The sequence below is a fragment of the Streptomyces sp. NBC_00386 genome, from assembly GCF_036063235.1.
In the GTDB taxonomy this organism is placed as follows: domain Bacteria; phylum Actinomycetota; class Actinomycetes; order Streptomycetales; family Streptomycetaceae; genus Streptomyces.
The window spans coordinates 6,040,592-6,963,337 of record NZ_CP107950.1 but is presented as its reverse complement, the minus strand read 5'-3'; the positions used below and the strand labels follow the sequence as shown (position 1 = coordinate 6,963,337).

Annotated in this window: 769 protein-coding genes, 10 tRNA genes, 1 other RNA gene, 13 pseudogenes and 3 riboswitches (2 of these 796 only partly in view); of the genes and pseudogenes, 361 read left to right on the top strand and 432 right to left on the bottom strand. The window is 71.2% G+C overall.

Annotation, left to right across the window (positions count from 1 at the left end; translation table 11 throughout):
* Together OG780_RS30520 and OG780_RS30515 are read left to right on the top strand one after the other, a co-directional pair.
* On the top strand, positions 1-61 hold the 3' portion of the coding sequence (locus tag OG780_RS30520; RefSeq protein ID WP_328453555.1) for a CoA-transferase subunit beta. 713 nt of this gene lie to the left of the window's left edge; the window shows 61 of its 774 coding nt (coding positions 714-774); its start codon lies off the left edge, out of view; it ends in the stop codon at positions 59-61.
* Positions 61-1,113: an NAD(P)H-dependent flavin oxidoreductase gene (locus tag OG780_RS30515; RefSeq protein ID WP_328453553.1), complete on the top strand. Its 1,053-nt coding sequence runs from the start codon at positions 61-63 to the stop codon at positions 1,111-1,113. The genes OG780_RS30520 and OG780_RS30515 overlap by 1 nt, the downstream gene beginning before the upstream one ends.
* Positions 1,114-1,135: 22 nt before the next feature.
* On the opposite strand, the gene OG780_RS30510 is transcribed toward OG780_RS30515, so the two are convergent.
* From OG780_RS30510 to OG780_RS30500, 3 genes are read right to left on the bottom strand one after another with little or no spacing between them, the layout of a single operon-like run.
* Positions 1,136-2,293 carry an acetyl-CoA C-acetyltransferase gene (locus OG780_RS30510; protein WP_328453551.1) on the bottom strand — a complete coding sequence of 386 codons (1,158 nt, stop codon included), beginning with the start codon at positions 2,291-2,293 and terminating at the stop codon, positions 1,136-1,138.
* A gap of 29 nt (positions 2,294-2,322) precedes the next feature.
* Positions 2,323-2,940, bottom strand: a complete 618-nt coding sequence (locus OG780_RS30505; RefSeq protein ID WP_328453549.1) for a TetR/AcrR family transcriptional regulator — start codon at positions 2,938-2,940, stop codon at positions 2,323-2,325.
* 15 nt (positions 2,941-2,955) lie between these two features.
* Positions 2,956-3,747, bottom strand: coding sequence for an SDR family oxidoreductase (locus OG780_RS30500; RefSeq protein ID WP_328453547.1), 792 nt, complete (start codon positions 3,745-3,747; stop codon positions 2,956-2,958).
* Positions 3,748-3,805: 58 nt separating this feature from the next.
* Between OG780_RS30500 and OG780_RS30495 the strand changes: the two genes are divergently transcribed.
* Together OG780_RS30495 and OG780_RS30490 are read left to right on the top strand one after the other, a co-directional pair.
* On the top strand, positions 3,806-4,951 hold the full coding sequence (locus OG780_RS30495; protein ID WP_328453545.1) for an acyl-CoA dehydrogenase family protein: 1,146 nt from the start codon (positions 3,806-3,808) through the stop codon (positions 4,949-4,951).
* A complete protein-coding gene (locus OG780_RS30490; protein WP_328453543.1) occupies positions 4,951-5,952 on the top strand; it encodes an acyl-CoA dehydrogenase family protein in 1,002 nt (333 codons plus the stop codon). The genes OG780_RS30495 and OG780_RS30490 overlap by 1 nt, the downstream gene beginning before the upstream one ends.
* Here the strand turns inward: OG780_RS30490 and qcrB (OG780_RS30485) are convergent.
* Positions 5,924-7,645, bottom strand: a complete 1,722-nt coding sequence (gene qcrB / locus OG780_RS30485) for a cytochrome bc1 complex cytochrome b subunit (protein WP_328453541.1) — start codon at positions 7,643-7,645, stop codon at positions 5,924-5,926. The genes OG780_RS30490 and qcrB (OG780_RS30485) overlap by 29 nt on opposite strands.
* Positions 7,646-7,908: 263 nt before the next feature.
* Between qcrB (OG780_RS30485) and OG780_RS30480 the strand changes: the two genes are divergently transcribed.
* A complete protein-coding gene (locus OG780_RS30480; RefSeq protein ID WP_328453539.1) occupies positions 7,909-8,829 on the top strand; it encodes a rhomboid family intramembrane serine protease in 921 nt (306 codons plus the stop codon).
* Positions 8,830-9,186: 357 nt separating this feature from the next.
* Entirely contained in the window at positions 9,187-10,062 is an 876-nt protein-coding gene (locus OG780_RS30475) for a chitosanase (RefSeq protein ID WP_328453537.1), read from the top strand.
* A 138-nt stretch (positions 10,063-10,200) separates the two neighbouring features.
* Here OG780_RS30475 and OG780_RS30470 read toward each other — a convergent pair whose 3' ends face one another.
* The 3 genes from OG780_RS30470 to OG780_RS30460 form a co-directional block, all read right to left on the bottom strand.
* A complete protein-coding gene (locus tag OG780_RS30470) occupies positions 10,201-11,661 on the bottom strand; it encodes a glutamate synthase subunit beta (protein WP_328453535.1) in 1,461 nt (486 codons plus the stop codon).
* Complete coding sequence (gene gltB / locus OG780_RS30465; protein ID WP_328453533.1) at positions 11,654-16,249, bottom strand: glutamate synthase large subunit; 4,596 nt, start codon at positions 16,247-16,249, stop codon at positions 11,654-11,656. Before gltB ends, OG780_RS30470 begins: the two co-directional genes overlap by 8 nt.
* A 394-nt stretch (positions 16,250-16,643) precedes the next feature.
* The gene (locus OG780_RS30460) at positions 16,644-17,375 is read right to left on the bottom strand and encodes a VIT1/CCC1 transporter family protein (RefSeq protein ID WP_328453531.1); all 732 of its coding nucleotides are present in this window, start codon (positions 17,373-17,375) and stop codon (positions 16,644-16,646) included.
* A gap of 270 nt (positions 17,376-17,645) precedes the next feature.
* On the opposite strand from OG780_RS30460, the gene OG780_RS30455 reads away from it, so the two are divergent.
* Genes OG780_RS30455 through OG780_RS30425 form a run of 7 tightly spaced genes read left to right on the top strand, consistent with a single transcriptional unit; the run spans position 17,646 to position 25,555 of the window.
* Positions 17,646-18,812 (top strand): ADP-ribosylglycohydrolase family protein, encoded by a 1,167-nt coding sequence (locus OG780_RS30455; RefSeq protein WP_328453529.1) that lies wholly within the window; start codon positions 17,646-17,648, stop codon positions 18,810-18,812.
* The gene (locus tag OG780_RS30450; RefSeq protein ID WP_328453527.1) at positions 18,809-20,101 is read left to right on the top strand and encodes an ADP-ribosylglycohydrolase family protein; all 1,293 of its coding nucleotides are present in this window, start codon (positions 18,809-18,811) and stop codon (positions 20,099-20,101) included. Before OG780_RS30455 ends, OG780_RS30450 begins: the two co-directional genes overlap by 4 nt.
* 7 nt (positions 20,102-20,108) lie before the next feature.
* Entirely contained in the window at positions 20,109-21,278 is a 1,170-nt protein-coding gene (locus OG780_RS30445; RefSeq protein ID WP_328453526.1) for an ADP-ribosylglycohydrolase family protein, read from the top strand.
* Positions 21,266-22,630 carry an ADP-ribosylglycohydrolase family protein gene (locus OG780_RS30440; protein WP_328453524.1) on the top strand — a complete coding sequence of 455 codons (1,365 nt, stop codon included), beginning with the start codon at positions 21,266-21,268 and terminating at the stop codon, positions 22,628-22,630. The genes OG780_RS30445 and OG780_RS30440 overlap by 13 nt, the downstream gene beginning before the upstream one ends.
* The gene (gene rbsK / locus OG780_RS30435) at positions 22,627-23,520 is read left to right on the top strand and encodes a ribokinase (RefSeq protein ID WP_328453522.1); all 894 of its coding nucleotides are present in this window, start codon (positions 22,627-22,629) and stop codon (positions 23,518-23,520) included. Before OG780_RS30440 ends, rbsK begins: the two co-directional genes overlap by 4 nt.
* Positions 23,517-24,719: a CaiB/BaiF CoA transferase family protein gene (locus tag OG780_RS30430; RefSeq protein ID WP_328453520.1), complete on the top strand. Its 1,203-nt coding sequence runs from the start codon at positions 23,517-23,519 to the stop codon at positions 24,717-24,719. The genes rbsK and OG780_RS30430 overlap by 4 nt, the downstream gene beginning before the upstream one ends.
* Positions 24,716-25,555 (top strand): HpcH/HpaI aldolase/citrate lyase family protein, encoded by an 840-nt coding sequence (locus tag OG780_RS30425; RefSeq protein WP_328453518.1) that lies wholly within the window; start codon positions 24,716-24,718, stop codon positions 25,553-25,555. Before OG780_RS30430 ends, OG780_RS30425 begins: the two co-directional genes overlap by 4 nt.
* A gap of 102 nt (positions 25,556-25,657) precedes the next feature.
* Here the strand turns inward: OG780_RS30425 and lgt are convergent, their stop codons facing one another.
* The 11 genes from lgt to hisI form a co-directional block, all read right to left on the bottom strand.
* A complete protein-coding gene (gene lgt / locus OG780_RS30420; protein WP_328453516.1) occupies positions 25,658-26,767 on the bottom strand; it encodes a prolipoprotein diacylglyceryl transferase in 1,110 nt (369 codons plus the stop codon).
* A gap of 118 nt (positions 26,768-26,885) precedes the next feature.
* Entirely contained in the window at positions 26,886-27,662 is a 777-nt protein-coding gene (locus tag OG780_RS30415) for a DsbA family protein (protein ID WP_328453514.1), read from the bottom strand.
* 176 nt (positions 27,663-27,838) lie between these two features.
* Positions 27,839-28,654, bottom strand: coding sequence for a tryptophan synthase subunit alpha (gene trpA, locus OG780_RS30410; protein WP_328453512.1), 816 nt, complete (start codon positions 28,652-28,654; stop codon positions 27,839-27,841).
* Positions 28,651-29,943 (bottom strand): tryptophan synthase subunit beta, encoded by a 1,293-nt coding sequence (gene trpB / locus OG780_RS30405; protein ID WP_328453510.1) that lies wholly within the window; start codon positions 29,941-29,943, stop codon positions 28,651-28,653. Before trpB ends, trpA begins: the two co-directional genes overlap by 4 nt.
* A gap of 221 nt (positions 29,944-30,164) precedes the next feature.
* Positions 30,165-30,677, bottom strand: a complete 513-nt coding sequence (trpM, locus tag OG780_RS30400) for a tryptophan biosynthesis modulator TrpM (protein WP_328453508.1) — start codon at positions 30,675-30,677, stop codon at positions 30,165-30,167.
* Between the two features lie 7 nt (positions 30,678-30,684).
* The gene (gene trpC / locus OG780_RS30395; protein ID WP_326788348.1) at positions 30,685-31,494 is read right to left on the bottom strand and encodes an indole-3-glycerol phosphate synthase TrpC; all 810 of its coding nucleotides are present in this window, start codon (positions 31,492-31,494) and stop codon (positions 30,685-30,687) included.
* 164 nt (positions 31,495-31,658) lie between these two features.
* The gene (locus OG780_RS30390; RefSeq protein ID WP_328453506.1) at positions 31,659-32,108 is read right to left on the bottom strand and encodes a DUF2752 domain-containing protein; all 450 of its coding nucleotides are present in this window, start codon (positions 32,106-32,108) and stop codon (positions 31,659-31,661) included.
* Positions 32,109-32,201: 93 nt separating this feature from the next.
* Positions 32,202-32,447 (bottom strand): HGxxPAAW family protein, encoded by a 246-nt coding sequence (locus OG780_RS30385; RefSeq protein WP_326788346.1) that lies wholly within the window; start codon positions 32,445-32,447, stop codon positions 32,202-32,204.
* Between the two features lie 158 nt (positions 32,448-32,605).
* A complete protein-coding gene (locus OG780_RS30380) occupies positions 32,606-33,259 on the bottom strand; it encodes a TIGR02234 family membrane protein (RefSeq protein ID WP_328453503.1) in 654 nt (217 codons plus the stop codon).
* A 241-nt stretch (positions 33,260-33,500) separates the two neighbouring features.
* A complete protein-coding gene (locus OG780_RS30375) occupies positions 33,501-34,988 on the bottom strand; it encodes an anthranilate synthase component I (protein WP_328453501.1) in 1,488 nt (495 codons plus the stop codon).
* A gap of 11 nt (positions 34,989-34,999) precedes the next feature.
* On the bottom strand, positions 35,000-35,413 hold the full coding sequence (hisI, locus tag OG780_RS30370; protein WP_328453499.1) for a phosphoribosyl-AMP cyclohydrolase: 414 nt from the start codon (positions 35,411-35,413) through the stop codon (positions 35,000-35,002).
* A gap of 142 nt (positions 35,414-35,555) precedes the next feature.
* On the opposite strand from hisI, the gene OG780_RS30365 reads away from it, so the two are divergent.
* The gene (locus OG780_RS30365) at positions 35,556-36,191 is read left to right on the top strand and encodes a TIGR03085 family metal-binding protein (protein WP_328453497.1); all 636 of its coding nucleotides are present in this window, start codon (positions 35,556-35,558) and stop codon (positions 36,189-36,191) included.
* Between the two features lie 203 nt (positions 36,192-36,394).
* On the opposite strand, the gene OG780_RS30360 is transcribed toward OG780_RS30365, so the two are convergent.
* From OG780_RS30360 to hisD, 13 genes are all read right to left on the bottom strand, one after another.
* Positions 36,395-37,660 (bottom strand): MFS transporter, encoded by a 1,266-nt coding sequence (locus OG780_RS30360; protein ID WP_328453495.1) that lies wholly within the window; start codon positions 37,658-37,660, stop codon positions 36,395-36,397.
* Between the two features lie 37 nt (positions 37,661-37,697).
* Positions 37,698-38,285 (bottom strand): ArsR/SmtB family transcription factor, encoded by a 588-nt coding sequence (locus OG780_RS30355; RefSeq protein ID WP_328453493.1) that lies wholly within the window; start codon positions 38,283-38,285, stop codon positions 37,698-37,700.
* A 158-nt stretch (positions 38,286-38,443) separates the two neighbouring features.
* A complete protein-coding gene (locus OG780_RS30350; protein WP_328453491.1) occupies positions 38,444-39,862 on the bottom strand; it encodes a PucR family transcriptional regulator in 1,419 nt (472 codons plus the stop codon).
* A gap of 113 nt (positions 39,863-39,975) precedes the next feature.
* Positions 39,976-42,036, bottom strand: coding sequence for a LuxR C-terminal-related transcriptional regulator (locus tag OG780_RS30345; RefSeq protein WP_328453489.1), 2,061 nt, complete (start codon positions 42,034-42,036; stop codon positions 39,976-39,978).
* 588 nt (positions 42,037-42,624) lie between these two features.
* Positions 42,625-43,605 (bottom strand): bis(hydroxyethyl) terephthalate hydrolase, encoded by a 981-nt coding sequence (gene bdeA / locus OG780_RS30340; protein WP_443062235.1) that lies wholly within the window; start codon positions 43,603-43,605, stop codon positions 42,625-42,627.
* A 416-nt stretch (positions 43,606-44,021) separates the two neighbouring features.
* Positions 44,022-44,777, bottom strand: a complete 756-nt coding sequence (gene hisF, locus OG780_RS30335; RefSeq protein WP_328453487.1) for an imidazole glycerol phosphate synthase subunit HisF — start codon at positions 44,775-44,777, stop codon at positions 44,022-44,024.
* Complete coding sequence (locus OG780_RS30330; RefSeq protein WP_443062234.1) at positions 44,774-45,244, bottom strand: RidA family protein; 471 nt, start codon at positions 45,242-45,244, stop codon at positions 44,774-44,776. Before OG780_RS30330 ends, hisF begins: the two co-directional genes overlap by 4 nt.
* Positions 45,241-45,966 carry a bifunctional 1-(5-phosphoribosyl)-5-((5-phosphoribosylamino)methylideneamino)imidazole-4-carboxamide isomerase/phosphoribosylanthranilate isomerase PriA gene (gene priA / locus OG780_RS30325; protein WP_328453485.1) on the bottom strand — a complete coding sequence of 242 codons (726 nt, stop codon included), beginning with the start codon at positions 45,964-45,966 and terminating at the stop codon, positions 45,241-45,243. The genes OG780_RS30330 and priA overlap by 4 nt, the downstream gene beginning before the upstream one ends.
* Positions 45,963-46,610, bottom strand: a complete 648-nt coding sequence (gene hisH, locus OG780_RS30320) for an imidazole glycerol phosphate synthase subunit HisH (protein WP_328458486.1) — start codon at positions 46,608-46,610, stop codon at positions 45,963-45,965. The genes priA and hisH overlap by 4 nt, the downstream gene beginning before the upstream one ends.
* On the bottom strand, positions 46,601-46,765 hold the full coding sequence (locus OG780_RS30315) for a hypothetical protein (protein ID WP_326788335.1): 165 nt from the start codon (positions 46,763-46,765) through the stop codon (positions 46,601-46,603). Before OG780_RS30315 ends, hisH begins: the two co-directional genes overlap by 10 nt.
* Positions 46,762-47,355, bottom strand: coding sequence for an imidazoleglycerol-phosphate dehydratase HisB (gene hisB / locus OG780_RS30310; RefSeq protein WP_266757720.1), 594 nt, complete (start codon positions 47,353-47,355; stop codon positions 46,762-46,764). The genes OG780_RS30315 and hisB overlap by 4 nt, the downstream gene beginning before the upstream one ends.
* On the bottom strand, positions 47,352-48,488 hold the full coding sequence (locus OG780_RS30305; protein ID WP_328453481.1) for a histidinol-phosphate transaminase: 1,137 nt from the start codon (positions 48,486-48,488) through the stop codon (positions 47,352-47,354). Before OG780_RS30305 ends, hisB begins: the two co-directional genes overlap by 4 nt.
* On the bottom strand, positions 48,485-49,810 hold the full coding sequence (gene hisD / locus OG780_RS30300; protein WP_328453479.1) for a histidinol dehydrogenase: 1,326 nt from the start codon (positions 49,808-49,810) through the stop codon (positions 48,485-48,487). Before hisD ends, OG780_RS30305 begins: the two co-directional genes overlap by 4 nt.
* Positions 49,811-49,984: 174 nt before the next feature.
* Here hisD and OG780_RS30295 point away from each other — a divergent pair, with 174 nt between their 5' ends.
* From OG780_RS30295 to ybaK, 4 genes are all read left to right on the top strand, one after another.
* Complete coding sequence (locus OG780_RS30295) at positions 49,985-51,565, top strand: oxidoreductase (RefSeq protein ID WP_328453477.1); 1,581 nt, start codon at positions 49,985-49,987, stop codon at positions 51,563-51,565.
* A 292-nt stretch (positions 51,566-51,857) separates the two neighbouring features.
* Entirely contained in the window at positions 51,858-52,910 is a 1,053-nt protein-coding gene (locus OG780_RS30290) for a hypothetical protein (RefSeq protein ID WP_443062233.1), read from the top strand.
* A gap of 11 nt (positions 52,911-52,921) precedes the next feature.
* The gene (locus OG780_RS30285; protein WP_328453473.1) at positions 52,922-53,662 is read left to right on the top strand and encodes an LON peptidase substrate-binding domain-containing protein; all 741 of its coding nucleotides are present in this window, start codon (positions 52,922-52,924) and stop codon (positions 53,660-53,662) included.
* Positions 53,663-53,679: 17 nt separating this feature from the next.
* On the top strand, positions 53,680-54,177 hold the full coding sequence (ybaK, locus tag OG780_RS30280) for a Cys-tRNA(Pro) deacylase (protein WP_328453472.1): 498 nt from the start codon (positions 53,680-53,682) through the stop codon (positions 54,175-54,177).
* A gap of 325 nt (positions 54,178-54,502) precedes the next feature.
* Here the strand turns inward: ybaK and OG780_RS30275 are convergent, their stop codons facing one another.
* The 4 genes from OG780_RS30275 to OG780_RS30260 form a co-directional block, all read right to left on the bottom strand.
* Positions 54,503-55,210 (bottom strand): AAA family ATPase, encoded by a 708-nt coding sequence (locus OG780_RS30275; RefSeq protein ID WP_328453470.1) that lies wholly within the window; start codon positions 55,208-55,210, stop codon positions 54,503-54,505.
* A 34-nt stretch (positions 55,211-55,244) separates the two neighbouring features.
* Positions 55,245-56,069, bottom strand: a complete 825-nt coding sequence (locus tag OG780_RS30270; protein WP_328453468.1) for an ABC transporter permease — start codon at positions 56,067-56,069, stop codon at positions 55,245-55,247.
* 86 nt (positions 56,070-56,155) lie between these two features.
* Entirely contained in the window at positions 56,156-57,130 is a 975-nt protein-coding gene (locus OG780_RS30265) for an ABC transporter ATP-binding protein (protein WP_328458484.1), read from the bottom strand.
* Between the two features lie 150 nt (positions 57,131-57,280).
* The gene (locus OG780_RS30260) at positions 57,281-58,498 is read right to left on the bottom strand and encodes an NYN domain-containing protein (protein ID WP_328453466.1); all 1,218 of its coding nucleotides are present in this window, start codon (positions 58,496-58,498) and stop codon (positions 57,281-57,283) included.
* A gap of 224 nt (positions 58,499-58,722) precedes the next feature.
* Between OG780_RS30260 and OG780_RS30255 the strand changes: the two genes are divergently transcribed.
* The gene (locus OG780_RS30255) at positions 58,723-58,902 is read left to right on the top strand and encodes a hypothetical protein (protein WP_326788325.1); all 180 of its coding nucleotides are present in this window, start codon (positions 58,723-58,725) and stop codon (positions 58,900-58,902) included.
* 148 nt (positions 58,903-59,050) lie between these two features.
* On the opposite strand, the gene dnaE is transcribed toward OG780_RS30255, so the two are convergent.
* Entirely contained in the window at positions 59,051-62,590 is a 3,540-nt protein-coding gene (dnaE, locus tag OG780_RS30250; protein WP_328453459.1) for a DNA polymerase III subunit alpha, read from the bottom strand.
* Positions 62,591-62,855: 265 nt separating this feature from the next.
* On the opposite strand from dnaE, the gene OG780_RS30245 reads away from it, so the two are divergent.
* The 4 genes from OG780_RS30245 (at position 62,856) to OG780_RS30230 (ending at position 67,825) form a co-directional block, all read left to right on the top strand.
* A complete protein-coding gene (locus OG780_RS30245; protein ID WP_328453457.1) occupies positions 62,856-64,184 on the top strand; it encodes a DUF2252 domain-containing protein in 1,329 nt (442 codons plus the stop codon).
* A 118-nt stretch (positions 64,185-64,302) separates the two neighbouring features.
* Positions 64,303-64,989 (top strand): hypothetical protein, encoded by a 687-nt coding sequence (locus OG780_RS30240; RefSeq protein WP_328453455.1) that lies wholly within the window; start codon positions 64,303-64,305, stop codon positions 64,987-64,989.
* A gap of 163 nt (positions 64,990-65,152) precedes the next feature.
* Positions 65,153-65,998 carry a thioredoxin domain-containing protein gene (locus OG780_RS30235; protein WP_328453453.1) on the top strand — a complete coding sequence of 282 codons (846 nt, stop codon included), beginning with the start codon at positions 65,153-65,155 and terminating at the stop codon, positions 65,996-65,998.
* Positions 65,999-66,157: 159 nt separating this feature from the next.
* Positions 66,158-67,825, top strand: a complete 1,668-nt coding sequence (locus OG780_RS30230) for an alkaline phosphatase D family protein (RefSeq protein WP_328453451.1) — start codon at positions 66,158-66,160, stop codon at positions 67,823-67,825.
* Positions 67,826-67,896: 71 nt separating this feature from the next.
* Here the strand turns inward: OG780_RS30230 and OG780_RS30225 are convergent, their stop codons facing one another.
* Positions 67,897-68,466 (bottom strand): dienelactone hydrolase family protein, encoded by a 570-nt coding sequence (locus tag OG780_RS30225; RefSeq protein ID WP_443062232.1) that lies wholly within the window; start codon positions 68,464-68,466, stop codon positions 67,897-67,899.
* Between the two features lie 127 nt (positions 68,467-68,593).
* Between OG780_RS30225 and OG780_RS30220 the strand changes: the two genes are divergently transcribed.
* Entirely contained in the window at positions 68,594-69,736 is a 1,143-nt protein-coding gene (locus tag OG780_RS30220) for a mechanosensitive ion channel family protein (RefSeq protein WP_328453447.1), read from the top strand.
* A gap of 370 nt (positions 69,737-70,106) precedes the next feature.
* Here the strand turns inward: OG780_RS30220 and OG780_RS30215 are convergent, their stop codons facing one another.
* The 5 genes from OG780_RS30215 to OG780_RS30195 form a co-directional block, all read right to left on the bottom strand.
* Positions 70,107-71,693 carry a Na+/H+ antiporter gene (locus tag OG780_RS30215; RefSeq protein WP_328453445.1) on the bottom strand — a complete coding sequence of 529 codons (1,587 nt, stop codon included), beginning with the start codon at positions 71,691-71,693 and terminating at the stop codon, positions 70,107-70,109.
* A gap of 81 nt (positions 71,694-71,774) precedes the next feature.
* Positions 71,775-72,245, bottom strand: coding sequence for a GNAT family N-acetyltransferase (locus OG780_RS30210; protein WP_328458482.1), 471 nt, complete (start codon positions 72,243-72,245; stop codon positions 71,775-71,777).
* Between the two features lie 38 nt (positions 72,246-72,283).
* The gene (locus OG780_RS30205) at positions 72,284-73,228 is read right to left on the bottom strand and encodes an RluA family pseudouridine synthase (protein ID WP_328453443.1); all 945 of its coding nucleotides are present in this window, start codon (positions 73,226-73,228) and stop codon (positions 72,284-72,286) included.
* Positions 73,229-73,355: 127 nt separating this feature from the next.
* Positions 73,356-73,979, bottom strand: a complete 624-nt coding sequence (gene lspA / locus OG780_RS30200) for a signal peptidase II (protein ID WP_328453441.1) — start codon at positions 73,977-73,979, stop codon at positions 73,356-73,358.
* Between the two features lie 124 nt (positions 73,980-74,103).
* Entirely contained in the window at positions 74,104-74,952 is an 849-nt protein-coding gene (locus OG780_RS30195; protein ID WP_328453439.1) for a TraR/DksA C4-type zinc finger protein, read from the bottom strand.
* Between the two features lie 582 nt (positions 74,953-75,534).
* Here OG780_RS30195 and ileS point away from each other — a divergent pair.
* Positions 75,535-78,678 (top strand): isoleucine--tRNA ligase, encoded by a 3,144-nt coding sequence (gene ileS / locus OG780_RS30190; protein ID WP_328453437.1) that lies wholly within the window; start codon positions 75,535-75,537, stop codon positions 78,676-78,678.
* 312 nt (positions 78,679-78,990) lie between these two features.
* Here the strand turns inward: ileS and OG780_RS30185 are convergent.
* The 17 genes and pseudogenes from OG780_RS30185 to rsmH all read right to left on the bottom strand — a co-directional run.
* A pseudogene (locus OG780_RS30185) lies at positions 78,991-79,914 on the bottom strand (cell division protein DivIVA); the annotation flags it as partial.
* A 240-nt stretch (positions 79,915-80,154) separates the two neighbouring features.
* Positions 80,155-80,289 (bottom strand): annotated as a pseudogene (locus OG780_RS44705) (DivIVA domain-containing protein); the annotation flags it as partial.
* 55 nt (positions 80,290-80,344) lie between these two features.
* Positions 80,345-80,632, bottom strand: a complete 288-nt coding sequence (locus OG780_RS30180; protein WP_326788310.1) for a YggT family protein — start codon at positions 80,630-80,632, stop codon at positions 80,345-80,347.
* A gap of 53 nt (positions 80,633-80,685) precedes the next feature.
* Complete coding sequence (gene sepF, locus OG780_RS30175; protein ID WP_328453432.1) at positions 80,686-81,327, bottom strand: cell division protein SepF; 642 nt, start codon at positions 81,325-81,327, stop codon at positions 80,686-80,688.
* A 129-nt stretch (positions 81,328-81,456) separates the two neighbouring features.
* On the bottom strand, positions 81,457-82,176 hold the full coding sequence (locus tag OG780_RS30170) for a YggS family pyridoxal phosphate-dependent enzyme (protein WP_328453430.1): 720 nt from the start codon (positions 82,174-82,176) through the stop codon (positions 81,457-81,459).
* 6 nt (positions 82,177-82,182) lie between these two features.
* Positions 82,183-82,920 (bottom strand): peptidoglycan editing factor PgeF, encoded by a 738-nt coding sequence (gene pgeF, locus OG780_RS30165; RefSeq protein WP_328453428.1) that lies wholly within the window; start codon positions 82,918-82,920, stop codon positions 82,183-82,185.
* On the bottom strand, positions 82,917-84,110 hold the full coding sequence (gene ftsZ / locus OG780_RS30160; RefSeq protein WP_326788306.1) for a cell division protein FtsZ: 1,194 nt from the start codon (positions 84,108-84,110) through the stop codon (positions 82,917-82,919). Before ftsZ ends, pgeF begins: the two co-directional genes overlap by 4 nt.
* A gap of 275 nt (positions 84,111-84,385) precedes the next feature.
* Positions 84,386-85,171: a cell division protein FtsQ/DivIB gene (locus OG780_RS30155; protein ID WP_328453425.1), complete on the bottom strand. Its 786-nt coding sequence runs from the start codon at positions 85,169-85,171 to the stop codon at positions 84,386-84,388.
* A 25-nt stretch (positions 85,172-85,196) separates the two neighbouring features.
* Positions 85,197-86,288 (bottom strand): undecaprenyldiphospho-muramoylpentapeptide beta-N-acetylglucosaminyltransferase, encoded by a 1,092-nt coding sequence (gene murG / locus OG780_RS30150; RefSeq protein ID WP_328453423.1) that lies wholly within the window; start codon positions 86,286-86,288, stop codon positions 85,197-85,199.
* A 6-nt stretch (positions 86,289-86,294) separates the two neighbouring features.
* The gene (gene ftsW, locus OG780_RS30145) at positions 86,295-87,653 is read right to left on the bottom strand and encodes a putative lipid II flippase FtsW (RefSeq protein WP_328453421.1); all 1,359 of its coding nucleotides are present in this window, start codon (positions 87,651-87,653) and stop codon (positions 86,295-86,297) included.
* Between the two features lie 68 nt (positions 87,654-87,721).
* The gene (gene murD / locus OG780_RS30140) at positions 87,722-89,149 is read right to left on the bottom strand and encodes a UDP-N-acetylmuramoyl-L-alanine--D-glutamate ligase (protein ID WP_328453419.1); all 1,428 of its coding nucleotides are present in this window, start codon (positions 89,147-89,149) and stop codon (positions 87,722-87,724) included.
* Complete coding sequence (mraY, locus tag OG780_RS30135; protein ID WP_328453417.1) at positions 89,131-90,204, bottom strand: phospho-N-acetylmuramoyl-pentapeptide-transferase; 1,074 nt, start codon at positions 90,202-90,204, stop codon at positions 89,131-89,133. The genes murD and mraY overlap by 19 nt, the downstream gene beginning before the upstream one ends.
* Positions 90,201-91,607 carry a UDP-N-acetylmuramoyl-tripeptide--D-alanyl-D-alanine ligase gene (locus OG780_RS30130; RefSeq protein WP_328453415.1) on the bottom strand — a complete coding sequence of 469 codons (1,407 nt, stop codon included), beginning with the start codon at positions 91,605-91,607 and terminating at the stop codon, positions 90,201-90,203. Before OG780_RS30130 ends, mraY begins: the two co-directional genes overlap by 4 nt.
* Positions 91,608-91,611: 4 nt before the next feature.
* Positions 91,612-93,279, bottom strand: a complete 1,668-nt coding sequence (locus OG780_RS30125; protein WP_328453413.1) for a UDP-N-acetylmuramoyl-L-alanyl-D-glutamate--2,6-diaminopimelate ligase — start codon at positions 93,277-93,279, stop codon at positions 91,612-91,614.
* Between the two features lie 57 nt (positions 93,280-93,336).
* Complete coding sequence (locus tag OG780_RS30120; RefSeq protein WP_328453411.1) at positions 93,337-95,289, bottom strand: peptidoglycan D,D-transpeptidase FtsI family protein; 1,953 nt, start codon at positions 95,287-95,289, stop codon at positions 93,337-93,339.
* A gap of 5 nt (positions 95,290-95,294) precedes the next feature.
* Positions 95,295-95,825, bottom strand: coding sequence for an FtsB family cell division protein (locus OG780_RS30115; protein ID WP_328453409.1), 531 nt, complete (start codon positions 95,823-95,825; stop codon positions 95,295-95,297).
* 215 nt (positions 95,826-96,040) lie between these two features.
* Positions 96,041-97,048, bottom strand: a complete 1,008-nt coding sequence (gene rsmH, locus OG780_RS30110) for a 16S rRNA (cytosine(1402)-N(4))-methyltransferase RsmH (RefSeq protein WP_328453407.1) — start codon at positions 97,046-97,048, stop codon at positions 96,041-96,043.
* A gap of 425 nt (positions 97,049-97,473) precedes the next feature.
* Here rsmH and OG780_RS30105 point away from each other — a divergent pair, with 425 nt between their 5' ends.
* From OG780_RS30105 to OG780_RS30090, 4 genes are all read left to right on the top strand, one after another.
* Positions 97,474-98,022: a beta-class carbonic anhydrase gene (locus OG780_RS30105; protein ID WP_328453405.1), complete on the top strand. Its 549-nt coding sequence runs from the start codon at positions 97,474-97,476 to the stop codon at positions 98,020-98,022.
* Between the two features lie 262 nt (positions 98,023-98,284).
* Complete coding sequence (locus OG780_RS30100; RefSeq protein WP_328453403.1) at positions 98,285-99,319, top strand: AAA family ATPase; 1,035 nt, start codon at positions 98,285-98,287, stop codon at positions 99,317-99,319.
* Complete coding sequence (locus OG780_RS30095) at positions 99,319-100,683, top strand: DUF58 domain-containing protein (RefSeq protein WP_328453401.1); 1,365 nt, start codon at positions 99,319-99,321, stop codon at positions 100,681-100,683. Before OG780_RS30100 ends, OG780_RS30095 begins: the two co-directional genes overlap by 1 nt.
* A complete protein-coding gene (locus OG780_RS30090) occupies positions 100,680-103,070 on the top strand; it encodes a transglutaminase family protein (RefSeq protein WP_328453399.1) in 2,391 nt (796 codons plus the stop codon). Before OG780_RS30095 ends, OG780_RS30090 begins: the two co-directional genes overlap by 4 nt.
* Before the next feature lie 286 nt (positions 103,071-103,356).
* Here the strand turns inward: OG780_RS30090 and OG780_RS30085 are convergent, their stop codons facing one another.
* From OG780_RS30085 to OG780_RS30075, 3 genes are all read right to left on the bottom strand, one after another.
* Positions 103,357-103,755 (bottom strand): DUF3040 domain-containing protein, encoded by a 399-nt coding sequence (locus OG780_RS30085; protein WP_326788291.1) that lies wholly within the window; start codon positions 103,753-103,755, stop codon positions 103,357-103,359.
* 273 nt (positions 103,756-104,028) lie between these two features.
* Positions 104,029-104,799, bottom strand: a complete 771-nt coding sequence (locus tag OG780_RS30080) for a class I SAM-dependent methyltransferase (RefSeq protein ID WP_328453397.1) — start codon at positions 104,797-104,799, stop codon at positions 104,029-104,031.
* Positions 104,800-104,986: 187 nt separating this feature from the next.
* A complete protein-coding gene (locus OG780_RS30075; protein ID WP_328453395.1) occupies positions 104,987-105,571 on the bottom strand; it encodes an SAV_6107 family HEPN domain-containing protein in 585 nt (194 codons plus the stop codon).
* Positions 105,572-105,746: 175 nt separating this feature from the next.
* Here OG780_RS30075 and OG780_RS30070 point away from each other — a divergent pair, with 175 nt between their 5' ends.
* The 5 genes from OG780_RS30070 to OG780_RS30050 all read left to right on the top strand — a co-directional run bounded on the left by OG780_RS30070 (position 105,747) and on the right by OG780_RS30050 (position 112,080).
* Positions 105,747-106,721 (top strand): ATP-binding cassette domain-containing protein, encoded by a 975-nt coding sequence (locus OG780_RS30070; RefSeq protein ID WP_328453393.1) that lies wholly within the window; start codon positions 105,747-105,749, stop codon positions 106,719-106,721.
* Entirely contained in the window at positions 106,708-108,792 is a 2,085-nt protein-coding gene (locus OG780_RS30065; RefSeq protein WP_328453391.1) for a YhgE/Pip domain-containing protein, read from the top strand. The genes OG780_RS30070 and OG780_RS30065 overlap by 14 nt, the downstream gene beginning before the upstream one ends.
* Positions 108,793-108,827: 35 nt before the next feature.
* Positions 108,828-109,457: a TetR/AcrR family transcriptional regulator gene (locus OG780_RS30060; protein ID WP_328453389.1), complete on the top strand. Its 630-nt coding sequence runs from the start codon at positions 108,828-108,830 to the stop codon at positions 109,455-109,457.
* Between the two features lie 398 nt (positions 109,458-109,855).
* Positions 109,856-110,494 carry a DUF4126 domain-containing protein gene (locus OG780_RS30055; protein ID WP_328453387.1) on the top strand — a complete coding sequence of 213 codons (639 nt, stop codon included), beginning with the start codon at positions 109,856-109,858 and terminating at the stop codon, positions 110,492-110,494.
* Positions 110,495-110,529: 35 nt separating this feature from the next.
* Complete coding sequence (locus OG780_RS30050) at positions 110,530-112,080, top strand: phytoene desaturase family protein (RefSeq protein ID WP_328453385.1); 1,551 nt, start codon at positions 110,530-110,532, stop codon at positions 112,078-112,080.
* 48 nt (positions 112,081-112,128) lie between these two features.
* Here OG780_RS30050 and OG780_RS30045 read toward each other — a convergent pair whose 3' ends face one another.
* The 6 genes from OG780_RS30045 to OG780_RS30020 all read right to left on the bottom strand — a co-directional run bounded on the left by OG780_RS30045 (position 112,129) and on the right by OG780_RS30020 (position 117,071).
* Positions 112,129-113,130: an SCO2102 family sporulation regulator gene (locus tag OG780_RS30045; RefSeq protein WP_328453383.1), complete on the bottom strand. Its 1,002-nt coding sequence runs from the start codon at positions 113,128-113,130 to the stop codon at positions 112,129-112,131.
* A 56-nt stretch (positions 113,131-113,186) separates the two neighbouring features.
* Positions 113,187-114,110 carry a methylenetetrahydrofolate reductase [NAD(P)H] gene (gene metF / locus OG780_RS30040; RefSeq protein WP_326788282.1) on the bottom strand — a complete coding sequence of 308 codons (924 nt, stop codon included), beginning with the start codon at positions 114,108-114,110 and terminating at the stop codon, positions 113,187-113,189.
* 126 nt (positions 114,111-114,236) lie between these two features.
* Positions 114,237-114,896 carry a thiamine phosphate synthase gene (gene thiE / locus OG780_RS30035; protein ID WP_328453380.1) on the bottom strand — a complete coding sequence of 220 codons (660 nt, stop codon included), beginning with the start codon at positions 114,894-114,896 and terminating at the stop codon, positions 114,237-114,239.
* Between the two features lie 91 nt (positions 114,897-114,987).
* Complete coding sequence (locus tag OG780_RS30030) at positions 114,988-115,359, bottom strand: Rv2175c family DNA-binding protein (RefSeq protein ID WP_328453378.1); 372 nt, start codon at positions 115,357-115,359, stop codon at positions 114,988-114,990.
* Positions 115,360-115,422: 63 nt separating this feature from the next.
* Positions 115,423-116,661, bottom strand: coding sequence for an NAD(P)/FAD-dependent oxidoreductase (locus OG780_RS30025; protein WP_328453375.1), 1,239 nt, complete (start codon positions 116,659-116,661; stop codon positions 115,423-115,425).
* Between the two features lie 32 nt (positions 116,662-116,693).
* The gene (locus OG780_RS30020) at positions 116,694-117,071 is read right to left on the bottom strand and encodes a hypothetical protein (RefSeq protein ID WP_328453374.1); all 378 of its coding nucleotides are present in this window, start codon (positions 117,069-117,071) and stop codon (positions 116,694-116,696) included.
* A 50-nt stretch (positions 117,072-117,121) separates the two neighbouring features.
* Positions 117,122-117,234, top strand: a riboswitch (TPP riboswitch).
* Here OG780_RS30020 and thiO point away from each other — a divergent pair.
* The 6 genes from thiO (at position 117,232) to OG780_RS29990 (ending at position 123,235) form a co-directional block, all read left to right on the top strand.
* Positions 117,232-118,398, top strand: a complete 1,167-nt coding sequence (thiO, locus tag OG780_RS30015; protein ID WP_328453372.1) for a glycine oxidase ThiO — start codon at positions 117,232-117,234, stop codon at positions 118,396-118,398. Its footprint overlaps the riboswitch before it by 3 nt.
* Positions 118,395-118,595 (top strand): sulfur carrier protein ThiS, encoded by a 201-nt coding sequence (thiS, locus tag OG780_RS30010; protein ID WP_328453370.1) that lies wholly within the window; start codon positions 118,395-118,397, stop codon positions 118,593-118,595. The genes thiO and thiS overlap by 4 nt, the downstream gene beginning before the upstream one ends.
* Before the next feature lie 4 nt (positions 118,596-118,599).
* Positions 118,600-119,394 carry a thiazole synthase gene (locus tag OG780_RS30005; RefSeq protein ID WP_326788276.1) on the top strand — a complete coding sequence of 265 codons (795 nt, stop codon included), beginning with the start codon at positions 118,600-118,602 and terminating at the stop codon, positions 119,392-119,394.
* A gap of 255 nt (positions 119,395-119,649) precedes the next feature.
* A complete protein-coding gene (gene pknB / locus OG780_RS30000) occupies positions 119,650-121,590 on the top strand; it encodes a Stk1 family PASTA domain-containing Ser/Thr kinase (RefSeq protein WP_328453368.1) in 1,941 nt (646 codons plus the stop codon).
* Between the two features lie 151 nt (positions 121,591-121,741).
* The gene (locus OG780_RS29995; protein ID WP_328453366.1) at positions 121,742-122,611 is read left to right on the top strand and encodes a deoxyribonuclease IV; all 870 of its coding nucleotides are present in this window, start codon (positions 121,742-121,744) and stop codon (positions 122,609-122,611) included.
* A gap of 105 nt (positions 122,612-122,716) precedes the next feature.
* Positions 122,717-123,235 (top strand): DUF4396 domain-containing protein, encoded by a 519-nt coding sequence (locus OG780_RS29990; RefSeq protein WP_328453364.1) that lies wholly within the window; start codon positions 122,717-122,719, stop codon positions 123,233-123,235.
* Positions 123,236-123,286: 51 nt separating this feature from the next.
* Here OG780_RS29990 and OG780_RS29985 read toward each other — a convergent pair whose 3' ends face one another.
* Positions 123,287-123,919 carry a sulfite oxidase-like oxidoreductase gene (locus OG780_RS29985; RefSeq protein ID WP_326788273.1) on the bottom strand — a complete coding sequence of 211 codons (633 nt, stop codon included), beginning with the start codon at positions 123,917-123,919 and terminating at the stop codon, positions 123,287-123,289.
* A gap of 155 nt (positions 123,920-124,074) precedes the next feature.
* Here OG780_RS29985 and bfr point away from each other — a divergent pair, with 155 nt between their 5' ends.
* Entirely contained in the window at positions 124,075-124,554 is a 480-nt protein-coding gene (gene bfr / locus OG780_RS29980) for a bacterioferritin (RefSeq protein WP_326788272.1), read from the top strand.
* A gap of 27 nt (positions 124,555-124,581) precedes the next feature.
* Here the strand turns inward: bfr and OG780_RS29975 are convergent, their stop codons facing one another.
* The 3 genes from OG780_RS29975 to OG780_RS29965 form a co-directional block, all read right to left on the bottom strand.
* On the bottom strand, positions 124,582-124,869 hold the full coding sequence (locus tag OG780_RS29975) for a (2Fe-2S)-binding protein (RefSeq protein WP_328458480.1): 288 nt from the start codon (positions 124,867-124,869) through the stop codon (positions 124,582-124,584).
* Positions 124,870-125,029: 160 nt separating this feature from the next.
* Positions 125,030-126,382, bottom strand: a complete 1,353-nt coding sequence (locus OG780_RS29970; RefSeq protein WP_328453361.1) for a class II 3-deoxy-7-phosphoheptulonate synthase — start codon at positions 126,380-126,382, stop codon at positions 125,030-125,032.
* Between the two features lie 127 nt (positions 126,383-126,509).
* Positions 126,510-127,727: a glycoside hydrolase domain-containing protein gene (locus OG780_RS29965; RefSeq protein WP_328453359.1), complete on the bottom strand. Its 1,218-nt coding sequence runs from the start codon at positions 127,725-127,727 to the stop codon at positions 126,510-126,512.
* A 125-nt stretch (positions 127,728-127,852) separates the two neighbouring features.
* Between OG780_RS29965 and OG780_RS44700 the strand changes: the two genes are divergently transcribed.
* Together OG780_RS44700 and OG780_RS29960 are read left to right on the top strand one after the other, a co-directional pair.
* Positions 127,853-127,909: a trp operon leader peptide gene (locus tag OG780_RS44700; protein ID WP_101392327.1), complete on the top strand. Its 57-nt coding sequence runs from the start codon at positions 127,853-127,855 to the stop codon at positions 127,907-127,909.
* A 108-nt stretch (positions 127,910-128,017) separates the two neighbouring features.
* Positions 128,018-129,919 (top strand): anthranilate synthase family protein, encoded by a 1,902-nt coding sequence (locus OG780_RS29960; RefSeq protein WP_328453357.1) that lies wholly within the window; start codon positions 128,018-128,020, stop codon positions 129,917-129,919.
* Here OG780_RS29960 and OG780_RS29955 read toward each other — a convergent pair.
* From OG780_RS29955 to OG780_RS29935, 5 genes and pseudogenes are all read right to left on the bottom strand, one after another.
* The gene (locus OG780_RS29955) at positions 129,871-130,866 is read right to left on the bottom strand and encodes a 2-hydroxyacid dehydrogenase (protein ID WP_328453355.1); all 996 of its coding nucleotides are present in this window, start codon (positions 130,864-130,866) and stop codon (positions 129,871-129,873) included. The two genes, OG780_RS29960 and OG780_RS29955, sit on opposite strands and share 49 nt — an antisense overlap.
* Positions 130,867-130,945: 79 nt before the next feature.
* Positions 130,946-131,974 (bottom strand): 6-phosphofructokinase, encoded by a 1,029-nt coding sequence (locus tag OG780_RS29950; RefSeq protein ID WP_326788267.1) that lies wholly within the window; start codon positions 131,972-131,974, stop codon positions 130,946-130,948.
* A gap of 141 nt (positions 131,975-132,115) precedes the next feature.
* Entirely contained in the window at positions 132,116-132,763 is a 648-nt protein-coding gene (locus OG780_RS29945; protein WP_328458478.1) for a response regulator transcription factor, read from the bottom strand.
* A 73-nt stretch (positions 132,764-132,836) separates the two neighbouring features.
* Positions 132,837-134,060, bottom strand: coding sequence for a MacS family sensor histidine kinase (gene macS, locus OG780_RS29940; RefSeq protein ID WP_328453353.1), 1,224 nt, complete (start codon positions 134,058-134,060; stop codon positions 132,837-132,839).
* A 228-nt stretch (positions 134,061-134,288) separates the two neighbouring features.
* A pseudogene (locus OG780_RS29935) lies at positions 134,289-135,074 on the bottom strand (lysophospholipid acyltransferase family protein); the annotation flags it as partial.
* Positions 135,075-135,234: 160 nt separating this feature from the next.
* On the opposite strand from OG780_RS29935, the gene OG780_RS29930 reads away from it, so the two are divergent.
* Together OG780_RS29930 and OG780_RS29925 are read left to right on the top strand one after the other, a co-directional pair.
* Positions 135,235-136,044 (top strand): alpha/beta hydrolase, encoded by an 810-nt coding sequence (locus tag OG780_RS29930; protein ID WP_328453351.1) that lies wholly within the window; start codon positions 135,235-135,237, stop codon positions 136,042-136,044.
* Between the two features lie 169 nt (positions 136,045-136,213).
* Positions 136,214-136,831, top strand: a complete 618-nt coding sequence (locus OG780_RS29925; protein ID WP_443062338.1) for a hypothetical protein — start codon at positions 136,214-136,216, stop codon at positions 136,829-136,831.
* 75 nt (positions 136,832-136,906) lie between these two features.
* On the opposite strand, the gene OG780_RS29920 is transcribed toward OG780_RS29925, so the two are convergent.
* From OG780_RS29920 to OG780_RS29895, 6 genes are all read right to left on the bottom strand, one after another.
* Positions 136,907-137,671 (bottom strand): endonuclease/exonuclease/phosphatase family protein, encoded by a 765-nt coding sequence (locus OG780_RS29920; RefSeq protein ID WP_328453347.1) that lies wholly within the window; start codon positions 137,669-137,671, stop codon positions 136,907-136,909.
* Positions 137,672-138,022: 351 nt separating this feature from the next.
* Entirely contained in the window at positions 138,023-138,976 is a 954-nt protein-coding gene (locus OG780_RS29915) for an ROK family glucokinase (protein ID WP_037623263.1), read from the bottom strand.
* A 54-nt stretch (positions 138,977-139,030) separates the two neighbouring features.
* The gene (locus OG780_RS29910) at positions 139,031-139,531 is read right to left on the bottom strand and encodes a DUF5304 domain-containing protein (RefSeq protein ID WP_328453345.1); all 501 of its coding nucleotides are present in this window, start codon (positions 139,529-139,531) and stop codon (positions 139,031-139,033) included.
* A 110-nt stretch (positions 139,532-139,641) separates the two neighbouring features.
* The gene (locus OG780_RS29905) at positions 139,642-140,811 is read right to left on the bottom strand and encodes an ArsA family ATPase (protein WP_328453343.1); all 1,170 of its coding nucleotides are present in this window, start codon (positions 140,809-140,811) and stop codon (positions 139,642-139,644) included.
* A gap of 420 nt (positions 140,812-141,231) precedes the next feature.
* On the bottom strand, positions 141,232-141,672 hold the full coding sequence (locus OG780_RS29900) for an SRPBCC family protein (protein WP_328453341.1): 441 nt from the start codon (positions 141,670-141,672) through the stop codon (positions 141,232-141,234).
* 123 nt (positions 141,673-141,795) lie between these two features.
* Positions 141,796-142,551: a metallophosphoesterase family protein gene (locus OG780_RS29895; RefSeq protein ID WP_328458476.1), complete on the bottom strand. Its 756-nt coding sequence runs from the start codon at positions 142,549-142,551 to the stop codon at positions 141,796-141,798.
* Between the two features lie 338 nt (positions 142,552-142,889).
* Here OG780_RS29895 and OG780_RS29890 point away from each other — a divergent pair, with 338 nt between their 5' ends.
* Positions 142,890-144,686 carry an AMP-dependent synthetase/ligase gene (locus OG780_RS29890; RefSeq protein WP_328453339.1) on the top strand — a complete coding sequence of 599 codons (1,797 nt, stop codon included), beginning with the start codon at positions 142,890-142,892 and terminating at the stop codon, positions 144,684-144,686.
* A gap of 440 nt (positions 144,687-145,126) precedes the next feature.
* On the opposite strand, the gene OG780_RS29885 is transcribed toward OG780_RS29890, so the two are convergent.
* Positions 145,127-146,269 (bottom strand): glycosyltransferase family 4 protein, encoded by a 1,143-nt coding sequence (locus OG780_RS29885; protein WP_328453337.1) that lies wholly within the window; start codon positions 146,267-146,269, stop codon positions 145,127-145,129.
* 179 nt (positions 146,270-146,448) lie between these two features.
* On the opposite strand from OG780_RS29885, the gene OG780_RS29880 reads away from it, so the two are divergent.
* Positions 146,449-147,654 carry a glycosyltransferase family 87 protein gene (locus tag OG780_RS29880; protein ID WP_328453335.1) on the top strand — a complete coding sequence of 402 codons (1,206 nt, stop codon included), beginning with the start codon at positions 146,449-146,451 and terminating at the stop codon, positions 147,652-147,654.
* On the opposite strand, the gene OG780_RS29875 is transcribed toward OG780_RS29880, so the two are convergent.
* Complete coding sequence (locus OG780_RS29875; protein ID WP_328453333.1) at positions 147,615-148,943, bottom strand: MATE family efflux transporter; 1,329 nt, start codon at positions 148,941-148,943, stop codon at positions 147,615-147,617. The genes OG780_RS29880 and OG780_RS29875 overlap by 40 nt on opposite strands.
* Before the next feature lie 135 nt (positions 148,944-149,078).
* Here OG780_RS29875 and OG780_RS29870 point away from each other — a divergent pair, with 135 nt between their 5' ends.
* Complete coding sequence (locus OG780_RS29870; RefSeq protein ID WP_328458474.1) at positions 149,079-149,603, top strand: PadR family transcriptional regulator; 525 nt, start codon at positions 149,079-149,081, stop codon at positions 149,601-149,603.
* 13 nt (positions 149,604-149,616) lie between these two features.
* Here OG780_RS29870 and OG780_RS29865 read toward each other — a convergent pair whose 3' ends face one another.
* The 5 genes from OG780_RS29865 to OG780_RS29845 form a co-directional block, all read right to left on the bottom strand.
* The gene (locus OG780_RS29865) at positions 149,617-150,813 is read right to left on the bottom strand and encodes a hypothetical protein (protein ID WP_328453331.1); all 1,197 of its coding nucleotides are present in this window, start codon (positions 150,811-150,813) and stop codon (positions 149,617-149,619) included.
* 76 nt (positions 150,814-150,889) lie between these two features.
* Positions 150,890-151,912 carry a C40 family peptidase gene (locus OG780_RS29860; RefSeq protein ID WP_328453329.1) on the bottom strand — a complete coding sequence of 341 codons (1,023 nt, stop codon included), beginning with the start codon at positions 151,910-151,912 and terminating at the stop codon, positions 150,890-150,892.
* 240 nt (positions 151,913-152,152) lie between these two features.
* Positions 152,153-153,187 carry a C40 family peptidase gene (locus OG780_RS29855; RefSeq protein ID WP_326788252.1) on the bottom strand — a complete coding sequence of 345 codons (1,035 nt, stop codon included), beginning with the start codon at positions 153,185-153,187 and terminating at the stop codon, positions 152,153-152,155.
* 514 nt (positions 153,188-153,701) lie between these two features.
* On the bottom strand, positions 153,702-155,051 hold the full coding sequence (locus OG780_RS29850; protein WP_328453327.1) for an NYN domain-containing protein: 1,350 nt from the start codon (positions 155,049-155,051) through the stop codon (positions 153,702-153,704).
* A 35-nt stretch (positions 155,052-155,086) separates the two neighbouring features.
* Positions 155,087-155,326, bottom strand: a complete 240-nt coding sequence (locus OG780_RS29845; protein WP_261706939.1) for a hypothetical protein — start codon at positions 155,324-155,326, stop codon at positions 155,087-155,089.
* Between the two features lie 152 nt (positions 155,327-155,478).
* Between OG780_RS29845 and OG780_RS29840 the strand changes: the two genes are divergently transcribed.
* Both OG780_RS29840 and OG780_RS29835 read left to right on the top strand, forming a co-directional pair.
* Complete coding sequence (locus OG780_RS29840; protein ID WP_328453324.1) at positions 155,479-156,234, top strand: rhomboid family intramembrane serine protease; 756 nt, start codon at positions 155,479-155,481, stop codon at positions 156,232-156,234.
* A 41-nt stretch (positions 156,235-156,275) separates the two neighbouring features.
* Positions 156,276-156,557: an Lrp/AsnC family transcriptional regulator gene (locus tag OG780_RS29835; RefSeq protein ID WP_103552083.1), complete on the top strand. Its 282-nt coding sequence runs from the start codon at positions 156,276-156,278 to the stop codon at positions 156,555-156,557.
* A 39-nt stretch (positions 156,558-156,596) separates the two neighbouring features.
* On the opposite strand, the gene OG780_RS29830 is transcribed toward OG780_RS29835, so the two are convergent.
* The 6 genes from OG780_RS29830 to ctaE all read right to left on the bottom strand — a co-directional run bounded on the left by OG780_RS29830 (position 156,597) and on the right by ctaE (position 163,808).
* On the bottom strand, positions 156,597-157,973 hold the full coding sequence (locus OG780_RS29830; protein ID WP_328453320.1) for an aminotransferase class V-fold PLP-dependent enzyme: 1,377 nt from the start codon (positions 157,971-157,973) through the stop codon (positions 156,597-156,599).
* A 193-nt stretch (positions 157,974-158,166) separates the two neighbouring features.
* A riboswitch (SAM riboswitch) is annotated at positions 158,167-158,283 on the bottom strand.
* Positions 158,284-158,368: 85 nt separating this feature from the next.
* Positions 158,369-159,433, bottom strand: coding sequence for an anthranilate phosphoribosyltransferase (trpD, locus tag OG780_RS29825; protein ID WP_328453318.1), 1,065 nt, complete (start codon positions 159,431-159,433; stop codon positions 158,369-158,371).
* A gap of 170 nt (positions 159,434-159,603) precedes the next feature.
* Positions 159,604-161,244 (bottom strand): cytochrome bc1 complex cytochrome b subunit, encoded by a 1,641-nt coding sequence (gene qcrB, locus OG780_RS29820; protein ID WP_328453316.1) that lies wholly within the window; start codon positions 161,242-161,244, stop codon positions 159,604-159,606.
* On the bottom strand, positions 161,241-162,317 hold the full coding sequence (qcrA, locus tag OG780_RS29815; RefSeq protein WP_328453314.1) for a cytochrome bc1 complex Rieske iron-sulfur subunit: 1,077 nt from the start codon (positions 162,315-162,317) through the stop codon (positions 161,241-161,243). The genes qcrB (OG780_RS29820) and qcrA overlap by 4 nt, the downstream gene beginning before the upstream one ends.
* Entirely contained in the window at positions 162,314-163,123 is an 810-nt protein-coding gene (gene qcrC, locus OG780_RS29810; RefSeq protein ID WP_328453312.1) for a cytochrome bc1 complex diheme cytochrome c subunit, read from the bottom strand. Before qcrC ends, qcrA begins: the two co-directional genes overlap by 4 nt.
* 64 nt (positions 163,124-163,187) lie before the next feature.
* On the bottom strand, positions 163,188-163,808 hold the full coding sequence (gene ctaE / locus OG780_RS29805; RefSeq protein WP_328453310.1) for an aa3-type cytochrome oxidase subunit III: 621 nt from the start codon (positions 163,806-163,808) through the stop codon (positions 163,188-163,190).
* Positions 163,809-164,010: 202 nt separating this feature from the next.
* Between ctaE and OG780_RS29800 the strand changes: the two genes are divergently transcribed.
* Complete coding sequence (locus OG780_RS29800; RefSeq protein ID WP_328453308.1) at positions 164,011-164,412, top strand: hypothetical protein; 402 nt, start codon at positions 164,011-164,013, stop codon at positions 164,410-164,412.
* Positions 164,413-164,705: 293 nt separating this feature from the next.
* Here the strand turns inward: OG780_RS29800 and OG780_RS29795 are convergent, their stop codons facing one another.
* From OG780_RS29795 to ctaC, 4 genes are all read right to left on the bottom strand, one after another.
* Positions 164,706-165,977, bottom strand: coding sequence for a L,D-transpeptidase (locus OG780_RS29795; RefSeq protein WP_328453306.1), 1,272 nt, complete (start codon positions 165,975-165,977; stop codon positions 164,706-164,708).
* A 130-nt stretch (positions 165,978-166,107) separates the two neighbouring features.
* Positions 166,108-166,506, bottom strand: coding sequence for a cytochrome c oxidase subunit 4 (locus OG780_RS29790; protein ID WP_328453304.1), 399 nt, complete (start codon positions 166,504-166,506; stop codon positions 166,108-166,110).
* The gene (gene ctaD, locus OG780_RS29785) at positions 166,503-168,233 is read right to left on the bottom strand and encodes an aa3-type cytochrome oxidase subunit I (RefSeq protein ID WP_326788242.1); all 1,731 of its coding nucleotides are present in this window, start codon (positions 168,231-168,233) and stop codon (positions 166,503-166,505) included. Before ctaD ends, OG780_RS29790 begins: the two co-directional genes overlap by 4 nt.
* Positions 168,230-169,195: an aa3-type cytochrome oxidase subunit II gene (gene ctaC, locus OG780_RS29780; protein WP_328453302.1), complete on the bottom strand. Its 966-nt coding sequence runs from the start codon at positions 169,193-169,195 to the stop codon at positions 168,230-168,232. The genes ctaD and ctaC overlap by 4 nt, the downstream gene beginning before the upstream one ends.
* Before the next feature lie 297 nt (positions 169,196-169,492).
* Here ctaC and OG780_RS29775 point away from each other — a divergent pair, with 297 nt between their 5' ends.
* On the top strand, positions 169,493-170,875 hold the full coding sequence (locus tag OG780_RS29775) for a cysteine desulfurase/sulfurtransferase TusA family protein (RefSeq protein WP_328453300.1): 1,383 nt from the start codon (positions 169,493-169,495) through the stop codon (positions 170,873-170,875).
* 102 nt (positions 170,876-170,977) lie between these two features.
* On the opposite strand, the gene OG780_RS29770 is transcribed toward OG780_RS29775, so the two are convergent.
* Positions 170,978-171,952 (bottom strand): carbohydrate kinase family protein, encoded by a 975-nt coding sequence (locus tag OG780_RS29770; protein WP_328453298.1) that lies wholly within the window; start codon positions 171,950-171,952, stop codon positions 170,978-170,980.
* A 133-nt stretch (positions 171,953-172,085) separates the two neighbouring features.
* Between OG780_RS29770 and OG780_RS29765 the strand changes: the two genes are divergently transcribed.
* Both OG780_RS29765 and OG780_RS29760 read left to right on the top strand, forming a co-directional pair.
* On the top strand, positions 172,086-172,307 hold the full coding sequence (locus OG780_RS29765) for a hypothetical protein (protein WP_326788238.1): 222 nt from the start codon (positions 172,086-172,088) through the stop codon (positions 172,305-172,307).
* Positions 172,308-172,516: 209 nt separating this feature from the next.
* Positions 172,517-174,712 carry a hypothetical protein gene (locus tag OG780_RS29760; protein ID WP_328453296.1) on the top strand — a complete coding sequence of 732 codons (2,196 nt, stop codon included), beginning with the start codon at positions 172,517-172,519 and terminating at the stop codon, positions 174,710-174,712.
* 92 nt (positions 174,713-174,804) lie between these two features.
* Here the strand turns inward: OG780_RS29760 and OG780_RS29755 are convergent, their stop codons facing one another.
* Positions 174,805-175,161, bottom strand: a complete 357-nt coding sequence (locus OG780_RS29755; protein ID WP_261706957.1) for an iron-sulfur cluster assembly accessory protein — start codon at positions 175,159-175,161, stop codon at positions 174,805-174,807.
* Between the two features lie 336 nt (positions 175,162-175,497).
* Between OG780_RS29755 and nadA the strand changes: the two genes are divergently transcribed.
* On the top strand, positions 175,498-176,682 hold the full coding sequence (gene nadA, locus OG780_RS29750; protein WP_328453293.1) for a quinolinate synthase NadA: 1,185 nt from the start codon (positions 175,498-175,500) through the stop codon (positions 176,680-176,682).
* A gap of 182 nt (positions 176,683-176,864) precedes the next feature.
* Here nadA and OG780_RS29745 read toward each other — a convergent pair whose 3' ends face one another.
* From OG780_RS29745 to OG780_RS29725, 5 genes are all read right to left on the bottom strand, one after another.
* Positions 176,865-180,014: an efflux RND transporter permease subunit gene (locus OG780_RS29745; protein ID WP_328453291.1), complete on the bottom strand. Its 3,150-nt coding sequence runs from the start codon at positions 180,012-180,014 to the stop codon at positions 176,865-176,867.
* Positions 180,015-180,170: 156 nt separating this feature from the next.
* Positions 180,171-180,848, bottom strand: a complete 678-nt coding sequence (locus OG780_RS29740) for a response regulator transcription factor (protein WP_328453289.1) — start codon at positions 180,846-180,848, stop codon at positions 180,171-180,173.
* Positions 180,845-182,137: a sensor histidine kinase gene (locus OG780_RS29735; protein ID WP_328453287.1), complete on the bottom strand. Its 1,293-nt coding sequence runs from the start codon at positions 182,135-182,137 to the stop codon at positions 180,845-180,847. Before OG780_RS29735 ends, OG780_RS29740 begins: the two co-directional genes overlap by 4 nt.
* Before the next feature lie 282 nt (positions 182,138-182,419).
* On the bottom strand, positions 182,420-182,698 hold the full coding sequence (gene pspAA / locus OG780_RS29730; protein WP_326788232.1) for a PspA-associated protein PspAA: 279 nt from the start codon (positions 182,696-182,698) through the stop codon (positions 182,420-182,422).
* A gap of 29 nt (positions 182,699-182,727) precedes the next feature.
* Positions 182,728-183,525, bottom strand: a complete 798-nt coding sequence (locus OG780_RS29725; RefSeq protein ID WP_328458472.1) for a PspA/IM30 family protein — start codon at positions 183,523-183,525, stop codon at positions 182,728-182,730.
* 246 nt (positions 183,526-183,771) lie between these two features.
* On the opposite strand from OG780_RS29725, the gene OG780_RS29720 reads away from it, so the two are divergent.
* Positions 183,772-184,398: a DUF3043 domain-containing protein gene (locus OG780_RS29720; protein WP_328453285.1), complete on the top strand. Its 627-nt coding sequence runs from the start codon at positions 183,772-183,774 to the stop codon at positions 184,396-184,398.
* 83 nt (positions 184,399-184,481) lie between these two features.
* A complete protein-coding gene (locus OG780_RS29715; protein ID WP_328453284.1) occupies positions 184,482-185,183 on the top strand; it encodes a class I SAM-dependent methyltransferase in 702 nt (233 codons plus the stop codon).
* An 85-nt stretch (positions 185,184-185,268) separates the two neighbouring features.
* On the opposite strand, the gene OG780_RS29710 is transcribed toward OG780_RS29715, so the two are convergent.
* Complete coding sequence (locus OG780_RS29710) at positions 185,269-185,481, bottom strand: hypothetical protein (RefSeq protein ID WP_326788229.1); 213 nt, start codon at positions 185,479-185,481, stop codon at positions 185,269-185,271.
* A gap of 113 nt (positions 185,482-185,594) precedes the next feature.
* Between OG780_RS29710 and OG780_RS29705 the strand changes: the two genes are divergently transcribed.
* Positions 185,595-186,794 carry a bifunctional adenosylcobinamide kinase/adenosylcobinamide-phosphate guanylyltransferase gene (locus tag OG780_RS29705; RefSeq protein ID WP_328453281.1) on the top strand — a complete coding sequence of 400 codons (1,200 nt, stop codon included), beginning with the start codon at positions 185,595-185,597 and terminating at the stop codon, positions 186,792-186,794.
* Between the two features lie 17 nt (positions 186,795-186,811).
* Here the strand turns inward: OG780_RS29705 and OG780_RS29700 are convergent, their stop codons facing one another.
* Positions 186,812-187,879: a class I SAM-dependent methyltransferase gene (locus OG780_RS29700; RefSeq protein ID WP_328453279.1), complete on the bottom strand. Its 1,068-nt coding sequence runs from the start codon at positions 187,877-187,879 to the stop codon at positions 186,812-186,814.
* A 122-nt stretch (positions 187,880-188,001) separates the two neighbouring features.
* Between OG780_RS29700 and cobT the strand changes: the two genes are divergently transcribed.
* The 3 genes from cobT (at position 188,002) to OG780_RS29685 (ending at position 192,233) form a co-directional block, all read left to right on the top strand.
* On the top strand, positions 188,002-189,174 hold the full coding sequence (cobT, locus tag OG780_RS29695) for a nicotinate-nucleotide--dimethylbenzimidazole phosphoribosyltransferase (RefSeq protein ID WP_328453277.1): 1,173 nt from the start codon (positions 188,002-188,004) through the stop codon (positions 189,172-189,174).
* A gap of 505 nt (positions 189,175-189,679) precedes the next feature.
* Positions 189,680-191,488 (top strand): phosphatidylglycerol lysyltransferase domain-containing protein, encoded by a 1,809-nt coding sequence (locus OG780_RS29690; protein WP_328453275.1) that lies wholly within the window; start codon positions 189,680-189,682, stop codon positions 191,486-191,488.
* 43 nt (positions 191,489-191,531) lie between these two features.
* Entirely contained in the window at positions 191,532-192,233 is a 702-nt protein-coding gene (locus OG780_RS29685; protein ID WP_328453273.1) for a hypothetical protein, read from the top strand.
* Here OG780_RS29685 and OG780_RS29680 read toward each other — a convergent pair.
* A complete protein-coding gene (locus tag OG780_RS29680; RefSeq protein WP_328453271.1) occupies positions 192,170-192,937 on the bottom strand; it encodes a hypothetical protein in 768 nt (255 codons plus the stop codon). The two genes, OG780_RS29685 and OG780_RS29680, sit on opposite strands and share 64 nt — an antisense overlap.
* A gap of 60 nt (positions 192,938-192,997) precedes the next feature.
* Here OG780_RS29680 and OG780_RS29675 point away from each other — a divergent pair, with 60 nt between their 5' ends.
* Positions 192,998-193,792, top strand: coding sequence for an adenosylcobinamide-GDP ribazoletransferase (locus tag OG780_RS29675; RefSeq protein ID WP_326788222.1), 795 nt, complete (start codon positions 192,998-193,000; stop codon positions 193,790-193,792).
* 9 nt (positions 193,793-193,801) lie between these two features.
* Here OG780_RS29675 and OG780_RS29670 read toward each other — a convergent pair whose 3' ends face one another.
* The 4 genes from OG780_RS29670 to OG780_RS29655 all read right to left on the bottom strand — a co-directional run bounded on the left by OG780_RS29670 (position 193,802) and on the right by OG780_RS29655 (position 199,748).
* Positions 193,802-194,449 carry a spherulation-specific family 4 protein gene (locus OG780_RS29670; RefSeq protein ID WP_328453268.1) on the bottom strand — a complete coding sequence of 216 codons (648 nt, stop codon included), beginning with the start codon at positions 194,447-194,449 and terminating at the stop codon, positions 193,802-193,804.
* Entirely contained in the window at positions 194,446-196,074 is a 1,629-nt protein-coding gene (locus OG780_RS29665; RefSeq protein WP_328453266.1) for a hypothetical protein, read from the bottom strand. Before OG780_RS29665 ends, OG780_RS29670 begins: the two co-directional genes overlap by 4 nt.
* A complete protein-coding gene (pelF, locus tag OG780_RS29660) occupies positions 196,071-197,594 on the bottom strand; it encodes a GT4 family glycosyltransferase PelF (protein ID WP_328453264.1) in 1,524 nt (507 codons plus the stop codon). The genes OG780_RS29665 and pelF overlap by 4 nt, the downstream gene beginning before the upstream one ends.
* A 123-nt stretch (positions 197,595-197,717) precedes the next feature.
* Positions 197,718-199,748, bottom strand: a complete 2,031-nt coding sequence (locus OG780_RS29655; RefSeq protein WP_328453262.1) for a hypothetical protein — start codon at positions 199,746-199,748, stop codon at positions 197,718-197,720.
* A gap of 348 nt (positions 199,749-200,096) precedes the next feature.
* Between OG780_RS29655 and OG780_RS29650 the strand changes: the two genes are divergently transcribed.
* The 7 genes from OG780_RS29650 (at position 200,097) to OG780_RS29620 (ending at position 211,167) form a co-directional block, all read left to right on the top strand.
* The gene (locus tag OG780_RS29650; protein WP_328453260.1) at positions 200,097-201,623 is read left to right on the top strand and encodes a leucyl aminopeptidase; all 1,527 of its coding nucleotides are present in this window, start codon (positions 200,097-200,099) and stop codon (positions 201,621-201,623) included.
* 316 nt (positions 201,624-201,939) lie between these two features.
* Complete coding sequence (gene lpdA / locus OG780_RS29645; RefSeq protein WP_328453258.1) at positions 201,940-203,328, top strand: dihydrolipoyl dehydrogenase; 1,389 nt, start codon at positions 201,940-201,942, stop codon at positions 203,326-203,328.
* A 148-nt stretch (positions 203,329-203,476) separates the two neighbouring features.
* Positions 203,477-205,276, top strand: a complete 1,800-nt coding sequence (gene sucB / locus OG780_RS29640; RefSeq protein ID WP_328453256.1) for a 2-oxoglutarate dehydrogenase, E2 component, dihydrolipoamide succinyltransferase — start codon at positions 203,477-203,479, stop codon at positions 205,274-205,276.
* A 457-nt stretch (positions 205,277-205,733) separates the two neighbouring features.
* A complete protein-coding gene (locus OG780_RS29635) occupies positions 205,734-206,357 on the top strand; it encodes a GntR family transcriptional regulator (protein ID WP_328453254.1) in 624 nt (207 codons plus the stop codon).
* 296 nt (positions 206,358-206,653) lie between these two features.
* The gene (gene aceE / locus OG780_RS29630) at positions 206,654-209,353 is read left to right on the top strand and encodes a pyruvate dehydrogenase (acetyl-transferring), homodimeric type (RefSeq protein WP_328453252.1); all 2,700 of its coding nucleotides are present in this window, start codon (positions 206,654-206,656) and stop codon (positions 209,351-209,353) included.
* A gap of 134 nt (positions 209,354-209,487) precedes the next feature.
* Positions 209,488-210,459, top strand: coding sequence for a helix-turn-helix transcriptional regulator (locus tag OG780_RS29625; RefSeq protein ID WP_328453250.1), 972 nt, complete (start codon positions 209,488-209,490; stop codon positions 210,457-210,459).
* Positions 210,460-210,645: 186 nt separating this feature from the next.
* Positions 210,646-211,167, top strand: a complete 522-nt coding sequence (locus OG780_RS29620; RefSeq protein WP_328458470.1) for a DUF4240 domain-containing protein — start codon at positions 210,646-210,648, stop codon at positions 211,165-211,167.
* Between the two features lie 21 nt (positions 211,168-211,188).
* Here the strand turns inward: OG780_RS29620 and OG780_RS29615 are convergent, their stop codons facing one another.
* Both OG780_RS29615 and OG780_RS29610 read right to left on the bottom strand, forming a co-directional pair.
* Positions 211,189-211,395 carry a hypothetical protein gene (locus OG780_RS29615; RefSeq protein ID WP_328458468.1) on the bottom strand — a complete coding sequence of 69 codons (207 nt, stop codon included), beginning with the start codon at positions 211,393-211,395 and terminating at the stop codon, positions 211,189-211,191.
* 212 nt (positions 211,396-211,607) lie between these two features.
* Positions 211,608-212,372, bottom strand: coding sequence for a peptidoglycan recognition protein family protein (locus tag OG780_RS29610; protein WP_443062231.1), 765 nt, complete (start codon positions 212,370-212,372; stop codon positions 211,608-211,610).
* Between the two features lie 356 nt (positions 212,373-212,728).
* Here OG780_RS29610 and OG780_RS29605 point away from each other — a divergent pair, with 356 nt between their 5' ends.
* Positions 212,729-213,913, top strand: coding sequence for a MarP family serine protease (locus OG780_RS29605; RefSeq protein WP_328453248.1), 1,185 nt, complete (start codon positions 212,729-212,731; stop codon positions 213,911-213,913).
* 41 nt (positions 213,914-213,954) lie between these two features.
* Here OG780_RS29605 and OG780_RS29600 read toward each other — a convergent pair whose 3' ends face one another.
* Positions 213,955-214,446: a GNAT family N-acetyltransferase gene (locus OG780_RS29600; RefSeq protein ID WP_328453246.1), complete on the bottom strand. Its 492-nt coding sequence runs from the start codon at positions 214,444-214,446 to the stop codon at positions 213,955-213,957.
* A gap of 70 nt (positions 214,447-214,516) precedes the next feature.
* On the opposite strand from OG780_RS29600, the gene OG780_RS29595 reads away from it, so the two are divergent.
* Positions 214,517-215,434 (top strand): TIGR01777 family oxidoreductase, encoded by a 918-nt coding sequence (locus OG780_RS29595; RefSeq protein WP_328453243.1) that lies wholly within the window; start codon positions 214,517-214,519, stop codon positions 215,432-215,434.
* A gap of 366 nt (positions 215,435-215,800) precedes the next feature.
* Positions 215,801-217,195 carry an NAD(P)/FAD-dependent oxidoreductase gene (locus OG780_RS29590; RefSeq protein WP_328453241.1) on the top strand — a complete coding sequence of 465 codons (1,395 nt, stop codon included), beginning with the start codon at positions 215,801-215,803 and terminating at the stop codon, positions 217,193-217,195.
* Between the two features lie 258 nt (positions 217,196-217,453).
* Here OG780_RS29590 and OG780_RS29585 read toward each other — a convergent pair whose 3' ends face one another.
* On the bottom strand, positions 217,454-218,926 hold the full coding sequence (locus tag OG780_RS29585; protein WP_328453239.1) for a regulator: 1,473 nt from the start codon (positions 218,924-218,926) through the stop codon (positions 217,454-217,456).
* A 332-nt stretch (positions 218,927-219,258) separates the two neighbouring features.
* Here OG780_RS29585 and lipB point away from each other — a divergent pair, with 332 nt between their 5' ends.
* The 4 genes from lipB to OG780_RS29565 all read left to right on the top strand — a co-directional run bounded on the left by lipB (position 219,259) and on the right by OG780_RS29565 (position 222,483).
* Positions 219,259-220,065, top strand: a complete 807-nt coding sequence (lipB, locus tag OG780_RS29580; protein ID WP_328453237.1) for a lipoyl(octanoyl) transferase LipB — start codon at positions 219,259-219,261, stop codon at positions 220,063-220,065.
* 164 nt (positions 220,066-220,229) lie between these two features.
* Complete coding sequence (gene lipA / locus OG780_RS29575) at positions 220,230-221,195, top strand: lipoyl synthase (RefSeq protein ID WP_328453235.1); 966 nt, start codon at positions 220,230-220,232, stop codon at positions 221,193-221,195.
* Between the two features lie 292 nt (positions 221,196-221,487).
* The gene (locus OG780_RS29570; RefSeq protein ID WP_326788203.1) at positions 221,488-221,682 is read left to right on the top strand and encodes an SCO2195 family GlnR-regulated protein; all 195 of its coding nucleotides are present in this window, start codon (positions 221,488-221,490) and stop codon (positions 221,680-221,682) included.
* Positions 221,683-221,784: 102 nt separating this feature from the next.
* Positions 221,785-222,483: a DUF4191 domain-containing protein gene (locus OG780_RS29565; protein ID WP_328453233.1), complete on the top strand. Its 699-nt coding sequence runs from the start codon at positions 221,785-221,787 to the stop codon at positions 222,481-222,483.
* A 497-nt stretch (positions 222,484-222,980) separates the two neighbouring features.
* On the opposite strand, the gene OG780_RS29560 is transcribed toward OG780_RS29565, so the two are convergent.
* Positions 222,981-223,448, bottom strand: coding sequence for an RDD family protein (locus tag OG780_RS29560; protein ID WP_328453231.1), 468 nt, complete (start codon positions 223,446-223,448; stop codon positions 222,981-222,983).
* Between the two features lie 199 nt (positions 223,449-223,647).
* Between OG780_RS29560 and glnA (OG780_RS29555) the strand changes: the two genes are divergently transcribed.
* From glnA (OG780_RS29555) to OG780_RS29535, 5 genes are all read left to right on the top strand, one after another.
* Positions 223,648-225,057, top strand: a complete 1,410-nt coding sequence (gene glnA, locus OG780_RS29555; protein WP_328453229.1) for a type I glutamate--ammonia ligase — start codon at positions 223,648-223,650, stop codon at positions 225,055-225,057.
* 212 nt (positions 225,058-225,269) lie between these two features.
* A complete protein-coding gene (gene htpX, locus OG780_RS29550; protein ID WP_328453227.1) occupies positions 225,270-226,214 on the top strand; it encodes a zinc metalloprotease HtpX in 945 nt (314 codons plus the stop codon).
* Positions 226,215-226,218: 4 nt separating this feature from the next.
* A complete protein-coding gene (pspAB, locus tag OG780_RS29545; RefSeq protein ID WP_328453225.1) occupies positions 226,219-226,803 on the top strand; it encodes a PspA-associated protein PspAB in 585 nt (194 codons plus the stop codon).
* A 121-nt stretch (positions 226,804-226,924) separates the two neighbouring features.
* Positions 226,925-227,569, top strand: coding sequence for a DUF1269 domain-containing protein (locus tag OG780_RS29540; RefSeq protein ID WP_328453223.1), 645 nt, complete (start codon positions 226,925-226,927; stop codon positions 227,567-227,569).
* A 97-nt stretch (positions 227,570-227,666) separates the two neighbouring features.
* Positions 227,667-228,440, top strand: a complete 774-nt coding sequence (locus tag OG780_RS29535) for an alpha/beta hydrolase (RefSeq protein ID WP_328453221.1) — start codon at positions 227,667-227,669, stop codon at positions 228,438-228,440.
* Positions 228,441-228,453: 13 nt separating this feature from the next.
* Here OG780_RS29535 and OG780_RS29530 read toward each other — a convergent pair whose 3' ends face one another.
* Together OG780_RS29530 and OG780_RS29525 are read right to left on the bottom strand one after the other, a co-directional pair.
* The gene (locus tag OG780_RS29530; RefSeq protein WP_328453219.1) at positions 228,454-229,812 is read right to left on the bottom strand and encodes a DUF2252 domain-containing protein; all 1,359 of its coding nucleotides are present in this window, start codon (positions 229,810-229,812) and stop codon (positions 228,454-228,456) included.
* Positions 229,813-229,817: 5 nt separating this feature from the next.
* Positions 229,818-230,348 (bottom strand): FxLYD domain-containing protein, encoded by a 531-nt coding sequence (locus OG780_RS29525; protein ID WP_328453217.1) that lies wholly within the window; start codon positions 230,346-230,348, stop codon positions 229,818-229,820.
* A gap of 190 nt (positions 230,349-230,538) precedes the next feature.
* On the opposite strand from OG780_RS29525, the gene OG780_RS29520 reads away from it, so the two are divergent.
* Complete coding sequence (locus tag OG780_RS29520; protein WP_328453215.1) at positions 230,539-231,735, top strand: winged helix DNA-binding domain-containing protein; 1,197 nt, start codon at positions 230,539-230,541, stop codon at positions 231,733-231,735.
* Between the two features lie 154 nt (positions 231,736-231,889).
* Here OG780_RS29520 and OG780_RS29515 read toward each other — a convergent pair whose 3' ends face one another.
* Positions 231,890-232,198: a hypothetical protein gene (locus tag OG780_RS29515; protein WP_328453212.1), complete on the bottom strand. Its 309-nt coding sequence runs from the start codon at positions 232,196-232,198 to the stop codon at positions 231,890-231,892.
* Between the two features lie 163 nt (positions 232,199-232,361).
* Between OG780_RS29515 and OG780_RS29510 the strand changes: the two genes are divergently transcribed.
* The 7 genes from OG780_RS29510 (at position 232,362) to OG780_RS29480 (ending at position 239,383) form a co-directional block, all read left to right on the top strand.
* The gene (locus OG780_RS29510; protein WP_328453210.1) at positions 232,362-232,721 is read left to right on the top strand and encodes an arsenate reductase family protein; all 360 of its coding nucleotides are present in this window, start codon (positions 232,362-232,364) and stop codon (positions 232,719-232,721) included.
* Between the two features lie 138 nt (positions 232,722-232,859).
* On the top strand, positions 232,860-233,546 hold the full coding sequence (locus OG780_RS29505; protein ID WP_328453208.1) for a hypothetical protein: 687 nt from the start codon (positions 232,860-232,862) through the stop codon (positions 233,544-233,546).
* A 438-nt stretch (positions 233,547-233,984) separates the two neighbouring features.
* Complete coding sequence (glnII, locus tag OG780_RS29500; RefSeq protein WP_326788189.1) at positions 233,985-235,013, top strand: glutamine synthetase; 1,029 nt, start codon at positions 233,985-233,987, stop codon at positions 235,011-235,013.
* 136 nt (positions 235,014-235,149) lie between these two features.
* Positions 235,150-235,371 (top strand): hypothetical protein, encoded by a 222-nt coding sequence (locus tag OG780_RS29495; protein WP_328453205.1) that lies wholly within the window; start codon positions 235,150-235,152, stop codon positions 235,369-235,371.
* Positions 235,372-235,656: 285 nt separating this feature from the next.
* Positions 235,657-236,262 carry a winged helix-turn-helix domain-containing protein gene (locus OG780_RS29490; RefSeq protein WP_328453203.1) on the top strand — a complete coding sequence of 202 codons (606 nt, stop codon included), beginning with the start codon at positions 235,657-235,659 and terminating at the stop codon, positions 236,260-236,262.
* A 130-nt stretch (positions 236,263-236,392) separates the two neighbouring features.
* Positions 236,393-237,379, top strand: a complete 987-nt coding sequence (locus OG780_RS29485; RefSeq protein WP_328458464.1) for an SDR family oxidoreductase — start codon at positions 236,393-236,395, stop codon at positions 237,377-237,379.
* Positions 237,380-237,823: 444 nt separating this feature from the next.
* The gene (locus OG780_RS29480; protein WP_328453201.1) at positions 237,824-239,383 is read left to right on the top strand and encodes a DUF1996 domain-containing protein; all 1,560 of its coding nucleotides are present in this window, start codon (positions 237,824-237,826) and stop codon (positions 239,381-239,383) included.
* Between the two features lie 85 nt (positions 239,384-239,468).
* Here OG780_RS29480 and OG780_RS29475 read toward each other — a convergent pair whose 3' ends face one another.
* Positions 239,469-239,933 carry a hypothetical protein gene (locus OG780_RS29475; RefSeq protein ID WP_328453199.1) on the bottom strand — a complete coding sequence of 155 codons (465 nt, stop codon included), beginning with the start codon at positions 239,931-239,933 and terminating at the stop codon, positions 239,469-239,471.
* 156 nt (positions 239,934-240,089) lie between these two features.
* Between OG780_RS29475 and OG780_RS29470 the strand changes: the two genes are divergently transcribed.
* The 5 genes from OG780_RS29470 (at position 240,090) to OG780_RS29450 (ending at position 245,643) form a co-directional block, all read left to right on the top strand.
* Positions 240,090-240,599, top strand: a complete 510-nt coding sequence (locus OG780_RS29470) for a tetratricopeptide repeat protein (protein ID WP_328453197.1) — start codon at positions 240,090-240,092, stop codon at positions 240,597-240,599.
* Positions 240,600-240,883: 284 nt separating this feature from the next.
* Positions 240,884-242,812, top strand: a complete 1,929-nt coding sequence (locus tag OG780_RS29465) for a hypothetical protein (RefSeq protein WP_328453195.1) — start codon at positions 240,884-240,886, stop codon at positions 242,810-242,812.
* Positions 242,813-242,923: 111 nt separating this feature from the next.
* A complete protein-coding gene (locus OG780_RS29460) occupies positions 242,924-243,835 on the top strand; it encodes a metal-dependent hydrolase (protein ID WP_328453193.1) in 912 nt (303 codons plus the stop codon).
* Positions 243,835-244,884 (top strand): PDR/VanB family oxidoreductase, encoded by a 1,050-nt coding sequence (locus OG780_RS29455; RefSeq protein ID WP_328453191.1) that lies wholly within the window; start codon positions 243,835-243,837, stop codon positions 244,882-244,884. The genes OG780_RS29460 and OG780_RS29455 overlap by 1 nt, the downstream gene beginning before the upstream one ends.
* A 57-nt stretch (positions 244,885-244,941) precedes the next feature.
* Entirely contained in the window at positions 244,942-245,643 is a 702-nt protein-coding gene (locus tag OG780_RS29450; RefSeq protein WP_328453189.1) for a TetR/AcrR family transcriptional regulator, read from the top strand.
* Positions 245,644-245,653: 10 nt separating this feature from the next.
* On the opposite strand, the gene OG780_RS29445 is transcribed toward OG780_RS29450, so the two are convergent.
* From OG780_RS29445 to OG780_RS29435, 3 genes are all read right to left on the bottom strand, one after another.
* A complete protein-coding gene (locus tag OG780_RS29445) occupies positions 245,654-246,010 on the bottom strand; it encodes a 5-carboxymethyl-2-hydroxymuconate Delta-isomerase (RefSeq protein WP_328453187.1) in 357 nt (118 codons plus the stop codon).
* Positions 246,011-246,150: 140 nt separating this feature from the next.
* Positions 246,151-251,550 (bottom strand): pullulanase-type alpha-1,6-glucosidase, encoded by a 5,400-nt coding sequence (gene pulA / locus OG780_RS29440; protein ID WP_328458462.1) that lies wholly within the window; start codon positions 251,548-251,550, stop codon positions 246,151-246,153.
* Positions 251,551-251,694: 144 nt separating this feature from the next.
* Positions 251,695-253,077 carry an alpha-amylase gene (locus OG780_RS29435; protein ID WP_328453185.1) on the bottom strand — a complete coding sequence of 461 codons (1,383 nt, stop codon included), beginning with the start codon at positions 253,075-253,077 and terminating at the stop codon, positions 251,695-251,697.
* 196 nt (positions 253,078-253,273) lie between these two features.
* On the opposite strand from OG780_RS29435, the gene OG780_RS29430 reads away from it, so the two are divergent.
* Entirely contained in the window at positions 253,274-255,325 is a 2,052-nt protein-coding gene (locus OG780_RS29430) for a carbohydrate-binding module family 20 domain-containing protein (protein ID WP_328453183.1), read from the top strand.
* A 124-nt stretch (positions 255,326-255,449) separates the two neighbouring features.
* Here the strand turns inward: OG780_RS29430 and OG780_RS29425 are convergent, their stop codons facing one another.
* The 4 genes from OG780_RS29425 to OG780_RS29410 all read right to left on the bottom strand — a co-directional run bounded on the left by OG780_RS29425 (position 255,450) and on the right by OG780_RS29410 (position 260,713).
* Entirely contained in the window at positions 255,450-257,129 is a 1,680-nt protein-coding gene (locus tag OG780_RS29425) for a glycoside hydrolase family 13 protein (RefSeq protein ID WP_328453181.1), read from the bottom strand.
* 235 nt (positions 257,130-257,364) lie between these two features.
* Complete coding sequence (locus OG780_RS29420) at positions 257,365-258,285, bottom strand: sugar ABC transporter permease (protein WP_328453179.1); 921 nt, start codon at positions 258,283-258,285, stop codon at positions 257,365-257,367.
* A gap of 13 nt (positions 258,286-258,298) precedes the next feature.
* Positions 258,299-259,303 carry a carbohydrate ABC transporter permease gene (locus OG780_RS29415; RefSeq protein WP_326788174.1) on the bottom strand — a complete coding sequence of 335 codons (1,005 nt, stop codon included), beginning with the start codon at positions 259,301-259,303 and terminating at the stop codon, positions 258,299-258,301.
* A gap of 135 nt (positions 259,304-259,438) precedes the next feature.
* The gene (locus tag OG780_RS29410; protein WP_328453176.1) at positions 259,439-260,713 is read right to left on the bottom strand and encodes an extracellular solute-binding protein; all 1,275 of its coding nucleotides are present in this window, start codon (positions 260,711-260,713) and stop codon (positions 259,439-259,441) included.
* Positions 260,714-261,181: 468 nt separating this feature from the next.
* Between OG780_RS29410 and OG780_RS29405 the strand changes: the two genes are divergently transcribed.
* Together OG780_RS29405 and OG780_RS29400 are read left to right on the top strand one after the other, a co-directional pair.
* Positions 261,182-262,216 carry a LacI family DNA-binding transcriptional regulator gene (locus tag OG780_RS29405; protein ID WP_326788172.1) on the top strand — a complete coding sequence of 345 codons (1,035 nt, stop codon included), beginning with the start codon at positions 261,182-261,184 and terminating at the stop codon, positions 262,214-262,216.
* Between the two features lie 108 nt (positions 262,217-262,324).
* Positions 262,325-263,215, top strand: coding sequence for a phosphatase PAP2 family protein (locus OG780_RS29400; protein WP_328453173.1), 891 nt, complete (start codon positions 262,325-262,327; stop codon positions 263,213-263,215).
* Positions 263,216-263,282: 67 nt separating this feature from the next.
* On the opposite strand, the gene OG780_RS29395 is transcribed toward OG780_RS29400, so the two are convergent.
* A complete protein-coding gene (locus OG780_RS29395) occupies positions 263,283-266,291 on the bottom strand; it encodes a bifunctional [glutamine synthetase] adenylyltransferase/[glutamine synthetase]-adenylyl-L-tyrosine phosphorylase (protein WP_328453171.1) in 3,009 nt (1,002 codons plus the stop codon).
* A 265-nt stretch (positions 266,292-266,556) separates the two neighbouring features.
* Between OG780_RS29395 and OG780_RS29390 the strand changes: the two genes are divergently transcribed.
* The 3 genes from OG780_RS29390 to OG780_RS29380 are packed head-to-tail and all read left to right on the top strand — an operon-like array spanning position 266,557 to position 269,928.
* Positions 266,557-267,444 carry an alkaline phosphatase family protein gene (locus tag OG780_RS29390; RefSeq protein WP_328453169.1) on the top strand — a complete coding sequence of 296 codons (888 nt, stop codon included), beginning with the start codon at positions 266,557-266,559 and terminating at the stop codon, positions 267,442-267,444.
* Position 267,445: 1 nt separating this feature from the next.
* Positions 267,446-268,912 (top strand): MFS transporter, encoded by a 1,467-nt coding sequence (locus OG780_RS29385; protein WP_328453167.1) that lies wholly within the window; start codon positions 267,446-267,448, stop codon positions 268,910-268,912.
* Positions 268,909-269,928 (top strand): TolB family protein, encoded by a 1,020-nt coding sequence (locus tag OG780_RS29380; protein WP_328453165.1) that lies wholly within the window; start codon positions 268,909-268,911, stop codon positions 269,926-269,928. Before OG780_RS29385 ends, OG780_RS29380 begins: the two co-directional genes overlap by 4 nt.
* A gap of 30 nt (positions 269,929-269,958) precedes the next feature.
* On the opposite strand, the gene OG780_RS29375 is transcribed toward OG780_RS29380, so the two are convergent.
* Positions 269,959-271,170, bottom strand: coding sequence for an LPXTG cell wall anchor domain-containing protein (locus OG780_RS29375; RefSeq protein ID WP_328453163.1), 1,212 nt, complete (start codon positions 271,168-271,170; stop codon positions 269,959-269,961).
* A 401-nt stretch (positions 271,171-271,571) separates the two neighbouring features.
* On the opposite strand from OG780_RS29375, the gene OG780_RS29370 reads away from it, so the two are divergent.
* Positions 271,572-271,844 carry a hypothetical protein gene (locus OG780_RS29370; protein WP_328453161.1) on the top strand — a complete coding sequence of 91 codons (273 nt, stop codon included), beginning with the start codon at positions 271,572-271,574 and terminating at the stop codon, positions 271,842-271,844.
* A 240-nt stretch (positions 271,845-272,084) separates the two neighbouring features.
* On the opposite strand, the gene OG780_RS29365 is transcribed toward OG780_RS29370, so the two are convergent.
* The gene (locus tag OG780_RS29365) at positions 272,085-272,390 is read right to left on the bottom strand and encodes a hypothetical protein (protein ID WP_328453159.1); all 306 of its coding nucleotides are present in this window, start codon (positions 272,388-272,390) and stop codon (positions 272,085-272,087) included.
* Positions 272,391-272,768: 378 nt separating this feature from the next.
* Positions 272,769-274,130 (bottom strand): type I glutamate--ammonia ligase, encoded by a 1,362-nt coding sequence (gene glnA, locus OG780_RS29360; RefSeq protein WP_328453157.1) that lies wholly within the window; start codon positions 274,128-274,130, stop codon positions 272,769-272,771.
* 327 nt (positions 274,131-274,457) lie between these two features.
* Here glnA (OG780_RS29360) and OG780_RS29355 point away from each other — a divergent pair, with 327 nt between their 5' ends.
* Complete coding sequence (locus OG780_RS29355) at positions 274,458-275,663, top strand: globin domain-containing protein (RefSeq protein ID WP_328453155.1); 1,206 nt, start codon at positions 274,458-274,460, stop codon at positions 275,661-275,663.
* A 107-nt stretch (positions 275,664-275,770) separates the two neighbouring features.
* Here OG780_RS29355 and OG780_RS29350 read toward each other — a convergent pair whose 3' ends face one another.
* Positions 275,771-276,205, bottom strand: coding sequence for an RrF2 family transcriptional regulator (locus OG780_RS29350; RefSeq protein WP_326788159.1), 435 nt, complete (start codon positions 276,203-276,205; stop codon positions 275,771-275,773).
* Between the two features lie 260 nt (positions 276,206-276,465).
* On the opposite strand from OG780_RS29350, the gene OG780_RS29345 reads away from it, so the two are divergent.
* The gene (locus OG780_RS29345; RefSeq protein ID WP_328453153.1) at positions 276,466-277,137 is read left to right on the top strand and encodes a DUF3105 domain-containing protein; all 672 of its coding nucleotides are present in this window, start codon (positions 276,466-276,468) and stop codon (positions 277,135-277,137) included.
* Complete coding sequence (locus OG780_RS29340; RefSeq protein ID WP_328453151.1) at positions 277,134-277,757, top strand: DUF305 domain-containing protein; 624 nt, start codon at positions 277,134-277,136, stop codon at positions 277,755-277,757. Before OG780_RS29345 ends, OG780_RS29340 begins: the two co-directional genes overlap by 4 nt.
* A gap of 144 nt (positions 277,758-277,901) precedes the next feature.
* Here the strand turns inward: OG780_RS29340 and OG780_RS29335 are convergent, their stop codons facing one another.
* Both OG780_RS29335 and OG780_RS29330 read right to left on the bottom strand, forming a co-directional pair.
* Complete coding sequence (locus OG780_RS29335; protein WP_328453149.1) at positions 277,902-278,534, bottom strand: hypothetical protein; 633 nt, start codon at positions 278,532-278,534, stop codon at positions 277,902-277,904.
* Complete coding sequence (locus tag OG780_RS29330; protein ID WP_328453147.1) at positions 278,531-279,031, bottom strand: sigma-70 family RNA polymerase sigma factor; 501 nt, start codon at positions 279,029-279,031, stop codon at positions 278,531-278,533. The genes OG780_RS29335 and OG780_RS29330 overlap by 4 nt, the downstream gene beginning before the upstream one ends.
* Before the next feature lie 302 nt (positions 279,032-279,333).
* On the opposite strand from OG780_RS29330, the gene OG780_RS29325 reads away from it, so the two are divergent.
* Together OG780_RS29325 and OG780_RS29320 are read left to right on the top strand one after the other, a co-directional pair.
* Complete coding sequence (locus tag OG780_RS29325; protein WP_328453145.1) at positions 279,334-281,286, top strand: S53 family peptidase; 1,953 nt, start codon at positions 279,334-279,336, stop codon at positions 281,284-281,286.
* Positions 281,287-281,456: 170 nt separating this feature from the next.
* Positions 281,457-283,571 (top strand): NAD(+) synthase, encoded by a 2,115-nt coding sequence (locus OG780_RS29320; RefSeq protein WP_328453143.1) that lies wholly within the window; start codon positions 281,457-281,459, stop codon positions 283,569-283,571.
* 39 nt (positions 283,572-283,610) lie between these two features.
* Here OG780_RS29320 and OG780_RS29315 read toward each other — a convergent pair whose 3' ends face one another.
* The 4 genes from OG780_RS29315 to OG780_RS29300 all read right to left on the bottom strand — a co-directional run bounded on the left by OG780_RS29315 (position 283,611) and on the right by OG780_RS29300 (position 288,624).
* A complete protein-coding gene (locus tag OG780_RS29315) occupies positions 283,611-284,831 on the bottom strand; it encodes an MFS transporter (RefSeq protein WP_328453141.1) in 1,221 nt (406 codons plus the stop codon).
* Positions 284,832-285,036: 205 nt separating this feature from the next.
* Complete coding sequence (locus tag OG780_RS29310) at positions 285,037-286,074, bottom strand: endonuclease/exonuclease/phosphatase family protein (protein ID WP_328453139.1); 1,038 nt, start codon at positions 286,072-286,074, stop codon at positions 285,037-285,039.
* Between the two features lie 201 nt (positions 286,075-286,275).
* Entirely contained in the window at positions 286,276-286,896 is a 621-nt protein-coding gene (locus OG780_RS29305; protein ID WP_443062230.1) for a TetR/AcrR family transcriptional regulator, read from the bottom strand.
* A gap of 126 nt (positions 286,897-287,022) precedes the next feature.
* Positions 287,023-288,624 carry an MFS transporter gene (locus tag OG780_RS29300; protein WP_328453135.1) on the bottom strand — a complete coding sequence of 534 codons (1,602 nt, stop codon included), beginning with the start codon at positions 288,622-288,624 and terminating at the stop codon, positions 287,023-287,025.
* 261 nt (positions 288,625-288,885) lie between these two features.
* Here OG780_RS29300 and panB point away from each other — a divergent pair, with 261 nt between their 5' ends.
* The 3 genes from panB (at position 288,886) to OG780_RS29285 (ending at position 291,952) form a co-directional block, all read left to right on the top strand.
* On the top strand, positions 288,886-289,773 hold the full coding sequence (panB, locus tag OG780_RS29295) for a 3-methyl-2-oxobutanoate hydroxymethyltransferase (RefSeq protein WP_328453133.1): 888 nt from the start codon (positions 288,886-288,888) through the stop codon (positions 289,771-289,773).
* 323 nt (positions 289,774-290,096) lie between these two features.
* Positions 290,097-291,131: an ATP-binding cassette domain-containing protein gene (locus OG780_RS29290; RefSeq protein ID WP_326788147.1), complete on the top strand. Its 1,035-nt coding sequence runs from the start codon at positions 290,097-290,099 to the stop codon at positions 291,129-291,131.
* On the top strand, positions 291,128-291,952 hold the full coding sequence (locus OG780_RS29285) for an ABC transporter permease (protein ID WP_328453130.1): 825 nt from the start codon (positions 291,128-291,130) through the stop codon (positions 291,950-291,952). The genes OG780_RS29290 and OG780_RS29285 overlap by 4 nt, the downstream gene beginning before the upstream one ends.
* A 62-nt stretch (positions 291,953-292,014) precedes the next feature.
* On the opposite strand, the gene OG780_RS29280 is transcribed toward OG780_RS29285, so the two are convergent.
* Both OG780_RS29280 and OG780_RS29275 read right to left on the bottom strand, forming a co-directional pair.
* Positions 292,015-295,347, bottom strand: a complete 3,333-nt coding sequence (locus tag OG780_RS29280) for an AfsR/SARP family transcriptional regulator (RefSeq protein ID WP_328453128.1) — start codon at positions 295,345-295,347, stop codon at positions 292,015-292,017.
* A gap of 14 nt (positions 295,348-295,361) precedes the next feature.
* Positions 295,362-295,988 carry a DUF6578 domain-containing protein gene (locus OG780_RS29275; RefSeq protein WP_328453126.1) on the bottom strand — a complete coding sequence of 209 codons (627 nt, stop codon included), beginning with the start codon at positions 295,986-295,988 and terminating at the stop codon, positions 295,362-295,364.
* A 114-nt stretch (positions 295,989-296,102) separates the two neighbouring features.
* Here OG780_RS29275 and OG780_RS29270 point away from each other — a divergent pair, with 114 nt between their 5' ends.
* Entirely contained in the window at positions 296,103-296,903 is an 801-nt protein-coding gene (locus OG780_RS29270; RefSeq protein ID WP_328453124.1) for a site-2 protease family protein, read from the top strand.
* A gap of 53 nt (positions 296,904-296,956) precedes the next feature.
* On the opposite strand, the gene OG780_RS29265 is transcribed toward OG780_RS29270, so the two are convergent.
* The 3 genes from OG780_RS29265 to OG780_RS29255 form a co-directional block, all read right to left on the bottom strand.
* Positions 296,957-297,118 (bottom strand): hypothetical protein, encoded by a 162-nt coding sequence (locus OG780_RS29265; RefSeq protein WP_167455616.1) that lies wholly within the window; start codon positions 297,116-297,118, stop codon positions 296,957-296,959.
* Between the two features lie 105 nt (positions 297,119-297,223).
* Positions 297,224-297,928 (bottom strand): NADPH-dependent F420 reductase, encoded by a 705-nt coding sequence (gene npdG / locus OG780_RS29260; protein WP_328453122.1) that lies wholly within the window; start codon positions 297,926-297,928, stop codon positions 297,224-297,226.
* A 68-nt stretch (positions 297,929-297,996) separates the two neighbouring features.
* Positions 297,997-299,154, bottom strand: coding sequence for a sialidase family protein (locus OG780_RS29255; protein WP_328453120.1), 1,158 nt, complete (start codon positions 299,152-299,154; stop codon positions 297,997-297,999).
* Positions 299,155-299,270: 116 nt separating this feature from the next.
* Here OG780_RS29255 and OG780_RS29250 point away from each other — a divergent pair, with 116 nt between their 5' ends.
* A complete protein-coding gene (locus tag OG780_RS29250; protein ID WP_328453118.1) occupies positions 299,271-299,873 on the top strand; it encodes a hypothetical protein in 603 nt (200 codons plus the stop codon).
* A gap of 357 nt (positions 299,874-300,230) precedes the next feature.
* On the opposite strand, the gene OG780_RS29245 is transcribed toward OG780_RS29250, so the two are convergent.
* Positions 300,231-300,467, bottom strand: coding sequence for a hypothetical protein (locus OG780_RS29245; RefSeq protein ID WP_328453116.1), 237 nt, complete (start codon positions 300,465-300,467; stop codon positions 300,231-300,233).
* Positions 300,468-300,525: 58 nt separating this feature from the next.
* Between OG780_RS29245 and map the strand changes: the two genes are divergently transcribed.
* Both map and OG780_RS29235 read left to right on the top strand, forming a co-directional pair.
* Positions 300,526-301,383 carry a type I methionyl aminopeptidase gene (map, locus tag OG780_RS29240; RefSeq protein ID WP_326788137.1) on the top strand — a complete coding sequence of 286 codons (858 nt, stop codon included), beginning with the start codon at positions 300,526-300,528 and terminating at the stop codon, positions 301,381-301,383.
* A gap of 198 nt (positions 301,384-301,581) precedes the next feature.
* Positions 301,582-302,286 carry a biliverdin-producing heme oxygenase gene (locus OG780_RS29235; protein ID WP_328453112.1) on the top strand — a complete coding sequence of 235 codons (705 nt, stop codon included), beginning with the start codon at positions 301,582-301,584 and terminating at the stop codon, positions 302,284-302,286.
* 80 nt (positions 302,287-302,366) lie between these two features.
* On the opposite strand, the gene OG780_RS29230 is transcribed toward OG780_RS29235, so the two are convergent.
* The 3 genes from OG780_RS29230 to OG780_RS29220 all read right to left on the bottom strand — a co-directional run bounded on the left by OG780_RS29230 (position 302,367) and on the right by OG780_RS29220 (position 306,289).
* Positions 302,367-303,011 carry a PhzF family phenazine biosynthesis protein gene (locus OG780_RS29230; RefSeq protein ID WP_328453110.1) on the bottom strand — a complete coding sequence of 215 codons (645 nt, stop codon included), beginning with the start codon at positions 303,009-303,011 and terminating at the stop codon, positions 302,367-302,369.
* 152 nt (positions 303,012-303,163) lie between these two features.
* Positions 303,164-304,702 carry an HtaA domain-containing protein gene (locus OG780_RS29225; protein ID WP_328453108.1) on the bottom strand — a complete coding sequence of 513 codons (1,539 nt, stop codon included), beginning with the start codon at positions 304,700-304,702 and terminating at the stop codon, positions 303,164-303,166.
* A gap of 174 nt (positions 304,703-304,876) precedes the next feature.
* Positions 304,877-306,289, bottom strand: coding sequence for an HtaA domain-containing protein (locus OG780_RS29220; RefSeq protein ID WP_328453106.1), 1,413 nt, complete (start codon positions 306,287-306,289; stop codon positions 304,877-304,879).
* A gap of 118 nt (positions 306,290-306,407) precedes the next feature.
* On the opposite strand from OG780_RS29220, the gene OG780_RS29215 reads away from it, so the two are divergent.
* The 7 genes from OG780_RS29215 (at position 306,408) to OG780_RS29185 (ending at position 313,959) form a co-directional block, all read left to right on the top strand.
* A complete protein-coding gene (locus OG780_RS29215; protein WP_443062229.1) occupies positions 306,408-307,415 on the top strand; it encodes a heme/hemin ABC transporter substrate-binding protein in 1,008 nt (335 codons plus the stop codon).
* On the top strand, positions 307,412-308,524 hold the full coding sequence (locus OG780_RS29210; RefSeq protein WP_328453102.1) for a FecCD family ABC transporter permease: 1,113 nt from the start codon (positions 307,412-307,414) through the stop codon (positions 308,522-308,524). The genes OG780_RS29215 and OG780_RS29210 overlap by 4 nt, the downstream gene beginning before the upstream one ends.
* Before the next feature lie 86 nt (positions 308,525-308,610).
* Entirely contained in the window at positions 308,611-309,453 is an 843-nt protein-coding gene (locus OG780_RS29205; RefSeq protein WP_443062337.1) for a heme ABC transporter ATP-binding protein, read from the top strand.
* 179 nt (positions 309,454-309,632) lie between these two features.
* The gene (gene efeO / locus OG780_RS29200) at positions 309,633-310,781 is read left to right on the top strand and encodes an iron uptake system protein EfeO (RefSeq protein WP_328453100.1); all 1,149 of its coding nucleotides are present in this window, start codon (positions 309,633-309,635) and stop codon (positions 310,779-310,781) included.
* A 10-nt stretch (positions 310,782-310,791) separates the two neighbouring features.
* Entirely contained in the window at positions 310,792-312,102 is a 1,311-nt protein-coding gene (gene efeB, locus OG780_RS29195) for an iron uptake transporter deferrochelatase/peroxidase subunit (protein ID WP_328453098.1), read from the top strand.
* A 2-nt stretch (positions 312,103-312,104) separates the two neighbouring features.
* Entirely contained in the window at positions 312,105-312,980 is an 876-nt protein-coding gene (gene efeU, locus OG780_RS29190) for an iron uptake transporter permease EfeU (RefSeq protein WP_328453096.1), read from the top strand.
* Entirely contained in the window at positions 312,937-313,959 is a 1,023-nt protein-coding gene (locus OG780_RS29185; protein WP_328453093.1) for a hypothetical protein, read from the top strand. Before efeU ends, OG780_RS29185 begins: the two co-directional genes overlap by 44 nt.
* Before the next feature lie 31 nt (positions 313,960-313,990).
* Here the strand turns inward: OG780_RS29185 and OG780_RS29180 are convergent, their stop codons facing one another.
* Entirely contained in the window at positions 313,991-314,725 is a 735-nt protein-coding gene (locus tag OG780_RS29180; RefSeq protein WP_328453091.1) for a bifunctional DNA primase/polymerase, read from the bottom strand.
* 394 nt (positions 314,726-315,119) lie between these two features.
* Here OG780_RS29180 and ddaH point away from each other — a divergent pair, with 394 nt between their 5' ends.
* A complete protein-coding gene (gene ddaH, locus OG780_RS29175) occupies positions 315,120-315,959 on the top strand; it encodes a dimethylargininase (protein WP_443062228.1) in 840 nt (279 codons plus the stop codon).
* Between the two features lie 40 nt (positions 315,960-315,999).
* On the opposite strand, the gene OG780_RS29170 is transcribed toward ddaH, so the two are convergent.
* The 3 genes from OG780_RS29170 to OG780_RS29160 all read right to left on the bottom strand — a co-directional run bounded on the left by OG780_RS29170 (position 316,000) and on the right by OG780_RS29160 (position 319,665).
* On the bottom strand, positions 316,000-316,995 hold the full coding sequence (locus OG780_RS29170) for a small ribosomal subunit Rsm22 family protein (RefSeq protein ID WP_328453089.1): 996 nt from the start codon (positions 316,993-316,995) through the stop codon (positions 316,000-316,002).
* 154 nt (positions 316,996-317,149) lie between these two features.
* Positions 317,150-318,331, bottom strand: a complete 1,182-nt coding sequence (locus tag OG780_RS29165; RefSeq protein WP_328453087.1) for a serine hydrolase domain-containing protein — start codon at positions 318,329-318,331, stop codon at positions 317,150-317,152.
* Positions 318,277-319,665, bottom strand: a complete 1,389-nt coding sequence (locus OG780_RS29160; protein ID WP_328453085.1) for a multidrug effflux MFS transporter — start codon at positions 319,663-319,665, stop codon at positions 318,277-318,279. The genes OG780_RS29165 and OG780_RS29160 overlap by 55 nt, the downstream gene beginning before the upstream one ends.
* A gap of 80 nt (positions 319,666-319,745) precedes the next feature.
* Here OG780_RS29160 and OG780_RS29155 point away from each other — a divergent pair, with 80 nt between their 5' ends.
* Entirely contained in the window at positions 319,746-320,756 is a 1,011-nt protein-coding gene (locus OG780_RS29155; RefSeq protein ID WP_328453083.1) for a Gfo/Idh/MocA family protein, read from the top strand.
* Between the two features lie 290 nt (positions 320,757-321,046).
* On the opposite strand, the gene OG780_RS29150 is transcribed toward OG780_RS29155, so the two are convergent.
* Positions 321,047-322,228 (bottom strand): D-alanyl-D-alanine carboxypeptidase family protein, encoded by a 1,182-nt coding sequence (locus OG780_RS29150; RefSeq protein ID WP_328453081.1) that lies wholly within the window; start codon positions 322,226-322,228, stop codon positions 321,047-321,049.
* A gap of 356 nt (positions 322,229-322,584) precedes the next feature.
* On the opposite strand from OG780_RS29150, the gene OG780_RS29145 reads away from it, so the two are divergent.
* Both OG780_RS29145 and OG780_RS29140 read left to right on the top strand, forming a co-directional pair.
* The gene (locus tag OG780_RS29145; RefSeq protein ID WP_328453079.1) at positions 322,585-324,048 is read left to right on the top strand and encodes an ABC transporter permease; all 1,464 of its coding nucleotides are present in this window, start codon (positions 322,585-322,587) and stop codon (positions 324,046-324,048) included.
* A gap of 92 nt (positions 324,049-324,140) precedes the next feature.
* Positions 324,141-324,944 carry an ABC transporter ATP-binding protein gene (locus tag OG780_RS29140; protein ID WP_443062227.1) on the top strand — a complete coding sequence of 268 codons (804 nt, stop codon included), beginning with the start codon at positions 324,141-324,143 and terminating at the stop codon, positions 324,942-324,944.
* A gap of 225 nt (positions 324,945-325,169) precedes the next feature.
* Here the strand turns inward: OG780_RS29140 and OG780_RS29135 are convergent, their stop codons facing one another.
* Entirely contained in the window at positions 325,170-325,496 is a 327-nt protein-coding gene (locus OG780_RS29135) for a nuclear transport factor 2 family protein (protein ID WP_328453077.1), read from the bottom strand.
* A gap of 132 nt (positions 325,497-325,628) precedes the next feature.
* Between OG780_RS29135 and OG780_RS29130 the strand changes: the two genes are divergently transcribed.
* The gene (locus tag OG780_RS29130; protein ID WP_328453075.1) at positions 325,629-326,174 is read left to right on the top strand and encodes a DoxX family protein; all 546 of its coding nucleotides are present in this window, start codon (positions 325,629-325,631) and stop codon (positions 326,172-326,174) included.
* 240 nt (positions 326,175-326,414) lie between these two features.
* Here OG780_RS29130 and rnpB read toward each other — a convergent pair.
* From rnpB to OG780_RS29110, 4 genes and pseudogenes are all read right to left on the bottom strand, one after another.
* An RNA gene (gene rnpB, locus OG780_RS29125) (RNase P RNA component class A) lies at positions 326,415-326,828 on the bottom strand.
* A 70-nt stretch (positions 326,829-326,898) separates the two neighbouring features.
* Positions 326,899-327,663, bottom strand: a pseudogene (locus OG780_RS44695) (DMT family transporter); the annotation flags it as partial.
* Between the two features lie 136 nt (positions 327,664-327,799).
* Positions 327,800-328,720 (bottom strand): AraC family transcriptional regulator, encoded by a 921-nt coding sequence (locus OG780_RS29115; protein ID WP_328453071.1) that lies wholly within the window; start codon positions 328,718-328,720, stop codon positions 327,800-327,802.
* Positions 328,721-328,823: 103 nt separating this feature from the next.
* Positions 328,824-330,257 carry an RNB domain-containing ribonuclease gene (locus OG780_RS29110; RefSeq protein ID WP_328453069.1) on the bottom strand — a complete coding sequence of 478 codons (1,434 nt, stop codon included), beginning with the start codon at positions 330,255-330,257 and terminating at the stop codon, positions 328,824-328,826.
* Positions 330,258-330,605: 348 nt separating this feature from the next.
* Here OG780_RS29110 and yaaA point away from each other — a divergent pair, with 348 nt between their 5' ends.
* Both yaaA and eda read left to right on the top strand, forming a co-directional pair.
* Complete coding sequence (gene yaaA / locus OG780_RS29105) at positions 330,606-331,406, top strand: peroxide stress protein YaaA (RefSeq protein WP_328453067.1); 801 nt, start codon at positions 330,606-330,608, stop codon at positions 331,404-331,406.
* 220 nt (positions 331,407-331,626) lie between these two features.
* Positions 331,627-332,271, top strand: coding sequence for a bifunctional 4-hydroxy-2-oxoglutarate aldolase/2-dehydro-3-deoxy-phosphogluconate aldolase (gene eda, locus OG780_RS29100; RefSeq protein ID WP_326788113.1), 645 nt, complete (start codon positions 331,627-331,629; stop codon positions 332,269-332,271).
* 92 nt (positions 332,272-332,363) lie between these two features.
* On the opposite strand, the gene OG780_RS29095 is transcribed toward eda, so the two are convergent.
* From OG780_RS29095 to OG780_RS29080, 4 genes are all read right to left on the bottom strand, one after another.
* On the bottom strand, positions 332,364-332,528 hold the full coding sequence (locus OG780_RS29095) for a zinc-binding dehydrogenase (RefSeq protein ID WP_328453064.1): 165 nt from the start codon (positions 332,526-332,528) through the stop codon (positions 332,364-332,366).
* A gap of 75 nt (positions 332,529-332,603) precedes the next feature.
* The gene (locus OG780_RS29090) at positions 332,604-334,094 is read right to left on the bottom strand and encodes a bifunctional RNase H/acid phosphatase (RefSeq protein WP_328453062.1); all 1,491 of its coding nucleotides are present in this window, start codon (positions 334,092-334,094) and stop codon (positions 332,604-332,606) included.
* A gap of 12 nt (positions 334,095-334,106) precedes the next feature.
* Complete coding sequence (locus OG780_RS29085) at positions 334,107-334,850, bottom strand: zinc ribbon domain-containing protein (protein WP_328458457.1); 744 nt, start codon at positions 334,848-334,850, stop codon at positions 334,107-334,109.
* Entirely contained in the window at positions 334,847-335,698 is an 852-nt protein-coding gene (locus tag OG780_RS29080) for a Nif3-like dinuclear metal center hexameric protein (protein WP_328453060.1), read from the bottom strand. Before OG780_RS29080 ends, OG780_RS29085 begins: the two co-directional genes overlap by 4 nt.
* Before the next feature lie 277 nt (positions 335,699-335,975).
* Between OG780_RS29080 and OG780_RS44690 the strand changes: the two genes are divergently transcribed.
* Positions 335,976-338,432 carry a hypothetical protein gene (locus OG780_RS44690; protein ID WP_443062226.1) on the top strand — a complete coding sequence of 819 codons (2,457 nt, stop codon included), beginning with the start codon at positions 335,976-335,978 and terminating at the stop codon, positions 338,430-338,432.
* A 48-nt stretch (positions 338,433-338,480) separates the two neighbouring features.
* Positions 338,481-338,651: a hypothetical protein gene (locus OG780_RS29070; protein WP_328453058.1), complete on the top strand. Its 171-nt coding sequence runs from the start codon at positions 338,481-338,483 to the stop codon at positions 338,649-338,651.
* A gap of 105 nt (positions 338,652-338,756) precedes the next feature.
* On the opposite strand, the gene OG780_RS29065 is transcribed toward OG780_RS29070, so the two are convergent.
* The 3 genes from OG780_RS29065 to OG780_RS29055 form a co-directional block, all read right to left on the bottom strand.
* Positions 338,757-339,707 (bottom strand): 3-oxoacyl-ACP reductase, encoded by a 951-nt coding sequence (locus OG780_RS29065; RefSeq protein WP_328453056.1) that lies wholly within the window; start codon positions 339,705-339,707, stop codon positions 338,757-338,759.
* A gap of 76 nt (positions 339,708-339,783) precedes the next feature.
* On the bottom strand, positions 339,784-340,860 hold the full coding sequence (locus tag OG780_RS29060) for a Zn-dependent alcohol dehydrogenase (RefSeq protein ID WP_328453054.1): 1,077 nt from the start codon (positions 340,858-340,860) through the stop codon (positions 339,784-339,786).
* Between the two features lie 34 nt (positions 340,861-340,894).
* Positions 340,895-341,752 (bottom strand): MaoC/PaaZ C-terminal domain-containing protein, encoded by an 858-nt coding sequence (locus tag OG780_RS29055; RefSeq protein ID WP_328453052.1) that lies wholly within the window; start codon positions 341,750-341,752, stop codon positions 340,895-340,897.
* A 374-nt stretch (positions 341,753-342,126) separates the two neighbouring features.
* On the opposite strand from OG780_RS29055, the gene OG780_RS29050 reads away from it, so the two are divergent.
* Genes OG780_RS29050 through OG780_RS29040 form a run of 3 tightly spaced genes read left to right on the top strand, consistent with a single transcriptional unit; the run spans position 342,127 to position 345,001 of the window.
* On the top strand, positions 342,127-343,017 hold the full coding sequence (locus OG780_RS29050) for an ABC transporter ATP-binding protein (RefSeq protein ID WP_328458455.1): 891 nt from the start codon (positions 342,127-342,129) through the stop codon (positions 343,015-343,017).
* Positions 343,017-343,736 (top strand): ABC transporter permease, encoded by a 720-nt coding sequence (locus OG780_RS29045; RefSeq protein WP_328458453.1) that lies wholly within the window; start codon positions 343,017-343,019, stop codon positions 343,734-343,736. Before OG780_RS29050 ends, OG780_RS29045 begins: the two co-directional genes overlap by 1 nt.
* Positions 343,737-343,750: 14 nt before the next feature.
* Entirely contained in the window at positions 343,751-345,001 is a 1,251-nt protein-coding gene (locus OG780_RS29040; RefSeq protein WP_328453050.1) for a sensor histidine kinase, read from the top strand.
* Between the two features lie 73 nt (positions 345,002-345,074).
* Here the strand turns inward: OG780_RS29040 and OG780_RS29035 are convergent, their stop codons facing one another.
* Complete coding sequence (locus OG780_RS29035) at positions 345,075-346,628, bottom strand: alpha-L-arabinofuranosidase B (RefSeq protein ID WP_328453048.1); 1,554 nt, start codon at positions 346,626-346,628, stop codon at positions 345,075-345,077.
* A 297-nt stretch (positions 346,629-346,925) separates the two neighbouring features.
* On the opposite strand from OG780_RS29035, the gene OG780_RS29030 reads away from it, so the two are divergent.
* A complete protein-coding gene (locus OG780_RS29030) occupies positions 346,926-347,558 on the top strand; it encodes a response regulator transcription factor (protein ID WP_328458451.1) in 633 nt (210 codons plus the stop codon).
* Between the two features lie 147 nt (positions 347,559-347,705).
* Here the strand turns inward: OG780_RS29030 and OG780_RS29025 are convergent, their stop codons facing one another.
* The 5 genes from OG780_RS29025 to OG780_RS29005 form a co-directional block, all read right to left on the bottom strand.
* Positions 347,706-348,554 (bottom strand): hypothetical protein, encoded by an 849-nt coding sequence (locus OG780_RS29025; RefSeq protein ID WP_328453046.1) that lies wholly within the window; start codon positions 348,552-348,554, stop codon positions 347,706-347,708.
* Positions 348,554-349,093 carry a SigE family RNA polymerase sigma factor gene (locus OG780_RS29020; protein WP_328453044.1) on the bottom strand — a complete coding sequence of 180 codons (540 nt, stop codon included), beginning with the start codon at positions 349,091-349,093 and terminating at the stop codon, positions 348,554-348,556. Before OG780_RS29020 ends, OG780_RS29025 begins: the two co-directional genes overlap by 1 nt.
* Before the next feature lie 51 nt (positions 349,094-349,144).
* Positions 349,145-350,572, bottom strand: coding sequence for an MFS transporter (locus OG780_RS29015; protein WP_328453042.1), 1,428 nt, complete (start codon positions 350,570-350,572; stop codon positions 349,145-349,147).
* A gap of 74 nt (positions 350,573-350,646) precedes the next feature.
* Positions 350,647-351,840 carry a lipid-transfer protein gene (locus OG780_RS29010; protein WP_328453040.1) on the bottom strand — a complete coding sequence of 398 codons (1,194 nt, stop codon included), beginning with the start codon at positions 351,838-351,840 and terminating at the stop codon, positions 350,647-350,649.
* Between the two features lie 7 nt (positions 351,841-351,847).
* A complete protein-coding gene (locus OG780_RS29005) occupies positions 351,848-354,130 on the bottom strand; it encodes an acyl-CoA dehydrogenase (RefSeq protein ID WP_328453038.1) in 2,283 nt (760 codons plus the stop codon).
* A 295-nt stretch (positions 354,131-354,425) separates the two neighbouring features.
* Here OG780_RS29005 and OG780_RS29000 point away from each other — a divergent pair, with 295 nt between their 5' ends.
* The 6 genes from OG780_RS29000 to OG780_RS28975 all read left to right on the top strand — a co-directional run bounded on the left by OG780_RS29000 (position 354,426) and on the right by OG780_RS28975 (position 360,477).
* Positions 354,426-356,171 carry an MFS transporter gene (locus OG780_RS29000; protein ID WP_328453036.1) on the top strand — a complete coding sequence of 582 codons (1,746 nt, stop codon included), beginning with the start codon at positions 354,426-354,428 and terminating at the stop codon, positions 356,169-356,171.
* A 141-nt stretch (positions 356,172-356,312) separates the two neighbouring features.
* On the top strand, positions 356,313-356,963 hold the full coding sequence (locus OG780_RS28995) for a class I SAM-dependent methyltransferase (protein WP_328453034.1): 651 nt from the start codon (positions 356,313-356,315) through the stop codon (positions 356,961-356,963).
* Positions 356,964-356,985: 22 nt separating this feature from the next.
* Positions 356,986-357,972 (top strand): N-acetylmuramoyl-L-alanine amidase, encoded by a 987-nt coding sequence (locus OG780_RS28990; RefSeq protein ID WP_328453032.1) that lies wholly within the window; start codon positions 356,986-356,988, stop codon positions 357,970-357,972.
* A 172-nt stretch (positions 357,973-358,144) separates the two neighbouring features.
* Positions 358,145-358,954: a hypothetical protein gene (locus OG780_RS28985; protein ID WP_328453030.1), complete on the top strand. Its 810-nt coding sequence runs from the start codon at positions 358,145-358,147 to the stop codon at positions 358,952-358,954.
* A 114-nt stretch (positions 358,955-359,068) separates the two neighbouring features.
* Complete coding sequence (locus tag OG780_RS28980; protein WP_328453028.1) at positions 359,069-360,079, top strand: LLM class F420-dependent oxidoreductase; 1,011 nt, start codon at positions 359,069-359,071, stop codon at positions 360,077-360,079.
* A 104-nt stretch (positions 360,080-360,183) separates the two neighbouring features.
* A complete protein-coding gene (locus OG780_RS28975; protein WP_328453026.1) occupies positions 360,184-360,477 on the top strand; it encodes a hypothetical protein in 294 nt (97 codons plus the stop codon).
* A gap of 76 nt (positions 360,478-360,553) precedes the next feature.
* On the opposite strand, the gene OG780_RS28970 is transcribed toward OG780_RS28975, so the two are convergent.
* From OG780_RS28970 to OG780_RS28960, 3 genes are read right to left on the bottom strand one after another with little or no spacing between them, the layout of a single operon-like run.
* Positions 360,554-361,636 (bottom strand): prenyltransferase/squalene oxidase repeat-containing protein, encoded by a 1,083-nt coding sequence (locus OG780_RS28970; RefSeq protein ID WP_328453024.1) that lies wholly within the window; start codon positions 361,634-361,636, stop codon positions 360,554-360,556.
* Positions 361,633-362,400 (bottom strand): class I SAM-dependent methyltransferase, encoded by a 768-nt coding sequence (locus OG780_RS28965; protein WP_326788089.1) that lies wholly within the window; start codon positions 362,398-362,400, stop codon positions 361,633-361,635. Before OG780_RS28965 ends, OG780_RS28970 begins: the two co-directional genes overlap by 4 nt.
* Entirely contained in the window at positions 362,394-363,860 is a 1,467-nt protein-coding gene (locus tag OG780_RS28960; protein WP_328453022.1) for a glycosyltransferase family 4 protein, read from the bottom strand. The genes OG780_RS28965 and OG780_RS28960 overlap by 7 nt, the downstream gene beginning before the upstream one ends.
* A gap of 341 nt (positions 363,861-364,201) precedes the next feature.
* On the opposite strand from OG780_RS28960, the gene OG780_RS28955 reads away from it, so the two are divergent.
* Complete coding sequence (locus tag OG780_RS28955) at positions 364,202-364,798, top strand: TetR family transcriptional regulator (RefSeq protein WP_443062336.1); 597 nt, start codon at positions 364,202-364,204, stop codon at positions 364,796-364,798.
* Between the two features lie 148 nt (positions 364,799-364,946).
* On the opposite strand, the gene OG780_RS28950 is transcribed toward OG780_RS28955, so the two are convergent.
* On the bottom strand, positions 364,947-365,180 hold the full coding sequence (locus OG780_RS28950; protein WP_326788086.1) for a ferredoxin: 234 nt from the start codon (positions 365,178-365,180) through the stop codon (positions 364,947-364,949).
* Between the two features lie 2 nt (positions 365,181-365,182).
* On the bottom strand, positions 365,183-366,640 hold the full coding sequence (locus OG780_RS28945; RefSeq protein ID WP_328453017.1) for an aldehyde dehydrogenase: 1,458 nt from the start codon (positions 366,638-366,640) through the stop codon (positions 365,183-365,185).
* A gap of 193 nt (positions 366,641-366,833) precedes the next feature.
* Between OG780_RS28945 and OG780_RS28940 the strand changes: the two genes are divergently transcribed.
* The gene (locus tag OG780_RS28940) at positions 366,834-367,913 is read left to right on the top strand and encodes an MBL fold metallo-hydrolase (protein WP_328453015.1); all 1,080 of its coding nucleotides are present in this window, start codon (positions 366,834-366,836) and stop codon (positions 367,911-367,913) included.
* Between the two features lie 145 nt (positions 367,914-368,058).
* Here the strand turns inward: OG780_RS28940 and OG780_RS28935 are convergent, their stop codons facing one another.
* Positions 368,059-368,721, bottom strand: a complete 663-nt coding sequence (locus tag OG780_RS28935; protein WP_328453013.1) for a phosphotransferase — start codon at positions 368,719-368,721, stop codon at positions 368,059-368,061.
* A gap of 72 nt (positions 368,722-368,793) precedes the next feature.
* Positions 368,794-368,939, top strand: a riboswitch (cobalamin riboswitch).
* 92 nt (positions 368,940-369,031) lie between these two features.
* Between OG780_RS28935 and OG780_RS28930 the strand changes: the two genes are divergently transcribed.
* The 7 genes from OG780_RS28930 (at position 369,032) to OG780_RS28900 (ending at position 376,898) form a co-directional block, all read left to right on the top strand.
* Positions 369,032-370,270 carry a prenyltransferase/squalene oxidase repeat-containing protein gene (locus tag OG780_RS28930; protein WP_328453011.1) on the top strand — a complete coding sequence of 413 codons (1,239 nt, stop codon included), beginning with the start codon at positions 369,032-369,034 and terminating at the stop codon, positions 370,268-370,270.
* Positions 370,267-370,923 carry an SCO2322 family protein gene (locus tag OG780_RS28925; protein ID WP_328453009.1) on the top strand — a complete coding sequence of 219 codons (657 nt, stop codon included), beginning with the start codon at positions 370,267-370,269 and terminating at the stop codon, positions 370,921-370,923. The genes OG780_RS28930 and OG780_RS28925 overlap by 4 nt, the downstream gene beginning before the upstream one ends.
* A 9-nt stretch (positions 370,924-370,932) precedes the next feature.
* Positions 370,933-372,297 (top strand): energy-coupling factor transporter transmembrane component T, encoded by a 1,365-nt coding sequence (locus OG780_RS28920; protein ID WP_328453007.1) that lies wholly within the window; start codon positions 370,933-370,935, stop codon positions 372,295-372,297.
* Positions 372,294-374,012, top strand: coding sequence for an ABC transporter ATP-binding protein (locus OG780_RS28915; RefSeq protein WP_328453005.1), 1,719 nt, complete (start codon positions 372,294-372,296; stop codon positions 374,010-374,012). The genes OG780_RS28920 and OG780_RS28915 overlap by 4 nt, the downstream gene beginning before the upstream one ends.
* Positions 374,009-374,857, top strand: a complete 849-nt coding sequence (locus OG780_RS28910; protein ID WP_328453003.1) for an ECF transporter S component — start codon at positions 374,009-374,011, stop codon at positions 374,855-374,857. Before OG780_RS28915 ends, OG780_RS28910 begins: the two co-directional genes overlap by 4 nt.
* Before the next feature lie 379 nt (positions 374,858-375,236).
* Complete coding sequence (locus OG780_RS28905) at positions 375,237-375,656, top strand: transglycosylase SLT domain-containing protein (protein WP_326788077.1); 420 nt, start codon at positions 375,237-375,239, stop codon at positions 375,654-375,656.
* Positions 375,657-376,211: 555 nt separating this feature from the next.
* Positions 376,212-376,898 carry a YoaK family protein gene (locus OG780_RS28900; protein WP_328453000.1) on the top strand — a complete coding sequence of 229 codons (687 nt, stop codon included), beginning with the start codon at positions 376,212-376,214 and terminating at the stop codon, positions 376,896-376,898.
* Positions 376,899-376,996: 98 nt separating this feature from the next.
* Here the strand turns inward: OG780_RS28900 and OG780_RS28895 are convergent, their stop codons facing one another.
* Positions 376,997-378,166 (bottom strand): steroid 3-ketoacyl-CoA thiolase, encoded by a 1,170-nt coding sequence (locus OG780_RS28895; protein ID WP_328452998.1) that lies wholly within the window; start codon positions 378,164-378,166, stop codon positions 376,997-376,999.
* Positions 378,167-378,459: 293 nt separating this feature from the next.
* Between OG780_RS28895 and OG780_RS28890 the strand changes: the two genes are divergently transcribed.
* A complete protein-coding gene (locus OG780_RS28890) occupies positions 378,460-379,704 on the top strand; it encodes a cytochrome P450 (RefSeq protein WP_328452996.1) in 1,245 nt (414 codons plus the stop codon).
* Between the two features lie 216 nt (positions 379,705-379,920).
* Here the strand turns inward: OG780_RS28890 and OG780_RS28885 are convergent, their stop codons facing one another.
* Positions 379,921-381,975 (bottom strand): bifunctional glycosyltransferase 87/phosphatase PAP2 family protein, encoded by a 2,055-nt coding sequence (locus OG780_RS28885; RefSeq protein ID WP_328452994.1) that lies wholly within the window; start codon positions 381,973-381,975, stop codon positions 379,921-379,923.
* 444 nt (positions 381,976-382,419) lie between these two features.
* On the opposite strand from OG780_RS28885, the gene proP reads away from it, so the two are divergent.
* The gene (gene proP, locus OG780_RS28880; protein ID WP_328452992.1) at positions 382,420-383,805 is read left to right on the top strand and encodes a glycine betaine/L-proline transporter ProP; all 1,386 of its coding nucleotides are present in this window, start codon (positions 382,420-382,422) and stop codon (positions 383,803-383,805) included.
* A 147-nt stretch (positions 383,806-383,952) separates the two neighbouring features.
* Positions 383,953-384,624, top strand: coding sequence for an O-methyltransferase (locus OG780_RS28875; RefSeq protein ID WP_328452990.1), 672 nt, complete (start codon positions 383,953-383,955; stop codon positions 384,622-384,624).
* Between the two features lie 33 nt (positions 384,625-384,657).
* Here the strand turns inward: OG780_RS28875 and OG780_RS28870 are convergent, their stop codons facing one another.
* Positions 384,658-385,053 (bottom strand): hypothetical protein, encoded by a 396-nt coding sequence (locus OG780_RS28870; RefSeq protein WP_328452988.1) that lies wholly within the window; start codon positions 385,051-385,053, stop codon positions 384,658-384,660.
* Between the two features lie 120 nt (positions 385,054-385,173).
* Between OG780_RS28870 and OG780_RS28865 the strand changes: the two genes are divergently transcribed.
* Complete coding sequence (locus tag OG780_RS28865) at positions 385,174-385,629, top strand: J-domain-containing protein (protein WP_328452986.1); 456 nt, start codon at positions 385,174-385,176, stop codon at positions 385,627-385,629.
* 259 nt (positions 385,630-385,888) lie between these two features.
* Here OG780_RS28865 and OG780_RS28860 read toward each other — a convergent pair whose 3' ends face one another.
* Both OG780_RS28860 and OG780_RS28855 read right to left on the bottom strand, forming a co-directional pair.
* Positions 385,889-386,683: a hypothetical protein gene (locus OG780_RS28860; RefSeq protein ID WP_328452984.1), complete on the bottom strand. Its 795-nt coding sequence runs from the start codon at positions 386,681-386,683 to the stop codon at positions 385,889-385,891.
* Between the two features lie 14 nt (positions 386,684-386,697).
* The gene (locus tag OG780_RS28855) at positions 386,698-387,555 is read right to left on the bottom strand and encodes a hypothetical protein (protein WP_443062225.1); all 858 of its coding nucleotides are present in this window, start codon (positions 387,553-387,555) and stop codon (positions 386,698-386,700) included.
* A 180-nt stretch (positions 387,556-387,735) separates the two neighbouring features.
* Here OG780_RS28855 and OG780_RS28850 point away from each other — a divergent pair, with 180 nt between their 5' ends.
* The gene (locus OG780_RS28850; protein WP_328452982.1) at positions 387,736-388,257 is read left to right on the top strand and encodes a GNAT family N-acetyltransferase; all 522 of its coding nucleotides are present in this window, start codon (positions 387,736-387,738) and stop codon (positions 388,255-388,257) included.
* Between the two features lie 3 nt (positions 388,258-388,260).
* On the opposite strand, the gene OG780_RS28845 is transcribed toward OG780_RS28850, so the two are convergent.
* Complete coding sequence (locus OG780_RS28845) at positions 388,261-390,438, bottom strand: MDR family MFS transporter (protein ID WP_443062224.1); 2,178 nt, start codon at positions 390,436-390,438, stop codon at positions 388,261-388,263.
* Positions 390,439-390,605: 167 nt separating this feature from the next.
* Between OG780_RS28845 and OG780_RS28840 the strand changes: the two genes are divergently transcribed.
* Positions 390,606-392,006: a peptidoglycan-binding protein gene (locus OG780_RS28840; protein WP_328452980.1), complete on the top strand. Its 1,401-nt coding sequence runs from the start codon at positions 390,606-390,608 to the stop codon at positions 392,004-392,006.
* A gap of 360 nt (positions 392,007-392,366) precedes the next feature.
* On the opposite strand, the gene OG780_RS28835 is transcribed toward OG780_RS28840, so the two are convergent.
* Together OG780_RS28835 and OG780_RS28830 are read right to left on the bottom strand one after the other, a co-directional pair.
* Positions 392,367-393,029 (bottom strand): HAD-IA family hydrolase, encoded by a 663-nt coding sequence (locus tag OG780_RS28835; RefSeq protein WP_328452978.1) that lies wholly within the window; start codon positions 393,027-393,029, stop codon positions 392,367-392,369.
* Between the two features lie 571 nt (positions 393,030-393,600).
* A complete protein-coding gene (locus OG780_RS28830) occupies positions 393,601-394,182 on the bottom strand; it encodes a TMEM165/GDT1 family protein (protein ID WP_326788064.1) in 582 nt (193 codons plus the stop codon).
* Between the two features lie 483 nt (positions 394,183-394,665).
* Here OG780_RS28830 and OG780_RS28825 point away from each other — a divergent pair, with 483 nt between their 5' ends.
* The 3 genes from OG780_RS28825 to OG780_RS28815 all read left to right on the top strand — a co-directional run bounded on the left by OG780_RS28825 (position 394,666) and on the right by OG780_RS28815 (position 397,964).
* Positions 394,666-395,310, top strand: coding sequence for an HNH endonuclease family protein (locus OG780_RS28825; protein WP_328452975.1), 645 nt, complete (start codon positions 394,666-394,668; stop codon positions 395,308-395,310).
* 155 nt (positions 395,311-395,465) lie between these two features.
* Positions 395,466-397,136 carry an alkaline phosphatase D family protein gene (locus OG780_RS28820; protein ID WP_328452973.1) on the top strand — a complete coding sequence of 557 codons (1,671 nt, stop codon included), beginning with the start codon at positions 395,466-395,468 and terminating at the stop codon, positions 397,134-397,136.
* Between the two features lie 198 nt (positions 397,137-397,334).
* Positions 397,335-397,964 (top strand): DedA family protein, encoded by a 630-nt coding sequence (locus tag OG780_RS28815; RefSeq protein WP_328452971.1) that lies wholly within the window; start codon positions 397,335-397,337, stop codon positions 397,962-397,964.
* 153 nt (positions 397,965-398,117) lie between these two features.
* On the opposite strand, the gene OG780_RS28810 is transcribed toward OG780_RS28815, so the two are convergent.
* Positions 398,118-398,348, bottom strand: coding sequence for a DUF2277 domain-containing protein (locus OG780_RS28810; protein WP_328452969.1), 231 nt, complete (start codon positions 398,346-398,348; stop codon positions 398,118-398,120).
* 102 nt (positions 398,349-398,450) lie between these two features.
* Between OG780_RS28810 and OG780_RS28805 the strand changes: the two genes are divergently transcribed.
* Both OG780_RS28805 and OG780_RS28800 read left to right on the top strand, forming a co-directional pair.
* On the top strand, positions 398,451-399,224 hold the full coding sequence (locus tag OG780_RS28805; protein ID WP_328452967.1) for an MBL fold metallo-hydrolase: 774 nt from the start codon (positions 398,451-398,453) through the stop codon (positions 399,222-399,224).
* 142 nt (positions 399,225-399,366) lie between these two features.
* Complete coding sequence (locus tag OG780_RS28800; protein WP_328452965.1) at positions 399,367-400,281, top strand: ketopantoate reductase family protein; 915 nt, start codon at positions 399,367-399,369, stop codon at positions 400,279-400,281.
* Between the two features lie 113 nt (positions 400,282-400,394).
* Here the strand turns inward: OG780_RS28800 and OG780_RS28795 are convergent, their stop codons facing one another.
* The 4 genes from OG780_RS28795 to OG780_RS28780 are packed head-to-tail and all read right to left on the bottom strand — an operon-like array spanning position 400,395 to position 403,822.
* Positions 400,395-401,306: a LysR family transcriptional regulator gene (locus tag OG780_RS28795; RefSeq protein WP_328452963.1), complete on the bottom strand. Its 912-nt coding sequence runs from the start codon at positions 401,304-401,306 to the stop codon at positions 400,395-400,397.
* Between the two features lie 37 nt (positions 401,307-401,343).
* Positions 401,344-401,931, bottom strand: a complete 588-nt coding sequence (locus tag OG780_RS28790) for a hydrolase (RefSeq protein ID WP_328452961.1) — start codon at positions 401,929-401,931, stop codon at positions 401,344-401,346.
* A gap of 2 nt (positions 401,932-401,933) precedes the next feature.
* Entirely contained in the window at positions 401,934-403,361 is a 1,428-nt protein-coding gene (locus tag OG780_RS28785; RefSeq protein WP_443062223.1) for an MFS transporter, read from the bottom strand.
* Positions 403,358-403,822, bottom strand: a complete 465-nt coding sequence (locus OG780_RS28780; RefSeq protein ID WP_328452959.1) for a MarR family winged helix-turn-helix transcriptional regulator — start codon at positions 403,820-403,822, stop codon at positions 403,358-403,360. Before OG780_RS28780 ends, OG780_RS28785 begins: the two co-directional genes overlap by 4 nt.
* A gap of 276 nt (positions 403,823-404,098) precedes the next feature.
* On the opposite strand from OG780_RS28780, the gene OG780_RS28775 reads away from it, so the two are divergent.
* A complete protein-coding gene (locus tag OG780_RS28775; protein ID WP_328452957.1) occupies positions 404,099-404,431 on the top strand; it encodes a hypothetical protein in 333 nt (110 codons plus the stop codon).
* Between the two features lie 29 nt (positions 404,432-404,460).
* Here OG780_RS28775 and OG780_RS28770 read toward each other — a convergent pair.
* Positions 404,461-404,817 (bottom strand): annotated as a pseudogene (locus OG780_RS28770) (DUF3761 domain-containing protein); the annotation flags it as partial.
* Between OG780_RS28770 and OG780_RS28765 the strand changes: the two are divergent.
* Together OG780_RS28765 and OG780_RS28760 are read left to right on the top strand one after the other, a co-directional pair.
* Positions 404,795-405,136 (top strand): hypothetical protein, encoded by a 342-nt coding sequence (locus OG780_RS28765; RefSeq protein WP_328452955.1) that lies wholly within the window; start codon positions 404,795-404,797, stop codon positions 405,134-405,136. The pseudogene OG780_RS28770 and the gene OG780_RS28765 sit on opposite strands and share 23 nt — an antisense overlap.
* 369 nt (positions 405,137-405,505) lie before the next feature.
* Positions 405,506-405,721 (top strand): hypothetical protein, encoded by a 216-nt coding sequence (locus tag OG780_RS28760; RefSeq protein ID WP_328452954.1) that lies wholly within the window; start codon positions 405,506-405,508, stop codon positions 405,719-405,721.
* 322 nt (positions 405,722-406,043) lie between these two features.
* Here the strand turns inward: OG780_RS28760 and OG780_RS28755 are convergent, their stop codons facing one another.
* Together OG780_RS28755 and OG780_RS28750 are read right to left on the bottom strand one after the other, a co-directional pair.
* The gene (locus OG780_RS28755) at positions 406,044-407,138 is read right to left on the bottom strand and encodes a hypothetical protein (RefSeq protein WP_328452952.1); all 1,095 of its coding nucleotides are present in this window, start codon (positions 407,136-407,138) and stop codon (positions 406,044-406,046) included.
* 267 nt (positions 407,139-407,405) lie between these two features.
* Positions 407,406-407,630 carry a cold-shock protein gene (locus OG780_RS28750; RefSeq protein ID WP_328452950.1) on the bottom strand — a complete coding sequence of 75 codons (225 nt, stop codon included), beginning with the start codon at positions 407,628-407,630 and terminating at the stop codon, positions 407,406-407,408.
* A gap of 590 nt (positions 407,631-408,220) precedes the next feature.
* Here OG780_RS28750 and OG780_RS28745 point away from each other — a divergent pair.
* Positions 408,221-408,601, top strand: a complete 381-nt coding sequence (locus OG780_RS28745; protein ID WP_328452948.1) for an Imm32 family immunity protein — start codon at positions 408,221-408,223, stop codon at positions 408,599-408,601.
* Here the strand turns inward: OG780_RS28745 and OG780_RS28740 are convergent.
* Positions 408,591-409,528: pseudogene (locus OG780_RS28740) on the bottom strand (IS5 family transposase). The gene OG780_RS28745 and the pseudogene OG780_RS28740 sit on opposite strands and share 11 nt — an antisense overlap.
* 90 nt (positions 409,529-409,618) lie before the next feature.
* Here OG780_RS28740 and OG780_RS44685 point away from each other — a divergent pair.
* The gene (locus OG780_RS44685) at positions 409,619-409,984 is read left to right on the top strand and encodes an SCO4225 family membrane protein (RefSeq protein WP_443062222.1); all 366 of its coding nucleotides are present in this window, start codon (positions 409,619-409,621) and stop codon (positions 409,982-409,984) included.
* Positions 409,985-410,158: 174 nt separating this feature from the next.
* Here OG780_RS44685 and OG780_RS28735 read toward each other — a convergent pair.
* From OG780_RS28735 to OG780_RS28725, 3 genes and pseudogenes are all read right to left on the bottom strand, one after another.
* Positions 410,159-411,009: pseudogene (locus OG780_RS28735) on the bottom strand (IS5 family transposase).
* A gap of 40 nt (positions 411,010-411,049) precedes the next feature.
* Positions 411,050-412,006 (bottom strand): IS481 family transposase, encoded by a 957-nt coding sequence (locus OG780_RS28730; RefSeq protein WP_328452946.1) that lies wholly within the window; start codon positions 412,004-412,006, stop codon positions 411,050-411,052.
* 591 nt (positions 412,007-412,597) lie between these two features.
* Positions 412,598-413,362 (bottom strand): hypothetical protein, encoded by a 765-nt coding sequence (locus tag OG780_RS28725; protein ID WP_328452944.1) that lies wholly within the window; start codon positions 413,360-413,362, stop codon positions 412,598-412,600.
* Positions 413,363-413,915: 553 nt separating this feature from the next.
* Between OG780_RS28725 and OG780_RS28720 the strand changes: the two genes are divergently transcribed.
* Positions 413,916-414,206: a hypothetical protein gene (locus OG780_RS28720; protein WP_328452942.1), complete on the top strand. Its 291-nt coding sequence runs from the start codon at positions 413,916-413,918 to the stop codon at positions 414,204-414,206.
* Between the two features lie 372 nt (positions 414,207-414,578).
* The gene (locus OG780_RS44680; protein WP_443062335.1) at positions 414,579-414,707 is read left to right on the top strand and encodes an integrase; all 129 of its coding nucleotides are present in this window, start codon (positions 414,579-414,581) and stop codon (positions 414,705-414,707) included.
* Between the two features lie 374 nt (positions 414,708-415,081).
* Here the strand turns inward: OG780_RS44680 and OG780_RS28710 are convergent, their stop codons facing one another.
* The gene (locus OG780_RS28710) at positions 415,082-415,699 is read right to left on the bottom strand and encodes a hypothetical protein (RefSeq protein ID WP_328452940.1); all 618 of its coding nucleotides are present in this window, start codon (positions 415,697-415,699) and stop codon (positions 415,082-415,084) included.
* 1,279 nt (positions 415,700-416,978) lie between these two features.
* Here OG780_RS28710 and OG780_RS28705 point away from each other — a divergent pair.
* Both OG780_RS28705 and OG780_RS28700 read left to right on the top strand, forming a co-directional pair.
* On the top strand, positions 416,979-417,452 hold the full coding sequence (locus OG780_RS28705; protein ID WP_328452938.1) for a hypothetical protein: 474 nt from the start codon (positions 416,979-416,981) through the stop codon (positions 417,450-417,452).
* A tRNA-OTHER gene (locus tag OG780_RS28700) sits at positions 417,423-417,497 on the top strand. The genes OG780_RS28705 and OG780_RS28700 overlap by 30 nt, the downstream gene beginning before the upstream one ends.
* Positions 417,498-417,716: 219 nt before the next feature.
* On the opposite strand, the gene OG780_RS28695 is transcribed toward OG780_RS28700, so the two are convergent.
* The 3 genes from OG780_RS28695 to OG780_RS28685 form a co-directional block, all read right to left on the bottom strand.
* On the bottom strand, positions 417,717-417,995 hold the full coding sequence (locus OG780_RS28695; RefSeq protein WP_328452936.1) for a hypothetical protein: 279 nt from the start codon (positions 417,993-417,995) through the stop codon (positions 417,717-417,719).
* A 364-nt stretch (positions 417,996-418,359) separates the two neighbouring features.
* Entirely contained in the window at positions 418,360-418,797 is a 438-nt protein-coding gene (locus OG780_RS28690) for an NUDIX hydrolase (protein ID WP_328452934.1), read from the bottom strand.
* Positions 418,798-418,799: 2 nt separating this feature from the next.
* Positions 418,800-419,285 (bottom strand): NUDIX hydrolase, encoded by a 486-nt coding sequence (locus OG780_RS28685; RefSeq protein ID WP_328452932.1) that lies wholly within the window; start codon positions 419,283-419,285, stop codon positions 418,800-418,802.
* A 69-nt stretch (positions 419,286-419,354) separates the two neighbouring features.
* Here OG780_RS28685 and OG780_RS28680 point away from each other — a divergent pair, with 69 nt between their 5' ends.
* Positions 419,355-419,699, top strand: coding sequence for a DUF2750 domain-containing protein (locus OG780_RS28680; protein ID WP_328452930.1), 345 nt, complete (start codon positions 419,355-419,357; stop codon positions 419,697-419,699).
* A gap of 22 nt (positions 419,700-419,721) precedes the next feature.
* Here the strand turns inward: OG780_RS28680 and OG780_RS28675 are convergent, their stop codons facing one another.
* Entirely contained in the window at positions 419,722-420,936 is a 1,215-nt protein-coding gene (locus OG780_RS28675) for a helix-turn-helix domain-containing protein (protein WP_328452928.1), read from the bottom strand.
* A gap of 234 nt (positions 420,937-421,170) precedes the next feature.
* Positions 421,171-421,542: a winged helix-turn-helix domain-containing protein gene (locus tag OG780_RS28670; protein ID WP_328452926.1), complete on the bottom strand. Its 372-nt coding sequence runs from the start codon at positions 421,540-421,542 to the stop codon at positions 421,171-421,173.
* A 151-nt stretch (positions 421,543-421,693) separates the two neighbouring features.
* Between OG780_RS28670 and OG780_RS28665 the strand changes: the two genes are divergently transcribed.
* From OG780_RS28665 to OG780_RS28605, 13 genes are all read left to right on the top strand, one after another.
* Positions 421,694-422,047, top strand: coding sequence for an SCO3933 family regulatory protein (locus tag OG780_RS28665; RefSeq protein WP_328452925.1), 354 nt, complete (start codon positions 421,694-421,696; stop codon positions 422,045-422,047).
* A 2-nt stretch (positions 422,048-422,049) separates the two neighbouring features.
* Positions 422,050-423,405 carry an FtsK/SpoIIIE domain-containing protein gene (locus tag OG780_RS28660; RefSeq protein WP_328452923.1) on the top strand — a complete coding sequence of 452 codons (1,356 nt, stop codon included), beginning with the start codon at positions 422,050-422,052 and terminating at the stop codon, positions 423,403-423,405.
* Positions 423,406-423,488: 83 nt separating this feature from the next.
* Positions 423,489-423,692 carry a hypothetical protein gene (locus OG780_RS28655; protein ID WP_328452921.1) on the top strand — a complete coding sequence of 68 codons (204 nt, stop codon included), beginning with the start codon at positions 423,489-423,491 and terminating at the stop codon, positions 423,690-423,692.
* Positions 423,692-424,372 (top strand): DUF2637 domain-containing protein, encoded by a 681-nt coding sequence (locus OG780_RS28650; protein WP_328458445.1) that lies wholly within the window; start codon positions 423,692-423,694, stop codon positions 424,370-424,372. The genes OG780_RS28655 and OG780_RS28650 overlap by 1 nt, the downstream gene beginning before the upstream one ends.
* 19 nt (positions 424,373-424,391) lie before the next feature.
* Positions 424,392-424,583: a mobile element transfer protein gene (locus OG780_RS28645; protein ID WP_328452919.1), complete on the top strand. Its 192-nt coding sequence runs from the start codon at positions 424,392-424,394 to the stop codon at positions 424,581-424,583.
* 12 nt (positions 424,584-424,595) lie between these two features.
* Positions 424,596-424,751 carry a hypothetical protein gene (locus OG780_RS28640; RefSeq protein WP_328452917.1) on the top strand — a complete coding sequence of 52 codons (156 nt, stop codon included), beginning with the start codon at positions 424,596-424,598 and terminating at the stop codon, positions 424,749-424,751.
* Positions 424,752-424,775: 24 nt separating this feature from the next.
* Positions 424,776-425,096: a SpdD-like protein gene (locus OG780_RS28635; protein ID WP_328452915.1), complete on the top strand. Its 321-nt coding sequence runs from the start codon at positions 424,776-424,778 to the stop codon at positions 425,094-425,096.
* 92 nt (positions 425,097-425,188) lie between these two features.
* On the top strand, positions 425,189-425,740 hold the full coding sequence (locus tag OG780_RS28630) for a GGDEF domain-containing protein (RefSeq protein WP_328452913.1): 552 nt from the start codon (positions 425,189-425,191) through the stop codon (positions 425,738-425,740).
* An 85-nt stretch (positions 425,741-425,825) separates the two neighbouring features.
* Positions 425,826-426,011, top strand: a complete 186-nt coding sequence (locus OG780_RS28625) for a hypothetical protein (RefSeq protein WP_328452911.1) — start codon at positions 425,826-425,828, stop codon at positions 426,009-426,011.
* Positions 426,011-426,214: a hypothetical protein gene (locus OG780_RS28620; protein WP_328452909.1), complete on the top strand. Its 204-nt coding sequence runs from the start codon at positions 426,011-426,013 to the stop codon at positions 426,212-426,214. The genes OG780_RS28625 and OG780_RS28620 overlap by 1 nt, the downstream gene beginning before the upstream one ends.
* Positions 426,211-427,593, top strand: coding sequence for a replication initiator protein RepSA (gene repSA / locus OG780_RS28615; RefSeq protein ID WP_328452908.1), 1,383 nt, complete (start codon positions 426,211-426,213; stop codon positions 427,591-427,593). The genes OG780_RS28620 and repSA overlap by 4 nt, the downstream gene beginning before the upstream one ends.
* A complete protein-coding gene (locus OG780_RS28610; protein WP_328452906.1) occupies positions 427,590-427,802 on the top strand; it encodes a helix-turn-helix domain-containing protein in 213 nt (70 codons plus the stop codon). Before repSA ends, OG780_RS28610 begins: the two co-directional genes overlap by 4 nt.
* Entirely contained in the window at positions 427,802-428,935 is a 1,134-nt protein-coding gene (locus OG780_RS28605) for a tyrosine-type recombinase/integrase (protein WP_328452904.1), read from the top strand. The genes OG780_RS28610 and OG780_RS28605 overlap by 1 nt, the downstream gene beginning before the upstream one ends.
* Positions 428,936-429,027: 92 nt before the next feature.
* On the opposite strand, the gene OG780_RS28600 is transcribed toward OG780_RS28605, so the two are convergent.
* Positions 429,028-429,102 (bottom strand) — tRNA-Val (locus tag OG780_RS28600).
* 333 nt (positions 429,103-429,435) lie between these two features.
* Here OG780_RS28600 and OG780_RS28595 point away from each other — a divergent pair.
* Together OG780_RS28595 and OG780_RS28590 are read left to right on the top strand one after the other, a co-directional pair.
* Positions 429,436-430,245, top strand: coding sequence for a DUF4097 family beta strand repeat-containing protein (locus OG780_RS28595; RefSeq protein ID WP_328452902.1), 810 nt, complete (start codon positions 429,436-429,438; stop codon positions 430,243-430,245).
* Between the two features lie 75 nt (positions 430,246-430,320).
* On the top strand, positions 430,321-431,787 hold the full coding sequence (locus OG780_RS28590; RefSeq protein ID WP_328452900.1) for a hypothetical protein: 1,467 nt from the start codon (positions 430,321-430,323) through the stop codon (positions 431,785-431,787).
* Positions 431,788-431,958: 171 nt separating this feature from the next.
* Here the strand turns inward: OG780_RS28590 and OG780_RS28585 are convergent, their stop codons facing one another.
* The 3 genes from OG780_RS28585 to OG780_RS28575 form a co-directional block, all read right to left on the bottom strand.
* On the bottom strand, positions 431,959-433,092 hold the full coding sequence (locus OG780_RS28585) for an amidase domain-containing protein (RefSeq protein ID WP_328452898.1): 1,134 nt from the start codon (positions 433,090-433,092) through the stop codon (positions 431,959-431,961).
* Positions 433,093-433,263: 171 nt separating this feature from the next.
* The gene (locus OG780_RS28580; RefSeq protein WP_443062221.1) at positions 433,264-434,559 is read right to left on the bottom strand and encodes a hypothetical protein; all 1,296 of its coding nucleotides are present in this window, start codon (positions 434,557-434,559) and stop codon (positions 433,264-433,266) included.
* A gap of 93 nt (positions 434,560-434,652) precedes the next feature.
* A complete protein-coding gene (locus OG780_RS28575) occupies positions 434,653-436,734 on the bottom strand; it encodes a transglycosylase domain-containing protein (RefSeq protein WP_443062220.1) in 2,082 nt (693 codons plus the stop codon).
* A gap of 321 nt (positions 436,735-437,055) precedes the next feature.
* Here OG780_RS28575 and OG780_RS28570 point away from each other — a divergent pair, with 321 nt between their 5' ends.
* Positions 437,056-437,283: an FmdB family zinc ribbon protein gene (locus tag OG780_RS28570; RefSeq protein ID WP_328452896.1), complete on the top strand. Its 228-nt coding sequence runs from the start codon at positions 437,056-437,058 to the stop codon at positions 437,281-437,283.
* Positions 437,284-437,676: 393 nt separating this feature from the next.
* On the opposite strand, the gene OG780_RS28565 is transcribed toward OG780_RS28570, so the two are convergent.
* From OG780_RS28565 to OG780_RS28555, 3 genes are read right to left on the bottom strand one after another with little or no spacing between them, the layout of a single operon-like run.
* Positions 437,677-438,528, bottom strand: coding sequence for an HAD family hydrolase (locus OG780_RS28565; protein ID WP_328452894.1), 852 nt, complete (start codon positions 438,526-438,528; stop codon positions 437,677-437,679).
* A complete protein-coding gene (locus tag OG780_RS28560) occupies positions 438,528-441,044 on the bottom strand; it encodes a phosphoribosyltransferase (protein ID WP_328452892.1) in 2,517 nt (838 codons plus the stop codon). The genes OG780_RS28565 and OG780_RS28560 overlap by 1 nt, the downstream gene beginning before the upstream one ends.
* A gap of 44 nt (positions 441,045-441,088) precedes the next feature.
* Positions 441,089-442,258, bottom strand: a complete 1,170-nt coding sequence (locus tag OG780_RS28555; protein ID WP_328452890.1) for an HpcH/HpaI aldolase/citrate lyase family protein — start codon at positions 442,256-442,258, stop codon at positions 441,089-441,091.
* Positions 442,259-442,438: 180 nt separating this feature from the next.
* On the opposite strand from OG780_RS28555, the gene OG780_RS28550 reads away from it, so the two are divergent.
* Complete coding sequence (locus OG780_RS28550; protein ID WP_328452888.1) at positions 442,439-443,341, top strand: TerD family protein; 903 nt, start codon at positions 442,439-442,441, stop codon at positions 443,339-443,341.
* Between the two features lie 32 nt (positions 443,342-443,373).
* On the opposite strand, the gene OG780_RS28545 is transcribed toward OG780_RS28550, so the two are convergent.
* From OG780_RS28545 to OG780_RS28520, 6 genes are all read right to left on the bottom strand, one after another.
* A complete protein-coding gene (locus tag OG780_RS28545; protein ID WP_328452886.1) occupies positions 443,374-444,111 on the bottom strand; it encodes a TerD family protein in 738 nt (245 codons plus the stop codon).
* Positions 444,112-444,207: 96 nt separating this feature from the next.
* On the bottom strand, positions 444,208-445,356 hold the full coding sequence (locus OG780_RS28540) for a DUF475 domain-containing protein (protein WP_328452884.1): 1,149 nt from the start codon (positions 445,354-445,356) through the stop codon (positions 444,208-444,210).
* A 134-nt stretch (positions 445,357-445,490) separates the two neighbouring features.
* Positions 445,491-446,066 carry a TerD family protein gene (locus tag OG780_RS28535; protein ID WP_328452882.1) on the bottom strand — a complete coding sequence of 192 codons (576 nt, stop codon included), beginning with the start codon at positions 446,064-446,066 and terminating at the stop codon, positions 445,491-445,493.
* Between the two features lie 103 nt (positions 446,067-446,169).
* Entirely contained in the window at positions 446,170-446,745 is a 576-nt protein-coding gene (locus OG780_RS28530) for a TerD family protein (protein WP_261702495.1), read from the bottom strand.
* A 114-nt stretch (positions 446,746-446,859) separates the two neighbouring features.
* Entirely contained in the window at positions 446,860-447,318 is a 459-nt protein-coding gene (locus OG780_RS28525; RefSeq protein WP_261702496.1) for a peroxiredoxin, read from the bottom strand.
* Between the two features lie 285 nt (positions 447,319-447,603).
* Positions 447,604-448,032 (bottom strand): DUF3052 domain-containing protein, encoded by a 429-nt coding sequence (locus tag OG780_RS28520; RefSeq protein WP_326788028.1) that lies wholly within the window; start codon positions 448,030-448,032, stop codon positions 447,604-447,606.
* A gap of 465 nt (positions 448,033-448,497) precedes the next feature.
* Between OG780_RS28520 and aceE (OG780_RS28515) the strand changes: the two genes are divergently transcribed.
* Both aceE (OG780_RS28515) and OG780_RS28510 read left to right on the top strand, forming a co-directional pair.
* Positions 448,498-451,245 carry a pyruvate dehydrogenase (acetyl-transferring), homodimeric type gene (gene aceE / locus OG780_RS28515; RefSeq protein WP_328452879.1) on the top strand — a complete coding sequence of 916 codons (2,748 nt, stop codon included), beginning with the start codon at positions 448,498-448,500 and terminating at the stop codon, positions 451,243-451,245.
* A gap of 104 nt (positions 451,246-451,349) precedes the next feature.
* Positions 451,350-452,129, top strand: a complete 780-nt coding sequence (locus OG780_RS28510; RefSeq protein WP_328452877.1) for a potassium channel family protein — start codon at positions 451,350-451,352, stop codon at positions 452,127-452,129.
* Positions 452,130-452,301: 172 nt separating this feature from the next.
* Here OG780_RS28510 and OG780_RS28505 read toward each other — a convergent pair whose 3' ends face one another.
* Positions 452,302-452,604 (bottom strand): small hydrophobic protein, encoded by a 303-nt coding sequence (locus OG780_RS28505; protein WP_326788025.1) that lies wholly within the window; start codon positions 452,602-452,604, stop codon positions 452,302-452,304.
* 123 nt (positions 452,605-452,727) lie between these two features.
* Complete coding sequence (locus OG780_RS28500; RefSeq protein ID WP_328452874.1) at positions 452,728-454,347, bottom strand: MFS transporter; 1,620 nt, start codon at positions 454,345-454,347, stop codon at positions 452,728-452,730.
* A gap of 120 nt (positions 454,348-454,467) precedes the next feature.
* Here OG780_RS28500 and OG780_RS28495 point away from each other — a divergent pair, with 120 nt between their 5' ends.
* The 3 genes from OG780_RS28495 (at position 454,468) to OG780_RS28485 (ending at position 457,878) form a co-directional block, all read left to right on the top strand.
* Positions 454,468-455,250 carry a TetR/AcrR family transcriptional regulator gene (locus OG780_RS28495; protein WP_328452872.1) on the top strand — a complete coding sequence of 261 codons (783 nt, stop codon included), beginning with the start codon at positions 454,468-454,470 and terminating at the stop codon, positions 455,248-455,250.
* A gap of 495 nt (positions 455,251-455,745) precedes the next feature.
* Positions 455,746-456,954 carry an alpha/beta hydrolase gene (locus tag OG780_RS28490; protein WP_328452871.1) on the top strand — a complete coding sequence of 403 codons (1,209 nt, stop codon included), beginning with the start codon at positions 455,746-455,748 and terminating at the stop codon, positions 456,952-456,954.
* Between the two features lie 75 nt (positions 456,955-457,029).
* A complete protein-coding gene (locus tag OG780_RS28485) occupies positions 457,030-457,878 on the top strand; it encodes a DUF4429 domain-containing protein (RefSeq protein WP_328452869.1) in 849 nt (282 codons plus the stop codon).
* 54 nt (positions 457,879-457,932) lie between these two features.
* On the opposite strand, the gene OG780_RS28480 is transcribed toward OG780_RS28485, so the two are convergent.
* On the bottom strand, positions 457,933-458,400 hold the full coding sequence (locus tag OG780_RS28480; RefSeq protein WP_326788021.1) for a MerR family transcriptional regulator: 468 nt from the start codon (positions 458,398-458,400) through the stop codon (positions 457,933-457,935).
* A 96-nt stretch (positions 458,401-458,496) separates the two neighbouring features.
* Between OG780_RS28480 and OG780_RS28475 the strand changes: the two genes are divergently transcribed.
* Entirely contained in the window at positions 458,497-458,967 is a 471-nt protein-coding gene (locus tag OG780_RS28475; protein ID WP_328452867.1) for a GNAT family N-acetyltransferase, read from the top strand.
* Positions 458,968-458,985: 18 nt separating this feature from the next.
* A complete protein-coding gene (locus OG780_RS28470; protein ID WP_328452865.1) occupies positions 458,986-459,807 on the top strand; it encodes a serine hydrolase domain-containing protein in 822 nt (273 codons plus the stop codon).
* A gap of 93 nt (positions 459,808-459,900) precedes the next feature.
* On the opposite strand, the gene OG780_RS28465 is transcribed toward OG780_RS28470, so the two are convergent.
* Positions 459,901-460,557, bottom strand: coding sequence for a pirin family protein (locus tag OG780_RS28465; RefSeq protein WP_328458439.1), 657 nt, complete (start codon positions 460,555-460,557; stop codon positions 459,901-459,903).
* A gap of 161 nt (positions 460,558-460,718) precedes the next feature.
* Between OG780_RS28465 and OG780_RS28460 the strand changes: the two genes are divergently transcribed.
* From OG780_RS28460 to fabF, 5 genes are all read left to right on the top strand, one after another.
* Entirely contained in the window at positions 460,719-461,924 is a 1,206-nt protein-coding gene (locus OG780_RS28460; protein WP_326788018.1) for a PucR family transcriptional regulator, read from the top strand.
* An 89-nt stretch (positions 461,925-462,013) separates the two neighbouring features.
* Positions 462,014-462,931, top strand: coding sequence for an ACP S-malonyltransferase (locus OG780_RS28455; protein WP_328452863.1), 918 nt, complete (start codon positions 462,014-462,016; stop codon positions 462,929-462,931).
* 13 nt (positions 462,932-462,944) lie between these two features.
* A complete protein-coding gene (locus OG780_RS28450) occupies positions 462,945-463,976 on the top strand; it encodes a ketoacyl-ACP synthase III (protein ID WP_328452861.1) in 1,032 nt (343 codons plus the stop codon).
* Between the two features lie 75 nt (positions 463,977-464,051).
* Positions 464,052-464,300, top strand: a complete 249-nt coding sequence (locus OG780_RS28445; protein WP_261702511.1) for an acyl carrier protein — start codon at positions 464,052-464,054, stop codon at positions 464,298-464,300.
* A gap of 128 nt (positions 464,301-464,428) precedes the next feature.
* Positions 464,429-465,700: a beta-ketoacyl-ACP synthase II gene (gene fabF, locus OG780_RS28440; RefSeq protein ID WP_328452856.1), complete on the top strand. Its 1,272-nt coding sequence runs from the start codon at positions 464,429-464,431 to the stop codon at positions 465,698-465,700.
* Positions 465,701-465,808: 108 nt separating this feature from the next.
* On the opposite strand, the gene OG780_RS28435 is transcribed toward fabF, so the two are convergent.
* Complete coding sequence (locus OG780_RS28435) at positions 465,809-466,303, bottom strand: DUF3145 domain-containing protein (RefSeq protein ID WP_326788014.1); 495 nt, start codon at positions 466,301-466,303, stop codon at positions 465,809-465,811.
* A gap of 310 nt (positions 466,304-466,613) precedes the next feature.
* Between OG780_RS28435 and OG780_RS28430 the strand changes: the two genes are divergently transcribed.
* Together OG780_RS28430 and OG780_RS28425 are read left to right on the top strand one after the other, a co-directional pair.
* Complete coding sequence (locus OG780_RS28430) at positions 466,614-467,510, top strand: SGNH/GDSL hydrolase family protein (RefSeq protein WP_328452851.1); 897 nt, start codon at positions 466,614-466,616, stop codon at positions 467,508-467,510.
* Positions 467,511-467,520: 10 nt separating this feature from the next.
* Positions 467,521-468,495, top strand: coding sequence for an aldose epimerase family protein (locus OG780_RS28425; RefSeq protein WP_328452849.1), 975 nt, complete (start codon positions 467,521-467,523; stop codon positions 468,493-468,495).
* A 68-nt stretch (positions 468,496-468,563) separates the two neighbouring features.
* Here OG780_RS28425 and OG780_RS28420 read toward each other — a convergent pair whose 3' ends face one another.
* The 3 genes from OG780_RS28420 to OG780_RS28410 form a co-directional block, all read right to left on the bottom strand.
* Complete coding sequence (locus OG780_RS28420) at positions 468,564-471,026, bottom strand: beta-glucosidase H (RefSeq protein ID WP_328452847.1); 2,463 nt, start codon at positions 471,024-471,026, stop codon at positions 468,564-468,566.
* 192 nt (positions 471,027-471,218) lie between these two features.
* Positions 471,219-472,040: an EI24 domain-containing protein gene (locus OG780_RS28415; RefSeq protein ID WP_328452845.1), complete on the bottom strand. Its 822-nt coding sequence runs from the start codon at positions 472,038-472,040 to the stop codon at positions 471,219-471,221.
* Positions 472,041-472,187: 147 nt separating this feature from the next.
* Positions 472,188-473,210: an NADP-dependent oxidoreductase gene (locus OG780_RS28410; protein WP_328452843.1), complete on the bottom strand. Its 1,023-nt coding sequence runs from the start codon at positions 473,208-473,210 to the stop codon at positions 472,188-472,190.
* 110 nt (positions 473,211-473,320) lie between these two features.
* On the opposite strand from OG780_RS28410, the gene OG780_RS28405 reads away from it, so the two are divergent.
* Entirely contained in the window at positions 473,321-473,809 is a 489-nt protein-coding gene (locus OG780_RS28405) for a MarR family winged helix-turn-helix transcriptional regulator (protein WP_328452841.1), read from the top strand.
* A 115-nt stretch (positions 473,810-473,924) separates the two neighbouring features.
* Here the strand turns inward: OG780_RS28405 and OG780_RS28400 are convergent, their stop codons facing one another.
* On the bottom strand, positions 473,925-474,677 hold the full coding sequence (locus tag OG780_RS28400) for an SCO2400 family protein (protein WP_328452839.1): 753 nt from the start codon (positions 474,675-474,677) through the stop codon (positions 473,925-473,927).
* A gap of 253 nt (positions 474,678-474,930) precedes the next feature.
* On the opposite strand from OG780_RS28400, the gene OG780_RS28395 reads away from it, so the two are divergent.
* The 10 genes from OG780_RS28395 to OG780_RS28350 all read left to right on the top strand — a co-directional run bounded on the left by OG780_RS28395 (position 474,931) and on the right by OG780_RS28350 (position 489,784).
* On the top strand, positions 474,931-476,088 hold the full coding sequence (locus OG780_RS28395; protein WP_328452837.1) for a mandelate racemase/muconate lactonizing enzyme family protein: 1,158 nt from the start codon (positions 474,931-474,933) through the stop codon (positions 476,086-476,088).
* The gene (locus OG780_RS28390; protein WP_328452835.1) at positions 476,085-477,089 is read left to right on the top strand and encodes a zinc-dependent alcohol dehydrogenase; all 1,005 of its coding nucleotides are present in this window, start codon (positions 476,085-476,087) and stop codon (positions 477,087-477,089) included. Before OG780_RS28395 ends, OG780_RS28390 begins: the two co-directional genes overlap by 4 nt.
* 85 nt (positions 477,090-477,174) lie before the next feature.
* Entirely contained in the window at positions 477,175-478,176 is a 1,002-nt protein-coding gene (locus OG780_RS28385; protein WP_443062219.1) for a hypothetical protein, read from the top strand.
* Positions 478,177-478,317: 141 nt separating this feature from the next.
* The gene (gene chvE / locus OG780_RS28380; RefSeq protein WP_443062218.1) at positions 478,318-479,430 is read left to right on the top strand and encodes a multiple monosaccharide ABC transporter substrate-binding protein; all 1,113 of its coding nucleotides are present in this window, start codon (positions 478,318-478,320) and stop codon (positions 479,428-479,430) included.
* Positions 479,431-479,462: 32 nt separating this feature from the next.
* Positions 479,463-481,013, top strand: coding sequence for a multiple monosaccharide ABC transporter ATP-binding protein (mmsA, locus tag OG780_RS28375; protein WP_328452829.1), 1,551 nt, complete (start codon positions 479,463-479,465; stop codon positions 481,011-481,013).
* Positions 481,010-482,254, top strand: coding sequence for a multiple monosaccharide ABC transporter permease (gene mmsB / locus OG780_RS28370; protein WP_328452827.1), 1,245 nt, complete (start codon positions 481,010-481,012; stop codon positions 482,252-482,254). The genes mmsA (OG780_RS28375) and mmsB overlap by 4 nt, the downstream gene beginning before the upstream one ends.
* Positions 482,255-482,309: 55 nt before the next feature.
* Complete coding sequence (locus OG780_RS28365) at positions 482,310-483,455, top strand: aldose epimerase family protein (protein WP_328452825.1); 1,146 nt, start codon at positions 482,310-482,312, stop codon at positions 483,453-483,455.
* 161 nt (positions 483,456-483,616) lie between these two features.
* Complete coding sequence (locus OG780_RS28360; protein WP_328452823.1) at positions 483,617-485,311, top strand: pyridoxal phosphate-dependent aminotransferase; 1,695 nt, start codon at positions 483,617-483,619, stop codon at positions 485,309-485,311.
* 381 nt (positions 485,312-485,692) lie between these two features.
* Positions 485,693-486,484 carry an intradiol ring-cleavage dioxygenase gene (locus tag OG780_RS28355; protein WP_328452821.1) on the top strand — a complete coding sequence of 264 codons (792 nt, stop codon included), beginning with the start codon at positions 485,693-485,695 and terminating at the stop codon, positions 486,482-486,484.
* Positions 486,485-486,802: 318 nt separating this feature from the next.
* On the top strand, positions 486,803-489,784 hold the full coding sequence (locus OG780_RS28350; RefSeq protein WP_328452819.1) for a beta-galactosidase: 2,982 nt from the start codon (positions 486,803-486,805) through the stop codon (positions 489,782-489,784).
* Positions 489,785-489,979: 195 nt separating this feature from the next.
* Here OG780_RS28350 and arfA read toward each other — a convergent pair whose 3' ends face one another.
* From arfA to OG780_RS28310, 8 genes are all read right to left on the bottom strand, one after another.
* Positions 489,980-491,482, bottom strand: coding sequence for an arabinosylfuranosidase ArfA (arfA, locus tag OG780_RS28345; RefSeq protein WP_328452817.1), 1,503 nt, complete (start codon positions 491,480-491,482; stop codon positions 489,980-489,982).
* A 164-nt stretch (positions 491,483-491,646) separates the two neighbouring features.
* A complete protein-coding gene (locus OG780_RS28340; protein WP_328444966.1) occupies positions 491,647-492,603 on the bottom strand; it encodes an IS481 family transposase in 957 nt (318 codons plus the stop codon).
* A 165-nt stretch (positions 492,604-492,768) separates the two neighbouring features.
* Positions 492,769-493,737, bottom strand: coding sequence for an arabinan endo-1,5-alpha-L-arabinosidase (locus tag OG780_RS28335; protein ID WP_328452815.1), 969 nt, complete (start codon positions 493,735-493,737; stop codon positions 492,769-492,771).
* Between the two features lie 18 nt (positions 493,738-493,755).
* Positions 493,756-494,619 (bottom strand): carbohydrate ABC transporter permease, encoded by an 864-nt coding sequence (locus tag OG780_RS28330; protein ID WP_328452813.1) that lies wholly within the window; start codon positions 494,617-494,619, stop codon positions 493,756-493,758.
* A complete protein-coding gene (locus tag OG780_RS28325) occupies positions 494,616-495,557 on the bottom strand; it encodes a carbohydrate ABC transporter permease (RefSeq protein WP_328452812.1) in 942 nt (313 codons plus the stop codon). Before OG780_RS28325 ends, OG780_RS28330 begins: the two co-directional genes overlap by 4 nt.
* Entirely contained in the window at positions 495,554-496,912 is a 1,359-nt protein-coding gene (locus OG780_RS28320) for an extracellular solute-binding protein (RefSeq protein ID WP_328452810.1), read from the bottom strand. The genes OG780_RS28325 and OG780_RS28320 overlap by 4 nt, the downstream gene beginning before the upstream one ends.
* A 248-nt stretch (positions 496,913-497,160) precedes the next feature.
* Positions 497,161-498,060: an SMP-30/gluconolactonase/LRE family protein gene (locus tag OG780_RS28315; protein WP_328452808.1), complete on the bottom strand. Its 900-nt coding sequence runs from the start codon at positions 498,058-498,060 to the stop codon at positions 497,161-497,163.
* The gene (locus OG780_RS28310; protein ID WP_326787991.1) at positions 498,057-498,830 is read right to left on the bottom strand and encodes an IclR family transcriptional regulator; all 774 of its coding nucleotides are present in this window, start codon (positions 498,828-498,830) and stop codon (positions 498,057-498,059) included. Before OG780_RS28310 ends, OG780_RS28315 begins: the two co-directional genes overlap by 4 nt.
* A 164-nt stretch (positions 498,831-498,994) precedes the next feature.
* On the opposite strand from OG780_RS28310, the gene OG780_RS28305 reads away from it, so the two are divergent.
* Positions 498,995-499,624, top strand: a complete 630-nt coding sequence (locus OG780_RS28305; RefSeq protein WP_328452806.1) for a hypothetical protein — start codon at positions 498,995-498,997, stop codon at positions 499,622-499,624.
* Positions 499,625-499,770: 146 nt separating this feature from the next.
* Here the strand turns inward: OG780_RS28305 and OG780_RS28300 are convergent, their stop codons facing one another.
* Positions 499,771-500,646 carry an ATP-grasp domain-containing protein gene (locus OG780_RS28300; RefSeq protein ID WP_328452804.1) on the bottom strand — a complete coding sequence of 292 codons (876 nt, stop codon included), beginning with the start codon at positions 500,644-500,646 and terminating at the stop codon, positions 499,771-499,773.
* Between the two features lie 263 nt (positions 500,647-500,909).
* On the opposite strand from OG780_RS28300, the gene OG780_RS28295 reads away from it, so the two are divergent.
* Positions 500,910-502,010 carry a MerR family transcriptional regulator gene (locus OG780_RS28295; protein WP_328458437.1) on the top strand — a complete coding sequence of 367 codons (1,101 nt, stop codon included), beginning with the start codon at positions 500,910-500,912 and terminating at the stop codon, positions 502,008-502,010.
* A 62-nt stretch (positions 502,011-502,072) separates the two neighbouring features.
* Here OG780_RS28295 and OG780_RS28290 read toward each other — a convergent pair whose 3' ends face one another.
* On the bottom strand, positions 502,073-502,717 hold the full coding sequence (locus OG780_RS28290) for a toxin-antitoxin system, toxin component (RefSeq protein WP_328452802.1): 645 nt from the start codon (positions 502,715-502,717) through the stop codon (positions 502,073-502,075).
* Between the two features lie 298 nt (positions 502,718-503,015).
* On the opposite strand from OG780_RS28290, the gene OG780_RS28285 reads away from it, so the two are divergent.
* Positions 503,016-504,596: an acyl-CoA synthetase gene (locus tag OG780_RS28285; protein WP_328452800.1), complete on the top strand. Its 1,581-nt coding sequence runs from the start codon at positions 503,016-503,018 to the stop codon at positions 504,594-504,596.
* Positions 504,589-505,980: a carboxyl transferase domain-containing protein gene (locus tag OG780_RS28280; protein ID WP_328452798.1), complete on the top strand. Its 1,392-nt coding sequence runs from the start codon at positions 504,589-504,591 to the stop codon at positions 505,978-505,980. The genes OG780_RS28285 and OG780_RS28280 overlap by 8 nt, the downstream gene beginning before the upstream one ends.
* 156 nt (positions 505,981-506,136) lie before the next feature.
* On the opposite strand, the gene OG780_RS28275 is transcribed toward OG780_RS28280, so the two are convergent.
* A complete protein-coding gene (locus OG780_RS28275) occupies positions 506,137-509,778 on the bottom strand; it encodes a S8 family serine peptidase (RefSeq protein ID WP_328452796.1) in 3,642 nt (1,213 codons plus the stop codon).
* Positions 509,779-510,161: 383 nt separating this feature from the next.
* On the opposite strand from OG780_RS28275, the gene OG780_RS28270 reads away from it, so the two are divergent.
* From OG780_RS28270 to OG780_RS28235, 8 genes are all read left to right on the top strand, one after another.
* Positions 510,162-511,199, top strand: coding sequence for a rod shape-determining protein (locus OG780_RS28270; RefSeq protein WP_328452794.1), 1,038 nt, complete (start codon positions 510,162-510,164; stop codon positions 511,197-511,199).
* A gap of 24 nt (positions 511,200-511,223) precedes the next feature.
* Positions 511,224-512,900 carry a GAF domain-containing protein gene (locus OG780_RS28265; protein ID WP_328452792.1) on the top strand — a complete coding sequence of 559 codons (1,677 nt, stop codon included), beginning with the start codon at positions 511,224-511,226 and terminating at the stop codon, positions 512,898-512,900.
* A 132-nt stretch (positions 512,901-513,032) separates the two neighbouring features.
* Positions 513,033-513,782, top strand: a complete 750-nt coding sequence (locus OG780_RS28260) for an SDR family NAD(P)-dependent oxidoreductase (protein ID WP_328452790.1) — start codon at positions 513,033-513,035, stop codon at positions 513,780-513,782.
* Positions 513,783-514,312: 530 nt separating this feature from the next.
* Positions 514,313-514,549, top strand: a complete 237-nt coding sequence (locus OG780_RS28255; RefSeq protein ID WP_328452788.1) for a hypothetical protein — start codon at positions 514,313-514,315, stop codon at positions 514,547-514,549.
* 315 nt (positions 514,550-514,864) lie between these two features.
* Positions 514,865-516,205 (top strand): GH25 family lysozyme, encoded by a 1,341-nt coding sequence (locus OG780_RS28250; protein WP_328452785.1) that lies wholly within the window; start codon positions 514,865-514,867, stop codon positions 516,203-516,205.
* A 20-nt stretch (positions 516,206-516,225) separates the two neighbouring features.
* On the top strand, positions 516,226-516,633 hold the full coding sequence (locus tag OG780_RS28245) for a hypothetical protein (RefSeq protein WP_328452783.1): 408 nt from the start codon (positions 516,226-516,228) through the stop codon (positions 516,631-516,633).
* Positions 516,634-516,666: 33 nt separating this feature from the next.
* A complete protein-coding gene (locus tag OG780_RS28240; RefSeq protein WP_328452781.1) occupies positions 516,667-517,080 on the top strand; it encodes a hypothetical protein in 414 nt (137 codons plus the stop codon).
* Between the two features lie 44 nt (positions 517,081-517,124).
* Entirely contained in the window at positions 517,125-517,904 is a 780-nt protein-coding gene (locus OG780_RS28235) for a D-Ala-D-Ala carboxypeptidase family metallohydrolase (RefSeq protein ID WP_328452779.1), read from the top strand.
* A 164-nt stretch (positions 517,905-518,068) separates the two neighbouring features.
* Here the strand turns inward: OG780_RS28235 and OG780_RS28230 are convergent, their stop codons facing one another.
* From OG780_RS28230 to OG780_RS28210, 5 genes are all read right to left on the bottom strand, one after another.
* On the bottom strand, positions 518,069-519,184 hold the full coding sequence (locus tag OG780_RS28230; protein WP_328452777.1) for a helix-turn-helix domain-containing protein: 1,116 nt from the start codon (positions 519,182-519,184) through the stop codon (positions 518,069-518,071).
* 314 nt (positions 519,185-519,498) lie between these two features.
* Positions 519,499-521,262 carry an NlpC/P60 family protein gene (locus tag OG780_RS28225; RefSeq protein ID WP_328452775.1) on the bottom strand — a complete coding sequence of 588 codons (1,764 nt, stop codon included), beginning with the start codon at positions 521,260-521,262 and terminating at the stop codon, positions 519,499-519,501.
* 266 nt (positions 521,263-521,528) lie between these two features.
* Positions 521,529-521,605 (bottom strand) — tRNA-Ile (locus OG780_RS28220).
* 165 nt (positions 521,606-521,770) lie between these two features.
* Positions 521,771-521,843 (bottom strand) — tRNA-Asn (locus OG780_RS28215).
* Positions 521,844-521,848: 5 nt separating this feature from the next.
* Positions 521,849-521,921 (bottom strand) — tRNA-Asn (locus tag OG780_RS28210).
* A gap of 144 nt (positions 521,922-522,065) precedes the next feature.
* On the opposite strand from OG780_RS28210, the gene OG780_RS28205 reads away from it, so the two are divergent.
* From OG780_RS28205 to OG780_RS28185, 5 genes are all read left to right on the top strand, one after another.
* Positions 522,066-522,371: a YtxH domain-containing protein gene (locus OG780_RS28205; RefSeq protein ID WP_326787975.1), complete on the top strand. Its 306-nt coding sequence runs from the start codon at positions 522,066-522,068 to the stop codon at positions 522,369-522,371.
* 330 nt (positions 522,372-522,701) lie between these two features.
* Entirely contained in the window at positions 522,702-523,658 is a 957-nt protein-coding gene (locus OG780_RS28200) for an IS481 family transposase (RefSeq protein WP_328444966.1), read from the top strand.
* Between the two features lie 160 nt (positions 523,659-523,818).
* Positions 523,819-525,273, top strand: coding sequence for an FGGY family carbohydrate kinase (locus tag OG780_RS28195; protein WP_328452771.1), 1,455 nt, complete (start codon positions 523,819-523,821; stop codon positions 525,271-525,273).
* Positions 525,274-525,442: 169 nt separating this feature from the next.
* The gene (locus OG780_RS28190; RefSeq protein WP_328452769.1) at positions 525,443-527,176 is read left to right on the top strand and encodes an ABC transporter ATP-binding protein; all 1,734 of its coding nucleotides are present in this window, start codon (positions 525,443-525,445) and stop codon (positions 527,174-527,176) included.
* The gene (locus OG780_RS28185; RefSeq protein WP_328452767.1) at positions 527,176-529,104 is read left to right on the top strand and encodes an ABC transporter ATP-binding protein; all 1,929 of its coding nucleotides are present in this window, start codon (positions 527,176-527,178) and stop codon (positions 529,102-529,104) included. Before OG780_RS28190 ends, OG780_RS28185 begins: the two co-directional genes overlap by 1 nt.
* Positions 529,105-529,223: 119 nt before the next feature.
* Here the strand turns inward: OG780_RS28185 and OG780_RS28180 are convergent, their stop codons facing one another.
* From OG780_RS28180 to OG780_RS28160, 5 genes are all read right to left on the bottom strand, one after another.
* Positions 529,224-530,534: an RNA polymerase sigma factor gene (locus OG780_RS28180; protein ID WP_328452765.1), complete on the bottom strand. Its 1,311-nt coding sequence runs from the start codon at positions 530,532-530,534 to the stop codon at positions 529,224-529,226.
* Positions 530,535-530,760: 226 nt separating this feature from the next.
* Positions 530,761-532,665: a DNA primase gene (gene dnaG / locus OG780_RS28175; protein ID WP_328452763.1), complete on the bottom strand. Its 1,905-nt coding sequence runs from the start codon at positions 532,663-532,665 to the stop codon at positions 530,761-530,763.
* Positions 532,666-532,810: 145 nt separating this feature from the next.
* Positions 532,811-534,076, bottom strand: a complete 1,266-nt coding sequence (locus OG780_RS28170) for an NAD(P)/FAD-dependent oxidoreductase (RefSeq protein ID WP_328452761.1) — start codon at positions 534,074-534,076, stop codon at positions 532,811-532,813.
* A gap of 93 nt (positions 534,077-534,169) precedes the next feature.
* Positions 534,170-535,612, bottom strand: coding sequence for a deoxyguanosinetriphosphate triphosphohydrolase (locus tag OG780_RS28165; RefSeq protein ID WP_328452759.1), 1,443 nt, complete (start codon positions 535,610-535,612; stop codon positions 534,170-534,172).
* An 82-nt stretch (positions 535,613-535,694) separates the two neighbouring features.
* Complete coding sequence (locus tag OG780_RS28160; protein ID WP_328452757.1) at positions 535,695-536,615, bottom strand: sirohydrochlorin chelatase; 921 nt, start codon at positions 536,613-536,615, stop codon at positions 535,695-535,697.
* A 282-nt stretch (positions 536,616-536,897) separates the two neighbouring features.
* Here OG780_RS28160 and OG780_RS28155 point away from each other — a divergent pair, with 282 nt between their 5' ends.
* Both OG780_RS28155 and OG780_RS28150 read left to right on the top strand, forming a co-directional pair.
* A complete protein-coding gene (locus OG780_RS28155) occupies positions 536,898-537,611 on the top strand; it encodes a SanA/YdcF family protein (protein ID WP_328452755.1) in 714 nt (237 codons plus the stop codon).
* Between the two features lie 114 nt (positions 537,612-537,725).
* Positions 537,726-539,945, top strand: a complete 2,220-nt coding sequence (locus tag OG780_RS28150; RefSeq protein WP_328452753.1) for a molybdopterin oxidoreductase family protein — start codon at positions 537,726-537,728, stop codon at positions 539,943-539,945.
* A gap of 29 nt (positions 539,946-539,974) precedes the next feature.
* Here OG780_RS28150 and OG780_RS28145 read toward each other — a convergent pair whose 3' ends face one another.
* From OG780_RS28145 to cutA, 3 genes are all read right to left on the bottom strand, one after another.
* On the bottom strand, positions 539,975-540,166 hold the full coding sequence (locus tag OG780_RS28145; protein WP_328452751.1) for a twin-arginine translocation signal domain-containing protein: 192 nt from the start codon (positions 540,164-540,166) through the stop codon (positions 539,975-539,977).
* Positions 540,167-540,381: 215 nt separating this feature from the next.
* Entirely contained in the window at positions 540,382-540,864 is a 483-nt protein-coding gene (locus OG780_RS28140; protein WP_328458435.1) for a gamma-glutamylcyclotransferase family protein, read from the bottom strand.
* A gap of 29 nt (positions 540,865-540,893) precedes the next feature.
* Positions 540,894-541,220 carry a divalent-cation tolerance protein CutA gene (cutA, locus tag OG780_RS28135; protein WP_328452749.1) on the bottom strand — a complete coding sequence of 109 codons (327 nt, stop codon included), beginning with the start codon at positions 541,218-541,220 and terminating at the stop codon, positions 540,894-540,896.
* Between the two features lie 175 nt (positions 541,221-541,395).
* On the opposite strand from cutA, the gene OG780_RS28130 reads away from it, so the two are divergent.
* The 3 genes from OG780_RS28130 to OG780_RS28120 all read left to right on the top strand — a co-directional run bounded on the left by OG780_RS28130 (position 541,396) and on the right by OG780_RS28120 (position 545,064).
* Positions 541,396-543,039 carry a M4 family metallopeptidase gene (locus tag OG780_RS28130; RefSeq protein ID WP_328452747.1) on the top strand — a complete coding sequence of 548 codons (1,644 nt, stop codon included), beginning with the start codon at positions 541,396-541,398 and terminating at the stop codon, positions 543,037-543,039.
* A gap of 716 nt (positions 543,040-543,755) precedes the next feature.
* Positions 543,756-544,274 (top strand): hypothetical protein, encoded by a 519-nt coding sequence (locus OG780_RS28125; protein WP_326787963.1) that lies wholly within the window; start codon positions 543,756-543,758, stop codon positions 544,272-544,274.
* Positions 544,275-544,440: 166 nt separating this feature from the next.
* Positions 544,441-545,064, top strand: a complete 624-nt coding sequence (locus OG780_RS28120) for a class F sortase (protein WP_328452745.1) — start codon at positions 544,441-544,443, stop codon at positions 545,062-545,064.
* A gap of 230 nt (positions 545,065-545,294) precedes the next feature.
* Here the strand turns inward: OG780_RS28120 and OG780_RS28115 are convergent, their stop codons facing one another.
* Positions 545,295-546,077 (bottom strand): sulfite exporter TauE/SafE family protein, encoded by a 783-nt coding sequence (locus tag OG780_RS28115; protein ID WP_328452743.1) that lies wholly within the window; start codon positions 546,075-546,077, stop codon positions 545,295-545,297.
* Positions 546,078-546,322: 245 nt separating this feature from the next.
* Between OG780_RS28115 and OG780_RS28110 the strand changes: the two genes are divergently transcribed.
* The 3 genes from OG780_RS28110 to nirD are packed head-to-tail and all read left to right on the top strand — an operon-like array spanning position 546,323 to position 550,640.
* Positions 546,323-547,663 carry an NAD(P)/FAD-dependent oxidoreductase gene (locus OG780_RS28110; RefSeq protein ID WP_328452741.1) on the top strand — a complete coding sequence of 447 codons (1,341 nt, stop codon included), beginning with the start codon at positions 546,323-546,325 and terminating at the stop codon, positions 547,661-547,663.
* Positions 547,663-550,281 carry a nitrite reductase large subunit NirB gene (gene nirB / locus OG780_RS28105; protein ID WP_328452739.1) on the top strand — a complete coding sequence of 873 codons (2,619 nt, stop codon included), beginning with the start codon at positions 547,663-547,665 and terminating at the stop codon, positions 550,279-550,281. Before OG780_RS28110 ends, nirB begins: the two co-directional genes overlap by 1 nt.
* Positions 550,278-550,640, top strand: coding sequence for a nitrite reductase small subunit NirD (gene nirD / locus OG780_RS28100; protein WP_328452737.1), 363 nt, complete (start codon positions 550,278-550,280; stop codon positions 550,638-550,640). The genes nirB and nirD overlap by 4 nt, the downstream gene beginning before the upstream one ends.
* 74 nt (positions 550,641-550,714) lie before the next feature.
* Here the strand turns inward: nirD and OG780_RS28095 are convergent, their stop codons facing one another.
* On the bottom strand, positions 550,715-551,644 hold the full coding sequence (locus tag OG780_RS28095) for an oxidoreductase (protein WP_328452735.1): 930 nt from the start codon (positions 551,642-551,644) through the stop codon (positions 550,715-550,717).
* A 706-nt stretch (positions 551,645-552,350) separates the two neighbouring features.
* On the opposite strand from OG780_RS28095, the gene OG780_RS28090 reads away from it, so the two are divergent.
* Positions 552,351-553,346 carry a hypothetical protein gene (locus OG780_RS28090; protein WP_328452733.1) on the top strand — a complete coding sequence of 332 codons (996 nt, stop codon included), beginning with the start codon at positions 552,351-552,353 and terminating at the stop codon, positions 553,344-553,346.
* On the opposite strand, the gene OG780_RS28085 is transcribed toward OG780_RS28090, so the two are convergent.
* The 3 genes from OG780_RS28085 to OG780_RS28075 all read right to left on the bottom strand — a co-directional run bounded on the left by OG780_RS28085 (position 553,313) and on the right by OG780_RS28075 (position 556,915).
* Entirely contained in the window at positions 553,313-554,818 is a 1,506-nt protein-coding gene (locus OG780_RS28085) for a hypothetical protein (protein WP_328452731.1), read from the bottom strand. The genes OG780_RS28090 and OG780_RS28085 overlap by 34 nt on opposite strands.
* Before the next feature lie 97 nt (positions 554,819-554,915).
* Positions 554,916-556,595: an LCP family protein gene (locus OG780_RS28080; RefSeq protein ID WP_328452729.1), complete on the bottom strand. Its 1,680-nt coding sequence runs from the start codon at positions 556,593-556,595 to the stop codon at positions 554,916-554,918.
* Positions 556,596-556,732: 137 nt separating this feature from the next.
* Positions 556,733-556,915: a hypothetical protein gene (locus tag OG780_RS28075; RefSeq protein ID WP_328452727.1), complete on the bottom strand. Its 183-nt coding sequence runs from the start codon at positions 556,913-556,915 to the stop codon at positions 556,733-556,735.
* Between the two features lie 107 nt (positions 556,916-557,022).
* Here OG780_RS28075 and OG780_RS28070 point away from each other — a divergent pair, with 107 nt between their 5' ends.
* Positions 557,023-557,868, top strand: a complete 846-nt coding sequence (locus OG780_RS28070; protein ID WP_328458433.1) for an NAD(P)H-binding protein — start codon at positions 557,023-557,025, stop codon at positions 557,866-557,868.
* A 257-nt stretch (positions 557,869-558,125) separates the two neighbouring features.
* Here the strand turns inward: OG780_RS28070 and ppdK are convergent, their stop codons facing one another.
* Positions 558,126-560,867 (bottom strand): pyruvate, phosphate dikinase, encoded by a 2,742-nt coding sequence (gene ppdK, locus OG780_RS28065; protein ID WP_328452725.1) that lies wholly within the window; start codon positions 560,865-560,867, stop codon positions 558,126-558,128.
* 530 nt (positions 560,868-561,397) lie between these two features.
* Entirely contained in the window at positions 561,398-562,624 is a 1,227-nt protein-coding gene (locus OG780_RS28060) for an ROK family transcriptional regulator (protein ID WP_328452723.1), read from the bottom strand.
* Positions 562,625-562,785: 161 nt separating this feature from the next.
* On the opposite strand from OG780_RS28060, the gene OG780_RS28055 reads away from it, so the two are divergent.
* The gene (locus OG780_RS28055; protein WP_328458431.1) at positions 562,786-564,399 is read left to right on the top strand and encodes an MGH1-like glycoside hydrolase domain-containing protein; all 1,614 of its coding nucleotides are present in this window, start codon (positions 562,786-562,788) and stop codon (positions 564,397-564,399) included.
* Complete coding sequence (locus OG780_RS28050) at positions 564,396-566,333, top strand: amylo-alpha-1,6-glucosidase (RefSeq protein ID WP_328452721.1); 1,938 nt, start codon at positions 564,396-564,398, stop codon at positions 566,331-566,333. Before OG780_RS28055 ends, OG780_RS28050 begins: the two co-directional genes overlap by 4 nt.
* Before the next feature lie 124 nt (positions 566,334-566,457).
* Here the strand turns inward: OG780_RS28050 and dusB are convergent, their stop codons facing one another.
* On the bottom strand, positions 566,458-567,624 hold the full coding sequence (gene dusB, locus OG780_RS28045) for a tRNA dihydrouridine synthase DusB (protein WP_328452719.1): 1,167 nt from the start codon (positions 567,622-567,624) through the stop codon (positions 566,458-566,460).
* Between the two features lie 96 nt (positions 567,625-567,720).
* Here dusB and OG780_RS28040 point away from each other — a divergent pair, with 96 nt between their 5' ends.
* On the top strand, positions 567,721-569,184 hold the full coding sequence (locus OG780_RS28040) for an MFS transporter (protein ID WP_328452717.1): 1,464 nt from the start codon (positions 567,721-567,723) through the stop codon (positions 569,182-569,184).
* Between the two features lie 29 nt (positions 569,185-569,213).
* Here OG780_RS28040 and OG780_RS28035 read toward each other — a convergent pair whose 3' ends face one another.
* The gene (locus tag OG780_RS28035) at positions 569,214-570,245 is read right to left on the bottom strand and encodes a helix-turn-helix transcriptional regulator (RefSeq protein WP_328452715.1); all 1,032 of its coding nucleotides are present in this window, start codon (positions 570,243-570,245) and stop codon (positions 569,214-569,216) included.
* Between the two features lie 101 nt (positions 570,246-570,346).
* Between OG780_RS28035 and OG780_RS28030 the strand changes: the two genes are divergently transcribed.
* The 5 genes from OG780_RS28030 (at position 570,347) to OG780_RS28010 (ending at position 575,494) form a co-directional block, all read left to right on the top strand.
* Complete coding sequence (locus OG780_RS28030) at positions 570,347-571,777, top strand: MFS transporter (RefSeq protein WP_328452713.1); 1,431 nt, start codon at positions 570,347-570,349, stop codon at positions 571,775-571,777.
* Positions 571,778-572,497: 720 nt separating this feature from the next.
* Entirely contained in the window at positions 572,498-572,719 is a 222-nt protein-coding gene (locus OG780_RS28025; RefSeq protein WP_326787946.1) for a hypothetical protein, read from the top strand.
* Between the two features lie 157 nt (positions 572,720-572,876).
* On the top strand, positions 572,877-573,704 hold the full coding sequence (locus OG780_RS28020) for a hypothetical protein (protein WP_328452711.1): 828 nt from the start codon (positions 572,877-572,879) through the stop codon (positions 573,702-573,704).
* Positions 573,676-574,320, top strand: coding sequence for a Fic family protein (locus OG780_RS28015; protein WP_328452709.1), 645 nt, complete (start codon positions 573,676-573,678; stop codon positions 574,318-574,320). The genes OG780_RS28020 and OG780_RS28015 overlap by 29 nt, the downstream gene beginning before the upstream one ends.
* 121 nt (positions 574,321-574,441) lie before the next feature.
* Positions 574,442-575,494 carry a chitinase gene (locus OG780_RS28010; protein ID WP_328452707.1) on the top strand — a complete coding sequence of 351 codons (1,053 nt, stop codon included), beginning with the start codon at positions 574,442-574,444 and terminating at the stop codon, positions 575,492-575,494.
* Between the two features lie 134 nt (positions 575,495-575,628).
* On the opposite strand, the gene OG780_RS28005 is transcribed toward OG780_RS28010, so the two are convergent.
* Complete coding sequence (locus OG780_RS28005) at positions 575,629-577,011, bottom strand: glycine--tRNA ligase (RefSeq protein ID WP_328452706.1); 1,383 nt, start codon at positions 577,009-577,011, stop codon at positions 575,629-575,631.
* 197 nt (positions 577,012-577,208) lie between these two features.
* Here OG780_RS28005 and OG780_RS28000 point away from each other — a divergent pair, with 197 nt between their 5' ends.
* Genes OG780_RS28000 through OG780_RS27985 form a run of 4 tightly spaced genes read left to right on the top strand, consistent with a single transcriptional unit; the run spans position 577,209 to position 580,330 of the window.
* The gene (locus OG780_RS28000) at positions 577,209-578,171 is read left to right on the top strand and encodes a metal ABC transporter substrate-binding protein (protein WP_326787941.1); all 963 of its coding nucleotides are present in this window, start codon (positions 577,209-577,211) and stop codon (positions 578,169-578,171) included.
* Entirely contained in the window at positions 578,171-578,956 is a 786-nt protein-coding gene (locus OG780_RS27995) for a metal ABC transporter ATP-binding protein (RefSeq protein WP_326790964.1), read from the top strand. Before OG780_RS28000 ends, OG780_RS27995 begins: the two co-directional genes overlap by 1 nt.
* Positions 578,956-579,855, top strand: coding sequence for a metal ABC transporter permease (locus OG780_RS27990; protein ID WP_328452703.1), 900 nt, complete (start codon positions 578,956-578,958; stop codon positions 579,853-579,855). The genes OG780_RS27995 and OG780_RS27990 overlap by 1 nt, the downstream gene beginning before the upstream one ends.
* A gap of 58 nt (positions 579,856-579,913) precedes the next feature.
* Positions 579,914-580,330 carry a Fur family transcriptional regulator gene (locus OG780_RS27985; protein ID WP_326787939.1) on the top strand — a complete coding sequence of 139 codons (417 nt, stop codon included), beginning with the start codon at positions 579,914-579,916 and terminating at the stop codon, positions 580,328-580,330.
* A gap of 18 nt (positions 580,331-580,348) precedes the next feature.
* Here the strand turns inward: OG780_RS27985 and OG780_RS27980 are convergent, their stop codons facing one another.
* From OG780_RS27980 to OG780_RS27960, 5 genes are all read right to left on the bottom strand, one after another.
* Positions 580,349-580,915 (bottom strand): YcxB family protein, encoded by a 567-nt coding sequence (locus OG780_RS27980; RefSeq protein WP_328452700.1) that lies wholly within the window; start codon positions 580,913-580,915, stop codon positions 580,349-580,351.
* Between the two features lie 74 nt (positions 580,916-580,989).
* Positions 580,990-581,835 carry an isoprenyl transferase gene (locus OG780_RS27975; protein WP_328452698.1) on the bottom strand — a complete coding sequence of 282 codons (846 nt, stop codon included), beginning with the start codon at positions 581,833-581,835 and terminating at the stop codon, positions 580,990-580,992.
* Between the two features lie 116 nt (positions 581,836-581,951).
* Complete coding sequence (gene recO, locus OG780_RS27970) at positions 581,952-582,698, bottom strand: DNA repair protein RecO (protein ID WP_328452696.1); 747 nt, start codon at positions 582,696-582,698, stop codon at positions 581,952-581,954.
* 149 nt (positions 582,699-582,847) lie between these two features.
* Positions 582,848-583,072 (bottom strand): hypothetical protein, encoded by a 225-nt coding sequence (locus tag OG780_RS27965; protein WP_328452694.1) that lies wholly within the window; start codon positions 583,070-583,072, stop codon positions 582,848-582,850.
* Positions 583,069-583,227: a hypothetical protein gene (locus OG780_RS27960; RefSeq protein WP_328452692.1), complete on the bottom strand. Its 159-nt coding sequence runs from the start codon at positions 583,225-583,227 to the stop codon at positions 583,069-583,071. Before OG780_RS27960 ends, OG780_RS27965 begins: the two co-directional genes overlap by 4 nt.
* A 242-nt stretch (positions 583,228-583,469) precedes the next feature.
* On the opposite strand from OG780_RS27960, the gene OG780_RS27955 reads away from it, so the two are divergent.
* Positions 583,470-584,303 carry a helix-turn-helix domain-containing protein gene (locus OG780_RS27955; protein WP_328452690.1) on the top strand — a complete coding sequence of 278 codons (834 nt, stop codon included), beginning with the start codon at positions 583,470-583,472 and terminating at the stop codon, positions 584,301-584,303.
* A complete protein-coding gene (locus OG780_RS27950; RefSeq protein ID WP_326787932.1) occupies positions 584,285-584,479 on the top strand; it encodes a DUF397 domain-containing protein in 195 nt (64 codons plus the stop codon). The genes OG780_RS27955 and OG780_RS27950 overlap by 19 nt, the downstream gene beginning before the upstream one ends.
* Before the next feature lie 70 nt (positions 584,480-584,549).
* Here OG780_RS27950 and OG780_RS27945 read toward each other — a convergent pair whose 3' ends face one another.
* Positions 584,550-584,960 (bottom strand): protein-tyrosine phosphatase family protein, encoded by a 411-nt coding sequence (locus tag OG780_RS27945; RefSeq protein ID WP_328458429.1) that lies wholly within the window; start codon positions 584,958-584,960, stop codon positions 584,550-584,552.
* 169 nt (positions 584,961-585,129) lie between these two features.
* The gene (locus OG780_RS27940) at positions 585,130-585,870 is read right to left on the bottom strand and encodes a FadR/GntR family transcriptional regulator (RefSeq protein WP_328458427.1); all 741 of its coding nucleotides are present in this window, start codon (positions 585,868-585,870) and stop codon (positions 585,130-585,132) included.
* A 270-nt stretch (positions 585,871-586,140) separates the two neighbouring features.
* Between OG780_RS27940 and OG780_RS27935 the strand changes: the two genes are divergently transcribed.
* The 5 genes from OG780_RS27935 to OG780_RS27915 are packed head-to-tail and all read left to right on the top strand — an operon-like array spanning position 586,141 to position 592,809.
* Entirely contained in the window at positions 586,141-587,769 is a 1,629-nt protein-coding gene (locus tag OG780_RS27935) for an ABC transporter substrate-binding protein (RefSeq protein ID WP_328452687.1), read from the top strand.
* Positions 587,770-587,788: 19 nt separating this feature from the next.
* Positions 587,789-588,748 (top strand): ABC transporter permease, encoded by a 960-nt coding sequence (locus tag OG780_RS27930; RefSeq protein ID WP_328452685.1) that lies wholly within the window; start codon positions 587,789-587,791, stop codon positions 588,746-588,748.
* Positions 588,748-590,724 carry a dipeptide/oligopeptide/nickel ABC transporter permease/ATP-binding protein gene (locus tag OG780_RS27925; protein WP_328452683.1) on the top strand — a complete coding sequence of 659 codons (1,977 nt, stop codon included), beginning with the start codon at positions 588,748-588,750 and terminating at the stop codon, positions 590,722-590,724. The genes OG780_RS27930 and OG780_RS27925 overlap by 1 nt, the downstream gene beginning before the upstream one ends.
* A gap of 49 nt (positions 590,725-590,773) precedes the next feature.
* Positions 590,774-591,874, top strand: coding sequence for an ABC transporter ATP-binding protein (locus tag OG780_RS27920; protein WP_328452681.1), 1,101 nt, complete (start codon positions 590,774-590,776; stop codon positions 591,872-591,874).
* The gene (locus tag OG780_RS27915) at positions 591,874-592,809 is read left to right on the top strand and encodes a dihydrodipicolinate synthase family protein (protein WP_328452679.1); all 936 of its coding nucleotides are present in this window, start codon (positions 591,874-591,876) and stop codon (positions 592,807-592,809) included. The genes OG780_RS27920 and OG780_RS27915 overlap by 1 nt, the downstream gene beginning before the upstream one ends.
* 274 nt (positions 592,810-593,083) lie before the next feature.
* On the opposite strand, the gene OG780_RS27910 is transcribed toward OG780_RS27915, so the two are convergent.
* From OG780_RS27910 to leuA, 6 genes are all read right to left on the bottom strand, one after another.
* A complete protein-coding gene (locus OG780_RS27910; protein ID WP_328452677.1) occupies positions 593,084-594,301 on the bottom strand; it encodes a sialidase family protein in 1,218 nt (405 codons plus the stop codon).
* A 188-nt stretch (positions 594,302-594,489) separates the two neighbouring features.
* Positions 594,490-595,167, bottom strand: a complete 678-nt coding sequence (locus OG780_RS27905; RefSeq protein ID WP_328452675.1) for a response regulator transcription factor — start codon at positions 595,165-595,167, stop codon at positions 594,490-594,492.
* Positions 595,164-596,507, bottom strand: coding sequence for a sensor histidine kinase (locus OG780_RS27900; protein ID WP_443062334.1), 1,344 nt, complete (start codon positions 596,505-596,507; stop codon positions 595,164-595,166). Before OG780_RS27900 ends, OG780_RS27905 begins: the two co-directional genes overlap by 4 nt.
* Before the next feature lie 87 nt (positions 596,508-596,594).
* On the bottom strand, positions 596,595-598,676 hold the full coding sequence (locus OG780_RS27895) for an MMPL family transporter (RefSeq protein WP_328452671.1): 2,082 nt from the start codon (positions 598,674-598,676) through the stop codon (positions 596,595-596,597).
* 158 nt (positions 598,677-598,834) lie between these two features.
* Positions 598,835-599,530 (bottom strand): TerB family tellurite resistance protein, encoded by a 696-nt coding sequence (locus tag OG780_RS27890; protein WP_326787922.1) that lies wholly within the window; start codon positions 599,528-599,530, stop codon positions 598,835-598,837.
* 185 nt (positions 599,531-599,715) lie between these two features.
* Complete coding sequence (leuA, locus tag OG780_RS27885; RefSeq protein WP_328452668.1) at positions 599,716-601,467, bottom strand: 2-isopropylmalate synthase; 1,752 nt, start codon at positions 601,465-601,467, stop codon at positions 599,716-599,718.
* 320 nt (positions 601,468-601,787) lie between these two features.
* On the opposite strand from leuA, the gene OG780_RS27880 reads away from it, so the two are divergent.
* The 4 genes from OG780_RS27880 (at position 601,788) to OG780_RS27865 (ending at position 605,852) form a co-directional block, all read left to right on the top strand.
* Positions 601,788-602,858, top strand: a complete 1,071-nt coding sequence (locus tag OG780_RS27880) for a M4 family metallopeptidase (RefSeq protein ID WP_328452666.1) — start codon at positions 601,788-601,790, stop codon at positions 602,856-602,858.
* Between the two features lie 55 nt (positions 602,859-602,913).
* Positions 602,914-603,180, top strand: coding sequence for a protealysin inhibitor emfourin (locus OG780_RS27875; protein ID WP_328452664.1), 267 nt, complete (start codon positions 602,914-602,916; stop codon positions 603,178-603,180).
* A gap of 108 nt (positions 603,181-603,288) precedes the next feature.
* Complete coding sequence (locus OG780_RS27870; RefSeq protein WP_328452662.1) at positions 603,289-604,593, top strand: GH1 family beta-glucosidase; 1,305 nt, start codon at positions 603,289-603,291, stop codon at positions 604,591-604,593.
* On the top strand, positions 604,590-605,852 hold the full coding sequence (locus tag OG780_RS27865) for an MFS transporter (protein WP_328452660.1): 1,263 nt from the start codon (positions 604,590-604,592) through the stop codon (positions 605,850-605,852). Before OG780_RS27870 ends, OG780_RS27865 begins: the two co-directional genes overlap by 4 nt.
* Positions 605,853-606,166: 314 nt before the next feature.
* On the opposite strand, the pseudogene OG780_RS27860 reads toward OG780_RS27865, so the two are convergent.
* A pseudogene (locus OG780_RS27860) lies at positions 606,167-607,039 on the bottom strand (RNA-guided endonuclease InsQ/TnpB family protein); the annotation flags it as partial.
* Positions 607,040-607,416: 377 nt separating this feature from the next.
* Between OG780_RS27860 and OG780_RS27855 the strand changes: the two are divergent.
* The 3 genes from OG780_RS27855 (at position 607,417) to OG780_RS27845 (ending at position 610,700) form a co-directional block, all read left to right on the top strand.
* Complete coding sequence (locus OG780_RS27855) at positions 607,417-607,893, top strand: hypothetical protein (protein WP_328452658.1); 477 nt, start codon at positions 607,417-607,419, stop codon at positions 607,891-607,893.
* Positions 607,894-608,222: 329 nt separating this feature from the next.
* Entirely contained in the window at positions 608,223-609,551 is a 1,329-nt protein-coding gene (locus OG780_RS27850) for a beta-xylosidase (RefSeq protein WP_328452656.1), read from the top strand.
* 123 nt (positions 609,552-609,674) lie between these two features.
* Positions 609,675-610,700 (top strand): WxL protein peptidoglycan domain-containing protein, encoded by a 1,026-nt coding sequence (locus OG780_RS27845; protein WP_328452654.1) that lies wholly within the window; start codon positions 609,675-609,677, stop codon positions 610,698-610,700.
* Here the strand turns inward: OG780_RS27845 and OG780_RS27840 are convergent.
* Complete coding sequence (locus OG780_RS27840; RefSeq protein WP_328452653.1) at positions 610,594-610,932, bottom strand: P-II family nitrogen regulator; 339 nt, start codon at positions 610,930-610,932, stop codon at positions 610,594-610,596. The genes OG780_RS27845 and OG780_RS27840 overlap by 107 nt on opposite strands.
* A complete protein-coding gene (locus OG780_RS27835) occupies positions 610,929-612,236 on the bottom strand; it encodes an ammonium transporter (protein ID WP_328452651.1) in 1,308 nt (435 codons plus the stop codon). Before OG780_RS27835 ends, OG780_RS27840 begins: the two co-directional genes overlap by 4 nt.
* A gap of 259 nt (positions 612,237-612,495) precedes the next feature.
* On the opposite strand from OG780_RS27835, the gene era reads away from it, so the two are divergent.
* Positions 612,496-613,488 (top strand): GTPase Era, encoded by a 993-nt coding sequence (era, locus tag OG780_RS27830; protein WP_328452649.1) that lies wholly within the window; start codon positions 612,496-612,498, stop codon positions 613,486-613,488.
* Positions 613,489-613,578: 90 nt separating this feature from the next.
* On the opposite strand, the gene OG780_RS27825 is transcribed toward era, so the two are convergent.
* Both OG780_RS27825 and OG780_RS27820 read right to left on the bottom strand, forming a co-directional pair.
* Complete coding sequence (locus OG780_RS27825; RefSeq protein ID WP_328452647.1) at positions 613,579-613,932, bottom strand: cytidine deaminase; 354 nt, start codon at positions 613,930-613,932, stop codon at positions 613,579-613,581.
* A 43-nt stretch (positions 613,933-613,975) separates the two neighbouring features.
* A complete protein-coding gene (locus OG780_RS27820) occupies positions 613,976-614,797 on the bottom strand; it encodes a helix-turn-helix transcriptional regulator (protein WP_328458425.1) in 822 nt (273 codons plus the stop codon).
* A gap of 141 nt (positions 614,798-614,938) precedes the next feature.
* Here OG780_RS27820 and OG780_RS27815 point away from each other — a divergent pair, with 141 nt between their 5' ends.
* Entirely contained in the window at positions 614,939-616,492 is a 1,554-nt protein-coding gene (locus tag OG780_RS27815) for an MFS transporter (protein ID WP_328452645.1), read from the top strand.
* A 23-nt stretch (positions 616,493-616,515) separates the two neighbouring features.
* Here OG780_RS27815 and OG780_RS27810 read toward each other — a convergent pair whose 3' ends face one another.
* The 5 genes from OG780_RS27810 to OG780_RS27790 all read right to left on the bottom strand — a co-directional run bounded on the left by OG780_RS27810 (position 616,516) and on the right by OG780_RS27790 (position 620,986).
* Entirely contained in the window at positions 616,516-616,875 is a 360-nt protein-coding gene (locus OG780_RS27810; RefSeq protein WP_328452643.1) for an MmcQ/YjbR family DNA-binding protein, read from the bottom strand.
* On the bottom strand, positions 616,872-618,176 hold the full coding sequence (locus tag OG780_RS27805) for a hemolysin family protein (RefSeq protein WP_328452641.1): 1,305 nt from the start codon (positions 618,174-618,176) through the stop codon (positions 616,872-616,874). The genes OG780_RS27810 and OG780_RS27805 overlap by 4 nt, the downstream gene beginning before the upstream one ends.
* Positions 618,173-618,670: an rRNA maturation RNase YbeY gene (ybeY, locus tag OG780_RS27800; RefSeq protein WP_326787904.1), complete on the bottom strand. Its 498-nt coding sequence runs from the start codon at positions 618,668-618,670 to the stop codon at positions 618,173-618,175. The genes OG780_RS27805 and ybeY overlap by 4 nt, the downstream gene beginning before the upstream one ends.
* Before the next feature lie 12 nt (positions 618,671-618,682).
* Complete coding sequence (locus OG780_RS27795) at positions 618,683-619,741, bottom strand: PhoH family protein (protein WP_326787903.1); 1,059 nt, start codon at positions 619,739-619,741, stop codon at positions 618,683-618,685.
* Between the two features lie 141 nt (positions 619,742-619,882).
* Positions 619,883-620,986: a carbohydrate kinase family protein gene (locus tag OG780_RS27790; RefSeq protein WP_328452637.1), complete on the bottom strand. Its 1,104-nt coding sequence runs from the start codon at positions 620,984-620,986 to the stop codon at positions 619,883-619,885.
* A gap of 433 nt (positions 620,987-621,419) precedes the next feature.
* Between OG780_RS27790 and OG780_RS27785 the strand changes: the two genes are divergently transcribed.
* Entirely contained in the window at positions 621,420-622,730 is a 1,311-nt protein-coding gene (locus tag OG780_RS27785) for an MFS transporter (RefSeq protein ID WP_328452635.1), read from the top strand.
* Between the two features lie 64 nt (positions 622,731-622,794).
* Here the strand turns inward: OG780_RS27785 and OG780_RS27780 are convergent, their stop codons facing one another.
* The 10 genes from OG780_RS27780 to hrcA all read right to left on the bottom strand — a co-directional run bounded on the left by OG780_RS27780 (position 622,795) and on the right by hrcA (position 633,816).
* Positions 622,795-623,787, bottom strand: coding sequence for an adenosine deaminase (locus tag OG780_RS27780; protein WP_328452633.1), 993 nt, complete (start codon positions 623,785-623,787; stop codon positions 622,795-622,797).
* Positions 623,788-623,872: 85 nt separating this feature from the next.
* On the bottom strand, positions 623,873-624,778 hold the full coding sequence (locus OG780_RS27775) for a ribonuclease Z (RefSeq protein ID WP_328452631.1): 906 nt from the start codon (positions 624,776-624,778) through the stop codon (positions 623,873-623,875).
* Between the two features lie 6 nt (positions 624,779-624,784).
* Positions 624,785-625,162: a histidine triad nucleotide-binding protein gene (locus tag OG780_RS27770; RefSeq protein WP_328452629.1), complete on the bottom strand. Its 378-nt coding sequence runs from the start codon at positions 625,160-625,162 to the stop codon at positions 624,785-624,787.
* Positions 625,163-625,273: 111 nt separating this feature from the next.
* Entirely contained in the window at positions 625,274-628,486 is a 3,213-nt protein-coding gene (locus tag OG780_RS27765) for a S41 family peptidase (RefSeq protein ID WP_328452627.1), read from the bottom strand.
* Between the two features lie 73 nt (positions 628,487-628,559).
* Positions 628,560-629,123 (bottom strand): hypothetical protein, encoded by a 564-nt coding sequence (locus OG780_RS27760; RefSeq protein ID WP_328452626.1) that lies wholly within the window; start codon positions 629,121-629,123, stop codon positions 628,560-628,562.
* 145 nt (positions 629,124-629,268) lie between these two features.
* Positions 629,269-629,661 (bottom strand): VOC family protein, encoded by a 393-nt coding sequence (locus OG780_RS27755; RefSeq protein WP_328452625.1) that lies wholly within the window; start codon positions 629,659-629,661, stop codon positions 629,269-629,271.
* Between the two features lie 51 nt (positions 629,662-629,712).
* On the bottom strand, positions 629,713-630,462 hold the full coding sequence (locus OG780_RS27750; RefSeq protein WP_328452624.1) for a 16S rRNA (uracil(1498)-N(3))-methyltransferase: 750 nt from the start codon (positions 630,460-630,462) through the stop codon (positions 629,713-629,715).
* Positions 630,459-631,553 (bottom strand): nitronate monooxygenase, encoded by a 1,095-nt coding sequence (locus OG780_RS27745; RefSeq protein ID WP_328452622.1) that lies wholly within the window; start codon positions 631,551-631,553, stop codon positions 630,459-630,461. The genes OG780_RS27750 and OG780_RS27745 overlap by 4 nt, the downstream gene beginning before the upstream one ends.
* Before the next feature lie 109 nt (positions 631,554-631,662).
* The gene (gene dnaJ, locus OG780_RS27740) at positions 631,663-632,799 is read right to left on the bottom strand and encodes a molecular chaperone DnaJ (RefSeq protein ID WP_328452620.1); all 1,137 of its coding nucleotides are present in this window, start codon (positions 632,797-632,799) and stop codon (positions 631,663-631,665) included.
* Positions 632,800-633,816 (bottom strand): heat-inducible transcriptional repressor HrcA, encoded by a 1,017-nt coding sequence (hrcA, locus tag OG780_RS27735; protein ID WP_328452618.1) that lies wholly within the window; start codon positions 633,814-633,816, stop codon positions 632,800-632,802.
* Between the two features lie 178 nt (positions 633,817-633,994).
* Between hrcA and OG780_RS27730 the strand changes: the two genes are divergently transcribed.
* Positions 633,995-634,741 carry an MBL fold metallo-hydrolase gene (locus tag OG780_RS27730; protein WP_328452617.1) on the top strand — a complete coding sequence of 249 codons (747 nt, stop codon included), beginning with the start codon at positions 633,995-633,997 and terminating at the stop codon, positions 634,739-634,741.
* A gap of 98 nt (positions 634,742-634,839) precedes the next feature.
* Positions 634,840-635,646: a DUF3097 domain-containing protein gene (locus tag OG780_RS27725; RefSeq protein ID WP_328452615.1), complete on the top strand. Its 807-nt coding sequence runs from the start codon at positions 634,840-634,842 to the stop codon at positions 635,644-635,646.
* Here OG780_RS27725 and OG780_RS27720 read toward each other — a convergent pair.
* The 3 genes from OG780_RS27720 to OG780_RS27710 all read right to left on the bottom strand — a co-directional run bounded on the left by OG780_RS27720 (position 635,630) and on the right by OG780_RS27710 (position 639,873).
* A complete protein-coding gene (locus tag OG780_RS27720; RefSeq protein WP_328452613.1) occupies positions 635,630-636,265 on the bottom strand; it encodes a hypothetical protein in 636 nt (211 codons plus the stop codon). The two genes, OG780_RS27725 and OG780_RS27720, sit on opposite strands and share 17 nt — an antisense overlap.
* A 27-nt stretch (positions 636,266-636,292) precedes the next feature.
* Entirely contained in the window at positions 636,293-637,525 is a 1,233-nt protein-coding gene (gene hemW, locus OG780_RS27715; protein WP_328452611.1) for a radical SAM family heme chaperone HemW, read from the bottom strand.
* 215 nt (positions 637,526-637,740) lie between these two features.
* Positions 637,741-639,873 (bottom strand): SpoIIE family protein phosphatase, encoded by a 2,133-nt coding sequence (locus OG780_RS27710; protein WP_328452609.1) that lies wholly within the window; start codon positions 639,871-639,873, stop codon positions 637,741-637,743.
* A 401-nt stretch (positions 639,874-640,274) separates the two neighbouring features.
* On the opposite strand from OG780_RS27710, the gene OG780_RS27705 reads away from it, so the two are divergent.
* Positions 640,275-640,859: a response regulator gene (locus tag OG780_RS27705; RefSeq protein ID WP_328452607.1), complete on the top strand. Its 585-nt coding sequence runs from the start codon at positions 640,275-640,277 to the stop codon at positions 640,857-640,859.
* Positions 640,860-641,008: 149 nt separating this feature from the next.
* On the opposite strand, the gene OG780_RS27700 is transcribed toward OG780_RS27705, so the two are convergent.
* Entirely contained in the window at positions 641,009-642,880 is a 1,872-nt protein-coding gene (locus OG780_RS27700) for an AMP-dependent synthetase/ligase (protein WP_328452605.1), read from the bottom strand.
* 225 nt (positions 642,881-643,105) lie between these two features.
* Entirely contained in the window at positions 643,106-644,974 is a 1,869-nt protein-coding gene (gene lepA / locus OG780_RS27695) for a translation elongation factor 4 (protein WP_326787884.1), read from the bottom strand.
* Positions 644,975-645,289: 315 nt separating this feature from the next.
* On the opposite strand from lepA, the gene rpsT reads away from it, so the two are divergent.
* The gene (rpsT, locus tag OG780_RS27690) at positions 645,290-645,556 is read left to right on the top strand and encodes a 30S ribosomal protein S20 (protein ID WP_261702665.1); all 267 of its coding nucleotides are present in this window, start codon (positions 645,290-645,292) and stop codon (positions 645,554-645,556) included.
* A 417-nt stretch (positions 645,557-645,973) separates the two neighbouring features.
* Here the strand turns inward: rpsT and holA are convergent, their stop codons facing one another.
* The 8 genes from holA to leuS form a co-directional block, all read right to left on the bottom strand.
* Positions 645,974-646,960, bottom strand: a complete 987-nt coding sequence (gene holA, locus OG780_RS27685; protein WP_443062217.1) for a DNA polymerase III subunit delta — start codon at positions 646,958-646,960, stop codon at positions 645,974-645,976.
* 416 nt (positions 646,961-647,376) lie between these two features.
* A complete protein-coding gene (locus OG780_RS27680; protein WP_328452601.1) occupies positions 647,377-647,622 on the bottom strand; it encodes a hypothetical protein in 246 nt (81 codons plus the stop codon).
* 91 nt (positions 647,623-647,713) lie between these two features.
* A complete protein-coding gene (locus OG780_RS27675; RefSeq protein ID WP_328452599.1) occupies positions 647,714-648,544 on the bottom strand; it encodes an arylamine N-acetyltransferase family protein in 831 nt (276 codons plus the stop codon).
* Positions 648,545-648,548: 4 nt separating this feature from the next.
* The gene (locus OG780_RS27670) at positions 648,549-651,176 is read right to left on the bottom strand and encodes a ComEC/Rec2 family competence protein (RefSeq protein ID WP_328452597.1); all 2,628 of its coding nucleotides are present in this window, start codon (positions 651,174-651,176) and stop codon (positions 648,549-648,551) included.
* Positions 651,177-651,454: 278 nt separating this feature from the next.
* Positions 651,455-652,294 (bottom strand): helix-hairpin-helix domain-containing protein, encoded by an 840-nt coding sequence (locus tag OG780_RS27665; RefSeq protein ID WP_443062216.1) that lies wholly within the window; start codon positions 652,292-652,294, stop codon positions 651,455-651,457.
* 564 nt (positions 652,295-652,858) lie between these two features.
* Positions 652,859-653,704 (bottom strand): DegV family protein, encoded by an 846-nt coding sequence (locus tag OG780_RS27660; RefSeq protein WP_328452593.1) that lies wholly within the window; start codon positions 653,702-653,704, stop codon positions 652,859-652,861.
* A 72-nt stretch (positions 653,705-653,776) separates the two neighbouring features.
* A complete protein-coding gene (locus OG780_RS27655) occupies positions 653,777-654,508 on the bottom strand; it encodes a hypothetical protein (protein WP_328452591.1) in 732 nt (243 codons plus the stop codon).
* A 125-nt stretch (positions 654,509-654,633) separates the two neighbouring features.
* The gene (gene leuS, locus OG780_RS27650; protein ID WP_328452589.1) at positions 654,634-657,525 is read right to left on the bottom strand and encodes a leucine--tRNA ligase; all 2,892 of its coding nucleotides are present in this window, start codon (positions 657,523-657,525) and stop codon (positions 654,634-654,636) included.
* A gap of 407 nt (positions 657,526-657,932) precedes the next feature.
* On the opposite strand from leuS, the gene OG780_RS27645 reads away from it, so the two are divergent.
* Positions 657,933-659,228 (top strand): cytochrome b/b6 domain-containing protein, encoded by a 1,296-nt coding sequence (locus OG780_RS27645; RefSeq protein ID WP_328452587.1) that lies wholly within the window; start codon positions 657,933-657,935, stop codon positions 659,226-659,228.
* Positions 659,225-660,841: an NADH-ubiquinone oxidoreductase-F iron-sulfur binding region domain-containing protein gene (locus OG780_RS27640; protein ID WP_328452585.1), complete on the top strand. Its 1,617-nt coding sequence runs from the start codon at positions 659,225-659,227 to the stop codon at positions 660,839-660,841. The genes OG780_RS27645 and OG780_RS27640 overlap by 4 nt, the downstream gene beginning before the upstream one ends.
* A 137-nt stretch (positions 660,842-660,978) precedes the next feature.
* Here OG780_RS27640 and OG780_RS27635 read toward each other — a convergent pair.
* From OG780_RS27635 to OG780_RS27590, 10 genes are all read right to left on the bottom strand, one after another.
* A tRNA-Ala gene (locus OG780_RS27635) sits at positions 660,979-661,051 on the bottom strand.
* A 616-nt stretch (positions 661,052-661,667) separates the two neighbouring features.
* Complete coding sequence (locus OG780_RS27630; RefSeq protein ID WP_037618755.1) at positions 661,668-661,901, bottom strand: hypothetical protein; 234 nt, start codon at positions 661,899-661,901, stop codon at positions 661,668-661,670.
* A 3-nt stretch (positions 661,902-661,904) separates the two neighbouring features.
* Positions 661,905-662,078 (bottom strand): hypothetical protein, encoded by a 174-nt coding sequence (locus OG780_RS27625; RefSeq protein WP_261702676.1) that lies wholly within the window; start codon positions 662,076-662,078, stop codon positions 661,905-661,907.
* 462 nt (positions 662,079-662,540) lie between these two features.
* A tRNA-Ala gene (locus OG780_RS27620) sits at positions 662,541-662,613 on the bottom strand.
* Positions 662,614-662,730: 117 nt separating this feature from the next.
* The gene (locus OG780_RS27615) at positions 662,731-663,417 is read right to left on the bottom strand and encodes a histidine phosphatase family protein (protein WP_328452581.1); all 687 of its coding nucleotides are present in this window, start codon (positions 663,415-663,417) and stop codon (positions 662,731-662,733) included.
* The gene (gene rsfS / locus OG780_RS27610; protein ID WP_326787839.1) at positions 663,414-663,857 is read right to left on the bottom strand and encodes a ribosome silencing factor; all 444 of its coding nucleotides are present in this window, start codon (positions 663,855-663,857) and stop codon (positions 663,414-663,416) included. Before rsfS ends, OG780_RS27615 begins: the two co-directional genes overlap by 4 nt.
* A 125-nt stretch (positions 663,858-663,982) precedes the next feature.
* Positions 663,983-665,800 carry an LCP family protein gene (locus OG780_RS27605; RefSeq protein WP_328452579.1) on the bottom strand — a complete coding sequence of 606 codons (1,818 nt, stop codon included), beginning with the start codon at positions 665,798-665,800 and terminating at the stop codon, positions 663,983-663,985.
* A gap of 17 nt (positions 665,801-665,817) precedes the next feature.
* Complete coding sequence (nadD, locus tag OG780_RS27600; RefSeq protein WP_326787837.1) at positions 665,818-666,549, bottom strand: nicotinate-nucleotide adenylyltransferase; 732 nt, start codon at positions 666,547-666,549, stop codon at positions 665,818-665,820.
* A gap of 68 nt (positions 666,550-666,617) precedes the next feature.
* A complete protein-coding gene (locus tag OG780_RS27595; protein ID WP_037618764.1) occupies positions 666,618-666,779 on the bottom strand; it encodes a hypothetical protein in 162 nt (53 codons plus the stop codon).
* A gap of 127 nt (positions 666,780-666,906) precedes the next feature.
* The gene (locus tag OG780_RS27590) at positions 666,907-667,098 is read right to left on the bottom strand and encodes a hypothetical protein (RefSeq protein WP_328458785.1); all 192 of its coding nucleotides are present in this window, start codon (positions 667,096-667,098) and stop codon (positions 666,907-666,909) included.
* A gap of 70 nt (positions 667,099-667,168) precedes the next feature.
* On the opposite strand from OG780_RS27590, the gene OG780_RS27585 reads away from it, so the two are divergent.
* Positions 667,169-668,335, top strand: a complete 1,167-nt coding sequence (locus tag OG780_RS27585) for a M48 family metallopeptidase (RefSeq protein ID WP_328452575.1) — start codon at positions 667,169-667,171, stop codon at positions 668,333-668,335.
* Positions 668,336-668,441: 106 nt separating this feature from the next.
* Here the strand turns inward: OG780_RS27585 and OG780_RS27580 are convergent, their stop codons facing one another.
* The 5 genes from OG780_RS27580 to proB form a co-directional block, all read right to left on the bottom strand.
* Positions 668,442-669,509 carry an SCO2583 family membrane protein gene (locus tag OG780_RS27580; RefSeq protein ID WP_328452573.1) on the bottom strand — a complete coding sequence of 356 codons (1,068 nt, stop codon included), beginning with the start codon at positions 669,507-669,509 and terminating at the stop codon, positions 668,442-668,444.
* 122 nt (positions 669,510-669,631) lie between these two features.
* Positions 669,632-670,246 carry an SCO2584 family spore wall biosynthesis protein gene (locus OG780_RS27575; RefSeq protein WP_328452571.1) on the bottom strand — a complete coding sequence of 205 codons (615 nt, stop codon included), beginning with the start codon at positions 670,244-670,246 and terminating at the stop codon, positions 669,632-669,634.
* Positions 670,247-670,475: 229 nt separating this feature from the next.
* Positions 670,476-671,762: a glutamate-5-semialdehyde dehydrogenase gene (locus OG780_RS27570; RefSeq protein ID WP_328452569.1), complete on the bottom strand. Its 1,287-nt coding sequence runs from the start codon at positions 671,760-671,762 to the stop codon at positions 670,476-670,478.
* Between the two features lie 61 nt (positions 671,763-671,823).
* Complete coding sequence (locus OG780_RS27565) at positions 671,824-672,291, bottom strand: hypothetical protein (protein WP_387302233.1); 468 nt, start codon at positions 672,289-672,291, stop codon at positions 671,824-671,826.
* A gap of 331 nt (positions 672,292-672,622) precedes the next feature.
* Entirely contained in the window at positions 672,623-673,729 is a 1,107-nt protein-coding gene (proB, locus tag OG780_RS27560; RefSeq protein WP_328458420.1) for a glutamate 5-kinase, read from the bottom strand.
* A gap of 255 nt (positions 673,730-673,984) precedes the next feature.
* Between proB and OG780_RS27555 the strand changes: the two genes are divergently transcribed.
* Positions 673,985-675,385 (top strand): polysaccharide pyruvyl transferase family protein, encoded by a 1,401-nt coding sequence (locus OG780_RS27555; protein WP_328452567.1) that lies wholly within the window; start codon positions 673,985-673,987, stop codon positions 675,383-675,385.
* A 61-nt stretch (positions 675,386-675,446) separates the two neighbouring features.
* Here OG780_RS27555 and OG780_RS27550 read toward each other — a convergent pair whose 3' ends face one another.
* The 12 genes from OG780_RS27550 to OG780_RS27495 all read right to left on the bottom strand — a co-directional run bounded on the left by OG780_RS27550 (position 675,447) and on the right by OG780_RS27495 (position 700,081).
* Positions 675,447-676,637 (bottom strand): glycosyltransferase family 2 protein, encoded by a 1,191-nt coding sequence (locus OG780_RS27550; RefSeq protein ID WP_443062333.1) that lies wholly within the window; start codon positions 676,635-676,637, stop codon positions 675,447-675,449.
* A 299-nt stretch (positions 676,638-676,936) separates the two neighbouring features.
* Positions 676,937-679,033, bottom strand: a complete 2,097-nt coding sequence (locus OG780_RS27545; protein WP_328452563.1) for a hypothetical protein — start codon at positions 679,031-679,033, stop codon at positions 676,937-676,939.
* A gap of 167 nt (positions 679,034-679,200) precedes the next feature.
* Positions 679,201-680,700 (bottom strand): bifunctional cytidylyltransferase/SDR family oxidoreductase, encoded by a 1,500-nt coding sequence (locus OG780_RS27540; RefSeq protein ID WP_328452561.1) that lies wholly within the window; start codon positions 680,698-680,700, stop codon positions 679,201-679,203.
* A gap of 192 nt (positions 680,701-680,892) precedes the next feature.
* Complete coding sequence (locus OG780_RS27535) at positions 680,893-682,083, bottom strand: hypothetical protein (RefSeq protein ID WP_328452559.1); 1,191 nt, start codon at positions 682,081-682,083, stop codon at positions 680,893-680,895.
* A 177-nt stretch (positions 682,084-682,260) separates the two neighbouring features.
* Positions 682,261-683,811, bottom strand: coding sequence for an alkaline phosphatase D family protein (locus OG780_RS27530; protein ID WP_328452557.1), 1,551 nt, complete (start codon positions 683,809-683,811; stop codon positions 682,261-682,263).
* 505 nt (positions 683,812-684,316) lie between these two features.
* The gene (obgE, locus tag OG780_RS27525) at positions 684,317-685,753 is read right to left on the bottom strand and encodes a GTPase ObgE (RefSeq protein WP_328452555.1); all 1,437 of its coding nucleotides are present in this window, start codon (positions 685,751-685,753) and stop codon (positions 684,317-684,319) included.
* A 225-nt stretch (positions 685,754-685,978) separates the two neighbouring features.
* Positions 685,979-686,233 carry a 50S ribosomal protein L27 gene (gene rpmA / locus OG780_RS27520; RefSeq protein ID WP_037618784.1) on the bottom strand — a complete coding sequence of 85 codons (255 nt, stop codon included), beginning with the start codon at positions 686,231-686,233 and terminating at the stop codon, positions 685,979-685,981.
* A 16-nt stretch (positions 686,234-686,249) separates the two neighbouring features.
* Positions 686,250-686,570 carry a 50S ribosomal protein L21 gene (gene rplU, locus OG780_RS27515; protein WP_164320786.1) on the bottom strand — a complete coding sequence of 107 codons (321 nt, stop codon included), beginning with the start codon at positions 686,568-686,570 and terminating at the stop codon, positions 686,250-686,252.
* A 705-nt stretch (positions 686,571-687,275) separates the two neighbouring features.
* Positions 687,276-687,743, bottom strand: coding sequence for a DUF4265 domain-containing protein (locus OG780_RS27510; RefSeq protein WP_328452551.1), 468 nt, complete (start codon positions 687,741-687,743; stop codon positions 687,276-687,278).
* Between the two features lie 41 nt (positions 687,744-687,784).
* Complete coding sequence (locus OG780_RS27505) at positions 687,785-694,642, bottom strand: polymorphic toxin-type HINT domain-containing protein (RefSeq protein WP_328452549.1); 6,858 nt, start codon at positions 694,640-694,642, stop codon at positions 687,785-687,787.
* 337 nt (positions 694,643-694,979) lie between these two features.
* Complete coding sequence (locus OG780_RS27500) at positions 694,980-698,621, bottom strand: LamG-like jellyroll fold domain-containing protein (RefSeq protein WP_328452547.1); 3,642 nt, start codon at positions 698,619-698,621, stop codon at positions 694,980-694,982.
* Positions 698,622-698,683: 62 nt separating this feature from the next.
* Positions 698,684-700,081, bottom strand: coding sequence for an integrin alpha (locus OG780_RS27495; protein WP_328452545.1), 1,398 nt, complete (start codon positions 700,079-700,081; stop codon positions 698,684-698,686).
* A 1,634-nt stretch (positions 700,082-701,715) separates the two neighbouring features.
* Here OG780_RS27495 and OG780_RS27490 point away from each other — a divergent pair.
* Positions 701,716-702,315 carry an acyltransferase gene (locus OG780_RS27490; protein WP_328452543.1) on the top strand — a complete coding sequence of 200 codons (600 nt, stop codon included), beginning with the start codon at positions 701,716-701,718 and terminating at the stop codon, positions 702,313-702,315.
* A gap of 290 nt (positions 702,316-702,605) precedes the next feature.
* On the opposite strand, the gene OG780_RS27485 is transcribed toward OG780_RS27490, so the two are convergent.
* From OG780_RS27485 to OG780_RS27445, 9 genes are all read right to left on the bottom strand, one after another.
* Complete coding sequence (locus tag OG780_RS27485; RefSeq protein WP_328452541.1) at positions 702,606-703,823, bottom strand: hypothetical protein; 1,218 nt, start codon at positions 703,821-703,823, stop codon at positions 702,606-702,608.
* Between the two features lie 300 nt (positions 703,824-704,123).
* The gene (locus OG780_RS27480; protein WP_328452539.1) at positions 704,124-705,407 is read right to left on the bottom strand and encodes a nucleotide sugar dehydrogenase; all 1,284 of its coding nucleotides are present in this window, start codon (positions 705,405-705,407) and stop codon (positions 704,124-704,126) included.
* Positions 705,408-705,416: 9 nt separating this feature from the next.
* A complete protein-coding gene (locus OG780_RS27475) occupies positions 705,417-707,096 on the bottom strand; it encodes a glycosyltransferase family 2 protein (protein WP_328452537.1) in 1,680 nt (559 codons plus the stop codon).
* On the bottom strand, positions 707,093-708,676 hold the full coding sequence (locus OG780_RS27470) for a glycosyltransferase family 4 protein (protein ID WP_328452535.1): 1,584 nt from the start codon (positions 708,674-708,676) through the stop codon (positions 707,093-707,095). The genes OG780_RS27475 and OG780_RS27470 overlap by 4 nt, the downstream gene beginning before the upstream one ends.
* Positions 708,666-709,691 (bottom strand): Gfo/Idh/MocA family protein, encoded by a 1,026-nt coding sequence (locus OG780_RS27465; RefSeq protein ID WP_328452533.1) that lies wholly within the window; start codon positions 709,689-709,691, stop codon positions 708,666-708,668. The genes OG780_RS27470 and OG780_RS27465 overlap by 11 nt, the downstream gene beginning before the upstream one ends.
* A complete protein-coding gene (locus OG780_RS27460; RefSeq protein WP_328452531.1) occupies positions 709,688-710,803 on the bottom strand; it encodes a DegT/DnrJ/EryC1/StrS family aminotransferase in 1,116 nt (371 codons plus the stop codon). Before OG780_RS27460 ends, OG780_RS27465 begins: the two co-directional genes overlap by 4 nt.
* Positions 710,804-711,204: 401 nt before the next feature.
* Positions 711,205-715,215: an Rne/Rng family ribonuclease gene (locus OG780_RS27455; protein WP_328452529.1), complete on the bottom strand. Its 4,011-nt coding sequence runs from the start codon at positions 715,213-715,215 to the stop codon at positions 711,205-711,207.
* 262 nt (positions 715,216-715,477) lie between these two features.
* Positions 715,478-716,266 (bottom strand): TIGR03936 family radical SAM-associated protein, encoded by a 789-nt coding sequence (locus tag OG780_RS27450; RefSeq protein ID WP_328452527.1) that lies wholly within the window; start codon positions 716,264-716,266, stop codon positions 715,478-715,480.
* Between the two features lie 48 nt (positions 716,267-716,314).
* Positions 716,315-717,544 carry a hypothetical protein gene (locus OG780_RS27445; protein WP_328452525.1) on the bottom strand — a complete coding sequence of 410 codons (1,230 nt, stop codon included), beginning with the start codon at positions 717,542-717,544 and terminating at the stop codon, positions 716,315-716,317.
* A gap of 343 nt (positions 717,545-717,887) precedes the next feature.
* Between OG780_RS27445 and OG780_RS27440 the strand changes: the two genes are divergently transcribed.
* The gene (locus tag OG780_RS27440; RefSeq protein WP_328452523.1) at positions 717,888-718,610 is read left to right on the top strand and encodes a hypothetical protein; all 723 of its coding nucleotides are present in this window, start codon (positions 717,888-717,890) and stop codon (positions 718,608-718,610) included.
* A 227-nt stretch (positions 718,611-718,837) separates the two neighbouring features.
* A complete protein-coding gene (locus OG780_RS27435; protein WP_326787821.1) occupies positions 718,838-719,011 on the top strand; it encodes a hypothetical protein in 174 nt (57 codons plus the stop codon).
* Positions 719,012-719,219: 208 nt separating this feature from the next.
* Here OG780_RS27435 and OG780_RS27430 read toward each other — a convergent pair whose 3' ends face one another.
* Positions 719,220-720,560 (bottom strand): hypothetical protein, encoded by a 1,341-nt coding sequence (locus OG780_RS27430; protein ID WP_328452521.1) that lies wholly within the window; start codon positions 720,558-720,560, stop codon positions 719,220-719,222.
* Positions 720,561-720,921: 361 nt separating this feature from the next.
* Here OG780_RS27430 and OG780_RS27425 point away from each other — a divergent pair, with 361 nt between their 5' ends.
* The gene (locus tag OG780_RS27425) at positions 720,922-721,248 is read left to right on the top strand and encodes a carboxymuconolactone decarboxylase family protein (RefSeq protein WP_326787819.1); all 327 of its coding nucleotides are present in this window, start codon (positions 720,922-720,924) and stop codon (positions 721,246-721,248) included.
* A gap of 114 nt (positions 721,249-721,362) precedes the next feature.
* On the top strand, positions 721,363-722,793 hold the full coding sequence (locus OG780_RS27420) for a DUF2252 domain-containing protein (protein ID WP_328452516.1): 1,431 nt from the start codon (positions 721,363-721,365) through the stop codon (positions 722,791-722,793).
* A gap of 32 nt (positions 722,794-722,825) precedes the next feature.
* On the opposite strand, the gene OG780_RS27415 is transcribed toward OG780_RS27420, so the two are convergent.
* Positions 722,826-723,350, bottom strand: a complete 525-nt coding sequence (locus OG780_RS27415; protein ID WP_328452514.1) for a potassium channel family protein — start codon at positions 723,348-723,350, stop codon at positions 722,826-722,828.
* A gap of 197 nt (positions 723,351-723,547) precedes the next feature.
* Here OG780_RS27415 and OG780_RS27410 point away from each other — a divergent pair, with 197 nt between their 5' ends.
* Both OG780_RS27410 and OG780_RS27405 read left to right on the top strand, forming a co-directional pair.
* Positions 723,548-724,255 carry a hypothetical protein gene (locus OG780_RS27410; protein ID WP_328452512.1) on the top strand — a complete coding sequence of 236 codons (708 nt, stop codon included), beginning with the start codon at positions 723,548-723,550 and terminating at the stop codon, positions 724,253-724,255.
* A gap of 99 nt (positions 724,256-724,354) precedes the next feature.
* The gene (locus OG780_RS27405) at positions 724,355-724,825 is read left to right on the top strand and encodes a VOC family protein (protein WP_328452510.1); all 471 of its coding nucleotides are present in this window, start codon (positions 724,355-724,357) and stop codon (positions 724,823-724,825) included.
* A gap of 92 nt (positions 724,826-724,917) precedes the next feature.
* Here the strand turns inward: OG780_RS27405 and OG780_RS27400 are convergent, their stop codons facing one another.
* The gene (locus tag OG780_RS27400) at positions 724,918-726,906 is read right to left on the bottom strand and encodes a hypothetical protein (protein ID WP_328452508.1); all 1,989 of its coding nucleotides are present in this window, start codon (positions 726,904-726,906) and stop codon (positions 724,918-724,920) included.
* A 278-nt stretch (positions 726,907-727,184) separates the two neighbouring features.
* Entirely contained in the window at positions 727,185-728,549 is a 1,365-nt protein-coding gene (locus OG780_RS27395; protein ID WP_328452506.1) for a glutamate decarboxylase, read from the bottom strand.
* A gap of 969 nt (positions 728,550-729,518) precedes the next feature.
* Between OG780_RS27395 and OG780_RS27390 the strand changes: the two genes are divergently transcribed.
* Complete coding sequence (locus OG780_RS27390) at positions 729,519-730,100, top strand: hypothetical protein (protein ID WP_328452504.1); 582 nt, start codon at positions 729,519-729,521, stop codon at positions 730,098-730,100.
* Between the two features lie 206 nt (positions 730,101-730,306).
* Complete coding sequence (locus OG780_RS27385; protein WP_328452502.1) at positions 730,307-730,480, top strand: hypothetical protein; 174 nt, start codon at positions 730,307-730,309, stop codon at positions 730,478-730,480.
* Positions 730,481-730,505: 25 nt separating this feature from the next.
* Here OG780_RS27385 and OG780_RS27380 read toward each other — a convergent pair whose 3' ends face one another.
* Positions 730,506-731,468 carry an LLM class flavin-dependent oxidoreductase gene (locus tag OG780_RS27380; protein WP_328452500.1) on the bottom strand — a complete coding sequence of 321 codons (963 nt, stop codon included), beginning with the start codon at positions 731,466-731,468 and terminating at the stop codon, positions 730,506-730,508.
* Positions 731,469-731,554: 86 nt separating this feature from the next.
* On the opposite strand from OG780_RS27380, the gene OG780_RS27375 reads away from it, so the two are divergent.
* On the top strand, positions 731,555-732,334 hold the full coding sequence (locus OG780_RS27375; protein ID WP_328452498.1) for a helix-turn-helix domain-containing protein: 780 nt from the start codon (positions 731,555-731,557) through the stop codon (positions 732,332-732,334).
* On the opposite strand, the gene OG780_RS27370 is transcribed toward OG780_RS27375, so the two are convergent.
* Positions 732,313-732,735 (bottom strand): hypothetical protein, encoded by a 423-nt coding sequence (locus OG780_RS27370; protein WP_328452496.1) that lies wholly within the window; start codon positions 732,733-732,735, stop codon positions 732,313-732,315. The two genes, OG780_RS27375 and OG780_RS27370, sit on opposite strands and share 22 nt — an antisense overlap.
* Before the next feature lie 140 nt (positions 732,736-732,875).
* Between OG780_RS27370 and OG780_RS27365 the strand changes: the two are divergent.
* A pseudogene (locus OG780_RS27365) lies at positions 732,876-733,124 on the top strand (helix-turn-helix domain-containing protein); the annotation flags it as partial.
* Between the two features lie 292 nt (positions 733,125-733,416).
* On the opposite strand, the gene OG780_RS27360 reads toward OG780_RS27365, so the two are convergent.
* The 11 genes from OG780_RS27360 to OG780_RS27310 all read right to left on the bottom strand — a co-directional run bounded on the left by OG780_RS27360 (position 733,417) and on the right by OG780_RS27310 (position 750,102).
* Positions 733,417-735,381, bottom strand: coding sequence for a TIGR03960 family B12-binding radical SAM protein (locus tag OG780_RS27360; protein WP_328452494.1), 1,965 nt, complete (start codon positions 735,379-735,381; stop codon positions 733,417-733,419).
* A gap of 135 nt (positions 735,382-735,516) precedes the next feature.
* Positions 735,517-737,025, bottom strand: a complete 1,509-nt coding sequence (locus tag OG780_RS27355; RefSeq protein WP_328452492.1) for a CYTH and CHAD domain-containing protein — start codon at positions 737,023-737,025, stop codon at positions 735,517-735,519.
* Positions 737,026-737,338: 313 nt separating this feature from the next.
* Positions 737,339-738,535, bottom strand: coding sequence for a rod shape-determining protein RodA (rodA, locus tag OG780_RS27350; protein ID WP_328452490.1), 1,197 nt, complete (start codon positions 738,533-738,535; stop codon positions 737,339-737,341).
* A 34-nt stretch (positions 738,536-738,569) separates the two neighbouring features.
* Complete coding sequence (gene mrdA, locus OG780_RS27345; protein ID WP_328452488.1) at positions 738,570-740,828, bottom strand: penicillin-binding protein 2; 2,259 nt, start codon at positions 740,826-740,828, stop codon at positions 738,570-738,572.
* 205 nt (positions 740,829-741,033) lie between these two features.
* Positions 741,034-741,705 carry a rod shape-determining protein MreD gene (gene mreD / locus OG780_RS27340; protein ID WP_328452486.1) on the bottom strand — a complete coding sequence of 224 codons (672 nt, stop codon included), beginning with the start codon at positions 741,703-741,705 and terminating at the stop codon, positions 741,034-741,036.
* Between the two features lie 19 nt (positions 741,706-741,724).
* Complete coding sequence (gene mreC / locus OG780_RS27335; RefSeq protein ID WP_328452484.1) at positions 741,725-742,663, bottom strand: rod shape-determining protein MreC; 939 nt, start codon at positions 742,661-742,663, stop codon at positions 741,725-741,727.
* A 217-nt stretch (positions 742,664-742,880) separates the two neighbouring features.
* Positions 742,881-743,900, bottom strand: coding sequence for a rod shape-determining protein (locus OG780_RS27330; RefSeq protein ID WP_326787798.1), 1,020 nt, complete (start codon positions 743,898-743,900; stop codon positions 742,881-742,883).
* Between the two features lie 440 nt (positions 743,901-744,340).
* Positions 744,341-744,754, bottom strand: a complete 414-nt coding sequence (gene ndk, locus OG780_RS27325) for a nucleoside-diphosphate kinase (RefSeq protein ID WP_328452481.1) — start codon at positions 744,752-744,754, stop codon at positions 744,341-744,343.
* Between the two features lie 464 nt (positions 744,755-745,218).
* Complete coding sequence (locus tag OG780_RS27320; RefSeq protein ID WP_326787797.1) at positions 745,219-745,590, bottom strand: DUF4233 domain-containing protein; 372 nt, start codon at positions 745,588-745,590, stop codon at positions 745,219-745,221.
* Between the two features lie 5 nt (positions 745,591-745,595).
* Complete coding sequence (gene folC, locus OG780_RS27315; protein ID WP_328452478.1) at positions 745,596-747,131, bottom strand: bifunctional tetrahydrofolate synthase/dihydrofolate synthase; 1,536 nt, start codon at positions 747,129-747,131, stop codon at positions 745,596-745,598.
* 346 nt (positions 747,132-747,477) lie between these two features.
* Positions 747,478-750,102, bottom strand: a complete 2,625-nt coding sequence (locus tag OG780_RS27310; protein ID WP_328452477.1) for a valine--tRNA ligase — start codon at positions 750,100-750,102, stop codon at positions 747,478-747,480.
* A 137-nt stretch (positions 750,103-750,239) separates the two neighbouring features.
* On the opposite strand from OG780_RS27310, the gene OG780_RS27305 reads away from it, so the two are divergent.
* The gene (locus OG780_RS27305) at positions 750,240-751,208 is read left to right on the top strand and encodes a hypothetical protein (protein ID WP_328452475.1); all 969 of its coding nucleotides are present in this window, start codon (positions 750,240-750,242) and stop codon (positions 751,206-751,208) included.
* 207 nt (positions 751,209-751,415) lie between these two features.
* Here the strand turns inward: OG780_RS27305 and clpX are convergent, their stop codons facing one another.
* The 5 genes from clpX to OG780_RS27280 all read right to left on the bottom strand — a co-directional run bounded on the left by clpX (position 751,416) and on the right by OG780_RS27280 (position 756,389).
* Positions 751,416-752,702 (bottom strand): ATP-dependent Clp protease ATP-binding subunit ClpX, encoded by a 1,287-nt coding sequence (gene clpX / locus OG780_RS27300; RefSeq protein WP_151471405.1) that lies wholly within the window; start codon positions 752,700-752,702, stop codon positions 751,416-751,418.
* A gap of 160 nt (positions 752,703-752,862) precedes the next feature.
* Entirely contained in the window at positions 752,863-753,543 is a 681-nt protein-coding gene (locus OG780_RS27295; RefSeq protein WP_328452471.1) for an ATP-dependent Clp protease proteolytic subunit, read from the bottom strand.
* A 117-nt stretch (positions 753,544-753,660) separates the two neighbouring features.
* The gene (locus tag OG780_RS27290; RefSeq protein ID WP_149513863.1) at positions 753,661-754,266 is read right to left on the bottom strand and encodes an ATP-dependent Clp protease proteolytic subunit; all 606 of its coding nucleotides are present in this window, start codon (positions 754,264-754,266) and stop codon (positions 753,661-753,663) included.
* 455 nt (positions 754,267-754,721) lie between these two features.
* Positions 754,722-756,110, bottom strand: a complete 1,389-nt coding sequence (tig, locus tag OG780_RS27285) for a trigger factor (RefSeq protein WP_328452469.1) — start codon at positions 756,108-756,110, stop codon at positions 754,722-754,724.
* Between the two features lie 202 nt (positions 756,111-756,312).
* Positions 756,313-756,389: transfer RNA gene (locus tag OG780_RS27280), tRNA-Pro, on the bottom strand.
* A 151-nt stretch (positions 756,390-756,540) separates the two neighbouring features.
* Here OG780_RS27280 and OG780_RS27275 point away from each other — a divergent pair.
* Positions 756,541-756,614 (top strand) — tRNA-Gly (locus OG780_RS27275).
* A 227-nt stretch (positions 756,615-756,841) separates the two neighbouring features.
* On the opposite strand, the gene OG780_RS27270 is transcribed toward OG780_RS27275, so the two are convergent.
* On the bottom strand, positions 756,842-757,036 hold the full coding sequence (locus OG780_RS27270) for a hypothetical protein (RefSeq protein WP_010986847.1): 195 nt from the start codon (positions 757,034-757,036) through the stop codon (positions 756,842-756,844).
* 646 nt (positions 757,037-757,682) lie between these two features.
* On the opposite strand from OG780_RS27270, the gene OG780_RS27265 reads away from it, so the two are divergent.
* On the top strand, positions 757,683-758,867 hold the full coding sequence (locus OG780_RS27265; RefSeq protein WP_328452467.1) for an acyltransferase family protein: 1,185 nt from the start codon (positions 757,683-757,685) through the stop codon (positions 758,865-758,867).
* Between the two features lie 109 nt (positions 758,868-758,976).
* On the opposite strand, the gene OG780_RS27260 is transcribed toward OG780_RS27265, so the two are convergent.
* Together OG780_RS27260 and OG780_RS27255 are read right to left on the bottom strand one after the other, a co-directional pair.
* Positions 758,977-759,432 carry an HD domain-containing protein gene (locus OG780_RS27260; protein ID WP_328452465.1) on the bottom strand — a complete coding sequence of 152 codons (456 nt, stop codon included), beginning with the start codon at positions 759,430-759,432 and terminating at the stop codon, positions 758,977-758,979.
* Positions 759,433-759,491: 59 nt separating this feature from the next.
* The gene (locus OG780_RS27255; RefSeq protein WP_328452463.1) at positions 759,492-760,664 is read right to left on the bottom strand and encodes a PP2C family protein-serine/threonine phosphatase; all 1,173 of its coding nucleotides are present in this window, start codon (positions 760,662-760,664) and stop codon (positions 759,492-759,494) included.
* Positions 760,665-760,834: 170 nt separating this feature from the next.
* Between OG780_RS27255 and OG780_RS27250 the strand changes: the two genes are divergently transcribed.
* On the top strand, positions 760,835-762,064 hold the full coding sequence (locus tag OG780_RS27250) for a GNAT family N-acetyltransferase (RefSeq protein ID WP_328452461.1): 1,230 nt from the start codon (positions 760,835-760,837) through the stop codon (positions 762,062-762,064).
* 125 nt (positions 762,065-762,189) lie between these two features.
* Here the strand turns inward: OG780_RS27250 and OG780_RS27245 are convergent, their stop codons facing one another.
* Together OG780_RS27245 and OG780_RS27240 are read right to left on the bottom strand one after the other, a co-directional pair.
* Positions 762,190-762,999 carry an Fpg/Nei family DNA glycosylase gene (locus OG780_RS27245; RefSeq protein WP_328452459.1) on the bottom strand — a complete coding sequence of 270 codons (810 nt, stop codon included), beginning with the start codon at positions 762,997-762,999 and terminating at the stop codon, positions 762,190-762,192.
* Between the two features lie 136 nt (positions 763,000-763,135).
* The gene (locus OG780_RS27240) at positions 763,136-763,630 is read right to left on the bottom strand and encodes a ribose-5-phosphate isomerase (RefSeq protein WP_328452457.1); all 495 of its coding nucleotides are present in this window, start codon (positions 763,628-763,630) and stop codon (positions 763,136-763,138) included.
* 259 nt (positions 763,631-763,889) lie between these two features.
* On the opposite strand from OG780_RS27240, the gene OG780_RS27235 reads away from it, so the two are divergent.
* Positions 763,890-765,377, top strand: coding sequence for an amino acid permease (locus OG780_RS27235; RefSeq protein WP_328452455.1), 1,488 nt, complete (start codon positions 763,890-763,892; stop codon positions 765,375-765,377).
* Positions 765,378-765,550: 173 nt separating this feature from the next.
* Here the strand turns inward: OG780_RS27235 and OG780_RS27230 are convergent, their stop codons facing one another.
* Positions 765,551-767,563 (bottom strand): serine/threonine-protein kinase, encoded by a 2,013-nt coding sequence (locus OG780_RS27230; RefSeq protein WP_328452453.1) that lies wholly within the window; start codon positions 767,561-767,563, stop codon positions 765,551-765,553.
* A 186-nt stretch (positions 767,564-767,749) separates the two neighbouring features.
* Here OG780_RS27230 and OG780_RS27225 point away from each other — a divergent pair, with 186 nt between their 5' ends.
* Positions 767,750-768,469, top strand: a complete 720-nt coding sequence (locus tag OG780_RS27225; RefSeq protein ID WP_328452451.1) for a hypothetical protein — start codon at positions 767,750-767,752, stop codon at positions 768,467-768,469.
* A gap of 182 nt (positions 768,470-768,651) precedes the next feature.
* Here OG780_RS27225 and OG780_RS27220 read toward each other — a convergent pair whose 3' ends face one another.
* Complete coding sequence (locus tag OG780_RS27220; RefSeq protein ID WP_326787781.1) at positions 768,652-769,236, bottom strand: biotin transporter BioY; 585 nt, start codon at positions 769,234-769,236, stop codon at positions 768,652-768,654.
* 564 nt (positions 769,237-769,800) lie between these two features.
* On the opposite strand from OG780_RS27220, the gene OG780_RS27215 reads away from it, so the two are divergent.
* The 6 genes from OG780_RS27215 (at position 769,801) to OG780_RS27190 (ending at position 776,856) form a co-directional block, all read left to right on the top strand.
* Complete coding sequence (locus OG780_RS27215; RefSeq protein ID WP_328452447.1) at positions 769,801-771,024, top strand: ROK family transcriptional regulator; 1,224 nt, start codon at positions 769,801-769,803, stop codon at positions 771,022-771,024.
* A gap of 544 nt (positions 771,025-771,568) precedes the next feature.
* Positions 771,569-772,669, top strand: a complete 1,101-nt coding sequence (locus tag OG780_RS27210; RefSeq protein ID WP_328452445.1) for an ABC transporter substrate-binding protein — start codon at positions 771,569-771,571, stop codon at positions 772,667-772,669.
* A gap of 5 nt (positions 772,670-772,674) precedes the next feature.
* Positions 772,675-773,748, top strand: coding sequence for an ABC transporter permease (locus tag OG780_RS27205; protein WP_328452443.1), 1,074 nt, complete (start codon positions 772,675-772,677; stop codon positions 773,746-773,748).
* A complete protein-coding gene (locus OG780_RS27200) occupies positions 773,724-774,524 on the top strand; it encodes an ABC transporter ATP-binding protein (RefSeq protein ID WP_328452441.1) in 801 nt (266 codons plus the stop codon). Before OG780_RS27205 ends, OG780_RS27200 begins: the two co-directional genes overlap by 25 nt.
* Entirely contained in the window at positions 774,521-775,915 is a 1,395-nt protein-coding gene (locus tag OG780_RS27195; protein ID WP_328452439.1) for an LLM class flavin-dependent oxidoreductase, read from the top strand. Before OG780_RS27200 ends, OG780_RS27195 begins: the two co-directional genes overlap by 4 nt.
* Before the next feature lie 47 nt (positions 775,916-775,962).
* Positions 775,963-776,856 carry a TauD/TfdA dioxygenase family protein gene (locus OG780_RS27190; RefSeq protein ID WP_328452437.1) on the top strand — a complete coding sequence of 298 codons (894 nt, stop codon included), beginning with the start codon at positions 775,963-775,965 and terminating at the stop codon, positions 776,854-776,856.
* 68 nt (positions 776,857-776,924) lie between these two features.
* Here the strand turns inward: OG780_RS27190 and OG780_RS27185 are convergent, their stop codons facing one another.
* Both OG780_RS27185 and OG780_RS27180 read right to left on the bottom strand, forming a co-directional pair.
* Positions 776,925-777,551: a histidine phosphatase family protein gene (locus OG780_RS27185; protein ID WP_328452436.1), complete on the bottom strand. Its 627-nt coding sequence runs from the start codon at positions 777,549-777,551 to the stop codon at positions 776,925-776,927.
* A 155-nt stretch (positions 777,552-777,706) separates the two neighbouring features.
* Positions 777,707-778,375: a mycothiol-dependent nitroreductase Rv2466c family protein gene (locus OG780_RS27180; protein WP_328452435.1), complete on the bottom strand. Its 669-nt coding sequence runs from the start codon at positions 778,373-778,375 to the stop codon at positions 777,707-777,709.
* Positions 778,376-778,567: 192 nt separating this feature from the next.
* Between OG780_RS27180 and pepN (OG780_RS27175) the strand changes: the two genes are divergently transcribed.
* The 3 genes from pepN (OG780_RS27175) to OG780_RS27165 all read left to right on the top strand — a co-directional run bounded on the left by pepN (OG780_RS27175) (position 778,568) and on the right by OG780_RS27165 (position 783,270).
* Positions 778,568-781,150, top strand: coding sequence for an aminopeptidase N (gene pepN, locus OG780_RS27175; protein WP_328452433.1), 2,583 nt, complete (start codon positions 778,568-778,570; stop codon positions 781,148-781,150).
* A gap of 327 nt (positions 781,151-781,477) precedes the next feature.
* Positions 781,478-782,533 (top strand): hypothetical protein, encoded by a 1,056-nt coding sequence (locus tag OG780_RS27170; RefSeq protein ID WP_328452431.1) that lies wholly within the window; start codon positions 781,478-781,480, stop codon positions 782,531-782,533.
* 170 nt (positions 782,534-782,703) lie between these two features.
* Positions 782,704-783,270 (top strand): cysteine hydrolase family protein, encoded by a 567-nt coding sequence (locus OG780_RS27165; protein ID WP_328452429.1) that lies wholly within the window; start codon positions 782,704-782,706, stop codon positions 783,268-783,270.
* A 161-nt stretch (positions 783,271-783,431) separates the two neighbouring features.
* Here OG780_RS27165 and OG780_RS27160 read toward each other — a convergent pair whose 3' ends face one another.
* The 3 genes from OG780_RS27160 to OG780_RS27150 all read right to left on the bottom strand — a co-directional run bounded on the left by OG780_RS27160 (position 783,432) and on the right by OG780_RS27150 (position 787,699).
* On the bottom strand, positions 783,432-784,637 hold the full coding sequence (locus OG780_RS27160; protein WP_328452427.1) for a serine hydrolase domain-containing protein: 1,206 nt from the start codon (positions 784,635-784,637) through the stop codon (positions 783,432-783,434).
* A 90-nt stretch (positions 784,638-784,727) separates the two neighbouring features.
* Positions 784,728-786,512, bottom strand: a complete 1,785-nt coding sequence (locus OG780_RS27155) for a TIGR03767 family metallophosphoesterase (protein WP_328452425.1) — start codon at positions 786,510-786,512, stop codon at positions 784,728-784,730.
* 278 nt (positions 786,513-786,790) lie between these two features.
* Positions 786,791-787,699, bottom strand: coding sequence for a pyridoxamine 5'-phosphate oxidase family protein (locus OG780_RS27150; RefSeq protein ID WP_328452423.1), 909 nt, complete (start codon positions 787,697-787,699; stop codon positions 786,791-786,793).
* A 110-nt stretch (positions 787,700-787,809) separates the two neighbouring features.
* Between OG780_RS27150 and OG780_RS27145 the strand changes: the two genes are divergently transcribed.
* Entirely contained in the window at positions 787,810-788,379 is a 570-nt protein-coding gene (locus OG780_RS27145; RefSeq protein WP_328452421.1) for a CGNR zinc finger domain-containing protein, read from the top strand.
* Between the two features lie 244 nt (positions 788,380-788,623).
* Entirely contained in the window at positions 788,624-791,947 is a 3,324-nt protein-coding gene (locus OG780_RS27140) for a S8 family serine peptidase (protein ID WP_328452419.1), read from the top strand.
* Between the two features lie 176 nt (positions 791,948-792,123).
* Here the strand turns inward: OG780_RS27140 and OG780_RS27135 are convergent, their stop codons facing one another.
* Both OG780_RS27135 and OG780_RS27130 read right to left on the bottom strand, forming a co-directional pair.
* Positions 792,124-792,915 carry a hypothetical protein gene (locus tag OG780_RS27135; RefSeq protein WP_328452417.1) on the bottom strand — a complete coding sequence of 264 codons (792 nt, stop codon included), beginning with the start codon at positions 792,913-792,915 and terminating at the stop codon, positions 792,124-792,126.
* Between the two features lies 1 nt (position 792,916).
* Complete coding sequence (locus OG780_RS27130; protein WP_326787758.1) at positions 792,917-793,438, bottom strand: sigma-70 family RNA polymerase sigma factor; 522 nt, start codon at positions 793,436-793,438, stop codon at positions 792,917-792,919.
* Positions 793,439-793,748: 310 nt separating this feature from the next.
* Here OG780_RS27130 and OG780_RS27125 point away from each other — a divergent pair, with 310 nt between their 5' ends.
* The gene (locus OG780_RS27125) at positions 793,749-794,768 is read left to right on the top strand and encodes an aspartate-semialdehyde dehydrogenase (protein ID WP_328452414.1); all 1,020 of its coding nucleotides are present in this window, start codon (positions 793,749-793,751) and stop codon (positions 794,766-794,768) included.
* A 90-nt stretch (positions 794,769-794,858) separates the two neighbouring features.
* Here OG780_RS27125 and pepN (OG780_RS27120) read toward each other — a convergent pair whose 3' ends face one another.
* Positions 794,859-797,438 carry an aminopeptidase N gene (pepN, locus tag OG780_RS27120; RefSeq protein WP_328452412.1) on the bottom strand — a complete coding sequence of 860 codons (2,580 nt, stop codon included), beginning with the start codon at positions 797,436-797,438 and terminating at the stop codon, positions 794,859-794,861.
* Positions 797,439-797,550: 112 nt separating this feature from the next.
* Between pepN (OG780_RS27120) and OG780_RS27115 the strand changes: the two genes are divergently transcribed.
* Entirely contained in the window at positions 797,551-798,039 is a 489-nt protein-coding gene (locus OG780_RS27115; RefSeq protein WP_328452410.1) for a DUF1203 domain-containing protein, read from the top strand.
* Positions 798,040-798,125: 86 nt separating this feature from the next.
* On the opposite strand, the gene OG780_RS27110 is transcribed toward OG780_RS27115, so the two are convergent.
* The 3 genes from OG780_RS27110 to OG780_RS27100 are packed head-to-tail and all read right to left on the bottom strand — an operon-like array spanning position 798,126 to position 800,847.
* The gene (locus tag OG780_RS27110; RefSeq protein WP_328452408.1) at positions 798,126-798,365 is read right to left on the bottom strand and encodes a hypothetical protein; all 240 of its coding nucleotides are present in this window, start codon (positions 798,363-798,365) and stop codon (positions 798,126-798,128) included.
* A 56-nt stretch (positions 798,366-798,421) separates the two neighbouring features.
* The gene (malQ, locus tag OG780_RS27105; RefSeq protein ID WP_328452406.1) at positions 798,422-800,578 is read right to left on the bottom strand and encodes a 4-alpha-glucanotransferase; all 2,157 of its coding nucleotides are present in this window, start codon (positions 800,576-800,578) and stop codon (positions 798,422-798,424) included.
* Entirely contained in the window at positions 800,578-800,847 is a 270-nt protein-coding gene (locus tag OG780_RS27100) for a hypothetical protein (protein WP_328452404.1), read from the bottom strand. Before OG780_RS27100 ends, malQ begins: the two co-directional genes overlap by 1 nt.
* A gap of 322 nt (positions 800,848-801,169) precedes the next feature.
* Here OG780_RS27100 and OG780_RS27095 point away from each other — a divergent pair, with 322 nt between their 5' ends.
* The 4 genes from OG780_RS27095 (at position 801,170) to OG780_RS27080 (ending at position 807,098) form a co-directional block, all read left to right on the top strand.
* Positions 801,170-804,382 carry a beta-N-acetylglucosaminidase domain-containing protein gene (locus OG780_RS27095; protein WP_443062215.1) on the top strand — a complete coding sequence of 1,071 codons (3,213 nt, stop codon included), beginning with the start codon at positions 801,170-801,172 and terminating at the stop codon, positions 804,380-804,382.
* 138 nt (positions 804,383-804,520) lie between these two features.
* Complete coding sequence (locus tag OG780_RS27090; RefSeq protein ID WP_328452400.1) at positions 804,521-805,054, top strand: PadR family transcriptional regulator; 534 nt, start codon at positions 804,521-804,523, stop codon at positions 805,052-805,054.
* On the top strand, positions 805,051-805,761 hold the full coding sequence (locus tag OG780_RS27085; protein ID WP_328452398.1) for an ABC transporter ATP-binding protein: 711 nt from the start codon (positions 805,051-805,053) through the stop codon (positions 805,759-805,761). Before OG780_RS27090 ends, OG780_RS27085 begins: the two co-directional genes overlap by 4 nt.
* Complete coding sequence (locus OG780_RS27080) at positions 805,758-807,098, top strand: FtsX-like permease family protein (protein WP_328452396.1); 1,341 nt, start codon at positions 805,758-805,760, stop codon at positions 807,096-807,098. Before OG780_RS27085 ends, OG780_RS27080 begins: the two co-directional genes overlap by 4 nt.
* A 198-nt stretch (positions 807,099-807,296) precedes the next feature.
* On the opposite strand, the gene OG780_RS27075 is transcribed toward OG780_RS27080, so the two are convergent.
* Entirely contained in the window at positions 807,297-807,833 is a 537-nt protein-coding gene (locus OG780_RS27075) for an HNH endonuclease (protein ID WP_326787747.1), read from the bottom strand.
* A gap of 272 nt (positions 807,834-808,105) precedes the next feature.
* Here OG780_RS27075 and OG780_RS27070 point away from each other — a divergent pair, with 272 nt between their 5' ends.
* Positions 808,106-809,212: a mechanosensitive ion channel family protein gene (locus OG780_RS27070; protein WP_328452390.1), complete on the top strand. Its 1,107-nt coding sequence runs from the start codon at positions 808,106-808,108 to the stop codon at positions 809,210-809,212.
* Between the two features lie 197 nt (positions 809,213-809,409).
* On the opposite strand, the gene OG780_RS27065 is transcribed toward OG780_RS27070, so the two are convergent.
* The gene (locus OG780_RS27065; protein WP_328452388.1) at positions 809,410-809,973 is read right to left on the bottom strand and encodes a hypothetical protein; all 564 of its coding nucleotides are present in this window, start codon (positions 809,971-809,973) and stop codon (positions 809,410-809,412) included.
* A 521-nt stretch (positions 809,974-810,494) separates the two neighbouring features.
* Between OG780_RS27065 and OG780_RS27060 the strand changes: the two genes are divergently transcribed.
* The 14 genes from OG780_RS27060 (at position 810,495) to OG780_RS26995 (ending at position 829,523) form a co-directional block, all read left to right on the top strand.
* Positions 810,495-811,331 carry a hypothetical protein gene (locus OG780_RS27060; RefSeq protein WP_328452386.1) on the top strand — a complete coding sequence of 279 codons (837 nt, stop codon included), beginning with the start codon at positions 810,495-810,497 and terminating at the stop codon, positions 811,329-811,331.
* 254 nt (positions 811,332-811,585) lie between these two features.
* Positions 811,586-812,797, top strand: coding sequence for an ROK family transcriptional regulator (locus OG780_RS27055; protein ID WP_328452384.1), 1,212 nt, complete (start codon positions 811,586-811,588; stop codon positions 812,795-812,797).
* Positions 812,798-812,878: 81 nt separating this feature from the next.
* On the top strand, positions 812,879-814,219 hold the full coding sequence (locus OG780_RS27050) for an ABC transporter substrate-binding protein (RefSeq protein WP_328452381.1): 1,341 nt from the start codon (positions 812,879-812,881) through the stop codon (positions 814,217-814,219).
* A 7-nt stretch (positions 814,220-814,226) separates the two neighbouring features.
* On the top strand, positions 814,227-815,195 hold the full coding sequence (locus tag OG780_RS27045) for a carbohydrate ABC transporter permease (protein WP_328452379.1): 969 nt from the start codon (positions 814,227-814,229) through the stop codon (positions 815,193-815,195).
* Between the two features lie 3 nt (positions 815,196-815,198).
* Complete coding sequence (locus OG780_RS27040; RefSeq protein WP_328452377.1) at positions 815,199-816,092, top strand: carbohydrate ABC transporter permease; 894 nt, start codon at positions 815,199-815,201, stop codon at positions 816,090-816,092.
* Positions 816,093-816,094: 2 nt separating this feature from the next.
* Positions 816,095-817,360: a 6-phospho-beta-glucosidase gene (locus OG780_RS27035; RefSeq protein WP_328452375.1), complete on the top strand. Its 1,266-nt coding sequence runs from the start codon at positions 816,095-816,097 to the stop codon at positions 817,358-817,360.
* Positions 817,357-818,370 (top strand): N-acetylglucosamine kinase, encoded by a 1,014-nt coding sequence (locus OG780_RS27030; RefSeq protein WP_328452373.1) that lies wholly within the window; start codon positions 817,357-817,359, stop codon positions 818,368-818,370. Before OG780_RS27035 ends, OG780_RS27030 begins: the two co-directional genes overlap by 4 nt.
* A 277-nt stretch (positions 818,371-818,647) precedes the next feature.
* A complete protein-coding gene (locus OG780_RS27025) occupies positions 818,648-820,138 on the top strand; it encodes a proline-rich domain-containing protein (protein WP_328452371.1) in 1,491 nt (496 codons plus the stop codon).
* Positions 820,139-820,152: 14 nt separating this feature from the next.
* A complete protein-coding gene (locus OG780_RS27020) occupies positions 820,153-821,178 on the top strand; it encodes a glutamate ABC transporter substrate-binding protein (protein WP_328452370.1) in 1,026 nt (341 codons plus the stop codon).
* Positions 821,179-821,247: 69 nt separating this feature from the next.
* Positions 821,248-822,582: a hypothetical protein gene (locus OG780_RS27015; RefSeq protein ID WP_328452369.1), complete on the top strand. Its 1,335-nt coding sequence runs from the start codon at positions 821,248-821,250 to the stop codon at positions 822,580-822,582.
* Between the two features lie 89 nt (positions 822,583-822,671).
* Positions 822,672-825,338 carry a tetratricopeptide repeat protein gene (locus tag OG780_RS27010; protein ID WP_443062332.1) on the top strand — a complete coding sequence of 889 codons (2,667 nt, stop codon included), beginning with the start codon at positions 822,672-822,674 and terminating at the stop codon, positions 825,336-825,338.
* A gap of 3 nt (positions 825,339-825,341) precedes the next feature.
* Complete coding sequence (locus tag OG780_RS27005; protein WP_328452368.1) at positions 825,342-826,730, top strand: protein phosphatase 2C domain-containing protein; 1,389 nt, start codon at positions 825,342-825,344, stop codon at positions 826,728-826,730.
* 99 nt (positions 826,731-826,829) lie between these two features.
* Entirely contained in the window at positions 826,830-828,176 is a 1,347-nt protein-coding gene (locus tag OG780_RS27000) for a VWA domain-containing protein (RefSeq protein ID WP_328452366.1), read from the top strand.
* A gap of 72 nt (positions 828,177-828,248) precedes the next feature.
* Entirely contained in the window at positions 828,249-829,523 is a 1,275-nt protein-coding gene (locus tag OG780_RS26995) for an FHA domain-containing protein (protein WP_328452364.1), read from the top strand.
* 101 nt (positions 829,524-829,624) lie between these two features.
* Here the strand turns inward: OG780_RS26995 and OG780_RS26990 are convergent, their stop codons facing one another.
* Positions 829,625-830,617 (bottom strand): methyltransferase domain-containing protein, encoded by a 993-nt coding sequence (locus tag OG780_RS26990; RefSeq protein WP_328452362.1) that lies wholly within the window; start codon positions 830,615-830,617, stop codon positions 829,625-829,627.
* 131 nt (positions 830,618-830,748) lie between these two features.
* Here OG780_RS26990 and OG780_RS26985 point away from each other — a divergent pair, with 131 nt between their 5' ends.
* The gene (locus OG780_RS26985) at positions 830,749-831,153 is read left to right on the top strand and encodes a globin (RefSeq protein WP_037618889.1); all 405 of its coding nucleotides are present in this window, start codon (positions 830,749-830,751) and stop codon (positions 831,151-831,153) included.
* Between the two features lie 65 nt (positions 831,154-831,218).
* Here the strand turns inward: OG780_RS26985 and OG780_RS26980 are convergent, their stop codons facing one another.
* The 7 genes and pseudogenes from OG780_RS26980 to OG780_RS26950 form a co-directional block, all read right to left on the bottom strand.
* Positions 831,219-831,932, bottom strand: coding sequence for a hypothetical protein (locus OG780_RS26980; RefSeq protein WP_328452360.1), 714 nt, complete (start codon positions 831,930-831,932; stop codon positions 831,219-831,221).
* Complete coding sequence (locus OG780_RS26975; RefSeq protein WP_328452358.1) at positions 831,929-832,339, bottom strand: acyl-CoA thioesterase; 411 nt, start codon at positions 832,337-832,339, stop codon at positions 831,929-831,931. The genes OG780_RS26980 and OG780_RS26975 overlap by 4 nt, the downstream gene beginning before the upstream one ends.
* 6 nt (positions 832,340-832,345) lie before the next feature.
* A complete protein-coding gene (gene ettA, locus OG780_RS26970) occupies positions 832,346-834,010 on the bottom strand; it encodes an energy-dependent translational throttle protein EttA (protein WP_328452356.1) in 1,665 nt (554 codons plus the stop codon).
* Positions 834,011-834,348: 338 nt separating this feature from the next.
* Positions 834,349-834,564 carry a hypothetical protein gene (locus tag OG780_RS26965; protein ID WP_328452354.1) on the bottom strand — a complete coding sequence of 72 codons (216 nt, stop codon included), beginning with the start codon at positions 834,562-834,564 and terminating at the stop codon, positions 834,349-834,351.
* A gap of 276 nt (positions 834,565-834,840) precedes the next feature.
* A complete protein-coding gene (locus OG780_RS26960; protein WP_328452352.1) occupies positions 834,841-835,029 on the bottom strand; it encodes a hypothetical protein in 189 nt (62 codons plus the stop codon).
* A 137-nt stretch (positions 835,030-835,166) separates the two neighbouring features.
* Positions 835,167-835,313: pseudogene (locus OG780_RS26955) on the bottom strand (IS3 family transposase); the annotation flags it as partial.
* Between the two features lie 138 nt (positions 835,314-835,451).
* Positions 835,452-835,760, bottom strand: coding sequence for a DUF7677 family protein (locus OG780_RS26950; protein ID WP_328452350.1), 309 nt, complete (start codon positions 835,758-835,760; stop codon positions 835,452-835,454).
* Between the two features lie 242 nt (positions 835,761-836,002).
* Between OG780_RS26950 and OG780_RS26945 the strand changes: the two genes are divergently transcribed.
* The gene (locus tag OG780_RS26945; RefSeq protein WP_328452348.1) at positions 836,003-836,395 is read left to right on the top strand and encodes a DUF6176 family protein; all 393 of its coding nucleotides are present in this window, start codon (positions 836,003-836,005) and stop codon (positions 836,393-836,395) included.
* A gap of 164 nt (positions 836,396-836,559) precedes the next feature.
* Here OG780_RS26945 and OG780_RS26940 read toward each other — a convergent pair.
* A pseudogene (locus OG780_RS26940) lies at positions 836,560-836,949 on the bottom strand (transposase); the annotation flags it as partial.
* Positions 836,950-837,318: 369 nt separating this feature from the next.
* On the opposite strand from OG780_RS26940, the gene OG780_RS26935 reads away from it, so the two are divergent.
* The 4 genes from OG780_RS26935 (at position 837,319) to OG780_RS26920 (ending at position 844,018) form a co-directional block, all read left to right on the top strand.
* Positions 837,319-839,898, top strand: a complete 2,580-nt coding sequence (locus OG780_RS26935) for a hypothetical protein (RefSeq protein WP_328452346.1) — start codon at positions 837,319-837,321, stop codon at positions 839,896-839,898.
* A 329-nt stretch (positions 839,899-840,227) separates the two neighbouring features.
* Positions 840,228-840,512 (top strand): DUF1876 domain-containing protein, encoded by a 285-nt coding sequence (locus OG780_RS26930; RefSeq protein WP_326790949.1) that lies wholly within the window; start codon positions 840,228-840,230, stop codon positions 840,510-840,512.
* Between the two features lie 329 nt (positions 840,513-840,841).
* Positions 840,842-842,911, top strand: coding sequence for a TerD family protein (locus OG780_RS26925; RefSeq protein ID WP_328452344.1), 2,070 nt, complete (start codon positions 840,842-840,844; stop codon positions 842,909-842,911).
* Positions 842,912-843,739: 828 nt separating this feature from the next.
* Positions 843,740-844,018, top strand: coding sequence for a hypothetical protein (locus OG780_RS26920; RefSeq protein ID WP_328452342.1), 279 nt, complete (start codon positions 843,740-843,742; stop codon positions 844,016-844,018).
* 345 nt (positions 844,019-844,363) lie between these two features.
* Here the strand turns inward: OG780_RS26920 and OG780_RS26915 are convergent, their stop codons facing one another.
* The 3 genes from OG780_RS26915 to OG780_RS26905 all read right to left on the bottom strand — a co-directional run bounded on the left by OG780_RS26915 (position 844,364) and on the right by OG780_RS26905 (position 845,975).
* Positions 844,364-844,624 carry a cold-shock protein gene (locus tag OG780_RS26915; RefSeq protein WP_328452340.1) on the bottom strand — a complete coding sequence of 87 codons (261 nt, stop codon included), beginning with the start codon at positions 844,622-844,624 and terminating at the stop codon, positions 844,364-844,366.
* 202 nt (positions 844,625-844,826) lie between these two features.
* Positions 844,827-845,354 (bottom strand): GNAT family N-acetyltransferase, encoded by a 528-nt coding sequence (locus tag OG780_RS26910; protein ID WP_328452338.1) that lies wholly within the window; start codon positions 845,352-845,354, stop codon positions 844,827-844,829.
* A 327-nt stretch (positions 845,355-845,681) separates the two neighbouring features.
* Positions 845,682-845,975 carry a hypothetical protein gene (locus OG780_RS26905; RefSeq protein WP_328452336.1) on the bottom strand — a complete coding sequence of 98 codons (294 nt, stop codon included), beginning with the start codon at positions 845,973-845,975 and terminating at the stop codon, positions 845,682-845,684.
* Between the two features lie 411 nt (positions 845,976-846,386).
* Here OG780_RS26905 and OG780_RS26900 point away from each other — a divergent pair, with 411 nt between their 5' ends.
* Positions 846,387-847,067 (top strand): tyrosine-type recombinase/integrase, encoded by a 681-nt coding sequence (locus tag OG780_RS26900; protein WP_328452334.1) that lies wholly within the window; start codon positions 846,387-846,389, stop codon positions 847,065-847,067.
* A 175-nt stretch (positions 847,068-847,242) separates the two neighbouring features.
* Here OG780_RS26900 and OG780_RS26895 read toward each other — a convergent pair.
* Positions 847,243-847,318, bottom strand: a tRNA-Arg gene (locus tag OG780_RS26895).
* A gap of 271 nt (positions 847,319-847,589) precedes the next feature.
* On the opposite strand from OG780_RS26895, the gene OG780_RS26890 reads away from it, so the two are divergent.
* The 4 genes from OG780_RS26890 (at position 847,590) to OG780_RS26875 (ending at position 853,662) form a co-directional block, all read left to right on the top strand.
* Positions 847,590-849,236, top strand: coding sequence for a dynamin family protein (locus OG780_RS26890; RefSeq protein ID WP_328452332.1), 1,647 nt, complete (start codon positions 847,590-847,592; stop codon positions 849,234-849,236).
* Between the two features lie 5 nt (positions 849,237-849,241).
* Positions 849,242-851,398, top strand: a complete 2,157-nt coding sequence (locus OG780_RS26885) for a YfjP family GTPase (RefSeq protein ID WP_328452330.1) — start codon at positions 849,242-849,244, stop codon at positions 851,396-851,398.
* 132 nt (positions 851,399-851,530) lie between these two features.
* On the top strand, positions 851,531-851,998 hold the full coding sequence (locus OG780_RS26880) for a single-stranded DNA-binding protein (protein ID WP_328452328.1): 468 nt from the start codon (positions 851,531-851,533) through the stop codon (positions 851,996-851,998).
* A 257-nt stretch (positions 851,999-852,255) separates the two neighbouring features.
* Complete coding sequence (locus OG780_RS26875) at positions 852,256-853,662, top strand: thioester domain-containing protein (protein WP_328452327.1); 1,407 nt, start codon at positions 852,256-852,258, stop codon at positions 853,660-853,662.
* A gap of 98 nt (positions 853,663-853,760) precedes the next feature.
* Here OG780_RS26875 and OG780_RS26870 read toward each other — a convergent pair whose 3' ends face one another.
* Together OG780_RS26870 and OG780_RS26865 are read right to left on the bottom strand one after the other, a co-directional pair.
* Positions 853,761-854,510 carry a YcnI family protein gene (locus OG780_RS26870; protein WP_328452326.1) on the bottom strand — a complete coding sequence of 250 codons (750 nt, stop codon included), beginning with the start codon at positions 854,508-854,510 and terminating at the stop codon, positions 853,761-853,763.
* Positions 854,511-854,541: 31 nt separating this feature from the next.
* Positions 854,542-855,129: a hypothetical protein gene (locus OG780_RS26865; RefSeq protein WP_328452325.1), complete on the bottom strand. Its 588-nt coding sequence runs from the start codon at positions 855,127-855,129 to the stop codon at positions 854,542-854,544.
* Positions 855,130-855,258: 129 nt separating this feature from the next.
* On the opposite strand from OG780_RS26865, the gene OG780_RS26860 reads away from it, so the two are divergent.
* The gene (locus OG780_RS26860; protein WP_328452323.1) at positions 855,259-856,218 is read left to right on the top strand and encodes a D-2-hydroxyacid dehydrogenase family protein; all 960 of its coding nucleotides are present in this window, start codon (positions 855,259-855,261) and stop codon (positions 856,216-856,218) included.
* Positions 856,219-856,415: 197 nt separating this feature from the next.
* On the top strand, positions 856,416-856,751 hold the full coding sequence (locus tag OG780_RS26855; RefSeq protein WP_328452321.1) for a chaplin: 336 nt from the start codon (positions 856,416-856,418) through the stop codon (positions 856,749-856,751).
* A gap of 135 nt (positions 856,752-856,886) precedes the next feature.
* On the opposite strand, the gene OG780_RS26850 is transcribed toward OG780_RS26855, so the two are convergent.
* The 7 genes from OG780_RS26850 to chpG all read right to left on the bottom strand — a co-directional run bounded on the left by OG780_RS26850 (position 856,887) and on the right by chpG (position 861,093).
* Positions 856,887-857,753 carry a tyrosinase family protein gene (locus OG780_RS26850; RefSeq protein WP_328452319.1) on the bottom strand — a complete coding sequence of 289 codons (867 nt, stop codon included), beginning with the start codon at positions 857,751-857,753 and terminating at the stop codon, positions 856,887-856,889.
* The gene (locus OG780_RS26845) at positions 857,737-858,291 is read right to left on the bottom strand and encodes a tyrosinase family oxidase copper chaperone (RefSeq protein ID WP_443062214.1); all 555 of its coding nucleotides are present in this window, start codon (positions 858,289-858,291) and stop codon (positions 857,737-857,739) included. Before OG780_RS26845 ends, OG780_RS26850 begins: the two co-directional genes overlap by 17 nt.
* Positions 858,292-858,665: 374 nt before the next feature.
* A complete protein-coding gene (locus OG780_RS26840; protein ID WP_328452317.1) occupies positions 858,666-859,295 on the bottom strand; it encodes a vitamin K epoxide reductase family protein in 630 nt (209 codons plus the stop codon).
* Positions 859,295-859,792 (bottom strand): DUF5949 family protein, encoded by a 498-nt coding sequence (locus OG780_RS26835; protein WP_328452315.1) that lies wholly within the window; start codon positions 859,790-859,792, stop codon positions 859,295-859,297. Before OG780_RS26835 ends, OG780_RS26840 begins: the two co-directional genes overlap by 1 nt.
* A 165-nt stretch (positions 859,793-859,957) precedes the next feature.
* A complete protein-coding gene (locus tag OG780_RS26830) occupies positions 859,958-860,197 on the bottom strand; it encodes a chaplin (protein WP_443062213.1) in 240 nt (79 codons plus the stop codon).
* Between the two features lie 86 nt (positions 860,198-860,283).
* Positions 860,284-860,586 carry a hypothetical protein gene (locus tag OG780_RS26825; RefSeq protein ID WP_328452313.1) on the bottom strand — a complete coding sequence of 101 codons (303 nt, stop codon included), beginning with the start codon at positions 860,584-860,586 and terminating at the stop codon, positions 860,284-860,286.
* A 267-nt stretch (positions 860,587-860,853) separates the two neighbouring features.
* On the bottom strand, positions 860,854-861,093 hold the full coding sequence (gene chpG, locus OG780_RS26820) for a chaplin ChpG (RefSeq protein ID WP_328452311.1): 240 nt from the start codon (positions 861,091-861,093) through the stop codon (positions 860,854-860,856).
* 323 nt (positions 861,094-861,416) lie between these two features.
* Between chpG and OG780_RS26815 the strand changes: the two genes are divergently transcribed.
* From OG780_RS26815 to OG780_RS26775, 9 genes are all read left to right on the top strand, one after another.
* Complete coding sequence (locus OG780_RS26815) at positions 861,417-861,986, top strand: hypothetical protein (RefSeq protein WP_328452310.1); 570 nt, start codon at positions 861,417-861,419, stop codon at positions 861,984-861,986.
* Positions 861,987-862,026: 40 nt separating this feature from the next.
* Positions 862,027-863,226: a glycosyltransferase family 4 protein gene (locus OG780_RS26810; protein ID WP_328452309.1), complete on the top strand. Its 1,200-nt coding sequence runs from the start codon at positions 862,027-862,029 to the stop codon at positions 863,224-863,226.
* Positions 863,223-864,659 carry an exopolysaccharide biosynthesis polyprenyl glycosylphosphotransferase gene (locus tag OG780_RS26805; protein WP_328452307.1) on the top strand — a complete coding sequence of 479 codons (1,437 nt, stop codon included), beginning with the start codon at positions 863,223-863,225 and terminating at the stop codon, positions 864,657-864,659. Before OG780_RS26810 ends, OG780_RS26805 begins: the two co-directional genes overlap by 4 nt.
* A 4-nt stretch (positions 864,660-864,663) precedes the next feature.
* Positions 864,664-866,076: an O-antigen ligase family protein gene (locus OG780_RS26800; protein WP_443062212.1), complete on the top strand. Its 1,413-nt coding sequence runs from the start codon at positions 864,664-864,666 to the stop codon at positions 866,074-866,076.
* Between the two features lie 236 nt (positions 866,077-866,312).
* Complete coding sequence (murJ, locus tag OG780_RS26795) at positions 866,313-868,058, top strand: murein biosynthesis integral membrane protein MurJ (protein ID WP_328452305.1); 1,746 nt, start codon at positions 866,313-866,315, stop codon at positions 868,056-868,058.
* Positions 868,042-868,806 (top strand): polysaccharide deacetylase family protein, encoded by a 765-nt coding sequence (locus OG780_RS26790; protein ID WP_328452303.1) that lies wholly within the window; start codon positions 868,042-868,044, stop codon positions 868,804-868,806. Before murJ ends, OG780_RS26790 begins: the two co-directional genes overlap by 17 nt.
* On the top strand, positions 868,803-869,915 hold the full coding sequence (locus tag OG780_RS26785) for a glycosyltransferase (RefSeq protein ID WP_328452301.1): 1,113 nt from the start codon (positions 868,803-868,805) through the stop codon (positions 869,913-869,915). Before OG780_RS26790 ends, OG780_RS26785 begins: the two co-directional genes overlap by 4 nt.
* Before the next feature lie 16 nt (positions 869,916-869,931).
* On the top strand, positions 869,932-870,588 hold the full coding sequence (locus OG780_RS26780; protein WP_328452299.1) for a lipopolysaccharide biosynthesis protein: 657 nt from the start codon (positions 869,932-869,934) through the stop codon (positions 870,586-870,588).
* A complete protein-coding gene (locus tag OG780_RS26775; RefSeq protein WP_328452297.1) occupies positions 870,585-871,715 on the top strand; it encodes a GNAT family N-acetyltransferase in 1,131 nt (376 codons plus the stop codon). The genes OG780_RS26780 and OG780_RS26775 overlap by 4 nt, the downstream gene beginning before the upstream one ends.
* Positions 871,716-872,361: 646 nt before the next feature.
* On the opposite strand, the pseudogene OG780_RS26770 reads toward OG780_RS26775, so the two are convergent.
* Positions 872,362-873,675: pseudogene (locus OG780_RS26770) on the bottom strand (glycosyl hydrolase); the annotation flags it as partial.
* A gap of 104 nt (positions 873,676-873,779) precedes the next feature.
* Here OG780_RS26770 and OG780_RS26765 point away from each other — a divergent pair.
* Positions 873,780-874,245 (top strand): annotated as a pseudogene (locus OG780_RS26765) (hypothetical protein); the annotation flags it as partial.
* Between the two features lie 429 nt (positions 874,246-874,674).
* Here OG780_RS26765 and OG780_RS26755 read toward each other — a convergent pair.
* The 5 genes from OG780_RS26755 to OG780_RS26735 form a co-directional block, all read right to left on the bottom strand.
* Positions 874,675-875,532 (bottom strand): chaplin, encoded by an 858-nt coding sequence (locus tag OG780_RS26755; RefSeq protein ID WP_328452295.1) that lies wholly within the window; start codon positions 875,530-875,532, stop codon positions 874,675-874,677.
* Positions 875,533-875,692: 160 nt separating this feature from the next.
* On the bottom strand, positions 875,693-875,950 hold the full coding sequence (locus tag OG780_RS26750; RefSeq protein ID WP_328452293.1) for a chaplin: 258 nt from the start codon (positions 875,948-875,950) through the stop codon (positions 875,693-875,695).
* 420 nt (positions 875,951-876,370) lie between these two features.
* The gene (locus tag OG780_RS26745) at positions 876,371-877,996 is read right to left on the bottom strand and encodes a vWA domain-containing protein (RefSeq protein WP_328452291.1); all 1,626 of its coding nucleotides are present in this window, start codon (positions 877,994-877,996) and stop codon (positions 876,371-876,373) included.
* Positions 877,997-878,149: 153 nt separating this feature from the next.
* Positions 878,150-879,013: an ABC transporter permease gene (locus tag OG780_RS26740; RefSeq protein ID WP_328452289.1), complete on the bottom strand. Its 864-nt coding sequence runs from the start codon at positions 879,011-879,013 to the stop codon at positions 878,150-878,152.
* Entirely contained in the window at positions 879,010-881,694 is a 2,685-nt protein-coding gene (locus OG780_RS26735) for an alpha/beta fold hydrolase (RefSeq protein WP_328452287.1), read from the bottom strand. The genes OG780_RS26740 and OG780_RS26735 overlap by 4 nt, the downstream gene beginning before the upstream one ends.
* 116 nt (positions 881,695-881,810) lie before the next feature.
* On the opposite strand from OG780_RS26735, the gene OG780_RS26730 reads away from it, so the two are divergent.
* Positions 881,811-882,221 (top strand): GNAT family N-acetyltransferase, encoded by a 411-nt coding sequence (locus tag OG780_RS26730; protein ID WP_328452285.1) that lies wholly within the window; start codon positions 881,811-881,813, stop codon positions 882,219-882,221.
* Positions 882,222-882,279: 58 nt separating this feature from the next.
* Here OG780_RS26730 and OG780_RS26725 read toward each other — a convergent pair whose 3' ends face one another.
* From OG780_RS26725 to iolC, 6 genes are all read right to left on the bottom strand, one after another.
* Positions 882,280-883,689 (bottom strand): APC family permease, encoded by a 1,410-nt coding sequence (locus OG780_RS26725; protein ID WP_328452283.1) that lies wholly within the window; start codon positions 883,687-883,689, stop codon positions 882,280-882,282.
* A 387-nt stretch (positions 883,690-884,076) separates the two neighbouring features.
* The gene (mmsA, locus tag OG780_RS26720; RefSeq protein ID WP_328452281.1) at positions 884,077-885,579 is read right to left on the bottom strand and encodes a CoA-acylating methylmalonate-semialdehyde dehydrogenase; all 1,503 of its coding nucleotides are present in this window, start codon (positions 885,577-885,579) and stop codon (positions 884,077-884,079) included.
* Between the two features lie 14 nt (positions 885,580-885,593).
* Positions 885,594-887,510, bottom strand: a complete 1,917-nt coding sequence (gene iolD / locus OG780_RS26715; protein WP_328452280.1) for a 3D-(3,5/4)-trihydroxycyclohexane-1,2-dione acylhydrolase (decyclizing) — start codon at positions 887,508-887,510, stop codon at positions 885,594-885,596.
* Positions 887,507-888,349 (bottom strand): 5-deoxy-glucuronate isomerase, encoded by an 843-nt coding sequence (gene iolB, locus OG780_RS26710; RefSeq protein ID WP_328452278.1) that lies wholly within the window; start codon positions 888,347-888,349, stop codon positions 887,507-887,509. The genes iolD and iolB overlap by 4 nt, the downstream gene beginning before the upstream one ends.
* Before the next feature lie 7 nt (positions 888,350-888,356).
* Complete coding sequence (locus tag OG780_RS26705; protein WP_328458407.1) at positions 888,357-889,238, bottom strand: Cgl0159 family (beta/alpha)8-fold protein; 882 nt, start codon at positions 889,236-889,238, stop codon at positions 888,357-888,359.
* A gap of 56 nt (positions 889,239-889,294) precedes the next feature.
* Positions 889,295-890,338 (bottom strand): 5-dehydro-2-deoxygluconokinase, encoded by a 1,044-nt coding sequence (iolC, locus tag OG780_RS26700; protein WP_328452276.1) that lies wholly within the window; start codon positions 890,336-890,338, stop codon positions 889,295-889,297.
* 130 nt (positions 890,339-890,468) lie between these two features.
* Between iolC and OG780_RS26695 the strand changes: the two genes are divergently transcribed.
* From OG780_RS26695 to OG780_RS26685, 3 genes are all read left to right on the top strand, one after another.
* Positions 890,469-891,446, top strand: a complete 978-nt coding sequence (locus OG780_RS26695; RefSeq protein ID WP_328452274.1) for a sugar phosphate isomerase/epimerase family protein — start codon at positions 890,469-890,471, stop codon at positions 891,444-891,446.
* 371 nt (positions 891,447-891,817) lie between these two features.
* Positions 891,818-892,018: a helix-turn-helix transcriptional regulator gene (locus OG780_RS26690; RefSeq protein ID WP_326787649.1), complete on the top strand. Its 201-nt coding sequence runs from the start codon at positions 891,818-891,820 to the stop codon at positions 892,016-892,018.
* Positions 892,019-892,135: 117 nt separating this feature from the next.
* Positions 892,136-892,729, top strand: coding sequence for a GNAT family N-acetyltransferase (locus OG780_RS26685; protein ID WP_328452271.1), 594 nt, complete (start codon positions 892,136-892,138; stop codon positions 892,727-892,729).
* Here the strand turns inward: OG780_RS26685 and OG780_RS26680 are convergent.
* The gene (locus OG780_RS26680; protein ID WP_328452269.1) at positions 892,710-893,753 is read right to left on the bottom strand and encodes a zinc-dependent alcohol dehydrogenase family protein; all 1,044 of its coding nucleotides are present in this window, start codon (positions 893,751-893,753) and stop codon (positions 892,710-892,712) included. The genes OG780_RS26685 and OG780_RS26680 overlap by 20 nt on opposite strands.
* 42 nt (positions 893,754-893,795) lie before the next feature.
* Positions 893,796-896,153 (bottom strand): MMPL family transporter, encoded by a 2,358-nt coding sequence (locus OG780_RS26675; RefSeq protein WP_328452267.1) that lies wholly within the window; start codon positions 896,151-896,153, stop codon positions 893,796-893,798.
* A 165-nt stretch (positions 896,154-896,318) separates the two neighbouring features.
* Between OG780_RS26675 and OG780_RS26670 the strand changes: the two genes are divergently transcribed.
* The 4 genes from OG780_RS26670 to OG780_RS26655 all read left to right on the top strand — a co-directional run bounded on the left by OG780_RS26670 (position 896,319) and on the right by OG780_RS26655 (position 900,817).
* Positions 896,319-896,993: a TetR/AcrR family transcriptional regulator gene (locus OG780_RS26670; protein ID WP_328452265.1), complete on the top strand. Its 675-nt coding sequence runs from the start codon at positions 896,319-896,321 to the stop codon at positions 896,991-896,993.
* 204 nt (positions 896,994-897,197) lie between these two features.
* On the top strand, positions 897,198-898,148 hold the full coding sequence (locus tag OG780_RS26665) for a PrsW family intramembrane metalloprotease (RefSeq protein ID WP_328452263.1): 951 nt from the start codon (positions 897,198-897,200) through the stop codon (positions 898,146-898,148).
* 95 nt (positions 898,149-898,243) lie between these two features.
* Entirely contained in the window at positions 898,244-898,483 is a 240-nt protein-coding gene (locus tag OG780_RS26660) for a heavy-metal-associated domain-containing protein (protein WP_328452261.1), read from the top strand.
* Between the two features lie 90 nt (positions 898,484-898,573).
* Entirely contained in the window at positions 898,574-900,817 is a 2,244-nt protein-coding gene (locus tag OG780_RS26655) for a heavy metal translocating P-type ATPase (protein WP_328452259.1), read from the top strand.
* A gap of 581 nt (positions 900,818-901,398) precedes the next feature.
* Here the strand turns inward: OG780_RS26655 and OG780_RS26650 are convergent.
* The gene (locus tag OG780_RS26650) at positions 901,399-902,688 is read right to left on the bottom strand and encodes a citrate synthase (RefSeq protein WP_328452257.1); all 1,290 of its coding nucleotides are present in this window, start codon (positions 902,686-902,688) and stop codon (positions 901,399-901,401) included.
* A gap of 285 nt (positions 902,689-902,973) precedes the next feature.
* Entirely contained in the window at positions 902,974-905,229 is a 2,256-nt protein-coding gene (gene recD2 / locus OG780_RS26645; RefSeq protein WP_328452255.1) for an SF1B family DNA helicase RecD2, read from the bottom strand.
* Positions 905,230-905,692: 463 nt separating this feature from the next.
* Between recD2 and OG780_RS26640 the strand changes: the two genes are divergently transcribed.
* The gene (locus tag OG780_RS26640; RefSeq protein ID WP_328452253.1) at positions 905,693-906,913 is read left to right on the top strand and encodes an esterase/lipase family protein; all 1,221 of its coding nucleotides are present in this window, start codon (positions 905,693-905,695) and stop codon (positions 906,911-906,913) included.
* A 150-nt stretch (positions 906,914-907,063) separates the two neighbouring features.
* Here OG780_RS26640 and OG780_RS26635 read toward each other — a convergent pair whose 3' ends face one another.
* The 3 genes from OG780_RS26635 to OG780_RS26625 are packed head-to-tail and all read right to left on the bottom strand — an operon-like array spanning position 907,064 to position 910,199.
* Positions 907,064-907,897: a sugar phosphate isomerase/epimerase family protein gene (locus OG780_RS26635; protein WP_328452251.1), complete on the bottom strand. Its 834-nt coding sequence runs from the start codon at positions 907,895-907,897 to the stop codon at positions 907,064-907,066.
* The gene (locus tag OG780_RS26630; RefSeq protein WP_328452249.1) at positions 907,894-909,051 is read right to left on the bottom strand and encodes a dihydrodipicolinate synthase family protein; all 1,158 of its coding nucleotides are present in this window, start codon (positions 909,049-909,051) and stop codon (positions 907,894-907,896) included. Before OG780_RS26630 ends, OG780_RS26635 begins: the two co-directional genes overlap by 4 nt.
* Positions 909,048-910,199 (bottom strand): Gfo/Idh/MocA family protein, encoded by a 1,152-nt coding sequence (locus OG780_RS26625; RefSeq protein ID WP_328452247.1) that lies wholly within the window; start codon positions 910,197-910,199, stop codon positions 909,048-909,050. The genes OG780_RS26630 and OG780_RS26625 overlap by 4 nt, the downstream gene beginning before the upstream one ends.
* A gap of 319 nt (positions 910,200-910,518) precedes the next feature.
* On the opposite strand from OG780_RS26625, the gene OG780_RS26620 reads away from it, so the two are divergent.
* The 3 genes from OG780_RS26620 to OG780_RS26610 all read left to right on the top strand — a co-directional run bounded on the left by OG780_RS26620 (position 910,519) and on the right by OG780_RS26610 (position 914,322).
* Complete coding sequence (locus OG780_RS26620; RefSeq protein ID WP_328452245.1) at positions 910,519-911,568, top strand: LacI family DNA-binding transcriptional regulator; 1,050 nt, start codon at positions 910,519-910,521, stop codon at positions 911,566-911,568.
* 675 nt (positions 911,569-912,243) lie between these two features.
* A complete protein-coding gene (locus tag OG780_RS26615) occupies positions 912,244-913,179 on the top strand; it encodes a bifunctional helix-turn-helix transcriptional regulator/GNAT family N-acetyltransferase (RefSeq protein ID WP_328452243.1) in 936 nt (311 codons plus the stop codon).
* Positions 913,180-913,428: 249 nt separating this feature from the next.
* A complete protein-coding gene (locus OG780_RS26610; RefSeq protein ID WP_328452242.1) occupies positions 913,429-914,322 on the top strand; it encodes an MHYT domain-containing protein in 894 nt (297 codons plus the stop codon).
* Here the strand turns inward: OG780_RS26610 and OG780_RS26605 are convergent.
* The 5 genes from OG780_RS26605 to OG780_RS26585 all read right to left on the bottom strand — a co-directional run bounded on the left by OG780_RS26605 (position 914,303) and on the right by OG780_RS26585 (position 919,319).
* Entirely contained in the window at positions 914,303-914,932 is a 630-nt protein-coding gene (locus OG780_RS26605; RefSeq protein ID WP_328452240.1) for an RBBP9/YdeN family alpha/beta hydrolase, read from the bottom strand. The genes OG780_RS26610 and OG780_RS26605 overlap by 20 nt on opposite strands.
* 139 nt (positions 914,933-915,071) lie before the next feature.
* Entirely contained in the window at positions 915,072-915,725 is a 654-nt protein-coding gene (locus tag OG780_RS26600; RefSeq protein WP_328452238.1) for a GNAT family N-acetyltransferase, read from the bottom strand.
* A gap of 75 nt (positions 915,726-915,800) precedes the next feature.
* A complete protein-coding gene (locus OG780_RS26595) occupies positions 915,801-917,060 on the bottom strand; it encodes a Gfo/Idh/MocA family protein (RefSeq protein WP_328452236.1) in 1,260 nt (419 codons plus the stop codon).
* A gap of 110 nt (positions 917,061-917,170) precedes the next feature.
* Positions 917,171-918,409 (bottom strand): 3-phosphoshikimate 1-carboxyvinyltransferase, encoded by a 1,239-nt coding sequence (gene aroA / locus OG780_RS26590; RefSeq protein WP_328452234.1) that lies wholly within the window; start codon positions 918,407-918,409, stop codon positions 917,171-917,173.
* A 4-nt stretch (positions 918,410-918,413) separates the two neighbouring features.
* Complete coding sequence (locus OG780_RS26585; RefSeq protein WP_328452232.1) at positions 918,414-919,319, bottom strand: EamA family transporter; 906 nt, start codon at positions 919,317-919,319, stop codon at positions 918,414-918,416.
* A 129-nt stretch (positions 919,320-919,448) separates the two neighbouring features.
* Here OG780_RS26585 and OG780_RS26580 point away from each other — a divergent pair, with 129 nt between their 5' ends.
* Entirely contained in the window at positions 919,449-920,360 is a 912-nt protein-coding gene (locus tag OG780_RS26580) for a LysR family transcriptional regulator (RefSeq protein ID WP_328452230.1), read from the top strand.
* A gap of 179 nt (positions 920,361-920,539) precedes the next feature.
* Positions 920,540-922,408 (top strand): glycoside hydrolase family 3 protein, encoded by a 1,869-nt coding sequence (locus OG780_RS26575; RefSeq protein ID WP_443062211.1) that lies wholly within the window; start codon positions 920,540-920,542, stop codon positions 922,406-922,408.
* A 104-nt stretch (positions 922,409-922,512) separates the two neighbouring features.
* On the opposite strand, the gene OG780_RS26570 is transcribed toward OG780_RS26575, so the two are convergent.
* Positions 922,513-922,746, bottom strand: partial view of a S28 family serine protease gene (locus OG780_RS26570; protein WP_328452226.1) — the 3' portion only. Its footprint extends 1,230 nt past the window's final position; 234 of the gene's 1,464 nt are visible here — the last part of the coding sequence; its start codon lies beyond the right edge, outside the window — the gene reads right to left on this strand; its stop codon occupies positions 922,513-922,515.

Sequence of the window (922,746 nt, the reverse complement as noted above, 5' to 3'; positions counted from 1 at the left end):
ACGCGAGGTGCCCGATCCGCGGGGCACCTCGACCGGCGGTCCGGGCGGGGGCGGGCGCTGATGGAGACCGCGCTGACCCGGCTCGTCGGTGTCCGGCATCCCGTCGTGCAGACCGGCATGGGCTGGGTGGCGGGGCCCCGTCTGGTCTCGGCGACGGCGAACGCGGGGGCGCTGGGCATCCTGGCCTCGGCGACGATGACGCTCGACCAGCTCCGTGACGCCGTGCGGGAGGTCAAGTCGCGCACGGACCGGCCCTTCGGCGTGAATCTGCGCGCCGACGCCGGGGACGCGGGCGACCGGGTGCGGATCATCGTCGACGAGGGTGTGCGGGTCGCGTCGTTCGCGCTCGCCCCGTCCCGCGAGCTGATCGCCGGGCTGAAGGAGGCGGGGGTGGTCGTCGTGCCGTCCGTCGGCGCCCGGCGGCACGCCGAGAAGGTGGCCGCCTGGGGTGCCGACGCGGTGATCGTGCAGGGCGGTGAGGGCGGCGGCCACACCGGGGAGGTGGCGACGAGCGTGCTGCTGCCCCAGGTGGTGGACGCCGTGGACATCCCGGTGGTGGCGGCGGGCGGCTTCCACGACGGGCGGGGGCTGGTGGCGGCGCTGGCCTACGGGGCGGCGGGCATCGCGATGGGCACGCGGTTCCTGCTGACCTCCGACTCGACCGTCCCCGACGCGGTGAAGGCGCGGTACCTGGCGGCGACGGTCAAGGACGTGACGCTGACGACGGCCGTGGACGGGCTGCCGCACCGCATGCTGCGCAGTGAGCTCGTCGACGCGCTGGAGCGGGCGGGCCGCACGAGGGCGTTCGTCCGGGCCGTGCGCCACGCGGCCGGGTTCCGGCGGATCTCCGGCCTCTCCTGGTCCCGCATGATCCGTGACGGCCTCGCCATGAAGCACGGCAGGGACCTGTCCTGGAGTCAGGTCCTGCTCGCCGCCAACACCCCGATGCTCCTGAAGTCGTCGATGGTGGACGGCCGGACGGATCTGGGGGTGATGGCGTCGGGGCAGGTTGCCGGGGTGATCGGGGATCTGCCGTCGTGCGCGGAACTGGTCGAGCGGGTGATGACGGAAGCGGGGGCGGCCCTCAGCGGTCTTCCCACAGGTCGCTGGTGAACACGACGAGGTGTGACAGCCGTCAGATCCGTTCGATGATCGTCACGTTCGCCTGGCCGCCGCCCTCGCACATCGTCTGGAGTCCGAACCGGCCGCCGGTGCGCTCCAGTTCGTGCAGAAGCGTGGTCATCAGCCGTACGCCCGTGGCGCCGAGCGGGTGGCCGAGGGCGATCGCGCCGCCGTTGACGTTGACCTTCGCGGGGTCCGCGCCGGTCTCCTTGAGCCAGGCGAGGACGACCGGAGCGAACGCCTCGTTGATCTCGACGAGGTCGATGTCACCGATGGACATGCCGGTCTTCTTCAGGGCGTGGGCGGTGGCCGGGATGGGGGCCGAGAGCATCCGGATGGGGTCCTCGCCGCGTGCGGAGAGATGGTGGACGCGGGCGCGGGGGGTGAGGCCGTGTTCACGGACCGCCCGTTCGGAGGCGAGCAGCATCGCGGCGGCGCCGTCGGAGACCTGGGAGGAGCAGGCGGCGGTGATGGTGCCGCCCTCGACGACAGGCTTCAGGGCCGCCATCTTCTCCAGGGTGGTGTCGCGGCGGGGTCCCTCGTCCGCGGTGACGCCGGCGAGGGGTACGGTCTCGCGGGCGAAGCGGCCCTCGTCGGCGGCGCGGATCGCGCGCTGATGGGAGCGGAGGGCGAACTCCTCCTGGTCGCGGCGGCTGATGCCCCATTTGGCGGCGATGAGTTCGGCGCCGTGGAACTGGTTGACGGGGCGGTCGCCGTAGCGTGCGCGCCAGCCCTCGCTGCCCGCGAAGGGGCCTTCGGTGAGGCCGAGGGGTTCGGCGGCCTGACGGGAGGCGAAGGCGATGGGTATCTGGGTCATGTTCTGCACGCCGCCGGCGACGACGAGGTCCTGGGTGCCGGAGAGGACGGCCTGGGCGGCGAAGTGCACGGCCTGCTGGGAGGAGCCGCACTGCCGGTCGACGGTGACTCCGGGGACCTCCTCGGGCAGTCCGGCGGCCAGCCAGCTCGTGCGGGCGATGTCCCCGGCCTGCGGCCCGACCGTGTCCAGGCAGCCGAGGACGACGTCCTCGACGGCGGCCGGGTCCACACCGCAGCGTTCGACAAGGGCTTTGAGTACGTGCGCGCCGAGGTCGGCCGGGTGGACCGCGCCGAGTCCTCCCCTTCGGCGCCCGACGGGCGTACGGACCGCTTCGACGATGTAGGCCTCGGCCATGACGACTCCCTTGGGGGTGAGTGGTTCGCTTACGTCTCCTCGCGGACGGAGATGCCGTCGAGCACCATCGACAGGTACTGCCGGGCGATCTCCTCGGGGCTGTGCTGACCGCCGGGCCGGTACCAGGAGGCGGCGACCCACACGGTGTCGCGCACGAAGCGGTAGGTGAGGCGGATGTCGAGGTCGGCGCGGAAGATCCCGGCGTCGACTCCGCGTTCCAGGGTGCTCAGCCAGGCCTTCTCGAAGTTGCGCTGGGACTCGGCGAGGAAGGCGAAGCGCTGCTGTGCCACGAGGTGGCGGGACTCCTTCTGGTAGATCGCGACGGCGGCGCGGTGCCGGTCGATCTCCCGGAAGGATTCGGTGACCAGGGCTTCCAGGGTTTCCCGGGGTCCGAGTCCGGCGCCGAGGACGGTGTCGTAGCCGTCCCAGAGCTCGTCGAGGAAGGTCCGCAGGATCTCCTCCAGCATCGATTCCTTGGAGTCGAAGTGGTAGTAGAGGCTGCCCGCGAGCATCCCGGCCTCGTCCGCGATCTTGCGGACGGTCGTGGCGTTGTAGCCCTGTTCGGCGAACACCTCGGCGGCGGTTCCGAGGAGTTCGCGGCGGCGCTCGGGGGTGGCGGTCACCTGGGGCTTCTTCTTGGTAGGCACGCGGTCATTGTCGCCTTACGCGTGCTGGCTGCTCACGGACACGACCTCGCCGGTGAGGTACGAGGAGTAGCCGGAGGCGAGGAACACGATCACGTTGGCCACCTCCCAGGGTTCGGCGTGGCGGCCGAAGGCCTCGCGGGCGGTGAGCTCCTCCAGGAGTTCGGGGGTGGTGACCTTCACCAGGTGGGGGTGCAGGGCGAGGCTGGGCGAGACGGCGTTGACGCGGACGCCGTACGCGGCGGCCTCGATCGCGGCGCAGCGGGTGAGGGCCATGACGCCGGCTTTCGCCGCGGCGTAGTGGGCCTGTCCGGACTGGGCGCGCCAGCCGACGACGGAGGCGTTGTTGACGACGACTCCTCCGCCGCCGTGTTCCTTGAGCCGTACGAGGGCGGCCCGGGTGCAGCGGAAGGTGCCGTTCAGGGTCACGTCGAGGACCTTGGACCACTGGTCGTCGGTCATGTCGACGAGGGACGCGGTGCCGCCGAGGCCCGCGTTGTTGACGACGATGTCCAGTCGGCCGTGGAGGTGCTCGGCGGTGTCGAAGAGGGCCTGGACCTGGTCCTCGGCGGTGACGTCGCAGGGCAGTGCGGTCACCTGTCCGGGGCCGAACTCCGCAGCCAGGGTCTCGGCGGTCTCCTTGAGCCGGCGGGTGTGCGCGTCGCTGATCAGGACGCGGGCACCCTCCTCCAGGAACCGGCGTGCCGTGGCTCCGCCGATACCGGCGCCCGCCGCGGCGGTGATGACGGCGCTACGGCCCTTCAGCAGTCCGTGGCCGGGTATGTACGCCGGGCTCTCGACGTCGCTCATGACTCCAAGCTAACCTACCAAACACTTGTTAGGGAAGCTCCGCCGGAAGGTGCCGCCGATGGATCTCACCCGCTCCCCCGCGGACGAGGCGTTCCGCGCCGAGGCCCGGGCCTGGCTGGACGCCCATGTCCCGGCGTCCGCGCTGCCCTCCCTGGAGACCGCGGAGGGCTTCGCGGCGCACCGCGCGTGGGAGGCCGAACTGGCCGCGGACCGCTGGTCGGTGGTGTCGTGGCCGGCGGAGTACGGCGGCCGGGACGCAGACCTCGTGCGCTGGCTGGCGTTCGAGGAGGAGTACCACGCGGCGGGCGCGCCGGGCCGGGTCGGGCAGAACGGCATCAGCCTGCTCGCGCCGACCCTCTTCGGCCACGGCACCGCGGAGCAGCGCGCGCGTGTGCTGCCTTCGATGGCCACGGGCGAGGTGGTCTGGGCGCAGGCCTGGTCCGAGCCCGAGGCGGGTTCGGACCTGGCCTCGCTGAGATCGCGCGCGGTGCGGGTGGACGGCGGCTGGCTGCTGCGGGGGCTGAAGACGTGGTCGTCGCGGGCCGCGTTCGCCGATCGCGCCTTCGGCCTGTTCCGCAGTGAGCCGGGCCTGGCGAAACCCCACCAGGGCCTGACGTACCTGATGTTCGACCTGCGCGCGCCGGGTGTGACGGTCCGCCCGATCGGGCGCCTGGACGGCAGGCCGGCCTTCGCGGAGCTGTTCCTGGACGATGTGTTCGTCCCCGACGAGGACGTGATCGGCGAACCGGGGCAGGGCTGGCGGGTGGCGATGTCGACGGCGGGTGACGAGCGCGGTCTGACGTTGCGTTCGCCGGGCCGTTTCCTGGCCGCCGCGGACCGGCTGGCCGCGTTGTGGCACGCCCACGGCGACCCGTCCGACTCGGCCCTGCGCGACCGGGTGGCCGACGCGGTGATCGGCGCGCGCGCCTACCAGCTCTTCGCGTACGCCCATGCCTCCCGGTTGCTCGAAGGGGAGGGCATCGGTCCGGAGTCCAGCCTGAACAAGGTGTTCTGGTCGGAGCTGGACATCGCGCTGCACGAGACGGCGCTCGATCTGATGGGCGCCGAGGGCGAGTTCGCGGACAGCGGGTGGTGCGAGGGGTACGTCTTCGCGCTCGCGGGCCCGATCTACGCGGGGACGAACGAGATCCAGCGCGACATCGTCGCCGAGCGGCTGCTCGGTCTTCCGAAGGGCCGCCGCTGATGCGCTTCCTGCTCGACGCCGAACAGCGGGCCTTCGCCTCGTCCCTGGACGCGATGCTGGCGTCCGCGGACACGCCCTCGGCGGTGCGGGCGTGGGCGGACGGCGACCACGCACCGGGGCGGGTCCTGTGGTCGCGGCTGGCCGAGGCGGGCGTGTTCGCTCTGGCGGTCCCGGAGGTGTACGAGGGGGTGGGCCTGCTTCCGGTGGAACTGGCGGTCGCTTTTGTGGAGTTGGGCCGGCACGCGGTTCCGGGTCCGGTGGTGGAGACGGTGGCCGCCGCCGTACTGCTGGGCGAGCTGAGCGCGCTGGGCGAGCCGGGTCCGGCCGAACGGCTGCTGCCGGGGCTCGCCTCGGGCAAGAGCGTGGCCACGTTCGCCCCGGACGGTGCTCCGGCGCTCGACGCGGACGCGGCGACGGTGCTGCTCGCGGTGGACGGCCGGGGTCTGTGGCTCGCGCCCGGCCCCGGCCCGGTGCGGGTGTCCGTGGACCGGGCCCGCAGGCTCGCGCGTGCGCAGGTCGGCGGCGAACTCCTGGCCGCGGGCCCTCAGGTCGCCCGCGCCGCGGTCCGGGCGCTGGTCTGGGCCCGGCTCGCCACAGCGGCCCAGGCCCTCGGGGTGGGCCTCGCGCTCCTCGGCCGGACCGTCGCGTACGTCGGGCGGCGGACCCAGTTCGGTGTTCCCGTCGCCTCGTTCCAGGCGGTCAAGCACCGGCTCGCGGACGCGATGATCGCCCTGGAGTTCGCGCGCCCGCTGCTGTTCGGGGCCGCGCTGTCGATGGCGCCGGCGGAGGTCGCCGCCGCGAAGGTCACGGCGTGCGAGGCCGCGTACGCCACGGCGCGGGCCGCGTTGCAGCTGCACGGCGCGATCGGTTACACGGCCGAGTACGACCTGTCCCTCTGGTTCACCAAGGCCCGCGCCCTGCGGACGGCCTGGGGCACCCCGGCCGAGTGCAGGGCCGAGGCGCTGGCCGGCCTCAGTGGTGCTGGTCGTCCCCGCTCGTGAGCGCCCGGTACTCCTCCGCCGTGGGCTTCGGGATCCTGGTGCCGGGCCCGTACAGGGCGCGCGCCAGCCGGGCGCGCAGCCTCCTGGCCGGGCCGACGCGGCGGGCCACGCCGTTCGCGTCGACGAGCGGGCCGACCTCGTAGGGCGGCGGCTGTTCGTGCTGGGTGAGGGTGAACCGCCGGGCCTGGGTGAGGGGTTCGTGGACCTCGACGTACTCGCCGTGCGGCAGCATCTTGATCGTGCCGGACTCGCGTCCGTGCAGCACCATGTCGCGGTCGGCGCGTTGCAGCCCCAGGCAGATCCGTTTCGTGAGGACGTAGGCGAGTGCCGGTCCGGCGAAGACGGCGACGCGGACGAACCAGGTGATCGCGTTGATCGACAGGTGGAAGTGGGTGGCCCACAGGTCGTTGCCGCCGCCGACCAGCAGGACGGCGTACAGCGTCAGCCAGGCGACGCCGAGGGCGGTGCGGGTGGGCACGTTGCGCGGCCGGTCCAGGATGTGGTGCTCGCGCCGGTCGCCGGTGACCCAGGCCTCGATGAACGGGTAGACGGCGATGGCGGCCATGATGAGCGGGAAGAGCGAGAAGGGGATGAAGACGCCCAGTTGGAGGGTGTGGCCGAAGGCGTTGATCTCCCATCCCGGCATCACGCGGATGAGCCCTTCGGAGAAGCCGAGGTACCAGTCGGGCTGTGCGCCGGTGGTCACCAGGTCGGGGCGGTAGGGCCCGAACGCCCACACGGGGTTGATGGTGGCGATCGCGCCCATGACCGACAGGACGCCGAAGACCAGGAAGAAGAAGCCGCCGGCCTTCGCCATGTAGACGGGCATGAACGGCATGCCGACGACCGACTTCTGGTCCCGTCCGGGCCCCGGGTACTGCGTGTGCTTGTGGTAGAAGACCAGGATCAGATGGGCGACGACCAGTCCCAGCATGATGCCCGGCAGCAGCAGGACGTGGATCGGGAAGAACCGGGGGATGATGTCGTGCCCCGGGAACTCGCCGCCGAACAGGAAGAAGGAGATGTACGTCCCCACCACCGGGATGGACAGGATCGCGCCCTGCGCGAAGCGGACGCCGGTGCCGGAGAGCAGGTCGTCGGGGAGCGAGTAGCCGGTCAGCCCGGTGATCAGGCCGAGCATCAGCAGGGTCCAGCCGAAGAGCCAGTTGACCTCGCGGGGCTTGCGGAACGCGCCGGTGAAGAACACCCGCATCATGTGCACGAGCATCCCGGCGAGGAAGACGAGCGCCGCCCAGTGGTGGATCTGCCGGATCAGCAGCCCGCCGCGCACGTCGAAGCTGATGTCGAGCGTGGACTCGTAGGCCCGTGTCATGACGATGCCGTTCAGCGGCCCGTAGGAGCCGTGGTAGACGACCTCGACGCCGCTCGGCTCGAAGAACAGGGTCAGATAGATGCCGGTGAGGATCAGGACGAGGAAGCTGTAGAGGCAGACCTCGCCCAGCATGAACGACCAGTGGTCCGGGAAGACCTTGCGCATGTTGGCCTTGGCGAGTGAGTAGACACCCAGCCGTCCGTCGGCCCAGTCGGCGAGCCTCTCCCCTTTGCCGCTCTCCGGGGCGCGCCGGGCCCGTGCGGTCCCCGTACCGCCCGAGGCCTGCGCGGTCCCGCCCCCGGGTGCCCTGTCCGCCGAAGTCCCCGCGGTCCGGCCGGAGTCGATCTCTCGTGCGCCCATTCGCCGCTCCCCTCGGCCCACCAGGGTGGCACGCCGGGCGGTCGAAGCCAACGGGGCGTCACGGGTGCGGTGTTGGCCACGAAGCCGGCAGGGTTTGACGTCACGGCGCCGGTCGATCCCCGGCGCGGGCACCGGCGTTCCCCGGCGGCCGCCGCGAATCGTAGCCCTGCCGTTACCCGCCGTCCGTCACGTTGGATATTTTGATCATCGCCGTCCCCACCGGCTCACTTTCCCCTGTACCCGTGCGTTCCTAGGAGCCGGCCGTGGAGTCCGAGTCCGCCGTCACCACCTGCTACCGCCACCCCAAGGTGGAGTCGCATGTGCGCTGCACCCGATGCGACCGCTACATATGTCCGAGCTGTATGCGCGAGGCGGCCGTCGGCCATCAGTGCGTGGAGTGCGTGAAGGAGGGCGCGAGGTCCGTCCGGCAGGCCCGCACGGCCTTCGGCGGCCGGATATCGACGGTGCCGACGGTGACGTACGTCCTCATCGGCCTGAACGTGCTGGCCTATCTGGCCGAACTGCTGCGCGCCTCGGTCGTGGACCGGTTCTCGATGCTCGGCGCGGGTCTGGTGGACTCGGACGGGCTCCACTACCTCTGGGACGCCGCGTACCCCGCGTCCTACCACGCGGAGGGCCTCGTCGACGGGGAGTGGTACCGGCTGCTGACCGGCGCGTTCCTGCATCTGCCGCCCACGGAGGGCACGTTCGGGATCGCCCACATCGTGATGAACATGTTCGCGCTGTGGAACGTCGGCCGGATCGTCGAGTCCCAGCTCGGCCGGGTCCGCTATCTCGCGCTGTATCTGCTGTCGGCGCTCGGCGGCTCGGTCCTCGTGCTGCTGATCGCCCCGGACGAGCAGACGATCGGCGCGTCCGGCGCGATCTTCGGCATCAGCGCCGCGTACTACGTGATGGGCCGCCGCCTGGGCGCGGACATGGGGAACATCAACCGGTTCATGGCGGGCCTGCTGATCTGGCTCCTGATCTCGGCGGGGCTCACGTCCTGGCAGGGGCACCTGGGCGGGCTGCTGGCGGGCGGGCTCGTGACCGTCGCCTACGCGTACGCTCCCCGCGACCACCGTCGGAACCTGATCCAGGCGTCCGTCTGCGTGGGCCTTCTCGCCCTGCTGGTGGTCCTCACCGTGCTGAAGGTGTCGGCGCTGCGGACGGGTGCTGTGTAGCACGGGAGCGAACGGCGGGAGCCCGCGCCCGGCACGGAACCCCGCCGCGATGGATGCCCGGCACGGACCCCCGTCCCGGTGCGGGAGGCGGGCCCGCGCCGCGATGCCCGGCACGGATCCCCTCCGCGGTGCCCGGGGCGGGTCGACGGCCGCACGCGGATCGGGCACCGCCCGGACGCGACGCGTGCCCCGCCCGGAAGGCCTGGCCCGAACGCCTGGCCCGAACGCTCCGGTGGCCGGACCGGTGACGTGGCCGAAGCGGCGCGCGTGCCGGGTCCCGATGGCACATCTGTGCACCACCCGTGCGGCCCCCCGGCCTTCCCACCGGTCCCGTCGGCCCTGCGTACCGTGTGCGGCATGAAACGCGCGGGTTATCTGTTCATCGCCCTCGCCCTCCTGCTGATCACGGCGGCGGTCCACCTCACCACGGCCGACGCCAGGGGCGGCCCCTCGGCCGCGTCGCGGTCCCGTGCGAAGGACAGGGCGGAGCGGACGGCCGACGACGAGCGTGTCGCCGACATGCCGGCGGGCCTCGCCGCTCCGGCCGAGAAGGAGCTCGCCCAGCAGATCGTGGCGAGTGCCGAGAACTCCACGCTGAACTGGCACGAGGCGTACGGCTACATCGAGGACATCGGTGACGGCCAGGGCTACACGGCTGGCGTCGTCGGCTTCTGCACCGGCACCCACGACCTGCTCACCCTCGTCGAGCGCTACACCCGGGCGCATCCGGGCAACGGGCTCGCCCGCTATCTCCCGGCCCTGCGCGAGGTCGACGGCACGGACTCCCACGAGGGTCTGGACCCGGGCTTCACCGCGGCCTGGCGCCACGAGGCCACCCTCGCCGCGTTCCGCGGGGCCCAGGACTCCGAGCGCGACCGGGTCTACTTCGGCCCCGCCGTCCGGATCGCCAAGCTCGACGGCCTCGGCACGCTCGGCCAGTTCCTCTACTACGACGCCATGGTGATGCACGGTCCGGGCACCGGCGGCCACAGCTTCCACGGGCTGCGCGAGCGCACCCTGCGCGAGGCGGACCCGCCGTCCGAGGGCGGCGACGAGAAGACGTACCTCGGCGCCTTCCTGGACATCCGGCGCGCGGCCATGAAGTCCGGAGACCCCGGCCGTGACACCACCCGCGTCGACACGGCCCAGCGCCGGTTCCTCGACGAGGGGAACCTCGGCCTGCGCACCCCGCTGGAGTGGAAGGTGTACGGCGAGACCTACCGCGTGCCGTAGGCGCCGGGCGGGTGCGGACATGCGGCGGCGCCTGCCCAGTCGTCCGGTCGGGGACAGTGGGGCAGGCGCCGTCTCGTGTTCCGCACGCCTTTGTGCGGGACGTTCTCGAGTGACCGTGTCAGGTCACGCATCCATGGGTCAGACCGTCAGCGAACGGTCCGTCGGGCGGATCGGGGCCGGCAGGTCGCTCGCTCCGGTGAGGAAGCGGTCGACACCGCGGGCGGCCGAGCGGCCCTCCGCGATGGCCCAGACGATGAGGGACTGGCCGCGGCCCGCGTCACCGGCGACGTACACGCCGGGAACGTTGGTCGCGAAGTCGGCGTCGCGGGCGATGTTGCCGCGCTCGTCGAGCTCCAGGCCGAACTGGGAGACCACGCCGTTCTCGACGTCCGTGCCGGTGAACCCCATCGCCAGCGTCACCAGCTGGGCGGGGATCTTGCGCTCCGTGCCCGGCTTCTGGTTCAGCTTGCCGCCGGTGAACTCTACCTCCACCAGGTGCAGCCACTGGACGTTGCCGTCCTCGTCGCCCTCGAAGTGGGTGGTGGAGACCGCGTAGACGCGCTCGCCACCCTCCTCGTGCGCGGAGGTGACCTTGTAGAGCATCGGGAACGTCGGCCAGGGCTGGCCCGGGTTCCGCTCCTCGCCCGGCCGCGGCATGATCTCCAGCTGCGTGACCGAGGCCGCGCCCTGACGGTGGGCGGTGCCCACGCAGTCCGCGCCCGTGTCGCCGCCGCCGATGACCACGACGTGCTTGCCCTCGGCGGTGATCGGGGGCGCCACGAAGTCGCCCTCCTGCACCTTGTTGGCCAGCGGCAGGTACTCCATGGCCTGGTGGATGCCGGTCAGCTCCCGCCCGGGGACGGGCAGGTCGCGGGCGGTCGTCGCGCCGGCGGCGATGACCACGGCGTCGTACCGCTTGCGCAGGTCCGTCGCCTTGAGGTCGCGGCCGATCTCGATGCCCGTGCGGAAGCGGGTGCCCTCCGCGCGCATCTGCTCGATGCGGCGGTTGATGTGCCGCTTCTCCATCTTGAACTCGGGGATGCCGTAGCGCAGCAGGCCGCCGACGCGGTCGGCACGCTCGTACACGGCGACCGTGTGACCGGCCCGCGTGAGCTGCTGCGCCGCGGCGAGACCGGCGGGGCCTGAACCGATGACCGCGACCGTCTTGCCCGACAGGCGCTCGGGGATCTGCGGGGCGACGTCGCCCGTGTCCCACGCCTTGTCGATGATCGAGACCTCGACGTTCTTGATGGTCACGGCGGGCTGGTTGATGCCGAGCACACACGCGGACTCGCACGGGGCGGGGCACAGCCGGCCCGTGAACTCCGGGAAGTTGTTCGTGGCGTGCAGGCGCTCGGAGGCGGCCTGCCAGTCCTCGCGGTACGCGTAGTCGTTCCACTCCGGGATCAGGTTGCCCAGCGGACAGCCGTTGTGGCAGAACGGGATGCCGCAGTCCATGCAGCGCGAGGCCTGCTGGGAGATGATCGGGAGCAGCGAGCCCGGAACGTAGACCTCGTTCCAGTCCTTGAGACGCACGTCCACGGGACGGGACTTGGCGACCTCACGGCCGTGGTTCAGAAAGCCCTTGGGATCAGCCATTGGTCGCCGCCTCCATCATCTTCTCGGTGATCTCGGACTCGTTGAGTCCGGCTCGCTCGGCGGCGTCCTTGGCGGCGAGCACTGCCTTGTAGGTGCTGGGGATGATCTTGCTGAAGCGTTCCACGGACACGGGCCACTCGGCGAGCAGCTTCTCGGCGACCGTCGAGGCGGTCTCCTCCGCGTGCCGGCGCACGACGTCGTGCAGCCACTGCCTGTCGGTGTCGTCGAGCTCCTCGACGGCGTTCACGCTGGCGACGTTCACGTTGTCGCGGTCGAGGTCGATCACGTAGGCGACACCGCCGGACATGCCGGCCGCGAAGTTGCGGCCCGTCTCGCCGAGGACGACCGCGTGACCGCCGGTCATGTACTCGCAGCCGTGATCGCCCACGCCCTCGGAGACCACCAGCGCGCCGGAGTTGCGGACGCAGAAGCGCTCGCCGGTGCGGCCGCGCAGGAACAGCTCGCCGCCGGTCGCGCCGTAGGCGATGGTGTTGCCCGCGATCGTCGAGTACTCGGCGAGGTGGTCGGCGCCCCGGTCGGGGCGGACGACGACACGGCCGCCGGAGAGGCCCTTGCCGACGTAGTCGTTGGCGTCGCCCTCCAGGCGCAGCGTGACGCCGCGCGGGAGGAAGGCGCCGAAGGACTGGCCCGCCGAGCCGGTGAAGGTGATGTCGATGGTGTCGTCGGGCAGGCCCGCGCCGCCGAACTTCTTCGTCACCTCGTGGCCGAGCATGGTGCCGACCGTCCGGTTGATGTTGCGGATCGCGACCTGGGCGCGGACCGGCTGGGCGTCGGTCGCGGAGTCCGCGGCCAGCGCGTCGGCGGCGAGCTTGATGAGCTCGTTGTCGAGCGCCTTCTCCAGGCCGTGGTCCTGCTCGATGACCTGGTGCAGGGCCGCGCCCTCGGGCAGTTCGGGCACGTAGAAGAGCGGGGTCAGGTCCAGGCCCTGCGCCTTCCAGTGGGTGACGGCGCGCTCCACGTCGAGGTTCTCGGCGTGGCCGACGGCCTCCTCGATGCTGCGGAAGCCGAGCTCGGCGAGGATCTCGCGGACCTCTTCGGCGATGAACTTGAAGAAGTTGACGATGTACTCGGCCTTGCCGGCGAACCGCTCGCGCAGCACCGGGTTCTGGGTGGCGATGCCGACCGGGCAGGTGTCCAGGTGGCAGACGCGCATCATGACGCAGCCGGAGACGACGAGCGGCGCGGTGGCGAAACCGAACTCCTCGGCGCCGAGCAGCGCGGCGATGACGACGTCGCGGCCGGTCTTGAGCTGGCCGTCGGTCTGCACGACGATGCGGTCGCGCAGGCCGTTGAGCAGCAGGGTCTGCTGGGTCTCGGCGAGGCCGAGCTCCCAGGGTCCGCCCGCGTGCTTGAGGGAGGTCAGCGGGGAGGCGCCCGTTCCGCCGTCGTGGCCGGAGATCAGGACAACGTCCGCGTGGGCCTTGGAGACACCCGCGGCGACCGTGCCGACGCCGACCTCGGAGACCAGCTTCACGTGGATGCGGGCCTGCGGGTTGGCGTTCTTGAGGTCGTGGATCAGCTGAGCCAGGTCCTCGATGGAGTAGATGTCGTGGTGCGGCGGCGGGGAGATCAGGCCGACGCCCGGGGTGGAGTGACGGGTCTTGGCCACCCACGGGTAGACCTTGTGGCCGGGCAGCTGGCCGCCCTCGCCGGGCTTGGCGCCCTGGGCCATCTTGATCTGGATGTCGTCGGCGTTGACCAGGTACTCGCTCGTGACACCGAAGCGGCCGGAGGCGACCTGCTTGATGCTGGAGCGACGCGCCGGGTCGTACAGCCGGTCCGCGTCCTCGCCGCCCTCACCGGTGTTGGACTTGCCGCCCAGCTGGTTCATGGCGATGGCGAGGGTCTCGTGCGCCTCCTTGGAGATGGAGCCGTACGACATGGCGCCGGTGGAGAAGCGCTTGACGATCTCGGAGACGGGCTCGACCTCGTCGAGGGAGATCGGGGTGCGGTCCGAGGTGAAGCCGAACAGGCCGCGCAGCGTCATCAGACGCTCGGACTGCTCGTTCACACGACCCGTGTACTTCTTGAAGATCTCGTAGCTGCCGGAGCGCGTCGAGTGCTGGAGGCGGAAGACCGTCTCCGGGTCGAACAGGTGCGGCTCGCCCTCGCGGCGCCACTGGTACTCGCCCCCTATGTCCAGGGCGCGGTGCGCGGGCGCGATGCCGGAGGCCGGGTAGGCCTTGGCGTGCCGGGCGGCGACCTCCTTGGCGATGACGTCGAGACCGGCGCCGCCGATCTTGGTGGCCGTGCCGTTGAAGTACTTCTCGACGAAGGCCGTCTCCAGGCCGACGGCCTCGAAGACCTGGGCGCCGCGGTAGGAGGCGACGGTCGAGATGCCCATCTTGGACATGACCTTCAGGACGCCCTTGCCGAGGGCGTAGATCAGGTTGCGGATGGCCTGCTCGGGCTCGATGTCCTGGAGGAAGGTGCCGGCGCGGACCAGGTCCTCGACGGACTCCATCGCGAGGTACGGGTTGACGGCAGCGGCGCCGAAGCCGATGAGCAGGGCGACGTGGTGGACCTCGCGGACGTCTCCGGCCTCGACCAGCAGGCCCACCTGGGTGCGCTGCTTGGTGCGGATGAGGTGGTGGTGGACGGCCGAGGTGAGCAGCAGCGAGGGGATCGGCGCGTGCTCGGCGTCGGAGTGGCGGTCCGACAGGACGATCAGCCGGGCGCCGTTCTCGATGGCGGCGTCGGCCTCGGTGCAGATCTCCTCGATGCGGGCGGCGAGGGACTCGCCGCCGCCGGAGACCCGGTACAGGCCGGACAGCGTCGCGGCCTTCATGCCGGGCATGTCGCCGTCGGCGTTGATGTGGATGAGCTTGGCCAGCTCGTCGTTGTCGATCACCGGGAAGGGCAGGGTGACGCTGCGACAGGAGGCGGCCGTCGGCTCCAGCAGGTTGCTCGCCGGACCGAGGGAGGAGCGCAGGGAGGTGACCAGCTCTTCGCGGATCGCGTCCAGCGGAGGGTTGGTGACCTGGGCGAACAGCTGGGTGAAGTAGTCGAAGAGCAGACGCGGGCGCTGCGAGAGCGCGGCGATCGGCGAGTCGGTGCCCATGGAGCCGAGCGGCTCACCGGCGGTGTTGGCCATCGGCGCGAGGATGATCCGCAGCTCTTCCTCGGTGTAGCCGAAGGTCTGCTGGCGGCGGGTGACCGAGGCGTGGGTGTGCACGATGTGCTCGCGCTCGGGGAGGTCGGAGAGCTCGATCTCGCCGGCTTCCAGCCACTCGGCGTAGGGCTTCTCGGCGGCGAGGCCGGCCTTGATCTCGTCGTCCTCGATGATGCGGTGCTCGACGGTGTCGACGAGGAACATCTTGCCGGGCTGGAGGCGGCCCTTGCGGACGACCTTGGCGGGGTCGATGTCGAGGACGCCGACCTCGGAGCCGAGGACGACGAGGCCCTCGTCGGTGACCCAGTAGCGGCCGGGGCGCAGTCCGTTGCGGTCGAGGACCGCGCCGACCTGGGTGCCGTCGGTGAAGGTGACGCAGGCCGGGCCGTCCCAGGGCTCCATCATCGTGGAGTGGAACTGGTAGAAGGCGCGCCGGGCCGGGTCCATGGAGTCGTGGTTCTCCCACGCCTCCGGGATCATCATGAGCACGGAGTGCGGGAGCGAGCGGCCGCCGAGGTGCAGGAGTTCGAGCACCTCGTCGAAGGAGGCCGAGTCGGAGGCGTCGGGGGTGCAGACGGGGAAGATCCGCTGCAGCTTGTCGTTGTTCCCGAACAGGTCCGAGGCGAGCTGGGACTCGCGGGCGACCATCCAGTTGCGGTTGCCCTTGACCGTGTTGATCTCGCCGTTGTGCGCGACGAAGCGGTACGGGTGGGCGAGCGGCCAGCTCGGGAAGGTGTTGGTGGAGAACCGGGAGTGCACGAGCGCGATCGCGGAGGCGAAGCGGCGGTCGGACAGGTCCGGGAAGAAGGGCTCCAGCTGGCCGGTGGTCAGCATGCCCTTGTAGACGATGGTCCGCGCGGACAGCGAGGGGAAGTAGACCCCGGCCTCGCGTTCGGCGCGCTTGCGCAGCACGAACGCGGTGCGGTCCAGGGCGATGCCCTGGCTCTCGCCGTCGCTCACGAAGATCTGGTGGAAGGCGGGCATCGTCGAGCGGGCGGTGGCGCCGAGGAGCTCGGGGGCGACCGGGACCTCGCGCCAGCCGAGGACGGTGAGGCCCTCTTCGGCGGCGATCGTCTCGATGCGCGAGACGGCGTCGGCCGTGCCGTCCTCGGGGAGGAAGGCGATGCCCACCGCGTACGCACCGGCTGCGGGAAGTTCGAATCCGGCCACCTCGCGGAGGAAGGCGTCCGGGACCTGGGACAGGATGCCGGCGCCGTCACCCGAGTCGGGCTCGGAGCCGGTGGCACCGCGGTGTTCCAGGTTGCGCAGAACGGTGAGCGCCTGCTCGACCAGCGCATGGCTCGCCTCGCCGGTGAGGGTGGCCACGAAGCCGACGCCACAGGCGTCGTGCTCGTTGCGGGGGTCGTACATACCCTGCGCAGCAGGGCGAGCATCCATGAAGGACCACTTCTGGTCGTTCATGGAGTGCTGGGACGGCTGGCGCGGCGTACGCATCGGCTCTCCCGTCGTCGTCGGGGCGGGGGGTCTCCCAGGCTCTTGGGCGCTGGGGAGACAACTGCCGAGGGACGACTCTGGCCCTCTGCGGGGTGCAAAATTTCGTGCAGGTTACATGATGGAGCGATTCTCGGAAACCGGATACTTCGTTCCAACATGCGGACACCACGGGGGCGCGGCGGGGGTATCGCGCCCAGCGGTGGAGAGTTATGGGACCTAAGCGGACAGATCGATGACCATCGGTCCGGTACGCGGCGGAGATCGTGATCCGCCGCGAGAGATGCGGCGCGGGCGTCATTGCCCGCGGCGCTTACGGCTCATTCCCAGTGGCCACGGAATCGAAACCGCCGGGTAACAACTACTTATGCGGTCCCGCGCATAAGTGATCGAGGACTCATCCTACGGCCGCACCGAACAAACTGCCCAGGGCGTACGTCACACCCGCCGCGGCGCCACCGAGGGCGAGCTGCCGCAGCCCGCTGAACCACCAGGACCGCGCGGTCACCTTGGCCACGACGGCACCGCACGCGAAGAGTCCGATCATGGCGAGCAGCAGCGCCGGCCACAGCACGGTCGCGCCCAGCAGATACGGCAGTACGGGCAGGAGGGCGCCGAGCGCGAACGAGCCGAAACTGGACACGGCGGCGACGGCCGGGGAGGGGAGGTCGCCGGGGTCGATGCCGAGTTCCTCGCGGGCGTGGATCTCCAGGGCCTGCTCGGGATCGCGGGAGAGCTGCCGGGCGACCTCGCGGGCCAGCTCGGGCTCGACGCCGCGGGCCTCGTAGAGCTCGGCCAGCTCGCGTTCCTCGTCCTTGGGGTGCTTGCGCAGCTCGCGCCGCTCGACATCGAGCTCCGCCTCGACGAGCTCGCGCTGCGAGGCGACGGAGGTGTACTCGCCGGCGGCCATGGAGAAGGCTCCGGCGGCGAGGCCCGCGAGTCCGGTGATGACGATCGTCTGCTGGGACACGGACCCGCCGGCGACGCCGGTCATCAGGGCGAGGTTGGAGACCAGGCCGTCCATCGCGCCGAACACGGCAGGGCGCAGCCATCCGCCGTTGACGTCACGGTGGGTGTGGTTGTCGCGGTGCGCCACATGGAGCGTCGCCTCGGTCTCGATGATCGCCATGCCGGTCCCCCAGAGTGCTTGATTGGACTGCTTCCACTTTTCGACAACTATGAAAGTACGCCGAGAAATTCCGCGCCGCCAGCAAGGAAAGGCTGGGCTAACCTGCGGTTTTACCTCTCGACGCTCATCCGTGGCATGTCATGCACATATGTCGACCGGGTGACAGTGGAGCCCGTGACGCTCCTGTCAACCGCCAACGTGGCACAGATCCGCAAAGGGTTCCGCGCGCCGCATTCCGCACGCCGGCAGGACCCTGAGAGAGAGGCACGTATGGCTTCCATCGCCTGCATTCCCTCGGCCCCGGCAGCCGGGAGCGCCGCCGGTCTCCGCGACCGGGCACGCGGCGCACTGCTCGGACTCGCCGTCGGGGACGCGCTGGGCGCACCGGCCGAGAACATGAAGCCGTCGGAGATCCGCGCCAGATGGGGCCGGATCACCGGGTACGTCGCCGAGCATCCGGCCGGGACGGACGACACCGAGTACGCGATCTTCTCGGGGCTGCTGCTGGCCCGGCACGGCTCGGCACTGACCGTGGCGCACGTCGAATCGGCCTGGCACCAGTGGATCGCGGACCGTGACGAGGGGCCGTTCCGCGGCGCCGGGTTCAGTGAGCGCGGCACGCTGGAGAACCTGCGCCGGGGGCTCGCGGCGCCCATCTCCGCCCAGCACCGGCACGCCTGGAGCGACGGTCTGGCCATGCGCGCGGCACCCTTCGGCGTCTTCGCGGCCGGGCGGCCCGCCGAGGCGGCCCGGCTCGTGGCGATCGACGGCTCGGTGAGCCACGAGGGCGAGGGCATCTACGGCGGCCAGGCCGTCGCGGCGGGGGTCGCCGCCGCGATGGCGGGGGCCTCCACCGCCACGGTCGTCGCCTCCGCCCTGGCCGTCGTCCCGGACGACTCCTGGACGGCCCGCTCGCTGCGCCGCGCGGTCGCGGTGGCGCACCGGGGCGAACGCGCGGTGCGCACCGCCGTGGTGATCGGCGGCTACCCGTGGACCGACCTGGCCCCCGAGGCCGTGGCCCTCGCCTTCGGCGCCTACGCGGCGGCGGACGGGGCGTTCGCCGAGTCGGTCCTCACCGCGGTGAACATGGGCCGCGACGCCGACACGACGGCCGCGGTGGCCGGGGCGCTGGCGGGCGCTTCCCGGGGCATGTCCTCGATCCCCGCCGAGTGGGCGGCTGCCATCGGACCGGCCCGCGGCAGCTGCCTCCCCTCCATGGAGGGCCACCACATCCTGGACGTGGCGGAACTGCTGACCCCGGAGCACGAGGAGAAATGGGGCGCCGGGGGCCGTGTACCGCCCACCCCCGAGACCTGCGCGGCCCCACCCCTGGACGCCTGCGGGACCGCGGATCCGCCCCCGGACGCAGACGGGAACGCCGATCCGCCCCTGGAGGCGCTCGGGACGCCCGTCGACGGCGCCGGAGCGCACCGGTGAGCCCCGGCCTGGCGGGTGACGAGCCCGCCGGCCGGGCGGGCGAGGGCGGCGCCGCCTCGGCGACAGCCGTACGCGAGCCGGAGGGCTTCGCGGTGGAAGTGCCGGAGGCCGACGAGGCCGCGGAGCGGGCGGCACCCGCCGGCGTGGGGGTGCGGCGGATCGAAGGGCTGCTGCTCGGGCTGGCCGCCGGGGATGCCGCGGGCTGGCCCGCCGCCCGCCACCGGGCCGCGCGGATGCCCGAGTGGACCCGGCGGCTGACCCGCGAGCTGGACACCTTCGCGGAGCAGAACGCGACGACGACCCTGCCCGTGCCGATCGCGCTGAACCAGCCCCCCGAACCGCTGCGGCTCGGCCCCTCGGACGACGCCGAGTGGGCGGCGTTCGCGGCAGAGGCCGTGCTGCGGGCCGGGGAGACCACCGCGCTCGGCGACCTGAGCCTCGGCCGCAGGATGCGCGCGTCCATCGACCTGTCCTGGAACGCCGTCGCCAGCGAGGTGGCCGCCGCTGCGGACCGCGCCCCCGAGGTCGAGTCCGCCCTGCTCCCGCTGCGCGCCCGGATCTCGGTGCGCGCCGGCCTCGGCAACCTCGCCACCGGTCTGCGCCCGCCCGCCACCGGCCACGACAACCCCCACTACTTCGACGACGCGGCCTGCGTACGGGCCTGCGTACTCGCCGCGGCGCACCCGGGAGACCCCCGACTCGCCGCGGAACTCGCCGAGTTCGACGCCCGCTACACCCAGGACGGCGACGGGGTGCACGGCGCCCGCGCCATGGCCGCCGCCGTGGCGCTCGCCCTCGCCGGACACGACGTCGGCACCTGCGTGGAGGCGGCCCTGACCGAACTGCCCGCCGCCACGGAGATCGGCCGCAACACCCGGCTCGCCCTGACGCTGGCCCGGGACAGCGAGAGCGCCTTCGCCCTGGTCCCCCTGCTGGAGCACCAGATCGTCGACCACGTCTACAGCTACGGGATCGCGGCCGCCGAGACCGTACCCGTGGCCCTGGCCCTGGCGCTGGCCGCGCGCGGCAAGATCGCCGAGGCCGTACCGGCCGCCGCCTGTCTGTCCCGGGTCGCCGACTCGGCCCCCGCCCTGGCCGGAGCGCTCACCGGGGCGATCGGCGGCGGTGCCGCGATCCCCGCCTCCTGGCGCGACGCCTGCCGCACCCTGTCCGGCTGCGCGCTGCCCCGGCTCACCGGCACGGATCTCATCGGACTCGCCGAACTCCTGGAGGCGACGGGACTCGCCGACCCGCGCGATTCCCCGGAACCGGTGGCCCCAGAGGGATGATTCGGGCATGACGCCCAAAGGAGAAGGAACGGGAACCCTCGACGAACGGATCACCGGAGCCCTCGTCGGAGCCGCCGTCGGCGACGCCCTCGGCGGCCCCGTCGAGGGGTACTCCCCCGAGCAGATCGCCGAACGCCACGGCGGACGCGTGCACGGCGTCGTCGGCCCCTGGAACGGCGACGCCTGGCCCACCGCCCGCCCCATCGCCCCGTACCACAAGGGCGACGGACACGTCACCGACGACACCCTGATGACCCACGCGCTGGTACGGGTGTACGCGGAGGTCCGCGACCACCTCGACGCCTACGCGGTCGCCGAGCACCTCGTCCCCGACCTGATGACGACCCCCCGCTGGATCCCGGAACTGGAGGCCGAGGCCCTCCCGCTCCAGCGGATCTTCCTCGCCGAGAAGTGGATGGTCACCCGCCTCCACTACGGCCATGCGGACCCCCGGGAGGCCGGCACGGGCAACATCGTCAACTGCGGTGCCGCGATGTACATGGCCCCGGTCGGCCTGGTCAACGCGGCGAACCCGGCGGGCGCGTACGCCGAGGCGCTCGACGTCGCGGGCGCCCACCAGTCCTCGTACGGCCGCGAGGCCGCGGGCGTCTTCGCGGCGGCCGTGGCGGCCGCCTGTTCCCCCGGCGCGACCCCCGGCTCGGTCGTCGCCGCCTGTCTGTCGCTGGCCAAGGACGGCACCCGCGACGCCGTCGAGGCGGTCTGCGAAGTCGCCTCCCGGCACACGGACTTCGAGTCCGCCCTCGTCCCGCTGCGCCGGGCGGTGGCCCCCTTCGACACGGTCGGCCCCGACTACCGCTCCCCCTCGCTCGGCGCCCGGCGCCCCTCCCGGCTCCATTCCATCGAGGAACTCCCGGTCGCGCTCGGCATGTTGCTGGTGTCGGGCGGCAACTTCCGGCACGCGGTCCTCGGTTCGGTCAACTACGGCCGCGACTGCGACTCCATCGCCACCATGGCCGGAGCCCTCGCGGGCGCGCTCGGCGCCGAGGTCCCGCACGACTGGGCCAAGACCGTGGCCGAGTCCAGCCGCCTCGACCTGGACGCCCCGGCGCGTACGCTGGCCGAGGTGACCCGGGAGATCTTCGACCGTGACGTCCACCGCCGCCGGGCCCACGAGGCGGCGTACACCGCGCTGGCGGGCACACCGTGCTCCGGCTGACCTGGGTCCAGCCCGAGGACCTCCTCGGGCACGAGCTCAACCAGGCCGTGCAGGACGGCCGGGACCCGGCCCGCGTCGCCGCCCGCTGGTACGCGGCGGGCGGGCGGCCCGCCCCGCTGCGCGCGGGCGCGTCGGCCGCCCCGGCCTCGCCGTCCCTGCGCCGGCTGGCGGCCGGGCTCCTCGACGAACTCGCCGCCCTGCCGGGCAGGCTGGCGGACGACGAACCGACGGATCTGGCACTGATCAAGGCCCAGTGCCCCGACTGGCCGCCCCCTCGGTACGCGCCCGTGCCCCCTCCCGGCCTCGCCCGCCTGGAAGCGGCCTGGCTCGGCCGGGCCGTGGGCTGCCTGCTCGGCAAACCCGTGGAGAAACTCCCCCTCGAAGCGATCCGGGCCCTCGCCAGAGCCTCCGGCAACTGGCCCCTGCACACCTGGTTCACCGCCCGGGGCGTCCCCGGGGACCTGCTGGAGGCCCACCCCTGGAACCGGCGCTCCGCCGCCACCTCCCTGGCCGAGAACATCGACGGCATGCCGGAGGACGACGACCTCAACTACCCCCTCCTGAACCTGTTGTTGCTCCAGCGGTACGGCCGGGACTTCAGCACCGCGGACGTGGCCCGCCTCTGGCTCGACGAACTCCCCGCCGGCCGCACCTTCACCGCGGAACGCGTCGCGTACCGCAACCTCCTCGGCGGCGTCGAGCCCCCGGACACCGCCCGCCGGCACAACCCGTTCCGCGAGTGGATCGGCGCCCTGATCCGCGCGGACGTGCACGGCTGGACCAACCCGGGCGACCCGGCGCGGGCCGCGGAACAGGCGTACCGCGACGCGGCCCTGACCCACACGGCCAACGGCGTCTACGCGGCGATGTTCACGGCCGCCGCCATCGCCGAGGCGGCCGGCGCGACCCCTGACGTCCACGCATGTCTGCGCACCGGGCTGAGGGTCGTCCCGCCCGGCTCCCGGCTGGCCCGGGCGGTCCGCCACGCCGTCCGGCTGGCCCGTACGACACCGGACTTCGACTCGGTCGTCGACGAACTGCACTCCGCCCACCGCGACTGCCACTGGGTCCACGCCGTCCCGAACACCGCGCTGATCGCCGCCGCCCTCACCCACGCGGACGGCGACTTCGGCGGCTCCGTCTGCCGGGCGGTGTCCGGCGGCCTGGACACCGACTCGAACGGCGCGACGGCCGGAAGCATCGCCGGACTGCTCACAGGCGACCCCGCCGGGCTGCCCGACCGCTTCACGGGCCCCCTCAAGAACCGGCTCGCCACCTCCGTCGCCGACTTCAACGGCATCGGCTTCGACGCCCTCGCCCACCTCACACAACGGGAGACCGTTCGCCCATGACCCATATCGCCGTGCTCGGCAGCACGAACATGGACCTCGTCGCGTATGTCGCCAAAGCCCCGCAGCGCGGAGAGACCGTCACGGGGCGGGAGTTCCGCACGATCCCCGGCGGCAAGGGCGCGAACCAGGCGGTGGCCGCCGCGCACGCGGGCGCCGACGTCTCCCTGGTCGGCGCGGTGGGCGCCGACTCCTTCGGCAGCCAACTCCGCTCCACGCTGGAGCACTTCGGCGTGAACACCGACCATCTGCGCACCACCGAGGGCCCCTCCGGCACCGCGCACATCGTGGTGGACGACGAGGGCGGAAACGCCATCGTCGTCATCCCCGGCGCCAACGGCACCGTCACCTCCCTGGCCCCCGGCGACGAGGGTCTCATCGCCAGCGCCGACGCGCTCCTCCTCCAGCTCGAGATCCCGCTGGAAGCCGTGCTCGCCGGCGCGGAGGCCGCACGCAGACACGGCGTCCGTACGATCCTGACCCCGGCCCCCGCACAGTTCCTGTCGCCCCAACTGCTGTCCACCATCGACCTGTTGGTGCCCAACCAGCACGAGGCCGCCGCGCTCACCGGCTTCACCGACCCACGCGGGGCCGCCGCGGCCCTGCTCGAACAGGTCCCGGAGGTCGTCGTCACGCTGGGCGCGGAGGGCAGCCTGTACGCCACCCGGGGCGCCTCACCCATCACGGTGCCCGCCCCCAAGGTGACCGCCGTCGACTCCACCGCGGCCGGCGACACCTTCGTCGGCACCCTGGCGGTGGCACTCGCCGAGGGCCGGGAGATGTCGGAGGCCATGGTGTGGGCGTCGGCGGCCGCCTCGGTGTCCGTGCAGCGGCACGGGGCGACGTCCTCGATGCCGTACCGCTCCGAGATCGACACCCAGGCCGGCGCGTGAGCGGGCCCAGCGAGGGCGGCTCCCTCGACGGCGTGCGCGTCCTCGACCTCGCGACCCTGTTCGCCGGGCCGCTCGCCGCCACCATGCTCGGCGACTTCGGCGCGGAGGTCGTCAAGGTCGAACACCCCACCCAGCCTGACCCGTCCCGGGGACACGGCCCGTCGAAGGACGGCATCGGCCTGTGGTGGAAGCTCCTCGGCCGCAACAAGCGCACGATCACGCTCGATCTGTCGAAGCGCGGCGGCCGCGCGACCCTGCTCCGGCTCGCCGCCGAAGCCGACGTGATCATCGAGAACTTCCGTCCGGGCACCCTGGAGAAGTGGGACCTGGGCTGGGCGGAGCTGTCCGCGGCCAACCCGCGTCTGATTCTCGCCCGGGTCACCGCCTTCGGCCAGTTCGGCCCGTACGCGCACCGCCCCGGCTTCGGCACGCTCGCGGAGGCGATGAGCGGCTTCGCCGCGATCACCGGTGAGCCGGACGCGCCGCCGACCCTCCCGCCGTTCGGCCTGGCCGACTCGATCGCCGGACTGGCGACCGCGTACGCCGTGCTGACCGCGCTGAGGGCCCGCGACCGCACCGGCGAGGGCCAGGTGATCGACATGGCGATCATCGAACCGATCCTGACCGTCCTCGGCCCGCAGCCGATCTGGTACGACCAGCTCGGCCACGTACAGCCCCGCACCGGCAACCGCTCGGCGAACAACGCGCCCCGCAACACCTATCGCACGGCGGACGGCTCCTGGGTCGCGGTCTCGACCTCGGCGCAGTCGATCGCCGAGCGGGTGATGCGGCTGGTCGGCCGCCCCGACGTGATCGACGAACCGTGGTTCGCGACCGGCGCGGACCGGGCACGCCACGCCGACGTCCTGGACGGGGCGGTGGGCGCGTGGATCGCCGGACGCACCCGGGACGAGGTCCTCGCCGCCTTCGAGAAGGCCGAGGCGGCGATCGCCCCCGTCCAGGACGTCCGGGACGTCATGAGCGACCCCCAGTACCAGGCCCTGGACACGGTCACCAGCGTCGACGACCCCGAGCTGGGCCCGCTGCGCATGCAGAACGTCCTCTTCCGGCTCTCCGCCACACCCGGTGCGATCCACTGGGCCGGCCGCCCGCACGGCGCGGACACCGACGCCGTCCTCGGCGAACTCGGCCTGACGGCGACCGAGATCCGGGAACTGAGGGCGGAGGGGGTGCTATGACCACGGACCTCCTGCCGCTGACCTGGCTGTACGTGCCGGGTGACCGTCCCGATGTGGTGGCCAAGGCGCTGGCCTCCGGCGCGGACGTCGTCCTCGTCGACCTGGAGGACGCGGTCGCGCCGCACCGCAAGGAGTACGCCCGCTCCGCCACCGCCGACCTGCTCGCCGACGCGCCGTCCGTCCCGGTGCACGTCCGGGTCAACGCCCTCGACGGCCCCTTCTGCGAAGCCGATCTGAAGACGCTCTCGCCGCTGCGCGGCCTGTCCGGCCTGCGGCTGCCGAAGGTGACCTCGCGCGCCGACGTCGTACGGGTGGCGGAGAGCGCGATCCCGGCGGAGGGCGGCACGATCCCGCTCTACGCCCTGCTGGAGACGGCTCTGGGCATCGAACGGGCCTACTCCATCGCCTCGTCCCATCCCGCCCTGCGCGGTGTCTCCCTCGGCGAGAGCGATCTGCGGGCCGATCTCGGCGTCCGCGACGACACGGGCCTCGACTGGTCCCGGGCCCGTCTGGTCGTGGCCGCGCGGGCGGCGGGGCTGCCGCCGCCGGCCCAGTCGGTCTTCCCCGACATCCGCGACGTGGAGGGCCTGGCCTCGTCCTGCGCGCGCGGCCGCGCCCTCGGCTTCCTCGGGCGCGCGGCGATCCATCCCCGCCAGCTCCCCATCATCGAGCGGGCCTACCTCCCCACTCCGGCCGAGGTCGATTCCGCCGAGGCCGTCATCCGGGCGGCCGCCGGAGATCCCGGCGCGCAGGCCCTGCCGGACGGCCGTTTCGTCGACGCGGCGGTGGTCACGGGCGCCCGCCGCACCCTCGCCCTCGCCCAGCGCCTGGTCTGAGTCCACGGGCCCGGGACGACAGAGCCCGGGAGACAAGGCCCGGGACGACACGAAGGGGCGCCGCGTCCCGGACGCGGCGCCCCTTCGTCGTATGGGGAGAACTCAGCCCTTCTTGGCCGACCCGGCCTCGTCTCGAGCCACGGACCGGTCACCGGACCCGGCCTCGGACTCCTCGCCGGACTCCTTCTCGGACTCCGCCGCGGACGCGGACCCGGCGGACTCCGAGGACGTGGCGGACTTCGAGGACGTGGCGGACTCGGTGACGGTCTCCTTGCCGAGGTCGACCGAGTCGCCCTCGGTCCCGTCCTCGGTCTTGTCCTCAGTCTTGTCGGCGGTCTTGTCGGCCGCGTCCTCGGCGGAGGCGGTCTCGTCGCCCGCGGCGGGCGCGTCCTCGTCGGCGCGGGGCTCCACGATCTCCTCCCGGCCCGGACGCAGCCGGGACGAGATCACGATGTAGACCACCGCGAGGATGAAGACCACCATCGCGGTCCAGTCGTTGAGACGCAGGCCCAGGATGTGGTGGGCGTCGTCGACGCGCATGTACTCGATCCAGCCGCGGCCGACGCAGTAGGCGGCGACGTACAGGGCGAAGGCACGCCCGTGACCGAGCTTGAAGCGGCGGTCGGCCCAGATGACCAGGAATCCGACGCCGACGCACCACAGGGACTCGTACAGGAAGGTCGGGTGGTAGTAGCCGGGGACGCGCCCGTCCGTGGAGGACGTGATGTGCAGCGCCCACGGAAGGTCCGTGGCCTTGCCGTACAGCTCCTGGTTGAACCAGTTGCCCCAGCGCCCGCACGCCTGGGCGAAGGCGATGCCGGGTGCCACGGCGTCGGCCCAGGCGGGCAGCGGAATACCGCGTCGGCGGCATCCGATCCAGGCGCCCAGCGCACCGAGGGCGATGGCGCCCCAGATGCCGAGCCCGCCCTGCCAGATCTTGAAGGCGTCCACCCAGTCACGGCCCTCGCTGAAATACAGCTCGTAGTCCGTGATCACGTGGTAGAGCCGGCCGCCGACGAGGCCGAAGGGCACGGCCCAGACCGCGATGTCGGCCACCGTGCCGGCCCGCCCTCCGCGGGCGATCCAGCGCTTGTTCCCGAGCCAGACGGCAAGGAAGACGCCGATGATGATGCAGAACGCGTAGCCGCGCAGCGGAATGGGGCCGAGGTGCAGCACACCGTGCGACGGGCTGGGAATGTAGGCAAGTTCCATGGCAAGGTCGACGCTACCGTGCCGGACGCCACCGACGGCGGGCAGCCCCGCAACGGGTCCATAACGTGCGGTGCCCCCGGCCCGTGGAGGCGGGGGCACCGGAGCACGCGGAAGCGGCTCAGCCCTTGTTGGCGTCCTGCACCATCTGCTTGAGCTTGGCGGGGGTCATCGACTGGTCCGCGTAGATGTTCTTGCCGCCCAGGAGCACCGTCGGGGTGCCCGAGAATCCGCCGGCCTGGAATGCGGCGTGCGACTTATGGACCCAGCTGTCGTGGGTGCCGTCGTTGACGCAGGCGCGGAAGGCCGGGGTGTCCAGGCCGTCGACCTTGCCGGCGAGCTCGATGAGCTTGGCGTTGTCGGCGAAGGCGTCGTCGGTCTCCTTGGGCTGGTTGTCGTACAGCACGTCGTGGTACTCGCGGAACTTGCCGGCGTCCTGGGCGCACGCCGCGGCGTTGGCGGCCCTGAGGGAGCCGCTGCCGCCCATGTTCCCGTCGATCAGGGTGACGAGGTGGTACTCGGCCTTCAGCTGCCCCGAGTCGGTCAGCTCCTTGATCGTCGGGCGGTACGCCGCCTCGAAGGCCTGGCAGGCCGGGCAGCGGAAGTCCTCCCACACCGTGAGGGTCGACTTGGCGCCGTCCTTGCCGACGGGGATCGCGAGACTGTCCTTGCCGGTGGCGCCCGAGGGCGACACGACCGGACCCGACGTGTCGCTCTTCTTGTCCTTGCCCGAGTTGGCGGCCACCACGCCGATCACGGCCGCCAGGCCGAGGACGCAGATCACCGACGCCCCCACGATCAGCGCCCGCCGGCGCTTGTCCGCGGCCTTCTGCTTCTCTCGCTCGACCGCCAGCCGCTCGCGGGCGTTGCGCTTTCCGTCACGGTTCTTCTCGCTCACATCCGGCAGAACGAACCGGGGAGGCGCAGCGCGCCCCCCCGGTCCAAGGTCCACCCGTTCGGGTGAGCGGATTGTCCGTTACACACGGATCGCCCCAGTCCTGCACGGAGTGGGTCCGCCCGATCGCGTCCGCGCGGACGTGACCGGGCGGATCCGCGCGGATCCGCTCCGTCGCGTCACGCCGTCGTGCGCACACCCTTCGCGAGGTCGGCCGCGAGCTCCCGTACGGCTTCGAGGCCGGCCGCCTCGTCCGGGGCGTCCAGCATCCGCTTCACGAACGCCGAGCCGACGATCACGCCGTCGGCGAAGCCGGCCACCTCGGCGGCCTGCTCGGCGTTGGAGACGCCGAGGCCGACGCAGACGGGCAGCTCGGTGGTGGCCTTCGTACGCGCCACCAGGTCCTGGGCCTGGTGGCCGACCGACGCCCGGGTTCCGGTGACCCCCATCAGCGAGGCCGCGTACACGAAGCCGCTGCCGGCCGCGGTGATCTCGGCGAGCCTGGCGTCCTTGCTGCTGGGCGCGACGACGAAGACGGTCGCGAGGCCGTGCTTCTCGGCGTGCTCCCTCCACAGGGCCGACTCCTGGACGGGCAGGTCGGGCAGGATGCAGCCCGCGCCGCCCGCCTCGGCGAGCTCGGCCGTGAAGCGCTCGACGCCGTAGCGGTCGATCGGGTTCCAGTACGTCATCACGAGGACGGGCTTGCCGGTGGCCTCGAAGGCCTCCCGGACGGTCCGCATCACGTCCGCGATCCTGACGCCGCCGCGCAGGGCGATGTCGTCGGCGGTCTGGATGACGGGGCCGTCGAGGACGGGGTCGCTGTGCGGCAGTCCGACCTCGACGACGTCGGCGCCGCCGTCGAAGACGGCCTTGACTGCCGCGATGCCGCCGTCGACGGTCGGGAAGCCGGCCGGCAGGTACGCGATGAGGGCGGACCGTCCCTCCGCCCTGGCGCCGGCGAGGGTGTCGCTCAACAGCTCGATGTTGCCGCTCACTTGGCGTCCCCCTCGATCTCGGCGTTCTCGCTGTCGGCGTCCGCGGCGACGACCGCGTCGACGCCGTTGTCGTAGAGGCCGAAGTAGCGGGCGGCCGTGTCCATGTCCTTGTCGCCGCGCCCGGAGAGGTTGACGACGATCAGCCCGTCCTTGCCCAGTTCCTTGCCGACCTCCAGGGCCCCGGCGAGCGCGTGGGCGCTCTCGATGGCCGGGATGATGCCCTCGGTGCGGGAGAGCAGCCGCAGGGCCTGCATCGCCGCGTCGTCGGTGACCGCGCGGTACTCGCCCCGGCCGCTGTCCTTGAGGTAGGAGTGCTCGGGGCCGATGCCCGGGTAGTCGAGTCCGGCCGAGATCGAGTAGGGCTCGGTGATCTGGCCCTCCTCGTCCTGGAGGACGTACGACCGTGATCCGTGCAGGATGCCGGGCTCGCCGGCGGTCAGGGTCGCCGCGTGCTCGCCGGTCTCCACGCCGTGCCCGGCGGGCTCGCAGCCGATCAGGCGTACGCCGCTGTCGGGGATGAAGGCGTGGAAGAGGCCGATGGCGTTGGAGCCGCCGCCGACGCAGGCGACGGCGGCGTCGGGCAGCCGTCCGGCGCGCTCCAGGATCTGCCGGCGGGCCTCCACGCCGATGACGCGGTGGAAGTCGCGGACCATGGCCGGGAAGGGGTGCGGGCCGGCGACGGTGCCGAAGAGGTAGTGGGTGTGGTCGACGTTGGCGACCCAGTCGCGGAACGCCTCGTTGATGGCGTCCTTCAGGGTGCGGGAGCCGGACTTCACGGCGATGACCTCGGCGCCGAGCATGCGCATCCGGGCCACGTTCAGCGCCTGTCGCTGGGTGTCGATCTCGCCCATGTAGATGGTGCATTCGAGGCCGAAGAGCGCGCAGGCGGTGGCCGTGGCGACGCCGTGCTGGCCGGCGCCGGTCTCCGCGATGACCCGGGTCTTGCCCATCCGCCGGGTGAGCAGGGCCTGGCCGAGCACGTTGTTGATCTTGTGCGAGCCGGTGTGGTTGAGGTCCTCGCGCTTGAGGAAGATCCTCGCGCCGCCGGCGTGTTCGGCGAAGCGCGGCACCTCGGTGAGGGAGCTCGGGCGTCCGGTGTAGTGGACGAGCAGGTCGTCGAGCTCGCGGGCGAACTCGGGGTCGGCCTTCGCCTTGTCGTACTCGACGGCGACCTCGTCCACGGCGGCGACCAGCGCCTCCGGGATGAACTTGCCGCCGTACGCGCCGAAGTAGCCCTCGGCACTGGGGACTTGACCGTCGGGGTCGGGAATGAAGAACTCGCTGGGCATGCGGACACCTCACAGGGGCGACAGCCCCGGTTACGGGATCGGACAGGGGTCACGGAAGCCGGACGTACCCGCGCTCCGTCGTCACCGGCGCGTTCGGCCGGTGACTCCGCCCGCCCTGCCGCGGGTCCGGCCGCGCACCCGACGGACGTACCGTCGCGAGGACCGGGGTGTGCCGGATTCCGGCTCGGTCCCTTGTGCGGGGTGGATGCGGCCCGGTCCGCCTATGCCGTGGACCCGGCCCGGTCCACGTGTGCGGTGGATACGGCCCGGCCCACCGGTCCGGTGGACTCGGTCCGACGCACCCGTGAGGTGGACCGGACCGGGGAGAGCGTGAGCGCGCGTACGCGCTCGGGCCATCGCATGCCGTTGACCTGACCCGGCTCGTCGCCGATGACGTAACGGACCCGGCGCCCGTGCACGCGGCGTGCCGGTGCACGGCAGCCGCGCGGCCGGCAGCCGCGGGCGAGACGGGCGTAGGGGTCACGGGCCGCCGAAGGCACCGGGAGCACGGCGGCGGAGGGCACGCACAGGCGCCCGTACGGGTCCCCGGGGAGCGGGTGGTGCTCGACGGGCGCCATCGGGCCCTCGGCCTCCGCCCCGGGCCCGGAGGCTCCGGCCCGCGCCCGCGGGAACGCGCCGGCCGGAGCCGGAGCGGCCGACCCCGCGCGCGCCGGTACGCCGTCCGGGCACTGGCCCGGACGGGGTACGGCGGGGGCGAGGATCGGGGCGGACACCGGCAGGTCAGTCCCGTCCGTGCCGCAGGGCGGGGTGGGCGCCCGCGGCCACCAGGTCGGAGACGGCGGTCTTCGGGTCGCGGCCGGTGACGAGGGACTCGCCGACCAGGACCGCGTCGGCGCCCGCGTTGGCGTACGCGATGAGGTCGTGGGGGCCGCGGACACCGGACTCCGCGATCTTGACGAGGTGGTCCGGGATCTCGGGGGCGACCCGCTCGAAGGTCGTGCGGTCGACCTTCAGCGTCTTCAGGTCGCGCGCGTTGACACCGATGATCTTGGCGCCGGCGTCCACCGCGCGCTCGACCTCGTCCTCGTCGTGCACCTCGACCAGCGGCGTGAGCCCGATGGACTCGGCGCGCTCGATGAGGGACTCCAGGGCGGGCTGTTCGAGGGCCGCGACGATGAGCAGGGCCAGGTCGGCGCCGTAGGCGCGGGCCTCCCACAGCTGGTACGACGTGACGATGAAGTCCTTGCGCAGCACCGGGATGTCCACGCGGGCGCGGACGGCCTCCAGGTCGGCGAGCGAACCGCCGAAGCGGCGCTGTTCGGTGAGGACGGAGATGACGGCCGCGCCACCGGCCTCGTAGTCGGCGGCCAGGGCGGCGGGGTCGGCGATCGCGGCGAGCGCGCCCTTGGACGGGCTGGACCGCTTGACCTCGCAGATGACCTTGACGCCGTCGCCGCGCAGGGCGGCCACGCCGTCCTTGGCCGCAGGAGCCTTCGCCGCGCGCTCCTTGAGCTCGTCGAGGCTGACGCGCGCCTGCCGCTCCGCGAGGTCGGCACGGACTCCGTCGATGATCTCGTCGAGCACACTCACGCGAGCGGCCCCCTTCCCTGCGGTGGACGGTTGAAGCGGTCGGGCGGACCCGGGTGCAACCGTCTCTGACGGATAAGTCGGGTCACTGCGATGGTATCCGGAGGATGGCGTAGCCCTCGCATCCGGTTGACGCCGGTCCCATTACCTGGACATTTGTCATTTGATCAAGGGTGCAGCCAGCCACCGGACGGCAGGTTCCGGACCACGGTGAAGACCAGCGTCAACGCGCCCAGGCTCCACAGGTGGACCGGTCCGGGATCGAGCCGCGCCGGGTGTCCGCGCACCACACGGATCACCCAGACGGCCCACAGCACCGCGAACGCCAGGTAGCCGCCGACGGCGAGCGCGTTGTCCGTGAGCGCCGTGGCGAGGTCCCCGTGCACGAAGGCGTGCGCGCTGCGCAGACCGCCGCAGCCGGGGCAGTACAGGCCCGTGAGGCGTAGCAGCGGGCAGACGGGGTAGTGGCCGGGCTGATTGGGGTCGACGGCCCCGACGTACGCGAAGGCACCGGCGACGGCCGCGAGCAGCCCGCCGGGAACGGCCAGCCGCCGCGCCGCGCCCGCATCCGGCCCGGTCCGCGTCACCCTCCGGGTTTCGGCGTTCACGCGACGCATTCTGCCTCCCGCGCGGGCCGGGCGCTCGCCCGGGTACGCGGAAGGCGGCCCCGGCAGGTGTGCCGGGGCCGCCTTCCGTACAGCCTCAGTGGGTCAGGCGTCGGCGCCCACGGTCGAGCGCGCCGTGTTCGCGGGGTGCGGGGCGGCCTTCGGCTGGCCGAGGCCCATGCTCCGCATGAGCATGCCTACGACACCGCCGAGGACGACGACGACCATGCCGGCCCAGAAGCCCAGCGGTTCGGCCTTGACCATGAAGGCACCCGCGACGCAGAAACCGATGAAGGCGATGATGACACCGGTCCAGGCGGCCGGGGTGTGACCGTGGCTGCTGCCCGCCATGACTTGCTCCTCGTTGCTGTATGCGTGTGTGAGTCGGACACTCACCGCCCATTGTCCCGTACGCACGGGTCCGCCGTGAGCGGGGGGTCACTCCTCGCGTGCCGGTCCTGCCGGGTCACGGCGAAGGACCCGGGGCACAGGACCCCCGGACTACGGACCTAAGTCCCGGCCGGGTCGGGGCCGGTGGGGTCCTCGCCGCGGTCGAGTGCCTTCCAGAGGTCCTCGGGGCGGTCCGGGTCGACCGGCTTGGCCTTGCGGGGCCGGGGCCTGCCGTCCCGCTCGTAGCGGCCGGACATGGCGGGCCACGAGCGGCCGTGGCGCAGCGCGAGCAGCCCGGCCAGCAGGATGAGCGCGCCGGCCGCCGCGGTCACGTACGGCCAGACGGTGTGGCCGATCCCGGCCGCGGTGGCGGCGGTGTTGCCGGAGGCGGCGGCGGCCCGCTCGTCGAGGGCGGAGCTGTCGTCCGCGCCGAGGACGGAGGCGACGACGATGCCGGCGCCGGAGAGCGCGAGCAGCGCGGAGACCAGGAGGCGGCCGGAGCGGCGGACGGCGAAGACGGCGACGAGCGCGGCGAGGCCGACTATCGCGAGCGCCGCGGGCACACCCGTGACGTCGCTGCCCTTGGCGGTCAGCGGGAAGGCTCCGCCGGCCACGGTCGCGGTCCCCGTCGCCCAGCTCTGCCGGGTGGACAGCAGGGCCACGGCCGCGCCGAGCGCGCCGCTCAGGAGGGTCACGGCAAGGCTGCGGCGGCCGGACCGGGCGGGTCCCGCGGCTTCGGATCGGGGGTGAGGTACAGCAGTCACAGACCCCACTATCGCCTGAACCCCGGGCGAACCGTCATCCGGGGTTACGTGAGCCTCGTCCTATTCGGGCGCGGTTCGCACGAGTCGTACGGCTCCGGACGGGCCCTGGCCGTACGCCGGGCGTTGCTCCAACTGCCCGTCACCGGACCGCGCGAGCCGGTCCGGTGGCCCCGGCCGGCCCCGCACGCGCCCGTCGTGCCACCGCCCGGGGCCGTCCGGCAACCCCTGGTACCCGGGGCGGCCGGTCGTGCTAATTCCCGAGGCGGTTCGCGGTGTGGACGGCGCGCAGCACCGCCGCCGCCTTGTTGCGGCACTCGTCGTCCTCCGACGCCGGGACCGAGTCGGCGACGATGCCGGCGCCGGCCTGGACGTAGGCCGTGCCGTCGCGCAGCAGGGCCGTACGGATGGCGATGGCGGTGTCGGAGTCGCCGGCGAAGTCGAGGTAGCCGACGCAGCCGCCGTACAACCCGCGCCGGGACGGCTCCAGTTCGTCGATGATCTGCATCGCGCGCGGCTTGGGCGCGCCGGAGAGGGTTCCGGCGGGGAAGCAGGCGGTGAGCACGTCGAAGGCCGTACGGCCCGCGGCGACCCGGCCGGTCACGGTGGAGACGATGTGCATCACGTGCGAGTACCGCTCGATGGACATGAAGTCGACGACCTCGACGGAGCCGGGCTCGCAGACCCGTCCGAGGTCGTTGCGTCCCAGGTCGACGAGCATGAGGTGCTCGGCGCGCTCCTTGGGGTCGGCGAGCAGCTCGTCGGCGAGGGCCTGGTCGTCCTGGACGGTCGCGCCGCGCGGCCGGGTGCCCGCGATGGGGTGCACCATGGCCTGTCCGCCCTCGACCTTGACCAGGGCTTCCGGGGAGGAGCCGACGACGTCGAAGCCGTCGAAGCGGAACAGGTACATGTACGGCGAGGGGTTGGTCGCCCGCAGGACGCGGTAGACGTCCAACGCGCTGGCCGTGCAGGGGGTTTCGAAGCGCTGGGAGGGGACGACCTGGAAGGCCTCGCCGGCCCGGATGCGCTCCTTGATGTCCTCGACGGCGTCCTGGAAGTCGGGGCCGCCCCAGAGCGCGGTGTACTCGGGGAGTTCGGAGGGCGGGAGCGCCGCGGGCGGCTGGGACACCGCCCGCGAGAGGTCGGCCTCCATGGCGTCGAGGCGGGCGACGGCGTCCGCGTACGCCTCGTCGACGCCGGTGTCCAGGTCGTTGTGGTTGATCGCGTTGGCGATCAGCTGGACGGAGCCGTCCCAGTGGTCCAGGACTGCCAGGTCGCTGGTGAGCAGCATGGTCAGCTCGGGCAGCTTCAGGTCGTCCCGCTCTCCGGGGCCGATCTTCTCCAGGCGGCGCACGATGTCGTAGCCCAGATAGCCGACCATGCCGCCGGTGAACGGGGGCAGTCCCTCGCCCTGCGGGGTGTGCAGCGCCTCGATGGTGGCGCGCAGGGCCGCGAGCGGGTCGCCGTCCACGGGGACGCCGACAGGCGGGGTGCCGAGCCAGTGCGCCTGTCCGTCCCGCTCGGTGAGGGTCGCGGCGGAGCGGACGCCCACGAAGGAGTAGCGGGACCAGGACAGGGAGGTGCGGCCGTTCTCGGCGGATTCGAGCAGGAACGTGCCGGGGCGCTCGGCGGCCAGTTTGCGGTAGAGCGCGACCGGCGTGTCGCCGTCCGCGAGCAGTTTGCGGCTGACGGGGACGACACGGCGGTCGGTGGCCAGCTTGCGGAACGTCTCGAGGTCCATGACGGCTGACCTTACTGATTCCCGGCCGGTGCGCCGGAATCGGCGTCCTCGGTCCTGTCGCCGCCGTCCTTCAGCAGGACATCGGCGTCGAAGCAGGTGCGGGCGCCGGTGTGGCAGGCGGCGCCCACCTGGTCGACGCGCACGAGGACGGTGTCGGCGTCGCAGTCCAGGGCCACGGACCTGACGTGCTGGAAGTGGCCGGAGGTGTCGCCCTTGACCCAGTACTCCTGGCGGCTGCGCGACCAGTAGGTGCAGCGGCCCGTGGTGAGGGTGCGGTGCAGCGCCTCGTCGTCCATCCAGCCGAGCATCAGCACCTCACCGGTGTCGTACTGCTGGGCGATGGCGGGGACGAGTCCGTCGGCGCTGCGCTTGAGGCGGGCGGCGATCTCGGGGTCCAGGCTGCTGGCGGGAGGCGTGCTGGTCATGGGTGCCATTGTGCCGCGCCGGACCGTCCCGCCCGGCCGTTGTCCACAGGCCGGACCTCGGTGCCCGTCCACAGGCGGGACCGGCGGGCCGCGCCGCGCTCTCCACTGGGCGGGGCGACCGCCCGGTCGTAGGCTGGCTGACATGTCGACCCATGCGAAGCGCGAACGGCTCCTTCTGGCCGATCTGTTGGAAGCCGTGGGACCGGACGCCCCCACCCTGTGCGAGGGCTGGAACAGCCGGGATCTCGCCGCGCACGTGGTGGTGCGCGAGCGCCGCCCCGACGCCGCCGGCGGTCTCGTCGTCAAGCAGCTCGCGCCCCGTCTGGGGCGGGTGATGGCGGAGTTCGCCGAGAAGCCGTACGAGGAGTTGATCCGGCTCATCCGTACGGGGCCGCCGCGGTTCTCCCCGTTCACCCTGAAGCAGTTGGACGAGGCGTCGAACGTGGTGGAGTTCTACGTCCACACCGAGGACGTGCGACGCGCGCGGCCGGACTGGAAACCGCGCGAGCTGGACGCGGTGTTCCAGGAGGCCCTGTGGTCGCGCCTGGACCGAACGGCCCGGCTGATGGGCCGCGGCGCTCCGACGGGTGTGGTCCTGCGCCGCCCGAACGGTCAGACGACGGTGCTGAACAAGGGAACGCCGGTGGTGACGGTGACCGGCGAGCCCTCGGAGCTGCTGATGTTCGCGTTCGGCCGGCAGAGCGTGGCGGACGTCGAACTGGACGGCGACAAGGACGCCGTCGCCAAGCTCCACGAGGCGAGGCAGCTGGGAATCTGAGAACCCCGGGCCGCCGGCCCGCTCCGGCCCCGCGTCACCTGACCGCGAGGACCCGCGTCGCCGGACCGCCGGAGCCCACGTCGCCGGACCGCCAGGACCCGCGTCGCCCGGCCGTCGAGGCCCGCTTCGCCGGGGCTCGGGGACCTTCCGGCCACCGGTGGTCTGCCGCCGTCCGTCCTCCTGTCGGCCAACCGGTCAACCGGTCAACCGGGGAGTTCGGCACGCCGCAGGTCCCGTACGCCCAGGGCGAGGACGCCACCGAGGCCGCACACGGCGGCGCTGGTGACGAAGACGGGCCCGGTGCCCCACCAGCCGATCGCGGCGGCGGTCAGCGGCATGCTGAGGGGCGCGAGGCCCAGGCTGACAATCCCGCCGACGGCAGTGACCCGGCCCAGGTAGGCGGGGTCGGACCGGGTCTGGAGGAGTGCCCCGCACAGGGCTCCGCTGAGCCCGGCGAGCAGGCCGATGACGAGGGCGACACCGACGGCCGCGGCGACGCTGGACACGAAGGCGAGCGCGCCGATCGCGACGGAGCCGCCCAGGATGGCCACGGCTGCGACGGTCCCCGCGCGCGGCAGCCGTCCGCGCAGCGTCAGCAGCAGCCCGGCGGCTCCCGCACCGACGCCGAAGGCCGCGAGCACCCAGCCCATCCCGGACGCGCCCCAGTCGCGCCGGTCGGCGAGCAGGGTCAGTCCCACGTTCAGCGGTCCCACGAAGCCGAGGTCGCCGAGGGCGATGGCGGCGATGAGCGGGGCGAGGACGCGGTGGCCTCGGATGTAGCGCAGCCCGTCGAGGAGGTCGCGCCAGGCGGTGCGGTCCGCCGGGTCCGCAGCATCGCCCGGGGGCAGTTCCCGCATGCGCACGGAGATCAGCAGCGGCACCGACACGGCGATGAGCAGGCCGGCCAGCGCGAACGCCGTGGCCGCGCCGCCGAGGGCGACGGCGAGGCCGCCGAGCGGGGCTCCCAGCACATTGGCGGAGCGGATGGCGAGTCCCCGCATGCCCTGTACCCGGGCGAGCTGGTCGCGTCCGGTGACACGGGCCGGGAGGGCGCCCACGGCGGGCATGAACACGGCGTCGACGATGCCGAAGACGACGGCGAGCAGGGCCAGCAGCCACAGCCCGGGACTGGCAGCGAAGAGCAGCGCGGCGACCGCCAGCACGGTCGCGCAGCGCACCGCGTCACTGCCGATGACGACCTTCCGCGGCCCGAACCTGTCGGCGACCACTCCCCCGCCCAGCATCAGCAGGGCCCGCGGTACGGCGCTGACGGACATCACGAGCCCGGCCTGGGAGGGGCTGCCGGCCTGGACGGCGGCCCAGGACAACGCGATGTAGTAGACGTTGTCGCCGATCATCGACGAGGTGTAGGCGCCGAGCCAGCGCAGGACGTTGCCGTCGCGGTGGGCGGCCTTGCCGGGAGCGTGCGCGGTCGTCCGGGCGGGGCCGGGTATGACGGTCGCGGTCACGGGGCCGGGTCCTTTCGGGGCGGACGTGCTCTCGGGTTCAGACACGGAACGGGAATCCGTAGACGTGCAGGGCGACGTTCTCGCGCCCTGCGGTGTCCCCGGCCGCTTCGTCCGCGCGGCCCTTCTCGTCGTACTTCCTGATGACGGCGAGCAACTCGTCCCGCAATTCACTCAGCTGGGCCGCCGTCAGCCGCAGCGTGGCCTCCGCGTCGGCCGCGGCGTCGTTCCACTCCGTCGGCCAGGCGGCTCGTTCGTCGAGGTAGCGCCGGTACAGGTCGCTGCGCTGGTCGTGGTAGAGCCGGGTGAAGGCGAGATGGGCCGCCTCCCGCTCGGGCGCGTCCCGGAAATCGACGCCCCGGACGCTGACGCCGTCGGACGCCGGCTGCCACCACCGCTCGCGGCCGTCGCCGCTGCGCGGCTCGGCCTCCTCGATCAGCCCGTGCTCGGCGAGCTTGCGCAGGTGGTAGCTGACGAGCGACGGCGCTTCGTCGACCTGCTCACCCAGCTGGGAAGCGGTGGCCGCGTCCGCGACGAGCAGGGCGCGGTACAGGCGCATGCGCAGGGGGTGTCCGAGGGCTTTGAGCGTGCCCACGTCCGTGATCCGGCGGTTCTCCTTGCTTGCCATGAGCCGACCCTAGATATGAAAGAAAAGTTGCGCAACTAAAATTGCGCAACTTTTCTTTCACGTCTGGTCGGCGCGGCGAACGCTGCGCGGGAGCCTCTCCGCCGGGCCGTCGGCCCGGCGGAGAGGCGACCCTGCGGAGAGGCGGCCCGGCGGGCAGGTCACGGATCGAGCAGAGAATGCGCCGCCAGGGCCAGGGACAGCTCGACGACGTCCGCGGGCCGGGTCAGGGAGCGGCCGGTGAGCTGTTCGCAGCGGCGCAGCCGGTTCAGGACCGTGTTGCGGTGGCAGTAGAGGCGGCCCGCGGCCCGCTGGGCGGAGCCATCGCAGGCGAGCCAGACCGTGAGGGTGTCCAGCATGATGTCCCGGTCGGACAGGTCCAGCCGCAGCAGCGGCCCGAGAACCCGCTCCGACAGCGCCGCGCCGAGGGCCGGAGCGGAGACGACGAGCGCGGCGGGCAGATGCTCCTCCAGTACGACGGTTCCGCCGACGCGCGGGCAGGCCCGCAGTGCCGTGTCGGCCAGGCGACGGGCGTCGCCGATCGCCGCGAGCCCCTCCACGACCGGGCTCACACCGACCCGGGCCACCGGCGGGGCGGTCAGCCGGCGGGCGATCTCCCCGGCGTCCACGTCGGGCCCGTGCGTCCCGGGGTGCTCCCCGCCCCGGCCGTCCGCGCCGCCGGGACCCGCCTCGGCCGCCGGAGCGGAGCCCGGCCCGTGGCCCGCGCCAAGGAGCCCGCCGTCGTGGCCGCGGCCGGGCTGCTCCCCGTCGTGGGGGCGGTCGCCGAGCAGGACGATGCCGTAGCTGCCCCCACTGTCCCGGTCACGGTCGCGGTACCAGAGGACCCGCAGGCCGGAGAGGCTCACCTGGCCGCGTACGTCCGTGAACGCGCGGCCGGACGGCAGGCGGGCCAGCACCACCGCGTACCGGCCGTGTTCGGGAAGCCCCAGGGCGGCGGCCGTGGCCGGCAGATCGGCGATCCGGGCGGTGCCGTCGAGGAGCGCGGCCGTCATCAGCCGCAGCCGGTTCTCCCGGCGCCACATCAGCTCGCGCTCGGTCTGGCGGTAGGCGTCGGCGACCACGGCGCAGTGGTCGTCGACGAAGTTCCAGACATCGGCGGCCACATGCACGAGCAGACGGGCGTCGGAGGGATGGCGGCGGGTCGTCTCGTCGACGAGCTCCTGCCAGATCATGCCGCCGCCCAGCCGGAAGGCGCGCAGCAGTGCGTCCAGCGGAAGGCCGCGTTCGGCGCGGGCCCTGCCGATGGCCCAGGAACAGCGGTGGGCGGCCTCGCGCAGTTCACCGGGCTGGATCAGGGATCCGACGTTGAGCCGCAGCGAGCGCCGCACCTCGTCGCGAACGCTCTCCGCGTCCGCCTCCATGGCCGCGCGGTACGCGGGTTCGCGCGCCACCAGGAGGTCCACCAGGCGTTCGCCGAGTTCGGGCAGCCCCGCCATCAGCGCCCGGGCGGCGCGGTGCAGCACCGCGAGCGCCTCCGCGTCGACGGCCGGGCGGGCGGCCGGTACCGGGGACCGGGTTCCGGGCTGAGACCGGACATGGGCGGGTACGAGGTGCTGCATCGCTGTCCTCCACCGGAGTCGGCTCGGTCGGGGCTGCCCCGCCGGCCGACGCGCGGCACACGGGTGCTCCGGACCTCCTGATCCCGCAGGATGACATACCTACTGGTCGGTACCTAGAGGTGTGCGGTGGTCTTCTCGGCCCGGTCCACCAGACGGGACAGTTCGACGCGGGAGCGGACCCCCAGAGCGGCGAAGACATTGCGCAGGTGGTGGTCCACGGTGCGGGTGCTCACGGACAGGCGCAGCGCCACCTCGCGATTGGTTGCCCCCTCCGCCACACAGCGGGCGATCCGAAGTTGCTGGGGCGTCAGAAGCGTGAGCTGACCTGCCGGTTCGCCCGGCCCGGCGTCTCCGGTGGCCCGCAGTTCGGCCCGCGCCTGCGTGGCCCAGCCGAGTGCCCCGCCCCGCTCGAAGGACACCAGCGCGTCCCGCAGCCGGCCGCGCGCCTCACCGGGTCTGCGCCTGCGTCGCAGCCAGCCGCCGTAGAGGAGTTGGGTGCGGCCGCGTTCAAAGTCCCCGGCCACCTCGTCGTGCCGGGCCAGCGCGGCGGCGAACAGCGCCTCGCATTCCTCGGGGCCGCTCAACAGCGCACGGCAACGCGCGAGTTGAGCGGGGGCCTGGGGGTCGGCGCCCTGCGCGGCCCAGCGCGCGAACTCGCCCACGGCCGACCGGGCGGCCTCCGTCTGTCCCGTGCGGGCCGCCGCTTCCACGAAGCAGGGAACGGCGAGCATCCGTACCGCGAAGTGACCGCGGCGCGGGCCGGCGCCGACCAGGGGACCGAGCCGCGCCGCGGCCTCGGGGAGCCGGCCGCGGGCCAGGTCGGCGCGGGCGCGTGCCCACTGGGACAGCGTGGCCGCCTGCGCGAGTCCATGGGCCGCCGCGACACGTTCGGCGGCCGCGGCGTGCTCCGCGACGGCCTCCGGAGAACCCTCCACGGACGCCACCAGCGCGAGAATCGCGTGGTGGTGCGCCGCGAGGTTGTCCTGACCGGCGCCGAGGGCCGTGCGCAGACCGTCCTCGGCGTGGGCGCGGGCACGGGCGTGGCGGCCGGCCCGCAGCTCTCCGTAGGCAAGCCGCTCCAGCGCCTGGGCGACCAGGATGTACGGGCCCCGGGCCCTGGCCACGGCGAGGGCCCGGGAGTTGGCGCGAGCGGCTGCGTCGAGGTCGCCGACGACGAGGGCCGCGCTCCCGGCCCGCAGCAGGGCTTCCGTGCCGTCGAGCACCCCGGCCGCGGCGCCCGCTCCGGCCACCACCTCCCGCAACGGCTGCCGTCCGCTGTCCAGGCGGCCGTGCATCACCGCGGACATCCCCGCCCGGTACGCCGCGAGCAGCGGGTCGGATCCCGGCCGGGCGGGACCCCCGTCCAGGGCTTCCACGCATGCCGCCACGTCCCCCATCGCCCAGGACGCCTCGACGGCGGCGAGCCGCGCGGTCTGGGCGAGGTGCGCGTCGACGGGAGCCAGCGACTCGCCGGCCAGCAGCAGTGCTTCGCGGGCGTCGGCGACCGGGCCGTCCTGCAGCGCGAGCAGCCCGCTCACCCGCTGGGCCGCGCCGCGCACGGAACCGGCCGGACCCTCGCACCCGGCCCGCGCGAGCAACTCCCGCGCACGGTGCGGCAGTCCGGCCAGCCGGGCCTGGTCGGCGGCGTTGACCAGGCGGGCGGCGCGCAGCCCCTGGCAGACGGCGAGTTCGGCGGACCGCGCCCAGGCCGCCGAGCGCTCCGCGTGCGTCGGTCCGCCGTCCGGCGGCTCCGCCGCGGCGGCCAGCGCGTCGCCGAGGCCCGGTGCGGGGGCGACGGCCGCCGAGGCCCGGTGGAAGAGGACCGGCAGGGCGTGCGGGCCCCCGGCGTGGGCGTCGGCCAGCAGCCGGTGCGCCGCACGCCTACGGGCGGGCGGGACGGCGGCGTATACGGTGCCGGCCAGGCCGGGATCGACGAGCTGGACACGGCCTCCGGCAAGGCGGATCAGTCCCGCGTCCTCCGCCGCATCGAGGGCGTCCGCGTCGAGTCCGCCCGCTCCGGCCGCCCCGACGATCACCGCGGCGTCCGCCCCGGCGCCCCTCGCGTCCCGCTCCCGCTCGGCCGCCACCAGCAGCAGCAGACCCGTCGGACCCCCGCCCAGGACACCCGGCTCCGGGCACCCGCCCCCGCCCCCACCGGGCGCCGCACCGGGCACGGCCCCTTCCCGGGCCTCCGGCACCGGCGGCCGGGGCCCGGCCGCCGGGCGTGCCACCTCGGGCACACCGGACGGGCGGGGCGCGTTCGTCGGGCGAGGCTCGTCCGGTTGCGGATCGTGCCCCGGGGTGAGCGGCCGGCCGGGGGCGCGGCGCTGGTCCGAACGGTCCGGCCCGTCCGGCTCATCCGGCTCATCCGGCTCGTCCGGCGTGTGCCGGACGAGCAACGGTAATGAGCTCCGGGCCGCCGTCCGGAGGAGACTTGGCACAGTCGCGTTTCCCGTCACGACCGTCACGTTACTTCCGCGTAAACGATGGCGGAAGCCCCGCGTTCGCTTGCGAGACTGGGCCCGGAAAGCCCATCCGACCTGGGAAGACAAGGCCCTCGCGGGGACGGCGGGTGGGCAGACTCCCAGGCCCGGCCGGCCAGGCTTGTGCGCCCGCACAACGGCCGCGGCTCCCTCGCGGGCGCCGCGGCCGGACACACACGTGACGGCCGCCGGAGAACGGCGGCCGTCACCCCGCACGGACCGGGCCCGCACGCACCGGCCCCGTGGACCGGCCGTGCGGGACAGACCGTGCGGGACGGGTCAGGAGGTGTGCGGGCAGTTGCCCCGGTACTCGGCGATCGTCAGGGACGCCTGCGGCAGCGGGCAGAGGAACTGCTCGTAGCGGGTGTCATTGTCGATGAACCGCTTCAGCCACGAAATGCTGTACTTCGCGATCGTGGTGTTCGAGCTGTTGGGCGTGAAGTGGGTGGCGCCCCTGAGTTCCAGGTACGCCTTGTCGAGCGTGCTCGGCAGACTGGCGTAGAAGGGCTCGGAGTGGGTGGCCACCGGCGCGATCGTGTCGCCGTCGGCGCCCACGATCAGGGTCGGCGTCTTGATCTCCGGCCAGGTGGTGTCCAGGTTCCAGCCGGTGAGCGGGATCGCCGCCTGGAGCGAGGGACGGCTCTTCGCGGCCTCCAGCGTGCCGCCGCCGCCCATCGAGTGGCCCATCACGCCGAGCCGGCTGCTGTCGATCCTGGTCCGGACGGAACTGCTCTGGGTCAGGTAGTCGAGCGCGGCCAGCAACTGCCGGCCGCGGCTGTCGGGCTGGTCGAGGGTGGTGAGGGTGTCGATGGTGAACACCACGAAGCCCTGGGAGGCGAGCCGGGGCCCGAGCCAGGAGATGGACGACTGGTAGGCGGTGTACCCGGGTGAGATGACGACCGCCCCGAAGGTGCCGTCGGCGGTCGAGGTCGGGTAGTAGACGGTTCCGCCACCGAAGCCGCTCACGGACAGCGAGGAGACGGTGGTCTGGGAGACGGCGTACGACCCGCGCGCGGCCTCGATACTGGCGTTCGTGGGGGCGGGGCCGCGCTCGTACGGGTTCGCGGCGGCCTGTGCCGAGACGGCCGGTGCTCCGGCGACGGCCTGCGCTCCGGTGGCCTGCGCGGCGACGAGGCCGCCCGCGGCCAGGAGCACCGCGAGACCGGCCCGCGCCAGACGGCTCGTGAGCCGGTGCGGGCGGCGGGGGGACGGATCGGGGCCGACGGGTGCGGCGGGGAAGGGGCGGTTCGGCTGCTGCACGGTGGATGCATCCTCTCGGTGAGGGAGGACGGACCCGCGCCGCGGTCGGAACGCCGCCCTGGCATGGGTGTCGGAAGGCGCACGCTGCGATGACGGCGGGGGTCCGTCTCGGTGGTTGCGGTGGCAACTGTCCGCCCCGGAACCGGCCCGTACATCGGCAGAATCACCGGTCTTGGCCCACCGCGCCCCTGCGCCCCGCCGGGCCTCCCCCACCGGGGCGAGGCTTCACGGTGCGGCGGCAGGCGCCCCCTTTCCCGCGAAGCGGCCTCCCCGGGACACGACCGCGCGGGCCCCACGCCGGCCACGGAACACGGCGAACGGCCCGTACCCGGCAGCGGAGGCTGCCCGGGTACGGGCCCGTGACGGAGACCGCGACGAAGGCCGTACGCGGCTGTGAAAGCCGCCGGTGGGGCCGGCTAGCGGACGGGATGCCCCGCCGCGCGCAGGGTTTCCTTGACCTCGCCGATCCGCAGGTCGCCGAAGTGGAAGACGGACGCGGCCAGCACCGCGTCGGCGCCCGCCCCGATGGCCGGCGGGAAATGGTCGAGCCGGCCCGCTCCGCCGCTGGCGATCAGCGGAACGGTGACGTGCTTGCGTACGGCCTCGATCATCTCGATGTCGTAGCCGTCCTTCGTGCCGTCGGCGTCCATCGAGTTGAGCAGGATCTCGCCCGCGCCCAGCTCGGCGGCCCGGTGGGCCCACTCGACGGCGTCGATGCCGGTGCCCTGGCGGCCGCCGTGGGTGGTCACCTCGAAGGAACCGCTCCCGGTCCTGCGCGCGTCCACCGACAGCACGAGCACCTGCCGCCCGAACCGCTCCGCGATCTCCCGGATGAGGTCGGGACGGGCGATGGCGGCCGTGTTGACACCGACCTTGTCGGCGCCGGCCCGCAGCAGCTTGTCGACGTCCTCGGCGGTACGGACACCGCCGCCGACCGTCAGCGGGATGAAGACCTGCTCGGCCGTGCGACGCACCACGTCGTACGTGGTCTCACGGTTGCCCGAGGACGCGGTGATGTCCAGGAACGTGAGCTCGTCGGCGCCCTCGGCGTCGTACACCTTGGCCATCTCGACGGGGTCGCCCGCGTCGCGCAGGTTCTGGAAGTTGACGCCCTTGACGACCCGGCCGTTGTCCACGTCCAGGCAGGGAATCACTCGGACCGCCAGCGTCATGACTGAGCTTCTCCCCGCTCTGTGGTGTCCTCGCCGGACCGTGCGCCGCGGTCCTCGCCGGACCGTTCCGTACGGTCCCCGTCCGGACGGAACGCCTCCACCTCGACCTCGACCACCAGCCGCGGGTCCACCAGACCCTCGACAATGATCATGGATGCGGCAGGGCGGATGTCGTCGAACAGCGCCTTGTGGGCGCGGCCAACATCCTCAACGTCCCGGGCATGGGTGATGTGCATATGTGTGCGGACAACATCCTCGCGGCCCAGGCCGAGCTGCTCCAAGGCCGCGAACGCGGCGCCGAAGGCGTTGACCGCCTGCTCGTACGGGTCGCCCTCGACGACATCGCCGTCGACCACCGAGGTGCAGCCGGACACCAGCACCAGTCCGTTCGGCAGCTCCACCGCGCGGGAGTACCCGAAGGCCTCCTCCGAGGGCGCGCCGGTCGAAAATCGGCGTACGGCGCTCACCGGCCTACCGCCGCCAGGGCCTCTTCCAGGGTGAACGCCTTGGCGTACAGGGCCTTGCCGACGATCGAGCCCTCGACGCCGAGCGGTACGAGTTCGGCGATGGCGCGCAGGTCGTCCAGCGACGACACACCGCCGGAGGCCACCACCGGGCGGTCGGTCACCGCGCAGACGTTGCGCAGCAGCTCCAGGTTCGGGCCCTGGAGCGTGCCGTCCTTGGCGATGTCCGTCACCACGTAGCGGGCGCAGCCCTCGGAGTCGAGCCGCGCCAGCGTCTCGTAGAGGTCGCCGCCGTCGCGGGTCCAGCCGCGGCCGCGCAGGGTCGTGCCGCGGACGTCGAGGCCGACCGCGATCTTGTCGCCGTGCTCGGCGATGACCTTGGCGACCCACTCGGGGGTCTCCAGGGCGGCGGTGCCGAGGTTGACGCGGGTGCAGCCGGTGGCGAGAGCGGCGGCGAGCGTCTCGTCGTCTCGGATGCCGCCGGACAGTTCGACCTTGATGTCCATCGCCCCGGTCACCTCGGCGATCAGCGCGCGGTTGTCGCCGGTGCCGAACGCGGCGTCCAGGTCGACGAGGTGCAGCCACTCGGCACCGGCGCTCTGCCAGGCCAGGGCGGCCTCCAGCGGGGAGCCGTAGGAGGTCTCGGTCCCGGACTCGCCGTGCACGAGGCGGACGGCCTGGCCGTCGCGGACGTCGACGGCGGGGAGGAGTTCGAGCTTGCTCACAGTGTTCCGATCCAGTTGGTGAGGAGCTGGGCTCCGGCGTCGCCGGACTTCTCGGGGTGGAACTGGGTGGCCCACAGGGCGCCGTTCTCGACGGCCGCCACGAAGGGCTTGCCGTGCGTGGACCAGGTCACCAGGGGTGCGCGCAGCAGCGGGTTGCCGACTTCCAGCGACCAGTCGTGGACGGCGTAGGAGTGGACGAAGTAGAACCGCGCGTCGGCGTCGAGGCCCGCGAAGGCCTCGGAGCCCTCCGGGGTGTCGACGGTGTTCCAGCCCATGTGGGGCACGACGTCGGCCTCCAGCGGTCCGACCGTGCCCGGCCACTCGTCGAGGCCCTCGGTCTCCACGCCGTGCTCGATGCCGCGGGTGAAGAGGATCTGCATGCCGACGCAGATGCCCATGACGGGGCGCCCGCCGGACAGCCGACGGCCGATGATCCAGTCGCCTCGCGCCTCCCTGAGGCCCTGCATGCAGGCGGCGAAGGCGCCGACGCCCGGAACCAGCAGCCCGTCCGCGTTCATCGCGGTGTCGAAGTCGCGGGTGATCTCGACCTCGGCGCCCGCGCGGGCGAGGGCGCGCTCGGCGGAGCGTACGTTCCCGAAGCCGTAGTCGAAGACGACGACCTTCCTGGACGCGCTCAACTCCAGACCTCCAGCCTCATGACGCCCGCGACGAGGCACATCGCGGCGCCGATGGAGAGCAGGACGACGAGGCTCCTGGGCATGTCCTGCTTGACGAAGGAGTAGATCCCTCCGGCGAGGAAGAGACCGACGACGATGAGAATGCTGGAAAGGCCTGTCACAGTGCGCCCTTAGTGGAGGGGAGGATGCCGGCTGCGCGCGGGTCGCGCTCGGAGGCGTAACGCAGGGCCCGGGCCAGCGCCTTGAACTGGCACTCCACGATGTGGTGCGCGTTGCGTCCGTAGGGGACGTGCACGTGCAGGGCGATCTGGGCCTGGGCGACGAAGGACTCCAGGATGTGCCGGGTCATCGTCGTGTCGTACTCGCCGATCATCGGCGCCATCTTCTCGGGCTCGGTGTGCACGAGGTAGGGGCGGCCGGACAGGTCGACGGTGACCTGGGCGAGCGACTCGTCCAGCGGGACGGTGCAGTTGCCGAAGCGGTAGATGCCCACCTTGTCGCCGAGTGCCTGCTTGAAGGCGGCGCCGAGGGCGAGGGCGGTGTCCTCGATGGTGTGGTGCGAGTCGATGTGCAGATCGCCCTCGGTCTTCACGGTCAGGTCGAACAGACCGTGCCGGCCGAGCTGGTCGAGCATGTGGTCGTAGAAGCCGACGCCGGTGGCCACGTCGACCTTGCCGGAGCCGTCGAGATCGATCTCGACGAGGACCGACGTCTCCTTCGTCACCCGCTCCACGCGTCCTACGCGGTTCATGCGCTCTGCTCCTTCGGGGATGTGGGGTCGTCCCCCACAGAGCCCAGTAGTTCACGTACCGCGTCGAGGAACGCGTCGTTTTCCTTCGGGGTTCCGGCGGAGACCCGCAGCCACCCCGGTACGCCGTTGTCCCGGACCAGGACGCCCTGGTCGAGGATCGCGCGCCAGGCCGCGTGGGTGTCGGCGAACCGTCCGAACTGCACGAAGTTCGCGTCCGACTCGGTCACCTCGCAGCCCATCGCGCGCAGTTCGATGACCAGCCGGTCCCGTTCGGCCTTCAGCTGCTCCACGTATCCGAGCAGGGTGTCGGTGTGTTCCAGGGCGGCCAGCGCGGTCGCCTGGGTGACGGCCGACAGGTGGTAGGGCAGCCGGACGAGCTGGACGGCGTCCACGACCGCCGGGTGGGCGGCGAGGTAGCCGAGGCGCAGTCCCGCCGCGCCGAAGGCCTTCGACATCGTCCGGGAGACGACGAGATTCGGCCGTCCTTCCAGCAGCGGCAGCAGCGAGTCGCCGTGGCTGAACTCGATGTACGCCTCGTCGATCACGACCATCGACGGCTTCGCCGCCTGGGCGGCCTCGTAGAGCGCGAGGACCGTCCCGGGCGGGACCGCGTTGCCCGTGGGGTTGTTCGGGGTGGTGATGAAGACGACGTCCGGCCGGTTCTCGGCGATCGCCCGCTCGGCGGCGACGAGGTCGATGGTGAAGTCCTCGTTGCGCGGGCCCGAGATCCAGGCCGTGCCCGTGCCGCGCGCGATGAGCGCGTGCATCGAGTACGACGGCTCGAAGCCGATCGCGCTGCGGCCGGGTCCGCCGAAGGTCTGGAGCAGTTGCTGGATGACCTCGTTCGAGCCGTTGGCGGCCCAGACGTTCTCGACGCCGACCGGGTGCTTGCCGGTCTTCGTCAGATAGGCGGCCAGCTCGGTGCGCAGCTCCACCGCGTCGCGGTCGGGGTAGCGGTTGAGGCCGCGGGCGGCCTCGCGGACCCGCTCGGTGATCCGCTCGACGAGCGCCTCGGGCAGCGGGTAGGGGTTCTCGTTGGTGTTCAGGCGTACGGGGACGTCCAGTTGGGGTGCGCCGTAGGGGGTCTTGCCGCGCAGTTCGTCCCGTACGGGGAGATCGTCGATGCCGGTCACTTGCCCTCGGGTACCTTCCAGCCGAACCTCGCCTTGATCGCCGCGCCGTGCGCGGGCAGGTCCTCCGCCTCCGCCAGCGTCACCACGTGATGGGCGACGTCGGCGAGCGCGTCCTTCGTGTAGTCGACGATGTGGATGCCGCGCAGGAAGGACTGGACGGACAGGCCCGAGGAGTGACAGGCGCAGCCGCCGGTGGGCAGGACGTGGTTGGAGCCCGCCGCGTAGTCGCCGAGCGAGACCGGGGCCCAGGGGCCGACGAAGATCGCTCCGGCGTTCCTGACCCGGTCGGCGACCGCCGCCGCGTCCGCGGTCTGGATCTCCAGGTGCTCGGCGCCGTACGCGTCGACGACCCTGAGGCCCTCGTCGACGCCGTCGACGAGGACGATCGCGGACTGCCTGCCGCTCAGGGCCGGGACGATCCGGTCGTCGATGTGCTTGGTGGCCGCGACCTGCGGCTCCAGCTCCTTCTCCACGGCGTCCGCGAGGTCCGGCGAGTCGGTGACCAGGACGGCGGCGGCGAGCGGGTCGTGCTCGGCCTGGCTGATCAGGTCGGCGGCGATGTGCGCGGGGTCGGCGGTGTCGTCCGCGAGGACCGCGATCTCGGTCGGGCCGGCCTCGGCGTCGATGCCGATCCGGCCGGTGAAGTAGCGCTTGGCCGCGGCGACCCAGATGTTGCCCGGCCCGGTGACCATGTCGGCGGACGGGCAGGACTCGGTGCCGTAGGCGAACATCGCGACGGCCGTGGCGCCACCGGCCGCGTACACCTCGTCGACGCCGAGCAGGGCGCAGGCGGCGAGGATCGTCGGGTGCGGCAGGCCGCCGAACGCGGACTGGGCCGGGGAGGCGAGCGCGATGGACCCGACGCCGGCTTCCTGTGCCGGGACCACGTTCATGATCACGGATGACGGGTACACCGACCGGCCGCCGGGCGCGTACAGCCCGACCCGGCCGACCGGCACCCACTTCTCGGTGACCGAGCCTCCGGGCACGACCTGGGTGGTGTGCGTCGTACGGCGCTGTGCGCGGTGGACGAGACGGGTGCGGCGGATCGACTCCTCCAGGGCCGCGCGCACGGCGGGGTCGAGCTGCTCCAGGGCGTCGGCGAGGGCCCGGGCCGGGACGCGTACGGACTCCAGCCGTACTCCGTCGAACTTCTCCGCGTAGTCGATCAGCGCCGCGTCGCCCCGATGATGTACGGCCTCGCAGATCGGTCGCACCTTCTCCAGGGCGGCCGAGACGTCGAAGTCGGCTCGGGGCAGCAGGTCGCGCAGGGCGGGGCCCTCGGGGAGGGCGTCGCCGCGCAGATCGATTCGGGAGATCACGGACTCAATTCTCTCAGACGGCGGCAGGGCGCCGGACGCCTGTATCAGTGGCTGATACAAGCCACCTTCGCCTCCGCGGAAGATCCTCCTTCACCAGGAGCGTTCACGCCGTCACTGAACGGGCATTGCACGAACGTACGAACCCGCGAGTAGCCGGGGAGGAAGTGAGGTGCCGTGACCGATGGTGCCGGCCTGCGTACCGGGGACCTGCCGGACGAGCTGACCGCCGCCGAGGCGGGGATGTGGCAGGCCTTCCGCAACGGCAGCGCGTACGACCTGCGCAACGGGGACACGGCCGTCGACGATCCGCACGGCGGCCGTCCCTGGGGGCCCGAGCGCAGTGTCCGGGCCCGGATAGTGGCCTGGCTGCTGCTCGACGGGCCGCCCGCCCTCCAGGGCCGGGTCCCCTCCCTGAAGCTGACGGGCGTACGGATCACCGGTGTGCTCGACCTCGCGGGCGGCACGGTGGTGCCGTACGTGGAGCTGAAGGGGTGCCGGTTCGAGAAGGAGGTGCTGCTGCCGGAGTCCCGGTTCACGACGCTGCGGCTGGTGGACTGCGCGGTGCCCCGGCTGGAGGCGGCCCGGCTGCACACCGAGGGCGATCTGCATCTGCCGCGCTGCCGCTTCCACAACGGGGTACGGCTGACCGACGCGCACATCGGGACGGATCTGCTGCTCAACCAGGCGGTGGTCTACCGGGACCGGCGCGGGCGTTCGATCACCGGCGACGGCATGACCGTCGGCCAGGACCTCCAGGCCGAGATGCTGGAGTCGCACGGCGAACTCAGTCTGCGCGGCGCGACCGTCGGCGTGTCGCTGAGCCTGCGCGGCAGCAGGCTCAGCAACCCGTACACCCGGCTCGCCCTCAACGCCCCTCAGCTCACCGTCAACCGCACGCTCTACATGACCCCCGCGGGCCTCGGCAATCCGCTGATGACCAGCGGCACCACACCGGCGCGCGGCACCCTGGTGCAGCGGTTCGAGTGCCAGGGCGGGATCCGTCTGGACGACGGGCGCTTCGGGGACGCGGTCGACTTCGACCGGGCCCGCTTCACCTTCGACGACGACCAGGAACTGTCGCTGCTGCGGGTGCAGACGCCCGAGCTGCGCTTCCTCGGCGACCGGCCCGAACGCGGCAAGGTCGTGCTGTCCGGCGCGCGGATCGTCAACCTGGTCGACCGGGCGTCGAGCTGGCCGGGCCCCGGCAGCCTGCACATGGGCGGCTTCACGTACGAGAACCTGGTCCCGCAGGGTGCCTTCCCGCTGACCCGGCGCCTGGAGTGGGTGGCGGCGGCCACCGCCGAGTACGCCCCCGAGCCGTACGAGCGCCTCGCCGCCGTGCTGCGCGACTCCGGTGAGGACGAGGACGCCCGCGAGGTGCTGCTCGCCAAGCAGCGCCGCCGCCGCGAGACCCTGCCGCTGGCCGCCAAGTTCTGGGGCTACGCGCAGGACATGACGGTCGCCTACGGATACCGTCCCGGGCGCGCCGCCCTGTGGATGGCGGTGCTGTGGGCGGCGACGTCGGTCGCCTTCGCGCACGCCGAGCACCGGCCGGTCAACACCGACGGGCACCCCGCGTGGAACGCCTCGCTCTACGCCCTTGACCTGCTGCTGCCGGTCATCGACCTGGGCCAGGCAGGCTTCTGGCAACTGCGCGGCGGCTGGCAGTGGCTGGCCGCGGCGGTGGTTCTGCTCGGCTGGGTCCTGGCGACGACGGTGGCCGCCGGCGCCACCCGGCTGCTGCGCCGCGGCTGACGTCACCCGGTCGCAGCGCAGGCACCGCCCCCCCCGTCGTCGCACAGGCATCGCCCAGTCATGGCGCAGGCATCGCGCAGTCATGGCACGGACGTCGCACGGACGCCCGCGTCGTTCGCACGGACGTTCATGTTCGGCGCACGGCCGTCCACGGTCGCCGAACGGCCGTCCACGGTCGGCGCACCGGAAGCAGATCACGCTTTGCCCGACCTTGACCATGTAGCGCACAACCAATTGGCTTTACGAAAGCGTCACCGATCGCCTCTGGCACAGCTCCGACCTGCGGTTTTCAATGGTCGACACCATGGCACTGCTGAGCGCGCTCCTCCGTACCGCCCGGATGGCACGGCACACCTCACGCCTCGCCGCCGGACTGCCGGCCGACGAGGAGGTGCTGCTCGACGCCCCCGACCACCGCCTGGGACCGGCACTCGTCGCCGCGGCCCAGGGCGAGTACGCCCCCGCGGCCGGGCTGCTGGCCGCCACCCGCGCTTCCGCCGAGTGGGAGGACCGCGACCGGTACGCCGTACGCCTCGCCGCCTTCGCGCGCTCCCGCGACGAATGGCTCAGGCGGTGGCAGGCCGACGCCCCGCACGACCCGGACGCCTTGCTCGTCAAGGCCGAACTGGCCGTCCGCCGCGGCTGGGAGTCGCCCGCACGGGTGGAACTGCTGCGCGAGGTCGGCCCGCTGATCATGTCCGCCGCCGAGGGCGATCCGCGCGACCCGGTGCCGTGGCGGATCGCGCTCGACCAGGCCCGCGGCACCAACGTCGGGCACACCGGCTTCGAGCAGCTCTGGGCCCAGGCCGTCCGGCGCTCCCCGCACCACTACGGCTGTCACGTGGCCGCTCTGCAGTACCTCTCCGCCGCCTGGTACGGCTCGCACACCGAGTGCTTCGACTTCGCCGAGCCCGCCGCGCAGGACGCCCTGCCGGGCTCCCTGGTCCAGGCACTGCCGGTGCGCGCGGCCTTCGCCTATCTGACCGAGGGCGGCGGTCCCGAGGTGCCGCGCGAGCGCCTGGACGCCGCGGCCGACCTCGCGATCTCGGTCTCCGCCGCCTACACCGCCGCCGACCCGTGGCCCGCCGAGGTGCGCAACCTGCTGGCCTACGTCCTGGTCCGGCTGGAGCGCTGGCAGGACGCCCTGGAGCAGCTCCGTCTCATCGGCCCGTACGTGACCTCGTTCCCCTGGGCCCGGGTCTCCGACGACCCGCTCGGCCAGTACCTGGAGCTGCGCGACGGGGTCCGTCTGGAGGTGGCTTCGGGGCTTCCGCTGCGGGATCGTGCCCCCAGTCTGCTCCCACGGATCGGGTACGGCGGACTCGTCCGCTCCGTCGACCATTAGGCTTTCCCGTCGTGACCACCGTCCGGCTCCCGCTCTTCCCCCTGAACTCGGTGCTGTTCCCCGGGCTCGTGCTTCCTCTGAACGTGTTCGAGGAGCGCTATCGCGCCATGATGCGCGATCTGCTCAAGACGCCCGAGGACGAATCCCGCCGATTCGCCGTCGTCGCCATCCGCGACGGCCATGAGGTCTCGCCCAGCGCGCCCGGCATGCCCGACGGGACCGCCGTGCCCGACCGCGGCCCCGCCGCCGGGTTCGGGGACGATCCGCTCGCGGCCTTCCACGAGGTGGGCTGCGTCGCGGACGCGGCGACCGTCCGGGAGCGCGCCGACGGCAGCTTCGAGGTGCTGGCGACCGGCACGACACGGGTCCGGCTGCTGTCGGTGGACGCCTCCGGGGCGTTCCTGACGGCCGAGCTGGAGGAACTCCCGGAGGACCCGGGCGACGAGGCCGGGGCGCTCGCCGAGGGGGTCCTGCGCGCCTTCCGGCAGTACCAGAAGCGGCTGGCCGGTGCGCGCGAGCGCTCGCTGTCGACCGGCGCGGACCTGCCGGACGAACCGGCGGTCGTCTCCTACCTCGTCGCCGCCGCGGTGATGCTGGACGTCCCGGCCCGACAGCGGCTGCTCCAGGCCCCCGACACGGCCTCCAGGCTGCGCGAGGAGCTGAAGGTGCTGCGCGCCGAGACGGCCATCATCCGTAATCTGCCGTCGTTGCCCGCGTCGGACCTGACGCGCGGCCCGACGAGCCTGAACTGACGCTTGCGAGAAGGTCGATGGCCAAGAAGGCGAAGAAGCAGTCCGGCGGCACCCCCGCCACGGTGGCGCTGACGGAGGCGGGCGTCCCGTTCACCGTCCACGCCTACGAGCACGATCCCTCCCACCCGTCCTACGGCGAGGAGGCGGCCGAGGCGATGGGCGTGTCGCCGGAGCGGGTCTTCAAGACCCTGGTGGCGGACGTGGACGGCGCGCTCGTGGTCGCGGTCGTCCCGGTGGCGGGCTCGCTCGACCTCAAGGCCCTCGCCACGGCGGTGGGCGGCAAGCGGGCGGCGATGGCCGACCCGGCGGCGGCCGAGCGCACGACGGGGTACGTCCGCGGCGGCATCTCGCCCCTCGGCCAGCGCAAGAGGCTCCGCACCGTCCTGGACTCCTCGGCCTCCGGGCACGACACGATCTGCGTCTCGGCGGGCCGCCGCGGCATGGAGGTCGAGCTCTCCCCCGCCGACCTCGCGAAGCTCACGGAGGCGGTGTCCGCGCCCGTCGGACGGACGTGACCTGCCGCTCGGCGGCCCTGCCGGTGCCGGCACCCGTCCGGCCGTCCAGGACCCCTCGAAGGCGGCGGCCTGCGCGGCCCCTCGACGGATGCCTCTTCCTCGGTTAAGCACGAGTGGCATGTCGAAGAGAACGCGGAAACGCAGGTGGCGCATCAAGAAGGGCCGTTCGAACCACGGCCGCCGTCCCGCATGACCCACGCTCCGCACCGAAGGGCCGGCCCGGACAGCCGTTCTCCCGGCGCCCGGCCGGCCCTGCCGCCCGTCCGGGGCAGGGCCGAGGACCGACCTGTCCGGCCTGTCAAGGCGGAGACCAGGGGGTGTGACCCTAGGCGGCCGGAGGTCCCGGCGGCGGCGCGGTGACCGGGTAGGGGTTCTGCTGGTACGGATCGGGGTCACGGGGGCCGAACAGGGCCATGAGGCCGAGGTGGACCACCAGGGCGCTCAGGGACCACGCCAGCAGCGCGCCCTTGGCCCCGAGCTTCAGCGGCGCGGAGAACGTGACGCCCTTGCCCACGGCCTTGGCGTGCGCGACCACGTTCTGTGTGGGTCCGAGCCAGATCCCGACCCGCCAGGCGAGCAGCGATCCGAGCAGGCCGCCCAGGGCGAGCGCGATCACCAGAGGCACACCGCCACGCCGTCGTACGAGGAACACGACCAGCGCGCTCAGCGCTCCGAAGCCCAGCGCGAGCAGGGTGAAGGTTCCGTCCACGCCGATGGCCTGCTCGCCCTCGGTGTCCTTGATGTACACCGTGGTGGCGTCCGCGATCAACGGCACGTGCGGCGCCAGCCACGACCAGAGCACCCCGAGCAGAGCCCCCGCGAGAGCGACCGCGATCGTGATCACGGCGGCCTCCCGCACTTCGGTCTTCATCCCGGGGCCGTCCTGTCCGTAGGAGACCTCGTACGCGCCCGGGTACACGGGATGACCCGCCGGGCCGGGAGCGGGCCGGGTCTGCCAGGCAGGGTACGGTTCCCGCCGGTCCTCGGGGGACTGTTCGTGCGGCGGCGGAGGTGGAGTCAGCGGAGCGGTCACCCTGCCATCGTGCCAGGCGTCGCTGTCGGCCGCGTCACCGGACGGCCGCCCGGCGGTAGGCCCAGGCCGCGAGGGCCAGCGAGACCACCCCGACTCCGGCGCAGACGGCCAGATCACCGACGACGGCGGCCCAGTCGGGAGCCGCTGCGAAGGTGCGGGCGAAGGCCTCGACACCGTAGGTCGAGGGCAGCAGGTCCCGGAGGTACTGCACCGGGGCCGGCATCCGGTCCGCCGGGAGAACGCCCAGCAGCAGGGCCGCGGACATGCCCATCTGGCCGAGCAGGGTGGCCAGCTCGGGCCGCGGCGCGAGCAGCCCGAACGCGGCCCCGAGCCCGGCGAGGGCGGCACCCGCGAGCGGGACGACCGCGGCCAGCACCCACAGATGGGCCAGCGGCAGCCCGAACAGCAGGCACCCGAAGACGGCGGTGACGACGGTGCCGGGCACGGTGAAGGACGCGTACGCGGCCGCGGCACCGAGCACCACGGCCGCCGGCGGCACCGGCAGCGTCGCGTAGTGGTCGAGCCCGCCGCTCGCCCGAAGCTGCCCGAAGTACTGCGCGAGCAGGTTGAGGGCGACGAAGGCGACGACCAGGACCGTCGACCCGGCGACCACGGCCCGCGCCTCGGCGCCTCCGTCCACCACCCCACGCATCATGATCATGATGCCGAGGGACTGGAAGGTGGCCACGAACAGCAGCGGGATGCGCGCGACACGGGCCCGGGAGAGCTGCGCCCGGTACACGGCGGCCGTCGAGGGCCACAGCCGCGCCCGCGGTCCCAGCTCCGCCGCATCGGCGTCGGCGTCCTCGGCCAGGGGCAGCACGCTGCCCGGCAGCACTCCAGCGGGTACGGCACTCACGTCGAACTGCTCCCCTTCGTCGGCAGCCGCCCTGTTCCGCACACGTACGACGCCCCTCTCCCGTACGGATTCCACGCCCCGGACACTCACGCCTTCACCAGTCCCTGTGTCGCGTGGCCGCCGAGGGCCAGGTACACGTCCTCCAGGCTCGGCGTGGCCAGCGTGAAATCGTCGAGTGCGGCGAAGGCGGCTCCGCCGGTGACCGTGGCCACCGCCGCGCGGGCCTCCTCGGGCGCGAGCCGCAGGGTCCAGCGGCGGCCCGACTCGACGGCGCGGTCGCGCAGCGCGGCGACCTCGGGGACGTGCAGCGGGGCGTTCTCGCGCCAGACGAGTTCGACCCTCACCTCGCCGGCGACCTGTTCCTTGAGCCCGGCCGGGGTGTCGCAGGCGATGACCCGCCCCTCGTCGAGGACGGCGACCCGGTCGAGGACCGTCTCGGCCTCGATGACGTTGTGGGTGACGAGCAGGACCGTGGCGCCCTGTTCCGCGCGGCGCCGGTCGACGGCGGCCCACACGGCGCGCCGGGCGACGGGGTCCATGCCGGTGGTGGGCTCGTCGAGGACGAGCAGCGGGCGCCGCCCGACGAGGGCCGCGGCGAAGCAGGCGAGCCTGCGCTGTCCGCCGGAGAGCTTCTTCAGGGGACGGGAGGCGAGCGCGGTCAGGCCCAGCTCGTCGAGGACGGCGTCCCGTTCGGCCCGTGCCGCCCGCAGGTCGAGCCCGCGCAGCCGCCCGGTCGTCTCGGCGGCGAGGGACACGGTCAGCTCGTCCAGGGCGGTGGACTCCTGCCCGAGGTAGGCGAGGAGGCGGGCCGCCCGCTCGGGGTGGCGCACGATGTCGTGCCCGAGGATCTCGACGCTGCCGCTGTCGGGACGCATCAGCCCCGTGAGCTGGCGCACGAGGGTGGACTTGCCGGCGCCGTTCGGCCCGAGCAGCCCGAAGATCTCGCCCCGGCGGATGTCCAGGCGTACCCCGTCGGTGGCCCTGACCTCGGGTGTCGCCGGGGTGCCGCGGCGGCCGCGGACCGCCGGATAGGTCTTGGTGAGACCTCGCACGGCGCACACGACATCGCCCCTGTGTCCCGTCGGGGCCGTCTGTGCCGTGCGCGTACTCACGAAGGACGAGAGTACGGGGTCCGATGCCCTGTTATGCGCCCGGGGCCGTGGCGGGCACCGGGCGGAGGCCTCCGCGGCCCCTGTCCGGCGGCTCGGGGATCACTCCCCCACGGGCGCGTGCTCGGTCGCGGTGCGCACATCGATCTCCCGCCAGAATCCGGCCCGGATCGCGTAGCGGTCGTGCTCGTCGATCTGGTCGTCCTTGTGCGCGAGCAGGCCGAAGCGGGCCGCGTAGCGCAACAGTTCGCCGTCCACCCGGTGAGGGACCCGCGGGTACATCGCCGACAGCTTCTGGAGGTGGCTCGGGTCGGTGAGACGCTCCATCCAGCGGCGCGCGAAGACCTGTCCGACCTCGTAGGGGTCGCCACCGACCGTGGTGATGTCCTCCTCGCGGTCCGCCCACCGCTGTTCCGCGGAGGTGAGCTGGGCGAGCGTGGGCAGGGCGGCTGCCTCCGCGGACTCCATGGGGGTGCCGGGCCGGTCGACCCAGCCCTTGTCCGAGGACCAGCGCAGCGTGGCGTTGGCGGGGTGCTGGGCGGCCTGGGTGCCCGGTCCGCGGAGCGCGGCCAGGTCCTTCGGCGTGGGGACCCCCTTGGCGGAGGGGACTCGTTCCTGGCTGCCGTTCGGCGATTCGGCCGCCTGGTGGTGCTCGGTCTCCTGGGCGGAGCGCTCGGCCGCGGCGGCGAGGGCCGACTCGGGCAGCGGCGCGGAGAGGATGGCGGCGATCTCGGGGCGCGGTACGGGCGGCGGTGCGCAGATCCCGCCGATCTCCTTGGCGCGGACCGCCTTGGTGATCCAGGCGCGGTCGAGCACCCGCCGCTCGTCGGCCTCGGCCACCAGGTCCTCGGACTGGTTGTAGTCGCCGTCCGCGGCCTGCACGGCCCACAGGTGTACGGCCACGCCGTGCTCCTTGGCGGCCATCATGCCCGGCAGCAGATCGCCGTCGCCGGTCACGAGGACGATGTCGGAACAGGCGCGGTTGCGCGCGAGCTCGGTCAGCTCGGCGTGCATGGCGGCGTCCACGCCCTTCTGCGCCCACCGCCCGTCGCTGCGGGTCAGCGCGCCCAGGCGCACCGTGACCCGTGGCATCACGCGCAGCCTGCGGTGCTCGGGCTGCGGTACGCGGTCGGGGGCGCCGTCGAACCAGTAGATGCGCAGCAGGGGCCGCTCGGTGTCGGACTCGGCGCGCTCGCGCAGGCCCTGGATGAGGGCGGTGTGGTCGACGGTGATCCGGGATCGTGACGGCTCCCCGGCGAGGAGACTGGCGGCGGCCCCGAGCAGATACCCGGCGTCCACCAGGACGATGCATCGGTCCACGCGGTCCACCCTCTTTCCGGGAGGTTTGCTTCGGGCTTCCTTGGAGTCTGCCCGACCGCGCGGAGGTTAACGGCCGGAACTCGATCTTCGGCGTGGCGGATCGGAAGAACACCTGCTGACAGGTCTCATTACGCACGGTAATTCTACGAAATGCGCTGCTTGTCAGCCTATGTGAATCTGGTCGCGGCCCCGGCCCCCAGATCCCCCACAGGAGGCAGATCACCATGGCCAAGAACAAGAATCGCAAGCAGGGCGGCCAGCAGGACCGCTCCTCGCAGGCCGAGCGTGCGCAGGAGCAGGCCCAGCGGTCTTCGGCGCAGGCACAGCAGTCGCCGATGTCGCAGGCCCAGGGCAGCCCCGCTGATGTTGCCCGTAAGCATCAGAGGCGTTTCGGCCACAACTAAGGCCGCCGCGCGGGCTGTTGAAGCCCAGGCACGCACCGAGGGGCGCATCCTGTGACGGATGCGCCCCTCGGTGCGTCGGTAGGTCTCCGCCCTGCGGCCGTCGGCCTCTGCCCTGGCCGTGCGGCCGCCGGCCTCTGTCGTGCGGTCGTCAGCCGGCCAGGCAGGCCGGGCCGAGCAGCACCTTCAGATCCCCGAAGAGCGCCGGGTCCGGCTTCACGCGGTGCCGGTCGAGCCGCAGCACCGTGGTCTTGCTCGGGCCCTGGAGCCGGATGCGGACCTCGCTCTCGCCCTTGTGGTGACTGAGGATCTCGCCGAGACGGCTGACCATCGGCGGAGTCACCTTCAGCGCCGGGATGGTGAGGATCACGGGAGCGTTGGTACCCGCGTTCGACAGGTCCGGGACCTGGAGCTCCATCGCGACCAGCCGCGGCACGTCCTCGCGCTTGTCGAGGCGCCCCTTGACGAAGACGACCGCGTCCTCGACCAGCTGGGTCGACACCAGCTGGTAGGTCGCCGGGAAGAACATGCATTCGATGGAGCCCGCGAGGTCCTCCACGGTGGCGATCGCCCAGGCGTTGCCCTGCTTGGTCATCTTGCGCTGGAGGCCCGAGATGATGCCGCCGATCGTGACGACCGCGCCGTCCGCGTGCTCGCCCCCGGTCAGCTGGGAGATGCCGGCGTCCGCCTTGTCGGACAGGACGTGCTCCAGGCCGAAGAGCGGGTGGTCGGAGACGTACAGGCCGAGCATCTCGCGCTCCTGGGCGAGCAGGTAGACCTTGTCCCACTCGTCGGTGGTGAACTCCACGTCGAGACCGAAGCCGGGCTCGCTGGTGTCCTCGTCCCCCATGCCGCCGAAGAGGTCGAACTGGCCCTCGGCCTCCTTGCGCTTGACCGCCACCACGTTGTCGATCATCGGCTCGAAGTGCGCGGTGAGGCCCTTGCGGGTGTGCCCCATCGTGTCGAAGGCGCCCGCCTTGATGAGTGATTCCGTGGTGCGCTTGTTGCAGGCGACCGCCTCGACCTTGTCGAGGTAGTCCGGGAAGGAGGCGTACTTCCCCTTGGCCTTGCGACTGCGGATGATCGATTCCACCACGTTCGTGCCGACGTTGCGGACGGCGGAGAGGCCGAAGAGGATCACGTCGTCGCCCTGGGCGGCGAAGTTCTGCTCGGACTCGTTCACGTTGGGCGGCAGCACCTTGATGCCCATGCGCCGGCACTCGTTGAGGTAGACGGCCGACTTGTCCTTGTCGTCCTTCACCGAGGTCAGCAGAGCGGCCATGTACTCGGCCGGGTAGTTCGCCTTCAGATACCCGGTCCAGTACGAGACAAGTCCGTACGCGGCCGAGTGGGCCTTGTTGAACGCGTAGCCCGCGAAGGGGACCAGGACGTCCCACAGGGCCTGGATCGCCTCGTCGCTGTACTCGTTCTTGCGGGCGCCCGCCTGGAAGAGGACGAAGTTCTTCGCCAGCTCGTCGGGCTTCTTCTTGCCCATCACGCGGCGCAGGATGTCGGCCTCGCCGAGCGAGTACCCGGCGATGATCTGGGCGGCCTTCTGGACCTGCTCCTGGTACACGATCAGGCCGTAGGTGACGGCCAGCACCTCTTCGAGCGGCTTCTCCAGCTCCGGGTGGATCGGGGTGATCTCCTGGCGGCCGTTCTTGCGCTCCGCGTAGTTGATGTGCGAGTTCATGCCCATCGGGCCCGGCCGGTACAGGGCCGAGACGGCGGAGATGTCCTCGAAGTTGTCGGGCTGCATCTGGCGGAGCAGCGAACGCATCGGGCCGCCGTCGAACTGGAAGACGCCGAGGGTGTCACCGCGGCAGAGCAGTTCGAAGGTCTTGGGGTCGTCCAGCGGGAGCGCGAGCATCTCCAGGTCGACGCCCTTGTTGGCCTTCACCATCTTGATGGCGTCGTCCATGATCGTGAGGTTGCGCAGGCCCAGGAAGTCCATCTTGAGCAGGCCCAGCGACTCGCACTGGGGGTAGTCCCACTGGGTGATGGTCACGCCGTCGGTGTGCCGCACCCAGATGGGCGCGTGGTCGACGATGGGCTCGCTGGACATGATCACGCCGGCGGCGTGCACACCCATCTGCCGGACCAGGCCCTCGACGCCCTTGGCGGTGTCGATGACCTTCTTCACGTCCGGCTCGTTCTCGTACATCCCGCGGATCTCGCCGGCCTCGCCGTAGCGGGGGTGCGAGGGGTCGGTGATGCCGTTCAGGTCGATGCCCTTGCCGAGGACGTCGGCGGGCATCGCCTTGGTGAGCCGGTCGCCCATCGCGTACGGGTAGCCCAGCACGCGCGCGGAGTCCTTGATGGCGTTCTTCGCCTTGATCTTGCCGTACGTGCCGATCATGGCGACCTTGTCGGCGCCGTACTTCTCGGTCACGTACCTGATCACCTCGACGCGCCGACGCTCGTCGAAGTCGATGTCGACGTCGGGCATGGAGACGCGCTCGGGGTTGAGGAACCGCTCGAAGATCAGACCGTGCGGGATCGGGTCGAGGTCGGTGATGCCCATCGCGTACGCGACGATCGAGCCGGCCGCGGAACCACGGCCGGGGCCCACCGCGATGCCCTGGTTCTTGGCCCACATGATGAAGTCGGCGACGACGAGGAAGTACCCCGGGAACCCCATCTGGATGATGACGTCCATCTCGTACTCGACCTGCTTCTGGCGGTCGTCGGGCACGCCGCCGGGGAAGCGGCGCTCCATGCCGAGGCGGACTTCCTCCTTGAACCAGGTGACCTCGGTGAAGCCGTCCGGGATGTCGAACTTCGGCATGAGGTTCTTCGCCTCGAACATGCCGGTGGTGTCGATCTGCTCGGCCACCAGGAGGGTGTTGGCGCAGCCCTCCTGCCAGGCGTCCGAGGAGTCGACGGCGTACATCTCGTCCGTCGTCTTCAGGTAGTAGCCGGTGCCGTCGAAGCGGAAGCGGTCCGGGTCGGAGAGGTTCTTGCCGGTCTGGATGCACAGCAGGGCGTCGTGGGCGGTCGCCTCGTGCGCGTACGTGTAGTGCGAGTCGTTCGTCACCAGGGGCGGGATGCCGAGCTTCTTGCCGATCTCCAGGAGTCCGTCGCGGACCCGGCGCTCGATCTCGATGCCGTGGTCCATCAGCTCCAGGAAGTAGCGGTCCTTGCCGAAGATGTCCTGGTACTCGGCGGCCGACTTCAGGGCCTCGTCGAACTGGCCGAGGCGCAGCCTGGTCTGCAGCTCGCCGGAGGGACAGCCGGTGGAGGCGATGAGCCCCTCCGACCACTGGGAGATCGTCTCCTTGTCCATCCGGGGCCACTTCTGGAGCCAGCCCTCGGCGTAGGCGTCCGAGGAGAGCTTGAAGAGGTTGTGCAGGCCCGTCCGGTTCGCCGCCCAGATCGTCTTGTGCGTGTAACCGCCCGAACCGGACACGTCGTCGCGCTTCTGGTGCGGCTGGCCCCACTTGATCTTGCGCTTGTTGCGCCGGGACTCCGGGGCGACGTACGCCTCGATGCCGATGATCGGTGTGACGCCCGCCTTCTTCGCCGTGTGGAAGAAGTCATAGGCCCCGTGGAGGTTGCCGTGGTCGCTCATCGCGATGTGGGACATGCCCATCTCGTTGCACGCGTCGAACATGTCCTTGAGCCGCGCGGCACCGTCCAGCATCGAGTACTGGGTGTGGACGTGCAGGTGCGTGAACGGCGGCTTCGACACGGTTTCGGCCTCCAGGAAGAACCATCGGTTACAGGCTGCGGACAGTCTGGGGGGTCAGCGTCGAAGTCTATGACGCGGGACTGACACTCTGCGGAGGATCACCCGTACCTTCATGCGGGGGCCGGGGTCACGGGCGTGGATTCGCCGCCGGAACCCGGGCACTCCCGCGTATCTTCGTCCGTTGGAAGTGGACGGACCCCTTGTCCCCGGGGCGGCGCGCCCGCCCTGTCAGCCACGCACCACCTGCACCAGGAGGCACCCAGCGATGTCGGTCCCGCAGCTCAGCGCCGAGCAACGCGGCGAGCAGATCCTCGCCGTCTTCGACACCGCCTTCGGCGAGCTCCTGGCCGCCGACCCGGCCGCGTTCCGTGTGAAATTCCGCAAGATGGCGGCCTCCGCCTTCGCGTTCTACCGCGGCACCGCGGCGCTCTTCTACCACGACCTCGACCAGGACAGGCGCGGCGGCCCGTACCTGGACGAGCGCACCTCCCGCGTGTGGATCCACGGCGACCTGCACGCCGAGAACTTCGGCACGTACATGGACGCCCAGGGCCGTCTGATCTTCAACGTGAACGACTTCGACGAGGCCTATGTGGGCCCCTTCACCTGGGACCTCAAGCGCTTCGCCGCCTCCGTGGCCCTCATCGGCTACGCGAAGGCGCTCAGCGACGAGCAGATCACCGAGCTGGTGCGGGTGTACGCGGCCGCCTACCGCGAGCGCATCCACGCCCTGGCCACCGGCGCCAAGAGCGACGAGGTGCCGCCCTTCACGCTGGACACCGCCGAGGGCCCGCTCCTGGACGCGCTGCGCGACGCCCGGTCGCTGACCCGCTTCGGGCTCCTGGACTCGATGACCGAGATCCGCGACTTCGAGCGCCGCTTCGCACCCGGCGGCGGCTCCATCGAGCTGGACGCCGCCACCCGCTACAAGGTCCTCGCGGCCTTCGACGGCTATCTGGAGACGCTCCCGGAGTCCTCGCTGACCCGCCCGGACTCGTACCGCGTGAAGGACGTCGTGGGCCGCCGCGGCATCGGCATCGGCTCGGCCGGCCTGCCCTCGTACAACATCCTTCTGGAGGGCAACAGCGACGCCCTGGAGAACGATGTGGTGATCTACATCAAGCAGGCCCAGACCCCGGCCGTCTCCCGGCACGTCACGGACTCCGCGATCCGCGGCTACTTCCAGCACGAGGGCCACCGCACGGTGATCTCCCAGCGCGCCCTGCAGGCGCACGCCGACCCGTGGCTCGGCTGGACCGAGCTGGACGGCGCCGGCCAGCTCGTCGCCGAGGTCTCGCCGTACGCGGTGGACCTGGACTGGGGCGACATCGACGACCCCGAGGAGATCGCCGCGGTGGTCGCGGACCTCGGCCGCTCCACCGCCACGATGCACGCGGCGGCGGACGACGAGAGCGGGCACTCGGAGCTGGTGCCGTTCTCCACGGAAAGGGCCATCGACGCGGCCATCGCGGCCGACGAGGACGGCTTCGCCGACCTCCTGGTGGACTTCGCGCACAGCTACGGCACCCGCGCGCGCGGTGACCACCAGATCTTCGTGGACCTGTTCCGCAACGGACGGATCCCGGGCCTCTAGAGCGCACGGCCGGCCGCGGGGCCGCACGCCCCGCGACCGGCCGCCCCACAACGCTCCCGTACGCACAGGAACCCTTTAGGGGACGCTTACGGGAGCGCGTGGGAGACTCACCTCCGCTATGGACATATCCGGGACCCAGCTCAGAGCCGCGCGCGCGGCCGTGTTCACGGCTGTCGTCGTGACGCTCTCCGCCGCGTCGCACGTGCTGCTGTCCCAGGTGCCGCTGCCGCTGACCACCGTGGCCGCGATCAGCGCCGCCGTCTTCGTCCTCTCCTTCGCCCTCGCGGGCCGCGAACGGGGCTTCGGCCGCATCGCCGCCCTGCTCATCCCGCTGGAACTGGCCGCCGACACCGTGTTCACCACGGGTCAGCACGTCTGTTACGGCAGCGCGGGCGGCCCGGTCGCGGGTCCGCTGCGCTCGGTCGGCCTCGACGTGCTGTGCGGCGGCGGCAGCGTGGGGGCCCCGCTGTCCCGGGTGACCGGCGGCGCCCCCGACCGTGCCGCCGCCCTGCTCGCGCACGCCGACCCGGCCGCCGCCTGGCTGCTGCTCGGCGCGCACGTCGCCGTCGGCCTGCTCGCGGCCGCGTGGCTGCGCCGGGGCGAGCGCGCTCTGGACCAGCTGCTGCGCGCGGTGGCCGCCTCGACCTTCCGGCCGCTGCTGCTCGCGGTCGCCGCGGTGACCGTACGACTCGCTCCGGCCCGTCCGCTGCCGCGCACCGCGCCCCGGCCGGCCGCCGCCCGCACCCGTCTGTTCGTGCACTCCCTGGGACGCCGCGGACCGCCCCGCCCGGCCGCTTTCGCCTGAGCGGCGGCTTCTGAGCGACCGCTCCCGGACCACGGCTCACAAGCCGGAGCTTCCGAGCGACAGCGTGTGAACAAACATTCCTGGGCGCAGCCCTGAGCACCAGCAGTCCCCCCATACGTATTCCGCGTACGACGTGTGCGCGTCCCATATGGAGATCACCAACATGAGCAAGCGGAACAGCGTGGCAGAGAAGACGGCGGCCCGAGAGCGGATGCGCGCTGAGCGCGAGCGCCAGGCCAAGCGCGACAAGGTCAAGCGCCAGGCGATCGTCGCCGGTTCCCTCGTCGCGGTCCTCGCGATAGCGGGCGGCATCGGCTACGCGGTCGTGCAGAACAACAAGCCGTCCCAGTGGGAGGCCGTCGCGAGCGACAAGGTGGTCGCCCCGGCCAACACCACGGGCAAGGACGGTACGACGGTCGTCGTCGGCAAGAGCACCGCGAAGAAGACCCTGAAGCTGTACGAGGACCCGCGCTGCCCGATCTGCGCCACCTTCGAGCAGACCGTCGGCCCGACCGTCAAGAAGGACCTCGACGCCGGCAAGTACAAGATCCAGTACATCGGCGGCACGTTCCTCGACGGCGACTCCGACGACAAGGGCAAGATCCAGATCGGTTCCCGCGGCGAGGGCTCGAAGAACGCGATGAGCGCCATGGGCGCCGCGCTGAACGTGAGCCAGGAAGCCTTCCTGGAGTACAAGAGCGCGCTGTACTCGGCGAAGTACCACCCCGACGAGACGACCGACAAGTTCAAGAACGACGACTACCTGATCAAGGTGGCGAACACGGTCGACGCGCTCAAGGACAACACCACGTTCCAGAACGCCGTCAAGAACGGCACGTACGACGCCTGGGCGCTGGCCATGTCCGAGACGTGGAACACCAACAAGGACGGCGTCAACGGCACGCCGAGCCTGGTGATGGACGGCAAGAAGGTCACCACCTCGGACGGCAACGCGCCGATGACGGTCGCCGACTTCACCACGGCGATCGACGCGGCCCTCAAGGCCTGACCGGCGCCGCGGCGGCCCCCGAGCCGTCCGGAGCGACAACCCCGGTGACACGAGCGGCCCTTGTGGCCGGTGCGACCTGAGCGGCGAAAAGCCTAAGAGCGGGCGAACTTTTCCAGTTCGCCCGCTCTTGGCGTGTACCGATCGGTAACCTCATCGCCCGTGACCAGTCGACAGAGATCATCCGACTTCGCGGGAGACCTCAACTCCCGCGCCCCGCGCCGCCGTACGGTCGTCAAGGCCGCGGCCGCCACCGCCGTCCTCGCCGCCCCGCTCGCGGCCGCCCTGCCGGCCCGCGCCGCCGAGGCGCCCGCGTTCCTGCACGGAGTCGCCTCCGGTGACCCGCTGCCCGACGGCATCCTGTTGTGGACCCGGGTGACACCCGGATCCCAGGCGATACCGGGCTCCGGACTCGGCCCGGACACCGAGGTGAGCTGGACCGTCGCCAAGGACAAGGCCTTCACCACGATCGTCGCCAAGGGCTCCACCATCGCGACGGCCGCCACCGACCACACCGTCAAGGCGGACATCCGCGGCCTCCAGCCCGCCACCGACTACTGGTTCCGCTTCTCCGCCGGCGGCACGGACTCGCCCGTCGCCCGCACCCGCACCACCCCGGCCGCCGACGCCTCCGTGGCCGGTCTGCGCTTCGGCGTGGTCTCCTGCGCCAACTGGGAGGCCGGCTACTTCTCGGCCTACCGTCATCTCGCGGCCCGAAACGACCTGGACGCCTGGCTGCACCTCGGCGACTACATCTACGAGTACAAGTCCGGCGAGTACGGGACCCGCGGCACCGTCGTACGGCCGCACGCCCCCGCGAACGAGATCCTCACCCTCGCCGACTACCGCACCCGGCACGGCCGTTACAAGACCGACCCCGACCTCCAGGCCCTGCACCACAAGGCACCGGTCGTCGCGATCTGGGACGACCACGAGTTCGCCGACAACTCCTGGTCGGGCGGCGCGGTCAACCACACCGAGGGCGCCGAGGGCGCCTGGACGGACCGTCAGACGGCCGCGAAGCAGGCCTACTTCGAGTGGATGCCGGTCCGCCCCGCCATCGCCGGCACCACCTACCGCAGGCTGCGCTTCGGCAAGCTCGCCGACCTCGCGCTGCTCGACCTGCGCTCCTTCCGGTCGCAGCAGGCGTCCACCGCCAGTGGCTCGGTCGACGACCCGGACCGTACGATCACCGGCCGCGCCCAGCTCGACTGGCTGAAGTCCGGGCTCAAGTCCTCGGACACCACCTGGCGTCTGGTCGGCAACTCGGTGATGATCTCGCCGTTCGCGGTGGGCGCCCTCTCCGCCGACCTGCTGAAGCCGCTCGCCAAGCTGCTCGGACTCCCGCAGGAGGGCATCGCCGTCAACACCGACCAGTGGGACGGCTACACCGACGACCGCCGCGAACTGCTCGCGCACCTGCGCTCCAACGCCATCCGCAACACGGTCTTCCTGACCGGTGACATCCACATGGCCTGGGCCAACGACGTGCCGGTGGACGCCGGTACGTACCCGCTGTCCCCGTCCGCCGCCACGGAGTTCGTGGTCACCTCGATGACCTCCGACAACCTCGACGACATCGTCAAGGTGCCCGAGGGCGTCGTCTCGGCCGTCGCCTCCCCGATCATCCGCGCGGCCAACCGCCACGTCCACTGGGTCGACACCGACCGGCACGGCTACGGCGTCCTGGACATCACCGCCGACCGCGCCCAGATGGACTACTACGTGCTCTCCGACCGTACGAACCCGAACGCGACCTCGTCCTGGGCCCGTTCGTACCGGACGCGCAGCGGCACGCAGACGGTGGAGCGGACGTACGACCCGGCGTAGTCCCCCCGGGGATCAGGTGCCCGTCCGGGACGTACCGGACGGGCCCTCCCGTGCTCCGGCTCCGGCTCCGGCTACAGACTTTCGAGGAAGCCGAGGGCCACCTTCCACGTGGCCTCGGCCGCCTCGGCGTCGTAGTCGGGCAGGCCGGGGTCGGTGTAGACGTGCCCGGCGCCCGCGTACCGGTAGATCTCCACGTCCGCTCCGGTTCTCTGCATCTGGAGATACCAGGCGCTCAGCCAGTCGTCCGTCTCGAACTGGTCGGGCTCGGCGACATGCAACTGGACCGGCAGTTCGTCCACGGACGCGCTCTCGGCGATGTCCGACGTGCCGTGCAGCAGGAGCAGCCCGCGGGCCTTCTCGTCGCCGAGGGCCAGGGTCTGCGCCACGGAGGCGCCGAGGGAGAAGCCCGCGTACACCAGGCCGCGATCGGAGTAGGGCGCGGCGGCCAGGACCGCGCGCTTGAGCAGCTCGTCCTTGCCGGTCTCGTCGTTGAAGGCCATGCCCTCCTCGACGGTCTCGAAGGTGCGCCCCTCGAAGAGGTCGGGGGTCCACACCTCGTGTCCCGCGGCCCGCAGCCGGTCCGCCGCCGCGCGCACCGCCGGCCGCAGTCCGTAGGTCGAGTGAAAGAGCATGATGTTCATGGACTCCATGGTGCCAGCCGGTACCGACAGCACCCGTCCGGCCGTACCCGGCGGCGGCCTCTGGGATACCCCGCTCCGCCCCGAGAACACATGTTCATGACGCCGGTGGCCGGTTACGTTCTCAGACATGGAGAACGTACTGCGCCCGGTGATCGTCGTCGGTGGCTCGGTCGCGCTCACCCTGCTCATCGGATGGTCCGTGGACCGTCTGTTGCGCCGGGCTGACGACCGGCACAGCGAGACCTCCCTGTGGGGTCTGCTCCGCCGCGGCCGTGTCCCCTTCCAGCTGGTCCTGTTCGCGGCCCTGCTCAGAGGCTCCTACGACCAGGCGAAGCTCCTGGTCGAGCACCGGATCGGCATCGGCCGGACACTCACCCTGATCCTCATCGGCGCCGCCGCCTGGCTGGTGGTGAGCATCGCCACGGCGGTCGTCGAGACCTCGTACAGCCGCTACGCGAACGCGCACCGCGACCCGGCCCGGATCCGCCGGGTCCGCACCCAGGTCACACTGATCCAGCGGGTGGTCACCGCGGTCGTCGGTGTCGTCGCGGCCGCCGCGATGCTGCTCACCTTCCCCGCGATGCGCGCGGCCGGTGCCTCGCTGCTGGCCTCGGCCGGAATCCTCGGCATCGTCGCCGGTGTCGCCGCCCAGTCCACCCTCGCGAACCTCTTCGCCGGACTGCAGATCGCCTTCGGCGACATGGTGCGGCTCGGCGACACGGTGGTGGTCGACGGCGAGTGGGGCACGGTCGAGGAGATCACCCTGACGTTCCTGACGGTACGGACGTGGGACGAGCGCCGGATCACCATGCCGGTCTCGTACTTCACCTCCAAGCCGTTCGAGAACTGGTCGCGCGGCACTCCCCAGATGACCGGCATCGTCTTCCTGCACCTCGACCACTCCGCCCCGGTGGAGGCGATGCGCGGGAAGCTGCGCGACATCCTGCGCGAGTGCCCGGCCTGGGACGGCCGCGACTACGGACTCGCCGTCACCGACTCGACGCCCAACACCATGCAGGTGCGCGCCCTGGTCACCGCGAAGGACGCGGACGACATCTGGACGGTACGGGTCACGGTCCGCGAGCAGCTGATCCGCTGGCTGGCCGAACAGCACCCCTACGCGCTCCCCCGCGTCAACACCGCCGAGGCGGCGCTGCTCCCCGGGCAGAGCCCGCGCACGGGGCGCCCGGAGCCGGACGCGGTGGCGGCCCGCCCGAACCACGGCCGCCATGCCCACGAACCACCCCGCACCGGCCCCGGCCGCGGTTGAGGACCGTTCCCAGGGACCGGGGCCCGGGTCCTGGAACCCGGCGACCTGCCGGAGCCGCCGACGGGGTCTGCCGGCAGGACCGGACCGGCCCGATCTGTCAGGCGTGGCGACCTGCCGGTGACGGTCTGCCCGACGTGCCGGAGCCGCCTGGCCTGCTGCCCGGGCCAGGCGGGCGGGATCCGCCGGGCATGCCGGATCTGCCGGACCGCCGGCCGGGGCGCCCCGGCCAGGCCTGGCGGGACCGTCTCCCGGCCCCCGAGCGTGTGCCATCTGCCGGTAGACGCCAGGTCTGGCCCCTGCCGGGCGTGCCGGGCAGGGGCCAGGCACGGCCGTCCGGGCGGCAGGGCGCACGGGGAACCGCCGGCAGGCGTCAGCGGAGGCTGCGGACGTCGAGGTGTCTGAGGACGCGGTCCACGATCTCCGGGTCGGCCCCGGGCTCGCTCCGCGCGGACAGCACCTCGTGCCGGGCCGCGCTCATCATCTCCCCCTGGATCCGCCGCATCCGCTTCATCCGCCGGACCCGCTGAAGATGCGCCTCGCGCCGCTCCTCGTCCCCCATGTCGGGACTGATCCGGACACCGATCTCGAAGGCCCGGCGCAGCAGTTGCTCGGAGACCTCCTCCGGCAGCTCCTCCACCTCCTCGATCTCCCGCAGCCTGCGCTTCGCGGCCTTGGCGGCCCGTACCGCGAGCTCCTTCTCGAAGGCCTTCTCGACGTCCTCGTCGGCCCGTACCCCGAGTCTTCTGACCAGCCACGGCAGGGTGAGCCCCTGGAGCACCAGGGTCGCCATGATCACCCCGAAGGCGATGAACACGATCTCGTCCCGGTCGGGAAACGGCGACCCGTCGTCCATCTCCAGCGGGATCGCGAGCGCCAGGGCCACGGAGGCGACCCCCCGCATCCCGGCCCACCACATGACCACGGTCTCCCGCCATGAGGTCGGGATCTCCTCGTCGTAGTCCCGCTTGGCGTGCAGCCGCTTGGTCAGCCAGGTCGCGGGCAGCAGCCAGGCCAGGCGTACGAGCACGACCACCACCACGATCGTGGCGGCCCAGCCGAGCATCTCGCCCCAGCGTCCCGACGCCGTACGGATCGCGTTGTGGAGTTCGAGGCCGATGAGCCCGAAGGCGACGCCGGTGACGAGCGTGTCCACCACGTCCCAGACGGTCGACCCGGCGAGCCGGGTCATGACGTCGTCGGCGTCGGTGGCGTACTCCGCGAGGAACAGGGCGGTGGTGAGCACGGCGAGCACCCCCGATCCGTGCAGTTCCTCGGCCAGCACGTACGCGGCGTACGGCACCAGCAGGGTCAGCCCGATCTGGAGGGTGGCGTCGCCGACCAGCGTCATCAGCCTGTTCGCGGCCCACCCGAGGGCCACCCCGATGACGAGCGCGACGACGGCGGAGAGCACGAGGTCGAGTCCGGCCCGCCAGGGCGAGAAGGTTCCGCTGACCGCGGCGGCGATCGCGACGTGGTACAGCACGATCGCCGTCACGTCGTTGAAGAGCCCCTCCCCCTCCAGGATCGACACGAGGCGGCGCGGCAGCCCGAGCTGTCCCGCGACGGCGGTCGCCGCGACCGGGTCGGGCGGTGCCACGAGGGCGCCCAGCGCGAAGGCGGCGGCGAGCGGCAGGCCCGGCACGATCGAGCTCGCGACGGCCGCGACCGCAAGCGTGGTGACGAACACCAGGGCCACGGCGAGCAGGAAGATCGGGCGTTTGTTCGCGGTGAACTGTCTCCACGAGGTGCGGCGCACCGCGGCGTACAGCAACGGCGGCAGCAGCGCGGGCAGGATCAGGTCCGGCGGGATGTCCACGTTCGGGACGAAGTCCAGCACGGCCAGCACTATGCCGAGCAGAGTCATCAGGACCGGTGCGGGAAGCCCGAACCGCTCTCCGACCGGGACGCTGACCACGGCCCCGAGCAACAGCACGAACAGCAGGGCCAACTGATCCACGGTCAGCGCTCCGGCGGGGTCTAGACGATCACGGGCGAACCAGACCTCAAGCGTGCCACGCCGCTACGGCGATCCCCCGGCTCACAGCACCTTGCGCATCGCGCGGTGCGGCATTCCCGCGTCCGCGAACTCCGGACCGTACGCCACGTATCCGAGCCGTTCGTAGAACCCCAGCGCGTGGGTCTGCGCGTGCAGGTCCACGGCGGCCAGGCCACGCGCGCGTGCTGCGGTCTCGATGGCCCGCACGAGCGCGGCGCCGACGCCGAGGCCGCGTGCCTCGCGCGTCACGGCGAGCCGCCCGAGCGAGCCGACGGCCGGATCCCCGCCGACCTTCGCCGCGGCCGCCTCGCCCTCCAGCAGCCGTCCGGTGCCGAGGGGCACGCCGTCCTCGCGGACCGCCAGCACGTGCAGGGCTCCGGGGTCGTACGCGTCGTACTCGATGTCCTCGGGGACGCCCTGCTCGCCGACGAAGACGTCCGTGCGCACCGCGAAGCAGGCCTCACGGTCGTCGGCGTGCTCGGCGACCCGCACCTCGTAGGCACCGCCCCGCAGTGCGGAGGGGACGGCGGCCGCCCCGTCCGGACCGCCGCTCACGCGTTGCTCTCCTCGCGGACCTTGTCCAGCGCCCGCTGGAGGTCTTCGGGGTAGCCGGCCTCGAACTCCACCCACCGGCCGTCCGCGGGGTGCTCGAAGCCGAGCCGCACCGCGTGCAGCCACTGGCGGGTGAGGCCGAGACGCTTGGCGAGCGTGGGGTCCGCGCCGTAGGTCAGGTCGCCGACACAGGGGTGGCGGTGGGCGGACATGTGGACGCGGATCTGGTGGGTGCGCCCGGTCTCCAGCTTGATGTCGAGCAGGGAGGCGGCACGGAACGCCTCGACCAGGTCGTAGTGCGTGACCGAGGGCTTGCCCTCGGCGGTGACGGCCCACTTGTAGTCGTGGTTCGGGTGGCGTCCGATGGGCGCGTCGATGGTGCCGCTGGTCGGGTCCGGGTGGCCCTGCACGAGCGCGTGGTAGCGCTTGTCGACCGTGCGCTCCTTGAACTGGCGCTTGAGCGAGGTGTACGCGTACTCCGACTTGGCGACCGTCATCAGGCCGGAGGTGCCCACGTCCAGGCGGTGGACGATGCCCTGGCGCTCGGCGGCGCCGGAGGTCGAGATGCGGTAGCCGGCGGCCGCGAGGCCGCCGATGACGGTGGGGCCGGACCAGCCGGGACTGGGGTGCGCGGCCACGCCGACGGGCTTGACGATCACGAGAACGTCGTCGTCGTCGTGGACGATCTCCATGCCCTCGACGGGCTCGGCGACGATCTGGACGGGCGCGGGGGCCCCGGGCATCTCGACCTCGAGCCAGGCGCCGCCGTGCACGCGCTCGGACTTGCCGACCACCGAGCCGTCGACCGTGACCTTCCCCGCCGCGGCGAGTTCTGCGGCCTTGGTACGGGAGAAGCCCAGCATGCGGGAGATGGCGGCGTCGACGCGCTCGCCCTCAAGGCCGTCGGGCACGGGCAGGGTGCGGATCTCGGGAACGGTGCTCACCCGTCGAGTATGCCGGACGGCTCGGACACCGCCGGACCACTGCCCGAACGCCAGTACCCGGCCGGGGCCGTCCCGAGGGCGTCGTACGGACCGTGAGACGGTCCGGCCGACGCCCTCGGGACGGGTCTCAGTCCTTGTGGACCGTGCCGTCCGGGTCCAGGCCCCGGAAGGACAGCAGCACGATCAGGATGCCGCCGCAGACGATCGCCGAGTCGGCGAGGTTGAAGACGGCGAAGTGCTTGGGTGCGATGAAGTCCACGACCGCGCCCTCGAAGACGCCGGGCGAGCGGAAGACCCGGTCGGTCAGGTTGCCGAGCGCACCGCCCAGCAGCAGGCCGAGCGCGATGGCCCACGGCACGCTGTAGAGCTTGCGGGCGAGCCGCGCGATGACGACGATCACCGCCGCCGCGATCACCGTGAAGATGATCGTGAAGGCCTGGCCGAAGCCGAAGGCGGCGCCCGCGTTGCGGATCGCCTCGAACTTCAGCCAGTCCCCGAGGATGTCGATCGAGTCGTGGTGCTCCAGCTTCGCCACCACGATCATCTTGCTGACGAGATCGAGGGCGTACGCCAGTACGGCCACCGTGAAGAGCACGGCGATCCTGCGCTTGCCCCTGGGCCGCTCGGCCGGGGCCGGCGCGTCGGCGCCGGCCCGGTCGCCGGACGCCGCGTTCCCGCCGGACTGCTCCGGTTCGGCCCCCGCCGCCCCCGAAATGTCCGGCGTACCGATGATGCGCTCCGCCTCTGCCACGTGAGTGAGTCCCTCGACCTAGGTTCCTGACTGAGGACGAGGGTACGTCACACGCTCGCGGGCCCAGGTGCTCAGGATCACTCCCGGCCGCGAGGCGGTCGCGCTCCCGTGCGGCGCCCGGGGTTCAGTGCCTGCGTTCCTGCTTCTGCTTGCACTCGACGCACAGGGTGGCGCGCGGAAAGGCCTGCATACGGGCCTTCCCGATGGGGTTGCCGCAGTTCTCGCAGAGCCCGTAGGTGCCCGCGTCGAGGCGGTCCAGGGCGTGCTCGGTCTGTTCCAGCGTTTCGCGCGCGTTCGAGTTGAGCGCCATCTCGTGCTCGCGGGTGATGTTCTTCGTACCGGTGTCCGCCTGGTCGTCGCCCGCGCCGTCGCCGGAGTCCCGCATCAGGCCCGCGAGAGCCTCCTCGGACGAAGAGATCTCGGTACGCAGCCGCAGCGCCTCCGACTGGAGCTCAGCGCGGGCCGCCCCGACCTCCTCCGGTGTCCAGGGGTCCTCTCCCGGCCGCACCGCGAGCTCTCCGGGCTCCACCGCGGCGATCCTCGCCTTCGGTACCGCGGTGGCCTTCTTCGCGGCCGTGGCCGCGCCACGGGTCTTCTTCGCAACCACCGTCGTGGCTCCCGTCGTCTTCGCGGCCTCGGCCGCGCCCTGGGCCGCCGAAGCGGCGGTCTTCCTGGCCGTACCGGTGCTCTTCCTCGCCGTGCCCGTGCTCTTCTTCGCCGCGGAGGCCGCGGAGGCCGCCGATTTCCCGGACGCCGACTTTCCCGCCGTCGCCGCCTTCCTCGCCGTGGTCTTCCCGCCGGCCGTCTTCTTGGCCGCGGCCTTGGTGGACGCGGTCCCCGAGGAGGCCGCCTTCGTCCCGGCCGTCTTCGCGGAGGCCGCCCGCGCGTTCTTCTTCCCGCCCGGGTCCTTGGCCGCCGCACTCGTGGATCTGCCCGACGCCGACTGCTGTACGGCGGTCTTCTTCGCCACCATGGCCGCGGCCCCTTCACATATTGTGATCTTGCTCGCGAATCGTGCTGGGACGATAAATCGACTTCCGGCCCGCGGCAACGGGGCCTGCCCACGATTCGCCCGCCACGCGAGCCCCGCGCGGCGAGTCTGCCTGCGTTGTGCCCAGCTCCCCGCCGGGTAATCCGCCGGGACCGGCGTCCCGGGATCCGGACGCCCTCACCTCGCCATTCGGGTCACCGCGCGGGCCACGGCGGTGACCGGGAAAACCGGTCGGCCGCCGTCCCCGGGGCGCCGTACACTGGGCGCAGCGAGAAGCGTGGATGGGGACGAGTAGCGGCGTACGCGGCCAGGAGCGACCCGGGGACGGTGGAAGCCCGGGGGCGAGCGCGACGCGAAGATCACCCCGGAGCCGCCGGAAGAACACCCCTGAGGGGCCAGTAGACCCGGCATCGCGACCCCAATGAGGGGGCTCACCGACACGAACGGCGCGTCGGAGGGCCAAGGAGGGTGGTACCGCGGGAGCGCGCCGCACACGGCGTCCGTAGCAACACGGCTCTCGTCCCTCCGACGGAAGGCAGAAAGTCCGTTGGAGGAAGCTCGCCGATGACAGCGCCGACGTACCGCCAGGTGCCCGCCCAGGTCGACCTGCCCGCCCTCGAGCACGCCGTGCTCGACTTCTGGCGTGAGCAGAAGATCTTCGCCAAGAGCCTCGAGCAGTCCGAGGGCCGGCCGGAGTGGGTGTTCTACGAAGGTCCGCCCACCGCCAATGGCATGCCGGGCGCCCACCACATCGAAGCGCGCGTCTTCAAGGACGTCTTCCCGCGCTTCCGCACCATGCGCGGCTATCACGTGGCCCGCAAGGCCGGCTGGGACTGCCACGGCCTGCCGGTCGAGCTGGCGGTCGAGAAGGAGCTCGGCTTCACCGGCAAGCAGGACATCGAGGCGTTCGGCATCGCCGAGTTCAACGACCGGTGCCGCGAGTCCGTGACCCGTCACACCGACGCGTTCACCGAGCTGACGAACCGCATGGGCTACTGGGTCGACCTCGACGACGCCTACCGGACCATGGACCCCGAGTACATCGAGTCCGTGTGGTGGTCGCTCAAGGAGATCTTCAACAAGGGCCTGCTGGTCCAGGACTACCGCGTGGCGCCCTGGTGCCCGCGCGACGAGACGGGCCTGTCGGACCACGAGCTGGCCCAGGGCTACGAGACGATCGTCGACCCCTCCGTGTACGTCCGTTTCCCGCTCACCTCCGGTCCGCTGGCCGGCCGTGCCTCGCTCCTGGTGTGGACGACCACCCCGTGGACGCTGGTGTCCAACACCGCGGTCGCCACCCACCCGGGTGTCACCTATGTCGTCGTGACGAACGGCGAGGAGCAGCTCGTCGTGGCGCAGCCGCTCGTGGAGAAGGCGCTCGGCGAGGGCTGGGAGGCCACGGGCGAGTCCTTCACGGGTGCCGAGATGGAGCGCTGGACGTATCAACGTCCGTTCGAGCTCGTCGAGTTCCCCGAGCCCGCCCATTTCGTGGTCAACGCCGAGTACGTGACGACCGAGGACGGTACGGGTCTGGTCCACCAGTCCCCCGCCTTCGGCGAGGACGACCTCAAGGTCTGCCGCTCGTACGGCCTCCCGGTCGTGAACCCGGTCCGCACCGACGGCACCTTCCAGGAGGACGTCCCGCTCGTCGGCGGCATCTTCTTCAAGAAGGCGGACGAAAAGCTCACCGAGGACCTCCAGAGCCGCGGCCTGCTCTTCAAGCACGTCCCGTACGAGCACAGTTACCCGCACTGCTGGCGCTGCCACACCGCGCTCCTGTACTACGCGCAGCCCTCCTGGTACATCCGCACCACGGCCGTCAAGGACCGTCTCCTGGAGGAGAACGAGGGGACCAACTGGTTCCCGGAGTCCGTCAAGCACGGCCGCTTCGGCGACTGGCTGAACAACAACATCGACTGGGCGCTCTCGCGCAGCCGTTACTGGGGCACCCCGCTGCCGCTGTGGACCTGCGAGGAGGGCCACCTCACCTGTGTCGGCTCGCGCGCGGAACTGTCCGAGCTGACCGGCACCGACCAGTCGGAACTCGACCCGCACCGCCCGTACATCGACGCGGTGACCTTCCCGTGCCCGCAAGGCGGCTGCGGCCTGACGGCGACCCGCGTCCCCGAGGTCATCGACGCCTGGTACGACTCGGGTTCGATGCCGTTCGCGCAGTGGGGCTACCCGTACAAGAACAAGGAGATCTTCGAGAGCCGCTACCCGGCGCAGTTCATCTCCGAGGCCATCGACCAGACGCGCGGCTGGTTCTACACGCTGATGGCGGTCGGCACCCTGGTCTTCGACAAGTCCTCGTACGAGAACGTCGTGTGCCTCGGCCACATCCTCGCCGAGGACGGCCGCAAGATGTCCAAGCACCTGGGCAACATCCTCCAGCCGATCCCGCTGATGGACCAGCACGGCGCCGACGCCGTGCGGTGGTTCATGGCGGCCGGCGGCTCCCCGTGGTCGGCCCGGCGCGTGGGCCACGGCACCATCCAGGAGGTCGTCCGCAAGACGCTCCTCACCTACTGGAACACCGTCGCCTTCCAGGCGCTGTACGCCCGCACCAGCGACTGGGCACCCAGCGAGGCCGATCCGGCCCCGGCGGACCGTCCGGTCCTGGACCGCTGGCTGCTCTCCGAACTCCACGCGCTCACCGACCAGGTGACGCAGGCTCTGGAGGCGTACGACACCCAGCGGGCCGGAAAGCTCCTGTCGGCGTTCGTCGACGACCTCTCGAACTGGTACGTCCGCCGCTCCCGCCGCCGCTTCTGGCAGGGCGACAAGGCCGCGCTGCGCACACTGCACGAGGTCGTGGAGACCGTCACGCGGCTGATGGCCCCGCTGACGCCGTTCATCACCGAGCGGGTCTGGCAGGACCTGGTCGTCCCGGTCTCCCCGGACGCCCCCGAGTCCGTGCACCTGTCGACCTGGCCCGAGGCGGACCTGTCCGCCATCGACCCCGAGCTGTCGCGCCAGATGGTGCTCGTGCGCCGTCTCGTCGAGCTCGGCCGGGCCACGCGCGCGGAGTCGGGCGTCAAGACCCGTCAGCCGCTGTCCCGCGCGCTGATCGCCGCGACCGGCTTCGGGACCCTCGACCCCGAACTGCACGCGCAGATCACCGAGGAGCTGAATGTGAGTTCGCTCGCCTCACTCTCCGAGGTCGGCGGCTCACTGGTCGACACCACCGCGAAGGCGAACTTCCGCGCTCTGGGCAAGCGCTTCGGCAAGGGCGTCCAGGATGTGGCGAAGGCCATCGCCGGGACCGATGCCGCCGCCCTGTCCCTCGCCCTGCGCGAGGGCAACGCGTCGGTCGAGGTCGGCGGCGAGACCGTGACCCTGGCCCCGGACGAGGTCATCATCACAGAGACCCCCCGCGAGGGCTGGTCGGTGGCCTCCGACTCCGGCGCGACCGTCGCGCTCGACCTGGAGATCACCGAGGAGCTGCGGCAGGCGGGCCTCGCCCGTGACGCGATCCGGCTGATCCAGGAGGCCCGCAAGAACAGCGGCCTCGATGTCGCCGACCGCATCGCGCTCCGCTGGACCTCCACGGACCCGGCGGTCGTCGCGGCGCTCGGCGAGCACGCCGGTCTCATCGCCGACGAGGTCCTCGCCACGGACTTCGCGCAGGGAGAGGCCGACGACACCTACGGGGAGCCGTTCACCGACGAGGGCCTGTCCCTGGTGTTCCACCTCCGCAAGGCGTGACGAGGACGCCACACCCGTAGCGAAGGCCCGGGGTCACCAGGACATCCTGGTGACCCCGGGCCTTCGGCGTAACGGCCCGCCTCCCGCGTCCCGACCCCGGGCCCTCGGTGTAACACGCCGCAGTACCGGGGGCCGTGAGCAGTCCGTACAGGGCGTCCGGGCCCCGCGGGCCGTGATGGACCCGCGCACCCGTACCAGCGCCTCCTGGCCCCCGCACAAGCCTTTGACGGGCACGCAAAAGGGCGGGGCCCCCGGATCTCTCCGGGGGCCCCGCCCTGAATGCTGCCGACGCCTAAGGCGTTCCGGTGGCCGTCAGTTGTCGTCCTCGTCGATGAGGAACCCGCGCATCGGCGAGGGCGCCTGCTGCATCGGCGACGGGCCCTGGGGCCGCACCGGAGCCATCGGCTGGGTCATCGCGGGCGACATCTGCTGCTGCCCGCCGTAGGACGGTCCACCCTGCGACGGCCCGCCCATGCCCGGGTTGCCGCCGTAGGACGGCGCACCGGCACCCGCGGGAGCCATCGACGGCGCGGAGGCCGCCGGCAGGGACGCGGCGGCCGGGGTGCGCGGCGGAGCGAGCGAGTCGTCCGCCTGCGTCTCCAGCTGGCGCAGCTGCGACTCCAGGTAGGACTTCAGACGCGTGCGGTACTCGCGCTCGAAGCCGCGCAGGTCCTCGACCTTGCGCTCCAGCGTGGCGCGGGCGGACTCCAGGGAGCCCATCGCGACGCGGTGCTTCTCCTGCGCGTCCCGCTCCAGGGCGTCGGCCTTGGCACGGGCGTCGCGCTCCAGACCCTCGGCGCGGCTACGGGCCTCACCGACGATCTTGTTGGCCTCGGAGCGCGCCTCGGCGATCGCCTGGTCGGCGGTCTGCTGAGCCAGCGAGAGGACACGCGCGGCGCTGTCGCCACCGGGGCCCTGCTGCGGCATCTGCTGACCGGGGCCACCCATCGGACCGCCCATGGGGCCACCCATCGGACCGCCCATGGGACCGCCCATGGGGCCACCCATCTGCTGCATCTGACCGGGGCCCTGGCCCATGGGGCCACCCATCTGCTGCATCTGACCGGGACCCTGGCCCATGGGGCCACCCATCTGCTGCATCTGACCGGGACCCTGGCCCATGGGGCCACCCATCTGCTGCATCTGACCGGGACCCTGGCCCATCGGACCCTGACCCATGGGGCCCTGACCCATCGGGCCCTGGCCCATCGGACCCTGACCCTGCGGGCCGCCCTGGCCACTGGGGCCTGCGGGCAACGCGGGAGCACCGCTCGGGAGCTGGGGCGGACCACCCATGGGGCCGCCCATGCCCTGCGGCGGACCTGATATCCCGGCGGGCACAGGACCGCCAGGCCCTCGCATACCCTGCGGCGGGCCCTGCTGGTCCTGCTGCTCGGGCGGCTTGCGCATACCCTGCTGCTGCTGGTTCTGCGCGGCCGCGCGCGTGGCGGCGGCCAGCTTGGCGCGCAGGTCCTCGTTCTCGCGGAGCAGGCGAGTCAGTTCGGCTTCGACCTCATCGAGGAAGGCATCGACCTCGTCCTCGTCATAGCCTTCTCGGAGGCGGACGGTCGTGAACTGTTTGTTCCGCACGTCCTCGGGGGTCAACGGCATCTCTTCACCTCAACGTAGTCGTCGGCATTCGGCAAGACCGTATCGTTCACATCGCTCACATCACGCTCTGCGCAAGTCTGATCAAGATGAAAACGATGATCATCAGCACGAAGAAGGACAGGTCAAGCGCCACGCCCCCGAGACGCAGCGGCGGAATGAACCGCCGCAGAAGCTTGAGCGGTGGATCGGTGACAGTGTAGGTGGCCTCCAGAACGACCACCATCGGCTTGCCGGGTTGCCATGAGCGGGCGAACTGGAAGACGTAGTCCATGACCAACCGGAAAATCAGCACGATGAGGAAGCACATCAGCGCGATGTAGAAGACCTGCCCGACCACGCTCATGATCCGTGCTTCCCTCTCCCCTGTTTTCCATGCGGTGTTCCCGGTCCTGCGTCTCAGCTCTGGTTGAAGAACCCGCCCTCTGCGATGCGGGCCTTGTCCTCCGCCGTGACATCGACGTTAGCAGGCGACAACAGGAACACCTTCTGCGTCACCCGCTCGATGCTGCCGTGGAGACCGAACACCAAACCGGCGGCGAAGTCGACAAGTCGCTTGGCGTCAGTATCGTCCATCTCCGTCAGGTTCATGATCACCGGGGTGCCCTCGCGGAAGTGTTCCCCGATGGTACGGGCCTCGTTGTAGGTCCGGGGGTGCAGCGTGGTGATCCGGTACGGCTCTCGTTCCGACACGACCTTGGGCATGATCACCGGGGCGTTCTTCTCCAGGCTCTGACGTTCTTGTGTGATGGACGCCACGGGGGCGATGCGCGCCGGACGCCCGGACTCCGAGGCGAGCGAGGCGGAATGCGGCACCGGGTCACGAGGCGCCGAGGGCTGCACCACTCGTACCGGTTCGTCCCTTTGGGACAAGTGCGCCTGATGTGACTGGTGCGGCGGCTCATGCCGTCGCCGGTCCCGCTCGGGCTCCGGGTCGAGCTCGGGCTCGAAGTCGTCGTCGGGGTCGAATCCTCTGCCGTCGTACCCATCGTCCTCCACGAGGCCGAGGTAGACCGCCATCTTGCGCATCGCGCCGGCCATGCTCTGAGTCCTCCGCTCTGTGGTGGATCGGCTGACGAATTGCCAAGTGCCCGCGATCCACGAGGTCGTTATGCCCGCATTTGGCGGTAATGACCATATTTTCTGCTGTGGTCCGACTTCTTGGCGACGTTACCGGAGGCCGGGTCGGACGCCGAGTACCGCAGTACCGACGCGTACATGTGTCGCTCCGGCCGCCACGGCCTGTTCGAGATCCGAGCTCATCCCTGCCGAGACCATGTTCGCAGCCGGATGGGTCCGGCGCAGGACAGTCGACAAATCCATCAGCCGCTCGAACGCCTGTTGTTGACGTCCCGCGTACGCGCCGGTGAGCGGAGCGACGGTCATCAGCCCGTCGAACCGGAGACCCGGGGACTGCGCGACGAGGTCGGCCAACTCCTCCACCCCGCCGACCCCCACGCCTCCCCGCTCGCCCCGGCCGCTCTCCTGCGCGTCCAGCGCGACCTGGACGAGGCATCCCACTTCGCGTTCCGCCAGCACCGCTTCCTTCGAGAGGGCCGTGACAAGCCGGGAACGGTCGACGGACTGCACGAAATCCGCGTAACCGACCACAGAACGCACCTTGTTGGTCTGCAATTGACCGACAAAATGCCACAACAGGGGCAGGTCCGAGCACTCCGCCTTCTTGGGCGCAGCGTCCTGGTCCCGGTTCTCGGCCACGTGACGCACACCGAGTTCCGACAGGATCCGCACATCACCGGCGGGATAGGTCTTGGTGACCACGATCAGGGTCACCTCTTCACGCTCGCGCCCGGCAGCCGTGCACGCCGCCGCGATGCGCTCTTCCACTTTCGCCAGGTTCGCGGCGAGTTGCGCCTTACGGTCCGTCATGCCCCATCAGTCCAGCCAGACATAACCCGCGAGCCGCCCGGTGGTGCGGTCCCGTCGGTACGAGAAGTGGTCCCTTGATTCGAGCGTGCACACCGGCGACTGCTCGCGGTCGTGCACTCCGAGCCGTTCGAGCTGCGCGTGCACCCCGGCGGTCACGTCGACCGCGGGAGTCCCCCACCCGGTCTCGGAGTACGCCGCGGGTTCCACGGCGGCGACCTCGGCGCGCATCGCGTCCGGCACCTCGTAGCACCGCCCGCAGACGGCGGGGCCGGTGCGGGCGACGATCCTGGCCGGGTCGGCGCCGAGTTCCACCATGGTCCGTACGGCCGCGGGAACCACCCCGGCGACCATGCCGGGCCGTCCCGCGTGCGCGGCGGCCGCCACACCGGCGACGGGGTCGGCCAGCAGGACGGGCGTGCAGTCGGCGGTGAGGACGGCGAGCGCGAGCCCTCGCCGCGCCGTGACGATCGCGTCGACGGCGGGGATCTCCGAGGCGCCCCAGGGCTCCTCGACGACCGCCACGTCCGGCCCGTGCACCTGGTTCATCCAGACGACCCGGGCCGCGTCGAGCCCGAGCGCCTTGGCGGCCAGTTCCCGGTTGGCGCGTACGGCGTCGGGGTCGTCGCCGACCGCCCCGCCGAGGTTGAGCTCCTCGTACGGAACGGCGCTCACCCCGCCCCACCTGTCGGTGAAGGCGAAGTGGGCGCCGCTCACGGTGCTCGCAGCGGAGCGCTGTCCTATCACTTCAGGAAGTCCGGCACGTCCAGTTCCTCGGCCGCGCTGTCCGAGTAGGAGCGGGACGGCGGGACCGGCGGGGACACCGGCAGCTCGCTGACCGGCTCCGGGGCGGGCTCCGGAGCGGGCTCCTTGGGCGTGACGCTGCCGAGCGACCCGAAGGACGGACGGCTCTCGGCGGGACGCGACGGGACGGGGTCGTCGCGTCGGGTCGCGGCCGAGCCGAGGACGTTCTCCCGCTTGGCCGGCGGCTGCCCGCCGTCGAAGCCGGCGGCGATGACGGTGACCCGCACCTCGTCGCCGAGGGCGTCGTCGATGACCGCACCGAAGATGATGTTGGCTTCGGGGTGCGCCGCCTCGCTGACCAGCTGGGCCGCTTCGTTGATCTCGAACAGGCCGAGGTCGGAGCCGCCGGAGATGGACAGCAGGACGCCGCGGGCGCCGTCGATGGAGGCTTCCAGCAGCGGCGAGGAGATGGCCATCTCGGCCGCCGCCACCGCGCGGTCGTCGCCGCGGGCGGAGCCGATGCCCATGAGAGCCGAACCCGCCTCGGACATCACGGACTTGACGTCGGCGAAGTCGAGGTTGATCAGACCGGGCGTGGTGATCAGGTCGGTGATGCCCTGGACGCCGGAGAGCAGGACCTGGTCCGCCGACTTGAAGGCGTCGAGGACGGAGACCTGGCGGTCCGAGATGGACAGCAGCCGGTCGTTCGGGATGACGATGAGGGTGTCGACCTCTTCGCGGAGTTCCGCGATGCCGTCCTCGGCCTGGTTGGCGCGGCGCCGGCCCTCGAAGGTGAACGGGCGGGTGACCACGCCGATGGTGAGGGCGCCCAGCGAGCGGGCGATGTTGGCCACGACGGGCGCGCCGCCGGTACCGGTGCCGCCACCCTCGCCGGCCGTCACGAAGACCATGTCGGCCCCCTTGAGGACCTCCTCGATCTCCTCGCGGTGATCCTCGGCGGCCTTGCGGCCGACTGCCGGGTTGGCTCCGGCCCCGAGGCCGCGCGTGAGTTCCCGGCCGACGTCGAGCTTGACGTCGGCGTCGCTCATCAACAGCGCCTGCGCGTCGGTGTTGATGGCGATGAACTCGACGCCCTTGAGACCGACCTCGATCATCCGGTTGATGGCATTGACACCACCGCCGCCGACACCGATGACTTTGATGACTGCGAGGTAGTTCTGCGGTGCTGCCACGTCGAAGGCCTCTCGCCTCGAGTTACGTGTCGTCGCCTCGCACGCTCGCGATCCGACGACTGATGCCGAATGGGACGGTCCGAACGCCGACCCGAACCCTAACGCTGAAGTTTAGGGTTACCAGTGTGTCTGTTCCTTGGACTCTTCCGAACAGGACACTAAGTCGACAAGTGGCGCGCGTTCAACGAACACGCCGAACCTCCCGTTTTTCTTTTCACCCTATGTGATCAGGCTCGACACTGCCCAACCAGGGTGCTGGCCTGCATCGATGCGAGTCAACTGCCCGACGATGCGGGGGCTGTGGGGGCACTTACGTCGAAGTGCCGGGCCCCGGAATCGGCTTTCATGAGAGCAAGGAGCGTCCTGGCCTTCGCCCGGCCCTTCTCTGCGCTGCCCCACTCGACGGTCCGGCCGCCGCTCAACTCCAGTGAGACGGCGTCGTAGGAACGGACCTTGACAGTACGGGTGTCACGGGCTACTTCGTCCGGAATGTCCACCGCGATCCGCACCGCCTCGCGCACGAGCCGGTCGACGGGGAAGCGGCGCGCCGCGGCGCGCTTCGACACCGCCAGCTCCAGGACGGGCACACCCTTCGGAGCGGCGGAAACCGTGGCGAACCGGACGCCCTCGGCGTCCACTTCGACGAATTTCGCGCCTTTTCTGACCACCAGGACCGGAGTTCGTTCGGTCACTCGCAGACCGATTCCGTGCGGCCAGGACCGGACGACCTCGACCGAGTCGATCCGGGGCAATTCCCTCAGCAGCCGCGCCTCGATCGCGTCCGTGTCGACGGAGACCAGCGGAGATCCGACCGGTACACCGGCCGCCTCCCGCACCTGCGCGACGGTCAGCACCCGCGTCCCGGAGACGGACACGCGCTCCGTGCGCAGCCAGGCGGAACCGTAGAGGATCCACACCGCGGCGGCCCCGGCCAACACCACGGCGAGCAAAAGGACGATGAGCCTGCGAAGGCGGCGGAGCCGCCCCGCGAGGGGCGGCCGGGGCGGGCCGGACTCCAGCTTCTGCCGTTCACCGCGCTCGGCGGTCGTCGGTCCGGCCACGCTCCCTGCCTTCCCTCATGCGGTCCTAGCGGTGGCGCGAGGCGATCGCCTCGTACACCATGCCGACGAGCAGGTCGTCGGCGTCGCGGCGGCCGAACTCACTGGCGGCGACGGACATCTCGTACAGCTTGTGCGGGTCCGCGAGCACGGGCAGCACGTTCTGCTGCACCCACTGCGGGGTCAGCTCCGCGTCGTCGACCAGCAGTCCGCCGCCCGCCTTGACCACCGGCTGGGCGTTCAGCCGCTGTTCGCCGTTGCCGATGGGCAGCGGGACGTAGGCGGCGGGCAGTCCGACGGCGGAGAGCTCGGCGACGGTCATCGCGCCCGAGCGGCAGAGCATCATGTCGGCCGCGGCGTACGCGAGATCCATCCGGTCCACATACGATACCGGGATGTACGGGGGCATTCCCGGCATCTGCTGCACCTGCGGCAGTTCGTTCTTCGGACCCACCACGTGCAGGATCTGGATCCCGGCCTGCTGGAGGTACGGAGCCGCCTGCTGGACCACCTCGTTGAGGCGGCGGGCGCCCTGCGAGCCGCCCGACACGAGCAGCGTCGGCAGGTTCGGGTCGAGCCCGAACGCGGCGCGCGCCTCGGGCCGTACCGCTGCGCGGTCCAGGGTGGCGATGGAGCGGCGCAGCGGGATGCCGATGTAACGGGCCCCGCGGAGCTTGCTGTCGGGCGTGGAGACGGCCACCTGGGCCGCGTACCGCGATCCGATCTTGTTGGCGAGGCCGGGGCGGGCGTTGGCCTCGTGGATGATGATCGGCACGCCGAGGCGCTTGGCCGCCAGGTAGCCGGGCAGGGCCACATAGCCGCCGAAGCCGACGACCGCGTCCGCCTTGGTCCGCTCCATGATCTGCTCGACGGCCTTGATCGTGCCGCGCAGCCGTCCCGGGACGGTGATCAGTTCGGGGGTGGGCTTGCGCGGCAGCGGTACGGCCGGGATCAGCGCGAGTTCGTAGCCGCGCTCGGGTACGAGCCGGGTCTCGAGTCCGCGTTCCGTTCCCAGAGCCGTGATTCCCACGGTCGGGTCCTGCCTGCGCAGGGCATCCGCGAGGGCGAGCGCGGGCTCGATGTGGCCGGCGGTCCCCCCGCCGGCGAGTACGACATGCACCGAAATTCACCGCTCTCCGGACGAACGCGCCGCAGAGGCACGCCGTCGCATCGTGTTCCATCTCCGGGGCCCCGCGGCCCTTGCGGACTCTCTCACCGCACCCCGCTTTCTGCCAAAGCGGGGTTGCCGCATCGCGAGAGCCGCCCGCGCAGCGGGGTCCTCACGCGCGAAGGCGATCAGCAACCCGATGGCGAACATGGTCGGCAGCAGGGCGGAACCCCCGTAGGAGAACAGCGGGAGCGGGACACCGGCGATCGGCAGCAGACCGAGCACCGCACCGATGTTGATCACGGCCTGCGCCGTGATCCAGGTGGTCACGCCTCCCGCGGCATACCTCACGAAGGGGTCCTCCGTGCGTCCGGCCACGCGGATACCCGCATAGCCTAGAGCCGCGAACAGGGCGAGCACCGACAGCGTCCCCGCGAGGCCCAGTTCCTCCCCAGTGATGGCGAAGATGAAGTCGGTGTGCGCTTCGGGCAGTTGGCCCCATTTCTCCACACTGGCCCCGAGGCCGGAGCCGAAGAGTCCGCCGGAGGCGAGGGCGTAGATGCCGTGCACGGCCTGCCAGCAGGTGTCGTGCGGCCCCGGCTCGGTCGCGCCGATGCAGGCCAGCCTGGACATGCGGTTGGGGCTCGTCTTGATGAGGAGGAAGCCGATCGCCAGCGCGACGGACAGCACGCCCACGAACAGCCGGGTGGGCGCCCCGGCCAGCCACAGCAGCCCGAACAGGATGGCCGTGAGGATGATCGCCGTGCCCATGTCGCCGCCCAGCATGATCAGGCCGAGCAGCATGAAGGCGGCGGGCACGAGCGGCACCAGCATGTGCTTCCACTGGGTCAGCAGCCGCTTGTCCTGCTTGCGGGCGAGCAGATCGGCTCCCCAGAGCACGAGCGCGAGCTTGCCGAACTCGCTGGGCTGGATCTGGAACGAGCCGCCCAGCGAGATCCAGTTCTGGTTGCCGTTGACCGAGAGACCTATCCCGGGCACCTGCACCAGAACCATCATGAAGACGGCGCCCGCCAGGATCGGGTAGGCCAGCGCCCGGTGCAGTTTCACCGGCATCCGGGAGGCGGCGAACAGCAGCACACCGCCGATCAGGGCGGCCAGGAACTGCTTGCGGAAGAAGTACGACCCGGGCAGCGAGAGCTGGAGCGCCGTGATCTGCGAGGCCGAGTAGACCATCACGAGCCCCAGCACCGTGATCAGCAGGCTGCCGCCGAGGATCAGGTAGTACGCGGTCAGCGGCCGGTCCCAGGCCTTGCGGGCACGCAGGTAGAGACGGCGTACGGGGTTGTCGCGCGGCACCCCGGCGGCGGGACGGCCGGCCCGCCGCGCGGGGGGACGGCCGGTGCGGCTAGCCGGCATCGGAGTCTTTGGTCCACAGCGATGTCACGCGTGCGTCCCTCCCTGGTTCGCCCGGCCAGGCAACCGGGTCAGGCGCCGAGTTCGCGGACCGCCTCCGCGAACGCGTCACCGCGCTTGTTGTAGTTGGCGAACATGTCCATCGACGCGCAGGCCGGGGCCAGCAGCACGGTGTCCCCGGGCTCGGCGAGCCTCCTGGCCTCCTGGACAGCCGCGAGCATCGCCCCAGTGTCGGTCCGGTCGAGGTCGACGACCGGTACCTCGGGGGCGTGTCGCGCCAGGGCTTCACGGATCAGCGCGCGGTCCGCGCCGATCAGGACGACGCCCCGCAGCCGCTTCGCCGACCGGGCGACGAGTTCGTCGAAGGTCGCGCCCTTGGCGAGCCCTCCGGCGATCCACACGATCGACTCGTAGGCCGCCAAGGAGGCTTCCGCGGCATGCGTGTTGGTGGCCTTGGAGTCGTCGACGTAGGCGACCTCGTCCACATCGGCCACGTGCGCGATGCGGTGCGCGTCCGGGGTGAAGGCCCGCAGTCCGTCCCGTACGGCCCGGGGAGGCACCCCGAAGGCGCGCGCGAGGGCCGCCGCGGCAAGGGCGTTGGCGATGTTGTGCGGGGCGGGCGGAGTGACGTCGGAGATCTCCGCCAGCTCCTGGGCGTTCTTCTGCCGGTTCTCGACGAAGGCGCGATCGACCAGGATGCCGTCCACGACGCCGAGTTGGGAGGGCCCCGGGGCACCGAGGGTGAAGCCGACGGCGCGGCAGCCCTCCTCGACGTCCGCGGTGCGCACCAGGTCCTCGGTGGCCTTGTCGGCCACGTTGTAGACGCACGCGACCCGATTGCCTTCGTAGATACGGCCCTTGTCGGCGGCGTACGCCTCCATGGAGCCGTGCCAGTCGAGATGGTCGGGCGCGAGGTTCAGCACGGCCCCGGAGTGGGCGCGCAGCGAGGGCGCCCAGTGGAGCTGGTAGCTGGAGAGTTCGACCGCGAGGACGTCGTACCGCTCCTCGCCGAGGACGGCGTCGAGGAGGGAGACGCCGATGTTTCCGACCGCCGCCGTGCGCAGGCCCGCCGCCTTCAGGATGGAGGCGAGCATCTGGACGGTCGTGGTCTTGCCGTTGGTGCCGGTGACCGCGAGCCAGGGGGCCGGCTCCCTGCCGTCCAGCCCCCGCAGCCGCCAGGCGAGTTCGACGTCGCCCCAGACCGGGACACCCGCCTCGGCGGCCGCGGCGAACAGCGGCTTGTCCGGCTGCCAGCCGGGCGCGGTCACGATGAGTTCGGTGCCCTCGGGCAGGGTCGCGCCGTCACCGAGGCGCACGGTGACGCCGAGCGCCTCCAGCTCCGCGGCCTGCGCACGGGCCCGGTCGTCGTCGCCGTCGTTGACGACCGTGACGAGCGCTCCGAGGCCGTGCAGGACCTTGGCCGCCGGGATTCCCGAGACGCCGAGGCCGGCGACGGTGACGCGCTTCCCCTGCCAGTTGGTCACTTCTTGGCTGCCCATCCTGCGTAGAAGAGGCCGAGTCCGACGATCACGCAGATGCCCTGGATGATCCAGAATCGGACCACCACAAGGACTTCGGACCAGCCCTTGAGTTCGAAGTGGTGCTGGAGCGGGGCCATGCGGAAGACACGCTTCCCGGTCAGCTTGAAGGAGCCGACCTGGATGACCACCGACATGGTGATGAGGACGAACAGGCCGCCCATGATGGCCACCAGCAACTCGGTGCGGGAGAGGATGGCCAGGCCGGTGAGGACACCGCCGAGGGCGAGCGAACCCGTGTCGCCCATGAAGATCTTGGCGGGCGACGTGTTCCACCACAGGAAGCCCAGGCAGGCACCCATCAGGGCGGAGGCCACCACGGCCAGGTCGAGCGGATCGCGCACCTCGTAACAGGCGCCCGGGTTGGTCAGGGTGACCGCGTTGGCGCAGGACTCCTGGAACTGCCAGACGCCGATGAACGTGTAGGCGCCGAAGACGAGGACGGAGGCGCCGGTGGCGAGACCGTCGAGGCCGTCGGTGAGGTTCACGCCGTTCGACATCGCGAGGATCATGAACAGCGCCCAGAGCACGAACAGCACCGGGCCGATCGTCCAGCCGAAGTCGGTGATGAACGACAGCTTGGTGGAAGCCGGGGTGTTGCCTCGGTTGTCGGGGAACATCAGGGCCAGCACCGCGAAGGAGATGCCGACGATCAGCTGTCCTGCCATCTTCGCCTTGGCCCGCAGACCGAGCGAACGACGCTTGACGATCTTGATGTAGTCGTCCAGGAAGCCGACCATGCCCATGCCGAACATCAGGCCGAGGACCAGCAGACCCGAGTAGGTCGGCGGGTAGCCGGTGATGAGCTTGCTCAGGAAGTAGGCGGCGATCGTCGCCAGGATGAAGGCGATACCACCCATGGTCGGCGTACCGCGCTTGCTGGCGTGCTCGCGCGGGCCGTCGTCGCGGATGTACTGGCCGTAGCCCTTCTTGGCCAGCAGCTTGATCAGCAGCGGAGTGCCGGCCAGGGTCAGGAACAGACCGAGGACTCCCGCGAACAGGATCTGCTTCATCATCGGGCGGAAACCTCACCCTCGGTACCGTCGGCGAGCAGCGCGAGCGCCACCCGTTCCAGCCCGACGGACCTGGACGCCTTCACGAGCACGACGTCCCCTGGGCGCAGCTCGCTGCGCAACAGGTCGACAGCCGCCTGTGCGTCGGACACGTGCACCGACTCCTCACCCCACGAACCCTCGTTATATGCGCCCAGTTGCAGCCAGGACGCTTCCCTGCCCCCGACCGCGACGAGCTTGCCGACATTGAGCCGGACGGCAAGCCGTCCGACCGCGTCGTGCTCGGCGAGCGCCTCGTCCCCGAGCTCGGCCATCTGACCGAGCACCGCCCACGTACGACGTCCCTTGCCCATTGCCGCGAGCGCGCGCAGGGCGGCCCGCATGGACTCGGGGTTCGCGTTGTAGGCGTCGTTGACGACCGTCACGCCGTCCGGGCGCTCGGTGACCTCCATCCGCCAGCGGGAGAGGGAGCCCGCATCGGAGAGCGCGCGGGCGATCTCGTCTGCGGACATGCCCAGCTCATGGGCGACGGCGGCCGCGGCGAGCGCGTTCGACACGTGGTGCTCACCGTACAGGCGCATGGTCACATCACTGCACCCGGAGGGTGTGCGAAGACTGAAGGAAGGCTGTCCGCTCTCCGTGAGCCGGACGTTCTCGGCCCGTACGTCCGCTTCGTCGGACTCTCCGAAGAGGATCACGCGCGCCTTCGTGCGCGACGCCATGGCGCGGACGAGGGGATCGTCGGCGTTCAGGATCGCGGCGCCGTCCTCGGGGAGGCTCTCGACGAGCTCGCCCTTTGCTTGCGCGATCTGTTCGCGGCCGCCGAACTCGCCGATGTGGGCGGTGCCGACGTTGAGGACGAGACCGATCCTCGGCGGGGTGAGCTCCGTCAGATAACGGATGTGGCCGACGCCGCGGGCGCCCATCTCCAGCACGAGGAACTTCGTCTCCTCGGTGGCGCTGAGCGCGGTGAGCGGCAGTCCGATCTCGTTGTTGAGGGAACCGGGGGTGAAGACGGTCGGCGCCTTGCTCCGCAGCACCTGGGCGATCAGGTCCTTGGTGCTGGTCTTGCCCGCGGAGCCGGTGAGGGCCACGAGGGTCGCGCCGAGCCGTTCGACGACATGGCGGGCGAGGGCGCCGAGAGCCGTCTGCACGTCGTCGACGACGATGGCGGGCACGCCGACGGGGCGGGACGCCAGGACGGCGGCCGCGCCGGCCGCGATCACCGCCCCGGCGTAGTCGTGCCCGTCCACGCGTTCGCCGACGAAGGCGACGAAGAGGCTGCCGGACTCCACTTCACGGGAGTCTCTGACGACCGGTCCGGTGACCTGTAGCGCCGGATCCGGTATGTCGTACGTCTGCCCGCCGACGACTGCTGCGATCTCGGCGAGAGAAAGGGCGATCACAAGTTCATCCCTGGGTCTGCTGGATAGCTTCGCGAAGCACCTGGCGGTCGTCGAAGGGACGCACCACCCCGGCGATGTCCTGGCCCTGCTCGTGGCCCTTGCCCGCGACCAGCACGGTGTCTCCCGGCTTTGCGCGCGCGACGGCCGCGGCGATGGCGGCGGCCCGGTCCTCGAAGACCTGGACCTCGCCGCGCTCGTGCGCCGGCACTTCGGCGGCGCCCGCGAGCATCATGGCGAGGATCGCCAGCGGATCCTCGGAACGGGGGTTGTCGGACGTGAGGACGGCGGTGTCGGCGAGCCGGGCCACGGCCGCGCCCATCGGCTTCCGCTTGGTCTTGTCACGGTCGCCGCCGCAGCCGAGCACCACGTGCAGGCTGCCCTCGGTCACCTTGCGCAGGGCGCGCAGGACGGATTCGACGGCGTCCGTCTTGTGGGCGTAGTCGACGACGGCGAGGTACGGCTGGCCCACGTCCACGCGCTCCAGCCGGCCCGGGACCCCCGGGACGGCGGCGACGCCGTCCGCGGCGGTCTGCGGGTCGAGTCCGGCGGCCGCGAGGGCGACGATCGCGGCGAGGGCGTTGGCCACGTTGAAGGGGCCCGCGAGCGGCGAGCGGGCGGTGATCCGCTCGCCCTTGGGGCCGACCGCGGTGAATGTCGAGTCCATCGGACCGACTTCGACGTTCTCGGCGCGCCAGTCGGCGTCCGGGTAGCCCTCGGCGGAGAAGGTGACGACCGGGACGGTTGCCTCCCCGGAGAGCCGGCGACCGTACTCGTCGTCGAGGTTCACGACGCCGAGCCGGCTGCGTCTGGCCGTGAACAGCTGGGCCTTGGCCTGGAAGTAGTCCTCCATGCCCGTATGGAACTCCATGTGTTCCGGGCTGAGGTTGTTGAAGACGGCGACGTCGAAGACGCAGCCGTCGACGCGGCCGAGGACCAGCGCGTGGCTGGAGACCTCCATCGCGACCGAGTCGACCCCGCGCTCGCGCATGACGGCGAACAGCGCCTGGAGGTCGGTGGCCTCGGGCGTGGTGCGTTCCGACTTGATGCGCTCGTCGCCGATGCGCATCTCGACCGTGCCGATCAGGCCGGTGGAGTGGACCGTCTTCAGACCACCCTCGATGAGATAGGCCGTCGTGGTCTTGCCGGAGGTGCCCGTGATGCCGATCTGGAGGAGATCGCGCCCCGGGTGGCCGTAGATGGTGGCCGCCAGCTCTCCCATCGATCCGCGCGGGTTCTCGACGACGAGGACCGGCAGACCGGTGGCCGCGGCACGATCGGCGCCGGTCGGGTCGGTGAGCACGGCGACGGCGCCGAGACCGGCCGCCTGGGTCACGAAGTCGGCTCCGTGAAGACGGGCACCGGGCAGGGCGGCGTACACGTCGCCGGGCCGCACCGCCCGGGAGTCATGGGTGATGCCCGTGACCCCGGCGTCGCTCGCCGGCTTCTCGGCGCCCAGCTGATCGGCCAGCTCCGCGACGGGGATGGCGGAGACGTGAACCGGACGCGGCGGCCCCGGATATGTCACAGGGACGCCCTTCTGGGTGGTTTGGGACTGATCAGCTTGTGGCACGGCGGTGAGCGTACCGGGCTCACCCCCGGCGGGGCGAAGCGAGGGCGCGGACGGGGTGTGCGGGGAGGGCTGGTTCCCGGGGTCCGGGGTGATCGTTGTCACGAGTGGTTCCTGGTCCGTTGTGCGTGAGGGCTGATCAGGGCGTGCGGTCGGGGGCGGTCACGGCTTGAACTCCACGGGCAGACGGGCGGCGGGCGCGCCGGTGGGCGGGACCTGAAGGGTCTTGAGGGCGAACTCCATCACCTGCTTGAAGACGGGTCCGCAGATCTGGCCGCCGTAGTAGCTGCCCTTCGTGGCGTTCTGGATCGCGCAGTAGACGGTGATCCGGGGCTTGTCGGCGGGGGCGAAGCCGGCGAAGGAGGAGGTGTAGCCGTGGTACTTCCCGGTGGCCGGATCCACGCGGTTGGCCGTACCCGTCTTGCCCGCGACCCGGTACCCGGGGATGCGCGCCCTGATGCCGGTGCCCTGCTTGTCGTCCACCACGGACTCCAGCATCTGGGCGAGTGTCTTCGCCGCCTTCTCGCTCACGACCCGGGTCTTCCTCGGCTCGGCGGCGGGTGTGAAGCGGCCGTCGGGCCCCTTCGTGCCGCGCACCAGGGTCGGTTCGACGCGGACGCCGCCGTTGGCGATCGTCGAGTAGACGGAGGCCGCCTGCATCGCGTTGATCGACACTCCCTGGCCGAAAGGGATCGTGTACTGCTGCGAGGTCGACCACTTGTCGGCGGGAGCGAGGATGCCCGCCGTCTCGCCGGGGAAACCGAGCCCGGTGTGGCTGCCGATGCCGAACTTGCGCAGATACGAGTAGAGGACCTGGTTGGCCTGTTTCTGGGTCTTTCCGAGCTGGCCGGTCGCCAGGATGGTGCCGATGTTGCTGGACATGGCGAGCACGCCGTTGAGCGTGAGGTTCCAGGTCTTGTGGTCGACGTCGTCCTGGAAGAGCCGGTCGCCGCGGTGCAGCCGGTTGGGCACGACGACATGGGTCGCGGGCGTCGCCGCGTTCTCCTGGAGGACGGCGGCCATCGACATCAGCTTGGCGGTGGAGCCGGGCTCGTACGCATCCTGGAGCGCCGCGTTGCCCATGGCCGCCGCGTCGGCCTGGGTGAGGTCGTTGGGGTCGAAGCCGGGCGCGTTGGCCATGGCGAGGACCTGGCCGGTCCTCGTGTCCTGCACTATCACGTAGCCGCGGTCCGCCCCGGACTTCTTCACCTGCTCGCTGATGGCGTCCTGCGCGGCCCACTGGATGTCCCGGTCGATGGTGAGCTCCACGTCGGAACCGGCCACGGCCGGTGTCTCGGTGGAACCCACGGTCGGCACCTGGCGGCCCCCGGACTGGGCGTAGCGGATCTTGCCGTCCTTGCCGGTGAGCTCCTTGTCCAGCTGCTGCTCGATGCCGCCGCCGCCCTTGCCCTCGGCGTTGACCCAGCCCAGTATCCCGGCGGCGAGGTCGCCGTTCGGGTACACCCGCTTGCTGGCCGGTACCGCGAGGACGCCCGCGAGGACGTTGACCGTGCTCCGGTCGGTCTCGGCCTTGGTCCCGAGCGTGCTCTTCAGGTCCTTGATCTGCTGCCAGACCTGGGGGGTGCGGCGGTGCGCGAGGAGGACGTAGCGGGTGTTTTCCGTCCGCAGCTTCCTGGCGACGGTGTCGACGTCCTGGCCGATGATCGGGCCGAGGAGCGCGGCGGCCTGTTCGGGGGCGTCCCCCACCTCGGTGGCCCCGCGGGTGAACATCGTCGGGTCCGCGGTGATGTCGTACGCGTCCACGCTCGTCGCCAGCTCGACGCCGTCCCGGTCGGTGATCCCGCCGCGCTCGGCGGCCAGGGTGCGCCCGACGTAGCGGTTCTGCTCGGCCTTGGCGGCGTAGGTGCCCGCGTCCACGGCCTGCACCTGGAGCAGCCGTACGACGAACGCGATCATCACCAGCGTCAGGGCGAGGCTGACCATGCGCAGACGGGGGCGCGGACTGCCGAGCCGGATGAGACGCGGGCCGTCGGAGCGGTTCGCGGCCGGGCGGCGTACCGGGCGGGCACCCGGCCCCGGACGGTTCCGGCCGGCGGGGCGCGCGGGCCTGGCGGGGCCGGGCACCCGGCGGCGCGGCGGTTCCCTGTCGGACACTTCCGTCACCTGCCAGGGGTCGTGGGGGGCTGTGTGGACGCTCCCGCGGAGCGCTGCCGCGAGCCGGGAGCCGGTGTCGCGCCGCGCGCCGGACCCGCGGCCCGGCTCGGGGTGCGGGCCGGGGACGGGGCGAGGACCTCGGGCGGGGGAACCATCGGGGCGCGCGCGGCGGAGCCGGTGGCTCCGGGAACGCCCTTGACCTTGCCGTCGGGGCCGAGGAAGGCCGGATCGCCGCCGGGGACCATGCCGAGTTCGCGGGCGCGGCGCTGGAGGGCGTCGGGAGCCGAGTAGGCGTCCACGTCCCGCTGGAGGGCCTGTTCCTCGTCGGTCAGGCTCTTGGTCTCCTTCTGGAGGTCGTCGAGGCGGAACGCGCCTTCGCTGAGCGCCGAGTTCAGCACGAGGAGCCCGATGAGGCCGCCGCCGAGGAGAAGGACGACCAGGAGGACGAAGGGGGTGCGGGCCGCCTGCCCGGCCCCGGTCGGGAGGAGCCGCGCGAGCCGGGCGGCCCGTCCCCTGAGTTCGGGTCTGCCGCTCACGCGCCCTCCCTGTGGCTCTGGTGCGCCGCCTTCACGGCCGCTCCATGGGTCCGGTTCCCCTATTCACGAAACCACCGTGCGTCCGGTTCCCGGGCCCGGGGAACCGGCGCGGGTCCGGATGCCCGGTCCCCGCCGTCCGGCGGGTCCGGGAATCGGGCCCACGGCGTCGCGCGAGCCCGGGTTTCCGCCTCACGGCCCCTCCTTCTCCCCGCGCCTCACTCGGCGGACTCCTCGCGGATGCGCTCCGCTCCCCGCAGCCGGGCGGGAGCGGCGCGCCGGTTCTCGGCGACCTCTTCCTCGGTGGGAAGTTCGGCACCGCGGGTGAGGAGCTTGAGCCGGGGCTGGTAGCGCTCGGGGACCACCGGCAGTCCGGGCGGCGCGGTGTTGGCGGCGCCGGCCGCGAACACCTGCTTGACCAGCCGGTCCTCCAGCGAGTGGTACGACAGCACGGCGATGCGGCCGCCGACGGCGAGGGCCTTCACGGCCGCGGGAATCGCCCTCTCCAGGACACTCAGTTCGCCGTTGACCTCGATGCGCAGCGCCTGGAAGGTGCGCTTGGCGGGGTTGCCGCCGGTGCGCTTGGCCGCCTGGGGCAGCGCGTCACGGATCAGCTCGACGAGCCGCGCGCTGTTGGTGAAGGGGTCCTTCTCGCGCTCGCGCACGACCGCGGAGACGATCCGCTTGGCCTGCTTCTCCTCGCCGTACGCCCGCAGGATCCGCACCAGTTCGCCCGGCGGGTAGGTGTTGAGCACCTCGGCGGCGCTCATGCCGGTCGTCTGGTCCATGCGCATGTCGAGCGGGGCGTCCTGCGCGTACGCGAACCCCCGGTCGGCCTCGTCGAGTTGCATGGACGAGACACCGAGGTCGAACAGGACGCCCTGGACGCGCGGGATGTCCAGGCGGTCGAGCACCTCGGGCAGTTCGTCGTAGACGGCGTGCACCAGGGCGGCGCGGTCGCCGTAGGGGGCGAGCCGCTCTCCGGAGAGGCGCAGCGCCTCCTTGTCACGGTCCAGGGCGACGAGCCGCACTCCGGGGAACCGGGTGAGCAGTGCCTCGCTGTGACCGCCGAGCCCGAGCGTGCAGTCGACGACCACGGCTCCCGGCTCGGCGAGGGCCGGGGCCAGCATGTCCAGGCACCGCCGGAGCATGACCGGGACGTGTCGGCTCTGTCCCTCCGGTCGCCCGCTGTCACCCTCGTCGGGAAGCGCTTCGCGCCCTTTCATTCCGGGCCCTCTCAGGTCCGGCGCGGCCGTACGCACCGCCGGGTCCCCACCCGCTCGGGAAGGGGAGGCCTGCCGGCGCCGGATGAATGGCGTCAGCCGACCGGGAGCAGGAGGAGGCCGAGCCGTACGTACGCGCCGCGCACGCGGGGAAACTCCGGAAAGTCGCCGGGTCTCCTGGGAAAACAGTCCAACGGGGAGAGCCTCGCCTCCCGCTTCGCGTCACTTTAGTCCACGGTGTCGCGCGGTCAACCAACTGGCTTGCGCGTCGCGGACGGCGCTCGGACCGAAGCCGCGGATCCGGAAGAATCACCCGAACGGGCACGTCGTCACCGCCCGTGTGGATTACCTCACAACAAGCCGCGATGACATTCTTTGTCCCCTCTCACAACAGGACCGGCCCAGGCGTGACCAGTAACGTCACAGGTATGTCGACTTCCGCATCTGTTCCCGTCGAACCCGAAGACGTCATAGACGACGAGCGCACGGTCACCGACCGACTCGTCGACGCGAACGGGAAATACGCCGCCGCCTTCTCCGACCCGGGAATGGACGCCCGCCCCGTGCTGCGGGTCGCCGTGGTCGCGTGCATGGACGCCCGTCTCGACCTGCACGCCGCGCTCGGCCTGCAGCTCGGCGACTGCCACACCATCCGCAACGCGGGCGGCGTGGTCACCGACGACGTGATCCGCTCCCTCACCATCAGCCAGCGCGCCCTCGGCACCCGCAGCGTGGCCCTCATCCACCACACCGGCTGTGGCCTGGAATCCCTCACGGAGGAGTTCCGGCACGACCTGGAGATGGAGGTCGGCCAGCGTCCCGCCTGGGCGGTCGAGGCCTTCCGGGACGTCGAGCAGGACGTACGGCAGTCGATGCAGCGCGTGCGCACCTCCCCTTTTCTGGTGCACACCGACGACGTACGGGGCTTCGTCTTCGACGTCACGACGGGCCTGCTGCGGGAGATCGACCCCTCCTGACGGGCCCCGCCGGAGCCCCCGGTCGTCGGCCCTCCGCAGCTCGTGGGACCCTCTCTGCACCAAAACCCCGGCTGTCCGGTGCCCAAAGAGCCGTAAGAACTGACATATCGCGGCCACTTGTCCACAGGCGGATGACACGAACCGGTAACGGCAACAAGAATGCGGGTGTGGCGTCACGCGGAACCTTTCGCGCGTGGTGCCCGTGTTTCGGGGTGGGCCGGTCCGCACAGGGCGTCGGCCCGAACGGGCCTAGGAGGGCCGGGTGACGACCTATGACGATCGAGCGAGCCTCACAGATCTGACCGCCACTGCGGAGCGTGTCCGCAGTTCGGTGGAAGGAGTGATCGAAGGCAAGCCTGAGGTCGTACGGCTTTCGCTGACCGTGCTGCTCGCCGAGGGCCATCTTCTGATCGAGGATGTACCGGGCGTCGGCAAGACCATGCTGGCCAAGGCGCTGGCACGTTCCATCGACTGCTCGGTGCGGCGCATCCAGTTCACGCCCGACCTGCTGCCCTCGGACATCACGGGTGTGTCGATCTGGGACCAGCAGCGCCGGGACTTCGAGTTCAAGCCGGGCGCGATCTTCGCGCAGATCGTGATCGGCGACGAGATCAACCGCGCTTCGCCGAAGACGCAGTCCGCGCTCCTGGAGTCGATGGAGGAGCGCCAGGTCACCATCGACGGGCAGACCTACGAACTGCCCAGCCCGTTCATGGTGGTGGCCACCCAGAACCCGGTCGAGATGGAGGGCACCTACCCTCTGCCGGAGGCCCAGCGCGACCGCTTCATGGCCCGTGTCTCCATCGGCTACCCCAGCGCGGAAGCCGAACTGCAGATGCTGGACATCCACGGCGGCGCGAGCCCGCTGGACGACCTCCAGCCGGTCGCCCACGCGCACGACATCGTGAAACTGATCGACGCGGTCCGCACGGTCCATGTCGCCGACCCGGTGCGCCGCTACGCGGTGGACCTCGTGGCCGCCACGCGCGTCCACCCCGACCTGAGACTCGGCGCCTCACCGCGTGCCACGCTGCATCTGCTGCGCGCGGCGAAGGCGTCCGCCGCTCTCAGCGGCCGGGATTTCGCGCTGCCGGACGATGTGCAGGCGCTCGCCGTCGCGGTCCTGGCCCACCGCCTGCTGCCCACGGCCCAGGCGCAGTTGAACCGTCGCACGTCCGAGCAGGTCGTGCAGGAGATCCTCCAGCGCACCCCGGTGCCCGCCGCTCCCCAGCAGTCCGGCCTCTCGATGGGCCGGGGCGCGCCCACGTTCGGTCAGCAGCCGCCCCGGAGGCTGTGATGACGCAGGCGAGCACGGGGCACACCGCCGAGGGGGACAAGGGCGGGCTGCGCACCGCGCTCGCCGGGCTCACCACACGCGGTCGCTCGTTCCTGGCCGCCGGTGTGGCCGCGATCATCTGCGCGTACGTGCTGGGGCAGAACGATCTGCGCCGGGTCGGCCTGCTCCTCGCGATCGTGCCGCTGCTCTGCGCGGCCGTGCTGTACCGCACCCGCTACCGGGTCGCGGGCAGCCGCAGGCTCTCCCCCGGGCGCGTGCCCGCGGGCTCCGAGGCCCGCGTGCATCTGCGCATGGACAACATCTCGCGGCTGCCCACCGGCCTGCTGATGCTCCAGGACAAGGTTCCGTACGTCCTCGGTCCGCGCCCCCGCTTCGTGCTGGACCGGGTGGAGGCGGGCGGCCGCCGCGAGGTGTCCTACCGGGTCCGCTCGGACCTGCGCGGCCGCTATCCGCTGGGCCCGCTGCAACTGCGGCTGACCGACGCGTTCGGCATGTGCGAGCTGACCCGCGACTTCTCGGCGTACGACACCCTGACCGTCATACCGCGCGTGGAGGCGCTGCCACCGGTGCGGCTGACCGGCGACGCGAAGGGGTACGGCGACGGGCGGCAGAGCTCGCTCGCCCTGGCCGGCGAGGACGACATCATTCCGCGCGGGTACCGCTACGGCGACGACCTGCGCCGTGTGCACTGGCGGCTGACCGCCCGCTACGGCGAGCTGATGGTCCGCCGCGAGGAACAGCCCCAGCGCTCCCGCTGCACCGTGCTGCTGGACACCCGGGGCATCGCCTTCCAGGGCGTGGGACCCGACTCGGCCTTCGAATGGGCGGTCTCGGGAACGGCGTCCACGCTGCTGCACATGCTCGAACGGAGCTTCTCGGTACGCCTTCTGACGGACACCGGCAGTTCGGTGCCCGGCGAGGGCTCCGACGGGTTCGCGGGCGCGAGCCAGGAGTCGGCGGACGCGGCGGGGATGATGATGGACACGCTCGCCGTCGTCGACCACTCGGACGGCACGGGCCTGTCCCGGGCGTACGAAGTGCTGCGCGGCGGCAACGAAGGACTGCTGATCGCCTTCCTCGGCGATCTCGACGAGGAGCAGGCGGACGTGCTCGGCAAGATGCGCCAGCGCAGCGGCGGGGCCATCGCGTTTCTGCTGGACAGTGAGTCCTGGGTGCGGGAGCCGGCCGAGGCGCCCGGCCCGTCGGACGAGGGCACGGACCCGCTGCGCATGCTGCGCGAGGCTGGCTGGACCGCCGTGAGGGTGCCGCGGGGGGCGTCGCTCGCCGGGCTGTGGCGCGAGGCGGACCGTCAGCGCACGCATGTGGCGTCGACGGGTACTACCGCGGGGGATGGTGGCGTATGAGCGGGCGGGCCCGATTGGCGCTGTGGGCGGCGGCGGCCACGATGATGACGTCGAGCGCGCTGCTGCCGCTGGTGAGCCCGGCGACGTGGATCTTCCAGGCGGCGTTCCTGCTGGCCGTGCAGACCGGTGTCGGAGCGCTGACCCGGCGGGTCCCGCTGGCCCGGCCGCTGACCGTGGCGGCGCAGGCGCTGGCGACGCTGATGCTGCTGACGCTGGTCTTCGCCCGGCAACAGGCCCTCGCCGGGATCGTCCCCGGGCCCGAGGCCTTCCAGCACTTCTCGGCACTGCTCCAGGCGGGCGCCGACGACATCGGCAGGTACTCGATCCCGGCTCCGCTGTCGGACGGGATCCGGCTGATGGTGGTCGGCGGCGTCCTGGTGATCGGGCTCGTGGTGGACACCCTCGCGGTGACCTACCGCAGCGCCGCGCCCGCCGGCCTTCCGCTGCTCGCCCTGTACTCGGTCGCCGCGGGCCTCTCCAAAGGCGGCGCGGGCTGGCTGTGCTTCCTGCTCGCGGCAGTCGGCTATCTGATGCTGCTGCTGGCCGAGAGCCGGGACCGGCTCTCGCAGTGGGGCCGCGTCTTCGGCGGAGCGGCCCGGGCACCCGGCCAGGAGTCCGCGAGCGGTGTCGTCGCGCCCGTCCGCTTCGGGCGGCGGATCGGGGCGGTCGCAGTGGTCGTCGCCCTGTTCGTGCCGTTCATGCTGCCCGGGCTCGACGGCGGTCTGCTGGACGGCGCGGGCCGGGGCATCGGCAACGGCACCGGGGGCGGCGGCACGATCGCCGCGGTGAACCCGCTGGTCTCGCTCCGCGACAGCCTGAACGTGGACGAGGACCGCACGGTCTTGACGTACCGCACGGACACCGCGGACACACAGAACCTGTATCTGCGGATCGTCTCGCTGGACGACTTCGACGGCACGGCGTGGAAGCCGGCGCAGCGCCACATCGTGGACGTGCCGAAGACGTTCCCGGCGCCGGTCGGTCTGGACGGCCAGGTCAAGCGGGCGGCGATCCGGACCCGGATCGCGGCGGCCGACTGGTACGCGCAGGACTGGCTGCCGATGCCGTATCCGGCCAGCAAGGTGGACATCAAGGGCAGCTGGCGTTACGAACCCGTGGGACGCACCCTCGTCGGTGACCACGGACAGAACACCCGTGGCGTGCGGTACGAGGTCACGAGCCTGATGGTGGAGCCGACGGCGCAGCAGCTGGCGGGCGCCCCGGAAGCCTCGCCCGCGATGAGGCGCGAGTACACCAAGGTTCCGAGGTCGCTGCCCGCTGTGGTGGCGAAAACGGCCCGCAAGGTCACCGCGGGCTCGGCCAACCACTACGAGCAGGCGGTCAAACTCCAGGACTACTTCGCGGTCAGCGGCGACTTCCGGTACAACACCCAGGTCCAGGCCGGCAGCGGCTCCGCCGCGATCGCGAACTTCCTGAAGGAGAAGGAGGGCTTCTGCGTCCACTTCTCCTTCGCGATGGCCTCGATGGCGCGCACCCTCGGGATTCCGGCCCGCGTGGCGGTCGGCTTCACGGCGGGGACCCCGCAGGCGGACGGTTCGATGGCGGTGGGGCTGCGGGACGCGCATGCCTGGCCCGAGCTGTACTTCGAGGGCGTGGGCTGGACCCGTTTCGAGCCGACCCCGAGCCGGGGTTCGGTGCCGTCGTACACCCAGACGAACACGCCGGGCGAGATCGAGTCCGCGGCCCCGAAGCCGACGTTCTCGACGTCCGCGGCGCCCTCGGCCGAGCCGTCGGCGAGCGAGAGCTGCTCGTCCCAGCTGCGGAAGCTGGCGGCCTGCCCGGACCAGTCCGCGGCGACGGCGCTCGGCCCCGGGGACGACGACGGGTCCTGGACGATGATCCTCCTCCTGACGCTGGCCGGGCTCCTGGTCCTGGGAGTGCTGCTGCTGCCCATGCTGTGGCGGATGCGGGTACGGGCGGTCCGGCTCGGCGGCCACGGCCGCACCGAGGCGGACGTGGCGGCGTACACGCTGGGGGCCTGGTCGGAGGTGACCGATACGGCGTGGGACTACGGGATCGGGCCGACGGAGTCGCAGACACCGAGGAAGGCGGCCGAGCGGATCGTCGAGCTCGGGAAACTGGATCCGGAGACCGCGGCGGCGGTGTACCGGCTGGCCGTGGCCGTGGAGCTGGTTCTCTACGCTCCGCACCCCCGGCCGGTGGCGGGCCTCGCGAACGACGCGCGCCGGGTCGGGGAGTCCTTCAGGACGTCCGCGAGCGGTCCCGCGCGCCTGCGTGCTCTCCTCCTCCCCCGTTCGGCCGTCCGGGTGATCTGGATGGCCTCGGCCGCCTGGACAGCTCTGAGAACCCGGCTGTCCGCCCGTCGGCAGGCCCTGTTGCACCGCCCGTCGCGCCAGAACGGCTGACGCGGACCGGCCCAGGTCCCTCGCCAGGCTTGAGCGTTCCCGGCCTGGCGGGGGCCGGCCTGGCGGGCCCGGCACCACGGGGCCGACGCTTCGGGGTCGGTGCTACGGGGCCGACGCTTCGGGGTCAATACGTCGGGGTCGATACGTCGAGCTTGGTGCTTCGGGCTTAGTGCTTCGAGGGCCGGTGCTTCCGGGGCTTCGGCCGCACATACGCGTGAAGGGGCGTCCACCCGGATGTGGGTGGACGCCCCTTCACGCGTATGTCTGCGGCGGCGAAGCCGGAGGCTCAGTTGCCGCCCTGCTCGTCGCGACGACGCTGCCAGCGCTGTTCGATGCGGTCCATCATGGAGCGGCGTTGTCGGCTCTGCCGACGAGCGGCGGGCGAGCCCGGCACGGTCGGCTGCTCACCCGGCTTGGGAGCTTTGCGCCAACCGGTGACGGCGAGCACCGCACAGCCCAGCATGACGAGGAAGCCCACCACGCTCAGCCAGATCTGAACCGCGACCATTCCAGCCATGAGGAGCGCAATACCAACCAGGAAGCCGACGACCGCCTGGTAGACCCGTCGCCGGGTGTACGTACGCAGCCCGCTTCCCTCAAGCGCTGTCGCGAACTTGGGATCTTCGGCGTACAGCGCTCGCTCCATCTGCTCGAGCATTCGCTGCTCGTGCTCCGAGAGCGGCACGGAGTCCTCCTCATCGTGCAGTCGCCGGGGCGACCGGGGGTCCCCTTCAGGATAGGCAGGGAATCGGCCCCGTGAAACCCGCCCTCTACGCCAATTCGCCGACCGGAACCCTTCATGGCGCCCCGATGCGCTGAGGCGTGCATTCCCCAGCGAACGGTCCGTCATGCCGGACGGTCTCCCCCGATCATACGGCGCCGAGCACTCGATCGGGTGGTCTGTGGTGTACTCCATCTGCCGCCAAGCCCCTGATCAGCGCCGCACCACGGGGGCCGCTCAGTCCTCCGTGGCCCCTCGGGCCTCACCGAGCACATGGAGCTGCGTGGCCACGGAGTGGAAGGCGGTGAGCTCGGCCGCCGCCGCCTCCAGCTTCAGCAGGGCCTCCAGCGCACCCGGCTCGGTGTCCACCAGGACCCCCGGCACCAGGTCCGCGAAGACCCGTACACCGTGCACGGCGGCGACATGCAGGCCGGCGCCCGCGACCAGGGAGGTGAGCTGGTCGGCGGTGAACCGGTGCGGAACGGGATCACTCTCGCCCCAGCGTCCGTCCGGGTCGTCGAGCGCGTACCGGGCCTCCTTGAAGTGCCCGGCGAGGGCACGGGCCAGCACGGCACCGCCCAGGCCCGCGGCGAGGAGGCTGAGCACGCCCTCGGGGCGCAGCGCGTCCACGACGTTGCGGACACCCTCGGCCGGGTCGTCCACGTATTCGAGGACGCCGTGGCACAGCACGGCGTCGTAGCGGCCTCGTTCGACCACGTCGAAGAGGCCGTGGGCGTCGCCCTGGACACCCTGCACGCGGTCGGCGACGCCGGCCTCGGCGGCACGCCGCTCCAGCGCGAACAGCGCGTTCGGGCTGGGGTCGACGACGGTGACACGGTGGCCGAGGCGGGCGACGGGCACGGCGAAGTTGCCACTGCCGCCGCCCGTGTCGAGCACGTCGAGCGACTCCCGCCCTGCGGCCTTGACCTGACGGTCCAGGGCGTCCTTGAGGACCTCCCAGACCACGGCGGTACGGAGAGAAGCGCGGGGGCGCATCGGGTCCGACACGGCAGTTGACTCCTCGGCGCGGCACCGCCTGTTGAACGGCGGAGCGATCTTCGGGCCTCCCGGTGGGGAGGCATCAGGCGCCTCCACCCTATTGCCTCCGCCACCGTGACCGGCCCTCCGTCTCACGCGCGCCGGATCGCGCGGGGCGTGCGCGCCGGATCGCCCGCCCGTCCGGGGTTCGCTCCCGTCAACCCGCGTCCGGAACCTCCCTGTCCACGCCGTCCGCCCTGTCCCGGTTCCGGCTCTGGTCCCGGTCTCCGTCCTGGCGCGGCTGGGGCAGCACGGGCTGCAACGCCAGCATCCGCTCGACCAGGCGCAGGAACATGGCGACGTCGCGTATGAGGTCGTCGGCGTCACGGGTCGTGGCCGCCCCCTGGATGCCGGCCTCCGCGCGGGCACGGCGGGTGGCCCCGGAGGCGAACAGCGCGCTCCACTCGGTCAGTTCGGGAGCGATCTCCGGGAGGACTTCCCAGGCGCTGCGGATTCGGGCCCTGCGCCGCGACGAGGGCTCCGGACGGGCACGCGCGGCGAGGACGGCGGCGGCGGTGCGCAGCGCGGCCAAGTGGGCCGTCGCGTAACGCTCGTTGGAGGTCTCCAGTGCCGTCGCCTCGTCAAGTCCGGCGCGGGCCTGGGAGAGCAGGTCGAGGGCGGCGGGCGGGGCCGTGGCCCGGCGGAGCACGGGGTGGACGTCGCCCGCCGGTCCGGTGGTCAGTGAGGGGGCAGGGCCGGTGGCGCGGCGCCGACGGGCGGCGGCTGCGGAAGTGTTGGCCATGACGAACCTCCTGTCGTCGTGTGACGGCACTGTGGCCGTATGTGCCCATCGTGCGGTATGCCACTGACAATCCGTTCTGACCTGCACTTTTGCTTCGATCGAAAGTTCGGGTTAGTTTTTGCACTGACCAGTCAGTTCAAAAGTAGTTCGATGTGTTCCAGAGGATGGGGGAGCTGTGGACGGTCCGCACGGACTGCGTGTCACGGCCGAGGACTTCGGACTCGAAGGACCCCGCGGGTGGGCTTTCCGCGGGGTCCGTCTCGACGCGGAACCCGGATCGCTCATCGCGATCGAGGGGCCGTCGGGATCCGGCCGCACCTGCCTGTTGCTCGCCCTCACGGGCCGGATGAAGGCCACCGAGGGGACGGCGGCCGTGGGTTCGGCGAGGCTGCCGAAGCAACTGGCCGCGGTGCGCCGGACCAGCGCGCTCGCGCACGTGCCCGGTGTCACGGACCTCGACCCCGCGCTGACCGTCGGGGAGCACCTGCGGGAACGGGCCCTGCTCCAGCGGCGGTTCGGGGGTTCGCTGCGCGCCCTGCTGCGGCCTCGCGGTGAGCGGGCGGGAGAGGCCTCGTCGCGGATCGGCGCCGCACTGGCCTCCGCCGGGCTCGACCCGGACACCCTTCCCAAGGGACCGAGGACCGCGGTCCGTGATCTGGAACGGGTCGAGACGCTGCGGCTGTCCCTCGCGCTGGCCCTGATCGGCCGCCCACGGCTGCTCGGCGTCGACGACACCGACCTCAAGCTCTCGGACGCCGAACGGTCCGAGGTCTGGGCCCTGTTGACGTCTCTCACCGAGTCCGGCACGACGGTCGTGGCGGTGTGCAGCAAGGCTCCCGAGGGCGCCGTCGTCGTCTCCACCGCACCGGCCACCACGGCGAGGACCGCCGACGGAGAGGCCCCCGACACCGTCCCACCCGCCACACCCGCCGAGCCCGTCAAGCCGTCCGAAGACGGCGCCGGTACCGCCGACACGACCGCCGCCGCGAACAAAGACGCGGACGTAGACCCGGACCCGGTCGCTGACGCGGACCCGGTCGCAGACAAAGACGCAGACACCGCCGCCACCACCACCGCCGCCGACAGCGACAGCGACAGCGACAGCGACAGCGGGAACCGCGACAGGAAGACGGCCGATGCGCTCGCCTGAACTGGCCCTTCTCGAACTCCGCCGCTTCGGCCGGGGCAAGCTCCCGCGCGCCGCCCTGGTCGCGCTCCTGCTGCTGCCCCTGCTCTACGGCGCCCTCTATCTGTGGTCGTTCTGGGACCCGTACGGCCGTCTCGACCGCATCCCCGTGGCGCTGGTGAACGCCGACGAGGGAGCGACGGCCGACGGCCGCAGGGTCACCGTCGGGGACACCATCACCAAGGGGCTGCGCGACAGCGACACCTTCGAGTGGCACGAGGTGAGCCCGGCCGAGGCCCGCCGGGGCGTGGAGGACGGCACGTACTACCTGTCGCTGACCATGCCGGGCGACTTCAGCAGGAGGATCGCGTCCAGCTCCGGGACCTCTCCCGAGACGAGCGCGCTCCAGGTGCGGACCAACGACGCGAACAACTACATCGTCGGGCAGATCTCCCGCACGGTGTTCAGCGAGGTACGGACGGCCGCCTCCACGAAGGCCTCGCGTTCGTTCCTCGACAAGATCTTCATCTCGTTCTCGGACATCCACGGGAAGACCGTGCAGGCGGCCGACGGCGCCGACCGGCTCAACAGCGGCATCGGCAGGGCCAAGAAGGGCTCCAAGGATCTCGCCGACGGTCTGGAGGAGGCCAAGAAGGGCAGCGGAAAGCTCTCCGGGGGTCTCAGGAAGCTCACCACGGGCGCGGGCGACCTGGAGGACGGTTCGCGGCAGGTCGCGGACGGCACCCGGGCGCTGGCCGGCAAGGTCGACGGAGTCGCGGACAAGGTGGGCCCCTTCCTGGAGGACAACGAGAAGTCGATCGGCGACACCGCCCGGCTGGTCGCCGACTCCGCCGCGGGGATCCGCCACAACCTCGGCACCCTGGTGAAGACCGCTCCGGCCGCGGCCAAGGGCGCGCGCACCGCTTCCGACGCGCTGAACGCCGTCCACCGCTCGCGGTGCGAGACCCTGCCGGTCCCCGACCCGGCGTGTCCCGAGCTGACGAAGGCGGCGGAGGCCGCCGCGGACGTCGTCGAGGTCGCCGACGACGTGAACGCCCTGATCGGCGACCAGGACGGCGACCTCGTCGAACTGGACAAGAACCTGGCGACGCTGGAGAAGCAGGCGCGCGCCCTCGCCGATCGCTCGCCGCATCTCGCCGAGGACCTCGACGACGCCGTCTCCAAGATCGACAAGCTGAACGAGGGTGCCGCCGCGGTCGCCAGGGGCTCGAAGCGGCTGCACTCCGGTCTCGGCACCGCCAGGACCGGTGCGGCCACCCTCGACAAGGGCGTCGGCCGGCTGAAGACCGGTGCGGGCGACCTCGACGGCGGCCTGTACAAGCTCGTCGGCGGCTCCGGGAAGCTGGCGGGCGGCCTGCACGACGGCGCCGAGCGGATCCCCGACTACGACAAGCCCGACCGCGACCTGCGGACCGAGGTCATGGCCGACCCGGTGCGAATGGCCTCCAGAGACCTGCACAAGGCGCCCAACTACGGCACCGGTTTCGCCCCCTACTTCATCCCGCTGTCCCTGTGGGTCGGCGCGATGGTGGCGTACATGCTGATCCAGCCGCTGAACCGGCGCGCGCTCGCGGCGGGCGCCTCGGCGTGGCGCATCGCGCTGGCGGGCTGGCTGCCGGTCGTCGTCGTCGGCATCCTTCAGACGGCCGCCCTGATGGCGGTGCTGCACTGGGCGATCGGACTCCAGATGGTCCGTGCGGCGGGAACGGTCGGCTTCCTGTTCCTGGTGACGGCCTGCTTCGCGGCGATCGTGCAGTGGCTGAACGCCCGCTTCGGAGCCGCGGGCCGGATCCTCGTCCTGGCCTTCCTGATGCTCCAGCTGACGTCGGCGGGCGGCACGTACCCCGTCCAGACCAGTCCGGGCTTCTTCAACGCGATCCACCCCTTCCTGCCGATGAGTTACATCGTCGAGGCCCTCCGCAGGCTCATCACCGGCGGCGGCCTGGAGCCGGTACGGACCGCGTGCGCCGTCCTGACGGCCTTCACGGTGGGCGCGCTCGCGCTCACCGCCCTGACGGCGCGCCGCAGGCAGGTCTGGACCCTCGACCGGCTGCACCCGGAGCTGAGCCTGTGACCACGCGCGCGGGTGCTCCTGTGACAATCGGAGCCATGGAAAGCAGCAGCACCACGGCGGGCGGCGGCAGCCGTCGCGAGGCGACCCGGCAGAAGCTCTACGAGGCGGCCGTCACCCTGATCGCCGAACAGGGCTTCTCCGCCACCACGGTGGACGAGATCGCCGAGCGGGCCGGGGTCGCGAAGGGCACGGTCTACTACAACTTCGCGAGCAAATCGGTCCTCTTCGAAGAGCTGCTGCGCCATGGCGTCGGGCTCCTCACCGCCTCGCTGCGGGAGGCGGCGGAGAAGACCGACCGGGACGGCGGCAGCAAGGTCGACGCACTGGACGCGATGATCCGGGCCGGGCTCGAATTCATCAACCGCTATCCGGCGTTCACCCAGCTCTACGTGGCGGAGCTCTGGCGTACCAACCGGGCCTGGCAGTCCACCCTGATGGTGGTGCGGCAGCAGGCGGTGGCGGTCGTCGAGGGCGTTCTGCGCGACGCGGTGACGGGCGGGGAACTCAGCGACGAGATCGACATTCCGCTGACCGCGGCGGCGCTGGTCGGGATGGTCCTCGTGGCCGCCCTGGACTGGCAGGCCTTCCAGCCGGAGCGCTCCCTGGACGACGTGCACGCGGCACTGTCCCGGCTGCTCCAGGGGCGGGTGAGCGGCCACCGCTGACACCGGGCGCGGCTCTCCGCCGGCCGCGCCGCCTCACGCCGTGCGCACGAAAGCGCCGGTCCGGTCGGCCGCTTCCCCCGCGGGCCGTCCGTACCGACGCTTTCGTCGTGCTCCCCCGTGTCCCCCCGTTGGGACCCCGTTCGGTCGTCCCCCGGGTTCCCCCGTGTCTCGCTCCCGCCGAGCGGGCCGGCGGAAGGAGCGGACAAGGGCGCGAGGTCCGTTCCGCCGCCCCGTGTCGGCGGTGCCGGAGCCGCGCCCCTTTCCGTGTCTCCACTCTCTCGTTCGCGCAGGTCGGACCCATCCGTGCGCCTACTCATCTCACCCAGTAGGTACGGATACTCAGACATACGTGCTCAACCCCAGGACACCCCCGTCGCTCCCTGGTTACGATCCCCTCCGTGTCCGTACTCCCCCTGGTCTTCACCAGCGGCTGGGCCAGCGGCGTCAACGCGTACGCGGTCGTGCTGCTCCTCGGCCTCTTCGGCGCCACCGGGCTGAGCGACGACGTCCCGGAGGCCCTGCAACGCCCTGAGATCCTGGTCACAGTCGGCGTTCTCTTCCTCTGCGAGGCGGTCGCCGACAAGATCCCGTACGTCGACTCGGTGTGGGACTCCGTGCACACCGTGATCCGGCCGGCGACGGGTGCCTGGGTCGGGGCGCTGCTCGCCGGGCAGAGCGGCTCGGTCTCGGATCTGACGGCGGCCCTGCTCGGCGGTTCGACGGCGCTCGCGAGCCACACGGTCAAGGCCGGGACACGGATGGCGGTCAACACCTCGCCGGAACCCTTCAGCAACATCGCCGTGAGCACCGTCGAGGATCTCGGGGTCGCGGGCGTCGTCACGCTGGCGGTCTTCCATCCCTGGGCCGCGGCGGTCGTGGCCGGTGCCCTGCTCTTCACCGGGCTCGCGGCGCTCTGCTTCCTTCTCTCGCGCGTCAGACGGTTCCTGCGCCGCCGGGCGCGGCGCCGGGAGGAGCGGCGGACGGCCGCGGCGGTGGGGCGGCGGCCCGGCGGGGCGCCGTACGCGGACCGTGACTGACGGGACTGTCGGTGGCGGCGGATAAAGTCGCCGCCATGGGACGGATTGCGGTGATCGGCGCCGGGATGGGCGCGATGGCGGCCGCCGCCCGGCTGGCCGTCGCGGGCCACCGGGTGGTGGTGTACGAGCGGACGGAGACGTACGGCGGTGCGGTGCGCCGCTTCGAGCGGGACGGGTTCGTGTTCGACACGGGCCCGGGGCTGCTGCCGGTGCCCGCGGTCTATCGCGACCTGTTCGTCAAGACCGGGAAGCGGCCGCTGGAGGAGTGCGTCGAGCTGGTGCAGGTCGACCCGTCGGCCGGCCATGTCTTCGCCGACGGCACCCGGGTGTCCCTGCCGAACGCCTCGCGCGCGGGTGTGCTCACCGCGCTGGACGAAGCGCTCGGCGACGGTGCGGGCGCGCGGTGGGGCGAGTTCCTGGTGCGGGCCCGGGAGGCGTGGGACCGCTCGCGCCGGCCGCTCCTGGAGGAGCCGCTGTGGCCCAACTGGACGGTGCTGGCCGAACGCGAGCCCTATCCCTCGGTGCCGCACAAGAAGCTGCTGCGCACCCGCCGGGCCGGGACCCTCGCCGAGGTCGCCGCCTGGGAGCTGCGCGACCCGCGCCTGACGGCCCTCCTGGAGAGCCACGCTCTGGCGTACGGGCTGGACCCGCGCGCCACCCCGGCGAGCGCCGCCGTGCTGCCGTACATGGACCACGCCTTCGGCAGCTGGTACGTGCGCGGCGGCATCCGGGAGCTGGCACGCGCCGTGTACGAGCGGTGCCTGGAGCGCAGGGTCGAGTTCCGTTTCGGGACCCCCGTCGGACGGATCGTCGAGAAGGACGGCCGGGCCGTCGGTGTGGAGCTCTCCCGGGACGGCTCCGCCGCTTCCGGTGCCGGGAGCGGCCCGGACTCCTCCGGATCCGGGGAAGACACGTTCGAGCAGGCCGACTTCGTGGTCGCGGGCGTGGCACCCGGCGCCCTGGACGGCCTCGTCGCCGGAGCGGCGCTCCGCAGCGGTGACGAGGTGCCGCCGCGGGCCGGCACGTCCAGCAGACTGACGCTGCTGCTCGCGCTGCGTGGCGGACGGCCCGCCGGGACGGCGCACCGGACGGTGGTCCACTCGGCCGACCGCGAGGGTGAGCTGGACCGGCTCTTCGGGGAACGTCCGGGCGTACCCGCGGCGCCGACCGTCGTGGTGGCACGTCCTGACGACCCGGCGCTCGTCCCGGACGCGGCGCACGAGGCCGTCACGCTGACCGTCACGGTCCCGTCCGGCGCTCAGGTGTCAGGGCAGGACGTGGAGCGGGTTCTCGACGCCGCCGAGCGGGCCCTGCCCGGTCTGCGGGACCGGCTCCTGTGGCACGAGGTCCGCACCCCGGCCGACATCGCGGAGGCGACCGGCGTGGAGGGCGGCGCGGTTCCCGCCCCGGCGCTCGCCGCGGCGGACGGCCGGCTGCTGCACCCGTCGAACACCACGCGGATACCGGGGCTGTTCGCGGCCGGGGGCTGGGCACACCCCGGCGGCGGTCTGCCGCACGCCGGCATGTCGGGCGCTCTGGTGGCCGGACTGATCGTGGAAGGGCCGGAGTTCCAGGGCTCGCAGTGAACGTGCCGGCGGGCAGCGGTGCGGGAGGCCGTCGCCGCGGCCTGCCGGTCAGTAGCGGTACTGCTCGTCGTACCCGGCGCTGCCGTTGCCCTGGTACGGGTACTGCTGCTGCTCGGGCGGGACTTCGCCGCCGTACTCGTCGGTGCGCTGCTGCGGCACCCAGACTCCCTCGGCCGGGGTCTCGCCGCCGTACGTGCCGGTGGCGTACTGGTCCTGGCCGTAGTTCTGCTGCTGTGCGTACTGCTGGTCGCCGCCGTTGTAGGCGGTCTGGTCGTACGTGGCGCCCGTGTATGTCTGCTGGCCGGTGTACGGGTCCGTGTAGGTGGCGTACTGCTGCTGGCCGTTGCCGTAGCCGTACTGCTGCTGCTGGTCGTAGCCCGTGTAGCCGTCGTACGCGTAGGCCTGCTGGTCCTGGCCCGTGGCGTAGGCCTGCTGGTTCTGGCCCGTCGAGTAGGCCTGCTGGTCCTGGGACTGGGACGCGCCGGCGTAGGACTGGTCGGTGGCGGCGGCGTACGCGCCGGAGTCGTAGACACCGTAGGAGCCGGTGTCCTCGGGCAGCGGCTGCGGCTCGTAGACCGAGGTCGACTCGGCGGCCGTGGGCTCGGCCTGCTCCGGGGGCGCGAACCGGTCGGACGGGGCGGGCGTGAAGACGTCGTCCTCGTCGGCGTACTGGTCCTCGCGCCGGTAGGCGGCCACCTCGACCTCTTCGAGGTCGGAGTTCTCCTCCGACGGCTCCGCCTCGTCCGGCTCGCCGCGGCGGCGCTTGCTGAGCTTGCCGGGCTTGTCCTCCACGCCGGGGCCCTTGATGGCCCAGCCCTGCGCGAAGCCCTGGCGGAACGACAGCGTCACGTAGGTCTGGCCGACCGTGAAGGCGGCCGCGCCCAGACCGATGACCACGACCGAGTGCATGAGCACGCCGAGGACCACACCGAGGAAGCCGACGAAGGCGAGCAGCCGGAAGCGCAGCCGCGCCTTGTACTGCAGCAGCACCTCGCCGAGCAGCCACAGCGCGACAATGCCGAATGCCAGATAGAGGACCGTCAAGCCCATGTACGCCCCTCTCCCAGTGGCCGCTACGCAGTGTGTCGTACGTGGGTGCGACCGGTCTAGGCCTGCTGTGGGTGATGCAGGCCCAGGTTCTCGTAGATTTCCAGCGTCGCCGTGGAGTTGTTGAGCGTGATGAAGTGCAGCCCGGGGACTCCCTCGGTCAGCAGCCTCGCACAGAACTCCGTCGCGAACTCGATCCCAATGGAGCGTACAGCCGCCGGATCGTCTTTGACTGTGAGGATCCGCTCTTTCAGGGCGTCCGGGAACGAAGCATTCGAGAGTTTGGGCAGCCGTTCCAACATCTTCACACTTGTCACGGGCATGACTTCGGGGATGACCGGCGTCGCGCAACCCGCCGCGTCCACGCGGTCACGCAGACGGAGGTAGGACTCCGGCTGGAAGAACATCTGCGTGATCGCGTAGTCGGCGCCGGCACGGCACTTGTCGACGAAGTGGGAGACGTCCAGGTCCCACTCCGTGGACCGGGGATGCATCTCGGGGAAGGCCGCGACCCCGACGCAGAAGTCGCCGGATTCCTTGATGAGGCGCACCAGTTCGGCCGCGTAGGCCAGACCCTTGGGGTGGGGTACCCACTCGCCCATGGGGTCGCCGGGCGGGTCGCCGCGCACGGCGAGCATGTTGCGGATGCCCGCGTCCGCGTACTGCCCGATGATGTTGCGCAGTTCCGCGATGGAGTGGTTGACCGCGGTGAGGTGCGCGACCGGGGTGAGGGTCGTGTCGAGGACGATCTGCTCGGTCTCCTTGACCGTGCCGGCCCGCGTGGAGCCGCCGGCCCCGTAGGTCACGGAGACGAAGTCGGGAGCCACGGCCTCGACCCGCCGCAGGGCGTTCCACAGGTTCCGCTCGCCCTTGGGGGTCTTCGGCGCCGAGAACTCGAAGGAAAAGGTCTGTTTGCCGGTCGCGAGCATGTCGCGCACGGTGCGTGCGCGATCAGTCCTGGTGGAAGCAGATCCGAGGGCCATACCCGCAGGTTAGCCAGAGGGCGTCGGTCACCCAACCGAACCGCTGCTTTTTGTCTGATCTGTCGAGTTCTTGTCCACCCCTCGGACAGCGGCCCGCCGGGACTCTCCACGCGGGCGGCTGGCGGCCTACGCCGTGCGCAGCCGCTTCGCGAATTCCGCCGCCGCCGCGCCCGGGTCGTCCGCCTCGGTGATCGCCCGTACGACGACGACGCGGCGGGCGCCCGCTTCGAGCACCTCGTCCAGCCGGTCGAGGTCGATGCCGCCGATCGCGAACCAGGGACGGCCGGTGCCGAGGGCCGCCGTGCTGCGGACCAGGTCGAGGCCGGGTGCGTGCCGGCCGGGCTTGGTGGGGGTGGGCCAGCAGGGGCCGGTGCAGAAGTAGTCCACGCCCTCCTGGACGGCGGCTGCGCCGGCCTCGGAGGCGGAGTGCGTGGAACGGCCGATGAGCACCTCGTCGCCGAGGATCGCGCGGGCCGCGGGAACCGGGAGGTCCCCCTGGCCCAGGTGCAGGACGTCGGCGCGGGCGGCGTGGGCCACGTCCGCCCGGTCGTTGACCGCGAGGAGCTTGCCGTGCCGGGCGCAGGCGTCCGCGAAGACCTGGAGGTGCTCCAGTTCCTCCCCCGCCTCCATGCCCTTGTCGCGCAGCTGCACGATGTCGACGCCGCCCGCCAGGACCGCGTCGAGGAACTCGGCGAGGTCCCCCTGACGTCTGCGGGCGTCCGTGCACAGATAGACGCGGGCGTCGGCGAGCAGGCCCCGTGGGGTCGTGGCGGCGTTCTCGGGCATGCGTGGATCCCCCGTTGGTCGGTGCGCGGGGAGTGCGGCGGCCGGGATGGTCCCGCCGCCGCGCTCCCCGTGCCGGACGGTCGCGTTCAGGTCAGACGGCGAGCGCCTGGGCGCGGCGCTTCACCTCCGTGCCGCGATTCTCGCTCAGAGCCTGCGCGGGGGTGCCGGGCAGGCTCGGGTCGGGGGTGAAGAGCCACTCCAGGGCCTCTTCGTCGGAGTAGCCGTCGTCCCTCAGGAGCGTCAGGGTGCCGGCCAGGCCCTTGACGACCTTCTGTTCGTCCGCGTCGATGAAATCGGCGGGGACGTGCAGCGCACGGTTCTCACCACGGCGTACGGCGATCAGCTGGCCGTCCTTGACCAGCTGCCGGACGCGCGTCACCTCGACGCCGAACTGTTCGGCGATGTCGGGGAGGGTGAGCCAGGCGGGGACGAGAGCATCGATCTTTGCGTCAATCTCGGTCACGGGACAAGCGTGCCATCCCGGACCGACAGTCGGAAGCCGAGGGCGTCCGACCCGGGTGAAGGATCAGGCCGTGGCGCCCTTCAGCGGCCTCGAAGCGTCCGCGAGCAGTCCCGGATCCATGGTGGCGCCCGCCTCGATCAGCCTGCGGCCCTGGGCGAGATCCCTCGGGCGGCCCACCGCCAGGAGGGCGACGAGCCGTGTCTCGCGCAGCCAGCAGACCGACCAGGAGGCTCCCGAGGGGTCGCCGCGCCAGACCAGGGTGTCGGCGGACGTGTGGTGGCCGGCGTACTGGACGAAGCGGCCGAACTGCTCGGACCAGAAGTACGGCACGGGGTCGTAGGCGGCGGGCGTCTGTCCGACGATGTTCAGGGCGACCGTGCGCGGGCCCTGGAGGGCGTTGTCCCAGTGGTGGACGAGGAGGCGTTCCTCGTAGCGTCCGGACGGGAAGGAGGCGCAGTCGCCGACCGCGTAGACGTCCGGCAGGGAGGTGCGCAGGTGGTCGTCGGCGACGATCTCGCGGTGGGCGCCGAGTTCGATGCCCGAGCCGGCGATCCAGGCCGTGGCGGGCCGCGCGCCGATCCCGACCACGACGGCGTCCGCGGGCACCCGGGAGCCGTCGTCCAGGACGACCGCCCCGGGCTCGACGCGCTCCACGCGCGCGCTGGTGCGCAGCGCGGCCCCGCTGTCCGCGTACCAGGCGGCCATCGGGGCGGCCACCTCGGCGGGCAGCGCCTCGGCGAGCGGCCGGTCGGCGGCCTCGACGACCGTGACCGCGCAGCCCGCCTCGCGCGCCGCCGTGGCGAACTCGGCGCCGATCCAGCCCGCTCCGACCACCACGATGTCGTGCTGCCGGGTGAGAACGGGACGCAGCCGGTCGGCGTCGTCCAGGGTGCGCAGCAGATGCACGCCGGGCACGCCTTCGGCGCCGGGGAGCCGGATCGGTTCGGCGCCGGTGGCGACGACCAGGACGTCGTAGGGGACGGGCCCCGCGTCCGTGTCCAGTTCGTGGTCGTCGGGGCGCACACCGAGCGCCTCGCTGCCCAGTCTGAGGTCGATGTCCAGGGCCTCGAAGTCGATGTCGAAGGCGGAGCCCTCGGCTTTGCCGAGCAGGACGGCCTTGGACAGCGGCGGCCGGTCGTACGGCTGATGCGGCTCCGCGCCGATCAGCGTGACGGTGCCCGTGAAGCCCTGTTCGCGCAGGGCGACCGCGGTCTGTACCCCGGCCATGCCCGCGCCCGCCACGACGACCCGTCGGGCCGCGGACCTCTGCGGCTGGGACTGTGCCTGCGTCTGATCGCTCACCTGATCACCATAGACACGTGACGATTCGTCAGTCAGCGGACGTGCTCGGTGACCTGTTCCACACGGCCGGTCTCGCGCGGTTCCTCCACCACGCTCGTCCCGGCTCCCGGCTGCGACTCCCACGTCCAGCTCTCCTCCAGCCGCAGGCGCCCGTCGGGCAGTTCCACGACGAGCGACACGCAGTGACCGGACGCGGTGGTCCCGTCGCGCCTGAGCTGTACGTACCGGAAGTCGAGGCGGTCGCCCTCGCGGGTGCCGACGAGGTGTCCGCGGACGACGTCGCCGCCCGCGTAGTCGGCCCAGACCACGCCGTCCCGCTCGTGGTACGCGAACCGGGTGCCGGTGCCCACCTGGCCCGGGGCCTGGTCGGCGACGGGGGCGAGCACGAGGCCGTCGAGCGGTCGCGCCATGGCGGAGGCTCCCTTACTGAGACGGAGGGGGCGGGCTAGGGTGGCCAACGTAAAGCACTCGCGGGAGCCCGGACGCACCGGGCTGAGAGGGAGGCTGGGCGGCCTCCGACCGTACGAACCTGATCCGGGTCATGCCGGCGAAGGGAGGGGCTGGACGCCCATGCCGTCTGCACGTTCGTCGGACGTCCTCGTCGTCGGGGGCGGAATCATCGGTCTGGTGACGGCCTGGCGGGCCGCGCGGCGCGGGTTCACGACCGCGCTCGTGGACCCCGAGCCGGGCGGCGGGGCCGCGCAGGTAGCGGCCGGGATGCTGGCCGCCGTCACCGAGCTGCACTTCGGCGAGGAGACCCTGCTGGGCCTCAACCTCGCCTCGGCGCGCCGCTATCCGGACTTCGCCGCCGAGCTCACCGAGGCCTCCGGTCAGGACCTCGGCTACCGCCGGAGCGGCACGCTGGCCGTCGCGCTGGACGCCGACGACCGCGCCCATCTGCGGGAACTGCACGCGCTGCAGGTCCGGTCGGGGCTGGAGTCGGAGTGGCTGAGCGGCCGTGAGTGCCGCCGCCTGGAGCCGATGCTCGCGCCCGGCGTGCGCGGGGGTCTGCGGGTCGACGGCGACCATCAGATCGACCCGCGGCGCCTCGCGGCGGCCCTGGTCACGGCCTGCGAGCGGGCCGGGGTGGTCATGCACCGGACCTGGGCGGAGCGTCTGACCGTCGTACAAGAACGGGCCACCGGGGTCGTCACCGCGGACGGCACCGGGCTCGGCGCGGGTCAGGTGGTGCTCGCCGGGGGCAGCCTCAGCGGCCGCCTGGCGGGCGTCCCCGACGACGTCGTGCCGCCGGTGCGCCCCGTCAAGGGGCAGGTGCTGCGGCTGACCGTGCCGGGGCGGTACGCGCCCTTCCTCCATCGCACCGTGCGGGCCGTGGTGCGCGGCAGCCACGTCTACCTGGTGCCGCGCGAGAACGGCGAGCTCGTGGTGGGCGCGACCAGCGAGGAGCTGGGCTGGGACACCACCGTGACGGCGGGCGGCGTGTACGAGCTGCTGCGCGACGCCCACGAGCTGGTCCCCGGGATCACCGAGCTGCCGCTCACCGAGACCCGCGCGGGGCTGCGCCCCTGCTCGCCCGACAACGCGCCGCTGCTCGGCCCGAGCGCGCTGGACGGGCTGCTGCTGGCCACCGGGCACCACCGCAACGGTGTGCTCCTGACGCCCGTGACCGGAGACGTGATGGCCCACGTCCTGACCACCGGCGAACTCCCCGCCGAAGCCCGCCCCTTCACCCCCCTGCGCTTCGGCGCCACGGCCCGCACGGAGCTGCACGTATGAACATCGTCGTCAACGGGGAGCGGCGGCGGATCGCCGCGGGAACCGCTCTCGACACGCTCGTCGCGACCCTCACCCCGTCATCGTCCGGGGTGGCCGCCGCCCTGAACGAAACCGTCGTCCCGCGCGCGCAGTGGCCCTCCACCCCGCTCACCGAGGGCGACCGCGTCGAGGTCCTCACCGCCGTCCAAGGAGGCTGAACCCATGGCAGACGACCCCTTCGTCCTCGGCGGTACGACCTATGCGTCCCGGCTGATCATGGGGACGGGCGGCGCGCCCAGCCTCGACGTGCTGGAGCGCTCCCTGGTGGCGTCCGGCACGGAGCTGACGACGGTCGCGATGCGGCGCGTGGACGCGTCGGTGCACGGCTCGGTCCTGTCGGTGCTCGGCCGGCTGAACATCCGTGTCCTGCCGAACACGGCCGGCTGCTACACCGCGGGCGAGGCCGTGCTGACGGCTCGTCTGGCGCGTGAGGCGCTGGGCACCGATCTGGTCAAGCTGGAGGTCATCGCCGACGAGCGGACCCTGCTGCCCGATCCGATCGAGCTGCTCGACGCGGCGGAGACGCTGGTCGACGACGGCTTCACCGTGCTGCCTTACACGAACGACGACCCGGTGCTGGCGCGGAAGCTGGAGGACGTCGGCTGTGCGGCGATCATGCCGCTCGGCTCGCCCATCGGGTCCGGGCTCGGCATCCGCAACCCGCACAACTTCGAGCTGATCGTCGAGCACGCGCGCGTGCCGGTGATCCTGGACGCGGGAGCGGGCACGGCGTCGGACGCCGCGCTCGCGATGGAGCTGGGGTGCGCGGGGGTGATGCTGGCCTCGGCGGTGACGCGGGCTCAGGAGCCCGTCCTGATGGCGGAGGCCATGCGGCACGCGGTGGAGGCGGGGCGTCTGGCGCGGCGGGCAGGGCGTATCCCCCGGAGGCACTTCGCCACGGCGTCCTCTCCCGTGGAGGGCATGGCGGCTCTGGACCCCGAACGCCCGGCGTTCTGACCGAGGTCCGCCGGTCGTCGGTCTCCGCGCCGGTTTCCATGTCGGCTTCTGCATCGGCTTCCATGTCGATTTCCGGCCGGGCGGGTGTGCGGGTTGTCGCGTTGTGGCCTTGCGGTGACAGACAGGCGATGATCGGACATCTGGACGACGAACAGACATTCGTACATGCGATGCGCGTCACAGGTCGGCTGCAGTCGGGCCCCTGTATCGGCCGAACGGGACCTCGTGACAGTGGCGGCTCGTAGACTCACCTGCGTGGATACGACCCTTCAGGACCCGCTTGTCGGACACGTGCTCGACGGCCGCTATCGCGTCGACGCACGGATCGCGGTCGGCGGGATGGCCACGGTCTACAGGGCCTTGGACACCCGTCTGGACCGCGTGCTCGCGCTCAAGGTGATGCACCCGACGCTGGCCGCGGACGTCTCGTTCGTCGAGCGCTTCATCCGTGAGGCCAAGTCGGTGGCACGGCTGGCGCACCCCAATGTGGTGCAGGTCTTCGACCAGGGGACGGACGGGTCGTACGTCTATCTGGCCATGGAGTACATCGCCGGGTGCACCCTGCGCGACGTGCTGCGCGAGCGCGGCGCCCTCCAGCCCCGGGCCGCGCTCGACATCCTGGAGCCGGTGCTCGCCGCGCTCGGCGCGGCCCACCGCGCCGGGTTCGTGCACCGCGACATGAAGCCGGAGAACGTCCTGATCGGGGACGACGGGCGGGTCAAGGTCGCGGACTTCGGTCTCGTCCGCGCCGTGGACACGGTGACCAGCACGACGGGCACCGTCCTCGGCACCGTGTCGTACCTCGCCCCCGAGCAGATCGAGCACGGCACCTCCGACACCCGCGTCGACGTCTACGCCTGCGGAGTCGTCCTCTACGAAATGCTCACCGGCGTCAAGCCGCACACCGCGGACTCCCCCGCGCAGGTGCTCTACCAGCACCTCCACGAGGACGTGCCGCCTCCGTCGGCCACCGTGCCGGGCATGGCGTACGCGCTGGACGAGCTGGTCACCGCGGCCACGGCCCGCAATCCCGAGGTCCGCCCGGCCGACGCGGTGGCCCTGCTCGGCCAGGTCCTCGAAGCCCGGGCCGGTCTCACCGCCGAGCAGCTCGACGCGGTCCCGCCGGGCGCGCTGTCCGTGGGCCACGACAACGCCGACGACCGTACGAGCGTGATCCCGCGCTCGCTGTCCGTCCCCCGTCTGCTGCCCGTGAACGAGGACGACAACGCCCTCGACCGGACCAGCCGGTTCGAGCAGAGCAGCCCGTTCACCACCGCGCCGGTCGGGCCGCCGCAGGTTCCGGGCACGCGGCCGCGGCGCGGGATGATGCTGGTCGTCGCCGCGATCGTGCTGGTGCTCGGCCTCGGCGCCGGTGTCTGGTACATCAACTCGGGCCAGTTCACCAAGGTCCCGCCCGTCCTGGCGAAGACGGAGCAGCAGGCCAGGACCCAGCTCCAGGGTGCCGGGCTGGACGTCAAGCGGGTCAAGCACGCCTACAGCGACACCGTGAAGCGGGGCACGGTCATCAGCACCGACCCCGGTGTCGGCGAACGCATCCGCGACAACGACTCCGTGACCCTGACCGTCTCCGACGGCCCCCAGACGGTGAAGGTGCCGGACCTCAAGGGCCTCGCCCTGTTCAAGGCGAGAGAGGTGCTCAAGGGCGACGGGCTCGCCGCGGGCATGGTCACGCGCGATTTCAGCCAGGACGTGCTCAAGGGGTTCGTGATCGGTACGGATCCGGCGGCGGGCACCGAGCGGCACTCCGGCTCGGCGATCGCGATCGTCGTGAGCAAGGGCGCCCCGGTGGAGCTGCCCGACGTGACCGGCTCGTCGGTCGAGGACGCCACGGCGCAGCTGGAGGGCGCGGGCCTGAAGGTGAAGATCGCCGCGGAGCGGGTCAACTCGGAGTTCGACAAGGGCCAGGTCGCCCAGCAGACGCCGCGCGCGGGCCGTGAGGCCGCCACGGGGGACACGGTGACGCTGACCCTCTCCAAGGGCCCCGAGATGGTGGAGGTCCCGGACGTCGTGGGCGACAGCGTGGACGACGCCAAGAAGGCGCTGGAGGACGCCGGGTTCCAGGTCGACGAGGACCGCGGACTGCTCGGGCTCTTCGGCGACACGGTCAAGAAGCAGTCGGTGGACGGCGGCGACACGGCGCCCAAGGGCTCGACGATAACGATCCAGATCCGCTGAGCCGATCCGTCGCCGGGCCGGCGACATACGGCCTCCGACCGGGCAGCCGCTCGGAGGCCGCTCCCCCGCGAAGTCCGCGTACAGGTCCGCTCACGGGTCCCCCACGGGTCCGCCCGCGGGGTCCCCGACGGCGCGTGACACCCTGACGGGTGTGACCAGCAAGCAGCTCCGCAACCCCGTCGGCGGCCATGTCCCCGTGGCCGGCGGCCTCAACTCCGTCGGCCTGGCCTACGCCCGTGACCTCGCGGCCGAGACCGTCCAGGTCTTCGTCGCCAACCCGCGTGGCTGGGCGACGCCCGCCGGGAACCCGAAGCAGGACGAGGACTTCCGCGCCGCGTGCGCCGCCGGATCGATTCCCGCGTACGTCCACGCCCCGTACCTGATCAACTTCGGTTCACACACCGAGGCGACGGTCGAGAAGTCGGTGGAGTCGCTGCGGCACTCGCTGCGGCGCGGACGGGAGATCGGCGCCCTGGGCGTGGTCGTGCACACCGGGAGCGCCACCGGCGGCCGGGAGCGGTCCGTCGCCCTGAAGCAGGTGCGCGACCGTCTGCTGCCGCTGCTGGACGAACTGACCCATGACGACGACCCGTTCCTGCTGCTGGAGTCCACGGCCGGGCAGGGTTCCTCCCTCTGCTCACGCACCTGGGACTTCGGCCCCTACTTCGAGGCCCTGGACGCCCACCCCAAGCTGGGCGTCTGCCTCGACACCTGCCACATCTTCGCGGCGGGCCACGATCTGACCGGGCCGAGCGGCATGCACCAGACCCTCGATCTGCTGGTGGACACCGTCGGCGAGGGGCGCCTGAAGCTGATCCACGCCAACGACTCCAAGGATGTGGTCGGCGCGCACAAGGACCGCCACGAGAACATCGGCTCCGGCCACATAGGGGAGGACCCGTTCCGCGCCCTGATGACACATCCCGCCACGGAGGGCGTCCCGCTGATCATCGAGACCCCCGGCGGGAAGGAAGGGCACGCGGCCGATGTGGAGCGACTGAAGAAGCTCCGCGACGGATAGACCCGCGACCGGTCCCACAGCCGGTCCCGCAACCTCGGGAATACCCCAGGGGGGTATATGGTTCCTTCGGTGCGAAGGAGCCGTGACTCGACATTGGGGGATCTCATGCGGCACGAGGCACACGCGGACAGGCCCGCACACACGGACACGCACGTGGACCCGCACCACGCCCACCACGGGCCGGCCACGGCCACCTGGTCCATGGCCGCCCTGGCCACCTTGCACTGCCTCACCGGCTGTGCCATCGGCGAGGTTCTGGGCATGGTCGTGGGCACGGCGCTCGGGTGGGGAAACCTGCCGACGACGGTCCTGGCGATCGTGCTGGCCTTCTTCTTCGGCTACGCGCTCACCCTGCGCGGAGTGCTCCGGGCGGGCGTCGGCTTCCGCACCGCCTTCCGGGTGGCGCTGGCCGCGGACACGCTGTCCATCGCGGTGATGGAGCTGATCGACAACGGCGTCATCGTGCTGTGGCCGGACGCGATGGACGCACAGCTGGGCGACCTGCTGTTCTGGGGGTCGCTGGTGATCTCGCTCGTGGTGGCCTTCGTGGTCACGACCCCGGTCAACAAGTGGACGATCGGCCGGGGCAGGGGGCACGCCGTGGTGCACCGGTACCACCACTGACCTGCCGGGACACCGGCACCGGGGACGCGCGCCGGCACTCGGGCCAGGGGCTCAGAGCTCGGGACCGTCCCCGGGTTCCTCCTGGTAGGAGTACCGCTGCTCGCGCCAGGGGTCACCGACGTTGTGGTAGCCGCGCTCCTCCCAGAAGCCGCGGCGGTCGGCGGTCATGTACTCGACGCCGCGCACCCACTTGGGCCCCTTCCACGCATACAGATGCGGGACGACCAGGCGCAGCGGGAAGCCGTGCTCCGCCGTCAGCAGTTCGCCGTCCTTGTGGGTGGCGAAGATGGTGCGCTCGGACGCGAAGTCCGCGAGACGCAGGTTCGAGCTGAACCCGTACTCGGCCCACACCATCACATGGGTGACGGTGGGTGCGGGCGGGGCTATCTCCAGGATCGTACGGGCGGGGACACCCCCCCATTCGGCCCCCAGCATGCTGAACTTCGTGACGCAGTGCAGATCGGCCACGACGGAGGCGTACGGCAGGGCGGTGAACTCGTCGTGGGTCCAGCACTGCTTCCCGCCGTCGGCGGTGGCTCCGAAGACCCGGAACTCCCAGCGCTCGGGGCGGAACTTGGGTACGGGACCGTAGTGCGTGACCGGCCAGCCGCGCTGAAGTCGCTGTCCCGGCGGAAGCTCCGACTGTGCCGTTTCTCCAGATTCGCGCTCCACCGGCTGACCCATGACTCCATCCTGACAGACCCGGAACAGTGCCCATGACCAGCACGGCCAGGATCGGGGCAACTCGGAGTAAGCATGCACTTACTGGACGCTCCCGGACACCGGTGCAAAGATGCGGCGCAATCTGCCCAGTCCCCCGCATGGAAGGAGCCTCTGCGATGCAGGGCGACCCCGAGGTCATCGAATTCCTCAACGAGCAGCTGACCGGTGAGCTGACCGCGATCAACCAGTACTTCCTGCACGCGAAGATGCAGGAGAACTTCGGCTGGACCAAGCTCGCGAAGTACACCCGGCACGAGTCGTTCGACGAGATGAAGCACGCGGAGGTCCTCACCGACCGCATTCTCTTCCTGGACGGACTGCCGAACTACCAGCGGCTCTTCCATGTCCGGGTGGGGCAGACCGTCACCGAGATGTTCCAGGCCGACCGGCAGGTGGAGGTCGAGGCGATCGACCGCCTCAAGCGCGGGATCGAGGTGATGCGCACGAAGGGCGACATCACGTCCGCGAACATCTTCGAGTCGATCCTCGAGGACGAGGAGCACCACATCGACTACCTGGACACCCAGCTGGAACTGGTCGAGAAGCTCGGCGAGGCGCTCTACCTCGCGCAGCTCATCGAGCAGCCGGAGAGCTAGGCGGCTTCGGGCCGGCCGGCCTCAGGGCTAGGCGGCCTCGCGCCCCGCGGTCCCGTACTCGACGGCCTCGCGCTGATCGGCCCCGGCCTCCGCGAGGACCTCGGAGAGCACCGGCATGCCCTGGTCGGCCAGCTCACGGCGCGGACACGAGCCCCTGCCCAGCAGCGCCTGGATCCGGCGTACGCACGAACCACAGTCCGTGCCCGCCTTGGAGGCCGAGGCTATCTGCCGAGGAGTGCACGCGCCGTCCGCCGCGTGCTTCTTCACCTGCTGTTCGGTGATCCCGAAGCAACTGCAGACGTACACCCGGTTCACCTCCCGCCGGAATCGTTGGGTCACGCCGTCCCGATGATCGGTGAGGCTAACCTAACCTTACCCGTCACACAGGAACCACAAAAGTGGCGTGGGGCGCGGATCGTATGTGATCCGCGCCCCACTTCAGGTGCCTGTAACAGGCGTGACGCCTGTTGATCTCCTACTGGTCGCGGTACATCTCGGCGACGAGGAAGGCCAGGTCAAGGGACTGGCTGCGGTTCAGGCGGGGGTCGCAGGCCGTCTCGTAGCGCTGGTGCAGATCGTCGACGAAGATCTCGTCGCCGCCGCCCACGCACTCGGTGACGTCGTCACCGGTGAGCTCGACGTGGATACCGCCCGGGTGGGTCCCGAGACCCTTGTGGACCTCGAAGAAGCCCTTGACCTCGTCGAGCACGTCGTCGAAGCGGCGGGTCTTGTGGCCCGAGGCGGCCTCGAAGGTGTTGCCGTGCATCGGGTCGGTCACCCAGGCCACGGTCGCACCGGAGGCGGTGACCTTCTCGACCAGCTCGGGCAGCTTGTCGCGGACCTTGTCCGCGCCCATCCGCACGATGAAGGTGAGACGGCCCGGCTCACGGTCCGGGTCGAGGCGCTCGATGTACTGCAGCGCCTCCTCGGCCGTCGTCGTCGGGCCCAGCTTGATCCCGATCGGGTTGCGGATCTTCGACGCGAACTCGATGTGCGCCCCGTCGAGCTGGCGGGTGCGCTCGCCGATCCACACCATGTGGCCCGAGACGTCGTACAGGTGGCCCGTGCGCGAGTCGACGCGGGTCAGCGCCGACTCGTAGTCGAGGAGCAGCGCCTCGTGGGAGGCGTAGAACTCGACGGTCTTGAACTCCTCCGGGTCGGTGCCGCAGGCCCGCATGAAGTTCATCGCGTTGTCGATCTCACGCGCGAGCTGCTCGTAGCGCTGGCCGGACGGGGACGACTTCACGAAGTCCTGGTTCCAGGCGTGCACCTGGCGCAGGTCGGCGTAGCCGCCGGTGGTGAAGGCGCGCACCAGGTTGAGCGTGGAGGCGGACGCGTTGTACATCCGCTTCAGGCGCTCGGGGTCCGGGATGCGGGCCTTCTCGTTGAAGTCGAAGCCGTTGACCGAGTCGCCCCGGTACGTCGGCAGGGTCACGCCGTCGCGGGTCTCGGTGCCCTTGGAGCGGGGCTTGGAGTACTGACCGGCGATCCGGCCGACCTTCACCACCGGTACCGAGGCGGCGTACGTGAGGACGGCGCCCATCTGGAGCAGCGTCTTGAGCTTGTTGCGGATGTGGTCCGCCGACACGGCGTCGAAGGCCTCGGCGCAGTCGCCGCCCTGGAGAAGGAACGCCTCTCCCTTGGCGACGGACGCCATCCGGGCGCGCAGCTGGTCGCACTCGCCCGCGAAGACGAGCGGCGGATACGACGCGAGCTCCGCGATCACATCGCGCAGAGCCTCGGCATCGGGGTACTCGGGCTGCTGCGCCGCGGGCAGGTCTCGCCAGGTGTTGCCAGCGCTCGCGCTGGACTTAGCGTTCACGGTCACCCGGACAACATTACGGGGTCGTGTCGGGCGTCCCATCCACATGCCCATCAAGTGAGACGAACCGCGCTCGATCGACGACTCCCCGGGCGGCCGTACGGCGGCCGCCCGGAGAGAAGACGGCCGGTGCCTAGTCCACGTCGAGCCGGTCACGGTCGATGGAGATCCGTACACCGCCGTGGGTCTCGGTCGTGTCGCCCACGTACTGGTGGACGCGCTGGTGCTTGTTCCACAGCGTCGAGGGGATCGAGGAGTCCGACGTGCTCGACACCCGGTTCCAGCGGGCGAAGTGGATCACGTCGGGCAGGGTGACGCGGCTCTTGTTGGCGATCAGGTCGGACACCAGGGACGAGGTGTTGCCGTACGCGCCGGAGCGGTAGCCGAGTGCGTGCAGGCGCACGGTGTACGCCTGGAGGTAGGCGAGCACCGAGTCGGTGACCTTGCCTCCGGGCTCGTAGTGCTCCAGGTCGAGATAGAGCACCGTGCCCTTGCCGAAGCCCAGCGCGGCCGCCTGCTTGACGGCGTCGTCGGCGCCCGCGGTGCCCTGCGACACCGGGCTGGTGATGGCCGCGCAGCCGCCTCCGCAGCTGCCGCCGTCGGAGGAGGGCTGCCGGCCGACGTACAGCGGGAAGAACCGCCAGCCGCGTGTGTACTGCGTCCGCACCCAGTCGGCGGTCAGGTGCTGCTGGGCGCAGGCGCGGTTGAGACCGCCGATGTAGACACCGATGGCACCGTACGGGGAGTCGTCGCGCCAGGCGTCCATCGCCGACTGGCTCGGGGCGGTGCAGGCGTCGAAGCCCTCGCCACGGAAGGAGGTCGCGTCCTTCGGCAGCGGGGCCACCGCGCGCTGCTGCGCGGGTTCCTCGCGCCGGGCGGCGGCGACAGGCAGTCCGGCGCTGCTCAGGACGTCCTGGATGCGCGCGCGGTCGTATCCGTAGGCCGCGGTGACGGCGATGCGGTCGGCGGTGGCCCGGTAGGTGCGGGCCGTCGGGTTCTCCGTGACGGCCCTGGGGGCCACGGGGGCGGGCTGGACCAGCAGCGCCTCGGTACGGCCGCTGGCCCTGGCCGGGCAGTTCTGGTCGGTGCCGGGGGTGCCGAGATAGACGGCGTGCCGGTCGAAGCGGACACAGGTGTCGGGATGTTTCTTCAGGTCCACGATCCGCCAGGAGTCGGGGACGGTGAAGATGTAGCCGCGGTAGGCGACCTGGGTGAGGTCCTCGGCGTCGCCCGTGCGCGGGGCGGAGCTCGCGGGGACGAGCGGCCCGGCGGCGAGGGCCGCCGCCGCGAGGAGCACGGTCAGGGTGCGGGCGCCCTTCCGGCGGGGCTGGGACGAACGGACTGCGTGCATGGTTCTCGTTTCTCGGTGCGTTCGGTCTGTCTGGCCATCCATGGCCGGTGACCGGACGGTCGGAACGCCCCGCGGGACCGTTTCACGCTGTTGCCCGCCCCTCACCGTCGGGTAAGGTGCGGCGCATGTTCGCGCATTCGAACCAGAACTGGTGGTGGACCGCTCATCCGGCGGCCCACTGACTGCGCGTAGACACGACTTCGCGAAGGCCGCCCGAGGGCGGCCTTCGGTGTTTGCGGACCCGGGCCGTTCCTCTCCGAGATGCACGATTCGAGAGAAGGACCGCACCGATGAATCTGCTCGACCTGCTGGACGATCCCCGTCCCTTCGCCCTGCTGCGCCGCCGCACTCCCGGCCGCGACCACGACGTGGTCGAACTGCTGCTGGGACCGGTGCGCGAGGTGGAGCGCCTCGCCGACATCCCCGACGAAGGACTCGCGCTGATCCCGTTCCGGCAGATCAGGGAGCGCGGCTTCGACGTCCGCGACGACGGCACCCCGCTCGCGGTGCTCACCCCCGAGGAACGCCACGAACTGCCGCTCGCGCGGGCGCTGGCCCAGCTGCCGGCGCACGACGTACGGGTCGAGGGCGGCGGCTTCGACGTCGGTGACGAGGAGTACTCCGGGATCGTCGAGCGGGTGCTGCGGGAGGAGATCGGGCGCGGCGAGGGCGCCAACTTCGTGATCCGGCGGACGTACGAGGGCCGGATCCCGGGGTTCGGACGGGCCGACGCCCTGGCGCTGTTCCGCCGGCTGCTGGTCGGCGAGCGGGGCGCGTACTGGACGTTCGTCGTGCACACCGGGGAGCGGACGCTGGTCGGGGCGAGCCCGGAGGTGCACGTGCGGATGTCCGCCGGGACGGTCGTGATGAACCCGATCAGCGGGACGTACCGCTACCCGGCCGGGGGGCCGACGCCCGAGGACCTGCTCGCGTTCCTCGCCGACGGCAAGGAGATCGAGGAGCTCTCGATGGTCGTCGACGAGGAGCTCAAGATGATGTGCACGGTCGGGGACATGGGCGGGGTGGTGATCGGGCCGCGGCTCAAGGAGATGGCCCATCTCGCGCACACCGAGTACGAGTTGCGGGGCCGCTCCTCGCTGGACGTGCGGGACGTGCTGCGGGAGACCATGTTCGCGGCGACCGTCACCGGCTCGCCCGTGCAGAACGCCTGCCGGGTCATCGAGCGTCACGAGGTGGGCGGGCGCGGCTACTACGCGGGGGCGCTGGCGCTGGTCGGGCGGCAGCGGGAGGACGGGCCGGACGGCGGGCCCGGGGCGCAGACCCTCGACTCCCCGATCCTCATCCGCACGGCCGACATCGACGCGGACGGCCGGCTGCGGGTGCCGGTCGGCGCCACCCTCGTACGGGGATCGGATCCGGCGGGCGAGGTCGCCGAGACGCACGCCAAGGCGGCGGGGGTCCTGGCGGCACTCGGGGTGCGGCCCGGCCGGCCGCGCCCGGACGGCGCCCGGCCGGGGCTGGGCGACGATCCGCGGGTGCGGGCGTCGCTGGACGGGCGGCGGGCCTCGCTGGCGCCGTTCTGGCTGCGGATGCAGGAGCGGTCCCAGGAGCTCGCCGGGCACGCGCTGGTCGTGGACGCCGAGGACACCTTCACCGCGATGCTCGCGCATGTCCTGCGCTCGTCCGGGCTCGATGTGACGGTGCGCCGGTACGACGAACCGGGGCTGCGCGAGATCGTCCTCGCGCACGAGGGGCCGGTGGTCCTCGGCCCGGGTCCCGGCGATCCCCGCGACGCGGCGGACCCCAAGATGCGCTTCCTGCGCGGCCTGACCGCCGAGGTGCTGCGTGAGCACCGGCACGGCGTCCTCGGTGTCTGCCTCGGCCACGAGCTGATCGCGGTCGAGCTGGGGCTGGACATCGTCCGCAAGGACGTGCCCTACCAGGGCGCGCAGACGCGTGTGGACCTCTTCGGGCGGCCCGAGACCGTCGGCTTCTACAACAGCTTCGTGGCGCACTGCGACGACGAGACGCAGGCGGAGCTGTCGGCGCACGGCGTCGAGGTCAGCCGGGCCGCCAACGGCGAGGTGCACGCGCTGCGAGGTCCCGGCTTCGCGGGCGTGCAGTTCCACCCGGAGTCGGTGCTGACGCTCAACGGCGCGGCCGTCGTACGGGAGCTGACGGGTCAGCTGCGCGGCACGAGCACGTTCTCCGAGCGGCGGCCCTCGGTGTAGTCGAGGACGTTGGCGGCGGTGGCGTCGACGATCTGGCCGACCGCGTCACGGGTGTAGTAGGCCTGGTGCGAGGTGACCAGGACGTTCGGGAAGGTGACCAGGCGGGCCAGGGTGTCGTCCTCGACGGTTTCGAGGGACTTGTCGAGGAAGAACAGTCCGGCCTCCGCCTCGTACACGTCGAGGCCGACACCCGTGAAGCGGCCCTCGCGCAACTGGGCGACGAGGGCCTGGCTGTCGATCAGGCCGCCGCGGCTGGAGTTCACCAGGATCGCGTCGTCCTTCATCATGCGCAGGGCGTCGGCGTCGATGAGGTGCTGGGTCCCCGGCATCAGCGGGACGTGCAGGGTGACGAGGTCGGACTCGGCGAGAAGGCGCTCCTTGGAGACGTACGTCATGCCGAGTGCGACGCACGCCGGGTTCTCGGCGATGTCCCAGCCGAGCAGCTTCATGCCGAAACCGTGGGCGATCCGGGCGAAGACCTCGCCGATCTTCCCGGTACCGACGACTCCCGCGGTGCGGCCGTGCATGTCACGGCCCATCAGCCCTTCGAGACGGAAGTCGAAGTCGCGGGTGCGGTTGGACGCGCGCACGATACGGCGGTTGACGGCCAGGCCGAGGGTCCAGGCGAACTCGGCGACGGAGTAGGGCGAGTAGGACGAGACCCGGGCGACCGTCATCCCGAGGCGCTCGGCGACGTCGAGGTCGATGTTGTTGAACCCGGTGGAGCGCTGGGCGACCAACTGCGTGCCGCCGGCCGCCAGGGTCTGCAGAACGCGGTGTCCCAGGGCGCAGTTGACGCTGGTGGACACGGCCTCGTAGCCGGTGGCGATGGGTGCGGTGTCCTCACTGAGGAAGACGTCGAGGCAGCGGACCTCGTGGCGTCCCTCGAAGGCCTTCTCGATCAGGGGCTTCTCGTCGGACTGGACGCCGAACGCCAGGATCTCCACCGGTCTCTCCCGTGCTGGGGTACGGGCCGAATATACGGCCCGTACCCCGGCGCCGCTCAGGCACGGGCGGGGTGCCGCCTCAGCCGAAGAACACCCCGACCTCCTCGTACAGGCCGGGGTCGACCGTCTTCAGCCTGGCGGTGGCCTCCGCGATCGGGACACGGACGATGTCGGTGCCGCGCAGCGCCACCATCTTGCCGAAGTCGCCGTCGCGGACCGCCTCGATGGCGTGCAGCCCGAAGCGGGTGGCGAGCCAGCGGTCGAAGGCGCTGGGCGTCCCGCCTCGCTGGACATGCCCGAGGACCGTGGTGCGGGCCTCCTTGCCGGTGCGCCGCTCGATCTCCTTGGCCAGCCACTCGCCGACACCGGAGAGCCGGACATGCCCGAAGGAGTCCAGGCTGCCGTCCTTGAGGACCATGTCGCCGTCCTTGGGCATGGCGCCCTCGGCGACGACGACGATCGGCGCGTACGAGGCCTTGAAGCGCGAGGTCACCCAGGCGCAGACCTGGTCCACGTCGAAGCGCTGCTCGGGGATGAGGATGACGTTCGCGCCGCCGGCCAGGCCCGAGTGGAGGGCGATCCAGCCCGCGTGGCGGCCCATCACCTCGCAGACGAGGACGCGCATGTGCGATTCGGCGGTGGTGTGCAGGCGGTCGATGGCCTCGGTCGCGATGTTGACCGCCGTGTCGAAACCGAAGGTGTAGTCGGTGGCGGAGAGGTCGTTGTCGATGGTCTTCGGTACGCCGACGACGTTGATGCCGTACTCGTCGCCGAGTCGCGCGGCGACGCCCAGGGTGTCCTCGCCGCCGATCGCGATGAGCGCCTCGACCTCCTGCTTGACGAGGTTCTCCTTGATCCGGCGGATGCCGTTCTCCTGCTTGAGGGGGTTGGTGCGCGAGGATCCGAGGATGGTGCCGCCGCGCGGCAGGATCCCGCGCACGGCCGGGATGTCGAGCCGTACGGTGTCGCCTTCGAGCGGCCCCCGCCAGCCGTCCCGGTAGCCGACGAAGTCATAGCCGTACTCCTGCACGCCCTTGCGGACGATGCCCCGGATGACGGCGTTGAGCCCGGGGCAGTCGCCGCCTCCGGTCAGTACTCCGACCCGCATGGAAAGTCCCTTCGCCACGGTTGGCTGTCGGACTCACGCTAATAGTGATCCAGGTCACTTCGGCATGGTGCGGAAGGGCTGTTCCGGTGAATTGTCGGCCAGTTGATCAATAGATCACCCGAAAGACGGCATCTGTGGCGGTCAGGCCTCGTCCAGTCCGCGCTCTATGGCGTAGCGGACCAGCTCGACCCGGTTGTGCAACTGGAGCTTGCCCAGGGTGTTCTGCACATGGTTCTGGACGGTTCGGTGGGAGATGACCAGGCGCTCCGCGATCTGCTTGTAGCTCAGGCCCTTGGCGACCAGGCGCAGCACCTCCGTCTCACGGTCGGTCAGCTGCGGGGCCCTCGGCTCGTCGGCGCCCGTGGCCGGGACGGGTTCCGAGGCCAGCCGGCGGTACTCGCCGAGGACCAGTCCCGCGAGGCCGGGTGTGAACACCGGGTCACCGGCGGCGGTCCGGCGCACCGCCTCGGTCAGCTCCTCCGCGGACGCCGACTTCAGGAGGTAGCCGGTCGCGCCGGACTTCACCGCCTCCAGCACGTCGGCGTGCTCGCCGCTGGCCGACAGGACCAGGACGCGCAGGGACTGATCGGCGCCGACCAGCTCCTTGCAGACCTGGACACCGGGCTTGGCGGGCAGGTTCAGATCGAGGACGAGCACGTCGGGTGCCACCGCCAGCGCGCGGCGCACGGCCTGTTCGCCGTCGCCGGCGGTCGCGACCACGTCGAACCCGGCGGCCGCCAGGTCACGGGCCACGGCGTCACGCCACATGGGGTGGTCGTCCACCACCATGACCCTGATGCGGCTCTCCTCCGCCCGCGGCTGCGCCGCAGTCCCGCCCGTCATCGCCCTACCGTCGCCTTCGTCATCGCGTCTTCGCCTTCCCCCGCGTGTCCTTCGGTACCTTCAGCTCGACCTCGGTGCCCTGTCCCGGGACGGAGATCAGCTCCGCCGTGCCGCCCAGCTCGCGCAGCCTGCCGCGGATCGACAGCGCCACTCCGAGCCGCCCCTCGCCCTCGGCCTGCGCCAGGCGCCCCTCGGGGATGCCGGGGCCGTCGTCGCGCACCGTCACGATCACGGCGTCCGGTTCGTCCTCGACCAGGATCCAGGCGCGGGCGTCCTCGCCCACGTGCTGACGGACGTTGTCCAGGGCGGCACCCACGGCCGCGGCCACCTCCCGCGCTGCGGGCGGCCCGAGCGGCACCGGCGCGCCGGGCTCGGAGAGGGTCACGCGCGCGGTGGCGTACGGGGCGAGCAGGGCGCGCAGGTCGAGCGGAGCCTCGGGGTCCGTGTCGTCGGGTTCGTCGACGGCGCGGACCAGCGCGCCGAGCGCGGCGTCCTCCGACACCCGTGAGACGGGCACCATGCCGCCCGACACCAGCGTGCGCAGCGCGGCCTCCTGCTCGCCGGCCATCCGGCCGAGCTCCGCGGCCTCGCCGCCGAGCGCGCTGCCGCGCCGCTGCACCATGGCGAGGACCTGGAGCACACCGTCGTGGATGTCCCGGGCGAGTCGCTCGCGTTCGCGGGTGGCCGCCTCGATCTCCAGGGCGCGGGCGAGGGTGCGCTCGGAGGCGCGGGCCACCTCGACGACGTAGCCGATGGCGATGGAGGCGACCCAGACGAGGATCACGTTGTGCACGGTGTCCCGGGCCGGGGCGCCGCGCTCGACGAGGTTGGCCGCGGCGACGAGTGTGGAGGCGAAGGCCGCCCACCGCCAGCCGCCCTTGATCGCGAAGGCCAGGACGGCACCCGCCGTCCATATCGACGGCAGCGTCGGGCCGCCCGCGTCGATGCGCGCGGCGGAGTCGGCGACACGGGTGAGCAGGATCCCGGCGAGCGCGACGGTGAGGTCGGCGACGAGGAACCGCTTGGTGCAGTTGGCCGCGCCGGCGACTCTCGGCAGCGTGGCCAGCGTCCAGACGAGCAGGAAGGCGAAGAACGTGACGGCCACCCACGGGCGGGCGAACTTGTCGTACGTGGTGGCGAAGAGCCCGATCGCGTACAGCACGGTCAGCACCCGGTAGCCGCTCAGCGCACGCCACAGCGGCTGCTCGACCGACATCCTCATGACTCTCTCGCGCCTGGCCATGTCCCCCACCCCCGACTGCCGACGTCCCTACGGACGCTCCTGGGAGCCGGACCGTTGCCTGTCGGTCGGCTCGGCTTCCCCCTCGTCCCCCGGACCGTCCGACGGACCGGCCTGTTCCCCGCCTTGTTCCCCGGCCGGGTCCTTGGCCTGCTCCTCGGCCTGGTTTTCGGCCTGTCCTTCAGCCTGTGCTTCGCTCAGCGCTTCGGTCTGCGCTTCCGTCTGCTTCTCGGCCTGCGCTTCGGCCTGTTCCTCCGCCTGCTTCTCGGCCTGTTCCCTGGCCGCCTGCTTCTCGGCCTGGGCGAGTGCCGCCCTGGCCGCCTTCTCGGCGTCCTTCTCCGCCTTCGCCGCCTCCGCGATCTGCCGCTTGGCGGCCGTCGCGTACATGTCGACGTACTCCTGGCCGGACAGCTTCATGATTTCGTACATGACCTCGTCGGTCACCGCGCGGAGCACGAACCGGTCGTGCTCCATGCCGCTGTAGCGGCTGAAGTCCAGGGGCTTGCCGATGCGGATGCCCGGACGCATCAGCTTGGGCATCAGCTTGCCCGGAGGCTGGATCTTCTCGGTGTCGATCATCGCCACCGGGATGACGGGTGCGCCGGTGGCGAGGGCCACGCGCGCGAGACCGCCGGGCTTGCCGCGGTAGAGGCGCCCGTCGGGCGAGCGCGTGCCCTCCGGGTAGATGCCGAACAGCTCACCGCGCTCGATCACCTCTATGCCGCTCTTGATGGCCGCCTCGCCCGCGCCGCGCGCGCCGGACCGGTCCACCGGGAGCTGGCCGACGCCCTTGAAGAAGGCGGCCGTCATCCGGCCCTTGATGCCCGGGGTCGTGAAGTACTCGGCCTTCGCGATGAAGGTCACCTTGCGTTCAAGGATCGCCGGCAGGAAGAACGAGTCCGAGAACGACAGATGATTGCTCGCCAGAATGGCCGGGCCCTCGGCGGGGATGTTCTCGAGGCCTTCCACCCAGGGTCTGAAGGCGAGCTTCAGTGGCCCTCCGATGGAAAACTTCATTGCGCCGTAGATCACCCGCGTGCCTCCTGTGTCGTGGATCAGACCTTAACCCGGAGCACCGTCAAAGGACCCGACGACCCTGGTCGGTGTCAGTACGGTCGCGTACGGTGAAGCACACCCGGAGTCGTTTTCCGCCCCAACTCATGAACAGGAGACCGAGGTGCCGGTCCTTCCTGGAGCCGAGCCGTTCCGCCACGAAGGCGGAGAGGTAGGCGTCCTTCTCTGCCACGGTTTCACCGGCTCCCCTCAGTCGCTGCGCCCCTGGGCGGAGTACCTCGCCGAGCGCGGTCTGACCGTCGCGCTGCCCCTGCTCCCCGGGCACGGCACGCGCTGGGAGGACATGCAGGTCACCGGCTGGCAGGACTGGTACGCGGAGGTCGACCGCGAGCTGCGCGCGCTGCGCGAGAGGTGCTCGCGGGTCTTCGTCTTCGGGTTGTCGATGGGCGGCGCGCTGGCCCTGCGGCTCGCGGCCAGGCACGGCGACGACATCGACGGCATCGTGGTCGTCAACCCGCTGAACAAGGTGCACGGTGCCGCCGCCCGTCTCCTGCCGGTCCTGCGCCACCTGGTCCCCTCGACGAAGGGCATCGCGAGCGACATCGCCAAGGAGGGCTCCGAGGAGATCGGCTACGGCCGGGTGCCGCTGCACGCCGCGCATTCGATGCGCCTGCTGTGCGGGGTCGTGGACGCGGAACTGCCGCAGGTCACCCAGCCGCTCCTGCTGCTGCACAGCCTCCAGGACCATGTGGTCTCCCCCGCCGACTCGGCGCGCATCCTCGGCCGGGTGTCCTCCACGGACGTGACGGAGATCGTGCTGGAACAGAGCTACCACGTCGCGACGTTGGACCTGGACGCGGACCGGATCTTCGAGGAGAGCCACTCCTTCGTCACCCGGCTCGCGCCCGGTGCCGGCAAGGAGGCCGACGCCGGTCGGATGGGCCCACAGGAAGGGACGGCAGCCGGTGGCTGAGCACGACGCGGACCGCGGCGATCCGGAGGAGAAGGGCGTACCCGTCGGCGAGCCGCTCGACGGGGCTCGCGGCGAGGGCCTCGGCGACGCGCTCACCGAGTCCGCCGGGGACCGGCTCGAGGAATCGCCAGGTGATGCCCGCGGGGAGTCCTCCGACGACGAGCAGAGCGTGCCGTTCGACGAGGAAGCCGCCTGGAAGTCGATCGTCGAGGGATACGGCGAGGAGCCGCCGGACCCGCCCGGCTCACGGCCGTTCCGGTCGATCGAGGACCTGGCACTCCCCGAGCCCGGGCCGGACACCGACTCCGGAACCGGTGGCGGGAACTCAGCGAGCGCCGGGGGCGACGAGGGCGACGACGCCCCGGCTCCGGGAGCCGGGTCCGAGCCGGAGGCCTCCACGGGCGACCTGCCCTCCCCCGGCGACCTGCCCTCCGTCGTCAAGCCGCTCGGCAGCTCGATCGCCTTCGCGCCCGGTGTCGGCGGCCCGCGGGACTACCGCGCGCCCGAGCCGTCCGAGGGCGACTTCGACGAGGACGACGAGGGCCACTTCGTTCCGCCCGAGCCGCCTCCGCTGCCCGCCGCGGACACGACCGCCAAGTTCGCCTGGCTCGGCGTACTCGGCGGCCCCGCGCTGCTTCTGCTGGCCGTCCTGTTCGGCTGGGACATGACCTGGTGGCTCACCACCCTCGGCATCGGCGGTTTCCTCGGCGGCTTCGCCACCCTGGTGACGCGCATGAAGGACGACGACGAGGACCACGGCGACCCGGGACGCGGCGCGGTCGTCTGACCACGGCCCCGCCTCGGCCCCGGGTGCGGCGGGAGGTTCCGGCCCGTCCCCAGGACGGGGTGATCCGAGCCGCGCTCAGGACGCGGGCACTCTGAGGGCGGCCAGTACGGGCAGATGGTCCGTGGCCGCCCTCAGGTCGTCCTCGCTCACGCCGGACAGACCGAGCGGCACCCCGCAGCCGAGGACCTCGATGCCGGGCGTGGCGAAGACGGCGTCGATGCGCCGGTCGGGTCCCGCGAACGTCCAGGTGTGCTCCCCGCCCCAGGGACGGGTCGCCCAGCCGTCCTGGAGCACGCCCGCCAGACGGCGGAACGTCGGTCCTGTCGGGCGTTCGTTGAGGTCGCCGCCCGCGACGGCGTGCGGGGTGCCGAGACCGGCGAGACGGTCGAGGAGCAGGCCGCTCTGCTCGTAACGCTCGTCCTTCTGGAGCGACAGATGGCAGCTCAGCACGCCGAGCCGGGCTCCGCCGAACCGCACGACCGCCGTGGCGAAGCCCCGCCGGTGCAGTCCCGGGGTGAGCGGGAGCAGGACGTCCTCGGTGCGCTCCACGGTGGCCCGCAGGGTGCACAGCAGCGCGGGCCCGGAGGCGGTGGCGCCTCCGGACAGGATGACGAGGCCGGAGGCGGCGGCGAGACGCGCGAGCTTCTTGCGCCAGCGGAAGAACCGCGGCGCCTCCTGGACCAGTACGAGGTCCGGTGAGCAGGCACTGATCACCCGGGCGAGCGCGGCGGTGTCGTCGCGCATCGAGCGGATGTTGTAGCTGAGCACGCGGATGACGGCCGAACCGTCGGATTCGGTGCGGGACGCGGGCAGCGGACTGGCGGAGGAGCTGGTCGGCATGGCGATCAAGATACGCGCCGGGAGCCCGCCGGAAGGGCCGAAGAACCACATGGCTCGCCCGCAGGGGGCGCCGGGCCGGTGGAGCGGTGCTCCTGACGCGCCGAGAGACCCCTCGATCGGGTGAGGCGGACGCCGGGACGGGGGATACGGAGGCGCCCCGCTGGTCCCGTGGAGTCGGGCGGGCGCGGCAGCCCGACTCCTCCCCGGGGGATACGGCGGGCGCGGGGCTACGCCTCTCGGGGGCCTCCCGGGGGATATGGCGGCCGACGCCTCCCGGGGATGGGGCGGACACGGCGGCGCCCGCCGTCCTGTGAGGGTGCGGCGGGCGCTGCCGTGCGAGATGTGCGGGACCTACATGATCGGGTCGGGCTCCCGGGCCAGGTCCGCCGCTCCGACGAGACCCGCCTTGTTGCCCAGCTGGGCGGCGATCACATCGGCGACCGGGCGCCAGTTGCCGCCGACCAGCCAGCGCTTGTACGACTTGCGGATCGGGTCGAGGACCAGCTCGCCCTCGTCCGAGAGGCCGCCGCCGACGATGAAGGCGGACGGGTCGAAGAGCGAGGCGAGGTCGGCCAGACCCGCGCCGGCCCAGCGGGCCAGCTCGCGATAGGAGTCCACCGCCACGTGGTCGCCCTGCCGGGCGGCCATGGAGATGTGCTTGCCCTCGATGCCGTCGGGGGTGCCGTCGCCGAGGCCCAGGAGGACCTCCGCCGCCTCCGGGGTCGCGTTGGCCCGCTGCTTGGCGTAACGGACGAGGGCACGCCCGGAGGCGTACTGCTCCCAGCAGCCCTGCGAGCCGCAGCCGCACAGCAGTCCGTCCGGCACCATCCGGATGTGGCCGAACTCGGCGGCCACGCCGAAGTGGCCGCGGCGCAGCTTGTTGCCGATGATGATGCCGCCGCCGAGGCCGGTGCCCAGGGTGATGCAGATGACGTTGCGGTGGCCCTTGCCCGCCCCGAACTTGTATTCGCCCCAGGCGGCCGCGTTCGCGTCGTTCTCCACGACGACCGGGAGGCCCACACGCCGCTCGACCTCGGCCTTGAGCGGTTCGTTGCGCCAGTCGATGTTCGGCGCGAAGTAGACCGTCGAGCGCTGGCGGTTCACATATCCGGCGGCACCGATGCCGACACCGACGATGTCGTGACCGGCGCGCGCGCCCTCCACGGCCGAGGCGATGGCGTCCACGATGGCCTGCGGCGTGGTGGGGGTCGGCACCTTGTGCGTCGAGAGGATATTGCCTTCCTCGTCGACCACACCGGCCGCGATCTTCGTGCCGCCGATATCGACGCCGATGGTGAGTCCCATGAATCCCTCAGTTTCGGTCGAGCCCCGCTACGGCCAACCGTACCCGAGGGGCGATTAGTCCAGGTCGATGTGTTCGCCCGGACCGGACTCGTCGTCGCGGGAACCTGTGCCCCGAGTGGTCCAGCGGCGCTCCTGGTTCTCGACGGCCGAGCGGTAGGCGGCGAGCAGTTCCGAGCCCGCGGCCGCGAGGTGGTCGAAGACCTCCGGGTTGCGCTCCAGCACCGGTTCGACGGCGGCCTTGGCCTGCTGCACGACCTGGCTGACCATCTGCTGGGCGGTGCCGGAGGCGACCGCGCCGAACAGCGGCGACTGGAGCCCGGAGAGCTTGTCGGCGACGGCGTCGACGAGTTTGCGCAGTTCCTCGGCGGCCGAGCCGGGCGGCGGGCCGTGCTGGGCGCGCCGGCGGGCCCGCTCCGCGGCGAGGTCCTCCGCACAGGCCGTCGCCCAGGCGTCGGCGTCCGTGGCGTGCGCTTCCTCGACGTGTACCTCGTCGACGCGCACCTCGTCGGCCGTCTCCTCCTGAGCGGCGTCGGATGGGTGGCGCTCTTCGCTCATGGCGGGACTCCTGCCTACGTTTTCCTTGCTCTCGACGTTACCCGAACGGGGGTACCTCATTCACCGTGCCCGGCTCCCCGGATCGGGCACGGCCGGTTCTCGGCGACACCTCACTTCTCGCGCGGCCACAGCCCGGGATCCGGCGTGAAACGGACGCGCAGCTCGCCCTCGCGCAGCGCGGCTCCGGCCACCGTGCAGCGGCGCAGCGCGGACGGGAGCGGGACGATCCTGCGGAACTGGCCGACGGTGACGACGAGTTCGTCGCCGCGCCGGATGAGGTCGAGTTCGTCGCGTATCGCGCCGGGCAGCGGGATGTGCCACACGAGCACGCCGTCGTCGGCGAGCCGGTCGGCGACGGGCCACTCGACGGGGGTGGGCGCGGTGTTGACGCCGGGCACGGCGAGCGCGGCGAGGTCGTCGGTGCCGCGCGGGTCGTGGCCGCGGTGCGGGACCTCGTGGACCGTGTGCGTCTCCCGCCACTCGTCCAGGGCCTTGCGCTGCTGGGCCGCGAGGGCTCCCAGCCAGGCGTCGTTGGTGGCGCCGGGCAGCACCCGGTTCGCGACGAGTCCGTCGACGGGCAGTCCGCGCAGGGCGAGGGCGGTGGCGGCGGTGCGGACGGCGTCGGTGCCGGCGGGTCCGGGCTCGGCGACCAGTCGTACGGTCGTGGCGCGGTCCTCGACCACGCCCTGTACGGCGGCCAGCTCGATGTCCCAGCGCCCCGCGGTCTCGTACAGCCACTCGGCGGGCATGGGAACGCCCGCGAGCCGTCCGAGGACCGGGCGCAGGGCTCGGGCCGCCTGGCGCTCCGGCGGGAGCAGGCGGCGCAGATAGCGGCGGAGTTCCTCGGGCAGCGCCAGGAGGGCGAGGGCCTGCGGGGCCGGGGGCAGGTCCACGACAAGAAGGTCGTACGCCTCCGACAGCGCGGCGTCGCGCAGGGCGCGCAGCAGGGCGAGTTCCTCGGCGCCGGGGAGCGGGGTGACTTCCTCGGCGTCCAGGCGGGAGGCGCCGAGGAGGTCGAGGGCGGTGGTGGCGCGCCGCTGGAAGGCGGTGAGGTCGTCGCGGAAGCGGGCGGCGGCGTCGGGGCGCCAGGCCGTGAGACCGGGGGCGGCTTCCACGGGGTCGGGGCCGGTGGGGACGCCGAGGACGGCGCCGAGGGTGTCGGTGCGGTCGGCGGTGAGCACCAGGGTGCGGGTGCCTTGCCTCGCCGCCTTCAGCGCGGTGGCCGCGGCGACGGTGGTACGGCCTGTGCCGCCTTGGCCGGTGATCAGGATGGTGCGCATGGGAGTGAACGCTACCGGGACGCTGCGCTGACGTTTGCGGTGCGGGTGCGCTGCGCCGGCGTCGCGGGCCGGGTTCGGGGCGTGGGTCGGGGCCGCGCCGGTACATCCGCCCGCATCCGAACGGATCCCACCGGTGTCGCGAGGTGAGCGCGGGTGACGCTCCGTCCGGCCTGCGGGCATGTGATGTACCGGCACGTCCCCTCACGCCGGATCCCGGCTGCGGGTGCGTGGCCGTCTGGGTGCAGCCCCTCACGGACGTGAAGGTTCAGCCCACCCGCCCGCTGTTCATTTCCCCGGCCGGGGAAATTCCAGCCCCTCCGGCGTTTGAGGAGCGGGGTCCTGGGCGGAGCCCCGGGTTCGGGTCGGGTAGGGGCGGAGGGGGCGAAGAAAGGTCTGGGCGGGACCGGTGCGGGCCCCGGGTCAGGCCGTTTCCTCCACGCGCTTCTTCAGGCCGGCCAGGGCACGGTCGATGATGACCTTCTCGGCCTTGCGCTTGATCATGCCGAGCATCGGGATCTTGACGTCGACGGTCAGCCGGTAGGTGACCTCGGTGGCGCCCTTGCCCGCGGGCTTGAGGAGGTAGGAGCCGTCCAGCGAGCGGAGCATCTGGGACTTCACCAGGGTCCAGGAGACCTCGTGGTCGCCGGTCCAGGTGTAGCCGAGAGTCTGGTCGTCCTTGATGGCGCCGGCGTCCATGACGAGCCGGACCTGTTCGGCGCGGCCGAGCTCGTCCGACTTGAGGACCTCGGCCTCCTTCACCTCACCCGTCCAGTCCGGGTACCGGGCGAAGTCGGCGATCACCGCCATGACGTCAGCCGGTGCCGCCTCGATCGTGATGCTCGAACTGGTGTGTTCCGCCATCGCGGTGGCTCCTCCAGATGCGGTCCGGTGAGGGAGGTCGGTGCGCACGTGTGTGCAGCGTGAAGGCTACCGCGCACGACCACGGACGCCTCACCCCACCTGGCCCTCGGAACCGTCGCGGCGTCACCACTCCAGTACCCAGGGTCGGCCCGACCCCGCGAAGTGCCCCACATTGACGCATTCCGTCGCCCCCACACGCATCCGGCGGACGAGGGGCTGATGGACGTGGCCGAAGAGCGCGTAACGGGGGCGCGTGCGCCGGATCGCGTCCAGCAGCGCGAGGGAGCCGCGCTCGAAGCGCCGCGCCACGGTGTCGTACACGAGTTCCGGCACCTCCGGCGGAATGTGCGTGCACAGCACGTCGACCTCGCCGACCGCCTCGATCTTGGCCGCGTACTCCTCGTCGCTGATCTCGTACGGCGTCCGCATCGGTGTCCGCAGTCCCCCTCCGACGAAACCGAAGACGCGGCCGCCGATCTCGACCCGCTCGCCGTCGAGGACGGTGGTGCCCGGGGCGGCGTACTCCGGCCACAGGGCCGGCATGTCGACATTGCCGTAGGTCGCGTACGTCGGTTCCGGGAACGCGGCGAACATCTCGGCGTACTGCTTGCGCACCGCCTTCTCGATCGCCGCGGCCCGGTCGGTGCCGATGCCCGCCCACAGCCGGGCACCGAACGCGCGCGCCTCCTCGAAGCGACGGGCGGTGCGCAGCTCGACGATGCGGTCGGCGTTCTCCACGCCGAAGAGGTCCGGGAAGATGCCGCGCGCGTGGTCGGCGTAGTCGAGGAAGAGGACCAGGTCACCGAGGCAGATCAGAGCGTCGGCGCCGTCGCCGGCCCGCGCCAGGTCGCGGGCGTTGCCGTGCACGTCGCTGACCACATGAATACGCGTCCTGGGACGGCCGACCGGTGTGGATGCCATGACGATCAAGCGTAGGCCGGTGCGGCAAACGTGAACAGAGGCGGCCGGACCTGCGATTACTGGCACCCGCGGAAGGGCGTGGACTACTGTGCGCGCAGGAACGCCACCACGTGTGACGCATGGAACATCTCGCCTGGACCCCCTGTCGAAGACCCCATACCGGCGGGTAACGTCCGGGCAGTCCAGTCGTACTCGGGATTTCAACAAGTGATCTCTTGAGTACTTGCCCGAGCCTTGGACCGCACCGTCGCATCACACAGAGTCGTGGCGCCGGCGCCCTATGAGGAGCAGCAGTCTTGCGCGAGTTCAGCCTTCCGGCTTTGTACGAGGTCCCTGCGGACGGAAATCTCACCGACATCGTCCGCAGAAACGCCGCGCAGCATCCCGACGTAGCCGTGATCGCCCGCAAGGTGGGCGGCACCTGGACGGACGTCAGCGCCACCACCTTCCTCGCCGAGGTGCTGACCGCGGCCAAGGGTCTGATCGCCTCGGGCGTGCGGCCCGGTGACCGGGTCGGCCTGATGTCCCGTACCCGCTACGAGTGGACGCTGCTCGACTTCGCGATCTGGAGCGCCGGCGCCATCACCGTGCCGGTGTACGAGACCAGCTCCCCCGAGCAGGTGCAGTGGATCCTCGGCGACTCCGGCGCCACCGCCTGCATCGTGGAACTGCCCGCACACGCGGCCTGCGTCGAGTCGGTACGGGACCGGCTGCCCGCCCTCGAACACGTCTGGCAGATCGAGGCCGGCGGCGTCGAGGAGCTGGGGCGCCTGGGCGCGGACGTCAGTGACGCCACCGTCGAGGAGCGCAGCTCCTCCGCCAAGGCGGACGACCCGGCGACCATCGTCTACACCTCCGGGACCACCGGCCGCCCCAAGGGCTGTGTCCTGACCCACCGCGCCTTCTTCGCGGAGTGCGGCAACATCGTGGAGCGGCTGCGCCCGCTGTTCCGCACCGGTGAGTGCTCGGTCCTGCTGTTCCTCCCGCTCGCGCACGTCTTCGGGCGGCTCGTGCAGGTCGCGCCGATGATGGCACCGATCAAGCTGGGCTGTGTCCCGGACATCAAGAACCTCACCGACGAGCTGGCCTCGTTCCGGCCGACGCTGATCCTCGGTGTGCCGCGCGTCTTCGAGAAGGTCTACAACTCGGCGCGCGCCAAGGCCCAGGCGGACGGCAAGGGCAAGATCTTCGACAAGGCCGCGGACACGGCGATCGCGTACAGCCGCGCGCTGGACACCCCCTCGGGGCCGTCCCTCGGTCTGAAGATCAAGTACAAGACGTTCGACAAGCTCGTCTACAGCAAGCTGCGCGCGGTGCTCGGCGGTCGCGGCGAGTACGCGATCTCCGGCGGTGCCCCGCTGGGCGAGCGGCTCGGCCACTTCTTCCGCGGTATCGGTTTCACGGTCCTGGAGGGCTACGGCCTCACCGAGTCCTGTGCGGCCACGGCCTTCAACCCGTGGGACCGTACGAAGATCGGCACGGTCGGTCAGCCGCTGCCCGGCTCCGTGATCCGTATCGCCGACGACGGTGAGGTGCTGCTGCACGGCGAGCACCTGTTCCAGGGGTACTGGAACAACGAGGCCGCCACCGCCGAGGCGCTCGCCGACGGCTGGTTCCACACCGGTGACATCGGCACCCTCGACGAGGACGGCTACCTCCGCATCACCGGCCGCAAGAAGGAGATCATCGTCACGGCGGGCGGCAAGAACGTCGCTCCGGCCGTGATAGAGGACCGTATCCGAGCCCACGCGCTGGTCGCGGAGTGCATGGTGGTCGGCGACGGGCGGCCGTTCGTCGGTGCGCTGGTCACGGTCGACGAGGAGTTCCTGGCCCGCTGGGCCGCGGAGCACGGGAAGCCGGCCGGCTCCACCGCGGCCTCGCTGCGCGAGGACGCGGACCTGGCCGCCGCCATCCAGGACGCGATCGACGACGGCAACGCCGCGGTGTCCAAGGCCGAGTCGGTCCGCAAGTTCCGCATCCTCGACCACCAGTTCACCGAGGAGTCGGGGCATCTGACGCCGTCCTTGAAGCTGAAGCGGAACGTGGTGGCGAAGGACTACGCGAACGAGATCGAGGCACTTTATCGGGGCTGATGCCCTGGCGACCGGGTTCCAGCCCGGCCGGAACAAACGGCTCGGCCCTCTCCAGTGGAGGGGGCCGAGCCGTTTTCCGTCCCGGGTTCGTGTGCCTTCGGGCGCGGGGTGGGGGGCCGCCTCCCGACGGGGGGTCCGCCTCCCGCCGTGGAGGGGGTTCCGGCTCCCGCCGTGGGGGTGAGTGTTCGTCCCGGGCGGGAGGTGCGCGTGGTTGCTCGCGCAGTTCCTCGCGCCCCTGAGCGCCCTGGCGGGCGCCCGTCGAGGCGCCCGCCAGGGCGGCCGTCCGGGGGCGCGGGGAACTGCGCGGCCAGGCGAAGGCGGCCCGCAGGTGCCGGCGGGCGGCAAGCGGCAGCCCCACGGGCGAACCCGGCGACGCTAGAGCAGCACTCGCAGGCGCCGGCGGGCGGCAAGCGGCACCCCCGTGGGCGAACCCGGTGACGCTAGAGCAGCTCTCGGAGGCGTTCCGCGAGGAGGTCCCAGCGCCAGTTCTCCTCGACCCAGGCCCGGCCGCGTTCGCCCATGCGGCGGCGGAGTTCGGGGTCGCCGAGCAGGGTGACGATGCGGTCGGCCGCGTCCTCGGCGGAGCCGCCACGGACGACCCAGCCCGTCTCGCCGTCGAGCACGGCGTCGGGCGCGCCCCCCGAGTCGCCGGCCACCACCGGGAGGCCCGTCGCCGACGCCTCCAGGTAGACGATGCCGAGCCCCTCGACGTCGAGTCCGCCCCTGCGGGTCCGGCACGGCATCGCGAACACGTCCCCGGCCCCGTAGTGCGCGGGCAGTTCCGACCAGGGCACCGCCCCGGTGAACCGGACCGAGTCCGCGACCCCGGTCTCGTGCGCGAGCTTGCGCAGCTCCTTCTCGTACGGCCCGCCGCCGACGATCAGCAGCACCGCGTCCGGCTCCTTGGCCAGGATCCGCGGCATCGCGAGGACGAGGGTGTCCTGGCCCTTGCGCGGGACCAGGCGGGAGACGCAGACGACGACCGGCCGGTCGGTGAGGCCGAGGCGGGCCCGGACCTCGTCGCCGCCCGAGCCGGGGTGGAAGGTCCGCTCGTCGACGCCGGGCGGCAGCCGCACCATGCGCGCGGCCGCCTCGGGGGTCAGCGCGGAGGCGATCCGCGAGCGCGTGTACTCCCCGAGGTAGGTGATCGTGTCGGTGGACTCGCCGATCCGGCGCAGCAGCGTGCGGGCGGCCGGAAGCTGGGCCCAGCCGGCCTCGTGGCCGTGCGTGGTCGCCACGAGGCGGGTCGCGCCCGCTCTGCGCAGGGCCGGCGCCATCAGGCCGAGCGGTGCCGCCGCCCCGAACCACACCGACGTACAGCCGTGTTCACGCAGCAGGCCGACCGCCCGCCGGGTGGCGCCCGGTGTCGGAAGCAGCATGGTCGTACGGTCCCGTACGACGGTGAAGGGCTGCTCGGCGTCGAACGCGGCGGTCGCCTCGGCGCCCTCGTGGCCGCGCTTCCAGGTCGAGGCGTAGACGACGATCCGCCCGGGGTCCAGGCGCAGCGCCATGTTGTGCAGAAAGGCCTGGATGCCGCCGGGGCGGGGCGGGAAGTCGTTCGTCACGATCAGGGTCTTGTGCATCGTGTTCGACAGTACCGAACCTATACTCACAGCTCCGCACGGCCGCGCTTGACGGCTCGTACACAGACCGGTGGATCACCCTGGGACCGCGAACAGCGCGGCGGCGAGACACACGGATTCGGGACGATGAGGGCCAGGTGGGCATGACCGGGGCACGGAGCACGAGGTTCCCCTTCGCCATGACCGCACTGCCGGCGATCTGGGGTCTGACGAGGCTGGCGCTGCTGCTCTTCGTGGCCAAGGTGTACGTCTTCCCCGGCCCGGACGTCACCAGCGACGTCTCGGTGATCTACCACGGCTGGTACGAGGTCCTCCAGGACGGCCGGTTCCCGCTGCACGACGTCACCTGGCAGTACCCGCCGGCCGCCTCCCTCGCGATCCTCTCACCCGCCCTGCTGCCCTTCCTCGACTATGCGCACGCCTTCTTCGTGCTGGCCTTCGTCGCCGACCTGCTGGTGTTCGGGCTGCTCCTGTACGCGGGCTCGCGCTCCGGCAAGAGCGTGCGCGGTGCCTGGGTGTGGACGATCGGGGTTCCGCTGCTCGGGCCGACCGTGTACGCCCGCTACGACGTGATGGTGACGGCCGTCGCGGTCGCCGCGCTGCTCGCCGGCTCCCGCCACCCCCGGGTGATGGGGGCGCTCACGGGCTTCGGCGCGATGGTGAAGGTCTGGCCGGTCCTGCTGCTCCTCGGCGCCGTGCGCCGGCGGTCCTGGGCCTGGGCGGCGGGGACGGCGACCGGGATCGCGGCGGTGTTCTTCGCGACGATGCCGGGCGCGTTCGCCTTCCTGACCTTCCAGCGCGACCGCGGCACCGAGGTGGAGTCGCTCGGCTCCCTCGTCTTCCACGTGGCCAGGCACCACGGCTGGAACGGGCGGGTGCTGCTCAACTACGGCTCGGTGGAGTTCGTCGGCCCCTACGTCGACGTGGTGAGCACGGCGGCCCTGGTCCTGACCGGGTCCGCCTTCGGCTGGCTGCTGCTGTGGCGGCTGTGCGCCAAGCGGTTCCTGTCGCACACGCTCGCCGACGCGGCGTTCGTCGCCGTCCTGATGTTCACCGCCACCAGCCGGGTCATCAGCCCGCAGTATCTGGTGTGGCTCGTCGGGATCGCCGCGGTCTGCCTGTGCTTCCGGGCGAGCCGGATGGCGCTGCCCGCCTTCCTGGTGCTGGTCGCGTGCTTCGTGACGGTCCTGGAGTTCCCGACCTGGTTCGGCGACGTCGTCGGCAGCACGGACCTCGGCATCACCCTCCTGGTGCTGCGCAACGGCCTGCTGGTGGCCGCCTCGGTGCTGGCCGCACGGGAGCTGTGGCGCTCCACGGTCTCCCGGCCGGCGCCCGAGCTCCCCGCTCAGGCCGTCCTCACCAAGGAGACGCTGGCGTCCTCCTGACGTCCGGTCCGCGCGGCCCGCCGGGCCCACAGCCACAGGGCCGCGCACTGCACCGTCATGGACAGCGCGAGGGCCAGACAGATGCCCGGCAGCCCCAGTCCGGACAGGGCGAGGGCGAGGGGCAGCTGGACCGCCGTGCCGGTCAGCGTCACCCGCAGCAGCACCGGCGCTCCCCCACTGCCCTCGAAGACCCCGCCGAGGGCGATGAAGCAGGCCATCAGCAGCAGGTAGGGGCCGACGCAGCGCAGGAACAGCACGCCGTCGTGGGCGACCTCGGGGCCGGCGCCGAAGGCCCGCATGATCCAGGGAGCCAGGGCCCCGAGCAGTCCCGCGGCGAGCAGGCCCGCGGTCCCCGAGACGAGGACGGCCTGCCGTCCGATGGCGCCGCGCTCGTCACGGCCCGCGCCCCGGCTGTGCGCGGTGTGGATCGAGGCGGCCTGCCGGACCGAGTAGAACGCCATGGTGGCGACGTACATGACCTTGTAGGCGATCGCGTAGGCGGCCACCGCCGTCGTCCCGAGCCGGGCCACGATCGCGACCAGTACCAGGGCGCCGCCCTGGCGCACCGTGAAGTCGGCGGACATGGGCAGCCCGGTGGTGAGGCACCGGCGCAGGGCCGCGCCGGTGCCCTCGGCCGGCGTCGCACAGGCCGCCTTCGACAGCAGGGTGTCGCGGCGCAGGGCGCGCAGGCCCGCGACGAGGGCCACCGAGCGGCACAGCACGGTCGAGAGGGCGGCGCCCCGGACGCCGTACGTGTGGATGAACAACGGGTCGAGGCCGAGGATCAGGCCGTTGGCCAGCAGGGCGAGGCGCATCGGGGTGCGGGTGTCGCCGGTGCCCTTGAGGATGCCGTCGACGAGGTTCTGCGCGAAGAAGACGGCGATGCCGGGCAGGGAGACGGCGAAGTACTGGACGGTGAGGGTCAGCGCGCGTCCGTCGCCGCCGAGGACCAGCCGGGCCAGCGGCTCGCGCAGCAGGAAGCCGCCCAGGGCGATCACCGGTGTGACGGCGGCGCACAGCGCCCAGCCTCCGCGGACGGCCGCCCGGACCGCTCCCGGGTCGCGGGCGCCCCGGGCGTGCGCGACCAGGACGGTGGTGCCGGAGGCGAAGACCAGGGCGACGCCGAGCAGCACGTTCTCGGTGTTCGTCGCGACGGCGACGGCGGCCACGGCGTCACGGCCGAGCCGGGAGACCCAGACGGTGTTGATGATTCCGGCGGCGACGGAGGCGAGCAGCGAGAGGTAGACGGGGTGGGCGAGCGCCATGAGCTGCCTGCGGTGCGCGTTCAACGAAGGCTCCCTCGATACGAGCTACCTCGATTAGAGGTAGCTCGATAAGAGGTACCATGAGTGAGTGCACCCCGCAACCACCCGGACGCGCCGACCTCGCGGGCCGTCGGCGTCCACGAGGAAAGGGCCGGCCTGATGCTGGAGCTGTCGATCCTGGGCTTCCTGTACGAGGAGCCGCTGCACGGCTATGAGCTGAAGGAGCGCATCAAGGCCCTCACCGGCCATGTCCGGCCGGTGAGCGACGGCGCCCTCTACCCGGCGATCACCCGCCTGGTCGCCGCGGGCCTGCTCGACCAGCACACCGAGCCCGGCAGCGGCGCGGCCCCGCGGCGCATCCTGTCGCTCACCGACAAGGGCCGCGAGGACCTCCTGGAGCGGCTGCGGCACCCCAAGCCGGCCGAGATCACCGACCACGTCCGCTTCAACACCCTGCTGGCCTTCCTGCGCCACCTGGGCGACCCCCGCGAGCAGGCCGCGGTGCTGCGCCGCCGCCAGGAGTTCCTGGAGGCCCCGACGAGCTTCTTCTACGAGGGCGGCCGGCCGGTGCGCGCGGAGGAGGCCGACGACCTGTTCCGGCAGGGCATGCTGCGGGTGGCGCGGGCGACCGGCGAGGCGGAGCGGGCCTGGCTCGCGGAGGCCGTTCACCGGCTGGAGGGGTGAACGGCTCCACGCGTCAGCCGAGCTGGTCCCCGAGGTACTGCCGCCACAGCTCGGCGAACCGCTCCGGCGTCGTGTGCAGCACGTCCCGCAGCGCCTCCTCGACCGCCCCCTCGCGCTTCCCGTGGTCGCCCACCGCGCGGTAGAAGTCGTTCAGCCGGACCTCGCCCCAGCGGTCCGCGATCAGCCTGCAGGCCATCCAGCCGCCCTCGTACGCCCGCGCCAGCGCGCCCGCGTCCGCGGTGAACCCGAAGTCCTTGTCGTCGGGCAGTGCGGCCGGGACGCGCCCCTCGGCCACCGCGCGCTGGAGTTCCGGCGCGACCTGCCCGGGCGCCCGCCCGCTGCCGCGGTAGCCGGCCCAGTCCGCGTACCCCTCGGAGAGCCACAGCGGGGTGGCGGCCGTGGTGTGGGCGCGGGTGGCCACGTGCGTGGTCTCGTGGGTGAGCACGACCTGCTTGCCGAGGCCGCCGAGGACTCCGTACGCGTCCGGGTTGACGATGATCCGGTCCGCGGGCGCCTTCGCCGAAGGTCCCGCCTCCCCGGTGGTGACCGCGGCGATCCCCCGGTACCCGGACGCCGGAGCCCCGAGCAGCCCCGCCATCCCCTCCAGCGACTTCGGCACGAGGACCACGACGTGCCGCGACCAGTCCGCGCCCCAGGCGTCCGACACGGCCGGCACGGCACGGTCCGCGAGAGAGGCGAAGGCCCGCAGTCGCTCGCCGGACTGCCCGACCCCCAGGACGAGGCTGTGCTCACCCCGTACGGCCGTCACGGCCCCCTCGTCCCACAACTGGTCGCCGCCCTTGCCCGACGGCTCGTCGGAGGTGACGCGCCAGGTCCCGCTGGCGCGGGTCAGTGCGAGGGTGCGGTCCACCTTGACCGGCGCGGTGTCGTAGCCCTCGATGCGGTAGCGCAGTTCGGCGCGGGCTGTGGCGCTGTCACCGGAGCGGCTGAGACCGGCCAGCCGGTAGGACCAGCCCGCCAGCGGTACGTCACGCAGGTTCGTGAGGCCGGTTCCGGCGCCGGCCGCCGCGCCGGTGGACCGGAACGCCGCGTCGTCCCGGTCCAGGACCGCGGCCGCCCGCCGGTCGAGGACGCGCTGCACGTCGGCCGCCGCGGTGTCCGGCGCCGTCCGGCCGCCGCAGCCGACGAGCCCGGCGAGCAGCAGCACCACGGAGAGCCCCGCTCGCGACGCGCACCTTCGACCAGCCATTCTCCCGATCGTACGGTGCCCGCGCCCGCCCTCCGGAACGCCCGCCCCGCCCGCCTCCCGCCCGGTCCGCGCCCCGTCAGACCCGGGTGACGGACGAGATCGGCATCATCCCGACCGGGTCGTAGCGCACCGGGGCGCCCGGATAGGGCGCGTGGATCACCTGGCCGTTGCCCACGTACATCCCGACATGGCCGGCGTCCGACCGGTAGGTGACCAGGTCACCGGGCCGCGCCTGGGAGAGCGGGATCTGCCGTCCGGCGAACCGCTGGGCCTGCGAGGTGCGCGGCAGACCGATCCCGGCGTGCGCGTAGGACCACTGCATGAGGCCCGAACAGTCGAAGCCGCCGGGCCCGTTGGCGCCCCACACGTAGGGGCGGCCGAGCGCCGAGCGGGCCGCGGCGACGGCGACGGCCGCGCGTGACGAGGAGGCGACCGAGCCGCCGAGGCCGGGCACGTCGGTACGCAGCGAGCGCGACGCCCGGTCGTAGGCGGCGCGGTCGGCGTACGGCAGCGAGTCGAGCAGTTGCCTGGCCTTGGCCAGTTTGCCCTCGATGACCCGCTTGTTCCGGGCGACCGCCGTGCGGCTTCGCTCCAGTTCGGCGAGTTTCCCGTCCGCCTCCTCCCGTTCCTGCGCGAGGCCGCGCAAGGCGAGCTGGAGTTCCCTGAGTTCGCCTGCCTGGCGGGTGCTCATCCGGTCGAGCGCGGAGGCCTTGTCGAGGTAGTCGTCCGGGTCGGCCGAGAAGAGCAGCGCGAGGGAGGGGTCAAGGCCGCCCGAGCGGTACTGCGCCCCGGCGAGCGAACCCAGCGCGTCCCGCATGGTGTTGACACGGTCCTGCTGCCGGGCGATCTCGTCCTGCGCCGTGCCGATCTGCTCCCGCAGCCGGTCGCCGCGCTCGTCGGCCTTGTTGTACGCCTCGGTGGCCTTCTCCGCCTGCGCGTAGAGGCGGTCCACCTCGGCCCTGGTATCGCCCCGCGGCGCCGCGGAGGCGGGCAGGGTGCCGAGCGCGGCGGCCGCCGCGGACATCACGCAGGCGGCGACACCGAAGGCGCCGGCGCCCCGGTCGAAGCCGGTCGGTGCAAGGCGGCGATGGAACCCCACGAGTGGCCGCACTCCCTTCCGCTGACGGTCCCCTCCACCGGGGGAACGCGGCAGACAGTAACCGTGCGACCACGCGGCGACCAAAGCCCTCCGCGGGCACGCACAGTGACGCCCCGCCGGAGACGCAGGTCACCGACGGGGCGTGGGGTCAGCGCGAGTTGTCGCAATTCGCCCGTTTGGGCGGCACGACAGAAGGGCGCTCCGGGCGGCGGGCTTCACATCCCCGTCCGCCCGTGCGGATCAGATCCGGACGCCGAACTGGAAGGGCATGTTGCCGATCGACTCGTAGCGGACGCTGGCGCCGGTGTGCGGCGCGTGCAGCACCTGGCCGTTGCCCGCGTAGAGGCCGACGTGGTGCTGGTCGCCGTAGAAGATGACCAGGTCGCCGACCTGGAGGGCACTCTGCGAGTAGATGCGGGTGCCCGCGTTGGCCTGGGCCTCCGAGGTGCGGGGTATGGTCACGCCGGCCTGGGCGTACGCCCAGGAGGTGAGGCCGGAGCAGTCGAACGAGCTGGGGCCGGAGGCGCCGTAGACGTACGGGGAGCCGATGACGCTCTTGGCGGCGGCGAACGCGGCGCCGGCACGGCCCGAGGCGGCCGGGGTGTCACCGAGGTCGACCCGCTCGCTGGCGCGGGTGGCCCGCTCCTGCTCCTGGGAGGCCAGTGCCGCCTTCTCCTGCGCCGTCAGCGAGTTCAGGAGCTTCTGCGCGGAGCCCAGCTTGCTCTGGACTTCCTTCTTCTTCTTGGCGAGCTCGGCCCGGGTGTCGGCGAGGTCCTTGAGCTTCGCGGAGGCCTCGGAGCGCTGCTGGGCGAGCGAACGCTGCTTCTCCTGGACCTTCTTGAGCGACTCGACCTGCTGGGCGCTCAGTTGGTCCATGGCCGAGGCCTTGTCCAGGAAGTCGTCCGGGTCGGAGGAGAGGAAGAGCGCCACGGAGGGGTCGATGCCACCGGTGCGGTACTGGGCGCTGGCCATCGAACCGAGGCCGTCACGCAGCTCGTTGAGCTCTTCCTGGCCACGGGCGACGTTGTCCTGGAGAGCGCTGATCTGCTTCTGCAGCTTCTGCTGCTTCTCCTTGGCGCCGTCGAGCTTCTCCGTGGCCTGCTCGGCCTCTTCGTAGAGCTTGTCGACCTTGGTCTTGACCTCGTCCTTGTTGGGCTTCTCGGACGGCGCCGCGTTGGCGGCATTCGCGCTGAGGACAACAGCGGCAGCGGCGGCGGTGGTGAGCACGGTCACACGGGTGCGGCTCGGCTGCTTGGGTCGACGGTGGGACGCCACGAAGGCGAGCTCCTTCTTCCTCCAGCCGCCTGCCGAAAACGCCGACGGGCGGTGCCCCTCCACCGTCACTCCTCATGAGTGATCACCCTAGTTGGAGGTTCAGGGCATGACCCTAGTGACCTACTTGTGATCAGTTCAAATCCAAACCTGAAAATTCTTTGTCACGGAGCGCATTCTTTGCCATCAACTCACCAGCAGTGATGTCCGCTTGACACTACGTCGCGTGAACATCCGGCCAATCGGGGCATCAGGCCCAGAGGTTACGCATGGTGCGTACGCGACTCATGCGACTTAGGCCACCGATCGCCGCGCACGTGAAACCCGGCCCCCGAAGAGCGAGATGAGACTCCGGGGCGGGCGCGGAAGAGCCGGCGGAACGTGACGAACAGGAGGAAACACATGGAAGGATCCATGCCGGATAAAAAGCGTGAAACGGGCGCGAGGGGATCGCGAAGGGAACCCGAGGAAATCGCGGGGAGAGGACGTGCGACGGGAACGTGCCCGCGGGAGTCGCTCAGCCGCGCGAGAAGCGCTTGAGGAGCACCACGGACGCCACCGGCCGGGCGCCCGCCTTGGCGATCCCGTCCGCGACCTCCCGGTCGGTCGAGACCACGATGACCGGCCGGCCGGGCGGCTCGGCCCGCACGAGCTGACGGATCAGCTCGTCGGCCGTGACACCGGGCTTGGAGAACAGCACGCGCACCCCGCGCGGAGGCGCGAGCAGCACCGGCGCGGCCAGTTCGGCCCCGTCGAAGACGCAGGTGACCTCGGCGCCGGTCTGCGCGGCCAGTTGCGAGAGCTGTCCGAGCAGCCGCAGCCGCTGCTTCTCCAGCGGCATCTGGGGATAGCCGGTCTTGGTGACGTTGTAGCCGTCGACGACCAGATGCGCCTGGGGCAGCGCGAGCAACTGGTCCAGGATCGCCGGGTCGTTCTCGGACAGCGCGCGGGCGGCGATGTCCTTCGGGGTCATCCGTCCCGGCTCGACCGCCTCGACCGTCTCCGCGGGCCGCACCGAGACGGGAGGCAACGCCAGTTCCCGGCGCAGCCCCTGGGCCGCCTCCAGCACGGTGTCGAGCAGCAGCCGCACCCGCATGTCCTCGACGCTGCGCCCCTCCCGGGCCGCCTTGCGGGTGGCCTCCAGGGCCGCCTCGGCCTCCGAGAGGCGCGCCTTGAGCCGCCGCGCCTCGCTCTCGGCCGCGGACACCTGCGCCTGGTTCTCCGCCTTCGCCCCGTCCGTCTCGGCCTGGAGCTTGCGCAGGGCCGCCTCACCGCGCTTGACGTCGCTGAGGGCCCCGCGCAGCTTGCGGTGAAGCGATTCCGCTTCCTTGCGGGCCGCTTCCAGTTCCGCGCGCAGCCGTTCGGTCTCGGCACGGGTCTGCCCGCGGGCCTCCGCGAGTTCCGCGCGCAGCCGGTCCAGTTCGGCGCGGCTCTCCTCACCGGCGCGCTCGGCGTCCGCCCGCAGGGCCTCCTCGCCCGCGGCGGTCACCAGCTTCACCCAGCCGGCGGGACGCACGACATAGGCCGCGGCCGCCACGTCCAGCGGATCCGCGGCCGGGGACGGCGCGCCCGAGTCGAGAGCGCCGACGAGCTCCGGCTGGACCTCTCTGAGCTTCTCGGCGATGCGCTGCCTGAACAGCGGGTCCGTCTCCAACGCCGAGGCCATCGCGTTGCCGGCGAACTTGGCGCGGCGATTCGGGGCGAACCGGGCGTACTGCCGCAATTGTACGGGCAGTTCGGACACCGTCAGCCCGCCGAAGCCGTCCGAGACGATCTGTACGACGCGTCGGCGCACGCCGTCGGGCAGCGGACGGTCGAGCACCTCGGCGGTGCCGTCGTCCGGCTCCCCACCCGTGGTCTCCACCATCCGTTCACCCCAATATCCGTGCGGGGCCCGCTCCCTCAGGAGCCGGCGCCCGGCCTGTCCACCAGTTCGACCTGATCCACCGCGTTGCACCAACGACACCGCACCGACTCGATGGTCTCACTGACCACCTCGCGCTCCTCGACCTTGGGCTCACCGGCCAGGTCCAGGTGCACATACTCGACGACCTTCGACGAGCGGGTCACGTCGAAACGCGTGAGGTTGCCGCAGAGGGCGCAGCGCCAGCGGGTCTTGGCATCGGGCAGGGGAACTGTCATAGGGCAGCCGCTTTCCTTCTCGTGTCCGTCCGGCGCCGGTTTCCCGGTGCTATGGCTCGTAACCCTACGGCCTGGCGGGTACTCGACGCCCGGCCGTCCGCGGCGGCGAGGCGGTCTGTATACATCGGCGCGGTTACGTCATGCTCTGCACCATGATCGGCAATTGGAGTGCGACGGTCGGCAGGGCGCTGCGGGGCCGGTCGGCGCCGGTGACGTACGGACTGATCGTCCTGTGCTGTCTGATCTTCGTGATCGGTCCCGCCTCGGGTCTGGATCCCGCGTACGGCACCGGGGACGAGCTGCTGGTCGCGCAGCGGGCCTATTTCCGCCGCTGGGGCGTGGTGCCGGCCGGTCTGTTCGGCGGGGCCCCCGGCGAGGCGCTCACCCCCGCGACCGCCCTGTTCATCCACGGAAGCTGGCTCCATCTCCTGGGCAACATGCTCTTCTTCTACGTCTTCGGGCTCATGACCGAGGAGCGCATGGGCCATCTGGAGTTCGCCCTCTTCTACCTGGGCTGCGGATATCTGGCCCTGCTCGGCTACGCCGCCGCCAACGCGACCTCGCCGCAGTCCCTGGTCGGGGCCTCCGGGGCGATCTCCGCGGTGCTCGGCGCGTTCCTGTACCTGTTCCCCAGGGCCCGGGTGACCAGTCTCTTCCCGTTCCTGTTCTTCCTGCCGCTGCGGTTCCCCGCCTGGGTGGTGCTGCCGTTCTGGTTCACGCTCCAGTGGCTGGCGGCCGGCCGCAGCTCCCCGGGCCCCGGAGTCGCCTATCTGGCCCACCTCGTGGGCTTCTCCCTGGGTTTCGTCTACGCGTGGGCGCGGTTCCGGCCCCGAAGGCCGCTCGCGCCCGTTCGGGGGGTGCTGCCGGGGCCCCCGGTGGAGCGGCCGGGCCAGGTGGACCGCGAGTAGGGTGAGATCCCCAGCAGCGGCCCCTAGGGAGAGAACCAGCCGTGATCACCGCGATCGTCCTCATCAAGACCAGCGTGGACCGCATCCCCGAGATCGCCGAGTCGATCGCGTCGCTGGAGAGCGTCAGCGAGGTCTTCTCCGTCACGGGTACCTACGACCTGATCGCCATGGTCCGGGTCCAGGCCCACGACGACCTGGCGGACGTCATCCCCGGCAGGATCAGCAAGATCCCGGGCGTCGAGGCGACGGACACCCACGTGGCGTTCCGTACGTACTCCCAGCACGACCTGGAGGCGGCGTTCGCGATCGGTCTCGACTCCTGACCGACGCGGCACCGCCTCCGGGCGAAGCCGCCGTGGGCGTCAGACCGCCGGGACGCAGCGGCCGTCCTCGGTGCGGTACTGCCAGCGCGCGCCGTCCCTGACGAGCTCGCGCACCGCGCGGACGAAGCGCTCGACGTGCTCGTCGGGGGTACCGGCGCCGAAGCTGACGCGGATGGCGTTGAGGGACTTCTCCCCGGGCGCCGCCTCGGGGGCTCCGCACTCCCCCTGGGTCTCCGGGGCACTGCCGAGCAGCGTGCGGACGAGCGGGTGTGCGCAGAAGAGGCCGTCGCGGACGCCGATGCCGTACTCGGCGGAGAGCGCGGCCGCGAAGTGCGAGCTGTTCCAGCCCTCGACGACGAAGGAGATGACGCCGACCCGCGGGGCGTCGTCGCCGAAGAGGGAGAGGACCCGGACCTCGGGGACCTCGGCGAGGCCCGCGCGGACGGTACGGATCAGGTGCCGCTCACGGGCGAGAAGGCTGTCGAAGCCCTCCTCGGTGAGCGCCTTGCAGGCCGAGGCGATCGCGTAGGCCCCGATGACGTTCGGCGAGCCGGCCTCGTGCCGGGCGGCGCTGTCGTGCCACTCCACGTCCACGCCGCCGTCCGCGCGCCGGGTGACCTTGCGGCTGGCCCCGCCGCCCGCGAGGTACGGGTCGGCCTCGCGCAGCCAGTCGGAGCGGCCCGCGAGGACACCGGAGCCGAACGGCGCGTACAGCTTGTGCCCGGAGAAGGCGACCCAGTCGACGTCGAGGTCCTGGACCGACACCGGGTGGTGCGGGGCGAGCTGCGCGGCGTCGAGGACGATGCGGGCGCCGTGGGCGTGCGCGGCGGCGGCCAGCTCCCGCACCGGCCACAGCTCCCCGGTGACGTTCGAGGCGCCGGTGACGCAGACCAGGGCCGGTCCGTAGCCCCCTTCAATGGACACAGTGCGGGCGGCGAGGGCGTGCTCCAGGGTGTCGACGGCCTCGCCCGGGGTCCGCGGGGCGTTCAGGTACGTCACCCGGGCGTCGCGCCAGGGCAGCAGGGAGGCGTGGTGCTCGGTCTCGAAGACGAAGACCTGGCAGTCGGCCGGGAGCGCGGCGGCGAGCAGGTTGAGCGAGTCGGTGGTGGAGCGGGTGAAGACCACCTGGTCACCGGCGCGGCAGTCGAGGAACTCCTCGACGGTCCTGCGGGCGTTCTCGAAGAGGTCGGTGGAGAGCTGCGAGAGGTAGCCGGCGCCCCGGTGGACGCTGCCGTAGTAGGGCGCGTACGCGGCCACGTCGTCCCACACCCGCTGGAGGGCGGGCGCGCTGGCGGCGTAGTCGAGGGCCGCGTAGGTCACCTCGCCGCCGGTGACGAGCGGGACGGTGACATCCCGGCCCAGAACGGCCAGGGGGGCACAAACGGTCTGGTCGGCGGCAACGGTGGAGACAGACATGGCGAGCTCCTGTGAGAGGCATGCGGGATCACCGCGCGAGCCGGCCGCCCGGAGGCAGGGCTGGGCTCGGCGCGGGAAAAGGTGAAAAGGGTGTGCGGAGGCGGGGCTCTACGCCCTACCGCATTCGCTTGCTCACAGAAGGCTCCCTCGAACGACCAGGACCCCTGGTTGCGTCCGCCCGGAGGGCGGGAGGGGTCCGCGCTTGCCGTAGGCCTCGCTGCCTACGACCTGGTCTTCACCCGGGGCACCCCGCCACGGACGGAGGGTTGCCGGACAGCCGGCCGGGGCCTGATGGCTGTCACTCATGACCTGGTACAGCATCTTGCCAGAGGATCTTCCACGCGCAAGGCGCAGTCCGGATTCTGGACTGCGCCTCGCTCCGTGTCACCGGTGGATCAGGCGTTGCTGGCGGCCACCCAGCGCTCCAGGGTGCGCTTCGCGGCGCCGGAGTCGATCGACTCGACCGCCTTCTCCATTCCGTCGCGGAGCTGGTCCGCGAGCGGTGCGCCGGTCGGCGACAGGGCCACCAGGGCCGCCGCCGAGTTCAGCAGGACCGCGTCCCGTACGGGCCCCCGCTCGCCGTCCAGGACGCGCCGGGCGACCTCCGCGTTGTACGAGGCGTCGGCGCCGCGCAAGGCCTCCACCGGGACGATGTCGAGCCCGACGTCGCGGGGGTCGAAGCGCTCCTCGGTGACCTTGCCGTCGCGGACCACCCAGACGTGGGAGCCCGCGGTGGTGGTCAGCTCGTCGAGGCCGTCGTCGCCGCGGAAGACGAGCGAGGAGTTGCCGCGCTCGGCGAACACGCCCGCCACGATCGGCGCCATCCGGGGATCGGCGACGCCGACCGCCTGGGCCTTCACGCGCGCCGGGTTGGTCAGCGGCCCGAGCACGTTGAAGGTGGTCCGGATGCCCAACTGGCCGCGGGCCGCCGCCACATGACGCAGCGCCGGGTGGAACTTGACCGCGAAGCAGAACGTGATCCCGGCCTCCTCGGCCACCTCGGCCACCCGCTTCACCGGCAGTTGGAGATTGACCCCGAGCTTCTCCAGGACGTCCGACGCGCCGGACGCGGAGGACGCGGCCCGGTTGCCGTGCTTGACGACCTTGGCGCCGGTACCGGCCACCACGATCGAGGACATCGTGGAGATGTTGACGGTCTTCGCGCCGTCGCCGCCCGTTCCGACGATGTCGACGGTGTGTCCGGGCACCTCGATGACATTGGCGTGCTCGTACATCGCCCGGACGAGTCCGGTGATCTCCTGGACGGTCTCGCCCTTGGCCCGCAGGGCCACCACGAACCCGGCGATCTGCGCGTCGGTCGCCTCGCCGCGCATGATGCGGTCCATCGCCCAGGCCGTGTCGTCCGCGCTCTGGTCGCGGCCTTCGAGCAGGCCGTTCAGTACCGCGGGCCAGGAACGGCCCGCCGCGGTGTCGCCTCCAGCGGGGTTCACAGCGCTCATGGTCGCTCCTGGGTTCGTGGGTCACTCTGTCGCGGGTGACACGGGTCGTGGGTGACGCGGAGTGGATCGCCCCGCACCACCGGGTGAGTCCACCCTATCCAGCCCGGAGGACGGCAAAGAGCCCCGTCCATGTCATGGACGGGGCTCCAGCCGTGGCGAACAGCCGGGGATCAGTGGTGGCCGTGGCCGCTCGTGATCTCCTTGTACTCCTCGACGGTGGGCTTGGGGATCTGGCCTTCCTCCCCGTAGAAGCCCTGGCTCATCTTGGCGCGCAGCTTCTGCGTGCCCGAGACCTTGCGCTCGACACCGTTCTCGTCGACCGTCGGGCCGATCTCGGCCGGCTTGTACTGCTCGTGCGCGGTGAGCGTGTGCAGCGCGTCCTGGCTGAGCGGCTCGTGGACCTCGATGAACTCACCGTGCGGCAGGCGCTTGATGATGCCCGACTCGCGGCCGTGCAGCACCTTGTCCCGGTCCCGGCGCTGGAGGCCGAGGCAGATCCGCTTGGTGGCGATGAAGGTGAGCACCGGCACGACGAAGAACGCGATGCGCACGAACCAGGTGATCGAGTTGATCGCCAGGTGGAAGTGCGTGGCCCAGATGTCGTTGCCGCCGCCGACGAGCAGGACGAAGTACCAGCTGATCCAGGCGGCACCGAACGCGGTCCGGGTCGGGACGTTGCGCGGGCGGTCCAGGATGTGGTGCTCGCGCTTGTCCCCGGTGACCCAGGACTCGATGAACGGGTAGACCGCGATCGCGACCAGGACCAGCGGGAAGATCACCAGCGGGATGAACACGCCCAGGACGAGCGTGTGACCCCAGAGGTTGATCTCCCAGCCCGGCATGACACGGATCAGGCCTTCGGAGAAGCCCATGTACCAGTCGGGCTGGGCGCCCGTGGACACCATGTCCGGACGGTACGGACCCATGGCCCAGATCGGGTTGATCGAGGCGATCGCCGCGATGACCGCGATGACGCCGAAGACCAGGAAGAAGAAGCCTCCGGCCTTGGCCATGTAGACCGGCAGCAGCGGCATGCCGACGACGTTGTTGTTCGTCTTGCCAGGGCCCGCGAACTGCGTGTGCTTGTGGTAGAAGACCAGGATCAGGTGGCCCACCACGAGGCCGAGCATGATGCCCGGCAGCAGCAGCACGTGCACCGAGTAGAAGCGGGCAACGAAGTCGCCGCCCGGGAACTCGCCGCCGAACAGGAAGAACGACAGGTACGTGCCCACGATCGGCACGGACAGGACCGCGCCCTCCATGAAGCGGACACCGGTGCCGGAGAGCAGGTCGTCCGGGAGCGAGTAACCGGTGAATCCGGTGAACATGCCGAGGACGAACAGCAGGAATCCGAAGACCCAGTTGACCTCACGCGGCTTGCGGAACGCACCCGTGAAGAACACGCGCATCATGTGCACGAACATGCCGGCGAGGAAGATCAGCGCGGCCCAGTGGTGGATCTGACGGATCAGCAGGCCACCGCGCACATCGAAGGAGATGTGCATGGTCGAGTTGAACGCCTCGGACATCAGCTGGCCCTGCAGCGGGATGTAGCTGCCGTGGTACTCCACCTCGTTCATCGACGGGTGGAAGAACAGGGTCAGGTACACACCCGTGAGGATGATGATGATGAAGCTGTAGAGGCAGACCTCACCCAACATGAACGACCAGTGGTCGGGGAAGATCTTGCGCATGTTGGACTTGGCCAGGGAATAGATCCCGAGACGGCCGTCGGCCCAGTCGGCCACCCGCTCACCGGCGGGTGCCTTCTCGCGCGAGGAGCGCGAGTCGGAGGTGGTGGTAGTGCTCATCCGCGCTCCCAGAATGCAGGACCGACGGGCTCCTGGAAGTCGCTGAGCGCCTCGAGGTAGCCCTCAGCGTTCACGCCGATCTGCAGCTGCGGCAGGGCGTGACCCGCCGGGCCGAAGATGACCCGGGCACCGTCGGAGAGGTCGAAGGTGGACTGGTGGCACGGGCACAGCGCGTGGTGCGTCTGCTGCTCGTACAGGGAGATCGGGCAGCCGACGTGGGTGCAGATCTTCGAGTACGCCACGATGCCCTGGTAGGACCACTCGAGTTCCTGCTTGTCCTTGATGTCCTCCGGCTGGAGCCGGATGATCATCAGGGCCGCCTTGGCGATCTCCTTCTGGAAGTCCTCGTCGTGCTCCTCCAGGCCCTCGGGCTTGGCGAAGGTGAGCGAACCGACGGCCAGGTCCGAAGGACGCAGCGGCTCGTTCGTGTTCATGTTGACGAGGAGCTTGCCCTTGGACCACAGCGTGTGGCGCAGCTTCGTGCCGGGCAGCGGACCGAGGTCGCGCAGCAGCATGACGCCGGAGAGCGGGAACAGGGCCAGCGCGCCGAACATCGTGTTGCGGATCAGCTTGCGACGGCCGAGCGCGGACTCCTTGGCGCCTTCCTTGAAGTCGGCCAGGACCTTGGCCTTGACCGCGGGCTCCGCCTCGATCGGGTGACGCTCGTCGGCGATCTCCACGTCGGACATCAGGGTGCGGGCCCAGTGGACCGCGCCCGCGCCGATCGCGAACAGCGCCACGCCGAGGCACATGCCCAGCGCGAAGTTCAGCGCGCTGATGTGCCCGAGCGGGAACACGTAGACCGACTTGTCGTTCGGGATCGCCACGTAGGAGGCGATGAAGCCGACGGTGGCCACCATCGACAGCACGAACAGCATGGCGACCAGACGCTCGGACCGCCTTGCGGCCCGCTCGTCGATGTCCTGGATGCGGTGCTCGTGGGGCGGCAGCCCCGGGTCCGCGAACGGGTTCTGCTCGTCCGCGACGGCTACCGGACCGTGACCGTGACCGGCGTGGTCGTCGGAGGCCCGCTCGGCGGGCACGTTCTCTTCTGGAATGTCTTGGCTACTCATGACTTCTTGGCCTTTGCGGTCCGAGCGGCGACCCAGACGGCGACGGCGACCAGGGTTCCGAGACCGAAGACCCAGCCGAACAGGCCCTCGCTGACCGGCCCGAGGCCGCCCAGCTCAAGACCGCCCGGGCTCTCGGTGTCGTCACCGTTGACCGCGTCGAGGTACGCGATGATGTCCTGCTTGTTCTTCTCCGTCAGCGTGGTGTCGGGGAAGGACGGCATGTTCTGCGGGCCCGTCTGCATGGCCTCGTAGATGTGCTTCGGGTCGACACCCTCCAGGCTCGGCGCGAACTTGCCGTGCGTCAGCGCGCCGCCCTTGCCGGTGAAGTTGTGGCACTGGGCGCAGTTGGTACGGAAGAGTTCACCGCCCTTGGCGATGTCCGCGCCCTCGGGGCTGACCTGGTTCTTGGTCGGGATCACGGGGCCGGCGCCGAGCGAGGCGATGTAGGCCGCCATCTGGTCGATCTCGGCCTGCGTGTAGATCACCTTCTTGCGCGGGATCTGAGCGCCCGGCTGCTGGGCCGGCATACGGCCGGTGCCGACCTGGAAGTCGACCGCCGCGGCGCCCACACCCACCAGGCTGGGACCGTCGGAGCTGCCCTGACCGCCGGTTCCGTGGCAGCTTGCGCAGCCCACGGAGTACAGCTTCTGGCCCTCGGTGATCCCGAGGGACTGGGCGGTTTCGTCGGCCTGCGCCTTGCCCGCGGGTGCGAACGCGGCGTACAGCCCCCCGGTGGCCGCCAGCGCGAGGAGTAGGACGACGACCGCCGCCAGCGGATGGCGTCGTCGTGCGGAGAGCTTTTTCACGGATTACCCCGGTGTCAGGATCTTCTGCGTCGGTGCTTCTGGATGTTTCGGGCGGTGGGCCCGATTACTTGATCAGGTAGATCGTGGCGAAAAGGCCGATCCAGACGACATCGACGAAGTGCCAGTAGTAGGACACGACGATGGCGGCGGTCGCCTGCTCGTGAGTGAACCTCCGAGCCGCGTAGGTGCGACCGAGGACCAGCAGGAAGGCGATGAGTCCGCCCGTCACATGCAGTCCGTGGAAGCCGGTGGTCAGGTAGAACACCGAGCCGTACGGGTCGGAGGAGAGCGAGAGCCCGTCCTTCTTGACCAGTTCGGTGTACTCGAAGACCTGACCGCCGATGAAGATCGCACCCATGATGAAGGTGACGATGAACCACATCCGGAGCTTCTTCACGTCCCCGCGCTCGGCGGCGAAGACGCCGAGCTGGCAGGTCAGGGAGGAGAGCACCAGGATCGTGGTGTTCGTCGCCGAGAACGGAAGGTTCAGGCTGGACGCCATTTCCTTCCAGTGATCCGGCCCGGTCACCGATCGCAGGGTGAAGTACATCGCGAAGAGGGCCGCGAAGAACATCAGCTCGGAACTCAGCCAGATGATGGTTCCGACGCTGGTGAGGTTCGGTCGATTGACCGACGGGTGCGCGTGCCCGGTTTCTACTGTCGTTGCTGTCGCCACGACCGACATTATGTCGGTCGCTTATCCCGCCCTCACGCCGGGGGGTGCCGTTCGGGGTGTTGACCGGGTGTGTCCAGCCCGGATGGACCATCGAAGCCGTGTCCGAACCGGTGCTGACGAGGTGTTCAAGGGAGTAGCATCCGCGCATCGGGCCGGGGACGATCAGCCCGATCGCACGATGTCCGTACGACGCTGACGTCTCGGAGGAAGAATGCAGCCGACCGCCACGGTGCTGGTCTACAGCGACGACTCCAACACCCGCGCGCAGGTGCGGCTCGCCACCGGGCGCAGGCCCGCCCCGGACGTTGCCCTCGTCGAGTTCATCGAGTGCGCGACGCCGGCCGCCGTCATCAAGGAGCTCGACAAGGGCGGCATCGACGTCTGCGTGCTGGACGGTGAGGCGGTGCCGATGGGCGGCATGGGGGTGTGCCGGCAGATCAAGGACGAGATCTTCAACTGCCCGCCCGCGCTGGTGCTCATCGGACGCCCGCAGGACGCCTGGCTGGCCACCTGGAGCCGCGCCGACGCCGCGGTGACCCTGCCGGTCGACCCGGTGGAGTTCGCCGCCTCACTGGCCTCCCTGCTGCGTCGCAAGAACCTTCTGAGCGCCTGAGGAACCCGCGCCCGGGCCTGTCTGACAATTCGCGTCGTCGCCCGAAGGGCGGCCCGGCGGCGTCATGGGGGTCCCCCCTGCTCGAGCGAAGCCGAGAGCTCGGGGGAGCGTGCTCTGGGGGTCCCCCCGGCCGAAGGCTGGGGGAGTGCCGGCCCCAGACCTGCGTACTGGACGTACCCGGGTCTGGGGCCGGTGCGGCGAGTGGGGGTCCCCCCTGCTCGAAGAGCTTGGGGGAGCGTGCATGGCGTCGCCGGGCAGACGGGAATTGTCAGACAGGCCCCAGGGGCGCGGCCTCACACGCTCTCGGGGCGCAGTCTGGCGCGCTGGGCCGGGTTCGGGGCGTCCGGGGACCCGGCCATCAGCGCGCTGCCGTCGCGCCAGTTCTTCCAGTCGAGGTTCCAGTCGCCGAAGCCGTTGCCGAACGCGTCCATGGTCTTGCCGTCGGAGTTGACGACCTTGACTATGTCGCCCTCGTTGAACGTGTTGAAGAACCATTCGGCGTTCTCGGTGCTCATGCCGGTGCAGCCGTGGCTGACGTTGGCGTACCCCTGGGAGCCGGTCGACCAGGGCGCGGCGTGGACGTACTCACCGCTCCAGGTGACCCGGGTCGCATAGCGCACCTCCAGGTCGTAGGAGTCCGAACTGCCCTCGGCGATGCCGATGCTGGTACCGCGCATCCGTACGAGGGACTCCTTCCCGAGCACGACCTTGACGCCGTTGCGCGTGTCGAAGCCGGGCTTGCCCGTGGTGACGGGGATCTTCTTGATGTCCTGACCGTTGCGGTAGACCGTCATGGAGTGGGTGGCGGCGTCGGTCAGGGCGATCAGGCGGTCGCCCGTGGTGATCTTCACAGTCTTGGCGTTGCCGCCCCACAGGCGTTCGCCGATCCTGACGCCGGCGAGGTTGCTGTGGGCCGTCAGGGTGGCGTGGGCGGGCCAGTACTCCTTGGGGCGGTAGTGCAGCGTCTTGTCGTCCACCCAGTGCCAGGCGCCGTCCACCGCGGGGGTGGAGTCGACCCTGAGGGCGCGTTCGACGATCGTGCGGGCCGCCTTGTCCTTGACGGGGGCGCTGAGTTCGGCGGTTATCGGCTGACCGACGCCGTACTTGCCCGCCTTGGGGCCGAATGCGACGTTCAGCAGCTTCTTCGTCTTCGGCGTGCTGGTGTCGAAGCCGATGACCTTGCGGCCGGGGGCGCCGTCCTCGTCCTCGGTGCTCACGCGCACCGTGTAGTGGGCGCCTGCGGCGAGTGGCGAGGTGCTGCGCCAGCGGCTGCCGTCGGCGGCCAGTTCGCCCGCGACATGGCGTCCTGACGCGTCCGTGGCGGTCACGTCGGTGATGCGCCCCTCGTCACTCTCGGAGGTGATTTCCAGGGGCTTGTCGGGGTCGACCTTGGTCTGCTTCTTGCTGTCCTCGGAGAGGCCCTTGAACGAGATCTGTCCCGCCGCGTCGTACGGCTTCGCCGAGAGCGGGTGGTCGTCGGAGCCGCAGGCGGCGGCGCCGGCGCCGAGGGCGACCACCAGCGCGGTGCAGCTGACGACCGTGCGGATTCGCGGTGAGTGATTCATGAGTCCACGCTATGAACGTCCGTCAAGCACGGCGCGCCGGGTGAGCCGAGCGAGGGACGGAAGTCACGGCAAACGAGGGAGCCCGGACACTCCTGACGGAGTGTCCGGGCTCCCGGGCGTATCGCGGGTGCTACTGGGTGCGGTTCTCACCGTGGTAGTACTCGAAGACCCAGCCCCACAGGCCGAGCATGATCAGCGGCGCCGAGAAGTACAGCAGCCACCAGCCGAAGACGACGCCCAGGAAGGCGAGCGCGCCACCGACGCCGAGCGAGAGCGGCTGCCAGCTGTGCGGGCTGAAGAAGCCCACTTCGCCGGCCTCGTCCGCGACGTCGGCCTCCTTGTCGTCCTGTGCCATGGCGTCGACCCGCCGGGCCGTGAAGGCCAGGTAGTAGCCGATCATCATGCTCAGGCCGAAGCCCATGAAGAGGGCCGTGGTGCCGGCCGGCTCCTTGGACCACACGCCGTAGACGATCCCCATGACGAGGATGAACATGGCCAGCCAGAGGAACATCTTGCCTTGGACCTTCACTTGCCGGCCTCCTTTCCGCCAGGAAGGGCCGACGAACCGTGACCGGCGTTCTCGAGCTGGTCGAGAGCGGCGATCTCCGGGTGGTGCAGGTCGAAGGCCGGGGATTCGCTGCGGATCCGCGGCAGGGTGAGGAAGTTGTGCCGCGGCGGCGGGCAGGAGGTCGCCCACTCGAGCGAACGGCCGTAGCCCCACGGGTCGTCGACCTCGACCTTCTTGCCGTACTTGGCCGTCTTCCACACGTTGTAGAGGAAGGGCAGGATCGACAGGCCGAGCAGGAACGAGCTGATCGTCGAGATCGTGTTCAGCGCGGTGAAGCCGTCCTGCGCGAGGTAGTCCGCGTAACGACGCGGCATGCCCTCGGCACCCAGCCAGTGCTGCACCAGGAACGTGCCGTGGAAGCCCACGAACAGCGTCCAGAAGGTGACCTTGCCGAGACGCTCGTCGAGCATCTTGCCGGTCATCTTCGGCCACCAGAAGTGGAAGCCGGAGAACATCGCGAACACCACGGTGCCGAACACCACGTAGTGGAAGTGCGCCACCACGAAGTAGGAGTCGGACACGTGGAAGTCCATCGGCGGCGAGGCCAGGATGACGCCGGTCAGACCACCGAAGGTGAAGGTGATGAGGAAGCCGACGGCCCAGAGCATCGGTGTCTCGAAGGACAGCGAGCCCTTCCACATCGTTCCGATCCAGTTGAAGAACTTCACGCCGGTCGGTACGGCGATGAGGAACGTCATGAAGGAGAAGAACGGGAGCAGAACGCCACCGGTGACGTACATGTGGTGCGCCCACACGGTCACGGAGAGACCGGCGATCGCGATGGTCGCGCCGATCAGGCCCATGTAACCGAACATCGGCTTGCGCGAGAACACCGGGATGACTTCGGAGATGATGCCGAAGAACGGCAGGGCGATGATGTACACCTCTGGATGGCCGAAGAACCAGAAGAGGTGTTGCCAGAGCAAGGCTCCGCCGTTTGAGGCGTCGAAGACATGCGCCCCGAATTTTCGGTCCGCCTCCAGGGCGAACAGCGCCGCCGCGAGGACGGGGAAGGCCAGCAGCACCAGAACCGCGGTGAGCAGCACGTTCCACACGAAGATCGGCATACGGAACATCGTCATGCCCGGAGCGCGCATGCAGATGATCGTGGTGATGAAGTTGACCGCGCCGAGGATGGTGCCGAAGCCGGAGAAGGCCAGACCCATGATCCACATGTCCGCGCCGATGCCCGGCGAGCGGACCGCGTCCGACAGCGGGCTGTAGGCGAACCAGCCGAAGTCGGCCGCGCCCTGCGGGGTGAGGAAGCCGCCGACCGCGATCGTCGAGCCGAAGAGGTACAGCCAGTAGGCGAACATGTTCAGCCGCGGGAACGCCACGTCGGGCGCGCCGATCTGCAGCGGCATGATCCAGTTCGTGAAACCGGCGAACAGCGGCGTCGCGAACATCAGCAGCATGATCGTGCCGTGCATCGTGAACGCCTGGTTGAACTGCTCGTTCGACATGATCTGCAGCCCGGGACGCGCCAGCTCGGCACGCATGAGCAGCGCCATGACGCCGCCGACCAGGAAGAACGCGAACGACGTGACCAGATAGAGCGTGCCGATCGTCTTGTGGTCAGTGGTGGTGAGCCACTTGATCACAACACTGCCTGGCTGCTTGCGCCGCACCGGCAGCTCGTTCTCGTACGAGTCTTCGGCGGCACCCTGGGGTTCGTTGAGGATGCTCACAGGTTGTTCGTCTCCCGGTTCTTCTCGTGGCCCGTCTGCTCAATGCCGGCCGGGACGTAACCGGTCTGTCCCTTGGTCACGAGCTCCTTGAGGTGGGCCTCGTAGCGCTCGGGGGAGACGACCTTCACGTTGAAGAGCATCCGGGAGTGGTCGACGCCGCACAGCTCGGCGCACTTGCCCAGGAAGGTGCCCTCACGGTTGGGGGTCACCTGGAAGGCGTTGGTGTGCCCCGGGATGACGTCCTGCTTCATGAGGAACGGCACCACCCAGAAGGAGTGGATGACGTCACGCGAAGTGAGGACGAAACGGACCGTCTTGCCCTTGGGGAGCCAGAGGGTCGGACCGGGGTTGCCCGTCTGCGGGTTCCGCGTGGCGGGGGTGCCGACGTCGTAGACACCGCCGGCGTTCGCCGGGAAGTCCTTCTTGAACCGGTCCGGAATGGCGGCCAGGTTCGGGTCGGTCTTGGCGTTCCCGGTGGAACCGGGAACGTCCTCGATGTAGTTGAAGCCCCAGCTCCACTGGAAGCCGACCACGTTGACCGTGACGTCGGGCTTCGGGCTGAGACTGAGGAGCTTCGTCTCGTCGCGTGCCGTGAAGTAGAAGAGCACCGAGACGATGATGAGCGGAACCACCGTGTACAGCGCCTCGATGGGCATGTTGTACCGGGTCTGCGGAGGAACTTCGACCTTGGTCCGGCTGCGCCGGTGGAAGATGACGCTCCACAGGATCAGGCCCCAGACCAGCACGCCCGTGGCGAGCGCGGCCGCCCACGAGCCCTGCCAGAGGGAGAGGATCCGCGGAGCCTGCTCCGTGACCGGGGTGGGCATACCAAGGCGGGGGAAGTCTTCCCAGTTGTACGAGCAACCAGTGGCTGTCGCCAGGACCAGGCCCGCAGTCATTGCCTGCAGCAGCTTCCGCCGCATCGGGCGCCGCGGCGAGCGGTCGGAGCCGTTGGGACTCACGTAGCGCCTTCCCGAGAGTCTCGCCCGCGCTGTTGGCTGCGGCCTTCTCGCTGGTCGGTCGCCGCCCTGCGTCGGGCAGGGGTTTGGATGTTTATGCGGACCAAACCCTACTGGACGCTATTTGGGGTCGCGCGGGGAGGGTGCCCAACGCGCCGCCCTACTCCCCGAAGGAGTGCTGTTTCGCCTGCAAGGCCATGTCAGGACACCTGGAATGCCCCGGTCCGGATGACTTCTGACGCCCCCTTGGAAGGGCCGGCGACGGGCGGGCGCCCCCTGTCGCGGCACTAGCGTGGGGGCGTGTCCTACTTCGACGCCGCGTCCGCGGCCCCGCTGCACCCCGTCGCCCGGCAGGCCCTTCAGGCCTCGTTCGACGAGGGGTGGGCCGATCCCGCCCGCCTCTACCGTGAGGGCAGGAGGGCCCGGCTGCTCCTCGACGCGGCGCGCGAGGCCGCGGCCGAGGCGGTGGGCTGCCGTCCCGACGAACTGGCCTTCACCACCTCCGGCACCCGCGCGGTGCACTCGGGGATCGAGGGTGCTCTGGCGGGCCGGCGGCGCGTCGGAGACCACCTGATCGTGTCAGCCGTCGAACACTCGTCGGTCCTCCATTCGGCGGACGCCCACGAGGCGTCGGGCGGTGCGGTGACCCGCGTTCAGGTCGAGCGCACCGGAAGGGTGTCCCCTTCTTCCTATGCCGAGGCCCTGGTTCCGGGCACCGCGCTGGCCTGCCTCCAGTCCGCCAACCACGAGGTGGGCACGGAGCAACCGGTGGCGGAGGTGGCACAGATGTGCCGGGAGGCGGGGGTGCCCCTGCTGGTGGACGCGGCACAGTCGCTGGGCTGGGGGCGGGTGGAGGGCGACTGGTCCCTGTTGACCGCAAGTGCCCATAAATGGGGCGGCCCCTCGGGTGTCGGACTCCTCGTCGTACGCAAGGGCGTGCGGTTCGCTCCCCAAGGGCCCGCGGACGAGCGCGAGTCGGGGCGGGCGGCCGGCTTCGAGAACATCCCGGCGATCGTCGCCGCGGCGGCCTCGCTGCGTGCCGTCCACGCGGAGGCGGCGGCGGAGGCGGTACGGCTGCGGGAACTGACGGAGCGGATCCGGGCGCGGGTGCCCGCGCTGGTGCCGGACGTCGAGGTGGTCGGCGACGCGGTCCGCCGGCTCCCGGGGATCGTCACCTTCTCCTGTCTCTATGTCGACGGAGAGACTCTGCTGCACGAACTGGACCGCGCGGGCTTCTCGGTCTCCTCGGGCTCGTCCTGCACGAGCAGCACCCTGACCCCCAGCCACGTCCTGAAGGCCATGGGTGTCCTGAGCGAGGGCAATGTGCGGGTGTCGCTGCCGCCCGGCACCGACGAGGAGGACGTCGACCGCTTCCTGTCGGTGCTCCCGGGCGTGGTCTCGGGGGTCCGCGAGAAGCTGGGGGCGCCGGCGGCGGTGTCGAAGGTCCCCGCGTCCGTCGACGCGCTGGTGGTCGACGCGCTGGGCAGGCGCTGCCCGATCCCCGTCATCGAGCTGGCCAAGGTCATCGGGGACGTGCCGGTCGGCGGCACGGTCCGGGTCCTGTCCGACGACGAGGCGGCCCGCCTCGACATCCCCGCGTGGTGCGAGATGCGGGGCCAGGAGTACGTGGGGGAGGAGCCGGCGGATCACGGCTCGGCCTACGTCGTCCGCCGGCTGTCGTAGAACCGTCCCGCGCCCCGGGCCGGACCGGCCTCCGCCGGAACGAGAGCCGGGCCCGCCTCCGTCGGACGGAGGCGGGCCCGGCTCTCGTTCCGGTCCACGGGTCTAGGACAGGTGCGCCTGGACCTCGGTGGCGGCGTCGTCGCCGTACGCCTTGGTGAAGCGGTCCATGAAGTGGGCCCGGCTCAGCTGGTACTCCTGGGTGCCGACCGTCTCGATGACCAGGGTGGCGAGCATGCAGCCGACCTGGGCGGCGCGCTCCAGGCCGACTCCCCAGGCGAGACCGGAGAGGAAGCCGGCGCGGAACGCGTCACCGACGCCCGTCGGGTCCGCCTTGAGCTCCTCCTCGGGGCAGCCGACCTCGATCGGGTCGTGGCCGACGCGCTCGATGCGGACACCGCGCGAGCCGAGGGTGGTCACCCGGTGGCCGACCTTGGAGAGGATCTCCCCGTCGTTCCAGCCCGTCTTGGACTCGATGAGCCCCTTCTCGTACTCGTTCGAGAAGAGGAACGTCGCCCCGTCCAGCAGGACCCGGATCTCGTCGCCGTTCATGCGCGCGATCTGCTGCGAGAAGTCGGCGGCGAACGGGATCGCGCGCGAGCGGCACTCCTCGGTGTGGCGGAGCATCCCCTCGGGGTCGTCCGCTCCGATCAGGACGAGGTCGAGACCGCCGACGCGGTCCGCGACGGCCTTGAGTTCGATGAGGCGGGCCTCGCTCATCGCGCCCGTGTAGAAGGAGCCGATCTGGTTGTGGTCGGCGTCCGTGGTGCACACGAAGCGCGCGGTGTGCAGCACCTCGGAGATGCGCACGGAGGCGGTGTCGACGCCGTGCCGGTCCAGCCAGGCGCGGTACTCGTCGAAGTCGGAGCCGGCCGCTCCGACCAGGATCGGACGGGTACCGAGCTGGCCCATGCCGAACGCGATGTTCGCGCCGACGCCGCCGCGGCGGACATCGAGGTTGTCGACCAGGAAGGAGAGGGAGACCGTGTGCAGCTGGTCGGCGACCAACTGGTCGGCGAAACGGCCGGGAAAGGTCATGAGGTGGTCGGTGGCGATGGAGCCGGTGACTGCGATACGCACGGCTAGGACACGCTCCTGCGAGGGGAGGGGATTGACACTTAACGCTACCGGGTCCGCACTCGGCCCCTGAAGGGCCAAAACTACCCGATAGTAGATCTTTCTTCGTGACGGCAACGGTGCATACGGTTCCGGTATGACGAACCTCAAGGTCCATGGCACCGCTCCGCTCGGCCCGGTCGGCGACCTGGAAGGCGATCTGGCCTCGCTGCGTGGCGACTGCGCCCGGATGGCCGGTCACTGGTCGGCCCCCGCACCTGTCCCTCCGCTCCATGTCTCCCCCTCCCTCATCCACGGGGTGACCGTTCCGCCCGCCTCGGCACGGCTGCTGGACGCGATGTCCGACTACGGCGACTGACCGGCGGCGTCCGGGCGGCGCCGCCGTACGGGTGAGAGCTCGGGCGGCGCCGAACGGGTGAAGACGGGGTGCGCCCGCAGGGAACCGTGCGCTCCCCCGCTGCGTCCCATCGCTGTCCCCCGTAAAAGGGATGCGCTGTACGACCCTGGAGTGCCCGTCATCGACAGGGCCGGGTCGTGGGACAGCAGTGGAGCCGAAGGAGCGATGCGGTGAGCACCGAGCGACCCGACAACGACGCGACCGATCCCGTCGGAGGTCACGCCGAGGGTCCCGTCGAGGGCGCGGCCGAGGACGCCGTCGCGGGTCCTCCGGAGGGCGCCGTCACGGATGCCGCCGAGGACGCCGCCGCGGATCCCGCCGAGCGGCGGGCCGAGGATGCCGCCGAGGGGCACACCGAGGACCAGGCTGAGAGTTCCGTCGAAGACCAGGCCGAGGACCGGGCCGAGGGTTCCGCCGAGAGCCAGACCGAGGACCAGTCCGAGGGTTCCGCCGAGAGCCAGACCGAGGACCAGTCCGAGGGTTCCGCCGAGAGCCAGACCGAGGACCAGGCCGAGGGTTCCGCCGAGAGCCAGACCGAGGACCAGGCCGAGGGTTCCGCCGAGAGCCAGACCGAGGACCAGGCCGAGGGTTCCGCCGAGGACGCGGCCGACGGGACGGTGGAAGGCGCCGCCGGCGCGACCGCCCCCGGCGTGCCCGGCACCGTCGCGGGTTCCGGCGAGGAGACCGACGAAAAATCCGGCGAGGGTTCCGCCGAACCTCCCGTGGGTGCCGTTGCGGGCGCCGACACGGGTGCCGATGCGGGCGCCTCGCAGAGCGACGGCGACGATGACGGCGGCGGCGGCGGTGACGGCGAGGACTCCCGCGTCGAGCACCCCGACGTGTCCGTCCCGGGTCCCTTCGCGGACGACGGGGTCGGCAGGGCTCGTCGGCGGCGCACCCCGATGGCCGTCGCCTCGGTCGTCGCCGCCGTGCTGCTCGTCGGGGGCGGCGGCGCGTACGTCGCGGCGACGGCGTCCGGCGGCAGCCGTTCCGGTACCCCCGCGGCCGACGGCACTCCCCCGCGCCTGGCCCTCGACGGCTACGCCGCGGCGACCACCGGCAACGGGTCCACCGGCGGTACCGCCGGCATCGCGCCCGGCGAGCCCAACCCCTACGGCACGACCTACCGCGCGAGCGGCACACTCCCCGCGGGACCCGGCTCGGCGCACGTGCAGTGGGCCGAGGGCACGGTGACCCGGGCCGAGGTGGCCCGGCTCGCGAAGGCCCTGGGCCTGGCGGGCACGCCCCGGCTCGCCGGGGACGCCTGGACGGTCGGCACGGCCGCGGACGGCACCGAGCCCAATCTGCGGGTGACCGCGGACGCACCGGGGACCTGGACCTTCAGCTCCTCCCTGCCGGGAGGCGACAACTGCACCAAGGTCACGGTGTGCGGGTCCATGGGCTCCGGCTCCGAGTCCGATTCCGCACCCGGTCCGGTGAGCGAGGCGGCGGCCGAGAGGGCTGCCGCGCCCGTGCTGAAGGCGGTGGGCCAGGACGACGCGAAGCTCGACGCGAGCCAGCTCATGAACCGGGTGCGGGTCGTGAACGCCGACCCGGTCGTGGGCGGACTGCCCACGTACGGGTGGACGACCGGCCTGCGGATCGGCCCGGACGGTCATGTCGTCGGCGGCAGCGGCCAGTTGAAGACGCCGGTGGAGGGAGACGCGTACCCGGTCATCGGCGCGAAGAAGACGCTGGACCTGATGAACGGGTCGGCGTCGGCGACGGGCGACCGGCGCATGGGCATCGGCGGCTGCGCCAGCCCCGTACCGCTGAAGGACCGGGACGAGACGCCGTGCGAGCACCCCTCCCCCGCGCCGAAGGCGGAGGCGGTGACCGTCGAGAAGGCCACCTTCGGACTGGCGGCGCAGCGCGCGAACGGGCGGCAGGCACTGGTGCCGTCCTGGCTGTTCGAGGTGCGGTCGCCGGGCGCGCAGGACACGTACACCGTGACGCATCCGGCGGTAGAGCCGGCGTTCCTGGCCTCACCGGAGTCGCCGGCGCCGCCGAGCGCGGATCCGACGCGGCCTCCGGAGCAGTCGTCCTCACCGGCGGCCACACGTGACGTCGGTGTCCAGGGCTACACGGCCGACGGCAGGGACCTGACGGTCAGCTTCACCGGCGGAGTGTGCGCCGACTACACCGCGTCGGCGAGCGAGAGTTCCGGCAAGGTCACCGTCACCGTGACGGAGAAGCCCTGGAAGAACAAGGTCTGCATCATGATCGCCAAGATCTACGAGAAGACGGTGCGCCTGGACGAGCCGCTCGGCGGCCGGGAGGTCGTGGGGAGCGACGGCAAGGCGGTCCACCACGGGCGCTTCGGCATCCCCGATCCCTCCGCGGCGACGTCGGCCGGGCCCCGCTAGCGGCGGAACCGGTCCCGGACACACGAAGGCGGCGTCCCCGTCACAGGGGACGCCGCCTTTCGTCCGTACCGGCTTTTGTGCCGGCCGACTGACTAGCTGAAGGAGTCGCCGCAGGCGCAGGAGCCCGTCGCGTTCGGGTTGTCGATCGTGAAGCCCTGCTTCTCGATGGTGTCCACGAAGTCGATCGAGGCGCCGCCCAGGTACGGGGCGCTCATGCGGTCGGTGACGACCTTCACACCGTCGAAGTCCTTGAGGACATCGCCGTCGAGCGAGCGCTCGTCGAAGAAGAGCTGGTACCGCAGGCCGGAGCAGCCGCCGGGCTGAACGGCGACGCGCAGCGCCAGGTCCTCGCGGCCTTCCTGGTCGAGCAGGGCCTTGACCTTGGCAGCGGCGGCGTCGGACAGGATGATGCCGTCGCTCACGGTGGTGGTCTCGTCCGATACGGACATCTGCTTCTCTCCCGGGTTGTACGGAGACTGCTTGCCGACGGTTGCAACCGGCGGGGCCGCGGATTCATTCCGGGCCGAGCTCATGTCTTCTGCCTTCTCTCTTCATGCTCGCACATGCTCCCGCGCACGAACACATGCCTGTGGACAACCCCACGGTCACCCGGGTGTCACCCGCCGGAGAGGCGACCGGGATTCACGTCACATGGACGCTATGGCCATCGTCAACGTGACGTGAAGCGGTTATGATAGATAGCGTCAAATAGACGAAAAGGCATCGTACCGCCGGACCGCTCCCCTTCGAGCCCGGCGACCCGCAGAACAGAAAGGGTGCGTGTCGTGACCACCGCCCAGACCCAGGAGCTCGACGTCCAGCCGACGCCCCTCGCCCTGCTGCTGCTCGGCCGCCAGGCCGACCCGAAGAGCGAGCGGGGCGTGGAGTGCCCCGGCGACCTGCCCTCACCGTCCGACCCTGACCTGGTCGAGCGGGCGCGGGCTGCCAAGGAGAAGCTCGGCGACAAGGTCTTCGTGCTCGGCCACCACTACCAGCGCGACGAGGTCATCCAGTTCGCCGACGTCACGGGCGACTCCTTCAAGCTGGCCCGCGACGCGGCGGCCCGCCCGGAGGCCGAGTACATCGTCTTCTGCGGTGTGCACTTCATGGCGGAGTCCGCCGACATCCTGACGGGCGACGCCCAGAAGGTCGTCCTGCCGGACCTCGCCGCGGGCTGCTCGATGGCCGACATGGCCACCGCCGAGCAGGTCGCCGAGTGCTGGGACGTGCTGACCGAGGCCGGCATAGCCGAGCAGGTCGTGCCCGTCTCGTACATGAACTCGTCCGCGGACATCAAGGCGTTCACCGGCAAGCACGGCGGCACGATCTGCACGTCGTCGAACGCCCAGCGCGCCCTGGAGTGGGCCTTCGAGCAGGGGTCGCAGGTGCTGTTCCTGCCCGACCAGCACCTCGGCCGCAACACCGCCGTCCGCGACATGGGCATGTCGCTGGACGACTGCGTGCTCTACAACCCGCACAAGCCGAACGGCGGGCTGACCGCGGAGGAGCTGCGCGGCGCGAAGATGATCCTGTGGCGGGGCCACTGCTCGGTGCACGGCCGCTTCAGCGTGGACTCGGTGAACGACGTGCGCGAGCGCATCCCGGGCGTCAACGTCCTCGTGCACCCCGAGTGCAAGAACGAGGTCGTCGCGGCGGCGGACTACGTGGGCTCCACCGAGTACATCATCAAGGCCCTGGAGGCCGCCCCGGCCGGCTCCAAGTGGGCGATCGGCACGGAGCTGAACCTCGTACGGCGTCTCGCGAACCGGTTCGCGCCCGAGGGCAAGGAGATCGTCTTCCTCGACAAGACGGTCTGCTTCTGCTCGACGATGAACCGCATCGACCTGCCCCACCTGGTGTGGACCCTGGAGTCCCTCGCCGAGGGCAACCTCGTCAACCGCATCGAGGTCGACAAGGAGACCGAGGCGTTCGCGAAGCTGGCGCTGGAGCGGATGCTGGCGCTGCCGTAAACGTGCCGCGCGGCACCCATGGCGCAGTCACACACAAAGGGGCGCCCCTCATGACCGAGGGGCGCCCCTTGCCGTCGAACCGCCGGCGGTTCGACGGCGACGGCGACGGCGACGGCCGGAAAACGGCGGGCCCCCGCCCCGGCGTGTGAACGCCGGGGCGGGGGCCGCTTCCTGGAACCGGATCAGACTCCGGCCGGCTCCGGGGACTTGTCCTCGTCGCCCACGGAGCTCTCGCCGGACGCGGCCGGCCCGGACTCCTTCTTCAGCGACTCCCGCTTCGCAGCCTTCTTCTTCGCCCGGCGCTCCTTGCGCAGTTCGATCATCGCGTAGAGCGTCGGGACGAGCAGCAGCGTCAGCAGCGTCGAGCTGATGAGTCCGCCGATCACGACCACCGCGAGCGGCTGCGCGATGAAGCCGCCCTCACCGGTCACGCCCAGCGCCATCGGCAGCAGCGCGAAGATCGTCGCCAGTGCCGTCATCAGGATCGGGCGGAGCCGGTGCCGGCCGCCCTCGATCACGGCCTCGACCACGCCGTAGCCCTGCGCCCGGTACTGGTTGACGAGGTCGATCAGCACGATCGCGTTCGTCACCACGATGCCGATGAGCATCAGCATGCCGATCATCGCGGGGACACCCATCGGGGTGCCCGTGACGACGAGCAGGCCGATCGCGCCGGTCGCCGCGAACGGGATCGACACGAGCAGGATCAGCGGCTGGACCAGCGAGCGGAACGTCGCCACCAGCAGCATGAAGACGATCGCGATCGCCGCGAGCATCGCCAGGCCGAGGTTCTTGAACGCGTCGCTCTGGTCCGAGGAGACACCGCCGATCGACGCCGTGGCGCCGGAGGGCAGCTTCAGCTTCGCGAGCTTCGCCGTCAGGTCGTTGCTGACCGCTCCGGTGTTGTCACCGGTCGGCTTGGCGGTGATCGTGGCGGCCCGCTGCCCGTCGATCCGGGTCATCGAGACCGGCCCGTCGACCAGCTTCACGTCCGCGATGTCACCGAGCTTCACCGCGCCGAGCCGCAGCCCGCGCAGCTCCTGGATCGTGGTGACCGGCTCGGCGGACCTGATGACGACGTCCCGCTCGGTGTCGTCCAGGATCGCCTTGCCGCTGGTGGTTCCGCGTACCGCCTGGCCGACCGCCGCGCCGAGCGTGGCGTCGTTGAAACCGGCCGCCGCCGCCTTGGAGTTGGCCTTGACCGAGATCCGCGGCACGCTCTGGGACAGGTCGCTCGTGACGTCGGTGACGTCGTCGAGCTTCGCGACCTCGTCGCGGACCTGGCCGGCCGCCTTGCGCAGCACGTCCCCGTCCGCGGCCTTCACGACGACCTTGAGGTCCTGGCTGCCGAACCCGTCGCCGGCCGCGACCGTGATGGTGCCGGCGCCGGAGAGCTCGCCGAGCCCCTTCTCGATGCGGGCCTGGACGTCCTTGGCGGACGCGGAGTCCTTCAGCATGACCTGGTACGACGCCTGGTTGGTGTCCGTACCGCCGCCGAAGGCCGCCATGAAGCCGGACGAACCGATGGTGACCTGGTAGTCCTTGACGCCCTTGACGCCGGCGAGGACCTTCTCGACCCTCTTCGCCTGCGCGTCGGTCGCGGCCAGGCTGGTGCCCGGCTTCAACGCCTGCTTGACGGTGAGGACTTCCTGCTCGCCCTGGTCGAAGAAGTTCGTCTTCAGCAGGGGTGCCATGCCGAAGGTGCCGACGAGGACCGCGGCCGCGATCAGCACGCTGGTCAGCCTGCGGCGGGTGGCGAAGCGCAGGACCGGGACGTAGAAGCGCTGGAGACGGCTGCGCTCCTCCTTCTCCTCGGCCTGGCGGCGGGCCTCCTCGGCGTCCGCGGGGGTGCCCTTGGGCGCGCGCAGGAACCAGTACGAGAGCACGGGGACGACCGTCAGCGAGACGAGCAGGGACGCGAGGAGCGCCGCCGTGACCGTGAGACTGAAGGAGCCGAACAGCTCGCCGACCATGCCGCCGGTCAGCCCGATCGGCAGGAAGACGGCGACCGTGGTGAGCGTCGAGGAGGTGACCGCTCCGGCCACCTCGCGGACCGCGGTGAGGATCGCCTCCTCGCGCTCCTCGCCGTACCCGAGGTGCCGCTTGATGTTCTCCAGGACGACGATCGAGTCGTCGACGACCCGGCCGATCGCGATGGTGAGCGCACCGAGCGTCAGCATGTTGAGCGACAGGTCACGGGTCCACAGCACGACCAGGGCCAGCACCACGGACAGCGGGATGGACACCGCGGTGACCAGCGTCGAGCGGACCGACGCCAGGAAGAGCAGGATGACCAGGACCGCGAACAGCAGGCCGAGGGCGCCCTCGGTGGTCAGCCCGTGGATGGACTTGGAGACCGCCGGGCCCTGGTCGCTGACCACGGTGATCGCCGATCCGGCGCCCAGGTCGGCGCGCAGGCCGGGGAGCTTGTCCTTGACCGCGTCGGAGATGGCGACGGCGCTGCCGTCGTGGTCCATGGTGACCATCACGGCGAGGCTCGGGCTGCCGTCGGTGCGCGTGATGGAGTCGGCCTTGGCCGGCTCCTGCTTCACGGTGGCGACGCTGCCGAGGCGCACCGGCTTCCTGCCGGGCTGACCCGCGACCATCAGGTCCTGGATCTGCCCCAGCGAGGTGAAGCCGCCGCCGACCCGCACGGTGTGGTTGCTGCCGCCCTCGTCGAAGGAGCCGGCCGGGACGGTCGCCCCGCCGGCCTGGAGGGCCTGGCCGAGGGCGGCCGTGGTGAGGCCGGCCTTCGCCAGCTTCCTGTCGTCGGGCGTGACGGTGACCTGGAGGTCACGCACACCGGTGACCGCGACCCGGCCGACGCCGTCGATGCCGTCGAGGGCGGGGACGACCGTGCGGTCGAGCTGGTCGGCCAGGGCCTGCTGGTCCTTGCCGGAGGTGACGGCGAGGACGACGGTCGGCATGTCGTCCGTCGAACCGGCGATGACCTGCGGGTCGACGTCGTCCGGGAGCTGGGCGCGAGCCCGGTTGACGGCCTGCTGGACGTCGGCGACGAGCTGCTTGGTGTCGTTGCCGTAGTCGAAGGACGCCATGATCACGGCGTTGCCCTCGCTGGCGGTGGAGGTGACACCGGTGATGCCGTCGACGGCTTCGAGGTTGTCCTCGATGGGCTCGACGACCTGCTTCTCGACCACATCCGGAGACGCACCCTGGTACGGCGCGAGCACGGACACCATGGGCAGTTCGATGGTGGGCAGCAACTGCTGCTTGAGCTGGGGGATCGCTATCGCCCCGAAAGCGAGCGCGATGATCGACATCAGCCCGATGAGGGCCCGCTGCGCGAGGCTGAATCTGGACAGCCAGGACATGGGTGGTGGGTCTCTCTTCTGTGGTTCGAGCGGAAGGCGGTGAACTGGGGAACGCCCCACGTCACACCTTGGGCCATGAACGGGCGACGATCCGTAGCCCCTGGGTCCATTTCCTTACCCGGAACCTACTCCAGGCGCAGTACGCGCAGGTAACGCTCAGTCCACCCTCGGGCGTACCAGCCCCGACTCGTACGCGATGACCACCAGCTGGGCCCGGTCGCGGGCGCCGAGTTTGGCCATGGCCCGGTTGACGTGCGTCTTCACCGTGAGCGGACTCACTTCGAGGCGCTCGGCGATCTCGTCGTTGGAGTGGCCCGCGGCGACCTGGACGAGCACCTCGCGCTCGCGCCCGGTGAGCGCGCCGAGCCGCTCGGAGCGGGCGGCCCCCGGCCCCTCGTCGTCGCCCCGCGCGAGGAACCGGGCGATGAGGCCCTTGGTGGCCGCCGGGGACAGCAGCGCCTCCCCGCCCGCGGCGATCCGGATGGCGTTGAGGAGTTCCTCCGGCTCGGCGCCCTTGCCGAGGAACCCCGAGGCGCCGGCGCGCAGCGACTGCACCACGTACTCGTCGACCTCGAAGGTCGTCAGCATCACGACCCGTACGTGCGCGAGGCCCGGGTCGGCGGTGATCATCCGGGTGGCGGCGAGTCCGTCCGTGCCCGGCATCCTGATGTCCATCAGCACCACGTCGGCCCGCTCGTCCCGGGTCACCGTCACGGCCTCGGCGCCGTCGGACGCCTCCCCCACGACCTCCATGTCGGGTTCCGAGTCGACCAGCACGCGAAAGGCGCTGCGCAGCAATGCCTGGTCGTCGGCGAGCACGACACGGATCGTCATACGGGGTCCCCCAGGGCAGACGCGTGGTTCTTGACGGGAAGGATCGCATGGACGCGGAAACCGCCTCCGTAGCGGGGACCGGCCGTGCAGCTCCCGCCGATCGCGGTGACGCGTTCGCGCATGCCGAGCAGCCCGTGGCCGCCGCCCTCCTGCGGTCCGGTGTCCGGTCCGGAGCCGTGCTCGTGTCCCCGGCCGTACGCCTGTTCCGGGCCGGTGTCCTGTCCGGGGACCGTGTCCCGGTCCGGGCCGTTGTCGAGGACGGTCACCTCCACCACCGGCCCGACGCGGACCACGCTGACCTCGGCCTTCGCTCCCGGGCCCGCGTGCTTGCGCACATTGGTCAGGGCCTCCTGGATCACCCGGTACGCGGCGAGGTCGGCGGCCGCGGGCAGCACCGTGCCGGAGTCGGAACGGGCCACCTCGACGGGGAGCCCCGCGTTGCGGAAGGTGTCCGCGAGTTCGTCGAGCCGGGCCAGCCCGGGGGCGGGCTCGGTCGGGGCCTCGGGGTCGCCGGACTGACGCAGCAGGCCCACGGTGGCGCGCAGTTCGTTCAGCGCGGACCGGCTGGCCTCCCGTACGTGGGCGAGGGCCTCCTTGGCCTGGTCGGGGCGCTTGTCCATGACGTGGGCGGCGACTCCGGCCTGCACGTTGACGAGGGCGATGTGGTGGGCGACGACGTCGTGCAGATCGCGGGCGATCCGCAGCCGCTCCTCGGCGACACGGCGGCGCGCCTCCTCCTCCCGGGTGCGCTCGGCCCGCAGCGCGCGTTCCTTGATCGCGTGCACGAAGGCGCGCCGGCTGCGGACGGCGTCACCGGCCGCCGCGGCCATCCCGGTCCACGCGAAGACGCCGAGGTTCTCCTGGGCGTACCAGGGCAGCGGTCCGGCGAGCATGGCGACCGCCGTGAGGACGGTCATGGTGAGCAGGCCGACGCGCCAGGTCGTGGGGCGGTCGGTGGCCGAGGCCACGGTGAAGAGGGCGACGACGGCGGACATGGTGACCGGGGCGCGGGGGTCGGCGGTCACCAGCTCCACCAGAGAGACACCGACGGTCGCCGCGAGGACCTTCATCGGGGCGCGGCGGCGGAAGACCAGGGCCGCTGCGGCGAGGACCATCAGGGCGAGGCTGAGGACGTCGGGGGTGCGGGCGCTCCAGGTCGTTCCGTCGGCGCCGTGCGCGTCGACGAAGGAGCCGGCCACCATGCTGACGAGGACGCCGGCGGCGAGGGCGGCGTCCAGGGCGAGGCGGTGGTCCCGCAGCCAGTCCCTCATACGCTCCAGAGTGCTCATCCGGTCCACGGTACGGGGCCCTGCCGGGCTGGGGACCGGCCGGTACGGCACCACTCCGCGCCCGGTCCGTCTCCCGGGCGGGGTGCGGGGTGGCGCGTGCGTCCCGGCATCGCGCTCGGGTGCCGGGACGGGGTCCGGGGTGGTGCGGTGTCCCGGTGCTGCGTCCGGGGAACGTGACGCGGTCCGTGCCGTGTACTCCACCGCTCCTGTGTGCCCCCGTTCCCCCGGGTTGCCGGGCCGGTGGGCTGTGCCCTCGGGCCCGGAAGCCGGAGCGGGGAGCGGTCAGCCGGGGATCAGGCCGTCGTCGCTCAGCATCTCGCGGACCTCTTCGAGCGTGGCGTCCGGAGACGGGAGGATGAGCTCCGACGGCTCCAGCGAGTCGTCGGGGAGCGGGGTCCCCGCACCGCGCACCGCGTCCAGGAGGGCCGCCAGAGTGCGGCGGAAGCCGGACTCGTCACCCCTCTCCATCTCGGTGAGCAGTTCGTTGTCCAGCTTGTTCAGGGCGGTGAGCCGGCCGTCGTCCAGCCTCACCTGCCCCTCCCCCATGATCCGTACGATCATGTCGCCTCCTCAGGCATGGGCCCGCCAGGTCACTGCTTGTCGAAGCGCGGAGTGTCCTGCGGCTGCGACGACGGCTGGGACTGGCCCGTGCCGCCCTCGATCGCCTGCTTCTGCGACGAGGAACCGCCGGCCAGCTCGGCCTTCATGCGCTGGAGCTCCAGTTCCACGTCCGAACCACCCGAGATCCGGTCCAGCTCGCTCTGGATGTCGTCCTTCGCCAGCCCGGACTGGTCGTCGAGGGCACCGGAGGCGAGCAGCTCGTCGATCGCGCCGGCCCGCGCCTGGAGCTGCGCCGTCTTGTCCTCGGCACGCTGGATGGCAAGCCCCACGTCGCCCATCTCCTCGGAGATGCCGGAGAAGGCCTCACCGATCCGGGTCTGTGCCTGGGCCGCCGTGTACGTCGCCTTGATCGTCTCCTTCTTCGTACGGAAGGCGTCGACCTTGGCCTGCAGACGCTGCGCGGCGAGGGTGAGCTTCTCCTCCTCGCCCTGGAGGGTCCGGTGCTGCGTCTCCAGGTCGGTGACCTGCTGCTGGAGCGCCGCGCGGCGCGACAGCGCCTCACGGGCGAGGTCCTCGCGGCCGAGCGCGAGGGCCTTGCGGCCCTGGTCCTCCAGCTTGGAGGACTGGTTCTGGAGCTGGTTCAGCTGCAGTTCGAGACGCTTGCGGCTGGTCGCCACGTCGGCGACACCGCGCCGGACCTTCTGGAGCAGCTCCAGCTGCTTCTGATAGGAGTAATCGAGGGTCTCGCGCGGGTCCTCGGCCCGGTCAAGGGCCTTGTTCGCCTTCGCGCGGAAGATCATCCCCATACGCTTCATGACACCGCTCATGGGCTTCGCGCGCCCCCTTCTGACGGACTCCAGCTCCAGGTACTGCAACAGGACCCACAGTACGGGCCCTGCATCCATTACCGCACTGTTCGGGGACGGATGCGCTCATCCCCAAGGACGACTGCTCCCGCCACCGCTCCGGCGTAAGGAGTAGGTGGCACCCGGGGGTGCACCCCGGAGCGACGTCCCCTCTGTCCACCACAGACGCACGGTGTTGCCGGATCGTTCCCCACTCGATCGACGTCCATGCTCGCGGACCCCGTACCCTTGGGTTTTGTGTTCCGTAGCCGTGCGAAGGAAGAGAAGGCCCCCGCCGACAAGGCGCAGGTGACCGACTCCAAAGTGACCCGTGACCCTCAGGCCCCCAAGGGCCGCCCCACGCCCAAGCGCAGTGAGGCCCAGACCCAGCGCCGCAGCGTCGCCCAGACGCCGACGACGCGCAAGGAGGCGGCCAAGCGCCAGCGTGACGACCGGCGTACGGCGATGGAGCGGCAGCGCCAGGCCCTGGCCAGTGGCGACGAGCGCTATCTGCCCGTGCGCGACAAGGGCAAGGTGCGCCGGTTCGCGCGCGACTACGTGGACTCGCGGCTCTGCATCGCCGAGCTCTTCCTGCCGCTGGCCGTGATCATCCTCATGCTGAGCGTGGTGCCGGTCGCCGTGCTCAAGAACGTGGCGCTGCTGCTCTGGCTGGTCATCATCGTGATGATCGTGGTCGACTCGTTCGTCATCGCGATCCGCCTGAGGAAGCAGCTCAACGCGCGCTTCCCGGAGGAGAACACCAAGGGCGCGGTCCGTTACGCGCTGATGCGCACCCTCCAGATGCGTCGACTCCGGCTGCCGAAGCCGCAGGTCAAGCGCGGAGAGCGGCCCTGAGCACTACGTCGTTCTCCGGGGGCGCGGCGGATGCCTGGCTGAGCAGGCTGGGCGGGCTGCGGGATGTCGTACGGCAGGAGCTGGTGGCCCGGCAGCTCGATGAGCAGATAACCGGGCGTTATCCGGTGGGGCAGCGCCTGCGGGTGCTCGACGTCGGGGCGGGCCAGGGCACACAGGCCCTGCGGCTCGCTCGGGCCGGCCACCAGGTGACCGGACTCGAACGGGACGCCACGATGATGTCGGTGGCCCGTGAGGCGCTGGCCGCCGAGCCCGAGGGCATCCGGAGCCGGGTGCGCCTCATCGAGGGCGACGGGCACGAGACGGGTGTGCACTTCCTGCCGGGCAGCTTCGACGTGGTGCTGTGTCACGGCGTCCTGATGTACGCCGAGGAGCCGGACGCCCTGCTGGCCGGGCTGGCGAGGATGCTGGCCCCGGGCGGGCTGCTCTCGCTGCTGGTGCGCAACGCGGACGCGCTGGCCATGCGGCCCGGGATCGGCGGGGACTGGACGACGGCGCTGGTCTCGTTCGACACGACCGCGTACACGAACCGGCTCGGTCTCGACGTCCGCGCCGACCGGCTCGCCACGCTGACCGGCACGCTCGCCGGGATCGGGGCTCCGCTGCACGCCTGGTACGGGGTGCGGGTCTTCACGGACACGGCGGCCGACGGCGCGCCGGTGCCGCCGGACGCGGAGACGATGCTGGCCGCCGAGGAGCGGGCCGGACGGACGGACCCCTACCGCCAGGTGGCGGCCCTTCTTCATCTGTGCGGCGTGCGGGGCTGACCGGCCCCGGGCCGCTGATGTCGCTCGCACGGGTGCCGTGGCGGGAGGCGGGTTGCCGGGGTGTGTCCCGGCAACCCCTACCGGCCTACTCCGTTTCGGCGTGCAGGCTCATCGGGCCGTAGATCTGCGTGCTGTCCTCGAAGAGGAACACCTGGTCCGCGCCGCCCGCCACAAGGTCCTTCCACACCTCACCGATCCAGGACTCGGCGTCGCCCTGGGTGGTGAACTCCTCGGGCTGCACCGCGGGTTGGACCTCTGTCCCGTCGGACTTCTCGAACCGCCACGTCCATGCCGCCATGTACGCCTCCAAGATGTGAGCACACTGCACAGCGGAAGCCGGACAAGATCCGTCTTCCGTCCGAAGCCTAGCCGGACGCGCAAGACGTGCGGGGACACGGAAAGATCGGCGGCGTGGAACTGACTCTGCTCGGCACCGGTGCCCCCGCGGGCCTGCCCCGCCCCGACTGTCCCTGCGCTGCCTGCGCGAGCGCGCTCGGCGAGGAGGCGCGGGCGGCCACCGCGCTGCTCGTGGACGGCACGCTGCTGCTCGACCTCACCCCCGGCGCCGCGTTCGCGGCGGCCCGCGCCGGACACTCGCTGGGCGGCGTACGGCAGGTACTGCTCTCCCACCCGCACGACGGGCCCGCGATGGAGGTGCCGGCCGGGCTGCCGCAGCCCGGCCGGGTGCCCGACGGACGGGAGTTGGCGCTGATGACGGGACACCGGGTGCGGGCGGTGCCGATGGACGCGCCCGGCACGGGCTACGCGGTGACCGGCCCGGCCGGACAGCGGCTGCTGTACCTGCCCCCGGGCGCGGCACCGGCCGGCCTGGACGAGAACGGCGAGGCCTATCACATGGTGCTCCTGGACGTGGTGGGACGTCCTGACGCCCTGGCCAAGCTGCGCGCGGCCGGCGCGGTCGACCCGACGACGGACGTGATCGCGGTGCACCTCGGTCACGACGTGCCCCCGGGGGCCGAGCTGCGCAGGAGGCTCGCCGCGGCGGGCGCGCGGGCCGTGCCCGACGGGGCCACGCTCGACGTGGGCGTGTACGAGGACGTGCCCGATGTGCCGCGCAGGACGCTGGTGCTCGGCGGGGCGCGTTCGGGCAAGTCGGTGGAGGCGGAACGGCGGATGGAGACCTTCGCCGACGTCCTCTACGTCGCCACGGGTGGCACGCGCGGCGGGGACTCCGAGTGGGCGCAGCGGGTCGGCGCCCACCGTGAGCGGCGGCCCGGCTCCTGGCAGACCGTCGAGACGTGCGACCTGGTCCCCCTCCTCGACGAGGACGGCCCGCCGCTGCTCGTCGACTGTCTCTCGCTGTGGCTGACGGACGCGATGGACTCGGTCGGCGCATGGGACGACGCCGAGTGGTCCGGGGGCGGTGAACGCGCCCTGCGCGCCCGCGTGGAGGAACTCGTCGCCGCGGTCCGCCGCACCCGCCGGACGCTCGTGGCCGTCTCGAACGAGGTCGGCTCGGGCATCGTGCCGGCCACGGCCTCCGGCCGCCGCTACCGCGACGAACTCGGGCGGCTGAACGCGGCCTTCGCCGGGGAGTGCGAGCACGTGCTGCTGGTGGTGGCGGGGCAGGCCCTGACACTGCGGGGCTGACCGCGGGCGGCGGCGGTTCAGGCCTCCTTGCGGGCGACGACGCGGTACGCGTTCGAGAAGCGGGTGCGGCGCAGCAGGGGGGCCGACAGCCGGTCCAGCGCGGCGGCGGAGGCGAGGAGCGGGAGGGACGCACGGCTCAGGGCCCGGCGCGCGGTGCGCTGGAAGGGGGTCGGCGGGGCCGGGCGCCAGGGGGTGTCGGGGCCGGGGAGTGCACGCCCGAGCGCCAGGGCGAGAGCCGCCGAGAGGTCGTGGGGGAGGTGCGGTTCGCGCCGGTCCGTGGCGACGACGACGCAGCCCAGGGACTCGAGTTCGCCGAGCAGGTTGGGCAGTGGCATGAGGTGCAGATGGCTTGGCTGGCCGTACGCCGGCCACCACTTGCCGAGCAGCGCGCCGAACGCGCAGTCGGGGTCGGGCACTTCGACCAGGAGGTGTCCGCCGGGTCTCAACACCGCGAGCGCGGCGCGCAGTTCCTGGCGCGGTTCGGGCGTGTGCTCCAGGTGGTGGAACATGCTCACGACGTCGTAGCGGGCGCGCAGCCGCTCCGCGATCCGCGGGTCGGTGAGCCGTCCGACGTGCGCCTCCTCCACCCGTCCCGCGGCCCGCGCCTTCTCGACGCGCCGCGTCGGGTCGAGGCCGTCGAAGGACGTGTACGGGTGGACCTCCTTGGCCGCCGCCGGGAAGTGTCCGTGCCCGGTGCCGATGTCGAGCCAGCTCTCCGGTTCCGCGAAGGGCAGCAGGGCGCGGGCTGCCGCGAGGTGGTGTCCGGTGCCGCCGCGGGCACGGAGCAGCCGTTCGGCGAGGCCGTCGTGGGTGTCCTCGCGGGGGTCCCGCCGGTAGAAGGCCAGCCCCTCGGGGGTGAGACGGGGGTTCTGGAAGGCGTGGGCGCAGTCCCCGCACACGTCGACGGCGAACGTTCCCGGCTTGCGCTGCCGCAGATCCGGTGTGCGCAGCCGGGTGCGCAGGCGCTTCGAACCGCACCACGGGCAGTCGGCGCGGCGCGGTTCGTGGAACCGGGCGGTGCCCCGGGCGAGTTCGGCCGCGTAGGCGGCACGGCGTTCGGCGATCGGCTGGGGAGTGGGGGGCATGGACGCTCCTGTCGGGGACGAGCCGTACGACAATCCGATACAAACGGTACGTATGCGATGGCGATCCGGAGCGCAACGACGTGGCGCGGACACGTTCGATCAGTGCCGGTACTGTTCGGCGAATGAGCTCGCTTAATCTCGACGACTTCACCGATCTGATCGAGCGTCCCGACGGAGGCGTCCGCCGTGACGCCGAGGCTCACCGGGAGCGCCGGAACGTGCCGCCCGGGGCGCTGGGCCGCCTCGACGACCTGGGTGAATGGCTGGCGGCGGCACAGTCCGCGGTGCCGGTACGGCCGATCGAGCACCCGCGCGCCCTGCTGTTCGCGGGCGACCACGGGATCGCGGCCCTCGGCGTGTCGGCGCGCCCCGCGGGCGGGGCGGGCCGGCTGGTGCGGGCGGTCCTGGAGGGCGCGAGCCCCGCGTCGGTGCTGGCCCGCAGGCTCGGCGTGCCGGTGCGGGTGATCGACATGTCGCTGGAGGCCGACCCCGAGGGACTGCCCGACGAGGTCGTACGGCACCGGATCCGGCGCGGTTCGGGGCGGATCGACGTCGAGGACGCGATGACCCTGGAGGAGGCGGAGGCCGCGTTCCGGGCCGGGGTCGCCATCGCGGACGAGGAGGCGGACTCCGGTACGGATCTGGTGGTGCTCGGCGACATCAGCGTGGGCGGGACCACGGCTGCGGCCGTCCTGGTCGCGGCGCTGTGCGGGACCGACGCGTCCGTCGTGACCGGGCGGGGCGGACAGGCCATCGACGACCTCGCGTGGATGCGCAAGTGCGCCGCGGTGCGCGACGCGCTGCGGCGGGCGCGGCCCGTGCTCGGGGACCAGCTCCAGCTCCTGGCGACGGTGGGCGGGCCCGACCTGGCGGCGATGACCGGGTTCCTGCTCCAGAGCGCGGCACGGAAGATGCCGGTGATCCTCGACGGTGTGGTGTCGGCCGCGTGCGCGCTGGTCGGCCAGCGGGTCGCCTTCCGTGCGCCGGACTGGTGGCTCGCCGGGCAGCGCAGCGGGGAGCCGGCCCAGGCGAAGGCGCTGGACCGGATGGCTCTCGAGCCGCTGCTCGACCACGGGGTGACGGTGGGCGAGGGGGCGGGCGCGCTGCTCGCCCTGCCGCTGGTCCAGGCTGCGGCGAGCCTCGCGGCGGAGCTTCCGGAGGCCTCTGCTCCGGCGACGGAGGAAACCCCGGAGGAGCCCTCCAAGCCCGAGTCCGAGTCCGAGTCCGGCCCTGAGTCCAACCCCGGCCCCGCGTCCGGCTCCGAGCCCGATTCGAGCGCCGGCTCCGACGCGTAGTCCCGGCCCGGGTCCGAGCCGGAGCCCGGGCCCAACTCCCACGCGTAGCCCTGGCCAGGTCCCGGCCGGAGTCCGGGCCCAGGCCGGGTTCCGGGTCCGGTCGGCCGGTCATCACCGCGCCCTTCTTTCGCCCCCTCCGCCCCTGCCCTTCCCGTACCTGGGGCTCCGCCCCGGACCCCGCTCCTCAAACGCCGGAGGGGCTGAATCTCCCCGCGCCCGAAAGCCGGGGTGGAGGGGCTGAATTCTCCCTGCGCCCGAAAGCCGGGATGGAGGCGCTGGATTCTCCCCGCGCCCGAGAAGCGGGCCGGAGGAGCTGGATTCTCCCCGCGCCCGAAAGGCTGGTCGGAGGGCCTGGATTTCCCCCCTCGCCCGAGAAGCGGGGCGGAGGGGTTGGATTTTCCCCGGCCGGAGCTGGGCTTTGCCCGGCTGGGGGTGAATTTCACGTACCCGCGGTCGGACCGGACCTCCCTCGCGGTGACCGTTGTGCCCCATATCATCCCGAGCTATGGGAGATGCCCGGATTGCCGTTGCCGTTGCCGTTGAGCAGGAGCGGGCTTCGGGCCGCCGGAGTGATGGGGACCGGCGGTCCACGGCTGCCTCCCGGCGGTCCGCCGCGTTCGCCGTGTGGTACCTGCGCGCGGTCACGTTCATCAACTTTCTGAGCGCCGCCTGGGTGTCGCTCGGACAGGACGTCCGACGGCACAACACCGAGAACTACTTCACGCCGTATCTGCTGACCGCGGGCTTCGCCTCCGGTGTGTTCACGATGTTCCTGGCCATCACGATGCGGCGGCGCAAGCGGGCCGCGTGGATCCTCAACTCGGTGCTCAGCGGGCTGTTCCTGCTGCTGTTCGGCATCGCGATGGCGTTCCCGGAGATCCGCCAGTACGCGCAGAACTGGGTCTCGCTCGCGCTGACCGCCGCCTTCGTGGGCTCCCTGGCCGTCGGCCGCCGGGAGTTCTACGCCAAGGGCGACCGGTCGAACCCGAGGCTGGCCGCGGCCGTCGCGCTCGGGGGACTCCTGGTCACCTCGCTGCTCGCCGCCCTGCTGGTCACCGTCACCAACGACGCGCACGACGCGTACCGTTCGACCTTCCTGGACCGCTGGCGCTACGGCACCCTGCGGCTCGTCTCGGTCGCCGCCGACGACTCCCACTACCCGGGGATCTCGACACCGAACTGGGCCGACGTCACCGTCAACGTGCTCAGCACCCTGCTGGTGCTCGCCGTGCTCTACGCGGCCTTCCGCTCCCGGCGCGCCGTCGACCCGCTCACCGAGGACGACGAGAAACGGCTGCGGGAGCTGCTCGACCGCAACGGGGACCGGGACTCGCTGGGCTATTTCGCGCTGCGCCGGGAGAAGAGCGTGGTCTGGTCGCCCACAGGCAAGGCGGCGGTGGCGTACCGGGTGGTGGGCGGGGTCTCCCTGGCGAGCGGCGACCCCATCGGCGACCCGGAGGCATGGCCCGGGGCCATCGAGCCCTGGCTCGCCGAGGCCCGGGAGCACGGCTGGATCCCGGCGGTGATGGGCGCGAGCGAGGAGGCGGGCACCGTCTACTCCCGGCATGGACTCGACGCCCTGGAGCTGGGCGACGAAGCCCTCGTCGAGACGGCCGAGTTCACCCTCGAAGGACGGGCCATGCGGACCGTCCGGCAGGCTTACAACCGGGTCGGGCGGGCCGGGTACCGGGTGCGCATCCGGCGGCACGAGGACATCCCGGCCGCCGAGATGGCGTATCTGCTCCAGCGTGCGGACGACTGGCGCGACGGCGCGACCGAGCGCGGTTTCAGCATGGCGCTGGGCCGGCTCGGCGACCCCGAGGACGGGCGCTGCGTGATGCTCGAATGCACGGACGCCGAGGGCGAGTTGAGGGCGGTGCTGTCCTTCGTGCCGTGGGGGCCCGGCGGGCTCTCCCTCGACCTGATGCGGCGCGACCGCGACGCGGAGAACGGGCTCATGGAGTTCATGGTGATCGAACTCCTGCGGCGCGCCCGGGAGATCGGGATCACCCAGGTCTCGCTCAACTTCGCCATGTTCCGTTCGGTCTTCGAGCGGGGGGCGCGTCTCGGCGCGGGCCCCGTGCTGCGGCTGTGGCGCTCGCTGCTCAGCTTCTTCTCCCGCTGGTGGCAGATCGAGTCGCTGTACCGGGCCAACGCCAAGTACCGGCCGATCTGGGAGCCGCGGTTCCTGCTCTTCGAGAAGAGCGCGGACCTGCTGCGCATCGGGGTCGCGTCCGCGCGCGCCGAGGGGTTCCTGGAGGCACCGGGCCTGCCGAAGTGGCTGCACCGCAAGCACCTGGAGTCGCACAGATGAGACCGGCGCGGACCCGCGGGGGGAGAGCCGTGGGGACGGCCGGATGAGCGCACCCGCCCACTGGGCCCGCGCCGAGTGGGGTCTGCTGTACGCGACCGTGCGCCGGGCGCTGCGGGCGAGGGGGTGGCGGGCGGTCCCGATGACCCTCGGCGCGGTGTGTCTGACGGCCGTCCTCCAGGTCGTCCAGAACCAGTCCTGGGGCTACCGGCTGGTGCAGGACACGGGTGCCGTCCGGGCCGGGGACCCGCTGTGGCTCGCCCTGGTCCGCACCCCGCTCTCCCTGTTCGTGCCGGCGCTGGATCTGCCCGTGTGGGGCGCGCTCGCACAGGTCCTGGCCGTCTTCGGGATCGCCGAGATCTGTCTGGGCTGGTGGCGCACCCTGATGGTCGCGTACGTCGCCACGCTGGCCGGAACGCTGTACGCCCGTGTCGGCATCGCGCTCGGCCCGCACCGTCCGCCGGGGCTGCCCGGGGCGGACGCGCTGGTCGTCGACACCGGCCCGTCGGCGGCGGTGGTGGGCCTCGCCGTGTTCCTGTGCTGGCGCTACCGGGCGTACGCGACGGCGGGGATCGTGATCGGGGCCATGGCGGCCGAGGTGATCGTCAAGGACAACCTGGCGGGCAAGGAACACCTGGCGGCGATCGCCGCGGTGCTGGTGGTGTGCTGCCTCTCCGCCGCGCGTCACCGCTGTTCGGGCAGGGAGCGGGCGGCGGCCGGGTCGGGTTTGCCGCCGATCCACTCCTGAACCCTGCGGGCGGGACCCGCCCAGCGGCGGTCGTGCCGGTAGGCGCGCAGCCGTGCCCGGGCCCGGGTGCGCGGCCGGTTCCGGTAGAAGCGCTTGGCCCACGGCGACGCGGGCTTGGCCAGCCTGACGGCGCCGATGAGGGCGATGAAGGGAACGATCACCCCGAAGATCGCCGTGCGGGCCTTGCCCTTGCTCAGGGTGAGCAGCGCGAAGAAGAAGTTCAGGGCGATGGTCACGATCGCACTGGCGCGGTTCTGCGCCTCCTGGTCGCTGAGGTCGTTGACGCCGAGCGGCGAGAAGCCGCTGAGCATCAGGCCGACGAGGGCGGCCGTGAGCACCACGACCTCGACGCTCTTGCGCCCGTCCTCGGTCCAGTAGACGTCGTCGAGATGCAGGATCAGCGCGAACTCGTCGAGCACCAGACCCGTTCCGATGCCGAACACCACGGCGCTCACGCAGGGCCAGAATCCGTACCGGCTGCCGGCGACGGCGCCGAAGCCGCCGATCACCGTGAGCACGACACCGGGAACCACGTGGTGGATGTGCAGATCACCGGCCTTGACGTTGCCGAAGGGTCCCTTGCCGGCTCGGATCATCCGCACGATGGCACGCGTGACCGCGAAGGTCACGACGAACGAGGCCAGCGCCAGAAACAGGGGGAGCTTCCCGGGCTCGACGATGTTCCGATACCACCAATGACCCATATGCGAACTTTATCCACTGCCGCCGTATCCGCCCGCCGGGCGTCCGGGTACCCTGCGCCGATGTCCAAGACCGCCTCCGGCGCCTCGCCGGCCGACAGCCTCCGCTTCGCCTTCGGCACCCTCACCGTGCTCCCGGTGAAGGTGACCCGCTGGGACCGTGACGCGGCGCGCGGCGGCATGCTGTGCGCTCCCCTGGCCGGTCTGGTGGTCGGGGCGGGCGCGGCACTGGTCGGCGTGGCGCTGCTGGCCATGGGATCGGGCGCGCTGCTCGCGGCCGTGGCCACAGCCGCCGTACCGGCCGCGCTGACCCGGGGTCTGCACCTCGACGGTCTCGCCGACACCGCCGACGGACTGGGCAGCGCGAAACCCGCCGAGGACGCGCTGCGGATCATGAAGCAGTCGGACATCGGGCCGTTCGGCGTGATCACCCTCCTGTTCGTCCTGCTCGCCCAGGTGGCCGCACTCGCCCAGGCGTACGAGGTCTCGTGGGGCCGGGGTGTCCTCGCGGCCGTCGTCTCGGCGGCCGCGGCCCGCCTCGCTCTCACGCTCGCGGCCCGCACCGGGGTGCCCGCGGCCCGCCCCGGGGGGCTGGGCGCGGCGGTCGCCGGCACCGTGCCGGTACGCGGCGCGCTGCTGGTGGCGGCGGCGGTGACCGGCGTGGCGGCGGGCGCCGGCGCGCTCGTGGGGACGTACGACCTCGTGCGCGCCGCGGTGGCGGTGGGCCTGTCGTGTCTGGCCGCCGAACTGCTGCTGCGGCACTGCACCCGGCGCTTCGGCGGTGTCACCGGCGACGTGTTCGGCGGCCTGGCGGAGACGGCGGCGACGACCGCGCTCGTGGTGCTCTCGCTGGGCTGATCACCGCGGTCACGGGGCGGGGGCCAGGCCGTGGGGCAGGGTGCCCCAGGGATGGTCTCCCGTGCCGGGGACCGCGCAGTACAGTCCGGCCCCCCTCTCCCCGGCCCGCGCCGCCGTGTCGGCGTCGGCCGGCGCTCCGTGGACGAGATGGCACAGGCGCACGCCGGTACCCGTCCACGGCGGCGGGGGCTTCCTGCGATAGGTGGCCCAGGTGCCCTCGAAGGTGACGAGGACGTCGGCGATACGGGCGTACGAGGGGTGCGGTGCCGTGCCGTGGTTGAGGACGAGGGTGCCGCCGCCCGATGCCCGCACCGCCGTCGCCAGCCGCCGGTAGTAGCCGAACCCGGCCTCCGTGGCGGCCACCTGGTCGAGGAACACACCGTCGGTGCCGAACCAGTCGCGGTGCCGGGCCAGTTCGCGCCGGACGTCCCCGGGCGGCCTGCGCCCGTACGCCGTGTCGACGTACCCGAGGACCCGGACGTCCGCGGCGCGCAGCCGTCCGGCGACCGCCGCGAACTCCGGGTCCGGACGGTCCCCGGGGCCGCTGGCGGGGTTGAGCACCACGCCGTAGAGCCGGGGCGCGGCAGCGACGAGCGCGTCCCACTCGGCCGGGCGGACGGCGGGGTGCTCGTAGTACGGGACGAGGAGGGACTTCACCGGTGGGCCGTCACCTTTCCCAGCCGGGCGCAGACGAGCAGGGTCTGGGCGCCCGCCGCCGCGCCGTACACGATCAGGCCCACCCAGTGCGCGTCGCCCGTGTGCGTGACCAGTGCCGCGGTCTGGGCGAGCGCGGCGGCACAGACGACGGCGGCGGTGCCGGTGACGGCGCCGAAGGACTGGAGCAGCAGCCCGGTCCACATGACCACCCCCAGCAGGAGCAGTCCGCCGAGCCTGACCCCGTCCGCGGCCGCGGGCGCGTGCGGCCACAGCACGGAGACACCGAGGCCGAGCACGAGCAGGGAGGCGAGGTAGCCGGTCAGGCAGCTCAGGAGCGTGCCGGCGGAGGCCCGCCGGAAGCTCCTCGCCGAGGTGCTGGAGCGCAGTCCGGCGAGGCTCCCGCTGCGGAACCGGAACAGCAGCCACTCGGCGGGGCCCATGCTGAGGGTCAGCGCGACCGCGGCCGGCGCGGCGACCGCCGTACGGGCTCCCGTCAGGACGTCTCCGAGCGCCGCGTACAGCACGAGGACACCGCTGCCGAGCCCGAAGAGGGCGTACGCGACGGTTCCGGCGTGCCGGCCCGCGGCGGACCGGCGGGCGCGCAGCCGCGCGGCGACCGTGCCGAGGCGGCCCGGAGCGGTTCCCGGTTTCCCCGCGGCCGGCCGGCCCGCGGAGGCCGCGCGCGGCTCACCGGCCCGCCCGGACGGCTCGGCGCCGCCCCGCAGACGGCCGTACGGCAGCAGCGCGACCAGACCCGCGCCCCAGCTCCCCTCGCCCAGCTCGCGTACCGCAGGGGCCACTTCGAGGAGTCCGAGCAGGGCGACCGCCGCCAGGGAGCCCAGCAGCAGGGCCATGCGCGCCAGGTCGGGGACCGGGTGGAACACGGTGACGACGGCGCCCGCCGTCATGGGGGCCAGGGCGGCGAGCAGCATGCGTTCCCTGCCCATGACCAGCAGAACGGTGGCCGCGCCCAGGTAGCCGGACTGCCCTGCGGCGAAGGCGACGGCGCCCCGGCCGGCCGATCCCGCCGCCGCGAAGGCCACCAGGGAGCCGAGCAGGACACCGGCCGGGGTGCCGACGAGCAGCGCGCGGCGGGCGGCCGAGCGGTCACCGAGCCCCATCCAGGTGTACGCGCGGTGGGCGAGCCCCTGGTTCCAGGTCCAGCCGCACAGCGCCCCGGCGAGCATCGGAACGGTGCCGGCCGGGAGTCCGAAGGCACCCTTCGGTCCCGCGAGGAGGGGTCCGGCGAGGACGTAGCCGAGGCCGGGGAGGGCGAAGACGATGCCGCGCAGGAGGCAGCCGATCAGACCGGTCCGCCAGGGGTCGGGGGCCGGCTCCCCGGGCTCGGGATAGCCCCGCTCGACCCGCTCGAACAACTCCTCGGCGAGGGCGAAGGAGTTGGTGACGCCGTACCGTTCGCGGATCTGGTCGTCCGAGAGGCCGTCGGATTCGAGGAGCGCGGCCACCTCGTCGGGATGGACGGCGGCGGTCACGAACTCCGCGAGGTCCGCGGCGAGTTCGTCGATCGGGTCGGGCAGTCCCCAGCTCGCCGGGCGGCGCTGGCTCGGCACCAGGGGACGGGTGGCCTCGTGCGCCCCGGGCTGGGTGCGCAGGGAGCCGCTCACCAGCCGGTCCCGTCCGTGGCGACGGCCTGGTACCAGGGGTCGCGCAGTTCGAGGGTCCAGTCGTCGACGGTCTCCACGGCGGGCTCGTACACCGCGGGCCGGCCCGCCAGTTCCTGGTAGACCGTCCTGAACGCGTCGACGGAACGGCGCAGCGTGAACCGGTCGATGACCCTCTGGCGGGCCAACTCGCCGAGGTCCAGGCGTCGTTCCTCGTCCCGCAGCAGGGTGAGGGCGGCGGCGGCCATCTTCTCCGGTTCGCGGGGCGGGACGACGATCCCGGTGTCGCCGACCGCCTCCCGCACCCCGCCCACATCCGTGGAGACCGTCGTACGGCCGCAGGACATGGCTTCGATGATCGAGAACGGGAAGCCCTCCGAGATGGAGGACAGCATGACGACGTGGCCGGCCGCGTAGGCGCGCCACACCTCGGTGATGCGCCCCTCGAAGGTCAGCCCGTCGGTGACGCCCAGTTCGGCGGCGAGTTTCTCCAGTCGGGTGCGGTACGCCTCCCCGCCGGGCGGCACGGGACCGAACAGCCGCAGCCGGGTCTCGGGCAGTTCGGCGCGCACCATGGCGTACGCGCGAAGGAGGGTCTCCAGGTCCTTGATGGGGTCGACCCGGCCGCACCAGGTGAGGGTGGGCACGGCGGGTTCGGGTCCCGCGTGCGGGAAGGCGTGCGGGTCGACGCCGTTGTAGACCGTGCGGATCCGGTCCCCGTCGGCGCCGCCGCGCTCCTCCCAGCGGCGGTTGTACTGGTTGCAGGGGGTGATGAGGTCGGCGGCGCGATAGCCGAGGGAGTTCAGTTCGCGGTAGAAGCCGAGCATGAACGCCTTGACGGGCCAGCGCTGTCCGGCACCGCGGTAGCCGAGGTAGCGCTCGCGCAGATAGATGCCGTGCTCGGTGAGCAGGAACGGGACCCCGTCCAGGTGGTGCGCGACGAGGGCGGGCAGCGTGGCGAGGCCGCTGCTGACCGCGTGGGCGACGGAGTCCTCCGGGATCCGGACGCCGAGCGGGCGCAGCGCGTGTTCCAGCAGGTCCGTCGCCGTGAGCGCGTCGTGCACGGTGGGCCGGGCCGCCGCCGTCGGCAGGTGCGGCATGGTCCAGATCCACATCAGCGAGCGCAGCGCCGATTCGCCGCGCAGGGCGGCCGAGAGGCGTCCGTCGCGGGCGAGCGCGGCCAGTTCGTACAGGGCGTCGCCGAAGTCCTCGGGCGAGTCGGGGTCGAGGAAGGAGAGCAGGAAGCGTTCGTAGATCTCGGCGAAGCGGCGCTGGGCGCGGCCCAGTGGCGGGCGTGCGCGGCCGGGGCGCGGTCCCCAGGTCGGTACGCGGGTGTGCCGGTAGACGTTGGGCGGCAGCTCCCAGGTCACGGGTTCGCGGCCGCTGCCGGTGAGCGAGACGATGTGGAAGTCGACCTCCGGCATGCCCTTGATCAGCTGGTCGCACCAGGTGCTGACCCCGCCGTGGACATGTGGGTAGGTGCCTTCGGTGAGCATGGTGACATGACGGCCTGTGCGCATCATGTGTGGTTCCCCCCTGGGACTGTTTCTTCGGAGAGCCCCCCGGCTCCCCGTCGCACGGCTCACGAGCGCACCCCGGCCGGGTCGGGGCCGGGGTGCGCGTCGTGAGCCGCGGTACCGCCGTGCTTACGCGGGCAGGTTCAGCTTGACCGCGGGCTGAAGGAGCTCCGGCTTGGTCCAGTCGTTGCGCTGTCCCGCGTACGGCGTGCCGAACGCGGTGGTGCCGACCAGGAGTTGCTTCTTGGTCCCCTCGGGCACGGTCACCGGGATGTCGGTCCCGGACGGGGCGGTGACGGTGACGGTGTTGCCGACGCGGTAGGCCGTGACCTTGCCGCTCGCCAGGGCCGTCTGCCAGGCGTTACGGCGCTGGAGTTCCGTGCCGATCGCGCTCTGGCGGGGGTTCTGCAGCGGGGTGTTGTCGGCGTAGATCGCCTTGTAGTCGGCGAGCACCTTGTCCAGGACCGGGTAGAGGATGCGCCCCTCGGCCAGGTTGGACTGGTGGACGTAGTGCGGACGCGGGTCGTTGCCGATGGCGTGCCCGAGCGCGGTGCGCGCCTCGGCCGGGACGATGTAGTCGGCGTAGCCGGTGGCCGCGTTCAGCGGGGCCGGCAGGCAGGTGGACGTCGCGTTGTTCTCGCACAGGCCGCTGCCGCCGGCGGCCTTCGAGGTGTAGATGTAGTTGTACTCGTCGGCCATCTCCTCGGGCGTGCCGGTGTTGTAGTAGACGTTCATCGGGTAGCGGGGAACGGTCATCACGCCGTTGCCGACCGAACGCTGCTCGGGCTCACGGGAGTTGTCGGACCCGGTCCACTTGACGCCGTTCTCGGCCATGGCACGCACGAGGTTCGGGTTGTCGACGGGCTGCTGGGGCAGCGTCTTGAGGCCCGAGTGCTCGCCGGTCACCAGCTCGGTGCGGTCGGTGGACAGGCCGTGGGAGGCCGCCCAGCTGTTGTTGTCCGCGATCTGCGCGGAGATGTCGGCCCGGCTCACGTACTTCGTGGTGCCGTTGGTGTTCTTCGCGCAGGTCCAGGGGACGGTCGTGGTGTCCTGGACGCAGCCGAGGAACAGGTGCGTGTAGGTGTGGTTCATCCAGCGGAACTTGGCCTTGTCGGCGAGCAGCCGGTCCGTGAGGGCGTCGGTGCCGCCGTTCTCGGACTTCCACTCCTCGCCCGCGCCCGCGTTGAAGACCATGTCCAGCGTGAATCCGTGGTCGGCCTCCCACTGGGCGGCGTAGGCGGCGTCGGCGGCGGTCATCCGGATCGGCGTGGTGGTGTCCTCGCCGTCGCCGCCCGCGCAGTCGATGTCGCCCGGGGTGCAGTTGCGCTCGGAGTCCCAGCGGGCGTCGGGCGCGAAGACGTCGTCGACGTGGACGGCGAAGTAGTTCCTGGCCTGTCCGAGGTGCACTCCCTGGGTGAGCCATTCGACGATTCCGCGCGCCAGGACCTTGAACTGCTTCTGGTACTGGTTGTACGCGAAGGTCACCACGAGCTCGCGGCGCCCGTCGTGCTCGTACTGCCCGAGCATCGAACCGCCGCTGGGCGCGTTCAGGTAGCTGGTGAACCCCTCCCTCGGGTGGGCCGCGTAGCCGTAGGTCTCCTGCACGGCCGGATCGTTGTCCTCGAAGGTCAGCGGTCCGTCGAGGTAGCGGAACGGGCCGGCCGTGCCCGCCGCGGTGATCTGGGAGGTCGTGCCGTCCAGCACGCCGGACCAGCCGCCGTTCTGGTCGGTGTAGTCGAGACCGACCTCGGGGTGGGCCCAGGTGTAGGCGTCGACCTGCGGGATGCCGAACGTCTTCTCGTACGACTCCAGCGCGGTCTGTTCGGCCGAACCCGCGCCGAACGGAGCCTCGTTCGGCAGGACGACGCCCTGGTACTTGGCGCGCGGGACGCCGTTCACGGTGTCGCTCAGGAACGTCGCGTTGACGGTCGGGCGGTTCGTGTCGCCCAGGTTGACCGTGGTGTACGGGACACCGGAGTTCTTGAGCTCCGCGGTGATGGCTCCGACCTGGCCCGCGCCGTTGTCCACGACCAGGACCTTGAGGTCGATCCGCGGCGTGACCGCCGCGGACGCGCCGGGCGCCCCCATGCCCAGCGCAAGGAGTCCGGCGGCCCCCAGGACGGCAGCCGTCCCTCTCCACCGTTGCAGACTCTGTGCCATATGTAGCTTTCTCCCCCTAGAGCATCCCCCACGGGTGGAAACCATGGGGAATCTGTGGAAATCGTGCAAAGCAGTGGGCGGCGTGCCCACTGAACACGATGAGTGTGTCTCAGGTCACCGGGAGTGAGGGGCGGAAATACGACACGGCGCCACCTGTGGGTGAACGTCCGCAGGAATGAGCGAAACCCGACCCCGAGCGTAGGCTCGTCCCGGGTACTCGCCCGCCCTGTCACGGGCCCCGGCAAGGACCGCCCCCGAGGACGGATCTAGGGTCAGCCGTCGGGCCCGGTCGACCCACCTCTTCTCGGCCACACACGAACTTTCAATGGAAGCGGAGATCTCACCACCGTGACTGCTCTCACTCTCAGCACCGCCGCAGCGTCCGGTCTGCGGGCCGACGCGATCGTCGTCGGTGTCGCGAAGGGCCCCAAGGGCCCGGTCGTCGCACCGGGCGCCGAGGCCGTGGACAACGCCTACGACGGCGGGCTCGCCGGGATCCTCGAGACCCTCGGGGCCTCGGGATCCGAGGGCGAGGTGACCAAGCTGCCCGCGCCGTCCGGTTTCAAGGCCCCCGTCGTGGTGGCCGTCGGCCTGGGAGCCGTCCCCGAGGACGAGGCCGGCTACGACGCCGAGGCGCTGCGCCGCGCGGCCGGTGTCGCCGCCCGCGCGCTCGCCGGCGCCAAGAAGGCCGCGTTCGCGCTGCCGGTCTCGGACGCCGCCGACGCCGGTGCCGTCGCCGAGGGCGCCCGCCTGGGCGCGTACGGCTTCGACGCCTACAAGGAGACGGGCCGCAACGAGGCCGCCAAGGGCCGCAAGGGCCCGCTCGGCGAGGTGACCGTCCTCGGCGGCAAGCCCCGCGACGCCGCGTTCAAGGCTGCCCTCACGCGCGCCACCGCCGTGACCGAGGAGCTCAACCGCGCCCGCGACCTCGTCAACACCCCGCCGAACGACCTCAACCCGGAGTCCTTCGCCGCCGTCGCCACCGCGGCCGGCAAGGAGCACGGCATCAAGGTGCAGGTGTTCGACGAGAAGGCCCTGGCCAAGGGCGGCTTCGGCGGCATCCTCGGTGTCGGCGCCGGAGCGGTCGCCGGTCCCCGCCTGGTGAAGCTGTCGTACACCTCCTCGAAGGCCGAGAAGCACCTCGCCTTCGTCGGCAAGGGCATCACCTACGACTCGGGCGGCATCTCGCTCAAGCCCGCCGGGCACAACGAGACGATGAAGTGCGACATGGCCGGCGCCGCCGCGGTCTTCGCCGCCGTGGTCACCGCCGCGCGCCTCGGCCTGGAGGTCAACGTCACCGGCTGGCTCGCGCTCGCCGAGAACATGCCGTCCGGCTCCGCCACCCGTCCGGGTGACGTGCTGCGCATGTACAGCGGCAAGACCGTCGAGGTCCTGAACACCGACGCCGAGGGCCGGCTGGTCCTGGCGGACGCGCTGTGGAAGGCGTCCGAGGAGAAGCCGGACGCGATCGTCGACGTGGCGACGCTGACCGGCGCGATGGTGCTGGCGCTCGGCAACCGCACCTTCGGTGTGATGGCCAACGACGACGCGTTCCGTGCCGCGATCGTCGAGGCCGCCGACGAGGTCGGCGAGGAGTCCTGGCCGATGCCGCTGCCCGAGCACCTGCGCAAGGGCATGGAGTCCCCCACCGCCGACATCGCCAACATGGGCGAGCGCATGGGCGGCGGCCTCGTCGCCGGCCTGTTCCTGCAGGAGTTCGTCGGCGAGGGCATCACCTGGGCGCACCTGGACATCGCGGGCCCCGCGTTCAACGAGGCCGGCCCCTTCGGCTACACCCCCAAGGGCGGCACCGGTTCCGCGGTCCGCACCCTGGTCCGTCTCGCCGAGCTGACGGCGGCCGGCGACCTGGGCTGAGCACTCGCACGGCACACCGGCCCCGGGCGTCACCGCGCCCGGGGCCGCTCGTATGGCCGAACCGGGGTTTCGCCCTCGACGAAATCCGCAGGTTCACCCGGCTCCGCACCCCGTCGACGTGATGGATCAGACGCCGCACACACCGGCCCGGCGTCTCGCTCGCCCTCGACAAGTGCGAAGATGGGTTCTCGGCAGGACAGGGCCCCCACCACAGGGCCGTAGAAAGAGCGGCCGGACACCAGCCGACCGACCGGTCAACCACCCGCAAGGGACAAAGGTGCCCGGCGTAACGGCGCACATGCATGGAGGACGTGACGTGGCGAACGACGCCAGCACCGTTTTCGACCTAGTGATCCTCGGCGGCGGTAGCGGCGGTTACGCCGCGGCGCTGCGCGGAGCGCAGTTGGGCCTGGACGTCGCCCTGATCGAGAAGGACAAGGTCGGCGGTACCTGCCTGCACCGTGGGTGCATCCCCACGAAGGCCCTGCTGCACGCGGGCGAGATCGCCGACCAGGCCCGCGAGAGCGAGCAGTTCGGCGTCAAGGCCACCTTCGAGGGCATCGACGTACCCGCCGTCCACAAGTACAAGGACGGTGTCATCTCGGGCCTGTACAAGGGTCTGCAGGGTCTCATCGCGTCCCGCAAGGTGACGTACATCGAGGGTGAGGGCCGTCTGTCCTCCCCGACCTCCGTCGACGTGAACGGGCAGCGCGTCCAGGGCCGCCACGTGCTCCTCGCGACCGGTTCCGTGCCGAAGTCGCTGCCGGGCCTGGAGATCGACGGCAACCGCATCATCTCCTCGGACCACGCGCTCGTCCTGGACCGCGTGCCGCAGTCCGCGATCATCCTGGGCGGCGGCGTCATCGGCGTCGAGTTCGCCTCGGCGTGGAAGTCCTTCGGTGCCGAGGTGACCGTCATCGAGGGCCTCAAGCACCTCGTCCCGGTCGAGGACGAGAACTCCTCCAAGCTTCTCGAGCGCGCGTTCCGCAAGCGGGGCATCAAGTTCAACCTGGGCACCTTCTTCTCGAAGGCCGAGTACACCCAGAACGGTGTCAAGGTCACCCTCGCCGACGGCAAGGAGTTCGAGGCCGAGGTCCTGCTCGTCGCCGTCGGCCGCGGCCCGGTCTCGGCCGGTCTCGGCTACGAGGAGCAGGGCGTCGCGATGGACCGCGGCTACGTCCTGGTCGACGAGTACATGCGCACGAACGTCCCGACGATCTCCGCCGTCGGCGACCTCGTCCCGACGCTCCAGCTCGCCCACGTCGGCTTCGCCGAGGGCATGCTGGTCGCGGAGCGGCTGGCCGGTCTCAAGACCGTCCCGATCGACTACGACGGCGTGCCGCGCGTGACGTACTGCCACCCCGAGGTCGCCTCCGTCGGCATCACCGAGGCCAAGGCCAAGGAGATCTACGGCGCGGACAAGGTCGTCGCCCTGAAGTACAGCCTCGCGGGCAACGGCAAGAGCAAGATCCTCAACACCTCGGGCGAGATCAAGCTCGTCCAGGTGAAGGACGGTGCCGTGGTCGGCGTCCACATGGTCGGCGACCGCATGGGCGAGCAGGTCGGCGAGGCCCAGCTGATCTACAACTGGGAAGCGCTGCCCGCCGAGGTCGCCCAGCTCATCCACGCCCACCCGACGCAGAACGAGGCGCTCGGCGAGGCCCACCTCGCGCTCGCGGGCAAGCCGCTGCACGCGCACGACTGATCGGCCCGGCCGGGGGGACTTCCCGGCCACCGGCCGTCCCCAGTCACCGCGTCGAGCAGGGCTCGACGACGACCACAGACTTCCGCACTTCCCCGAGCTCTCGATCCCGGTCGGGCAGGGGAGACCCCAATAAGGAGCAACAGAAACCATGCCGGTTTCCGTAACCCTTCCGGCACTCGGTGAGAGCGTCACCGAGGGCACTGTCACCCGCTGGCTGAAGGCCGAGGGCGAGCGCGTCGAGGCCGACGAGCCGCTGCTGGAGGTGTCGACGGACAAGGTCGACACCGAGATCCCCTCCCCCGCCGCCGGCATCCTGGCGTCCATCAAGGTCGCCGAGGACGAGACCGTCGAGGTCGGCGCCGAGCTGGCCGTCATCGACGACGGCACGGGCGCGCCCGCCGCCGCCCCTGCTCCCGCCGCCGCCGAGGCCCCGGCCGCCGCTCCGGCCGCCCCCGCCCCGGTCGCCGAGGCCCCCGCGGCCCCGGCCCCGGCCGCTCCCGCCGCCGCGCCCGCCGCCGCGCCCGCCGCTCCGGCCGGTGGCGCCTCCGGTACCGACGTCGTGCTGCCCGCGCTGGGCGAGTCGGTCACCGAGGGCACCGTCACCCGCTGGCTGAAGCAGGTCGGCGAGGAGGTCGCGGAGGACGAGCCCCTGCTCGAGGTCTCCACGGACAAGGTCGACACCGAGATCCCCGCGCCGGTCGCCGGCGTGCTGCTGGAGATCGTCGTCGGCGAGGACGAGACCGCGGAGGTCGGCGCGAAGCTGGCCGTCATCGGCGCTCCGGGCGCGGCTCCGGCCGCTGCCGCGCCGGCCGCCCCCGCTGCCCCCGCCGCGGCTCCGGCCGCCCCGGCCCCGGCCGCTCCGGCGCCGGCCCCGGCTGCTCCGGCCGCCGCCGCCCCGGCTCCGGTCCAGCCGGCCGCTCCGGCCGCGCCCGCCGCCCCTGCCCCGGCCCCCGCGCCGGTGGCCGCGCCCGCCCCCGTCACCCCTGCTCCGGCGCCCGCCGCGACCACCGGTGACGACGGCGCGTACGTGACCCCGCTGGTGCGCAAGCTCGCCGCCGAGAACGGCGTCGACCTGGCCGCCGTCAAGGGCACCGGCGTCGGCGGTCGTATCCGCAAGCAGGACGTCGTCGCCGCCGCCGAGGCCGCGAAGGCCGCCGCCAAGGCTCAGGCTCCGGCCGCCGCCCCGGCCGCCGCCGCCAAGAAGGCCCCGGTCCTGGAGGTCTCCCCGCTGCGCGGCCAGACCGTCAAGATGACCCGCATCCGCAAGGTCATCGGCGACAACATGGTGAAGGCCCTGCACGAGCAGGCGCAGCTGTCCTCGGTCGTCGAGGTCGACATCACCAAGCTGATGAGGCTCCGCGCGCAGGCGAAGGACTCCTTCGCGGCCCGCGAGGGCGTCAAGCTCTCCCCGATGCCGTTCTTCGTGAAGGCGGCGGCCCAGGCGCTGAAGGCCCACCCGGTCATCAACGCCCGGATCAACGAGGCCGAGGGCACGATCACCTACTTCGACGCCGAGAACATCGGTATCGCGGTGGACTCGGAGAAGGGCCTGATGACCCCGGTCATCAAGGGTGCGGGCGACCTCAACATCGCCGGCATCTCGAAGGCCACCGCCGACCTGGCGGGCAAGGTCCGCGCGAACAAGATCACCCCGGACGAGCTGTCCGGCGCGACCTTCACCATCTCCAACACCGGCTCGCGCGGCGCGCTCTTCGACACGATCATCGTGCCGCCGAACCAGGTCGCGATCCTGGGCATCGGCGCCACGGTCAAGCGTCCGGCCGTCATCGAGACGGAGGAGGGCACCGTCATCGGTGTCCGCGACATGACCTACCTGACCCTCTCCTACGACCACCGTCTGGTGGACGGCGCCGACGCCGCCCGCTACCTGACCGCGGTCAAGGCGATCCTGGAAGCGGGCGAGTTCGAGGTCGAGCTCGGCCTGTAACCCGCACCGCTCGCACGCGGCACGCTGACACGGCACCCCCGTCCGGACCACCGGGCGGGGGTGCCGTGTTTCCTGCGGGGACTTCCGGGGCGGGGTGCCGTGTTCCCCCGCCCTGTCTCCGCGCGCGGGTCCGTGTCCCCCCGCCCCTGTCTCCGGGGCGGAGGTGCAGCGTTTCCCCGCCCCGGATCTCCGGGCGGAGGTGCAGTGTTTCCCCGGGGCCGGGTTCCCGCGGCCGCCGTTCTTCCGCCGGGGCCCGCGTCCGGCGATCACATCGACGGTACGAATCCGGACTTCACCCGGTACGAGCCCCTACGGACGGGAACACTCCGACAGCGTGTAAGCCTCGTCTCACCTGCGGGAAAGCGCCGCCATGCGCCCCTCACCGACCGGGCCACGGCCTTATTGTCTAAAGGTCAAACGCCCTCGGGGTCCCGCCACCCCTGTCAAAGGAGCCTTCATGACCGCGCCCGTCGTCCACTCGCTGCGCGAACAGATCCGCGAGCACATCGTGGAGGGGATCGTCAGCGGGCGCTGGAAGCCGGGCGAGCGGATCGTGGAGCGGCGGATCGCCACCGAACTGGAGGTCAGCCAGACCCCGGTGCGCGAGGCACTGCGCGAGCTGGAGTCGCTGCGGCTGATCGAGTCGGCGCCGAACAAGGGCGTGCGGGTACGGAACCTGACGGCCGCCGACCTGGAGGAGAGCTACCCCGTACGAGCCGGCCTGGAGGCCATCGCGGCGGAGCTGGCGGCCGGCAGGCTGGCGGAGGACTGCTCGGCCCTCGAACCCCATGTGACGGCGCTGTACGAGGCCGACCGGCTGGCCGACGGGACCGGCCAGGTGCGGCACACCGTGGGGTTCCACCGCGAGCTGGTCCGGGCGGCAGGGAACTCCGTCCTGCTGCACACCTGGGAGGGGCTGGGCATCGAGGTCTTCACGGCCCTGTCCATCCGGTGGCTCGGGACCGTGCAGCAGTCGTACGCGGAGGAGCACGAGGCGCTCGTGGACGCCTTCCGGCGGCGCGATCCGCTGATCGCCGAACTCGTGAAGGCCCACGTCCTCGGCTGCGCCCCGCGCCCCTGAGGGACGCGCCGACGGCATCGGCGCAGCGGAGCGCACCCGCGCTCAACCGTGCTCCCACCTGCGAAAACCGTCGCTTTTCAAGGCACCCGGTGCCTGTCTCCAAGGCACCCCGTGCCGACTTTCCGATCTGAAGAGGATTTCCTCCGGAATCCTTTGATCGATCATCGATCAGGGGGTTACAGTCCTCGACGGGCTCCTACAAGAGCCCGTCGCCCTGTCCTGCCATAGACCAAGGGCACCCCCCGAAAACCCCTTGCCGATGAGGGAACCCCCCTCCGCATCCGGAAGGCGGCGCAATGACCGACCCCACCGCAATCCAGCCGAGCGAGCTCGACCAGCTCCCGGACCGCGACCCCGAGGAGACCGCCGAATGGCAGGCCTCCCTGGACGCCGTCACCCAGGCGGCCGGGCCGCACCGTGCCGCGTATCTGATGCGCCGCACGCTGGAGCGCGCCGAGGGCAACGGTCTCGCGCTGCCCAAGCTGCTCGAGACCGACTACGTCAACACCATCCCCACCGCCGCCGAGCCCTCCGTGGACGGCGACGAGGCGATGGAGGCCAGGATCACCGCGTGGAACCGCTGGAACGCGGCCGCGATGGTGACCCGGGGCGCGAAGCACGGCGTCGGCGGCCACATCGCCACCTTCGCCTCCGCGGCCTGGCTCTACGAGACCGGCTTCAACCACTTCTTCAAGGGCAAGGAGGGTGACGGGTCCGGCGACCAGCTCTACATCCAGGGCCACGCCTCCCCCGGCATCTACGCCCGCGCCTTCCTCGACGGACGCCTGACCGAGCAGCACCTGGACAACTTCCGCCAGGAGTCGGGCGGCAACGGTCTCCCGTCGTACCCGCACCCGCGCCGGCTGCCCTGGCTGTGGGAGTTCCCGACCGTCTCCATGGGCCTCGGCCCGCTGTCGGCGATCTACCAGGCCCGCTTCAACCGCTACCTCACCAGCCGCGGCGTCAAGGACGTCTCCGCGTCCCACGTGTGGGCGTTCCTCGGTGACGGCGAGATGGACGAGCCGGAGTCGACGGCGGCACTCGCGCTCGCCGCCCGCGAGGGTCTGGACAACCTGACCTTCGTCATCAACTGCAACCTGCAGCGCCTCGACGGCCCGGTCCGCGCGAACTTCAAGATCGTGCAGGAGCTGGAGGCGCAGTTCCGCGGCGCCGGCTGGAACGTCGTGAAGTCGCTGTGGGGCTCGGCCTGGGACGAGCTGTTCCAGCTCGACACCACGGGCGCGCTCGTCCGCCGCCTGCGCCAGGTGCCCGACGCGCAGGTGCAGACGTACCAGACCCGCGACGCCGCCTACATCCGCCAGGACTTCTTCGGCGCCGACCCGGCGCTCGTCGAGATGGCGAAGCTGCTGAGCGACGACAAGATCTTCGAGTGCTTCCACCTCTCGCGCGGCGGTCACGAGGCCCGCAAGGTGTACGCGGCCTACCGCGCCGCCCTCGCCCACAAGGGCGCGCCGACGGTGATCCTGGCCCAGACGGTCAAGGGCCACACCCTCGGTGAGGGCTTCGCGTCGAAGAACGCCAACCACCAGATGAAGAAGCTGTCCACGGACGAGTTCAAGCAGATGCGTGATCTGCTCGAACTGCCCATCTCCGACAGCCAGTTCGTCGACGGTGTGGTGCCCTACGGCCACCCGGGCGCCGACTCCCCCGAGGTCCGTTACCTCCAGGAGCGCCGCGCGGCCCTCGGCGGTCCGGCCCCGGCCCGCCGTACGCACGCGCTGGCCCCGCTGCCGGCCCCCGCCGACAAGACGTTCGCGTCCTTCGACAAGGGCTCCGGCACGCAGAACCTGGCGACGACGATGGCGTTCGTCCGCCTCGTCAAGGACCTGGTCCGCGACAAGCAGACCGGTCGCCGCTGGGTCCCGATCGTCCCGGACGAGGCCCGTACCTTCGGTATGGAGTCGCTCTTCCCCTCGCTGGGCATCTACTCGCCCAAGGGCCAGACGTACGAGCCGGTCGACCGCGACCAGCTGATGTACTACAAGGAGGCCAAGGACGGCCAGATCCTCAACGAGGGGATCACCGAGGCCGGCTCCATGGCGGACTTCATCGCCGCGTCCACCGCGTACTCCACGCACGGCGAAGCGATGATCCCCTTCTACATCTTCTACTCGATGTTCGGCTGGCAGCGCACCGCCGACCAGATGTGGCAGCTCGGCGACCAGCTCGGCCGCGGCTTCCTGGTCGGCGCCACCGCCGGTCGTACGACCCTGACGGGCGAGGGCCTGCAGCACGCCGACGGCCACTCCCCCGTCATCGCGGCGACCAACCCGGCGGCGCTGTCCTACGACCCGGCGTTCGCGTACGAGATCGCGGCGATCGTCAAGGACGGTCTGCGCCGGATGTACGGCGAGGCGGCCCCGGGCGAGGACCAGGACGTCTTCTACTACCTGACCGTCTACAACGAGCCGATGCCGCAGCCCGCCAAGCCGGCCGGTGTCGACGAGGGCATCCTCAAGGGCCTGTACCGCTTCAACACGGCGGAGTCGGCGGGCCTGAACGTGGCCGCGGCGAACGCCCCGCGCATCCAGCTGCTCGGTTCCGGTACGGCCATCCACTGGACCCTGGAGGCCCAGAAGCTGCTCGCCGAGGAGTGGGGCGTGGCCGCCGACGTGTGGTCCGCGACCTCCTGGACCGAGCTGCGCCGCGACGCGCTGGAGGCCGACGAGGCCCTGCTGCGCGGCGAGGAGCGGGTGCCGTTCGTCCGCCAGGCGCTTCAGGGCGCCGAGGGCCCGGTGCTCGCGGTCTCCGACTACATGCGCCAGGTCCCGGACCAGATCGCGCAGTGGGTCGAGCAGGACTGGTCCTCGCTCGGTGCCGACGGCTTCGGTCTCTCGGACACGCGTGCGGCGGCCCGCCGGCACTTCGGCGTGGACGCGCAGTCGATCGTCGTCGCCGCGCTGGCGCAGCTCGCCCGCCGCGGCGAGGTCAAGGCGTCGGCGGTGAAGGAGGCCCGGGAGCGCTACGGCCTGTAGTGCCCGGGAGCTGAACACGGAGAAGGGGTACGGCGGTCGCCGTACCCCTTCTCGCTTTCCCGGTTCCTTCCGGCGGACCCCGCGGGGCGGGCGCCCGTCCCGTCGTTGTCGGTGGTGCCCGGCATCATGAAGACATGCGTGCCGCTCGTCTGATCAAGCTGGTGCTGCTGCTCCAGACCCGCGCGTCGATGACCGCCGCCGAGCTGGCGCGGGAGCTGGAGGTGTCCGAGCGCACGGTCGCCCGGGACGCGCAGGCACTGTCCGAGGCGGGGATTCCGGTCTACGCGGACCGGGGCCGGGCCGGCGGCTACCGCCTGGTCGGCGGGTACCGCACGCGGCTGACGGGACTGGCGCGGAGCGAGGCGGAGGCGCTGTTCCTGAGCGGGGTGCCGGGGGCGCTGCGCGACATGGGCCTTCAGGACACGGCATCGGCGGCCCGGCTGAAGGTGTCGGCGGCGCTGATGCCCTCCGCGCAAGGCGCCTCTCGATCGGCGGCGCAGCGCTTCCATCTGGACGCGCCCGCCTGGTTCAGCGAGCCGCGGACGCCCGAGCTGCTGCCCGCGCTCGCGGACGCGGTGTGGGACGACCGCCCGGTCCTCGCGCGCTACCGGCGCCGCGGGTCGGAGGCGGAGCGGACCCTCGAACCGTACGGGCTCGTCCTGAAGGCGGGGCTCTGGTACCTGTGCGCGCGGGTACCGGACGCGGAGGCCTTCCGGGTGTACAGGATCGACCGGTTCACCGCCGTCGACCCCGGCGCGGAGCGGTTCCGGCGGGACGAGGGCTTCGATCTGCCGGCGTTCTGGGAGGAGCGGGCCGAGGAGTTCGCCCGGTCCGTCCTGCGGTCCGAGGCCGTCGTACGGCTGTCCCCGGAGGGCGTACGACTGCTGCCGTACGCCCTCGATCCCACGTCGGCGAAGGAGGGACTCGCCGCCTCCGGCACCCCGGACGGGCGGGGCTGGGTGACCCTCACCCTGCCGGTCGAGTCCGAGGAGGTCGCCCGTGTACAACTGCGGGGCCTCGGGCCCGAGGTGGAGGTGCTCGCTCCGGAGGCCCTGCGGAAGCGCTGCGCCGAGGACGCGGCCGCGGCGGCGGCGCTCTACCGGTGACGCGGGCCGATCGGTGGTGCCGCGCCGGTGATCGCGGGCCCAGGGCGCGCGGCCTGGGGAATCGTCTGCCTCCGACCGCTTGAAATCCGTATGAACCCGGCGGTTTTACCTTCGGCATGTGCATGCATAACAATCTGCGCCACTCCACGTGCGTCCCTCCCGCCCAGGCCCGATGCTGGACCCGTGATGGACGAGACGGAGTTCTGGCAGCTGGTGGACACGACCCGCGAGACTGCCGAGGGCGACCCCGAGGAACAGGCGGATCTGCTCGTCGAGCGGCTCGTCCAGCTGGACCCGGACTCCGTCCTGGACTTCTCCCGGCACTTCGAGTCGCGCTACAACCGCGCGTACCGCTGGGATCTGTGGGGCGCGGCCTGGGTGCTGCTCGACGGGGCCAGCGACGACGCCTTCGACTTCTTCCGGTGCTGGCTGATCGGCCAGGGCCGGGAGGTCTTCGAGGGGGCGATGCACGACCCCGACACGCTCGCCGAGCTCCTGGACGACTTCGACGAGGAGATCGACGGCGACGGCGAGGAGCTGGGGTACGCGGCCGACGAGGCCTACGAGCAGCTGACCGGTGCCGTCGCCCCCGCCCTCGGCATCCCGGCCGCCCCCGCCGAGCCCGAGGGCGCCCCGCTCGAGTTCGAGAACGAGTCCGTCATCGCGGGGCGCTACCCCAAACTGTGGGAGCGTTTCAGGGAGGACTGACGGGCCGGCCGCGCCGGTGTGTCAGGGCGTGCCCGCGCGGCTCCGGGGTACGGCCGGCAGGCGCGTCCGGTCGGCGGGGATGTACGCCTGCGGACCGTCGGCTCGCGCCGTGTGGTGCTGCGGGGCCGCGTTGGCCTGGTCCAGCGCGGACGCCGTCACCGCCGCCGGGCCCAGTACGACCGTGGCCACGGCGCACACCACCGCCCACGGCCTCCGCGCCGCCGTCATCCGGCCACCGGACGGCTCCACGGCCCGTATGTCCTGTCCGCCCCCGGTGCGCCCCGCGTGCGCCCCGCTCCCCGTCCGACTGATCCTCATGATCCCCGCCTCCGGTCAGCGCGTACGACGCCGTGCGGCGCCGTACGTGGACGGTAGGGCGCCCGGCTCTGGGAACTCTGTGAGCCGCCGGGGGTGTGCCTGTGACCGGCGGCGCCGGGCGCTCAGCGGCCCTGGACGCGGGCCGCCAGGTCGCGGATCTCGGGGAGGCGGGCGGTGAGGGCGGCCCCCGGGCAGCTCGTCATGAAGGCCGCGTCGTGGCCGGAGACGGTGGAGAGCACGGCGGCGGTGCCCGCGGCGTAACGGCTGAGGCTGTTGCTGGAGACGAGGCGGACCGTGCCCCGGGGGTCCACGCCGCCGAGTCCGAGCTTCCAGGCCACGAGACGGGCGATCGCGTCGGTCATCGCCTTCGGCACCTGCGATCCCGCCGTGAAGGTGCCGATCGCGGCGATCCCGGCGGAGCGGTGGTTGAAGCCCTGGGTGTGCGCCCCGGTGACGGGCCTGTCGACCCCGCCCGCGCGGCCCTCGTAGATCGTGCCGCAGCGGTCGACGAGGAAGTTGTAGCCGATGTCGTCCCAGTCCTTGGCGCCCGTCTGGCCCGCGTACACGTCACGGATGATGCGGGGCACGTCGGCGCAGTCGTAGTCGCTCGGCGAGTCGGTGTGGTGGATGAAGACCGCCACGACGCGGTCGTCGTAGCGGGGCGGCGGCTGCTCGCGGGTGCTCGCGGCGTCCAGCCACGCCGTCCGCGGCACGATGGGCGGCCTGGCGACGGGACGGGGAACGGTGATCCGGGCCGCGACCGGGGGCGGGGCGGTGCCGCGGGCCGCCGAGCGGTCCACCCCGGCCGCGCACATCACCAGCGCCAGGACGGCGAGCAGGCCCGGCACGCACCCGAGGGCGACGAGGACCGGTTTCGGCAGCCCCACCGGCGCACTCCGGCGCACACGGGGTGACACAGGCGCCTGGGGGGTTCGATCCGTTCCGCGGGTGAGCCTCTCGGACGTCCGGGGCCCCGGACGTCCGTGGCGCCCGTGCCGGGACGCTCGCTCCCCGCTCCGTATTCGAGGTCCCCGCGGCTTCCGGAAGACACGCATGGAGCCACCCTGACCCGGATCCTCGCGGGCCGCGATGTGTGGTGTGCCACCTGGTGGAACCATCGAGCATGTCCGGGACGTTTCTACAGGTCCACGGGTGTGTGGCCGTTTCCGCGGCACCGAACGCGCGTGGCTGATCACTGGGCCCGCCCGACGCGTACTAAGGGGCCCTAGAGAAAGGCGGCTCCGTGGACGTTCTCGACCTCCTGCTGATGCTGGTCATCCTGGTCTACGCGGCGTCCGGGTACCGTCGCGGCCTGGTGGCCGGCTGTGTCTCCCTGGCCGGCTTCGTGGGCGGCGCCGTCATCGGCGTGTGGGTGCTGCCGTGGATCATGGAGCTGGTCACGGCGGGGACACCGGCGGCGACGGTCACGGCGGTGCTCACGGTGCTGGTGCCCGGCGTCGTGGGCCACGAGCTGGCCGGGCGGCTGGCGCTGAAGCTGCGCCGCGAGCTGGACCAGGGGCCGCTGCGGGTGGCCGACGGGATCGGCGGAGCCGCGGCGAACACCCTGGCCGTGCTGCTGGTGGCCTGGGTGGCGGCGAGCGTCCTGGGCGCGTCCTCCTCGACGGTGGTGACGCAGTCGATCCGCAACTCGGCGCTGCTGGGCGCCGTGCAGAACACGATGCCGGAGACCACGCCGACCTGGTTCTCGCGCGCGACCTCGGCACTCACGGAGGCGGGCTTCCCGCAGGTCTTCAACCCGTTCGAGAACGAACCGGCGGCCGGTGTCGCCAAGCCCTCCGGGGACAGTGTCACGCCGTCCGCGACGAACGCCGCCAAGCTGAGCACCGTGAAGGTCGAGGGCGTCTCGGGCAACCAGGGCCGGGAGGGCAGCGGCTTCGTCTACGCCCCGCACCGTGTGATGACCAACGCGCACGTGGTGGCGGGCATCGACCGGCCGACCGTGCGGGTGGGCGGGGTCGGCCGCCCGTACCAGGCGCGGGTGGTCCTCTTCGATCCGCAGAAGGACGTCGCCGTCCTGTACGTGCCGGCTCTCCGGGCCCCGGTCCTCCACTTCGACGGGGTCGCCTCGCGCGGGGACTCCGCCGTGGTCGCGGGCTACCCGCAGGACGGCGGCCTCGACCTCCAGGCGGCCACCGTAGCGAGCCGCATCAACGCGACGGGCCAGAACATCTACAACTCGGGCACGGTCACCCGCGAGATCTACTCGATCCGCTCGACCGTCCGGCCCGGCAACTCCGGCGGTCCGCTCCTGACCACCGGCGGCGAGGTGTACGGCGTGGTCTTCGCCCGTTCGACCTCGGACGACGAGACCGGTTACGTCCTGACGGCGCACGAGGTCGCGAGCGACGCCAAGAAGGCGGCACACGCCACGGCACGGGTGGACACGGGCGACCTCGTCAACTCCTGAGCGAGCGCCTCACGGAACACGGTCCTGACGGGGAGAGCCGATCAGAGCGGGCGTCCCATCAGGACGTCGTCCACGTAGGCGCCGTCCAGCAGGAACTCCCCGGGCAGGATCCCCTCGACGACGAACCCCTCGGACTCGTAGAGAGCGCGCGCCGGGGTGTTGTGGCCGAGCACGCGCAGGGTGATGCGCCGGGCGCCCTGGCGGCGGGCCTCCTCGCGCGCCGCCCGCAGCAGCGCGCGGCCCACCCCGGCGCCGCGGGCCTCGTCGGCGACGGCCAGTCCGAGGATCTGCCGGACGTGCGCGTTGCAGGCCAGCTGGGTCGGGAAGCCCAGCCGGATGTACCCCACGAGGCGGCCGTCGAGCTCGGCGACGACATGGTCCCGGGGACCGAACCGCTCGCTGTAGAAGGGTCCGTACGGCGGCCGGGGGCGCGGCATGACCGCGTGCAGCGTGGACCAGGTGTCGCGGTCGATCCGGCCGAGCGCGTCCTCGTCGTCCAGGGTTGCGGGGCGTATCCGCGGAGCAGCTGACATACCGGCACTGTACGGCCGCCGCGCTGCGGCCCTTCCGTGAAGTCCTGGGCGGCGGGGGCAGGATGGACCCATGAGCGACTCACCGCTGTCCCCGGGTTCCCGCATCGTGATCGCCGGCGCGTCCGGCCTGATCGGCTCCGCGCTGGCACGCTCCCTGAGCGCCGAAGGGCATGAGGTGGTCCGGCTCGTACGCCGTGAGCCGCGTTCGCCGGACGAGATCCGGTGGGATCCGCAGCGGCAGCGGATCGACGCGGTGGGGCTCATCGGCTGTGCCGCCGTGGTCAATCTGGCGGGGGCGCCGGTGGCGGGGCGGCCCTGGACGCGTGCGTACAAGCGGATGATCCGGGACAGCCGGGTGCTCGGGACTGCGACGCTCGCGGAAGCGGTGGCCTCGCTCGACGAACCGCCGCGGGTCTTCGTCAACGGGAGCGCGATCGGGTTCTACGGCGACACGGACGGCCGCGCGGTGGACGAGTCCGCGCCGCCCGGGGACGGGTTCCTGCCGTCCGTCTGTGTGGAGTGGGAGGAGGCGACCGCTCCCGCGCAGGAGGCGGGGGTACGCACGGTGCTTCCCAGGACCGGGCTCGTGGTGGCCCGCGAGGGCGGGGCCTGGGCGCGGCTGATTCCGCTGTTCAAGGCGGGTGCCGGGGGGCGGATGGGGAACGGGCGCCAGTACTGGAGCTATATCGCGCTGCACGACGAGGTGGCCGCGATCCGGCATCTCATCGACACGGAGTCGCTGTCCGGGCCGGTGAACCTGACCGCCCCCGACCCGCTCACCAACGGCGAGATCACCGAGGCCATGGGCCGGGTCCTGCACCGCCCGACCCTGCTGACCGCGCCCGCCCCGCTGCTGCGCCTCGCCCTCGGCGACATGGCCGAGGACGTCCTGGGCAGCCAGCGCGTCCTGCCCTCCCGCCTCCTGGAATCGGGCTTCACCTTCGCGTTCCCCTCGATCGACGGAGCCCTGCGGGCGGCACTCGGCTGAGGAACGGTCGCCGGGGAGGCGAATACCTCCGGACATCCTCCGGAGAGCCCGGTCGTCCTCCGGCGGGAGGCGAATACCTCCGGGCACCCCCGGCGGGAAACGGAGGGTCAGCGCCGCCTCCCGGCTGGAGGCGAGGACTCCCGGCGCCCGGACGGATGAGTGGGTCCGAGGCTCGTGGGCCCGGCCCGGGCGGGTTCGACCACCCCCGCCAGGTGGGTACATGCACCCCCCATGCTCCCGTGCTCGGCCGCCGCGCGGCTTCCGCCGCGCGGCCGAACCTCGCACCCTCGATCCGAACTGGGGCATTCCAGAAGCGTGTTGGGGGCATGACGTCCCCACCGGCCGCGCAACCTCGAGGAGGGGCACGTGCTAGAGCCCGCACGCCACGCCGCGCACACGGCACAGATCACGGAAGACGTCGACGTCGTCGTCGTGGGAGCCGGTGTCGCCGGCCTCGCGGCCGCACGGCATCTGACCGGGGCGGGGCTGAGGACCGCCGTCCTCGAGGCCGCCCCCCACGTCGGCGGCCGCATGTCCACGGAGAAGGTCGACGGCTTCCGGCTGGACCGGATCGGCCGGCTCCTGTCCACCTCGTACCCGGAACTGCGCCACACCCCGGGCCTGGACGACCTCGTCCTGTGCCCGTTCTCGCCGGGCGTGCTGCTGCACAGCGACGGCCGGCGCCACCCCACGGGCACGCCCGGCACATCCCGGAGCGCAAGGGGCGCACTCACCACCGCGCGCGCCCTCGCGAGCGCCCCCCGGCTTCCGCTGGCCCGGCCCGCGCGCGGAACCACCCGCCCCGGCCCGCTCGGCAGCCCCCTCGACCAGTCCCGTCTCGGCGCCGCCCTCGCGCGCCTCGCCGCCACTCCGCCGGAGCGCCTGCTCGCCCGCCCCGACCTCACCGCGGCGAACGCGCTGACCGCCCGGGGGCTCCCGGCCCGTACGGTCGAGGCCTTTCTGCGCCCCCTTCTCGCGGCCCTGCTGTGCGACCCGGAGCTACGGACGTCGAGCCGCCTCGCCGATCTCGCGCTGCACTCCTTCGCGACGGGGAGGCTGTGTCTGCCCGAAGGCGGCGCGGACGCGCTCCCCGAGCTGCTCGCGGCCGCCCTTCCGCCCGGCACCGTGCACTCCGGCGTCGAGGTCACCGCCGTCTCCACGACCCGCGTCACGACGAAGGACCACGGCGAACTCCGGTGCCGGGCCATCCTGCTGGCGACCGGGGCGCGTGCCGCCGCCCGGTTCCTGCCCGGGCTGCACGTCCCCACCTTCCATCCGGTGACCGTCCTGCACCACACCACGGACGAACCGCCGCTCACCGAGCCGGCGCTGCTCCTGGACGCCGACCGCGGCGGCCCGGTGGCGCACACGGCGGTCGTCAGCCAGGTCGACCCGACCCGGGCACCCGCGGGCCGCGCCCTGATCTCCTCGACCGTGCTCGGCACACCGCCCGCCGCGCCCCACCTGGACGCGACGGTCCGCGCCCAGCTCGCCCGCGTCTACGGCACGTCGACGACCCGCTGGGAACTGCTGGCGGTCCATCACGAGCCTGAAGCGGTCCCGGCGATGCCGCCGCCGCACGATCCGCGCCGCCCCGTACGGCTGCTCGCGGGCCTGTACGTGTGCGGTGACCACCGGGACACCGGCACGGTGCAGGGCGCGCTGCACTCGGCCCGGCGGGCCGCCCACGCCCTCCTGACGGACCTGGACGTCCGCGCGGCCGCCCCGTCGGCCGAGCCGCTGGAGTCCGCCGCCGCCTGACCCCGGGCTCCGGAACTCCGGCGCGGGGCTCCGGAGTTCCGGAGTCCCGGCGCGCGGGCCCTGCGGCCTCCGGGCGCTCCCGGAGGCCGGACCCGGCTCCCGGCGGACCCGCCGCGCGAGGGTGGACGCCCCCGCCCGCACCGGGGCGGGCGACCCCCGCCCCGGTGCACGCATCGAGCTTCCCGGTCTCCGGTACCCCAGGCCGGAGACCGGGGACGCCCCGGCCCGGGGCCCGTCCGGCCGTTCCCGCCCGCGCGCTCAGCTCAGCGCGGCCACCTTGTCGCGGTAGCCGCGGACGGGTGCGGCGTCCTTGTACGGTTCGAGCCGTTTCTCGAAGTCCCGTACGTACTCGACGGCCCGCGCCGACCGCATCTCCGCCGCCTGCCCCGCGGCCTCCGCGCCGAGCAGACAGGCCTGGTCGAGTTCTCCGAGCCCGAGCCGCGCCGAGGCGAGCACCACCCGGCAGAACAGCCGGCTGCGCGCGTAGCCGGGCGCCCGGAGCTGGAGCGAGCGCTCGGCGTGCTGCGCCGCCGCCCGGAACTGCTGAAGGTCCCGGTGGCAGTGCCCGAACTCGTCGGCGAGCTGCGCCTCGTCGAAGTACCGGGCCCAGTGCGGGACCTCGTCGCCGGTCCGGGACGCCTCCAGCGCGCGTTCGGCCCGGACCAGCGAGGCCGTACAGGCCCGCACCTCGCCGAGCACCCCGTGGCCGCGCGCCTCGACGGCGTGCAACAGCGCCTGCACGACGTGCGGCCCCCCGGAGCCGAGGCCCTGCTGCGCGACCCGCGCGAGCTGCACGGCCTCGCGCCCGTGTCCGAGGTAGACGGCCTGCCGGCTCATCGTGATGAGCACGTAGGAGCCGTACACCCGGTCGCCCGCGGCCTGCGCCAGGCGCAGTGCCTGGACGAAGTACCGCTGCGCGAGTCCGTGCGCGCCGATGTCGTACGACGTCCAGCCGGCGAGCCGGGTGAGGTCGGCGGCGGCGGCGAACAGGTGGCGGCCGGTCTGCTCGCCGTACACGCCGCGCAGCATGGGTTCGGCCTCGTGCTCCAGATAGCGGACCAGTGCCTGGCGGGCGTGGCCGCCGCCGTAGGCGTGGTCGAGGGCGCGGAAGAGTTCACCGACCGAGCGGAGCGCGGCGATGTCCCCGCCGCTGACCCGCTGGCCGGGGCCCCGCTCGGTCCGGCCGCGCCGGAAGGCGGATCCCCCCGGCTCGGGCGGCGACGTGACCTTGGGCGAGGCCGGGCGGCCCTGGGCGGGGATGCGGGAGGGCTGCTCGCCGCGGGCGACCCGGTCGTCGGCCCGGCCGATCAGCCAGTCCCTGCTGGGCACGACGAGCCCGGCCGGGGTGAAGGCGATCTTGCGGAGCTCGGCGTGGCTCCCGGAGTCCTTGCGCCACAGGCCGCTGACGATGTCCACGGCCTCCTCGGGGGTCGCGGCGAACTCCAGCCCCGCGTACACGGGCGCGCAGGCGTCGAGCCCGAGGTCCTGCGCGCTCAGGCGCCGGCCGAGGCGGCGGGTGAACACCTCGGCGATGAGCGCGGGGGTGGTCCCGCGGGGCTGCTGGCCCCGCAGCCACCGGGTCACCGATGTCTTGTCGTATCTCAGGTCCAGTCCGTGTTCGAGTCCGAGCTGGTCCACGCGACGGGCGAGACCTGCGTTGGAGAACCCCGCTTCTGCGATGAGCGCGGCGAGCTGTCGATTGGGCGTGCGCTGCGCGGGTCGTTCCGTCATCTGCGGTGCGGTCTCCTGCCTTCGGGTCTCCAGGGGGTCTCGGGGCGGCGTGAGAACGCTCTTGCGCCTCCCCCGAGGCCTCCCTGTGCCCGGATTGCCTGTGAGCAGCCCTTATGGCCTAGTGAACGGCGCGAATGTAGCGGAGCGTGAGCACGTCATCGCACACATCGACATTCATTCATCCGATCGTGTGAGGATTAGCCGTCGGGCTGACGCGGATCCGGCGGACGTACAGTGGCGTGGGCGCGCGACGGACCTGACGAAAGGTTCCTCCGCGTCCCCCGCACGGGGACCACCACGTGCCCGAGGAAGCTTCTAGGGAGGCGCTTACCGTGAGTGAGTTGCGGTTCGTCCGCATGGGATTCGGTGCCGAGGCCGTCGAGTACCAGGAGGCGTGGGACGAGCAGCGCCGCGTGCACGCGGCCCGGTTCCTGGACGAGGTCCCCGACACCTGTCTGCTCCTGGAGCACCCCCCGGTGTACACCGCGGGCCGGCGCACGGCGGACAACGAGCGGCCCCTGGACGGCACACCCGTCATCGACGTGGACCGCGGCGGCAAGATCACCTGGCACGGTCCGGGCCAGCTGGTCGGCTACCCCATCCAGAAGCTCCCGCGTCCCGTGGACGTCGTAGCCCACGTACGCCGTCTGGAAGAGGCGCTCATCCGCACCTGCGCGGAGTTCGGCCTGGAGACGAGCCGGGTCGAGGGCCGCAGCGGCGTCTGGATCCTCGGTGACGCCAAGGACCCCGCCCAGGGGGCCCCCGCGCTCGGGGGACTCTCCCTCGACTTCGACCCCCGGCTCCAGGACGAGGAGTTCGACCCGCGGCTCAACGGCCCGGAGTACGCCCCGTCCAACGCGGGCCAGCGCCGCGAGGACCGCAAGATCGCCGCGATCGGCATCCGCGTCGCCAAGGGCGTCACCATGCACGGCTTCGCGCTGAACGTGAACCCGGACAACGCCTGGTTCGACCGGATCATCCCGTGCGGCATCCGCGACGCGGGCGTCGCCTCGCTCGCGGGCGAGCTGGGCCGCGACGTGACCATCGACGAGGTCCTGCCGGTGGCCGAGAAGCACCTCGGGGACATCCTGGCGAACGCGGACCTCAAGCCGCGCGTCGTGGAACACGCCCCGGCGTAGAGCCGAACCCGCGCGTAAGGCACACCGGCCCGGAGCCCGTGCCTCCACGGCGGAGACCCCTCGGGAATGCACCCCCGCTCCCGAAGGTTGCCCACCTCGGGGGCCGAGAACCGCACGGGCGTACCCTGGTGTACGCCGAAGAATCGAAGTTACAGGGAGCCGATGTGTCCGCAGTCGCACCCGACGGACGCAAGATGCTGCGCCTGGAGGTCCGGAACAGCCAGACCCCCATCGAGCGCAAGCCCGAGTGGATCAAGACCCGGGCGAAGATGGGTCCCGAGTACACGAAGATGCAGGCGCTCGTGAAGAGCGAGGGTCTGCACACGGTCTGCCAGGAGGCGGGCTGTCCCAACATCTACGAGTGCTGGGAAGACCGCGAGGCCACCTTCCTCATCGGCGGTGACCAGTGCACGCGGCGCTGTGACTTCTGCCAGATCGACACCGGCAAGCCGGAGGCCCTGGACCGGGACGAGCCGCGCCGTGTCGGTGAGTCCGTCGTCACGATGGACCTGAACTACGCCACCATCACCGGCGTCGCCCGCGACGACCTGGAGGACGGCGGCGCCTGGCTGTACGCCGAGACGGTCCGCCAGATCCACGCGCAGACCGCCGGCCGCGAGGCCGGACGCACCAAGGTCGAACTGCTCGCCCCGGACTTCAACGCCGAGCCCGAGCAGCTCGCCGAGGTCTTCTCCTCGCGCCCCGAGGTCTTCGCGCACAACGTCGAGACGGTCCCCCGGATCTTCAAGCGGATCCGTCCGGGCTTCCGCTACGAGCGCTCGCTCAAGGTCATCACCGAGGCCCGTGACTACGGTCTGGTCACGAAATCGAACCTGATCCTCGGCATGGGCGAGACCCGCGAAGAGGTCAGCGAGGCGCTCCGGCAGCTGCACGAGGCGGGCTGCGAGCTCATCACGATCACGCAGTACCTGCGCCCCTCCGTGCGCCACCACCCCGTGGAGCGCTGGGTCAAGCCGCAGGAGTTCGTGGAGCTCAAGGAGGAGGCCGAGGAGATCGGCTTCTCCGGCGTCATGTCGGGCCCGCTGGTCCGCTCCTCGTACCGGGCCGGCCGCCTCTACCAGATGGCCATCGAGAAGCGTGGCGCGTACGTCGCCTCCCAGGCGGTCTGATCCCCCGAACGGCACACGTTGCGAAAGGAAAGCGGTGGCACTGAGTGCCACCGCTTTCGTGTGAATCCGCGCACAAGCAACTCGCCCTTCACAACGGCCCGTTCACACCCCCTCACGGCATCCCCGCAGCTGAACGCAGCGTCAGGAAGGGGGTAGGAAAGCGACCCGCGGTATCAAGGTTTCATTGGTGTTTGACCGCTCGGTCACGTACTGGTAACACCAGTCAGTGACTCTGGTTCCACGTCACACACGTCCCCGTCCGAGCCGTCGATCCCGAGGGGGGATCTCCATCATGCAGGCCGCGCCCGTACGCGCCACCGCGATTCCGTCGTTCACCGATGCACTGCGTGCCGTCGAATCACTGCTCATGAGCAGTGGGCAGCGCACCGCCCGCCGCAATGCCTGGACCTCCGTCCTGGAGGACCGCCGCCGCGCCAAGGACCGGGTCGAGGCGCAGCGCGTGCTGGAATCCGTCACCCGTTCCTGATCGGCGCCGGTCAGCGCCGATCGATCCGGTCACGGCAGCCGCGGCCCCGCTCGCCCGGTACTGCCGTCGTCGGCACTTCGCGGGCCACGTAGACTCGTGGGCATGGCGAGGAAGGAAACCGCAGCGGACGCTGCGAACCCCGGGCGACTCAAGCAGATCGCTCTGACGTACAAAATGACCCGCAAGGCCGATTCCAAGATCGGTCTTGTACTCGCGGCTGTCGGAATTCTCACCCTCGGTGTCTTCCTCGCGATCGGCTTCTTGATCGGCCACCCGGTCTATCTCGGCATTCTCGGGCTGCTGCTCGCCCTCCTCGCGACGGCGATCGTCTTCGGACGCAGGGCCGAGCGGGCCGCCTTCGGGCAGATGGAGGGCCAGCCTGGCGCGGCCGCGGCGGTGCTCGACAACGTCGGCCGAGGCTGGACCACGACCCCCGCGGTCGCGATGAACCGCAGCCAGGACGTGGTGCACCGCGCGGTCGGCAAGGCCGGCATCGTGCTGGTCGCCGAGGGCAACCCGAACCGGGTCAAGACCCTGCTGGCCGCCGAGAAGAAGAAGATGGCGCGGATCGTCTCGGACGTCCCGGTGCACGACATCCTCGTGGGCACCGGCGAGGGTCAGGTCGAGCTGAAGAAGCTCCGCACGACGATGCTGAAGCTGCCGCGTGTGCTCGCCGGCCCCCAGGTCACCGCGACCAACGACCGGCTGCGCGCGATGGGCGACCTGATGAGCAACATGCCGCTGCCGAAGGGTCCGATGCCCAAGGGCATGCGGATGCCGCGGGGCGGTCCCAAGCGGTGACGCTCGCGCTGGCTTGACCAGTCCTACGACGATGGGGCGCCCGGAGTTTCTCCGGGCGCCCCATCGTCGTTGCGTGCGCCCCTCCGCGGGGCGGGGTTCTCCGCCGCCGGGGCAGGCCGTTCCCTCGTGGCGGGTCGGCCTCCGCCGGGGCAGGTGCCCCTCCGCCGGGGCGGTCGTCCGCCCACCGGACCGGAGCGCCCTTCGCCAGGGGAGGTACTCCGCCGGGGCAAGCGCCCCTTCGCCAGGGTGGTGCCCCGCCGGGGCAGGTGCCCCATCGCCGGGGCGGGTCGTTCCCCTACCGGAGCGAGACCCTTAGCCGTGGCGGGTGGCCTTCGCCAGGCCGGTCGTCCGCTCACCGGACGGGGCGCCCTTCGCCAGGGTGGTGCCCCATCGCCGGGGGCGGTCGTTCCCTCACCGGGGCAGGTGGCCCTTCGCCGGGGCCGGGTGGCCTTCGGCGGCGGTTGTCGGGTCGGCGGGGGTGGGGTTGGTCGGGGGTGTCAGATGCGGACTTCGATCGTGTGGGCCAGGCGGTCGTGGAGGCCTCGGCCGTCGCGGTCCCAGATCAGGGCCGGAACGGCCACGCACAGGAGCGCGGTGCGCAGCAGGACGCGCAGCGGGTTCAGCCGGCCGCCGCCCTCGGCCACGACACGCAGACCCAGCAGACGCTTGCCCGGAGTGAAGCCGACGGAACCGACCGTGAGGACACCGACGACGAAGAAGACCAGCAGGGCCCAGTTGCCCGTAGCCTGGTCATAGCCGTCGGTGAGCAGCCCGTATGCGATCAGGAGGCACAGGCCCCAGTCGACGGCGAGGGCGCCCATACGGCGGCCGGGGCGGGCGATCGAGCCCGGTCCGTGCTCCGGGAGACCGAGCTGTTCGCCCCGGTATCCGAAGTCGACACCGGCTTCCTCCGCAGCCGCGCGGGGGCCGGAGAGCCACGATCCGATTGCTTGCCTGTTGTCCACCCGTCCAAGGTACTGTGCCCGTTTTGCCATACGGACAGGAGGGGCCCGGAGGGCCGCAGTCGGTTAACTTGGGCGAAACAAATGGGTCACGCTGGAGAAATCCCCCGTCCCTATGGTCGGCCCCAGCGTGTGCCACCGCACTGGCCGCACGAACGAACTACCACCCCGGTCCACAGTGGGCGGGAGTAGGAGGAGCTGGATGTTCCAGAACGCCGACGAGGCCAAGAAGTTCATCGCGGACGAGGACGTCAAGTTCGTCGATGTCCGCTTCTGCGACCTGCCGGGTGTGATGCAGCACTTCACGATCCCGGCCGAGGCCTTCGACCCGGCTGAGGAGCTCGCCTTCGACGGCTCCTCCATCCGCGGCTTCCAGGCCATCCACGAGTCCGACATGGCGCTTCGCGCCGACCTGTCCACCGCGCGCGTCGACCCCTTCCGCCGCGACAAGACGGTCAACATCAACTTCTTCATCCACGACCCGATCACGGGCGAGCAGTACTCCCGTGACCCGCGCAACGTGGCCAAGAAGGCCGAGGCCTACCTCGCGTCCACCGGCATCGCCGACACCGCGTACTTCGGCCCCGAGGCCGAGTTCTACGTCTTCGACAGCGTGCGCTTCAAGACCGCCGAGAACGAGTCCTTCTACCACATCGACTCCGAGGCCGGCGCCTGGAACACCGGCGCGCTCGAGGACAACCGTGGCTACAAGGTCCGCTACAAGGGCGGCTACTTCCCGACCCCGCCGGTCGACCACTTCGCCGACCTCCGTGCCGAGATCTCCCTGGAGCTGGCCGCGTCCGGCCTCCAGGTCGAGCGCCAGCACCACGAGGTGGGCACCGCCGGCCAGGCCGAGATCAACTACAAGTTCAACACGCTGCTCGCCGCGGCCGACGACCTCCAGCTCTTCAAGTACATCGTGAAGAACGTCGCCTGGCGCAACGGCAAGACCGCGACCTTCATGCCGAAGCCGATCTTCGGTGACAACGGCTCGGGCATGCACGTCCACCAGTCCCTGTGGAGCGGCGGCTCCCCGCTGTTCTACGACGAGGCCGGCTACGCGGGCCTGTCGGACATGGCCCGCTACTACATCGGCGGCATCCTCAAGCACGCCCCGTCGCTGCTCGCCTTCACCAACCCGACGGTGAACTCGTACCACCGCCTGGTCCCCGGCTTCGAGGCCCCGGTCAACCTGGTGTACTCGCAGCGCAACCGCTCCGCGGCCATGCGTATCCCGATCACCGGCTCGAACCCGAAGGCCAAGCGCGTCGAGTTCCGCGCGCCCGACTCCTCCGGCAACCCGTACCTGGCGTTCGCGGCCCTGCTGATGGCCGGTCTGGACGGCGTCAAGAACAAGATCGAGCCGGCCGAGCCGATCGACAAGGACCTCTACGAGCTGGCTCCCGAGGAGCACGCGAACGTCGCCCAGGTCCCGACCTCGCTCCCGGCCGTCCTCGACTCGCTGGAGCGCGACCACGAGTTCCTGCTCGCGGGCGACGTCTTCACGTCCGACCTGATCGAGACGTGGATCGACTACAAGCGCACGAACGAGATCGCGCCGCTCCAGCTGCGTCCGCACCCGCACGAGTTCGAGCTGTACTTCGACGTGTAAACCCGTCGCTCCAGCCGCACACGTCCTCGGCCGCGTCCTTCCTCCGGGAGGGGCGCGGCCGACGCGTTTCTCCCCCGCCGGCAACGGGCGCGGGGCCGCGCGCCGAGGGGGAATTCCTTTGCCCACCGCGGGGCCTATCGGCACCTGTTCATGGGGAACCGCAGGCGCACAATGGAGAGCGGGACGAGTGCCCGACTGCGGGGTGGTGCGAGATGCGGAGCCGATTCCGGAACGATCGGCAGCTGACCGTGCGGATGACGGTCACGCTGTTCCTGCTCGGATTGCTGTACGTGGCCTTCGTCGCCGCGTTGATCGTGTTGCTGAAGTCCTGGGTGCTGGTCGTCGTGATCGCGGCCGGGCTCCTTGTCGCGCAGTACTGGTTCTCGGACCGGATCGCGCTGTACGCCATGCACGGACGGATCGTGGAGCGGGAGGAGTATCCCCAGCTCCACGGCGTCGTCGACCGGCTGTGCGCCGTGGCCGACATGCCCAAGCCGCTCGTCGCCGTGTCGGACCTCGACATGCCGAACGCGTTCGCCACGGGACGCAACGCCGATCACGCCGTGCTCTGCGTGACCACGGGGCTGCTGCGCCGCCTGGAACCCGACGAGCTCGAAGGCGTCCTCGCGCACGAGCTGTCGCACGTGGCGCACAAGGACGTCGCCGTGATCACCGTGGCGTCGTTCCTCGGGGTCCTCGCCGGGCTGATCGTACGGTTCGCGTTCTACTCTCAGCTCTTCGGCGGTCGGGGCCAGAAGGACCAGAACACCGTGGCCGTCTTCGCCGTGGTGATGGCGGTGTCCGCGGCCGTGTACGCCATCAGCTTCATGCTGATCAGGGCGCTCTCCCGGTACCGCGAACTGGCCGCCGACCGTTCCGCGGCCCTGCTCACCGGCCGTCCCTCGGCGCTGGCGTCCGCACTGACCAAGGTGACCGGTGACATCGGGCGGATCCCGACGAAGGACCTGCGCACCGCGCAGGCCTTCAACGCCTTCTACTTCACCCCCGCGCTCGGCGCCCAGCCGGGCATCGCCAACCTGTTCTCGACCCACCCGAGCCTGGAGCAGCGGCTCGCGCAACTGGCCCGCATCTCCGCCGAGCTGGGCGAGCCCGCGGTGCCGGACACGGGCGCCCCGGCTCCCGGAGAGGTTCTCTGACCGCATGGGGTTCCTGGACATCCTGCTCGGCCGCAGCAAGCCCGCCGCACCCGACCTCGACCGGCTCTTCGCCCTGCCGTCGGCGGCCGTGACCCTCCAGGCGGCGACCGGGTTCGTCCCGACCGGCACGGGAGCGGTGTGCTTCACCTCCGTCGAGGGCGGGGCCTTCGCCCAGGCCCGTCAGGAGGCACAGGACCTGCTGGACGCGGACACCGGGCGGACGGGCCCGAGGGTGGAACCGATCCGGGACGAGTACGGCTACTCGTGGCTGGTCTCCCGCCGCGCGCCCGACGACCTGCCGGCGCTGGTGAGCGATCTGCACGCGGTCAACAGCTCCCTGGAGGGCACCGGCTTCGGTCCCCAGCTCCTCTGCTCCGTGGTGGGTTTCGAGGACACCGGGCAGCGGCGGCTCGGTCTGGTCTATCTGTACAAACGCGGGACCTTCTTTCCCTTCGCGCCGCTCGCCGGCGGGGGCGAGCGGCGCGACAACGCGCTCGAACTCCAGATCAAGGCGGCCCTGGCCGACGACCTGCGCATCGAGCAGGACCTCGCCCGCTGGTTCCCGATCTGGGGCGCCCCGGGACTGTGACCGCGCCGGTGCCGTAGTCACTTCAGGCGTTCCTGGCGGCGTCGCGGACGTACTTTTCCCCGACTGCACCCCACCCCATATCGCTATAAAGTCGTACGAAATCGACACAAGGGGTGCCCTCATGAGCAATCTGTTCGTCGTCGCCTACAACGATGTCGCCACCGCCGGGCGGGTGCGCGACAAGCTGTTCGAGCTGTCGAAGCAGCATCTCGTCGAGCTGGAGGACGCGGTCGTCGTCGAGCGGAGCGAGGACGGCAGGATCAAGCTGCATCAGGCGGTCAGTCACACGGCCGTCGGCGCGGCCGGAGGCGCGCTGTGGGGCGGTGTCATCGGACTGCTCTTCCTGGCGCCGCTGCTCGGTGCGGCGGTGGGCGCGGCGGCCGGTGCCGCCGGAGGCGCGGTCACGGACACCGGCATCAACGACAAGTTCATGAAGGATCTCAGCCAGAATCTGCGGCCGGGCGCGGCCGCGCTGTTCGTCCTGGTCAAGCAGGCGGCCGGGGACAAGGTGATCCCGCAGATCGCCGAGTTCGGCGGCCAGTTGGTGCAGACCTCGCTGAGCCAGGACCAGGAGGACCACCTGCGCGAGGCGGTCGCCGCGGCCCAGGCGAAGGCGGCCGCCGCCACCGCGCCGCCGGAAGCGGGCGGTACGGCCGCACCCGCGAAGGGCGCGCCGACGGCCGCCTCCGGGACGGGTGCCACGGGCACGCCCGAACCGGCCAGCACCCCCGAACCGGACACGAACGGCGCTCCCGCCTCTTCCTGAGCCGAACGGGCTCCGCCACCGGCCCGCCTCCCCGAAAGGGAGTTATCCAGCCACGGCCGCCTCGGGAGCGGCTCCGTCCGTGTGCGTGAATGGGGAGATGCTCTCTGCCTTCACGCACGACCACGACGGTGAACGACTGAGTTGTGTCAGCGGCGGCGGTGGCGACGGCGCGGCGACCGCCGTCCTGATGCACGGCGCGGGCAACGGCAGCAAGGAGCGACTGCTCCCCCTGCTCGGCGAGTTCGCCGCCCGCGGTTGCGCGGGACTCGCGTTCGACTTCTCCGGACACGGCGAAAGCACCGGCGCACTGGGCGAGTTGAGCCTTCGGCTGCGTTTCGATCAGGCCGTGTCCGTGATCGACGCGACGGTTCCGGCGGGCGCCCCGCTGATCCTGGTCGGGTTCAGCATGAGCGGCCAGACGGTGGCCGATCTCGCACGGCACTACGGGCGACGCGCGGTGGCGCTCGTGCTGTGCGCGCCCGCGGTGTACGCCGCCGAGGCCTGGCCCCTTCCCTTCGAGGACCCCGAGAGCCCCTCGCGGCAGGACGGCCCGGAGGCGGAGAGCCGCTTCAGCCGGATCATCCGCACCCCGGACAGCTGGCGGCGGGCTCCCGCGTTCGACGTGCTGCGGGCGTACGAGGGCCGCGCTGTGCTCGCCGTACCCGCCAAGGACACGATCATCCCGCCCGCCGTGACGGAGGCCGTCGCGGACGCCCTCACCGCTCGCTCCGACTTCACCCGCTTCGAACTGCCCGACGCCGATCACCTGCTGGGCCTCTGGTTCCGCGACCACGCCGAGGACCGGCGCCGGCTCGTGGACCTCGCCCTCTCCGGCCTCGGCGTCCCGGTGCCCTCGGCCGCCGGCGCCTGACCGGCCGGCGGCCTCACACCCCCGGAGCCGCCGGGACCACGCCCGCGATGACCGCCGCGCCCAGGGCCGCGTGGTCGGTGGCGTTGCGGTCGGTGTAGCGCAGCGCGAAGTTCGCGACGGCCCGCTCGAAGGTGTCGGCGCCGCCGAGATAGGCGGCGATCGCGACCCGGTCACCGGAGCGGGCGTGCGCGCGGGCCAGGGCGGTGCCGCACAGCCGGGCGTAGGCGCGCAGTTCACCCGGACTCATGCCGCCGACGTCCGCGCCGGCCTTCATGTCGTGGAGCTGGCGCCAGTAGAACGAGCGCCCTTCGGGGCCGGTCGTCCAGCCGAGGAAGACGTCGCCGGCGGCCTGCATCAGCCGCTGGCCCGCGACGACCCGGCGCCCGGGATGGACGTACGGGCCGCTCGGCAGATGCTCTTCGAGTACGGACCGTCCCGCCTGCTTGATCTGGAGGAACAGCGGGTCGTCGGCGTCCCGCCCGGCGAGCAGCACGATGAAGCAGCGGGTGCCGACACTGCCCACGCCCACGACCTTGCGGGCCGCGTCGACGAACCGGTAGCGGTCCAGGAGCAGACGGCGTTCCTCGGGGAGCGTGGAGCGGTAGTCGCTGAAGATCTTGCGGAGCGAGGCCATGTCCATGGCTCCGGCCGGTTCCAGCAGGGGCGGGTCGTGGACGATACGGCAGCGTCCGTCGACGGTCTCGGTGAGTTTGCCGAGAGCCTGGAGGCTGGTGCGGCGGCGGGCCCGGGTGAGGGTGGCCTCCGCGCGCCGGCGCCGGCGTCCCGAGCGGACCAGCGGCAACAGCAGGTCGGCGTCGATGTGCTGGTACCAGACGGCCAGTTCACCCTGCCGGGCCAGCCGTCGCACGGACTCGCGGTACTGCCCGGCGGCGGCTCGTGCCGCGCCGAAGACGTGCTCCTCCTTGTGCCCGTTCTCCCGGGCCGCGACCGCGACACTGGCCGCGAGCCGTTTGACGTCCCACTCGAAGGGGCCGGGGAAGGTCTCGTCGAAGTCGTTGAGGTCGAAGAGCAGGGAGCGTTCCGGGGCGGCGTACAGGCCGAAGTTCAGCAGGTGGGCGTCGCCGCACAGCTGGACGGTGAGCCCGGTGTGGGGCTGGGCGGCCAGGTCTGCCGCCATGACGGCGGCGCCCCCGCGCAGGAACGCGAGCGGTGACGCCGCCATCCGCGCGTACCGGATCGGCAGCAGTTCCGGAAGCCGGTCCCTGCCCTGCGCCTGGAGGAGGCCGACGGGGTCGGGGCGGTCGGCGGCGGGGATCCAGACGCCGTGCGCGGAACGGGGCACCTGTTTGCGGGCCGCCCGGCCCCGGGCCGCCCGGTCCGCCGTGGTGGCCGTGACGCTGTTGCGGAGCACGGCCGTCAGTGCCTCACGGCGCGGGCGACGTCGGTCTTGACGTCACCGGTGAGGGAGCGGTTGCTGCGGGCGGTGCCCTCCTTGGAGGCGCCTCCCGCGACGTCGTTCACCGTCACGACGGTCGTGTCGAGGAGGTTGCCGCTGGTGTCGGTGAAGTCGACCTGGACGACGTAGGACTTCGCCGAGGAGGTGGGATTGGTGACGGTGACCTTGACCGTGGCGCGACCGTCGGAGTCGGGGCTCGCGGTTCCGTCGAGCTTCACCTCGCCCTTGGCGTCCACGCCGCCCTTGAACTCGTCGAACTTCCGGCCGGCCTCGGCGGTCGCGGAGGCGAGGGCGTCACCGGCCTCGGTGGCGGCGGACGCGGCCTCCGAGACGGCGGACGCGGCCTTGGAAGCGGCGGACGCGGCCTTGGAGGCGGTGTCGGAGGGGCTGCTGTCGTCCGAACAGGCGGCCAGTTGCGTGGCCAGGGCCGCCACCACGGACACGGCCAGGACGAGTCGGACCGGTCCTCGTATGCCGTCCCTCTGCTGCATCGTCTCTCCCCACGTGGTCCTGGTGCGCCTCCGGATCCCGCTTCCTCGCGGTGGCCCCAGTCAAGGCCGCGGGCGGGGCCGCCGCATGCCCGGCTGCGCCCAACGGGTGAACGTCGTCCCGCGAGGGGCGGACGTCCGAGAGGATGAGGAACGCGGAGCAAGGAGCACGGAGCGAGGGGACGGAGACGACGTGACGGGGAAGCCGCGGCATATCGGGGTGGCGGAGCGGCGGGCACGGCTCGGGCTGCGGCAGCGGCTCGTGGGCGCCACGCGGGCGAAGACCCCTGAGGAGGTGGCGGACTCGCTGGTCGCGCTGCACGGCACCGACCCCGCGACGGTCTACCTGGCGGTGGGCGCGCGGCTCAGGGACGCCCGGACGACGGTGGCGCGGGTGGAGCGGGCCCTGTACGAGGACCGTTCGCTCGTACGGATGCACGGCATGCGCAACACCGTGTTCGTGTTCCCCACCGGCCTGGCGGCCGTCGTGCACGCCTCGACGGCGCTCGACATCGCCGCGAAGACCCGTGCCGGACTGGTCAAGGACATGGCCTCCGGAAGCGACGGGCGGCTGACCGGGCCGTGGCTCGACGAGGTCGAGGCGTCCGTGCTCGCCGCGCTGGCCCGGCGCGGACAGTCCACGGTGAACGAACTCACCGCGGACGAGCCGCGGTTGAAGGAGCAGTTCGTCTACGCGCCGGGGAAGAGTTACGAGGCCGTGCAGACCGTGTCGTCCCGTCTGATGCGTCTGCTGGGGGTCGAGGGCCGGGTGGTGCGGGGGCGTCCGCTCGGGTCCTGGACGTCGAGCCAGTTCCGCTGGGCGGTCGCGCCGCCGCATCCCCCGCTCCCGCCCGCCGAGGCCCGCTCCACGCTGCTGAACCGCTGGCTCACGGCCTGCGGGCCCGCCACCGAGGCCGACCTGAAGTGGTGGACGGGCTGGAAGGTCACCGACGTACGGCGGGCACTGGACGGGTGCGGGGCGGTGACCGTCTCGCTCGACGACGGGGTCACGGCGTACGTGGCGGCGGGCGACGAGGGCCCGGTCGAGGGGCCGGATGCACCCTGGGCCGCCCTGCTGCCCGCCCTCGATCCGGCGCCCATGAGCCGGGCGGAGCGGGACTGGTTCCTCGAACCGTCCCTGCGGTCCGCCCTCTTCGACCGCAGCGGCAATGTGGGGCCGACGGTGTGGTGGGACGGGCGGGTGGTCGGGGGGTGGGCGCAGCGGCCCGACGGCGACATCGTCTGGCGGCTTCTGGACACCGGGGGCGTCGGCCGCGAGGCCCTGGACGCGATCTCGGCGGAGGCCGAGCGCCTCGGCGCCTGGGTGGGCGGCACCCGGATCACCCCACGCTTCCGGACGCCCCTGGAGAGGGAGCTGTCGGCGCAGTGAGGTGGCCCGGCCCGGACGGCGTGCCGGCATCGGGGCACGGGACGGCGCCGGCACCTCGGTCGGTGCCGGCGCCGGGATCGATACCGGGACGGCGCCGGGTGACCCCGCTACGCGGCGGGGTCACCCGGCGCCGGTGAACGGCGCGCTCGGACTGTCAGCGCGCGTACCTCATCAGGGCACGCACCATGTGGCACGTGGTGTCCGACGGCGGGTGCACGCCGATGAGTTGCGCGGTGCTGCGGATCTTCTCGTCACGGGCCTGGTTCGGCACGTACACACCGGAGTCGAGCAGGGCTATGGCGAGTCGCATCGCCTTGAGCCGGCGGTTGTGCGTGATGTACCAGTCGCGGGGGCGCCCCGGCGGCAGCGGGCGCTTCTCGACGGGCTTGTACGGCAGATCCAGCAGGACCGCCGTCTTCGATGTGGACTGGGTGGGCAGCGGCTTCAGTGCGGCAACGGGCACGGGCATCCTCCTGTCGCGGTCAGGGCGCCGTCCGGACCACCCGGCGACACCCTCGAACACTGCTTCTATTCTACCGCCGGGCACTGACAAAGCCGCTGGCCACAAGGGTTCCGGGGATGCCGTGACAGCCGTGTCCGAAGGTGTCTGCCGTACCGTGTGGGGCATGGAGATCTGGATCAATCCGGCCTGTTCGAAGTGCCGCAGCGCGATCAGCCTGCTCGACGCCGAGGGCGCCGAGTACACCGTCCGCCGCTATCTGGAGGACGTGCCCGGCGAGGACGAGATCCGCGACGTCCTCGACCGTCTCGGCCTCGAACCGTGGGACATCACGCGGACCGGGGAGGCCGACGCGAAGGAACTGGGGATCGAGGAGTGGGCGCGGGACGCCGGTTCACGGGACCGGTGGATCAAGGCGCTGTCCGAGCACCCGAAGCTGATCCAGCGGCCGATCATCACCGCGGACGACGGGACCGCGCTGGTGGGCCGCACGGAGGAGGCGGTACGGGAGGCCATGTCCCGGTAGCCGGCCGGGCCCGCGCCCCGGAACTCCTCAACTACCGTGTGATCCAGGTTACTTAAGTGAATGTCGTAACCGTTGAGTAACTACGTTCGGCATCTCGTACATAGCGGCGTAACGCTCCCCCACTCTCTGGAGGCGCGCATGTCGCGTAGGAGAACTCTCAGCACCAAGAAGAAGATCGCTCTGCTGGTCAGCGCGGCGACCGTGGCCGGCGGCGGGGCCTTCGCCCTGGCCGCCACCTCGAACGCGGCGTCCGTGCAGACCGCTCAGACCTCGGTGGCGTGTCAGGGCCTGGCCACCGCGCTCGGCAACAACCAGAGCTTCATCGCGGACCAGAAGGCCCACCCCGACTCCCAGTCGGCGGCCAGAATCGCGAACCGCGAAGCGGTCATCGCGCAGATCAAGGTTCAGCAGCAGGCGTCGGGCTGCGCTGTCGGGGAATCGGCTCAGGACTCCCAGACCGGCCAGCAGAACGCCCAGCAGCCCGCGCAGCCCGCGCAGTCCGCACCGGCCCAGGCCGCCCCCGCGGCTCCGGCGCAGAGCGCCCCCGCGAACAACGCGGGCGGTGGCGCCGCCACCGGTCAGCAGGTCTGCAACGGTTCGACCGTCACGCTCTCCGGCGAGGGCGGCGCGCCGGCCGCGTCCAGCAACCAGTTCCCGGCCGGAACGAAGCTGAAGGTCACCAACCTGGACAACAACAAGTCCACGACCGTCGAGGTCACCTCGGTGTCCGGCAGTTGCGCCCTGCTGAACAACGCGGCCTTCGAACAGGTCCGCGAGCCGGGCAAGTTCCTGATCCGCCGAGCCCTCATCGAGAAGGTGGGATAACAGGCAGAACGGATCAGAAGCCCTGTCGTCGCCGACCTGTCACGGGTCGGAGGCGGCAGGGCTTTCGCATGAGCGGTGCGGCTTCCCGCAAGGACGGGCGGTGCGCCCCTGGGACGCCCGAACCGGTCGACAAGGGGGCACACCGCCCATGCCGTCCTCACCCGGATCGCATACGAGCGGCCCCCTGCGGACCGCCGGGTCCGGGGCGGGCGGCGGGCCGGACGATCGCGACCGCGAACGATCACACGCGGGCGGCCGCGCCGGAACGGCTCGTGTGAGACCGGGCACATACGGCCCAGGTAACACGGGGTTCACATTCGGGCAATGATCGGGAAACCGCTGGTTGACAGGCTTCCGGACATCCCCGGCGGCGCCCCAGTGCCGCAGCGCCGCAGCACCCGCAAGTGCGATCAAGACCCACCCCGAAGGATGTGGCCCGTGAGCTTCAAGGCTGAGTACATCTGGATCGACGGCACCGAGCCGACGGCCAAGCTCCGTTCCAAGACGAAGATCCTGGCCGACGACGCCAAGGGCGCGGAGCTGCCGATCTGGGGCTTCGACGGCTCCTCGACGAACCAGGCCGAGGGTCACGCCTCGGACCGCGTACTCAAGCCCGTGGCCAGCTTCCCGGACCCGATCCGCGGCGGCGACGACATCCTCGTCATGTGCGAGGTGCTGAACATCGACATGACGCCGCACGAGTCCAACACCCGTGCCGCGCTGGCCGAGGTCGCGGAGAAGTTCGCCGCGCAGGAGTCGATCTTCGGCATCGAGCAGGAGTACACCTTCTTCAAGGGTGCGCGCCCGCTCGGCTTCCCCGAGGGCGGCTTCCCGGCCGCGCAGGGCGGCTACTACTGCGGTGTCGGTGCCGACGAGATCTTCGGCCGTGACGTCGTCGAGGCGCACCTGGACAACTGTCTCAAGGCGGGTCTCGGCATCTCCGGCATCAACGCCGAGGTCATGCCCGGTCAGTGGGAGTTCCAGGTCGGCCCGCTCGCGCCGCTCGAGGTCTCGGACCAGCTGTGGGTCGCCCGCTGGCTGCTCTACCGCACCGCCGAGGACTTCGGTGTCTCCGCGACGCTGGACCCGAAGCCGGTGAAGGGCGACTGGAACGGCGCGGGCGCGCACACCAACTTCTCCACCAAGGCCATGCGCGAGGGCTACGACGCGATCATCACCGCGTGCGAGTCGCTCGGCGAGGGCTCCAAGCCGATGGACCACGTCAAGAACTACGGCGCCGGCATCGACGACCGTCTGACGGGCCTGCACGAGACCGCCCCGTGGAACGAGTACAGCTACGGCGTCTCCGACCGCGGTGCCTCGGTCCGCATCCCGTGGCAGGTCGAGAAGGACGGCAAGGGCTACATCGAGGACCGTCGTCCGAACGCGAACGTCGACCCGTACGTCGTGACGCGTCTCATCGTCGACACCTGCTGCACCGCCCTGGAGAAGGCCGGCCAGGTCTGATCCCGCCCAGCCTGTCCCGAGGGGGCGCCCACCGTCACGGTGGGCGCCCCCTCGCGTTGTCGGTGGGGGCCACCGGCTGGAACACCGCCGCGGCGAGGAGGAGTTCTCCGGTACGAACCTCACCGACCGGAAACGGGTGGCGGACCTCCTGACCGGCCGGGCGCTGCGGCGCGAGGGCTGGGACGCGGGCGTGGACTGGGAGCCGGTGGACCTCGGACCGCGCGAGGAGGTGCCCGAACTGCCGGACGAGGTGCGCGAGAAGGTCGAGGAGCGGGTACGGCTGTCGCCGCGCTGCGGCTACGACTCCCGCGAGGTGCCGGCGACGTCGGCTTCACGCCAGGAAGCGTCCGAGCAGTGAGAGGAGGCTCCTGTCACGGGGCCGTGTCTGCTTCAATGGGTTCATGGCCAACTTCCAGAAGTGCATCGCGACGGGTCGCCATGACCTCGAGCCCTTCTGGCCCTCCCGTCAGCACCACGACTTCGACCGGGTGTGTTGTCGCGCGACGAACGCGCCGGCCCTCTAAAGCCGTACACCCCCGGCCTTCGGCCAGCGCGCACGACGTACGTCCTCGACGAGCCCGACCACGAACTCGCGGCCGTCGAACCTCCCGACGAACTTCTCGCGCGAAAGAGCTGACCTCTCATGGCGACCACTCGATCCTTCTCCTCCGTCGCGACGTCCCCCATCCCCTCGACCGCCCCGGCACGGCACCGGCTGCGTGCCGTCGACCGGGACGAGGTCCCGGACGTGGCGACCTTCCTTCCGCCGGGCGCCACCTGGCTGCCCGCCCCCCAGAACGCGCTGCCCGTCCTGCCGGGACAGCCGCCGATGATCGGCTACCTGGTCCTCGTACCGGCCGACCAGCAGCCCCTGTTGCCGGTCGCCGTGACCGGCCCGGCCGAACCCCCGGCCGCCACCGGTGACCTCACCGAGGCCACCGGCGACGGTTCCGCCGACCCGCTGGTGCGCGTCGACGCCGTGCAGCGCACCGCCGAGGTCGACGGGCGGGCACTGGACCTCACGTACCTGGAGTTCGAGCTGCTCGCGCATCTCGTCCGCCATCCACACCGGGTGCACACCCGCGACCAGTTGGTCTCCACGGTGTGGGGCTACGGACATGTCGGCGACGGGCGGACCGTCGACGTCCATGTCGCGCGGCTGCGCCGCAAGCTCGGCGCCCAGCACCGGCTGGCGATCCAGACGGTGCGCCGGGTGGGGTACAAGTACACGCCACCGATGGGCCGTTGACCCGTCCGGCCGGAGAACGGCCCGGTTCCGGCCGGGTGCCGGCCCGCCCCGCGAATCTTCTGTCGGCAGATTCGCGTGCCTCCGGGCGGGCCGTGCGGGCAGAGTCGTCCGTATGACACGGAGACTTCTGATGCTGGGCGGTACGGAGTTCGTGGGGCGCGCGGTCGTGGAGGCCGCGCTCGCCCGGGGGTGGGACGTCACCGTCTTCCACCGCGGCCGCCACGAACCGCCGGCCGGGGCGCGGTCGCTGCTGGGCGACCGCACCTCGCCGGACGGGCTCGCGGCGCTCGCCGGCACCACGGACACCTGGGACGCCGTCGTCGACACCTGGTCGGCGGCGCCGCGGCCGGTCCGGGACGCGGCCCGCCTGCTGGTGGGACGGGTGTCCCGCCATGTGTACGTGTCGAGCTGCTCGGTGTACGCCTGGCCCCGTGCCGCCGGGTACACCGAGAACGCGCCGCTCGTGGAGGGCGCGTCGGCCGGTGCGGACGCGAGCGACTACGCCCGGGACAAGCGGGGCGGGGAACTGGCCGCCGTCGAGGCCTTCGGCGGCGGGCGTTCGCTGCTCGTGCGGTGCGGGCTGATCCTCGGGCCCTACGAGAACATCGGGCGGCTGCCGTGGTGGCTGAACCGGATCGCGGCGGGGGGTCCGGTGCTCGCTCCGGGGCCACGGGACCTGCCTCTCCAGTACATCGACGTCCGGGACCTGGCGGAGTGGACGCTCGGTGCGGTGGAGGCGGAACTCGGCGGGGCGTACAACCTGGCAGGTCCCCCGGGGCACGGCACGATGGGGGCGCTGCTCGACGCGTGTGTCCGGGCCACCGGGGCACGGGCCGAGCTCCGCTGGACGGACCCCGAGACCGTGCTCGCGGCCGGGATCGAGCCGTGGACGCAGCTGCCGGTGTGGGTGCCGCCCGGGAGCGAGCTGCATGCCTCGGTGTACTCGGGCGATGTCTCACGGGCGCTGCGGACGGGCCTGCGGTGCCGGCCCGTCGAGGAGACCGTCCAGGACACATGGAGCTGGCTCCGGTCACTCGGGGGCCCCGAACCCCGGCGCGCCGACCGGCCGAAGGTGGGACTGGATCCCGCGGTGGAGGCGAAGGTCCTCGGAATGTGAAACCCGGAAATGCCCGGCCCGGACATTCCGGGCCCGTCGTACGGACGGGATCGCCGTGTTCCTCGGCGGGATTCGGCACGGCGAACCACTCCTGTCCGCCGGCAGACATCCTCAGCTCACCCGGCGGCCGGAGCCGGCCATGAACTTGGCTGCGCGGTGAGGCAGTTGAGGTCGCCTGCACGACTCCCGCGACGACCGGCGGCTGCGCTCCTCGAACCCGACGGCTACTGAATATGAGTCAAGGAATCGCCCTCAAACCTGAATATCGAGATCAACTCTCGTGAATTCGCGGGCTTCTGAGACCATTGTGACCGAATTGGCCTCACGACTTTCTAAGATTCTTTCGAGACCCCTGAACACCTCGCGCACCTCCCGCGTATGGAAAGGAGCCGCTTCACTCCTGTCGGGCGCCTCGCTGCCCCGCAAGGAAGTCAGAGGAGTTCCATGGGACGCAACATTCGAAAACGACGTTCGCCGCTGGCCGTTCGCGCCGTTGCCGCGTCGGCAGCGCTCGCGATCGGCGGGGGTGGGCTGGTCTGGGCGAATTTCTACGCCTCGGCACACGAGAGCAACTCGGGCCGAAACACCACCAAGGCCGCGCCCGCACAGGTGGCCACCATCAGCTGTCCGGACGTCGGCCAGAAGCTGTCCAACGTTCCGAAGCAGGCCCGGGGCGAGGTCGACGGGGAACTGGCGACGCTCGACCAGCAGATCACCACCGCCTACCAGCGCCTCGCGACCACCCGTGACGCTCAGGCGAGGGACGCGAGCTTCGTCCAGAACTCCATCCTCACGCCGCTCAAGCAGAACCGGTCGGTGATCATCGACCGGATCAAGCTGGAGATCAACCGCGTCGGCGGCAAGGCTCCGGGCTGGCTCGACGGTCTCTCCAACTGCACGGGACAGCCTGCGGCCGGACAGGCCAACGGCGGGCAGAACAACGGTGGCGCCACGGCCGCTCCGTCCGCCGGCGCGAGTGCCGGTGCGGGCGCGGGTGCCGGTGCGGGTGCCGGTGCCGGTGCCTCCGCGAGCGCAAGCGCAAGCGCCCCTGCCGGTGGTGCACAGGCGGGCAACGGCGGACAGGCCGGAAACGGTCCGGTCGCGGCCGACTTCGTCGACATCACGAAGGTCCAGCCGAACGTCGCCCGCAAGCCGGGGACCGGGGCGGCCGGTTCGTCCGGTGTGTTCAGCACGTCCTGCGGTGTCAACGCGAACAAGAAGTTCAACACGGACAACGTGATCGTGGCGCCCGGTGTCACCAACGGTGCGCACCACCTGCACGACTACGTCGGCAACCAGTCGAACGACGCCTTCGCCACCAACGACACCTTCGCGGCGGCCCAGACGTCCTGCGCCAACCAGGGCGACAAGTCGTCGTACTACTGGCCGGTCGTGCGTATCCAGAACGGTACGCAGGACTTCGACCAGAACAACCTGGGCGGCGGCAAGGAACTCAACGTCGGCGCGATCCAGCAGGTGAGGCAGGCGCAGATCAAGTTCGTCGGCAGCCCGACCAGCAAGGTCGTCGCGATGCCGAAGTTCCTGCGCATCATCACCGGTGACGCGAAGACCACGACCAACGGTCTCGCGAACGCCAACGCGCACTGGAGCTGCACCGGCTTCGAGAACAAGGTGCAGCTCACGGCGCAGTACCCGATCTGCCCGCGCGGCAGCACCGTGGTCCGCACCTTCGCCTTCCAGAGCTGCTGGGACGGGGTGAACGCCGACAGCGCGAACCACCGTACGCACGTGGCCTTCGCCGACGCCCAGGGCAACTGCGCCAACGGCTTCAAGGCGATCCCGCAGCTCACGATGCGCCTGGTCTACGGCTTCCGGGCCCCGACCCTCACCAACGGGCAGATCAAGAACGCCTACGCGGTGGACGGTTTCCCGGAGCAGCTGCACAAGGCCACCACCGACCACGACGACTTCATCAACGTCTTCGACGACGCCCTGATGAACAAGATGGTCACCTGCATCAACAACGGTCAGCGTTGCAGGTAACACCTGAGTTGTAGGTAACACCGGAGAAGGCCGGTGGCGGGATCTCCCGCCACCGGCCTTCTTCTCGTTCCCGGGTCCCGCGCGGTCAGCCGCTGTGGTGACCGGAGTGCCCGGTCCCGGTTCCCCCGTCACCGCTGCCTCCCGCGTGGTGCGAGGTCCCCTGCTCCAGGTTCCCGCCGAGCCGGCCACGCAGCGTCGTGACCATCTTCTGGTCCCCGACGGCGACCCACTTGGCGCCCACGAGGTACGAACCGCCGTAGTCCTTGGCCCCGTCGAGCCACTCGCGCTGGCCGCGGTCGGTGGCGAAGGTCGCCAGGATGAACTTGCCGGTGCTGATCTTGCAGACACCCTGGCGGATCTCGTCCGCGTCGGTCTGGATGCTCGGCTTGCACTTCACCTCGGCGGCCAGCTCCTCCAGACTGCCGGTCGCCGTGGCCGGGACGGTCTCCTTCGCCGCCGCGTCCTTGCCGTCCGATCCGCCGCAGCCCGTCAGTGCCAGCAGGGCGGCCACGGCGGCCCCGGCCAGAAGCTTCCCGCGTGTCAACCTCATACGTTCCTCCGGTACCTGTCGGCGTTCACGCCGAGAAGAGCCCCGGCAGGGGCTCTGCCTTCGATACGGCTCCGGGCCGCCCGGTGCTCAATCCGCCCCTTCGGCGGACGGGGAACCCGGTACCGCCCAGGACACGGCTGTGCGAGGGTGGCACCCGTGAACGAAGACTGGGAAGAGCGTACGACGGCGGCCTGGGCCGGCTTCGACGACTACGAGGAAGAGCGGGCGGCGGACTTCCGGGCCGTGATCGACGCGCTGGTCGCCGAACTGCCCGCGGACAGCCCCCTCGGCCCCTTCGAGCAGGCCTGCGCCTGGGACTCGACCGGCCACTCCGACAAGGCCGTCCCCCTGTACCGGGAGGCACTCGCCCGGGGCCTGAGCGGGTACAAGGGCCGCCGGGCGAAGATCCAGCTCTCCAGCTCGCTGCGGAACATCGGACAGGCGGACGAGGGTGTCAAGCTCCTCACCCCGGAACTGGTCGGCTCCTCGGACGAGTTGGACGACGCGGTGCGGGCCTGTCTGGCGCTCTGTCTCGCCGACCTCGGCCGCGAACGCGAGGGCCTGGCCCTGGTGATCGGCGCGCTGGCCCCCCATCTGCCGCGCTACCAGAGGTCGATGGCGAACTACGCGCGCCTTCTCGTGGAACCCGGTGAATCCTCGGACTGAGTCCTAAGGGCTGTCCCGTAATCCCCAATCCCCGGCGGGCGCACGACGACAGCTACGGCACTCCCCCGAGCTCTTCGAGCAGGGGGGACCCCCACGCCGCGTCGTCGGATCGCCCGAATACACCCGGTATGAGGACGACCCTCCGCCTTGCGATACTCCCCCACAGCCCGAAAGGCGTGGGAGGGGCCCCAGCATCTGACGCCGCGCGCTGATCCACCGGGGATTACGGGACAGCCCTTAGGCGGGGCCGGTGACCATCCGCCGATTCGCTCGTTCTGCTGAACGTGCAGTCACAGGATGTAGCCCCGCGCCCCGCACCCTCCTCCGGAGCCGTCGTCGACGTCGAGCAGGCCGAGGCCGCCCTCGTCGAGCACTACCCGCGGCTGGTCCGGCTCGCCTATCTGATGCTTCCGCCGGGCCTCGGCCGCAACCGGCGCGTGCTGACCGCGCACGCCCTCACCCAGCGCGCCCTGCCGCGGGGCCGGGCGGCGGGCGACGCGTCGGTGATCCCGGCCCAGCAGGGCGGCGGAGGCCGCGACGGCGACCCGGGCTACGCCTTCGTACGCCTCCAGGTGGTGCGTACGGCACTGGAGGCGGGACTGCCGCTCAGGCGGCGGGCGTGGCCCAAGCGGTCCCAGCTTCCGCCGTTCCTCCCCCTGGTGTGGGGCCTGCGGCTCTTCCCCCGCTCGGGCGGCGCCGACGAACTCGCCCTGGAACAACGGCTGTCCGCGCTCTCGGGGCCGGCGCGCGCCGCGTATGTGCTGCGCGGTCTGGAGAAGCTGGCCGACCCGCGGCTGCGCCAAGTGCTGTCGGCCGCGGGAGTCGAGGACCCGGCCGCGGCGCTGAAGGAGGCCTCGGGCGTCGAGGCACGGGACGCGCTGCTCGACTCCCCCGAGTTCGACGCCTGCTCGCTCCAGGCCCGGCCCACCGATCTGATGCGGCGCAGGCAGCACCTGAAGGCCGCCCTCGCCGCCACCGCCGCCGTGGCCGTGTGCGGCGCGCTCCTCGCGCTGCCGGGCGATGGCTGGGGCCCGGACGGCGCCGCGGCCCCCTCCTACGCGCAGAACCCGGCCGCCGAGGCCGCGCTCGACCCGGCCCGGCTGGCGCGGGTGGCGCCCGCGGCCTGGGAGTCCTCCGCCCGCACCGGCTTCTCCGTCTGGCCCGCGCGCGGTGGCCTCGTCGACGACACCGCCCTGCTGCGCCGCGCGCTCGCCGTCTGGGCCCGGCCCGGCGGGTCCGTCCACGTCTTGGCAGCGCCCGGCACACCCTCCGGCCCTCCGCCCGGACCTCCCCAGCTGCTGTACGCGGGCGATGTCGACCAGGCCCGCGTGGTGCTCCTCTACGACGGTCTGCGCATCGCCCGCTACGCCGAGCCGAAGGACGGCACGGGCGGCGCGGCCCTCGACTTCGCGCGGGCCGACGGCGCGAGCGGGGCGGAGGCGAGCGCGGTGGTACTGGGCCGGACCGACGGCAACGTCCGCTATCTGACCGCTCCCTGGGTGACCAAGGCCGCCGAGCGCGACCTGCTGAAGCCCTCCGCCGGCGCGATGGACCTCACCCTGTCCGCGGACGGCTCCACCTCTCCGCTGGCCGGAGCGCCGGGGACCGGCGCGTGCACGTCGTGGAACGTGCTCCAGGTCGAGGACGCCTCGGGCACCCGACTGCTCTCCGACCTCGGCGAGCTGATCCCGGCCCATCTCACCGCGGGCCGGCCGGCCGCGCCCCGGGAGGCTGCGGGAGCGCAGAACCTGCGGGAATGGGCGCCCTTCGCGTGCTCGCTGGCCTCCATGCGCTCGCAGGGCGTGCGGACCGTGAACGCCTGGCGGTACGCGAGCCAGCCGCTGCCCGACGGGAGCGGACCGGCCACCTGGGTGTGCACCCGCGCCGACACCTGGCGGGGCGGCGGCCCCCGGGTGCTGGCCCAGTTCCGCACCCCCGGCGGGACGTACGGGGCGGTCGTGGCGCAGGCCGAGAACTCCCCGGCCTGCGGCTCCCGCGATCCGCATGTGCTCGCCGGCGTGCTGTGGAAGTCCGGTGCGGGGACGTGGTACCTCCTCGCGGCCGGCGGCAAGGGGACGGCCTCGGTCGCCGCGACGGGCGGGGTGCGCGGTTCCGCCACGGGGCCCCTGCTCACCGTTCGGGCGGCGCAAGGAGCGCGGGCCGAGCTGAAGGGAACCCTGACGGACGGCCGGGGCATCACCGGGCTGCGCTGAACGCCCGTACGCCACAATGGACCGGACACCCGGCGCGGATTGCTGACATGGACGTAAACAAGTGGGCGCACAGGGCTTCTCCGGGCGCCTACCCGTCAGTACATTGACGCCATGTCTAACACGCAGGCCCGGCAGCCCCGGCCGGTCGAGTCCGAGCGGACGGCTCTCAAGGCACGGAAGGTGTCGTTCTCGTGGGAGGACACACCGCTGCACTGGGTGCCGGACGAACCGTTCGCCACGCACACCATGAATGTGCTGCACCTTCTGCTGCCGGCCGGCGAGCGGTGGTTCGTGCATGTCTACCGGCAGGTCCTGCCCCTCATCCGTGACGAGCGGCTGCGCCAGGACGTCATCGGGTTCATCGGGCAGGAGGCGACGCACTCGCAGGCGCACGACGAGGTGCTGCCCCACCTGGCGGAGCTGGGGCTCGACCCGACGCCTTACACCGCGCAGGTCGACTGGCTCTTCGAGAAACTGCTCGGCGACCGGACGCTGCCCCCGGGCAGGGCGCGCCGCTGGTGGCTGCTGGAGCGCGTCGCCCTGATCGCCGCGATCGAGCACTACACCGCCTTCCTCGGCGACTGGATCCTGAACGCCGAGGAGCTGGACCGGCGCGGCGCCGATCCGGTCATGCTGGATCTGATGCGCTGGCACGGCGCGGAGGAGGTCGAGCACCGCTCGGTGGCGTTCGACCTGTTCCTGCACGTCGACGGCAGCTACCGGCGGCGGGCGCGGACCTGGGCGACCGCCTTCACCGTCCTCGTCTTCCTGTGGCAGCGCGGCGCCCGGTTCTTCATGGAGAACGATCCGACGCTCGTGAACGGCAGGGCGAGCTTCAAGGACTTCTACACCAGCGGAAAACGGGGCGTGCTGCCGCCGACCGGGGACCTGCTGAGGTCCGTCCCCCGCTATCTCAGCCGCACCTACCACCCCTCGCAGGAGGCCTCCACCGAGCAGGCGGTCGCCTACCTCGCCTCCTCCCCGGCCGCGACGGCCGCCGAGAAGAACACGGGTGCCGCGTGATGCCCAGGCTGGGGACCGCCGTCGCCGTCGCCGGCGCGGCCGTGCTCGCCCGGCGTGCGCTGCGCCGCCGGATCGGGGCGTCACCGCTGTGGCCGCTGCCCGCCCTGGAGGATCCCCGCTCCGGCCGGCCCCGCACCCGGGCCCTGCGGCTGCCGGTCGCCCGGCACGAGCCCGTCGCCGACGGTGTCGTCCTGCTGCGCCTGGAAGGGACCGGGCTGCCGCCCTGGGAGCCGGGAGCCCATCTCGATCTGGTGCTGCCCTCGGGGCTCGTCCGGCAGTACTCCCTGTGCGGGGACCCGGAGGACCGCTCCTCCTACACCCTCGCGACCCGGCTCGTCGAGGACGGCCGGGGCGGATCGCGCGAGGTGCACGAACATCTCCGTCAGGGCATGCGGGTCGAGGTGCGCGGACCGCGCAACCGCTTCCCGCTCGTGGACGCGCCGGCGTACGTCTTCGTCGTGGGCGGGATCGGGATCACCCCGGTCCTGCCGATGCTGCGGGCCCTCCCGGAGGGCACCGACTGGCGGTTGCTGTACGGCGGCCGGACACGCGCCTCGATGCCGTTCCTGGAGGAGATCGGGAAGCTGGACCGCTCGAAGGTCACCGTCGTCGCCGAGGACGAGGACGGACTGCCCGACCTGGAGGCGCTGTTCGCGGATCTCGCCCCGGGCGCGGCGGTCTACTGCTGCGGACCGGACGGGCTCACGGCGGCGGTCGAGGCACGGATCCCGGCGAACGCGACACTGCACCTGGAACGGTTCACCGCCCGCGCGCCCGCCGGGGGCGACACCGCCTTCGAGGTCGAACTGCGGCGCAGCGGACGCACGGTGACCGTGCCCGCCGGCTCGACGGTCCTCGCCGCGGTCCGCACCGAGCTGCCCGGCACGCTCTACTCCTGCGAGCAGGGATTCTGCGGAACCTGCCGGCAGCGGGTCCTGGAGGGGGAGATCGAGCACCGGGACGAGCTGCTGACGGACGCGGAACGTGACGACTCGATGCTCATCTGCGTCTCGCGGACACGAGGTGAGCGAATCGTGCTGGACATGTGAACATCCGCCGCCCGTACCGGCCCGATCCGGGCCGGATCCGATCGGTAAAGTGTCCGCATGACAACCGGGGTACGCCGCAGGATGGGTGTCGAGGAGCGACGGGAGCAGCTCATCGGCGTCGCCCTCGACCTGTTCAGCCGACGCTCGCCCGACGAGGTCTCCATCGACGAGATAGCCTCGGCCGCGGGCATCTCCCGACCGCTGGTGTACCACTACTTCCCGGGCAAACTCAGCCTGTACGAAGCGGCGCTGCAGCGCGCGGCGGACGACCTCGCGGGCCGGTTCGTGGAGTCCCGCGAAGGCCCGCTGGGGGCGCGGCTGCTGCGGGTGATGCGCCGCTTCTTCGACTTCGTGGACGACCACGGGCCCGGTTTCGCCGCGTTGATGCGGGGCGGCCCGGCCGTCGGCTCGTCGACGACCAACGCGCTCGTGGACGCCGTACGGCAGGCGGCCTATCTCCAGATCCTGTCGCATCTGGAGGTCGAGGACCCGCCCGCCCGGCTGGAGCTGGTGATCCGTTCCTGGATCTCGCTCGTCGAGTCGACCGCGCTGATCTGGCTGGACGGACGGCGGATTCCGCGCGGCGAGCTGGAGGTTCAGCTCGTGCACGACTTCGCGGCCCTGGCGTCGGTGAGCGCCGCCTACGACCCGGAGGTCGCCGCGCTGCTGCGCAGGAGCCTCGGGAACGAACCGGGCGACGGGCCGTTCACCGACCTCGTCGTCCGGCTGCTCGCGCTCGCCGCGCCGCCACAGGCCTGAGGCGCGGGCGTTACGCCTCGAACTTGCGGTAGGACGGGTCGAGGTCGCGCACCTCGGCCGAGGCGTGCAGTTCCAGTCCCCCGGTCTGCTTCACATGAACCTTCAGCAGCTCCAGCACGGCCTCGGTCAGCTTCGCCTTGACCTCCTCGGTCCGCCCGGCGAGCAGACCGAGGGTGACATGGACGACGGCGTGTCCGCCGGGGTCCGCGCCGACGACGGTGTCCTCGGTCCGGCGGAACTGCGTCTTGCACGCGCCGATCTTCGCGGCGGCCGTCTCGACCACCTCCGCGTGCAGCGCCAGGGCGAACCCGCGCCGGTCGAAGGCGTCTTCGAGCGGTGCGGAGTAGTCGACGGTGATCTGCGGCATGAGCACTCCTGTTCAGGGACAGTCGTGATCACCCTAGCCGCAGCGCCGGCCGCGCAAACTGACGAGGGCGGCCCCGGACACCCGTCGTGCTCAGGGTGTCCGGGGCCGCCCCCACCGGGTCGGGCCGGGTCAGGCCACCGTCACGGGGTCCGGGTGAACACCGCCACGGTGCGGGCCGGAACGGTGAAGGAGCCCGTGTCCTTCGCGTAGGACGAGGACTTGACGACCGCGTCCGCGCCCGACGCCTGCACCGGGTGCAGCGCGTACGCCGAACCGGCCAGCGAACCGACGGTCTGCTTCTGCTTCTCCGGGGTCGCGTTGAAGACGATCACGAGGTCGCCGAGGCGCGCCGTGATCACTCCGGGGGTCTCGTCCTTGCCCGACAGCGGGAAGGAGAGCTGCGACTGCACCTGGGCGGCCGTGGAGAGCGAGAAGACCTTCTCGCCCGTACGGATCCGCTGAAGGTCCTGGAAGGCGGCCGAGGTGCCGTCGATCTGCTCGCAGCCCACCGTGACGGAGGTCAGCAGCGGCTTGGCGAACGGCCACTTCGAGGTGTTGTCCGCGGCCATCGGCAGCCCGCGCCCGAATCCGTTGCCGTCCTGGCAGTTCCAGTGGACGGCGTTGAACCAGTCGCCGCTGTCGAAGGAGTTGCGGTCGAGCGACTTGGAGCGCAGCAGGTCGGAGCCCGCCTGGGAGAGGGACGGCCCCTGCGAGAGGGTGGCCGTCGCCATCGCCAGGACCTGCATCCGGGCCCGGTCGGCGGCGCTCGTCGTCGCGGGCAGCTTGTACGTCAGCGCGTCGTACAGCGACTCGTTGTCGTGCGCGTCGGCGTAGGCGAGCGCGTCGCCGGGCGCGGCCGCGTAGCCGGCGGACTGGCCGTTGTAGTCGACCTCGGAGCCCTTGACCTCCTTGCCCGCGGTGTCGGTGAAGCGGTACGCCGCCAGGTTGCCGGTCAGGCCGACCTTGATGAGGTCCTGGTAGTGCAGCAGGCGGGCCTTCTGCTCGGCCGGGGTGCCGTTGGCGGTGGAGGAGTTGGGGTCGGTGTACAGGCCCGAGCCGAAGCCCTGGACCCCGGGGTCGGAGTCGAAGGGGCCGCCGCCGCGGACGGCGTCACGGGCACGGTCGGAGAAGGTCGCGATGCCCGTCCCCGCCATGTTCTTCTGGGTGGCCTGGACGAACCGGGCGTCGTCGGCGACCTCGCCGAAGTTCCAGCCCTCGCCGTACAGGATGATCTTCTTGCCGTCGACGCCGTCCTTCGCGGGGGTCAGCCCGTCGAGGGCCTTCCTGACCGCGAGGATGTTGGCCTTGGGCTGGTGTCCCATGAGGTCGAAGCGGAAGCCGTCGACCTTGTACTCCTTGGCCCAGGTGACGATCGAGTCGACCACCAGCTTGCCCATCATGGCGTTCTCGGTCGCCGTGTTGGAGCAGCAGGTGGAGTTGGCCACGCTGCCGTCGGCGAGGAGCCGCTGGTAGTAGCCGGGGACGACCTTGTCGAGGACGCTGGTGTCGGCCTGGCCGCTGGCGGCGGTGTGGTTGTAGACCACGTCCATGACGACCCTGAGGCCGTCCTCGTTCAGCGACTTGACCATCTTGCGGAACTCGACCGTGCGCCCGGTGCCGTCGGGGTCGGTGGCGTAGGACCCCTCGGGGACCGTGTAGTGGTACGGGTCGTAGCCCCAGTTGTAGGCGTCCTTGGCGGCCGTCTTCGCCACGCACTCCTGCTGCTTCTCGGAGTCGGCGGCGTAGGAGGCCAGGTCGCAGTCGGTGCTCTGCCGGTCCGCCTTCTTCTCGGGGATGGTGGCGATGTCGAACACGGGCAGCAGGTGCACGTACGAGGTGCCGGACGCGGCCAGCTTCCTCAGGTGCTTCGAGCCGTCGCTGTTCTTGTCGGTGAAGGCGAGGTAGGTGCCCTGGTCCTTCGCGGGGACTGTCTTGTCCGCCACCGAGAAGTCACGGATGTGCAGTTCCTGGATCTGCGCGTCCTTGAGCGGCACGGCCTTGGGCTTCTTGAGCGAGGACCAGCCGGACGGGGCGAGGGACTTGGCGTCCAGGTCGACGACCAGGCTGCGCTTCGAGTCGGTGGTCAGGGCCACCGAGTACGGGTCGGTGACCTTGTTGGTGACGATCTTCCGGACTGTCGGCGCCCACACCTTCACCACATAGCGGTAGGGCTTGCCCGTCCAGGACCGCTTGCCGGTGACGGACCAGACTCCGGTGGCGCCGTCGCGCTTCATGGCGACCGTGGAGCCGTCGAGGTCGAGGCCGACCGACTGCGCGGTCGGGGCCCACACCGAGAGGGTGGGGACACCGTCGTGGAAGACCGGCCCGAGGTTCGCCTTCGTCGCGGGGTACAGGTCGTCGAGAGCTCCGGCGATCTGCACGCCGGTCGCCGCGAGCACGGCGCCGTTCGCGGCCCGCTGCGAGGCGACGAGCTGGCCGCCGAGCGCGGAGCGCACCCGGTCGCGGTCGCGCGGGTCGACGGACCAGGCGGTGTACGTCTTCAGGTGCGGGTACTTGGCCTTCTGGGCGTCGGTGAGGGTGGTCTTCCCCAGCCGCAGCCAGCGCTCGTCGTCGCTGGTCAGCCCGCCGTCCTTGACGGCGATCGAGCCGTCGCGGGAGGAGAGGAGCTGGGTGGAGACGGCCGCGTCGGAGCCGTTCCAGGCGACCGTGTAGCGGTCGATCCAGATCGCCTTGGAGGTGGTCAGGTCGAGCGCGGCCGCGCTGCCCGCGGGCTGCGGCAGCAGGTACTTCTCCTGGCCGCCGAGCAGCCACACCTCGTGGCCGTTCGCCGTGAGGTCCAGCGACTGGTCGGTGGGCAGGTCCTTGTCGTCGCCCTTGTGGAGGATGTAGCTGAGGCTGCCGGCACCCTCGGCGAGCGGCACCTCGAAGACGGCGCCGTAGGCGTCGGTGCGCACCGGCTCCAGGGGCTTCGTCCAGTCCGTGGGCGTCGCGGCGCCGGTCCAGGTGTGCAGACCCCAGCCGGCGTAGTCGCCGTCGGCGCGGTGGTAGTGGATGACGGCCTTGGTCTTGTCCTGGGCGGGCAGGTCGGGCCGCTCGGTGAGAACGGTGTCCTTGCCCTGCTCGACCCAGACCTCGCCGGTCTTGGTGACGTCGATCGTGCGGTCGCTCGCGACGTCCTTGTTGCCGTCCTTGTCGATGACCAGGAAGCCCACGCTGGAGGCTCCGGGCTTCAGCTTGACGTAGGCGAAGGCGCCGTAGGCGTCGCGGCCGACGAAGTCGTGTCCGGCCGGCCAGGTCGTGCCCTCGCCGTCTGCGATGTCGCCCCAGGCGTACAGGCGCCAGTCGGTGTAGTCGCCGTCGGTGCGCTTGTAGTGGACGACCGCGTAGTCGCGCGAGGAGGCCGTCGGGACCTCCGCGGCGGGCGCGGTGCCGGTGGTGGACTCCGCCGTCGCGCTCGCGGTGCGTCCGGCCGAGTCGACGACGACGGCCTTGTAGCGCAGGGCGGTTCCGGCCGGTACGTCCTCGCCGATGGCCTGGGTGACCTTGTACGGGGCGTGGTCGGCGGAGCCGAGGGTGTGCCACTTGCCGTTGCCGGTCTGGGCGGCGAAGACGACCCGGTCGAGCTGTCCGCCGGTGACGTCCGCCGACAGTTCGACGGTGCCGGTGGCGCCCGCGGCGGGAGCCTTCAGGGTCAGCGTGGGCTTGGACGCGGGGGCGGCGAGCCGGCCCGCGGCCTTGAGGACGATCGCCGAACCGGCCGGCACGGTGACCGTGACCTTCTTGTCCGCGTCGCTCTTCGCCGAGTCCGACGTTCCGTATACGGCGCGGAAGCTCATGTCCGCCGAGCCCGTCGCGAACGTGGCCGACTTCGCCTCGTCGGCGTTGTTCACGGCGACGACGTACTCGGTGCCGGTCCTGGCGTCCGTACGGGAGAAGGCGTACACGCCGGCGCCGTCCGCGGCGTACCGCTCGGTCTGGACGCCGTCGGTGAGGGCGGGGTTGTCCTTGCGCAGCTTGGAGAGAGCACTGATCGTCTTGTAGAGCGGTGCGCTCGTGTCGTAGGCGTCGCTCGCGTGGGTGCGGGCGGTGCCGATCTCGTCGTCGTCGAGGTAGTCGGCGACCTTGGAGGCGAACATCGTCTGCCGGGCGTCCTTGTCGCCGCCGGAGCCGGTGAAGCCCTGCTCGTCGCCGTAGTAGACGACGGGGTTGCCGCGGCTGAGGAACATCAGCTCGTTGGCGAGCTTGTCCTTCTTCAGCAGTTCGGCGTCGGTCGCCTTCGGGTTGTCCTGGTCCAGGAAGTACCCGATGCGGCCCATGTCGTGGTTGCCGAGGAAGGTGACCTGCTCGTACGCGTTGGCCTTGTCGGTCGTGTACTTGTAGTCGTCGCCGAAGACGGACGCCAGCTTCTGCGCGCTGCCGCCCTGCGAGGCGTAGGAGCGGGCGGCGTCCTGGAACGGGAAGTCGAGCGTGGCGTCGAGGCGGCCCTGGGTCACGTACGGCGAGGTGATCGACGTGTCGGCGGAGTAGACCTCGCCGAACATGAAGAAGTTCTTGCGCCCGTGCCTGGCGGCGTACGCGTCGAGGGCGGTCGCCCACTGCGTCCAGAACTCCATGTTCACGTGCTTCACGGTGTCGATCCGGAAGCCGTCGATGCCGAAGTCCTCGACCCACTTCTCGTAGATCTTCTCCATGCCGCTGACGACCTCGGGACGCTCGGTCCACAGGTCGTCGAGGCCGGAGAAGTCGCCGTACGTGGTGGACTCGCCGGCATAGGTTGAGTCACCGCGGTTGGTGTACACGGTCGAGTCGTTGAGCCACGACGGGACCTTGGCGTTCTTCTTCGCGGCGGGAACCGTCGGCGTGCGGGGGAAGGAGTCGGCGTCCACCGACGGGAACCCGTGGCGGCCGTCCGCGTAGTCCGCGTCGTCGAACGGCTTCCCGTCCTTGGTCAGATACGGGAAGGCGCCCTTGGAGAGGTAGTTGTAGGACTTCTCCTCGTAGTCGACGACATCGGCGGTGTGGTTGGTGATGACGTCGAAGAAGACCTTCATGCCCTTGGCGTGGGCCTTGGAGATCAGTGTCTCCAGGTCCTTGTTGGTGCCGAAGTGCGGGTCGACCCGGGTGAAGTCGGTGATCCAGTAACCGTGGTAGCCGGCCGAGGCGTCCTTGCCGGTGCCCTGGACGGGCTGGTTCTTGAAGATCGGCGCCATCCAGATGGCGGTGGTGCCGAGGTCCTTGATGTAGTCGAGCCGCTTCGTCAGGCCCTTGAGGTCGCCGCCCTGGTAGAAGCCCTTGTCGGTGGGGTCGTATCCGGTCGACAGTCTCGACCCGGTCAGTCCGCCCTTGTCGTTGGACGTGTCGCCGTTGGCGAAACGGTCCGGCATGACGAAGTAGAACTGGTCACGGGTGGAGTCGTGCCGTGACGGCTCGGCGGCGAGCTTCGCGTCCGACGGCGGTGCGGGCGGGGTCTGGGCCCGCGCCACAAGGGGTTGCGCAAGCGATACGGCCAGTGCGGCGGCGAGGACGGCTGCACGCAGCCTGGGGCGGCTGGTGCGGCTCGCCGGCCCTCTCGGTATCAGGTCCACAGTCGTGAACTCCTAGCGATTACGGCGTACTCGGGTCCGACCCCGCGCAGCGTTTCGGCCACGATGCCGAACGCCCGCGTGACCGTATCGCTCACGCAAGGTTTACAGCAAGAGTCTTGCAACATGCGGAAAGGGTTTTCAGCAGCTGGACTTGCCCGCGTAGATCGCGAGGGCCGTGTTGGCGCCCAGCGTCGCCGTGAACTGGCCCGAACTGTTCACGGTGATGCTCGTGTTGTTCTGGACGTTGCAGTACGTTCCCGCGGCCAGCGAAGTGCTGTACGTCCGGCTCAGCGCGGAGGTCTCGTGGTTGATGGCCACGAAGCCCTGGCCGCCCCGGCCGAAAGCGATCGCGTCGTTGCCGTTGTCCCACCAGTTGGAGAGCGCTTGCCCCCGGGTGGCGTTACGGAAGGCGACCATCGACTTGATCTCCGGCCAGGCGTGCTGACACTTCCAGCCGTCCTGCCAGCAGGCGTTGACAGTACCGCCGTTGGGCGGTCCGGCATCCGCGTCGGACCACTCGTAGCCGGAGTTGATGTCGGGGGCGCCGTAGGGGTAGGCGAGCATGAAGACGTTAGCGAGGGTGTAGTTCGCCCCGTCCTTGTAGTTGAGCGTCGAGCCGTTGCGCTCGGTGTCGTGGTTGTCGACGAAGACGGCCGAGACCGAGCTGCTCATGTAGCCCCAGCCCTCGCCGTAGTTCTTCAGGTAGGCGAGGTTCTCGTTGTTGAAGACCCGCTTGAGGTCGTAGGCGTAGCGGAACTCCTGGACGTCACCGTTGCCGGTGTACTCGGTGGGCTGGACGGCCTCGCCCGCGCCGTAGATGGCCTCCTGCTTCCAGTAGACGGACGGGTTGCTCAGCCGGGACTTGATGTTGGCGAGGTCGGCGGCCGGCATGTGCTTGGCCGCGTCGACGCGGAAGCCGTCGACGCCGTAGCCGAGCAGGGTGTTCATGTAGCCGGCGATGGCCGACCGGACGTACTCCTCGCCGGTGTCCAGGTCGGCGAGACCGACGAGTTCGCAGTTCTGGACGTTGGCGCGGTTGGTGTAGTCGCTGATGGAGGAGGTGCAGTTGTCCATGTCGGCCGAGGAGTAGAGGCCCGGGTAGTTGTACTTCGTGTACGAAGAACCGCCCGTGCCGGTGCCGGATCCGGCCGCCATGTGGTTGATGACGGTGTCCGCCACGACCTTCACACCGGCCGCGTGGCAGGTGGTGACCATGTTCTTGAAGGCGGTGGCGTCGCCGAGCCGTCCGGCGATCTTGTAGCTCACGGGCTGGTACGAGGTCCACCACTGCGAGCCCTGTATGTGCTCGGCGGGCGGGGAGACCTGGACGTAGCCGTATCCGGCGGGGCCCAGCGTGTTGGTGCATTCCTTGGCGACCGAGTCGAATTTCCACTCGAACAGGACGGCGGTGACATCTTTGGTGCCGGGCGGCGAGGCCGCCGCCGTACCGGGGGGAACGGTCACCGAGACCGCCAGGCCCGCCACGAGGGCGAACGAGGCGGCAAGCGTCTTCCTTGCCATGTGTGTACTCCTGCACTACGTCGTGCGGGTGGGGGGATCGGAACGTACCGCTTGCAATCATGTTTCAGCAAGATGTCGAAAGAACTTTCAACTTCCTTATTGACGCGGCCCCTTGGGCGGTCCCACGCTCCACACGGGTCGGCTCACCGCGCCCCGCGGACAAGCCGACCCGATCCGGAGAGGAGCCGCACCCGAGATGGCCTTACGACGAAGAAGGGTCCCCCGCCTGCTGGCGACCGTCGCCCTGGCGCTCGGCGGACTGGCCGCACTGCCCGCCCAGCAGGCAGCGGCGGCGACGGACACCGGTGTCCCCAACGGTGACGTGATCGCCAACCTGTGGGAATGGAAATGGAGGTCGGTCGCTTCGGAGTGTACGAACGTGCTCGACCCGGCCGGCTACGGGGCCGTCCAAGTGGCCCCGCCCGCCGAGTCGTTGAAGCAGTCCAACTACTACTGGTGGGACGTCTACCAGCCGTACTCGTACAACCTGAACAGCCGTTTCGGCACCGCGGCCGGCTTCAAGGCCATGGTCGACACGTGTCACGCGGCCGGCATCAAGGTCTACACCGACGCGGTGATCAACCACACCGCCGCCCAGACCGGCACCGGATACAACGGCACGGTCGTCACCGGCAAGTACGACACCCCGGACTACGACCCGGCCGACAGCGACGACTGCACCACGACGATCACCGACTGGACCAACCGGTATCAGGTCCAGCACTGCGAACTGCTCGGCCTGCCCGACCTGGACACCGCCGAGAGCAACGTCCGCTCGAAGATCACCGGTTTCCTCAACGCGCAGATCGACCTGGGCGTCGACGGCTTCCGGATCGACGCGGCCAAGCACATCGAGGCCGCCGACATGAGCGCGCTCGTCGCCGGACTGCACACCACGACCTCGGGTTCGGCGCCGTACATCACCCAGGAGGTCTATCCCGGCACCCCGCCCTCGCTCGACGAGTACTACGGCACCGGTGACGTCCTCGACTTCACCTTCGCCTCGCAGGTCAAGGCACAGTTCCAGGGCGACATCGCCAACCTGTCCAGCTTCGGGAGCAGTTGGGGGCTGGCCGCCGAGGCGAACTCCAACACCTTCGTCACCAACCACGACACCGAGCGCAACGGCTACTCCCTGAGCTACAAGGACGGCGCCACCGCCGTGCTCGCCAACGTCTACCAGCTGGCGCGCGGTTACGGCAGGCCGTCGGTGTACTCCGGCTGGACCTTCAGCCAGAGCGACCAGGCCCCGCCGAACTCGGGCGGCGGCTTCGTCACCGACACCGACTGTGCCTCCGGCTGGTACTGCCTGGACCGTGACACCGCGGTCTCCGGCATGGTCGGCTGGCACAACGCGGCCGCCGGGTACGCCGTCGCCAACTGGCAGTCCCCCGCGTCCAACGTGATCGGCTTCGGCCGGGGCGGCGCCGGTTTCGTCGCCGTCAACAACAGCTCGGCCGCCAACACCCACACGTACACGACCGGTCTCGCGGACGGCACCTACCCGAACGTCATCGACGGCGGCACCACCTCGGTCACCGTCAGCGGCGGCAAGGCCTCCCTGACCGTGCCCGCCAAGGGCGCCGTCGCGTTCTACGACCCGGACTACGTCTGCACGGTCAACTGCGGTGGCGGCGGCACCGATCCGGGCACCGGCACGGTCACGGCGACCTTCGACGAGTACGCGTCGACCCCCTCCGGCACGGACGTGTACGTCGTCGGTTCGGCCGCCGCGCTGGGCGGCTGGAACACGGCGACCGCGGTGAAGCTGTCCTCGTCCGGCTATCCGGTCTGGAAGACGGACGTCCAGGTCCCGGCGAACAGCGCGATCACGTACAAGTACATCAAGAAGGACTCCTCGGGGAACGTCACCTGGGAGTCCAACGCCAACCGGACCCTGACCACCGGCACGGCGGCCGTGACGGCCCAGAACTCCTGGAACGTGGCCGCCGCCGACGCGACGGACCTGACCTTCGGGGTCACCGCGACCACCGTCTACGGCACCAATGTGTACGTCGTCGGCTCGATCCCCGCGCTCGGCTCCTGGAACACCGCCGACGCGATCCCGCTGTCCTCGGCGTCGTACCCGTACTGGGGCCGGATGGCGATCGTGCCCAGGTCGACGTCGTTCACGTACAAGTACATCAAGAAGGACGCGTCGGGCGCGGTGACGTGGGAGTCCGGTGACAACCGTTCCTACACCACGGGCTCGGGCGCCGGGTACGCCGTAAGCGACACTTGGAAGTAGGCACACACACGGAAGCGGTGCTCCGGCCGTCAGGTCCGGAGCACCGCTTTCCGTGCGTGTGTCGACCGCCCGTCGGACGAGCGGTGCTCCGGTGGTCAGGACCGGAGCACCGCTCAGGCGTGTGTCAGACGGCCCACCACACGGTCGTGTCGGCGGGCAGCTTCGCCTCGCCGTCCTTCGACAGGGTCACCTCGCCGCTGGAGACGAGCACCCGGCCGTACGCGGGAACGGTCACGGCCTTGTTCCCCGTGTTCGCGGTGCAGACGAAGTCACCGCGCCGGAAGGCGAGAACACCCTCCGGCGCGGTCAGCCACGTGACGCCGTCGCCCGCGCCGAGGTCGGCACGCTCACGCCGGACGGCGAGCGCGTCGCGGTACAGCTCCAGGGTGGAACCGGCCACGCCGGTCTGTGCCTCGACGCTCAGCTCGGCCCACTCGGCGGGCTGCGGCAGCCAGCTGCCACCGTCACCGAAGCCGTACGAGGAGCCGGCGCGGGTCCACGGGATCGGCACCCGGCAGCCGTCACGGAAGCCGTCCTGTCCGGCGCCCCGGAAGTAGGCCGGGTCCTGGCGCACCTCGTCCGGCAGGTCGACGACGTCCGGCAGACCGAGCTCCTCGCCCTGGTACACGTAGGCGGAACCGGGCAGCGCCAGCATCAGCAGGCTCGCCGCGCGGGCCCGGCGCAGCCCGAGCTCCCGGTCGCCCGCGGTGCGGATCTGGGTGCCGAGGCCGGCCTCGTTGGCGAACCGGGTGGCGTGCCGGGTCACGTCGTGGTTGGACAGCACCCAGGTGGAGGGGGCGCCGACCGGGCGCATCGCGTCGAGCGTGCGGTCGATCACCGCGCGCAGCTCGGCCGCGTCCCAGTGGGAGCCCAGGTACTGGAAGTTGAAGGCCTGGTGCAGCTCGTCGGGGCGCACGTAGTTCGCGGTGCGCTCGACGGTGGGCGTCCACGCCTCGGCGACGAAGATGCGCTCGCCCGAGTACTCGTCGAGGATCGTGCGCCACTGCCGGTAGATGTCGTGGACGCCGTCCTGGTCGAAGAACGGCGTGACATCGTTGCCCAGCAGTTTCAGCTGTTCGCGGTCGCCGAGGTCCGGCAGCCCCTCGGCCTTGACCATGCCGTGCGCGACGTCGATCCGGAAGCCGTCGACGCCCATGTCCAGCCAGAACCGCAGGATCGAGCGGAACTCGTCGCCCACGGCCGGGTGGTCCCAGTTGAAGTCGGGCTGCTCGGGCGCGAAGAGGTGCAGGTACCACTCGCCGGCGGTGCCGTCGGGCTCGGTGACCCGGGTCCAGGCCGGGCCGCCGAAGATGGACTCCCAGTCGTTGGGGGGCAGTTCGCCGTTCTCGCCCTTGCCGGGACGGAAGTGGTAGCGGTCGCGCAGCGAGGAGCCGGGGCCCTCGCGCAGCGCGCGCTTGAACCACTCGTGCTGGTCCGAGGAGTGGTTGGGCACGAGGTCGACGATGATGCGCAGCCCCAGACCGTGTGCGTCGCGGATCAGGGCGTCGGCGTCCAGCAGGTTGCCGAACATCGGGTCGACGGCCCGGTAGTCCGCCACGTCGTAGCCGGCGTCGGCCTGCGGCGAGGCGTAGAAGGGGCTCAGCCACACGGCGTCCACGCCGAGGTCGCGCAGGTACGGGAGTCGGGCACGTACGCCCTCCAGGTCGCCCATGCCGTCGCCGTTGCTGTCGGCGAAGCTGCGCGGATAGACCTGGTAGATCACCGCGTCGCGCCACCAGTCGCGATGCGCGGCGACGGTGGCGAGAACGGAGTTCGGGGCCTGGTCGGCGGAGTGCTGGCTCATGGCGTCCTTGATGCGATGAGGGTCCCCGCGTCCGGGCGCTGCCGGGCTTGGGGAGGAAATCGGCTGTGGGGGCAGACCCTGCTCGCGCGAGGCCGGGAGCACGGGGCGGAAGGCTTCGGGGCGGGGGAAGAGATGAGGCGGCCGCGGTACCGGCGGGGTCGGATGGGCACCGCGGCCGCCACCCGCGCGCGACGAGCGCGCGGGAGTCTGGGGCGTTCTGGGGCGTCCTGACGGATCAGCCCTTCGTGCCGCCCGCGGTGAGTCCGGTCACCAGGTTCTTCTGCACGAGGTAGAAGAAGAGGGAGACGGGTATCGCGACCAGTACGGCCGTGGCGGCCATCAGGTTGCGCTGCGCGTCGTGCTCGCTGACGAAGCTCTGGAGTCCGACGGCGAAGGTGTACTTCGAGTCGTCCAGCATGAACGTCGAGGCGAAGGCGACCTCACCGAACGCGGTGATGAAGTTGTAGAACGCGGCCACCGCGAGACCCGGCTTGGCGAGCGGCAGGATCAGCCGGAAGAACGTTCCGAAGGGGCTCAGCCCGTCGACGCGTCCGGCCTCGTCGATCTCGAACGGGATGGTGTCGAAGTAGCCCTTGAGGAGCCAGGCGCTGTAGGGCACCGCCGTCGAGCAGTAGACGAGGATCAGACCGAGGTACGAGTCGATGAGCTGCAGGTCCGAGAGGATCTGGTACATCGGCACGATGAGCACGGCGATCGGGAACATCTGGGTGACCAGCAGGACCCACATGAACTTCTTGTAGCCGGGGAAGCGCATGCGCGAGACCGCGTAGCCGGTGGTGGCCGCGACCATCACGCCGACGACCGTGGTGCCGAGCGACACGATGAGCGAACTCTTCATCCACTCGAAGAAGTTCGTGTGCTGGAGCACGAAGGAGTAGTTGTCGAACGTCATCGTGTGCCAGATGCGTCCGGGGTGCAGATAGTCGTCCTGCTCCGGGCCGAGGGACAGGAAGACGAGCCAGCCGATCGGGAACAGCGCGACCAGGCTCGCGACGGTCAGGATGCCGTGGGAGGCGAGGGAGCCGAAAAGGCCGCGCTTCCCGCGCCGGCGGGCTGAGCCTCGCGACAGAGACGCAAGAACGGTCCACGCAACCGGCCGCTTGAGCTTGGTGTCGGGGGGTGTGGTGGTGCTCATGGAGACTCCCGCCTCAGATCGCGAGCTGCTGGTCATTGCGGTTCAGCCAGCGGCGGTAGAAGGAGGTGAAGACGATCAGGATGGCCAGCAGCAGCATGCCGTAGGCCGCCGACTGCGCGAAGTCGCGCGGCTGCTGTCCGAAGCCGAGGTAGTAGGCCCAGGTGACGAGGATCTGTGCGTCCGGCCCGGTGTTGCCGAACAGCAGGAAGATCACCGCGAACTGGTTGAACGTCCAGATGATGCCGAGGAGCACGACGGTGGAGCTGACCGAACGCAGACCCGGCAGGGTCACGTAGCGGAACTGCTGCCAGGCGCTCGCGCCGTCCATCTCGGCGGCCTCGTACAGCGTGCCGTCGATGGACTGCAGTCCGCCGAGCAGCGAGACCATCATGAACGGCACACCGCACCAGGTGTTGACCATGATCGCCGCGAACCGCTGCCAGAAGGTGTCCTCCAGCCACGCCGGCGCCGGCAGGTGCACCGCGTGGAGCATGGAGTCGATGATGCCGCCGTCGGCGAGCATGAAGCGCCAGCCGAAGACGGTGACGAAGGTGGGCACGGCCCACGGCAGCACCAGGATCAGCCGGTAGAACGTACGGCCGCGCAGTTTCTGGTTGAGCAGCAGCGCGAGGCCGAGGCCGATGCAGTAGTGCAGGGCGACGCAGATGACCGTCCAGGCGATGGTCCAGATGAAGTGCGACCAGAAGCGGTCGTACGACGTCGGACCCCACAGGATGTCCTTGTAGTTGTCCAGCCCGATGAACTTGTAGGTGGCGTCGATGTGGTTGACGCCGATCGTGCGGGCCGAGTTGAGGCTGTTGGCGTCCGTGAACGTCAGATAGAGGCCCCGTACCAGGGGATAGAGCACCAATCCGCCGAGTACGACGACGACCGGGGCGATCATCGCGTACGCGTACCAGTACTTCTGGTACGAGTGCTTGAGACGCTGCATCCGGCCGGGACGCGGTGCTCGGTCACCGCGGCGCTTGCCGGTCGCGCGGTCGATGGCGACTGTCATGGTTCGACACCTTCTGCAAGATCAGGAGTTGGGCGCACACAGCCGGTGGCCGCCGGTTCCGTTCCCCACTGTGGGGGTCCCCCGGCCCGACGGAAGTCGGGCCGGGAAAGGATCAGATCCGGCGGCCGCACGGGCCTACTTGCTGAAGTCCGGGACCAGCTTGGCGATCGCCAGTTCGGCGTTGCTCAGGCCCTTGTCCAGGGACTCCTTGCCACCCGCGATCTTCGGCAGCTCGGTGTCGAGCGGGCCCCACAGGGAGCCGTACTCGGGCAGCGCCGGGCGCGGCTGGGCGGCGGGGAGGACACCCTGGTAGCCGGCGATGCCCGGGTCGGCCTTGACGGCGTCGGTGTAGGCGTCGTCACGCGTCGGCAGCGTGGAGTTCTTCAGCGCGATGGAGGCCTGGGACTTCGCCGAGGTCATGAAGTTGACGAACTTCAGCGACGCGGCCTGGTGGGCCTTGTCCGAGCCGGCGTAGACCGAGAGGTTGTGGCCGCCGGTCGGGGCGCCCGCCTTGCCGGAGGAGCCGGCCGGGACGGTGGCGATACCGAGGTTCGCCTTGTCCGCGAAGGCCGAGCCCTTGTAGAAGTTGGTGATCTCCCACGGGCCCTGGATGATCGCGGCGACCTTGCCGTTGACGAAGGCGTCCTGGATGTGGGCGTACGCGTCGGCGGTGGTGTCCGCCTTGTGCAGGCCCTTGCCGGAGAACAGACCCTGCCAGGTGCCGAAGGCCTTCTTGGCCTCGGGCGAGTTCACCGTGATCTTCTTCGCGGTGGCGTCGACGGTGTTCGTGCCCTCGCCGTAGAGGAAGGACTGCGCGTAGTAGGCCTGGGTCGAGCCCCAGTAGCCGTCGACGCCCGTCTTCTTCTTGATCGTCGCGGCGGCGGTCTTCAGGTCGCCCCAGGTCTTCGGGGCCTCCTTGATGCCGGCCTTCTCGAACAGCGCCTTGTTGTAGACGAGCGCGAGGGTGTCGGTGACGAACGGCACACCGTACGTCTTACCGTCGTACTTCGCCTGCTCGATCAGGTTGGGCTGGAACTTCGCCTGGTCCGCGAGGGCCGCGGTGCCATCGAGCGGCAGGAAGTAGCCCTTCTTCGCGAAGGCCGGGGTCCAGCCGACCTCGGAGCGCAGGACGTCCGGGGCGCCGGAGGCACCGGCGGCCGTGTCGAACTTGTTCTGCGCCTGGTCGAAGGGCACGTTGACGTACTTGACCTTGATGGTCGGGTTGGCCTTCTCGAACTCCTTGGCCAGGGCCTTGTACGTCGGCGCCTCATTGGTGGCGTTGGAGGTGTCCCACCAGGTGATGGTGGTGGGACCGGCAGACTTGTCGTCGCTGCTGTCACTGCCGCCGCAGGCCGTCGCCGCGAGGGCGATGGACGCCACCAGCGCGGTGGCCGCTATGCCACGCCGCATGAGATCTCCTTGAGGGTGAAAGCCCGAGTAGGTGGGTGATCGGTCCCGCCCGATCCCCTTGCCGACTTGCCGACTGCGCCGTTGCGTCCGCCGGGCGACGTGAACGTAACAGCGATGTAAGCGGCGCGAAAGACCTTGCAGCAAAAAAGTGCAAGAGCTGACGACAGTTATGGGCCCGTGACCTCGCGGCAGCCGTCCCGAAACCCTGCTACCAGGCCGCTCAGCAGACATACGGACGTCTGTGCAAGACTCTGCAAGCTCTTGCCACGGGTGGCGCGTACGGGGATCATCGGCCGTCAGTGCCTTGCAGGAGCCACCCCTTTCCGCGCGGCACATGCACGGGACACCGAGCCGACCAGAACACGAGGGAGCGCGATGACGCAGCAGCCCGGAGCGGGCCGATCGACCGTCCGCACACGGCGTCTGGTTGGTGGGCAGGGTGAGATGCGACCGGTACAGTCCAATCCTGTGACCACACGGCTTGCCGACATCGCAGCCCAGGCGGGGGTCAGTGAGGCGACTGTCAGTCGCGTCCTGAACGGGAAGCCGGGCGTCGCCGCGACCACGCGGCAGTCCGTCCTGGCCGCGCTCGACGTACTGGGCTACGAGCGCCCGGTGCGCCTGCGGCAGCGCAGCGAGGGCCTGGTGGGCCTCATAACCCCCGAGCTGGAGAACCCGATATTCCCTGCTCTCGCGCAGGTGATCGGGCAGGCCCTGACGCGCCAGGGCTACACCCCCGTGCTCGCGACCCAGACTCCGGGCGGTTCCACCGAGGACGAGCTGACCGAGATGCTGGTCGACCGCGGGGTCGCCGGCATCATCTTCGTCTCCGGACTGCACGCCGACACCTCGGCCGACATGCAGCGCTACGAGCAACTTCGGGGACGCGGTGTCCCCTTCGTCCTGGTCGACGGCTTCTCGCCGAAGGTGCAGGCGCCGTTCATCTCTCCGGACGACCGCGCGGCGATGGCTCTCGCGGTCACCCACCTCGCCTCCCTCGGGCACACCAGCATCGGACTGGCCCTCGGCCCCAAGCGGTTCGTGCCGGTGCAGCGCAAGATCGAGGGCTTCGTGCGCACGATGCAGGAGCAGCTGAACCTGAGCCCCGCGGACGTCGAGGAGCGGCTGGTCCAGCACTCTCTGTACACGCTGGAGGGTGGCCAGGCCGCTGCGAGCGCGCTCATGGACCGCGGCTGCACGGCGATCGTCTGCGCCAGCGACATGATGGCGCTCGGTGCGATACGGGCGGCACGTCAGCGCGGCCTGGAGGTCCCCACGGACATCTCGGTCGTGGGATTCGACGACTCGCCGCTGATCGCCTTCACCGACCCGCCGCTCACGACGGTCCGCAAGCCGGTGCCGGCGATGGGCCAGGCCGCGGTGCGCACGCTGCTGGAGGAGATCGGCGGGACGCCCGCGCCGCACAGCGAATTCGTGTTCATGCCGGAACTCGTGGTGCGCGGTTCGACCGCTTCTGCCCCTGGGGACCGAAATCGTCCCTGAGCAGGACGACAAAGGGGGCGAAGCACTCCCACAGGTGTAGAAAGTGCGGCCAGAACCCGACCGGAGCATCATCGGTGAGGGAAGGCTTTTCTGGCAGACTCTGTGCCTATGGGTGATTCGACCGTGACGACACTGGAAGGCCGGGATCAGGCCGCTCCACAGCCCGTCGCGGAGGAGAAGGCGGGGAACAGACTCCTGCGTCGTATGCGGGCCCCGCGTCGCCCCCGCGTCTGGTTCGAAGTCCTGCTCATCGCCATGAGTTACTGGACGTACTCGCTGATCCGCAACGCCGTGCCGGAGCAGAGACACGAAGCGCTCCGCAACGCGGACTGGATCTGGCGGATGGAGCACCACCTCGGGGTCGCCGTCGAGGAATCGGTCAACCACACGGTGAACTCGGTCGGGTGGCTGATCATCGGGATGAACTACTACTACGCGACCCTGCACTTCGTGGTGACGCTGAGTGTTCTGGTCTGGCTGTACCGCTGTCATCCCGGCCGCTACGCGGCGGCCCGTCTCGCACTTTTCGCCACCACGGTGGTGGCCCTCGTCGGCTACTACCTCTTCCCGCTGGCGCCACCCCGTCTGATGACCGGCAGCACCTTCGTCGACACGGTCATGGTCCACCAGACCTGGGGCTCGATGGCCTCCGGCGATCTGAAGCACATGTCCAACCAGTACGCGGCGATGCCGTCCATGCACATCGGCTGGTCCCTGTGGTGCGGGCTCAGCCTCTTCGCGCTGGCCAAGGCCCCCTGGGCGCGCATCCTCGGCGTCCTCTACCCGACGGCCACGCTCGTGGTCATCGTCGCCACCGCCAACCACTTCTGGCTGGACGCGGTGGGCGGCGCGCTCTGCCTCGCCTTCGGCTTCGCGGTGACCCGCCTGTGGTACGGCGCGCTGCCGTACGCGCTGCCGCAGTGGGTGCCGGGGACGCGGCGGGTCACCGGTGGTCCTGCGGACGAGGGCCTGAGCGACGACGTCCGGATGAGGGCTTGAACGACGACGTCCGGGACGCCGCTCGGGACGCCGCCCGGAGGGCCTGAACGACGTCAGGCCCTCACGTTCAGTGACCGCCGGGCGCGCCGTAGAACAGTTCGTCCACCACGGCCCGGGCCCGCCGGGTGGTACGCCGGTAGTCGTCGAGCATGTCGCCGACGTGCCCCGGGTCGTACCCGAGATAGCGGCCCACGGCGGCCAGCTCCCGCCCGTCCGAGGGGAAGGTGTCGCCGGCCCTGCCCCGCACGAGCATCACGGCGTTGCGCACCCGGGTGGCCAGCACCCAGGCCTCGTCCAGCGTCGCCGCGTCCTCCGTCGACAGCAGTTCCGCCGCTCGCGCCGCGGCCAGCGCCTGCCGGGTCCGGGTCGTCCTGAGGCCCGGCTCGACCCAGCCGTGCCGGAGCTGGAGGAGCTGAACCGTCCACTCCACGTCGGACAGACCGCCGCGCCCCAGCTTGGTGTGCAGGGTGGGGTCGGCGCCGCGCGGCATCCGCTCCGACTCCATCCGGGCCTTCAGCCGCCGGATCTCCCGTACGGCCTCCTCGCCCAGCCCCTCCGCCGGGTACCGGAGCGGGTCGATCAGCTCGATGAACCGGCCCCCCAGGTCCGTGTCCCCGGCCACGGTCTCCGCCCGCAGCAGCGCCTGCGACTCCCACACCAGCGACCAGCGCCGGTAGTACGCCTCGTAGGACTTCAGTGTCCGCACCGGCGGCCCGGACTTTCCCTCGGGCCGCAGATCCGCGTCGATCAGCAGCGGCGGATCCGCGCTGGGGAGCTGGAGCAGCCGCCGCATCTCGGACACCACGGCGTTCGCGGCCCGCGCCGCCTCCTGCTCGTCCACGCCCTCGCGGGGCTCGTGCACGAAGAGCACGTCCGCGTCGGAGCCGTAGCCGAGCTCGTGGCCGCCGAAGCGGCCCATCCCGATCACCGCGAACCGGGTGGGCAGGGTGTCGCCCCAGCCGTCGCGCACCACGGCCCGCAGGGTGCCCGCGAGCGTCGCCGCCGTCAGGTCCGAGACCGCTCCGCCGACGAGGTCGACCAGCGCCCCCTGATCGGCGACGGCCGGCGTCTCCTCGGTCCCGTACGAGGCGACGATGTCCGTCGCGGTGATACGGAACAGCTCCCGGCGCCGGACACCGCGGGCGACGGTCACGGCCTGCTCGCCGCCGTCGGCCCGCCGCACCGCGGCGAGGATCTCCTGCTCCAGCTGGGCACGGCCGCGCGGTTCGAGGCCGCCGCTCTCCCCGTCGCCCAGCAGGGCCACCGCCTCCGGCGCGCGCATCAGCAGGTCGGGGGCGAGCCGGCCCGCCGAGAGCACCCGCGCGAGGTTCTCGGCGGCGGCGCCCTCGTCCCGCAACAGCCGCAGATACCAAGGGGTCTTGCCCAGCGCGTCCGACACCTTGCGGAAGTTGAGCAGACCGGCGTCGGGGTCGGCCGAGTCCGCGAACCAGCCCAACAGCACGGGGAGCAGGGTCCGTTGGATGGCGGCCTTGCGGCTGACCCCGGAGGCCAGCGCCTCCAGGTGGCGCATGGCGGACGCCGGGTCGGCGTACCCGAGTGCGACCAGTCGCTCCCTGGCCGCGTCCGGGCTCAACCTGCTCTCGCCCGGGGCCAGTTGAGCGACCGCGTCGAGCAGCGGCCGGTAGAACAGCTTCTCGTGCAGCCGCCGGACCATGGCCGCGTGCCGCTTCCACTCCCGGTTCAGTTCCCTGACCGGGTCGACGCGCAGCCCCAGCGACCGTCCGATCCGGCGCAGATCGGCCTCGTCCCGCGGCACCAGGTGCGTGCGCCGCAGCCGGAACAGCTGGATGCGGTGCTCCATCGACCTCAGGAAGCGGTAGGCCTCGTCGAGCTGTACGGCGTCGGCGCGGCCCACGTATCCGCCCGCGGCGAGTGCTTTCAGGGCGTCCAGGGTGGTGCCGCTGCGCACGGTCGTATCGGCCCGGCCGTGCACCAACTGGAGGAGCTGCACGGCGAATTCGACGTCCCGGAGTCCTCCTGGGCCGAGCTTCAGCTCGCGTTCGATCTCGGCGGCCGGGATGTTCTCCACCACCCGGCGCCGCATCTTCTGCACATCGGCGACGAAGTTCTCCCGCTCGGCGGCGTGCCACACGAGCGGGGCCAGGGTGGCGACGTACTCCTCGCCCAGTTCCAGGTCCCCGGCCACCGGGCGGGCCTTGAGCAGTGCCTGGAACTCCCAGGTCTTGGCCCACCGCTGGTAGTAGGCGAGATGGCTGCTGAGCGTCCGCACCAGGGGGCCGTTGCGTCCCTCGGGGCGCAGATTGGCGTCGACCGGCCAGATGCTGCCCTCGACGGTCGTCTCGGAGCAGATCCGCATCATGTGCGAGGCGAGCCGGGTGGCCGCCTGCACGGCCTTGGCCTCGTCGGCCCCTTCGACGCCCTCCCCGACGAAGATCACGTCGACGTCGGACACGTAGTTCAGCTCGTGTCCCCCGCACTTGCCCATCGCGACGACGGCGAGCCGGCACAGCGCGGCGTCGTCGGGCGCGGCGGCCCCGGCGATGGCGAGCGCCGCGCGCAGGGTCGCGGTGGCGAGGTCGGCGAGTTCGGCGGCGGTCTGGGCGAGGTCGATGGTGCCGCACACGTCGCGCGCGGCGATGGAGAGCAGGCAGCGGCGGTAGGCGACGCGCAGTGAGAGGGGGTCGGCGGCGTCCGCCAGTCCCCGTTCGAACTCCTGGACCCCGGGATGCAGGTCCCGCGCCTCGTAGGTGACGAGCGCCTGCCAGTCGTGCGGGTGCCGGGCGAGGTGGTCGCCGAGCGCGGCGGAGGCTCCGAGCACTCCGAGCAGCCGGTCCCGCAGCGGCTTGGACGCGATCAGGGTGTCGAGGAGCTCCCGCCGGGCGGGGTCGCCGTCCTGTGCCTCGACGAGCCGGACGAGTCCGAGCAGGGCGAGATCGGGGTCGGCGGTGGCGCCGAGCGCGTCCAGGAGGACCGGGTCGGACCGTACGGGTGCCAGTTCGGGACCTTCCAGGAGCCCCTCGGCCGCGGACGGATCGGTGAAGCCGTGCCGCAGCAGCCGCGTGAAGATACTGCCTCTGCGCCCCGGCGCCGTCATCCCGGCCTCCTGTAGATCGATGCCGTACGCCCGGTCCCGTCCCGCTCACCGGTCCGATCAAGGCCGTACGGGCCCGAGCCTAACTCTCGTTCGCACGGTAGCGCCCCGTACCGACGTCCGTGCGAGGCTGGGGAAAGGGCAGGAAGGCAGTAGTTCATCGGCTCTTCACCCCGCCGGTTGAGGGATGTGAGCCCGGGGAATGTTGGCGTGTGCATGCTCTGTCCGCACCGCCACCGTCGCCTCTCCCCCCACCGGAGGTCTGAAAGTGTCCGGCAGAAACGTGTACACCCGCAGCCGTGCCGTCGTGGCATCCGCCCTAGCCTTCACCGCGGCCGCGGTCGGGCTGTGGACGGGCTTCGCCGGTTCGGCTCCCGCGCACGCCGCGGCCGCGGTCCCGACCCCGGACCACGTCGTCGTCGTGGTCTTCGAGAACCACGCCTACAGCCAGGTGATCGGCTCCTCCAGCGCCCCGTACATCAACTCGCTCAAGACCGGCGGGGCCAACCTCTCCCAGTCGTACGCCGAGACGCACCCGAGCCAGCCCAACTACTTCGCCCTGTTCTCCGGCTCCACCCAGGGCATCACGGACGACAGTTGCTACACGCCCGGCTTCTCCTCCGCCCCCAACCTCGCCTCCGAGCTGATCGCCGCGGGCAAGACCTGGGGCAGCTACAACGAGACGCTGCCCAGCCAGGGTTCGACCACGTGCAGCAGCGGGAACTACGCCCGCAAGCACAACCCCTGGTTCGGCTTCAGCAACGTACCGACGTCCAGCGCCAAGACGTTCACCCAGTTCCCGACGGACTACACGACGCTTCCGCAGGTCTCCTTCGTCGTCCCGAACCTGTGCAGCGACATGCACGACTGCTCGGTGTCCACCGGTGACACCTGGCTGAAGAACAACCTGGGCGCGTACGCCACCTGGGCCAAGACCCACAACAGCCTGCTCGTCGTCACCTTCGACGAGGACAACCGGCTCGCGGGCAACAAGATCCCGACGGTGCTGTACGGCCAGCAGGTGACCGCGGGTTCGTCCTCCACCACCACCTACAACCACTACGACCTGCTGCGCACCCTGGAGGACATGCACGGCCTCACGCACGCCGGCAACGCGGCCTCCGGCAAGGACATCACGGGCATCTGGACGTCCTGACATGTACGTAGCGGACAGCCGCGCCAGTACACCGGAGACTCCGGCGGCGTCCACGGAGAGCGCCGCCCGGCCACAAGCCGGGCGGCGCGTCGCCGCGGTCGCTCCCACGGTGCTGGCACTCGGCACGGTCAGCCTGATCACCGACGTCTCCTCGGAGATGGTGACGGCGGTCCTGCCCCTGTACCTGGTGGCAGGACTCGGCCTGTCGCCCCTCGGCTTCGGACTCCTCGACGGGATCTACAACGGCTTCTCGGCGCTGGTCCGCCTGGTCGGGGGGCATCTCGCCGACCGGGGCGGCGGCCGCCACAAGTGGGTGGCGGGGGCGGGATACGCCCTCTCGGCCGCCTGCAAACCGTTGCTCCTGGTGGCCCAGACCCTGACCCCGATCGGCCTGATCCTCGCCGCCGACCGCACCGGCAAGGGCCTGCGCACCGCCCCGCGCGACGCCCTGATCTCGCTGTCCAGTACCCCGGAGACCCGCGGCCGCGCCTTCGGCGTCCATCGCGCGATGGACACGGCGGGCGCCCTGCTGGGCCCGCTCGTCGCCTTCCTGATCCTCCGGGCGACCGTCGACGGCTACGACGCGGTCTTCATGGTGAGCTTCTGCGTGGCCGTCGTGGGCGTCCTGGTCCTGGTGCTGTTCGTGCCGGGCGGTCCGGCCGCGCGGACGACGCGAACGGGGCGGGCGCCGACGTCGGCGCCCGCCGCCCGTCCGGGGTCCGGGGCCTCCCCCGCCCCGACCCTGGACGTCCGGGAACGGGGCACCCGAGCCCCGGGCATCGCCTCCGAAAGCCTCCCGGGCTCCCCGAGTCCGCTTGCGGAGGCCGGGGCCACCGCCGCGCCCTCCGTCCGCGCCGAGCCCCGCCCCACCCTGCGCGCCGCCCTCGCGCTGCTGCGCCGCCCGGAGCTGCGCGGGATCGCGCTCTGCGCGCTCCTGCTGGGTCTCGCCACCGTCAGCGACTCGTTCGTGTTCCTGCTGCTCCAGCGCAGGCTCGGGGTGCCGGACCACTGGTTCGCGCTGCTGCCCGTCGGCACCGCCGCCGCGTTCCTGCTGCTGGCGGTACCGCTGGGCCGGCTCGCGGACCGGGCCGGCCGATGGCAGGTGTTCCTGGCCGGTCACGGCGCCCTGCTCCTCGCGTACGGCCTGCTGCTGACGTCCTGGCACGGTACGGCGCTGCCGTTCGCCGTCCTGTTCCTGCACGGCGGCTTCTACGCGGCGACGGACGGCGTACTCATGGCCGCGGCCTCGGACAGCGTGCCCGAGGAACTGCGGTCGTCCGGGCTCGCGCTGGTCCAGACGGGGCAGGCGCTGGCCCGTTTCGTCTGCTCGCTCGCCTTCGGCGCGGCCTGGACGGCGTGGGGCGACCGTACGGCGCTCACGGCGTCGGCCGTGGCACTCGCCCTGTGCGCCCTGTTCTCGACGATCCTGCGCCCCGTCCGCCGCACTCCCTCAGAAGGCCTCGTATGACGCTGCGAACCCGCATCCTGGTCCTGGTCTCGGCCCTGCTCGTCCTGGCGGGCGTCGCGACGGCCTCCGTGCTGCACGCCTCGGCCCGCGCGGAGCGCCGGAACCAGACACAGCCGGGCGGCCCGCGGATCACCGCGGGGCCGGTCTCCCTGACCGACTCCCGGCGGCTGGTGTTCCGGAACATGGCGTGGGGCCCGCACCGCGACGAGCTGACGTCCGTCCCGGCGTCCGACCCGTCGGGTCCGCGCACCGCGTCCAAGGTCAAGTGCCTGCGCTTCTACGCCGCTTCGGGCACCGGGGTGTGCCTCCAGGCGGTGCGCGGCACGGTCCAGGACACCTACCGGGCGGTGATCCTCGACGCCGCTCTGCACATCAGGGCCCGCTACGACGTGCCCGGCATCCCGTCCCGCGCCCGCGTCTCGCCCAGCGGCCGGTACGCCGCCTGGACCGCGTTCGTGGGCGGCGACTCCTACGCGGGCACGAACTTCTCCACCCGGGCGGCGATCGTCGACACCCGCACGGGGAGGCTGACGCCGTCCCTGGAGGCGTACCGGGTGGTGAAGGACGGCAGGACCTACCGGTCGGCCGACGTCAACTTCTGGGGTGTCACGTTCACGGACGACGACCGCGGGTTCTACGCCACCATGGCCACGCACGGCACGACCTACCTGGTCCGCGGCGACCTGGCCGCCCGCACCGTCACCACCCTGCACACGAACGTGGAGTGCCCGTCCCTCTCCCCCGACGGCACCCGGGTCGCCTTCAAGAAGCGGGTCAAGGGCCTTCCCAAGGACGCTCCTTGGCATCTGTACGTCCTGGATCTGCGCACGGGACACGAAACGGCGCTCGCCGAGCCCCGCAGCGTCGACGACCAGGTGGTCTGGCGCGACGGCCACACCCTCCTCTACGCCCTCCCCGGCGACTACGGGGCCGACCTGTGGACACTCCCGTCCGACGGCACGGGAAAGCCGCGGCGCGTCAGCACCGCGGCCGTGTCACCCGCGTACGTGCGTTAGGGCCCGGTCGTCCGCCGTCCGCCGTCCGGATCAGACGGCGCGGCGACGGCGGACGGCCAGGACCAGGCCGCCTCCGAGGGCGGCCGTGGCGACCGCGGCGCCGGCGAGGAGCGGGGTGCCGTCGGAGCCGGTGCTCGCCAGGCTGCCGTCGGCCGAGCCGGTGGTGGAGCCGCCGGTCGTGGAGCCGGCCGACGTGGAGCCGGTGGAGCCCGTACTGCCGGAGCCTCCGGTGGACCGGCCCTCGGGGTCGTTGCCACCGGAGGAGGTCCCCGGGGAGGTGGCGGACGCCGACGGGCTCGGGTCCTCCTCGTTGTCGGTGGGGACGGCGACGTGGATCTTGGCCGTGTCGTTGGCCGGGTTCTTGTCGAAGGCCGGGTGGATGTCGTGGACGGAGGTCGCCTTCACCGAGCCGTCGGTGGTCTTCGTGCCCTTCGCGACGTCCAGCATGAAGGTGTACGTGAGGGCCTCGCCGACCTCGATGGTGTGGTCGTCGGGCGAGCAGACGTACGTGGCCCTGCCCGGCGTCCCCCCGGGCGCGTCCGGGCCGTCGATCCCGAACGGCCGGCAGTCCCGGGGAACCACGGAGGCGGTCGTGCCCTTGGGTATCCGCACCATGAGCGCCGGCTGGTCGTCGCTCGTCTGGTTCCGGATCCAGCCGGGGCCGTCGTTGCGGAGCTGCACGTTGATGGACTGCTGACCGCCGGCGAGGGCTTCGGTGTCCTCACCGACGGCCACGAGGTCGGCCGAGCTGTCGGCGGTCAGGGTCAGCCGCCGGTAGCTCTCGGTGAATCCCTCGCCCGGGGCCGCGCCCGTGGCCGAGGTGCCGTACTCGACCGCCTCCATCAGCGCCTTGGGCAGCGCCTTGAACCGCACGGGCGTCTCGACCGAGGCACCGGGCTCGATGACCGTGTCGAGCTCGCAGAGGGCCTGCCTGACCTGGTCCGCGATGGTCGAGTAGGTGCAGCCCTTCACGTCCTCGGGGAAGTCGAGCCCCCGAGTCAGCCGGACCCGGAAGGTGAAACCGTCCGCGGCCGCGGTGCCCTTGTTGGTGATGACGACGTTCTTGTCGTACACGTCGCCGGGCTCGGGGGACGCGCTCGGCAGAGTCGACATCTCCAGGGAGGCCTCACCCGGATCGGCGTACGCCGGGGCCGCGGCGAGCGAGGGAACGGCCGCGGCGAACGCGGCGGTCACGAATGCCGCCGGCTTACGAAGGTGTGACAGGCGGATGCGCTGGCGCACGGTTGGGTCTCCTCGCCGGAACCGGACGGACGACGACCGGAGGTCAACCATCCGGTCACGTACTGGACACCCGAGAGGCGCCGAGGGTTGTGCGACCGTACGGAAATGAAGCGGGAGAACGCCGCCGCCCGACTCCAGGTAACGCTCATGACTCACTCATGACTCGGGCATATTCAAGACGACGATCAATGCCCTAAGCTGCGGCTTGCGCATTCGGGGGGCGGCCGGCCTGCTTGACGACCGGCACCGTGACACATGCGCATCACCCACGCCGTCTCAAGTCGGGCCTCAGCGTGCCCGGGCGTCCGCGCCTGCGCGCGGCTGCCGCCCGAGGCTGCCCGCAAGGGGCCGGACCGGCGCGCCTCCCCGGACCCCACGGTCATCGGAAGGCAGAGAGCGTCATGGCAGAACGTCAGTACCTCGGACAGGGCTCCACCACCTCGGCGGAGAAGTTCTGGTACATCCTCGGTTGCATCTACTTCGGTGCCGCCTACATGCAGAAGGTCCCGGTCAAGAAGGCGCTGAGCGAGTACGGGCTGGTCGAGATGACCGGTGCCGAGAAGTTCTGGTACGTCGTCCAGTGCATCTTCTTCGGCGCCGGCTACTTCGCGAAGGTCACCATAAAGAAGGCGCTGTCCGAGGTCCGGAACGCCGGCGGGATCCCCACCGTCTGACGGCACCACGACACCAGACGGACGACGGGCCCGAACCGCGAGAAGCGACCCGGGCCCGTCGCCCGTTCTGCGGACCGGCTCCGCCCCGTATCCGCGCGACGCCGGACGACCTCGAACGATCCACGCCACGGCGCCGGCGACCTGCGATTCATCGGCCGCCCATGGTCATTGGTGGCAACGGCAAGGCTGCCGCCGAACGCCTGCGCCGCGAACGCCGAGGCCAGTGGCGCCGATGCAGCGTCAACGGCGTTTGCGGATCTCCTCGTACCGCCGCTGAACGTCCGGCCGGAACCAGTCGGGCACTTGAGCGGTGGTCCGCAAGTGCCGGCGCTCATCCGGAGAAAGTGTCTGTGCGGAGGCGTCCACAGCGATCGAGTAGTTGGTCATCCTCTCCGACAGCCGCTCGCGTCGCTCGTCCGCGCCGATCTCGGCGCCCTCGGCCTGGCGGCTGGTGAACACGGTGAGCCACCCGAGGAAGCCCAGTTTGCTGCTCTTCTTGCGAAGTTCGTCGCGAAGGACGAGCCAGCACAGGCGTTCATCAGTCACATTCGGGATCGCTCCTGGCGTGATCATGTCATACCTCTCTCCGGGTGATGGGCATCCGGCCCACCGAGAGCAGGAGCATATGCCGAGGGCCTCGCCCGGATGGCGCCCCGTCACGAAGCGTCTGCCGTTCCTCCGCACCGACGGAAAAGGCGCGGTCAGGCGCACGGACCCTGGCTTCACGCTCCGGGTCCGTACGCACCTGCCGCCGAGCAGCGAAGGCCGCGCCCGGAAGGCCGTGGACAGCACGTACGAGGGCCGCGTTTCCGGGGCGGACGGGCCCACAGACGGCCCAGGGGCGGTGAGGACGGCCGCGGGGCCCGCGGTCATCGACCGCGGGCCCCGCGTGCTGCACGTCAGAAAACCTGCCCTGACCCGCCCCTACAGCACCGGCAGGTTCTTCCGCAGCTCGAAGGCGGTGACCTCGCTGCGGTACTCCTCCCACTCCGCCTTCTTGTTGCGCAGGAAGAAGTCGAAGACGTGCTCGCCGAGGGTCTCGGCGACGAGTTCGCTGCGCTGCATGAGCGTCAGGGCCTCGCCGAGGTTCTGCGGGAGGGGCTCGATGCCCATGGCACGACGCTCGCCGTCGGAGAGGGCCCAGACGTCGTCGTCGGCGCCCGGCGGGAGCTCGTAGCCCTCCTCGATGCCCTTCAGGCCCGCGGCCAGGAGCAGCGCGTAGGCGAGGTACGGGTTCGCGCCCGAGTCGATCGAGCGGACCTCGACCCGTGCCGAGCCTGTCTTGCCGGGCTTGTACATCGGCACGCGGACGAGGGCGGAGCGGTTGTTGTGGCCCCAGCAGATGTACGAGGGAGCCTCGCCGCCGGCGCCCGCGGTGCGCTCCGAGCCGCCCCAGATGCGCTTGTAGGAGTTGACCCACTGGTTGGTGACGGCGGAGATCTCCCCGGCGTGCTTCAGGAGGCCGGCGATGAAGGAGCGTCCGACCTTGGAGAGCTGGTACTCCGAGCCCGACTCGTAGAACGCGTTGCGGTCGCCCTCGAAGAGGGAGAGGTGGGTGTGCATGCCGCTGCCCGGGTACTCCGAGAACGGCTTCGGCATGAAGGTGGCCTGCACGCCCTGCTCCAGCGCGACCTGCTTCATGATCAGCCGGAAGGTCATGATGTTGTCGGCCGTGGAGAGCGCGTCGGCGTAGCGCAGGTCGATCTCCTGCTGGCCGGGGGCGCCCTCGTGGTGGCTGAACTCGACCGAGATGCCCATCGACTCCAGCATCGTGATGGCCTGGCGCCGGAAGTCCTGGCCGACGTTCTGCGGGGTGTGGTCGAAGTAGCCGGAGTTGTCGGCCGGGGTGGGCCGCGAGCCGTCCAGCGGGCGGTCCTTCAGCAGGAAGAACTCGATCTCGGGGTGGGTGTAGAAGGTGAAACCCAGGTCCGAGGTCTTGTTGAGGGCGCGCTTGAGGACGTAGCGCGGGTCCGCGAAGGACGGCGACCCGTCCGGCATCAGGATGTCGCAGAACATGCGGGCCGTGCCGGGGGCCTCGGCACGCCAGGGCAGGACCTGGAAGGTGCCCGGGTCCGGCTTGGCGATCATGTCGGACTCGTACACGCGGGCGAAGCCCTCGATGGCCGAGCCGTCGAAGCCGATGCCCTCGTCGAAGGCCTGTTCCAGCTCGGCCGGGGCCACGGCCACCGACTTGAGGAAGCCGAGTACGTCCGTGAACCACAGACGTACGAACCGGATGTCACGCTCCTCCAGTGTCCGGAGCACGAACTCCTGCTGCTTGTCCATCTTCCGCTTCCACCCATCCTTGCTGGTCAGGCCGCCTGCTCCCACGCCTCGAAGACGATCGGCGCACCTGAGCATCCCACCACAACACCATTTCATGCGCGTTGCGGACCATGATCGGCCGGGCGACCTCGGCCTGAACGCCTCGCGTACGGAAGGTGTCCTGCTCTGCCGCACATACTGCCTGCTCACACGCGCACCCGTAAGGGCCGGCCGGTACTCACCCGTCCCTCGTTTTTAAATTTGCATCTCAGATGCAAGTTTTATTAGTGTGCGATCCATGCGGAGAGGTGCAACCCACCGCTCCGGCCCCGGCTTTGAGGAGTCCTGATGCTGTCCGAACAATCCGCTGCCACCGTGCGCGCGACTCTCCCCGTGGTCGGCGCCGCCATCGGTGAGATCACCGAGCGCTTCTACTCCCGGCTGTTCAGCGCCCACCCCGAGTTGCTCCGGGACCTGTTCAACCGCGGCAACCAGGCCGCGGGCACCCAGCGCCAGGCCCTCGCGGGATCCATCGCCGGCTTCGCGACCTACCTGGTCGGCCACCCCGACGAGCGGCCCGACGCGATGCTGAGCCGCATCGCCCACAAGCACGCCTCCCTGGGTGTCGCGCCCGAGCAGTACAAGGTCGTGCACGAGCACCTGTTCGCCGCCATCGTCGAGGTGCTCGGCGACGCGGTCACCGCGGAGGTCGCCGCCGCCTGGGACGAGGTGTACTGGCTCATGGCGAACGCCCTGATCGCCATCGAGAAGCGCCTGTACGACGAGAACGCGGACGACGGGGCCCTGCACCCCTGGGTGGTCACCGAGCGCGTCGAGGAGACCGCCGACGTCGCCACCTTCCGGATCCGCCCGGCCGACGGCGGAGCCCTGCCGGACTTCCGCGCGGGCCAGTACGTCTCGGTCGGCGTGGAGCTCCCGGACGGCGCCCGCCAGATCCGTCAGTACAGCCTCTCCAGCGCGCCCGGTTCCCCGGTGCGCCAGATCAGCGTCAAGCGGGTGCCCGCGGACGAGAACGCCGGCGTGAGCAGCCCCGAGGGCGAGGTCTCCAACCATCTGCACGCCCACGTCCGCGAGGGCAGCGTCCTGGAGGTCTCCGCGCCTTACGGCGACCTGGTCCTCGACGACACGGACGCCCCCCTCCTCCTCGCCTCGGCGGGCATCGGTGTCACCCCGATGATCGCCATGCTGGAGCAGCTCACGATCTCCGGCCACAAGGCCCCGGTCACCGTGGTGCACGCCGACCGCTCCCCCGCCGAGCACGCGCTGCGCGCCGACCACGAGGCGTTCGCGGGCAAGCTCGCCGACGCGGAGACCCACTTCTGGTACGAGCGGCCCGAGCCCGGCCACCCCGCCGAGCGGACCGGTCTGGTCGACCTCTCCGGAGTGACCGTGCGACCGGGCACGCACGCCTACCTGTGCGGCCCGCTGCCCTTCATGCGCGCGGTACGGACCCAGCTCCTCGACAAGGGCGTGCCCGCCTCCGACATCCACTACGAGGTGTTCGGACCGGACCTCTGGCTGGCCCAGGGCTGAGCCGGACCGTACCCCTGACCAGCTCAGGGCCAGGGCGCCAGGGCCCGCACCGGACCTCCGGCCGGCCGCGGGCCCAAAGGGGTGCCGTTCGGACCGGTCCGGATCCGCTACGGCCTGCGGGTGATGCCCAGCAGCACGGGCCCGGTCGGCTCGGCGACGACGTCGGCGATGGTCAGCGGGTCCAGGGTGGCGTAGAAGGCCTCCTGGGCCCGCCGCAGGGCGCCCCGCAGCCGGCACGCCGAGACGAGCGGGCACGGCGTGTCGCCCTCGCACTCGACGACGTCACCCTCTCCCTCGAAGACGCGCACGATCGCTCCGACGGACTCCGCGCGCCCCTTCTCGGTGAGCGTGAGACCGCCTCCCCTGCCGCGCCGGGCGTCGAGCAGCCCGAGGTGCTGGAGTTCGGCGACGACCTTGGCGGTGTGCGTGTAGGGAACCCTCATGTCGTCCGCGACCTCGCGCGTGGTGGGCGTCGAGTCGCCGACGACGGCCAGTCGCATCAGGACGCGAAGAGCCAGGTCGGTGGAGCGCAGCAGCCGCATACCCGACAGGGTAGGTAATGCGCATCTCCGGTTCAAATTTTCTTCCGGTTCGGGTCCGGGGACGGTCCGGGTCCGGGGACGGCTCGGGTCCGGGGGCGGTTCGCATCCGCCCCGCGCACCTCCACCCCGCCCTCGCCCACCCACTCCTTCGGCCAATCCCGTGCATTCCCTGGGCCAATCCCGCGCCCTCCCTGCCGACGCCCCTCCCTGCCCGATTACGATCGGCGCACCCGCCCGTCCCATCCTCATAAGGACTCACCATGGGTTCCGCCAAGAACACCAGCACCGGATCGCGCAAGGACCGCATCGAGGAGCTGCGCCGCGCCGAGCGCGCCCGTGAGCGGCGCAACCGGTTCCTCGTGATCGCGGCCAGCACGGTCGTCGTCGCCGGTCTTGTCGCCGGTGCTGTCGTGCTCGTCCAGTCGCAGTCGGACAACGGCAAGAAGGACACGGCGAGCGACTCGAAGCAGCCGTCGGGACACTTCGTCACGGGCGCGGACGGGGTGAACACCTGGAAGGGCAGCCTGACGCGCAACCACGTCTCGAAGACCGTGACGTACGCGATGGAGCCGCCGGTCGGCGGTGACCACAACCAGGTGTGGATGAACTGCAACGGCGACGTCTACACCAAGGCCGTCAACAACATGAACGCCGTGCACTCCCTGGAGCACGGCGCGGTGTGGGTGACGTACAACAGCAAGGCGTCCGAGGCCGATGTGAAGGCGCTCGCGGCGAAGGTCGAGAAGACCCCGTACACGCTGATGAGCCCGGTCGAGGACCAGAAGGACCCGATCATGCTGAGCGCATGGGGCAAGCAGCGCTCGGTGACCGGCGCGAAGGACAAGAACGTCGACGCGTTCCTCTCGGAGTTCGTGCAGGGCAAGCAGACTCCCGAGCCGGGCGCGGCCTGCACCAACGGCCTGTCCCAGTGAGGCACATCGGGTGGATCGCGGGTGCCACGGCGACCGTGCTCGTCGCGGCCGGGGCGATCACGTACGCGGTCGCCGACGGCGGCGGCTCCGGGACGCGGACGCCCGCCGCGGACTCCGCGGACGCGGGCTTCGCCCGGGACATGGCGGTCCACCATCAGCAGGCCGTCGAGATGTCCTACATCGTGCGGGACCGCACCAAGGACGTGGAGGTACGGCGCCTCGCGTACGACATCGCCCAGACCCAGGCCAACCAGCGGGGCATGCTGCTCGGCTGGCTCGACCTGTGGGAGCTGCCGAAGGTGTCCCCGGACCCGCCGATGACCTGGATGGGCATGGGTGACATGGCGTCCGGGAAGGACGGCTCGCTGATGCCGGGCATGGCCACCAACACCGAGATGAAGCGGCTCGGCACGCTCGACGGGAAGCAGGCCGAGGTCCTCTACCTCCAGCTGATGACCGATCACCACAAGGGCGGTATCCACATGGCCGAGGGCTGTGTCGCCAAGTGCGCCGTCGGCGTGGAGAAGCGGCTCGCGCAGGGCATGGTCGACGCCCAGCAGTCGGAGATCACGTTGATGGCCGACATGCTGAAGGCCCGGGACGCGAAGGCCCGCGACTAGGGCCTGACCAGCCGGACAGGTCCTGGGGTTCCAGGCCAGGTCCTGAGCCGGGACCCGGGTGCGTCCGCCTCGCGGACAGCGGGCAGGTGTGCGGAACGGGTCCGAGGCGCTGCCCCGAACCCGTTCACCCCCTGCGCCGCATGGTCAACCGCGCCAGTCGGTACCGCACTTCAGGGCGACGCCGCTCGGTACGAGCCGCTCCATCGAGCCGGGCCGGCCGTGGGTGACGGCGAGCTGGGCCTTGTTCAGGTAGCCGATGAAGAGCTGGGTGTGGGCGGGCATGGCCGCCGGGTCGTAGATGAAGACGACGCTGCCGTCGCCGCGCCGCTCCCGTTTCACGACCTTGTCGACCCCCGCTCCCGAGCCGTGCTCGTCGACCTGGGTGTGGTCGTCCGGGCCCTTGCAGAACACCCCGGTCTTCACGAGGACGGGGAATCCCGCCGCCCGCAGCGCCTTCTGAAGTCCCGCCGGGTTCTTGAAGTACTGCTCCTTGGTCCAGGTCACCGCGACCGTGCCGTCCGAGCGCTTGGCAACGGTGAACGCGACGGCCTCGGTGTTCCCGCCCGTGGGCGGCGCGGTGGACGGGTGGCCGTAGCCCGGCGCGCCGAGCGCGAGGCCCACGGCCGCGGTGACACCCACGGCCGCGACGGCCACCCGGCGGCGCCGCCGGGCCGCGCGGCCCTCGGCCACGATCCGCTCGACGGGCACCGCCATGGTGATGTCGTCGAGCGAGCCCCTCAGGGCGTCCAGGACGTCCTTGTCGTCGGTTCCGTTCATGATCCTGCCTCCGGTGTGTCGAGGGTGACGAGGTGGCCGCGGAGTGTCCCGACGGCCCGTGCCAGATGGGCGGTGACGGTTCCGGGAGCGATCCCGAGGGTCTTCGCCGTGGTCGCCGTGTCGAGATCGAGGAAGACCCGCAGGGCGACGACCTCCCGCTGTCTGCGCGGCAGTTCGCGCAGTACCGCCAGCAGCGCGGGGTCGAGCCCGGCGCCGCCGGACTCCGCGGCCGCGCCGTCCCGGCCGTCGTGGTCGCCGAGCGCGACCTCGTGCCGTCGCCGACGCCACCACGAGATACGGGTGTTGAGTGCCGTCCGGACGATCCACGCGCGGGGGGCGGGATGGCCGCGGACCCGCGGCCAGGCGGCCCAGGCCCTGGCGAACGCCTCGGCCACGAGGTCCTCGGCCAGCTGACGGTCGCCCACCGCGGCGAGGACCGCCCGCAGGCAGACGTCCCGTCCGCTCCGGTAGAACTCTTCGAACTCCAGCTGCTTCACACCCCCAACACGCAGCGGGGACTCGATCCGCTTACAGAAGTCGGCCACCCCTTTACAGACCCCGGGACGGGACCGAGGGAAAACCCTCGACTATGCGCAAGGGCCCCATTCAAACCATCCCAAATGATCGCCAATTGCTGCCACTTGGTCTTTCCTTGGCTTTTTCATTCCCCTGGCATGAACGGTTCACCGTAAGAGTGGCCCCCATCTGTGATCCATTCCTCACGCTCCGGCAGGACGTGGGGCTTTCGCGTGGATCACCGCAACCACTACATGCGACGAATCGCATCGCAGGGGGTTCTATGAGATCCAACCGCGCCACCGCGCGCGCCGGAGTGAGCCTGGCGGCGACCCTGCCCCTGCTCGCCGGCGCGCTGGCGCTCGGCATACCCGCGGCATCCGCCGCGGACGGCCCGAGCCGGGACACGCTCGCGGGCACCAAACCCGCGTGGGCCACGGCCCACGCGGACAAGGGAGCGGCTTCCGACAGCTCCCAGGTCTCGGCCCGGGTGTACTTCGCCGGACGGGACGCCAAGGGCCTGGCGGCGTACGCCAGGGCCGTGTCCGACCCGCACTCGGCTTCGTACGGGAAATACCTCAGCACCAAGAAGGCGCAGTCACGTTTCGGCGCCACCAAGGCCCAGGTCACCGCGGTGACCACCTGGCTGAAGTCGGCGGGCCTGAAGGTCACCGGAACGACGGAGCACTACGTCTCCGTCACCGGTGACGTGGCCGCCGCCGAGAAGGCGTTCGGCACCCAGCTCCACAACTACACCAAGGGCAAGAAGGTTTACCGGGCGCCGTCGAAGACGGCTTCCGCGCCCGCCGCCCTGAACGGCGCCGTCCTGACCGTCACCGGCCTGGACAACGCACCGCACAAGGCGCAGCACGCCGATCAACTGCCGCCTCCGGACGCGGTGTTCAAGAACTCCGGGCCGTTCTCCTCGTACTACGGCTCGAAGACCGCGAGCACGCTGCCGGACGCGTACGGAACGAAGATCCCGTACGCCGTCCAGGGCTACACCGGCAAGCAGCTGCGGGCGGCGTACGGAGCGGGCAAGCGCACCGGCAAGAACGTGCGGGTCGCCATCACCGACGCGTACGCCTCGCCGACCATCGCGTTCGACGCCGCCACCTACGCCGGCAAGCACGGCGACGCCGCGTACTCCAGCGGTCAGCTCCGTCAGGTGCTGCCCAAGAAGTACACGAAGACCGAGGAGTGCGGGGCGGCCGGCTGGTACGGCGAGGAGACCCTCGACGTCGAGGCCGTGCACGCGGTCGCGCCGGGCGCGAGCATCACGTACGTGGGTGCCGCCTCCTGCTACGACGACGATCTGCTCGACTCGCTCAACAAGATCGTCGACGGGCACCTGGCCGACATCGTCTCCAACTCGTGGGGCGACATCGAGGCCAACCAGACCCCGGACCTGGCCGCGGCCTACGACCAGACGTTCCAGTTCGGCGCGGTCGAGGGCATCGGCTTCTACTTCTCCTCCGGTGACAACGGCGACGAGGTCGCCAACACCGGTACGAAGCAGGTCGACACCCCGGCCAACTCGGCGTGGGTGACGGCGGTCGGCGGTACCTCGCTGGCGGTCGGCAAGAACGACGCGTACCTGTTCGAGACCGGCTGGGGCACCGAGAAGGCCACGCTGTCCGAGGACGGCAAGAGCTGGACCGGGTTCCCGGGCGCGTTCACCTCGGGTGCGGGCGGTGGCACCAGCAAGACCGTGGCGGCGCCCTACTACCAGAAGGGCGTCGTCCCGAACGCGCTGGCCAAGGCCAACAACGCGGCGGGTAACCGGGTCGTCCCGGACATCTCGGCGATCGCCGACCCCAACACCGGTTTCAAGGTCGGCCAGACGCAGACCTTCCCGGACGGGACGGAGCAGTACAGCGAGTACCGGATCGGCGGCACCTCGCTGGCGGCTCCGGTGATCGCGGCCGTCCAGGCGCTCGCCCAGGAGGCGCGCGGCGGCAAGGCGATCGGTTTCGCCAACCCGTCGATCTACGCCAAGGCCGGTTCGAAGGCGTACCACGACGTGACCGACACGCCCGGCGGCAAGCAGTACGCCGTGGCCCGTGTCGACTTCGTCAACGGCTTCGACGCGGCCGACGGTGTGGCCACCTCGGTCCGCAGCCTCGGCCAGGACAGCTCGCTGAAGGCCGTGAAGGGCTACGACGACGTCACCGGCGTGGGCTCGCCCGCGAACGGCTACGTCGAGTCGTACGCCACCACCAAGCACCACCGCTGACGTCCGCTCCACGGACGTCCGCCGGGCGCGCCCGCCTCCTCCGGGAGGCGGGCGCGCTCGTGCGTGCGGGAGGGGTACGGGGGCCGGGACACATGTCGGACGTACGGCGGCCGGGGTGTCCGGCGGGGTCCGGGACCCCATCGCGTCGGTCTGACGATTACACTGGGCGGGTGCCTCGACTTCACCCTTCTCCCCAGCAGCCGCCGGAGTTCCGGTCCCTCTACCAGCACGGCTTCGCACGCGTCGCCGCCTGCACGGGCCACACCGTCATCGCGGACCCGCACGCCAACGCCGAGGCCGTGCTGCGGCAGGCACGCAGGTGCGACGGGGAGGGCGTCGCCGTCGCCGTCTTCCCGGAGATGGGGCTGTGCGGCTACTCGATCGAGGACCTGCTGCTGCAGGACGCGCTGCTCGACCAGGTGGAGACGGCGCTCCAGGAGGTGGTGACGGGGTCGGCGCAGCTCCTGCCGGTCCTGGTCGTGGGCGCCCCGCTGCGGCACCGCAACCGGGTCTACAACTGCGCGGTGGTGGTGCACCGGGGCCGGGTCCTCGGGGTCGTGCCCAAGTCGTACCCGCCGAACTACCGGGAGTTCTACGAGCGTCGGCAGATCGCCTCCGGCGACGACGAGCGCGGCGGCACGATCCGGGTCGGCGGGGAGTCGGTGCCGTTCGGGGTGGACCTGCTGTTCGCCGCCGAGGACGTACCGGGACTCGTGCTGCACGCGGAGATCTGCGAGGACATGTGGGTGCCGGTGCCGCCGAGTGCCGAGGCGGCGCTGGCGGGCGCCACCGTCCTCGCCAACCTCTCCGGCAGTCCGATCACCGTGGGCCGGGCCGAGGACCGCAAGCTGATGTGCCGTTCGGCGTCCTCACGCTGCATCGCCGCGTACGTCTACGCGGCGGCCGGACTGGGCGAGTCGACCACCGACCTGTCCTGGGACGGCCAGACCATGATCTACGAGAACGGGGCGCTGCTGGCCGAGTCCGACCGCTTCCCGCTCGACGACCAGTTCGCCGTGGCGGACGTCGACCTCGACCTGCTGCGGCAGGAGCGGAGCCGGACGGGCAGCTTCGACGACAACCGGCGTACCCACACCGCCCGCACCGCCGATTTCCAGACCCTGTCGTTCCGGCTCGACCCGCCGGCCGGCGACCTGGGCCTGCGGCGCCGCATCGAGCGCTTCCCGTTCGTGCCGGCGGACCCCGACCGGCTGGCCCAGGACTGTTACGAGGCCTACAACATCCAGGTCGCGGGGCTCCAGCAGCGGCTCGCGGCGATCGGTGGCCCGAAGGTGGTCATCGGGGTGTCCGGCGGGCTCGACTCCACGCACGCGCTGATCGTCGCCGCCCGCGCGATGGACCGGGCGGGCCGCCCGCGCGGCGACATCCTCGCCTTCACCCTGCCCGGCTTCGCCACCAGCGACCACACCAAGGGCAACGCGCACGAGCTGATGCGTTCCCTCGGTGTCACCGCGGCCGAGCTGGACATCACGCCGACCGCCCGGCTGATGCTGAAGGAGATGGAGCACCCCTTCGCCTCCGGCGAGCCGGTGTACGACGTCACCTTCGAGAACGTGCAGGCAGGTCTGCGCACCGACTACCTCTTCCGGCTCGCCAACCAGCGCGGCGGCATCGTGCTCGGCACCGGTGACCTGTCGGAGCTGGCGCTCGGATGGTCCACGTACGGCGTGGGCGACCAGATGAGCCACTACAACGTCAACTCGGGTGTGCCGAAGACGCTGATCCAGCATCTGATCCGCTGGGTCATCGGCAGCCACCAGTTCGGCGAGGACACCGACCGGACGCTCGCCGCGATCCTCGACACGGAGATCAGTCCGGAGCTGGTGCCGGGCGAGGAGATGCAGTCCACCGAGTCGAAGATCGGCCCGTACGCGCTGCACGACTTCACCCTCTTCCACGTACTGCGCTACGGCTTCCGGCCGTCGAAGATCGCCTTCCTGGCCTGGCACGCGTGGCACGACCCGGACGGCGGTGCCTGGCCGCCCGGCTTCCCCGAGGCCGAGCGGGTCGCGTACGACCTGCCGGAGATCCGGCGCTGGCTTGAGGTGTTCTGCCGCCGCTTCTTCGGGTTCGCGCAGTTCAAGCGCTCGGCCATGCCCAACGGGCCGAAGGTCTCGGCCGGCGGTTCGCTCTCGCCGCGCGGCGACTGGCGGGCGCCGTCCGACAGTTCGGCCCGCACCTGGCTGCGTGACCTGGCCCGCTTCGACCTCCCGGAGACGACCGGGCGGACGGACGGGCCCGCGGACACGCGGGCTGACGGCTGACGGCTGACGGCTGACGGCTGACGGCTGACGGCAGGCGGCTCAGCCGTGCAGCGCGCCCGGCCGGTCGGGGACGTGGGTGGCGACCACCCGCTCGTGCCCGGCCGCCGGGGCCGCGCGGCGGCGGTCCACCACGTGGGCCGCGGCGGCCACCGCGAGGCCCAGCACCGCAAGTCCCGCTCCGGCGAGGGCCGGAGAGGTCGCGCCGAAGCCCGCCGCCAGGGCGAGCCCGCCGATCCAGGCGCCGCCCGCGTTGGCCAGGTTGAACGCGGCCTGGTTGGCGGAGGACGCGAGGGACGGCGCGGCGGCGGCCTTCTCCATGACCATCAGCTGGAGGGGCGAGCCGGTGACGAAGGCGGCCGTGCCGAGCAGCACCACCGCCACCGCCGCGCTCCACTCGGTACGCATCAGCACCGGGAAGGCGGCCAGCACGGCCACCAGCGAGGCCAGGCCGCCGAACAGGGTGCGGCGCATCGCGTGGTCCGCGAGCCGCCCGCCGAGCAGGTTGCCGGCCGTGGCGCCGACCCCGAACAGCGCCAGCAGCAGCGTGACACTGCCGTCGGCGTATCCGGCGGCGTCGGTGAGCATGGGCGTGATGTAGCTGTACGCGGAGAACAGGGCCGCGAAGCCGGTGACCGTCGTGCCGAGGGCGAGCCAGACGGGCAGCGGGCGCAGGGCGGCGAGTTCGCCGCGCAGGCCGCCGCCGGGGGTGTGGCCGGGAGTCCGCGGGATCAGCAGGTACAGCGAGGCGATGGCGGCCACGCCGATCGCGCTCACCCCGAGGAAGGTGGCCCGCCAGCCCAGGTGCTGCCCCACGAGGGTGGCGGCCGGAACGCCGGCGACGTTCGCGACGGTCAGGCCGAGGAACATCAGCGACACGGAACGGGCCTTGCGCTCGGGCGCGACCAGGCCGGTGGCCACGACGGCGCCGACACCGAAAAACGCGCCGTGCGGCAGGCCGCTGAGGAAGCGGGCGGCGAGCAGCCAGTTCTCGCCGGGGGCGAGGGCGGAGAGCGCGTTGCCCGCGACGAAGAGGCCCATCAGGGCGATGAGGACCGTGCGGCGGGACATCCGGGAGGTGGCCGCGGCGAGCAGCGGGGCGCCGATGACGACGCCGAGCGCGTAGGCGGAGACCAGGTGTCCGGCGGTCGGGATGGATATGCCCAGGTCGCCCGCCACGTCGGGCAGCAGGCCCATCATGGCGAACTCGGTGGTGCCGATGCCGAAGGCGCCCACGGCGAGGGCGAGCAGGGCCAGAGGCATGAGAGGCCTTTCGAAGGAGCTGGGGCGAGCGGGACTCCGTACGGGCGGCGCGGCGGTCTGCGGGAGGTCGCGCGGGTACGGTCGCGTCCGCGCACGGCGATGTGCGCGGGACGCGGTCGGTGGAGCACCGGCTATTAAGTTTAGCTGGTGAACAAAGTCTGCCGAGCCCAGTATTCCAGGAGGTTGAAAGGCGGTTCCGGGCGGGTTAAGAGGCCGTGGCGTCCATCTTCACGCGGGCCGCGACCGGGAGGTGGTCGCTGCCGGTCGCGGGCAGGGTCCAGGAGGTCACCGGCTCGATGCCCTTGACCATGATCTGGTCGATCCGGGCCATCGGGAACGAGGCCGGCCAGCTGAACCCGAAGCCGCTGCCCGCCGCGCCCTGCGTGGAACGCATCTGAGCGGTGACCGCGTTCAGCGCCCGGTCGTTCATCGTGCCGTTGAGGTCGCCGAGCAGGACGACCTGCTTCAGGGGATCGTCGGCGATGGCCTCGCCCAGCGCGTTCGCGCTCTTGTCGCGCTGGTGGGCGGTGAACCCGGCCTTCATCTTCACCCGCACCGAGGGCAGATGGGCCACGTACACCGCGACCGGTCCGGCCGGCGCCGTCACGGTCGCCCGCATGGCGCGTGTCCAGCCCAGCTTGATGTCCACCGGCCGGACGTCACCGAGCGGGTACTTGCTCCACAGTCCGACGGTGCCCTGCACCGAGTGGTACTTGTACGTCGGCGCGAGCGCCTTCTCGTACACCGGCACCGCCGAGGCCGTCAGCTCCTCCAGGGCGAGCACGTCGGCGCCGGAGGCGGCCACGTCCTGGGCGGTGCCGGACGGGTCCGGGTTGTCGGCGTTGACGTTGTGGGTGGCGACGGTCAGATCGCCGCCCGCGCCGGTCTTGTCGGTGAGCAGTCCGCCGAAGAGGTTCAGCCAGACCGCGCCGGTCAGCAGCACGGCGATCAGGGCACTGGCGGACCTGCGCACGAAGGCGAGGACCAGCAGGACCGGGATGAACACCCCGAGCCACGGCAGGAACGTCTCGGTGAGACTGCCGAGGTTGCCGATCCGGTTCGGGATCCGCGCGTGCGTCAGCATCACCAGGGCGAGCAGCAGCGCGAGGGCGGCGAGGATCAGTCCGCGCCGCCAGATGCCGCGGTCGCCGCGCCAGCCGTCGAGCAGGCGCCGGAGCCGGGAATCTCTGCGCTCCGGCCCCCGGCCGTCGCTGCCCGTCTCCGTCATATACGCCTGCGCCATACCGTCGCCTCACAAAATGCCGTGCGCACCGTCTTGCCCCTCGACTACGACCCTAGGGGATGTCCGGTGTGGTTCTCGCCGTCCAGGACGGCCGTACAGGCAAGGGGACGTACAACTTCACGCTCGGAGTTCCGCATCTTGGCACAAGGTGCGGCCTCTGTGACGAAACGCGCACATTCACCCCGTCAGAAACAGCTCGTGTCACGGCCGGGCGGGGCGCAGGCCCTCCAGCAGCGTGTCGACGATCTGTTCGGCGAGGCCCTCCGGGAGTTCGGTGTCCGGGCGCATGACGGAGCGGACGAGCATGGGGCCGACGAACATGTCGTTGAGCAGCTCGATGTCGACGTCGTCGCGGAGTTCGCCGTTCTCCTGTCCGCGGCGCAGCACCTCGTAGCCCAGTTGGCGTCGCGGCGCTATGACCGTGGCGTCGTACGCGGCCCACAGTTTGGGGCTGCTCTTCATCTGCGCGTAGACGTTGTGCAGGATGGCCGAGGAGCGGCTGACGAGACCGCGGCGGCGCAGCGACTCCAGCATGACGACGAGGTCGTCGCGCATGGAGACGCCGGGGAGTTCGGGGTCGGCGGGCTCGGCGCCGCGCAGGACGTCGACGAAGAGTTCTTCCCTGCCGCTCCAGCGGCGGTAGATCGTCGCCTTGCCGACGCCGGCGGTGCGCGCCAGCCGCTCGATGGAGATGTCGGCGAGCGGAACCCCTTCCTCCAGGAGCTTCATCACGCCCTCGACGATGGCTCGTTCCACCGCCTCGCTGCGGGGACGTCCCCGGCCGGGGCACACCTGCCTGTCTCGGCTGTCCGCGAGGCTCACGTCGAACTCCGTTCCCATCGGCGACCAGGTGTCATTCTCCCCCGTTCACAGCGGTGGCGGCACACCGCACGACGCGCCCGCCGTGGGCACCCCGGTCGAGGGTGCCCACGGTCGCGTACACGGGTGTCAGTCCTGTCCGAGGTCGGCCGTCACCAGCTCGGCCTCCTCCTTGCCCTCCCGCTCGGCCGCCGGACGGCCGGGCAGGAACAGCGCGACGACCACCGCGCCGATGACCGCGACACCCGCGCCGCACAGGGCGGTGACGTGCATCGCGTGCAGGAAGGCGTCGTTCGCCGGGGTGACGAGGGCCTTGCCCTGCGGGCCGAGCTTGGCGGCGACGCCGAGGGTGGCCTCGATGGACTCGCCCGCGGTGTGCCGCAGCGGGGCCGGGACGAGGGAGAGCTTGTCCTCGATGCCGTTGCGGTAGGCGGTGGAGAGCACGGAGCCGAGGACCGCGATGCCGAGCGCGCCGCCGACCTGGCGGAAGGTGTTGCTCAGCGCGGACGCGGAGCCGGCCTTCTCGCGCGGCAGCGCCTGCATGATGACGACACTGGTCGGGGTCATGATGTGCGCCATGCCGGTGCCCATCAGGAAGAAGATGACCTCGAGGAGCCAGATCGGGGTGTCCGCCTCCAGCGTGGCGAACGCGGCCAGCGTCGCGGCGATGAGCAGCATGGCCGCCGTGCAGGTGGCGCGGTTGCCGAAGCGGTCGACGACGAGCCGGGCGCGCGGCGCGAAGATGAGCTGGGCCACGGCCAGCGGCAGCATCAGCAGACCGGTCTGCAGCGGCGAGTAGCCCCGCACGCTCTGGGTGTAGAAGACCGAGAAGAAGGTCACGCCCATCAGCGCGAAGAAGACCAGCGCGATGGCCGACATCGCCGACGAGAAGACCTTGTTCTTGAAGTAGGTGACGTCGATGGACGGGTGGTCGCTGCGCTTCTCGAACACCACGAAGCCGACGAGGACGGCGACACCGGCACCGATGGTCGCGAGGACCCGGGCGTCGGTGAAGTCGGCGAGCTGGCCGCCCTTGATGATGCCGTAGACCAGCAGGACGAGGCCGATGATCGAGAGGACCACGCCGACCGGGTCCAGGCGGCCCGGGTTCGGGTCGCGGGAGTCGGGGACCAGCCAGATCATGAGGCCGATCGCGAGCACCACGATGGGCACGTTGATCAGGAAGACCGAGCCCCACCAGAAGTGGTCGAGGAGCACGCCGCCGGTGATCGGGCCGATCGCGATGGCGAGGCCGACGCCGCCGGCCCAGATGCCGATGGCCTTGGGCTGCTCGTCGCGCTCGAAGACGTTCATGAGGACGGCGAGGGTGGCGGGCATCACGAAGGCGGCGCCGAGACCCATGAGCGCACGGAACGCGATGAGCTGGACGGGCGAGCCGGACTCGGCGGCCAGCGCGGACCCGATGCCGAAGACGGCGAGACCGGCGAGCAGCACCTTCTTGCGGCCGAGCCGGTCGCCGAGGAGGCCCGCGGTGAACAGGAGACCGGCGAAGACGAGCGTGTAGGCGTTGATGGCCCACTCCAGCTCGCCCTGGGTGGCTCCGAGCCCGGTGGGCGCGGGGGTCGAGATCGTCTTGATCGCGACGTTCAGGATGGAGTTGTCGAGCACCACGATCAGCAGGCTCAGCATGAGCGCGCCGAGGATCGCCCAGCGGCGCCGGTGCACCGCCTCGGGAACTCGTCGTTCGAGCGGAGGAGCGGAAGTTGTCATGACGACCACCCTAGAGGCATTTCGATACGGCACCGTCTCGTATCGGAAATGCTTTACGCAGAACTTACGAAGAGACCTAGGACTCCGGACGGAGGCGGAGGGGATGACGGAGGGGAAGGCGGAGCGGGCGGGGCGGAGCGTGGCGTGAACGACATCGGGCCGGGCGGGCCCGGTCTAGCCTCGCGTAGCACGAAGTGCCACCATGGGGGTGATCCGGGGACGCCGTCAGGGTGCCTCGAGATGACATAAGGAGCCGTTGCGATGACGCAGGTTTCGGCTGCCCAGAAGCAGCCTGCGGAGGGTGTCCTCAAGGCCGCCGGCAGCAGCAAGGCGCTGTACGGGGGCAAGAGCACCCGCCGTATCACGGTGCGCGACATCACCGCCGCCAAGGAGCGCGGCGAGAAGTGGCCCATGCTCACCGCCTACGACGCGATGACCGCGTCCGTCTTCGACGAGGCCGGTATCCCGGTCATGCTCGTCGGTGACTCGGCCGGCAACTGCCACCTGGGGTACGAGACGACCGTCCCCGTCACCATGGACGAGATGACCATGCTGTCCGCCGCGGTCGTCCGGGGCACCAGCCGCGCTCTGATCGTGGGCGACCTGCCCTTCGGCTCCTACCAGGAGGGTCCGGTGCAGGCGCTGCGCTCGGCGACCCGCCTGGTCAAGGAGGCCGGGGTGGGCGCGGTGAAGCTGGAGGGCGGCGAGCGCTCGCACCGCCAGATCGAGCTGCTGGTGGAGTCCGGCATCCCGGTGATGGCGCACATCGGCCTGACCCCGCAGTCCGTGAACTCCATGGGTTACCGCGTCCAGGGCCGGGGCGAGGAGGCCGCGCAGCAGCTGCTGCGGGACGCCAAGGCGGTCCAGGACGCGGGCGCCTTCGCCGTCGTCCTCGAACTGGTCCCGGCGGAGCTCGCCGCCGAGGTCACGCGCACCCTGCACATCCCGACCGTCGGCATCGGCGCCGGCGCCGAGACCGACGCGCAGGTCCTGGTGTGGACCGACATGCTCGGCCTGACCGGCGGCAAGGTGCCGAAGTTCGTCAAGCAGTACGCCGACCTGCGCGGCATCATGGGCGACGCGGCGAAGGCGTTCGCCGAGGACGTCGTCGGCGGGACGTTCCCGCTGGAGGAGCACTCCGTCCACTGAGGCACCGTCGCCGGGACCCGGACCCTCGCGGCCGGTGGGACGCCAGGACCCTGGCCCTCGCGGCCGATGGGGGGCGAGTCCCTTGAACCTCCGAGACCCCCAGGACACCCGGGGAGTCCCGAGGCACCGAGCCACTGCGGCACCAGAGACAACCCGCCGATCTTCCCCCGTCGGCGGGTTGTCGCCGTTTTCGCGTCCTGTCGGCGGGTTGTCGCCGCGTATTCGCGTTCTGTCGACCGACTGTCGGCGACCTATCGGTAACGATCGGGTTCTGTAGGCGGCCTGTCGGTCGTTTGTCGGTGGCGCCTGGCACCTTGATGGACATGACGCGAATCGACAACACGCCCCGGCAGGCTGCGACCGGCCGCAGCGCCGTCACCGTACGGGGGCTGGTCAAGCACTACGGCGAGACCAAGGCGCTGGACGGGGTCGACCTGGATGTGCGCGAGGGCACCGTCCTCGGAGTCCTGGGCCCCAACGGCGCCGGCAAGACCACCCTCGTCCGCTGCCTGTCCACCCTCATCACCCCCGACGCCGGAACGGCCACGGTCGCCGGCTTCGACGTGCTGAAGCAGCCCCGGCAGCTTCGCCGGGTGATAGGCCTCACCGGCCAGTACGCCTCGGTCGACGAGAAGCTCCCCGGCTGGGAGAACCTCTACATGATCGGGCGGCTGCTCGACCTGCCCCGCAAGGAGGCCCGCCGCCGCGCCGACGAGCTCCTGGAGCGCTTCTCCCTCACCGAGGCCGCCAAGCGCCCGGCGTCGACGTACTCCGGCGGTATGCGCCGCCGGCTCGACCTCGCCGCCTCGATGATCGGCAGCCCGGCCGTGCTGTACCTGGACGAGCCGACGACCGGCCTCGACCCGCGCACCCGCAACGAGGTGTGGCAGGAGGTCAAGCGCATGGTCGCCGACGGCGTCACCGTGCTGCTCACCACCCAGTACATGGAGGAGGCCGAGCAGCTCGCCTCCGAGCTGACGGTCATCGACCGCGGCAAGGTCATCGCCAACGGCCGGATCGACGAGCTGAAGGCCCGCGTCGGCGGCCGGACGCTGCGCATCCGCCCGGTGGACCCGCTGCAACTGCGCCCGCTGGCCTCCATGTTCGACGAGATGGGGCTCACCGGCCTCGCCACGACGATCGTGGACAGCGAGACCGGCAGCGTGCTGGTCCCGATCCTCAGCGACGAGCAGCTCACCGCCGTCGTCGGCGCGGTCACCGCCCGCGGCATCACGATCGCCTCCATCTCCACCGAACTGCCCAGTCTGGACGAGGTGTTCCTCTCCCTCACCGGCCACAAGGCCAGTGCCCCGCAGGACGAGAACCCCGCCCGCGCCTACGAGGAGGTCTCCGCATGAGTACCGCCGTTGTCGAAACCCCCCTCACGGTCGAGGCCGACCCCCGCATCTCGCTCCGCGCGCACGCCCGCCACACCGGCGCGCTGATCCGTCGCAACCTGCTGTGGATCCGCCAGGACCCGGAGTCGATGTTCGACGCGATCCTGTTCCCGGTCATCTTCACGCTGCTGTTCGTCTACGTCTTCGGCGGCTCCATCGGGCAGTCGCTCGGCGGCGGACAGGAGGCGTACGTCCAGTACGTCGTGCCCGGCCTGATGGCCATGATGGGCATGAACATGGCCCAGGGAGTGGGCACCGGCTTCAACACCGACTTCAACTCCGGTGTCATGGACCGGTTCCGGTCCCTGCCGATCGGGCGCGGCTCGGTGCTGTTCGCCAAGATCGCGGTGGAGGTGATGCGGATGCTGATCGCGACCGCGATCCTCATGATCGTCGGCGTCCTGGTCGGCTTCCACATCACCAACTGGCCCGGTCTGTTCGCCTCCGTGGGCCTGTCGGCGGTCTTCGGCTCAGCCCTGATGTGGGTGTTCCTCACCCTCGGCGTGATCATGAAGAGCGCGCAGTCCGTGCAGGCAATGGGCTTCCTGGTACTGATGCCGCTCCAGTTCGGTTCGTCGATCTTCGCGCCTACCAAGTCGATGCCGGGCTGGCTGCAGAACTTCACCGAGTACAACCCGCTGTCCTCCCTCGCGGACGCGGCACGCGGGCTGATGGTGGGCGGTCCGGTCGCGCACGGCCTGTGGGTGACGCTCGGCTGGTCGCTGGCCCTCACCCTGGTGATGGCACCCGTCGCCATCCACAAGTTCCGCACCAAGAGCTGACGTCCGACGCACGGACCCGGCCCCGCCACCGGGGCCGGGGCGCGCCGGTTCGCGTCCGCGCCTCAGATGAGGGCGGCGGCCTCCTCCACGGAGAGGCCGCCGCCCTCCGCGTATGCCGCCTCGTACGCCGCGTCGCCGAGCACGGCCCGCGCGCCCGCTTCGGCCCGCGCGCGCACCTCGACCTCCATGGGACCGGCGAAGTGGCCCGGCGGCAGCAGGGCGTCCGCGGCGCCCAGCAGCCGGGCCGCGTCCGGGGCGCGACGGCCGCCGTCCAGTTCACCGAGGGCGATGGCCGCCGTCGTCAGATGGGCGGAGGGCATGTGCGGCGCGATCATCCGCGACAGCCGGTCGGCGGACCGTTCCAGAGCCACGCGCACCTTGTCCAGGGCGCTCTCGCTCTGCCCCTCGATCGCGTCCAGCCAGGCTTCGATGCCGAGCATGAACCCGTCGAACAGGACGAAGGAGCCGGCCCCGAAGTCCTGCCGGAGCAGCTGTATCTGCTCGCGCGCCTCATCGATCCGGCCACTGCGGCCGAGCCAGGTCGCGAGGAAGAGGTGGGCCGCCGGCATGGCCTCGTTGTGGGCGCCGTGTCCGTTCGCCAGGACGTCGCGGATCAACCGCTCGCCGCGCTCGGCCTGTCCCAGCTCCATGTACATGCAGCCGAGCCGGACGTCGAGCACGGCCGTCTGGGCACGCGCGCCCAGACGCTCGGCGTACTTCCCCGCCTCCGCGTAGTCCGCGGCGGCGGCCCGGAAGTCGCCCTTGCGTTCATGGGCCTCCCCACGCGCGGAGAGGGATTCGGCGGCACCCCAGGCGTCACCGATGCGTCCGAAGAGCTCCAGTGCCTCGTCGGCGTCCACGGTGGCGTCGCCCGCCATGTCGGTGCGGTTGGCGAGGATGTTGGCGCGCATCTGGAGAGCGGTGGCCAGTTCCCAGTCGTAGCCGAGTTCGCGGCAGGTGCTGACCGTCTTGTTGATCACCTCGGTGAACCGCTCCATCGTGCCGGTGAGCAGCACGGCGTAGAACCAGAGGTAGCCGGGGGTGCGGCAGGTCTGCGGCATCCCGGGCTCGTAGGTCGCACTGACGGTACGGAGCTTCTCCTGGGCCTCCGGGGTCTGCCAGGCCCCCATGTCCATGTCCATATAGGCGAGATGGACGAGATGGACGCCGCGCCGGGCCTCTTCGAGGACCTCCTCGCGCATCGGCGGCGGCGAGTCCGTGCAGCGCTCGTACAGCGGGACGGCCGGGCGCACGGGCGGTGCGAAGGGGTCGGGGCCGAGGTCCATCACCTCCATGGACCAGGCACGGGCGTCGACGCGCTGGTCGCGGATCTGCCAGTACCAGGCCAGCGAGAGGACCATGCACAGCGCCTCCTGCTCGTCGCGTTCGGTGACGGCGTGCCGCAGGGCGGTGCGCAGGTTCTCGTACTCGCGCTCGATGTGGTCGATCGCGGCACGCTGTCCGGGGCCGCGCAGCAAGGGGTCGGTGGTGCGGGCGAGTTCGCGGTAGTACGTGAGATGGGCGCGCTCGGTGGCCTCACGGGCGCCGGACTCGTCGAGGCGTTCGCCCGCGTACTCGGCGACGGTCTCCAGCAGCCGGTAGCGCATCTCCAGGTCCGCTTCGCCCGAAGGGGCGGCGACGACAAGGGACTTGTCGATGAGCGAGCCGAGGACGTCCAGCGCGGCCGGACCGCAGACGGCCTCGGCGGCGGCGAGGTCGCAGCCGCCCGCGAACACCGACAGCCGTCCGAGGGTGTCCCGTTCGGCCTCGTCGAGCAGGTCCCAGGACCAGTCGACGACGGCGCGCAGGGTCTGCTGCCGGGGCAGCACGGTACGGCTGCCCGAGGTCAGCAGCCGGAACCGGTCGTCGAGCCGGTCGGCGATCTGGCGCGGGGTGAGCATCCGCAGCCGGGCGGCGGCGAGTTCGATGGCGAGCGGGAGGCCGTCGAGGCGCCGGCAGATCTCGGCGGCCGCCTCGGGGTCGTCCTCGACACGGAAGCCGGGCCGGGCCGCGGCACCCCGGTCGGCGAGCAGCCGCAGTGCGACGGGCTCCGGCAGCGGGTCCACCAGGCGCAGCAACTCCCCCGGTACACCGAGTGGTTCACGGCTGGTGGCGAGCACGGTCACACCGGGACAGCGTTCCAGCAGGGCCTCGGCGAGGTGCGCGGCGGCGTCGACGACATGTTCGCAGTTGTCGAGGACGATCAGCATCCGGCGCTTGGCGCAGTGTTCGGCGAGCCGGGTGAGCGGGTTGTCGTGCCGGTCGGCCACGGCGCGCATCTCCTCGGCACCGGCTCCGCGCAGGACGGTCTCGCGGGCGCCGACGGCGGTCAGCACGGCCTCGGGCACGGCCTTCGGGTCGTCCACCGGGGCCAGTTCGGCCAGCCACACTCCGTCCCGCAGGGTGGGGGCCAGGGCCTCGGCCGTCTCCTGCGACAGCCGTGTCTTGCCCGCGCCGCCCGGCCCGAGCAGGGTCACGAGCCGGGCGGTCGCGAGATCGCCCTGGATGGCATCGATGTCTTTCTCACGCCCCACGAAGGAGGTGAGCCGGGCACGGAGGTTGCCGGGGGGCGGTGACACGGGGCGGGAACGCCGCTCGACGAGGTGGTGATCAACCCCCGTGGCGTGAGCCTCCGCGCCTTGCGTGTGCGCCCCGCCGCCGGTCCCGGCCGGGCGGAGCAACTCCCCGTACAGGGACTGCAGCTCCGAGCCGGGGTCGGATCCCAGGCGATCGGCCAGCACTTGTCGTACGTCCTCGTACGCGGCCAGGGCCTCCGCCGTGCGGCCCGCTTCGCGCAGAGCGCGGAGACGCAGGACCTGGAGGGGCTCGTCCAGGGGGTGGGCGTCGCACAGGGCGGTCAGTTCGGGAAGGGCGGATTCGGCGTGTCCAAGGGCCAGCGCCGCGGTGAGGCGAGCGTGCCGGGCGTGCAGGTGACGGGTTTCCCAGTGGGCTGCTTCGGCGGTGCGGTCGGGCAGGTCCGCGAGGGCGGGGCCGCGCCACAGAGCCAGGGCGTCGTCGAGGATGACGGCGGCCTTGGCCGGGTCCCCGTCGGCGACGGCCCGGCTGCCTTCACCGGCGAGTCGCTCGAAGCGGTGCAGGTCGACGTCGTCGGGCGCGGCTTCGAGCCGGTAACCGCCGTCGGCCGAGGCGACGGAGTCCGCGCCGATGGCCCGACGCAACCGCCCGACCAATGCCTGCAGCGCTCCTGTCGCGTCGGTGGGCGGGTCGCCGTCCCACACCTCGTCGACCAAGAGCGCCGCCGGCACGGTCCGGTCGACCCGCAGGGCGAGAACGGTCAGCAGGGCACGCAGCCGCGCCCCGCCTATCGGGACGGGCGTGCCGTCGGGGCGGAGTGCCTGGGTGGTGCCGAGAATGCGATAGCGCACGGGGTCCATTGTCTCCGGTGGCGTCAGGTGCGGGGGCCGGGTACGTACAGTTCGGCCAGGACTCCGGCCCGGCCCTCGCCGAACCACCTGGGGCTGCGGTCCACGGCTTCCAAGGAGCGCGACGCGGGCACCGGCTCCCAGGTGCGCGAGCCGGGCGCGGTCTCCGCGAAGTCCTGGTGCACCAGGTGGATCGTACGGACCGTGCCGGTCGTCTCGGGCCACCGGGCACCGTGCCGCTCGACGGTGAGCAGACCGCTCCTCGCGACCCGTCGGCCGGGACCCGGCCCCGATCCGTCACGGCCCGAGCCGGTACCGGTACGGGTGTCGGTGCTCCTGCTCCTGCTCCTGCTCCTGCTCCTGCTCCTGCTCCTGCCACCGTCCGTGCCCGTGCCCGTGGCATCGTCGTCGGGATCACTGTGCAGGGCGACGACCAGGCCGTCGTCCGCGCGCAGCACCCGGATCTCGGCTCCGTCGACGCGCACGTACTCCGGCGTCGCCGTGATCGCGCTGAGCGCCCCGGACCAGCCGCCGCCGAGCGTCTCGCCCCCTTCGTCCAGCAGGAGCGGCCAGGTCACCTCGTCCCCGACCGAGAAGGGGGTGCCGCAGCACTCCATCTCCCAGTCCGCGTAGAACACCCGCCACAGCCCCATTCCCCCAGCTTCTCCGGAACCGATGCCCCATGGCGAGACGTTTTCCGCATGAGCCCGGTACGGTCGGGCAGTCTCCAGCACATGCTCGTCGGCCCAGCCAGTCCAGGGAGCCCCATGACCACCGTCGCGACCCGCCGCAGTGACCGGAGGATCAGCCCCGTCTTCGTCGGCATCGTGGCCGTCATGGGGGTGACCGGCTGGGCGGCGTGGACGGGCTTCGCCGAGCAGCCCGGCGTGGCCGTGTTCCTCTTCGTGACGGCGGCCTGGGTCGTCTCCCTCTGCCTGCACGAGTACGCGCACGCCCGCACCGCGCTGCACAGCGGCGACATCTCGATCGGCGCCAAGGGCTACCTGACCCTGAACCCTCTGAAGTACACGCACGCACTGCTGAGCATCGTGCTGCCGCTGCTCTTCGTGATCATGGGTGGCATCGGTCTGCCGGGCGGCGCGGTCTTCATCGAGCGGGGCCGCATCCAGGGCCGCTGGAAGCACAGCCTGATCTCGGCGGCGGGCCCGCTGACGAACGTGCTGTTCGCCGTCGTGTGCACGGCCCCGTTCTGGCTGCACGCCCTGGACGGCGTCCCCCCTGCCTTCCGCTACGCGCTGGCCTTCCTCGCGCTGCTCCAGGTCACGGCCGCGATCCTGAACTCCCTGCCGGTCCCGGGCCTGGACGGCTACGGCGTGATCGAGCCCTGGCTGTCGTACGGCGTCCGCCGTCAGGTCGAGCCCTTCGCGCCGTTCGGGCTGCTCGCGGTGTTCGGGCTGCTGTGGATCCCGGAGGTGAACCAGGAGTTCTTCCACCTGATCGACGCCGTCCTGGGCGGCCTGGGCATCGACGGCCGGGACACCGACTGCGGACAGTGGCTCTACCGCTTCTGGGAGTCGAACAGCGACATCTGCCTGCGGTCCTCCTGACAGGGCGGGGGGGCGGGAACCCACGTCCCCGGCCGCCGGGCCCTGCCCGGCGGCTACGCCCTGCCCCGCCGTGCGTAGTACCAGGTCATGTTCGACGACAGGCCCGCCAGCAGCACCCACACGATGCCCAGCCAGCTGCCCTGGACGAACGAGACGACGGCCGCGGCCACGGACAGCACACAGACGGCGAGGGCGTAGAGAGCGAGGCGGGGCATGGGGTCGGCTCCTGTCGGGGGGACACTGCTTCGGCACCAGTGTCCCCCACGGGAGCCGGAGGGTGGCGCACCCCCCGGCCCCGCCGTCGGCCGGGACGACAGACCCTAGACGTCCGTCACCCGCAGGCCCGCGTGCGCCTTGTAGCGCCGGTTCACCGAGATCAGGTTGGCGACCAGGGCCTCGACCTGATGGGCGTTGCGCAGCCGGCCGGAGAAGACGCCCCGCATACCGGGGATGCGGCCGGCGAGGGCCTGGACGATCTCGACATCGGCGCGCTCCTCGCCGAGGACCATCACATCGGTGTCGATCTCCTCGATCTCCGGGTCCGCGAGCAGCACGGCGGAGAGGTGGTGGAAGGCCGCGGTGACCCGGGAGCCGGGCAGCAGGGCGGCGGCCTGTTCGGCGGCGCTGCCCTCCTCCGGCTTCAGCGCGTACGCGCCCTGCTTGTCGAAGCCGAGCGGGTTGACGCAGTCGACGACCAGCTTTCCGGCCAGTTCCTCGCGCAGCGATTCGAGGGTCTTGCCGTGGCCCTCCCACGGCACGGCGACGATCACGATGTCGCTGCGCCGCGCGGTCTCCGCGTTGTCGGCTCCCTCCACACCGTTGCCGAGCTCCTCGGCCGCGGCCCGCGCGCGGTCGGCGGCGCGCGAGCCGATGATCACCTTCTGCCCCGCCTTGGCGAGACGGTAGGCGAGGCCCTTGCCCTGCGGACCGGTGCCGCCGAGCACGCCGACAACGAGCCCGGACACGTCGGGCAGGTCCCAGGGGTCCTTGGCGGGGGCCTTCTGTGCACTGTCAGTAGAGGTCATGGGCCGACTTTACGTGCGCGGGCCGCGCCAGGACGTCCGGGTCGGCCGAGCGCCCGGGGTGAGGACGGTCACCCGAGCGCGGTCACCGGGAGACGCCGGAAGGTGATCGTCTCGTACGCGCCGAAGTCGCCCGTCTCGTAGAGGAGTCCGACCGTGCCGGTGTCGACGCGGACCAGGTCGGAGTACGCCGCGGGCAGTCCGTCCACGGTGTGCGCCGAGCGCCAGGTGGTGCCGCCGTCGGCCGAGGCGCGGACCGTCATCAGGGCGCGGAAGTCCGGGTCCGCGGGCCCGGAGTACAGGAGCAGGTCCGGGTCGCGGAGCTGGAGCAGGCTGCCCTGGACGATAGGGGTGACGAGCCCGGCCTGTGGGCGGAAGGGCTTGACCAGGGTTCTGCCGCCGTCGAGGGAGTGGGCGTCGGCACGGTTGCCGGGGGACGGGGAGTCGTTGCGGGTGTTGAAGTAGACGCGGCCGTCGGGGAGTTCGGCGGCGGTGGTCTCGTTGACGTTGACGTATCCGTTGGTGTTCTCGTCGAGGTAGCCGAGGTACCAGGTCGCCCCGCGGTCGTCGCTGAGCAGACAGTGCCCGCTGTTGTACTTCGCCTCGGTGCCGTTGTCCGTGCCGGTGGGCGGCAGGGTGTGGTTGCCGGGGACCACCACCCGGCCGGAGCCGAGCTGGAGCGCGTGCCCCGGTGTCGTGGCGTACCAGCGCCAGCCCGCCTTCTTCACCTGTGCGGTGATCTCCTTGGGAGCCGACCAGGTGCGTCCGTCGTCGTCGCTGTGCTGCACCCATACGCGCCGCCCGTCGGCCGCCTTCACCTTGCCGCGCAGCAGGGCGTCCTCGGTGGCGGCGGCGGCGCTGCGGACGTGGACGAGCAGGACGCGGCCGGTGTCGAGGGTGACGGGCGCCGGGTTGCCGGCGAGGTCGGTCCCGTTGTTCGCGACGATCTGGAGCGGGCCCCAGGTCCGGCCGCCGTCCGCGGACCGCTTGAGCACGATGTCGATGTGCCCGTGGTCCTTCGCGGAGCCGACCCGGCCCTCGCAGAAGGCCAGCAGTGTGCCGGTCCGGGTGGCGACGACGGCGGGGATCCGGAAGCTGGCGTAGCCCTCGCGCCCGGCGCGGAAGGGGACGCTCACCGCGGTATCGGTGCCCGTCGTCCCGTCCGTGCCGGTGCCGGGGCCGGTCGTGCCGTCCGTGCCGGTGCCGGTCTCTGCGCTCGACTGTGTCATGGCCGGGCTCCCTGCTGCGGTCACTCATGGGGTCGGTGGTGCGGACTTCTGCCCAACTTGGGCGAATTCGTGGTGAACTCCGGGTCACGAGTGGCCCGTTGCGGCAGGATGCGGCCATGGATGCCGTACGGGTCGCGTTGCTGCGCGAAGTGCTTGCCGGAACCGAATGGCTGGGTGCGACACGGCGGTTCGGGGGAACGCTGCGGGGGTCCGTGGTGTCGCACGGCGGCGGTCTGCTGCTGGTGGGTTCCGAGGCGTACGAGCCCTGGCACCTCGCGGCACACCTCGTGGACGAGGCCGCCTGGTCGGGGACGCCGGAGCTGTCGCCGACGCTGGTGCGGCACGGGGCGCGGCAGTCGGATCCGGCTCACCTCGCGGTGGGCCTCGGACGGATCGAGGCGGCCCGGCGCGGCGAGACCCTGCTCGTGGTGGCGCCGGACGTTCCCGGGGACGCGCTGCTGGAGCGGGTGCACGGCGCCCGGCGGGCCGGGGCGACGGTACTGGCCCTGTCCCACGGGGAGGGCGAGCTGCCGGCGCTGGCCCACGAGTCGCTCGCGGTGCCGCCGGACCCCGAGCTCGACCTCGACACCGTGCAGCATCTGGTCAGCGCGGCGGCCGGGGAGAACGCGCTGCCCTCGCCCCGGGGCCGCCACCGCTTCCGCGACCGTCTGTCCCGCCTCGCGGACCAGTTGACGGCCCCACCATCGCACCGGTGGTAGCGGGCCCGCCCCCTGCCCCTTTCCGGCGCGGCTGACGGGTCGGCGGGCCGACAGGGGCGCCCCGGCGCCGCCGGAAGCGTCGCGGCCGACGCGGGGCCGTCGGCCCCGTCAACCAGTCCTCGCACGAGGCGGCGAAACCGTCCCTGCGGTCCATCGCCGAGGGCGGGCGCTACGCGTGGAGCCGCAAGGGGCTCCTGGGCGCTTCCGCGCGGGCGGAGGGGATCCTGCCCGCACCTCCGGTGACCGCGTTCCTGACGAGCGCGTACGAGGGTCCGCCCGGGCACCCCTGGCCCCGCCTCGGCGGTCAGCCCTAGGCCGTCCCGGAACCCGGTGCCGCGGCCGGCCGGGGCACCCGCCTCAGTCGTCCTCGGCGTCCGGCGCCTTGCCCGACGCGTCGTGCCACTTCGGGTCCGTCTCCCATTCGAGGTTCCGCTCCCGCGCGAGGTCCATCGCGTGTTCGGCCTCCCCGCGGGTGGCGTACGGGCCGAAGCGGTCCTTGGCGGGGCACTCGGGCCCCTCCTCGACCTTCTTGTGCTCCAGGCAGTAGTACCACTCGCCGGGCTTGCCGACCGTCCGCTTCTTGAACAGGGCCATCACCAGCTCCTTTCGCCAGGGACATGTTCCCCCATGCCCGCTGGTTAGACTCGCTGCCATGTCTGGCCAGTCGCTGCTCGTACCAGGGGAGCTTTCTCCCACCCGCCCCGTGCCGGGAAACATCAGGCGCCCCGAGTACGTGGGAAAGCCCGCCCCCACGCCGTACACCGGACCGGAGGTGCAGACGCCCGAGACGATCGAGGCGATGCGTGTCGCCGGGCGGATCGCCGCGCGGGCGATGGCCGAGGCCGCCGAACTCATCGCGCCGGGTGTGACGACGGACGAACTCGACCGGGTGGCGCACGCGTACATGTGCGACCACGGCGCCTACCCCTCGACCCTCGGCTACCGCGGCTTCCCCAAGTCGCTGTGCACCTCGGTCAACGAGGTCATCTGCCACGGCATCCCCGACTCCACGGTGCTGCGCGACGGTGACATCGTGAACCTCGACGTGACGGCGTACATCGGCGGTGTGCACGGCGACAACAACGCGACCTACCTGGTCGGAGACGTCGACGACGAGTCGAGGCTCCTCGTGGAGCGGACCCGGGAGTCGCTCGACCGCGCGATCAAGGCGGTCAGGCCGGGACGGCAGATCAACATCATCGGGCGCGTCATCGAGTCGTACGCGAAGCGCTTCGGGTACGGGGTCGTCCGTGACTTCACCGGGCACGGGATCAACTCCTCGTTCCACTCCGGGCTGATCGTCCCGCACTACGACAACCCGCAGGCGACCACCGTCATGCAGCCCGGGATGACCTTCACCATCGAGCCCATGCTCACGCTCGGCACGCACGACTACGACATGTGGGACGACGGATGGACCGTCGTGACGAAGGACCGCAAGCGCACGGCCCAGTTCGAGCACACCCTCGTCGTCACGGCGAGCGGCGCGGAGATCCTGACCCTGCCGTAGCCGCCCGGAGCTCCCGGAACCACTGAAACCCGCCCTGTCCACAGGGCGGGTTTTTCCATGTGGGCGAGGCCCGCGATCGGGGTACGGTTTTACCGACAGCGCGTCGGGAAGAGTATTGACTTAGGTAAGCCTAACCATAGAAGATTCGACTGATCTCGCAACGGGCTCTCGCCCTTCCTCACCGGCTCCGGAGGCCCCATGAACGCGTCGGACACGTCGGACACGCTGAGCACGCCGGACACCACGGAGCCGGCGGGCACACCCTTCTCGACGCTCATCCGCACCGCGTCGCACGAACAGCACACCGAGGCGGAGACCTCGACGTTCATGAGCGACCTCCTCGGCGGCCGGCTCGGCGTCGAGGCGTACGCGCGCTACACGGAACAGCTGTGGTTCGTGTACGAGGCGCTGGAGGCGGGGACCGAGCGGCTGGCCGCCGATCCGGTGGCCGGGCCGTTCCTGCGGCCCGAGCTGCTGCGCCGCGGCGCCCTGGAGCGCGACCTCGCCCATCTGCGGGGCCCGGACTGGCGCGACACGCTCACCGCCCTGCCCGCCACCCGCGCTTACGCGGACCGGGTCACGGAGTGCGCCCTCGCGTGGCCGGGCGGCTATGTGGCCCACCACTACACGCGCTACCTGGGTGACCTCTCCGGCGGCCAGATCATCCGCGGCAGGGCGGAGCGGACCTGGGGTTTCAGCCGCAAGGGCGACGGCGTCCGCTTCTACGTCTTCGAGGACATCTCCAACCCGGCCGCGTTCAAGCGGGAGTACCGCGAGCTGCTGGACGGGGTCCGGGCGGACGACCTGGAGAAGCAGCGGATCGTGGCGGAGTGCAAGCGGGCGTTCGCCCTGAACACCGGGGTGTTCAGGGCCCTCGGCGAGGAGTTCCCGCTGACCGCCTGAGGGGCGGTGGACCCGGGCGTGCCGGGTCTGACCGTCCGGGGACGGTGGGACCCGGGCGTGCCGGGCGAGGTGGTGCGGTCTCAGCGTTCGAGGTGGACCCGGCCGCCTATCTCGACCCAGTCGCCCGGCTGCGGTGCGGTGAGGATCTGCGAACCGACGCCCTGGGTGATGTTGAGGGCCCGGCCGAGCTGCTGGGTCAGCAGCAGCGCCGCCGCTCCGGTGGCCTCGTCCTCCTCGATGCCGTCGTTGCGGCCGGGGAAGGCGCGGGCCCGCACCCGGCCGGCAGCCTCGTCCTCCCAGGCCCAGGCGTAGATCCACTCGCCCGACGGCGGCACGGCCAGCGCTTCGACCTCGGCCGCGGTCCCGTGCCGCCGCAGCGTCCTCGGCGGCGCCCACTCGGCCCGCGCCTCGATCCAGCTGAACTCGCCGTCCAGCCGGACTCCCACCACACCGGCGGGCGTGACCAGTTCGGGCACGTCGAGCAGCCATCCCACCCCGACGCACGGGTGTCCGGCGAACGGCAGCCGCAGCGAAGGGGTGTAGATGTCGATGACCCCGCGCTCGGGGTCGTCGACGAACACGGTCTCGCTGAAGCCGAGTTTCGCGGCGAGCTCCTGCCGTTCGGCGCGGTCCGGCATCACCGAGCCCTCGCGCACGACACCGAGCTCATTGCCATACCCGCCGCCTGGTCCGCAGAAGACCCGCAGCACGTCGTAGTCAGTCACTCCGGCATTCAAACATTCATCCGCCTGACCGGTGACCCACAAGACCGGACCGCCCGCCTCCGAAAGCTCCCTGATCATCGGGAACGCTGCCGGAGGCGGGCGGTCCGGTCCGCCGGTCCGGACGGGAACGCGTCCGGACCGGTTTCGACGGATCAGGCGTTCTGCCGCCGCCGCATGGCGACCACCACGCCGGCGCCCGCCGCGAGGGTCACCGCGGCCGCGGCTCCCAGCGCGCCGGCCGGTACCTCCGACCCGGTCGAGGCCAGGGCACCGCTCACACCGCCCGTCGTGGACCCGGTCGCCCCCGCGCCGCCCGTGGTACCCGACGACGTACCGGAGCCGCCCGAACCCGAACCCGAGCCGGAACCGGAGCCCGACCCGCCGTTCCCGTCCGGGAGTTCGGCGTCGTCGCTCAGCGCCACCGAGAGACCGACCGGGTCCAGCTCGGTGCCCTCGGCGTAGAAGCCCCCGAAGGCCTCCGCGCCGGCCTTGGTGAGCTTGGCGGTCACTCCGTCGAGAGTGATCACGTCGTCCTGCGCCGTCAGGCCCTCGGTGTCCGTGCTCAGGTCCGCGAGGACGACGTCGGCGGAGGTCTTGCCGAGGCTGTCGACGTCGGCGGTCAGCTCGCCGGAGCCGCCGTCGAGTTCCACTCCGAGGTCGCTGAGGGTGAGGTCGAGGCCGTAACTGCCGTTCGCCTCATGGCCCTTGAAGTTGACCGCGCCCTCGAAGGAGGCCGAGAGCGTGTCGGCGTCGGTGTCATAGGTGCCGGTGGCGTCCGTGAAGGTGAAGGCGCCGTTGCCGGCGGCCTGCGTGGCCCCGCCGGACACGGTGATCTTCCCCTGGGCGGCACCGTCCACGACGTACGTGCGGAAGGACTGCTTCACACCCCAGCCGAGCGTGCCGTCCGCTATCTCGCCCCGCGCGGGGGCACCCGTCCCGGAGGCCGAGACGGTCGGGCTCGCACTCTCCGAGGCCGGGTCCGAGGACGACGGGGACGCCGAGGAGGAGGACGAGGCGGAGGACGAGGGTGACGCGGAGGCCGAGGCGGACGTGGACGTGGACGTGGACGTGGACGAGGTCGGCTCCGGGGACGCGGAGCCCGTCGCGGTCGGGGTCGCGGTCGGCGTCTGCGTCGCGGCCGGCTTCTGGGTCACGGTGAGCGGATCGCCCGCGGCACCCTCGTAGCCCGCGCTGCCGAGGACGGTCGCCGCCTCCTTCGTCAGCCTGGTCTCCATGTCCGTCATCGTGCGGGTCACGGTGACATCGGCGAGCGGGACGTCCTCCCGGGTCGTACCGCCGCTCGTGACATCGGCGGTGATCTCCGCCGCCGCGCTGTCGAACTTCACGTCCGACAGGGTGAGTTCGAAGCCGTGCAGCTTGGAGGCGATCTTCAGACTCCCCGCGAAGCCGAGCCGTACGGCATGGGTGCCGGAGTCGTACGTCCCGCTGCCGTCGGTGAAGGTGAACGCGCCGTTGCCGTCCGCCTGCGTCGCCCCGCCGGACGGGGTGAAGGTCCCGGCCGCCATCCCGGTCACGTACGAGCGGTAGGACTGCTTGATGCCCCAGGTCAACTCGTAGTCCTTGAGCGGCGCTTCGGCGGCGGACGCGCTGGTCACGGCGAAGGCACCGGCCCCCAGGGCGACCGCGACGGCGGCGGCGAGTGCGAGAGGGCGGTGGCGATGGGCGGCCATGGTCGTGGGTCTCCTCGGGGATGAGCGTCCTGCGCCGGGGCGCGGGGATCGGTGGCGTACGGGGAACGAAGGGGGGTGGACGGGGAGTGGTTCGGGGGTGGGTTGGGGTTGGGGACGAGCCGACATCGGGGGTGGGTCGAGGGTGGGGTGGGTCGAGGGTGGGGGTGGGTCGGGTCAGTCGGTGGGCGTGCGGCGCCTGCGGACGAAGCCGAAGGCGACCGCGGCCGCGAGCAGCGCTCCGAGGGCGAGGCCGACCGGCAGGGCCGGTCCGCCGACGGGGCCGCCGCTCGCGGTGTTCTCCGCGCGGGGCGCGGTGGCGGCCTTCGCGCCGGGTGTCCGCGACGCGCGCGGCGTGGGCGAGGGGGACGCGGACTCGCCGAGGTCGGGCAGGGCGGGGAGCCGTGCGTCGTCCGTGAGGGCGATCGAGAGGGTCACCGGGTCCATGCGCGTGCCGGCTCGGTAGACCCCGCCGAACGCCTTGGCGCCACGGGCCGTCAACGTGCTCGGCACCTCGGCGAGTCGGAGCAGTCCGCCCTTCGGTTTCATGCCCTTGGCGGAGAAGGTCACGAGCGGGACCTTCTCCCCGGTGAGGTCCGCGCTCGCCACATCGGCGTAGAGCGTGCCTTCGCCGTCCTCGACGGTGACCCGCACTGCGCCGAGCCTGAGGTCGAGCCCCTGCCGGCCGGTGAAGCGCAGAGCCCCGTCGAAGGCGGCCCTCAGGAAGTGCTTCTCCCCGTCGTACGTGCCCTCGCCCGCGGGGAACCGGAAGAGCGCGCCGCCGTCCTGGGCCCCGGAGGTCAGCGTCCACTTCCCGGCGGCGACGGGCCCGGTGACGTACTCGCGGAACGTGCGGCGCACTCCCCAGTCGACGGCTCCGTCCTCGATCGCGTCCGCCTTCGCTCTCCCGGTCTTCTTCGCCGGGGACTTGGACGGCTTCGCGGTGGGCGTGGCCGACGGCCCGGCCGGGGCCAGGACGTCCGCCTCCAGGCTCACGGGATCGAGTGCCGTACCCGCCGTGTAGTAGCCGGCGAAGGACCGGGCGCCCTGTGAAGTGAGCCTGGCCGGAAGGTTGTCGAGCCGGACGGCGGTGCCGCCGCCCTTCATGTCGATGCCACCGAGGGAGAGGGCGGCGAAGGGCACCCCTGTGGACGTCGTGACCGTCCCGGTGCCCTTCGCCTTGCTGGTGATGTCGACGTAGAGGGTGCCGCCACCGCCGGTGACGCGGACGACGGGACGGCTGATCGTGAGGTCGAGCTCGTAGCCGCCGCCGCTCTTGCGGTGTCCGACGAAGCGGACTCCGCCGGAGTAGGCGGCGGTGAAGGCGCCCGTGCCGCCGTCGTAGGAGCCGGTGGCGGAGTGGAAGCGGAACTGGCTCGCGCCGACCGTGGCCGCGCCCCCGGTGAGGGAGTAACTCCCCTTCGCGATGGGCCCGGTGACATAGCCCTGGAAGGACGACTTGATGCCCCAGTCGAGCCGGCCGCCCCGCACGGTGCGGCTCGCCGCGTGCGCGGCCGTGGCGGTGAGCAGGGCCCCCAGCACGGCCACGCAGACCACGGCGGCCCCCAGGGCCCTCGAACGCGCGGTCATGGGTGTCCTCCGGATTCCGGGGTCCGGAGAACCCCTGGTGACTTAGGTAAGGCTAACCTAAACTATCGACCGGACGTGCTGGAAGAGGACCGAGAGGAACAACGGGACAGTGCAACGCTTGCGCACACGACTGGCGGGGGCGCTGCTGTCCGCGCTCGCCCTCACACTGACCGGATGCGGGGGCTCCGCCGGCCCCGCGCCGACGGCGGCCGCCGGAGCCGCCGGGACGAACGGATCGGACGGCACCGACCGGGTCGAACCCCTGGCGTCCCCCGGGAAGCCCCGACTCCCGGTCACGGTGCGGTCGTTCGGCGGACCGCGGACGACCGTCGAGAAGGCCGACCGGATCGTTCCCCTGTCCGGCAGCCTCAGCGAGATCGTCTTCACGCTCGGGCTCGGCGACCGGGTCGTCGCCCGTGACATCACCGCCACCTTCGACCAGGCCAGGGAACTGCCGGTCGTCACCCGCAACCACGACGTCTCCGCCGAGAGCGTGCTCTCCCTCCACCCCGACCTCGTCCTCACCGAGTCGACGACCGGACCGGACGAGGCGATGGAGCAGATCCGCGACGCCGGTGTCCCCGTCCTGGTCGTCGCCCCCGCGCGCGGCCTCGCCGACGTGGGCCCGCGCATCCGGACGGTCGCCGACGCCCTCGGCGTACCGGCGGCGGGGAAGCGGCTGGCACAGCGGTCGCAGGACCGGATCGCCGCCGCGCGCAAGGCGATTCCGCCGCACGCGGACCACCCGCGCGTCGCCTTCCTCTACCTGCGCGGCTCCGCCTCCGTCTATCTCATCGGCGGCCGCGGCTCCGGCGCGACCTCGCTGCTGGAGGCGGCGGGGGCGGTCGACGCGGGCGCCGAGTCGGGCCTGGACAAGGACTTCACCGCCATCACCACCGAGGCGCTCGTCCGGGCCGCGCCCGACGCGATCCTCGTGATGTCCAAGGGCCTCGCGTCCGTCGGCGGAACCGACGGGCTCGTCAAGATCCCGGGGGTGGCGCAGACCCCGGCCGGCACGAAGCGCCGGGTGGTGTCCGTCGAGGACGGGGTGCTCCTCAACTACGGGCCGCGCACGGACCAGGTACTGCGCTCGCTGGTACGGCAGTTGTACGGGGACGCCCGATGACCGCCCTCGACCGCCCGGTGTCCGGGGCTCCCGCCGAACCGGTCACCGGCGAGGCCGCCACCGCTCCCCTGCGCGGGCGGGCACACGGCACCCCCTGGCTCCTGACCGCCGGGCTGCTCGCCGCCCTGCTCGTCCTGGTCCCCGTGGCCGCCGGGCTCGGCGCCTACCCCATCCCCACCGGGGACGTACTGGCCTCCGTCGCGCACCGCGCCGGTCTCGGGGGCGCCGCGCTGGACCGGGTCGCGGAGTCGGTCCTGTGGGACGTGCGCTTCCCGCGGATCGTGCTCGCGCTGCTCATCGGCGCCTCGCTGGGCTGCGCGGGCGCTCTGATGCAGGGCGTGTTCGGCAATCCGCTGGCCGAACCCGGCGTCATCGGCGTCTCGTCGGGCGCGGCGGTCGGCGCGGTCGCCGCCATCGCGCTCGGCCTGGACTTCCTCGGCACCTTCACCGTCCCGGCCGTCGCCTTCGTCACGGGACTGGCCGCGGTCCTGGTCGTCTACGCGATGTCCCGCTCGAGCGGCCGCACCGAGGTCGTCACGCTGATCCTCACCGGGATCGCCCTGAACGCCTTCACCGGCGCCCTGATCGGACTGTTCCTGTTCTTCGCGGACTCCGCCGCCGTCAGCCAGATCACCTTCTGGCAGCTGGGATCGCTGGCTCAGGCGACCTGGCCGAAGGTTCTCGCGGTCCTGCCCTGCGCCGCGACCGGCCTGGCCCTGGCACCGCTGTACGCCCGCCGGCTCGATCTGCTGTCCCTCGGCGAACGGCCGGCCCGGCACCTGGGCGTCGACGTCGAACGGCTGCGGCTCGTCCTCGTGCTGGTCATCGCGCTGCTCACCGCGGCGGCCGTCAGCGTCTCCGGGATCATCGGCTTCATCGGTCTGGTCGTACCGCATCTGCTGCGCATGGCGGCCGGGCCCGGACACCGCTTCCTGATCCCGGGCAGCGCGCTCGGCGGCGCGGCCGTGCTGCTGGCGGCCGACCTCGCCGCCCGGACGATCGCACAACCCGCCGAGCTCCCCCTCGGCGTCCTGACCGCCCTGCTGGGCAGCCCGTTCTTCCTGTGGCTGCTGCGCAGGACCCGTCGCAAGCAAGGAGGCTGGGCGTGAGATCCGCCGGAAGCGACACCGGGCGCACGCTCCCGGGAGTCCCGCGCACGAGGGCCGGGGCTCGGCTCGGGCGTACCGCCGGGCGGTTGCGGCTCACGCGTACGGCACGGCTCCTGCCGCCGTCCGCGCCCGCCCCCGGCGACGTGCTCGCCGAGACCGAGGGTCTCCGGGTCCGGCTCGGTGACCGGGAGGTGCTGCGCGGGGTCGACGTCACCGCCCGCGCGGGCGAGGTGCTCGCGCTGGTCGGGCCCAACGGGGCGGGAAAATCGACCCTCTTGTCCGCGCTGGCGGCCGATCTGCGCGCCGCGGAAGGGGTCGTACGTCTGCACGGGCGTCCCGCGCAGGACTGGTCGGCTGCCGAACTCGCCCTGCGCCGGGCCGTACTTCCCCAGTCGGCGACGCTCTCCTTCCCGTTCACCGTGGAGGAGGTCGTCCGCATGGGACGGGCTCCCTGGGCCCACAGCCCGCGGGACGACGACGCGGCGGTCGGCGCGGCCATGGCCGCCGCCGAGGTCACCGACTTCGCGGCCCGTTCGTTCGCCGCGCTCAGCGGCGGGGAGCGCGCGCGTGTCGCGCTCGCCCGGGTGCTCGCGCAGCGCGCCCCGCTGCTGCTGCTCGACGAACCGACCGCCGCACTCGACCTGCGGCACCAGGAGTTGGTGCTGCGGGTGTGCCGGGAAAGGGCGCACGCCGGTGACGCGGTGGTCGTGGTGCTGCACGATCTGGGGCTGGCGGCGGCATACGCGCACCGGGTCGCGATCCTGTGCGCCGGTCGTGTCGCGGCCCACGGCCGGCCGGCGGAGGTCTTCACCGACGAACTGCTGACCGAGGTCTACCGGCAGCCGGTCGAGGTGTTCCCGCACCCCAGGACCGGCGCAGCGCTCATCGCCCCGAAACGCGACGAACCATTCCGCTTGACCATTCCTTGACCTTTCCATGGGGTCTGTTTTGAGTCGCCGTGATCGAGCCGTTCCTGTGCGACATCTGTGAGAGCTGAATCACTGCACGGCTGGGTATCAGTGAGGGAAGCCTCAGATAAGTTAGGCCAGCCTCACCATGCCGAACGGGCCTCACCGTGCGGTTTGTCCGAACTTCTCTTGGAGCCTGCATGCGAGCCGTTCGACTGTCCGTTGTCACCGCTGCCGCCACCGCGGCCGCCCTGGCCGCCGTCACGGGTTGCACCCAGAAGAGCGACGCCAAGAACGGCGACGCGATCCAGGTGACGGCCAGCGACACCGCGTGCAAGGTGTCCAAGAAGGAGTTCCCCGCCGGGCACGTCCAGCTCGACATCGAGAACAAGGGCTCCAAGGTCACCGAGGTCTACCTGCTGTTCCCGGACGACCGGATCGTCAGCGAGCGGGAGAACATCGGTCCCGGCACCAAGCAGCGGGTCACCGCCGAGGTGAAGGCCGGCGAGTACACCATCGCCTGCAAGCCCGGGATGAAGGGCAAGGGCATCCGCCAGGCCGTCAAGGTCACCGGCGGCAAGGTCGCCAAGCGCGACCCGCGCCTGGACAAGGCGGTCGCCGCGTACCGCGAGTACGCGCAGGAGCAGGCCGATGCCACGCTGCCGAAGGCGGAGGCGTTCGCCAAGGCCGTCAAGGCCGGCGACATCGAGGCCGCGAAGAAGGAGTTCGCCTCCTCGCGTCTGGGCTGGGAGCGCACCGAGCCGGTCGCGGAGTCCTTCGGTGACATCGACCCGAAGGTCGACGTCCGCGAGGACGGCCTGGAGGAGGGCCAGGACCCGGCCACGGACTGGACCGGCTGGCACCGCCTGGAGAAGTCCCTGTGGCAGGACAAGAAGATCGGCGACCGTGAGAAGGAGCTCGCCGGTCTGCTGGTCACGGACCTGACCGACTGGCAGAAGCGCGTCGGCAAGGCCGAGATCACCCCGACCTCCATGGCCAACGGCGCCAAGGAGCTGCTCGACGAGGTCGCCAGCGGCAAGGTCACCGGCGAGGAGGACCGCTACTCGCACACCGACCTGAGCGACTTCAAGGGCAACGTCGAGGGCGCGCAGAAGGCGTACGAGCTGCTCAAGCCGGTCGCCTCGGAGAACGACGCGGCGCTGACGACGGAGCTCGACAAGCAGTTCGCCGCGCTGAACACGCTGCTCGACAAGTACCGCACGGACAAGACCTCGTACGACTTCACCTCGTACGACAAGGTCGGCAAGGCCGACCGCAAGGAGCTCTCGGACGCCGTCAACGCGCTCGCCGAGCCCCTGTCCAAGCTCGCCGCCGCCGTCGTGAAGTAGGAGCAGCGCCATGACGGACACCCCGGACAGCACAAGCGCCACGGACGGCACCTGCCCCGTCGAGCCCGCCCGCGCCGGCTCCGCGCCCAGCCGGCGTTCCCTGATCGGCTGGGGCGGTGCCGGGCTCGCGCTCGGTGCCGCCGCGGCCGGCGGTGCCGTCGCGATGACCCGCGTCGGCAACGACGTCGATCCGGTCGGCGCCGACACCGGTGCCGGCGTCCCCTTCCACGGCCCGCATCAGGCCGGCATCGCGACAGCGGTGCAGGACCGGCTGCACTTCGCCGCGTTCGACGTGAAGACGGACGACCGCGCCGAGTTCGTCCAGCTCCTCAAGGACTGGACGCAGGCCGCCGCCCGGATGACCGCCGGACACACGGTCGGCGAGGGCGCCTACGGCGGTCTGGCCGAGGCGCCGCCGGACGACACCGGTGAGGCGCTGGGGCTCAAGCCGTCCCGGCTGACGCTGACCATCGGCTTCGGTCCGTCGCTGTTCGGGAAGTTCGATCTGGCGGACCGGCGGCCTGAGGCGCTCGTCGATCTGCCGGCCTTCTCGGGCGACAACCTGGACAAGGCGCGCAGCGACGGCGACCTGTGCATCCAGGCCTGCGCGGACGACCCGCAGGTGGCGGTGCACGCCATCCGCAACCTGGCCCGCATCGGCTTCGGCAAGGTCGCCATCCGCTGGTCGCAGCTCGGCTTCGGCAAGACGTCGTCCACGACCCCGGACGCGCAGACCCCGCGCAACCTGATGGGCTTCAAGGACGGCACCCGCAACATCGCGGGCACCGAGACCGCGCGGCTGCAGAAGTTCGTGTGGGCCGACGAGAAGGACAACGGCCCGGACTCCGCCTGGATGACCGGCGGTTCCTACCTCGTCGCCCGGCGCATCCGGATGAACATCGAGACCTGGGACCGTACCTCGCTCCAGGAGCAGGAGGACATCTTCGGCCGCGACAAGGGTGAGGGCGCCCCCGTCGGCAAGGCCAAGGAGCACGACAAGCCGTTCCTGAAGGCGATGAAGCCCGACGCGCACGTCCGGCTCGCCCACCCCGACTCCAACGAAGGGGTGACGATCCTGCGCCGCGGCTACTCCTTCACGGACGGCACGGACGGTCTCGGCCGCCTCGAAGCGGGCCTGTTCTTCCTCGCCTACCAGCGGGACGTGCGCAAGGGGTTCATCCCCCTCCAGCGCAGCCTGTCGCGCTCCGACGCGCTCAACGAGTACATCCAGCACGTGAGTTCGGCGGTCTTCGCCGTTCCGCCCGGCGTCCGGGACAAGGACGACTGGTGGGGCCGGGCGCTGTTCTCCAAGGAGGCCTAGCCGTGTTCAGCAACTACCTCATCGGACTCCGCGAGGGCCTGGAGGCCAGCCTCGTCGTCTGCATCCTCATCGCCTACCTGGTGAAGACGGAACGCAGGGACGCCCTGAAGCCGATCTGGATCGGCATCGGCGTCGCGATCACCGTGGCGCTCGGTTTCGGCTGCGCCCTGGAGTTCGGCTCCCAGGAGATGACGTTCCAGGCCCAGGAGCTGCTCGGCGGTTCGCTGTCGATCCTCGCCGTGGGCCTGGTGACGTGGATGGTCTTCTGGATGCGGCGCACCGCCCGGCACCTGAAGTCCGAGCTGCACGGCAGGCTGGACGCGGCACTCGCCATGGGAACGGGCGCGCTGGTCGCGACCGCGTTCCTGGCGGTCGGCCGGGAGGGCCTGGAGACGGCCCTGTTCGTGTGGGCGTCGGTGCACGCGGCCAGCGACGGCACGCCCCGCCCGCTGATCGGAGTGGCGCTGGGCCTGGCCACCGCGGTCCTGCTCGGCTGGCTGTTCTACCGCGGCGCGCTGAGGATCAACCTCGCCAAGTTCTTCACCTGGACCGGCGGCATGCTGGTCGTCGTCGCCGCGGGCGTGCTCGCGTACGGCGTCCACGACCTCCAGGAGGCCGACTTCGTCCCGGGACTGACGAACCTGGCCTTCGACATCAGCGGCACGATCGACCCGTCGAGCTGGTACGGCACCCTGCTGAAGGGCGTCTTCAACTTCCAGCCCGACCCGACCGTCCTTCAGGTCACGGTGTGGGCCCTGTACTTGGTGCCGACGCTCACGATCTTCTTCGCCCCGGTAGGGTTCGCCTCCGGGAAGAAGAAGGTGAAGGCACCTGATGAGCAGGGATCGCACGGGTCGCAGCCCTCGAAGGCCTCTTAGTCTCCGTCGTTTCGGCCGTCTCGCCCTGGCGGCGACGACGGTGACCGCGCTGTGGGCGGCGGCGAGCGGCTGCGTGGTGGTGCACGGCGAGCGAGAGGTCGTGCCGGCCACGACCCGCGCCGAAGCCGCCCGCGCGCTGGAGGACTTCACCGCCGCCTACAACAAGGCGGACGCGACGTACGACCGTTCGAAGGACGCGGACCGGGTGACCGGTCCGCTCGCGGACATCGACGGCGCCAGGCTGAAGGCCGGACACATCGGCCGACCCGGCGGGAATCCCACGCATTCGGCGCTGGAGTTCGACGACGCCGAGTTCTCGATCCCCGCGAAGGCGGGCTGGCCCCGCTGGTTCGTGGCGAACGCGACCGCCAACAAGGGCGTACCGGGCAGTCGCTGGCTGCTCGTCTTCACCCGGGACGACGCCCGCGAGCTGTGGCAGGCCTCGTATCTGACGGTCCTCGGGGCCGGTGACGTACCGGAGTTCGCGAAAGACGAGGGCGGCTGGGCGCAGCCCGTCACCGCCGACGACGCGGCGCTCGCGGTCGAGCCGCGCAAGCTCGGGCAGTCGTACGCGACGTATCTCAGGACCGGCGGCGACACCTTCGCCACCGGCATCCACACCTCGCAGTGGCGGGCCCAGCGCGAGAAGTTCGCCAGCCGGCCCGGACTCGCCCGGCAGTACATCGACCAGCCGCTGGCCTCGGGCGACTACGCGCCGGTGGGGCTGCGCACCGCGGACGGCGGGGCGCTGGTGTTCTTCGCCACGCACCGCTTCGAGAAGGAGACCGCCGCCGCGGGCACCGAGATCCCGGCCCCCGGCGCGGAGGTGCAGGCCCTGACCAAGGGTGAGATCAACCAGTCCCTGACCCTGGAGTTCGTCTCCAACCAGGTCGTCATCGACCCGTTGAAGGGCTCGGGCCGAGGGCAGGTGTCCGTCCTCGGACGGGTCGAGGGGCTGACGGGCGCCAAGGGCGAGTAGTCCGGGACCGGTCCCCCGCCCAGGCCGGGGCTCAGTTTCGGTGGGGCCAGGCGGCGAGCTGGTCCGCGCCGTTCTCCCCGGCGTAGCGGGCGCATTCGTCGGTCAGGATCTCCAGGAGCGTGAGCGGGTCCGGCAGCTGATGCTCGGGGCCGCGCACCCAGTCGACGCTCAGACCGCCGGGGAGCTGGGCCGGCGGCACGAGGACGTACGAGCCGCGGCAGTGCCAGCGGAAGCCGGGGTGCTCGTCCATCGTCTCGGGGTGGCAGTCCAGCTCGCAGGGCCACCACTCGTCCTCGTCCTCGGGCGTACCGCGGGTGAGGGTGAAGAAGAGCATGCGGCCGTCGCCGGTCTCCGCGACGGGTCCGACCTCGATGCCGGAGGCGAGCAGGCGCTCCAGCGCCTCGCGCCCGGCGTCCAGCGGCACGTCCAGGACGTCGTTCACCATGCCGGTCGCGGTGATGAAGTTCGCCTTCGGCTGGTGCCGGGCCCAGCGCTCGATCTGCGCGGGGTCGGTGGTCGACTGCGTCTGCCAGGCGAAGGAGATGGGGTGGCGCGCGGGGGTGGGACAGCCGACGCGGTCACAGGAACAGCGGTAGCCGGAGGGGTACGCGGCCTGCGCGAGCGGCAGCCCCGCGGCGGCGGCGGCGAGCAGCAGGGCCTCACGGCCGTCGGCGGACGTCTGCGCCGAGGCTTTGGGCCGGCGTCCGCGCAGCCACTTCGAGATCCTGCCCCGCGTGCCGGAGCGGTGACCGAACTCTGCGCTCATCTATCCCCTCGCCTCGCCGTAGTGCGACTCGTCCTTGCCCCATCGTCCCACCATCCTGCGCTCCGGGTGGCCGGAGCAGACAACCGGGGTAGGTGGGGCGATGCGTCCGCCAGGCCACGATCAGGTGTTATTTCATGATTAGTAGCGATTTCTCGGGCGTCAGGCAGAGGGCCGGTCCGTGCGGGGTGTAGTCGACCGGCGCGCCCGTGTAGTCGCACGAGACCGACGCCACTCGGGCGGGACGGGGCAGCGTGGACCCGGTGACGCGGGAGACGGCGGTCCGGGCGCGGTGGGGCGGATCGGGGGAACCCCACCCGCACGCCTCCCGCTCCCGGGGCCGGGCGCACCGCACCATGAGCATCAACTGCCCCTGCGGTTGCGTAAGGAGCCTTCCTTGCACCCTCTTCGCCGCGCCACGCCCCGGCGCTACCTCATGTGCCCACCGGTGCACTTCGACGTCACGTACGCGATCAATCCGTGGATGAACCCCGCCAAGCCGGTCGACGTGCCGCTCGCCCTCGCCCAGTGGGAGGACCTCCGGGACCGCTACCGCCTTCTCGGACACTCGGTCGAGGAACTCGCCCCCCGCCCGGGTCTGCCGGACATGGTCTTCGCGGCGAACGGCGCGACGGTCGTGGACGGGCGGGTGCTGGGTGCCCGGTTCGCGTACCCGCAGCGCGAGGCGGAGGCGGCGGCGCATCTGGAGTGGTTCCGTGCCCGCGGGTACGGACGGATCCGCGAACCGGAGCACGTCAACGAGGGAGAGGGCGACTTCGTCGTCACGGGGTCGTACCTGCTCGCGGGCCGGGGCTTTCGCGCGAGCCCGCTCTCGCACGGGGAGGCACAGGAGTTCCTCGGCCGCCCGGTGATCGGCCTGGACCTGGTCGACCCCCGTTACTACCACCTGGACACGGCCCTCGCCGTCCTCGACGACGGCACCGACGAGATCATGTACTACCCGCCGGCCTTCTCCCCCGGCAGTCGCGAGGTCCTGCGCCGGCTGTTCCCGGACGCGCTGACCGCCACACCGGAGGACGCCGCCGCGATAGGCCTCAACGCTGTCTCGGACGGACTGCACGTGCTGCTGCCGCAGGAGGCGACGGGCCTCTTCGACCCGCTCCGGGAACGCGGATTCGTTCCCGTCGGCGTCGATCTCGGCGAGCTCCTCAAGGGCGGCGGAAGCGTGAAGTGCTGCACCCAGGAACTGCGAGGCCTGCCCGGGGCCCGGGGGTGACCCGGCAGCCGGGACGACCTGGGCAGGCCCCGGGGGTGCCCTAGGGGGCGTCCCCGGGCGGCGGCCAGGCGTCGCCCCACTCGGCGTCGCGGGCCGCCTTGTACAGCGGTCCGTGGCGCTTGGTCACCGTCTCCCGGCGCAGTGCCTCGTCCGGCTCGCACAGGTCGAGCAGGACCTGCCCCTTGCGGATCTGCGGCTTGCGCACGACGCGCGAGGGCGCCGGGGCCGGCCCGAAGCGGGTCGCGGCGACGTAGCTGAACTTCTCGTCCTCGTACGGCAGGGAGCCGCCCTTGACCTGGCGGTGCAGGGAGGAACGGGCGACCCGCGCGGAGAAGTGGCACCAGTCCTGGCCCGGGACGATGGGGCAGGCGGCGCTGTGCGGACAGGGGGCGGCGACGTGGAAGCCGGCGCCGATCAGGCGTTCGCGCGCGGCGAGGACCCGGGTGTAGCCGTCGGGGGTGCCGGGCTCGATGATCACTACCGCCCGGGCGGCGCTCGCGGCCGCGTCCACGACCGAGGCGCGGTCGTCCTCGGTGAGCTCGCCGAGGACGTACGAGACCGTGACGAGATCAGTGCTCTCGATGGTGAGCGCCGCTCCGATACGAGAGCGCTGCCACGCGGCGCCTTCCAGTTCCGGGTTGGCGGCGGCGATCTCCCGGCCGAGCGCGAGGGCCGGCTCGGCCCAGTCGAGCACGGTCACCGGACGGACGCCCTCCCAGGTCGCGTTCACCGCCCAGGTGGCCGCGCCGGTGCCGCCGCCGACGTCCACATGGCTCTCCGGCGCCCAGCCGGGCACCGCGTCCGCGAACGCCTCCAGCGCCGCGCACACCGCCTCGAACGTCGCGGGCATCCGGTACGCGGCGTACGCGGCCACGTCCGAGCGGTCCCGCAGGATCGGCGCGTGGGTCGGGGTGGTCCCCCGGTAGTTCGCGATCAGCCGCTCGACCGCCTGCGCGGCGGCCTTGGGCGGCAGACCGTCGAGCAGTCCGGCGAGGGCGCTGCGCAGGGTGTCGGCGGGGGGTACGGGGGCGTTCACGGCCCGATTCTCTCAGGTGCCGCGCATCCCCCCGTACCGGCCAGCGGCCTCTTGGAGGCGGGCGCCCCGTACCGGCGGCCGTCTCTCGGAGGCGGCGCTCCCGTACCGGCCCGGGGTCTCGGAGGCGGGCGCCCCCGACCCGCCGGGCGCCCGCTCAGGTCCCGCGCACCGCCCGCCGCAGCCGGGTGGCCGCCGCCGCCCGGGGCGCGTTGTCCGCCGGGCGGCGCCGGGGGTGGACCGTGTTGGCGAGCAGGACGAGGAACGTGTCCGTCGCCGGGTCCAGGACCAGGGAGGTGCCGGTGAACCCGGTGTGGCCGGCCGCGCCGTGGCCCGCGAGGGTGCCCATGAACCAGGGCTGGTCGAGGGCGAATCCGAGGCCGGGCGGGGTGAGGAGGAGTTCGACGAAGTCGGGGCCGAGGATGCGGGCGGGGCCGTACGAACCGCCCGCGAGCAGGGTGCGGCAGAACACGGCCAGATCGCGCGCGGTGGAGAAGAGACCGGCGTGCCCGGCCACCCCGCCGAGCGCCCAGGCGTTCTCGTCGTGCACCACACCCCGCAGCATGCCCCGGTCCGCCTTGGCCCACGGCCGCCGCTGGTCCTCCGTGGCCGCCGCGCCGGGGCAGGGTCCGAAGGCGGTGGCGTTCATCCCGAGCGGGCGCGTGATGCCGTCCCGGACGAGGACGTCGAGCCCCCGGCCGGTGACGCGTTCCAGGACGAACTGGAGGAGCAGCAGGTTGATGTCGGAGTACCGGTACTCGCCCGGCTTCGACGAGGGGGCCTCGGCCCGCAGCAGCGCCAGCCGGGCCGTGTCGTCCGGGCAGCCGTACAGCGGGAGTTCGGGGCGCAGCCCGGAGGTGTGGGTGAGCAACTGCCGTACGGTGATGCCGTGCTCGCGGGCCGCGCGGAACTCCGGCAGGTACGCGCCGACGCGCGCCTCGATGCCCAGCGTGCCGCGCTCCAGCTGCTGCACCGCGGCGACCGCCGTGAACAGCTTGGTGAGGGAGGCCAGGTCGAAGGGCGTGTGCACGGTCATCGGCACACGTGCGTGCGGCGGCAGCTCGACCCCGGTGTCCTTGTCCTCGTCGTGGGCCGTGTAGCGGACCGCCCAGCCCGCCGCCTCCTCGACGGCGATGACCGGGCCGCGCCCCGCGACCACCACGACGCCCGCCGCCCACGGGTCGTCCCCGCGGGTGAGGGCACGGACCTCGTGGACGAGCCTGCGCAGTTCACCGGCGTCGAGTCCGGCGCGTTCCGGCGTGCCGTTCCGCAGTCGTGGTGCGCTCAGTTCTCCGCCCCTTTTCCGTTCGCAGTGTGTCCCGTCCGCCCGGGACGGCACAGTCCCACGAAGCAGCCGACGGCCACCAGCGCGGCCACCAGCTGGACAACGGCCATCGGGACGGCGGTGTGCTCTCCCGCGACGCCGACGAGTGGTGAGGCGACCGCGCCGACGAGGAAGGAGGAGGTGCCGAGCAGCGCCGAGGCGGAACCGGCCGTGTGCCGTACGCGCATGAGGGCGAGCGTCTGCGTGTTGGGCAGCGCGAGACCCATGGCGGACATCAGCACGAACAGCGCGGCGGCGACCGGGGCGAGCCCGACCCGCCCGAGGGCGCCGGTGGACATGAGCAGCAGCGCGGTCGCGGCGAGGACGACGAGGGCGAGGCCGGTGGCGAGGACCTTTTCCAGGGCGACCCGGCCGACCAGCAGTTTGCCGTTGATCTGCCCGGCGATCACGAGGCCGACGGAGTTCACGCCGAAGAGCAGGCTGAAGGTCTGCGGGGAGGCGCCGTACAGGTCCTGGATCACGAACGGGGAGGCCGAGATGTAGGCGAAGAGGGCCGCGAAGGTGAAACCGCCCGCGAGCATGTACCCGGTGAAGACGCGGTCGGCGAGCAGCCGGCGCATGGCGCGCAGTGCCTCGCCGACGCCGCCGCCGTGCCGGTCCGCGGGTTCGAGGGTCTCGGGCAGTCTCGCCCAGACGAGGGCCGTCAGCGCGATGCCGACGGCGGTCAGGACCACGAACACGCCCCGCCAGTCGGTGAAGCGCAGGATCTGTCCGCCGATGAGGGGCGCGACGACCGGGGCGACGCCGGAGATCAGCATGAGGGTGGAGAAGAAGCGGGCCATCGCCACGCCGTCGTACAGGTCGCGGACGACCGCGCGGGCGATCACTATCCCGGCCGCGCCCGCGAGCCCCTGGACGAGGCGGAAGGCGACGAGCAGGCCGATGCCGGGCGCGAGGGCGCACAGCACGGTGGCGACGACGTAGACGGCGAGGCCGGCGAGCAGCGGGCGTCTGCGGCCCCACCGGTCGCTCATCGGCCCGACGACGAGCTGCCCGAGCGCCATGCCCGCGAGGCACGCGGTGAGCGTGAGCTGCACGGTGGCGGCCGGGGCGTGCAGGGAGCCGGTGACCTCCGGCAGCGAGGGGAGGTACATGTCCATCGCGAGCGGGGGTGTGGCGGTGAGCCCGCCGAGGACGAGGGTGACGAGGAGTCCGGTGCGGCGCGGACCGCGGGGTTCCGCCTGCGGCCGCGCCGGGGCGCCGGACTCGGCTCCGGCGGCCGGCGGTGACGCCTCGGCGACCGTCGGCGCGGTGCCCGCGGTCCCTGCCTCCGGTATATGCCCTCGCGGGCCCTCCTGGTCCCGCGCGGTGCGGCCACGCTCGGGCATGTGCCCCCCTCTCGGAAAGATGCGGCCCCTATGCTCTCAGTTCGAGCAGCGAGTTCGGAGTCACGGATCAAGGGGCGGGCATGACGGGCGAGCGTGAACGCGTGCGGTGGGGGATTCTGGCGACCGGCGGGATCGCCGCGGCGTTCACGGCGGACCTGGTGGACATGCCGGACGCCGAGGTGGTGGCCGTCGCCTCGCGGTCCGAGGCCCCGGCGAAGGCGTTCGCGGAGCGGTTCGGGATCCCGCGGGCGTACGGGGACTGGGCCTCGCTCGCCGCGGACGAGGACGTCGACGTCGTGTACGTCGCCACGCCGCACTCGGCGCACCGGGTGGCCGCGGGGATGTGCCTGGAGGCGGGCCGCCATGTCCTGTGCGAGAAGGCGTTCACGCTGAACGCGCGGGAGGCCGGGGAGCTGGTCGCGCTCGCCCGGGGGAACGGCCGCTTCCTGATGGAGGCCATGTGGATGTACTGCAATCCGCTGGTCCGGCGGCTGAAGGCGCTGGTCGACGACGGGGTGATCGGTGAAGTGCGCACGGTGCAGGCCGACTTCGGTCTGGCCGGGCCGTTCCCGCCCTCGCACCGGCTGCGGGATCCCGCGCAGGGCGGCGGCGCGCTGCTCGATCTCGGCGTCTATCCGGTGTCGTTCGCGCAGCTGCTGCTCGGGGAGCCCTCGGACATCGCCGCGAGAGCAGTGCTCTCCGACGAGGGCGTCGATCTCCAGACGGGTGCGCTGCTCTCCTTCGAGAGCGGCGCTCTGGCTTCGGTGCACTGCTCCATCAACGGTGGCACTCCCGTCGCCGCCTCCGTCACCGGCTCCGCGGGCCGCATCGACATCCCGGGCGGCTTCTTCTTCCCGGAGCACTTCGTCCTGCACCGCGACGGCCGCGAGCCGGAGACCTTCCGCGCCGACCCCTCCTCCGGCCCCCGCAACAGCCTCAAGCACGAGGCCGCCGAGGTGATGCGTGCCCTGCGCGCCGGCGAGACCGAGTCCCCGCTCGTCCCGCTCGACGGCACGCTCGCCGTGATGCGGACGCTCGACACGATCCGCGAGCACGTCGGCGTCCGCTACCCCGGCGAGGCGCAGGCGTAGGGACCGGGGACCGCCGGGCCTCACGTACGGCGGGCCCCGGTGGTTCACCAAGAAACGGTCAACGCCTCAACCCTCACATACGGAAGCCGCATCTCCGGACCATATAAGCCGTTGGTGCGCTTATGCTCATCATCTCCCCCATCAGGGCTTCACAGTTGGAGCACGCGACTTCGGTACGACCACGGTCCACTCCGAGGGGGAGGTGGCAGTCGCTCCGCGGCCCGGGCGGGGGCCGGCCTCGCGCGGGACCGCGAGGCGTGCACCGGACCGCGGAGCGACTGCCCCCGTCATCAGCCCTGACGGCCGCCTTCCGCCTCGGCCGGTTCCCCGGCGGGCCGGCGCCTGCGGTTGCGCAGCGCGAGCGCGCCGCCCGCGAGGAGCGCAACCGCCGCCCCGGCCCCGCCGATCAGCCCCCACGGCGCTCCGTCGCCCTGCCCGGCGGCGGCCGGAGCCGGAGCGCCCGCCGCCGCCTTCGCCGCCTTCCGCGTGGGCTTCGCGCTCGCGCCTCCCGCGCTGAGCGGACCGACCAGCGTGCCGACCGGCTCGGCGCTCGCCCCCTTGCCGAAACCCCAGTCGAGGAGCTGCGCCGTCTCCTCGTAGACGCCGTTGCCGCCGCTCTTGGGGTGCATCACCGTGACGATCAGGGTCCGTCCGTCGCGGGTCGCCGCGCCGGTGAAGGTGTTGCCGGCATGGCTCGTGTAGCCGTTCTTCACGCCTATCAGGCCCTCGTACGGCTTCATGCCCCACGCGCCCGTCAGCAGGCGGTCGGTGTTCTGGATCTGGAAGGTCTTCTTGCCGCCGGCCGGGAAGTCCGCGGTCCTCGTCGAGCAGTAGCCGCGGAAATCGGCGTCCGCGAGACCGTGCCGGGCGAAGAGCGTCAGGTCGTACGCGGACGACAGCTGGCCCTTGTGGTCGAAGCCGTCGGGGCTGACCACATGGGTGTCCAGGGCCTGAAGGTCCTTCGCGAGCGCCTGCATCTCGGCGACCGTGGCCTCGATGCCGCCGTTCATGTGGCTGAGCACGTGCACCGCGTCGTTGCCGGAGCGCAGGAACACACCCTGCCACAACTGATCGACGGTGTAGGTGATGCCGGGCTTGACGCCGACGAGGCTGGACCCGGAGGGGACGTCGGCGAGGTCGGCGTCGACCACCTTGTACGTCCGCGTGCGCTCGAACTTCTTCAGCACGGCGTCCGCGAACAGCATCTTCAGGGTGGAGGCGGGCGCGAGACGCCGGTGCGCGTTGTACGAGGCGAGCACCTCGCCGCTGGTGTGGTCGGCGACCAGCCAGGAACGGGCGGTGAGGTGCTTGGGCAGCCCCGACGCGCCGCTCATCTGGATCCCGGCGCGGGCCAGTCTCGCACCGCCGATCGTCGTCGTGGCGTACGCGGTCGTGGCCGTCACGGCGGCGAGGGGGACGGCGGCGGCGAGGCCCAGAGCGGCACGGCGGGAGAGCCCGGAAGAATCACGCATCCCGGGACCGTACAAAGTCCGTCCGCGAAGCCTGACAGCGGGGTGACCAAGAGAAGGAACGCCGATTCCCAAGCGGGCGCAAAACCGTGCGCGGAAGCGGGACCGACCCGCCGGAACCGGCCACACGCCCACCGCAAATGCGCCGCGGCGGGCCCGCCCGCCCGTACGCGGAGCCACTCAACAGGGGTTTCCTGGCAATGATCCCTCGAAAGGCTGAGAATGGGCTGTCTGACCCAATATTGATTCCGGGGTCCGGATTCTCAGCCCTCACACATCTCTTACTCAGCCCGGCTCAAAGGTTTCTCCATAGTTTTTGGCCGCGCCCACAGGGGCGCCAAGAACCTTTGAGGAACGGGATGTTTGGCATCTATCTCAAGCGTGAGCTGAGCCGGCGCAAGAAGGCGGCGCTGGTGATCGCCATGGGTCTGGCGCTCGGTATCGCGCTGGTCATCACCGTCAACTCGGTGTCGGCCGGCATGCAGCAGGCCCAGGACAAGGTCCTGAAGTCGCTGTACGGGCTCGGCACGGACATGACGGTCACCAAGGCCCAGGCGGCACCGTCGAGCAACTCGTCGGGCCGCCCGAAGTTCGACTTCGACGCCAAGTCGGACAGCAGCAAGACACAGAGCTCGGACCGGGTGATGACCCAGGGAGGACAGTCCCTGAAGTCCTCGCTCGTCACCGAGGTCGCCGCGCAGAAGGGTGTGGCGAGCGCGGTGGGCGCGCTGAGCCTGAACGTCACCAAGGTCGACGGCTCCTTCACCCAGGGCAAGGCGAAGTCCACCACCTCGGGCTCCGGCCAGCAGGGCGGACCCGGCGGCCAGAGCAGCGGCGGCACCGGCGCGCCGCAGGTGCAGGGCGGCGGCGCCTCCTTCGACGTGAACTCCTACTCCGTCGCGGGCGTCGACGTGACCCAGCAGGACCTCGGCCCGCTGGCCACCTCGAAGATCACCACGGGCAGCACGTTCACGGCCGCGCAGACCTCCGCGAAGGTCGCGGTGCTCAGCAAGTCGTACGCCAAGGAGAACAAGTACAAGGTCGGCTCGACCTTCAAGATCTCCGGTACCAAGTACAAGGTCATCGGCATCGCGACGCCCGACAGCAGCGAGTCGACCACCGACGTCTACGTGCCGCTGAAGCAGGCCCAGACGCTCGGCGACGCCAAGAACAAGGTCACCACGATCTACGTCAAGGCGACCGACTCGAAGCAGATCTCCACGGTCAAGACGACCATCCAGAAGAACATCTCCGGGACGACCGTCACCACCTCCGCGGACCTCGCGGACACCGTCTCCGGCTCGCTGTCCACCGCCTCGAACCTCGCCACGAGCGTCGGCAAGTGGCTGTCCATCGCGGTCCTGGTCGCCGCGTTCCTGGTCGCGGCGCTGCTCACCTCCTCCGCCGTCTCCCGCCGGGTGCGCGAGTTCGGCACCCTGAAGGCGCTCGGCTGGCCCTCCCGCAAGGTCACCCGTCAGGTCGTCGGCGAGTCCATCGTGAACGGCCTGCTCGGCGGCGTCCTCGGTATCGCCCTCGGGCTCGGCGCGGCCTACACGGTCACCGCGATCAGCCCGAAGCTGACGGCGGAGCTCGGCTCCACCGGCGGCGGTGGCGGAATGGGCGGCCCCGGCGGCGGCCCCGGCGGGCCGGCGGCCTCCGCGGCCAAGAACACCGTCGACATCGCCCTGTCCGCGCCGGTCTCGCTGACCACCATCGCGCTCGCCGTGGGCCTGGCCGTCACCGGCGGTCTGATCGCCGGCGCGATGGGCGGCTGGCGCGCCTCCCGGATGCGCCCGGCGGACGCGCTCCGCAGCGTCTCGTAACCCGCCCCCGGGCCACACCCCTTGAGCCGGGGCGCCGCGGCCACTCCCCCCGGGCCGCGGCGCCCCCACCCCTTCATCCTCGGAGAAACCTCATGTACAAGCTCACCGGCGTCACCAAGCGCTACACGCGGGGCAAGGAGACGGTCGATGCCCTGCGTGGCGTCGACCTCACCATCGAGGACGGCGACCAGCTCGTCATCCAGGGCCCCACGGGCGGCGGCAAGTCGACGCTGCTCCAGATGATCGGCGGGCTCGACCGGCCGACCTCCGGCAGCGTCGAGCTGGACGGCGTGGACCTCGCCACCATCAGCGAGGCCAAGCTGACCCGGCTGCGGGCCGAGAAGATCGGCATCATCTTCCAGTCGTTCAACCTCATCCCGACGCTGACCGCGCAGGAGAACGTCGAGACCGCCCTCGTCCCCCTCGGGGTCAAGCCCGCCGAGCGGCGCGAGCGGGCCGCCGAGGCGCTCCGCTCGGTCGGCCTCGGGGAACGGCTCACGCACGTCCCGACCGAGCTGTCCGGCGGTCAGCAGCAGCGCGTGGCCATCGCCCGGGCACTGGTCAAGAAGCCCAAGGTGCTGCTCGCCGACGAGCCGACCGGCAACCTCGACGAGGGCACCCGCGACGACATCATGGGCCTGCTCGAAGGGCTGTGGCACGAGTACGGGCTGACCTTCATCATGGTCACCCACGACTCGTCCATCGCCCGCCGCGCGCCGCGCCTCGCGACCATCAAGGCCGGGCAGATCAGCCTGACCGAGCAGGCCGGGGCCCGCCGGGCCGTCCCCGGAGGGGCCGACCACCTTCAGCTCTCCGGGCAGGGGCAGTACGCGCAGCAGCCGTACGCGCCCGAGCAGTTGACGCCGGAGCAGTACGGCGCGGCCCAGGGCCACTGAGCTCCGCGGCGGCCCTGCCGCCCGCACACGCCCCGTGTCCGCCTCCGGCGCCTTCCGGAGCACCCGGGCCGCTCACCGTCCGAGCACGCCGTCGGCCTCGGTCGACCGCGCCGCGGTGAGCGGCCCTTCGGCGACCGCCCGGGAGCCGGAGCGCACCCGGACAAGGCACGGGGCGGGGCGGCCTGTGGGACAACGGGCGGGGCGACGGGCGGGAGCGACGGGCGCTCAGGCCTGGCCGGTCTCGAAGCGGCTGATCCTGCCGCCGTCGTCGACGGTGAAGCTCCACCTGGTCTTCATCTCGCCCCAGGTGTCGTTGCGGTACCGCACGAGGAGGGAACGCCCCTCGTCGGACTCGTTGTCGACGTCCATATGGCCGCGCGAGGAGAAGATCTCCCGGTCGGTCCAGTCCCCGAGGTCACGGTCGGAGCCGTCGTCCGACATGGTGGCGTCCGGCGCGAGAAGCGCCTCGAAGGCGTCCCGGTCATGGGCGTTCACCGCGGTGACGAAGGCCCGGACCGCCGGGTCGCTGAGGCGCGTTACCTGAATGGTCATGGGAGTCACCCTCACACCGGCTCCCCGCACCCGCCACCCGAACGGCGGCGCGCGCCCGTCGGTCCCGTTCGATCGGTGCGACGGTGGTCACCCGGGAGGAAACCGTTGCCGCCGTCTGGACTGGGAGTCACCGTGACCTGTATCGACCGGCGTGATCTGGGACTGCTGCTGCTCCGTCTGAGCACGGGCGGTGTCCTGGCCGCGCACGGAGCGCAGAAGCTGTTCGGCTGGTTCGGCGGCGGCGGTATCGAGGGCACCGGACAGGCCATGGAGGCCATGGGCTACGCGCCCGGGAAGGCGAGCGCCACGGCCGCGGGCCTCGCCGAGGCCGGTGGCGGCACTCTGCTGGCGCTGGGCCTCGCCACACCCGCGGCCGGTGCGGCGGCGGCCGGCGCGATGGCGGGCGCGGCGGCCGTGCACGTACCGAACGGGTTCTTCGCGCAGAGCGGTGGCTACGAGTACACGGCCTCGCTCGGACTGGCGGCGGCGGGCCTCGCGGTGACGGGTCCGGGCCGGCTGTCCCTGGACCATCTGATGGGCCACTCGGTGAACCGCGGCTGGATGGTGCCGATCGCGCTGGGTACGACGGCCGCGGTCACCGCCGTCGTCGTGGGCGTCCGGAACAAGCGGGTGCGCGCGGCGCGGGAGGGCATGCAGGAAGCCCTGTTCGACGAGTAGGAGTAGTCCCTCGCGGCCCCGGGGGATGCTCGCCCCATGGCGGCCGGAACGCGAGATCGCCCGCCCTCCCGGCCAGACCGTTCTGCTGTGCGGAATCGAGTTCCCCTACGACTCGCTGCCCGCGCAGCGCCTGTGACCCGAGGAGCTGTTCGCCGGTCCGGGCCTCCTGGGCGGCGGACATGGGAAAGGGCCTCCGACACAGGTCGAAGGCCCTTTGCCGGGCAAAGCCGCAGTCTGTGGCAGACGAGTCGGGCTGTACGCCGGGTTCTGTCGCCCGGTCGCCTCGCGGCGGCCGGGGAGACGGCCATCCATCTAGGGCCGGCGTTGCCGCCGGCCTCGTGCGGTCTACCCGCGAACTCGGGCGAGCAGCCCTCGAACGTTCGCGCAGAGCCGCCTTCTCTTCCGAGAGAGCGGCTCCTCTTGACCTTGCTCCGGGTGGGGTTTACCTAGCCGCCTGAGTCGCCTCAGGCGCTGGTGGTCTCTTACACCACCGTTTCACCCTTACCGGGAACCGGAGTTCTCGGCGGTCTACTTTCTGTGGCACTGTCCCGCGGGTCACCCCGGGTGGCCGTTAGCCACCACCCTGCCCTGTGGAGCCCGGACGTTCCTCGGGAAGGTCCACAAGGACCTCCACGCGGCCGTCCGCCCGGCTCGTCTGCCGTGCCGACCATGCTACCGGGCGGGCGGGACGCCGGGGACCGGCGGCCGCCGTGGCCAGGACGGAGCCCGCCAGGATGAGGGCGAAGGCGGCGAGGATCCCGGGAGTCAGGCGTTCGTCCAGGAAGAGGGCGCCCGCCGCGACCGCGACCGCCGGGTTGACGTACGTGATCACCGTCGCCCGGGTCGGGCCCGCCTCCTTGATCAGTTCCAGGAAGGCCACGAAGGCGACGGCCGTGCAGATGACGCCGAGGCCCGCGAGGGAGACCAGGACCTGTCCGGAAGGTATCGCCTCCGGCCGGGTGAAGGCCGCTGCGGGGGCGTAGACGAGCGCCGCCAACGCCAGGCAGGGGGCCGTCAGATGGAGCGAGGGGACGTCCTTGAGGCGGCGGGCGACGATGAGCGGCGCGGTGGCGTAGCCGACGACCGTCAGCAGCACCTCGACCAGCGACCGGGCGTCGCCGCCGGTCAGATGCGGTGCCGTGAGGACCGCGACTCCGGCCAGGCCGAGGGCGAGACCCGTGACGCGCCGGGCGCCGAGCCGTTCCGTGTCGCCGAGGAAGCGGGCCGCGGCGACGCCGACGATCGGCACACCGGCGATCAGCAGGCCCGCGGTGGAGCTGGACAGATGGCGCTCGGCGTCCGTGAGGGTCCACCAGGGGACCATGATCTCGATGACCGCGAAGGCCAGCATCGGGCGCCAGTGGGCCCGTACGGTCCCGGCCAGGCCGCCCTGGCGGATCGCGAAGGGGAGCAGCAGCACGGCGCCGACCGCACAGCGTGTGAACACCACCACCGACGGGGACACCTCGTCCACCGCCACCTTGATCATCAGATAGGGGATGCCCCAGATCACTCCCATCAGGGAGAACAGAAACCAGCCGCGTGCAGTCATACGAGCAGTCTCGGACACCTCCCCGCGGTGCGTCTTGAACGCTGTTGCGCTCCGGCGACCGGGCCGGGACTCCCTACCGCAACGGGTCCGGGGACGGGGGCGGGGGCGAGAACGGGGGCGAGGACGGGAGCACGCTCGCGCGGTACGCGGCCGGCGTCACGCCGAGCACGCGGCGGAACCAGCGGGTCAGATGCGCCTGGTCGGCGAAGCCCACGAGTCCGGCGACCTCGGCGGGGCGCAGTCCGGACTCCAGGAGCCGACGGGCCCGGTTCACCCGGTGCTGGGCCAGCCAGGCGTACGGCGGAATCCCCGTCGTCGTACGGAAGGCGCGCAGGAGCTGGTAGCGGGACAGGCCGAGGTCCGTGGCGAGGGAGGCGAGGGAGGGCGGCGCCTGGAGCTCGTCGGCCAGGCGGTCCCGTACGGCGTCGGCTATGCGCGCGGCGCCGGGGACCTCGTCGCGGTCCGGACGGGCCGTGGAGTGGCGCCGGGTCAGCGCGGCGAGCAGCCACGGGAGGCGGGACTCGGCCTCCAGCGGGTCCGGGCAGACGCTCAGTTCGGTGTGCGCGGCGCGCAGCGCGGCGGCGAGTTCGGGGTCGTCGAGCAGCGGTTCCCGGAAGTGCGGGAGGCCGCCGACGGCGCCCTCGCAGAGCAGGGACGGCTCCGCGTACAGGGCCCGGTAGGCGTAGCCGTCACAGGCGGCGGGACCGCCGGTGTGCATCTCGCCGGGGGCCAGGACGACGATGGACCCCGGGCCGGTGCGGATGTGGCCGCCGCGGTAGCCGATGAGCTCGGAGCCGCCGACGCTGACGCCGATGGTGAACTCGTCGTGGGTGTGCGGGGCGTAGCGGTGCTGGTCGAAGCGCGCGGTCAGCAGGTCCAGGGGCCGGCCGTCCCGGCCGAGGACGGTCCGGGTCCAGCGGGCCTCCTCCTTCGCGGAGTGCCGCGGGGGCCGGCGCCGTACGGTCCCGGTCGTCGCCTCTCCCCGTCCGGTCATGACCGTCCCTCTCCCTCGCCACCGTGGCCGGACGCGCTCGCCGCGTCCGCTCTACGGGGCAACACCCGCGGCCCCCGTTTCCATGCCGGAGGCCGTCGCCGGATCAGGCGGGTTCGAACTGCGCCTTCGCGGTTCCGGGGTCCGCCTGGGTGAGCCGGACCCGCAGGTGTTCGCCCAGGGGGAGTGCGGTCGTCCCGCCCGAGATCCGGGCGAAGACCGCCGGGGACTCCAGTTGCACGGTCCCGACCGTGGGGTCGTGTTCCTGTACGTCCACCACGCAGGCCTCGAAGATCTCGCCGACGCGGTCCTTGAGGAGTGCGGCCTCCACGATGTCGACGCACTCGCGCTCGACGGTGCCGGCCCGCCTGCTGCCCTCGGCCATCTCCTTGGGCAGGGCGTCCAGAGCCGCGAGGACCCACTCGGGAGTCGGCAGACCGGCGGCGGCCGCGAGGCAGATCTCCGAGGCGTAGCGGTCGACGAGCCGGCGCAGCGGGGCCGTGCAGTGGGCGTAGGGCGCGGCGACGGCGGCGTGCGCGGTGACCTCGGGCAGCACCCCGTCCCGGAAGACGGTGTATCCGGCGCCGCGCAGCAGGGTCGTGCACTCCTGGAGGAAGGCGGCGTGGTGCGGCCGGTGCGGGTCGAGGGAGCGGACGAGCTGCGCGTACGAGACGTGGTGCGGCCAGTCGATGCGCAGGGCCAGAGCGGTACGGCGCAGCCGTCCGACCGCCCCGTCCGGCGCCGCGGGCAGCGTCCGCAGCACTCCCGTGCCGTGGTCGAGCATCAGCTCGGCCGCCGTCATACCGGCGAGCAGGGAGATCTGCGCGTTCCAGCCGTCGGCGGGCAGCGGCGCCCGGTAGGCGAGTTCGTACGTCCCGTCCTTCTCGACGATCTCCTGCTCGGGCACGTTGAGCGAGATGCCGCCGCGCTCGACCTCCAGGGCCTCGCGCAGGGTGCCGACCTCCTTGAGCAGAGCGAGCGGTTCCTCCGCGGTTCCGTCGTCGATCCGGTGCTGCACGGTCGCGTAGTCCAGCTTGGCGCGGCTGCGGACCAGGGCACGGCGGACGTCGGTGACCTCGGTGCGGCCGTCCGGGCCGAGGTCGATCGTCCACAGGACGGCCGGGCAGGTCTGACCCGGGAGCAGGCTCGCGGCGCCCTCGGAGAGGCGGGTCGGATGGAGGGGGACCTTGCCGTCCGGGAAGTAGAGGGTCGTCACGCGCCGGTGCGCCTCGGCGTCCAGGGCTCCGCCGGGCGCCACGAAGGCGGCGACGTCGGCGATGGCGTACTGGACGCGGTAGCCGCCCCGCTCGCGGCGTGACAGGTGCATCGCCTGGTCGAGGTCCTCGGAGGACGGCGGGTCGATGGTGAAGAGGGGGATGTCCGTCGCGTCGTACGCGGGCAGGCGGGCCGGCCGCCCGGCCTCGGCGAGGACGTCGGCCGGGAAACTCCCGGGGACGCCGAGCTCGGTCCGCAGCGCGCGCAGAGCGGCTCGCAGCGGAGCCTGCGGGGCACCGGTGACGCGGAAGTGACGGCGGGGCATGGGTCGAGCGTAGGCCGGGGCCAACCGTTGAGCACGCGGAGAGGGGCGCCCTCCGGGCGAGGGGACCGGTTCGCGCCCGCCGCGCCGGTGCCGGTACCGCGCGGCGGGCGCAAGTTGGGGGCCCGGCAGAGTCCGGCAGACCCCGCAGACCCGGCAGACCCCGCAGGCCTGGTGGGCCCGGCAGGCCTGGTGGGCCCGGCAGGCCCGGCAGGCCCGGTGGGCCCGCAGAGTCCCGTCGGCCCCGCCGAGTCCGGCCGGGGCGGTGGGCCCTGGGCCGGGCGGAAAAGGCGGTCGGGCCGTACCCCGTAGGCTTGCGGCGGTCCGTATCCACCGTGAGGAGAACCAACCGTGCTCGTGCTGCTGCCGCCCTCCGAGGGCAAGGCACCCTCCGGCCGGGGAATCGCGCTCAAGCCGGAGTCGTTGTCCCTGCCCGGTCTCGCGGAGGCCCGTCAGGCGGTCCTCGACGAGCTGGTCGAGCTGTGCGTGGCCGACGAGGAGAAGGCCCGCGAGGTGCTCGGGCTGAGCGAGGGCCTGCGGGGCGAGATCGCGAAGAACACGGAACTGAGGACCGCGGGCACGCGCCCGGCCGGGGAGATCTACACGGGGGTCCTGTACGACGCCCTGGACCTGGCCTCGCTGGACACCGCGGCCAAGCGGCGCGCGGGCCGTTCGCTGCTCGTCTTCTCCGGGCTGTGGGGCGCGGTGCGGGTGACCGACCGGATCCCCTCGTACCGCTGCTCGATGGGCGTGAAGCTGCCGGGCGTGGGAGCGCTGGGCGCGCACTGGCGTGCGCCGATGGCCGCCGCGCTCCCCGAAGCCGCCGGCGACGGGCTCGTGCTGGACCTGCGGTCCTCGGCGTACACCGCGGCGTGGAAGCCCAAGGGCGAGGTGGCGGGGCGGACGGCGACCGTACGGGTGCTGCACGCGCAGCTGGTGGACGGGGTCGAGAAGCGTTCCGTCGTCAGCCACTTCAACAAGGCGACCAAGGGCCGGATCGTCCGCGGCCTGCTCACCGCGAACGCCGCGCCGAAGAACCCGGCGGAGCTGGTGGAGGCGCTGCGGGATCTCGGGTACACGGTGGAGGCGGAAGCCCCGGGCCGGGCGGACAGGCCGTGGGCGCTCGACGTGGTGGTGAGGGAGATCCACTGAGCGGCCGTCCGGCGACGGGCGTCCGTCGAGTGGCCGCCCTGGTGACAGGCGTCCGCTGACCGGCCGTCCGGTGACAGGGGTCCGCCGAGCGGCCGCCCGGTGACTGGTGCCGGCTGACCGGCCGGACGGCCGTCCGGCGTGCGGTGGCCGCCATTTCATCAGCGTTGCAACATGTGCAACGACCTTTGCGCATGATGAACACCCCGGGCAGGATGAGGGCATGACGTCGTCATCGCCCCCGTCTCCGCATGCCTCCGTCCTGGATCTCGCGCCCGTCGTCCCCGTCGTCGTGATCGCGGACGCCTCCGACGCGGTGCCGCTGGCGCGGGCCCTCGTAGCCGGCGGGCTGCCCGCGATCGAGGTGACGCTGCGGACCCCGGCGGCACTCGACGCGATCCGGGCCATCGCGGCCGAGGTGCCGGACGCGGTGGTGGGCGCGGGCACGGTCCTGACGCCGGAGCACGTGGCCGGGTCGGTGGCGGCGGGCGCCCGTTTCCTGGTCAGCCCCGGCTGGACGGACGGACTGCTGGACGCGATGAAGGCCTCCGGGGTGCCCTTCCTGCCGGGGGTGTCCACGACCTCCGAGGTGGTGGCGCTGCTGGAACGGGGGGTGCGCGAGATGAAGTTCTTCCCCGCGCAGGCGGCGGGCGGTACGGCCTACCTGAAGTCGCTGGCGGGGCCGCTCCCGCAAGCGCGCTTCTGCCCGACGGGGGGCATCGGCCCCGAGTGCGCGCCGGACTACCTCGCGCTCCCCAACGTGGGCTGTGTGGGCGGCAGTTGGATGCTCCCGGCCGACGCGGTCGCCGCGCGGGACTGGCGCCGGGTGGAGGACCTGGCACGGGCGGCGTCGGCACTGCGACGGTAGCCACGGCCCGTCCCGGCCCACCTCGGACGGCCCGACCCCGGCTCACCTCAGACGGTTCTGCCCCCGCTCAGAGCACAAGGCCCCGCCCCGGCTCAGCTCACACGGATGACCACCTTCCCGAAGGCCGCGCCGCTCTCGTGGCACCGGAACGCCTCCCGCACCTCGTCGAAGCCGAGGACGCGGTCCACGACCGGGCGGGTCCCGTGCAGTTCCAGGGCCCTGTTCAGGGACAGCGCCCCGGTGCCGAGGGTGAGCACGGTCTGGCCGGGGGTGAGCGCGGCTCGCCGCCCGTCAGACAGTGCCAGGCGGTCAGGTGATCAGCGCATTCGGGGTCAGCGCAGATGTGAGGTGTCGTTGAACAGCCGGACGCTCGCGTTGCCGTCCCCGTAGTACGCGACCGCCGAGAGCGACGCCGCCGACAGTTCCATCCGGAACAGGGACTCCGGCGGGGCGCCGAGGGCCAGTCGTACGAGGGTCTTGATCGGGGTGACGTGCGTGACGAGCAGGACCGTGCGGCCGGCGTGGGCGGCGATCAGCTTGTCGCGGGTGGCCGCCATGCGGTGTGCCGTCGCGGCGAAGCTCTCGCCGCCGCCGGTCGGTTCGGCCTCCGGCGAGGCGAGCCAGGCGTTCAGGTCCTCCGGGTGGCGTTCGCGCACCTCGCCGAAGGTCAGTCCCTCCCACGCGCCGAAGTCCGTCTCGCGCAGGCCGTCCTCCACGGCGACGTCGAGGCCGAGCCGGGCGGCGACGGCACCCGCGGTCTCCCGGGTCCGGGCCAGCGGGGAGGCCACGATCGCCTGGATGGTGCCGCGCGCCGCCAGCGCCGCGGCCACGCGCTCGGCCTGCTCCCTTCCCACGTCGGACAGCGACGGATCGCTGCCGCCGCTGCCCGAGAACCGCTTCTGCGGGGTCAGCGGTGTCTCGCCGTGCCGCAGCAGGACGAAGGTGGCGGGGGCGCCCATGTCCGGGGGTGCGCTCCAGCCCGCGGCGGGCGTGGTGGTCGGGGTGGCGGCCACGTTTCTCGCGGCCCGCTGATCGTCGCCCGCCTTCCCGGCTCGGCCTGCGTCTCCCGGCCCTGCGGCCCCCTCGCCGGCTTCGCCGCCGGGGGACGGGCTGCCGCCCGTGGCCGTCGCCCGGCTGCCGTCCGCCGCCGGCTGATCGCGCAGTTCCCCGCGCCCCTCACGGGGCACGTGGGGGACACCCGTCGCCGTCGCCCGGCTGCCGTCCGTCGTGGGCTGGGCGCGCAGTTCCTCGCGCCCCTTGCTGAGGGCTTCGCCGCGGGTTTCTTTCAGGGCTGCTCGGGCCTTTGCCGCGCCCGCTGTCGCGTCGCCGGGCGGGCCCGGCGGCTCGGGTGCCGTGGACCGCGTCGCCCGCGCGTTCAGCTCGGCCGTCGACGCCGAGGGCGACCAGGCCTCGCCGCGCTTGCCGGCGTCCATCGCCTCGTTGGCCAGCCGGTCCGCGTGCTTGTTCCGCTCGCGCGGCATCCACTCGTACGTGACCTGGGAGGCCGGGAGAATCCGGGCCGCCCTCGCCGCCAGGGGCTTCATGTCCGGGTGCTTGATCTTCCAGCGCCCGGACATCTGCTCCACGACGAGCTTGGAGTCCATTCGGACCCTGACCCGCGCGCTCGCGTCGAGGTCGCGGGCCGCCTCCAGACCGGCGACCAGGCCCCGGTACTCGGCGACGTTGTTGGTGGCGACGCCGATGTACTCGGCGCGCTCCGCCAGCGTCTCCCCGGTGGCCGCGTCGATGACCACGGAGCCGTATCCCGCGGGCCCCGGGTTGCCCCGGGAACCCCCGTCCGCCTCGACGATGAACTCCCGCACGAACCGGACTCCCTACAGGCCGGACTCGGACGTACGCACGAGGATGCGGTGGCAGTTCTCGCAGCGCAGCACGGTGTCGGGGGCGGCCGCCTTCACGTCGTTCACCTCGGTGATGTTGAGCTCCAGGCGGCAGCCCTCGCAGCGGCGCTGGAAGAGCCTGGCGGCGCCGACGCCACCCTGCTGGTCACGCAGCTTGGTGTACAGCTTGAGGAGATCGGCGGGCACCGAGGCCGAGATGACCTCACGCTCCTTGGTCACCGAGGCCGTCTCGCCGTCGAACTGCTCGAAGGCGGCGTCCCGGCGCGCGGTCGCGTCGTCGATCTTCGCCTGGACGGAGGAGACCCGCTCGGTCAGCTCGGCGACCCGCTCCTGGGCGGACTCGCGGCGCTCCATGACCTCCAGGACGACGTCCTCCAGGTCGCCCTGGCGCTTGGCGAGGGAGACGATCTCGCGCTGGAGGTTCTCCAGGTCCTTGGGGGAGGTGACGGCACCCGAGTCGAGGCGCTGCTGGTCGCGGACGGCGCGCTGACGCACCTGGTCGACGTCCTGCTCGGCCTTGATCTGCTCGCGGGCGCAGTCGCTCTCCTCGGTCTGCGCGGCGACGAGCAGGTCGCGCAGCTGGGTGAGGTCCTTGTTCAGCGACTCGATCTCGGCGTGCTCGGGCAGCGACCTCCGCTTGTGCGCGAGCTGCTGAAGACGGGCGTCGAGTGCCTGGACGTCGAGAAGTCGGATCTGGTCGGCGGGCGCGGCGTTCAGTTGGGGGCTCCTGATGTGTCGGTGTGTGAGGCCGCGTGGGCGGTCCAGGGGTCGGTGACCGTCCGGGAGACGTGGACGCGCAGTCCCCATCCCTTCCGGTCTGAGATCTCGTCGAGCTGGGCGGCGGCCAGCTCGCACCAGGGCCACTCGGTGGCCCAGTGCGCCGCGTCGAGCAGCGCGAGAGGACTGTGGGCGCGGGCCTCCGACACCGGGTGGTGCCGCAGGTCCGCGGTGAGGAACGCGTCCACGCCCGCGGCGCGCACGTCGTCGAAGAGGCTGTCCCCGGAGCCGCCGCTGACCGCGACGGTCCGCACCAGCGCGTCGGGGTCGCCCGCGACGCGGATGCCCTGCGCGGTGGCGGGCAGCCGCTCGGCGGCCCGGGCGGCGAGTTCGCGCACGGTGAGCGGATGGTCCAGCTCGCAGACGCGGCCGAGGCCACGGCGTCCCTCGGGGTCGGTCGCGTCGGGCACGAGGGGCCGTACGACCCGCAGGTCCAGTGCCCCGGCCAGCGCGTCGCTGACTCCCGGGTCGGCGCGGTCGGCGTTGGTGTGGGCGACGTGCAGCGCGATGTCGTTCTTGATCAGCGTGTGCACGACGCGGCCCTTGAAGGTGTCGGCCGCCACCGTCGTCGTACCGCGCAGGTAGAGCGGGTGGTGGGTGACGAGCAGGTCGGCTTCCAGTTTCACCGCCTCGTCGACGATGTCCTGGACCGGGTCGACGGCGAACAGGACGCGCGTGACGTCCTGGTCGGGGTCGCCGCAGACGGTACCGACCGCGTCCCACCCCTCGGCCCGCTCCGGAGGCCAGAGGGCGTCGAGCGCGGCGATGACTTCAGACAGACGGGGCACGGGGAAAAGGCTACCTGTCTTACGTCCCTGTCCGACCGGTCGTGGCCCACGGGCCCGTGCCGGGACGGCCGACGGACGTGCGGGACCCGTGCCGGGGCGGCCGGCGGGACGCGGATCCCGCCCGTCCCGGCGCGCGTCTTTCCGCCATGGTTCAGCACATCCGCCCCGTTCCCTCAGGCGAATCCCGACAGCGCCACCCTTATGTGTGAAGCAACAGCCTGTCGCTCCCCCGCCTGTGCGTACGAAAACTACCTTCGTCGCCGGAGGTGACCGAACGATGACGGCCGGTGCGAGAGAACCCATGGTGCGGAGCGAGCGCGCGGACGGCGGCGAGTACGGTGACAGCGCGAGCCGGTGGGCCGCTGCTCCCGTCTGTGTGATCACCGCCGACGGCACCTACGGAGCACGGCTCGCCCGCGACGGCGAGTCCTGCTACCCGGAGCGCTGGACCCTGGACGGCCCCGAGCCGTACGCCGTACCGCTGCCCGGTCCGCAGCCGGAGGAGCCGGGCAGCGAGGTGCTGCCGCTGACCGACGGCAGGGTGCTGATCCACCGGGTGAACGACAGGCGCCACGCCTTCTCCCTCCTGTATCCGACCGGGCCGGGCACCGGCGAGCTCCCGCTGGGCGCGGTGGAGTGCCCCGACGCGGGCACCGTGCTGCGGCTGCTGCCGCCCGCGCCGGACGGGGAGCGCGCATACGCCCTCGCGGTGGGCCGGGGGTCGACGGCGGTGTGGCTGGTGGCGGGCGGCGCGTTCGGCCCGGAGCACCTGGCCGAGGTGCCGGGCCACTGTTCGGGAGGGGTGTGGCTGGACGGCACGGGGCGCCTGCTCGCGCTCGACCGCTTCCAGAACGGCCGCACGAAGACCGTGGTCGTCGACCTGGAGCGCGGCGGAGAGGTGTCGCCGCTCCTCCAGATCGCCGAGCACAGCAACGACCGGCTGCTCCTCGCGGACGCGGACAGCGGGCTTCTGCTCATCCGGTCCGACGCGCCGTCCCCCGGCCGGGACCGACTCGGCTGGGGCGTGCTCGGCAGCACCCTGCCCGTCCGCTTCCCGGACTGTCTGACCGCGACGGGCTGTTCGGTCAGCCCGTTCGCGATCCAGCCGGGCCAGGTGCTGACCCCGGAGTCCTGCGCGGTCGCCCTGCGCATGGACGGGCCCGGCGGCACCTGGGTGGGTGTGTGGCGCCCGGCCGAGCGCCGGATCCACCACCGCCCGGCGCCGGAGGGCTGGTTCCCCGGCACCGGGCTGTGGACCGCTGAGGGGGTGCTCCGCCTGCCGTACGCCACGGGTGTCGTCCCGTGTGGTGTCGCCCGGCTGGAAGCGCCCGAGGGTGCGGGGAAGCCGGACACGGGGGATCCGGCTTCCCCGGGTCTCCCCGCACCGCGGCCGGTCCCGCTCCAGCAGGCACACCTGCGGACGGGCCGGCCGGCCGGTCGGCCGCACCCGGCCCCGGGAACCGAGCCGCCCCGGGCGCTCCCGGTCCAGCCGGCCCTGGGCAGCGGCACCGCCCGCGCCCCGGAGGGCGAAGCGGTCCGCGCCCTCGACGGACACCGGGTGCCGTCCGCCGGTCCGTCCGACGGTACGGGCCCCGCGCCCGGGAGCCGGGAGCCGTTGTCGACGGTGACGAGCCTCGCCCCCAGGACGTCCCCCGCCGCAGCGCGGCGGGCGGACACCAACCCCGGCCACGAGCCCGGCGGGACGCTCCCGCCGGTCGCACGGCCCGTCGACGGACAGTCCGAACCACCCCTGCCGGTCGTGCGACGCGCCCTCGAATCCGGCGAACCGGCGGCCCGGCCCCAGCCGAGCCGCTGGACCAGGGTTTCCCTGACACCCGCAGCCGCAGCCGCACCCGCACCGGAGCGCCGGGCCGAGCCCGCCGGAACACCCACGACCCAGGCGAACCTCTGGACCAAGGTCGCCGAAACGCCCCCACCCGGCATGGGCCTCAGGACCAGGGCCGACGGGACGCTCCCGGGCGGCATGACCGTCGTCGTCGAAACGGCACAGCCGCTCCCCCCGGTCACGAGAGTCGGTGCCGGTCCCGACACCGGGACCACGGCCGCCACCGGGGCCGACACCCATCCGGGTCGGAGGGCCGGCGCCGCTGCCGTCACGCATGCCGGTAACGGTGCCGGTGTCACCGCGAGTACCCGTGCCGGCGACGGAACCCCGTCCGTCGAAGGACCCCTCCCGGCCGAACCGCTCCCGCCCGCCTCAGGCCACCGCGCCCGGACCGCCGAGCCGCTCCCGGCCGTCGCGGGCCCCGGTCACGGGACCACCGGCCCCCTCCCTGCCGTCGCGAGCCCCTCCGCCGAGCCGTTCCCGCCGAACCCGTGGGCGGGCGTCACCAGCGTCGCCGGGGCCTCCACCCCCGAGCCCGGTCTCTGGACCAAGGTCGCCGAGACGCCCCCGCACGGCATGAACCTCGGCACCCGGGCCGGTACAACACCCGCGGGCGGCACCGTTCTCGGGGACGGGACCACCGACGCGCTGTCGGTCGTCGGCGAGTTCAGGGGCCAGGTGGTCCTGAGGCCCGCGGTCGGCCGTCCGGGGTCCGACACCCGACCGGCCTCGGCGCTCACCACCGTGGCGGGGACCCTCGCCGCCCTGCCGCGGACGCCCGCGGAATCCGGGGGTCCGTGTGTACCCGCCCACACGGACGAGGAGAAAAGGGGCAGTACGGGCGAAGAAACGTCACCCTCCGACTCCCGCGCGATGACCGCACGTTAGACTCCCCCGGCTGTAAAGAAGGATCTTGCATACGGGGTGAACACTTCAATGAACGACTCGAGCACCATGGAAGCACCGGGCACGGACGTCCACGAGACGTCTGCGGCCCGGTCCGAAGGCCACGGCAGACACCGCGGCCCGGTCTCCGGCCACGACGGCGAGGCGCCCCCTCGGGGCCGCCACCGCAAGCCGTCCGGCCAGCCGGCCACGACGGTCTGACGGACCTCACGGCAAGCCGAAACCGGGATACAGCCCCGCTCGCACCATGGCGAGCGGGGCTGTATCCGTATGGGTCGCATGGGTCTCTCACCGACGGACGTCTGCTCAGCGGGGAGAGCCCTCCCGCTTGAGCCCCAGCACCTCCATCGCCGCGAACGTCTCACCGCTCGGGCGCTGCGCGTAGTACGGGGTGAGCAGCGCGTCGAGTTCGTCGTGGCTGAACGTGTCCTGCTTGCTGTCGAACTTCGCGGCCACCCGCGGGCGTTCGACGACCGCGACCATCCCTCCGTGCACGACGAGGAGCTGCCCGTTGACGTGCCCGGCGGCGGGCGAGGCCAAGTAGCCGACGAGCGGGGCGACATGCTCGGGGGCGAGCGGGTCCAGGCCCTCGTCGGGCTGTCCGAGTCCGGCGAAGACGTCCTCCGTCATACGGGTGCGGGCACGCGGGCAGATGACGTTGGCCGTGACGCCGTACTTGGCGAGCGCCAGCGCCGTCGAGGTGGTCAGACCGACGATCCCGCCTTTCGCCGCCGCGTAGTTGGGCTGTCCGGCGGAGCCCGCGAGGAAGGCTTCCGACGAGGTGTTCACGATCCGTCCGTAGACGGGCCCGTCGGCCGCCTTGGCGCGGGTACGCCAGTGCGCGGAGGCGAAGTGGGTGGTGTTGAAGTGGCCTTTGAGATGGACCCTGATGACCGAGTCCCACTCGTCCTCGGTCATCGAGAAGACCATCCGGTCGCGCAGGATGCCCGCGTTGTTGACGAGGATGTCCAGTCTCCCGAACTCCGCGACGGCCGACTCGACCAGTTCGCGGGCCTGTTCGTGATCGGCGACGTCCCCGGTGTGGGCTGTGGCCCGGCCGCCCGCCGCACGGATCTCGGCGGCGACCTCCTCGGCCGGGGTGGCCGAGGACTCGCCCGACCCGTCCCGTCCTGGCTGTCCGTAGTCGTTGACGACGACGGCCGCGCCCAGCCGGCCGAGTTCCAGCGCCTCGGCCCGGCCGAGCCCGCGGCCCGCGCCGGTGACGATCGCGGTGAGCCCTTCGAGTGGCAGTGACATCAGGGTCCTTAGCGGTTGGGGTGGAGGTCCGCACCGGAGCGGTTGTGGTGGAGGTCCGCGCCGGCGGCCGCCCGGGTCAGATCTCGATGCACGTCCGGAGTGCGGTGCCCGAACGCATCTGGTCGAGCGCCTCGTTGATCCCGGCCAGCGGCACACGGTGGGTGATCAGGCCTTCGAGGTCGATGCGGCCCGCGCGCCACAGGGCGATCGTGCGCTCGTACGACCGCAGGACGTCCCCGCCGCCGTACATGGAGGGCAGGATGCGCTTCTCGTCGAAGAACAGCTCGAACATGTTGAGCTGGAGAAAGTCGTCCATGGCGCCCGCGCCGACGACCACGAGGGTGCCACCGCGGCGGGTGTGGTCGTAGGCGGTGCGCGCGGTGGCGGACTTGCCGACGACCTCGAAGACGTAGTCGAAGCCCTCGCCCGCGGTCACCGACTGTTTGGCGTCGGCGAGTTCGTCGGGCGAGACGGCCTTGGTGGCGCCGAAGCCGAGGGCGGCCTCCCGGCGTGAGGCGACCGGGTCGACGGCGACGATCTCCGCGGCCCCCATGAGCCGGGCGCCCTGGATCGCGGAGACGCCGACGCCTCCGCAGCCGATGACGGCGACCGACGAACCGGCCTCCACGTCCGCGGTGTTGAGGGCGGCGCCGAGTCCGGTGGTGACGCCGCAGCCGATCAGGGCGGCGATGTCGAAGGGCACGTCGTCGGGGATGGGGACCGCGCAGCCCGCGGCGACGACCACCTCCTCGGCGAAGGTGCCGGTGCCGGCGAAGCCGAAGACGTCACCGCCGGGGCGCTTGAAGTTGGGGGTGCCCGCGTTCATGAATCCGGCCAGGCACAGTTCGGTCTGACCCCGCTTGCAGGCCGGACAGGCGTTGCAGGCGGGAAGCCAGCAGATGACGACACGGTCGCCGGGCTTCACATGGGTGACGCCCTCGCCGACCTCGGTGATCTCGCCGGCGCCCTCGTGCCCGGGCACGAACGGCGCGGGCTGGGGCAGCACACCGTTCATCGCGGACAGGTCCGAGTGGCACAGTCCCGTGGCCCGCACGCGGACCCGCACCTTGCCGGGTCCGAAGCCCACCGCCTCGACGTCGTCGAGGACCTCGAGTTTGTCCTGGCCTATCTCGTGCAGTACGGCTGCGCGCATGGTGCGGCTCCCCTCGGGACGGTTCGTACGGGTGTCAGACGTGTTCGACGACGGTGTCGGCGAGGACCGGCGCGTCGTCCCGCTCGACCGCGCTCACCGCCACCCGGACCCGGCCGTCGCTCCGCCACATCCGGATGCGCAGGGTCTCGCCGGGGAAGACGACTCCGGCGAAACGGGTGGTGTACGAGCGGACGCGGGTCACGTCGCCGCCGAGCAGGGTGTCGACGACGGCCTTGAGCGTCATGCCGTACGTGCACAGCCCGTGCAGGATGGGCCGGTCGAACCCGGCGAGCTTGGCGAACTCGGGGTCGGCGTGCAGCGGGTTCCAGTCCCCGGACAGCCGGTAGAGCAGGGCCTGGTCCTCGCGGACCGGGCGTTCCACGGTTCGCTCCGGCGGGCCGGCGGGGGCTTCGAGGCGGGTGCCCGGTCCGCGGTCGCCGCCCCAGCCGCCTTCTCCGCGTACGAAGATCTGGGCGTCGTTGGTCCACAACGGGCCCTCGGCGTCCGCCACTTCGGTGCGCATGACGAGGATGGCGGCGGTGCCCTTGTCGTAGACCGCGGCGATGCGCCCGGTGGCGGTGGCCGTGCCCTCGGCGGGGATCGGGCGGTGCAGCCGGACGCTCTGGCCGCCGTGCAGGACGCGGGCGAGGTCGACGTCGACGCCGGGCATCGAGAGTCCGCTGATCACTCCCGGTGAGCCGGCGCCCGCGACGGTGGCGAAGCTCGGCAGGACGTGCAGCCTGGATTCGAGGGTGTACCGCAGTTCGTCGGGGTCGGTCGCGGGGACGCCCGCGCCCAGGCCCAGATGGTAGAGCTGGACGTCCTTGTGGCTCCAGGCGATCTCGCCGGTCCGCGGTTCCGCTGCGACGGCCTTGGCGGCGTCAATGGGCATGGGGCTCCTGACTCGACTGCGCGAAAGACCTCGATGCGGCCGTCCGCACCGTCGGCCGCACCGAGGTCGACACTGGGCCGTGGAACCCGCTCGTTCTAGAACGCGTTCCAGTCCGGCGCACCCTTGTATAGCCCAGCGTCCAGCACTTGTGAAGACTACTGACGCCATGTCAGATCGAGTGGCCGTACCGGTCCTTCAGGGGAACGCGTCGCGACGACGGCCGTGACATTTGTCCCGGCCGATCGCCGACAAGTGCCTCTGCCGGGGCACCGCCCCGGACCCCTAGCGTCGTTCTCATGACACGGACAACGGGGACGACGGCGCGCAAGCCGCGGGGAACGTCCGCACCGCCGCCGGCGGGGACGGCACCGGCAGTGCGCTTCAGGGGCGCGGTCAAGACGTTCGGCGACGTGCGCGCCGTGGACGGTCTCGACCTCGACGTGGCGAGCGGCGAGACGGTGGCGCTGCTGGGCCGCAACGGCGCGGGCAAGTCGACGGCGATCTCCCTGCTGCTCGGGCTGAACGAGCCGGACGAGGGTTCGGTGGCGCTCTTCGGCTGCAGCCCGCAGGAGTCGGTGCGCGCCGGACGGGTCGGCGCGATGCTCCAGGACGCCCGGCCGGTGCCGCGGGTCACCGTCCAGGAGCTGGTGTCCTTCGTGGCGGGTCGCTACCCGGCACCCCTGCCGGTGGCCGAGGCACTGCGGCTCGCGGGCATCACGGAACTGGCCGGGCGGCGCGTCGACCGGCTGTCGGGAGGGCAGGCGCAGCGGGTGCGGTTCGCGGTGGCGCTCGCCGGCGATCCCGCGCTGATCGTGCTCGACGAACCCACCGCCGCGCTCGACGTGGAGGCACGGCACGCGTTCTGGGAGTCGATGCGGGCCTACGCCCGGCGCGGCCACACCGTGCTGTTCTCCACGCACTACCTGGAGGAGGCCGACGCGCACGCCGACCGGATCGTCGTCGTGGACCGGGGGCGGATCGTCGCGAACGGGACCGGGGAGGAGCTCAGGCGGTCGGCTGGCGGCAATCTGGTCTCCTTCGACCTGGCGGGGCTCGGCTCGGAGGGCCTGGCGCTGCTGCCCGGCGTGGTGGCCGTGGAGGTGCGCGGGCAGCGGGCCCGGCTGCGCACGGACGATTCGGACGCGACGGTGATCGCGCTGGCCGAGCGGGGGGCGATACGCGGCCTGGAGGTCGTCCCCGCGTCCCTGGACGACGCGTTCATGGCCCTCACCGCACCCACCTCGCACGATCGGGAGAAGGCGTGATGTTCGACTATCTGCGGCTCGAAGTGCGCCGGACGCTGCGCGACACCGGCTTCGTGATCGGCGGCGTCGCGATGCCGGTGATGATGTATCTGCTGTTCACCAACCTCGGCGGTGGCGACGACGGCGCGTGGAGGACGGCGTCGATGGTCGGCATGGCCGCGTACGGGGCGGTCGGCTCGGCGCTGAACACGGGCGGCGGGGTCTCCGAGGACAAGGTGACCGGCTGGCTGCGGCTGCTCCGGGTGACCCCGATGACGTCGCGCGAGGTGGTGCTCGGGCGGGCGCTGACCGGTTCGGTGACCGTGCTGCCCGCGATCGTCGCGGTGCTCGCGGCCGGCGGCCTGGTCAACGGCGTACGGCTGGACGCCTGGCAGTGGGCCGCGACGGCCCTGCTGCTGTGGCTCGGCTCGGTCCCCTTCACCCTGCTGGGCCTCGGCAACGGGTACCGGATGACCGCGCAGACGACGGGTGTCGCGAACATGGTGTGCAATCTGGGGCTGGCGGTGGTCGGCGGCCTGTGGTTCCCGCTCGCCCTCTTCCCCGGCTGGCTGCGCTCGGTCTCCGCGTACACGCCCACGAACCGCTTCGCGCAGCTCGGCGTGTCGGTCACCGAGGGCCGGGCGCCGGACCTCACGGCGGTGGCGGTGCTGATCGCCTGGCTGCTGGCGTTCGGTTCGTACGCCGTGCTCTCGTACCGTCGATCCGCACGAACTGTCTGAACGGGGAGCGGGACATGTCCTGGATGAGAGGCATCGGCTGCCAGGTCCGCGCGCTGCGGGCCGACCGGAGGCGTTGGAAGGCCGACATGGAACGGTTCAAGGCCGAGCGGCGCGCCGCCCGCGGGAGCGACGGCGAGACGCCCGAGTACCCGGGCCCGCCGCCGACCGGCTTCGCGCTGCTGCCGTGGCTGCTGATGGGGATGGGGGCCTTCTCCAACCTCTTCCAGGGCAGGACACCGCAGCCCTGGGTCGGCGCACTGGGCCTGTTCGTCTTCAACTCGCTGTACATCTACGTGACGTTCCGCGCGTTCGTGAAGTCGAAGCGGGAGGCCCGCTCCACCCGGGTCGCGCTCGTCCTGATGGGGGTGATCACCTTCGCGCTGGCCCTCGGGTACGGCGGAAGCTGGCTGTTCTTCTTCCCGCTGCTCGGGCTGGCCACCGGGGCGGTGGTGCGCGGCCCCTGGCTCGGGAGGATCGGGCTCGCTCTGACGGCGGTCGCCGCTGCGGTCTCCGTCGTCCGGGCGGGCTGGGACGCGGTGAACGTCGCCTACGGCACCTTCCTGTCCACGATGGTGACGGCCGCGATCCTCTCCCTGTCCGAGGCGGTACGCGAACTGCGTTCGGCCCGCGAGGAGTTGGCGCGCCGGGCGGTGGAGAAGGAGCGGATGCGCTTCTCGCGCGACCTGCACGACCTGCTCGGGCACACGCTCTCCGTGATCGTGGTGAAGTCGGAGGCGGCCCGTCGCCTCGCTCCCCGCGATCTGGACGCGGCACTCGTGCAGGTCACGGACATCGAGTCGGTCGGCAGGCAGGCGCTGACGGAGATCCGCGAGGCGGTCACCGGCTATCGCGAGGGCAGCCTCGCCACGGAGCTGGAAGGCGCCCGCTCGGCCTTGTCCGCCGCGCGGGTGGAGCCGGTCGTCCGGCAGTCGGGGCCGCCCCTGGTCCCGCAGACCGAGGCCCTGCTCGGCTGGGTGCTGCGTGAGGCCGTCACCAACGTCGTACGCCACAGCGACGCCACGCGCTGCGAGATCACCGTGGACGGAACCGCGGACCTCGTCCGTCTGACCGTCTCGGACAACGGCACCGACGCCTCCCCGGCGGATCCCGAGCCGGGCATCGGCGGCACCGGCCTCAAGGGTCTCACCGAACGCCTCGCGACGGCCGGCGGCTCCCTGCGGGCGGGACGGACTCCGCGCGGCGGCTTCGAGGTGCGGGCCGAACTCCCCGTGGAGGCGGTGGATCTGACGGAGGCGTCGGTGTGAGCGGCACCCCCTCGAAGGGGGCGGCGGGCCGGGCCCTCACGGGCCGGCCCGCCGCCGCGTTTCGGCCGGGCGGCTACGGAGCCCAGGGGGCCGTGACGGCCCAGCTCACGTCGTCCGTCCACGAGGTGGCGCTGTCGAAGGCGTTCGAGCCGCCGTTGCTCGCTATGTAGACGTTGTAGTTGTAGTGCCGGAGGTATCTCGTCGGGTAGTTGTACGACGCGAACGAGGTCCCCGTACCGCTCTTGCCGGTCCCGGCGCAGAACGTGGCGTCCTGTCTGAACTGCGTGGTGCCGGTCATGGGTTGCCGGAGGAGCTGGTAGTTGTAGTGCCGCAGGAAGTCGCCCGGGTAGTTCCGTGACTCGAAGGAGTAGCAGGAGCTGTCGGCGAGACCCCGGCGGACGATCCAGGTGGCGTCGCTCTTGTCGAGTGCCGAACTGCTCGACGTGATCGCCGAGACGACCGCCGCGTTGGCCTGGTGGCGGATGTAGTCGGCCGTGCAGCACGAGGTGGTCGCGCGCAGCGAGATCTCGGACCCGGCCGTCAGCGAGCCGGTGACGCCGGTCGAGCCGCCGTAGCCGACGGAGACGATGTTCGACTGCACCAGGTTGTCCGCGGCGTCCGTCGGGATGCCCGAGGTCATGACGCCCTCGAAGAAGGACCCGATGGAGCCGTTGCTGTTGTCGCCGCCGGTGCCCAGGACGATCGCGCCCTCCTGGTGCATGGGCGAGTAGCCTCCGGCGGTGGGTTCACCCCCGGAATAGGTGGTCGTGAGACTGCCCGATTGGGCGTTGCCGTATTTCAGCGCGAAATGGTCCTGACCGTTGTTTTTCAGCAAAGCGGTCACGAAGGGCATCGCGCCGGTCCCGGTGTTCGACGTGTTCTTGCTGTATCCGGCGTCCGACTGGAAGAGCCCGTTCTCCAGGTCGGCCTGCACCCAGGGACCTCCGCCGTAGCAGGGCGAGAACCAGCACTCGGTGCCGAAGTTGATCGCGTCCATGTGGCCGTTGCCGGTGTCCAGGTTGTTGGTCTCGGCGTTGCCGTAGTCGAAACAGCAGCTGCCGTTGACGTGGGTGCCGGAGGTCACCATGTACATTCCCTCGGCGGCACCGTTCGTGGCGACTCCCGAGGTGGAGTTGTCCCGGTAGCCCATGCCGGCCGAGATCTCCAGACCGTAGACCTGGTGGCCGCCGGCGGTCACCGGCAGCGCGTCCGCGGGCGCCCCGACATCGGCCGCGCCCGCCCCGCCCGCACCCTCGATCGTGAGGTCGTTGTGGCGCGAGGACTGGTCGTAGATCTGCGTGATGATGCAGGTGGTGCCGTTGCAGAAGGAGTCCTGCGCCGCCGCGTTCGCGTATCCGCCGGCCGCCAGGAGACCGATGTTCGCGGTGGCACTGTCGGAGGCGCGCTGCACCTGGTAGAGCGAGCCGTTGTACGACGAGTAGAGCGCCCTGACGAGGCTGTGCGCGGCGACACAGGGGGTGCCCGCGGTGGCGTAGATGTCGCAGGGGAGCGACCCCGCGGCGGTGGCCTGCGGCGCGCCGACGGCGAACGCGACGACGGCCGCCAACACCGACAGCACGGCCAGAACCGTGTTTCTGAGGCGCTGTAAGCGCACGAAGGATGACATCACGGTGCACCTCTTCCGTTCCTTGTAGGACAGTGCGGGTGCCCGGTTCGATATACCGGACATTGTTCGATCGAGATACCGAACCAATTCGCGGTCGAAATTCCGAACGTTTGCGGAAAGCGGCCCGGCTCAGGAATGGCAAAGGGGGGCGCTGAATTCCGAGGCGATTATTTGCCCGTGACCGAGGACCGTCAAGACGCGCGGACAGAAACCCCACGATTTTTCGGAAGACCGCCGGAGCGTGCGGAACGGGCGGCCGGGCACCCCTCTCGCCTTACGCTTGGCCGCGTGAACGAGATGCCCCGGGACCACCGGCCCGCCAAGTCCGTCCGTGTCCTGCTCGCCGAGGACCAGCAGATGATGCGCGGGGCGCTCGCCCTGCTGCTCGGGATGGAGCCGGACATCGAGGTGGTCGCGCAGGTGTCAGCGGGGGACGAGATCGTGGACACTGCGCTGGTCAGCAGGCCCGATGTGGCCCTGCTGGACATCGAGTTGCCGGGGATGAGCGGGCTGGACGCCGCCGCCGAACTGCGTGAGCAGGTGCCCGACTGCCAGGTGCTCATCCTCACCACGTTCGGCCGACCCGGCTATCTGCGGCGGGCCATGGAGGCGGGTGCCGCCGGGTTCCTGGTCAAGGACGGGCCCGTGGAGGAACTGGCCGAGGCGATCCGCCGGGTGCTGACCGGGGAGACCGTCATCGATCCGGCGCTCGCCGCCGCCGCGCTGAGCGCCGGGCCCAATCCGCTCACGGCCCGCGAGTGCGACGTGCTGAAGGCCTCGGTGGACGGCGCCACCGTCGCCGACATCGCCGGCAAGCTGCACCTCTCCGAGTCCACCGTCCGCAACTACCTGTCCTCCGCCATCGGCAAGACGGGCACCCGCAACCGCATGGAGGCGATGCGGGAGGCCCGCCAACAGGGGTGGCTGTAGGGCCTGTTCGTGCGGATCGTGCGGATCGTGCGGATCGTGCGGATCGTGCGGATCATGCGGATCGTGCGGATCGTGCGGATCGTGCGGGTGGCCCGCCGTCGGGTCCGGCGGCGGGCCACCCGCACGGTCACTCCTCGCCCGCCTTCGCTACTTCGTCACCTTCGCCGTCCCGGACCCGACGTGCTTGCCTTCCGGCGCCACGCACACGAACCAGTTCGGCCGGGAGCCGTCCACCGGCCGGATCAGATCCTCGTAGGACGAGCCGAGGTCGGTTCCCGGGGCGGCCTTCCCGGCCTTGATCGTCGTGCCGTCGTCCCAGGTGTAGGTGACCTCCTGGGCGGTCGTTGCGACCTTGCCGATCACCAGCAGCCGAGAGGCCCCCGCCGTACCGGCCCGGCCGATCCGCAGCGGCACCAACGCGGCCTCGATGTCCGTGCCCGACAACGAGTCGTCCTTCTCGACCGGCCCGTCGAGCACCGTTTCCGGGCTGTCGTCCCCCCCGAAGAGGCGGACGAACACCCAGCCCTTGCCGATGAGGTCCGAGGCGACCTGGGTGCCCGTCGGCGTGAGGGCGTACTCGCTCATCCTGGACCGCTGGTACTGCGCCTCCGTCTCGTTCTTCGACGCCCCCCAGACGATGACCTCGACGCTCCACTCCTTGCCGTGTTCGGTCCCGCGCGCCACGGTGGTCGCCTGCGGCTCGTACACGTGCCGCTGCTCCGGCGTCGACGGCGCGGTCACGGCCGGCTCGACCCGCCTGCCACCGTCGTCCCCGCCCGCACCTCCCGCCAGCGCCAGGGCCCCCGTGGACCCGGCGACGACCAGGGCGACCGCCGCCGCCGTCGCCCAGCGGCGCGCCCTGCGGCGACGGCCGCCGCGCAGCACCGCCTGGTAGGGGGCCACACCGATCTCGACCTCGTCCGCCGCCTCGGCCAGCAGGAAGGAGATGTCCGCGTCCGTCGCCATGTCGTGAGTCGTCTCCCGGTCCGCGCTCATCAGATCCGCCCTCCTTGCGCCACCGCGTCCACCAGCCCCGGTACGACACGGAGTTTCGCGATTCCCTTGGCCGCGTTGCTCTTCACCGCGCCCACCGAGCAGCCCATCGCCTCGGCCGCCTGGCTCTCGCTCAGGTCCTCCCAGTAGCGCAGGACCACCGCCTCGCGCTGACGCGGGGGCAGTTGGGACAGCGCGGCGATCAGGGTGCCGCGGTCGTCGGCGCGCGCGATCGGGTCGGCGCTGTCGGGGACCTCGCGTCCGATCCCCGAATCGTCCTTCGGCGCGAGGAACTCCTTGAGTTTTCGCCGGTGTCTTCGGGCGTGCGCGTTGATCATCACGCGCCGCACGTACGCCTCCGGTTCGTCGGCCGAACCGACCCTGCGCCATGCCACGTACACCTGCTCCAGCGTCGTCTGGACCAGGTCCTCCGCGGCGTGCTGCTCCCCCGTCAGGAGAAACGCCGTACGCATCAGCCGCGGCCAGCGGCCGACGACAAAGCTCTGGAACTCCTCGTCCCGAGCCTGTTTCCGATCCCCCATGAGCACCTCCTAGATGTTTGAAGGAGTCCACGGGCACCGGATTTCGTTGCCTCACCGCCGCGAGATACTCCGCGGCAGCCAAAGCAGCATCAGGACCGCCCCGGCCAGCAGCATCACGCCGCTGACGCGGAACGCCAGCGCGTACCCGGCGGTCAGGGCCTCCCCCGAGACGCTTCCCCCGGTACGGGACGCGGCGATCGTGGACATGACCGCGAGCCCCAGCGAACCGCCCATCACCCGTGAGGTGTTGACCAGGCCCGAGACCACTCCCGCGTCCTCCGGCGCCGCGCCCGAGGTCGCGACCGCGGCCAGCGGTGTCGCGGCCAGGCCGGCGCCGGCCATCATCAGGATGCCGGGGAACATGATGGCCGTGAGGTACGGGCCGTCCGCCGTCATGGTCGACTGCCAGCCGAACCCGGCCGCGGCGAGGAGCGTGCCGAGGACCGCCACGTTGCGCGCGCCGACGACCGGCATGAGGCGGGGCGCCGACTTCGAGCCGATGACGACGGCGAGCGAGCTCGGCACCAGGGCGAGGCCCGCGCCCAGCGGCGAGTAGCCGAGCACGTTCTGCGCGTACAGCGTCATGAAGAACCACATGCAGAACATCGCCGAGCCGGAGACGAACACGGCCGCGTTCGCCGACGACACCGACCGCAGCCGCAGCAGCTTCAGCGGCATCAGGGGCGCCCTCGTCCGCGCCTCGACGACCAGGAAGAGCCCGATGAGGGCCGCTCCCGCGCACAGCGGTACGAGCGTCGCCGCCGCGGTCCAGCCCTCGGCCTCCGTCTGCACGATCCCGTACGCCAGGGTCGCGAGTCCCGCGGTCACCAGGAGCGCGCCCGGCAGGTCGAGCCGTCGCCCGTCCCCCGCCCTGCTCTCCGGCAGCCACCGCGCCGCACCGGCCAGCACCACCGCGCCGACGGGCACGTTGATGAGGAGCACCCAGCGCCACGACAGTCCGTCGACCAGCAGTCCGCCGACGAGTCCGCCCGCCGCGCCGCCGCCGGCGCCCACGGCGGTCCAGGTCGCGATGGCCCGCGCGCGGGCGGCGCCCTCGGGCACGGCCGACGTCAGGATCGTCAGCGTCGAGGGCGCGAGCACCGCGGCCCCCAGGCCCTGCGCGGCGCGGGCGAGCAGCAGTTGGGTGCCCTCCTGGGCGAGGCCGCCGGCGACCGAGGCGAGCGTGAAGAGCGCGAGGCCCACCAGGAACATCCGCTTGCGCCCGTACAGGTCACCGGCCCGCCCGCCGAGGAGCATGGATCCGGCGAAGGCGATGGAGTAGGCGTTCACCACCCACTGGAGTCCGGGGGCGCTCAGCCCCAGGTCGGCCCGCATGGAGGGCAGGGCCACATTGACGACGGACACGTCCAGGACGACCAGGAACTGTCCGGCACACGCGAGCGCGATCACCACCCAGGTGGGCGGGGCGGCAGGGGCGGATGTCCGGATGTCTTCAGCGGCTCGGAGCATGGCTGTCATGCTCTCAACCCGCTTACACCCCTTGCATCAGGATTTCGACGCAGACCGGCGTACGGCATGGGACCTAGGACCGGTCAGGCTCCCGCGCGCAGCAGCGTGACCACCGCCGCGCCGCCCAGCCCGATGTTGTGCGCGAGTCCGACCCGCGCCCCCCGGACCTGGCGCGCCTCGGCCTGTCCCCGCAACTGCCAGACCAGCTCGGCCACCTGGGCGATCCCGGTGGCACCCAGCGGATGGCCCTTGGAGATCAGCCCGCCGGAGGGATTCACCACCCAGCGCCCGCCGTACGTCGTCGCGCCCGACTCGACGAGTGCGCCCGACTCGCCCTCCGCGCACATGCCGAGCGCCTCGTAGGTCAGCAGTTCGTTGACGGAGAAGCAGTCGTGGAGCTCCACGACGTCCACGTCCTCGATGCCGAGTCCGGAGCGCTCGTAGACCTGGCGCGCGGCCTCCCGCGACATCGGCTGCCCGACGACGTCGACGCAGGAGCCGGAGGCGAAGGACTCCTCGGTGTCGGTGGTCATCGCCTGCGCGACGATCTCGACCGCCCTGTCCTCCAGCGCGTGCCGTTCGGCGAACCGTTCGGACACGACGACGGCCGCGGCGGCCCCGTCGGAGGTGGGTGAGCACTGGAGCCGGGTCAGCGGCCGGTGGACGGCCTTCGCGGCGAGGATCTCCTCGACGGAGTACACGTCCTGGAACTGGGCGTACGGGTTGTTCGCGGAGTGGCGGTGGTTCTTGGCGCCGACGGCGGCGAGCTGGGCCTCGGTCGTGCCGTACCGCTCCATGTGCTCGCGGGCCGCGTCGCCGAAGATCTGCGCGGTGGGCGGGGACATCTCGAAGCCGTGCCGGGCGGCCATGACTCCGTAGTGGCGGGCGACGGGTGACGTGGCGAAGTCCCCGCCGTCGGCGCCCGATCCGAGCGAGCCCCGCTTCATCTTCTCGAAGCCCAGCGCGAGGACGCAGTCGCTGATGCCGCCCTCGACGAACTGCCGGGCCAGCATCAACGCGCTCGCTCCGGTGGCGCAGTTGTTGTTGACGTTGTAGACGGGCACGCCGGTCAGACCGAGTTCGTAGGCGGCGCGCTGGCCGGCGGTGGACGCCTGGAAGCAGTAGCCGACGGGGACCTGTTCCACGTCCGTGTACGAGATCCCCGCGTCGGCCAGGGCGCCGGAGCCGGCCTCCCGGACCATGTCCCAGTACTGCCAGTCCCGGGTCTCGGGCTTCTCGAACCTGGTCATTCCGACACCGACGACGTACGACTTCATGGCGCTCCTAGTCCCGCGGCAGGCTGAGCAGGCGCTCGGCGACGAGGTTGAGCTGGACCTGGGTGGTGCCGCCAGCGATGGTCAGGCACCGGGAGAGCAGGAAGCCGTGCACGGCCCGCTTGCCGGGGCCCTCGCACAACGCGCCTTCGGGGCCGAGGAGTTCGAGTGCGAGCTCGGCGACCTTCTGCTGATGTGCCGTCTGCACGAGTTTGCGGACGGAGGCGCCCGCGCCCGGTTCGACGCCGGAGACCTGGCGGAGGGTGGTGCGCAGGGTGATGCAGGCCAGGGCGTGCGCCTCGGCCAGCAGTGCTCCCAGCCGGGGGCCGTCGGCGTCGGCCGGTATCAGCGCCTCCAGGCCGGTGTCGAAGGTCAACTGGTCGGCCATGTGGACGCGTTCGTTGCCGAGCGTGTTGCGGGCGACCCGCCAGCCGTCGTCGACCTCGCCGACGACGGCGTCCGCGGGCAGCAGCACGTCGTCGAACCAGACCTCGTTGAAGAGGGAGTCCCCGGTGATCTCCTTCAGCGGGCGGATGTCGATTCCGTCCGTGTTCTTCATGTCGACGACGAAGTAGGTGAGCCCCTTGTGCTTGGGCGCGGCCGGGTCCGTCCGGGCGAGGAGGATCCCGTGGTCGGCCCACTGCGCCGCACTCGTCCACACCTTCTGTCCGTTGATCCGCCACCGCCCGTCGGCGGTGCGCTCGGCGCGGGTGCGCAGCGAGGCGAGGTCGGATCCGGCGCCGGGCTCCGAGAAGAGCTGGCACCACAGGAGGTCGCCGCGCAGGGTGGGCAGCAGATAGCGCTCCTGCTGCCGGTCGGTCCCGTGCGCGATGAGGGACGGCACGACCCAGGTCGCGATCCCCAGATCACTGATCCGCACTCCGGCTTCGGCCAACTCCTGCTGTACGGCGAGTTGTTGTACGGGTCCCGCGCCGAGGCCGTACGGCGGCGGCAGATGCGGGGCGGCGTACCCGGTGGGCGCCAGGGACCGGCGGGCGTCCGCCGGAGCGAGCCCGCGCACCCGGTCGATCACCTCACGGGCCGCGGCCCGGTACGCGGACGCCTCCGGCGGCAGTTCCAGGCGCAGTTCCCGCCGTACGCCGTCGCGCGCGAGCCCTACCGCCCGCCGCAGGTGTCCGCTCCCCGTCCCGAGCAACTGCCGTGCCACCAGGGCCCGGCGCAGATACAGGTGGGCGTCGTGCTCCCAGGTGAACCCGATGCCGCCGAGGATCTGGACGCAGTCCTTGGCGCAGGAGCAGGCGGCGTCGAGGGCGGTGCCGGCCGCGAGTGCGGCCGCCAACTCCCGTACGCCGTGCGACTCCCGTACGCCGTGCGACTCCTGTCCGGCGCGTGCCGCGTCCCAGGTGAGCGCCCTCGCCTGTTCCAGCCGCAGCAGCATGTCGGCGCACAGGTGCTTGACGCCCTGGAAGTGTCCGATGGGGCGGCCGAACTGCTCGCGGACCCTGGCGTGCCCGGCGGCCGTGTCCAGCGACCAGGCCGCGGTGCCACAGGCGTCCGCGGCGAGGACGACGGCGGCCAGGTCCCGGACCAGTGAGGGGCCGACCGCGAGGACGCGGCCGGCGGGGACCCGCACCCCCCGGGCCCGGACCTCGGCGGTCCCCCGGGTCGGATCGGCACTGTCGTGCGGCCGGACATCCAGATCGACGGCGTCCACCACCAGCCAGAGCGTGCGGTCGGACGCGCCGCCCGCGCCGGGGGTGCGATCGGACACGGCGCCCGTATCGGGGGTGCGATCGGACACGCCATCCGCACCGAGGGGGTGGCCGGACACGGCACCCGACGCCGCCAGTACGAGCACGTCCGCGTCGGCACCGGACAGCACGGGCGGCGCCGTCCCGTCCAGCACGTATCCGCCGTCCACCGACCGGGCCGTCAGGGAGCCCGCGCCGAACGCGACGGCGCCGATGCGCTCCCCGCACCCCAGCGCCCGTATGAGATCGGAGTACTCCCCGGCCCGAGCGGGGTCCGCGTCGGCGGACCGGAGCACGGCCGACGCCAGGACGTTCGCGGCGAACGGTCCCGGCAGCGCGGCCCGCGCGGCCTCCTCCACGACGACGGCGAGATCGACGAGGTCGCCGCCGCCACCGCCGCAGGCCTCGGGAAGGTGCACGGCGAGCAGCCCCTGTTCGGCGAGCGCGTCCCAGAACGGAGGTCTGCCGCCACCCGGCGCGTCCAGGAGCTTGCGGACCTCCTCGGGCGGCACGGCGCGGGCGATCCAGCCGCGCACGGCCTCGGCGAGCTCCCGTTGCTCCGGCGTGACCGCGATGCCCATGCATGCCTCCCCAAAGGCCCAAGGTGCGTGGATCCGCGCCAGACTAGAACACGTTCCATTCTGACGATAGGTCAGATACCCATGGCTCGGTCAAGAATTCGTTAGTACGCCGAAGCATCGGAATAGTTGCCCGGGCGGACCGGTTCCTTCTGCACGTACCCGCGTGGACCACCCGACCGGCGTCCCCCTGCCCCCAGGGATCACCAGACAGACCGCCCTCCCCGCATCCACAGGGACCACCCCTCCCCTCGCTCTCCCGAGAGCCTCTTTACTCACGGCCTGGAGGCCCCCCGCAATGACGCACACGACGACCGGCAGGACCGCGCGCAGGCCGGGCGGCGCGACCGTGCCGGTGCTCGCCTTCGCGGGCATCGTTGTCGCGGTGATGCAGACCCTGCTCGTCCCGGTCATCAAGGATCTGCCGACGCTCCTGGACACCGCGCCCAGCAACGCCACCTGGGTCCTGACCTCGACCCTGCTCGCGGGCGCGGTCGCCACCCCGATCATGGGCCGCCTCGGCGACCTCTTCGGCAAGCGGCGCATGCTGCTGACCAGCCTGTCGATCATGGTGGTCGGCGCCCTCGTCAGCGCGCTGACCAGCACACTGCTGCCGATGATCGTGGGCCGTTCGCTCCAGGGCTTCGCGATGGGTGCGATCCCGCTGGGCATCGGCCTGATGCGCGACCTGCTGCCCCGCGAGAAGCTCGGCTCCTCGATGGCCCTGATGAGCTCCTCGATCGGCGTCGGCGGCGGACTCGCGCTGCCCGCCGCGGCCCTCGTCGCGCAGCACGCGGACTGGCACGCCCTCTTCTACGGCGCCGCCGGACTCGGCGTCCTCTCGATCGTCCTCACCCTCGTCTTCGTGCCGGAGTCCCCGATGCGCGCGGAGGGCACCTTCGACGTGCTGGGCGCGATCGGCCTGTCCGCCGGGCTCGTGCTCTTCCTGCTGCCGATCACCAAGGGCAGCGACTGGGGCTGGACCGCGCCCACCACGCTCGGCCTGTTCGGCGCGTCCGTCGCCGTACTGCTGCTGTGGGGCGTGATGGAGCTGCGTCTGAAGGCCCCGCTGGTCGACCTGCGCACCACGGCCCGCCCCGCGGTCCTCTTCACCAACCTCGCCTCGATCATGGTCGGCGTCTCCTTCTACGTCGTCTCGCTGGTCCTGCCGCAGCTCCTCCAGCTCCCGACGTCCACCGGGTACGGCCTCGGCCAGTCGATGGTGAACGCGGGCCTGATCGTGGCACCGCTCGGCCTGACGATGATGCTCACCGCCCCCGTGTACGCCCGGCTGTCGGTGAAGTACGGCCCGAAGGTCACGCTGATCATCGGCATGGTGATCATCGGGATCGGCTACGGCGCCGGTCTCGGCCTGATGAGCGCCGCCTGGCAGTCGCTGGTCATCGCGGTGATCCTGGGCGCGGGCATCGGCCTCGCCTACTCCTCGCTGCCCGCTCTGATCATCGGCTCCGTCCCGGCCTCGGAGACGGGCGCGGCCAACGGTCTGAACACCCTGATGCGCTCCATCGGTACGTCGGTGTCGAGCGCCGTCATCGGCATGGTGCTCGCCAACACGGCGCACCACGTCGGCGGGGCCGCCGTCCCGACCATGCACGGCTTCCGCGTGTCCTTCCTGATCGCCACGGGCGCGGTCGCGGTCGGCGTGCTCATGGCGCTGTTCCTGCCGGGCCGCCGCCCGGCCACCAAGCCCTCGCTGGTGGCCAGCAGCGAGGAGGACGCGGCGCTGGAGCGGGCGCACGAGGTGCTCGGCGGTTTCCGCGGCCGGGTCCTGGACGCCGAGGGCGGCGCGGTCGCCCGCGCCAAGGTCACGCTGATCGACCGGCGCGGCCGCCAGGCGGGCGCCACCTTCTCCGCCGAGGACGGCAGCTACGCGCTCGCCGTACCGGCCGAGGGCGCCTACGTGCTCGCCGCCCGTGCCGCCGGCCACGGCCCGCTCGCCTCGTCGGCGACGCACCGGGGCGACGACCGTCCGGTCGCCCTCGACCTCTCGCTGCCGGGCGAGAACGCCGAGGTCACCGCCTGACGCCCCGAGCCGCCCCGGCGTGATCATCGACACTCCCGCCGTCCACGTGGCGGAAGTGTGGTGCACGATGGGGCGGCCTGGGATCCGTACACCCGGGCAGTGCTCCACGCACCCCTGTTGTTCGCACCGATGGAGGAACCCATGTCCGCGGCACCCAAGCCCGAGATCCTCGCCGCCTTCGAGGCCGCGAAGGGGTTCATGCCGCGGGGTGAGGGACTCGCGCTGTACGAGGCCGCCGTCGAGGCCGGACGGCTCGGGCTGCCGCTCCTGGAGGTCGGCACCTACTGCGGACGTTCCACGATCCTGCTCGCCGACGCGGCCCGCGAGGCCGGGGTGACCGCGATCACGGTCGACCACCACCGGGGCAGCGAGGAGCAGCAGCCGGGCTGGGAGTACCACGACCCGTCCACGGTCGACCCGGAGATCGGTCTGATGGACACGCTCCCCACCTTCCGCCGCACCCTTCACCGGGCGGGCCTGGAGGACCACGTGGTCGCGCTGGTCGGCCGCTCGCCGCAGATCGCCGCCTTCTGGGGCACGCCCCTCGGCCTGGTCTTCATCGACGGCGGCCACACCGACGAACACGCGAGCGGCGACTACGAGGGCTGGGCGCCGCATGTCGCCGAGGGCGGTCTTCTCGTCATCCACGACGTGTTCCCGGACCCCGCCGACGAGTTCACCGGCCAGGCCCCCTACCGCGTCTACCTCCGGGCCCTGGAATCGGGCGCGTTCACCGAGATCGCGGTGACCGGCTCCCTGCGCGTCCTGCGGCGAACCGGAGCGGGGATCTGAGCGCCCGGTTAGAGTCGCTGACGTGTCGTACGTAGGCCCTGACTTCGAACCGCCCCAGCCGCGCCGTTCCCGGCGCGGACCGCTCACCGTCGCGCTCGCCGCGCTCGTACCCGGCGCACTGGCCGGGTACCTCGTGTGGCAGGCCGTGGGAGACGATTCGGGGGGCGGTTCCGACCGGGCCGTTCCCGCTTCGTCGTCCTCCGCACCCGGCTCCGTCTCCCCCTCCTCGCGGACATCCGCCTCCACGACGGACGACGCCAGGCCGAGTACGTCGTCGACCCCGGCGCCCTCGTCCTCCTCCTCGTCCGCGTCGTCCTCCAAGCCCGCCGCGTCCGGCTCCCTCAAGGGCAAGGTCATCGTCATCGACCCGGGGCACAACCCCGACAACTTCCGGCACACGTCCGAGATCGACCGCAAGGTGAACATCGGAACGAACTGGAAGGAGTGCGACACGACCGGCACGTCGACCAACGCGGGTTACACGGAAGCCCGGTTCACGCTCGACGTCGCGCACCGGATGCGGGCCATCCTCGAAAAGCAGGGCGCCACGGTGAAGTTGACCCAGGACGGCGACCGGTCCTTCGGCCCCTGCGTCGACGAGCGGGCCCGTATCGGCAACACGGCGCACGCGGACGCGGTCGTCTCCCTCCACGCCGACGGATCGGCGGCCGGCAACCGCGGCTTCCATGTGATCCTCCCGGCGTCGGTGCACGCGGGCGCCGCCGACACCCGTCCGATCGCCGCCTCTTCCCGCGACCTCGGCGAGCACATCGCGGGCCTGTTCGTCCGCGAGACCGGCAGCGCACCCTCCAACTACGTCGGTGACGGAACCGGACTGGTGGTCCGAAAGGATCTCGGCGGTCTCAATCTGTCAACGGTTCCCAAGGTGTTCATCGAGTGCGGCAACATGCGCGATACGAAGGACGCTGCGCTGCTCACCAGTGGCGCTTGGCGAGAGAAGGCGGCACGGGGGATCTCTGAAGGAATCGTTGGTTTCCTGCACGGGTAGTGATCTACGGACCCAACCCGGCGGACACCCTGATCGTCCGGGCGATAAGGTCGTCCGTACGATAAAGGGCCACCCCCGCGCTTCACACCGAGTCCTGACAACGGCACTATGTCGGCGACACGGTGCACAGCGATGCCTCACCGACGACGAGACGACTGACGAAGGACCTGAAGTGAATATCCGCTCCCTCACTCGAGGCGACGGCGTGGTGATCGGAGCAGCGGTGTTGCTGTTCATCGCGTCGTTCCTCAATCTCTACTCCGTTTCGGGGTACAGCCTTGACACGAACGCATGGGACAACCTCGGTTACGGCCTCGGCGTCTTCATGGGCGGGGTCATCGGCGCCGCCCTGATCGTCGTCAACCGCTGCCTGCCGCAGCCGCGCAAGGTTCTCGGACTCGACCTGGGCGCTGTCGGCGTGGCGTTCACGGTTCTCGTCGCGTGGACCATGTTCTGGTCACTCGTGGACGTCGGGCAGGGCGCCAGCGCCGCCGCCGGTCTCATCCTCGGCTTCATCGCGGCCCTCGTCCTGGCCGGCGCGGCCGTCGCGACCCCGCTCGTTCCGGCCCTCCAGGCCGCGCTCGTCGGCGCCCCGACCCCGATCGCCCCGCAGCCCTACGGCGGTCAGCCGCAGGGTGGTTACGGCTACCCGGGAGCCTCGCAGCCCAGCCAGCCCGGCCAGCCCGGCCAGCAGCCCTACGGCGCCCAGCCCTCGCAGCCCACGCAGCCGTTCGGCGGACAGCCGAGCCTGCCGTCGGCACCGCAGACGCAGTCGCCGGCGCAGGACTTCTCGCCGTTCTGGTTCGCCGTTCCGGTCGCGCGGCCGCTGTTCGGTGAGGACGGCTCGCCGTCGCCGATCGCCGAACTGGCGCCGGGCACCTGGTACCTGGCCGTCGAGCAGCGTGGTGCGACCCTGGTGGCGCAGACGCAGGACGGCCGTCGCGGTGTGCTTCAGGACACCTCGGGGATCCAGCGCGGCTGATCCGCCCACCGCTCTCGCGACGGCCCCTCGCCCTTTCCGGCGGGGGGCCGTTGTCGTACAGTCGCAGCACGCCATGAACTGACGGACCGTCAGGACTCTGTTTCTGGAGGCAGCATGCGGCTCGGTCTCGCGCTCGGCTACTGGGGGCGCGGCCCCTCGGCGGACCATGTGCCACTGGCCATCGAAGCGGAGCGGCTCGGCTACGACTCGGTGTGGACCGCGGAGTCCTGGGGCTCGGACGCGTTCACCCCGCTCACCTGGATCGCCGCGAGGACCACGCGCATCCGGCTCGGCACGGCGATCGCGCAGATGGCCGCCCGCTCCCCCACCACCACCGCGATGCACGCGCTCACCCTCGACCATCTCTCCGGCGGGCGCATGATGCTGGGTCTCGGTCTGTCGGGGCCCCAGGTCGTCGAGGGCTGGTACGGGCGGCCGTTCCCGAAGTCGCCGCTGACCGCGACCCGGGAGTACGTCGACGTCGTACGCCAGGTCCTGCGGCGCGAGGGACCGGTCGAACTGGACGGCCGCTTCCACTCCCACCCCTACCGGGGCGCCGACGGCACGGGACTCGGCAAGGCGCTCAAGCCGATCACGCACCCGCTGCGGGCCGAACTGCCCATCCTGCTCGGCGCCGAAGGCCCGAAGAACATCGCGCAGACGACCCGGATCGCGGACGGCTGGCTGCCGCTGTACTGGTCGCCGACGCGTCCCCAGGCGTACGAGGCCTCGCTCACCGAGCTGCCCGAGGGCTTCCTCGTGGCGCCGATGGCCCGCGCGCACGTCTGTGACGACGTCGCCGAAGGGCTGCTGCCGGTCAAGGCGATGCTCGGCTTCTACATCGGCGGGATGGGGCACGCGGCCCGCAACTTCCACGCCGATCTGATGGCCCGGATGGGCTTCGAGGAAGAGGCCCGCAAAATCCAGCGGCTGTTCCTCGAAGGGCGCCGGGAAGAGGCCGTCCTGGCCGTCCCCGACGCCTTCGCGGACGAGATCTCGCTCGTCGGACCGCGTGAACGCATCGCCGAGCGGCTGGAGTCGTGGCGCAAGGGCCCGGTGACCGACCTGCTGATCCTGTCCCCGGACCCCCGCACCCTGCGTGTACTGGCCGAGCTGAACGCCTAGGGCGTGTCTGACAATTCCCGTCTGCCCGGCCCGGGCCCGGCGGCCGTGTCAGTCGGCGCGGCCCGTTCGGGTTTCATCCGGGGCCGACGGGCAATCCGCTGGACATGTCCCCTAGATATCGCAACGGTTCGAATCAGGCGGGGACGGTCATCGCGATCATCGCGGACGTCATGGCCGTCATCCTGGGTCTCTGGATCCTGATGTATCTGCTCGACGCCAATCGTGGCAACGACCTCGTGCAGTTCATCCACAGCACCGCGGCCTGGCTGGCCGGCTGGTCGCGCGACCTGTTCACCTTCGACAAGGAGTGGGCGCGTGTCGTCGCCGGCTACGGCCTCGCCGCCGTCGTCTACCTGTTCATAGGCCACGCGGTCGCCAACCGAATGCACCGGCACTGACCGGCGCAGGCGGCCGGGAGCGCCCCGAGGAACCCGAGCGTCCGGACGGTCCGGGAAGCCAGGACCGTCCGGACCCTCAGCGGGTGGGCGTGCAGCAGTCCGGGTCCAGGCCGACCGGCAGTCGCTCGCCGCCGAAGACCGCGCAGGTGGCCTCGTCGCCGCCCAGTGCGGCGACCGCCAGGAGCAGGGAGCCCGCCGTCCAGGTGGTGAGCTCCTCGGGCCAGACGGCCCGGTCCTCGAAGACATAGCCCGTCCAGTACAGACCGGACTGCGGATCACGCAGGTGCTGGATGGACTGGAGGATCTCCAGAGCGTGGTCCGACTCACCCACCACCCAGAGCGCCAGGGCGAGTTCGGCCGACTCACCGCCGGTCACCCACGGGTTGGGAACCACGCAGCGCACCCCGAGGCCGGGCACCACGAAGCGGTCCCAGCCCTCCTCTATACGGGACTTTGCCTCGGCTCCCGTCAACGCGCCGCCGAGCACCGGGTAGTACCAGTCCATGGAGTAGCGGCCCTTGTCGAGGAACCGCTCCGGGTGGAGCCGGATCGCGTGCCGCAGCGCGCCGACCGCCAGCTCCCAGTCGGGCTGCGGCTCCTCGCGCTGCTCGGCGATGGCAAGGGCGCAGCGCAGCGCGTGATGGACCGACGAACTCCCGGTCAGCAGCGCGTCGTCGACCGCCGTTCCGTCGTCCTCGCGCTTCCAGCCGATCTGTCCGCCGCTCTGCTGGAGCCGCAGCACGAACTCCATGGCCGCGTAGACCGTGGGCCACATGCGGTCCAGGAAGACGTCGTCGCCGGTCGCCAGGTAGTGGTGCCAGACGCCCACCGCGATGTACGCGACGAAGTTGGTCTCGCGGCCGCGGTCGGTGACGTCCTCGAAGTCCCCGTCCGCATAGGCCGCGTACCAGGACCCGTCCTCGTTCTGATGCCGTGCCAGCCACTCGTAGGCCCGCTCGGCGGCCTCGTGCTCGCCGGCCGCGTCGAGCGCCATGGCGGCCTCGGTGTGGTCCCACGGGTCGAGGTGGTGGCCGCGGAACCACGGGATGGCTCCGTCGGGGCGCTGCACCGCGAGGATCCCGCGCACCGTGGCGGCGGCCTCCTCGGCGGTGAGGACCCCGGGCAGGACGAGGTGTTCTGTCCGCCGGGGAGTGGTCACGTGGCGTCCGCCTCGGAAGCGGACTTCGCGGACGTCCCGGCGAGCTTCGGCAGGTGCGGCTTGGTCGCGTACGCCACGAAGCTCTTGCCGATCAGGGGGTTCAGCGTCTGCTCGACGACCCGGGTGGCCAGCGGCTTCTTCATGATGTCCCAGACCAGCAGCTTGTGGTACGCCCGCACGGGCAGCGCCTTGTCGTTGTCGACGCCGAACGCGCACTTCAGCCACCAGTACGGCGAGTGCAGCGCGTGCGCGTGGTGCGATCCGTAGGGCCGCAGGCCGGCCTCGCGGATCTTCGCGAGCAGTTCGTCCGCCTTGTAGATGCGGATGTGGCCGCCCTCGACCTCGTGGTAGGCGTCGGACAGCGCCCAGCAGACCTTCTCCGGGCCGTAGCGCGGCACGGTGATGGCGATGCGCCCGCCCGGCTTGAGCACCCGGACCATCTCGGCGAGGACGCCCTTGTCGTCCGGGATGTGCTCCATGACCTCGGAGATGATCACGACGTCGAAGGACTCGTCGGGGAAGGGCAGCGCGAGCGCGTCGCCCTCCATGGCCGTCGCGGTGGCACCCGCGGGCGCCTCCCCGGCCTCCTTCATCGCCGCGAACCACTTGGCGACCTCGCGGATCTCCTCGCCGTTCTGGTCCAGCGCCACGACCTGCGCGCCGCGCCGGTAGCACTCGAAGGCGTGCCGGCCGGCACCGCATCCGAGATCCAGGACGCGGTCGCCGGGGGCGAGCGGGAACCGGGAGAAGTCGACGGTCAGCACGTGGCCCTGCTTTCGCGATTGGCTGCAACTAGTTCTTCGGCGGCGGGAGTGGCTTCCGCGGCCTCGGCGCGGTCGGGTCCCGGGGCCGCCGGGGAGCCGGCGTCCGGCGCGCCGCCGCGCCCGTCGGTGTCCGCGGCCTCGCGCGGGCGGAGCCGGGACGCGGAAAGGGCCATCGCCGCACGGTAGTGGGCCACCGTGCCCTCGGCCGCCCTGGCCCAGGTGAAGCGCGCGAGGACGCGCTCGCGCCCGGCGGAGCCGAGCCGTGCGCGGAGTGCGGGGTCACCGAGGAGCCGGCCGAGGGCGGCGGCCAGCGCTCCCGGGTCGCCCGGAGGCACCGCGAGGCAGGTCTCGCCGTCGGGTCCCGCGACCTCCGGGATCGCTCCGCCGGTGGTGGCCACGAGCGGGGTACCGGTGGCCATCGCCTCGGCGGCGGGCAGCGAGAAGCCCTCGTACAGGGAGGGCACGCAGGCGACCTCGGCCGAGCGGACGAGGTCGACGAGCTCGGCGTCGGAGATGCCCTTGACGAACTCGACGGCACCCTCCAGGCCGTACCGCTCGATGGCCTGGGCGACCGGCCCGTCCTCGGCGCGCCTGCCGACGACGACGAGGTGCGCGCCCGGGTGTTCGGTACGCACCTTCGCGAGCGCCTCGACGAGGAACACCAGGCCCTTGAGCGGGACGTCGGCGCTGGACGTGGTGACGATGCGGCCCGGCACCTGGGGCACGGAGGGGTCCGGCGAGAAGAGGTCGGTGTCCGCGCCGATGTGGACGACGTGGATGCGGTCCTGCTCCACCCGCAGGTGCTCGACGATCTCCTGCCGGGAGGTGCCGGAGACGGTGAGGACGGACGGCAGGCGGCGCGCGACGCGCTTCTGCATGCGGGTGAAGGCGTACCAGCGGCGGACCGAGGCCCGGCGCTGCCAGCCCTCGGCGGCGTCCAGTTCCAGTTGCCGGTCGACGGTGATCGGGTGGTGGATGGTGGTCACCAGCGGGGCGCCGACGTCCCCCAGCAGTCCGTAGCCGAGCGTCTGGTTGTCATGGATGACGTCGAACTCGCCGCGCCGGGCCCGCAGATGGCGGCGGGCTCGCAGCGAGAAGGTCAGCGGCTCGGGGAAGCCGCCGGTCCACATGGTGCCGACCTCGAGCGCGTCGATCCAGTCGCGGTACTCGTCGCGCGCCGGGGTACGGAAGGGGTCGGGCTGGCGGTACAGGTCCAGGCTGGGCAGCTCGGTGAGGCTCAGCCCGGGAAGACCCTCGTCGAGCACGGGGTAGGGCTGGGAGCCGATGACCTCGACGCGGTGGCCGAGGCGGGCGAGCTCGCGCGAGAGATGCCGTACGTAGACACCCTGGCCGCCGCAGAACGGGTTTCCCTTGTACGTGAGAAGCGCGATGCGCAGGGGTGGTTCCCCGTCGGCTGCCGTGCCCTTCCCGGGGTCCGCCTCCATGGCCTCAGCGGTCACTTCCGGTCCCCTTCTCCCTGCACTTTCCCGCGAGATTACGCCGGGACGCTAATCTAGAACAAGTTTCAGACTTGATCGTTCACGGAGCACTGAATCTACCGGCAGGTAGCGCCGCTGTGAGCGGTGGATCAGGTGATTCACGCCACGACGGGCGGCGGGATCAGCTGGTCCACTCGGTGGTGTCACCCCCTGGCGGGCCGGCTCGTCGCTCCCTCTCGCTGATGTCACGGAACGGACCCATGCCTGCGGAAGCCAAGGCGGACTCGAAGAACGCGCGACCGGCGCCGGGGGGCGGCACGCCCGCCGTGCCTTCCGGTGCCGCGCACACCCGGCCGCACTCCATGTCGCATCCCGCCTCCGCGCCGCTCACCGAGCGCCAGGAGGCGCGCCGCCGCCGGATCCTGCACGCGAGCGCGCAGCTCGCCAGCCGGGGCGGCTTCGACGCCGTGCAGATGCGCGAGGTCGCGGAGTCGTCCCAGGTCGCTCTCGGCACCCTGTACCGCTACTTCCCCTCGAAGGTGCATCTGCTGGTCGCCACGATGCAGGACCAGCTGGAGCACATGCACGGGACGCTGCGCAAGAAGCCGCCGGCCGGGGACACGGCCGCGGAGCGGGTGGCGGAGACACTGATGCGGGCGTTCCGCGCGCTCCAGCGCGAGCCGCATCTGGCCGACGCGATGGTCCGCGCGCTCACGTTCGCGGACCGCAGTGTCAGCCCCGAGGTCGACCAGGTCTCGCGGCAGACCACGGTGATCATCCTGGACGCGATGGGTCTCGACGACCCGACGCCGGCCCAGCTCTCCGCCGTCCGCGTCATCGAGCACACCTGGCACTCGGCCCTGATCACCTGGCTCTCCGGCCGTGCCTCGATCGCCCAGGTCAAGATAGACATCGAGACGGTCTGCCGCCTGATCGACCTGACCGACCCGAACGACTGACGGGCCCCGGAGGAACGGGCGGGTCCGGGCGACCGCGAAGACCGGGCCCGACGGCACAGCCGCTCCTTCCACACGACCTCCCGCTCTCCGTCCGTGTCCAGCCGTACGTGGGCGGCTCCAGGGAGCGGGCCGCCCCCCGGCCGCCGGCCTACTCCTCCGGCGGGAACACGGGCTCGCCGCCGGCCAGCAGCGAGATCATGACGGCTTCCACCGGGCAGCCCTCGGCCGCTTCCAGGATCTTCTCGTTGGCGTCGGTCTCCGGCTCGACGGGATGGGACTGCATGCCGGCGTCGAGGCGGAAGGCGTCCGGGGCGAGGTGGACGCACTGGGCCGAGCCGATGCAGACGGAACGGTCGACCTCGACCTGCCAGCGGTCGCCCATCCTCAGGCCTCCCAGCCGGCCGGCAGGTGGATCATCTTGTGTTCCAGGAACTCGCCGTACCCCTCGGGCCCGAACTCCCGCCCCAGGCCCGAGTTCTTGTAGCCGCCGAAGGGGCCCAGCATGTCGAGGCTGAAGGTGTTCACCGAGTAGGTGCCGGTACGGACCTGGCGGGCGATGTCGATGCCGTGGGCGACGTCCGCCGTCCAGACGCTGCCGCTCAGCCCGTAGTCGGAGTCGTTGGCGATCTTCACGGCCTCGGCCTCGTCGCCGTAGGGGAGCAGACAGATCACCGGACCGAAGATCTCCTCCCGGGCGATGCGCATGGTGTTGTCGACGTCCCCGAACAGGGTCGGCTCGACGTACCAGCCGCGGTCCAGCCCCTGCGGGCGCCCGCCGCCGGCCAGGATCTTGGCGCCCTCCTCCTGGCCGATGCGGATGTAGTCGAGGCTGCGCCGCCGCTGCCGCTCGGCGACCAGCGGTCCGACCTGGGTGGCCGGGTCGAGCGGATCACCGACGACCAGCGCGTTCGCCGCCGTGGCGAAGGCGTCCGCGAACTCGTCGTAGCGCGAGCGGGGCACGAGGATGCGGGTCTGGGCCACGCAGGCCTGGCCGTTGTTCATCCAGGCCGCCGAGACGATCCCGGGAACCGAGGTGTCGAGGTCCGCGTCGGGCAGCACCACGGCCGCCGACTTGCCGCCCAACTCCAGTGTCACGCGGGTGAGATGACGGGAGGCGACCTCCATCACCCGCTTGCCGGCCGCGACCGAGCCGGTGAAGGAGACCTTGTCGACGCCCGGGTGCCCGACCAGGTACTCGCTGACCTCGCGGTCGGCCGGGAGGATCGACAGCACCCCTTCGGGCAGCCCGGCCTCCTTCGCGATCTCCCCGAGCAGATAGGCGTCCAGGGGCGATTCGGGGGACGGCTTCAGTACGACCGTGCAGCCGGTCAGCAGCGCGGGCGCGAGCTTGGCCGCCGCCACGAACTGCGGGACGTTCCACGGGACCACCGCCGCCACCACGCCCACCGGCTCACGGCGGACGAGGATCCTGCCGAGGACTCCGTCGCGGGTCTCCTCGTACGTGTAGCCGCGCGCGACCGTGATCGCCGTGTCCCACACCATCATCGCGCCGAGGGCCTGCGCGAGGACGCTCCAGGAGTAGGGGGAGCCGTTCTCCGAGGAGATGACGCGGGCGATCTCCTCGTGCCGTACGGCGATGGCGTCCTTGATCCGGGCCACGACCGCGATCCGCTCGTCGAGGCTCATGCGCGGCCAGGGCCCCTCGTCGAACGCCCGGCGCGCCGCGGCGACGGCGCGGTCGACGTCCGCGGCGGAGGCGTGCGGCACCCGGCCGATGACCTCCTCGGTGTGCGGTGAGATCACCTCGATGACGTCCTTGCCGAGCGGGTCGGTCAACTCCCCGCCGATGAACAGCTGTCCGTGTTCCACGAGCTCGGTCATGGCCGACTGCCTCCCAAGGGCGCTCTCCGGCACCATGTCTGACGGTTCATCAGATATGAGAACTGATACCAGTTCCCGCCACATGAGTCCACGGCACGGACACCGCCGTCCGCCCGGACGGAACAGTCGACTTGGGCTCCCATTGGAACCCGTTCTAGTTATAGTGGCGGGAATCGGCGATGGGTGGAAGCGCATGACGCAGGTGACCGATCACGGCGGGGGCGTACGGTCCATCAGCGTCCCCATCCCGGACAACCCCCTCGGCCACACGTTGGTGTACCTGGTCGACACCGACGCGGGGCCCGTGCTCGTCGACACCGGCTGGGACGACCCGGCCTCCTGGGACACCCTCGTCGAGGGGATCACCGGCTGCGGGACCTCGGTCGCGGAGATCCACGGCGTGGTCATCACCCACCACCACCCCGACCACCACGGTCTGTCGGGCCGGGTCCGGGAGGCGTCCGGTGCCTGGATCGCGATGCACGCCGCCGACGCGGCGATCGTCCGGCGCACCCGGGAGACCCGGCCCGAGGGCTGGTTCGCCTACATGGCCGCCAAACTGGAGGCCTCCGGAGCCCCGGAGGAGCATGTCGCCCCGCTCCGCGAGGCACCCCGCTCGCTCCGCCGCCCCAGCACCCTGCCCGGCTTCTCCCCCGCGCTGCCCGACCGTGAGATCGTCCCCGGCGAACTCCTGCCCCTGCCCGGCCGCCGGCTGCGTGCCGTCTGGACCCCCGGCCACACACCCGGGCACGTCTGCCTCCACCTGGAGGAGGCCCACCCTGACCGGCTGCCCGGCAACGGACGTCTGTTCTCCGGCGACCACCTGCTGCCGAGGATCACCCCGCACATCGGTCTCTACGAGGACCCGGACACCCACGGGCGCCCTCCCTACGCGACCGGGATCGAGGGCCTCGGGGAGATCGCCGACCCGCTCGGCGACTACCTCGACTCCCTGGAGCGCGTCGGCCGTCTCGCCCCCGCCGAGGTCCTCCCCGCCCACCAGCACGTGTTCACCGACGCCCCGTCCCGGGTCGCGGAGTTGCTCGCGCACCACGAGGAGCGGCTGACCGGCCTGCTCACGCTGCTCTCCGTACCGCTCACGCCCTGGCAGCTCGCCGAACGCATGGAGTGGAACCGCCCCTGGGCCGACATCCCCTACGGATCACGGAACATCGCGGTCTCCGAGGCCGAGGCCCACATCCGCCGACTGGTGAAACTGGGCCGGGCGGAAGCGGTGACGGGCAGCGACCCGGTGACCTACACGGCGGTGTGACACGGCCCCACCGACCCAGCCCGGCCGAGCCCACACCCGGCCTATCACCCAGCCCGCCCGAGCCCACGCACTCCGATCACCCGGCCCGGCGTCACCCGCCCCGGCCGATCACTCAGCCCGACAGCTCCCGCGCTCAGCCGATCGCTCAGCCCAGCAGCTCCCGTATCAACGCGTCCGCCTCGCCCAGGAGTCCGACCTCACGCGTGCTCATCGTCGGGTTGGCCGCCCTGCGCGACCCCGCTTCCACGAGTCCCGCCTCGGTCACCTGGTCCTCGTTCCCGTCGAGCAGCGCCTCCAGCGTCTCCTCGGCCACGCCCCCGATCGCCTCGCCGCCGACGGCGACCTGGGCGAGGATCACGGCGGACATGGCCCAGTCGAGACCGGGTGCCCCCTCCTCCGCGTTGGACCAGTCGATGACCTTCGGCCCGTCCGGGGTGAGCATCACGTTGTCGGGGTGCAGATCCAGGTGCAGCACACGGACGGCGGGGTCGGCGGAGAGCCGCGCGGGCACGACGTGCAGCTTGCGCAGCAGCCTGGCCAGGGTGAGGCCCGCTTCCTGGGCGGAGAGCAGGCCCTGGCCGAAGGCCTCCAGCATGGTCGGCCCGGACAGCCGCTCCATCACCAGGTCCCCGCCGGTCGCGGCCCGCACCCCCGGCACCGGATAACCGTGCGAGCGCACGTGCTGCATCACGGCCGCCTCGGCCGTCGCGTCGCCCCAGCCCTCGCGGTCCCGCCGCAGCACCCACGCCTCGTCGATCTCGTAGACGTCCGCCGAACGCCCCGAGCCGAGCAGTCTCCCCGTTCGCATGACCCGAACCTAGCGGATGTCGCCCAGGTCACTCCGGGCCCGTGCCCCAGGCAACACCCGGCGGAATCCGGGCGGCCGGTAGAGTGTGCGCGTCGTCATCACACCCTTACGAGGAGAAGCCGGTGCGAATCCGGCGCTGACCCGCAACCGTGATCCACTTCGGTGGTGAGCCGGATCGCCTCGCACGGGACGTGACCGGCTCGCGCCCTCGGCAGCCCGCCGACGGCCGGCATCGTCGAGGGATACGGAGCCGGAGCCGCCCGGATACCCCAGCGTGCCCGGTGCTGCCCGGCTCCCCGCAGGGAGAGTCATGTTTGTTCGCCGCACCGCAGCGGTACTGGCCGCCACCGCCGTCATCGGGGCGGTCGTCGCACCGGCCGCCTCCGCCGACTCCTCCCCGTCGCCGTCGCCCTCGGTGGCGCTGCCCTCGGGCCTGTTCGGCTCCGGCGACCCGACCTACGACGGCGTGTGGCGCCAGTCGCTCGCGCTGCTCGCGCAGCACACCGTCGGTGTGCGGCCCGCCGAGAAGGCCGTGGACTGGCTGACCGGCCAGCAGTGCGCGAACGGTGCCTTCGCCGCGTACCGCGCCGACGCGACCGCCGCGTGCGACGCGAAGACGCAGGTCGACACCAACAGCACCGCGGCCGCCGTCCAGGCCCTCGCCGCACTCGGCGGGCACGACGACGCCACCGGCAAGGCCGTCACCTGGCTGAAGTCCGCGCAGAACAAGGACGGCGGCTGGGGCTACATGGCCGGCGGACCCAGCGACACCAACTCGACGTCCGTCGTCATCGGCGCGCTGAAGGCGGTCGGCAAGAAGCCCGCGAGCGTCTCCAAGGACGGCAAGTCCCCCTACGACGCCCTGCTGAAGCTGTCGATGCCCTGCGAGGGCGAGGGCGGCGGCGCCTTCGCCTACCAGCCCGACAAGAAGGGCAAGCTGGCGGCGAACGCGGACGCGACCGCGGCGGGCGTGACGGCCGGCATGGGCCAGGGCTTCGCGGCGGCGACCGGCTACGCGTTCGACCTCACGGGTTGCCACGTCCTCGACACTCCCGACATGGCGACCGCGGCGGGGAACGGCGCCGGCTATCTCGCCAAGGCGCTGGCGAAGACCTCGTACCTGAAGTCCGCGCTCCCCGGCGCCGCGGACCAGCCCGACTACGGCAACACGGCGGACGCGGTCGTGGCCCTGTCGGCCATCGGTGCGACGAAGACCGCGCAGAAGCCGCTCGCCTGGCTGGAGAAGAACTCCGCGGACTGGGCGGCCAAGTCCGGCCCCGCCGCGTACGCGCAGCTGATCTTCGCCGCGCACACCTCCGGCACCGACCCGCGCGACTTCGGCGGCAAGGACCTCGTGGCCCAGCTCAACGCCACCGGCCCGGCGCCGGCCGCGGCGGGCGCCTCGGCGAGCCCGAGCGAGAAGAAGAACGACGAGAAGAAGGACGACGGCAACGGGCTCGGCGTCTGGTGGATCGTCGGCGTCGGCCTGGTCGCGGGCATCGGCATCGGCTTCCTGATCAGCGGCCGCAACAAGAAGCGCCAGCTGTGACCGCCCGTCGGACGACCGCGCCCCTTCTGGCCCTGGCGCTGGCTCTCCTGCTCCTCGTCCTCGGCGGCGCGGGGCAGGCCGGAGCCGTCGGCTACCGCTACTGGTCCTTCTGGGACCTGACCGGCGGGAAGTGGACCTACGCCACCCAGGGTCCGTCGACCGCGCGGCCGTCCGACGGCGACGTCCAGGGCTTCCGCTTCGCGGTGAGCGAGGACTCCCAGCACGCCGTACAGCCGCGCGGGGAGCGGGAGTTCGCCGCGATATGCGCCAAGACGCCCGCCCGGCACGGCAAGAAGCGGGTGGCCCTGGTCATCGACCCGGGTACGGCCGCCGACGCGCCGTCCGGTGAGCAGCCGCCGTCCGCGCGCACCGCCTGCGCCCAGGTCTCCCCCGACGCGAGCACCGCGGAGGCCCTGGCCGCGGTCGCGGGCCCCCTGCGCTACGACACCAACGCCCTGCTGTGCGCCATCACGGGCTATCCGCGGACGGGCTGCGGCGACCCGGTCGCGGCCGGCGGACCGACCGCGTCCGCCCGCCCGCACACCTCAGCACCGACCCGGCAGGGCCCTTCGGTGGGCCTGCTCGCGGGAGCGGCCGCGGTGGCCGTGCTGGGTGCGGCGGCCGTCTGGCAGGCCCGTCGGCGCAGGGGCTAGGCGCAGGTCATGACCGAGTCCGACCGCCCCACCGCCTCCACGGGCGACCGCCCCACGGCGCGATGGGGCTCCGCCCTGCCCGAACGGGACCGGAAACCCCGGGTGTCGGCCCCCAGGCGCCCGGCCCCGGACCCGGACCCGGACGCGAACGCGGATGAGACGACGGCCCCGCCGAGCACCGACCCGGTGGGGCCGTCGCCGAACTCCCGCCCCCGCGCTCTCCCCTTCTCCCTCCCCCGCAGCCGTACGAGCGGCACGAGCGGTACGCGTACCGTCTCCGTCGCGAACCGGGCCGACGCCCTGCACCCCGGGGCCTGGTGGATCTGGGCGCTGGGGCTCGGTACGGCGGCCTCCCGCACCACGAATCCGCTTCTGCTCGCGCTGCTCATGGCGGTGGCGGGGTTCGTGGTGGCCACTCACCGCACCGACGCCCCCTGGGCCCGCTCCTACACCGCGTTCGTGAAACTGGCGGCGGCCGTCCTCGTCATCCGCCTGGCCTTCGCCGTCTTCCTCGGCTCCCCGATCCCCGGCACGCACGTGATCGTCACCCTCCCCGAGGTCCCCCTCCCGCACTGGGCACAAGGGGTGCGCATCGGCGGCCGGGTCACCGCCGAGGGCCTGCTCTTCGCGCTCTACGACGGCCTGAAGCTGGCCGCCCTGCTCGTCTGCGTCGGCGCGGCCAACGCCCTCGCCAACCCGGCACGGCTCCTCAAGTCGCTGCCGGGAGCGCTGTACGAGGCGGGCGTCGCGGTGGTCGTCGCGCTCACCTTCGCGCCGCACCTGATCGCCGACGTCCAGCGGCTGCGCGCCGCGCGCCGGCTCCGCGGCCGTCCCGACCGGGGTCTGCGCGGCCTCCTGCACGTCGGACTCCCCGTCCTGGAGGGCGCGCTGGAGCGTTCGGTCGCGCTGGCCGCGGCGATGGACGCGCGCGGGTACGGGCGTACGGCACAGGTCCCGGCCGCCGTCCGCCGGACCACCGGAGCCCTCACCCTGGGCGGCCTGCTCGGCGTCTGTGCCGGCACCTACGGACTGCTGACCGCGGCGGGCGACAGCTACGGCCTGCCGGTCCTGCTGGCCGGGCTCGGCGCGGCGCTCGGCGGCCTGTGGCTGGGCGGCCGCCGCACACCGCGGACGCGGTACCGGCCCGACCTCTGGGGCGTCCGGGCCTGGCTGGTCGCCGGGTCGGGCGTGGCGGTCGCGGCCCTGATGATCGTGGCCGCGTCGAGCGATCCCGCCGCCCTGCGCCCCGGCGTCGTCCCCCTGGTCGCCCCCACCCTCCCGCTCCTGCCGGCGGCGGTGGTCCTGCTCGGCCTCCTCCCCGCCTTCGCGGCCCCGGCCGCCCGGCGGACCCCTGCCCCCGAGGAGTCTTCGTGATCCGCTTCGAGGATGTCTCCGTGACGTACGCCGGTGCGGCCCAACCCTCCGTCCGGGGAGTGGACTTCGAGGTGCCGGAGGGCGAACTGGTGCTGCTGGTCGGCCCGTCCGGGGTCGGCAAGTCGACGGTGCTGGGCGCGGTGAGCGGACTGGTCCCGCACTTCACGGGCGGAACGCTGCGCGGCCGGGTCACCGTCGCGGGGCGGGACACGCGTACCCACAAGCCGCGCGAACTCGCGGACGTGGTCGGCACCGTGGGCCAGGACCCACTGTCCCACTTCGTGACGGACACGGTGGAGGACGAACTCGCCTACGGCATGGAGTCGTTGGGCCTGGCACCGGCCGTGATGCGCCGCCGGGTCGAGGAGACCCTCGACCTCCTCTCACTGGCCGACCTGCGCGACCGCCCGATCGCCACCCTGTCCGGCGGCCAGCAACAGCGGGTAGCGATCGGTTCCGTGCTCACCCCGCACCCGCGGGTCCTGGTCCTCGACGAACCCACCTCGGCCCTGGACCCCGGCGCCGCCGAGGAGGTCCTCGCCGTCCTCCAGCGCCTGGTCCACGACCTCGGCACCACGGTCCTGATGGCCGAGCACCGCCTGGAACGCGTCGTCCAGTACGCCGACCGGCTCGCCCTCCTGCCCGCGCCGGGAGCGCCGCTGACGCTCGGCACCCCGTCCGAGATCATGGCCGTCTCCCCGGTCCGCCCGCCGGTGGTGGACCTCGGCCGCCTGGCCGGCTGGTCCCCGCTCCCCCTGACCGTGCGCGACGCGAGACGCCGGGCGGGAGCACTGCGCGAGCGCCTCACCGCCACCGCTCCGGCACCGGCCGGACCCGCCGCTCCCCTCAGCCCGCCCCTCCCTCTTCCCGAGGCACCGGAACGCCCCGCCGCCTCCCCTTCCCCGCTGTCCCGTCTCCTCCGCGGTCGTGGTCGCGGTCGTGGCCCCGCCGCCGCCCCGTCGTCGGAGGTGGCCGCCGTCGCGTCGCTGGCCGTCCGGCGCGGGCGCGTCGAGGCTCTGCGCCGGGTCGATCTGACGGCGGGGCCGGGCGAGACCATCGCGCTGATGGGCCGCAACGGCGCCGGGAAGTCGACGCTGCTCGCAGCGCTGGTCGGGCTCGTCGAGCCGACCGCCGGTTCCGTACGGGTCGGCGGTGCCGCACCGCATCGCCTGGCGCCGCGTGACCTCGTACGGCGGGTGGGACTCGTACCGCAGGAGCCGCGGGATCTGCTGTACGCGGACACGGTGGCCGCCGAGTGCGCCGCGGCCGACGAGGACGCCGGGGCCGCCGCCGGAACCTGCCGGTCGCTGGTGTCCGAGCTGCTGCCGGACATCGCGGACGGCACGCATCCCCGTGATCTGTCCGAGGGGCAGCGGCTGGCGCTGGCACTGGCCGTCGTCCTCACCGCACGCCCTCCGCTCCTGCTCCTCGACGAGCCGACCCGCGGTCTCGACTACGCGGCCAAGGCCCGGCTGGTCACCGTGCTGCGCGGGCTCGCCGCCGAGGGGCACGCCATCGTGCTGGCCACCCACGACGTGGAACTCGCCGCCGAGCTCGCCGACCGTGTGGTGATCCTCGCGGACGGCGAGGTCGTCGCCGACGGTCCCACCGCCGAGGTGGTCGTCGCGTCCCCGTCCTTCGCCCCGCAGGTCGCCAAGATCCTGGCCCCCGAGCCATGGCTCACCGTCGCCCAGGTCAGAAGGGCCCTCGCATGACCACCGCCGACGCGTCCGCCGCCCGCCCGCAGCCCCAGCCCCAGGCTCGAGCCGTCCGCCTCGGCCCGCGTTCCGTCGCCGCCCTGGCCCTGGTCAGCGCGACCGGGGCCGCCGGGTTCGCCTGGCCGCTCTTCGCGGGTCCCGGCTCACAGGTCAGCGCGCACGCCCAGGACGCGCCGTGGCTGTTCGCCGGGCTCCTCGTCCTGCTGGTCGCGGTGGTCGCGGCGACGATCTCCGAGTCGGGCCTCGGGCCGAAGGCGGTCGCCATGCTCGGCGTGCTGGCCGCGACCGGCGCCGCGCTGCGCCCGATCGGGGCCGGGACCGCCGGCATCGAGCCGATGTTCTTCCTGATGGTGCTGAGCGGGCGGGTGCTCGGACCTGGTTTCGGCTATGTGCTCGGGTCCGTGACCATGTTCGCGTCGGCGCTGCTGACCGGCGGGGTGGGGCCCTGGATGCCCTTCCAGATGCTGGCCATGGGCTGGTTCACGATGGGGGCCGGGCTCCTGCCGGGGGCGGACCGGCTGCGCGGCCGCGCGGAGCTCCTGATGCTCGCCGGATACGGCTTCCTCGCCGCCTTCGCGTACGGCACCGTCATGAATCTGGCCGGCTGGCCCTTCATGGACGCGCTGGCCTCGAACATCGCCTTCGACCCGCACGCCGCCGTCCCCGCCAACCTCGCCCGCTTCCTCGCCTACTGCCTGGCCACCTCCCTCGGCTGGGACCTGGGGCGGGCGGTCGTCACCGTCGTCCTGACCCTGACGATCGGCACGACCCTCCTCAAGGCGCTGCGCCGGGCCACGCGCCGGGCGGCCTTCGAGAGCCCGGTCACGTTCGAACCCCGCTGATCCGCGACCCACGTCACATCACCCCGCAGCACCGCGTGGCCCGCCCCGTACCGTCCGTCACACACAGGGTGAAGCGGCCCACAGGGCCCACGTCACATACGAAGCGGCTTCGTAGATCAATGGGCGTGGCATGAACGCGTCGTCATGCCCTCTGACCTGGGGTTTGAGAGCCACGTCACACAGTGGACTTTCACCCTGGATGCGACCACAACTAGTAAAAAGGGTCATTGCGGACGAGTTCGGATCCTGTTTGTCTTGTGGACGTCGCCAGGCACCACGAGCCCCCACGGGCCGCGGCGCCGACGTACGCCGCTCCTTCCACACACCACGTGGTCACGACGTACGAGCGACCCCATGTCCCCGAGGAAACAGGTTCTCCGTGTCCGTCTCCGTCATCCGCCGCATCGTTTCTTCCCCGAAGAAGGCCCTCGCCGGTACCGCCGTGGCCGCCGCCACCGCCGGTATGGTCCTGGCCGCGGCGCCCGCCCAGGCCGCCACGCCGACCAGCGCCTCCGCCGCGAAGTCGATCGCCCACTCGATGATTCCGGACGCCGGGCAGTTCAACGCCTTCAGCAAGATCGTCGAGCACGAGAGTGGCTGGAACGTCAACGCCACGAACTCCTCGTCCGGTGCGTACGGCCTGGTCCAGGCCCTGCCCGGTTCGAAGATGGCCTCCGCCGGCTCCGACTGGAAGACCAACCCCAAGACCCAGATCAAGTGGGGCCTGGACTACATGAACTCCCGCTACGGCAGCCCGGCCGGCGCCTGGAGCTTCTGGCAGGCCAACGGCTGGTACTGATCAGCCCCACAGCACACACAGGCGGCACCCCGTTCCCCGGGCTGCCGCCTTTGTCGTACCCACCATCACTTCCCCTCCCGAGTCCCGACTCCCAGCACCCGGCACCGGGCACAGCCACAAGCGTTCCTTCGCCCCCTCCGCCCCTACCCTTCCCACCCCTGGGGCTCCGCCCCAGACCCCGCTCCTCAAACGCCGGAGGGGCTGAATCTTGCCCCCGCAGCCAAAAAGCGGCCCGGACGGACTGGATCTTGCCGCCGCAGCCAAAATGCGGCCCAGACGGACTGGATCTCGCACCCGCAGCCGGGAGCGCGCGGGAGGGGCCGTGCCGGTACATCGGATGCCCGTCGCTTACGTCCGGATCGAGCAGCGGCTCCCTACGAAACCCACGTCTGATCCAACGGCGACGGGCGGATGTACCGGCACGGCCCCGACCCCCCACCGGAGCCGCACCGCACCGCGAACGCCGGCGCAGCGAACCGGCACGGCCCCGACCCACCCACCGGACCGACACCGCGAACGCCGGCGCAAGCGAACCTCCGTGGTGGACTGACCCCCATGACCACGCGGACGGACAAGGCCCACGACCCCGAGTCACGAGGCCTGCGGCTCGTGCCCGCGCTGCTGTCGCTGACCGTGGTCAGCGGACTCATCGACGCGGTGAGCTACCTGGGCCTGGGTCACGTCTTCACCGCGAACATGACCGGCAACGTGGTGGTGCTCGGCTTCGCCGCGGCCGGAGCACCCGGCTTCTCCGTAGCGCACACCCTCACCTCGCTGTCCTGCTTCGTGGCGGGCGCCGCGACCGGCGGACGAACGGCGACGCGGCTGAGCGACGGCTCACGCCGCACCTGGGCCCGCGCCGCATTCGCCGCCGAAGCCGTCCTGACTCTCGCCTGCGCGGCGGCGGCCTTCGCCGCCCCGCACGCCACCGCCACCACCTACACCGTGATCGCCGTCACGGCCTTCGCGATGGGCCTGCGCAACGCGACGGTCCGCAGGCTCGGCGTCGCCGACCTGACGACCACCGTCCTGACGATGACCCTGACGGGCCTGGCCGCCGACTCCCGCCTGGGCGGCGGCGCGGGCCATCACTCCCCGCGCCGGACCGCCTCCGTACTGGCGATGGCGGCAGGCGCCCTGCTCGGCGCGTGGCTCGTCCTGAACCACGGCCTCGCCCTCCCCCTGCTGATCGCCGCGCTCGTACCGGCGGCGCTGGCAGCCACGACCTCCGGCCGCGAATGACCCCTCCACCAGAACCAAACCGAGCCGAGCCGAGCCGAGCAAGTCGAACCGACCGAGCCGAGCCAGCCGAAGCAAGCCGCGCCAGGCCACAAGCCCCCTCACAACCGCTGAATGATCGTCCCGGTCGCCAGCCCTCCACCCGCACACATCGTGATCAGCGCGAACTCCTTGTCGGCGCGCTCCAGTTCATGCAGCGCCGTGGTGATGAGCCGGGCCCCCGTGGCCCCCACGGGATGCCCGAGCGCGATCCCGCCCCCGTTCACGTTCACCTTCTCCAGGTCCTGCCCGAAGACCTGTGCCCAGCTCAACACCACCGACGCGAAGGCCTCGTTGATCTCGACGAGGTCGATGTCCTTGAGCGACATCCCCGCCTTGCCGAGCACGGCCCGGGTGGCGTCGATCGGACCGTCCAGATGGAAGTGCGGGTCCGAACCCACCAGCGCCTGAGCCACGATCCGCGCCCGCGGCCGCAGCTTCAGCGCCCGCGCCATCCGCTTGGAAGCCCACAGGATGGCCGCCGAACCGTCCGAGATCTGGGAGGAGTTGCCGGCCGTGTGAACAGCCGTCGGCATCACCGGCTTCAGCTTCGCCAGCGCCTCCATGGACGTGTCGCGCAGCCCCTCGTCCCGGTCGACGAGCCGCCACATGCCCTGCCCCGCCCGCTGTTCGTCCTCGGTGGTGGGCACCTGCACGGCGAACGTCTCGCGCTTGAAGCGTTCCTCGGCCCAGGCGACGGCCGCCCGTTCCTGCGAGATGAGCCCGAGGGAGTCGACGTTCTCGCGGGTCAGCCCGCGGTGGCGCGCGATCCGTTCGGCCGCCTCGAACTGGTTCGGCAGATCGACGTTCCACTCGTCGGGGAACGGCTTGCCCGGCCCGTGCTTGGACCCCGAGCCCAGCGGCACCCGCGACATCGCCTCGACACCGCAGCTGATCCCGACGTCGATGACGCCCGCCGCGATCATGTTGGCGACCATGTGGGAGGCCTGCTGCGAGGAGCCGCACTGGCAGTCGACCGTCGTCGCCGCCGTCTCGTAGGGCAGTCCCACCGTCAGCCAGGCGGTACGCGCGGGGTTCATCGACTGCTCGCCGGCGTGGGTCACCGTGCCGCCGACGATCTGCTCGACGCAGTCGGCGGGAATGCCGGTGCGGCCGAGGAGTTCACGATAGGTCTCGCCCAGGAGATAGGCGGGGTGCAGATTGGCGAGCGCGCCACCGCGCTTGCCGATGGGCGTCCGTACGGCTTCGACGATCACGGGTTCCGCGGCCATGGGGGCTCGTCCTCTCCTCAGGCCTGCCCGGCGGCCAGGCCCAGCTGACCCGCGCAGCGCGGGGCGTCCCGGCCCACCCACCACGCAGAACTAGAACGCGTACCAGTTCTGCGTGCAGTTTGCTGAGCGAACCCCCCGCGCCGCAAGGGTCGTGCAGCTCCCGAAGTCGTGATCTGTACGAATCCCGCACGCAATTGGGAGGCCCGCACCCCTTGCCACTTGTAGAACCCGTTACTACCTTCACGGCGATTCCTTTTCCTGATGGACCGTCAGAAGCGCCCCTGGAGTTGCCGATGTCCTGTCCAGCGCTGCCCGACGGGTTCGATTTCACCGACCCCGATGTGCTGCACCACCGCGTGCCCCTCCCGGAGTTCGCCGAGTTGCGCCGGGCCCGACCGGTCCACTGGATCCCGCAACAGCCCGGCGTCGCCGGTTTCGAGGACGACGGCTACTGGGCCGTCACCCGGCACTCGGACGTCAAGTACGTCTCGACGCACCCCGAACTGTTCTCATCGTTCCTCAACACCGCCGTCATCCGCTTCAACGAGCACATCCAGCGCGAGCAGATCGAGGTCCAGCGGCTCATCATGCTGAACATGGACCCGCCCGAGCACACCCGGGTCCGTCAGATCGTGCAGCGCGGCTTCACCCCGCGCGCCATCCGCTCGCTGGAGGACGCGCTGCGCGCCCGCGCCGGTTCGATCGTCGCGAACGCGCTCGCGCAGGCCGCCCCCGACGGCTCGTTCGACTTCGTCACCCAGGTCGCCTGCGAACTCCCGCTCCAGGCGATAGCCGAGCTCATCGGCGTCCCGCAGGAGGACCGCGTCAAGATCTTCGACTGGTCCAACAAGATGGTGGCGTACGACGATCCGGAGTACGCGATCACCGAGGAGATCGGCGCCGAGTCGGCCACCGAGCTCATCTCGTACGCGATGAACATGGCGGCGGACCGCAAGCAGTGCCCCGCCAAGGACATCGTCAGCACGCTCGTGGCGGCGGAGGACCAGGGGAACCTCGCCACCGACGAATTCGGCTTCTTCGTCCTGCTGCTGGCGGTCGCCGGCAACGAGACGACCCGCAACGCCATCACCCACGGGATGCACGCCCTGCTCACCCACCCCGACCAGTGGGACCTGTACAAGAGGGAACGGCCGAAGACCACCGCCGAGGAGATCGTCCGCTGGGCGACCCCCGTCGTCGCCTTCCAGCGCACCGCCACCCAGGACACCGAACTGGGCGGGCAGCGGATCAGGAAGGGCGACCGCGTCGGCATCTTCTACTCCTCCGCGAACAACGACCCCGAGGTGTTCGAGAACCCCGAGGTCTTCGACATCACCCGTGACCCCAACCCGCACCTCGGCTTCGGCGGCGGCGGCCCGCACTTCTGCCTCGGCAGGTCCCTGGCCACGCTGGAGATCGACCTGATCTTCAACGCGATCGCCGACGCGATGCCGCGTCTGCGGCTGGCGGGCGATCCCCGCCGTCTCCGCTCCGCCTGGCTGAACGGCGTCAAGGAACTCCAGGTCCGTCACACGTAGCGGGCGCCGCACGCTCGGGCCGACGTCCTCCCGGCACCGTCGGCCCGTCCCGAGGGAGGCAGGGGCATCCCCCCGCGCCCGCCTCTGCCTCCCCCGAGACCCACACCCACACCCTCACCCCTCCACCGCGCACCCGCACCCGCACCCGCACCCAGCCTCGGCACACGCCGCCCCGCCCCGGACACGGCACCGGATCAGCCCAGGCACGTGACCGGATCAGCCCTGTGTCCGGCCTGCCCGGCCCACCGCACGGACCGGCGGTTTCACTCCCGTCTCGACCGGTTCCACGGACGTCCGGGACCGCGGGCCGGTGAGGAGATACGTCAGCCCGAAGCCCGCGGCGACCACCGCCGCGCCGCCGCCGGCGTCCAGGACCCAGTGATTCCCGGTCGCCACGATCGAGGAGAGCGTCAGCAGCGGGTGCAACAGGCCCAGCGCCTTCATCCACCACCGGGGCGCCAGCACCGCGATGACGACCCCGCACCACAGGGACCAGCCGAAGTGCAGCGAGGGCATCGCCGCGTACTGGTTGGTCAGCTCGGTCAGCGTGCCGTAGTCGGGCTTGGAGAAGTCCTGCACGCCGTGCACGGTGTCGATCACGCCGAGGCCCGGCATCAGGCGCGGCGGGGCGAGCGGGTAGAGCCAGAAGCCGGCCAGGGCGAGGAGGGTGGCGAAGCCGAGGGCGGAGCGGGCCCAGCGGTGGTCGGCCGGGCGGCGGACGTAGAGCACGGCGAGGATGGTGAGCGGAACACCGAAGTGGAACGACTGGTAGTAGAAGTCGAAGAAATCCCTCAGGAAGGGGACCCGGACGACCGAGTGGTTGACCCAGTGCTCGACATCCAGGTGCAGGAACCGCTCGACGGCGAGGATCTGCTCGCCGTGGTGCTCGGCGGCGGCCCTGCCGCCGGAGTTGGTGCCGCCCGTCGCGGCCAGCCTGACCTGCTGGTAGGCGGAGTACCCGACGCGGATCAGGAGCAGTTCGAGCAGCAGGTTCGTACGGTTGAGGACCCGGCCCGACGGCAGCAGCGGGACCCGCCTCCACCGGGTGGGGACGGGCGCCGCGCGGTCGGCGGGAACCGGGGCCCGGTAGTACGCGGACGTACGGGACAGGAACGGTACGACGACGGCGGCGGCCAGCGCGGCGATCAGCACGACGTTGTCGCGCAGCGGCTGGAGCACCGGCATGTCCGGCAGCATCATCCGGGCGGGCAGCGTCATGACCAGGACGACCGCGACGGGCCACACATAGCGGTCCGAGGTCTTCCGGCCGACCCGGCCGACGAGCGCGAGCAGCACCCACAGCACCTGGTGCTGCCAGGTGGTGGGCGAGACGGCGACGGCGAGGCAGCCGGTCACCGCGACGGCGAGCAGCAGCTGTCCGTCACGGGCGTAGCGCACCGCGCGGCGGAGTCCGACGACGGCGACGGCCGCGCCGAGCGCCAGGAAGAGACCGACCTCCAGCGGCCCGGTGAGACCGAGCCGCAGCAGCGCGCCGTGCAGGGACTGGTTGGCGAGGTCGTCGGCGTCCTTGCCGAGGCCGACGCCCGCCAGGTGGTGCACCCAGTACGTGTTCGAGTCGTGCGACATCGCGGCCCAGGCGAGCGCGGTGAGGGCGGCGAACGTGGCCCCGGTGGAGGCGGCGGCGCGGCGGCGGCCGGTGAACCAGAGAAGCGGCGTGAAGAGCAGCACGGTCGGCTGGAGGGCCGCCGCGAGCCCGATGAGGACCCCGCAGACGCGTTCCCCGCGGACGACGAAGCAGCCGAGCAGGACGAGCAGCACCGGGATGATGCTGGTCTGGCCGAGGTAGAGGGCGTTGCGTACGGGGAGCGACAGCATCAGCAGGCTGACGGCCACGGGCGCGGCGAGCAGTGACGTCCGCCGGCTCACGGGGGGCGGCAGGGCACGGGCGGCCACCAGGCCGAGCGCCACGACGAGCAGCAGGGTGCCGAAGGTCCAGCCCCAGCCGAGGGCCTGTTCGGCCGACCGGGTGAGAGGTTTGAGGACGAGGCCGCCGAGCGGGGTGCCGGTGAACCGTGTCGAGTCGTACAGCGAGCCCTTCACGTGCAGTACGCCGTTCGGGCCGACCCAGGTCTCCAGATCCGTCAGCCGGTCCGCCTTGGGGGTGCTGAGGACGGCGGCGACCTGCCGTACGGCCAGTATCGCGGCGACGGCCCAGAGCCCGACGCGAAGGGCGCGCACCCGTGCTCGCACCGTCTCCGGCGCTCCCACGAGGCCCTCGCCCGGTCGTCCGCCGTGCTCCACGTTCGCCACGCCTTGCCGACCCTCCCGACCCATTGACCGGTCCGTGTCTCACAGATCCCTTATCTCAACCCATATCAGGATCTGGCGCGTCACTGCCACCCTCGCCGGAGGGCGCGGGAGCCCTCGATCGACCCGGCGACTTCTCCGCTTCTGTCCGAATGTCGACGGTCGGCGAAGGGGCCGGTTCCCCGTCGGCCTCGCGACATGGATCACAGACGAGCCTCCGCGGGGGCGGCTCCGTCCGTCCCGTCGCGCCTGCGTACGCGGCCTTTATGTGCGCTGCGCGGCAGGTCGCTTACACCACGTGACGGGGACGAACGGACCTAAGGTCGCTTTTCGGCCCACCTCCGGGTGGGCAGCCGGGTCCGCCCCGGGCGACCCACGGGTCACCTGTGCGAACCCCCGGTCCGCCCCCGGGCGGACCTGTCCCCGTCCCCGGCGAAAGGAAGGCCCTTGCCGACCGCGACCCCGACAGCCCCCGCCGTACGCCTCCCCGCTCCCACCCGCCCCGTCTCCCCCGAGGTCACCGTCACCGACCCCGCGCTGGTCAGGCGCGCCGTGAAGGCGGCGGCGCTCGGCAACGCGATGGAATGGTTCGACTTCGGTGTCTACAGCTACATCGCGGTGACCCTGGGCAAGGTCTTCTTCCCCTCGGGCAACCCGACCGCCCAGCTCCTCGCGACCTTCGGCGCCTTCGCCGCGGCCTTCCTCGTCCGCCCGCTCGGCGGCATGGTCTTCGGCCCGCTCGGCGACCGGATCGGCCGCCAGAAGGTCCTCGCCCTCACCATGATCATGATGGCGGCCGGCACCTTCGCCATCGGTCTGATCCCGTCGTACGCCACGATCGGCGTCGGCGCTCCGGTCCTGCTGCTCGCGGCCCGTCTGGTGCAGGGCTTCTCCACCGGCGGCGAGTACGCGGGCGCCTCGACCTTCATCGCCGAGTACGCGCCCGACAAGAGGCGCGGCTTCTTCGGAAGCTGGCTGGAGTTCGGCACGCTGGCCGGATACATCGGCGGCGCGGGTCTGGTGACCCTCATGACCGCCCTGCTGTCCACCGACGACCTGCTGTCCTGGGGCTGGCGCGTCCCGTTCCTGATCGCGGGCCCGATGGGCGTCGTCGGGCTCTACCTGCGGATGCGCCTTGAGGAGACCCCGGCGTTCGCCGCGGAGCTCGAGAAGTCCGAGGCGGGCCGCCCCAAGGTGCCGCTGCGCGAGATGGTCACCGGCCAGTGGCGCACCCTGCTGCTGTGCATGGGCCTGGTGCTGGTCTTCAACGTCACCGACTACATGCTGCTGTCCTACATGCCGAGCTACCTGACCAGCGAGCTCGAGTACGACGAGACGCACGGTCTGCTCGTGGTCCTCGGCGTGATGGCGTTGATGATGGTCGTGCAGCCGTTCGCGGGCGCCCTGACCGACCGGATCGGCCGCCGCCCGGTGATCGCCGCGGGCTGCGCCGGCTTCCTCGCCCTGTCCGTCCCGGCCCTGCTGCTGATCCGCCAGGGCAGTCTGCTCGCCGTCGCGCTCGGCATGGGCGCCCTCGGCCTGCTGCTGGTCTGCTTCACCGCGGCGATGCCGGCCGCGCTCCCGGCGCTCTTCCCGACCCGGGTGCGCTACGGCTCGCTCTCGATCGGCTTCAACGTCTCCGTCTCGCTCTTCGGCGGAACGACCCCGCTGGTCGTCACCGCCCTCATCGGAGCGACCGGGAACATGATGATGCCCGCGTACTACATGATGGCCGCGGCCGTGATCGGCGGTGCGGCGGTCTGGTTCATGACGGAGTCGGCGGGCCGGCCCCTGCCGGGCTCGGCACCCGCCGTGGAACCCGCGAGCCGCTGACACCCGTGAGGCCCGAAGACCGTCGGCGCGCGGAGCCCGAAGGCCGTCGGCGCGGCCCCGATCCCGCTGGCACGCGGGAGCGCCGGCGGCTAGGTTCGGTCCCGGAAGTCCTTAGCGCATCTAACTAGGCTATGAAAGGCCCGGTGCATGAGCGAGTCTCAGCTCTGGAACGACGTCGACGACCACTTCACCAGCCTCCTGGCCCCCGCCGACGAGATCCTCGCCGCCGCGCTGCACGACAGCGAGGCGGCCGGACTGCCCCCCATCAACGTCGCGCCGAACCACGGGAAGCTGCTCCGGCTGATCGCCGAGATCCAGGGCGCCCGCCGCATCCTGGAGATCGGCACGCTCGGCGGTTACAGCACGATCTGGATGGGCCGCGCGCTGCCGGCCGACGGTCGGCTGATCACCCTCGAGTACGACCCCCGACACGCCGAGGTCGCCCGCGCCAACCTCGCGCGGGCGGGCCTCGACAAGATCGCCGAGGTGCGGGTGGGTCCCGCCCTGGAGACCCTGCCGAAGCTGGCGGACGAGAATCCGGAGCCGTTCGACCTCGTCTTCATCGACGCGGACAAGGTGAACAACCCCCACTACATCGAGTGGGCGGTCCGGCTCACCCGGCCCGGCAGCGTGATCGTCCTCGACAACGTGGTCCGCGGCGGAGCGGTCATCGACGGGTCGAGCACCGACCCGAGCGTGCTGGGCACCCGGGCCGCGCTCGAACTGATCGCCTCCCACCCGAAGTTGAACGGCACGGCGCTGCAGACGGTGGGCATCAAGGGGTACGACGGGTTCGCCCTGGCCCGCGTGGAAGCCTGACCCCCGGTCCCGCCCCGCACCGCCGCACCGGCCCTAGAGCTCGTGGTAGAAGCCCACGTTCACGGTGTGGGGCCCGGTGCGGTCCTGGATGACGAGCTCACCGGAGCCGCCCGCCGGGAGTCTGGCCGTCCCGCCGTACGGAAGCGGCTGGGGCTGCAGCCCCGTCAGGATCAGCCGGACCTCGGAGGACGGCTCCGCGTGGGAACCCCGGAGCCAGGTGACCTGCCAGGAGCCGTCCGGGCCGCACTGGAACTCCAGGTGGACCCGGGAGACGAACAGCCAGTCGTCGGGGGTCGCGAGACGGCACACGGCCCGGTCCCTGCCCACCCGCAGCATGGCTCCGGGATCGCTCGGCGCGTCGGCCATCTGCATCCCGGCCGTCGCTCCGACGTCCCCTCCGGACACCGAGGCCATGGTGAGTTCGAGCAACGCGCGCTCCTTCGTGAGGTGCTGGTCCGATTGTCCCGCCGGGGAACGTCGTTGCCCCGTCGCCGCCGCATGATAATTCGACCTTTCCCCTCGCCGTGTGACCTCCGGCACAATGGACTCATGACCGAGCGCAAGCCACCCGGTGTCAGCTTCGAGTCCTGGGTCGACCGACAGATCCGTCAGGCGGAGGCCCGCGGCGAATTCACGGAACTCCCCGGCGCGGGCAAGCCGCTGCCGGAGGTCACCGACACCCCGTACGACGAACTCTGGTGGATCAAGCGGAAGATGGCCCGCGAGGGTCTGTCGGTCCTGCCGCCCACACTGGCGCTGCGCAAGGAGGCGGAGGACGTGCTCGCGGCGGTTCCCGCGCTTCCTTCGGAGCGGGCGGTACGGCGGGCCGTCGAGGACATCAACGCCAAGATCCGCGAGGTCATGTTCAAGCCGCCGCCCGGGCCTCCGCTCGGACTCAAGCCGTACGACGTGGAGAAGATCGTCGGGGAGTGGCGCGTGGCCCGCGAGAGCCCGGCCCCCGGCGGCCCGGGGCCCGACGAACGGGGAGACACCGGCTCCGCGTGAGCCGGGGCGGACGGCGGAACGCCGGAGGCGGTCCGGCCGGAACCGTCGGCACGACGAACCCGGCGGCCGCCCCGGACGCGACCGAACGGCAGGGCGAACCTGAGCCCGACGGGCCGACGGGCCGACGGGCCGACGGGCCGACGGGCCGACGGGAGAGCCTGCGCCTGGCGCGGTGAGGCGGCGCGAAGGGCGTGAGGCCGCGTCCCGGGGCATGGTCCGGGACGCGGCCTCACTTCGCCGGGAGGGTGTCGGAGCCGGCTCAGAGCCGCAGGAGCCGCTCGGTCATCTCGCGGTAGTCCCGCAGGGCGAGCCGGAGCCGCTCGGTGTCCGGGTCCGTCGCCTTGCCCTCGCCGCCGGACTGCCAGGACGTACGCAGGGTGCGCCGCCGCCGGGTCACGGCCTCCGTGAACCGGTCCGCGAGTTCCTCCAGCACATGGTCGGCCTCCTCGACGGAGGCCTGCGGCCCGTCGATGAACCCGCCGACCGCGTGCCGCATCCGCAGTGAGAACTTGTCGTGCTCGTCCAGCGGCAGCATCCGCTCGTCCCGCCCGGCGGAGTCGCCCGCACGGTCCTGGGTGTCCGCCGAGCCGCCCCTGAGCGCTCCCCCGGCGTCACGGGGCACGGGGCGCGGCCCGGGGCCTTCGGGGGCCCCGGACGCGCGGGATGCGGGGCCGGCGCCCGTACGCCCCGCACGGCCGTCGCCCGGGGCCTCTCGCTCGTCGGTGTCGGCGCCCGTCGTCGCGCGGGCCGTCGCACCGGTCCCGGCCGGACGGACTGCCCGGTCGTCACCGTCGGTGGCGCGGCCGCCGTTCCTGTCCGGGGCGCCGTTCCTGTCCGGGGTGCCGTTCCTGTCCGGGGTGCCCGGAGCGGTCTCGGTGGGCACGGGGTCCACCTGGCCCTTCAGTGCTTCGCGGCGCGACACTTCCTCGGCCTCTCCGCGGTTCTCGTCCGCCCGGTCGTCCGAGGAGCGCCCGGCGGGTACCGGGGTCACACGGCCCTTCATGGCAGCGGCCTCGCGGGACGGGGTCCGCTCGCGATCCTGTTCTGGCTTCATGGTGCTCACCTTCTTCAACTCCCCTTCGCCTGACGCCTGGTGAAGGACCAGGGAAGGTGGGAGCGAGTGTCGGGGGTAGAGGTCCTGGTGCTGTTCTCGCCGCTCTCGGCGCTCTCTGTGGGCCCGGTGCTCCCGGCGCGCCCGGTGCTCTGCGTCGGCTCGGTGCGCCCGGCGCTCGCCGGCGTCGGCTCGGGCTCGGCGCGCCGGGCGTCCTTGGTCAGGGCGAACCGCTTGCTGCGCTCCGGACGGGCGGCCGGGGGCTCGCTCACGTCGTCCGTGTCGCGCGCCCGGCCGGGCGAGGTGTCCTCGCGGGTAGGGGTCAGCAGGTCGTCGAAGAGGTCGCGGGCCTCAAGCATGGCCTCGCGCAGCTTCTCGGTGTCGACGCCACCGTTCCCGTTCCCGTTCCCGCCGGTGCGGGCCAGTGCGGCCCGGTGCACGCGGCGGTAGCCGTGGACGTGGTGTCCGTGGTGGACGGAGAGAGCGGACACCTGCTCCTCGTAACGGTCCCCGTCGGGGAATCCGCGTGCTCCGGCCAGCTCGCCGAGCAGCCGGTCGGCCTCGGTCACCGCCTCCCGGGGCGAGTCGACGAAGCGTTCCTGGGCGGCCGTCCAGCCGGCCGCGTACCGTTCCCTGGCCGCGGGTTCCAGCGGCTGCGCCCGCAGTGCGCCGTGCCGCTTCACCCGCTCGTTGAGGTCGCGTTCGGCGGCCTGGGTGTCGCCGTCGTGCCGGGCGACGGTCCGGTCGTACTCCGGTCCGAAGCGCCGCCGCAGGGAGCGCCCGCCCGGCGGCCTTCGGGCGCGGAGGGTGAGGGCGGCCGCGACAACGGCAACGGCCGCCACGATGATCAGAGCGATGATCACGCCTGTGGACATGGGTGCCTTCCCGGGTTCTCGACCCAACGGGCCGGTTCCCGGACCGGGTTGCCCGGAACCCGCTCCTCAAACGGCCCCCGTGACGACGCGAGCCGTCAACGCCCCTTCCTCGTCGTACCGTTCGGCCGAGCTCGTTATCCGGTTGCGCACCGGGGGCGGCGCCCACCGACAATGGCGCCCATGACCCGATCGCCTTCCGGCCCACAGGACTCCTGGAGCGTGGCCCCGGAACCCTTCGACTCCCCTGCCGCCCGAGCCCTTTGGCGGGCGTACTACACGGAGGTCAGCGACCGGTGGTACCAGGTGCACGAAGGGCGTACGACGGATCCCGGCGAACTGGAGCGGGAGATCGCCGCGCGGACGGGCGCCGAGTTCACTCCGCCGGCGGGTGTGCTGCTGGTCGCCCGCCACGACGGTGAGCCCGGCGGCACGGCGGGGGTGCGGATGCTCGACGCCACGACGGGCGAGCTGAGCCGTGTCTTCGTCCGCGCGGACCTGCGCGGCAAGGGCGCGGCCCCGCTCCTGCTGGCGGCCGCCGAGACGGCCGCCCGTGGCCTCGGCGCCCGGCGGCTCGTCCTCGACACCCGCTCCGACCTCGTCGAGGCGCGGGCCCTGTACGCCCGGCACGGGTACGAGGAGACCCCGGCGCACAACGACGACATCTACGCCGAGCACTGGTTCCGGAAGGATCTGGCCGGCTGACGCTCAGCCCATTTCTCCCTGGGGCCGGGCGACCGGCGTCCCGGAGTAGGGGCGTTCCGCGTCGGAACCGCACATCTCCTCGTTCAGCTCCTCGACCAGTTTGGTGAGGTCGGTCGGACGGTCCGGTGCCCACCAGTCGCCGAGGAGTTCGGCGAGGGACTCCTCGCGGGCCCGTGACAGGTTCCCGGCGACGACGCGGCCCTCGTCGGTCAGGACCAGGTCCAGGCCCTCGCGGCGGGCGAGCCGGCGTTCCTCGATCTGGCGGGTGCCGGCCAGGACGACGTTCAGGGGCACGGCACTGTGCTCGGCCAGCAGAGCGGGTTCGGCCCACCCGTACTTCTTGATCCGCAGCAGCAGCCAGCTCGCCGCCGGCAACAGGTCGTAGCCCGCGCGCGCGGTGATCTTCTCGTAGATCTCGCGGCGCCCCTCCCGGGTGCCGAGCACGGACAGCGCCCGGCACACCTCGTCGTACGACGACCGCTCGACCGGGTTGCTGGCGAGTGTCTCCGTGACGTCGGGGGCCGTGACGGAGCCGCGCAGCTTGTCCTCGCGCAGGAACCAGGCCAGCACGAAACCGAGCAGGGCGACCGGGGCGGCGTACAGGAAGACATCGGTGATCGACGTCGCGAACGCGTGCAGGACGGGCGGCCGCAGGTCGGCCGGGAGCTGGGCGATCCCCTTCGGGTCGGCCTTCAGGGAGTCCGTGGTGATGCCGGGTGGAAGCTGCTGCCCGCCCAGCGCCTTCGTCAGGTTGTCGCCGAGGCGGCCCGCGAAGACCGTGCCGAAGATCGCGACGCCGAACGAGGCGCCGATGGACCGGAAGAAGGTCGCCCCTGAGGTGGCGACGCCCAGATCCTCGTACGACACCGCGTTCTGCACGATGAGGACCAGCACCTGCATGACCAGGCCGAGACCCAGGCCGAACACGAAGAAGTACACGCTCATCTCGCCCGTGCCGCTGTTCTCGTCGAGCTGGTGCAGCAGGAGCAGGCCGAGGGCGGTGATGCCGGTGCCGGCGACCGGGAACACCTTCCAGCGGCCGGTACGGCTGACGATCTGACCGGAGACCGTGGAGGACAGCAGCAGCCCGAACACCATCGGCAGCATGTGCACGCCGGACATCGTGGGCGAGACGCCCTGCACGACCTGGAGGAACGTCGGCAGATAGGTCATCGCGCCGAACATCGCGAACCCCACGATGAAGCTGATGATCGCGGACAGCGTGAACGTGTGGACCCGGAACAGCTTGAGCGGCAGAACGGGTTCGGCCGCGCGCCGCTCCACCGCGACGAAGGCGACGGCGAGTACCACGCCGAGGACCACGAGCCCGATGACCTGCGGCGAGCCCCAGTCCCAGGTGGTGCCGCCCAGCGAGGCCACCAGGACCAGGCAGGTGGCGACCGCGGCGATCAGGAACGTACCGGCGTAGTCGATGACGTGCCGTGCCGACTTCCTCGGGATGTGCAGGACCGCGGCGATCACCGCGAGCGCGACGACACCGACGGGCAGGTTGATGTAGAAGACCCAGCGCCAGCTCAGGTGTTCCGTGAACAGCCCGCCGAGCAGCGGCCCCAGCACACTCGTCGCGCCGAACACCGCTCCGAACAGCCCCTGGTACTTGCCGCGTTCACGCGGCGGGACGAGGTCGCCGACGATGGCCATCGACAGCACCATCAGCCCGCCGCCGCCGAGTCCCTGCAACGCGCGGAAGCCGATCAGTTCGCCCATGTTCTGCGACATGCCGCACAGCGCCGACCCGATCAGGAAGATCACGATCGCCGTCTGGAAGAGCTTCTTGCGGCCGTACTGGTCGCCGAGTTTGCCCCACAGCGGGGTCGCCGCCGTCGACGCGAGCAAGTACGCCGTGACCACCCAGGACAGGTGCTCCAGGCCGCCGAGGTCGCTCACGATGGTCGGCAGCGCGGTGGACACGATCGTCTGGTCCAGCGCGGCGAGCAGCATGCCGAGCAGCAGGGCGCCGATGGACACGAAGACGCCGCTGCCGTGCACCGTGTCCCGGGCGTCGGTCGCCGCCGCGCTGCGGCGGCGCACCGCGGACTCGCTCAGCTCGACCGAGTCGTGCAGTCCGGGCGGCTCGCCCGTGCCGCCGCCGGCCGGCGCCTCCGCCCCGTCCGGCCCCTGGCCGGACGGTGTGTCGGAACCGTGCGCGTCCCCGGTCATGCGGCCTCCCTGAGCACCGAGGGTCCCGGTCACCCTCCATCCTGATCGGTGTGTCCTGTTATGGCCTGTCGAGGCAACCGGAATCCACGATTCAGGGGGGCTGCTTGAAGGTTGTATGAAGGTCGTCCGGATAATCACTGGAGTTTTCAGGGGGGAGGGACCCACTCGTGACTGAACCGACCGGGCATGTCTGCCCCGAGTGCGCCGCACACCGGGCGCAGGACGGCACCCCGTCCTGCGCCTGCACCCGCAGGGCGTCCGACGCCCTGCGCGACGAGCGCTCGGCGGAGGCCGCGGCGGCGGAGGACTTCAACCCGCTGCGCATACGGCCCTACGTAGAACTGGGCCCGGAGTACTCCGGGCACATCGGAGGAGGCTGGGAGCCGGCCGAGGGCGTCGGCGCCCCGGGTCCGGCCGGCCAGGCCACAGGCCCCTGGCAGGCCGCCCCGACGGCCGGAGAGCCCTGGGCGGCCGCCGAAGCGGGCACCTGGGCGCAGGAGGGCACCTCGGCGCCCGTGAGCACCCATGGGGCACATCCGGGCGGCGGGGGCTGGGGGGCCGCCGCCACGCCGGTGAACGGTGACGACCCGCGCTTCCACGGCGGCGCACCGGTCGGCGGCGTCGAGCCGACGGGCTCCGTGGCCGGCGCCCAGCCGGTCGGCGGGATGCCGATGCAGGCCGCGGGCGCAGAGGACGCGGCCGCTTCGACCATGCAGCTCGCCGCGATCCCGGCCGACGCGACCATGCGGCTGGCCCCGGTACCGGCGGATGCCGCCCCGCGCTCGGCACCGTTGCCGCCCGAGGTGACCACGCCGTCGGCACCGATGCCGGCCGACGCGACCATGCGGCTGAAGGCGCTCCCCTCGGAGGCGCGCGCCACCGACGTCCGCCTCTTCCACGAGAACGCGCGCGCCTCGGGGCCCGGCCAGGAGGCCTCGCCCGCGGGCCGGGCCAGGCGTCGTCGGCGCAGCGGTGTCCTGGCCGTCACCGGAGTCGTGGTGACCGTGGTGGCCGCGGCGGGGGTGGCGAGCGGCCTGCTCTCCTACGACCCTCCCGCGCGGGACGAGGGTCAGCCGAAGGACGTCAGGGCGAGCGCCCCGGACGTCCTGTCCGACACGGCCTCCGCGGTGCCGTCGGCGAGCGCGTCCTCGACGGAGTCCGCCTCGGCGTCCGCGTCGGCCTCACCGAGCACGAGCCCGTCGCCGTCGGCGTCCGAGTCGGACACGTCGGCGTCACCGTCCTCGTCGGCCACGGCGTCACCGACGTCCGCGCGGCCGAGCCCGACGGCGACCCCGACGGGATCCGTGGCGTCCACCGGGGGCGGCGGTCCGAACGAAGTGGCCGGGCCCGCCCTGCGGCGCGGCGACAGCGGGTCCGAGGTGACCGAGCTCCAGCTCCGGCTGAGCCAGCTGAGGATGTACATGCGGAAGGCCGACGGCCAGTTCGACCGCCACCTCGAAGACGCCGTGCGCTGGTACCAGTGGTCGCGGGGCATCTCAGGAGACGACCCCGGGGTGTACGGCCCGGCCACACGGGCGAGCCTGGAGGCGGAGACGTCCCAGCCGTAACCCGGGTTCGCTTGCGCCGGCGTCTGCGGGTCTCGGTCCGGTGGGGGGTCGGGGCCGTGCCGGTGCATCAGCCCGTCGCCGTTGGGTGAGGCGTGGCCGTCGGTGGCGACGGGCATCGATGTACCGGCACGGCCCCTCCCGCGCGTGGCCGACTGCGGGTGCGAGATCCAGTCCGTCCGAGCCAGTTTTTTGGTCGCGGGGGAAGTTTCAGCCCCTCCGGCGTTTGAGGAGCGGGGTCCGGGGCGGAGCCCCAGGTACGGGACGGGCAGGGGCGGAGGGGGCGAAAAACCACCCTGCGCCCGGCCCGACTCCGTCGCCGTCCCCGGAGGGGATCCGTATCCCCAGCCGGTGCTGAGGACCTCAGCCGATGTGAAGGCGGACGGTGCCGTCTCCGACGACCTCGACCCGCACCTCGGTCAGATCACGGACGAACACGTCCGGCCCGTGGATCCCGGCCCGGGGACCGACACCCACGACCCGCATCCCGGCGGCCCGCCCCGCGGCGATCCCCGCTCCGGAGTCCTCGAAGACGACACAGTCCTCGGGCGCGATCCCCAGCTCGGCCGCCCCCTTCAGGAAGCCTTCGGGATCGGGCTTGCTGGCGCCGACGGACTCGGCGGTGACACGGACATCGGGAAGCCCGAGCCCGGCGGCGGCCATCCGCCCGCTGGACAGCGCCACATCCGCCGAGGTGACGAGCGCGTGCGGCACTCCGGCCAAGGAGGCGAGGAACTCCGGCGCACCCGGGATCGCGACGACGCCCTCCATGTCGGCGGTCTCCTCGGCCAGCATCCGCGCGTTGTCCGCGTGGTTCTGCTCCATGGGACGGTTCGGCAACAGCACCGCCATCGAGGCGTACCCCTGCCTGCCGTGAACGACCTTCATGACCTCGTCCCCGTCCAGCCCGTGCCGGTCGGCCCAGCCGCGCCAGCAGCGCTCGACGACGACGTCCGAGTTGACGAGGGTGCCGTCCATGTCGAGCAGGAGGGCGCGGGCGGTCAGAACTGTGGTGGCCGTGGTCATCGGCAGGCTCCAAAACGCAGACAGGGGGACAAAAGCACCCCCGGGAAACAAGGCGGCCCCGCCCGCCGGTCAGGGAGATGCGGACGGGAACCACTTTGTTCCTACAACATACAAAACAACGCCGCCCAGCGCCACCGCCCCCACCCCAGACACCGGCCCCACTCCCCTCCGGGGGGGCGACGGGAGCAGGTCCGGACGCAGGGTTTTCGCCCCCTCCGCCCCTACCCGACCCACACCTGGGGCTCCACCCCAGCCCCCGCTCCTCAAACGCCGGAGGGGCTGGATCTTGCCCCGGCCGGGGCTGAAACTTCCCCGGCCGGGGCTGAAATCCGGACCGGCCACCACAACGCACCCGCAGACGGGATCCGACGCGAGGGGCCGTGCCGGTACATCGATGCCCGTCGCCACCGACGGCCACGCCTCACCCAACGGCGACGGGCTGATGCACCGGCACGGCCCCGACCCACAACGCACCCGGCACCGACACCCGCAGACGCCGGCGCAAGCGAACCCGCACAGACACCGCCCCGGCAACACCCCCAACCCCTGGTGAAGCCGGCGCAGCGAACCCTCAGGCAGCCACAGCCTCGTACAAGCTCCAGGCCCCCAGCCCCAGCATCAGCACAGCCGCCACCTTGGTGATCAACGACAGCGGCACCCGCTTCATCAGCGCCTTGCCGCCCACGATCCCCAGCCCCGCGACGGCCCACAGTCCCAGCACCGCGCCGAGCCCCACCGACAGCGGGTCGTCGTACCGCGCGGCGAGGTTCGCCGTCATGATCTGCGTGAGGTCGCCGAACTCGGCGACGAGGATGAGCATGAAGCCCGCCCCGGACACCTTCCAGAAGCTCTGGTTCGCCGGCTTGCGGACCTCCTCCTCGTCCTCGTCCTTCTTCATCAGCAGCACCGCGGCGCCGCCGAGGAAGAGCACGCCGGTGACGGCGTGCACGATCTGCTGCGGCAGCAGCGTCAGCACACTGCCGGCCGCGACGGCGAGCGCCACATGGACGGCGAACGCGGCGGCGACACCGACGAAGACGTACGAGGCGCGGTAGCGCGTGCCGAGGACGAGGCCGGCGAGCGCGGTCTTGTCCGGCAGCTCGGCAAGAAAGACGACACCGAAAACGAGCGCCATCACGCTGAAGCTGATCAAAATCCCTCAATCGGTCGGGCTGCCCCGCCGAGAGTGTTGCGATTGCGCGTGCTGTGACTGCGCGACACCTCGGCACGGCAGCACACAGCAACGCCCGCACCGGGAGGCACGGACACAAGCGCCCACGCCGGAAAGGCCCGGCAGGGCAAGTGCACTGCTTGCCGAAGGTCTCGCTGGCCGGTCTCGTGATCGAGGCCTGCCTCCGGGCGCCGGCTCAGACGAGCTGAGCAGTATGTCGACGGTCCGGCGAAGAGCTACTCCCCTTCTGCGCCGTCCATAGTACGCGACCCGCGCGGCGGCCCCACAGGGCCGGAAGTCCCCCGGGTCCCGGACGTCCTCACGCCGGAGAAAGTTCTGTCATGAACCTTGTTATGTCATGCACGCGTCATTATTTTCTAACCGCGCACTTACCTCACGGCAACACGACGCCGCGAGCATTCGTTCGCCCGCACTCCAACACCCCCACACCACAAGGGAGTTCGCATGCCAAAGGTCTACGCGCGTCGACGACTGAGCATACTCGCAGGCATCACGGGTCTGATAGCCATGGCCAGTGTTTTCACCGGCCCGACCGCCTCCGCCGCCCTCCCCACCCCGGTCAGCGCGGCCACCGCCCGCACCTACCTCGCGTCCCTCACCGTCGCGACGGAGAGCCGCACCGGCTACGACCGTGATCTGTTCCCCACCTGGATCACCATCAGCGGCACCTGCAACACCCGTGAGTACATCCTCAAGCGCGACGGTTCGAACGTCGTCACCGACTCCGCGTGCGCGTCCACCAGCGGCAGCTGGTACTCGGTGTACGACGGCGCCACCTGGACCGCCGCCTCCGACCTCGACATCGACCACCTCGTACCGCTCGCCGAGGCCTGGGACTCCGGCGCCAGCGCCTGGACCACCGCCCAGCGCCAGGCCTTCGCCAACGACGTGACGCGCCCCCAGCTCCTCGCCGTCACGGACAACGTCAACCAGTCCAAGGGCGACCAGGACCCGGCCACGTGGATGCCCTCGCGCACCGCGTACGCCTGCACCTACGTCCGCGCCTGGGTCCAGGTGAAGTACTACTACAACCTGAAGGTCGACTCCGCCGAGAAGTCGAAGCTGACCTCGGTCCTGGCCGGCTGCTGACCGCACCCCGACCCGCACCCTCGGCGCAGACCGGCGGCCGTAGGCCGCCAGGGTTCCGGACACCGTCCCCCCACGGTGTTCCCACGGTCTCCGGAACCTCCCCACAGGCCTCCGTCGTTCCGTACCGTACGGGGCGACGGAGGAGGGGGATCACCATGGCCGAGCTGCGTCTGGGACCGCTGCTGAGGTATGTGGACGGCTCGTCGGCGACCTTCTGGGTCGAGGCGAGCCGCCCGTGCACCGCCGAGGTGCGCTGCGCGGACGGCACCCGCGGACGGGCCCGCACCTTCCAGGTGGCGGGCCATCACTACGCACTGGTGCCGGTGGACGGACTGACACCGGGCACGGCCACCCCGTACGAGATCCTGCTGGACGGCGCGGCCGTGTGGCCGCTGCCCGACTCGCGCTTTCCCCCTTCGGTCGTCCGCACCCCCGAGGGCGACGACGCCGTCGTCCGCGTCACCTTCGGTTCCTGCCGCTGGGCCTCGCCGCCCGCGGACGAGAAGGACCCCGTGGGACCCGATGCCCTGGACACCCTCGCCGCCCGGATCGCCTCGGCTCCGGACGCCGAACGCCCGGACGTGCTCCTGCTGTTGGGCGACCAGGTGTACGCGGACGAGGTCTCCAGGGCGACCCGCGCGTGGATCGCGGCACGAAGGGGTCTGGCGGACCCCCCGGGCCATCAGGTCGCGGACTACGAGGAGTACACCCGCCTCTACTACGAATCCTGGCTCGACCCCGAGATCCGCTGGCTGCTGTCGACCGTGCCGAGCTGCATGATCTTCGACGACCACGACGTCATCGACGACTGGAACACCAGCGAGGCATGGCTGGCGGAGATCCGGGCGACCCCGTGGTGGCGCGAGCGGGTGCTCAGCGGCCTGATGTCGTACTGGGTCCACCAGCACCTCGGCAACCTCTCCCCCGCCGAGCTCTCCGCGGACCTCCTGTACGCGGCCGTACGCGAGACCCCCGACGGCACGGACGTGCTGCGCGCCTTCGCCGCCCAGGCCGACGCCGACCCGGCCTCGGTCCGCTGGAGCTACCGCCGCGACTTCGGCCGGACCCGTGTCCTGATGCTCGACACCCGCGCGGCCCGAGTCCTGGACGAGAAGCACCGCGCGATGCTCGATCCCGGGGAGGCGGCCTGGCTGCGCGAGCAGGCCCTGGAGGCTCCGGGCTCCCGGGACCATCTGCTGATAGGCACGTCGCTGCCCTGGCTGCTGCCCCCGCTGATCCATCACGTGGAGACGTGGGACGCCGCCCTGTGCCGGGGCGAGCGGGGCGGGCGCTGGGCGCGGTTCGGCGAGCGGCTGCGGCGCGCGGCCGACCTGGAGCACTGGGCGGCGTTCCCGGAGTCGTTCGGGGAGCTGGCGGAGCTGATCGCCGAGGCCGGTTCGGGCGAGCGGGCACCGGCGACCGTGTGCGTGCTGTCGGGAGACGTGCATCACGCCTACGTCGCCGATCCGGTCTGGGCGGACCCCGCCGAGCAGCCCTCCGCCCGGGTTCTCCAGCTGACCTGCTCCCCCGTCCACAACTCCATCCCGCTCTCCGTACGGCTCGGCTTCCGCTTCGGCTGGAGCCGCCCGGCCCGGCTGCTCGGTACTCTCCTTGCCCGGCACGGCCGTTGCGGACACCCGCCGGTCGACTGGCGCAAAACCGGCGGCCCTTGGTTCGGCAATCAGCTCATGACCCTTACCCTGCACGGCCGTTCGGCCTCCCTGCGTCTCGAACAGGCGCAGCCGGTGCGGGGCGGCGGTGCCGGTCCCAGGGGCCGAGCGGCCCGGCTGACGACGGTGGCGGAGTCCCGGATCACCCCGGAATAGGTCCATTCCTTGCGGTTGCCGGCGCCGTACGGCGTACCGGAGCGTGCGGAGGCGTGGACGTGATGTGACCGACACATGCGTCCCCGGAGGATCTTCCGACCCATCCGCGGCGTACGCTGTATGGCTGTATGGCTGCCATGCCACTCCCCGCGAGTAGCGGCGCGGCCGGGCTTACGGGGGAGTCGGGGGAAGAGTCCGGTGCTGGAGAGTGTGGGGTCGCTGACAAGCAGCCCATGGATCTACGCGGTGATCGCCGTGTCCATCGTTCTTGACGTCTTCCTGCCCGTCCTGCCGAGTGGCGTCCTGGTCATCACGGCGGCGACGGCCGCCGCGGGCTCCGCCACGGCGACCGGCGACGTCCCCCACGCCGTGCCCGACATCCTGGCGCTCACTCTCTGCGCAGCCACCGCCTCGGTCCTCGGCGACCTGGTCGCATACCGCCTCGCCTGGCGTGGCGGCGACCGTCTGGATCGCGCCATCGCCCGGTCCCGCCGCCTGACCCGGGCGCAGGAACGTCTCGGCGAGGTCCTGGCGCGCGGCGGCGGTGTGCTCGTGGTCGTCGCCCGGTTCGCGCCGGCCGGCCGCTCGGTCGTCTCGCTCGGCGCGGGCGCCGCGCACCGCCGGGTCCGCGACTTCCTGCCCTGGTCGGTCCTCGCCGGCCTGGCGTGGGCCGGTTACAGCGTGGCCCTCGGCTACTTCGGCGGCCAGTGGCTGGGCGCCACCTGGCTCACGACGGCCATCTCGGTGGGGGCGCTGTTCGTCGCCGGGGCGGGCGCGGCCTATGTCGTACGCCGGCCCGCGCTGCGGGAGCAGGAAACCGGCGCCTGAGCCACCGCACGGGCCGGCACCGGCATCACGGGTACGGGGGGCACGCCGACCACGGGGTGCGGCCGAAGCCGTGAGCCCGTGGCCCGCGTGCCGCGCGGGGTGCGCGGGGTGCGCGCACTCAGGGCGGCGGCCGGGTTCCGTGCTGCGGGTGCGTCATCCCGCGCGCTGGGCCGCCGCCCCGCGCACCTCCAGGTGGTCGAGCAACTCGGCCGTGGCCGCCGCGACCGCCTCGACGGCGCGGTCGAAGGCCTCACGGTTGTGGGCGGCCGGGGCACGGAACCCGGAGACCTTGCGGACGTACTGGAGAGCGGCGGCGTGGATCTCCTCCTCGGTCGCTTCCTCGGGGATCGCGGGCGGGCGAAGTGTCTTGATGCTGCGGCACATGAGTCCAGTCTCGCGCGTCCGGCGCCGTCCTGGTCACCGCTCGCGAAAGGCGGCCCGCCACGGCCGGGAATACCGCCGCCGGATCCGTGGATTGAGCAGAACATGACCTCAGTGGAGATCACTTACGTCGGCGGTCCCACCGCCGTCATCGCGATCGGCGGCCTGCGGCTTCTGACCGATCCGACCTTCGACGCCCCCGGCGAGTACCCCGTCGGCGCGCGGAAGCTGGTGAAGACCGCAGGACCAGCGCTCCCGGCCGAGAAGCTCGGACCGGTCGACGCCGTCCTGCTCTCGCACGACCAGCACCCCGACAACCTGGACGCGTCCGGGCGCGGGTTTCTCCAGGGCGCCCCGGTGACTCTGTCGACGGCGTCGGCGTACGAGCGGATCGGCGCGCCCGTGCGCGCCCTCGGCCCCTGGGAGTCCGTCGAACTGACGCGTCCGGACGGCGGAACCCTGCGCGTGACGGCCGTTCCGGCGCAGCACGGACCCGACGGCTCGCTGCCGCTCGTGGGAGAGGTGACCGGTTTCGTGCTGTCCGGGGACGGCCTGCCCAAGGTGTACGTGAGCGGTGACAACGCGTCCCTGGACGTCGTACGGGAGATCGCGGACCAGCAGGGCCCCTTCGATGTGGCCGTGCTGTTCGCGGGCGCGGCGCGCACCCCGCTGGTGCCGGACGCCCCGCTCACCCTGACCAGCGAGGACGCCGCACGGGCGACGGAGATCCTCGGCGCCGTCCGGGTGGTCCCGCTGCACTTCGAGCACTGGGGCCACTTCACCGAGGACGGTGCGACGCTGACGACGGCGTTCGCGCGAGCGGGGCTCACGGACCGGCTGCGACTGCTGGAGCCCGGGGCCTCGGTACGGGTGCCCTAGCGGCGGGCGCGGTCCGGTTCGCCGCAACACCCTTGCGATTGCTTGGAGTTCGGCAAGCTTCTCCGAGGATTGACTCGGATCGCCGCGAGTTGTGACGATCTCCGGGGGCCCGTTCGGGTCCCGTGGAGAGAAGCGAGGATCCATGGCGAACGACGCGCTGACGGTGGCTGTGCTGGGTCCGGGAGGGGTCGGCGGGCTGCTCGCGGCACTCCTGTCCCGCGCCGGTCACCGGGTCATCTGCCTCGCCGGTGACGAGACCGTGCGGAAGCTGGCCGCGGACGGCATCGAGGTGCGCAGCGGCCACTTCGGCGACTTCACGGCGCGGGTGGAGGCGGACACCGAACTGCGCGAGCCGGCCGACGTGTGCTTGATCGCCGTCAAGGCGACGGCCCTGGACGCCGCGCTGGAGCGCCTCCCGGCGAAGGCCCTGGGTGAGGAGGGCCTGATCGTCCCGCTCCTGAACGGTGTCGAGCATCCGGCCCTGCTGCGCGAGCGCTACCGCTCCGAGCAGGTGGCCCCCGCGGTGATCCGCGTGGAGTCGACGCGGGTCGCTCCGGGAGTGATCGAGCACGGCAGTCCGTTCGCCGAGCTCGATCTGACCGCCGACGTCGCGCCCCGAGCGCGGGTCGAGGCACTCGCCGGGGCGCTGGAGTGGGCCGGAGCGCGGGCCCGGGTCCAGGACGGGGAGTCGGCGACGCTCTGGGCGAAGATGTCGTTCCTCGCGCCGTTCGCGCTGCTGACGACGCGGTACGGGGTGCCGGTGGGCGACGTACGCACGGTGCACCGCGAGGAGTTGGCCGCTCTCGTCGAGGAGACGGCCGCAGTGGGCCGTGCGTGCGGAGCCGCCACCGATCCGGCGACCGCCCTCGCCCGCTACGACGCCTTCCCGGCGGCCACCAAGTCCTCCATGCAGCGGGACGCCGAGGCGGGCCGGACACTCGAACTCGACGCGATCGGCGGCGCGTTGCTGCGAGCGGCGGCGCGGACCGGGGTGCCGGTACCGGTGGCGAGCGAACTGGTCCGGCGCCTGACGCCGATCGCCGGCACGGGCAACTGACGGCGGGACGGCAGCGATACGGCGCTACGGCGGGACCGAGAGCGTGGGCGCCGTACAGGGATGGCGGGGGCAGTGCCCGACGGCGTCCGGGTGTCGTGGGACCGGTGGCGGGGTCAGTCCCCCGCCGTCGTCCCGGCGCCCGAGCAGTGCCGGGCCACCGTGTCGGCGAAGGCGTGCGCCGCGGGTGACAGGGCGTCCCAGCGGCGGACGGCCCAGCCGACCGAGAGGGGCGGCAGGGCCGGTACGGGGAGGAAGCGGAGGCGGGGGTGGCCGGGTCCGGGCAGGCCGGGCAGGGCGGGGACGACGGCGTGGCCGAGCCCGAGTTCGGCGAGCAGGATCGCGGTGTCCCAGTCCGCGACACTGGTGTCGGAGGTGCCCGTAGGTATCCCCAACTCCCGGTAGGCGGAGTCGAGATGGGCACGGGAGGTGGAGCGCTCGGGCAACCCCACGATCCGCAGTCCGGCCAGCTCCCGCGCCTCGATCCGTTCCCGCGTGGCGAGTTCGTGGTCGGCGTGTACGGCGAGCACCCAGGGGAGTTCGGCGACGGTCCGCTGCTCGACCCCGCGTACGGGAGGGCCGAGGGTGACCCAGGCGAGGTCGAGCCCGTGGTCGGCGAGCGCGTCGAAGCAGCTCCGGCTGGAGTTCTCGGTCTGGAACTCCAGGCTGACCTTGGGGTACCGCCCCCGGAACTCGACCACGGCCTCGGCCATGAAGTGCCGCACGGTGGTGCCGCCGGTGGCGATCCGTACCGTACCGCCGCCCCCGCGCGCCAGTTCGTCGAGCCCGCGCAGCGCGAGGTCGAGTCCGGCGATGCCGTCGGCGGCGGCCCGTTCGAGGAGCCGCCCGGCACGGGTGGGCACCACGCCCCGGGCCTGCCGCTCGACGAGCCCCAGCCCGACCTCGCGTTCCAGCCGGCGTACGTGCTGGCTCACCGCCGACTGCGTGCAGCCCAGTTCCCGGGCCACCGCGCTCAGGCTCCCGGCCCGGCAGACGGCGACGAACACACGAAGATCATCCAGGGTCACGGCCCCAAGGTACCTGCGGGCCGGTGACGTCGGCCGGTCAGGCTCGGGTCTTGTCGAGCAGCTCGACGATCTCCTCGGTCGTGCCGGTCTCGCCGAGGCGCGGGAAGATCCGCTCGACGCTGTTGCGGTGCGTCTCGGGGTCGAGGTCGGACATGGCGTCGGTGGCGAGGGTGACGTGGTAGCCGTGTTCGTGGGCGGCGCGGGCCGAGGACTCCACGCCGATGCTGGTGGCGATGCCGGCCAGCACGATCTGGGTGATCCCGCGGCGGCGGAGCTGGAGGTCGAGATCGGTGCCGTAGAAGGCGCCCCAGTTCCGCTTGGTCACGGTGATGTCCCCGGGGTGCCCGGCCAGGTCGTCGACGATGACGTCCCAGCCCTCGGGGAAGGAGCGGCCGGAGCCCTGGCCGTCGATCCGGCCGCGAACGGCGTCCGCGCCGTCGGCGGCGGCGGTGACCCGGACGAGGACGACCGGGAGGCCGTGGCCGCGGAAGGCGTCCGCGAGCCGGACGGAGCGCTCCACGACGTCGGCGGCGGCGTGCGGGGCGAGGCCCGGGTTGCCGACGATGCCGTGCTGAAGGTCGATGAGGACGAGCGCGGTGCGGGGGTCGAGCGTGGTGACTGCCATGGTCAGGCCTTTCGGGGGGTGAGATCGCGAAGGGATCGGTCGATGAGGGTCACCGCCAGGAGCAGTACTGCTCCGGCGAGCATGAAGAGGGCCAGATGGTGCAGGCCGCCGGTGTCGGCGCCGTGCGTGAAGAAGGCGGCGTCGGCGGCGGAGGCGGCCATCGCGCCCAGGTAGGTGAAGGTGCGCAGCAGTCCGGCCGCGGAGCCCATCCGGGCGGGGTCGGCCTGCCGGTACAGGGCGTTCTGATTGGCCAGGCCATTGAGACCCTGCGGAACGCCCATCAGGGCTCCGACGCCGGCCAGCAGCCAGATCGCGCTGGTGGAGTTCATCGTCAGCAGCACCAGGCAGCCCGCGATCTGGACGAGACTGCCGACCACGAGCTTGCCGCGGACGGCTTCCCGCCGTCCGGTGACGCCGGAGACGACGAGTCCGCTCAACGACAGCGGCAGCAGGACCAGCCCGGCACCGGCCGCGTGCAGCCCACGCCCCTCCTCCATCCACTGCGTGAACCCGTAGAGGAAGGCGTACGCGGTGGTGTAGCTGAGGAACTGGCGCAGGAAGGTGGCGAGCATCGGTCCGTTGCCGCCGAGCACCCGCAGGTCGATGAACGGGGCCGGAACGCGGAGTTCCCGCCGGGCGAAGGCGGCCCCGGCGACGAGCGCGAGCACCGGCAGGTACCAGTCGGCGGCCCGCGGTCTCATCAGGAACAGCATCAGAGAGACGAGCAGTGCGGTGAACAGGGCCATGCCGACGAGGTCGACACCACGCGAGGCGGACGCGGATGACTCCGTCGGCGTCGGCTTCGCGGCTTTCGGCAGCCGCAGGGATCCGAGGACCAGACAGGCCAGGGACAGGGGCACGTTGACGAGGAAGATGGTGCGCCAGCCGCCCACGCCGATGAGCAGGCCGCCCAGCGTCGGCCCGACCACGGCGACGGTCTGCGCGGAGACGGCGAGCGCGGTCAGCACGCCGGCCGGGCTGCTCTGCCCGGTGCGTTCCGCCTCGCTCCGGGTCAGGTGCATCGCGGCGGGATACGCGGCCGAGGTGCCGAGTCCGAGCAGCACCCGGGCGGCGACCAGCGCGCCGAGATTCGGGGAGAGGGCGCCGAGGAGTCCGGCGACGCCCACCATGGCCGTACCGACGAGGTAGAGGCGGCGGGGCCCGTACAGGTCGACGAGACGTCCGATGACGGGCTGCCCCACCGCGGTGGCGAGATACAGCCCGGAGACCAGCCACGCCGTCTCCGCCGGGGACGCTCCGAGCGCCCTGCCGATCGGCACCAGTGCCACGGCGATCATCGAGGAGTTGACGGGGTTCAGTACGGACCCGAGGACCATCGGGGCGATCAGCCGGCGGTCGAACCGGTCGGGCGGGCGGTGACGCGCGGGGGTGCTCCGGTGCTGGAGCCAGTCGCGGAGCGTGGTGATCACGACCGGGTGAGCCGTTCCAGCAGCGCCATGGCCTCGATGACGGTCTGCCGCTCGTCCTCCGTGCAGCGCTCCTCGAAGGCTCGGGCGAGCCACTCCGAACGGGCCTGCCGGGTGCCTTCGACGCGCTCGCGGCCGGCATCCGTGAGCGTCACCAGCTGGCGCCGGCCGTCCCCGGGGTCGGGGTTGCGCTGGATGAGTCCGAACTGGTCGAGGGCCGCGAGCGTGGCGGCCATCGACTGCGGGCGCACCCCTTCGGCCGCCGCCAGCGCACTGGCCGTGGCGGCCCCGCTCTTGCTCACCAGGGTGAGCGCGGAGATCTGGGAGGGCGTGAGGTCCTGCGCCTCGGACACCTCGCGGATCCGCCGCCGGAGCAGGCTGAACGCGACCCGGAGGTCCTGCGCGGCCCGCGCCGCGGAATCCGAGACGCCCGCTTCGTTCGACCCCTTGCCGCTCACAGTCATACCGCCACCGTAGATCGCCCAGCCCAAACTGTCCAGTTCAGGCTGTTCAGTTCAGGCTGTCCAGTTAAACTGCGCAGTCCCGACTACTCAAAACGGCAGCCCGGTGGCGGGTCGGATCACCGTCCACCATCCGCACCGCGGGCGAGAGCCCCGATCCGCCACCCTTGCCCCGGGCGAGATTCCCACCCTTACTGGAACACGCGTTCGGAACACCCGTTCGCGTGAAGTCCCGGAAGGAACTCGCACCTCAAAATCGAACAGGCGTAGCATTGCCGCGTGGCTGCGACCTATGACTTTCCAAGTGACCTCCTCGCCGGTCAGGAGGAGCTGCACCAGGTCCGGGCCGAGCTGCTGGCCCTGCTGAAACGACTCCCCTGGTCGGTGGAGCCGCTGGACGGCTTCAGTGACACCGGTGGGTGGCGCAAGGTGGAGCGCCCCGCCTCCCCCGGCTGGACCGACGACGAACAGGCCGAGGTGGAAAAGCTCCGGCAGCGCGAGCGCGAGCTCACCGTATTCGTGTCCGGCCACCGCTTCTGGTCGGAGATCACACCTCCGGACAAGGTGGACGCCCGGATGCGGCTGAAGCACACGCGCGACGCTCCGCCGTGATGCGAGCACGTACCTCGCCGGTGCGCGGAATAGCTGTACGTACCGTCGCCGCACAGGGCGGTGGCGCCGACGGGCGCCTGCGGCGAGCCGCCCGAGGACGAAGATGAGGACGAGGACGCATTGGAGTCACTCTCGGCCGCGTCGGAGCCGCCTGTCGATGAACTGGAGCCGCCGCCGGTGGAGTTGACGCTGTCGTCGTCCCCGGTACCGGCGACGGAGGACGAGTTGTCGTCGCTCCCGTCATTCCCCGCGCCGGCGGCAGCGGTGGAGTCGTCCTCGCCGTAGTCGCCGCCGCCGTCGCTGCCGCCCGACGCCGCGAGGTCACCGCAGGTCTCCCCCTCGCTGGACTTGACGGTGTCGAACGTGAGCGTGTCATCGGTACTCATCGTCTCGCCGGCCGCGGGCGTCTGGGCACAGACCGTCCAGTTGCGGTCCAGGAGTTGCATACGCCCCTGGCCGGTGGCATCGGTCGAGTCGAGGGCGTGGATGCCGTCGCCCTGCGCCGCGTCCTGGGCCGTCTGGAGCTCCATGCCGACGAAATCACCGACCGTGACGCTCGCCGCCCCGCCCCCGGAGCCGGATGACCCGTCGTGGACGGATGACGAGGACGAAGAACCGGACGACGAGTCGTCGTCCCCGTTGATCAGCGCACTGCATCCGCCGACCACCAGAAGCGCCACCAGCAGGATGCCGCAGCCGACTTGAGTGTTCTTCCTGTCCTCCGCCGTCGGCCGAGGTCTCTGATTCCGTGCCACGTACCGGCCCCCCTTGTCGCTGTTGCTGCGCGCTCCCCCGCACGCACGGCCCTGCTCTCGGGCATGAGCCGACGCTCGCGCACAGCGAGGGGCAGGGGCCGTAAGGGCGCTGACGATAGCCACGGGCCGCCGCGTCGATGACCATCCGCGGGAAAGGCGGGAGCGGGCAGTGTCCGTACGGGTACGGTGAGGCACGATCCCTGTCCCGATCCCGGCGTCCACCCGACCGTTCGACGCCTTCCAGTCGGCGCCTTGCGACAATGCCGCGGTGCCGAGGCCGATCCTGGCGGGGAAGGGGAAACGGGTGCTTCTTGTTGGCGTGCTCGCACTGACAGCGGGCGGCGCGCTCCTCGTGGTGGCCGGCGGCTACCGCGGCGTGGACGTGTGGGTACGGGACTGGGCGGACGTGACGTTCTCACCGCGCTACCGGACCCCTTGGGGGACGCCCTGGAAGAGCCTCGGACGCATGAGACTGCAATGCGGTTTCGTGGGAGCCGGGTTGGCGATTCTGGGTCTGGTGACGTTGACCCGCTGAAAGCGCACGGTGCGAGCCGCTTCCCGTCGGCACGCCGGTCACGGGGCTCGGCGCGTGCGCTCCTGGACCTCGTCGGGCGTAGTCCAGGCAACGGCAGTTGGGCTCGCCGGGCGTGCGCTCGATGCCGACCGATGGCTCGCGACGGACGGCCAGGGCCACGACTCCCAGCTTCATGTTCTTGTAGAAGCCGGAGAGTCGGCGGAGCAAGCGCGCAGAGGCCAGACCCGGGCTCACGATCTCCGGCACACGGGCAGCACTCTCCCTGCCCCCCGGGGCGCCACCACCCGCGAACTGATGCACCGCAAGCAGTCGTCAGCGCCGGTCATTCTCGCGTGGCCGTTCCGCACCCCGCGTCGCCGGCCTCCCGCATGCGCGCTTCCATCGACTTGCTCCGGCTGTAGGGGTCGACCTCAGGACCGTCTCCCGGGCTCGAAGTCGCGCGCTCCGCCTCGAACTTGGGGGTGAGGTAGCCGGTGAAGGTGTCGCAGCCGCCGTTGGTGCTGTCCACCTTGTAGGAGACGAAGGAGAACGTACCCGGCTCGATGACGACCTTCGCCGGGTCGTCCCAACTCATCACGACCTCGCGGCGCACGATCGTGCGCACGACTTCGTCGCTTCCCGCTGCAGCGCGTACGACCGGATACACGTACGTGACATCGGTGGTCACCTCGACCGCACCGCGCTTGCCTTCTCGGTAGGTGATCCGCCCCCGCGTCTTGACCACATCCCCGACGAGCCGGACCTTCGACCTCTCGAACCGGCTGAACAGCAGCAGAGGATCGTTCTCACGGCTCGGCGAACGGAACGCGGTCGCCAGGTACTCCTGGACATCCTTCTGATGAGGATTGATCAACGCGATCGCCTTCTTCGGCATCTCCCCGCGCAGCACACCAGGATCCAGACTGGACGCGTCGAGGAAGTCCCGGGTCTTTTTGAGTGCTTGTGCGACCTGCCCCTTGCTCATCCAGCCGGTCGCCTGCGCCTCGGGCATACCGATCCCAGCTGTCCCGTCACCCCACCGCACCGCGGGCGACCCCTTGAACGGCTCGTCCAAGGTCGCTTGTTGGGCTGCTGCTTCCGTCGGTGGTGGCTGATCCGGGCGTTCCGATTCCACGGCGAGCGGCGTACTCTCGCCGCCCCCGCCTCCGAACCATCCCGTCACCCGCCCGGGATCCAGAGCCACGACCAGCAAGGCGACCGCAGCCAGCAGACCGACGGCGTACCATCCCTTGCCTCTTTGCCGCCGGGCCGGTTGATGACTCCGCCACGGCTCCGGTCGGTCGGTCTCCTCCAGGCGCCGCGCCACCATACGGGCTCGCGCCGACGGCTCCTTGGGCGCGCCCTTGGTCCCCGCTTCGGCTTCGCGAAGGAAACGCTCCCACTCTTCGTCCGGTATGGACTCCCCACCCTTGCCCACGACGGGCCCCACCCTTCTCGCGCACCCGGCCCTCCCCGGGGCCGGCCATGTTCAGCGCATCATCACACAGCTCGACTTGAGCCCATGATCGCCACCGGTGGATCTCCGGAGGCCCCTGCCGTTGCACCGAGTTGAGCACCGCTTCAGGAGTTCGATCCATGGGGCGCCACTGCGTGCAGCGGTAAAGGGTGCGGCGGCGTAGCGGACTGCCGGGGGCCGTGGTCGTCTGCCGCCGTTGATGTCAGGCGTTGATGTCAGACATGGATGTCAGGCGGGCCGAGGCACGATGCTCACGGCGCGGTAGTCGTACCCGTCCTGCTTGAAGCCAGGGGCTTCCCATGTGAGGTCAATCTGTTGTCCGGGCGACAGCGTACGGAAGCCGGTCATCCGGATGTCGGAGTAGTGGCCGAAGCAGCCGCCGGGGGTCTCGGGGGAGTCGAGCACGCCCCACCCTTCCTCGTCGTTCCACTCGCGGACAGTCGCAGTCACCATGGGCGGGACCCTATGGGCTCTGTCTGCGCCGGCCCACACCTGGAGCCTTGGCCTGGAAGCCACCGGCCGCGACCGGCGGCGGAGTTCCCCAGGTCGCTCCGGTTCCAGGGCCCGCCCAGGTGAACCGGGCATCTCGACTGCGGCGGGCCGTCATTGACCGTGGTTGACCGCACGATGTGGCACGGCTGTGGCACGAGGACCGCTTCGTCCCGAAGCAACTTGGGTCCGGGCGCTGCCTGGGGCTGGTGTACCTCTCACCTGCGTCGATGGTCCGTGGGCGTCCGCGCTTGTCCGCCTTTGTACGCGGGCGTTGTCACGCAGTTGGACACTCACCCTGCCGCTCCTCTTCACTCGGTCGCTGAACCAGAGATCTGGCGCGCCAACTCTTCGACGACCTGGGGCACGACACGTTGAGCGCCCTCGTCTTGCAGCGCTTCGTCAAGTGCCTGATGGACCGCCGCGAACGGCTGCCCCGCATGTGAGACCGCGTTTGAGATCTGCCGGGGAGCCGTAAGCCAGACTGAGGCCGAAGGGCCGGGAGGATGATCCACCTTGGTGATCGGTAGGGTCGGCAGACCGGAGGCGATGAGATGTTGCAGGTTCTGTACAGCGGGGAGACCAGAGAGCTCGAGCTCTCCGGGGCGCGTCCAGAGCTCTTGGCGCTCGGACACCTGCTGCGGGGGAAGGCCGGAAGCTGCGATCTCTCTGAGAACCGGCACCCCTTTCCCTACGAAAGGTCGTTGTCCGAGATCGCGTTCCGGGAGGAACCGGAGGGCGACACCGCTTCGATCGTCGCGGAGGACGAGATCCTGAGGATCCGGGGAGGGCGAGAAGCTCTCGACCTTCTCGCCGACAACATCGAGGGCTTCGCCTCCGAGGCGGATGCAAGCGATCACTGTCATGTCGACTCCCCGACATACGACTACATCACGCCAGAGTCGGACCCGTTGGTGATTGCCTTCATGAAGTGAGCGGAGAGCCTTCCGCCGTAAGGCGGTTGAGCCCGCAGGCATCGGTGCGAGAGAGCGGTCGTGGGCCTGGTCGGGTTGCCGGTCGGCCTCGGGTGAGGCGGTGGACCATGGTGCCGATCATCGCCCAGCGGATCATCGTCTCCGAATGGGCAGGGCTGGTCTCGTGGTCCCGGGCGAGGCGGCGGTGGGCAGTGAGCCACGAGAAGGTGCGCTCCACCGCCCACCGCTTGGGCTGGACCTGGAAGCCGCGCCGGTCGGGGGCCTTGCGGACGATCTCCGGCTGGCGGCCGAGGATCTGGGCGGTCCACTCGACCATGCGGCCGGCGAAGCCCCGGTCGGCCCAGACCTTCCGGACCCAGGGTGGTCGAGTCTGGTCCACAGCAGCGGCCGTTTCGCGCCGTCGCGGTCCTGAATGCTCGCCGCGACGACGTGGACGGCCAGGAGCAGGCCGAGGGTGTCGGTGATGATGAACCGCTTGCGGCCCTTCACCTTCTTGCCCGCATCGAAACCCCTGGTGGCAGCGGGAACGGTATCGGCGGTGCGGACGGCCTGCGAGTCGATCAAGTCCGCGCTCGGCTCCGCGTCGCGGCCCTCAGCTTCACGGACCTTGCCGCGCAGTGCGTCATGGATGCGCTCAACGGTTCCGTCGTCGTGTCACCAGGTGAAGTACCAGTACACCGTCGGCCACGGAGCGAAGTCCTTTGGCAGTTGCCGCCATGCGCATCCGGTCCGTACCACGTAGAAGATCGCGTTCACGATCCGCCGCCGCGGATGCTTCTCCCGCCGACCGCCCTTCGGGCCCACCCGCGCCGGAGGAAGCAACGGCTCCACCAGCGCCCACTGCTCATCCGTCAGGTCCGACGGATACCCACCCCCAACACCGCTCACTGTGAGCTCAACGAACGCTTCAGCAACGTGACACGGCAGATCTCAAACGCGGTCTGAGTGCCTACTGGAGCCGAAGCACACCGAAGTGAGTACGGATACTCATGCTGGAGTCACGGTCCCGTCAGGAGCATGGAGAGCACCACATCACATCTCTGGGGGCACTCGATGAACGCCCGTACCCTGGTACGTCTGACCTTCGCCAATGTTGCTTCTGCTGTCTATCTAGGGCTCGTCGGTGCGTCCGTCGTGTTCGAAGTGACTGCTGCGCTTGTTTCGGATCCCGGAATCGTTGGGATATGGCCCTTCCTTCTCGCCGCCCCCACCTCCTTGCTGGCAGCCGGGGCCGTCGGGGCGGTTTGGGGTATGGATGCGCCCGTCTGGTACCTGGTCAGTGGGGTCGTCATCAGTGCTTTGGTCCAGTCGTTTGCCCTGGGAGCGCTCCTGGAAGCTCTGCGAGGTCGGCGCCAAGGACCTACCCGCCCGAGCCTCGGCTGAATTGTTCCGTTCATTACTAGGCAGGTTGTACCCGGTACAGACACGGTCTGCTCCACCTACCACGCTCCCCGGCTTCCATCCCGTCTGCCGTCGACCTGCACACCGTGGAGCAGGCGTGGTTCAAGGCATCAAGACGAAGAGCAAGAGGAGCGGCCCGGCCGTGCGGACCTACCGCTAAAGGGTGTGGCGGCACTGGCGGGGGAGCCAGAGTCGTAGGCAGGCGATGGTGACCAGGGCCTGGTAGTGGCGGGCGCGTTTGTCGTAGCGGGTGGCCAGGGCTTTGTTGTGCTTGAGCCGGTTGAAGCAGCGTTCGACGACATTGCGGCGACGGTAGGCCGCGCGGTTGAGCCGGCATCGGCTCTCCCCGCGGCGGATACGGCCGTTGATCTGGTCGATCCGTTCGGGGATCGCTGCTTTGATGCCCCGGCCGCGGAGGTGGGCGCGGATCTTCGTGGACGAGTAGCCCTTGTCCGCCGCGACCAGGACGGGCCGGGTGCGCGGACGGCCCGGCCCGCACCGCTCGATGCGGATGCGGGCCATCACCTGCTCGAACTGGGTGCAGTCGTTGACGTTGCCGGCCGTGAGAGTGAAGGCCAAAGGCCGTCCCTGACCGTCGCAGGCGAGATGGATCTTCGTGGTCAGTCCGCCGCGGGACCGGCCGATCGCCTCGCCCGGCCAGGTCCCCTTTTTCGGGCCCCGGCGGCATGCTGGTGGGCCCGCACGGTCGTGGAGTCGACGCACACGACCGACCGGTCAACGGCCCCCACGGCGTCGGAATGCTGCTGGACGTGGGCGAGCAGACGGTCCCAGGTCCCGTCGGCCGACCAGCGACGGAAGCGCTCGTAGACCGTCTTCCACGGACCGTAGCGTTCGGGCAGGTCCCGCCAGGCCGCCCCGGTGGACAGCTTCCACACGATCCCGTTCACCACCTGGCGACGGTCCCGCACCGGCCGACCCATCCGGGCAGGAGCCAGCAACGGCTCGATCACCGCCCACGACTCATCAGTCAACTCATGACGACGCACCACGAACCAACCAACGAGCCAACGACTTTGCGGACACGCCCTAGCTGTATTGACCCGCAGCGTTGTTCACACGGCTGATGGGTGGCTGGCCTCCGAGGGCGGTGTGGCAGCGATGGTAGTTGTAGCCGTGGAGGAAGTCGTCCAGGGCGGCCGTGCGTTCGTCGTTGCTGGTGTAGGGCCGCAGGTAGGCCCATTCGTCGAGCAGGGTGCGGTTGAAGCGTTCGACCTTGCCGTTGGTCTGCGGCCGGTAGGCGCGCGTCAGCTTTCCGGTCGCGCCGATCTCGGCGAGGGCCTGTTTCCAGGCCAGGCCCTTGCGGTAGGCCCAGGCGTTGTCGGTGAGCACGCGTTCGATGCGGGTGATGCCGTGCGTGTGGAAGAACGCAGCCGCGCGGGTGAGGAAGCCCGCGCAGGTGGCGACCTTCTCGTCCGGGTGGATCTCGCTGTAGGCGAGGCGACTGTGGTCGTCGACGGCGGAGTGGACGTAGTCGAAGCCCATGCTGCTGCGGGTGGCGCGGCCGGCCTGGCGTCCGAGGACTTTGTGGCCGCCGCCGTCGGGGATCCGACCGAGCTTCTTGACGTCGATGTGGATCAGTTCGCCGGGCCGGTCGCGTTCGTAGCGGCGGATGACCTGGCCGGTGGGCCGGTCCAGGTGGGCCAGGCGGTTCAGGCCGTGGCGGGTCAGGATCCGGTGGATGGTCGAGGCGGGCAGGCCCAGGATCGGGCCGAGCCGTGCGGGACCGAGTTTGCGGGCCTGCCGCAGTTGGCAGACCCGGGCCTCCAGGGCCGCAGGTGTGCGATGCGGTGTCGTCCGGGGCCGGCTGGAGCGGTCGGCGAGGCCCGGTTCGCCCTCGTCCCGCCAGCGGCGGACCCACTTGTGGGCCGTGGCTCGGGAGACGCCCATCTCGGCCGCCACATGAGCGACCGGGCGGCCCGCGCAGACACGTTCGACCAGCAGCCGCCTGCCATGAACGGTCAGCCGGGCATTACGGTGGGACACGAAGACCTCCGTGCGGTGCAGTCCTAGACAGCTCCACCACATCGGAGGTCTTCGCCATGTTCAAGACCCGCCAGTGTCAACAACGCTCGTGATCAATACACCTAGCACCTACAGCACCATCACTTTAGGAGCGAGGTGGGGCTATCACGGGCCCGAGCTGCGGGTTCCATGGCGTGGCGCAGTGCGGCCCTACTGCCCGTTCCGTGCTCTGATTCCCCGTGAGTCCCCGTCCGTTCTGGCGCGAGAGTGGCACGGCCTGGGGCGGGCCATGTGCGGGCCCACCGGGCGAGATCGGCGAACTGCGAGCAGGTTTCGGCAGGTCATCCGAGGTGCGGGCCTCTATCGGCGACGGTCTTGAAGACCGTGGTCGTCGTCGCCTCATCGAGATCCGGCCCTGCCCACCAGAGCGGTGACCGGCCTCATGGTCCGCACGGCGCGCTGGCTCACGTTGCACTGAGGCCCGTGCACGGCCGCTCGCGGTCGGCCAGCGCAAGGCGTCGGGTCCGCCGCGATCGCGGCGGACCCGACGCCTTTACCGTCGCAGCCGTTACCGCCGGCTCGGCCCCCACCAGCCCGCCAGTACCGCGGACATCACTTCACCACGACGTTGTCCCCGGACGACGTCGACGGCCCGGTGGTGGTGTTGCCGTAGTACACCCAGCGCCACGTACCCGTCTTGGAGGCCTTCACGGTCGTTTTGAGATCACCCGAGCCGTTCGCGTACACCTTCTTCACCGTGGTGTAGGAGGCGGTGCCGGCAGGCTTGAACTGCAGGCTCACCAGGCGGTCTCCGTAGGAGGCGTACTTCCTGGTCTCCCAGTTGGCCCGCGTGACCTTTCCGGTCACGGTGATGGTCCTGTCCTTGGACACCGGTTCGGGCGAGGCGTTGGCAGTCAGGCGGGAGCTGCGCTTGACGTAGACCGTCAGACCCTTGTCGTCGGTGTCACCACCGCCGCCCTCGAAGTACACCTCGGCCCCGACCTTCCAGGCCCCGGCCTCGCTGTTATGCATGTCCCACACGCTCGGGTCGAAGTACATCGTCTCGTTGAAGTCGCAGACGCCCGAGCTCACCTTGATGCAGTCGCTCGTCTCGATGGCGTGCCACAGCCGATCACCCGCACCACCGCGGTACAGGAACACCGCTGGCCACTTCCACTTGTGAGTGGTCGCCATCCGGAAGGAGGCGGGCACCGCGACCTCCTTCGACACCCCGATCACAATCGACTTGCCGCCGTTCACCTGGACACGGGAGAACGAGACCCCGCCCTCGGCCGCCCCGGCCGGCGCCGCGGCCACGGCCGTGAACACCGCCGCCGCACAACCGGCCACGACGACTCTCCAGACCTGCTTCCCCACCTGATCCCCAATCTCCTTACGGAAAAGCACCGAAGGTTCATCCCTTCAGCGCCTTACAGACAGCCGGCATCCGCACGGGGTTGTACACCCGCGAATCACAATGGGGCATCAGACAACCCCCGCCTCCCGCGAGGCGGAGAGGTCGGTGCGGTGCTCAGGATCCGGGCGGCTGCCAGGAGGCTCGCGGTGGAGGAATCCCTCCCCAGTGGGCCATGCATGGGCCGAGGGCGGCTTGCGGAGGCGCCCTAAGGGTTGCCTTGCAGGTCAAAGAGGTAAGGAGCCCGAGATCGCGACGGTCTTGAAAACCGTCGTGGCGCGAGTCACCGTGGGTTCAAATCCCACACCCACCGCAGGTGAACGGCCTCTGACCAGGTAAATCGGTCAGGGGTCGTTCTCATGCCCACTGTCCGCCAGCGACCGTGACTCCCCGCAGTTTCCCGGCTGAACGGGCACAGGAAGGGCACGTCCGTCGCGGGCCGGGCAGGAGCTGCATGCGTGTGGCTGGGCACCGCAGGGGGTGTGCCAGGATCCGGCTCCGAAGTGGAGGCCGATCATGTTTTTGCAATGTATCGAGGTGGTCGGCGCGCCGGTGCTGATCGTCGGGGGAGTCGCCACCCTTGGTGGGGGCTGGCTACCGGCGTTGTACCGCAGCAGCGTCCGCCGACCGGTCATGTTCGGTTGGGCCCAACTGACCGCGGGTGCCGGGCTCGCCATCTATCTGGTTGGCGCCCCTTCGACCAACACGCCACACCTCGACTTGGCGGTAAAGACGTTCGGCACTGCTGTCTGGGTGTTCGGCCTCGCTTTGGCTGGCCTGGCTGAACGCGAGCCGAGGCGCCGCTGACGTTCTGCCCCAGCCCACCACTCGCCCCAGCTCCCATCCCGTCTGCCGTAGACCCACACACCGTGGAGCGGGCGTGGTTCCTGGCGTCCAGGTGGAGCGCGCCACTGTACGAACGACCTGGACGCCAGGGGCCGCGTCTGCTCGGCTCTGCCTGGGTCGACGGCAGACGAGATGGGAGCACCCCACGCACACCACACTCGGCCGGCACTCGCCAACGGCGCCCCCGCCATCTCGGAGCCTGAGCGCCCCCGCCGAAGGCATGTTCTGACCGGCGGACTCGGTCTCCCGATCTCTACTCATGGGCCGTCGCTTGCTGCGGCCCCAGGGGTCGACCCCGGCACCGAAGGCGCAGAGGGTCGGGCCCGCGTCGTGATGAAGATCCTCGGGCACAGCCAGATCGCCGTCACGATGAACGTCTACGCGCACGTCGTCCAGGACACGCAGCGCGAAGCCGTCAGTCACATGGACCGGCTGCTCACACGGCGCCTGCAGCGCGAGTAGCCACGGCACTGATGTCAGATCGGGATGTCAAAGACCCCCAGCCATGATCGGCTGGGGGTCTTTGGCCTGGTGGGCGCGGACGGTTTCGAACCGCCGACATCCGCCTTGTAAGGGCGGGCGTGGTCGTCGGCATGTCCTTCCAGGTCACTACAGCTGTAGCGGCAGCCCAGGCGAACGGCGCACCTCGACTGTGGCGAGCCGTCGTTGACCGTGGTTGACCGCACGATGTGGCACGACTGTGGCACGTGGACTATTTCATCCCGAGGCGTGCAGTTCACCGCCTTGACCTGGTGGCAGTCAACTCGACTCAGGGGGCCAGGACACCCAGCGAAGTCTGCTGGGAAGGCGTCACTGAATGATCCGCCGGGCGTCAGTCACACACAGGATCCGTGAACCTCGAAACTGTCGGTCCGAATGCAGGAGAGCCCGGCCGTGTACTTGCCCCCGCGGTCGTAGACCGCAATGACCGACGGCTCATCGATCTTCCACCACGCCGCAAACGCTGCCGCGATGTACTGGGATTGCTCCTCCAATGCCCAAGCCTCGTCCGTAGCGCCATCCGATTCATAGTCCACTGTTGGAAAGTCAGACTCGGCCTCGATGCCCGGGTAGGCCTTCCGCGAGTATCCCCGCCACTTCTTCAGGTGCGCTACTGCGGTCTTCTGCTCGGCAGTTCCATACTCGGCAACGAATTCCTTGAACTGTGCCAGGGTGTCAGGGGTGTCGGCGATCTCCCCAAGGGAAAGGGTTACCTTCTTCGGCTGTGGCGGATCCGATTTGGGCGATGCCTTTTTGATGCTGGGCGAGATGCTGGGCCGCGAAGATCCTGCATCAGATTTGCGGGGAGATTCCGGTTTGACCGACGTCGTCTTGCGGCTCGCCGAGGTGGCTGACTGTGAAGGTCCCGTGCCAGCCCAATAGTCACTCTTGCCGCACCCCACTAGTGCCACGGCGAGTGAAATGGTGATCAAACATGCCTTACTTCTGCCCACGTGCGCTGCTCCGTCGGTACTGAAGGGGTACCAGCAGTCGTTTTCGCAGGTAGAGGCCCCTCTGCCATCCGGCGAGATCTTACATGTGATGAAGTTGTGAAGAGATCACAGTCTGGTGACGCGTGGAGCCAGCCACTACAGGGCCCGAACTTGCGGCAGTCACTTGAGGATCGAGGCTGGGGGACCATAGACGTAGCCTGGGAATCCCTGCCTTGGGCAGCATGGGGCGGTGCACACCCTGGCGAACATCGATTCCCCGTGCGTCCCTGTCCGTTCCAGCACGGAGGTAACACGCCCTGCGGCCCCCTCGATGCGAACTATGGGCGTGACGGCCGTTGAAGTCTGCCAAGCACGTCAGTTGGGCACCTGCGGCCGGTCGGGGTCGGTTGTGGGTGCGGTAGTTGCTGTATTGCGCTGCTGTACAGCAGCGGCTGAGGCTGCTGAGTGTTCGTATGCCGTTGACCTCGACGGCTCGGGTCGATAGGACCGTCGGTAGAGACCTAGGGCACTGAAGACAAAGCAGAAGCCCACGATTGTGGCGAATGCTGTCATTGGCGTCGCTCCCAAGTGGCGATGCACAGGACCCACGGTGAGTGTGCCCCCAATGCCCATGCAAACGTCCGCCAAGCCCCCGAGACGCGGCGATGAAACCGTCTTTCTGAACCACGGGGGGACCCATCCGGCACAGATGGCGGCAGCGCCGGGGACGAAGGTCAGGAGCCAAAAGAGCGCCAACAGAGCCCAGTCGATGACCTCCACAGCGAGTCCCCCCATGCGACAACTGTGCGACTCGATGGCCGCCAGGCGTGATCTTTGCATGGCCATCTCGCCGCATGTAAGTGGCCTGTGCAAGTTGACGAACCGCCTCACAAGGATGCCGGCGAAACGGCTGAGGCGGCGGGCTTCTGACTGGCTGCGGCGGTCCGCAGTTGTGCGAGCCCCTTCGCCGCTGTAGGTGTCAGTCTCTGCGGCTTCTCGTCCGTCTCCGGTCGATCGGGCACGTGAGGGGCGCGCTATCCGTGGGGGTTGGGGACTTGACTGGATGGCTGACAAATATTGAGATATGGCCTCATCCTTATCAGGTCGATCACAGGGGACTGTCGACATCGGTCAACCTGGCCTGCGCCTCGGCCGATCGTCCACTGAGGTCCGCCGCCGAGCGCTGCTGTTCGTGCTTGTTGGTGTCAGCCGCTGGTGTCAGCCGCCACACGCGGCTTTTGCAGGGGGCGACGCTGTTGAGCGATTGGGGCTGTCCCTGGTGTGGCGGAGGATGGTGCTCATGTGCGCTCTTTTCGACCCTCCCGAGCCTCGCCGCGTCTCGCCAGGCGAATACCCCGTGTGGGACCAGGCTCTCGCCCTTCTGAACCGAGACCTGGCGGTGACGCTTCCCCAGCTGGAACCCCTGCAGCTGCTGGCCCTTCCGTCCTACGATGCGGATGAGCCGGAGAACGTCTACGTCGCCATGGCCAACGGTGAGTGGCAGGGCAATTGCCTGGACCCGAACTCACAGGACAGCCTTGCCTCTGCACTGGCGAGCGTCGCCGATGCCGCGCAGGAGACCGTCATGGAGCTTCTGTGGCAGGCGTGGCCCCTGTGCCCCGAGCATGGCCTGGGCATGCATCCAAGGGAGGATGCACAGGAGCGACTGTGCTGGTGGTGCGCGGGAGAACGGTTGCGTCGCGGCCCGGCTCATATCCACGCGGCCGTGGGCGCACTCGACGCTTTGGGGGCGTCGATCCGTACACGGTCTTGAAAACCGTCGTGGCGCGAGTCACCGTGGGTTCAAATCCCACACCCACCGCAGGTGAACGGCTCCTGACCAGGTAACTCGGTCAGGAGCCGTTGCGTTGCCTGCTGTCCGTGAGTGCCTGCGGTTCACCGTTGTTTCCCGCTGGATCGGGCACGTCTGGGGCACGACGCTTTCAGGGTTGCCTTGAGAGCGCTGATGGGCGACGCCGGCCACGATCGGTTGCCGTGGTTGCTGCACCTCCCACCGCTGCACAGCGCATGTGCCCCGTCAGGCTGGCGTGCACTTCTTCTTCACTGCGTTGTAGAAGTCGTCGGCGAACTCGTCCTCGGACATAGCTGAGGCGAACGAGGGGACGTGGATGGGGTGCTGCGGGTCGTGCGCTCGGTAAGCGGCGCAGTACTCCTGCTGCTGCTTCTTGGTGCTCTCGTACCAGGCCGCTTCCCCTGGCGACCTAGTGGGATGCAGCGGCTTGGGCTCTTCCTGCGAGCACCCTGCAAGCAGGGCAGTCAGCGACAGAGCCAGGACGGCTATCGATACGCGTCTCACACAGTCTCCCGGTGATGAAAGCGAAGGTCGGCGGAGCGGCTTTGGGCTGGAGCTGCTTTGGGGCGAGTGATCATGGCCCCTTAAGCTTCCGGCGAGTCGGGCAGTCTGTGGACCTGCCCGTTAAAGCACGACGTTGGGGCCATGATCTTAGAGGCTCGCCCCAAAGTGGCTGCCTAAAGCCGTGGAGCCGACCGCCCCAGCCACGACGGGTTCTCACCTCATGCCGCCGGCCAACCCTCTCCAGGGCGCGCGTCGGCGCAGCGCGGGCGGAGCGGGCCGAAGGCAGGAGCGGCGCCCGCAGCGGAGCCGGGAGCGCGCCCGGCGGAGCGGAGCGACGCCGGGGCTTGATGAAGTAGAGAAAGTTCTATCCCGCTGGGATGAGGCGCTTCCCGTCGTGGCTCCGCACCTGAGGCCCGTTACCGGTCAGGGCATCCAAGACTCGGATCGCGAAGACCTCGGACATGCGCTCCTGGACCTCGTCGGGCGTGAGCCAAGCGACGGCGGTGGACTCGCTGGATGTGCGCTCGGTGCCGGCCGATGGCTCGCAGCGGAAGACCAGGGCCACGACTCCCAGCTTCATGTTCTTGTAGATGCCGGTGAGTTCGCCGATGGCGACTTTGATTCCGGTCTCTTCGAAGACCTCGCGCGCCACGCCTGTTTGCGGTTCCTCGTCCAGCTCCAGGACTCCCCCAGGCGGCTCCCAGGCACCGTTGTCTGCCCGGCGGACAGTGAGGATCCTGCCGTCCCTGCGCACGGTGACCCCCGCGACAGACACCGAGTGCTTGGGGCTCTCCCCAGCCACCGCTATGCCGCCTGCTTGCCCGGCGTCTGGCCGTGCTCGAGGTAGACCGGAGCACTCTCCGCGCGGGCCTCAATCGCTGCCAGAATCCGCCGGGCCAGTCGCGGGATCGTGCGATCTGCGATCTCGCGCGGGGCAACGAACCTGACGGCTTTCAGCTCCTCTGCCTGAGGGCGGATCCCCTGCGCGGTTTCCTCCGAGAGCTCGCCGCCGTCGAACAGGTACAACACCTTGTCGCCTTCGACGCCGTTCGGTGCCCAGTCGACGGCCAGGAGGCGCCCGAGCACCGGCGTGATGCCTAGCTCCTCGTGTACCTCACGGCTGGCAGCCTGGAGCGGTGATTCACCGGTCTCGACGTACCCACCCGGGATGTCCCAGTAGTCCTTGTACGTGGGCTCCACCATGAGAACGCGGCCTTCAACATCAAAGAAGAGCGCACCCGCGGCCATACGCGGATGCGCCATCTTCGCTTCGTGCTCGTTCGCTGCCATGCAGCCGAGCGTACTCAGTTGAAACCCCTTACGAAATGAGTGGCGGGGGCCGCGCTAGGCTCGGCGGCCATGAGTCAGAGCGGTTCGCAAGCGGCGGCATTCTTCCGAGACGTCCGCAAAAGCGGAGTGGTCTGGTTGGTCAGGGATGACGACGGAATGCCGACCCACCTCTCCGCCAGCGGCACGCGAAGCCTTCCCTTCTGGTCGGCCTCGGCCCGCGCCCAGAGGGCAGCGAAGATCTGGGGGCATGGGCTACGCGTTGAATCCATGCCCTTGGACACCTGGCGCGATCGCGAGCTGCCCGACTATGCCCGGGATGGACTCAAGATCGGCATCAACTGGAGCGGGCCGCGCCTGGTCGGCTGGGACTTCACTCCCGTGGAAGTTCTCAACCGACTGGCAGCGGCCGACTAGCTCACACCCTCGTCACGAGGTCTTAGACCACGTGCAGTCGATCGGCCAGCCCGGCCATGGTTGGGCTCGGTCGCCCTCGGTGATTCCGGATCCACGTGAGGACCAGTTCTCGCGCCAGGTAGTGGCTTCGTACCTGCTCAGGGGCCCAGAACTCGGCCTCAAGAATCATCGCCACCGCATCGTCGACGCGGTTGTGCGCACTGAGCGCGCGAGCTACTTCGATGTTGTGGCGCGTCCGCCGCTCCGTCGGCAAATTGCTGGTGTCGATCTGCGGGCCCAGGTCGACAGCAACCTGCATGTCCCCCAGCTCAGCCGCAGTGGCAACGCGATGGATGTCGACGTTCGTCGGGCCGAAAGCGGTCCACATGTGGTTGGCATCCTGTCCGAGCTGGCGGGCTGCCTGATCCGCTTCTGCCAGGAACTCGTGAACGGTCGAGCGGTCATCGGCTCGGGCCCCGGCCATCGACCCAGCGAGGAAGAGCGTTCCGTAGATCGACAGGAAGTCAGGAGTGGCGTCGGCGAGTCCGGGCCGAAGGTAGTCGGCTGCATCACCTACGAGCTGCACGGCGGAGTCGAAGCGGCCAGTCGTCAGGAGGCAGTGAGCCACGGACCGGAAGAGGGAGCCGGTCACAGCCGGGTTGCCCGACTGCTGGGCTGCGGCCAATCCGCGGTCGGCTGCGATCCACGCGAGATCCACCTCGCCCACCTTGCCGAGCACCATGGCAGCGCTCTGGTAGGTGAGCGCCAGGAGCTCGTTGGCTTGCTCCCGGTCTCGGCCCTCGTAGGCCTGTGCCGCGATAAGAGCGTCGGCCAGCAGCAGCGGCAGGCGGCGAGTCGCGAAGCCGTAGCGGGAAGCCTGGTAGGCATCCAGCACTTCCGTGACGTTCCTCCGCAGCTCCTCCAGCCGCGTGGGTTCTCCCTCGGTCGGAAGTCCCAACAAGGGTGTGAGCTGGCGGTAGTTCATGAGGGCTGACCGAAGCGCCGGCACCGTGTGCTTACCGCTGTCGTGGGTCCAGTCCATGAGGGTCGGTTCGGCGAGCAGGTCGCCGAGGGAGATGTCCAAGGCATCCGCAAGGGCCTTGATGACCGACAGTCGGTCGAGCTCAAGCCGGTTGTTCTCGGCTTTGCTCAGCCAGTCGACCGTGCGGCCCACCAGTCCGGCCAGGACTTCCTGGGACATGCCGCGCCTGCGGCGGTACCAAGCGACTCGTTCACCGATCGTCAGGTTCGTCGTCATTCCTCGCATGGAAAGAGCGTCCACCCGCTTCTCTCTGCGGCCCCGGAGAGATTTTCCGGGGTGATAAGTACGACCGGCCCTAGCGTTGTTGACAGGTTGAGGAGCTGTCAGGCCACGAGGGCAACGAGAGGGCTGTGACCGTGCTGACCCCGGCAGAGAAGCGCGAACTGATCGAGCAGTTAGGAGGACTTGCTGAGGAGCTTTCGGAGATCGCGCGTCGAGCCGACGTCTTGGTCACCGCCCTTGGGCCTGCTTGCGCACCAGATCCTCAAGCTGGTCCATCCGCTCGGCGAGACGGCGTACATCCCGACGAACCTCGGACAGGTACTCCGTGATCAGCTCGAACTCGGGGCTGCGCTTGACCGGGGCGCCTTCACCCGGCAGGGCCGCAAAGCTGCCCTTGCCCTGGTGAGAGACCGCATAGCCGTCCTCGCGAAGCCGTGAGATCGCTTGGCGGGCGACGGTCCGTGACACGGAGTGCTGTGCCATCAGCTCCGCCTCCGAAGGGAGCTTCTCCCCCGGGACAAGCTCTCCATCCCGGATCTTGTCCTTGAACTCGTCCGCAATCTGCAAGTACGCGGCACGTCCGGCAGCGAAGTCGGCCATAGCCCCTCTCCGTGGTTGTCGTACCTAGTGCAGCACATCGCTCCGACAGGAGTCGAGAACAACCACTTGACGCACCAAGTAGTACAGGCGCATGCTCGAACCCGAGATGACGTACTAAGTACGTCAAGTTGATCGACCTGAGGAGCGCTTCATGCGTCAGATTCCCGTCGACACCACGAACGCGACCGTGATGGTCGCCAAGGCTCCGCAACCGAAGGTCAAGGACCGTCGTACCGGTGAGATCGCCGTGGACAAGGACGGCGTCACGCTGATGACGGTGGAGGTCATGTTCTCCACGCCGGACGAGGTGGAGATCCTCAAGCTCACGGTCCCGGAGCCGGGCGTCTCCGAGGACCTGGTCATGGGTACGCCGGTCGCGCTGACCGGTCTGGTTGCCTCGGCGTGGGAGAACGAGTTCAACGGGCAGAAGCGGCACGGAATCGCGTTCCGTGCGGTCGCGGTCACCTCGCTCGCCGGTGCTGGCTCGGCGTCGAAGGCGGCCTGATCATGACCGGGTTAACCATCGGCCTGGTGGTGGTCGTTGCTGCCGTGCTGGTCCTGCGGTGGCGGCGTCCGGCCTGGTACTGGCTGGCCTTCGGTGCCATCTTCGCCACGGTGCGCGTCCTGGTCCACTACACCTCGGTGATGGACGCGTGCAGGCTGACGGTCCCGCCCTCGCGCTGGCGCCTGGCCCTGGCCCGGATGACCAACCGGCCCATCCCGGAATCCCGCGCCCCGCGCATCCTGCGCCTTCGCCCCACCCGGACCGGCCTGGTCCTTCGCCTTAAACTCCGCCCCGGACAGGACGCGTTCGACGTCTCCGCCGCAACCGACCGGCTGCGCCACTCCTTCGGCATGTACGGCGTGACCTCCCGGGAACTGCGCTCCGGTGTCGTCGAGGTGCGGATGACCGGCTACGACGTCCTCAAGCGGGTCCACATGCCCGCCAAGACCGATCCGGCTCCGATGCGGGTTCCGGTCGCGCTGCGCGAGGACGGGGCGGTGCATTACCGCGACTACCGGGCCGTCCCGCACGGGCTCACCCTCGGCGCGACCGAGTCCGGGAAGTCCGTCTATCAGCGGAACCTGGTGGCCGGCCTCGCCCCGATGGACGTCGCCCTGGTCGGCATCGACTGCAAGCAAGGCGTTGAACTCTTCCCGCTGGCCCGCCGGTTCTCCGCGCTCGCCGACAACCCCGACACCGCACTCGACCTGCTGGAAGCCCTGGTCTCGCACATGGCGGACGTCTATCAGGTGATCCGGGCCGAGCAGCGGATCACGGTGAACGTGCCGGATGCGGAGATCGCCGCCGACATCTGGGACCTGCCCGAGCACCTGCGGCCAACTCCCATCGTGGTCCTGGTGGACGAGGTCGCCGAACTGGCCCTGTTCGCGTCCAAGGACGAGGAGAAGCGCCGCGACCGGATCATCACCGCCCTGGTCCGGCTTGCCCAGCTCGGCCGGGCCGCCGGCATCTACTTGGAGATCTGCGGGCAGCGCTTCGGCTCCGAACTCGGCAAGGGCATCACCATGTTGCGGGCCCAGCTCACCGGCCGCACCGCCCACCGCGTCAACGACGAATCCTCCGCCAACATGGCCTTCGGCGACATCGCCCCGGACGCCGTCCTCGCCGCAATCCAGATCCCCACCGACACCCCCGGCATCGCCGTCACCGGCGACTCCTCCGGCGGCTGGGCCCGCATCCGCGCCCCGCACACCTCGCTGCGCCAGGCCGTGAACGTCTGCAACAGCTACGCAGACCGCACCCCGGACCTGCCTGTCCTCGCGCCGTTCCGACCGGTCGTGGGCTCCCTGGCCCCGGTCTCCGAGCCGCTCGCCAAGGCTGCTCCCGCGACCGTCTGATCTCTCCCGCTTCCCGGTTGGCGTGACCGCTTCGCGCCGGGTCCCTACCCCCTCCATGCCTGAAAGAAGGGAGATCGACTCCCATGTGCGAGCACATCGAGGACTTCCACCGCACCGTGCTGATGCTCGGCACCCTCGCTCTGTACGCCGAAACCCCCGGCGCCGATCAGACGTTCATCGACGCGATCGGCCCGTCCCTGGCTGCCTCACTTCCCGAGCCCCCGCCGGGCATGTTCCCGCCCGGATACGACCCGGCCGACGGCCCCGACTATCCCGGCGGTTCGTGATGGCCTGGCCCGCGTTCCGCGTGGACGCCGTCCTGGTCCAGGCGGTCATCGCCGGAGCTTTGTCCTTCGCCCACCTGCACGAGCTGGCCGACGCTGCCGGTCAGTCGGGCTGGAAGGGCTGGGCCTACCCGATCAGCGTGGATCTGCTCCTGGTCGCTGCCTGGCGACGGCTCCGCTCGGATGGGCCGTCCCAGCTGGCCTGGTGCTGGTTCCTGATCGCCCTGGTGGCCTCGCTCGGCGCGAACGTCGCCACCGCCGGATTCCTCGACCTCGCCCACCCTCCGGCCTGGCTGCGATTCGGCATCGCCGGATGGCCAGCCCTCGCCTTCCTCGGCGGCACCCTCCTCGCCCACTCGCACACGGCCAAGGACGAGGACCTGAAGCCGGTTCGGCCGGCCCCCGCGGTCCCGGTTCCGGCGCCGGAGGTCGAGCGGGAATCCGCCCCCGATCCGCAACCCGAACCGGCTCCGCTTCCCGCGGCCGAGGACACCCCCGCGCTGGCCCCTGCTCCCCCGGCTTCGCCGCTTCCGTCGGTCCCGGCCGCGCTGGTCGACCACGCCCGCAAACTCGCTGCCGACCACCAGGCCCGCACCGGCGCCCGGATCGACACCGACACCCTGCGCGCCCGTCTCGGCGTCCCGCCGCAGCTCGCCGACGCCATCGCCGCCCAACTCGCCTGACCCGGAAGGAGAACCCGTCATGCCCGCCCGCGACCACTTTCACTCCGTGATGCGGATCGGCCCGGTGCAGATCGGCACCCACCGCGACCGCCACGGCCACACCAAGCACGCCGCGGTGTGCACCAACGACCACTGCGGCTGGTCCGCCGACTACTCCAGCCAGACCGCCGCCCAGCTCGCCGCCCGCACCCACCGCTGCACCGCCCGATAGGAGAACCGTCCCGTGGACGTCCCGCTCTGGTTCGCCCTGATCGTCGTCGGCTGGCTCGGCGTCAAGCTCATCCGCCCGCCCTGGTGGCTCGTCGCCGTGCTCCTCCTGGGCGGCTACCTCCTGGCCGACAGCGTCCTCGCCCCCGCCATCGACGCCACCGTCAAGTAGCCACCCCCGAAGGGAGACCCCGTCATGCTCCGCCCCAAGGTCCCGGCCATGCCCCAGCCCACCGGCCACATCACCCCGCCCGCCCGGATCGCCGAGCCGACCGCCGTCATCCAGCACACACAGCCGCTCCCCGCGCCCATGGCTCCGACTCCGGCTCCGGCGCGGCCGACCGTGCAGCTCACCCCCGGCTCCGTGATCGCCCTCGTCGGCGGCGGCGCGGCCGTGGTCCTGGTCGTCGGCGCCGTCCTGGTCTCGATGCTCCTCGCGGTCGCCATCACCGCCGCATCCGTCGCCGTCTGCGCCCTGGTCATCCGCTCGCTCACCGCTTCCCAGCACCGCCGCTGACCGGCCCCGGGGCGACGCACAAGCCGCCAAGCACGCCGCCGCCTCCGGGACCGCGCTCCGTCGGCCAACCGCCCTCGCCAAAGGAGAACGTCATGGACGCGCACATAGTCGCCAGTACAGCGCCGTTACTCGGCTGGGCCGTGCACGGCAGCATCCTCGCCCGCCGTCTCGCATGTGCCCGCCGCGACCCGCTCACCGGCCTGCACACCCGGGCCGGATGGACCGCCCGCGCCGAGCACGTCATACGCCGGCACCCGCACGCGGCCGTCCTCCTGGTCGACCTCGACCACTTTAAGACCCTCAACGACACCCACGGCCACGCCGTCGGAGACCTCGCGCTCGCCACGACCGCCGACCGGCTGCGCTCCTGGTGCGGACGGTACGGCCTCGCTGGCCGCCTGGGCGGAGACGAGTTCGTCGCCGTCATCCGCAACCTGGCCTCCGCCGACCCCAACGCCCTCACCGCGGCGCTCCATCGGCCGCTGTTTTACGAGGGTGTTCGGCTGCCGCTGGCTGCCTCGGTCGGCGTCTGCGCCGTCGCTGATCTGCCGGTGCCGTGCCTAACCGACGCCCTCGCCGCCGCTGACGCGGCCATGTACGCCGCCAAGGGTCATGGCCGTCGAGGCTCCCGCTCCACGCACTGAGCGGCCACCGGGTGGCGCACAAGCCGCCAAAGCACGCCGCCACCCGGGGCCTTCCTTCCAACCGCGATCGAAAGGAACCACCAGCATGACGCACCGCACCCGACCCAGGTCCCGGATCTGCCCGAACTGCGACGGCTTCGCCTCCGCCGCCGTCACCCTCGGCGGCCGCGACCGGCACGGTCACCTGCGGACCATTACCGCTCACTGCCCGGCCTGCCACGGCACCGGCACCACCACCCGACCCGCCGTCCGCCAGGCGGTGAGCGTCTGATGCCCCGCAACTGGAGCCGCGGCGTCGACCGCATCCCGCCCGACCCCATCGACGGCGACTACGACCGCCTGAAGAAGATCGTCAAGGCGCACCACTTGCACGACAAGGACCGGGCTGCGAAGGCCACCCGCGCCGGCCGCTCCTCCAGCGAGGCGTCCAGCAGCAGCGCCAGCACTCCTCAGAGGCGGGGATGGCGCCGTTGAACCTCGCAACTCAGCTCGACCCGGTCACCCTCGGCGATCTGCTGAGGGTGGCCTCGGCCGACGACTTCGACCGCTGGCACGAGCAGATCCGCCGCACCGGCGGCTGCGCCGACCCCATCCACCTGACCGGCTGGACCCTGTCCAAGGACAAGACGACCGGCGAGACCCTGCACCGCTACTCCACCGAGTCAGAGCCGGGCGGACGGCTCCGCCTCGCGTGTGGCAACCGGCGGGCCTCCCGCTGCCCCTCCTGCGCCTGGACCTACGCGGGCGACACCTACCACCTCATCCGCGCGGGCCTGGCCGGGGACGACCGCCGCGACATCCCGGCCACGGTCCGGGACCATCCCCGCGTCTTCGCCACCCTCACCGCCCCGTCCTTCGGCTCCGTCCACAACCGCCCCGACCACGGCGTCTGCCGCTGCGGGACCCGGCATCCTGTCGACGACCCCGCGCTCGGCACGGCGCTCGATCCGGAGACATACGACTACGCGGGCGCCGTCCTCTTCAACAACCACGCAGGCGATCTCTGGCAGCGCTTCACCACCCGTCTCCGCCGCGAGATCGCCGCCCGCGCCGGCCTCACCCGCAGCGAACTGCCCGACCATGTGCGGCTGTCGTACGGCAAGGTCGCCGAGTTCCAAAAGCGCGGCGCCCTGCACTTCCACGCCGTGATCCGCCTCGACGGACCGGACGGACCCGACACCCCTCCCCCGTCATGGGCGACGGTCGGCCTCCTCACCGACGCCATCCACGCCGCCGCGGCGCACTCCTACACCTCGGTCTCCGTCCCGGCCGCCGAGGACCAGCCTGCTCGCACCTTCCGCTGGGGCACCCAACTCGACGTCCGGCCCGTGAAGGCGTTCGGGGACGGCTCCGACATCACCGAGCAGGCGGTCGCCTCCTACGTCGCGAAGTACGCCACCAAGGCGGCCGAGAACACCGGCACCCTCGACCGCCGCATCGGCGAGCTCGCCGAACTCGACCGCCACCAGATCCCCGACCACACCCGCCGCCTCATCGAGGCCTGCAAGCAGCTCGACCAGCTCTACCCCGAACGGCGCCTGTGGGCCTGGGCTCACATGCTCGGCTTCCGCGGCCATTTCAGCTCGAAGTCCCGCCGCTACTCCACCACCCTCGGCGAACTCCGCCAGGCCCGCGCCGACTTCCGAGCCGCACAGGAACGCGAAGCCCTCGGCCTGGACGACCGCGAGCCGGACACCGTCCTCGTCCTCGCCGACTGGCAGTACGCCGGCCACGGCCACACCCCCGGCGAATCCGCCCTCGCCGCCACCATCGCCCGCGACCTCCAGCACAACCGCGAAACCGCCCGCGAAGCCCTACGCGACCTGCTCGCCCTGGAAGGAGATGCAGCATGAAGGACCGCTACCTCAGCGTCGACCAGGTGGCCGAACTGCTCGGCACCTCGGCGCGCTTCCCCCGGCGCCTCATAGCCGAGCGGCGCATCACCTTCGTCAAGGTCGGCCGTCACGTCCGCATCCCGGAGAGCGCGGTGGACGCGTACATCACCGAGCACACCGTGGAGCCGATCACGGTCCGTGCCTCGTGTCTGAAGGCGGTGGCCTGATGGCGAACTCCAAGGGGCGCCGTCGCCGCTTCGGATCCGTACGCAAGCTGCCCTCCGGACGCTTCCAGGCCCGCTACCGCGGTCCGGACGGTCTGATGCGCACGGCTGACGCGACCTTCGCGACGCAGACCGATGCGGACCGCTGGCTGGTCAAGCAAGAGGCCAAGATCCTCGATAGCGACTGGAAGAACCCTGACGTGAAGATCGTGTTCGGCGACTTCGCGGCGTCCTGGTTCAAGGACCGTGACTACGCGGCCACCACGCGTGAGCGCAACGCGGGAGTGCTCAACCGGCACATCCTGCCGACGTTCCGCGCGGTCCCTCTGCGGGAGATCACCACGCCGCAGGTGCGGCGCTGGCGTACCGATCTCCTCGACGCGGGGGTCGGGCCGGCCACCATCTCCAAGGCCTACCAGGTCCTCCGGGCCATCATGAACACGGCCGTGGATGACGGGCTGATCGAGCGCAATCCGTGCCGGGTCAAAGGTGCGGGGACGGTCACCCACGCCGAGCGGCCCTTCCTCTCCGTGCCCGAGGTGTACCGGCTCGCCGACGCGGTCCCGCCGCACTGCCGTGCCCTGGTACTCCTGGCCGCGTTCGCAGCGCTCCGCTTCGGCGAGCTGGCCGCGCTCCAGCGCCGGGACGTCGACCTGGAGGCCCGTACTGTCTCCGTCCGTCGCTCGTACGCCGAGACCCGGACGGATGGCCTTACGGTCAAGGCGCCCAAGAGCGCGGCGGGTGTCCGCACCGTGGCGTTCCCGGCCTCGCTCGTGCCCGAGCTGGCGTACCACCTGGCCGAGCACGCGGAGGCCGGCCGCACCGGGCTCGTCTTCGTCGGGGCCCGCGGTGGTGTCCTGCGGCGGAACAACTTCCGGCGGATCTGGCTCCGCACCCTCGCCTCGACCGGTCTCGGTGACGTGCACTTCCACGATCTCCGGCACACCGGCAACACCCTCGCCGCGACCGGCGGCGCCACCACCCGTGAGCTGATGCAGCGGATGGGCCACTCGTCGGTGCGGGCCGCGCTGGTCTATCAGCACCTCGTCAACGGGCGCGACCACGAGATCGCCGACTACGTGGACGGTCAGATCAAGAAGGTGAAGCGGCCTCCCCGCGACCCATCTGGCACGTGAGTGGCACGGCGGTACCGAACGGTCCGAAACGACAGAGGCCCAGATCACCGGAATCACACCGGCTGACCTGGGCCTTGTTCGTGTCCTGAGACTGGTGGGCGCGGACGGTTTCGAACCGCCGACATCCGCCTTGTAAGGGCGGCGCTCTACCACTGAGCTACGCGCCCAGGACGATTCGACAGCCTACATGGCCCGGGGGGATGCCCCGCAAACCCGTATCGGGCGAGCGGGTGGCGGGGGCGACGAAGGCTCGGGGTGAAGGGGCCCGTCAGGTCGGTCCGTGGCGGGGGCGACGGGGGCTCGGGGCCCGTGGTCCGGGGGTTATCCCCACCCTTCATTCGGGAGCGGCCCGGATCGTCCAGGGCTCCGTGGGTGCCTACCGTCGAAGAGGCTTCGCCGACCGGCTCCGGTCGAGGTGCCCAGGTATCCGGTAACCCGCATCCGGTGTCCGGGCTCGACGTTCGCGAAGTTCCGACCGACCGTCCCAGGGGGAGATCGTCATGGCCCGCACGCGCACCCGCGGCACCAGCAGGAACCGTAACCACAGCGCCACCCGCCCCGCAGCCCTCACCGCTCTCGCGCTCGCGCTCGTCGCCGGTGTCAGCGCGTGCGGGGCGTCCGCGGGGGACGACAAGGAGCCCGAGACGCGGTCCTTCGGGCTGCATGGGCGGACCCTGACCGTCGACTCGGACGACTCCGCGCTCGATCTGGTGGTGTCGGACTCCGCCGAGGGCGGTGAGGTCCGGGTCACCCGGTGGTTCCAGGGGCACGTCACCCTCGGCGGGGACCCCGAGGTCACCTGGGCCATGAAGGGCGGCGACCGGCTGGTGCTGCGGATGAAGTGCTCGGGTGTCGTCGCCGACTGCTCGGCCCGGCACCGGATCGTGGTGCCGCGCGGGGTGGCCGTCAAGGTGGAGGACGGGGACGGGTCGGTGAGCGCGCAGGGCTTCGAGGAAGCGCTCAGCATTCGTACGGCGGACGGCTCGGTACGGGTCAGCGACTCCTCGGGAGCGCTGGATCTGCGCAGCGGCGACGGCTCCATCCATGCCGTCGGCGTGAACGCCCGCAGCGTGCGGGCCCGTACCGACGACGGCTCGGTACAGCTCGAACTCGGCACCGTGCCGGACCTGGTGGACTCCCGCAGCGGCGACGGCTCCGTCTCGATCGTGCTGCCTCGGGCCGCCTACCGGGTGACGGCCGGGAGCGGTGACGGCCCGGTCCACGTGGACGTGCCTCGCGACGGTTCCAGCTCCCACCGGGTCTCCGCGCACACCGACGACGGAAAGATCACGGTACGAACAGCGAACTGACCGGCCCGTGTGTTCGTCTTCAACCGGTGGGAGAATGACAGCTGGGCAAGGCGGATGACAGCACGGGAGAGGGATGTGACGGCGACACCTTCGCGGCCGTATTCGCCGTTCGCGGGACCCGCGCGGCCTGCACACCCACACCCACACTCGCCCGGCTTCCGGCGGGGCCGCCCGCCGGTTCTGCAGGTCCGGCCGGAACGGCTGGGGCGTCCTCCTCGTACGTACGTCGCTGTCCGTGACGTTCTCACGCTCGTCGCTCTGCCCCTGCTGGTCGCCCTCGCGCTGCCCGCGGCCTTCGCGGGAGGCGGCACCCGGCGCTGGTTCGGCGGGCGGTCCGAGAGCCAGCGGGCCGAGGCGCAGGCCGCCAAGGACGCCGCGGCGGCGGCGTTCTACGAACTCGACACCGCCCAGCGCGACCTGCGGATCTCGATCGAGACCATCACGGCCGTGGACGACTCCCCGGCCGCCCGCCGTGTGGTCTCCGACTTCGCGGCGCTGGGACAGCGGATCGACGAGGCCAGCCAGAAGTACATCACCGCCGTCGACGCCCACGATCTCGACCGGGACGAGCTGGAGGCGTCGGTCGCGGAGCGGGCCCGCGCCGAACTCGTCGCCGCGAAGGACGAACTCGGCCGTGTGAAGGCCGATCTGGACCGGTTCGAGCAGAGCCTCGGGCCGCTGCTCGGCAAGGCCGAGACCCAGCTCGCCCGGCTGGCCCCGGCCGTCGAGCGTGCCCGCCAGGCGTTGATCGCCGCGTCCAACGCCCTCGATTCCGTACGGCGGTCCGGGCTGAAGGCCGACGATCTCGCCGCCCGGCTCGCCGCTCTCGGCCCCGAGCTGACCAAGCTCAACCAGGGCGCCGGGCAGCACGGGGTGCCGGAGACGCTGGAGCGGGCCGAACGGGTGTCGCGCGAGGCCGCGGCGGTGCGCTCGGAGGCGGAGCGGCTGCCGGAGCGGGCCGCGGAGATCGACCACCGGCTCGTTTCGTTGCGGACCCGGGCGCAGGCGCTGACGACCCGCTCGGGGCAGGTGGAACCGGTGCTGAGCGAGTTGCGACGGCGGTTCTCGGCGGCGTGCTGGCAGGACCTCCAGCACGTGCCGGAGCAGGCCGCGGAGAACGTGCGGCAGGCCGAGGCGAAGCTGAACGAGGCGCGGGCCGCACGGGAGGCGCAGCGCTGGCCGGACGCGACCTCGCTGCTGGCGACCGTGCGCGCGCTGCTGAACAGCACGGACGAGGCGGTGTCCGCGGCCGGTGACCGGCTGCGGCGGCTGAACGCCGTACAGAAGGACCCCCAGCAGGAGATCGACCGCACCCGGTTCGCGATCCGGGACGCGCAGCGGCTGGCCATGGCGGGCCGCTCGACGCCCGACCCCCGGCAGGCCCGCCCGCTCGACGACTCCGTCAGCCGGCTCGACCGGGCCGTGGCCACGCTGGAGGGCCGGCACCCCGACTACTGGCATTTCCTGACCGAGACGGAGGCCGTGCGGCAGACGGTGGCCCGCGTGGTCGCGCAGATCCGCGAGGAGCGCGGCGGCGCCTGAAACGCCCCGCGCGACCGGAAACCCCGGGGGCAGAAGCTCCGGGGCGCAGGAAGCCCTGAAGGGGCTCCGAGGACGCCTGAGCCCTCGGAGCCCCCGCGGTTCCCTCGGAGCCCTCCCCCACAGCCCTGTCACCGGCTGATCAGGGGCCGATCGGACTCCGGCCGGGTCCGATCAGGTGCGGTACCCGTAGTACGCCGCGTTCGGGTACGCCGCGAGGAGGCTCGACAGCGAGCGGCGGTAGGTGTCGGTGTCGTGGTAGGTCAGGTACGGCACTCCACTGGCGCTCCGGTACGACGTGATCATGGAGTGGTCCTTGGACCCGTCCTTGTCGAAGTCCATCTGCATCACGTCACCGATGTCCATCTGGTAGACGTTCGCCAGGGGCGTGGAGCGCTGGGCGGTCTGGGTGAACCAGGACCACTCGTTGACGCCGACCCAGGTGTCGGTCTGGGTGGACGAGGTGTAGTTCCAGGTGCCGTACTCCTCGTCGGAGCCGGCGACCGTCGCCCAGCCGCCGGCCTTCAGGGACTGGCTGAGGTAGTTGGTGCAGTCGCCGCCGACGGAGTTGAAGCTGCGGTAGGCGGGGTTGTAGTTCTTCCAGTACTTCTCGGCGTACGTCGCCATGCCCGCGTAGTCGTACGGGCCGCCGGTGAGCGTCTTGGGGTTGGCGGGCGCGGGGTACGTGGTCGCTGCCCGGGGGGCGTCGACAGCGGCCATCGGGGTCATGCGGAGTGCCGTCGTGACGGGCTCGTTGACCTGCCGGGGACCCTTGTCCGTCGAGCGCTCGCCCGTCAGCTTCCAGGTGCCGTCCGGCTGGGCGGCGAAGGTCAGGACGTGGTGGGCGCGAAAGCCCGTGGTGGCGGGTTCGTCCCCGCGGATCTTCCGGTAGGTGAGGGTGGTGGTCTCGGTGACCCAGGCGGTGGCCAGCCGGCCCGTCACCCGGGTCCGGTCCACGGCGACCTCGGTGTCGGCGGCGCTGTAGGCCTCACCGAGGGCGGCGAGGCGGGACCGCGTGCCGCGCAGCGAGGAGAGAGCGGTGTTCTCGGTGCGGGTGAGGGTGCCGGGGACCCGTATGCCCGCGGTGGTCGCCTTGAGGGCCGTACGGGCCGTCGGGGCCCGGTCCAGCAGGGCGGCGGTGCGGTCGGTGAAGACGGCGTCGGCCACGCGGCCGAAGGCATCGGCCGTCGACGCGGTCACCCGGGGTGCGGGGGCCGCCGCGTGGGCGGCGGACAGGGGCAGCAGGAGGGCGGAGAGAGTGATCGCCCCCACGACGGAACAACTGCGGCTTAAGTTCTTCGGTGTCACTGGTGATTCTCCTTGATCCCCGGTCGGACTCCAGGGAAGGGAATCTTTACATGTCCCACTCAACTGTGCGGAATCCGGGTGGAGTTCGCGTCGAGTGCAACCAAGTCCCATATGTCGGAGGTAAGTTGATCTCAATGCGCTGCCGCAGGGCCATCGGCCCGACAGCGGGCCCTACTTCACCACGGTCGACCAGTCCGGTGACTGAGCGGGGTCCAGGCCGCGCAGGCGTTCCAGGGTCTCGGGCTTCTGCACGTCGAGCCAGTCGGACAGCTCTTGGAAGGACACGCACTTGACGCCCTTCTTCGTGCACACACTCTTGATGACCTGATCGATGGCCCTCATGTAGATGCCGCCGTTCCAGTCCTCGAAGTGGTTGCCGATGAACAGCGGTGCCCGGCTGCCGTAGTACACGCGGTTGAAGCCGGCCATGTAGGAGTTGACGGTCTGCTGCTCCCACTGCGGGTACTGGGCCGGGTTCCCCTCGGTCTCACCGTCGGACTGGTTGTAGAGGAAGTTGAAGTCCATGGACAGGCCTTGGTACTTGCCGTTCTCGTAGGGGAGCATCTGGAGCGGGAAGTCCCACATGCCCTCCTTCTTCTTGGGCCAGATCTGGAAGTCGCCCGCGGAGCTGGCGTCGTAGCGCCAGTCGTACTTCTTGGCCGTGGCCTTCATGGCCTTGAGCAGGTTCTTCTGCCCTTCGAGGCAGGGCGCGCGCCCGCCGCTGATGGCCTTCGCCGGGTCGAAGGGGAGCGACGCCAGGTCGGTGTAGCCGGTGTTGGTCCTCCACTTCTCCACGAAGGAGAAGAACTGGTTGATCTCGCTCTCCCACTCCTCGACGCTCCAGTCCCCGCCGCCCTTGTCGCCGCAGAAGTGGCCGTTGAAGTGGGTGCCGATCTCGTTGCCGGCCTTCCACGCCTTGCCGAGCTCCTCCAGCGTGCCGCGTATGTGCTCGTCGGTGGCGTAGCTGATGGCCGCCGAGCCGGGCGAGTGCATCGGCGGTTCGTAGAGCGCCTTCTTGTCCTTGGGCAGCAGGTAGATGCCGGTCAGGAAGAACGTCATGTGGGCGTTGTACTGCGCGGCCAGCTCCCGGTAGTGGGAGAAGAGTTCGTCGTCGCCCTGGAGGGCGCCGTCCCAGGAGAAGACGACGAACTGGGGCGGTTTCTCACCGGGCTTGAGCGGTACGGCCTTCAACTCGCCCTTCTGCGGGCCGGTGTAGGACGTGGAGCCGTCGCCCAGTACATGGGTCTTGCCGTCCCAGACCGGTTCCTTCTTCGCCTTGGTGGCCGGACCGTGCGCGCGGGCGGACGCGGCCGGGGTGGTGTGGTCGGTGTTCAGGGCCAGGTAGGTGGCGGCCGTGGACGTGACGACGAGGAAGGCCGTCATGGCCGCGAAACCCTGGCGTGCGGAGGTGGCGGCGGAAGCGGGATCGGACTCACGGCGTCGGCGCCGGCTGTGCTTCGAGTTCATACGGGGCACATTCTGCGAGGGGGACGGAAGGAGCGTGGCGCGGCCACCGGGTGGCCGTCGGCGGGGGCCGAGCCGGACGGTCGGCCGACGGGATCAGCGAAGCGGGCTCATCGCACCGGACCAGATGCCGTACGGCACGTCGGCGACGGGTGCGCCGGCGATCCCCTTGAGCGGGAGCGGTTCGAGGCTCTTGGTGAGGTCGATGCGGTACAGGACCACCGCCGTCGACACGGAATCGTTCGAGCCCGCGTACCAGGCGGCCTTGTCGTCCAGCGTGGCGCCCCGCTTGCCGGCCACCTTCACCGAGAGGGGGGCCGCGCCCGGGTGGCCGATGCGGAAGGAGTCCGCGAGCGCCTCGGTGACCTGGCGGGCCACCTCGGCGCGCATCGCGCGGTGGGGTGCGGGCATGTCCAGCCGGACGCGGGAGCCGTTGCGGGTGATGCGGCGGACCGAGTACGGCTCGTAGTGCGTTCCGTCGGCGGCGAAGGTGGCGTAGGCGCTGGCCATGCGGATCGCGCTGGGGGTGGCGGCGCCGAGGGACATGCCCGGCACCTGCGGTCCGATGCTGGAGGGGAGCAGGCCCGACGCCTCGGCGGTCTCGCGCACCTTGTCCAGGCCGGCGTCCATGCCGAGCTGCATGAACGGGGTGTTCACGTTCTGGGCGAGCGCCGAACGCAGCGAGATCTGGCCGTAGTTGCGGTTGCCCTCGTTGTGGGCGGCGACCTTCTTGCCGCCGCGGTCCCAGTAGGGGCCCTCGGGTGTGCTGACCGGGACGCCGTCGTCACCGTTGTACAGCGTCTCGGGGGTGACCGGTGTGGCCGCGCCCTCGCGGGTCTTGTGGACGCCGTTCTCCAGGGCGGCCGCGTAGACGAAGGGCAGGAAGGCCGAACCGGCGGGGACGGTGGTCGCGTTGGACTCGTTGTAGCCCTGTCTACGGTGGTCGGGGCCGCCGTAGACGGCGAGGATCCGGCCGTCGTCGGCGATCGAGGCGGCACCGTAGTGGGCGGCCTTCGCGTTGTCCGGGTCGTCCTTCTTCGCCTGCTTGCGGGCCTTGGCGACGGCGTCGGTGAGCGCGGTCTCGCGCTTGCGGTCGAAGGTCGTGTAGATCTGGTAGCCGCCGAGGTCGAAGTCCCGGTCGGAGATGTGCCCGGCCTTCTTGGCGTACTGGGTAGCCAGCTGGACCAGGTAGTCGGTCTGCTTTCCGGTGTCGTAGCTCCCGCTCTGCTTGATCGGCTCGGGGAACTTCGTGTACTTGGCCCGCTCGGCGGCCGAGAGCTTGCCGGTCTTGACCATGCGGTCGAGGATCCAGGACCAACGTTCCACGGCGCGTTCGTGGTTGGCCTTGCTCAGGGTCGGATCGTAGAGGCCGGCGCCCTTGAGGAGCGAGGCGAGGAGGGCGCCCTCGCTGGCGTTGAGGCGGCTCACGTCCTTGCCGTAGTAGGCCTGCGAGGCGCGCTGGAGGCCGTAGGTGCCGCGTCCGAACCAGCTCGTGTTGAGATAGCCCTCGAGGATCTTGTCCTTGCTCATCTTGTTGTCGAGCTTGAGGGCGATCATGGCTTCGGTGAACTTGCGGGTCACCGAACGGTTCTGGGTCAGATAGACGTTCTTGACGTACTGCTGGGTGATGGTGGAGCCGCCCTGGGTGTCCCCCTGGCCGACCGTCTTCACCAGGGCGCGGGCCAGACCCTTGGCGGAGATGCCGGGGTCGCTGTAGAAGCTCTCGTTCTCCGCCGCGAGGACCGCCGAGCGCACGTCCTCGGGTATGTCCTTCAGCGGCATGGCCTGGCGTCGTACCCAGCCGGTACGGGCCATCGGGGTGCCGTCCGACCAGAAGTAGACATTGTCCTGCTGGGTGGCATATGTGTTCAGGTTCTGGGGTATGTCCGTTGCCGCGTAGGCAATGACGAGCAGCGAACCGCTCAGGCCTATGGACAGCGCGAAGGCGCCGAGCCATTGCCGCCAGGAGGGCAGCCAGCGCCGCAGGCCGGTCCGGCCGGGGCGTGGATAGGCGGGCTTGAGGCGCCGGGCGTACGGCGTGAGGCGTGCGGCCAGCCGGGCCGGCGCGGAGGGCTGCGAGGGCTTGCGACGGCTGCCGCGACCGCGCTGCGGTCCGGATGCGTCAGCCACGGCGCGCTCCCTCGCCTCGGCGGCCCAAAGACAGGGGATTCGAGGCATCGTTGTGATGCCGGGTCCTGGTCACGACTGCGTCTCCCTCCGCACTCCGGATCTGCGCGCGCGGGTAGTTGCAGCGGCCGCTTTCGCGGCTGCGAGCCCCCCTCCCCGACCTTGCGGCTCGTCGCGGCCCTATTAAATTATCAGCGACCAATGCAATCCCTTCGATCAGTGACGAGACAAAAAAGCTCAGAGGTCAACGGAGTTCACTGGTTCACCCTGCGCGAGCGGCCGTCACTCCCTCTCCGGAAGCCTCGTCGCGCCACGCACGGCGAACGCCGCCGAGCCCTCCGGACGGCGGCCCGTTCCGGATAGCCTGTGCGCATGCCTCGCTACGAGTACCGCTGCCGGACCTGCGGCGACACCTTCGAACTGACCCGCCCCATGGCCGAATCGGCCGCCCCCGCGGCATGCCCCGCCGGGCACGGCGACACCGTCAAACTGCTGTCGACGGTCGCCGTCGCCCGGGGTGGTTCGGCGTCCGCGCCGGCACCCGCACCGCGTTCGGGCGGCGGCGGAGGCGGGTGTTGCGGCGGCGGGTGCTGCGGCTGATCGCGGGGGATTTCTTACCAACTCCTCGCCAACGTCCGAATCCTCACCGGCACGTTCGCCGCGCCATGGTCTCGGTCACACCAACAGGACGGCACCGGGACCAAGTTCCACACATCCCCCGGGATGGCCCGAACCGGGCGCGTCACCCACGAAACGGCCTACAGGCGATCCATTCGCCCGCATCGCATGAATTTATGAATACCGCTCACCTGTTCATGAACCGGGCGCGGGAAGTGGGCGCTGAAACCTGGGCACTTCAGGGATCTGGCCGGGCGTGCCAGGAGCGCGCAGGCGGCTGTGCCGGAAGCGTGCGAAGGCGCGGGTGTGCCGGAGGGAACTCCCCCGGCACACCCGCGCCTTCGCACGGGAACGGAACCGGGTTCCGTGTGCCTGTCAGACCGCTTCGGGGACGCCACCGGCGCCGGGACCACGGCCGGCGCAGATGCCCACGAACTCGCGCAGGATCCGCTCCCCCGCCGCGACACCCCGCTCCGGCAGCGCGGTGACCGCCGGTGCCGTCCAGTCGTCCTCGGCGAGTTCACCGTGGCCCGGACGCCAGCCGCGGTCGGCGGCGAGCAGCAGGTCGGCGTCGAGCAGCGAGTCCCCGGCGGCGAGGGTGAGGACGGCTCCGGTGCGGCGGGCGACCTCGCGCACGGCCGCGCTCTTGGTGAGCGGCCTGGGCACGGCGTAGATCTTGCGGCCCTGCAACGAGACCGTCCAGCCGCGCTCCTCCGCCCACACGGCCAGGTTCTTGACCCACTCCTCGGGGAGGAGCTCGCGCTCCACCACCAGATAGGCGAACAGGTCCTCGGCGACCCGGTGCTTGCGCACCCATTCCGGGTCCGCGGTGGCCTCCAGGTGCTCGCGCACCTCGTCGAGCGGCGCGCACTCGGACGCGAGGCGCTCCTTCACGACCGTGTGCCAGTCGAGGTCGGAGACACCGTCGACGAGCAGGTGCCCGCCGTTGGCGCAGATCGCGTACTTCGGGGCCGGGCCGGGCAGGTTGATGCGCTGGTACTGCTTGCGGGTGCGGGTCGTGGTCGGCACGAAGTGCGCGAGGTCGCCGAGTTCGGTGAGCAGTGCGGCGGCCGTCTCCGTCATGAAGGAGAGCGGTCTGCTCTCGTGCACCTCGACGCAGAGCAGCCGGGGCGCGCGGGCGTCCGGCATGGTGAGGGCGAGCGCGGCGGAGGAGTAGATGAGCGTGCGGTCGAGGTCGCTGGCGACGAGCACCTTGGGCGCGGACATCAGAGGGTCACCGCCTTGCCGTCGGCACCGGTCGCGCCACGCGTGTACTTCGGGTGGATCAACCCCACGCAGGTGTACGGGAGTTCCTCGACCTCCTCGACGGGTACCCCGCGCTGCCCGGCGAGCAGCCGGACGTGGTCGAGGTCGGCGCCCGCTCCGGCGCGCGCGAGGATCTTCCAGGGGACCCGGCGCAGCAGCACCCGGGTGGTCTCTCCGACGCCCGGCTTGACGAGGTTCACGTCGTGGATGCCGTACTCCTCGCTGATCCGCTCGACCGCGGCCCAGCCCTCCCAGGTGGGTTCGCGGTCGGCGGCGAGGAGTTCCTTCGCCCGGTCGCGGGCCGATTCGGCGACGTCGGGGAAATGTGCGGCGACGGCGTCCAGGAACTCGACGGAGACGTCGGAGCCAGCGAGTTCGCGGTAGAACTTAGCGCCGTGGAAGTCGTGTTCGCCGACCAGGTCGGAGCGCAGGACGGTGCGTGAAATGAGCCCGGAGACGGTGGAGTTGAGGCAGGCGGAGGGGATGAGGAAGTCCTCGCGGGTGCCGTACGTGCGCACGCAGGAGCCCGGGTCGGCGAGCACCGCTATCTCCGGGTCGAAGCCGGTGATGCCTTCGGCCTCCTCGAACTCCTCGATGGCGTCGGCGAGTTCGCGGGTGATGGCGCCCTTGCCGGTCCAGCCGTCGACGAACACGACGTCGGCCGGGTCGTGGTGGGCGGCGAGCCAGCGCAGCGCGTTGGCGTCGATGCCGCGGCCGCGGACGATCGAGACGGCGTAGTGCGGCAGGTCGAGGCCGTGCTGGTGCTGGGCCCAGCGGCGCATCAGGACGCCGACGGGGGTGCCGGCGCGGGCCAGGGACACCAGGACGGGACGCGGGGACCGGTCGGCCAGCACGAGTTCGGTCACGGCGCCGACGGCCTCGGCGATCCGGGCGGCGGAGGTGTCGAGGGCGGCGCGGAACAGGTCCTGGTACTCGGCGCTCGGCTGGTACTCGACCGGCAGCGATTCGGCGTAGTGGGCGCCGCCGCTCTGGATCGCCTCCTCGCGCTCCTCGGTCGGCGCCTCCAGCGTCACGTCCGACAGGTCCTGGAGCAGCCAGCCGACCTCGTCGGGGGCGTACGAGGAGAAGGCGGGGCCGCGGAGGGGCTCGGGCAGCATGGAGGGCCTTTCGGTGGACGGCCGTACGGGGACGTACGAGGGCACGACGGCGAGCAGGACGTGCGGGGTGTGCGCCGCCAACTGTGCCAACAGGCCGTCGGGTGCGTGCAGTTCGGGGGTGTCGGCGGTGGAGTCGACGACCGCCACGACGGCGTCGAAGCCGGCGCCCGCGACGTTGTAGGCGTAGCGCTCGCCGGGGCCGTCGTCCGGGGCGTCGTGGGCCGGGAAGGCGATGCGGCTGCGGATCGCGTAGCCGGGGTCGTCGAGGGCGAGCACCGGGGAGCGGGTCGTGGTGGAGAAGCGCACCTCGGCGGGGACCGCCCGCTCCAGCTCACCGGCCAGTCGCAGCGGCGCGTACATCAGTTCCTCGAAGCCCAGGACCAGGACGCGGCTCGCGCCGTCGGGCAGGGCGTCGGCGAGCCGTGCCGCCATGGCGGGCAGGGCCGCCTCCAGGCGTATTCGGTGTCCGGGGGTGAACCCGTGCCGTCCGCCGTCGGGGAGGCCGTGCGGCCAGCCGAGGCCGACACGGACGGCCGGGCTCGCGGGGGCGGGGGTCTCGGGTGCCGCCGGTTCGTGCCGGGCGACCAGGGCGGTGCCCTTCGCCAGGACGTCCTCGGGCAGGCGCACCGTGCCGGAGGCGGCCGCGACCAGGTCGACGCGGGCGCCGATGTCGCCGGCGAACTTCTCGAAGCGGGCGTGGTCGGCTTCGGAGCGCATGTCGACCAGTGCCACGACGACGTACCGCTCGCGCGGGTAGCGCCGGTGCAGGTCGCGGATCGTGTTGAGGACGGTGTTGCCGGTGGAGAACTCGTCGTCGACGAGGACCAGCGGGCCGGAGCCCGCGAGCAGGCCCGGGTCCTCGGGGAGGAGGAGGTGCGAGGTGGCGTGCGAGTGGGACTCCTCGAAGCCGCCCGCCCGCCGGACCCCGCGGACCGGGCGCCGGGTGGAGTGGAGGTAGGGGGCGACGCCGATCCCGTCCGCGACGGAGTGGCCGAGCCCGGTGGCCGTCTCGGCGTACCCGAGGACGACGGCCGCGCGGGCGTCCTCGGTGCCCAGCAGTTCACGTACCCGGTGGCCGAGCTCGACGCCGTACCCGTGGACCACGGCCGGCGACTGCGGCACATGCTTGCCGAGGACGTTCGAGACGAGCAGGTGGGCCCGCTTCGGGTTGCGCCGCAGCGCGAGTCCCAGCAGGCCCTTCAGCCCTTCGTCGCCGACGAGCTCGACGCCGAGCCGCTCGGCGACCCAGGTCCCGGTCCACACCGCGGCGTCCGTGGCGTCCGCGGGGTCCGGGCTGTTCGTGCCGTCCGGGCCGCTGCCGCCGTCGGGGTGGTTCGGGTCATGAGCTGGGATGTTCATCTGTTCCTTGCTGTCGGGGGTGCGCGTCGCTCGGCCGGGCCGGCTCACGCCGGGAGTCCGGCGGTGAGCAGCTCGACGAAGCCGATGTCCTCGTGGGCGACCCCGAAGACCTCGGCACGCAGCAGGGTGCGCTCGGCCCAGGCGCGATGCGGCTTCACCTCGTTCATTTTGTTCGTGTACGCCGACCTCAGTACACCCCCGCCGCCGCGCTCGGGCCTGAGGATGTCCTGGGCGTCACTGAATTCCTCGTGGCTGACCACGGACAGCGCGTGTACGGGCAGCACGTGCGAGGGGTGGATGCAGGTCTTGCCCATCAGGCCGTTGGCCTGGTCGAGGGCGATCTCGCGCAGCAGTCCGTCCATCGCGTGTTCGAGCAGCCTCTCGCGCAGTTCCTCCGCCTCCCCCTCCAGGAAGGGGCTGCGGCGCAGCAGCGGCTTGAACATGCGTTCCTGGACGCGGAAGTACTCCCACACGGGCCCGGTGACGGTGAAGCCGGTGCCGTCGGCCCGCCCCAGCATGTTCACCACGTCGGCGATCACGGAGGCGACCACCTGAACGTCGTAGGCGGTCATGTCGGGGGCGCGGCGCAGTCCGTACGAGGAGCAGAAGTCCGTCACGCCGAGGCGCAGCGCGAGCACGCGGTCGCGGTACTTGTCGACGGCGCGGGAGATGCCCTCCAGGGTCTCCACGCGTGATTCGCGGTAGAGCAGCTCGGGCGACTCCAGGACGGGCATGGCGAACAGCCGTCTGCCGCTCTCCGCCTCGGCGTCGGCGAGGGCCTCCAGGAAGGGGGTGCCGCGGTCCTCGGTGAATTTCGGCATCACGAAGCCGGACAGCAGCCGGACGGCGGGGCCGAGGCGCCGTACGAGATCGGGGATCTGCTCGGGGTGGCGGACGCGGACGAACAGCAGGGGCGGTTCGCCGGTGTCCGGGCGGGCCGCGAGGTCGGTGAACTGGCGGACCAGGTTCTCCTCGGCACCGACGACCTCGGAGTCGTCGATCGAGTCCTCCAGGCACAGCACCATCGAGACCACACCGCGCGTGGTCTGCTTGACGATGTCGTCGGCCAGTGTCGGCCGGGTCGCCGGGCTGTACAGCGTCGCGCCGAGGGCGGCGGCGAGCACTCTGGCCGGAGAGTCGGAGGTGAAGACTCCGGGCTCGCGGTGGAAGAGGCGCTGCCGTTCCACCGGGGTGACGTGACCGAAATGACGCATGGGACTCCCCCGCGGCGGCTAGGTGGCCGAATGTGATGTGGCCGGTAATAGTACGTACTTATCCATGTCAGGGATTCCCACCGGGCGTGAAGTTCAGGTAACTGCGCCATGTCCAACACCGGCCGGTTCGCGAACGACCCCGCATTGTCGTGACCAGGACCGACAGGGCAGGATGACCGCATGACGCACGCGATGCTGAAAGGGTCGAACGTCCCGCTGGACGCTACAGCGGTGCGCGCCGTCCTGCGCTGGACGCCCGGTCAGGGTGTCCCCGATGTCGATGCCTCCGCGCTGCTCCTCGGCCCCGACGGTCGTGTGCGATCCGACGAGGACTTCGTCTTCTACAACCAGCCCCGCCATCCGTCGGGCAAGGTGTGGCGGCTCGGCAAGAAGCGCGGTGCCGAGGGCCTCACCGACACGATCCAGACGGATCTGACGGGTGTCGAGCCCGGCGTCGGACAGATTCTCCTGGTCGCATCGGCCGATGACGTCACCTTCGACCGCGTACGTGATCTGCGCATTCTGCTGTACGACGCGGCCGTCGCGGACGGTGAACCCCTGGCGTACTTCGACATCAAGCCGGAGACCGGTGCGGAGACCGCGCTGATCTGCGGCGAACTGTACCGGCGCGGTGAGGGATGGAAGTTCCGGGCGCTCGGCGAGGGCTACTCCAACGGCCTGGTGGGGCTCGCGACCGATTTCGGGATCTCGGTGGACGAGTCGGAGGCGGCCGCGGCCGCCTCCGCGCCGGAGCCGACCGCCTGGGCCTCGCCCGCCACGGCTCCCGAGACCTCGCAGCCGCTGCCGCCCGAGCATTCCGCCCCGGTCACCCAGCAGCCGGCCCCCGTCCCGCAGCAGCCCGCCTACGGCTATCCCGGGCCCGCCGCCCCGGCCGCGACCGGCCCGGCGTACGGCTACCCGCAGCCGGCCGGCAGGCAGGCGGATCCTTCCGCCTACGGCTACCCGCAACCGCAGAGCGCGCCGGCCACGCAGCCCGCGTACGGCTTCCCGCAGGCGGTGGGCTCCGGGCCGGACCCGGACTTCCGGCTGCCGCCGCAGGGACCGCAGTTCCTGTCCCGCTGAGTCCGGCGGACGTGGGCACGAGCGGCCGGCCGCTAACGGCCGGCCTTCGACTTGTAGCCGCGGCCCCACTGGAGCCCCCAGCCGTAGAGACGGTCGAGTTCGGCCTGGAAGCCGTACACGAACCTGACCTCGCGGCGTACGGTCACCTCGCCCTTGTCGCACTCGATCATGACGACGGCGCAGGAACGGGCCTGCGGATGGCGTTCCTCCAGGCCGATCTCGATGCGCGGGCCGTTGCTCGGATAGAGCGTGATGACGGCGTGCGTACGGTCGAAGGCCGGGGTCTGGTCGTAGATGTAGACGAAGACCAGCAGGCGTTTGATGTCGTCGCGGTGGTCGAGGTTGACGTAGGCCGTCTCGCCCGACCCGGAACCGAAGCGGTCGTCGCCGCTGAGCTTCACGAACGGCGGGGCGTTGAGTTCGCCGAAGAAGCTGCCGAGCGGCTGGACTACGCCTTTGGTGCCGTCCGTCAGCTCGTACATGACGCCGAGGTCGAGGTCGACGTTGACCATGCTCTGGGTGTGCGCCTGGACCATTTCCGGCTTGAAGGTGCGGAAGGGATGGCGCAGCAGGCTGCCGCGCTGCGGCCCGCCGATGTCGGAGGTGCGCATCCGCCAGGACAGGTTGATGCGGAGGTTGCCGCTGGCCGCGCCCTGCTTGGTGAGTGAGACCGTGTGGTTGCGCTTGGTCATTTCGATGGAGTTGGACGCCGCGCTGCCGGAGTCGAAGTCCGCCGAGCGGCCGCGCCACAGGTCCTGCCAGATGCCCATTCGGCCCCCCACGTCCGTCGGTATGCGGCGGGGCGGCTGCCGAGGACTCGTCCTCGACAGCCGCCCCGCTCAGAGCGTTCCTCAGCCGGAGGGGTGTCACACCCCGGACGAGACCTCAGCCTTCTCGTCCGAGGTCGGGCCTTTTCCCTCGGCCTCGGCGAGCGCCTTGTTGCGGCGCACGGAGGACCAGAAGGACCAGGCGATCAGGACGACGCCGACGAGTCCGGTGATGACCTCGTTGATCTCGTACTGGATGGTCACGAGAAGGATGACCGCCAGAGCGCCGATCGCGTAGTGCGCGCCGTGCTCCAGGTAGACGTAGTCGTCGAGGGTGCCCTGGCGGACCAGGTAGACCGTGAGCGACCGGACGTACATGGCGCCGATGCCGAGGCCGAGAGCCATGAGCACGATGTCGTTGGTGATGGCGAAGGCGCCGATGACGCCGTCGAAGGAGAAGGAGGCGTCCAGCACTTCCAGGTAGAGGAACATGAAGAACGCGGCCTGGCCGGCGAGGACGACGGCCGGCTTCTTCTTGCCGGTCCGCTCGGCCTCCTCCTCTTCCTCGTGTTCGCGCTCCTCCTCCTCTTCGAGCTTGTCCTCGAAGTAGCCGGAGAGGCCGCCGACGATCATGTAAGTGATCAGGCCGGCGATGCCGGAGATGAGCACCGTCTGTGCCTTGTCGACGTGTCCGCCGCCGTGCTGGTGGGCGTGGACCGCGAAGGTCATGGAGGTGATCAGCAGAATGATCAGGGCGATGCAGACCGACAGCATGTCGACCTTGCCGAGCTTGGCCAGCGGCCGCTCGATCCAGCGCAGCCACTGGATGTCCCGGTCCTCGAAGATGAAGTCGAGGAAGATCATCAGCAGGAACATGCCACCGAAGGCCGCGATCGACGGGTGGGCGTCGGTGACCAGCTGCTGGTACTGGTCCTTGTCGTTCAGCGCGAGATCGACCGCGTCGATCGGGCCGATCTTGGCACTGATGGCGACGATCACGACGGGGAAGACCAGCCGCATGCCGAAGACGGCGATCAGGACGCCGACCGTGAGGAAGATCTTCTGCCAGAAGGCATTCATCTTCTTCAGGATCCCGGCGTTGACCACCGCGTTGTCGAAGGACAACGAGATCTCCAGGACGGCCAGGATCGCCACGATCCCGAAGGCGGTCCACCCGTCGTAGGCGGCCGCCGCCGCCAGCCCTAGCACGGTGATCGCGAACGACCAGCCGAAGGTTTTCAGAAGCACTGGCTACCCAATCATCGTGTGGTGGGGGCACCCCCAAGCGGTGGCTCGGGGTGCGCAACCCTCGTGCCGCACTCGGCTTTACCTACTGTTGACCACGAAGTCTAAGGGGCCGCCTTCGGCTGATACAGGTGGGTCTAGGAAACGTTGACCCCGAAGTCGAGCGCGATCCCCCGCAGGCCCGACGCGTACCCCTGACCGACTGCACGGAACTTCCACTCGGCGTTGTAGCGGTAGACCTCGCCGAAGATCATCGCCGTTTCGGTGGAGGCGTCCTCGGAGAGGTCGTAACGGGCGAGCTCCTGGCCGTCGGCCTGGTTGACGACACGGATGAAGGCGTTGCCGACCTGGCCGAAGGTCTGGCCGCGATTGTCCGCGTCATGGATGGAAACCGGGAAGACGATCTTGTCGACCACGGCGGGGACCTTGGCGAGGTCGATCAGGATCGACTCGTCGTCGCCGTCGCCCTCACCCGTGAGGTTGTCGCCGGTGTGCTCCACGGAGCCGTCCGGGCTCTTGAGCTGGTTGTAGAAGATGAACCACTCGTCCCCGAGCACACGGCCGCCGCTGCACAGCAGGGCGCTGGCGTCGAGGTCGAAGTCGGCTCCGGTGGTGGAGCGCGCGTCCCAGCCGAGCCCGATCAACACGTGTGTGAGGTTCGGTGCGGCCTTCGAGAGGGAGACATTGCCCCCCTTGGCGAGCGTGACGCCCATGATGCTGGTCCTCCCGAGGTGCGATCTTCTTTTTGGTACGGACGGTCCGGTGCCGCACCGAGGCGGTGCGGCACCGGACCGGGATGCCCGAGGGCCTGCGGACTCAGACGTTGACGCCGAAGTCCTGCGCGATGCCGCGCAGGCCCGAGGCGTAGCCCTGGCCGATGGCACGGAACTTCCACTCGGCGCCGTTGCGGTAGAGCTCGCCGAAGACCATCGCGGTCTCCGTCGAGGCGTCCTCGGAGAGGTCGTAGCGCGCGATCTCCGCCTCGCCGGCCTGGTTCACCACGCGGATGTACGCGTTGCGGACCTGCCCGAAGGACTGCTGACGGTTCTCGGCCTCGTAGATGGAGACCGGGAACACGATCTTCGTGATGTCGGCGGGAACGGTGGCGAGATTGACCTTGATCTGCTCGTCGTCGCCCTCGCCCTCACCGGTGATGTTGTCGCCGGTGTGCTCCACCGAGCCGTCCGGGCTCTTCAGGTTGTTGAAGAACACGAAGTTCTGGTCGGAGCTGACCTTGCCGTCCGCGTTCGTGAGGATGGCGCTGGCATCGAGGTCGAAGTCCACGCCGGTGGTGGTACGGGCGTCCCATCCCAGACCGACGATGACCGCGGTCAGTCCCGGGGCCTCCTTCGACAGCGATACGTTGCCGCCCTTGCTGAGGCTGACTCCCACGAGTCCTCCCAATGGTGTTCAGGGGCGGGGAGCCCCGTAGGTGCGTTGGTATCGGATCAACGGTTCGATCCTAGTGACGGGTTCCCGTGCCTTGCAGGGCTTGGAACCGAAGAATCACAGGGTGTCGAGCGCCTTGACGTACTCGTTCAGGTCACGCGCGTCCGGCAGCGCGTTGACGACCGTCCAGCGGACGACGCCTTCCTTGTCGATGATGAACGTGCCGCGCACGGCGCAGCCCTTGTCCTCGTCGAAGACGCCGTACGCGCGCGAAATGTTGCCGTGCGGCCAGAAGTCGGAGAGAAGCGGGTACTCCAGGCCCTCCTGCTCGGCGAAGACGCGCAGGGTGTGGATGGAGTCGTTGGAGACCGCGAGGAGCTGGGTGTCGCGGTCCGTGAACTGCGGCAGGTTGTCACGCAGGGAGCACAGCTCGCCGGTGCACACGCCGGTGAAAGCGAAGGGGTAGAAGAGCAGTACGACGTTCTTCTCGCCACGGAAGTCGGACAGCTTCACGGTGGCGCCGTGGTTGTCCTTCAGCTCGAAGTCCGGGGCCTTGGTGCCGACCTCGATGGCCATAGTCACTCGCTTCCCTTCCAAGGGTCTGTTCGGGTGACGACCAGCGTACGCAGTGATCGGCTCCCGGCGGCGGCGCGACCCCCACCGGGTCCCCCGGGTGGTTGCGCGGACCCCGCCGGACCGGCCGGCGGGCGCGACGGAGAACCCCGCCGGGCCTGCCGGACAGGACCGGCCGACGGGGCGGCCCGGGAGGCCGTCCGGACCGGTTCGGGGCATGCGTGAGGCCCCCGCCGAGGTGGCTCGACGGGGGCCTCACGATGCTCTGCTGGCAGACGGAGCTGCAGCTCAGCGCTTCGACTTGGGGGTGGCCAGGCGGGTGCCCGACCATTCCTTGCCGACGGAGATGCTCTTCGTCTGGGAGAGGCCGGCTGTCTGTGCGGCATCACTGATGTCGCTGGGCTCGACGTAACCGTCCCTGCCGGTCTTCGGGGTCAGCAGCCAGATCTGGCCGCCGTCCTCAAGGAGACCGATGACGTCCACCAGTGCGTCCGTGAGATCGCCGTCCTCGTCCCGGAACCACAACAACACCACGTCTGCGACGTCGTCGTAGTCCTCGTCGACCAGATCCTGGCCGATCAGCGATTCGATGCCTTCACGGAGCTCGTGGTCAACGTCGTCGTCGAAGCCGATCTCCTGGACCACCTGTCCGGGCTCGAACCCCAGCCTGGCGGCCGGGTTGGTCCGCTCCTCCGCGTGGTCCGCGGTCGCGCTCACGGCTTGCCTCCTGATCATGTTTCGGAATTGGGGTCTCCCTCTGCTCGTCCAGAGCCGGGGGATCTCAGCCACGCGCGTACGCGAAGCGTTGGCCGTAGTCCACACGGGCGGAGCGGATCGCGCAAGTACCCGGCCGTCGAGACCGTCGAAACGGTGACGATCCTGGCAGTGCCGACGCAACTCCCGACGGGCCATCATGACGCCGCGTGACGGGCACCACACACTTCTGCCCCATTTGTTCCCTTCGGAACCCTTGGAGCGTGCGAAAGCCGAACGGCTTTGCGGAACGCGTCACGCCCTGAGCGTATCGTTACGTTTTGGTCGAGACCGTCCCAACGGTCCGCACGGGCGTCTCCATTACCCCCTGGTAGAGATGACGTACTCGTTCGCGGGGTACACGATGGGGATCGGTGCAGATGCAGGGAAAACCCACCGAAGACAGCCCTCTGACAGCGAAGGAACAGCGTGGCTTCCGGATCCGATCGCAACCCGATCATCATTGGCGGCCTTCCCAGCCAGGTCCCGGACTTCGACCCTGAGGAGACTCAGGAGTGGCTCGACTCCCTCGACGCCGCCGTCGACGAGCGCGGCCGGGAGCGGGCCCGCTATCTGATGCTGCGGCTGATCGAGCGAGCCCGTGAGAAGCGCGTGGCCGTGCCCGAGATGCGCAGCACGGACTACGTCAACACGATCGCGACCAAGGACGAGCCGTTCTTCCCCGGCAACGAGGAGATCGAGCGCAAGATCCTCAACGCGACCCGCTGGAACGCCGCCGTGATGGTCTCCAGGGCGCAGCGCCCCGGCATCGGCGTCGGCGGCCACATCGCGACCTTCGCCTCCTCGGCCTCGCTCTACGACGTCGGCTTCAACCACTTCTTCCGCGGCAAGGACGAGGGCGACGGCGGCGACCAGATCTTCTTCCAGGGGCACGCCTCACCGGGCATCTACGCCCGCGCGTTCCTCCTCGACCGGCTCTCCGAGCAGCAGCTCGACGCGTTCCGCCAGGAGAAGTCGAAGGCGCCCCACGGGCTGTCCTCGTACCCGCACCCGCGGCTGATGCCGGACTTCTGGGAGTTCCCGACCGTGTCGATGGGCCTCGGCCCGCTCGGCGCGATCTTCCAGGCGCGGATGAACCGCTACATGGAGGCGCGCGGTATCGCGGACACCTCCAAGTCCCACGTCTGGGCGTTCCTCGGCGACGGAGAGATGGACGAGCCGGAGTCGCTGGGCCAGCTGTCGATCGCCGCGCGCGAGGGCCTGGACAACCTGACCTTCGTCGTCAACTGCAACCTCCAGCGCCTCGACGGCCCGGTACGCGGCAACGGCAAGATCATCCAGGAGCTGGAGTCGCAGTTCCGGGGCGCCGGCTGGAACGTCATCAAGCTGGTCTGGGACCGCACCTGGGACCCGCTGCTCGCGCAGGACCGCGACGGGGTGCTCGTCAACCGGCTGAACACCACGCCGGACGGCCAGTTCCAGACGTACGCCACGGAGACGGGTTCGTACATCCGCGACCACTTCTTCGGCGACGACCACCGGCTGCGCGCGATGGTGGAGAACATGACCGACGACCAGATCCTGCACCTGGGGCGCGGCGGTCACGACCACAAGAAGATCTTCGCGGCGTTCTCTGCGGCCAAGGCGCACGCGGGCCAGCCGACGGTGATCCTGGCGCAGACGGTCAAGGGCTGGACGCTCGGCCCGAACTTCGAGGGCCGCAACGCCACGCACCAGATGAAGAAGCTGACGGTCGCCGACCTCAAGGGTTTCCGCGACCGGCTGCACCTGCCGATCTCCGACAAGGAGCTGGAGGACGGCGCGCCGCCGTACTACCACCCGGGCCGCGACTCGGAGGAGATCCAGTACATGCACGACCGCCGCAAGGGGCTCGGCGGGTACGTCCCGACGCGCGTCGTGCGGTCGAAGCCGCTGGTCCTGCCCGAGGACAAGACGTACGCGAGCGTGAAGAAGGGCTCGGGTCAGCAGTCCATCGCCACGACCATGGCCTTTGTGCGGCTGCTCAAGGACCTCATGCGGGACAAGGAGATCGGCAAGCGGTTCGTGCTGATCGCGCCCGACGAGTACCGCACGTTCGGCATGGACTCGTTCTTCCCGAGCGCGAAGATCTACAACCCGCTCGGCCAGCAGTACGAGTCGGTGGACCGCGAACTGCTGCTCGCCTACAAGGAGTCACCGACCGGGCAGATGCTGCACGACGGCATCTCCGAGGCGGGCTGCACGGCCTCGCTGATCGCCGCCGGTTCGGCGTACGCCACGCACGGCGAGCCGCTCATCCCGGTCTACGTCTTCTACTCGATGTTCGGTTTCCAGCGAACGGGTGACCAGTTCTGGCAGATGGCCGACCAGCTGGCGCGCGGTTTCGTCCTGGGCGCGACCGCCGGACGTACGACGCTGACCGGTGAGGGTCTCCAGCACGCGGACGGCCACTCGCAGCTGCTCGCCTCGACGAACCCGGGCTGTGTCGCCTACGACCCGGCGTTCGGCTTCGAGATCGCGCACATCGTCCAGGACGGTCTGCGCCGTATGTACGGCTCGTCCGAGGAGCACCCGCACGGCGAGGACGTCTTCTACTACCTGACCGTCTACAACGAGCCGCTCCAGCACCCGGCCGAGCCGGAGAACGTGGACGCCGAGGGCATCCTGAAGGGCCTCTACCGCTTCAGCGAGGGCACCTCGGGCACCATCCCCGCCCAGATCATGGCGTCCGGTATCGGCGTCACGTGGGCTCTGGAGGCGCAGCGGATCCTCGCCGAGGAGTGGAACGTCAGGGCCGACGTCTGGTCGGCGACCTCCTGGAACGAGCTGCGGCGCGAGGCGGTCGACGTGGAGCGGCACAACCTGCTGCACCCCGAGGAGGAGCAGCGCGTCCCGTACGTGACGCGGAAGCTGTCCTCCGCCCAGGGCCCGTTCGTGGCCGTCTCCGACTGGATGCGATCGGTTCCCGACCAGATCGCCCGGTGGGTGCCCGGCACCTACCAGTCCCTCGGCGCGGACGGTTTCGGCTTCGCGGACACGCGCGGCGCGGCCCGGCGCTTCTTCCACATCGACGCGCAGTCGATCGTGGTCGCCGTGCTGACCGAGCTGGCCCGTGAGGGCAAGGTGGACCGTTCGGTGCTGAAGCAGGCCGTCGACCGCTACCAGCTCCTCGACGTGAGGGCGGCCGACCCGGGCGCGGCGGGCGGCGACGCGTAGGGCCTGTCGTCTCGGTCGTGCGACGGGACGCGGGGCAGGGCTGACGAGGGGCGGCGGGCCGTGGGCCCGCCGCCCCTCGCCCGTTTTCTTTCTACGATGCGGGCATGAAGGAAGACTCGGCACAGGCCCGTTGGGAACTGCGCACCCAGCGGCCCCTGCTCGTCCTCGCGGTGGCGTTCGCCCTCGCGTACGCCGTGCCGATCGTGGACAGCGACGCCGGCCCATCCGTGACGTTCACCTGCACGGTGGTGGAGTGGGTGGTGTGGGGGGCCTTCGCGACCGACTACCTCGTGCGGCTCGCCCTCACACCGCGACGGATGCCCTTCGTCCGCGGCCACTGGCTCGACCTGTGCGCCGTGATCCTGCCGATCCTCCAGCCGCTGCGGCTGCTGCGGCTCGTCGCCACGCTGATGCTGGTGGGGCGGCGCGCGCGGATGGCCTCGCAGATCCGGCTGACGACGTACGTCGGGGGCGCGGTCGTCGGCCTGCTGATGTTCGGCTCGCTGGCCGTGCTGTCGGTGGAGCGGGACTCACCGAACGGGAACATCAAGACGCTGGGTGACGCGGTGTGGTGGTCGTTCACGACGATGACGACCGTGGGGTACGGCGACCACGCCCCGACGACGGGGATGGGCCGCGTCCTCGCGGTCGGGCTGATGCTCTCCGGGATCGCCCTCCTCGGTGTGGTCACCGCGAACATCGCCGCCTGGTTCATCTCCCGCTTCGAGAAGGACGACGTGGAGGAGCGGCGGCAGACCGCGGCGATCGAGGCGCTGACGGCCGAGGTGCAGGCGCTGCGGGCCGAGGTCGCTGCCCTGACCGGCGGCCCGGGAATCCTGCCGCGTCCCTTGTCGGCGGGCTCGGAGGAACACTCCCCCACCTAGCCCGGGGAGGGTGGGAGGGGAGGGGGGCTCGCTCGTACGGACCTGTGGACACGCTCGTACGGACCGGTGGGCCGCTCGTGCAGACCGGTGGGCGCGCGCCCCGAACACACCGACGGGCCCGCGCGCCGCTCAGGCGGCACACGGGCCCGTATCCGGTTCGGTCCCGCCGGTGTCAGAGCAGGCCGTTGCCCGGTCCGCCACCCAGCCAGATGACCGCCAGGAGTGTGTCGATCGCTCCCAGTACCAGGGCTATCAGCGCCGGCACCGGCCCTGAGCCGGTCCAGCGGCGGCCCATCGCGAGCCACCCGCAGACCATCGCGGCCGGCCCGAGGACGATCCCCAGCGTGAAGAACCCGGCCACCGCGCACACGGTGCCGACGATCCCCAGGGTCGCGCTGTCCGGCCCGGTCCGTGATCCTGTACGGCCACGTGAACGGGGGTGCCTGCGCGTACCGTTTCCGAAACCCGCCATCATCCGCTCCTGAACTCCCGTGACCTCTCGGTCGGTTCGGGTCGATGAGTCGGGTACCCCCGTTTCACGCCCACAGACCCGCCCGCGTACGGGCGGGTCCGTCAGATGTGGCCGACGGGCGGATCGTCAGATGTGGCCGACGCCCGCGCCGGCCTCCGCGTTCTCGCCCCGCTTGGTGAGCAGCGCGACGAAGACGGCCACGACGGCGACACCCGCGGCGACGAGGCAGGCGAGGCTCATGCCGGAGATGAAGGTCTCGTGGGCGACGTCGGTGATCTGCGCGGCGATCGCGGCCGGGGTGTCCTTGGTGACCGGCGCGACGCCGACCCGGACCGCCTCGGAGGCCTGGTCGAGCTGGGCCGGGGTGAGCGGCGGCAGCTTGGCGTCGGTCCAGTTGCCCGGGAGGTCGCTGTCGACCTTGGAGGCCATCACGGCGCCCAGGACGGCCGTGCCGAGGCTTCCGCCGACCTGCATGGCGGCCTGCTGGAGACCGCCGGCGACGCCGGAGAGCTCCATCGGCGCGTTGCCGACGATGACCTCGGTCGCGCCGACCATGACCGGTGCGAGACCGAAGCCGAGCAGGGCGAACCAGACGGACATCACACCGCTGGAGGTGTCGGCCTCCAGCGTCGACATGCCGTACATGGCGATCGCGGTGGCCGCCATGCCGCTCGCGAGCGGGATGCGCGGGCCGAGCTTGGTGATGGCCAGACCCGCGAGCGGGGAGCCGACGATCATCATGCCGGTGAGCGGGAGCAGGTGCAGGCCCGCGTCGACCGGGCTCATGCCGTGCACGCTCTGGAGGTAGAACGTCACGAAGAACAGGCCGCCCATGAAGGCGATGGCCATGAGCACCATCAGCACCACACCCGCCGAGAGCGGGACGGAGCGGAAGAGGGCGAGCGGGATCAGCGGTTCCTTGACCCGCGTCTCCCAGAAGGAGAACGCCGCGAAGCCCAGGACGGACAGACCGAGGAAGAGCCAGGTCTTGCCGTCGCCCCAGCCCCAGGCCGGGGCCTTGATCAGGGCCCACACCAGGCAGAACATCGCGCCGGACAGCAGCACGATGCCGAGGATGTCGAAGGAGCGCGGGGCGTTCTCGGCGCGGTGGTCGAGCAGGATCAGCAGGCCCAGCACGAGGGCGATCAGGCCGACCGGCACGTTGATGAAGAACACCGACTGCCAGCTGACGTGCTGGACGAGCAGTCCGCCGAGGATCGGGCCGCCCGCGGTGGAGGCGCCGATGACCATGCCCCAGATGCCGATCGCCATGTTCAGCTTCTCGGCCGGGAAGGTCGCGCGGAGCAGGCCCAGCGCGGCCGGCATGAGCAGCGCGCCGAACAGGCCCTGGAAGACGCGGAAGGTGACCACGAGGGCGATGCTGTGCGACAGGCCGATCGCGCCGGACGCGGCGGCGAAGCCGGTCACGCCGATCAGGAAGGTCTGCCGGTGGCCGAAGCGGTCGCCGAGCTTGCCCGCGGTGATGAGGGAGACCGCGAGGGCGAGGAAGTAGGCGTTGGTGATCCACTGGACGTCGGCGAAGGTCGCGCCGAGGTCCTTGGCGATGGCCGGGTTGGCGATGGCCACGATGGTGCCGTCCAGGGCCACCATCATGACCCCGACGGCCACGGTGATGAGGGTGAACCATGGATGGCCGCGCAGGCCCGTGGACGGAGCCCGGTCCAACGGGGAGTCCGGAGTCTTGTCCTCCGGGCCCGTCTTGTCGATGGTGGTCTGACTAGTCATTTTTCGAGGCTAGTGACAGCCGCTGACAATTGACAAACTGATTCACAAGTCGGTAACTGTCACGTCGCTCACAGATAGGCTGAACTGCGCGAACAGTTCGGTTGGGAGAGAACGCGGCACATGACGGAAACGGTGGACACGGCAGGCGTGGCAGACACGGCCGGAACGGCGGAGCCGACGGCCGGGACGGGGGCGTCGGCGGCCGGCGCGACGGCGTCGGAGCCGGCGGAGTCTGCGGAGCCCTTGCAGCCGGCGGAGCCGGTGGTGGCACGCCCCGGGCTGCGGGAGCGCAAGAAGCAGCGCACCCGGGACGCCCTGCTGCGGGCCGCCCTCGAACTGTTCACCACCCAGGGTTACGAGCGGACCACGGTCGACGAGATCACCGAGGCCGTCGACGTCTCCCAGCGCACCTTCTTCCGCTACTTCGCGGGCAAGGAGGACGCCGCCCTGTTCCTCCAGCGGCTCACGGAGGCGCATTTCATCGACGCGGTGCGCGAACGACCGCCCCACGAGGCCCCGTTGGAGGCACTGCGCCGGGCCGTCCTGGAGAGCTGGGACACGATCGGCGAGGCGATCGAGGAGGTGGTGCCCATCGAACTGCACATGCGCACCTACCAATTGATCGAGTCGACCCCCGCGCTGCTCGCCGTGCATCTGCGCCGCTCGGAGGAGATCGAGGAGGAGATCGCGCGGCTCATCGCCGAGCGCGAGGGCCTCGACGTGGACACGGACCCGCGCCCGCGCATCGCGGTCGCGGTGTTCGGCGGGGTGATGCGGGTGACGGGCCGGCTGTGGGGCGCGGGCGAGGACACCAGCGTCGAGGCGATCCGCGAGCTGACCGCGGCCTATCTCGACCAGGTGGGACCCGCGTTGGCGGAGAAGTGGGGTACCACGCCGCGGTGACGTTCGGTGACGCCCGGTGACGATTCGTGTCACCGGATCACCCCTTGGAAGCCCGCCGGGCAGCCGTCCGGAAGCCCGCCGGGTCACCTCTTGGAAGCCGGCGCGACACCCCTTGGAAGCCCGGCGCGACACCCGGCACCCGCCCGGGCGGGAGAGCAGGTCCGGGCCGGCGTACGGGATACGGCGCCCTCCCGCGTACACGATCTGACCCAGAGCCCGTACCCGGACTGACGCCCACCCGCGTACGGAACCTCGCGCACGCCCGCGCTCGTTGTACGGATGACGCCCGCGCCAGACGCTCCGCGAAAGCGCCGGACCATCACAACACCCCCATGCAGAGCGTCACATATCGCACACACATAGCGGAAAAGCACGTACACAGCGTCACTATTTAACTCAAACTGAACCCGGTTTGCCCTAATTACCCCATCAGAAACGTGATCCCAGTCACTCGTTTAACGGGAGGCTCTTCACTTCTCCTAGGGTGTCCTCTCAGTGACTTCCTTCGACACCACCCCCCAACTCAACGTCTGGCGCGCACTGCTCGCGCTGGCCGTGGTGTTCGTGATGCTGGCCACCAGTGGCTGGACCGCGCTCCACAGCCACCGGGCAGCCTCTCCGCTCCAGGCGTCGCGCTCTGCGTGGGAGCGCGGCAGCATCGCCGGGCACAAGCTGCCCGACCCGGACTCCACTCCGGGTTCGCTGTCCCAGTTCTTCACCACGCTCGACGCGCAGCAGCGTTCACAGCTCGTCCACCGTTATCCGCTCGCGGTCGGCAACATGAACGGTGCGCCGGTGACCCTGCGCTACACGGCGAACCGTCTGGCGCTCAAGCACGAGCGCACAGTCGAGCGCGGGCGCATGCACGACAACCGGCTGTCCTCGCTCGGCCAGTACGACGCGGGCCGCCGCATGCACCGCTACGAAGCGCTGCTGCACAAGGGCCGCAGGATCCTGGCCTTCGACCCCAACGGCTCGGGCCGGGTCGCCGAGGTCTTCGGCGACCTCGACAAGGCCCGCCGGGTCTCGGTCGTGGTCCCCGGTGTCGACACCGACCTGCTCACCTTCCAGCGCACGTACAAGCAGTACTCGGCGCCGGTCGGCATGGCGGGCTCGCTCTACCGGGCCGAGCGCTCGGCGGACCCGGGCATGCGGACCGCCGTGATCGCGTGGGCCGACTACACGACGCCCAGCGGACTCGGTATCGACTCGGCCACCGCCATGCGGGCCGAGGACGGCGCGGTGCGGCTGAACGCGCTGGTGCGGGCGCTGCCGGGCAGCTCGGAGGTGGCGCTGTACTGCCACAGCTACGGCTCGGTCCTGTGCGGGGTGGCTGCCTCTTCACTGCCCTCCCGGGTGTCCGACATAGCGGTGGCGGGCAGCCCCGGCATGCGGGCGGCGAAGGCGGCCAACCTGCACACCACGGCCCGGGTCTGGGCGATGCGCGACGCGGACGACTGGATCCAGGACGTGCCGCACATGGAGGTCGGCGGCCTCGGGCACGGCGCGGACCCGGTGTCGAAGGGGTTCGGGGCGCGCGTCCTGTCGGCCGAGGGGGCGAAGGGTCACGCCGGCTACTTCCAGCCGGGCACGGAGAGTCTCCGCAACTTCGCGGAGATCGGGATCGGCGCGTACCGCGCTGTCAGCTGCGCGCGTGATGACGACGCCTGTCGGACGGGTTTGTCCGCCGGCGCGTCGGCCTGACGCGCGTAGAGGACGAAAAACTGCGGTCCGCCCAGAGAGGCGACGGAGGCTTGCGTGCCGCATACGATGGCCCGCATGGGTGACGTACTGGCCGGATTTCATGCCGCCTGGGAGTTCGAGTCCGACTCCGTGCTCATCCGCTTCGAACGGGGGATCCGTACACCGAAGCTGTTCCAGGCGCTCGGCGAACGCCGTGTCCCCCTGGAGGCGCTCGCGGCGGTGACGCTGACGCCCGGGAAGCGAGGCACGGTCGTTCTGCGTGCGGTGCCGAGACCCGGCGCCGATCCGCTGATGGAAGCGGCCGCGGGGCAGCTCAAGGAGGGGTGCGACCCCTATCGGCTGGTGCTGCCGGCCGAACGCGAGACGCTCGCCGAGTACTACGCGGACGAGCTGCGCGGACAGCTCACCACGGACGAGGAGCCCGCCGAGCGCTTTCTCGTGAAGCCGCCCGAGGGGCCGCTGACCTTCAAGGCCTACGACGGGAAGGCCACCTTCGACGGCAAGACGGTGTCCTTCCGGTGGTTCTGGACGGGCGCGTCCTCGGCGAAGTGGAAAGCCGGCGACCAGACCTTCCCGGTCTCCGCGCTGTGCGGGGTCGAGTGGCGCTCCCCGGAGGTGTTCGAGGGGCATCTGCGGCTGCTGCGGCGGGAGCCCGCCCCGGCGCATCCCGCCCAGGCGGACCAGGACCCGGCGGCGGTCGTCTTCGGGCTCGGGTACGGGCCGGTCCACGAGTCGCTGCCGTTCGCCGCGGCCGTGCTCGCCGCCGCGCGCTCCGCGAGCCCCGCGCCGTTGGTCGCGGCGCCGCACCGCGACCCGGCCGACATCGCCGACCGGATCCGGCATCTCGGGGAGCTGTACGAGGCAGGGCTCGTCACGGACGAGGAGTTCTCCGTGAAGAAGGCGGAACTGCTCGCCCAGCTCTAGCGGGCCTGCACCCTCGGGTGCCGGTCGTGCCCGGCCGTGGCCGGGCCTCCGCCGTCAGGACGGCTCCGAGGCGAGGACGCTGGTCGCGTCCCCGTAGAAGCCGATCTTCCGGTCGAGCACGGCCAGGGTGTCCTGGAGCTCCGCGATCCGGGCCCGGACGTCCCGGCGGGTCGCCTCCAGGAGCTCGTAGCGGTCCATGTACGTGTGGTCGCCGGCGCGCACCATCTCCGCGTAGCGGACCATGTCGGCGACCGGCATCCCGGTGAGCCGGAGCTTGCCGACGAGGTCCAGCCAGTCCAGGTCGCGGTTGCTGTAGCGGCGCTGGCCGGTGTGCGAGCGGTCGATGTGCGGCATCAGCCCGATGCGCTCGTACCAGCGCAGGGTGTGCGCGCTGAGGCCGGTGAAGGCGACGACCTCGCTGATCGTGTAGTTGTCCCGGCCGTCCGGGCGCCGCTCCTGCTCGGGAGGCCCGGCGCACGCGTCGGTCCCGGTGGCCTCGGCTGTGGTCTCCATCACCGTCATGGACTCCACGCTAAAACCTTGGAGTCCACTCCAGGCAACCGAACCGGCCGAAAATCCCAAGGACATGGCCGGGAGACGATGGTTACCGTGCGGATCATGGGTCTCGTACGCCGCGCCACGCCCGATGACGCCTCCGAAGTGCTGCGCCTGCGCCAGGTGATGATCGACTCGGTCTTCGACGTGGACTCCTCCAGCGCGTGGCACGCCGCGTCGCTGCCGACCGTACGCGCGAAGCTCGCCGGTCCCGAGGAATCCTTCGTCGCCTTCGTGATCGACCACCCGGAGCGGCCGGGCACTCTCGCGGCGCTCGTCGCCGGGACGGTCGAGTACCGGATCGGGCGGGCGGACAATCCACATGGCGTGGTGGGGTACGTCTTCAGCGTCGCCACCGATCCGGGCGCCCGGCGCCGCGGCTACGCCCGCGCCTGCATGGAGACGCTCCTCGACTGGTTCCGTGAGCGCGGTGTCGTCCAGGTCGACCTCAACGCCTCCGCCGAGGCCGAGCCGCTCTACGCGGCCCTCGGGTTCGTCCACAAGCCCGACCCCTCGATGCGGCTGCGCCTCTGAGCCGCTTAGGCTCGGGGCATGTCCTTGCAGAGCCTGGCGCTGATCTCGAACTGGCCCGTTCCCACCGCCGCGGCCGCGGTCGTCCGCGCCGACGGCACCGTGATCGGCTCGCACGGGCCGGGCGGGCACCGGTTCGCGCTGGCGTCCGTCACCAAGCCGCTCGCCGCGTACGCCGCACTCGTCGCGTACGAGGAGGGGGCGATCGAGCTCGACGAACCCGCCGGGCCCGCCGGTTCGACGGTCCGGCACCTGCTCGCGCACACCTCGGGTCTGGCCTTCGACGAGCACCGGGCGACCTTCACGCCCGGGGAGCGGCGGCTGTACTCCAACGCCGGGTTCGAGGTGCTCGGAGACCACATCGCCAAGGCGGCGGACATGCCGTTCGCGGAGTATCTGCGGCAGGCGGTTCTCGAACCGCTCGGCATGACCGCGACGACGCTGGACGGTTCGCCCGCGAGGGACGGTGTCTCGACCGTGGACGACCTCGTCCGCTTCGCCGCCGAGCTCCAGGCGCCGCGGCTGCTGGACCCGCGTACGGTCGCGGAGGCGATGACCGTCCAGTACCCGGGCACCAAGGGCGTCCTTCCGGGGTACGGTCACCAGAACCCCAACGACTGGGGGCTGGGCTTCGAGATCCGCGACTCCAAGTCACCGCACTGGACGGGGAGTTCGTCCTCGCCGCGCACCTTCGGCCACTTCGGCCAGGCCGGTACGTTCCTGTGGGTCGACCCGGCCGCGGGCGCCGCCTGCGTCGCGCTGACCGACCGGAACTTCGGCCCCTGGGCCGTCGAGGCGTGGACGCCCTTCACGGACGCGGTGCTGGCCGACCTCGCCTCCTGACGCGGGCCGGCGGCGGCCTCGGAGCGGGCCGGGGAAGGCCGCCGCGTCCGGTCGGTCCCGCGGAAGGCCGGCGCCTCGCGCCGAACCCCGGCGTCAGCCGACCGCCATCTCCCACACCAGCAGCTCCGCCGGAGCCCCGGCGACCAGCTCCAGGTCCTTCGCGTCCGTGACCCGGGCCGCGTCCCCCTCCCCCAGTTCCACGCCGTCCAGCCGGACCTCGCCGCGCACGACATGGATGTAGACGTGGGGCGCGTCGGGAACGGCCGTGCGCTCGCCCGCCGTCAGCCGGCGCACATGGAGCATGGCTCCCGCCTCGGGAACGGCGTACGGGGTGGAGTCGGCGATGCCGCGGACGGTCTCGTACGCGGGGTCGCCGCCCGGGTCCACCGGGGCCAGCCACATCTGGACGAAGACCAGCGGCAGCTCGCCGTCGTTGCGCTCGACATGGCGGACGCCTCCCGCCGAACTCAGCCGCTGGAGGTCCCCGTGGCGCAGCACCGACTCGTTCCCCGCCGAGTCGCGATGGGTCAGCTCGCCCTCCACCACCCAGGTGACGATCTCGGTGTGGCTGTGCGGGTGCTCGTCGAAGCCCGCGCCGGGGGCGAGCCGCTCCTCGTTGCAGGCGATCACCGCGCCGAAGCGGAGGTTGTCGGGGTCGTAGTGCGGGCCGAAGGAAAAGGCGTGGAGCGAGGAGATCCCGGCCGCCGGGTCCCCTCCGCGGTAGCGCTCGTCGGCGCGGCGGACGTCCATCACGCACCCACGGTAGGGCCTGTCGTCCCGATCAGGCGGCACCGAGGTGTGTCCCGCCACATGATCCGGACGACAGGCCCTGGCCCCGGCCCGGCGGCCGCCTCCCGCCTACATGCGACCCGCCGCCGCACAGCTCCGTCCGGATAAGGCAGTCTTGTCCCGTGCCCGAACCCGAAGCCAGCAACACCGAGCGCCCAGCGCACGAAGTCGACTCGCACACCGCGACCCTCAAGCGGCTGGAGAAGTCGGCCGGCAGTCTCGCCGCCCAGGCCATCACGCGGATGGACGAGACGCTGCCGTGGTACCGGGCCATGCCACCGGAGAACCGGTCGTGGATCGGGCTGGTCGCCCAGGCCGGCATCGCGGCCTTCACGGAGTGGTTCCGGCACCCGGACGCGCCGCAGGCCATCTCCACCGACGTCTTCGGCACCGCGCCACGCGAGCTGACCAGGGCCATCACGCTGCGCCAGACGGTGGAGATGGTGCGGACGACAATCGAGGTCATGGAATCGGCCATCGACGAGGTGGCGGCGCCCGGCGACGAGTCCGTGCTGCGTGAGGCGCTGCTCGTCTACGCCCGCGAGATCGCCTTCGCCACCGCCCAGGTGTACGCGCAGGCCGCGGAGGCACGCGGTGCCTGGGACGCCCGGCTCGAGTCGCTCGTGGTGAACGCGGTGCTCTCCGGCGAGGCCGACGAGGGTGCCGTCTCCCGGGCCGCCGCGCTCGGGTGGAACTCGCCCGACCATGTCTGCGTGGTGCTGGGCACGGCGCCCGACGGTGACAGTGAGCTGACGGTCGAGGCGATCCGGCGGGCGGCCCGGCACGCCAAGCTCCAGGTGCTGACGGGGGTGCTCGGGGACCGGCTGGTCGTCATCGCGGGCGGCAGCGACAACCCGCTCGCCGTCGCCAAGTCGCTGATCGGTCCGTACGCCGCCGGATCGGTCGTGGCCGGGCCGATCGTGCCCGATCTGCTGGCCGCGACCCGGTCGGCACAGGCCGCGGCGGCCGGGCTGAAGGCGTGTTTCGCCTGGCAGGACGCCCCGCGTCCGGTACTGGCGGACGATCTGCTGCCGGAGCGCGCGATCGCCGGAGACCCGTCGGCCCGCGAGCAGTTGGTGGAGGAGATCTACAGACCGCTGGAGGAAGCAGGCTCCGCGCTCCTGGAGACGCTGGCCGTCTACCTGGAGCAGGCGAGCAGCCTCGAAGGCGCGGCCCGGATGCTGTTCGTCCACCCCAACACCGTGCGCTACCGGCTCCGACGTGTGACTGACGTCACCGGCTGGTCGCCCTCGGATGTTCGATCGGCGTTCACGCTGCGGATCGCGCTGATCCTGGGGCGTCTGGCCGATGGAGATCCGCAAACCTAGGCTTTTGTCGGGGTCCTACAATTCCCCCTCGTGTTCTTCGTCCCTGTCCCCACGGGCGGCCGTGGCCGTCCACAAGAGAGAGTGTGAGAGTGCTCGTACTCGTCGCTCCCGGCCAGGGCGCTCAGACGCCTGGCTTCCTGACTCCTTGGCTCGACCTCCCCGGCGCCGCCGAACGCCTCGCCGCGTGGTCGGACGCCATCGGGCTGGACCTTGCCCACTACGGCACGCAGGCCGACGCGGACGCGATCCGTGACACGGCTGTCGCCCAGCCGCTCCTGGTCGCCGCCGGTCTCCTGTCCGCCGCGGCACTCGGTGACGTCACCCCCGGTGCCGTCGCCGGCCACAGCGTCGGCGAGATCACCGCCGCCGCGTTCGCGGGAGTGCTCGACGACACCGCCGCGCTGACCCTCGTACGCAAGCGCGGCCTCGCGATGGCCGACGCCGCCGCCATCACGCGGACCGGTATGTCGGCGCTGCTCGGCGGGGACCCCGACACGACGGTCGCGCACCTGGAGAAGCTCGGTCTGACCCCGGCGAACGTGAACGGCGCGGGCCAGATCGTGGCCGCCGGCACGCTGGAGCAGCTGGCCGCCCTGGAGGCGGACAAGCCCGAGGGTGTCCGGCGTGTCGTGGCACTGAAGGTGGCGGGCGCGTTCCACACCGTCCACATGGCCCCCGCGGTCGAGGCGCTGGCCAAGGCCGCCGAGGACCTGAGTCCGGCGGACCCGCGGGTCGCCTACGTCTCGAACCGTGACGGCCAGGCCGTCGCCTCGGGTACCGAGGTCGTCTCCCGCCTGGTCGGCCAGGTCGCCAACCCGGTCCGCTGGGACCTGTGCATGGAGACCTTCCAGAAGCTCGGCGCGACCGCGCTGATCGAGGTGTGCCCCGGCGGCACGCTCACCGGTCTGGCCAAGCGCGCGCTGCCCGGTGTCACGACGCTGGCCCTGAAGACCCCCGACGACCTGGACGCGGCTCGCGAGCTCATCGCCGAGCACGGCGCTGCCTGAGGAGCCCGAGAGCATGTCGAAGATCAAGGCACCCAAGGGCGCTCCGTTCGCGCGCATCCTCGGCGTCGGCGGCTACCGTCCCGTCCGGGTGGTGCCCAACGAGGTGATCCTGGAGACGATCGACTCGTCCGACGAGTGGATCCGTTCGCGCTCCGGCATCGAGACCCGGCACTGGGCCTCCGACGAGGAGACCGTGGCCGCGATGTCGATCGAGGCGTCCGGCAAGGCACTGTCCGACGCCGGGATCAGCGCCGACCAGATCGGCGCCGTGGTGGTCTCCACCGTGTCGCACTTCTCCCAGACCCCGGCCATCGCCACCGAGATCGCCGACAAGCTCGGCACGAACAAGGCCGCGGCCTTCGACATCTCGGCCGGCTGCGCGGGCTTCGGCTACGGCCTGACCCTCGCCAAGGGCATGATCGTCGAGGGTTCCGCGGAGTACGTCCTCGTCATCGGCGTGGAGCGGCTGTCCGACCTCACCGACCTGGAGGACCGCGCGACGGCCTTCCTGTTCGGCGACGGTGCGGGCGCGGTCGTCGTCGGTCCCTCCGAGGAGCCGCACATCGGCCCCACGGTCTGGGGCAGCGAGGGCGACAAGGCCGGCACGATCAAGCAGACCGTGCCGTGGGACCGCTTCAAGGTCGGCGACGTCTCCAATCTCCCGCTCGACTCCAAGGGCGAGATCAAGTTCCCTGCCATCACGCAGGAAGGCCAGGCGGTGTTCCGCTGGGCCGTGTTCGAGATGGCGAAGGTCGCCCAGCAGGCGCTGGAAGCGGCCGGAATCAGCCCGGACGACCTGGATGTCTTCATTCCCCACCAGGCCAACGAGCGGATCATCGACTCGATGGTGAAGACGCTGAAACTGCCGGGGCACGTCACGGTCGCGCGTGACGTGCGCACCACCGGCAACACCTCGGCCGCCTCGATCCCGCTCGCGATGGAGCGGCTCCTGGCGACCGGTGAGGCGAAGAGCGGCGACACCGCGCTCGTCATCGGCTTCGGGGCGGGTCTCGTGTACGCCGCGACGGTCGTTACCCTCCCCTAGGCACTCCGTACCGGATCATCCGGTCCGTACGGAATATCGCCACCCCTCTGGAAACACACCGAAGGAGCGCCTGACATGGCCGCCACTCAGGAAGAGATCGTCGAAGGTCTCGCCGAGATCGTCAACGAGATCGCCGGGATCCCCACCGAGGACGTCCAGCTGGACAAGTCCTTCACCGACGACCTGGACGTCGACTCGCTGTCCATGGTCGAGGTCGTCGTCGCCGCCGAAGAGCGCTTCGACGTCAAGATCCCGGACGACGACGTCAAGAACCTCAAGACCGTCGGCGACGCGACGAACTACATCCTCAAGAACCAGGCCTGATCTTTCCGGTCACCTGGGCCGACCGCCCGGGTCCACCGGGGCCCTGTGCCCCGGTTCGCCTGGGCTGATGCCCCGCCACCCGGCGGTGGCGCCGCTGAATCCTCGTATCCGTTGGAGAAAGAATTCCCGTGAGCCCGACCAATCGCACCGTGGTCGTCACCGGTATCGGCGCAACCACACCGCTGGGTGGCGACGCAGCCTCTACCTGGGAGGGCCTGATCGCCGGACGTTCCGGCGTCCGCCCCCTCGAGCAGGAGTGGGCCGCCGACCAGGCAGTCCGTATCGCGGCGCAGATCGCCGTGGAGCCGGGCGAGGTCATTCCCCGCCCGCAGGCCCGCCGACTGGACCGCTCGGCGCAGTTCGCGCTGATCGCGGCCAAGGAGGCCTGGGCGAACGCCGGTTTCACCGACAAGGCGGGCGAGGACCCGAGCGTCGACCCCGACCGGCTGGGCACGGTCATCGCCTCCGGCATCGGTGGTGTGACGACCCTGCTCGACCAGTACGACGTGCTGAAGGAGAAGGGCGTACGCCGTGTCTCCCCGCACACCGTTCCGATGCTGATGCCGAACGGTCCGTCCGCCAACGTGGGGCTCGCCGTGGGCGCCCGCGCCGGTGTGCACACCCCGGTCTCCGCCTGCGCCTCCGGCGCCGAGGCCATCGGCTACGCCATCGAGATGATCCGCACGGGCCGCGCCGACGTCGTCGTCGCCGGTGGCACCGAGGCGGCCATCCACCCGCTTCCCATCGCCGCGTTCGGCAACATGATGGCGATGTCCAAGAACAACGACGACCCGCAGGGTGCCTCGCGCCCCTACGACGTCGCCCGTGACGGCTTCGTGCTGGGCGAGGGCGCCGGCGTCCTCGTCCTGGAGTCCGCCGAGCACGCCGCCAAGCGCGGCGCCCGGGTGTACGCCGAGGCGGTCGGCCAGGGCATCTCGGCCGACAGCCACGACATCGTGCAGCCGGAGCCGGAGGGCCGCGGCATCGCGCACGCCCTCCAGAGCCTGCTCGACAACACGGACCTGGACCCGGCCGAGATCGTGCACGTGAACGCGCACGCCACCTCGACTCCGGCCGGTGACGTGGCCGAGCTGAAGGCGCTGCGCAAGGTGTTCGGCGACGAGGCCGACCACTTCGCGGTCTCCGCGACCAAGTCGATGACCGGTCACCTCCTCGGTGGCGCCGGTGGCGTCGAGTCGGTCGCGACCGTGCTCGCCCTGTACCACCGGCTCGCGCCGCCGACCATCAACGTGGAGAACCTCGACCCCGAGGCCGAGGCCGCCGCCGACATCGTCCGCGGCGAGGCCCGCAAGCTGCCCGTCGAGGGCCGTATCGCCGCGCTGAACGACTCGTTCGGCTTCGGTGGGCACAACGTGGTGCTGGCGTTCCGTTCCGTCTGACGCCGGCAGTCCGTTCCGTAACGGCGTGTGGCCCGTACCCCTGGTTCCAGGGGTACGGGCCACACGCCGTACGTTCTTCGGTTGCGGTGCCGCGCCCCTGACGGGGTGTCACACCACCTGGTGCAGCCAGCGGACCGGGGCGCCCTCGCCCGCGTAGCGGAAGGGCTCCAGTTCGTCGTCCCAGGGCTTGCCGAGGAGCTTGGCGAGGTCGGCCTCCAGGTCGCTCTCGCCGCGCTGGGAGCGCAGCAGCGCGGCGCGCAGCCGGTCCTCGGGGATCAGGATGTCGCCGTGGATCCCGGTGACGGCGTGGAAGATGCCGAGCTCGGGGGTGCAGCTGTAGCGCTCGCCCTCGGCGGTGGGGCAGGGCTCGGCGGTGACCTCGAAGCGCAGCAGATGCCAGCCGCGCAGCGCGGAGGCGAGCTTGGAGGCGGTGCCGACCTCGCCCTTCCAGGAGAACTCGGATCTCCAGGTGCCGGGCGCGGCGGGCTGCCGGATCCAGTCGAGGCTGACGCGCGTGCCGAGCACCCCCGCGACCGCCCACTCGACATGCGGACACAACGCGCGGGGCGCGGAGTGCACGTAGAGAACTCCACGTGTCGTCACTGGGGCCTCCGGACAGAGCGAGACATCTTGTAACTTAGCGGAACGGCAGTGGCAGGGCGGCCACGTGGCGAGGCTACCCTGCGGCGGCGCAAGGAGTGTGACGTACCGTCGGTCCAAGCGCCGTGAACCTCCGAGGTTTCACCCGGCGGGACGTGTCCGGACTCCCTTGCCGGGACTCCGGGCCCGCCTGCCGGGCGGAAGCCGGCCACACCGCGGAATCGCGGTGCGACCGACCGTGTACGACGTGGTGCGACCGACCGCGCGGAGCGGGTGCCGACCAACCCTGTACAACGAACGAGGAGACCAGGGGATGCGGAATCGCAGCCACCGTTCGCGGGCCGTCCTCGCCGTCGCCGCAGCGGCGGCTCTCCTGGGGGTGGCCGCCTGCGACGCCTCGGGTGGCGATTCCCCGTCCGGCGGGACGGGCGCCCGCCCGTCCCCGAGGCCCACGCCGGTCTGGGACCGCAGCCCGGACTCCATGGCCGCGGTCGGCGACTCCATCACCCGCGGTTTCGACGCGTGCAGTGTGCTGTCCGACTGCCCCGAGGTGTCGTGGGCGACCGGCAGCGATCCGCGGGTCGACTCGCTCGCCGTACGACTGCTCGGTACGACCGGGGCGGCCGAGCGGAGCTGGAACTACGCGGTGACCGGGGCACGGATGGCGGACCTTCCCGGTCAGATGGCCGAGGCGGCGACCCGCAGGCCGGAGCTGGTCACGGTGATGGCGGGCGCCAACGACGCCTGCCGGTCCTCCGCCTCGGCGATGACGTCCGCAGCCGACTTCCGCGCTGAGTTCCAGGACGCGATGAAGACGCTGCGCGGCGCTCTGCCCAAGACCCAGGTGTACGTGTCGAGCGTGCCGGACCTGAAACGGCTCTGGTCCCAGGGGCGCGGCAACCCGCTGGGCAAGCAGGTCTGGAAACTGGGCATCTGCCCCTCGATGCTCGGGGACGCGGACTCGCTGAACTCGGCGGCGACCCTGCGGCGCGGGCAGGTGCAGGACCGGGTGAAGGAGTACAACCAGGTGCTGCGCGAGGTGTGCGCCAAGGACCGGCGCTGCCGCTTCGACGGGAACGCCGTCTTCGACTACCGCTTCGGCACGGACCAGTTGAGCCACTGGGACTGGTTCCACCCGAGCAGGGACGGCCAGGCGCGACTCGCCGAGATCGCCTACCGGACTGTGACGGCACGCGAACCCGTGACCTAGGCTTTTCCTCATGAGCGAACTTTTCGGCACACTTTCCGACGGCACCCGGGTCCACCGCTGGACGCTGGAGCGCGCCGGTGTCCGGGTGCGTGTGCTCACGTACGGCGGGATCGTGCAGTCGGCCGAGGTGCCGGACCGGGACGGGCGGGCCGTGGACGTGACCCTGGGCTTCCCCGCCCTGGAGGGGTACACGTCCCATCCCGAGCCGTATCTCGGCGCGCTGGTCGGGCGGTACGCGAACCGGATCGGGGGTGCGGGCTTCCCGCTGGACGGGGTGACGTACCGCCTGGAGCCGAACAACGGGCCCAACACGCTGCACGGCGGCGACGGCGGTTTCGACAAGCGCGTGTGGGACGCGGAGCCGCTCGAACACGGGGTCCGGCTCTCCCGGGTCAGCCCGGACGACGAGGAGGGCTTCCCGGGGCGCCTGGAGGTCTCGGCGACGTACACGCTCGACGAGCGGGGCGCGCTGCGGATCGCCTACGAGGCGGTCACCGACGCGCCGACCGTGGTGAACCTGACGAACCACACGTACTGGAACCTCGGCGGCTCCGGCAGCGCGCTGGGACACGAGCTCCGGCTCGACGCCTCGCGGGTGACACGGGTGGACGAGAACCTCGTCCCGACCGGGGAACTCGACCCGGTCGAGGGCACCCGCTTCGACTTCCGCGAGCCCCGCAAGACCGGCGCGGGATACGACCACAACTACGTGCTCGACAAGGGGCTCACCGACGCTCCCGTGGAGGTCGCCGAGCTGTACGACCCGGCCTCCGGGCGGGTGCTCACGGTCGCGACCACCGAACCCGGTCTGCAGTTCTACACCGCCGACCACCTGGACGAACCCTTCGCCCCCAACGACGGCATCGCCCTGGAGACGCAGCACTTCCCCGACTCCCCGAACCGGCCGGACTTCCCGAGCACCGAGCTGCGGCCGGGCGGGGTGTACAGGTCGCAGACGGTGTACGGGTTCTCCGTGCGGTCCTAGGGCTTGTCGGCCGGCCCCGGTCCGGATGTCAGGTTCCGGGCCGGGGTCGGCCGAAGGGGGCGCGAAGGTTACGCCTCGATGATCGTGCTCAGACGGCGGTCCAGAAGGGAACGACCTGCCTGGACCTCGTACAAACCCTTCACGAACGCCCACGTGTCCGCGACGGTGTCCCAGATCTCGAAGGAGCGGCGCGGGAGCTCCACGACGGCTTCGACGCTCTCACCGGGCGCGGCCTCGACCCCGGCGAAACCGGCGAGCGCGCGGACGGGCCGCTCGGTGCCGGGTTCCGCCGGGGCGAGGTAGACCTGGACGACCTCGCGCCCGGCCCGACGGCCGGAGTTGCGGACACGGACGGTGACGGTCCGATCCTCGATCTCGATGGACTCGTACGTCCAGTCGGTGTAGCCGAGGCCGTGCCCGAAGGGGTACGAGGGGGTCCTGCCCGCCTTCTCCCAGGCGCGGTAGCCGATGAAGACGTCCTCGGTGTAAGGGAGTTCGCCGTCGGCCGGGCGGACCCGGGTGACCGGGGCGTCGGCCAGGGAGCCCCAGGTGGTGGGGAGGCGGCCGCCCGGCTCGTGGGCGCCGGTGAGGACGTCCGCGAGGGCGGCGCCGCCCTCCTGGCCCGGGAACCAGCTCAGGAGCACGGCGGCGACCTCGTCGCGCCAGGGGAGTTCCACCGGGGCTCCGGAGTTGACGACCACGACGGTGTTCGGGTTGGCGGCGGCGACGGCGTGGACCAGCTCGTCCTGACGGCCGGGGAGCCTGAGGTCCGCGCGGTCGAAGCCCTCGGACTCGACGCTGTCGGTGGTGGCGACCACCACGACGGCGGTGTCGGCGGCGCGGGCCGCCTCGACCGCCTCGGCGATCAGCTCGTCCGCATCGCGCACGGGCTCCTGATGGACGAGCGAGAAGCCGACGGCCTTCAGGGGGACGTTCCCGGGGACCGTGACGACATGGGTGAGGGAGACCTCCACCGGTTCGCCCGCGGTGAGTTCGGCCCGGCCGCGGGGGACGGGGGCGCCGAAGAACGTCACGAAGGGGTCGTCCCTGTCGGCGCTCTGGACGTCGTCGAAGTACGTCGTGCCGTCGACGGTGAGGGTGAACGCGCCGAGACCCTTGATGCCGAAGGTGTGCGGGCCGGACTCGCGCGGGGTGAGACTGCCGGTGAGTTCGACGCTGTGGAGGGTGTCTCCGGTGACCCCCGCGGGCAGGTCGTCGCCCATCCACTTGATCTGGCCGTTCGGGACGGAGGCGGTGGCGATGACCTCGCCGGCGGCGTCGCGGCAGACGGCGCGCAGCTCGAACCCCGCGTCGGCGACGGGGAGTTCGACGGTCGGGTCGGCGCCGACCGCGTACGTCAGAGCGCCCTCGGGGAGGGCGGCGGTGAGGCCGTCGAGGGGCGAGACGATCCGGGCGGGGAAGACGGTGGCGGAGCCGCCGCCGAGGACGCGGGCGTCGCGGGCGGCGGCGCCGATGAGGGCGACCCGGTGCCCTTCGGGGAGCGGCAGGGCGCCTTCGTTGCGGACGAGGACGAAGCCGCGGCGGGCCACCTCGCGGGCCAGCGCCTCCCCGTCCACGGTCGCCGGCGGCTCGGTCACGACGGGTTCGGCGCCTTCCAGGGCGCCGACGCGGGCGGCGAGCCGGAGCACGTTGCGCACGGCCGCGTCGACCGTGGCCTCCGCGACCTCGCCGGCGCGCACGGCGGCGGCGAGCGGTTCTCCGTAGACGGTCCGCGGGCCGGGCATGGCGACGTCGAGGCCGCCCTCGATCGCGGCCTTCGTGGAGCGGGCGGCCATCCAGTCGGAGACGTTGAAGCCGTCGAAGCCCCATTCGCCGCGCAGGACCTCGTTCACGAGACGGCGGTGCTCGCTCATCGTGGTGCCGTTGACGGAGTTGTAGGCGGTCATGACGCCCCACGGGCGGGCGCTGCCGACGATGGCCTCGAAGGGCGCCAGGTACAGCTCGCGCAGGGCGCGTTCGGAGACGAGGTTGTCCACTGTGAAGCGGTCGGTCTCGGCGTCGTTGGCGACGAAGTGCTTGACGGTGGTGGCGACCCCGCCGGACTGGACGCCCCGGACATAGCCGCCGCCGATCGCGCCGGTCAGGAGCGGGTCCTCGCTGTAGGCCTCGAAGTGGCGGCCGCCGAGCGGTGAGCGGTGGAGGTTGACGGTGGGGGCGAGCAGGACGTGGACGCCCTTGCGGCGGGCCTCCTGGGCGAGCAGCGTGCCGGCGCGGCGGGCCAGCTCCGGGTCCCAGGCGGCGGCGAGCGCGGTGGGCGAGGGGAGCGCGACGGAGGGGTCGTCGGCGCTCCAGTGGACGCCGCGGACGCCGATCGGGCCGTCCGACATCACGAGGGACTCCAGGCCGATCTCGGGGAGCGCGGGCAGCGTCCACATGTTCCGGCCGGACAGCAGCCGGGTCTTCGCGTCCAGGCCGAGGCGGGCGAGGGCCGCCTCGACGACGGCCTCGCGGGCCGCGTCCGCCTCCGTGTCCTTCCGGTCCCCAGCCGTTTCCACCGCAGTGTCCGCCATGGCGGCACCTCCTCGTCGCTAGCCGTCGGGTCCGCCCCATCGTCGTACGCGGCGGCGGTGCGGGGGAGGGCCCTGACGCCGGCCGCGCGGGCGTCTCCTGGCCGCGTCTCGGGAGACGGCGGCGAGGATTCCCGCCCGATCACGGGCGGGCGGGCCGCGGAGCGGGCGTGACGGCGACGGGGAGCGTCCCGGTCACGAGGTGGCGCTGTGCTCCTCGGACGCCCCGTCGGAGGCCGTGTCGGAGTCCTCGTCCGCGTCGCCCTCGCGGATCTCCTCGCCGAGCAGGTCCCGGGCCATCAGCGTGGCGCCCGCGACGGCCCCCGGCATCAGGAACACCGCGACGAACGGAACGAGGAAGGCGAGACCCAGCGGGGTGCCGAAGCCCCAGACCAGTGTCTTGCGGGAGCGGAGCAGCGCGAGGCGCGCCCGGAGGTCGACGTCGCGGCGCTGCAGGGCGACGGCGACGAGTTCCTCGGTGAGGAAGAAGCCCGTGACGAAGAAGCCGAGCACCGGGACGACGGTCTGGCCGATGAGCGGGACGAAGCCGAGCGCGAGAAGGAGGACCCCCCACACGAGGGCCCGCGCGAGGACGCGGAGGCTGTCGCGCGCGGAGATCCACAGCTCGCGCCAGAGCGGCAGACCGGACTCGGGGGCCGTGCCGTCCGGGGACACGTCGCGGTCGACCTTCTCCGAGAGGCTCTCGTAGAAGGGCTGGCCTATGAGCAGGGTGACCGCGGTGAAGGTGAGGACGGCGAGGAGGAGTGCCAGGGCGAACAGGACGGCGGTGAGGAAGCCGCGGAAGAGGCCCTCCCAGGGGCTGCTCCAGTCGTCCGCGAACGGCGTCGCCCAGGTGACGAACCCCTCCCCGTACATGCCGAGGGCGACGAGCGCCGCCGCGTAGAGCACGAGCGTGATGAGCCCCGGCAGCAGCCCGAACCCGAAACTCTTCCCGTGCCGGGCCACCCATCTCTGGCCGCGCAGCAGATAGCCGAAACCCACCCCAAGATCGCGCATGGGGAGACCCTATCGGGGTGCCGCTCCGGGCCACAGCCCGCGGTGGCGGCGGCCCTCGCCGCCCCGGGCGGCCTGGGGCGGCCCGGGGCGGCCCGGGCGTCCAGGGGGCGCCCTGAGCGGTCCCGGACTGCCCGGCGCCGACTCCGGTCAGAGCTTGACGATCATCTTTCCGATGTTGTCGCCGCGCAGGACGCCGAAGAACGCCTCCAGATTGTTCTCGATGCCCTCGACGACCGTCTCGGCGTACTTCAGCTCGCCGGAGCGGATCCAGGCGCCGACCTCCTGGACGAACTCCTGCTGGAGGTCGTAGTTGTCGCCGACGAGGAAGCCCTGGATGCGGCCGCGGGTCTGGATCAGCCGGGCCAGGTTCCGGGGGCCGGGGGCGGGCTCGGTGTTGTTGTAGACGGAGATCATGCCGCAGATCGCGATACGGCCGTCCCGGTTCAGCGAGCCGATGGCCGCCTCCAGGTGGTCACCGCCCACGTTGTCGAAGTAGACGTCGACGCCGTCGGGCGCGGCCTCGCGCAGCTGCTGGGAGACCGGGCCGTTCTTGTAGTTGAAGGCGGCGTCGAAGCCGTACTCCTCGACGAGCAGTTTGACCTTCTCGTCGGACCCGGCGGAGCCGATGACGCGCGAGGCGCCCTTGAGCCGGGCGATCTGGCCCACCTGGCTGCCGACGGCACCGGCGGCGCCGGACACGAAGACGGAGTCGCCCTCCTTGAAGGAGGCGGTGCGCAGGAGACCGGCGTACGCGGTGAGGCCGGTCATGCCGAGGACGCCGAGGTACGTCGACAGCGGCGCGGCCTGCGGGTCCACCTTGACGGCCTGCTTGGCGTCCACGACGGCGTACTCGCGCCAGCCGAGGAAGTGCAGCACGTGGTCGCCGGCCTCGATGCCCTCGGCGTTCGAGGCGATGACCTCGCCGACCGCGCCGCCCTGCATGGTCTCGCCGAGCTCGAAGGGGGCGACGTAGGACTTGGCGGCGCTCATACGGCCGCGCATGTACGGGTCGACGGAGACGTAGGCGTTCCGGACCAGGACCTCGCCCGGACCCGGCTGCCGGACCTCGGCCTCGGCCAGGGCGAAGTCGGCGGGCTGGGGCCAGCCGACCGGGCGGCTGACCAGGTGCCATTCACGGCCGGTGGAGGGAAGCTGGGGGGTCTCGGACATGAGGGTGCGCCTTTCACGGTGACCGGTGAGCGGATCTAATGCTTCAGTACCTGAAACAACCATGCGCCTGAATATTTCATGATGTCAAGTAACGCGATAGGATCGGGAGCATGGCCACCCACAAGAGACCACGGATCGACCCCCTGACCATGGAGGTCGTCGAGTTGATCGGCACGGTCGTGGCCCGCTACCACGAGGAGTACGAGGACGCGGCCGCCGCTCACGCCCTCACCGGCGCGCAGGCGCGGCTGCTGAGCCTGCTCTCGCTGGAGCCGCTGCCGATGCGCCGTCTGGCGCAGAAGCTGAGGTGCGAGCCGTCGAACGTCACGGGGATCGTGGACCGGCTGGAGACACGGGGGCTGGTGGAGCGCCGCCCCGACCCGGCGGACCGCCGGGTGAAACTGGCGGCGGCGACGGCCGAGGGCCGCAGGATCGCCGGAGGGCTGCGCGACTCGCTCGACTTCGCCCGCGAGCCCCTGGCGGAGCTCTCGGACCAGGAACGGCTGTCGCTGCGCGACCTGCTGCTCCGCATGCTGGGCGAGGCCCCCGACACCCCGGCGACAGCGGCTGAGACCCGGCGCCCCGGCGACAGGGACTGAGACGCGGGCGCCCTCGACCGCGGGCCGGCCGGCGCACGGCGGGCCGCGGGCAGCGACGGGCTCCGCCCGGAGGGCACCGGGGCCGGAAGGGGTCACCCCCTGCCGGGCGACCCGCCTACGAGCACCACCACAGGAAGCGGTTGCAGTCGTCCGAGGACGAGGGCGTCGGCGTAGGTGCCGACGCCGTCGGGTCCGTACTGGCGGGAGCCGACGCGCCCGAGCCCGCGGAGGCGGTCGCCGGGGCCGAGGTGGAGTGACCCGGGCGGGTGCCGAGGGTCGGGGATCCGGCACCCCCGGTGCTCTTCTCGCTCGTCGCGGTGGGAGACGCGGAGGCGGAGGCGGAGGGGGATCCGGAAGCCGACGCGGAGGAGCCCGGCGTGCGGCCGGCCGAGGGGGACTTGGAGGGGGCCTTCTTCGGGAGCGAGGACGCCGCCGGCGAGGCCGAGCCGTCGGGCGACTCCGCCGCCGCGGGGCTGGGGCCGAGACCGGGCGCGTCGACGCCGAGTTCGGCGAGGCTCAGACCGCCGGCCGCGAGGACGAAGCCCACGGCTATGTACAGGGTGCGGCGGCGACGTCGGCGATGCGCGGCCGCCTTGCGGTCGCGCCGGCTGGCGCCGGCCGGAGCCCGCGGGTCACCCGGACTCCCGGCCTCCGCGTCCAGGACACGGCCCCCGCGTCGCCGCGCGGCCCGGCGGGAGCGCCACTCGACGTCACCGTCCGCGCCGTGGCGCGCGTCGGCGTCCGCGCCCGTCGGCGGGCGCGCGCCGACCTCTTCGGTGTCCGCGCCGAGTTCGTCGACCGGGGTGCCGCACCCGGGACAGGCGAGGGCGCCGTTGAGGTGCCTGCGGCACACGTGGCAGTAGTCCATGACGCGGGAAGACTAGGGTCACCGCCGGTAACGTTCCTAGGCGCAGTTGTGAAGATGTTGTGCGGAATCCAGTATTCCGGTCCGTCGGACACCGACACCCCCGAACATTCCCCGCCATCCTGCGCCCATCGCATCGAAACCGTTATGTGCGCGACCCATTGACACCTCCCGGGCCACGTCCTTACTGTCACGCCAGCATTTCGAACGTGTGACGAAATTTCGAACAGAGCTGAAAGCACAGGGGGCATCTGCCGTGCGCATCACGGGAATCACCACACACGTGGTCGGGACACCCTGGAGGAACCTGACCTACGTCCAGGTGCACACCGACGAGGGCATCACCGGCGTCGGCGAGACCCGCATGCTGGGCCACACCGACGCGCTGCTCGGTTACCTGCACGAGGCACAGGCCAACCATATTCTCGGCTCCGACCCGTTCGCCGTCGAGGACCTGGTCCGCCGGATGAAGTACGGCGACTACGGGCGCGCCGGCGAGATCGTGATGTCCGGCATCGCGGTCATCGAGATGGCCTGCTGGGACATCAAGGGCAAGGCGCTCGGGGTGCCGGTATGGCAGCTCCTCGGCGGCAAGGTCACCGACAAGGTGAAGGCGTACGCCAACGGCTGGTACACCACCGAACGCACCCCGGAGGCCTACCACAAGGCCGCCCAGGAGGTCGTCGCGCGGGGCTACAAGGCCCTCAAGATCGACCCCTTCGGCACCGGGCACTTCGAGCTCGACCACGAGGCCACGCTGTACTCGGTGTCGCTCATCGAGGCGGTGCGCGACGCGATCGGGCCCGAGACCGAGCTGATGCTGGAGATGCACGGCCGCTTCTCGCCGGCCACCGCCGTCCGGCTGGCCCGCGAGCTCGCGCCCTTCAAGCCCGCGTGGCTGGAGGAGCCGGTGCCGCCGGAGAACCTCAAGGCGCTGGAGAAGGTGGCCGCCAAGGTCGACATGCCGGTCGCCACGGGCGAACGGATCCACGACCGCATCGAGTTCCGCGAGCTCTTCGAGAGCCAGGCGGTCGACATCATCCAGCCCGACGTCGGCCACATCGGCGGCATCTGGGAGACCCGCAAGCTCGCCGCCACCGCCGAGGCGCACTACGTCCTGGTCGCGCCGCACAACGTCGGCGGCCCGGTCCTGACCGCCGCCTCCCTCCAGGTCGGCTTCACCTCGCCGAACTTCAAGATCCTGGAGCACTTCAACGACTTCGCCGACGCGGAGATCAAGAAGGTCGTCAAGGGTGCCCCGCAGGTCGTGGACGGCTACTTCGAGCTGTCCCACGAGCCGGGGCTCGGCGTCGAGCTGGACGTCGACGCGGCGGCCGAGTTCCCCCAGCAGCAGGCCCGGTTCGACCTGTGGGCCGACGGCTGGGAGCAGCGCAAGCCCAAGGGGGCGAAGTGAGCACCGCGGTCGTCGTCGAGGGTCCGGGCGAGCACCGTCTGGCCCCGCACGAGCCGGTCCCGCCGTCGGCGGGCGAGGCGCTCGTGCGGGTGCACGCGGTCGGCATCTGCGGCAGCGACCGCGAGGTCTACCAGGGCAACCGGCCCGAGGGGTACGTCCGCTACCCCCTGACCCCGGGCCACGAGTGGTCCGGGACCGTCGAGGAGGTCGGCGCCGGTGTCCCGGCGACGCTGGTCGGCCGCAAGGTCGTCGGCGAGGGCTTCCGCAACTGCCAGGTCTGCGACCGTTGCCACGCGGGCGAGACAACGTTGTGCACGGCCGGGTACGAGGAGACGGGTTTCACCGTCCCCGGTGCCATGGCGGGCACGCTGACGCTGCCGGCCCGGCTGCTGCACGTCCTGCCCGACGACGCCGATCTGACGGCCGCCGCCCTGCTGGAGCCGGCCGCCTGCATCGCGGCCGCCGCGCTCAAGGCGAACGCCCGGCCCGGCGAGCGCGTGGCCGTGGTGGGCACCGGGACGCTCGGGATGTTCGCCGTGCAGTTCCTGAAGGCGGGTTCCCCGGCCGAGCTGCTCGTGGTGGGCACCCGCCCGGACCGGGCCGCGCTGTCGAGGGACTTCGGCGCCACCGACTTCCGCACCAGGGACCAGGAACTCCCGGACGACTTCGACGTCGCGATCGAGACCGCCGGGTCCGCGTCCGCCGCGCGCACCGCCGCCTCCCTGCTGCGGCGCGGCGGGCGCCTGGTCCTCACGGGGATCCCGGCGCCGGGTGCCGAGGGTCTCGACCCGACCGATCTCGTCGTACGGCAGCTGGAGGTGCACACCGTGTTCGGGGCGCCGCCGGAGGCCTGGGCGCACACGGTGCGGGTCTTCGGGGCGGGACTGCTGAACCCGTCGCCGCTGGTGACGCACGAGCTGCCGCTCGCCGCGTTCCCGGAGGCCATCGACCTGGTGGGTTCCGGTGATCCCAAGGTCGGCAAGGTCCTGCTGAGGCCGTGACCCTCCGAGCCGTGCGCCGGTACGGGGTTTCCTGACGGTCCCGTACCGGCGCACACCAGGCCCCGCGCGCCCAACGTCACGAACCATGCCCGAAATATCGAACAATGAAGGACAGCTTGTGACCGACGCCTCTCCCACGGCGCCCCGTCGCCCCGGCGAGCCGGCCCTGGCCGCACTCGGCCTGGCCGCGCCCGCCCTCTCCCCCGACGACGCCTCGCCGCACACCTTCCCCGGAGGCGGCCGCTGGCGCACCGAGGTCCCCTCCGTGGAGGGGCCCGAGGCGCTCGCCGTGGTCCTCAAGGAGGCCTCGCGGCTCGACGTGCCGATCCACCGGATCAGCCAGGGCAGCGGTATCTGGATGCTCACCGACGCCGAGATCACCGAGATGGTCGAGGCCACCGGCGAACGCGACATCGAGCTCTGCCTGTTCACCGGTCCCCGCGGCAACTGGGACATCGGCGCCTCGGTCCGCACCGACTCGCGCGGCGCCGGGCTGCGCGCCCGCGGCCACGACGCGGTGGCGGGCTGCGTCGAGGACGCCGTCCGGGCGACGGAGCTGGGCGTCAAGTGCCTGCTCGTCGCCGACGAGGGCGTGCTGTGGACGCTGCACCGGGCGCGGGTCGCCGGGATCCTCCCGACCGACACGACGTTCAAGGTCTCGGCGCTGATCGGTCCGGTCAACCCGGCCTCGTACGCCGTGTACGAGAAGCTCGGCGGTGACTCGCTGAACGTGCCGAGCGATCTGACGCTCGATCACCTCACCGAGATCCGGCGGGTCTCCGCCGCCCCCATGGACATGTACATCGAGGCCCCCGACGATCTCGGCGGGTACATCCGGATGTACGAGGTCGCCGAGCTGATCCGGCGCGGCGCACCGCTGTATCTGAAGTTCGGGCTGTCCAAGACCCCCGGGATCTACCCGTACGGACACCATCTGCGGGACCTGACCCTGAGCACGGCCCGGGAACGGGTGCGGCGCGGCCGGCTCGCCCTTGACCTGCTGTCACGGCACGGAGCGGGCGGCGACATGGCCCCGCTCGGCTCCCGCCTGCCCGGCACGCTCTCCCGGTTCGACACTCCCTCATAACGTTCGGACAAACCCCCTTCACACAAGCAGACACAGTCGCGCACAATCCAACACACCTTCTCGGCCTTCCTCTCTCAAAGCTCCCGGAGCTTCCGAGTTCCGCGAGACCGAGCCCGGTCCAAGACATCAAGGATGATGATCATGCGTAACCGCAGAGCCGCCCTCACCGCCATAGCCGGAGCCGCCTCCCTCGCCCTCGCCCTGACCGCCTGCGGCCAGAACGGCGACGGCGGCAGCAAGGACAAGTCGGGAGACACCAAGGGCGCCACGATCGGCATCTCGATGCCGACGAAGTCCTCCGAGCGCTGGATCGGCGACGGCAACAACGTGGTCAAGGACCTTGAGGCCAAGGGCTACAAGACCAAGCTCGCGTTCGGTGAGGACGACCCGGACCAGCAGGTCTCGCAGATCGAGAACATGATCACGCAGGGTGTGAAGGCCCTGATCATCGCGGCCATCGACAACAAGTCGATGAACAACGTGCTCCAGCAGGCCGCCGACGCGAACATCCCGGTCATCTCCTACGACCGCCTGATCCTCGGCACCAAGAACGTCGACTACTACGCGTCCTTCGACAACTCGAAGGTCGGCGAGCTCCAGGGCAACTACATCCTGCAGAAGCTCGGTCTCGCGGACGGCTCCAAGAAGGGCCCGTTCAACGTCGAGCTCTTCGCCGGCTCGAACGACGACAACAACACGAAGTACTTCTTCGGCGGCGCGATGAAGGTCCTGCAGCCGTACATCGACAAGAAGCAGCTCGTCGTCAAGTCCGGCCAGACCGCGCTGAACCAGGTCACCACCCTGCGCTGGGACGGCGGCACCGCCCAGAAGCGCATGGACGACATCCTGACCTCGTCGTACAAGAGCGCCCGGGTCGACGCGGTGCTCTCGCCCTACGACGGCATCTCGATCGGCATCCTGTCCGCGCTGAAGTCGGACGACTACGGCTCCAAGAGCAAGCCGCTGCCGGTCGTCACCGGCCAGGACGCCGAGCTCGCGTCGGTGAAGTCGATCATCGCGGACGAGCAGACGATGACCGTCTACAAGGACACCCGCGAGCTCGCGAAGGTCGCCGGGAACATGGTCGACGCCGCGCTCAAGGGCAAGAAGCCCGAGCTCAACGACACCACGACGTACGACAACGGCACCAAGGTCGTTCCCGCCTACCTGCTGCAGCCGGTCGGCGTCGACAAGAGCAACTACGAGAAGGAGCTCGTCGGCACGGGCTACTACAAGGACAGCGACCTCAAGTAACCGCCACCCCCTAGTGATTGGAAGGCACGACCATGGCGGGACCCGTCCTGGAAATGCGCTCGATCGTCAAGACCTTTCCCGGCGTCAAGGCGCTCTCGGACGTCACTCTGACCGTCCAGCAGGGCGAGGTCCACGCCATCTGCGGCGAGAACGGCGCCGGCAAGTCGACCCTCATGAAGGTCCTCTCCGGCGTCCACCCGAGCGGCAGCTACGAAGGGGACATCCTCTTCGAGGGGGAGGTCTGCTCCTTCAAGGACATCAGGGCCAGTGAGCACCACGGCATCGTGATCATCCACCAGGAACTGGCCCTGGTGCCCTACCTCTCCATCGCGGAGAACATCTTCCTCGGCAACGAGCACGCCACGCGCGGGTTCATCAGCTGGACCGAGACGCTGCGCCACGCCGCCGAACTGCTGCGGCGGGTCGGACTCGACGAGAACCCGCAGACCCGCGTCGCCGACATCGGCGTGGGAAAGCAGCAGCTCGTCGAGATCGCGAAGGCGCTGTCGAAGAAGGTGAAGCTGCTCATCCTCGATGAGCCGACGGCCGCCCTGAACGACGAGGACAGCGGCAAACTCCTCGATCTCATCCTGGAGCTGAAGGCTCAGGGCATCACCTCGATCATCATCTCGCACAAGCTGAACGAGATCGAGCGGGTCGCCGACTCGGTGACCATCCTGCGTGACGGGCGGACGATCGAGACGCTCGACGTGAAGGCCCCGGAGACCACCGAGGACCGGATCATCAGCGGCATGGTCGGCCGCGACCTCGAACACCGCTTCCCGGAGCGGACGCCGCACGAGCCGGAGGCGGGCGCCGCGCCCGCCCTGGAGATCCGCGACTGGACCGTGTTCCACCCGATCGACCAGCAGCGCAAGGTGGTCGACGATGTGTCGATCTCCGTGCGGCGCGGTGAGATCGTCGGCATCGCGGGGCTCATGGGCGCCGGCCGCACCGAACTGGCGATGAGCGTCTTCGGGCGCTCATACGGCCGGTACGCGGGCGGCACGGTGGTCAGGGACGGCCAGGAGATCCGTACGAAGTCCGTGTCCGAAGCGGTCAAGCACGGGATCGCGTACGTCACCGAGGACCGCAAGCACTACGGCCTCAACCTCATCGACACCATCAACCGCAACATCACGCTCAGCGCCCTGAACAAGGTCGCGAAGCGCGGTGTGGTCGACGAGCACGAGGAGCGGCAGGTCTCCGAGGGCTTCCGCACCTCCATGAACATCAAGGCGCCGACCGTCTTCGAGCCGGTGGGCAAGCTGTCCGGCGGCAACCAGCAGAAGGTCGTCCTCAGCAAGTGGATCTTCGCCGGCCCCGAGGTGCTGATCCTCGACGAGCCGACCCGCGGGATCGACGTGGGCGCCAAGTTCGAGATCTACACGGTCATCGACAAGCTGGCGGCCGAGGGCAAGGCGGTCGTCTTCATCTCCTCCGAGCTGCCGGAGCTGCTCGGTATGTGCGACCGCATCTACACGATGGCCGCGGGACGGCTGACGGGTGAGTTCTCGCGGGCGGAGGCCTCGCAGGAAACGCTGATGCGCCAGATGACGAAGGACAAAGAGGTAACCCGATGAGCACGGATGTGACCGCCAAGACGCCGGCCCCGGCGCCGGCCGGAAAGAGCGGCCCGGACACGGGAGAGAACCTGCTTCAGCTGATGCTGAACGGCATGCGCCGCAACATGCGGCAGTACGGCATGCTGTTCGCCCTCGGTCTGATCGTGGTGCTGTTCGCCGTGTGGACCGGCGGCGACCTGCTGCTGCCGCGCAACGTCTCCAACCTGGTGCTGCAGAACAGCTACATCCTGATCCTCGCGATCGGCATGATGCTCGTCATCATCGCGGGCCACATCGACCTGTCGGTCGGCTCGCTGACGGCGTTCGTGGGCGCGGTGGGAGCCGTGCTGATGGTCAACCACGACATCCCGTGGCCCATAGCCGTGGTGCTGTGCCTGGCCATGGGCGCGATGGCGGGCGCGGCGCAGGGCTTCCTCATCGCGTATGCCGGCATACCGTCGTTCATCGTGACCCTGGCGGGCATGCTGACCTTCCGCGGTCTGACCGAGATCTTCCTCGAGGGCCAGACGATCGGTCCGTTCCCCGAGGGCCTGCAGAAGGTCGCCAACAGCTTCCTGCCCGAGGTCGGACCCACCACCAACTACCACAACCTCACACTGCTGCTCGGCATCGGCCTGATCGCGTTCGTGGTGTTCCAGGAGATCCGCGACCGCAAGCGGCAGCAGGAGTTCTCGCTCGACGTCCTGCCGAAGAACCTCTTCCTGCTCAAGCTCGTCGCGCTGGTTGCCGCCGTGCTCACCGTCACCATGCTGCTCGCCAGCTACAAGGGTGCTCCGGTGGTCCTGCTGATCCTCGGCGCCCTGGTCGCCGGCTTCGGCTACCTGATGCGCAACGCGGTCATCGGCCGGCACATCTACGCGATCGGCGGCAACCTTCCGGCGGCCAAGCTGTCGGGTGTGAAGGACAAGAAGGTCACCTTCCTGGTCTTCCTCAACATGGGCATGCTCGCCGCACTCGCGGGCCTGGTCTTCGCGGCCCGCTTCAACGCGGCCTCGCCGAAGGCGGGTCTGAACTTCGAACTCGAAGCCATCGCGGCCTCGTTCATCGGCGGTGCGTCGATGAGTGGCGGCGTGGGCACGGTCCTCGGCGCGATCATCGGTGGTCTCGTCCTGGGCGTGCTGAACAACGGAATGAACCTCGTCGGCATCGGCAGCGACTACCAGCAGGTCATCAAGGGTCTCGTCCTGCTGGCCGCGGTCGGGTTCGACGTGTGGAACAAGCGCAAGGTCGGTTCGTAAGTCAGCCGGGGCCCCGCCAGAAGGCGGGGCCCCTCCATTGGGCAGGAGCCGCAAAATGGAAACGAGCAGACGTACGGTCATCGCAGCGGCGGCGGCAGCGGGGTTAACCGCGGCCACCATCGGCACGGCGCACGCAGCGGGCGGCAGCAAGCCCGTGAGGGAACTCTTCGGCAAACTCGCCGACGGCACCAAGGTCCACCGGTGGTCGCTGGCGAACGGCGGGACACGACTCAAGGTCCTGTCCTACGGCGGAATCGTCCAGTCCCTGGAGATCCCCGACCGGCACGGCCGGTACAGGAACGTCTCGCTGGGCTTCGACAACATCGACGACTACGTCGCCAAGACCCCGTACTTCGGCGCCCTGATCGGCCGGTACGGAAACCGCATAGGCAAGGGGCAGTTCACCCTCGACGGCACGAGCCACCAGCTCTCCGTCAACGACGGTGTCAACAGCCTGCACGGCGGCGCCAAGGGCTTCGACAAGCACGTCTGGGACGTGGAGGGCTTCACCTCGGGCTCCGACGTCGGACTCGTCCTGCACTACACCAGCATCGACGGCGAGATGGGCTACCCGGGCACGCTCAGGGCGAAGGTCACCTACACCCTGACCCGGAACGGCGACTGGCGCATCGACTACGAGGCCACCACCGACAAGGCCACCGTCGTCAACCTCACCAGCCATGTGTACTGGAACCTCGCCGGTGAGGGCAGCGGCTCGATCTACGACCACGAGCTCGAGATCGCGGCCTCCCGCTACACCCCCGTCGACTCGGGCCTGATCCCCACCGGGGAACTCGCGAAGGTCGCCGGCACCCCCTTCGACTTCCGCCGGACCAAGACCGTCGGCCGCGACATCCGGGTGGCCCACCAGCAGCTCCTGTACGGCAAGGGCATCGACCACAACTGGGTCCTCGACAAGGGAATCACGGCGAGGCCCGAGCGTGTCGCGACGCTCCGCGACCCCTCCTCCGGCCGCACCCTGACGATCGCGTCGAACGAGCCCGGCCTCCAGTTCTACTCGGGCAACTTCCTCGACGGCACCCTGGTCGGCACCGGCGGTCACATCTACCGTCAGGGCGACGCCCTGTGCCTGGAGACCCAGCACTTCCCGGACTCCCCGAACCAGCCGTCGTTCCCTTCGACGGTGCTGCGGCCGGGGCAGACCTACCGGACCAGCACGGTCCACTCGTTCGGCGCGTGACACGACCTCACAGCCGGTTCACAAAATCCGCACGACCTCACAACGATTGAACAGCGCCACATCCGTATCCGTATGAGAGGGCGGCCCGTGCTCCCCCGCGCGGGCCACCCAAAGAACGGGGGCCCGTCCTCCCCAGCGGGCTCGCCTTATACGGAGGTTCCATGGCCGGCAATGTCACCTCGCTCTTTCGCGGCACCGCGGCGCACAGCCCGTCGATGGCCGCACTGACGCGGGAGGGCGACGGAGCCGGCCCGGTTGACTTCTGTATCCCCTGCAACCCGTACTTCCCCACGCCCGCGATGTTCGACGAACTCGCGGGCCGGCTGCGCGAGATCATCACCTATTACCCGAGCAGCGCCGACACGATCACCAGCGAGCTGTGTTCGCTGCTCCAACTTCCGCCGCAGTGCGTCGCGATGGGCAACGGTTCGACCGAACTCATCACCTGGATCGATCACTTGCTGGTCCGTGAGTCCCTCGCGATACCCGTCCCCACGTTCGGCCGCTGGACCGACCAGCCCATGGAGACCGGCAAGCGGGTCGACATGTTCCCGCTCCAGGAGTCCACCGGCTTCGCGCTCGACCTCGCCTCGTACGCCAAGTTCATCCGCTCGCGCGGTACCAAGGTCGCCGTCATCTGCAACCCGAACAACCCCGACGGCGGCTTCCTGCCGCGCCAGTCGGTCATCCAGTTCATGGACGCGATGGCCGACCTGGACCTGGTCGTCATCGACGAGTCCTTCCTGGAGTTCGCCGACGCCGAGTCGGAGCCCAGCGTGGTCGAGGACGCGGTCATGCGGCCCAACGTCATCGTGCTGCGCAGCCTCGGCAAGAACTTCGGCCTGCACGGCATCCGCTTCGGCTACATGGTCGCCAACCCCTCGCTCGCGGGCAAGGTCCGCTCGATGCTGCCGAAGTGGAACCTCAACTCCTTCGCGGAGACCGTGGTGTTCATGCTCAAGAACCACGGCAAGGAGTACATGGAGAGCCTGCACATGGTCCGCCGTGACCGGCTCGACATGGCCCGCCAGCTCTCCGCGCTGCCCGGTCTGACGATCTACCCCTCGCAGGGCAACTTCCTGTTCGTACGTCTTCCCGTCGGCGCCGAAGGCACCGTGGTCCGGGACCGGCTGCTCACCGAGCACCGCATCCTGGTCCGCGAGTGCGGAAACAAGGTCGGCTCGTCCAGCCGCTTCCTGAGACTCGTGGTACGCCCCCAGTCGGATGTACGCCGCCTGGTGGCCGGCCTGGAACAGGTCCTCTTCGGGTCCAGACAGGAAACCGCCGTACCCGAGCTGAGCAACGGGACCGGCTACGGCTCGGGTACCGCCATGGTGGACCGTCTCGTCGGCGCCACCAACGGAGCCGGCATGCAGGGGCTGGCCGCGCAGGCGAACGCGTGGCCCGGACAGCCCGCCCCGGCGGTCCCCCAGCCGGTGGCCGCCGCCGCCCCGCAGCCCAGCCTGCCGTCCGCTCCCCAGCCGCGGCCCGCCGCTTCGCCCTACCCGGCCCAGCAGCCCGCCGCCGCCCCGGGCTATCCCGCCCCGCAGCAGCCCCTGGCGGCCCAGGGCTACCCCGCCCCGCAGCCCGCCAGCTGGCCGGCCGCGGCCCAGAGCCCGGGGGCGATGCCGGCCCAGATGCCGCCCGCCGCCATGCAGGCACCGGCCCCCTCGCCCGGGCTCCAGCCGGCCGCCCAGACGGGCATGCCCGGCATGGCGGGCGGCGCCTCCATGGGCGCGCAGGGCGGCCTGACGGCGGCCCAGGTCCGCGGCAGGACACAGCCGGAACCTCCCCCACCGCAGCCGAGCGGCGGCTGGGGAGCCGTGGGCGCCATGCTGTACAACCAGGCCGGATAGGCCACTCATACCGCCGCGCGGGATCCGCGCGGCCGGCCTCCCCACAGGCCGGGCGGGACCCCCGCGTGGCCGGCCTCCCCACGGGCCGGCCGCGGGGAACCGTCACGACCGAAGGCGCGGGCAGGGGCAGCGGTATCCCCGCCCGGCGCCCGAGGACCCTCGTGTCCCGCGCCGCGCTCCGGCGCCGGACCACACGGCGGAGCGCCGGGCGGATCGAACCCCCGGCGTCTCCGCTTCTTCCATGTCCCCGCCCTGTCCCCGCCCTGTCGCACCCCTGTGCGGCCTGCGGCCGGACAACGTGTCCGACATGGAACTTGACGCGCTGTCACTTTGCGGAACTGACAGCCGACCGACAGCAACGGTCCCTACGGTGCCGTGTTCATGACAGATTCCCCCACGAAAGACACGTCAGAGGCCCCTCTCGGGCGCCGGACCGTACTGATCGCCACGGGCGCCTCGGCCGCGGCACTCGCCGTGGCCGCCGCGGCACCCGTCGCCGCCACCCCCACCCCCGCCCCCGTCGCCGACCCGGCGGACGCGGCCCCCGCCGCGGCGGCCGTCTGCACCCTCACCAAGGAGATGACCGAAGGCCCTTACTACCTCGACGGCCAGCTCGTCCGCGCCGACGTCACCGAAGGCAAGGCGGGTGCCCCGCTCAAGCTGGTGCTCACCGTCGTCGACGACGACACCTGCGTGCCGATCAGCAACGCCCTCGTCGAGATCTGGCACTGCGACGCGCTCGGCGAGTACTCCGGCTTCGTCGGCAACAACGGCCACAGCGAGCCGGACGACGGCACGTTCCTGCGCGGCGGCGTCCTGACGAACACGTCCGGCGTCGCGAACATCACCACGATCTATCCCGGCTGGTACCGGGGCCGCTGCGTGCACATCCACGTCAAGGTGCACACCGGCGTCACCCTCACCTCCGACGGCTCCTTCACCGGCGGCAGGGAACTCCACACCGGCCAGCTCTTCTGCAGCGAGACGATCACCACGGCGATGGCCAGGGTGTCCCCGTACTCCACCAACACGGTCACCCGCACCACCCTCGCCCAGGACTCCATCTACGACGACGGAGGCGCCTCCTCCGGCCTCCTGACCCTGACGGCCCTCGGCAGCACCACCTCCGCCGGCTACACCGGCACCCTGACGCTCGGCGTCGAGACGAGCTGACCCGGACCCTCCCCCACGGAGGCCGGGGGCGGTCCGCGCACCCGCGGGCCGCCCCCGGCCGCGACCGTCGGGACGACAGAGTCCGGCCGCGGCCGTCAGGACGACGATCCCGGTCCGCGACCGGCGGGACGACGAAGCCGCCGCTTCCGGCTTGCCGCCCGCTCCGCTCACGGCCATCTCGCGTAATCCCCCCGCGCCGGAATCGTCATACGACCATCGGATGACCTGCTCCTGTGGACAATGGCCGCACCTTCCCCCGGCTTCCCGGGCTCGGACCGAGCGGGGGAATCCCCGTCGCCGTCCTCCGGGAGAACCCGCATGGTGTTGAGCAGACGTACCTTCAACGCACTCGCCGGCACCGCGGCCCTCGGCCTCTCAGTGAGCGGCTCCGGGAGCGACCAGGCGTGCGCGGCCGGAAGGGCGCCCCTCGCACCCACCGGACCCGCGCCCGCGCCGCCCACCGCCGACGGCGGGAAGCACACGGTCGGATTCGACCGCTACTCGATGCTGATCGACGGCAGGCGCCTGGTGATCTGGTCGGGCGAGTTCCACCCCTTCCGGCTGCCGAGCCCGTCCCTGTGGCGGGACGTCCTGCAGAAAATGCGTGCTCACGGCTACAACGCGGTCAGCATCTACGTCGCGTGGAACTACCACTCCCCCGCACCCGGGCAGCACGACTTCACCGGGGTCCGCGACCTCGACCTCTTCCTGCGCACCGCCGCCGAGACCGGGCTGTACGTCATCCTGCGCCCCGGCCCGTACATCAACGCCGAGGTCGACGCGGGCGGCTTCCCCGGCTGGCTGACGGCCACCCCCGGTGTGGCCCGCACGTCCGACCCCACCTACCTGAAGCACGCCGACGGGTGGCTCACCGCGGTCGACCGCATCGCGGCCCGCCACCTCTACACCGACGGCGGCGGCACGATCGTCCTGTACCAGCTGGAGAACGAGTACGACAACCATGTGGACGAGCCCGCGGGCCGCGACTACATGGCTCACCTGTACGCCAAGGTGCGCGCCGACGGCATCGACGTCCCCCTCTTCCACAACGACAAGGGCAGGAACGGGCACTGGGCCCCCGGCACCTTCGACACGGGCGGCGAGCGCGGGCGTTACCTGTACGGCTTCGACGGCTATCCCTCCCCCTTCAAGACACCTCCTGACTGGGGGTACTTCGGCCCCGGCGGTATGAAGGGCGGCTCGACCGCCAGCCCGGACACCCCGGGGTTCATCCCCGAGTTCGGCGGAGGCTGGTTCGATCCGTGGGGCGGGACGGAGTTCGACGGCCTCGGATACGCCGAGTCCCGCCGGACCCGGGACGCGGCCTACGAACGGCGCTTCTACCTCACCAACCTCGCCAACGGCATCACGGTCCACAACGTCTACATGACCTTCGGCGGCACCTCCTGGGGCTGGCTGCCCGCGCCGATCGTCTACACGTCGTACGACTACGGGGCCGCCATCGACGAGGCACGCCGGCCGACCGAGAAGCTCCTCCCCATGCACCAGATCGGCCGGCTGCTGCAGTCGGTGCCCGACCTGGCCAAGCTCGACCGCGCCGAGCCGCTCCCCGGCGACGGCATGGGGGCGGGCCCCGGCATCAAGGCGTACCACCTGGTCAATCCGGACACGCAGGCGCGTTTCCATGTGCTGCGCAACGACTCCCCCACCGAGGTCGTCGCGACCCTGGCGCTCGCCGGAACGGCCGTCGAGGTGCCGGTGCCGGGTCTCGACGCACGGCTGCTCGCCGCCGGGATCTCCCTGGGGCGCCGGAAGCTGAGCTGGTCCACCGCCCAGCCGATGCTGTGGCTGACCGCGGGACGGCAGGACATCGCCGTGTTCACCGGCCGGGCGGGCGAGTCCACGCGCACCTGTCTGGAGGCCACGAGCGAGCCGAAGGTCACCGTGCTGGACGGGGAGGCCGGGTACGGCTACGAGGACGGGGTCCTGCGGATCGACGCCGTGCTCGACGGCATCACCCGGGTCCGGGTGGAGGGCGGCGGGGTCGGGGCTCCCCTCCTGCTGCTGTTCGCCGACGACGAGAGCTCCCGTCTGCTGTGGCGCCACGACACCCCGTCGGGTCCGGTGCTGGTGCGCGGCCCGGCGCTGCTGCGCACGGCCGTCCTGCGCGGCACGGCCGCGCGTCTCACCGGTGACACGGCGGGGGCGGCCGACCTGGAGGTGTGGGGGCCGCGCGGGGTGACCGAACTCGTCTGGAACGAGCACGCGTTGAAGGCCCGCGCCACCTCCTCCGGGAGTCTGCGGGCCGAGCGGCCGCTGGCCGGACCGGGCCGGGTGCGGCTGCCCGCGCTCACCGGCTGGCGCCGGGCCGAAGGGAACCCCGAGTCGGCCCCCGATCACGACGACACCGGATGGCGGGTGACCGACAGGACGTCCTCGTACAGCGTCACCCCGGTGCCCGCCGGGCAGCCCGTGCTGTTCGCCGACGACTACGGCTTCCACTACGGAGACGTCTGGTACCGGGGGCACTTCGCGGACGCGGGCGGCGCGGACTCGGTATCGCTGGCCTATGTCGCCGGTACGCAGGGGCTGTTGATGGCCTGGCTGGACGGCGAACCGCTGGGCACGCACCGGATGCCGGTGCCGGACAAGAAGACCGTGCGCAAGGGGACCTGGGCGGCCACCGCCACCTTCCCCGTCCGGCCGCGGGAGCGGCGGTCCCATGTGCTGTCCGTCCTGGTCCGGCGCATGCAGCACGACGAGGACGGCAGGGCCGACGACACGCACAAGGCGGCCCGGGGCCTGACGGCCGTCACCTTCGACGGGGCCGCTCCGGCGGTCCGCTGGCGCATTCAGGGCGCGGCGGCCCCCGACCCGGTGCGCGGACCGCTCAACGCCGGAGGTCTGCACGGGGAGCGGCACGGCTGGCATCTGCCGGGCTTCGCGGACGGCGGCTGGGAGGCCGTCGGCCTCCCGCGCGCCGAACGACGCCAGGGTGTCACCTGGTACCGCACCGGATTCCGGCTCGGTGTGGACAGCGGGGTGGACGCGTCGATCGGGCTCACCCTCACGGACGATCCGGACCGCGCCTATCGTGTCCAGATCTTCCTGAACGGCTGGAACATGGGCCAGTACATCAACGACGTGGGCCCGCAGCACACGTTCGTCCTCCCCAACGGGGTGCTGCTCACCCGGGGGTACAACACGCTGGCCCTCGCGGTGCTGTCCGACGGGACCACGCCCGCCGGCCCCGGCCGGGTGGAACTGACGCTGCTGGGCCGCGCGGCCGGAGGAGTGCCGGTGACACCGGTCGCCTCCCCCGGCCCCGGGAGCGCGTGAGGAGAGGCCCTAGGGCCTGTCGTTTGGATCATGCGGCGGGACGCGGGGCAGGGTGCGCGCATCTGCGGCGTTGTCGTCGGTCCACGACGCTCCGCGTCGCCTCCCTCCTCCGCCTTGCAGCTGCACACACCCTGCCCCGCTCGGCCCAGCCGACAAGCACCGCACCTCGACGCCACCTGATCCAAACGACAGACCCTAGGCGAGCCTGATCACGTTCCAGGACAGCGGCTCCAGGACGGCGTTGAGCGTGCCGTCCCGGAGCGTGGTCCCCTCGACCGGGTGCGGGGTGACCCGCTCCTGGTCGTGCAGGCTGTTGACGGCGTCCGGATCGGCGTCGGCGAGCGCGCTGTGCTCGACGACCGTCGTCAGCCCCAGCCGGTTCAGGGCCACTTCGAGCGGCAGCGGCTCGGTCTGGCTGCGGTTGACGGCGAAGACGGTCACCGAACCGTCCTCGGCGCGTACCGCGGTGGCGTGCAGCAGGTCCGCCTCGCCGTACTTGCGGGTCTCGTACGTCGGTGAGTCCACCCGGACGTCGAGGACCTGCCCGCGCCCGTGGGCCGAGGCCTGCGCGAACGGGTGGAACGTCGTCTGCCGCCAGGCGGGGCCGCCCGGTTCGGTCATGATCGGCGCGATGACGTTGACGAGCTGGGCGAGGCAGGCGACACGCACCCGGTCCGCGTGCCGCAGCAGCGCGATGAGCAGCGAGCCGAACACGACCGCGTCCGTGACGGAGTAGACGTCCTCCAGCAGGCGCGGGGCCTCCTGCCAGTCCTCGACCGGGTGCGGGTTGGGACGGCTCTGGTACCAGACGTTCCATTCGTCGAAGGAGAGGTTGATCTTCTTCTTGGACTTCAGCCGGGCGCCCACGTGGTCGCAGGTCGCCACCACGTTCTCGATGAACGACTCCGTGTCGACGGCGGAGGCGAGGAAGGAGTCCCGGTCGCCGTCGGTCTCCTCGTAGTAGGCGTGCAGGGAGATGTGGTCGACGAGGTCGTACGTCTCGGCGAGGACCGTCGCCTCCCACTCGGCGAAGGTCGCCATCCCCTGTCCGGACGAGCCGCACGCGACGAGTTCGAGGCCGGGCTCGATCTGCCGCATCGCGCGGGCGGTCTCGGCGGCGAGCCGGCCGTATTCCTTCGCGCTCTTGTGGCCGGTCTGCCAGGGGCCGTCCATCTCGTTGCCGAGGCACCACAGCCGGATGCCGAAGGGGTCCTTGTCGCCGTGCGCGATCCGCCGGTCGGAACGGGCGGTCCCCGATGGGTGGTTGGCGTACTCCTGGAGTGCCAGGGCCTCGGCGACCCCGCGGGTGCCGAGGTTGACGGCCATCATCGGCTCGGCCTGCGGGCCGATCTTGCGCACGAAGCCGATGTACTCGCTGAGCCCGAAGCGGTTGGACTCGGTGGAGCGCCAGGCGAGGTCGAGGCGGCGGGGCCGCTCCTCGACGGGGCCCACCGAGTCCTCCCAGTCGTAGCCGGAGACGAAGTTGCCGCCGGGATAGCGGACGGCCGTGACACCGAGCTCGCGGACGAGCTCCAGCACGTCGGTGCGCAGGCCGTCGGCGTCGGCCGCCGGGTGTCCGGGTTCGAAGATGCCGGTGTAGACGCAGCGGCCGAGGTGCTCGACGAAGGAACCGAAGAGACGGGGGTCGACCTCGCCGATGGTGAAGGCGGGGTCGAGGGCGAAGCGGGCGGTGCGCATGGTGTCCTTTCGGGGCGCCGGAGGGTGGGATGGTTCACCCGCGGGGGCGGCGGGTGCGGTGCGGCCCGTTGAGCGGGTGCGGGTGCTGCCCGTGAGGGTGCGGGTCGGGTGCGGGCGGCCCAGGGTCTGCCCCGCGTCCCGCCGCACGGTCCGAACGACAGGCCCTAGGTGTATTGACCCGCAGCGTTGTTCACACGGCTGATGGGTGGCTGGCCTCCGAGGGCGGTGTGGCAGCGATGGTAGTTGTAGCCGTGGAGGAAGTCGTCCAGGGCGGCCGTGCGTTCGTCGTTGCTGGTGTAGGGCCGCAGGTAGGCCCATTCGTCGAGCAGGGTGCGGTTGAAGCGTTCGACCTTGCCGTTGGTCTGCGGCCGGTAGGCGCGCGTCAGCTTTCCGGTCGCGCCGATCTCGGCGAGGGCCTGTTTCCAGGCCAGGCCCTTGCGGTAGGCCCAGGCGTTGTCGGTGAGCACGCGTTCGATGCGGGTGATGCCGTGCGTGTGGAAGAACGCAGCCGCGCGGGTGAGGAAGCCCGCGCAGGTGGCGACCTTCTCGTCCGGGTGGATCTCGCTGTAGGCGAGGCGACTGTGGTCGTCGACGGCGGAGTGGACGTAGTCGAAGCCCATGCTGCTGCGGGTGGCGCGGCCGGCCTGGCGTCCGAGGACTTTGTGGCCGCCGCCGTCGGGGATCCGACCGAGCTTCTTGACGTCGATGTGGATCAGTTCGCCGGGCCGGTCGCGTTCGTAGCGGCGGATGACCTGGCCGGTGGGCCGGTCCAGGTGGGCCAGGCGGTTCAGGCCGTGGCGGGTCAGGATCCGGTGGATGGTCGAGGCGGGCAGGCCCAGGATCGGGCCGAGCCGTGCGGGACCGAGTTTGCGGGCCTGCCGCAGTTGGCAGACCCGGGCCTCCAGGGCCGCAGGTGTGCGATGCGGTGTCGTCCGGGGCCGGCTGGAGCGGTCGGCGAGGCCCGGTTCGCCCTCGTCCCGCCAGCGGCGGACCCACTTGTGGGCCGTGGCTCGGGAGACGCCCATCTCGGCCGCCACATGAGCGACCGGGCGGCCCGCGCAGACACGTTCGACCAGCAGCCGCCTGCCATGAACGGTCAGCCGGGCATTACGGTGGGACACGAAGACCTCCGTGCGGTGCAGTCCTAGACAGCTCCACCACATCGGAGGTCTTCGCCATGTTCAAGACCCGCCAGTGTCAACAACGCTCGTGATCAATACACCTAGGCCGTGTCCGCAAAGTCGCGCCTGCCCTTCGGGCGGACGACGCGACTTTGCGGACACGCCCTAGCGCAGGCTCGGCCAGCCGTTCGCGGTCCAGGTCAGCCGGTTCAGGCCCAGCTTGGGTGTGCCGTTGTCGTCCGCGTCGTAGTAGTGGTACGCCAGCCAGTCCTGGCCGTGGTCCCGGAAGACCGACTCGCCGCCGGGGCCGATGTAGCGGCCGTGCCCGGCGAGCAGAAGGTCGCCGCCGCCGTCGAGCATCGGTGTGCCGGTGCTGTCCACGTACGGGCCCGTCACCGACGTGGACCTGCCCACCCGGATCTTGTACGTGGAGTCCACGCCCGCGCAGCACGCGTCGTACGAGGCGAACAGGTAGTAGTAGCGGCCGTGTCGGACCACGTACGGGCCCTCGACGGCGTACGGGGCGTCCGGGCGGGTCGCCAGGTGGTGGACCGGCGCGTCCGCCACGGCCTTGCCGGTCACCGGGTCCAGTTCGACCATGCGGACGCCGGTCCAGTACGAGCCGAACGTCATCCACAGTCTGCCGTCGGCGGCGGTCACCGCCGGGTCGATGGCGTTCCAGGTGTCGTCGGTGTCCGAGGTGAAGGCCTTGCCGTGGTCGGTCCAGGTGCCGGGCAGACCGCTCGGGGAGGTGGCGACGCCGATCGCGGAGTGGTTGGTGCCCCAGGAGGAGACCGCGTAGTAGAGCCAGTAGCGGCCGGCGCGGTAGGAGAGGTCCGGAGCCCAGGGGTCGCCGGTCGAGTTGTACTCGTACCACCAACTCGGCGGTGAGGCGAAGGCGTTGCCCGCGTCGTCCCACTGGGTCCGGTCCCGGGAGAGACGGGCACCGATCACGCCGCCGGTCGAATAGGCCACGTATCCACCGGACTTGAGCTGGATGACGGTCGGGTCATGGATGATCCGCTGTCCGGTGACGGGCTCCGGGTCGGGGTAGCCGACGTCGGCCTGCGCGGTGGTCGGCAGCAGGGCGACGACGGCCGCGACGATCAGCGCTGCGGTTCTGCGTCCGGTCAACTGAGGCTCCTCGTAAGGTCATTGACCGGCCAGACCGGTGTGGGCGATGCCCCGCACGATCTGGCTCTGGAAGAAGACGAACACGACGATCAGCGGAAGGCCCGCGATCAGACCGCCCGCCATGAGCTGCGGCCAGATGATGCCGAAGGAGTTCTGCACGGTGGCGATGCCGTTCGGCATGGTCATCAGGTCGGGGTTGCTGGTCACCATGTACGGCCACAGGAAGTTGTTCCACGAGGCGATGAAGGTGAAGATCCCGACCGCGGACAGGGAAGGCCTGGAGAGCGGGAGGACGATGGTGAAGAAGATCCGCCAGCGGCCCGCGCCGTCGATGAACGCGGCCTCCTCCAGTTCACGGGGCAGCGACTGGAAGAACTTGTACAGGATGTAGACCATGGCCGCCGGGGCGCACTGCGGCAGGATCATGCCCCAGTAGGTGTCGACCATGCCGAGCGACTGCACGGTCGCGAAGAGCGGGACGCCGAGGACGGCCGGGGAGAACATCAGGCCGGCCATCGTGAGGGCCATCAGGGCGGACTTGCCGCGGAACTCGGTGCGGGCGAAGCCGTATCCGGCGAGGGCCGCGACGAGCAGCACGACGAAGGTGACGCAGACGGACACCACCAGGGAGTTCACGAACCAGTTGGGGATGTTGCCGGCCTCGATGACGCCCTTCCAGGACGCCGCTGTGAGGTGCTGCGGGATCCAGTGCGGGGAGGTCACCGACTCGGTGGGGGTCTTCAGCGAGGTCGACAGGGCCCAGGCCAGCGGGGCCATCCACACCAGGGACAGGGCGGCGGCGACCGCCGTCAGGGCGATCTGTGCCGGTGTCCAGGAGCCACGGGGCTTGCGCGGTACGGGAGTCGGGTGGGCGGTGGTCATCGGGCGTCCTCCTCGCGGAGCCGCAGCAGCCACATCCGCCCGAGGGCGACGGCCGCGATGATGAGGAACAGGATGAAGGAGATCGCGGAGGCGTAGCCGACGCGGTAGCTGGTGAAGCCCTGTTCGAGGGTGTACTGAACGAAGGTGCGGGTCGATTCCTCGGGTCCCGGGCCGAACTGGTACATGACGACGGCCTGGTCGAAGACCTGGAGCGAGGCGAGGATCTGCAGGGCGAGTACCAGGCCGGTGATGGTGCGCAGGTTCGGCACGGTGATGTGCAGCATCCGCTGGAAGGCGCCCGCCCCGTCCAGTTCGGCCGCCTCGTAGAGGTGGTGCGGGATGTTCTGGAGCGCGGCCAGGTAGAGCAGGAACGAGAAGCCGACCGTCCACCACAGGGTCGCGACGACCACCGCGATCATGGCGGTGGACTTCTGGGTGAGCCAGGGGGTGTCGATGCCGAGGACGTGGTTGACCATGCCGTTGGTGGGTTGGAACAGCCACCACCACAGGTTGCCGACCACGGCCGACGGCAGCAGGAACGGCGCGAAGAAGCACAGCCGCCACAGCCACTTGAGATGGGTGATGTGGTGGGCGATCAGGGCCATGAGCAGGGCCACGACGACGATGCACGGGACGACGTAGAGGGTGAACTGGACGCTGTGTCCCAGGGAGTTCCACACCAGATGGTCCTGGAACGCCTCGCGGTAGTTGTCGAGGCCGACGAAGCCCGTGTGGTCGCCGGAGATGTTGGCGTCGGTCAGGCTGAGGTAGAGACCGCGGACGACGGGCACGACGACGAACAGCCCGTACAGCACGAAGAACGGGGCGACGAACCAGCCGCCGTGCTGGAACCGGCGGCTCCAGCGGGCGCGGGCGGACTCCGTCCCGGTGGCCGCGCGGGCCCGCAGGCCGGTGGCGGGTGCGAGGGTCGTGGTCATGCGGCGGCTCCCTTCAGTTCCTGGGCGGCGGTCCGGCCGTCCATCGGATTCCGCATGGCCAGCAGTTCCTCCAGGACGGATTTCATCCGGCGGGCGGCGGCCTCCGGTTTCGCGGAGCCGACGTTCGATGACGCGACGACCGGGCCGATCCGCTTGGCGAGGGTGCCGGTGGAGCCGGCGAACCAGATGCGCGGTTCGGTGGCCGGGTGTTCCATGGCCGGGCGGGAGTACTCGCTCTGCGGGGTCAGCTTCAGATAGTCCGGGTCCTCGAACGTCGGCAGATAGGCGGGGACATGGCCGCCGCCCGCCCAGGCGGTGGCGTTCTTGACCATGTAGGCGGCCAGCAGGTGCGCGCCCTCGTTGGCGGCGCCGCCGCGGTCGGCCTGGTGCGGCAGGACGAAGGAGTGCGACTCGGCGTGCGTGGCCGGGGTGCCGAAGACCGGGGGCAGCGGCTGGGCCCCGTAGCCGACCTTCTCGCCGCTGAAGTACGGCACCGACCAGTTTCCCTCCCACACGAACGGCGATCCGGCGAGGAACGCCTCGCCGTCGGCCTGGCCGACGATCGCGTAGCCGTCGGCGACGTGCTGGTGGAAGAACTCCAGGACCTGGGTGGCCTTGCCGGTGTCGAAGGTGACGTCGGTCCGCTCGTCGTTGAAGTAGCCGCCGCCGAGCTGCTGGTAGAAGGCGACGAAGAACCACCAGGAGAAGTTCTGGTCGAAGGCGTGCAGGCCGAGGGTCTGCTGCCCGTCCTTCAGCTGCTTCCTGGCCTCCTTGAGGAGGGCGAACCACTCGTCGGTGGAGTTCGCGGTCGGCAGCCTCCCGTCCGCGTCGAGCAGTCCGGCCTTCCGGCAGACGTCCGTGCGGTAGAAGCTCAGCTGGACGTGGATGTCGAGGGGCAGGGCGTAGAGCTTGCCGTCGACGATGCCGCGTTTCCAGAGCACGGGGTTGAAGTCGGCTTCCCGGACGCCGTACTTGGTGAGCAGGTCCATGTCCCAGGGGTCCAGGAGACGGCCGGGCGCGAAGCCGGGGACGCGGCCCTGGTGCATGACGCCGAGGTCCGGAGCGCGGTTGCCCGCGGCGGCCATCGCGAGCTTCGTGTAGTACGGGTCGCCCCAGGTGAGCGTGGAGTCCTTGACCGCGATGCCGGGATGCTCCTTCCGGAAGGCGTCCACCATCGCGACCATGTTGGCTCCGTCGCCCCCGGTGAAGAGGTTCCAGTACCGCACCCGGGTGTTCGCGCCCGAGGCGAGCGCGTCCGCTCCGGTGCCGAGCGCGGCGAAGCCGAGGCTGCCCGCGACCGTCAACCCGCCCACCGTGGACAGGAGTTGCCTGCGGGTCAGGCCAGGTCGTCCCATGCCTTGCCTCCACTGTTCGAAATTTCGGAGGATGATCGCAACTTCGAACGGGACCGTAGATAGGAAGCGCTTTCTCGTCAATGGTTTGCGCAAAAACCGTGCGCTCGAAACGGCGTTGGGCGCGCGGGACGGAGGGCGCCGGAGACGGTGGGCGCCGGAGAATACAGGCGCCTGAGACGGTGGGCGCGCAAAAAAAGCGAGCCCCCGCCCGGTGGCCGTCAACCGGGCGGGGACTCGCGGGTGTTCGGTTATCCGGCGAACTCCGGCTGCGGCAGACCCTTGCCCGCGCCGGGGACGACGAGCAGGGAGCCGGACATCGGGTGCGGTGCCGCGAGGCCCGTACGCGCGGTGGTGATGTAGAGGTCGGTGAGGTCGGCGCCGCCGAACACGCAGGCGGTGGGGCGGCGGACGGGCAGTTCGAGAACCCGGTCCAGCTCGCCGTCCGGCGTGTAGCGGCGGACCGCCCCGCCGTCCCAGAGGGCCACCCAGACACCGCCCTCCGCGTCCACCGTCAGACCGTCGGGGAATCCGTCCTCCACGGTGGCGAACGGACGCCTGTCGACCGGCAGTTGATCGTCACCGATGTCGAACACGTCGATGCGGCGGGTCGGCGAGTCTATGTAGTAGACACGGCGGCCGTCGGGGGTCCAGCCTGTGCCGTTGCTGACGCTCACGTCGTCGAGGATGGGGCGGACCGTGCCGTCGGGGGTGATCCGCGAGAGCGTTCCTCCGCCGGGCGCCTCGTCGTAGCGCATGGTGCCGCACCACAGCGAGCCGTCGGGCGCGACGGCCGCGTCGTTGGCCCGCCGGCCGGGCACGGGTTCCCGGTGCAGCCAGCGGAACGAGCCGCCGGCAGGCGCGGTCCCGGTGGACCCCCCCGGCGCCGCGGCGGACTCGCCGGACCCCGCCGGCCCGTAAAGACCCACTCCGTCACGGAGGTTGACGACCAGTCCACCACCGGCCCGGGGTTTGGCCGCACCCACGTGCTGCTCGGTGGCCAGCACCGTGCGGCGGCCGGAGACGGGGTCGAAGGTGTGGATCCGGGAGCCGAGGATGTCCACCCAGATGAGCCGCCCCGCCCGGGCGTCCCAGGTCGGGCCCTCGCCGAGGGCCGCGTGCGCCCGGACCGCGACCTCGACGGCGCTCACCGCGCGTTCCGGTGGCCGAGCCGCTCGGACAGGTCCGCGGCGCCCTTCACCGCGAGCTGCTCCAGTTCGACGCGGCGCTCGTCGCTCCAGCGAATCATCGGCACGGAGATCGAGAGCGCGGCGACGACCTGTCCGGCCCGGTCGCGCACGGGGGCGGCGACACAGCTCACGTCCGGGTTGGACTCACGGCTCTCCACGGCGATCCCGCGACTGCGGATCTCGGCGAGGGCCTCGCGCAGGGCGCCCGGCTCGGTGATGCTGTTCGGGGTCATCGCCACGAGGTCGGCGTCGTCCGGGACGCGTGAGGTCAGCTCCGGCTCGGAGAGGGAGGCGAGCAGCATCTTGCCGACGGAGGTGCAGTGCGCGGGAAGCCTGCGGCCGGCCGCCGAGACCATGCGCACCGCGTGCGTGGAGTCGACCTTCGCGATGTAGATGACGTCGGTGCCTTCGAGGATCGCCACGTGTACGGTCTCGTCACAGGTCTCGGCGACGGAACGGGCGACCTGCTGGCCCTCGGCCGCGAGGTCGAGCTGCTCGGCGTAGCGGCTGCCGAGCTGGTACGGGCGCACGCCGAGCCGGTAGCGTCCCGGCTGGCCGGGCACCTGCACGATGTACGACCGGGCGGCGAGCGTGGTCACCAGCTCGTGCACGGTCGTGCGCGGCAGCTGGAGCTTGCGCACGATGTCGGGGGCGGAGAGCGTCCCGTCCCCGTCGAGAAAGAGCTCCAGTATGTCCAGGGCCCGGGTCACGGCAGGTACGAGGCGTCCCACAACCGGCCCCCTCTCTTTTGTTCGAAATTTCAACAGACGATCGGGATGACGAACACAGGCTAGTCATTCGCCCGGGGGCGGGCAATGGTTTGCGGGGTCCCGCTCGCACGCCCCCGCGCCGGCTCACGACGGGCCGCGCCCCGCCGGGGGCCGGGTGCGCGACCATGGAGCGCATGCCGGCCAAACGCCCCGCCACCCCCTTCACCCCGCTCGACTTCCAGCTCGTCCTGCTGCGCCGCATGGCCGACCACAACCCCGGCCTGGTCGAGGACGCCCGTCACGAGCTGGGGGTGTCCATCGCGGACATGCGCGAGGCCAACCGGCGCTGGCAGGCGATGCTGCACTCCCCGCGCGGACGGTCCGCCGCCTCGCGTTACCGCTCGGTCCTCGGGGCCCCCGAGTCCGCACGCGAGCGCCGGATCGGCGATCTGACCTGCGAGGCCCTGCAATGGCCGGTGCCGCTGTGGCCCGGTCTGCGCTTCGAGGTCCTGCTCGCCCCGAACGGCGTCGCCTGGAACGAATGGCTGGTGCGGGCCCCGGGCACCCCCGCCCCGGCGCTGGAGACCCTGGAGGACCTGGCCCCGTGGTGCTGCACGGTCGACGAGGCGGCCCGCGCCTTCGCCCCCGCCCGGCCCCTGGAGGGCACGGCCCCGACCCGGTGGGGTCTGGCGTTCACGGCACCCGACGCGTCGGGCGTACCGCACGCGTGCGCGGCGGAGTTCACCTGGGGGCTGCTGCAACGGGTGGGCGTCAAGGGGCCCGTGCCGGAACACCCCGGGGTGCCCGGGTGGTAGTCGCGGACAGGTCAGCGGTCTGCGGGCAGGTCGGTGGGCCGGGGACAGGTCGCTGGTCCGCGGGCGGTCGCTGATCCCGGAGGGCGCTGGGGTCGCCGGTCCGGGGAGGGGTGCCGATGGGACCGAGGGCTCCGGGACGAGCCCCCTCAGGGAGCGGCGGCCTCGATGACGCGGTCCACGACGACGGGCAGCGAGCCGGGGTGGAGCCACAGGAAGAGGTTCGGCTCGACGAGTTCCAGTTCCATCAGCCAGGGCTCGCCGTCGACGCCGTCGACGAGGTCGACCCGGGCGTAGAGCACGCCGTCCGCGCCTCCCGGGATGGCGGCCAACGCCCTTTCGGCGACTGCCAGTTCGGCCGCAGTAGGCTCCCAGGCCTCCAGGCGCGGGTGGGGTGTCTTGTCCCCGTCGTAAGGCGTCCCCGGCTCCAGCACGGCTCCCTTGCGGCTGGCGTGCAGCAGCCGTCCGCCGAAGAACTGGAGTGCCCGCTCGCCCCGGATGTCGATGTCCGTCACGTACGGCTGGACCATGGCGGTCAGCCCTTCGGCGTGCATCCGCGCGAGCTGCCCGAGGGCCGTCTCCCGCTCCTTCGGCGTGTACCGGGCGGCGTAGCGCGCCCCCGCACCCGCCGTCGGCTTCACGACGAACTCGTGCTCGCCGGGCAGGTCGACCGGGTCCCCCGGCGCGAGATACCGGGTCGGCACGACCGGCACCCCCGCGTCCGCGAGGTCCCCGAGGTAGCGCTTGTCCGTGTTCCATCGCACGACCGGCGCCGGATTCATCAGCCGCGTGAGCCCCGCGCAGCGCTCCGCCCACCCCACGAACTCCGCCACACGCCGGCTGTAGTCCCAGGTCGACCGGATCAGCGCCAGATCGAACCGCGCCCAGTCGACCGCGGGATCGTCCCAGTGCACGATCTCCGCCACCGCCCCGGCGTCCTCCAGTGCTCCCCTCAGCACCGGCAGATCCCGGTCCGCGCCGGGCTCCTCGCCCGGGTCGTAGGTGACGAGCGCGATACGGGCCACTTCGGACTCCCTCCTCGTACGGCACCGGCACCGGCACCGCGACACGGCACCGCCGCACGGCATCAGTGCACGGCCTCGGGCGCACCCCGTCGGGACGCCGTCCCGGGGCAAACCCCGCCGCAGGGTAACAACCGCCCGCGCTCCCTGACGGGCCGCACTTGACCTTCACCAAGGGGCAGGGCCCAACATCGGTGACGGAACGAGGAACCAGGGCCGGGACCAGGTACGACCCGGACACGGAACGACGGGGTGGACGCGTGGACATGCTGACGATCGGGGCCTTCGCGAAGGCCTCCCGGCTGTCGCCCAAGGCACTGCGGCTCTACGACGAACTGGAGCTGCTGCGCCCCGCCCGGGTGGACCCCGAGACCGGCTACCGCTACTACGCGGCCGAGCAGCTCCGAGAGGCCCGGCTGGTCGCGTGGCTGCGGCGGCTCGGCATGCCGCTCGCCCGCATCCGGCGGGTGTGCGCCCTGGAACCGGAGCCCGCCGCGCGGGAGATCGGCGCGTACTGGGCCGGGGTCGAGGCCGAGACGGCCGCCCGCCGGGATCTGGCGGCGTTCCTCGTGAACCACCTGTCACCGTCCCCGGGAAAGGACACCAGCATGCTGGAACTCCGCTACTCCGCACACTCCGACACCGGTCGGGTCCGTGCGGCGAACCAGGACAGCGTCCACGCGGGCGCCCGCGTCCTCGCGGTCGCCGACGGCTGCGGGCCCGGCGGCGCCCCCGCGAGCACGGCGGCGGTACGGGCCCTCACGTTCCTGGACGACGAGCCGCTGTCGGCCGGCGGCGTGCTCAACCTGCTGGAGGACGCCGTGGAGGGCGCGGCACAGGCCGTGGCGGACCTGGTGCCGCGACACGCCACGGACGGGGCCCCGGACGGAGATGGCACCGGCAGCACGCTCACGGCCCTGGTGTGGACCGGCTCCCAGCTCGCGCTCGTCCACATCGGGGACTCCCGGGCCTATGTCCTGCGCGACGGCGGGCTGCTCCGGATCACCCACGACCACACGGTGGTCCAGTCGATGATCGACGAGGGCCGCCTCACCCCGGAGGAGGCGACCACGCATCCGCAGCGCGCCATCCTGCTCAAGGCGCTGGGCAGCGACGCGAACGTACCCGATCTGCGCCTGCACGACGTCCGGCCGGGCGACCGCTACCTGCTCTGCTCGGACGGCCTGTCCACCGTCGTGCCGGACGAGGGGATCGAGCGGCTCCTCGCCTCCGCTCCCGACCCCGACGCGGCCGTCCGGGCCCTGATCGGGGCGGCGAACGACGCCGGGGGGCCGGACAACGTCAGTTGCGTCGTCGCGGACGTGGTCGAGGCAGCGGCCCGTCCGGGCGGACTCCGGTTCAGCTAGAACCTGTCGGACCGGACAGGTACCGGGATCTGCCGGACCGGACAGGTACTGGGACCCGTGGGTCAGTCCTGGGGCCTGCGGTAGCCGAGGGAGGTCTCGATGGCGCGGCCCACCGGGTCGACGGGGGCGCTGTCGCCGGGGCCGGTCACCCAGGTGCGGAAGACGCTCGCCAGTTGCAGGCCGAAGGCCTCGGCCCGAGCCTCGTCCGCCTGACGTGATCCGTCGCGGGCGGCGACGGCGCGGGCGACCTCCTGCCGGAGCGGCGTCGCCCGGGGGCCGGAGTCGTGCCAGCCGGAACGGTCCGAGAGGGCCGCCCGTGCGACGGCCCTGGCGCCGTCCACGTGGTGGTCGCGGTGGCCTTCCTTCATGTGCCACAACTCGTGCCCCAGGATGACGAGTTGCTGCACCGTCTCGGCGCGCTCCTCGACGACGACGAGGTCGAAGTCGCCGAACTCCATCCACAGACCGGTGACTTCGATCTCGTCGGGGAAACGCTCGAAGCGGAGCTGGACCGGACGGCCGCCCCGGCGCCGGCTCATCTCCTCGCAGAGGGCCTGCGCCAGCTCCCTCATGTCGACGGGCGTATCGATCCTTCTGCGCAGTACCCGGCCGAGCTCCACCGCGAGCGCCCGCATCTCGGAGCGGGCTCCGCGCGGACGCAGCGCCGCCACGAACCTTCCGACGGAGCCGGACGGCTTCGTCGTCATCGCTCCGCCCCCTCGCCGTCGGGCAGGACGTCGGGAAGGAGCGACGGGGACTCACTCACCAAAGGTCTCCCGGCAGTTGACTCGTCAAGTTGTGACGCGAGGCCGACACTACGTGTCCGGGTCCGTCCACGCCACGGTTCCCCGGCGATCGTTCCCGGTTTCGGAACGATCCTTACGGCGCCTGCGCGCCCCCTCCACGTCCTCGGCGCGATCGTGCGGCAGGCCACCCGATCCCGGAGCCCGATCGTGTAGGAAGAGCCTGTACCTCCCGGTGAAGTCCTCTCGGCAAGGAGTCCTCGTGTTCTCCCTCTTCCCGGCCCTGGTGAGCGGTTCGGTCGCGGACCGGTCCGCGCTGCGCTTCGGCGATCGGTCCCTGACGTACGCGGAACTGGCCGCCTCCGCTCAAGCGCTGGCCGTACGGCTCGGCGGTTCCGGGAGGGTCGCCGTCTGGGCGACGCCGACCCTGGAGACGGCCGTCGGCGTCGTCGCCGCGCTGCTCGCCGGGGTGCCGGCCGTACCGCTGAACCCGAAGTCCGGGGAGACGGAGCTCGGCCACATCGTGGGGGACAGCGCGCCGTCCCTGGTGCTCGCGGCCCCGGGGGACGTTCTTCCCGCTCCGCTCGGGACGCTGGACCGTATCGACGTCGAGGTGGACGCGGAAGCGGAAGCCGACGCGAAGGCGGACACGGAGGGGGAAGCGGGGGCAGCGGCCGGGGTCTCCGGCGGCGCGGGGGCCCCGGGCTCCGCCGCACCCACCGCCTCCGCCACGACCCCCGGGACCGTCACCGACCCCGCCGCCCCCGCCCTGGTCGTCTACACCTCCGGCACCACCGGTCCGCCCAAGGGAGCGGTCATCCCGCGCCGGGCGATCGCCGCGACCCTGGACGCCCTGGCCGACGCCTGGCAGTGGACCGGCGACGACGTGCTGGTGCACGGTCTGCCCCTGTTCCACGTGCACGGGCTGATCATCGGCATCCTGGGCCCGCTGCGGCGCGGCGGGTCCGTACGGCATCTGGGCCGGTTCAGCGCCGAGGGCGTGGCGCGGGAGCTGGACGCCGGGGCGACCATGGTGTTCGGGGTGCCGACGATGTACCACCGGCTCGCCGAGGCACTCGGCGAGGACCCCGGGCTCGCCGGGGCGCTGGGCCGGGCGCGGCTGCTGGTGTCGGGCTCCGCGGCGCTGCCCCTGCACGACCACGAGCGGATCAGGGCCGCGACCGGTCGCGGGGTCGTCGAGCGGTACGGCATGACGGAGACCCTGATGAACACCAGCGTGCGGGCGGACGGGGAGGTCCGCCCCGGCACGGTCGGCGTGCCGCTGCCCGGCGTCGGTCTGCGGCTCGTCGAGGAGGACGGGACGACGATCGCCGGGTACGAGGCGGACGGCACCCCGACCGGCGCGTACGACGGCGAGAGCGTCGGCGAGATCCAGGTGCGCGGGCCGAACCTCTTCACCGAGTACCTGAACCGGCCCGACGCCACCGCCGCCGCGTACACCGCCGACGGCTGGTTCCGCACGGGTGACATGGCGGTCCTCGATCCCGACGGCTCGGTCCGTATCGTCGGCCGCAAGGCCACCGACCTGATCAAGAGCGGTGGCTACAAGATCGGCGCGGGCGAGATCGAGAACGCGCTCCTCGAACACCCGGAGGTGCGCGAGGCCGCCGTCGCCGGGGAACCGGACGCCGACCTCGGTGAGCGCGTCGCGGCCTGGATCGTCCCGCTCGACCCTCACGCGCCGCCGTCCGCCGACGCGCTGGCCGACCACGTCGCCCGCCGGCTGGCCCCGCACAAACGGCCTCGCATCGTGCGTTTCCTGGACGAGCTGCCCCGCAACGACATGGGCAAGATCCTGAAGCGGGCGCTGCCGCGTGACTGACCGGATCTCGGCCCGCGAGGCCATCGCCCTGGTCACCGACAGCTTCGCCGAACTCCCCTCCCCCGACGTCGGGTTCACGCCCGACGGCCCACTCTCCTGGAAGGGGTACGGCGAGGCGCGGGCGCACGCCGCGGGCCGCACCGGCGAGGAGGAGTCCGTCGTCTGCGGCACCGCGACCTTCGGGACGGCGAGTTTCGGCACCACGATCGACGGCAGGGCTCCGCTCGGTCCGGTCACCGCCGTCCTCGTCGCCTTCGAGTTCGGCTTCCTCGGCGGTTCACTCGGCGAACGCACCGGTGACCGCCTGGAGGCGGCCTACGACTACGCCCGCACCCACCGGCTGCCCGTCGTCTCGCTCGTCGCCACGGGCGGCAGCCGGATGCAGGAGGGCATGCTCGCGCTGACCCAGCTCCAGCGGGTGGCACGGCAGTCGGCGCTCACCAGAGAGGCGGGACTCCCGCAGATCGCGGTCCTGCGGGACCCGACGACGGGCGGCGGCTGGGCCACGCTCGGCGCGGGCGCCGATGTGACCCTGGCGCTGCCGGGCTCCCAGGTCGCCTTCGCGGGCTCCCGGGTCCGCCCGCCCGACGCGGACCCCGCCGCGTACACGGCCGAGGCGCAGGTCGCGGCGGGCTCGGTCGACGCCCTCGTACCGAAGGACGGGCTGCGGGAGGCGCTCGCCCTGTGGCTGGACCTGCTCACCCGGCCCGCCGGCGGGGCGGCGCCCGTCCCGGCCGCGCTGGGCGAGGCGACCGATCTGCCCGCGACCGGCTGGGACGCGGTGCGGCGCGCCCGGGCCACCGAACGGCCGCGCGCCGAAGCCTACTTGGACTCCTACTTCACCCGCCGGGTCACGATCGGCGGGGACCGCTGCGGCGGCACCGACGACGGCGTGCTGTGCGGCTTCGGCCGCGCGCACGACGGGCGGACCGTCGCGTACGCCGCACAGCGCGGGACCCCGACCCGTCCCGCCGGATACCGCACGGCCGCCCGGCTGGTCCGGATGGCCGGACGGCTCGGCATCCCCGTCCTGACGCTGGTGGACACCCCGGGCGCCGCGAACGACGCGCTCGCCGAGCGGCAGGGGGCCGGCGCGGCGATCGCGGACCTGTTCGCGGCGGTCGCCACCGCCCGGACGCCCGTCACCACGCTGGTGATCGGCGAGGGCGGTTCGGGCGGCGCGCTGGCGCTGGCCGCCCCGGGCAACACCTGGGCCACACCGGACAGTTACTTCTCCGTCATCGCGCCGGAGTCGGCGGCCGCCATCCTCAAGCGGCCGGCCGACGAGGTCCGTGCCACGGCGGCTCAACTCCGGCTCCGGCCGCAGGACCTGCTGGACCTGGGAGTGATCCGGGGCATCTCGCCGCACCGCACCGGAGGGTGAACGGACGACGGCCGTCGGTTCCTCCCTCCCAAGAGGGACCGACGGCCGTCTGCTCGATGGGCCACCATCACGGTGGCCGCCCCCTGATCGGGCGTTCGCGGGGACGTGGGCCGGGCGGCGGGCTCTCCCCCGGGGAGCCCGCCGCCCGGCGGCCGGTCACCGGACGCCCACCGCCCGGATGGTCTCCTGGCTGACCGTGCCGCCCCGGTCGTCGCGGGCGGAGGCCCGCAGCGACACGAACCCGGCGTCGCGCGGCACGTTCAGCGTGCCCTGCCAGCGGGCCTTGCCGCCGCCGGTGAGCGGGACCGTCTTCCAGGTCGTCCCGTCGTCGTAGGAGACCTCCAGCTTTCCGCCGCCGAGGATGCCGGTGTCCGGCGCGCCCTTCACGTACTCGGCGTGGACGCTCACCGGGACCCGGCCGCCGCGCACGTCGCCCGCGAGGTCCGTGTCGATGTCGTAGCCGAGGTTGATGAGCGGGAGGAACGTGTAGTGGTCCTCGGGGGTGGCCGCCGACCGGACGGTCCACTCGGTGTGGCCCTTCGTGGAGAGCTTCCAGCGCTCCGGGTCGAGGGTCGTGTCCGTGACGACCTTGTAGGTGTGCTCCTCGGCGGGCGCGTCCCAGACGTATCCGGCGGAGCTCTTCCCCTGGTCTACCAGGACACCATCCTGGTAGACCTCGGTGAACTGCGTCATCCCGGTGCCGTCGCTCCACACGTCGCCGAAGCCGGTGTGGTCGGGACCGGAGTCGCCCCAGCCGGGCGTGTTGAACTGGATCTGGTTGCCCGCGCGTTGCTGGCCCCAGCCCAGTCCGGTGCCGAGCCAGGGGTGCCAGACGGGCTTGAACCAGTTCAGGGTCCCGTGGGTGCCGCCCCGGTAGGGGACCAGGCCGCTGCGCTCCTCCAGCGCGCCGTCCCCGACGTTGACGGACTCCATCCAGGTCTGTCCGGTGCCGGTGGAGACGTAGTCGGTCCGCTCGGCCGGGTAGTCGATCCGCTCCTGGAAACCGAGGCCGATGGGGAAGGGCTCGGCGATCGAGTAGCGGAACTCGCTGCCCGAGACGGGCTTCACGGCGTGGAACCTGGCGTCCAGCACGGCCAGTTCACCGCGCTCGGGTTCGTAGGTGAGACTGCGGTCCGGCACGGCGTTCCTGTAGCCGTGCGAAAGGTCGTACATGTAGGGGGTGTTGCGCGTGCCGGTCATGTCGACGGTCCGGGTCGCGCGCAGCCGTGCCGCGTCCGCCGCGTCGACCGTGGCGATCTGCAGCGGCCGGTTCTCGTTGTCGTCCGTGCCGAACCAGGCGTTGAGGCGTCCCGCCTGGTCGTCGGTGACGAACAGGGCCTTGGCGCCCGCGTCCTGGGCCTCCTGGGCGAGCGCGGCCGGGTCGGCCCCGTCGGTGAGCCGGGCGAGAACGGCCTTGCCGCTCACCCCGGTGAACGGCCCGTCCCCGACGTCGACCAGAGGCAGCCTGCTGCGGCCCTCGATCAGGGTGCCGCCCGGCTGGGCGAGCGCCGCCTTGACGCCCGCGACCTCGAGGAGCGGCTTCCCGAGCCGCCACACGGTCCGGTAGTCGAAGGTGCCCTCGGTGACCTTCGGGGTCGGCGCGGCGAAGACGCTGTCGTACTTGACGGGTACCTGGACCGCGCCGAACAGATCGGAGCCGCCGCCGTCGCGGTCGTACTCCATGAGCAGCTGCCGGGTCTCGGTGCGCCGGTCGACCTTCGCGCTGATCTCCCGCAACGTCCGCCCGTCCAGGGTGACTTCGCGGTCCCGGTCGAGAGTGATCTGGGGTGCGGCGAGGAAGCCGATGCCGAGGGAGTCGGCGCCGTGGCTGCCGCGCACGTCGAGGAAGGACGTCACGCTGTACGTGCCGGGCCTGAGGCGCAGTTCGAGGGTGCCGGAGTCTCCGACGGAGGCGGAGTACGCGTCGACGTCCTGCGCCAGCTGCTGCACGGCGAGGTAGGCCGCGGTCGGGGCGCCGTCCCGGTCCTTCACGTGGACGGTGAGCGTGTACCGCTCCTCCTCCTTGACCAGCCCGAACGCGGTGTGCGCGACGGGCGTGCCGTCCACCGACGCCACGATCCGCCCCGAGGTCTCGCCCACCGGCGCCTTCGAGCCGTCGCCGGTGAGCGTGGTGGACGCGGTGCCGTGCGCGGGCACCGTGAGCGTGGTGTCGGCGAGGGTGGCGACACCCTCGCCGGCCCCCTCCGCGGCGAGCGTCAACCGCACCGCCGCGTCGGAGGAGTTGGTGTAGGTGAGCGTCCGGGTGACCGGCCTGTCGTCCTCGTAGGGCCAGCTGTAGAAGCCGAGGTCGGCGCTGCCGGTGGCGGTGACCTTCGCGTCGACCGCGTCCGGGACGCTCACCCGGCCGGAGCCCAACTGGTAGGCGGATGCGTCGAGTTGCTTCGACGTCGACATCAGCGCGTCCTTGAGCCGGGCGCCGGTCCAGTCGGGGTGTTCCTGGGCGAGCAGCGCGGCCACACCGGCGACGTGCGGTGTCGCCATCGACGTACCGCTCATGGAGGTGTAGTAGCCGCTGCCGCTCACGAGCTGGGAGCGGGCGGCGAGGATGCCGACGCCGGGTGCGGAGAGGTCGGGCTTGAGCGCGTTGTCGCCGTAGCGGGGTCCGGCGCTGGTGAAGTACGCGGCCTCGTCGGCGGAGTCCACCGCTCCGACGGTCAGGGCGGAGTCGGCGGCGCCGGGCGAGCCGATGGAGGAGGGCGCGCCGGTGTTCCCGGCCGCGATGACGAAGAGGGCGCCGGTCTCCTCGGAGAGGGTGTCGACGGCGGCGGCCATGGGGTCGGTGCCGTCGCTGGGCTCGGTCGAGCCGAGGCTCATCGAGATCACCTTGGCGTGCACGTCGCGCGCGGCCCACTCCATGCCGGCGATGATCTGCGACTCGCTGCCCGAACCCTGGTCGCTGAGCACCTTGCCGACGGCGAGCGTGGCCTCGGGCGCGACGCCCTTCTCCTGGCCGTCGGAGGCGGCGCCGGTGCCGCCCACGGTGGAGGTGACGTGCGTGCCGTGCCCGTTGCGGTCGGCGACCTCCTGACCGTCGATGAAGCTCTTGGTCTGCGAGACCCGGCCGAGCAGGTCGGGGTGGCTCGTGTCGACGCCGGTGTCGAGGACGGCGACGGTCACACCCTTGCCGGTGAGCCCGGCCTCCCAGGCCTTCGGGGTGCCGATCTGCGCGTTGCTCCCGGCCATGTCGGCCTTGACCCGGCCGTCGAGCCAGACCTTGCCGATCCCCGGCTGACGGGTCATCGCCTTCCAGAAGGTCCGTCCCTTGTCCGCGTCGACGGCCGCGCCGCGGATGCTCGGCAGCGAGCGCGTCCGCTCGGCCCCGCCCGGGACCGTGGTCCGCGCCTTCGGGTCGTACGTCACGATCAGCGGCAGCTCGCCCGTCTGCCGGTCGGTGAGCCCCTGCCGTATCAGCTCGCTCACGTCGAACAGCCGCCGGTCGAGGGTGCCGGCCCCCAGATACGGCAGCGCCTCGTCCGGTACGACGGTGACGGTGCCGTCAGCGACCTGGGTGCGTACGGCCCCGGTGGCCCCGCGGGGGCGTACGACGGAGACGGTCTTCTTTCCTCCGCCGACGTCGGTGACGGTGACCTTGTCGCCGGTCACGAGGGTGACGGTGTGCGCGGCACCGGCGGCTCCCGCCTTCGCCGGGGTGCCGGTGGTCCCGGTGCCCGCGTTGTCCGCGGCGGCGAGGGCGCCGGCCCGCCCCGTGGGCAGCAGGGCGAGCACGAGCCCGGCCGACAGCAGCGCCGCCGGACGTATCAGTGGTCCTCTGGTCATTCATGGCCTCTCTTCGTCGGCCGTGCGCGCGCCGGGCAGGGGGTGGCGCCCGGTACTTGCGAAGAGTGTCGGGGGGCCCGTGCCGCGAAGGCGCCGACGAAGCCTGGCGGGAAGGCGCCCTGGCGGCTTCCCGCCAGGACATGCCGGTAGGAGCCGCAGAAACCGGGACAGCTCCAGGGGACGGGACCGGGTTTTGGGATCGAGTGGGGCGATCCCAGGAATCAGGTCGGGGGCCGGGTCCGGGGATCGAGTCGGACCACCCGTCCGGCGGCACCTCGCCCGGCCGTCCAAAAGGGGCGCGGCCCGCCCCGCGCCCGCAGGATGCGAGAGAGGACCGCCGCCCGGCGGAGCCCCCACGGTCTGCGCTCTCGGGAGGACCTGCCATGACCGCCAGTCTGGAGCAGCTGCGCCGCTGTCACTTCGCCGTCGACCTGGGCGCGTCGCGGACCCGTGTCTGGGTACGGGGCGCGGGTCTGGTCGTCGATCAGCCGAGCGTCGCGGCGATCAACACGAAGACGGGCGCGCTGATCGCGGTCGGGGAGTTCGCGGAGCGGATGACGGGCCGTACGCCCGACTACATCCGGGTGGTGCGCCCGGTGTCCGGCGGCACCGTCGTCGACATCGACATGGCCCAGCGGATGCTGCGCAATCTGCTCGGCGACAAGGTCCGGCGCACCCTGCGCCGCAAGCCCCGGCTGCGGGCCGCGGCCTGCACGCCGCACGACGCGGACCCGCTGGCGCAGCGCGCCACGATCGAGACGCTGGTCGGGCTGGGGGCGCGGCGGGTCGAGCTCGTCGACACGCTGATCGCCGCGGCGGTCGGCTGCGGGCTGCCCGTCGAGCGGCCCGAAGCCACCATGATCATGGTCTGCGGGGCCGCCGCGACCCAGCTCGCCGTGTTGTCGCTGGGTTCGATCGTCACCGCCGAACGCATCCCGGTCGGCGGCGAGGCCGTGGACCACGCGATCGTCCAGCACCTGCGCCACCAGCACGAGCTGATGCTGCCGAGTCAGGCCGTACGGCCCCTTCAGCTCGCCCTCTCCGGGAACGGGCTGACCCCGCACGGACCGGCCCTGACCGAGATCCACGGGCGGGACGTGGCGACCGGGCTGGCGCGTTCCGTGAAGGTCGACACCGCCGCCGTACGCCTGGCGATCGAGACACCGCTGACCGCCGTGCTGGACGGCGTCGGCAAGGTGCTGCGGTCCTGCCCGCCCGATCTGGTGGCCGATGTCGCCGACCGCGGGATCATGATGGTCGGCGGCAGCGCGCTGCTCCCCGGGCTCGACCAGATGCTCCGGCAGGCGACCGGTGTGCCCGTCCACATCGCCGAGCGGCCCGACGTCTGTGCCGTCCAGGGGCTCGGCTACATGCTGGAGGGCAAGATCGAGCCGATGGTCCTGAACCCGCTGGCGAACTGACGAACCGGCGCCCGAGGGCCTCGCATGACCGACCCCGCGCCCGGTCTCACGCCCCTTCTGGAGGCGGTCCTCAGCGTCGGCACCGAGCTCGAACTGCGCGCGACCCTCCAGCGGATCGTGGACGCCGCCGCCGAGCTGACCGGGGCCCGGTACGCGGCGCTGGGGATGCGGGACCCGGGGCGGGACGGGCTGGTACGGATCCGCACGGCGAGACCGCACGTCCCGGAGACGGGCCCTCGGCCGGAGGCGCCCGAGGAACCCGAGGAACCGGAAGCCCCCGGCTCTTCCGCGCCCCCCGGCACACCCGGGTACCCCGGGCCCCCCGGCTCTTCCGGGCTCCCCGGCACTCCCGGACACCCCGTCACTTCCGGGCACCCCGGCTCCCCCGGACACCCCGGCTCCCCCGAGCCCGACATCTGCCTGGACGTTCCCATCCGGGTCGACGACGAGGTGTTCGGCAACCTCTACCTGGCGGACAAGTCCACCGGGCCGGTGACCCTTGAGGACGAACAGCTGGTGCGCCTGCTCGCCACGCAGGCCGGCATCGCGATCGCCAACGCCCGGCTGTACGAGACGGCCCGGCAACGGGAGCGCTGGATCGAGGGTGCCGCCGCCGTCACCACCACCCTGCTCAGCGGCGGGACCGGAGCCGACGCGCTGACGACGGTCGCCGAACGCGCCCGGATTCTCGCGGGAGCCTCGGCGGGGATCATCCTCAAGCCCACGGACGAGGGCGGCATGGAGATCGTGGTCGCCTCCACCCCCGGGGACCCCGCCGGCATCGTGGGTACGACCATCGCGCCCGGCAGCCCCGTCCTCGAACAACTCCTGGGCGGGGAGCCGGTGTTCATCGAGGACTCGGCGACCGACCCGCGGATGACGACCCCTGTACGGTCCCGGTTCGGGCCGAGCATGATGCTGCCCCTGCAGACCGAGGGCCGGCTCATCGGCACGCTGGCCCTGCCGCGCGGGCGGGGTGACCGCCCGTACACGGAGGTCGAACGCCTGCTGGCCACCCAGTTCGCCTCACAGGCCGCGCTCGCCCTGGTCCTGGCCGACGCCCGGCACGGCCGTGAACTCCTCGCGGTGTACCAGGACCGGGACCGCATCGCCCGTGACCTGCACGATCTGGTCGTGCAGCGCCTCTTCGCGACCGGCATGATGCTGGAGTCGACCCAGCGAAGGAACGCCGCGCACGGAAACGGCGATGACGGTGAGGCCGAGGAGGTGTCCGCGACCCTCGGCCGTGCGGTCGACGAACTCGAGGCCACGGTCCAGGAGGTACGCACCGCGATCTTCGCGCTGCAGCAGCCGCCGGCCGACGCCCCCACCACGTTGCGCGGCAAGGTCCTGCGCGAGACGGCCGGCGCGGCGGCGGTCCTCGGGGTCCAGCCGTCCACCCGGTTCGCGGGCCCGGTGGAGAACCGGATCACCGAGCCGGTGGCCGGCCGGCTCCTCGCCGCACTGCGGCGCGCCCTGGCCGCCGCCTCGCGACGCCCCGGGGTGTCGCGGATCGAGGTCGTCGTCGACGTGACGGTGACCCTGCCGGACGGCCGTCCCGGCGTCCGCCTGACGGTCCACGACGACGGCGCCCCGGACACCGCCTCCGAGGCTTCGGACACCTCGGTCCAAAGCGCGCCGGGCGGCGGAGACGACACGGGCGGCCCCGGCACGAACGTCGTCTGGCAGTCACCGGTGTAGCGGTCCTCCGCAGGCCAACCGGGTGAGCGGCCGGACCACTTGACGTTGCCTCAGACCCTCCGTAGCCTCCCGATCGGTATCTGTACATGACCGAGATTCACATCCAGGAATAACGGGACGGGGTGGGCGGACATGGGTGGACGGCATGTGGTGGTCTCCGGCGGGGGTACGGGGATCGGGCTGGCGACGGCGGAGGCGTTCGCCGCGGACGGGGACCGGGTGGTGCTTCTGGGCCGCCGCGAGAACGTTCTGCGCAAGGCCGCCGACGCGCTGAACGAGCGGTTCGGGCCCGCGTCCGCGTCCTGGCACGCGGTGGATCTGGCGGACCCCGAGCAGGTCGGCGCGGCCCGGGACTCCATCGTCGCGGACGGCACTCCGGTGGACGTCCTGGTCGCCAACGCGGGCGGAAACGTCGCCGTGGCGCACGACGGCAGCCTCGCCTCCGTCGCCGACAGCTACCGGCGCAACTTCGACGCCAACGTGCTGACCGCCGTCCTGCTCACCGAGGCACTGCTCCCCCATGTGCGCCGTCCCGGGGGCCGCATCGTGCAGCTCTCCTCGATCGCCTCGCTGCGCGGCCCCGGCTCGTACGGCGGCTCGAAGGGCTGGATCAACACGTACACCTACGATCTCGCCCAGCGCGTGAGCTCCGAGGGCATCACCGTGAACGCGGTGGCCCCCGGCTTCGTCGGCGACACCGAGTTCTTCGGGGACCGCGCCACCCCGGAGTTCGTCGCCGCCCGCGTGGCCCAGTCCCTCACCGGACAGCCCGGCCACCCCGCGCAGATCGCGGCCGCGATCCGGTACGTAGCGTCGCCGGAGGCGGCGTACATGACGGGTCAGCTGCTGCACATCAACGGCGGTGCGGCACTGGGCCGTTAGAGCCCGTCGCTGTCGGACGGAGGAGCCGGCCGGCCCGACGCGGACGGGCGGCGGGCCGGTTCCGCGGTGGAGGGCGGACCTCGATCCCGGCCCGGTCGTACAACCGTCCGGCGCCGGGAGGCGTCTGCTGTTCGGGAATCAGCGTTCCCCTGTCGTTCGTCCGTATCCGCCCGGCGGGCCGTGCCCTCCGCACGTACGGGTGAGTCGGTGCGGGTGGGTCAGGGCGCGTGGGTCAGTACGGCAGGAGACGTCCCGACGGGGTCCTGCGGTCGATCGGCGTCTCGCGCGGAGCGGCGGGCCGACGGTTGACGCGAATCCGGATCTGACGGTTCATGACCCCTCCTCATGACTGATGAGACCGGCGTCCTCGTCGACGCGCATAGACGCATGGTGCCCACGGATGCACCCCTCCTACCCTCCGAGCAGGATGTTCTGTCATCCACTGGATCGGCACGCCCCATCCCGACCTGTCCGGCGCGACCGGCGTTTTCGGTTGTTCACGGCCGTTTGTCCGTGTTCACCTGGGGCGCATGAACAGCAGACACAGCGCGCGCTTCACGCAGTGGTGGGAAGCACTGGATCCCGCCGCACGGAAGGCCCTCCTCGATCTCCACCTGGTCGAGGGCGACAGACTGCCCGAGCAGTTCGTGCGGGGCCTCACGGCCCACGGCATTCATCCCGTCCAGCACGAGGAGCCGGAAGCCGGGCACCTCGTGCCCGGGGAGCTGGTGGAGTTCCTCGCCGAGAAACGGTCCGCGAACACCTGACCGTCCGCCCCGCGGACAAAGACACCGACAGGCCGACAGCGCGCGAAGACGCCGTCCGGCGGTCCCCGAGGACCACGATGCCCCCTCTCCCCGGTGGGGCCGCCGGACGGCGCCGGTCCGCATGCCCGCGCCCGGACCGAGTTCCGTAGCCGCCGTGTCCCATGCCCGTCCCAGAGGTGACGCGTTCCCGCAGGTCACATGCGTGGGACTGTCCCGACGTCCCGATCCCGATCAAGAGGATCCCCCGCGGGAACAGGCGCTGCCAGCATGGCGGCGGCCGGGGATTCCCGGCTCTGATCAGAGGGGGAACACCAGATGGGAACAAGGACGCTACTGCGGGGCCTGACCCTCGCCGTGGCAGCGGTCCTGCCCCTGTGCGGGCCCGCGGCGGTGCAGGCGGCGCCGGCCGCCGCCGTCGCGGTCTGCGGGCACACGAGCGAACAGCCCACGCTGAAGCAGGGATCCACGGGGGACGCGACGGTCGAGGCGCAGTGCGAACTCGACCTGGCGACGAAGCCGAGCCGGTACACGCCGATCGCGGCGGACGGCTCGTTCGGATCGGGGACGGAGACGCGGGTCAAGGAGTTCCAGCGGTGCGCCGGGCTGAGCGCGGACGGCGTGCTCGGCCCGCAGACCTGGGCGGCGCTGAACTCCTGGGCCGCACAGCCGCACACCTGCGCGACCCAGGGCACGGCGGGCACGGCGCAGGCGACCGTGTGCGGCCACACCGACGCGCGCCCGACCCTCAAGAAGGGCGCGAAGAGCGATGAGGTCAAGGAGGTCCAGTGCCGGCTGAACCTCGCCATGGAGCCGTTCCACTATCCGCCGCTGACCATCGACGGCGACTTCGGGGGCGGCACCGAGGACCGGGTCATCGAGCTCCAGCACTGCGCCAACCTCAGCGCCGACGGGGCCGTGGGCCCGAACACCTGGGCCAAGCTGGTGGACTGGTCCAGCCGTAACGCGTACTGCACGCCGCCCCACCCCGCCGGTCACCCGATCGACGGTCTGGACACGGCCAAGTACCAGCACCCCGGCGGGGCACCGATCGACTGGAAGGCCGTACGGGCCTCGGGTGCCGAGTTCGCGACGGTCAAGGCCACGCGGGGCACGAACGTCACGGACGAGTACCTCGCCACCGACCTGGAGGGGGCCAGGACGGCGGGGCTGGCCGTGGCGCCGTACCACTTCTACACGGGCACGGCGGCCGACACGGGTGCCGCGCAGGCCGACCGGTTCATCGCCGCCGTGCGGGCGACCGGCTACACGGGGAAGCGGGCGGGCGACCTTCCGCCGATCTTCGACCTGGAGCGCATGGACGACGGCAGCGGGCGCTGCCCCACCTACGGCACGGTGGCCGACGCCAAGGCCTGGCTCGACCGGGTGGAGAGCGCCTTCGGCCGGGTCCCGATGATCTACACCCAGAAGTCCTCCCTGGACGACTGCATGGGGTCGACCACGGCCTTCGCCCGGTATTCCCTGCAACTCGCGGACTACCGCCAGTCGATCACCCAGCCGCCGGTGCCGAACGGCTCGACGACCTGGGCGATGTGGCAGTACACCGACGCCGCGCTCTTCCCGGGCCTGCGGGCGCCGGCGACCGGGGACGTGTTCAACGGCACCCAGGCCGATCTGGACCGGCTGGCCAACCGGTGATCCCGGCCGCCACCGTCGCCGTGCCGAGGAGCGCCCCCCTGACCGCCCGGTTCGCCCGTGCGTCCCTCGTCGCGCTGCTCGTCGCCCTGGGCTTCACCGTTCCGGCGTCCGCCTCGGCCGCCCCCGCCACCGCCGCCACGAGCTGTTACGGCGGAGCGGTCACGGTGCACTACGGGGAGGTGCGCGACTTCGGCCCGTACGTGACCACGAGCCGCTGCACGGACATCAACATGCGGATGACCGGCGGCGACGCCGAGTTCGGCTGGGCCTGCGTGCAGTTCGCGAGGGCCGGCGCCTGCAACTACTGGACCAAGATCGGCCGGAGCTGGACGACCATCGCCACCGACGTCCTGAACGGAACCAGGTTCACCGTGCCCAACGGCGTCGACCTGGAAGGCAGTTCCGCCACCTTCCAGATCGCCTTCTGACCCCCTCACCCACCTCACCGAACGGAGACCACCATGATCAAGACCAGGGCGCTCGCCTCGGCTCTCATTACCGTGGCCGCATTGCTGGGAGCGGGTGCCGCGCCCGCCGCCGCACAGTCCTCGGCCGCGGCGACCAGCTGCTACGGCGGCGCGAAGAACCTGAACTATCGCTACCAGGCGGGACCCAAGGAGTTCGGCCCCTTCACCACGTCCTCGCGGTGCGGTGACATCAACATGCGGCTCACCACGGACGACGGAGGGTTCCTGTACGCCTGTGTGGTGTTCGTCGACCACACCGACAAGTGCAACCACGACAGCAAGTACTCCCTCCACGGCACCCCGTGGGCGACCGTCGCCACCGAGGTCAAGGACGGCACCCGCTTCGTCCTGCGCGTCGGCCCCTATGACACCGACGCGCAGAACGTGGACTTCCAGCTCGCCTACTGACCTCTTTCCGCTCCTTCTCGCACCACCGTTCCGAAAGGACGACGATGACCTTCCTCTTCCGTTCCGCCGGCGGCCGCTCCGCCGGCAGCCGCCCGCTCGACCGCCGCAGCATGCTGCGCGGCACGCTGGCTGTCGGCGCCGGCCTGGCGTTCGGCCCGCTGCTGCTCTCCGGTACCGCGCAGGCCTACTCGTGGTCGCGCACCATGAAGCAGGGCGACAGCGGCGCCGACGTGCTGGAGCTGCAGATCCGGGTCTCGGGCTGGGCGGCCAACAGCGCGAGCCAGACCCGGGTCGGCCTGGACGGCGACTTCGGTCCCGGCACGGCCGCGGCCGTCAAGCGGTTCCAGGCGGCGTACGGTCTCGACGACGACGGGATCGCCGGTCCCAACACCCACGCCAAGCTCAACGCGCTGGAGCAGTCGGACGGCTCCACGGCCCACTTCAACTGGAGCGAGTTCTACGACCAGGCGAGCGGCAACTTCAACGGCGGCAAGGTGAGCGCGGCGCAGGTGAAGGAGAACGCCCGACGCTGCATGTACAAGCTGGAGGCGCTGCGCAAGAAGCTCGGCGACAAGCCGATCACGGTCAACTCCGGCTTCCGCAGCATCGAGCACAACGCCGACATCGGCGGGGCCAGCGACAGCATGCACCTGTACGGCACCGCGGCCGACCTCGACGTTCCCGGCGTGGCCACCAAGACCGTCTACCAGAAGGCGGAGACCTGCGGGTTCTCCGGCCTGGAGCGGTACACCGTCGACCACCAGCACGTCGACAGCCGGGCCGACCTCGGCCGCGACTGGTGGTGGGAGAGCGGTACGGTCTGACGCTCCCGGTGACCCCGAGCCGGGGGTCCCGGTGACCGGGAGCACGGAGGTCCCGGTGACCTGGAGTTCCGAGGTCCCGGTGATCCGGAACGCGGAGGTCCCGGGTATCGCGGGGCAGTACCCGGGACCTCCGTGCTCCACCTCTCCGGAGCGGCCTTCCGGCTTCAGCTCTTCACTGTGTCCTTGGAGCCCTTCGAGTCCTTCGCGTTCTCCGTGCTCTTCGCGTCCTTCAGGGCCGCCTCGCAGGAGGGCCAGTCGTGGAAGTCGTGCCGGGCGCTCCACAGCCGGTGGGCCGCCCGGATGTTCCACTCCGGGTCGAACGCCCGCAGCGGTGTGCCGCCGAGCTCCCGCAGGCGGACGTCGGAGATCTGGAACACGCCCCAGTTGCGGCTGCCGTTGGTGTTGGGCAGCACCCACAGCGGGTCGAGGAACGAGGCGCAGCGGGCGATGGCCACGGCGGTGCCGGGGTCCTCGGAGAACACCTCCCGGATCCGCTTCGCCACTTTGTCCGGCGACCAGGTCGCCATGCTCACCTTCTGCGCGTAGAGCGCCTTCTTCGTCTCCTCGTCGACGACGCTGCTGGCCGGCATGCCCGCCAGCACCTGGAACGCGGTGAGCGTGCGCAGGGTCTCGGGCCCGAAGTCACCGTCGACGGCGAGCCTGCCCTTGGCCCGCATCAGCAGGGTCTGGACCTCGCGCACGCACTCGTCGTGCTGTCCCATGCTCACCGACTTGCACGCGGAGGAGTACAGCAGCCCGTCCTCGGCCGACGGCGGGGCGTCGGCGGGCATCCACACGAAACCGGCCACCAGACCCATCACGGCCACGACCGCGCCGGCCAGTACCGCGAAGCGGGAGGACAGCTTCTCGGGCACCCGGGGCCGTCGCGGCTTCCCGGTCCCGGCGGGGGCGGTCACCGGCGGGGCGGCGGCGGGGCCGGGGGCCGTCCGCGCGGTCACGACAGGACCCTCCGGCGTCGGTTCCGGTTCCGGGCCGCCCTCGGTGGTCACGGCGGTCACGGCCGGTGCGTTCCGGTCGGTGTCCGCCAGCGCCCACAGCCGGTGGAGTTCGCGGAGCTCCTCCGGACTGGCTCCGCACACCTTGCCGAAGGAGTGCACGACCCGGTAGTCCGTCGGGACGCCGAGGCCGGAGCAGTAGCGATGCAGACTGGAGCCGCTGACGCCCGCTTCCTTCCCGAGGCGGTCATAGCCCCGGCCACTGCGGTCCTTCAGCATCCGAAGGCAGGCGGCGAACTTTTCGGTTTGCGAAGGGGCAGCCACGCATCCACCCTTGCTCAAGCCTCTACTGACGGGTAGAAGCTACACCGCGGAATCTGTGCGCGCTCTTTGAGTACCGGAATGCGATCGTCAACTGCCCTCCAAAAGAAGATATTTGAAAAGGAGTCAAGGGACAGACCCGTCACTGCGGTCCCTGCGTGGCCCTGCCGCTCCTCGAGAGACCTGCCCGATACGGGATCCCGAACGGTGCTCCGTCTCGGCGGCACCCTCGAACCACGGCGCGGCGGATTCCCTTTCCGGCACACAGAGGCTGCGCCCCGGACGGTGTGCCCCCGCGCCGCTCGCGGACGGCGGGTTCAGATACGGCGCACGGTATGCAGCCTCGTCGCGTACGTCCCCGTGCCGTCGAGCAGTGACGCCCCGCCCAGGTCGGACATGGTGGGCCCGTTGACCGTCTTGCGGCTGGAGAAGAAACGCCGCTTGCCGGCCGCGTCCTTGCCGAGGTAGATGCCGACGTGGTCGACGGTCACGGTGCCGGTGGCCGCGTCGTCGTCGCCCGAGTCCGCGTTGAACAGCACCAGATCGCCGGGCTGGAGCAGGGTCGCTGCGGGCGGGGCGGTGCCGTCGGTGCGGTCGACGAGCACCCCGGGCGCGTGGTCGGCGATGTCCCGCGACTTACGCGGAATCCGGTCGCCGGACGTGTCCGCGCCGGCGGCCAGGGGCACACCCATGTGATAGCCGTAGACCATCCGCGTGTAGCCCGAGCAGTCGAGGTTGCCGACCTGCTTGCTGGACGGCCCGGTGTAGGTCCCGTCGGGGAAGGTCCAGCCGACGTTCATGTACTCGTGGAAGTCGGCGCCCTCGTAGCGGTAGCCCTGCGGGTCGAGGTAGCCGTACCCGGCCTCGCCCAGCACCTGCTTGCCCTGGGCAGGCCCGGCCCCGGCCGTGACCGCCGGCGCGCCGCCGAGGAACATCGCGGCATGGGCCAGGACGTCGGGAGCGCAGGAACCGGCCCAGCCGCGGATCATCTGTTCCAGCTGTGTCGTCCAGGTTCCGTCGAACGGCTCCGGCAGCACCCGCACCCAGTCTCCGTGGGTGACGGTCGGCGGCGTCTGCCAGTTCGCGGCGTCCACCTCGTAACGGCTGACCAAAAGCTTGACCGGCAGGTTCGTACAGCCGGTGCTGGCCAGGGCACGCAGGCCCACCCGCCCCTTGGAAAAAGTGGCGTCGCTGACGTCGACGGCCCACGCGGCCGGCTCGGCCGAAGCCGAACGCCACGCCCTGACCTGGATCCGGTTGCCCTCCCGGCGGACCCGGATCGTCCAGTCGGTCCCCGCGGGCACGCCCGTGGCGAGGGTGAGAGCGGTCGCCAACTGTGTCACCGTGTCGTCGACCTCCTTCTCGACGCGCAGCTCGACCGTGCCCGAGGTCAGGAAGGACAGCCGGGCCCGGTAGTTGTTGTGGGTGTTCTGATAGCCGAACGTCAGACCGACGGAACAGGCCTGGCCGGTGGGCACCTTGTCGAACCGGACCGTGCAGCGGGCGTCGACATCGGTGATCTCGTCGTCGCGCAGGGTGGCGTGCCGGCTGTAGTTCTCGGTGGTGAGACTGACGACACCGCTGCCCGGTACGACGGAGTAGTCGGTGTCCGCCGGCCCGAGCGTCGACCAACTGCCGCCGCCGGGAGACGTACCCCAGTACTTCCGGTCCTCCGTGCCGAGCGACAGATCGGGCAGGGTGCGCTGGAAGTCGTCCACGAAGGACCGCTTGTTCTCCGCGAACGTGCGCTGCGGCCCCGGCACCACGACAGTCCGCGCGCCGCGGGTCAGCAGCGCGACGCGTCGGCCGCCGGAGGTGACCTCCGTGCGCGCCGGGGTTCCCGCCAGCACGGTCGCGGTGAGCGGGGCGCCGAGTGTCACCGAGGTGAAGTAGGAGGCGTCCAACGGCGGCAGGGTCACCGAGGAACGGGCCGAGGAGAGGCCGGCCGTCCCCGCGAACGGATCCACGGGGACGGTCTCTCCGGCGGCACTGGCCGGAGCCGACGCCGCTCCGGCGAGCGGCACGGAGGCGGCGGAGGCCGCGAGAACGGCGAGAAGTCTTCTTCGAGAGGTGTGAGACATGAGGATCATGATCCCCGCCGGGTCGAACACATGAACAGTGGCCCTCTGGCCGAGTCCGGATCCCGAGACACCCGTGCCCAAAGGAGGCGGGCGGGACCAGGCCCCGGCCGGACGCCGATCCGGCCGGGGCCTCTCTGCGTCTTGGTCGTCTGCCGTTCGGGCCGACAGTGGGCCAACTGGCAATCTCCAGAGACGAAGAAACCCCCTCCGTCGAGAGGGGGCTGACAGGCCACCGCTGATCCCATCGATGCTGCCCGTGTAGCTCGTGGTGGGGCGGGTGGGACTCGAACCCACGGCCGACGGATTATGAGTCCGCTGCTCTAACCGGCTGAGCTACCGCCCCGTTACGGCGCGCCGCGCACATTTGTGCGCGCCGTCTGCCGCAGCATAGCCGCTCATACGATCTCCTGCTCCAGCTGGTCGGCTTCGCGCGACCATGATGCCTTCGGCATGCCCTGGGCGGTTCCTGCGGACATGAAAGAGGACCCCGAAGGGTCCTCTTTCGTTGCTCTCCCGACTGGACTCGAACCAGTAACCTGCCGGTTAACAGCCGGCTGCTCTGCCAATTGAGCTACAGGAGATCGAGCTCCCCCGACTGGACTCGAACCAGTAACCTGCCGGTTAACAGCCGGCTGCTCTGCCAATTGAGCTACAGGGGATCGATCTTTGCATCGAACGCACCCACCTGGGTATTCGCCAGGGGGCGTGCGCTTGCTGCGACACATACATTAGCGCAAGCAGGGGGGTGCTCCGCCAATCGGTTCCCTCCGCACCGATGCCGACGCAAGGGAAGGGTGGTCGTCATGCGCTACCGGCTCACGTTCGTCGCCGGACTGGCCCTGGGTTACGTGCTCGGCACGCGGGCCGGGCGCGAGCGCTACGAACAGCTGAAGAAGTCCATGCGCCAGGTCGCGCAGAACCCCGCGGTGCGCAACACCGCCGAGACCGCGGCCCACCAGAGCCGCGAGATCGCGGGCAAGGCGCTGCACACCGTGAGCGAGAAGGTGGGCGACCGCGTCCCCGACTCGGTCACGGACCGGGTGCGTTCCCTGCGCGAGCGGAACGCGGCCGGCACCGGCGAGGACGACTGGGGCACCAGCAACACCTAGGGCGTGTCCGCAAAGTCGCGTCGTCCGCCCGAAGGACGAGCCCGGTGGCATCTGGTGCGTGCTCTCGGCGTGTCGGGCGCAGACCCCCGTACTGGACGTACTTGGGTCTTCGCCCGGTGCGGCGAGTGGGGGTCCCCCCCTTGCTCGAAGAGCTTGGGGGAGCGTGCCGGACGCCGCCGGGCAGGCGCGACTTCGCGGACACGCCCTAGGACCTGCGGACACGCCCTAGGTGTATTGATCACGAGCGTTGTTGACACTGGCGGGTCTTGAACATGGCGAAGACCTCCGATGTGGTGGAGCTGTCTAGGACTGCACCGCACGGAGGTCTTCGTGTCCCACCGTAATGCCCGGCTGACCGTTCATGGCAGGCGGCTGCTGGTCGAACGTGTCTGCGCGGGCCGCCCGGTCGCTCATGTGGCGGCCGAGATGGGCGTCTCCCGAGCCACGGCCCACAAGTGGGTCCGCCGCTGGCGGGACGAGGGCGAACCGGGCCTCGCCGACCGCTCCAGCCGGCCCCGGACGACACCGCATCGCACACCTGCGGCCCTGGAGGCCCGGGTCTGCCAACTGCGGCAGGCCCGCAAACTCGGTCCCGCACGGCTCGGCCCGATCCTGGGCCTGCCCGCCTCGACCATCCACCGGATCCTGACCCGCCACGGCCTGAACCGCCTGGCCCACCTGGACCGGCCCACCGGCCAGGTCATCCGCCGCTACGAACGCGACCGGCCCGGCGAACTGATCCACATCGACGTCAAGAAGCTCGGTCGGATCCCCGACGGCGGCGGCCACAAAGTCCTCGGACGCCAGGCCGGCCGCGCCACCCGCAGCAGCATGGGCTTCGACTACGTCCACTCCGCCGTCGACGACCACAGTCGCCTCGCCTACAGCGAGATCCACCCGGACGAGAAGGTCGCCACCTGCGCGGGCTTCCTCACCCGCGCGGCTGCGTTCTTCCACACGCACGGCATCACCCGCATCGAACGCGTGCTCACCGACAACGCCTGGGCCTACCGCAAGGGCCTGGCCTGGAAACAGGCCCTCGCCGAGATCGGCGCGACCGGAAAGCTGACGCGCGCCTACCGGCCGCAGACCAACGGCAAGGTCGAACGCTTCAACCGCACCCTGCTCGACGAATGGGCCTACCTGCGGCCCTACACCAGCAACGACGAACGCACGGCCGCCCTGGACGACTTCCTCCACGGCTACAACTACCATCGCTGCCACACCGCCCTCGGAGGCCAGCCACCCATCAGCCGTGTGAACAACGCTGCGGGTCAATACACCTAGGACCTGTCGTCCGGATCACGGGGCGGGACGCGGGGAAGCCGGCGAGGCACCGCGCCCCGGCCCCGCCCGATCCGGACGACAGACCCCGGGGAGGCCGGTGCCGCCCGTCCTTGGGACGGCCCGGCGGCACCGGCTCCCGCCGTACGGCAGAATTCCCGCCATGGGGATAGTCGCCGGGCTGGACAGTGCGCCCGATTTCACTCGCATCGTCGTCTGCGACACAGACACGGGTGCCGTGCTGAGGCAGGGGTATGCGCCGCACCCGATCGACGGCGGCGAGGGTGGCGGCCGTCCTTCCGACGTGGACCCCCAGGCCTGGCTGCTGTCCCTGGGCGAGGCCGCGGGGGGCGGGCTGCTCGAAGGCGTCCAGGCCATCGGCGTGTCCGCCCAGCAGAACGGGCTCGTCCCGCTGGACCCGCAGGGCAACACCGTGCGCCCCGCGATGGTCGGCGGCGACAAGCGGGCGCAGGTCTCGGCGGCCGATCTGATCGACGCGCTCGGCGGTCGCGAGGCGTGGGCGCAGGCGGTGGGCAGCGTCCCGCAGGCCGCGCAGCCGGTGACCAAACTGCGCTGGCTGAGCAAGACCGAACCCGACGCCGCCCGGCGCACCAGCATGCTGCTCCAGGCCCACGACTGGCTGGTGTGGCAGCTTCTCGGACGGCCCGTGCGCAGGACCACGGACCGGGGCGGCGCCTCGGCGACCGGGTACTGGTCGGCGGCGACCGGCGCGTACCGACAGGACCTCGTCGAACTGGCGCTCGGCCACCAGGCCGGGCTGCCGGACGTGCTCGGCCCCTCCGAGGCCGCGGGGACCACGCCCGAGGGTCTGCTGATATCCGCCGGGACCGGCGAGACCATGGCGGCGGCGTTCGGGCTCGGCATCGGGCTCGGCGACGCGGTGGTGTCGCTGGGCGCCTCGGGCTCCGTGATGGCCGTCCACGTCGAGGCGCTGGCGGACTCCACCGGCATGATCACCTCCCTGGCGGACGCGACCGGCATGCACCTCCCGGTCGTCACCACGCTCAACGCCGTACGGGCCCTGCGCGGGGCCGCGGAGCTCCTCGGCGTGCCCGACCTGGAGGGGCTGTCCGAGCTGGCGATGAAGTCGACGCCGGGCTCGCACGGGCTCGTCCTGCTGCCGTACCTGGAGGGCGAGCGCACGCCGAACCTGCCGCACACGGCGGGGACGCTGGCCGGTCTGCGCCGGGAGTCGATGAAGCCCGAGCACCTGGCGCGGGCGGCCTTCGAAGGCATGCTGTGCGGGCTCGCGGACGCGCTGGACGTACTGCGCGGCCGGGGTGTCGACGTACGCCGGATCTTCCTGCTCGGCCAGGCCGCCGAGCTGCCCGCCGTCCAGGCCGTGGCGCCCGCGCTGTTCGGCGCGCAGGTCGTCGTACCGCAGCCCGCGGACTACGCGGCGCTCGGCGCCGCCCGTCAGGCCGCCTGGGCCCTCGGCGTCGCGCAGGGCACGCTCGACCCGCGGACCCCGCCCCTGTGGCAGGGTCCGGTCGCCCAGGTTCTGGAGCCCGGTGACGAACTCGCCGTGGGACAGGCCGTACGGCAGCAGTACGTCACCGTGCGCGAACAGACACATCCCGGGGCGTTCCGGGCGTAACCCCTCCGAGGGCGTACGACCAAAGACGGAGGCGGCATCCATTTTTGGACCGCACTTGGGTTAATCGGTTGAGGTAACGCGGGGGGAGTGTCCGACGATAGGGGGTGGTGCGTGCACCATGCACAGCCCGTCGGTCACCCCCGCCGTCCACGATTCCGAGAGACCCCGCGTGCTCATACGACTCCTGCGGACCCACCTCAGTCCGTACAAGAAACCCATCGCCCTGCTGGTGCTGCTGCAGTTCCTGCAGACCTGCGCCACCCTCTACCTGCCCACCCTCAACGCGCACATCATCGACAACGGTGTCGTGAAGGGTGACACGGGTTACATCCTGACCTTCGGCGCCCTGATGATCGGCATCTCGCTGACCCAGGTCGTCTGCAACATCGGGGCCGTCTACTACGGAGCCCGTACGGCGTCCGCGGTGGGCCGGGACATCCGGGGCGCCGTCTTCGACCGCGTGCAGTCGTTCTCGGCACGTGAGATGGGCCACTTCGGCGCGCCGTCGCTGATCACCCGCACCACCAACGACGTCCAGCAGGTGCAGATGCTCGCACTGATGACGTTCACCCTGCTGGTGTCGGCGCCGATCATGTGTGTGGGCGGCATCATCCTGGCCCTCGGCCTGGACGTGCCGCTGTCCGCGGTGCTCGTCGCCGTGGTGCCGACGCTCGGCATCTGCGTGACGCTCATCGTGCGCCGGCTGCGCCCGCTGTTCCGCACCATGCAGGTGCGCCTGGACACCGTGAACCGGGTGCTGCGCGAGCAGATCACCGGCAATCGCGTGATCCGCGCGTTCGTGCGCGACGGCTACGAGAAGGACCGTTTCAAGGGCGCCAACACCGACCTCACGGAGACGTCGCTGGCCACCGGCCGGATGCTGGCCCTGATGTTCCCGATCGTCATGACGGTGGTGAACCTGTCGTCCATCGCGGTGGTCTGGTTCGGTGCCCACCGCATCGACAGCGGCGGTATGCAGATCGGCGATCTGACCGCGTTCCTGGCCTACCTGATGCAGATCGTGATGTCCGTGATGATGGCCACCTTCATGTTCATGATGGTGCCGCGCGCGGAGGTCTGCGCCGAGCGCATCCAGGAGGTCCTGGGCACCGAGAGCAGCGTGGTCCCGCCCGTCGCGCCCGTCCTGGAGCTGCGCCGGCACGGCCACCTGGAGATCCGCGAGGCCGGGTTCCGCTACCCGGGCGCCGAGGAGCCGGTCCTGAGGTCCGTCGACCTGGTCGCGCAGCCCGGTGAGGTCACCGCGGTCATCGGTTCGACCGGCAGCGGCAAGTCGACGCTGCTCGGCATGATCCCCCGCCTGTTCGACGCCACCGACGGCCAAGTGCTCGTCGACGGCGTGGACGTCGCGACCATCGACCCGAAGCTGCTGGCCAGGACGGTCGGACTGGTCCCGCAGAAGCCCTACCTGTTCGCGGGGACGGTCGCCACGAACCTGCGGTACGGCAACCCGGAGGCGACCGACGAGGAGCTGTGGCACGCGCTGGAGGTGGCGCAGGCCAAGGGCTTCGTGGAACAGCTCGAGAACGGGCTGGACTCGCCGATCGCGCAGGGCGGCACGAACGTGTCCGGCGGCCAGCGCCAGCGCCTGGCGATCGCCCGCACCCTCGTGCAGCGCCCCGAGATCTACCTGTTCGACGACTCCTTCTCGGCCCTCGACTACGCGACCGACGCGGCGCTGCGCGCGGCGCTCACCGAGGAGACCGCCGAGGCGACCGTGGTGATCGTCGCCCAGCGGGTGTCGACCATCAGGGAGGCCGACCGGATCGTGGTCCTCGACGAGGGCCGGGTCGTCGGCACCGGACGCCACCACGAACTGATGGCGGACAACGAGACCTATCGGGAGATCGTGCTCTCCCAGCTGACGGAAGCGGAGGCTGCCTGATGGCCGGGCCGATGGGGCGCATGATGGCCGGGGGCGGCCCTGACCAGCGCTCGATGGATTTCAAGGTGTCGGGCCGACGGCTCCTCACCCAGTTCAAGCCCGAGCGCGCCACGCTGTACGTGATGCTGGTCACCGTCGTGCTGAGCGTCGGCCTCTCGGTGGTCGGCCCGAAGATCCTCGGCAGGGCCACCGACCTGGTCTTCTCGGGGATCGTCGGCCGCCAGATGCCGGCCGGGGCCACCAAGGCCCAGGCTCTCGACTCGCTGCGCGCGCACGGCAAGGGCGGCGTCGCCGACATGCTCTCGGGGACGGACTTCACCCCCGGCCAGGGCATCGACTTCACCGCCGTCGGGCACGTCCTGCTGCTCGCGCTCTGCACGTTCCTGCTGGCCGGACTGCTGATGGCGGTGGCGACGCGGCTGGTGAACCGGTCCGTCAACAGGACCGTCTACCGCATGCGCGAGGACCTGCAGGCGAAGCTGTCGCGGCTGCCGCTGTCGTACTTCGACAAGCGCCAGCGCGGTGAGGTGCTCAGCCGCGCGACGAACGACATGGACAACATCCAGCAGACCCTCCAGCAGTCGATGGGCCAGCTCGTCAACTCGCTGCTGACCATCGTGGGCGTCCTCGCGATGATGTTCTGGGTGTCGCCGCTGCTGGCGCTCGTCGCGCTGGTCACGGTGCCGCTGTCGTTCGTCGTGGCCACCCGGGTCGGCAAGCGCTCGCAGCCGCACTTCGTGCAGCAGTGGCGCACCACCGGCAAGCTCAACGCCCACATCGAGGAGATGTACACCGGCCACAACCTGGTGAAGGTGTTCGGGCGGGCGGAGGAGTCGGCGGCGCAGTTCGCCGAGCAGAACGACAAGCTGTACGAGGCCGGTTTCCGGGCGCAGTTCAACAGCGGCGTCATGCAGCCGCTGATGATGTTCGTGTCGAACCTGAACTATGTGCTGGTGGCCGTCGTCGGCGGGCTGCGGGTGGCCTCGGGCTCGCTGTCGATCGGTGACGTGCAGGCCTTCATCCAGTACTCCCGCCAGTTCTCGATGCCGCTGACGCAGGTCGCCTCGATGGCGAACCTGGTGCAGTCGGGTGTCGCGTCGGCGGAGCGGGTCTTCGAGGTCCTGGACGCGGACGAGCAGGAGGCGGACCCGACGGTGTCGGCCCGTCCCGAGGAACTGCGCGGGCGCGTGGCGCTGGAGAACGTCTCCTTCCGGTACGACCCGGAGAAGCCGCTCATCGAGGACCTCTCGCTGAAGGTGGAGCCGGGCCACACGGTGGCCATCGTCGGCCCGACCGGCGCCGGCAAGACGACCCTGGTGAACCTGCTCATGCGGTTCTACGACGTCACCGGCGGCCGGATCACCCTCGACGGGGTCGACGTGACCTCCATGTCCCGGGACGACCTGCGGTCGGGGATCGGCATGGTGCTCCAGGACACCTGGCTGTTCGGGGGCACGATCGCCGACAACATCGCGTACGGGGCCTCGCGGGACGTCACCCGCGGGGAGATCGAGGAGGCGGCGCGCGCGGCGCACGCCGACCGGTTCATCCGCACGCTGCCCCAGGGCTACGACACGGTGATCGACGACGAGGGATCGGGGGTCAGCGCGGGCGAGAAGCAGCTGATCACCATCGCCCGTGCGTTCCTGTCGGACCCGGTGATCCTGGTGCTCGACGAGGCGACCAGCTCCGTCGACACCCGCACCGAGGTGCTGATCCAGAAGGCGATGGCGAAGCTGGCGCACGGGCGGACCTCGTTCGTGATCGCCCACCGTCTGTCGACCATCCGGGACGCCGACACCATCCTCGTGATGGAGGACGGCGCCATCGTGGAACAGGGCGCCCACGCGGACCTGCTGGAGTCCGGCGGCGCCTACGCCCGCCTCTACCAGGCCCAGTTCGCCCAGGCGGTCGCCGAGGTCGACTGACCCACCGCATCCCGCTGAGGTGACCACCTCCTGGACCCCCGCTGGAAACACCCTTCCGGCGAGAAAATCAGCCCCTCCGGCGTTTGAGGAGCGGGGGTCCGGGGGGCAGCGCCCCCGGGTCAGTCCAGATAACCCCGGAGCTGATCCGCAAAGGCATGGTCCCTGAGCTTGTTCAGGGTCTTGGACTCGATCTGCCGGATGCGCTCGCGCGTGACACCGAAGATGCGGCCGATCTCCTCCAGCGTGCGCGGACGCCCGTCCGCCAGCCCGTACCGGAGCTGGACCACCTTGCGCTCCCGCTCGCCGAGCGTGGAGAGCACCGCTTCCAGATGCTGCCGGAGCAGGATGAACGCGGCGGACTCCACCGGAGACGTCGCGTCACCGTCCTCGATGAGGTCACCGAGGGCCACGTCGTCCTCCTCGCCCACGGGGGCGTGCAGGGACACCGGCTCCTGGGCCAGCCGCAGGACTTCGCTCACCCGTTCGCCGGACAGGTCGAGCTGCGCCGCGACCTCTTCGGGCGTGGGCTCGTAGCCGCGTTCCTGGAGCATCCGCCGCTGGACGCGGACCACCCGGTTGATCAGCTCGACCACATGCACGGGGACGCGGATGGTGCGCGCCTGGTCGGCGAGCGCGCGCGACATGGCCTGCCGGATCCACCAGGTGGCGTACGTGGAGAACTTGTAGCCGCGGGCGTAGTCGAACTTCTCGACGGCCCTGATCAGGCCGAGGTTGCCCTCCTGGACCAGGTCGAGCATGGTCAGGCCGCGGCCCACGTACCTCTTGGCCACGGAGACGACGAGCCGCAGGTTCGCCTCGATGAGCCGGCGCTTCGCCATCCGGCCCATGACGACGATCTTGTCGAGGTCCAGGGCGAGCTGGCTGTCCAGGTCGGGCGTGAGCCGGAGCTTCTCCTCGGCGAACAGCCCGGCCTCGACGCGCCGGGCGAGGTCGACCTCCTCGGCCGCCGTGAGCAGCGGGATCCGCCCGATCTCCCGCAGATACTGGCGGAACAGGTCGGACGAGGGGCCACCGGTGTCGGCGGCGCGGCTCCGGGCCGGTTCCACGGGTTCGGGGGCCTCGGTCTCCACCTCCACCTCGGCCTCGGTCTCCGCTTCCGGAGCCTCTCCGAGGGTCTCGGGAGGGCTTTCCGGGCCGCCCTCGGGATGGTGCGCGGCACGCCGCTGCGCGGGGACCGCCCCGACGACGCCGGGGTCCGCGTCCGTGTCGGTGGCGTTGTCGGTCTGGGCGAGGGTCTGGGTCTGCACGGGGGCGACCTCCAGGAATGTCGCTGCTGAGGCGTGCGGCAGCGGTACGTCGGGGATGGGGTCGACGGCCTCGCCGCTGTCCATCCCGCAGTCGTTTGGCGGAACCGCGGGGATCGGGAACCCGTCGCGTGCGGGTCGGCCGCGCTCCGAGGACTCAGGCACCGGAACCCAGTGTGGAGTACGACACATCACCGCCACGAGGGGCGTGCGGTGACTTTTTGCGTCCGGTCCGTGACCGCGTGGTTACTGTCCAGGACGAGTGCGCAGCTCAGCGGAGACGAAACCTTCAAAGGGGGATGCGGGATTGGCATGTGCGCCGACCGCTCCGACCGCCCGTCACGCCCCGCCGGGCCGCTCCCGGAACATCCCGAAGGCCCGTGGTGCGGTCTCAGAGGGCTTCGGCGCCCCGCTCGCGCAGTGCCTGACCGTACTGCTGGAGCACCCACAGCTCGTTCTGCACGGCGGCCAGCCGGGCCGGGTCACCGCCCGCGCTGAGGCGGGACAGGGAGCCCTGGACGTCCCGGATGCGGCGGTCGACGGCGCGGCGGCGGACCATGACGAGCTGGTCGCCCGCGTACGTCTCGTCGACGGTCTTGCGCAGGATCGCCTCGACGGCCAGCTCGGTGACCATCGCGCGCACCGCGTCGTCCGGGGCGGCGTCACGGACCCGGATCAGATACTCCTGGGGGTCCTGGACGCCGTACTCGGTGCCGCCCGCGTCCAGGACGGCCTGGCGTACGGCCGCGTACGGCGGGGCGGTGAACTCGTCCATGCCGTACGCGTCGAACGCCGGGGCGACCAACTCGGGCCGCTGGAGGGCGAGTTTGAGCAGCTCGCGCTCGGTGGCGAAGACGGGGTTGCGCAGGGTGAGAGCCGGGCCGCCGCCGGTGGGCGCCTGGGTCGCGGCGTAGGTCTGCTGGTGGCGGCCACCGGCCGGGGCCGGTCCCATGCCGCCTCGGTCACGGGCCCAACGGGCGAGCTGGGCAACCCTCTTGACGACGAACTGGGTGTCGAGGATGCCGAGCATGCCGGCGAGCTGCACGGCGACCTCGTGCTGTGCGCCGCTGTTCTTGATGCGGGCGACGACCGGGGCGGCCTCGTCGAGCGCGGCCGCGCGTCCGGCGGGGGTCTCCAGGTCGTAGCGCAGGACGATCTGGCGCAGTGCGAACTCGAAGAGGGGGGTGCGGGGTTCGACCAGGTCGGCGACGGCCTCGTCGCCCTTGGCGAGACGCAGCTCGCAGGGGTCCATGCCGTCGGGCGCGATGGCGATGTAGGTCTCGGCGGCGAACTTCTGGTCGTCCTCGAAGGCGCGCAGGGCGGCCTTCTGGCCGGCCGCGTCGCCGTCGAAGGTGAAGATCACCCGGGCCGAGCCGTTGTCCATCAGGAGACGGCGGAGGATCTTGATGTGGTCGCCGCCGAACGCCGTGCCGCAGGTCGCGATGGCGGTGGTGATCCCGGCCAGGTGGCAGGCCATGACGTCGGTGTAGCCCTCGACGACGACCGCCCGGCTGCTCTTGGCGATGTCCTTCTTGGCTAGGTCGATGCCGTACAGGACCTGGGACTTGCGGTAGATCGCGGTGTCGGGCGTGTTCAGGTACTTCGGGCCGTTGTCCGACTCGTACAGCTTGCGGGCGCCGAAGCCGACGACCTCGCCGCCGATGTCGCGGATCGGCCACATGAGACGGCCGCGGAAGCGGTCGATGGGGCCGCGTCGGCCCTCCTGGGCGAGGCCGGAGAGGACCAGTTCCTTGTCGGTGAAGCCCTTGCCGCGCAGATGGCGGGTGAGGTGGTCCCAGCCCTGGGGGCTGTAGCCGACTCCGAAGTGGGCGGCGGCGGCCTGGTCGAAGCCGCGCTCGGCGAGGAACGCGCGGCCCGTGTCGGCCTCGGGGCTGGTGTCGAGCTGCTCGGTGTAGAACCGCGCGGCGGCCTTGTGCGCCTCGACCAGACGGATGCGCTCGCCGCGCTGGTGGGCGGGGTTGTACCCGCCCTCCTCGTAGCGCAGGGTGATGCCGGCCTGGGCAGCGAGGCGCTCGACCGACTCGGAGAAGGTGAGGTGGTCGACCTTCATCACGAACGTGATGGTGTCGCCGCCCTCCTGGCAGCCGAAGCAGTGGAAGAGGCCCTTGCTGGGGCTGACCTGGAACGACGGTGACTTCTCGTCGTGGAAGGGGCAGAGGCCCTTGAGGTTTCCGCCGCCCGCGTTGCGCAGCTGGAGGTACTCGGACACCACGGCGTCGATCGGGACCGCGTCCCGAACAGCCTTCACGTCCTCGTCATTGATCCTGCCTGCCACGTGGTGATTCTACGGGGCCGCGCCGACACTCCCGGGGCAGGTGGACAGCCACCGTGCCGGGGTCCGGGGCGCACCCCGGAAATCCCGGCACGGCGGACGGTCCGCGAGTCGGCCGGCGCGGCCCTCGCGGAGCCGTCCGGCGGCGTCACGGAGCCAGGCTCTCCAGCGGGACGTGCGGGTCGGCGAGCGCCTCGGTGTCCACCTGGGACCGGGAGCGGATGAGCCGCTGGATCGGATCGGTGACGTCCCACACGTTCACGTTCATCCCGGCGAGCAGTCTGCCGTCCTTCACCCAGAAGGCGATGAACTCCCGCTTGGCCGCGTCGCCGCGGATCACCACCTGGTCGTACGTCCCCGGGGGTGCCCAGCCCGAGTACTCCAGGCCCAGGTCGTACTGGTCGGAGAAGAAGTAGGGCACGCGGTCGTACACCGCCCCGCGGCCCAGCATCGAGCGGGCGGCGGCCGGTCCGCCGTTGAGGGCGTTGGCCCAGTGCTCGACGCGCAGCCGGGTGTCGAAGAGGCCGTGGTGGAAGGAGGCGACGTCACCGGCGGCGTAGACGTCGGGGTCGGAGGTCCGCAGCTGCTCGTCGACGGCGATGCCGCCGCCGTGCGCGCGGTCGGCCATCTCCAGGCCGGCGGCCTCGGCGAGGCCGGTGCGCGGGGCGGCCCCGATGGCCGCGAGGACGTCGTGGGCGGGGTGCTCCTCTCCGTCGTCGGTGCGGGCGGCCAGGACCATGCCGTCCTGGCCGACGATCTCGGTGAGCTGGACGCCGAAGTGGAAACGCACCCCGTGCTCGCGGTGCAGTTCGGTGAAGAGCTCGCCCAGCTCGGGGCCGAGCACGTTGTGCAGCGGGGTCGGTGCGGGTTCGACGACGGTGACCTCCGCGCCGTACTCGCGGGCCGCGGCGGCGACCTCCAGGCCGATCCAGCCGGCTCCGGCGATGACGAGGTGACCGTTGTCCCGGCCGAGCGCGGCGAGGACGCCCTTGAGGCGCTCGGCGTGGGCGAGGCGGCGCAGGTGGTGGACGCCGGCGAGGCCGGTGCCCGGGATGTCGAGGCGGCGCGGCTCGGCGCCGGTCACGATGAGCAGTTTGTCGTAGTGGACGAGGGTGCCGTCGTCACCGAAGCGGACGGTCTTGGCCGCGCGGTCGATCGCGTCGACGGTCTGGCCGAGGTGCAGCTCGATGTCGTTCCGCGCGTACCACGCGGGTTCGTGCACGAAGACGCTGTCGCGTCCCTCCTTGCCGAGGAGGTAGCCCTTGGACAGCGGCGGACGTTCGTAGGGGTGGTCGCGCTCGTCGCAGATCAGTATCACGCGGCCGGTGAAGCCCTCCGCTCGGAGCGTCTCGGCCGCCTTGGCGCCTGCCAGGCCTCCTCCGACGATGACGAATGTCTGATCCGCGTCGACCACTTGATGCCTCCTCGTAAGGATGTCGCCATATGCGAGCCTCCCGCACGGAGCGTGATGCGGGAAGGGGTAGTGGCCCGATCAGGCCACGCAGGGTCACACTTGTCCGCCCCCATGGGAACGCGTGGTGAGTCTGAGGTGCAGGGAACGCGCCGAGGCATCGGTGAGCGATGCGATCTGGTCCACGATCACGCGCTTGCGGGCACGGTCGTCGGCCGCCTGGTCGAACAGCGCCCGGAACTGCGGATCCAGGACCTCGGGGGCGCGGGCGGTGAGCGCCTCGGCCAGTTCGGCGACGACGACCCGCTGGTCGGCGCGGAGCAGCTCCTGTTCGGCGCGCTGCATCACGTACCGGTCGGCGACCGCCTTGAGGACGGCGCACTCCAGCCTGGCGGCCCGCGGGACGACGAGTTCCGCCGCGTACCGGGTGAGGCGTCCGCTGCCGTACCGGGCGCGGGTGGCGCCCTCCGCGGCCAGGCAGAATCGGCCGATGAGCTGGCTGGTGGCGTCCTTCAGGCGGGCCTGCGCGACGGCCGATCCGTCGTACCCGTGCGGCCACCACTCCTGGCCGAGGAGCCGGTCGAGGGCCTCGGCCAGCTCGGCGGGATCGGTGTCCCCGGGCACGTACCGCCCGACGGCCACGGCGAAGATCTCCCGGCGTTCCGGTCCGGCGTACAGGCTGGCGGGGTCGATGTGGCCCGCGTGCAGGCCGTCCTCGATGTCGTGCACCGAGTACGCGACGTCGTCGGCCCAGTCCATCACCTGGGCCTCGAAGCACGTACGGGTGCCGGGTGCGCCCTTGCGGATCCAGTCGAACACCGGCCGGTCGTCCTCGTAGACCCCGAATTTCGGTGACTTCGGATCGGCGGGACGGGCACCTCTCGGCCAGGGGTACTTGGTGGCGGCGTCGAGGGCGGCGCGGGTGAGGTTGAGGCCGACGCTGACGAGGTCGTCGCCCGAGCCGGCGAAGGCCGAGGTGACCATGCGGCTGCGCACGAAGCGCTTGGGCTCGATCCGGGTGAGCAGGCGCAGCGACTGGGCGTTGCCCTCGAATCCGCCGCAGTCCTCGGCGAATTCGTTGAGCGCCTGTTCGCCGTTGTGCCCGAAGGGAGGGTGGCCCAGGTCGTGCGAGAGGCAGGCCGCCTCGACCAGGTCCGGGTCGCAGCCCAGCGCGGCGCCCAGCTCGCGGCCCACCTGGGCGCACTCCAGGGAGTGGGTCAGCCGGGTGCGCGGGCTGGCGTCCCACACCTGGATGGGCGCGCCGCCGGATCCGACGGCGCCGAGCACCTGGGGAAGGGTTCCGGGCGTGACGACCTGGGTCTTGCCCGCGAGGCGGCGCAGGGCCGCGGAGTGCAGCACGCGTGCGCGGTCGCGCTGGAAGGCGGTGCGGCCCGGTCGTTTGTCGGGCTCGGCGGCCCAGCGCTCGACGGCCGACAGGTCGTACTCGTCATGGGCCGTGTGGTTCTCGTGGGCCTGTGGTGCGGTGTCTTCGGGTGCCTGCCGTGCGGTGTCTTCGGTCCTCGGTGCCATGCCTTCCATGCACCGACAGTAGACGCAGGCGGTGACAATCGGGGCGGGAGCGGCGTCGGCGCGGTGCCGGGCGCGGGGAGGAGCGCCGGGTTCAGGCCGGGATCAAGGTGCGCTCCGGGGCGGACTCGGGGGCCGCTACGGCCTGGTCGTAGCGGTGCAGGACGAGGCGGGCCATCGCCGGGTGGTCGCCCAGCGGTGCGGCGCAGATCCAGGGGGCCTGCTCGGCGCACTGCGTGGCGAAGCGGCCGGGGGCGGTGAAGTACGAGGCGACGGCGATCCGGTGGCGGCCCCGGGCGGCCAGCGCGCGCACGGCGGCGGGGACGGTGGGCGCGGCGGCGGAGGCGTAGGCCGGGACGACCGGGACGCCGAGGCGTTCGGCGAGGAGCTGGGCGGTGCGGCGGGTGTCGGCGGCCGAGTCCGGGGCACGGGACCCGGCGGACGCGAGGACGACGGCGCTCGCGCGGCGGGCGGCGTCGCTCATCCGGGTGCGCCATCCGGCCTCCACGAGGCGGGCGTAGAGGGTTTCCACGAGCAGCGGGTGCGGACCGAGCGGGCCGGCGACACGGGCGTTCAGGCCGGGGACGGCGGCGGCGGTCTCGGGGATGTCGCGCCGGACGTGGTAGCCGCGGCCGAGCAGCAGCGGTACGAGGACGGTGTCCTGCCGGCCGGCCAGGGAGGCGAGCGTGTCGCCGAGGAGGGGCTCGTTGAGCTCGATGTGGCCGAGGTGCACGGGCAGGTGCGGGCGCAGCTCGCGGACGCGTTCCATCAGGGTGCTTACGGTGGCGAGCGCGCGCGGGTCACGGCTGCCGTGGGCGACCAGGACGAGAGCGGGCGGCGGCGGCCGGCGGGTGCCGTCGGGCGAGACGAGAGCGAGGCTGCTGCCGAGCTGGCCGGCGATCCGGTTCAGGAGCTGCGCCGCGTTGCCGAGGTGGCCTTCGAGGTCGGCGCCGCGGGGCGGCGGGCCGCCGAGGCCGTGGGAGAACGCGTCGCGAGAGGGGTTCGAGGCCGTCATACGTCGATCCTGGCGGGAGGAAGTTGCCGGGCCGTTGCGTGGGCGTGTCGGACGTTTTCCAGCGGTTCACCGAACGGCGGCGGCGCACTGTGAGGGTTCCCACCTGCGGCTCTCTCCTGCCGGAAAGCCCAGGCCGGGACATCCGGGCGAACCGAACGGCCCTACGATGCGTCTTCATCTGCTGAACGGGCACGCGGGACCCGCGTGGAATCCGGCGCCGGCCCTCCCGGGGACACGGGCCCGCGCGCCGTCGCGAGTGACGACACCTGGGGGACATCGATCATGCCGCGTCTGCCGCGCCCGAAGCGCCCGAGCTTCCGCAGACCCCGCCTGCCACGCCTGCCGCGTACGCGCAGGGGGCAACGGCGGGCCGTGCAGGCGCTGATGCTCCTGTGCGTACTGGCGCTGCTCCCGGCGACCTGGCTGTACGTGTCGACGGGCGACCGGCTGCGGACGACGGCGGACGCCCCGCGCACCGAGGTCGCGATCGTGTTCGGCGCGGGCCTGTGGGACGGCGAGCCGTCCCCGTATCTCGCCCACCGCCTGGACGCCGCGGCGAAGCTGTACCGGGCCGGCCGGGTCGAGGTCGTCCTCGTCACCGGCGACAACAGCCGCGAGGACTACGACGAGCCGGACGCGATGCGCGCCTACCTCACCGCGCACGGGGTGCCCGGCCGGCGGATCGTCAGCGACTACGCCGGCTTCGACACCTGGGACTCCTGCGTCCGTGCCCGGAAGATCTTCGGTGTCCACGAGGCCGTCCTGATCAGCCAGGACTTCCACATCCGCCGGGCTCTCGCCCTGTGCCGGGCGGCGGGGGTGCGCTCGTACGGCATCGGCGTGGCCGCCAAGCACGACGCCACCTGGTACTACGGCAACACCCGGGAGATCTTCGCGGCGGGCAAGGCCGCGCTGGACACGCTGTTCGAGCCGGATCCGCATTTCCTCGGTCCGAAGGAGCACGGGGTGACCCGGGCTCTGGCAGCGGCCCGCTAGGTCGTGTCCACCGGGAGATCTCACCGCGGGCACGGCGTCGGCGGGAGGTCTCCGCACCGGCCGTGTAACGCCTGCCTCCCCGGCGCGTAACACGCCCGCCGCAGGCTGGGGGCCATGACGGCCTCCGTGACGCCCACCCACTGCCCGTACTGCGCCCTGCAGTGCGGGATGAACCTGACGCCCGCGCCGGGCGGCGGCGTCACGGTGACCGAGCGTGCGGACTTCCCGGTGAACCGGGGCGCGCTGTGCGGCAAGGGGCGCACGGCGCCCGCGCTGCTGTCGTCCCGGGTGCGGCTCACCTCGCCGCTCGTGCGCACCGGGGGCGTCCTCAGGCCCGCGGGCTGGGACGAGGCCCTGTCCCGGATCGCCGGGGGCCTGGCCCGCACGCGCGCGGACCACGGGCCGGACGCCTGCGGGGTGTTCGGCGGGGGCGGACTGACGAACGAGAAGGCCTACGCCCTCGGGAAGTTCGCCCGCGTCGTCCTCGGCACCTCGCAGATCGACTACAACGGCCGCTTCTGCATGTCGTCCGCGGCGGCGGCCGGCATCAGGGCTTTCGGTCTCGACCGGGGGCTGCCCTTTCCGCTGGAGGACGTTCCGCGGACCGGATGTGTGATCCTCGTCGGCTCCAACCTCGCCGAGACGATGCCGCCCGCGCTGCGGTTCGTCACCGAGCTGAAGGAGAACGGCGGCACGCTGATCGTCGTCGACCCGCGCCGCACCCGCACGGCCGAACAGGCGGACCTGCACCTGGCACCGCGCCCGGGGACGGATCTGGCGCTCGCGCTCGGGATGCTGCATCTGGTCGTCGCCGAGGGGCGTACGGACGAGGAGTACATCCGGGACCGTACGAGCGGCTGGGAGGAGGCGCGGGCGGCCGCGATGGCGCACTGGCCGGAGTACGTGGAACGGATCACGGGGGTGTCCGTTCCCCAACTCCGCCATGCCGTGCGGATGTTCTGCGAGCCCGAGAACGCGATGGTCCTGACCGCGCGCGGTCCCGAGCAGCACTCCAAGGGCACCGACACGGTGGGCGCCTGGATCAACCTGTGCCTGGCCACCGGGCGTTCGGGCCGGCCGCTGTCGGGATACGGCTGCCTCACCGGGCAGGGCAACGGGCAGGGCGGGCGCGAACACGGCCAGAAGGCCGACCAGTTGCCCGGCTACCGCAAGCTCACCGATCCGGCCGCACGGCGGCATGTGGCCGAGGTGTGGGGCATCGACCCCGCCACGCTGCCCGGACCCGGGCGCAGCGCGTACGAGCTCCTCGACGCGATGGGGACGGACATCCGCTCCCTGCTGCTGATGGGGTCGAACCCGGTGGTGTCCGCGCCCCGCGCCGCGCACATCGAGGAACGTCTGAAGTCGCTGGACTTCCTCGCGGTCGCCGATGTCGTCCTCTCCGAGACCGCCGCCCTCGCGGACGTCGTCCTGCCGGTCGCCCAGTGGGCCGAGGAGACCGGCACGACGACGAACCTGGAGGGCCGTGTACTGCTCCGCCGGCGCGCGCTCACCCCTCCCGAAGGCATCCGCAGCGATCTCGAGGTGCTGCACGGACTCGCCGCGCTCCTCGGCGTGGAGAAGGGTTTTCCCGCCGACCCGGAGGAGGTCTTCGAGGAACTGCGCCGGGCGAGTGCGGGTGGTCCGGCGGACTATTCGGGGATCACCTACCGCCGGCTGGCCGAGGAGAACGGGGTGTTCTGGCCCTGCCCGGCCCAGGGGACTCCGGACGCGGCCACGGAAACCTCGGCGGCGGGCGGCTCCGGGCCCGACTCCGGCTCCGGCTCCGGCCTCGGCTCCGGCTCCGGCTCCGACTCCGGCTCCGACTCCGGCTCCGGCTCCGGCTCCGGCTCCGGCTCCGGGCAGCATCCGGGCACGCCGCGCCTCTTCCTCGAACGGTTCGCCACCGAGGACGGCCGGGCGCGGTTCGTTCCCGTGTCGCACCGGCCCGCCGCCGAGGAGCCGGACGACGAGTACCCGGTGCTGCTGACCACCGGGCGGGTGGTGGCCCAGTACCAGTCGGGGGCGCAGACGCGGCGCGTGGACGAACTCAACGCCGCCGCGCCCGGCCCGTACGTGGAGATGCATCCGCGGCTGGCCGAACGGCTCGGCGCGGCGGACGGGGACGCCGTGACGGTGGTGTCGAGGCGCGGCCGGGCCGTCGCACCGGCCCGGCTCACCACGGCCATCCGCCCCGACACCGTGTTCATGCCCTTCCACTGGCCCGGAGAGGGCCGCGCCAACACCCTCACCAACCCGGCCCTGGATCCGGTCTCCCGGATGCCGGAGTTCAAGGCGTGCGCGGTACGGGTGGAGGCGGCGCGGAAGGACTGACGGGGTGGGCGCTCCGCAGCTCGGGCCCGTCAGCGGGCGCTCGGGCTTTCCGGCCCGGACTTCCCGACGGTCCCGGGTGCTTCCGTGGAACCCGAGCCGGGGTGCTTGCCCGGCTCGGGAGCCTGCGTCGAGCAGGAGCTGAGTCCGATGCCCAGGGTGGCGCCGACGGCCGCCCCGCTGAGCGCGAGGAGACGTCGTCGGGTCAAGTCGCGGTCGGCCATGGCCGCACCCTAGGCGCGGGACGGGCCACGGCTCCGGGGGCGCACGGAACGGCCACCCGCACGGGTGCACGTGGCGAACAGCGGTCACACCCCGGCCCCGCCCAGCCGCACAGGTGCGTCAGGCACGGCGGCACGCCCAGGGCCTCTCCCCCCGCCCACGCGCGCCGGGGCACGGCCGGCACGTCCCGCCCGCTCCCCCGCCGCACGGGCGCGCTTCAGCCGGCCCCGCCCGCCGGACCGTCTCCCCCGTCCACGGCCCCATGCCCGTCCCCGTCCCTGCCCCTGTCCCCGTCCCTGTCCCCGCGCCAGTCCCCGTCCTCGATCAGCTTGCCGCCGGACCGCAGGCGGGCCGCCACCGCGGGCGCGGCGACGTACACCCAGGCCCGCACGACCGTGACGCCGTCCGCCCGCACGGCGTCACGTGCGACGCGTTCGTACAGGCTGCGCGCGTCACCCGGCACGTACTCCTCCAACTCGTCCAGCTCCTGCAGCAGTTGCTCGTACGCCTCCGGCCGGGCGGTCACGATCTCGCCGCACACCGCGCCACCGGGTTCGTCGACGGCGTACGGGTATCCGGGTCCCGCGTACAGCGCGAGCCCGCGCATCCGTCCGGGCTCCTCGGAGCGGGTACGGCCGCGCAGGAACAGGTCGTGGTTGTGCTCGCCGGGCCGCAGGGTGCCGTAGACGAAGAAGGGCAACTCCGCTTCGCCGCGGGGGCCGACCGGGCTCAAGGGGCCGTCTCCTCCTCCAGCCAGCGCAGATAGTCCGGGCTTCCCGCCACGACCGGGGTCGCGATGATCTCGGGCGTGTCGTAGTCGTGGGCGTCCAGGAGATACGCCTCCAGCGCCGGGTAGCGCGCCGCGGTCGTCTTGAACTGGATCCGCCATTCGGAGGCCGTCTCCACGGCGCCCTCCCAGCGGTAGACGGAGGTGACCGGCCCCGAGATCTGGGCACAGGCCGCGACCCGCGCCGCCACCGCGCCCCGGGCCAGCGCCTCGGCCTTCTCCGCCGCGTCCGTCGTGGTCAGGACGGCCAGGCAGGCCGGCAGTTCCATGATCGCCTCCATTCGTGAGGGTACGGAAACGATTCTCGCCGCATCCCGCACGCACCAGGTAGGCGCTATGGACATGACATGTCATGCACCTTTAAATCGGATGCAGCTCCCAGCGCCTCCCCCACGGGCCCCACCCCCCACACGCCCTCCCCAAGGCACCTTTCCAAGGAGACCGATGAGTCGAATACGGCACATCCGAGGTTCCTCTCTCGCCACCGCCGGCGCCGCCGTGACCGCGGCCACCCTGCTGGCCGCCGCGCTCGCCCCGGCCGCGAACGCCGACAGCGGGCCGACCCGGGCGACCGCCGTCGAGAACGCGGCCTCGGTGCTGGCGGCCCACGCCGCGAGCCTGGGTCTCACCGCGGCTCAGCACACCACCGTCCGGGACGTCGTCGTCGACAAGGACGGCACCCAGCACGTGCGCTACGACCGGACCTATCGCGAACTGCCCGTACTGGGCGGCGACTTCGTGGTCCACCTGGCTCCGGACGGTTCGTACCGAGGCGCGAACCGCGCGACGAGCAAGGCCATTTCACTGGCCGACGTCACTCCGGAACTCTCCGGCGCGAAGGCGGCCGGCCTGGCGGTGAACGCGCTGCGCGCCGCCAACTCCGGTGAGGCGCTGAAGAAGGTGACGGCCAGACCGCGGCTGATCGTCGACGCCCTGCACGGAAATCCGAGGCTCACCTGGCGCACCGACGCGGTGGGCCAGGACCGGCTCGGCAACCCGGTCGCGCGCACGGTGCTGACCGACGCCCGCACCGGCGCGCGGATCGACGCGTGGGACAGCGTCGAGACGGCGACGGGCGACGGCAACTCGCTCTACAGCGGCACGGTTCCGCTGGAGACGACGCAGTCCGGATCGACGTACCAGCTGAAGGACCCGACGCGCGGGAACACGTACACGGGCGACGCGGCGAACAAGACGGACCTGTGCATCTTCGGGATCTGCATCAGCCGGGCGCCCGCGACGCTCTTCACCGACGCCGACAACCACTGGGGCACGGGCGCGACCTCGGACCGCTCCTCCGCCGCGGTGGACGCGCAGTACGGCACGAACGAGACCTGGGACTACTACAAGAACGTCCACGGGCGGAACGGCATCGCGGGCGACGGCAAGGGCTCGTACAACCGCGTGCACTACGGCAACAACTACAACAACGCCTTCTGGGACGACAGTTGCTTCTGCATGACGTACGGGGACGGGGACGGCTCGACGTTCGGGCCGCTCGTCGCACTGGACGTCGCCGGGCACGAGATGTCGCACGGCGTCACCTCGAAGACGGCCGCGCTGACGTACTCGGGCGAGTCCGGCGGCCTGAACGAGGCGACGTCCGACATCTTCGGAACCATGGTGGAGTGGTACGCGAACAACTCCTCGGACGCCGGTGACTACCTGATCGGCGAGGAGATCGTCCGCTCCGGCTTCGGCAAGCCCGCCCTCCGCTTCATGGACAAGCCCTCCAAGGACGGCAACTCGGCGGACTGCTGGAGCAGTTCGGTCGGCAACCTGGACGTCCACTACTCCTCCGGCGTCGCCAACCACTTCGCCTACCTCCTCTCGGAGGGCAGCGGGGCGAAGACCGTCAACGGCGTCGGCTACGACTCCCCCACCTGCAACGGCTCCACGGTGTCCGGCATCGGGCACGACAAGGTGGGCAAGATCTGGTACCGCGCGCTGACGGTCTACATGACCTCGTCGACGAAGTACGCGGGCGCGCGCACCGCCACGCTGAACGCGGCCAAGGACCTCTACGGAGCGGGCAGCGCCGAGTACGCCGCCGTGGCGGCGGCCTGGTCGGCGGTCTCCGTGGGCTGACCCGCGCCGGACGCCTTCCGGCCGTGAAGAGTCGCGAAGAGTCCGGAGCTCCCCCGGTCGCCGTGGGCAGGCGCCGTCAGGTTCGCCTGCCCACGGCTCCCGGGGAGCATGTCCGTCCCCGGCGGCCGATAGTCCTCCCGCACCGGCCGGTACACGCTCACGTACGCACCCGTCTTCGCGGTGACGGTGGAAACGTGTTCGAGCGGGCGTTTCGTCCGGCCCTCGGGGAAGATCCCCCCTCGGTAGGCGTGCGGGCCCGACGGGCGTGCCGGGGGGCCGGGGGCACCCGCGGGCCGCCGGGCGGGGGCACCCGCGGGGCCGGCCCGGGCCCCCGTCGGCGGACGATCCCGGACACCTGGCGGACAGGCCCGTACTTCCGGCGGATGAACTCAAAACTCCCCGGCGAGCGAGCCCGCACCCTCGGCGGACGGCCCCGGACACCCGGCGGACAACCCTTGGGTCACCCATTCACACCCCCGCCCCGGCTCCTTCGGATTCCCGTGCGCGGTACAAGGGGTTCACGCCGGTGACCTGCCGGAATGCCGGAGCTCCCGCCCCGCCCGGCGTTCCGTCTGACACCCGTTCACATCATTTCTGACGCTCCATCAGAGAGCGGTCGCGGTCATGTGCCACTTACCTCGGAAGGGCAGGGGTGCGACCGACGCTGCGGCACTTGGGGGTGCCGCGGGCCGTGCCCCCTCGGAGGAGCTGGCACGATGCGACGTACCGCCCGTCTGCTGACCGGTACCGCGCTCGCCGTCGCCGTCGCGGGGCTGGCCGCCGCGCCCGTGTACGGCGGGGACACCGGAAGCCTGGAGGTGTTCCCCTCCAGCGTCGTCCCCGGCGAGGACGTCACCGTCAACACGGCCGCGTGCGGCTCGGACGGCACCGCGAGCGGGGACGCGGGCGCGGTGGGCGGCGGTTCCTTCACCCTCGCCGCCAGCGCGCACGAGCACGACGCGATCGGTCAGTTCCAGGTGCCGCCGAGCGCGCAGCCGGGAACGTACGAGATCGTCGCGACGTGCTCGCACGGCCGGCGCGTCACCGGCGACCTCCTGGTGACCCTCGCCGCCACGCGCGAGCAGGTCCAGCCGCGCGGGCATGTGGACACGGGTGTCGGCGGCGCGCTGGGCCCCGACCCCGTTCAGACCGCGGCGGGAGTGGCGGCACTGGCCGTCGCCGCCGCGGGCGGTACCTGGCTCCTGCATCGCCGGGCGAGAGGCGACGGGATCTGACGGACACCCTCCGCTGTCCGTCCGCCGGTACCGCCGTCCCTCCCTCTCCGTGGCCCGACGCCCCTCGCGGCCCGGAGGGGGAAGGGACCGGCATCGTCGAACACCCCACGGCCGTCGCGGGCGCCGGCCGGTCCCACCCCGGAAGGGAACCCGTGAGGAGGCTCGCGTGCGCCGGGTCAGCAATGCCGTCATAGCGTCGGTCACGGTCGTCGCCCTGTGCTCGGGCGCCTGGCTGCTGGGCAGCGGCGCCGAGGCGCACCCGCCTCCCCAGCCGTCCGCGGCGCAGTCGGCGACCGCCGGAGACCGTGCGCGGTCCACCGGCCCCGCGATGCCCCACTCCCCGCCGGACCGCATCCGCATCCCCGCGATCGGCGTGGACGCCCCCCTGATCGGCCTCGGCCTCACCCCACAGGGCAGCCTGGACGTGCCGCCCGCGCAAAAGAAGAACCTGGCGGGCTGGTACGAGGCCGGGACCAGCCCCGGTGAACGCGGCACCGCGATCGTGGCCGGGCACGTCGACAACGCGGAAGGCCCCGCCGTCTTCTACGACCTGGGCTCGCTCCGCACGGGCAGCAAGGTCGAGGTGGACCGGCTCGACGGCAGAACGGCCGTCTTCACCGTCGACGCCGTCGAGGTGTACGACTCCCGTTCCTTCCCCGACGCGAAGGTGTACGGCGCCGCGCGCCGGCCCGAGCTGCGGGTCATCACCTGCGGCGGCAGCTACTCGCCGACGACGGGCTACCAGGGGAACGTGGTCGTCTTCGCCCATCTCACCGGCAGCAGCCGGTAGCCCGGGGTGAGCCGCGCAAGGTCGCCGGGGGCCGGGCGGACCGCGGGCCGCCGCCGGCAGTCAGCGCGAGCCACCGACTACCGCCGTGGGCTCAGGCGAGCCGCTGACGCTGCCGAGATCCGGGGTCAGGCGAGCCACTGACGGCTGCCGAGGCCCGGGTTCAGACGAGCCACTGACGGCTGCCGAGGCCCGGGGTCAAGCGAGCCACTGACGGCTGCCGAGGCCCGGGTTCAGGCGAGCCACTGCTGGTACGCCAGGTTCGCCACCAGCGCGAACACCACCGTCAGCAGGACCGCCCGGACGAACCCGCTGCCCTGCTTGAGCGCGGTCCGCGCCCCCACCATGCCGCCCGCCAGATTGAACACGGCCATCAGGGCGGCCAGCTCCCAGAACACCGTGCCCTTCCAGGCGAAGGTCGCGAGGGCGCCCGCGTTGGTGCAGCAGTTGACGATCTTTGCGGTGGCGGAGGCCGTCACCAGGTCGAGGTGGAGCAGCGCGGTGAGGGCGAGTACGAGGAACGTGCCCGTGCCGGGGCCGATGAGCCCGTCGTAGAAGCCGATGCCGAGGCCCGCCAGGCCGATCGCGGCGAGGACGCGACGCGCGCTGACCGGGGTGGTCGGCGGCGCCGTGCCGAAGGCGGGCCGCAGGATCACGAAGGTACCGACGGCGAGCAGGACGACCATGACGACCGGCTTGAGCACGTCGGTGCTCAGCCCGGCCGCGACGAACGCGCCCCCGGTCGAACCGGCGAGGGCCGCGAGGCCGATCCGTACGGCCAGCCGCACGTCCACGGGTGTCTTGCGCGCGTACGTCACCGCGGCGCCCGTGGTGCCGACGATCCCGACCGCCTTGTTCGTGCCGAGCGCGTACGCCGCCGAGGTGCCGGCGGGCAGGCCGAGCAGCATGGCGGGCAGCAGGAGCAGCCCTCCTCCGCCGACCACCGCGTCGATCCAGCCGGCCGCCAGAGCGGCGGCACAGAGCACAAGAAGCATGGTCAGCGATATGTCGGGCATGATCGCGACCCTAAGCGACGGGTGGATGCGCGATGCACGGACCCCGGGAAGCTTGAGCGATTCCAGAGGTTCGCGCGGCGGATCACCGCGTCCGCCGGCCCGCTCCCCCGACACCTCGCTCGATACCTCGCTCCGTGCCCTCCCCCGCGCCCTCACACCGCCGCCCCGCCCCGGCTGAGGGCAGCGTTCCTCCCGGGAAACAGAGGTGATGCCACCGGGTAACACCGGCACCGCACGGTGTGGTCATGACCTCGAATACGCGTGTGGTGGTGATCGGCGCCGGCCTCGCGGGCGTCCGGTTCGCCCGGCGGCTCGGTGAGCTCGGAGGGTCCGCGCTGGTCGTCGGCGAGGAGGAGCACCGGCCCTACAACCGGGTGCTGCTCGCCGAGGTGCTGGCCGGACGCTACGAGCCGGAGGTGATCTCGCTCCCGGCCCCGCCGGAGCTGGTCCGCGCCCGGGTCACCGGCATCGACCGCCTCGCGCGGACCGTGCGCTGCGCGGACGGTACGGAGATCGCATACGACACGCTGGTCCTGGCCACCGGCTCCAACCCGGTGCTGCCGCCGCTGCGCGGCCTGTTCACGGACATGTACCTCGCATCGACACACCGGGCAGGCGATCCGGCCCGCTCTTCCGGCCGGGGGTCCGGGGGTCGTCCCCCGGGAAGGCACAGCACTCCCGACCACGAACTGCCCGAGGGTGTCCACGCGTTCCGCACCATGGACGACTGCCTTGGCCTGTCGAAGGCACTGCGGCCGGGGGTACGGGCGGTCGTCGTCGGCGGCGGTCTGCTGGGCGTCTCCGCCGCCCGGGCGCTCGCCGTGCGCGGCGCCCAGGTGGTCCTCGCCCAGCAGGCCGAGCGGCTCATGGAGCGCCAGCTCGACCCGAGCGCCTCGAAGCTGGTGCTGCGGCATCTGCTCGACCTCGGCGTCGAGGTGCACACCGAGTGCCGGGTACGGGACGTGCGCTGCCTGGGCGGCGCGGTCCGCTCGGTGGAACTGGCCGACGGCTACGCGCTCGACGCCGACCTGGTGGTGCTGGCCTGCGGGGTGCGTCCGCGCGCGGGCCTGGCCGAGGAAGCCGGTCTCGCCGTCCACAAGGGCGTCCTCGTCGACGACGAACTGCGCACCAGCGACCCGCACATCCGCGCCCTCGGGGACTGCGCCCAGCACGACGGCACGGTCTACGGTCTCGCCGCCCCCGCCCTCGAACAGGCGGACCTGCTGGCCGAACTGCTCGCGGGGGACGCGAACGCCCGCTACTCCGGCACCCGTTCCCTGACCCGGCTCACCCTGACCGGACGGGACGCCCCCTCCGGACGCACGCCCTCCGGCCTCGCCCCCTTCGACCTGGCCGCGTTCGGCGAGACCGAACCACGCCCGGGCGACGACGTCGTCCAGCTCACGGACGCCACCCGCGGCACCTACCGCAAGGTCGTCGTCCGCGACGACCGCCTGGTCGGCGGAGTTCTCGTCGGCGAACTCGGCACCGTCGGCGCGCTCGCCCGCGCCTGGGAGGGAGCCGAGCCGCTCCCCGCGGACGGCGCCCCCCTGCTCCACCTGCTCACCAACGATGGAGGCTCCTGATGTCCACGACCGCTACCGACGGGGGCCGGCCCCGCCCCACGATCGTGCTCGTCGGCCACGGCATGGTCGGCCAGCGCTTCCTCGAAGCGCTCGCCGAACGCGGTCTGACCGCCACACACCGCGTGGTCGTGCTGTGCGAGGAGCCGCGCCCCGCCTACGACCGCGTCGCCCTCACCTCGTACTTCTCCGGGAAGACCCCCGAGGACCTCTCCATGACCGACATGGAGTTCATCCACGAGCACGGCATCGAGCTGCACGTCGGCGACGCGGCCGAGTCGGTCGACCGGGCCGCGCGCACCGTGACGGCCAGGTCCGGTCTGACGGTCGGCTACGACACCCTCGTTCTGGCCATCGGCTCCTTCCCCTTCGTCCCGCCGGTCCCCGGCAAGGACGCCGAGGGCTGTTTCGTCTACCGCACGATCGACGACCTGCTCGCCATCGAGGAGTACGCGAGGTCGCGGGCGACGACCGGAGCCGTCGTCGGCGGTGGTCTGCTGGGCCTGGAGGCCGCGGGTGCGCTCAAGGGCCTCGGACTCACCAGCCACATCGTGGAGTTCGCACCCCGTCTGATGCCGGTGCAGGTCGACGAGGGCGGCGGGGCCGCGCTGCTGCGCACGATCGAGGACATGGGCCTGTCCGTCCACACGGGCGTGGGCACACAGGCGATCGTGGTCGGCGAGGACGGCGCGGTCACCGGTATGAAGCTCTCCGACGGCTCCGAACTCGCCACCGACCTGGTGGTGTTCTCCGCCGGTGTCCGCCCCCGCGACCAACTGGCCCGCGACTGCGGTCTGACGGTCGGCGAGCGCGGCGGCATCACCGTCGACGAGCAGTGCCGTACGGTCGCCGACCCGAGCGTGTTCGCGATCGGCGAGTGCGCGCTGGCGGCGGACGGCCGGGTGTACGGCCTGGTGGCGCCCGGCTACGAGCAGGCGGAGACGGCCGCGGCGACCATCGCCGAGGACGAGAGGGCGTTCACGGGCGCGGACCTGTCCACCAAGCTCAAGCTGCTCGGCGTCGACGTGGCGTCCTTCGGCGACGCCCACGGCACCACCGAGGACTGCCTGGACGTCGTCTACTCCGACTCCCGCGCGGGCCTGTACAAGAAACTGGTCATCGGCCGGGACGGCACACTGCTCGGCGGCATCCTGATCGGCGACGCGGAGGCGTACGGAACGCTGCGCGCCTTCACCGGCTCGGTCCCGCCGGTGTCCCCGGAGTCCCTGGTCCTGCCGGCGGGGGCGGGCGCCCCCGTGCAGCTCGGCCCGTCCGCGCTGCCGGACGAGGCGGTCGTCTGCTCCTGCCACAACGTCACCAAGGGCACGATCCGCGGCGCGGTGACCGAGCACTCCTGCACCACCGTGCCCGAGGTCAAGAAGTGCACCAAGGCCGGTACGGGCTGCGGCAGTTGCGTCAAGGTGCTGGGCCAGCTGGTCACCGCCGAGCTGGAGGCGAGCGGCGTCGAGGTCGACAAGGGCCTGTGCGGCTGCTTCGGGCAGACCCGCGAGGAGCTGTACGAGATCGTCCTGGCGCTCAGGATCGCCTCGTACCGGACGCTGCTGGACCGGTACGGCCGCGAGGACGCCCGGGGCGGTGACGGCTGCGAGGTCTGCAAGCCCGCCGTCGGCTCGATCATCGCCTCCCTCGCCCCCACGATCGGCGCCGACGGCTACGTCCTGGACGGCGAACAGGCCGCGCTCCAGGACACCAACGACCACTTCCTCGCCAACCTCCAGAAGAACGGCTCGTACTCGATCGTGCCGCGCATCCCCGGCGGCGAGATCACTCCCGAGAAGCTCATCGTGATCGGCGAGGTGGCACGGGACTTCGGGCTCTACACGAAGATCACCGGCGGTCAGCGCATCGACCTTTTCGGTGCGCGGGTGGAGCAACTCCCTCTGATCTGGGCACGGCTGGTGGACGCCGGCTTCGAGTCCGGGCACGCGTACGGCAAGTCGCTGCGGACGGTGAAGTCCTGCGTCGGACAGACCTGGTGCCGGTACGGCGTGCAGGACTCGGTGCGGATGGCGATCGACCTGGAGCTGCGCTACCGGGGTCTGCGGTCCCCGCACAAGCTCAAGTCGGCGGTCTCCGGGTGCGCCCGCGAGTGCGCCGAGGCCCAGTCCAAGGACTTCGGCATCATCGCCACCTCCAACGGCTGGAACCTCTACGTCGGCGGCAACGGCGGCGCGACCCCGCGCCACGCGGACCTGCTGGCCCAGGACCTGTCGGACGCCGAACTGGTCCGTCTGATCGACCGCTTCCTGATGTTCTACATCCGCACCGCGGACCGCCTGGAGCGCACCTCGACCTGGCTGGAGCGGATTCCCGGCGGCCTCGACCACGTCCGCGAGGTGGTCGTGGAGGACTCGCTCGGCATCTGCGAGGAGCTGGAGTCGCTGATGACCGCGCATGTCGCGAACTACCGGGACGAGTGGGCCGAGACCATCAACGACCCGGAGAAGCTGGGCCGGTTCGTGTCGTTCGTGAACGCCCCCGACACCCCGGACCCGGTCGTCGGCTTCGTTCCCGAGCGCGACCAGATCAAGCCCGACCTGCCGCTGCTCACCATCGGACACCGACCCCTGGAAGCCCTGGAAGGAAGTGCCCAGCGATGACCCTGGCACCCGAGACGACCCGGCCGACGACGGCCCTCACGCTCCAGCTCCTGCTGGAGGGCGGCTGGTTCACGGTCTGCGAGCTGTCCCTGCTGACTCCGGGGCGGGGCGTCGCCGCCCTCCTCCCGGACGGCCGCCAGGTCGCCCTGTTCACCGACCGCGCGGGACGGACGTACGCGATCGACAACCGTGATCCGTTCAGCGGGGCCGCGGTGCTCTCCCGCGGGCTGACCGGAACCCACCGGGGCCACCCGTTCGTCGCCTCGCCGCTGCTCAAGCAGCGCTTCGACCTGGAGTCCGGGCGGTGCCTGGACGACGAGGAGGTACGGGTGGAGACGTACGAGGTGCGGACCGCCTGAGCCGATCCGGTCCGGGCCGGGCCGGGCCGCCTGACCCGGTCCGGTCCGGGTCTCCCCGGGGTGCGGCCGGGGCGTCAGCCCTTGAGCCCCTCGTACGTGACACCCGTCAGCCGCTCCGAGGCGGCCCAGAGCAGCTCCGCCCTGGTGTCGTCGCGGGTCCGGCCGGCCCGCCAGGACGTCGCGGGCGAGCCGCGCCACATCGCGAACGACGGTCCGACGAAGGTGTCGGGCCGCACGCCGGGGGCGGTGGCCGCGTACAGCGACGGCAGGGCGCCGGCCTCGGCGCTCTGTGCGAAGACGCGGTTGCCGATCTCCATCAGCCGCTCGGCGCGCTTGCGCCCCTCCAGCCGGGGCCCGGCGGTCTGCAGGTTGGTGGAGGCGTACCCGGGGTGCGCCGCGGCCGCGACGACATCGGACCCGGCGGCGGACAGCCGCCGCGCGAGCTCGTGCGTGAAGAGGAGATTGGCGCTCTTGGACCGGCCGTAGGCGATCCACTTGCGGTACGGCTGCTTCTCGCTGTCGAGGTCGCCGAGGTCGATGTCCGAGAGCACGTGGACCATGCTCGACACGGTGACGATCCGCGCGCCGGGGGTCTTCGCGATCACCGGGAACAGCAGCCCGGTGAGCGCGAAGTGCCCGAGGTGGTTCACACCGAACTGCGTCTCGAACCCGTCGGCCGTCGTTCCGTACGGCAGCGCCATCACGCCCGCGTTGTTCACGAGCAGGTCGAGGCGGTCGTAGGAGAAGGAGTCCGCGAACTCCCTTACGGACGCGAGGTCCCCGAGGTCGAGACGGGCGAACTCCACCTCCGCCGCGGGCACTTCGGCGGCGATCCGCTCGGCCGCTTCCCTGCCGCGGGTCTCGCTGCGGCAGGCGAGCACCACCCGGGCCCCGCCGCGCGCCAGCTCGCGCGCGGTGACGAGACCGAGCCCGCTGTTGGCCCCGGTGACGACGGCGACCCGCCCCCGCTGCCCGGGCATGTCCTTCGCACTCCAGCCACCCATGCCCCACTCCTCCCACTGCCTCACCGTCGACCCCACCCTACGGACGCCGCTCCGCCCGGCGCACACCCCTCCGGATCCCGTACCGCAAGCCTGCCCCGATCACCTTCCAAGTCCCGCACTCCGTGAGGACGACACCGAGCCCGGCGCCCGCGTTGCGGGGGGCACCGACCAGGTGAAGAGTGGAATGTGGGCCCGGTCCGCAACGGATGAAGCAAGCACCCCGCGAAGCGCATCTGGAACCCCCATGGCCAGAACCTTCAGGCGACGCGCCGTCCACAGCGTCAACGCATCCCTCTTGGCTGCGGCACTCGCATTTCCCGCCGGTCTGACAAGTGCGACAGCAGCGCTCCAGGCCCCCAGCGCGAGCAGGACGTCGGCAGTCGGGACAACACCGCCTCCTTCACCGGGAGACAGTCCGCCTCCCTCGTCGACGCCGAGCAGCACGCCGACGCCCAGCGGCACGACCTCCACACCGAGCGGCACGCCTACGCCCAGCGGCACCACCTCCGCACCGACCGGTGCGTCGTCGGATCAGGAGCACACACCGAGCTCTGACCAGTCGTCACAGCCGCCGGGTTCCGGTGACACGGAGCAAGGGGATACCGACCCCCTCACGGAACAAAAGAAACAAATCGATGAAACCGCGGCGCGCCTGAACGAGACGAAGGGAACCGTTCCCGAGGAACTCACGCCGACCGTCGACGAATTGGCCACCACGCTCGAAGCGGTCAAGGACCCCGAGACGTCGCTGCGGGACCGGCAAGGGGTCATCGAGAGCGTCGAACATCTGACCATCGCGCTGACGGCCACCGGTGACGACAGCACACCTCCGCAGCTCCGGAAACAGCTGACCGCACTCGTGAAGCAGGTGTCCTCCGCCCTGAAGGTGGGATACGACTCGCAGGTGCCGTCCGAGACGCGGTCCTCCGTTCTCCTGGTCATGACGCGCACGACGTCCGCGCTGGACATGATCTGCGACTCCCGGACACCCGCGGAGCTGCGGGGACAGCTGCTGACGATTACGGGAGGGTTGAGCAGCGCGGTGACGGGGGGCTATCAGACGGCCTCGCTTCGGGGGTTCGAGGAACAGATGGGCGTCGCGCAGGCAGACGCCGCCGCCACCCCGGAAACGTCCCCGGCGAGCGCAGCCGCGGCAATGCCCCCGACGCACCGGAACGAGCTCGTTCGGGCCGTGTACGAGCAGAACGAGAAGCTGCAGGTGTTCAACAACCCCGAGTCGTCGTCGAAGGACCGGACCGAAGCCGAGAAGGACATGCGGGATCGGTCCGCTCGCATCAGCGACAAGCAGGAGGCGGCGGCCTCGGCCCAGGGACGGCCGAAGGACCCTCTCGGCAAGGCGGCCGAGACCTGTACCAACGCCATATTCAGATCGTCGGCGGGGAATGAACTCCCCGAGGAGCTGAAGGATCTGGTTCCCGGCAGTTGGCGTCCGGAAGGAGTCAAGGACTTCTGGAAGAGCAAGGAAAAGAGCGACATCCTGCTCGACGTCCTCGCCGAGTTGCAGAACAACGAGAACGTCCACGCACCGATCAAGATCGCACCGCTCATCATGGAGCTCGCCAAGGTCGTCCCGAGGGACCATCTGTGGTCCACCATCGGCCAGCGGGCTTCTTACTGCCGGTCGACCGCCTCTTACCTCGACGAGGACTACGGGGTCGCCGTCGGTACCTGGCTCGAATAACCCGGTGGTAGCAGAACAGGGGGCGGAGCAAGCAGCTCCGCGAGGGAGACCTCGTAACTCATATGCGCCTGCGTGGCCCCGTATCTTCCCCGCTCCCTCTTCTCCTTCTGCACCCCGCCCGTCTCCCCTTTGAAATCGTAGGGAGAGATCAACGAATCGGGGATGCGTCCCGGAGACCAGAACGCCGTCACATAGCGCGGCTTTCGCGTCAGATTGACTAGATTATCGTTGTGCCACACCCTCCCGTGGTAATAGATCTGCTGGAAGCACCCTTCTTCCGGAGGGCAGTAGTATCGTCTGTCATATTTGTCCCATGAATAATGGGGAGTTTTGAACTCCTCCACGTCGATCTTCCCTCGGTCCTTCCTCATGTATGAGATCGTCAGGTCGACGCTCAGGATGTCGTACTTGGCGTCCTTGGGAAGTTGGACCACATGCTTGCGCGTGTATTCTTCCCCGATTTCGAGCCGATTTCCGGGACCATAGAAATGCCCGCTGCTGATCGTGGTGTACACGAGGTGGTCGACATAGCGCTCCGCTTCCCCCGAGTCCTCGCCCCGCCGGCCAGCGCTCTCTCGCCACTCCCGCATCAGGTCCCTGTCGGCAGGGTATGTGGAGTACGCACCCCCTCTGCCGGAGACCGTGTAGCTGTCGTTCAGGATGTACACCGGAATCCCTCCGGTGTTCTTCATGTAAAGCGTCAGCGGGACCTGGAGAAACCCGAGCGAGCGATCCACCCGCGACCTTCCGAATTCCGCCTTCAGAGTGAGGTGCATCGGGGCCGCCGCAGGCTGGTACATGGTCGAATACGCCAGGCTGGTGCCGGTCAGGAGCGCGGTGGCGACCACTCCGGCCGCGAACCTCCTGGGCTGTGGGACTTCCTTCCACGATCTGTTCCGTACAAGAAGGCACAGGGCCCACAGAGACCAGCACCAAAGGGGCATGAACACCAGCACATAGGGCGTGAACTCCATCTCTTCGAGCCACATGAACAGCAGCAGACTGTCGGTGGCGAGCGCGATGAGCACGCCGAGCAGGACGATCGCCCCGGAGGCACGGAACTGTCGTTTCCCCCCGTAGTCGAGTGCCGCGACGGCCGCCGCGCCCTGCACCGCACCCGACAGGACGAACACGATCCCATTGATCCGTTGCGCGAAGGTCAGGGCCCCGAAGGCGTCGGGCCCCCCGACCACCGAGCTGAGGGCCATGGACGCGAGCAGCCCGGCCACCATGAGCACGGTGACCGCGTGCCGTCTCCCCGCGCGGTCGGGCCACGTCCCGCTGTCACCTCCGCGCCAGCAGACGGCTGCCGGATCCTCCAGATCCAGGTCCTCCGGGTGACCGAGGCGCCCGAGGATCCTCCGCAGTCCGGCTGCCGACCAGGCACGGCCCACCGTCTCTCCGCCCACGACGACCCGCCGCAGCCCACGGCTGTCCGGCGGCTCGACAACGACCCAGGGACGGATGCTCATGGACCCAGGCTGGAACCCGCGACGACCCGGTGCACGCGGAGCTACCCCGTTCGGCTCCCCGGAGCACCCGGGGTGCGGCACGCACGTCCGCCCGCTGTCAGCCGACGCACACGTTCTTGTCGGCATGCGACTGCGGGATGCCGGCCGGGGGCTTGGCCGAGCCGGTGAGAGGCACTCCGGGGCCTTGGAAGTCACGTCCGAGAGTGAGTGTCATGTCGGTGCCGGGTCCTGAGCCGTCCTTGCCGGGGTGGAGCGCCGAGGCGGGCAGGCCCATCATCGCGGCGAGGGCCCGGGCCTGGTCGGCCTGGTCGGGACCGTAGGCCAGGGTCGTACGGTCCTGCCGCGCACCGGGGGCGTTGCCGCCGTTGGTGGAGTGGGCGACGCCCTTGATGTTCTGCAGCCACTGCAGGGTGGTCTGCGCCGAGCCCTGGGGACCGCCCCCGTTGTAGACGATGACCCGCACCCGCGACGGGTCCGCCTTGGAGCCCTGGAGCTTGGCGTCGGAGGCCGTGGGCTTCTTCGTGACCTCGGTCAGCGAGACGTCGTTCTTGATCGCCGCGAGGAGCGCGGGCGCCCTGGTCTCGTCGACCACCACGGTCCTGTGATTCTTCCCCTCGGCCGGATTGTCGACGACCGGGAACGTCGTGAAGGTGATGTGCTCGGAATCGACCCGGTTGAGATCCTTGGCGAGGTCGGTGAGCTTGCCGACGCCGCCGATCCCGGTGTCCACCGTGAGCGACTTGGTGGCCGCGTTCGCCAGTTTGAAGAGCTTCCCGGGATCGGTGAGGGTATTGCGGGACTTCATCTGACGGATCATCGAACCCAGGAACTGCTTCTGCAGGTCGATGCGGTCCAGGTCGCTGCCGTTCTTCAGCGAGTGACGGGTCCTGACGAACTGCAGAGCCTGTTCGCCCTGGACCGTGTGCGGGCCGGCGGCCAGGTGCAGATGGGAGCCCTGGCCCTGGCGGTCCGTGTCGTCGATGGCGTGGGTGAGGCAGATCGGGACGCCTCCGACAGCCGTCGAGAGGGTCTTCACGGCCTCGAAGTTGACCAGGACGAAGTGGTCGACCGGCAGGCCGGTGAGTTGGCTGACGGTCCGCATGGTGCAGCCCGGGTCGCGGCCCGCCTGCCCGAGGCTCTCGTTGAAGCGCGGGCTGAACGCCGCTTCGGGCGTCCCCTTGATCGTCTTGGTGGAGCCGTCCTTCTGCTTGGTCGGGCAGTCCGGGATGCCGGTGACCATGTCGCGCGGAATGCTCATCGCCGTCGCGTTCGACCGGTCCTTCGCCACGTGGAAGAGGATCGTGGTGTCGGCGTGCCCCGGGCTCCCGGCGTCACCGTACTTCCCGCCCAGGCCTATTCGGCTGTCGGTGCCGATGACCAGGATGTTCACCGCGTCGTTGCTGGTCGCGTTCTTGCTGCCCGCCGTGCCGACGTCCACCGTGCTGATGTTGTCGTTGAAGTGCCGGTACAGCATGTAGGCCCCGGCACTGCCCGCCAGCAGCACGAAGCCCAGCGTCCCTGCGGTCCACGTCAGGACCTTCCGCTTCGTGGACCTCTTGGCCTTCCGGGACCTCACCGCGCCGCCGCGGCGAGTGCCCTCGCCCGGCTCCGGGACGGGCCGCCGTTCCCCCTCGCGGCGCACGCGACTCCTTCGCTGCCCCGGCACCGTGGCGGCCGGCGCGCCATCGGCTCCTGTCCGCAGCCGGTACTCACCGCTCTCCGGGTCGAGGACCCACTGGTCCGCGGGGTCGATGCTGCTGCCACCTTGCGTGTCCACGGTCCTCCGTCTGTGCTGCGCCGCCCCGGGGTCCTGCCACCCGGCCCCTGCCGGATCCACCCCGCGGCCGACCTCGGGATGCCCGTTCAGACATTCGAATGCGGCCGATGGTTGCACTCGGGCGACGCACAACAGCCCTACCGGCCAGGGCGCTTGACGGAACCCACGAGGTCTACGGCGGCAACCCGAAACTGCGGTCCGCGTTGGAGGATCGGCGTGGTCCACCGGCTGAACTCCATTTCCACGACCGGGGAAACCGGACAGGCCGGCTCGGGGTCGGTCATGACATCGGCCGTCCGCCGGCTCATCTCGGTCGTCATGGATTTCATCCTCCGAGGTAGTTACTTTCCTCTAGGTACCTACTGTGCCGAGCTTGTTAGCGTCGCCGTCATCGCGAGAAACCACAGGAAAGATGCGGGAGTTGAACATGATCGTGGTGACGGGTGCCACCGGGAACGTCGGGCGGTCGCTGGTGCAGGCCCTGGCGGTGGCCGGGGAGCGGGTGACGGCGGTGTCGAGGGGGACAGCCCCAGTGGACCTGCCGAGGGGGACCGGACATGTGTCGGCTGACCTGACCGCGCCGGAGACCCTGCGGGCCGCCCTCGACGGCGCCGAAGCCTTGTTCCTGCACGACGGCGGCGCGGGTGGCCACGGGCTCGACCCGCGAGCCGTCCTGGACGAGACCAGGAAGGCAGGGGTCCGGCGGGTGGTACTGCTCTCCTCGCAGGGCGTGGTGACCAGGCCGGAGTCGCCCTCGCACGGAGGCGTCATGCGGGCGATCGAGGAAGCGGTGCGAGAGTCGGGCCTGGCCTGGACGATCCTGCGGCCCGGCGGCTTCGCGTCCAACGCCTTTGCCTGGGTGGAGTCTGTACGCGCCGAGCGGACCGTCGCCGCGCCGTTCGGTGAAGTCGCGATCCCGGTGATCGATCCGGCGGACATCGCGGAGGTCGCGGCCGTGGCCCTGCGCAAGGACGAACACGCGGGTCACGCATACGAGTTGAACGGGCCCGCGGCCGTAACGCCCCGGCAGCAGGCCGAGGCGATCGGCGCGGCCCTCGGCGAGCCGGTGCGGTTCGTGGAGCTGACCCGGACCAAGGCGCACGCACGGATGGCCGCGTTCATGCCGGAGCCGGTCGTAGAGACCACACTGGCCGTCCTCGCCGAGCCCAACGCCGCCGAGCTACGGCTCAGCCCGGACGTCGAGCGGGTACTCGGCCGCGCGCCCCGCCCCTTCGCCGAGTGGGCCCGCCGTAACGTCGAAGCCTTCCGGTAAGAAGTGACGCGTGCGCCTCTGCCCACCTCGGCTCAGGGGGGGCGGAGGCCTTTTCATTCCTTCTCAGACCACCACCAGCCGCCCCATTCAACGCCAACTCGCCTGGTCAGCAACGTACCTCGACAACCCCCGCAGACCATGCCCGAAAGGGCGGCACCCCCGCACAGGGTGCCGCCCTTTCTCGTGGGCCGGGGCCGCCGCCCATCGGTGTTGAGGGTCGGGGACAGGCGGCGGACCCGGGGTCCGGTGCTCGGGGGCTAGCGGTGGTCGCTGCCCTTCGAGCTGGAGGCCGCGCGGCCCGCTTCCAGGCGGGCGACCGGGATGCGGAACGGGGAGCAGGAGACGTAGTCGAGTCCGACCTCGTGGAAGAAGTGGACCGACTCGGGGTCACCGCCGTGCTCGCCGCAGACGCCGAGCTTCAGGTCGGGGCGCGTCTCGCGGCCGGCCTTCACCGCGGACTTGACCAGGGAGCCGACGCCGTCCTTGTCGATCGTCTCGAACGGGCTGACGCCGAAGATGCCCTTCTCCAGGTACGCCGTGAAGAAGGAGGCCTCCACGTCGTCGCGGCTGAAGCCCCACACCGTCTGGGTGAGGTCGTTCGTGCCGAAGGAGAAGAACTCCGCCGCCTCGGCGATCTGGCCGGCCGTCAGCGCGGCCCGCGGCAGTTCGATCATCGTGCCGATCGCCAGCTTCAGGTGCACGCCGGTGGCCGCCTCGACCTCGGCGATGACCTGGTCGGCCTCCTCGCGGACGATCTCCAGCTCCTGGACGGTGCCGACGAGCGGGATCATGATCTCCGCGCGCGGGTCGCCCTTGGCGTTCTTGCGCTCGGCGGCCGCCTCCGCGATGGCCCGTACCTGCATGGTGAACAGGCCGGGGATGACGAGGCCGAGACGCACACCGCGCAGGCCCAGCATCGGGTTCTGCTCGTGCAGCCGGTGCACGGCCTGGAGAAGACGGAGGTCGTTCTCGTTGGAGTCCTTGCGGGACTCGGCGAGCGCGACCCGCACCGACAGCTCGGTGATGTCCGGCAGGAACTCGTGCAGCGGCGGGTCGAGGAGACGGACGGTGACCGGGAGGCCGTCCATCGCCGAGAACAGCTCCACGAAGTCCTTCTTCTGGAGCGGCAGGAGCGCCTTCAGCGACTCCTCGCGCTCGGCCTCGGTGTCCGCGAGGATCAGGCGCTCGACCAGCCCACGGCGGTCGCCCAGGAACATGTGCTCCGTGCGGCACAGACCGATGCCCTGGGCGCCGAAGCGGCGGGCGCGCAGCGCGTCCTCGGCGTTGTCGGCATTGGCGCGTACGCGCAGGCTGCGCTTGCGGTCGGCGAAGGCCATGATCCGGTGGACGGCCTCGACCAGTTCGTCGGCGTCGTCGGCGCCCGCGTGCATCCGGCCCTCGAAGTACTCGACGACCGGGGACGGGACGACGGGGACCTCACCGAGGTACACCTTGCCGCTGGAGCCGTCGATCGAGATGAGGTCGCCCTCCTCGACGACGTGCCCGCCGGGCACGGTCATCCGGCGGCGCTTGGTGTCGACCTCCAGCTCCTCGGCACCGCAGACACAGGTCTTGCCCATGCCGCGGGCGACGACGGCCGCGTGGGAGGTCTTGCCGCCGCGCGAGGTGAGGATGCCCTCGGCCGCGATCATGCCGTCCAGGTCGTCGGGGTTCGTCTCGCGGCGGACCAGGATGACCTTCTCGCCGGAACGGGACCACTTCACCGCGGTGTACGAGTCGAAGACCGCCTTGCCGACCGCGGCGCCCGGCGACGCGGCGATGCCCCGGCCGACCTGCTGGACCTTCGCGTCCTCGTCGAAGCGCGGGAACATCAGCTGCGCGAGCTGGGCGCCGGTCACCCGCTGGAGCGCCTCCGCCTCGTCGATCAGACCCTGGTCCACGAGCTGGGTGGCGATGCGGAAGGCCGCGCCCGCCGTGCGCTTGCCGACCCGGGTCTGGAGCATCCAGAGCTGGCCGCGCTCGATGGTGAACTCGATGTCGCAGAGATCCTTGTAGTGGTTCTCCAGGGTCTCCATGATCTGCATGAGCTGGTCGTACGACTTCTTGTCGATCGACTCCAGCTCGGCGAGCGGGACCGTGTTGCGGATACCGGCGACGACGTCCTCGCCCTGGGCGTTCTGGAGGTAGTCGCCGTAGACGCCCTGGTGGCCGGAGGCGGGGTCGCGGGTGAAGGCGACGCCGGTGCCGGAGTCGGGGCCGAGGTTGCCGAAGACCATCGAACAGATGTTGACGGCCGTGCCGAGGTCGCCCGGGATGCGCTCCTGGCGGCGGTAGAGCTTGGCGCGGTCGGTGTTCCAGGAGTCGAAGACCGCGTGGATGGCGAGGTCCATCTGCTCGCGCGGGTCCTGCGGGAAGTCCCGGCCGGCCTCGGTCTTGACGATCTTCTTGAACTTGGTGACGAGCTTCTTGAGGTCGGCCGCCTCGAGGTCCGTGTCGACGGTGACCTTCTTGAGGTCCTTCGCCGCGTCCAGAGCCTCCTCGAAGAGCTCGCCGTCCACGCCGAGGACCGTCTTGCCGAACATCTGGATGAGACGGCGGTAGGAGTCCCACGCGAAGCGGTCGTCGCCGGCCTGCCGGGACAGGCCCAGCACGGACTTGTCGGAGAGGCCGATGTTCAGGACGGTGTCCATCATGCCGGGCATGGAGAACTTGGCCCCGGAGCGGACGGAGACGAGCAGGGGGTCGTCGGCCTGGCCGAGCTTCTTGCCCATCTTGGCTTCGAGGGCCTCGAGGTGCGCACTCACCTCGTCACGCAGTGCCGCCGGCTCATCGCCACTGTCGAGGTAGGTCTTGCACGCCTCGGTGGTGATGGTGAAGCCGGGCGGGACGGGAAGACCCAGGTTGGTCATTTCGGCGAGGTTGGCGCCCTTGCCCCCGAGCAGGTCCTTGAGGTCCCTGTTGCCCTCGGTGAAGTCATAAACGAACTTCGCTCCACCAACGCCGCTTTCGGCTACGTGGGGATCTTTGTTTTCCGACACGAGTCTCGACTCCTCGACGTCGCGGTGGCTGCCCTGACGACGGGGAACATACCCAGATCGAAGGCACCTGGGTACGTCCACTTGCGCGTCATGTGCCTGTAACCACTCGTCCGCCACCAGATCCAAAGTCAAGGCTTGGCAAGTCATCGAGTGCCGATGTTTTCACTTCTTGAACGAATCAACGCCCACAGACCACTCTTTTTGCTCAAGTGAGCAAGCTCGGGCACGTCTGAGTTTAATCGATGAACGATCAGAGGGTGGCACTGAGTGCCACCCCTTAGGGAAGTGCAGTCGCACAAGATCCGCTCATCTGAGCGTGACCCCTATCAAGGGTGGCGAGAATCACGCCACCCGGAGGAGTCAGATTTCATCATCCGGACCACGATCCGGGGCGCGACACACGGAGATACGAGCACGGCCCACGGATGTCTCACACGGATGCCGCGCCGCGATGCCCGCGCGTATGACCCGGCCGCGATGCCCGCGCGGGTGACCCGGAACGGATCACCCGCGAACGCACGGCCCCGCCGTCACACCCCGAGAGCCGCCAGCCGCTCCTCGGCCCGCTCCGGCGCGTACAGGTGCTCCACGACCAGCGCGCCCGCGCCCACGAGGCCGGCCCGCTCGCCGAGCCGGGAGGTCACCACGTCCAGATGAGCGGTGGAACGGGGCAGCGCCCGCTGGTACAGCAGTTCCCGTACGCCCGTGAGGAACGGGGTTCCGGCCAGATCCCCGGCGATCATCAGCACGCCCGGATTGAGCAGCGTCACCACGGTGGCCAGGACGTCCCCGACCCGGCGGCCCGCCTCCCTCGCGAGCGCCGTCGCCTCGGGGTGCCCGGCCGCCAGCAGCTCGCGCACGTCCGAGCCGGAAGCGGCCGGGACCCCTGACTCCGCGAGCCTGCGCGCCACCGCGCCGCCACTGGCCACGGCGGCCAGACAGCCGTACGAGCCGCACCGGCACAGCGCCTCGGCGCCGACCCGGATGTGCCCGATGTCGCCCGCGCCGCCGTCGACGCCCCGGTAGACGGTGCCGCCGACGACCATGCCCGCGCCGATACCGGTGGAGACCTTGACCAGCGCGAACGCCGAGCAGTCCGGATAGCCGGCGCGCTGCTCCCCGTACGCCATGAGGTTGGCGTCGTTGTCCACGAGCACGGGGACACGCGCGGCGCCGGTGCCCGCGTGTTCGGCGAAGGCGCGGCCCAGCCGGCCCCTTATGTCGTAGCCGTCCCAGCCCGGCATGATCGGCGGCTGGACCACGCGGCCGGTCTCGCTGTCGACGGGACCCGGCACCGCGAGCCCGATGCCGCAGACGGCGTCGGCCGGCCGGCCGGACTTCCCGACCAGCTCGGCGAACCAGCGTCCGAGCTCACCGAGGACCGCCTCGGGGCCGTCGTCGATCACCAGGGGTCCCGCGTGCTCGGCGAGGATCTCGCCCGTCAGGGTGAGGACGGCCGCCCGGCCGTGCCGGGTGTCGAGGTCGGCGGCCAGGACGACGGCGTGCTCGTCGTCGAACTCCAGGGTGATGGAGGGACGGCCGCCGAGGGGTGAGTCGACGGGACCGCCGGCTCCCTCGCGGAGCCAGCCCGCCCGGAACAACCGGTCCAGGCGCTGGCCGACCGTGGCCCGCGACAGACCGGTGGCCCGCTGGAGCGCCCCGCGCGTGGTGGCCCGGCCGCTGCGCACCAGTTCGAGCAGTTCTCCGGCGCTTGCCTGGTTCCCGGTCTTCACGGTCACTCCCCGCCTTTCTGTCATGCGCACCCTCTTGCGTTCCCCAACTCTGCATTACATATTGAGTTTTGCGTGTTAAATAGACGTAACCCTACGGCAGACACTGCCGAACCGGCCGGCCGGACGTCTTCGGGGAGACCTGAGTGGACAGCACAACCCAGCTCACCGCCCTGCACAGGGGCCCCATGGCGCCTGTGAGCACCACCGGGATCCCCCCGCGCGCCTCCGGCCCGCCCTCCCCGCCCCATGCGGCCGAGATCGTCCGGAGCGGAGCACCCGTATACGATCCCGGCGGACCGCCGGGGTCGCTGCACCTCAGGGCCTCCCGGGTGCTGGACGGCAACTGGACCGGAACGTCCACGGTGCCCTCCCGCGGTCTGTACCCGCACCAGTGGTCCTGGGACTCCGCGTTCATCGCGATCGGCCTGCGCCATCTGTCCCCGCTGCGGGCGCAGACGGAGCTGGAGACCCTGCTCGGCGCGCAGTGGGCCGACGGGCGTGTGCCGCACATCGTGTTCAACCCCTCCGTCCCGCTCGACGCCTACTTCCCGAGCCCCGACTTCTGGCGCTCCTCCACCGCCGGGCGCGCCGCGGGCGCCCCGCGCACGGTACAGACGTCGGGCATCGTGCAGCCACCGGTGCACGCGCTCGCGGTGTGGCTGGTGCACCGGGCGGACCCGGGACTGTCCAGGGCCCGCTCCTTCCTCTCCCGGATGTATCCCCGCCTGGCGGCCTGGCACCGCTATCTCCTGCACCGCCGGGACCTGGGCGGCGGCGGCCTCGCCAGCGTGGTCCATCCCTGGGAGCAGGGCATGGACAACAGCCCCTGCTGGGACGCCCCGCTCAGCCGCGTCACCCCGGCGTCGGCCCGCTCCTTCCGGCGCGCCGACCTCGACCACGGCGCTCCCGAGGACCGGCCGACGGATCTCGACTACGGGCGGTACGTACGGCTGGCCGCGGACTACCGGGACCGGGGATACACCGACGGCGGCGGCGAGTTCGCCGTCGAGGACCCGCTGTTCAACGCCCTGCTGATCGCCTCGGAGCACGCGCTGGCCGAGATCGCGCGGGAACTGGGCGCGACGGGGACGGCCCGGCACGCGCGCGCGGAGCGGCTGACGGCGGCGCTGGTGGAGCGGCTGTGGGACCCGGCGGAGGGCATGTTCTTCTGCCGCGACGAGCGGAGCGGCACGAGCGGCGGCGACGGCGACAGGACCGGCGCGGGCGGCGGAGCCGTTGGAAGCGGCGGGAGGGGCGGGCGTGGGGTGCTGATTCCCGAGCGCAGTGTCGCCGGGCTGCTGCCCCTCATCCTGCCCGCGCTGCCGCGCGACATCGCCGCCACGCTCGTACGGACCGCGGGCGGGCCGCACTTCGGGCTGGGCGAAGCGGCGCGCCTCGTGCCCAGCTACGACCTGACCGGCGAGGCGTTCGATCCGCACCGCTACTGGCGGGGACCCGCCTGGTTCAACACCAACTGGCTGCTGGAGCGCGGGCTGCGGCTGCACGGGGAGCACGGACGGGCGGACGCGCTGCGGGCCGCCCTGCTGGACACCGCCGGGGAGTCCGGGTTCGCGGAGTACGTGGACCCCTTCACCGGCGAGGCCTGCGGAGCGCTCGGGTTCAGCTGGACGGCGGCACTGACGCTCGATCTGCTGCACGAGCCCTCCGGGGCACCATCGGTCGTGTCCCCGCAGGGGCGCGACGCGTTGACCGACACGGCACCGGGCAACGGCGCCGGTAGTGCGGGACAGCGCACATTCGATTTCGGGGCGGACGCCAAGGGAGGGGACCGGGGATGACGGACCGGCATCATCTGCTCGTGCACGGTGGAACGTTCGCCGCCGTGGGCGACGGCGGGGACATCAGCGGAGTGCGGGGCGGCAGCTCTCCCGACGGGTTATTCGTTCGGGACGCCCGGCACCTCAGCCGCTGGCAGCTCACCGTGGACGGCGCGGTGCCCGAGGCACTCACGCCGGTCGCGGACGGTGACACGGCACGCTGCGTACTGGTGCCGCGCGGCGGCCGCAACGAGCCGCCCGCCTACACGCTCTTCCGTGAACAGGCCGTCGCCGAGGGCTCGTTCGTGGAGGCGCTACGCGTCACCAGCAATCGTCCGACGGCCACGACGGTGCGGATCGCGGTCACCGCGGACGCCGACTTCACGGATCAGTTCGAACTGCGCTCCGACCACCGCACGTACGCCAAGACGGGTGTCGTACGTCAGCGCCAGGTCCTGGACGACGGGGTGGAGTTCAGCTACCGGCGCGGGGAGTGGCGGTCCCGTACGACGGTCACCTCCGAACCCGCGCCGGACGGGGTGGAGGAGACGGGCACGGGCGCGCGTCGCCTCGTATGGACCCTCGACCTCGAACCGCACGGTTCGGCGGAGCTGGCGCTGCGCGTCGCGGCCCGTCCGCACGGCGCCACGCACGAGCCACGCGTCCCCGCCTCGCCCGCCGCGGCGGGCGAGCGGCTCCTCGCCCTGGAGGGCGAGTTCGCGCAGGGGGTGCCGTTCCCGACCGGCTGGCCCGAGCTGGCCGCGGCCTGTGCGCGCGGCCTGTCCGATCTGGCCGTCCTCCAGGTGCCGGCGACGGGCCTGGACGGCGAGGAGCTGCGGGTCCCCGCGGCCGGGGTCCCCTGGTTCCTCACCCTGCTGGGCCGCGACGCCCTGCTCACCTCGCTGTTCGCGCTGCCCTACCGGCCTCAGCTCGCCGCCGCCACCCTGCCCGCGCTGGCCGCCACCCAGGCGGTCGAGGTGGGAGCGGGCGCGGTCGCCCAGCCCGGCAAGATCGTGCACGAGGTGCGGCACGGCGAGCTGGCGCACTTCGGGCAGGTGCCGTACGGGCGTTACTACGGTTCGGTGGACGCGACTCCGCTGTTCCTGGTGCTGCTCGGCGCCTACACCGAGCACACCGGCGACATGACCCTGGCCCGCCGGCTGGAGCCCAACGCCCGTGCGGCGATCGGCTGGATGCTGGACCACGGCGGGCTGACCTCGCGCGGCTATCTCGTCTACCGCGCGGACGGCGGCGGCCTCGCCAACCAGAACTGGAAGGACTCCCCGGGCGCCATCTGCTCGGCCGACGGCAGCCGCCCCACCGGGCCGGTGATGGCGGCGGGCGCGCAGGGATACGCGTACGACGCGCTGCGCCGCACCGCCCACCTGGCCCGCACGGTCTGGGACGACGAGGTCTACGCGGCGCTCCTGGAACAGGCCGCCGCCGATCTGCGCGACCGTTTCCAGCGGGACTTCTGGATGAACGAGCACGCCTTCCCCGCGCTGGCGCTCGACGGCGAGGGGCGGCATGTCGACGCGCTCGCCTCGGACGCGGGTCATCTGCTGTGGTCCGGTCTGCTGGACAAGGAGTACGGCGAGCTGGTCGGCCGGCGGCTCCTCGAACCGGACTTCTTCTCCGGCTGGGGAGTACGCACGCTCGCTTCGGGCCAGCCCGCGTACCACCCGCTGTCGTATCACCGTGGTTCCGTCTGGCCGCACGACAACGCCCTGATCACCTTGGGGCTGGCGCGGTACGGACTGCACGACGAGGCCCGTACGGTGGCGCACGGGCTCGTGGACGCGGCCACGGCCGCGGGGCACCGCCTCCCCGAGGTCATCGCGGGCTACGGCAGGGACACCCATGCCGAGCCGGTGCCGTACCCGCACGCCTGCGTACGGGAGTCCCGTTCGGCGGCGGCACCGCTGGCCCTGCTCGCGGCGGTGGGCGGGGCCTAGGGCGGACACGCCCCAGGGTCTGTCCGCGCGCCGGGAGAACGGGCGTCGGGGGCGGCGCCCGGGGGTCGTCCGGTGCGCGCGTGGGCGACGCGCGTGCCGGACGGCAGGTGGATCAGCCGGCGGATCAGCCGCCGGAGGTGTCCAGTTCGGCGTCCTCGGACACGCCCGCGCAGTCGTAGGGGTCCTTGAGCCAGCCGTCCGGCAGCACGACCCGGTTGTTGCCGGAGGTACGGCCGCGCGGCCCGTCGGCGCCCGACGGCCACGGCTGGTCCTGGTCCAGCTCGGCCAGCCCGTCGGAGAGTTCGGCGAGCGAGGAGGTGATCGCGAGGCGCTTGCGCATCTCCGAGCCGACGGAGAAACCCTTGAGGTACCAGGCGACGTGCTTGCGGAAGTCGATGACACCGCGCGCCTCGTCGCCGATCCACTCGCCGAGCAGGGTGGCGTGGCGGATCATGACGGCCGCGACCTCACGGAGCGTCGGCTGCGCGTAGGCGTCGGGGCGGCCCTCGAAGGCGGCCACCAGGTCGCCGAACAGCCACGGCCGGCCGAGGCAGCCGCGCCCGACGACGACCCCGTCGCACCCGGTCTCGCGCACCATGCGCAGCGCGTCGTCCGCCGACCAGATGTCGCCGTTGCCGAGGACGGGGATCTCGGGCACGTGCTCCTTCAGCCGGGCGATGGCGTCCCAGTCGGCCGTGCCGCCGTAGTGCTGGGCCGCGGTGCGGCCGTGCAGCGCGATGGCCGTCACGCCCTCCTCGACCGCGATCCGTCCCGCGTCGAGGAAGGTGATGTGGTCGTCGTCGATGCCCTTGCGCATCTTCATGGTGACGGGCAGGTCCCCGGCACCGCTGACGGCCTCGCGCAGGATCGCGCGCAGCAGGTTGCGCTTGTACGGGAGGGCGGAGCCGCCGCCCTTGCGGGTGACCTTGGGGACCGGGCAGCCGAAGTTGAGGTCGATGTGGTCGGCGAGGTCCTCTTCCGCGATCATGCGGACGGCCTTGCCGACGGTGGCGGGGTCGACCCCGTAGAGCTGGATCGAGCGCGGCTTCTCGGTCGCGTCGAAGTGGATCAGCTGCATGGTCTTCTCGTTGCGCTCGACCAGCGCCCGCGTGGTGATCATCTCGCTGACGAACAGACCCTTGCCGCCGCTGAACTCGCGGCACAGCGTGCGGAACGGCGCGTTCGTGATCCCGGCCATGGGGGCCAGGACGACGGGCGGCTGCGCCTTGTGGGGGCCGATCGAGAGCGAGGAGTTCAGCGTGGAGTCCACCGTGGACGTGGGCGTGGGCATTACCCCATTGTGGCGTACCGCGCCGGATGCTCGCACGGAAGATCGTGTAGCAGTCATTAGTTAGACACACTATCGACAGCGACGTACCCTGACGGCATGCCTGAGCTCAGCCACCGTCACCGGATGCTGGTGCTCGCGATCTGCTGCATGAGTCTGCTGATCGTGAGCCTCGACGTCACGGTTCTGAACGTCGCCCTGCCCTCGATGCAGCAGGAGCTGCACGCGAGCGTCGCGGGGATGCAGTGGACCATCGACGCGTACACCCTGGTGCTGGCGTCCCTGCTGATGCTCGCGGGCTCCACCGCCGACCGCATCGGCCGGCGCAAGGTGTTCATGACGGGCCTGGTCCTGTTCACCATCGGCTCGGTGCTCTGCTCGCTGGCCCCGAACCTCGACACGCTCATCGTCTTCCGGATGGTCCAGGCCGTCGGCGGCTCGATGCTCAACCCGGTGGCGATGTCGATCATCACCAACACCTTCACCGACCCGCGCGAACGGGCCCGCGCGATCGGCGTCTGGGGCGCCGTGGTCGGCATCTCGATGGCCGCGGGACCGCTGGTGGGCGGACTGCTCGTCGACACCGTGGGCTGGCGGTCGATCTTCTGGATCAACCTCCCCGTCGGCCTCGCCGCGCTCCTGCTGACCCTGCGCTTCGTCCCCGAGTCCCGCGCCCCGAAGGCCCGCCGCCCCGACCCGGTCGGCCAGCTCCTCGTCATCGCCCTGCTCGGCTCCCTGACGTACGCGATCATCGAGGCGCCCACCTCCGGGATCGTCCACACCCTCTCCTTCGGCGCGGTCGCCCTCGCCGCGCTGCTGGGCCTCCTGTGGTACGAGCCCCGGCGCGACGAACCCCTCATCGACCTGCGCTTCTTCCGCTCGGTGCCGTTCAGCGGGGCCACCGTCATCGCGGTGAGCGCGTTCGCCGCGCTCAGCGGCTTCCTGTTCCTGTCGACGCTGTACCTCCAGAACGTGCGCGGTCTGAACGCCCTGCACGCGGGCCTGTGGATGCTGCCCATGGCGTTCCTGTGCTTCGTCTGCGCGCCCGTGTCGGGACGCCTGGTCGGCAACCGCGGTCCCCGGCCGTCGCTGCTGATCGCGGGTGTCGCGATGACCGTGAGCGGGGTGCTGTTCGCCGCGTTCGAGGCGGAGACGTCGAACGTCACGCTCGTCATCGGCTACGTCTTCTTCGGCATCGGCTTCGGCTTCGTGAACGCGCCCATCACCAACACGGCCGTCTCCGGCATGCCCCGCGCCCAGGCGGGCGTGGCCGCCGCCGTCGCCTCGACCAGCCGGCAGATCGGCGGCACCCTCGGTGTCGCCGTCATCGGCGCGGCCCTCGCCTCCGGCATCCAGGCCTCCGCCTACCGGGACACCTTCGTCGCGGCCTCCCGCCCCGGCTGGTGGATCATCACCGCCTGCGGTGTCGCCGTCCTCGTCCTCGGCTGGCTCAGCAGCGGGCGCCGGGCCCGCGCGTCGGCCGAGGACACGGCCCGCCTGCTGGAGTCCCCGGAGATCCGGGACACGGCGGGCGTACGCGCCCAGGACCCCTCCACCGCCTGACCGGACCGGCGGCGGGGGCCGTCCCCGGATCAGACCGCCCCCGCCACCTCCACCCGGGACCGCGCTCCGGCCCGGTCCTCGTTCTCCGCTCGCGCCTCGGCCTCGGCCTCCAGGGCGATCGCGTGCAGCTTCTCCAGCCGTTCGCGGCTCTCCTCGTCGTGAGGCGGGTACGTCACCATGCGGGCGCCCAGGTCGGGGGCGAGCCACAGGTCCGTGTGATCGACGGTGACCAGGCCGACGTACGGGTTCGCGAACTTCTTGGTCTTACCGCGGGTGGCGGCCACCTCGTACCGGTCCCAGTTCTCGCGGAACTCGGCCGACTCGGCCCGCAGCCGCTTCAGCAGGGTCTTCCAGGCGGGCTCCCCCAGGTGCCCGGCCATCGACGCGCGCAGCTTGGCGGCCATCAGCCTCGTGGTCTCGTCGAGCAGGACGATCGAGGCGCGCCACTCGGCGTTGGTGTAGGCCAGGAACACGCAGTTGCGGTCGGCGGGCGGGACCGTGTCGAGGTCCCGCATCATCAGCCGGGCGTACGTGCGGTTGTACGCCAGGATGTCGTACCGGCTGTTCTGGATGCAGGCCGGAACCGGCTCCAGCTGCGTCAGGACCTGGCGGAGCGCCGGGGTGATCACCGCGCAGTGGGCGGCGGGCGTGGGGTCGACCGCGCCGGCGAGCTGGAAGAGGTGGGCCCGCTCGCTGGTGTCCAGCAGCAGGGTGCGGGCCAGGGCGTCGAGAACCTGCTCGGAGACCTGGATGTCGCGCCCTTGCTCGATCCACGTGTACCAGGTGACGCCCACCGCGGAGAGCTGGGCGACCTCCTCGCGGCGCAGGCCCGGCGTGCGCCGTCGGCGGCCACGGGGAAGCTGGACCTGCTCGGGCGTGATGCGTTCGCGGCGGCTGCGCAGGAAGGTGGCCAGCTCGTGCCGCCGGATCTCCCCCGCACGGGACGCCGCACCGGCGCCCGGCGCCACCCCACCGCCGGCCGGCGGCACCGGGCCCTGGACCGTGGCCGCCGGTCGCGCGGGCACCGCGCTCGTGGCCGTCTCGCGTGCCATTGTCGTCATGCCTCCAGCCTGCCGCCCGGCGCAGCCTGTTGCCAGGTAGTGCTTGTACCAGGATAAGAAGACTCTGGTACCTGTCTAAGTACAGGAGAAGTCTGGAGGACGTGACCGAAACCGGAACTCTCACGACCACCGTCCGCGCCCCCACGGCGCCACCCGCGCTCAGCGGCCTCGGACTCTTCACCGTGCTGCTCGGCGCGGCGCTCCCCCTGATCGACTTCTTCATCGTCAACGTAGCCCTTCCGACCATCGGGCATGACCTGAACGCGAGCGAGGCCGTCCTCGAACTCGTCGTCGCCGGCTACGGGGTCGCGTACGCCGTCCTGCTCGTCCTCGGCGGACGGCTCGGCGACCTGTTCGGGCGGCGCCGGCTCTTCCTCGGCGGCATGGCGGCCTTCGGCCTGACCTCGCTCGCCTGCGGCCTCGCGCCCACCGCCTGGACCCTGGTGGCGGCGCGGGTCGCGCAGGGCGCGGCGTCCGCGGCGATGCTGCCGCAGGTCCTCGCCACCATCCAGTCGGCGACCTCCGGACCCCGCCGGGCCAAGGCGATGAGCCTGTACGGCGCCACGGCCGGCCTGTCCATGGTGGCCGGGCAGATCCTCGGCGGCCTGCTGGTCGCGGCCGACATCGCGGGCACCGGCTGGCGCTCGGTCTTCCTCGTGAACGTGCCCGTCGTCGTGCTCGGCCTGGTCCTGGCCCGCCGTGCCGTCCCCGAGACGCGCTCGCAGCGCCCGGAGCCGATCGACGCCCCCGGCACGATCCTGCTCGCGGTCGCCCTGCTGGCCCTGCTCGCCCCGCTCACCGAGGGCCGGGCCGCGGGCTGGCCGCTGTGGACCTGGGTGTCCCTCGCCCTGTTCCCGCTCGCGGCCGGGACCTTCTACCTCGTCGAACGCCGGGCGGACCGCCTCGGTCGCACCCCGCTGGTCCCGCCGAGCCTGTTCGAGCTGACCTCGCTGCGCCGGGGTCTGATCATGATCGTGCCGTTCTCCATCGGCTTCAGCGGCTTCATGTTCGTGATCGCGGTGGCGCTGCAGCGCGGCGAGGGGCTCGGTCCCGTCCCGGCGGGGCTGGCCCTCGCGCCGATGGCGGTCGTCTTCTTCGTCACGTCCCTGTGCGGACCCCGGCTGATCGCCCGGTACGGCACCCGGGTGGTCACCGCGGGCGGGCTGATCCAAGGGGTGGGTCTGGCCCTGATCACGCTGGCCGCCTGGCGCTCCTGGCCGGACCTCGGGGTGGCGGAACTGCTGCCCGGAGCGGCCGTCGCCGGCGCGGGCCAGGCGCTCCAGCTGCCCGTCCTGATCCGGATCGTCCTCTCCGAGGTGCCGCCCGCGCGGGCGGGCGTGGGCAGCGGCGTGATGGCCACCACCCAGCAGGCGGCGCTCGCCGTCGGGGTGGCCACTCTCGGCACCCTGTTCCTGTCCCTCGTCCCGTCCCACGGGATGCGGGACGCCCTGGTGACGACCCTCCTGGTCCAGCTGGCCGGCGTGGCCCTGACCACCGCGCTGAGTCTGCGGCTGCCGCGCACGATCGGCTGAGGGGCCGGCCCGCGGCGAAGGGCGGCCCGCGGGCCTGCGCGGGTCCTCGCCGGACGTTCCGCCCGGGCCGGACACACCGGCCGCGCCGGCCGGTCGTCCGGCGCCCGACCTCCTTACGGCCACCGGCACATGCACCGGCCATGCGCCTGCCGCCTTGCCCCCAGGGGCTGTTGGCACCAGTGGTGCGTCATGTCGTACCGAGTCGCGCCGAGTCGGACGGAGCGCGCCCGGCGACGGCCCGGCGCGTTCCGTCCGGCCGACCCGCGAGTGTGCGGCCCGTTGGCCGACGGCCGGGACCCCGCGCACCCGTCGTTCACCCCGCCCCCCGGCCTCACCCGCGCCCGCACGGCCGGCATCGAGGGGTTCGCCCGGCGAACCCCGCTCCGGGCCGCGGCCATGCTGCTGCGCCTGCTGGAGGAGTACGCGCCCGCCCCGGGGACCGCGTCCGGCGCACCGAGCTGGAAGCCCTCGTCGCGCGCTGGTGCGCCGCCCGTTCGGCGAGTTTCACGGCGACCTGGGTACCGGTGGACCGGGAGACAGAACACCAGGTCAACGTCACCACGGCCGCCGTGGAGGCCGCCGAGGGGCACCTCGCCCCGTCCTGACCTCGACGGCACCCGCGCCGGGCTCACCGAACTCACCGCCGAAGAACCCCCGTTGATCTTCGCCATGCTGCACACTCCTTGCTGCGCAGACGAAGCGGGAGAACCAGGAGGCGTCATGCTTCAGATGAACACGAGCAAAGTGAGCCGCTGGGACCAGCACGGCCGCGAGCACACCGTTCACGTGCAACGGGCGGGCGTCCAGCGCACCATCCGGTGCGAGACGTGCGGCTGGCGCAAGAACACCCAGTTCCTGCCCTGGCTGAAGGCGGAGGAGCACCTGGCCGAGGAACACCAGGCGACGGTCGACCCCAAAGAGGCGTCACCCACCCAGCGCTGAAGCCCCGGGCTTGCGCGACGGGCACCACTGGCGGTGGTGCTGCGTTCGCCTCCGGCCCCACCCCGCCGGCGCGGCCGCGGGTTGAGGTCCGACGCGCGCATCACGCCCCGGGGCGGCGGGGGGCCGGAACCCGGAAACCCGCTGGCCGGCTCCGGCCGTGCGGAGCGAGACTGGGTGCTTTGCCTCGACGCGAGAGACAGGACCGGCACTGACGTACAACCGAGACACCCTGCCCTTCCCCGGCAACCTCGTACCCCCCGTCTCCTTCAAGGCCACGCGGGACTGGAACAACCTCGACCCGGCCCGGCACCCCTTCGCCTGGGACGACGAGGAGGAGGCCCGCCTGCACGCGCTGATCCGCCCCTGGGTGCCGCCCGTGGTCTCCGGGCAGGCGGGCCGGTGGCAGTGCGAGTGGTGGTGCGAGGAGCAGATCGACGCCGTCATCCGTGAGCGCTACGGCAGTTGGACCTTCGCATGGCGGTGGGACTTCGGGTACGGCGGGCACGTGAACGTCTGGGGCCATGCGGCCACCGCGGTCACGACTCCCGACGCGACCGCGGCCCGCGCGGCTGCCGCGCTGCTGAACTGGCGGAGGTCACTGGAGTGGCTCGCCGGGCGCTTCGCGGAACTGACACCGCCGCCGGACGTCTCCCCCGAGGACCGGAGCTGGCGTCTGGAACGGGCCTGCGTACGGCTGGTGACCGCGACGCTGGACTCGGGGGTGGACTACTGGCCCGGGCAGTCCGGCCGGATTCTGCGCTGGTTCCTCACCAGCACCGGAATGGACCAGGACGAGGCCGGCCGGGTGGTGGACGCCGCGATCGGCGGCCGGTTCGAGAGCTGGGTCACCCCCGCGCCCGCCTTGATCGACTCCGTCGGGGAGGACTTCGCCGTCGCACTCACCGGCCACGCCCCCTACCGGGACCATCGCGAGCGGGCCGACCTGGAGGAGTTCCATGACCGCCGCCGACATGACCGCCGCTGACAGCCTCGCGGTCTGGCTGCGGGTGCGCCGCGAGGCCGACTGGCACGGAGCTCCGGCCCTGCGGCCGGGACCGTCCGCGCGCGACGGTTTCCGGGCCTGGTGCGCGGGGCCGGTCCACCAGCGCGATCCCGTCCGCGCCGAGCGTCTGCTGCGCGCCCACGACCGGGCCCGCGCCGACGCCGGGCGCCGCGCTCCCCTCGACTTCGCCCTGCTCGCCGGCTGGCAGTGCGAGGTCCTCGGGGTGGCGCGGGCGCCGTTCCGCACGGGGGACGCCCACGCGAAGGGCGGACGCGAGCGCTACGGCTTGACCGTGCGGACCCGGGACGACTTCGCCGCCTGTCTGCGCGAGGCGGTCGACCAGGACGTGCCGCTCGCGGGCCGGGCGGCGCGCGCGTATCTCGACGTGGCGTTCTTCCACCCCTTCGACGACGGCAACGCCCGTGCGGCCCTGCTGACCCTCGTGCACGTCCTGGCTCGTGAGGGCGTCGTCCTTCCGGAGGTCGGCCCGCTCCAGACGACGCGCTACGCCGACGACCCCGAGGGCGCCGCCGACCTGGCCGGCCTCATCGCCGTGCTCGACCGGCGCCGCCACGCACCGGCCGCCGGCCACCGGTGAGCAACGGCCGCCGTCCGACCCCTCCCGCACCCGCTTTGGTCCAGACCTATTGACGAAAGGTCTGGACCGCGCGACTGTCATGCCTACGACACCTCACCGCACCCCCACCGGGAGGCCTCGCATGATCCGTCGGAAACTGCGTCTGCTCGCCGTCGCGCTGGCCGCGGCCGTCCTCACTCCCCTGTCGATCGCGGGCGCCCCCGGTGCCCACGCCGCGGACACCTGCGCGGTGAAGTCCCGTCCCGCCGGAAAGGTCCTCCAGGGCTACTGGGAGAACTGGGACGGTTCGGCCAACGGTGTGCACCCGCCCTTCGGGTGGACGCCGATCACCGACTCCCGTATCGCCGCGCACGGCTACAACGTGATCAACGCGGCGTTCCCCGTCATCCGCTCGGACGGCACAGCGCTGTGGGAGGACGGGATGGACGCGGGCGTGAAGGTCGCCACGCCCGCCGAGATGTGCGCGGCCAAGGCCTCGGGGCAGACGGTCCTGCTGTCCATCGGCGGAGCGGCCGCCGGTATCGACCTGAGCTCGACCGCGGTCGCCGACCGTTTCGTCGCGACGATCGTGCCCCTCCTGAAGAAGTACAACTTCGACGGCATCGACATCGACATCGAGACCGGTCTCGTCGGCAGCGGCAGCATCGGGCAGCTCTCCACGTCGCAGGCCAACCTGATCCGGATCATCGACGGGGTGCTGTCCCGGATGCCGTCGAACTTCGGGCTGACGATGGCGCCGGAGACCGCCTACGTCACGGGCGGCAGCATCGCGTACGGGTCGATCTGGGGTGCCTACCTGCCCATCGTGAAGAAGTACGCGGACAACGGGCGCCTGTGGTGGCTGAACATGCAGTACTACAACGGCAGCATGTACGGCTGCTCAGGTGACTCCTACTCCGCGGGCACCGTACAGGGCTTCACCGCCCAGACCGACTGTCTCGACAAGGGGCTCGTAGTGCAGGGGACCACCATCAAGGTCCCCTACGACAAGCAGGTCCCGGGGTTGCCCGCCCAGTCCGGCGCGGGCGGCGGCTACATGACGCCGAGCCTCGTCTCCCAGGCCTGGCGCCACTACGGCACCTCCCTCAAGGGCCTGATGACGTGGTCGGTCAACTGGGACGGCTCGAAGAACTGGACCTTCGGCGACAACGTGAAGGCGCTGCAGGGCCGCTGAGGCCCGCGGGCCACAGGACGGCGCTCCGCCCCCGCCGGCCGCACCGACGCCCGGACACCCCATGGTCCGGGACAACGCGAAGCCCCCGGTTCCCTGCTCGGGAACCGGGGGCTTCGTGAGCGCGCAGGCGCAGGTCAGCAGCCGACGAGGCGGCCGGCCAGGTAGCCCTCGATCTGGTCGAGCGAGACACGCTCCTGCTTCATGGAGTCGCGCTCGCGCACCGTGACGGCGTTGTCGTCGAGGGTGTCGAAGTCGACGGTGACGCAGAACGGGGTGCCGATCTCGTCCTGGCGACGGTAGCGGCGGCCGATGGCGCCGGCGTCGTCGAACTCGATGTTCCAGTTCTGGCGCAGGGCAGCGGCCAGACCCTTGGCCTTCGGGGACAGCTCCGGGTTGCGGGACAGCGGCAGCACCGCGACCTTCACCGGGGCGAGACGGTGGTCGAGGCGCAGCACCGTGCGCTTCTCCATCTTGCCCTTGGCGTTCGGGGCCTCGTCCTCGATGTAGGCGTCGAGGAGGAAGGCGAGCATGGCGCGGCCGACACCGGCGGCGGGCTCGATGACGTACGGGGTCCAGCGCTCTCCGGCTTCCTGGTCGAAGTAGGAGAGGTCCTGGCCGGAGGCCTTGGAGTGCGCGCCGAGGTCGTAGTCGGTGCGGTTGGCGACGCCTTCCAGCTCACCCCACTCGTTGCCGCCGAACTGGAAGCGGTACTCGATGTCGGCGGTGCGCTTGGAGTAGTGGGAGAGCTTCTCCTTCGGGTGGTCGTACCACCGCATGTTCTCCTCGCGCATGCCGAGACCGGTGTACCAGTTCCAGCGCTGCTCCATCCAGTACTCCTGCCACTGCTCGTCCTCGCCCGGCTTGACGAAGAACTCCATCTCCATCTGCTCGAACTCGCGGGTGCGGAAGATGAAGTTGCCGGGCGTGATCTCGTTGCGGAAGGACTTGCCCATCTGGGCGATACCGAACGGCGGCTTCTTGCGCGAGGCGGTCTGCACCTGGGCGAAGTTGGTGAAGATGCCCTGGGCGGTCTCGGGGCGCAGGTAGGCGACGGAGCCGCTGTCCTGGGTCGGGCCGAGGTGGGTGGAGAGCAGGCCCGAGAACTGCTTGGGCTCGGTGAAGGTGCCCTTGTTGCCGCAGTTGGGACAGTTCAGGTCAGCCAGGCCGTTCTCCGGGAGGCGGCCGTGCTTGGCCTCGTAGTGCTCCTCCAGGTGGTCGGCGCGGAACCGCTTGTGGCACGAGGTGCACTCGGTCAGCGGGTCCGTGAAGGTGGCGACGTGACCGGAGGCGACCCACACCTCGGGGGCCAGGATCACGGACGAATCGAGACCGACCACGTCCTCGCGCGACGTGACCATGTAGCGCCACCACTGGCGCTTCAGGTTCTCCTTGAGTTCCACGCCGTGCGGGCCGTAGTCCCAGGCGGCACGCTGTCCGCCGTAGATCTCACTACAGGGGAAAACGAAGCCACGGCGCTTGCTCAGGCTGACGATGGAATCGATCTTGTCGGCGGCCACGGTGCTCTCTTCATTACGAACGGACGGCAGCGAATGCTTCAGGTTACCGGCGTCGGCCACCCCCGCATCAAATCGGTTCCCGCGGCAGGCCGCTTCCTGCCGATTGGATCCGCTTGATACCCGTTGCCGGAGAGCGCGCGGGCACCCCCACGAGGGCTTGTTGACAATCGTTTCCAAATTTGTTGAAAATGACTGTCATGAACGTACGACGACGCCTCATACCGGGGTCCGCTGCCGTGGCGGCCACCGCCCTCGGCCTCGGCGCCCTCACGGCCTGCTCGGGTTCCGCCTCGGCCGACGCCCGGAACGACGGCAGACTCGACGTCGTCGCGTCGTTCTACCCGCTCCAGTACCTCGCCGAGGAGATCGGCGGGTCGCATGTGAGCGTCACGACTCTGACCCGCCCCGGCCAGGAACCGCACGACCTGGAGATCAGCGCCCGGGAGACCGCGCGGCTCCAGGACGCCGACGCCGTCCTCTACCTCAAGAACCTCCAGCCGGCCGTCGACGACGCGGTGGCCCAGTCCGGCGTGAAGACCAAGGTCGACGCGGCCTCGCTGACGACGCTGGAGAAGCACGGCAACGAGGTCGGCGGGCACGCCGCCGCCCACGACCACAGCGAGGGCGAGGACACCGGCGCCGCCGACCCGCACGTCTGGCTCGACCCCGTGCGCTTCGGCCAGGTGGCCGAGGGCGTGTCGGCAGCGCTGAAGAAGGCCGACCCGAAGCACGCCGCGGACTACGAGAAGAACGCGGCGGCGCTGCGGACGAAGTTCACCGCGCTGGACAAGGACTTCCGCGACGGGCTCGCGAACACGAAGACCAAGACCTTCATCACCACCCACGCCGCGTTCGGCTACCTCGCCGAGCGCTACGGGCTCACCGAGGAGGCCGTCAACGGCCTCGACCCCGAGTCGGAGCCCAGCGCGAACCGGGTGAAGGCCCTGGAGAACATGGCGAAGGCCGACGGCGTCACGACGGTGTTCTACGAGACGCTCGTCAGCGACCGGACCGCCGGCACCATCGCCCGGGACGTGGGGCTGCGGACGGACGTCCTCGACCCCCTCGAAGGCATCACCGACAAGTCCAGGGGCAGCGACTACATGCAGGTCATGCGGTCGAACCTGAAGGCCCTCCAGACGGCTCTCGGAACGAAGTGATCACTGTGGAGGACGTCGTGAGCGAGTCCGTCGTAACCCTGCGCGGTGTCCGGGCGGAGCTGGGTTCACGCCCGGTCCTGCGCGGCGTGGACCTGACCGTGCGCCGCGGGGAGGTCGTCGCGCTGCTCGGTGCCAACGGCTCCGGCAAGTCGACCGCCGTGCGCAGCGTCATCGGCCAGGTCGCCGTCAGTGCCGGCGAGATCGAGATCTTCGGCGTTCCGCGCCGCCGCTTCCGCGACTGGCACCGGGTGGGCTACGTCCCGCAGCGGACCACGGCCGCGGGCGGTGTGCCGGCGACGGTCACCGAGATCGTCGCCTCGGGACGGCTGTCCCGCGCCCGCCTCGGCATCCTGCGCAAGGCCGATCACGCGGCCGTACGACGGGCCCTGGAGCTCGTCGGGATGGCGGACCGCGCCAAGGACTCCGTGAACGCCCTGTCGGGCGGACAGCACCAGCGGGTCCTCATCGCCCGCGCGCTGGCCTCCGAACCCGAACTGCTGATCATGGACGAGCCGATGGCGGGCGTGGACCTCGCCAGCCAGGAGGTGCTGGCCGCGACCCTGCGCGACCAGGTCGCCCAGGGCACGTCCGTGCTGCTCGTCCTGCACGAGCTGGGCCCCCTGGAGCCGCTGATCGACCGCGCCGTCGTCCTGCGGGACGGCTGCGTCCTGCACGACGGCCCGCCACCACGGGCGGTCGGCCAGCACGCTCTGCCGGGCCACGACCACGTACACCCGCACGCGGCTCATGACGCCGAACCCCACCGGACGGGACTCCTGAGCTGATGGACATCCTCGACTACGCCTTCATGCAGCGGGCACTGCTCGCCGCCGTCCTGGTGGGCGTCATCGCGCCCGCCGTCGGCATCTACCTCGTCCAGCGCCGTCAGGCCCTGATGGGCGACGGCATCGGCCATGTGGCGATGACGGGCGTCGGCCTCGGCTTCCTGCTCAACACATCACCGGTGTGGATGGCGACGGCCGTGTCCGTGCTGGGCGCCGTGCTCATGGAGCTGATCCGCTGGTACGGCAGGACGCGCGGGGACATCGCGCTGGCCATGCTCTTCTACGGGGGCATGGCGGGCGGCGTGATGTTCACCAGCCTCGCGGGCGGCTCGACCGCCAACCTGACCTCGTACCTCTTCGGCTCGCTGTCGACGGTGAGCGAGTCCGACGTGACGGCGATCTTCCTGCTGGCCGCCTTCGTCCTGGTGGTCACGCTCGGGCTGCGCCGGCAGTTGTTCGCGGTCAGCCAGGACGAGGAGTTCGCGCGGGTGACCGGTCTGCCGGTGCGGGCCCTGAACCTGCTGACGGCCGTCACGGCGGCGGTCACGGTCACCGTCGCGATGCGCGTGGTCGGCCTGCTGCTGGTGAGCGCGCTGATGGTCGTGCCGGTCGCGGCGGCCCAGCAGCTCACCCGGAGCTTCGCGGCGACCTTCGCCGTCGCGGTGGCGATCGGGGTGAGCGTGACGATCGGCGGCACGGTGACCTCGTTCTACCAGGACGTGCCGCCCGGCTCGACGATCGTCCTGCTGACGATCGGCGCGTTCATCGCGCTGACGGCGCTCGCGACACCGCTGGCCCGGCGCCGGGCCCGTGCGCTGGCCGCCGCCCAGGCCGCCGGGGATCCGGCGGAGTGCGCGATTCCGGCCACCCGCGGACCGGAGAGCACCGTCGGCGTCTGACCGGGCACTGCCCGGGCTGGCACAATGGCCGGGCAAGCGCAGACGCGAGGAGGCAACGGTGACAACCGCTGGATCGCCCGTCCGGGGCCGCTCCACCCGGCAGCGTGCCGCCGTGGCGGCCGCGCTCGACGAGGTGACCGAGTTCCGCAGCGCGCAGGAGCTCCACGACATGCTCAAGCACAAGGGCGACTCGGTCGGGCTCACCACGGTCTACCGCACGCTCCAGTCCCTCGCCGACGCCGGCGAGGTCGACGTCCTGCGCACCTCGGAGGGCGAGTCCGTCTACCGACGCTGCTCCACCGGCGAGCACCACCACCACCTCGTCTGCCGCGTCTGCGGCAAGGCCGTGGAGGTGGAGGGCCCCGCGGTGGAGAAGTGGGCCGAGGCCATCGCCGCGGAGCACGGCTACGTGAACGTGGCCCACACGGTGGAGATCTTCGGCACGTGCGCGGAGTGCGCGGCGGCGAAGGGCTGAGCCCGAGCCCCGAGGGGATCAGACACGGGTCAGGTTGCGGTCGAGGATCGCCCGCAACCTGTCCACGTCCTCGGGAGCGCGCACGGCCCGCTTGGGCAGCACGGTGAAGCAGCTCGCGTTCTTGTCGGGGCTCATCATGAGGAAGACGTCCGCCGTCTCCCGGTAGCGGGGCTGCGCGACCCAGTTGAGGTCCGTGGTGGCGTTGTCCGTGGCCACTGTCACCCCGGCGTCCGTGACGGTCACGCGGAAGGTGCCCTGGCGCTCCGCGAGCCGCTGGAACTGGCGGGCCATGAGCCGGGGCGTGAAGGCGACCAGGAACGCGCAGAGCAGCAGCCAGATCAGCGCGAAGTCCGGCTTCTCTCCGCTGATCAGCGTGGTCACGATCCCCATGACGGCGAAGAAGCCCACGAGAGTGAACATCCGGCGCTGGATCCGAGCCGACCTGGCGACCTTGCCGCGCGCTCGCAGCGCCGACCTGAAGTCCGCGACGACCGGCGTGTACTCCAGCCCGACAGCATCCTCCCCGGCCCCCTGCGGCTGCCCCGGCAACTCCTGCTGCGGCGCAGCGCCCTGGCCCTCGACCACGACCCCTCCCCAGTTCGGTGGTGATGAGCCGTGATCGTAACGCCGGATTCGAACAAACCTGCGGGCGGCGGGTGTTAAGAGCCGTCGCCCCGCATGGCCTGCTCCATCGCGAGCAGTTGCTCGTTCGGGACGGCGCCGCCGAAGCGGCGGTCGCGCTGCGCGTACTCGATGCAGGCCCGCCACAGGTCACGGCGGTCGAAGTCGGGCCACAGCACGTCCTGGAAGACCATCTCGGCGTAGGCGCTCTGCCAGAGCAGGTAGTTGGAGGTGCGCTGCTCGCCGCTCGGGCGCAGGAACAGGTCCACGTCCGGCATGTCCGGGTAGTACATGTACTTCTGGAGGGTCTTCTCGTTGACCTTGGACGGGTCGAGACGGCCGGCCTTCACGTCCTCGGCCAGCGCCTGCGCCGCGTCGGCGATCTCGGCGCGGCCGCCGTAGTTCATGCAGAAGTACAGCGTGAGCGCGTCGTTGTCCTTGGTCTGCTCCTGGGCGATCTGGAGCTCCTTGGCGACCGACTTCCACAGCTTGGGCATGCGGCCCACCCAGCGCACCCGGATGCCGAGCCCGTCGAGGGTGTCGCGGGTCTTGCGGATGAAGTCGCGGTTGAAGTTCATCAGGAAGCGCACCTCGTCGGGCGAACGCTTCCAGTTCTCGGTGGAGAAGGCGTACAGGGAGATGCTGCCGACGCCGACCTCGACCGCGCCCTGGAGCACGTCGAGGACGCGCTCGGCACCGACCTTGTGCCCCTCGGTGCGGGGCAGCCCGCGCTCCTTGGCCCAGCGGCCGTTCCCGTCCATGACGATCGCGACATGGTTCGGGATGAGCTCGCCGGGGAGTTTGGGCGCGCGGGCACCGGAGGGGTGCGGTTCCGGCGCCTTGTACTCGCGGCGCCGGCTGCCCAGGATCCCGCGTACGACCATGTGCTTCTCGTCTCCCTCTTGCTCGCGTGCGCCGGGCGCTCGTCTCGCTCTGCTTGCTGTCTGTGCTGTTGTGCCGCGCCGGTGCGCTGTCGCCGCCCCGGCCTGCCGGACGGCGCCTACTTCTCCACGTACCGCAGGGAGCGCAGTCCGCGCTCCAGATGCCAGTGGAGATAGGCCGACACCAGCCCGCTGCCCTCCCGGACGTGCCGCGGCTCGCACGCGTCCGCGGTCTCCCAGTCTCCCGTGAGCAGCGCGCCGAGAAGTTCGAGGGCCTGAGGCGAGGGTACGACGCTGCCGGGCACCCGGCAGTCGACGCAGACGGTTCCTCCCGCGGCGACCGAGAAGAAGGGGTTCGGTCCCGGCATGCCGCATTTGGCACAGTCGCGGAAGCTGGGCGCGTAGCCGTTGACCGCGAGGGAGCGCAGCAGGAAGGCGTCGAGGACGAGATGCGGCTCGTGCTCACCCCGGGCGAGGGTGCGCAGCCCGCCGACCAGCAGCAGGTACTGCTGCACCGCGGGTTCCCCCTCGTGGTCGGTGAACCGCTCGGCGGTCTCCAGCATCGCGGTGCCCGCGGTGTAACGCGGGTAGTCGGTGACGATCCCGCTACCGTACGGAGCGATCGTCTCGCCCTGTGTGCACAGGGGCAGTCCGCGGCCGATGAGTTCACTGCCCCGCGCGAAGAACTGCACGTCCACGTGGGAGAAGGGTTCGAGGCGCGCCCCGAACTTCGACTTGGTCCGCCGGACCCCGCGCGCCACCGCCCGTACGCGGCCGTGACCGCGTGTGAGCAACGTGATGATCCGGTCCGCCTCACCCAGCTTCTGGGTGCGCAGCACGATGCCGTCGTCGCGGAACAGACTCATGCGGCCCATTCTCGCCTACGGTGCACGCGCCCCGGCCCGGATGGGTCGCTTTGCGTCCGGGACCTTGTCCGGAGCGCCGCCCGGGACACCTCACCGCACCCCGGGAGCGCCCCGGGGACACCCCGGCGCTTCACGGCGCCCCGACCGGTTCACAGCACCTCGCCGCGGCTGCGGGCGTTGACGTACGCGGTCGCCGCGCTGATCCGTTCCGCCGAGGTCGCCTGCCGGACCGCCTCCGGCACGCAGTCCCACTCCCTGCCGCCGCCGAGCGGCCTGAGCTGTACGTACGGCCCCTCGTACCCCATGACCACGCCGACCCTCCCGGTATGGGTGTCGACGGCGCAGGAGCCGGTCGGCGGCTGTACCGCCTTCATCGCAGGGCCGCCGCGAGCCGGGCCGCGACCTCGACGGAGCAGCCGCCCAGGACGATCAGCGGACAGGGTGTGTCGCGCGCCACGCTCGCCGGGTCGATCCGCAGGGACGGCAAGGTGATTCCGGCCCGTGCGAGCGCCGTCCGTAAGTCCTGCACAGTTTCCTCCGCCTCTTCGACGCGGTGCGCCGAGTCCCGCCGACCGTCAGGCGGCGTGTGTACGTGGGTCTGTCCGTGCGTTCGTCCGTGCGTTGGCGCTTGTCCTCGTGCGTGCTCTTCCTTCACCTGTTCCACCGGCCCTTGTCGATTTCACGCTTCGCATCCTCATCGTGACGCTCCGCATCTAAAATCGGCAGGGTCCCGCTCGCTACAAGCACGGTGCAGTACAAGGGGGCTGGCCCATGGCCAACGGTTCGCGGCAGGCTGCCTGGGAGTTTTTCGGTTCAGAACTGAAACGACGCAGGGAGGGCGCGGGTTTCACCCAAGCGGAACTCGGGGCTCGGGTCTTCGTCTCCGGCGGCTATATCGGCCAGTTCGAACAGGCCATCCGCAAACCGCAGTTGGACGTGGCTCAGCGCATCGACACGCTACTGAGCAGCGACGGCTTCTTCGAGCGCATGTGGCACAAGCTCATCGACGACAAGCGGTACGCGGGGTATTTCGCGGCGGTGGTCGAACTGGAGCGGACGGCCACGAGGATCGCGGAGTTCGCGCCCGCGCTGGTGCCGGGTCTTCTGCAGACGGCGGGGTATGCGCGGGCGGTCATGCTCGCGGGCAACCCGTTCGCCCCAGACGAGTACATCGAGGAGAAGGTGAGCGCCCGTCGCGAGCGGGCGCACATCCTGGACGACGCGAGCATGCCCGTCTACTGGGTGATCCTGCACGAACAGGTGCTGCGGGTCCCGGTCGGCGGACCGGTGACGATGGCAGAGCAACTGGACCACGTCATCGGCCTAGTACGGCGACGGCGTGTGCTCGTGCAGGTGCTTCCGTACGCGGCGGGGGCGTATCCGCTCATAGGCCGGATGGTCCAGCTCATGGAGTTCCCCGACGCCCCGCCGACTGCCTATACAGAGGCCGTGTATTCCGGCAACCTGCTCGATGAACCGGCCCTGGTTCAGCGGGTGCGGGAGGCATACGATCTGCTCAGGGCCGCCGCGCTGCCGCCGGACGCGTCCCTGTCTCTGATCGAATCGGCGACGGAGGACCACAGACGATGCGCGAGTACGACCTGAGCCTTACTCAGTGGCGCAAAAGTACCTACAGCGACGACAACGGCGGCAGTTGCCTCGAAGTCGCCGACGGAGCCCCCGGTGTCGTCCCCGTCCGGGACAGCAAGCTGCCGGACGGCCCCGTGCTGCTGATCGGCGCCGACGCCTGGGCCGCGTTCGTCGCCGGCGTCGAGGGCTGAGCCAGGGCGTGCCGCGGAGCCGGCCCGAGCTGTACGTACGGCCCCGGCAAGCCCCGGAGGGCCGTCCGGATCAGCCCTGGGCGCCGAAGCGGCCTACGTAGGCGCGCTGCCACGGAGTCTCCACCGCGTGCCGGTCGTAGTGTCCGCGCACGTACGCCACCGCCTCGCGGGGCGGTACGCCGTCGAGGACGGCGACGCAGGCCAGGGCCGTGCCGGTGCGGCCCCGGCCGCCGAAGCAGGCGATCTCGACGCGTTCGCCGGCGGACCGCCGCCAGGCCTCCGTGAGCACCTCGCGGGCCTCCGCCCGGTCGGCGGGCAGCCGGAAGTCCGGCCAGCGCAGCCAGTGCGCCTCCCAGGGGACCGGGGGCGGCTCCTTGCCGAGCAGATACACGGCGTACGCCGGCTCGGGACCTCCGTCGGCCGGAAGCGGCCGGCGCAGCGCCCGGCCCCGGATCAGCCGTCCGGAGGGCAGCGACAGCACCCCGGAGCCGTCCGGGTCCCAGGTGCCGCCGTCGGCGCCGGTGCCTGCTCGCGCGCCGGGTTCGGGTGCGGTTTCGGGTTCGGTTTCGGTTTCGGCCACGGGAACAGCGTAGGCCGGTGCGCGGGGCCGGGAGCCCGGGACCGGGCTCGGAGGCGAACGGGGTCTTCGTTCAGCTCACGCCGCGGGAGCCCTGGGCGGCGCGCGCCTCGATGCCCCGGAAGTGGTCGGCCATCGCGCGCTGGGCGCCCTCGACGTCCCGTACCCGCAGGGCCGTGAGGATGTCGCGGTGGCGGCGGGCCGTCACCTCCGGGGTGATGTCGTCGGTCCAGCCGCGCACCACGGCGACCCGCCGGAACACGGTCCAGAACGCGCCGAGCAACTGGGGAACGAGCGGGTTGCCGAGCGAGGCGTACAGCAACTCATGGAACCGGCTGTCGAGTTCGGGGAAGGAGCGGCCGTCGTCGCCCGCCGTCTCCATCTCCGTGACGACGGCTTCGAGCCGGTCCAGCTCCTCCTCGGTCAGCACCTCGGCCACCCGGCTTATCAGCCCCTCCTCCAGCACCTCGCGGACCTGGAGGATCTCGGCCAGCGCCGCGGTCGGATCGTCCGGACGGGCGAGTGTGCGGAAGGTCAGTCCGTCGACGAACGGCGTCATGGACGCCTCACCCACATAGGTGCCGTAGCCGTGCCGGATCTCGACTATGTCGAGCGCCTGAAGGGCCTTGAGCGCCTCACGGACCGAATTGCGGCTCACGCCGAGATCGTTCATCAGCTCGGTCTCGGTGGGCAGCGGCGCACCGGCCCGGAGCCCCTGGTCGAGGATCAACTGCATGACCTCGCGCTGGATCTGGCTGCTCACCCGGCGCTCGGGCCGGCGCCGGTTCCCGGTCTCCTCAGGCATGCGCCGCATCGTACGCTCGCTGGACATCGGACGTCCCACCTCCGGGCTGATTAAACGCCAAGTTCGGCCAACTGCCCCTGTTTCATACCGCCATTGGTCGCACCTGTGGAAGATACGCCATTCGTGTGCGGGCCCTTGACCCTCTCCGCGCCCCCTCCTATGGTCGCGCTGCCCCCCATGACGTAGGACGTCGTATCTCCTGCTTCCCGGGCCGGCCGCACCGACCGCTCCACCGCCTCACCGGACCGCTCAACTGGACCACTCCTTGCTGGAGGAACCGTGCGCGACGTGAACCGCACTCCGGCGCCGCACCGCCGGTCGTTCCTGAAGTACACCGGGGCCCTGGGCGCGGCCGCCGCCCTCTCCTCGTCCCTGTCCGCCTGCTCCTCGGGGCCGGAGTCCACGAACGACACCGGCGGCTCGGGCGGCGGACAGAACGCCACCCTGACGGCCGTGATCGGCTACGGGAACGACGGAAGCTGGGATCCGACGCAGACCGCGTCCGCCTTCTGCATGGCCGCCAACAACCACATCTACGAAGGCCTGCTCGACACCGACCCGATCTCCCGCGAGCCCTACGCCGCGCTCGCCACCCAGGTGCCCGCCGACCTCACGGGCACGTCCTGGAAGTTCACGCTGCGCGCCGGTGCCACGTTCCACGACGGGAAGCCCGTCACCGCCGACGACGTGGTCTTCGTCTTCGACCGGATCCTCGATCCGAAGACCCAGACGCTCGCCAAGGGCTTCTTCGCGAGCTGGCTGAAGGAGGTCCGCAGGATCGACGCGCAGAACGTCGAGCTGGTCCTCAAGTTCCCCTTCCCGGAAGGGGTCTCCCGGCTCACCCTGGCGAAGATCATGCCCAAGCACGTCTTCTCGCAGCCGGGCGCCTGGGACGACGCGATCAAGGGCAAGGCGATCGGTTCGGGACCGTACCGGCAGACCGCGCACCACCCGAAGTCCAACACGACCTTCGAGGCGTTCGCCGCCTACAACGGGCCGCGCAGGCCCGCGTTCAAGAAGATGAACTGGCTGACCATAGTGGACGCCGCGCCCCGCGTCGCGAAGATCTCCGGGGCGAGCGCCGGGGCCCAGATCGCCGACAACGTCCCGTACGCCAACATCGCGCGGCTCCGCGAGGGCGGCATGACCGTCCAGGGCGGCGCCGGCATGAACAACCTGTTCCTGATGTTCAACACCCGGCACAAGCCGTTCGACGACGTGCGCGTCCGGCAGGCGCTGCGCTACGCCATCGACACCGACAAGATGGTCGAGGTCGCGCTCAAGGGCCACGGGAAGCCGTCGAGTTCCTTCCTCAACGAGGCCAACCCCTCCTACCGGCCAGCGAAGACCGTCTACGCCTACGACCCGGAGAAGGCGAAGAAGCTCCTGAAGGAGGCCGGGGTCAAGGGACTGGAGATCGAGATCCTGTCGGTGAACGTGAGCTGGATCGTCGACTGCCTGCCGACCGTGAAGGCGTCCTGGGACGCGATCGGCGTGCAGACGACGCTGGCCCCGCAGGAGACCACGGCCGTGTTCACCAAGATGGACCAGAAGCAGGACTACCAGGTCGTCGCCGCCGCCTCGAACCCCAACCAGTTCGGCCTCGACGCCGACCTGATCATGCACTACAACTACGGCCCCCAGAACCTCTGGATGGGCTACGCCCGCTGGGCCGGCGACCCGGTCGCCAAGCAGCTCTTCAAGGACATGGACCGGGCGACACAGGAACCGGACGCCGACAGGAAGAAGGCGATGATCCAGGACTACATCGACGTCGTCGCCGAACAGGCCGTGCTCTACCCGGTCGTGCACAACGAGCTGATGACGGCGTGGAATCCGCGCCGGCTCGCGGGGATAAGGCCTCAGCCCTATCCGGGCATCAACCTGCTGCAAGCCAAGTGGGTCTAGGCGACAAGGGAGTTCGTACGTGGTCGCCATCGTCAGGATCCTGCTGCGCCGCGTGGCGCTGCTCGTGCCGCTGATGCTCGGGATCGTCCTGTTCGTCTTCCTGGTGATGCGGTTCTCGGACGTCGACCCGGCGTCCGCGTTCTTCCAGGGCGCCAACCCGACCCCGCAGCAGCTCCACGACTTCAGGGAACGCAACGGACTGCTCGACCCGCTGCCCGTGCGCTACTTCGACTTCGTGGCGGACCTGCTGCACGGCGACATGGGCACCAGCGCGCTCACCAGGGCGCCGGTCGTCGAACAGGTCACCACCGCGCTGCCGCTCACGCTCCAGCTCACCTTCCTGGGACTCGGCATCGCGGTGGTGCTGGCGCTGCTCGGCGGGGTCACGGCCGCGATCCACCGCGACCGGCTGCCCGACCAGATCATCCGGGTGGTGTCCCTGACCGGGGTCGCCGCACCGGGCTTCTGGCTGGCCCTGCTGATGATCCAGTACCTCGCCGTCGACCAGGGCTGGTTCCCGACCGGCGGCTACATCAACCCGGCCGACTCGCTGACCGGCTGGCTGAAGACCATGGCACTGCCCGCTCTCGCGCTCTCCCTGCCGGTCGCGGCCCAGCTCACCCGGATCGTCCGGACGTCCGTGGTCGAGGAACTCGACAAGGACTACGTGCGCACCGCGATCGGCAGCGGGCTGCCGCCCCGGGTGGTCGTCGGCCGCAACGTCCTGCGCAACGCCCTGATGAACCCGCTCACCGTGCTGGGCCTGCGCGTGGGCTATCTGCTGGGCGGAGCGGTCGTCATCGAGACGATCTTCTCGCTGCCCGGCATGGGCAAGCTGATGATCGACGCCGTGCAGAACGGGGACCCGGCCGTCGTGCAGGGCGTCGTACTGACCACGGCCATCGGCTTCGTGGTCGTGAACCTCGTCATCGACATCCTGTATCTGCTGGTCAACCCGCGGCTGAGGGAGGCGACCTGATGTTCACGCGGAAGGATCTCGCGGGGGCCCTCGCCCGGCCCGGCGTCCGGCTGCGCGGCTGGCGCAGGCTGCCGCCGCTGTCGAGGATCGCGGTCTGCTTCCTGGCCGTGGTGCTCGTGGTGGCGGTGTTCGCCCCGCTGCTCGCCCCGCACGACCCGCTCGACCAGCAGCCGCAGGCGGACGGCACCGGGCATCCCTCGGCGGACCACTGGATGGGGCAGGACAGCCTCGGCCGGGACATCCTCAGCCGGCTGATGTACGGGGCGCGCTGGTCCCTGGCCATCGGTCTCGGCGCCACCGCCCTGGCCCTGGTCGTGGGAGCACTGCTCGGCGCCCTCGCCGCGACCTCGCGGAAGGCGGTCGACGAGACGCTGATGCGCTGTCTGGACGTGGTGATGGCGTTTCCCGGCATCGCGCTCGCCGCCGTTCTCGTCGCCGTGTTCGGCGGCGGCATCACCGTACTGATCTGCGCGATCGCGTTCCTGTTCACCCCGCCCGTCGCCCGGGTCGTGCGGGCGAACGTCCTCGACCAGTACGGCGAGGACTACGTCACCGCCGAGCAGGTGATCGGCGCCCGCACCCCGCACATCGTGCTGCGGCACGTGGCCGTCAACTGCGCGGCCCCGGTCCTGGTGTTCTGCACCGTGCAGGTCGCCGAGGCCATCGTGTTCGAGGCCTCGCTGTCGTTCATCGGCGCGGGCGTGCGGCCCCCGGACCCGTCCTGGGGCAGTGTCATCGCCGACGGCAAGAACATGGTGCTGACCGGCGGCTGGTGGGCCACCGTCTTCCCCGGCCTGCTGATGCTGGTCACCGTGCTGTCGCTGAACATCCTCTCCGAGGGCGTCTCCGACGCGTGGGCCGCGCCGGCCGCCCGCGAGGTGTCCGCACCTCCCGCCGAGGACCGGCTGGAAGCCCCGGAACCGGGCAGCGGCACGGTCGTCGAACTGCCGGGACTGGCACAGGCCGCGGCCCGGCTGCGCGCGCGGGCCCGCCCGCCGGTCACGGACGGACAGCCCGTTCTCGCCGTCGAGCGGCTGGCCATCGGCTTCGACGAACGGCACGGCGGTGTGGACATCGTCGACGGCATCAGCTTCGAGGTGTATCCCGGCGAAGTCCTGGGCCTGGTCGGCGAGTCGGGCTGCGGGAAATCACTGACGGCCCTGACGGTGATGGGCCTGGAACCGAAGGGCGCCCGGGTGAGCGGCCAGGTCCGGTTCCGTCAGCGGCAGTTGGTCGGTGAGCCGATGCGGGTACGGCGCCGGCTGCTGGGCCACGAGATGGCGATGGTCTACCAGGACGCGCTGTCGTCCCTGAACCCGGCGATGACGATCAGGGCGCAGCTCAAGCAGGTGATACGGCGCGGCGGCCGGCGCACGGCGGCCGAACTGCTCGCCCTGGTCGGCCTCGATCCCGAGCGGACCCTGCGCAGTTACCCCCACGAACTCTCCGGGGGACAGCGCCAGCGCGTCCTGATCGCGATGGCGCTGTCCCGCGAGCCCGCGCTGATCATCGCGGACGAACCGACGACGGCCCTGGACGTGACGGTCCAGGCGCAGGTCATGGAGCTGCTGCTGCGACTGCGGGCGGAACTGGACTTCGCCCTGGTCCTCGTCTCGCACGACCTCGCGCTGATCTCGGCGGTCACCGACCGGGTGGTCGTGATGTACGGCGGCCAGATCGTGGAGACGGGGGTGACGGCGGACCTGGTGGAGTCCCCGGCCCATCACTACACGCGCGGGCTGCTGGGCAGCGTCCTGTCCCTGGAGTCGGCGGCCGAGCGCATGACGCAGATCAAGGGGGTCGTCCCCTCCCCCGCCGACTTCCCGGCCGGCTGCCGGTTCGCCGACCGGTGTCCGATGGCGGACGACGTGTGCCGGACGACGGCGCCGGACCTCGTCGGCACGCACACGCACACGGCGGCCTGCCACCACCCGGCCGTCGACCTGGTGACCGCGGAGAGCGAGGCCGTGACGTGAGGATTCCGCCCGACGTGAGGATTCCGCCGACGGCGACCGAGGCCGTCACATGACCGCGCCGGCGCGGGAGGCCGGGGACCGCCGGACGGACGCGCTCGTCCGGCTCACCGACGCGCATGTCGTCCACAAGGCGCGCAGCGGCGGTGTGTTCACCCGGGACCGGGTGTACGCGCTGACGGGCGCCGATCTCACCGTCGCGCCCGGCGAGACGGTCGGCGTCGTCGGCGAGTCGGGCTGCGGCAAGTCGACGCTCGCGAAGGTGCTGGTGGGGGTGCAGCGGCCGACCTCCGGCACGGTGACCTTCCGCGGCCGCGACCTGTGGTCCCTGAAGCCGGACGAGCGGCGCACGGCCGTCGGCGCGAGCACGGGCATGATCTTCCAGGACCCCTCGACCGCCCTGAACCGCCGGATGCCCGTGAGCCGGATCCTGCGCGACCCGCTGGATGTGCACCGGCGCGGCACGGCGGCCGAACGGGCCGACCGGGTCAAGGAGCTGATGTCCCTGGTCGGCCTGCCCCGGGCGCTCGCGGACGCCCTGCCCGGCCAGCTCTCCGGCGGCCAGCGCCAGCGGGTGGCGATCGCCCGCGCCCTGGCCCTGGACCCCGGCCTGGTGGTGGCCGACGAGCCGACGAGCGCGCTGGACGTGTCGGTGCGCGCGCAGATCCTCAATCTCCTGCTCGACCTGAGGGAACGCCTGGGCCTCGCCCTGGTGTTCGTGTCCCACGACATCCAGACGGTCCGCCGGATGAGCGACCGGGTGATCACGATGTACCTCGGCCGGATCGTGGAGGAGTCCCCGGCCGACGAGGTCACCGACCGCTCCCGTCACCCGTACACCCGGGCGCTGTTCTCGGCGACCCCGGGGCTGCTGGATCCGATCGAGCCGATTCCGCTGACCGGGCCCGTCCCCTCGGCGACGCGCCCGCCGAGCGGCTGCCCCTTCCGTACCCGCTGCTGGAAGGCGGACGGGGAGTGCGCGACCCGGATGCCGGAGTTCACGGCCGCGTCGGCCCCGGGTCACCGCTTCCGGTGTCACCATCCTGTCGAGGAGGGCCGGTCGACGCGCGCCCTGGTCGCGCAGGCCGAGGGCGCCGCGGAGGCCGCCGCCCTGGCCGACGTTCCGTTCCAGCAGCACATCAGGGAGCCTTGATGACCTTCCCCGCCCCGCTGACCGGTGTCGTACCGCCCGTCTGCACGCCCCTGACACCGGACCGCGAGGTGGACGTCCCGTCGCTCACCCGGCTGATCGACCATCTGGTGGACGGCGGGGTGCACGGCCTGTTCGTCCTCGGCTCGACGTCCGAGGTGGCCTATCTGACGGACGCGCAGCGCAGGCTGGTGGTGGAGACGGCGGCGGGGCACGTCGCCGGTCAGCTCCCCGTCCTGGCCGGCGCGATCGACATGACGACACCGCGCGTCCTGGACCACGCGCACACCGCCCGTACCGCCGGCGCGGACGCGGTCGTCGTCACGGCCCCCTTCTACACCCGCACCCATCCCGCGGAGATCGACCGCCACTTCCGCCTCGTCGCCGCCCGCGCGTCGCTCCCCGTGTTCGCGTACGACCTGCCGGCCTCCGTGCACACCAAGCTGAGCCCCGAGCTGGTCCTGGAACTCGCCGCCGACGGTGTCCTGGCCGGTCTCAAGGACTCCAGCGGCGACCTCGGCGCCTTCCGCACGGTCGTCACCGGCGCTCGTACGCACCCCGGTGTCGACGGCTTCACCGCGCTCACCGGCTCCGAGGTGGTCGTCGACTCGGCGCTGGCCCTGGGTGCGGACGGCGTGGTCCCCGGCCTGGCCAATGTGGACCCGGCGGGCTACGTACGGCTGTACGAGCTGTGCGCGGCGGGCGACTGGCAGCGGGCACGGGCGGAGCAGGAGCGGCTGTGCGAGCTGTTCGCCATGGTGGGCGTCGGCGACCCGGCCCGGATGGGCGGCAGTTCCTCGGCTCTCGGCGCCTTCAAGGCCGCGCTGTCCCTGCGGGGCGTCATCGCCTGCCCCGCGACGGCGGAACCCCAGGTGCCGCTGTCGCAGGGCGAGGTGGAGCGGGTCGGAAAGTACCTGGCGTCGGCGGGCCTGCTCTGAGCTACCGAATATTTGCCCAGTGCTCCACCCTTCAGGGTGGAGGTGAAGGGCATCCTGCCCATGGCGGCCCGGAGGACCGCAGCGGCATGGCTAAGGTCGCCTTGCCGGACGATGGAGTTGTCCGGCCTACCGCCGGACGGGCGGGACGTCAGGCCTGCGGAGGCCACGTAAGACCGACCCTCACCGGCCGGCAGAGGCCCGTGAAACAGGAACCCATGGTGGTACTGCGGAGCAGTACGGACCGGAATCACCTGTCCTCGGGCAGGTGAGGGCGTCAACCGAGCAGCCCGCTGAGCGGCAGCCGCCGGAACTCGATGGACTCGTACGGTCCCGCGACACCGGTCTCGTAGAGGATGCCGACCCGGAGGGCGCCGAGCTGGACGAGGTCCGAGTAGGCGGCCCGCTGCGTGGACAGGGTGGCCGCCTTCTCGAAGGTCGCGCCGCCGGTCGTACTGCGCCAGACGGCCATGGACTGGCGGACGGTGGGGACGGAGGGACCGGAGAAGAGGAGCGGGGCGAAGCGGCCGGTGAGCTGGAGGACGCTGCCCTGGACGACGGGGACGTCGTTCAGGGCAGGCTGGACGGCGAAGGGGCGGTCCAGGGTTTCGGCGCCGTCGCTGGAGTAGGAGTCGAGGCGGTTGCCGGTACTCGTGCCGTTCTGGTCGCGCGAGGTGAAGTAGAGCCGCCCGTCGGGGAGTTCGGCCACCGAGCTCTCGTTGGCGTTGTCGATCCCGTCGTAGGAGTCGTCGACGAAGCCGAGCCGCCAGGTGAGCCCGCCGTCGTCGCTGTAGAGCGCGTGCGCCCCGTAGTACCTGGACTCCTGGCCGGTGTCGGCGGAACCGGCGGGCGGGGCGGCGGAGTGGTTGGCGGGCACGACCAGGCGCCCCGCGTGGGGTCCGTGGCGCAGGGCGATCGCGTGGCCGGGCCCGGTGGCGTACCAGCGCCAGTCCGGCAGCTTCGCCTGGTCCGTGATGTCCCGGGGGGCGGTGAAGTGCCGCCCGTCGTCCCGGCTGGTCTGGACGAAGACGCGTCGGCTCTGCTCCGCCGTGACCTCGCCGCGCATGATCTGCGCCTCGGTCACCGCACCGCTGTTGTAGGACGTGAGCAGGACGATCCGGCCGGTCCGGGGGTCCACGACCGGCGCCGGGTTGCCGCGGGTGTCGCCGTCCCCGGACGCGACGACCCGGGTCGGGCCCCAGGTGCAGCCGCCGTCGTAGGAGCGCCTGAGGACGACATCGATGTTCCCGGTGTCGCCCGCGCCGCTGTGCCGCCCCTCGGCGAAGGCGAGCAGCGTGCCGGCCCTGGTCGTGACGGTCGCCGGGATGCGGTACGTGTCGTAGCCGTCCTGGCCCGCGGTGTACGGGACGGAGGTGGCGCAGTCCCCGCCGCCCCGGGGCGCGGCCGAGGCGGTGCCGCCGGTGGTGGCGAGGGCGGTGAGGGTGGTGAGGAGTCCGGTGGCGGCGAACGCGACCATGCGGCTCATGCTGGCCATGACACTCCCTGGACTACGTCGACCGCATCGACTGCGTCGACTGCATCGGAGATGGAACATGGAACATGGGACGTGGGATGTCCCGGTGAACCTAATGTGCCCCGGGAGCCTCGGCAATACCCGTGTTCTCACGGCATGCTGAGGTGACGTCAGTTGGTCGCATCACGCTGTGGGCGGCCGCCGCCGGGTCAGGCGCGGCCCGTGTCTCCCGGGGTCACCAGGCCCGACTCGTACGCCACGATGACGAGCTGGGTCCGGTCACGGGCGCCGAGCTTGCCCATGATGCGGCTGACATGGGTCTTCGCGGTGAGCGGGCTGAGCCCCAACGCCGCCGCGATCTCGGTGTTGTTGAGGCCGCGCGCGACCAGGGCGAGCACCTCGCGCTCACGCCCGGAGAGCCCCTCGGGACCGCCCGCCGCGAGCGCGGGAGCGGAGGGGGCGCGCAGGAAGCGGGCGACCAGGCGGGCGGTGGGGCCCGGCGAGAGCAGCGCGTCCCCGGCGGCCACCGTGCGGATCGCGTCGAGGAGTTCGGCGGGCCGGGTGTCCTTGACCAGGAAGCCGGAGGCGCCCGCGCGCAGCGCCTCCACGATGTGCTCGTCGGTGTCGTACGTGGTGAGCACGAGCACCCTGACCCCGGCGAGGTTCTCGTCGGCCGCGATGAGCCGGGTCGCCTCGATGCCGTCCAGGTCGGGCATGCGGATGTCCATCACGACGAGGTCGGCGCGCCCGGTGCGGGCCAGTTCCACGGCCTCCCGCCCGGTGGCCGCCTGCCCGACCACCTCCATGTCCCGCGCGGTCTCCACGAGCATGGCGAACGCGGCCCGTACGAGGTTCTGGTCGTCGGCGAGGACCACCCGGATGGTCATCGGACCCCGCCCTCTCCCGGCCCGGCCACGACCGCGGGACCGCTGTCACGTACGGATCCGGGATCCCGTACGGGATCGGAGGAGGCCGGTGCTCCGAACGGGTCCGCGCCGTCCGCCGGTGTCCGGCGCCGCGGCTCCGGCCGCTGATCGGGCACCGTCGTGCGCAAGGGCAGTACCGCCACCACCGCGAATCCGCCCTCCTCCCGCGTCCCGGTCTCCACGGTGCCGCCCACACTGCGGGCCCGCTCCCGCATCCCCACCAGGCCGAAGCCGGGCGGGCCGCCCGCGTCGCCCATGCCGTCGTCCGTGACCCTCACGTGCAGCGCCCAGCCGTCCGTGTCCAGGTCCACGCGGACGCTCGCCCCGGGGCCCGCGTGCCGTACGGCGTTGGTCAGCGCCTCCTGGACGATGCGATAGGCCGCGGCGCCCACGGCGGTGGGAACCCCGTCGGCACCCGCCACGGACGGCGCCTCCACGTTCGTGCCCGTCGAACGTGCCGCCGCCACCAGATCGGCCACCGCGTCGAGGCCGGGCAGCGGCCCCCGGCTGTCGCCGCCGCCGTGCTCGGAGTCGCGCAGCACCTCCAGTGTCGTCCGCAGTTCGCCGCGCGCGGTCCGGCAGGTCTCGGCGATGTCGTCGAGTGCCCCGGCGACGGCCGTACGGTCCAGGCGGTCGGGGTCGGCGGCCAGGACGTGCGCGGCGACGGAGGTCTGCACCCCGATCAGGGTGATGCTGTGGGCGAGCAGATCGTGCAGGTCCCGGGCGATGCGCAGCCGCTCCTCGGCGACCCTGCGGCGGGCCTCCTCCTCGCGGGTGCGTTCGGCGCGTTCGGCGCGTTCGACGACCGAGGCGAAGTACTGCCCGTGCACGCGGACGTAGACGCCGAGCACGATGAACGCGACGATCCAGCCGGTGATGCGCAGCGCCTCGGCACCCTCGGAGGCGCCCTGCCCGAACTTGACCGCGAGCATGATGCCGATGACACCGGCGCCGATGACCAGGGAACGCAGCGGGCGCCCCGTGACGGCGACGGTGAACAGCGCGGTCATCGAGACGAGCAGCGGCGCTTCGTGGTCGAAGTCGAGCGCGTGGTACGGCCCTACGCAGGCGACGAGCGCGAGGAACGCGGCGAGCGGGGCGCGCCGCCGCCAGACCACCGCGACGTGCGCGGCGATCAGCAGGCTCCAGCCGAGCGCGTCCGGTCGCCGGCCGTCCATGGGCACGGTGAGCGTCACGGTGCTGTCGAGGATCAGCAGCAGGCCCGCGAGGAACGCGTCCTGGCGCAGGACCCGCGCCGGGTCGACGTTCCCCCGGTGTCCGAAGCCGGTGAGGTGCAGCATGCGTTTGACGTCCACCGCTTCATCTTCCGTGAGGGGGCGCCCCCGCGGGAGGCGGGGGCGCCCGATGTCGGTCGTCCGGTGTTCGGGTCAGCCGACGGGGAGGGGCTCCTGGCGGCCGGCCTGCTCGGTGTCCGGCTCGCGGGAGAGGCCGCCCGGCCACCACACCTTGCGTCCCAGTGCCACGCTCGCGCTGGTCACCAGGTACGTGCGGACGAGGAAGGTGTCGAGCAGGACCCCGACCGAGATGACGAAGCCGAGCTCGACGAGCTGGAGGAGCCCCATGTTCGTGAGCACCGCGAAGGTGGCCGCGAGGACAAGGCCGGCCGAGGCGATCACGCCCCCGGTGGTGCGCAGCGCGGTGAGCGCGGCGGCGGCCGGTTCGGCGCCGGACAGGGATTCCTCCCGCATCCGGTGCATGAGGAAGATTCCGTAGTCGACGCCGAGGGCGACCAGGAACACGAAGGACAGCAGGCCGAGGCCGGGATCGGTCCCCTCGAACCCGAGCAGCGGGCCGAAGACGAGGCCGCCGATGCCGAGTGCCGCTCCCCACACCGCGATGACGGCGGCGACGAGCAGCAGCGGCGCCACGAGCGAGCGCAGCAGCAGGACCAGGATCAGCAGCACCGAGACGAGCACGATCGGGACGACGACGAGCCGGTCGCGGGCGTTGGTGTCCTGGAGGTCGATCTGCTGGGCGCTCGGGCCGCCGACGTACGATCCGCGGAGGTCCGCCCGTAGGGCCTTGATCGTGGCGGTCTCGGCCGCCGACTGCGGGGCGCCGCGCGCGATGACGGAGATCTCCGTCCAGCCTCCGCCGCTGCGTCCGCGTTCGGCGCTCGCGACCCCGGTGTGCCCGCGGGCGGCGGACAGCGTCGTGTCCGCCCGTCCGGTCGGGGTGATCACGGTGATCGGCTGGGTGCCCCGCCCGGGGTAGGCGCGGGCGAGCGTCTCCATGGCGGTGACCGAGTCGGGCCGGTGGGCGAAGGAGTCCTGCTGCTTGAGCGGTCCGGGCAGGTTCAGGGTGCCGAGGGCGAGCGCCCCGAGCAGGGCCGCTCCGCTCGCCAGGACGACGAGCGGCCGGCGTCCGGCCGAGGTCCCCATCGCGGCGAACAGGCTCCGCCGCTGCCTGGGCTCGGCGCCGTGGACGGGGACGAGCGGCCAGAACACCCGGCGCCCGAGCAGGACGAGTACGGCGGGCAGCAGGGTCAGCATGGCGACGAGGGCGCAGAGCACCCCGACGGTGCCCGCCGGGCCCATGCCCCGGCTGCTGTTGAGGTCGGCGGCGAGCAGGCACAGCAGTCCGGCGGCGACGGTGCCGGAGGAGGCGAGCACGGCGGGCCCGCAGCCGCGCAGGGCCTCCTTCATGGCGTCGTAGGGCCGTTCCACGCGCCGCAGTTCCTCCCGGTAGCGGGAGATGATCAGCAGGGCGTAGTCGGTTCCGGCGCCGAAGACGAGGATCGTCATCACGCCCGAGCTCTGGCCGGAGACGCTGGTGCCGAACGCCTGGTGAAGTCCGTAGGCGACGCCCATCGACAGATAGTCGGCGACGCCGGCGACGGCGAGCGGTACGAGCCACAGCAGCGGGCTGCGGTAGATGAGGATCAGCAGGATCGCCACCACGGCGACGGTGGTGTAGAGCAGCGGTCCGCCGAGGGAGTCGTATACCTCGCCCGCGTCGGTGGCCAGCGCGCCGGGACCGCCGACGACGACGTTCATCCCGTCCGTCGGCCGGGCCACGTCACGGACGTCGTTCACGAACGCGTCGCGCTTCTTCTCGTCGGTGCCGGGCGCGGTGCTGGCGACCGGGTACATCAGGGTGCTGCCGTCGTCGGACGGCACGGCACGAGGGGTGCCGGTGAGCGGGTTCGCCCGGGTGATCGCGGCGACCTGGCGGGCCGCGGTGTCCCGGTCGGCCGGACGGAGCCCCCCGTCGCGGTGGTAGACGAGCACCAGTTCGGTGGTCTCGCCGCCGGGCAGCCGGTCCTCGGTCTTCGCGACCCGGGTGGAGTCGGCGCTCGACGGCAGATAGTCGACGGCACGGTCGTGCTGCACGTCCGACAGCTTCGCCGCGAACGGGCCGACCACGGCCAGCAGCCCGATCCACAGCGCGAGCACCGCCCACGGCACGGCGCGTCGGCGCGACCGCGTACTTGTCTCTCCGGCCCCCATGGACAGGGCCTCCCTTCGCTCCGGTTGTCTGTTTTCCGTGTTCCAGACTTCCGGACCGGGAGATCCCTTTCGTCGCTCGAAGGACCGAGCCGGGCCCTACTGCGCCGGGTGTGCCGGGGCTGTCGTTACTCCCTGGGGAGTAGTGCGGCGGCAGGCGTCTACGACGGTGTGCGGGCCGTTGCCAGGAGGCGGGTCACGTCGTCGGAGCAGATCGTCAGGGCCGCGCCGACGGTGGCGAGGGCGTCGCGTTCGGCGGGGGTGTAGGGGCCGTCGGCGAGGGCGATGCGGGCGCCCTGGAGGAGGATGGCCTCGCGGCCGGTCGGGGCGAGGTGCGGGGCCAGCGGGTCCAGGGCCTCGTGGAGCTCTATGGCCAGGCTCGCTCCGCAGGGCTCGCCGAAGAAGCGGCCCGTGTCGGCGGCGAGGGCGTCGACGAGGGCGCCGAGCTGGTCCTCGGTGCAGTCGTCGAAGCCGGCCGAGCGGACGGTCGCGGCGGCGGTCTCCAGGGACGCGCGGGCGCAGCCGCCGCCCGCCGCGAGGACCGCGAGGGCGACGGTGTGGACGGCGTCGCGGAGCATCGCGGAGAAGCGGGTGGTGGTGGGGTGGTCGAGGACGTCGGCGCCGTAGTGGCTGCCGCAGGCCGCGCACTCGACTACGGGTCCCGTCTCGCCGCGCGGGAGGACGGGAACACCCAGAAGGGTGAAGCGGCGCCGGCCGGTGAGCCGCTGATAGTTGCGGTCGCCCCCGCAGCCGGGGCAGAAGAACTCCCCGTCGCCGACGGTGCTCCACGCCGTACGGGTGCCCAGGATGCGGGGAACCTGAACTGCACGACCGTTTCGTCCCCATCCTGGCAGCACGTCGCACACCTCCGTAACGCCACGGCAACATCGCCGCGCTGGCGTGATGTTAGCCACATTGTTGAGGTGTAGTCAGTACCTAGGACGAGACCTGCTCGTGACCTGCACATGGATTGGCCGGGATACGACCGGGCCCCGCCCGCCTCGAAAGGCGGACGGGGCCGGAAAGAGCCAGGTGAAAGAGGTCAGCGGGCGGCGCGGTTGACGGCGGAGACGACGGCCTTCAGCGAGGCGCGTGTCGTATTCGCGTCGATGCCGATTCCCCACAGAACCTTGTCGCCGATCGCGCACTCGATGTAGGAGGCGGCCTGCGCGGAGGCTCCCTCGCTCATCGTGTGCTCCTGGTAGTCCAGCAGACGGACATCGACGCCGATGGACTGCAGTGCGTCGAAGAAGGCGGAGATCGGGCCGTTGCCGGTGCCGCTCAGGACGGTGTCGGCGCCGTCGACCGTGGCCTCGACGGTCAGGGTGTCCACGCCGTCCTTGTCCGTGGTGGACTGGCCGGTCCTGACCTGGATGCGGCCCCAGGGGTTCGAGGGGTTGGGCAGGTACTCGTCCTGGAAGGTCGCCCAGATGTCCTTCGGCGTGACCTCGCCGCCCTCGGCGTCGGTCTTCGCCTGGATGATCTTCGAGAACTCGATCTGCATCCGGCGCGGCAGGTCCAGCTTGTGGTCGTTCTTCAGGACGTACGCGATTCCGCCCTTGCCCGACTGCGAGTTGACGCGGATGACGGCCTCGTAGGAGCGGCCGACGTCCTTGGGGTCGATGGGCAGGTACGGGACGGCCCACTCGATGTCGTCGACGGTGACGCCCTTGGCGGCCGCCTCGGCCTCCATGGCGTCGAAGCCCTTCTTGATGGCGTCCTGGTGGGAGCCGGAGAAGGACGTGTAGACCAGGTCGCCCACGTACGGGTGGCGCGCGTGGACCTCCATCTGGTTGCAGTACTCCCACGTACGGCGGATCTCGTCGATGTCGGAGAAGTCGATCTGCGGGTCGACGCCCTGCGAGAACAGGTTCATGCCCAGGGTGACCAGGTCGACGTTGCCGGTGCGCTCGCCCTGGCCGAACAGGCAGCCCTCGACGCGGTCGGCGCCGGCCATCAGCGCCAGTTCGGCGGCGGCGACGGCGGTGCCGCGGTCGTTGTGCGGGTGGATCGACAGGCACACGTACTGTCGGCGGGACAGGTGACGGCCCATCCACTCGAAGCGGTCCGCGTGCGTGGAGGGGGTCGAACGCTCCACCGTGGCGGGCAGGTTGAGGATGATCTCGCGGCCCGGACCGGGCTGCCAGACGTCCATGACCGCCTCGCAGACCTCCAGGGCGAAGTCCAGCTCGGTGTCGGTGAAGATCTCGGGGCTGTACTGGTACCCGAACTCGGTCTCGGGGCCCAGCAGCTTCTCCGCGTACTCGACGACCAGACGCGTGCCGTCGACGGCGATCTGCTTGATGTCGTCCTTCGAGCCGCGGAAGACGACGCGGCGGAAGACCGGGGCGGTCGCGTTGTACAGGTGCACGTTGGCGCGCCTGGCGCCCTTCAGCGACTCGACGGTCCGCTCGATCAGGTCCTCGCGGGCCTGGGTCAGTACGGAGATCGTCACGTCGTCCGGGATCGCGGTCTCGTCCTCGATGATCGAGCGGACGAAGTCGAAGTCCGTCTGGCCCGACGCCGGGAAGCCGACCTCGATCTCCTTGTAGCCCATCTTGACCAGCAGGTCGAACATCTCGCGCTTGCGCGCGGGCGACATGGGGTCGATCAGGGCCTGGTTGCCGTCGCGCAGATCCGTGGAGAGCCAGCGGGGGGCGACCGTGATCCGGTTGTTCGGCCAGTCGCGGTCGGGGATGTCGACCTGGTCGTACCGGCCGTACTTGTGGACCGGCATCGACGTGGGCCGCTGACGGTTGATGCGTGCGTGCTGGCTGCTCTGGCTGTCCGCCATGATGCGTAGGCTCCTCAGGATGTCCGAAAGGACGGCCGACGGCGCAACGCCAGACTCCGCGGGGAGGGGGTCGGCCTCGACTACAGGCCCTCGCCGCGGCAGCTAAGGAGAAGCAGCCCGAAACGCATGATGCTCCGCAGCGTAGCGGAGCCGCGCTCCGTACGGAGGGCTGTATCAGTATGCGGGATCGCGCGCCCCGAAAAGGACAAAACGTGCGCCATACCACTTCCAGCCGGAATCCCCGGCTCCTTATCCCCCCATTTCACCAATCATGGTTGCACGTAGTGACATATAGATCACTCAGTGCAAGGGTGCCGGGCATGACGACCAACGGGGGCTTCGAGCCCGTCCACTGCACCATCGTTCCGCCCCATGTCCTCGACCAGCTCGCCCAGCACGAGGACCCCGCGCTCTCCGGTCCCGCGCGCCAGACCCTGGAGCGCGACGCCTACGAGCGCACCCACCGCCGGCTGACCACCGTCATCGGCGCGCCCGCCGTCGCCCCGCCCGCGGGCGCCCCCGAGAACGCGCCGCACCGCACGATCTACGACGCCCGCCACCGCCAGGACCTCCCGGGCAAGAAGGTCCGCGGCGAGGGCGACAAGCCGGGCAAGGACGCCACGGTCAACCGCGCGTACGCCGGCCTCGGCGCGACCTTCGACCTCTACCTGAACGCCTACGGACGCACCTCGATCAACGGCGAGGGCCTGCCGCTCGACGCCACCGTGCACTTCGACAGGGACTACAACAACGCCTTCTGGAACGGCGAGCAGATGGTGTTCGGCGACGGCGACGGCGAGATCTTCCTCGACTTCACCCTCCCGGTCGACGTCATCGGCCACGAGTTGACCCACGGCGTCACCCAGTACACGGCGAACCTCACCTACTACGGCCAGCCGGGCGCCCTGAACGAGTCCATGTCGGACGTCTTCGGCTCGCTGATCAAGCAGTACACGCTCGGCCAGACCGCGGGCGAAGCCGACTGGCTGATCGGCGCCGGGCTGCTCGCCTCGCGGGTCACCGGCACCGCCCTGCGCTCCATGAAGGCGCCGGGCACGGCGTACGACGACGACGTGCTCGGCAGGGACCCGCAGCCCGGGACGATGGACGGCTATGTCAGCACCGGCCGGGACAACGGCGGCGTCCACATCAACTCCGGCATCCCCAACCACGCCTTCTACCTCGTCGCCCAGGCCCTCGGCGGCCACGCGTGGGAGCGGGCCGGACAGATCTGGTACGACGTGCTGACCGGCGGTGAGCTGCCGCAGCAGGCCCTCTTCTCGGACTTCGCGCGGCTCACGCTCGCCGCGGCGCGGACCCGGTACAACGAGGGGGAGGAACTGCAGGCGGTGACGAAGGCCTGGGAACAGGTCGGGGTGCCGTCCGCGTAGGCCCGGCGGAAAGCGCCATGGCCCCGGGCGCCCGACTCGTACTAGACAGGACCCCATGCGTATCGAAGTGCGGCGTACGGGCGGGTTCGCGGGCATCGAGCGCCGTGCCGAGGTGGACACCTCGGCACGGCCCGACGCCCCCGAGTGGCACGCCCTGGCCGAACGGGCACTCGCCGCCGGACGGAACGGGCCCCCGGCCGGCGTCCCGGACGGCTTCCACTACGAGATCACCGTGGACGGCAGAACCGTCCACGCCGCCGACCCGGGACTCACGGAGGACCAGCGCGAGCTGATCTCCCGGGTATTGAAGGAGGGAGCCTGAGGGAGAGGGACTGAGGGAGGGGGACTGAGGGAGGGGGCCTGAACACAGCCGACCGCGGGTTCACGCCGACCCGTTGACTTCCGTTACCGCGGGTACAGATGATCGCCCATGGCGACGAACCCCCTCCCGCAGTTCCCGGACGGCTTCCTCTGGGGCGTGTCCACCTCGGCCCATCAGATCGAGGGCGCCGTGGACGAACGCGCCCCCTCGGTGTGGGACACCTTCACCGCCGGGCCCGGACACATCAAGGACGGTTCCACGGCGGCGGTGGCCTGTGACCACGTCCACCGCTACCCCGAGGACGTGGCACTCCTCGCCGGCCTCGGCGTGGACGCGTACCGCTTCTCGGTCTCCTGGCCCCGGGTGAACTCCCCGGGCGGCCTCGACTTCTACGACCGCCTGACCGACGCGCTGTGCGCGGCCGGCATACGGCCCGTGCCGACCCTCTTCCACTGGGACCTGCCGGCGGAGCTGGACTGGATGGACCGGGACACCGCCGAGCGGTTCGCCGAGTACGCCTCGGTCGTCGCCGGACGCCTCGGCGACCGCGTCAAGAAGTGGATCACCCTCAACGAGCCCGCCGAGCACACCCTGCTGGGGCACGCGCTCGGCGCGCACGCCCCCGGCAAGCGGCTCCTGTTCGACGCCCTGCCGGTGGCCCACCACCAGCTCCTCGCCCACGGTCTGGCCGTACGGGCGCTGCGCGCGGCCGGGGCGGGCGACATCGGGATCGCCAACTCGCACGGCCCGACCTGGGCGGCCTCGGACCGTACCGAGGACGTGGAGGCGGCCGACTTCTACGACCTCCTGCTCAACCGGCTCTTCGCCGACCCCGTCCTGCTGGGCCGCTACCCCGACGGCATCGGCGAGCTGATGCCCGGTGACGTCGAGTCGGACCTGAAGATCATCGGCGAGCCGGTCGACTGGTACGGGATCAACTACTACCAGCCGACGAAGGTGGGCGCCCCCGAGGGAGCCGAGATCGAGTTCGGCGGACTCACCCTGCCCGCCGAACTGCCCTTCACCGTCAAGGAACTGGAGGGGTACCCGGTCACCGACTTCGGCTGGCCGGTGGTGCCCGAGGCGCTCACCGAACTGCTGGTCGGCTTCCGCGAGCGCTACGGCGACCGGCTCCCGCCCGTCGTCATCACCGAGAACGGCTGCAGTTACGACGGCATCGACGACCAGGAGCGGATCACCTTCCTGGACGGTCATGTCCGGGCGCTGCACCGGGCGTCGGAACAGGGCGTCGACGTACGCGGCTACTTCGTCTGGTCGCTGATGGACAACTTCGAGTGGGCGGAGGGGTACGAGCGCCGCTTCGGTCTCGTGCACGTCGACTACGACACGCTGGAGCGGACTCCCAAGGCCTCGTACAACTGGCTGCGGGACGCCCTGCGGGCGCAGAGATGACCGCGGCCGACCGGGTCGCGCCCCTGTCCGCGCTCGCCGAGCCCGTCGAACGGGTCGGCCGGGGCTGGACCTCGGCGCTCTCGCTCGCCAACGGGGCGATCTGGGTGGGCTGGTACGGCCCGCTGCAGATCCTCCTCGCCTCCCAGGCGGAGGACTTCGCTCCCGGCACCGGCATGTCCAAGGAGACGATGCTGGCCTGGGTGACGGGTGCGGGCGCGGTCGTGTCACTGGTCGCCAACCCGCTCTTCGGCGCGCTGTCCGACCGTACGACCTCGCGGTGGGGCCGCCGCACGCCGTGGATCGTGGCCGGAGCGGCCGGGGGCGCGCTGTCCCTGCTGCTCCTCGCGGGCGCGGGCGGCGTCTGGACGATGGCGGCGGGCTGGTGCCTGGTCCAGCTGACCCTGAACGCCGCGTTCGCCGCCGTGACCGCGGCCGTGCCCGACCAGGTGCCGCGGCTCCAGCGCGGCAGCGTGGGCGGCTGGCTGGGCGCGGCACAGATCCTCGGCGTGGTCGGCGGCACGGGGCTCGCGACGGTCGCCGGGGGCATCGGCGGCGGGTACGCGGCGTGCGCGGTGTTCACCCTGGTGGGCGTCCTGCCGTACGTCCTGCGCCATGAGGACCTGCGCCTGCCGGTGTCGGCCCGGCCGCCCTGGTCGGGGCGGGCGTTCCTCGCCTCCTTCCGGCTGAGTCCGCGCGAACACCCCGACCTGGCATGGGCCTGGCTGACCCGCTTCCTGATCAACCTCAGCAACGCCCTCGTACTGCTGTACCTGCTCTACTACCTGCGGGACCGGCTGCGTCTCGACGACCCCGAACAGGGTGTGCTGGTCCTCACGGCGGTGAACGGGGTCACGCTGCTCGCCACCGTCGTGGTGGGCGGGGTGTGGTCGGACCGGCTCGGCCGCCGCAAGCCGTTCGTGATCTGGTCCGGCGTCCTGATGGCGGTGGCCACGGCGGCGCTGGCCTCCTGGCAGACCTGGCCCGGGGCGATCGCCGCCGCGGCCGTCCTCGGCATCGGCTTCGGCGTCTTCACCTCCGTCGACTTCGCCCTGATGACCGACGTGCTGCCCAAGGCCCTCGACCGCGGCAAGGACCTCGGCGTCATCAACATCGCCAACGCCCTCCCCCAGGTCGCGGCCCCCGTACTGGCGGCCCCGATCGTGACGTACCTGGGGGGCTACCGGGTCCTGTACCTGGTCGCGGCCGTGATCGGCCTCGCGGGGGCGGTGCTGGTGGTGCGGATCAAGGGGGTGGACTGAGGGGGTGGACCGAGGGGGTGGACCGAGGGGGTGGACCGAGGGGGCCGGCGGTCACCTCGGGGGACCGCCGGGCCCGGTCACACCGCCCCGGCGTCCCTGACCGTCCACAGCGACGGGTACACGGGGCGGAAACCCAGGTGGTGGCAGATGCATGCGGCGGACACGATGCCGTTCCAGAGGTCGGGTCGGTGCGCTCGTGCAGGGCCTGCCGCACCTCGACGCCGTTGATCAGATGAAGCTCGACGACAGTGACGGGGCGTCGTCGGCGATGTTTTGAAGTGCTCTCCTGGCTGGAGCCGGGAGATTCCTGCTTGCCTTGCGGCAGCGGGCTTGACGCCACGGGTGCGCCTGACGACTGCCCTCCCGGCAGCCGGGACGAGCGCATGGCCCGTCCGGTAGAGGTGCAAGATGTTCCGGGCCGCGTTGTGGTCGGCGTTGCCTTCCCATCCGCAGTCGGGGTTCTTGCATACGAATGTGGCCTGGTCTTCCCGGCTGCCCGGTGTGATGAAGCCGCATGCGGAGCAGCGCCGGGAGGTATTCGGGGCGGGGACCTTGGTGAGGGTGCCGCCATGACGTGCGGTCTTGTACGTCAGCATCGTCACGGTGCGGCCCCATGCCTCTTGGCTGATAGAGCGGTTCAGGCCGGACTTCTGCGCGACATTCCTGCCTGGTTCCTCGATGGTGCCCCGGGCGGCTTTGACCATGTTCGGGATGTTGAGCTGTTCCACCACGACCGTTCCGTACTGGCGGGCGAGGGCGGTGGTGGTCTTGTGCTGCCAGTCGACGGCGCGGCGCGTGGCTCTTGCGCGGAGCTGTTTGATCTGGTCGTAGGTGTGGTGCAGCCGGTTGGAGCTGCGTTCCTTCGGCTTACGGAAGGATTTGCGGTGTGCGGCGCGCTGTTCCAGACGAAGCAGCTTGGCTTTCTCGTCGGGGTTCAGCCACTTGTCCCGGTCGGCGGTGCCGTCCTGGAGGCGGGGCTGTCGTCCGTGGTCCTGGTGGTTGCCGTCGGACAGGGCCAGGGGCAGGTTCACCCCGGCGTCGATGCCGACCTCGCTGCCGCCGTGCGGTTCGGGCCGGGGCTCCAGGGTTTGAACGCGGAAGGCGATGTGCCAGCCGAGTGCGTCCTTGACCAGCCGCGCCCCGGTGATCCGGTTCTCTGTGTCCGCTGCCCTGCCCAATGGCAGGTCGCCCACAACCTGCACGTCCACTTGGTGTGCCGAGGCATGGCACCGGAGGCCGGACTGCGGCGACCCCCCGAACGTGGCCCACTCCCGGACCGCGCCCGGGAGCCAACTTCGGCCACTTTTCACAACCGTTGAAGGAAAGGGTCCCCTTCCCTTGCAATCGTGAGGCACCCGCGACTCAATGGAACCGCACGTTCCGACGGACCGTCAGTTACGCCTCCGCACGGCGTCCCGCACCCCACGAGCGGACGGTCCGCGTACACGTCTCCCCGCACCCTCACCGGGCACAGAGGTGAGGAGCCCGTGTGCCCGGACCAGGGCGGACGGCTCCGTCCCGACCATCCCCACATGGCAATTCCCCCACAAGGGAAGGGATTTCGATGAGAGGCAAGCGACTCGCAACGGTCTCGGCGTTAGCCGCCGGCACCCTGGCCGCGACCGGTCTGGCCTTCGCGCCGGCCGCCGCGGCCGTCACTCCCCAGTCGGCCACCATCAACGCGACCTGCACCATCGGTGGCGGCGGTGCGGCCACCCTCACGGCCACCCAGGACGGCACGGCCGCGACCATCACCCTCAGCTCCACCGCCATCACGGCCCCGATCCCCATCGCCGCGGACTCGGTCACCTCGACCCTCTCCCTGGTGAACGCGAGCGGCGGGACCACCGCGTTCAGCGGCAAGAAGAACCCGGCGATGGCCACCGGCAGCGGAGTGTCGGTGGGCCCCCTCGACGGCACCGTCGCCTCCGGTGACAGCCTGGAGTTCTACGGCGGCTCGCTGAAGATGACCATCTACGGCATCACGATCACCTGTACGGCGGACGCACCGCAGTCCCCGGGCCCGTTCGTCTTCGACTGACCCACCGAGTCCCGGCGTGAAGAGGGCCGGTGCCGCCCGCGCGCAGCGACACCGGCCCGGCCAGGCCAGGCCTGGTTCGGCTTGGCCCGGCCCCCGGCCCGGTTCGGCCCAGCCCAGTTCGACTCGGCCCGGCCCGGCCCTCCGCAACCGTCTCGTGATTCACCAACTCCGCATCCAGCTAACCGAGTTGCTGACCATGACAGAAACTGATGGCCCATCAGTCACTGCACCGGGACTCCATTGACTTCTCACACGACCGGCACATCAATGTCCCCCTGGCGGCGCAGAAGAGCCGCTGCGCCCGCATCCCTCAGGAGGGGGCAACACCCATGTCAACCACGGGTCCGACAACCCGAAGACGCCGCCTCGCGGCACTGCTCGGGGCGACCGTACTCGCGCTCACCGCGGGAGGCGCGCTGGCCGCCCCGGCCGGCGCCGCTCCCGCGAACGTGGACTTCGCCACGCACTGCATCCCGCCGGCGATCGCGGGCCTCCCCCCGATCGACGGCACCACCACCGCGAAGATCACGGTGGACAACGGGAGTCCCAAGGTCGGCGACACGGTCACCGTGACCTACACGGTGGTCACGCCCGCCGCGAGCAACCCCACCGACCTCGCCCTGCCGGCCGACATCATGACGCCGACCGGCAAGGTCACCGTCGGCGGGGCGCAGACGGGCAGCGTCACGGTCGCGGGGCCGAAGAAGAACGACCCCGTGCCGGGGCGGGGCGCCTTCCCGTCGTTCTCCATGACCGGCACGTTCACGGTCACGGCGCCCGGCGCGATCACCCTCTCGCCCGGTGACTACAACATCCACACCAGCTACATCCTGGAACTGGACACCCCGTGCACGGTCACCAACCCGCCCGCCCCGGTGTCGGAGACGGTCACCGCGACCGGCGGCGGACAGACCAACACCCGGGCCATCCAGCTCGGTTCGGCCTCCGGGAACCCCGGTGACAGCGTGACCGTCACCGGAAGCGACTTCACCCCGGGTGCCGCCGTCACCCTCGCCGGACGGTCCGGGACCACCCAGACCGCCGACACGGCGACCGTGACCGCGAACGCCCAGGGCTCCTTCAGCGGCTCGCTCGTCGTCAACGACAAGACGACGACCGGCGTGGTCGCGTACGAGGGAGGAAGCTGGGACCCGGACACCGGAGCGGGCCCCGCCGCGTATGTCGTCGTCGACAACACACCCGTCCCTGACGGCAGTCAGAAACTCACCACCACGGTGAAAGCGGGAACCCTGTCGATGGCCCAGGCCGGGGACGCCGTCGCGCTGTCGGCGGTCGACTACGGCAAGGGGGGCGCCTCCACGGGCGCCCTGCAGACGGTGACGGTCAAGGACTTCCGCGGCGGCCCCGCGGGCTGGTCCCTGACCGGCAAGGTCACCGACTTCACCGGACCCGGCGCGAAGATCGGCGCCGGTGCCCTGAGCTGGACCCCGGCCTGCGCCACCAAGGCCGGCAGCCCGAGCACCTGCCAGTCCGGCTCGTCCGGCACGGTCGGCCTCTCGGGAGCGACCCTGGCGTCCACCCCCAACGGAACCCTCACCGGTGGTGAGTTCACCGTCGACGCCGGACTGTCGCTGAACGTACCGGAGTTCACGCCTCCCGGCTCCTACTCCGGTGTGCTCACGCTGACGCTCAGCTGACCGGTCCGCACCTCGACCGGTCGTCCGCACCCCGGTGGCCGGGCGCGCACCCGCCCGTCCACGCAGGGGCTGTCACGACGACAGCCGCCAGTCCGCCGATGCCGTCCGCGGGGGTCCGCACCCATGCGCAAGCCGTACGCCCTCCTCCTGAGCGTGTTCCTGGTCCTGCCCGCCCTCGTGACCCTCATGGCCACGCCCTCGTACGCGGCCGACAACGGGAGCTGGTCGGTCTACCCCGTCTCCTCGCGCATCGCCGCGCGGCCGTACTTCTATCTCTCCGCCGACCCCGGCCAGACCCTCCGGGACAAGGTCACCGTCGCCAACAAGACCGGTGATCCGCTGACGTTCCGGCTGTACGCCGCCGACGCCTACAACACCGCCCGCGACGGCGGTTTCGCCGTGCGCACCCTGGCGGAGAAGCAGCGCGGGGTGGGGGCATGGGCCCGGCCCGCGCGCTCCCGGGTCACCGTGCCCGCGCACGGCAAGGTCACCGTGCCGTTCACCCTGCGGGTTCCGGAGCGGGCCGAACCGGGCGATCATCCGGGCGCGCTGGTGGCGCTCGACGAACGGATCGAGAAGGGCTCCGGCTCCCTCTCGGTCGGGGTGCGCCGCGCCGTCGCGGCCCGGGTCTATCTCCGGGTCGGCGGGCCGACGGTCCCCGCCCTCGCGGTGGAGAAGGTCCGCCTCACCCACCACCAGCCGCTCATCCCCGGCACGGGCTCCGGCACGGCCACCGTCTCGTACACCCTCCACAACACGGGCAACGTCACGCTGAACCCGAAGGTGCGGCTGAGGGCCGAGGGGCTCTTCGGGCGGACCCTGCTGTCCCGCGAGCTCGACGGCATCCCCTCGGAACTGCTCCCCGGCCAGCGGGTCGGACTCACCGCGCCCTGGCACGGGGCGCCCCAACTCGACTGGGGTGACGTGACGTTGACGGCCAGCGCGGCCGGGACCAGAGAGTCGGCGCGGGTGTCGTTCCTCGCGCTGCCGTGGCTCGTGGCCGTGCTGGCGGCGGCCGCGACCGCCGCGGCCGTGGTGACGCTCAGAGTGCGTCGGGCCCGCGTTCGCCCGTCCGCACCCGGACGACCGTCTCCACGGGTACGGACCACACCTTTCCGTCCCCGATCTTCCCGGTCTGCGCGGCCCTGACCACCGCGTCGATGACCGCGTCGGCCTCCGCGTCCTCGACGACGACCTCGATCCGGACCTTCGGGACCAGGTCGACCCGGTACTCGGCGCCGCGGTACACCTCGGTGTGCCCGCGCTGACGCCCGTACCCGCTGGCCTCGGTGACGGTCATCCCGTGCACACCGAGTTCCTGGAGGGAGGACTTGACCTCGTCGAGTCGGTGCGGCTTGACGATCGCGGTGATGAGTTTCATGCCTGGGGCTTGACCTTCTGCGTGGCGGGAAGGGACGACGACACCGGGGCGCCATGACCCAGGACCCCGTGATCGTAGGCGCTCTCGGCGTGCACCGTAAGGTCCAGGCCGGTCCGCTCGTGCTCCTCCTCCGCCCGCAGCCCCATGAGCCGGTCGATCACCGTGCCGATGCCGTACGTAGCGGCGAACGCGTACCCCCCGACGACCGCCACCCCGACGAGTTGCCGGCCGAACTGTCCGAACCCTCCGCCGTACAGCAGCCCCTCGGCCCCGCCGGTCATCCCGTGGACGGCGAAGACGCCGATGAGCAGCGTGCCGATGACCCCGCCGACCAGGTGGACACCGACGACGTCCAGCGAGTCGTCGTAGTTCAGCCGGAACTTCCAGCCCACGGCGTACGAGCAGACGGCGCCGGCGGCGAGCCCGACGGCGAGCGCGCCCAGCAGGGACACCACCCCGCACGACGGTGTGATGGCCACCAGGCCGGCGACCGCGCCCGAGGCCGCGCCCAGGGTGGTCGGGTGGCCGTCGCGGCGCTGTTCGACGAGGAGCCAGCCGAGCAGGCCCGTGCAGCCCGCGGCGAGGGTGTTGAGGAAGGCCGCGGCGGCCAGACCGTTGGCGCCGAGGGCGGACCCGGCGTTGAAACCGAACCAGCCGAACCACAGGAGACCGGCACCGAGCATGACCATGGGCAGGTTGTGCGGCCGCATGGCGTCCTTCTTGAAGCCGAGCCGCGGTCCGAGCACCAGGCACAGCGCGAGCCCGGAGGCTCCCGAGGTGATCTCGACCGGCATACCGCCCGCGAAGTCGAGGGCGCCGAGTCCGTCGCGGATCCAGCCGCCCGGGCCCCACACCCAGTGGGCGACGGGAACGTATACGAGCAGGGCCCAGACGGGCACGAACACGAGCCAGGCCCCGAACTTCGCCCGGTCGGCGACCGCCCCGCTGATCAGCGCGGCGGTGATGATCGCGAAGGTGAGCTGGAAGGTGGCGAAGAGCAGGGTGGGGACACTCCCCCGGACGCTGTCCGGCCCGAGCCCGGCCATCCCGGCGTGCTCCAGCCCGCCGACGAGCCCTCCGAACGCGTCCGGACCGAACGCGAGGGAATATCCGGCGGTCAGCCACACCACGGTGACCAGGGCGATCGACACGAAGCTCATCATCAGCATGTTGAGCACGCTCTTCGCGCGGACCATGCCGCCGTAGAACAGGGCGAGGCCGGGGGTCATCAGGAGCACGAGCGCGGTGGCGGCGAGCAGCCAGGCTGTGTCGCCGCTGTCGATCCGGGAAGCGGCCAGAGTCACGGTCTCTCCAACGGAGTGGGGGCACGAGGTGGGGGCGCCGTCAGAGCGTCGTAGGCGCGCGTTTCCGGTTGCGTTCGCCCACGTTTCCGATGTGTTTCATTGCACCGTCATTTCCGATTCCTCACCGTGAGGGCACATGACCCACGGCCCCGGAACGCCTCGCACCCAAGAACCGGAACGATCGCTTCACACGTACGGGGGCGACCGCTTCACGGCTGTCGAACACCTTGGTACGGCGGGCACCCGACGATCAGGGACAATGGGCGCCATGAGCGTTCGCAACCAGTCATCCGAGCCGTCCGAGGACGGGGGCACCCCGCGCCCCCTCGATGCTGTGGGGAACCACCGCGCCGGCTTCGCCTGTTTCGTGGGCCGCCCCAACGCGGGCAAGTCCACCCTCACGAACGCTCTGGTCGGCCAGAAGGTGGCGATCACCGCGAACCAGCCGCAGACCACGCGGCACACCGTGCGCGGCATCGTGCACCGGCCCGACGCGCAGCTGATCCTCGTCGACACCCCCGGCCTGCACAAACCGCGCACCCTGCTGGGCGAGCGGCTCAACGACATCGTCCGCACGACCTGGGCGGAGGTCGACGTGATCGGCTTCTGTCTGCCCGCGAACGAGAAGCTCGGCCCGGGTGACCGTTTCATCGCGAAGGAACTGGCGTCGATCAAGAAGACGCCGAAGATCGCGATCGTCACCAAGACCGACCTCGTCGACAGCAAGACGCTCGCCGAGCAGCTCATCGCGATCGACCAGCTCGGCCGGGAGCTCGGCTTCGAGTGGGCCGAGATCGTCCCGGTGTCGGCGGTCGGCGACTCGCAGGTGGGTCTGCTGGCGGACCTGATCGTCCCGCTGCTGCCGGAGGGGCCCGCCCTCTACCCCGAGGGCGACCTGACGGACGAGCCGGAGCAGGTCATGATCGCGGAGCTGATCCGCGAGGCCGCCCTGGAGGGCGTCCGTGACGAGCTTCCGCACTCCATCGCCGTCGTGGTCGAGGAGATGCTGCCGCGCGAGGACCGCCCGGCCGACAAGCCGCTCCTGGACATCCACGCCTTCGTCTACATCGAGCGCCCCAGCCAGAAGGGCATCATCATCGGCCCCAAGGGCAAGCGCCTGAAGGACGTCGGCATCAAGTCCCGCAAGCAGATCGAGGCCCTGCTGGGCACGCCGGTCTTCCTCGACCTCCATGTGAAGGTCGCCAAGGACTGGCAGCGCGACCCCCGGCAGCTCCGCAAGCTCGGCTTCTGAGAGGGCTCCGCCCCGGGGGAATCAGCTCCGCCCGGGGGGCAGCTCCGCCCCGGGGGGAGTGAGTCGGATCCGCCCCGGGGAGGCCCGTTCTCAGCCCGCGGTCACCGTCGTGTGCACGGCACCGTCGAGCCCGGCCAGCAGCACCGGCGTCGCGGACCCGCCGAGATCCCGTACGGCCGCGCGGTCCGCGTCGGCGACGGCCCCGGCCTCGGACACCACGGCCGCCGACTCCAGGGACTTCGCCCCGGACGCCACGGCCATCGCCACGGCCGTCTGCAGAGCGCTCAGCCGCAAGGACTCCAGCTCCACGGTCCCGGCGACGTAGGTACGTCCCGTCTCGTCGCGTACGGCCGCGCCCTCGGGCACACCGTTGCGGGCCCGCGCGGAACGGGCCAGGGTGACGATCTTGCGGTCCTCGGGGTCGAGCGCGCTGCTGTCGGTCATGACCAGAGCATACGAAGTGCCGGCACCGTCTCCCTCCGAAGGGTCAGCCGGCCACCGGATACATCGACCCCCGGCGCCCCTCGGGCGAGGCGAGCCACTCCAGCTTCGCGGCCGTGTTCGCCTCCGGCAGCGGCGTGTGCAGCACGATCGTGAGGTCGGGCCGGACCGGCACCTTCATCGCGGTGGACTCGACGGCGAGCAGTCCCACGAGCGGATGGTCGAGCTCCTTGCGGATCTGCCCGGCGTCCTCGATGTCCCGCCGCTCCCACAGCTCCGCGAACTCGGCGCTGGCCTCGGTCAGCCGGGCCAGCACCTCGCGGAGCCCCTCGTCGTCCGGCGCGGCGGCGCACGACGCGCGGAACTGGGCCACGACGGTACGGGCGTTGTGCTCCCAGGTGCGCGAACGGCCCCGGTAGAGCGGGTCGGTGAAGAAGTCGACGATGCAGTTCTGGGTGTTCTCCGGACGCATGCCGAGGACCACGGCGGCGGCGGCGTTGTACATGACGCAGTTGTAGTACGGGTCCATGATGTGCGCCGGAAACGGCATCCACGTGTCGATCAGCCGCCGCAGCCCGTCGCACATGTCCCGGTCCCCGGGGGCGACTTCGGGCGCGGGAGGGTTCAGCCCGGCCAGGGTGTACAGGTGGCGCCGCTCGGTGTTGCTGAGCCTCAGCACGCGGGCGACGGCGTCCAGGACCTGCGGCGACACGGATATGTCCCGCCCCTGCTCCAGCCATTGGTACCAGGAGGCGCCCACGCCCGCGAGGACGGCGACCTCCTCGCGGCGCAGCCCCGGTGTGCGGCGGCGGGCGCCGCCGTCCGGGAGCCCGGCCTCGGCCGGTGACACCCGTGCCCGGCGGCTCATCAGGAACTCGCGCAGTTCCGGGCGCCGTTGGGCCTTCGTCGCCTCCTCCGCCACGTGTCTCCCCCTTCGGTGACTGGTGGTGCGGGCACCAGCATAAGTTGCGGCTCCCCACGGATATTCCGGACGCCGCACGCTCTTGCCATGACCACAGAGACGACCACGAAGACGACCACGGAGTCCACCGCCCGCACCCCCGGCACCGGCACGCCGGGCATCGATCCGGGCACCACGAACGGCCCCCGGGCCGACACCCCGACCGATTCCGCCGCCCGCCCGGAGGACGGCCGGCCACCGAGCCCGGACCATCTGTCGCGGCGCGACGCACTCGTGCTCTTCGTGCTGTGCGCCGCCCAGTTCATGGTCGCGCTGGACTTCTCCGTTCTGAACGTGGCGCTTCCCGTGCTCGGCCGGGACCTCGGCATGAGCCCGTCCGCGCTCCAGTGGGCGGTCACCGCCTTCGCGCTGCCCTCCGGCGGCTTCCTGCTCCTCTTCGGCCGTATCGGTGACCTGTTCGGCCGCCGGCGGCTCTTCCTCGCCGGGCTGGCCGTGTTCGGGGCGGCCTCGCTGCTCGCGACCTTCGCCTGGGACCCGGCGTCGTTCCTGGCCGGACGGGCCGTGCAAGGGCTCGGCGCGGCGGCGATCGTGCCGACCGGCATGTCGCTGCTGACCACGACCTTCCCCGAGGGTCCCGCACGGGACCGCGCGCTGGGCATCTCCGGCACGCTCCTGTCGCTGGGCTTCACCGTCGGCATGGTGGCGGGCGGCGTCCTGACCGACGTGCTGAGCTGGCGTTCGACGATGGGGCTCCTGTCGCTGTTCGCGCTGGTCGTACTGCCGCTCGCCACCGGCCTGCTGCCCTCGTCCGGCCCGCGGCACACGGATGCGGCCGGTGCTCCGGACCGCCCGCGCCTGGACATCCCCGGCGCGGTCACCGTCACCGGTGGCCTGCTGGCCCTGATCTACGCGCTCTCGACGGCGGCGGACCGCGGTTTCGGCGGCGCTGACGTCGTCACGACACTCGTCGCGGGCGTGCTGCTGCTCGGCGCCTTCGTCCGGATCGAGTCCCGTGCCGACGCCCCGCTCGTCAGCCTGAGGATGCTGCGCCGCCGCACGGTGGCGTGGGGCAACCTGGGCGGCCTGGTCACCTTCTCGATGATGTCGACGGTCGTCTTCGCGCTGACCCTGTACCTCCAGGAGACGCTCGGGCTCTCGGCCTTCGAGACCGGCCTGGTCTTCGGCGCGCAGGGCGCGCTGTCGGCCGTCGCCGGGATGTACGCCCCGAAGGTCATCGGCCGCTTCGGCGCCCGGCGCACCCTGGCCGGCTCACTGGCGGGCCAGGGTCTGTTCGTGGCGGGAATGCTGCTGCTGAACGCGCACACCTGGTCCGTCTGGATCGCCGTCGTCGGGGTGTCGCTGGCCAGCATGTTCCACCTGGGCGCGATCATCTCGTACGGCCTGACCGTCACCTCGGGCGTCCCCGACGAGGAGCAGGGCCTGGCCACCGGCCTGGTGACCTCCACCCAGCAGGTGGGCATCACCGTCGGCATCCCGCTCCTCGGGGTCCTCGCGACCACGTCGGACGACCTGCTGGCCGGCGTCCACACGGTCCTCGCCCTGGACGCGGCGATCGTCCTCGCGGCGGCCGCGCTGGTCGCGGTCGGACTCGGGCGGCAGGGCGCGGCGCGCGCCCGCTGAGGGCGGCACCGTCCCGCGAGGGGTCAGGGACGGTCGAGGCGCAGCCGCTCGGCCCGCGGCAGACCGGCCACGACGAGATCGTAGGAATCCTCGATGAGCTCCCGGACCAGGCGGTCCGGGAGTTCGCCGTCGACGGTCACCGTGTTCCAGTGCCGCTTGTTCATGTGATAGCCGGGGACGATCAGTCCCGGGTGCTGCTCGCGCAGCCGGATCGCGTCGTCCGGGTCGCACTTCAGGTTGACCGTGAGCGGGCGCCCGTCCAGGTTCGTCAGCGCGAAGAGCTTGCCCAGCACCTTGAAGACCGAGGTCTCGGGGTTGAAGGGGAAGTCCTCGACGCCGGCGTTGAAGGACAGACAGAACGCGCGCAGCTGCTGCGGGGTCACTCCGGTTTCTCCTCGTGAGGAGGCCCGGCCGGGTCGACCGGCTCGACGAGCACCGTGACGATCTTGTTCCGGCGGCCTGCGGCGGCCTCCGCGGTGAGCCGCAGCCGGCGTCCGTCGGGCAGTTCGACCACCGAGGAGGCGCCGGCGATGGGCACCCGTCCCAGGGCCTTGGCCAGCAGCCCGCCGACGGTCTCCACGTCCTCGTCGTCGTAGGCCTCGAAGCCGTACAGCTCGCCGAGGTCGCCGATGTCGAGGCGGGCGGTCACCCGGAAGCTGTCGTCTCCGAGGTCATGGACGGGCGGCAGCTCGCGGTCGTACTCGTCGGTGATCTCGCCGACGATCTCCTCGAGGATGTCCTCGATGGTGACGATGCCGGCCGTGCCGCCGTACTCGTCGATGACGACGGCGACGTGGTTGCGCTCCTGCTGCATCTCGCGCAGCAGATCGCCGGCGTTCTTGGTGTCGGGCACGAACGTGGCCGGCCGCATGGCCGTGGACACCAGCTCGGACTCGGCGTCGCGGCTGATGTGGGTCTTGCGGGCCAGGTCCTTGAGATAGACGATCCCGACGATGTCGTCCTCGTTCTCGCCGGTGACGGGTATGCGCGAGAAGCCGGAGCGCAGGGCCAGGGTGAGGGCCTGCCGGATGGTCTTGTAGCGCTCGATGACGACGAGGTCCGTGCGGGGCACCATGACCTCGCGCACGAGGGTGTCGCCGAGCTCGAAGACGGAGTGCACCATACGGCGCTCCTCGTCCTCGATGAGCGACTCCTTCTCGGCGAGGTCGACCATCGCCCGCAGCTCCGCCTCGGAGGCGAACGGGCCGCGCCTGAACCCCTTGCCGGGGGTGAGCGCGTTGCCGATGAGGATCAGCAGCGGCGGGATCGGGCCCATGATCCGGGCCAGCGGCAGCAGGACGTACGCCGCCGCGGTCGCGGTGTTCAGCGGGTGCTGGCGGCCGATGGTGCGCGGCGAGACACCGACCGCGACGTACGACACGAGGACCATGACGGCGATGGCGACCGCCAGTGCCTGCCAGGTCTTGTCGAACTCCTTGAGGCAGGCGAAGACGACGAGCGCGGCGGCCGCCATCTCGCAGACCACGCGGACCAGCAGCGCCACGTTCAGATAGCGCGTCGGGTCCGCGGTGACCTGCGCGAGCTTGGCGCTGCCGCGCCGGCCGCCGCGGACCGCCTCCTCGGCGCGGAAGCTGGAGACCCTCGCGAGGCCCGCCTCCGCGCAGGCGGCGAGCCAGGCGACGACGACCAGGACGATGGCACCGACGACAAGCTGAGGGGTCATGACACGGTCGGGGCCGGAGACGGACCCGTGATGCCCTTCTCCGCGCGCCAGCCGTCCACGATGGCGGCCTGGAGGCCGAACATCTCGGCCTTCTCGTCGGCTTCCTCGTGGTCGTAGCCGAGGAGGTGCAGCACGCCGTGGACGGTGAGGAGCTGGAGCTCCTCGTCCATGGAGTGCTGCGTCGGGGCGTCCTTGCCCTGCTGCTCGGCGACCTCGGGGCAGAGCACGATGTCGCCGAGCAGCCCCTGCGGCGGCTCGTCGTCGTCCTTCGACGGCGGACGGAGCTCGTCCATCGGGAAGGACATGACGTCCGTCGGTCCCGGCAGGTCCATCCACTGGATGTGCAGCTGCTCCATGGCGTCGGTGTCCACGACGATCACCGAGAGCTCGGAGAGCGGGTGGATGCGCATCCGTGCGAGCGCGTAGCGGGCGATGTCGAGGATCGCCTGCTCGTCGACCTCGGTTCCGGACTCGTTGTTGACGTCGATCGACATGGCGGTGCTGGTCTACTTCCCTTTGTGGCCCCGGCTCTTGTGGGAGCCGTTCTCGGTGCCGTTCTCGCTGTCGTACTTCTCGTACGCGTCGACGATACGGCCGACCAGCTTGTGCCGGACGACATCCTGGGACGTGAGCCGCGAGAAGTGGACGTCGTCGAGACCCTCCAGGATGTCCTGGACCTGCCGCAGACCCGACTTCGTACCGCTCGGGAGGTCGACCTGCGTCACGTCACCGGTGATCACGATCTTCGAGTCGAAGCCGAGCCGGGTGAGGAACATCTTCATCTGCTCGGCGCTCGTGTTCTGAGCCTCGTCCAGGATGATGAAGGCGTCGTTCAGGGTGCGGCCGCGCATGTACGCCAGTGGCGCGACCTCGATCGTGCCCGCGGCCATCAGGCGCGGGATCGAGTCCGGGTCGAGCATGTCGTGCAGCGCGTCGTAGAGCGGGCGCAGGTACGGGTCGATCTTCTCGTAGAGCGTGCCGGGCAGGAACCCGAGCCGCTCGCCGGCCTCGACCGCCGGGCGGGTCAGGATGATCCGGTTGACCTGCTTGTGCTGGAGCGCCTGGACGGCCTTCGCCATGGCGAGGTACGTCTTGCCGGTACCGGCGGGGCCGATGCCGAACACGATGGTGTGCTTGTCGATGGCGTCGACGTAGCGCTTCTGGTTGAGGGTCTTGGGGCGGATGGTGCGGCCTCGCGAGGACAGGATGTTCTGCGTGAGCACCTCGGCCGGAGTCTCCTGGCCGTCGCCCTCCCCGTTCTCGCTCGCCCTGAGCATGGCGATCGAGCGTTCCACTGCGTCCTCCGTCATGGGCTGCCCCGTGCGGAGCACCAGCATCATCTCGTCGAACAGGCGCTGGACGAGCGCGACTTCACCGGCGTCGCCCACCGCACTGATCTCGTTTCCCCGGACGTGGATGTCGGCCGCCGGGAAGGCCTTCTCGATCACGCGCAGCAGCGAGTCTCCGGAACCCAGAACGGTCACCATGGGGTGCTTGGCCGGGACGGTGAAGTGCGCGCGCGCCTGCCCCTGAGCGGGGTCGTGAGCTGTGGGTGTCTGAGTCATGGGCCGGCTCTGTAGGCCTGCGTATCCTCCTCGGTCGGCACGCTTGCCACACGGGCAGCCTTGCGTTTCCCAGCGTACGTCGCGGCGCTCACGGACCCGTAGGGCTTTTCCCGCGGTGACGAGGTCGTGACCTGAGGACGCTCAGGCCGAGCGGCCGAAACCGATCGTCGGCACCGCCCGGCGCAGCGGCCAGGGGCGGGTGACCTCGGGGAGCTTGCCCTCCAGGAAGGCGTACCGGCTCAGGGCCGCGGGATCCTGGTCGGCGACCGACTGGACCCGGCGCCACCAGGCGGCGATCTCCGACCAGCCGGGCGCCGACAGCGATCCGCCGAACTCCTGGACCGAGAGCGCGGCGGTCAGCCCGGCGAAGGCGAGCCGGTCGGCGAGCGGCCATCCGGCCAGGGTCCCCGTGACGAAGCCGGCGACGAAGACGTCCCCGGCGCCGGTGGGGTCCAGTGCCTCGACGGCGATCGCCGGGACCTCGGCGCTCTCCCCGGAACGCCCGTCCACGGCGTAGGCGCCGTCGGAGCCGAGGGTGACGACCGCCAGCGGCACGTGCTCGGCCAGCGCGTGCGCCGCCGCGCGGGGGCAGTCGGCGCCGGTGTAGCGCATGGCCTCCTCGGCGTTCGGCAGGAACGCCTCGCAGTGCGCCAGATCGGCGAGGCCCGCCAGGTCCCAGCGGCCGCTGTCGTCCCAGCCGACGTCCGCGAAGATCCGGGTGCCCCGGCTCGCGGCCTGCTCGATCCAGGGCGCGGTGACCCCCGGGGTCAGCGAGGCGACGGCGGCACGCGCGTGCGGCGGGGAGTCCGGCGCGGGCTCCTCCGTGGGTGCCTCGTGCCCATGGCTGACCATGGTCCGCTCGCCCTCGTACGCCATCGACACGGTGACCGGCGAGTGCCAGCCCGGCACGGTCCGCGACGGCGACAGGTCGATGTGCTCGCCCTGCTCCAGGGCGTCCCAGCAGTACTCCCCGTAGTGGTCGTCCCCGAAGGCGGCGGCGAGGGAGGTCCGCAGGCCCAGCCGGGCGAGGGCGGTCGCCATGTTCGCGACGCCGCCGGGGCTCGAACCCATGCCCCGCGCCCAGGACTCGGTGCCGCGCACGGGGGCGGAATCGAGCCCGGTGAAGATGATGTCCAGGAAGACCGTGCCGGTCAGGTAGACGTCCCAGGGCGGGTCGCCGGCCGTGCGCAGCCCCGCGAGCGGGTCGACATGGGCCTGGAGGAACGGTCCCTCGCCGTTGATCACGGTGCGCTCCCTGGGATGGTACGGATCTGGCCAGTGTGCACCACACCGGCCGCGCGGGCCGTGCTTCACGCGGGAGGTATCCGTGGCCCGTGGGGCGGGCGGGGCACGTCCCACCCGCCGCGCGCCCGTGGCCCGCCCGTCCCGCGTCCGGGGCCCGCTCCGGCCCGCTCACCTGCCCGGACGCCTCCGTTTCCGCCCGCGCGCACGGCGAGGGCAGCGGCCCGGCGACGGGCTCCGCTCCGCGTCCGGCACCCCGAAGGGGGCGGGCCTACCCCGGGTCCGCCTCCGCAAACGAGAAGTGCCCCAGATCACACCGCCACGCCTTCTTCGCGGACCCCCCACCTTGATACAAATTGCCCGCGCGTTCCTGTCCGTCGACAGCCGCCCCTCCCCCTCTCTTCTTGAGCCGCTCTCGCCTGCCCTGGGAACGCCCGTGTCCGCCCGCACCCCCACGCCCTGGCCCCTCGTCGCCCTTTTCACGGCCGGGTACCTCGCCGCGTATCTGCTCCCCACCACCGTCGGCCGCCTCGACGCGGGACTCCCGCTGTCGGCCACCCAGGCCGGAGCCGTCGGCAGCGTCCTGCTGCTGGGCTCGGCCTCGGCCGGTTTCCTGCTCGCCTCCCGCGTCGACCGTTTCGGCCCGCGCGCGCTGGCCCGCGCCGGGCTGCTCCTCGCGGCCGCCGGCTTCGGTACCGCCGCGCTCTCGGCGGCCGTCCCCCTGGTGGTCACCGGCGCGGTCGTCGGCGGCTTCGGCTCCGGTACGGCCACCACGGTCGCCGCGACCGGGATCGCCGGCCGGCGCGATCCGCACCGGGTCACCACGCTGGGTCTGCTCGGCGTCTCCGGCCTCGCGGGCGCGCTGTACCTGACCATCCCCCGTCTGGGCCCTGGGCACGGTCTCCCGCTCGCCGCGATCGCCTGCACGGCGCTGCTCGCGCTGTGCCTGACGGGACGGCTTCCAGCCCGCGCACCGGCCGACCGCGCCGTGCGCGCCACCACCCCGCTCCCGCACCGCCGTTCCGGGCTGCTGCTCGCCGGCGCGATGCTCTTCTGGTCCCTCGCGCAGAACTCCCTGTGGGGCGTGAGCGGCCGGATAGGCCTGACCCAGGCGGGGCTCACCGAGGTGAAGGTGGGCGCGGTCTTCGCGGTGGCGCTCGGCGCCGGACTGCTCGGGACGATCGGCGCGGGCGCCCTCGGCCCGCGGCTCGGCCGGGCGCTGCCGATCGGTCTGGGCACGGCGCTGATCGCCGGCTGCATCGCGCTGAGCGCGGCGGCCACCGATCTGACGTCCTTCGCGACGGGCGAGATCGCCTGGAACGCGCTGTACCCGGTCGTGCTGTCGTACGTGATCGGCCTCGCCGCGTCCATGGACCCGCGCGGCCGGTGGGCGGTCCTCGTCGGTTCCGCCTCCTCGCTCGGCACGGCGTGCGGCCCGCTCACCGGCAGCCTGCTGTCCGCGTCGGCGGGTTACCCGGCGATGGGAACGGTCCTGGCGGCCGGCCTGCTGCTGGTCGGCGTGCCGATGACGCTCGTGGCCCTGCGCCCGCGGCGCACCGGCCAGATCGTCGAGATCCCCGTAGTCGAGATCCCCGTGACGGAACTCCCCGTCGTGGAGATCCCCGTGGCCGAACTCCCCGTGGCCGAGATCCTGCTGGAGGGCGTGCCCGCCCAGCGGAAGGCGTACGGCACCGCGGGGCCCCTGCACACGGCGACCGCGCCCGCATCCGGCCCCGTGAGCGTCTGACTCCCGCGAGCGCCCGCCCGCCCCGAGGAGGGGAGGTGGGCGGGCGCTCGACGGGCTACCGGGTTCATCCGAACTCGTACGCCTCGACCTCGGCGATGTACCGCGCCCGCCGCTCCTCGTCGTGCTCCAGGAAGGACGCCTCGAAGGAGTTGCGGGCCAGTTCCCGCAGCCGCTCCTCGCCGAGGCCGAGGGCCTCGCGCACGGCGCCGAAGTTGTCGCCGGCGTACCCGCCGAAGTAGGCGGGGTCGTCGGAGTTGACCGTGCACAGCAGCCCGGCGTCCATCATGGCGGGCAGCGGGTGCTCCGCCAGGACGTCCACGGCGCGCAGCCGTACGTTCGACAGCGGGCACAGGGTCAGCGGCACCCGTTCCCGGACCAGCCGTTCGACGAGCTCGGGGTCCTCCATGCAGCGCAGCCCGTGGTCGACGCGCTCGACGCCGAGGATGTCGAGGGCCTCGGTGATGTACGCGGGCGGCCCCTCCTCCCCGGCGTGCGCGACGCGCCGCAGCCCCAGCCCGGCGGCGGCCTCGTACACCGCGCGGAACTTGACGGGCGGGTGGCCGACCTCGGCGGAGTCGAGGCCGATGCCGACGATCCGGTCGAGGTAGGGCTTCGCGGCCTCAAGGGTGTCCATGGCGGACTCCGCGGACTCGTCACGCAGGAAGCACATGATCAGCTGGGTGGAGACGCCGTGGGTCTCCTCGCTGCGCCCGAGCGCCCGCCACAGCCCCTCGACGACCGTCCCCATCGGCACGCCCCGGGCTATGTGCGCCTGCGGGTCGAAGAAGATCTCCGCGTGCCGTACGCCCTGCGCGGCCGCGCGGGCGAGGTAGGCGTCGGCCAGGTCGGCGAAGTCCGCTTCCGTCCGCAGGACGGCCATGAGCTCGTAGTACAGGTTCAGGAAGGTCTGGAGGTCGTCGAAGAGGTACGCCTCGCGCAGCTCCTCGGTGTCCGCGTACGGCAGGGTGACGCCGTTGCGCGCGGCGAGCGCGAAGGCCAGCTCGGGTTCGAGAGTGCCTTCGATGTGCAGGTGCAGTTCAGCCTTGGGGAGGGACATCGAAGCATCGTACGGCCCCTCCCCCGAGGTATCGAAAACGGCATCTTCCCGGCACCGGGCGTCCCGGCCCCCGTCCGCCGTGTCCTCAGTGCCGCTTCGGGACCGGTACCCGCACCAGGTCGTGCGCCACGGTCAGCTCCCCGTCGAACCCCGCCGCGCGGGCCTCGCGCTCGAACTCGCCGGGGTCGGCGTAGCGCTGGCTGAAGTGGGTGAGGACGAGATGCCGCACCCCCGCCTCCTTGGCCACCCGGCCCGCTTGACCCGCTGTCAGATGCCCGTGGTCGGAGGCCAGTCGGTGATCCCCGTCGAGGAAGGTCGACTCGATGACCAGCAGGTCGCAGCCCTCGGCGAGCGCGTCCACTCCCTCGCACAGCCGGGTGTCCATGACGAACGCGAACCGCTGTCCCCGCCGGATCTCGCTGACGTCGTCCAGGGTGACGCCCCGCAGTGAGCCCTCCCGTTGCAGCACCCCGACGTCGGGCCCCTTGATCCCGTGCTCCACGAGCCGCTCCGGCAGCATCCGCCGCCCGTCCGGCTCGACCAGCCGGTACCCGAAGGACTCGACGGGATGGGAGAGCCTGCGGGCCTCCAGGGTGTACGCGGGCGTCGTCACGAGGACACCGTCGTCCGCGACCGGCGCCTCGGTCAGCGGGACGGTCTCGCGGTAGGCGGTGGCGTACCGCAGCCGCTCGAAGAAGTGCTGCCCGGAGAGCGGGTAGTGCACGGTCACCTCGTGCGGGACGCGGTCGAGGTTGATGCGCTGGATCACCCCGCCGAGTCCGAGCGCGTGGTCGCCGTGGAAATGGGTGACGCAGATGCGGTGCAGGTCGTGCGCGGCGACCCCGGCACGCAGCATCTGGCGCTGGGTGCCCTCGCCGGGGTCGAAGAGGAGCCCCTCACCGTCCCAGCGCAGCAGATAGCCGTTGTGGTTGCGGTGCCGGGTCGGAACCTGGCTGGCGGTGCCGAGGACCACCAGTTCACGTGCGGACAAGGCCGGTTATCCCGGCGGCCACTGCAGGCCACGACCGCCCAGGAGGTGGGCGTGCGCGTGGAAGACGGTCTGGCCGGCACCGCTGCCCGTGTTGAACACGACGCGGTAGCTCTCCAGCTTCTCCTCGCCCGCGACCTCGCCGGCCTCGCGCAGGACGTCCGCCGCGACGGCGGGCTCCGCGGCGGCGAGGGACGCCGCGTCCGGGTAGTGCACCTTGGGAATGACCAGGATGTGGGTCGGCGCCTGAGGGTTGATGTCGCGGAACGCCACCGTCGTGTCGCTCTCGCGCACCAGCGTCGCCGGGATCTGCCCCGCCACGATCTTGCAGAACAGGCAGTCGTCCTGCGGCTGCCCGCCCTCGTCCCGCCTCGGCTCCTGCGCCATGCGTGTGCCTCCTCACGCCAGCCGATCATTACCTCCGCATGCTAGCGGCCCGGCGGTGCGGACGGCTCGCGTGTGGCTCGCGCCGCCGCCGTCCGCCCCGCCGGGCGAAGGTCACAGCGGCGGCAGCGTGGGCGCGGTCTTCGCCGGGTTCTCCTCCAGGGCGGCCAGCGCGATCCTGACCGCCTCGTCGAGCTGGGTGTCACGGCCGGCCGCGTGGTCCTGCGGCGCCTGGACGACCTCGACGTCGGGATCGACGCCGTGGTTCTCGACGTTCCACTCGTACCCCTCCATCCAGAAGGCGTACTTGGGCTGGGTGACGCTGGTGCCGTCGACGAGGTGGTAGCGGCTGTCGATGCCGATGACACCGCCCCAGGTGCGGGTGCCGACCACGGGTCCGATGCCGAGCGCCTTGATCGCCGCGTTGACGATGTCGCCGTCGGAGCCGGAGAACTCGTTGGCGACGGCGACGACGGGACCGCGCGGCGCGTCCTCCGGGTAGCTGTAGGGGCGCAGACCGCGGGGCAGGTCCCAGCCGACGATCCGCCGGGCGAGCTTCTCCACGACGAGCTGGGAGGTGTGGCCGCCGCGGTTCTCGCGGACGTCCACGACCAGGCCCTCACGGGCCACCTCGACCCGCAGATCGCGGTGGAGCTGCGCCCACCCGGCGCCGACCATGTCCGGCACGTGCAGATAACCGAGGCGACCGCCGGACCGCTCGTGGACGTAGGCGCGCCGGTCGGCCACCCACGCGTGGTAGCGCAGCGGCTCCTCGTCCGCGAGCGGTACGACGACCGCGTGACGCGGATCGCCGCCGCCCGAGGGTGAGACGGTCAGCTCGACGGGCTTGCCCGCGGTACCGACGAGCAGGGGCGCGGGCCCGGCCACCGGGTCCACCGGCCGGCCGCCGACCGCGACGATCGCGTCCCCGGCGCGCACCGCGACGCCGGGCGCGGCGAGCGGGGCCCGCGCGTCCGGGTCGGAGGTCTCCGAGGGGAGGATCCGGTCGATGCGCCAACTGCCGTCCTCGTGGCGGGAGATGTCCGCGCCGAGGAGCCCTTGCGCCCGGTCGCCGCCGCTCCAGCCGCCGCGCGGGGTGACGTACGCGTGCGAGGTGCCGAGTTCGCCCTGCACCTCCCACAGCAGGTCGACGAGGTCGTCGTGGGTCGCGACCCGTTCCAGGACCGGCCGGTACCGGTCGAGGACGGCGTCCCAGTCGACACCGCCGAGGTCGGGACGCCAGAAGTTGTCCCGCATGAGGCGGCCGGTCTCGTCGTACATCTGGCGCCACTCGGCGGCCGGGTCGACGCTCTGGCGCACCCGCGACAGGTCGACGGTGATGTTCGTGTCGCTCTCGTCGTCGTTCGAGGCGCGCCGGTCGCTGGGGACGACCTTGAGCTTGCCGTCGGTCCACAGCAGGACCCGCTTGCCGTCGCCGGTGACGGTGAAGTGGTCGGCGTCGGCGGCGAGGTGCTCGATGCGCTGCTGGGCGAGGTCGTACCGCTCCAGTTCGGTCTTCGGGTCCGGGTCGTCCGGGGTGGCGCGGGAGGCGCCGAGCACGCCCCTTACCGGGTGGCGCAGCCACAGCAGTCCGTCCTTGGCGGCGCGCAGCGTCGAGTAGCGGGCCGCCTCGACGGGGAACGGCACGATCCGGTCGGCGAGTCCGTCCAGGTCGATACGGGTGCTGGGGGCGCCCTCGCTGTCGGGTGTCTCGTCCTTGTCGGGGGCCTCGAAGGGCCTGCCGTGGCGCTGGGGTCCGAAGGGGGACGGGGTCGTCGCGGCCAGGGTGATCAGATACGGCCGGGAGCCTCCGACGAAGGCCAGGTCGAAGACGTGCTCGTCGTAGACGGGGTCGAAGGCGCGGGCCGACAGGAAGGCGAGGTGCTTGCCGTCGAGGGTGAACGCCGGTGCGTAGTCCCGGAAGCGCAGCGGGGTCGCCTCGGTCACCGACAGGTCGGTGGTGTTGGCGAGCTTGAGCTGGCGCAGCGGGCGCGGCCCGGGGTGCGACCAGGCGAGCCACGCGGAGTCGGGCGAGAAGACGAGGCCGGTGACGTCGCCGTCCTCGCTGCGGTCGACCTCGCGGACCTCGCCGCTCTCGCGCTCGACGAGGAGTACCCGCCCGTCGTGCGAGGCGACGGCGGCGCGGCTTCCGTCGGGCGCCATGGCGAGGCCGAGGACCCGGCCGAGGGCACCGGCGGCGAGCCGTCGCGGGGTGGCTCCCGGGGCGACGCCGGTGGCGGGGGCGAATTCGAGGGCGTCGTCGCCCTCCGCGTCGGTCACCCACACCACGTGCTCCTCGCCCTCGGCGCGGAAGGTGCGGGGCAGCCGGGCGCGGACGCCCTGTTCGGCGGCGAGCGCGCGGGTGGGGCCGGAGCGGTGGGTGACCCAGTGGACGGCACCGCGCACGGAGACCGCGCTGCCGCGTCCGGTGTGGTCGGGCGCGGCGGCGGAGAACCAGCGCGAGGCGCTGACGGGGTGCGGCTGCTGGTCGACGCGCTGGCCGCCGAGCCTGATGTCGAGGCGGCGCGGCTCGGCGCCGTCGAGGCCGTCGAGGAGCCAGAGCTCACCGGCGGACGCGTAGACCACGCGGGTGCCGTCGGTGGCCGCGTGGCGGGCGTAGAAGCCGTCGAGGGGTGTGTGGCGGCTCAGGCCGGATCCGTCGGCGAGGGAGGAGTACAGGGCCCCGACGCCCTCGTGGTCGGAGAGGAAGGCGATCCGTTCGCCGGCCCAGAAGGGGTATTCGATGTTGCCGTCGATGTCCTCGTGCAGCCGGACGAACTCGCCGTCGCCGTCCCGGTCGATCCACAGCTTGCCGGCCGTGCCGCCCCGGTACCGCTTCCACCAGGCGGCCTCGCGTCCCATCGGGGCGGACAGCAGGACGACACCGCCCTCGCCGTGGGCGACATCGCCGACGGGCCCGTACGGCAGGGTCGTCGCGGGGCCCCCGTCGAGCGGGACGGAGCGGGCCCAGGTGCGGCGCAGGCTGGCCTGTCCCTGGGTGCTGAGGGCGAGCACCTGTCCGTCGGGGGTCCAGCCGCGCACCTGGGTCTTCGGGCTGCCCCAGTACGTCAGCCGCTTCGCGGGGCCGCCGTCCAGGGAGGCCGCGTGGACCTCGGGGGCTCCGTCCCGCGTCGACGTCCAGGCGACGGTCGTACCGTCCGGGGAGACGCGCGGATGGCTGACCGGGACGTTGTCGGCGCTGACCCGCCAGGCGCGGCTCCCGCCGTCGACCGGGGCGGCCCAGATGTCGTCCTCGGCCGTGAAGACGACCAACTCGCCGTGCAGATGCGGAAACCGGATGTACGCGGAGGCAGCGGACTCAGTCACCCGGTCACCCTACGCAGCGCGCGCGTGGCCCGACAGGGGTTTGGATCACTTGATCCGCGTACGGTCCGGCAGGTCATTTGCCCTGTGAGGGCCAGCAGGTGGGGTCGCCCTTGCACCACATCGTCCGGGTCACGGTGACGGTGACGGTGGGGTTGGGCTGTCCGTTCGTGGGGTGGTAGGTGACCGGCGGGGTGGGTCCCGCGTCGCAGTCGCCCAGTCCCTTGACGCGGAAGACCTGCCTGCCGCCGACGGTGGCGCGCAGATCGCCGCGTACGCAGGCGCCGTTGACGGCGCGGGTGACCTTGCCCTTGACGGCGATGTCCCGGCCGTCGCCGGTCTGGCCCTGGCAGTCGACGGTCGCCACGGTGTTCTCGCTCGGCGAGGGCGACTTCCCCGGCGTGTAGGCCTTGCCCGCGTTGCCCAGGCGGGCGGTGCAGGTGAGCCAACTCACGTCCACGTGCTGCCGTTTCAGTTCTCTGGTCGCCGTCTGGTCGGTCGTGTAGGCCACGGTCGCGGTGCTGAGTCCGTCCACGGGCTGGCACCCGGTCACCGCGAACACTCCGGCCGCGCCCAGCCCGACGGCCACCAGGACCCGCCCGTGCCTCGTGCGGCCTCTGAAATACCTCAAAGCCCCCATGGACGGCAGCGTCCCACCGCACGGCGACGCGCGGTAGACCGCATGCGGCCATCGGGGGCACAACCACCCGAAGGAGTTGCCCGGCGGGCCGGGGAGGCCGTAGGGTTCCCGGCTCCCCGGCCCCGGGCGGGCTTCTGAGCGTCCGTCAGCCGAGCAGCAGCAGCCACTCCTGGAGTTCCACCAGGTTGCCCTCGGGGTCCTTGAGGTGGGCGACGCGCATGCGTTCCGTCATGGGCGCCGGGCCGTGCAGCAGGGTCGCTCCGCGCGAGACGACCTGTTCGCAGTAGGTGTCGAGGTCGTCCACCCGCAGCACCACCAGCGACCGGTGTCCGGCCACGGCGTCGCCGAGCTCACCCAGTATTTCCGTCATCATGGCCCGGTCCTGGAGCGCGATGCCCGCCGACCCGGTGACCGGACTGAACTTCTCGTACGGTCCCTCGGCCGCGCCCGACTGGGGCTTGAGGCCGAGGACCTCGGAGTAGAAGCGGTAACAGGTGGCGAAGTCGGAGACGAGCAGTCGTACCTGAGCGAGTTCCATGAATTTCCCGGTGAGGTGCGGACGGTGAGGTCGTGCCGGCGGGCCGGCGGGTCAGGACCAGCGGCCGGTGCGGGCCAGCAGCAGCGCCGTGGCCACGGTCCCGGCCGTCGAGGTGCGCAGTACGGTGCGCCCCAGGTGGAAGGTCTTCGCGCCGGCCTCGGTGAACAGCGCGACCTCTTCGGCGGAGATCCCGCCTTCGGGGCCGACCACCAGGACGATGTCCCCGGAGCCGGGCAGCGCGGCGGTCGCGAAGGGCTCGGTGCCCAGGGCGGTGTCCTCGTGGAGCACGGCGGCGAGATCGGCTTTGGCGAGAAGTGCGGCAACCTGTTTGGTCGTCATGGCGTCCGTGACCTCCGGGAAGCGCGCCCGGCGGGACTGTTTGCCCGCCTCCCGGGCGGTGGCCCGCCACTTGGAGAGCGCCTTCAGACCCCGCTCGCCCTTCCACTGCGTGATGCAGCGGGAGGCGGCCCAGGGGACGATCGCGTCGACGCCGGTCTCGGTCATGGTCTCGACGGCCAGTTCGCCCCGGTCCCCCTTGGGCAGGGCCTGGACGACCGTGATGCGCGGCTCCTCGGGGGCTTCCTCGGTGACCGTGCCCATCCGTACGATCAGCCGGTCCTTGCCCTCGGTGCCGAGGACCACGCAGTCCGCGCGGCGCCCGGCCCCGTCGGTGAGCACGACGTCCTCGCCGGTGTGCAGCCGTTTCACGGAGACGGCGTGCCGTCCCTCGGGTCCGTCGAGGACATGGCGTCCCTCGCCGTCCGTGTCGAAGTGCTCGACCAGGAACACCGGTGCCGTCATCGGGCCGCACCCTCTTCCGGGATCTCGGCGGCGGCCGACAACGCTGTCTCGGCGGCCGCGATCTCTGCGTTCAGTACCTCCACGAGCTGCCCGGCGGGCAGGTCGCGGGCCATGCGGTGGCCCTGTCCCGCCCACAGTGCCATGCCCTGCGCGTCGCCCGCCTTCGCGGCCGCCTTGCGCAGCGGCAGGGTGAGGTGGTGGACCTCGGGGTAGGCGGCGGGGGCGTACGGGCCGTGCTCGCGCATGAAGCGGTTGGCCAGCGCTCGCGCCGGGCGTCCGGAGAAGGCGCGTGTGAGCTCCGTGCGTACGTACAGGGGGTCGGTCAGCGCCTGTTTGTGCACGGCGCTCGCGCCGGACTCGGGGGTGGCGAGGAAGGCGGTGCCGAGCTGGGCCGCGTTCGCGCCCGCGGCGAGGACGGCGGCGATCTGGCTGCCGCGCATGATGCCGCCGGCCGCGACGACCGGGATCCCCACGGTCTCGCGGACCCGCGCGACCAGCGTGAGCAGGCCGACGCCCGTGCCGTCCGTCTCCGGGTTGTCCCGGTGGGTGCCCTGGTGTCCGCCGGCCTCGATGCCCTGCACGACGACCGCGTCGGCGCCGGCCCGCTGCACGCCGAGGGCTTCCTCGGCCGTGGTGGCGGTGACCAGGGTGAGGGTGCCCGCGCGCCGCAGCGACTCCAGCACCTCCGGCTTCGGGACGCCGAAGTGGAAGGAGACCGCCGCCACCGGGTTGTCGAGCAGGACGGCGAGTTTGGCGTCGTAACCGTCGTCGCGGCCGTTGTCCGGATCGCCGAGCTCGGTCTCGTACCAGGCGGCCTCGCCGGCGAGCTGGTGGGCGTACACCTCGACCGAGGCGGCGTCCGCGTGCTCGGGCTGCGGCAGGAACAGGTTGACGCCGAAGGGACGGCCGGTCAGCCCGCGCAGCTGCTTGATCTCCTGGTACATGCCGTCGGCGGTCTTGTACCCCGCCGCGAGGAAGCCGAGCCCGCCGGCCTCGGACACGGCGGCCGCGAGCTGCGGGACGGAGACTCCGCCCGCCATGGGGGCCTGCACGATCGGGTGAGGGAAGAGATCGGTCAGCGCGGAGGACATGACGGCATGTTGTCACGTCCCCGGGACAAGTCAGAAACCGGTCGCCCGTCCGGATAGTGCCTCCGACATGGAGGGCACGGGGCGTGTCCCGCCCCGTGCCCCGCTTGGATCAGCGGCCGTTGAAGGCGTCCTTCAGCCGGGAGAAGAGTCCCTGCTGACCGGGCTGGAACTGACCCGTGGGCCGCTCCTCGCCACGCAGCTTGGCGAGCTCGCGCAGCACCCGCTCCATCTCCGGGTCGAGCTTGGTCGGCGTGGTGACCTCGACGTGCACGATGAGGTCGCCGCGGCCGCCGCCGCGCAGGTGGGTGACACCCCGGCCGTGCAGCGGGATCGACTGGCCGGACTGCGTGCCCGGACGGATGTCGACCTCCTCCATGCCGTCGAGGGTCTCCAGCGGCACCTTCGTGCCGAGGGCCGCCGCCGTCATCGGGAGGGTGACCGTGCAGTGCAGGTCGTCCCCGCGCCGCTGGAAGGTCGAGTGCGGCAGCTCGTGGATCTCGACGTACAGGTCGCCGGCGGGGCCGCCGCCGGGGCCGACCTCGCCCTCGCCCGCGAGCTGGATCCGGGTGCCGTTGTCCACACCCGCCGGGATCTTGACCGTGAGGGTGCGACGGGAACGGACCCGGCCGTCGCCCGCGCACTCGTGGCACGGGGTCGGGACGACGGTGCCGAAGCCCTGGCACTGCGGACACGGCCGTGAGGTCATGACCTGGCCGAGGAAGGACCGCGTCACCTGGGACACCTCGCCGCGGCCGCGGCACATGTCACAGGTCTGCGCGGAGGTGCCGGGTGCGGCGCCCTCGCCGTTGCAGGTGCCGCAGACGACGGCCGTGTCGACCTGGATGTCCTTCGTGGTGCCGAAGGCCGCCTCGTCGAGCTCGATCTCCAGCCGGATCATGGCGTCCTGGCCCCGGCGGGTGCGCGAGCGCGGTCCGCGCTGCGACGCCGTGCCGAAGAACGCGTCCATGATGTCCGAGAAGTTCCCGAAGCCGCCCGCGCCGAAGCCGGCGGCGCCGGCGCCGCCCTGCTGGGACAGCGGGTCACCGCCGAGGTCGTAGACCTGCTTCTTCTGCGGGTCCGACAACACCTCGTACGCGGCGTTGATCTCTTTGAACCGCTCCTGCGTCTTCGGATCGGGATTGACGTCCGGGTGCAGCTCGCGAGCGAGCCTCCGGAACGCCTTCTTGATCTCGTCCTGGGACGCGTCGCGGCGCACGCCGAGTACGGCGTAGTAGTCCGTGGCCACTTACGACTCCGCCAGGATCTGTCCGACGTACCGTGCCACCGCTCGTACCGCTCCCATCGTTCCCGGGTAATCCATGCGGGTCGGGCCGACCACGCCGAGTTTGGCTACTGCTTCGCCGCCCGAACCGTAGCCGACCGAGACCACGGACGTGGAGTTGAGTCCCTCGTACGCGTTCTCATGCCCGATTCGCACGGTCATGCTCGAATCTCCGGCCTCTCCAAGCAACTTGAGGAGCACGACCTGCTCCTCCAGCGCTTCGAGCACCGGCCGGATGGTGAGAGGGAAGTCATGTCCGAATCGCGTGAGATTGGCGGTACCGCCGATCATCAGCCGCTCCTCGGTCTCCTCGACGAGTGTCTCCAGCAGTGTGGAGAGCACTGTCGAGACCGTACCCCGGTCCTCCGCCTCGAAGGCGTCCGGGAGGTCCTGGACGAGCTGCGGGACGTCCGCGAAGGGACGCCCCGCGACCCGGCTGTTGAGCCGGGCCCGCAGGTCCGCCAGCGACGTCTCACCGAACGGCGCCGGGCAGTTGATCATGCGCTGCTCGACCCGGCCGGTGTCCGTGATCAGCACGAGCATCACCCGTGCGGGAGCCATGGACAGCAGCTCCACATGGCGCACGGTCGAGCGGGTCAGCGAGGGGTACTGCACGACGGCGACCTGCCGGGTGAGCTGCGCGAGCAGCCGCACGGTCCGGCCGACGACGTCGTCCAGGTCGACGGCACCGTCCAGGAAGTTCTGGATGGCGCGGCGCTCGGGCGCGGTCATCGGCTTGACGCCGGCGAGCTTGTCGACGAAGAGGCGGTAGCCCTTGTCCGTGGGGATGCGCCCGGCACTGGTGTGCGGCTGGGCGATGTACCCCTCGTCCTCCAGGACCGCCATATCGTTGCGGACGGTCGCGGGCGAGACGCCCAGCCGGTGCCGCTCGGTGAGCGCCTTGGAGCCGACCGGCTCCTCGGTGCCCACGTAGTCCTGGACGATGGCGCGCAGCACCTCGAGCCTGCGTTCGCTGAGCATCGCGCACACCTCCAGGAGTCGACTTGGTGGTCTTCGTGGTCTTCGTGGCTTTCGTCTGGCACTCAGCGCACGCGAGTGCCAACGTTCCCCAGCTCAGTGTACGGCGGTGAGGCACGCCCCGGGCAAGGGCGGGCCTGCGATGTCGTGCACGGCACCCGGTCACCGTTAGCGTCGCCGCATGAGGCTGACTTGGGAAGAGCTCGGGTGGGAAAGGCTGGCGCCCCGGGTGGGGCGACGGCGGCTTCCGGGCTGGGACTGCACGGCCGGGCTCGTCGTCGGCGAGGGGGCGGCGCTGATGATCGACGCCGGGTCGAGCCTCGCGGAGGGCGCCGCGCTGTGCGCCGATGCGCGGGCCCTGACCGGCGGACGTGTGACTCATATCGCGCTCACCCACCCGCATTTCGACCACGTGTTCGGTGCCGCGGCGTTCGCGGGCGTGCGGATCCTCGTCGCCGACGGTTCGTCCGAGGCGTACGAGAACGGCCGCGACGAGCTGTGCGCGGACGCGGTGCGCAACGGTCTCGACCCGAGGGCGGCGGAGGAGGCGGCCGACACCCTCGTACGCCCCCGCGGCTTCGTCCGGAGCAGCCGGGACCTGGATCTCGGCGGCGGCGTCGAGGTCCGGCTGGTGCGGACGGGCGAGGGCCACACCGCCCACGACCTCGTGGCCGTCGTGCCCGGCGACCCGGCGGTGGTGTTCTGCGGCGACCTGGTCGAGGAGTCGGGCGAGCCCCAGGCGGGCCCCGACGCCGTACCGTCGCGCTGGCCCGCGGCCCTCGACCGGCTGCTCGGACTGGGCGGCGAGGACGCGCTGTACGTCCCCGGGCACGGGGCGGTCGTGGACGCCGCGTTCGTACGGACCCAACGGGACGCCTTGGCGGCACGTTTCGGCGCGACGGGTTCCGGCACAGCGGGTTCCGGCTGAGCGCGTCCGGTACGCGGGGCCCGGCACGGCGGGGTCCGGCACGGCGGATTCCGGCGTGTCGTGGTGAACGGCGCCGGGCTTCTCCTATCGTCATCCGAATGCGCCAGTACTCTCCGGACCTGACCCCGCCGTGGAAGAAGCCCCGGTCCGTGCCCGAGGTCCCGGCGGACCCGGGTCTGGTCGTCGAGGAGCCCGGCACCGGCTTCTGCGGCGCGGTGATCCGCTGCGAGGCGGGCACCGTGACCCTGGAGGACCGCTTCGGCAAGCACCGGGTTTTCCCGCTGGAACCGCGCGGCTTCCTCCTGGAGGGCAAGGTGGTGACCCTGGTCCGCCCGGCGGCCGCAGCTCTCGTTCGCCCCAGCCGTACGGCCTCCGGCTCGGTGGCGGTACCCGGCGCCCGCGCCCGGGTCGCGCGCGCCGGGCGCATCTACGTCGAGGGCCGCCACGACGCCGAGCTGGTCGAGCGGGTCTGGGGCGACGACCTGCGCGTCGAGGGCGTCGTCGTGGAGTACCTGGAGGGCGTCGACGACCTCCCGGCGGTCGTCGACGCGTTCGCCCCGGGCCCGGACGCCCGGCTCGGCGTCCTCGTGGACCACCTGGTCCCGGGTTCGAAGGAGTCCCGGATCGCCGAGGCGGTCACGAGCGAGCACGCCCTGGTGCTCGGCCACCCGTACATCGACGTCTGGGAGGCCGTGAAGCCGTCCTCCGTGGGCATTCCGGGCTGGCCCCGGGTCCCGCGCGGCCAGGACTGGAAGACGGGCGTGTGCCGGACCCTGGGCTGGCCGGAGAACACCGGCGCGGCCTGGCAGCACATCCTGTCCCGGGTCCACTCCTACAGGGACCTGGAGCCGGCGCTCCTGGGCCGCGTGGAGGAACTGATCGACTTCGTCACCGCGCCGGAGTGACCGGTCGGCGGCCGGTTCCCCGGGTCCGGCGCCGGTGCCCCTTGACATCCGGGTTTCCACCGGAGCCGGGTGCCACCCGCTCGCCTCCGGACCAGAGGTCCGGCGCCCACCGGAGGCAGCCCGCCGACACGGCGTGCCGCCCGCCGGAGGGCCAGATGGAGACGCTGTACCGGAGCCGGGGCAGGTCCGGCCGCAGCGGCTCGCCGTCGCGGACGAACAGCCACAGCCGCGGGTCGTCGCGGTCGGTCTCGCCCTTCGGGCGGAGTTCGAGCGTGCGCAGCCGCCCCGCCTCGTGGACACCGACTCCGGCCGGCGCGTCCCAGCGGATCAGCGCGACCTCCTTGCATCGCATCCACCGGAAGCCCGTCGCGTCGAAGGCCGTGACCCACCGGCGGGCCCTCCAGCGGGAGATGAGCAGGATCACCCCGCCGAGGCCCAACAGCATCGTGACGGCGACCGGGATCCACTCGGGGCCGAAGCCGTCCGTGCGGGTGGCGAGCCGGCAGCCCGGCGCACCGGCCGCGAGCAGCGCCACCCCGACCGGAAGCCCGAGCAGCAGCCTGCGCAGGCCGTAACGCAGAACGGTCGCGTCCTCGGCCGGCCATCCGTCGGAAATCATGGCCGAGAACGATGCGGGAACAGGTGTTCAGTCCACCAGATCCCGGACGACGGCGTCCGCGAGGAGGCGGCCGCGCAGGGTGAGGACGGCGCGGCCGGCGTCGTACGGACCGGCTTCGAGGAGTCCGTCGGACAGAGCGCGGCGGGAGGCCGCGAGGCCGTCGGGGCGGAGCAGGGAGAGCGGGCAGCCCTCGCGCAGCCGCAGTTCGAGGAGGATCCGCTCGACCCGGCGGTCCTCGTCGGACAGGAGTTCACGGCCGGCGCCCGGGGAGCGGCCCTCGGCCAGTGCCGCCGCGTACGCCCCCGGATGTTTCACGTTCCACCAGCGAACGCCGCCGACGTGACTGTGCGCGCCGGGGCCCGCTCCCCACCAGTCGGCGCCGCGCCAGTACAGCTCGTTGTGCAGACAGCGGCCGGCCTCGGAGGTGGCCCAGTTCGACACCTCGTACCAGTCGAAGCCCGCCGCCGACATCACCTCGTCCGCGATGAGATAGCGGTCCGCGTGCACGTCGTCGTCCGTCATGGGGACCTCACCGCGGCGGATCCGGCGCGCGAGCTGGGTGCCCTCCTCGACGATGAGCGCGTACGCGGAGATGTGGTCGGGACCGGCGCCGAGGGCCGCTTCGAGCGACGCCCGCCAGTCGTCGTCCGACTCCCCCGGTGTGCCGTAGATCAGATCAAGGTTCACATGTGCGAAGCCGGCCGCGCGGGCCTCGGCGACACAGGCCTCGGGGCGGCCCGGGGTGTGCGTGCGGTCGAGCACCTTCAGGACGTGCTGCCGGGCGCTCTGCATGCCGAAGGAGATCCGGTTGAAGCCGCCGGCGCGCAGGGTCGCGAGGTACTCCGGGTCCACGGACTCGGGGTTCGCCTCCGTCGTGATCTCGGCGTCGTCCGCGAGCCCGAACTCGTCCCGGATCGCGCCCAGCATCCGTACGAGATCGTCGGCGGCCAGCAGCGTGGGCGTACCGCCTCCGACGAAGACCGTGCGGACCGGGCGGGGGTCGTCGCCGAGGACCTTGCGGGCGAGCCGGACCTCGTCGGTCAGGGTGTCCGCGTAGTTGTCGCGGGAGGCGAGCACGCCCCCGCTGCCCCGCAGCTCGGTCGCCGTGTAGGTGTTGAAGTCGCAGTAGCCGCAGCGGGTCGCGCAGTACGGCACGTGGAGGTAGAACCCGAGGGGCCGCTCGGCCGCCCCGTCCAGGGCGTGCGCGGGCAGCGCCCCGTCGTCGGGGACGGGCTCACCGTCGGGAAGTGCGGAAGGCATGCGTTCCATTGTCCAGCACGGCCGGGGTGGACGTGTCCGGCGCGGGCGGGGGCCTGCCAGGCGGGGCGGGGGACGTGTCCGGCGGGGGCGGAGGGCGGTCCGGCAGAGGCGGGGGGACGGTCCGGCAGAGGTGAGGAGACGCGCCCCCACCGGGGCGAGGATGGGCCCCGGCACACGCCTGACGGGGTCCGGAGTCCCCGGGGCCGCGACAGGCCCTAGTCGGCCTGCAACACCAGCAGGGCCATGTCGTCCTCCGGCGGGCGGCTGCCGAACGCGTGCACCAGCCCGCGGATCCGTTCCGCGATCATCTCGGCGTTCAGGCCGGTGCAGCCGGCGAGGGCGTGCGCGAGACCGTCGTCGTCGTCGAACTGACGGGACCCGTCGCGCCGCTCCGTCACGCCGTCGGTGACGCACAGGAGGCTGTCCCCGGGATACAGCTCGAAGGACTCGGAGGCGTATTGGGGGTCCTCGAAGACGCCGAGCAGGGTCTGCGGCCGGGCCACCTCCCGTACACCTCCGTCGGGGCTCAGCAGCAGTGGCAGCGGATGCCCCGCCGAGGCGAGGGTGCAGCGCACTCCGCCGTCGAAGGGGACCAGCTCGCCGTAGAGCATGGACAGGAAGCGCGTCTGCGGGCCGAGGTCGGTTCCGAGCCCGGGTCCGCCCGCGGCCACGAGAGCGCGGGCCGCCGCGTCCGCGGCCTCCGTCGCGTCGTCGAGGAGGAGCTGGTTGAGACGGTCGAGGACGTCCGCGACGTCGTAGCCCTCACGCGCCAGCAGCCGCAGCCAGGGCCGCGCCAGGCCGATCACGACGGCGGCCTCGGGCCCCTTGCCCTGGACGTCGCCGACCGCGAAGCACCAGCGCCCGTCGCCCGCCGGGAACACGTCGTAGAAGTCACCGCTCGGCCCGCCCTTGTCGAGCGGCTCGTAGACGAGGGCGCTGCGCACCCCGGGGATCTCGGCGACCGCGCCCGGCAGCAGCCCTCGCTGCAGGATCCGGCTGATGGTGGCCTGCCGCGCGTACTGGCGGGCCGCTCCGATGGCCAGGGCGATGCGGCGGCTGAGGTCCTCGACGAGTCCGGTGACCTCGTCGGGGAAGTCGGGCGGTCCGGCCCGCCCGATGACGAGCGTGCCCAGCGGCCGGCCGCCCGCGATCAGCCGGTACGCCAGCGCCGCCCCGCTCGCCCCGCGGGCGCCCAGCGCCTCGCCGGGCCAGGGCACCGGGACGGCTCGGGAGCGCACCGCGTCGGGCAGCCGTGGCGGGTCCTTCTCCAGGGCCTGACGCAGTCCCTCGACGAGGTTCTCGCTGCCGTGCCAGACGCGGGCGAGGCGGGGGCCGAGGGCCAGACCGAGACCGCCGGCCCGGTCGGTGGCCTCGTCCTCCAGCCATACGGCGCACCAGTCGGCGAGGCGCGGGACGAGGAGCTGACCGGCCAGCGCGGCGACCAGGTCCTCGTCGAGCTGTCCGGCGAGCAGGTCGGAGGCCTCGGCGAGAAAGGAGAGGGCTCCCCGGTCGAGCCAGTCGTGGCCCGATCCGGCGCTCCGGTTCGCCCCCGGGGCGGACAGGGCGCGGTACGGCTCGGCGCCGGCCCCCGGCCCGTACCCGGGGAGCGGCCCCTCGGCGTACGCGATGGCCCCGGCCCCGGTCGGCTCCGGGTCCTCCGCCCGGCCGGTGAACCCATCGGCTCCGGCGAACCCGCTCGTTCCCGCGAGCCCGTCGCCGTCCCCGAATCCCCCCGGACCGGCAGGACCGCCCGCGGCCGCGAATCCCCCGGGCCCGGGAAGGCCGTCGTCGTCCGCGAACCCTCCCGGCACGGAGAGACCGCCCGTATCCGCGAACCCGCCCGGTCCGGCGAGTCCGCTCACGTCGTCGAAGCGGCCCGGCCGGCGCGGGTCGTCGTCGTCCGCGAAGACGCCCGCACCCGGCAGAGCTCCGGCGGCCCCGTCGACCAGCAGCCTCGACCACACCGTCTTGACGCCCGGACGATAGGTGATGCCCCAGGCCTCGGAGAGCGCGGAGACCAGGCGCAGGCCCCGCCCGTACTCCGGTGTCCCGTAAGCCGGTTCGGCGCCGTCCTCCCGTATGGCCCGTGAGGGATGCCGGTCGGAGACCTCGACGACCAGCGGTCCGGGCGGACCGTCGGCCGGGCACTCCAGGCGGCACAGCAGCTCGACGTCGGTGCCCGCGTGCACGACGGCGTTGGTGACCAGCTCGCTGACCACCACGGCCGCGTCGCCGGTGAGCCGGTCGTCGATGATCTCGCTGCCGGGCAGGGCCAGTTCGGACCAGCCCAGGAGCGTGTCGCGGAGGAATCGGCGCGCGGCCGCGGGGGCGAGCGGAGTGCCGGGCAACGATGTACGTGACACGACGTCCCGGCCGGCGGGGTGGTGCGCGAGCGCGTCCGGTGCGCATGGCGTGGACTCCCGTTGCGTCGGAATGGCCCCCACTGTGCGGCTCCCTGGGCAGTTCGGACGAAGACACCTCGGACGATGCGGCCAGGGTGACAGACTGGCGGCGCTCATAAGCGCCGAGTCACCGAAGTGGGCCGGCATGAGTGGGAACAGTGGTATGGATGTGCTCGAAGTCGGACAGAATCGAGCATCCGATCCGCGTCCACCGCCCGCCGCGACGACGGCGGCACGGCACGGCGACACGGCACGGCGGCTTCAGTACGGCGCCCGGGACGGGTCATGGACCGGTCGCCGGACCGCGAGGCACCGAGAAACCACGGACCGAGTGAGGCACCGTCATCATGAGCGCCGAGACGACGACCGACGAGGGAGCGAGCATCCTCCTGGTCGACGACATGGAGGACAACCTGGTCGCGCTGGAGGCCGTCCTGCGTTCCCTCAACGAGCCGCTGGTGCGCGCGCGTTCGGGCGAGGAGGCGATGAAGGCGCTGCTGCGGCAGCGGTTCGCGGTCGTCCTGCTCGACATCCGGATGCCGGGCATGGACGGATTCGAGACGGCCGCGAACATCAAGCGGCTCGACCAGACCAAGGACGTGCCCATCATCTTCCTGACGGGCACGGACGCCGACGCGGGCTACGCCTTCCGCGGGTACGCGACGGGTGCCGCCGACTATCTGGCGAAGCCGTTCGACCCGTGGGTCCTGCGCGCCAAGGTCAGTGTCTTTCTCGACCTGCACCGCAAGAACCGCCAGCTGGAGTGCCTGCTCGCCCGTGAGCAGGACCAGTTCGACGAACTCGCCGCCCGCCTCAGGAGGATGGACACGCACCTGTCGGCCGGCGCCGTCCCGGACATACCCGAACTCCGCGACCAGCTACGGCGGATGGACGAACTGCTGAGCAGGATGCGGCACAGGCGGGACGGATAGGAGAGACCGCGCGGGGCTCCACCGGGAGCGGGGACGCGTGGGAACTCCGCCGGGAGCGGGGACACGCGAGGACTCCGCCGCTCGGTCGCGGAGAGGTCCTGCGCGCCCCCGCCCCGTACGGGCGATGGCCGATGACCGATGGCCCCGGGCTACGCCTCGCGGGAGCCCGCGTACATCTCGTCGATCAGGTGCTTGTACGCCTTCTCGACGACCGGGCGCTTCAGCTTGAGGCTCGGCGTGATCTCGCCGTGCTCGACGTCCAGGTCGCGGGGCAGCAGACGGAACTTCTTGATGGTCTGCCAGCGCTGCAGGCCCGCGTTGAGCTCCTTCACGTAGCCCTCGACGAGGGCGACCGTCGCGGGTGCCGCGACGACCTCGGCGTACGACTTGCCCTCCAGCCCGTTGTCCTTCGCCCACTCCAGGATCGACGGCTCGTCGAGGGCGATGAGCGCGGTGCAGAAGTTCCGGTCGGCGCCGTGCACGAGGATGTTGGAGACGTACGGGCAGACGGCCTTGAACTGGCCCTCGGCCTCGGCGGGCGAGATGTACTTGCCACCCGAGGTCTTGATCAGGTCCTTCTTGCGGTCGGTGATCTTCAGATAGCCGTCGGCGGACAGCTCGCCGATGTCTCCGGTGTGGAACCAGCCGTCGGCCTCCAGGACCTCGGCGGTCTTCTCGGGCAGCCCGTGGTAGCCCTCCATGATGCCGGGGCCGCGCAGCAGGATCTCGCCGTCGTCCGCGATGCGCACCTCGGTGCCGGGCAGCGGCTTGCCGACCGTGCCGGTGCGGTAGGCCTCACCCGGGTTCACGAAGGAGGCGGCGGAGGACTCGGTGAGCCCGTAGCCCTCCAGGATGTGGATGCCGGCGCCGGCGAAGAAGTAGCCGATCTCCGGCGCGAGCGCGGCGGAGCCGGAGATGCAGGCACGCAGGTTGCCGCCGAAGGCCTCGCGGATCTTGGCGTAGACGAGCGCGTCGGCGACCTTGTGCTTGGCGCCGAGCGCGAACGGCACCGAGGCCGAACCCGTGCGGCGGAAGTTGTCCTGGCTCGCCTTCGCGTACTCCCGGGAGACCTCGGCGGCCCACTGGAAGATCTTGTACTTGGCGCCGCCGCCGGCCCGCGCCTTGGCGGCGACCCCGTTGTAGACCTTCTCGAAGATGCGCGGCACGGCCGCCATGTACGTCGGCTGCACCACCGGAAGGTTCTCGATGATCTTGTCCACGCGGCCGTCGACGGCGGTGACGTGCCCGACCTCGATCTGGCCGGAGGTCAGGACCTTGCCGAAGACGTGCGCGAGCGGCAGCCACAGGTACTGGACGTCCGCCTGGCTGACCAGGCCGGTCGCGGCGATCGCCTTGGCCATGTACGACCAGTTGTCCTGCGGCAGCCGGACACCCTTGGGGCGGCCCGTGGTGCCGGAGGTGTAGATGAGGGTCGCGAGCTGGTCGGCGGTGATCGCGCCGACTCGCTCCTTGATCAGCTCGGGGTGCTTCTCCAGGTACGCGGAGCCGCGCGCCTCCAGCTCGGCGAGCGTCAGGACCCAGTCCTCGGTCTCCACGCCCTCCGCGTCGATGACCACGACGTGCGTGAGCTCGGGGAGCTCGGCGCGCTTCTCCCGGGCCTTGGCGAGCTGGGCCGCGTCCTCCGCGATGAGGACCCTGCTCGCGGAGTCGGAGAGGATGAACGCCGACTCCTCGGCGTTGGTCTGCGGATACACGGTCGTGGTGGCCGCGCCCGCGCAGAGGATGCCGAGGTCGGCCAGGATCCACTCGACGCGGGTCGAGGAGGCGAGCGCGACGCGCTGCTCCGGCTGTACGCCGAGTTCGATCAGCCCGGCGGCGATGGCGTAGACCCGCTCGGCGGCCTGCGCCCAGGTCAGCGACTTCCAGGTGTCCGGGCCGTCACCCGAGGCCGGTACCGGGTAGCGGTATGCCTCGGCGTCGGGTGTGGCCGCCACGCGCTCCAGGAAGAGTGCGGCGACGGACGGCGGACGGTTCTCGATCAGGGTCTGTGTGTCGCTCACGACATCCTCCGGGGCCCGCGGCAGTGCGGCTGGCTCAATTGCGGCTGTTGTTTAACTCGCGAGTAACTACCGAGCAGAGATCAGACTAGAGCGCGTCCGGCCGGTGCGTAAGAGGCGGCGGCCGGTCACTTCCCGGCCACTCCTCGCAGGACACACCCCTGAGACAAGCACAGGGCCCGCCGCGCCGAAGCGCGACGGGCCCTGAAAAACCGGGATTCGGCGTGACTACTTCTTGCCCTTGGCCGCGGGACCGCTGTCGTCGCTGGACAGCACGGCGATGAAGGCCTCTTGCGGAACCTCCACGGAGCCCACCATCTTCATCCGCTTCTTGCCTTCCTTCTGCTTCTCCAGCAGCTTCCGCTTACGGGAGATGTCACCGCCGTAGCACTTGGCGAGGACGTCCTTGCGGATGGCTCGGATGGTCTCGCGGGCGATGACCCGGGAGCCGATGGCCGCCTGGATGGGCACCTCGAAGGCCTGCCGCGGGATCAGCTCGCGCAGCTTGGCGACCAGCCGGACCCCGTACGCGTACGCCTGGTCCTTGTGCGTGACCGCCGAGAAGGCGTCGACCTTGTCGCCGTGCAGCAGGATGTCGACCTTGACCAGGCTGGAGGTCTGCTCGCCGGTGGGCTCGTAGTCCAGCGAGGCGTAACCGCGGGTCTTGGACTTCAGCTGGTCGAAGAAGTCGAAGACGATCTCCGCGAGCGGCAGGGTGTAGCGGATCTCGACCCGGTCCTCGGAGAGGTAGTCCATGCCGAGCAGGGTGCCGCGCCGGGTCTGGCACAGCTCCATGATCGCGCCGATGAACTCCGAGGGCGCGAGGATGGTCGCCCGCACGACAGGCTCGTAGACCTTGTCGATCTTGCCCTCGGGGAACTCGCTCGGGTTGGTGACGATGTGCTCGCTGCGGTCCTCCATCTCGACGCGGTAGACCACGTTCGGGGCGGTGGCGATCAGGTCGAGCCCGAACTCGCGCTCCAGCCGCTCACGGATCACGTCGAGGTGCAGCAGCCCGAGGAAACCGACGCGGAAGCCGAAGCCCAGCGCCGCCGAGGTCTCCGGCTCGTACACCAGCGCGGCGTCGTTGAGCTGGAGCTTGTCCAGGGCGTCGCGCAGCTCGGGGTAGTCGGACCCGTCCAGCGGATACAGGCCCGAGAAGACCATGGGCTTGGGGTCCTTGTACCCGCCGAGCGCCTCGGTGGCGCCCTTGTGCAGGGTGGTGATCGTGTCACCGACCTTGGACTGGCGGACGTCCTTCACACCGGTGATGATGTAACCCACCTCACCGACACCGAGCCCGTCGGCCGCCTTCATCTCCGGGGCCGAGACCCCGATCTCCAGCAGCTCGTGGGTCGCGCCGGTGGACATCATCCGGATGCGCTCGCGCTTGTTGAGCTGTCCGTCGATGACACGTACGTACGTCACGACACCGCGGTAGGAGTCATAGACCGAGTCGAAGATCATCGCGCGGGCGGGGGCGTCCTGGACGCCGACCGGGGCGGGGATCTCGGCGACGACCTTGTCGAGCAGCGCCTCGACGCCCAGGCCCGTCTTGGCGGAGACCTTGAGGACGTCCTCGGGGTCGCAGCCGATGAGGTTGGCGAGCTCCTCGGAGAACTTCTCCGGCTGGGCGGCCGGCAGGTCGATCTTGTTCAGTACGGGGATGATCTTGAGGTCGTTCTCCATCGCCAGGTAGAGGTTGGCGAGAGTCTGCGCCTCGATGCCCTGGGCCGCGTCGACGAGCAGGACCGTGCCCTCACAGGCCGCGAGCGACCGGGACACCTCGTACGTGAAGTCGACGTGCCCGGGGGTGTCGATCATGTTGAGGATGTGGGTCTTGCCCGGGTCCTCGGTCGACGCCCAAGGCAGCCGGACCGCCTGGGACTTGATCGTGATGCCGCGCTCGCGCTCGATGTCCATACGGTCGAGGTACTGAGCACGCATCTGCCGCGCGTCGACCACCCCCGTCAGCTGGAGCATGCGGTCGGCGAGCGTGGACTTGCCGTGGTCGATGTGCGCGATGATGCAGAAATTGCGGATCAGAGCCGGGTCGGTACGGCTCGGCTCGGGCACATTGTTAGGGGTCGCGGGCACGCAGGGTCCTGTCTCTTGAGGCGCCTGTCGCCTCGGGTCGGATCGATACGTAGGTTCCATGGTCCCACGCGCGGCGGGCTGCGACCGGTTCGGGCCGCGTGAGCGGGACGGCGGCGGCCGGCCCGAAGGCCGTGACCAGGGCATCGGCGAGCGGTGTCCGGGCCGCGGACGCAAGGCCGGTTTGGGCCGGTCGTGCGGGGACTGGTAGCCTGGGTGGCTGTGTCTCGTGCCCTCTCTGCAGGAGACGCACCCAAGAAAATCAAACGGCGAGTGAGACGTGCTGTCTCGCGCGCCTGAACCTGTAAAGGCTCATTCGTGGCGAACATCAAGTCCCAGATCAAGCGGATCAAGACCAACGAGAAGGCCCGGCTGCGCAACAAGGCCGTCAAGTCCTCTCTGAAGACCGCGATCCGCAAGGCCCGCGAGGCGTCTGCCGCGGGTGACGTCGAGAAGGCCACCGAGTACACGCGCGCCGCGTCGCGCGCTCTCGACAAGGCCGTCTCGAAGGGCGTCATCCACAAGAACCAGGCCGCCAACAAGAAGTCGGCGCTTGCTTCGAAGGTCGCCGCGCTCAAGGGCTGAGTCGGCTGAGCTCTCCGGAGCTCGACCCCTGACTTGACCGTCGGCGGACCCGAGCGGGCCCTCTCTCCCGCTCCCGACCGACACCCCGGATTCACGCACGATCTGCGTTCGCCACGCGGGCGTGAATCCACCGGCTTGAACCGAAGGCCCCGCTCCTCCCTTCCCCGGGAGAACGAGCGGGGCCTTCGGTGTGCTGCGGGATTGTGCCGGGGATTTCCGTACGGCACTTCAGCCGGCAGTGCCCGCCGCCTGTCGCGAGTTCCGGGTGCCGGTGGCAGTGCATGCCGCGAGTGGCGGTGCCGGTGCTGGTCCGTGCCGCGACTTCCGATGCTGGTGCCTGTCACGAGCGCCGGTGCCGGTCTCGCCACGAAGTTCCGGTGCCGGTTCCCACCGTGGAGTGCCGGTGCCTGTCGCGGGCTAGCGTCGGCCGGAGCGGGCGGCCCGGGCGACGGCCACGACCGCCTTCTCCAGGGCGTACTCGGGGTCGTCCCCGCCGCCCTTGACCCCGGCGTCCGCCTCCGCGACGGCCGTGAGCGCCATGGCGACCCCGTCCGGCGTCCAGCCGCGCATCTGCTGGCGCACGCGATCGATCTTCCACGGCGGCATCCCGAGCTCACGGGCCAGGTCGGCAGGCCTGCCGCCCCGCGCCGAGGACAGCTTTCCGATCGCCCGCACCCCTTGCGCGAGCGCGCTGGTGATCAGGACGGGAGCCACGCCGGTCGACAGCGACCATCGCAGCGCCTCCAGCGCCTCCGCGGCCCGCCCCTCCACGGCCCGGTCGGCCACGGTGAAACTGGACGCCTCGGCCCGCCCGGTGTAGTACCGCCCGACGACGGCCTCGTCGATCGTCCCCTCGATGTCCGCGGTCAGCTGCGACACCGCGGCCGCCAGCTCCCGCAGATCGCTCCCGATGGAGTCCACCAGCGCCTGGCAGGCCTCCGGAGTGGCCGCCCGGCCCAGCGCCCGGAACTCGCTCCGCACGAACGCCAGCCGGTCCGCCGGCTTGGTCATCTTGGGACAGGCCACCTCCCGGGCGCCCGTCTTGCGCGCGGCGTCGAGCAGCCCCTTGCCCTTGGCCCCGCCCGCATGCAGGAGCACCAGGGTGATCTCCTCCGCGGGAGCCCCCAGATACGCCTTGACGTCCTTGATCGTGTCGGCCGACAGGTCCTGGGCGTTGCGGACGATCACGACCTTGCGCTCGGCGAAGAGCGAGGGACTCGTCAACTCGGCGAGCGTGCCCGGCTGAAGCTGGTCCGGGGTGAGGTCCCGTACGTCCGTGTCGGCGTCGGCGGCCCTGGCGGCGGCCACCACCTCCTGCACGGCACGGTCGAGCAGGAGATCCTCCTGGCCCACTGCCAGCGTGACAGGGGCGAGAGGGTCGTCTTGTGCGGTCTTCTTGGCCATCACCGAAAGCATCCCACGCGCCACTGACACCAAGCGCCGCGAGCCACAACCCGATACCGGCCTGGCTGAACCGGCCTCGCACGGCATCGCCGACTCGACCGGTCCTGGCAGCGCGGCGCGGCCGACTCGACCTCGCGGGACCTGGCCGACTTGACCGGCCCGGCCCGGCACGGCCCGGCGAGGCCCGGCCCGGCGAGGCCCGGCCCGGCGAGGCCCGGCCCGGCACGCCCTTGCGCGGCCCGGCCGGCCTGGCACGGCTCGCCATGGAGCGGCCCGGCACGGCCTCGCGCGGCGCGGTCTTGCCCGGCCCGGCCTGCCGCGGCCCAGCCGGGCGCGGCCCACATATGGCGGCACGGCACGGCACGGCACGGCTCGGCCGGGCTCGGCCGGGCTCGGCCGGGCTCGGCCGGGCCGGTCTACGGCTCCTCGTGCCAGCCGTCCCACTCAGCCGCGAACGCGTCCAGGTCCTTCGGGTCCAGCCGTGCCTCGGGGTCCGCCAGCACCACCAGCCACTGCGCGTCCTCGGCATCGTCCTCGCCCGCCAGCGCGTCCCGGACGAGCTGCGGCTCCTCCAGCAGCGCGAACCGGTCACCGACGGCTTCCGCCGCCTCTTCCGCGGCGTCACGGTCGGGCAGCACCAGTACATGTCTCACATCGCTCACCCGAACATTTTCCGGTACGCCCGGCGCGGCCGACGCCGGGATACGGGTCCGATCCGTGTGATCTACGCGGCTTGCCGGACCGCGGCCGCGGCTACCGGGCTTCCTTGACCTCCGGCACCCGGTCCAGTTCGATCCCGAACCGCTCGCGATACGTGGCCAGCACCTCCTCGTCACTCGCCAGTTCCGACACCTCCTTGGTCCCGTCGGCCGTCGACACGGTGAACCTGCGGCCGCTGAGCGTGATCCGGCCTCCGTCCTCGGTGACCCGTGAACAGACCAGCGACCTGGTGAAGTGCGACAGCGGCGAGGTGCCGTGCCACCAGGCGCCGGCCACGAAGTCCCCGAGCACACGCGGCCGTACCTCCAGCCGGTACTGGCGCTTGTCGCCCAGGAACACGTCGAGGTCCTCGCACTCCCGGGAACCGCCCGCTCCCCGCACCCCCGCCGCGTCCGGCGCCGACTCCACGACCCGGAACATCCCTCCGGGGTCCCGCTGTTCGCCCCGTTCCGCGAACGACAGCGGGTAGTGGCTGTGGGCCCCGAAACCGACGTCGGTCAGCCAGTCGCCCCCGTCCACCGTCCGCACCCTCAGCGCGAGATGGTCGTAGGGGATCCCCGGCTTCCCGTCGTCCCCGTACACCCGCGCCGCGAGAAGCGTCACGTCGAAGCCCAGCGCAGCCAGCAACGCCCCGAACGCGCCGTTCAGTTCGTAGCAGAACCCTCCTCTGCGCGCGCCCACCACCTTGTCCAGCAGCCTCTCCTCCTCCAGCACGATCTCCTCGCCGAGGTGGATCGACAGGTTCTCGAACGGCACCGTCCGCAGATGGCACAGCTGAAGGTCACGGAGCACATCGGACGTGGGCCACGCCGGGTGCTGGGCCCCGATGCGGCGTAGGTAGGCGTCGGCCTGTGCGGAATTCATGCGTTCAGTGTCGCGCCACCCCCAGCCCCTCGCCCTCACCGGTGACGGCGAGATCACCGTCCTCGTCGGTCCGCAGCACCACCGCGCCCCGGGCCCGCAGGGCCGCGACCGTGCTCGGAGCAGGGTGTCCGTAAGGGTTGTCGCCGCCTACGGAGATGAGCGCGAGCCGCGGAGCCACCCTGCGTATGAGCTCCGGATCCTGATACGCCGATCCGTGATGGGCGACCTTGAGCACGTCCACACCGGCCAGCTCGACGGCGGCCGGGGATCTCGCCAGGGCCTGCTGGGCGGGCGGCTCCAGGTCGCCGAGCAACAGCAGCCGCAGCCCCGCGGACCGCACGAGCAGGGTGACACTGGCGTCGTTCGGGCCGTCCGGCGGCGGAAACGGATCCGGCGGCGGCCACAGCACCCGCCAGGCGAGGTCTCCCGCGCTCCGCCGCTCCCCCGCCACGGCCCGGGTCAGGGGGATGTGCCGTGCGAGCGCCTCCCGTCGTACGAACTCGGCCTGTTCCAGAGGCTCTTCGAAGCCGGTCGTCTCGATGGCACCCACCGAACGCCCCCGGAGCACACCGGGCAGGCCCGCGACATGGTCGGCATGGAAATGCGTCAGGACGACGAGCGGGATCCTGGTGACCCCGAGCGTCCTCAGACAGCGGTCGGCCAGCACCGGGTCGGGCCCCGCGTCCACCACCACCGCGCTGCCGTCCCCCACCGCGAGCACGCTCGCGTCGCCCTGCCCCACATCGCACATCGCGAACCTCCAGCCGGGCGGCGGCCATCCCGTGATCACCCTGGTGAACGGCGACGGCTGCACCACGAACAGCAGGAGCAGCACCGCGCCGACCCCACTGGGCAGCGGATGTCTCAGCAGCCGTCGGCCGACAGCGACGGCGGCCACCGTGACGAGGGCCAGCAGCAGTGCGCCCGTCCAGCTGTCCGGCCAGTCCACGCCCGCACCGGGCTGAGCCGCCCCCGTGCGCGCGATGTCCGCGATCCACCGGGCCGGCCAACTCGCCCACCACGCCAGGACCCCGGCCACGGGCATCGCCAAGGGGGCGGCCGCCAGCGTCGCGAACCCCAGCACCGTGGCCGGTGCGACCGCGAACTCCGCGAGGAGATTGCACGGCACCGCCACCAGGCTCACCCGCGCCGACAGTACGGCGACCACCGGCGCGCACAGGGCCTGCGCGGCGGCGGCCGCGGCCAGCGCCTCGGCCACGCGTGCGGGCACCCGGCGTCGCTGGAGTGCCGCGCTCCAGCGCGGGGCGAGCGTGAGCAGGGCCCCGGTCGCGAGGACGGAGAGCAGGAACCCATAACTGCGGGCGAGCCAGGGGTCGTACAGCACCAGAAGCAGTACCGCGGCGGCCAGCGCCGGGATCAGCGATCTGCGGCGCCCGGTCGCGATGGCGAGCAGCGAGATCGCTCCACAGGCCGCCGCCCGCAGCACGCTCGGGTCCGGACGGCAGACGACGACGAAGGCCAGGGTGAGCCCTCCGCCGAGCAGGGCGGTCGCCCGGAGCGGAAATCCGAGCCGCGCGGCGAGGCCACGGCGCTCCACCCGCTGGGCGAGGCCCGGCGGCCCGACAAACAGCGCGAGGACGATGACGAGATTGCCCCCGCTGACGGCGAGGAGATGTGTGAGGTCGGTGGCCTCGAAGGCGTCGTCGAGCTCCGGCGTGACACGTGAGGTGTCCCCCACCACCAGCCCCGGCAGCAGCGCCCGCGCGTCCGCGTCCAGGCCGTCGGTCGCCTTTCGCAGCCCTTCGCGCAGCCTGCCCGCGAACCGCTGCGGACCGGAGGGCGCTCCGACCACGTCCGGCGGCGCGCTCCCCCGTACGCGCAGCACCGCCGCGATGTCCTTCCCGTCCGACAGGGCGGGCACGACCCGCGCGGCCACCCGCAGCCGGGTCGACGGCAGCATCGACAGCCAGGGCGAGCGCCCGCCGGTCTCCCGGGTCGCATCGCGTCCCGAGCGCCCCCCGAACCCCCGGGGCGCGCCTCGTCGCGAGCGGGCATCGATGATCACCAGCACCGGTGTCCGGGTGGCCAGCACCGTGCCGTCCGCCTGGGTGACCCGTGTGACGTCGGCGTCGAACAGCAGGGTCGTCGGAGCGACGTGGTCCCCGCTGATCCGGGGCCGGGTGAGCCGGGGATCGGAGGTGATCTCCACCTCCGCGGTCACTTCGGCGTACCTCTCCGCGAGCGCGGGGACAGGTCCGCGTCGCAGATCCGCCGCGTGCAGCCCGGCGGAGGCCGCGGCGGCGGCGACACAGAGGAGCACGGCGGCGGCGGACACCCACAACCCACGGCGCACCGCTCCGCGCCCCCGCCCCGCGCCGGAGTCTCCCCGCCCTGTGCCGGTATCTCCCTGCCCCGCGCCGGAGCCTCCCGGCCCCGTGCCCGTATCTCCATCTCCCCGTCCCGTCCGCGCGGCTCTCCGCCCCGCCACCGACAGCGCGCCGGCCGCGACCAGGCACACGGCCACGACAGCCGTGACCCGGCCCGGCGACGCTCCGACACTCACGGCCGCCGTAAGCCAGACCGCCGCCGCGGGTGCCACGAGCCGGAGATCGATCGGGCCCTCCGCCCTGGGGTGCGAGGCTCCCAGCCGCCGCCCCGAAGCCGCGTGCACGGGCCTCCGGCCGGTGACGCCGGGCAAATCCGCGGGGCGCGTCAGGGAACCTCGCGCCTCCCCGGGCTCCGTCGCCGTCCGAGGCCGAGGCCGGGGCCCCGTCGCTGTCCGGGACCGGGGCTCCGTCGTCGGCCGAGGTCCGGATTCCACCGTCGTGAGAGGCGCGCCCAAGCCTCTCGCCGCCGAGGACGTGGACTCCTCCGGCACCCTCACCGGCCCGGACAGCCCGCTCAGCGCCGGGCCCGCCCGCTCGCCCCTCCTCCCGGTACCGGAACCGCTCATGGCCGCACCAGATGCCGGAGATCGGCGAAGCGGCGGTCTCCGATCCCGTTCACTTCGCGGAGCTCGTCGACCGAGCGGAACCCGCCGTGCGCCGTGCGGTAGTCGATGATGTGCCGGGCGAGGACGGGCCCGACGCCGGGCAGGCTGTCGAACTGGTCGGCGGTGGCCGTGTTGAGGGGAATCGGCGCGGAGGGCACCGCTCCCGCCGCGGATCCTGCGGCACCGAAGGCCGCGGAGCCTCCGGAGCCGCCCGGTCCTGCTCCTGCCGGGGCCGCGGAGGCGCCGACCACGATCTGTTCGCCGTCCACGAGGATCCGGGCGCGGTTGAGGCCGCCGGTGTCCGTGCCGGGCCGTAACCCGCCGGCGGCTCGCAGGGCGTCCTCGACGCGGGACCCGGCCGGCAGGTGCTGGAGTCCGGGGGTGCGCACCTTTCCGCCCACGTCCACGACGACCACACCCCCGCCGGCGGCGGCGCTCGAAACTCCGGCCGGGGCACCGGATTCCACGCCCGGCCCGTCGCCCTGTGCGTGCTTCCCGCCGTACGGTGCGGCGGCGCTCATCACCTCCGGAGCCCGGACCGGTCGCGTCCGGCCCGCCCAGAAGTGCTGCACGGCGAATGCGGCGGCCACGACCAGCAGCACGGTCAGCGCGGCCACGCTCCTGCGTTCCAGACCGCACCGCGACTGGAGCCACAACGGGAGCCGCTCCCGCACGGCGAGCCCGGCCCGGTCCCGCCACGCGCCCGCTTCCCCGGCCGGATCATGCGAGGCCGGGGCACTTGCGGTGCCGGGGACCGGCCCGCCGTCGGGCGCCCTGCTCGCGGTCCACGCGCTCACGGTCCGCGCGCTCGCCGTCGGTGTGCTCGCCGTCGGTGTGCTCAGGGGCACCGTCCTGTCGGCCGTCGAGCCTTCTGCCCGCAGGGTCCAGCCTGGGTCCGGGACGGTGTCGCGGCCGTGGGCCTCGGGCCGGGGGTTCCAAGGGTTCCGGACCGGATCGGTCATAACGCCCGTGGCCACTGCCGTGTTCGCCCTGGGGACGTCCCCGGCATCGCGGTCCGTCCACGGTGGGCCGTTCCCCGACTCGCGCCGCCCCTGGGCGTGTCCGGTGAAGAGCGCGTCGGCACGCAGCCGAAGGGCCGCGGCCGAAGCCTCGTGACGACGGGTCCGGGTTCGCCCGTCGCGACGGCGATGACGGCTGCGGCTGTCGGAGTGGGGGCCACGACCCGGTCCACTGGTCGGGGTCGCGGTGCGGGAGCTCGATCGAAGTGCCATGCGGCGAGGATGCGGCACCCCGCCGCCCTCGCGATGATCATGCTCAATTCCGGTGGAAAGGACCCCAGTTGTGGATAACCCCGTCACCCGCACGAGCGACGCACGCGAGTGACGCAGGTGCCGGCCTCCTCATCGAGGCGAGACGACCGCCGCCAGCAGACCGGGTCCGGTGTGCGCTCCGATCACCGCGCCCACCTCGCTCACATGCAGTTCGGCAAGGCCTGGCACCCGGGCCCGCAGCCGGTCCGCGAGGGCCGACGCCCGCTCGGGGGCCGCCAGATGGTGAACGGCGATGTCGACCTGTGCGCTGCCCGCCCGGTCGACGACGATCTCTTCCAGGCGCGCGATCGCCTTGGACGAGGTCCGGACCTTTTCGAGGAGTTCGATGCGGCCGTCGCGGAGCTGCAGCAGCGGCTTCACCGCGAGCGCGGAACCCAGCAGAGCCTGCGCGGCCCCGATCCTGCCGCCACGGCGGAGGTAGTCGAGAGTGTCGACGTAGAAGTGGGCGGACATGCCCGCGGCCCGCTTCTCGGCGGCCGTGACCGCGTCGTCGACGCTCCCGCCCGCCTCGGCGGAATCGGCGGCGGCCAGCGCGCAGAACCCGAGAGCCATGGCGACCATCCCGGTGTCGACGACACGCACCGGCACCGGGGCGTCGCGTGCCGCGAGCACCGCGGCGTCGTAGGTGCCCGAGAACTCCGAGGAGAGGTGCAGCGAGACGATCCCGGTGGCGCCGGACTCGGCGACCTCGCGGTAGGTCGCGGCGAAAGTCTCGGGGCTGGGCCGGGACGTCGTGACGGGGCGCCGCTTCTGCAGTGCCAAGGCCAGGGAGCGCGCCGAGATCTCGGTGCCCTCTTCGAGCGCCTGGTCCCCGAGGACCACGGTCAGGGGAACCGATGTGATGCCGTGGCGCTCCATCGTCCGCGGCGGCAGGTAGGCCGTTGAATCGGTGACGATCGCGACATGGCGGGACATGAGCTGGAGATTACCTGGCGGGACGGGTGCGTGGCAGCCCGGCCCCTTCCACCTGCGGTCGCGACGGCTGGATCATGTCGTGCTCTCGGGGCGGGGCTTCTTCTGCCAAGGGTAGGTGGGCCGTTGGCCGGGCGGTGTGATGGCCGAACGCCTCGACCCGTCCTCGGGACGGGACTGCGGGCTCCGAGGCCCGCTCTGTCCGTCGGAGGTGCCCGCGTCCGCGGCGGGAGCGTCGGGCCAGGACGTGGCCGGACCGGGCTCCTTGGTCCAGTGGCGCAGCGCGCCGGCCTCCACGTCGATCTGTGCGCTCAGTGTGTCCAGGTCGTCGCCGGCGAAGCGGTGGGCCCGGTCACGGGCGGCCCAGCGCAGTGAGTCCGCCGACTGCGTGATCCGCTGGGTACGCTCGCGCAGACCCGGGAGCCGGGTGGCGAGCGTGTCCCGGTCGGGCTCGGCCTCCAGACGCTTCAGTTCGGCGTCCAGCTCGTGCCCGTGGGCGCTGAGCCGCTCGAAGAGGCTCAGGGACTCCTTGAGGGACTCGTCCTCCGCCGCGCTCGCCTGGAGCGCGTCCTGGGTGGCGCGCATCGAGGTGCGCAGCGTCAGTCTGAGCTGGGCGAGCTCGCCCTGGGGTCCGAACTGGGCGAAGGTCTTCGCGCGCAGGGTGGTGTCCTCGACCGTACGGCGGGCCTGCGAGATGGTGCGGTCCACACCGCGTTTGGCGGCGCCGATCACCTTCACCGTCGCATACGCGCCGAACACCACGAACAGCAGGAAGAGCAAGGCGATTACGGTGATCACGGTACCCATCACACTCCTCCTCCGACCGGCCGCGGCACCTTTCGCCGCGCTCTCAACGGTAAACGCTGCGGGCAGGTTCGGAGTTCCGGAAGGACCCCGAACCTGCCCGTAGGGGACTACCCCGAGCCGGTCGGCTACGCCGTGACGATGTTCACCAGCTTCGGCGCGCGCACGATCACCTTGCGGATCCCCGCGCCGCCCAGCGCCGCGACGACCTTCTCGTCGGCCAGCGCCACCTTCTCCAGCTCGGCGTCGGTGATCGACGGGGAGACCTCCAGGCGGGCCTTGACCTTGCCCTTGATCTGCACGACGCAGGTCACGGCCTCGTCGACGACGTAAGCGGGGTCGGCGACGGGGAAGTCCTGGTGGACGACCGTGTCGGCGTGGCCCAGCTTGCGCCACAGTTCCTCGGCGATGTGCGGGGCCAGCGGCGCGACCATCAGCACCAGGGCCTCGGCGACCGGGCGAGCGACCGGGCCGCCCACCTTGGTCAGGTGGTTGTTCAGCTCGGTGACCTTGGCGATGGCGGTGTTGAACCGCATGCCCTCCAGGTCCTGGCGTACACCGTCGATGACCTTGTGCAGGGCACGCAGTGTGTCCTCGTCCGGCTCGGTGTCGACGACCGTGACCTCGCCGGTCGCCTCGTCGACGACGTTGCGCCACAGCCGCTGCAGCAGGCGGTACTGGCCCACCACCGCGCGCGTGTCCCAGGGTCGGGACACGTCCAGGGGACCCATCGCCATCTCGTACAGGCGCAGGGTGTCCGCCCCGTACTCGGCGCAGATCTCGTCCGGGGTGACCGCGTTCTTCAGGGACTTGCCCATCTTGCCCAGCAGCCGGGAGACCTTCTCGCCCTGGTAGTAGTGCGCGCCGTCGCGCTCCTCCACCTCGGCGGCCGGTACGGCGATACCGCGGCTGTCGCGGTACACGTACGCCTGGATCATGCCCTGGTTGAACAGCTTGTGGAACGGCTCGGCCGACGAGACGTGGCCCAGGTCGAACAGGACCTTCGACCAGAAGCGGGCGTACAGCAGGTGCAGCACGGCGTGCTCGGCGCCGCCGACGTACAGGTCGACGCCGCCGGTCGGCTGCCCCTCCCGCGGGCCCATCCAGTACTGCTCGATGGCAGGGTCGACCAGCTTCTGGTCGTTGTGCGGGTCCAGGTAGCGCAGCTCGTACCAGCAGGAACCGGCCCAGTTGGGCATGGTGTTGGTCTCGCGGCGGTACTTCTGCGGGCCCCGGCCGTCACCCAGGTCCAGGGTGACGGCGACCCAGTCCTCGTTGCGGGACAGCGGGGTCTCCGGGGACGTGTTCGCGTCGTCCGGGTCGAAGGTGCGCGGGGAGTAGTCCTCGACCTCCGGCAGTTCCAGGGGCAGCATCGACTCGGGCAGCGAGTGGGCGACGCCGTCCTCGTCGTAGACGATCGGGAAGGGCTCGCCCCAGTAGCGCTGGCGGCTGAACAGCCAGTCGCGCAGCCGGAAGTTGACGGTGCCCTCGCCGATGCCCCGGCGCTCCAGCCACTCCGTGATGCGCGCCTTGGCGTCGACGACGCCCAAGCCGTCCAGGGAGACCTGGTCGCCGGCGGAGTTGACGATCTTCGCGTCGTACGAGGCGAAGGCGTCGTCCCAGGTGGAGGCGTCGGTGCCGCGGTCGTCCGAGGGCTCGACCACGCAGCGCATGGGCAGTTCGAAGGCGCGCGCGAAGGCGAAGTCGCGGGTGTCGTGCGCCGGGACGGCCATGATCGCGCCGGTGCCGTAGCCCATCAGGACGTAGTCGGCGATGAAGACCGGGACCTTCTCGCCGTTGACCGGGTTGGTCGCGAACGCGCCGGTGAAGACGCCGGTCTTGTCCTTGGCCTCGGCCTGCCGCTCGACGTCGGACTTCGAGGCGGCCTGCGCGCGGTAGGCGGCGACGGCCTCGGCGGGCGTCGCGTGACCGCCGGTCCACACCTCGTGGGTGCCCTCGGGCCAGGCGGCCGGGGTGAACTTCTCGACCAGCGGGTGTTCCGGCGCCAGCACCATGTAGGTGGCGCCGAACAGGGTGTCCTGACGGGTGGTGAAGACCGTGATCGCTTCGCCGTCGATCGGGAAGTCGACGCGGGCGCCTTCGGAGCGGCCGATCCAGTTGCGCTGCTGCAGCTTGATGGCCTCGGGCCAGTCCAGCGCGTCCAGGTCGTCCAGCAGGCGGTCCGCGTAGGCGGTGATGCGCATGTTCCACTGGCGCAGCTTGGCCTTGAAGACGGGGAAGTTGCCGCGCTCGGAACGGCCGTCGGCGGTGACCTCCTCGTTGGCCAGGACGGTGCCCAGGCCGGGACACCAGTTGACCGGCGCGTCGGAGGCGTACGCCAGGCGGTAGCCGCTCAGGACGTCGGCGCGCTCGACGGCGCTCAGCTCGTTCCACGCGCGCGTGGCGGCACCGACGGCGGGGACGGCACGCTCACCGCTCTCGAACTGGGCGACCAGCGCCGCGATGGGGCGGGCCTTCGAGGCCTCGTCGTCGTACCAGGAGTTGAAGATCTGCAGGAAGATCCACTGGGTCCACTTGTAGTACTCCGGGTCGATCGTGGCGAACGACCGGCGCTTGTCGTGGCCCAGGCCCAGCGCGCGCAGCTGGGACTTCATGTTCGTGATGGCGGCCCCGGTGGTCACCCGGGGGTGCTCGCCCGTCTGCACGGCATGCTGCTCGGCGGGCAGGCCGAAGGCGTCGAAGCCCAGGGTGTGCAGGACGTTGTGACCCGTCATGCGCTGATACCGGGCGGACACATCGGTGGCGATGTAGCCCAGGGGGTGACCCACGTGCAGACCCGCACCCGAGGGGTACGGGAACATGTCCATGATGAACTTCTTGGGCCGGGCGATCAGCTCGGGGTCCCCGGCCAGGTCACCGGTGGGGTTCGGGGCCTCGTACGTGCCCTCGGCGTCCCAGAAGTCCTGCCAGCGTGCCTCGATGTCGGCGGCCAGGGCGGCCGTGTAGCGGTGCGGCGCGGCCGACTCTGCGGTGGCGGCAGCGGTGTTCGTCTCGCTCATGTCCTCAAAGCTCCATCGATCGTCTCTGCCAGCAGAAATGAAAAAACCCCTCGCACAGGAGGGGACGCCGCGCTGATGCCGACCACGATGCGTCAGCGGTCGGGACTGATCAGCGCGGCTCGCTAAGCAGAAGGCGTACGGCACGCATGGCGTCAGGGTACCGCAGGGCCCACACGGGCCGCGACGACCTTTCGGGCCCGTCGGCACCGCGCGCCGCCGGGACGGACGGCAAAAAATCGTTGACCAATGTTCAAATTTTACTTCGCTTAACGGACGCTTGCGGACAACACAAAGACCTCATTGCCCTTTGGTAACAAGGCAATAACTCAAACGTGGAGCTCGGCGCCTTTTCTCGACCTAGAGTGCGCCTTCGGGACCGCTTCCCCGAACCGTAGGGAGTACCCCTCATGAACCCTCGTCGTAACAACAGCTCGCTTCCCCGGATGGGCCGTTCGGCCTACGGGGTGGCCTCGGCTGTCGCCCTGTTCCTCATACCCGTGATCGTGCTGGTGGGAGGCACCGCGGTCCAGGACTTCCTGAACTTCGGCGCCGGCGTCCTGTCGCTGGTCTCCCTGACCTGCTCGGTGATCTGGGGCCTGGTCGCCCAGGACCGGCTCCTCCTCGACACACGTCAGCGGATCGTCGCGCAGGGCGTCCACCGGGTGACCGCCGTCGGCTCGATCGCGTTCCTCCTGGTGCACATCACCGTCAAGCTGGCACTGGATCACACCGTCCTGATCGCCGCGCTGATCCCCTTCAGCCTGGGCGTCACGGGCCTCGGCGGGCTCATCGGCCTCGGCTCGCTGGCCGGCCTGCTCATGATCTTCGTAGGCATCACCGGCGCGCTGCGCAATCAGTTCGCCGCGCCGGCCGTGGTCGCCGCCCGCTGGCGCGCGATGCACATGCTGGCCTACCCCGCACTGTGCGCGGCCCTGGTCCACGGCTTGTTCGCGGGGCGCCCGGCGAAGACCTTCTTCATGGTCTCGTACGAGTTGTGCCTGGTCGGCGTCATGGCCGCCCTCCTGCTGCGTGCCGCCCCGAACGCCGTCAAGTACAAGGTCGCGGCGCGGATCCTGGCGCTCACCGGCAGCGGCGGCGCCCGCGGGTTCCGCGAGGACCTGGAGGCTTCCCGCGCCGCCGCGATGGAGTCGCCGCAGGGAGGTTCCGCGGGTCGCTCCGACCGGCGTTCCCCGGGCGCCGACTCCGTCCCGTCCCCCCGCAAGGAGCGCAACGAGCCCTCGTCCCCGCTGTTCGGCGGCGCGCAGGGAACCGCGGACACGACCGGCTTCGCGGCGGCCTACCGGACCGTGGCGACACCCGGCGACGCACCCGCGGCTCCCGGGACCCAGCAGTTCCCGATGCCCGCGAACGCTCAGCCCACAGAGACGTTTCCCCTCGTCGGCAACGGCGGCGCGCAGGCCGGCTGGCCCGTTCCCACGTCGGCCCCCGTCGGCGAGGCCCCCGCATCGGCGTACGACCCGCTCAACGACACCGGATACACCGTCCCCGTCTACGGCAATCCGCCCGCCGGGAACTACGGCACGAGTGATGTGTACAACACCGGTGAGACGAACGTGTCCTATCGCACGTACAACACCAATGACACGTACGACAGCGGTCCCACGACTGACGTACTGCCGGGCGCCTTCGACGCTCCTGGCTCCGGTGAATCATGGAATGCCCCTTCCGGAGGCTTTAAGTGAACGAGGCCCTGCCCGACGTCCCGGAAGTCCGCGTAGTCGGACTTCCGCAGCTCACGTCGGGTTTCGACCTGGTTGAACGTCTTGATCTGCCCATGCACCTCAAGGTGCACGGTCCGCTCGAACCCCTGGGCGGAGAAGAACTCGCGAGCCTCGCCGAGGACATCAATCTGAAGGGCCGCGGCGGGGCGGGCTTCCCGTTCGGCAAGAAACTGCGCTCGGTCGCCGAATCAGCCATCAAGAAGGGCATCCGCCCGGTGGTGGTCGTCAACGGAAGCGAGGACGAACCGGCCTGCCGCAAGGACACGGTGCTCATCAACCGTGCCCCGCACCTCATCCTCGACGGCGCTCTCCTGGTCGCGGAGGCCATGGGCGCCCGCCAGCTCGTGATCGGCGTGACCCGCGAGTCCACCCAGCGCTCCATGGAGGCGGCGCTGGCCGAGCGGGGGCTGAGCAACCGGAGGGGATCACCCCTTCGCGCGCGCGTGCAGCGCAATCCGGTACGCATGGTGACCGGCGCGGCCGCGTCGCTGATCCGCTCGATCGACGGCGGCCCGGCCGTGCCGCCCGGCCGCAAGGTCAGCGCCTCCCAGTCGGGTGTCGGGGGCGCGCCCACCCTCCTGTCGAACGCCGAGACGTTCGCGCAGCTGGCCATCGCCGCCCGCATCGGCCCCGACCGCTACCGCAACACGGGCCTGTACGACGAGCCCGGCACCGTCATGCTCACCGTCTCGGGCGCGGTCGCGCGCCCCATGGTGATCGAGGTCCCCACCGGCGTACCCCTGCGATACGTGCTCCAGCTGGCCGGCGCCCCGGCGATGCCCCAGGGCGTCCTGACCGGCGGCTACCACGGCAAGTGGCTGGACGCGGCGACGGTCAACGAGGCGATCATCTCGCGGGACTCCCTGGCCGCGGTGGGCGGTGCGCTCGGCGCCGGCGCGATCCTCCCCATCACCCAGGAGACCTGCCCCCTCGGCGAGTCGCTGCGCGTGGCGCAGTGGCTGGCCGACGAGAGCGCGGGACAGTGCGGCCCCTGTTACCTGGGTCTGCCCGCCGCGGCGCGCGGCCTGGCGGACATCCTCAACGGCGGCGGACCGGCGGCGCTCGAGGCCGTGAAGCAGGTCGCCAAGTCCGTGAAGCGGCGCGGCGCCTGCTCCCACCCGGACGGCTCGGCGATGTTCATCGAGTCGACCCTGAAGGCGTTCACGGACGACCTGGCCGCGCATGTCCTCGGAAACGGCTGCGGAAGGCCCGTGGAAGGCGTTCTGCCGCTCTTCGAGGACGGCCAGCTGCCCCTGAGCATCATGGGCGGCCAGAGCGAGCAGGAGGCGGGTCCCAGCCGCCAGAAGATCTTCGTCGACTGGACGCTGTGCCGCGGGCACGGCCTGTGCGCCGACCTCCTTCCCGAGGTCTTCGAACTGGGCGCCGACGGCTTCCCCACCGTCGCGCAGGCTCCGGTGCCGCAGTTCGCCGAGGCGAAGGCCCTGCGCGCGGTGCGCCGCTGCCCGGCGCTCGCCCTGCGCATCGAGGAGGACACCCGGGGCTCTGCGCCCTCGCGCAACCTGCCGGTCCTCTCGCAGGGGCGTGGGCGCCGCGCGCTCGGCAGCGGCCGCTGACACGAAGGAGCGGGCCACCAGGAACGGGTGGCCCGCCCTCGACACGTTCCGCGCGCCGGCCGGACGGCCGTTCCGCGAGAGCACGGGAAAACGAAGAAGCGGACCACCCTGATCGGGTGGCCCGCTTTCAACGTCTGTGGAGCTAAGGAGAATTGAACTCCTGACCTCCTGCATGCCATGCAGGCGCTCTACCAACTGAGCTATAGCCCCTTGTGGCCACGCGGCGAGACCGCGTTTTCACCGTGTCGCCGGTTTCCCCGGCGGCGACGCCAACATTACACGGTCCCCCTGGTGAACCACCAAATCGTTTCCCGTCTGTACCGATTCAGGCTTCATGTCGCATTGTGCGGGCCCCGCCGCGTGCCATGTCCGCCCGGATACGACCACTGGGCCGAACGGGTTCGAGGAGGCGCGGGGCGGGGTTCTCCGGACAGCGACGGACGGGGACGCCACCTGGGGCCGCTGCGCGGCTTCTGGCGGGCTTCACGGGCCCACGGCGGACTCGCCCCGGCTCCAGGCGCGGAGGACACGCGGAGGCCGCTCCAGGGCGGCTGTGGCGTCCCGCTCGCGCGTACGCGCCGGAGCGGGTGCCGTGCCCGCACGGTGCGGGCAGGGCGGGAACTGTGCCGGAACGGCAGCGGATTGACGCCGCCGGCCCGCCGAGGGGAAATCACCCGCGCCCGTCGGGCCGACCGGGGCCGGACCGACCCGCGGCGGGATGGACCCCGGACCGGGCCGACGCCGGGCCCGGCGGTCACCGTGGCAGGCCGTCCCGGTGTCGCACAGCGCCGGGGTCACACGGCCCCGGGGGCACGCGGTCCCCGGGTCAGGCCGTGGCGAACGAATAGAAGCGCTTGAGCGTGCAGTGCTCGTCGAGGAGCCGTGCGTAGATCGGCTCGCCCTCCAGCTCTCGGTACGTCTCGATCGGGTCGCCTTTTATGATCAGCGCCCGCGCGCATTCCTCGCACCAGTACTGGTAGTCGTGGTTGACCGGTTCCATGTCGCGGACGATCGGCGTACCACTGCCGCACCAATCGCATTTCCGCCTGTGTGCACCCATCAATCAGCTCCAGCTGTGGCCGCAGGCCGTGCACACGTAGGAGATTCCACCGTTGTCACCGAGAACCTGGGCAACGTGGACCGATCCGCAGGAAGGGCAGTCGAGGAGGGTGGCTTTCTTACGGTTCAGTGCCACTTCGAGGAGATCGTCGACCTCCTCGAGGATGCTGGCAGGCATCGCTACTCCCTCCCGTCGGGCCGCGCCCCCTTCCGGCCGTTTGATTCTGCCACGGCCGGAGCAATACGGTCAGCGACGCCTTCGTACCAGTCCGGACACGGGCACCCAGCACGGCCCTGGCGACCGGCGCATACGAGCACGCCAGGAGCGCGTCCGCAAAGGTATACGCCCCAGGGACCCCAAGTGACTCAAGCGGGTTCGAGATGAGTGTGCCCAAGACCACGGCGCCCCATGAGCCGGAGAGGGCGCGCGGCTCCTGACGGTGTCACGGAGGCTGCCGGGGCGACGCGTCCGGGGTGGTCCACGACACGGCTTTCGGAGTCCGTCCGCCCAACTGCGCCCGCCTCGGCGCGTTCTTCCGAGGCCGGGCCCCAACTCCGGTGCGAGCAACGAAAAATCCCGCTCCCTCACGGGAACGGGATCTTTCATCACTCTGTCCGACAACTCGAGAGAGTCGGTCTGTGGAGCTAAGGAGAATTGAACTCCTGACCTCCTGCATGCCATGCAGGCGCTCTACCAACTGAGCTATAGCCCCTTGCGTTCTTCCCGCCCTGCGGGCCGAACAAGAAGAACTTTAGCCTGCGACCAGCCGGAAAGTGAAATCCGGTCCCTCCGGGCCCGCGCGACCGGACGGAGAGCCGTGCGGCGCCCCTCAGTCGTCGTCGCCGAGAACCGGTTCCGGCAGCGTGCCGGCGTTGTGCTCCAGCAGCCGCCAGCCGCGGACGCCCTCGCCGAGGACGGACCAGCAGCAGTTGGACAGGCCACCGAGGCTCTCCCAGTGCCGGGACTCCAGACCGAGCAGACGGCCGATCGTGGTGCGGATCGTGCCTCCGTGGCTGACGACGACGAGGGTGCCGTCGTCCGGAAGCTTGTCGGCGTGCCGCAGCACCACGGGGGCGGCGCGGTCGGCGACCTCGGTCTCCAGCTCGCCCCCGCCGCGCCGCACCGGCTCACCGCGCTTCCACGCGGCGTACTGCTCGCCGTGGCGGGCGATGATCTCCTCGTGCGTCAGCCCCTGCCAGACGCCCGCGTAGGTCTCGCGCAGGCCCTCCTCGTGGGTGACGTCGAGGCCGGTGAGGACGGCCAGCTCTGCGGCCGTCGCGGCGGCGCGCTTGAGATCCGAGGCGACGATGGCGTCGGGCTTCAGGGAGGCGAGCAGCCGGGCGGCGCGGACGGCCTGCCCGACGCCCGTCTCGGTCAGCTCGACGTCCGTCGAGCCCTGGAAGCGGCGGTCCACGTTCCAGGAGGTCTGGCCGTGCCGCCACAGGATGACGCGGCGGCCCCTGCCCGGCTTCGCCTCGGCGGTCGCGCCCGCGGCCTCGCGGGCCTCGGCGGTCACCGCAGCTCCTCCATGCCGACGGAGTCCTCCTCGGCCTGGAACTTGGCGTGCTCGGCGGCCTTGCCGCGGGTCGCCTTGGCCTCGGCGGGCAGGTCGAGCTCGGGGCAGTCCTTCCACAGCCGCTCGAGGGCGTAGAAGACGCGCTCCTCGCTGTGCTGGACGTGCACCACGATGTCGACGTAGTCGAGCAGCACCCAGCGTGCCTCGCGGTCGCCCTCTCGGCGCACCGGCTTGGCGCCGAGCTCCTTGTTCAGGCGCTCCTCGATCTCGTCGACGATCGACTTGACCTGACGGTCGTTGGGCGCGGACGCCAGCAGGAAGGCGTCGGTGATGGAGAGCACATCGCTGACGTCGTAGGCGATGATGTCGTGCGCGAGCTTGTCTGCGGCCGCCTGTGCGGCGGCATTGATGAGCTCGATGGAGCGGTCCGTGGCGGTCACTACGCGGCTTTCCGTCGGCGGTCGGTTACGACTCAAGGGTCTCACGACCGCCGAGGACACCCCACGCGTTTCCGGGGCCACGCCCCGGGGCCGGGCCCCGGGGCGTGATGCCGGTCACCCGCGGGTCACCCCGTCGAGCGGCTGACGACCTTGTAATCCTGGCCGAGGACGACGGACACGTCCGCGTTGCCGGCGGCCTTGCCCTTCTTCACGGTGCTGGTGGGCAGACCCAGGGTCTTGGCGACCTCGACGGCGTCTTCCTTCCTGGCGGCATCGCTGTAGGTGATCCGGGACACGCTCTGGGCGGCGGCCGAGGTGCCGGAGTCCAGGAACGTGTAGCCGCCGTTGACCAGGGCGACCCGGGCCTGACCGGTGGCCGCCTTGACGCCGGTGGCGTTCTCGATGCCGACGCGGACCGCGGAGCCCGCCTCGGGGCTCTTCGCCGTACCGCCCAGGACGTTCTTGATCACGCTGTCGGAGGTGCTCGCGGTCAGCGTGCCGTCCTGCTGTACGGGCAGCAGCGCGGTCTTGTAGTCGCCGCCCTTGGCGAAGTCGGCGAGCTTGGCGAGGAAGGCGCCGAGGTCCTGGTCGGTCAGGGACGGGTCGAGGATCTGGGCCAGCGTCTGCACGGTGGTGGTCGCGGCCTGCTTGTCCGAGGACAGCTTGCGCATCACCCCCTGCATGACCTGTCCGAACCGCTCGAGCTGCGCGTTCTGGGCCTCGTCCGCGGCCTGGTAGGTGGCGTAGGCGACGGCCATCTTGCCGCTGAGGCTCTGGTCCTCGCCCTTCTTGACGAGCGGGGGGTCGCTCTTCTTCTTGGAGGCGGGGTCCGGAACGTCGGCGTCGGTGGTGACCTCGATGCCTCCGACGAGTTCGACGAGGTTGTTCAGGTAGGGGGTGTCGAGCCGCCAGGTGCCCTGGATGCTGGTTCCCAGCACGGTGTCGAGCGCTTCCCGTGTCCCGGAGGAGCCGTCTGTGTCGACGGACTTGGCGAGCGTGGTCGTCGAGCCGTCGTCGTCCGTCAGGGCGAGGGAGTTGGGCAGCAGGACGGTGGTGCCCTGCTTGGTGGTGGTGTTGTCGACGAGCAGGGCCGTGGCGGTGCCGCCGCCCTTGGTGTTGTGCAGGTGGACGACGACCACGTCGCGCTTCTGGGCGGCGACGGGCGTCGTGGTCCCCGGCTTGGCGTCCGAGGCGGTGCCGGGAAGCCTGCCCGCGTACCAGAGGTAGCCCGCGCCACCGACCACGACCAGGGCCACGACCACGACCAGGGCGACGATCCTGCTGCGGGCGCGGCGCTTGGCCTCCTCGCGGCGCTCGGTGCGGTTCTCGGTGAACTTCAGCCAGTCGATGACGTCCTCGGACTCGGTCTCCTGGTCCTCGACGAAGGCGAACTGCTCGGTGCGGTAGTCCCGGTCGGTCCGGGGAGCGTCGTCCTCGGGCGGCCCGGCCTGCTGCGGGACGCGGGCGGTCTGCTCGGCGACCCGGGGCTGCCGGCCGGTGCTCGCGGCGCCCGCCGTGTCGGCGCTCCGCCCGTAACCGTCGTACGGAGTCCGGGTGGTCCCGGTCCCGCCGGCCCGGGGCGCACCCGTGCCGAACGGGTCGAAGGAGTCGTACGAGGAGGCGGCCGGCTGCTGACCGGTGTCGTACGGCGACACCGCCTCCTGCCTGCCGGTGTCATAAGGAGACACCGTCTCGTGCTGACCGGTGTCATAGGGCGACACAGGTGGCTGGTGGCCCGTGTCGTAGGGCCGGACGGGTTCCTGACGGCCCGTCGCATAGGGGTCGTAGCCGTAGCCCGGCTGCTGCCCGGCGTCGTAGCCGTCGTACCCCTGGGCGGGCTGCTGCGGGATCTGCCGGTACACAGGCTGCCCGTACTCGTCGTAGCCGACGAGTTCGTACTGCTGGTCGCCGCCGCCCGCGTATCCGTCGTATCGGTCGTTCACCGGGTGCCCCTCTCGGCTCACTGGCCGCGGTACAGCTCACGCTTGTCGATGTAGCGCACCACACCGTCCGGCACCAGATACCAGACGGGGTCGCCCTTGGCGACTCTCGCACGGCAGTCTGTGGACGAGATGGCGAGCGCGGGAACCTCGACCAGCGAGACACCGCCCTCCGGGAGCCCCGGGTCGGTCAGGGTGTGACCGGGCCGGGTGACCCCGATGAAGTGCGCAAGGGAGAACAGTTCTTCCGTGTAGCGCCAGGTGAGGATCTGGCCGAGCGCGTCCGCGCCGGTGATGAAGAAGAGATCGGCGTCGGGGTTGAGCGCGTGCAGGTCGCGCAGGGTGTCCGTCGTATAGGTCGGGCCGCCGCGGTCGATGTCGATCCGGCTGACCGAGAACTGGGGGTTCTCGGCGGTCGCGATGACCGTCATCAGATAGCGGTCCTCGGCGGGCGTGACCATGCGGTCGGTCTTCTGCCACGGCTGTCCGGTCGGCACGAACACCACCTCGTCGAGGTGGAACTGCGCGGCGACCTCACTGGCCGCGACCAGGTGTCCGTGGTGGATCGGGTCGAAGGTGCCACCCATGACGCCGAGCCGGCGCTTGCCCGGATTCGAGGGGCCGTTGCCGGTGCCGGTCACGAGGCGCTTCACCGCGCCGCCGGCCGCCGCGCCCGCGCCGCCCGTGGCGTCGCCGGCGGCGCCGCTCTCCGTGTCACTCGCCGGACCGGTAGGCATGTCCTGCTCTCCCATGCGTGCAGACCCTACCGGCCCGGCCGACGGGCTCCGGCCGACAGGGGCCCCGAGCGGGCCCGGGAGGCTCAGCGGTCGCGGTTGAAGCGCGTGGTGATCCACAGCAGCAGGAGCAGGATGAACAGCGCCCCGCCGCCGGTCAGGTACGGGCTGAGGCTCTCGTGGTTGCCGCCGTTCTCGCCCTCGGCGACGACGGTGGCCAACTGTGCGGCGGTGTGCTGGAAGCTCATCTCGGCAGAACCTATCCAGTGGGTGCGGGATAAAGATGTCGGCCCATCGTATGCGGGCGCCCACACGGCGAACACGCCGACTCCGCCGTTGGGGACGGCACTCCGCCCGCCGGTCCGCGGCCGGTCGTCAGTCGTCGCGCTTGTAGCCGCGCAGCAGGAACCAGGCGGCCAGGACCACACCGACGACCATGACGATCAGCACGACGCGGAGCAGATCGCCCGGACCCTGCCTGTCTGCCGCCGAGGCGGCTTCCGTGAGCCACGTGGCTGTGGGGATGTGCTCCATGTCGTACGACTCCTTCTCTGTACTGCCCGTCAACGGTATCTCCGCCTAGGCTGGGCTCTGCCTCGGGGGGACAGAAGGCACTCAGACGCACATGGGGGAAGACATGTCCGACGGCGACCAGGGACGGAACGGGCACGAGAACGTGCCGAGCAGGCAGCGCAGGCGCTTCGAGGGGATCTCCTCGCGGGCCTACGAACACCCGGCGGACCGCTCGGCCCTGGTGGCCCTGCGCAAGCTCAGCGGTTTCGACACGGTCTTCAAGGCACTGAGCGGTCTGCTGCCCGAGCGCAGTCTGCGGCTGCTCTTCCTGTCCGACTCGGTGCGCGTCTCGGACGCCCAGTTCGCGCACCTCAACGACATGCTGCGGGACGCCTGTTACATCCTGGACCTGGAGAAGGTCCCGCCGATGTACGTGAACCAGGACCCGCAGCCCAACGCGATGTGCATCGGGCTGGACGATCCGATCATCGTGGTGACGACCGGGCTCGTCGAGCTCCTCGACGAGGAGGAGATGCGGTCGGTCATCGGCCACGAGGTCGGCCACGCGCTGTCCGGTCACGCCGTCTACCGCACGATCCTGCTGTTCCTCACGAATCTCGCGGTCCGGGTCGCCTGGATCCCGCTGGGGAACCTCGCGATCATGGCGATCGTGACCGCGCTGCGCGAATGGTTCCGCAAGTCGGAGCTGTCGGCGGACCGGGCGGGGCTGCTGGTCGGACAGGACCTGCGGGCCTCGATGCGCGGTCTGATGAAGATCGCGGGCGGCAATCACCTGCACGAGATGAACGTGGACGCGTTCCTCGCGCAGGCCGAGGAGTACGAGTCGGCGGGCGACCTGCGGGACTCCGTGCTCAAGATCCTGAACGTGCTGCCGCGTACCCACCCCTTCACCGCGGTCCGCGCGGCCGAGCTGAAGAAGTGGGCGGAGTCCCGCGACCACCAGCGGATCATGGACGGCCACTATCCGCGGCGCGACGCGGACAAGGACACCTCGGTGTCGGACTCCTTCCGGCAGTCGGCGGCCAGCTACGCCAGCGACGTGAAGAACTCCAAGGACCCGCTGATGAAGCTGGTCAGCGACATCGCGGGCGGCGCGGGCGACCTAGGGGGCCGGGTACGGCGCGGTTTCGGGGGCTTCGCGGGCGGTGCGCCCAAGGACGGCGCCTCCGGCGGGGACGCCGGAGGCACCGGCACCGGGCAGGAGCCGCGCGAGGACCGCTCCGAGGACCGCTCCGAGGACGAGGGCACCGGCACCGACGGCCGGGACTGATCGACCCCGCCGGATTGCGCCGCCCCGTCGGGTGGCGCCGTCGGCCGAACGGACCCCGTCGGGGGTGCCGCCGACCGTCTCCGGGCGGCGCCGCCCGGTGGTCCGGCTACACCCTCGGCTGCGCGCTCCTGGCCAGCGAACCGCACACGGCGGTGGCGCTGCCGGTGGCGTACGGGTCGGTACCGGCCGGCCCGCCCGCCTTGGCCGTCTCGCCCGCGAGCAGCGGCCGCAGCCGGCTCACCGGGTCGTCGGAGCAGGCGAGCGGGCCCGCCTGGACGTAGGACACCACCAGTTCGGCCTGGTGCATGCGCAGGTCGTCGCGGTCGAAGCGGAAGGTCAGTTCACGGCGCACGGTGAACAGGGAGGCCTTGGCCCCGGCGTTCGCACCCGTCGGCTTCAGCGCGTAGACGAAGGTGTGGTCGGCGACGACCTCCAGGGTGTTCGCGTCGGACTCGGCCGCCTGGAGGGTGCCCTGCACCCGGATCCCCTTGTCGGCGAGCTGCGTCCGGGTCGCGTCGAAGCGGATCAGCCAGCCTGTCGGGGCGTGCCGTCCGTCGGCGGCCGGGTGGTCGAAGCTCCGGTCGAACTGGTCGAGCTGCCGCGGGTCGAGCAGGATCCGTACGGGCCGGGTGGCGCCTCCGGTCAGCACGCTCGGGTCGAGGGAGGACTCGACGAGGTAGTCCTTGGCGGTGGTCAGGGCGGTGACGACCTGGCTGTCGGAGAAGTGCGCGGTGCGCCGGACGGCGGGCATGGTGATGCCGTCGGCCCCGGTGCGGAACTGGGCGGCCGGGCTGCCGGTGAACAGTTCGTCGGCGCTGGTCGAGCCAGGGACGGCGTTCTGCGGAGCGAGCGGGATAACCGTCATGCGCAGCGGTTCGACCGACCGGGTGGCGGTGGTCGGGTACGGGTGATGTATGCCCATGTAGATCGCGGTGCCGAAGGCGATGGCTATCAGCAGGACGAGGATCAGGGCCTGCCGGGACAGCCCGCGCTGAAGGGGCGGGCGGCGGCGCACGGCCGGGCTGTGGTCGGCCATGCGTTCCCGGGCGGAGAACTCCTGGAGGCGGGCAGCACGGACGAACGACTCGTCGAAGACGACGGATCGGTACTCGTCCTCGCCACCGGCGGGAGCACCCTCGGGTGTCCCCTCAGGTGGGTCTCCAGGCCCGCCCATACCTTCAGAGTAGGTCTCCGGGGGCTCCGGTAAACGCTGTGGTGCGCGACAAGTTCTGACAGGTTCCCACCAGGTGGTCACGCTGTGCGACGAACGTCGGCGCCTCTGCGGGGAGACCGGCGTCAGGGCGTGCGCGGCACCGCCGGCACCGCAGGACGGGAAGCGCCGACGGAGGCGGAGGGGCCCGGGCCGGTGATCTTCTCCTGGCCCTGTTCGAGGCCGGAGGAGGCGGGTGAGGGGACCTGGTCCCGGCCGTCGGAGGAAGCGCCCCGGTAGACCGCCGTGAAGGCGAGGGCGACCATCCCGATGCCCATGACGAGGGCGAGGAGCCAGGCGACGTGGCGGTGCCAGCGGGCCTGCCTGCCGTAGGGCCGGCCGTACATCCCCGGGAAGCCGTGGCGGCCATCCAGGACCTCGGAGTCGTCCGGATCGTCCAGGTCGGGATCGTGGGCGAAGTCACCGTGGTCGTCGGGGCCGAAGCCGTCCTCGTAGCGTTCGTCGTCGCCGCGGGCGCCGCGGGCGCGCGCCCGGCGGGCCTCGGCCTCGGAAGCCTCCGCGCGGGCCTGGGCGGCCGCGAGCAGCCGCTCCACGGCGGTCGGTTCATGGAACGCCGCCGCCCGTACGAAGTCCTCGTCGAAGACCACGGAGGCGAACTCTTCGTCCGCACCCCCGCGGTCGTGGTCGTCGTCGGGCTCCCAGCCGTCAGGGAACGGCGTGCCCCCCACGTCCTCCGGCACGGATCCAGAGTAGACCTGAGGGGTCAATTTGGGCAGACGGTACGGAAATTCGACCTCAGGACGGGACGGCGCCTCAGTGGACCGCGGGCCGTGAACCGTCCGCCGCGCGCCCCGGCGCCCGGCGGACCACCGCCCGTGCGCCCCGGCGGACCTCCGGGTGGGACCGGGGCTCTCACGGGGCCGCCCCCGGCTTCGGGGACGCCGCCGTGGCCGCGTCCCCGCCGGTGTCTCAGCGGCGGATGTGGCCGTCGCCCGTGACGATGTACTTGGTGCTCGTCAGCTCCGGCAGTCCCATCGGACCGCGTGCGTGGAGCTTCTGCGTGGAGATGCCGATCTCGGCACCGAAGCCGAACTGACCGCCGTCGGTGAAGCGGGTCGAAGCGTTCACGGCGACGGTCGTGGAGTCGACCAGCTGGGTGAAGCGGCGCGCGGCCTGCTGCGAGGTGGTGACGATGGCCTCGGTGTGGCCGGAGCTCCACAGCCGGATGTGCGACACGGCCTTGTCGAGCGAGTCGACGACCGCCGCCGCGATGTCGTAGGAGAGGTACTCGGTGTCCCAGTCCTCCGCCGTGGCCTCCACGACGGTGGCCTTGGAGTCCTCGGCGTAGGCGAGGACGCGCTCGTCGGCGTGCACGGTGACCCCGGCGTCCGCGAGGGCGTCCAGGGCGCGCGGCAGGAACGCGGCGGCGATGTCCTGGTGGACCAGGAGGGTCTCGGCGGCGTTGCAGACGCTGGGCCGCTGGGCCTTGGAGTTGATCAGGATGTCGATCGCCATGTCGAGGTCGGCGTTCGCGTCGACGTACACATGGCAGTTGCCGGTGCCGGTCTCGATGACCGGGACGGTGGACTCCTGGACGACCGTGCGGATCAGGGAGGCGCCGCCGCGCGGGATGAGGACGTCGACCAGGCCACGGGCGCGCATCAGTTCACGGACCGACTCGCGGCCCTCGCCGGGCACGAGCTGGATGGCGTCGGCGGGCAGCCCGGCGCCGCCCACGGCGTCGCGCAGGACCCGCACGAGGGCCGTGTTCGACTCGTAGGCGGAGGACGAGCCGCGCAGCAGGACCGCGTTGCCGGACTTCAGGCACAGGGCGGCCGCGTCGACGGTCACGTTCGGCCGGGCCTCGTAGATGATGCCGACGACGCCGAGCGGGACGCGGACCTGGCGCAGGTCGATGCCGTTCGGGAGGGTCGAGCCGCGGACGACCTCGCCGACCGGGTCGGGCAGCGCCACGACGTCGCGGACGTCGGAGGCGATCGCGCGCACGCGCTCGGGGGTGAGCGTGAGCCGGTCGATGACGGTCTCGCCGGTCCCGGCCTCGCGGGCGCGCTCGATGTCCTTGGCGTTGGCGGCGACGATCTCGCTCGTACGCACTTCCAGCGCGTCCGCGATCGCGAGCAGCGCGTCGTCCTTCTCGGCCCGCGGCAGCGGCGCCAGGTCGGCGGCGGCGGACTTCGCGCGATAGGCGGCCTGGGCGACCGGGGACATGGAGTCGTACGGCGAGAGCGTGGTCATGAGGGAAGGGTAGTGCGCCCGGCGGGCCGGGCCGGCGGTCGTCCCATACGACGAGACGGGCTCAAAACGGGTGAACTCCCACAGGGGTCGCGGGCAGCGGTCCGTACCCCTCGGCGATCCGCTGGTGGTACGTCTCGCGGTCGATGACCTCCAGGCCGACGATCTCCCAGGGCGGGAGCTGGGCGGTCTGGCGGTGCTCGCCCCACAGGCGCAGCGCGACGGCCGCCGCGTCGTGCAGGTCGCGGGCCTCCTCCCAGTAGCGGATCTCCGCGTGGTCGTTGGCGTACCGGCTGGTCAGCAGGAAGGGGTGGTCGTGGGCGAGCTGTTCGAGACCGCGCCTCACCTCGGTCAGCGGGGCCTCGCCGCCGGACACGCTCAGCGTCACGTGCCACAGCCGGGGCAGGTCGGCGGGCTGCTCGCCCTCGTAGGTGTCGCCGGCCGCGACACTGGTGAGGGCCCGCTCCTCGCCCACCGCGCGGGAGGCGGGACCACCGCGGGACGCCGCCACCCCAGGGCGCACTCGTCTCACGACGGCCTCCTTTACCCGATGGTCGTACCGAATCCCGGACTCTCCCTGCCACAAAGTTGAGCAGGTGAGAAGCCGCCGTGTGGCGGTTTTACGGAACGTCCACCGGTGGGGGCGGGGGATTCGGCCGTTTACGGATGTAGCGGACAGCGGTCCCGGCGGTACCCCTGGGGCGCCCGGTACGGGTGCCCGGCGGACGAGGCCACCGTGCCATCCACCGGTCGGAACGCGGATCTCACCGAAGCGCCCGGCAGGACGCTTCGCCCACGGGTTCGGCGGGACCCGGTATCGCGCGTTCCAGGGGTTCGGCGGGACCCGGCGGGGAGCGCCTGCCCTACGGGTTCAGCAGCACGAGGTCGTCGCGGTGCACGACCTCGCGCTCGTACGCGGGGCCCAGCTCGCGCGCCAGCTCCCGGGTGGAGCGGCCGATCAGCTGGGGGATCTCCTTGGCGTCGAAGTTCACCAGCCCCCGCGCGACGGCCCGGCCCGCGCTGTCGCGCAGCTCGACCGGGTCTCCCGCGATGAACTCGCCCTCGACGCCCGCGATGCCCGCGGGCAGCAGCGAGGTGCGCCGCTCGACGACCGCGCGTACGGCGCCGTCGTCCAGGGTGAGCGCGCCCTGCGGCGTGGAGGCGTGCTGGAGCCACAGCAGCCGGTCGGCCGACCGCTTGCCGGTGGCGTGGAAGAAGGTGCCGGTGTCCCGGCCCGCGAAGGCGTCGGCGGCGTGGACGGCGCTGGTCAGCACCACGGGGATGCCGGCCGCGGCGGCGATCCTGGCCGCCTCGACCTTGGTGACCATGCCGCCGGTGCCGACGCCCGCCTTGCCCGCGCTGCCGATCTCGACGCCGGCGAGGTCCGCGGGCCCGCGGACCTGCGCGATCCGTGAGGTGCCGGGCTTGCTGGGGTCGCCGTCGTAGACCCCGTCCACGTCGGAGAGCAGGATCAGCAGGTCGGCGCGTACGAGATGGGCGACGAGGGCGGCGAGGCGGTCGTTGTCGCCGAAGCGGATCTCGTCGGTGGCCACCGTGTCGTTCTCGTTGACGACCGGAAGGGCGCCCATCGCGAGGAGCTTGTCCAGGGTGCGTGAGGCGTTGCGGTGGTGGGCGCGCCGGCTGGTGTCGTCGGAGGTGAGGAGCACCTGCCCGACGCGGATGCCGTAGCGGGCGAAGGAGGCGGTGTAGCGGGCCATCAGGAGGCCCTGGCCGACACTGGCGGCCGCCTGCTGGCGGGCGAGGTCCTTGGGGCGGCGGCGCAGTCCGAGCGGCGCGAGGCCGGCGGCGATGGCGCCGGACGAGACGAGGACGACCTCCTTCTCACCGCCGTCACGGGCTTTGGCCAGGACGTCCACGAGGGCGTCGACCCGGTCGGCGTCGAGGCCGCCGGAGGCGGTGGTGAGCGACGAGGAGCCCACCTTGACGATGATCCTGTGGGCCTGCGCCACAGCGTCCCTGTCGGCGTGCGTCTCGGTCTGCCTTGCCGCTGCCACCTGCGGTGTGTCCCCTCGCGTCGGTCCCGGTGCCCGCCCCGCAATCTACGCGAAGGGGAAAGGGGCCGACCGGTCGTTCCAGCAGGCGGACGCTGCCACGTAACCGCGCGATCACGAGTCGCACACGATTAAAAGGTTGTACGCGTTCCTCATGGAAATAAAAGACAGAGCAAAGTTAAGTTGAACCTTGTGTCATCTACCGTTCCCCCCGTGAAGCGCATCCTCCTGAGATCCGGAAAAAGCCCGTACGACGTCGTCCCCATGGAGCAGGCCCTCCACCAGGACGTCATCGCGACCAACGCGGGCAACCTCATCTTCAGCGACGCCGCGCACAAGATCCTCGAAACGCCTCACACCGAGGTGGTCTCCAACGGCATGCGCACCGACGTAGCCGCGGCAGGCCGCATCAACGAGGAGTTCGACGCCTTCGTCATCCCGCTGGCCAACGCGTTCCGGCCGTCGTTCGAGGTCCCGCTCAGGCGGCTGACCAAGCTCATCGGCAAGCTGAAGATCCCGGTGATCATCCCGGGCGTCGGCGCGCAGGCCGGCCTGAACTACGACCCTGCGCGGCTGAAGGCGATCGAACCCGCCGTGCGGGAGTTCGTCGCCGCGGTTCTCGACCACAGCGCGTCCATCGGGGTGCGGGGCGAGTTCACCGAGAAGTACCTGCGGGACATGGGCTTCAACGACGTCGAGGTCATCGGCTGCCCCTCCCTGTTCATGTACGGCGACCGACTCGACGTACAGAAGCGGGCCGACGCGCTCGGGCCCGAGTCCCGGATCGCGGTCAACGGCTCGCACAGCGCGATGCGGACGCAGGGCCTCGACCCGATCGTCCGGAACGCCCACGCGCGCTACCCGCACCTGCGCTTCATCGGCCAGAACATATCCGACGCACGGCAGCTGCACTGGCGCGACCTGTCGGATCCGAACGGTGCCGTGACCGCGATGCCCACGCATCCCGACCACCCGATGTACCGGGAGGACAAGGTCCGCGTCTACATCGATCCCGTCACCTGGATCGACGATCTGCGCGACTTCGACTTCTCCTTCGGCTCCCGCATCCACGGGAACATCGCGGCGCTGCTCGCCGGCACGCCCGCGACGGTGCTGTGCGGCGACTCCCGCACGCTGGAGCTGTGCCGTTACTTCGACATCCCGCACCGGCCGATCACCAAGCTGCCCGCGGACCTCGACCCGGCCGAGCTGTACGCGGCGGCCGACTTCGGCCCGCTGGTCCGTGGACACCAGGAGCGCTTCGAGCGTTTCACCGGGTTCCTGACCCGCAACGGCCTGGAGAACACCTTCACGCACGGCGACGGGGGCGCGGCCCACGAGGAACGCGTCCGCTCCCTCACCTTCCCGCCCGGTGCCCGTCCCTGGAACGACGCCGACATCGCCTCCCTGACCACGCGCTTCGGCTGGCTCCAGACCCGTCTCACCGAGCTGTCCACGGAGAACGTCCGTCTGAAGCGGGAGCTGACGCGGGCGCCCAAGGCGCCCAAGCCCGTCCCGGAACCGGTGGCCACGCCCGGACGCTCGGTCTACCGGCTGGCACGCCGCGCGGTGGGCCGGCCCCTGCGCAAGGCGTTGCAGTCGGGCCGCCAGTAGACCGGCAGGCACCCTCCGGGCGGCCGTCTTCGCGACGGACGCCCGGAGGCACCTCAGGGGCTCAGGCCCGACGCCGTGCCGCGAGCACCCGCCGGGCCCGTGCCCCGAGCACCCGCCGGACCCGTGGCCCGAGCACCCGCCGTGCCACCCGGCGCAGCCGCGGGAAACGTGCCGGACCAGGCTTGAAGCCCTCGATGGTGGCCGTTTCCCGGGTCGTCGGGACGTAGTAACTGTCCGGGATGCCGGCAGCCCGGTCCCGGAAGTGCGGGTAGGCGAGGTAGGCCTTACGGCCACGGGAGTCCAGCACGAGCCCGGGAGCCTTCTTCGCCTTGACGAACTCCACCACGTCCCGGAGGAGATCGCCCCGGCCCTGGGCCACCAGATGCAGTCGCAGCCGCTCGTTGACCTTGAGCCGGGCGGCGACGCCCTCGCCCCAGTGGGCGTCCATCAGCGGCTTGGCCAGGTCGAGTTTGTGACGCCACTCCTCCTCGGTCTGCTTCAGCAGGACCGGGCCGAACTGCGGGAGCAGCGTGATCAGGAACGGCCGGACCATCAGGCTGTCGCGGCGCGGCCCGGCGGGTACCAGCTCGGCTATCAGGCCCATCAGGGCGCGGGCCGAGTCGAAGCGCAGGGTGTAACTGCCGCTCTTGGTCACGTGCTTGCCGTCGTCACGGCCGACCAGGTGGTAGCAGTCGTAGTCGGCGACGACGGAGACGCCGTCGGCGCGGAGATAGGCCTCCATCGTGAACAGCGCGTCCTCGCCGGTCTTCAGCGTCTCGTCGAAGACCATCCCGTGCCTGGTGAGTAAGTCACGGCGGAAGAGCTTCTGCGCGCTGAGCGTGAACTTGATGTTCGAGGAGAAGACGTCGGTACGGGGCTGGTTCTTGCCCCACATCGATTTCGGAGCCGTCCTGTTGACCCCGACGACCTTGCCGAGCACGACGTCCGTGCCCTGTTCGTCGGCCATGGCGACCATGCGCTCCAGGGCCTCGGCGCCGAAGTAGTCATCGGCGTCGAGGAAGAAGACGTAGCGCCCCCGCGCCTTGCCGAGGCCGACGTTGCGCGGACCGCTGGGGCCGCCCGAGTTGGCCTGCCGGACGACCGTCACGGACATGGCCGCCCGCTCGGCGAACTCCTCCAGGTACTCCCCCGTGCCGTCCGTGGATCCGTCGTCGACGGCAATGACCTCGATGCGTTCGGGTCCGAGCGTCTGGTTCTCCACTGATTCCAGGCACTTGACCAAATACGGCATCGCTTCGTATGCCCCGATGACGATCGTCACGTCAGGCTGCGGCACGTTTCCCCCTTGTTCGGAAAGTGTTACAAGAACATTTCCCGCTATTACCTCAATCGCTGCATAGAAGACGACCGGAAGGGCTATTTGGTTGCCCCGACCAACTCATTCCGTGACGCAGCTCACAGGAAACGGTGCGTGACTTACCCCCGAAGGCTCAGCGAAGACTCGGCGAAGAATGGTGGTACGCATAAGAAGCGGGCGTGGCCCCGGGGATTTCTCCCCGGGGCCACGCCCGCTTGTGCATGCGGACCGGATCAACCGGTGACCGCGGCTCCGTCCGTCTCGCCGGTCACCCGCTGGCCGGGCAGCGCGGCCGCGAGGTTCACGGCGGCGGCGGAAGCGCCGTTCTTCTGGCCGAGGTTGCGCCGCTCGGCCTGCCGCGCCAGCTCCCGAACCGCGGAGTTGAACTGGTCGATCGAGGCCGGCTCGTCCGGTCCGAGCAGGTAGCGCTTGAGCTCCTGGCGGCCGGTGGCCTGTGTGTCCGCGGCCGGGTCGATCACCGCTTCGAGCAACTCGCCGAGCTCCGCGGCAGAGTTGGACAGGATCACGGCGCCGCGCACCGCGGTGTTCTGGCGCTTGAACTCCTCCACGCCGAGTTCCGCGGAGTCCGTGACGGCGTACGGCTTGCCGCTCGCGATGAAGTCGGAGACCACACTGGAGATGTCCGAGACCATCGCGTCGGAGACGTTGAAGCAGTCGTACAGGCGCGGTTCGGCACCCGTGATGACGCGGTGCTCGGCGGTGCCGAAGGAACGCCAGTAGGCGTCGTTCCACTCGGCACGCAGCCGGGCGACCTCGGTGTGCAGGGCCATGTCGATGAGACCGTCGCGCGTGGCCTCGGCCTCGTCACCCGTCTCCTCGGAGCCGGTCAGGACCGCGATACGGGCCTCGATACGGGCCAGTTGCTCCTTGGCCGCCGCCTGTCCGGCAACGTCGGACACGAACTGCGGGTTGACGGCACGCCCGGCGCCCGCGGCCTCGACCAGCGCGGTGATCCGCTGGTGCGCGGCCTTGGCCGCCCCACTGCGGGTTCCGGTGAACGGGTGCGGCTTGTAGAGAACGCGGACCGGCGGCTCGGCCTCCAGCAGAGAGCGCACGATGTTCTCGCCCGCGAGCAGGATCGAGGTGTTGCCGGGGTTGTCGTCCCAGCCCTCCCAGGTGGGGGCGTACAGCACGGTCGGGATGCGGCCCTCGGGCACGCCCTTCCAGGTCTTGATCGGGGCCAGCTGCGGGCGGCCGACCTCGACGATGTCGTCGTCACGGACGCCGACGTCGGCTATCGCGTAACGGTCGCGGCCCGCGCGGCCCGCGGTCCACACCTCGTCGTAGACCTTGCTGAACGGGTTGACGCTGGCGAGCTTGTCGCTGTCGCCGTGACCGATGAAGACGTGCTGGATGGTGGGCACGCGCAGCATGTGGATGTTCTTGCCCACGTTCGCCGCGTAGAGCGCGACCCGCACCGTCGACAGGTCCATGTTCATCAGGTGCACCCCTCCGGGCACGCAGATGACCGGCACCGTGGTGGATGCCATGCGCTCCAGGACCGCCCGCTCGCGGAGGATGATCAGCGGCCGGGTGTCCAGCTGCTCCATCGTCTCCAGCCACATGTTGACCTGGTAGGCGGAGTCCTTGGAACCCGAGAAGTAGAGCACCGTCTCCGGACGGTACGCGCGCAGCCAGTCGTCGAGGGCCGCGAGGACCTCGTCGGCGTTCGGCGGGATCTTCCGGCCGCGCACGAACGGGACGAGAGCCACGACGTAGCCGAAGGCCAGGAGCAGCGTCACGGCGATGCCCGCGAAGCCGTAGACGCTGACGTCGGTCGCCCCGGAGATCAGGAGACCGGCGACGGCCACCAGGTCGAGGTGGAGCATCTTCTCGGTGGACCGGGAGAGCAGCCGGCGCGGCGGCGCGTCCGGGATACGGACACGTGCGCCCAGGTCGACGTTGCGGGCGGCGATGGGCATCTTGCGGCGCAGATCGATCAACGTGCCCAGCGCGGCGTGCGGTGCCTGGAAACCGAAGAGGATCAGGAAGCACGCGATGGCCGCGTAGAAGACCATGCTGCCGGACAGGTCGAGTCGTGCCAGGAGCAGGACGAGCAGCAGCTGCCGGATCAGGAACCTGATGGACAGACCGGCCCGCACCTTGCTGAGGCGGTTGACCAGGTAACTGCCGCGCCGGTGCAGATAGTGGTCCGCCAGGTACGTCACGGCGGCCGCGGCCGCGAAGGCGCCCACGCTCGGCAGGAGCGCGGCAAGCATCAGGCAGGGGAAGCCCAGCATCATGAGGGCCGCCGCCGCCAGCTCGGCCGCGCTGCCCACCCGGGCAACGCGAATAGCGGTGGAAATCACGGAGAAACCTGCTCTTGAGGGGTGAGTGCCGGTTTGATACCAAAAGTTCTTTTGATATCGAGATGAACCAAAAGCGAAGAGTGAGCTCTACGGATTCAGGCCCTTGTGAATACGCTGCAAACACGCGGACACAAAGGCCTGAATTCCGAAAGGCTATTCTTTTTTGATTATGCCACGCCGTCCTGGCGGTCCAGGACGCTGGCCAGAGCCGCCTCGAAACCGGTGGCACGGCCCGCGCCGGCCGTCGGGTCCTGCTGGCGGACGTCGATGACGTGACCGGTCAGCTCGGAGAGCAGGACGTCCAGCGAGGTCCGCGCGACGGCCTCGGAGGACAGCAGCGAACCCGCGGGCTCCTGGCCGAACGCCTTGGTGCGCATGGGGGTCGCGGTGCGCTCGGGGTTGATGCAGTTGACGCGGACACCGTCCCCTGCCCACTCGTCCGACAGCGCCTGGGTGAGGTTCACCATGGCGGCCTTGGTGGAGGAGTAGAGGCTGTACTCGGCGCGGCCGCGGGTGTAGCTGCTGGAGGTGTAGAGCAGCAGCTGGCCCTTGCTCTCGGCCAGGTACTTGTACGAGGAGCGGGCGATCTGCACCGGGGCCAGGTAGTTGACCTTCAGCGCTTCCTCGATGGTCGCGTTGTCCGTCTCGGCCAGCTTGCCGATGCGCAGCACGCCCGCGGTGTTGATGACGTAGTCGATGCGCCCGGTCTCCGCGTACGCCGTGGAGAGCGCGTCGTCGACCTCCTCGGGGTTCTCGACGTGCGTGCCGGTGGTGGAGCGGCCGAGCGCGTACGTCTTCGCGCCGTAGCTCGCGGCGAGCTCGGCTATGTCCTTGCCGATGCCGTACGAGCCGCCGAAGACGACGAGGGTCTTGCCGGTGAGCAGCTCGCGGTAGGCGGCCTCGTCGGCCTGCTCGGGCGCGGTGGTCGAGGCGAGCTGGAAGAGCTTGTCGGCGATGAAGACGTCGACGGGCTGGGTGACCTTCATGTTGTACTCGTCGCCCGCCACGACGTGGATCGGCACGTCCGGCAGGTACCTGAGCACGACCGAGCAGTCGTCCGTGGCCTGGAAGTTGGGGTCGCCGGCCGCGACCTGGTAGGCGCGCCGGATGGTGGACAGCTTGAACGCCTGGGGCGTCTGGCCGCGGCGCAGCCGGGAGCGGTCCGGGATCTCGGTGATGAACTCGCCGTCATCACCGTGGGTGCGGGTCACGATGATCGTGTCCGCGGACGGGATGGCGACGTCGACGGCCTGGTAGCGCTCCAGGGCCGTGACGCAGTCGTCTATGACGCGCTCGGACAGCAGCGGGCGCACGGCGTCGTGGAACAGGACGTTGGCGTCCTCGCCCTCGGCCAGACCCTCGCCGAGGGCGGCGATGGCGCGCTCGGTCGTCTCGTTCCGCGTCGAGCCGCCCTCGATGACACGGGTCACCTTCGTGAAGCCCGCCTTCGCGACGATCTTCTCGACGTCCGGCACATAGCCGGGGGCCATGAGCACGATGATGTCGTCGATCGAGTCGGCCTGCTCGAAGGTGGTCAGCGTGTGCTCGATGACCGCCTTGCCGGCGATCTTCAGCAGCTGCTTCGGAATCGACAGACCCACGCGCTGACCGGTGCCGCCGGCCAGGATCACTGCGGTGGTACGGGGCTTGGCAATGTGCTCAGACACAGGTGACCTACCTTGGGGCGACAGGGAACCCGGGAATGGTCCCACCTACGGTTACCGCCGTGCAAGGTGAGCGCCGCCTGCCGCATATGTGCGCGCAACCGGCTATTCACCTTGCCTGCAGGCTACTTCGAGTACGCCGGACAAATTGTCCGGATTTGCTGTGAGTAACTGCACACCTCTCGCGCGCGATTCTCACCTTCGCTTCATGCGCTTGAGGATCCGGTGACCCAGGACACGGACGAGTTCCCCCGACGGCGTCTGATGAACCGATCGGATCGCGGTAGCACGCACCGACTCCGCGGCGACCACGGCGAGCGCTCCGTACAGCGCCTGGGCGGCGGCCTCGGGGTCGATCCGCGCCGCCCCCTGCGCGAGGCCGAGCGGCGGCGACGACGACGGCGCGGCGGACAACAGGGCCGGGTCGCCCAGAACCCGTACGCGCGTGGCGCCGATCCGTTCGGCCATCTCCTCGCCGATGGCCGCGGCCGCCTCCAGAGCCCACACCGGAGTACTGATCCGGACGTCGCCCGACGACGGACGGCAGGCGTTCTTCATCCGCGGGACCGCGCCGTTGCGCACGAGTTTCGAATAGATCTCGTCCGGAAGTCCATTTCCGCGGAATTCCCTGTTGAGTATCCGCAGCATTTCGGTCTCGGCCGACGTGAGGGAACGATTGGAGGTGTCCGGGACCTCCGTCAGGAGACCGCAAGGCAGCCCGAGCAGCGACTCGAACGTGCGCATCAGACCATCGCGGTCACGGTCGTCGACCACCACGACCGTGAGGTTCGCCGCGCCGACGACCCGCGCCCAGCGCTCGACGAGCCGGTCGTGCCGGTGCCGCCGCCAGAAGCTCGGGTTGGGCTTCTCGTACGGAGCCCTGCGCAGCATGTGGTCGAGCCAGTCCTCGTATCCCATGCGCAACCCGTTCTGGACGTACTGCTGCCACTGCGAGGGCATGATCTTCGCCAGCGGGCGCAGCGTGACCAGGACATGCACGCGGTCGCGGCCCAGCTCGTCGACGATCCGCGCGACGGTCGCGTCGTCGGGGGCGTCCGCGAAGAACTCGCTGCTGATCAGCGAGGTCCGGTCGCCGGTGGCGTGCACCGCGTCGACGAGCCGCCGCCAGTGCCGCTCGGCCGGCCGGGCGTCGCCCGTCATCCCGGGACGGCCGCAGACCGCGAGGGCGGCTTCCATCGGATGTCTGCTGTGCGCGGGGAAGTCGACGCCCCGGGCGGCCATCGCGTCCTTCGCGGCGAAGAGCGCGCCCTGGATCGAGGTGGTCCCGGTCTTGTGCGGGCCGATGTGCAGCAGCCGGGTTCCGACAGGCAGCGGCGCGGCGCTCACGGGGGCTGTCGTGTCAGGTGTCGAACAGTCGGTCTCCATGGTGAGAGGACGTTAGGGACGGATGCTGAGCACGACCTGAGAATGCCCTGGGACTCCGGTGAGTCCCAGGGTTCTCCGCTCCGGGAACCGCTCACGGCACTTCCGGGACCGCTCACGACGGGCGCGGGCGTACGCCGGTGCGCCGGGCCGGATCGCACCACCGGCCCGGCGCCCGGATCACGCGACCCGTACGCCCGGCTCCCCCGCGTCGACCCGCAGACGGGCCAGAGTGCTGGAGGCGGCGTCCGGCTTCAGCACCGTCTCCGGGACGCGCACCTGGGCGTCGATCCCGTCCCGTCGGATGTCGAAGAGGTGGTAGCCGCGGTGGGCGTCGATGAACTTCCAGTGCGGGTTGTCCGGCATCCGCGGGTCCCACTGCTTGTGGAAGGCCACCTGGTCCTGGTCGCCGCCGCTGGAGATGGAGGTCCCGACGAACTCGGCGCCGACGACGTCGGAGTCCGGGTCGGCGAAGTCCTTCTTGAGGTCGCTGATCATCGTGAGGTGCCGGTCGCCGGTGAGGACGACGGGGTTGCGGATGCCCGCGAACTCCTTCATGAGGGCATTGCGTTCGGCCTGGTAGCCGTCCCAGGCGTCGTAGTACCAGAGCTTGCCCTCGCCGACCTGGAGGTCGGTCTCGGCCATCATGATCTGCGAGGCGACGATGTTCCAGCGGGTCAGTGAGTGGCGCAGGCCGCCGAGCAGCCATTTCTTCTGCGCCGCGCCGAGCATGGTGAGCGAGGGGTCCTCGGCACCCTCCTGGCCGGTCGCCTGGTCGCTGCGGAACTGCCGGGTGTCGAGGACGTTCAGCCGGGCGAGGCTTCCGAAGTCCAGCCGCCGGTACATCCGGATGTGCGGCCCGTTCGGAATCGCGGTGGCCCGGACCGGCATGTGCTCGTAGTACGCCTGGTAGGCGGCGGTCAGCCGGGCCGTGAACGCGTCCTGGGTCTGCTTGTCCGGGTCCTGCGGGATCTGTCCGGCGAAGTCGTTGTCGACCTCGTGGTCGTCGAAGGTGACCACCCAGGGGGCGTTCGCGTGCATCGCCGCGAGGTGCGGGTCACTGCGGTACTGGGCGTACCGGTTGCGGTACTGGACGAGGGTGTACGGCTCCCCGGTGCCCTCGTGGCGGCGCACGGCCGTCGCCGACGGTGAGGACTCGTAGATGTAGTCGCCGACGAACAGGACGACGTCGGGGTCCTGGCCGAGCATGTCGGCGTACGGGGTGAAGTAGCCGTTCTGCCAGTTCTGGCAGGAGGCGAGCGCGACGCGCAGCGAGCCGACCGCGCTGTAGGGGCGCGGCGCGGTACGGGTGCGGCCGGTCGGTGAGAGCCGGCCGCCGGCGCGGAAGCGGTACCAGTACGCGCGGTCCGGGCGCAGCCCGCGTACGTCGACGTGGACGCTGTGGCCGTACTCCGGACGCGCCTGCGCGGTGCCGCGGCGCACCGACTTGCGAAAACGGGCGTCCTCGGCGATCTCCCAGTCGACCGGTACCACGCGGTCGGGCATGCCGCCGCCGTTCAGCGGGTCCGGGGCGAGCCGGGTCCACAGCACGACGCCGTCCGGCAACGGGTCGCCGGAGGCGACACCGAGGCTGAACACGCCCTCGGGCAGGGGCGTTCCGACCGCGCGCGCGGTGCCGGGCAGCCAGAGCTGGGTGGAGGCGGCGGCGCCGAGCACGGCGGCCGAGGCGGTGAGAAAGTGGCGTCGATCGCGTGAGACGGCTCCGGACATCGGCGAACTCCCTTGCGTCGGTTGCCTCTTGGACACCGAAAAGCTCACACCGCGCAGCAGCCCGCCTCTTGAACAAAACGCATCATAGGCATGACAAATGCACGAGCAACGAACGACTCGCCACGGCAAGGGGTTCTGACGTTCTTTCAGCGGACTCCGCCGGAAACTCCCCGGCGGCCCGGCCCCATCGACGGAGCCGGCCCGCTCCTGGGACTCCGGGGCGGAAGGGAGCGGCTGCGCCGAAGGCCACCGGGCCGGCCGAAGCGGCGGGGAATCGCGGCACCCGCACGGGGCCGTGCCCGAAGGGGACGGGGAACGACGGCACCCGCGCGGGTCGGCGCCGGGTGATCGCGACGGCGACCGGCGGGCGTGGCCTCGGCCGTGCGGACCCCGGGCACGTCGGCTCGGGGCACGTCGGCTCGGGCGGCCCGGAACGCAGAACGGGCGCGGAGAGGAAAATCCTCTCCGCGCCCGTCACATCTCCCGGCCGGGTTCGGCCGGTCGCCTAGAACGGCTCGAAGTCGTCGTACTCCTTCTGCGACTCGTCCCGCTCCGCCTGCTTGTCGCGGCGGCGCTGGGCGGCGGGGCGAGGCTCCTCGAGGCGGTGGTCCTCGCCACGGCGGCCGAGCATCTCCGCACCGGCCATGACAGTCGGCTCCCAGTCGAAGACGACCGCGTTCTCCTCGGGGCCGATGGCGACGCCGTCGCCCGAGCGGGCGCCCACCTTCATCAGCTGCGCCTCGACACCGAGACGGTTGAGGCGGTCGGCGAGATAGCCGACGGCCTCGTCGTTGTTGAAGTCGGTCTGGCGGACCCAGCGCTCCGGCTTCTCGCCGCGCACGCGGAAGAGGCCGTCCTCCTCCTGCACCACGGTGAAGCCGGCGTCGTCGACCGCCTTCGGGCGGATGACGATCCGGGTCGCCTCCTCCTTGGGCTTCGCGGCACGCGCGGCGGCGACCATCTCGGCGAGCGCGAAGGACAGCTCCTTGAGGCCCATGTGGGCGACCGCGGACACCTCGAAGACGCGGTAGCCGCGGCTTTCCAGGTCGGGGCGGACCATCTCCGCGAGGTCCTTGCCGTCCGGTACGTCGATCTTGTTGAGGACGACCATGCGCGGACGCTTGTCCAGGCCGCCGTACTGCTTCAGCTCCTCCTCGATGATGTCGAGGTCGGAGATCGGGTCGCGCTCGGATTCGAGCGTGGCCGTGTCCAGGATGTGGACGAGCACACTGCACCGCTCGACGTGGCGCAGGAACTCCAGGCCGAGGCCCTTGCCCTGGCTGGCGCCGGGGATGAGGCCGGGCACGTCCGCGATCGTGTAGACGGTCTCGCCCGCCGTCACCACGCCCAGGTTCGGGACGAGGGTCGTGAAGGGGTAGTCCGCGATCTTCGGCTTGGCGGCGGAGAGGACCGAGATCAGCGAGGACTTGCCGGCGCTCGGGTAGCCGACGAGGGCCACGTCGGCGACGGTCTTCAGCTCCAGGACGATGTCCTGCATGCCTCCGGGCACGCCGAGCAGCGCGAAGCCGGGCGCCTTGCGGCGGGCCGAGGACAGCGCCGCGTTGCCGAGGCCGCCGCGGCCGCCCTCGGCGGCGACGTACGTGGTGCCCTGTCCGACGAGGTCCGCGAGGACGTTGCCCGCCTTGTCGAGCACGACCGTGCCGTCGGGCACGGGCAGGACGAGGTCCTGGCCGTCCTTGCCGGAACGGTTGCCGCCCTCGCCGGGCTTGCCGCTGGTCGCCTTGCGGTGCGGTGAGTGGTGATAGTCGAGCAGCGTGGTGACGGACTGGTCGACGACCAGGATCACGTCACCGCCACGGCCACCGTTGCCGCCGTCCGGGCCGCCGAGCGGCTTGAACTTCTCCCGGTGTACGGAGGCACAGCCGTGACCTCCGCTACCCGCGGCGACATGCAGCTCGACGCGGTCCACGAAGGTGGTCATGTGGGGTGCCTCCAGCACTTCGGTTACATCGGTTACTTCAGTGCGTACGTACTTCGGATACTTCAGTACGTACGGGAATGTCTCTTGCGTAACACGCGAAAGGCGGACCCTCTTCCCGTGGGGGAAGTGAGGTCCGCCTCGCGAGGAACTCTGTTCTACGGAGCCTGGGCCCCGAGGCACCCGACCCGGTCCGCGTGGAACCGGATCAGCCTCGACGGGACTCGATCAGGCGACCGGAACGATGTTCACGACCTTGCGGCCACGGTGCGTGCCGAACTCGACCGCACCGGCGGCCAGCGCGAACAGCGTGTCGTCCTTGCCACGGCCGACGCTGACGCCGGGGTGGAAGTGGGTGCCACGCTGGCGGACCAGGATCTCACCGGCGTTGACGGTCTGACCGCCGAAGCGCTTCACACCGAGCCGCTGAGCGTTGGAGTCGCGACCGTTCCGAGTGGACGATGCGCCCTTCTTGTGTGCCATGTCTCAGTCCCTACCCTTACTTCGCAGCCGCGGGGATCTCAGTGACCTTGATCGCCGTGTACTGCTGGCGGTGGCCCTGACGACGGCGGTAGCCGGTCTTGTTCTTGTAGCGAAGGATGTCGATCTTGACGCCCTTGTGGTGGTCCACGATCTCGGCCTGGACCTTGATGCCCGCGAGGACCCAGGGGTCGCTCGTCACGGCTTCGCCGTCGACAACGAGCAGGGTCGAGAGCTCGACCGTGTCGCCAACCTTGGCGGTGGGAATCTTGTCAACCTCAACGATGTCGCCGACAGCAACCTTGTGCTGGCGACCACCGCTGCGCACGATGGCGTACACGCGGATCTCTCTTTCGCTCGGAACGGACCCCGCAGTCCAGCCGCCGACTCGCGCGAGCGGCCTCTCCCGGAGGACGGAGCGCGAAGCTCGCGTCACCAGGAGGAAGAGGTTTACGGGGGTGCGGCGCGTCAGGGGACACGCCGACGGTCAAGGTTACGGGGCCTGGCCTGAGGGGTCAAACCGGGCCAGGCCTGCCGATCGCGTGACCTCTGGCCGGCCTTGGGATGCTCGCTCTGCTCTACGGCGAACTCGAGGGTGTCGAGGTCGAAGGGCATCGGAATCCGCGCAGGCCGCACGAAGGGAACGCCGGGTCCGGAGCCGGAGCAGCAGGAGCCCAACGTGATAGCGGGCGCCGCCCAGCAGCGCGGCGGAAAAGCGATCGCCCCGAATCAACCTCAGCGGCACCTTCACCACACTCCCCGCAAGGCCGCCCTCCGTCCCATCCGCTTCCGCACCATCCGGCACTCCACCTCCACCGCCAAGCCATCGACACCCTGAACGACGCCCTCAGCCCAACCGACGACGACGCTGGCGACCCAGCTGGCGCAGCCGTCGTCCGCTGACGTTGCCGTCAAAACACCAAAGGCCCCCTCCACAACAACATTGCGGAGGGAGCCTTCGATTATTCGACCGAAGGGATCGATCTGCCGGTTCCTTGCGATCTAATTTCGACGACCCTAATCAATCGAATCGCAAGTTACTATTCTATGCTTCTTGGTCATGCAGAGGCGAAATCGCACCTTCGTCGAACTCCCAGAAGTTCCTGGACTCCCCTTCCCGCAAAACGGCGCGTACAGCTTCATAATCCACCTTGCCGGGAATATCAACTGCGATCATCCCGTCCATGGCAGTCTCGTGAATCTTCGCTCCGAGGCGGACCAGTTCGCGCCTGAGATTATCCTCGGGATCCGAGCCAGCCGCCCGAAAGAAGATCACGCGAACCGTCGAATGGCCGCTCGACTCGATGATGGAATCTACCCAGATCTGCTCAGGCGACCCGTGATGCACGACGCGGACGACGTCCCCGACCGCCAGCCGCTTGGCGAAAGCGGGCGGGGAGGCGAGTTCACAGAGGTGATCCCCCAAGGACTTCACTTCTACCTCTTCGAAGGCGACCGGTGGCCATCCGCCTTCGACGGTCAATCGGACATGAACCTTGATCGTGCGCTCCATGTGTCGCCTTTCTTGATCTGCCACGCAAGCCAGGCGCAGGCTCACCATGGTTGCGGACCGTCGCTTTTGAGCCTGTTGCAAACGCGGCACGTCGCTTGACCGTTTGATGGATCACCCGAGCCACCATCGGCTTCAGCGTCGACGTGATCCACTTGGGCCTCGTTGGTAGGAGGCGTTACATCCTTCATCGACTTCGCAGGGTAGACGAGTTCGACATCGCAGTTCGGGTTGACGCATCTTGCGATCCCGTCTTCATGCCCCAGCGCATTGCGTTGAATAACCTCATCCTTGCCAGCCGGCGTGAAATTCTGTCCGGCGCGCGTCCCAGCCTTTCCTCCGCGCCCTTCCTTCGGCTTGAAGCCGGGCCGAACCTTGCAGAGTTCACCAGCAGTTCCGTACTTGGCATTGTGAACCAGAAGCGGGGTGTCCCCGGCCTCCACATAGTACGTGTGCAGATCACTGACCGTGAGGTTGTGGACCGTGGCTGTCAGCACCGTCCAACGCTTGACTGCCTCGATGCGGACCCGCGTCCCCGTGCTGGTGCTCAGCCACTCACCCGGCTTGAGGTCAGTGGCCTGGAACCATGCACCGAGTTCCGGCACCCAGAAGGGGTGGCCGTCGGTCGCAGTGACCGATGCGGTCTTGGTCCCCTTCTTGCCATCGGTGTCGACGGTGACCTTGACGAGGTGCTTGAGGCCGGTGCCCTTGATCTCCGCCGTGACCGTCTCGGTTTTAGTCTTGCCCGTTTCAGGGTCGGTGGCCACGACCTTGTCGCCTATATCGACGTCTTCGATCTTCTTGGTCGAACCATCGGCCATCAGTACGAGCGTGCCCGGCACGAAACTGTTACAACTTGCGGCCACCCCTTCAGCCTCTGCGGCAGCCTTTTCGCTCTTTCGCCAGCCCTTGAACTCCTTCCACAGCTTCTTGCCGAGACCGACGATCCGCTTGGCTACGGCCGCGGCCTTTGTCCAGCGGAACACGTACTTGGAGGCCAGACGTGCGAGGGGACCACCGCCTATCAGCGAACCGACGACGTTGGCAACGGTGGAGCCGCAGGCGCCGATGTTGCCGGTGGTGAAGCAGTCGAGTGCGTCGGTGATGCCCAGCTCGTCGGCGATGATCGAGGCGAGTTCCTTGGCGATGGCGATCGCTCGGGCCTTGGCCGCGTCCTCCTTGGCACGGGCCTCGTCGGCCTTCTGCTGGGCGGGCGTGTAGGAAGCACCGTAGTCAACGGTGTCCGCCACCGCGCCGGGGTGCTTCTTGGGCCCCGGCCCGCACTCGTTCCAGCCACCCACACAGTCCGCCATCCGCAATCCCGAAGCATCGCTGAAGCTGATGGGACTGTTGTTGGCGTAGGCGTAGCCGTTGATCTGCTGGGGGTCGTTGTAGTCGACGATCGGGTCCGCGGAGATGAAGCGGCCCGTATCGGAGTCGTACTCGCGTGCTCCCAGTGTGGTGAGGCCAGTGGAGGCCTGGACGGTGCCGCCTACGAAGCCCTTGTCATTGACCCAACCGCTCGGCGAGGACGAGGAGTCGTCGCGCGTGTTACCGAAGGGGTCCATGCGCCGGCGGGACGTGACACCCGTCTTCGCATCGGCGGACATCTCCGCGGTGCCCTGGTGGTCGGAGGCGAGGAAGTGCACTCCGGTCACGTCCCGCATGGCCACCGTGGTGGAGCCGAACGTGTAGTAGCGGGTCGCGGTGACCTTGGAGGTGGCCTTGTCGAGATGCAGTTCCATACCCGGCAGATAGAACGTCGATTCCTTCGACGTCTTCCGCATCAGGCGTGCGCCGGTGGCGTCGTAGGTGTACGACGTCGCTGTGCCATCGGCGTTGGTGACCTGGGTCAGTTTGTTCTGCTTGTCCCAGTCCAGGGTTTGGGTGTCACCGGACAGAACCCGTGTGTGGGTGTTGCCTGTTGCGTCGTAGGTGTAGGTGTCCTGGGAGGTGACCTCCGGGGTGGTGCTGGTGGCCGTCGTCTTCTCCACGACGGAGGAGACGGTGTGCGGGCCGGAGTTGGCGCCGTTGGGGCCGGAGCCCTGGCCGTACTTGTAGGTGCGGGTCGCGGTGCCGGCGCCGTTCAGGCCGTGGCGCACCTCGCTGGTGCGGTTGCCGATCGAGTCGAAGCCGTACTCGGTCCAGTAGGGGGCGACTCCGCCGACCGTTGTCGATGACGCTCCCGCGGCGCAGGCCGCGTCGGTGCTGCCGGTTCCCGAGGCGCCGTTGGGCGTCGCGGACGAGGTCCAGGCACTGGTGAGGCGGCGCAGTCCGTCGTAGGTGTAGCACTGGACGTCGCGTGTGCCGCTGCTGGGGGTGTCGGCGATGGAGAGGATGTTGCCGGTGGCGTCGTAGGTGTAGTCGGCGTCGTAGGCCGCGGTGGTGTTGCCCTCGACCCGGAAGGAGGAGTTCTTGAGCCGGTCGGTGCCCTGCTCGTAGTTGTAGTTCAGCCAGGCTTTCTTGTCGGTGCTGCCGCCGGTGAACAGCTCCATCGTCTCGAGGTTCGAGGTGGGCGAGTACGTCACGCTCGAGACGTAGCTGAGGCCGCCGAGGGAGGTCTTCAGGCCGGCGGGTCGTTGCAGGTCGTCGTACTGGTAGCCCAGTGATTCGCCTGTCAGGTCCGCGGCTGCCGGAAGACCCTGGCCCTGGACCGTGCCGTCCTTGTTGTACTGGGTGGTGAACTCGTAGGTGCCGCCCAGTTGCGGTTCGGCGGTCTTGGACAGGGTGTACTTGGTCGAGGTCGGCTTGTAGTCGTTGGTCTCGTCGAGAACCGCGTTGATCACCGACGAGTAGACGGCGCCGTCCTTGTACGTGTATGTGCCGTACACCTCGCCCTTGGCCACGGTGTCGTACTTGATCACCGAGAGCTTGGTGCCGGTGTCGGCTTCGCCCTGCCAGGTCGATACGGGACGGCCGAGCTCGTCGTACTTGGTCGACGTCTTGGTGCCGTTGATCGTGGCCGAGGTCTGGCGGTCCATCACGTCATAGGTGAACGTGCTGGTTCCGGTGTCGGGGTCGACGGCCTGCTTCTTGCGGCCCAGTTGGTCGTACTCGTACGTCCAGGCGTTGCCCGCGTCGTCGGTGACCTTCGAGAGCTGGCCGGCGGAGGTGTAGTCGTACTTCGTGGTGACGGCGCTGCCGCCGGTGGGGTACTCGATCCGGGTGGTCGCCTGCTCGCGGGCGTCGGTGACGACCGTGGTGGCGGGCTGGCCGGCGGGCGGGTTGGTGGTGGTCCGGTCGCCGCCGTAGGTGTAGGTGGTGCGGTACTTCTCCGTGCCGGCCACGTTGAAGACCGAGGCTGTCGTCCGGCCGGCGCCGTCGTACTCGGTGACCGCCTGTGCGTCCACGTCTTCGTTGCGCGGCAGGAAGAGCGTGGAGGACGGGTCACCGGAGGTGTAGTAGGTGTCGTTGACCTTGACGACGCGGTTGGAGCCGTCATAGACGGTGTCGGCAACCATGCGGCCGCCGCCCTGACCCTCGGTCTGCTCCTGGCGTGGGCGCAGCAGTCCGTCGTAGAGGGTCCACTCGCTGCCGTAGGAGGTGCCGTCGTTCTCGATCTTCTGGGTATGGACGGCGGTCGGACCCTGGTCGCCGCGGATCAGGTAGTCGTACTTGATCGACGGGGTCAGCCCGATGCGGTCGGGGAGCCAGACGGAGGTGAGACGGCCCAGGCCGTCGTAGGCCAGCTCGGTGCGCTTGCCCTTCTCGTCGATGTTGGCACTCGGCATGCCCCAGGAGGTGGCGTACTCGGTCGAGGTCGTCCAGCCCAGGGTGTTGGTGACGGTGGACTTGGTGGCCAGGCCGTAGGCGTTGTCCGTGTAAGTGGTCGTGTTGGTCTGCGAGTCCGCGTCGGTGGCCGTCTTCGGTCGGCCGTAGGTGTCGTACGTCATCGTCGCGGTCGTCTGGTAAGTGGCCTGGGTGCCGTTGTGTGCGCTCAGCCGCTTGTTGGTGGTCGGGTCACCCTTGGTCGGGGCCGCGCCCAGGACCGTCGTGCCGTCGTACAGGATCAGGTCGTCCGAGATGACCTGGGTGGCGCGATTCGGAGTGGTGGCGCAGTCGACGGAGACGGTTTCGGTGCGCGAGACGTAGGCGTACAGGTGTGCGCTCGCGTTGTCCGCGTACTCGGTACGGGTGCACTGGTTGTCGGCGACGCCGACTTCACCCGCGTCGTCGACCTTGGTGATGCGGCCGGTGACGTCGTCGAAGATGTTGGTCGAGCGGGTGTTGCGCCAGCCGCCCGCGGCGAGCGCCGTGTAGGTGTTGGTGACGCCCTTCTGCATATAGCGGGCGCGGGTGGTGCCCCAGTCGTGGGTGTCGGTCGCGGTGACGGCGGTCCAGGGCTCGGTGACGGACCTCTCGGTGATCTTGTCACCGTTGTAGGTGACCGTCTCCAGCTCGAACCCGGCCTTCCACTCGGAGTCGGTGTAGGTGACACCTGCGGAGTCGGTCACGTCCACGGAACGAGTGGCACCACTCTTGCTGACGTCGCCGTCCAGACCACGGAAGAAGGTGTGCTCGGTCTTGGTGTTGGAGGCCGCGTTGGTGCCGGCGGAGGTCTCGACACGGACCTTGCCGTAGCCACGCCAGTCGCCCCAGGTGCGGTACTCGTCCTTGGTGATGCCGTCGGCCTTGGCCTTGCGCCAGCCCGCGTCGCCCAGATACGTGTACGAGGTGACCTGGTTGGGGCCGCCGCCGGTCAGGTCGTTCTCGACGACCGACGCGACCACGTACTTGTGGAACCAGTCCACGATCGGGTCGGACACACCCGGGGGATTCCACTTGACCGGGAAGCAGCGCTTGGTCGAGGAGTCCTCGGCCGGCAGGTTGCTGGGCGTGCACTGTGTGTCGGCGTAGTTGACGCTGAGGACACTGCCCGCCTCGCTCTTCACCGAGGAGAGCCGGAAACGGTAGAAGGGCTGCAGGTTGTCGCCGGTCACGTCGACGCGGTTGGCGAGTTGCTGGCCGCCGAGCTCGACCGTCGGCAGGGAGACGTCGGTGCCGACCTTGCCCGTGTGGTGGATGGCGTTCAGCCACAGCGACTTGGAGGCGTCACCGTTGTCGGTGAAGCTGTGGGACAGGCTCCACTCGTCGACCGGGGTGTAGGTGGCGTCACCGGTACGGATCTGCGTCGTGATCTTGGTGAGCTTCTTGCGGGTCCAGAACGTCGGCGAGTTCTGGCCGGGGCACTTGGTGTCGGCCTTGCAGTTCTGGTCCCAGGGCACGTCGGGCCAGTCCGCCGCCGTGGAGTCCGTGAGCGCGCCGGTCGAGCAGTCGGTCAGATCACCGATGCAGCGTTCCGCGGTGGTGAACACGACCTGGGCGGCCGGCTTGGTGGAGTAGGCCTTGCCCTCGCGCTGGCCGTAGTCGACGCGCTTGAGGTAGCCGCCACGGACATACGACTTGCCGTTCTCGGTGGTCTTCAGACCCTGGGTGTAGTAGTTCGTCTCTTTGCCGTAGAAGTACGACATGACGTTGCCGTGCGGGTCGATGACGTGGTCGAGGTTCCAGCGCCAGGCCTGCGTGCAGTAGGCGTTGGCGAAGGTCGCGTCGTAGCAGGGCTCACCGGAATCGTCGCCGTAGACGGGGACGGTCCAGGTGGAATCCGTCGTCTCATTGCCGCTGGCGTAGCCGGGCAGCTGGTTCAGACCGAAGAAGTACTGGGTGCCGTCGCCGGTCGTGATCTTCCAGTACTCGCCGTTGTTGTCGCCGTTGGTGGCGCCGGTCAGGTGCTCGACCTTGGAGTTGTCGTCGTTGCTGACCCGCCACTGGCCACTGGTGCCGTCCTTGACGAGCTCGCCGGACGTACCACCGGCCAGTGCGAGGGAGGCGTTGTCGAACGCCCAGCACTGGTCGCCGAGGTTGGCGGCCTGACCGTCGTCGGAACAGCCCTTGTAGCTGCGCTCGATGTAGCCGGGTTCATAGGAGAAGCCCTGGCCGACCCACGAGCCCTGGTTGTTCGTGGCCGCGGTCTGGCCGTCGATCGACTGCGAGTTGTAGCCCAGACCGACAGAGGGCTGCAGGCCGCCGGGGACCGGCGGAGTGGTGAGGGGGTAGGACCAGGTGAAAGCGCCCGAGCTGGTGTCGACTCCCCACTCCGAGGACGGAGAGAGGCTGGTCGCCTTATAGTTGCCCTGGTCGCCACCGCTGCTCGCGGTGGCCGCGAGCACGGTGGCCGAGGCAGCGCCGGCCGCCGCGGTCATCAGCTGGGAGCTGGTTCCCGACGTGTCACCGGCCGCGGCGACCTTCGCCGTCAGCGTCTGCCGCGCCGCGTTGTTGCTGCTCTTCAGATACGTCGGGACCGAGCAGCCCTTCTTCTCGGGCGTGGTCAGCACACACTCGGGGTACTGCGCGAGTCGCAGCCGGGAGCCGTAGCCGCCGCCGTAGGCGTCCGCGAAGTCCGAGTAGTCCAGGGTGACCTGGGCGTCGCCCTTGGCGCTCTCGCCGTCCGTGCGGGCGACGGTGAACAGGACTCCGTCCACGCCGGCGGCCTGGGCCGCCTTGCGGCCCAGCACCTCGACGCGCACGGAATCGGCGCTCTTGTCCCCTCCGACGGCCTTGGCCGTCAGGGGCAGGCCGGCGGCCTTGGCCGCTCTGCCGGAGAGGGCGACCTCGGCGTCGCCCGCCTTGGGCCAGTGGGCCTCGGCGGCGTGCTTGACCGCGGCCTTCTCGGCCGCGTCGGCCTTGTTGTACTTCTTGGCCTTGGCGTTCTTGCCACGGACCGGGTCATCGAGATCGGTCTGGGACTTGGGCCTGGTCTGCCCGGTGGCGGCTGCGGCGTCGACCGGAACGAACTGCGGGAGCAGCCCTATGGACAGCGCCAGACCGAGGACCAGCGCGGTGCGGCGAGTGCCGCTGCGCCGGCCCGGTCTGGCAGACCGGAACCATGGGGGCGATGACATGACATCTCCAGGTGAATCGAACAGCCGGCATCGGGCGATGGCGGCATCGGGGAGCGGTTCAGAAGCGGGAAATCCCGAGGCCGAAAACAGTTGGGACTGGGGGAAATCGGCCCACGGAAGCTGTCGGAATCGAAGGGGCGACGTGAGGAAGCGGCCGGAGCCGAGGAAATCCACGTCAGGAAGCAACAGGACGTGTGGACGGGTAGCTGTGTGCCGCCCGTCCACACGTCCGGAGTTCGGGCGGACCCCGCGCCCCCGAAGGGGCGCGGGACCGTGCCGTCGGCGGTTCCGCCGCCCGTGGGGACCACGGCGCCGGAACCGCCTTCTTGCGGAGCGCCTACGTCTCGTCGATGCTCGCGCCGGCCGGCATGACCGCCACCAGCGTGACCAGCGAAGCGTCCAACGGCCCCTGGTACATACGCACTTCGTCGATGGCGCCGGAGAAGTACTCGCTACCGGCCGAGCCGGTCAGGGTCCGGCCGATCTGGAGGCCCGTCTTGCCGAAGTCCCACGTGTTGTCCCAGGGGGCCTTGGCTGCGGCGACACCGTTGACGTACAGGAGCACTTCGCCGAAGACCGCGTTGTAGACGAGGGCCAGATGGTCGCCGTCGCCCTCCGAACTGGGCAGGTCACCGTTGTCCAGGACGATGGTGGTGACCGGGGCGGCCGTGTCGGCACCTGTCACCGCCAGCTGCCAGCGGTTGCTCGCGGCCAGGTACTTCACCGTGGCCGCGCTGCCGTTCGTGCCGGACAGCGAGAGGACCGTCTCGTTGCTGCCCGGGTTCGTCGCGGCGAGCCGGGCACGGGCCGTCAGCGTGAAACTGTCCTGCGCGGAGAGCAGGCCCGCCGCCCTGGAGGCGTAGGCGTTCGTGCCGTTCAGCGCCAGGTGTCCGTCGCCCCACAGCGGTTCGGCCGGGGGTACGCAGTCCGGATCGAGCTCGGGATCGCAGGAGTCGTCGGGCAGGTAGATGGAGGCTCCGCCGCCCATCGTCAGCCCGGTGCCGCCGCCCGTCTCCGGCGAAACGGAGGACGTCGCCTCGTCCAGCTGCCAGTAGGCGAGCTGGTGGGGCTGGATGCCGCCCAGTTCCTGTCCCTCGGTCTCCGGGATGACCCGGTCGTGCAGCTTGACGTCGGCCACGCTGCCCTTGAGGTAGCTCGTGTAGCCGCCGAGGGAGAGCTTGCGGCCGATCTGCAGGCCACCGGTGGCATTCCAGGTGGTGCGCCGGGCCTGGACGTCGTCGGCGACCAGGGTGCCGTTGACATAGAGCATCATCTTGCCGAGTTCCGCGTCGTAGACCCCTATGAGGTGGGTCCAGACGTTGGGGACGGCAGCAGCTCCCGAGACCTTCCAGGTGCCGAGCGACTCCATGTCACTGACCGGTATCCGGAACGTCCATGACTTGCTGTCGGCCCCGTCGTAGCCGAGCTCGAACCCGGGCTGGGACGTGCCGTCCTGGCTGACGACGGTCATGCTCTCGGTGGGCAGCGAGGGAAGCATCACCCAGGCGCTCACGGAGAAGGTCTTTCCCGTGTCGACGGCCGGTGTGCCGGCGTCCAGGTAGGCGTTCGCGGTGCCGTCCAGGGAGGCGGCGGTGTCGGTGGAGCCGAGCGGTCCACCGGACCCGAAGGTCACCCCGGAACCGGCGGTGGCACTGGGTGCGCCGTTGCTGCCGGCCGCCTTCGAGGCTCCCTTGGCGTCACCGAGCGTCCAGCCCGCGACCGGGGCACGGCCGTCGCTGACCAGGAAGGTATGGGTGGTCGAGGTCAACTGCGGGTTGCCCGCTCCGTCGATCGCCGTAACGTGCAGGAAGTACGGGCCTTCGCTCGGCGGCATCCAGCGGATCGTCGCCGGGCCACCGGTGGATTCGGCGTTCACCGTCACCGGCGTGCTCACGGCGTGCGGCCCGGTGAAGTAGTACTTGTACTTCGTCACATCGGTGGACGGCGAGTCCATGGTGAAGTTGCCGTAGTCACCGGTGCCCGCGTGCCAGGCGTCGTCGTCCGGATACTGCGGGGAGGTGATGACGGACGCCTTCGGCCTGTCCTTGTCGAAGATGAACTCGCAGCGGGTCTGGTCACCGTCGGTGGACCAGGGACCCCACGACGTCTGGTCATAGCCCTGGACCGACCAGGCGACGGTGGTGTTCGGCGGGATGGTGAAGCCCGGCTCGCCGTCGCCGCTGACGTCGCTGCCGATGACGTACTTGAACACGGCCTGGCCGGTGTTGCCCTTGCCGGTGGTGTTCTGCTTGCCCGTCGTCGCGTAGTGGTCGACCTCGACGCCGGAGCTGTTCGTCCACCAGACCTTGAACTTCGCCTGCAGGGACTCGGTGTTGCCCTTGACGTCGTTGTGGTCGTAGTCCTCGATCACCGCGGTCACGTGCGGCGCTTCGGTCACGTAGTGCTGGGTCGCCTTGCCGTACTCGCATGCGCCGCCGGGAGCCATCTCCAGCTGGTCCGTGTCCGGCTGGAGCGGCGGTCGGTTGTACGTCACCGAGACGTACGCGTTGCCGCAGAAACGCTTCCAGTACGAGGTGTCGGACTCGCTGGCCGCCTTGAGACGGAACGTGGTGGTGTCCCAGCCGCTGTCGGCCGCCTTCTGGATCGCGCTCTTGGCGTCGAACCGCACGTTCTGGTTGGTCGACGTGCAGGAACCCGCCGGGTTGGTCGGGGACTTGGAGGCGACGGTGGCCTTCGAGGACGGCTGGTTGGACCAGTTCGTCGACGAGCTGATCGCGCTCGCGCCACTGCTGTTGACCCGGGCCAGCTGTACCTCGCGCGCGGAGTCGCTGTAGGTGAACACCATCGTCACCGCGAACTCGGCATCGACGATGTCCTTGTCCTCGAAGGTCCCCGTGGGGATCGCGAAGAACTGCCGCTTGACGTCGTCGCTGCTGGCGCAGCGGAAGGACACGTCGGACGGGCAGCGGCCCACGCCCTCGTCGTCGTCGAACTTCCAGTACGAGTTGGAGGACCAGTGCGAGGACACCATGGTCCAGCTGCTGCGGTTGGCGGTTTTGACGACGGGGTCGATGTAGACCGGGAACACCGTGTCTTCGTCGGCGAGCAGTCGGGCGTCCGGGGTGAGCGTCATGGTGTCCGGCGCCAGGCCGACGGCCACATCCGCGACCTGGGCTCCGTCGGGAGGTGTGACCGCCTCGGTGTCCGCGGTCGCCTGGGCCGACGGGGAGGGCGACGGCTTCGCGCCGTCCGCTGTCCCACCCCCGTGGCTGGAGTCCCACATCAGAGGCTGTGGCGCCTCGAAGACCGTGCCTCCGGAGCCGCTGTCGGTGGCGGTCAGCCCGCCGTCCGCGGTCTTCTTCAGCTCGACGGACGAGGAGGACTCCATGGGCAGTTCGAGTCGGGCCAGCTCGGGATTGGCCGCCGCCTTCGCGTCCTTGACCACCAGGACGTGCGAGAAGCCCTCGGCACTGGCGGTGACCTTGAGGTCGACGCCGTCCATGACGTTCTTGTACGTGGCGGTCGAACCGTCGATCTTCGGCTCGGGCAGTTTGCTCGGCCAGTCGAGGGCCAGCGAACGCCCGTCCTTGTCTATCTCCGCGAACGTCGAATCGCCGCCGCCGGAGAAGGACATGGCGGTGAGCGCGGCCCGCGGCGCGTACGACCCGTTCCGCTGCCTGACCAACGTCGTGTCGATCGCCGTCCACTTGCCGTTCTTGCGGGTGCGGACGGGCTGTACGTACTGGGTGACGGTGAAGGTGCCGTCCGGGTTGGCGACGGTGGTGCTCCGCTCGTCGCGCAGACTCATCACCTCTACGGAGTCACCCGACTTGGCGGCCGCGGCCTGCGCGGCGTCCTGGGTGAGCGCCGGGCTGTCGGAGCTCTTCGCGGCCTTCGCCGCATCGGCCTGCGTCGCTCCACCGAGGGTGGACGCGCCGCTCATACCGGTCGTCAGCAGGGCCGCGAGGGCCGTGCCGACAGCGACGGCGCGACGGCTGCCGCGCGGTCTTTCGTGCATACGGAGTTTCATCGTGCTGTGTTTCCCTCTCCCCGGACTCCCCGAAGTCCCTGAACCGCCGGTCATCCCACCACTCCGAACGCCACGCCCTCGTCGGGCAGCCCGGCCGAGCCGGGCTTGTAGGTGGTGGTCCCGGTGCTCGTCGTACCGTCGATGTCCGTCCATGGAAGGACGTAGAGCGCTCCCTTGGGACTGTCCGAGGCCTTGCTGTACGGCACACCGACGTAGAGGTTGCTGGTACCCGAAGCCAGGGCGAGGCCGTTGTAGTCGCGCAGGGTGGCGGTGCCCGGCAGACCCGAACCGCGGATGAGGAACTTGTCGGCGGTGCCGACGGCCGCGTCCAGCGGCCGGAAGATCTGGACGGCGCCCGAGTCCTTCACCGAGGCCGTGTCTTTACCCGGCACGCCGACAGCGAGGCGGACGGTCGCGGGGCTGGTGACGACGCTCGTGTCGGTGTTGACGATCGTCACCCGCTGGCCGAGGAAGTCCCCGGCGACCGGGTCGCCCTCGACGTTGGCGACGGCGGCGTCGATCCACGTGATCTCCGTGTACGCGCCGGAGGGCTGGATCTTCACGACCAGCGCGCTGCCCGCGTCGGCGGCCGTGCCTATGTCCTCGTTCGGAGCGCCGATCGCCAGCAGGGCATCGGAGTTGTACGTCTGGTCGCTCGGCCGGTAGTTCGTCATGGAGAGCGCGCTGCCGAAGCCGTCACCCGCCTCGGCGACACCACTGATCCCGGCGGCATCCTGGTCGAGCCCGACGAGCGGCGTGGGCAGCCCACCGGTCAAGGTGTGGCTGAAGACGGTGACACCGCCTGCGAAGGTCTCACTGCCGATGGCCTCGCCCGGTGAGCCGACGGCGAAATAGCGATTGGTTCCGGCCAGCGAGTAGCCGAAGCGGTCATTCGACTCGACGACACCAGGGACGCCCGGGTCGTTCTCGTTCACCGGGACCCTGGTGGTGCCCTGCACGTACTCGATGCAGCCCGCGTCACCGTAGGTGGTGCCGCTCTCGGTGACGTTCTCGCCAGGCACACCGACGACCAGGTAGGGCGCTCCGGTGGAGGTTTCGCCCGCCCTCACGGCGTAGCCGAACCAGTCGTACGCCTCGGTGGACGTGGTCGGGTCGAGCTGTGTCTGGGTGTACCCCTCGATGGCGGAGCCGGCGCCGATCCCGGTGGGCCTGCCATGAATGACGTAGACCGCTCCGGCGTCGACGAGTTGGCTCCCGTCCTTGGCGACATCCTCGTACGGGGTACCGACGACCAGGTCCGTGCACCCGTCGCCGTCGGCGTCGTAGGACGTCCTGGAGAAGCCGAAGTGATCGCCCGCCTCGGGCGTGGCAGCCATACCGCTGGTCGCCTGGGAGATCTCGGAGACCCCCTTGCCGCCTCCCAGGACGACGCGGACCAGTCCGGCGCCCTGGGCCCCGCCCACCGTCGCGTTCGGATCCGCGATCACCGTGTCGGAGATTCCGTCACCGTTGAAGTCGGATGACGTTCCCGCCACACATGAGGCGACTGCCGCCGCCTGAGTCGACCCCAGGGAGACCAGTCCCACCGTAAAGAAAGCGCTTGCTAGTACAGCCGACAATCCTGCCAGCCGTGTACGCGTACGCACACCCCACCCCTCGCTGCTGCTTTGAGCGGACACATCCCGTCCACTCTGTGAATGTTGCTAACGGAGACTAAATATGGGGTGCATAAAGAGTGTCAAGCCCAGATCAAAGGCCTTTCGCGTCCCTGAATTCCGTACGACGGGAAACGTCTCGGCGCTTTTCGATTCCAATGAGCAAGAAAAGCCCACTCGAGAGGAAGAGGTGGCAAAACGGCATTTCAGGCGTGATAGACCTCACTGCACGACCCGCCCTCTTGACCCGACCCTCACTTTATGAAGATAAGAAAACCACAACATCTTCACAAGGTGATCCGCATGCATTCCACGCGCCGATCACAAACCCAGGTCGTGTGGCCACGTTCACCGGTCGGTACCCGGTACGGGCCTCCGGGACGTTCTCGCCGAACGTGCCGTCTCCGGCCTGGCGCATGACCTCAACTCCCCAGTATGTTTAGGCGAGTTGACCGATGGCCTGGTGAGACGACCCACAAACCTGGTGCTGTCGCGGCGGTGGACAGGGCGTCGGCGGCCACCCGGTACCGGCCGGACCGAACGGGGCCGGCGGCTTCGCGGAAGGAACGGCCGGCCTCTCACTGGTCTTGGTTGATCACATCGGTGACGCTGTACTCTGTCCGTGGGCACAGGAACAGGGGCCCGTGGCCCTCCATCAGGCAAGATGCCAAGGGCGCCTGACTGTGAGTCGACTGTCCGACCGGACGGTGCCGGTTGCCTGGGTCGCGCGCCTGCCTGGGAGCATGCGGACAGAATCTTTCACGGTGCTCCACGGCTTGCTGTCGGGAACGAGCCGGCCGCGGCGGCGGATGGGCTCCAGCCCTCATGTCCCCGCCGCAGAACAGCCGAGCGTGATGCGGATGCGAGCGGGAATGGTCGGAGACCGATGGGCCGACGACGGAAAAAGTGCCATGGTTTTCGTAGAGGAATGTCGACGGCCGAGGCTTGGTGTAAAGGGTCGTCGCGGAGTACGGCAAACAGGACGACGATACTGCGTCGGACCAGCATGACGAGAACCGCGACCTGACGTTTCCTTCGCTGCGCTTCCTGTCTTGACGGGCGCGTGATTCCGATTGAAAAAATGAGGAAAAATCCGCGGGGCACGAGGCGTGTTCGAGTTTCTGGTCACCACGTCGGGACGGGATGTTCGCCGCGTATGAATAATTCCAATCTGCAAATCGATGGTCCGGTGTAAGCCTTGAGCCCGGTCAGGGCGACGAGCCCGCGTCACCCCGCTTCCGTAAATGTGCTGGAGGGCCGAAGGGCTCGAGCGGTGTGAGCACCTCCGGGCGGTCGAGCCCGGGAGCCGGAACAGGCTCCGGCGCCGGAAGAGAGAACCGTCCTGCACGGGTCGGAACCGCGAGATCTCCCTCACCGGGTACGGCGGGGTTCGGCGCAAGGCGAACGGCCCGCCCTGGCACGTATGCTCACCGGGCGTAGCCGTCTCCCCCGGAAGCGAGAACGAAGTGAACTACAGGGTCCAGCCCAGCGCCCAGGTCGACGAGACCGCCGAGATCGGCGCGGGAAGCAGCGTCTGGGACCTCGCGCAGATCCGCGACGGCGCCCGCCTCGGCGAGGGCTGTGTGATCGGTCGTGGCGCGTACGTCGGCTCGGGCGTCCGCATGGGCGACAACTGCAAGCTGCAGAACTACGCGCTCGTCTACGAGCCCGCCGAGCTCGGTGACGGTGTCTTCATCGGCCCGGCCGTGGTCCTCACCAACGACCACAACCCGCGCTCCGTCGACCCCGAGGGCAAGCAGAAGAGGGGTGGCGACTGGGAGGCCGTCGGCGTGAAGATCGCCGACGGCGCCTCGATCGGTGCCCGCGCGGTCTGCGTCGCGCCCATCAGCATCGGCCGCTGGGCCATGGTGGCCGCCGGTGCCGTCGTCACCAAGGACGTGCCGGACTTCGCCCTGGTCGTCGGCGTTCCCGCGCGACGGGTCGGCTGGGTCGGCAGGGCGGGCGTCAAGCTGATCGAGCACGCGGGCGAGGCCGACGTGTGGGAGTGCCCGCAGACCGGCAGCCTTTACGAGGAGAAGGACGGCACCCTCGTCGAACGCGCCTGAGGTCGGGCGAACCGGCTGAACGTCGTCCCCTTGGCCAGGGAAGCGGGTCTTCCCGCTCTCTCCCGGCTCACGGTCAGCCGTTCCCGTTCCTGTGGCCGCTGAGCAGGAGCTGTCCAAATCGCCGCGTACGACGGTCTGGGCCTCCGGCTCAGCGGCCTCGGCCGGCAGGCGGCTCTTCGGCCGCACCCCGGGACGCTGTGGGCGACGCGTTGAGCGGCCGGGCCCCGGGGACCGACGCTCCTGCCCCGGCCGGGCAGGAGCTCACCGGCCGGTCGAGTCCGCTCGACCGCTCAACGGGCATCCGCTGCACCGGCGCGGCGAAGCTCCGTCTCTGTCACCGGAACCTCTGTCACCGATACCGAGGACCAGTGACGGTCGACGACCAGGGGCAGGCCGAGGACGATGGGCATCCACATCAGGACGCCGAGACGGTCGGCTTCCTGGACGAGCGGATGGGCCGCGACCGCGCACGCTCCGGTGAACGCGGTGGCGAGAGCGAGCAGGCCCAACCCGTTGCCGTGACGAGCCAACGCCCAGGCCGCGAGGGCTGTGAGGACCAGAAAGTACGGCAGCCCGGCCTGCTGCGCGATCCAGTCCTGCGCGAACCGGCCGGCGAGACCCAGCAGCGCGCTCCAGGGATCGGCGATCTCCGGAGTCTCGAAGTGATGGGTGAAGGTGTCCTGAAGGGTGGCCTGTGAGGAGGCCAGCCCGAGGATCCGTATCGCGGCGACCACCCCACCGGCTGTCGCCGCGGAGGACACCGCGAGAACGGCCGTACCCCGGTGGCGCCACGGACGGCGGAGACACAGAGCCCACGTCGCGGCCGCGCCGAGGACCACCGCCAGCACCAGGGCCGACGAGTAGCGGGTGACCCCGCCGGCCACGTACCCGAGGGCCACCAGAGCCGTTCCCTTCACCATGGACCGGCGCCTGAGCAACAGCAGACCGCCCCGGAGCACGCACAGGACGCACACCGTGAACAGCCCCTCGCCCAGAGCCTGGGCGCTCCACCAGCCGAGCGGTGTGGCAAGGAACGCCACCTGGCCGACGGCGGCGGCACGCCGGGTCAGCCCCGCACAGCCGAGCAGCCCGAACACGAGCAGCGAGCCCCCCGCGGCCAGGAGCACTCCCAGCAGCCGCATCCCGTCGAGCACCCCGAAGGCGCCGACGAACGGCGCCGCGAGCAGGGGGTAGCCCGGTCGGCCGGAGAAGATGGCCTGATAGCGCGGGTCAGCGGTGGTGATGTCGGGGGCGTCGATCCACCGCTTGAGGCAGGCACGTTCGGCGGCGGCGCTGAGGGCGTCCCGGCTCTCGTGGACCATCGGCTGAAGCCGCTCGTCGTGCGCCGCGCGGTCGGCGCGGCTGACGCAGAAGGCCGCGAGCGCCGTGCGATGCGCCTCCTCACGTGAGACACCGAGGTACTGCTCCGCCGCCCGCGCGTACCGGTAGGAATCCGGGAACATCGTCCACTGCGGCGCCGCGACGAGTTGGAACACCGCGTACAGCACGCAGACCGTTAACGGCAGAAGGTACCGGCTGCGGCGCGCACGGACGGCGATCCGTGCCGTGAGGGGCGTGGGGACGGCGGTGGGGACGGCGGTGGGAACAGCGGGCACGTGAGGGATCCTGAGCAGTGAGCGGCCGACCCGGGCAGCATGGCCAGGGCCGGATCATCCGGATGATACGACGGCTTCCGGGCGGACCGAGGCGTCGGCCCCGAGGACCTGTTCCGCCCGCTCTTCCCCTCCATGTCATGACAAGGGCCCGTCCAGTATGCCCGGACGGGCCCTTGCGGTGCGAGTGGGGTGTCAGCCGCCGATGACGACCCGGCGGACGCCCTTCCAGGCCTCCGCGTCGGTCGTACGGCGTCCGTCGACCAGGACCGTGACGTCCGGCAGGTCGGCCGGGGTCAGGGTGCGGTACTCGGCATGGTCGGCCTGGAGGATCGCGGCGGTGACCTTCTCGCCCGCGTGCGGGGTCAGTCCGTGCGCCGTCAGCTCCTCGGCCGTGTACATCGGGTCCGAGACGAACGGGACCGCCCCGCGCGCCTTGAGCGCCTCGACGGTCGGGAAGACGCCGGAGAAGGCCGTCTCCTTCACGCCGCCGCGGTAGGCCGCGCCCAGCACGAGGACGTTCGCCCCGGTCAGGTCGCCGTAGGCGGCCGCCAGCAGGTCCACGGCGTACTCCGGCATCGCCGCGTTCGCCTCACGGGCGGAGCGGACGACGGTCGCGGACGGGTCGTTCCACAGGTACATCCGCGGGTAGATCGGGATGCAGTGGCCGCCGACGGCGATGCCCGGCTGGTGGATGTGGCTGTACGGCTGCGAGTTGCAGGCCTCGATGACCTTCTTGACGTCGATGCCGTTGCCGTCGGCGAAGCGCGCGAACTGGTTGGCCAGACCGATGTTGACATCGCGGTAGGTGGTCTCGGCGAGCTTGGCGAGCTCGGAGGCCTCGGCGGTGCCCAGGTCCCAGACGCCGTTCGGCTGCGCCAGGTCGGGGCGCTCGTCGAAGTCGAGGACCTGCTCGTAGAACTCCACACCGCGGGCGGCCGACGCCTCGTCGATGCCGCCGACCAGCTTGGGGTAGCGGCGCAGGTCGGAGAAGACGCGGCCGGTGAGGACACGCTCCGGGGAGAACACCAGGTGGAAGTCCTCGCCGGCGGTCAGGCCGGAGCCCTCGGCCAGCATCGGCGCCCACCGGGTGCGGGTGGTGCCGACCGGCAGCGTGGTCTCGTAGGAGACGAGCGTGCCGGGCTTGAGGCCCTTGGCGATCGCCTTCGTCGCGGCGTCCATCCAGCCGAAGTCCGGGGTGCCCTCGGCGTCCACGAACAGCGGGACGACCACGATGACGGCCTCGGACTGCGCGACCGCGTCCGCGGTGTCCGTCGTCGCGCTCAGGAGCCCGGCGTCGACGGCCTGCTTGAGCTTGACGTCCAGGTCGTGCTCACCGGGGAACGGCTCGGTGCCGGCGTTGACCAGCTCGACGACCTTCTCGTTGACGTCCGCGCCGATGACCCGGTGCCCCTTGGACGCGAACTGCACGGCCAGCGGGAGCCCGATCTTGCCGAGGGCTACTACACAGATGTTCATGGACGGTCGCTACTTCCTTTTCGAACGGCTCGTGGGGGAACCGCTCGGCTTCGGGCCGGCGGATCGGGTTTTCAGTCGCCGGGCGAGGGCCGACTTCGCCTTCGCGACCAGTGACCGCTTCGGCTGGTGCAGGGGACCCGTGGTGATCACCACGCGGCCCTTGGGGTTCACCGTCGCCCGCGCGTAGTACGGGTCCTCATAGGCACCCCAGCGGCGGGCCAGCGGCATGGGCCTGCCCTTGCCGCGCACGGGGATCTCGTACGTCGAACCGGCGACGTCGAGGTAGACCCGGACGCCGAGTTTGACCGAGCTCCGCTCCAGCGGGATGCGCGCGTGCAGCACCGTGGCTGTGCCGTCATCGGCAAGTTCGGTCGTGAACTCACCCACGGGAGCGGGGAGTTCGTGGCCCTTCGGGAGGCTTCTGGCTCCGGGCTTGTCAGCCGACTTCGGCATGGCGCCCTGGGCGAGGCGCAGGACGGCTCCGTCGACTTCACCGAGGACCGGCAGCCGCAGGGTGGCCGTGTACGTGATCTTGCCGTCCGCCTGCTCCCAGGTGGAGGCCAGCAGTTCGGTGCCCTTGGCGAGGCGGCCGGGAACCGCTTCCCCGACGAGCTCGTAGCAGCGGTCGGACAGTCCGATGCGGGGATCGCGGAAGCCCGGGTAGCGGGCGTAGGCGCGCTCGCCCTCGACGACGAACGGCGGCGCCCCGTTCGCCTTCTCCGAGGTGATCGCCTCGGACAGTTCGTCGACCGCACCGGCTTGGGCCAGGCAGATACGCACCCGGCGCTTGACATCCATGGCGTCGCGGATGCCGTCGGTGAGGTAGGCGTCGGCGAGCCGCGCGACGCCCGCGCAGAGCTCACGCTGGAGTTCGCGGTCGAGCGTGGGGAAGTCGTCCTGGACGAGCTTGGCCACTTCCCAGGTGAAGTGCCGACGCAGTACGGCGTCGCGCTCCGGGCCCGCATCGAGGAGACCGGCCGTGAAGTCCATGATCTCCACGGCGCACCGCAGCCGCGCCAGGTGGTCGGCGCGGTAGGTGATGTTGCTGGCGTCGCCCCGCTTCACCGCGTAGTAGCAGGTGTAGTCGGCCACCACGGAGATCTTCCGCGCACGCACGCAGGCCTCGATGGTGAACGGCTGGTCACTGCCCACGGGCAGGTGCTCGGGGAAGCGCAGCTTGTGCTGTTCGACCATGTCGCGCCGGAACAGCTTGGTGTTGGCGAGCGTCCACGGCAGGGCGGAGTCGGTGAGGCCGACGTCCGGGTTGTTCTCCTTGTAGAGAGCCTGGTGGACGTACCGGCCGTTCGTGCCGACCATCTTGCCGACGACGACGTCGGAGCCGTGCTCGTCGGCGCAGGCCACCATGCGCTCCAGCGCTTCCTCGCCGAGGTAGTCGTCGGAGCCGATGAAGTAGACGTAGCGGCCCGTGGCGATGTCCAGCGCTCGGTTGCTGGGGGCGGCCGGGCCACCGGAGTTGGCCTGGTGAAGCACCTTGACGGTGCCCGGGTACCGCTCCGCGAAGCGGTCGAGTTCGGCGCCGCTGTCGTCGGTGGAGCCGTCGTCGACCGCGACGATCTCCAGCCTGTCGCGGCCGATGCTCTGCCCGATCAGGGAGTTCAGACACTCCGTCAGATAGGGCATGGTGTTGTAGACCGCGACGACGACGCTGACGTCGGGTGTGCCACTCATGTCCGCGCCTCCACAGGTCTGCGCTCGGCCGCCGGCCGGGCCCCGCTGCCGGGCAGCAGCCCGCTGTAGACCTCGTCCAGCACGTCGGCCTGGGCCTCCCAGGTCCACTGGTCGAGGACGCCCGGCTTGTCGTAGACGCTCCGGTAGCGCTCGGCGTCGCCCAGAACGGACTTCACCGCGCGGACGTAGTCCTCCACGTCCTCGGCCTTGAACACCTCGCCCTGGCCTGTCTGCTCGACCATGGCGCCCATCGTCTTCACGTCGCTGACCACCAGCGGCAGCCGGGCGTGGGAGTACTCGAAGAACTTGGTGATGAGCGCGATCTCGTGGTTCGGCCAGTGGTGGATCGGGATGACCCCGAGGTCCGCGGCCGCGAGGAAACGCACCACCTGGTAGTGCGGCACGTACGGCATGATGTGCAGCCGGTCGCCGACCCCCAGCTCATCCGCCCGCGCCCGAAGGGCCCGCATGTACTCGGATTCGGTGTTGAGCACGACGAACGCGGTGTGCACGTCGGGCAGCTGCGGCAGCGACTCGACCATGGTGTCGAGGCCGCGCTGCGGAGCGGCGGCACCGCTGTAGACGGTCAGGGGCACGTCGTATCCGATGCCGCACAGCTCCCGCAGGTCCGGAACCGGCTCGGCCGCCTGCTCCGGCGAGACCTCGGCGTCGGGCGCGTTGAGGACGACGGTGGGGCGGGCCTTGAGGCCGTGCCGCTCCTGAAGCATCCCGGCGAGGGTGTCCGAGACCGTCGTCACGGCGTCGGCGTGCCGCGAGTACTCCAGCTCGTGGGCGCACTGGGCGACGTGCCAGCGCGGATGCGGGCTCCACGGCTTGATGCCGGGCAGGAACTCGTGGGCGTCCCAGACGAGCTTGACCTTCCGGCCGTTGGCGCGGGCGCGCAGCGTGGCGCGGGCTCCGACACCCAGCATGCGGAAGTCGTTGGCGTGGACGAGGTCGGGCTTCAGCTCGTCGATGACCTTGCCGTACGCGAGCTCGTAGTCCCAGAGATGAGGGTCGAGCCTGCGCCAGGCGCGGGTGCCCATGGTCTTCTTCCAGAAGGCGGTGGTGAACCTGTCCAGAGCGGAGTCCATGTCCTTGCGCCGCTTCTCCAGCGCCAGGGTGCTGCGGTGGCGCAGTTTCACCCAGGAGTACAGGAAGCGTGCCAGGAAGCGGGGCGCCAGGAGCCTCAGCCGGTCGAGGGCCGAACCCTCCTGCTTGGCAAGGATCAGCCGGATGTTGAGGTCGGCACGCCTGGCCTTGATCTTCTGACGCCGGTACGCGGCCAGCGGACCGGGCCGGTACGCCAGCGGGGCACGCAGTACGGCACGCCGGTACTCGTGGCGTCGGCGGGACATCGGACCGGGCACCGGCAGGAGCCGGACCTCGGCGTCACCGATCTGCCAGGTCTGCTCCTTCTTCCCCTTGGCCTTGCCCAGCAGTACGACGTCCCAGCCCGCTTCGGCGGCCGACCTGGCCTCCTTCTGCACGCGCGAATCGCCGTTGACCCCGTTGTCGACGAGCATCACGATCCGCCCGCGCACGGGCCGGTTCGTCGACTTGTTGTTCTCAGCTGCCATGGATGGCCAGGTCCTCCGAAAGAAGCGAAACGCTGCGGTTTTCCAATGCCGACTCCAGCACGGCCGCCGCCACTTCCACCGTCCGCGTGCCCTGACGCAGGGTGCAGATGTCGGCCGGCTTGCCGAGCACGGCGTCCCGGAACAGCTCGTGTTCGACGAGGAGCGGCTCGCGCTTCGGGATGGCGTAGCGGATCATGTCGCCCTCGGAGACACCGCGGAAGGCCTGGAGGGCCTCCCACTCCGTGGAGATCGCGGCGTTGGAGTGGAACGTCAGGTCGGCGGTGAGGGTGTCGGCGATGAAGCAGCCGCGCTCGCCGGTGACCGAGGTGAAGCGCTCCTTGAGCGGGCTCAGCCAGTTGACCAGGTGGTTGACCATCGTGCCGTCGTCGAGGCGGCCGACCGCGGAGACCATGTCCTCGTGCTCGCGGCCGCTCTTGGAGACGGTGTGCGCGGCGATGGAGACGTACTCGCGCCCGGTCACCCAGCCGGTGAGGTCGATGTCGTGGGTGGCGAGGTCCTTGACCACGCCGACGTCCGCGATGCGGTGGGGGAAGGGGCCCTGGCGGCGGGTGACGACCTGGTAGACGTCGCCGAGCTCGCCGGCCTCCAGCCGGGCGCGCAGCGAGCGCAGCGCCGGGTTGCACCGCTCGATGTGGCCGACGCCGGCCACCAGGCCGCGCGACTCGAACGCCTCGACGAGACGGTGTGCGCCCGCCACGGTGTCGGCGACCGGCTTCTCGATCAGCGCGCAGACACCGGCCTCGGCGAGCTGCATGCCGACCGGCTCGTGCAGCGCCGTGGGACAGGCCACGACGGCGTAGTCGATGCCGAGGCCGATGAGCTGCTCGACGGTGTCGAGGACCGGCGCGCCCTGGGCGGCGCCGAACTTGTCGCCCATCGGGTCGACGACGGCGACGAAGTCGACGCCCTCCAGGCCGGACAGGACGCGGGCGTGGTGACGCCCCATGGAACCGAGGCCGACGAGTCCGGCCCGCAGCTTCTTCCCGCTGCTCACAGCTGGGCCCCCAGCGCGTTCACGGCGGACACGATGCGCTCCAGGTTCCCGGCGGACAGACCCGGGTGGACGGGCAGCGAGACGACCTCGGCGGCAGCGCGCTCCGTCTCGGGCAGGTCCCAGGTGCGGCCGGCCTTCTGGTCCGGCTCCCAGTACGGCTTCAGCCGGTGGATCGGCGTCGGGTAGTACACGGCGTTGCCGATGCCGGCCTCGGTCAGGCTCGCCATGGCGGCGTCGCGGTCGCCCAGGACCCGCACGGTGTACTGGTGGAAGACGTGGCGCGCGCCCTCGGCGACACTCGGCGTGACCACGGACGGCGCGCTGATGTGCTCCGTCAGGTACGCGGCGTTGGCGATGCGCTGCTCGGTCCAGCCGTGGAGCTTGGCGAGCTGCACCCGGCCGATGGCGGCGGAGACGTCCGTCATACGGACGTTGGCGCCGACGATCTCGTTGGCGTAGCGCTGCTCCATGCCCTGGTTGCGCAGCAGGCGCAGGGTGCGGGCGGTCTCCGCGTCGGCGGTGGTGACCATGCCGCCCTCGAGGCTGTGCATGTTCTTGGTCGGGTAGAAGCTGAACGTTCCCGCGCTGCCGAAGGCGCCGACCGGCGTTCCGTGCAGGGCGGCCGCGTGCGCCTGGCAGGCGTCCTCGACCACGGCGAGCCCGTGCCGCCCGGCGATCGCCATGATCTTGTCCATGGCGGCGGGGTGGCCGTAGAGGTGGACCGGCATGATCGCGGCGGTGCGCGGTGTGATGGCCGCCTCGACCGCCGCCGGGTCCAGGCAGAAGCTGTCCGCCTCGATGTCGGCGAAGACCACGTCGGCGCCGACGAGCCGCACCGCGTTGGCGGAGGCCGCGAAGGAGAACGACGGCACGATGACCTCGTCGCCCGGGCCGACGCCCAGAGCGAGCAGCGTCAGGTGCAGCGCGGAGGTACCGGAGTTGACCGCGACGCAGTGCCGCCCGTCCACCACGTCCGAGAACTCCGCCTCGAAGGCGGCAACCTCGGGGCCCTGCACGACCCGGCCGCTGCGCAGTACGCGCACCGCAGCCTCGATCTCCTCCTCGTCGATCACGGGCCTTGCGGCGGGTATCAACTCATGGGCGTCGGTCATCGACATTCCCTTTCATCAGCGACCTCTAGGGCGCACCACTTTGTGCATGGGCCGGGAAGGAACGGTGTCGAGCCAGCACGTCCGCATCCCTGGAAGTCCGCCCACGCCTTGCGTCGGCGATCGTTTCCCGCAAGACCCTGCCCCCCGGGGTATCTCGCGTGGTCTACGGCCGTATGTCACCAGCAGCCGAGTCCGCGGCCAGATTACCAGCAGAAGTGCAAAGCCTTTCTTCATGGTTACGAAAGGGAAACCCTAAGCTGGCGTGCTGTCAGTCACAGGATTGACCGGGAGTGACCGCACCGGCACCCAGCTGCGGCGAAGCAGCCGGTGGCACACGGGGAACGGCGAAGCGCGGGACACCGGCCGGCCGGTGTCCCGCGCTTCGGTATGCGATCCGGGGATCAGTCCTCCGTCGTCGCCGAGACGGACGGCGCCGTCTGCTCGGCGGCCACTGTGGACTTCTTGACGGCCGTCTTCTTCACGGTCGCCTTCTTGGCGACCGTCTTCTTGGCGACCGTCTTCTTGGCCGCCACGGCCTTCTTGGTGGCGGCCTTCTTCGCCGTCACCTTCTTGGCCGTCTTGCGGGCGGCCGTCTTCTTGGCGGCCGGGGCCTCGGCGTCGGCCTCGACGGCCTCCGGCTCGGACTCGACCTCGGGCTCGGCGACCGGCTCCGCAGCGGCCGACGGGACGACCACGACGGCCGCCTCCGCGGACGCGGTGGGCGCGGTGGCCTTGCGCACGGCACGGCGGCGCGGACGGGCCGGCGCGGCGCTCTCGGCGGGGGCCTCGGCCACCGGCTCGGGCGCCGTCTCCGTCTCGTCGGCGGACGGCGCGGGGGCCTCGGCGACGGGCGCCGCGACCGTCACGACGGCCTCCTCGGCCGACCTGGGCGAACCGGCCGGCGCCGACACCTTGCGGGTCGCACGACGGCGCGTACGGCCCTGGGGAGCGGCCTCGGCCTCCGCCACGGCGGCCACGGGGGCCTCGACGGTCTCGGCCGGAGCCTCGACGACCGGCTGCTCGGACACCGGCTGCTCGGCGGCCGGCGCCTCGACGACCGGGTCCTCGGCCGCGAACGGCTCGGCCTCGACGGCCTCACGGGACCGGGCGGCGGCACGCTCGGCGCGCTCCTCGCGCCTGGTCCGGGGAGCGCGCTCCTCGGTCTTCGGCGCACCGGCGGGAGCGGACGCGCGCCGGGAGGCACGGCGCCGCGAGCGGCCACGGGTGGCCGCGGCCTCCGCCTCGGCGGCGCTGCCGTAGAACTCCTCGTCCGGCTGGAACTCGGTCTCGACCAGAGCGACGGGCGCGGCGACCTCGGCGGCCACCTCCGCCTCGGTCTCGGTCTCCAGTTCCTCGGCAACCTCGTGCTCGTGGTCGTGGTCGTGATCCTGGACCTGCTCGGCACCGCCACGGCCGCGCTTCTTGCGCTTGCCGCCGCCACCGACGGACGTCGGCTGCTCCATGTGCACGATGACACCGCGGCCGTTGCAGTGGACACAGGTCTCGGAGAAGGACTCCAGCAGACCCTGGCCCACCCGCTTGCGGGTCATCTGCACGAGGCCCAGCGAGGTCACCTCGGCCACCTGGTGCTTCGTACGGTCGCGGCCCAGGCATTCGAGCAGGCGCCGCAGCACCAGGTCCCGGTTGGACTCCAGGACCATGTCGATGAAGTCGATGACGACGATGCCGCCGAGGTCGCGCAGCCGCAGCTGACGCACGATCTCCTCGGCCGCCTCCAGGTTGTTCCTGGTGACGGTCTCCTCGAGGTTGCCGCCCTGGCCGGTGAACTTTCCGGTGTTGACGTCGACCACGATCATGGCCTCGGTCTTGTCGATCACCAGCGAGCCGCCGCTGGGCAGCCAGACCTTGCGGTCCAGCGCCTTCATGAGCTGCTCGTCGATCCGGTACGTGGCGAAGACGTCGACCTCGGAGGTCCACTTCGACAGCCGGTCGGTCAGGTCGGGCGCCACGTGGGAGACGTAGCCGTGGACGGTCTCCCACGCCTCGTCACCGCTGACGATGACCTTGGAGAAGTCCTCGTTGAAGATGTCGCGGACGACGCGGACGGTCATGTCCGGCTCGCCGTAGAGAAGGGTCGGGGCGTTGCCGCTCTTCGCCTTCCTCTCGATGTCCTCCCACTGCGCCTGGAGACGTTCGACGTCACGGCGCAGCTCGTCCTCGCTCGCGCCCTCGGCGGCGGTGCGCACGATGACGCCCGCGTCCTCGGGGACGATCTTCTTGAGGATGGTCTTCAGACGCGCGCGCTCGGTGTCGGGCAGCTTGCGGCTGATGCCGGTCATCGAGCCCTCGGGCACGTACACGAGGTAGCGGCCCGGGAGGGAGACCTGGCTGGTCAGACGGGCGCCCTTGTGGCCGATCGGGTCCTTGGTGACCTGCACCAGGACCGACTGGCCGGACTTGAGGGCGGCCTCGATCCGGCGCGGCCCGTGAGCCATGCCGAGCGCCTCGAAGTTGACCTCACCGGCGTAGAGCACCGCGTTGCGGCCCTTGCCGATGTCGATGAACGCGGCCTCCATCGACGGCAGCACGTTCTGGACCTTGCCCAGGTAGACGTTGCCGACGTACGAGGTCGCCTGCTCCTTGTTGACGTAGTGCTCGACGAGCACGTCGTCCTCGAGGACACCGATCTGGGTGCGCTCACCGCTCTGGCGGACGACCATCACCCGCTCGACGGCCTCACGGCGGGCCAGGAACTCGGCCTCCGTGATGATCGGAACACGGCGGCGGCCCTGCTCGCGGCCCTCGCGGCGGCGCTGCTTCTTCGCCTCGAGACGGGTCGAGCCCTTGATGGACTGCACCTCGTCCGAGGGCTGCTCCTCACGCCTGCCGCGCGGTTCGCGGACCTTGACGACGGTGCGCTCGGGGTCGTTCTCGCCGGGCTGCTCGGCCTCGCCACCGGAGTCACCGGCGCGACGACGGCGACGACGACGGCGACGGCTGCTGCTGGAGCCACCCGGCTCCTCGCGCTCGTCGTCCTCCTCGGTGTCCTCCTCGGCCTGCTCGGCGGTGTCCTCGGCGTCCTGCGCGGCCTGCTCGGCGGCGTAGTCGTCCTCACCGGCCTCGCTGTCCGCGTCCGACTCGGCGGACTCTCCGCGACGGCGACGGCGGCCACCGCGACGGCGACGGCGACGGGAGCCCGCGGACTCCTCCTCGCCCTCGTCACCCTCGGCGGCGTCCTCCGCGTCCTCGGCGGATTCCGCGTCCTCGACGGGCTCCGTGTCCTCGACGGGCTCCGTGTCCTCTACGGGCTCCTGCGTCTCCTCGGTCACGGCCTGCGGCTCGTCCTCGAAGCCCCGGCGACGCCGGCGCCTGCGGCCGACGGCCGGCTCCTGGACGGTCTCGGCCGGTTCGGGAGCCTCAGCGGCCTCGGCCGCCTCGGCGGCAGCCGCGGCGGCGGCCCGCTCGGGCGTCTGGAACATCGGCTCGGTGAACACCGGCGCCTGGAACACGGCGACGGCCGGACGGGCCGGGCGCCGCGAGGACCCCTCGGTCTCCTTCGGCGCGGGCGCGGAGAAACCGACGGCGGCCTTGCGGGTGGCACGGCGGCGGCTACGGCGCGGGCCGCCGTCCTCGGGCTGCACGTCCTCGGTCTGCGCGGCCTCGACGTCCTGCGGCTGCGCGGTCTCCTCGGACTTGCTCTCGCTGCTCACGGGCGCCTCCACACGCTCGTCGGCGGTGTCGCCCTCGGGCGCTCCGGCGGGCGCGGAGGCCCGGCGGGTGGCACGACGGCGGGTCGTGCGGCGCGGGGCGGTCTCCTCGGCGACGGGCTCGGCGGCGGGTGCCTCGGCCTCCGCGGTGGCGGGGGCGGCCACCGGCTCGGCGGCGGTCGTCACGACCTCGGCGGGCTCGGCCGCGGCGGGCGCTCCGGCGGGCGCGGAGGCCCGGCGGGTGGCACGACGGCGGGTACGGGCGGCGGGCGCGGTCTCCTCGACCGCGGCCGGGGCCTCCTCGACGGGCCGGCCCTCGGGCTCGGCCACGGCGGCGGGTTCTACGGTCTCGGGCGCTCCGGCGGGAGCGGAGACACGACGGGTGGCGCGGCGGCGCGTACGGCGCGGTGCGGCGTCGTCGGAAGCTGTGGTGGCGGCCTCGACCTCGGCCGGGGCCTCCTCGGCCGCTTCGGCCGCGACCGTCTCGGCGGCCTCTTCGGTCTCGTCCGTCTCCTCGGCCTCGGCGTCCGCGGAGGTCACGGCCCCCGCGGGGGCGTCCTCGGCCGCGAGGTCGGCGGACGCCACGGCCGGTATGGCCGGCGCGGTGGTCTCGGCCGCGGCCTCGGTGGCGGCGGTCGGCGGACCGGCGGGGCGCGACGCCGCACGGCGGCGGCGCCGCGGCGGCAGGGTGTCGCTGGGAGTGTTGTTGTCGGAACCCTCGGTGGGTTCGGTCGGCTCGAGCATGCGGGTGGATCTCCCGTCAGGCTCCCGGGCGCCGCGCCTGGTCCGGCGATGCCGGTGACGTCCGCGGCTCGCGCGATGCGCGGTGCCGCCGTCCGGGGCGCGGGCGCCGCACGGGAGCTCTCTTAGTCCTGTCTCGCCGGTTCCGTACGCCATGTGTGCGTACGGCCTGGCGAAAGTCTTTAAGGTCGGTGCGCTGCCCGACCCAGGTGGCTCCCGGATACGAGGGCGACGCTACGACATCTGTCCTTACGCGGGACCTTCCTTACGCCGACGCCTTCGCGGCGGCAGTTTCGGCGGCCCCTGTGCGATCGGCTGGGGCGACTGCGACTGCCTCGCGGTCGGGCGCGAGCGGGTCGGTCACCGTGCCGGTCTCTTCATCGAACAGCCCCTGCGCCAGCCTGGTCACCGCTGCGGCGACCGGCGGCGCCAGGTCGGCCACGGCGCTAAGACCGGACAGGACGTCGTCGGGTCGAACGGCAGGCGTCACGTGCCGAACAACCAGCCGCAGTATCGCACAGGGCTGGTCGGTCGGCCTATCAGCCTGTGGACTGTGCGTCTCGGAGGTCGTTTCGAGGCTTGCCACGGCACCGCGGGCGTCGAACGTCCGCATGCCGTTCTTGATCTTGCGGCTGACCTCCACGGTCTCGGCCGTATTGAAGGCCTCCACCGCGCGCTCCGCGTCCGCCGGGTCCACGCCGTCGAGGCGCATCTCCCACACGGAAGCGGTGAGCCGGTCGGCGAGACCCGAGACGCGGGCCTCGACCGCCTCGATGATGTCGAGCCCCTGGGGCATCGACTCGTCGAGGAGCTCGCGCAGCTTCTCGGGGTCGCGCTTCGCGGTGAGCGCGATCTCCAGGTACTCCGCCTCGCTGCCGGTGCCGGTGGGTGCGGCATTGGCGTACGACACCTTCGGATGCGGCGTGAACCCGGCCGAGTACGCCATGGGTACGGCGGCACGGCGCAGGGCACGCTCGAAGGCGCGCTGGAAGTCACGGTGGCTGGTGAACCGGAGGCGGCCGCGCTTGGTGTAGCGCAGTCGGATGCGCTGCACCGCGGGTGCGGGCGGCGGGCCTTCGGGCTGTCGCTTGCCCAGTGTCGCTCAGTCCTTCATGAGTGCGGTCGTACTGCTACCTAGAGTACGTGTGTCGGGGGCCGCTGGTTCCCGCCGGGCGACAGGCTGTGGTTCCGGGGGCGTTCCGAAGAGCATCCGCCGGAAGTCGGCGCGGGCCTGCCGCGCACTGTCCCGGGCGGCTTCCAGAGCCTGCCGCGCCGTCCGCCGGATCCCGCGCGCCGCCTCGGCCGCGGGCTTCAGCACCAGATCGCGCACGGCGTGCCCGACCGGTGTCAGCACGGTCCGGTAGGCCCAGCGCGCCGGTTCGACGAAAGTCCACCGGAAGAGACGCGCGAGGAACCGTCCGACGGCGAGCGAGACGTACCCGGCGATCCGCCAGGCGTGCCCGAGGGCCTCGCCGATCTCCCTGGCCACGACGGAGAGGGCCCGCCCGACGGGCACGAGGATCCAGCGCCACACGGCGAGAGCGGGAAGCACCAGCAGGACGCGGGCGGTCCAGTAGAGCGCGGTACCGATGCCCCCGACGATCATCCGTACGAGCCGCACGAACCGGTCGGCGAGGAAGGCGACCGCCCTGCCGACGGGGGCCAGGACCCAGGTGTACAGCCACAGGGCGGGGACGACGAGCAGGTACCGCACCAGCCGGGCGAGGACGGTGTACACCCCGATCGCGACGGCCGCGAGGACCATGCCGACACCCTTGAACACCCAGGCGACAGCGCGTCCGACCGGCGTGAGCAGCCGCGCGTACACCCAGCCGCACCCGGCCTCGACACCACCGAGGACCCAGTCGAGTGCGGTCAGGACGCCGCCGACGAACCACATGAGCGCGGCCAGGGCCCCCGTGAACACCAGAGCGAGCACGGCACCGGCCCCCCGGGCCGCCCAGGCGAGGGCATGCCCGACCGGGGTCAGGACCGTGCGGTACAGCCAGACCGCGGGCACGACGAGCAGCACTTCCCCGAGCCGGGCCAGTACGCGGCCGATCGGGAGGGCGACGTAGCGCCACAGCGCCACCCAGGGCCACACGAACAGCGCCCGCCCCACCCACCCGAGAACCTGCCCGAGCGCTCGTCCCAGCGGCCGGAGCAGCGTGTCCCGAAGAAACCTTCCGCCGACGACGAGCGCGTCCCACACCATCCGTACCGGCACGACGAGGACGAGCACCACGATCCGCACCGGAACGCGGATCGCGACAGCGAGACATCCCTCGGCCTGCGTACCGGGCGGGGCGGCGGACGGCTTTTCCAGATCCATACCCGCATAGACGCACCGGCCACCACATTGGATGCGACATATCGGCACCCGGCATATCGACACCCGGCGCATCGGCGCTCGGTGCATCGGCGCTCGGTGCATCGGGGCTCCGTGGCACACCGACGCCTTCGCCCTGCCGAGCAGACCCCCAGGGCGCGGCAGGTCCAACTTCGGATCACCGGCTGACAGTTGAGCCGGAGTCACCAGACGTTCTCGAATTGGGCTGATCTGATGATATGTATGGCGAGTTCTGCGGAATGCACCGGTCCGACCGGCGTCGACGGGTAAAGCTCGCGATCGGCTTCTGGAATTTCCCACCGATCGACGCAAGGAGCGCCCCCGTATGAATCCCGAGTCCCGGACCGCCCGCCTGCTGGGCCCGCCGGCCCGCGGCCGGTTCAAGAGGGCGGGTGTGGTCGCCTCGCTGGCACTGGTGATGGCGTCGGGCGTGGTCGGCCCCGCGACACCGGCGGACCTCACCCCGTCCGATCGCACGGCGGCGGCCCCGGACGGCAGCGACGGATGCAGACCGCACCGCCCGTGCAGGGGCCCGAGGGGCGCGACCGGGCCCGCCGGACCCCAGGGCCCGCCCGGCCAGACCGGAGCCACCGGAGTGACCGGCGCCACCGGCCCCCAGGGCGAAACCGGCCCGGTGGGCCCGACGGGCCCCTGCGTCGGCATCGACGCCGCGCAGGAATCGGCGGACTTCGAGATCCGTCTCGCGCTGACCGGCGGAAGGACGTACGCGGGCATCCGCGACCAGCGGGCGGGCGAGCAGCAGACGCTCCTGTGGACCGACCTCAGCGCCCGTCCCGACTATCCCGCGGGCGGCGCGGCCGGCCTGCCCTGCGACGTCACGGTCAACGCGCACAACCGGTCCGAGACGGTGAAGCGCATCAAGTTCGACGTCATCACCACCACCGGTCAGGTCTGGGAAGCCGCCTGCGTCGCGTTCACCACCACCCACCCCGCGACGCTGAACTGCGCCGACCGCACGGGCCGTCCCAAGCCCTGGATCCTGGTCGCCCGGCAGCCGACGCCCGACGCCCTCAACGGCGGAGCATGACCGCCACGCGGAGTGGTGTCCGAGGGCGGGCGACCGGCACCGACTCGGACACCCCTCGCGGCATGCCGTCCGGCGGTCACTCCCCCGAGACCCCCAAAAGCGGGCCGGTCCGGCACGACGAAGCCGCCCACCCGGGTGTCCCGGCCTCGCCGGCGGAACCGGCGTGGTCCGGTTTTCCCACCTGCCACCGGGGAACCCGGCCGGTGAGATTCCGCGGAGGTACGGCGATGAGTGCTGGAGAACGGGCCAAGGCAAAGGCCGAACAGGTCGTCGGCAGGACCGTGCGAAAGGCGGCCCACGCGCTGCACAAGGAAACCCTCGCGGCAAAGGGCGCCGCGCTGGAGACACGGGGCAGGATGCGCGGCACGAAGGAACAGGCCAAGGGAACCTTCGACCGCTGACAGCTCCGCCGCTCGTGATGCCTCGGACCGGTCGCCGGGCCCGGAGGAGGCCCCGTTCGGCCTCCGCGATCGTGCGGACCATGCCGGTGACGGGTTCCACCCGCCGAGGTGGGCCCTCCTCCTCCGGCGCAGACCTCGCATCCCACGAAAGGCTTCGGGTCTTCCGACCGGCCGACCGGCCCTCGGCGGCCGAACGGTGGCCGAGCGTTCATCGGCCGCCTTCCGGCGCCGGCGGCGCGGCCTTCTCCGCCTCGGTCGTGGCGCGCCCGGAGGCCGCGAGGAGCGCGAGGAGCGCGAGGAGGGCCAGGAGGATGAGGACGAGCAGCAGGATCGTCAGGACCGTGGGGTGATTCCAGAGGGCGAAGACCAGGGCGACGATCAGCAGCGCGGCCAGGGTGATCCAGTGACGGTGCGCCTGGGCCCAGGTTCCGGCCCGGCCGGTGCGGACCTGATGGGCGTACGCCCACTGGGCCGCGGAGTCCGCGGCGCGCTCGGACGTGCCGCGGACCGCGACCGGCAGCCGCCCGGGACCGATGAGGTAGGCGCCGAGCGCGATGACGACGCCGAGCACGATCGCCGTACGGAGGCTGACCTTCAGGAAGTGGAGCAGCGTGTCGAAGACCGCTGCCGCGGCGGCCTCCGACTGGACCTGGGCGGGGAGGTGGTCCAGGTAGTAGCGGCGCGCGACGACCAGGACGATGGCCACGATCAGGCAGGCGAAGGCGGCGCCGAGCGCCGTACGGGCCAGGGCCCGTCGGCGTCGGTGGGCCAGCAGCACCCCGGCGGCGCCGATCAGCACGACCAGCACGGGGAACCAGTTCCCGATCACGTCCAGCAGATGAGCTCCGCCGCGGATCTTCTCCAGTTGGTCGGACTGGAGGAGCACCATCTGTTTGTCGACGTCGGGGATGGCGGCCGCCGGGGACAGACCGGCGTCCACGAGCGACTTCTTGACCTGGTCGACGGCTTCGCCGACGTTCAGGGTGACCGTTCCGCCGTTCACGCCGATGGCCCCCCGGCCCTGGCCGGTCAGCGCGTGTACGAGCGCGGCGTGGGCCTCTCGGTTGGCGCCCGTCCAGATCTTCTCGAAGCGGTCGCTCCGCACGAAGCGCGTGGCCACCTTCTGCACGGTGTCGTTGACCGCGGAGTCGAGCTGGGGTCCGAGCCCCTTCACGGCCTCTGCGGCCTTCGGCGGCAGGCCCTGCGCCTGGAGCCAAGCGGCGATGTCGGAGGCCGCCTTGTTGCCGTCGACCCGCACGTCGGCGGCATGGGTGATGCGCTTGATCGCCGCGTCCTCGATCGCGGGGTCGGAGGCCAGCGGGGAGACCGTCGCCACGTACCGGTCGGTGTCCAGCGCGATGTCGTGCACCCACACGGTCAGCAGCGCGATCGGTACGAGGATGCAGGTGAGGACGATGAGCACCGCGGAAGCGGTGTTCCTGGCGATCCGCGCGGCCGTCGAGCCGCCCTTGTGTCCACTCCCCACCGCATCACCCGCGTCCTTCTCCGGGACTGCGTCGGGCTCGGACGGATCGCGGGGGCTGGTCATGGATGCTCCGGGGCTCATCGGGGGGGCGGCCTGCCTCCATTTCCGTCGCTGCACGGCGAGACGGCACGCCCAGACGGGCCGTACGGGCTAGAGGGGTGGCCGGGCAAGAAGGGTGGCCGGACTGGAGTGGTGGCCGGTCTGCCGACGCCCCGTAGTCGTCGGAGCCCGCACTTCCGACCCCTTGGTGGCCGGTCTGTCCGTGCTCGGCCCACGGCGCCTGTGCTGACCGGGGACGATCCGCGCCGCCATGCGGGGCACCCGGTACGGATCTACCGTTGAGGGGAACCCGGCGCTCGCGGATGCTCGATGCTCCGCCACCGTTGCCCACCGGCGCCGGAAGTCCACCGGAAGGCACCCAGACATGGCCACTGCGTCGGAAACCCCTGTCCTGGACACGCTCGCCGCGATGACGGTCGACTCGATCGAACGTTGCGGGCTGGCCCCGGACATGCTGCTGCTCACCCGTATAGCGGCCCTGGCCGCCTCGGACGCTCCGCCGATCTCCTACATGGCCCACATCGGCCCCGCCATGGAAACAGGCGTCACCTCTGCCCAGTTGCAGGACGTCCTGGTCGCCATCGCTCCCATCGTGGGCACAGCCCGCGTCATGACCGCAGCGGGCAACATCACAGCGGCGCTCGGCATCGCCATCGCTGTCGCCGAAGCCGAGATCGAAGAGCAGGGCTGAGAACCGACGCCACCAGGAACAGCCGATCGGCACGGCACACCAGGTGAGGGGACCACGGCAGCGCTCCGACGCCGTGGTCCCCGGGGGCAGCAGAGCCAGACAGGAGAGCCGCCCATGCCCAAGCACGCGACCACGGCGATGCGTACGTCGCCCCACGCGACACCCGCGGAGCGCGCGACCCTCGGCAAGGAGGCGCGTCGCCGCTGTCCACGGTCGAAGCACGCGGTGTACAGACCCGGTCCGAAGAGACCGGACCCGCTGGCGATCCTGGAGGAGCAGTCCGCGGCCCGGGTGCAGGAGTTGGTGCCGATCCGGTACAGCCGGATGACCGAGTCCCCGTTCCGCTTCTACCGGGGCGCCGCGGCGATCATGGCGTCCGACCTGGCCGGCAGTCCCGTCTCGGGAATCAACGCCCAGTTGTGCGGAGACGCCCATCTGCTCAACTTCCGGCTGCTGGCCTCGCCGGAGCGGAAGTTGATGTTCGACATCAACGACTTCGACGAGACCCTGCCGGGTCCGTGGGAGTGGGACGTCAAGCGGCTGTCGGCGAGCTTCGTCATCGCCGCCCGGGCGAACGGCTTCGACGACGCCGAGCGTGCCCGGATCGTGAGCGGCACCGTGCGCTCGTACCGGGAAGCCATGCACCGTTTCGCCGGGATGAGCAACCTCGATGTCTGGTACGCGAAGATCGACGCCGAGCGCCTCCAGGACCTCACGACGGACCAGCTCCGCAAGAGCGGCCAGAAGAAACTCGGCCGCGCCCTGACGAAGGCCCGCTCGCGCGACACCGTGCAGGTCTTCGACAAACTCACGCGCCAGGTCGACGGCCGACCGCGGATCGCGCCGGACCCCCCGCTGCTGGTCCCCATCGCCGACCTGCTCCCCGACACCGAACGCACCACGCTGGAGCGCCAGTTCCGCGGACTCATCGAGCGGTACGGGATCACCCTGCCGTCCGACCGGCGCGCCCTCCTGGACGACTACCAACTCGCGGACGTCGCCCGCAAGGTGGTCGGCGTCGGCAGCGTCGGCACCCGGTGCTGGATCATCCTGCTCCTCGGACGGGACGGCCGCGACCCGCTGTTCCTTCAGGCCAAGGAGGCCGACACCTCCGTCCTCGCCGACCACGTCGGGGCCAGCCAGTACCGCAACCAGGGCGAACGCGTCGTCGCGGGACAGCGGTTGATGCAGGCGGCGAGCGACATGTTCCTCGGCTGGGAACGCGTGGACGGTGTCGACGGCAAGCGCCGCGACTTCTACATCCGGCAACTGCGCGACTGGAAGGGCATCGCGATGCCGGAGACGATGTCGCCCCTTCAGCTGGAGACCTTCGGCGGCGTCTGCGGCCTCACCCTCGCCCGCGCGCACGCACGGTCCGGCGACCGGATCGCGATCGCCTCCTACCTGGGAAAGAAGGACTCCTTCGACCGGGCCCTGGTCACCTTCGCGGAGGCGTACGCCGACCAGAACGAGCGCGACCACCAAGCACTCGTCGACGCGGTGAAGGCGGGACAACTGCCCGTGGAGGACGTTCCCGCCGACTGACCGGCCCCTCGACACCCGGCGCGGCCGGCCGGCTATTCCGCCCCGCCCTGCGCTCGCCGGCCCTCTTCGACCGCGTTCACCAGGACCCGGGCGGCCACGCCGAGCAGCAGAAGGTTGGCCGTGATCTGTCCCGTGACGAGGAGGCGGGCCGGCTCGCTGCGCGGGCTGATGTCGCCGAATCCGACCGTGCTGAACACGGTCATCGTGAAGTAGAGGGCGTCGGTCCTCGACATCGCTTCGCTGAAACTGCCCGGTTCGCTGCGATCCAGCAGGTAGTCGGTCGTGGCGAAGAGCAGCAGGAACAGGGGAAGTGCCGTCGCCAGAGCGGCCATGGCACGCAGCCTGGGGCGCTCGGAACTCACGATCCCGCGCACTTGCCACCCCATGAGCAGCGCCACCGCCACCAGCCCGCCGAGGAGCACGAGGACGGACGTCGCCGTGAAGGCCGAGTCCAGCGGCAGCAGGTAATAGGCGGCGACCAGGGCGGCCGCGACAAGGACGCACCGCACCGTCGTGAGCACGACCGTCCGGCGTCCACCGCGCCGCTCCCTGTCCACGATCCCCTCTCGGACGCACCCGATGCCGTACGACCCCGGCCGGCTCTTGGACAGCCACTCTCCCCGAGCGGTCCCGGTGCCGTACGGACGGCACACCACAAACTCACTGAAATGGCTCGTATGGACACGCTGCCCGCCCGGGAACAGACTGAGGAGATCCACTGCGGAGGGGGCCGCCGACACCGGAGGAATGGACGATGCCCGCTTCCGGTACCGGCCCGGCGACGACGTCCGCGAACGGGTGGGACGCCCGCCTGTACTGGCAGTGGATCGGCTACAACACGATCGCCTTCGTCACCGTCCTGACCGCCGGTTTCGTCCTGGCGCTGCTCGGCAGCGACGCCCTCCACCTCGATCTCGCCAGCGGCCACGTCCTGGTGGCACTCCTGATCGCCACCCTCGGGGCCATCCTGTTCGGGGGTGTTCTGGGAGCGCTGCAATGGCTGGTCGTCCGCCGGCGGGTACCCCTCCCCCGCAAGGTGTGGATCACCGCCAACATCGGCCCGGCGCTGCTGGCCTGGCTCCTCGTGATCATGCCTGCGGTGATCAGCGCCCAGGACACCGACGGTGACGTGTCGACGACCTACCTGCTGGCCGCCAGCCAGAGCCTGGCCCTCGGCCCCCTGCTCGGCCTGTCGCAGTCCATGGTGCTCCGCAAGGTCACCAGACGCTGGGCGTGGTGGATCGGAGCCAACCTGGCCTCATGGCTGATCGTCGACGCCGTCATCTACCTGCTGGGCCGCCTGACCAGTGACCTCGACGTCCTCACCGGCGACGGATCGCTCGTCGAGATCTACCTGACCCTGATCGCCACGACACCCCTGACCGGCCGGGCGCTGCTCTGGGTACTGGCGCCGTCCGCCCTGACCGTGCCCGAGGCCGCGCCTCCGCCGGTGACGAAATAGGCGAGCGACCGCGACCTGGCCGCGATCCACCGATGAGTTCCGCCGGCCGCGCCGGTCTACCAGGACGTACGCCACCGAACCACCGACTGGAGACCCGCCATGACCAACCCCGAACACCCCGGCCGCATGTTGTTCGTGAACATCCCCGTGGCGGACCTGGAGCGCAGCAAGGCGTTCTTCGCCGAGCTCGGGTTCGGCTTCAACCCGAAGTTCACCGACGAGAGCTCCGCCTGCATGCTGGTCGGCGAGGACGCCTTCGTCATGCTGCTCAGCCGCGAGAAGTTCGCGGAGTTCGCGAAACTGCCGCTGGCCGATCCCACCACGCACACGCTGGCGCTGTACTGCTTCAGCGTGTCGTCCCGCGACGAGGTCGATACGGTCAGCGCCGCCGCGCTCGCGGCGGGCGGCTCCGAGGCGGACGGCGCCGAGGACTACGGCTTCATGTACTCACGCAGCTTCTACGACCTCGACGGCCACGGCTGGCAGGTCATGTGGATGGACCCGGCGGCGGCGGAGCAGGGCCCCGAGGAGTTCGCGGCCTCCGCCCAGAACGCCGACGCCCCGGCCTGACCCACCGCGTTCCGCACGTGCGCGTCGTCGTGCGGCCGACCGCCACGCCGAGAGCCCCTCCCGGACGGGGAGGGGCTCAACAGGCCGCGGAGTTACGGGAGGCCGCCCACGGGGACGGTCAGCGCGGTCGCTTCGGCCTCGGTCTCCGGGGTCACGTGGCTGTCGGGTGTGCGGAAGCGGTAGAGCAGAAGGAGCGCGACGGCGGGGACGACGAGGTAGAGCAGCAGGACGATCAGGGCCTGTGTGGTGCCGTGACCGTCGAAGTAGATCGTGTTGCGGAGCAGGATGTATGCGTTGCGGGGTGGCAGGTACGGGCCGATGGCGCGCCAGAACGCCGGGAGGTAGGGGACTCCGTTGGCTCCGCCTGATGACGGGTTGCCGAAGAGCATGACCACGATGACGGTCACGAGGGTTCCGGCGGCTCCGAGGAGCTTCTGCAGGACGGCGGCGACGAGGGCGACCGCCGCGATGACCAGGGCGAGGATCGGCCAGACGATCCAGAACTTCTGCGCGGGGTAGCCCTTGAGCCAGGTGCAGACGACGAGGTTGACCAACAGGGCGGCGAGGACGGCGAACCCGGCGAGTGCGGGCAGGCGCCAGCGTCCGACGGAGGTCCCTGTCGTCGCTCTGAGCATCGTCGCTCCCATGTATCCGCCGACGAGCAGCGGGATCAGCATCAGCGACGAGACCAGCCCGAAGGGGTCCTTCTTGGCCAGTGGGTGGGGTGCGTACTGCTCGACGTGGAGGGGCTGGCGGAGCTTCTTCGCGGCCTCCTCGAAGTTCCCCGCCAGGTCGAGGGGCGCGACGTCGCTGATGGTGGGGACGACGAGAAGTGTGGTCGATGTCGGTCCGGGGATGAGTGCGCCGTAGATCTTGGCCTGGTCGATGGCGTCTTTCGCGGCGGTTTCGTCGGGGTACTGGGTGACCTTGAGGGAGAGGCTCTTGCGCGCGGCGTTCAGGATCGGGGACGCTCCGGTGGCACCGATCGGCAGGTCGGTCGCGACGGGCTCGTGGGCGGAGCTCATGTAGTTCGCGGTGAACAGGCACTGCATCACCGCGGCGACGGCCAGAGCCGCCAGGACGGCCACGACGGGACGCCCGGGGGATGCCGTGGGGGTGGACTCCGCCCGGTGGGAGGGAGCTTTCCCATCGATCTTCTTGACGGGCCGCCAGCGGCCCAGGTAGCCGATGATGACGCCCCCGGCCAGCGCGTACAGGCCGAGGACGATGAGCGGCGTGGTGATGTTGTTGCCGTCGAAGTAGATGACGTTGCGGATCAGGGTGATGGCTTGCTGGGGCGGGAAGATGGCGCCGATGTGCTGCCAGTAGACGGGCAGCAGGAACAGCCCGACGCCGCCGGCGGCGGAGCCGCCCACGATGATGAACAAGGTCGCCACCAAAAGGGTGCCCAAGGGGCCGACCAGGCGTTGGAAGGCCGCGGCGGCGAGCGTGACGGAGGCGGCGATCAGGATGAAGCATGGCAACAGCGGCCAGAAGTGGCTGTTCTCGTAGGCTCCGATGCCTGGCCCGGCGATCAGGTCGGTCAGTACGGCGCCGACGGTCGAGTAGCCGAGGAGCATCGCCACATGCCAGGGCGCGGCGGCCGTTCTGGTCGCTTTGAGCACCAGGACGGCGGCGAGATATCCGCCGATGAGCAGTGGGATCAGGAGCAGTCCGGAGACCCCGCCGAGACGGTCGCTCATCGGCAGCGGCTTGACGGTCTTGACCGTCAGGGGCCTGTGGAGCTTCTTGGCCACGTCTTCGAACGCGGCTTCCAGTTCCACGCGGCCGAAGAAGCTCTTGGCCGGGACCACGATCAACGTGTCGCTCTTGAGGCCGGGCAGGTAGGCGCCGTAGAGCTTGCTCTGGTCGATCGCCTCGAGCACGGCGGACTCGTCGGTATAGCTGAGCCTCTGAAGCGACACCTTCGAGGTGACCGCGTCCACGACCGGGGACGCGCCGGTCACGCCGATCGGGGCGTTGCGCAGCACGAGCAGTTGCAGCGAACTGACCAGACAGAGCGCGAAGAGGCTTTGCAGGACCAGCACGATGCCGAGCGCGGCCAGGATCTTCTTCATCACGGGAACACCACCCGCCCCACGCCGAACGGCCGGCCCGGGCCGCGCCCAGGTCGGCCGAGCATGCGTCGGACCGGTCGCCCAGGCCTCCGGGAGACGCCTCCGGCTCCGACCTGACAGCTACGTGTCGCGCTCATACGGGCACGCTAAGTTCACCTCGTGCGGTGGGCACTCCGAGCGCGGCAGATGAGCAGGCCGGCCGGTCCGGGCCCGGGCCTTCCCGCCCGCCCCCGCCGCACCCTCGGAGCCGGCAGGTGTGCGCGACCGGGGGCGGAGGTGCGTCAGTAGCCGGTGCCGCGCTTGACCTGGCCCCGCTCGATCTCGTGGGTCGCACCCTTGTCGTCCAGGGTCCGGCACGCGTCGGCGATGTCCTGGCCCAGGCGGTCGATCTGCTCGCGGCTCAGCGTCTCCTTGACCAGGGCACGCATGATCTTCACCCGCTCCGCGTTGGGCGGGAGCGTGTACGCCGGCACCATCCAGCCGCGCTCGGCCGAGAGCTGCCAGGCCACGTCGGACTCGTCGTAGGCGTGCTTGCCCGCGAGACGGAAAGCGACCAGCGGCAGCTGTTCGAGGTCGCCGCCGATCACTTCGAAGCGACCGCCGCTCCGCAGGTTGTCCGCCAGCGCGTGGGCGTTCTCCTGCATCATCTTCATGACGTACGTGTAGCCCTGGCGACCGAGCCGGACGAAGTTGTAGTACTGCGCGAGCACCATCGAGGCGCCGGTGGAGAAGTTCAGCGTGAACGTCGCGTCGGTCTTGCCCAGGTAGTTCTCGTGGAACACGAGGTGCTGGGCGAGGTCGGACTCCTCGCGGAAGACCAGCCAGCCGATGCCGGGGTAGACCAGGCCGTACTTGTGTCCCGAGACGTTGATCGAGCGGACCTGCTCCAGGCGGAAGTCCCATTTGGAGTCCGGGTAGAGGAAAGGCCACACGAACGCGCCGCTGGCGCCGTCGACGTGGATCGGGATGTCGAGGTCCCGCTTCTTGCGGACGTCCCGCAGGAGCTTGTCGATCCCGACGATGTCGTCCTTGTGGCCGGTGAACGTGGTACCGAGAACGGCGACGACACCGATCGTGTTCTCGTCGAGGTGGGGCTCCACGTCCTCCGGGCCGATGGTGTACTTGTCCTCGGCAAGCGGAACGATCCGCGGTTCGACGTCGAAGTAGCGGCAGAACTTCTCCCACACGACATGGACGTCGCCGCCGAAGACCAGGTTGGGCCGGTCGACCGGCAGATTGGCCGCCTGGCGGCGCTCCCGCCACTTCCACTTCAGCGACAGGGCTCCGAGCATGATCGCTTCGGAGGAGCCCTGGGTCCGGCACCCGGTCGTGTCGCCCGGCGCGTGGAAGAGGTCGGCGAGCATGCGTACGCAGCGCTGCTCGATCTCGGCGGAGATCGGGTATTCCGCGTGGTCGATGAAATTGCGGTGGAGGTTCTCGGCGATGATCCGCTGAGCCTCCGGCTCCATCCAGGTGGTGACGAACGTGGCGAGGTTGCGCTGCGGGTCACCCTCCATCGCAAGGTCCGCGTCCAGCAGCCTCATTGCGTCCGTCGCGGCCATGCCCTCGTCGGGGAAGGTCTTCGAGGGGGCGGGCGCGGTCAGGAACCGGTTACCGAAAAGGACCGAATCGTCACGCTTGCTCATGCTGCGATTCAAACAGCGGCAGAGCCTGCCTCGACGGCGGACACGCCGCACCGGTGCGACTGCGAACCAACCGCGAGCCCGGTTGCGACCTCCGCCACCCGGCGGGACGACCGTGGCCCTCTCGGCCCGGCACGACGGATCAGCCCGTGCGACTGTGCGGGCCGGGGTCGCGCGTGGCTGCCGTCCGGTGCGTCGACCAGCGGTGTCGCGGGACTCCTCCCGGAGGCGCAACGTCAGTCGAGTTGCGGATGACCCTGCGGGGACAGGCCGTGATCTCGCATGCGGTGCTGCATGCCGCTGGCGGTCACGGACAACCAGTGACGCAGGGTCAGCCCTTCCTCGCCGTGCCAAGCGGCTTCGGCGACGCTGTGGACGACTGTGCAGATCCAGCAGTCCCGCGCGGGAACGAAGGCGTTCGACGGCTGACGCGTGCGCGAGCACGGCGAGGTGGGATCGTCCGCGGCAGAGATGACGGGTCCTCCGGCTTTCCCGCACCGGCGGGGCCATCGAGGACGACCGCGAAAGAAGGGGCGGCAGCTTCGACCCCGCCGACACGCGTATACGTCGTCGACAACGGGCCGAAGGTCTCGCCCACCCGCGCTGCAACGATCGCGGGTCCAGCCACCGGGAACCCGAAACCGGGTTCCAGTGTGTCGACGACTGGTGTCTCAGGGCTACTCCCCTTCGCAAAGGTTCACCCTACACCGATCTGCGAACGTGCGGCGATCGGTCAACGCGGCGCCGAGCCCCCCCCTTGCCGACATGAACCGCCGGGACCTGTCACGGGTCCGCACCCGCGCCGCCGGCGCTTGCCGAATCCCGGTCGACACCCCGGTTACCGCAGGTCACAGGGCTGGCGAGCCGCGATCACGCCTGGGTCGCGGTTGAGTCTCACAGACGATCAAGCCTTGAAATCATTCTTAGGTAAGCCTCACCTAAGCATCTCTGTGAATGTTCTAGGAGTCCCCTGTGTCTGCGCTGTCCCCGGAGTCGTCCGCAACCCCCCAGGAAGCGCGCTCCCGGCAACTGGGGCTGTACGACACGTGGTGGACACTCACGGCTGCCGCGATCGCCGCATGCCTGTGCCTGTCGGCGTGCACGTGGATATCCCTGCACCTACGGGTGGACGCCGACCTCCACGCCGTGGCGCTCTTCGTCCACCTGGCCTCGCTCGTGCTCGGTTTCGGAGCCGTACTGGTGGCCGACTACTACGCACTCCTGTACCTGATGGGCCGGTGCACGTTTCACGACGCACTGAACAGCGCGGGCCGCCTCCACTTCCCGATCTGGGCCGGCCTCGCGGGTCTGGTGGCCAGCGGCGTGATGCTCCACCCGAACCTGGATTCCACCCCCACGCGCGTCAAGCTCGGGCTGGTGCTGCTCCTCACCCTCAACGGCCTGCAGGCCGGCCTCCTGAACAGGCGGATGACGCAGCAGGGCACCGCCGCCCTCACCCCACGCCTCATTTCCTGGGGTGCGTCGACCGCGCTGATCTCCCAGGTCTGCTGGTGGGGCGCCGTGATTATCGGGTTCCGCAACAGCCAGCGCTAGGAACCATCCGGCTGACCATGCGACCGCCTCGGGCCGGGACCGCAGCCGTTGCCGACTCGAGCAAGTCCACAACACCAGGCTCACGAGCTCGGGGACGCCGATACCAGCCCCTCCCCTGGGCTGCTCCCGGGTCATTGCAGCAGAGCCCTGACGGTCAGGAGCCCTGCGCCGGCGCGGAGGTGCGGGGACATCTGTTCGGAAGATCAATGCTTGAAGGCACTCACGTCTCCGGGCTCGGTCTCCAGCGCCTCGCGGTCGAATTTCAGCATGAAGAGCAGGAACAGCCCGCCCGCGACGAGCAAGCCGACCACGAGAACCAGAAGCAGTTCGAGATAACTCTGAGGGAAGCCAGCAACGCGATGAACGCCAGGCCGAACTGACCAGAGAAGGTCAAGCAACCGGCCGCTACGTGGAGGCGTGATCAGCCGCCCCCTGGACAGCGGGGATCAGGTCTGCGATCCGTTCGAGCTGGTCACGCTGGGAGTGCAGGTCCAGGGCACCGAGGCGGGCGACGATGTGCCGAGCACCGGCGGCGACGTACCGTCCTAGTTGCTCAAGCACCTGGTCCGCGGAGCCGGTGACAACTGCCTGGATCTTTTCCAGCTCTTCCAGTGGCATTCCGTATGTGGCCCGCGCGTAGTCGTCCAGTGCCCGACGGCCGCTCTCGATGTCGTTGTCGATCCGTACCGAGACGAATAGTGCGGGGGTGATGTCCTCGGTCGCACGTCCGGCGTCGGCCGCCGCTTCGTGGACGTTGCGGAGGCCGGATGCGTAGTCGGCGGGGTCAGGCGGGTAGGGCAGCCATCCGTCGTACAGTCGGCCGGTGCGGGCCAGCGCTGCGGGTGTCGCGCCGCCGAGCCAGATGGGTGGGCCGCCAGCGCGGGACGGCCTGGTCGTGGGCGGGATGTCATCGAACCGGAGGATCTCGCCGTGGAAGGCGTCGGCGCCGTCCCACAGGGCCCGCCACAGCGCGACAGTCTCGTCCAGGCGGGCGAAGCGCCTTTCCCACGGCAGCTCGGACAGCGTGTAGAGGGGTCGCCCGAATCGGCCGGGGAAGCCGGCGCCGACGGTCACGGTGAGTCTGCCACCGGACAGCAGGTCGATCGACGCAAGTGACTGCGCGGCCTGGATCGGCCGACGGAGGAACGGCATCAGTGCAGCTGTGCCCAGCGTCACGGTCTCGGTCACCGGGGCGAGTGCGGCCAGCATCGTGAGCGCCTCGATGCGCGGGCTGATCAGGGAGTCGTTGGCGAAGAGCGAGGAGAAGCCCGAGCGTTCGGCGTACCGGCCGAAGGCAATCAGCTCGCGGGGGTCGCCGGCAGCGCCCCACTGGGCGGTTCCGGTCGGAAGTAGTACACCGATGTCCATGTCGGCAATGTTCACGACCGGTACGAGTAGCGACAATTCCCTGCGGGGAATGGCCTGGGACCCTCCGCCGCCGTTACAACAGGTCCGTGGACTTTCCTCGTACGCTTCGTGAACGTCGTACCCGCCGTCATGTCAGCCAGCTCGACCTGGCGCTGCGAGCGGGCACCACCCAGCGCCACCTCAGCTTCATTGAATCCGGCAGGTCTGTCCCGGGCCGGAACATGGTCGTGCGCCTGGCCGAGTCGCTGGAGCTGCCGCTGCGGGAGCGCAACGAGCTGCTGCTGGCCGCCGGGTACGCGCCCGCCTACCCGGAGAGCTCACTGGACGATCCGGTGCTGGCCCCCGTGCGCACGGCGATCGACCACATCCTCCGCGGGCATCTGCCGTATCCGGCGCTGGTCGTGGACCGGGGCGGTGGCCTGATCGCCGCGAACACCGCATTCGACCTGATCACCGAGGGTGTGGCCCCCGAGCTGATGGGTCCGGGCACGAACATTTACCGCCTTGCGCTGCATCCCGACGGCCTGGCCCCCCGTATCCTCAACCTCGCCGAGTGGGCGCGCCACGTCTTGGTGCGCCTCGGCCACCTGGAGGAGTTGCGCGCCGAGCTCACCGGGTACGTTCCCGAGCTGGGGCCGTCCGCCGGGCAACTCGGTTTCGCGGTGCCGCTCCGCCTGCGGTCCTCGTACGGTGAGCTGCGCCTGATGACGACTGTGACGACCTTCGCCACCGCCGTCGACGTGACGCTTGCCGAGCTGAAGCTGGAGGCGTTCCTGCCGGCCGACCCGGCGACGGCCGAGGCTCTCTCAGCAGCCGCCGGGGCAATGGCTTGCGCTGCCGCCGGTCAGGAGCCCGGGAACATGTAATCGGTCTTGATGCGGCCGTTGTCGTCGAGTACGAGCATGTCCGAACCGCCACCCACCACGTCGCCGGTTGCGGTGGACACCGCCTCCCAGCCGATCCTGACCACGCCATCGAGACGTATCGCACCGGGGCGCGCCCGGAAGGCGAATCCCTGTTTCTCGACGAACCGCTCGTAGCTTCGCGCCACTCGGGTCTCGATGGCGTCGTATCCCTGAGCCTCCAGAGTCGGGTGGTCGAAGCCGAGTTCCGCGGCGGTCTCCCGTATCTCCGCAGGCGGGTGAAGGATGTGGGTGCCGTCCTCGGCCCAGAGTCGCTCGATGGCCGCGCGGCGCTCTGCGGCGTCGGGCACATTCCATTGAGCCATGTAGCGGTCGGCCGGCTGCTGCGGGTCGATCTCGATCATCTTCGTCTCCTTGCCCGGGCAGGTCCATTCGGACCAGATCCTGTGGGGCGCTGTGGAGACCGGCAACTCCCTGTAGGGAATGGGCCTTTCAAGTCAGAGGCAACAGCGGTCATGCGTAGTCTCAGCGAAATGATCACTACATGAGTGGTGTGATCACGACGTCGGAACCGTCCTGGACAGCTCCGTTCGCTGGGCTGAGCCCGCCGGCCTTCGGCAAGCTGGTGGCCCGGCTGCGGCGCGAGGGCGCCGACGCGTCCGGCCGGGGACGACCGTGGAAGCTGTCGTTGGAGGACCAAGTGCTGCTGGTGACGGCGTACTGACGAACGAACCTGACACTGCGGCAGCTGGCCCTGCTGTTCGGGGTGTCGAAGTCTGCGGCCGACCCGATCGCCGGACGCAGGGACTCACGGCTGTCGAACGCCAACGAGCCCCCTTTCCCGGTCAGGAAAGGGGGCTCGCAGGGTCATACAGTCATGCACGAGCCGATACAGGCCTCAGACCCACTCCACCTCAGAGACGATGCAGAGCGAAGTCTCAGGGCTCGGCAGCGGCGTCCGGAGGGGTGCCGACGGCGCCGACGGGCGAGGTGCCGAGACGCCGGCCTCAGCCAACGCAGCCGCCACCTCGTCCTCGCTAGCCCCCGCCAGCGCCTCAATCACCCGATCGGGTGTCTCGCTGACGTCAGTGAGAGTGACCGCTCGGCGCCGGAGCCCCGTTCTTGACCGTCAGAGGCAGCAGCTTCTTGCCCGTCGGGCCGATCTGGATGCTCGTGTCCATCTGCGGACAGACGCCACAGTCGAAGCACGGAGTCCAGCGGCAGTCCTCGACCTCTGTCTCGTCGAGGGAGTCCTGCCAGTCCTCCCAGAGCCAGTCCTTGTCGAGGCCCGAGTCGAGGTGGTCCCAGGGCAGGACCTCCTCGTAGGTGCGCTCGCGGGTGGTGTACCAGTCGACGTCGACGCCGAAGGCGGGGAGCGTCTTGTCGGCGCAGCGCATCCAGCGGGCGTACGAGAAGTGCTCGCGCCAGCCGTCGAAGCGGCCGCCGTCCTCGTAGACGGCGCGGATGACGGAGCCGATGCGGCGGTCGCCGCGGGAGAGCAGGCCCTCGACGATGCCCGGCTTGCCGTCGTGGTACCGGAAGCCGATCGAGCGGCCGTACTTCTTGTCGCCGCGGATCTTGTCGCGGAGCTTGGTGAGGCGGGCGTCCGTGTCCTCGGCGGAGAGCTGCGGCGCCCACTGGAAGGGGGTGTGCGGCTTGGGGACGAAGCCGCCGATGGAGACCGTGCAGCGGATGTCGTTCTGGCCGGAGACCTTGCGGCCCTCGGCGATCACGTTCATCGCCATGTCGGCGATCTGCATGACGTCGTCGTCCGTCTCCGTCGGCAGGCCGCACATGAAGTACAGCTTCACCTGGCGCCAGCCGTTGCCGTACGCGGTGGAGACGGTCCGGATGAGGTCCTCTTCCGAGACCATCTTGTTGATGACCTTGCGCATGCGCTCGGAGCCGCCCTCGGGGGCGAAGGTCAGGCCCGAGCGCCGGCCGTTGCGGGTCAGTTCGTTGGCCAGGTCGACGTTGAAGGCGTCCACGCGGGTGGAGGGGAGGGACAGGCCGATCTTGTCCTCCTCGTACCGGTCGGCCAGACCCTTGGCGATGTCGCCGATCTCCGAGTGGTCGGCGGAGGACAGGGAGAGCAGGCCGACCTCCTCGAAGCCCGTCGCCTTGAGGCCCTTCTCCACCATCTCGCCGATGCCCGTGATGGAGCGCTCGCGCACCGGGCGGGTGATCATGCCCGCCTGGCAGAAGCGGCAGCCGCGGGTACAGCCGCGGAAGATCTCCACCGACATGCGCTCGTGGACGGTCTCCGCGAGGGGCACCAGGGGCTGCTTCGGGTAGGGCCACTCGTCGAGGTCCATGACGGTGTGCTTGGACACGCGCCACGGGACGCCCGACTTGTTCGGGACCACGCGGGCGATCCGGCCGTCGGGGAGGTACTCGACGTCGTAGAAGGCCGGGATGTAGACGCTGCCCGTCTTCGCCAGGCGGAAGAGGACCTCCTCGCGGCCTCCGGGGCGGCCCTCCGCCTTCCAGGCGCGGATGATCTCCGTCATGTCGAGCACGGCCTGCTCGCCGTCGCCGATGATCGCCGCGTCGATGAAGTCGGCGATCGGCTCGGGGTTGAAGGCCGCGTGACCGCCCGCGAGGACGATCGGGTCGTCGAGCGTGCGGTCCTTGGACTCCAGCGGGATGCCGGCCAGGTCGAGGGCGGTCAGCATGTTCGTGTAGCCCAGCTCCGTGGAGAAGGACAGGCCGAACACGTCGAAGGCCTTCACCGGGCGGTGGCTGTCCACGGTGAACTGCGGGACCCGGTGCTCGCGCATCAGTTCCTCGAGGTCCGGCCAGACGCTGTACGTGCGCTCGGCGAGCACGCCCTCGCGCTCGTTCAGCACCTCGTAGAGGATCATGACGCCCTGGTTGGGCAGGCCGACCTCGTAGGCGTCGGGGTACATCAGGGCCCAGCGGACGTCACACGACTCCCAGGGCTTGACCGTGGAATTGAGCTCTCCGCCGACGTACTGGATCGGCTTCTGCACATGCGGGAGCAGAGCTTCGAGCTGTGGGAAGACCGACACGGCGGTTTCGGCAGGCATCTCGCGAACCTTCGTGAGCTGATGGTGGGGGTGACCATCTAGCGTAACGCGACCGGAGGGGGCCGCCGCACCGCCGGACGGACACCGGGCGCCGGCCTCCCCTGCCCACCCCCGCTCCGGCCTGCGGCGACGCGCTCAGACCGCCGCCTGTGTCTCGATCTTCTCCCAGGTCCCCGGCAGCGCCGCCTCGGCCTCGGCGGCGCGCTGCTCCTCACGGCCGTAGAGCACCCCGTACGTGAACGAGCTCTCCCGCGCCGCGTGGGCCAGGGCGGCCAGTTCCCGCAGGGCTTCCCTGGTCATCACGCTGTCCTGGTGGTCGCCGAGGAGGCTCTGGAGCGACTTCATCGACTTGACCAGGCCGGCGGCCGGTCCGCCCAGGGCCGGGGCCGCGGCCTCGGCGGCGTAGCGGGTGCGCTTGGCCTTCTTGCGGGCCTCGTGCATCGCGTGGTCACGGTCGGTGCCCGACGGCCGGTCGAGGGCCTGCTCGACGAGGTCGGAGACCTTTCCGAAGTCCTTGCGGACGGCCTTGGCGATCACCTTGGCGGGGTCGCCCCCGGCCGCCTTGAGCAGCGGCGGGTCGGTCACGAGCGCGTCGAGCGCGGCCAGCAGCGCGAGGTAGCGCTTCCCGTCCAGGACCGCGATCAGGCGGCGCCGGGAGCCGCCGTGGCGGGCGTGCGCCCAGGTGCGCAGGCGGGTGCGGACGGGTCCGGAGAGCAGGGTGCGGGGCAGTCGGCCGAGGGACTCGGTGAGCCGCTCGGTGAGGACTTCCTGGTCGCGGTCGACGCCGAGCTCGCCTGCCAGCCATTTCAGCTCGTCGCCGATCGGGTCGGTGACGGTGCGGTCGAGGATCTTCCCGTACGAGCGGAAGGTGCTGCGCATCCGGCGGGTGGCGACGCGCATGCTGTGGACGGAGTCGGGGAGGTCGCGGCGGACGGCGGGGTCGAGTTCGACGATGGCGTCGTACTGGGCGCTGAGGTAGGCCAGGACGTGGTCGCCCGCGGTGGCCGGGTCCTTGCGGGGGGCGGGCTTCTTGGCGCGCTTGCCGGTCGTGCTCAGCGCCTTCGCCAGTTTGGAGGACGAGGCGGAGCGGCTCAGGCCGGCCTTGCGGAGCTTCTTCTCGACCTTGTCGAGGAAGGCGGGGTCGCCGTCGTCGGCGAGTTCCACCTCGAGTTCGGTCCATTCGGCGGTGCCGTCGCCGCCGAGCCGGTCCGCGCGGACGCGGTCGAGGCTGACCTCGGCGAGCAGGGCGCCGGAGTCGTCGACGAGGTGGCGGATGTCACGGGCGGACCGCAGCCGTACGAGGGGGACGAGTTCGGCGTCGCGGACGCGGGACCGGACGAGGCCGGTGATGGCGCGGGGCACGGTGTCGGAGAGGGGTGCCTGGATCTCGTCGCGCACGCCCTCGGAGACGGGGAGTTTCAGGTGCCAGCCGGCGTCGTCGCCGCCGGTGCGGCGGCGCAGGGTGAGGGAGGCGGTGGCGAGTCGCTGGTCGGGGGTGTCGTAGTAGGTGGCGTCGAGTTCGGCGACACCCTTGTCGACGACGCGCGCGACGCCCGGGACGCCGCTCAGGTCCGGCATCTCGGTACCGCCGCCGGCCGCGGGACCTTCGTACTTGCGCTCGATCTCGCGCTTCGTGTCCGCCATCTCTCTCCTTGCGCGGGAATTCCGGCCTTCAGGCCGGGCGGGAAACCCATCCGCAGTGCCGGACGGCGCAGTACGTTTTGCATCTGCCTCCGGCAGCGGTCAGGGCTTGGCCGTCATGAAACTCCTCGGAGTCGAGTGAGAAGCTCCCTTGTCCACGAGGGGGAGGAGTCACGAACCGAATCTAGACGCGTTTGCGGGCCGCGGGCAGTACCCAATCGGCCCTGGCTTGGCCACAGGCCGTCTTTTTCCCGTTGGGCCGGGTGTCACCTCGTGTTCTCCGAGGCGGCACCCGGCCTTCGGTGTCGCTGGCCGGCTAGGCCGACATCGGGCGCTGCACCCTGATCGACTGAAGGAGTCCGATCGCGACCCAGACCGCGAACATGGAGGATCCTCCGTAGGACACGAACGGGAGAGGCAGACCGGCGACCGGCATGATCCCGAGGGTCATGCCGACGTTCTCGAACGACTGGAACGCGAACCAGGCGATGATCCCGGCGGCGACGATCGTGCCGTACAGCTCGGTCGTCTCGCGGGCGATGCGGCAGGCGCGCCACAGGACGATGCCGAGGAGCAGCAGGATCAGGCCCGCGCCCACGAAGCCCAGTTCCTCACCCGCGACCGTGAAGACGAAGTCCGTCTGCTGCTCGGGGACGAACTGGCCGGTCGTCTGTGAGCCGTGGCCGAGGCCGGTGCCGAAGAGGCCGCCGGAACCGATGGCGATCCGGGCCTGGTTGGTGTTGTAGCCGACGCCGGCCGGGTCGAGTTCGGGGTTGGCGAAGGCCGCGAAGCGGTTGATCTGGTACTCGTCGAGGACCTGCAGCCGCCAGGCGGCGACCGCGCCGAGGGCACCCGCGCCGATGAGGCCGAACACCCAGCGGTTGGAGGCGCCGGAGGAGAGCAGCACGCCGAGCACGATGACGACCGCGACCATGATCGTGCCGAGGTCGGGCATGAGCAGCACGATCACCATCGGGACGGCCGCGAGACCCAGCGCCTGCAGCACCGTGCGGTGGTCGGGGTACTGCTTGTCTCCCGCGTCCACCCGTGTGGCCAGCAGCATCGCCATGCCCAGGATGATCGTGATCTTGATGAACTCGGCGGGCTGGAGCGACAGGCCGCCGGCGACGAGCCAGTTGCGCTGGCCGTTGATCGTCTCGCCGAGCGGGGTCAGCACCAGCAGGATCATGAAGACCGAGATCCCGTACAGGATCGGTACGGCCGTGCGCAGGGTGCGGTGGCCGAGCCAGATCGTGCCGATCATCAGGGCGATGCCGATGCCGGTGTTCATCAGATGGCGGATGAGGAAGTAGTACGGGTCGCCCTGGTTGATCTCGGTGCGGTTGCGGGTCGCCGAGTAGACGAGGGCCGCGCCGATCACCGAGAGCGCGACGGCCGACAGCAGTATCGGCCAGTCGAGCCTTCGGGTGATCGAGTCGCGGGCGAACAGCCGTGTCCAGCCCGCGCGCTCGGGTCCGTACCGGGAGACGGAGAAGTTGTTGGCTCCGGTCATGTCAGGATCCTCAGTGCCTTGGTCGCCGCCCTCGTCATGTCAGGATCCTCTTTCCCCGCCCCTTCGGCGGGCGGGCCGTACGCCGCCGGGTGACGCGGTTGGCGGTGTTGGGCGAGGCGGTGGTACCGGCGGGCAGGTCCGGGTTCGTGGTGCTGTCCTTCGGGGCCTGGCTGAGCTGCTGGTCCTTGGCCGGGTCCTTGGAGATGGCCGGGGCCTCGATCGTGCCGTCGGTCTGGATCTTCGGCAGGCCCTTCTGCGGGGTGGGCAGGAGGGCGTTCTTCTTGTCGATGCTGCCGTCGGCGGCGACGCCGTAGAGCGCGTTGTAGATCTTGCGCACGGCCTCACCGGACGCTCCCGAACCCGTACCGGCCTGGGAGATCGTCATGATGATCGCGTAGTCCTTGGAGTACGTGGCGAGCCAGGACGTCGTCTGCTTGCCGTAGACCTCGGCGGTACCGGTCTTGGCGTGCAGCGGGATCTTGTCCTGCGGCCAGCCGCCGAACTTCCAGGCGGCGGTACCCCGGGTGACGACGCCCGCGAAGGCCTCGTTCATGCCCTTGAGCGTCGCCTTGCTGACCGGCAGCTTGCCGTTGACCTTCGGCTTGATCTCCTGGACGGTCCTGCCGTCGGCGCTGACGATCGCCTTGCCGATGGTCGGCGCGTACAGGGTGCCGCCGTTGGAGACCGCGGAGTAGATGGCGGCTTCCTGGACGGGCGTGACGAGGGTGTCACCCTGGCCGATGGAGTAGTTGATCGAGTCGCCCTCGCGCATCTTGTTGCCTTCGAGGCAGTTCTCGTACTCGATCTGCTGGACGTAGGTGCCGCCCTTCTTGCCGGTCTTGCACCAGGCGTCCTTGTTCGCCTTCCAGTAGTCCTGCTTCCACTTGCGGTCCGGGACGCGGCCGGTGACCTCGTTGGGGAGGTCGATGCCGGTCTCCTGGCCGAGCCCGAACTGGTGGGCCGTCTTGTAGAAGTAGTCCTTGGGGGTCTTCTTCGGGTTGATACCGCCGTCCTTCTTCCACTCGTTGTCGGCGAGTCCGTAGAAGACGGTGTCGCAGGAGACCTCCAGCGCCCGGCCGAGCGAGATCGGGCCGAAGCTCTCCCCCTCGAAGTTCTTGAAGACCTGGCTGCCGACGGAGTACGAGCTGGTGCACGGGTAGTGCCCGTTGAAGGCGTATCCGGCCTGGACCGCGGCGGCGGTGGAGACCACCTTGAACGTCGATCCGGGCGCCGACTGACCCTGTATGGCGCGGTTCAGCAGCGGGTAGTTGGACTTCTTGCCGGTGAGCGCCGCGTAGTCCTTGCCGGAGATGCCGCCGACCCAGGCGTTCGGGTCGTACGTCGGCTGGGAGGCCATGGCGACGACGCGGCCGGTCTTGGCCTCCATGACCACGACCGCGCCGGAGTCGGCCTTGTAGTTCTCGCCGGTGATCTTGTCGAACTGGGTCCGGGCGACCTTCATCGCGTAGTTCAGCTCGTACTCGGCGACGCGCTGGACGCGGGCGTCGATGCTGGTGACGAGGTTGGCGCCGGGTTCGGCCTTGTCGGCCTTGGCCTTGCCGATGACCCGGCCGAGGTTGTCGACCTCGTAGCGGGTGACGCCGGCCTTGCCGCGCAGGGCCTTGTCGTACTCGCGCTCCAGGCCGGAGCGGCCGACCTGGTCGGAGCGGAGGTAGGGCGAGTCGGTGTCCTTGGCCTTGGTGATCTCGTCGTCGGTGACGGGCGAGAGGTAGCCGAGCACCTGCGCGGTGTTGGCCTTGCCGGGGGCGGCGTAACGGCGCACGGCCTCCGGCTCGGCGGTGATGCCGGGGAAGTCCTCGGAGCGCTCGCGGATCTGGAGGGCCTGGCGCGCGGTGGCCTTGTCGGTGATGGGGATCGGCTGGTAGGGCGAGCCGTTCCAGCACGGCTGCGGCGTCTTGGCGTCGCAGAGGCGGACCTTCTGGATGACGTCCTGGGGCTTGAGGCCGAGGACTCCGGCGAGCTTGGTGAGGACGGCCTTGCCGTCGTCCGCCATCTTCATCAGGTCGGTGCGCGAGGCGGAGACCACGAGCCGGGTCTCGTTGTCGGCGATCGGGACGCCCCGGGCGTCGAGGATCGAGCCGCGTACGGCGGGCTGGACGACCTGCTGGACGTGGTTGCCGGAGGCTTCCTTGGCGTATTCGTCGCCGTTGCGGATCTGGAGGAACCAGAGGCGTCCGCCGAGGGTGCCGAGGAGGGAGAGTACGAGGATCTGGATGACGACGAGCCGGATCTGGACACGTGGGGTCCGGCCGGTCTCGGGAATGTTGGTCATGGGCGCGGCCCATCCGCTGGAAGGGTGGTGGTGGGCGACGGGTGGGCGTTGGTCACTGCTGCTGCCTCCCCCTCTCAGTGCGTGTACGAGTCATACGAGTCATACGAGTACACGGCGAACCTGTGCGCGGTGACCTGGCGGCCGGTCACGTCACGTGCCGTCCGGGGCGCTTGGGCTCTTCGCCGGACGGGCGGCGTCGCTGTCGTCACAGTCGCTTGACCCCCTTGATGCGTCCGGCACGGGCGACCCGCGCCTTGGCCGCCTTCACGCGCAGTCCGCCGCGCTGGCTGCCGATGCGCAGGCCGGTGCCGGAGGACAGCCAGCCCGAGGAGACGTCCGCCGTCTTGGAGGCCGAACCGCCGTCGGCGAGCGGATCGTTCTCGGCCCGCCGGGCCAGCGCCATCAGTACCGGCACGACGAAGGGCGCGAGCAGCAGGTCGTAGAGGGCGGCCGTGACGAGCAGGCTGCTGAGCCCGACGTGGCGGGCGGCGGTGTCGCCGACGAGCGCGCCGACGCCCGCGTAGAGCACGGTGGAGCCGATCGCGGCGGCGACGACCACGATCATGGGTCCGGTGGCCGACTTGAGCCTGCCGTTCTCGGGCTTGGCGAGGCCGGCGAGATAGCCGACGACGCAGAGCACGAGGGCGTAGCGTCCGGCGGCGTGGTCGGCGGGCGGGGCGAGGTCGGAGAGCAGACCCGCGCCGAAGCCGATGAGCGCGCCGCCGACATGGCCGTAGACCAGGGCGAGGGCGAGCACGGTCAGCAGCACCAGGTCGGGGACGGCACCCGGGAGATGGAGTCGGGCGAGGACGCTCACCTGGATCACCAGGGCGACGACCACCAGGGTGACGGAGAGCAGCATCCGGTTGAAACGCATGGGATTCGGCTCCTCCTGCTTACTGCTGCTGGCCGAGGTCGGTGGCGCTCGCCGAGGGGGTGACCGTCACGGTCACGGTCGGCGTGGGCGTCGGTTTGGGTTTGGGTGGCAGCACGGTGTCGCGCGGGTCGCTCTTGGGGGCCGCGACGACGACGCCGACGATGTCGAGCTTGGTGAACGAGACGAACGGCGTCACGTAGATCGTGCGGGTCAGGTCGCCGCCGGAGGGGTCGACCCGGGAGACGACACCGACGGGGACGCCGGGCACGAACGGCTTGTCGGACTGCGAGCCGAAGGTGACCAGCCGGTCGCCCTTCTTGATCCTCGCCTTGGCGTTGAGGAGTTCGACGCGCAGCGGGCGGTCGCCCTGCCCCGAGGCGAAGCCGAGTTCGTCGGTCGACTCCATGCGGGTGCCGACGGTGAAGTCGGGGTCGTTGGCGAGGAGCACGGTCGCGGTGTCGGGGCCGACGGTGGTGACCCGGCCGACCAGTCCGTCGCCGTTCAGGACGGTCATGTCGCGCTGGATGCCGTCGTTGGCGCCGACGTCGATGGTGACGGTCCAGGAGAAGCCCTGGGCCGCCCCTATGGCGATCACTTCGGCGCCCTTGATGCCGTACTGGCCCTCGCCCGCCACCTTGATCATCTTGTCGAGCTGCTTGAGGCGGCTGCGGTTGCGGTCGTCGCTGCCGAGCTTCGCCTTCAACGCCGCGTTGTCGTGCTCCAGTTGGGCGACGCGGTCGTGCCGTTCGCCCGAGTCACGGACCGCGGAGATCGCATTGCCGACGGGGTCGACCGCGGACGCCACCCCGTTCTCGATCGGGCCGAAGACCGTCGCGGCGGCCTGGCGGGCACCGTCGACCGGTGAGTCCTGCCCGCCGCGGATGTCCACCGTGATCAGTGCGAACGCGATGGCGATCAGCAGCACCAGGAGCAGCCGGCTCTCTCGTGTGTCCCTCACGTGCGGCGGCCGTGCCTTCCTCGTCGTATTGGGTCAACAGGGGCGCGCCCTGGGCGAAAAGGATGCCCACGGGTGCGATGAGGCTGGAGTGGGAGGTGTGACGGGGTGGCTGTTATGGGGGAGGTTATGACTCTATGTCGCAGGAGTTTATGCCTCCATACCAACGATCCGCCGCACGAGAAGGGCTGATCTCGTACGGCGGAATCGAAGCGTTACCTCATCTGCGGGGCTGGGCGTCCAGGACCTGCTGGAGCGCCTCGAACTCCTCGACACACTTGCCGGAGCCGAGCGCCACGCTGTCGAGCGGGTCCTCCGCGATGTGGATCGGCATGCCGGTCTCGCGGCGCAGCCGCTCGTCCAGGCCGCGCAGCAGTGCTCCGCCACCGGTCAGGACGATGCCCCGGTCCATCACGTCGCCGGAGAGCTCGGGCGGGCACTTGTCGAGCGTCGTCTTCACGGCGTCGACGATCGCGTTGACCGGCTCCTCGATCGCCTTGCGGACCTCCGACGCCGAGATGACGACCGTCTTGGGCAGTCCGGAGACCAGGTCCCGGCCGCGGATCTCGGTGTGCTCCTCGGTGTCGAGCTCGTACGCCGAACCGATCGTGAGCTTGATCTGCTCGGCCGTCCGCTCACCGAGAAGGAGGCTGTACTCCTTCTTGATGTACTGGATGATCGCGTTGTCCAGCTCGTCGCCCGCGACGCGGATGGACTGGGCGGTGACGATGCCGCCGAGCGAGATGACCGCGACCTCCGTGGTGCCGCCGCCGATGTCCACCACCATGTTGCCCGTGGCCTCGTGGACCGGCAGACCGGCGCCGATGGCCGCGGCCATGGGCTCCTCGATGATGTGCACCTGGCGGGCGCCGGCCTGGGACGACGCCTCGATGACGGCACGGCGCTCGACGCCCGTGATGCCGGAGGGCACACAGACGACGACACGGGGACGGGCGAGATAGCGACGCTTGTGGATCTTCAGGATGAAGTAGCGGAGCATGCGCTCGGTGATCTCGAAGTCGGCGATGACGCCGTCCTTCAGCGGGCGCACGGCAACGATGTTGCCCGGCGTCCGCCCGATCATCTTCTTGGCTTCCGCGCCCACCGCGAGGATCCCGCCGGTGTTGGTGTTGATCGCGACGACGGACGGCTCGTTGAGTACGATCCCTCGACCCCTGACGTACACCAGCGTGTTGGCGGTCCCGAGGTCGACAGCCATGTCACGGCCGATGAACGACATTGAGTTCCCCATCAGGATTCGTCTGGCCTTCCCAAACGGAGCTTTGACGGCTTTTTAGGGACGGCGCGAGGTTGGTGCAGCGACGTGAACGCTTCCATCGTAGACGCGCCTGCACGAACACTGCGCGAGGGTCTTGGCCATTGTCGGCAGATGGCGGAGCGACTCGCTTGTGGAGACGGTCCATCGGGGTCACGGGTTCCCTCGATCAGCGCGCATATGCCACGGGACGGCCGGATTTTTCACGGCCGTCCCAGGTCAGACCGTCGCGGTCGCGCTGACGCAGTCTCAGAAAATTCTTTGAAAAATGTACTGCCCGGGGTGCTCCGGAGCTCGCCCGGACGGCCTCGGCGAGGCCGTCCGTGATCTCGGCGAGGCCGTCCGTACGCGAGACCGTGACCGTCCGTGCACGCGGACGCCCCGCGGAGCCGTCGTCCGTACGCTCAGGCGCGGCCGGGGAAGAAGATCTTCACCTCGCGCTCGGCGGACTCCTCGGAGTCGGAGGCGTGGATCAGGTTCTCGCGGACGATCACGCCGAAGTCACCGCGGATGGAACCGGGGGCGGCGGCGATCGGGTCGGTCGGGCCGGCCAGGGCGCGCACGCCCTCGATGACCCGCTCGCCCTCGACGATCAGGGCCACGACCGGGCCGGAGGCCATGAACTCCACCAGCGGCTCGTAGAAGGGCTTGCCCTTGTGCTCGCCGTAGTGCTGCTCCAGCGTGTCCTGGTCCAGGGCCCGCAGCTCCAGCGCGGTGATCTGCCAGCCGGCCTTGCGCTCGATACGGCTGATGATCTCGCCGGTCAGGCCGCGACGGACGGCGTCGGGCTTGAGGAGGACGAGGGTGCGCTGGCTCACGGGAAAGCTCCTTCGGATCACACTGGTGCGGATTACCGAGGCTACAGGGCGTGTCCTGGTGGCTGTCACACAGCGTCAGGTGCTAGGGCGTGTCCGCAAAGTCGCGTCGTCCGCCCGGAGGGCGGGCCCGGCGGCGTCTGGTGCGTGCTCTCGGCGTGCCGGGCGAAGGCCCTCGTACTGGACGTACTTGGGTCTTCGCCCGGTGCGGCGAGTGGGGGTGCCCCCTGCTCGAAGAGCTTGGGGGAGCGTGCCAGGCGTCGCCGGGCAGGCGCGATTTTGCGGACACGCCCTAGGGGCCCACGCTTCCGTCCGCCGGTGCCGCGCGCCCGCGCGCCCCACGGCCGGTACCACGCGCCCCTCACGGGGGCGGTGCGGGCTCCGTACACCACCTGTACGGGCGCGCCCGTACAGGCCGGTGACGGAGGGGCGGGGACGGCTCGCCACCGGCACCCGCCCGCGCCCGGCTACGCCGGGTTGCCGCCCGGCTCGCCCTGCGCCGGGCCCTGCGCCTGCGCGGCGAACCTGGCCTTGGCCTCGTCGATCTTCCGCCCGTAGTGGACCGAGGCCCACCACAGGGCGGCGAAGGCCGCGCCGAGGATGAACATCGAGGGCACGACGAACCCGCCGGCGATCAGCAGGATCTGGAGCGCCCAGCCGAGCTGGACACCGCCGGGCCGCGTGATCATGCCGCACAGCAGCACGCTCAGCGCCATCAGGACCCCGCAGACCGTCCAGACCGTGGCCGTGGACAGATCGGGTTCCTTCATGGCGACGAGGCCGGCGAAGCCGATGACGAAGAACTCGCCGATCAGCGTGGAAGCACAGAGCGTACGCACGAGAGTCAGCCCCTCCCCAGGAGCAGTCGGACCTCGCCGACCGTGATGACGGATCCGGTGACCAGGACGCCCCCGCCCGCGTACTCGCCCTCTTCCTCGGCGAGCGTGATCGCGGCCTCCAGGGCGTCGTCGAGCCGTGGTTCGACCTGCACCCGGTCCTCGCCGAAGACCTCGACGGCGATCCCGGCGAGCTCGTCCGCGTTCATCGCGCGATGGCTGGAGTTCTGGGTGACGACGACCTCGGCGAAGATCGGCTCGAAGGCTTCGAGCAGCCCCCGTACGTTCTTGTCGCCGCTCGCGCCGACGACGCCGATCAGCCGGCTGAAGTCGAAGACCTCGCTCACCGCCTCGGCGGTGGCGCGGGCACCCGCGGGGTTGTGCGCGGCGTCGAGCACCACGGTGGGCGAGCGGCGCACGATCTCCAGGCGGCCCGGAGAGGTGACCGAGGCGAACGCCTTGCGCACGGTGTCGATGTCGAGCCGCTGGGCGTGCGCCGAACCGACGCCGAAGAACGCCTCGACCGCGGCGAGCGCCACGGCCGCGTTGTGCGCCTGGTAGGCCCCGTGCAGCGGCAGGAAGACCTCTTCGTACTCGCCGCCGAGGCCGCGCAGCGTGAGCAGCTGCCCGCCGACCGCGATCTGCCGCCCCACGACACCGAATTCGAGGCCCTCGCGGGCCACCGTCGCGTCGACCTCGACAGCCTTCTTCAGCAGCACCTGGGCCGCGTCGACCGGCTGCTGCGCCAGGATGACGGTGGCGTCCTGCTTGACGATGCCCGCCTTCTCGGTGGCGATCTCGCCGGGTGTCCCACCGAGCCGGTCGGTGTGGTCGAGGTCGATGGGGGTCACCACGGCGACGTCCCCGTCGATGACGTTCGTGGCGTCCCAGCTGCCGCCCATGCCGACCTCGACGACGGCGACGTCCACGGGCGCGTCGGCGAAGGCGGCGTACGCCATGCCGGTCAGCACCTCGAAGAACGACAGCCGGTACTCCTGCTGCCCGTCGACCATCTCGACGTAGGGCTTGATGTCGTTGTACGTCTCGACGAACCGCTCGGCGGGGATCGGCGCCCCGTCCAGGCTGATCCGCTCGGTGATCGACTGCACGTGGGGGCTGGTGTAGCGGCCGGTGCGCAGGTCGAAGGCACCGAGCAGCGCCTCGATCATGCGGGCGGTGGAGGTCTTGCCGTTGGTGCCCGTGATGTGGATCGAGGGGTACGCGCGCTGCGGCTCGCCGAGGATGTCCATCAGCGCCGCGATCCGGCTGACGGAGGGCTCCAGCTTGGTCTCGCCCCAGCGGGTGGCGAGCTCGGCCTCCACCTCGCGCAGCGCCTTGTCGACCTCGGGGTCGGAAGGACGCCCGGGCACATCGGCCTGCGGGCCGTCACCGCCCTGGGTGCGCAGGGTACGGCTGCCGGCCTCGATCACCGCGAGGTCGGGGTCGCGGTCGGTCTCGGCCTCGACGATCTCCTCGAAGAGACCGAGCGGATCACGCTCCGAGTCGTCGGACGCGCTGCTGTCGTGCGGGGGGAGGTCGCTCACGGGGGCCAGTCTACGGAGGCGGCGGGGTGTGGGGGCGTGTGGGGCCGTGTGGGGTTTTTCGCCCCCTCCGCCCCTACCCGTCCCGTAACGGGGGCGGGGCCGGAAAGTCTTGGCCCGTCCGGCGATCGAGGACGAGGCCGTCAGGCGAAGCGGGGGTCCGGGGCAGCGCCCCCGGGAACGATGGGGGTCCCCCTGGTCGAGCGAAGCCGAGACCTTGGGGAGGGTAGGGGCGGAGGGGGCGGAGGGGGCGGAGGGGGCGGAGGGGGCGGAGAAAGGTCTGGCCGGGACGGCGGAAGGCCCCCGGGACCGAACGGTCCGGGGGCCTTCGCTCGGGCAGGGGGAGCCGCTACGCCTCGGGCAGGCGCTCCAGCTGCGCCTGGATACGGGCGATGTCCTCGTCCGCCTTGGCGAGCCGTCCGCGGATCTTGTCCACGACGTTGTCCGGGGCCTTGGCGAGGAACGCCTCGTTGCCGAGCTTGGCGTTGGCCTGGGCCTTCTCCTTCTCGGCGGCGGCGAGGTCCTTGGCCAGACGCTTGCGCTCCGCGGCGACGTCGATCGTGCCCGACAGGTCGAGCGCGACCGTGGCGCCCGCCACCGGCAGGGTCGCCGTGGCCGAGAACCTCTCGCCCTCCGGCTGGAGGCGCAGGAGCTGGCGGATGGCCGCCTCGTGCGGGGCCAGCGCGGTCCCGTCGAGGCTCAGCCGGGCGGGGACCCGCTGGCCCGGCTGGAGGCCCTGGTCGGCGCGGAAGCGGCGGACCTCCGTGATGACCTGCTGGAGCTTCTCGACCTCCCGCTCGGCGGCCTCGTCCCGGAAGCCACTGTCCTTCGGCCACTCCGCGATGACGACCGACTCGCCGCCCGTGAGGGTGGTCCAGAGGGTCTCCGTCACGAACGGGACGATCGGGTGGAGCAGCCGCAGGGTCACGTCCAGGACCTCACCGAGGACCCGGCCGGAGACCTTCGCGGGCTCGCCGCCCGCCATGAACGTCGTCTTGGACAGCTCGACGTACCAGTCGAAGACCTCGTCCCACGCGAAGTGGTAGAGCGCGTCGGAGAGCTTCGCGAACTGGAAGTCCTCGTAGAACGCGTCGACTTCGGCGATGGTCTTGTTGAGCCGGGAGAGGATCCAGCGGTCGGTCGCCGACAGCTTCTCCGACTCGGGCAGCGGACCCTCGACCGTCGCGCCGTTCATCAGCGCGAAGCGGGTGGCGTTCCAGATCTTGTTGGCGAAGTTCCGGGAGGCCTGGACCCAGTCCTCGCCGATCGGCACGTCGGTGCCGGGGTTGGCGCCGCGGGCGAGGGTGAAACGGACGGCGTCGGAGCCGTACTTGTCCATCCAGTCGAGCGGGTCGACGACGTTGCCGAAGGACTTCGACATCTTCTTGCCGCGCTCGTCGCGGACCAGGCCGGTGAGGGCGATGGTCTTGAACGGGACCTCGCCGTCCATCGCGTACAGGCCGAACATCATCATCCGGGCGACCCAGAAGAAGATGATGTCGTGGCCGGTGAGCAGGACGTCGGTCGAATAGAACTTCTGCAGGTCGGGGGTGTTCTCCGGCCAGCCCAGCGTGGAGAACGGCCACAGACCGGAGGAGAACCAGGTGTCGAGGACATCGGTGTCCTGCGTCCAGCCCTCGCCGGTGGGCGGCTCCTCGTCGGGACCGACGCAGACGATCTGCCCCTCCGGCCCGTACCAGACCGGGATGCGGTGGCCCCACCACAACTGGCGTGAGATGCACCAGTCGTGCATGTTGTCGACCCAGTCGAAGTAGCGCTTCGACATGTCGGCGGGGTGGATGGCGACCCGGCCGTCGCGGACCGCGTCACCGGCGGCCTGCGCCAGCGGGGCGACCTTGACCCACCACTGCATCGACAGGCGCGGCTCGACCGTCGTCCTGCAGCGCGAGCAGTGGCCCACGGCGTGGACGTACGGGCGCTTCTCGGCGACGATCCGGCCCTGCGAGCGCAGTGCGCCGACGATGGCGGAACGAGCCTCGAAGCGGTCGAGTCCCTCGAAGGGGCCGTGGACCGTGATGACGGCACGCTCGTCCATGACCGTGATCGACTCCAGGCCGTGACGCTGGCCGATCGCGAAGTCGTTCGGGTCATGGGCGGGGGTGACCTTGACGGCACCGGTGCCGAACTCGGGGTCGACGTGGGTGTCCGCGACGACGGGGATGGAGCGATCGGTCAGCGGCAGCTTGATCCGCTTGCCCACGAGGTGCTTGTAGCGCTCGTCGTCCGGGTGAACGGCGACGGCGGTGTCACCGAGCATGGTCTCGGCACGGGTGGTCGCCACGACGAGCGTCTCGTCGCCCTCCCCGTACTTGATGGAGACGAGTTCGCCGTCGTCATCCTGGTACTCGACCTCGATGTCCGAGATGGCGGTGAGACAGCGCGGACACCAGTTGATGATCCGCTCGGCGCGGTAGATCAGCTCGTCGTCGTACAGCTTCTTGAAGATGGTCTGGACGGCCTTGGACAGCCCCTCGTCCATGGTGAACCGCTCACGGTCCCAGTCCACACCGTCCCCGAGCCGGCGCATCTGCCCGAGGATCTTCCCGCCGTACTCCTCCTTCCACTGCCACACCCGCGCGACGAACTCCTCGCGCCCGAGGTCCTGCCGCGACTTGCCCTCTTCGGCAAGCTGCTGCTCGACCTTGTTCTGCGTGGCGATACCGGCGTGGTCCATGCCGGGGAGCCAGAGCGCCTCGTACCCCTGCATGCGCTTACGACGCGTCAGCGCGTCCATCAGCGTGTGCTGGAAGGCGTGCCCGAGGTGCAGGCTTCCGGTGACGTTCGGCGGCGGGATGACGATGGTGTAGGGAGGCTTCTCGCTCTTCGCGTCGGCGGCGAAGTAACTCCGTTCCACCCAGCGCTCGTACAGCTTCCCCTCTACCTCGGCCGGCGCGTACTGGGTCGGCAGTTCGGTGTTGGGCTCTGATGGCTGCTGCTGAGCGTTCTCGGTCACGGGATCAGTTTAGGGGCGTCACGCCCGTGTCCCGAAACGGGATTACTTCGTAACGGTGCACCCCCTGCGGACCTGGGGGCTTGACCTGTGCGTCAGGATGTCAGGAACACATAAGGCATCTAAAGGGGAACCCAGAAATGAGCTTCAACCAGCCGGGCCCGTACGGCGGGCAGCCCCAGCAGCCCGGACCCTACGGCCAGCCGGGTGGCCAGCCGGGCCCTTACGGCCAGCAGCCGCCGGCTTCCCAGCCCGGTTACGGCTACCCCCAGCAGGCTCCCCCGGCGCAGCCCGGCTACGGCTACCCGCCGCAGGCTCCCGGTGTCCCGCCGCAGACTCCCCCGTACGGCCAGCCGCCCGCCTATGGGCAGCAGCCTCCCTACGGCACGGTCCCGATGCCGCCCGAGCCGTCCGGCGGCAAGAAGAAGACGGCTCTGATCATCGGCGGCGTGGCCGTGGTGGCGGCCATCGCGGTGGGCGCGTACCTCCTGTTCGGCGGCAGCAGCAGCGGCGCCGACGTGGCCGACGACGGCCCGCACAAGCTGACGACTCCCGCGTCCGTCCTCGGTGGCGAGTACAAGAAGTCCACCGACGGCAGCGACAGCAGTGGCGGCATGACCAAGGACGACCTGAAGGACGCCGAGGGCTGGGGCGTGAAGAGCCCCAAGGACGTCAACGCGGCCTACCAGTCGGGCGACAAGACCAACCCGCTGGCGATGAAGCAGATCTCGTTCGGCGGTGTCTGGGGAACCATCGACGACCCGGAGAAGGCCGTCGACAACATGTTCGCCGACATGAAGAAGAACCAGGAGAAGGAAGGCACCAAGGACGGCGAGCTCATCGGCAGCCCGAAGGCGTACACGCCGAGCGCGCTCGACGGTGCCGTCCTCAAGTGCCAGGAGATCAAGGTCAAGAACGACTCGTCGGGCACGGGTGCCGCCGGGCCGAAGGAGTTCACGATGCCGGTCTGCATCTGGGGCGACCACAGCACGCTGGGGTTCGTGATGCCGATCGACTTCGCGAGCATGATGGCAGGCAAGGGCAGCACGCCCGAGGCCGCGGCCGAGATCGCCGCGAAGCTCCGCAAGGACGTGCGGCAGAAGGTCTGACGTCACCCGCGGCAGGGCTCGACTCGTGGGGCGCGGCCATCGGGCCGGGCCCCACGCGGGCGTCGTACCGCTCCGGGTGAGACACCCCGGACCACGCTCCGGGTGAGACACCCCGGACCACGCTCCGGGTGAGACACCCCGGACGACGAAGAGGGGCGCCCGGCGATGGCTCGCCGGGCGCCCCTCTTCGCGTCTTTCGTGCGTCGTCTAGGCCGTCTTCTGCTCGCCGGGTCCGCCGCGGCGGGCGTCCCTCGGGATCAGGGTCGGGTTGACGTTGCGCAGGACCACGTCGGCGGTGATGACGACGCGGGCCACGTCCTTGCGGGACGGGACTTCGTACATCACGGCCTGGAGGACTTCCTCCATGATGGCGCGCAGGCCCCGGGCGCCGGTCTGGCGCAGGATGGCCTGGTCGGCGATGGCCTCCAGTGCCTCACGCTCGAAGTCCAGCTCCACGCCGTCGAGTTCGAAGAGGCGCTGGTACTGCTTCACCAGGGCGTTGCGCGGCTCGACCAGGATCTGGAGGAGGGCCTCGCGGTCCAGGTTGTGGACCGAGGTGATGACCGGGAGACGGCCGATGAACTCGGGGATCATGCCGAACTTGACCAGGTCCTCCGGCATGACGGCCTCGAACTGGTCCTTGGACTCCAGCTCGCGCTTCGAGCGGATCGTCGCACCGAAGCCGATGCCCTTCGCGCCGGCCCGGGACTCGATGAGCTTCTCCAGGCCCGCGAAGGCACCGCCCACGATGAACAGGACGTTCGTCGTGTCGATCTGGATGAACTCCTGGTGCGGGTGCTTGCGTCCGCCCTGCGGCGGCACCGAGGCCGTCGTGCCCTCGAGGATCTTGAGCAGGGCCTGCTGCACGCCCTCACCCGACACATCGCGCGTGATCGACGGGTTTTCGCTCTTACGGGCGACCTTGTCGATCTCGTCGATGTAGATGATCCCGGTCTCGGCCTTCTTGACGTCGTAGTCGGCGGCCTGGATCAGCTTCAGCAGGATGTTCTCGACGTCCTCGCCGACGTATCCCGCCTCCGTCAGCGCCGTCGCGTCGGCGATGGCGAACGGAACGTTCAGCATGCGCGCGAGGGTCTGGGCGAGGAGCGTCTTGCCGGAGCCCGTGGGGCCCAGCAGGAGGATGTTGGACTTCGCCAACTCGATGGCGTCCTCGCGGTTCTGGCCCGTGCTGTTCTCGCCGGCCTGGACGCGCTTGTAGTGGTTGTACACCGCGACGGAGAGGGCCTTCTTGGCCGACTCCTGCCCGACCACATACCCCTCGAGGAACTCGTAGATCTCGCGGGGCTTGGGGAGTTCCTCCCAGCGCACCTCGCTCGTCTCCGCGAGTTCTTCCTCGATGATCTCGTTGCAGAGATCGATGCACTCGTCGCAGATGTACACACCGGGGCCTGCGATGAGCTTCTTGACCTGCTTCTGGCTCTTGCCGCAGAACGAGCACTTGAGCAGATCGCCGCCGTCACCGATGCGTGCCACGGTGTGCTTCCCCTTCGCCTGGGAGTCGCCTGGATCCAGCGGCTCCTGGTGCTGCCTTATGTCCGACGGTACCTTGCCGAGCCCCTCGTTCGGGCCCCCCTTGGCGCGGTTCACTTTGTCGTGAACCGCGCCAAGGAGCGGCAGACGATACAGCGATACGTCACACGACCGCAGAGTTGTTCATCTTCCGGGTGGAGATGATCTGGTCGATCAGGCCGTAGGCCAGTGCGTCCTCGGCCGTGAGGATCTTGTCGCGCTCGATGTCCTCGCGGATCTTCTCGATCGGGGTCGTCGAGTGCTTGGCCAGCATGTCTTCGAGCTGACCACGCATCCGGAGGATCTCGTTCGCGGCGATCTCGAGGTCCGAGACCTGCCCGCGGCCGGTCTCGCTGTAGGGCTGGTGGATCAGCACACGGGCGTTCGGAAGCGCCATGCGCTTGCCCGGCGTACCGGCGGCCAGCAGGATCGCGGCGGCCGAGGCGGCCTGGCCCATGCAGACCGTCTGGACGTCCGGCTTCACGAACTGCATGGTGTCGTAAATGGCCGTGAGGGCCGTGAACGAGCCACCGGGGCTGTTGATGTAGACCGAGATGTCACGGTCGGGGTCCATCGACTCCAGGCACAGCAGCTGCGCCATGACGTCGTTGGCGGAGGCGTCGTCGATCTGCACGCCGAGGAAGATCACGCGCTCCTCGAACAGCTTCGCGTACGGGTCGTACTCACGCACGCCCTGCGAGGTGCGCTCGACGAAGCGCGGGATGACGTAGCGGGACTCCGCGCGAGGACCGGTGTACTCGGCCTGCGTGCGGGCGAAGAGGCCGCTGCCGGGGAAGTCGTTCACTGTGTCTCCTGAAAAGCCTGAAAAGGGCTGAGCGGTCGGCTGAGGGCGCGCTGGGGGCCTGACCCCACCCGAGGGCGGGAAGAGGCCCCGCGCCGCCCTCGGGGGCGCTGGAGGGGCTTACGCCGCCCCGGTGCCGCCGCCGCCCGGCATGCCGGCAGCGGTGGGCATGATGTCGTCGATGAGGCCGTACTCCTTGGCCTCGATCGGGTCGAACCAGCGGTCGCGGTCCGAGTCACGCGTGACCTGCTCGACGGTCTGACCGGTGTGGAAGGCGGTCAGTTCCGCCATCCGCTTCTTGGTGTGCAGCAGCCGCTCGGCGTGGATCTTGATGTCCGACGCGGAGCCGGCGAGACCCGCGGAGGGCTGGTGGATCAGGATCTCGGCGTTCGGCAGGGCGAAGCGCTTGCCGGGCGTACCGGCGCTGAGCAGGAACTGGCCCATCGAGGCCGCCATGCCCATGGCGATCGTCACCACGTCGTTCTTGATGTACTGCATGGTGTCGTAGATCGCCATGCCGGCCGTGATCGATCCGCCGGGGCTGTTGATGTAGAGGTAGATGTCCTTGTCCGGGTCGGAGGCAAGGAGCAGCAGCTGTGCCGTGATCTTGTTGGCGATGTCGTCGTCGACCGCCTGGCCGAGGAAGATGATCCGCTCGCCGAGCAGTCGGTTGTAGACCTGGTCGCCGAGGCCACCACCGATAGGGTCGCCGGCAGCTGTGGGCATCAGATTCGTCACGTATCCACCTGCTCGTCTTGCGACGGCGCCGGGCCGTCTCACGTCTTCTGCAGGGGCCTGGGACCCCGGGTTCCGCGCCGCCTCCCGACGGCGTCCGGAGACTCCCCTGCCCTCGTATTCATGGACCCTAACGCGCGGGTCCCCCCGGGGAATCCCGCAGAGGGAACTGTTCGCTGTGAGCGCATGCGCCGCGCCGGCCCGACCGGGCTCCCGGGGCCGCCCCTGGAGGGGCTGGGGGCCTCTGTGCCGGGCCTGCCGCGTTCACCGGCGCGGGTCGGCCGCGCGCCCCCGATGGCCGTACCCGTGGGGCGCCGGGGGCCAGGAACGCGGCTGCGGCCGGGTGAGGGCTGCTCGCGCGGTTCCTCGCCCCCGAAAAGCCCGATGGGCCCCGGGGGACAAAGCGCCCCGGGGCCCATCGACGTACTTGCTCACACGCGAGGCGATCAGGCCTCGGTGTTCTCCTCGGCCTCGGCCTCGGTGGCGGCCTCGGTGGCCTCGACGGTCTCGGCCGTCTCGTCCTCCTCGTCGTCCAGGTCGACGATCTCGCCGTTGGTGTCCTTGACCGTGGAGGCCTCGACGACGACCGCGAGGGCCTTGCCGCGGGCGACCTCGCCGACGAGCATCGGGACCTGGCCGCCCTCGACGACGGCCTGGGCGAACTGGTCGGGGGACATGCCGGAGGAGGCCGCGCGACGCATGAGGTGCTCGGTGAGCTCCTCCTGGTTGACGTTCAGCTTCTCCTTGTTGACGAGCTCGTCAAGGACGAACTGCGTCTTGATGCCCTTGACCGCGGCTTCCTTGGTCTCGGCGTCGAACTCTTCCTCGGTCTTGCCCTGGATCTCCAGGTACTTCGCGAGGTCGAGGCCCATCTGGCCGAGCTGGTGGTGCTCGAGGTTGTGCTTACGGGTGTTGATCTCGTCCTCGAGCAGCTTCTCGGGGACCGGCACCTCGACGAGCTCCAGCAGCTTCTCCAGGACGCGCTCCTGGGCCTGCGTGGCCTGGTCGAACTGCTTCATGTTCTCGAGGCGCTTGCGGCTGTCCGCCTTGAGCTCGTCGAGGGTGTCGAACTCGGAGGCGAGCTGCGCGAACTCGTCGTCCAGCTCAGGCAGTTCACGCGCGGCGACCTGGGTGACCTTGACGGTGACCTCGGCCTCCTTGCCGGTCGCGGAGCCGCCCTTGAGCTCGGAGGTGAAAGCGGCCTCGCCACCGGCCTCCAGGCCCTTCACGGCGTCGTCGATGCCCTCGAGCAGCTCGCCGGAGCCGATGGTGTACGAGACACCGCTGGCGACACCGTCCTCCAGGACCTCGCCGTCGACCTTGGCCTCGAGGTCGAGGGTGACGACGTCCTCGTCCTGGGCGGCGCGCTCGACCGGCGAGGTCGAGGCGAAGCGCTCGCGCAGTTCGGAGACGGCCTTCTCGACGTCCTCGTCGCTGACCTCGATGGCGTCGACCTCGACCTCGATGCCGGAGTAGTCCGGGATCTCGATGGTCGGGCGGACGTCGACCTCGGCGGTGAAGTTCAGCGTCTCGCCGTCCTTCAGCTCGGTGATGTCGACCTCGGGCTGGCCGAGGACGTTCAGCTCAGCCTCGTTGACCGCTTCGGTGTAGAACTTCGGGAGCGCGTCGTTGACGGCTTCTTCGAGCACGGCGCCTCGACCGAACCGCTGGTCGATGACGCGCGCCGGGATCTTGCCCTTCCGGAACCCCTTCACCGTGACCTGCTGGTTGATCTTCTTGTACGCCGCGTCGAGGCTGTCCTTGAGCTCCTCGAAGGGCACCTCGACAGTGAGCCGAACCCGAGTCGGGTTCAGGGTCTCCACGGCGCTCTTCACGGTTCGGTCTCCTTGTGGCTGACTTCTTGGGGGGTTCTGCTGCGTGCTGTTGCCGGCCAGGCAGAGCCCTGGGCGGATTCCGCGGCCCTTGAGAGACGCACACACTGCAGACATACGGGCACGCAGCTTGCATAGTAACCGCAGGCGGTACACGCCCCAAAAGGTGATCTTGTCCGGGCGGATCCTTCGCGGGTCCTGCCGGTGGTCGGGGTGGCGGGATTTGAACCCACGGCCTTCCGCTCCCAAAGCGGACGCGCTACCAAGCTGCGCCACACCCCGTCGGTGCGACACGTAGGGTACATGCCCGCAGACAGTGCGGCTGCCGCATTTCGCGAGCTCCGGCGCGGACGGGAACGGGGTGTGCATTGCGGGCCGTCGACCCGCTACGATGCATTCTGTGCCGCGGTCGCTGACCTGCGGCGCATGCTGTGCGGGCGTAGCTCAATGGTAGAGCACTAGTCTTCCAAACTAGCTACGCGGGTTCGATTCCCGTCGCCCGCTCCAAAAGACGTAGAGCCAGGCCGGAGGATGGATTCCCCGCCTGGCTCTCGTCGTTTCCGGGGGCTGTTCCGGTCCGCCGTGTTCCCCTCGCAGCCCGTGGCTTCCGGACCCGAGGGCGCGGATTCCCGGGCGCGGGGGTTTCGGGCGCGGAGATGTCCGCGGCCGGAGCGCGCCCGGCGTGGGCCGCGCCGGGCGCACGCCGGCGTCGGGCGCTTTTCGCCGTGCCCCGTTCAGAAACTGATCGAGTTGATGGTCTCCGCTATCGAGTCGAGGAACCGGTTGATGGACGGAGCCATACCGGTCGACGCGAGGAAGAAGCCGAAGAGCACCGCGACGATGGCGGGTCCCGCCTTGATGGATCCCCCTCGGATCAGCACCACGAGGATGATCGCCAACAGCAGCACCACTGACAGCGAAATGGCCACAACTGATCACACCCTACGGTCGGTCGCTCTCCCGGCCCGGGGGTGCAGCCCCGCACACCCCCGCCAGAACCATCGTGCCACCAACCGGCCACTCGTATGCGGCAGGTGACGCATCGTTGGCCCGGGGTGGACCCCGGGGCGAGCCTGCGTCCCACCGGTACAGCCCCGTCCCGCGCCGCCCGCGCCGCACCGGGAAACAGGCGGGACACGGCCTCGCAGCGTAATTCGAAGGCACGCCGCGGCGGCGAATTCCCGACGACCGTTGCTGTGTCCACACATCCCGTTCGCAGGTAATTCGAATTGTTGCCACAGGCACACCACGAGCGTTACATACGGGTGCCCAAAAGTACCCCAACCGGACATATAACCAGAGTCGCCCGCGGGTGTTATGTACCGTTTAGTCAGCATGAATCATGACAGAACGCCCTTCACCGGTAAGCGAATCGATATACGGAACCACTTGCGGATCGGCAGGCACACATCTCCGAATCCTGGGTACGCGCAGACGATAAGCAGGAATGACATCGGGCGTTTTACGAGAACGCACAGACGACGCTAGGGTGCCTCAGATGTTCCACGCCGCCACGCCCCCCGTTCGCGCAGCGAGGTCCGGAGACTTCTCCCTGAATTCTTGGCGGGAGAGCCTGTGACCAACTCGCTCCGACCCCACGGCCACCACAGATCACCGCTCCCCCCGGCCCAGCGGCCGGCGGACGGAGTGCCGAGCCCGCGCTCGCCCGGGACGTCCGCGACGGCGCTCGCGGCGACGGGTACCACACCGGGCGCCAAGCCCGCGAAACAGCGCGACGCCTTCTTCGACAACGCCAAGTACCTGGCGATCGTGCTCGTGGCCATGGGTCACGCGTGGGAGCCGCTGAAGGGCGGGAGCCGCGTCCTGGAAGCGCTGTACACGGTCGTGTACGCCTTCCACATGCCGGCCTTCATCATCATCTCCGGCTACTTCTCGCGCAGCTTCGACATGCGCCCCGACCGCCTGAAGCGGCTGGTCACCGGCGTGGCCGTACCGTACGTCCTGTTCGAGACGGCGTACTCGCTCTTCGACCGCTTCGTCTGGGACGCCCCGGACCAGGCGATCAGCCTGCTCGACCCCTGGTACCTCACCTGGTTCCTGGCCGCGCTGTTCGTCTGGCGGCTGACGACCCCCGTGTGGAAGCTGGTCCGCTGGCCCCTTCCGCTGGCGGTGTGCCTCGCCCTGCTCGCGTCCGTCTCACCCGAGATCGGTGACGACCTGGACCTTCAGCGGGTGCTGCAGTTCCTGCCGTTCTTCGTCCTCGGTCTGTTCATGAAGCCCGAGCACTTCCAGCTGGTGCGCCGCCGCGAGGTGCGCATCCTGTCGGTGCCGGTCCTCGCCGCGGCCCTGCTCGTGGGCTACTGGGCGGTTCCCCGGATGAACACCGCCTGGTTCTTCCACCGCGACAGCGCGCAGGAGCTGGGTGCCCCCTGGTGGGCCGGTGTCTTCATGACGCTCGCGCTCTACTGCTGCTCGCTGGTGCTCACCGTGTGCTTCTTCGCCTGGGTGCCGCGGCGCACGCTCTGGTTCACGGCGCTCGGCGCGGGCACGCTGTACGGCTATCTGCTGCACGGTTTCGTCGTCAAGGCGTCCGAGCACTGGGGCTGGTTCGACCACGGGTGGCTGCACAAGCCGCTCGGCGAGCTGCTCGTGACGGTGTTCGCGGCCGCGCTCGTCACCGCCCTGTGCACCCGGCCCGTCCAGCGGATCTTCCGGTTCTCGATGGAGCCGAAGATGGCGTGGGCGTTCAAGCGGGACCCGGCGGAAGCCGCCCGGGAGCGGGCCAAGGCCGGCGTGTAGCCGCCGGGGCGTGGCCGCGGCCGGCGACCGCGTGGCCGGCCGACGGACGAGACACCTACGAGAAGGGCGGGCCCGGATACTGCGGGCCCGCCCTTCTCCGTGTCGGCGCTCAGCCCGGCGGCAGCCCCAGCAGGGTCCGCATCGTCGCGTACTTCCTCGTCAGACGGGCCCGGGTGTGCTCGTCGAGGACCGCGAGCCGGCGCGGGTCGGAGTTGTGCGCCAGGTCGGACGCCTTGACCAGCAGGGCGCCCCGGGTGCCGCGGATGCGTCGCGCGTACGACTCGGGGGGCTCGCCGTCCACCTTGGTGAGCGCCCGCACGATGTCCTTCGTACCCGGGCTCAGCGCGGCCTCGTCCAGCCAGTCCTCGGTGAGGGCGTCGTCCTCGACGGCGTCGTGCAGCCAGGCCGCCGCTATCTGCTCGTCGTCACCGCCGCGATCACGGACGCCGTCCGCCACGGCCTGGAGGTGCTCGGCGTACGGCCGGCCGGCCTTGTCCGTCTGGGCCGCGTGCGCCGCGCGGGCGAGCGCTTCGACTTCGGCCAGGGTCAGGAGAGGTCGGGTCACGCGATCAGTGTCTCCTCGGTACGGGCCGCCGCTTCGGGAGCAGGAATCGGCGGGGGCGGTCAGCGTACCGGGGCCAGAGCGTCGCGGCAGATGAGAAGGAGGGCCCGGTCGTCGTTGACGTCCCTGGCCACTGCCTCGATGAGGTGCCAGGCGGCGCCGTGGAAGCCGCCGGCGACATAGCGGTCGGCCTCCCCGGTGAGCCGGTCGATGCCCTCGACGATGTCCCGGTCGGCGGTCTCGACCAGACCGTCCGTGAACAGCATGAGCACGTCCCCGGGCCGCAGCGAGCCCTTCACCGGGTCGAACTGGGCGCCGTCGTACACACCCAGGAGGGGGCCCTCGGCGACCTTCTCCTCCCAGCGGCCGCTGCCCGCGCTGAGTTGGAGGCCCGGCGGGTGTCCGGCCGAGAAGAGCTCGTAGTCGCCCGAGTCGAGGTCGAGCACCAGATGGATCGAGGTCGCGAAGCCCTCGTCCCAGTCCTGGCGCAGCAGATAGCCGTTCGCGGCGGGCAGGAAGGCGTGCGGCGGCAGGGAGCCGAGGAGGCCGCCGAAGGCCCCGGACAGCAGCAGGGCACGGGAGCCCGCGTCCATTCCCTTGCCGGACACGTCGGTCAGGACGACTTCGAGGGTCCGGCCGCCGTTCGTACGGGCGGCCACGACGAAGTCCCCGGAGAAGGACTGGCCGCCCGCCGGGCGCAGCGCCATCTCGCGGTGCCAGCCCACCGGCAGCTTCGGCAGCTTGCTCTGCACGCGGATGCGTTCGCGCAGGTCGAAGAGCATGGTGCCGCCGCGCCGCCAGGGCACACCCACGCGGCTGCGGAACTGTGCGATCAGCAGTCCGAAGAAGCCGCAGGCCGCGACCACCAGGACCACTCCGGGTGTCACCCGGGAGGGGCCCTCCGTGTACGGCCCGAGCTTCACGGACTCCACTATCAGCGCGGTGGCGGCGGCCGCGTACAGCCCGAGCAGGCTGGCGGGCCGCAGCAGCAGTCCGCCGGCCACGATCGGCAGGACCAGGGCGGCGGGTGAGCACCACACCGAGTTGACCAGGGTCGTGGAGGCGATCACCGGGATCATGATCAGCAGACCGGCCAGCGCGATCCAGTCGGAGCCGTCCCCGCGGAAGTAGTCGACGGCGGATCTGCGCAGCCCTGTGCGGGCCCGGTGCCATTGCATCTTCAACCGGGCCGTGAACGTATCGGCTTCAGCGCGCCGCGCTCGTCCTGCTGCCATTAGTTCGGGACCCTATCCATCGGACCAGGCGCTTGGCACGGGAGGTCCCACTTGTCCCCCTCCTAGCGCTCAACTTCACACAGAACTGCACCGGCACATTCCGGTCGGGGGCCGTCGCGGCCCGGCGAAATTGCCTCGCTCGTACCGCATTGCCCTGGTAGGCATGGGCCATGACGACTGACGTTCGGGTGCTGCGGCAGGCCGACTGGGACGAATGGTACGAGAACCTGATCCGCGCGTTCGGAGGTGTGGCGGAGTCGTCCGAGGAGCGCGAACTGTGGAACGCGCTCACAGAGTACGACCGTTCGCTGGGCGTGTGGGACGGGAAGAACTGTGTGGGTACGGCGGGGGCCTTCTCCTTCCGTGTCACGGTCCCGGGCGGCGCCTCGGTTCCGGCGGCCGGCGTCACGATGGTGAGCGTCGCCGCCACGCACCGGCGGCGCGGGGTGCTCACCGCGATGATGCGCCGCCAGCTGGACGACGTGCGGGCCGCGGGTGAGGCGCTCGCCGTCCTGGTCGCGTCGGAGCCGATGATCTACGGACGGTTCGGCTACGGCATCGCGACCTCGTCGATGAGCGCCGAGATCGACACCGCCCGCGTACGACTGTCCGTACCGCCCGGGACGGACGACGTACGGCTGCGCTACACGGCGCCCGAGGATGCGCTGGAGGCGTGCGAGGCCGTGTACGCGCGGATCGTGCCGCGGCGGCCCGGGATGCTGGCCCGCCGGCCCGGCTGGCAGCGGCTCATGCTCCTCGACCCGGCGAGCGAGCGGAACGGCGCCTCGCCGTTGCAGTGCGTGGTCGCCGAGCGGGACGGCGAGGTGGTGGGGTACACACGCTTCCGGGTCAAGCCGGAGTGGGGCCCGGCCGGGCACAACGGCGCGGTGACGATGGTGGATCTGGAGGGGCTGGACCCGGCGGCGCGGGCCGCGCTGTGGCGGTTCCTCTTCGGCATCGACCTGACGTCGACGCTGCGGACCCGGGGCCGCCCGGTGGACGAGGCCTGGCAGCACCTGGTCTCCGACATCCGCCGCTGCCAGTTGCGGGTGAAGGACTCGCTGCATGTGCGGCTCGTCGAGGTGGGGGCCGCGCTGGAGGCGCGGACCTATCAGGCCCCGGTGGACGTGGTGTTCGAGGTCGAGGACTCCTTCTGTCCCTGGAACGAGGGGCGTTGGCGGCTCACCGGCGACACCAAGGGAGCGGTGTGCGCGCGGACCGAGGACGCCCCGGATCTCGCCCTGTCCGCGCGGGAGTTGGGGGCCGCTTATCTGGGCGGTGTGTCGCTGGCCTCGCTCGCGGCCGCCGGCCTGGTGCGTGAACTGCGGCAGGGGGCGCTGGCTGAGGCCTCGACGGCGTTCGCCTCGGTGGTCGCCCCCTGGCTGCCGCACGGGTTCTAGGGCCTGTCACCTTCGACGACGACCCCGGTCCGGTCTGGCCCGGCCCGGTCTGGCCCGGTCCGGGGCGATCCGTCCGACCCGGTCCGGTCCAGCCCTCCGGCCGGCCCGGTGAGGTCCGTCGGGATTCAGGCTTTCTGGCAGGCCGGGCACCAGAAGAGATTGCGGGCGGCGAGATCGGCGGTGCTGATCTCGCCGCCACAGATGTGGCAGGGCATGCGGGCCCTGCGGTACACGTAGACCTCGCCGCCGTGGTCGTCCACGCGCGGCGGGCGGCCCATGGCCTCGGGGGTGTGCTCCGGACGAACCGTGTCGATGCGGTTGTTGCGGACGCCCTCGCGCATGAGGTCCACGAGGTCGGCCCAGATCGCGTCCCACTCCGTGGTGCCGAGGTCCTTCCCCGCACGGTACGGGTCGATGCCGTGCCGGAAGAGGACCTCCGCGCGGTAGACGTTGCCCACACCCGCGATGACCTTCTGGTCCATCAGCAGCGCGGCGATCGTCGTACGGCTGCGGGCGACCCGGCGGTAGGCCGCCGCGGGATCGGCGTCCGGGCGCAGCGGGTCCGGGCCGAGGCGGTCGTGTATCGCGTGTTTCTCGTCGTCCGTGATCAGTGCGCAGGTGGTGGGGCCGCGCAGGTCGACGTACGCGGTCTCGTTCACGAGACGCAGGCGGACGGTGTCCGTGGGCGGCGGGGCGGGTGTGCCGCCGAATCCGACCTTGCCGAAGAGACCGAGGTGGATGTGGATCCACCGCTCCGGACCGAACCCGAGGAAAAGGTGCTTGCCGTGGGCCTGCGTCGCGGTCAGGACCGACCCGTCGAGGAGGGCCGCGGCGTCACCGAACCTGCCCTGGGGGCTGGTGACGCGGACACCGCGGCCGCCGAACGCGGCGAGGTAGTCCTCCGCGAGCCGGTGAATGGTGTGCCCCTCGGGCACCGTTCCTCCTGCTGTCTCTCTCGTACGACGGACAGGCGACCCGGCGACAGGCGACCCGGCGGTCCGACGGCTCGACGGTTCGCCGACCCCTCGGACTGCCGACCCCTCGGACTTACGGATCTGCGGCCCGTCGGTGCTACGCCTGCGGCTGCTGCGGGTGGTGGGCCGGGATCGGCGGGAGTTCCCGGGTCGTCTCGTAGTCCGCGAGCATCTCGATGCGGCGGACGTGGCGCTCCTCGCCGGTGAAGGGCGTGTTGAGGAAGGTCTCGACGAACTTCGTCGCCTCCTCCTCGGTGTGCATACGGGCGCCGACGGAGATGACGTTCGCGTTGTTGTGCTCGCGGCCCAGCGCGGCGGTCTCCGCGCTCCAGGCGAGGACGGCCCGTACGCCGGCGACCTTGTTCGCGGCGATCTGCTCGCCGTTGCCGGAGCCGCCGATGACGACACCGAGGGAACCCGGGTCGGCCACGGTGCGCTCCGCCGCACGGAGGCAGAACGGCGGGTAGTCGTCCTGGGCGTCGTAGATGTGGGGCCCGCAGTCGACGGGCTCGTGGCCGGCGGCCTTGAGCCACTCGACGAGGTGGTTCTTCAGTTCGAGACCGGCATGGTCGGATCCGAGATACACGCGCATGGTCCGAGTGTGACACGGCCGTTTCGGGTCGGCCGCGCCGGGTCCCGCCTCGCAAAACCGCGACCCAGCCTACAGAACCTCAAGGAAACCTCAAGTAACGATCTGGATTCAAAGGTTCACGAATTCGATTGCCTCCGTTTCACTGGACCAACTTGTACGCCGTTCCTCACAACGGACCGGTGGGCGCTCCGTACACCGCTCGTACGGGTTGGGCGCTCTGTACGGGAATCTGCTCATCCGGCGCAAAGGAATCCCCCTCATGACCTCGCAGCCGACCCCCACGAAGGCCGCACAGGCCTCCGGAGGCCCCGGAGAACCCGGCAACGGCCTCCAGGCCGGGCTCAAGAACCGCCATCTGTCGATGATCGCCATCGGTGGCGTCATCGGTGCAGGACTCTTCGTCGGCTCCAAGGCCGGCATCGCCACCGCGGGCCCCGGCATCCTTCTCTCGTACGCCCTCGTCGGCACGCTCGTGGTGCTGGTGATGCGGATGCTCGGTGAGATGTCCGCCGCCAACCCGACCTCGGGCTCGTTCTCCGCGCACGCCGACCGCGCGCTCGGCCGCTGGGCCGGCTTCTCCATCGGCTGGCTGTACTGGTTCTTCTGGGTCGTGGTGCTGGCCGTGGAGGCCACCGCCGGCGCGGACATCCTCGAAGGATGGATTCCCGCGGTACCTCAGTGGGGCTGGGCGCTCATCGTGATGGTGGTGCTGACGGCCACCAACCTGGTCTCCGTCGGCTCGTACGGCGAGTTCGAGTTCTGGTTCGCCGGGATCAAGGTCGTGGCGATCGGCGCGTTCATCGTCGTCGGCGGCCTCGCGATCTTCGGTGTGCTGCCCGGTGTCGACGCCGAGAAGGCCGGGTTCGGGAATCTGACCGACCACGGCGGATTCCTTCCGCACGGCCCGGGCTCGATCCTCACCGGTGTGCTGCTGGTCGTCTTCTCCTTCATGGGCAGCGAGATCGCGACCCTCGCCGCCGGTGAGTCCGAGGACCCGCAGCGGGCCGTCACCAAGTCGACGAACAGCATCATCTGGCGTATCGCCGTCTTCTACCTGGGCTCGATCCTCGTGGTCATCGCCCTGCTGCCGTGGAACGACCCGTCGATCGCGGACAAGGGCTCGTACGTCGCCGCCCTGGACTCCCTCGGTATCGACCACGCCGGTCAGATCATGAACTTCATCGTGCTGACGTCGGTGCTGTCCTGCCTCAACTCCGGCCTCTACACCGCCTCCCGCATGGCGTTCTCGCTCGGTCAGCGCGGGGACGCGCCGAAGGCGTTCGCCAGGACCACACGGCGCGGTGTGCCGATGACCGCCATCGTCGTCTCGGTCGTGTTCGGCTTCGTCGCCGTCTTCTTCAACTACAAGTTCCCGGACTCGGTCTTCCTCTTCCTGGTCAACTCCTCCGGTGCGGTGGCCCTGTTCGTGTGGCTCGTCATCTGCTTCTCGCAGCTGCGGATGCGGAAGATCATCCAGCGCGAGGCGCCGGAGAAGCTCGTCGTGCGGATGTGGCTCTACCCGTATCTGACCTGGGCGACGGCCGCGATGATCGTCTTCGTGCTCGGCTACATGCTGACCGACACCGAACACGACGGCCGGGAGACCGTGCTGCTGTCGCTGCTCGTCGCGGCGATCGTGCTGGTCATCGCGTTCGTCCGGCAGAAGACCGGTGCGGCTGCCCGTACTTCCGCGCAGCCGGTCGCGAGCGACTCCCGCGAGGAGACCCGGGCCGAGGTCGGTGCCTGACCCGCCACCGAAGCCCGAGTGAGGAGGGGCCCGCGGCCGACCGCCGCGGGCCCCTCCCTGCCTTCTCCCGCACGCTCGCCTCCGCCTTTCTCTCCACCTTCCTCCCTGTCTCCTTCTCCGCCTTCCTCCCCGACCTTCCCGCCCTTCCCGCCGGGCCGTCGCCGCGGAGGCGCTCACAGCACGGTGAAGCTGGTCTTGACCCGGTCGTAGACCGTGAGGGCCCGGTCCTCGATGTCCTGGTGGTACCAGGTGTTGATCTGGTACGACTTCCCGTCGGCGTCGAAGCCGAGCAGCCGCGCGTGCCAGCTCACGCCCTCGAGCGTGAAGGTGTACTCCCAGACGACCGCGGTCCGGCCGCGGAACGTCGTCTGCGCCAGCCGGATCTTCCGGTAGTCCCGCCCCTGGCGGGCGTTCCGCTCGGAGGTCGTCCAGGTGTCCAGGAGATTCCCCTTGGCGAGGGACGACTTGGCCGCCAGCTCCTGGGTGCCGTCGGGCGAGGTGTAGTGCACCTCGGAACCGGTCTGCGGATCGCGCCGCCAGCCCTTGGGCGTCGCCCAGGCGTAACCGCCGGCTTCGCGGTGCGCTCCCGGGGGAAGGCCGGGCGGGCGTGAGGTGCCCTCGACGGTGGGGGCCGGGGACGACGGGCCTACGGCGCCGGAGGCGGTCGACGCGGACGAGCCCGTCGCGGCACCCGCGCCACCGGGCGATCCGCCGGTCATGGCCACGACGGCCCAGGCGACGGCTCCCGCCGCGACGACCCCGGCGGCGGCGAACCCGATGCGACGCCGGACACGGAACCCGCTCCGGCCCCGATCCCGGTCCCGGTCCTGGTCCTGGTCCTGATCGCGGCTCCGGCTCTGGCTCTGGCCCTGGCTCTCGCCCTGTCCCTGTCCCTGGTCATGACTCCGGCTCCGGGTGCCCGCGGAACCGGACGGTACGGCGGGATCCGGGAGTTCGTCCGGCGCCCGCACCACGGGCACGGGTGTCGTGGGCCGTCGGGAGGGAACGCCCGAGCCGGGCTCCGCGCGCGGTCCGGAGGCGACTTCGGTGGAGGCGTTGGCGGCCGCCGGTGGACCGGGGTCCCGGGCAGCGCCTTCGCTTCCGGGGCGGGATCCTCGTCCGGGGTCGGATCCTGGTCCTTGGGCTGGTCCGGGTCGCGGGTCCGATCCGGGTCGCGGGTCCGGGAGGGGTTGCAGGTCCGATCCAGGTCGCGGGTCCGGGGTGGATACGGGAGCGGGGTCCGCAATGGTCGTGGGTTCCCGGCGGCGCAGGTCGCTCGTCTCGTCGCGCCGTTCGTGCGCGGTCCCGTGCCCGGACGTGGCGGCCACCTCGTGCTCGGGCGACACGACTGTCGGTGGTCCGGCGGGGCCCGGGGTGCTCGTGCCCCGCGGGCCGACGAACTCCGCGAGTGCCGCCTCCAGTTCCTCCAGGCCGGGCCGTGCGGTCGGGTCCTTCTCCAGAAGGGCGGCCAGGATCTCCCGCAACCCCGCTGCCCCGGAGGGGAGTTCGGGCTCCTCGTAGAGAACGGCGTGCAGCGTCGCGAGGGTCGTGGAACGGGAGAACGGGGAGCGGCCGCCGAGGGCCGCACAGAGCGTGGCGCCGAGGGACCACACGTCGGAGGGCGGGCCCTGCGGGCGGCCGGAGATCCGCTCGGGCGCCATGTAGTCGGGGGAACCGACCAGCATGCCGGCCATGGTGAGCGCCTCGGCGTCCTGAAGCGCGGCGATGCCGAAGTCGGTGAGGACGACTCGGTTCCGTCCGGTGCCCTCGATCAGTACGTTGCCCGGCTTGATGTCGCGGTGCAGCACACCCTGGGCGTGCACCTGTCGCAGCGCCCCGACCAGTTCGAGGCCGACGCGGGCCGCCTCGCGCGTGTCCAGCGGCCCGTCCTCGACCACCATCCGTTCGAGTGAGCGGCCGGCGACGAGCTCCATCACGATCCACAGCCGCTCCCCCGCGTCCACGACGTCGTAGACGCGGACGACGCCCGGATGGTCGATCCGGGCCGTCGCCCTCGCTTCGCGCAGGGTGCGTTCCCGGCGGGTTCGGGTGTCCTCCGGATCAAGTCCGTCTATGCGCATTTCCTTGACCGCGACCTGCCGGTCGAGCATTTCGTCGGCGGCTCGCCACACCCGCCCCATTCCCCCCTGCCCAATACTCTCGACCAGCCGATAACGTCCGGTCACCAATAATCCCGGAACACCACCCTGGACATTCGCCGACAATCCCTGCACCCCCTCAACAGCAATCACCATCGCCCGTCACAACGGAACCACAATGGTCACACTTCGGGCCGTACCAGCATAGTGCGGAGAAATCTTGTGGTACCTCTTCAAGTACTGCGAATTCAGGCGCAGCCAAGGGGGGCGAACATGAGTTCTCGTCGGACGGCCACCATTACGGGATCCCTGCTCACGGCATGCTTCTCGACCGTGATGATTCTTTCCTACTCCGCCGCGGCGGACGACCGGGGACCGGGGAGCGGCAAGGGCGGAAAGGCGGTGGACGAAGCTCCTGCGGGCGTGAAGGTGACCACGCTGCTGCCGGAGAAGATCTCGGTCGACAACAGTACTCAAAAGACGGCTGTCACCGCCACGGTGAAGAACGAGGGAACCAAGGAGAGCGGCGATATCAGGCTACTGGTGGTCGGATTCGACGGCCTGAAGGTCAAGAACGTCAAAGGCTGCACCGCCATGACCGAAAAGAATCTCCCCAAGGGGTCGAACAGCGGTTTCATCTGTTCCACGGGGAATCTCGCGGTGGGTGAATCGAAATCGTACGACGTCGAGGCGACGTTCGATCTGAGCAGGGCCGGCAGTATCTGTCTCCCGGTCCAGACGAGCGACGGGAAGAAGACGTACTGGCAACAGGGCCCGGTCCCGTTCGGTACGACGAATCCGTCCCCGAACGCCCCCGCGACCCCGCTGTTGCTGGGCACCGACAACAAGCCGGTGGCACCGGGCGGCGACCGGCTGCCGAGGACCGGTCCCGGAGCCGAGGCCGTGCCGCTCGGCATGACGGGCGCGGCGCTGATGTCGGCCGGAGCGGCGGGGCTGTGGTGGGCCGGCCGCAGGCCGCGACGGGAAGCCTGACCGCCGGGCGCGGCACGCGCCGGGAACGCGCGAAGGCCCGCCGGGTCCGGTCGGAAACCGGCCCGGCGGGCCTCGTACGCGCGGCCGCCGCGTCTCGGACGCGAGCGTCGGGCGGGCGGTGACGTCAGCCGACGGGCGGTGACGTCATGGCCGGTGAGGGCGTCGCCTCACCGGCGTGGACGTCACTTCTTGTCGACGAGCTTCCACGCGGCGGGCAGGATGCCCATCGCCAGGGCGGCCTTGAGGGCGTCGCCGATCAGGAACGGGGTGAGGCCCGCCGCGACGGCCGCGCTCGCCGACATGCCGGTGGCCAGGGCCAGGTAGGGAACACCGATCGCGTAGATGATCGCCTCGCCGAGCAGCATCGTGCCCGCCATGCGCAGCACGGAGCGGTCGGCGCCGCGGCGCGCCAGGGCACCCACGACGGTCGACGCGAGCAGCATGCCGAGGATGTAGCCGAAGGACGGTGCCGAGGCGCCGGAGCTTCCCTGCGCGAACCACGGGACGCCGGCCATGCCCACGAGCGCGTACACCGCGAGCGAGAGGAAGCCGCGGCGCGCGCCGAGCGCCGTGCCGACGAGCAGCGCGGCGAAGGTCTGGCCGGTCACCGGCACCGGGGAACCGGGGACGGGCAGCGAGATCTGGGCGGCGAGCCCGGTGAGTGCGGCACCGCCGAGCACGAGGGCGGCGTCACGGACGCGGGAGGCCGGAAGAAGGTCGGCGAGGACCTCGCCGGGTCGGGAGGGCGTGGCGACAGCGGTGCTCATGAGGACTCCGGCGAACAGGGGTTACCCCCTCGGCCCATGGGAGGGCCCGGGGGAAGGACAGGTGGGAACACGGCGACGCTATCCCAGGGGTCCACGGGTGATCACCGTCAGCGATCGACAAAGCGCGGATCCGGGGCTTGGTGGGCTCCTTACAAAGAGTGCCTGGTACACCTGCCCGAAGGTGATGCTGGTCACTGAGGTGAAGTCGTCTGCGCAACGGGACGGTTCGGGGCCGGGACTGTGGAGACTCACCAAAGGCCACATCGAGCGTCGCGTCGTCGGGCGTACGGAGTGTCCGGTCCTTGGGCGTTCCTGGCAGGTCCCCCGGCCAACCCCTACCCTTCACCCCATGGTTCCCCAGGCCCTGAACTTCGCGTCGCGTCGCTATGTCGACCTGCGACGCCAGGGCACTGCCACCTGTCGCCGCCCCTCCTGAGGCGGGACGGAGCGGATCCGGCCCGCCGGGACGAGACCACAGCGGACCACACCAGGCGCATGCCGCACCCGTTGCGGCGTGGCGTACGTGACGGCGCTCGGCCGGACCAGCTCCCGAGGAAGAACTCCATGGCCAGTACGGTGGCACCCCCTTCCACATCCACTCCCTCCCCCGTCCTCGACCGGCGCCGGGCGAGCGCCAGCGTGATCCTGCGGTCGGTGCTGGAGCACGGGCCGGTCGCGCGCAGCACCATCTCCCGGCTGACCGGGCTCTCCCCGGCGTCGGTGACCGACTACTGCGCCCGGTTCACCGAGCGGGGCCTGATCCGGGAGGCCGCGGCGCCCCGGCGGTCGGGCGGGGTCGGGCGGCCGCACCTCCCGGTCGACCTGGACCACTCCCGTTTCGTGGTCGGCGGGGTGCACGTGGCCGTGCCGTACACGACCGTCGCGCTGCTCGACCTGCGCGGACGGGTTCTCGCCGAGAGGCGTCTGCGGCACGACCGCACCGAGCCGGGCCTCGTTCTCGCGAACGCCGCCGACGCGATCACCGCTCTCCTCGCCGGTGTCCCCGGCCGTACCGCCCTCGGCATCGGTGTGGCGGCCGGCGGCTGGGTGGACCCGGACTCGGGGACGATCGTGGAGCACCCGCTGCTGGGCTGGCGTGACGTGGCCGTCCGGGAGGCCGTCGGCGCGCGCACGGGACTGCCGGTCCATGTGGACGGCCACGCGCGGGCGTTGGTCAACGGGGAGCGGCTGTTCGGGCGGGCCAGGGGCAGCCGGAGCGTGCTGCATCTCTTCGTCGGCAACGTGGTGGACGCCGCCTTCGCCACCCACGACCAGGTGCACTACGGACCTCGCTCGCAGGCCGGCTCGATCGCCCATCTGCCCCTGACGGGCGGGTCGGAGCGGTGCGACTGCGGCCGGACGGGGTGCCTCCAGGCCGAGCTGAGCGAACGGACGCTGTGCCGGCGGGCCCGGGAGCTCGGTGTCACGGACGGCTCGAATCCGATGCATGTGGTCGCTGCGGCCGCCTCCGGCGACCCGCTGGCCGTGGGGCTGCTGACGGAGCGGTCCCGGATGGTCGGGCGGGCGGCGGGGCTGCTGCTCGACGTGCTCAACCCGGAGACGGTCGTCGTCACCGAGATAGGGGTCATGCACCGGGAGGACTGCCTCGGCGCGCTGCGCGAGGCGGTGGGACCGGAGCGGGCGTCCGCGGTCGTCCCCACCAGCTTCCCCGATTCGGTGCTCGCCGTGGCGGGCGGGTCGGTCGTTCTCGACGTCCTGTACCGCGATCCGCTGGGTTCCCCGGGCTCGCGGCCGGGCCCTTCGGACTGCCCACCAGGCGCTAATTAATTCAGAAAGTCGGAATGTTGACAGGGCTCGTTCCCGGACAGGAGCATCATGGGCATGAGCAGCGCGCGGGTGCAGGTTCCGCTCACCAAGTGCCGTGTGGTCGACCTGATGCGGGTCGCACGCACACGTTGTTGCTGACCCCTTGTCGCTGACCGGTCGCCACTGACACTTCGTCACCGGCACCGTGTCACCGATCCTTCGAGACGCCGATCCGCTGACGCGCTGATCCGTCGACCGGCCGGTCCCTTCTCCGGCCGGCCTCTTCTCCGACTGGTCCGCCGAAGCGCCCGGGTGTGTTCCGCGGCCTTCGACCCGAGGGCCTCCCGGCCGTCGTCACGCGTTCACGCGTCACACCGCCCCGCCGAGGGCCGGCCGGCCGACGCCCTCCGTCGCGCGGGCCGTCCGGCCGTCGTCGTCCCGGTCGCCCGTCTCCTCCGCCACGCCACCGGCGTGTGTCCTTTCGGCGCGCTTGCGTCCCTTCCGGCTTCGCCCTGCCCGGAACTTCGCGCGCTCTCCCGTCACTTGGAATCCCCGGAGTCCTTCCATGCCACCACTGTCCGCACGGTCAACGCGCTCCTCCTCGCCCCTGTCCGCGTCCGGTGTCGACCGGCGCGTGTTCCTGTCCTCCCTCATCGGTGTCGCGGCCGCGGCCGGACTGAGCGGATGCGCCGGTGCCAGTGCGGCCGGCAGCCGGTCCCAGGGGGACCTGTCGGCGCCCCTGTCCGCCAAGGTGCCGCGGGGCACCAAGCTCTCGATCGCCTCCTACCAAGGCGTCCAGGAACTCCAGTTGAAGCTCGCGGGGCTGGGCGGACTGCCGTTCGCCGTCTCCGACTGGGTGAACATCGGCGCCGGACCCGATGTCATCAACGCCTTCCGCTCCAAGTCCCTGGATGTCGGCAACAACGCGGGCATCCCGCCGATCCAGGCGCACTTCCAGGGTTTCGACGCGAAGATCGTCGCGATCAACATCACCCGCAAGCCCAACTACCTGTTCGCCACCAAGCCCGGCAGCGACATCCGGGACGTGCGCGGGTTCAAGGGGAAGAAGCTCGCCTTCTCCCAGGGCCAGGCGCAGGGTGTCGTGCTGCTGCGCGCCCTGAAGCAGGCCGGCCTCGCCTACGACGACGTGAACCTCGTACCGCTGACCAGCAACCAGTTCCTCACCGCGCTCCAGGCGGGCCAGGTGGACATCGCCCCGCTCGCCAACAGCCAGGTACCGGCCTATCTCAAGCAGTACGGGTCCAAGGGCGCCCACACCATCGCCACCGACGTGGTGGACCTGCTCAACCTGCTCTGGGCGCCGTCGTCGGTGCTGGCCGACCACGCGAAGGCGGCCGCGGTCGCCGCGTACATCCCGCGCTGGGCCAAGGGCCAGGTGTGGGCGTACGAGCACCCCGACGCCTGGAACGAGGAGTTCTACGTCAAGACGCAGAACCTGACGCTCGCGCAGGCCCAGTCGATCACCGAGCTCGCCAACAAGCCTTTGTTCCCGCCGAGTTGGGACGAGGCCGTCAAGTGGGAGCAGGAGACCGCCGATCTGCTGGCCGAGGGCGGCTTCGTGAAGGGGTTCAAGGTCGACTCGCTCTTCGACCGGCGCTTCGAGGACATCGCGGCCAAGGCCGTGACCGCGGAATACCGGAGGTGACGGCCATGACGACCAGAATCACGACCACGACCACGGACCGGACCGCGACCACCGCCACGGACCGGACCGCGACCGGGGCCCCGCATCCCTCACCGCCGGCCGGGGCCGCCCTCCCCTCACCGTCGACCGCGGTCACGGACGACACCGCGACCGACGCCGGAACCGGCACCGGATCGCCGCCGGCCACCGCTCCGGCCGTACCGGACAGGACGGAACCGGCCGAGACGGACGTACTCGAAGCGAACGCCGTCGACGGGTCCGGAACCGGCGGTCGCCGGTTCCGCCGGGCTCCCCGTGCCCGGCGCCGCGGGCTCGCGCCCGGCAAGCGGCTGCCGGCCTCGCGGCTCATCGGTCCGGCCCTGTTCCTCGCCCTGTGGGCCGTGGCGTCCGCCGCGGGACAACTGGATCCCGGCGCGATCCCCGCGCCCTGGACGGTGCTGAAGACCACCGGTCATCTGTGGACCGACGGCACACTGCCCACCGACGTGCTGACGTCCCTGGAGCGCGCGGGATACGGGTTCGCGTTCGGCCTGACCGCCGGCGTCCTGCTCGCCCTCGCGTCCGGGCTCAGCCGGGTCGGCGAGGCGCTGATCGACGGGACCGTACAGCTCAACCGGGCGATCCCGACCCTCGGTCTGATCCCGCTGTTCATCCTCTGGCTGGGCATCGGCGAGACCTTCAAGATCGCGATCATCGCCATCGTCGTCTACATCCCGATCTACCTGAACCTGCACTCCGCCCTGTCGGGCATCGATCACCGGTTCGTGGAACTCGCGGAGGTCCAGGGGCTGTCGAGGCTCCGCTTCGTCCGGGAGATCGTGATCCCCGGCGCGCTGCCCGGCTTCTTCGTCGGGCTGCGGCTCGGGGTGACCGGCTCCTGGCTCTCCCTGGTCGTCCTGGAGCAGATCAACGCCACCAGCGGCCTCGGCTACATGATGTTCCAGGCCCAGAACTACGGCCGGACCGACATCATCCTCGTCGGCCTGCTGATCTACGGCATCTTCGGGCTCGTCTCCGACAGCGCGGTTCGTCTCATCGAACGAAAGGTGCTGTCGTGGCGACGCACACTCAGCAGCTGACCCGCTCCCACACGGTCCGACTGCGCGGGCTCACCAGGTCGTTCGAGGGCCGCACGGTGCTCGACCAGGTCGACCTCGATCTCCCGGCGGGCCAGTTCACCGCCCTGCTGGGCCACAGCGGCTCCGGCAAGAGCACGCTGCTGCGCGCCATCGCCGGTCTCGACCACGGCGTGGCCGGGAGCGGGGAGCTCACCGCCCCGGAGCGGGTGTCCGTCGTCTTCCAGGACTCCCGGCTGCTGCCGTGGCGCCGCGTCCTCGACAACGTCCTGCTGGGCGCGGACGGCCGGGAGGCCGCGGACAAGGGCCGCTCCGCCCTCGCCGAGGTGGGGCTCGCGGGCCGCGAACGGGCCTGGCCCAACGAGCTGTCCGGCGGCGAGGCCCAGCGTGCCGCCCTGGCCCGCTCGCTCGTCCGGGAACCCGAACTGCTGCTGGCCGACGAGCCGTTCGGGGCGCTGGACGCGCTCACCCGGATCCGTATGCATGTGCTGCTCCGCGAACTGTGGGAGCGCCACCGGCCGTCCGTGCTGCTCGTCACGCACGACGTGGACGAGGCGATCGTGCTGGCCGACCGGGTGCTCGTGCTCGACCACGGCCGCATCGGCGTCGACCTGACCATCGACCGCCCGCACCCCCGCTCGTACCGCGATCCGCTGCTCGGCGAATACCGCGAGCGGCTGCTGAACGCCCTCGGGGTCACCGAGGACCTGACAGGAGCGCCGGCGAACGGCGCGGCCGGGCAGGACGTGTCCGCGCACCCGAAGGAGAAGCACCTGTGACCAGCCCGCGCCGGCTCCATCTCAACGCCTTCCTGATGAACACCGGCCATCACGAGGCCTCCTGGCGGCTCCCGGAGAGCGACCCGTACGCGCACGTCGAGACGGCCCACTACGTGCGTCTCGCGCGGATCGCCGAACGCGGCACCTTCGACTCCCTCTTCCTCGCCGACGGCCCGGTCCTCTTCAACAGCGTGGGTCAGCGCCCCTCCGGCTCGCTCGAACCCATCACCCTGCTCACCGCGCTGGCCACCGCGACCGAGCACATCGGCCTGATCGCCACCGCCTCCACGTCCTACAACTCCCCCTACAACCTGGCCCGCAGACTCGCCTCCCTCGATCACATCAGCGGCGGCCGCGCGGGCTGGAACATCGTGACCACGGCGGGCGCGGAGGCCGCCCGCAACTTCGGTCTCGACGACGAGCCCGCGCACGCCACCCGCTACGAGCGCGCCGCCGAGTTCCTGGACGTGGCGCTCAAGCTCTGGGACAGCTGGGAGGACGACCTCGTCCTCGCCGACAAGGCGGCGGGAGTCTGGGGCGACCCCGGCAAGATCCATCCCGCGCGTCACAAGGGGACGTACTTCAGTGTGGAGGGCGCCCTCAACGTGCCCCGCACACCGCAGGGTCACCCGCTTCTCGTGCAGGCGGGCTCCTCGGAGGACGGCAAACGGTTCGCGGCCCGGTACGCGGAAGCGGTGTTCACCGCCCAGCAGACCCTCGCGGACGCCCAGGACTTCTACGCGGACCTCAAGTCCCGTACCGAGCGGGCCGGCCGGAACCCGGACCACATCAAGGTTCTGCCCGGCATCGTCCCGGTCATCGGCTCGACCGAGGCGGAGGCGCGCGCCCACGAGCGGGTCCTGGAGGACCACATCGTGTACGAGCACGGGGTGAACCGGCTCGAACACCTGCTCCATCTGGAGCCGGGGACGCTCCGCCTCGACGCACACCTGCCCGCCGACCTGCCGCCGGAGAGCTCGATCGAGGGGGCGAAGAGCCGCTACACCCTCGTCGTGGAGCTCGCCCGGCGCGAGCGGCTCACCGTCCGCGAGCTGATCGGCCGGCTCGGCGGCGGGCGGGGCCACCTGACCTTCGCCGGCACACCCGAGCAGGTCGCCGACGCGATCGAGGAGTGGTTCCGCGGCGGCGCCGCCGACGGATTCAACATCATGCCGGCCGTGCTGCCGTCGGGGCTCGACCTCTTCGTGGACCACGTGGTGCCGATCCTGCGCGACCGGGGTCTGCTCCGCCGGGAGTACGGGCCCCGGCAGACCCTGCGGGAGCGCTACGGCCTCCCGCGCCCCGCCAACCGGTACGCGACCACGACGGCGCCCACACCCCCCGCACCGGCGCCCGCACCCGCCCCGGCGGTCGCGTCCGCCCTCGCCTGACCCCGCTCACACCTGCCCGAACCGCCGAACCGAGAGGACCCGTACCCATGTCCGACATCGAGATCCAGAAGGTCACCGCGCACATCGGTGCCCGTGTCCTGGGCGTCGACATCTCCAAGCCCCTGGACGACATCACCGCCGCCGCCCTGCGCACCGCCCTCAACGAGCACAAGGCGCTGGTCTTCGACGACGTCGACCTGGACGACGAGGGCCAGCAGGCCTTCGCCCGCCACTTCGGCGACCTCACCACCGCGCACCCCACCGTGCCCGCCGTGGACGGCGCCCCGAACGTGCTGCCCGTCGACAGCGAGCGGGGCCGCGCCAACCACTGGCACACCGACGTGACCTTCGTCCTCAACCCTCCGCAGGCCAGCACCCTGCGCAGCATCACCGTCCCGCCGTACGGAGGCGAGACGCTCATCGCCAACTCCGCGGCCGCCTACCGCGATCTGCCCGAACCGCTCCGCGCGTTCGCCGACACCCTGTGGGCCGAGCACACCAACGACTACGACTACGCGGTGCCGGACGAGAGCATCGACGAGGAACAGGCCGCGCAGCGCGCCCAGTTCACGTCCATCAAGTTCCGCACCGTGCACCCGGTCGTCCGGGTGCACCCGCTGACCGGTGAACGCGGGCTGTTCATCGGCGGGTTCGCGCAGCGGATCGCCGGGCTTTCGGTCGGCGAGTCCCGCAAGATCCTCGACCTGCTCCAGGCGTACGTCACCCGGCCCGAGAACGTCCTGCGCTGGCGCTGGTCCCCGAACCAGCTCGTCCTGTTCGACAACCGGATCACCCAGCACTACGCGATCGACAACTACGACGGCCTGCCGCGCCGTCTGCACCGGGTGACGGTCGCCGGTGACGTGCCGGTCGGCATCGAGGGCACGGAGAGCCACTCGATCACGGGCGATGCCTCGCACTACACGTCGGTGGTCGCGTGACGCCGCCCCGGCTCATGTGACGGGCGACGACGGCCCCCGCGCGGATCCCCCGCGCGGGGGCCGTCCCGTCAGATCCCGCACGGCACGTTGAACGAGAGCAGGGCGGCCGACCCGTCCTCCATCCGGAGTTCGGTGACCGCCCCGTTGCGCAGGCCCGGCAGGACGCGGCGGTACTCGCCCAGCGGGATGGACAGGGCGGTGCACAGCACCAGGCGCAGCAGGGTGTTGTGGGCGACGACCAGCACGCGTTCGCCGGGGTGGGTCTCGGCGATGTGGCGCAGAGCGCGGGTTCCCCGGGCCGCCGCCGCGCGCGGATCCTCCGCCTCGGGGAACGGGTAGGACACCGGGTCGGCGCGGAACGCCTTGGCCCGGACCGGGTTCTCCGCCTCGAACTCGGCGAGCGTGCGGCCCTCCACCACCCCGAAGTCGCATTCGCGCAGGCCGGGTTCACGCCGGGCGGCCAGCCCGAGGGCGTGGCACGCGGGCTCGGCGGTGGCGACGGCGCGGGACATGGTCGAGGTCCAGATCGCGTCGACGGGGTGTGCGGCGGCCCAGCGGCCGAGGGCCTCCGCCTGGGCTCGGCCCTCCTCGGTGAGGTCGACGTCGCTCACTCCGGCGTAGCGGTTCTCCGCGTGCCAGACGGTCTGCCCGTGCCGGGCCAGGAGGAGGGTCGTACTGCGGCTCGTTGTACTCATGAGGCCGCAGTATCCAGGTCGGGCCGGGCCCCGGGGGTGCGCCACGAAAGTCCCGGCCCCCGGCGGGACACGACGCGTCCCGTCACCGGGCCCGGTCCGCGCGGGACCGGGCCGAACCCGGGTCCGACCGGGCCCGGGCACGGTGTCCGCGGTGCCTACAGGTTGCTGAAGTCCGGTCCCGCCGTACGGGTGCGCTTGATCTCGTAGAAGCCCGGCACCGAGGCGACCATGAGCGTGCCGTCCCAGAGCTTGGCGGCGTCCTCGCCCTTGGGGGCGGGGGTGACGACCGGGCCGAAGAAGGCGAGCTGCTCGCCGTCGGAGCCGGGGACGGCGATGACCGGGGTGCCGACGTCCTGGCCGACCTTGTCGATGCCCTCCTTGTGGGAGGCGCGCAGCTCGGCGTCGAACTCGAAGTCCGCCTGGTCGGCGTAGTCGATCAGGTCGGCGGGAAGCCCGACCTCTTCGAGGGCGCCGGCTATGGCCTCCTTGGTCGGGCCCGTGCCGTCGTTGTGGAAGCGGGTGCCGAGCGCGGTGTACAGCGGGCCGAGGACGTCGTCGCCGTGCTTCTGCCAGGCGGCGGTGACCACCCGGACGGACTGCCACGCCGTGGTCGCGAGCATCTCTCGGTAGTGGTCGGGAAGCTCGTCCAGCTTGGGCTCGTTCAGTACGGCCAGGCTCATGATGTGCCAGCGGACCTCGATGTCGCGGACCTTCTCCACTTCCAGCACCCAGCGCGAGGTCATCCAGGCCCAGGGGCACAGCGGGTCGAACCAGAAGTCGACGGGGGTCTTGCCGGAACTGGTCTGAGCGGTCTGCTCGGGCATGGCTCTCCTCGGAACGCGGTGTTTCCCGTGGCAACACCGGCACTCGCCCACACCATTCCCGTGTGTCCGTGCGATTCCGACGGGTCCGAGGGTTTCCCCTGTGTCTGTGTCGTCGCAGCGCCCGCCGTAAGGAGCACATGGCAGGATCGGCCCTGTTCGCACATGTCTATGACGCCATGAGGGAGTGCAGTCGTGCCCGGAGAGAATCTGTCCCGCGACGAGGCCCAGGAGCGGGCGGCACTGCTGTCCGTCGACAGCTACGACGTCTTCCTCGACCTGCGCTCGGCCGTCGGGGAGCCGGCGTCCGGCGAGCCCCGCACCTTCCGCTCGGTCACCACGCTCCGCTTCCGCTGCGCCGAGCCGGGCGCGGCGAGCTTCGCGGACCTGATCGCGCCGAGTGTGACGGCCGTCTCGCTCAATGGCAGGGACCTCGACCCCGGTCAGGTGTTCGACGGCTCCCGGATCCGGCTGGAGGACCTCGCCGCCGAGAACGAGCTCGTCGTGGACGCGCAGTGCGCCTACTCCCGCACCGGCGAGGGCATGCACCGCTTCGTCGACCCCGAGGACGGCGAGGTGTATCTGTACACGCAGTACGAGCCCGCCGACGCGCGGCGCGTCTTCGCCGACTTCGAGCAGCCCGACCTCAAGGCGCCGTTCCGTTTCGAGGTGCGGGCCCCCGAGGGCTGGACGGTCTGGAGCAACGGCGTCGGCGAACTCACGGATGGCGTCTGGAAGTTCGCCGAGACCAAGCCGATCTCCACGTACATCACGGCGGTCGTGGCGGGCCCGTACCACTATGTGACGGACTCCTACTCCCGCACCTTCGACGACGGTACGACGCTGGAGATCCCCCTCGGCGCGATGTGCCGCAAGGGCCTGGCCCCCCACTTCGACGCCGACGACGTGTTCCTGGTGACCAAGCAGGGGCTGGACTTCTTCCACGACCACTTCGACTACCCGTACCCGTTCGGGAAGTACGACCAGGCGTTCGTGCCCGAGTACAACCTCGGCGCGATGGAGAACCCGGGTCTCGTCACCTTCCGCGAGGAGTACATCTTCCGCGGCAAGGTGACGCAGACGTCGTACGAGGCGCGGGCGAACGTCATCCTGCACGAGATGGCGCACATGTGGTTCGGCGACCTCGTCACCATGGTCTGGTGGGACGACCTGTGGCTGAAGGAGTCCTTCGCCGACTTCATGGGCACGTTCGCGAACGTCGGCGCGACCCGTTTCACCGACGCCTGGATCACGTTCGCCAACCGCCGCAAGGCCTGGGCCTACCGCGCGGACCAGCTTCCGTCCACCCACCCGATCACGGCCGACATCCGTGACCTCCAGGACGCCAAGCTGAACTTCGACGGCATCACCTACGCCAAGGGCGCCTCCGTCCTGAAGCAGCTGGTGGCGTACGCCGGACAGGACGCCTTCCTGGAGGGCGCCCGCCGCTACTTCAAGCGGAACGCGTACGGCAACACCCGCCTCGGCGATCTGCTGTCGGCCCTGGAGGAGACGAGCGGACGGGACATGGCCGCCTGGTCCCGGTCCTGGCTCCAGACCGCGGGCGTCAACTCCCTCACCCCGCAGGTGATCCTGGACGCGGAGGGACGCGTCGCCGAGCTGGCGGTGCTCCAGGAGGCGCCCGAGTCCCACCCCGAACTGCGCCCGCACCGCGTGGCCGTGGGCCTGTACCGCCGCGAGGACGGCGACGGCCCGCTCGTGCGGTACGCCCGCGCCGAGGTGGACGTCGACGGGCCGCGCACGGTCGTCACCGAGCTGGCGGGAGCGGAGGCCCCGGCGCTCGTCCTCGTCAACGACGACGACCTCACGTACTGCAAGATCCGCTTCGACGAGGGCTCGCTGGCCACGCTGCGGGACGCGCTCGGCGACATCACGGACCCGCTCGCCCGGGCGCTGTGCTGGTCGGCGCTGTGGAACCTCACCCGCGACGCGATCGTGCCCGCCCGGGACTTCATCGCCCTGGTGCTGCGGTTCGCGGGCCGCGAGTCCGACATCGGCGTCCTGCAGATGCTGCACGCCTGGGCGAACTCCGCGCTCGTCAACTACGCGGCGCCCGACTGGCGCGAGCAGGGCGAGACGCTGCTCGCCGAGGGCGCACTGAAGGAGCTGCGGCTGGCCGAGCCGGGCGGCCAGCACCAGCTCGCCTGGGCCCGTTTCTTCGCCGACGTCGCATCGAGCGAGACCGATCTCCAACTGCTCCAGGGCCTGCTGGAGGGGACGGCGAAGATCGACGGCCTCGAGGTCGACCAGGAGCTGCGCTGGGCGTTCCTGGAGCCGCTGGCCTCGCGGGGCGTGGCCGACGAGTCCGTCCTCGCCGCCGAACTCGCCCGTGACGACACGGCGTCCGGCAAGCGGCACCAGGTCCGCTGTCTGGCCGCCCGGCCCTCCGCGGCGGTCAAGGCCCAGGCCTGGGCGGCCGTCGTGGAGTCCGACGCGCTGTCCAACGCCCTCGTCGAGGCGACCATCTCCGGCTTCGCCCGGCCGTCCCGGCGGGACCTGCTGGCGCCGTACGCCGCCAAGTACTTCGCCGCCATCGACCGCGTCTGGGCGGAGCGCTCCATCCAGATCGGCATGGACGTGGTCAGGGGCCTGTTCCCCGCGCTCCAGGACTCCCCGGAGACCCTCGCGGCGACGGACGCCTGGCTCGCGGCGCGCGCGGACGCGCCGCCGGCGCTGCGCCGGCTGGTGCTGGAGTCGCGGGACGATCTGGCGCGGGCACTGCGGGGGCAGGCCTGCGACATCGCCGCCGCGGGCTGATCACCCGTACCACGCGGGACCACACCGCGGAGGGCACCGGCGCCACGGCGTCCGGCGCCCTCCGCGGTGGCACGTCCGGGGCCCTCCGCCGTGGGCACGTCCGGTGCCTTCGCGGTGGGCACGTCCGGTGCCTTCGCGGTGGGCTGATCCGATGCGCACACTGGTTACGAAATGCATGTATTCAGACCCGTGACCCGTGCCGATCCGCCTCCGGACCAGCACCTTTCGGCAGTCGAACATTCGCACCGGAAGGCGCATTTGTCCCGATTCGTCGACGAGCGGGTAACAGCGGTTAGAAGACGGCTCCCCGGCGGAAGACCCCGGACCATGAGCCACCGCACCCCCAACTCCCCCCGCACCCTGCGCCACTCGTCCCCCGTACGGCACCGGGTCCTGACCACCGCACAGTTACGCGACCGCCATGTGACGGCCGCGGACGCCAACGAGCGGTGCCGGCCCGGCGGCCCCTGGCAGCGGATCCTTCCCGGCGTCTTCCTTCTGCGTCCCGGCCCTCCCACGCCCGAGGAGCGGCTGCACGCGGCGCTGCTCTACACCGCGCGTCCCCCCTCCGCCCGCACGGCACCCCGCGTCCCCGTCCAGCCGGGCTCCGAGGAACCGCGCGGCCACCGGCCCTCCGCGGACGCGCTGATCACCGGTCTGGCGGCGCTGGCCCTGCACGGCTTCTCCTGCGTCCCGCCGCTGCCCTCCCTCGTCACGATCGACGTGCTCGTCCCCCGGCTGCGCCGGGTGCGCTCGACCGGCTGCGTCAGCATCGTGCGCACGACCGTGCTGCCGGCGCCCACGTTCGTGGCCGGGGTCCCGGTCGCCGCCGTCCCCCGCGCGCTGGCCGACGCGGTCGCGGAGCTGACCGACGCGGAGGCGGTGCGCGAGCTGCTGGCGGAGGCGGTGCGCCGCGGCTACTGCGAACCGCGTTCGGTCGTGGAGGAGCTGACGGCGGCCCGGCTGCTGGACCGCCCGCACGTGGTGGACGCCGTTGACTCGCTGGTGGCGGAGGGCAGGGCGATCGCGGAGAACCGTCTGTACCGGATGGTCTTCGAGCACGGACTGCCCGACCCGGTCTGGAACGTCGACCTGCGGCTGCCCGGAGGCCCCCACCTCGGTGGCCTCGACGCGTACTGGCCCGAGCAGGCGGTGGCGGTCGAGCTGGTCACCCGGACACCGCTCCAGGACGCGGACGCCCAGGGATCCGAGCAGGCCCGCAGGCGCGAGTACCTGGAGCGGCTGGGCATCACCGTCGTCCACGTCACCCCGCGGAAGCTCAGGGACGCGATGGAACAGCAGGCCACGGTCGTACGGACCGCGCTCATGGCCGCGGACGACCGCGATCCGGCCGCGCATGTCGTGGTGCTGCCCCGGTCGTGACGGACAGGGCCGCGCCCAGAGGTGAGGAACGAGGCCCACGTGCTGTTCGCGCGGACCTGCTCCCGCGTTCCCGTGGCGTTGTCAGTGCCCCGATCTACTGTGGGGCGGGCAGGAGTTCCCTGGCCGGACGCACCTGCCCTGACGAGCCGGACCAACGACAGGAGAGCGTGATGACGACCCTGCCCGACCGCCCGAAGACAGCACTGCTGGTGATCGACATGCAGCACGGAGCCGTGAACGGCACCCTCGGTCTCGCGACCGTGATCGCGAACATCGGCACGCTCGTCGCCAGGGCCCGCGCCGAGGCGGTGCCGGTGATCTGGGTGCAGCACTCCGACGACCAGATGAAGTACGGCAGCGAGTCCTGGCAGTACGTGCCGGAGCTGGTCCGCGAGGACACGGAGCCCGTCGTCCACAAGAACTACGGCGACTCCTTCGAGGCCACCGACCTGGAGGACCTGCTCGCCGAGCGTGCGGTCGGCCATGTCGTGATCACCGGCGCCCAGACCGACATGTGCGTCCGCTCCACACTCCACAGCGCCTTCACCCGTGGATACGACGTCACGCTGGTCGGCGACGCCCACACCACGGAGGACCTCACCGCGTACGGCGCCCCCACCCCGGCCGAGGTCGTCGCCCACACCAACCTGTACTGGAAGGAGCAGCGCGCGCCCGGCCGGCGCGGGGACACCGTCGAGACGGCGAAGGTGAGCTTCGCCGCCCGAGCCGTCGGCTAGTGCCGCGTCAGCCAAGGTTCGCCCCGTCGCGACGCCCGGCACGCCCTCTCGCCGCACCGGCCGAAAGCCCAAGTACGTCCAGTACGAGGACTTCCGGCCGGCACGCCGAGAGCACGCACCGAACGCCGCTCCTCAAAGGGCAAACCTTGACTGACACGGCACTAGAGCCTGTCGGACAGGCCCTGGGACGGGCTCCCGGACCGGTCCGGGGACGGGCTGGTCGCGGGCGGCCGCTTCCCGCAGAACTCCGCCTCGACGACGGCTTCGGCGTCGCCCGCCCAGTCGCCGTTGAAGTTGAAGGCGAGGGAATGGCGGCCGTCCGCGGTGGTGAGGGCCACGCTGGACGAGCCGTGGATGCCGCCGTCATGGCCCCAGACACGGACGCCGCAGCTCAGCTTCCCCTCCAGGAGGCCGAGGCCGTAGCGCATGCCCGGGACTCCGTCGACGGCGACCGTCGTCCGCATCTCCCTGAGCTGCTCGCGCGGCAGGAGCCTGCCGCGCAGGAGTGCGGTGTAGAAGCGGTTCAGGTCGGAGCCGTCGGAGATCATCTCCCCCGCGGAGGACGCCCAGGAGGGGTTCAGCGCGGTGACGTCGTAAGTCGGTCCCGTCGTGGTCTCGGCCAGTTTGGAGTACGCCCTGCTGCTGGGCGAAGGGAGCGTGACCCGGGTGCCCGGCAGCGAAGTGGCGTGCAGGCCGAGGGGCTTGATGATCCGGTCGCGGATCTGCGAGGCGTAGGAACGGCCGGTGACCTTCTCGATCACCATGCCGGCCAGGACGTAGTTGGTGTTGGAGTAGTTCCAGGACGTGCCCGGCGCGAAGTCCGGCTTGTGGGACAGGGCGACGGCGACGAGCTGTCCGGGGGTCAGTGTGTCGTAGCGGTGCCGGAGGAAACCGTCCTTGGTGAGATACGTGGCGCCGAAGCCGTCGTCGGCCGTGTAGTTGAAGGTCCCGCTGGTGTGGTTGAGGAGTTGGCGGACGGTGATCCCGGTGCCGTCGTTGCCGTTGCCGCGCACCACGCCGGGCAGCCAGGTGTCCACGGTGTCGTCCAGGGACAGCCGTCCCTCGGCCTCGAGCTGGAGCAGGACCGTGGAGATGAACGTCTTGGTGATGCTGCCCACGCGGTAGCGGTCGGCCGTGGACCGCGGCGCGCCGGTCCTCAGATCTCCGACGCCCGCGGTGGCCGACCAGGTGCCGTGCCGGTCCACGGCCGTCGCCGTCACCCCCGGCACACCGTCGTGCACGGCCGCTTCCAGGGCCTGCCCTGTCGGCGCGTGGCCGTCCTTCGCGGGCGCCGCCGCCGCGATGCCCGCCTGCGTCACCGCGATCCCCGCGGCGATCGCCCCCACCAGTGCCGTACGAACCCTCATGTCTTCCCCGTCTCGCTGTGGGACTCGGTCGGGGGGAGGGACCCGAGGGCACGTCGGCGGGTTGCCCGGACAGCGCGGGTTGATCCCTTTTCAGCCCTTCCTCAGGATCAGCTCGGTGTTGCGGTCGCGTGAGGTGCCCGACAGGTCGGTGCGGGCGCCGGGGGCGTTGAAGGAGAGTTCGCGGTACAGCGCCGCGAGGCCCGTCTGGGTGAGGTCGGAGAAGTCCGTGGCGTGCGGGGCCGCGGACTCGATGAGTGTGGTGAACAGCGAGAGCGTGCCGTCCTTGTTGTCCACCAGTTCGATGACGCGGGCGAGCTGGGGGAAGTCGACGTGGGAGGCGGTGCTGATCTCCCAGAAGGAGCGGTTGCCGGCGGCGGCGTGCGGGATGATCTCGTTCCTGTGGGTGTGGCCGTTCACCCAGGCCAGCGTGTTGCTGAAGCGGGCGAGCAGGGAGACGACCTCGCTGCCGCCGTGCCGCGCCTCGGCCGGGTGGGCCGGGTCGGCGTGGGTGTTGTGCATGCTCTTGCTGGTGTGGTGACTGAAGACGATGACGTACGAGTCCGCGTTGTCGCGCAGCGTCTTCTCCAGCCAGCGCAGCTGAGCCGTGCCGATGGAGCCCTGGTAGTGGCCGCCGGGGTCGGTGGTGTCCAGGCTGACGCCGATGACGTCCTCGGCGATCCGGAACGTGTAGTACTGGGTGCCCGCGGAGAGGTTCGCGGACGAGTAGCCGTGGCCGAACGGGCCCGGCCCGGTGTACGCCGGGTCGAGGTGCGCCTTGACGTACTCGGCGGGGGTGAACGGGGCCCGCTTCTCGTCGGGCGTGACCGAGCGCATCTCGCGGGCGTGCGCCCTGAGCAGGTCGTGGAACGCGGCGCCCTTGGGGCTGCTGCCGTTCTTGATGCTCTTGGCCAGCGTGGTGGCCTCCGCCGAGCCCAGTGACATCAGCTTCTTGCCGCCGACGGCGAACTCGGTGAGGTAGGAGTCGCCGCGTGATCCGTAGCAGCCGAGCGGGAGCGCGTCGTGGTTGCCGACGGTGGAGTACCAGGGCAGCTTCAGGCCGGGGCTGCGCAGTTCGCGGATGGCCGCCTCCAGGAAGCCCTGGAGGCGCGGGAAGCCGAGCTGCTTGTCGGCGTCGCGCAGGGCGGCGTCGGGCTGCCAGTAGGTCTTCAGACCGCTGGCCTGGACGCCCTCGTAGTGCCGCGGGTCACCGCTGTTGGGGGTGATGCGGCCGCCGCTCATGACCTTCAGGAACCACTCCAGCTCCGTCTTGGAGTTGTTGTCGGTGTTGTCCCCGGTGGTCATGACGAAGTGCAGCGGGGTTCCGGTGGCGGGAGCTCCGTGCAGCGAGTTGACCCGCTCGATCAGGGAGACCGCGCCCGCGACGGTCAGCGCCTCCTGCGGGCGCCAGGAGCTCTTGTTCTGGGAGCGCAGGTACTCCAGGCGCAGCGGGTGCTGGGCGTCGACCAGGTGCAGGTCGGTGAGCTGCACGAACGCGGCGAGCGCGGTGCGCCGGTCGGCTCGGCCCGTCTTGGCCGCGGCCAGTTCGTCGCGCACGACCCGCTTCCAGCCGGCGCCGTCACCGAGCCTGCGGTACCCGGTGGAGCCGGAGCGCGGGGTGGCGACGGAGCCCAGGGTCGTGCCGCGGGTGTACGGGGCGAGCGCGGCCGGTCCCTTCGGGCCGGTGGTGGCCGACTGGCCCTCGGCGTGGGCGCCGGAGTCGGCGGCGGGCGCCTGGGCGGCCGTCGCCGCCTGCGCCGGGGACTGGGGGCGCAGGGCCAGACCGATCCCCGCGGAGAGGGACACCGCTCCGGTGGCGGCCAGCAGGGTGCGGCGGTTGAGGGCGGGTACGGTGGCGACAGAGCGTATGCGCGGCATGGCGCGGTCTCCCCGAGTGCGAACGCGTCGGCAGTGGCCGCGGAGCGCTCGACCGGCGAACTCCCCGCTTGTACTGGATCGTTGGCACTGGGGATGACCTGCGCGTTAACTGGACGGCAACGGGCGACGCCGATCGCCGTACGTCGATCTTCGCGCGCCCTGGGCGTCCATGGAGTCCTGTCCGAACGGCCGGTGGAGGGTCACTCCGCGTTCATCTTGCGGGGTAGGGGAGGTGGATCCGGGGCCACGCACGCCCGTTCACGGCGACTCCCGCCCGTTCACGGATTCGCCGGCGAGTACGCGGGCGCGGACCAGCGCAGCGGGCTGGCGGCGGACGTCTCGACGGCTTCGGCGAGGGTGAAGCGGACGGTCCGTTCGCCGTCGGGGGTGAACTCCGTGCGGGCCGTACCGGTGAGCTGGAGCACCGTTCCCGATGTCCAGTCCAGGAAGAGCAGGCCGGCGCGCGGATCGGCCGCGAGGTTGCCGAGGGTCAGGAACATGGAGTTCCCGGGGTAGTCGGGCCAGCTCAGTTCGCCGGGTGTGCCGACACGCACGAAGCCGGGGTTGCCGCCGCGGTGGCTCGCGTCGGCGCCGTGCGCGTGGACCGTGGCGAGGAAGAAGGTGTCGGCGGCCTCGACGAACTCCCGCTGGGAGGAGGTGAGTTCGCCGGCACGCCGGGGAGTGCCCGCCGTGCGGCCGGTCACCGTCTCGTACGTCTGCCTCTTCTGGAGGTACTTGGGGCAGTTGGCGAAGACCTGGTCGGCCTCGACGGCGAAGCCGCGCGGGGTGGGCCGGACCCGGCCGTTGAGGCGCATACGGCGACGGGTGCGCGGGTCGAGTGCGATGGTGCCGACGGCGGTGCCCGGGGTGGTGAGCGCGGCGGTGAGCGGATCACCCGCCGCGAGGCCGCCCGCGACAGAGATCTGCCGGGCGCCGGTGGCCCGCACGAATCCAGGATCCCCGGTGAGCAGCGAGGCCCACACCCCGCCGCCCGTCGTCCCGGCGTCGCGCTCCCCTTCCGTCCCGCCCTCGGGGGCCGCCGCGCCGACGACCAGCATGGGCTGGAGTTCGAGGAACGCGGCGACCACCGGACGGATGCCCTGGCCGACGGACCGGCCCACATGATCGGCGAGGTCCCGGACGCCGACACGGTCCTGGATCGCCCGCGAGCCGGAGTGATACGTCATGACGCCTCCAGGCGTGAGAGGCTAACCTTTGTCATCGATATTAGAGGTTAGAATCGAGAACGTCAACCGGTGACTTACTCTTGAGGGGTTAGTCGCGAAGGGAGACCCCCATGTCCACCAGCCCCGACCCCCGCCCCCTCACCGGCGAGCCGGTCTCGCTCGACCTGCTCAACACCCGCTGGATCCACGAGGGCGAGGTGCGGGACCTGCTGGCCGACACCGAGGGCCTCACGGTGTGGCTGGCGGGCAACGGGCTCGACTTCCCGGCCGACGACACCGTCCTGCGGCACACGCTCGAAGCCCGCGACGCCCTGCGCGCCGCGGTCGACACCCCCCACGGCGAGGCCGGCCGGCAAGGCTCCCGGTTCCCGGCACAGGCCGCCGCCCGCGTCGACGCCGTCCTCGCACACGGACGCGTCCGCCTGACGCTGACCGATCAAGGGCCGGGCGGGACACCGGAGTTCGACGACCTCGCCTGGGGCCCGGCCTGGCTCGCCGCGCGCGACTACCTGGAACTGCTCCAGGCCGCTCCGGACCGCATCCGCCGCTGCGCCCACGAGGCGTGCGTCCTGCACTTCTTCGACACCTCACGGAACGGCACCCGCCGCTGGTGCTCGATGGCGGCCTGCGGTAACCGCGCGAAGGCGTCCCGCCACTACGCGCGCACAAAAGAGAGCTGAATCGACAAAGAGAGACATCCACCCCGCCCTGGATATCCGCCTATAGCGCACGATCTCTGACGTGACGCATGGCGGAAGTACGCCATGGCTGTATCCCGCCACGGTCAACTCTCCCCAAACAACTGCCCCTTGGGTAAAGCTGAGCGGTCATCCGGGTTCACATTCCGGACTGATGCGACCGGTCCCTCAAGAACCGCCGGAACCGGCCGTTCCACGCTCGTTCCTTTACCTCCAAGGGATGCAGATGACCTCCGACCCTCAGCGCGCCCCGATATCGGGCGCGAGACGCGTGGCCCGCCTGGCCATGGCAGCGGGCCTGGTGGCCGCGCTCTCCGCGGCAGGGCCCATACCCATGGCCTTCTCCGCGGACACGGGTGCGCCCACGGCCGACCCCGGCACCAAGTCCGCCGCCGCCAAACTCGGTTCGACCGACGCCGACCTCCTCACCGAGGCCAAGGCCAACGGCGACAAGAACGTCACGATGATGATCGCGACGGCTCCCGGCCAGACCGAGCAGGTCGCCAAGGAGCTGGACGCGGTCAAGGGCGGCTCGGTGGGCCGCAGTGACGACAAGCTCGGCTATGTCCGCGCCACCGTCCCGACGAGCAGGGCGGACTCGGCCATCGCCGCCGCCGCGAAGCTTTCCTCGGTGCACGGGATCGACCTGCGCCAGGAGATCGCGCTGGACGACCCGACCCCGAGCGCCGACACGGCCAAGCACGGCAGCAACGCCTCCACGGCCGCCACCTACCCGGGTCCCGGCAAGAAGACGCCCGCCGAGAACCCGTACAACCCGTCCTTCGAGACGGGCGCCGTGGACTTCGTGCAGGACCACCCGAAGGCGGACGGCCGGGGCGTCACCATCGGCATCCTCGACTCCGGCGTCGACCTGGGCCACCCCGCGCTGCAGAAGACCACCACCGGAGAGCGCAAGATCGTCGACTGGGTCACCTCGACCGACCCGATCCTCGACAGCGACGCGACCTGGCGCCCGATGATCACCCCCGTGGCCGGGCCCACCTTCACGTACGGCGGCAAGACGTGGACGGCGCCGGCGGGTTCGTACGAGATCAGCACGTTCCGGGAGTCGGCGACGGCGGGCGGCGACGCCGCCGGCGACGCGAACCGCGACGGTGACACCACCGACGTCTGGGGCGTGCTCTACGACCCGGCGGCAGGCACGGTCACCGTCGACCTGAACAACAACAGCGACTTCACCGACGACACGCCGATGAAGCCGTACAAGGACGGCTACCAGATCGGTTACTTCGGTACCGACAACCCGGCGACGGACGTCGTCGAGCGGCAGCCGTTCGTCGTGGAGATCCGCAAGGACGTACCCATGGACCCGTACGGCGGGACCTGGGTCGGCAAGAAGGCCGACTTCGTCAACATCGGCGTCATCGAGTCCGAGCACGGTACGCACGTCGCGGGCATCACCTCCGCCAACGGCCTGTTCGGCGGGAAGATGAACGGCGCCGCGCCCGGCGCGAAGATCGTCTCCTCGCGTGCCTGCACCTGGACCGGCGGCTGCACCAACGTGGCGCTCACCGAGGGCATGATCGACCTCGTCGCCAACCGCGGCGTGGACATCGTCAACATGTCCATCGGCGGCCTGCCCGCGCTCAACGACGGCAACAACGCGCGCTCCGAGCTCTACACGCGTCTCATCGACACCTACGGCGTCCAGCTCGTGATCTCCGCGGGCAACTCCGGCCCCGGCGCGAACACGATCGGCGACCCGGGCCTGGCCGACAAGGTCATCTCGGTCGGCGCGACCATCTCCAAGGAGACCTGGGCAGCCAACTACGGCTCGCAGGTGGAGAAGAAGTACGCGATGCTGCCCTTCTCCTCGCGCGGCCCGCGTGAGGACGGCGGCTTCACGCCGACGCTGAGCGCGCCCGGCGCCTCCATCAACTCCACCCAGACCTGGCTGCCGGGCTCCCCGGTCGCCGAGGCGGGCTACACCCTTCCGGCCGGCTACTCGATGCTCCAGGGCACCTCGATGGCGTCCCCGCAGGCCGCGGGCGCCTCGGCGCTGCTGCTGAGCGCGGCGAAGCAGAAGGGCATCAGCCTCACCCCGGCCACCCTGCGCACCGCGCTGACGTCGACCGCCGACCACATCAAGGGCGTTCAGGCGTACGAGGAGGGTGCGGGCCTCATCAACATCGGTGACGCCTGGGACTCCATCAAGGACGGCGCCACCGCCCACGACGCTGCGTCTTCCAACTACACCGTCAAGGCCCCGGTCGACACCGCGATCGACTTCGCGCTGAAGACACCGGGCTTCGGTACCGGTCTGTACGACCGCGAGGGCGGCCTCAAGGCGGGCCAGCGCAAGACGTACGACATCACCGTCACGCGTACGTCGGGCGCGGACCGGCCGGTCCGGCACGAGCTCTCCTTCGAGAACAACGCCGGCGGCACCTTCCGGATCCTCGGCAAGGACGAGGTGTACCTCCCGCTGAACCAGCCGGTGACCGTCAAGGTCCAGGCCGCGCCGGAGTCGGCCGGGCTCAAGAGCGCGATCCTGGAGGTCGACGACCCGCGCACCGAGGGCGTCGACAAGCAGATCCTCTCGACCGTCGTCGTCTCCTCGCCGCTGAAGTACACCTACAGCGCGTCGAGTTCGGTGCAGCGCAACAGCACCACCTCGTACTTCGTGACGGTCCCCGAGGGCGCCAAGTCCCTGGAGGTCGCGATCGGCGGGCTGAAGGACAAGAGCCAGACCCGGTTCATCGCGATCCACCCGTACGGCGTTCCGGTCGACAACACCAGCACCCCGTACTGCTACAGCAACTACCTCGACGGCAACGGCTGCAAGCCCGACGTGCGTTCGTACGCGGACCCGCAGTCCGGCGTCTGGGAGATCGAGGTCGAGGCGCGCCGCACCTCGCCGCTGCTCGACAACCCGTACAAGCTGGATGTCGCCGTGCTCGGCGCGGCCTTCGACCCGGCCGTCGTGACCGTCCCCGAGGCCAAGGTCGGCACCCCGGCCACCGCCTCCTGGAAGGTGACGAACAACTTCGCCGCGATCGACGGCAGGCTGAAGGGCGGTCCGCTCGGCTCCTCCAAGAACGCGCGGCCGACCATCACCGAGGGCGCGACGCAGACCACCACGGTCGAGGTGCCCGCGGGCGCCGCGTCGCTCGACGTGGCCATCGGGAACGTCTCGGACAACGCCGCCGACCTCGACCTGACGGTGTACAACGCCGCCGGGGCCGTCGTCGGACAGTCCGCGGACGGTGACTCGGAGGAGGCCGTCTCCATCGCCTCCCCCGCCGCCGGTACGTACACCATCGAGGTCGCGGGCTACGCGGTCCCGTCGGGCTCGACGGCGTACGACTACCAGGACGTGTTCTTCTCCAGCGCGCTCGGCACGGTCACGGTCGACGACTCCACCCCGGTGAAGCTCGCCACCGGTGCCTCGGCCACGGTGTCCGGCTCGGTCACCGCCGCCGCGGCGGCACCCGAGGGACGCGAGTTCTTCGGTCAGGTCCAGCTGGTGAACGCGCGCGGCACGGTCGCGGGCCTCGGCAGCGTGAAGATCGAGAAGGTCACGCCGTAGCGGTGTGACGCCCGGCCGCGCGAGCGGCCCGGGGACTTGGGCGGGCGTCCGGGAACGGACGCCCGCCCTTTCGCGTGTCTCCCGCCCGCGGACCGCCCTGCCCCGTGCCCGGACAGCCCTTCCCGTGCCCCCGCCGGCCCGCAGTCCCTTCCGGGCGACCCGGCCCGGACCGCGGGTCACCGCTCGTCGGTGGCGCACCTCATCCTCTGGGACTCGGGCAGCGCCTTGACGATCCAGGACCGGTCGCGGGCGATCTGCTGCTCCCCCGTGGTCCAGATGTCGGGCATCGAGGCGTGCCGCTGGATGCCGATCAGGACCTCGTCGCCCCGGTGCAGCCGCGGGTCGACGGCCCGGTCCATCAGGAAGGTGACCTTCTTCGCGCCCGTGGCCGGCTTGTAGTAGTGGTAGACGTCCAGGGTGATCCGGTCCTGTTCGGCACCGGGGACCGCCACCACATCGGTGACCGTGCCCTCCACGATGAGCCGGGAGCAGGCGATGTAGCCGGGGGCGCTGAGCGAGCCCGCGTCGCCGCTGTCCGCCTTGGCGTCGGAGTTGGCCGAGTTCGCGGTCACTCCGTCCGACCCTCCGCTCGTGGCCAGCCAGCCCAGCCCGACGACCATCGTGGCCACCGCGGCCGCCGCCAGCGTGCCGACGGCCATGGCACGCGAAGGCCGGAAGCGCTTCTTCGGAGCGCCGCCGGGCCGCCCGCCCCCGGACGCCCGCGGCCCCTCGGCCCGCCGGTACTTCCCGGACCTCCCGGGCTTCTGGGACGCCCGGACCGGCCCGGCCGACCGCCCGGTGTCCGCCAGCGCGTCACCGATGACGACCAGCTGCTCCCGGAGCACCTCGACGTCCGCGGCGGCCGACCGGTGCTCGGCCATGAACACGATGTCGTCGCGCGCGCCCTCGGGCAGTTCGGCGTCCGTGATCGCGGCCATCAGCGCGTCCACACCTTCGTACTCGGCCACGTCACACCACCTCGTCCTCGTGCAGGCGGGCGCGCAGCGCGCGGACCGCCGTGTGCAGCCTGCTCTTGACCGTGCCCTCGGGTATGCCGAGCTCGTCGGCGATGTCCCGCACCGGCAGGTCGGCGTAGAACCGCAGGACGAGAACCTGGCGCTGGGGGTCGGGCAGTTCGTCCAGGCCCTGGGCGACGGCCAGCGAGAGCACGCTGGACTCCTCGTCCGAGGGCTGCGCCGGCTGGCGCAGCGAGGCGAGCCGTTCCCCCAGCCGCTCCTGCCGGCGTTTGGCCCGGTGCCAGTCCATCGCCAGGTTCGAGGCGACGACCGCCGCCCAGGCGGACACGTCCCGCGGCGCCTCGTCCCCCTTGGCGGCCCGCTCCAGCAACCGCAGCCGGACCTGCTGTACCCCGTCCGGCAGGTCCGCCTGCGGTACGCCGCCGAGCGCGAGCACCGCCCGTACCCGGCGTTCCTGCGTCGCGTCCAGGGGGTCGTCCGCCCCCGGTGCCCGACGTGTCCTTCTGCGCAGCACAGCACCCCTCCCCTCCCCGCGTCCCCTCTACGACGCCGGTGCGGGCCAAAACGTTCGGCCCGGTTCGAGTCGTACGTCACACCGGGCCCGTGCCGTGACCGCGCCCGCACCGTACGGCTTGCGGTCACCCCGCGTCGCCGGGCGATTTCTTCGTACCCGGACACTCGGACGCCGCAGGATCGGGCACCTCTGCGCGTGTCCCGGCGTCCCACGTCGTGAGCGGCGCGGTGAAAGGATTGGACACGCGGGCCCGGGTCAGACGCATGATGGAAGCGTTGGACCACGTAGAACGCACGTCAAGGGAGTCGCCGTGAGGGTCGGAATCGTCGGAGCCACCGGTATGGTCGGCACAGCCATGCGCAAGATCCTCGTCGAACGGGACTTCCCGGTCGAGGAACTGCGTCTGTTCGCCTCCGCCCGTTCGGCCGGGACGGTCGTCGACGGGGTCACGGTGGAGGACGCTTCCACGGCGGACTACTCGGGCCTGGACATCGTGCTGTTCTCAGCGGGTGGGGCCACCTCCAAGGCGCTGTGCGAGAAGGTCGCCTCCCAGGGCGCCGTCGTGATCGACAACTCCTCCGCCTGGCGCAGGGACCCCGAGGTACCCCTCGTCGTCTCCGAGGTGAACCCGCACGCGATCGCCGACCGTCCCAAGGGCATCATCGCCAACCCGAACTGCACGACGATGGCCGCGATGCCGGTCCTGAAGCCGCTGCACGAGGAGGCGGGCCTCGAGGCGCTGGTCGTCGCCACCTACCAGGCGGTGTCCGGCTCGGGCGTCGCCGGTGTGGCGGAGCTGCACGGTCAGGCCCTGAAGGTCGTCGGTGAGGCCGACCTGCTGACCCACGACGGCGAGGCGGTCGACTTCCCCGAGCCGCAGGTCTACAAGCGCCCCATCGCCTTCAACGTGCTCCCGCTCGCGGGTTCGGTCGTCGACGACGGTCTGAACGAGACGGACGAGGAGCAGAAGCTGCGCAACGAGTCCCGCAAGATCCTGGAGATCCCCGCCCTCAAGGTCTCCGGCACCTGTGTCCGGGTCCCGGTGTTCTCCGGCCACTCCCTCCAGGTGAACGCCCGCTTCGCCCGCCCGCTCTCCGCCGAGCGCGCCACCGAGCTGCTCGCGGGCGCCCCGGGTGTCGTCCTCTCGGACATCCCGACCCCGCTCCAGGCCGCCGGCAAGGACGCCTCGTACGTCGGGCGCATCCGGCCGGACGAGACCGTCGAGCACGGGCTCGCGCTGTTCGTCTCCAGCGACAACCTCCGCAAGGGTGCCGCGCTGAACGCGGTCCAGATCGCGGAGCTGGTGGCGGCCGAGCTCAACGAGGGCTGACGCCCGGATCCACACACGCCCGAGGGGACGGGCACCGACCGACCGGTGCCCGCCCCCTCGGGTTCTCCTGCGACGCGTCGCGTCCGCCGGCTAGGCGGTCGTGGCCCGCGCGTCCGCCGCCTGCGCCTTCAGGGCCCGCTCGACGCCCGAGCGGGACTCCGAGACGAGGCGCCGCAGGGCCGCGTTGGGCTCGGCCGAGGCCAGCCACGCGTCCGTCCGCGCGAGGGTCTCCTCGGCGATGTGGATGCCCGGGTAGAGGCCGGTCGCGATCTGCTGCGCGATCTCGTGCGAGCGGGCGTCCCAGATCTCCTTGACCACGGAGAAGTACTTGTCCGTGTACGGGGCCAGCAGCTCACGCTGGTCGGCCTGCACGAAGCCGCCGATGACCGCTTCCTGCACGGCGTTCGGGAGCTTGTCGGACTCGACGACCGAGGCCCACGCCTCCGCCTTCGCCTCCTCGGTGGGCCGGGCCGCGCGGGCGGTGGCCGCGTGCCGCTCGCCGGCCGCCGTCTTGTCGCGCTCGTACTCGGCGGCGATCTCCACCTCGTCGAAGCGTCCGACGGCCGCGAGCCGCTGCACGAACGCCCAGCGCAGCTCGGTGTCGACGGCGAGGCCCTCGATGGTCCCGCGGCCTTCGAGCAGCGCCTCCAGGAGGTCGAGCTGCTCCGGTGTGCGCGCGGTCGCCGCGAAGGCGCGCGCCCAGGCGAGCTGGTGGTCACCGCCTGCCTCGGCCGCGTGCAGGTGGGCGAGCGTCGCGTCCGTCCAGCGGGTCAGCAGCGCCTCGCGGGCGGTCGGGTCGGCGTACAGCTCGATGGCGAGCTTCACCTGCCGGTGCAGCGACTGCACGACACCGATGTCGGACTCCTTGCCGATGCCGGAGAGCACCAGCGCCAGGTAGTCGCGGGCGGCGAGTTCGGCGTCGCGGGTCATGTCCCAGGCCGAGGCCCAGCACAGGGCGCGCGGCAGGGAGGACGCGAAGTCGCCGAGGTGCTCGGTGACGAAGGCCAGCGAGTCCTCGTCGAGGCGGACCTTGGCGTACGACAGGTCGTCGTCGTTGAGCAGGATCACGGCGGGGCGGCGCCTGCCGACGAGCTGCGGTACGGCGGTCAGTTCACCGTCCACGTCCAGCTCGACGCGCTCGTCGCGCACCAGCTTGCCGCTGTCGCCGTCGAGCTCGTACAGGCCGACCGCGATGCGGTGCGGGCGCAGCGTCGGCGCGCCCTGGGCGCCGGCGGGCAGGGCCGGGGCCTCCTGGCGGACGGCGAAGGAGGTGATGACACCGTCCGCGTCGGTCTCGATCTCCGGGCGCAGGATGTTGATCCCGGCGGTCTGGAGCCACTTCTGCGACCAGGTGCCGAGGTCGCGTCCGGAGGTCTCCTCCAGGGCGCCGAGGAGGTCGGACAGGCGCGTGTTCCCGAAGGCGTGGGCCTTGAAGTAGGCCTGGACGCCGCGGAAGAACTCGTCCATGCCGACGTAGGCGACGAGCTGCTTGAGGACGGAGGCGCCCTTGGCGTACGTGATGCCGTCGAAGTTGACGAGCACGTCGTCGAGGTCGCGGATCTCGGCCATGATCGGGTGGGTCGAGGGCAGCTGGTCCTGCCGGTACGCCCACGTCTTCATGGAGTTGGCGAACGTGGTCCAGGAGTGCGGCCACCGGCTGTCGGGGTGGTAGGCCTGGCAGGCGATGGAGGTGTAGGTGGCGAACGACTCGTTCAGCCACAGGTCGTTCCACCACTCCATGGTCACGAGGTCGCCGAACCACATGTGGGCCAGCTCGTGCAGGATCGTCTCGGCGCGCAGCTCGTACGCGGCGTCGGTGACCTTGGAGCGGAAGACGTACTGGTCGCGGATGGTGACCGCGCCGGCGTTCTCCATCGCGCCCGCGTTGAACTCGGGCACGAAGAGCTGGTCGTACTTCGTGAACGGGTACGCGTAGTCGAACTTCTCCTGGAACCAGTCGAAGCCCTGCCGGGTGACCTCGAAGATCGCGTCCGAGTCGAGGAACTCGGCGAGCGAGGGGCGGCAGTAGATGCCGAGCGGGACGGTCTGCCCGTCCTTCTCGTACACGCTGTGCACCGAGTGGTACGGGCCGACGATCAGCGCGGTGATGTACGTCGAGATCCGCGGCGTCGGCTCGAAGACCCAGACGTCGTCCTTGGGCTCCGGGGTCGGCGAGTTGGAAATGACCGTCCAGCCGTTCGGCGCCTTCACGGTGAACTGGAAGGTCGCCTTGAGGTCGGGCTGCTCGAAGGAAGCGAAGACGCGGCGCGCGTCGGGCACCTCGAACTGGGTGTACAGGTAGGCCTGCTGGTCGACGGGGTCGACGAACCGGTGCAGGCCCTCACCCGTGTTGGTGTACGCGCAGTCGGCTACGACGCGGACGACGTTGCGCCCCTGAAGGAGCCCGGGCAGCGCGATCCGCGAGTCCTTGAAGACCTCGGCCGGATCGAGCGGGTCGCCGTTGAGGGTGACTTCGTGGACGGCCGGGGCCACCAGGTCGATGAAGGACTCGGCGCCGGTCTCGGCGGAGTCGAAGCGCACCGTGGTCACGGACCGGTAGGTGCCGCCCTCCTGCGCGCCGGAGAGGTCGAGATCGACCTCGTACGAGTCAACGGTGAGCAGCTTCGCGCGCTGCTGCGCCTCTTCGCGGGTCAGGTTTGTGCCAGGCACGCGGTCATCTCCTCGTTATGTGTGGGTTGCGTCATCCTTCCACGGGACCCGCACACAGCGCGATGTCCGTTTCCCGCCGGTGCCGGGCCGTCGCGGGCGGGAGCCTGGATCCATGACGACGTACACCGCACAGCCCATCGGCGCGGCCGTTCTCGAGGAGCTCCGCGCCACCGACGACGCGGGCCGCCGGCCCGTCCCGCTGACCGAGGACGAGGGCGGATCCCCGTTGCGCTGCTGTCTGCGCCGCAGCGAGCCCGGAGAGCGCGTCGCCCTGGTCTCCTACGCCCCGTTGCGCCGCTGGGCGGAGCGGACCGGCGCCGAGCCCGGCCCCTACGACGAGACGGGCCCGGTCTTCATCCACGCGGACGTGTGCGCGGGCCCGGCCACGGACGCCCTCCCGTTCACGAACGCCCACCGAACGGTCCGCCGCTACTCGGCCCAAGGGCACATCCTGGGCGGGCGAATGGTCGAGGCGCCGTCCGCGTTCGACGAGGCCTTCACGAAGGCGTTCGCCGAGGCGTTCGCGGACCCGGAGGTGGCACTGGTCCATGTACGGGCGGTGGAGTACGGCTGCTTCCTGTACGAGGTGCGGCGGGTCTGAGGCCCCGAGAACGCGTCGAGGGAGTCCGCGCGCCCCGGGGGCGCGCGGACTCCCTCGACGGAGAGCCGGTGTGGACCGGGCGGGGCTCAGCCCTGCTTCGGCTGCTTGTGGGACTTGTCCAGGATCATCACTAGGGCGGTGATGCCCGCGAACAGCGCGATCGGCAGCACGACGTAGAGGCCGAGCGTCTCGATCACGCTCAGGCCGGAGCCGGGGTCGTCGCCGTCGTCGCGGGTCAGCGCGAGCGCGGGGGACGACATGAGCAGCATCATCAGCGTCGTACCGGCCGCCAGGGCACCGGCGCGCAGAGCGTTCTTCTTGTCCACGGTGCAAACGTAGCGAACACCCGACCGGGCCGCGCGTCCGGGGTGCCGTACGGAGGTCACGGGGCACGGCGCGGCGGGTCCGGAGGGCTCCCGGGCGCGGCCGTCCGGCCGGTCTCCGCCCGCACCACGTCGATCAGGGCGTGCAGCCGGGGCGCGGCGGCCAGCTCCTCCAGGGTCACCGGGCGGCCCTCGGCATCGGCGACGGGCAGGCGCCAGTTGGGGTACTCGTCCCAGGTGCCGGGAAGGTTCTGCGGGCGGCGGTCGCCGACGGCGTCCGGGAGCCAGACGCCGATCAGACGGGCCGGGGTGCGCATCAGGAAGCGGTGCACGGCCTGGATCTCGGCCTCCTCCACGGAGGCGGGGGCCCCGCCGCTCGGGCCGCGCAGCAGCCCGAGCCGGGAGAGCAGCGCCAGCCAGTCCCGCACGTCCGCGGCGGCGGCCGCCCGTTCCGTGTCGAGGGAGCCGGCCAACAGGCCGAGCCGGTCGCGCAGTTCGACGTGCTCGCCGGTGAACCGGGCCGCGGTGGGCGGCAGGTCGTGGGTGGTGGCGGTGGCCAGGCAGTCGGCACGCCAGTCGTCGGGCGGCAGGGGCAGTCCGTCCCCGTCCCAGTCGCGTTCGAACCACAGCACCGAGGTGCCGAGCACTCCGCGTTCCTGGAGCGTCTCGCGCACCCCGGGTTCGACCGTGCCGAGGTCCTCGCCGATGACCAGCGCTCCGGCCCGCGAGGCTTCCAGGACGAGGATCGCGAGCATCGCCTCGGCGTCGTAGCGGACGTACGAGCCCTCGGTGGGCGGCTGTCCCCCGGGGATCCACCAGAGCCGGAACAGGCCCATGACGTGGTCGATGCGCAGGGCGCCCGCGTGACGCAGGAGCGCGCGCAGCAGGCGGCGGTAGGGGGCGTATCCGGAGGCGGCGAGACGGTCGGGCCGCCAGGGCGGCAGGCCCCAGTCCTGGCCGCGCGCGTTGAAGGCGTCGGGGGGCGCGCCGACGGACATGCCGGCCGCGAAGTACTCCTGCTGGGCCCAGGCGTCGGCTCCGTCGGGGTGGACGCCGACGGCGAGGTCGTGCACGAGCCCGACGGTCATGCCCGCGTCGCGCGCGGAACGCTGGGCGCGCGCGAGCTGGGCCTCGGTGAGCCAGGCGAGGCGGCTGTGGAAGTCGACCCGGTCCATCAGTTCGGCCCGTGCGCGGGCGGTCGCGGGCGAGCGGGGGTCGCGCAGGGCCACGGGCCAGTTCCGCCAGTCGGAGCCGTGTACCTCGGCGAGTGCGCACCAGGTGGCGTGGTCCTCCAGCGCCTGTCCCTCCTCGGCGAGGAAGTCGGCGTAGGCGGCCTGCCGTCCGGGCCCGAGCGGCACGGTGCGCACCACGGCGAGCGCCTCGCGCTTCAGCTCCCACACGGCGTCGCGGTCGATGAGCGCGCCCTTGCGCAGCACGGAGTCGCGCAGCCGTTCGGCTCGCTCCAGCAGCGTGCGCAGCCGGTCCTGGTCCTCGGCGTAGGGGTACTCGGGGATGTCCTCGACGCGCAGGTGCACCGGGTCGGGGAAGCGGCGGGAGGAGGGCCGGTACGGGGAGGGGTCGGTGGGGTCGCCGGGTACGGCCGCGTGCAACGGGTTGACCTGGACGAATCCGGCGCCCAGCGTCCGCCCCGCCCAGGCCGTCAGCTCGGCGAGGTCGCCCAGGTCGCCCATGCCCCAGGAGCGGCGGGAGAGCAGGGAGTAGAGCTGGACGAGCAGGCCGTGGGCGCGTCCGGGCGGCGCGGGCAGCCGGGTGGGGGCGACGACGAGGTGGGCGGTGGCGGCGCGGCCGTCGGGGGCGGTGGCGTGCAGGCTGTGGACGCCGGGCGGGAGGTTCTCGGCGGAGGTCCGGGACTCGCCCTGTTCGGTGGTGACGCGCAGGCGGGTGCCGTCCGGCAGCGCGGCGACCTCGGCGGGGACGAGTCCGCCCCAGCACACCAGGGTCGGCGGCAGCAGCCGCTTCGCGGCCTCGGCCTCGTGCAGCGCGAGGGCGGTCCGGACGGCGTCCGGGGTGCTCGCGTCGACGCCGAGCGCCGCCAGGACCGCCACGAGCGCGGTGTCCGGGGCCGCGACCGTGCGGCCGGGGGACGGGCTGTATTCGGGGGCGACACCGTGCAGTTCGGCGAGTTCGGACAGGGGCGTCCGCGGCGCCGGCTCCGATGCCGTCCGCGGCGGCTCGGCGGGCCCGGTGGGTGCCATCAGACCCTCGACGCGGCGCCGGTCGAGACGGGCTCGCTCGTCAGATGCGCGGCGTCCGCGAGCGGCGGCTCACTGGTCAGCGGCTCGGCGTCGGGCAGCGGGGGTTCGCTGGTCAGCGGCGCCGCGGAACAGGCGCCTTCCGAGCTGAGCAGACACAGGTGGGCGCCCTCGGGCTCGGCGGCCGCCCGGCCCGCGCGCGGGCCGGGGACGGACGGCTCCGCCGCGCGTTCGGACAGGGCCGTGAGGAGCAGGTGTGCCGATGCGGCCACGGGGGCCTCCTTGTCGAGGTCGGATACGGCGGCCGGGGGCATTCCGGCGGTTCGTGCCGGAAACGGATGCCCCGGGCGGTCACCGCAGCCCTACCCCGTGGGCGCGACGGCAGACGCACACGGGCGGACAACGTGCTTCCGGTCACACTCCGTCGCCGCCCCACTGGCCTGGGCCACGCCTCCAGGCTGGGGTAATCCCGGCACTTCGGCCACTCTCGTTGACACCTTCACCACCCGAATGGTGGGCTCGACCGCACACCTAAGCCGCAGCCGAGATGGCGGGCCACGAGGGGGAACCGTGCGACTCGGGCGTGGAAAAGGAGTGACCGCACTCGCGTTCGCCGTGGTCGCGAGCACGTTCGGTGCGGCCCCCGCGGCCGTCGCGGCGGCACACGGTCCGGCGGCCTCCGCGGGCGACCGCGAGACCACCGGGAGCGGAGTGCCCGCCGTCTGGCCCCGCCCGCAGTCGCTGCGCGCGAACGGCACGGCGGTCACGGTCACGGACGAGGTCGTCCTGGTCACCCCGGCGCCGGACACCTCCGGCGGCTCGGGCCCGGCGGGTTCGTACGCCCCAGGCGCCACCCTGACCCCGTACGCCCCCGGCGTGAGCGTCGCCGCGTACGCCCCGGACAGCGACCTCGACCCGTACGCCCTCGAAGCGTTGCGCGCACTGCTGCGGCGGGCCGGCGCCCGCACGATCACGACGGCGCGTGACGGTGACGCGCTCCCGGTGCACGCGCTGGTGGTGCGCCTGGGCGCGGAACCGGCGGACACCGGCCGGGCGGGCGCGGGTTCCCTCACCGGCGCGCGCGCCGCGTCGGGCTCCCTGGAGCGGGCGCTCACGGCGCTCGGCGCCGCGCCCCGCGCCGATCTCCCCTCCGGCGGCTACCGGCTGGCCGTCGGCCGCACCGGCGGACGGGACACCGTCGCCCTCGCGGGAGTCGGCGAGGACGGCCTGTTCCACGCGGTGCAGACACTGGGCCGGCTTCTCGGCGCCGACCGCCGGATCGCCGGTGCCGTCGTCCGGGACTGGCCCGGCACCGCCGTGCGGGGCGTCACCGAGGGCTTCTACGGCAGCCCGTGGACCCCTGAACAGCGTCTCGCGCAGCTCGACTTCATGGGCAGGACCAAACAGAACCGCTATGTGTACGCGCCCGGCGACGACCTCTTCCGGCAGGCGCGCTGGCGTGAGCCGTACCCGGCCGGGGAGCGCGCCCGCTTCCGGGACCTGGCGGAGCGGGCGCGCCGCAATCACGTCACGCTGACCTGGGCGGTGGCCCCCGGGCAGGCGATGTGCTTCTCCTCGGACGCCGACGTGAAGGCCCTGACGCGCAAGCTGGACGCCATGTGGGCGCTCGGGTTCCGGGCCTTCCAGCTCCAGTTCCAGGACGTCAGTTACACCGAGTGGCACTGCGGGGCGGACGCGGACGCGTTCGGCTCCGGCTCCGAGGCGGCGGCGAAGGCGCAGGCACGGGTGGCGAACGCCGTGGCCCGGCATCTCGCCGCCCGCCACCCGGACGTGGCCGCGCTGTCCCTGATGCCGACGGAGTACTACGAGGACGGCTCGACCGACTACCGCCGGAAGCTGGCGGGCGCCCTGGACAGGAACGTCGAGGTCGCGTGGACGGGCATCGGTGTCGTGCCGAAGACCATCACCGGCGGCGAACTGGCGCGCACCCGCTCGGTGTTCGGCAGCCACCCGCTCGTCACCATGGACAACTACCCCGTCAACGACTACGCGCAGGACCGGGTGTTCCTCGGCCCCTACCAGGGGCGCGACCCGGCGGTGGCCACGGGTTCGGCGGCTCTCCTCGCGAACGCGATGCCCCAGGCGGAGGCCTCCCGCATCCCGCTGTTCACGGCGGCCGACTACGCGTGGAACCCGCGGGACTACCGGCCCCGGGAGTCCTGGGAGGCCGCGATCGGGGATCTCGCGGGCGGGGACGCCCGGAGCGCGGACGCGCTGCGCGCACTGGCCGGGAACGAGGCGTCCTCCGTCCTCGGCGGCGAGGAGTCGGCCTATCTGCGCCCGCTCATGGAGGCGTTCTGGCAGGCGCGGACGGGCACGGACCGGGCCGCGGGCGAGCGGGCGGCCGAGCGGCTGCGCGCGGCGTTCGCGGTGATGCGCGAGACACCCGAGCGGCTGGCGGGCCGCCCGGTCGCCACCGAGGTGAAGCCCTGGACCGAGCAGTTGGCGCGCTACGGCGAGGCCGGTGAGACGGCCGTCGCGCTGCTGGAAGCCCAGTCGGACGGTGACGCGACGGCGGCGTGGACGGCGTACCGCGCGCTGAACGGGCTGCGCGCGAAGCTCGCGGCGAGCGAGGTGACGGTCGGCACGGGCGTGCTCGACCCGTTCCTGACGCGGGCCCGCACGGCGTACGAGAAGTGGGCGGGCATCGGCGACGAGTCCTCCGCCGGCCACGGCGCCCCGAAGGGCCACGGAGCGGCTGGGGACGGCGGAGCGGAAACCGGTGACCCGGGCACGGCGGAGACTGGCAGAGGCGACGGCGGCGCCGCGGACGGCGACGGGACCGCGCCGGGCGACGGCACGAGGGGGGACGGCGGGCAGGACGGCAGCGTCGTCCTGCTCCCGCGCACCCGCACCCTCACCGACGTGAGCGTGCTCACCGACCCCGGCGTGACGGGCTTCGTCGAGGCGTACGTACCGGGCGAGGGCTGGCGGTACCTCGGCGCCCTCGCCGCCGGGGGCGCGACGGAGCTCGGAGCGGCGGAGATCGGTGCGGCGGGCGTGCGCGTGGACGCGCTGCGGGTCGTCGGCCCCGAGCGTTCGCAGGTCCGCCATCTCGTGCCGTGGTTCGCCGAGACGCCCGCCGCGGCACTGGACCTGGCCCGCTCCACGGCGGACGTGGAGATCGGCGGCACGGAGCGGATCACGGCCCGGCTGACGTCACTTCGTCCCACCGGCGTCAGCGGTGAGCTGACCGCGCGGGCCCCCGAGGGCATCAAGGTCAAGGTCTCCCGGCCCTCGGCGACCCTGTCGCGCGGCGCCGTCGTCGACAGCCTCGTGGAGGTCACGGTCCCGGCGGGAACGCCGTCGGGCACGTACGAGGTGACGGTCGCCTTCGGCTCGCAGACCCGCACGCTGACCGTCCGCGCCTTCCCGCGCACGGCGGGCCCCGACCTCGCCCGCACCACGGCGGCCTCCTCGTCCGCCGACGAGACCCCCGACTTCCCGGCCTCGGCGGCCAACGACGGCGACCCGGCGACCCGTTGGTCCTCCCCCGTGGACGACGGCGCCTGGTGGCAGGTGCAGTTCGCCGAGCCGACGCGCCTCGGCCGGCTCGTGCTGACCTGGCAGGACGCGCACCCGTCCGCGTACCGCGTCCAGGTCTCCGCCGACGGCCGTGTGTGGCGCACCGCGACGACCGTGAACGACAGCCGCGGCGGCCGGGAGTCCCTCCGCTTCGACGAGAGCGACGTCCGCTACCTGCGCGTCCAGGGGATGCGGCGGGCCACGGCGTACGGGTACTCGCTGTGGTCGGCGGAGGCGTACGCGGTCGCGGTCACGGACTGACACCCCTCGGCGGTTCTCGGCGCTCCCCGGCGGTCCTTCGCGCTCCCCGGCATCCCCCGGCACTCCTCGGCCATTCGCGTCCAGCTTTCCGCCTCCAACTATTCACTCAGTACATATCTTGAGTGCATACTGATCTCCATGAGCACCCGTCACATCCTCTTGGGGCTGCTCGCCGGAGGGCCCAGCCATGGGTACGACCTCAAGCGACGGCACGACGAACGCTTCCCGCAGGCCCGCCCGCTGGCCTACGGGCAGGTGTACACGACCTTGCAGCGGCTGGTCCGCGACGACCTCGCCGCGGTCGACGGCACCGACTCGGACGGAGGTCCCGAGCGGACCCTGTACCGCTCGACCGGGGACGGAACGCGTGAACTGACCCGCTGGGCCGGCGAGATCGCGCCGCCCGCGCCCTTCGTGACGAACGAGATCTTCGCCAAGGTCGTCGTCTCGATCCTCGCCTCGGCCGACCCGGCCGGCTATCTGCGGGCGCAGCGCGCGGCGCACATGGCGCGGATGCGCGAGCTCACGGCGGTGAAGACGGCACCCGGCGCCGACCTCGCGACCGTCCTGTCGGCCGACTACGCCCTCAACCACCTCGACGCCGACCTCCGCTGGATGACGACCACGGCGGCCCGGCTCACCACCCTGACCGCGGAGGTCGACACAGCATGAGCACCCCCCTTCTGACCGCCAGGGACCTGGTCAAGGCACACGGCCCGACCCCGGCGCTGCGCGGCGCCTCGCTGGACCTGGCCGCGGGCGAGGTCCTCGCCGTCACCGGGGCCAGCGGCAGCGGCAAGTCCACCCTGCTCCACTGCCTGGCGGGCATCGTCAGGCCCGACGGCGGAACGGTGGAGTACGGGGGCGAGCGCCTCGATCTGCTCCCCGAGAAACGGCTCGGCGAGCTGCGCCGCACGGACTTCGGCGTGGTGTTCCAGTTCGGGCAGCTCATCCCCGAGCTGACCGCCGCCGACAACGTGGCCCTGCCCCTGCTGCTCGCGGGTGCCTCCCGGGCGACGGCGCGGGAGCGGGCGGGCGAGTGGCTGGAGCGGTTCGGCGTACGGGGTCAGGAGGCGCTGCGGCCCGGTGAGATGAGCGGCGGCCAGGCCCAGCGGGTGGCGCTGGCACGGGCCCTGGTCACCGACCCGAAGCTCGTCTTCGCGGACGAGCCGACCGGCGCGCTGGACTCCCTGGCCGGAGAGCAGGTGATGACCGCCCTGATCCACACCGTCCGGGAGGCCGGCACAGCGGTCCTGCTGATCACGCACGACGCCCAGGTGGCGGCGTACGCGGACCGTGAGATCGCGCTCCGCGACGGAGTCGTGACCGGCTCCGTCACCCTGCCGGCGGCCGTGGCCACGGGGGAGGTGTCCCGGTGAGGACCGACTTCCGGATCGCCCTGCTCCTCACCCGCGGCTCGGACCGACGCGAGGGGTGGCGGATCGCGCTGACGGCCGTCGGGGCGGCCATGGCCACCGGGCTCTGCCTGGCCGCCGTCGCCATCGCCTCGCTCCGGGGCCAGTACTCCATCCCCCTCTCTCACGGGCTGCTCGGCCGGCCGGGCGAGCGGGCGGGCGTGGTCCTCACCCTGCTCCTCCTGCTGGTGCCGGTGCTCGGCTTCCTCGGGCAGTGCGCCCGCATCGGTGCCGTGCACCGCGACCGGCGGCTGGCCGGACTGCGCCTGGCGGGGGCCGGCCCGGCGCAGGTCAGGCGGATCGCCGCTCTGGAGGCGGGCCTCGCGTGCCTGACCGGCTCGGTCGTCGCCACCGCCGTCTCCGCCGGGGTCCTGCTGCGCCAGTGGCAGAACCCGCCGACCGTCGTCTGGGCCGGCTTCACGGGGGTCGCGCTCGCCGTGCCCGTTCTGGGTGCGCTGGTGAGCACGCTCGCCCTGCGCCGGGTGGTGGCCTCGCCGCTCGGCTGGGTGCGCCGGGTACGCCCGAGCGCCGGACGGCGTCCGGGCCTCACCGTCCTCGCGACCGCTGTCGTGATGCTTCTCACCGGACTCACCCTCGCTCCGCGCACTTTCGGCGGCTTCGAGACGACCCCGCTGTTCGTGTTCGGCGTGGTGATAGTCACGGGCGCCGGAGCCATCTGGGCGGCCGGGGCGAGCGCCCGGTTCACGGGCCGCGTGCTCGCGGAACGGACCGGGAACCCGGCGGTCCTGATCGCGGCCGAACGGCTGCGGGACGATCCCTGGGCGGGTGCCCGTACCCATGCGGCGGTGCTGCTGGTGACCGTCGTGGGGACGGGTTTCGTCGGCGTGCGGCAGGTGCTGCTCGACGCCCTCGCCGGGCGGGACCGCAACTCGCTCCCCGTGGACGTGTCCTTCTACACCACCGGTCTCGACCTCACCGGCGCCGCGATCCTGGTCGCCCTCGCCATCACGCTGTCCGCTCTGGCCGTGGGGACCGCGGAATCGCTGGCCACCCGCCGCCGCGGCCTCGCCGCGCAGACAGCCGCCGGGGTTCCGCGGGCCGTGCTCGGCCGTGCCCTGCTCCTGGAGACGGCCCTGCCGCTCGCCCCGGCGATCGCGCTGGCCGGTGCCGGGGGCCTCGGGATCGGTGTCTGGTACGGGCAGCTCGCGGGCGCCGGATTCGTGCCGGTGCTGCCACTGGTCGTCCCCGTCGCCGTCTACGCGGGGTCTCTGCTGGCCGCGGCCACGTCGCTGCCCTTGCTGCGCCGCTCGGTGCGCCCCGCGGAGCTGCGTCAGGCGTGACAGCGGGCGTCCGGCCCGTGGGCAGCACCGAACGCCCGTGAAGCCCCCGGACGGGCCGCGCCGGGCAGGCGGGCCGCGCCGGGCACGCCCGAGCACCCGTGCGGCACGGGTGCCGGCGGTCGGGAGGCACGGGGGTCCTCCCGACGCCGGAAGCGGTGGCGGCCGGGAATGGCGCCGCCAACGCGAAAGCCCGGATCGTCAGGCTGAGATGCCGTCGATCCGGGCCATGGCGTCGTCCGCGCCGTACGGTTGCAGGTAGGGCATCCAGCGCGGGTCCCTGTGCCCGGTTCCGATGATGCGCCAGGCGAGCCCCGTCGGCGGGGCGGGTTTGTGGCGCAGGCGCCATCCGATCTCGACCAGATGGCGGTCGGCCTTGGTGTGGTTGCAGCGGCGGCAGGACGCCACCACGTTGTCCCAGGCGTGCTGACCCCCGCGTGAGCGCGGGATGACGTGGTCGACGCTGGTTGCGACGCCACCGCAGTACATGCACCGGCCGCCGTCGCGGGCGAACAGAGCTCGCCTGGTCAGCGGGACGGGCCCGCGGTAAGGGACCCGTACGAACCTCTTCAGCCGGACCACGCTGGGTGCGGGGACAGTAACGGTCGCGCTGTGCATGAAGGCGCCGGATTCCTCGAGAGAGACGGCTTTGTTCTCAAGGACGAGGACGAGCGCGCGGTGGAGCGGTACGACGCCGAGCGGCTCGTACGACGCGTTGAGGACCAGGACGTGCGGCACGGATGCCTCCTTGTACGCCGGCGGCGCGTGGCTCGCGCCGGGACGATCTGCAGTCAGTCTCCCCTCATGCCTGGTGATGGCGCCACCATGTCCCGGTAACGGGCTGGGAGTGTTTTCGACCACACCCCCTACATCCCCAGGTGAGCACGGTCTCTCCCCTGAGCATGGCAACGATCCACACACGATGCCCCGTTAGTGTGGTGGTTCTGCCCGGACGGCACCCCTCTTGTGTCCCCGCCGCGGGCAGACCGCTACGCCTGGAGGTACCTGCTGTGTCCCTGCCCGTCCTATCGGCCCTGGCCGCCGGTCCGGCCCCGTCGCCGTCCCCCTCGACGTCGACCGGTGTGGTGACCCCCACGCTTCAGGACGCCCAGGAGAGTGCGACCCACGCGGCGAGCTGGGTCGAGGAGAACTGGTCGACCTGGCTGGCCATAGGCCTGCGTGTCCTGCTGGTGCTGGTGATCGCGGCCGTACTGAGAGTGTTCGTACGCCGGGCGATCACCAAGCTCATCGACCGGATGAGCCGCACCGCCCAGGCCGTCGACGGCACGGCGCTCGGCGGTCTCCTGGTGAACGTGGAACGCCGCCGTCAGCGCTCCCAGGCCATCGGCTCGGTCCTGCGCTCGGTGGCGTCCTTCCTGATCATGGGCACGGCCGCGCTGATGATCCTCGGCACGTTCGAGATCAATCTGGCCCCGCTGCTCGCGTCGGCGGGTGTGGCCGGTGTCGCGATCGGTTTCGGCGCCCGCAACCTGGTCACCGACTTCCTCTCCGGCGTCTTCATGATCCTTGAGGACCAGTACGGCGTCGGCGACGTGATCGACGCGGGCGTGGCCTCCGGCGAGGTCATCGAGGTGGGTCTGCGCGTGACCAAGCTGCGCGGCGACAACGGCGAGATCTGGTACATCCGCAACGGCGAGGTCAAGCGCATCGGGAACCTCTCCCAGGGCTGGGCGACGGCGGGTGTGGACGTCACGGTCCGCGCCTCGGAGGATCTGGACCACGTCCGGTCGGTCATCGGCGAGGTCGCCGAGACCATCAGCAAGGAAGAGCCCTGGAACGAGCGGCTGTGGGGCCCGATCGAGATCCTGGGCCTGGACAGCGTCCTCCTGGATTCCATGGTGGTCCGGGTCTCGGCCAAGACCATGCCCGGCAAGGCCCTCTCCGTGGAACGCGAACTCCGCTGGCGCATCAAGCGCGCCTTCGAGGCCGCGCAGATCCGCATCGTGGGCGGCCCCACCGCGCCCGTGGAGGAGGATGCCCTCGACCCGACGGCCGCGGTGGCGGCCCCGTCGGTCTTCGCCAACGCGGAGTCCGCCCAGTCGGTGGCGACCGCGCCCATCCCGGCTCCGGCCCCGTCGAGCGTCGTGCCGAAGTAGGCCGACGACGGTAGGGGAAAGGGGGCGGCACCCGGATGTTCCGGGTGCCGCCCCCTTTCCCGTACGCACTCCGGCCACCGGAGACGTACGCACCCTGACCACCGGCTCGTACGCACTCCGACCACCGGCTCGTACGCAATCTGACCACCGGGACGATTCGGCGCATTCGTTCGAGTGAACGCCCTTGGAACCGCCGGTCAGACGGCCGGAACGCCCTCCAGCCCGGCCGCCCCGGCTATCTGGCACACCGCGGTGAACACCGACCCCTTGCCCAGTCCGACCACCCCCCGGAGCCCCTCACCGTCCCGGACGTCCAGGACGACGCCTCCCGAGGGCGCGTCGAAGGACATCGAGCCCCAGACGGACGGCTCCCCGCGCCAGGGGCGCCACCGGAAGTGGATCTCCTCGCGGCCCTTCTCGGCGACGAGGAACGACCGCTCCGAGGCCATCAGTTCCTCGCGGACCTGCTCCTGCCACCCGTCCGAGAGCCGCACCGGGCGCAGTACGTGCGTCTGCCGGTCGTCCAGCGCCCCGGCGGAGAGCGCGATGCCGGCCGCACGCGCCCGCCCTCGCAGCGACCTCACCGCGAAGGCCGCCGCCCCGAGCGACACGACCGCGAGCACCGGAGGCACGACAGCCGCCGCCTCCCTGACGGAGTCCCAGGTGAAACCGTCGGCCACGAAGTCGATGACCGTCAGCGCGAGCACCATCGGCGCGTACCTGGCCGCGGCCGCGCACCAGCACGCCGTCAGCAGCTTCATGGGTGACCTCCCGGGCGGATCCTGTCCATGGTCTCGCGGAACCCCACGCGGGAACACCGCCGGGAGACCGATCGTTTCTCGCCGTCACCGCCCCCGCGGGACACCCCGAAGGCCGCGGCCCGGCAGTCCGGCACAGCCCGCGCCGAACGGTTCAGCTCCATGCGGCGGATCATAGGAACGGGATCCTGTGAGCAAGGCGGGGGAACGCCCGCGCAACCGTCACCAGCACGGTGAAATCCCCCTGCTCGAACAGCGCGAACTGTCATAAAATCCCGCACGCCACCCCACCCGCACCCAGCCGATCGTGACGAAGCCGTAATGAGCCCGGGTCATCACGCTGCTGACACACCGACACGGGATTCCCGCCCTCGGCACCGCGCCGCACACGCCGGGCCAGACCGGCCCTCTTCACACGGCCCCCGCATTCCGGCCACATCGTTCAACCGTCTACTGTCGCCCCAACAGCGGGCCCTTGTTCTGGAGCTCAACGCCCAGGGGCCCGCCTCGAATGTGGGGAATCCATGCGCAAGTACGCCATAGGCGCCGCCGTTTCCGGCGCCCTGGCCGTGTCCGCCCTGGCCGCGCCGACCGCGTCGGCCGCCACACCGGACCTGACCTTCTCCAACGTGACCGTCAACAACGGCAAGGCGATCGTCGTCGGCACCACCAACGTGGTGAAGGTCCCGATCACCTACACCCTGGTCCGCCCGGCCGGCCTCGTCATCGACGGCGAGACGAGCGGCGCGGGCGTCGTCCTGTACAACGGGCCGTCGCTCGCGAGGCAGGAGAACCTGCTGGGTCCCGACGACCTCCCGACCTGCACCGCGACGGCCACGACCGCCACGACGGTCACGGAGTCCTGCAAGGAGGTCATCGCCATCTACCCCCAGGACTACTTCTACGGGGCCTCGGACGCCGGCACCTGGAAGGTGGCCGGCTACTACGGCCACATGACCACGGACAACGACGACTCCGACAACCACATCAGCACGGAGTTCGGCTCCGACGTGTGGGGCCTCCCCGGCACCGTGCAGATCAAGCGCGCCGCCAGACTCACCGTCAACGCGACCCCCGAGCCGGTGAAGAAGGGCAGCACCCTCACCGTCAAGGGCGCGCTGACCCGCGCCGACTGGGCGACCGGCAAGTACGCCGGCTACAAGGGACAGCCGGCCGCCCTCCAGTTCAAGGCCAAGGGCGCCACCGCCTACAAGACCGTCAAGACGGTGACCTCCGGCACCGCGGGCGCCCTGAGCACCACGGTTAAAGCCTCGGCCGACGGCACGTACCGCTACCAGTTCGCGGGCACGGCCACCACGGGCACCGCCACGGCCACGGGCGACTACGTCGACGTGAAGTAACCAAGGCCAGGGCCGCCTCCGGCCCGCCCGAGCCGCCCTCGCAGCAGACGAACCCGTCCGCCGCGAGGGCGGCTTTGCGCGTTTCGGCGACGGCTGCGCCGCCGGGGCGGCGGTTGCTCTTGACGCCCGCGCCTCCTCCGGCCTACTTTCCTCGCACCAGCAATAGGAAACTTTCCTAACAATGATCTTGCGGTGGACTTCCCGAAGGCACCCCTGGGAAGCTGGTCGGTCAAGAAGGGCAGGTGGCGACAGACATGGCAGGATCCGCCGGCACGCCGGGCACCCCGCGCGTCCTGCGCGCGATGAACGACCGCGCCGCCCTCGATCTGCTGCTCGCGCACGGACCGCTCTCGCGGACCCGGATCGGGAAGCTCACCGGGCTGTCCAAGCCCACCGCCTCACAGCTCCTCGCCCGTCTGGAAGCCGCCGGACTCGTCCTGGCCACCGGCACCAGCGAGGGCCGGCCGGGCCCCAGCGCCCAGCTGTACGAGGTCAATCCGGGCGCCGCCCACGCGGCGGGTCTCGACGTCACCCCCGAGCGCGTCCTCGCCGCCGTCGCCGACATCACCGGCCGCACGGTCGGCGCGTACGAACTGCCCACCCCCGGCCGCCGCCCGTCCCAGCCCGTCGTACGCCAGGTCACCGACGCCCTCGACGGCGCGGTGAAGGCCGCCGGGCTCGCCCGGGACGACGTCCGCCGCCTGGTCATCGGAACCCCGGGCGCCTTCGACCCCAACACCGGCCGGCTGCGCTACGCCTCCCACCTGCCCGGCTGGCACTCCCCCGCCCTCCTCGACGAGCTGGCCGCGGCACTGCCGATGCCCGTCGAGTACGAGAACGACGTCAACCTCGTCGCCATCGCCGAGCAGCGGCTCGGCGCCGCCCGGGGCCACGAGGACTTCGTCCTGCTGTGGAACGAGGGCGGTCTCGGCGCGGCCCTCGTCCTCGGCGGCCGGCTGCACCGCGGCTGGACCGGCGGCGCGGGCGAGGTCGGCTTCCTGCCGGTGCCCGGCGCGCCCCTGGTGCGCCAGGTGACCCGGGCCAACAGCGGTGGCTACCAGGAGCTGGCCGGCTCCCAGGCCATCCCCAAGCTGGCCCGCGAACTCGGCATCCAGGACCTGCCCACGGGCCCCTACACGGAGGTCGCGGCCACCGTCGTCGAACGGGCCGCCGCCGTCGACGCGGGCCCCTACCGGCGGCTCCTGGAGATGTACGCGACCGGACTCGCCACCGGTCTGGCCTCCCTCGTCTCCGTGCTCGACCCCGAACTCGTCGTCCTCAGCGGCGCCTCGCTCACCGCGGGCGGCGAACCGCTGCGCGCCCTGGTCCAGGCCGAACTGGAGGAGCTGGCCGCGTCCCGGCCGCGCCTCGTCGTCGGCGACGTACACGAACACCCCGTGCTGCGGGGCGCGTTGGAGAGCGCCCTGGCAGCCACCCGCGACGAGGTCTTCGACACCTCCCGCTGAGTCCGCTCCACCCCGCGACGCCCACCGTCCCGAACCCACACCCCTCCTGTACCGCCCCGTCCTTCGCAGGGAGATCTCGCCATGCCCGGAATATCCCGAAAGGCGGCTGTCGCGCTCGCCGCCTCCGCCTCGATAGCCCTTCTCGCCACCGCCTGTACCGGCCAGTCCGACGACGAGGGCTTCGGCGAGGACGCGTCCAAGGAACAGACGATCAACTTCTGGCACGGCTGGAGCGCGCCGAACGAGGTCGAGGCCGTGAAGTCGCTGGTCGCGGGCTTCGAGAAGGCGCACCCCAACATCCACGTCAACGTCGTCGGCAACATGACCGACGACAAGATCAACCAGGCGCTGCGCGCGGGCGGCGGCAAGGCCCCCGACGTGGTCTCCTCCTTCACCACCAACAACGTGGGCAAGTTCTGCTCGTCGGGCGCCTTCGTCGACCTGAACCCCCTCTTCAAGCAGGCGGGCATCGACCCCGAGGCGACCTTCCCGAAGGCGATGAACGAGTACACCCAGTTCGACGGCAACCGCTGCACGGTGCCGCTCCTCGGTGACGCGTACGGGCTCTACTACAACAAGGACGCGTTCGAGAAGGCCGGAATCGCCTCCCCGCCGAAGACCTGGTCCGAGTTCGAGAAGGACGCCAAGAAGCTCACGATTGCCCAGGGCGACTCGTACTCCCAGCTCGGCTTCATGCCGAACTACCACGGCTGGGAGTCCACCACCGAGCACTACTTCGGGCAGTTCTCGCCGACGTACTTCGACAGCAGCGGCAAGTCGAACATCGCCAAGGACCCCGCGTTCACCGCCGGGTTCACCCTCCAGAAGAAGCTGGTCGACGCGCTCGGCGGCTTCAAGAAACTGGAGACCTACCGTTCCAAGCTCGGTGACGAGTGGGGCCCCAAGCACCCGTTCCACACCGGTCAGGTGGCCATGCAGCTCGACGGCGAGTGGCGGCTCGGCATGGCCGAGGAGGCCAAGCCCGGCTTCGAGATCGGCGTCGCCCCGCTGCCCGTCCCCGACGACCGGGCTGACCAGTACGGCAAGGGCTACATCACCGGCACCATCGCGGGCATCGCGTCCACCAGCAAGAAGCAGGGCGCGGCCTGGGAGCTCATCAAGTACATGGCCACGAACACGGACGCGGTGGTCGGCTTCGCCAACGACATCCACAACGTGCCCTCCACGCTCGCGGCCCTCAAGTCGCCGAAGCTGAAGTACGACCCGCGGTTCAAGACGTTCCTGGACATCGCCTCGAACCCGAACTCGACGACGACCCCGCCGTCCATCAACGGCGGCACCTACCTCGTGACGCTCCAGCAGTTCGGATACGACTACGAGAGCGGCAGGGCCAAGGATCTGAAGGCGGGCCTGGAATCCACCGCCAAGCAGATCGACACCGACATCGCGCAGGCGAAGTGACCGCACGATGAGCACTGTCACGCCGGCTTCGAAGCGCCGCAGCTCCGCCCTCGCGGCGAAGCACAGAAAACAGGCGCTTCGGACCCTCGCCTTCATGTCGCCCTGGCTGATCGGTTTCGCGGTCTTCTTCGCCTACCCGCTGATCTCGACCGTCTACTTCTCCTTCATGCACTACGACGGCTTCAGGCCGCCGACGTGGAGCGGGACGAAGAACTGGCGTTACGTCTTCGAGAACTACCCGCTGTTCTGGCCCGCGTTGCGCAACACCCTGTGGCTGGTCCTCGTCATGGTGACCCTGCGGGTGGCGTTCGGACTCGGTGTCGGACTGCTGATCACGAAGATCAGGACGGGCACGGGTGTCTTCCGCACCCTCTTCTATCTGCCCTACCTCGCCCCGCCGGTGGCCGCCACCATGGCCTTCGCCTTCCTCCTCAACCCCGGTACCGGGCCGGTCAACTCGGTCCTGGAGAAGGCCGGCGTCACCGCCCCCGGCTGGTTCAACGACCCCGCCTGGTCCAAGCCCGCCCTGACCCTGCTGGCCCTGTGGGGCATCGGCGACCTGATGGTCATCTTCATGGCCGCCCTGCTGGACGTACCGACGGAGCAGTACGAGGCCGCCGAACTGGACGGCGCCTCGGCCTGGCAGCGCTTCCGGTACGTCACCCTGCCGAACATCTCGCCCATCGTGATGTTCGCCGTGGTCACCGGGGTCATCCAGACCATGCAGTACTACACGCAGCCGCTGATCGCCGGGAAGGTCGCCTCGGGCGTCATCCAGGGCGCCGGCACGCAGTTCGAGCCCGGCTATCCCGACAAGTCGACGCTCACCCTGCCCCAGCTCGTCTACAACCTCGGCTTCCAGCGCTTCGACTACGGCTCCGCCTGTGTGGTCGCGCTCGTGCTGTTCGCCCTGTCCATGGTGTTCACCGCGTTCCTGATGCGGCGCCGGGGCGGTCTCATCCAGACAGGTGACTGACCGATGACTCAAGTACTCGACAAGCCGGTGGAGTTGGCGGCGCCCGCCTCCCCCGCCGAGCGCACCGCCCGCCGCAAAGCCCTCCTTGAGTGGGTCGCGGTCCACGCGCTCGGCGTCGCGGTCGCCCTCTTCTTCGTCCTGCCCTTCGTGTTCGTGTTCCTGACCTCGCTCATGAGCGACACCCAGGCGCTCAGCCGCGACCTGATCCCGCACACCTGGGAGTGGGGCAACTACAAGAAGGTCTTCGACACCCCGGGCTTCCTCACCTGGTGGAAGAACACCCTGCTCTACGCCGGCTTCGGCACGGTGCTCACCGTCGTCTCGTCGATCCCGGTCGCCTACGCCCTCGCCAAGTTCCGCTTCCGCGGCCGGAATCTGTCGCTGATGCTGGTCATCTCGATGATGATGCTGCCGCCGCAGGTCGTGATCATCCCCATGTACCTGTTCTGGGCGAAGCAGCTCGACCTGTCCGGCACCCTGTGGCCGCTGATCATCCCGATGGCGTTCGGGGACGCGTTCTCCATCTTCCTGCTGCGCCAGTTCCTGATGACCATCCCGAACGAGTACCTGGACGCCGCCAAGGTCGACGGCTGCGGGGATCTGCGGACCCTGCTGAAGGTCGTCCTGCCGATGGCGAAGCCGGGCATCGCGGCCGTCGCGCTCTTCCAGTTCTTCTACGCCTGGAACGACTACTTCGGCCCCCAGATCTACGCGTCCGAGAACCCGGGCGCCTGGACACTGAGCTACGGCCTGGAGTCGTTCAAGGGCGCGCACCACACCGACTGGAATCTCACCATGGCCGCGACCGTCCTGGTCATGGCCCCCGTGATCCTCGTGTTCTTCTTCGCGCAGAAGGCGTTCGTCGAAGGCGTCACGCTCACCGGAGTGAAGGGTTAACCATGAAACTCACCGTGGTCGGCGGAGGGTCGACCTACACCCCCGAACTCATCGACGGCTTCGCCCGGCTCAGGGACACCCTGCCCGTCGAGGAGCTGGTCCTCGTCGACCCGGCCGCCGAACGCCTGGAGCTGGTGGGCGGCCTGGCCCGCCGGATCCTCGCCAAGCAGGGCCACCCGGGCCGGATCGTCACCACCTCCGACCTGGACGCGGGGGTCGAAGGCGCCGACGCCGTGCTCCTCCAGCTGCGCGTCGGCGGCCAGGCGGCCCGCGAACAGGACGAGACCTGGCCGCTGGAGTGCGGCTGCGTCGGGCAGGAGACGACCGGCGCGGGCGGCCTGGCCAAGGCGCTGCGCACGGTTCCGGTGGTACTGGACATCGCCGAGCGGGTCCGCCGCACCAACCCCGACGCGTGGATCATCGACTTCACCAACCCGGTGGGCATCGTGACCCGCGCCCTGCTCCAGGCGGGCCACAAGGCGGTCGGCCTGTGCAACGTGGCGATCGGCTTCCAGCGGAAGTTCGCCGGACTGCTGGGGGTCTCCCCCACCGATGTGCATCTCGACCATGTGGGCCTCAACCACCTCACCTGGGAGACCGGTGTGCGCCTGGGCGGCCCCGCGGGCGAGAACGTCCTGCCCCGGCTGCTCGCCGAGCACGGCGACACCGTCGCCGCGGACCTGCGTCTGCCCCTCTCCCTGGTCGAGCGCCTCGGCGTGGTCCCCTCGTACTACCTGCGCTACTTCTACGCGCACGACGAGGTCGTCCGGGAACTGCGCACCAAGCCCTCCCGCGCCGCCGAAGTGGCGGAGATGGAGCGGCAGCTGCTCACCATGTACGGCGACCCGGCGCTCGACGAGAAGCCGGAGCTGCTGGCGAAGCGGGGCGGCGCGTACTACTCCGAGGCGGCCGTCGACCTCGCCGCCGCGCTGCTCGGCGGGGGCGGCAGCCCCTACCAGGTGGTGAACACGTACAACCGGGGCACCCTGCCGTTCCTGCCGGACGACGCGGTGATCGAGGTGCAGGCCGCGGTCGGCGCCAAGGGGCCCGCCCCGCTGCCGGTGCCGGCCGTGGACCCGCTCTACGCCGGTCTCATGGCGAACGTGACCGCGTACGAGGATCTCGCCCTGGACGCCGCACTGCGCGGCGGACACGACCGGGTCTTCCGGGCGCTGCTCGCCCATCCCCTGGTCGGCCAGTACGCCCTGGCCGACACCCTGACCGACCAGCTGATCGCGCACAACCGGGAGCACCTCGCGTGGGCATGACGTCGACGGAAACCGGTGCCGGGACGGCCGCCGGGTCCGGACCCGCGGGCCTCGTGCTGGCCATCGACGCGGGGAACAGCAAGACCGACGTCGCCGTGGTGGCCGCGGACGGCACGGTGACGGGCACCGCGCGCGGGGGCGGGTTCCGGCCCCCGGCGGTCGGCGTCGAGACGGCGGTGGACGCGGTCGCCGACGCCGTGCGGCGGGCGTTCGCCGAGGCGGACGTCACCTCTGTCCGCCATGTCTCCGCCTGCCTCGCCAACGCCGATCTGCCGGTGGAGGAGGAGCAGTTGGCGGCCGCGCTGCACGCACGCGCGTGGGGCGCCGGGGTGGAGGTGCGCAACGACACCTTCGCGATCCTGCGGGCCGGGATCGCCGAACCGCGCGGTGTCGCCGTGGTCTGCGGGGCCGGCATCAACTGTGTCGGCATGCGGCCCGACGGCCGCACCGCCCGCTTCCCCGCCATCGGCCGCATCTCCGGTGACTGGGGCGGCGGCTGGGGCCTGGCGGAGGAGGCCCTGTGGCACGCGGCGCGGGCCGAGGACGGCCGCGGCGGGGAGACCGCCCTGGCCCGCACCCTGCCCGCGCACTTCGGCCTGGACTCCATGTACGCGCTCATCGAGGCGCTGCACCTGGAGCACATCCCGAACGCGCGGCGCCACGAGCTGACCCCGGTCCTGTTCGCCACGGCGGCGGACGGCGACCCGGTGGCCCGCGGACTCGTCGACCGGCTCGCGGACGAGGTGGCCGCGATGGCGACGGTGGCCCTGACACGCCTCGGACTGCTCGCCGAGGAGACCCCGGTCCTCCTCGGCGGCAGCATCCTCGCCGCCCGCCATCCCCTGCTCGACGACCGCGTCCACGAGGTCCTGGCCGTCCGCGCGCCCAAGGCGGTCCCCCGGGTGGTCACCGCCCCGCCGGTCCTGGGCGCGGCACTCCTGGGCCTGGACCACGTACGGGCCGCGGGCGAGATCCACGCGCGCGCGCGTGCGTTCTACGAACGGGGCTGAGGAGGTCCGCGGGGCAGACGGCGCCCAGGGCCCCGGGACCGTCCATGACCTGGCGCGAAGGGGAGGGAACCAAACGGATCCGGAACACGTGTTCATGAGAAGGGGGGTGGCACGGGGGAATCGTGCTGCGCCGTGATCCGAACAAGATCCAGGCAAGGCCTGTGCGGATGCCGGTACGGGCGGCGATACTTGCCGCCGTGCACGTACACCGGTCGGCCGCGCCCACCGTGTTCCGTGGTGAGCGTGACCGAGCGGATGACCATGGGGGAGGTCGACAGTGACACACCCGCCGAAGGGCAGCGCGGCGCCACCGGGGCAGGGCACGCCCACGATGCCGGCCGTGCCGGCACAGTCCGGATCTCCCCGGCCGCCGGGCGGATCACCCGTGCCCCAGGGCGGGTTCGGGGACCCGCGGAACGCTCCCCCGGCTCCCGGCGCGGCACCGCGGCGCACGGCGTGGGCCGAGGGCGCGGACCGGCTGCGCGCCGCGGCGACGACGGAGCCGGGGCGGCTGAGGATCATCGGCGCCGTCCTCGCCCTGCTGGTCGTCGCGTTCGGCGCGGTCACCGCCTGGCAGATGACGGAGCGTTCGGCCGCCGCGGACAACGTGCTGCACAGCAGCCAGCCGCTGAGCGCGAGCGCCGCCGACATCTACCGCTCGCTCGCCGACGCCAACACCACCGCCTCCAGCGGCTTCCTGGCGGGCGGTCAGGAGACACAGGACACCCGCGTCCGGTACGAGCGGGACATCAGGACGGCGGCCGCGAAGCTGATCACCGCGGCCAACAGCTCCGAGCCGGGCTCGCCCTCGGCCAGGACCATCTCCGAGCTCAACGAACTGCTGCCCGAGTACAAGGGCCTGATCGAGCGGGCCCGCGCCAACAACCGGCAGGGCTACCCGCTGGGCGGCGCGTATCTGCGGTACGCGAACGAGAAGATGCAGCACGAGATGCTCCCGAAGGCCCAGCAGCTCTACAACCGGGAGAACCAGCGGCTGAGCGCCGACTACGCCGACGCCAAGCCCTACCCGTGGGCGGCGATCGCCCTCGGACTCCTCGCGCTCGGCGCCCTCGCCTGGGCCCAGCGGCGCAACTACCGCCGTACGAACCGGGTGCTGAACCACGGCATGGCCGCCGCCACCGGGGCGTCCCTGGTCGTGCTGCTGTGGCTCACCGTCGGGCACACGGTCGCCCGGTCCGGGCTGAACGAGTCCTACGACCACGGGGTCCGTTCCCTGAACGTGCTGCACAGCGCCCAGATCGCGTCCCTGAAGGCCCGCGGCAACGAGAACCTCACCCTGGTCAGCCGGGGCGCCGAGACCAAGCTCCTGCCCGACAAGACGAGCGTCGACCTGTACGACTACGACTTCGACCGGGACATGAAGGCACTCACGCAGGGTCTCGCCGAAGCGGCGGCCCTCGCGGACGACCGGTCGGGAGAGAAGCCCGTACAGGTCGCGACCGCCAGCATGAAGGTCTGGGTGCAGCGTCACGCGGAAGCCCGTGAGGCCGACAACAACGGCGAGTACCAGCTCGCGCTGGACCGGGTCATCGGTTCCGCCGACAAGAAGCCCACGGGTGAGTGCTTCGACGCCGTCGACACGAACCTGAGGGACGCGCTGACGCACGAGGAGAGCGAGTTCCAGCGGGCGGCGAACGACGGCCTCGGCGCCATGACCGGCCTCCCGGTCGGCGCCGCCGTCCTCGCCGTGCTGGCCGGCGCGGGCGCGGTGCTCGGCATCGGCCGCAGGCTTTCGGAGTACCGGTGAGAGGGGGAGCGGCGATGATCGCACGACGTCTGAGGGCGAGCCTGAAGGGCTGGGGCGGCGTGGGCGCGATGGCGCTCGCCTGTGCGACGGCTCTGGTCCTCGCGCTGCTGCTGCCCGACTCCACGCTCGGGGACGGCGGCACGGGTGTCGGCGGACAGGGCGTGGCCCGGGGCACGCAGGCCAAGGCCCCCGAATGCATCGACCCGCAGAACCTGAGCCCGGCCCCGTCGGGCGCGGACGGGCCGACGATCGACGCCATCAAGAACCGCAAGGACCGGCGGCTGATCGTCGGCGTCGACCAGAACAGCTACCACTGGGGCTACCGCGACCCGAACAACCCGAAGGCCGGCAGTGACCTGGAGGGCTTCGACATCGACCTGGTCCACGCGATCGCCAAGAACATCCTGGGCGACGAGAACGCCGTCCAGTTCCGGGCGATCCCGACCAGCCAGCGCATCCCCGCGATCCAGCACGGCAAGGTCGACATGGTCGTGCGCACCATGACGATCAACTGCGAGCGCCTCAGGCAGGTCGCGTTCTCCGCGCCCTACTTCACGACCGGCCAGCAGGTGCTCGCCCCGGTGAGCTCCGACGTCACCGGGTACGACGAGAGCCTCGCCGGCAAGAGGATCTGCTCGGCGTCGAGCTCCACCGCGAACGAACGCCTGACGGCGGACCTGGGCCACGGGCTCGTCTCCTCGGCCATCGTCAGTCCTCCCGTGCCCAACCAGCTCGACTGTCTGGTGCGTCTCCAGCTCGGCGAGGCCGACGCGGTGGTGACCGACGGCGCGCTCGCTGCGAGCCAGGCCGCCCAGGACCCCTCGGTCGAGCTCAAGGGCGGCATCTTCACCACCGAGTTCTACGGCGTGGCGATGAAGAAGGGTTCGGACGACGACCTGGTACGCCGGGTCAACCAGGTCCTCGCCGACTACCGCAAGGACGGCTGGCGGCAGTCGTACGACAAGTGGCTCGCTCCGACCCTGGGGCCCGACTCCCCCTCGGAGGACCCGCCGGTCGCCCACTACAAGCAAACGACCTGATACGACTGGAGAGTTGCCCGGCCGCACCTACCGAGCCGCCGGGAACCGCACGAGAACGAGAGGTGATCGATGGGCGTCACGGGACCCCCCGGGCCGGTGATGGACCGGGACGAGGCGGACCGTGCGCTGGCGCGCCTCGGCGCGGAGCACGAGGCCATCGAGACCTCGCTCCTCGCCCTTCAGGACCACGCGGGCCGCAGACTCCTGGAAGGCGCCGAACTCACCGGCTCGACCAAGGAGCGCTGGGCGGTCGCGGAGGCGTCGATCACCTTGCTGTGGGCGTACTTCGACGCCTACACGGACGCGCTGCGCTCCGCGCGCGAGATCCGCTCCCGCAGACGCTGGTCCAGCCGTGAGGATCTGGTCGAACTGACCGAGCTGCTGCGCGGTTCGGGCATCACGGTCGCCGGTTCGGCCACGGCCACCGCGAACGCGCCGACCCTGGCCGGCACGGGCAAGCTCAGCGAGCGCTTCTCGCTGGCCGCCCTGGTGGACCGGATGAACGAGCTGTACGCGGCCTCGCTCGACATGGTCGTGACCGCGGACGCCGTGTGGTCCGCGCTGCCCGCCCGGATAGATTTACTGGCCGCGGAGCTCCAGCGCACCCGCGCGCTCGCACACTCCGTGGGCGTGCGTCCCGGCGAGCACCCCTCGGGCGACGACCTGGAGCGGATCACCCGGACCCTGACCGCCCTGCGCGAGCGTGTGGTCTCCGACCCGCTCGACTTCTGGGTTCCCGCGCAGGGGAGTTCGGCCCCGGGCGGCGGCCGCCCGGACACCACGGTGTACGACCGGGAGGCGCGCGCCCTGGAGGAGGTGCGCCGGGAGATCGACGCGGTGCTCACCGTGCGGCAGGACGCGGAGGCGCGGCTGGTGAAGCTGCGGGACGTGCTCAGCCGCGCGGACCGGACGCTCGCCGAGGCGCGCAGTGCCCGCGGCGAGGTCCTCGCGAAGATCGCCGCGTCCGAGGTGCCGGCCGTCAGCGGTCCGCCGACGGCGTTGCAGGAGCAGCTGGCGACGGCCGCGGAGTACCGCAGGCACGCGCAGTGGCACCGCCTCTCGCCGCTCCTGGAGGCATTGGAGGAGAAGGCGGAGGACGAACTCCTGCGCGCCCGCGAGTCGTTGACGGCGGTCACCCAGCCGCTGGCGGTCCGTGCGGAGCTGCGGGGACGCCTCGACGCGTACAAGGCGAAGGTCGCCCGGCACGGCTTCGCCGAGGACCCGTTCCTGGTGGAGCGCTACGACGCGGCCCGGCGCATGCTGTGGAGCGCCCCCTGTGATCTGCGGGTGGCGGAGGAGGCGGTGCTGCGCTATCAGCGGGCGGCGGCCGAGCTGCTGAGCCCGCAGGTGCCCGAGCGGAGCGGGCCCGAGGACCGTGCGGACCGGAGGGGGCCCGACGCGTGAGCGTTGAAGGGGATGCGGGTGTGAGCGAGCAGCCGGTGAGCGAGCGGAACAAGTGCGGTCGGCCCGGTTGCGAGGGGTCGTACGAGGACATGGGAGGCGGCGAGCTGTACTGCGACACGTGCGGCCTCGCCCCGGCCGTGCCGGCGCCGGTACCGGGTGCGGGCGAACAGCCGGCGGGTGAGCCGCTCACGTGCGGTCGGCCCGGTTGCGAAGGGTCGTACGAGGACATGGGAGGCGGCGAGCTGTACTGCGACACGTGCGGCCTCGCCCCGGCCGTGCCGGCGCCGGGATCCTCCCGGTCCGGGAGCGGCCCGCGAGCCGGTGCGGCGGGTACGGCGTCGTCCGGCGCCCTCGGGGGCGGCCGCGGTTCGCGTGGCTCCGACAGCGTCGGCATGCGCGGCGGCTCACCCTCCAGCTCGCGTACGTCGTCGCGTACGTCGTCGCGCTCCTCGCAGTCGCGGCGCTCGGTCTCCGGCCGCCTGTCGCGGTCGCTGTCGGGCCGGTCGACGGGCCGTTCGGTGTCGGTGCGCAGCTCCGGCTCGGCGGCGTCCTCCTCCGGGCGGGGCCGCCTCGGCGCCGGGCTCGTGGAGGTCCCCGGGGTGCCGCGGCCCGACCCGCGCGGGATGGTCCTGGAGAACCCGGAGGTACCCGAGCGCAAACGGTTCTGTTCGCGCTCCGACTGCGGTGCGCCGGTGGGGCGTTCGCGCGGCGAGGTGCCCGGCCGCACCGAGGGGTTCTGCACGAAGTGCGGCCACCCCTACTCGTTCGTGCCGAAGCTGCGCACCGGTGACATCGTGCACGGCCAGTACGAGGTGATGGGCTGTCTGGCGCACGGCGGGCTCGGCTGGGTGTACCTCGCCGTCGACCGCGCGGTGTCCGACCGGTGGGTGGTCCTGAAGGGTCTGCTCGACACGGGCGACCAGGACGCGATGGCGGCCGCGATCTCCGAGCGGCGCTTCCTCGCGGAGATCGAGCACGCCAACATCGTGCGGATCTACAACTTCGTCGAGCACCTCGACCAGCGGACGGGTTCGCTGGACGGGTACATCGTCATGGAGTACGTGGGCGGCAAGTCGCTCAAGGAGCTCGCCAACGGGCGCCGCACGGCGGACGGCAAGCGCGATCCGCTCCCGGTGGAGCAGGCCTGCGCGTACGGCATCGAGGCCCTGGAGGCCCTCGGCCATCTGCACAGCCGCAACCTGCTGTACTGCGACTTCAAGGTCGACAACGCGATCCAGACCGAGGACCAGCTCAAGCTGATCGACATGGGCGCGGTGCGCAGGATGGACGACGACGAGTCGGCCATCTACGGCACCGTGGGCTACCAGGCTCCCGAGGTGGCCGAGGTGGGCCCCTCGGTCGCCTCCGACCTCTACACGGTCGCCCGGACGCTCGCCGTCCTCGCCTTCGACTTCCAGGGCTACACGAACGTCTTCGTGGACTCCCTGCCCGACCCGGACAACATCGAGGTCTTCCGTCAGTACGAGTCGTTCTACCGGCTTCTCGTCCGGGCCACCGACCCCGACCCGGCCCGCCGTTTCGCCTCGGCGCAGGAGATGTCCGAGCAGCTGACGGGCGTGCTGCGCGAGGTGGTCTCGCTCCAGACGGGGCGGGCGCGGCCGGCGCTGTCGACCCTGTTCGGGCCGGAGACCAGGGTCACCGACACCGAGCTGTTCGGGAAGGCCGCCGAGGACGTGTCGCGGCTGGGGGCCCGCGTGGTCCCCGTACGGGCGAGGAAGGGCGCGGCCGCGCTGCCCGCGGGCACGAACGGGACCGGGCCGCTGCCGCCCGGTCCGCCCGCCTCCGCCACCCTGGTCAGGCCCGTCGCGGCGGCGGCCACCGCGCTCGCCCTGCCCGTGCCGCGGGTGGACCCGGGCGACCCGAACGCCGGTTTCCTCGCCGGGCTCATCGCGTCCGCGCCCGCGGAGCTGATCGCCGCGCTGCGGGCGGCACCGGCCGCTTCCCCGGAACTGCGGCTGCGGGAGCTGCGGGCCCGCCTGGAGATGGGCGAAACGAGCGAGGCCGGCTCGGCCGTCGACGCGCTGGAGGCCGATCACCCGGACGACTGGCGGGTGGTCTGGTACCGCGGCGTCACGGCGCTGGCGACCGGCGAGAACGAGATCGCGGCGCTGTCCTTCGACGCGGTCTACGACGCCTTCCCCGGTGAGCCCGCGCCCAAGCTGGCCCTCGGCGTGTGCGCGGAGGTGCTCGGACAGCTCGACAACGCCGCCGAGTACTACCGGCTGGTGTGGACGACCGACCCCAGCTATGTGAGCTCGGCGTTCGGGCTGGCCAGGGTGCAGCTCGCGGCGGGGGACCGCCGTGGTGCCGTACGTACCCTGGAATCCGTGCCGGAGTCGTCGATCCACTACACGGCGGCCCGGGTCGCCGCCGTGCGGGCGCGGCTTCGGCAGCGGCCGGTCACGGAGACGGCGGCGCCGCTCCTGGACGATCTGACGGCGGCGGCCGGGCAGGTGGAGGCGCTCGACGGCTTCGGTCTGGACGCGGTGCGGCGCGAGCAGTTGTCGACGGAGGTCCTCGGCTGCGCGCTGGACTGGGTACTCTCCGGTAGCCAGGGTTCCGCTCCGGCTTCCGGACGCGGAACCGCGCTGCTCGGCAGCGAGTTGGACGAACGTGGCCTCCGTTTCGGCCTCGAACGTTCGTACCGGACGCTGGCCCGGCTCGCGCGGGGCGGCGAGGAAAGGATCGACCTGGTGGAACGCGCAAACCGTTACCGCCCCCGGACGTGGGTGTGATTGATGTCCCAGATGCCCCAGCCGACGGCCCTTTCGCGGTGCCCCAGTTGCGAGGAGCCGCTGGACGCGGCTGACCGTTTCTGCGGTGCCTGCGGCTACGACCTGTCGACGGTGTCCGCACCGCCGCGGGATCACCCCACGATCGCCATGAACGGCACATCGGCCGGCGGCACGGACACGCCGTCGCCGGTCCACCGCGCCGCCGACATCCCGGGCACCGATTCGGGTGGTTCCGAACTGCCTCATCCGGAGCACCCCGAGAACTCCGGGCACCCCGAGCACTCCGGGCACCCCGAGGGGGATCCGGCGGCCGTCCGGCCGACCGGAGCCAAGCGGCCCTCCGGGCAGCCCTCGGGCGTACGGTTCGACAGGCCGCCGGAGCCCGACGAGTACCCGCTCGCCCCTCCGGCCGACGGCCCGGAACGCGAGGTGCCCGCCGATCCCCGGACCGGCGACCTCCCGGTTCCCCCCGCGGGCGCCAAGCTGTGTGTGGCCTGCCGTTCGGGCCAGGTGGACACCGACGGCTACTGCGAGCACTGCGGACACGCGCAGCCACGGGAACGGGACCACATGGAACAGGAGTTGGGCGCGGTCGCCGCGGTCAGCGACCGGGGCCTGCGCCACCACCGCAACGAGGACGCGTTCGCGATCTCCTCGACCGCGCTGCCCGACGGCTCCCCCGTGGTCGTCGCGATCGTCTGCGACGGGGTCTCCTCCGCGACCCGCCCCGACGAGGCCTCGCTCGCCGCCTCCCACGCGGCGAACGAGTCGCTCCTCGCGGCCCTTCCGCTGGGCACGCATCCGCAGCAGGCCATGCACGAGGCGATCGTCGCCGCGTCGGAGGCCGTCAACGCGCTGGCCGACCCGTCCACCGCGCAGGGCGAGCACGCACCGCACGTGAACGCGCCCGCCTGCACCATCGTCGGCGCCCTCGTGACGTCCTCCCTGCTGATCGTCGGCTGGGTCGGCGACAGTCGGGTCTACTGGATTCCCGTCGACCGCTCCTCATTGCCGGCCCGGCTCACCGAGGACGACTCGTGGGCCGCGCAGATGGTGGCCGCGGGCCTGATGAACGAGGCGGAGGCGTACGCCGACGAGCGCGCCCACGCGATCACCGGCTGGCTCGGCGCCGACGCCTACGAACTGGAGCCGCACACCGTCTCGTTCAAGCCGGACCGGCCGGGTGTGGTCGTGGTGTGCACCGACGGACTGTGGAACTACGCGGAGTCGGCGGAGGAAATGGCCGAGGCCGTTCCCCTCGATGCCGCCGAGAGGCCGCTGCAGAGTGCCCAGGTTCTGGTCGGCCACGCCCTGGACGGCGGGGGCCACGACAACGTAACAGTGGCCGTCCTGCCGTTCCCCGCCCCCTCCCAGGGGGCAGGATCGGCCTGAGGCCGCGAATGAACGGGGGCGGCCGCGGACCGGAGGGGACCGGTCCGCACACAGTCAGCACCTCCGCCGGGGGCGGAGGCCCGAGGGGGACGAATAGGCATGGCCAATTTCTCGAAGTCGAACGTGCCGCAGTTCTCGGTCGACGTGTACCAGAACGAGTACCTGCCGGAGGGCGGTCGCGAGGTCAACGCGATCGTCACGGTGAGCGCGACCGGCGGCGGCACCATCGGAAGCGCGGTCGCCTCGCCGCACCTGTACACGCCGGGCCAGGGACCGGACGCCGCCGTGGCGATCATGGTCGACTGTTCGGGCTCGATGGACTACCCGCCGGCCAAGATGCGCAACGCCCGCGACGCGACGGCCGCCGCGATCGACACCCTGCGCGACGGGGTCCACTTCGCGGTGATCGGCGGCACGCACGTCGCCAAGGAGGTCTACCCGGGTGGCGGGCGGCTCGCCGTGGCGGACGCCTCCACCCGCGACCAGGCCAAGCAGGCGCTGCGCAAGCTGAGCGCGGGCGGCGGTACGGCGATCGGCACCTGGCTGCGGCTCGCCGACCGGCTGCTGTCCTCCGCGGAGGTGTCGATCCGGCACGGCATCCTGCTCACCGACGGCCGCAACGAACACGAGTCGCCCGAGGACCTGCGCGCCGCGCTGGACTCCTGTGCCGGACGCTTCACCTGCGACGCTCGGGGAGTCGGCACCGACTGGGAGGTCAAGGAGGTCACCGGGATCGCCTCGGCGCTGCTCGGCACCGCCGACATCGTCGCCGACCCCGCCGCCCTCGCCGCCGACTTCACGCACATGATGGAGACGGCCATGGGCAAGGAGGTCGCCGACGTGGCCCTGCGGGTGTGGACGCCGGTCGGCACCGAGATCAAGTTCGTCAAGCAAGTGGCTCCCACGGTCGGGGATCTGACGGACCGGCGCACCGGGGCCGGACCCCGCGCGGGCGACTACCCGACGGGCTCCTGGGGCGACGAGTCCCGCGACTACCACGTGTGCGTCCAGGTCCCGACGGCCGGGATCGGCCAGGAGATGCTGGCCGCCCGGGTCTCGCTGGTGATCCCGCAGAGCGACGGCAGCGTGCAGAACCTCGGCGCGCAGGGGCTCGTACGGGCCGTGTGGACCGACGACATGACCGCCTCGACCTCCATCAATCCGCAGGTCGCCCACTACACGGGTCAGGCCGAACTGGCACAGGTCATCCAACAAGGTCTGGATCTTCGCAAAGCGGGAGATGTCGACGGAGCAACGGCCAAGCTGGGACGGGCCGTCCAACTCGCCGGAGCCTCCGGAAACGCCGATACTGCCAAACTCCTCGCGAAGGTGGTGGACGTGGTCGACGTCGCGGCAGGTACTGTGCGATTGAAAGCACGTGTCGCGGAGGCCGACGAGATGACCCTCGAGACACGGTCCACAAAGACTGTTCGTGTAAAGAAGTAGCGAGCCCGGGTCCCGCGGGGATCCGGAGAAACCCGGTCATCACGACCGGAAAAGGAAGGGGGAAGCGCCGACATGCCGACATGCCCGAACGGACACCAGTCGGGTTCCGACGATTGGTGCGAGGTCTGCGGTCACCGCATGGCCGGTACCGTGCCCCCGCTCCCTCCACCGCCGCCGCCCGGCGCCGGTTACGGATACCCGGCGCCCGGTTCGCCGCCGCCGGCCCCCGGCGGCCGGTCCGGCGTGCCGGACGCCAACGCCGAGTTCTGCCCGCAGTGCCGTACGCCCCGTGAGGGCGCGGCGCCGTTCTGCGAGGAGTGCCGGTGGAACTTCCTGACCAACACCGCCACCTCGTACACACCGGCGGCACCGCGTCCCCCGGCCGGCGGTCCGGGCGTTCCCGGCGGGCAGTCGCCGTACGGCGTTCCCGGCGGTCCCGGCGGCCAGAATCCGGCGCCGCGGTTCCCGCAGCCCGGACCGGGACAGCAGGGCGGTCCGGGTGCCGGTGGCCCCGGTCACGACCCGTTCGAGTACCAGAGCTCACGGCCCTCGCAGATGAACCGGCCCGCCGAACCGATCCCGCCGGGCCCGGGGGCCCAGCCGTACGGCGGCCCCCAGGGCTTCGGCGACCCCTCGCACCAGGCGGCGCCGTCCGCGCCCGGCGGCCCGGGTGCTCCGCAGCAGGCCTACACCCAGCAGCCCTCCCCGCCGCCCTTCACCCAGGGCGGACCGCCTCGGCAGGGTGGCCCGCAGCCCGGCGGCCCGGCCTTCGGCGGCGGTGAGGACGACTGGGTGATCCCCCCGCCGTCGCCCGGTGCGCCCGGCGGTCAGGGCGGCCCGAACGGCCCGGGCCAGGCGAGCGGCTACGGCTACCAGCAGCCCGGCGCCACCCAGGCTCCGCCCGGTCCCGGCTACCAGCAGCCGCAGCAACAGCAACAGTCACTGTCCTGGAGCGCGACCATCGCCCCGGACCGCGAGTACTTCATGGCGATGATGCAGCGCTCCGGCCCCGAGGCCGCGGGCCTGAACCTGCCCGCGTACTCGCCGGAGCTTCAGCGTCCGCTCCTCGGCAACCAGATCACCATCGGCCGCCGCCGGCACTCCACCGGCGAATCCCCGGACATCGACCTGTCGGTGCCCCCGGAGGACCCGGGTGTCTCGCACCAGCACGCGGTCCTGGTCCAGCAGCCCGACAGCACCTGGGCGGTCGTCGACCAGAACTCGACGAACGGGACCACGGTCAACGGCGGCGAGGAGCCCATCCAGCCGTTCGTGCCGGTACCGCTTCAGGACGGCGACCGGGTGCACGTGGGCGCCTGGACGACGATCACGATCCGGCGCGGCTGAGCACCGTCCTGCCGGGCCCGGCACCGTGGCCCGGCAGGTCTCCCGTGCGGGAGGCGCCCACTGAGCGCCTCCCGGACGCTCGGGACCCCGGTCGCGCGGGCTCAGGACAGCGGCCAGGTGTACGGCCCCTCGGGGTCGTCCAGCCACGCCCGGACGCCCTCCTCGCCGACCGTGACCCCGTACCGCTCACGCTGCGGCTGCCCCTCGCGCTCCCACAGCGTGTAGGCGTCCTGCGGGTCCAGGCGGCCCGCCGTCAGGGCGAGCAGGAAACGGAACAGATCGTGGCCGCGGGCCCGGCGCGGCACCCCGCCGGTCCCGGCCGGCTCCGGCTCCGGTCCGGGCCGGGTGGCACCGCGCAGCGGCACGAAGAAGGCGGACGTGTGCAGGAAGCGTCCCTCGGCATGACCCGAGTCCCCGACCTCCAGCGCGATCAGGCCGGTGGCCAGCGGCGCGAGGACGCGGGCTCCGGGACCGCACTGGACCAGCCAGGGGCGCGGGATCGTGGTCAGCGTGCAGGTGGCGATGATCCGGTCGAAGGGGGCGCGCTCGGGGACCCCCCGCGCTCCGTCACCGGTGACGACGGTCGGGTGGTACCCGGCGATGTCCAGATGCCGGCGAGCGGCCTCCGTGATCTCCACGTCGAGGTCGACCGTGGTCACCAGGCCGTCGCCGAGACGGTACGCGAGCAGGGCCGCGTTGTAGCCGGTCCCCGCGCCGATCTCCAGGACCGTGTCCCCGTCCCGTACCTCCAGCTCGGCCAGCATCTTGGCCATCAGCGACGGCTGGCTGCTGGAGGAGACCAGCTCCCCGTCCCGTACCCGGGTGGCCAGCGGGGCGTCCGCGTACGCGCCGCGCAGCCAGCGGTCCCGGACCAGCGGGTCCGGGTCCTCGCCCCACAGACGCTCGTAGCCGCCGATCCCGCCGAGGTAGTAGTACGGCACGAACAGGTGGCGCGGGACGGCCTCGAAGGCCTCCCGCCAGACGGGATCGCTCTCCCAGGCCCCGCTCCGCTCGATCACGCGCACCAGGGACGCCCGCGCCGCGTCGGCGAGGTCATCGGGGCCGGGACCGGTTTCGAGAGCGTGCGCGCCCATACCTCCACTGTGCTGCCGAACGGGCCACGAGGCGAGCGCCGGCCCGTCCGGTCCGGAACCGTAGCGTCCGCTCTGTCATGTGTGGACCTAAGCCTTGAGTCCTCGGTCGCACCGTCTGAGAACATGGGGACGTGAAAGAGATTCGGCGCGGCACGCTTCAGGAGCAGACCTTCTACGAGCAGGTCGGCGGCGAGGAGACCTTCCGGCGCCTAGTACACCGTTTCTACGAGGGTGTCGCCGGGGATCCGCTGCTGAAGCCCATGTATCCCGAGGAGGACCTGGGCCCGGCCGAGGAGCGCCTCACGCTGTTCCTGATCCAGTACTGGGGCGGCCCGACGACGTACAGCGAGAACCGCGGCCACCCCCGGCTGCGGATGCGGCACGCCCCGTTCAAGGTCGACCAGGCGGCGCACGACGCCTGGCTGAAGCACATGCGGGTGGCCGTCGACGAGCTCGGCCTCTCCGAGGAGCACGAGCACACGCTGTGGAACTACCTGACGTACGCGGCCGCGTCGATGGTGAACACGGCGGGCTGACCGCCGGCGCCGGACACCGCGCGCCGCGGGCCGCGGGCCGGACTGCGACGCTCGGCGCGCGGGGATCAGTGAACGCTGACGCCCAGCGAGCCAAGTCCCGCCCGGCGGACGGCGATCGAGCCGAACGGCGTCCGCAGGCGCAGCCACGCACCGGACGAGTACAGCGCCAACGGGCTGTCGCCCGAGGGGACCTGTCCCCCGGCGGAGGCGGGCGCGGGCGGCACGGGCCGCAGGAATCCCAGGGCCTGCGCGGCGTGCGCGGCCCGCACGGGAAGTCCGGTGTCACCGATCGGCCGGGACCATATCTCCCGCCCGACCCGGTCGAGTTCGGCACGGGTGCGCAGCTCGGGGGCCAACTCCTCGGTGCGCGAACGGAATTCGGCCACCGCTGCGGCGACCTTCGCCCGCACGGCGTCGGGGGCGGGCAGTCCCGGCTCCGGCGTCCAGCCGCCGCGGGGCGGCAGGACGCCGGCCCACGGGGGCCCGGTGACGGGGTCCGGGACTCCGACGGTGGCGGCCTGCTCCTCGACGGACTCCAGCAGTTCCCCGGCGGAGACGGTCACGTCGAGGGTGACGTCGAGCCCGTTCTCGTACGGCTTGGCGAGCCGTGCCGTACGGATCGCGAGGACCTCGAACGACGGCGGCCGGCCGAAGACCGCGAGCGTGGTGCCGTGCGCCTTCAGGCGCACGGCGGCCGCGCGGTCGTAGTGGACGAGCCGGGAGAGGAAGGCGGCGAGATCCGCCGCCTCCCCCGCGTCGGCGAGGTGCAGGACGGTCATGCCGCGACGGCCTCGTCCTCGTCGTCGCGGTACGACTCCAGGAAGTCGCGTTCCTCGGCCGTGATCCGGCGAGGGCGCTGATGCTCGAAGTCGAACGGCACGATCACCGTCGAGGCCGTGACGTAGACCTGATCGGGGTCCTTGACCTCGTAGGTGATCGTGAAGGACGCCGCTCGGATCTGCGTCACCCAGAGCTCGATGTCCACCGGCGCGTGCCGGTGGACCAGCTGCCGCTTGTAGTCGATCTCATGGCGCGCCACCACGGACCCCTGCTTGAAGTCCTTCTCCGGGCGGAACAGGAAGTCGATACGGGCTTCTTCCAGGTAACGGAGGAACACCACGTTGTTGACGTGGCCGTACGCGTCCATGTCCGCCCAGCGCAGCGGGCAGCGGTAGATGTGCCGCAAGATCGATCAGCCCCGGGTCAGCTTCTTGTAGGTGGCTCGGTGCGGACGCGCGGCATCGGCACCGAGCCGCTGGATCTTGTTCTTCTCGTACGACTCGAAGTTGCCCTCGAACCAGTACCACTTCGACTCACCCTCGTACGCGAGGATGTGCGTCGCGACCCGGTCCAGGAACCAGCGGTCGTGGGAGATGACCACGGCCGCACCGGGGAACTCCAGCAGCGCGTTCTCGAGCGACGACAGGGTCTCCACGTCGAGGTCGTTCGTGGGCTCGTCGAGGAGCAGCAGGTTGCCGCCCTCCTTGAGGGTCAGCGCCAGGTTCAGCCGGTTGCGCTCACCACCGGAGAGGACACCCGCGGGCTTCTGCTGGTCCGGGCCCTTGAAGCCGAAGGCGGACACGTAGGCCCGCGACGGCATCTCGACCTGGCCGACGTTGATGTAGTCGAGCTCGTCGGAGACGACGGCCCACAGCGTCTTCTTGGGGTCGATGTTGGCGCGGCTCTGGTCGACGTAACTGATCTTGACCGTGTCGCCGACCTTGATGGCGCCGGAGTCCGGCGTCTCCAGGCCCTGGATCATCTTGAACAGCGTGGTCTTGCCCGCGCCGTTCGGGCCGATGACGCCCACGATGCCGTTGCGCGGCAGGGTGAAGGAGAGGTCGTCGATGAGGACCTTGTCGCCGAACGCCTTGGAGAGGTTGTTGACCTCGACGACGATGGAGCCCAGACGCGGGCCCGGCGGGATCTGGATCTCCTCGAAGTCCAGCTTCCGCATCTTGTCGGCCTCGGCCGCCATCTCCTCGTAACGGGCGAGGCGGGCCTTGGACTTGGTCTGACGGCCCTTGGCGTTGGACCGGACCCACTCCAGCTCTTCCTTGAGCCGCTTGGCGCGCTTCTCGTCCTTGCGGCCCTCGACCTTGAGGCGGGAGGCCTTCTTGTCGAGGTACGTGGAGTAGTTGCCCTCGTAGGGGATCGCGCGGCCGCGGTCCAGTTCGAGGATCCACTCGGCGACGTTGTTCAGGAAGTACCGGTCGTGCGTGACGGCGACGACGGCGCCCGCGTACTTCGTGAGGTGCTGCTCCAGCCAGTTCACCGACTCGGCGTCGAGGTGGTTGGTGGGCTCGTCGAGGAGGAGCAGGTCCGGGGCCTCGATCAGCAGCTTGCAGAGCGCCACGCGGCGCTTCTCGCCACCGGAGAGGTTGTTGACCGGCCAGTCGCCGGGCGGGCAGCCCAGCGCGTCCATGGCCTGTTCGAGCTGCGCGTCGAGGTCCCAGGCGTTGGAGTGGTCCAGGTCGTCCTGGAGCTTCCCCATCTCCTCCATGAGCGCGTCCGAGTAGTCGGTCGCCATCAGCTCGGCGACCTCGTTGAAGCGGTTGAGCTTGCCCATCAGCTCGGCGGCACCGTCCTGGACGTTCTCCAGCACCGTCTTGGACTCGTCCAGCTCCGGCTCCTGCATGAGGATGCCGACGCTGAAGCCGGGCGACAGGAACGCGTCACCGTTGGAGGGCTGCTCGATGCCCGCCATGATCTTGAGAACGGTGGACTTACCGGCACCGTTCGGACCGACCACACCGATCTTCGCACCCGGGAGGAAGCTCAAGGTGACGTCGTCGAGGATCACCTTGTCGCCGTGCGCCTTGCGCGTCTTGCGCATGGTGTAAATGAACTCAGCCAAGAGAAACCGTCCGGACGCTTGAAATCGGCAGTGGGCAGATACACCCCATCTTGCCTGACGGCTACCCCTTGAAGGAAACGCGTTCGGTCGGGGGGCTGTGACCTGGCCGTTCGCCGTCCCCGCTCGTGGCTGATCTGTCACTGGCTGTCGCCGCCGGTCGCTGTCGAGCACCCTCGCACGGCCCAGGGACGGCCCAGCGCGATCACTCAGGCCGGTCCCACTCGTCCAGCTTGATCTTCACTTGGTGGTTGTGATCCGCATGCCAGATGACCACGCCTGCGACCGCAGCTCCCATGGCGGGCAGCTCCAGGTCATGCCACATGCGTTGCATAGCGCCTCTACGGCGAGGGGGTCGGATTCCGGCGCCTGGCGAGGCGGCGCCAGCCCACCCGGAGATTGATCACAAGCAGGACCGCTCCCGCGATGGGCCAGCCCATGGATCCACCGTTGCGGTAGGTCTCAATGCCTACAGCCAGCAGCATGACGCCGATCACTGGGCCCATCAGGTCCATGAAGGCGTCCAGGCGGCTTGCGATCTTCGAAAGGTTGGCCACGGCTTGATCGTGACAGCCAACGCGGTGCCTGCAAAGGAGCAAGGTCTGGACCGCACGGAGCTGCCGCTGCCTGACTGCGTCCAGGCCGACCCCCCGTGTACCGCCATCAGCTTGGGAAGCTGCGGGCATTTACGGTGGGTTCGAGCGCTGACCTGGATGAACGCCCACGACACGGTCCCATCGGCGTTGGCCTCTTTCACCGTGGTTCCCCGCTGTTCCCCGCCTGATCTGGTGCGGCAGTGGTGCGAACCCTCGTCATCCCCGCCCTGGCGACACCTACCGCTTCTGCGCCCTGTAACGCTTCATCAGAGCAGTAATCCGTGCGTGGTCCGCCTGACCGTTCAACTCGGCCACCAGATCGTCAGGACACAATTCGTAGAGATCCCCCCACCAACGACGTCCTCGGTTGTCCCAGATCCGGTAACCACCCGGTGTGCCCCGAGCAACGTAGCGTCTCCTGCTCACAGTCCCCCTTGTCCCCGACACTCGGGTCTGCTGCAGTGTTGGGTGACAGGTTGACCTGCCCCACCATTTGGGCTCCAGGCTCGGTGACTAACCAGCAGCCGGGGTGGTGTCGTTCTCGGAGAGTAGTTCGTACTCGATGGGGTGCGATAACCCAATGCTGAGTGTCGTCGCTGGCGGTTGTAGAAGATCTCGATGAACTCGAAGATCGCGTTGGCCAGTTCGACCCGGGTCTTCCACCGCCGGCGGTTGAGCAGCTCGATCTGCATCGAGGACCAGAACGACTCCGTCTGGTGCAACCTTCTGATCTGTAGCTCAAAGCGGAGCGGTCATCTACGGCCAATGCGGTTGCTGCCGCGCCCCGGAAAGTCGAGACCGGTCGTGATCGGGTGTTGTGGTTGCGGTACTTCACTGCGGTACTGCCGTCACGGCCCGTGCAGCTCGGTCTCCCAACGCTCGAACGGTGGCTCCACTAGGTAGCTCGGATCGCAGTACGAGCGGACCCATTGCGCGGCACGGTACTGGGCGTCCCCTTCGTTCAGGACTTCCCCGTTTTCATCCACCTGAAGGACATTGGTGAAGATCGCAAAGACCTGCTCCAACGGAGAGCCGAACGCCATGAGCTGAGGCCGGTAGTCGACACCCTCCAAGAGATCCACGTCGAGGGTGCCATTCGCGATGTAGAAGGCGAAGAAGCGCAGTGCTGCGCGTACGTCTACGGGAAGGTGATCCACGAGGACATCATCTATTGGGCTTGGGATTGGAGCCTCATCCTTATCAGGTCGATCGCGGTCCCCCTGGAGGTCGGAGGGATGCCAGCCTCACGAGGACGGGGCGACCGTTGGAGGCCGCGCTCGTCCGGGTCGGTCCATCGCTGTTGGTGTCAGTTGCTGATGTCAGGCGCCAGGGCCTCTCTTGACAGACCACCCATCGCGCCCAGGCATTTCGGAAGAGCGTTCTGACAAACTGCCCGCTCATGAGTGAAGATCGCCCTGCGAGCATCCCTTCCGGTCTGATCGTTGAACTGTCACGTGCCAAGGTCAAACCCGGCGCCGAGGCTGAGGCCGACAGATGGATGCGCATGCTCAACGACCGACTCGACGAATGCATCGCCACGCTGGATCGCGAACGAATGGCGATCGAGATCGTGTTCCGGCTACGGGAAAACGACGAGGACCATCTGTTCTGGGTCACCGTGAGAGGTGAAGACGGGGCAGGACTGGACCACAGTCTTCCCATCGATCGCGATCACATCGAGCATGCCAAGCGGACGAAGGAACCGGGCTGGGTGGAGGCTGAACCACAGGTGCTCATGCTTCCAGAACCAGTGAGAAAGGCGGTGTTGAACTGGGCACTGCGAGACCGGTAGCTGCTCGCTCAGTCGTACCAGGCAGTCCGTCCTCGCATCATCCCTCCCCGGTGCCGGCCGATTCCCCGCCGTAGACATCGTCTTCGCAGTACGCGGCTGCACGACGGCTCAGAGCCCCAGACGGATCTCTCTCCGGGGTCTGAGCCGTCGTGCAGCCAGTACTACTTCGCGCCCTCCCCGCCGTCGCCGGCCCAGATGCCGAGGCTGTCGCGGGTGCCGTCCACGGTCACCGCCGTCACGACGTAGACCGGGCGGTTCGCGACCTGGCCGTCCCTGATCTTGACGTTGATCGCATCGACGAACAGAACGGGGTAAACGCGGTCGAGGGGTCGGTTCTGCCATTCGCTCATGCCCTCCATCACTTTGTCGGTGATGGTGGAGATGGCCTGCCTGGACACCTCGGCCCCGTAGACCTCGGCCAGGTGGGCGGCGATTTCGCCGTGCGTGAGCCCCTTCTCGGACAGCGACAGCACCATCTCGTCGACCCCGGTCAGCTGCAGCCCCTCCGTCCGGGCCCGTTCCACCAGCATCGCGGCCAGTTGCTCGTCCGACACGGGCGCAGGCTGCCCGGACTGGGCACTTCCGACAGACTCCACGGTCTCCAACTCCACGGCGGTATAAGTCACTTGACGTCTCTCCCATGACCGTCGGATCCGCCGTTAGATTTACACTCCCCCGACCTGGGGCTCCGCCTCTGACGTCCGTGGCCCATCCGTCACTGTCGGTCGCCGTCGGTCTGCCGGGCCGGCGAGGAACGGACACCGCCGTGGGAGAGGCCCCGGAATCTCCTCTTCCCTCGCACAACCATTCCAGCGGTTCCGTGGTCACACCCGTGTCATAGGCATCCGAAGCATGCCGCGCCCGGCGCCTTCCAGCCTCCGGTGACGCGCGGCCTCCCACGGCTCATGGGGGTTTGAACCACCTTGCGCAACCGCAGGATCTCCACCGCGACGGCACTCGCCGTCCTCTTCAGTTCCGCGGCGCTGACGGGCCTCGGGTCCACGGCCGCCCACGCCGACGGCAACACCGTCCTGCCCGTCGCCTCCGTCGCCGACGTCGTCGTGGACAGCGTGCACCAGCGGGTCTTCGTGAGCGACCCGACCGGCGGCAAGGTCGTCGCCACCGACTACAGCGGCAACGTCGTCGGGACGCTCGGCTCGCTGCCGCAGGCCGGCGGCCTGGAACTCTCCGCCGACTCACAGACGTTGTACGTGGCCGTCCCGGGCAGCGACGAGATCGCGGCCATCGACACGGCCGGCCTCACCGAGTCCGCGCGCTACTCGACCGGCACCGCGGACGCCCCGACGACCCTCGCCCGCGCCGGCGGGAAGCTGTGGTTCGGCTACGGCACGGCGGCGAACGGGAACATCGGCTCCCTCGACCTCTCGGGCCCGGACGCCGTCCTCGCCGTGGCCCAGGACAGCCGCAACCACTGGTACTACGCGCCCCTGCTGGCGTCCAACCCGGCCGCGCCCGGTGTGCTGGCCGCGGGCGTCCCGGGCCTCAGCCCCTCCGCCGTAGCGACCTATGACGTCTCCGGCCCGGACGCTCCCCGGCTCCTCGCCAAGGACCAGGCCGGCAGCAACCTGGGCGACCTCGCGGTGACCCCCGACGGCGGTCAGGTCGTCACGGCCAGCGGCTGGCCCTACAAGCACCAGGTCCTGTCCACGACCGACCTGAAGGAAGTCGGCAGCTACCCGACTGCCCCCTACCCGGACGCCGTCGACATCGCCGCGGACGGCACCGTCGCCGCCGGCATCGACGGCATGTACCAGCCGGACGTCTACATCTTCGAGCCCGGTACCACCGAGCCGGTCCGGAAGTACGAGTTCGCCGACACCGGTTCCGGCACCCTGGTCACGGACGGACTGGCGTGGGAGCCGAACGGCGACCACCTCTTCGCGGTCACCGAAAAAGATGACACGTACCGCCTCAACACCCTGAACGCGCCGACCAGGGACGTCACCACGGTGACGGTGAGCGCGCCTTCCTCGGTGGTTCCCGGCAAGTCACTGACGGTCACCGGGAAGATCAGCGGCGGCGATCCACTGCCGGCCGGGACGTCGCTGACGGTCACCCGTACCGACACGGAGTCGCCGTCCGGAAAGACGCTGGCCCCCGTCACGACCGCCGAGGACGGAACCTTCTCCTTCACCGACACCCCGACCGCCGAGGGCGACGCGAAGTACACCGTCTCCTACGCCGGCGACCCCGGCCACGCCCCGGCATCCGCCACGCGCACCGTGGCCGTCTCCCGCAGCACCACCACGGTGACGGTGAGCGCGCCTTCCTCGGTGGTTCCCGGCAAGTCGCTGACGGTCACCGGAAAGGTCAGCGGCGGCGATCCACTGCCGGCCGGGACGTCGCTGACGGTCACCCGTACCGACACGGAGTCGCCGTCCGGAAAGACGCTGGCCCCCGTCACGACCGCCGAGGACGGAACCTTCTCCTTCACCGACACCCCGACCGCCGAGGGCGACGCGAAGTACACCGTCTCCTACGCCGGCGACCCCGGCCACGCCCCGGCATCCGCCACGCGCACCGTGGCCGTCTCCCGCACCGCCACCACGGTGACGGTGAGCGCGCCCGCCACGGCCACGCGCGCCAAGTCACTGACCGTCACCGGCAAGGTCGCCAACGCCGAGGCGCTGCCGGCCGGCACGGTACTCACCGTCAAGCGCACGGACCTGGAGTCGCCCTCCGGCAAGACGCTCGCCTCGGTGAAGACCAAGGCGGACGGCACCTTCTCCTTCACCGACACCCCGCCGGCCGGCGGCGACGTGAAGTACGCCGTCTCCTACGCGGGCGACGCGACCCGCGCCGCGGCTTCGGGCTCCGACACGGTGGCCGTCTCCCGGACCGCCACCACGCTGAGCCTGAACAACAACGGCACGGTGTACTCGTACGACAAGGACGTCACCTTCACCGCGCACCTGGGCACCACCTACAAGAACCGCACGGTGGAGATCTGGGCCAACCCCTACGGCTCGGACAAGCCCAACGTCCTGGTGAAGAAGGCGACCGTCAACTCCAGCGGAAACGTCACCGCCGTGGTGGACATGAAGCGGGACACCACCATCTCCGCGGTCTTCGCCGGTGACGCCCGCACGGCCCCGAAGTCGGTCAAGGTCACCGCGTACGCCAAGGCGAATGTCTCCACCTCTCTGGCGAGGTACTACAAGACGGCCAAGGTCAGCGCGAACTCCTCGACCTACTACTGGTACCACAAGAACACGGCCCCGCTGTTCACCACCGCGATGAGCTCCTACCCGGACCGCCACTACCGGCTGGACATCGACGTCTACGTCGAGGGCCAGTGGCTCCGCGGCTACGAGGAGTACTTCGAACTGGGCGCCAACGGCAAGAGCGTCCTCGACCTCGACACCTTCGACAAGGCGGGCACGCGCGTCCGGATCCGGTCGGCCTACATCAACGACTCCTCCGGCGACGACGTCAACTCCACCACCTACAGCTCCTGGAAGTACATGTACTTCACCAACTGACCTGCGAATCCGGGCCGTCGCTCACGCCCACGACGGCCCGGAGACGGCCCAAGCCGCCTGACACGGCCCCTCATCGACGGGAAAACCCGCCGGAGAGGGGCCGTTTCCGGTAGCCGTTTCCGGTAGCCGAACGTCACCGACCGCCGTCGCCGCACAGGCACGGGCGCGCCACCCCGCGTGACCCTCCGCGCCCTCGCCTCGTGCCCGGCCCGCCCGAGGAGGACACTTCTCCTAGGGGCTCAACCAGTCCGCTCTTCCAGGGGGCTCAACCAGTCCGCTGAGGGCTTCACCAGGGGGCAGCGCCTTCGGAGGTGATCGCGATGACACAGATGACAGCGATGCAGGCACGGACCACGGTCGGCTGGCATGTCGAGATGGAATTCCAGGAGGACGACCACCGCACCCGCGCGGCCGCCCTGCTGCGGCTCCCCGACGGCAGCGAGGTACGCGCCCACGGATACGCCAGCCGCCACCCCTCCGACTCGAACCAGCCCAGGGTCGGCGAGGAGGTCGCGGGCGCGAGGGCCCTGAACGAGCTCGCCATGCAACTGCTGACCAAGGCCCATGACGAGATCGACGCGGCATCGGGCAGGACGTCCCACACGCTGAGGTGACCGGGGCCCGCCCTCCGCTCCCCCGGAGCCCTTGGGACTCCCCGGAGCTGTCGCGCGAGCACGAACCGTCACGAGCTGTTCCGCTCCGGACCCCTGGACCTGCCGGAGTTGTCCGGGTGTTGTCCGGGGGTCGTCGCCTGCCCCGAGGCCGACCAGGGTGGACAGCTTAAGGATGTTTCCACGAATCCCGCACAGATTCTGCGCGACTCCTCCATATACGGTTCCGTGGGCACTACAGTCACCCGCGCACCGATCACCGCGCGACGCCGGGCACCAGGCGGCCGGGTGGGGGTGCCGGCACACCGAGTTGCATTGTTCTGGGGGGATTCATGCGTGAAATGGTCAAAGGGTCGAATGTTTCGCTCGCCGCTCTGAGCGAGAACATCGACTCGGTGATCGTCAGCCTGGGCTGGGGAAGCTCGACCGGTGAAGGGGACGCCGATGTGTCCGTCCTCCTGCTGGACGCGAACGGCAAGGTCCGCAGCGACGCCGACTTCTGCTTCTACAACAACCCGGTTGCCGCGGACGGAAGCGTGCAGCTTCTGGGCAAGACGCCGACGGCGGACGGCGACGAGGACCGGATCAGCTTCGACCTGACCGCGGTGTCCCCCGAAGTCGATCGCATCGTCCTGGCCGCCAGCCGCTACGAGGGCGCCCGCTTCGGTGAACTGGACCGCGTGAAGCTGGCGCTGGCGGACGGCGGAGGTGAGGAACTCCTCCGCTTCGCCATCGACGACGCCGACTCGGTGAGCGCGATCATCTTCGGTGAGCTGTACAGGCGGGCCGAGGAGTGGAAGTTCCGCGCCGTCGGCCAGGGTTACGACGCGGGTCTCGCCGGTCTGGCCGCGGACTTCGGGGTCGACATCGACGACGACGCGGCGGCCGAGGCGGCACTGGACGAGGCCACCGACGACGATCAGCCGGACACGACGGCGTCGTCGGTTTCGCCCTCGCCCTCGGCATCGGCGTCGGCAGGCGAACCCCAGCCGCGAGACCCGTTGGCGGCGGTCCCCTCCCCTCGTCGGCCGGAAGACGAGGCCCAGCCGACGAAGGCTGCGGCGCGGCCTCGTACGGCCAAGAAGAAGGTCACCCTGCCCAAGGCGGTCAAGAGGACGCTGGCCGAGAACGAGTCGTGGAGGGACGCACGGCTCTTCCCGGCGTCGGCGCTCAAGAGCGACCGGGAGCGCGAGACGCGTGCGACCTCGGTACTGCTGTCCGTGATGGCTCAGGTGCCGGAATTCGGCAGGAGACTCACCGCCGCCTTCGGAGCGCCGGCCGGCCGCATGGAGACCTTCACCGAGGTCACCCTGCCGCACGGCGACACCCCCCGTCGCCCCGACGGAGTGATCCGGGTCGAACGGGCCGGCAAGCTGTGGACGGCACTGGTCGAGACGAAGACCAACGGCAGCGCGCTCAAGGCCGAGCAGGTCCAGGCGTACATGGACATCGCCGCGCGCCGTGGCTACGAGGCCGTGATCACCCTGTCGAACGACGTCGCGCTGGAAGGCAGCCCGCTCGTCGAGGTCAAGATCGACAAGAGGCGCAAGCACAAGGTGGCCCTGTGGCACCTGTCGTGGGCGGAAGTCGCCCATCAGGCGCAACTGTTGATCAGGCACGAGGGCGTCGGCAACGCGGCGCACGCCTGGCTCCTCCAGGAACTGCTGCACTACCTGCGGCACGAGAACTCCGGCTGCCACGGCTTCCAGAACATGGGGCCGGCCTGGGTGCCGGTACGCAACGGGCTCGACGACGAGACCCTGTGCCAGGGAGACTCGCGCGCGCTGGAGGTCGTCGAGAGTTGGGAACGCCTCGTACGCCAGGTCTGCCTGCGGCTGGGCGGCGAACTGGGCCAGAAGGTATTGCCTGTCCAGCGCACCAGACGCGGAACCGATCCGAAGGCGCTGCGCGGTCTTCTCGCGGATCAGCTCTGTCTCGACGGGCGGCTTCAGGCGGAACTGCGCATCGAGGGGACGCCCGGCGTCCTGGCGATCAACGCGGACCTGCGTACAGGCAAGCTCCGCACCTCGATCGAGATCCCGGCACCCGAGCAGGGCTACCCGTTGTCGTGGGCGAAGCGACTGGTCCGGCGCCTGGCCGAGGCGCCGGCGGATCTTCACGTCGAGACCCTCGTCGAAGGGGAAGCGGCCGGCCCCCGGGGAACGCTCGAACGCCTCCGCTTCGAGCCGGCCGACATGCTGCCCAAGGAGCCCGCCTCCCGGATCACCGGGTTCCGGCTGTCTCTCCTCAAGAGCATGGGAAGCACGCGCGGGAACGCGGAGTCGGGCTTCATCCGCAGCGTCGACGACGCGGTACACCGCTTCTACACCGGGGTGGTGGTCCACCTGGACGGTACGACCTCTCGCCGGACACCTTCCAAGGACGGCGCGACGACGGGCTGAGCCCAGCGACCCGGGCGAGGCGGACCCGGCGACGGAGGCACACGCGACCGCTGCCGCCCAGGTGAACCGGCCAGGCATGTTCGTGGCGGGAAGGGGGCCCAGCGGAAAACGCGGCCGGGCCCCGTTCCTGTCCACCCCTCGGGGGTTCCTTACGGCCGCCGGTAGGCCTCGGGGGCGACCCCTATCCGACAGGGCCACCCGCGAAAACCCGGTGACAGCCGGACAGCCCCGGACCTTCCCCTTGTTCATCAGGGAGGTGTCCGGGGCTTCGTCGTATCGAGTGAAACATGCTCTGACCAGCAAAAAGCCCTCCCAAAAGGGAGGGCGGAGACTGGCACCCCCGGCAGGACTCGAACCTGCGGCCAAGCGCTTAGAAGGCACTGGAGCGGACCCACGCGCGAGCATGCCTGACCTGGTCGTTTCCGGGCGCCAGGTCCCGGCGTTCGGCAACTTCGACACGCATTCGACAGATCCGGATGCCAACACGCCTGGGGCTACGCCCGCACATACCTCGTGCAGTTGAAGGTCAGCGGAACAGCTCTGGCACCGGACAGGCATCCAATGGCTCGTGCGGCCGGTCCGCCCAGCCCCACCAGACGTGCCGACCGGCACATCTCCACAGCGACCGGCAGACCCTTTGGCCGTCGTCCTCCCGCAGGGACAGTACGAAGCCACGGAACTCCATGGGCCGGCCGCAATCAGGGCAGGCCGGGGCGTCGCTGGTCATGCGGCGCACCCTAGCGGAACGACGATTGCGTCCCGCAGCGACGTCGTCAGGCACTCACCGCCCCGCGAAGCGCTGTCATAGGGCTCGGCTACGTTGCACCCATGAATGACAGGGATCCGCTCGTGCCGGCACTCACCGGCATGCTCGTCGATGTCGTGTGGTGGCTGGAGAGTTGCGGGGACGAGGAAGTAGATCCCGATTCCGCGGTGAAGATGATGGAGAGCGTCGGCGGAGAGTTGCTGCGCCTGCCCGCCAGCCAACGCGAACGGCTTTTGCGAGTGCTCGCGGACTTGGCCGAAGCGGAGCAGGACCCTGCGAGGCGCGACTTCCTGAAGGGGTTCCCCTTCGCCGTCGGCCTGGTTGAGGACCAGGAGAGTTGAGGGCACGGCTGGCTGCTAGGCACCACTTCAGCTGTCGCCAAGCGTGCGGCAGACCCGATCGCTGCGTCATGGGGGTCATGGAACAGTTGAAGTTAGCGTCTGGGCAAGCCCCTGGGTGCGGCCGGTCGAGTCTCAATGCCCGAGTCAAGGCAGCCGTGCATCGTGGGCCGATTGAAGTGCCGAGTTGCCAGCTGGGTGCGGGTTTTACCTCGCTGCCTCATCCTTATCAGGTCGATCACAGAGGTCTACCAACGTCGGCCAACCGCCCGTGCGCCTCGACCGATCAGCCTCTGGGGTCCGGCCTCGACCGCCACTGTTCGTGCTCGTTGATGTCAGCCGTGGATGTCAGACGGGGCGGGGAACGATGCTCACCGCCCGGTAGTCGTACCCGTCCTGCTTGAAGCCGGGTGCTTCCCAGGCGAGATCGACCTGTTGCCCTGGTGACAGCGTGCGAAAGCCGGGCGCCTGAATGTCGGCGTAGTGGCCGAAGCACCCTCCAGGAGTCTCGGGCGAGTCGAGGACACCCCAACCTTCCTCGTCCCTCCACTCACGCACAGTCGCAGTCACGACTGCGGCGACCTTACGGGTCCCTTTCCGGCGACTCATTTACCTCTCCCCTCATTTCCTTATCAGTTCGATCGTGGGGGATGCCGACGTCAGCTCATCGGTTCTGCGCTTCGGCTGATCGTCCGTTGCGATCCGGCGGAGACCGCCGCTGTTCACGCTTGTTGGTGTCAGCAGGTGGTGTCAGCCGAAGTCAAGTCTTTGACTTGTGGCCGTATGGCCGATCAGCGCTGAGCCCTGCGACTCAGCTGTTGACGGTTGTCGGCACTGGTTTCTCAAGGAGTGTGAATGACTTGGGTGCGCCGACCGGCTGCGGTTTGCCTGCCTTGCGTCCAACGATCCGATAGCCAGCGTCCAGGTAGTAGGCGTTCAGACGCGCATTGTCGGCCAGGCAGTCCAGGCGCACAGCTCCTCTGCCCGCCGCAGCAACGCGGCGCTCCGCAGCGCGCAGCAGGAGCCGCCCCGTTCCCGGTTGGGCGCTGCTACGGTCCACCATCAGCCGATGCACGTAGCCGGCCACGGGCGGCTGCGGTCCCCAGGCGTCCTCGTCTTCCCACCACAGCTCCCAGGCCCCGGCCACGCGGCCGTCGGCCTCGGCGATCCAGACCTCACCACTCGTCATGGCCCCGCGGAAATGCTCCTCACCCAACTGGCCCGGCTGCCACTGGCCGGTGATGCCGTGAGCGAGCATCCAGTGGGCAGCGTCGTCGCGCAAACGAACCAGCGTGGCAAGGTCGGCGTCCTCGGCGAGGCGAAAGTGCAGATCATTCACGTCGCGATACTCGCACGGGCCCACACAGGCGCTCACTACCGTCTCTTGCTCACGGTCTTGAAAACCGTCGTGGCGCGAGTCACCGTGGGTTCAAATCCCACACCCACCGCAGGTGAACGGTCTCTGACCAGGTAACTCGGTCAGGGACCGTTCTCGTGAGCGTTGTCCGCCAGCGACCGCGGTTCCCCGCCGTTTCCCGACCGAACGGGCACGGGAAGGGCATGCCGACGGACCATCTCCAGACGGCGAGCAGCCCGGCGGGCATCAAAGCGACCACCGCAGAGAAGACCCGCAGACGCTGATGTCAGAGACTCCCGCTCGCAGGGTTTAGTCCTCGATCGGTTCGCGTGCCCAGGCGTAGGGCATCTCCTCCGCCGGGTCCATGCCCCAAGGATTGGGATACCTGGCCTGGCAGTTGGTGCAGCGCGCCACGAAGGTCCCGACCTGCGGGTTTGTCAGGATGCTGTAGTGCGATCTCGGCTCTGCTCGGATCACATAGCCGTTGGCCGTGGTCTCCAAGGCCGGCCATTGAGGGCTGCAATGGCAGGGAGCGTTTTTCGCGAACGTCTCGTCATCCGGAGCGTTGTGGGTGTTCTCGAGCGTCTCGAAGAGCTTGTTCATTGCTCGTCGCGCACGCCGTGCCTGCCACCACTGACGCATCCTGTGCCCCCCACCAGCGTTGATCCCTTCGGCTACTCCGGAGGGGAACCCTAGCGTGAGGTCGGCGGAGCGACTTTGGCCGGGAGCTGCTTTGGCGCGAGTGATCATGGCCCCGTAAGCTCATCGCGAGTCGGGCAGTCTCCTGAACTGCCCGGTAAAGCACGAGGTTGGGGCCATGATCTTCGAGGCTCGCGCCGAAGTGGCTGGCTAAAGTCGTGGAGCCGACCGCCCCAGCCACGACGTGTTCTGACCCCTTGCCGTCGGCCAACCCTCTCCAGGGCGCGCGTCGGCGCGGAGCGGGCCGAAGGCAGGAGCGTCGCGCGGAGCGGAGCCGGGAGCGCGCCCGGCGGAGCGGAGCGCAGCCAGAGCTTGATGAACGCGGACCAGGCGGCGGCGCTCCTCGACTGGATCCGGCGCCGGCCTCGTGGAGGACAGCGGCTGCACGCGTTCTTCGCCACGCTGTACTTCTGCGGTCTACGGCCGGAGGAAGCCGTGGCCATGCGGGTGCAAGACGTGACGCTTCCCGGCCCCGACGCTGCGGACCAGTGGTGCGAGCTACTGATCCACACAGCTACCCCAGAGGTCGGCAAGCAGTGGACCGACACCGGAGAGATCCACGAGGAACGCGACCTGAAGGGCCGTGCCGAGGGCGAGACTCGCACCACGCCGGGGCATCCCGCGCTGACGCGCATCCTTCGGCAGCACGTCGAGGATGAACAGCTCAAGCCCGGTGACCTGCTGTTCCAGGAAGAAACGGGCGGGATTCTCGCGGGTTCGGTCATCCGTCGGGCGTGGCTCAGTGCGCGCAAAGCCGTCCTGCCCCCGCACGTCTTCGAGTCACCCACGGGGAGACGGGTGTACGACAACCGGCACACGCGTCTGACGAAGTGGCTCAACGACGGGATCCCGCCCGCCCAGGTGGCGGACTGGGCCGGGAACAGCGTCCCGGTGCTCCTGGCGACGTACGCGCGATGCGTCGAGGGGCAGCTTCCTGACCTGAAAAGGCGCCTCGAAGCCGCCGGGGATCTCCCCGGGCCGCCCGGCACCCGCTGACGCTCTCTGCCGAAACTTCGACACGTATTCGACAGGGCCACCCGCGAAAACCCGGTGACAGCCGAACAGCCCCGGACCTTCCCCTTGTTCATCAGGGAGGTGCCCGGGGCTTCCTCGCATTGAGTGAAACGTGCTCTGACCAGCAAAAAGCCCTCCCCAAAGGGAGGGCGGAGACTGGCGCCCCCGGCAGGACTCGAACCTGCGGCCAAGCGCTTAGAAGGCGCCTGCTCTATCCACTGAGCTACGGGGGCCGGGTGTGTCGGCCTGTGTCCTGGTGCCCGGGTGTGGGCGGATCCGTGACCTTGCCGGGGACAAGGATAGGGCTCCCGCATCCCTGCCCCTCATACTGCGCCTCCGTGGCTCGATGTGGAGGTTCAGTGAAGCGGTCCTGATAATCGCAGGCGGGTACGAATCGTGCACCGCTTTTGGCGTCTCGCGCATCGGGTGTTGTGCACTCGTTATGCCTGCGCCCCAGTCATCCCTTCCGCCCCGTCTGTCCTGTCGGCGCGCAGACATACCCATATGCTTCAGAAAGACTCTAAAATTGGGCATTCTTCGCATGTGGTGACCTTGGACGTACGGCCTCAGCTGCTCGACGCACTTTCCGCCCTGCGCGACCGTGTCGCCGCCGCACGCTTTCCGCTGCCCCTGGCAGGGGCTCCACGAGCGCGTGCCAACCGCGACGAACTGCTCGCACAGCTCGACGACTACTTGGTGCCCCGGTTGAGGGAACCCGAAGCACCCCTTCTCGCCGTCATCGGAGGGTCCACCGGTGCCGGCAAGTCCACCCTCGTCAACTCCCTTGTGGGGCGCCGGGTCAGCGAAGCGGGCGTGCTGCGCCCGACGACCCGTACCCCGGTGCTGGTGTGCCACCCGGAGGACCATCACTGGTTCAGCGGCATGCGGGTACTGCCCCAGCTCACGCGCGTGTGGATGCCCCATCAGGAGCCCGGCGACGATCTGCCCGCCGGCGCCAAACGCGGGGAGCGAGTGCTGCGTATCGAGACCGCCGACTCGCTGCCCCGGGGCCTCGCCCTCCTCGACGCGCCCGACGTCGACTCCCTGGTGGCCGAAAGCCGGGTGCTGGCCGCCGAACTGATCTGCGCGGCCGACATCTGGGTGATGGTCACGACGGCCGCGCGGTACGCCGACGCGGTGCCGTGGCATCTGCTGCGTACCGCCAAGGAGCAGAAGGCGACCCTGGTGACGGTCCTGGACCGGGTGCCGCACCAGGTGGTGTCCGAGGTCTCGCGGCAGTACGGCGCGCTGCTCGCCAAGGCGGGACTCGGTGAGGCGCCCCGCTTCACCGTGCCCGAACTGCCCGAGTCCGCCTGGGGTGGCGGTCTGCTGCCCGCCACGGCCGTCGCACCGCTGCGTACGTGGCTCACGCACCAGGCCCAGGACCCGGGAGCCCGCCACGGGGCCATGGCCCGTACGGCCCATGGCGTCCTCGACTCCCTGAAGGCGCGGATGCCGGAACTGGCCAGTGCCACCGCCGCGCAGTACGCCGCCGCGACACGGCTCACCGCGTCCGTCGACGGGGCGTACGACAGCGAGCACACGCGCGCGAAGGGGCGTCTGCAGGCCGGGGCCGTGCTCTCCGGGGACGCCCTCAAGCGCTGGCGCGCCTATCCCCTCGACTGCACCGCCGAGGAGTTGCTGGACGCGCTCGTGGAAAGCCTGTCCGCTCTGCTGCTGTGCTCCGTCGCGGCCGCCGACGAACGCGTGGACGACGCCTGGCGCCGTGAACCGGCCTCGGGCGCTCCGGGGCTGACGGACCGTGATCCGGCGCTGGAGAGCGCGGAGCACCGGATCGGTCTGGCCGTACGACGCTGGCGACGCATCCTTGAGGAATACGCCGAGGACGAGGTGCGCGACCTCGACAAGAGTGTCGCGCCGGACTCCGCGGTGGTGGCCGCGCTGGTCGCCACCGCGCTCCTGGGCGGCCGCAGGGCGCGCAGCGCGGGCGAGGGACTGGCCGAGCGGATCGGGGCCCACGGCGCGCTGCGGCTGCGCGACAAGGGCGGCCGACTGCTCACGGACCTCATCGACAAGGCCCTCCAGACCGAACGCGAGCGCCGGCTCGCACCCCTCGAAGCGCTCGACGTCCATCCGGAACCCCAGGCCGAACTCATCGCCGCGCTGTCCGTACTGCAGAAGGAGAGGTGACCGCGGTGACTGCCGTCACTGACCACACGGATCAAGCCGACCGTCCCGGAGACGGACGTCCCGAGGACAGTCGTCCGGAGAACGGCCGTCCCGCGGAGGACCACTCCGAGGACGCCGTCCGCGAAAACGCCCCCTCACGAGCGGGTACCCCTTCCCGAACAGGCGCTCCGGGCGACGAGCGCACCGACCTCGACGACCGCGACGGGGCGACCGGGGGCGCCGGTGATTCTCAGGAAAACCGCCCGGACGAAGGCCGGGCCGGTGCGGCACGTTCCGGGGCCCGGCCCCTGGAAGGCGCCAGGGAGACCGGAGGGGGTGGTGAGGGGGACGACGGCGGCAAGGCGGCGCGGAGCGACGGCACGGCCGGACAGGGAGGCTCCCAGGACGCGTCCGGAACGGAGTCCCGCGCGCGTGGGGAGGGCGCCGACCCGGCGCACGCGGAGGACGGCCCCGTCTGGGACGACGGCCTCATCGCGCGACGCGTGACCGAGACGGCCCCTGTCCGGTACCAGGCGCCGTCGGCGGAGGCCAAGGCCGCCGTCCCGTCGCTGCCTGCGCCCCTCGCGTACGACGGGCTGCTGCGCTCACGCCTGGACGCGCTCCGTGAACTGGTCGGTCTCTCCCGCGCCCGGCTCGACAGCGGAACGCTCGCCGAGGCGGGCCGGGTCCTGGACGAGGCGGCGGCCCGCCGCAGGCTCTCCGGGGAGCACACCGTCGTCGCGATCGCCGGAGCCACGGGCAGCGGCAAGTCGCAGCTCTTCAACGCGCTCGCGGGCGTGGCGATCTCGGAGACCGGCGTACGCAGGCCGACCACCTCGGCCCCCATCGCCTGCACCTGGAGCGACGGCGCGGCCACCCTGATCGACCGGCTCGGCATCCCGGGGCGGCTGCGCAGACGACCGTTGCAGAGCGCGGAGGCGGAGGCCCAGCTGCGTGGCCTGGTCCTGGTGGACCTGCCCGACCACGACTCGGCGGCCGTCCAGCACCGCGAGCAGGTGGACCGGGTCCTCAAGCTGGTCGACGCGGTCATCTGGGTGGTGGATCCGGAGAAGTACGCGGACGCCGTCCTCCATGAGCGCTATCTGCGGCCGCTGGCCGGGCACGCGGAGGTCACCTTCGTGGTCCTCAACCAGGTGGACCGGCTCCCCGGCGAGGCCGCCGATCAGGTGCTCGACGATCTGCGGCGGCTGCTCGACGAGGACGGCATCGCGCTCGGCGAGTACGGCGAGCCGGGCGCCACCGTCCTCTCGCTGTCCGCCCTCACCGGGGCCGGGGTCCCCGAACTGCGTGAGTGTCTCGGCCAGTTCGTGGCGGAGCGCGGCGCCGCCGCACGACGGATCTCGGCCGATCTCGACGCCGCCGCCGCACGGCTGCGGCCCGTCTACGCGACGGGACGGCGGGTCGGGCTCAGCGAGGAGGCGCGGGACGAGTTCGCGGACCGGCTCGCGGACGCGGTCGGCGCCGTGGCGGCCGGCGAGGCCGCCGAACGGTCCTGGCGCCGCAACGCCAACCGTGCCTGCGGCACGCCCTGGCTGCGGCTGTGGCGCTGGTATCTGGAGCGGCGTGAACCCCCGACCGGGCGTCTGCCCGTGCGGGCTCCGGCGGACGAGGAGGCCACCGCCCGCCAGCGTGTCGAACAGGCGGTGCGGACGGTGGCCGACCGGGCCGCGTACGGACTTCCCGCGCCCTGGGCGCTGGCGGTGCGCGAGGCGGCCGTACGGGGCGCGCAGGGGTTGCCCGAGGCGCTGGACGACATGGCGGCGCGCGCGGCGGCACCGGCGGGACGGCCACCGAGGCCCGGCTGGTGGCCCGTCGCGGTGCTGGCGCAGGCCGCGATGACGATCGTCCAGGTCATCGGCGGGCTCTGGCTGGTGGGCCAGATCATCGGGGTCATGTCTCCGAATCTCGGGGTTCCGGTGCTGCTGATGGTGTCGGGCATCGTCGGCGGCCCGGCCGTCGAGTGGGCCGGCAAGATGGCGGCCCGCGGGCCGGCTCGGCGCTACGGCCTGGAAGCGGAGAGACGGTTGCGCGAGGCGGCCGCAGGTTGCGGAAGGGCCCGGGTGCTGGATCCCGTGGCGGCGGAGTTGCTGCGGTATCGCGAGGTGCGGGAGCAGTACGGGCGCGTCATGGGGACGGCGACGGCGGGTACCCCGGTCGGGTGACGCGGTTTTCCACAACCGTCCGTCGGCCCACAGCGTCCAGCGGGCCCGGCCGGGCGGAGGCAGTCTGATCCCGCGGCGATCGCAGCGCATGCGTTCGCCGCGGCAGACGCATCCGCACGGGAGGGATTCACGATGAACGAGACGATGGTGTGCGCGGTGGGCAACGTGGCGACACGGCCCGTGTACCGGGAATTGGCGAACGGCGCGTCGGCGCGGTTCCGGCTGGCGGTGACCTCGCGGTACTGGGACCGCGAGAAGAACGGGTGGACGGACGGGCACACCAACTTCTTCACGGTGTGGGCCAATCGCGCGCTCGCCACGAACGTGGGCGCCTCGGTGTCGGTGGGCGATCCCGTCATCGTGCAGGGCAGGCTGAAGGTGCGCACCGAGACCCGCGACGGGCAGAGCTGGACGTCGGCGGACATCGACGCGGTGGCGATCGGCCACGACCTCTCCCGGGGTACGTCGGCCTTCCGGCGTCCGTCCAAGGAGGGTGAGCCGGCTGCGGCGCAGCGTCCCGAGCCCAGTTGGGAGTCGGTCCCGGACGCCCCGCCGGAGGGCGTGTCCCCATCGCGTCCGGAACCGGCCGGGGTGACGTGATGTCAGCGAGGGCCACGATCTGACCGAACTGCGGCCTATCGACAAATACATGGCGAACAGTCCTTATGGATTTGTCGATAGGTGCAGCTCACGAAGTGATCGCGATAACGATTCCGAGTCAGATCGGTTATCGGACGACAGGACCAGGGGGAGCGATGCGGCGCTTCTTTAGGATGCCGAACACAGCTCTCGGGGCTTCTGATTCTGCTGGCGGGACCGTCCCCCATGTCAAAGGGTCCTGCGCGAAGGGGAATTCTGTGTCATCTGCGTTCTCGGTGTTGTCCGCGCGCGGGCGAGGGGCAGCCCGTCTCGCCGCCGCGGCCCTGGTGTGGGGGCTCGCCGCAACGGGAACGATCGCCGCAGCCGGTACGGCCGCCGCGGAGGAGATCCCGCAGAGCCAGGGCGGAGCGACCGCCACCATAGGGGACCTGAAGACGTACGGGTCGGCGGTCATTCACGAGAACGGCGAGGACTCCTGGGTCTCGGCCGGCCTGTTCGAGATGTCCGTCGAGAACGGCGGCATGCTGCAGACCTACTGCATCGACCTCCACAACCCGACCCAGCGGGACGCCAGATACCAGGAGACCTCCTGGAGCGGCACATCACTGAGCGGCAACAAGGACGCGGGCCGGATCCGCTGGATCCTCGAGCACTCCTACCCGCAGGTGAACGACCTGGCGACGCTGGCCGAGAAGGCCGGTGTCACCGGTCTCACCGAGCAGGACGCCGCGGCCGGCACCCAGGTGGCGATCTGGCGGTACTCGGACGGCGCCGACGTGGACGCCGCGGACCCGCAGGCGGAGAAGCTCGCGGACTATCTGCAGAAGAACGCGCGGGACCTGGCGGAGCCCGAGGCCTCGCTGACGCTCACCCCCGCCGCGGTGTCCGGCCACCCCGGTGAGCGGCTCGGCCCGGTCACGGTGCACACCAACGCGGGCAGCGTGACGGTGACCCCGCCGACGGACATCGCCGCCGGCGGGGTGAAGGTCGTCGACCAGGACGGCAGGGCGATCACCTCCGCGACGGACGGGAGCAGGCTCTTCTTCGACGTGCCGAAGGACGGCGCGGACGGTTCCACCTCCCTCACCGTGCAGGCCTCGACGACGGTGCCGGTCGGCCGCGCCTTCACCTCGGAGACCCGCAGCCAGACGCAGATCCTCGCCGGCTCCAGCGAGTCCACCGTCTCCGCGACGGCGAGCGCGAAATGGGCGGCGAAGGGTGCGATACCCGCCCTGTCCGCCCAGAAGAACTGCTCGAAGGGCGGTGTGGACATCACGGCCGCGAACAAGGGCGACGTGGCGTTCACGTTCGAGCTGATGGGCGTCGAGCACACCATCGCGGCGGGCATATCCGAGACGCTCACCATCCCGCTGCAGGAGGACCAGGCGTACGACTTCACGATCGGCGCCACGGACGGCGGCGGGCAGCGGTTCAAGGGCATCCTGGACTGCAAGACCCAGGGCGGTACGAGCGACATCTCGGCCCAGACCCTCAGCGAGCCGAGCCCGGCCTCGGTGGGAGGCACCGGCGGGGGCACCGACCTCGCCGAGACCGGCGGCTCCGGACTGACTCCGGTCATCGCCGGCGCGGCCATCGCCCTCGTCGTGATCGGCGGCGCCGTGGTGGTCCTCGTGGGCAGGAAGCAGACCCCGCCGCAGGTCTGACGCCCCGGCACCTGGGCCGGGACCGGGGTGATCAGCCGCCCCGCCGACGGGAGTCGACGGGGCGGCGGCCGCACCAAGAGGGCGGCGTCAGTACCGGACTAGAGCTGGGCCTTCCGGATGCGTACGACGGCGAAGGCCGCCGCGAGCAGACCGAGAACGCCGACGATCAGACCCGCGGTGCCCAGGGCGCGTGCCGTGGAGTCGCCGCTCTTGTCGCTCGCGGTCGATTCAGCGGCGGCCGAGGAGGAGGACGAGTCGGAGCCGGAGGCCCCCGTGCCGGCCGAAGCGGGCTTCTCTGCCGCGCCCTCGGCGGTGAGCGTGAGCGCCGGAGCCGGGCTCTCCGGTTCCTCCTCGCCCTTCTGCGGCTGCTCGATCCAGCGGACCACCTTGCCGTCCGAGTAGGTCTGGAGCGTCTTGAAGGTCAGCTGGTCGACGTCGTCCGGGAGCTGGCCGAAGGCGACCTGGAAGTCCTGGAACTCGCCGTGGCGGATCCGGCCGCCGGTCCAGGTGATCTCGGAGACCGCGTCGGTGATCGTGCCGTCGTCCGTCTTGACGGGCTTCTTCAGCTTGACGGTCGTCGCCCTCGCGGTCCAGCCCGCCTGCGGGGTGACAAGGACACCCAGGACCGGGTGATCGGTGGGCAGGAAGATCTGCACCTTGGTGGTGCTGGCGGTGTCCTCCTCGTTGGGGACACGGAAACTCAGGAGGCCGTCCGTGGCTCCCTTGGCGTAGCTCTCGGGGTGGACCGTCACGTGCGCGAAGGCCGCGCCCGCGGCGGTCAGGACGCCGGCGGCGGCGAGGGCGGCGACGGTGCCGGTGCGGCGCAGGGTGGTGCTGATCGGGGACATCAGGGGAACTCCGTACTGAAGGGGAACGTGGTCAGGGCGTGTGAGCGAGCCCTGCCGGCGGGCCCCGGCGCGAGACGGCGTGACGCAGCAGCGGCTGACCGAGCGGCCACGGCTCGGCGGCCGTCCGGCGCACGACATCCCCGTACAGCCGTACCGGAGACAGTCCCGTCCTCGTCCTCCACCATGCGGCGAGCCCCGGGACGAACGTCACGGCCCGGCGCAGCAGGGACCACAGGGCGGCCTCGCCGCGCCGCAGCCACCATGTCGCCAGCAGAGCGGCGACGACATGCGCGGCCGTGGCGTGCGGGGTCAGTGCGTGTACGGCCGGGTGCGCCATGTGCATCCCGTGCATGTTCATCGCCATGCGCGGCCGGGCGGCCTCGAAGCCGAGGTGGAGTCCGGCCTGAGCGACCAGCATGGCGCCGCCTATCCCGGACAGGGACCGTTCACGGCCGCCCAGCGCACAGCCGGTGGCGAAGACGGCCAGCAGTCCGGCGCCCTCCGCCCACAGCGGCGGCGCCTGTCCGGTGGCGAGCGCGTGCCCCCCGGCTGCCAGCAGCACGCACAGGGCGGCGAACACCGCGGCGCGCAGACTCCGTACCGCCGGCGACGCATTCATAGTGCCCAGATACTGCCATGGGGAGGGAGTGACCGTCGCGGCTTCCCCCCGCGGTCCACCGTCGTGGTCCGCCCGGCTCCGCGTGCCACGGCTCGGGTAGGGTCCGGCTGAGCCTGGGAGGGACCCGACATGCGTCTTCGCTGTGCCGTGCTGGACGACTATCAGAGCATCGCCACCCGGATCACCGACTGGTCGCCTGTCGCGGACACCGTGGAAGTCACGGGTTTCGACCGGCACTTCGGTGACGAGGACGCGCTGGCGGCCGCGCTGGCGGACTTCGACATCGTCGTCACACTGCGCGAACGCGTGCCCTTCCCGGCGTCCTTGCTGGCCCGGCTGCCGCGGCTGAAGCTGCTGATCGCCTCCGGGATGCGCAACTCGGTGATCGACTACGCCGCCGCCGAGGCGCACGGGGTGACCGTGTGCGGCACGCCGAGTTCCTCGACGCCGCCGGTCGAGCTGACCTGGGCCCTGCTGCTCGGCCTCGCACGGGGGATCGTCACGGAGAACAACGCCCTGCGGGCGGGCGGTCCTTGGCAGAGCACCGTCGGCGCCGATCTGCACGGCCGGCGGCTCGGCCTGCTCGGGCTGGGCAAGATCGGTGCCCGGGTGGCCCAGGTGGGACTCGCCTTCGGCATGCGGGTCGGCGCGTGGAGCCAGAACCTCACCGCGGAACGGGCCGAGGAGGTGGGGGTGGACCTCGCGGCATCCAAGGAAGAGCTGCTGGCGGACAGCGACTTCGTCTCCGTCCACCTCGCGCTCGGCGACCGCACCCGGGGGCTCGTCGGCGCCGCCGAACTGGCCCTGCTCAAGCCGACCGCGTACCTCGTCAACACCTCGCGCTCGGCGATCGTCGACCAGGACGCCCTGCTGGCCGCGCTGCACGCGGGGCGTATCGCCGGGGCGGGCGTCGACGTGTTCGACGCCGAGCCGCTGCCCGCCGCCCATCCGATGCGCTCGGCCCCTCGCCTGCTCGCCACCCCGCACCTCGGCTATGTGTCGCGGTCCAACTACGAGACGTACTACGGGGCGGCCGTCGAGAACATCCAGGCGTTCCTGGCGGGCACACCCCTGCGCCGCCTCGGCTGACCGCGCCCGCCCGGCCCCCGGCCCGGACGATCATCGGTCCGCCCGATCACCGGCCCGGACGAACAGCCGCTCGTCCGGCCCCTGTTCGAACAGTGATCCCCTGGCGGAACGCCCGTGACCAGGTGCGGACGGACGCGTTGAACGGGAAGTGCGGTCGCGTCCGAGCCATCGCACTCATCGAGTCGAAGGAGAACGTGATGTCTCGCATCGCGAAGGCCGCCGCAGTCGTCGTGGGCACGGGTGCCGTTGCCCTCAGCGGGGCCGGAATGGCCATGGCTGACGCCGGCGCCCAGGGCGGGGCCGTCGGCTCGCCCGGTGTCCTGTCGGGCAACGTCATCCAGGCCCCGATCCACATTCCGGTCAACCTGTGCGGCAACACGATCAACGTCATCGGTCTGCTGAACCCGACCTTCGGCAACACCTGCGTGAACGGCGACGCCGACTTCAAGGAGCACAAGTCGGCCAAGAAGCACGGGTCCAAGAAGCACCACGAGGTCAAGAAGCACCACGAGGCCCGCGGCTACGGCAACTGAGCCCAGCACGCGCGAGGCCCCCGGCGGGACGTCACCGCCGGGGGCCTCGCCGTTGCCGGCGCCTGTGCCGTGGCGCCGGTGTCTGCGCTGTGGCTGTGGCTGTGGCTGTGGCTGTGGCTGTGGCTGTGGTTGTGGCTACGCGTACCGGTAGATGTGGCTGTGGTCCTCCATCGATTCCGGCGTCACGCCCCACGGGGGCATCTTCTCCCGCCGGGCGACGATGCGCCGGTACTGGGAGTCACGTGGACCCGGGGGCCGCTCGGGCAGATAGCGGGCACCCTTGTGCAGCTTCTGCCAGCGGGACCACTGAAGGTCGACGAAGGCGTGGTGCAGCCAGAAGGCGGGGTCGTTGACCGAGGCACCGCCCAGCATGTGGCCGCCGACCCAGCGGTGGACACGGTTGTGGTTCTCCCAGGTGGCGTTCCCCGTCCCGTGCCCCCACCCCTCCAGCCGGTTCCGGAAGCCGCGCGTGGTCGTCGAGTCGAAGGGCGCCGTGTCGTAGACGGGGTCGTTCAGGGCCGCGTTCAGCGCGGCCCGTGTGGGCAGTTGGATCGGCTTGCGCGGGCGGCCGAACTCACGCATGAGGAACGCGCCGTCGGTCACCCCTTCCTTGATCGTCCACTTGCCCTGCGCGTAGGCGAAGGGTCCGGTCATGACCTGCCGGTCAGAACGCCGCCCGTCGCCGCCGAGCAGGTCCTTGGTCCACGGGGCGGAGGTCGGTGTGCGGTCCCGCGTCCAGTCCCAGTACGGAACGCTCACACCGGAGTCCACGCGCCTGAGCGCCTGCTCCAGGTCCAGCAGGAAGCACCGGTGCCAGGGCAGGAACGAGGGCGCCATGTGGGCCGCGCGCAGTCCGCCGTCGCCGTCGGAGACGTAGTAGTCGATGTGCCTGCGGACGAACTCGTCGTATTCTCCGCGGCGTTTGACCTCCAGCATCGCGGTGACGAAACGGCGCCGCTCCGCGCTCGTGAGGGTGCTGACGTTCTTACGCGTGTACACCATGGTGGTGGCCGCTCCCCTCCGTACCGTTCATCCATGTGCCGGTCCCCCGCCCGCCCATGCCGGCCGCCCTGCCGTCCATGCCGTCCATGCGCCTGAGCTGCTCGGCCGGGCCCAGCTGCTCGACGGCCGCGCGGACCGCCGCCAGCGGTGTCGGATACGACTCGTAGTGGTCCACCATGCTGAGATAGCTGCCGTCCGCGCGGCGCATCAGATGGAGCGGCCGGCCGTCCACCGTGACCTGCCACTCGACACCCGCGAACGCGGCCCTGCCGTCCGAGCGGCTCTGCCTGCCGAGGATGTGCCGGCCGCGGTACACCTCGTCGAAGGAGAGGTCCCGGGGGTGGCGGCGCGGCGGCCGTGAAGCCGCGACGACGGGGGCCAGCGCAACGCCGACGACCGACACGAGCAGTCCCCGCATCGCACCGCGCCGGGTCAGCGCCAGCCCGCCCACCACGCGTTCCGTCCCGCGGCCGGGCGCCGGGGCGTCCGGCGCCCGCCCGCGCCTCGGTACTCTGCCCGGCATCCAGCTGGCGAACATGCTTCTCTCCTCGGCGAATTGATGCTGTTTCGATCGGTTTCGGGAAGGCCGACGGCCCACTCCGCGGGACGGAACGCCTAGGCCCCGGACCCATCTCCGGGTTCGCCGTCGGGACGGTCCTCACCAGCGGTGCGAGCACCGCGGCCTGAGGCTGCTTCAGGCCGGGAAGGCCGAGGTGGCCGGGGTCGTGGCGGCACCCACCGCCGCCACACCGGTCATGACGGCGGCGAGAGTTCCTCGTGCGGTCGGCTTCATCTCAGGTACGGTCCCTTTCAGGATTCGAGGGCTCGGCGTCCGTATCACGTAACGATTCCGGGAACGTCATCAGATCAAGATTTCCCTGACGGACTCATTAGTCGTCCGATAGGGAGATCTCAGCTCGTCCAGAAATCCCACCAGCGGGTGAGGATCAGCATTCCGATGACGCCGATGTGCAACACCGGAACGACCCAGGTGAACTCCGCGAGAAATACCTTCAGCCATTCCGGGGCGGGCAGAAACGCGTTCCGCACATTGAAGGACGTGACGTACCAGAACATGATGATCGTGGCGGCCCACGCCAGACAGCACCACAGACACAGCGCGTTGATCCGGTAGAACGACTGGAACTGGAGCCAGCTGCAGAATCCGACTCCGAACAACATGCCCGCGTTGAAGGTCAGCCAGTACCACCGCGGGAATCCCGCACCGGTCAGCAGACTCACGCCGACACAGATCACCACGCTGTACGCCACCAGGCCCAGCATCGGGTTGGGGAAGCCGAAGGCCGACGCCTGCTCGCTCTTCATGACGCTGCCGCACGAGACCACCGGGTTCAGGCTGCACCCCGGAACGAAGTTCGGGTTCTCCAGCAGCTTGAACTTGTCGATCGTGATGACCCACGCGGCGAGAAGACCGGCCGCCCCGGTGATCACCAGCAGCAGGGCCAGGGCACGGCCGCTGCCGGCGGTGTGGCCGCGCGGACCGTTGCCGCCGCTCGTCCCCGATCCCGCAGCGGCCGCCATCAGCCGCGCAGCCTGCGCGCGGGCAGCAGCACGTGGGACGCGCTGAGGAGAGTCTCCTCGTCGCCCGCGAAGGCCGTCAGGTCCTCGGGCGCGACGGGCCTGCCGGGCTGGGCCACGGGCCAGGCACGGGTGGCGAACAGGAAGTAGGCGTAGCCGCGTTCCCCGACCGCCTCGAGCCACTCCGGCGGCGCCACGCACCGGGCATTGAGGTACGGCATGCTGACGACGGCCTGGCCGGCCTCGACGAGCAGGGTGAGCGGCAGGCTCGGCTGCCGGGATCCGTCGATGAGCTTGTCGCCCACGGGCAGTCCGTTGTCGATGAGCAGCTGCCGGATGGCCGCGGCGGAGCCCTCGGGGCCCCCTTCGCCGTCTCCCAGCGAGTAGGCGAGGAGATAGGGCATGTCGCCGTCGGGGGCCTCTCCGCTGAATGCCATGACGGCGAGCGTGCCGAGATCGGCGCTCCGAAGTGAGGGCGTTTCGCTTGAGGTTGAGGTCACCGCGGAACCTTATCGATACGCCCGTTCGGGTTCTGACTCGATATCACCCGACCGGGGGATGCCAGGGATTGTGACCACACGAACGAGGTACGCGGCTCGAACAGCGCGAAGGACCGATTCCGCACCTGGGGAATCGGCCCTTCTCACCACATCGGCCGCGCGACGTCAGTGGTTGAGGCAGGCGTTGCCGAAAGTCGGGTTCAGCAGACCGACGACGTCGACCGTGTTACCGCAGACATTGACCGGAACGTGTACGGGAACCTGGACGACATTGCCCGACAGAACGCCCGGGGAATTGACCGCGGCACCCTCGGCCCCGGAGTCCGCGACGGCACTCCCCGCAGCGGCACCCGCGGCCATTCCGGCGGTGGCGAAAATAAGAGCGGCCTTCTTGGCAGTGTTCATTGTGAGCCCTTTCATCGGAGATTTTCTCCAGAGCCTAGGGAAATGCCCGCGGGCATTGCGGAAAGACACGCACGCAAGGGATACGACTAACCCTGAGGAGGAAGCCCGCCGAGGAGCTGCGTGGGGGAGGCAGTCGTGTTCAGCGTCTTCGCCGCGCTGTTCACACCGCTCAGCGCGGAGTCCTTGTTCTCGGTGTCGAGCGCGTTCGACTGGTGCTGGAGAGGAAGGACGTCCTGCGCGCTGAGCGAACGCTGGCTGGTGACGGTCTCCAGGGCGCCGTTGAGGCTGGAGGGCGCGAGGTCGGAGGCTCCGGCGGCGAACGCGGGCGCGGCGGCGCCGGCGACGACCAGGGACCCGGCGACCACCGCGGCGGCCTTGAGAGACTTCATCGTGTTCCTTTCTTCGGCGACGGATGTCACCGGAGGGAATTCCTCTGTGCGCTGCCTAACGAGCTCCGAACGCAACGGAAACTCCGCGTGCGGAGAATTCCTGCGCCCCGCCGGGAGCCCCGGCGCGTCACGCCGGACGGCACCGGCCCGTGCCGGGCTTTCGCGCGGTCGACCGGCGCTGGCGGCCGGCCGGCGCCGGACGCGCCGACGCGGACCGGCCGCCCTCCGTTTCGGGAGGACGGCCGGCCAGAAGGGTCCGCGACGGCGTCAGCCGTTGACGCAGGTGTTCCCGACCGCGGGGTTCAGCAGACCGATGACGTTCACGGTGTTGCCGCAGACGTTGACCGGGACGTGAACGGGAACCTGCAGGACGTTGCCCGACAGGACGCCCGGGGAGTGGGCGGCCGCGCCGTGCGCGCCGCTGTCGGCGGCGGCGATGCCGGCGGTGCCGGCCACGGCGGCGGCGGCAACGGAGGTCAGGGCCAGGCCCTTCGCGATACGCGACATGGAGAAGTGCTCCTTGGAAATCGACACAACATCCGGGCGGAATGCCCGGCTCTGGTGCAACGCGTGAGGCTCACGCGGGTTGTGCCTCCAAAAGGGTGATGTCTCGGACGGTCGGACTTCACTATTCCGACACACATCACAGCTTTCGATGACAAAGCAGGACACCGACTAGAGTCGGGCTCTCCGAGGACGGCTGGAAGCAGGCGTCCAGGGGCGCCGGGGGCTCGCGGGGAGCCGACGCGCACATGCCTGATTCATCCGATTCTCGGATTTCCGCCCGTCCTCTCGTCCAGAACCTTTTCCCCGAAAGGGCACCGCCGGTCATGCGTACTTCCCCGGGCCTGCCGCTGCGCCGTGCGATCGTGGGCGGCTCCGCCCTCGCCGCGTTCCGGGCGCCCGGCGGCCCCGCGTCCGCGGAGCCGCCCGCCGCGCGGACACAGACGCTCCCGTTCACACAGCGGTACCACGCGCTCCAGTACGGCGGAATCGTACGGGCCGCCAACTCCTCTATCAGCTGCCGGAGTTCGGCGAAGGCAGCGCTGCCCCACGGCTCGGTGAGAACAGCCGGCATCACCCGCGCCACGGCACCCACGTGCCCCGCGGTGCGCGGGGGCGACTCGCTGTCCGTCTCGACGGACCGCGGTACGCCGACGGCACCGGGCGACCTGGCCAACCCCCGCGAAGACGTGCTGAATTCCATGATCAGCGAGCCCGGACCCGGTGCCCCGAGGCGGGTGCCCTCGTACGCGAACACCCTCGGTCACGACTCGGACGTCCTCGAACTCGGCGAGGGGATCCGCGGCGGGGGTGACCAGTTGGCCTTCCGGATCGTTTCGCAGCGGGACGCGGCCTGGATCGGAGCACTGTTCGCCGCCGTCGACGCGAAGCAGTGACGCGCGCCCCGGTGCGCCGCCCGTGAGCAAGGAACCGCGCATGCATCTGCCAACAGACCCTCCGCCGCGGGTCCTTCATGTCACGCAGCCGGTCGACGGAGGTGTCGCACGCGTGGTCACCGACCTCGTCGGTGCCCAGGTCGCCGCCGGAACGCGGGTGACCGTCGCCTGCCCGGACGGCAACGGCTTCGCCCGGGAGCTGCGGGCGCTCGGCGCGGACGTACGGCCCTGGCACGCGACGCGGGCGCCGGGGCCGCAGCTCGCTCAGGAGGTACGGCGGCTCGGCCGGGTCCTGGCGCGGGTGCGGCCCGACGTGGTGCACGCGCACAGCGCGAAGGCGGGGCTCGCGGCCCGGCTCGCGCTGCGTGGACGGGTACCGACGGTGTTCCAGCCGCACGCCTGGTCGTTCGAGGCCGTCGACGGTGCCGCCGCGGCGCTCGCGCTGCGCTGGGAGCGGTGGGGCGCGCGCTGGGCGTCCCGGGTGGTGTGCGTCAGCGAGGCGGAGCGCACGACCGGCGTACGAGCCGGAGTGCGCGCCCCCTGGAGGGTGATCCCCAACGGCGTCGACCCCGGGCGGTTCCACCCCGCCGCCGCGGACGCCGTACGAACCGGGCTGCCGCTGCTCGCGGGGGTCGATCCGGCCGCTCCCCTGGTGGTGTGCGTGGGACGGCTGTGCCGGCAGAAGGGGCAGGACATCCTCCTCGACGCGTGGCCCTCGGTGCTGCGGCGGGTGCCCGCCGCGCGGCTCGTGCTCGTCGGGGACGGACCGGACTCGGCGCGACTGCGCGCCGCGGCACCGCGTGACGTGCTGTTCGCCGGGGCCGCCGCCGACGCGGTGCCCTGGTACCAGGCCGCCGATCTGGTGGTGCTGCCGTCCCGCTGGGAAGGCATGGCGCTGGCCCCGCTGGAGGCCATGGCCTGCGGGCGTCCGGTCGTCATGACGGACGTGGACGGCGCCCGCGAGAGCCTGCCGCCGGGGCACGACGCCCGCTGTCTGGTGGCCGCGCCGGAACCGGCGCCGCTGGCGGAGGCCATCGGCGCGCTGCTGGCCGATCCCCCGCTGCGCGCGTCGCTCGGCAACCAGGGGCGCCGCCACGTACTGACCACGCACGACGTGCGCCTCACGGCCGACGCGGTCGCCGGGGTGTACCGCGAACTGCTGGCCGGCCGAGAGCCGCAGCACGCCGGAAGGGTCATGTGCGCGGACCACACCGAGTGCAGGGAGTCCATCCACTCGTGACTGCGGAAAGCACCGTTCCCTCCCCCGGCGGACAGCCCCGGGAGTACGGATTCTCACCCGTCTCGGTCATGTCGTCGCGCGAGAGCGACGGCGGTTTCAGTTTCCCGGCCGGACGGCGGAACACGGTCCGGCGCGTCTCCTGGCTGCCACTGGCCGCCGTGGACGCCGTCGCGGCGCTGACGGCCGCACAGACGCTCACGGAGATCCAGCGCCACCCGCTGTCCGTCGCCGCGCTGCTGCTGGTCGTGGTCCTGCTGAACGCCAGGGCTTCCCTGTACCGGCCGGCACCGCTGCCCGCCCTGCTCGACGAACTGCCCGCCGTCTGCGCGCGGATCGCGGTCACCTGGTGCGCGCTGGCCGCCGTCTTCGCCGCGTTCGCCCCGGACGAGGCGCTGACGGCCCGGACGCTGGCCCTGGGATGCGCCGCGCAGTCGGTGATCAGCTGCGCCGGCCGCGGCACCGTGCACTGGCGGCGTCGCCGGGCCCTCGCGCAGCACCCCGGCGCCGCCCTGGTGATCGGTCCCGCCGGGACCGCGCAGCGGGTGGCCGCGGCCTTCCTGCGCCACCCGAACTGCGGGGTACGGCCGGTCGGTGTCGTCGCCGACCAGTCGACCGGCCTCGACGGACTGCCGGTGCTCACCACCGGCGAGGAGGTACAGCGGGCGCTCATCCAGAACGGGGTGCGGGCCGTGCTGGTGGTGGAGCCGCCGGTCAGGCGCGGGCCGATGCTGCGGGCGCTGGCCCTCGCGGGCTGCGAGCTGTGGGAGGTCGACCCGGACTCCCCGTCGTACGACCGCGCGGGCCGGCACACGCTGGCCGGCTTCGCCTGCCGCCCCCTGTCGATCGGCGCCCGGCGCGCCGCGTTCGGGAAGCGGTTCCTCGATGTCGCCGTCTCCGGCGCGCTGTTGCTGCTGGTCAGTCCGCTGCTGCTGGTGTTCGCGGCCGTCCTGCGGCTGACCGACGGGCCCGGTGTGGTGTTCCGGCAGGAGCGCATCGGCAAGGACGGACGGCCGTTCACGCTGCTGAAGTTCCGCACCCACCGCCCGGTCGACGCTCACGAGGCCGCGACCCGCTGGAGCGTGGCGGGCGAGCAGGAGATGAGCCGCTTCTGCGCGTTCCTCAGACGCACCTCGCTCGATGAGCTGCTCCAGCTCCTGAACGTCCTGTGGGGCGACATGAGCCTGGTCGGACCGCGCCCCGAGCGGCCCTACTTCGTGGCCAAGTTCAGCCAGACCTATCCCGGCTACGCGGCCCGCCACCGGATGCAGACCGGCATCACCGGACTCGCCCAGGTGCACGGGCTGCGCGGCGACACCTCGATCGAGGACCGGTGCCGGTTCGACAACGCGTACATCGACAACTGGTCGATGTGGCAGGACATCTGCATCCTGCTGCGCACGGCCGCGGCGCTCGTGCGCCCGACGGGGAGCTGAGCCGGTGAGCCAGGCCCTGCCCGTCACCCCCCTGGACAGCGTGACCGCCGCCCTGCGGCGCGCGCTGCCGGTCCTGCCCGTCGTCGCGGTGATCGCGCTGCTCGGGCTGCCGATCGCGCCGAGCGGTGAGGGCGGCGCGAACATCGCGGACGCCGTGTCCGGTCTCGTGGTGGTCTGCTGCGCGATCCATCTCGTACGGACCCGCCGGCGCCCCCTGTCCGCGACCGCCGCCCTGGTTCTCGGTCTCCCCGTGGTCGGCATCTCGGTCGCGGCGGCCGGGGCCGCGGACCCGGGCGTGGGAATCACCGGGCTCACCCGCTATCTCCAGGTCTTCGTACTGGTGCCGGCCGCGGTCCTGCTGCTCGTCCGCGACCGGCGCGACCTCAGGCTGCTGGCCTGGTCGCTCGTCGCGCTGGCGCTGTGGCAGGGGGCGGTCGGAGTACGGCAGTACGTCACCGGGACCGGCGCCTCCTACCAGGGCGAGGACGTCCGGGCGGTCGGCACCTTCGGGCCGACCGACGTGATGGGCATGGCGACGGTGGTCGCGTTCGGGGTGGTGTGCGCGGTGGCGCTGGCCCTGGGAGCCGGTGAGGCGCGGCAGCGCTCCGTCGCCGTGCTGTGCGCGCTCGCCCTGCTGCCGCCGCTCGCCCTGTCGTTCAGCCGGGGCGCGTGGATCGCCACGGCCGTGGCCTGCGGCGCGCAGCTCGTGCTGGCGGGGCTGCGGCGCGCGGTGAAGGCGGTCGCCGCGCTGGCCGCGGCCGGGATGATCCTGGTGGGCGGGCTGGGCCTCGGCAGCGCGATGCTCCAGGAGCGCGTCACCAGCATCACGCAGGTCACCGACGCGCCGGACCAGTCGGTGACCGACCGGTACACGATGTGGGCGGCGGCCACCGACATGTGGCGCGAACACCCGCTGACGGGCGTCGGGCTGAAGGGCTTCCCCGAGTACCGGGACGGTCACGCCTCGCTCGCGCTCTCCTCGGGCAGCGACATCGCGGGCGCGGGCACCGCCTTTCACAAGCAGGCGCTGCTCTCGCCCCACAACATGTATCTCCTCGTGCTCAGCGAGCAGGGTCTCGTCGGACTGCTCGCCCTGGTGGGCAGCTGGCTGGCGCTGCTGGTGTGCGCGCTGCGCGGACTCGTCCGCGTGCGCCGCACGGCACGGGAGGCCCCGGGGCCCGGCCTCACGGCGGCGGGCCGTACCCAGCGCGGCACGGACTGCGCGCTCGTCGCGTGCGGGCTGCTCGTCTGGCAGCTCGTCGACTTCGTGTACGCGGACATCGGCGGCCCCTCCACGGTCCTGACGGCCGTCGTCTTCGGCGTCATCGGCTGGTGGGCCCTGATGGATCCGTCGGCCACGCCCGGCACCGGGGCGGCGGCCCCCGCCGCCGTACGGGAAGAGGCCGCGGCGCGATGACGGTGACGCCGCCCAGGGCGGGGGAAGGCCCGGACACCACCCCGGACTTCGGGACGGGCAGGGCGACGGGCACAGGCGCGCGGACCGGTCCGGGAGCGGGCGCGGAGACCGGCACCGGGACCGGCACGGGGGCGGGGACATGTTCGGGTGCGCGCACCGGTCCGGGAGCGGGTGCGGAGACCGGCACGGGCACGGGGACAGGTGCGAGGGGCGGTATGGGTGTGGGGGGCGTGGGGATGAGCACGGAGACGGGGGCGGGAGCGGGCGTCGGCTCGGGAGCGGGCGCCGCCGCGGGAACCGGAGCCGAGTCGTCCCTCCCGTTGCCACCCGCCCGTGCCTCCGGCCCTCCCGGCGGTCCGCCGCCCGCGTCCGTCGCCGTGAGGACCCCCGGTTCCCGGAAGGGCCGGAAGAAGGCGGACCGGCCCGAAGCCGCCTCCGACCGGTTCCTCGCCAAGGCCGCTTTCGTCACCGTCGCCCTCTCGATCGCCGGAGCCCTGCTGGGCCTCGGCCGGGACCAGGCGCTGGCGCATCTGTTCGGGGCGGGGTCGGACACGGACGCGTTCCTCGTCGCGTGGACGGTGCCGGAGTTCGCGGCCACGCTGCTGATCGAGGACGGGCTGGCCTTCGTGCTGATCCCGGCGTTCAGCATGGCCGTGACGCGGCGTGCCCGGGGGGCCGCCGGTGATCCCGTACGCGCCCTGGTCGCCGCCACCCTGCCCCGGCTGACGTTCGCCTTCGCGGCCTTCGGCGCGCTGCTCGTCGCGGGGGCGCCGTACCTGGTCGAGGCACTCGCGCCCGGCCTGCCCGACCCCCGGCTCGCGGTGGACTGCACCCGGCTGACCGCGACCTGTGTGTTCTCCTTCGGGCTCGCCGGGTACTGCAGCGCGGCCCTGCGGGCGCACCGGCGCTTCGTGGCACCGGCGGCGATCTACATGGCGTACAACACCGCGATCATCGGGGCGATGTTCGTCCTCGGCGCCCGCTGGGGCGTACGGTCGGCGGCCCTCGGTGTCGCGGTCGGCGGCGCGCTCATGGTGCTGGCGCAGGCACCGTCGCTGTGGCGGCAGCTGCGGCGCGGGCGACCGGCGACCGGGACCCCGGACGGTGAGCCGGCCCGCCCGATGGACCTGACCCTCATCGGTACGGTCCTGCTCTTCGCGCTGTGCCGGCAGTCCCAGGTCCTGATCGAGCGCTTCCTCGCCTCCTCGCTGCCCGCCGGGGCCATCTCGCATCTGAACTACGCCCAGAAAGTGGCCCAGATGCCGATGGTGCTCTCGCTGATGCTCTGCACGGTCACCTTCCCGGTGGTCGCGCAGGCCATCGCCGAGGGCGACACAGAGCGGGCCCGCGACCGGGTGGAGCGCGATCTGACACTCGTCGCCTGCACGGTGCTCCTCGGCACGGCCGTGGTCGTGGCGTGCGCCCCGCAGATCATCCAGCTGCTCTTCCAGCGCGGCGCGTTCACCGCCCAGGACACGGCGGCGACGGCGGCGGTCATACGGGTGTACGCCCTCGGACTGCTGGGTCACACCCTGGTCGGCGCGCTCGTGCGCTCGTACTTCTGCTCGGGGCGGCCGACCTGGTACCCGCTGTTCGCGATGACCGCGGGGGTCGTCGCGACCGGCTGGGCCGGGGCCCTGGCCGTCGGCCCGTGGGGAGTCCGCGGGATCGCCGCGGCCAACGCGGCCGGCGTCACCCTCACCGCCGTGCTCCTGCTGTACGGCATGGGTCCGCGCAGTGTGCCGATCCGCACCCGCGCGGTGGTGGCCGAGATCGGCAAACCGCTGCGGGCCGCCCTGACCGCGGCGGTGACCGGTGGTCTGTGCGCGAGCGGCGTGGATTCCCCGCTGCTCGGACTCGTCGTCGGCTGCACGGTCGTGACCTTCGTCTTCGCCCTGCTGGCCTGGGCCTTCCGGGTCGAGGGGTTCGCCTCCGCACTCCGTTCCGTCACACGAAGGGTTCAGAATGCCCGTTTCCGCTGACACCAGCAGACGTACCGGTACGAGCTCCCTCGACGCGCCGCCCTGGGTGGCGATGTACCACTCCGTCGGAGACTGTTCCGACGACCCGTACCGTGTCACGGTCTCCCCGGACCGCCTCGACCAGCAGCTCGGCTGGCTGAGCCGGCGCGGTCTGCGCGGGGTGTGCGTCGCGGACCTGCTGGCGGCCCGCGCCCACGGCCAGGGGCGGGATCTGGTGGGCCTGACCTTCGACGACGGGTACGCCGATTTCATCGAGACCGCGCTCCCCCTCCTGCGGCGCCACGGGTTCGGCGCCACCCTGTTCGTGCTGCCCGGCCGACTCGACGGCGACAACGCCTGGGATCCGCAGGGCCCGCGCAAACCGCTGCTGGGCAAGCAGGGCATCCGGCTCGCCGCCGCCTCCGAGGGCATGGAGGTCGGCTCGCACGGGCTCACCCATGTCGACCTGACGAAGGCCGACGAGGCCGTGCTGCGCGCCGAGGTCGCGGAGAGCAGAGCGGTGCTCTCGGAGCTGATCGGTGCTCACGTCGAGGGCTTCTGCTATCCGTACGGGACCGTCGACCGCCGGGTCGTCGACGCCGTCCGCGAGGCCGGATACGGCTACGGCTGCGGGATCGACCCCGGCCCGCTGACCGGCCCGTACGCCCTCCCCCGTGTGCACATCGGCGAGAACGACACCTCCGTACGCCTGTTCCTGAAGCACCGCCTTCACCGGCTGCGCCGGCGCCCCGTCGAGGCGGTCCGGTGAAGGTGCTGCACATCATCACCGGCCTCGGTGTCGGTGGCGCCGAGCAGCAACTGCGGCTGCTGCTGCGGCACCTGCCCGTCTCCTGCGACGTCGTGACGCTGACCAATCCGGGCGCCGTCGCCGAGGGGCTCGCCGCCGACGGCGTGCGCGTGATCCATCTCGGCATGTCCGGCAACCGCGACCTCGCCGCGCTCCCCCGCCTGGTGAAGGTGATCCGCGAGGGCCGCTACGACCTCGTCCACACCCACCTCTACCGGGCCTGTCTGTACGGCAGGCTCGCCGCCCGGCTGGCCGGGGTGCGGGCGGTCGTGGCCACCGAGCACTCGCTCGGCGACTCGCAGATGGAGGGCCGCCGACTCGGTCCCGGCGTACGCGCCCTGTATCTGGCCGGCGAGCGGCTCGGCCGCTCCACCGTCGCCGTCTCGCCCACGGTCGCCGAACGGCTGCGGCGCTGGGGTGTGCCCGCACCGCGCATCGAGGTCGTGCCGAACGGCGTCGACATCGCCCGTTTCCGCTTCGATCCGGGTCTGCGCGAACGCACCCGCCGCCGGCTCGGGCTCCCCCAGGACGCGTACGTCGTCGGCGGGGTCGGCCGGCTCGCGCCGGGCAAGCGGTTCGACGTCCTGATCAGCGCGCTGGCCGAGCTGCCCGGCGACTGCCGGCTGCTGCTCGTCGGCGGTGGCACGGAGGAGACCGCGCTGCGGCGCGCGGCGCACGACGCCAGGGTCGCGGACCGGGTCCTGTTCGCCGGGGAACGCCCCGCCGACGGCTCTCCCGGCGCCGATCTGCCGTCCCTGCTGGGGGCCATGGACGTCCTCGCCTCGCCCAGTCCCGAGGAGGCGTTCGGGCTGGCCGTCGTGGAGGCGCTGGCGGCCGGACTGCCGGTGCTGTACGTCTCCTGCCCGGCCGTCGAGGACCTTCCGCCCGGGGTGGCGCGCGGCGCCACCCGGGTCGCGGGCGGTGCGGATTCCTTAGCCCGCGCGCTGGCCGGCGTCCGAGCCGGGGGCCCCGCCCCCCGCTCGGCCCCGGAGGCGGCCCACCACTACTGCATCACCCGCAGCGCCGCACAGCTCATGGACGTGTACGCGGCCGCTGTCTCGCGCACCTGACTGGAGTGAGTTCCACATGTCCGAAAACCTCACCAGGGGCCACCGCCCCTCGGGTTCGTCCCTCTCCCGGGCGAGAACCATCCCGGCGTGGTCGCTGCTCGCGGCCACGACCGTGCTCGGCGGCGCGCTCGGCGGCGCGTACGGCGTGGTGAAGCCGCCGGCCTACACGGCCACGAGCTACGTCATCGCCGTTCCGGCGGACAAGGGTGATCCGTCCGCCGCGCTCGGCTTCGCGCAGGCCTACGGCCGGGTCGCCACACAGCTCGCGGTGCTCGGGGACGCGCAGGTGTGGGCCGGTGTGCCGGTGAAGACGCTGGAGGCCGACGTGCGGACGGCGACCTCCCCGGACGCGCCGATGGTCGCCGTCTCCGCGACCTCCTCACGCCCCGAACGGGCCGCCGACATGGCCAACGCGGTCACCCGCTCCCTGATGCAGCACGCCAACGCGAGCCAGAAGAGCACCCACGTCCAGCTCCTGTCGTTCTCCCGCGCGATGAAGCCGACTTCGGCGTCCTCCCCGTCCCCGACGGTGACGGGCCTGGTCGGCGCGAGCGCGGGCGGACTGCTCGGCGGCCTCGTGCTGCTGGTCCGTCCCCGGCGGACCGCCGACACGGCCCGCCCGGCCTCGGTACCGAGCCCGGCCACCGCCGCCGATGTGCACGGCCAGCTGTGAGCGCGACGACACTCCGGGCCGGTGTACGCGGCACCGCTCCGGCCGAACTGGTCACCGAGGAACGGGAGTTCGCCGAACTGGCGAAGGCCTGGGGGCGCCTGTACCGCCGGTGCGGCGCGGCCACCGCGTTCCAGAGCCACGCCTGGCTGCACTCCTGGTGGCTCTCGTACGGCACGCCGGGGCACCTGCGTCTGGTGGTCGTGCGCGAGGGCGGTGAACTGCTCGCGGTCGCGCCGCTGATGCGGGCCCGCCGCCGACTGCCGACGCTCGTGCCGCTCGGCGGGCCGATCTCCGACTACGCGGACGTGCTCCTCGACGACGAGCACGCCGACCGCGCGGCGGCCCTGCTCGCCGAGGGGCTGTCGGCCGCGGCCCGCACCGCGCTGATCGACTTCCGCGAGGTCCGCCCCGGCGGCGCGATGGAGCGGGTCTACGAGCACTGGCGCGGACCGCGCCGCCAGGTCGGGGACTCCCTGTGTCTGGAGCTCCCGGCCACCTCGATGGACGAGCTGGTCGGCCGCCTCCCCTCGTCCAAGGCCCAGCGCGTCCGGGCCAAGCTGCGCAAGCTCACCGCGCTCGGGGTCGAACAACGGGTGGTGGGCCACGACGAGGTGGACGCGGCCCTCGGCCGGCTGCTCGAACTGCACCGGTTGCAGTGGGAGGGCCGGAAGGTGACCTCCGAGCACCTCCACGAACGGTTCTCGGAGCATCTGGTCCGCTCTGTGGGCCCGATGGTGCGGTCCGGGGACGCGGTGGTCACCGAGTTCCGGCTCGACGGCACCGTGATGGCCGTGGACCTCACACTGCTGTCCCAACGCCTGGCGGGCGGCTATCTGTACGGCGCCCATCCGCGGTTGCGCGAACGCAAGGCGGACGTGGCGGTGATGCTGCTCGACGCCTGCTCCCGGCACACCGAGGGCGGCGACCGCTGGACGCTGAGCCTGCTGCGCGGCGACGAACCGTACAAGCACCACTGGCGCCCGAACCCGGTCGTCAACCAACGGCTGCTCCTGGCCCGTCGGCGTACGGCGTTGCTGATGTCGGTGGTGATCTGCGACGTCGCCGCGCGCCGGCGGGGCAAGGAGCTGCTGCGGAGCTGGAAGGAGCGCGGTGGCGGCAGGCCCTGACCGACCCGCCGCCACCCGAGGGTCACCAGCCGCTCGACCACCAGTCGCCGGACCACCACTCGTCCGGCGACCAGTCGAGACGCACGCACGGCTTCCCGCCGATCCAGTACTCCACCCAGTCACCGAGCTCCAGCGGCGCACAGGTGTCCGGGTCCGGCGTCGCGTGCGGCACGGGCTCGCGTGCCGGGGGCGGTGTCGGGGTCGGCGTGGAGACCGGCTCGGACACCGGCGTCTTGACCGGCGTCGGAACCGGCTCGGGCGTCGCGGTCGGCGTGGAGACCGGCTCGGGCGTCGCGGTCGGCGTGGAGACCGGCTCGGGCGTCGGCGTCTTGACCGGCGTCGGAACCGGCTTCGACACCGGCGTCTCGACCGGCGTGGGAACCGGCTCGGGCGTCACAGTCGGCGTGGAGACCGGCTCGGGCGTCGGCGTCTTGACCGGCGTCGGAACCGGCGTCGGGACCGGCTCGGGCGTCGCGGTCGGCGTGGATGCCGGCTCCGGTGTCGACGCAGGTTCCGGCGTCGGGGTCGGCTTCGGCGTGGAGACCGGCTCGGGCGTCGGCGTCTTGACCGGCGTCGGAACCGGCGTCGGGACCGGCTCGGGCGTCGCGGTCGGCGTGGATGCCGGCTCCGGTGTCGACGCAGGTTCCGGCGTCGGGGTCGGCTTCGGCGTGGAGGCGGGCTCGGTCGTCGGTGTCGAAGCCGGTACGGGCGTGGAGGTCGCCGCGGGTGTCGGCACCGACGCCGGATCGGACGTCGGGGTCGAGGTCGGTGCCGGAGCCGTGGGCAGCGGATCGTCGAAGGGGGACAGCGCGGCCCGGTAGGCCTCGGCCGCCGACGGGTTGTCCTGGCACTGCCACACACCGTGCGGGCAGTAGTCGGTGAGCGTGTTGTACAACGGCCTGTGCTCGTCGATCCACGCGAGCATGTCCTTCATGTACGTCACGTTGTCGCCGTTGCGGTAAAGGCCCCACTCCGGATAGGAAATGGACTTGCCGTGGGCCTTGGCGAAATCCACCTGCTCCTGAAGCCCGTACGGCTCCTTCACCTGCTCGTCGAACGAGAGTCCCGACGGCTGGTCGTACGCGTCCATGCCGATGATGTCGACCGTGTCGTCACCGGGATAGCACTCGGTCCAGGGAATGGCGTCCCGGCCGCGGTTCGGGGCGAAATCGAACCGGAACCTCTGTCCCGGCACCGACCGCATGGTGGTGACGATTCCGTTCCAGTACGTCTTCCAGGCCTCCGGGTCGGGACCGCAGCGATGGGTGTACGTGGTGCCGTTCATCTCCCAGCCGAGCACGATGACGGTGTCGGGCACCTTCAGCTCGACGAGCCGCTCGGCGAGCGCGCGGAAATGGTGGTCGAAGGCTCCGGTCTCGGCCTCGCGCAGCGCGCGGCGGACCTGGCCGTCGGAGAGGCCTTCCTCGTTGCGCTCCATCATCGGGACGTTGAGGACGAGCATCCGGTCGTCCTGGCGGCGGCGCCAGTCCGCCCAGGCGTCCAGGAATCCGGGCGCGCCCTCGATGTTGCTCCAGCGGTCGCCGGGCAGATACGTGTGTCCGACCCGCAGTTCGGTGCCGCCGAGCCACCGGCTGAGCTGCTCGATACGGGCGATGCCCTCGGGGCCGAAGTCGAGGTAGGCGCCGAAGGCCGGCAGCCCGGCCGCGCCCTGCCGGGCGGGTTTCACGCCGTCCGTGACGGGCGCCGTGGGTACGGCGGCGGCCGGGCGCGGCGTCCCGGTGGGGGCCGAGGCCGACCCCGCGGCCGGAACGCCACCGCCGGCCGGGGAGTTCAGGGGTGGTTCCGCCGTCGTGGGTGTCGGAGCCGGTGGGTCGCCTACCCGCACCGCCCCGGCGCCCACGGCGTACACCGGACCGGACGCGAGCGCGACCGACGTGACGATGCCGGCCGCGATGAATGCCAGTCTTCCGCTCCGGGGCCGCTGCCGCTGTGGGGCCATGCCTGCTCCTCTCCCTCTTGATCCTCGGATTTCCCTTTCCGATTACTGACACTCAGTCATATGAATGCTTATTCAGCCAACCGGGCTTCCGGTCTCCCGTTTTGATGATCACTCGCACGGGTGACCGCCCGGCACCCCCGCTCTTCTCCATTCCGAAGGAGAAGCCCGTGCGGAATCCCGACAGCCGAGTCCCCGCCGTGCTGCTGCGCATCGACCGGAATCCCTTTCACCACGGAACGCCGGAAGCCGTGCGCTCACTCGGCAGAGGCGGTGTGGAGGTGCACCTGGTCGCGGATTCCGAGGGAAGTCCCGTCCGCAGATCGCGCTTTGTCAGCGAGACGCACCCTCCGCCCCCCACCCGGTTCGTCGCTCGCGGACATCGCCGCGGTGTTGCGCCAAGTGGCCGCCCGGGTTTCCCGGCCCGCCGTACTGGTCCCGTTGGATGACGTGAGCGCCCTCGCGGTGAGCGCTCTGGGCGAGGAGCTCGCCTCCGGGTTCCTGCCGCCGCGCCGGCCCCGCGCCCTCACCGAACGCGTCGCCGGCAAGGCCGAACTGGCGGCCCTCGCGGCCACGGGGTTCAGGGCCCGGCGCGAGCGGCTCGGCCTGCTGGACGACGGGCTGCGCGCGGGTCCGGCGGGTCTGCCGGACGGTTCCCCGGAGGTCGGCCGGGACTTCGAGTCGTCGGTGCCGGGTCTCTTCATGCCGGGTCTGGTCACCGCCTCCGCCTTCGGCCCCCGACCATGCGCTTCGTGCACGGCGCCTGCTTCACGGCGGGCACGCTGGTGCGCGGCGTACGGCGGCGGCTGCGCACGGGGGCGGGCGGCGGGCGGATCCCGGCGCCCGGGGAGGGCCGTCGGCGGGGATCGGACCTGGAGCTCGGCGCCGGCTCTGACGTCGGCCGCGCACCGGGCGGCCCTGCACCGACCGCGCGCCGACCGGGCGCGTGGACCGGCTCCGGGTGCCGGGCGCGAGAACGCGAGCGGCACCCGGAGCGGGGCGTCACGGGCGGGACTGGGCCCGGCTGCGCCGGTACAGCAGGGCGCCGCCCGTCATCAGGGCGACACTGATCGCGGCGTTGGCGAGCACTCCCTCGCCGCCGGTCTCCGCCAGCGTGGGCGGGGTGTACTGACGGGGCACCGGGGGCTGCTCGTGGACCGTCACCGGGGTGTGCACGACGGGCGTCTTCGGCGGCTGCGGAACCGTCCGCGGGGGCGTCGCCGGCGGCGTCCAGTGGTGCGGGGTCGTCGCGTGGTGGTGGGCGCACGAGTTGCCGGACACGGGGTTCGCGATGCCGATCACGTCCAGCGTGTTGCCGCAGAGCTCGACCGGGAGGTCCACGGGGGCAGCCACCTGGTTGCCCGAGAGGACACCGGGCGATCCGTGCGTCTCGCCGTACGACGAGGCGCCGCTCCAACCGCCGTGGTGGGCACCCGAGTCACCGTACCCCGGGCTCATGCGACCGGAGTGACCGTGCCGGGAATCGCCGTAGCTCGAGTCGCCGTAGCCACCCTGCTCACCGCCGTGCCCGGCACGGTGACCACCGGCGTGGCCGCCGGGGCCCTGCGCGTGGTCGGTACCACCGTGACCGGCGCCGCGTCCCGGGTGGTACGCGGAGTCGGCGCCGTGCTGCGCGGGGTGGTGCGGCGCCGCGTGCCTGCCCTGCGAAACCGGGCCGTTGGCACAGGAGTTGCCGAACGCCGGGTTGAGGGCGGCGATGACGTCGACCGTGTTGCCGCAGATGTTCAGCGGCACGTTCACCGGAACCTGGACGTTGTTTCCCGACGCCACGCCGGGTGAGTCCGAAGCGGTCGCGGTCGTGTTCGAGTCCGCCAAGGCCGGACTGGCGTACAGGGACATGATGCCTGTCGCAGCCGCGGCCAGGACCACTCCCCTACTCAGGTTCTGTCGCACTCTTGTTGTCTTCCTGCTGGGAGAAGTGAGGAAGCCGACCTTGGGGTCCGCGAGGCGGTCCAAAGCCGGCCTTGGCACAGCCGGAGGCGGCTGAAGTGCCGAAACGTCAGTAGTTGGCGCAGAAGTTGCCGATCGTCGGGTTCAGCAGGGCGATCACGTTGACCGAGTTGCCGCACGCGTTGACAGGGATGTGGATCGGGACCTGGATCACGTTGCCCGAGAGGACGCCGGGAGAGTTGGCCGCGAGGCCCTCGGCGCCCGAGTCCGCGAAGGCGGGGGCAGCCATGCCCAGAGCCATGATCGCGCCGACGACGACGGGAGTGCTCTTCCTGAGCTTCACGTGCTTTCCCTTCTCTGCGGTCATGCCCCTTTGTCGGCCGAAACCGAGCGAGCACACCTGGGCGGCTCGCATCATGACCTGCGGGCTGTAAACGAGGGACGGACCACCGAGGAAACTGCGGAACGTGAGCCCGTGGGGAATTCACTCGAATCGCCCTGCCCGGAATGGACACGGAAGCTTCACAGCAGAGGAAACGCTCCTCCCCAAGGAGAAGCGTTTCCCCCGGAGCGGGAATGCCAACACGACAGAAACGGAATTCATATATACGACGGGAAGGCGCGTCGGGGCCCGAGCGGAGGTCAGCTGCCGACGGCACCGTTGCCCGACAGCTGATCACCTCGGCACCACGGACAGCGGGCCCCGGTCGCAGGGTTCTTACCGCCGAGTGAACTTACCCGTGCGTAACGGATATTCAATGGGCCGCACACGATTCGTCGGGTCGCGCTACCGGGCGCAGTCGTCGGCGCAGATGTCCAGTCCGTCGGCCTGCCCGATCGCGGTGGCGAGTGCCGCGACGTCCTTGTCCTCGGTCACGTTCGCCAGGGAGCGGGCCCGCGAGGCGAGTTCTCCGAGGGACGGGACACCGGGCAGGGAGCTCCAGCGGGCGTCGCCCGCGCGCAGGTCGTCGGCGAAGTAGGCGGCCACGGCGGTGACCTGGAAGGAGTAGGGCGAGGTCCAGACGCCGTCGCGCAGGTCGCCGGTCTCCAGGCTGCCGGACTCCTCGTGCGGGGCGCGGGAGCCGGGGTCGAGCCAGCGGACGGTAGCGGTGGCCAGATGCCCGGAGGCGCCGGGGCGGGTGCGGACGGCGTAGAGGGCGGTGACCGTGTGGCCGGGGCCCACCTCGCCGCCGTCCACCCGGTCGTCGCGGAAGTCCTCGTCGGCGACCTTCCGGTCGTCGTAGCCGATCAGCCGGAACCGCTCGACCGTCTCGGGGTCGAAGGCGACCTGCGCCTTGGCGTCGCGTGCCGTGAGGTCGATGTTCTGCGGAAGCCGGTCGCAGAAGACGGTGAGGGCGTCGTCGCGGTCGGAGACGTACGTCGTGTGGCCGTCGCCCTTGTCGGCGAGGCGTTCCATGAGGGCGTCGCCGTAGTCGCTGCCGACACCCACGCCGAAGAGCGTGATGCCGTGTTCGCGGCGGGCCGAGGAGATCCGTTCGAGGATGTCGTCCGCGTCCGTGTCGCCGGTGTTGGCGAGGGCGTCGGAGATCAGGACGACCCGGTTGGTGGCCCCCTCGCGCAGCCCGTCGACGGCCGTCGCGTACCCGGTCCGCACGCCCGCGCCGAGGTTGGTCGAGTCGGTCGGCTCCAGACTGCCGATCGCCCGGTGGACGCGGGCGCGGTGGCCGCCGAGCCGGGTCATCGGCAGCACCGTCTCGGCTTCGTCGCTGAAGGTGACCAGGGCGACCGAGTCGTCGTCGCGCAGCCGGTCCGTCATCACGTCGAGGGATTCCCGGGCCAGGTCGAGGCGGCCCGGCTCCGCCATGGAACCCGAGATGTCGATGACGAAGGTGAGGGCGGCGGGCGGGCGTTCGCGCTCGCTGTCGGCGGGCCTGGTGGCGAGCCCGACCCGGACGAGGGACCAGCGTCCGTCGTCGGTGCGGGCTCCGTCGACGGACAACGAGAAGCCGTTGCCGTCGGGGCGTTCGTAGTCCTGGCGGAAGCTGTTGACGAACTCCTCGGGGCGGACCGTCGAGGGGTCGGGGGCTCGGCCGTCCGCGAGGGTGCGGCGGGCGTAGCCGTACGACGCGGTGTCGACGTCGAGGGCGAACGTGGAGAGGTAGTCGGGCGACGGCTGGACGTCAGGGGCGTCCGACTGCTCGCCCTCGGCGTCGCGCTCGGCCGCGCCGCCGGTCGGCTGCGCGGGGCCCGGCAGCGGGAGGTTGTTGCGGCCGCCGGACTTGTCCGAGCCGTCCGAGGAGTTGCCGCCGCCCGCGCCGCATCCGGTGAGCAGCAGTGCGCCCGCCAGGGGCAGGGCGAGCAGTGTGCCGGCCAGCCTTCGACGGCTCGCCCTCCGTGCGCCGCTGTGTGGGCGGCCCGCGGCGGCCGCCGTCCGTGTGTGCTTGATCCCCATCTGTGCCCCCTCGGCGTACGGCCCTTGTGTGGGCCGACCTGTGTGACTGTGACGGCCGAGGGGGCCGGGACGAGCGCTCGGATGGGTTGCGGAAGGATCTCGAAGCGGCCACGACGGCGGGCCGCCGAGACCGGTAGGTGATCTTCCGGAGAGCTACGACACGATGTCCTTGCGCCGGAAGCCGCGGAAGGCCAGGGCGAACAGGACGAGGGCGTACGTCACGGAGATCGCCGCGCCCTGGATCATGCCTCCCCACTCCGGTGTCGGCTGGATGGCGTCGGCCCAGGCGAACTGCCAGTGGGCGGGCAGGAAGTCGCGCCAGTGGCCGAGTGCGGTGACCGCGTCCAGGACGTTGCCCACGATGGTCAGGCCGACCGCGCCGCCGACCGCGCCGAGCGGGGCGTCCGTCTTCGTCGACAGCCAGAACGCGAGCCCGGCGGTCACCAGTTGGGACACGAAGATGTACGCGATCACCGCGAACAGCCGCTGGGCGGCGGTGCCCGCGGAGAGCGCGCCGCCGGTGGGGATCTCCAGCGGGCCCCAGCCGTAGGCGGCGGTGCCCACGGCCAGCGCGACGACCGGCAGCAGGACCATCGCCGCGAGGCTGAGCCCGAGGGCGACGGTGAGCTTGGACCACAGCAGCCGGGCTCTGGGCACGGGCGCCGCCAGCAGGTAGCGCAGGGAGGACCAGCTCGCCTCGGAGGCGACGGTGTCCCCGCAGAACAGCGCGACCGGGATCACCAGGAGGAAGCCCGCCGAGACGAACAGGTTCACCGCGGCGAAGTTCGCGCCGGAGGCCGTGGCGGTGTCCAGCAGGGTGATCCGGCCGTTCCGCGCGCCCGGCCGGCCGCCGATGGCGAAGGCGACGAGCAGGACGAGGGGCAGGGCCGCGAGGACCGACCCCATCACCAGGGTGCGGCGGCGCTTGAGCTGGCGGACGAGCTCGACGCGCAGCGGCAGGGTGCGGCTCGCCCGGTACCCGTCCGCGGTCTCGGTCCGCTCGAGGAGCGTGCTCATGCGGAGCCTCCGATCAGGGTGAGGAACGCGTCTTCCAGACGGCGGTGGGGTCCCACCGACGCCACCGGTACTTCGAGGCGTACGAGTTCCACGACCAGGCGTTGTGCGCTGCCGCCGGTGTCGAGGCGGATCAGCAGTCCGTCCTCGGTCGCGACGGCCGAGAGGACGCCCGGCAGTGCGCCGACCTTCTCCACGACCGGCGCGTCGACGGGTGTCCCCGTGCCGACGAGCAGGGTGTCGCCGGAGCCGATGATCTCGGACACCGGGCCGGCCTGGACGAGCCGGCCGCGGTCCATGACCACGATGTGGGTGCAGGACTGCTCGACCTCGGCGAGGAGATGGCTGGAGACGATGACCGTGCGGCCCGCGGCGGCGTAGCGGATCATCACCTGGCGCATCTCGCGGATCTGCGGCGGGTCGAGGCCGTTGGTGGGTTCGTCCAGGATCAGCAGGTCCGGGAGGCCGAGCATGGCCTGGGCGATGGCGAGGCGCTGGCGCATGCCCTGGGAGTAGGTGCGCACCGCGCGGGCGAGGGCGTCGCCGAGTCCGGCGATCTCCAGGGCCTCTTCCAGGTGGGCGTCCTCGCGGGGACGGCCGGTGGCCTGCCAGTACAGCTCCAGGTTCTCGCGGCCGGTCAGGTGCGGGAGGAAGCCCGCGCCCTCGACGAACGCTCCGACCCGGGAGAGGACCGGCGCGCCGGGGCGGATCGCGTGCCCGAAGACGTGGATCTCGCCGTCGTCGGGCTTGATGAGGCCCATGAGCATGCGCAGGGTGGTGGTCTTGCCCGCGCCGTTCGGCCCGAGCAGGCCGAGGACCTGGCCCTTCTCCACGCGGAACGACAGGTCCCGTACGGCGTACCGGTCGGCGGACTTGGCGTAGCGCTTGCTCAGGCCGGTGATCTGGAGCGGGACTTCGGCCAGTCCGGGGTCGGGTGCCGGGGCGCTCGTACGGCGGCGGCCGGTCACCAGCAGGGCCAGGGCGGCGAGCGCGCCGGCGAGCGGCAGCCACCACACCCAGGAGGGCAGCGGCGCCGCGGCGGTCCTCACCGCGGGGGCCGTCGGCACCTGGAGGGCGCTCTTGAGGGACACCGTGTACGTGGCGGGGGCCGCCGGGGAGGCGTAGCCGAGGTCGGTCGAGGCGAGGACCAGGCGCAGCCGGTGGCCCTTGCGGACCGCGTGGTCGACGGCGGGAAGGGTCAGGGACACGTCCTTGCCGTTCCTCGCCCCCTCGACGCGGACCGGGGTGACGAGCTGGGAGGGCAGTACCTGCTGGGTGCCGCCGGGACCGACGTCGTACACCTTGCCGAAGAGGACCGCGTCGTCGGTGCTCGACCCGACGTGCACGGTGACGGTCGGCGAGCCGGTGATCCTCAGGTCGTCCCGGAAGGGAGCGGACTCGAAGCGGGCGTACTGGCCGGGGAAGTCCAGTGAGACCCCGAGGCCGAGGGTGGAGAGCTGGGCGAGGCCGCCGGAGCCGCCGAGTCCCGGCAGGGCCGAGATGGCGGGGGGACTGGCGCCCGCCGGGTTCTGGAAGCGCTGTTCACGGCCGGTCAGCCCGATCGTGCGGCGGCCGCTGTCCAGTCCGGGGTAGGTGTCCGAGCTCGCGCCGCGCAGCAGGGCGGCGCCGTCGGTGGAGTCGACGCCTCCGGTGCGGGTGACGCGGAAGGCGGGGCCGGTGCCGGCGCCCTTGTCGTCCTTCAGGTAGCGGTCGAACCAGGAGACGACGCGGGAGGTGACGCGGTCCGTCTCCATCTCGCCGCCGTCGTGTCCGCCCGCGATCCAGTCGACGTCGACGGGAGCGCCGTTGGCCTTGACCGCCCTGGCCATCGCGTCGGCCTGGCCGAGCGTGAAGAGGGAGTCGGACTGGCCCTGGGTGATGAGGGTGGGGACCTTGATGCGGTCGCCGACGGCGGAGGGGCTGCGCTCCTGGAGCAGCTTCGTCGCCGCCGCGTCCGGCTTCCCGGACTCCGCGACCCGGTCGTACATCGCGCACAGCTCGGGCTCGAAGCGGGCGCAGCCGCCGCCGGAGTTGATGAAGATGCCCGCCCAGAGCTTCTTGAACACGCCGTTCGGGAACAGGGCGTCCGCGAGGTTCCAGTACGTGATCGACGGGGCGATGGCGTCCACGCGCGGGTCGTTCGCGGCGGCCAGCAGGGAGATCGCCCCGCCGTACGAGGCTCCCGCCACGCCCACGCGCGGGTCCCCGCTCCCGTCGAGCCGGACCTCGGGACGCCGGGCGAGCCAGTCGAGGAGCCGGGAGACGTCGGCGACCTCGGCCTTGGGGTCGTTCAGTCCGATCTTTCCGGTGGACCTGCCGAAGCCGCGGGCCGACCAGGTCAGGACCGCGTATCCGTCGCGGGCGAGTTTCTCCGCCTCGTCGCGTACGTCCGCCTTGCTGCCGCCGAAGCCGTGCGCGAGGAGGACGGCGGGGCGGCGGGGCGAGGACGGTCCCGCGGTGAAGTACGAGGTGTCGAGCCGTACTCCGCCGTCCACGGCCATGACGCGGTCGGAGCGGTGGACGGCGGGCGCGCCGTCGGAGGCGACGGCCGTCCAGGTGCCCGCGCCGGCGAGCACCACGAGGGCAGCGGCGGCGGCCGCCCATCGCCCGCGGGCTCGCGCCGTCGTGCGGCCGGAGAGTTGTCCCCGGCGCGGCCCGCGCGGCCGGGGCAGTCGAAGATCCATGGCTCAACGGTACGGGCGCGCGCCGGCGGCAGGGACAGCCGCCGGGTTGAACCGGCACCCCTCCCGGGGAAGTACGGCGGGGGCCGCGTGTACCGCGTCCGTGGTACGAACGGGCCATGGAGCTGCGCCGCGCCGCCACCGTCCTGGAACTGACCGCCGCCGAGTACCTCTTCGACTCCCCCGTGCGTCCCGAGTGGGCCCGGCGGTTCCTGGAGGCGCAGGGCCATCATCTGTTCCTGGCCTACGAGGGCGAGGTGCCGGTCGGCTTCGTCAGCGGGGTCGAGACGGTCCATCCGGACAAGGGCACCGAGATGTTCCTGTACGAGCTGGCGGTGGCGGAGCCCTTCCGGAGGCGGGGCACCGGGCGGGCGCTGGTCCGCGAACTCGCCGCCCTGGCCCGGGAACGCGGCTGCTACGGCATGTGGGTGGGCGTGGACAGCGGAAACGACGTCGCCCTCGCCACGTACCGCAGCGCGGGTGGCGAGGACGACGGGAGGTGCACGGTGGTGACGTGGGTGTTCGGCTGAGGTTCCCGCGGGGCGCCGGGGCCCGGCGCGAGGAGGCCGGGCGGGCGGACCGTCGCGGTTACGCCTGCGCGTCCTCCGGGATCGACACCAGCCAGCGGGTGTCGCGGCGCGGACGCAGGTAGAAGGCCCAGTACAGGGTGGCTACGGCGGTGATGCCGCCGGTCCACAGCAGGTACTGCGTCTCCTGCTGGGTGAGGACGTAGGCGAGGACGACGATCAGCAGGATCGGCATCGCGGGCCACAGCGGCATCCGCCAGGCGGGGGTGTGGCGGTGGTGGCCGCGCCGGGCGAGCAGGGCGGCGACCGCGACGAGCAGGTACATGGCGGTCACCGACACGCCCGTGACGCCGTACAGGGTGTCGAGGTTGACGAAGCAGAGGGCGGCGCCGGGGACGCCCACGAGCAGGGTGGCGACCCAGGGGGAGCCGAACCGGCCGAGCCTGGACAGGCCGTTGCTGACCGGCTCGGGCCACGCCTTGTCGCGGGCCGAGGCGAACAGGACGCGCGAGTTCTGGATGACCATGACGATGCCCGCGTTGATGATCGCGAGGGCGACGCAGAGGCTGACGAAGGTGCCGACGGCCGAGTTGGACCAGGCGGTGACCATGCTGCTGATGTCGCCGCCGGTGAGCTCCTTGATGTCGGAGGCGCCCATGGTGATGGCGACGACCGGGACCAGGATGACGACCGTGGAGATGGCGAGGGTGGCCAGCACCGTGCGGGCGACGTTGCGGCGCGGGTTCTCCAGCTCCTCGGAGAGGTAGACGGCGGTCGAGAAGCCCTGGGTGGCGAAGAGGGCGATGGCGAGCCCGGAGATGACGAGCATGGCCGTCACGGCGTCGGTGTGTGTGCCGGTCCCGGCGACCTGCATGGAGGTCAGGCTGCCCAGGCCGCGGTGGCTGTGCGTGAAGCCCAGCAGGGCCACCACACCGGCGGCGACGACTTCGAGGACCAGGAAGATGCCGGTGATCCAGGCGTTGGCGCGCAGGTCGAGCAGTCCGGCGAGGGTGGCCAGCAGCATCACGCCGGCACCGGTCATCGCCGGGTCGAGGTGCACCAGCGGGGCGAGGTAGTCGGCGGTGCCGATGGCGATCACCGGCGGGACGATCATGACCACGAGCAGGGACATCACGAAGACGAGCCAGCCCGCGAGCCGTCCGGCCATCGTGGAGACCATGGCGTACTCGCCGCCCGCGCTGGGGATGAGGGTGCCCAGCTCCGAGTAGCAGAACGCCACGGCGACGCAGAGGAGCGAGCCGATCGCGATCGTGAGGGCGGTCGCGGTGCCGAGCGAGCCGAAGAGGTCGGGGATGACCACGAACAGCGTCGAGGCCGGGGTCACGCAGGACAGCGTCAGCAGGGTGCCACCGACGACGCCTATGGAACGCTTGAGTGTCTTCGGGTTCCCGGTCTCCGCGGGGGCGGCGTCCAGGACGGCGGTCTCTGCGGGGCGGAGCGTGTCGGTCATCAAGCGGTTCCGATCGACTCGTGCGTCAGGTGGTTCGGGCGGGAGCGATATCGCCTCCGGCGGCTCGCGTCGTACTTCGTTCTCGTCCGCTCCCGCGCCGATGGAACCTTGACGGAAACCGTTGCGTCAATGGCCGTTCACCTACGGAATCCGCAGGAGCGAAGCGGCGCACGCCACATCGCATTCTCAGGTGACAGCGCCACCATGTTGCAATCATCAAAGATTCACGAAGAGTGACCTTGCTTTCGAAGGTTAAGCAAGCGAGTCACCTACATCACCCGGTTCATCCGCATGAACGGGAATCGTTGTGGGGTCGTCAAAAAAACGTCAAGCCGTCCGCATAGCGGACGGCTTGACGAGGTGGGCCAGGAGGGGTCCGGCGGGACCTCAGTGGTTGCGGGGGAAGCCCAGGTCGACGCCCGCCGGCGCCTCCGACGGGTCCGGCCAGCGGGTGGTGACGACCTTGCCGCGGGTGTAGAAGTGCGTGCCGTCGTTGCCGTAGATGTGGTGGTCCCCGAAGAGGGAGTCCTTCCAGCCGCCGAAGGAGTGGTAGCCCACCGGCACCGGGATCGGCACGTTCACGCCGACCATGCCCGCCTCGATCTCCAGCTGGAAGCGGCGGGCGGCGCCGCCGTCCCGGGTGAAGATCGCGGTGCCGTTGCCGAAGGGGGACGCGTTGATCAGCGCCACGCCCTCGTCGTAGGTGTCCACGCGCAGCACGCACAGCACCGGGCCGAAGATCTCGTCCTTGTACGCGTCCGCCGTCACCGGAACGCGGTCCAGCAGCGAGAGGCCGATCCAGTGGCCGTCCTCGTACCCGTCGACCGTGTAGCCCGTGCCGTCGAGGACGACCTCGGAGCCCTGGTCGGCGGCGCCCTTCACGTACGACGCCACCTTGTCGCGGTGGACGGCCGTGATGAGCGGGCCCATCTCCGACGTCGGGTCGTTGCCGGGGCCGATCTTGATCTTCTCGGCGCGCTCGCGGATCTTGGCCACCAGCTCGTCGCCGATGGAGCCGACCGCCACGACCGCGGAGATCGCCATGCAGCGCTCGCCGGCCGAGCCGTACGCGGCGGAGACGGCGGCGTCGGCGGCCGCGTCCAGGTCGGCGTCCGGCAGGACCAGCATGTGGTTCTTGGCACCGCCGAGAGCCTGGACCCGCTTGTGGTTCGCGGCGGCGGTGGTGTGGATGTAGCGGGCGATCGGCGTCGAGCCGACGAAGGACACCGCCTTGACGTCCGGGTGCTCCAGGAGGCGGTCGACGGCCACCTTGTCACCGTGCACGACGTTGAAGACACCGTCGGGCAGACCGGCCTCGGCCAGCAGCTCGGCGAGCTTCATGGCGGCCGACGGGTCCTTCTCCGAGGGCTTGAGGACGAAGGTGTTGCCGCAGGCGATGGCGAGCGGGAACATCCACATCGGCACCATGGCCGGGAAGTTGAACGGCGTGATGCCCGCGACGACGCCGAGCGGCTGCCGGATCGACGCCACGTCGACCTTGGAGGCCACCTCGGTCGACAGCTCGCCCTTCAGCTGCACGGTGATCCCGCAGGCCAGGTCGACGATCTCCAGGCCGCGCGCGACCTCGCCGAGCGCGTCCGAGTGCACCTTGCCGTGCTCGGCGGTGATCAGCTCGGCGATCGCGTCCCGGTTGGCGTCGAGCAGCGCGCGGAACTTGAACAGGATCGTGGAACGCTTGGCCAGCGAGGACTGTCCCCAGGTCGCGTAGGCGTCCTTCGCGGCGGCGACCGCGGCGTCGACCTCCTCGACGCTCGCGAACGCGACCTTCGTGGTCACGGCGCCGGTCGCCGGGTCGGTGACCGGCCCGTACGTACCCGACGCACCCTCGACGGTCTTGCCGGCGATCCAGTGGTCGACGGTCTTCGTCATGGCCATGCACTCCTTCACAGATGGCGGCGTCGGGCGGCGACGTGCCGGTCGTACTCCTCACGGGCCTTGACCGCCGACGGTCGGGTCGCGGTCTCGGCCACAGGTACATCCCACCAGGCCTGGGCCGGGGGCGCGCCCGACACTGTGTCTGCCGTTTCGGTCTCCACGTAGACACAAGTGGGAGTGTCCGCCCCGCGCGCCTCGGCCAGGGCCGCCCGCAGGTCACGCACGGTCCTCGCGCGAAGGACCCGCATCCCCAGACTGGCCGCGTTGGCCGCGAGATCGACCGGCAGCGGCGCTCCTGTGTAGGTACGGTCGGCGGCCAGACGGCGGTACGCCGTGCCCAGGCGCTCGCCGCCCACGGACTCCGAGAGCCCGCCGATGGACGCGTACCCGTGGTTCTGCAGGATGACCACCTTGATCGCGACACCCTCCTGGACCGCGGTGACGATCTCGGTCGGCATCATCAGATACGTGCCGTCGCCGACCAGCGCCCACACCGGCCGGTCCGGGGCCGCCATCCGCACCCCGATCGCGGCCGGGATCTCGTAGCCCATGCACGAATAGCCGTACTCGACGTGGTACTGGTCCCGCGACCGCGCCCGCCACAGTTTGTGCAGGTCACCGGGGAGCGAACCGGCCGCGTTGATCAGGATGTCCTCGTCGGTGACCAGCTCGTCGAGGACGCCGAGAACCTGCGGCTGGGTGGGCCGGATGTCGATGTCCTCGGCCTCGTAGGCCGCGTCGACGCGGTACTCCCAGCGCTCCTTGTCGTCCGTGTACTCGGTGACGTACGCGGGCTCCGCGCGGTGGCGGTGCGGCCCCAGCGCCTCGGTGAGCGCTTCCAGACCCGCACGGGCGTCGGCGATCAGCGGAGAGCCGGCGAGCTTGTGACCGTCGTACGGAGCGATGTTGAGGTTGAGGAAGCGGACGCCCGAGGCCGTGAACAGCGTGCCCGAGGCGGTGGTGAAGTCGGTGTAGCGGGTGCCGACCCCGATCACCAGGTCGGCGGTGCGGGCGAGCTCGTCGGCGGTCGCCGTGCCGGTGTGCCCGATGCCGCCGACGTCCTGGGGGTGGTCCCAGCGCAGCGAGCCCTTGCCCGCCTGGGTGGAGGCGACGGGAATGCCGGTGGCCGAGGCGAACGCGGCGAGCGCCTCCTCGGCACGGCTGTGGTGGACGCCGCCGCCCGCGACGATCAGCGGACGCCGGGCGCCGCGGACCGCCTCGACGGCCCGGGCCAGCTCCACGGCGTCGGGCGCCTGGCGCCGTACGGTCCAGGTCCGCTCGGCGAAGAACTCCTCGGGCCAGTCGTACGCCTCCGCCTGCACGTCCTGGGGCAGGGCGAGCGTGACGGCGCCGGTGTCGACGGGGTCGGTGAGCACGCGCATCGCCTGGAGGGCCGCCGGGATCAGGGCCTCGGGGCGGGTGATCCGGTCGAAGTACTTCGACACCGGGCGCAGACAGTCGTTGACCGAGACGTCCCCGGCGAAGGGGACCTCCAGCTGCTGGAGCACCGGGTCGGCGGGGCGGGCCGCGAAGACGTCGCCGGGCAGGAGCAGCACCGGCAGGTGGTTGACGGTGGCGAGCGCGGCGCCGGTGACGAGGTTGGTGGCGCCGGGCCCGATGGAGGTGGTCACGGCGTGCGCCGACAGCCGGCCGCACTGACGGGCGTAGCCGACGGCCGCGTGCACCATGGCCTGTTCGTTGCGTCCCTGGTGGTACGGCATCACGGGGGGTGCGGAGGGTGTCCCCCCGCCGGGCACCGTGGCGTACTCGACGAGCGCCTGGCCGATCCCGGCGACGTTGCCGTGGCCGAAGATGCCCCAGGTGGCGCCGATCAGCCGACGGCGCGCGCCGTCCCGTTCGGTGTACTGCGCGGCCAGGAACCGCACCAGCGCCTGCGCGACCGTCAGCCTCGTCGTCGAGGTCATCGGTATCCCCCTGTGCCCTTCGCGTGTCCCGGGTGGAAGCGGATCCGCCACTCCCTGTCCCCGCCCGGCCCCGCCATGACGTTCAGGTAGTACATGGTGTGACCGGGCTGGGCGATGGACGGGCCGTGCCATCCGTCGGGGACGAGGACGGCATCGCCGGTGCGGACCTCGGCCAGGACGTCCGCACCGCCCTCGCGGGAGGGGAACACGCGCTGATAGCCGAAACCGTCCGGTCCGTCGATCTCGAAGTAGTAGATCTCCTCCAGCAGGGACTCGACGCCGGGCAGGTGTTCGTCGTGCTTGTGCGGCGGATACGAGGACCAGTTGCCGCCGGGGGTGATCACCTCCACGGCGATGAGCCGGTCGCACGCGAAGACGTCCGCGGCGGCGAAGTTGCGCACCTGGCGGGCGCAGTTGCCGCTGCCGCGGTCTTCGACGGGAACCTCCGGCGCGGGGCCGTAGCGGGCGGGGAGTCGGCGCTCGCACTTCGCTCCTGCCAGGGCGAAGCGGCCTCCCGCGCCGGAGGCGATCTGGGCCCGGGCCTCACGGGGAACGTACGCGAAGTCGGAGACTCCGTCGAACACGCTCCGCCTGCCCAGGAGTTGGAACTCCTTCTCGTCCGTACCGTCCTTGGCGCGCACCGTGCAGCCGCCGTCGAGCGGGAGCACGATCCACTCGCTGTCCCCGGTGGTGAAGGTGTGGGTGCCGCCGGGTGCCAGCTCCACGATCCGCAGGCTGCTGTGGGTCCAGCCGGCCCGTTCGGGGTCGATGTCGAGGGCGTAGTGGGCGTCGGCGGCGGTGCCCGCGGGCACGTACAGCTCGTTGCTCGGACGACTCATGCGGCCCTCACAGAAGTCCTACGGCGGTGTCCACGGCCGCGGCGACATCGCCGTCCGCGGGGTACAGCAGCGAACGGCCCACCACCAGGCCCTGCACGGTGGGGAGTTGGAGCGCCCCGCGCCATTTCTCGTACGCACCCTCCTGGTCCTCGCCGACGTCGCCGCCGAGCAGGACGGCGGGCAGCGTGGAGGTCTCCATGACCCGGGCCATGTCGTCGGGGTTCTCGGTGACGGGGACCTTCAGCCAGGTGTACGCCGAACTGCCGCCCAGGCCGCCGGCGATGGCGATGGACTTGGTGACGGCCTCGGCGCTCAGATCGTTGCGCAGGGAACCGTCGTCCCGGCGACGGCAGAGGAACGGTTCGACGAAGACCGGAAGCCGCCGTTCGGCCATGTCGTCGATCACGCGGGCGGCGGACTCCAGGGTGCGCAGCGACCCGGGATCGTCGTAGTCGACGCGCAGCAGCAGTTTGCCGGCGTCGAAACCGAACCGTTCGATGTCCCTCGGACGGTGGCCGGTGAACCGGTCGTCCATCTCGAAGGCGGAGCCCGCGAGTCCGCCCCGGTTCATCGAGCCGATGACCACCTTGCCGTCGAGCACGCCGAGCAGCAGCAGGTCGTCCAGTATGTCGGCGGTGGCGAGCACACCGTCCACCCCGGGGCGCGAGAGCGCGACGCACAGGCGCTCCAGCAGACCGGCGCGCCCCGCCATGGCCAGCTTCCGGTCGCCGACGGCCAGCATGCCGCGTGCCGGATGGTCCGCGGCGACGATCATCAGCCGTCCGGAGCCGTCGACCAGCGGCCGCCGCACCCGTCGGGCGGCGGCCTCCGCGATGGCCTCGGGGTGGCGGGCGCGGGTCCGGGCGAGGGCGGAGGCGTCGACGCGCACGGACGCGGGCCCGTCGCCGCCCTGTTCGAGGCGGGCTCCCCCGACGTGGCCGGCCCTCACCGCACCGCTCCGGCGGCGAGGGCCTGTTCGATCTCGCGCGGGGTGGGCATCGCGGAGGAGCACTCCAGCCGGGAGGCGACGATGGCGCCCGCCGCGTTCGCGTGGCGCATGGTCTTCTCCAGGTCCCAGCCGGCGAGCAGTCCGTGGCAGAGGGAGCCGCCGAACGCGTCGCCGGCACCGAGGCCGTTGAGGACCTCGACCGGGAGGGGCGGGACCTCGGCGGTGGTGCCGTCTCGGTGGACGGCGAGGACGCCCTTCGGGCCCTGTTTCACCACGGCGAGCTCGGCACCGGCTTCGAGGAGGGCGGCGGCGGCGGCGTGCGGCTCGCGTTCTCCCGTGGCGACCTCGACCTCGTCGAGGTTGCCGACGGCGACGGTGGCGTGGCGCAGGGCCTCCGCGTAGAAGGGGCGCGCAAAGGAGGCCGGGTCGTCCGGGGCCGGGTTCTCCCGGGTTGTTCCTGTCCGGGCCGTGTCTGTCCGGGCCGTGGCCACCGAGGCTGCGCTTGTCCAGGCTGCGTTTGTCCAAAACATGGGGCGCCAGTCGAGGTCGAAGACCGTCGTACCGGAGCGGGCCCGGTGGGCCAGGGCGGCGAGGGTGGCCGTGCGGCTGGGCTCCGCGCTCAGGCCCGTGCCCGTCATCCAGAAGACACGGGCGTCGCGCACGGCGTCGAGGTCGAGTTCGTCGACACGGATCTCCAGGTCGGGGGCCTTGGGCTCGCGGTAGAAGTACAGCGGGAAGTCGTCCGGCGGGAAGATCTCGCAGAAGGTGACCGGGGTCGGCAGTCCCTGGACCGCGGTGACCCAGCGGTCGTCGACACCGAAGTCGCGCAGCGCCTCGCGCAGATAGGTTCCGAAGGGATCCGCACCCGTTCGGGTGACGACGGCCGTACGCCGTCCGAGCCGCGCGGCCGCCACCGCGACGTTGGTCGCCGAGCCGCCGAGGAACTTGCCGAAGGAGGTCACCCGGGACAGCGGGACACCCGTCTGCAACGGGTAGAGGTCCACACCGATCCGCCCCATGGTGATCAGCTCGTACGCCATCGAGTTCCCTTCTCCGCGGCCCCTGCGGCTGCCCCCAGGTCTAGTCCCGCGAGGGGACCCTGTCAACGTTTTGTCCAGACATTCGGACCAGGGCTTGACACCTCCCGGGAGCCGCCGGAAGCTGACGCCCATGACGTCGTTGCCGCCGCAGTCATCGCCGCAGCCACCCTCCGGACCCTCACCGAGGTCGTCACCGCGGTCGTCACCTCCTTCCTCACTGTCGCGCATCCGGATCGGTTCGGCTCCCGACTCCTGGGGCGTCTGGTTCCCCGACGACCCCGGGCAGGTCCCCTGGCAGCGTTTCCTCGACGAGGTCTCCGTATCCGGCTACGAGTGGATCGAGCTCGGCCCGTACGGCTATCTGCCCACCGATCCGGACGTCCTGCGGGAGGAGACCGCCCGGCGCGGGCTCAGCGTCTCGGCGGGCACCGTCTTCACCGGGCTGCACCGGGGTCCCGACGTGTGGGAGTCCACCTGGGCGCACGTCTCGGACATCGCGGAGCTCGCCCAGGCGGTGGGCGCCGGGCATCTCGTGGTCATCCCGGCCTTCTGGCGGGACGACAAGACCGGCGCGGTGCTGGAGGACAGCGTCCTGACGCCGACGCAGTGGCGCGATCTGACCGCCCAGACCGAGCGGCTCGCCCATGAGGTGCGCGAGCGCTACGGGCTGCGTGTCGTCGTCCATCCGCACGCCGACACGCACATCGACAGCGAGGAGAACGTCACCCGTTTCCTCGACGCGACCGACTCCTCGCTGGTGTCGCTCTGTCTGGACACGGGCCACTACGCCTACTGCGGCGGCGACAGCGTCAAGCTCATCGAGACGTACGGCGAACGCGTCGGCTACCTCCACCTCAAGCAGGTGGACCCGCAGGTGCTGGCCGGGGTGCGGGCCGAGGAGCTGCCGTTCGGGCCCGCCGTCGCACGCGGCGTGATGTGCGAACCGCCCTCCGGCGTACCGGCTCTGGAACCCGTCCTCGCCGCCGCGCAGAACCTCGGCGTCGAGCTCTTCGCGATCGTCGAGCAGGACATGTACCCGTGCCCGCCGGACAAGCCGCTGCCCATCGCCCGGCGCACCCGGGCGTTCCTGCGGTCCTGCGGGGCCTGACGCCCGTCCTCCGGGGCACCCGGACTCCCGGCCCGCCGGGGTGCTCGGGCCCGGCGGGCCATCGGCGCCACCGGGCCGGCCCGCCGGGCGGCGGCCGAAAAGCAGCCGGCGCCTCCGCCCCGCTCCGCTCCGCCCGCTCCACCCCCTCCAGCCCGCTACCGCCAATGCGTCACTCGTGTCACAAAGAACACCCCTGTGTCACACATGTCGCGTTTACGCGGGTCTTGGGTCACACCCGGTCGACAGTCACAGCCCGGCGCTCACGCTGCGTCGTTCACCGGGCACACGCTTTGTGATCACCAGCGCAGCGCCCGGCTCCCCCGACGACCGTCCCAGGCCGCCGCCGCGGCGCGCGCGGGGAGGTGCCACTCATGACCGACCGCACGCTCTGGTCGTACAAGGAGATCGCCGCGCACATCAAGGTGCAGCCGGACACCGTCCGGTCCTACCGCAAGCACGGGCTGCTGCCGCCGCCCGACCACGTCGAAGCCGGAAAGCCTTACTGGTACGCCGACACCGTCCGTGCCTGGGTCGCCGCCCGCCCGGGAAACCGGGGCCGCAGCGACAAGTGACCCTGCGCGCGGGGTTCCCGGGCGTCGGGCCCCTCTCCTGGCGGCGCCTCACCTCCGGGTGGGGCGCCGCCCCGAATTCGATTGCCGTCGTGCCGGCCGCCCGTCGATGATCCACCGATGAGCTTCTCCGAGAAACCCGTCCTCAGCGGCGAGAAGACCCTGCTTCGGCCGTTCACGCCCGACGACGTCCCCGTGATGACCGAGATCCTCAACGACCCCGAGGTCCTGCGGCTCACCGGCAGCCCCGACGAGGAGCTGGGGCCGGAGCGGCTGCGCTCCTGGTACGGGACGCGCAACGACCAGCCGGACCGGCTGGACCTCGGCGTGGTGGACCGCGCCACCGGTGAACTGGTCGGCGAGGCCGTCCTCCACGAGTGGGACCGGCACAACCACAACTGCGTGTTCCGCATCCTCATCGGGCCGCGCGGCCGGGACCGGGGGCTCGGCACCGAGGCCACCCGGCTCATCGTCGGACACGCCTTCGAGCAACTGGCCCTGCACCGCGTCTCGCTGTACGTCTTCGCCTTCAACCACCGCGCCCGCCGCGCCTACGAGAAGGCCGGCTTCGTGGCCGAGGGGATCGAACGCCAGACGCTGCTCCAGGGCGGCGAGTGGATCGACGCCGTACGGATGTCGGTCCTGGCCCACGAGTGGGCCGCCCACCGGGGACATCCCACCGGCCCGACGGCCGTCAGCTCCACGGCTCGATGACCGTCACCCCCGATCCCGGTGCCGAGCCCATCGCCGCCAGTGCCGCCGGTGCCGCGTCCAGGGTGATGGTGGACGTCACCAGGAGGTCGGGCCGGAGGGTCCCGGCGCGGACCGACTCCAGCAGCGGCGGATAGGCGTGGGCCGCCATCCCGTGGCTGCCGAGGAGTTCGAGTTCGAGGGCGATCACCCGGGCCATCGGGACCGGGGTGACACCGGTCGGTGAGGGCAGCAGGCCGACCTGGACATGCCGGCCGCGGCGGCGCAGGCCCTCGACCGAGGCCGCGCAGGTGCCGGGCGATCCGAGGGCGTCCAGCGACACGTGCGCGCCACCGCCGGTGAGTTCACGGACCGCCCGCGCCGGGTCGGCCACGGCGGAGGCGTCCACGCACTCCTCCGCCCCGAACCTCCGCGCCAGACCGAGCGCCGCGGAGGACACGTCGACGGCCACGACGCGCGCCCCGGAGGCCGCCGCGATCATCACCGCCGAAAGGCCCACGCCGCCGCAGCCATACACCGCGACCCACTCCCCCGGGGCCGCCCTCCCCTGTGCGACCACCGCCCGGAACGCCGTGGCGAACCGGCATCCCAGCGAGGCCGCCGTCGCGAAGGACAGCTCCGGCGGCAGCGGGATCAGGTTCACCTCCGCGTGGTCGAGCGCCACGTACTGGGCGAAGGAGCCCCAGTGCGTGAAGCCCGGCTGGGTCTGGCGCTCGCACACCTGCTGGTCGCCCGCCGCGCAGGCGGGGCAGCTTCCGCAGGCGCAGACGAACGGGACGGTGACCCGGTCGCCGGGGCGATGGCCGCTCACCCCGGCGCCCACCGCCTCGATCACCCCGGCCAGTTCATGGCCCGGCACGTGCGGCAGTGTGATGTCCGGGTCGTGGCCCATCCAGCCGTGCCAGTCGCTGCGGCACAGTCCCGTGGCCTCGACCCGCACCACCACCCCGTGCTCCGCGGGCGCCGGGTCCGCCACCTCCCGGACCTCGGCCGGCTCCCCGTACCGCTCGAACACCACTGCCCGCATCCGCTCCCGCCCTCCACTCGGAGATCAGCTCCCGCGGAAACGCTATCCGCGTGCCTCGGCCCTGTCCCGGCCGGACTCCGCCGACTCTTCCGGCACCGCGTCCGGGGCCGGCCCGGCCTTGGACACCGCGTCCGGGGCCGGCTCCGGTGTCTCCGCCTCGCTGAGGCCGAACCGGTCGTGAAAGCGCCGCAGGGGTCCCGGCGCCCACCAGGTGGCCGTGCCCGTCAGACGCATGACCGCCGGGACCAGCAGGCTCCGGACGACCATCGCGTCCATCAGGACGGCCAGCGCGACGCCCAGTCCGAGCATCTTGGTGTTGGCCACCCGGGAGGTGCCGATGGCGACCATCACCACCGCGAGGATGACCGCGGCCGCGGTGATCAGTCCTCCGGTGCGCTGGAGTCCGAAGCGGACCGCCTCCCGGTGGTCGCCGGTGTGGTCGTACTCCTCCTTGATGCGGGAGAGGAGGAAGACGCCGTAGTCCATGGAGAGGCCGAAGGCCACGCAGAACATCAGGACCGGGAGGGTCGTCTCGATCGACCCGGAGCTGGTGAAGTCGAGGAGGCCGGAGAGATGGCCGTCCTGGAAGACCCAGACCACCGCGCCGAACATCGCGGTCAGACTCAGCGCGTTGAGCAGGACCGCCTGGACCGGGATCAGCACGCTGCCCGTCAGCAGGAACACCAGGAGCAGGGTGACGATGGTGATGAAGGCGATCGCCCACGGGAGCCGGTCGGCTATCGCGTGCTTGGAGTCGACCAGAACGGCCGCGGTGCCGGTCACGGAGGTGTCGAACGGGGCGTCGGCCGCCCGGAGTTCGCCCACCAGCCGCTGGGCCCCCTCGTCCACGGCCTCGCCCTTGGGCAGCACCGAGAAGTAGGCGGCGTCGCCCTTCACCAGCGGGCCGTCCACACGCAGCACCTCGGGCAGCGCGGCGATCCGCTCCCGGTACCGGGCGTACTCCGTCCGCGTCGCGCTCCCCTCGGCCAGGACCTCCAGAGCGCCGCCGGGGCTGCCCGGGAAGCCGTCGCGGATGTGCTGCTGGACGATGTGCGACTCCGCGCCCGAGGGCAGCTGACGGTCGTCGGCCGTGCCGAACTTCACGCCCAGGAAGGGCAGTCCGAGCACGATGAGGCCGGCCGTGGTGGCCACCGCGAAGAGCGGTGCCCTGCGCATGACGAGGGCGGCCATGCGGCCCCACGCTGCCCCGCCGCCGGCCGGGTCCTGCCTTCCGCGCCGGAACAGACGCCGCAGGTCCAGGGAGTTCACCCGGTCGCCGAGGAGCATCAGCGCGGCGGGAAGCAGGATCAGGGCGGCGGCCGCGGCGAGCAGCACGACGGCGATGCCCGCGTAGGCGAAGGAGCGCAGGAAGTACTGCGGGAAGACCAGCATCGCGGCCAGCGACACGGCGACCGTGAGGGAGGAGAAGAGAACGGTCCGGCCCGCGGTGCGCAGGGTGACACCGACCGCGGCGCGCGGCGGGGCCCCGGTGGCCAGTTCCTCGCGGAATCTGCGGACGATGAACAGGGCGTAGTCGATGGCGAGGCCGAGACCGAGGGCCGTCGTCAGGTTCATCGCGAAGACCGAGACGTCCGTGACCTCGGTGAGTCCGCGCAGCACGGCGTTGGTGCCGAGGATCGCGATGATCCCGACCCCGAGCGGGAGCAGGGCCGCGACGGCGCTGCCGAAGACCATGACCAGCAGCAGGAGGGTCACCGGGAGGGCGATCATCTCGGCCCGGGTGAGGTCCTCCTTGATGGTCGTCTGCATCTCGTGCCGTACGGCGATCGGTCCGCCGACCTCGACCTCGACGGGCCCGCTCTTTCCTCGGTAGGAGGGTGCGAGGCGGTCCAGGGTGTCGGCCGCGGCCGTCTCGTCGCCGGTGATCCGGGCGGCGATCAGCGCTTCGTGGCCGTCGCGCGCCTTGAGCGCGGGTGAACCGGACTGCCAGTACGAACCGACGCCGGTGACGCCGTGCTCGGCGGCCAGACGTGCCGCGATCCGCTTCGCCTCCGCGGCGACCGAGGGGTCGTCGACCGAGGCCCCGCCCGCGTCGAGGAGGAGCAGCAGATTGGGCTGCGAGGCGGGGAACTCCCGTTCCAGTGCCTTGGTCGCGTACGTGGACTGCGCGGTGGGGTCCTCCCAGCCGCCGCTGCCCAGCCGGTCCGCGACCCCGCTGCCGGCGACCACGGCGAGCGCGGTCAGCAGGAGGGCGACGAGCAGCGAGAGCCGTGGCCGCGCGGTCACGAACCGGGTCCAGCCTCCGAGGCGTGCACCCCCGCCCGTACCGCCGCCCGAGTCCGTGGCGCCGCCCGTACCCGTTCCCCCGCCCCCGCCGTCGCCCGGATCCTTGCCGGGCCTCTTCGCGGGCCCGTCGTCCGCGCCGTCGACTTCGGACATGATGCGGTGTCCCCTTCACCGTGACCCGATGACCCGCATCCGTGCAGGCATCATGGATCGCCCATTGCCATAGACTGGCAAACACGAGTCGTCGCTCGCGTTTTTCAAGAATGCGAGTGACCGCTCGTATTTGTCAATCGTGTCCCGAGAAGCTGGGGATGACCCGTGCCCGAGAATCAGCAGACCGAGGAGTCCCCGGAGCACCCGCAGCCGGCCGAGGAGAAGCCACGCCGCCGCCAGGCCCGCGGCGAGCGCCGCGTCGCCCAGCTCCTGGAAGCGGCGGCCTCGGTGTTCTGCCGGTCCGGCTACACCGCGGCGAGCACCAATGCCATCGCCCGCGAGGCCGGCGTCTCACCCGGCACGCTCTACCAGTTCTTCCCGAACAAGGAGGCCATCGCCGTCGGCCTCAGCGACCAGCTCCTCGACCACTGGGCCCGGTCGCACGGACAGGCGCTCGCCCAGGAGAACGCCGGCCTCCCGCTGGACCGGATGCTCGACGCGGTCCTCGACCCGCTGATCGCGTTCAACGTCGAGAACCCGGCCTTCGCCGTCCTGATGCACGGCGCCGACACCCCGGGGGTGATCGTCGAGGAGATCGGCACCCTGCACGGCGCCCTCCTCGCCCGCGTCGAGGAGATGATCGCGGCCCGCCTGCCGGGCATGCCCTCCACCGAGCGCACCCGCACGGCGAACATGACGGTCCACCTGTTCAAGGCCGGTCTCACCCTGGTCATGTCCCACGAGGGCGCCGAACGGGACGCCTACATCGCGGAGCTGAAGACGGTCATGCACCGCTATCTGGAGCCGCTGCTCGCAAGCGGGTCACCCGCCGGACACTGAGCCGCGCCGGACGGGGCCAACGCCAGCGCTCCGGCCTGCGACATCAGGGATATGTGTCATAAGGTTCGGACAAATCGATCAGTGATCCGCGGCATCGATCCGTCCGCGCGCCCCCGCGTCCCGCACCAGGGGCCGCCCCGACGCGCCGGAACGCGGGTCCCCCGTCCGAGCCCGCGGGCCGCCCCGAGGGACAGAGGGATGGCCGTGACCCAGAATCAGCCACCGGGCACACCCCGGGCCCGCATTCCCGGACCGCAGCAGCCCCCACGGCCGTACCCCCGGATCCCCGCCGGTCTCTGGAAGCGCTGCCTGGGCATCGGCCTGGCCCTCTGGGCGCTGACCGCGGTCGTCACGTACGCCACGGCGGACGTCACGCCGCTGCCGACCCTGATCCTGCTCGGCGGCTTCCTCGTGCCCGTCTCCTTCGCACTCTGGGCGTACGAGCGGCACGGCCGCGACCTGGGCACGAGTGCGGTCCTCGGCTGCTTCCTGGCCGGCGGCGCCCTGGGCGTGCTCGGCACCTCGGTGACGGAGTACCAGCTCACCCGCCCTTCGCTGTGGACGTACGTGGGCACCGGACTCGCCGAGGAGGCCGTGAAGCTCGGCGCGCTGATGTTCCTGCTGAGCCGGCACACCCGGATCCGCGGACCACGGGCCGGTCTGGTGCTCGGCGCGACGCTCGGATTCGGCTTCGCGGCCCTGGAGAGCGCGGGCCACGTCTTCGACGCGGCCGTGTCCCTGCAGGGCGTCGGCCTGCGCACGCTCCTGGAGACCGAGATCCTGCGCGGGGTGCTCACCCCGTTCGGACCCGGCCTGTGGACCGCGGTCACCGGCGCGGCCCTGCTGGCGCGGCGCCGCGCCGACGGGCGCTTCCGCCTCACCGCCCGACTGGCCGGCGCCTGCCTCGGCGCCTCCCTGCTGCACGCGCTGTGGGACTCCACGCACGGGATCGCGCTGTGGCTGGTGACCCGGCTCACCCGCGCCGGACTCGACGGAACGCGTTTCACCCCGGGCCGGCTGCCGCGGTCCACCGGCGGACAGGACCACCTCTTCACCCTGTTCTCGGTGGGCGGCCTGTTCCTCGTCGCGATCGTGGGGCTGGCCTGGGCACGCTCGCTGGCGCACCGCGACGCTGCTTGGAAAAATACCCCCTAGGGGTATAGTGTGGTGAACATCGAGGGGAACCCTGGGTTCCCAGGGATCCCTCCCGTACGCGCACGCCACAGAACGCCTCGATGAGGAGTAACGCCATGACCGCCCAGACCGGCACCCCGGGTTCCGTCACCACCGTCTACCAGGTGAGCGGCATGAGCTGCGGACACTGTGAAGGCTCCGTCAGCGGCGAGATCTCCGCGATCCCCGGCGTGAGCTCGGTGAAGGCCGTCGCCTCGACCGGCGAGGTCACCGTCGTCTCCGCGGCCGCGGTCGACGAGAGCGCCGTCCGCGCCGCGGTCGACGAGGCGGGCTTCGAGCTCGTCGGCCAGGCCTGAGCGAGCCCGCAGCTCTTCCTCTCCGTACCGGGCCGTGCCGACCGGCTGATACCGGCTCTGCGCGACCCGGCCCCTTCCTGGAGCCGCACCATGACCACCGCAGCACCCGAGACGCCGATAGGCACGGCCTCGGAGATCGAGCTCTCCATCGGCGGGATGACCTGCGCCTCCTGCGCGGCCCGCGTCGAGAAGAAGCTCAACCGCATGGACGGCGTCACCGCCACGGTCAACTTCGCGACGGAGAAGGCCAAGGTCTCCTACCCCGAGGGGGTACGGGTCGCCGATCTGATCGCGACCGTGGTCAAGACGGGCTACACCGCCGAGGAACCCCCGCCGCCCGCGCCGCCCGAACAGGAGGCGCCTCCCGCCGACGACGATCCCGAGACGGCCTCCCTGCGCGAGCGGCTGACCGTCTCCGCGGTGCTCGCCCTGCCCGTCGTCCTCATGTCGATGATCCCGGCCCTCCAGTTCGAGAACTGGCAGTGGCTCTCCCTGACGCTCGCCGCGCCCGTGGTGGTCTGGGGCGGGCTGCCCTTCCACCGGGCCGCCGTGACGAACGCGCGGCACGGCGCGGCCACCATGGACACCCTGGTGTCGGTCGGCACCCTCGCCGCGTTCGGCTGGTCCCTGTGGGCGCTCTTCTTCGGCGACGCGGGGATGCCGGGCATGCGGCACGGCTTCGAGTTCACCGTCTCCCGTACGGACGGCGCCTCCACGCTCTACCTGGAGGTCGCCGCGGGCGTCGTCGCGTTCATCCTGCTCGGCCGTTTCCTGGAGGCCCGCTCCAAGCGGCGCGCCGGAGCGGCGCTGCGGGCGCTGCTGGAGCTCGGCGCCAAGGACGTCGGCGTCCTGCGGGACGGCCGTGAGGTCCGCGTCCCCGTGGCGCGGCTGGCGGTCGGCGACCGCTTCGTCGTCCGGCCCGGCGAGAAGATCGCCACCGACGGGACCGTCGTCGAGGGCACGTCGGCCGTGGACGCGTCCATGCTGACCGGGGAGTCGGTGCCGGTGGACGTGGGCGTCGGGGACGCCGTCACCGGTGCGACCGTGAACGCCGGGGGCCGGCTCGTCGTCGAGGCGGGCCGGATCGGCTCGGACACCCAGCTCGCCCGGATGGCCCGGCTCGTCGAGGACGCGCAGAACGGCAAGGCCGAGGTGCAGCGTCTCGCCGACCGGATCTCCGGGGTCTTCGTACCCGTCGTGCTGGTCATCGCGCTCGGCACCTTCGGGGCCTGGATCGCGGTCACCGGGGACACGGTCGCGGCCTTCACCGCCGCCGTCGCGGTGCTGATCATCGCCTGCCCGTGCGCGCTCGGCCTGGCCACCCCGACCGCCCTGATGGTCGGCACCGGCCGCGGCGCCCAGCTCGGCATCCTGATCAAGGGGCCCGAGGTCCTGGAGTCCACCCGCCGGGTCGACACCGTCCTGCTGGACAAGACCGGCACGGTGACGACGGGCCGCATGAGCCTGCACGAGGTCCACGTCGCCGGGGGACGGGCCGAGGAAGACGTCCTGCGGCTCGCGGGAGCCCTGGAACACGCCTCGGAGCATCCGGTTGCCCGAGCGATCGCCACAGGCGCTCAGGAGCGCGTCGGTGACCTTCCGGCGCCCGAGCACTTCGAGAACGTGCCGGGGCGAGGCGTGCGCGGGCGGGTGGACGGCCGCGACGTCACCGTCGGCCGGTTCCCGGGCGCGCTGCCGGCAACGCTTGCGGACGCGAAGAACGCGGCCGAGGCGGCGGGCCGTACTGCCGTCGTGGTCATCCTGGACGGCACGGCGGCGGGCGTGCTGGCCGTCGCCGACACGGTCAAGGAGACCAGCGCCGAGGCCGTGCGCGAACTGCGGGACCTCGGTCTCACGCCGATGCTGCTGACCGGGGACAACCGGGCGGTCGCCGAGGCCGTGGCACGGGAGGTCGGCATCGCCCCGGCCGACGTGTTCGCCGAGGTGCTGCCCGAGGACAAGGTCGCCGTGGTCCAGCGGCTGCGGGGCGAGGGGCGGACGGTCGCGATGGTCGGCGACGGGGTGAACGACGCGGCGGCGCTCGCCACCGCCGATCTGGGCCTCGCGATGGGCACGGGGACGGACGCGGCGATCGAGGCGAGCGATCTGACGCTCGTGCGCGGGGATCTGCGGGTGGCCGCGGACGCGATCCGGCTGGCCCGCGCCACACTGTCGACGATCAAGGGAAATCTGGTCTGGGCCTTCGGCTACAACGTGGCGGCGCTTCCGCTGGCCGCAGCCGGCCTGCTGAACCCCATGATCGCGGGAGCGGCGATGGCCTTCTCGTCGGTCTTCGTGGTCACGAACAGCCTTCGACTGCGAGCATTCGCGTGACGACAGACCACGAGTCCCCCTAGAGTCCAACGAGAGCCTCACATAAGCTCTTCACAAGGCTCGCGCATCTTCCTTACGATTGGTCCTCGATTCCCATATCGGGGCTCTTGCGTATCTTCAGGACATATGCAAGAGATCCAGATCACAGTGATGTGAACGTAACCACCGAAGGGGTTCGTCAGTCTAAGTTGGCGATGTCAGAAGCGTCTTGGGGGGCGTGACTGGCATCTGGGGATGTCTTGGGGGACGTTCCCGGAAATTGCGTCGCCGGGGCACGTACAGCGGGGAGCTTTGAGCGGCCCTCCCGATCCGTACGCGTCCCGGCAGATCGCACCCGCACCACCGCAGTACGGCGAGCACCGCTCGCCCGGCTCACCGCCGGCTCGTGCCGGCACACAGCGATTCAGGCGCTGTCCACAGACGCCCGGCCGGATCCCGTGGGGGGAATCCGCACCGGGACAAGGAAAGCGCCCTGACTGCCGGCCCGTGGGGGGACCAGTAGCAGGGCGCTTTCCGTTTTTTCGTTGCCACTCACGGGTTCACCGGGCCCCGCACGGGAGCCCGGTGGTCGCGTACGAGCCTCAGCGGGCCTCGACCGGCACGAAGTCGCGCTCGACGATGCCCGTGTAGATCTGACGCGGGCGGCCGATGCGGGAGCCGGGCTCCTTGATCATCTCGTGCCACTGGGCGATCCAGCCCGGCAGCCGGCCGAGGGCGAACAGGACCGTGAACATCTCGGTCGGGAAGCCCATGGCGCGGTAGATCAGGCCGGTGTAGAAGTCGACGTTCGGGTAGAGGTTGCGCGAGACGAAGTAGTCGTCGGAGAGCGCGTGCTCCTCCAGCTTCAGCGCGATGTCCAGCAGCTCGTCGGACTTGCCGAGAGCGGACAGGACGTCGTGCGCGGCGGCCTTGATGATCTTCGCGCGCGGGTCGAAGGACTTGTACACCCGGTGGCCGAAGCCCATCAGGCGGACGCCGTCCTCCTTGTTCTTCACCTTGCGGATGAAGGAGTCGACGTCGCCGCCGTTGGCCTGGATGCCCTCGAGCATCTCCAGGACCGACTGGTTGGCGCCGCCGTGCAGCGGGCCCCACAGCGCGGAGATGCCGGCGGAGATCGAGGCGAACATGTTCGCCTGCGAGGAGCCGACCAGACGCACGGTGGAGGTCGAACAGTTCTGCTCGTGGTCGGCGTGCAGGATCAGCAGCTTGTCGAGCGCGGAGACGACCACCGGGTCGAGCTCGTAGTCCTGCGCGGGGACCGAGAAGGTCATGCGCAGGAAGTTCTCGACGTACCCGAGGTCGTTGCGCGGGTAGACGAAGGGGTGGCCGATCGACTTCTTGTACGCGTACGCCGCGATCGTCGGAAGCTTCGCGAGCAGCCGGATCGTGGAGAGGTTGCGCTGCTTCTCGTCGAACGGGTTGTGGCTGTCCTGGTAGAAGGTCGACAGCGCCGAGACGACCGAGGAGAGCATCGCCATCGGGTGGGCGTCGCGCGGGAAGCCGCGGTAGAAGTTCTTGACGTCCTCGTGCAGCAGGGTGTGCTGCGTGATCTCGTTCTTGAAGGTGGAGAGCTCGTCGACGTTCGGGAGCTCGCCGTTGATCAGCAGGTAGGCCACCTCCAGGAAGGTGGACCGCTCGGCCAGCTGCTCGATCGGGTAGCCGCGGTAGCGGAGGATGCCCTGCTCGCCGTCGAGATAGGTGATCGCGGATTTGTAGGCGGCGGTATTGCCGTACCCACTGTCCAGCGTCACCAGACCGGTCTGGGCGCGGAGCTTGCCGATGTCGAAGCCCTTGTCGCCGACGGTGCTGTCGATCACCGGGTAGGTGTACTCGCCATCGCCGAACCGCAGTACTACAGAGTTGTCGCTCACGTCATCCCTCACCGACGTTGTGCCTCTTCTTCGAGGTGCCCTGACTGTCTCTACCATCCCCCATTTGGCCCTGGAGAGTGCACTCGGGGTCGACCATTGGGCCTATTGGCGGCACTCAGTGCCGCCAACCTGCTCATCCTGCCGCGTTCGCCCCGCAACCGGAAGTGCTCTGTGACCTTCATGACTCGTTTGATCGATCATTTTTTGTGATGGACCTCGCGCCGTGTCCGAAAGGCCCCGTTCGGCGCTCGGGCAGGGCCTTTCGCCGTGCGGGGAGGCGGTGGTTCACGAGCCGGAGAGCCGGAAGTCCAGGGCCGTGCACCGGCGTCCCGCGGACACCGTACGCACCGCCTGGCCTATCGCCTTGCGCGAACCGACGAGAACGACGAGCTTCTTGGCCCGGGTGACCGCCGTGTAGAGCAGATTGCGCTGGAGCATCATCCAGGCGCCCGTGGTCACGGGGATCACCACCGCCGGGTACTCGCTGCCCTGGGAACGGTGGATGGTCACCGCGTAGGCGTGGGTCAGTTCGTCGAGCTCGTCGAACTCGTACGGCACCTCCTCGTCCTCGTCGGTGCGCACCGTCAGCCGCTGCTCGACCGGATCCAGGGAGGTGACGACACCCACGGTGCCGTTGAAGACGCCGTTCTCGCCCTTGTCGTAGTTGTTGCGGATCTGGGTGACCTTGTCGCCGACCCGGAAGACACGGCCGCCGATCCGCTTCTCGGCGAGGTCCGGGCGGCCGGGGGTGATGGCCTGCTGGAGCAGTCCGTTCAGATGCCCCGCGCCGGCCGGACCCCGGTGCATGGGCGCGAGGACCTGGATGTCCCGGCGGGGGTCGAGACCGAACTTGGCCGGAATCCGCCGGGCCGCCACGTCCACGGTGAGCCGCCCGGCCTCCTCGGTGTCGTCCTCGACGAACAGGAAGAAGTCCTTCATGCCGTCGGTGAGCGGATGCTGCCCCGAGTTGATCCGGTGCGCGTTGGTCACCACACCGGACTGCTGGGCCTGGCGGAAGACTTTGGTGAGGCGCACCGCGGGGACCGGGCCCCGGTCGGCGAGCAGGTCGCGCAGCACCTCGCCCGCGCCGACGCTCGGAAGCTGGTCGACATCGCCGACGAAGAGCAGATGGGCACCCGGCCCCACCGCCTTGACCAGCTTGTTGGCGAGCAGGAGGTCGAGCATGGAGGCCTCGTCCACGACCACCAGGTCGGCGTCCAGCGGCCGGTCCTTGTCGTAGGCCGCGTCTCCGCCCGGCTTGAGCTCCAGGAGCCGGTGCACGGTGGAGGCCTCGGCTCCGGTCAGCTCCGCCAGGCGCTTGGCGGCGCGGCCGGTGGGCGCCGCGAGAACGACCTTGGCCCCCTTGGCACGGGCCAGCTCCACGATCGAGCGGACCGTGAACGACTTGCCGCAGCCCGGTCCTCCGGTCAGCACGGCGACCTTCTCGGTGAGCGCGAGCCGGACCGCCGCCTCCTGCTCGGGGGCCAGCTCAGCGCCCGTACGCCCCTTCAGCCAGGTCAGTGCCTTGTCCCAGGCCACGTCGCGGAAGCCGGGCATCCGGTCCCGGTCGGCGCGCAGCAGGCGCAGCAGCTGCGCGGACAGCGAGAGTTCGGCGCGGTGGAAGGGGACCAGGTAGACGGCCGTGACCGGGTCGCCTCCGTCCGGGCCGGGCACCTTCTCCCGTACGACACCGGGGTCCTCACCGTCCTCGGCGGGGGCCGCCAGTTCGGCCAGGCACTCGATGACCAGGCCGGTGTCGACCTGGAGCAGCTTCACCGCGTCCGCGATCAGCCGTTCCTCGGGGAGGTAGCAGTGGCCCTGGTCGGTGGACTGCGACAGGGCGTACTGAAGGCCGGCCTTGACGCGCTCCGGGCTGTCGTGCGGGATGCCGACGGACTGGGCGATCTTGTCGGCGGTGAGGAAGCCGATGCCCCAGACGTCGGACGCCAGGCGGTAGGGCTGGTTCTTCACGACCGAGATCGACGCGTCGCCGTACTTCTTGTAGATGCGGACGGCGATGGAGGTGGACACCTCCACGGTCTGGAGGAAGAGCATGACCTCCTTGATCGCCTTCTGCTCCTCCCAGGCCTCGGCGATCCTGCCCGTGCGCTTGGGGCCGAGGCCGGGAACCTCGATGAGCCGCTTCGGCTCCTCCTCGATGATCCGCAGGGTGTCCAGGCCGAAGTGCCCGGTGATGCGGTCGGCGAAGACCGGTCCGATGCCTTTGACCAGGCCGGAGCCGAGATAGCGGCGGATCCCCTGGACGGTGGCCGGGAGCACGGTCGTGTAGTTCTCCACGGTGAACTGCTTGCCGTACTGCGGGTGGGAGCCCCAGCGGCCCTCCATGCGCAGGGACTCGCCGACCTGGGCGCCGAGCAGGGCACCGACGACGGTGAGCAGATCGCCCGCCCCCCGGCCGGTGTCGACCCGGGCGACCGTGTATCCGTTCTCCTCGTTGGCGTACGTGATGCGTTCGAGCACGCCTTCCAGCGTGGCCAGTCGCCGCTCGCCTGTCTGCGCGGCCCCCGCCTGATCGGTCATGATGCGACGGTACCGCCCGCCTCCGACAGTGTTCGGGCGCTGTGGACGACCCACCCGATCACGGCCCGCCGAGGACGTCGCGAGCGCGGCCGCGAAAAGTTCGAGGGGCGGAGAAATTTCGAGGGGCCCGGTCCGTCGACCGGGCCCCTCGGTTTTCCCCTCCGTATCAGAACCCCCCGCGATCCCCCCGGATCCCCCTCCAAAGGTCCTGATGCCACGTACGACCCGCGAAGTCGCGAAAGGGTTGCACGGCTTCCGGATTTTTTTCCGGCAGCCCTTTCGACGTGAACCGTCACGTGACGCGGCGTGAACCGAACAGGCCTGTGGCACATGCCAGATGCACTAAACGCCTCCGGCGGGCATTGCATCACTTGTAGTGAACCCGCAGGTCAGGAGGGTAATTGGGGTGGATCGCCGCCAATACTGTGGACGTCCCCCCACCTCTCCCACAAGGAGCGCAACCATGTCCGAGAGCACCGAGCCCGAGATCGGCCCGTTCACGATCGGCGATCCGCTCGCCTCACCCGGCAACCCGATCGAGGTACCGGACCGCGACGACGAGTGGACCGTCCCCAAGGGCTTCACCTGGGTCTTCCGCGGCGACGGCAACAGGGAGCTCACCCGCCCGGTGATCATCGCCGACGGCTTCAACCCCGGCGAGAGCGACCTCAAGAAGCTCTACCAGTTCCTGGAGGGCGAGCAGTACGGCTTCATCGGCGAGCTCCGCCGTCGCGGCATGGACGTGATCCTGCTGGGCTTCAAGAACCGCACGGCGTCCGTCCTGGACAACGCCGAGGCCGTCGAGGCGACCGTCCTGGAGACCATCGCCCACCGTGTCGGCGGCCACCGGCTGGTCGTGGGCGGCTTCAGCATGGGCGGGCTGATCACCCGCTACGCCCTGGCCAAGATGGAGAGCCGGGCCATGGACCACCAGACGGGGGTGTACTTCTCCTACGACACCCCGCACCGCGGCGCCTCGATCCCCATCGGGGTCCAGGCGTTCTCCTACCTGCTCCCCCGGGGCCTCGACCTCAAGCCCCACCCTTTCACCCAGCAGATGGACAGCCCGGCCGCGCGGCAGATGCTGTGGCAGCACTACGACAACAAGACCGGGAAGACCGTCGTCGCCCCGGAGCGCGAGGCGCTGCTGCGCGAACTCGACCGGGTCGGCCGGTGGCCGCAGATCCCGCTCAAGGTGGCCGTCGCCAACGGCCGCGGCGACGGCGTCGGGCTGCCCGAGATCGAGCCCGGTGAGGTCGCGCTGCGACTCGACGTCCGCTACCCCGGCACCACCTTCTACACCCAGGCCCAGGGTGACGACGTGACGGTCGCCTATCTGAAGCGGACGTTCCCGGCGACCGAGAAGACCATCACGACCGACGGCTTCCCCGAGCTGGACGGCGCACCCGGCGGCACGCTCGCGACGTACGGGATCCTCGCCCAGTCGATCGAGGAGGCGGGCGGGGAGGCCGACCTGCGGCACGCCGAGGTGTGCTTCGTCCCCTCGGTGAGCGCGGTCGACATCCTGGACTTCGAGGAGCAGGCCGACCTGTACGCCGAGGTCGACGGCCTGGACCCGGAGAAGAGCGGCCTGGACGCGTTCCTCTGTTCCTCCACGACGACGGCGCACACCCTCCCGACCGAGGAGCTGTGCACCTGGCTGATGGACCACTTCGAGAAGTGACCGGCGTACCCGTCGCCCGTCTCCCCCACGGGCGGGCGACGGCCCCTCCTCCATCACCTCCTCGGACCGGGATCCGGGGGCGGTGCGATCCGGGGTCCGGGGTCCGGTCCCGGGTCCCGGGTCCCGGGTCCCGGGTCCCGGGTCCCGCTGTCACCGGACCACGTGCTCCACGAACCGTGCCGCCGTCTCCGCCAGCACCTCGCGCCCGTCCCTGGCCCACAGCTCCTCGTTGAAGAGTTCGACCTCGATGGGTCCGGTGTAGCCCGCCGCCTCGACCAGGCCGCGCCACACCCGGAAGTCGACCGAGCCGTCGCCGAGCTGGCCGCGGCCGTTGAGGACACCCTCGGGAAGCGGGGTGGTCCAGTCGGCGAGCTGGAAGCTGTGGATCCGGCCCCCCGCCCCCGCACGGGCGATCTGGGCGGGCGCCGTGTCGTCCCACCAGAGGTGGTACGTGTCGACGGTGACGCCCACCTGGTCGGCGGGGAAGCGTTCCGCGAGGTCCAGGGCCTGGGCGAGGGTGGAGACCACGCAGCGGTCGGCCGCGTACATCGGGTGCAGCGGTTCGACGGCCAGGCGCACGCCGCGGGAGGCGGCGTACGGGCCCAGTTCGCCGAGCGCGTCGGCGATGCGCTCGCGGGCGCCGCGCAGGTCCTTCGAGCCGGGCGGCAGACCGCCGGAGACCAGGACGAGGGTGTCGGTGCCGAGGACCGCGGCCTCGTCGACGGCGGCCCGGTTGTCGTCCAGCGCGCGCCGCCGCTCCCCCGGGTCGATCGCCGTGAGGAAGCCGCCCCGGCACAGGGTGGTGACGGCCAGACCGGCGTCGTGGACGAGCTTCGCGGTGGCGTCGAGGCCGTACGACCGCACGGGTTCGCGCCACAGGCCGACGCCCGTGACACCCGTCTCCCGGCAGGCCGCGACCAGTTCGGGCATCGAGAGCTGTCTGACCGTCATCTGGTTGACGGAGAAGCGGGCGAGGGCGGTCATGGGGTCACTCCGTACAGGGCGAGCAGGGTCTTCATCCGGGTCTCGGCGCGCCCTGGGTCCGGGAACAGGCCCAGTCCGTCGGCCAGTTCGTAGGCGTGGGCGAGGTGCGGCAGGGAGCGCGCCGACTGGAGGCCGCCCACCATCGCGAAGTGGTCCTGGTGGCCCGCGAGCCAGGCCAGCAGGACGACACCGGTCTTGTAGAAGCGGGTCGGGGGCTGGAAGAGGTGCCGGGACAACTCGACGGTGGGGTCGAGGAGTTCGCGGAAGCCCTTGACGTCACCGGTGTCCAGGACCCGTACGGCCCGCGCGGCGAGGGGGCCGAGCGGGTCGAAGACGCCGAGCAGCGCGTGACTGAAGCCGCGCTCGTCGCCCGCGATCAGCTCGGGGTAGTTGAAGTCGTCGCCGGTGTAGCAGCGGACGCCGTCCGGGAGGCGGCGGCGCAGTTCGACCTCCCGACGGGCGTCCAGCAGGGAGACCTTGACGCCGTCCACCTTGTCCGGGTGTGCGGCGATCACCTCCAGGAACACCTCCGTGGCCGCGTCCAGGTCACCGGAGCCCCAGTAGCCCTCCAGGGCCGGGTCGAACATCGGGCCCAGCCAGTGCAGGATCACCGGGTCGGCGGACTGGCGCAGGAGGTGGCCGTAGACGTCGAGGTAGTCCTCGGGTCCGGCGGCGGTCGCGGCGAGCGCCCGGGATGCCATCAGGATCGCCTGCGCGCCCGACTCCTCGACGAGCGCGAGCTGTTCCTCGTACGCGGCCCCCACCTCGTGGAGCGTGGCCGGGCCCGTGAGCTGGTCCGTGCCGGCGCCGCAGGCGATCCTGCCGCCGACGGCCCTGGCCTCGGCCGAGGAACGCCGGATCAGTTCGGCCGCCCCGGCCCAGTCCAGGCCCATCCCGCGCTGGGCGGTGTCCATCGCCTCGGCGACACCGAGGCCGTGCGACCACAGATGGCGCCGGAAGGCGAGCGTGGCGTCCCAGTCGACGGCGGCGGGCGCGTCGGGCGAGACGTCCGCGTACGGGTCGGCGACGACGTGCGCGGCCGAGAAGACCGTACGGGAGGCGAGGGGCGCGCCGTCGGGAAGGACGGCGAGGGGGTCCCTGCGCGGCTCGTAGGTCCGCAACCGGCCGCCGGCCCCCGGGAGTCGGATGGTCACAGCGAGATCTCCGGCACGTCGAGGCGGCGGCCCTCGGCCGAGGACTTCAGGCCCAGCTCGGCGAGTTGCACACCGCGGGCACCGGCGAGGAGGTCCCAGTGGTAGGGGGCGTCGGCGTAGACGTGCCGCAGGAACAGCTCCCACTGGGCCTTGAAGCCGTTGTCGAACTCGGCGTTGTCGGGGACCTCCTGCCACTGGTCACGGAAGGAGTAGGTGGCCGGGATGTCCGGGTTCCAGACCGGCTTGGGGGTGGAACCGCGGTGCTGGACGCGGCAGTTGCGCAGTCCAGCGACGGCCGACCCTTCCGTGCCGTCGACCTGGAACTCCACGAGCTCGTCGCGGTTGACGCGCACGGTCCAGGAGGAGTTGATCTGGGCGACCGCGCCGCCCTCCAGCTCGAAGATGCCGTAGGCGGCGTCGTCGGCCGTGGCGTCGTAGGGCTTGCCCCGCTCGTCCCAGCGCTGCGGGACGTGGGTGGCGGTCAGCGCCTGCACCGAGGTGACGCGGCCGAACAGCTCGTGCAGGACGTACTCCCAGTGCGGGAACATGTCGACGACGATGCCGCCGCCGTCCTCGGCGCGGTAGTTCCAGGAGGGCCGCTGGGCGCTCTGCCAGTCGCCCTCGAAGACCCAGTAGCCGAACTCCCCGCGGACGGACAGGATCCGACCGAAGAACCCGCCGTCGATCAGCCGCTTCAGTTTGAGCAGGCCGGGGAGGAAGAGCTTGTCCTGGACGACGCCGTGCTTGACGCCCGCGGCGTGCGCGAGGCGGGCCAGTTCAAGGGCTCCGTCGAACCCGGTGGCGGTCGGTTTCTCCGTGTAGACGTGCTTGCCGGCGGCGACGGCCTTCCTGAGGGCCTCCTCGCGGGCGGACGTCACCTGGGCGTCGAAGTAGAGGTCGACGGACGGATCGGCGAGCACCGCGTCCAGGTCGGTCGACCAGTGATCGAGGCCGTGCCGCTCGGCGAGCGCCTTCAGCGCGCTCTCACGACGGCCGACGAGGACGGGCTCGGGCCACAGCACGGTGCCGTCGCCGAGGTCGAGGCCGCCCTGGTCACGCAGGGCGAGAATCGAGCGGACAAGGTGCTGGCGGTAGCCCATGCGTCCCGTCACGCCGTTCATGGCGATCCGCACCGTCTTGCGTGTCACGTCATTCCCTTCGTACGCGTCAGGCGCCGAGCACGCTCACAGGTGAGCGTGCTAGCAAGCGCTTTCTATCTGCTGAGAAGCTAGCCTCTGTGCAGCGGTCCGGACAAGACCACCGCGAAGTCGAGTTGTTCGAGGGGGCGAACGGCGGGGGCCGTTGGCCGTATGGTCTGCACGGACCCTGCCCACAGGAAGCGGCGCACCCGGCCTTCTGCTCCGTGTTCGACGCCGTACGACGCCGTACGACGAGACAAGACCAGGCACGACGACGTACGAGACGTACGAAGTGGCACGACACAACGCGCGACCGGAGGACGACGAGATGACGGTGACCCTGGCGGACGTGGCGGCCCGCGCGCAGGTCTCTCCCGCGACGGTGTCGCGCGTGCTGAACGGGAACTACCCCGTGGCCTCCTCCACGCGTGAGCGGGTGCTGCGGGCGGTGGACGAGCTGGACTACGTGCTGAACGGGCCGGCGAGCTCGCTGGCCGCGGCGACCTCCGACCTCGTCGGCATCCTGGTCAACGACATCGCCGACCCCTTCTTCGGGATCATGGCCGCGGCCATCCAGTCGGAGATCGGCGGGCCCGGGGGGCGCGCGGGCGGGGAACGCCTCGGGGTCGTCTGCAACACCGGCGGCTCCCCGGAGCGCGAGCTCACCTACCTCACCCTCCTCCAGCGCCAGCGTGCCGCCGCGGTCGTGCTCACCGGCGGCGCCATAGAGGACACCGCGCACGCGGGCGCGGTCGCGGCCAAGCTGCGCAAGCTGACGGAAGCGGGCACCCGGGTCGTGCTGTGCGGGCGGCCGCCCGCGCCGGAGGCGCCCGGGGCGATCGCGCTCACCTTCGACAACCGCGGTGGCGGCAGACAGCTCACCGAGCACCTGATCGGCCTCGGGCACCGGCGGCTCGGATACATCGCGGGACCCGAGGAACGCACGACGACCCGCCACCGGCTGGAGGGCCACCGCGCCGCGCTCGACGCCCACGGCATCGAGGACGACCCCCGGCGCACCGTGCACGGCCGCTACGACCGCCGGTCCGGTTACGAGGCGACGCTGGAACTCCTGCGCCGTGACCCGTCGTTGACGGCGGTCGTCGCCGCGAACGACACCGTGGCGCTGGGCGCCTGCGCGGCGCTGCGCGACTCCGGTCTCGACATCCCCGGCGACGTGTCCGTCGCGGGCTTCGACGATCTGCCGTTCAGCATCGACGCGGTGCCCGCCCTCACGACCGTACGGCTGCCGCTCTCCGAGGCGGGCGCCCGCGCCGGGCGGATCGCCATGAGCCGCGAGGAGCCGCCGCCGGGCGGGATCGCCACGGTGCGCGGCGAGCTGATGGTGCGGGGGTCCGCCGGGGTTCCCCGGGACTGACCTCCCCTTCCCGAACTCCCCTGGGCCTGGCCCCACTGCCGCGAGGGGTCTCCCGGGGGCCGGGTTCCCGGGGGCTCAGCCTTTCTTCGCCCCCTCCGCCCCTGCCCGTCCCGTATCCGGGGCTCCGCCCCGGACCCCGCTCCTCAAGCGCCGGAGGGGCTGAATGTTGCCCCTGCACCCAAAAGGCGGGCCCGGAGGGAGGCAGCCCCCTGGGGCTCCGCCCCGGACCCTGCTCCTCAAACGCCGGAGGGGCTGGAAATCACGCCCGCGAGGAACGGCGCCCAAGCCACCACGCACCCGCAGCGAACGGCCGAAACCACGACGCACCCGCAGTCGGCAACGCACGGAAGGGGCCGTGCCGGTACATCAGATGCCCGTCGCTTACGCCCGGATCGAGCAGCGGTTCGCTCCTGGACCCACGTCTGATCCAACGGCGACGGGCGGATGTACCGGCACGGCCCCGACCCACAACGCACCCGCACCCGCACCCGCACCGCAGACGCCAGCGCAGCGCACCCGCACCGCGAACGCCAGCGCAGCGACCCGGCGCCGGGAGGGTAGGCCCGGGAGTTCCGGCGGTTCTATGCTCGGGGCGGCGATTATCTCTGACTGGGTCAGGTATCCAGGAGGAGCAGGCCGACCGCGACCGTGCACAGCCGACCTTCGGGGCCGATCATGACCGTCCAGGACATCCGCTCCTTCAACCGCTTCTACACGAACGTCATCGGCGCGCTCGACTACGGCCGCCATCTCTACGCGCCGTACACGCTGACCGAGTCCCGCGTCCTCTACGAACTGGCGCACACGCCCCAGGCGGACGCCGCCGACCTCCGGACCCGACTCTCCTTGGACTCGGGCTACCTGAGCCGGATCCTGAACAAGTTCGAGCAGGACGGACTGGTCGAGCGGGCCGCGTCCGAGAAGGACCCGCGGCGCCGCCGGATCACGCTCACCGCGCGCGGCCGGGACGCCGCCGCGCTGCTGGACGAGCGGGCACGCCAGAGCGTGGGCACGCTGCTGGCGACCGTGCCGCCGGCCGACCGGCCGCGGCTCGCGGAGGCGATGCGCACGGTACGGACCCTCCTGGGGGACGGGCGGGCCGCGCCGGGCCCCGAGGACGTCCTCCTGCGCGAGCCGGGACCCGGCGACCTCGGCTGGATCGTGCAGCGCAACGCGGCGCTGTACGCGGCCGAGTACGGCTGGAACGCCGACTACGAGGGCCTGGTCGCGAGGATCGTCGCCGACTTCGCCGAGGACCACGACCCCCACCTGGAGCGGGTGTGGATCGCCGAGCTCGACGGGCGGCCCGTCGGGTGCGTGATGTGCGTACGGGACGACGCTCCCGGCACCGCCCGCCTCCGGCTGCTGCTGGTCGAGCCGGAGACACGGGGGCTCGGCATCGGCGACCGTCTCGTCGGGGCCGTCACCGACTTCGCCCGCGGGGTCGGCTATCACGAGCTCGTCCTGTGGACCAACGACGTCCTGGCCGCCGCCCGGCGGATCTACCAGCGCCACGGCTTCGCCCTGGTCGCCGAGAAGCCGCACCGGTCCTTCGGCGCGGACCTGACGGGCCAGGACTGGCGGCTGGACCTGCGCGCCGGCCAGGAATGACACGGACCGCGGCATGCGCACAGTGTCTGTCGGGGCACGTGCCCAGGGCCTGTCCGGCGTGATCCGCCGCTCGAGCCCCGCCGCCCGGACGCGCGCCGCAGTGTCCGGAGTGCGGACAGCGCGTCCGCCCGCTGAACGGATCCGCATCGCGGAGTTAACGCAACCACCCACCGTACGGATCCGCTCACGCAACCTGGGTGCGGAATCGTGCTCCCCCAAGTCACCTATTCTTTGGGGGAGTTGGCATATATGCAAGGCACCGTGGACGGCTTCGAGTTCGGGGTGGCGACTCCGGCGGCCTCCTACATCGTCGCCTGTGTGGCCAGCGCCCTGGGGCTGCGCTGCGTCGTCCGTTCACTGAACAACCGGCAGTCGTGGAAGCCCGGTTGGCTGGCGCTCGGGGCGGGGACCATCGGCTGCGGCATCTGGACCATGCACTTCGTCGCGATGGCCGGCTTCAGGATCCAGGGGATCCCGATCGGCTACGACGCCCGGCTGACATCGCTGAGTCTCGTGGTGGCGATCGCGCTGGTCGGCATCGGCGTCTTCACCGTGGGATACCGCGGGGCAACCCCCGTCACCCTGACCGCGGCCGGGATCCTCACCGGGCTCGCCGTGGTGGCCACGCACTACACCGGCATGGCCGCGCTCGAACTGAACGGGTCCCTGGAGTACGACTCGCTCACGGTGTCGGCCTCCGTGCTGCTCGCGGTCACCGCCGCGACCGCCGCGCTGTGGACCGCCGCGTCCTACCGGGGTTTCCCGGCCGCCCTCGGCGCCAGTCTCCTCATGGGCGTCGCGCTGACCGGTACGCACTACACCGGCATGGCCGCCCTCGGAGTGCATCTGCGCGGCGCCACGGACGCGTCGTACATGACCGGGGCGCACGGCACCAGCTCGTCGGCCTCGGTCCTGCTCCCCATGCTCATCGGACCGGTCGTCTTCCTGATCCTGGCCGGAGTCGTGGTGATGTTCGACCCCCAGCTCGTCCTCGGCGACGGGGAGTGGAGCCGGGTCACCCCGCGCCAGCGCCGGGCCGCGGCGGCCGTGCCCGAGCCCCCCGCGCAGCCCCCACAGACCGGCTCCCTCTTCGATCCCCGCGACCAGCACGCGGGCCGGCACGCTAGCCCGCGCGGGCGGTGAGCCGCGCCGTCCCGTCCAGACACCACTCCAGCACGGCGGGCCAGGGGCCGTACCCGGCGTCCATGGCGAGATGCCCGGCCCCGGGCAGGATCTGTGTCGGCACGCCCAGAGGCTCGCCGTAGACGGTACCGGCGCCCTCGGGGCAGTACGGGTCGTCGTCGCCGGCGATCAGCCGGGTGGGCCCGGGGAGGGTGAAGTCCTTCGCGGTCAGGGCGAATCCGGCGATCTCCGGCAGCCCCGCGAGGACGGAGGCGGAGGGCGGGGCGACGAGCAGCACCCGGTCGACACCGGCCGCCCCCGGCAGCTCACGGGCGGCGGCGTGCAGCCACAGCACGGCCGAGAGGCTGTGGGCGACGACCACGCGTTCGGATCCGCGCAGGGCGTCCAGGTGGCGGGCCAGCTCCGCCAGCCACACCTCCAGGTCCGGGTCGTCCGGGTCCGGGAGCTGCGGATAGACGACGTGCCGGCCGAGCTCGCCGAGCCGCCCGGCGAGCCAGTGCTGCCAGTGGCCCTCCGGGCGGTGGTTCTGCCAGCCGTGCAGGATCAGGAAGGACTGCGGGTCCCGCGCGTGGCCGTCGTTCGCGAGATCACCGGTGTCGTACGTGCTCATGGCACCGATCGTTTCCGATTCACGGCCCCTCGGTCCAGTGGCTCCGGCGATCCGTCGCAGGCGGAGGCCTCCGGATCGCCCGCGCGGCCCCGGCGACAACGCGCCGCGCCTCGGCGCCACCTGATCCGAACGACGGACCCTAGGACCGGCGGACCGTCGCGTCGGCCGCCCGGGACGACGCCCGGGCCACCCTCGCGGACAGCCGGTCCCGGCACTCGGGCCACTCCGCCGCCGTCACCGAGAAGACCGCGGAGTCGCGCAGCAGGCCTTCCTCGCCGGGCGCCCAGGAGCGGGACCAGTTGCGCAGGACGCCCTCCAGGCGGGCGCCGGTGCTCGCGATCGCGGCGCGGGAGCGGGCGTTGCGGGCGTCGGTCTTCAGGTCCACGCGTGCCACGCCCCACTCCTCGAAGGCGTGCCCGAAGAGCAGGAGCTTGGACTCGGCGTTCAAGCCGGTGCCCTGGGCCGAGGCGGCGAGCCAGGTGAACCCGACCTCGACGGCGTCGAGCCGGTCGTCCGACCGCCAGCACCGCGGTTCCCAGTACGAGGTGGCACCGACCGCCCGTCCGGAGGCGAGGGAGATCTGCGCGTAGGGCGCCAGCCTGCCCGTCGCGGCGCGGGCGAGCTGCGCGTCGACGTAGTCCCCGACCTCGTCGGCCCGGGGCACCCAGGTGAACGCGTACGAGTCCCGGCGTTCCTCCGCCGCCTCGGCGAGGTCGGCCGTGTGCCCGTGTCCGAGCGGCTCCAGCCGTACCAGCGTGCCTTCGAGGACCGGCCCCTCCAACTGGAAACCCAACGCCCCGCACCCCTTCGCCGACCGGTATGTGTCCGCTGCGATTTCTATGCGGTGGGGGCGGCGCGTGTCCAGCGGTTATACGTCCTCGACGGTGCCGGCGAGCCGGGCGCGTTCGGCGGCCAGGACGGTGAGGTGGCTGGTCAGGGACTCGCGCGGGCCCGACTTCACCAGACCGGGGTTCCCGGTGGCGACGGCGGCGACGAAGGCGTCCATCAGTCCGGCGTCACCGCCCCCGTGGCCGCCCGCCGCGTCCATGCCGCCCGGGCCCGCGAGGTCGACGGCCTCCTCGGTCCGGGTCAGGAAGTCGTAGACGCTCAGACTCCCGCCGTCACCGCGCAGTTCGCCGCGGGTCCCGAAGATCCGGGTCCGGCGGTCGGCCTGTTCGGTGAAGGCGGTCATGGTGAAGGTGGCGGTGGCCCCGGAGGCGAACTCCATCGACACCACCTGGTGGTCGACCACGTCGTTGTCGCAGGCGTACACGCACCGCCCGTACGGGCCTTCGCGCAGGGCGGTCTCCAGGGCCCCGGGGGTGAAGTCGTCGACGAGCACGCTCAGCGGCCAGTGGTGTTCGCCGCGGGCGAGCCGGTCGCCGTACTCGCGCCGGGCGGAGTAGGGGCAGGTGTTCTCCACCGCGCAGTCGAGGCAGCGGTCGGCGGCGCCCTCGGGCCTGTTCTCGGGCCGGAAGTGCGACAGGCGTCCGAAGCTGGAGACGCGGACGGGGGGTTGCCCGAGGACGTACTGCAACCAGTCGATGTCGTGGCAGGACTTGGCCATCAGCATGGACGTGGCCCGGTCCGTACGGCCCCAGTTGCCCCGGACGAAGGAGTGCGCCTGGTGCCAGAAGCCGACGGGTTCCAGGTGCTGGACGTTGACCACGTCACCGAGCCGGCCGGAGTCCACCACCTCCTTCACGGCGCGGGTGTACCGGGTGTAGCGCAGGACGTGTCCGACCGCGAGGATCACCCCGGCCTTCTCCACGGCGTCGACGATCCGCCGGCACTCGTCCTCGGTCAGGGCCATCGGCTTCTCCAGCAGGATGTGGTAGCCGAGGGCCGCGAACTCCAGGACGGGCTCCAGGTGTTCGCGGTCGAGGGTGCAGACGAGCACGGCGTCCGCGATCCGGCCGCGGGCGGCCAGCACCCGCCAGTCGTCCACCGCGGCGTCCGGTTCCAGGCCGTGGGCGGCCGCGAACCGGTCGCGCCGGGCCTCCCGGGGCTCGGCGACGGCCACCACCCGGGCCCGCTCCGGGTGGTCCAGGGCCCAGCGCGCGTGACCGGTCCCGCGGTCCCCGGCACCGACGACGGCGAGTGTGACAACGGAGGCGACGGGAGACATCTGTTCACCGCTTTCCCGGTCGGGGCACAGGCGCGGTCGGCGCCGTCCGTCGCGAAGCTAGCCGCTCCGGATCTTCCCGACAAGACGTCGGTGGCGGACGCCGGGACCGCTCAGTCCTCGTCCCCGGCGGCTGCCCAGGCCCCGAACACCTCGTGGAAGGCGGGGAACGTCTTGCGGACGCATCCGGGGTCGTCGAAGACCATGCCCGGGGCGCGCAGGGACGTCACGGCGAAGGCCATGGCGATGCGGTGGTCGCCGTACGTCCTGATCCCGGTGGCGGCGGGGACGCCCGGGTGGATCTCGATCCAGTCGGGGCCGGTCTCCACCCGGATGCCGAGCCCCCGGAGGTTCTCCGCGCAGGCCTCCAGGCGGTCGCACTCCTTGACCCGGGTGTTGGCGACGTCCTCGATGCGGACCGGACCGGTGGCGAAGGGCGCGATCGCGGCGAGCGTCGGCATGGTGTCGGAGATGTCCCGCATGTTGACGGTGAGGCCGCGCAGTTCGCCGGTGCCGCGCACTGTCGTGCGGTCGGGCCCGGTCTCCACGTGCGCGCCCATCCGGCGCAGGACGTCCACGAAGCCGAGGTCGCCCTGGAGCGCCCCCGCGCCGAGGCCGTGCACGGTGACCTCACGGCCGGTCAGGGCGGCCGCCGCGAAGAAGTAGCTCGCGGTGGAGGCATCGGGCTCGACGGGGTAGGTGGTGGCCCGGTAACCGCCGGGCGCCACCTCGAAGACGTCGCCTTCCACCGTCACGTCCGCCCCGAACGCACGCATCATCGCGAGGGTGATGCCGATGTACGGGGCGGAGACCAGGTCGGTGACCTCGATGCGCAGGCCCGTGCGGGTCAGCGGGCCGAGCAGGAGCAGGGCGGTGAGGTACTGGGACGACTGGCCGGCGTCGAGGGTGACCGTGCCGCCCTCCACCCCGGCCGCCTCGATGCTCAGCGGGTGGTGGCCCTCCGCCTCCTCGTGCCGCAGGTCCACGCCCAGGTCGCGCAGCGCCTTCGACAGGGGTCCCAGCGGGCGCCGGCGCATCTGGGCGGAGGCGTCGAAGCGGTAGGTGCCGTGTCCCGCGGCGACGAGGGCCGGCAGGAAACGGGCCGTGGTCGCGCCGTCCCGGCAGTACACGTCGGCCCGCGCCACCGCCGGACCCCCCGGGCGGCCGTCGACGTGCCAGCTGTCCGGGGTCCGGCCGACGCGGTAGCCGAGCCGGGTCAGGCCCTCGGCGAAGCCCTCGGTGTCGTCCGAGCGGAGCGGGCGGACCAGGCGGGTGACCCCGTCGGCCGCCGCGGCCAGGAAGAGCGCGCGGGCGGTGATGGACTTGGAACCGGGAATGTCGACGACGGCCATGGGGTCATGCTGGCGCCCCGGCCCGCTCCGGCGCCGGAACGTCCGCCGACTGGACCTTTCGTGGCGTCCGTGAGGTGAGCGCCACCCCGCCCACCAGCAGGGCCGCCGCCGCCCACCGCAGCGGGCCGACGGACTCGTGCAGGAACAGCGCGGCCGACGACATCCCGAAGACCGGGACGAGCAGCGAGAAGGGCGCGACGGTGGACGCGGGGTGCCGGTGCAGCAGCCAGCCCCAGGCGCCGAAGCCGAAGACGGTGGTGATCCAGGCGACGTAGACGACGACTCCGGCGCCCTGCCAGTCGAGGGCGCGCAGCGCGTCGAGGTCGCGGGAGGGACCCTCGGTGAGCAGGGACAGGCCGAGCAGCGGCAGGACGGGGACGGTGCTCACCCACACCATGAAGTTCAGCGCGTCGGGCGGGGACGCCTTGCGGGTGAGGACGTTGGATACGCCCCAGCAGGCCGCCGCCGCGATGACCAGGGCGAAGGCGCCGAGGGGGCCGGTCGTGCCCTCGTCGACGGCGGCGAGGCCCACACCGGCGAGCGCCACCGCCATGCCGTACAGCCTGACGCGGGTGGGGCGTTCGCCGAGGAAGGCGAAGGCGACGATCGCGGTGAAGACGGCCTGGATCTGGAGCACGAGGGAGGACAGTCCGGCGGGCATCCCCGCGTCCATGCCGATGAACAGCAGCCCGAACTTCGCGACGCCGAGGGCGAGTCCGACCGCCACGATCCACTTCCACGCCACCTTGGGGCGGCCCACGAAGAACACGGCCGGCACGGCCGCCACCAGGAAGCGCAGAGCCGAGAAGAGCAGGGGCGGGAAGTGGTCGAGTCCGACCTCGATGACGGTGAAGTTCACGCCCCAGACGGCGGCGACGAGGACGGCGAGGCTGATGTGTGCGGGTCGCATACGTCGAGCATCGGACGCCACCACCATGTAGCACCAGCGCGAATGTCTGCATGGATGGATGAAGCAACGCTTACGTAAGCTGGATGGCGAGCGACATCGGCGTGCGACATCGCGGACCGGGAGGCCTCCATGCTCGATCTTCAGCGCCTGCGGGCCCTGCACGCCGTCTCGGTGCACGGCACGGTCGGCGCAGCGGCGGCCGCGCTCGGCTACACCCCGTCCGCCGTGTCCCAGCAGATCGCGAAACTGGAGCGGGAGACCAGGACCGTTCTGCTGGAACGGCGCGGACGCGGCGTCCGGCTCACCGAGCAGGCCGAACAACTCGCCGCCACGGCCCAGGAGTTGCTGGCGATCGTGGAGCGGGCGGAGACCGAGCTGGAGGAGCGCCGGGGGATGCCGGCGGGACGGCTGACGGTGGCCGCGTTCGCCTCGGCGGCCCGTGGTCTGATGCCCGCCGTCCTGGCCGATCTGGCCGCCCGGCACCCGGCCCTGGACACCCGGCTGACGGAGATCGACCCGCATCTGTCCGTCGACCTGGTCGCCAGGGGCGCGGTCGACCTGGCCGTCGCGCACGACTGGGACATCTCCCCGCTGCCCGCCCCGCCGGGGGTGGAGCAGGCGGTGATCGGGGACGACCTGTGCGATCTGCTCGTCCCCGCCGGACACCCCTTCACCGGGCGGGCCTCGGTGCGGCGCGAGGACCTGGGCGGACAGCGGTGGATCTGCCAGCCGCCCGGGCGGGTCTGCCACGACTGGCTGGTGCGCACCCTGCGCGAGGCGGGCTGCGAGCCGGACATCGTCCACCAGGCCGAGGAGAACCCGACCCTCATCGCCCTCGTCGCCGCCGGTCTCGGTGTCGCCCTCATCCCGCGCCTGGGCCGCGGCCCCCTCCCCGACGGGGTGGTGGAGGTTCCGCTCGACCCGCTGCCGGTCCGCCGGCTGTACGCGCTGTGGCGCTCGGGGGCGGCGCGCCGGCCGGCCATCGCCGAAACGGTCCGCACGCTCCGGTCGCACTGGCCCGCGGTGGCGAGCCGCGGCTGAGCGACCCGGCCGGCGCGGCCACCCCGCCCTCGGCCGACAGCACGTCGTCACCGGCGCGCCCCCTTCCGACTGCGCCGGTGACGGCCCTTTCGCGGATACTGTGCACACTCTTGACTGGAAGAAACTTCCCGGATAATCGTGACTCCTCGGAAGTTTCCTTCACGAGGGAAGGAGCGCTTGTGCGCGACTCCAGCACGGGAAGCACCGCAAGACCCTCCGGGCCGGCCGAGCCGGAGAGACCGTCAATGCCCTCCCGGCGTACGGTTCTCGCCGCCACGGCGGGTATCACCGCCGCGCTGGCGGCCGGCCCGCGCGCCCACGCGGCCGACGCCCGCCCGCACGACGACAAGGCCCTGCGCGCCCTGATCTCCCGTATGACACTGGAGGAGAAGGTCGGCCAGCTCTTCGTCATGCGGGTGTACGGCCATTCGGCCACCGCGCCCGACCAGGCCGACATCGACGCCAACCTCAAGGAGATCGGCGTCCGCACGGCCGCCGAGCTGATCGCCAAGTACCGCGTCGGCGGCATCATCTACTTCGCCTGGGCGCACAACACCCGCGATCCGCACCAGATCGCCGTGCTGTCGAACGGGATCCAGCAAGCCTCGCTGGAGCTGCCGCGCGGGCTGCCGTTGCTGATCTCCACCGACCAGGAACACGGGATAGTGGCCCGGGTGGGCAAGCCCGCGACACTGTTCCCGGGCGCCATGGCGCTGGGCGCGGGCGGCTCGCGGGCCGACGCCCGGACGGTGGGCCGCATCAGCGGGGCCGAACTGCGCGCGATCGGCATCAGCCAGGACTACTCCCCCGACGCCGACGTGAACGTCAACCCGGCCAACCCGGTGATCGGCGTGCGCTCCTTCGGCGCCGACCCGGACGCGGTGGCGGGCCTGGTGGCGGCCGAGGTGAAGGGGTACCAGTGCTCGGGGGTCGCGGCCACGGCCAAGCACTTCCCCGGCCACGGCGACACCGCCGTGGACAGCCACTTCGGCTTCCCCGTCATCACCCACAGCCGTGAACTGTGGTCGGAGCTCGACGCGGTGCCCTTCCGGGCGGCGATCCGCGCCGGCATCGACTCGATCATGACCGCGCACATCATGGTCCCGGCGCTCGACCCCGCCGGAGACCCCGCCACCCTCTCCCACCCGATCCTCACCGGCATCCTGCGCGGCGAACTCGGCTACGACGGCGTCGTGGTGACGGACTCGCTGGGCATGGAGGGCGTGCGCACGAAGTACGGCGACGACCGCGTCCCCGTCCTCGCGCTCAAGGCCGGTGTCGACCAGCTCCTCAACCCGCCGGACCTGGGCGTCGCGTGGAACGCGGTGCTGAACGCCGTGCGCGGCGGCGAGCTCACCGAGGCCCGGCTCGACGAGTCGATCCTGCGCATCCTGCGGCTCAAGGCGAAGCACGGACTGCTGAGCGACCCGTACGTCCGTGACACGGCCGTCGACCGGGTGGTCGGCGTCCCGGCGCACCTCAGGGCCGCCGACCGGATCGCCGAGCGCACCACGACCCTGCTGGTCAACAAGGAGAGGCTGCTCCCGCTGTCCCGCCGGCGCACCCCGAGGGTGCTGGTGGTGGGCGCCGACCCCGCCTCGCCGTCACTGTCCGACGGGCCGCCCACCACCGTCGTGGCCGCCGAGCTGACCGGGCTGGGCTTCACCGCGACGGCCCTGTCCACGGGGACAGCCCCGTCGGCGGCCACGATCGCCAAGGCCGTCGCGGCGGCGGCCGACGCGGACGCGGTGGTCGTCCTGACGTACAACCTGACGGCGACCGGCTCCCAGAAGACGCTGGTCGAGAGTCTGGTCGCCACGGGAGTCCCGGTGACCGCCGTCGCCATCCGCAACCCGTACGACATCGCCCGGATCCCGGGGGTCGGCGCCTGTCTGGCCTCGTACTCCTGGACCGACGTCGAGGTGCGCGCCGCCGCGCGGGTGATCGCCGGCCGGGTGGACCCCCGGGGCAGGCTGCCGGTGGCGGTACAGCGGGCGGACGACCCGGCGCAGGTCCTGTACCCGATCGGGTACGGGCTGAGGTACTAGCGGTACGCGGCCCGCCCGGGCGCCGCGCCGGTGCGCGCGCCCGGAGGAGAGCCGGCGGGCCGCGCCCGCCCGTGTGAACGCGGGAGGGCGCGGCCCCGATCCGGTCAGGGACGCAGGGTCATGTCCCGTTCGGTGTCCCGGTGGTCCAGCTTCGCGTCGAACCTCGCGAGCGGCCGGGCCGCCGAGGGGTCCGCCTGGACCGTCGCGGAGGCGACGCCCGCCCAGTCGAGGACGCGGGCGGTGGCGAGCGCCTTCTCGTCGGCGGCGAGCCCGGCGACGTTGGCACCGTGGTTCAGGCCCGGAGCCGTGAAGACGTAGGAGTCGCGCGCCTTGGAACC

What these genes read in the sequence shown, in the direction of transcription:
- OG780_RS29310 (WP_328453139.1), bottom strand. Translation starts at nt 286,074, where the DNA reads ATGGCGCAGGCGTATATGACGGAGACGGGCAGCGACGGCCGGGGGCCG.
- mreD (WP_328452486.1), bottom strand. Translation starts at nt 741,705, where the DNA reads ATGCGTTTCAACCGGATGCTGCTCTCCGTCACCCTGGTGGTCGTCGCC.
- OG780_RS28550 (WP_328452888.1), top strand. Translation starts at nt 442,439, where the DNA reads ATGACGCACGCGATGCTGAAAGGGTCGAACGTCCCGCTGGACGCTACA.
- OG780_RS29655 (WP_328453262.1), bottom strand. Translation starts at nt 199,748, where the DNA reads ATGGCACAGAGTCTGCAACGGTGGAGAGGGACGGCTGCCGTCCTGGGG.
- obgE (WP_328452555.1), bottom strand. Translation starts at nt 685,753, where the DNA reads ATGACCACCTTCGTGGACCGCGTCGAGCTGCATGTCGCCGCGGGTAGC.
- OG780_RS29720 (WP_328453285.1), top strand. Translation starts at nt 183,772, where the DNA reads ATGCTCGCGGACCCCGTACCCTTGGGTTTTGTGTTCCGTAGCCGTGCG.
- OG780_RS29275 (WP_328453126.1), bottom strand. Translation starts at nt 295,988, where the DNA reads ATGGGGCTGTGGCGGGTGTTCTACGCGGACTGGGAGATGGAGTGCTGC.
- OG780_RS29460 (WP_328453193.1), top strand. Translation starts at nt 242,924, where the DNA reads ATGTCTAACACGCAGGCCCGGCAGCCCCGGCCGGTCGAGTCCGAGCGG.
- OG780_RS28650 (WP_328458445.1), top strand. Translation starts at nt 423,692, where the DNA reads ATGGCCTGGCCCGCGTTCCGCGTGGACGCCGTCCTGGTCCAGGCGGTC.
- OG780_RS27815 (WP_328452645.1), top strand. Translation starts at nt 614,939, where the DNA reads ATGACCACAGAGACGACCACGAAGACGACCACGGAGTCCACCGCCCGC.
- OG780_RS27445 (WP_328452525.1), bottom strand. Translation starts at nt 717,544, where the DNA reads ATGGATCTGGAAAAGCCGTCCGCCGCCCCGCCCGGTACGCAGGCCGAG.
- OG780_RS27975 (WP_328452698.1), bottom strand. Translation starts at nt 581,835, where the DNA reads ATGGTCGTACGCGGGATCCTGGGCAGCCGGCGCCGCGAGTACAAGGCG.
- OG780_RS29225 (WP_328453108.1), bottom strand. Translation starts at nt 304,702, where the DNA reads ATGGCCGCCCATCGCCACCGCCCTCTCGCACTCGCCGCCGCCGTCGCG.
- OG780_RS30225 (WP_443062232.1), bottom strand. Translation starts at nt 68,466, where the DNA reads ATGAACATCATGCTCTTTCACTCGACCTACGGACTGCGGCCGGCGGTG.
- OG780_RS26995 (WP_328452364.1), top strand. Translation starts at nt 828,249, where the DNA reads ATGCCGACATGCCCGAACGGACACCAGTCGGGTTCCGACGATTGGTGC.
- OG780_RS28480 (WP_326788021.1), bottom strand. Translation starts at nt 458,400, where the DNA reads ATGACGGTGATGGAGACCACAGCCGAGGCCACCGGGACCGACGCGTGC.
- OG780_RS27060 (WP_328452386.1), top strand. Translation starts at nt 810,495, where the DNA reads ATGCGCAAGTACGCCATAGGCGCCGCCGTTTCCGGCGCCCTGGCCGTG.
- OG780_RS26870 (WP_328452326.1), bottom strand. Translation starts at nt 854,510, where the DNA reads ATGTCCCCGATCAGCACCACCCTGCGCCGCACCGGCACCGTCGCCGCC.
- OG780_RS28805 (WP_328452967.1), top strand. Translation starts at nt 398,451, where the DNA reads ATGACCTCAGTGGAGATCACTTACGTCGGCGGTCCCACCGCCGTCATC.
- OG780_RS28400 (WP_328452839.1), bottom strand. Translation starts at nt 474,677, where the DNA reads ATGGACTACTGCCACGTGTGCCGCAGGCACCTCAACGGCGCCCTCGCC.
- OG780_RS27425 (WP_326787819.1), top strand. Translation starts at nt 720,922, where the DNA reads ATGGCCACTGCGTCGGAAACCCCTGTCCTGGACACGCTCGCCGCGATG.
- OG780_RS27925 (WP_328452683.1), top strand. Translation starts at nt 588,748, where the DNA reads ATGTTCACGCGGAAGGATCTCGCGGGGGCCCTCGCCCGGCCCGGCGTC.
- OG780_RS27355 (WP_328452492.1), bottom strand. Translation starts at nt 737,025, where the DNA reads ATGGCGGACACGAAGCGCGAGATCGAGCGCAAGTACGAAGGTCCCGCG.
- OG780_RS28235 (WP_328452779.1), top strand. Translation starts at nt 517,125, where the DNA reads ATGACCTTCCTCTTCCGTTCCGCCGGCGGCCGCTCCGCCGGCAGCCGC.
- OG780_RS27595 (WP_037618764.1), bottom strand. Translation starts at nt 666,779, where the DNA reads ATGAGCTTCCAGCACACCGCCGCACAGTTGGCCACCGTCGTCGCCGAG.
- panB (WP_328453133.1), top strand. Translation starts at nt 288,886, where the DNA reads ATGACGCAGGTTTCGGCTGCCCAGAAGCAGCCTGCGGAGGGTGTCCTC.
- OG780_RS29300 (WP_328453135.1), bottom strand. Translation starts at nt 288,624, where the DNA reads ATGACAACTTCCGCTCCTCCGCTCGAACGACGAGTTCCCGAGGCGGTG.
- OG780_RS29035 (WP_328453048.1), bottom strand. Translation starts at nt 346,628, where the DNA reads ATGTCATCCTTCGTGCGCTTACAGCGCCTCAGAAACACGGTTCTGGCC.
- OG780_RS29525 (WP_328453217.1), bottom strand. Translation starts at nt 230,348, where the DNA reads ATGCAGCAGAGGGACGGCATACGAGGACCGGTCCGACTCGTCCTGGCC.
- OG780_RS26675 (WP_328452267.1), bottom strand. Translation starts at nt 896,153, where the DNA reads ATGTCCGAAGTCGACGGCGCGGACGACGGGCCCGCGAAGAGGCCCGGC.
- OG780_RS30365 (WP_328453497.1), top strand. Translation starts at nt 35,556, where the DNA reads ATGTCGACCCATGCGAAGCGCGAACGGCTCCTTCTGGCCGATCTGTTG.
- OG780_RS27900 (WP_443062334.1), bottom strand. Translation starts at nt 596,507, where the DNA reads ATGCTGCACCTCACCGGCTTCGGACACCGGGGGAACGTCGACCCGGCG.
- OG780_RS44685 (WP_443062222.1), top strand. Translation starts at nt 409,619, where the DNA reads ATGGAGAGCACCACATCACATCTCTGGGGGCACTCGATGAACGCCCGT.
- OG780_RS29475 (WP_328453199.1), bottom strand. Translation starts at nt 239,933, where the DNA reads ATGAGGTTGACACGCGGGAAGCTTCTGGCCGGGGCCGCCGTGGCCGCC.
- OG780_RS26865 (WP_328452325.1), bottom strand. Translation starts at nt 855,129, where the DNA reads ATGAATGCGTCGCCGGCGGTACGGAGTCTGCGCGCCGCGGTGTTCGCC.
- OG780_RS29285 (WP_328453130.1), top strand. Translation starts at nt 291,128, where the DNA reads ATGAGTACCGCCGTTGTCGAAACCCCCCTCACGGTCGAGGCCGACCCC.
- mmsB (WP_328452827.1), top strand. Translation starts at nt 481,010, where the DNA reads ATGAGCACGGATGTGACCGCCAAGACGCCGGCCCCGGCGCCGGCCGGA.
- OG780_RS27530 (WP_328452557.1), bottom strand. Translation starts at nt 683,811, where the DNA reads ATGTCCGGAGCCGTCTCACGCGATCGACGCCACTTTCTCACCGCCTCG.
- rbsK (WP_328453522.1), top strand. Translation starts at nt 22,627, where the DNA reads ATGACCCATATCGCCGTGCTCGGCAGCACGAACATGGACCTCGTCGCG.
- OG780_RS27880 (WP_328452666.1), top strand. Translation starts at nt 601,788, where the DNA reads ATGACGACCAACGGGGGCTTCGAGCCCGTCCACTGCACCATCGTTCCG.
- OG780_RS27850 (WP_328452656.1), top strand. Translation starts at nt 608,223, where the DNA reads ATGTCAACCACGGGTCCGACAACCCGAAGACGCCGCCTCGCGGCACTG.
- OG780_RS28415 (WP_328452845.1), bottom strand. Translation starts at nt 472,040, where the DNA reads ATGCGCGATCTTGGGGTGGGTTTCGGCTATCTGCTGCGCGGCCAGAGA.
- OG780_RS28270 (WP_328452794.1), top strand. Translation starts at nt 510,162, where the DNA reads ATGACCGCCAGTCTGGAGCAGCTGCGCCGCTGTCACTTCGCCGTCGAC.
- OG780_RS28290 (WP_328452802.1), bottom strand. Translation starts at nt 502,717, where the DNA reads ATGACGACGAAGCCGTCCGGCTCCGTCGGAAGGTTCGTGGCGGCGCTG.
- OG780_RS29745 (WP_328453291.1), bottom strand. Translation starts at nt 180,014, where the DNA reads ATGTCCTGGCTGTCCAGATTCAGCCTCGCGCAGCGGGCCCTCATCGGG.
- OG780_RS29315 (WP_328453141.1), bottom strand. Translation starts at nt 284,831, where the DNA reads ATGCCTCTGGCCCTGCTCGCCCTCGCCGTGGGCGCCTTCGGCATCGGC.
- iolD (WP_328452280.1), bottom strand. Translation starts at nt 887,510, where the DNA reads ATGACCTCGACGACGAGGCTGACGGTCGCGCAGGCGCTGGTGCGGTTC.
- OG780_RS28295 (WP_328458437.1), top strand. Translation starts at nt 500,910, where the DNA reads ATGCTGACGATCGGGGCCTTCGCGAAGGCCTCCCGGCTGTCGCCCAAG.
- OG780_RS27235 (WP_328452455.1), top strand. Translation starts at nt 763,890, where the DNA reads ATGACCTCGCAGCCGACCCCCACGAAGGCCGCACAGGCCTCCGGAGGC.
- OG780_RS29690 (WP_328453275.1), top strand. Translation starts at nt 189,680, where the DNA reads ATGGGAGATGCCCGGATTGCCGTTGCCGTTGCCGTTGAGCAGGAGCGG.
- OG780_RS27990 (WP_328452703.1), top strand. Translation starts at nt 578,956, where the DNA reads ATGGACATCCTCGACTACGCCTTCATGCAGCGGGCACTGCTCGCCGCC.
- OG780_RS29885 (WP_328453337.1), bottom strand. Translation starts at nt 146,269, where the DNA reads ATGCACAAGACCCTGATCGTGACGAACGACTTCCCGCCCCGCCCCGGC.
- OG780_RS28445 (WP_261702511.1), top strand. Translation starts at nt 464,052, where the DNA reads ATGGCCGCCACTCAGGAAGAGATCGTCGAAGGTCTCGCCGAGATCGTC.
- murJ (WP_328452305.1), top strand. Translation starts at nt 866,313, where the DNA reads ATGAGCACGGAGACGGGGGCGGGAGCGGGCGTCGGCTCGGGAGCGGGC.
- OG780_RS29410 (WP_328453176.1), bottom strand. Translation starts at nt 260,713, where the DNA reads ATGCGGCGTGGCATAGCGGCCACCGCGCTGGTGGCGTCCATCGCCCTC.
- OG780_RS28325 (WP_328452812.1), bottom strand. Translation starts at nt 495,557, where the DNA reads ATGACCACGACCCTCGCACCCGCCACCGGCCTGCGGGCCCGCGCGGCC.
- OG780_RS29250 (WP_328453118.1), top strand. Translation starts at nt 299,271, where the DNA reads ATGGATGCCGTACGGGTCGCGTTGCTGCGCGAAGTGCTTGCCGGAACC.
- OG780_RS28630 (WP_328452913.1), top strand. Translation starts at nt 425,189, where the DNA reads ATGGACGCGCACATAGTCGCCAGTACAGCGCCGTTACTCGGCTGGGCC.
- OG780_RS28570 (WP_328452896.1), top strand. Translation starts at nt 437,056, where the DNA reads ATGCCTCGCTACGAGTACCGCTGCCGGACCTGCGGCGACACCTTCGAA.
- OG780_RS28930 (WP_328453011.1), top strand. Translation starts at nt 369,032, where the DNA reads ATGTTTGTTCGCCGCACCGCAGCGGTACTGGCCGCCACCGCCGTCATC.
- OG780_RS27625 (WP_261702676.1), bottom strand. Translation starts at nt 662,078, where the DNA reads ATGCCTGCCAGCATCCTCGAGGAGGTCGACGATCTCCTCGAAGTGGCA.
- OG780_RS27645 (WP_328452587.1), top strand. Translation starts at nt 657,933, where the DNA reads ATGAACCCTCGTCGTAACAACAGCTCGCTTCCCCGGATGGGCCGTTCG.
- OG780_RS26735 (WP_328452287.1), bottom strand. Translation starts at nt 881,694, where the DNA reads ATGGATCTTCGACTGCCCCGGCCGCGCGGGCCGCGCCGGGGACAACTC.
- OG780_RS29965 (WP_328453359.1), bottom strand. Translation starts at nt 127,727, where the DNA reads ATGCACGCAGTCCGTTCGTCCCAGCCCCGCCGGAAGGGCGCCCGCACC.
- OG780_RS28575 (WP_443062220.1), bottom strand. Translation starts at nt 436,734, where the DNA reads ATGCCTCGAATCCCCTGTCTTTGGGCCGCCGAGGCGAGGGAGCGCGCC.
- OG780_RS28580 (WP_443062221.1), bottom strand. Translation starts at nt 434,559, where the DNA reads ATGAACTCGAAGCACAGCCGGCGCCGACGCCGTGAGTCCGATCCCGCT.
- OG780_RS30500 (WP_328453547.1), bottom strand. Translation starts at nt 3,747, where the DNA reads ATGAGCGACGTCGAGAGCCCGGCGTACATACCCGGCCACGGACTGCTG.
- OG780_RS29115 (WP_328453071.1), bottom strand. Translation starts at nt 328,720, where the DNA reads ATGACCGGACGGGGAGAGGCGACGACCGGGACCGTACGGCGCCGGCCC.
- OG780_RS30425 (WP_328453518.1), top strand. Translation starts at nt 24,716, where the DNA reads ATGACCACGGACCTCCTGCCGCTGACCTGGCTGTACGTGCCGGGTGAC.
- OG780_RS27090 (WP_328452400.1), top strand. Translation starts at nt 804,521, where the DNA reads ATGAGCACCCGTCACATCCTCTTGGGGCTGCTCGCCGGAGGGCCCAGC.
- OG780_RS29015 (WP_328453042.1), bottom strand. Translation starts at nt 350,572, where the DNA reads ATGACAGCCATGCTCCGAGCCGCTGAAGACATCCGGACATCCGCCCCT.
- chpG (WP_328452311.1), bottom strand. Translation starts at nt 861,093, where the DNA reads ATGTCGCGTATCGCGAAGGGCCTGGCCCTGACCTCCGTTGCCGCCGCC.
- OG780_RS29765 (WP_326788238.1), top strand. Translation starts at nt 172,086, where the DNA reads ATGACGAACCTCAAGGTCCATGGCACCGCTCCGCTCGGCCCGGTCGGC.
- OG780_RS28025 (WP_326787946.1), top strand. Translation starts at nt 572,498, where the DNA reads ATGCTTCAGATGAACACGAGCAAAGTGAGCCGCTGGGACCAGCACGGC.
- OG780_RS27305 (WP_328452475.1), top strand. Translation starts at nt 750,240, where the DNA reads ATGAGCTTCAACCAGCCGGGCCCGTACGGCGGGCAGCCCCAGCAGCCC.
- OG780_RS29270 (WP_328453124.1), top strand. Translation starts at nt 296,103, where the DNA reads ATGACCACCGTCGCGACCCGCCGCAGTGACCGGAGGATCAGCCCCGTC.
- OG780_RS29505 (WP_328453208.1), top strand. Translation starts at nt 232,860, where the DNA reads ATGTCGCGTAGGAGAACTCTCAGCACCAAGAAGAAGATCGCTCTGCTG.
- OG780_RS27725 (WP_328452615.1), top strand. Translation starts at nt 634,840, where the DNA reads ATGCGCCAGTACTCTCCGGACCTGACCCCGCCGTGGAAGAAGCCCCGG.
- OG780_RS30475 (WP_328453537.1), top strand. Translation starts at nt 9,187, where the DNA reads ATGAAACGCGCGGGTTATCTGTTCATCGCCCTCGCCCTCCTGCTGATC.
- OG780_RS28085 (WP_328452731.1), bottom strand. Translation starts at nt 554,818, where the DNA reads ATGAGCATCCGTCCCTGGGTCGTTGTCGAGCCGCCGGACAGCCGTGGG.
- OG780_RS27020 (WP_328452370.1), top strand. Translation starts at nt 820,153, where the DNA reads ATGATCGCACGACGTCTGAGGGCGAGCCTGAAGGGCTGGGGCGGCGTG.
- OG780_RS26915 (WP_328452340.1), bottom strand. Translation starts at nt 844,624, where the DNA reads ATGAGTCGCCGGAAAGGGACCCGTAAGGTCGCCGCAGTCGTGACTGCG.
- OG780_RS28745 (WP_328452948.1), top strand. Translation starts at nt 408,221, where the DNA reads ATGTTGCAGGTTCTGTACAGCGGGGAGACCAGAGAGCTCGAGCTCTCC.
- gltB (WP_328453533.1), bottom strand. Translation starts at nt 16,249, where the DNA reads ATGCGTACGCCGCGCCAGCCGTCCCAGCACTCCATGAACGACCAGAAG.
- OG780_RS26620 (WP_328452245.1), top strand. Translation starts at nt 910,519, where the DNA reads ATGACGGTGACCCTGGCGGACGTGGCGGCCCGCGCGCAGGTCTCTCCC.
- mrdA (WP_328452488.1), bottom strand. Translation starts at nt 740,828, where the DNA reads ATGACCAACATTCCCGAGACCGGCCGGACCCCACGTGTCCAGATCCGG.
- OG780_RS27150 (WP_328452423.1), bottom strand. Translation starts at nt 787,699, where the DNA reads ATGACGTATCACTCCGGCTCGCGGGCGATCCAGGACCGTGTCGGCGTC.
- OG780_RS27855 (WP_328452658.1), top strand. Translation starts at nt 607,417, where the DNA reads ATGAGAGGCAAGCGACTCGCAACGGTCTCGGCGTTAGCCGCCGGCACC.
- OG780_RS28265 (WP_328452792.1), top strand. Translation starts at nt 511,224, where the DNA reads ATGACCGACCCCGCGCCCGGTCTCACGCCCCTTCTGGAGGCGGTCCTC.
- OG780_RS28060 (WP_328452723.1), bottom strand. Translation starts at nt 562,624, where the DNA reads ATGACAGAAAGGCGGGGAGTGACCGTGAAGACCGGGAACCAGGCAAGC.
- OG780_RS27000 (WP_328452366.1), top strand. Translation starts at nt 826,830, where the DNA reads ATGGCCAATTTCTCGAAGTCGAACGTGCCGCAGTTCTCGGTCGACGTG.
- OG780_RS26780 (WP_328452299.1), top strand. Translation starts at nt 869,932, where the DNA reads ATGTCCGAAAACCTCACCAGGGGCCACCGCCCCTCGGGTTCGTCCCTC.
- OG780_RS28525 (WP_261702496.1), bottom strand. Translation starts at nt 447,318, where the DNA reads ATGGCCATCGAGGTCGGCACCAAGGCCCCGGACTTCGAGCTGAAGGAC.
- OG780_RS28450 (WP_328452861.1), top strand. Translation starts at nt 462,945, where the DNA reads ATGTCGAAGATCAAGGCACCCAAGGGCGCTCCGTTCGCGCGCATCCTC.
- OG780_RS27005 (WP_328452368.1), top strand. Translation starts at nt 825,342, where the DNA reads ATGTCCCAGATGCCCCAGCCGACGGCCCTTTCGCGGTGCCCCAGTTGC.
- OG780_RS27570 (WP_328452569.1), bottom strand. Translation starts at nt 671,762, where the DNA reads ATGACCACGCTCTCGCCGTACGACTCCATGTCCCCGGTCGCCCAGGCC.
- cobT (WP_328453277.1), top strand. Translation starts at nt 188,002, where the DNA reads ATGAGCTCGCTTAATCTCGACGACTTCACCGATCTGATCGAGCGTCCC.
- OG780_RS29740 (WP_328453289.1), bottom strand. Translation starts at nt 180,848, where the DNA reads ATGACGATCCGTGTCGTGCTCGCCGACGACCAGGCATTGCTGCGCAGC.
- OG780_RS29435 (WP_328453185.1), bottom strand. Translation starts at nt 253,077, where the DNA reads ATGGCAAGGAAGACGCTTGCCGCCTCGTTCGCCCTCGTGGCGGGCCTG.
- OG780_RS26635 (WP_328452251.1), bottom strand. Translation starts at nt 907,897, where the DNA reads ATGACCGCCCTCGCCCGCTTCTCCGTCAACCAGATGACGGTCAGACAG.
- OG780_RS27865 (WP_328452660.1), top strand. Translation starts at nt 604,590, where the DNA reads ATGACCGCGGCCGACCGGGTCGCGCCCCTGTCCGCGCTCGCCGAGCCC.
- OG780_RS30490 (WP_328453543.1), top strand. Translation starts at nt 4,951, where the DNA reads ATGCGCTTCCTGCTCGACGCCGAACAGCGGGCCTTCGCCTCGTCCCTG.
- OG780_RS29345 (WP_328453153.1), top strand. Translation starts at nt 276,466, where the DNA reads ATGGGTTCCGCCAAGAACACCAGCACCGGATCGCGCAAGGACCGCATC.
- nirB (WP_328452739.1), top strand. Translation starts at nt 547,663, where the DNA reads ATGTCCACGACCGCTACCGACGGGGGCCGGCCCCGCCCCACGATCGTG.
- OG780_RS30180 (WP_326788310.1), bottom strand. Translation starts at nt 80,632, where the DNA reads ATGAGCGTGGTCGGGCAGGTCTTCTACATCGCGCTGATGTGCTTCCTC.
- OG780_RS29040 (WP_328453050.1), top strand. Translation starts at nt 343,751, where the DNA reads ATGTCCTGGATGAGAGGCATCGGCTGCCAGGTCCGCGCGCTGCGGGCC.
- OG780_RS29685 (WP_328453273.1), top strand. Translation starts at nt 191,532, where the DNA reads ATGAGCGCACCCGCCCACTGGGCCCGCGCCGAGTGGGGTCTGCTGTAC.
- OG780_RS29725 (WP_328458472.1), bottom strand. Translation starts at nt 183,525, where the DNA reads ATGAGCGGTGTCATGAAGCGTATGGGGATGATCTTCCGCGCGAAGGCG.
- OG780_RS29830 (WP_328453320.1), bottom strand. Translation starts at nt 157,973, where the DNA reads ATGTCTGTCTCCACCGTTGCCGCCGACCAGACCGTTTGTGCCCCCCTG.
- OG780_RS29625 (WP_328453250.1), top strand. Translation starts at nt 209,488, where the DNA reads ATGCGTGCCGCTCGTCTGATCAAGCTGGTGCTGCTGCTCCAGACCCGC.
- OG780_RS28475 (WP_328452867.1), top strand. Translation starts at nt 458,497, where the DNA reads ATGGGTCTCGTACGCCGCGCCACGCCCGATGACGCCTCCGAAGTGCTG.
- OG780_RS27505 (WP_328452549.1), bottom strand. Translation starts at nt 694,642, where the DNA reads ATGTCATCGCCCCCATGGTTCCGGTCTGCCAGACCGGGCCGGCGCAGC.
- OG780_RS26920 (WP_328452342.1), top strand. Translation starts at nt 843,740, where the DNA reads ATGAATGACAGGGATCCGCTCGTGCCGGCACTCACCGGCATGCTCGTC.
- OG780_RS28305 (WP_328452806.1), top strand. Translation starts at nt 498,995, where the DNA reads ATGGAGCGCATGCCGGCCAAACGCCCCGCCACCCCCTTCACCCCGCTC.
- OG780_RS27965 (WP_328452694.1), bottom strand. Translation starts at nt 583,072, where the DNA reads ATGAAGGCGGTACAGCCGCCGACCGGCTCCTGCGCCGTCGACACCCAT.
- OG780_RS28405 (WP_328452841.1), top strand. Translation starts at nt 473,321, where the DNA reads ATGGCCACCCACAAGAGACCACGGATCGACCCCCTGACCATGGAGGTC.
- OG780_RS29155 (WP_328453083.1), top strand. Translation starts at nt 319,746, where the DNA reads ATGACGGGCGAGCGTGAACGCGTGCGGTGGGGGATTCTGGCGACCGGC.
- OG780_RS29620 (WP_328458470.1), top strand. Translation starts at nt 210,646, where the DNA reads ATGGACGAGACGGAGTTCTGGCAGCTGGTGGACACGACCCGCGAGACT.
- OG780_RS26750 (WP_328452293.1), bottom strand. Translation starts at nt 875,950, where the DNA reads ATGACCGCAGAGAAGGGAAAGCACGTGAAGCTCAGGAAGAGCACTCCC.
- malQ (WP_328452406.1), bottom strand. Translation starts at nt 800,578, where the DNA reads ATGGCACCCACCGGGCCCGCCGAGCCGCCGCGGACGGCATCGGAGCCG.
- OG780_RS27915 (WP_328452679.1), top strand. Translation starts at nt 591,874, where the DNA reads ATGACCTTCCCCGCCCCGCTGACCGGTGTCGTACCGCCCGTCTGCACG.
- OG780_RS28655 (WP_328452921.1), top strand. Translation starts at nt 423,489, where the DNA reads ATGTGCGAGCACATCGAGGACTTCCACCGCACCGTGCTGATGCTCGGC.
- OG780_RS29220 (WP_328453106.1), bottom strand. Translation starts at nt 306,289, where the DNA reads ATGACCGCGCGTTCGAGGGCCCTGGGGGCCGCCGTGGTCTGCGTGGCC.
- OG780_RS27290 (WP_149513863.1), bottom strand. Translation starts at nt 754,266, where the DNA reads ATGCCCACAGCTGCCGGCGACCCTATCGGTGGTGGCCTCGGCGACCAG.
- OG780_RS27535 (WP_328452559.1), bottom strand. Translation starts at nt 682,083, where the DNA reads ATGGAGACCGACTGTTCGACACCTGACACGACAGCCCCCGTGAGCGCC.
- OG780_RS27475 (WP_328452537.1), bottom strand. Translation starts at nt 707,096, where the DNA reads ATGAGTGGCACACCCGACGTCAGCGTCGTCGTCGCGGTCTACAACACC.
- OG780_RS29915 (WP_037623263.1), bottom strand. Translation starts at nt 138,976, where the DNA reads ATGGGACTCACCATCGGCGTCGATATCGGCGGCACGAAGATCGCGGCC.
- OG780_RS28555 (WP_328452890.1), bottom strand. Translation starts at nt 442,258, where the DNA reads ATGCGTCATTTCGGTCACGTCACCCCGGTGGAACGGCAGCGCCTCTTC.
- OG780_RS28955 (WP_443062336.1), top strand. Translation starts at nt 364,202, where the DNA reads ATGTCGCATCCCGCCTCCGCGCCGCTCACCGAGCGCCAGGAGGCGCGC.
- OG780_RS29070 (WP_328453058.1), top strand. Translation starts at nt 338,481, where the DNA reads ATGAACGACTCGAGCACCATGGAAGCACCGGGCACGGACGTCCACGAG.
- OG780_RS27455 (WP_328452529.1), bottom strand. Translation starts at nt 715,215, where the DNA reads ATGCTCGAGCCGACCGAACCCACCGAGGGTTCCGACAACAACACTCCC.
- OG780_RS28145 (WP_328452751.1), bottom strand. Translation starts at nt 540,166, where the DNA reads ATGGCCGACCGCGACTTGACCCGACGACGTCTCCTCGCGCTCAGCGGG.
- OG780_RS29795 (WP_328453306.1), bottom strand. Translation starts at nt 165,977, where the DNA reads ATGAATCACTCACCGCGAATCCGCACGGTCGTCAGCTGCACCGCGCTG.
- OG780_RS29055 (WP_328453052.1), bottom strand. Translation starts at nt 341,752, where the DNA reads ATGCCCATTGACGCCGCCAAGGCCGTCGCAGCGGAACCGCGGACCGGC.
- OG780_RS29415 (WP_326788174.1), bottom strand. Translation starts at nt 259,303, where the DNA reads ATGACAGTCGCCATCGACCGCGCGACCGGCAAGCGCCGCGGTGACCGA.
- OG780_RS27210 (WP_328452445.1), top strand. Translation starts at nt 771,569, where the DNA reads ATGCCACCACTGTCCGCACGGTCAACGCGCTCCTCCTCGCCCCTGTCC.
- OG780_RS27140 (WP_328452419.1), top strand. Translation starts at nt 788,624, where the DNA reads ATGACCTCCGACCCTCAGCGCGCCCCGATATCGGGCGCGAGACGCGTG.
- htpX (WP_328453227.1), top strand. Translation starts at nt 225,270, where the DNA reads ATGCGGAGCCGATTCCGGAACGATCGGCAGCTGACCGTGCGGATGACG.
- OG780_RS26655 (WP_328452259.1), top strand. Translation starts at nt 898,574, where the DNA reads ATGACCACCGCAGCACCCGAGACGCCGATAGGCACGGCCTCGGAGATC.
- OG780_RS28610 (WP_328452906.1), top strand. Translation starts at nt 427,590, where the DNA reads ATGAAGGACCGCTACCTCAGCGTCGACCAGGTGGCCGAACTGCTCGGC.
- OG780_RS28535 (WP_328452882.1), bottom strand. Translation starts at nt 446,066, where the DNA reads ATGGGCGTCACGCTCGCCAAGGGGGGCAATGTCTCCCTCTCGAAGGCC.
- dusB (WP_328452719.1), bottom strand. Translation starts at nt 567,624, where the DNA reads ATGCCCACGCCCACGTCCACGGTGGACTCCACGCTGAACTCCTCGCTC.
- OG780_RS28635 (WP_328452915.1), top strand. Translation starts at nt 424,776, where the DNA reads ATGCTCCGCCCCAAGGTCCCGGCCATGCCCCAGCCCACCGGCCACATC.
- OG780_RS29245 (WP_328453116.1), bottom strand. Translation starts at nt 300,467, where the DNA reads ATGGCCCTGTTCAAGAAGCGGACGGTCGGCAAGCCCGGCGAGTGGTAC.
- OG780_RS27770 (WP_328452629.1), bottom strand. Translation starts at nt 625,162, where the DNA reads ATGGCGCAGGAGCCGAGGCGGGACGAGGGCGGGCAGCCGCAGGACGAC.
- OG780_RS30445 (WP_328453526.1), top strand. Translation starts at nt 20,109, where the DNA reads ATGACGCCCAAAGGAGAAGGAACGGGAACCCTCGACGAACGGATCACC.
- OG780_RS26685 (WP_328452271.1), top strand. Translation starts at nt 892,136, where the DNA reads ATGAGCTTCTCCGAGAAACCCGTCCTCAGCGGCGAGAAGACCCTGCTT.
- OG780_RS29355 (WP_328453155.1), top strand. Translation starts at nt 274,458, where the DNA reads ATGCTGTCCGAACAATCCGCTGCCACCGTGCGCGCGACTCTCCCCGTG.
- OG780_RS29485 (WP_328458464.1), top strand. Translation starts at nt 236,393, where the DNA reads ATGCTGGGCGGTACGGAGTTCGTGGGGCGCGCGGTCGTGGAGGCCGCG.
- OG780_RS28195 (WP_328452771.1), top strand. Translation starts at nt 523,819, where the DNA reads ATGGGGATAGTCGCCGGGCTGGACAGTGCGCCCGATTTCACTCGCATC.
- OG780_RS27500 (WP_328452547.1), bottom strand. Translation starts at nt 698,621, where the DNA reads ATGCACGAAAGACCGCGCGGCAGCCGTCGCGCCGTCGCTGTCGGCACG.
- OG780_RS29990 (WP_328453364.1), top strand. Translation starts at nt 122,717, where the DNA reads ATGCGGCACGAGGCACACGCGGACAGGCCCGCACACACGGACACGCAC.
- OG780_RS29425 (WP_328453181.1), bottom strand. Translation starts at nt 257,129, where the DNA reads ATGAGCCAGCACTCCGCCGACCAGGCCCCGAACTCCGTTCTCGCCACC.
- OG780_RS28225 (WP_328452775.1), bottom strand. Translation starts at nt 521,262, where the DNA reads ATGTCTCACACCTCTCGAAGAAGACTTCTCGCCGTTCTCGCGGCCTCC.
- OG780_RS27395 (WP_328452506.1), bottom strand. Translation starts at nt 728,549, where the DNA reads ATGAGCAAGCGTGACGATTCGGTCCTTTTCGGTAACCGGTTCCTGACC.
- OG780_RS27240 (WP_328452457.1), bottom strand. Translation starts at nt 763,630, where the DNA reads ATGCGCGTGTATCTCGGATCCGACCATGCCGGTCTCGAACTGAAGAAC.
- OG780_RS26890 (WP_328452332.1), top strand. Translation starts at nt 847,590, where the DNA reads ATGCTTCAGAAAGACTCTAAAATTGGGCATTCTTCGCATGTGGTGACC.
- OG780_RS29920 (WP_328453347.1), bottom strand. Translation starts at nt 137,671, where the DNA reads ATGCCGACCAGCTCCTCCGCCAGTCCGCTGCCCGCGTCCCGCACCGAA.
- OG780_RS28365 (WP_328452825.1), top strand. Translation starts at nt 482,310, where the DNA reads ATGGAAACGAGCAGACGTACGGTCATCGCAGCGGCGGCGGCAGCGGGG.
- OG780_RS27795 (WP_326787903.1), bottom strand. Translation starts at nt 619,741, where the DNA reads ATGACTCAGACACCCACAGCTCACGACCCCGCTCAGGGGCAGGCGCGC.
- OG780_RS29675 (WP_326788222.1), top strand. Translation starts at nt 192,998, where the DNA reads ATGTCCAAGACCGCCTCCGGCGCCTCGCCGGCCGACAGCCTCCGCTTC.
- OG780_RS30090 (WP_328453399.1), top strand. Translation starts at nt 100,680, where the DNA reads ATGAGCGGGCGGGCCCGATTGGCGCTGTGGGCGGCGGCGGCCACGATG.
- OG780_RS27385 (WP_328452502.1), top strand. Translation starts at nt 730,307, where the DNA reads ATGCTTGAAGGCACTCACGTCTCCGGGCTCGGTCTCCAGCGCCTCGCG.
- OG780_RS27360 (WP_328452494.1), bottom strand. Translation starts at nt 735,381, where the DNA reads ATGCCTGCCGAAACCGCCGTGTCGGTCTTCCCACAGCTCGAAGCTCTG.
- OG780_RS28015 (WP_328452709.1), top strand. Translation starts at nt 573,676, where the DNA reads ATGACCGCCGCCGACATGACCGCCGCTGACAGCCTCGCGGTCTGGCTG.
- OG780_RS28470 (WP_328452865.1), top strand. Translation starts at nt 458,986, where the DNA reads ATGTCCTTGCAGAGCCTGGCGCTGATCTCGAACTGGCCCGTTCCCACC.
- holA (WP_443062217.1), bottom strand. Translation starts at nt 646,960, where the DNA reads ATGGCCAAGAAGACCGCACAAGACGACCCTCTCGCCCCTGTCACGCTG.
- glnA (WP_328453157.1), bottom strand. Translation starts at nt 274,130, where the DNA reads ATGGACAAGCAGCAGGAGTTCGTGCTCCGGACACTGGAGGAGCGTGAC.
- OG780_RS28665 (WP_328452925.1), top strand. Translation starts at nt 421,694, where the DNA reads ATGCGTCAGATTCCCGTCGACACCACGAACGCGACCGTGATGGTCGCC.
- OG780_RS28850 (WP_328452982.1), top strand. Translation starts at nt 387,736, where the DNA reads ATGACCCGATCGCCTTCCGGCCCACAGGACTCCTGGAGCGTGGCCCCG.
- OG780_RS28605 (WP_328452904.1), top strand. Translation starts at nt 427,802, where the DNA reads ATGGCGAACTCCAAGGGGCGCCGTCGCCGCTTCGGATCCGTACGCAAG.
- OG780_RS28275 (WP_328452796.1), bottom strand. Translation starts at nt 509,778, where the DNA reads ATGACCAGAGGACCACTGATACGTCCGGCGGCGCTGCTGTCGGCCGGG.
- iolB (WP_328452278.1), bottom strand. Translation starts at nt 888,349, where the DNA reads ATGAGTCGTCCGAGCAACGAGCTGTACGTGCCCGCGGGCACCGCCGCC.
- OG780_RS29065 (WP_328453056.1), bottom strand. Translation starts at nt 339,707, where the DNA reads ATGTCACTGCCACTCGAAGGGCTCACCGCGATCGTCACCGGCGCGGGC.
- OG780_RS29325 (WP_328453145.1), top strand. Translation starts at nt 279,334, where the DNA reads ATGAGATCCAACCGCGCCACCGCGCGCGCCGGAGTGAGCCTGGCGGCG.
- OG780_RS28620 (WP_328452909.1), top strand. Translation starts at nt 426,011, where the DNA reads ATGCCCCGCAACTGGAGCCGCGGCGTCGACCGCATCCCGCCCGACCCC.
- OG780_RS28670 (WP_328452926.1), bottom strand. Translation starts at nt 421,542, where the DNA reads ATGGCCGACTTCGCTGCCGGACGTGCCGCGTACTTGCAGATTGCGGAC.
- OG780_RS28810 (WP_328452969.1), bottom strand. Translation starts at nt 398,348, where the DNA reads ATGTGCCGCAGCATCAAGACACTTCGCCCGCCCGCGATCCCCGAGGAA.
- OG780_RS27170 (WP_328452431.1), top strand. Translation starts at nt 781,478, where the DNA reads ATGAGCCACCGCACCCCCAACTCCCCCCGCACCCTGCGCCACTCGTCC.
- OG780_RS27405 (WP_328452510.1), top strand. Translation starts at nt 724,355, where the DNA reads ATGACCAACCCCGAACACCCCGGCCGCATGTTGTTCGTGAACATCCCC.
- OG780_RS28110 (WP_328452741.1), top strand. Translation starts at nt 546,323, where the DNA reads ATGACCTCGAATACGCGTGTGGTGGTGATCGGCGCCGGCCTCGCGGGC.
- OG780_RS29480 (WP_328453201.1), top strand. Translation starts at nt 237,824, where the DNA reads ATGGGACGCAACATTCGAAAACGACGTTCGCCGCTGGCCGTTCGCGCC.
- OG780_RS27040 (WP_328452377.1), top strand. Translation starts at nt 815,199, where the DNA reads ATGACTCAAGTACTCGACAAGCCGGTGGAGTTGGCGGCGCCCGCCTCC.
- OG780_RS27370 (WP_328452496.1), bottom strand. Translation starts at nt 732,735, where the DNA reads ATGATCGAGATCGACCCGCAGCAGCCGGCCGACCGCTACATGGCTCAA.
- OG780_RS27430 (WP_328452521.1), bottom strand. Translation starts at nt 720,560, where the DNA reads ATGACCAGCCCCCGCGATCCGTCCGAGCCCGACGCAGTCCCGGAGAAG.
- OG780_RS26730 (WP_328452285.1), top strand. Translation starts at nt 881,811, where the DNA reads ATGGAGCTGCGCCGCGCCGCCACCGTCCTGGAACTGACCGCCGCCGAG.
- OG780_RS28500 (WP_328452874.1), bottom strand. Translation starts at nt 454,347, where the DNA reads ATGACTAGTCAGACCACCATCGACAAGACGGGCCCGGAGGACAAGACT.
- OG780_RS29145 (WP_328453079.1), top strand. Translation starts at nt 322,585, where the DNA reads ATGTTTGGCATCTATCTCAAGCGTGAGCTGAGCCGGCGCAAGAAGGCG.
- OG780_RS29180 (WP_328453091.1), bottom strand. Translation starts at nt 314,725, where the DNA reads ATGAGCGCAGAGTTCGGTCACCGCTCCGGCACGCGGGGCAGGATCTCG.
- OG780_RS28430 (WP_328452851.1), top strand. Translation starts at nt 466,614, where the DNA reads ATGCGGAATCGCAGCCACCGTTCGCGGGCCGTCCTCGCCGTCGCCGCA.
- OG780_RS28910 (WP_328453003.1), top strand. Translation starts at nt 374,009, where the DNA reads ATGACCACCGCCGACGCGTCCGCCGCCCGCCCGCAGCCCCAGCCCCAG.
- OG780_RS28595 (WP_328452902.1), top strand. Translation starts at nt 429,436, where the DNA reads ATGGCCCGCACGCGCACCCGCGGCACCAGCAGGAACCGTAACCACAGC.
- OG780_RS26660 (WP_328452261.1), top strand. Translation starts at nt 898,244, where the DNA reads ATGACCGCCCAGACCGGCACCCCGGGTTCCGTCACCACCGTCTACCAG.
- OG780_RS28095 (WP_328452735.1), bottom strand. Translation starts at nt 551,644, where the DNA reads ATGGGTGGCTGGAGTGCGAAGGACATGCCCGGGCAGCGGGGGCGGGTC.
- metF (WP_326788282.1), bottom strand. Translation starts at nt 114,110, where the DNA reads ATGGCCCTCGGATCTGCTTCCACCAGGACTGATCGCGCACGCACCGTG.
- OG780_RS30455 (WP_328453529.1), top strand. Translation starts at nt 17,646, where the DNA reads ATGGCTTCCATCGCCTGCATTCCCTCGGCCCCGGCAGCCGGGAGCGCC.
- OG780_RS30220 (WP_328453447.1), top strand. Translation starts at nt 68,594, where the DNA reads ATGGAGAACGTACTGCGCCCGGTGATCGTCGTCGGTGGCTCGGTCGCG.
- OG780_RS27895 (WP_328452671.1), bottom strand. Translation starts at nt 598,676, where the DNA reads ATGGGGGCCGGAGAGACAAGTACGCGGTCGCGCCGACGCGCCGTGCCG.
- OG780_RS28465 (WP_328458439.1), bottom strand. Translation starts at nt 460,557, where the DNA reads ATGGACGTCCGCCGCGCCGACGAGCGCTACCGCGGAGGGGACCCGGCG.
- OG780_RS28675 (WP_328452928.1), bottom strand. Translation starts at nt 420,936, where the DNA reads ATGACGACGAACCTGACGATCGGTGAACGAGTCGCTTGGTACCGCCGC.
- OG780_RS28360 (WP_328452823.1), top strand. Translation starts at nt 483,617, where the DNA reads ATGGCCGGCAATGTCACCTCGCTCTTTCGCGGCACCGCGGCGCACAGC.
- OG780_RS28330 (WP_328452813.1), bottom strand. Translation starts at nt 494,619, where the DNA reads ATGACCACCGCCCACCCGACTCCCGTACCGCGCAAGCCCCGTGGCTCC.
- OG780_RS29420 (WP_328453179.1), bottom strand. Translation starts at nt 258,285, where the DNA reads ATGAGCACCACCACACCCCCCGACACCAAGCTCAAGCGGCCGGTTGCG.
- OG780_RS30290 (WP_443062233.1), top strand. Translation starts at nt 51,858, where the DNA reads ATGGTCGACACCATGGCACTGCTGAGCGCGCTCCTCCGTACCGCCCGG.
- OG780_RS26640 (WP_328452253.1), top strand. Translation starts at nt 905,693, where the DNA reads ATGTCCGAGAGCACCGAGCCCGAGATCGGCCCGTTCACGATCGGCGAT.
- OG780_RS28185 (WP_328452767.1), top strand. Translation starts at nt 527,176, where the DNA reads ATGGCCGGGCCGATGGGGCGCATGATGGCCGGGGGCGGCCCTGACCAG.
- rsmH (WP_328453407.1), bottom strand. Translation starts at nt 97,048, where the DNA reads ATGAAAGGGCGCGAAGCGCTTCCCGACGAGGGTGACAGCGGGCGACCG.
- OG780_RS27215 (WP_328452447.1), top strand. Translation starts at nt 769,801, where the DNA reads ATGGCCAGTACGGTGGCACCCCCTTCCACATCCACTCCCTCCCCCGTC.
- OG780_RS28240 (WP_328452781.1), top strand. Translation starts at nt 516,667, where the DNA reads ATGATCAAGACCAGGGCGCTCGCCTCGGCTCTCATTACCGTGGCCGCA.
- OG780_RS26990 (WP_328452362.1), bottom strand. Translation starts at nt 830,617, where the DNA reads ATGGGCGCGCACGCTCTCGAAACCGGTCCCGGCCCCGATGACCTCGCC.
- OG780_RS30350 (WP_328453491.1), bottom strand. Translation starts at nt 39,862, where the DNA reads ATGCAGCACCTCGTACCCGCCCATGTCCGGTCTCAGCCCGGAACCCGG.
- OG780_RS27730 (WP_328452617.1), top strand. Translation starts at nt 633,995, where the DNA reads ATGAGGCTGACTTGGGAAGAGCTCGGGTGGGAAAGGCTGGCGCCCCGG.
- trpD (WP_328453318.1), bottom strand. Translation starts at nt 159,433, where the DNA reads ATGAGCGCTGTGAACCCCGCTGGAGGCGACACCGCGGCGGGCCGTTCC.
- OG780_RS26695 (WP_328452274.1), top strand. Translation starts at nt 890,469, where the DNA reads ATGACGTCGTTGCCGCCGCAGTCATCGCCGCAGCCACCCTCCGGACCC.
- OG780_RS30515 (WP_328453553.1), top strand. Translation starts at nt 61, where the DNA reads ATGGAGACCGCGCTGACCCGGCTCGTCGGTGTCCGGCATCCCGTCGTG.
- leuS (WP_328452589.1), bottom strand. Translation starts at nt 657,525, where the DNA reads ATGAGCGAGACGAACACCGCTGCCGCCACCGCAGAGTCGGCCGCGCCG.
- OG780_RS30235 (WP_328453453.1), top strand. Translation starts at nt 65,153, where the DNA reads ATGAGCAAGCGGAACAGCGTGGCAGAGAAGACGGCGGCCCGAGAGCGG.
- OG780_RS27180 (WP_328452435.1), bottom strand. Translation starts at nt 778,375, where the DNA reads ATGCCCGAGCAGACCGCTCAGACCAGTTCCGGCAAGACCCCCGTCGAC.
- OG780_RS29845 (WP_261706939.1), bottom strand. Translation starts at nt 155,326, where the DNA reads ATGACAGTTCCCCTGCCCGATGCCAAGACCCGCTGGCGCTGCGCCCTC.
- OG780_RS26810 (WP_328452309.1), top strand. Translation starts at nt 862,027, where the DNA reads ATGCATCTGCCAACAGACCCTCCGCCGCGGGTCCTTCATGTCACGCAG.
- OG780_RS30045 (WP_328453383.1), bottom strand. Translation starts at nt 113,130, where the DNA reads ATGGGCTTGACGGTCCTCTATCTGGCATTCGGCATTGTCGCGCTGTGG.
- OG780_RS27870 (WP_328452662.1), top strand. Translation starts at nt 603,289, where the DNA reads ATGGCGACGAACCCCCTCCCGCAGTTCCCGGACGGCTTCCTCTGGGGC.
- pspAB (WP_328453225.1), top strand. Translation starts at nt 226,219, where the DNA reads ATGGGGTTCCTGGACATCCTGCTCGGCCGCAGCAAGCCCGCCGCACCC.
- OG780_RS28000 (WP_326787941.1), top strand. Translation starts at nt 577,209, where the DNA reads ATGAACGTACGACGACGCCTCATACCGGGGTCCGCTGCCGTGGCGGCC.
- OG780_RS28260 (WP_328452790.1), top strand. Translation starts at nt 513,033, where the DNA reads ATGGGTGGACGGCATGTGGTGGTCTCCGGCGGGGGTACGGGGATCGGG.
- OG780_RS30255 (WP_326788325.1), top strand. Translation starts at nt 58,723, where the DNA reads ATGGCCAAGAACAAGAATCGCAAGCAGGGCGGCCAGCAGGACCGCTCC.
- qcrB (WP_328453541.1), bottom strand. Translation starts at nt 7,645, where the DNA reads ATGGGCGCACGAGAGATCGACTCCGGCCGGACCGCGGGGACTTCGGCG.
- OG780_RS29445 (WP_328453187.1), bottom strand. Translation starts at nt 246,010, where the DNA reads ATGCCGCAGATCACCGTCGACTACTCCGCACCGCTCGAAGACGCCTTC.
- OG780_RS29210 (WP_328453102.1), top strand. Translation starts at nt 307,412, where the DNA reads ATGACCGCCCTCGACCGCCCGGTGTCCGGGGCTCCCGCCGAACCGGTC.
- OG780_RS27920 (WP_328452681.1), top strand. Translation starts at nt 590,774, where the DNA reads ATGACCGCGCCGGCGCGGGAGGCCGGGGACCGCCGGACGGACGCGCTC.
- OG780_RS26855 (WP_328452321.1), top strand. Translation starts at nt 856,416, where the DNA reads ATGTCTCGCATCGCGAAGGCCGCCGCAGTCGTCGTGGGCACGGGTGCC.
- OG780_RS27705 (WP_328452607.1), top strand. Translation starts at nt 640,275, where the DNA reads ATGAGCGCCGAGACGACGACCGACGAGGGAGCGAGCATCCTCCTGGTC.
- OG780_RS29450 (WP_328453189.1), top strand. Translation starts at nt 244,942, where the DNA reads ATGACAACCGGGGTACGCCGCAGGATGGGTGTCGAGGAGCGACGGGAG.
- OG780_RS28900 (WP_328453000.1), top strand. Translation starts at nt 376,212, where the DNA reads ATGACCACGCGGACGGACAAGGCCCACGACCCCGAGTCACGAGGCCTG.
- OG780_RS28505 (WP_326788025.1), bottom strand. Translation starts at nt 452,604, where the DNA reads ATGATGGCGGGTTTCGGAAACGGTACGCGCAGGCACCCCCGTTCACGT.
- OG780_RS29030 (WP_328458451.1), top strand. Translation starts at nt 346,926, where the DNA reads ATGCCCCGGGACCACCGGCCCGCCAAGTCCGTCCGTGTCCTGCTCGCC.
- OG780_RS27030 (WP_328452373.1), top strand. Translation starts at nt 817,357, where the DNA reads ATGACGTCGACGGAAACCGGTGCCGGGACGGCCGCCGGGTCCGGACCC.
- map (WP_326788137.1), top strand. Translation starts at nt 300,526, where the DNA reads ATGTCTGGCCAGTCGCTGCTCGTACCAGGGGAGCTTTCTCCCACCCGC.
- rodA (WP_328452490.1), bottom strand. Translation starts at nt 738,535, where the DNA reads ATGACCGGAGCCAACAACTTCTCCGTCTCCCGGTACGGACCCGAGCGC.
- OG780_RS27580 (WP_328452573.1), bottom strand. Translation starts at nt 669,509, where the DNA reads ATGGGCGGGCCTGGAGACCCACCTGAGGGGACACCCGAGGGTGCTCCC.
- era (WP_328452649.1), top strand. Translation starts at nt 612,496, where the DNA reads ATGGGCGCCATGAGCGTTCGCAACCAGTCATCCGAGCCGTCCGAGGAC.
- OG780_RS29960 (WP_328453357.1), top strand. Translation starts at nt 128,018, where the DNA reads ATGAATCTGCTCGACCTGCTGGACGATCCCCGTCCCTTCGCCCTGCTG.
- OG780_RS28855 (WP_443062225.1), bottom strand. Translation starts at nt 387,555, where the DNA reads ATGTCCACAGGCGTGATCATCGCTCTGATCATCGTGGCGGCCGTTGCC.
- OG780_RS27165 (WP_328452429.1), top strand. Translation starts at nt 782,704, where the DNA reads ATGACGACCCTGCCCGACCGCCCGAAGACAGCACTGCTGGTGATCGAC.
- OG780_RS29380 (WP_328453165.1), top strand. Translation starts at nt 268,909, where the DNA reads ATGACGCTGCGAACCCGCATCCTGGTCCTGGTCTCGGCCCTGCTCGTC.
- OG780_RS27085 (WP_328452398.1), top strand. Translation starts at nt 805,051, where the DNA reads ATGAGCACCCCCCTTCTGACCGCCAGGGACCTGGTCAAGGCACACGGC.
- OG780_RS28155 (WP_328452755.1), top strand. Translation starts at nt 536,898, where the DNA reads ATGCCGCGTCTGCCGCGCCCGAAGCGCCCGAGCTTCCGCAGACCCCGC.
- efeO (WP_328453100.1), top strand. Translation starts at nt 309,633, where the DNA reads ATGCGAGCCGTTCGACTGTCCGTTGTCACCGCTGCCGCCACCGCGGCC.
- OG780_RS27660 (WP_328452593.1), bottom strand. Translation starts at nt 653,704, where the DNA reads ATGTCCCGCCATGTCGCGATCGTCACCGATTCAACGGCCTACCTGCCG.
- OG780_RS28055 (WP_328458431.1), top strand. Translation starts at nt 562,786, where the DNA reads ATGGCGCCTGTGAGCACCACCGGGATCCCCCCGCGCGCCTCCGGCCCG.
- mmsA (WP_328452281.1), bottom strand. Translation starts at nt 885,579, where the DNA reads ATGACGAAGACCGTCGACCACTGGATCGCCGGCAAGACCGTCGAGGGT.
- OG780_RS26680 (WP_328452269.1), bottom strand. Translation starts at nt 893,753, where the DNA reads ATGCGGGCAGTGGTGTTCGAGCGGTACGGGGAGCCGGCCGAGGTCCGG.
- OG780_RS30195 (WP_328453439.1), bottom strand. Translation starts at nt 74,952, where the DNA reads ATGGTGGCGAAGAAGACCGCCGTACAGCAGTCGGCGTCGGGCAGATCC.
- OG780_RS27055 (WP_328452384.1), top strand. Translation starts at nt 811,586, where the DNA reads ATGGCAGGATCCGCCGGCACGCCGGGCACCCCGCGCGTCCTGCGCGCG.
- OG780_RS30065 (WP_328453391.1), top strand. Translation starts at nt 106,708, where the DNA reads ATGCGCTCGCCTGAACTGGCCCTTCTCGAACTCCGCCGCTTCGGCCGG.
- OG780_RS26825 (WP_328452313.1), bottom strand. Translation starts at nt 860,586, where the DNA reads ATGAAGTCTCTCAAGGCCGCCGCGGTGGTCGCCGGGTCCCTGGTCGTC.
- OG780_RS27720 (WP_328452613.1), bottom strand. Translation starts at nt 636,265, where the DNA reads ATGATTTCCGACGGATGGCCGGCCGAGGACGCGACCGTTCTGCGTTAC.
- OG780_RS26595 (WP_328452236.1), bottom strand. Translation starts at nt 917,060, where the DNA reads ATGTCTCCCGTCGCCTCCGTTGTCACACTCGCCGTCGTCGGTGCCGGG.
- OG780_RS26980 (WP_328452360.1), bottom strand. Translation starts at nt 831,932, where the DNA reads ATGACCGTCCTGCACCTCGCCGACGCGGGGGAGGCGGCGGATCTCGCC.
- OG780_RS27750 (WP_328452624.1), bottom strand. Translation starts at nt 630,462, where the DNA reads ATGACGGCACCGGTGTTCCTGGTCGAGCACTTCGACACGGACGGCGAG.
- OG780_RS29565 (WP_328453233.1), top strand. Translation starts at nt 221,785, where the DNA reads ATGGCGAGGAAGGAAACCGCAGCGGACGCTGCGAACCCCGGGCGACTC.
- lgt (WP_328453516.1), bottom strand. Translation starts at nt 26,767, where the DNA reads ATGGAACTTGCCTACATTCCCAGCCCGTCGCACGGTGTGCTGCACCTC.
- OG780_RS29280 (WP_328453128.1), bottom strand. Translation starts at nt 295,347, where the DNA reads ATGGACCCCGTGCGCTATCGCATTCTCGGCACCACCCAGGCACTCCGC.
- OG780_RS26930 (WP_326790949.1), top strand. Translation starts at nt 840,228, where the DNA reads ATGACAGCGATGCAGGCACGGACCACGGTCGGCTGGCATGTCGAGATG.
- hemW (WP_328452611.1), bottom strand. Translation starts at nt 637,525, where the DNA reads ATGCCTTCCGCACTTCCCGACGGTGAGCCCGTCCCCGACGACGGGGCG.
- OG780_RS29635 (WP_328453254.1), top strand. Translation starts at nt 205,734, where the DNA reads ATGACCGCGCCCGTCGTCCACTCGCTGCGCGAACAGATCCGCGAGCAC.
- OG780_RS29850 (WP_328453327.1), bottom strand. Translation starts at nt 155,051, where the DNA reads ATGGTGGAGACCACGGGTGGGGAGCCGGACGACGGCACCGCCGAGGTG.
- OG780_RS29235 (WP_328453112.1), top strand. Translation starts at nt 301,582, where the DNA reads ATGAACGCGTCGGACACGTCGGACACGCTGAGCACGCCGGACACCACG.
- OG780_RS29880 (WP_328453335.1), top strand. Translation starts at nt 146,449, where the DNA reads ATGACCGCACTGCCGGCGATCTGGGGTCTGACGAGGCTGGCGCTGCTG.
- OG780_RS28420 (WP_328452847.1), bottom strand. Translation starts at nt 471,026, where the DNA reads ATGGCGGACACTGCGGTGGAAACGGCTGGGGACCGGAAGGACACGGAG.
- OG780_RS30240 (WP_328453455.1), top strand. Translation starts at nt 64,303, where the DNA reads ATGGACATATCCGGGACCCAGCTCAGAGCCGCGCGCGCGGCCGTGTTC.
- OG780_RS28820 (WP_328452973.1), top strand. Translation starts at nt 395,466, where the DNA reads ATGGCCGAGCTGCGTCTGGGACCGCTGCTGAGGTATGTGGACGGCTCG.
- OG780_RS30060 (WP_328453389.1), top strand. Translation starts at nt 108,828, where the DNA reads ATGGAAAGCAGCAGCACCACGGCGGGCGGCGGCAGCCGTCGCGAGGCG.
- OG780_RS26830 (WP_443062213.1), bottom strand. Translation starts at nt 860,197, where the DNA reads ATGAACACTGCCAAGAAGGCCGCTCTTATTTTCGCCACCGCCGGAATG.
- OG780_RS27460 (WP_328452531.1), bottom strand. Translation starts at nt 710,803, where the DNA reads ATGACCGACGCCCATGAGTTGATACCCGCCGCAAGGCCCGTGATCGAC.
- hisB (WP_266757720.1), bottom strand. Translation starts at nt 47,355, where the DNA reads ATGAACCGCGTAGGACGCGTGGAGCGGGTGACGAAGGAGACGTCGGTC.
- OG780_RS29540 (WP_328453223.1), top strand. Translation starts at nt 226,925, where the DNA reads ATGAGCAATCTGTTCGTCGTCGCCTACAACGATGTCGCCACCGCCGGG.
- OG780_RS30390 (WP_328453506.1), bottom strand. Translation starts at nt 32,108, where the DNA reads ATGCGTCGCGTGAACGCCGAAACCCGGAGGGTGACGCGGACCGGGCCG.
- OG780_RS30075 (WP_328453395.1), bottom strand. Translation starts at nt 105,571, where the DNA reads ATGGCCAACACTTCCGCAGCCGCCGCCCGTCGGCGCCGCGCCACCGGC.
- OG780_RS28825 (WP_328452975.1), top strand. Translation starts at nt 394,666, where the DNA reads ATGCCAAAGGTCTACGCGCGTCGACGACTGAGCATACTCGCAGGCATC.
- OG780_RS28980 (WP_328453028.1), top strand. Translation starts at nt 359,069, where the DNA reads ATGCGGCTCGGTCTCGCGCTCGGCTACTGGGGGCGCGGCCCCTCGGCG.
- npdG (WP_328453122.1), bottom strand. Translation starts at nt 297,928, where the DNA reads ATGACCTCTACTGACAGTGCACAGAAGGCCCCCGCCAAGGACCCCTGG.
- OG780_RS27780 (WP_328452633.1), bottom strand. Translation starts at nt 623,787, where the DNA reads ATGTCCCTCCCCAAGGCTGAACTGCACCTGCACATCGAAGGCACTCTC.
- OG780_RS28875 (WP_328452990.1), top strand. Translation starts at nt 383,953, where the DNA reads ATGAGCGAGTCTCAGCTCTGGAACGACGTCGACGACCACTTCACCAGC.
- OG780_RS44680 (WP_443062335.1), top strand. Translation starts at nt 414,579, where the DNA reads ATGAAGATCCTCGGGCACAGCCAGATCGCCGTCACGATGAACGTCTAC.
- OG780_RS28485 (WP_328452869.1), top strand. Translation starts at nt 457,030, where the DNA reads ATGGGTGACGTACTGGCCGGATTTCATGCCGCCTGGGAGTTCGAGTCC.
- OG780_RS29735 (WP_328453287.1), bottom strand. Translation starts at nt 182,137, where the DNA reads ATGAGCACTCTGGAGCGTATGAGGGACTGGCTGCGGGACCACCGCCTC.
- OG780_RS28800 (WP_328452965.1), top strand. Translation starts at nt 399,367, where the DNA reads ATGGCGAACGACGCGCTGACGGTGGCTGTGCTGGGTCCGGGAGGGGTC.
- OG780_RS30050 (WP_328453385.1), top strand. Translation starts at nt 110,530, where the DNA reads ATGGGACGGATTGCGGTGATCGGCGCCGGGATGGGCGCGATGGCGGCC.
- OG780_RS27470 (WP_328452535.1), bottom strand. Translation starts at nt 708,676, where the DNA reads ATGGCAGCTGAGAACAACAAGTCGACGAACCGGCCCGTGCGCGGGCGG.
- OG780_RS27875 (WP_328452664.1), top strand. Translation starts at nt 602,914, where the DNA reads ATGCGTATCGAAGTGCGGCGTACGGGCGGGTTCGCGGGCATCGAGCGC.
- OG780_RS27420 (WP_328452516.1), top strand. Translation starts at nt 721,363, where the DNA reads ATGCCCAAGCACGCGACCACGGCGATGCGTACGTCGCCCCACGCGACA.
- recO (WP_328452696.1), bottom strand. Translation starts at nt 582,698, where the DNA reads ATGAGTCTGTTCCGCGACGACGGCATCGTGCTGCGCACCCAGAAGCTG.
- OG780_RS29615 (WP_328458468.1), bottom strand. Translation starts at nt 211,395, where the DNA reads ATGACGGCGGCGCGGAGGCCGTGGGCGGTGGTGTGCGCCGTGGCCACG.
- OG780_RS27255 (WP_328452463.1), bottom strand. Translation starts at nt 760,664, where the DNA reads ATGGCAGCAGGACGAGCGCGGCGCGCTGAAGCCGATACGTTCACGGCC.
- OG780_RS27380 (WP_328452500.1), bottom strand. Translation starts at nt 731,468, where the DNA reads ATGGACATCGGTGTACTACTTCCGACCGGAACCGCCCAGTGGGGCGCT.
- cutA (WP_328452749.1), bottom strand. Translation starts at nt 541,220, where the DNA reads ATGGAACTGCCGGCCTGCCTGGCCGTCCTGACCACGACGGACGCGGCG.
- OG780_RS27955 (WP_328452690.1), top strand. Translation starts at nt 583,470, where the DNA reads ATGGCCAACGGTTCGCGGCAGGCTGCCTGGGAGTTTTTCGGTTCAGAA.
- OG780_RS29110 (WP_328453069.1), bottom strand. Translation starts at nt 330,257, where the DNA reads ATGCCCCGCCGTCACTTCCGCGTCACCGGTGCCCCGCAGGCTCCGCTG.
- OG780_RS26690 (WP_326787649.1), top strand. Translation starts at nt 891,818, where the DNA reads ATGACCGACCGCACGCTCTGGTCGTACAAGGAGATCGCCGCGCACATC.
- OG780_RS27435 (WP_326787821.1), top strand. Translation starts at nt 718,838, where the DNA reads ATGAGTGCTGGAGAACGGGCCAAGGCAAAGGCCGAACAGGTCGTCGGC.
- OG780_RS28920 (WP_328453007.1), top strand. Translation starts at nt 370,933, where the DNA reads ATGACCGAGTCCGACCGCCCCACCGCCTCCACGGGCGACCGCCCCACG.
- OG780_RS27585 (WP_328452575.1), top strand. Translation starts at nt 667,169, where the DNA reads ATGTCCGACGGCGACCAGGGACGGAACGGGCACGAGAACGTGCCGAGC.
- OG780_RS29510 (WP_328453210.1), top strand. Translation starts at nt 232,362, where the DNA reads ATGGAGATCTGGATCAATCCGGCCTGTTCGAAGTGCCGCAGCGCGATC.
- OG780_RS28625 (WP_328452911.1), top strand. Translation starts at nt 425,826, where the DNA reads ATGACGCACCGCACCCGACCCAGGTCCCGGATCTGCCCGAACTGCGAC.
- OG780_RS28035 (WP_328452715.1), bottom strand. Translation starts at nt 570,245, where the DNA reads ATGACGACAATGGCACGCGAGACGGCCACGAGCGCGGTGCCCGCGCGA.
- OG780_RS29680 (WP_328453271.1), bottom strand. Translation starts at nt 192,937, where the DNA reads ATGGGTCATTGGTGGTATCGGAACATCGTCGAGCCCGGGAAGCTCCCC.
- OG780_RS28545 (WP_328452886.1), bottom strand. Translation starts at nt 444,111, where the DNA reads ATGGGCATCTGGCAGGACCTGTGGCGCGGCCGCTCGGCGGACTTCGAC.
- thiS (WP_328453370.1), top strand. Translation starts at nt 118,395, where the DNA reads ATGAACATCGTCGTCAACGGGGAGCGGCGGCGGATCGCCGCGGGAACC.
- OG780_RS28865 (WP_328452986.1), top strand. Translation starts at nt 385,174, where the DNA reads ATGACCGAGCGCAAGCCACCCGGTGTCAGCTTCGAGTCCTGGGTCGAC.
- OG780_RS29025 (WP_328453046.1), bottom strand. Translation starts at nt 348,554, where the DNA reads ATGAGCGCGGACCGGGAGACGACTCACGACATGGCGACGGACGCGGAC.
- recD2 (WP_328452255.1), bottom strand. Translation starts at nt 905,229, where the DNA reads ATGACCGATCAGGCGGGGGCCGCGCAGACAGGCGAGCGGCGACTGGCC.
- hisI (WP_328453499.1), bottom strand. Translation starts at nt 35,413, where the DNA reads ATGACCAGCACGCCTCCCGCCAGCAGCCTGGACCCCGAGATCGCCGCC.
- ybeY (WP_326787904.1), bottom strand. Translation starts at nt 618,670, where the DNA reads ATGTCGATCGACGTCAACAACGAGTCCGGAACCGAGGTCGACGAGCAG.
- OG780_RS27655 (WP_328452591.1), bottom strand. Translation starts at nt 654,508, where the DNA reads ATGGGTACCGTGATCACCGTAATCGCCTTGCTCTTCCTGCTGTTCGTG.
- OG780_RS29700 (WP_328453279.1), bottom strand. Translation starts at nt 187,879, where the DNA reads ATGCCCCCCACTCCCCAGCCGATCGCCGAACGCCGTGCCGCCTACGCG.
- OG780_RS26845 (WP_443062214.1), bottom strand. Translation starts at nt 858,291, where the DNA reads ATGTTCGCCAGCTGGATGCCGGGCAGAGTACCGAGGCGCGGGCGGGCG.
- OG780_RS26740 (WP_328452289.1), bottom strand. Translation starts at nt 879,013, where the DNA reads ATGAGCACGCTCCTCGAGCGGACCGAGACCGCGGACGGGTACCGGGCG.
- OG780_RS28050 (WP_328452721.1), top strand. Translation starts at nt 564,396, where the DNA reads ATGACGGACCGGCATCATCTGCTCGTGCACGGTGGAACGTTCGCCGCC.
- OG780_RS27820 (WP_328458425.1), bottom strand. Translation starts at nt 614,797, where the DNA reads ATGAGCCGCCGGGCACGGGTGTCACCGGCCGAGGCCGGGCTCCCGGAC.
- ybaK (WP_328453472.1), top strand. Translation starts at nt 53,680, where the DNA reads ATGGCCAAGAAGGCGAAGAAGCAGTCCGGCGGCACCCCCGCCACGGTG.
- iolC (WP_328452276.1), bottom strand. Translation starts at nt 890,338, where the DNA reads ATGGCGTACGAGCTGATCACCATGGGGCGGATCGGTGTGGACCTCTAC.
- OG780_RS28995 (WP_328453034.1), top strand. Translation starts at nt 356,313, where the DNA reads ATGTCCGCGGCACCCAAGCCCGAGATCCTCGCCGCCTTCGAGGCCGCG.
- OG780_RS27910 (WP_328452677.1), bottom strand. Translation starts at nt 594,301, where the DNA reads ATGGCCAGCATGAGCCGCATGGTCGCGTTCGCCGCCACCGGACTCCTC.
- OG780_RS29185 (WP_328453093.1), top strand. Translation starts at nt 312,937, where the DNA reads ATGAGCAGGGATCGCACGGGTCGCAGCCCTCGAAGGCCTCTTAGTCTC.
- rpmA (WP_037618784.1), bottom strand. Translation starts at nt 686,233, where the DNA reads ATGGCACACAAGAAGGGCGCATCGTCCACTCGGAACGGTCGCGACTCC.
- OG780_RS29535 (WP_328453221.1), top strand. Translation starts at nt 227,667, where the DNA reads ATGCTCTCTGCCTTCACGCACGACCACGACGGTGAACGACTGAGTTGT.
- OG780_RS28685 (WP_328452932.1), bottom strand. Translation starts at nt 419,285, where the DNA reads ATGGCAGCGAACGAGCACGAAGCGAAGATGGCGCATCCGCGTATGGCC.
- OG780_RS29045 (WP_328458453.1), top strand. Translation starts at nt 343,017, where the DNA reads ATGTTCGACTATCTGCGGCTCGAAGTGCGCCGGACGCTGCGCGACACC.
- OG780_RS27840 (WP_328452653.1), bottom strand. Translation starts at nt 610,932, where the DNA reads ATGAAACTCATCACCGCGATCGTCAAGCCGCACCGACTCGACGAGGTC.
- OG780_RS27160 (WP_328452427.1), bottom strand. Translation starts at nt 784,637, where the DNA reads ATGAGGGTTCGTACGGCACTGGTGGGGGCGATCGCCGCGGGGATCGCG.
- OG780_RS29135 (WP_328453077.1), bottom strand. Translation starts at nt 325,496, where the DNA reads ATGACCATTCAGGTAACGCGCCTCAGCGACCCGGCGGTCCGGGCCTTC.
- OG780_RS27330 (WP_326787798.1), bottom strand. Translation starts at nt 743,900, where the DNA reads ATGTCGTTCATCGGCCGTGACATGGCTGTCGACCTCGGGACCGCCAAC.
- OG780_RS27050 (WP_328452381.1), top strand. Translation starts at nt 812,879, where the DNA reads ATGCCCGGAATATCCCGAAAGGCGGCTGTCGCGCTCGCCGCCTCCGCC.
- OG780_RS29000 (WP_328453036.1), top strand. Translation starts at nt 354,426, where the DNA reads ATGACGCACACGACGACCGGCAGGACCGCGCGCAGGCCGGGCGGCGCG.
- OG780_RS26615 (WP_328452243.1), top strand. Translation starts at nt 912,244, where the DNA reads ATGACCGTCCAGGACATCCGCTCCTTCAACCGCTTCTACACGAACGTC.
- arfA (WP_328452817.1), bottom strand. Translation starts at nt 491,482, where the DNA reads ATGCGCACCGCCCGCTTCGCCCTCGACCCCGCCTTCACCATCGGCGAG.
- OG780_RS27510 (WP_328452551.1), bottom strand. Translation starts at nt 687,743, where the DNA reads ATGGAGCGCACGATCAAGGTTCATGTCCGATTGACCGTCGAAGGCGGA.
- OG780_RS27630 (WP_037618755.1), bottom strand. Translation starts at nt 661,901, where the DNA reads ATGGGTGCACACAGGCGGAAATGCGATTGGTGCGGCAGTGGTACGCCG.
- OG780_RS27950 (WP_326787932.1), top strand. Translation starts at nt 584,285, where the DNA reads ATGCGCGAGTACGACCTGAGCCTTACTCAGTGGCGCAAAAGTACCTAC.
- OG780_RS28935 (WP_328453013.1), bottom strand. Translation starts at nt 368,721, where the DNA reads ATGCGAACGGGGAGACTGCTCGGCTCGGGGCGTTCGGCGGACGTCTAC.
- OG780_RS28705 (WP_328452938.1), top strand. Translation starts at nt 416,979, where the DNA reads ATGTGCGCTCTTTTCGACCCTCCCGAGCCTCGCCGCGTCTCGCCAGGC.
- OG780_RS29800 (WP_328453308.1), top strand. Translation starts at nt 164,011, where the DNA reads ATGCAGCCGACCGCCACGGTGCTGGTCTACAGCGACGACTCCAACACC.
- pspAA (WP_326788232.1), bottom strand. Translation starts at nt 182,698, where the DNA reads ATGATCGTACGGATCATGGGGGAGGGGCAGGTGAGGCTGGACGACGGC.
- OG780_RS27045 (WP_328452379.1), top strand. Translation starts at nt 814,227, where the DNA reads ATGAGCACTGTCACGCCGGCTTCGAAGCGCCGCAGCTCCGCCCTCGCG.
- sucB (WP_328453256.1), top strand. Translation starts at nt 203,477, where the DNA reads ATGCCGGTTTCCGTAACCCTTCCGGCACTCGGTGAGAGCGTCACCGAG.
- OG780_RS26585 (WP_328452232.1), bottom strand. Translation starts at nt 919,319, where the DNA reads ATGCGACCCGCACACATCAGCCTCGCCGTCCTCGTCGCCGCCGTCTGG.
- OG780_RS29140 (WP_443062227.1), top strand. Translation starts at nt 324,141, where the DNA reads ATGTACAAGCTCACCGGCGTCACCAAGCGCTACACGCGGGGCAAGGAG.
- OG780_RS29395 (WP_328453171.1), bottom strand. Translation starts at nt 266,291, where the DNA reads ATGACGGCGCCGGGGCGCAGAGGCAGTATCTTCACGCGGCTGCTGCGG.
- OG780_RS29985 (WP_326788273.1), bottom strand. Translation starts at nt 123,919, where the DNA reads ATGGGTCAGCCGGTGGAGCGCGAATCTGGAGAAACGGCACAGTCGGAG.
- OG780_RS28040 (WP_328452717.1), top strand. Translation starts at nt 567,721, where the DNA reads ATGCCTGAGCTCAGCCACCGTCACCGGATGCTGGTGCTCGCGATCTGC.
- OG780_RS29400 (WP_328453173.1), top strand. Translation starts at nt 262,325, where the DNA reads ATGGGTGATTCGACCGTGACGACACTGGAAGGCCGGGATCAGGCCGCT.
- OG780_RS29160 (WP_328453085.1), bottom strand. Translation starts at nt 319,665, where the DNA reads ATGCCCGAGCGTGGCCGCACCGCGCGGGACCAGGAGGGCCCGCGAGGG.
- OG780_RS27905 (WP_328452675.1), bottom strand. Translation starts at nt 595,167, where the DNA reads ATGACCATCCGGGTGGTCCTCGCCGACGACCAGAACCTCGTACGGGCC.
- OG780_RS28565 (WP_328452894.1), bottom strand. Translation starts at nt 438,528, where the DNA reads ATGTCCGCGCCCAAGGTGCTCGTCGCCAGCGACCTCGACCGCACGCTC.
- OG780_RS29335 (WP_328453149.1), bottom strand. Translation starts at nt 278,534, where the DNA reads ATGAACGGAACCGACGACAAGGACGTCCTGGACGCCCTGAGGGGCTCG.
- OG780_RS27410 (WP_328452512.1), top strand. Translation starts at nt 723,548, where the DNA reads ATGCCCGCTTCCGGTACCGGCCCGGCGACGACGTCCGCGAACGGGTGG.
- OG780_RS26755 (WP_328452295.1), bottom strand. Translation starts at nt 875,532, where the DNA reads ATGTCCCTGTACGCCAGTCCGGCCTTGGCGGACTCGAACACGACCGCG.
- OG780_RS28410 (WP_328452843.1), bottom strand. Translation starts at nt 473,210, where the DNA reads ATGTCCGAGACCCCCCAGCTTCCCTCCACCGGCCGTGAATGGCACCTG.
- OG780_RS28680 (WP_328452930.1), top strand. Translation starts at nt 419,355, where the DNA reads ATGAGTCAGAGCGGTTCGCAAGCGGCGGCATTCTTCCGAGACGTCCGC.
- OG780_RS29950 (WP_326788267.1), bottom strand. Translation starts at nt 131,974, where the DNA reads ATGCGGGTCGGAGTACTGACCGGAGGCGGCGACTGCCCCGGGCTCAAC.
- OG780_RS29455 (WP_328453191.1), top strand. Translation starts at nt 243,835, where the DNA reads ATGCCCAGGCTGGGGACCGCCGTCGCCGTCGCCGGCGCGGCCGTGCTC.
- OG780_RS28385 (WP_443062219.1), top strand. Translation starts at nt 477,175, where the DNA reads ATGCCCGAAATATCGAACAATGAAGGACAGCTTGTGACCGACGCCTCT.
- OG780_RS28010 (WP_328452707.1), top strand. Translation starts at nt 574,442, where the DNA reads ATGATCCGTCGGAAACTGCGTCTGCTCGCCGTCGCGCTGGCCGCGGCC.
- OG780_RS27825 (WP_328452647.1), bottom strand. Translation starts at nt 613,932, where the DNA reads ATGACCGACAGCAGCGCGCTCGACCCCGAGGACCGCAAGATCGTCACC.
- OG780_RS27225 (WP_328452451.1), top strand. Translation starts at nt 767,750, where the DNA reads ATGAGTTCTCGTCGGACGGCCACCATTACGGGATCCCTGCTCACGGCA.
- OG780_RS28250 (WP_328452785.1), top strand. Translation starts at nt 514,865, where the DNA reads ATGGGAACAAGGACGCTACTGCGGGGCCTGACCCTCGCCGTGGCAGCG.
- OG780_RS26900 (WP_328452334.1), top strand. Translation starts at nt 846,387, where the DNA reads ATGAACGCGGACCAGGCGGCGGCGCTCCTCGACTGGATCCGGCGCCGG.
- OG780_RS30355 (WP_328453493.1), bottom strand. Translation starts at nt 38,285, where the DNA reads ATGGCAAGCAAGGAGAACCGCCGGATCACGGACGTGGGCACGCTCAAA.
- OG780_RS28160 (WP_328452757.1), bottom strand. Translation starts at nt 536,615, where the DNA reads ATGACGGCCTCGAACCCCTCTCGCGACGCGTTCTCCCACGGCCTCGGC.
- OG780_RS27550 (WP_443062333.1), bottom strand. Translation starts at nt 676,637, where the DNA reads ATGCCGTATTTGGTCAAGTGCCTGGAATCAGTGGAGAACCAGACGCTC.
- OG780_RS26905 (WP_328452336.1), bottom strand. Translation starts at nt 845,975, where the DNA reads ATGAACAAGCTCTTCGAGACGCTCGAGAACACCCACAACGCTCCGGAT.
- OG780_RS30170 (WP_328453430.1), bottom strand. Translation starts at nt 82,176, where the DNA reads ATGACGGACCGTAAGGCGCAACTCGCCGCGAACCTGGCGAAAGTGGAA.
- OG780_RS28070 (WP_328458433.1), top strand. Translation starts at nt 557,023, where the DNA reads ATGATCGTGGTGACGGGTGCCACCGGGAACGTCGGGCGGTCGCTGGTG.
- OG780_RS29585 (WP_328453239.1), bottom strand. Translation starts at nt 218,926, where the DNA reads ATGACGGAACGACCCGCGCAGCGCACGCCCAATCGACAGCTCGCCGCG.
- eda (WP_326788113.1), top strand. Translation starts at nt 331,627, where the DNA reads ATGACGTCGTCATCGCCCCCGTCTCCGCATGCCTCCGTCCTGGATCTC.
- qcrA (WP_328453314.1), bottom strand. Translation starts at nt 162,317, where the DNA reads ATGAGTAGCCAAGACATTCCAGAAGAGAACGTGCCCGCCGAGCGGGCC.
- OG780_RS27755 (WP_328452625.1), bottom strand. Translation starts at nt 629,661, where the DNA reads ATGGAACTCGCTCAGGTACGACTGCTCGTCTCCGACTTCGCCACCTGT.
- OG780_RS29150 (WP_328453081.1), bottom strand. Translation starts at nt 322,228, where the DNA reads ATGCGTGATTCTTCCGGGCTCTCCCGCCGTGCCGCTCTGGGCCTCGCC.
- OG780_RS29905 (WP_328453343.1), bottom strand. Translation starts at nt 140,811, where the DNA reads ATGCGCACCATCCTGATCACCGGCCAAGGCGGCACAGGCCGTACCACC.
- OG780_RS29945 (WP_328458478.1), bottom strand. Translation starts at nt 132,763, where the DNA reads ATGGTGGTGGACGACCACCCCATGTGGCGTGACGCCGTGGCCCGTGAC.
- OG780_RS28425 (WP_328452849.1), top strand. Translation starts at nt 467,521, where the DNA reads ATGAGCGAACTTTTCGGCACACTTTCCGACGGCACCCGGGTCCACCGC.
- OG780_RS28750 (WP_328452950.1), bottom strand. Translation starts at nt 407,630, where the DNA reads ATGGTGACTGCGACTGTCCGCGAGTGGAACGACGAGGAAGGGTGGGGC.
- OG780_RS28645 (WP_328452919.1), top strand. Translation starts at nt 424,392, where the DNA reads ATGCCCGCCCGCGACCACTTTCACTCCGTGATGCGGATCGGCCCGGTG.
- OG780_RS30460 (WP_328453531.1), bottom strand. Translation starts at nt 17,375, where the DNA reads ATGGCGATCATCGAGACCGAGGCGACGCTCCATGTGGCGCACCGCGAC.
- OG780_RS28945 (WP_328453017.1), bottom strand. Translation starts at nt 366,640, where the DNA reads ATGACCGAGCTCGTGGAACACGGACAGCTGTTCATCGGCGGGGAGTTG.
- OG780_RS29870 (WP_328458474.1), top strand. Translation starts at nt 149,079, where the DNA reads ATGCTGGAGCTGTCGATCCTGGGCTTCCTGTACGAGGAGCCGCTGCAC.
- OG780_RS29710 (WP_326788229.1), bottom strand. Translation starts at nt 185,481, where the DNA reads ATGGCGGCATGGACGTGGCGGTTCGAGAAGTCCGACGGGACAGAGGTC.
- OG780_RS44690 (WP_443062226.1), top strand. Translation starts at nt 335,976, where the DNA reads ATGACGGCCGGTGCGAGAGAACCCATGGTGCGGAGCGAGCGCGCGGAC.
- OG780_RS28320 (WP_328452810.1), bottom strand. Translation starts at nt 496,912, where the DNA reads ATGGGACGACCTGGCCTGACCCGCAGGCAACTCCTGTCCACGGTGGGC.
- OG780_RS29290 (WP_326788147.1), top strand. Translation starts at nt 290,097, where the DNA reads ATGACGCGAATCGACAACACGCCCCGGCAGGCTGCGACCGGCCGCAGC.
- OG780_RS28115 (WP_328452743.1), bottom strand. Translation starts at nt 546,077, where the DNA reads ATGCCCGACATATCGCTGACCATGCTTCTTGTGCTCTGTGCCGCCGCT.
- OG780_RS28510 (WP_328452877.1), top strand. Translation starts at nt 451,350, where the DNA reads ATGAAGGAAGACTCGGCACAGGCCCGTTGGGAACTGCGCACCCAGCGG.
- ileS (WP_328453437.1), top strand. Translation starts at nt 75,535, where the DNA reads ATGACAGCGCCGACGTACCGCCAGGTGCCCGCCCAGGTCGACCTGCCC.
- OG780_RS27805 (WP_328452641.1), bottom strand. Translation starts at nt 618,176, where the DNA reads ATGACCCCTCAGCTTGTCGTCGGTGCCATCGTCCTGGTCGTCGTCGCC.
- OG780_RS28975 (WP_328453026.1), top strand. Translation starts at nt 360,184, where the DNA reads ATGTCCCCTAGATATCGCAACGGTTCGAATCAGGCGGGGACGGTCATC.
- OG780_RS29910 (WP_328453345.1), bottom strand. Translation starts at nt 139,531, where the DNA reads ATGAGCGAAGAGCGCCACCCATCCGACGCCGCTCAGGAGGAGACGGCC.
- OG780_RS30005 (WP_326788276.1), top strand. Translation starts at nt 118,600, where the DNA reads ATGGCAGACGACCCCTTCGTCCTCGGCGGTACGACCTATGCGTCCCGG.
- OG780_RS27675 (WP_328452599.1), bottom strand. Translation starts at nt 648,544, where the DNA reads ATGAATTCCGCACAGGCCGACGCCTACCTACGCCGCATCGGGGCCCAG.
- OG780_RS29255 (WP_328453120.1), bottom strand. Translation starts at nt 299,154, where the DNA reads ATGACACAGTCGAGCGCAGAGACCGGCACCGGCACGGACGGCACGACC.
- OG780_RS29755 (WP_261706957.1), bottom strand. Translation starts at nt 175,161, where the DNA reads ATGTCCGTATCGGACGAGACCACCACCGTGAGCGACGGCATCATCCTG.
- OG780_RS27745 (WP_328452622.1), bottom strand. Translation starts at nt 631,553, where the DNA reads ATGTCCTCCGCGCTGACCGATCTCTTCCCTCACCCGATCGTGCAGGCC.
- ctaE (WP_328453310.1), bottom strand. Translation starts at nt 163,808, where the DNA reads ATGTCGGTCGTGGCGACAGCAACGACAGTAGAAACCGGGCACGCGCAC.
- OG780_RS27115 (WP_328452410.1), top strand. Translation starts at nt 797,551, where the DNA reads ATGACGACGTACACCGCACAGCCCATCGGCGCGGCCGTTCTCGAGGAG.
- OG780_RS30245 (WP_328453457.1), top strand. Translation starts at nt 62,856, where the DNA reads ATGTCGGTCCCGCAGCTCAGCGCCGAGCAACGCGGCGAGCAGATCCTC.
- OG780_RS29490 (WP_328453203.1), top strand. Translation starts at nt 235,657, where the DNA reads ATGGCGACCACTCGATCCTTCTCCTCCGTCGCGACGTCCCCCATCCCC.
- OG780_RS29900 (WP_328453341.1), bottom strand. Translation starts at nt 141,672, where the DNA reads ATGGCGGAACACACCAGTTCGAGCATCACGATCGAGGCGGCACCGGCT.
- OG780_RS29005 (WP_328453038.1), bottom strand. Translation starts at nt 354,130, where the DNA reads ATGGGCATCGCGGTCACGCCGGAGCAACGGGAGCTCGCCGAGGCCGTG.
- OG780_RS28790 (WP_328452961.1), bottom strand. Translation starts at nt 401,931, where the DNA reads ATGGCAGTCACCACGCTCGACCCCCGCACCGCGCTCGTCCTCATCGAC.
- OG780_RS27205 (WP_328452443.1), top strand. Translation starts at nt 772,675, where the DNA reads ATGACGACCAGAATCACGACCACGACCACGGACCGGACCGCGACCACC.
- OG780_RS27940 (WP_328458427.1), bottom strand. Translation starts at nt 585,870, where the DNA reads ATGCGGCGCATGCCTGAGGAGACCGGGAACCGGCGCCGGCCCGAGCGC.
- OG780_RS29010 (WP_328453040.1), bottom strand. Translation starts at nt 351,840, where the DNA reads ATGAAGTCGTACGTCGTCGGTGTCGGAATGACCAGGTTCGAGAAGCCC.
- OG780_RS27065 (WP_328452388.1), bottom strand. Translation starts at nt 809,973, where the DNA reads ATGAAGCTGCTGACGGCGTGCTGGTGCGCGGCCGCGGCCAGGTACGCG.
- OG780_RS28890 (WP_328452996.1), top strand. Translation starts at nt 378,460, where the DNA reads ATGTCCTGTCCAGCGCTGCCCGACGGGTTCGATTTCACCGACCCCGAT.
- OG780_RS29600 (WP_328453246.1), bottom strand. Translation starts at nt 214,446, where the DNA reads ATGTCAGCTGCTCCGCGGATACGCCCCGCAACCCTGGACGACGAGGAC.
- aroA (WP_328452234.1), bottom strand. Translation starts at nt 918,409, where the DNA reads ATGGCCGTCGTCGACATTCCCGGTTCCAAGTCCATCACCGCCCGCGCG.
- OG780_RS29350 (WP_326788159.1), bottom strand. Translation starts at nt 276,205, where the DNA reads ATGCGGCTGCTGCGCTCCACCGACCTGGCTCTTCGCGTCCTGATGCGA.
- OG780_RS27190 (WP_328452437.1), top strand. Translation starts at nt 775,963, where the DNA reads ATGTCCGACATCGAGATCCAGAAGGTCACCGCGCACATCGGTGCCCGT.
- OG780_RS26860 (WP_328452323.1), top strand. Translation starts at nt 855,259, where the DNA reads ATGCGTCTTCGCTGTGCCGTGCTGGACGACTATCAGAGCATCGCCACC.
- pelF (WP_328453264.1), bottom strand. Translation starts at nt 197,594, where the DNA reads ATGATGCGCACAGGCCGTCATGTCACCATGCTCACCGAAGGCACCTAC.
- OG780_RS27220 (WP_326787781.1), bottom strand. Translation starts at nt 769,236, where the DNA reads ATGAGCACCGCTGTCGCCACGCCCTCCCGACCCGGCGAGGTCCTCGCC.
- OG780_RS27185 (WP_328452436.1), bottom strand. Translation starts at nt 777,551, where the DNA reads ATGAGTACAACGAGCCGCAGTACGACCCTCCTCCTGGCCCGGCACGGG.
- OG780_RS28150 (WP_328452753.1), top strand. Translation starts at nt 537,726, where the DNA reads ATGACGGCCTCCGTGACGCCCACCCACTGCCCGTACTGCGCCCTGCAG.
- OG780_RS26880 (WP_328452328.1), top strand. Translation starts at nt 851,531, where the DNA reads ATGAACGAGACGATGGTGTGCGCGGTGGGCAACGTGGCGACACGGCCC.
- OG780_RS26745 (WP_328452291.1), bottom strand. Translation starts at nt 877,996, where the DNA reads ATGGGGATCAAGCACACACGGACGGCGGCCGCCGCGGGCCGCCCACAC.
- OG780_RS27480 (WP_328452539.1), bottom strand. Translation starts at nt 705,407, where the DNA reads ATGAACATCTGTGTAGTAGCCCTCGGCAAGATCGGGCTCCCGCTGGCC.
- OG780_RS28780 (WP_328452959.1), bottom strand. Translation starts at nt 403,822, where the DNA reads ATGACTGTGAGCGGCAAGGGGTCGAACGAAGCGGGCGTCTCGGATTCC.
- macS (WP_328453353.1), bottom strand. Translation starts at nt 134,060, where the DNA reads ATGGCCAGGCGCGAGAGAGTCATGAGGATGTCGGTCGAGCAGCCGCTG.
- hrcA (WP_328452618.1), bottom strand. Translation starts at nt 633,816, where the DNA reads ATGCTCAGCGAACGCAGGCTCGAGGTGCTGCGCGCCATCGTCCAGGAC.
- OG780_RS28940 (WP_328453015.1), top strand. Translation starts at nt 366,834, where the DNA reads ATGACGCAGGTGACCGATCACGGCGGGGGCGTACGGTCCATCAGCGTC.
- OG780_RS29570 (WP_326788203.1), top strand. Translation starts at nt 221,488, where the DNA reads ATGCAGGCCGCGCCCGTACGCGCCACCGCGATTCCGTCGTTCACCGAT.
- ftsW (WP_328453421.1), bottom strand. Translation starts at nt 87,653, where the DNA reads ATGCCGGCTAGCCGCACCGGCCGTCCCCCCGCGCGGCGGGCCGGCCGT.
- OG780_RS27155 (WP_328452425.1), bottom strand. Translation starts at nt 786,512, where the DNA reads ATGCCGCGCATACGCTCTGTCGCCACCGTACCCGCCCTCAACCGCCGC.
- OG780_RS28355 (WP_328452821.1), top strand. Translation starts at nt 485,693, where the DNA reads ATGACAGATTCCCCCACGAAAGACACGTCAGAGGCCCCTCTCGGGCGC.
- OG780_RS28560 (WP_328452892.1), bottom strand. Translation starts at nt 441,044, where the DNA reads ATGAACATCCCAGCTCATGACCCGAACCACCCCGACGGCGGCAGCGGC.
- OG780_RS29840 (WP_328453324.1), top strand. Translation starts at nt 155,479, where the DNA reads ATGATCGGCAATTGGAGTGCGACGGTCGGCAGGGCGCTGCGGGGCCGG.
- OG780_RS26925 (WP_328452344.1), top strand. Translation starts at nt 840,842, where the DNA reads ATGCGTGAAATGGTCAAAGGGTCGAATGTTTCGCTCGCCGCTCTGAGC.
- OG780_RS27035 (WP_328452375.1), top strand. Translation starts at nt 816,095, where the DNA reads ATGAAACTCACCGTGGTCGGCGGAGGGTCGACCTACACCCCCGAACTC.
- OG780_RS28950 (WP_326788086.1), bottom strand. Translation starts at nt 365,180, where the DNA reads ATGGGCGACCGCTGGCAGGTCGAGGTCGACCGTTCCGTCTGCATCGGC.
- OG780_RS26850 (WP_328452319.1), bottom strand. Translation starts at nt 857,753, where the DNA reads ATGGTGTACACGCGTAAGAACGTCAGCACCCTCACGAGCGCGGAGCGG.
- nadD (WP_326787837.1), bottom strand. Translation starts at nt 666,549, where the DNA reads ATGGGAGAGCAGGACATGCCTACCGGTCCGGCGAGTGACACGGAGAGC.
- OG780_RS30020 (WP_328453374.1), bottom strand. Translation starts at nt 117,071, where the DNA reads ATGGCGCGACCGCTCGACGGCCTCGTGCTCGCCCCCGTCGCCGACCAG.
- OG780_RS29020 (WP_328453044.1), bottom strand. Translation starts at nt 349,093, where the DNA reads ATGGGGGATCGGAAACAGGCTCGGGACGAGGAGTTCCAGAGCTTTGTC.
- trpB (WP_328453510.1), bottom strand. Translation starts at nt 29,943, where the DNA reads ATGCCCAGCGAGTTCTTCATTCCCGACCCCGACGGTCAAGTCCCCAGT.
- efeB (WP_328453098.1), top strand. Translation starts at nt 310,792, where the DNA reads ATGACGGACACCCCGGACAGCACAAGCGCCACGGACGGCACCTGCCCC.
- sepF (WP_328453432.1), bottom strand. Translation starts at nt 81,327, where the DNA reads ATGGCCGGCGCGATGCGCAAGATGGCGGTCTACCTCGGCCTCGTGGAG.
- OG780_RS28075 (WP_328452727.1), bottom strand. Translation starts at nt 556,915, where the DNA reads ATGACGACCGAGATGAGCCGGCGGACGGCCGATGTCATGACCGACCCC.
- nirD (WP_328452737.1), top strand. Translation starts at nt 550,278, where the DNA reads ATGACCCTGGCACCCGAGACGACCCGGCCGACGACGGCCCTCACGCTC.
- OG780_RS29385 (WP_328453167.1), top strand. Translation starts at nt 267,446, where the DNA reads ATGTACGTAGCGGACAGCCGCGCCAGTACACCGGAGACTCCGGCGGCG.
- OG780_RS30470 (WP_328453535.1), bottom strand. Translation starts at nt 11,661, where the DNA reads ATGGCTGATCCCAAGGGCTTTCTGAACCACGGCCGTGAGGTCGCCAAG.
- OG780_RS30095 (WP_328453401.1), top strand. Translation starts at nt 99,319, where the DNA reads ATGACGCAGGCGAGCACGGGGCACACCGCCGAGGGGGACAAGGGCGGG.
- OG780_RS27015 (WP_328452369.1), top strand. Translation starts at nt 821,248, where the DNA reads ATGGGCGTCACGGGACCCCCCGGGCCGGTGATGGACCGGGACGAGGCG.
- OG780_RS30105 (WP_328453405.1), top strand. Translation starts at nt 97,474, where the DNA reads ATGTCGACTTCCGCATCTGTTCCCGTCGAACCCGAAGACGTCATAGAC.
- OG780_RS30385 (WP_326788346.1), bottom strand. Translation starts at nt 32,447, where the DNA reads ATGGCGGGCAGCAGCCACGGTCACACCCCGGCCGCCTGGACCGGTGTC.
- thiE (WP_328453380.1), bottom strand. Translation starts at nt 114,896, where the DNA reads ATGCCCGAGAACGCCGCCACGACCCCACGGGGCCTGCTCGCCGACGCC.
- OG780_RS30510 (WP_328453551.1), bottom strand. Translation starts at nt 2,293, where the DNA reads ATGGCCGAGGCCTACATCGTCGAAGCGGTCCGTACGCCCGTCGGGCGC.
- chvE (WP_443062218.1), top strand. Translation starts at nt 478,318, where the DNA reads ATGCGTAACCGCAGAGCCGCCCTCACCGCCATAGCCGGAGCCGCCTCC.
- OG780_RS28660 (WP_328452923.1), top strand. Translation starts at nt 422,050, where the DNA reads ATGACCGGGTTAACCATCGGCCTGGTGGTGGTCGTTGCTGCCGTGCTG.
- OG780_RS27010 (WP_443062332.1), top strand. Translation starts at nt 822,672, where the DNA reads ATGGGAGGCGGCGAGCTGTACTGCGACACGTGCGGCCTCGCCCCGGCC.
- OG780_RS28895 (WP_328452998.1), bottom strand. Translation starts at nt 378,166, where the DNA reads ATGGCCGCGGAACCCGTGATCGTCGAAGCCGTACGGACGCCCATCGGC.
- qcrB (WP_328453316.1), bottom strand. Translation starts at nt 161,244, where the DNA reads ATGAGCACTACCACCACCTCCGACTCGCGCTCCTCGCGCGAGAAGGCA.
- OG780_RS29430 (WP_328453183.1), top strand. Translation starts at nt 253,274, where the DNA reads ATGGCCTTACGACGAAGAAGGGTCCCCCGCCTGCTGGCGACCGTCGCC.
- OG780_RS26815 (WP_328452310.1), top strand. Translation starts at nt 861,417, where the DNA reads ATGCGTACTTCCCCGGGCCTGCCGCTGCGCCGTGCGATCGTGGGCGGC.
- OG780_RS26790 (WP_328452303.1), top strand. Translation starts at nt 868,042, where the DNA reads ATGCCCGTTTCCGCTGACACCAGCAGACGTACCGGTACGAGCTCCCTC.
- hisF (WP_328453487.1), bottom strand. Translation starts at nt 44,777, where the DNA reads ATGACGCTGGCGGTCCGAGTGATTCCCTGCCTGGACGTGGACAACGGC.
- murD (WP_328453419.1), bottom strand. Translation starts at nt 89,149, where the DNA reads ATGGGCAGCCAAGAAGTGACCAACTGGCAGGGGAAGCGCGTCACCGTC.
- OG780_RS29865 (WP_328453331.1), bottom strand. Translation starts at nt 150,813, where the DNA reads ATGGCTGGTCGAAGGTGCGCGTCGCGAGCGGGGCTCTCCGTGGTGCTG.
- OG780_RS29370 (WP_328453161.1), top strand. Translation starts at nt 271,572, where the DNA reads ATGGCAGAACGTCAGTACCTCGGACAGGGCTCCACCACCTCGGCGGAG.
- OG780_RS28130 (WP_328452747.1), top strand. Translation starts at nt 541,396, where the DNA reads ATGAGTCGAATACGGCACATCCGAGGTTCCTCTCTCGCCACCGCCGGC.
- OG780_RS26725 (WP_328452283.1), bottom strand. Translation starts at nt 883,689, where the DNA reads ATGACCGACACGCTCCGCCCCGCAGAGACCGCCGTCCTGGACGCCGCC.
- OG780_RS26840 (WP_328452317.1), bottom strand. Translation starts at nt 859,295, where the DNA reads ATGGCGGCCGCTGCGGGATCGGGGACGAGCGGCGGCAACGGTCCGCGC.
- OG780_RS28350 (WP_328452819.1), top strand. Translation starts at nt 486,803, where the DNA reads ATGGTGTTGAGCAGACGTACCTTCAACGCACTCGCCGGCACCGCGGCC.
- OG780_RS28255 (WP_328452788.1), top strand. Translation starts at nt 514,313, where the DNA reads ATGAACAGCAGACACAGCGCGCGCTTCACGCAGTGGTGGGAAGCACTG.
- mraY (WP_328453417.1), bottom strand. Translation starts at nt 90,204, where the DNA reads ATGATGAAGCAGATCCTGTTCGCGGGAGTCCTCGGTCTGTTCCTGACC.
- OG780_RS26580 (WP_328452230.1), top strand. Translation starts at nt 919,449, where the DNA reads ATGCTCGATCTTCAGCGCCTGCGGGCCCTGCACGCCGTCTCGGTGCAC.
- thiO (WP_328453372.1), top strand. Translation starts at nt 117,232, where the DNA reads ATGCCGTCTGCACGTTCGTCGGACGTCCTCGTCGTCGGGGGCGGAATC.
- OG780_RS26610 (WP_328452242.1), top strand. Translation starts at nt 913,429, where the DNA reads ATGCAAGGCACCGTGGACGGCTTCGAGTTCGGGGTGGCGACTCCGGCG.
- OG780_RS29265 (WP_167455616.1), bottom strand. Translation starts at nt 297,118, where the DNA reads ATGCCCCGCCTCGCTCTCTACGCCCTCGCCGTCTGTGTGCTGTCCGTG.
- bfr (WP_326788272.1), top strand. Translation starts at nt 124,075, where the DNA reads ATGCAGGGCGACCCCGAGGTCATCGAATTCCTCAACGAGCAGCTGACC.
- OG780_RS28860 (WP_328452984.1), bottom strand. Translation starts at nt 386,683, where the DNA reads ATGAAGCCAGAACAGGATCGCGAGCGGACCCCGTCCCGCGAGGCCGCT.
- OG780_RS28845 (WP_443062224.1), bottom strand. Translation starts at nt 390,438, where the DNA reads ATGACCGGGGACGCGCACGGTTCCGACACACCGTCCGGCCAGGGGCCG.
- OG780_RS30495 (WP_328453545.1), top strand. Translation starts at nt 3,806, where the DNA reads ATGGATCTCACCCGCTCCCCCGCGGACGAGGCGTTCCGCGCCGAGGCC.
- OG780_RS30375 (WP_328453501.1), bottom strand. Translation starts at nt 34,988, where the DNA reads ATGGACCTCGAGACGTTCCGCAAGCTGGCCACCGACCGCCGTGTCGTC.
- OG780_RS29595 (WP_328453243.1), top strand. Translation starts at nt 214,517, where the DNA reads ATGAGCGACTCACCGCTGTCCCCGGGTTCCCGCATCGTGATCGCCGGC.
- OG780_RS26605 (WP_328452240.1), bottom strand. Translation starts at nt 914,932, where the DNA reads ATGAGCACGTACGACACCGGTGATCTCGCGAACGACGGCCACGCGCGG.
- OG780_RS27760 (WP_328452626.1), bottom strand. Translation starts at nt 629,123, where the DNA reads ATGGGGGCTTTGAGGTATTTCAGAGGCCGCACGAGGCACGGGCGGGTC.
- OG780_RS28835 (WP_328452978.1), bottom strand. Translation starts at nt 393,029, where the DNA reads ATGACCACGGCCACCACAGTTCTGACCGCCCGCGCCCTCCTGCTCGAC.
- OG780_RS28495 (WP_328452872.1), top strand. Translation starts at nt 454,468, where the DNA reads ATGACGGAAACGGTGGACACGGCAGGCGTGGCAGACACGGCCGGAACG.
- mmsA (WP_328452829.1), top strand. Translation starts at nt 479,463, where the DNA reads ATGGCGGGACCCGTCCTGGAAATGCGCTCGATCGTCAAGACCTTTCCC.
- OG780_RS27250 (WP_328452461.1), top strand. Translation starts at nt 760,835, where the DNA reads ATGACGACTGACGTTCGGGTGCTGCGGCAGGCCGACTGGGACGAATGG.
- OG780_RS26945 (WP_328452348.1), top strand. Translation starts at nt 836,003, where the DNA reads ATGAGTGAAGATCGCCCTGCGAGCATCCCTTCCGGTCTGATCGTTGAA.
- OG780_RS27145 (WP_328452421.1), top strand. Translation starts at nt 787,810, where the DNA reads ATGTCCACCAGCCCCGACCCCCGCCCCCTCACCGGCGAGCCGGTCTCG.
- OG780_RS28125 (WP_326787963.1), top strand. Translation starts at nt 543,756, where the DNA reads ATGCGACGTACCGCCCGTCTGCTGACCGGTACCGCGCTCGCCGTCGCC.
- OG780_RS29060 (WP_328453054.1), bottom strand. Translation starts at nt 340,860, where the DNA reads ATGCGCGCAGCCGTACTGCACGAGATAGGCCAGGACAAACTCGAGGTC.
- OG780_RS28205 (WP_326787975.1), top strand. Translation starts at nt 522,066, where the DNA reads ATGCGCTACCGGCTCACGTTCGTCGCCGGACTGGCCCTGGGTTACGTG.
- OG780_RS27845 (WP_328452654.1), top strand. Translation starts at nt 609,675, where the DNA reads ATGCGCAAGCCGTACGCCCTCCTCCTGAGCGTGTTCCTGGTCCTGCCC.
- aceE (WP_328453252.1), top strand. Translation starts at nt 206,654, where the DNA reads ATGACCGACCCCACCGCAATCCAGCCGAGCGAGCTCGACCAGCTCCCG.
- leuA (WP_328452668.1), bottom strand. Translation starts at nt 601,467, where the DNA reads ATGGCGGACAGCCAGAGCAGCCAGCACGCACGCATCAACCGTCAGCGG.
- OG780_RS28165 (WP_328452759.1), bottom strand. Translation starts at nt 535,612, where the DNA reads ATGGAAGGCATGGCACCGAGGACCGAAGACACCGCACGGCAGGCACCC.
- glnA (WP_328453229.1), top strand. Translation starts at nt 223,648, where the DNA reads ATGTTCCAGAACGCCGACGAGGCCAAGAAGTTCATCGCGGACGAGGAC.
- OG780_RS28720 (WP_328452942.1), top strand. Translation starts at nt 413,916, where the DNA reads ATGTTTTTGCAATGTATCGAGGTGGTCGGCGCGCCGGTGCTGATCGTC.
- OG780_RS27440 (WP_328452523.1), top strand. Translation starts at nt 717,888, where the DNA reads ATGAATCCCGAGTCCCGGACCGCCCGCCTGCTGGGCCCGCCGGCCCGC.